The organism is Sphingobacterium lactis (assembly GCF_051951495.1).
In the GTDB taxonomy this organism is placed as follows: Bacteria; Bacteroidota; Bacteroidia; order Sphingobacteriales; family Sphingobacteriaceae; genus Sphingobacterium; species Sphingobacterium lactis_A.
Genome location: NZ_JBNHAS010000001.1, coordinates 461,371 through 1,384,116, shown reverse-complemented (window position 1 = coordinate 1,384,116; position 922,746 = coordinate 461,371). Strand labels below are relative to the sequence as shown.

The 922,746-nt window shown below is 35.7% G+C and carries 797 protein-coding genes, 11 tRNA genes and 3 pseudogenes (2 of these 811 cut by a window edge); 394 read left to right on the top strand and 417 right to left on the bottom strand.

Translation table 11 applies throughout. The annotated features are described in order from the left end of the window. Both ACP6L2_RS05960 and ACP6L2_RS05955 read right to left on the bottom strand, forming a co-directional pair. On the bottom strand, positions 1 to 512 hold the 5' portion of the coding sequence (locus ACP6L2_RS05960) for a hypothetical protein (protein ID WP_344674105.1). The gene continues 127 nt to the left of window position 1, outside the view; only the first 512 of its 639 coding nucleotides appear in the window; the start codon lies at positions 510 to 512; its stop codon lies beyond the left edge, outside the window. A gap of 20 nt (positions 513 to 532) precedes the next feature. Beyond that, the gene (locus tag ACP6L2_RS05955; RefSeq protein WP_440508359.1) at positions 533 to 2,839 is read right to left on the bottom strand and encodes a TonB-dependent receptor; all 2,307 of its coding nucleotides are present in this window, start codon (positions 2,837 to 2,839) and stop codon (positions 533 to 535) included. 154 nt (positions 2,840 to 2,993) lie between these two features. On the opposite strand from ACP6L2_RS05955, the gene ACP6L2_RS05950 reads away from it, so the two are divergent. After that, positions 2,994 to 3,212: a hypothetical protein gene (locus ACP6L2_RS05950; protein WP_440508358.1), complete on the top strand. Its 219-nt coding sequence runs from the start codon at positions 2,994 to 2,996 to the stop codon at positions 3,210 to 3,212. 87 nt (positions 3,213 to 3,299) lie between these two features. Here ACP6L2_RS05950 and xerD read toward each other — a convergent pair whose 3' ends face one another. Continuing rightward, entirely contained in the window at positions 3,300 to 4,193 is an 894-nt protein-coding gene (gene xerD, locus ACP6L2_RS05945; protein WP_440508357.1) for a site-specific tyrosine recombinase XerD, read from the bottom strand. A gap of 115 nt (positions 4,194 to 4,308) precedes the next feature. Here xerD and ACP6L2_RS05940 point away from each other — a divergent pair, with 115 nt between their 5' ends. Then, complete coding sequence (locus ACP6L2_RS05940) at positions 4,309 to 7,170, top strand: M16 family metallopeptidase (protein ID WP_440508356.1); 2,862 nt, start codon at positions 4,309 to 4,311, stop codon at positions 7,168 to 7,170. A 71-nt stretch (positions 7,171 to 7,241) separates the two neighbouring features. On the opposite strand, the gene ACP6L2_RS05935 is transcribed toward ACP6L2_RS05940, so the two are convergent. Both ACP6L2_RS05935 and lysS read right to left on the bottom strand, forming a co-directional pair. Then, entirely contained in the window at positions 7,242 to 7,643 is a 402-nt protein-coding gene (locus ACP6L2_RS05935; RefSeq protein ID WP_440508355.1) for a hypothetical protein, read from the bottom strand. A 785-nt stretch (positions 7,644 to 8,428) separates the two neighbouring features. Beyond that, positions 8,429 to 10,147, bottom strand: a complete 1,719-nt coding sequence (lysS, locus tag ACP6L2_RS05930) for a lysine--tRNA ligase (protein ID WP_440508354.1) — start codon at positions 10,145 to 10,147, stop codon at positions 8,429 to 8,431. 270 nt (positions 10,148 to 10,417) lie between these two features. Between lysS and ACP6L2_RS05925 the strand changes: the two genes are divergently transcribed. The 6 genes from ACP6L2_RS05925 to ACP6L2_RS05900 all read left to right on the top strand — a co-directional run bounded on the left by ACP6L2_RS05925 (position 10,418) and on the right by ACP6L2_RS05900 (position 15,378). Next, positions 10,418 to 10,666, top strand: coding sequence for a type B 50S ribosomal protein L31 (locus ACP6L2_RS05925; RefSeq protein WP_344674113.1), 249 nt, complete (start codon positions 10,418 to 10,420; stop codon positions 10,664 to 10,666). A gap of 74 nt (positions 10,667 to 10,740) precedes the next feature. Beyond that, a complete protein-coding gene (locus ACP6L2_RS05920) occupies positions 10,741 to 11,964 on the top strand; it encodes a putative sugar nucleotidyl transferase (protein ID WP_440508353.1) in 1,224 nt (407 codons plus the stop codon). Continuing rightward, the gene (gene tpiA / locus ACP6L2_RS05915; RefSeq protein ID WP_440508352.1) at positions 11,957 to 12,724 is read left to right on the top strand and encodes a triose-phosphate isomerase; all 768 of its coding nucleotides are present in this window, start codon (positions 11,957 to 11,959) and stop codon (positions 12,722 to 12,724) included. Before ACP6L2_RS05920 ends, tpiA begins: the two co-directional genes overlap by 8 nt. A gap of 3 nt (positions 12,725 to 12,727) precedes the next feature. After that, entirely contained in the window at positions 12,728 to 13,567 is an 840-nt protein-coding gene (prmA, locus tag ACP6L2_RS05910) for a 50S ribosomal protein L11 methyltransferase (protein ID WP_440508351.1), read from the top strand. Positions 13,568 to 13,571: 4 nt separating this feature from the next. Continuing rightward, a complete protein-coding gene (locus ACP6L2_RS05905) occupies positions 13,572 to 14,942 on the top strand; it encodes a UDP-N-acetylmuramate--L-alanine ligase (RefSeq protein WP_440508350.1) in 1,371 nt (456 codons plus the stop codon). Positions 14,943 to 15,048: 106 nt separating this feature from the next. After that, positions 15,049 to 15,378 carry a helix-turn-helix domain-containing protein gene (locus ACP6L2_RS05900; RefSeq protein WP_093096800.1) on the top strand — a complete coding sequence of 110 codons (330 nt, stop codon included), beginning with the start codon at positions 15,049 to 15,051 and terminating at the stop codon, positions 15,376 to 15,378. Positions 15,379 to 15,545: 167 nt separating this feature from the next. Here ACP6L2_RS05900 and ACP6L2_RS05895 read toward each other — a convergent pair whose 3' ends face one another. Next, on the bottom strand, positions 15,546 to 16,406 hold the full coding sequence (locus tag ACP6L2_RS05895) for a sigma-70 family RNA polymerase sigma factor (RefSeq protein WP_093096797.1): 861 nt from the start codon (positions 16,404 to 16,406) through the stop codon (positions 15,546 to 15,548). A gap of 308 nt (positions 16,407 to 16,714) precedes the next feature. On the opposite strand from ACP6L2_RS05895, the gene ACP6L2_RS05890 reads away from it, so the two are divergent. Then, on the top strand, positions 16,715 to 16,915 hold the full coding sequence (locus tag ACP6L2_RS05890) for a helix-turn-helix domain-containing protein (protein ID WP_440508349.1): 201 nt from the start codon (positions 16,715 to 16,717) through the stop codon (positions 16,913 to 16,915). Here ACP6L2_RS05890 and fmt read toward each other — a convergent pair. Beyond that, positions 16,902 to 17,849 (bottom strand): methionyl-tRNA formyltransferase, encoded by a 948-nt coding sequence (gene fmt, locus ACP6L2_RS05885; protein ID WP_440508348.1) that lies wholly within the window; start codon positions 17,847 to 17,849, stop codon positions 16,902 to 16,904. The two genes, ACP6L2_RS05890 and fmt, sit on opposite strands and share 14 nt — an antisense overlap. A gap of 90 nt (positions 17,850 to 17,939) precedes the next feature. On the opposite strand from fmt, the gene ACP6L2_RS05880 reads away from it, so the two are divergent. The 5 genes from ACP6L2_RS05880 to ACP6L2_RS05860 all read left to right on the top strand — a co-directional run bounded on the left by ACP6L2_RS05880 (position 17,940) and on the right by ACP6L2_RS05860 (position 23,430). Then, on the top strand, positions 17,940 to 19,157 hold the full coding sequence (locus tag ACP6L2_RS05880; protein ID WP_440508347.1) for an ABC transporter permease: 1,218 nt from the start codon (positions 17,940 to 17,942) through the stop codon (positions 19,155 to 19,157). Between the two features lie 112 nt (positions 19,158 to 19,269). Then, positions 19,270 to 21,408, top strand: a complete 2,139-nt coding sequence (locus tag ACP6L2_RS05875; protein WP_440508346.1) for a cation:proton antiporter — start codon at positions 19,270 to 19,272, stop codon at positions 21,406 to 21,408. 16 nt (positions 21,409 to 21,424) lie between these two features. Next, the gene (icd, locus tag ACP6L2_RS05870; RefSeq protein WP_440508345.1) at positions 21,425 to 22,687 is read left to right on the top strand and encodes an NADP-dependent isocitrate dehydrogenase; all 1,263 of its coding nucleotides are present in this window, start codon (positions 21,425 to 21,427) and stop codon (positions 22,685 to 22,687) included. A gap of 57 nt (positions 22,688 to 22,744) precedes the next feature. Beyond that, a complete protein-coding gene (locus ACP6L2_RS05865; protein ID WP_440508344.1) occupies positions 22,745 to 22,996 on the top strand; it encodes a hypothetical protein in 252 nt (83 codons plus the stop codon). A 35-nt stretch (positions 22,997 to 23,031) separates the two neighbouring features. Continuing rightward, on the top strand, positions 23,032 to 23,430 hold the full coding sequence (locus ACP6L2_RS05860) for a DUF1398 domain-containing protein (RefSeq protein ID WP_440508343.1): 399 nt from the start codon (positions 23,032 to 23,034) through the stop codon (positions 23,428 to 23,430). Positions 23,431 to 23,486: 56 nt separating this feature from the next. Here ACP6L2_RS05860 and katG read toward each other — a convergent pair whose 3' ends face one another. Together katG and ACP6L2_RS05850 are read right to left on the bottom strand one after the other, a co-directional pair. Continuing rightward, on the bottom strand, positions 23,487 to 25,769 hold the full coding sequence (gene katG, locus ACP6L2_RS05855; RefSeq protein WP_440508342.1) for a catalase/peroxidase HPI: 2,283 nt from the start codon (positions 25,767 to 25,769) through the stop codon (positions 23,487 to 23,489). Between the two features lie 632 nt (positions 25,770 to 26,401). Next, complete coding sequence (locus ACP6L2_RS05850) at positions 26,402 to 26,563, bottom strand: hypothetical protein (protein WP_440508341.1); 162 nt, start codon at positions 26,561 to 26,563, stop codon at positions 26,402 to 26,404. Between the two features lie 377 nt (positions 26,564 to 26,940). Here ACP6L2_RS05850 and ACP6L2_RS05845 point away from each other — a divergent pair, with 377 nt between their 5' ends. Further along, complete coding sequence (locus tag ACP6L2_RS05845; protein WP_440508340.1) at positions 26,941 to 27,642, top strand: methyltransferase domain-containing protein; 702 nt, start codon at positions 26,941 to 26,943, stop codon at positions 27,640 to 27,642. 79 nt (positions 27,643 to 27,721) lie between these two features. On the opposite strand, the gene ACP6L2_RS05840 is transcribed toward ACP6L2_RS05845, so the two are convergent. Beyond that, a complete protein-coding gene (locus ACP6L2_RS05840) occupies positions 27,722 to 28,510 on the bottom strand; it encodes a DUF3050 domain-containing protein (protein WP_440508339.1) in 789 nt (262 codons plus the stop codon). Between the two features lie 241 nt (positions 28,511 to 28,751). Here ACP6L2_RS05840 and ACP6L2_RS05835 point away from each other — a divergent pair, with 241 nt between their 5' ends. The 5 genes from ACP6L2_RS05835 to ACP6L2_RS05815 all read left to right on the top strand — a co-directional run bounded on the left by ACP6L2_RS05835 (position 28,752) and on the right by ACP6L2_RS05815 (position 34,212). Then, the gene (locus tag ACP6L2_RS05835) at positions 28,752 to 30,665 is read left to right on the top strand and encodes a phospholipase D-like domain-containing protein (protein WP_440508338.1); all 1,914 of its coding nucleotides are present in this window, start codon (positions 28,752 to 28,754) and stop codon (positions 30,663 to 30,665) included. 2 nt (positions 30,666 to 30,667) lie between these two features. Next, on the top strand, positions 30,668 to 31,543 hold the full coding sequence (locus ACP6L2_RS05830) for a hypothetical protein (RefSeq protein ID WP_440508337.1): 876 nt from the start codon (positions 30,668 to 30,670) through the stop codon (positions 31,541 to 31,543). Between the two features lie 77 nt (positions 31,544 to 31,620). Further along, the gene (locus ACP6L2_RS05825) at positions 31,621 to 32,298 is read left to right on the top strand and encodes a metallophosphoesterase (RefSeq protein WP_440508336.1); all 678 of its coding nucleotides are present in this window, start codon (positions 31,621 to 31,623) and stop codon (positions 32,296 to 32,298) included. Positions 32,299 to 32,321: 23 nt separating this feature from the next. Next, positions 32,322 to 32,819, top strand: coding sequence for a hypothetical protein (locus tag ACP6L2_RS05820; RefSeq protein WP_440508335.1), 498 nt, complete (start codon positions 32,322 to 32,324; stop codon positions 32,817 to 32,819). Positions 32,820 to 33,060: 241 nt separating this feature from the next. After that, positions 33,061 to 34,212 carry a TlpA disulfide reductase family protein gene (locus ACP6L2_RS05815; protein ID WP_440508334.1) on the top strand — a complete coding sequence of 384 codons (1,152 nt, stop codon included), beginning with the start codon at positions 33,061 to 33,063 and terminating at the stop codon, positions 34,210 to 34,212. 139 nt (positions 34,213 to 34,351) lie between these two features. On the opposite strand, the gene ACP6L2_RS05810 is transcribed toward ACP6L2_RS05815, so the two are convergent. Beyond that, the gene (locus tag ACP6L2_RS05810; protein ID WP_440508333.1) at positions 34,352 to 35,458 is read right to left on the bottom strand and encodes a redoxin domain-containing protein; all 1,107 of its coding nucleotides are present in this window, start codon (positions 35,456 to 35,458) and stop codon (positions 34,352 to 34,354) included. Positions 35,459 to 35,868: 410 nt separating this feature from the next. On the opposite strand from ACP6L2_RS05810, the gene ACP6L2_RS05805 reads away from it, so the two are divergent. After that, a complete protein-coding gene (locus tag ACP6L2_RS05805) occupies positions 35,869 to 36,426 on the top strand; it encodes a hypothetical protein (RefSeq protein WP_440508332.1) in 558 nt (185 codons plus the stop codon). A gap of 345 nt (positions 36,427 to 36,771) precedes the next feature. Here the strand turns inward: ACP6L2_RS05805 and ACP6L2_RS05800 are convergent, their stop codons facing one another. The 3 genes from ACP6L2_RS05800 to ACP6L2_RS05790 form a co-directional block, all read right to left on the bottom strand. Then, positions 36,772 to 37,389, bottom strand: a complete 618-nt coding sequence (locus ACP6L2_RS05800; RefSeq protein ID WP_440508331.1) for a DUF3267 domain-containing protein — start codon at positions 37,387 to 37,389, stop codon at positions 36,772 to 36,774. A gap of 307 nt (positions 37,390 to 37,696) precedes the next feature. Next, positions 37,697 to 37,781 (bottom strand) — tRNA-Leu (locus ACP6L2_RS05795). Between the two features lie 5 nt (positions 37,782 to 37,786). After that, positions 37,787 to 37,859 (bottom strand) — tRNA-Gly (locus ACP6L2_RS05790). A gap of 170 nt (positions 37,860 to 38,029) precedes the next feature. Here ACP6L2_RS05790 and ACP6L2_RS05785 point away from each other — a divergent pair. The 4 genes from ACP6L2_RS05785 to trxA (ACP6L2_RS05770) all read left to right on the top strand — a co-directional run bounded on the left by ACP6L2_RS05785 (position 38,030) and on the right by trxA (ACP6L2_RS05770) (position 46,401). Further along, entirely contained in the window at positions 38,030 to 40,213 is a 2,184-nt protein-coding gene (locus ACP6L2_RS05785; RefSeq protein ID WP_440508330.1) for a glucoamylase family protein, read from the top strand. Positions 40,214 to 40,273: 60 nt separating this feature from the next. Continuing rightward, positions 40,274 to 40,792, top strand: a complete 519-nt coding sequence (locus ACP6L2_RS05780; RefSeq protein ID WP_440508329.1) for an OmpA family protein — start codon at positions 40,274 to 40,276, stop codon at positions 40,790 to 40,792. 768 nt (positions 40,793 to 41,560) lie between these two features. Beyond that, positions 41,561 to 45,982, top strand: coding sequence for a DNA polymerase III subunit alpha (gene dnaE / locus ACP6L2_RS05775; protein WP_440508328.1), 4,422 nt, complete (start codon positions 41,561 to 41,563; stop codon positions 45,980 to 45,982). A 101-nt stretch (positions 45,983 to 46,083) separates the two neighbouring features. Further along, positions 46,084 to 46,401, top strand: coding sequence for a thioredoxin (trxA, locus tag ACP6L2_RS05770; RefSeq protein WP_344674150.1), 318 nt, complete (start codon positions 46,084 to 46,086; stop codon positions 46,399 to 46,401). 69 nt (positions 46,402 to 46,470) lie between these two features. On the opposite strand, the gene ACP6L2_RS05765 is transcribed toward trxA (ACP6L2_RS05770), so the two are convergent. Then, positions 46,471 to 48,348, bottom strand: coding sequence for a TonB-dependent receptor plug domain-containing protein (locus ACP6L2_RS05765; protein ID WP_440508327.1), 1,878 nt, complete (start codon positions 48,346 to 48,348; stop codon positions 46,471 to 46,473). 54 nt (positions 48,349 to 48,402) lie between these two features. After that, positions 48,403 to 49,233: a zinc dependent phospholipase C family protein gene (locus tag ACP6L2_RS05760; RefSeq protein WP_440508326.1), complete on the bottom strand. Its 831-nt coding sequence runs from the start codon at positions 49,231 to 49,233 to the stop codon at positions 48,403 to 48,405. A 226-nt stretch (positions 49,234 to 49,459) separates the two neighbouring features. Here ACP6L2_RS05760 and ACP6L2_RS05755 point away from each other — a divergent pair, with 226 nt between their 5' ends. The 3 genes from ACP6L2_RS05755 to ACP6L2_RS05745 are packed head-to-tail and all read left to right on the top strand — an operon-like array spanning position 49,460 to position 52,021. Beyond that, positions 49,460 to 50,449, top strand: coding sequence for a glycosyltransferase family protein (locus ACP6L2_RS05755; protein WP_440508325.1), 990 nt, complete (start codon positions 49,460 to 49,462; stop codon positions 50,447 to 50,449). Then, positions 50,449 to 51,135, top strand: coding sequence for an FKBP-type peptidyl-prolyl cis-trans isomerase (locus ACP6L2_RS05750; RefSeq protein ID WP_440508324.1), 687 nt, complete (start codon positions 50,449 to 50,451; stop codon positions 51,133 to 51,135). The genes ACP6L2_RS05755 and ACP6L2_RS05750 overlap by 1 nt, the downstream gene beginning before the upstream one ends. Then, a complete protein-coding gene (locus tag ACP6L2_RS05745) occupies positions 51,113 to 52,021 on the top strand; it encodes an aldo/keto reductase (protein WP_440508323.1) in 909 nt (302 codons plus the stop codon). Before ACP6L2_RS05750 ends, ACP6L2_RS05745 begins: the two co-directional genes overlap by 23 nt. Here ACP6L2_RS05745 and kdsB read toward each other — a convergent pair. From kdsB to ACP6L2_RS05725, 4 genes are all read right to left on the bottom strand, one after another. Next, the gene (gene kdsB, locus ACP6L2_RS05740) at positions 52,018 to 52,758 is read right to left on the bottom strand and encodes a 3-deoxy-manno-octulosonate cytidylyltransferase (protein WP_440508322.1); all 741 of its coding nucleotides are present in this window, start codon (positions 52,756 to 52,758) and stop codon (positions 52,018 to 52,020) included. The genes ACP6L2_RS05745 and kdsB overlap by 4 nt on opposite strands. A 45-nt stretch (positions 52,759 to 52,803) precedes the next feature. Beyond that, positions 52,804 to 53,418 carry a deoxynucleoside kinase gene (locus tag ACP6L2_RS05735; RefSeq protein ID WP_344674159.1) on the bottom strand — a complete coding sequence of 205 codons (615 nt, stop codon included), beginning with the start codon at positions 53,416 to 53,418 and terminating at the stop codon, positions 52,804 to 52,806. Positions 53,419 to 53,424: 6 nt separating this feature from the next. Beyond that, positions 53,425 to 54,423, bottom strand: a complete 999-nt coding sequence (gene trpS, locus ACP6L2_RS05730; protein ID WP_440508321.1) for a tryptophan--tRNA ligase — start codon at positions 54,421 to 54,423, stop codon at positions 53,425 to 53,427. A gap of 101 nt (positions 54,424 to 54,524) precedes the next feature. Then, entirely contained in the window at positions 54,525 to 54,905 is a 381-nt protein-coding gene (locus ACP6L2_RS05725) for a hypothetical protein (protein ID WP_440508320.1), read from the bottom strand. 148 nt (positions 54,906 to 55,053) lie between these two features. On the opposite strand from ACP6L2_RS05725, the gene ACP6L2_RS05720 reads away from it, so the two are divergent. Both ACP6L2_RS05720 and ACP6L2_RS05715 read left to right on the top strand, forming a co-directional pair. Next, positions 55,054 to 55,518 carry a hypothetical protein gene (locus ACP6L2_RS05720; RefSeq protein ID WP_440508319.1) on the top strand — a complete coding sequence of 155 codons (465 nt, stop codon included), beginning with the start codon at positions 55,054 to 55,056 and terminating at the stop codon, positions 55,516 to 55,518. A 62-nt stretch (positions 55,519 to 55,580) separates the two neighbouring features. Further along, positions 55,581 to 56,369: an SDR family oxidoreductase gene (locus tag ACP6L2_RS05715; protein ID WP_440508318.1), complete on the top strand. Its 789-nt coding sequence runs from the start codon at positions 55,581 to 55,583 to the stop codon at positions 56,367 to 56,369. Positions 56,370 to 56,401: 32 nt separating this feature from the next. On the opposite strand, the gene ACP6L2_RS05710 is transcribed toward ACP6L2_RS05715, so the two are convergent. After that, on the bottom strand, positions 56,402 to 57,277 hold the full coding sequence (locus tag ACP6L2_RS05710) for a PPK2 family polyphosphate kinase (protein ID WP_440508317.1): 876 nt from the start codon (positions 57,275 to 57,277) through the stop codon (positions 56,402 to 56,404). Positions 57,278 to 57,623: 346 nt separating this feature from the next. On the opposite strand from ACP6L2_RS05710, the gene ACP6L2_RS05705 reads away from it, so the two are divergent. From ACP6L2_RS05705 to ACP6L2_RS05655, 11 genes are all read left to right on the top strand, one after another. Continuing rightward, complete coding sequence (locus ACP6L2_RS05705) at positions 57,624 to 58,226, top strand: SatD family protein (RefSeq protein ID WP_440508316.1); 603 nt, start codon at positions 57,624 to 57,626, stop codon at positions 58,224 to 58,226. Then, positions 58,219 to 58,950 (top strand): DUF3307 domain-containing protein, encoded by a 732-nt coding sequence (locus tag ACP6L2_RS05700; protein WP_440508315.1) that lies wholly within the window; start codon positions 58,219 to 58,221, stop codon positions 58,948 to 58,950. Before ACP6L2_RS05705 ends, ACP6L2_RS05700 begins: the two co-directional genes overlap by 8 nt. 12 nt (positions 58,951 to 58,962) lie before the next feature. Then, entirely contained in the window at positions 58,963 to 60,117 is a 1,155-nt protein-coding gene (locus tag ACP6L2_RS05695) for a serine hydrolase domain-containing protein (protein ID WP_440508314.1), read from the top strand. A gap of 150 nt (positions 60,118 to 60,267) precedes the next feature. Continuing rightward, the gene (gene fabV, locus ACP6L2_RS05690; protein ID WP_440508313.1) at positions 60,268 to 61,467 is read left to right on the top strand and encodes an enoyl-ACP reductase FabV; all 1,200 of its coding nucleotides are present in this window, start codon (positions 60,268 to 60,270) and stop codon (positions 61,465 to 61,467) included. Between the two features lie 289 nt (positions 61,468 to 61,756). Further along, a complete protein-coding gene (locus ACP6L2_RS05685) occupies positions 61,757 to 63,955 on the top strand; it encodes a GAF domain-containing sensor histidine kinase (protein WP_440508312.1) in 2,199 nt (732 codons plus the stop codon). A gap of 151 nt (positions 63,956 to 64,106) precedes the next feature. Continuing rightward, positions 64,107 to 65,897, top strand: coding sequence for a translation elongation factor 4 (lepA, locus tag ACP6L2_RS05680; protein ID WP_440508311.1), 1,791 nt, complete (start codon positions 64,107 to 64,109; stop codon positions 65,895 to 65,897). Between the two features lie 31 nt (positions 65,898 to 65,928). Next, positions 65,929 to 66,813 (top strand): bifunctional 5,10-methylenetetrahydrofolate dehydrogenase/5,10-methenyltetrahydrofolate cyclohydrolase, encoded by an 885-nt coding sequence (locus tag ACP6L2_RS05675; protein ID WP_440508310.1) that lies wholly within the window; start codon positions 65,929 to 65,931, stop codon positions 66,811 to 66,813. A 71-nt stretch (positions 66,814 to 66,884) separates the two neighbouring features. Then, the gene (locus tag ACP6L2_RS05670) at positions 66,885 to 67,394 is read left to right on the top strand and encodes a hypothetical protein (protein WP_440508309.1); all 510 of its coding nucleotides are present in this window, start codon (positions 66,885 to 66,887) and stop codon (positions 67,392 to 67,394) included. Positions 67,395 to 67,487: 93 nt separating this feature from the next. Continuing rightward, entirely contained in the window at positions 67,488 to 67,937 is a 450-nt protein-coding gene (locus ACP6L2_RS05665) for a hypothetical protein (RefSeq protein WP_440508308.1), read from the top strand. A gap of 81 nt (positions 67,938 to 68,018) precedes the next feature. After that, a complete protein-coding gene (locus ACP6L2_RS05660) occupies positions 68,019 to 68,507 on the top strand; it encodes a BON domain-containing protein (protein WP_440508307.1) in 489 nt (162 codons plus the stop codon). An 11-nt stretch (positions 68,508 to 68,518) separates the two neighbouring features. Then, positions 68,519 to 68,941 (top strand): SH3 domain-containing protein, encoded by a 423-nt coding sequence (locus tag ACP6L2_RS05655; RefSeq protein WP_440508306.1) that lies wholly within the window; start codon positions 68,519 to 68,521, stop codon positions 68,939 to 68,941. Positions 68,942 to 69,003: 62 nt separating this feature from the next. On the opposite strand, the gene ACP6L2_RS05650 is transcribed toward ACP6L2_RS05655, so the two are convergent. Both ACP6L2_RS05650 and ACP6L2_RS05645 read right to left on the bottom strand, forming a co-directional pair. After that, positions 69,004 to 69,576 (bottom strand): Ig-like domain-containing protein, encoded by a 573-nt coding sequence (locus tag ACP6L2_RS05650; RefSeq protein ID WP_440508305.1) that lies wholly within the window; start codon positions 69,574 to 69,576, stop codon positions 69,004 to 69,006. A 294-nt stretch (positions 69,577 to 69,870) separates the two neighbouring features. Beyond that, positions 69,871 to 70,641, bottom strand: coding sequence for a DUF4382 domain-containing protein (locus ACP6L2_RS05645; RefSeq protein ID WP_440508304.1), 771 nt, complete (start codon positions 70,639 to 70,641; stop codon positions 69,871 to 69,873). 704 nt (positions 70,642 to 71,345) lie between these two features. Between ACP6L2_RS05645 and ACP6L2_RS05640 the strand changes: the two genes are divergently transcribed. From ACP6L2_RS05640 to ACP6L2_RS05595, 10 genes are all read left to right on the top strand, one after another. Next, positions 71,346 to 72,296, top strand: a complete 951-nt coding sequence (locus ACP6L2_RS05640; protein WP_440508303.1) for a helix-turn-helix domain-containing protein — start codon at positions 71,346 to 71,348, stop codon at positions 72,294 to 72,296. A gap of 41 nt (positions 72,297 to 72,337) precedes the next feature. Next, on the top strand, positions 72,338 to 73,384 hold the full coding sequence (locus tag ACP6L2_RS05635; RefSeq protein WP_440508302.1) for a helix-turn-helix domain-containing protein: 1,047 nt from the start codon (positions 72,338 to 72,340) through the stop codon (positions 73,382 to 73,384). Continuing rightward, a complete protein-coding gene (locus tag ACP6L2_RS05630; protein ID WP_440508301.1) occupies positions 73,381 to 74,964 on the top strand; it encodes a helix-turn-helix domain-containing protein in 1,584 nt (527 codons plus the stop codon). Before ACP6L2_RS05635 ends, ACP6L2_RS05630 begins: the two co-directional genes overlap by 4 nt. Before the next feature lie 853 nt (positions 74,965 to 75,817). Further along, positions 75,818 to 76,774, top strand: coding sequence for a HEAT repeat domain-containing protein (locus ACP6L2_RS05625; protein ID WP_440508300.1), 957 nt, complete (start codon positions 75,818 to 75,820; stop codon positions 76,772 to 76,774). 16 nt (positions 76,775 to 76,790) lie between these two features. Continuing rightward, positions 76,791 to 78,242 (top strand): glycosyltransferase family 2 protein, encoded by a 1,452-nt coding sequence (locus tag ACP6L2_RS05620; RefSeq protein WP_440508299.1) that lies wholly within the window; start codon positions 76,791 to 76,793, stop codon positions 78,240 to 78,242. A 24-nt stretch (positions 78,243 to 78,266) separates the two neighbouring features. Beyond that, the gene (locus tag ACP6L2_RS05615; protein WP_440508298.1) at positions 78,267 to 81,086 is read left to right on the top strand and encodes a tetratricopeptide repeat protein; all 2,820 of its coding nucleotides are present in this window, start codon (positions 78,267 to 78,269) and stop codon (positions 81,084 to 81,086) included. Beyond that, positions 81,073 to 83,199 (top strand): DUF4838 domain-containing protein, encoded by a 2,127-nt coding sequence (locus tag ACP6L2_RS05610; protein ID WP_440508297.1) that lies wholly within the window; start codon positions 81,073 to 81,075, stop codon positions 83,197 to 83,199. Before ACP6L2_RS05615 ends, ACP6L2_RS05610 begins: the two co-directional genes overlap by 14 nt. 9 nt (positions 83,200 to 83,208) lie before the next feature. Next, positions 83,209 to 83,724: a DUF1573 domain-containing protein gene (locus tag ACP6L2_RS05605; protein ID WP_440508296.1), complete on the top strand. Its 516-nt coding sequence runs from the start codon at positions 83,209 to 83,211 to the stop codon at positions 83,722 to 83,724. 41 nt (positions 83,725 to 83,765) lie between these two features. Beyond that, on the top strand, positions 83,766 to 84,170 hold the full coding sequence (locus ACP6L2_RS05600; RefSeq protein WP_440508295.1) for a helix-turn-helix domain-containing protein: 405 nt from the start codon (positions 83,766 to 83,768) through the stop codon (positions 84,168 to 84,170). Between the two features lie 211 nt (positions 84,171 to 84,381). After that, entirely contained in the window at positions 84,382 to 84,765 is a 384-nt protein-coding gene (locus ACP6L2_RS05595) for a YybH family protein (protein WP_440508294.1), read from the top strand. Positions 84,766 to 84,799: 34 nt separating this feature from the next. Here ACP6L2_RS05595 and ACP6L2_RS05590 read toward each other — a convergent pair whose 3' ends face one another. The 8 genes and pseudogenes from ACP6L2_RS05590 to ACP6L2_RS05555 form a co-directional block, all read right to left on the bottom strand. Further along, positions 84,800 to 85,213 carry a hypothetical protein gene (locus ACP6L2_RS05590; protein WP_440508293.1) on the bottom strand — a complete coding sequence of 138 codons (414 nt, stop codon included), beginning with the start codon at positions 85,211 to 85,213 and terminating at the stop codon, positions 84,800 to 84,802. 122 nt (positions 85,214 to 85,335) lie between these two features. Continuing rightward, entirely contained in the window at positions 85,336 to 86,070 is a 735-nt protein-coding gene (locus ACP6L2_RS05585) for a DKNYY domain-containing protein (protein WP_440508292.1), read from the bottom strand. A 168-nt stretch (positions 86,071 to 86,238) separates the two neighbouring features. Continuing rightward, on the bottom strand, positions 86,239 to 87,264 hold the full coding sequence (locus tag ACP6L2_RS05580; protein ID WP_440508291.1) for a PDDEXK nuclease domain-containing protein: 1,026 nt from the start codon (positions 87,262 to 87,264) through the stop codon (positions 86,239 to 86,241). Between the two features lie 485 nt (positions 87,265 to 87,749). Then, positions 87,750 to 87,834, bottom strand: a tRNA-Ser gene (locus ACP6L2_RS05575). Positions 87,835 to 88,001: 167 nt separating this feature from the next. Next, a pseudogene (locus ACP6L2_RS05570) lies at positions 88,002 to 88,316 on the bottom strand (type II toxin-antitoxin system VapC family toxin); the annotation flags it as partial. 67 nt (positions 88,317 to 88,383) lie between these two features. Continuing rightward, on the bottom strand, positions 88,384 to 88,587 hold the full coding sequence (locus ACP6L2_RS05565) for a DUF2281 domain-containing protein (RefSeq protein WP_440508290.1): 204 nt from the start codon (positions 88,585 to 88,587) through the stop codon (positions 88,384 to 88,386). A gap of 212 nt (positions 88,588 to 88,799) precedes the next feature. Continuing rightward, complete coding sequence (locus tag ACP6L2_RS05560; protein ID WP_440508289.1) at positions 88,800 to 91,787, bottom strand: glycoside hydrolase domain-containing protein; 2,988 nt, start codon at positions 91,785 to 91,787, stop codon at positions 88,800 to 88,802. Between the two features lie 155 nt (positions 91,788 to 91,942). Next, entirely contained in the window at positions 91,943 to 92,602 is a 660-nt protein-coding gene (locus tag ACP6L2_RS05555; protein ID WP_440508288.1) for a DUF6266 family protein, read from the bottom strand. Between the two features lie 562 nt (positions 92,603 to 93,164). Here ACP6L2_RS05555 and ACP6L2_RS05550 point away from each other — a divergent pair. The 4 genes from ACP6L2_RS05550 (at position 93,165) to ACP6L2_RS05535 (ending at position 96,445) form a co-directional block, all read left to right on the top strand. Beyond that, entirely contained in the window at positions 93,165 to 93,707 is a 543-nt protein-coding gene (locus tag ACP6L2_RS05550; protein ID WP_440508287.1) for a hypothetical protein, read from the top strand. An 83-nt stretch (positions 93,708 to 93,790) separates the two neighbouring features. Then, positions 93,791 to 94,894: a serine hydrolase domain-containing protein gene (locus ACP6L2_RS05545; RefSeq protein WP_440508286.1), complete on the top strand. Its 1,104-nt coding sequence runs from the start codon at positions 93,791 to 93,793 to the stop codon at positions 94,892 to 94,894. 10 nt (positions 94,895 to 94,904) lie between these two features. Then, positions 94,905 to 95,765 carry a tetratricopeptide repeat protein gene (locus tag ACP6L2_RS05540; RefSeq protein ID WP_440508285.1) on the top strand — a complete coding sequence of 287 codons (861 nt, stop codon included), beginning with the start codon at positions 94,905 to 94,907 and terminating at the stop codon, positions 95,763 to 95,765. 68 nt (positions 95,766 to 95,833) lie between these two features. Then, entirely contained in the window at positions 95,834 to 96,445 is a 612-nt protein-coding gene (locus ACP6L2_RS05535) for a hypothetical protein (RefSeq protein ID WP_344674211.1), read from the top strand. Between the two features lie 101 nt (positions 96,446 to 96,546). On the opposite strand, the gene bglX is transcribed toward ACP6L2_RS05535, so the two are convergent. Then, positions 96,547 to 98,832, bottom strand: a complete 2,286-nt coding sequence (gene bglX, locus ACP6L2_RS05530; RefSeq protein WP_440508284.1) for a beta-glucosidase BglX — start codon at positions 98,830 to 98,832, stop codon at positions 96,547 to 96,549. A gap of 96 nt (positions 98,833 to 98,928) precedes the next feature. Continuing rightward, positions 98,929 to 100,299: a glucoamylase family protein gene (locus tag ACP6L2_RS05525; protein WP_440508283.1), complete on the bottom strand. Its 1,371-nt coding sequence runs from the start codon at positions 100,297 to 100,299 to the stop codon at positions 98,929 to 98,931. Between the two features lie 375 nt (positions 100,300 to 100,674). On the opposite strand from ACP6L2_RS05525, the gene ACP6L2_RS05520 reads away from it, so the two are divergent. The 4 genes from ACP6L2_RS05520 (at position 100,675) to ACP6L2_RS05505 (ending at position 103,415) form a co-directional block, all read left to right on the top strand. Continuing rightward, positions 100,675 to 101,508 carry a hypothetical protein gene (locus tag ACP6L2_RS05520; RefSeq protein ID WP_440508282.1) on the top strand — a complete coding sequence of 278 codons (834 nt, stop codon included), beginning with the start codon at positions 100,675 to 100,677 and terminating at the stop codon, positions 101,506 to 101,508. A 79-nt stretch (positions 101,509 to 101,587) separates the two neighbouring features. After that, positions 101,588 to 102,655 (top strand): helix-turn-helix domain-containing protein, encoded by a 1,068-nt coding sequence (locus tag ACP6L2_RS05515; RefSeq protein WP_440508281.1) that lies wholly within the window; start codon positions 101,588 to 101,590, stop codon positions 102,653 to 102,655. Positions 102,656 to 102,832: 177 nt separating this feature from the next. Further along, on the top strand, positions 102,833 to 103,162 hold the full coding sequence (locus tag ACP6L2_RS05510; RefSeq protein ID WP_440508280.1) for a hypothetical protein: 330 nt from the start codon (positions 102,833 to 102,835) through the stop codon (positions 103,160 to 103,162). Between the two features lie 73 nt (positions 103,163 to 103,235). Next, on the top strand, positions 103,236 to 103,415 hold the full coding sequence (locus ACP6L2_RS05505; RefSeq protein ID WP_440508279.1) for a hypothetical protein: 180 nt from the start codon (positions 103,236 to 103,238) through the stop codon (positions 103,413 to 103,415). Positions 103,416 to 103,864: 449 nt separating this feature from the next. On the opposite strand, the gene ACP6L2_RS05500 is transcribed toward ACP6L2_RS05505, so the two are convergent. After that, entirely contained in the window at positions 103,865 to 105,718 is a 1,854-nt protein-coding gene (locus tag ACP6L2_RS05500) for a glycoside hydrolase family 2 protein (RefSeq protein WP_440508278.1), read from the bottom strand. Between the two features lie 332 nt (positions 105,719 to 106,050). Next, positions 106,051 to 107,313: an FAD-dependent oxidoreductase gene (locus tag ACP6L2_RS05495; RefSeq protein ID WP_440508277.1), complete on the bottom strand. Its 1,263-nt coding sequence runs from the start codon at positions 107,311 to 107,313 to the stop codon at positions 106,051 to 106,053. 513 nt (positions 107,314 to 107,826) lie between these two features. Between ACP6L2_RS05495 and ACP6L2_RS05490 the strand changes: the two genes are divergently transcribed. The 5 genes from ACP6L2_RS05490 to ACP6L2_RS05470 all read left to right on the top strand — a co-directional run bounded on the left by ACP6L2_RS05490 (position 107,827) and on the right by ACP6L2_RS05470 (position 113,941). After that, positions 107,827 to 110,217, top strand: coding sequence for a GumC family protein (locus ACP6L2_RS05490; RefSeq protein WP_440508276.1), 2,391 nt, complete (start codon positions 107,827 to 107,829; stop codon positions 110,215 to 110,217). Positions 110,218 to 110,656: 439 nt separating this feature from the next. Further along, complete coding sequence (locus ACP6L2_RS05485; protein WP_440508275.1) at positions 110,657 to 110,779, top strand: hypothetical protein; 123 nt, start codon at positions 110,657 to 110,659, stop codon at positions 110,777 to 110,779. Between the two features lie 113 nt (positions 110,780 to 110,892). Continuing rightward, positions 110,893 to 112,476: a fimbrillin family protein gene (locus tag ACP6L2_RS05480; RefSeq protein ID WP_440508274.1), complete on the top strand. Its 1,584-nt coding sequence runs from the start codon at positions 110,893 to 110,895 to the stop codon at positions 112,474 to 112,476. 78 nt (positions 112,477 to 112,554) lie between these two features. Next, positions 112,555 to 112,824, top strand: a complete 270-nt coding sequence (locus ACP6L2_RS05475; protein ID WP_440508273.1) for a PqqD family protein — start codon at positions 112,555 to 112,557, stop codon at positions 112,822 to 112,824. A 7-nt stretch (positions 112,825 to 112,831) separates the two neighbouring features. Beyond that, entirely contained in the window at positions 112,832 to 113,941 is a 1,110-nt protein-coding gene (locus ACP6L2_RS05470; protein ID WP_440508272.1) for a nucleotidyltransferase family protein, read from the top strand. Positions 113,942 to 114,010: 69 nt separating this feature from the next. Here the strand turns inward: ACP6L2_RS05470 and ACP6L2_RS05465 are convergent, their stop codons facing one another. From ACP6L2_RS05465 to ACP6L2_RS05455, 3 genes are all read right to left on the bottom strand, one after another. Further along, positions 114,011 to 114,967: a DUF3829 domain-containing protein gene (locus ACP6L2_RS05465; RefSeq protein ID WP_440508271.1), complete on the bottom strand. Its 957-nt coding sequence runs from the start codon at positions 114,965 to 114,967 to the stop codon at positions 114,011 to 114,013. A 333-nt stretch (positions 114,968 to 115,300) separates the two neighbouring features. After that, positions 115,301 to 115,585, bottom strand: a complete 285-nt coding sequence (locus ACP6L2_RS05460) for a zinc-ribbon domain-containing protein (RefSeq protein WP_440508679.1) — start codon at positions 115,583 to 115,585, stop codon at positions 115,301 to 115,303. Between the two features lie 168 nt (positions 115,586 to 115,753). Beyond that, a complete protein-coding gene (locus tag ACP6L2_RS05455) occupies positions 115,754 to 116,107 on the bottom strand; it encodes a DUF2200 domain-containing protein (RefSeq protein WP_440508270.1) in 354 nt (117 codons plus the stop codon). 225 nt (positions 116,108 to 116,332) lie between these two features. Here ACP6L2_RS05455 and ACP6L2_RS05450 point away from each other — a divergent pair, with 225 nt between their 5' ends. Further along, positions 116,333 to 117,712 (top strand): DUF1800 domain-containing protein, encoded by a 1,380-nt coding sequence (locus tag ACP6L2_RS05450; RefSeq protein WP_440508269.1) that lies wholly within the window; start codon positions 116,333 to 116,335, stop codon positions 117,710 to 117,712. Between the two features lie 12 nt (positions 117,713 to 117,724). Beyond that, the gene (locus ACP6L2_RS05445) at positions 117,725 to 118,912 is read left to right on the top strand and encodes a DUF1501 domain-containing protein (RefSeq protein ID WP_440508268.1); all 1,188 of its coding nucleotides are present in this window, start codon (positions 117,725 to 117,727) and stop codon (positions 118,910 to 118,912) included. A gap of 12 nt (positions 118,913 to 118,924) precedes the next feature. Here ACP6L2_RS05445 and ACP6L2_RS05440 read toward each other — a convergent pair whose 3' ends face one another. Continuing rightward, positions 118,925 to 119,473: a GNAT family N-acetyltransferase gene (locus ACP6L2_RS05440; protein WP_440508267.1), complete on the bottom strand. Its 549-nt coding sequence runs from the start codon at positions 119,471 to 119,473 to the stop codon at positions 118,925 to 118,927. Positions 119,474 to 119,718: 245 nt separating this feature from the next. Here ACP6L2_RS05440 and ACP6L2_RS05435 point away from each other — a divergent pair, with 245 nt between their 5' ends. The 10 genes from ACP6L2_RS05435 (at position 119,719) to ACP6L2_RS05390 (ending at position 137,202) form a co-directional block, all read left to right on the top strand. Beyond that, positions 119,719 to 120,312 carry an RNA polymerase sigma factor gene (locus ACP6L2_RS05435; protein WP_440508266.1) on the top strand — a complete coding sequence of 198 codons (594 nt, stop codon included), beginning with the start codon at positions 119,719 to 119,721 and terminating at the stop codon, positions 120,310 to 120,312. Positions 120,313 to 120,456: 144 nt separating this feature from the next. Continuing rightward, on the top strand, positions 120,457 to 121,710 hold the full coding sequence (locus ACP6L2_RS05430; RefSeq protein ID WP_440508265.1) for a FecR family protein: 1,254 nt from the start codon (positions 120,457 to 120,459) through the stop codon (positions 121,708 to 121,710). A 117-nt stretch (positions 121,711 to 121,827) separates the two neighbouring features. After that, positions 121,828 to 125,298, top strand: coding sequence for a carboxypeptidase-like regulatory domain-containing protein (locus ACP6L2_RS05425; protein WP_440508264.1), 3,471 nt, complete (start codon positions 121,828 to 121,830; stop codon positions 125,296 to 125,298). A gap of 2 nt (positions 125,299 to 125,300) precedes the next feature. Beyond that, positions 125,301 to 127,028, top strand: a complete 1,728-nt coding sequence (locus ACP6L2_RS05420) for a DUF4397 domain-containing protein (protein ID WP_440508263.1) — start codon at positions 125,301 to 125,303, stop codon at positions 127,026 to 127,028. Positions 127,029 to 127,201: 173 nt separating this feature from the next. Further along, positions 127,202 to 128,266 (top strand): hypothetical protein, encoded by a 1,065-nt coding sequence (locus tag ACP6L2_RS05415; protein ID WP_440508262.1) that lies wholly within the window; start codon positions 127,202 to 127,204, stop codon positions 128,264 to 128,266. 5 nt (positions 128,267 to 128,271) lie between these two features. After that, on the top strand, positions 128,272 to 129,315 hold the full coding sequence (locus ACP6L2_RS05410; protein WP_440508261.1) for a fasciclin domain-containing protein: 1,044 nt from the start codon (positions 128,272 to 128,274) through the stop codon (positions 129,313 to 129,315). A 6-nt stretch (positions 129,316 to 129,321) separates the two neighbouring features. Then, positions 129,322 to 130,650 carry a fasciclin domain-containing protein gene (locus ACP6L2_RS05405; protein WP_440508260.1) on the top strand — a complete coding sequence of 443 codons (1,329 nt, stop codon included), beginning with the start codon at positions 129,322 to 129,324 and terminating at the stop codon, positions 130,648 to 130,650. A 2-nt stretch (positions 130,651 to 130,652) separates the two neighbouring features. Next, positions 130,653 to 131,630: a fasciclin domain-containing protein gene (locus tag ACP6L2_RS05400; RefSeq protein ID WP_440508259.1), complete on the top strand. Its 978-nt coding sequence runs from the start codon at positions 130,653 to 130,655 to the stop codon at positions 131,628 to 131,630. 61 nt (positions 131,631 to 131,691) lie between these two features. Next, complete coding sequence (locus tag ACP6L2_RS05395; protein WP_440508258.1) at positions 131,692 to 134,970, top strand: TonB-dependent receptor; 3,279 nt, start codon at positions 131,692 to 131,694, stop codon at positions 134,968 to 134,970. A gap of 51 nt (positions 134,971 to 135,021) precedes the next feature. Further along, positions 135,022 to 137,202: an IPT/TIG domain-containing protein gene (locus ACP6L2_RS05390; protein WP_440508257.1), complete on the top strand. Its 2,181-nt coding sequence runs from the start codon at positions 135,022 to 135,024 to the stop codon at positions 137,200 to 137,202. 144 nt (positions 137,203 to 137,346) lie between these two features. Here the strand turns inward: ACP6L2_RS05390 and ACP6L2_RS05385 are convergent, their stop codons facing one another. Continuing rightward, positions 137,347 to 137,871 (bottom strand): hypothetical protein, encoded by a 525-nt coding sequence (locus ACP6L2_RS05385; protein ID WP_440508256.1) that lies wholly within the window; start codon positions 137,869 to 137,871, stop codon positions 137,347 to 137,349. Between the two features lie 217 nt (positions 137,872 to 138,088). Between ACP6L2_RS05385 and ACP6L2_RS05380 the strand changes: the two genes are divergently transcribed. Further along, entirely contained in the window at positions 138,089 to 138,772 is a 684-nt protein-coding gene (locus ACP6L2_RS05380) for a hypothetical protein (protein ID WP_440508255.1), read from the top strand. A gap of 18 nt (positions 138,773 to 138,790) precedes the next feature. After that, on the top strand, positions 138,791 to 139,501 hold the full coding sequence (locus ACP6L2_RS05375; RefSeq protein ID WP_440508254.1) for a DUF4625 domain-containing protein: 711 nt from the start codon (positions 138,791 to 138,793) through the stop codon (positions 139,499 to 139,501). Positions 139,502 to 139,943: 442 nt separating this feature from the next. Here the strand turns inward: ACP6L2_RS05375 and ACP6L2_RS05370 are convergent, their stop codons facing one another. Continuing rightward, positions 139,944 to 140,435, bottom strand: a complete 492-nt coding sequence (locus tag ACP6L2_RS05370) for a hypothetical protein (RefSeq protein ID WP_440508253.1) — start codon at positions 140,433 to 140,435, stop codon at positions 139,944 to 139,946. A 506-nt stretch (positions 140,436 to 140,941) separates the two neighbouring features. On the opposite strand from ACP6L2_RS05370, the gene ACP6L2_RS05365 reads away from it, so the two are divergent. From ACP6L2_RS05365 to ACP6L2_RS05345, 5 genes are read left to right on the top strand one after another with little or no spacing between them, the layout of a single operon-like run. After that, a complete protein-coding gene (locus tag ACP6L2_RS05365; protein WP_440508252.1) occupies positions 140,942 to 141,226 on the top strand; it encodes an RNA polymerase sigma factor in 285 nt (94 codons plus the stop codon). A 32-nt stretch (positions 141,227 to 141,258) separates the two neighbouring features. Continuing rightward, positions 141,259 to 141,450: an RNA polymerase sigma factor gene (locus ACP6L2_RS05360; RefSeq protein WP_440508678.1), complete on the top strand. Its 192-nt coding sequence runs from the start codon at positions 141,259 to 141,261 to the stop codon at positions 141,448 to 141,450. A 1-nt stretch (position 141,451) separates the two neighbouring features. Beyond that, positions 141,452 to 142,111 (top strand): hypothetical protein, encoded by a 660-nt coding sequence (locus tag ACP6L2_RS05355; RefSeq protein ID WP_440508251.1) that lies wholly within the window; start codon positions 141,452 to 141,454, stop codon positions 142,109 to 142,111. A 40-nt stretch (positions 142,112 to 142,151) separates the two neighbouring features. After that, positions 142,152 to 142,712 (top strand): ankyrin repeat domain-containing protein, encoded by a 561-nt coding sequence (locus tag ACP6L2_RS05350; RefSeq protein ID WP_440508250.1) that lies wholly within the window; start codon positions 142,152 to 142,154, stop codon positions 142,710 to 142,712. Further along, positions 142,712 to 143,767: an acyltransferase family protein gene (locus ACP6L2_RS05345; RefSeq protein WP_440508249.1), complete on the top strand. Its 1,056-nt coding sequence runs from the start codon at positions 142,712 to 142,714 to the stop codon at positions 143,765 to 143,767. Before ACP6L2_RS05350 ends, ACP6L2_RS05345 begins: the two co-directional genes overlap by 1 nt. 214 nt (positions 143,768 to 143,981) lie before the next feature. Here the strand turns inward: ACP6L2_RS05345 and ACP6L2_RS05340 are convergent, their stop codons facing one another. After that, entirely contained in the window at positions 143,982 to 144,710 is a 729-nt protein-coding gene (locus ACP6L2_RS05340) for a sulfite exporter TauE/SafE family protein (protein WP_440508248.1), read from the bottom strand. A 319-nt stretch (positions 144,711 to 145,029) separates the two neighbouring features. After that, positions 145,030 to 145,102: transfer RNA gene (locus ACP6L2_RS05335), tRNA-Lys, on the bottom strand. A 264-nt stretch (positions 145,103 to 145,366) separates the two neighbouring features. On the opposite strand from ACP6L2_RS05335, the gene ACP6L2_RS05330 reads away from it, so the two are divergent. Together ACP6L2_RS05330 and ACP6L2_RS05325 are read left to right on the top strand one after the other, a co-directional pair. Beyond that, complete coding sequence (locus tag ACP6L2_RS05330; protein WP_440508247.1) at positions 145,367 to 146,236, top strand: SPFH domain-containing protein; 870 nt, start codon at positions 145,367 to 145,369, stop codon at positions 146,234 to 146,236. Between the two features lie 28 nt (positions 146,237 to 146,264). Next, on the top strand, positions 146,265 to 146,459 hold the full coding sequence (locus ACP6L2_RS05325; RefSeq protein ID WP_440508246.1) for an Arc family DNA-binding protein: 195 nt from the start codon (positions 146,265 to 146,267) through the stop codon (positions 146,457 to 146,459). 11 nt (positions 146,460 to 146,470) lie between these two features. On the opposite strand, the gene ACP6L2_RS05320 is transcribed toward ACP6L2_RS05325, so the two are convergent. Then, positions 146,471 to 146,779 (bottom strand): hypothetical protein, encoded by a 309-nt coding sequence (locus ACP6L2_RS05320; protein WP_344674250.1) that lies wholly within the window; start codon positions 146,777 to 146,779, stop codon positions 146,471 to 146,473. Positions 146,780 to 147,046: 267 nt separating this feature from the next. Between ACP6L2_RS05320 and ACP6L2_RS05315 the strand changes: the two genes are divergently transcribed. The 7 genes from ACP6L2_RS05315 to ACP6L2_RS05285 all read left to right on the top strand — a co-directional run bounded on the left by ACP6L2_RS05315 (position 147,047) and on the right by ACP6L2_RS05285 (position 154,096). Next, positions 147,047 to 148,030 carry a PLP-dependent cysteine synthase family protein gene (locus ACP6L2_RS05315; protein WP_440508245.1) on the top strand — a complete coding sequence of 328 codons (984 nt, stop codon included), beginning with the start codon at positions 147,047 to 147,049 and terminating at the stop codon, positions 148,028 to 148,030. Then, positions 148,023 to 149,069: a DUF6695 family protein gene (locus ACP6L2_RS05310; protein ID WP_440508244.1), complete on the top strand. Its 1,047-nt coding sequence runs from the start codon at positions 148,023 to 148,025 to the stop codon at positions 149,067 to 149,069. Before ACP6L2_RS05315 ends, ACP6L2_RS05310 begins: the two co-directional genes overlap by 8 nt. Positions 149,070 to 149,080: 11 nt before the next feature. Then, positions 149,081 to 149,449 carry an aspartate 1-decarboxylase gene (gene panD / locus ACP6L2_RS05305; protein ID WP_440508243.1) on the top strand — a complete coding sequence of 123 codons (369 nt, stop codon included), beginning with the start codon at positions 149,081 to 149,083 and terminating at the stop codon, positions 149,447 to 149,449. 259 nt (positions 149,450 to 149,708) lie between these two features. Continuing rightward, positions 149,709 to 150,380 carry a hypothetical protein gene (locus ACP6L2_RS05300; protein WP_440508242.1) on the top strand — a complete coding sequence of 224 codons (672 nt, stop codon included), beginning with the start codon at positions 149,709 to 149,711 and terminating at the stop codon, positions 150,378 to 150,380. A gap of 24 nt (positions 150,381 to 150,404) precedes the next feature. Next, on the top strand, positions 150,405 to 152,435 hold the full coding sequence (locus tag ACP6L2_RS05295; protein WP_440508241.1) for a hypothetical protein: 2,031 nt from the start codon (positions 150,405 to 150,407) through the stop codon (positions 152,433 to 152,435). Positions 152,436 to 152,480: 45 nt separating this feature from the next. Next, positions 152,481 to 153,767, top strand: a complete 1,287-nt coding sequence (locus ACP6L2_RS05290; RefSeq protein WP_440508240.1) for a hypothetical protein — start codon at positions 152,481 to 152,483, stop codon at positions 153,765 to 153,767. A 92-nt stretch (positions 153,768 to 153,859) separates the two neighbouring features. Continuing rightward, positions 153,860 to 154,096, top strand: a complete 237-nt coding sequence (locus ACP6L2_RS05285) for a quinol oxidase subunit 4 (protein ID WP_440508239.1) — start codon at positions 153,860 to 153,862, stop codon at positions 154,094 to 154,096. A 742-nt stretch (positions 154,097 to 154,838) separates the two neighbouring features. Here the strand turns inward: ACP6L2_RS05285 and rplI are convergent. The 4 genes from rplI to ACP6L2_RS05265 all read right to left on the bottom strand — a co-directional run bounded on the left by rplI (position 154,839) and on the right by ACP6L2_RS05265 (position 157,710). Continuing rightward, complete coding sequence (gene rplI / locus ACP6L2_RS05280; protein WP_440508238.1) at positions 154,839 to 155,282, bottom strand: 50S ribosomal protein L9; 444 nt, start codon at positions 155,280 to 155,282, stop codon at positions 154,839 to 154,841. A gap of 13 nt (positions 155,283 to 155,295) precedes the next feature. Next, entirely contained in the window at positions 155,296 to 155,559 is a 264-nt protein-coding gene (rpsR, locus tag ACP6L2_RS05275) for a 30S ribosomal protein S18 (RefSeq protein WP_103906215.1), read from the bottom strand. Next, positions 155,559 to 155,927: a 30S ribosomal protein S6 gene (gene rpsF, locus ACP6L2_RS05270; protein WP_440508237.1), complete on the bottom strand. Its 369-nt coding sequence runs from the start codon at positions 155,925 to 155,927 to the stop codon at positions 155,559 to 155,561. The genes rpsR and rpsF overlap by 1 nt, the downstream gene beginning before the upstream one ends. Positions 155,928 to 156,504: 577 nt before the next feature. Further along, positions 156,505 to 157,710 carry a pyridoxal phosphate-dependent aminotransferase gene (locus tag ACP6L2_RS05265; protein WP_440508236.1) on the bottom strand — a complete coding sequence of 402 codons (1,206 nt, stop codon included), beginning with the start codon at positions 157,708 to 157,710 and terminating at the stop codon, positions 156,505 to 156,507. Between the two features lie 133 nt (positions 157,711 to 157,843). Here ACP6L2_RS05265 and ACP6L2_RS05260 point away from each other — a divergent pair, with 133 nt between their 5' ends. The 8 genes from ACP6L2_RS05260 to ACP6L2_RS05225 all read left to right on the top strand — a co-directional run bounded on the left by ACP6L2_RS05260 (position 157,844) and on the right by ACP6L2_RS05225 (position 166,821). Further along, positions 157,844 to 158,842, top strand: a complete 999-nt coding sequence (locus ACP6L2_RS05260) for a bile acid:sodium symporter family protein (RefSeq protein ID WP_440508235.1) — start codon at positions 157,844 to 157,846, stop codon at positions 158,840 to 158,842. A 57-nt stretch (positions 158,843 to 158,899) separates the two neighbouring features. Then, entirely contained in the window at positions 158,900 to 159,880 is a 981-nt protein-coding gene (locus tag ACP6L2_RS05255) for a cation diffusion facilitator family transporter (RefSeq protein WP_440508234.1), read from the top strand. Positions 159,881 to 160,443: 563 nt separating this feature from the next. Further along, a complete protein-coding gene (locus tag ACP6L2_RS05250) occupies positions 160,444 to 160,947 on the top strand; it encodes a nuclear transport factor 2 family protein (protein WP_440508233.1) in 504 nt (167 codons plus the stop codon). A gap of 1 nt (position 160,948) precedes the next feature. Continuing rightward, the gene (locus ACP6L2_RS05245) at positions 160,949 to 161,230 is read left to right on the top strand and encodes a GNAT family N-acetyltransferase (protein WP_440508232.1); all 282 of its coding nucleotides are present in this window, start codon (positions 160,949 to 160,951) and stop codon (positions 161,228 to 161,230) included. Between the two features lie 24 nt (positions 161,231 to 161,254). Then, entirely contained in the window at positions 161,255 to 161,908 is a 654-nt protein-coding gene (locus tag ACP6L2_RS05240; protein ID WP_440508231.1) for an NAD(P)H-binding protein, read from the top strand. Positions 161,909 to 162,121: 213 nt separating this feature from the next. Further along, a complete protein-coding gene (locus ACP6L2_RS05235; RefSeq protein WP_440508230.1) occupies positions 162,122 to 164,335 on the top strand; it encodes an NADP-dependent isocitrate dehydrogenase in 2,214 nt (737 codons plus the stop codon). A 146-nt stretch (positions 164,336 to 164,481) separates the two neighbouring features. After that, positions 164,482 to 165,345, top strand: a complete 864-nt coding sequence (locus tag ACP6L2_RS05230) for a sugar phosphate isomerase/epimerase family protein (protein WP_440508229.1) — start codon at positions 164,482 to 164,484, stop codon at positions 165,343 to 165,345. Positions 165,346 to 165,480: 135 nt separating this feature from the next. Further along, positions 165,481 to 166,821 (top strand): PDZ domain-containing protein, encoded by a 1,341-nt coding sequence (locus ACP6L2_RS05225; protein ID WP_440508228.1) that lies wholly within the window; start codon positions 165,481 to 165,483, stop codon positions 166,819 to 166,821. A gap of 43 nt (positions 166,822 to 166,864) precedes the next feature. On the opposite strand, the gene ACP6L2_RS05220 is transcribed toward ACP6L2_RS05225, so the two are convergent. Next, positions 166,865 to 167,818 carry an acetyl-CoA carboxylase carboxyltransferase subunit alpha gene (locus tag ACP6L2_RS05220; RefSeq protein WP_440508227.1) on the bottom strand — a complete coding sequence of 318 codons (954 nt, stop codon included), beginning with the start codon at positions 167,816 to 167,818 and terminating at the stop codon, positions 166,865 to 166,867. A 190-nt stretch (positions 167,819 to 168,008) separates the two neighbouring features. Here ACP6L2_RS05220 and ACP6L2_RS05215 point away from each other — a divergent pair, with 190 nt between their 5' ends. Beyond that, positions 168,009 to 168,890 carry a mechanosensitive ion channel family protein gene (locus tag ACP6L2_RS05215; RefSeq protein ID WP_440508226.1) on the top strand — a complete coding sequence of 294 codons (882 nt, stop codon included), beginning with the start codon at positions 168,009 to 168,011 and terminating at the stop codon, positions 168,888 to 168,890. Here ACP6L2_RS05215 and coaA read toward each other — a convergent pair. The 4 genes from coaA to ACP6L2_RS05195 form a co-directional block, all read right to left on the bottom strand. Continuing rightward, positions 168,877 to 169,821 (bottom strand): type I pantothenate kinase, encoded by a 945-nt coding sequence (coaA, locus tag ACP6L2_RS05210; RefSeq protein WP_344674285.1) that lies wholly within the window; start codon positions 169,819 to 169,821, stop codon positions 168,877 to 168,879. The two genes, ACP6L2_RS05215 and coaA, sit on opposite strands and share 14 nt — an antisense overlap. A gap of 48 nt (positions 169,822 to 169,869) precedes the next feature. Beyond that, positions 169,870 to 170,283: an OsmC family protein gene (locus tag ACP6L2_RS05205; RefSeq protein WP_440508225.1), complete on the bottom strand. Its 414-nt coding sequence runs from the start codon at positions 170,281 to 170,283 to the stop codon at positions 169,870 to 169,872. An 8-nt stretch (positions 170,284 to 170,291) separates the two neighbouring features. Then, positions 170,292 to 170,660 (bottom strand): methylglyoxal synthase, encoded by a 369-nt coding sequence (locus ACP6L2_RS05200; RefSeq protein WP_344674288.1) that lies wholly within the window; start codon positions 170,658 to 170,660, stop codon positions 170,292 to 170,294. A gap of 95 nt (positions 170,661 to 170,755) precedes the next feature. Then, a complete protein-coding gene (locus ACP6L2_RS05195) occupies positions 170,756 to 171,820 on the bottom strand; it encodes a patatin-like phospholipase family protein (protein WP_440508224.1) in 1,065 nt (354 codons plus the stop codon). A 108-nt stretch (positions 171,821 to 171,928) separates the two neighbouring features. Here ACP6L2_RS05195 and ACP6L2_RS05190 point away from each other — a divergent pair. The 6 genes from ACP6L2_RS05190 (at position 171,929) to ACP6L2_RS05165 (ending at position 176,117) form a co-directional block, all read left to right on the top strand. Next, positions 171,929 to 172,019: transfer RNA gene (locus ACP6L2_RS05190), tRNA-Ser, on the top strand. A gap of 554 nt (positions 172,020 to 172,573) precedes the next feature. Continuing rightward, complete coding sequence (locus ACP6L2_RS05185; protein WP_440508223.1) at positions 172,574 to 173,662, top strand: outer membrane protein assembly factor BamB family protein; 1,089 nt, start codon at positions 172,574 to 172,576, stop codon at positions 173,660 to 173,662. Positions 173,663 to 173,680: 18 nt separating this feature from the next. Then, a complete protein-coding gene (locus ACP6L2_RS05180) occupies positions 173,681 to 174,163 on the top strand; it encodes a GNAT family N-acetyltransferase (protein WP_440508222.1) in 483 nt (160 codons plus the stop codon). A gap of 45 nt (positions 174,164 to 174,208) precedes the next feature. Next, positions 174,209 to 174,664 carry a hypothetical protein gene (locus ACP6L2_RS05175; protein WP_440508221.1) on the top strand — a complete coding sequence of 152 codons (456 nt, stop codon included), beginning with the start codon at positions 174,209 to 174,211 and terminating at the stop codon, positions 174,662 to 174,664. 143 nt (positions 174,665 to 174,807) lie between these two features. Next, a complete protein-coding gene (locus tag ACP6L2_RS05170; RefSeq protein WP_440508220.1) occupies positions 174,808 to 175,521 on the top strand; it encodes a hypothetical protein in 714 nt (237 codons plus the stop codon). Between the two features lie 56 nt (positions 175,522 to 175,577). Next, complete coding sequence (locus tag ACP6L2_RS05165) at positions 175,578 to 176,117, top strand: TPM domain-containing protein (RefSeq protein ID WP_440508219.1); 540 nt, start codon at positions 175,578 to 175,580, stop codon at positions 176,115 to 176,117. Between the two features lie 48 nt (positions 176,118 to 176,165). On the opposite strand, the gene ACP6L2_RS05160 is transcribed toward ACP6L2_RS05165, so the two are convergent. The 12 genes from ACP6L2_RS05160 to ACP6L2_RS05105 all read right to left on the bottom strand — a co-directional run bounded on the left by ACP6L2_RS05160 (position 176,166) and on the right by ACP6L2_RS05105 (position 192,222). After that, positions 176,166 to 176,384 (bottom strand): YgaP family membrane protein, encoded by a 219-nt coding sequence (locus ACP6L2_RS05160; RefSeq protein WP_440508218.1) that lies wholly within the window; start codon positions 176,382 to 176,384, stop codon positions 176,166 to 176,168. Positions 176,385 to 176,401: 17 nt separating this feature from the next. Then, positions 176,402 to 176,707: a hypothetical protein gene (locus ACP6L2_RS05155; protein ID WP_440508217.1), complete on the bottom strand. Its 306-nt coding sequence runs from the start codon at positions 176,705 to 176,707 to the stop codon at positions 176,402 to 176,404. A 32-nt stretch (positions 176,708 to 176,739) separates the two neighbouring features. Beyond that, a complete protein-coding gene (locus ACP6L2_RS05150; RefSeq protein ID WP_440508216.1) occupies positions 176,740 to 179,952 on the bottom strand; it encodes an efflux RND transporter permease subunit in 3,213 nt (1,070 codons plus the stop codon). A gap of 48 nt (positions 179,953 to 180,000) precedes the next feature. Next, positions 180,001 to 181,092, bottom strand: a complete 1,092-nt coding sequence (locus ACP6L2_RS05145) for an efflux RND transporter periplasmic adaptor subunit (protein WP_440508215.1) — start codon at positions 181,090 to 181,092, stop codon at positions 180,001 to 180,003. A gap of 4 nt (positions 181,093 to 181,096) precedes the next feature. Beyond that, positions 181,097 to 182,350: a TolC family protein gene (locus ACP6L2_RS05140; protein WP_440508214.1), complete on the bottom strand. Its 1,254-nt coding sequence runs from the start codon at positions 182,348 to 182,350 to the stop codon at positions 181,097 to 181,099. A gap of 240 nt (positions 182,351 to 182,590) precedes the next feature. Continuing rightward, the gene (locus ACP6L2_RS05135; protein ID WP_440508213.1) at positions 182,591 to 183,496 is read right to left on the bottom strand and encodes a sugar phosphate isomerase/epimerase family protein; all 906 of its coding nucleotides are present in this window, start codon (positions 183,494 to 183,496) and stop codon (positions 182,591 to 182,593) included. Positions 183,497 to 183,531: 35 nt separating this feature from the next. Further along, the gene (locus tag ACP6L2_RS05130) at positions 183,532 to 184,845 is read right to left on the bottom strand and encodes an arylsulfatase (protein ID WP_440508677.1); all 1,314 of its coding nucleotides are present in this window, start codon (positions 184,843 to 184,845) and stop codon (positions 183,532 to 183,534) included. 17 nt (positions 184,846 to 184,862) lie between these two features. After that, positions 184,863 to 185,834 (bottom strand): glycerophosphodiester phosphodiesterase family protein, encoded by a 972-nt coding sequence (locus tag ACP6L2_RS05125; protein ID WP_440508212.1) that lies wholly within the window; start codon positions 185,832 to 185,834, stop codon positions 184,863 to 184,865. 4 nt (positions 185,835 to 185,838) lie between these two features. Continuing rightward, positions 185,839 to 187,473: a RagB/SusD family nutrient uptake outer membrane protein gene (locus tag ACP6L2_RS05120; RefSeq protein WP_440508211.1), complete on the bottom strand. Its 1,635-nt coding sequence runs from the start codon at positions 187,471 to 187,473 to the stop codon at positions 185,839 to 185,841. A gap of 11 nt (positions 187,474 to 187,484) precedes the next feature. Continuing rightward, on the bottom strand, positions 187,485 to 190,559 hold the full coding sequence (locus ACP6L2_RS05115; protein WP_440508210.1) for a SusC/RagA family TonB-linked outer membrane protein: 3,075 nt from the start codon (positions 190,557 to 190,559) through the stop codon (positions 187,485 to 187,487). A gap of 70 nt (positions 190,560 to 190,629) precedes the next feature. Beyond that, a complete protein-coding gene (locus ACP6L2_RS05110) occupies positions 190,630 to 191,649 on the bottom strand; it encodes a FecR family protein (protein ID WP_440508209.1) in 1,020 nt (339 codons plus the stop codon). A gap of 63 nt (positions 191,650 to 191,712) precedes the next feature. Continuing rightward, positions 191,713 to 192,222 carry an RNA polymerase sigma factor gene (locus tag ACP6L2_RS05105; RefSeq protein ID WP_440508208.1) on the bottom strand — a complete coding sequence of 170 codons (510 nt, stop codon included), beginning with the start codon at positions 192,220 to 192,222 and terminating at the stop codon, positions 191,713 to 191,715. Between the two features lie 528 nt (positions 192,223 to 192,750). Here ACP6L2_RS05105 and ACP6L2_RS05100 point away from each other — a divergent pair. The 3 genes from ACP6L2_RS05100 (at position 192,751) to ACP6L2_RS05090 (ending at position 195,134) form a co-directional block, all read left to right on the top strand. After that, positions 192,751 to 193,554, top strand: a complete 804-nt coding sequence (locus tag ACP6L2_RS05100) for a DUF4261 domain-containing protein (RefSeq protein ID WP_440508207.1) — start codon at positions 192,751 to 192,753, stop codon at positions 193,552 to 193,554. Positions 193,555 to 193,575: 21 nt separating this feature from the next. Then, the gene (locus ACP6L2_RS05095; protein WP_440508206.1) at positions 193,576 to 194,676 is read left to right on the top strand and encodes a hypothetical protein; all 1,101 of its coding nucleotides are present in this window, start codon (positions 193,576 to 193,578) and stop codon (positions 194,674 to 194,676) included. Between the two features lie 65 nt (positions 194,677 to 194,741). After that, on the top strand, positions 194,742 to 195,134 hold the full coding sequence (locus ACP6L2_RS05090; RefSeq protein WP_440508205.1) for a barstar family protein: 393 nt from the start codon (positions 194,742 to 194,744) through the stop codon (positions 195,132 to 195,134). A 33-nt stretch (positions 195,135 to 195,167) separates the two neighbouring features. On the opposite strand, the gene ACP6L2_RS05085 is transcribed toward ACP6L2_RS05090, so the two are convergent. Next, complete coding sequence (locus tag ACP6L2_RS05085; protein WP_440508204.1) at positions 195,168 to 196,178, bottom strand: WD40/YVTN/BNR-like repeat-containing protein; 1,011 nt, start codon at positions 196,176 to 196,178, stop codon at positions 195,168 to 195,170. A 9-nt stretch (positions 196,179 to 196,187) separates the two neighbouring features. Further along, positions 196,188 to 196,847 (bottom strand): YceH family protein, encoded by a 660-nt coding sequence (locus ACP6L2_RS05080; RefSeq protein ID WP_440508203.1) that lies wholly within the window; start codon positions 196,845 to 196,847, stop codon positions 196,188 to 196,190. A 174-nt stretch (positions 196,848 to 197,021) separates the two neighbouring features. On the opposite strand from ACP6L2_RS05080, the gene ACP6L2_RS05075 reads away from it, so the two are divergent. The 3 genes from ACP6L2_RS05075 to ACP6L2_RS05065 all read left to right on the top strand — a co-directional run bounded on the left by ACP6L2_RS05075 (position 197,022) and on the right by ACP6L2_RS05065 (position 200,116). After that, complete coding sequence (locus tag ACP6L2_RS05075) at positions 197,022 to 197,852, top strand: glycoside hydrolase family 16 protein (RefSeq protein ID WP_440508202.1); 831 nt, start codon at positions 197,022 to 197,024, stop codon at positions 197,850 to 197,852. Between the two features lie 453 nt (positions 197,853 to 198,305). After that, entirely contained in the window at positions 198,306 to 199,373 is a 1,068-nt protein-coding gene (locus tag ACP6L2_RS05070; RefSeq protein ID WP_440508201.1) for a substrate-binding domain-containing protein, read from the top strand. Positions 199,374 to 199,573: 200 nt separating this feature from the next. Beyond that, entirely contained in the window at positions 199,574 to 200,116 is a 543-nt protein-coding gene (locus tag ACP6L2_RS05065) for a hypothetical protein (RefSeq protein WP_440508200.1), read from the top strand. 84 nt (positions 200,117 to 200,200) lie between these two features. Here ACP6L2_RS05065 and ACP6L2_RS05060 read toward each other — a convergent pair whose 3' ends face one another. The 4 genes from ACP6L2_RS05060 to ACP6L2_RS05045 all read right to left on the bottom strand — a co-directional run bounded on the left by ACP6L2_RS05060 (position 200,201) and on the right by ACP6L2_RS05045 (position 202,481). Next, on the bottom strand, positions 200,201 to 201,532 hold the full coding sequence (locus ACP6L2_RS05060; RefSeq protein ID WP_440508199.1) for a TlpA family protein disulfide reductase: 1,332 nt from the start codon (positions 201,530 to 201,532) through the stop codon (positions 200,201 to 200,203). Positions 201,533 to 201,674: 142 nt separating this feature from the next. Continuing rightward, positions 201,675 to 201,759, bottom strand: a tRNA-Leu gene (locus tag ACP6L2_RS05055). A gap of 5 nt (positions 201,760 to 201,764) precedes the next feature. Continuing rightward, positions 201,765 to 201,837, bottom strand: a tRNA-Gly gene (locus ACP6L2_RS05050). Positions 201,838 to 201,977: 140 nt separating this feature from the next. Further along, positions 201,978 to 202,481, bottom strand: a complete 504-nt coding sequence (locus ACP6L2_RS05045) for a regulatory protein RecX (RefSeq protein ID WP_440508198.1) — start codon at positions 202,479 to 202,481, stop codon at positions 201,978 to 201,980. A gap of 54 nt (positions 202,482 to 202,535) precedes the next feature. Between ACP6L2_RS05045 and ACP6L2_RS05040 the strand changes: the two genes are divergently transcribed. The 3 genes from ACP6L2_RS05040 to ACP6L2_RS05030 are packed head-to-tail and all read left to right on the top strand — an operon-like array spanning position 202,536 to position 206,212. Next, a complete protein-coding gene (locus tag ACP6L2_RS05040) occupies positions 202,536 to 204,971 on the top strand; it encodes a bifunctional UDP-N-acetylmuramoyl-tripeptide:D-alanyl-D-alanine ligase/alanine racemase (RefSeq protein WP_440508197.1) in 2,436 nt (811 codons plus the stop codon). Between the two features lies 1 nt (position 204,972). Further along, positions 204,973 to 205,602 (top strand): DUF502 domain-containing protein, encoded by a 630-nt coding sequence (locus tag ACP6L2_RS05035; RefSeq protein ID WP_440508196.1) that lies wholly within the window; start codon positions 204,973 to 204,975, stop codon positions 205,600 to 205,602. 7 nt (positions 205,603 to 205,609) lie between these two features. Continuing rightward, a complete protein-coding gene (locus tag ACP6L2_RS05030; protein WP_440508195.1) occupies positions 205,610 to 206,212 on the top strand; it encodes a hypothetical protein in 603 nt (200 codons plus the stop codon). 73 nt (positions 206,213 to 206,285) lie between these two features. Here ACP6L2_RS05030 and ACP6L2_RS05025 read toward each other — a convergent pair whose 3' ends face one another. The 11 genes from ACP6L2_RS05025 to ACP6L2_RS04975 all read right to left on the bottom strand — a co-directional run bounded on the left by ACP6L2_RS05025 (position 206,286) and on the right by ACP6L2_RS04975 (position 218,037). Then, positions 206,286 to 206,669 (bottom strand): hypothetical protein, encoded by a 384-nt coding sequence (locus ACP6L2_RS05025; protein WP_440508194.1) that lies wholly within the window; start codon positions 206,667 to 206,669, stop codon positions 206,286 to 206,288. Positions 206,670 to 206,777: 108 nt separating this feature from the next. Beyond that, on the bottom strand, positions 206,778 to 207,842 hold the full coding sequence (locus tag ACP6L2_RS05020) for a PA0069 family radical SAM protein (RefSeq protein WP_440508193.1): 1,065 nt from the start codon (positions 207,840 to 207,842) through the stop codon (positions 206,778 to 206,780). Positions 207,843 to 207,894: 52 nt separating this feature from the next. Next, entirely contained in the window at positions 207,895 to 209,985 is a 2,091-nt protein-coding gene (ppk1, locus tag ACP6L2_RS05015) for a polyphosphate kinase 1 (RefSeq protein ID WP_440508192.1), read from the bottom strand. A gap of 592 nt (positions 209,986 to 210,577) precedes the next feature. Next, positions 210,578 to 210,958, bottom strand: a complete 381-nt coding sequence (locus ACP6L2_RS05010; protein ID WP_440508191.1) for a hypothetical protein — start codon at positions 210,956 to 210,958, stop codon at positions 210,578 to 210,580. A gap of 6 nt (positions 210,959 to 210,964) precedes the next feature. After that, positions 210,965 to 211,543 carry a DJ-1/PfpI family protein gene (locus tag ACP6L2_RS05005; protein WP_344672834.1) on the bottom strand — a complete coding sequence of 193 codons (579 nt, stop codon included), beginning with the start codon at positions 211,541 to 211,543 and terminating at the stop codon, positions 210,965 to 210,967. Positions 211,544 to 211,555: 12 nt separating this feature from the next. Further along, complete coding sequence (locus ACP6L2_RS05000) at positions 211,556 to 212,128, bottom strand: NADPH-dependent FMN reductase (protein WP_440508190.1); 573 nt, start codon at positions 212,126 to 212,128, stop codon at positions 211,556 to 211,558. A gap of 219 nt (positions 212,129 to 212,347) precedes the next feature. Beyond that, complete coding sequence (locus ACP6L2_RS04995; protein WP_440508189.1) at positions 212,348 to 212,971, bottom strand: hypothetical protein; 624 nt, start codon at positions 212,969 to 212,971, stop codon at positions 212,348 to 212,350. Between the two features lie 47 nt (positions 212,972 to 213,018). Then, on the bottom strand, positions 213,019 to 214,137 hold the full coding sequence (lpxB, locus tag ACP6L2_RS04990) for a lipid-A-disaccharide synthase (protein ID WP_440508188.1): 1,119 nt from the start codon (positions 214,135 to 214,137) through the stop codon (positions 213,019 to 213,021). Between the two features lie 595 nt (positions 214,138 to 214,732). Beyond that, entirely contained in the window at positions 214,733 to 215,935 is a 1,203-nt protein-coding gene (locus tag ACP6L2_RS04985; RefSeq protein WP_440508187.1) for a porin, read from the bottom strand. A 14-nt stretch (positions 215,936 to 215,949) separates the two neighbouring features. Next, positions 215,950 to 217,017, bottom strand: coding sequence for an agmatine deiminase family protein (locus ACP6L2_RS04980; protein WP_440508186.1), 1,068 nt, complete (start codon positions 217,015 to 217,017; stop codon positions 215,950 to 215,952). Positions 217,018 to 217,161: 144 nt separating this feature from the next. Then, positions 217,162 to 218,037, bottom strand: a complete 876-nt coding sequence (locus tag ACP6L2_RS04975; protein WP_440508185.1) for a carbon-nitrogen hydrolase — start codon at positions 218,035 to 218,037, stop codon at positions 217,162 to 217,164. A gap of 159 nt (positions 218,038 to 218,196) precedes the next feature. Here ACP6L2_RS04975 and dinB point away from each other — a divergent pair, with 159 nt between their 5' ends. Next, positions 218,197 to 219,267, top strand: a complete 1,071-nt coding sequence (dinB, locus tag ACP6L2_RS04970) for a DNA polymerase IV (RefSeq protein WP_440508184.1) — start codon at positions 218,197 to 218,199, stop codon at positions 219,265 to 219,267. Between the two features lie 74 nt (positions 219,268 to 219,341). Here the strand turns inward: dinB and ACP6L2_RS04965 are convergent, their stop codons facing one another. The 6 genes from ACP6L2_RS04965 to ACP6L2_RS04940 all read right to left on the bottom strand — a co-directional run bounded on the left by ACP6L2_RS04965 (position 219,342) and on the right by ACP6L2_RS04940 (position 227,422). Continuing rightward, a complete protein-coding gene (locus ACP6L2_RS04965) occupies positions 219,342 to 220,727 on the bottom strand; it encodes an exonuclease domain-containing protein (RefSeq protein WP_440508183.1) in 1,386 nt (461 codons plus the stop codon). A gap of 75 nt (positions 220,728 to 220,802) precedes the next feature. Next, complete coding sequence (asnA, locus tag ACP6L2_RS04960; RefSeq protein ID WP_440508182.1) at positions 220,803 to 221,807, bottom strand: aspartate--ammonia ligase; 1,005 nt, start codon at positions 221,805 to 221,807, stop codon at positions 220,803 to 220,805. Positions 221,808 to 221,950: 143 nt separating this feature from the next. Continuing rightward, positions 221,951 to 223,237: an anthranilate synthase component I family protein gene (locus ACP6L2_RS04955; protein ID WP_440508181.1), complete on the bottom strand. Its 1,287-nt coding sequence runs from the start codon at positions 223,235 to 223,237 to the stop codon at positions 221,951 to 221,953. Between the two features lie 4 nt (positions 223,238 to 223,241). Beyond that, positions 223,242 to 224,513, bottom strand: a complete 1,272-nt coding sequence (locus ACP6L2_RS04950; RefSeq protein ID WP_440508180.1) for an adenylosuccinate synthase — start codon at positions 224,511 to 224,513, stop codon at positions 223,242 to 223,244. A gap of 127 nt (positions 224,514 to 224,640) precedes the next feature. Next, positions 224,641 to 225,135 carry a Fur family transcriptional regulator gene (locus ACP6L2_RS04945; RefSeq protein WP_344674676.1) on the bottom strand — a complete coding sequence of 165 codons (495 nt, stop codon included), beginning with the start codon at positions 225,133 to 225,135 and terminating at the stop codon, positions 224,641 to 224,643. Between the two features lie 82 nt (positions 225,136 to 225,217). Beyond that, the gene (locus tag ACP6L2_RS04940) at positions 225,218 to 227,422 is read right to left on the bottom strand and encodes a RelA/SpoT family protein (protein WP_344674677.1); all 2,205 of its coding nucleotides are present in this window, start codon (positions 227,420 to 227,422) and stop codon (positions 225,218 to 225,220) included. A 154-nt stretch (positions 227,423 to 227,576) separates the two neighbouring features. Between ACP6L2_RS04940 and ACP6L2_RS04935 the strand changes: the two genes are divergently transcribed. The 3 genes from ACP6L2_RS04935 to bshB1 are packed head-to-tail and all read left to right on the top strand — an operon-like array spanning position 227,577 to position 229,477. After that, a complete protein-coding gene (locus ACP6L2_RS04935) occupies positions 227,577 to 228,206 on the top strand; it encodes a DUF4294 domain-containing protein (RefSeq protein WP_440508179.1) in 630 nt (209 codons plus the stop codon). Positions 228,207 to 228,218: 12 nt separating this feature from the next. Continuing rightward, on the top strand, positions 228,219 to 228,719 hold the full coding sequence (locus ACP6L2_RS04930; RefSeq protein ID WP_440508178.1) for a glutathione peroxidase: 501 nt from the start codon (positions 228,219 to 228,221) through the stop codon (positions 228,717 to 228,719). A 38-nt stretch (positions 228,720 to 228,757) separates the two neighbouring features. After that, on the top strand, positions 228,758 to 229,477 hold the full coding sequence (bshB1, locus tag ACP6L2_RS04925) for a bacillithiol biosynthesis deacetylase BshB1 (protein WP_440508177.1): 720 nt from the start codon (positions 228,758 to 228,760) through the stop codon (positions 229,475 to 229,477). 42 nt (positions 229,478 to 229,519) lie between these two features. Here bshB1 and ACP6L2_RS04920 read toward each other — a convergent pair whose 3' ends face one another. The 5 genes from ACP6L2_RS04920 to ACP6L2_RS04900 form a co-directional block, all read right to left on the bottom strand. Beyond that, a complete protein-coding gene (locus tag ACP6L2_RS04920; RefSeq protein WP_440508176.1) occupies positions 229,520 to 230,503 on the bottom strand; it encodes a bifunctional riboflavin kinase/FAD synthetase in 984 nt (327 codons plus the stop codon). A 20-nt stretch (positions 230,504 to 230,523) separates the two neighbouring features. After that, positions 230,524 to 231,249, bottom strand: coding sequence for a tRNA pseudouridine(55) synthase TruB (gene truB / locus ACP6L2_RS04915; protein ID WP_440508175.1), 726 nt, complete (start codon positions 231,247 to 231,249; stop codon positions 230,524 to 230,526). Between the two features lie 229 nt (positions 231,250 to 231,478). Further along, positions 231,479 to 232,294 carry an undecaprenyl-diphosphate phosphatase gene (locus tag ACP6L2_RS04910; RefSeq protein WP_440508174.1) on the bottom strand — a complete coding sequence of 272 codons (816 nt, stop codon included), beginning with the start codon at positions 232,292 to 232,294 and terminating at the stop codon, positions 231,479 to 231,481. Between the two features lie 3 nt (positions 232,295 to 232,297). Continuing rightward, positions 232,298 to 232,549 (bottom strand): DUF3098 domain-containing protein, encoded by a 252-nt coding sequence (locus ACP6L2_RS04905; RefSeq protein WP_344674684.1) that lies wholly within the window; start codon positions 232,547 to 232,549, stop codon positions 232,298 to 232,300. Positions 232,550 to 232,573: 24 nt separating this feature from the next. Then, the gene (locus ACP6L2_RS04900; protein WP_344674685.1) at positions 232,574 to 233,452 is read right to left on the bottom strand and encodes a cell division protein FtsX; all 879 of its coding nucleotides are present in this window, start codon (positions 233,450 to 233,452) and stop codon (positions 232,574 to 232,576) included. A 210-nt stretch (positions 233,453 to 233,662) separates the two neighbouring features. Between ACP6L2_RS04900 and leuS the strand changes: the two genes are divergently transcribed. From leuS to ACP6L2_RS04885, 3 genes are all read left to right on the top strand, one after another. After that, the gene (leuS, locus tag ACP6L2_RS04895; RefSeq protein WP_440508173.1) at positions 233,663 to 236,446 is read left to right on the top strand and encodes a leucine--tRNA ligase; all 2,784 of its coding nucleotides are present in this window, start codon (positions 233,663 to 233,665) and stop codon (positions 236,444 to 236,446) included. Positions 236,447 to 237,647: 1,201 nt separating this feature from the next. Continuing rightward, entirely contained in the window at positions 237,648 to 238,865 is a 1,218-nt protein-coding gene (locus tag ACP6L2_RS04890; protein WP_440508172.1) for an OmpA family protein, read from the top strand. 150 nt (positions 238,866 to 239,015) lie between these two features. Further along, complete coding sequence (locus ACP6L2_RS04885) at positions 239,016 to 239,942, top strand: DUF5106 domain-containing protein (protein ID WP_440508171.1); 927 nt, start codon at positions 239,016 to 239,018, stop codon at positions 239,940 to 239,942. A gap of 58 nt (positions 239,943 to 240,000) precedes the next feature. On the opposite strand, the gene ACP6L2_RS04880 is transcribed toward ACP6L2_RS04885, so the two are convergent. The 3 genes from ACP6L2_RS04880 to ACP6L2_RS04870 are packed head-to-tail and all read right to left on the bottom strand — an operon-like array spanning position 240,001 to position 243,515. Beyond that, a complete protein-coding gene (locus tag ACP6L2_RS04880) occupies positions 240,001 to 240,885 on the bottom strand; it encodes a DUF6999 family protein (protein ID WP_440508170.1) in 885 nt (294 codons plus the stop codon). A gap of 9 nt (positions 240,886 to 240,894) precedes the next feature. Beyond that, positions 240,895 to 242,778 (bottom strand): beta-ketoacyl-ACP synthase III, encoded by a 1,884-nt coding sequence (locus ACP6L2_RS04875; RefSeq protein ID WP_440508169.1) that lies wholly within the window; start codon positions 242,776 to 242,778, stop codon positions 240,895 to 240,897. Beyond that, positions 242,775 to 243,515, bottom strand: a complete 741-nt coding sequence (locus ACP6L2_RS04870; RefSeq protein WP_440508168.1) for a sterol desaturase family protein — start codon at positions 243,513 to 243,515, stop codon at positions 242,775 to 242,777. The genes ACP6L2_RS04875 and ACP6L2_RS04870 overlap by 4 nt, the downstream gene beginning before the upstream one ends. Positions 243,516 to 243,816: 301 nt before the next feature. Between ACP6L2_RS04870 and ACP6L2_RS04865 the strand changes: the two genes are divergently transcribed. Continuing rightward, positions 243,817 to 244,233, top strand: coding sequence for a hypothetical protein (locus tag ACP6L2_RS04865; RefSeq protein WP_440508167.1), 417 nt, complete (start codon positions 243,817 to 243,819; stop codon positions 244,231 to 244,233). Positions 244,234 to 244,757: 524 nt separating this feature from the next. Continuing rightward, positions 244,758 to 245,966, top strand: a complete 1,209-nt coding sequence (locus ACP6L2_RS04860; protein WP_440508166.1) for an MFS transporter — start codon at positions 244,758 to 244,760, stop codon at positions 245,964 to 245,966. 2 nt (positions 245,967 to 245,968) lie between these two features. Here ACP6L2_RS04860 and ACP6L2_RS04855 read toward each other — a convergent pair whose 3' ends face one another. Then, entirely contained in the window at positions 245,969 to 246,568 is a 600-nt protein-coding gene (locus ACP6L2_RS04855; protein WP_440508165.1) for a class I SAM-dependent DNA methyltransferase, read from the bottom strand. A gap of 12 nt (positions 246,569 to 246,580) precedes the next feature. Next, positions 246,581 to 247,195, bottom strand: coding sequence for a DUF4230 domain-containing protein (locus tag ACP6L2_RS04850; protein WP_440508164.1), 615 nt, complete (start codon positions 247,193 to 247,195; stop codon positions 246,581 to 246,583). An 84-nt stretch (positions 247,196 to 247,279) separates the two neighbouring features. On the opposite strand from ACP6L2_RS04850, the gene ACP6L2_RS04845 reads away from it, so the two are divergent. Beyond that, complete coding sequence (locus tag ACP6L2_RS04845; protein WP_440508163.1) at positions 247,280 to 248,800, top strand: TPM domain-containing protein; 1,521 nt, start codon at positions 247,280 to 247,282, stop codon at positions 248,798 to 248,800. 23 nt (positions 248,801 to 248,823) lie between these two features. On the opposite strand, the gene ACP6L2_RS04840 is transcribed toward ACP6L2_RS04845, so the two are convergent. Beyond that, a complete protein-coding gene (locus ACP6L2_RS04840; RefSeq protein WP_440508162.1) occupies positions 248,824 to 251,679 on the bottom strand; it encodes a triple tyrosine motif-containing protein in 2,856 nt (951 codons plus the stop codon). Positions 251,680 to 251,817: 138 nt separating this feature from the next. On the opposite strand from ACP6L2_RS04840, the gene ispE reads away from it, so the two are divergent. Continuing rightward, positions 251,818 to 252,624, top strand: a complete 807-nt coding sequence (gene ispE / locus ACP6L2_RS04835; RefSeq protein WP_440508161.1) for a 4-(cytidine 5'-diphospho)-2-C-methyl-D-erythritol kinase — start codon at positions 251,818 to 251,820, stop codon at positions 252,622 to 252,624. Positions 252,625 to 252,699: 75 nt separating this feature from the next. On the opposite strand, the gene ACP6L2_RS04830 is transcribed toward ispE, so the two are convergent. Together ACP6L2_RS04830 and ACP6L2_RS04825 are read right to left on the bottom strand one after the other, a co-directional pair. Further along, positions 252,700 to 253,452, bottom strand: coding sequence for a TIGR00730 family Rossman fold protein (locus ACP6L2_RS04830; RefSeq protein WP_440508160.1), 753 nt, complete (start codon positions 253,450 to 253,452; stop codon positions 252,700 to 252,702). Further along, positions 253,445 to 254,287: an ATP cone domain-containing protein gene (locus ACP6L2_RS04825; RefSeq protein ID WP_440508159.1), complete on the bottom strand. Its 843-nt coding sequence runs from the start codon at positions 254,285 to 254,287 to the stop codon at positions 253,445 to 253,447. Before ACP6L2_RS04825 ends, ACP6L2_RS04830 begins: the two co-directional genes overlap by 8 nt. 123 nt (positions 254,288 to 254,410) lie before the next feature. On the opposite strand from ACP6L2_RS04825, the gene ACP6L2_RS04820 reads away from it, so the two are divergent. Both ACP6L2_RS04820 and ACP6L2_RS04815 read left to right on the top strand, forming a co-directional pair. After that, positions 254,411 to 254,704: a YgaP family membrane protein gene (locus ACP6L2_RS04820; protein ID WP_344674701.1), complete on the top strand. Its 294-nt coding sequence runs from the start codon at positions 254,411 to 254,413 to the stop codon at positions 254,702 to 254,704. Positions 254,705 to 254,794: 90 nt separating this feature from the next. Further along, positions 254,795 to 255,478 (top strand): SIR2 family NAD-dependent protein deacylase, encoded by a 684-nt coding sequence (locus tag ACP6L2_RS04815; protein WP_440508158.1) that lies wholly within the window; start codon positions 254,795 to 254,797, stop codon positions 255,476 to 255,478. Between the two features lie 187 nt (positions 255,479 to 255,665). Here ACP6L2_RS04815 and ACP6L2_RS04810 read toward each other — a convergent pair whose 3' ends face one another. Next, the gene (locus tag ACP6L2_RS04810) at positions 255,666 to 255,911 is read right to left on the bottom strand and encodes a hypothetical protein (RefSeq protein WP_344674703.1); all 246 of its coding nucleotides are present in this window, start codon (positions 255,909 to 255,911) and stop codon (positions 255,666 to 255,668) included. A 79-nt stretch (positions 255,912 to 255,990) separates the two neighbouring features. Beyond that, on the bottom strand, positions 255,991 to 257,325 hold the full coding sequence (gene gdhA, locus ACP6L2_RS04805; RefSeq protein ID WP_440508157.1) for an NADP-specific glutamate dehydrogenase: 1,335 nt from the start codon (positions 257,323 to 257,325) through the stop codon (positions 255,991 to 255,993). A 106-nt stretch (positions 257,326 to 257,431) separates the two neighbouring features. Between gdhA and ACP6L2_RS04800 the strand changes: the two genes are divergently transcribed. The 4 genes from ACP6L2_RS04800 to ACP6L2_RS04785 all read left to right on the top strand — a co-directional run bounded on the left by ACP6L2_RS04800 (position 257,432) and on the right by ACP6L2_RS04785 (position 263,635). Beyond that, a complete protein-coding gene (locus tag ACP6L2_RS04800; RefSeq protein WP_440508156.1) occupies positions 257,432 to 258,451 on the top strand; it encodes a D-cysteine desulfhydrase family protein in 1,020 nt (339 codons plus the stop codon). A gap of 143 nt (positions 258,452 to 258,594) precedes the next feature. Next, positions 258,595 to 259,506 (top strand): sugar phosphate isomerase/epimerase family protein, encoded by a 912-nt coding sequence (locus tag ACP6L2_RS04795; RefSeq protein WP_440508155.1) that lies wholly within the window; start codon positions 258,595 to 258,597, stop codon positions 259,504 to 259,506. Between the two features lie 169 nt (positions 259,507 to 259,675). Further along, complete coding sequence (locus ACP6L2_RS04790) at positions 259,676 to 260,824, top strand: 6-bladed beta-propeller (protein WP_440508154.1); 1,149 nt, start codon at positions 259,676 to 259,678, stop codon at positions 260,822 to 260,824. 39 nt (positions 260,825 to 260,863) lie between these two features. After that, on the top strand, positions 260,864 to 263,635 hold the full coding sequence (locus ACP6L2_RS04785) for a hypothetical protein (RefSeq protein ID WP_440508153.1): 2,772 nt from the start codon (positions 260,864 to 260,866) through the stop codon (positions 263,633 to 263,635). Positions 263,636 to 263,758: 123 nt separating this feature from the next. Here the strand turns inward: ACP6L2_RS04785 and ACP6L2_RS04780 are convergent, their stop codons facing one another. Further along, a complete protein-coding gene (locus ACP6L2_RS04780; protein ID WP_440508152.1) occupies positions 263,759 to 265,204 on the bottom strand; it encodes a M56 family metallopeptidase in 1,446 nt (481 codons plus the stop codon). Next, positions 265,201 to 265,572: a BlaI/MecI/CopY family transcriptional regulator gene (locus ACP6L2_RS04775; RefSeq protein WP_344674711.1), complete on the bottom strand. Its 372-nt coding sequence runs from the start codon at positions 265,570 to 265,572 to the stop codon at positions 265,201 to 265,203. Before ACP6L2_RS04775 ends, ACP6L2_RS04780 begins: the two co-directional genes overlap by 4 nt. A 261-nt stretch (positions 265,573 to 265,833) precedes the next feature. On the opposite strand from ACP6L2_RS04775, the gene ACP6L2_RS04770 reads away from it, so the two are divergent. Then, entirely contained in the window at positions 265,834 to 267,432 is a 1,599-nt protein-coding gene (locus tag ACP6L2_RS04770; RefSeq protein ID WP_440508151.1) for a M60 family metallopeptidase, read from the top strand. 258 nt (positions 267,433 to 267,690) lie between these two features. Here ACP6L2_RS04770 and ACP6L2_RS04765 read toward each other — a convergent pair whose 3' ends face one another. The 6 genes from ACP6L2_RS04765 to ACP6L2_RS04740 are packed head-to-tail and all read right to left on the bottom strand — an operon-like array spanning position 267,691 to position 274,026. Then, positions 267,691 to 268,926, bottom strand: coding sequence for a sulfate adenylyltransferase subunit 1 (locus ACP6L2_RS04765; RefSeq protein WP_440508150.1), 1,236 nt, complete (start codon positions 268,924 to 268,926; stop codon positions 267,691 to 267,693). Between the two features lie 27 nt (positions 268,927 to 268,953). After that, positions 268,954 to 269,844 (bottom strand): sulfate adenylyltransferase subunit CysD, encoded by an 891-nt coding sequence (cysD, locus tag ACP6L2_RS04760; protein ID WP_440508149.1) that lies wholly within the window; start codon positions 269,842 to 269,844, stop codon positions 268,954 to 268,956. A gap of 11 nt (positions 269,845 to 269,855) precedes the next feature. Next, the gene (locus ACP6L2_RS04755; RefSeq protein ID WP_440508148.1) at positions 269,856 to 270,563 is read right to left on the bottom strand and encodes a phosphoadenylyl-sulfate reductase; all 708 of its coding nucleotides are present in this window, start codon (positions 270,561 to 270,563) and stop codon (positions 269,856 to 269,858) included. A gap of 1 nt (position 270,564) precedes the next feature. After that, on the bottom strand, positions 270,565 to 271,134 hold the full coding sequence (locus tag ACP6L2_RS04750) for a precorrin-2 dehydrogenase/sirohydrochlorin ferrochelatase family protein (protein WP_440508147.1): 570 nt from the start codon (positions 271,132 to 271,134) through the stop codon (positions 270,565 to 270,567). Position 271,135: 1 nt separating this feature from the next. Next, entirely contained in the window at positions 271,136 to 271,903 is a 768-nt protein-coding gene (gene cobA, locus ACP6L2_RS04745; RefSeq protein ID WP_440508146.1) for a uroporphyrinogen-III C-methyltransferase, read from the bottom strand. A gap of 17 nt (positions 271,904 to 271,920) precedes the next feature. Next, positions 271,921 to 274,026 (bottom strand): HEPN domain-containing protein, encoded by a 2,106-nt coding sequence (locus ACP6L2_RS04740; protein ID WP_440508145.1) that lies wholly within the window; start codon positions 274,024 to 274,026, stop codon positions 271,921 to 271,923. Positions 274,027 to 274,195: 169 nt separating this feature from the next. Here ACP6L2_RS04740 and ACP6L2_RS04735 point away from each other — a divergent pair, with 169 nt between their 5' ends. The 4 genes from ACP6L2_RS04735 to ACP6L2_RS04720 are packed head-to-tail and all read left to right on the top strand — an operon-like array spanning position 274,196 to position 277,672. Continuing rightward, entirely contained in the window at positions 274,196 to 275,191 is a 996-nt protein-coding gene (locus tag ACP6L2_RS04735; protein WP_440508144.1) for a PstS family phosphate ABC transporter substrate-binding protein, read from the top strand. Continuing rightward, positions 275,163 to 276,053, top strand: coding sequence for a phosphate ABC transporter permease subunit PstC (gene pstC, locus ACP6L2_RS04730; RefSeq protein WP_440508143.1), 891 nt, complete (start codon positions 275,163 to 275,165; stop codon positions 276,051 to 276,053). The genes ACP6L2_RS04735 and pstC overlap by 29 nt, the downstream gene beginning before the upstream one ends. Further along, positions 276,054 to 276,908: a PstA family ABC transporter permease gene (locus ACP6L2_RS04725; protein ID WP_440508142.1), complete on the top strand. Its 855-nt coding sequence runs from the start codon at positions 276,054 to 276,056 to the stop codon at positions 276,906 to 276,908. Continuing rightward, positions 276,863 to 277,672: a phosphate ABC transporter ATP-binding protein gene (locus tag ACP6L2_RS04720; protein ID WP_440508141.1), complete on the top strand. Its 810-nt coding sequence runs from the start codon at positions 276,863 to 276,865 to the stop codon at positions 277,670 to 277,672. Before ACP6L2_RS04725 ends, ACP6L2_RS04720 begins: the two co-directional genes overlap by 46 nt. Before the next feature lie 76 nt (positions 277,673 to 277,748). Here ACP6L2_RS04720 and ACP6L2_RS04715 read toward each other — a convergent pair whose 3' ends face one another. The 3 genes from ACP6L2_RS04715 to ACP6L2_RS04705 all read right to left on the bottom strand — a co-directional run bounded on the left by ACP6L2_RS04715 (position 277,749) and on the right by ACP6L2_RS04705 (position 281,840). Continuing rightward, on the bottom strand, positions 277,749 to 279,245 hold the full coding sequence (locus tag ACP6L2_RS04715; RefSeq protein WP_344674723.1) for a dicarboxylate/amino acid:cation symporter: 1,497 nt from the start codon (positions 279,243 to 279,245) through the stop codon (positions 277,749 to 277,751). 871 nt (positions 279,246 to 280,116) lie between these two features. Further along, positions 280,117 to 280,809, bottom strand: a complete 693-nt coding sequence (locus ACP6L2_RS04710) for a LytR/AlgR family response regulator transcription factor (protein ID WP_440508140.1) — start codon at positions 280,807 to 280,809, stop codon at positions 280,117 to 280,119. Further along, positions 280,806 to 281,840: a sensor histidine kinase gene (locus ACP6L2_RS04705; RefSeq protein WP_440508139.1), complete on the bottom strand. Its 1,035-nt coding sequence runs from the start codon at positions 281,838 to 281,840 to the stop codon at positions 280,806 to 280,808. Before ACP6L2_RS04705 ends, ACP6L2_RS04710 begins: the two co-directional genes overlap by 4 nt. A gap of 87 nt (positions 281,841 to 281,927) precedes the next feature. Between ACP6L2_RS04705 and ACP6L2_RS04700 the strand changes: the two genes are divergently transcribed. Next, positions 281,928 to 282,800: a DUF5694 domain-containing protein gene (locus tag ACP6L2_RS04700; protein ID WP_440508138.1), complete on the top strand. Its 873-nt coding sequence runs from the start codon at positions 281,928 to 281,930 to the stop codon at positions 282,798 to 282,800. Between the two features lie 68 nt (positions 282,801 to 282,868). Here the strand turns inward: ACP6L2_RS04700 and ACP6L2_RS04695 are convergent, their stop codons facing one another. Beyond that, entirely contained in the window at positions 282,869 to 283,219 is a 351-nt protein-coding gene (locus tag ACP6L2_RS04695; protein ID WP_344674727.1) for a 4Fe-4S dicluster domain-containing protein, read from the bottom strand. Positions 283,220 to 283,379: 160 nt separating this feature from the next. Between ACP6L2_RS04695 and ACP6L2_RS04690 the strand changes: the two genes are divergently transcribed. The 5 genes from ACP6L2_RS04690 (at position 283,380) to dnaJ (ending at position 287,159) form a co-directional block, all read left to right on the top strand. Then, the gene (locus ACP6L2_RS04690; protein ID WP_440508137.1) at positions 283,380 to 284,393 is read left to right on the top strand and encodes an acyl-CoA reductase; all 1,014 of its coding nucleotides are present in this window, start codon (positions 283,380 to 283,382) and stop codon (positions 284,391 to 284,393) included. A 60-nt stretch (positions 284,394 to 284,453) separates the two neighbouring features. Further along, positions 284,454 to 284,657: a fructose-6-phosphate aldolase gene (locus ACP6L2_RS04685; protein WP_344674729.1), complete on the top strand. Its 204-nt coding sequence runs from the start codon at positions 284,454 to 284,456 to the stop codon at positions 284,655 to 284,657. A 5-nt stretch (positions 284,658 to 284,662) separates the two neighbouring features. Next, positions 284,663 to 285,346: a cell division ATP-binding protein FtsE gene (locus ACP6L2_RS04680; protein ID WP_440508136.1), complete on the top strand. Its 684-nt coding sequence runs from the start codon at positions 284,663 to 284,665 to the stop codon at positions 285,344 to 285,346. Positions 285,347 to 285,474: 128 nt separating this feature from the next. Further along, on the top strand, positions 285,475 to 285,996 hold the full coding sequence (locus tag ACP6L2_RS04675) for a nucleotide exchange factor GrpE (protein ID WP_344674731.1): 522 nt from the start codon (positions 285,475 to 285,477) through the stop codon (positions 285,994 to 285,996). A gap of 11 nt (positions 285,997 to 286,007) precedes the next feature. After that, positions 286,008 to 287,159 carry a molecular chaperone DnaJ gene (dnaJ, locus tag ACP6L2_RS04670; RefSeq protein WP_440508135.1) on the top strand — a complete coding sequence of 384 codons (1,152 nt, stop codon included), beginning with the start codon at positions 286,008 to 286,010 and terminating at the stop codon, positions 287,157 to 287,159. A 127-nt stretch (positions 287,160 to 287,286) separates the two neighbouring features. Here the strand turns inward: dnaJ and kdsA are convergent, their stop codons facing one another. Continuing rightward, positions 287,287 to 288,102 carry a 3-deoxy-8-phosphooctulonate synthase gene (kdsA, locus tag ACP6L2_RS04665; RefSeq protein WP_344674733.1) on the bottom strand — a complete coding sequence of 272 codons (816 nt, stop codon included), beginning with the start codon at positions 288,100 to 288,102 and terminating at the stop codon, positions 287,287 to 287,289. 10 nt (positions 288,103 to 288,112) lie between these two features. Next, the gene (recQ, locus tag ACP6L2_RS04660) at positions 288,113 to 290,302 is read right to left on the bottom strand and encodes a DNA helicase RecQ (protein ID WP_440508134.1); all 2,190 of its coding nucleotides are present in this window, start codon (positions 290,300 to 290,302) and stop codon (positions 288,113 to 288,115) included. 109 nt (positions 290,303 to 290,411) lie between these two features. Between recQ and ACP6L2_RS04655 the strand changes: the two genes are divergently transcribed. The 4 genes from ACP6L2_RS04655 to ACP6L2_RS04640 all read left to right on the top strand — a co-directional run bounded on the left by ACP6L2_RS04655 (position 290,412) and on the right by ACP6L2_RS04640 (position 293,644). After that, positions 290,412 to 291,377 (top strand): KpsF/GutQ family sugar-phosphate isomerase, encoded by a 966-nt coding sequence (locus tag ACP6L2_RS04655; protein ID WP_440508133.1) that lies wholly within the window; start codon positions 290,412 to 290,414, stop codon positions 291,375 to 291,377. Between the two features lie 115 nt (positions 291,378 to 291,492). Further along, entirely contained in the window at positions 291,493 to 291,867 is a 375-nt protein-coding gene (locus tag ACP6L2_RS04650; protein WP_344674737.1) for a DUF1573 domain-containing protein, read from the top strand. A 122-nt stretch (positions 291,868 to 291,989) separates the two neighbouring features. After that, a complete protein-coding gene (locus tag ACP6L2_RS04645; protein WP_440508132.1) occupies positions 291,990 to 293,189 on the top strand; it encodes a pyridoxal phosphate-dependent aminotransferase in 1,200 nt (399 codons plus the stop codon). A 161-nt stretch (positions 293,190 to 293,350) separates the two neighbouring features. Next, on the top strand, positions 293,351 to 293,644 hold the full coding sequence (locus tag ACP6L2_RS04640) for a hypothetical protein (RefSeq protein WP_344674739.1): 294 nt from the start codon (positions 293,351 to 293,353) through the stop codon (positions 293,642 to 293,644). 48 nt (positions 293,645 to 293,692) lie between these two features. Here ACP6L2_RS04640 and cmk read toward each other — a convergent pair whose 3' ends face one another. The 5 genes from cmk to yihA all read right to left on the bottom strand — a co-directional run bounded on the left by cmk (position 293,693) and on the right by yihA (position 298,712). Continuing rightward, on the bottom strand, positions 293,693 to 294,376 hold the full coding sequence (cmk, locus tag ACP6L2_RS04635; protein ID WP_440508131.1) for a (d)CMP kinase: 684 nt from the start codon (positions 294,374 to 294,376) through the stop codon (positions 293,693 to 293,695). A gap of 1 nt (position 294,377) precedes the next feature. Continuing rightward, positions 294,378 to 294,791, bottom strand: a complete 414-nt coding sequence (locus ACP6L2_RS04630; RefSeq protein WP_440508130.1) for a hypothetical protein — start codon at positions 294,789 to 294,791, stop codon at positions 294,378 to 294,380. Positions 294,792 to 294,797: 6 nt separating this feature from the next. Further along, positions 294,798 to 297,152, bottom strand: a complete 2,355-nt coding sequence (gene topA / locus ACP6L2_RS04625; protein ID WP_440508129.1) for a type I DNA topoisomerase — start codon at positions 297,150 to 297,152, stop codon at positions 294,798 to 294,800. A gap of 96 nt (positions 297,153 to 297,248) precedes the next feature. Next, positions 297,249 to 298,097: a UbiA-like polyprenyltransferase gene (locus ACP6L2_RS04620; protein ID WP_440508128.1), complete on the bottom strand. Its 849-nt coding sequence runs from the start codon at positions 298,095 to 298,097 to the stop codon at positions 297,249 to 297,251. Positions 298,098 to 298,100: 3 nt separating this feature from the next. Then, the gene (gene yihA / locus ACP6L2_RS04615; protein WP_440508127.1) at positions 298,101 to 298,712 is read right to left on the bottom strand and encodes a ribosome biogenesis GTP-binding protein YihA/YsxC; all 612 of its coding nucleotides are present in this window, start codon (positions 298,710 to 298,712) and stop codon (positions 298,101 to 298,103) included. 89 nt (positions 298,713 to 298,801) lie between these two features. Here yihA and ACP6L2_RS04610 point away from each other — a divergent pair, with 89 nt between their 5' ends. From ACP6L2_RS04610 to ACP6L2_RS04595, 4 genes are all read left to right on the top strand, one after another. Continuing rightward, positions 298,802 to 299,713, top strand: coding sequence for an ABC transporter ATP-binding protein (locus ACP6L2_RS04610; protein ID WP_440508126.1), 912 nt, complete (start codon positions 298,802 to 298,804; stop codon positions 299,711 to 299,713). A gap of 19 nt (positions 299,714 to 299,732) precedes the next feature. Next, positions 299,733 to 301,049, top strand: coding sequence for an ABC transporter permease (locus tag ACP6L2_RS04605; RefSeq protein WP_440508125.1), 1,317 nt, complete (start codon positions 299,733 to 299,735; stop codon positions 301,047 to 301,049). Positions 301,050 to 301,226: 177 nt separating this feature from the next. Then, positions 301,227 to 302,432 (top strand): Na+/H+ antiporter NhaA, encoded by a 1,206-nt coding sequence (gene nhaA / locus ACP6L2_RS04600; RefSeq protein ID WP_440508124.1) that lies wholly within the window; start codon positions 301,227 to 301,229, stop codon positions 302,430 to 302,432. 707 nt (positions 302,433 to 303,139) lie between these two features. Next, a complete protein-coding gene (locus tag ACP6L2_RS04595) occupies positions 303,140 to 303,730 on the top strand; it encodes a riboflavin synthase (protein ID WP_440508123.1) in 591 nt (196 codons plus the stop codon). A 14-nt stretch (positions 303,731 to 303,744) separates the two neighbouring features. Here the strand turns inward: ACP6L2_RS04595 and ACP6L2_RS04590 are convergent, their stop codons facing one another. Further along, complete coding sequence (locus ACP6L2_RS04590) at positions 303,745 to 304,686, bottom strand: hydrogen peroxide-inducible genes activator (RefSeq protein ID WP_344674750.1); 942 nt, start codon at positions 304,684 to 304,686, stop codon at positions 303,745 to 303,747. Positions 304,687 to 304,904: 218 nt separating this feature from the next. Further along, a complete protein-coding gene (locus ACP6L2_RS04585; RefSeq protein ID WP_344674751.1) occupies positions 304,905 to 305,210 on the bottom strand; it encodes a hypothetical protein in 306 nt (101 codons plus the stop codon). Between the two features lie 85 nt (positions 305,211 to 305,295). Here ACP6L2_RS04585 and mazG point away from each other — a divergent pair, with 85 nt between their 5' ends. The 6 genes from mazG to ACP6L2_RS04555 all read left to right on the top strand — a co-directional run bounded on the left by mazG (position 305,296) and on the right by ACP6L2_RS04555 (position 312,627). Further along, positions 305,296 to 306,099, top strand: a complete 804-nt coding sequence (gene mazG / locus ACP6L2_RS04580) for a nucleoside triphosphate pyrophosphohydrolase (RefSeq protein ID WP_440508122.1) — start codon at positions 305,296 to 305,298, stop codon at positions 306,097 to 306,099. 49 nt (positions 306,100 to 306,148) lie between these two features. Further along, on the top strand, positions 306,149 to 307,336 hold the full coding sequence (locus ACP6L2_RS04575) for a serine hydrolase domain-containing protein (RefSeq protein ID WP_440508121.1): 1,188 nt from the start codon (positions 306,149 to 306,151) through the stop codon (positions 307,334 to 307,336). 52 nt (positions 307,337 to 307,388) lie between these two features. Then, a complete protein-coding gene (locus ACP6L2_RS04570; RefSeq protein WP_440508120.1) occupies positions 307,389 to 308,057 on the top strand; it encodes an HAD family hydrolase in 669 nt (222 codons plus the stop codon). Then, complete coding sequence (locus ACP6L2_RS04565) at positions 308,047 to 308,820, top strand: sulfite exporter TauE/SafE family protein (RefSeq protein WP_440508119.1); 774 nt, start codon at positions 308,047 to 308,049, stop codon at positions 308,818 to 308,820. The genes ACP6L2_RS04570 and ACP6L2_RS04565 overlap by 11 nt, the downstream gene beginning before the upstream one ends. Positions 308,821 to 309,459: 639 nt before the next feature. After that, positions 309,460 to 312,072, top strand: coding sequence for an ATP-dependent chaperone ClpB (gene clpB, locus ACP6L2_RS04560; protein WP_440508118.1), 2,613 nt, complete (start codon positions 309,460 to 309,462; stop codon positions 312,070 to 312,072). A gap of 117 nt (positions 312,073 to 312,189) precedes the next feature. Next, entirely contained in the window at positions 312,190 to 312,627 is a 438-nt protein-coding gene (locus ACP6L2_RS04555; protein WP_440508117.1) for a carboxymuconolactone decarboxylase family protein, read from the top strand. Positions 312,628 to 312,679: 52 nt separating this feature from the next. Here the strand turns inward: ACP6L2_RS04555 and lysA are convergent, their stop codons facing one another. The 4 genes from lysA to serC form a co-directional block, all read right to left on the bottom strand. Further along, entirely contained in the window at positions 312,680 to 313,843 is a 1,164-nt protein-coding gene (lysA, locus tag ACP6L2_RS04550) for a diaminopimelate decarboxylase (RefSeq protein ID WP_440508116.1), read from the bottom strand. Positions 313,844 to 313,849: 6 nt separating this feature from the next. After that, the gene (locus tag ACP6L2_RS04545) at positions 313,850 to 315,163 is read right to left on the bottom strand and encodes an aspartate kinase (RefSeq protein ID WP_440508115.1); all 1,314 of its coding nucleotides are present in this window, start codon (positions 315,161 to 315,163) and stop codon (positions 313,850 to 313,852) included. Between the two features lie 114 nt (positions 315,164 to 315,277). After that, complete coding sequence (locus ACP6L2_RS04540) at positions 315,278 to 316,225, bottom strand: D-2-hydroxyacid dehydrogenase (protein WP_440508114.1); 948 nt, start codon at positions 316,223 to 316,225, stop codon at positions 315,278 to 315,280. Positions 316,226 to 316,233: 8 nt separating this feature from the next. Further along, positions 316,234 to 317,301: a 3-phosphoserine/phosphohydroxythreonine transaminase gene (gene serC, locus ACP6L2_RS04535; RefSeq protein ID WP_440508113.1), complete on the bottom strand. Its 1,068-nt coding sequence runs from the start codon at positions 317,299 to 317,301 to the stop codon at positions 316,234 to 316,236. Between the two features lie 343 nt (positions 317,302 to 317,644). Between serC and gyrA the strand changes: the two genes are divergently transcribed. The 3 genes from gyrA to ACP6L2_RS04520 are packed head-to-tail and all read left to right on the top strand — an operon-like array spanning position 317,645 to position 322,495. Beyond that, entirely contained in the window at positions 317,645 to 320,197 is a 2,553-nt protein-coding gene (gyrA, locus tag ACP6L2_RS04530) for a DNA gyrase subunit A (RefSeq protein ID WP_440508112.1), read from the top strand. After that, positions 320,181 to 321,299: a tetratricopeptide repeat protein gene (locus tag ACP6L2_RS04525; RefSeq protein ID WP_440508111.1), complete on the top strand. Its 1,119-nt coding sequence runs from the start codon at positions 320,181 to 320,183 to the stop codon at positions 321,297 to 321,299. The genes gyrA and ACP6L2_RS04525 overlap by 17 nt, the downstream gene beginning before the upstream one ends. A 20-nt stretch (positions 321,300 to 321,319) precedes the next feature. Further along, complete coding sequence (locus ACP6L2_RS04520) at positions 321,320 to 322,495, top strand: tetratricopeptide repeat protein (RefSeq protein ID WP_440508110.1); 1,176 nt, start codon at positions 321,320 to 321,322, stop codon at positions 322,493 to 322,495. A gap of 71 nt (positions 322,496 to 322,566) precedes the next feature. Here ACP6L2_RS04520 and ACP6L2_RS04515 read toward each other — a convergent pair whose 3' ends face one another. The 3 genes from ACP6L2_RS04515 to ACP6L2_RS04505 all read right to left on the bottom strand — a co-directional run bounded on the left by ACP6L2_RS04515 (position 322,567) and on the right by ACP6L2_RS04505 (position 325,050). Beyond that, positions 322,567 to 323,385, bottom strand: coding sequence for a ZIP family metal transporter (locus ACP6L2_RS04515; RefSeq protein ID WP_440508109.1), 819 nt, complete (start codon positions 323,383 to 323,385; stop codon positions 322,567 to 322,569). A 211-nt stretch (positions 323,386 to 323,596) separates the two neighbouring features. Continuing rightward, positions 323,597 to 324,067, bottom strand: coding sequence for a Dps family protein (locus ACP6L2_RS04510; RefSeq protein WP_440508108.1), 471 nt, complete (start codon positions 324,065 to 324,067; stop codon positions 323,597 to 323,599). A 23-nt stretch (positions 324,068 to 324,090) separates the two neighbouring features. After that, positions 324,091 to 325,050 (bottom strand): aldo/keto reductase, encoded by a 960-nt coding sequence (locus tag ACP6L2_RS04505; RefSeq protein ID WP_440508107.1) that lies wholly within the window; start codon positions 325,048 to 325,050, stop codon positions 324,091 to 324,093. Positions 325,051 to 325,198: 148 nt separating this feature from the next. Here ACP6L2_RS04505 and ACP6L2_RS04500 point away from each other — a divergent pair, with 148 nt between their 5' ends. The 4 genes from ACP6L2_RS04500 to ACP6L2_RS04485 are packed head-to-tail and all read left to right on the top strand — an operon-like array spanning position 325,199 to position 328,752. Further along, entirely contained in the window at positions 325,199 to 326,884 is a 1,686-nt protein-coding gene (locus tag ACP6L2_RS04500; RefSeq protein WP_440508106.1) for a pseudouridine synthase, read from the top strand. Positions 326,885 to 326,927: 43 nt separating this feature from the next. After that, positions 326,928 to 327,500, top strand: a complete 573-nt coding sequence (locus ACP6L2_RS04495; RefSeq protein WP_440508105.1) for a Crp/Fnr family transcriptional regulator — start codon at positions 326,928 to 326,930, stop codon at positions 327,498 to 327,500. A gap of 9 nt (positions 327,501 to 327,509) precedes the next feature. Continuing rightward, on the top strand, positions 327,510 to 328,085 hold the full coding sequence (locus tag ACP6L2_RS04490; protein WP_440508104.1) for a pentapeptide repeat-containing protein: 576 nt from the start codon (positions 327,510 to 327,512) through the stop codon (positions 328,083 to 328,085). A gap of 4 nt (positions 328,086 to 328,089) precedes the next feature. Further along, positions 328,090 to 328,752, top strand: coding sequence for a L,D-transpeptidase family protein (locus tag ACP6L2_RS04485; RefSeq protein WP_440508103.1), 663 nt, complete (start codon positions 328,090 to 328,092; stop codon positions 328,750 to 328,752). An 86-nt stretch (positions 328,753 to 328,838) separates the two neighbouring features. On the opposite strand, the gene ACP6L2_RS04480 is transcribed toward ACP6L2_RS04485, so the two are convergent. The 6 genes from ACP6L2_RS04480 to ACP6L2_RS04455 all read right to left on the bottom strand — a co-directional run bounded on the left by ACP6L2_RS04480 (position 328,839) and on the right by ACP6L2_RS04455 (position 335,945). Next, a complete protein-coding gene (locus ACP6L2_RS04480; protein WP_440508102.1) occupies positions 328,839 to 330,020 on the bottom strand; it encodes an ABC transporter permease in 1,182 nt (393 codons plus the stop codon). 10 nt (positions 330,021 to 330,030) lie between these two features. After that, positions 330,031 to 330,996 carry an HlyD family secretion protein gene (locus ACP6L2_RS04475; protein WP_440508101.1) on the bottom strand — a complete coding sequence of 322 codons (966 nt, stop codon included), beginning with the start codon at positions 330,994 to 330,996 and terminating at the stop codon, positions 330,031 to 330,033. Between the two features lie 2 nt (positions 330,997 to 330,998). Beyond that, on the bottom strand, positions 330,999 to 332,396 hold the full coding sequence (locus ACP6L2_RS04470; protein WP_440508100.1) for a TolC family protein: 1,398 nt from the start codon (positions 332,394 to 332,396) through the stop codon (positions 330,999 to 331,001). 244 nt (positions 332,397 to 332,640) lie between these two features. Beyond that, the gene (locus ACP6L2_RS04465) at positions 332,641 to 333,198 is read right to left on the bottom strand and encodes a Crp/Fnr family transcriptional regulator (RefSeq protein WP_440508099.1); all 558 of its coding nucleotides are present in this window, start codon (positions 333,196 to 333,198) and stop codon (positions 332,641 to 332,643) included. A 73-nt stretch (positions 333,199 to 333,271) separates the two neighbouring features. Then, the gene (locus tag ACP6L2_RS04460) at positions 333,272 to 334,489 is read right to left on the bottom strand and encodes a sensor histidine kinase (protein ID WP_440508098.1); all 1,218 of its coding nucleotides are present in this window, start codon (positions 334,487 to 334,489) and stop codon (positions 333,272 to 333,274) included. A 112-nt stretch (positions 334,490 to 334,601) separates the two neighbouring features. Next, entirely contained in the window at positions 334,602 to 335,945 is a 1,344-nt protein-coding gene (locus ACP6L2_RS04455; protein WP_440508097.1) for a sigma-54-dependent transcriptional regulator, read from the bottom strand. A gap of 156 nt (positions 335,946 to 336,101) precedes the next feature. Between ACP6L2_RS04455 and ACP6L2_RS04450 the strand changes: the two genes are divergently transcribed. From ACP6L2_RS04450 to ACP6L2_RS04385, 14 genes are all read left to right on the top strand, one after another. Continuing rightward, complete coding sequence (locus tag ACP6L2_RS04450) at positions 336,102 to 337,343, top strand: efflux RND transporter periplasmic adaptor subunit (RefSeq protein ID WP_440508096.1); 1,242 nt, start codon at positions 336,102 to 336,104, stop codon at positions 337,341 to 337,343. A gap of 39 nt (positions 337,344 to 337,382) precedes the next feature. Further along, the gene (locus tag ACP6L2_RS04445; RefSeq protein WP_344674782.1) at positions 337,383 to 338,084 is read left to right on the top strand and encodes an ABC transporter ATP-binding protein; all 702 of its coding nucleotides are present in this window, start codon (positions 337,383 to 337,385) and stop codon (positions 338,082 to 338,084) included. A gap of 44 nt (positions 338,085 to 338,128) precedes the next feature. Continuing rightward, the gene (locus ACP6L2_RS04440) at positions 338,129 to 338,875 is read left to right on the top strand and encodes a GIN domain-containing protein (RefSeq protein ID WP_440508095.1); all 747 of its coding nucleotides are present in this window, start codon (positions 338,129 to 338,131) and stop codon (positions 338,873 to 338,875) included. Between the two features lie 17 nt (positions 338,876 to 338,892). Then, the gene (locus ACP6L2_RS04435; RefSeq protein WP_440508094.1) at positions 338,893 to 341,310 is read left to right on the top strand and encodes an FtsX-like permease family protein; all 2,418 of its coding nucleotides are present in this window, start codon (positions 338,893 to 338,895) and stop codon (positions 341,308 to 341,310) included. A 40-nt stretch (positions 341,311 to 341,350) separates the two neighbouring features. After that, positions 341,351 to 343,726 (top strand): ABC transporter permease, encoded by a 2,376-nt coding sequence (locus ACP6L2_RS04430; protein ID WP_440508093.1) that lies wholly within the window; start codon positions 341,351 to 341,353, stop codon positions 343,724 to 343,726. A gap of 19 nt (positions 343,727 to 343,745) precedes the next feature. Continuing rightward, positions 343,746 to 345,026 carry a TolC family protein gene (locus tag ACP6L2_RS04425; RefSeq protein ID WP_440508092.1) on the top strand — a complete coding sequence of 427 codons (1,281 nt, stop codon included), beginning with the start codon at positions 343,746 to 343,748 and terminating at the stop codon, positions 345,024 to 345,026. 656 nt (positions 345,027 to 345,682) lie between these two features. Then, entirely contained in the window at positions 345,683 to 347,653 is a 1,971-nt protein-coding gene (locus tag ACP6L2_RS04420) for a TonB-dependent receptor plug domain-containing protein (RefSeq protein ID WP_440508091.1), read from the top strand. Positions 347,654 to 347,658: 5 nt separating this feature from the next. Next, positions 347,659 to 348,723, top strand: coding sequence for an HmuY family protein (locus ACP6L2_RS04415; RefSeq protein WP_440508090.1), 1,065 nt, complete (start codon positions 347,659 to 347,661; stop codon positions 348,721 to 348,723). A 1-nt stretch (position 348,724) separates the two neighbouring features. Further along, positions 348,725 to 349,591, top strand: a complete 867-nt coding sequence (locus tag ACP6L2_RS04410; RefSeq protein ID WP_440508089.1) for a heme/hemin ABC transporter substrate-binding protein — start codon at positions 348,725 to 348,727, stop codon at positions 349,589 to 349,591. Continuing rightward, positions 349,588 to 350,637, top strand: coding sequence for a FecCD family ABC transporter permease (locus ACP6L2_RS04405; protein ID WP_440508088.1), 1,050 nt, complete (start codon positions 349,588 to 349,590; stop codon positions 350,635 to 350,637). Before ACP6L2_RS04410 ends, ACP6L2_RS04405 begins: the two co-directional genes overlap by 4 nt. Further along, entirely contained in the window at positions 350,638 to 351,411 is a 774-nt protein-coding gene (locus tag ACP6L2_RS04400; protein ID WP_440508087.1) for a heme ABC transporter ATP-binding protein, read from the top strand. Positions 351,412 to 351,422: 11 nt separating this feature from the next. Continuing rightward, the gene (locus tag ACP6L2_RS04395; protein WP_440508086.1) at positions 351,423 to 352,454 is read left to right on the top strand and encodes a hemin-degrading factor; all 1,032 of its coding nucleotides are present in this window, start codon (positions 351,423 to 351,425) and stop codon (positions 352,452 to 352,454) included. Beyond that, the gene (locus ACP6L2_RS04390) at positions 352,451 to 353,272 is read left to right on the top strand and encodes a ChaN family lipoprotein (protein ID WP_440508085.1); all 822 of its coding nucleotides are present in this window, start codon (positions 352,451 to 352,453) and stop codon (positions 353,270 to 353,272) included. Before ACP6L2_RS04395 ends, ACP6L2_RS04390 begins: the two co-directional genes overlap by 4 nt. A 110-nt stretch (positions 353,273 to 353,382) precedes the next feature. After that, positions 353,383 to 353,721 (top strand): hypothetical protein, encoded by a 339-nt coding sequence (locus ACP6L2_RS04385; RefSeq protein ID WP_440508084.1) that lies wholly within the window; start codon positions 353,383 to 353,385, stop codon positions 353,719 to 353,721. Positions 353,722 to 353,750: 29 nt separating this feature from the next. Here the strand turns inward: ACP6L2_RS04385 and pdeM are convergent, their stop codons facing one another. Together pdeM and ACP6L2_RS04375 are read right to left on the bottom strand one after the other, a co-directional pair. Continuing rightward, positions 353,751 to 354,401 carry a ligase-associated DNA damage response endonuclease PdeM gene (gene pdeM / locus ACP6L2_RS04380; protein WP_440508083.1) on the bottom strand — a complete coding sequence of 217 codons (651 nt, stop codon included), beginning with the start codon at positions 354,399 to 354,401 and terminating at the stop codon, positions 353,751 to 353,753. After that, the gene (locus tag ACP6L2_RS04375) at positions 354,394 to 356,838 is read right to left on the bottom strand and encodes a ligase-associated DNA damage response DEXH box helicase (RefSeq protein ID WP_440508082.1); all 2,445 of its coding nucleotides are present in this window, start codon (positions 356,836 to 356,838) and stop codon (positions 354,394 to 354,396) included. Before ACP6L2_RS04375 ends, pdeM begins: the two co-directional genes overlap by 8 nt. A gap of 96 nt (positions 356,839 to 356,934) precedes the next feature. Between ACP6L2_RS04375 and ACP6L2_RS04370 the strand changes: the two genes are divergently transcribed. Next, positions 356,935 to 357,501 carry an NADPH-dependent FMN reductase gene (locus ACP6L2_RS04370; RefSeq protein WP_440508081.1) on the top strand — a complete coding sequence of 189 codons (567 nt, stop codon included), beginning with the start codon at positions 356,935 to 356,937 and terminating at the stop codon, positions 357,499 to 357,501. A 72-nt stretch (positions 357,502 to 357,573) separates the two neighbouring features. On the opposite strand, the gene ACP6L2_RS04365 is transcribed toward ACP6L2_RS04370, so the two are convergent. Next, a complete protein-coding gene (locus ACP6L2_RS04365; RefSeq protein WP_440508080.1) occupies positions 357,574 to 358,212 on the bottom strand; it encodes a carbohydrate-binding family 9-like protein in 639 nt (212 codons plus the stop codon). A 3-nt stretch (positions 358,213 to 358,215) separates the two neighbouring features. Continuing rightward, positions 358,216 to 359,331 carry a phosphotransferase enzyme family protein gene (locus ACP6L2_RS04360; protein ID WP_440508079.1) on the bottom strand — a complete coding sequence of 372 codons (1,116 nt, stop codon included), beginning with the start codon at positions 359,329 to 359,331 and terminating at the stop codon, positions 358,216 to 358,218. Positions 359,332 to 359,560: 229 nt separating this feature from the next. Between ACP6L2_RS04360 and ACP6L2_RS04355 the strand changes: the two genes are divergently transcribed. Beyond that, positions 359,561 to 360,880, top strand: a complete 1,320-nt coding sequence (locus ACP6L2_RS04355; RefSeq protein ID WP_440508078.1) for a hemolysin family protein — start codon at positions 359,561 to 359,563, stop codon at positions 360,878 to 360,880. A 30-nt stretch (positions 360,881 to 360,910) separates the two neighbouring features. On the opposite strand, the gene trxA (ACP6L2_RS04350) is transcribed toward ACP6L2_RS04355, so the two are convergent. After that, entirely contained in the window at positions 360,911 to 361,207 is a 297-nt protein-coding gene (gene trxA / locus ACP6L2_RS04350) for a thioredoxin (RefSeq protein WP_440508077.1), read from the bottom strand. Between the two features lie 13 nt (positions 361,208 to 361,220). Further along, the gene (locus ACP6L2_RS04345) at positions 361,221 to 362,072 is read right to left on the bottom strand and encodes a glycoside hydrolase family 25 protein (protein WP_440508076.1); all 852 of its coding nucleotides are present in this window, start codon (positions 362,070 to 362,072) and stop codon (positions 361,221 to 361,223) included. Positions 362,073 to 362,120: 48 nt separating this feature from the next. On the opposite strand from ACP6L2_RS04345, the gene ACP6L2_RS04340 reads away from it, so the two are divergent. Continuing rightward, positions 362,121 to 363,005: a bestrophin family protein gene (locus tag ACP6L2_RS04340; RefSeq protein WP_440508075.1), complete on the top strand. Its 885-nt coding sequence runs from the start codon at positions 362,121 to 362,123 to the stop codon at positions 363,003 to 363,005. A 71-nt stretch (positions 363,006 to 363,076) separates the two neighbouring features. Here ACP6L2_RS04340 and ACP6L2_RS04335 read toward each other — a convergent pair whose 3' ends face one another. The 29 genes from ACP6L2_RS04335 to ACP6L2_RS04195 all read right to left on the bottom strand — a co-directional run bounded on the left by ACP6L2_RS04335 (position 363,077) and on the right by ACP6L2_RS04195 (position 395,917). Further along, entirely contained in the window at positions 363,077 to 364,723 is a 1,647-nt protein-coding gene (locus ACP6L2_RS04335) for a hypothetical protein (RefSeq protein WP_440508074.1), read from the bottom strand. Positions 364,724 to 364,733: 10 nt separating this feature from the next. Next, on the bottom strand, positions 364,734 to 364,910 hold the full coding sequence (locus tag ACP6L2_RS04330) for a hypothetical protein (protein ID WP_440508073.1): 177 nt from the start codon (positions 364,908 to 364,910) through the stop codon (positions 364,734 to 364,736). Positions 364,911 to 364,939: 29 nt separating this feature from the next. Then, on the bottom strand, positions 364,940 to 366,130 hold the full coding sequence (locus ACP6L2_RS04325; RefSeq protein ID WP_440508072.1) for an OmpA family protein: 1,191 nt from the start codon (positions 366,128 to 366,130) through the stop codon (positions 364,940 to 364,942). A 489-nt stretch (positions 366,131 to 366,619) separates the two neighbouring features. Further along, the gene (locus ACP6L2_RS04320; RefSeq protein WP_440508071.1) at positions 366,620 to 369,022 is read right to left on the bottom strand and encodes a GumC family protein; all 2,403 of its coding nucleotides are present in this window, start codon (positions 369,020 to 369,022) and stop codon (positions 366,620 to 366,622) included. 11 nt (positions 369,023 to 369,033) lie between these two features. Continuing rightward, positions 369,034 to 369,744, bottom strand: coding sequence for a polysaccharide biosynthesis/export family protein (locus tag ACP6L2_RS04315; RefSeq protein WP_440508070.1), 711 nt, complete (start codon positions 369,742 to 369,744; stop codon positions 369,034 to 369,036). Positions 369,745 to 369,840: 96 nt separating this feature from the next. Further along, complete coding sequence (locus tag ACP6L2_RS04310; protein WP_440508069.1) at positions 369,841 to 370,737, bottom strand: hypothetical protein; 897 nt, start codon at positions 370,735 to 370,737, stop codon at positions 369,841 to 369,843. Between the two features lie 6 nt (positions 370,738 to 370,743). Beyond that, a complete protein-coding gene (locus ACP6L2_RS04305) occupies positions 370,744 to 372,369 on the bottom strand; it encodes an ABC transporter ATP-binding protein (protein WP_440508068.1) in 1,626 nt (541 codons plus the stop codon). Between the two features lie 9 nt (positions 372,370 to 372,378). Next, positions 372,379 to 373,476 carry a nucleotidyltransferase domain-containing protein gene (locus tag ACP6L2_RS04300; RefSeq protein WP_440508067.1) on the bottom strand — a complete coding sequence of 366 codons (1,098 nt, stop codon included), beginning with the start codon at positions 373,474 to 373,476 and terminating at the stop codon, positions 372,379 to 372,381. Between the two features lie 11 nt (positions 373,477 to 373,487). After that, positions 373,488 to 373,754 (bottom strand): PqqD family protein, encoded by a 267-nt coding sequence (locus ACP6L2_RS04295; RefSeq protein WP_440508066.1) that lies wholly within the window; start codon positions 373,752 to 373,754, stop codon positions 373,488 to 373,490. Continuing rightward, positions 373,751 to 374,212 carry a S24 family peptidase gene (locus tag ACP6L2_RS04290; protein WP_440508065.1) on the bottom strand — a complete coding sequence of 154 codons (462 nt, stop codon included), beginning with the start codon at positions 374,210 to 374,212 and terminating at the stop codon, positions 373,751 to 373,753. Before ACP6L2_RS04290 ends, ACP6L2_RS04295 begins: the two co-directional genes overlap by 4 nt. Before the next feature lie 111 nt (positions 374,213 to 374,323). Then, positions 374,324 to 375,442: a glycosyltransferase gene (locus ACP6L2_RS04285; protein WP_440508064.1), complete on the bottom strand. Its 1,119-nt coding sequence runs from the start codon at positions 375,440 to 375,442 to the stop codon at positions 374,324 to 374,326. A gap of 10 nt (positions 375,443 to 375,452) precedes the next feature. Then, positions 375,453 to 376,571: a glycosyltransferase gene (locus ACP6L2_RS04280; RefSeq protein ID WP_440508063.1), complete on the bottom strand. Its 1,119-nt coding sequence runs from the start codon at positions 376,569 to 376,571 to the stop codon at positions 375,453 to 375,455. Beyond that, a complete protein-coding gene (locus tag ACP6L2_RS04275; protein ID WP_440508062.1) occupies positions 376,568 to 377,695 on the bottom strand; it encodes a glycosyltransferase family 4 protein in 1,128 nt (375 codons plus the stop codon). Before ACP6L2_RS04275 ends, ACP6L2_RS04280 begins: the two co-directional genes overlap by 4 nt. Next, positions 377,692 to 378,864, bottom strand: coding sequence for a hypothetical protein (locus ACP6L2_RS04270; RefSeq protein WP_440508061.1), 1,173 nt, complete (start codon positions 378,862 to 378,864; stop codon positions 377,692 to 377,694). The genes ACP6L2_RS04275 and ACP6L2_RS04270 overlap by 4 nt, the downstream gene beginning before the upstream one ends. Before the next feature lie 105 nt (positions 378,865 to 378,969). Beyond that, the gene (locus ACP6L2_RS04265; protein ID WP_440508060.1) at positions 378,970 to 379,962 is read right to left on the bottom strand and encodes a glycosyltransferase family 2 protein; all 993 of its coding nucleotides are present in this window, start codon (positions 379,960 to 379,962) and stop codon (positions 378,970 to 378,972) included. A gap of 2 nt (positions 379,963 to 379,964) precedes the next feature. Further along, the gene (gmd, locus tag ACP6L2_RS04260) at positions 379,965 to 381,035 is read right to left on the bottom strand and encodes a GDP-mannose 4,6-dehydratase (protein WP_440508059.1); all 1,071 of its coding nucleotides are present in this window, start codon (positions 381,033 to 381,035) and stop codon (positions 379,965 to 379,967) included. 55 nt (positions 381,036 to 381,090) lie between these two features. Then, the gene (locus ACP6L2_RS04255) at positions 381,091 to 381,921 is read right to left on the bottom strand and encodes a hypothetical protein (protein ID WP_440508058.1); all 831 of its coding nucleotides are present in this window, start codon (positions 381,919 to 381,921) and stop codon (positions 381,091 to 381,093) included. Continuing rightward, complete coding sequence (locus ACP6L2_RS04250) at positions 381,918 to 382,799, bottom strand: glycosyltransferase family 2 protein (RefSeq protein WP_440508057.1); 882 nt, start codon at positions 382,797 to 382,799, stop codon at positions 381,918 to 381,920. The genes ACP6L2_RS04255 and ACP6L2_RS04250 overlap by 4 nt, the downstream gene beginning before the upstream one ends. Before the next feature lies 1 nt (position 382,800). After that, positions 382,801 to 383,775: a glycosyltransferase family 2 protein gene (locus tag ACP6L2_RS04245; RefSeq protein WP_440508056.1), complete on the bottom strand. Its 975-nt coding sequence runs from the start codon at positions 383,773 to 383,775 to the stop codon at positions 382,801 to 382,803. Then, positions 383,776 to 384,690: a glycosyltransferase family 8 protein gene (locus tag ACP6L2_RS04240; protein ID WP_440508055.1), complete on the bottom strand. Its 915-nt coding sequence runs from the start codon at positions 384,688 to 384,690 to the stop codon at positions 383,776 to 383,778. It lies immediately after the preceding gene. A gap of 79 nt (positions 384,691 to 384,769) precedes the next feature. Then, the gene (locus ACP6L2_RS04235; protein WP_440508054.1) at positions 384,770 to 385,690 is read right to left on the bottom strand and encodes a capsular polysaccharide synthesis protein; all 921 of its coding nucleotides are present in this window, start codon (positions 385,688 to 385,690) and stop codon (positions 384,770 to 384,772) included. Between the two features lie 113 nt (positions 385,691 to 385,803). Beyond that, positions 385,804 to 386,685 (bottom strand): polysaccharide pyruvyl transferase family protein, encoded by an 882-nt coding sequence (locus tag ACP6L2_RS04230; protein WP_440508053.1) that lies wholly within the window; start codon positions 386,683 to 386,685, stop codon positions 385,804 to 385,806. 96 nt (positions 386,686 to 386,781) lie between these two features. Then, positions 386,782 to 388,239: a hypothetical protein gene (locus ACP6L2_RS04225; protein WP_440508052.1), complete on the bottom strand. Its 1,458-nt coding sequence runs from the start codon at positions 388,237 to 388,239 to the stop codon at positions 386,782 to 386,784. Between the two features lie 125 nt (positions 388,240 to 388,364). Then, the gene (locus ACP6L2_RS04220) at positions 388,365 to 389,375 is read right to left on the bottom strand and encodes an acyltransferase family protein (RefSeq protein WP_440508051.1); all 1,011 of its coding nucleotides are present in this window, start codon (positions 389,373 to 389,375) and stop codon (positions 388,365 to 388,367) included. Between the two features lie 3 nt (positions 389,376 to 389,378). Beyond that, positions 389,379 to 390,338: an NAD-dependent epimerase/dehydratase family protein gene (locus ACP6L2_RS04215; RefSeq protein WP_440508050.1), complete on the bottom strand. Its 960-nt coding sequence runs from the start codon at positions 390,336 to 390,338 to the stop codon at positions 389,379 to 389,381. An 8-nt stretch (positions 390,339 to 390,346) separates the two neighbouring features. Beyond that, positions 390,347 to 391,540: an MraY family glycosyltransferase gene (locus tag ACP6L2_RS04210; RefSeq protein WP_440508049.1), complete on the bottom strand. Its 1,194-nt coding sequence runs from the start codon at positions 391,538 to 391,540 to the stop codon at positions 390,347 to 390,349. A gap of 719 nt (positions 391,541 to 392,259) precedes the next feature. Continuing rightward, the gene (locus ACP6L2_RS04205) at positions 392,260 to 393,327 is read right to left on the bottom strand and encodes an acyltransferase family protein (RefSeq protein WP_440508048.1); all 1,068 of its coding nucleotides are present in this window, start codon (positions 393,325 to 393,327) and stop codon (positions 392,260 to 392,262) included. Positions 393,328 to 393,469: 142 nt separating this feature from the next. Then, on the bottom strand, positions 393,470 to 395,134 hold the full coding sequence (locus ACP6L2_RS04200) for an ABC1 kinase family protein (protein ID WP_440508047.1): 1,665 nt from the start codon (positions 395,132 to 395,134) through the stop codon (positions 393,470 to 393,472). A 123-nt stretch (positions 395,135 to 395,257) separates the two neighbouring features. Next, a complete protein-coding gene (locus ACP6L2_RS04195; protein ID WP_440508046.1) occupies positions 395,258 to 395,917 on the bottom strand; it encodes a suppressor of fused domain protein in 660 nt (219 codons plus the stop codon). 124 nt (positions 395,918 to 396,041) lie between these two features. Between ACP6L2_RS04195 and ACP6L2_RS04190 the strand changes: the two genes are divergently transcribed. Continuing rightward, a complete protein-coding gene (locus tag ACP6L2_RS04190) occupies positions 396,042 to 396,665 on the top strand; it encodes a hypothetical protein (protein WP_440508045.1) in 624 nt (207 codons plus the stop codon). Positions 396,666 to 396,692: 27 nt separating this feature from the next. Here the strand turns inward: ACP6L2_RS04190 and ACP6L2_RS04185 are convergent, their stop codons facing one another. Beyond that, positions 396,693 to 397,190, bottom strand: coding sequence for a DUF305 domain-containing protein (locus ACP6L2_RS04185; protein ID WP_440508044.1), 498 nt, complete (start codon positions 397,188 to 397,190; stop codon positions 396,693 to 396,695). Between the two features lie 246 nt (positions 397,191 to 397,436). Between ACP6L2_RS04185 and ACP6L2_RS04180 the strand changes: the two genes are divergently transcribed. Then, positions 397,437 to 398,027 (top strand): YceI family protein, encoded by a 591-nt coding sequence (locus ACP6L2_RS04180; RefSeq protein WP_440508043.1) that lies wholly within the window; start codon positions 397,437 to 397,439, stop codon positions 398,025 to 398,027. Positions 398,028 to 398,358: 331 nt separating this feature from the next. Here the strand turns inward: ACP6L2_RS04180 and ACP6L2_RS04175 are convergent, their stop codons facing one another. Continuing rightward, complete coding sequence (locus ACP6L2_RS04175) at positions 398,359 to 399,216, bottom strand: aminotransferase class IV (RefSeq protein ID WP_440508042.1); 858 nt, start codon at positions 399,214 to 399,216, stop codon at positions 398,359 to 398,361. A 1-nt stretch (position 399,217) separates the two neighbouring features. Next, positions 399,218 to 400,252, bottom strand: a complete 1,035-nt coding sequence (locus ACP6L2_RS04170) for an RluA family pseudouridine synthase (RefSeq protein WP_440508041.1) — start codon at positions 400,250 to 400,252, stop codon at positions 399,218 to 399,220. Between the two features lie 64 nt (positions 400,253 to 400,316). Between ACP6L2_RS04170 and ACP6L2_RS04165 the strand changes: the two genes are divergently transcribed. From ACP6L2_RS04165 to ACP6L2_RS04155, 3 genes are all read left to right on the top strand, one after another. After that, positions 400,317 to 401,210, top strand: coding sequence for a 1-aminocyclopropane-1-carboxylate deaminase/D-cysteine desulfhydrase (locus tag ACP6L2_RS04165; protein ID WP_440508040.1), 894 nt, complete (start codon positions 400,317 to 400,319; stop codon positions 401,208 to 401,210). Positions 401,211 to 401,346: 136 nt separating this feature from the next. Beyond that, positions 401,347 to 402,648, top strand: a complete 1,302-nt coding sequence (locus tag ACP6L2_RS04160) for a BamA/TamA family outer membrane protein (RefSeq protein ID WP_440508039.1) — start codon at positions 401,347 to 401,349, stop codon at positions 402,646 to 402,648. 15 nt (positions 402,649 to 402,663) lie between these two features. After that, positions 402,664 to 404,769 (top strand): TonB-dependent receptor, encoded by a 2,106-nt coding sequence (locus tag ACP6L2_RS04155; RefSeq protein ID WP_440508038.1) that lies wholly within the window; start codon positions 402,664 to 402,666, stop codon positions 404,767 to 404,769. 62 nt (positions 404,770 to 404,831) lie between these two features. Here ACP6L2_RS04155 and ACP6L2_RS04150 read toward each other — a convergent pair whose 3' ends face one another. Then, the gene (locus ACP6L2_RS04150) at positions 404,832 to 405,566 is read right to left on the bottom strand and encodes an SIMPL domain-containing protein (RefSeq protein WP_440508037.1); all 735 of its coding nucleotides are present in this window, start codon (positions 405,564 to 405,566) and stop codon (positions 404,832 to 404,834) included. Positions 405,567 to 405,665: 99 nt separating this feature from the next. Here ACP6L2_RS04150 and ACP6L2_RS04145 point away from each other — a divergent pair, with 99 nt between their 5' ends. From ACP6L2_RS04145 to ACP6L2_RS04130, 4 genes are all read left to right on the top strand, one after another. Next, positions 405,666 to 408,524 (top strand): prolyl oligopeptidase family serine peptidase, encoded by a 2,859-nt coding sequence (locus ACP6L2_RS04145; protein ID WP_440508036.1) that lies wholly within the window; start codon positions 405,666 to 405,668, stop codon positions 408,522 to 408,524. Between the two features lie 352 nt (positions 408,525 to 408,876). Next, positions 408,877 to 411,066, top strand: a complete 2,190-nt coding sequence (locus ACP6L2_RS04140) for a glutamine synthetase III family protein (protein ID WP_440508035.1) — start codon at positions 408,877 to 408,879, stop codon at positions 411,064 to 411,066. 189 nt (positions 411,067 to 411,255) lie between these two features. Continuing rightward, positions 411,256 to 412,092, top strand: coding sequence for an MBL fold metallo-hydrolase (locus tag ACP6L2_RS04135; RefSeq protein ID WP_440508034.1), 837 nt, complete (start codon positions 411,256 to 411,258; stop codon positions 412,090 to 412,092). An 11-nt stretch (positions 412,093 to 412,103) separates the two neighbouring features. Beyond that, positions 412,104 to 413,081 (top strand): helix-turn-helix transcriptional regulator, encoded by a 978-nt coding sequence (locus ACP6L2_RS04130; protein WP_440508033.1) that lies wholly within the window; start codon positions 412,104 to 412,106, stop codon positions 413,079 to 413,081. A 92-nt stretch (positions 413,082 to 413,173) separates the two neighbouring features. On the opposite strand, the gene ACP6L2_RS04125 is transcribed toward ACP6L2_RS04130, so the two are convergent. From ACP6L2_RS04125 to ACP6L2_RS04110, 4 genes are all read right to left on the bottom strand, one after another. Next, positions 413,174 to 413,623 carry a hypothetical protein gene (locus ACP6L2_RS04125; protein WP_440508032.1) on the bottom strand — a complete coding sequence of 150 codons (450 nt, stop codon included), beginning with the start codon at positions 413,621 to 413,623 and terminating at the stop codon, positions 413,174 to 413,176. A gap of 122 nt (positions 413,624 to 413,745) precedes the next feature. Then, positions 413,746 to 414,408 (bottom strand): glycoside hydrolase family 16 protein, encoded by a 663-nt coding sequence (locus ACP6L2_RS04120; protein WP_440508031.1) that lies wholly within the window; start codon positions 414,406 to 414,408, stop codon positions 413,746 to 413,748. 383 nt (positions 414,409 to 414,791) lie between these two features. Next, a complete protein-coding gene (locus tag ACP6L2_RS04115; protein ID WP_440508030.1) occupies positions 414,792 to 416,381 on the bottom strand; it encodes a Na+/H+ antiporter in 1,590 nt (529 codons plus the stop codon). Positions 416,382 to 416,501: 120 nt separating this feature from the next. Then, positions 416,502 to 417,710 carry an exo-beta-N-acetylmuramidase NamZ family protein gene (locus ACP6L2_RS04110; RefSeq protein WP_440508029.1) on the bottom strand — a complete coding sequence of 403 codons (1,209 nt, stop codon included), beginning with the start codon at positions 417,708 to 417,710 and terminating at the stop codon, positions 416,502 to 416,504. A 172-nt stretch (positions 417,711 to 417,882) separates the two neighbouring features. Between ACP6L2_RS04110 and ACP6L2_RS04105 the strand changes: the two genes are divergently transcribed. Beyond that, positions 417,883 to 419,514: an ABC-F family ATP-binding cassette domain-containing protein gene (locus ACP6L2_RS04105; protein ID WP_440508028.1), complete on the top strand. Its 1,632-nt coding sequence runs from the start codon at positions 417,883 to 417,885 to the stop codon at positions 419,512 to 419,514. A 121-nt stretch (positions 419,515 to 419,635) separates the two neighbouring features. On the opposite strand, the gene ACP6L2_RS04100 is transcribed toward ACP6L2_RS04105, so the two are convergent. After that, positions 419,636 to 420,916 carry a WG repeat-containing protein gene (locus ACP6L2_RS04100; protein ID WP_440508027.1) on the bottom strand — a complete coding sequence of 427 codons (1,281 nt, stop codon included), beginning with the start codon at positions 420,914 to 420,916 and terminating at the stop codon, positions 419,636 to 419,638. 737 nt (positions 420,917 to 421,653) lie between these two features. Between ACP6L2_RS04100 and ACP6L2_RS04095 the strand changes: the two genes are divergently transcribed. The 3 genes from ACP6L2_RS04095 to ACP6L2_RS04085 are packed head-to-tail and all read left to right on the top strand — an operon-like array spanning position 421,654 to position 427,742. Further along, on the top strand, positions 421,654 to 424,659 hold the full coding sequence (locus ACP6L2_RS04095; RefSeq protein ID WP_440508026.1) for a SusC/RagA family TonB-linked outer membrane protein: 3,006 nt from the start codon (positions 421,654 to 421,656) through the stop codon (positions 424,657 to 424,659). A 19-nt stretch (positions 424,660 to 424,678) separates the two neighbouring features. After that, positions 424,679 to 426,208: a RagB/SusD family nutrient uptake outer membrane protein gene (locus ACP6L2_RS04090; RefSeq protein WP_440508025.1), complete on the top strand. Its 1,530-nt coding sequence runs from the start codon at positions 424,679 to 424,681 to the stop codon at positions 426,206 to 426,208. Between the two features lie 31 nt (positions 426,209 to 426,239). Beyond that, the gene (locus tag ACP6L2_RS04085) at positions 426,240 to 427,742 is read left to right on the top strand and encodes a DUF4886 domain-containing protein (RefSeq protein WP_440508024.1); all 1,503 of its coding nucleotides are present in this window, start codon (positions 426,240 to 426,242) and stop codon (positions 427,740 to 427,742) included. Between the two features lie 78 nt (positions 427,743 to 427,820). Here the strand turns inward: ACP6L2_RS04085 and ACP6L2_RS04080 are convergent, their stop codons facing one another. The 3 genes from ACP6L2_RS04080 to ACP6L2_RS04070 form a co-directional block, all read right to left on the bottom strand. Beyond that, positions 427,821 to 428,195 (bottom strand): nuclear transport factor 2 family protein, encoded by a 375-nt coding sequence (locus tag ACP6L2_RS04080; protein ID WP_440508023.1) that lies wholly within the window; start codon positions 428,193 to 428,195, stop codon positions 427,821 to 427,823. A 5-nt stretch (positions 428,196 to 428,200) separates the two neighbouring features. Further along, on the bottom strand, positions 428,201 to 428,419 hold the full coding sequence (locus ACP6L2_RS04075) for a hypothetical protein (RefSeq protein ID WP_440508022.1): 219 nt from the start codon (positions 428,417 to 428,419) through the stop codon (positions 428,201 to 428,203). 331 nt (positions 428,420 to 428,750) lie between these two features. Continuing rightward, positions 428,751 to 430,874, bottom strand: coding sequence for a catalase (locus ACP6L2_RS04070; RefSeq protein WP_440508021.1), 2,124 nt, complete (start codon positions 430,872 to 430,874; stop codon positions 428,751 to 428,753). A 187-nt stretch (positions 430,875 to 431,061) separates the two neighbouring features. On the opposite strand from ACP6L2_RS04070, the gene ACP6L2_RS04065 reads away from it, so the two are divergent. Together ACP6L2_RS04065 and ACP6L2_RS04060 are read left to right on the top strand one after the other, a co-directional pair. After that, a complete protein-coding gene (locus ACP6L2_RS04065; protein ID WP_440508020.1) occupies positions 431,062 to 431,799 on the top strand; it encodes an SDR family oxidoreductase in 738 nt (245 codons plus the stop codon). A 27-nt stretch (positions 431,800 to 431,826) separates the two neighbouring features. Next, positions 431,827 to 432,480 (top strand): DUF6766 family protein, encoded by a 654-nt coding sequence (locus tag ACP6L2_RS04060; RefSeq protein ID WP_440508019.1) that lies wholly within the window; start codon positions 431,827 to 431,829, stop codon positions 432,478 to 432,480. Positions 432,481 to 432,499: 19 nt separating this feature from the next. Here the strand turns inward: ACP6L2_RS04060 and ACP6L2_RS04055 are convergent, their stop codons facing one another. Continuing rightward, a complete protein-coding gene (locus ACP6L2_RS04055) occupies positions 432,500 to 433,072 on the bottom strand; it encodes an RNA polymerase sigma-70 factor (protein ID WP_440508018.1) in 573 nt (190 codons plus the stop codon). Positions 433,073 to 433,146: 74 nt separating this feature from the next. Between ACP6L2_RS04055 and ACP6L2_RS04050 the strand changes: the two genes are divergently transcribed. The 13 genes from ACP6L2_RS04050 (at position 433,147) to ACP6L2_RS03990 (ending at position 452,460) form a co-directional block, all read left to right on the top strand. Continuing rightward, positions 433,147 to 434,232, top strand: coding sequence for a FecR family protein (locus ACP6L2_RS04050; RefSeq protein WP_440508017.1), 1,086 nt, complete (start codon positions 433,147 to 433,149; stop codon positions 434,230 to 434,232). A 57-nt stretch (positions 434,233 to 434,289) separates the two neighbouring features. Beyond that, positions 434,290 to 437,559, top strand: a complete 3,270-nt coding sequence (locus ACP6L2_RS04045; protein WP_440508016.1) for a SusC/RagA family TonB-linked outer membrane protein — start codon at positions 434,290 to 434,292, stop codon at positions 437,557 to 437,559. 11 nt (positions 437,560 to 437,570) lie between these two features. Continuing rightward, on the top strand, positions 437,571 to 439,052 hold the full coding sequence (locus tag ACP6L2_RS04040) for a RagB/SusD family nutrient uptake outer membrane protein (protein WP_440508015.1): 1,482 nt from the start codon (positions 437,571 to 437,573) through the stop codon (positions 439,050 to 439,052). Positions 439,053 to 439,054: 2 nt separating this feature from the next. Continuing rightward, a complete protein-coding gene (locus ACP6L2_RS04035; RefSeq protein WP_440508014.1) occupies positions 439,055 to 439,900 on the top strand; it encodes a DUF4843 domain-containing protein in 846 nt (281 codons plus the stop codon). 4 nt (positions 439,901 to 439,904) lie between these two features. Continuing rightward, a complete protein-coding gene (locus tag ACP6L2_RS04030; protein WP_440508013.1) occupies positions 439,905 to 441,473 on the top strand; it encodes a PKD-like family lipoprotein in 1,569 nt (522 codons plus the stop codon). A 10-nt stretch (positions 441,474 to 441,483) separates the two neighbouring features. After that, on the top strand, positions 441,484 to 442,938 hold the full coding sequence (locus ACP6L2_RS04025; RefSeq protein ID WP_440508012.1) for a thioredoxin family protein: 1,455 nt from the start codon (positions 441,484 to 441,486) through the stop codon (positions 442,936 to 442,938). A gap of 324 nt (positions 442,939 to 443,262) precedes the next feature. After that, positions 443,263 to 443,823, top strand: coding sequence for an RNA polymerase sigma factor (locus ACP6L2_RS04020; protein WP_440508011.1), 561 nt, complete (start codon positions 443,263 to 443,265; stop codon positions 443,821 to 443,823). 49 nt (positions 443,824 to 443,872) lie between these two features. Next, positions 443,873 to 444,910 (top strand): FecR family protein, encoded by a 1,038-nt coding sequence (locus tag ACP6L2_RS04015; protein WP_440508010.1) that lies wholly within the window; start codon positions 443,873 to 443,875, stop codon positions 444,908 to 444,910. A 90-nt stretch (positions 444,911 to 445,000) separates the two neighbouring features. Next, positions 445,001 to 448,273, top strand: coding sequence for a TonB-dependent receptor (locus ACP6L2_RS04010; RefSeq protein WP_440508009.1), 3,273 nt, complete (start codon positions 445,001 to 445,003; stop codon positions 448,271 to 448,273). Positions 448,274 to 448,284: 11 nt separating this feature from the next. After that, positions 448,285 to 449,871, top strand: coding sequence for a RagB/SusD family nutrient uptake outer membrane protein (locus ACP6L2_RS04005; RefSeq protein WP_440508008.1), 1,587 nt, complete (start codon positions 448,285 to 448,287; stop codon positions 449,869 to 449,871). Between the two features lie 6 nt (positions 449,872 to 449,877). After that, complete coding sequence (locus ACP6L2_RS04000) at positions 449,878 to 450,741, top strand: endonuclease/exonuclease/phosphatase family protein (protein WP_440508007.1); 864 nt, start codon at positions 449,878 to 449,880, stop codon at positions 450,739 to 450,741. Positions 450,742 to 450,746: 5 nt separating this feature from the next. Next, positions 450,747 to 451,559 (top strand): endonuclease/exonuclease/phosphatase family protein, encoded by an 813-nt coding sequence (locus ACP6L2_RS03995; protein ID WP_440508006.1) that lies wholly within the window; start codon positions 450,747 to 450,749, stop codon positions 451,557 to 451,559. A gap of 526 nt (positions 451,560 to 452,085) precedes the next feature. After that, a complete protein-coding gene (locus ACP6L2_RS03990; RefSeq protein WP_440508005.1) occupies positions 452,086 to 452,460 on the top strand; it encodes an MmpS family transport accessory protein in 375 nt (124 codons plus the stop codon). 78 nt (positions 452,461 to 452,538) lie between these two features. Here ACP6L2_RS03990 and ACP6L2_RS03985 read toward each other — a convergent pair whose 3' ends face one another. Then, positions 452,539 to 453,369 carry a hypothetical protein gene (locus tag ACP6L2_RS03985; protein WP_440508004.1) on the bottom strand — a complete coding sequence of 277 codons (831 nt, stop codon included), beginning with the start codon at positions 453,367 to 453,369 and terminating at the stop codon, positions 452,539 to 452,541. A 475-nt stretch (positions 453,370 to 453,844) separates the two neighbouring features. Between ACP6L2_RS03985 and ACP6L2_RS03980 the strand changes: the two genes are divergently transcribed. The 6 genes from ACP6L2_RS03980 to ACP6L2_RS03955 all read left to right on the top strand — a co-directional run bounded on the left by ACP6L2_RS03980 (position 453,845) and on the right by ACP6L2_RS03955 (position 459,009). Beyond that, positions 453,845 to 455,074: a DEAD/DEAH box helicase gene (locus tag ACP6L2_RS03980; protein WP_440508003.1), complete on the top strand. Its 1,230-nt coding sequence runs from the start codon at positions 453,845 to 453,847 to the stop codon at positions 455,072 to 455,074. A gap of 166 nt (positions 455,075 to 455,240) precedes the next feature. After that, positions 455,241 to 455,414, top strand: coding sequence for a hypothetical protein (locus tag ACP6L2_RS03975; RefSeq protein WP_440508002.1), 174 nt, complete (start codon positions 455,241 to 455,243; stop codon positions 455,412 to 455,414). A gap of 345 nt (positions 455,415 to 455,759) precedes the next feature. Then, entirely contained in the window at positions 455,760 to 456,533 is a 774-nt protein-coding gene (locus tag ACP6L2_RS03970; RefSeq protein ID WP_440508001.1) for a hypothetical protein, read from the top strand. A 56-nt stretch (positions 456,534 to 456,589) separates the two neighbouring features. Next, the gene (locus tag ACP6L2_RS03965; RefSeq protein WP_440508000.1) at positions 456,590 to 456,934 is read left to right on the top strand and encodes a hypothetical protein; all 345 of its coding nucleotides are present in this window, start codon (positions 456,590 to 456,592) and stop codon (positions 456,932 to 456,934) included. Positions 456,935 to 456,940: 6 nt separating this feature from the next. Continuing rightward, positions 456,941 to 457,417, top strand: coding sequence for a hypothetical protein (locus ACP6L2_RS03960; RefSeq protein ID WP_440507999.1), 477 nt, complete (start codon positions 456,941 to 456,943; stop codon positions 457,415 to 457,417). Between the two features lie 290 nt (positions 457,418 to 457,707). Then, positions 457,708 to 459,009: an esterase-like activity of phytase family protein gene (locus ACP6L2_RS03955; protein WP_440507998.1), complete on the top strand. Its 1,302-nt coding sequence runs from the start codon at positions 457,708 to 457,710 to the stop codon at positions 459,007 to 459,009. Between the two features lie 104 nt (positions 459,010 to 459,113). Here ACP6L2_RS03955 and ACP6L2_RS03950 read toward each other — a convergent pair whose 3' ends face one another. Together ACP6L2_RS03950 and ACP6L2_RS03945 are read right to left on the bottom strand one after the other, a co-directional pair. Continuing rightward, a complete protein-coding gene (locus tag ACP6L2_RS03950) occupies positions 459,114 to 460,418 on the bottom strand; it encodes an McrC family protein (protein ID WP_440507997.1) in 1,305 nt (434 codons plus the stop codon). Continuing rightward, positions 460,411 to 463,197 carry an AAA family ATPase gene (locus ACP6L2_RS03945; protein ID WP_440507996.1) on the bottom strand — a complete coding sequence of 929 codons (2,787 nt, stop codon included), beginning with the start codon at positions 463,195 to 463,197 and terminating at the stop codon, positions 460,411 to 460,413. The genes ACP6L2_RS03950 and ACP6L2_RS03945 overlap by 8 nt, the downstream gene beginning before the upstream one ends. 758 nt (positions 463,198 to 463,955) lie before the next feature. Here ACP6L2_RS03945 and ACP6L2_RS03940 point away from each other — a divergent pair. Then, positions 463,956 to 465,290 (top strand): hypothetical protein, encoded by a 1,335-nt coding sequence (locus ACP6L2_RS03940; RefSeq protein WP_440507995.1) that lies wholly within the window; start codon positions 463,956 to 463,958, stop codon positions 465,288 to 465,290. 60 nt (positions 465,291 to 465,350) lie between these two features. Here the strand turns inward: ACP6L2_RS03940 and brxL are convergent, their stop codons facing one another. The 7 genes from brxL to ACP6L2_RS03905 are packed head-to-tail and all read right to left on the bottom strand — an operon-like array spanning position 465,351 to position 478,471. Beyond that, complete coding sequence (gene brxL, locus ACP6L2_RS03935) at positions 465,351 to 467,399, bottom strand: protease Lon-related BREX system protein BrxL (protein WP_440507994.1); 2,049 nt, start codon at positions 467,397 to 467,399, stop codon at positions 465,351 to 465,353. A 17-nt stretch (positions 467,400 to 467,416) separates the two neighbouring features. Further along, entirely contained in the window at positions 467,417 to 469,648 is a 2,232-nt protein-coding gene (locus ACP6L2_RS03930; protein WP_440507993.1) for a PglZ domain-containing protein, read from the bottom strand. After that, complete coding sequence (pglX, locus tag ACP6L2_RS03925; protein ID WP_440507992.1) at positions 469,648 to 473,316, bottom strand: BREX-1 system adenine-specific DNA-methyltransferase PglX; 3,669 nt, start codon at positions 473,314 to 473,316, stop codon at positions 469,648 to 469,650. Before pglX ends, ACP6L2_RS03930 begins: the two co-directional genes overlap by 1 nt. Before the next feature lie 33 nt (positions 473,317 to 473,349). After that, positions 473,350 to 476,994: a BREX system P-loop protein BrxC gene (gene brxC, locus ACP6L2_RS03920; protein WP_440507991.1), complete on the bottom strand. Its 3,645-nt coding sequence runs from the start codon at positions 476,992 to 476,994 to the stop codon at positions 473,350 to 473,352. 10 nt (positions 476,995 to 477,004) lie between these two features. Beyond that, positions 477,005 to 477,553, bottom strand: a complete 549-nt coding sequence (locus tag ACP6L2_RS03915; protein WP_440507990.1) for a hypothetical protein — start codon at positions 477,551 to 477,553, stop codon at positions 477,005 to 477,007. After that, the gene (locus tag ACP6L2_RS03910) at positions 477,531 to 478,274 is read right to left on the bottom strand and encodes a BrxA family protein (RefSeq protein WP_440507989.1); all 744 of its coding nucleotides are present in this window, start codon (positions 478,272 to 478,274) and stop codon (positions 477,531 to 477,533) included. The genes ACP6L2_RS03915 and ACP6L2_RS03910 overlap by 23 nt, the downstream gene beginning before the upstream one ends. Continuing rightward, a complete protein-coding gene (locus tag ACP6L2_RS03905; protein WP_440507988.1) occupies positions 478,274 to 478,471 on the bottom strand; it encodes a helix-turn-helix domain-containing protein in 198 nt (65 codons plus the stop codon). The genes ACP6L2_RS03910 and ACP6L2_RS03905 overlap by 1 nt, the downstream gene beginning before the upstream one ends. Positions 478,472 to 479,615: 1,144 nt before the next feature. On the opposite strand from ACP6L2_RS03905, the gene ACP6L2_RS03900 reads away from it, so the two are divergent. Then, the gene (locus tag ACP6L2_RS03900; protein WP_440507987.1) at positions 479,616 to 480,056 is read left to right on the top strand and encodes a hypothetical protein; all 441 of its coding nucleotides are present in this window, start codon (positions 479,616 to 479,618) and stop codon (positions 480,054 to 480,056) included. Then, positions 480,056 to 480,274 carry a hypothetical protein gene (locus ACP6L2_RS03895; RefSeq protein WP_440507986.1) on the top strand — a complete coding sequence of 73 codons (219 nt, stop codon included), beginning with the start codon at positions 480,056 to 480,058 and terminating at the stop codon, positions 480,272 to 480,274. Before ACP6L2_RS03900 ends, ACP6L2_RS03895 begins: the two co-directional genes overlap by 1 nt. Before the next feature lie 293 nt (positions 480,275 to 480,567). Here the strand turns inward: ACP6L2_RS03895 and ACP6L2_RS03890 are convergent, their stop codons facing one another. The 4 genes from ACP6L2_RS03890 to ACP6L2_RS03875 all read right to left on the bottom strand — a co-directional run bounded on the left by ACP6L2_RS03890 (position 480,568) and on the right by ACP6L2_RS03875 (position 482,032). Continuing rightward, on the bottom strand, positions 480,568 to 480,783 hold the full coding sequence (locus ACP6L2_RS03890) for a hypothetical protein (RefSeq protein ID WP_440507985.1): 216 nt from the start codon (positions 480,781 to 480,783) through the stop codon (positions 480,568 to 480,570). 425 nt (positions 480,784 to 481,208) lie between these two features. Beyond that, positions 481,209 to 481,412: a hypothetical protein gene (locus ACP6L2_RS03885; protein ID WP_440507984.1), complete on the bottom strand. Its 204-nt coding sequence runs from the start codon at positions 481,410 to 481,412 to the stop codon at positions 481,209 to 481,211. 149 nt (positions 481,413 to 481,561) lie between these two features. Beyond that, positions 481,562 to 481,780: a hypothetical protein gene (locus ACP6L2_RS03880; protein ID WP_440507983.1), complete on the bottom strand. Its 219-nt coding sequence runs from the start codon at positions 481,778 to 481,780 to the stop codon at positions 481,562 to 481,564. A gap of 120 nt (positions 481,781 to 481,900) precedes the next feature. Then, on the bottom strand, positions 481,901 to 482,032 hold the full coding sequence (locus ACP6L2_RS03875; RefSeq protein ID WP_440507982.1) for a hypothetical protein: 132 nt from the start codon (positions 482,030 to 482,032) through the stop codon (positions 481,901 to 481,903). A 155-nt stretch (positions 482,033 to 482,187) separates the two neighbouring features. On the opposite strand from ACP6L2_RS03875, the gene ACP6L2_RS03870 reads away from it, so the two are divergent. Then, positions 482,188 to 483,270 (top strand): YbjQ family protein, encoded by a 1,083-nt coding sequence (locus ACP6L2_RS03870; protein ID WP_440507981.1) that lies wholly within the window; start codon positions 482,188 to 482,190, stop codon positions 483,268 to 483,270. An 8-nt stretch (positions 483,271 to 483,278) separates the two neighbouring features. On the opposite strand, the gene ACP6L2_RS03865 is transcribed toward ACP6L2_RS03870, so the two are convergent. The 21 genes from ACP6L2_RS03865 to ACP6L2_RS03765 form a co-directional block, all read right to left on the bottom strand. Further along, a complete protein-coding gene (locus tag ACP6L2_RS03865) occupies positions 483,279 to 484,442 on the bottom strand; it encodes a hypothetical protein (protein ID WP_440507980.1) in 1,164 nt (387 codons plus the stop codon). Further along, positions 484,442 to 484,615: a hypothetical protein gene (locus tag ACP6L2_RS03860; RefSeq protein WP_440507979.1), complete on the bottom strand. Its 174-nt coding sequence runs from the start codon at positions 484,613 to 484,615 to the stop codon at positions 484,442 to 484,444. The genes ACP6L2_RS03865 and ACP6L2_RS03860 overlap by 1 nt, the downstream gene beginning before the upstream one ends. Positions 484,616 to 484,930: 315 nt before the next feature. Continuing rightward, the gene (locus ACP6L2_RS03855; RefSeq protein ID WP_440507978.1) at positions 484,931 to 485,449 is read right to left on the bottom strand and encodes an HK97 gp10 family phage protein; all 519 of its coding nucleotides are present in this window, start codon (positions 485,447 to 485,449) and stop codon (positions 484,931 to 484,933) included. 520 nt (positions 485,450 to 485,969) lie between these two features. After that, positions 485,970 to 486,080, bottom strand: coding sequence for a hypothetical protein (locus ACP6L2_RS03850; RefSeq protein ID WP_440508676.1), 111 nt, complete (start codon positions 486,078 to 486,080; stop codon positions 485,970 to 485,972). A gap of 1,391 nt (positions 486,081 to 487,471) precedes the next feature. Then, on the bottom strand, positions 487,472 to 487,876 hold the full coding sequence (locus ACP6L2_RS03845) for a hypothetical protein (protein WP_440507977.1): 405 nt from the start codon (positions 487,874 to 487,876) through the stop codon (positions 487,472 to 487,474). Between the two features lie 6 nt (positions 487,877 to 487,882). Beyond that, on the bottom strand, positions 487,883 to 488,326 hold the full coding sequence (locus tag ACP6L2_RS03840; RefSeq protein WP_440507976.1) for a hypothetical protein: 444 nt from the start codon (positions 488,324 to 488,326) through the stop codon (positions 487,883 to 487,885). Between the two features lie 491 nt (positions 488,327 to 488,817). Then, complete coding sequence (locus ACP6L2_RS03835; RefSeq protein ID WP_440507975.1) at positions 488,818 to 489,405, bottom strand: hypothetical protein; 588 nt, start codon at positions 489,403 to 489,405, stop codon at positions 488,818 to 488,820. 18 nt (positions 489,406 to 489,423) lie between these two features. Continuing rightward, complete coding sequence (locus tag ACP6L2_RS03830) at positions 489,424 to 489,753, bottom strand: hypothetical protein (RefSeq protein ID WP_440507974.1); 330 nt, start codon at positions 489,751 to 489,753, stop codon at positions 489,424 to 489,426. A 13-nt stretch (positions 489,754 to 489,766) separates the two neighbouring features. Beyond that, positions 489,767 to 490,933: a DUF6371 domain-containing protein gene (locus ACP6L2_RS03825; protein ID WP_440507973.1), complete on the bottom strand. Its 1,167-nt coding sequence runs from the start codon at positions 490,931 to 490,933 to the stop codon at positions 489,767 to 489,769. Between the two features lie 99 nt (positions 490,934 to 491,032). Further along, positions 491,033 to 492,154: an AAA family ATPase gene (locus ACP6L2_RS03820; protein WP_440507972.1), complete on the bottom strand. Its 1,122-nt coding sequence runs from the start codon at positions 492,152 to 492,154 to the stop codon at positions 491,033 to 491,035. Further along, positions 492,141 to 492,263: a hypothetical protein gene (locus tag ACP6L2_RS03815; RefSeq protein ID WP_440507971.1), complete on the bottom strand. Its 123-nt coding sequence runs from the start codon at positions 492,261 to 492,263 to the stop codon at positions 492,141 to 492,143. The genes ACP6L2_RS03820 and ACP6L2_RS03815 overlap by 14 nt, the downstream gene beginning before the upstream one ends. Positions 492,264 to 492,375: 112 nt before the next feature. Then, a complete protein-coding gene (locus ACP6L2_RS03810) occupies positions 492,376 to 492,714 on the bottom strand; it encodes a helix-turn-helix domain-containing protein (protein WP_440507970.1) in 339 nt (112 codons plus the stop codon). 96 nt (positions 492,715 to 492,810) lie between these two features. Further along, complete coding sequence (locus ACP6L2_RS03805) at positions 492,811 to 494,205, bottom strand: hypothetical protein (protein ID WP_440507969.1); 1,395 nt, start codon at positions 494,203 to 494,205, stop codon at positions 492,811 to 492,813. 3 nt (positions 494,206 to 494,208) lie between these two features. After that, positions 494,209 to 495,357 carry a tyrosine-type recombinase/integrase gene (locus tag ACP6L2_RS03800; protein WP_440507968.1) on the bottom strand — a complete coding sequence of 383 codons (1,149 nt, stop codon included), beginning with the start codon at positions 495,355 to 495,357 and terminating at the stop codon, positions 494,209 to 494,211. A 4-nt stretch (positions 495,358 to 495,361) separates the two neighbouring features. After that, entirely contained in the window at positions 495,362 to 495,922 is a 561-nt protein-coding gene (locus tag ACP6L2_RS03795) for a helix-turn-helix domain-containing protein (protein ID WP_440507967.1), read from the bottom strand. 233 nt (positions 495,923 to 496,155) lie between these two features. Beyond that, positions 496,156 to 497,535, bottom strand: coding sequence for a tRNA uridine-5-carboxymethylaminomethyl(34) synthesis GTPase MnmE (mnmE, locus tag ACP6L2_RS03790; protein ID WP_440507966.1), 1,380 nt, complete (start codon positions 497,533 to 497,535; stop codon positions 496,156 to 496,158). Positions 497,536 to 497,768: 233 nt separating this feature from the next. Beyond that, positions 497,769 to 498,698, bottom strand: a complete 930-nt coding sequence (locus ACP6L2_RS03785; protein ID WP_440507965.1) for a hypothetical protein — start codon at positions 498,696 to 498,698, stop codon at positions 497,769 to 497,771. A gap of 68 nt (positions 498,699 to 498,766) precedes the next feature. Further along, on the bottom strand, positions 498,767 to 500,098 hold the full coding sequence (locus ACP6L2_RS03780; RefSeq protein ID WP_440507964.1) for an amidohydrolase: 1,332 nt from the start codon (positions 500,096 to 500,098) through the stop codon (positions 498,767 to 498,769). 267 nt (positions 500,099 to 500,365) lie between these two features. Continuing rightward, positions 500,366 to 501,031, bottom strand: a complete 666-nt coding sequence (locus ACP6L2_RS03775) for a response regulator (RefSeq protein ID WP_440507963.1) — start codon at positions 501,029 to 501,031, stop codon at positions 500,366 to 500,368. A 13-nt stretch (positions 501,032 to 501,044) separates the two neighbouring features. Then, a complete protein-coding gene (locus ACP6L2_RS03770) occupies positions 501,045 to 502,715 on the bottom strand; it encodes a tetratricopeptide repeat protein (protein ID WP_440507962.1) in 1,671 nt (556 codons plus the stop codon). Positions 502,716 to 502,887: 172 nt separating this feature from the next. After that, on the bottom strand, positions 502,888 to 503,091 hold the full coding sequence (locus ACP6L2_RS03765) for a hypothetical protein (protein WP_440507961.1): 204 nt from the start codon (positions 503,089 to 503,091) through the stop codon (positions 502,888 to 502,890). Positions 503,092 to 503,512: 421 nt separating this feature from the next. Here ACP6L2_RS03765 and ACP6L2_RS03760 point away from each other — a divergent pair, with 421 nt between their 5' ends. The 20 genes from ACP6L2_RS03760 (at position 503,513) to ACP6L2_RS03665 (ending at position 532,036) form a co-directional block, all read left to right on the top strand. Further along, positions 503,513 to 504,370 (top strand): hypothetical protein, encoded by an 858-nt coding sequence (locus ACP6L2_RS03760; protein WP_440507960.1) that lies wholly within the window; start codon positions 503,513 to 503,515, stop codon positions 504,368 to 504,370. A 126-nt stretch (positions 504,371 to 504,496) separates the two neighbouring features. Beyond that, positions 504,497 to 506,149 carry an FAD-binding dehydrogenase gene (locus tag ACP6L2_RS03755; protein ID WP_440507959.1) on the top strand — a complete coding sequence of 551 codons (1,653 nt, stop codon included), beginning with the start codon at positions 504,497 to 504,499 and terminating at the stop codon, positions 506,147 to 506,149. Between the two features lie 225 nt (positions 506,150 to 506,374). Then, entirely contained in the window at positions 506,375 to 506,977 is a 603-nt protein-coding gene (locus ACP6L2_RS03750; RefSeq protein WP_440507958.1) for a TetR/AcrR family transcriptional regulator, read from the top strand. An 81-nt stretch (positions 506,978 to 507,058) separates the two neighbouring features. Beyond that, positions 507,059 to 509,809: a TonB-dependent receptor gene (locus tag ACP6L2_RS03745; protein ID WP_440507957.1), complete on the top strand. Its 2,751-nt coding sequence runs from the start codon at positions 507,059 to 507,061 to the stop codon at positions 509,807 to 509,809. Between the two features lie 23 nt (positions 509,810 to 509,832). Then, on the top strand, positions 509,833 to 511,107 hold the full coding sequence (locus ACP6L2_RS03740) for a parallel beta-helix domain-containing protein (RefSeq protein WP_440507956.1): 1,275 nt from the start codon (positions 509,833 to 509,835) through the stop codon (positions 511,105 to 511,107). Positions 511,108 to 511,109: 2 nt separating this feature from the next. Further along, positions 511,110 to 512,165 carry an SO2930 family diheme c-type cytochrome gene (locus ACP6L2_RS03735; RefSeq protein ID WP_440507955.1) on the top strand — a complete coding sequence of 352 codons (1,056 nt, stop codon included), beginning with the start codon at positions 511,110 to 511,112 and terminating at the stop codon, positions 512,163 to 512,165. A gap of 28 nt (positions 512,166 to 512,193) precedes the next feature. Further along, positions 512,194 to 513,591 (top strand): aldehyde dehydrogenase family protein, encoded by a 1,398-nt coding sequence (locus ACP6L2_RS03730; protein ID WP_440507954.1) that lies wholly within the window; start codon positions 512,194 to 512,196, stop codon positions 513,589 to 513,591. A gap of 617 nt (positions 513,592 to 514,208) precedes the next feature. After that, positions 514,209 to 515,330: a lipid II:glycine glycyltransferase FemX gene (locus ACP6L2_RS03725; RefSeq protein ID WP_440507953.1), complete on the top strand. Its 1,122-nt coding sequence runs from the start codon at positions 514,209 to 514,211 to the stop codon at positions 515,328 to 515,330. 160 nt (positions 515,331 to 515,490) lie between these two features. Continuing rightward, positions 515,491 to 515,850, top strand: coding sequence for an S-adenosylmethionine decarboxylase family protein (locus ACP6L2_RS03720; protein WP_440507952.1), 360 nt, complete (start codon positions 515,491 to 515,493; stop codon positions 515,848 to 515,850). 3 nt (positions 515,851 to 515,853) lie between these two features. After that, entirely contained in the window at positions 515,854 to 517,251 is a 1,398-nt protein-coding gene (locus ACP6L2_RS03715) for a DUF4178 domain-containing protein (protein WP_440507951.1), read from the top strand. 12 nt (positions 517,252 to 517,263) lie between these two features. Then, the gene (locus tag ACP6L2_RS03710; protein WP_440507950.1) at positions 517,264 to 517,482 is read left to right on the top strand and encodes a DUF350 domain-containing protein; all 219 of its coding nucleotides are present in this window, start codon (positions 517,264 to 517,266) and stop codon (positions 517,480 to 517,482) included. Beyond that, on the top strand, positions 517,475 to 518,989 hold the full coding sequence (locus tag ACP6L2_RS03705) for a polyamine aminopropyltransferase (protein WP_440507949.1): 1,515 nt from the start codon (positions 517,475 to 517,477) through the stop codon (positions 518,987 to 518,989). Before ACP6L2_RS03710 ends, ACP6L2_RS03705 begins: the two co-directional genes overlap by 8 nt. Further along, entirely contained in the window at positions 518,967 to 520,574 is a 1,608-nt protein-coding gene (locus tag ACP6L2_RS03700) for an NAD(P)-binding protein (protein WP_440507948.1), read from the top strand. Before ACP6L2_RS03705 ends, ACP6L2_RS03700 begins: the two co-directional genes overlap by 23 nt. A gap of 102 nt (positions 520,575 to 520,676) precedes the next feature. Further along, the gene (locus ACP6L2_RS03695) at positions 520,677 to 522,716 is read left to right on the top strand and encodes a M48 family metalloprotease (RefSeq protein ID WP_440507947.1); all 2,040 of its coding nucleotides are present in this window, start codon (positions 520,677 to 520,679) and stop codon (positions 522,714 to 522,716) included. A 497-nt stretch (positions 522,717 to 523,213) separates the two neighbouring features. Continuing rightward, positions 523,214 to 526,126 (top strand): SusC/RagA family TonB-linked outer membrane protein, encoded by a 2,913-nt coding sequence (locus tag ACP6L2_RS03690; RefSeq protein ID WP_440507946.1) that lies wholly within the window; start codon positions 523,214 to 523,216, stop codon positions 526,124 to 526,126. A gap of 18 nt (positions 526,127 to 526,144) precedes the next feature. Beyond that, on the top strand, positions 526,145 to 527,740 hold the full coding sequence (locus ACP6L2_RS03685) for a RagB/SusD family nutrient uptake outer membrane protein (protein ID WP_440507945.1): 1,596 nt from the start codon (positions 526,145 to 526,147) through the stop codon (positions 527,738 to 527,740). 98 nt (positions 527,741 to 527,838) lie between these two features. After that, positions 527,839 to 528,321, top strand: a complete 483-nt coding sequence (locus tag ACP6L2_RS03680; RefSeq protein ID WP_440507944.1) for a very short patch repair endonuclease — start codon at positions 527,839 to 527,841, stop codon at positions 528,319 to 528,321. Between the two features lie 193 nt (positions 528,322 to 528,514). Then, positions 528,515 to 529,396: a methylisocitrate lyase gene (gene prpB, locus ACP6L2_RS03675; protein ID WP_440507943.1), complete on the top strand. Its 882-nt coding sequence runs from the start codon at positions 528,515 to 528,517 to the stop codon at positions 529,394 to 529,396. A 1-nt stretch (position 529,397) separates the two neighbouring features. Then, positions 529,398 to 530,552 carry a bifunctional 2-methylcitrate synthase/citrate synthase gene (prpC, locus tag ACP6L2_RS03670; protein WP_440507942.1) on the top strand — a complete coding sequence of 385 codons (1,155 nt, stop codon included), beginning with the start codon at positions 529,398 to 529,400 and terminating at the stop codon, positions 530,550 to 530,552. Between the two features lie 35 nt (positions 530,553 to 530,587). Then, positions 530,588 to 532,036, top strand: a complete 1,449-nt coding sequence (locus ACP6L2_RS03665) for a bifunctional 2-methylcitrate dehydratase/aconitate hydratase (RefSeq protein ID WP_440507941.1) — start codon at positions 530,588 to 530,590, stop codon at positions 532,034 to 532,036. 78 nt (positions 532,037 to 532,114) lie between these two features. Here the strand turns inward: ACP6L2_RS03665 and ACP6L2_RS03660 are convergent, their stop codons facing one another. The 3 genes from ACP6L2_RS03660 to ACP6L2_RS03650 form a co-directional block, all read right to left on the bottom strand. After that, a complete protein-coding gene (locus ACP6L2_RS03660) occupies positions 532,115 to 534,214 on the bottom strand; it encodes a 3-hydroxyacyl-CoA dehydrogenase NAD-binding domain-containing protein (protein WP_440507940.1) in 2,100 nt (699 codons plus the stop codon). A gap of 19 nt (positions 534,215 to 534,233) precedes the next feature. After that, complete coding sequence (locus tag ACP6L2_RS03655; RefSeq protein ID WP_440507939.1) at positions 534,234 to 535,388, bottom strand: acyl-CoA dehydrogenase family protein; 1,155 nt, start codon at positions 535,386 to 535,388, stop codon at positions 534,234 to 534,236. Positions 535,389 to 535,630: 242 nt separating this feature from the next. Beyond that, the gene (locus ACP6L2_RS03650) at positions 535,631 to 536,056 is read right to left on the bottom strand and encodes a hypothetical protein (protein ID WP_440507938.1); all 426 of its coding nucleotides are present in this window, start codon (positions 536,054 to 536,056) and stop codon (positions 535,631 to 535,633) included. 474 nt (positions 536,057 to 536,530) lie between these two features. Here ACP6L2_RS03650 and ACP6L2_RS03645 point away from each other — a divergent pair, with 474 nt between their 5' ends. From ACP6L2_RS03645 to ACP6L2_RS03635, 3 genes are all read left to right on the top strand, one after another. Next, positions 536,531 to 537,067, top strand: a complete 537-nt coding sequence (locus ACP6L2_RS03645; RefSeq protein ID WP_440507937.1) for a GNAT family N-acetyltransferase — start codon at positions 536,531 to 536,533, stop codon at positions 537,065 to 537,067. 12 nt (positions 537,068 to 537,079) lie between these two features. Then, entirely contained in the window at positions 537,080 to 537,598 is a 519-nt protein-coding gene (locus ACP6L2_RS03640; protein WP_440507936.1) for a GNAT family N-acetyltransferase, read from the top strand. A gap of 151 nt (positions 537,599 to 537,749) precedes the next feature. Then, a complete protein-coding gene (locus ACP6L2_RS03635) occupies positions 537,750 to 538,502 on the top strand; it encodes a class I SAM-dependent methyltransferase (protein WP_440507935.1) in 753 nt (250 codons plus the stop codon). A gap of 160 nt (positions 538,503 to 538,662) precedes the next feature. Here ACP6L2_RS03635 and ACP6L2_RS03630 read toward each other — a convergent pair whose 3' ends face one another. From ACP6L2_RS03630 to ACP6L2_RS03620, 3 genes are all read right to left on the bottom strand, one after another. After that, complete coding sequence (locus ACP6L2_RS03630; RefSeq protein ID WP_440507934.1) at positions 538,663 to 539,193, bottom strand: N-acetyltransferase family protein; 531 nt, start codon at positions 539,191 to 539,193, stop codon at positions 538,663 to 538,665. A 451-nt stretch (positions 539,194 to 539,644) separates the two neighbouring features. After that, positions 539,645 to 539,908: a hypothetical protein gene (locus tag ACP6L2_RS03625; RefSeq protein WP_440507933.1), complete on the bottom strand. Its 264-nt coding sequence runs from the start codon at positions 539,906 to 539,908 to the stop codon at positions 539,645 to 539,647. A 35-nt stretch (positions 539,909 to 539,943) separates the two neighbouring features. Beyond that, positions 539,944 to 540,438 carry a DUF2480 family protein gene (locus ACP6L2_RS03620; protein WP_440507932.1) on the bottom strand — a complete coding sequence of 165 codons (495 nt, stop codon included), beginning with the start codon at positions 540,436 to 540,438 and terminating at the stop codon, positions 539,944 to 539,946. Positions 540,439 to 540,675: 237 nt separating this feature from the next. Between ACP6L2_RS03620 and ACP6L2_RS03615 the strand changes: the two genes are divergently transcribed. Beyond that, on the top strand, positions 540,676 to 541,317 hold the full coding sequence (locus ACP6L2_RS03615) for a helix-turn-helix transcriptional regulator (protein WP_440507931.1): 642 nt from the start codon (positions 540,676 to 540,678) through the stop codon (positions 541,315 to 541,317). 6 nt (positions 541,318 to 541,323) lie between these two features. Here the strand turns inward: ACP6L2_RS03615 and ACP6L2_RS03610 are convergent, their stop codons facing one another. Next, entirely contained in the window at positions 541,324 to 541,662 is a 339-nt protein-coding gene (locus ACP6L2_RS03610; RefSeq protein WP_440507930.1) for a phosphoribosylpyrophosphate synthetase, read from the bottom strand. Positions 541,663 to 541,849: 187 nt separating this feature from the next. On the opposite strand from ACP6L2_RS03610, the gene ACP6L2_RS03605 reads away from it, so the two are divergent. The 3 genes from ACP6L2_RS03605 (at position 541,850) to ACP6L2_RS03595 (ending at position 544,780) form a co-directional block, all read left to right on the top strand. Then, complete coding sequence (locus tag ACP6L2_RS03605; protein WP_440507929.1) at positions 541,850 to 542,905, top strand: endonuclease/exonuclease/phosphatase family protein; 1,056 nt, start codon at positions 541,850 to 541,852, stop codon at positions 542,903 to 542,905. 90 nt (positions 542,906 to 542,995) lie between these two features. After that, positions 542,996 to 543,805, top strand: a complete 810-nt coding sequence (locus ACP6L2_RS03600; protein ID WP_440507928.1) for a class I SAM-dependent methyltransferase — start codon at positions 542,996 to 542,998, stop codon at positions 543,803 to 543,805. A 60-nt stretch (positions 543,806 to 543,865) separates the two neighbouring features. Then, positions 543,866 to 544,780 (top strand): hypothetical protein, encoded by a 915-nt coding sequence (locus ACP6L2_RS03595; protein WP_440507927.1) that lies wholly within the window; start codon positions 543,866 to 543,868, stop codon positions 544,778 to 544,780. A 44-nt stretch (positions 544,781 to 544,824) separates the two neighbouring features. Here ACP6L2_RS03595 and ACP6L2_RS03590 read toward each other — a convergent pair whose 3' ends face one another. The 7 genes from ACP6L2_RS03590 to ACP6L2_RS03560 form a co-directional block, all read right to left on the bottom strand. Beyond that, complete coding sequence (locus tag ACP6L2_RS03590) at positions 544,825 to 545,115, bottom strand: HigA family addiction module antitoxin (protein ID WP_440507926.1); 291 nt, start codon at positions 545,113 to 545,115, stop codon at positions 544,825 to 544,827. A gap of 38 nt (positions 545,116 to 545,153) precedes the next feature. Beyond that, positions 545,154 to 545,465 (bottom strand): type II toxin-antitoxin system RelE/ParE family toxin, encoded by a 312-nt coding sequence (locus ACP6L2_RS03585; protein ID WP_440507925.1) that lies wholly within the window; start codon positions 545,463 to 545,465, stop codon positions 545,154 to 545,156. Between the two features lie 195 nt (positions 545,466 to 545,660). Continuing rightward, positions 545,661 to 546,941, bottom strand: coding sequence for an adenosylmethionine--8-amino-7-oxononanoate transaminase (bioA, locus tag ACP6L2_RS03580; RefSeq protein WP_440507924.1), 1,281 nt, complete (start codon positions 546,939 to 546,941; stop codon positions 545,661 to 545,663). Then, positions 546,926 to 547,924: a biotin synthase BioB gene (gene bioB, locus ACP6L2_RS03575; RefSeq protein ID WP_440507923.1), complete on the bottom strand. Its 999-nt coding sequence runs from the start codon at positions 547,922 to 547,924 to the stop codon at positions 546,926 to 546,928. The genes bioA and bioB overlap by 16 nt, the downstream gene beginning before the upstream one ends. 5 nt (positions 547,925 to 547,929) lie before the next feature. Next, positions 547,930 to 548,553 (bottom strand): dethiobiotin synthase, encoded by a 624-nt coding sequence (gene bioD, locus ACP6L2_RS03570; RefSeq protein ID WP_440507922.1) that lies wholly within the window; start codon positions 548,551 to 548,553, stop codon positions 547,930 to 547,932. After that, positions 548,546 to 549,646 (bottom strand): aminotransferase class I/II-fold pyridoxal phosphate-dependent enzyme, encoded by a 1,101-nt coding sequence (locus ACP6L2_RS03565; protein ID WP_440507921.1) that lies wholly within the window; start codon positions 549,644 to 549,646, stop codon positions 548,546 to 548,548. Before ACP6L2_RS03565 ends, bioD begins: the two co-directional genes overlap by 8 nt. After that, positions 549,627 to 550,259 carry a hypothetical protein gene (locus ACP6L2_RS03560; protein ID WP_440507920.1) on the bottom strand — a complete coding sequence of 211 codons (633 nt, stop codon included), beginning with the start codon at positions 550,257 to 550,259 and terminating at the stop codon, positions 549,627 to 549,629. Before ACP6L2_RS03560 ends, ACP6L2_RS03565 begins: the two co-directional genes overlap by 20 nt. Before the next feature lie 20 nt (positions 550,260 to 550,279). Between ACP6L2_RS03560 and ACP6L2_RS03555 the strand changes: the two genes are divergently transcribed. After that, the gene (locus ACP6L2_RS03555) at positions 550,280 to 551,806 is read left to right on the top strand and encodes a PLP-dependent aminotransferase family protein (RefSeq protein WP_440507919.1); all 1,527 of its coding nucleotides are present in this window, start codon (positions 550,280 to 550,282) and stop codon (positions 551,804 to 551,806) included. Here the strand turns inward: ACP6L2_RS03555 and ACP6L2_RS03550 are convergent, their stop codons facing one another. The 4 genes from ACP6L2_RS03550 to htpG form a co-directional block, all read right to left on the bottom strand. After that, entirely contained in the window at positions 551,807 to 552,226 is a 420-nt protein-coding gene (locus ACP6L2_RS03550) for a hypothetical protein (RefSeq protein WP_440507918.1), read from the bottom strand. A 629-nt stretch (positions 552,227 to 552,855) separates the two neighbouring features. Continuing rightward, a complete protein-coding gene (locus tag ACP6L2_RS03545; RefSeq protein WP_440507917.1) occupies positions 552,856 to 554,034 on the bottom strand; it encodes a serine hydrolase domain-containing protein in 1,179 nt (392 codons plus the stop codon). A gap of 151 nt (positions 554,035 to 554,185) precedes the next feature. Beyond that, positions 554,186 to 554,259, bottom strand: a tRNA-His gene (locus ACP6L2_RS03540). Between the two features lie 354 nt (positions 554,260 to 554,613). After that, positions 554,614 to 556,503 (bottom strand): molecular chaperone HtpG, encoded by a 1,890-nt coding sequence (gene htpG / locus ACP6L2_RS03535; RefSeq protein ID WP_440507916.1) that lies wholly within the window; start codon positions 556,501 to 556,503, stop codon positions 554,614 to 554,616. Between the two features lie 147 nt (positions 556,504 to 556,650). Between htpG and ACP6L2_RS03530 the strand changes: the two genes are divergently transcribed. From ACP6L2_RS03530 to ACP6L2_RS03510, 5 genes are all read left to right on the top strand, one after another. Beyond that, the gene (locus ACP6L2_RS03530) at positions 556,651 to 557,220 is read left to right on the top strand and encodes a suppressor of fused domain protein (protein ID WP_440507915.1); all 570 of its coding nucleotides are present in this window, start codon (positions 556,651 to 556,653) and stop codon (positions 557,218 to 557,220) included. Positions 557,221 to 557,312: 92 nt separating this feature from the next. Further along, entirely contained in the window at positions 557,313 to 557,996 is a 684-nt protein-coding gene (locus ACP6L2_RS03525; protein WP_440507914.1) for a DUF4397 domain-containing protein, read from the top strand. A gap of 73 nt (positions 557,997 to 558,069) precedes the next feature. Further along, positions 558,070 to 558,558 (top strand): DUF6882 domain-containing protein, encoded by a 489-nt coding sequence (locus tag ACP6L2_RS03520; protein WP_440507913.1) that lies wholly within the window; start codon positions 558,070 to 558,072, stop codon positions 558,556 to 558,558. A gap of 102 nt (positions 558,559 to 558,660) precedes the next feature. Continuing rightward, positions 558,661 to 562,206 (top strand): chromosome segregation protein SMC, encoded by a 3,546-nt coding sequence (smc, locus tag ACP6L2_RS03515; protein ID WP_440507912.1) that lies wholly within the window; start codon positions 558,661 to 558,663, stop codon positions 562,204 to 562,206. Positions 562,207 to 562,322: 116 nt separating this feature from the next. Continuing rightward, the gene (locus tag ACP6L2_RS03510) at positions 562,323 to 562,511 is read left to right on the top strand and encodes a hypothetical protein (protein WP_440507911.1); all 189 of its coding nucleotides are present in this window, start codon (positions 562,323 to 562,325) and stop codon (positions 562,509 to 562,511) included. Positions 562,512 to 562,533: 22 nt separating this feature from the next. Here the strand turns inward: ACP6L2_RS03510 and ACP6L2_RS03505 are convergent, their stop codons facing one another. The 3 genes from ACP6L2_RS03505 to ACP6L2_RS03495 all read right to left on the bottom strand — a co-directional run bounded on the left by ACP6L2_RS03505 (position 562,534) and on the right by ACP6L2_RS03495 (position 569,745). Next, positions 562,534 to 564,867, bottom strand: coding sequence for a prolyl oligopeptidase family serine peptidase (locus ACP6L2_RS03505; RefSeq protein WP_440507910.1), 2,334 nt, complete (start codon positions 564,865 to 564,867; stop codon positions 562,534 to 562,536). A 195-nt stretch (positions 564,868 to 565,062) separates the two neighbouring features. Beyond that, a complete protein-coding gene (locus ACP6L2_RS03500; protein ID WP_440507909.1) occupies positions 565,063 to 568,461 on the bottom strand; it encodes a DUF1080 domain-containing protein in 3,399 nt (1,132 codons plus the stop codon). A 15-nt stretch (positions 568,462 to 568,476) separates the two neighbouring features. Then, entirely contained in the window at positions 568,477 to 569,745 is a 1,269-nt protein-coding gene (locus tag ACP6L2_RS03495; protein WP_440507908.1) for a Gfo/Idh/MocA family oxidoreductase, read from the bottom strand. A gap of 619 nt (positions 569,746 to 570,364) precedes the next feature. On the opposite strand from ACP6L2_RS03495, the gene ACP6L2_RS03490 reads away from it, so the two are divergent. From ACP6L2_RS03490 to ACP6L2_RS03480, 3 genes are read left to right on the top strand one after another with little or no spacing between them, the layout of a single operon-like run. Then, on the top strand, positions 570,365 to 571,936 hold the full coding sequence (locus ACP6L2_RS03490; RefSeq protein WP_440507907.1) for a glycerol-3-phosphate dehydrogenase/oxidase: 1,572 nt from the start codon (positions 570,365 to 570,367) through the stop codon (positions 571,934 to 571,936). 26 nt (positions 571,937 to 571,962) lie between these two features. Next, on the top strand, positions 571,963 to 573,456 hold the full coding sequence (gene glpK / locus ACP6L2_RS03485; protein WP_440507906.1) for a glycerol kinase GlpK: 1,494 nt from the start codon (positions 571,963 to 571,965) through the stop codon (positions 573,454 to 573,456). Positions 573,457 to 573,489: 33 nt separating this feature from the next. After that, on the top strand, positions 573,490 to 574,215 hold the full coding sequence (locus tag ACP6L2_RS03480) for an MIP/aquaporin family protein (protein WP_440507905.1): 726 nt from the start codon (positions 573,490 to 573,492) through the stop codon (positions 574,213 to 574,215). Between the two features lie 196 nt (positions 574,216 to 574,411). Here ACP6L2_RS03480 and ACP6L2_RS03475 read toward each other — a convergent pair whose 3' ends face one another. Beyond that, positions 574,412 to 575,230, bottom strand: a complete 819-nt coding sequence (locus ACP6L2_RS03475; protein ID WP_440507904.1) for a mechanosensitive ion channel family protein — start codon at positions 575,228 to 575,230, stop codon at positions 574,412 to 574,414. 86 nt (positions 575,231 to 575,316) lie between these two features. Here ACP6L2_RS03475 and ACP6L2_RS03470 point away from each other — a divergent pair, with 86 nt between their 5' ends. Both ACP6L2_RS03470 and ACP6L2_RS03465 read left to right on the top strand, forming a co-directional pair. Beyond that, positions 575,317 to 576,486, top strand: a complete 1,170-nt coding sequence (locus tag ACP6L2_RS03470; protein WP_440507903.1) for a cysteine desulfurase family protein — start codon at positions 575,317 to 575,319, stop codon at positions 576,484 to 576,486. 78 nt (positions 576,487 to 576,564) lie between these two features. Then, positions 576,565 to 576,891 (top strand): HesB/IscA family protein, encoded by a 327-nt coding sequence (locus tag ACP6L2_RS03465; RefSeq protein ID WP_440507902.1) that lies wholly within the window; start codon positions 576,565 to 576,567, stop codon positions 576,889 to 576,891. A 46-nt stretch (positions 576,892 to 576,937) separates the two neighbouring features. Here ACP6L2_RS03465 and ACP6L2_RS03460 read toward each other — a convergent pair whose 3' ends face one another. The 3 genes from ACP6L2_RS03460 to ACP6L2_RS03450 all read right to left on the bottom strand — a co-directional run bounded on the left by ACP6L2_RS03460 (position 576,938) and on the right by ACP6L2_RS03450 (position 579,987). After that, positions 576,938 to 577,918 carry a DUF3810 domain-containing protein gene (locus ACP6L2_RS03460; RefSeq protein ID WP_440507901.1) on the bottom strand — a complete coding sequence of 327 codons (981 nt, stop codon included), beginning with the start codon at positions 577,916 to 577,918 and terminating at the stop codon, positions 576,938 to 576,940. Positions 577,919 to 578,016: 98 nt separating this feature from the next. Then, on the bottom strand, positions 578,017 to 579,072 hold the full coding sequence (locus tag ACP6L2_RS03455; protein WP_440507900.1) for a nucleoid-associated protein: 1,056 nt from the start codon (positions 579,070 to 579,072) through the stop codon (positions 578,017 to 578,019). A gap of 9 nt (positions 579,073 to 579,081) precedes the next feature. Continuing rightward, positions 579,082 to 579,987, bottom strand: coding sequence for a histone deacetylase family protein (locus ACP6L2_RS03450; RefSeq protein WP_440507899.1), 906 nt, complete (start codon positions 579,985 to 579,987; stop codon positions 579,082 to 579,084). Positions 579,988 to 580,217: 230 nt separating this feature from the next. Here ACP6L2_RS03450 and ACP6L2_RS03445 point away from each other — a divergent pair, with 230 nt between their 5' ends. From ACP6L2_RS03445 to ACP6L2_RS03430, 4 genes are all read left to right on the top strand, one after another. After that, on the top strand, positions 580,218 to 580,388 hold the full coding sequence (locus tag ACP6L2_RS03445) for a hypothetical protein (protein WP_440507898.1): 171 nt from the start codon (positions 580,218 to 580,220) through the stop codon (positions 580,386 to 580,388). Positions 580,389 to 580,450: 62 nt separating this feature from the next. Next, entirely contained in the window at positions 580,451 to 580,783 is a 333-nt protein-coding gene (locus tag ACP6L2_RS03440) for a hypothetical protein (protein ID WP_440507897.1), read from the top strand. 38 nt (positions 580,784 to 580,821) lie between these two features. Beyond that, positions 580,822 to 581,472 (top strand): TatD family hydrolase, encoded by a 651-nt coding sequence (locus ACP6L2_RS03435; protein ID WP_440507896.1) that lies wholly within the window; start codon positions 580,822 to 580,824, stop codon positions 581,470 to 581,472. Next, positions 581,473 to 582,201 carry a tRNA threonylcarbamoyladenosine dehydratase gene (locus ACP6L2_RS03430; protein WP_440507895.1) on the top strand — a complete coding sequence of 243 codons (729 nt, stop codon included), beginning with the start codon at positions 581,473 to 581,475 and terminating at the stop codon, positions 582,199 to 582,201. It begins immediately after the preceding gene. 467 nt (positions 582,202 to 582,668) lie between these two features. Here the strand turns inward: ACP6L2_RS03430 and ACP6L2_RS03425 are convergent, their stop codons facing one another. The 6 genes from ACP6L2_RS03425 to ACP6L2_RS03400 all read right to left on the bottom strand — a co-directional run bounded on the left by ACP6L2_RS03425 (position 582,669) and on the right by ACP6L2_RS03400 (position 588,746). Next, positions 582,669 to 583,952: a M16 family metallopeptidase gene (locus tag ACP6L2_RS03425; RefSeq protein WP_440507894.1), complete on the bottom strand. Its 1,284-nt coding sequence runs from the start codon at positions 583,950 to 583,952 to the stop codon at positions 582,669 to 582,671. After that, entirely contained in the window at positions 583,942 to 585,198 is a 1,257-nt protein-coding gene (locus ACP6L2_RS03420; RefSeq protein ID WP_440507893.1) for a M16 family metallopeptidase, read from the bottom strand. Before ACP6L2_RS03420 ends, ACP6L2_RS03425 begins: the two co-directional genes overlap by 11 nt. Positions 585,199 to 585,211: 13 nt before the next feature. Further along, positions 585,212 to 586,111: an oxygen-dependent coproporphyrinogen oxidase gene (gene hemF / locus ACP6L2_RS03415; RefSeq protein ID WP_440507892.1), complete on the bottom strand. Its 900-nt coding sequence runs from the start codon at positions 586,109 to 586,111 to the stop codon at positions 585,212 to 585,214. Beyond that, positions 586,111 to 587,109 (bottom strand): NAD(P)H-dependent glycerol-3-phosphate dehydrogenase, encoded by a 999-nt coding sequence (locus ACP6L2_RS03410; RefSeq protein WP_440507891.1) that lies wholly within the window; start codon positions 587,107 to 587,109, stop codon positions 586,111 to 586,113. The genes hemF and ACP6L2_RS03410 overlap by 1 nt, the downstream gene beginning before the upstream one ends. 90 nt (positions 587,110 to 587,199) lie before the next feature. Continuing rightward, complete coding sequence (locus ACP6L2_RS03405; protein WP_440507890.1) at positions 587,200 to 587,883, bottom strand: DUF6843 domain-containing protein; 684 nt, start codon at positions 587,881 to 587,883, stop codon at positions 587,200 to 587,202. A gap of 455 nt (positions 587,884 to 588,338) precedes the next feature. Next, complete coding sequence (locus tag ACP6L2_RS03400; protein WP_440507889.1) at positions 588,339 to 588,746, bottom strand: hypothetical protein; 408 nt, start codon at positions 588,744 to 588,746, stop codon at positions 588,339 to 588,341. A 252-nt stretch (positions 588,747 to 588,998) separates the two neighbouring features. On the opposite strand from ACP6L2_RS03400, the gene ACP6L2_RS03395 reads away from it, so the two are divergent. The 5 genes from ACP6L2_RS03395 (at position 588,999) to ACP6L2_RS03375 (ending at position 592,468) form a co-directional block, all read left to right on the top strand. Beyond that, positions 588,999 to 589,223 (top strand): hypothetical protein, encoded by a 225-nt coding sequence (locus tag ACP6L2_RS03395; protein ID WP_440507888.1) that lies wholly within the window; start codon positions 588,999 to 589,001, stop codon positions 589,221 to 589,223. A 20-nt stretch (positions 589,224 to 589,243) separates the two neighbouring features. Then, positions 589,244 to 589,702, top strand: coding sequence for a DUF5675 family protein (locus tag ACP6L2_RS03390; protein WP_440507887.1), 459 nt, complete (start codon positions 589,244 to 589,246; stop codon positions 589,700 to 589,702). A gap of 26 nt (positions 589,703 to 589,728) precedes the next feature. Continuing rightward, positions 589,729 to 589,923 (top strand): hypothetical protein, encoded by a 195-nt coding sequence (locus ACP6L2_RS03385; RefSeq protein WP_440507886.1) that lies wholly within the window; start codon positions 589,729 to 589,731, stop codon positions 589,921 to 589,923. A 250-nt stretch (positions 589,924 to 590,173) separates the two neighbouring features. Then, on the top strand, positions 590,174 to 591,913 hold the full coding sequence (locus tag ACP6L2_RS03380; RefSeq protein WP_440507885.1) for a M14 family zinc carboxypeptidase: 1,740 nt from the start codon (positions 590,174 to 590,176) through the stop codon (positions 591,911 to 591,913). 84 nt (positions 591,914 to 591,997) lie between these two features. After that, complete coding sequence (locus tag ACP6L2_RS03375) at positions 591,998 to 592,468, top strand: DinB family protein (protein ID WP_440507884.1); 471 nt, start codon at positions 591,998 to 592,000, stop codon at positions 592,466 to 592,468. A 64-nt stretch (positions 592,469 to 592,532) separates the two neighbouring features. On the opposite strand, the gene ACP6L2_RS03370 is transcribed toward ACP6L2_RS03375, so the two are convergent. Continuing rightward, positions 592,533 to 592,970 carry a nuclear transport factor 2 family protein gene (locus ACP6L2_RS03370; protein WP_440507883.1) on the bottom strand — a complete coding sequence of 146 codons (438 nt, stop codon included), beginning with the start codon at positions 592,968 to 592,970 and terminating at the stop codon, positions 592,533 to 592,535. 169 nt (positions 592,971 to 593,139) lie between these two features. Next, positions 593,140 to 593,508 (bottom strand): winged helix-turn-helix transcriptional regulator, encoded by a 369-nt coding sequence (locus tag ACP6L2_RS03365; protein WP_440507882.1) that lies wholly within the window; start codon positions 593,506 to 593,508, stop codon positions 593,140 to 593,142. 143 nt (positions 593,509 to 593,651) lie between these two features. Between ACP6L2_RS03365 and ACP6L2_RS03360 the strand changes: the two genes are divergently transcribed. Further along, complete coding sequence (locus ACP6L2_RS03360; protein WP_440507881.1) at positions 593,652 to 594,524, top strand: pirin family protein; 873 nt, start codon at positions 593,652 to 593,654, stop codon at positions 594,522 to 594,524. A 195-nt stretch (positions 594,525 to 594,719) separates the two neighbouring features. Here the strand turns inward: ACP6L2_RS03360 and ACP6L2_RS03355 are convergent, their stop codons facing one another. Next, a complete protein-coding gene (locus ACP6L2_RS03355; protein WP_440507880.1) occupies positions 594,720 to 595,094 on the bottom strand; it encodes a DUF5763 domain-containing protein in 375 nt (124 codons plus the stop codon). Between the two features lie 235 nt (positions 595,095 to 595,329). Here ACP6L2_RS03355 and ACP6L2_RS03350 point away from each other — a divergent pair, with 235 nt between their 5' ends. Further along, positions 595,330 to 595,476 carry a hypothetical protein gene (locus ACP6L2_RS03350; protein WP_440507879.1) on the top strand — a complete coding sequence of 49 codons (147 nt, stop codon included), beginning with the start codon at positions 595,330 to 595,332 and terminating at the stop codon, positions 595,474 to 595,476. A gap of 251 nt (positions 595,477 to 595,727) precedes the next feature. Here ACP6L2_RS03350 and ACP6L2_RS03345 read toward each other — a convergent pair. After that, positions 595,728 to 595,815 (bottom strand) — tRNA-Ser (locus ACP6L2_RS03345). 283 nt (positions 595,816 to 596,098) lie between these two features. Between ACP6L2_RS03345 and ACP6L2_RS03340 the strand changes: the two genes are divergently transcribed. The 6 genes from ACP6L2_RS03340 to ACP6L2_RS03315 all read left to right on the top strand — a co-directional run bounded on the left by ACP6L2_RS03340 (position 596,099) and on the right by ACP6L2_RS03315 (position 598,877). After that, a tRNA-Arg gene (locus ACP6L2_RS03340) sits at positions 596,099 to 596,172 on the top strand. A 185-nt stretch (positions 596,173 to 596,357) separates the two neighbouring features. Beyond that, on the top strand, positions 596,358 to 596,606 hold the full coding sequence (locus ACP6L2_RS03335) for a hypothetical protein (RefSeq protein ID WP_440507878.1): 249 nt from the start codon (positions 596,358 to 596,360) through the stop codon (positions 596,604 to 596,606). A gap of 295 nt (positions 596,607 to 596,901) precedes the next feature. Next, on the top strand, positions 596,902 to 597,390 hold the full coding sequence (locus ACP6L2_RS03330; RefSeq protein WP_440507877.1) for a GNAT family N-acetyltransferase: 489 nt from the start codon (positions 596,902 to 596,904) through the stop codon (positions 597,388 to 597,390). 24 nt (positions 597,391 to 597,414) lie between these two features. Further along, positions 597,415 to 597,771: a DUF4180 domain-containing protein gene (locus tag ACP6L2_RS03325; protein ID WP_440507876.1), complete on the top strand. Its 357-nt coding sequence runs from the start codon at positions 597,415 to 597,417 to the stop codon at positions 597,769 to 597,771. Positions 597,772 to 597,776: 5 nt separating this feature from the next. Further along, entirely contained in the window at positions 597,777 to 598,145 is a 369-nt protein-coding gene (locus ACP6L2_RS03320; protein WP_440507875.1) for a VOC family protein, read from the top strand. Between the two features lie 222 nt (positions 598,146 to 598,367). After that, positions 598,368 to 598,877 (top strand): thermonuclease family protein, encoded by a 510-nt coding sequence (locus tag ACP6L2_RS03315; protein WP_440507874.1) that lies wholly within the window; start codon positions 598,368 to 598,370, stop codon positions 598,875 to 598,877. Here ACP6L2_RS03315 and ACP6L2_RS03310 read toward each other — a convergent pair. Next, positions 598,874 to 601,555, bottom strand: coding sequence for a cation-translocating P-type ATPase (locus ACP6L2_RS03310; protein ID WP_440507873.1), 2,682 nt, complete (start codon positions 601,553 to 601,555; stop codon positions 598,874 to 598,876). The genes ACP6L2_RS03315 and ACP6L2_RS03310 overlap by 4 nt on opposite strands. A 206-nt stretch (positions 601,556 to 601,761) precedes the next feature. Between ACP6L2_RS03310 and ACP6L2_RS03305 the strand changes: the two genes are divergently transcribed. Beyond that, entirely contained in the window at positions 601,762 to 602,625 is an 864-nt protein-coding gene (locus ACP6L2_RS03305) for a universal stress protein (protein WP_440507872.1), read from the top strand. Between the two features lie 16 nt (positions 602,626 to 602,641). On the opposite strand, the gene ACP6L2_RS03300 is transcribed toward ACP6L2_RS03305, so the two are convergent. The 6 genes from ACP6L2_RS03300 to ACP6L2_RS03275 form a co-directional block, all read right to left on the bottom strand. Beyond that, positions 602,642 to 605,098, bottom strand: a complete 2,457-nt coding sequence (locus ACP6L2_RS03300) for a phosphocholine-specific phospholipase C (protein WP_440507871.1) — start codon at positions 605,096 to 605,098, stop codon at positions 602,642 to 602,644. A gap of 723 nt (positions 605,099 to 605,821) precedes the next feature. Next, entirely contained in the window at positions 605,822 to 606,562 is a 741-nt protein-coding gene (locus ACP6L2_RS03295; RefSeq protein ID WP_440507870.1) for a dienelactone hydrolase family protein, read from the bottom strand. Between the two features lie 22 nt (positions 606,563 to 606,584). Further along, complete coding sequence (locus ACP6L2_RS03290; protein ID WP_440507869.1) at positions 606,585 to 607,589, bottom strand: alpha/beta fold hydrolase; 1,005 nt, start codon at positions 607,587 to 607,589, stop codon at positions 606,585 to 606,587. An 8-nt stretch (positions 607,590 to 607,597) separates the two neighbouring features. Continuing rightward, entirely contained in the window at positions 607,598 to 608,464 is an 867-nt protein-coding gene (locus tag ACP6L2_RS03285; protein ID WP_440507868.1) for an NAD(P)-dependent oxidoreductase, read from the bottom strand. A gap of 5 nt (positions 608,465 to 608,469) precedes the next feature. After that, positions 608,470 to 609,411, bottom strand: coding sequence for a DUF1801 domain-containing protein (locus ACP6L2_RS03280; RefSeq protein WP_440507867.1), 942 nt, complete (start codon positions 609,409 to 609,411; stop codon positions 608,470 to 608,472). A gap of 11 nt (positions 609,412 to 609,422) precedes the next feature. Beyond that, positions 609,423 to 609,926: an SRPBCC domain-containing protein gene (locus tag ACP6L2_RS03275; RefSeq protein WP_440507866.1), complete on the bottom strand. Its 504-nt coding sequence runs from the start codon at positions 609,924 to 609,926 to the stop codon at positions 609,423 to 609,425. A 145-nt stretch (positions 609,927 to 610,071) separates the two neighbouring features. Between ACP6L2_RS03275 and ACP6L2_RS03270 the strand changes: the two genes are divergently transcribed. The 15 genes from ACP6L2_RS03270 (at position 610,072) to ACP6L2_RS03200 (ending at position 618,490) form a co-directional block, all read left to right on the top strand. Further along, positions 610,072 to 610,935: an alpha/beta fold hydrolase gene (locus tag ACP6L2_RS03270; RefSeq protein WP_440507865.1), complete on the top strand. Its 864-nt coding sequence runs from the start codon at positions 610,072 to 610,074 to the stop codon at positions 610,933 to 610,935. 117 nt (positions 610,936 to 611,052) lie between these two features. Then, entirely contained in the window at positions 611,053 to 611,475 is a 423-nt protein-coding gene (locus ACP6L2_RS03265) for an SRPBCC family protein (RefSeq protein WP_440507864.1), read from the top strand. A gap of 4 nt (positions 611,476 to 611,479) precedes the next feature. Beyond that, positions 611,480 to 611,875: a VOC family protein gene (locus ACP6L2_RS03260; protein WP_440507863.1), complete on the top strand. Its 396-nt coding sequence runs from the start codon at positions 611,480 to 611,482 to the stop codon at positions 611,873 to 611,875. Positions 611,876 to 611,877: 2 nt separating this feature from the next. Then, a complete protein-coding gene (locus tag ACP6L2_RS03255; protein ID WP_440507862.1) occupies positions 611,878 to 612,330 on the top strand; it encodes an SRPBCC family protein in 453 nt (150 codons plus the stop codon). Further along, positions 612,330 to 612,752, top strand: coding sequence for a DUF1801 domain-containing protein (locus ACP6L2_RS03250; protein WP_440507861.1), 423 nt, complete (start codon positions 612,330 to 612,332; stop codon positions 612,750 to 612,752). Before ACP6L2_RS03255 ends, ACP6L2_RS03250 begins: the two co-directional genes overlap by 1 nt. A 20-nt stretch (positions 612,753 to 612,772) precedes the next feature. Then, positions 612,773 to 613,189: a DUF6157 family protein gene (locus ACP6L2_RS03245; protein WP_440507860.1), complete on the top strand. Its 417-nt coding sequence runs from the start codon at positions 612,773 to 612,775 to the stop codon at positions 613,187 to 613,189. Between the two features lie 138 nt (positions 613,190 to 613,327). After that, positions 613,328 to 613,825: an SRPBCC family protein gene (locus ACP6L2_RS03240; RefSeq protein ID WP_440507859.1), complete on the top strand. Its 498-nt coding sequence runs from the start codon at positions 613,328 to 613,330 to the stop codon at positions 613,823 to 613,825. Between the two features lie 79 nt (positions 613,826 to 613,904). After that, entirely contained in the window at positions 613,905 to 614,351 is a 447-nt protein-coding gene (locus ACP6L2_RS03235; RefSeq protein WP_440507858.1) for a VOC family protein, read from the top strand. 73 nt (positions 614,352 to 614,424) lie between these two features. Further along, positions 614,425 to 614,838 carry a hypothetical protein gene (locus tag ACP6L2_RS03230; protein WP_440507857.1) on the top strand — a complete coding sequence of 138 codons (414 nt, stop codon included), beginning with the start codon at positions 614,425 to 614,427 and terminating at the stop codon, positions 614,836 to 614,838. 22 nt (positions 614,839 to 614,860) lie between these two features. Beyond that, complete coding sequence (locus tag ACP6L2_RS03225) at positions 614,861 to 615,745, top strand: VOC family protein (RefSeq protein ID WP_440507856.1); 885 nt, start codon at positions 614,861 to 614,863, stop codon at positions 615,743 to 615,745. A gap of 61 nt (positions 615,746 to 615,806) precedes the next feature. Next, complete coding sequence (locus tag ACP6L2_RS03220) at positions 615,807 to 616,442, top strand: hypothetical protein (protein ID WP_440507855.1); 636 nt, start codon at positions 615,807 to 615,809, stop codon at positions 616,440 to 616,442. After that, positions 616,357 to 616,980: a DUF1697 domain-containing protein gene (locus ACP6L2_RS03215; protein WP_440507854.1), complete on the top strand. Its 624-nt coding sequence runs from the start codon at positions 616,357 to 616,359 to the stop codon at positions 616,978 to 616,980. Before ACP6L2_RS03220 ends, ACP6L2_RS03215 begins: the two co-directional genes overlap by 86 nt. A gap of 38 nt (positions 616,981 to 617,018) precedes the next feature. Next, on the top strand, positions 617,019 to 617,540 hold the full coding sequence (locus ACP6L2_RS03210; RefSeq protein WP_440507853.1) for an SRPBCC family protein: 522 nt from the start codon (positions 617,019 to 617,021) through the stop codon (positions 617,538 to 617,540). A gap of 1 nt (position 617,541) precedes the next feature. Further along, entirely contained in the window at positions 617,542 to 617,916 is a 375-nt protein-coding gene (locus tag ACP6L2_RS03205) for a nuclear transport factor 2 family protein (RefSeq protein ID WP_440507852.1), read from the top strand. Positions 617,917 to 617,971: 55 nt separating this feature from the next. Continuing rightward, the gene (locus ACP6L2_RS03200; protein ID WP_440507851.1) at positions 617,972 to 618,490 is read left to right on the top strand and encodes a hypothetical protein; all 519 of its coding nucleotides are present in this window, start codon (positions 617,972 to 617,974) and stop codon (positions 618,488 to 618,490) included. Here ACP6L2_RS03200 and ACP6L2_RS03195 read toward each other — a convergent pair. The 4 genes from ACP6L2_RS03195 to dctA form a co-directional block, all read right to left on the bottom strand. Continuing rightward, complete coding sequence (locus ACP6L2_RS03195; protein ID WP_440507850.1) at positions 618,487 to 619,575, bottom strand: serine hydrolase domain-containing protein; 1,089 nt, start codon at positions 619,573 to 619,575, stop codon at positions 618,487 to 618,489. The genes ACP6L2_RS03200 and ACP6L2_RS03195 overlap by 4 nt on opposite strands. Positions 619,576 to 619,715: 140 nt before the next feature. After that, a complete protein-coding gene (locus tag ACP6L2_RS03190; protein WP_440507849.1) occupies positions 619,716 to 620,114 on the bottom strand; it encodes a YkvA family protein in 399 nt (132 codons plus the stop codon). A gap of 250 nt (positions 620,115 to 620,364) precedes the next feature. Continuing rightward, a complete protein-coding gene (locus ACP6L2_RS03185; RefSeq protein WP_440507848.1) occupies positions 620,365 to 621,570 on the bottom strand; it encodes an NAD(P)/FAD-dependent oxidoreductase in 1,206 nt (401 codons plus the stop codon). A 72-nt stretch (positions 621,571 to 621,642) separates the two neighbouring features. Next, positions 621,643 to 622,917, bottom strand: a complete 1,275-nt coding sequence (dctA, locus tag ACP6L2_RS03180; protein WP_440507847.1) for a C4-dicarboxylate transporter DctA — start codon at positions 622,915 to 622,917, stop codon at positions 621,643 to 621,645. Between the two features lie 482 nt (positions 622,918 to 623,399). Between dctA and ACP6L2_RS03175 the strand changes: the two genes are divergently transcribed. Next, on the top strand, positions 623,400 to 624,119 hold the full coding sequence (locus ACP6L2_RS03175; RefSeq protein ID WP_440507846.1) for a superoxide dismutase: 720 nt from the start codon (positions 623,400 to 623,402) through the stop codon (positions 624,117 to 624,119). Between the two features lie 109 nt (positions 624,120 to 624,228). On the opposite strand, the gene ACP6L2_RS03170 is transcribed toward ACP6L2_RS03175, so the two are convergent. Continuing rightward, a complete protein-coding gene (locus ACP6L2_RS03170) occupies positions 624,229 to 624,678 on the bottom strand; it encodes an SRPBCC family protein (protein WP_440507845.1) in 450 nt (149 codons plus the stop codon). Positions 624,679 to 624,921: 243 nt separating this feature from the next. On the opposite strand from ACP6L2_RS03170, the gene mqnC reads away from it, so the two are divergent. From mqnC to ACP6L2_RS03155, 3 genes are all read left to right on the top strand, one after another. Continuing rightward, on the top strand, positions 624,922 to 626,046 hold the full coding sequence (gene mqnC, locus ACP6L2_RS03165; RefSeq protein ID WP_440508675.1) for a cyclic dehypoxanthinyl futalosine synthase: 1,125 nt from the start codon (positions 624,922 to 624,924) through the stop codon (positions 626,044 to 626,046). 8 nt (positions 626,047 to 626,054) lie between these two features. Continuing rightward, the gene (scpB, locus tag ACP6L2_RS03160; RefSeq protein WP_440507844.1) at positions 626,055 to 626,615 is read left to right on the top strand and encodes an SMC-Scp complex subunit ScpB; all 561 of its coding nucleotides are present in this window, start codon (positions 626,055 to 626,057) and stop codon (positions 626,613 to 626,615) included. Between the two features lie 113 nt (positions 626,616 to 626,728). Further along, on the top strand, positions 626,729 to 626,902 hold the full coding sequence (locus ACP6L2_RS03155) for a hypothetical protein (protein ID WP_344674658.1): 174 nt from the start codon (positions 626,729 to 626,731) through the stop codon (positions 626,900 to 626,902). A gap of 226 nt (positions 626,903 to 627,128) precedes the next feature. Here the strand turns inward: ACP6L2_RS03155 and ACP6L2_RS03150 are convergent, their stop codons facing one another. The 8 genes from ACP6L2_RS03150 to fbaA form a co-directional block, all read right to left on the bottom strand. Beyond that, positions 627,129 to 629,426 (bottom strand): GH92 family glycosyl hydrolase, encoded by a 2,298-nt coding sequence (locus tag ACP6L2_RS03150; protein ID WP_440507843.1) that lies wholly within the window; start codon positions 629,424 to 629,426, stop codon positions 627,129 to 627,131. Between the two features lie 73 nt (positions 629,427 to 629,499). Then, a complete protein-coding gene (locus ACP6L2_RS03145; RefSeq protein WP_440507842.1) occupies positions 629,500 to 630,474 on the bottom strand; it encodes an NAD(P)H-quinone oxidoreductase in 975 nt (324 codons plus the stop codon). Beyond that, positions 630,474 to 633,206 (bottom strand): outer membrane beta-barrel protein, encoded by a 2,733-nt coding sequence (locus ACP6L2_RS03140; RefSeq protein WP_440507841.1) that lies wholly within the window; start codon positions 633,204 to 633,206, stop codon positions 630,474 to 630,476. Before ACP6L2_RS03140 ends, ACP6L2_RS03145 begins: the two co-directional genes overlap by 1 nt. Before the next feature lie 152 nt (positions 633,207 to 633,358). Continuing rightward, positions 633,359 to 633,886 carry a ferritin gene (locus tag ACP6L2_RS03135; protein ID WP_344674662.1) on the bottom strand — a complete coding sequence of 176 codons (528 nt, stop codon included), beginning with the start codon at positions 633,884 to 633,886 and terminating at the stop codon, positions 633,359 to 633,361. 161 nt (positions 633,887 to 634,047) lie between these two features. Continuing rightward, positions 634,048 to 634,410, bottom strand: a complete 363-nt coding sequence (locus tag ACP6L2_RS03130) for a hypothetical protein (protein WP_440507840.1) — start codon at positions 634,408 to 634,410, stop codon at positions 634,048 to 634,050. Positions 634,411 to 634,911: 501 nt separating this feature from the next. Continuing rightward, positions 634,912 to 635,253 carry a ribosome hibernation-promoting factor, HPF/YfiA family gene (gene hpf, locus ACP6L2_RS03125; protein ID WP_344674664.1) on the bottom strand — a complete coding sequence of 114 codons (342 nt, stop codon included), beginning with the start codon at positions 635,251 to 635,253 and terminating at the stop codon, positions 634,912 to 634,914. Between the two features lie 14 nt (positions 635,254 to 635,267). Continuing rightward, positions 635,268 to 636,149 (bottom strand): tyrosine-type recombinase/integrase, encoded by an 882-nt coding sequence (locus tag ACP6L2_RS03120; protein ID WP_440507839.1) that lies wholly within the window; start codon positions 636,147 to 636,149, stop codon positions 635,268 to 635,270. 723 nt (positions 636,150 to 636,872) lie between these two features. After that, entirely contained in the window at positions 636,873 to 637,952 is a 1,080-nt protein-coding gene (gene fbaA / locus ACP6L2_RS03115; RefSeq protein WP_440507838.1) for a class II fructose-bisphosphate aldolase, read from the bottom strand. Positions 637,953 to 638,133: 181 nt separating this feature from the next. On the opposite strand from fbaA, the gene ACP6L2_RS03110 reads away from it, so the two are divergent. From ACP6L2_RS03110 to ACP6L2_RS03095, 4 genes are all read left to right on the top strand, one after another. Continuing rightward, positions 638,134 to 638,484 (top strand): Spx/MgsR family RNA polymerase-binding regulatory protein, encoded by a 351-nt coding sequence (locus ACP6L2_RS03110; RefSeq protein WP_440507837.1) that lies wholly within the window; start codon positions 638,134 to 638,136, stop codon positions 638,482 to 638,484. Positions 638,485 to 638,686: 202 nt separating this feature from the next. Further along, a complete protein-coding gene (locus ACP6L2_RS03105) occupies positions 638,687 to 640,651 on the top strand; it encodes a M1 family metallopeptidase (protein ID WP_440507836.1) in 1,965 nt (654 codons plus the stop codon). Positions 640,652 to 640,653: 2 nt separating this feature from the next. Continuing rightward, positions 640,654 to 641,349 (top strand): hypothetical protein, encoded by a 696-nt coding sequence (locus ACP6L2_RS03100; RefSeq protein ID WP_440507835.1) that lies wholly within the window; start codon positions 640,654 to 640,656, stop codon positions 641,347 to 641,349. 136 nt (positions 641,350 to 641,485) lie between these two features. After that, positions 641,486 to 642,154 (top strand): NAD(P)-dependent oxidoreductase, encoded by a 669-nt coding sequence (locus ACP6L2_RS03095; RefSeq protein WP_440507834.1) that lies wholly within the window; start codon positions 641,486 to 641,488, stop codon positions 642,152 to 642,154. Positions 642,155 to 642,236: 82 nt separating this feature from the next. On the opposite strand, the gene ACP6L2_RS03090 is transcribed toward ACP6L2_RS03095, so the two are convergent. Next, positions 642,237 to 642,782 (bottom strand): DUF1543 domain-containing protein, encoded by a 546-nt coding sequence (locus tag ACP6L2_RS03090; protein ID WP_440507833.1) that lies wholly within the window; start codon positions 642,780 to 642,782, stop codon positions 642,237 to 642,239. A 63-nt stretch (positions 642,783 to 642,845) separates the two neighbouring features. On the opposite strand from ACP6L2_RS03090, the gene ACP6L2_RS03085 reads away from it, so the two are divergent. Beyond that, entirely contained in the window at positions 642,846 to 643,715 is an 870-nt protein-coding gene (locus tag ACP6L2_RS03085) for a serine hydrolase (RefSeq protein WP_440507832.1), read from the top strand. Between the two features lie 220 nt (positions 643,716 to 643,935). Here the strand turns inward: ACP6L2_RS03085 and ACP6L2_RS03080 are convergent, their stop codons facing one another. The 3 genes from ACP6L2_RS03080 to pdxH are packed head-to-tail and all read right to left on the bottom strand — an operon-like array spanning position 643,936 to position 646,285. After that, positions 643,936 to 645,129, bottom strand: coding sequence for an NADH-quinone oxidoreductase subunit D (locus ACP6L2_RS03080; RefSeq protein ID WP_440507831.1), 1,194 nt, complete (start codon positions 645,127 to 645,129; stop codon positions 643,936 to 643,938). 5 nt (positions 645,130 to 645,134) lie between these two features. Next, positions 645,135 to 645,626 (bottom strand): NADH-quinone oxidoreductase subunit C, encoded by a 492-nt coding sequence (locus ACP6L2_RS03075; protein ID WP_440507830.1) that lies wholly within the window; start codon positions 645,624 to 645,626, stop codon positions 645,135 to 645,137. Between the two features lie 5 nt (positions 645,627 to 645,631). Next, positions 645,632 to 646,285 carry a pyridoxamine 5'-phosphate oxidase gene (gene pdxH, locus ACP6L2_RS03070; protein WP_440507829.1) on the bottom strand — a complete coding sequence of 218 codons (654 nt, stop codon included), beginning with the start codon at positions 646,283 to 646,285 and terminating at the stop codon, positions 645,632 to 645,634. A 131-nt stretch (positions 646,286 to 646,416) separates the two neighbouring features. Between pdxH and ACP6L2_RS03065 the strand changes: the two genes are divergently transcribed. The 6 genes from ACP6L2_RS03065 (at position 646,417) to ACP6L2_RS03040 (ending at position 652,994) form a co-directional block, all read left to right on the top strand. Then, entirely contained in the window at positions 646,417 to 646,983 is a 567-nt protein-coding gene (locus tag ACP6L2_RS03065) for a YqgE/AlgH family protein (protein ID WP_440507828.1), read from the top strand. A 41-nt stretch (positions 646,984 to 647,024) separates the two neighbouring features. Beyond that, a complete protein-coding gene (locus tag ACP6L2_RS03060) occupies positions 647,025 to 648,287 on the top strand; it encodes a PQQ-dependent sugar dehydrogenase (RefSeq protein WP_440507827.1) in 1,263 nt (420 codons plus the stop codon). 397 nt (positions 648,288 to 648,684) lie between these two features. After that, positions 648,685 to 649,908 (top strand): ROK family transcriptional regulator, encoded by a 1,224-nt coding sequence (locus ACP6L2_RS03055; protein ID WP_440507826.1) that lies wholly within the window; start codon positions 648,685 to 648,687, stop codon positions 649,906 to 649,908. Between the two features lie 109 nt (positions 649,909 to 650,017). Beyond that, on the top strand, positions 650,018 to 650,782 hold the full coding sequence (locus ACP6L2_RS03050) for a 5'-nucleotidase C-terminal domain-containing protein (RefSeq protein ID WP_440507825.1): 765 nt from the start codon (positions 650,018 to 650,020) through the stop codon (positions 650,780 to 650,782). Further along, positions 650,757 to 651,713 (top strand): metallophosphoesterase, encoded by a 957-nt coding sequence (locus tag ACP6L2_RS03045; protein ID WP_440507824.1) that lies wholly within the window; start codon positions 650,757 to 650,759, stop codon positions 651,711 to 651,713. The genes ACP6L2_RS03050 and ACP6L2_RS03045 overlap by 26 nt, the downstream gene beginning before the upstream one ends. A gap of 63 nt (positions 651,714 to 651,776) precedes the next feature. Further along, a complete protein-coding gene (locus ACP6L2_RS03040) occupies positions 651,777 to 652,994 on the top strand; it encodes an MFS transporter (RefSeq protein WP_440507823.1) in 1,218 nt (405 codons plus the stop codon). Here the strand turns inward: ACP6L2_RS03040 and recR are convergent. After that, the gene (gene recR / locus ACP6L2_RS03035) at positions 652,991 to 653,605 is read right to left on the bottom strand and encodes a recombination mediator RecR (RefSeq protein ID WP_440507822.1); all 615 of its coding nucleotides are present in this window, start codon (positions 653,603 to 653,605) and stop codon (positions 652,991 to 652,993) included. The two genes, ACP6L2_RS03040 and recR, sit on opposite strands and share 4 nt — an antisense overlap. A 163-nt stretch (positions 653,606 to 653,768) precedes the next feature. Between recR and ACP6L2_RS03030 the strand changes: the two genes are divergently transcribed. Then, on the top strand, positions 653,769 to 654,473 hold the full coding sequence (locus tag ACP6L2_RS03030) for a TIGR00730 family Rossman fold protein (RefSeq protein ID WP_344676052.1): 705 nt from the start codon (positions 653,769 to 653,771) through the stop codon (positions 654,471 to 654,473). A 120-nt stretch (positions 654,474 to 654,593) separates the two neighbouring features. On the opposite strand, the gene ACP6L2_RS03025 is transcribed toward ACP6L2_RS03030, so the two are convergent. The 3 genes from ACP6L2_RS03025 to ACP6L2_RS03015 form a co-directional block, all read right to left on the bottom strand. Beyond that, a complete protein-coding gene (locus ACP6L2_RS03025) occupies positions 654,594 to 657,905 on the bottom strand; it encodes a TonB-dependent receptor (protein ID WP_440507821.1) in 3,312 nt (1,103 codons plus the stop codon). Between the two features lie 459 nt (positions 657,906 to 658,364). After that, positions 658,365 to 660,743, bottom strand: coding sequence for an endonuclease MutS2 (locus tag ACP6L2_RS03020; protein ID WP_440507820.1), 2,379 nt, complete (start codon positions 660,741 to 660,743; stop codon positions 658,365 to 658,367). An 8-nt stretch (positions 660,744 to 660,751) separates the two neighbouring features. Further along, positions 660,752 to 661,489 (bottom strand): DUF4296 domain-containing protein, encoded by a 738-nt coding sequence (locus tag ACP6L2_RS03015; RefSeq protein ID WP_440507819.1) that lies wholly within the window; start codon positions 661,487 to 661,489, stop codon positions 660,752 to 660,754. 76 nt (positions 661,490 to 661,565) lie between these two features. Between ACP6L2_RS03015 and ACP6L2_RS03010 the strand changes: the two genes are divergently transcribed. The 17 genes from ACP6L2_RS03010 (at position 661,566) to ACP6L2_RS02930 (ending at position 681,867) form a co-directional block, all read left to right on the top strand. Beyond that, positions 661,566 to 662,255: a YggS family pyridoxal phosphate-dependent enzyme gene (locus ACP6L2_RS03010; protein ID WP_440507818.1), complete on the top strand. Its 690-nt coding sequence runs from the start codon at positions 661,566 to 661,568 to the stop codon at positions 662,253 to 662,255. Further along, positions 662,255 to 662,704, top strand: a complete 450-nt coding sequence (locus ACP6L2_RS03005; protein WP_440507817.1) for an N-acetyltransferase family protein — start codon at positions 662,255 to 662,257, stop codon at positions 662,702 to 662,704. Before ACP6L2_RS03010 ends, ACP6L2_RS03005 begins: the two co-directional genes overlap by 1 nt. Beyond that, positions 662,685 to 663,530, top strand: a complete 846-nt coding sequence (locus ACP6L2_RS03000) for a DUF3298 domain-containing protein (RefSeq protein ID WP_440507816.1) — start codon at positions 662,685 to 662,687, stop codon at positions 663,528 to 663,530. The genes ACP6L2_RS03005 and ACP6L2_RS03000 overlap by 20 nt, the downstream gene beginning before the upstream one ends. 8 nt (positions 663,531 to 663,538) lie before the next feature. Continuing rightward, entirely contained in the window at positions 663,539 to 664,807 is a 1,269-nt protein-coding gene (locus tag ACP6L2_RS02995) for an aspartate kinase (RefSeq protein ID WP_440507815.1), read from the top strand. Then, positions 664,800 to 665,984, top strand: a complete 1,185-nt coding sequence (locus ACP6L2_RS02990) for a THUMP-like domain-containing protein (protein WP_440507814.1) — start codon at positions 664,800 to 664,802, stop codon at positions 665,982 to 665,984. Before ACP6L2_RS02995 ends, ACP6L2_RS02990 begins: the two co-directional genes overlap by 8 nt. Positions 665,985 to 666,074: 90 nt before the next feature. After that, positions 666,075 to 667,085: an LLM class flavin-dependent oxidoreductase gene (locus tag ACP6L2_RS02985; RefSeq protein ID WP_440507813.1), complete on the top strand. Its 1,011-nt coding sequence runs from the start codon at positions 666,075 to 666,077 to the stop codon at positions 667,083 to 667,085. 362 nt (positions 667,086 to 667,447) lie between these two features. Continuing rightward, positions 667,448 to 667,642, top strand: a complete 195-nt coding sequence (locus ACP6L2_RS02980; RefSeq protein ID WP_440507812.1) for a hypothetical protein — start codon at positions 667,448 to 667,450, stop codon at positions 667,640 to 667,642. 356 nt (positions 667,643 to 667,998) lie between these two features. Then, positions 667,999 to 669,867, top strand: a complete 1,869-nt coding sequence (locus ACP6L2_RS02975) for an FAD/NAD(P)-binding protein (protein ID WP_440507811.1) — start codon at positions 667,999 to 668,001, stop codon at positions 669,865 to 669,867. A 340-nt stretch (positions 669,868 to 670,207) separates the two neighbouring features. Further along, positions 670,208 to 671,044: a hypothetical protein gene (locus ACP6L2_RS02970; protein WP_440507810.1), complete on the top strand. Its 837-nt coding sequence runs from the start codon at positions 670,208 to 670,210 to the stop codon at positions 671,042 to 671,044. 290 nt (positions 671,045 to 671,334) lie between these two features. After that, positions 671,335 to 671,853 (top strand): RNA polymerase sigma factor, encoded by a 519-nt coding sequence (locus ACP6L2_RS02965; RefSeq protein ID WP_440507809.1) that lies wholly within the window; start codon positions 671,335 to 671,337, stop codon positions 671,851 to 671,853. Between the two features lie 188 nt (positions 671,854 to 672,041). Then, on the top strand, positions 672,042 to 673,205 hold the full coding sequence (locus ACP6L2_RS02960; protein WP_440507808.1) for a FecR family protein: 1,164 nt from the start codon (positions 672,042 to 672,044) through the stop codon (positions 673,203 to 673,205). A 106-nt stretch (positions 673,206 to 673,311) separates the two neighbouring features. Next, complete coding sequence (locus ACP6L2_RS02955; RefSeq protein ID WP_440507807.1) at positions 673,312 to 676,956, top strand: SusC/RagA family TonB-linked outer membrane protein; 3,645 nt, start codon at positions 673,312 to 673,314, stop codon at positions 676,954 to 676,956. Positions 676,957 to 676,967: 11 nt separating this feature from the next. Beyond that, entirely contained in the window at positions 676,968 to 678,440 is a 1,473-nt protein-coding gene (locus tag ACP6L2_RS02950; protein ID WP_440507806.1) for a RagB/SusD family nutrient uptake outer membrane protein, read from the top strand. 24 nt (positions 678,441 to 678,464) lie between these two features. Further along, on the top strand, positions 678,465 to 679,325 hold the full coding sequence (locus ACP6L2_RS02945; RefSeq protein WP_440507805.1) for a substrate import-associated zinc metallohydrolase lipoprotein: 861 nt from the start codon (positions 678,465 to 678,467) through the stop codon (positions 679,323 to 679,325). Further along, a complete protein-coding gene (locus ACP6L2_RS02940; RefSeq protein ID WP_440507804.1) occupies positions 679,322 to 680,575 on the top strand; it encodes a DUF4302 domain-containing protein in 1,254 nt (417 codons plus the stop codon). The genes ACP6L2_RS02945 and ACP6L2_RS02940 overlap by 4 nt, the downstream gene beginning before the upstream one ends. Before the next feature lie 11 nt (positions 680,576 to 680,586). Continuing rightward, on the top strand, positions 680,587 to 681,333 hold the full coding sequence (locus tag ACP6L2_RS02935; protein WP_440507803.1) for a DUF4302 domain-containing protein: 747 nt from the start codon (positions 680,587 to 680,589) through the stop codon (positions 681,331 to 681,333). A gap of 192 nt (positions 681,334 to 681,525) precedes the next feature. After that, a complete protein-coding gene (locus ACP6L2_RS02930) occupies positions 681,526 to 681,867 on the top strand; it encodes a hypothetical protein (RefSeq protein ID WP_440507802.1) in 342 nt (113 codons plus the stop codon). A gap of 46 nt (positions 681,868 to 681,913) precedes the next feature. On the opposite strand, the gene ACP6L2_RS02925 is transcribed toward ACP6L2_RS02930, so the two are convergent. The 3 genes from ACP6L2_RS02925 to ACP6L2_RS02915 all read right to left on the bottom strand — a co-directional run bounded on the left by ACP6L2_RS02925 (position 681,914) and on the right by ACP6L2_RS02915 (position 685,278). Further along, positions 681,914 to 682,996: an acyl-CoA dehydrogenase gene (locus ACP6L2_RS02925; RefSeq protein WP_440507801.1), complete on the bottom strand. Its 1,083-nt coding sequence runs from the start codon at positions 682,994 to 682,996 to the stop codon at positions 681,914 to 681,916. A gap of 1 nt (position 682,997) precedes the next feature. After that, positions 682,998 to 683,606, bottom strand: coding sequence for a nicotinamide riboside transporter PnuC (pnuC, locus tag ACP6L2_RS02920; protein ID WP_440507800.1), 609 nt, complete (start codon positions 683,604 to 683,606; stop codon positions 682,998 to 683,000). Between the two features lie 175 nt (positions 683,607 to 683,781). Beyond that, the gene (locus ACP6L2_RS02915) at positions 683,782 to 685,278 is read right to left on the bottom strand and encodes a malate:quinone oxidoreductase (RefSeq protein ID WP_440507799.1); all 1,497 of its coding nucleotides are present in this window, start codon (positions 685,276 to 685,278) and stop codon (positions 683,782 to 683,784) included. Between the two features lie 237 nt (positions 685,279 to 685,515). Between ACP6L2_RS02915 and fabG the strand changes: the two genes are divergently transcribed. Further along, positions 685,516 to 686,259 carry a 3-oxoacyl-[acyl-carrier-protein] reductase gene (gene fabG, locus ACP6L2_RS02910; protein ID WP_440507798.1) on the top strand — a complete coding sequence of 248 codons (744 nt, stop codon included), beginning with the start codon at positions 685,516 to 685,518 and terminating at the stop codon, positions 686,257 to 686,259. Between the two features lie 112 nt (positions 686,260 to 686,371). On the opposite strand, the gene ACP6L2_RS02905 is transcribed toward fabG, so the two are convergent. After that, a complete protein-coding gene (locus ACP6L2_RS02905) occupies positions 686,372 to 686,740 on the bottom strand; it encodes a winged helix-turn-helix transcriptional regulator (protein WP_440507797.1) in 369 nt (122 codons plus the stop codon). Between the two features lie 106 nt (positions 686,741 to 686,846). Here ACP6L2_RS02905 and ACP6L2_RS02900 point away from each other — a divergent pair, with 106 nt between their 5' ends. Both ACP6L2_RS02900 and ACP6L2_RS02895 read left to right on the top strand, forming a co-directional pair. After that, complete coding sequence (locus ACP6L2_RS02900) at positions 686,847 to 687,803, top strand: alpha/beta hydrolase (RefSeq protein WP_440507796.1); 957 nt, start codon at positions 686,847 to 686,849, stop codon at positions 687,801 to 687,803. A gap of 101 nt (positions 687,804 to 687,904) precedes the next feature. Beyond that, positions 687,905 to 688,885, top strand: coding sequence for an acyl transferase (locus ACP6L2_RS02895; protein ID WP_440507795.1), 981 nt, complete (start codon positions 687,905 to 687,907; stop codon positions 688,883 to 688,885). Positions 688,886 to 688,888: 3 nt separating this feature from the next. On the opposite strand, the gene ypfJ is transcribed toward ACP6L2_RS02895, so the two are convergent. Next, positions 688,889 to 689,755 carry a KPN_02809 family neutral zinc metallopeptidase gene (gene ypfJ, locus ACP6L2_RS02890; protein ID WP_344676076.1) on the bottom strand — a complete coding sequence of 289 codons (867 nt, stop codon included), beginning with the start codon at positions 689,753 to 689,755 and terminating at the stop codon, positions 688,889 to 688,891. Positions 689,756 to 689,895: 140 nt separating this feature from the next. Between ypfJ and ACP6L2_RS02885 the strand changes: the two genes are divergently transcribed. From ACP6L2_RS02885 to ACP6L2_RS02875, 3 genes are read left to right on the top strand one after another with little or no spacing between them, the layout of a single operon-like run. Next, positions 689,896 to 690,471 carry a PhnA domain-containing protein gene (locus tag ACP6L2_RS02885; protein ID WP_440507794.1) on the top strand — a complete coding sequence of 192 codons (576 nt, stop codon included), beginning with the start codon at positions 689,896 to 689,898 and terminating at the stop codon, positions 690,469 to 690,471. A gap of 34 nt (positions 690,472 to 690,505) precedes the next feature. After that, positions 690,506 to 691,222, top strand: coding sequence for a rhodanese-like domain-containing protein (locus tag ACP6L2_RS02880; RefSeq protein ID WP_440507793.1), 717 nt, complete (start codon positions 690,506 to 690,508; stop codon positions 691,220 to 691,222). Between the two features lie 20 nt (positions 691,223 to 691,242). Then, positions 691,243 to 691,617 (top strand): DUF423 domain-containing protein, encoded by a 375-nt coding sequence (locus ACP6L2_RS02875; protein ID WP_440507792.1) that lies wholly within the window; start codon positions 691,243 to 691,245, stop codon positions 691,615 to 691,617. A gap of 79 nt (positions 691,618 to 691,696) precedes the next feature. On the opposite strand, the gene ACP6L2_RS02870 is transcribed toward ACP6L2_RS02875, so the two are convergent. The 5 genes from ACP6L2_RS02870 to ACP6L2_RS02850 form a co-directional block, all read right to left on the bottom strand. Further along, positions 691,697 to 692,416 carry a menaquinone biosynthetic enzyme MqnA/MqnD family protein gene (locus ACP6L2_RS02870; protein WP_440507791.1) on the bottom strand — a complete coding sequence of 240 codons (720 nt, stop codon included), beginning with the start codon at positions 692,414 to 692,416 and terminating at the stop codon, positions 691,697 to 691,699. Between the two features lies 1 nt (position 692,417). After that, positions 692,418 to 693,035 (bottom strand): histidine phosphatase family protein, encoded by a 618-nt coding sequence (locus tag ACP6L2_RS02865; RefSeq protein WP_440507790.1) that lies wholly within the window; start codon positions 693,033 to 693,035, stop codon positions 692,418 to 692,420. A gap of 10 nt (positions 693,036 to 693,045) precedes the next feature. Then, a complete protein-coding gene (gene mqnE / locus ACP6L2_RS02860) occupies positions 693,046 to 694,245 on the bottom strand; it encodes an aminofutalosine synthase MqnE (RefSeq protein ID WP_440507789.1) in 1,200 nt (399 codons plus the stop codon). 62 nt (positions 694,246 to 694,307) lie between these two features. Beyond that, positions 694,308 to 696,131: an ABC transporter ATP-binding protein gene (locus ACP6L2_RS02855; RefSeq protein ID WP_440507788.1), complete on the bottom strand. Its 1,824-nt coding sequence runs from the start codon at positions 696,129 to 696,131 to the stop codon at positions 694,308 to 694,310. Positions 696,132 to 696,322: 191 nt separating this feature from the next. Beyond that, positions 696,323 to 697,378, bottom strand: a complete 1,056-nt coding sequence (locus ACP6L2_RS02850; RefSeq protein WP_440507787.1) for a substrate-binding domain-containing protein — start codon at positions 697,376 to 697,378, stop codon at positions 696,323 to 696,325. Between the two features lie 576 nt (positions 697,379 to 697,954). Here ACP6L2_RS02850 and ACP6L2_RS02845 point away from each other — a divergent pair. From ACP6L2_RS02845 to ACP6L2_RS02835, 3 genes are read left to right on the top strand one after another with little or no spacing between them, the layout of a single operon-like run. Next, on the top strand, positions 697,955 to 699,121 hold the full coding sequence (locus ACP6L2_RS02845) for a pyridoxal phosphate-dependent aminotransferase (RefSeq protein WP_440507786.1): 1,167 nt from the start codon (positions 697,955 to 697,957) through the stop codon (positions 699,119 to 699,121). Between the two features lie 51 nt (positions 699,122 to 699,172). Next, complete coding sequence (locus ACP6L2_RS02840; RefSeq protein ID WP_440507785.1) at positions 699,173 to 700,012, top strand: prephenate dehydrogenase; 840 nt, start codon at positions 699,173 to 699,175, stop codon at positions 700,010 to 700,012. 6 nt (positions 700,013 to 700,018) lie between these two features. Further along, positions 700,019 to 700,522: a GNAT family N-acetyltransferase gene (locus tag ACP6L2_RS02835; protein WP_440507784.1), complete on the top strand. Its 504-nt coding sequence runs from the start codon at positions 700,019 to 700,021 to the stop codon at positions 700,520 to 700,522. A 39-nt stretch (positions 700,523 to 700,561) separates the two neighbouring features. On the opposite strand, the gene ACP6L2_RS02830 is transcribed toward ACP6L2_RS02835, so the two are convergent. The 7 genes from ACP6L2_RS02830 to ACP6L2_RS02800 form a co-directional block, all read right to left on the bottom strand. Next, positions 700,562 to 701,155 carry a hypothetical protein gene (locus ACP6L2_RS02830; RefSeq protein WP_440507783.1) on the bottom strand — a complete coding sequence of 198 codons (594 nt, stop codon included), beginning with the start codon at positions 701,153 to 701,155 and terminating at the stop codon, positions 700,562 to 700,564. 77 nt (positions 701,156 to 701,232) lie between these two features. Next, entirely contained in the window at positions 701,233 to 701,757 is a 525-nt protein-coding gene (locus ACP6L2_RS02825) for a hypothetical protein (RefSeq protein WP_440507782.1), read from the bottom strand. Between the two features lie 64 nt (positions 701,758 to 701,821). Next, positions 701,822 to 704,917 carry an efflux RND transporter permease subunit gene (locus ACP6L2_RS02820; protein ID WP_440507781.1) on the bottom strand — a complete coding sequence of 1,032 codons (3,096 nt, stop codon included), beginning with the start codon at positions 704,915 to 704,917 and terminating at the stop codon, positions 701,822 to 701,824. A gap of 2 nt (positions 704,918 to 704,919) precedes the next feature. Beyond that, the gene (locus ACP6L2_RS02815; RefSeq protein ID WP_440507780.1) at positions 704,920 to 706,017 is read right to left on the bottom strand and encodes an efflux RND transporter periplasmic adaptor subunit; all 1,098 of its coding nucleotides are present in this window, start codon (positions 706,015 to 706,017) and stop codon (positions 704,920 to 704,922) included. Continuing rightward, positions 706,007 to 707,275 carry a TolC family protein gene (locus ACP6L2_RS02810; RefSeq protein WP_440507779.1) on the bottom strand — a complete coding sequence of 423 codons (1,269 nt, stop codon included), beginning with the start codon at positions 707,273 to 707,275 and terminating at the stop codon, positions 706,007 to 706,009. The genes ACP6L2_RS02815 and ACP6L2_RS02810 overlap by 11 nt, the downstream gene beginning before the upstream one ends. A 68-nt stretch (positions 707,276 to 707,343) precedes the next feature. Then, complete coding sequence (locus tag ACP6L2_RS02805; RefSeq protein ID WP_440507778.1) at positions 707,344 to 708,678, bottom strand: sensor histidine kinase; 1,335 nt, start codon at positions 708,676 to 708,678, stop codon at positions 707,344 to 707,346. Beyond that, complete coding sequence (locus tag ACP6L2_RS02800; protein ID WP_440507777.1) at positions 708,675 to 709,364, bottom strand: response regulator transcription factor; 690 nt, start codon at positions 709,362 to 709,364, stop codon at positions 708,675 to 708,677. Before ACP6L2_RS02800 ends, ACP6L2_RS02805 begins: the two co-directional genes overlap by 4 nt. A 463-nt stretch (positions 709,365 to 709,827) precedes the next feature. On the opposite strand from ACP6L2_RS02800, the gene ACP6L2_RS02795 reads away from it, so the two are divergent. Beyond that, positions 709,828 to 713,094, top strand: coding sequence for a SusC/RagA family TonB-linked outer membrane protein (locus tag ACP6L2_RS02795; protein ID WP_440507776.1), 3,267 nt, complete (start codon positions 709,828 to 709,830; stop codon positions 713,092 to 713,094). Between the two features lie 2 nt (positions 713,095 to 713,096). Next, on the top strand, positions 713,097 to 714,833 hold the full coding sequence (locus ACP6L2_RS02790; protein WP_440507775.1) for a RagB/SusD family nutrient uptake outer membrane protein: 1,737 nt from the start codon (positions 713,097 to 713,099) through the stop codon (positions 714,831 to 714,833). Between the two features lie 86 nt (positions 714,834 to 714,919). On the opposite strand, the gene rny is transcribed toward ACP6L2_RS02790, so the two are convergent. The 5 genes from rny to ACP6L2_RS02765 all read right to left on the bottom strand — a co-directional run bounded on the left by rny (position 714,920) and on the right by ACP6L2_RS02765 (position 721,247). Continuing rightward, positions 714,920 to 716,479, bottom strand: a complete 1,560-nt coding sequence (rny, locus tag ACP6L2_RS02785) for a ribonuclease Y (protein ID WP_344676095.1) — start codon at positions 716,477 to 716,479, stop codon at positions 714,920 to 714,922. A gap of 260 nt (positions 716,480 to 716,739) precedes the next feature. Beyond that, positions 716,740 to 717,030 carry a cell division protein ZapA gene (locus ACP6L2_RS02780; protein ID WP_344676096.1) on the bottom strand — a complete coding sequence of 97 codons (291 nt, stop codon included), beginning with the start codon at positions 717,028 to 717,030 and terminating at the stop codon, positions 716,740 to 716,742. A gap of 49 nt (positions 717,031 to 717,079) precedes the next feature. After that, positions 717,080 to 717,388 carry a hypothetical protein gene (locus ACP6L2_RS02775; RefSeq protein WP_344676097.1) on the bottom strand — a complete coding sequence of 103 codons (309 nt, stop codon included), beginning with the start codon at positions 717,386 to 717,388 and terminating at the stop codon, positions 717,080 to 717,082. A 26-nt stretch (positions 717,389 to 717,414) separates the two neighbouring features. Continuing rightward, a complete protein-coding gene (pheT, locus tag ACP6L2_RS02770) occupies positions 717,415 to 719,808 on the bottom strand; it encodes a phenylalanine--tRNA ligase subunit beta (RefSeq protein ID WP_440507774.1) in 2,394 nt (797 codons plus the stop codon). Positions 719,809 to 720,050: 242 nt separating this feature from the next. Beyond that, positions 720,051 to 721,247: a class I SAM-dependent methyltransferase gene (locus ACP6L2_RS02765; RefSeq protein ID WP_440507773.1), complete on the bottom strand. Its 1,197-nt coding sequence runs from the start codon at positions 721,245 to 721,247 to the stop codon at positions 720,051 to 720,053. 475 nt (positions 721,248 to 721,722) lie between these two features. Here ACP6L2_RS02765 and ACP6L2_RS02760 point away from each other — a divergent pair, with 475 nt between their 5' ends. After that, positions 721,723 to 722,511, top strand: coding sequence for a Cof-type HAD-IIB family hydrolase (locus tag ACP6L2_RS02760; RefSeq protein WP_440507772.1), 789 nt, complete (start codon positions 721,723 to 721,725; stop codon positions 722,509 to 722,511). A gap of 158 nt (positions 722,512 to 722,669) precedes the next feature. On the opposite strand, the gene trxB is transcribed toward ACP6L2_RS02760, so the two are convergent. After that, the gene (gene trxB, locus ACP6L2_RS02755) at positions 722,670 to 723,635 is read right to left on the bottom strand and encodes a thioredoxin-disulfide reductase (protein WP_344672630.1); all 966 of its coding nucleotides are present in this window, start codon (positions 723,633 to 723,635) and stop codon (positions 722,670 to 722,672) included. Positions 723,636 to 723,649: 14 nt separating this feature from the next. After that, entirely contained in the window at positions 723,650 to 724,594 is a 945-nt protein-coding gene (locus ACP6L2_RS02750) for an exonuclease domain-containing protein (protein WP_440507771.1), read from the bottom strand. Positions 724,595 to 724,735: 141 nt separating this feature from the next. On the opposite strand from ACP6L2_RS02750, the gene ACP6L2_RS02745 reads away from it, so the two are divergent. The 4 genes from ACP6L2_RS02745 (at position 724,736) to ACP6L2_RS02730 (ending at position 727,948) form a co-directional block, all read left to right on the top strand. Beyond that, on the top strand, positions 724,736 to 725,104 hold the full coding sequence (locus ACP6L2_RS02745) for a hypothetical protein (RefSeq protein ID WP_440507770.1): 369 nt from the start codon (positions 724,736 to 724,738) through the stop codon (positions 725,102 to 725,104). A gap of 84 nt (positions 725,105 to 725,188) precedes the next feature. Beyond that, positions 725,189 to 725,998: an MbnP family protein gene (locus ACP6L2_RS02740; protein WP_440507769.1), complete on the top strand. Its 810-nt coding sequence runs from the start codon at positions 725,189 to 725,191 to the stop codon at positions 725,996 to 725,998. Then, complete coding sequence (locus ACP6L2_RS02735; protein ID WP_440507768.1) at positions 725,991 to 727,019, top strand: cytochrome-c peroxidase; 1,029 nt, start codon at positions 725,991 to 725,993, stop codon at positions 727,017 to 727,019. Before ACP6L2_RS02740 ends, ACP6L2_RS02735 begins: the two co-directional genes overlap by 8 nt. Further along, positions 727,019 to 727,948 (top strand): transporter, encoded by a 930-nt coding sequence (locus tag ACP6L2_RS02730; protein ID WP_440507767.1) that lies wholly within the window; start codon positions 727,019 to 727,021, stop codon positions 727,946 to 727,948. Before ACP6L2_RS02735 ends, ACP6L2_RS02730 begins: the two co-directional genes overlap by 1 nt. 71 nt (positions 727,949 to 728,019) lie before the next feature. Here the strand turns inward: ACP6L2_RS02730 and ACP6L2_RS02725 are convergent, their stop codons facing one another. Together ACP6L2_RS02725 and pyrE are read right to left on the bottom strand one after the other, a co-directional pair. Continuing rightward, positions 728,020 to 728,418: an SRPBCC family protein gene (locus tag ACP6L2_RS02725; RefSeq protein ID WP_344672636.1), complete on the bottom strand. Its 399-nt coding sequence runs from the start codon at positions 728,416 to 728,418 to the stop codon at positions 728,020 to 728,022. Position 728,419: 1 nt separating this feature from the next. Then, positions 728,420 to 729,070, bottom strand: a complete 651-nt coding sequence (gene pyrE / locus ACP6L2_RS02720; RefSeq protein WP_344672637.1) for an orotate phosphoribosyltransferase — start codon at positions 729,068 to 729,070, stop codon at positions 728,420 to 728,422. A gap of 22 nt (positions 729,071 to 729,092) precedes the next feature. On the opposite strand from pyrE, the gene ACP6L2_RS02715 reads away from it, so the two are divergent. Beyond that, complete coding sequence (locus ACP6L2_RS02715; protein WP_440507766.1) at positions 729,093 to 729,677, top strand: NUDIX hydrolase; 585 nt, start codon at positions 729,093 to 729,095, stop codon at positions 729,675 to 729,677. A gap of 141 nt (positions 729,678 to 729,818) precedes the next feature. On the opposite strand, the gene ACP6L2_RS02710 is transcribed toward ACP6L2_RS02715, so the two are convergent. After that, positions 729,819 to 731,135, bottom strand: a complete 1,317-nt coding sequence (locus ACP6L2_RS02710) for a Na+/H+ antiporter NhaC family protein (protein ID WP_440507765.1) — start codon at positions 731,133 to 731,135, stop codon at positions 729,819 to 729,821. Between the two features lie 376 nt (positions 731,136 to 731,511). After that, positions 731,512 to 732,963 (bottom strand): alanine/glycine:cation symporter family protein, encoded by a 1,452-nt coding sequence (locus ACP6L2_RS02705; RefSeq protein ID WP_440507764.1) that lies wholly within the window; start codon positions 732,961 to 732,963, stop codon positions 731,512 to 731,514. Between the two features lie 264 nt (positions 732,964 to 733,227). Between ACP6L2_RS02705 and ACP6L2_RS02700 the strand changes: the two genes are divergently transcribed. Beyond that, positions 733,228 to 734,106, top strand: coding sequence for a hypothetical protein (locus ACP6L2_RS02700; RefSeq protein WP_440507763.1), 879 nt, complete (start codon positions 733,228 to 733,230; stop codon positions 734,104 to 734,106). Positions 734,107 to 734,178: 72 nt separating this feature from the next. Here the strand turns inward: ACP6L2_RS02700 and ACP6L2_RS02695 are convergent, their stop codons facing one another. Further along, positions 734,179 to 734,565 carry a PEGA domain-containing protein gene (locus ACP6L2_RS02695; RefSeq protein ID WP_440507762.1) on the bottom strand — a complete coding sequence of 129 codons (387 nt, stop codon included), beginning with the start codon at positions 734,563 to 734,565 and terminating at the stop codon, positions 734,179 to 734,181. Between the two features lie 313 nt (positions 734,566 to 734,878). On the opposite strand from ACP6L2_RS02695, the gene ACP6L2_RS02690 reads away from it, so the two are divergent. Next, the gene (locus ACP6L2_RS02690) at positions 734,879 to 736,504 is read left to right on the top strand and encodes an ABC-F family ATP-binding cassette domain-containing protein (protein WP_440507761.1); all 1,626 of its coding nucleotides are present in this window, start codon (positions 734,879 to 734,881) and stop codon (positions 736,502 to 736,504) included. A gap of 76 nt (positions 736,505 to 736,580) precedes the next feature. Here ACP6L2_RS02690 and ACP6L2_RS02685 read toward each other — a convergent pair whose 3' ends face one another. From ACP6L2_RS02685 to ACP6L2_RS02655, 7 genes are all read right to left on the bottom strand, one after another. Beyond that, positions 736,581 to 737,294 (bottom strand): AAA family ATPase, encoded by a 714-nt coding sequence (locus ACP6L2_RS02685; RefSeq protein ID WP_344672644.1) that lies wholly within the window; start codon positions 737,292 to 737,294, stop codon positions 736,581 to 736,583. 92 nt (positions 737,295 to 737,386) lie between these two features. Further along, a complete protein-coding gene (locus ACP6L2_RS02680) occupies positions 737,387 to 741,046 on the bottom strand; it encodes an ABC transporter permease/M1 family aminopeptidase (RefSeq protein ID WP_440507760.1) in 3,660 nt (1,219 codons plus the stop codon). Continuing rightward, positions 741,039 to 741,923: an ABC transporter ATP-binding protein gene (locus ACP6L2_RS02675; protein WP_440507759.1), complete on the bottom strand. Its 885-nt coding sequence runs from the start codon at positions 741,921 to 741,923 to the stop codon at positions 741,039 to 741,041. Before ACP6L2_RS02675 ends, ACP6L2_RS02680 begins: the two co-directional genes overlap by 8 nt. Before the next feature lie 205 nt (positions 741,924 to 742,128). Next, positions 742,129 to 742,929, bottom strand: coding sequence for a M48 family metallopeptidase (locus tag ACP6L2_RS02670; RefSeq protein WP_440507758.1), 801 nt, complete (start codon positions 742,927 to 742,929; stop codon positions 742,129 to 742,131). 74 nt (positions 742,930 to 743,003) lie between these two features. Beyond that, positions 743,004 to 743,654 carry a glycerol-3-phosphate 1-O-acyltransferase PlsY gene (plsY, locus tag ACP6L2_RS02665; protein WP_440507757.1) on the bottom strand — a complete coding sequence of 217 codons (651 nt, stop codon included), beginning with the start codon at positions 743,652 to 743,654 and terminating at the stop codon, positions 743,004 to 743,006. A 13-nt stretch (positions 743,655 to 743,667) separates the two neighbouring features. Then, entirely contained in the window at positions 743,668 to 744,525 is an 858-nt protein-coding gene (gene nadC, locus ACP6L2_RS02660) for a carboxylating nicotinate-nucleotide diphosphorylase (RefSeq protein ID WP_440507756.1), read from the bottom strand. A 74-nt stretch (positions 744,526 to 744,599) separates the two neighbouring features. After that, positions 744,600 to 745,013, bottom strand: coding sequence for a DUF4783 domain-containing protein (locus tag ACP6L2_RS02655; RefSeq protein ID WP_440507755.1), 414 nt, complete (start codon positions 745,011 to 745,013; stop codon positions 744,600 to 744,602). 169 nt (positions 745,014 to 745,182) lie between these two features. Here ACP6L2_RS02655 and gpmI point away from each other — a divergent pair, with 169 nt between their 5' ends. Together gpmI and ACP6L2_RS02645 are read left to right on the top strand one after the other, a co-directional pair. Then, the gene (gene gpmI / locus ACP6L2_RS02650; RefSeq protein ID WP_440507754.1) at positions 745,183 to 746,718 is read left to right on the top strand and encodes a 2,3-bisphosphoglycerate-independent phosphoglycerate mutase; all 1,536 of its coding nucleotides are present in this window, start codon (positions 745,183 to 745,185) and stop codon (positions 746,716 to 746,718) included. 25 nt (positions 746,719 to 746,743) lie between these two features. Beyond that, positions 746,744 to 747,277, top strand: a complete 534-nt coding sequence (locus ACP6L2_RS02645; RefSeq protein ID WP_440507753.1) for a hypothetical protein — start codon at positions 746,744 to 746,746, stop codon at positions 747,275 to 747,277. Between the two features lie 69 nt (positions 747,278 to 747,346). Here the strand turns inward: ACP6L2_RS02645 and ACP6L2_RS02640 are convergent, their stop codons facing one another. Beyond that, entirely contained in the window at positions 747,347 to 747,883 is a 537-nt protein-coding gene (locus ACP6L2_RS02640) for an adenine phosphoribosyltransferase (protein ID WP_440507752.1), read from the bottom strand. Continuing rightward, the gene (locus ACP6L2_RS02635; RefSeq protein WP_440507751.1) at positions 747,846 to 748,784 is read right to left on the bottom strand and encodes a helix-hairpin-helix domain-containing protein; all 939 of its coding nucleotides are present in this window, start codon (positions 748,782 to 748,784) and stop codon (positions 747,846 to 747,848) included. Before ACP6L2_RS02635 ends, ACP6L2_RS02640 begins: the two co-directional genes overlap by 38 nt. 70 nt (positions 748,785 to 748,854) lie before the next feature. Between ACP6L2_RS02635 and ACP6L2_RS02630 the strand changes: the two genes are divergently transcribed. Further along, positions 748,855 to 749,463, top strand: coding sequence for a polysaccharide deacetylase family protein (locus ACP6L2_RS02630; RefSeq protein ID WP_440507750.1), 609 nt, complete (start codon positions 748,855 to 748,857; stop codon positions 749,461 to 749,463). Here the strand turns inward: ACP6L2_RS02630 and ACP6L2_RS02625 are convergent. The 7 genes from ACP6L2_RS02625 to ACP6L2_RS02595 form a co-directional block, all read right to left on the bottom strand. Beyond that, positions 749,428 to 750,249, bottom strand: a complete 822-nt coding sequence (locus tag ACP6L2_RS02625; protein ID WP_440507749.1) for a DUF4249 domain-containing protein — start codon at positions 750,247 to 750,249, stop codon at positions 749,428 to 749,430. The two genes, ACP6L2_RS02630 and ACP6L2_RS02625, sit on opposite strands and share 36 nt — an antisense overlap. 4 nt (positions 750,250 to 750,253) lie before the next feature. Beyond that, positions 750,254 to 752,611 carry a TonB-dependent receptor gene (locus ACP6L2_RS02620; RefSeq protein WP_440507748.1) on the bottom strand — a complete coding sequence of 786 codons (2,358 nt, stop codon included), beginning with the start codon at positions 752,609 to 752,611 and terminating at the stop codon, positions 750,254 to 750,256. Positions 752,612 to 752,731: 120 nt separating this feature from the next. Next, positions 752,732 to 753,547, bottom strand: coding sequence for an alpha/beta hydrolase (locus ACP6L2_RS02615; protein ID WP_440507747.1), 816 nt, complete (start codon positions 753,545 to 753,547; stop codon positions 752,732 to 752,734). Next, positions 753,547 to 754,437, bottom strand: a complete 891-nt coding sequence (locus tag ACP6L2_RS02610) for a hypothetical protein (RefSeq protein ID WP_440507746.1) — start codon at positions 754,435 to 754,437, stop codon at positions 753,547 to 753,549. Before ACP6L2_RS02610 ends, ACP6L2_RS02615 begins: the two co-directional genes overlap by 1 nt. A gap of 185 nt (positions 754,438 to 754,622) precedes the next feature. Continuing rightward, the gene (locus tag ACP6L2_RS02605) at positions 754,623 to 755,255 is read right to left on the bottom strand and encodes a hypothetical protein (protein WP_440507745.1); all 633 of its coding nucleotides are present in this window, start codon (positions 755,253 to 755,255) and stop codon (positions 754,623 to 754,625) included. Positions 755,256 to 756,014: 759 nt separating this feature from the next. Continuing rightward, positions 756,015 to 756,656 carry a hypothetical protein gene (locus ACP6L2_RS02600; protein ID WP_440507744.1) on the bottom strand — a complete coding sequence of 214 codons (642 nt, stop codon included), beginning with the start codon at positions 756,654 to 756,656 and terminating at the stop codon, positions 756,015 to 756,017. Positions 756,657 to 756,700: 44 nt separating this feature from the next. Beyond that, the gene (locus tag ACP6L2_RS02595) at positions 756,701 to 759,625 is read right to left on the bottom strand and encodes an FAD-binding and (Fe-S)-binding domain-containing protein (RefSeq protein ID WP_440507743.1); all 2,925 of its coding nucleotides are present in this window, start codon (positions 759,623 to 759,625) and stop codon (positions 756,701 to 756,703) included. Between the two features lie 229 nt (positions 759,626 to 759,854). Here ACP6L2_RS02595 and ACP6L2_RS02590 point away from each other — a divergent pair, with 229 nt between their 5' ends. Then, positions 759,855 to 760,334: an Lrp/AsnC family transcriptional regulator gene (locus tag ACP6L2_RS02590; RefSeq protein ID WP_344672662.1), complete on the top strand. Its 480-nt coding sequence runs from the start codon at positions 759,855 to 759,857 to the stop codon at positions 760,332 to 760,334. Between the two features lie 5 nt (positions 760,335 to 760,339). After that, positions 760,340 to 761,494, top strand: coding sequence for an EamA family transporter (locus ACP6L2_RS02585; RefSeq protein ID WP_440507742.1), 1,155 nt, complete (start codon positions 760,340 to 760,342; stop codon positions 761,492 to 761,494). 126 nt (positions 761,495 to 761,620) lie between these two features. Here ACP6L2_RS02585 and ACP6L2_RS02580 read toward each other — a convergent pair whose 3' ends face one another. From ACP6L2_RS02580 to ACP6L2_RS02550, 7 genes are all read right to left on the bottom strand, one after another. After that, the gene (locus ACP6L2_RS02580) at positions 761,621 to 762,586 is read right to left on the bottom strand and encodes a discoidin domain-containing protein (RefSeq protein ID WP_440507741.1); all 966 of its coding nucleotides are present in this window, start codon (positions 762,584 to 762,586) and stop codon (positions 761,621 to 761,623) included. A gap of 14 nt (positions 762,587 to 762,600) precedes the next feature. Continuing rightward, positions 762,601 to 764,436 (bottom strand): RagB/SusD family nutrient uptake outer membrane protein, encoded by a 1,836-nt coding sequence (locus ACP6L2_RS02575; RefSeq protein WP_440507740.1) that lies wholly within the window; start codon positions 764,434 to 764,436, stop codon positions 762,601 to 762,603. A gap of 8 nt (positions 764,437 to 764,444) precedes the next feature. Beyond that, on the bottom strand, positions 764,445 to 767,624 hold the full coding sequence (locus tag ACP6L2_RS02570) for a SusC/RagA family TonB-linked outer membrane protein (protein WP_440507739.1): 3,180 nt from the start codon (positions 767,622 to 767,624) through the stop codon (positions 764,445 to 764,447). A 335-nt stretch (positions 767,625 to 767,959) separates the two neighbouring features. Next, positions 767,960 to 769,231: a glucose-1-phosphate adenylyltransferase gene (locus ACP6L2_RS02565; protein WP_440507738.1), complete on the bottom strand. Its 1,272-nt coding sequence runs from the start codon at positions 769,229 to 769,231 to the stop codon at positions 767,960 to 767,962. Between the two features lies 1 nt (position 769,232). Further along, positions 769,233 to 770,648 (bottom strand): glycogen synthase, encoded by a 1,416-nt coding sequence (locus ACP6L2_RS02560; protein ID WP_440507737.1) that lies wholly within the window; start codon positions 770,646 to 770,648, stop codon positions 769,233 to 769,235. After that, positions 770,648 to 772,564 (bottom strand): 1,4-alpha-glucan branching protein GlgB, encoded by a 1,917-nt coding sequence (gene glgB, locus ACP6L2_RS02555; RefSeq protein ID WP_440508674.1) that lies wholly within the window; start codon positions 772,562 to 772,564, stop codon positions 770,648 to 770,650. Before glgB ends, ACP6L2_RS02560 begins: the two co-directional genes overlap by 1 nt. A 30-nt stretch (positions 772,565 to 772,594) precedes the next feature. After that, positions 772,595 to 775,051, bottom strand: a complete 2,457-nt coding sequence (locus ACP6L2_RS02550; protein WP_440507736.1) for a glycoside hydrolase family 31 protein — start codon at positions 775,049 to 775,051, stop codon at positions 772,595 to 772,597. 266 nt (positions 775,052 to 775,317) lie between these two features. Here ACP6L2_RS02550 and queA point away from each other — a divergent pair, with 266 nt between their 5' ends. Then, positions 775,318 to 776,367 carry a tRNA preQ1(34) S-adenosylmethionine ribosyltransferase-isomerase QueA gene (gene queA, locus ACP6L2_RS02545; RefSeq protein WP_440507735.1) on the top strand — a complete coding sequence of 350 codons (1,050 nt, stop codon included), beginning with the start codon at positions 775,318 to 775,320 and terminating at the stop codon, positions 776,365 to 776,367. Positions 776,368 to 776,461: 94 nt separating this feature from the next. Then, complete coding sequence (ispD, locus tag ACP6L2_RS02540; protein WP_440507734.1) at positions 776,462 to 777,151, top strand: 2-C-methyl-D-erythritol 4-phosphate cytidylyltransferase; 690 nt, start codon at positions 776,462 to 776,464, stop codon at positions 777,149 to 777,151. A gap of 13 nt (positions 777,152 to 777,164) precedes the next feature. On the opposite strand, the gene ACP6L2_RS02535 is transcribed toward ispD, so the two are convergent. The 9 genes from ACP6L2_RS02535 to ACP6L2_RS02495 form a co-directional block, all read right to left on the bottom strand. Then, a complete protein-coding gene (locus ACP6L2_RS02535; protein ID WP_344672672.1) occupies positions 777,165 to 777,317 on the bottom strand; it encodes a lmo0937 family membrane protein in 153 nt (50 codons plus the stop codon). Positions 777,318 to 777,425: 108 nt separating this feature from the next. Continuing rightward, positions 777,426 to 778,190 (bottom strand): MBL fold metallo-hydrolase, encoded by a 765-nt coding sequence (locus tag ACP6L2_RS02530; RefSeq protein WP_440507733.1) that lies wholly within the window; start codon positions 778,188 to 778,190, stop codon positions 777,426 to 777,428. Beyond that, a complete protein-coding gene (locus ACP6L2_RS02525) occupies positions 778,187 to 778,459 on the bottom strand; it encodes a hypothetical protein (protein WP_440507732.1) in 273 nt (90 codons plus the stop codon). Before ACP6L2_RS02525 ends, ACP6L2_RS02530 begins: the two co-directional genes overlap by 4 nt. Before the next feature lie 47 nt (positions 778,460 to 778,506). Continuing rightward, positions 778,507 to 779,505, bottom strand: coding sequence for a glycosyltransferase (locus tag ACP6L2_RS02520; protein WP_440507731.1), 999 nt, complete (start codon positions 779,503 to 779,505; stop codon positions 778,507 to 778,509). A gap of 1 nt (position 779,506) precedes the next feature. Next, entirely contained in the window at positions 779,507 to 780,457 is a 951-nt protein-coding gene (locus tag ACP6L2_RS02515; protein WP_440507730.1) for a glycosyltransferase family 2 protein, read from the bottom strand. 69 nt (positions 780,458 to 780,526) lie between these two features. Then, positions 780,527 to 781,150 (bottom strand): DUF4199 domain-containing protein, encoded by a 624-nt coding sequence (locus ACP6L2_RS02510; protein ID WP_440507729.1) that lies wholly within the window; start codon positions 781,148 to 781,150, stop codon positions 780,527 to 780,529. A 2-nt stretch (positions 781,151 to 781,152) separates the two neighbouring features. Then, a complete protein-coding gene (locus ACP6L2_RS02505; RefSeq protein ID WP_440507728.1) occupies positions 781,153 to 781,821 on the bottom strand; it encodes a hypothetical protein in 669 nt (222 codons plus the stop codon). 1 nt (position 781,822) lies between these two features. Next, positions 781,823 to 783,088: a dihydroorotase gene (locus tag ACP6L2_RS02500; RefSeq protein ID WP_440507727.1), complete on the bottom strand. Its 1,266-nt coding sequence runs from the start codon at positions 783,086 to 783,088 to the stop codon at positions 781,823 to 781,825. Positions 783,089 to 783,298: 210 nt separating this feature from the next. Next, the gene (locus ACP6L2_RS02495) at positions 783,299 to 783,865 is read right to left on the bottom strand and encodes a UbiX family flavin prenyltransferase (RefSeq protein WP_440507726.1); all 567 of its coding nucleotides are present in this window, start codon (positions 783,863 to 783,865) and stop codon (positions 783,299 to 783,301) included. A gap of 588 nt (positions 783,866 to 784,453) precedes the next feature. On the opposite strand from ACP6L2_RS02495, the gene ACP6L2_RS02490 reads away from it, so the two are divergent. Then, on the top strand, positions 784,454 to 785,104 hold the full coding sequence (locus tag ACP6L2_RS02490) for an ankyrin repeat domain-containing protein (protein ID WP_440507725.1): 651 nt from the start codon (positions 784,454 to 784,456) through the stop codon (positions 785,102 to 785,104). Here ACP6L2_RS02490 and ACP6L2_RS02485 read toward each other — a convergent pair. Further along, positions 785,093 to 786,388, bottom strand: coding sequence for a DUF2851 family protein (locus ACP6L2_RS02485; protein WP_440507724.1), 1,296 nt, complete (start codon positions 786,386 to 786,388; stop codon positions 785,093 to 785,095). The two genes, ACP6L2_RS02490 and ACP6L2_RS02485, sit on opposite strands and share 12 nt — an antisense overlap. Positions 786,389 to 786,432: 44 nt before the next feature. Further along, complete coding sequence (gene ribD / locus ACP6L2_RS02480) at positions 786,433 to 787,482, bottom strand: bifunctional diaminohydroxyphosphoribosylaminopyrimidine deaminase/5-amino-6-(5-phosphoribosylamino)uracil reductase RibD (RefSeq protein WP_440507723.1); 1,050 nt, start codon at positions 787,480 to 787,482, stop codon at positions 786,433 to 786,435. Between the two features lie 64 nt (positions 787,483 to 787,546). On the opposite strand from ribD, the gene prmC reads away from it, so the two are divergent. Beyond that, positions 787,547 to 788,404 carry a peptide chain release factor N(5)-glutamine methyltransferase gene (gene prmC / locus ACP6L2_RS02475; RefSeq protein ID WP_440507722.1) on the top strand — a complete coding sequence of 286 codons (858 nt, stop codon included), beginning with the start codon at positions 787,547 to 787,549 and terminating at the stop codon, positions 788,402 to 788,404. Positions 788,405 to 788,602: 198 nt separating this feature from the next. Further along, positions 788,603 to 788,675: transfer RNA gene (locus tag ACP6L2_RS02470), tRNA-Lys, on the top strand. 739 nt (positions 788,676 to 789,414) lie between these two features. Here the strand turns inward: ACP6L2_RS02470 and ACP6L2_RS02465 are convergent. Together ACP6L2_RS02465 and ACP6L2_RS02460 are read right to left on the bottom strand one after the other, a co-directional pair. Next, positions 789,415 to 790,212: pseudogene (locus ACP6L2_RS02465) on the bottom strand (recombinase family protein); the annotation flags it as partial. Between the two features lie 26 nt (positions 790,213 to 790,238). Continuing rightward, positions 790,239 to 790,400, bottom strand: coding sequence for a hypothetical protein (locus ACP6L2_RS02460; protein ID WP_440507721.1), 162 nt, complete (start codon positions 790,398 to 790,400; stop codon positions 790,239 to 790,241). A gap of 557 nt (positions 790,401 to 790,957) precedes the next feature. On the opposite strand from ACP6L2_RS02460, the gene ACP6L2_RS02455 reads away from it, so the two are divergent. Both ACP6L2_RS02455 and ACP6L2_RS02450 read left to right on the top strand, forming a co-directional pair. Beyond that, positions 790,958 to 791,590: an antirestriction protein ArdA gene (locus ACP6L2_RS02455; protein ID WP_090629217.1), complete on the top strand. Its 633-nt coding sequence runs from the start codon at positions 790,958 to 790,960 to the stop codon at positions 791,588 to 791,590. Between the two features lie 319 nt (positions 791,591 to 791,909). After that, a complete protein-coding gene (locus tag ACP6L2_RS02450) occupies positions 791,910 to 792,893 on the top strand; it encodes a hypothetical protein (protein ID WP_440507720.1) in 984 nt (327 codons plus the stop codon). Between the two features lie 27 nt (positions 792,894 to 792,920). Here the strand turns inward: ACP6L2_RS02450 and ACP6L2_RS02445 are convergent, their stop codons facing one another. From ACP6L2_RS02445 to ACP6L2_RS02375, 15 genes and pseudogenes are all read right to left on the bottom strand, one after another. Next, positions 792,921 to 793,304: a response regulator transcription factor gene (locus ACP6L2_RS02445; protein ID WP_028069470.1), complete on the bottom strand. Its 384-nt coding sequence runs from the start codon at positions 793,302 to 793,304 to the stop codon at positions 792,921 to 792,923. 288 nt (positions 793,305 to 793,592) lie between these two features. Continuing rightward, complete coding sequence (locus tag ACP6L2_RS02440; RefSeq protein ID WP_160370890.1) at positions 793,593 to 794,906, bottom strand: hypothetical protein; 1,314 nt, start codon at positions 794,904 to 794,906, stop codon at positions 793,593 to 793,595. 61 nt (positions 794,907 to 794,967) lie between these two features. Next, on the bottom strand, positions 794,968 to 795,243 hold the full coding sequence (locus ACP6L2_RS02435; RefSeq protein WP_440507719.1) for a molybdenum ABC transporter permease: 276 nt from the start codon (positions 795,241 to 795,243) through the stop codon (positions 794,968 to 794,970). 104 nt (positions 795,244 to 795,347) lie between these two features. Continuing rightward, on the bottom strand, positions 795,348 to 795,752 hold the full coding sequence (locus tag ACP6L2_RS02430) for a DUF3872 domain-containing protein (protein ID WP_440508673.1): 405 nt from the start codon (positions 795,750 to 795,752) through the stop codon (positions 795,348 to 795,350). Positions 795,753 to 795,806: 54 nt separating this feature from the next. After that, positions 795,807 to 796,364: a conjugal transfer protein TraO gene (locus ACP6L2_RS02425; RefSeq protein WP_440507718.1), complete on the bottom strand. Its 558-nt coding sequence runs from the start codon at positions 796,362 to 796,364 to the stop codon at positions 795,807 to 795,809. A gap of 17 nt (positions 796,365 to 796,381) precedes the next feature. After that, on the bottom strand, positions 796,382 to 797,284 hold the full coding sequence (gene traN, locus ACP6L2_RS02420; RefSeq protein WP_440507717.1) for a conjugative transposon protein TraN: 903 nt from the start codon (positions 797,282 to 797,284) through the stop codon (positions 796,382 to 796,384). A gap of 24 nt (positions 797,285 to 797,308) precedes the next feature. Next, a complete protein-coding gene (gene traM / locus ACP6L2_RS02415; RefSeq protein ID WP_440507716.1) occupies positions 797,309 to 798,634 on the bottom strand; it encodes a conjugative transposon protein TraM in 1,326 nt (441 codons plus the stop codon). A 58-nt stretch (positions 798,635 to 798,692) separates the two neighbouring features. After that, a complete protein-coding gene (locus tag ACP6L2_RS02410; protein WP_440507715.1) occupies positions 798,693 to 798,992 on the bottom strand; it encodes a nitrogen regulatory IIA protein in 300 nt (99 codons plus the stop codon). Positions 798,993 to 799,005: 13 nt separating this feature from the next. Next, positions 799,006 to 799,434, bottom strand: coding sequence for a hypothetical protein (locus ACP6L2_RS02405; protein ID WP_440507714.1), 429 nt, complete (start codon positions 799,432 to 799,434; stop codon positions 799,006 to 799,008). 10 nt (positions 799,435 to 799,444) lie between these two features. After that, positions 799,445 to 800,068 carry a conjugative transposon protein TraK gene (gene traK, locus ACP6L2_RS02400; protein ID WP_149347378.1) on the bottom strand — a complete coding sequence of 208 codons (624 nt, stop codon included), beginning with the start codon at positions 800,066 to 800,068 and terminating at the stop codon, positions 799,445 to 799,447. A 13-nt stretch (positions 800,069 to 800,081) separates the two neighbouring features. Beyond that, the gene (gene traJ / locus ACP6L2_RS02395; RefSeq protein WP_440507713.1) at positions 800,082 to 801,077 is read right to left on the bottom strand and encodes a conjugative transposon protein TraJ; all 996 of its coding nucleotides are present in this window, start codon (positions 801,075 to 801,077) and stop codon (positions 800,082 to 800,084) included. A gap of 3 nt (positions 801,078 to 801,080) precedes the next feature. After that, on the bottom strand, positions 801,081 to 801,713 hold the full coding sequence (locus ACP6L2_RS02390; RefSeq protein ID WP_440507712.1) for a DUF4141 domain-containing protein: 633 nt from the start codon (positions 801,711 to 801,713) through the stop codon (positions 801,081 to 801,083). A 23-nt stretch (positions 801,714 to 801,736) separates the two neighbouring features. After that, positions 801,737 to 804,294: pseudogene (locus tag ACP6L2_RS02385) on the bottom strand (TraG family conjugative transposon ATPase). Then, positions 804,291 to 804,623 carry a DUF4133 domain-containing protein gene (locus ACP6L2_RS02380; RefSeq protein ID WP_028069457.1) on the bottom strand — a complete coding sequence of 111 codons (333 nt, stop codon included), beginning with the start codon at positions 804,621 to 804,623 and terminating at the stop codon, positions 804,291 to 804,293. Before ACP6L2_RS02380 ends, ACP6L2_RS02385 begins: the two are co-directional and overlap by 4 nt. 11 nt (positions 804,624 to 804,634) lie before the next feature. After that, positions 804,635 to 804,940 carry a DUF4134 domain-containing protein gene (locus ACP6L2_RS02375; protein WP_045756338.1) on the bottom strand — a complete coding sequence of 102 codons (306 nt, stop codon included), beginning with the start codon at positions 804,938 to 804,940 and terminating at the stop codon, positions 804,635 to 804,637. Positions 804,941 to 805,170: 230 nt separating this feature from the next. On the opposite strand from ACP6L2_RS02375, the gene ACP6L2_RS02370 reads away from it, so the two are divergent. After that, positions 805,171 to 805,515, top strand: coding sequence for a YciI family protein (locus tag ACP6L2_RS02370; protein WP_280567667.1), 345 nt, complete (start codon positions 805,171 to 805,173; stop codon positions 805,513 to 805,515). Continuing rightward, a complete protein-coding gene (locus ACP6L2_RS02365) occupies positions 805,508 to 806,758 on the top strand; it encodes an RNA polymerase sigma factor (RefSeq protein WP_440507711.1) in 1,251 nt (416 codons plus the stop codon). Before ACP6L2_RS02370 ends, ACP6L2_RS02365 begins: the two co-directional genes overlap by 8 nt. A 47-nt stretch (positions 806,759 to 806,805) precedes the next feature. Here the strand turns inward: ACP6L2_RS02365 and ACP6L2_RS02360 are convergent, their stop codons facing one another. From ACP6L2_RS02360 to ACP6L2_RS02345, 4 genes are read right to left on the bottom strand one after another with little or no spacing between them, the layout of a single operon-like run. After that, positions 806,806 to 807,444 (bottom strand): conjugal transfer protein TraD, encoded by a 639-nt coding sequence (locus tag ACP6L2_RS02360; protein WP_440507710.1) that lies wholly within the window; start codon positions 807,442 to 807,444, stop codon positions 806,806 to 806,808. A gap of 2 nt (positions 807,445 to 807,446) precedes the next feature. After that, positions 807,447 to 807,722, bottom strand: a complete 276-nt coding sequence (locus ACP6L2_RS02355; protein ID WP_440507709.1) for a DUF3408 domain-containing protein — start codon at positions 807,720 to 807,722, stop codon at positions 807,447 to 807,449. A gap of 11 nt (positions 807,723 to 807,733) precedes the next feature. Next, positions 807,734 to 808,156 carry a DUF3408 domain-containing protein gene (locus ACP6L2_RS02350; protein ID WP_440507708.1) on the bottom strand — a complete coding sequence of 141 codons (423 nt, stop codon included), beginning with the start codon at positions 808,154 to 808,156 and terminating at the stop codon, positions 807,734 to 807,736. Positions 808,157 to 808,161: 5 nt separating this feature from the next. Continuing rightward, on the bottom strand, positions 808,162 to 808,929 hold the full coding sequence (locus ACP6L2_RS02345; protein WP_440507707.1) for a ParA family protein: 768 nt from the start codon (positions 808,927 to 808,929) through the stop codon (positions 808,162 to 808,164). A 724-nt stretch (positions 808,930 to 809,653) separates the two neighbouring features. On the opposite strand from ACP6L2_RS02345, the gene mobA reads away from it, so the two are divergent. The 5 genes from mobA to mobC all read left to right on the top strand — a co-directional run bounded on the left by mobA (position 809,654) and on the right by mobC (position 816,849). Beyond that, on the top strand, positions 809,654 to 810,091 hold the full coding sequence (mobA, locus tag ACP6L2_RS02340; RefSeq protein WP_090971048.1) for a conjugal transfer protein MobA: 438 nt from the start codon (positions 809,654 to 809,656) through the stop codon (positions 810,089 to 810,091). A 1-nt stretch (position 810,092) separates the two neighbouring features. Continuing rightward, positions 810,093 to 811,388 carry a conjugal transfer protein MobB gene (gene mobB, locus ACP6L2_RS02335; RefSeq protein WP_440507706.1) on the top strand — a complete coding sequence of 432 codons (1,296 nt, stop codon included), beginning with the start codon at positions 810,093 to 810,095 and terminating at the stop codon, positions 811,386 to 811,388. A 183-nt stretch (positions 811,389 to 811,571) separates the two neighbouring features. Continuing rightward, positions 811,572 to 812,801, top strand: a complete 1,230-nt coding sequence (locus ACP6L2_RS02330; protein WP_440507705.1) for a DUF4297 family anti-phage-associated protein — start codon at positions 811,572 to 811,574, stop codon at positions 812,799 to 812,801. An 8-nt stretch (positions 812,802 to 812,809) separates the two neighbouring features. Continuing rightward, positions 812,810 to 814,549, top strand: coding sequence for an ATP-binding protein (locus tag ACP6L2_RS02325; RefSeq protein WP_440507704.1), 1,740 nt, complete (start codon positions 812,810 to 812,812; stop codon positions 814,547 to 814,549). 308 nt (positions 814,550 to 814,857) lie between these two features. After that, entirely contained in the window at positions 814,858 to 816,849 is a 1,992-nt protein-coding gene (gene mobC, locus ACP6L2_RS02320; protein WP_440507703.1) for a conjugal transfer protein MobC, read from the top strand. A gap of 149 nt (positions 816,850 to 816,998) precedes the next feature. Here the strand turns inward: mobC and ACP6L2_RS02315 are convergent, their stop codons facing one another. Next, the gene (locus tag ACP6L2_RS02315) at positions 816,999 to 817,550 is read right to left on the bottom strand and encodes a Crp/Fnr family transcriptional regulator (protein WP_440507702.1); all 552 of its coding nucleotides are present in this window, start codon (positions 817,548 to 817,550) and stop codon (positions 816,999 to 817,001) included. A 318-nt stretch (positions 817,551 to 817,868) separates the two neighbouring features. On the opposite strand from ACP6L2_RS02315, the gene ACP6L2_RS02310 reads away from it, so the two are divergent. From ACP6L2_RS02310 to ACP6L2_RS02295, 4 genes are all read left to right on the top strand, one after another. Further along, the gene (locus ACP6L2_RS02310) at positions 817,869 to 818,333 is read left to right on the top strand and encodes a YybH family protein (RefSeq protein ID WP_440507701.1); all 465 of its coding nucleotides are present in this window, start codon (positions 817,869 to 817,871) and stop codon (positions 818,331 to 818,333) included. A gap of 14 nt (positions 818,334 to 818,347) precedes the next feature. Continuing rightward, the gene (locus ACP6L2_RS02305; RefSeq protein ID WP_440507700.1) at positions 818,348 to 818,998 is read left to right on the top strand and encodes an SDR family NAD(P)-dependent oxidoreductase; all 651 of its coding nucleotides are present in this window, start codon (positions 818,348 to 818,350) and stop codon (positions 818,996 to 818,998) included. Positions 818,999 to 819,188: 190 nt separating this feature from the next. Continuing rightward, positions 819,189 to 819,743, top strand: coding sequence for an NADPH-dependent FMN reductase (locus ACP6L2_RS02300; protein ID WP_440507699.1), 555 nt, complete (start codon positions 819,189 to 819,191; stop codon positions 819,741 to 819,743). Positions 819,744 to 819,862: 119 nt separating this feature from the next. Beyond that, positions 819,863 to 820,693 (top strand): RteC domain-containing protein, encoded by an 831-nt coding sequence (locus ACP6L2_RS02295; RefSeq protein ID WP_440507698.1) that lies wholly within the window; start codon positions 819,863 to 819,865, stop codon positions 820,691 to 820,693. 162 nt (positions 820,694 to 820,855) lie between these two features. Here ACP6L2_RS02295 and ACP6L2_RS02290 read toward each other — a convergent pair whose 3' ends face one another. From ACP6L2_RS02290 to ACP6L2_RS02275, 4 genes are all read right to left on the bottom strand, one after another. Then, positions 820,856 to 822,940, bottom strand: coding sequence for a DNA topoisomerase (locus ACP6L2_RS02290; protein ID WP_440507697.1), 2,085 nt, complete (start codon positions 822,938 to 822,940; stop codon positions 820,856 to 820,858). A gap of 103 nt (positions 822,941 to 823,043) precedes the next feature. Then, positions 823,044 to 824,495 carry a DUF3945 domain-containing protein gene (locus ACP6L2_RS02285; RefSeq protein WP_440507696.1) on the bottom strand — a complete coding sequence of 484 codons (1,452 nt, stop codon included), beginning with the start codon at positions 824,493 to 824,495 and terminating at the stop codon, positions 823,044 to 823,046. A gap of 60 nt (positions 824,496 to 824,555) precedes the next feature. Continuing rightward, positions 824,556 to 824,891 carry a helix-turn-helix domain-containing protein gene (locus ACP6L2_RS02280; RefSeq protein ID WP_440507695.1) on the bottom strand — a complete coding sequence of 112 codons (336 nt, stop codon included), beginning with the start codon at positions 824,889 to 824,891 and terminating at the stop codon, positions 824,556 to 824,558. A 263-nt stretch (positions 824,892 to 825,154) separates the two neighbouring features. Continuing rightward, positions 825,155 to 826,003, bottom strand: coding sequence for an RteC domain-containing protein (locus tag ACP6L2_RS02275; protein ID WP_440507694.1), 849 nt, complete (start codon positions 826,001 to 826,003; stop codon positions 825,155 to 825,157). Between the two features lie 298 nt (positions 826,004 to 826,301). Between ACP6L2_RS02275 and ACP6L2_RS02270 the strand changes: the two genes are divergently transcribed. The 7 genes from ACP6L2_RS02270 to ACP6L2_RS02240 are packed head-to-tail and all read left to right on the top strand — an operon-like array spanning position 826,302 to position 839,006. Then, on the top strand, positions 826,302 to 829,559 hold the full coding sequence (locus tag ACP6L2_RS02270) for a DEAD/DEAH box helicase (RefSeq protein ID WP_440507693.1): 3,258 nt from the start codon (positions 826,302 to 826,304) through the stop codon (positions 829,557 to 829,559). A 6-nt stretch (positions 829,560 to 829,565) separates the two neighbouring features. Continuing rightward, positions 829,566 to 831,674, top strand: a complete 2,109-nt coding sequence (locus ACP6L2_RS02265) for a reverse transcriptase domain-containing protein (RefSeq protein ID WP_440507692.1) — start codon at positions 829,566 to 829,568, stop codon at positions 831,672 to 831,674. Continuing rightward, positions 831,674 to 832,897, top strand: coding sequence for a hypothetical protein (locus ACP6L2_RS02260; protein ID WP_299180471.1), 1,224 nt, complete (start codon positions 831,674 to 831,676; stop codon positions 832,895 to 832,897). The genes ACP6L2_RS02265 and ACP6L2_RS02260 overlap by 1 nt, the downstream gene beginning before the upstream one ends. A gap of 22 nt (positions 832,898 to 832,919) precedes the next feature. After that, the gene (locus ACP6L2_RS02255; protein ID WP_440507691.1) at positions 832,920 to 834,278 is read left to right on the top strand and encodes a hypothetical protein; all 1,359 of its coding nucleotides are present in this window, start codon (positions 832,920 to 832,922) and stop codon (positions 834,276 to 834,278) included. Then, the gene (locus ACP6L2_RS02250) at positions 834,254 to 834,928 is read left to right on the top strand and encodes a condensin complex protein MksE (protein ID WP_440507690.1); all 675 of its coding nucleotides are present in this window, start codon (positions 834,254 to 834,256) and stop codon (positions 834,926 to 834,928) included. Before ACP6L2_RS02255 ends, ACP6L2_RS02250 begins: the two co-directional genes overlap by 25 nt. Beyond that, on the top strand, positions 834,925 to 838,086 hold the full coding sequence (locus ACP6L2_RS02245; protein ID WP_440507689.1) for a hypothetical protein: 3,162 nt from the start codon (positions 834,925 to 834,927) through the stop codon (positions 838,084 to 838,086). The genes ACP6L2_RS02250 and ACP6L2_RS02245 overlap by 4 nt, the downstream gene beginning before the upstream one ends. Then, positions 838,083 to 839,006 carry a hypothetical protein gene (locus tag ACP6L2_RS02240; protein ID WP_440507688.1) on the top strand — a complete coding sequence of 308 codons (924 nt, stop codon included), beginning with the start codon at positions 838,083 to 838,085 and terminating at the stop codon, positions 839,004 to 839,006. Before ACP6L2_RS02245 ends, ACP6L2_RS02240 begins: the two co-directional genes overlap by 4 nt. 397 nt (positions 839,007 to 839,403) lie before the next feature. Here the strand turns inward: ACP6L2_RS02240 and ACP6L2_RS02235 are convergent, their stop codons facing one another. The 3 genes from ACP6L2_RS02235 to ACP6L2_RS02225 all read right to left on the bottom strand — a co-directional run bounded on the left by ACP6L2_RS02235 (position 839,404) and on the right by ACP6L2_RS02225 (position 843,145). Then, the gene (locus ACP6L2_RS02235; RefSeq protein ID WP_440507687.1) at positions 839,404 to 840,156 is read right to left on the bottom strand and encodes a LytR/AlgR family response regulator transcription factor; all 753 of its coding nucleotides are present in this window, start codon (positions 840,154 to 840,156) and stop codon (positions 839,404 to 839,406) included. A gap of 1 nt (position 840,157) precedes the next feature. After that, positions 840,158 to 841,801, bottom strand: coding sequence for a sensor histidine kinase (locus ACP6L2_RS02230; protein ID WP_440507686.1), 1,644 nt, complete (start codon positions 841,799 to 841,801; stop codon positions 840,158 to 840,160). Between the two features lie 372 nt (positions 841,802 to 842,173). After that, positions 842,174 to 843,145 (bottom strand): helix-turn-helix domain-containing protein, encoded by a 972-nt coding sequence (locus tag ACP6L2_RS02225; RefSeq protein ID WP_440507685.1) that lies wholly within the window; start codon positions 843,143 to 843,145, stop codon positions 842,174 to 842,176. Between the two features lie 108 nt (positions 843,146 to 843,253). Here ACP6L2_RS02225 and ACP6L2_RS02220 point away from each other — a divergent pair, with 108 nt between their 5' ends. Together ACP6L2_RS02220 and ACP6L2_RS02215 are read left to right on the top strand one after the other, a co-directional pair. Beyond that, a complete protein-coding gene (locus ACP6L2_RS02220) occupies positions 843,254 to 845,566 on the top strand; it encodes a TonB-dependent siderophore receptor (RefSeq protein WP_440507684.1) in 2,313 nt (770 codons plus the stop codon). Between the two features lie 12 nt (positions 845,567 to 845,578). Next, a complete protein-coding gene (locus ACP6L2_RS02215) occupies positions 845,579 to 846,751 on the top strand; it encodes a PepSY-associated TM helix domain-containing protein (RefSeq protein ID WP_440507683.1) in 1,173 nt (390 codons plus the stop codon). A 255-nt stretch (positions 846,752 to 847,006) separates the two neighbouring features. Here the strand turns inward: ACP6L2_RS02215 and ACP6L2_RS02210 are convergent, their stop codons facing one another. Both ACP6L2_RS02210 and ACP6L2_RS02205 read right to left on the bottom strand, forming a co-directional pair. After that, positions 847,007 to 848,002 (bottom strand): MBL fold metallo-hydrolase, encoded by a 996-nt coding sequence (locus tag ACP6L2_RS02210; RefSeq protein WP_440507682.1) that lies wholly within the window; start codon positions 848,000 to 848,002, stop codon positions 847,007 to 847,009. A gap of 110 nt (positions 848,003 to 848,112) precedes the next feature. Further along, positions 848,113 to 849,006, bottom strand: coding sequence for a helix-turn-helix domain-containing protein (locus tag ACP6L2_RS02205; protein ID WP_440507681.1), 894 nt, complete (start codon positions 849,004 to 849,006; stop codon positions 848,113 to 848,115). Between the two features lie 133 nt (positions 849,007 to 849,139). Here ACP6L2_RS02205 and ACP6L2_RS02200 point away from each other — a divergent pair, with 133 nt between their 5' ends. The 3 genes from ACP6L2_RS02200 to ACP6L2_RS02190 all read left to right on the top strand — a co-directional run bounded on the left by ACP6L2_RS02200 (position 849,140) and on the right by ACP6L2_RS02190 (position 852,678). After that, the gene (locus ACP6L2_RS02200) at positions 849,140 to 849,304 is read left to right on the top strand and encodes a hypothetical protein (protein WP_440507680.1); all 165 of its coding nucleotides are present in this window, start codon (positions 849,140 to 849,142) and stop codon (positions 849,302 to 849,304) included. Between the two features lie 810 nt (positions 849,305 to 850,114). Further along, the gene (locus ACP6L2_RS02195) at positions 850,115 to 852,043 is read left to right on the top strand and encodes a sensor histidine kinase (protein ID WP_440507679.1); all 1,929 of its coding nucleotides are present in this window, start codon (positions 850,115 to 850,117) and stop codon (positions 852,041 to 852,043) included. Continuing rightward, positions 852,040 to 852,678 (top strand): response regulator, encoded by a 639-nt coding sequence (locus ACP6L2_RS02190; RefSeq protein ID WP_440507678.1) that lies wholly within the window; start codon positions 852,040 to 852,042, stop codon positions 852,676 to 852,678. Before ACP6L2_RS02195 ends, ACP6L2_RS02190 begins: the two co-directional genes overlap by 4 nt. A gap of 13 nt (positions 852,679 to 852,691) precedes the next feature. Here ACP6L2_RS02190 and ACP6L2_RS02185 read toward each other — a convergent pair whose 3' ends face one another. From ACP6L2_RS02185 to ACP6L2_RS02175, 3 genes are all read right to left on the bottom strand, one after another. Then, complete coding sequence (locus ACP6L2_RS02185; RefSeq protein ID WP_440507677.1) at positions 852,692 to 853,303, bottom strand: DUF1062 domain-containing protein; 612 nt, start codon at positions 853,301 to 853,303, stop codon at positions 852,692 to 852,694. Positions 853,304 to 853,633: 330 nt separating this feature from the next. Beyond that, positions 853,634 to 854,077 (bottom strand): VOC family protein, encoded by a 444-nt coding sequence (locus ACP6L2_RS02180; RefSeq protein WP_440507676.1) that lies wholly within the window; start codon positions 854,075 to 854,077, stop codon positions 853,634 to 853,636. A gap of 52 nt (positions 854,078 to 854,129) precedes the next feature. Next, positions 854,130 to 854,537 (bottom strand): VOC family protein, encoded by a 408-nt coding sequence (locus tag ACP6L2_RS02175; protein ID WP_440507675.1) that lies wholly within the window; start codon positions 854,535 to 854,537, stop codon positions 854,130 to 854,132. A 172-nt stretch (positions 854,538 to 854,709) separates the two neighbouring features. Here ACP6L2_RS02175 and ACP6L2_RS02170 point away from each other — a divergent pair, with 172 nt between their 5' ends. The 3 genes from ACP6L2_RS02170 to arsC are packed head-to-tail and all read left to right on the top strand — an operon-like array spanning position 854,710 to position 856,109. Further along, positions 854,710 to 855,093 (top strand): hypothetical protein, encoded by a 384-nt coding sequence (locus tag ACP6L2_RS02170; RefSeq protein WP_440507674.1) that lies wholly within the window; start codon positions 854,710 to 854,712, stop codon positions 855,091 to 855,093. Positions 855,094 to 855,104: 11 nt separating this feature from the next. Then, positions 855,105 to 855,749, top strand: a complete 645-nt coding sequence (locus tag ACP6L2_RS02165) for a sigma-70 family RNA polymerase sigma factor (RefSeq protein ID WP_440507673.1) — start codon at positions 855,105 to 855,107, stop codon at positions 855,747 to 855,749. 18 nt (positions 855,750 to 855,767) lie between these two features. Beyond that, entirely contained in the window at positions 855,768 to 856,109 is a 342-nt protein-coding gene (gene arsC / locus ACP6L2_RS02160) for an arsenate reductase (glutaredoxin) (RefSeq protein ID WP_440507672.1), read from the top strand. A 48-nt stretch (positions 856,110 to 856,157) separates the two neighbouring features. Here the strand turns inward: arsC and ACP6L2_RS02155 are convergent, their stop codons facing one another. The 5 genes from ACP6L2_RS02155 to ACP6L2_RS02135 all read right to left on the bottom strand — a co-directional run bounded on the left by ACP6L2_RS02155 (position 856,158) and on the right by ACP6L2_RS02135 (position 860,295). Then, a complete protein-coding gene (locus tag ACP6L2_RS02155; protein WP_440507671.1) occupies positions 856,158 to 856,550 on the bottom strand; it encodes a hypothetical protein in 393 nt (130 codons plus the stop codon). Positions 856,551 to 856,560: 10 nt separating this feature from the next. Further along, positions 856,561 to 857,181: a M17 family peptidase N-terminal domain-containing protein gene (locus tag ACP6L2_RS02150; RefSeq protein ID WP_440507670.1), complete on the bottom strand. Its 621-nt coding sequence runs from the start codon at positions 857,179 to 857,181 to the stop codon at positions 856,561 to 856,563. Between the two features lie 593 nt (positions 857,182 to 857,774). Continuing rightward, complete coding sequence (locus ACP6L2_RS02145; protein WP_440507669.1) at positions 857,775 to 858,149, bottom strand: hypothetical protein; 375 nt, start codon at positions 858,147 to 858,149, stop codon at positions 857,775 to 857,777. 226 nt (positions 858,150 to 858,375) lie between these two features. Continuing rightward, the gene (locus ACP6L2_RS02140; RefSeq protein WP_440507668.1) at positions 858,376 to 859,215 is read right to left on the bottom strand and encodes a hypothetical protein; all 840 of its coding nucleotides are present in this window, start codon (positions 859,213 to 859,215) and stop codon (positions 858,376 to 858,378) included. Between the two features lie 738 nt (positions 859,216 to 859,953). After that, on the bottom strand, positions 859,954 to 860,295 hold the full coding sequence (locus tag ACP6L2_RS02135) for a hypothetical protein (RefSeq protein ID WP_440507667.1): 342 nt from the start codon (positions 860,293 to 860,295) through the stop codon (positions 859,954 to 859,956). A gap of 523 nt (positions 860,296 to 860,818) precedes the next feature. Between ACP6L2_RS02135 and ACP6L2_RS02130 the strand changes: the two genes are divergently transcribed. From ACP6L2_RS02130 to arr, 3 genes are all read left to right on the top strand, one after another. Then, complete coding sequence (locus ACP6L2_RS02130) at positions 860,819 to 861,280, top strand: hypothetical protein (protein WP_440507666.1); 462 nt, start codon at positions 860,819 to 860,821, stop codon at positions 861,278 to 861,280. An 18-nt stretch (positions 861,281 to 861,298) separates the two neighbouring features. Next, positions 861,299 to 861,859 (top strand): cytochrome b/b6 domain-containing protein, encoded by a 561-nt coding sequence (locus ACP6L2_RS02125; protein WP_440507665.1) that lies wholly within the window; start codon positions 861,299 to 861,301, stop codon positions 861,857 to 861,859. A 130-nt stretch (positions 861,860 to 861,989) separates the two neighbouring features. Beyond that, positions 861,990 to 862,433, top strand: coding sequence for an NAD(+)--rifampin ADP-ribosyltransferase (gene arr, locus ACP6L2_RS02120; protein WP_440507664.1), 444 nt, complete (start codon positions 861,990 to 861,992; stop codon positions 862,431 to 862,433). Between the two features lie 59 nt (positions 862,434 to 862,492). Here the strand turns inward: arr and ACP6L2_RS02115 are convergent, their stop codons facing one another. From ACP6L2_RS02115 to ACP6L2_RS02045, 15 genes are all read right to left on the bottom strand, one after another. Further along, positions 862,493 to 863,014, bottom strand: a complete 522-nt coding sequence (locus ACP6L2_RS02115; RefSeq protein WP_440507663.1) for a hypothetical protein — start codon at positions 863,012 to 863,014, stop codon at positions 862,493 to 862,495. A gap of 108 nt (positions 863,015 to 863,122) precedes the next feature. Then, a complete protein-coding gene (locus ACP6L2_RS02110; protein ID WP_440507662.1) occupies positions 863,123 to 864,526 on the bottom strand; it encodes a sialate O-acetylesterase in 1,404 nt (467 codons plus the stop codon). Between the two features lie 2 nt (positions 864,527 to 864,528). Further along, the gene (locus tag ACP6L2_RS02105) at positions 864,529 to 865,755 is read right to left on the bottom strand and encodes an MFS transporter (RefSeq protein WP_440507661.1); all 1,227 of its coding nucleotides are present in this window, start codon (positions 865,753 to 865,755) and stop codon (positions 864,529 to 864,531) included. After that, positions 865,755 to 866,801 (bottom strand): galactose oxidase, encoded by a 1,047-nt coding sequence (locus ACP6L2_RS02100; RefSeq protein ID WP_440507660.1) that lies wholly within the window; start codon positions 866,799 to 866,801, stop codon positions 865,755 to 865,757. Before ACP6L2_RS02100 ends, ACP6L2_RS02105 begins: the two co-directional genes overlap by 1 nt. Positions 866,802 to 866,839: 38 nt before the next feature. Continuing rightward, positions 866,840 to 867,751, bottom strand: a complete 912-nt coding sequence (locus ACP6L2_RS02095; RefSeq protein ID WP_440507659.1) for a dihydrodipicolinate synthase family protein — start codon at positions 867,749 to 867,751, stop codon at positions 866,840 to 866,842. Positions 867,752 to 867,761: 10 nt separating this feature from the next. Next, positions 867,762 to 869,402, bottom strand: a complete 1,641-nt coding sequence (locus tag ACP6L2_RS02090) for an exo-alpha-sialidase (protein WP_440507658.1) — start codon at positions 869,400 to 869,402, stop codon at positions 867,762 to 867,764. A 95-nt stretch (positions 869,403 to 869,497) separates the two neighbouring features. After that, positions 869,498 to 870,190, bottom strand: coding sequence for a FadR/GntR family transcriptional regulator (locus ACP6L2_RS02085; RefSeq protein WP_440507657.1), 693 nt, complete (start codon positions 870,188 to 870,190; stop codon positions 869,498 to 869,500). A 119-nt stretch (positions 870,191 to 870,309) separates the two neighbouring features. Then, entirely contained in the window at positions 870,310 to 871,572 is a 1,263-nt protein-coding gene (locus ACP6L2_RS02080; protein WP_440507656.1) for a sialidase family protein, read from the bottom strand. A gap of 14 nt (positions 871,573 to 871,586) precedes the next feature. Continuing rightward, positions 871,587 to 873,476: an exo-alpha-sialidase gene (locus tag ACP6L2_RS02075; RefSeq protein WP_440507655.1), complete on the bottom strand. Its 1,890-nt coding sequence runs from the start codon at positions 873,474 to 873,476 to the stop codon at positions 871,587 to 871,589. A gap of 21 nt (positions 873,477 to 873,497) precedes the next feature. Then, the gene (locus tag ACP6L2_RS02070; RefSeq protein ID WP_440507654.1) at positions 873,498 to 875,021 is read right to left on the bottom strand and encodes a RagB/SusD family nutrient uptake outer membrane protein; all 1,524 of its coding nucleotides are present in this window, start codon (positions 875,019 to 875,021) and stop codon (positions 873,498 to 873,500) included. A gap of 18 nt (positions 875,022 to 875,039) precedes the next feature. Further along, the gene (locus ACP6L2_RS02065; protein WP_440507653.1) at positions 875,040 to 877,805 is read right to left on the bottom strand and encodes a SusC/RagA family TonB-linked outer membrane protein; all 2,766 of its coding nucleotides are present in this window, start codon (positions 877,803 to 877,805) and stop codon (positions 875,040 to 875,042) included. Positions 877,806 to 877,823: 18 nt separating this feature from the next. Beyond that, positions 877,824 to 879,272, bottom strand: a complete 1,449-nt coding sequence (locus ACP6L2_RS02060) for a fasciclin domain-containing protein (protein ID WP_440507652.1) — start codon at positions 879,270 to 879,272, stop codon at positions 877,824 to 877,826. Between the two features lie 18 nt (positions 879,273 to 879,290). Next, positions 879,291 to 880,814, bottom strand: coding sequence for a RagB/SusD family nutrient uptake outer membrane protein (locus ACP6L2_RS02055; RefSeq protein ID WP_440507651.1), 1,524 nt, complete (start codon positions 880,812 to 880,814; stop codon positions 879,291 to 879,293). A gap of 18 nt (positions 880,815 to 880,832) precedes the next feature. Next, positions 880,833 to 884,051 (bottom strand): SusC/RagA family TonB-linked outer membrane protein, encoded by a 3,219-nt coding sequence (locus ACP6L2_RS02050; protein WP_440507650.1) that lies wholly within the window; start codon positions 884,049 to 884,051, stop codon positions 880,833 to 880,835. 10 nt (positions 884,052 to 884,061) lie between these two features. Beyond that, positions 884,062 to 886,011 (bottom strand): fasciclin domain-containing protein, encoded by a 1,950-nt coding sequence (locus ACP6L2_RS02045; protein WP_440507649.1) that lies wholly within the window; start codon positions 886,009 to 886,011, stop codon positions 884,062 to 884,064. An 804-nt stretch (positions 886,012 to 886,815) separates the two neighbouring features. Between ACP6L2_RS02045 and ACP6L2_RS02040 the strand changes: the two genes are divergently transcribed. From ACP6L2_RS02040 to ACP6L2_RS02000, 9 genes are all read left to right on the top strand, one after another. After that, positions 886,816 to 887,382 carry an RNA polymerase sigma factor gene (locus ACP6L2_RS02040; protein WP_440507648.1) on the top strand — a complete coding sequence of 189 codons (567 nt, stop codon included), beginning with the start codon at positions 886,816 to 886,818 and terminating at the stop codon, positions 887,380 to 887,382. A gap of 47 nt (positions 887,383 to 887,429) precedes the next feature. Beyond that, the gene (locus tag ACP6L2_RS02035) at positions 887,430 to 888,590 is read left to right on the top strand and encodes a FecR family protein (RefSeq protein WP_440507647.1); all 1,161 of its coding nucleotides are present in this window, start codon (positions 887,430 to 887,432) and stop codon (positions 888,588 to 888,590) included. A 162-nt stretch (positions 888,591 to 888,752) separates the two neighbouring features. After that, positions 888,753 to 892,256: a TonB-dependent receptor gene (locus ACP6L2_RS02030; protein ID WP_440507646.1), complete on the top strand. Its 3,504-nt coding sequence runs from the start codon at positions 888,753 to 888,755 to the stop codon at positions 892,254 to 892,256. Positions 892,257 to 892,268: 12 nt separating this feature from the next. Next, on the top strand, positions 892,269 to 894,038 hold the full coding sequence (locus ACP6L2_RS02025; protein ID WP_440507645.1) for a RagB/SusD family nutrient uptake outer membrane protein: 1,770 nt from the start codon (positions 892,269 to 892,271) through the stop codon (positions 894,036 to 894,038). A 1-nt stretch (position 894,039) separates the two neighbouring features. Beyond that, a complete protein-coding gene (locus tag ACP6L2_RS02020) occupies positions 894,040 to 894,969 on the top strand; it encodes a sugar phosphate isomerase/epimerase family protein (RefSeq protein WP_440507644.1) in 930 nt (309 codons plus the stop codon). 4 nt (positions 894,970 to 894,973) lie between these two features. Beyond that, the gene (locus ACP6L2_RS02015; protein ID WP_440507643.1) at positions 894,974 to 896,668 is read left to right on the top strand and encodes a right-handed parallel beta-helix repeat-containing protein; all 1,695 of its coding nucleotides are present in this window, start codon (positions 894,974 to 894,976) and stop codon (positions 896,666 to 896,668) included. A 2-nt stretch (positions 896,669 to 896,670) separates the two neighbouring features. Further along, complete coding sequence (locus tag ACP6L2_RS02010; protein WP_440507642.1) at positions 896,671 to 897,798, top strand: YdcF family protein; 1,128 nt, start codon at positions 896,671 to 896,673, stop codon at positions 897,796 to 897,798. A 24-nt stretch (positions 897,799 to 897,822) separates the two neighbouring features. Continuing rightward, positions 897,823 to 898,701 carry a phosphodiester glycosidase family protein gene (locus tag ACP6L2_RS02005; protein WP_440507641.1) on the top strand — a complete coding sequence of 293 codons (879 nt, stop codon included), beginning with the start codon at positions 897,823 to 897,825 and terminating at the stop codon, positions 898,699 to 898,701. 203 nt (positions 898,702 to 898,904) lie between these two features. Beyond that, positions 898,905 to 899,108, top strand: coding sequence for a YwbE family protein (locus ACP6L2_RS02000; protein ID WP_344672717.1), 204 nt, complete (start codon positions 898,905 to 898,907; stop codon positions 899,106 to 899,108). A gap of 358 nt (positions 899,109 to 899,466) precedes the next feature. On the opposite strand, the gene ACP6L2_RS01995 is transcribed toward ACP6L2_RS02000, so the two are convergent. The 16 genes from ACP6L2_RS01995 to ACP6L2_RS01920 form a co-directional block, all read right to left on the bottom strand. Then, complete coding sequence (locus ACP6L2_RS01995; protein WP_440507640.1) at positions 899,467 to 900,384, bottom strand: NAD(P)/FAD-dependent oxidoreductase; 918 nt, start codon at positions 900,382 to 900,384, stop codon at positions 899,467 to 899,469. A gap of 47 nt (positions 900,385 to 900,431) precedes the next feature. Next, the gene (locus ACP6L2_RS01990; RefSeq protein ID WP_440507639.1) at positions 900,432 to 901,634 is read right to left on the bottom strand and encodes a GTP-binding protein; all 1,203 of its coding nucleotides are present in this window, start codon (positions 901,632 to 901,634) and stop codon (positions 900,432 to 900,434) included. Continuing rightward, positions 901,631 to 901,837, bottom strand: coding sequence for a hypothetical protein (locus ACP6L2_RS01985; RefSeq protein WP_440507638.1), 207 nt, complete (start codon positions 901,835 to 901,837; stop codon positions 901,631 to 901,633). The genes ACP6L2_RS01990 and ACP6L2_RS01985 overlap by 4 nt, the downstream gene beginning before the upstream one ends. A gap of 340 nt (positions 901,838 to 902,177) precedes the next feature. Then, positions 902,178 to 902,912, bottom strand: coding sequence for a class I SAM-dependent methyltransferase (locus tag ACP6L2_RS01980; protein WP_440507637.1), 735 nt, complete (start codon positions 902,910 to 902,912; stop codon positions 902,178 to 902,180). Between the two features lie 39 nt (positions 902,913 to 902,951). Further along, positions 902,952 to 904,019, bottom strand: coding sequence for an NAD(P)H-dependent flavin oxidoreductase (locus tag ACP6L2_RS01975; protein WP_440507636.1), 1,068 nt, complete (start codon positions 904,017 to 904,019; stop codon positions 902,952 to 902,954). A 629-nt stretch (positions 904,020 to 904,648) separates the two neighbouring features. Continuing rightward, positions 904,649 to 906,061 carry a BT_3987 domain-containing protein gene (locus tag ACP6L2_RS01970; protein WP_440507635.1) on the bottom strand — a complete coding sequence of 471 codons (1,413 nt, stop codon included), beginning with the start codon at positions 906,059 to 906,061 and terminating at the stop codon, positions 904,649 to 904,651. 14 nt (positions 906,062 to 906,075) lie between these two features. Continuing rightward, the gene (locus tag ACP6L2_RS01965; RefSeq protein WP_440507634.1) at positions 906,076 to 907,239 is read right to left on the bottom strand and encodes a DUF1735 and LamG domain-containing protein; all 1,164 of its coding nucleotides are present in this window, start codon (positions 907,237 to 907,239) and stop codon (positions 906,076 to 906,078) included. Between the two features lie 5 nt (positions 907,240 to 907,244). Beyond that, positions 907,245 to 908,273: a glycoside hydrolase family 18 gene (locus ACP6L2_RS01960; protein ID WP_440507633.1), complete on the bottom strand. Its 1,029-nt coding sequence runs from the start codon at positions 908,271 to 908,273 to the stop codon at positions 907,245 to 907,247. A 6-nt stretch (positions 908,274 to 908,279) separates the two neighbouring features. Beyond that, positions 908,280 to 909,845 carry a RagB/SusD family nutrient uptake outer membrane protein gene (locus ACP6L2_RS01955; RefSeq protein ID WP_440507632.1) on the bottom strand — a complete coding sequence of 522 codons (1,566 nt, stop codon included), beginning with the start codon at positions 909,843 to 909,845 and terminating at the stop codon, positions 908,280 to 908,282. 5 nt (positions 909,846 to 909,850) lie between these two features. Next, positions 909,851 to 913,180 (bottom strand): SusC/RagA family TonB-linked outer membrane protein, encoded by a 3,330-nt coding sequence (locus ACP6L2_RS01950; RefSeq protein WP_440507631.1) that lies wholly within the window; start codon positions 913,178 to 913,180, stop codon positions 909,851 to 909,853. A gap of 66 nt (positions 913,181 to 913,246) precedes the next feature. Further along, a complete protein-coding gene (locus ACP6L2_RS01945; RefSeq protein ID WP_440507630.1) occupies positions 913,247 to 914,365 on the bottom strand; it encodes a FecR family protein in 1,119 nt (372 codons plus the stop codon). 72 nt (positions 914,366 to 914,437) lie between these two features. Next, positions 914,438 to 915,040 carry an RNA polymerase sigma factor gene (locus ACP6L2_RS01940; protein ID WP_440507629.1) on the bottom strand — a complete coding sequence of 201 codons (603 nt, stop codon included), beginning with the start codon at positions 915,038 to 915,040 and terminating at the stop codon, positions 914,438 to 914,440. Positions 915,041 to 915,474: 434 nt separating this feature from the next. Continuing rightward, positions 915,475 to 915,669: a cold-shock protein gene (locus ACP6L2_RS01935; protein WP_344672730.1), complete on the bottom strand. Its 195-nt coding sequence runs from the start codon at positions 915,667 to 915,669 to the stop codon at positions 915,475 to 915,477. A gap of 8 nt (positions 915,670 to 915,677) precedes the next feature. Next, entirely contained in the window at positions 915,678 to 916,808 is a 1,131-nt protein-coding gene (locus tag ACP6L2_RS01930) for a DEAD/DEAH box helicase (RefSeq protein WP_440507628.1), read from the bottom strand. 396 nt (positions 916,809 to 917,204) lie between these two features. Next, positions 917,205 to 917,762, bottom strand: coding sequence for a dihydrofolate reductase family protein (locus ACP6L2_RS01925; RefSeq protein ID WP_440507627.1), 558 nt, complete (start codon positions 917,760 to 917,762; stop codon positions 917,205 to 917,207). Positions 917,763 to 917,835: 73 nt separating this feature from the next. After that, positions 917,836 to 919,056, bottom strand: a complete 1,221-nt coding sequence (locus tag ACP6L2_RS01920) for a metallophosphoesterase (protein WP_440507626.1) — start codon at positions 919,054 to 919,056, stop codon at positions 917,836 to 917,838. Positions 919,057 to 919,239: 183 nt separating this feature from the next. Here ACP6L2_RS01920 and ACP6L2_RS01915 point away from each other — a divergent pair, with 183 nt between their 5' ends. Continuing rightward, a complete protein-coding gene (locus ACP6L2_RS01915) occupies positions 919,240 to 920,535 on the top strand; it encodes a cryptochrome/photolyase family protein (protein ID WP_440507625.1) in 1,296 nt (431 codons plus the stop codon). Between the two features lie 12 nt (positions 920,536 to 920,547). On the opposite strand, the gene ACP6L2_RS01910 is transcribed toward ACP6L2_RS01915, so the two are convergent. Beyond that, a protein-coding gene (locus ACP6L2_RS01910) for a cation-translocating P-type ATPase (RefSeq protein ID WP_440507624.1) crosses the window boundary here: on the bottom strand, positions 920,548 to 922,746 show its 3' portion. It continues 312 nt past the right edge of the window; 2,199 of the gene's 2,511 nt are visible here — the last part of the coding sequence; its start codon lies off the right edge, out of view; it ends in the stop codon at positions 920,548 to 920,550.

Genomic DNA, 922,746 nt, shown 5'->3' with positions numbered 1-922,746 from the left:
TTAACACCAGGGTTCAAGTGTCTTAATACATAGTTGAAAATAAATGTACTTGTCTCTTTCTTAACAGTAATATATCCAACTGTACCTACTTTTACTCTTGTGCCATCTGCTTTTTTATCAGCATAGGTTACAGTTAAAGCATCTTGAGGAATGCCTAATAAAAATGCAAAGTGTATGTCATCACGTTCTACGAAAGTCTGTTGGCTTTCGCGTCCTGCGAAATCCCGTACCGTTAAATTAAAACGGTAAGATTTACCTACTTCCAAGTGTACATGCGCACCTACATCAGGTAATAAGTTGTTTCCTTTGAATTCGATTTTCTCTACTTCTGCGCCCTCGAAATCATTATAGTGGAAATGATCATCATGTGCTTCTGCTTTTACCTCAGTAAAGGTTAAAGTAGCTCCTGAAACTTCTTCTTGATCAACTTCTTGTGCAGGATCATCTTTAGAACATGCGGAAAATAAGGATACAGAGATTAAAGCGATAAATAGGATATTTAATTTTTTCATGATTTTGATTTTAATGTTTTTTAAAAGTTATAGTGTAATGATAAGACGATGTTTCGTCCTTGACGATCGGCATAATACCGGAATCGATCCATATAATCCTTATAGGATCTGTTTAACAGGTTCTCTACACGTAAAGCAACAGATGCCTTGTTATTGCCCAACTGGAAAGGCTGCGCTGCATAAAAATGAAATAAATGATAAGCCGCAGGTGGAGCTGCAAAATCAGCTCCTGCCTCATAACGGTCTTGCTTAGCCACGAAGTGATGACTGAATTTGATATAGCCTTCATTCTTTCTGTCATAAGTCCATTGCAGACTATGTGTCATTTGATCCGAAGGGATATAAGGCAAATAGCTGTCTAGGTCCAGGTTTTTAGCTCGTACCACACCAGCATTCACCTGATAGCGAAATGAAGGATCTATTTTCCAATTCAAATTCAAGTCCAGCCCATAGAATAAAGCATTATGTTGCGTATAGCTAAATACAGGAAAAGTACCGCGAATGGTTTGTCTAACAGAATCCGGGTTTGGCATGGAGTAGATGTAGTTACTGATGTATTGCCCATATACATCTGCTTGAAATTGGAAGTTCTCGCTTTGTCTACTTATAGAGTTGATCCATTTATAGCCTTGCTCAGCCTTTAAATTAAGACGCCCAATCTCATAAATCCCTGCACCATGATGTAGGCCATCACTGTAGAGTTCGTTCGCTGTAGGCGCTCGCCAGGCCAATCCTAGAGATGATTTTAAACGCCACAGGTCGTTGATACGGTATAAGCCCCCTAAAGATCCCGAGAAGTTGTGAAACTCTCGGTTATCTTCCAATTTATAAAGTTGGGGAAGAGCATCATCCTTGTCCACATACTTATACCGATATCCTGCAGCATCAAAATGTCTGTAGTCATAGCGCCAACCAGCCTCGGCAGTAAATCGATTCCAGGTCTTTTGGTGCAAACCAAATAAACCAATTGACCAACTGTCAAAATTTGGAATGATCGGTGTTGTTCCAGTGCCGGGTACATTGTTATTGACTTGTGTTCCAGCCTGCATACCTATGCTATGTCCATTTTTACTTAGAATAGCTTCTAGATTCTGCGTTTCCAAAACCATGTCCGACATGGGTACATCGTCACTCACAGAACGGCGAAGATCAAACTCTTGACGGTGATTTCTCTGCCATCCGTATTGTACCTCTAACTCATAGCCGGACTGAAAACTGTTTTGGTATTTTAAGCGCCCCAATTGATGCGATACTTGTTGTCTAGGAGCACCGATATCGTAACTGAAACCATAGTTTTCCAATGGCTTTCCATGCTCAATACGTGCTAAAATATCCTCTACGGTTCCCACATGGGCACCATAGAAAACACCCAGGTCCGTTTGGAATCTGCTGTAGTAGGCATCGAATTTCTGGTTTTTAAGTTGATACTGAAGTTGCCCAGAGAAATTGAATTCCTCTACTCCAGTATTGCCTAGGTAATAGTCGGCAGCCTTGCTGTTACCTAATTTTTTACCTGAAGTCTGTACTTTCCAGCCTAATCCAGAGATGGCATTTAAACCGCCTGAAAGCTGCGCATTGACAGCCGCTCCACGACCATTGCTGTATCCAATAAGGTCAGCTAAACCTTGAATTTTAGCGGTATTAATGTTGCTTGATTTAGCAATCAATACACCCGCCAAAGCATCGGCTCCATAACGCACTGCCTGAGCTCCCTTGATCAATTCAAATTGTTCAGCTGAAAAAGGATCTATTTCTGGGGCGTGTTCTAATCCCCATTGTTGTCCTTCCTGCTTAATGCCTTGGTTCAATAAAAGGATACGGTTACTGTGAAGTCCATTGATTACCGGTTTAATAACACTATGCCCAGAGCTTAATAAACTAACCCCAGACATATTACCAAATACCTCTGCCAATACCTTGCCCTTACTCTCTTGAATCTGTTGTTCATCCAGGCTTTGTCTAACCGCCGTAACTTGCTCCTGACGTACCGCGTTCACTTGAATTTCTTCAATTCGCTGTTCATCCTGTGTCAAGGTGATGGTGATTCTATTTCCATTAATATTTTCTAAGGAAATAGTTTTACTGACATATCCTAAAGCGGTAATCTTAAGTTGATTATCCGTTTTTCCTATTGGGGTTTTAAAGCTGAATTTTCCCTCAAGATCCGTTTCCGTGGATTGATTGGAGTTCAATAAAGTTACTGTGGCAGAAGGTATGCCCTTTGCCTGTTTATCAAGGACAATGCCTTGTAAATATGATTCATTAGTCTGTGCCAATCCAACAGTCCAAAGACTAAGGAGTAGCCCTGCTAATAGCAAGTTGCGCATGTGTAATTTGAATTACCTGTAATTTGTGTATTCGTGTAAAAGAACCTGATTGATGATTAGGCTAGGGAAGGAGGTGCACGGAGCCCCTTACTATACAATTTCGGGAGAAATATAGCTAGAGTAGGCTGTGTTAAGTATTCTTTTTTGAGTTCGAATGAAAACGGTGTTAATTGCCAGTTCCATTCCAATAACTGATCGACCTGTTGCTGATAATACAAAAAACAATAGGTACAATCCTCATGATCGGATGTATGATGGTGATCGTGATGTGCGGTACTGCAGGAGGTATGATCGCCTGATGGGTGATCATGTTGATGCAGGGAAATCAAGGTCAGGGAAAGGAATATTATCCCTATCCAAGAGCTTGCAATAAATTGTTTTAAATTTCTTATCCCTGAAATCATTTGGCAAAGATACATCAAATGCAATTAGGTTGCAAGGATAAATATACTTTGTTGCGTTATGATCTCGGGTGATACTGGGTAATGACGCTTTGTAAGTACTCCTTATCAATATGGGTATAGATCTCGGTGGTCGTAATGCTTTCGTGTCCCAACATATCCTGAACAGCACGCAAATCTGCTCCACCTTCTACTAGGTGGGATGCAAAGCTATGTCTAAAGCTGTGCGGACTTATTTCTTTTCTAAGTTTTATTTTAGCGGCTAAATCTTTAATAATCAGAAAGATCATGACGCGGGAGAGCGGATTGCCTCGTCGGTTCAAGAATACGTAATCTTCCATCCCCATTTTGATGGGTTGATGGATACGCACCTCCTCCAGGTATATCTTAAGGTATTTTATCGCTTGTTCACCAATGGGTATCAGTCTTTCTTTATTGCCTTTTCCTTCGACTTTAATAAATTCAACATCGAGAAATAAATTTGAAATTTTTAGGTTACAAAGTTCTGAAACCCGCAATCCACAACCATATAATACCTCTAGAATGGCTTTATTTCTCATGCCTTCAGGGGCAGACAAGTCTATGGCAGCTATCAGATCGTCAATTTCTTGTATACTCAGTACTTGGGGGATCTTTCTCGTAATACGAGGTGTTTCTAATAATTCCGCAGGATTATTCTCCCTATCGTATTCAATTTGTAGAAAGGCGAAAAAAGTTTTGATACCTGATAATAAGCGTGCTTGGGTGTATGCGGCAATTTCAAATTCATTCATCCAGGTTAAGAATTTCTGTAAATCCTTACTGCTGATTTCGCTTAAGTTAAGCTCGGTTATGTCACAATATCGTTGTAGTTTTTGGACATCATTTAGGTAGGCATCAATGCTATTGTTGCTTAGGCCGCGTTCTAAAAGTAAATAACGCTTAAAATCCTTTTTGATACTTTCCCAATCCATTCGTTAAATATATATAAAAAAAGACGATTATTCGCCGGACACTTTAATTAACAAACAAAATATTGTATTTTGGGACATTATTTTATAATAACCGTTCTAGATTAAAAAAAAGATTATGAAAATTCTGAAACCTTTGGCTTTAGCCTTCTTATTACCATTTACGGTAGAGGTGGCGAGTGCCTATGTTCCAAGCTCAATTACTACCGAAGCAAAAGTTATCATGAAATCCGATTCGTTGAAATGGGATACAAAGTTACCTTTTGATCAAACGGTTAAGCAAGGAAAGCTAGCGAATGGCTTCCAATACTACATTCGTAAAAATACCGAGCCCGAAAAACGTGTAACCATGTATTTGGCGGTGAAGGTTGGTTCTATATTAGAAAATGATAAAGAACAAGGTTTAGCGCACTTTTTAGAGCATATGAACTTCAATGGTTTGAAGCATTTCCCTAAAAACGAGTTGGTGGATTACTTGCAACGTGCAGGCGTACGCTTCGGATCCGATTTGAATGCTTATACCGGTTTTGATGAAACAGTTTACCAATTGCCTATTCCTTCTGATGATCCTGAATTATTGAAGAATGGTCTACAGGTGATGCGTGACTGGGCTCAGGACGCGATGTTGGAGACTGATGAAATCAATAAAGAGCGTGGTATCATCATGGAAGAAATGCGTGGTGGCCGTGGTGCGATGCAACGTATGCGTGATCAATTCCTAAAAGTAATGGTGAATGGTTCCCGCTATGCTAATCGTCTACCTATCGGTACGGAAGAAGTAGTAATGCATTTCGACCCTAAGTTAATCCGTGATTTCCATAAACAATGGTACCGTCCAGATTTACAATCTATTATCATCGTAGGTGATGTAGATCCTGTACAAATGGAAAATGAGGTGAAACGCCTTTTCTCGGATATGCGCGTAGAGAAAAATCCTGCTGCTCGCACGAAATATAACATTGACCTATTAAATAAAAATCAGTTTATCAAAGTTACGGATCCAGAGATGGCCTATACTGTTGGACAGATTTTGATTAAACATAAAGAGGATAAAGTAGAAACAGTTAAGGATTACCGTCGTGAATTAATTAAAGGTATTTATACCCAAATGGTTAATGCACGTTTAGGAGAATTGATTCAGTCAGCTAATCCTCCATTTGTTCAAGCTGGTGTAGACATCGAGTCCTTAATGGGTGGCTTAGATAATTTCTCAGCTTATTTCGTTTCTAAACCTGGTGAATTTGAATCTGGTTTTAAAGCTTTAATTCGCGAATTGGACCGTGTGGATAAGTTTGGTTTTACCGAGTCTGAATTTCAACGTACTGTTTCGGCTTACAACAAGTCTAACGAAACATCTTATGTTGAGCGCGACAAGCGTAAATCGGATAGCTATGTGAACAGCTACTTGCAGCATTTCTTAAAAGATGCTCCTGCTTTAAGTGTTGAGGATCGTTATCAAATTACAAAACAACTATTGCCTACTATCACATTAAAAGAAGTAGTAGCGGTAGGTGAGGAGTATTATGTAGATAACAACCGTGATGTTGTCATCTTGGCTCCAGATGCTGAAAAAGCAAAATTACCAGAAGAAGCACTAGTGAATACTTGGTTTGCAGATGTGGATAAAGAGCAATTGACTGCTTATGAGGATAAGGTTTCTGATTTACCTTTATTGAGCAAAGAGCCAGTTAAAGGAACGATTAAATCAGAGAAAGCTATTGATAAAATCGGTGCTCGCGAATTGGTGTTGAGCAATGGTGTGAAAGTTGTTTTAAAACCTACCACCTTTAAAAATGATGAGATCTTAATCCAAGCGTATAGCCCAGGAGGTACATCTTTATACAGCGATGCGGATTATATGTCAGCTTCATTCGCTAGTAACTTAGTAAATAGCAGCGGTATTGGTCAAATGAATACCATTGAATTGCAAAAGTACATGACTGGAAAAGAGGTGGATATTAGCCCGTATATTTCAGAGCGTACTGAAGGTCTTTCTGGTTATTCGGATAAAGAAGGCTTAAAAACTGCATTTGAATTAATCTACGGTTATTTTACAGAGCCTAGAATTGATGAAGATGTTTTCCAAAGCACCATTAGCCGTAACATCACCATGTTGGCTAACCGTGAAAATGATCCAAACTTTGTGTTTAGCAAAAACATCATCAATACCTTATATGGCGATAACATCCGTCGTAATCCTGCTGATAAGAAAGAATTGGAGCAAGTAAATAAAAACCGTGCATTAGAGATCTATAAGGATCGTTTTGCTGATGCTTCTGACTTTACTTTTGTTATTGTAGGTTCATTTACTGATGAGGAAATTAAACCTTACTTGGAAAATTATTTGGCAGCTCTACCAGCTACTAACCGTAAGGAAGAAGCTAAAGATCTAAAAATCGTTGAACCAGCTAAAGGTGTTGAGAAGATTGTCAATAAAGGTCAAGAAGCGAAAGCGAATGTTCGTTTGTCCATTTACGGTGACTACAATTACAGTGATGCGGAGAATATGAACATGAGTGCGCTACAGACAATCATGTCCAATTTATTGATCAAACGTCTACGTGAAGAGGAAAGCGGTGTTTATGGAACAGGAGCTCGTGCTTCTTACTCGAAATACCCTACAGAACGTTATTCATTTAACGTAAGTTTCGGTACTAGTGTAGATAAATACAAGTCCTTGATCAACTCAACCATTGATGAATTCCGTAAGATGAAAGCAAACGGTCCAACAAAAGTTGACTTGGATAAATTCATCATTGAAGAAAAACGTCAATATGAAGTTGGTGTTCGTGAGAACAGATATTGGTTAGGTCAGATCATGGGCGCCCTTCAGGTGGGTCGTGATGTTACTTATCCTACGCGCTATGTTGAAGAATTGAATAAGGTAACTCCTGAAACAGTGAAAGCTGTAGCTAACAAGTACCTAAAAGAAGATCAATTGTTTAAGTTTATCTTATTACCTGATGAGGTGAAAAAATAAGCGAATAGCAGAAAATAATAAAAGGCTCGGAATTAATTCCGAGCCTTTTTTATTGTATTACCTAGTTCTATTTACTTTTCTTTCATCTTGACATATTGATGCTCAAAACAATCGGCACAATTTTCCTTTAGAATCAATAGACTGTCTTGTCTGATGACAGCTACCTTAATCTGGTCGCCTTCATCATAATACCAAGAATCCTGACTCATCAGTGGGATTTTCCCAAATTTCAAACTATATGGTCTGGCTGATAGTAATTCTCCATTCTGATAGCTAAAAATGCTATCCTTAGTGACCTGCAAATGTCGAGTTTGATTACTGTTCTCCGGCGTTGTTGTTCTACCTGCAAATCCTCCAGAAGATTGCTTCCATTGCCAATTCCCTTCAATCTTTGGTTTCTTAGGCCCGGATTGCCCTGTCGCACAAGACCAGATCAAGGGAGCAGCTAAACAGATATATGCCAATTTTTTCATCCTCTGTATGTTTTAAGGAAGAATTTTATCAATCCTTCTAATCTTTTGTAATACTAAACACCTAATAGTTCGGATTGTTTGAAATGCTGTTTGCTGCCTGTTTATTCTCTACCTTGAAATATGCATATCATGAGCCTGACTTTTCATCTATTACCACTCGTATCAAGTTCGTATTAGGCTCCATATTGCTTCGAGAACCCTACGGGATTGCTAAGGATCTGATAGGGATCTTGTTCGGATCTCGTTCGCTTCTAACCGAACGAGTTCCGAAGGAGATCCGAACAAGTTCCGAAGGAGATCCGAAGGGTTCTCGAATCCAACCCCTAGCTAACCCTTGCGAGAGACGATGAGACTACAGACAATAGACAACAGAAAGTAGAAAGGAAAAAGGAGAAAGTGGAAAGGAAAAAACAGATTTGTCATTTACAACTCAGAGCAAAGCGAAGAGTCTCATTTCCCTCCCCAAAGACCCCGTCATCGAGAATCGAAGATGATCGAACTTGAAACTATGTAAATCAGAAATGTTAAGTTCATTGAATATTGGATATCGGTCGAAGCATGCTTCGACCCTACGGTTAGGGTGGGTAGGGATAATAAAATCACGATTTTCTGTAGGGGCGATGCATGCATCGCCCGCATAAACATTAATTCTTTAAAACTTAACCGGTTTTGTTGTCTAATGTCTGACGTCTAATGTCTGTTGTCTGACGTCTATCATCTGTCGTCTTTCCCACAAAAAATGCCGGATATAAAAATTACATCCGGCATCCTTAAAATTTATTCGATTATTCAAACCAAGCTAAGACTTCGTCTTTTGTTGGCATGCTAATGTCTAATTTCATTTTTTTGCGCATTCCGCCAAGGTCATTGAAAACCTTGTTCGGGTTTGCTTCTTTTAACGATTCAATGGTCATGAAGCCCATTTTCTGAAGTACTGGTACCCATGCTTCTGGAATTCCTTGCTCCACATAGTCACTAACTGAAGCAACTTTAGCTGCTTTCTCAGGACGCATTTGCGGGAAGAATAGCACTTCCTGGATAGAAGGGTTGTTTGTCAAGAACATGATTAAACGATCCATTCCAATACCTAAACCTGAGGTAGGAGGCATACCGTACTCTAAAGAACGTAGGAAGTCTTGATCGATAAACATCGCCTCATCATCGCCTTTCTCCGATAATTTCAACTGATCTTCAAAGCGCTCGCGTTGATCAATAGGGTCATTTAATTCTGAGTAGGCATTGGCAATTTCCTTTCCGCAAACCATTAATTCAAAACGCTCCGTTAATTCAGGATTATCTCTATGTTTTTTGGTTAATGGGGACATCTCAATAGGATAATCGGTAATGAAAGTTGGTTGGATGAAGTTTCCTTCACATTTCTCACCAAAGATCTCGTCGATCAATTTTCCTTTACCCATGGTGTCATTTACTGGAATACCCATTCCTTTAGCCGCTTCACGAATTTGATCTTCTGTTTTACCAGTGATGTCAAAGCCTGTGAATTGTTGGATGGCAGCAGCCATACTGATTCTTGGATATGGTGCACGGAAGTCGATTTCATGCTCACCAAAGGTAGCCTTTGTTGTGCCGTTTACTTCCATAGCACAGTGCTCTAGAAGTTTCTCGGTGAAATCCATCATCCAATGGTAGTCTTTATACGCTACATAGATCTCCATTGCGGTGAACTCTGGGTTATGCGTGCGGTCCATACCTTCGTTACGGAAGTTTTTGGAGAACTCATATACACCATCAAAACCACCAACGATCAAACGTTTTAAATATAATTCATTCGCAATACGTAGGTATAAAGGAATATCCAAGGCGTTGTGGTGCGTGATAAATGGACGGGCAGCTGCTCCTCCAGGGATAGACTGCAAGATTGGAGTTTCCACTTCCATATAACCAGCGTCATTGAAGAAATTACGCATCGCGTTGAACAATTTCGTACGTTTTACGAAGATTTCCTTGTTTTGTGGATTGACAATTAAATCTACGTAACGCATGCGATAGCGTTGTTCCGGATCTGTAAAAGCATCAAAAGTTTTACCTTCAGCCTCTTTTACGATAGGAAGCGGACGCAATGATTTGGTCAATACCGTTAAAGTCTGTACGTGAATACTGATTTCGCCAGTCTGCGTGGTGAAAACAAATCCAGTAATACCAACAATATCACCAATATCTAAAAGCTTTTTAAATACGGTATTGTATAAGGTCTTATCTTCGGTAGGGCAGATGTCATCGCGCTTTACATAGGCTTGAATACGTCCTGTGGAATCTTGTAATTCCATGAAAGACGCACTTCCCATTACTCGGCGGCTCATGATACGACCTGCGAAGCTAATGCTCTTGTAGTTTATTTTATCTCTTTCGTAGTTTTCTAAAATATCTTCTGCAGTGGCGTTTACTTCAAATTTTTCTGCAGGGAAAGGGTTAATGCCTAGGTCAATTAAGGCTTGAAGATTCAGTCTTCGTTGCTGTTCTTGTTCTGATAATCCAATACTCATATTTTTTCGGACATGTAATGAACTGCAAAAGTATGAAATTAGAACTACTATACGCCATGAGCAAAGGAAAAAAGGAGATAAAAAGAAGGATTTCTTTGGAAGTATGCTAAGTTTTTGCAAATTTTGCCCATTTCTTCATGCAAGACATGTTGGGCCAAGGTGCCTATAGGTAAAAATGTGGAATGAAATATTTTCACTTTATTGTTTTTGATCAAAAAATAATTTATCTTTGCACCTCAATTGTTGAATATATAGTAATCATAAGATAAAATGAAAAAAGATTTGCATCCATCAAACTACAGATTAGTTGTATTTAAAGATATGTCGAATGACTACGCTTTCATGACTAAATCTTGTGTTGACACGAAAGAAAGTATTACTTGGGAAGATGGCAATGAATATCCATTAGTGAAATTAGAGATTTCTCACACTTCACACCCATTCTACACTGGTAAAATGAAGTTAGTAGATACAGCAGGACGTATCGATAAGTTCCGTAGCCGCTACAACAAGAAATAATTTAATTTCTGTAGAAGAATTTAAAGGGAATCCCGATAAGTCTATTATCGGGATTTTTTGCGTATTTTTACCCCATGTCGCTAACCGTAATATTATATGATAAGGCGCAGTGGCGTATGCAACTCTTGCCTTTGACAGCTACTCGGCCAGTAGGAAACCTAAGAGTCGGTATTTGTACCCTCCAGGAGAAATGGCAGTATTGCTTAAATGACTCGGTTAGTTATTTGACTACGGATTATTTACAACCTTTCTTTCATAAAGAATTACCTGCTAGCAAGGATTATTTGGTCATCCGTGCCAATATCCTTCCTTCTGATGCCTTATTAGAAGAGCTTGCGAAATTGCAGGTCGGTGAGGTATTGGTCGATCAGGAAAGCTGGATAGCCATGAAGTTGGACTACTATCCGAATGAGGTTTCCGAATTGATGCATCAGCTCAAACCAATTGCCTGTTCGATTCAGGTGGATGCTATTCAATTTCCAGAAGATATTTTCCTAAAAAACAAAGAACAACTTTTATTTGACTTCCGTTGGATTACCAAGGGGCGTAGCTCTGCATCACTAAGTTCTCAGAACATGGTATTTGGCGATTGGCTATTTATCGAGGAAGGGGCGCAGGTAGAAGGGGTGAGTCTAAATAGTTTGGAAGGACCAATTTACATTGGAAAAAATGCGAAACTGGAGGAGGGTAGCTTTTTACGAGGCTACGTAGGGATTGGAGAAGGAGCTAGGGTGAAAATGGGAGCAAAGTTATACCCCAATTTAAGTATAGGACCTGAAAGTACGGTTGGTGGAGAATTGAATAATACCGTTATCTGGGGGAATAGTGCGAAAGGTCATGATGGGTATTTAGGCTGTTCGGTTATTGGCGAAGGCTGTAACTTAGGTGCGGGTACATCAAATTCAAATTTAAAAAACAATTGGCAGTCGGTCGGGTTATTTGATTATGAAGGGCTTAAGACGCGTGATACGGGTTTGTTGAAGTGTGGGTTGATTATGGGTGATCATGCCATGTTGGGGATTAATTCTGCTGTCAATACGGGCTCTGTAATTGGGGTTGCAGCACAGGTTGCAATTTCAAATATTATTCCCAAATTTGTGCCTGATTTTAGCTGGTTAGTTGGAGACGATTTGCAAACGTATAAGTTTGATAAATTTGCAGAAATGATAATCCGAAGACAACAAATAACAGGTGCCGATTATTCCGATAATATGACCATATTTGAACAGATTTATAATCAAACAACTCGTCTTCGAGACGAGGTAATCAACAATAAAACAAAAAGTAATTATGCGTAAAAACATTGTAGCCGGTAACTGGAAAATGAATTTGGATTATGAGCAAGGGTTAAGCTTGTTTTCAGAAATTGTAAATATGGCAAAAGACGAGGTTCGTGGTGGGCAAGAGGTTGTGGTATGCAGTCCATTTATCCACTTGGCTAGCCTTGCTAAATTAGGTGCTTCGGCTCCTCATGTTTCCATCGGTGCACAAAATATCAGCCAAGAGCCTTCTGGTGCTTTCACAGGTGAGATTTCTGCTACACAGGTGAAATCTACTGGTGCTAATTATGTGATTCTTGGACATTCTGAGCGTCGTGCTTATTTCGGGGAGACCGATGAGCTATTGGCAAAGAAGGTAGATGCTGCCTTGGCGCATGATCTAGTTCCTATTTTCTGTATTGGAGAAACTAAGGAAGAGCGTGAGTCTGGTGCATTTTATGATGTTATTAAAAGACAATTAAGCAAAGCTTTATTTCATTTAGATGCTGCGGCATTTGGTAAAATAGTATTAGCATACGAGCCTGTTTGGGCAATTGGTACAGGTTTGACTGCTACCCCTGAGCAAGCGCAAGAATTACACGCTTTTATCCGTCAGACCTTGGCTGAGCAATATGGTCAAGATGTTGCGGATAATTGCAGTATCCTTTATGGGGGTTCGGCAAACCCTTCAAATGCACAAAGCTTATTCTCTCAACCGGATATTGATGGTGGATTGATTGGCGGTGCGTCCTTGAAATCGAGAGATTTCTTGCAAATTATTAATGTTTTTAACGGATAATATATGAAGTACTCAGCAGTTACTTTTACCTCCTCTGCCATGGAGGAGTGGCAAAAGGATTTGCTTGTCGCTGAATTAGCAAACCTTGGTTTTGATACTTTTGAAGATCAAGACCAAGGTTTTGTGGCTTACGTTCCTTCAGCAAGTTTGGATATCCAAGCTTTGGAAACGTTATTGTTAAATGAGGCTGGAGATTACGATTTAAGCTATGATGTTCAAGAATTGGAACAACAAAATTGGAATCAGCTTTGGGAAAGTAACTTTAGCCCGATCATTGTAGATGATCAATGCTATGTGCGTGCTACTTTCCATGAAGATAGACCAGAATTCCCTTATCAAATCATTATTGATCCGAAAATGTCCTTCGGGACAGGTCACCACCAGACTACCTCCATGATGCTTTCGTTTATTTTGGAAAACGATTTCGAAGGAAAGCGTGTTTTAGACATGGGCTGTGGAACTGGGATTCTAGCTATACTAGCTGCACAAAGAGGAGCGAAGGACTTATTGGCGGTGGATTATGACCCGATCTGTGTGGAAAGTGTTAAAGAGAATAAAATTTTGAACCATGTTTCTAATATAACAGAGAAATTAGGTTCTAAGGAAGCTATTGTAGGATTGAAGTTTGATGTCATCCTTGCCAACATCAATAGAAATATTCTTTTGGATCAGTTGGAGGTTTATGCGCAGGATTTGGGAAGTGCTGGAGATTTGTATCTTTCAGGATTTTATGATGGAGAGGATTTAGCGATATTAACGGAGAAAGCAAAGTCCTTGGGCTTTGTTTATCAAGATAAGAAAGTGCTAGACACTTGGTGTGCAGCCAAATTTATTAAAGCTTAATTCCATGCGGATTCATTTTATTGCCATAGGTGGTAGCATCATGCATAATTTGGCTATTAATTTAGCTGAACAAGGGCATCAGATTTCAGGGTCTGACGATCAGATTGTGGAGCCTTCCAAGTCACATTTGTTGGCTGCAGGTTTACTACCTAAAGAGTTAGGTTGGTTCCCTGAAAAATTAGACGAAAATGTAGATGCTGTCATCCTGGGGATGCATGCCGATAAGGATAACCCTGAATTGCTGAAAGCACAAGAGCTGGGTGTGAAGATTTATTCTTTCCCGGAATTTGTCTATGAACAAAGTGTCGATAAAACGCGAGTGGTCATCGCTGGTACGTATGGGAAAACAACCATAACCAGTATGGTCATGCATGTTTTAAAGCGATTAGGCAAGCAATTCGATTATCTGGTGGGAGCGCAGTTGGAAGGTTTCGATGACCTACTGCAATTGAATCCGGAAAATAAGCTTATTATTATCGAGGGAGATGAATATTTTGCTTCTTCTATCGATCGTAAATCAAAATTCCTAGATTATAAACCCAATATCGCCTTAATTAGTAATATTGACTGGGATCATTTTAAAACAGTGATTGCAGAAGAAGAATATTACAAGCAATTTGAAGACTTTATACGGAGTATTGTTCCTAAAGGCGCATTGATCTATAACAAGGATGATGCGAAGACGAGGGAAGTGGTGGAGCGTACCATGGATATAAAGATCAATAGACACGGTTATAAGCTTCCTGAGTACACGATTAACAAGGGGGTGACGTATTTGCACGTCGGAGAGGAGAAGATCCCTCTGAAGGTATTTGGTAAGCATAATCTTTCGAATATCGCTGGCGCCTTTACGGTTTGTGAGTGGTTAGGTGTGAAACGCGATGAATTTTACAATGCCATACAGGATTTCAAGAGCTCTATACGCTATTTGGAATTTGTTGCGAGTCAAAATGGATCGGTTGTTTATCAGGATTTTGCCCATACTCCAGGTAAGCTAAGGTCAAGTATACATGCCGTAAAAGAGCAATTTCCCAATCAAGCTCTTGTAACAATTATAGAGCTAAACGCTTATGACAGTTTGGATCAGAATTTTATTCAGGCGTATTCGGGCGCAATGGACGAATCAGATTTTGCTGTCGTATTCGTTAATACATCTCTTATTAAAGAAAAAAATATCGAAATAGGTAAATTAATTCATAGTTTATCTGAGACCTTCAAGCACCGCTCTTTTCAAGTAATAACGCAACTGTCTGATTTAGAGGTATTTTTAGAAACCTTTAAATCTGGGGGTTATAATTTGCTATTTATGAGTTCAAACAATTACAATGGCGTAAATATGACAAGTTTTGCGGATAAATTTTTGAGAAATTTTTAAGATTCTTTCAATATTTTTTTAAAATTTTAATATAGGGATTTTGAATTATAACTTATTTGTTTAAATTTGATAATTACTTAATAAATAAATATTTTACATTTTACCCATGAATGCATTAGGAAAGAAAATCAGATTACTTAGACACCAGAAGGGGTGGAGTCAAGAGGATGTAGCCAAAAGGCTAGATATCTCAATTCCAGCCTTTTCTAAGATCGAGACAGGAATTACAGATGTAAATTTGTCTAGATTAAACCAGATCTCAAAACTGTTTGGTTTATCATTAGTACAGTTATTATCAACTTCTGATCCTGAAGAAGATAAACAGATCCAAAACGAAGTTAATGAGCTGCAGAAGCGTCTTCAGGCGCGTGAAGTCGAAGTAATCGACTTGCAGAAGAAAGTAATTGACTTATATGAGCAATTACACAAGAAATAGTTAATTTCCTTTGGAATAGAGAGGTCCCCAGTTATAATTTAACTGGGGACCTTTTGTTTTAGGCAATTTCGAGCTGTCCGGTTAAAGAGGAATTGATAAAGAATAAAAAAATGCGCATCTGTTGAGATGCGCATTGCGATTATTTCTTAAAGTAAAGTTTGTTTTGTTTAACCTAAATAAGATTTTAGGATTTTGCTTCTAGAGGTATGTCTCAAGCGTTGTAACGCTTTATCTTTAATCTGACGAACACGCTCTCTAGTTAAGCTGAATTTCTCGCCTATCTCTTCTAAAGACAATTGATGGTTAGAACCTAGTCCGAAGAATAATACAATGATTTCTCTTTCGCGCTCTGTAAGAGTAGCAAGCGAACGTTTGATTTCTTCTGATAAGGACTCATCGATTAACGAGCTATCCGTATCTGGATCACTGTTTTCCAATACATCCAATAGGGTGTTCTCTTCGCCTTGCACGAATGGAGCGTCCATCGATACGTGACGACCAGAATTACTTAATGTATCAGATACCTTGTCAACGGTAGTTTCCAAGATGTCTGCTAACTCTTCTGGTGATGGTTCACGTTCGTATTCTTGCTCCAATTTAGAGAAGGCCTTGCTGATTTTGCTTAACGACCCTACCTGGTTCAAAGGTAAACGGACAATACGAGATTGCTCTGCAATTGCTTGTAGAATAGATTGACGAATCCACCAAACAGCATAGGAAATAAACTTAAAACCTTTTGTTTCATCAAAACGCTTAGCTGCTTTTATTAAGCCTAGGTTGCCTTCGTTAATCAAGTCTCCTAAAGTAAGACCTTGATTCTGGTATTGTTTTGCTACTGAAACAACGAAGCGTAAGTTGGTTTTTGTTAATTTCTCTAAAGCTACTTGATCTCCTTCGCGAATACGTTGGGCTAGGATAACTTCTTCCTCTGCGGAGATTAAGTCTACTTTGCCAATTTCATGTAAATATTTGTCTAACGATTGCGACTCACGATTCGTGATGGATTGGGTAATTTTGAGCTGTCTCATTTAAAATATATAAACCTTTCTATTCTGAAATGTTTGCAAACATAACGAATTTTATCCAATTAATTCTAATATTATTGTAAATTATTAACTCATTATGAGTTAGTTAGCGGAGTTGAGTTGATGTTAAACTCATTGCAAAAATCATTCCAAAAGTTGTTCCATTGGAAGAATATCTCCCATAACCGTAATTATTTCTAAAAAATAAAACTTTTTAATTGAAAATATACAATCCTCCTTTTATATTTATAAAACAATATGTGGAACTGATTGTTTTGAATTTATAAATTAACTTTTAACACTTTGAATATATGGCTATAGTCATACACTTAGATGAAATGATGGCAAAAAGGAAGATGTCCTTGAATGAATTAAGTGAAAAGGTTGGAATTACTTTATCCAACCTCTCCATTATAAAGAATCAAAAAGCCAAAGCCATTCGATTAAATACCTTAGATGGGATATGCAAGGCTTTGGATTGTCAGCCTGGCGATATCCTTAAATTTGTGTAATCGAATTGGGGTTTTCGAATCGGTAACCGCGAAGGAAATCGACTACATCCATGCGTTTTTTACCTTCAATTTGAAGGGATTGCAAATGAATAAAACCATCTGTAGTGGCATACTTTAGCACATTCTTTCCGTCGCAAAAAATCATTCCCGGCTGATATTGATGGTTTTGGACTTCTTTGGTTGTACTGAAAACCTTAAGATTTTTTCCATCAAGAATCGTATAAGCAGCTGGATATGGACTTAATCCTCGGATTAGATTGTAGACTTCAGCTGTATTTTTACTCCAATCAATCAAACAGTCTTCTTTGAAAATTTTTGGTGCATGTTTGACAGCATCAGATGAAGTCAAGGAGTCTTGAGAGATTGGGTTAATCTGCTTGTTCTCTATGGCATTAACCGTCTTTATCAAGAGTTCAGCACCGCTTTCCATTAATTTATCATGTACAATACCCGCATTATCTGTTTCTTCAATGGTTATTTCTTGTGACAAAAGAATATTTCCAGTGTCAATTTCATGCTGTAATAAAAATGTTGTTACTCCGGTTTTCTTTTCACCATTGATGACAGCCCAATTAATAGGTGCTGCACCACGATAGTTTGGCAATAAGGATGCATGTACATTTACAGTGCCATGTTCAGGCATATTCCAAACCATTTCAGGCAGCATACGAAAAGCTACTACCACCTGAAGATCGGCTTGGTAAGATTTTAATTGTTCAATAAATTCAGGATCTCGTAATTTTACGGGTTGCAATACTGGAATGTTGTTTTGTACTGCAAATTGCTTAACAGCAGACTCATGCATCTTTTGACCTCTTCCTGCAGGTTTGTCAGGAACTGTCACGACAGCTACAACATTTTTTCCTGCATCCAAAAGTGCTTTTAAGGAAGCCACAGCAAAGTCTGGGGTACCCATAAATATGATTCGCAACATATATTCTATTTTATTTTCTAGTGCTTGGGATTCCGTATGTACGGATGACAATTTTTTTTAACTTTGCGAAGTTACAAATTATATTTAAGCTTGAATTTTCCATATTTCCTTGCAAAGCGCATTACCCTATCCGGACAACGTACCTTCTCCAAATTGATCGTACGGGTGACCATAGGTGCATTGACTTTGGCTATTATGGCGATCATTATGGCGGTTGCCATCTTGAATGGTTTTAAAAAGGAAATTACAGAAAAGCAACGTGGTTTTTTCGGAGATATCATCTTATTGAAAAATGACACGAACGATTCCTATGTCAACTCACAAATATCGCTGAGTAAAGAGCAGATTGCCAACCTGGAAAAAAATCCTAACGTTGTTGATATCTATCCTTTTGCCACCAAAGCAGGGATTATGAATGTTAAAGGGGAAGTGGAAGGTGTCTTATTGAAGGGAATTGATAATGATTATGATCAGCAATTTCTTTCGAAGACCATCTTGGAAGGCGATACAATAAATTTTGCTGCTGAGGATGCGGAGAATCAATTGCTCATTTCATCACTGACTGCCAATCGCTTGAACCTGAAAGTAGGGGAGAGCTTCATCATGTACTTTATTCAAGAGCCCGTACGTAAGCGTAAATTCACCGTAAAAGGGATATTCAGTACCAATTCGGAGGAATTGGATAAAGTTTATGTCATCGGTTCCTTATCCTTAATTCGCAGATTGAATAATCTGACAGAAAGTGAAGTTGGAGGTTATGAGGTAAGGGTAAAGGACTTTAATCAATTGGGAGTGACAACAGAGCAAATGAATGATGCGCTGGATAACAGTATGTATGCGACCAATGTGGTGATGCAAATGCCGGATATCTTCAATTGGTTGAATATGCTGGACATGAATGATAATATCATATTTGTGTTGATGGTCGTGGTGGCTGTGATCAATATGATTTCAGCATTATTGATCAGTATTTTAGAGCGTTCTTCGATGATTGGTTTGCTTAAAGCGCTGGGCATGCAAAATAAAAGGATTAGAACCGTGTTTTTATATAATTCCTTATACCTGATTGGTTATGGTTTACTTCTAGGTAACATTTTTGCGATTCTGATTTATTTCTTTCAAACCAAGACAGCCTTTTTTAAACTCGATCCTAGTGTTTACTATGTATCCTTCGTGCCGATGGATATCTCTTGGATTACAGTACTTTGGCTAAATGTTGCGCTAGTTGGAATAGCTTTAATTACGCTCTTTATACCTTCCATGCTGATTTCTAGAATCTCACCTATCAAAACGATTCAATTCAAATAGATAGCTACAATCCAAGCGAATCTTCATAAGCTTATCCTTAAATTTCCGTATATTTCCCTTGTCGATATAGAAAAAGTCGATTAGTGGACCCGTTATTATTAGGTAGTATTATATGAACAACAAAATATTTGATCATCTTATTCATGCTTTTGAAGCACCGCTCACCAATCCTGTACTTATTTTCTCCCTGGTATTATTTATTATACTTTTATCACCCATCTTATTACGTCCAATTAAGATTCCGGGGATTATCGGATTAATTATCTCAGGGATGATTATTGGTCCGCATGGATTGAATTGGTTAGAGAAGAACTCGGCAGTAGATTTGTTTTCTACGATCGGTTTGCTCTATATCATGTTTATAGCCGGTCTGGAATTGGATATGAACGAATTTAAAAAGACCAAGCATAAAAGCTTTTTATTTGGTTTCTTTACATTCATTATCCCTATATCCATAGGTTTTCCGGTCTGTTATTATGTGCTGGACTATAACCTATTGACAAGTATTCTTATCGCTAGTATGTTTGCTACACATACCTTGGTTTCATATCCGATTGTTAATCGATATGGTATTTCTAAGAATGAGGCAGTAGCTATTACTATTGGTGGTACTATTCTAACTGATACAGCTGTTCTAATCATCTTGGCGGTGATCAAGGGGGCATCTCAGGGTGCCATTGATAATGAATTCTGGGTTACTTTGGGTATATCCTTTGCCATTTTCCTATTCATTATGTTTGGAGTGATTCCAAAGATTGCCAGATGGTTCTTTGAGAAGGTGGAGAGTGAGAAGACTGGGCACTATATCTTTGTGTTGACCGTGGTATTCTTTGCGGCATTCTTGGCAGAGATGGCTAACCTGGAGCCTATTATTGGTGCTTTCGTTGCTGGTCTTGCCTTGAATAAATTGATACCGCATTCTTCAGCTTTAATGAATAGAATTGAGTTTATTGGTAATGCGATTTTTATTCCTTTCTTTCTGATTTCCGTAGGTATGATTGTGGATATTTCAGTATTTACTAAAAGCGCAGGATGGACTGTTATTCACGTTGCTGGGGCATTGACATTTGTAGGTATTGTGGGTAAGTTTCTTGCAGCTACTGCTACACAATGGGCTTTTAAATATTCCAATAATGAGCGAAACTTAATTTTTGGATTAAGTAATGCGCATGCTGCTGCCACATTAGCTATTATCATGGTAGGTTATAACCTCGGGATTATTGATGAGAATGCCTTAAATGGTACTATCGTTCTGATATTGGTGAGTTGTATTATAGCTTCTTTGGTGACAGAGAATGCATCTAAGAAAATTGTATTGGAAGGAAGGCAACATGTGGAGCACGTCGAGCACGTAGAAGCACATGAGGAACAGATTATGATTCCTATTGCGAACCTCAATAATATGGAGGCTATATTGGATTTTGCGACTTTAATTAAATCCAATAAATCGCCCCATCCATTGAATATTCTATCGGTTGTACCAAATGATGAACAGGCAGAACGTAACTTGGTATTGGCAAGGCAGACCTTGGATAAAATATCGAAATATGCTTCAGGTTCAGAGACAGACGTAGATTTGATAACCCAAGTTGACTATAACATTGCAAACGGTATTAGTAGAGCATCCAAACAAGCTGAGGCAGACTGTTTGATTCTGGGATGGCCAAGTGCGACTAGTTTTGTGGAAAAGATAGTAGGTGAGAAGGCGGAAAGTATTTTAAATCGTACTGATGCTAATTTGATTATGTGTCGTATAGAAAAGCCTTTTATCACCAACAAAATGATCACCATTTTTGTTCCTCCATTAGCGGAGTCTGAAGTTGGCTTCCATTATTGGATGGAGAAAATGACTAAGTTGGCACAAGAGATTTCATTACCTATAATTTTTGTATGTAATGACCGCAGTAAAACAGCTATCGAAACACAATTAGAAACTATGCAATCAAGTGTTCCAGTATCCTTTGAATTGTACGAGGATTGGGACAATATCTATGGTTTAGCAACATTTAGTAATACGGATTCTTTATTGGTATTTGTATCTTCTAGATATGGAGAAGTGTCTTACCGAGATTCATTGGATGGTATTGCTAAGCGCGTTGGTAGGTATTATAAAAACCAAAACTTACTACTTATATTCCCATCGAGATTGGAAGATCAACACATCGATGAATATGAAGATATTCAGACTGCGCCAATTTTCCGTAAGATAAGTCGAGAAATTGGCAACATGTTTGGTAAGGATAAGAATTAAAAAAACAGCACTAATTATGGCAGATAAAATAACGATAGACGGACAAGGTAAACTTCAAGTTCCAGATTTGGTCACCATTCCATTTATTATTGGAGATGGTATAGGACCAGATATATGGCATGCATCTGTTCGTGTATTTGATGCTGCAGTAGCTAAATGCTATGCAGGAGCACGTAAGATAACATGGAAAGAAGTATTAGCTGGTGAAAAGGCTTTTAATGAAACTGGAAACTGGTTGCCAGAAGAAACTTTATCCGTTTTTAAAGAATATTTAGTTGGTATTAAAGGTCCATTGACTACCCCAATTGGTGGTGGTATCCGTTCTTTAAATGTTGCTTTAAGAAAGGAATTGGACTTATATGTATGCCAACGACCAACAAAATGGTATGAAGGTGTGCCTTCGCCAGTTAAACATCCAGAGAAAGTAGATATGGTCGTTTTCCGTGAAAATACAGAAGATATCTATGCTGGGATTGAATTTGCTGCAGGTACTGCTGAAGCAAAACGTATTCAAGATTTCTTAAAAGAAGATCTTTCAGTAGATTATAAGTTTAATAATACCACCGGTGTCGGTGTTAAATTGGTTTCAGAAGAAGGCTCTAAACGTCTTATTCGCGCTGCTATTGAACATGCTTTAGCGGAGAATAGGAAGTCAGTGACTATTGTTCATAAAGGCAATATCATGAAATTCACTGAAGGTGCATTTAAGAACTGGGGTTATCAAGTTGCAGAAACTGAATTTGGAGATAGAGTTTATACCTGGAATCAATGGGAAAACACCAAAGCTTCAAAAGGTCAGGATGCTGCAAATGATGAACAGAAAGCTGCTGAACAGGCTGGCAAGCTAATCATCAAAGATATCATTGCCGATAACTTCTTACAGCAGATTCTACTGGCACCACAAGATTACGATGTTGTAGCGACTTTGAATCTAAATGGCGATTATATATCCGATGCATTGGCAGCAATGGTAGGAGGGATCGGTATTGCTCCAGGCGCTAATATAAATTTTAAAACCGGACATGCCATCTTTGAAGCAACACATGGTACAGCTCCTCGTTTTGCAAATACAGATACCATGAATCCTTGTTCTGTGATTCTAAGTGGCGTGATGATGTTAGATTATATGGGCTGGCATGAAGCTGCTCAAGCTATTGTCAATGCTGTAGCTGATACAATTCAACAGAAAACAGTAACCGTCGATTTCTATAATCTGATGACTGATGCGACCTTGTTGAAGACAAGTGAATTTGCAGATAAAATAATCGAAAAATTATAAATCCTTAGGGATTATCAAGAACTTAGCTGAACAATTTGTTCAGCTTTTTTTATACGTATGGTAGACATTCCAGCTTTTATTAAACAATCGGGAGTATTCACAGAAGAGGATTTAATTCAATTAGCAAATGCTGAAGCTCTTCCTTCTGAAGAGGAAATAGATGCCTTTCAATATGATTCGGAAATTCAAGAACTTCTGAATGCTTTCATTGGCGATGACACTACTCGATTGACACATCAATTGCTCAAAGCAAAAGAGTTTATCGCGAATGGAGAAATTAACAAAGCTTGGAAAATAGCTTTGTTTTAAATAAACACTAATTTTAGAAATTATAAACACCTAATATGTTCAGTTTACAACAGATACAACAAGCTCATGATCAAGTGAAAACAGGAGCTGACTTCCCGAAATATATTCATGATTTGAAAAATCTAGGAGTACTATCTTTCCGATTTCAAGTCTTAGATGGAATTGAATTATATCAAGGGAAAGATGGTTTTGAGCAGCAAACTGAACCTAAGTACGAAGCATTGAATTTGGTCCAAGAAGTCGACTTAGCAAGTTTCAGTAAGGAATTGATTGATCATCAACAAGGGAAAACAGATTTCCCTCATTTCATTAAAGTCTGTGCGGATACAGGTGTAAATTATTGGATTGTAGATTTAATAGAGCTTACTTGCACTTATTACAATGCTTTTGATGAGATTATTTTAAGTGAAGATATTCTTATGGATTCTATTTAAAATCAATATAGAAGAAAAAATAAAGGCTGGTCAATCGACCAGCCTTTGTTATTATTTTATTTAAGATCAAATCGATCAGCATCCATGACCTTCGCCCATGCTTTGGCAAAATCATGTACAAATTTATCTTGAGCATCAGCTGCAGCATAAACTTCTGCAACTGCTCTTAATTCAGCATTAGACCCAAATACCAAGTCTGCTCTGCTACCAGTCCATTTTGGTTGTCCAGTTTTACGATCAGAACCAATGTATAGCTCCTTATCCTCTGAAGCTGCTTTCCATGCGGTATTCATATCAAGCAAGTTCACTAAGAAATCATTGGTTAATTGACCTGGTCTATTCGTCCAAACACCATTCTTAGACCCATCAAAATTGGTGTCCAACACACGCATACCAGCTAATAGAACGGTTAGTTCTGGTGCCGAAAGATTTAGCAACTGTGCTTTATCAATCAATAACTCTTCAGTAGAAGATGTATATCTTGCTTTTTTGTAGTTTCTAAATCCATCAGCTATTGGCTCTAAATAACCTACTGATTCCACATCTGTTTCCTCTTGAGAAGCATCCATACGCCCAACAGTATAAGATACTTGTACTGGAGTTCCTGCATCTTGTGCTGCTTTTTCAATGGCTGCATTTCCAGCTAATACAATTAGGTCTGCAAGTGATATTTGCTTATTTCCAGTTTGACTTTGATTAAAGTCCGATTGGATATTCTCTAAAACGCTAAGTACTTTTTGTAATTGAGAAGGATTGTTTACTACCCAATCTTTTTGAGGAGCTAAGCGCACGCGAGCACCATTAGCACCACCACGTTTATCAGAACCACGGAAAGTAGATGCAGAAGCCCAAGCTGTGGATACCAATTCGGAAATATTTAAGCCTGATGAAAGAATCTTAGATTTTAATTGTTCTACATCAGAAGCATCAATTACCTCATGATTCAATTCTGGAATAGGGTCTTGCCAGATTAATATCTCCTCTGGAATTTCTGGACCTAAATAACGAGATCTTGGACCCATATCCCTATGCGTTAGTTTGAACCATGCACGCGCAAAGGCATCAGCAAAAGCATCTGGATTTTCAAAGAAATGTCTGGAGATCTTGCCATACTCGGGATCAAAACGTAAGGAAAGGTCGGTAGTCAACATTGTCGGCTTACGCTTTTTATTAGGGTCAAATGGATCAGGGATAACATCATCAGCATCCTTAGCTACCCATTGATGAGCTCCAGCAGGACTTTTAGTCAATTCCCATTCATAGTTGAATAGGTTTTCAAAGAAGTTATTGCTCCATTGCGTAGGTGTAGTCGTCCAGATTACCTCTAAACCAGAAGTAATGGCATCTTTTCCAACCCCAGAATTGTAGTTGCTTTTCCAGCCTAATCCTTGTTCTTCTAATCCTGCTGCTTCAGGTTCTTTACCCACATTATCTGCAGGTCCAGCACCATGTGTTTTCCCGAAACTGTGACCACCAGCAATTAGAGCTACTGTTTCCTCGTCATCCATTGCCATACGACCGAATGTATCACGAATATCTTTAGCGGCTAATATCGGATCAGGATTGCCATCAGGACCTTCAGGATTCACATATATTAAACCCATTTGCACTGCTGCTAAAGGATTTTCTAAATTTCTAGAATGTACATCGCCATCCGCATCATCATCTGCAGATAATACTCCATGTTTCTCTACTACTCCTTCAGAACCATGTGCATAACGAACATCTCCTCCTAACCAAGTCGTCTCAGAACCCCAATATACATCTTGATCAGGTTCAAAGGCATCCTCACGACCACCAGCAAATCCAAAAGTTTTAAAGCCCATAGACTCTAAAGCCACATTACCGGTTAATACCAATAAATCTGCCCAAGATAATTTACGTCCATATTTCTGTTTGATTGGCCACAATAAACGTCTCGCTTTATCCAAGCTAACATTATCAGGCCAGCTGTTTAAAGGCGCAAATCTTTGCTGCCCTGTTCCAGCACCACCACGACCATCACCTACACGGTAAGTACCTGCGGAGTGCCAAGCCATACGGATAAATAAACCACCATAGTGACCAAAATCTGCAGGCCACCAATCTTGTGAATCAGTCATTAATGCATGTAAATCTGCTTTTACTGCTGCTAAGTCTAATTTTTTGAATTCTTCAGCATAATTGAAATCCTTATCCATTGGGTTGGATAAAGAGGAGTGTTGTCTAAGTAATCCAACTTTTAAGTGTTTTGGCCACCAGTCTTGAATAGTGGTACCTCCACCTGCAACGGTTAAATTCTTCTTCCCATTACCGTTGTGAAATGGGCATTTGCTGATGTCGTTTGATCCGTTTTCCATACTTGTTGTTCTTTGAATGAATGGGAACTGATATTTCTTGATGCTCCCAGAGTTAATATTATCTCTCTTGTTAATTAAGGTAAGAGGGAAGTACCCTCTCTTTAAATTTACTGAAAGTTAGATAATAAAAATTGAATACAAGACTAATTTTGGATAGATTTTATCTATACTATATCAGCATATTTAATCAGTATTTTTTAGTCTTTAACAGAAATATGTATATGAAATACAATTGGTTCCTATTGAATGTAGAAAATAGTCGTTTGAAAAAAGTACGCTGAGGGAACTCGACTTTAGCAGTTACTTGTCAAGAATTTTAGGATAATCAGAAAAGAAGATTATTTTGAATCTTTACGATCTTTTAGAAGCAGGTTCTTTAGGTATCTAAATAAAGAACGTTGTCCTTTTTCATTAAACTTCTCCATTTTAATGTTGGGGGACTTATATTCTTTTTTTAAAGAAATTTCAATTAGATCTTTCATAATTCAATTGGGTTGTGCGATTTACTATATTCTTTTTGATATATAGATTTCTTTGTTCTAAGGTAAAAAAATAATCTTAAAAATTTGAGAATGAATAGTGGACAAATGGTGGACACAACTTAATTTGAATTCAAAGGAATTCTTAACTCCTTATCTGGATTTAGATATGTTGTTTTTTTCTTGAATGATACCCTTTAAAATAAACGGATCATCTAACTTTTCAATGAAATCAATAGGAATTATTAACTCCACCATATCAATTTTTGGTGCAGCATAATTTTTCTTTGGTTTCTTTTTTTGCAAAACTGGCATTAGAATACACTTCTGTTAAAGATTGGTTTTCCACATCCAATATAATTCTCAATAGATGTTGTAACAAACATCTGTATTTTGAAGTGAACAAAATGTAATCTAAATCATATTTCTGCTGATTTATACTTCGAATATTATTAATTCAGTTTCAAAATTCAGAAAATCTAAAATTTATGACAGTAGTAATAGTTTTTACTGCATAGTTCGTATTCATCATTTGAATATTGTCAATAACTTATAATTTGAACCCTTTCGGCAACAAATTTGATATTCATCTGTTATTCATTTGAACAACAAAAAATAGAAATAATATGCCTTGGAACCCCGAAAGGTATAACGAATTTAAAGAGATAAGATATCAACCGTTCTATGATCTTATGGATATGATCGACGATAGTACAGAATTGCAAGCTGTCGATTTAGGTTGTGGTACCGGTGAACAGACAGCATTACTAGCGGAGCGATTTCCAAATTCTACTTTCTTAGGGATAGATTCTTCGAAAGAGATGTTGCAAGGATTGGAGGAACAAGGAACTGAAAGGTTATATTATAAAGTAGAGAGCTTTGATGATTTCATTGAACGTCTGAGCCGTTGGGATTTAATCTTCAGTAATGCTGCCTTGCAATGGACAGATAATCATAAAGAATTAATACCTGCATTGATTAAAAAGCTCAATCCTTCAGGTCAGTTGGCTATTCAAATGCCTTGTCAGACGGAAAACGAATTAAATCAAATCCTTTATGATTTGGCCAATGAAGCTCCTTTCTCCGAATATCTTCATGGATGGAATAGAAAATCTTCAGTTTTGACAATGGAGGAATATGCTGACATTTTCTTTCAGGAAGGTTTAGTAAATATTAAGATTTCCAAAAGGATATATCCAATTATTGCGGAAGATGAGGAGACCTTGTTGAAATTTATTTCCGGATCTGCCTTAATACCTTATATGGAACGTTTGACTGATGCACAGCAAGTCGTGTTTAAAAATGTATTTCAAGAACGGATTAAAGAAAGATTCCCCAATTATCCTGCGTTATATCCATTCCGAAGGTTATTATTGTATGGAAGAAAAGCTTAGTTTTAATTAGGCTGTTATAAACAAAAAGACGTCATATTATTCATTTTCGAATGTATGACGTCTTTTATGTAAGGGTTCTTTATGCGAAGGACTCTACTTCGACAAGTAAATTATCATGAATTGCATCCCATAAAGCAATTCTTTTTTGCAAAGCTTCTTTAGCGACTATTTTCATGTCAGTCCACTTAGAGTCGTCATCAGTTGCCAATTCTTGAATCATTTGCATTGCCAATGGCCCATGTTCATCTCCATCCAATTCGATGTGTCGTTGGAAATAGTAGATAAACTTAGATAAATCTGATTCCGGAAAATTGTACTGAATCTCTTTTAAAATAGAAGTAAACATAGCAGGTATTAAATCCTCTCTTCCGAAGGTAAATGCTGAAGCTATTTTATGAGGTTCCTTAGTTGCTATAATTTCAAAGGAGAACTTAAGGAAATCTTTAATCCGATCATCTTCTTTTAGGGCAGCAATAGCTTTGAATATATCTTGATGTTGCTTAATGCTATCTAGGAAATCAAATATCTTGGAACAATCGGCTCCCATAGTTGACATCGCGTCGATATACATTTCAAAATGACTTAACCTGGATCCGTCTATGTACTCATCAGACTCTTCGGCAAGAACAATCTCGTTAATTAGATAACGCGTATTCGGATAATCGGAGGCAAACCAAGGTGTACTAACACAGGTTAATTCAATCTGCAATGCCTTTAATAAGGACATAAAATCCCACACAGCATATACATGTCCTTCGGTAAAACAGTTTAAGTCTTCAATACTTTTGATTTTCGCATAAAGAGGATGCTTTAAAAGCACCTCTCGCTCCGGCTGAATATATTCGTTTATATGATCTATGTAATTCATGCCGCAAAGATAAGGCAGGAGAGGGGATATATAGAAAGGAATGATAAAATGATATTCCATCTTAATAAATTCTCGAGTATGTAAATATTATTATTGCTAAATCTTTTTTGAATTACGGTTTCCCGTACTTTTTTGTTGCATTATATTCACACTTTTATACCCATGAAATTTTTTACGTAGTAGATAGAATCTCTACACATAATTATACCAACACAACAAACAATTATTAATTAAAAGTTCTATGAGTGAACTAATTACAAATGGGTCTGAAATAAAAAACCGAATTATTTCAGAGATAGGCAAAGCAAAAAAAAACGTTTTTCTTGCCATGGCTTGGTTTACAGATCGAGACATTGCTTCAGCATTTATTGAAGCAAAATCACGAGATGTTAATGTAGAGGTAATTTTATCGTCTAATGAGCAAAATGACGCTGTAAAAAACTTATTGGTCGAATCGAGTATTTTGGTGCATGCATTTGAAACAGGAGATTCTAGAGGAATTATGCATCATAAATTCTTATTAATTGATGATAATATATCTATCAATGGCTCTTATAATTACTCCTACAATGCTAGTAAAAATAATATAGAGAACATCTATGTTTCTTATGATTATAAAACGTATTCCAAATTTCTTGAAGAATTTGAAAGACTTAGGTATAATATTGATCACAGAATCGAATTAAATCAGACAAACAATAGTACAGATAGCACAAAAGAATTGAACAATAAAAACGCTATGCAAAATAATAACATGTATGATACCTTTTCTGATCAATTGAATAATCTAGTTTATTCAGCAATTGATTTAGATACGGATAAATATTCAGAAAAGGGATATGAAAATTCTAAAGAGAGTTTTGGAAATCTGGATATTTTTCGAATTGAATACAATAATATCAAGGAAAAGATTAGAACATATGCTACTGATGAAGGATTAGGAAGCAAAAAAAATCTTCTATTATCTAATATAACATTGGCTTTTGAAAGTACTAAAACTAGCCTTTCTCAGGAAAGAGATGGTAAAATAGAAGCTGAAAAATGTAATAATGATCTCGCAAAACATAATATCAATACCAAAGTTGAAGAACTAAAAGCGAAAAAGTCATTATTAGAATCTGGTAATCATGAAATTTTAGAAAGAGGTCTTCTTCAAGTAAATAAGGAAATAGAAAAGAACAAACTGGAGAAAACCTCACTTGAACAAACTGTTATATTAAAAAAGTTCTGGAACATAGGTACCGTATTAGCCATAATTGGCCTTGTAATATTCGTGTTTTACCTATCTGTGTTTTTCGCTTCTGCGGTATATAAAGCATTTTTCGAGGCAAACGATATACATGCTGCTATGGAACAAGGTGTTGATGTGAAAGTTCCCCCTATAGTGGATGCAAATGCCATCCTGAACATGTTTACTAATCATGGTGTCATGTTTGGATTAATTGGCATGTTGTTCTTTTTGGTTCCAGTATTAATATCCAATTTCCACATCTTTGGTAATAGTAAGAAATGGTTAAACACTATGATGTTCATTATTGGGATAGTGTTATTCGATATTATCGTTTCTGTAGTTATTACCATGACAACTGCTGAAGTTAAGGCGACTGTCATGGGTGAACCTTTTGATTTTAAAATTTGGGAAGCCCCCTTACATGGTGAGTTTTGGTTAATCTTTGCATTCGGAATGTTTCCTTTAATTGTTATGCATAAATTGATTGATTTCTTAATTGATTCGTATAATAAATCCCAAATGGAGATTGTAGATGCCAAGATCAATAGCAAGGTTTTATTCTTGAATAATAAATTGATTGAATTGGAATTTGAAAAGAATTCACTCATAAACAAGATTGAAGAATTAAATGCTAAACTAGAGGAACTGTATTTAGAATTAAAACAATTGGATCTATTTATCACTAACTTGAAAATCATCATTGATTCTAATTATGCTGATTTCCAGAAGAATATTAAAAATATCTTCGAAGATTATCAAGCAAGAATATCTAGTGGTAAAATCTTTACAGAAATGATTTTGGATAGTGTAATATCAGCTTATAAATCGGGATTCGTTGAGTTTTTACCAGAGTATTATGCACCAGATGAAGTCGCAAAAAGAGTGAGGGAAATTGAACAATCAACTTTAAGAATAGCAGCTTAACCATGAAAAATAAATTTACGTGTCTATTCCTTCTTTTGGTATTTTTTGGATCCTGTGGAAAAAAATCGGAAAACAAAAAATTAACATATCAAAATATTGTAATTCTATCTGACCTATCTAGTAGGCTAGATAATAAAACAAATAAAGATTTCGAAGAAATCCATCAATTAATCAAATACTTTAAAGATAACTGTGTTCAACCCGGAAAGAAAATCGGTGATCGTTCATCAATTGCGTTTATGTCTTTTTTGGGAAATGATATTTCTAAAATTGATTTAAATGAATTTGAGACAACTTCTGAGAAGCAACAATTTGTTAATTCTAAAGGCAAGTTTGAAAATAATGGTCTTGAAAATCGAATTAAACAATTTGATGAATCCATTAGGAAAACATATACTGATGTTCGAAATCCTGGATTAGATCTTATCAGCAGTTTAATGGAAAAAATTAAAAATGGTAAAATCATTAAAAAAGATACAATGCTTATCAATGGTATTGATACTACCTTTATTAAATATGAAAACCAATTGTATATCTTTACTGATGGTTATTTAGAATATTACAATAAGGCTGTTAATAACCAATTTTACTTTGGCAAGAATGAGATACAAAAAGTTAGAGATTATAGTGAACAAACTAAATCCAATGTGTCCACTGTTATTGAAAAGAACAAGGAGTTAGGTCTTACACCTTATGAGCATCCAAACAACTCTTCTATAAATTTGCATGTTTTTGAAACACATGAAAGAGATAAAAATGATGTACTTCAGACCTATAAGTATGTAGCCGGCATCAGAGATAATGAAATTTTAGAAGCAGTATGGAGTGATTGGGCTAGAAAAAGTGGCTTTAAAAGTTTTGAATGGAAAAAATATTAGAAACTTCTAACAGGAATGTAGCATTTAGAACAAGGATTACAACCTATTTAATAGTTTTTAAAACTTTATAAATAATAATGGCATCAATTCAAGCATTTGGAGATATTCATGGACGTTCCGATTGGAAGATGTTTATTGACACCCAATTTGATTACATCGTTTTTGTAGGTGATTATTTTGATAATGAGAAGATTGATGGTCATATTCAGATTTCAAATTTTTTGGAAATAATTGAATTCAAGAAGAAATTCCCAAATAAATTGAAATTATTAATAGGCAATCATGATTTACAATATTTATCAGGTATAGATGAGCTTTGCACTGGTTGGCAAGAAAATCTTGATTCAGCCATTAACAAAATTTTGGAAGAGAATTTAAAATATTTACAACCTTCATTTACCTTTAATAATATCTTATTTACACATGCAGGTTTAACTAAATCATTTTCTAAAAGAGTTGGTCTTAATCTGAGGTATATTGACAAAAGTTTACAGACTTTATTTGACAAAAATAGACAGGCATTTCAATTATTTGGAGATAGTATAAATGGTGATACTGTTGAACAATCTCCTTGTTGGGTAAGACCAGGTCCTCTATTGAATGATAAATTGGACGGGATTAATCAAGTAGTAGGTCATACCAAACAAGAAACTATACAGCTTATTAATGGATGTGCATTTATCGATATTCAAGGAATGCCAATGGAAATATTGAATTGTGCAACTTTCGATTGGGACAATATCTATTCCTTTTGATCAATTAACTTTTAAACCCTTTTATGAAATTACCAATTTTAGATTACAACAAAATTTACCAAGTACTAAGAGAAGATATTTCATTTTTTATCAAGGAAGATGAAATCCATACGCTTTCAATTGAAAGTCTTTTAAAGGAAATTATTGAAAAAATAGAAAGTAAATCTGACTCCAATAATACCTTTGAAATTGTTCTTGATCAACATCTGGGTCCTTATTCATATAAGGTTTATTCAAATGGACCTGTATTATATATTCTGAGACTTCTATTGTTTGAATTACAAAAACAATTTGGCTCATTTTCTTCCTTATTCGATTTGTATATAATTGAAAATAACGGGGGAATAATAACTAAACATGATTTTGACCTTAGGGAGCCTGTTAATAAACATTTAAATTATATAAGTGTAGTTGTAGGCCAGGATAAAGACCGCTTTGAAAAGTTAGTCGACGAAATCAAAGATCCAGTATCACATCCTTTCTTTGATTTTAAGAAATCTAATTTAAATACTTTTAATTAGATAGTCTCGATATATCATGGTAGTAGTTATTGAAATCACTTAATAATCTAAAATTGTAAACTAATATTTCCATCCCAACAAACTCCTACAAACCTTCGTTACTTCTCAAGAAATAAGTGGCAAGATTTTGAAAAACAATTTTATTTTTCTGTAAAAAATGCTATCATTGAGTTGAATATTGCCAATATAAACTTAATCAGGTTTCCAATATACATTCACTACTAACTAATATTTATTAAAAATGAAGATGTTGTCATGCAATTACTATTTCTTTAAGTTAGTTAGGAATGGTTTTAAATCCTGCCTATTACTTATCATTTTTAATTTTATAGTTCTTTATACATTTGGCCAAACTGCTGATAATCCAACTCCAATATTGAGGAAAATTGAAGTTGGTGATTACCCACCGCCGATAAAAGTCAAAGAGTGGATAAAGGGAAGTAACATAGAGAAATTTGAGAAAGGTCAGATTTATGTGCTTGAGTTTTGGGCGACTTGGTGTAAACCTTGTATTCGGGCTATGCCACACTTAAGTGAATTGGCCTCTAAATATAAAGATAAGGTCACTTTTGTAGGCGTAAGCATTTATGAATTAGAAAAAACCTCAGTTCAAGAGATAAAGACTTTTGTCGATGAAATGGGCGATAAAATTAGTTATAACGTAGCCATAGATAGCAATCAATTTATGGCCAGGAATTGGATGGACGGTACTGGTTCTGATGGAATTCCTAAAACATTTTTAATTGATTCCAATGGTAAACTCGCATGGATTGGTAATCCTATGAATTTAGAAAATGTTTTAGATAAAGTGATAAATCAACAATGGGACTTAGAAAAGGAAAAACTAAAGGTTAGGGAAAGAAATTATAAAGATAGTATAGGTACTGTATTTAGTTATACCATTCTGGATTATGAATATATAAATATCCCCGATTCGGCTATAGTTGAGATAAATCGAAGAATCAAAAAAGAACCCAAATTACAGTACACCTATTTCCCAACAATATATACTTTCCAAGAGTTATTAAAAATCGATCAAACAAAGGCGGTTGCTTATGGTAAAGAAATATTGTCATTAGATATTGACCCACATTACGATATTATTCTCGAGTCTATCCTCAATAATGAAACAATTCATTTTATCCCTGAAATATACTTATTAGGAGCTGAGGCCTATGAACTATTTATGGCTGAAGCAATTAAAGGTGAATATCCGGATTTGTCAATTTATTATGCAAGAATGGCTGATTGGTATTTTAAAGGAGGAGACCAACAAATGGCAATACTTACACATAAAAAAGCAATTGAATCTATGATAAAGGATCAGGCGAAAGAACTAAAGGAATTCCAAAAAAAATTAGTAGAATATCAAGAAGGTAAAACGGAAAGGTAAAGAATGTCCCCTCATTTGCTTAGAATATTCCTCAACTAAACTATTCTGCTTCTTCGGAGATTCTTATTAGATAGGGCCTAAATAGCTTAATATTTTATATACCGCTTATAAATAAGTGGCGTTATTATTAAGCAAGACTTTATTTCAACAGTTCGATTATTTTGTTTTCAAGTAATTGTTCTGTGTTTTGAGAAAATCCGGTAAGTATTTCTACAATCCTTCCATTTTTGTCAATAAGGAATGACTTAGGAATCGATCTAATTTTATATGCGGCTACTTGCTTGCTGTAAAACCCTTTTAAGTCTGAAATATTTGTCCATGTAATATTATCCTTCATGGATATAGATTTCCAAATGTTATAATCAGTATCCACGGAGAAACTCAATATTATTAAACCTTGGTCTTTGAATTTTTGATATAGATTAACAAAGGATTTATTGCTATACCTACATGGACCACACCAAGAAGCCCAAAAGTCCAAGAGGATAACTTTACCTTTATAATCCGAAAGATTCACTTTATTATTCTCTAAGGATAATCCAGAAATATCTGGGGAAAACGAACCAACTTTTAGATCATTTGTAATAATGTATTGGTTTATAACCTCTCCATATTTGGTCTCTTTAAGTTTTTGTGGAAACTTGTCAAAAAAAATTTTCAGGCTGTCTGTTTTAAGATCATTTCTTAGAAAATATAATTCATTTATTGTGATAAGTGAAGGTTTAAAAGAACTTATGCTTTCAAGTCTTATTTTAAGTGTCTCATCATCTATTTTGGATATTTCTTTCCAAATTATTCTAGCCTTTGCTTTATCAGTTTCCTTAATAGCTTGATCCGTAAGACTATCTCTTAAATTGTCTAAATGTGCATGTTTTTTTAAAACAGAAAAGTATATTTTATTTAGGGGAGAGCCTTTTACTTGTAATTCTGAAAAGTTGTTTCTATCACCATTTACCGTGATTTTTTTATTTTCAACCCATAAATTGAAATAAACATCATCATTTTCGGGATATAGTTTAAAAGTAACTGGCTCTGATACACGACCATTAAAAACTAATTTTCCTTGGTTTAAATAGGTAGAATCAATATTTTGGGTTGAATCAAGATTTACAAGATAAAACTTTGTATTATTTTTAAATCCTGTCAAACTAACATTTATAGAATATTTGTTTTGATTCTCTTGGCCGAATATTTTTAAAAATATCAAGCATAATAATAAAGTAGTTGAAGTTTTTATTATTCTCATATTTTGATTTATAATGTAAGTTTGCAACACACTAAGCGAGACACCAATTCATTCAATGTATTAAGGAAAAAAAGTTAATGTAGATGAAATTAAGCTAATTTAATCGCTTTTACAATATAGAAAGCCAAAACTTTAATTTTTGTACTTAATCTACCATTGCGACAAAAAATTGTGCAACAAATACATCGGCTTGGCGAAATGCGGGGTGATTACAAAATTGTACTTCTAGTCTATTTATCCTCCAAAAGCTGTTTGCTTTAGTTTTTTTGTTAAATTTACAATCAAGCTTACAGCTTCGGCTAAGTATCGGTCTGAATTGAATTTTCGCTCAATACATGCCATCACTATCGCCAAGCCGCAGCCCGTTATAGGTAATGTTATAACGACAGAAACTGACTATATAATCACTAATGACAAATAGCATTTTTAAGCTATTACGAAAGTTTAGAATTCCAAAAACGTTAAAACGAGTTTTGTATTTTCTAGGTGGATTTTTTTTAACTGCTGCTTGTTTTTTTGTTGCCTACTTGATGTTTCAAAATGGCTGTACAGACCTAAATAAAGTTGACAAATTTGAAGGAATAATTACTGAAAAAGGTATAACAACCCATCAAACTTCTACAAGCGGACATAATCGAACAACTTTGACTAAACAAGTATTCTACATTAAGCTCCAAGGACTGAACCAGAAACTGGCTGTTTATAATCCGCAACAGGATTACGGTTCCCTTGACAAAAGCTTAAATGTTGGCGATATGGTTAAGGTGTTTTACAATCACTCCAATTTAGTAGACAAATTAAACCTTGAGACTTTTCAAATCGAAAAGAACCAACATGAGATATTAAATAGTCAAGACTTTCAAGGACAAGAACGGATTGCTTTTTATATTGCATTTATAGGCGGTTTTGTACTTCTGTTTTTAACTTTTCTGCAGGACAGAAAATATAGGATGACTTATGGGAAATAAAGAAAGCAATCCCTTTACAAGCATTGGAAAACTGTACAAAGAAATCCATTTTATGAGTGAATACGATTAACTTAAATGACTATATGCTTCTACTACGATTCACAGAATAGTTGCAATAGCTTTTCACAATGAACCAACAACAAAAGAGCACCTAATCGACCATTTTATTACAACCGAAAAATAATCGACCTGAATATTTTCGTTGGGTAACAAGATTATAAATCATTTTATTTAACCTGAACACAGCAAGACGTATTAATCCTATTTGTATGTACTGTCTAGGTAGAAGTGTAGCCTTTCGATTTTCCCATTGCGCCAAAACGCTTAGTTATAAACAGTTATATATTATTTTTTTAGGAGGAAAAACGTTTCCCCTTTTTCTTTATCATCATATGTCACCATTCCCTTATTCGATGCCAAATAATTTAATAAGGTGAAATCTCCACTACAGAAAATATTATGAATAAATAAATATAACAAAGCTGTTAATTGAAATTCTACCGTCAAAAAAGGAAATGTTATTAGGGTACCTAATAATACGAGTGTAAATGGTAAAAGCGCTATAAATGAAAATTCAGATAAATTAGTTACAAATTTGTCAGCTATTGTTGCGAAATAGAATTTTTTAAAATTTGAAAAGAAAGACACCGATTTAGCTCCACAAATTTTATAAGCAAAATAATGTATTATTTCGTGTATAGGAATGAAAACTATTGCTAATACAATACCTAAAAACACGTAAATTATACAATTAATAATAGTAAGATCTTTAGTGATTAAATTCTTTGTTATTGTATAGGAAATTAAACCTAATGGACTTATTAGAAGGACCATGTATATGTAGAAAAACCATTTTTTGCTAAGTTTTAATTTATCATTCAGGAAATGATGTAATTCAGCGTGTGTTAATTTGTCTTTTATTAAATAGTTATTTTTTTCTAATTCAGAAGTTTCAATATTCATAAATCTAATTTATTATAGGCTCGGAGTGATTTTAATTTGCATCCAACATTTTTTCACGAAACTAAGATACTAAAAGCATCAAATTAGCAATTCGTAAAACAAATGGCAATCCTTTGATTAAAATTAAGAAAATATGAATGGGGTGGAAATGAAATTGATCTTTTTGGTTTATTGCAATACAAAAGATGAATCCTCTTGATAAAATAAACCTATTCTTTCACAAAATTCTTTTCACGCCCTAGGTCTATCTACTAAATACTCATTACTATATACTAAAAAAGCTCGACTATTGTCGAGCTTTTTTCCGTACCTAGGGCGGGAATCGAACCCGCACTCCCTTAACGGGAACAGGATTTTAAGTCCTGCGTGTCTACCAGTTCCACCACCTAGGCAACTGAGCGAAAGACGAGATTCGAACTCGCGACCCCAACCTTGGCAAGGTTGTGCTCTACCAACTGAGCTACTTTCGCTTGACGTGCTGCAAATATAGAGAGAAAACTCATTCTCTGGAAATAATTCTAACCAAAATTCTGCAATGTGCTTTATATCTGCGTAATAATTTTATCACGAAGCTTTAAAAACGCCTAATTCATGGCTTTTGGCACGAATTTTCCCTACTTTTGCAGTAAAATGCTTTGATATGCAACTTAGACTTTTATGCCTGCTGGTATTATTTTGCTTTTTCTCTAAATCATACGCAGAATCCTATCCTGAGGTAGTTTTTGACAATAGCTTGGTTAAAGGTAGTTATGCCCGAAGCTTTGTCGATTATTCCGGACAAAGTTGGGTGGAAAATGTACATCGGAATCTATTGGTCTCCGACTCCCTTTATTTCACACCAGGGAATGCCCTCTCTTTAAAATACATCTCCAATGATAATGGAGATTGGAATGTCAATATCCGTTATAGTCGTCAGAAATTCCTTTATCGTGTGTCGCCAAATGATGTATTGACCCTTAAAGTCTATGTTGGATCTGCTGAGACATCCCAAAAATTATTGCCTTCCATTTCCATACAGCAGGGAATGAATCAGACCATTAGCCTTTCTCTAGGAGATTATATTGAAGATTATAACCTCAATACCTGGCTCAATGTCCGTATTCCCGTAAAGGATTTCGCTGGATTTAATGCCGAGAAGTTAATCTCCGGAATTATTCTACGTCAACAAAATGCTAGCCCTGCAGTTCATCAGTTATTCTTAGATCAAATTGAATTCCTACCTGCTAAGTATTCTACTGCTGCATTAACATCATCTGCTGTTCTTTCAAAAGCTACAGCCTACGGTAAGCATATTGACCTGCAATGGCAGGTGCCCTTATCGCCTAATATTCGATATGTCAAAGTTTATCGTTCTTTCGATAATAAAGAATTTACACCAGTTGCTATTCGACCAACTTATATGTTGCGCTACTTGGATTTTGTACCGACGTTGGATAAAAAATATTACTATAAGATTGCCTGGGTAGATTACGATTATCGCGAATCTCCCTTTTCGGATGTTAAGGAAGTAGAATCTAAGGCAATTAGTGAGAATCAATTATTGGATTTGGTGGAATTGGCACATGTCAATTACTTCGTGGAGAATTTTGATATTAATTCCGGCATGTACACGCCATTCCGCATGAAGGAAAAAGCAACTGTATCTGTTCGAGAGACCGGTTCTGCACTTTTGAGTTTATTGGTGGGTGTAGAGAAAGGATTTATAAGCAAACCTTTGTTCATCAGTCGCGTTAAGCGAGTGGTTGAGTTTTTAGGCAAGGCTCAAAATAATAAGGGATTTTATCCGGCATTCTTTGATGGTCGTAAAGGTTTGCCTGAATACCTGAATGAACCGCCAAAGTACGATGTACAGGCAACGACATCCATTATTGAGGCCTTATTGATCGTTCGCCAATACCTAAAAGGCGATTCTCCTGAAGAAGCGAACTTACGATCTGAAATAACGAAATTATGGGATAGGGTAGATTGGACGGCTGCTGCTATGGCGGATGATCCTTTAGTGCTTAAATCGGCCATTGGGATGATTGATGGTTATATCAAAAAAGATCCTTTGACTGGTATAAATACAGGCTTAAACAGCTATATGCTAGCTGTGGCTTCCAAAAAATACAGTATTCCTGCTGTTGCTTTTTCCAATGCTCTTGCCTATACCTATAAACCCCTTAAAACAACATCTACTTTACAGAACCCAACCGATTCTGTTCAGCAAGTTGATTCTGTTCAACATGTGGGAGTCAAAGAAATAGGATCAATGCGAAGAAATGCAAGTGACTCCTTGATCAAAGTTTCTAGCCGATTTGATACGGTCATGTATGCGGTAAAAGTTCCATTTGGTCCAATAAATTCCAGCTTGCTAGAACTTTATCGACCGTTCCTGACTATCAACCCTTCCTTGGCAAAGGTTGGAGAGTACCAACTGAAGCAAATTGCAGAAAACTATACGCAAGTGGTAAAGCGCAGAGATAATGAGATAGGGGTAGGGACGACCAATTCGGATATCTGGGGATTTTATCAACACTTTAATACAGAGGGAAATTATCGAATTAATCCGGCAATTTCCATTAGCAGTATATTCTTAGATCAGGCAAGAGCAAAGCGATCCATCAATGCCCTATACAACCTTTATTCAGAGACTTTATTTTCGGAATATGGATTTAGATCATGGATGGATTTGCGCAGCGATGACGTGTCAGATGAATACCTGGCGATGAACCAGGCAAGTGTAGCCATCATGCTGGAAAATGTCCGGTCCGGACTTATTTGGAAGCTTTATCAAGGTATTCCTGAGATTCAGGCTGCCGAACAAAGAATTTTTAAGAAATAATAATCCCTTAGAATATCTTATATTTACGACAATTAACGAAACAAGCAATCTACAGAAAATATGAAGCAAATTAACTTTTTGACCCTTATTCTTTTAGCAAGTTTAACGTTGTTTTCTTGTAAACAACAGTCTATGGTAGTAAACCCAGGAGCTGTCGTTTCAAAAGATGGAACCAAAGATGGACTAAAGAATGTTAAACGTGAATTTGAAACGGCAACAGAAACCAATGAAGGTATTGTGGTTTCCTTATCTTCCGATTTATTGTTCAATATCAATTCATCTTATTTGACCGAAGGGGCAAAAAAAGAGTTGAGCAAATTAGTTAAGGTATTGAAAGCCGATAAAGCAAGTGCCAAAGTACGTGTGGATGGACATACTGATGCTACTGGTGAAGCAAATTACAACCAATGGCTTTCAGATAAACGTGCTGCTTCCGTGAAAACATTCCTAGTAGATGCGGGTATTTCAGAATCAAGAATTTCAACAAGGGGTTTAGGATTGACTAAACCAATTGCAGATAACAAAACACCAGAAGGACGTCAGAAAAATAGACGTGTAGAAGTGGTGATTTTGAATTAAGATAAATGTGTTTGAATATTTTGAGACGCGCAATTGGTTAAGACCAGTTGCGCGTTTCTCTTTCTTCCAGATGGTTGCGAACAGAGAAAATATAAATTAAAGAGCCAATTACTGGCAATAACCACACGATAAATACATTGATCAATCTAATAAAATTTTATTAGAATTAATCCAAAGGATTATTTATTTCTAAACCAAGGTTGGTAGTGTCATTAGCAACAAACCTATCCATGTAATACAGCACATTTTCTAATATACTTTCTTTAGTTTATCCTCCTTTCTATTTCTGATGTCTTTTGTCTGTTGTCTCATCGTCTCTCACAGGGGGTTTATTCGATACTCTAACGGATCTTCTTCGGAACTTGTTCGGAACTCCTTCGGATCTCGTTCGGTTCCGACCGAACGAGATCCGAATAAGATCCCTATCATATCCAAGGAAATTCCTTAGGGTTCTAAAACCAATCCATAACGAATATGGAAGGAAATAGGGTGAAAAGATGAAGATTAATAACGCAGCAATTTTACGAAATTAGAATTCAGTAGGATTACTAGTCTTTAATGTAAATATAGTTCCATATTCCAAGGAAAATTTTATTTATATTGATTTAGGGAGAAGATTAAAAACAAATCAAAATTTGATTTATAGGCTTTAAAAAAAGGATTTGCTTCATAATGATAGTAGTAGGTAGCGAGCTTGTCAAAAAATACAGGATTGGGTTTCTCTTAAGGAATTATTAAGTAAATTTGTTGGTTCAGAAGGGAAAGTATATGTATATAATTTTTGATACGGAGACGACGGGATTGCCAAAGCGATGGGATGCACCTATTACGGATACAGATAACTGGCCGCGGTGTATTCAGATTGCTTGGCAATTGCATGACGAGCTGGGGAAATTGATTGAGCATCAAGATTATCTGATTAAACCGGATGGATTTAACATTCCTTATGATTCTGAGAAAATTCACGGTATATCGACAGATTTGGCAACCGAGAAAGGGGTGCCGCTGGAAGATGTATTGCACAAATTTAATGAGGCATTAGGCAAGGCTAAATTTGTGGTAGGCCAAAATATTGGTTTTGACCTTAATATCATGGGAAGTGAGTTTTATCGGTATGGGGTGGATAGTCCAATGGGTAATATGCCAATATTGGATACCTGTACGGAAGTTACTGCTGAACTATTAAAATTGCCTGGAGGTCGAGGTGGGAAATTTAAACTGCCTACCTTAACAGAATTACACAGCTATCTTTTCGGTGTACCATTTGCCGAAGCGCATAATGCGACCGCCGATGTGGAAGCTACGACTCGCTGTTTCTTTGAGCTAGTTCGACGAGAAGTTTTTACTCCTGCAGAACTTCAGGTTGACACTGGTTATTTTGTTGATTTTAAACAAGCTAATCCTGACGTCATAGAGACTGTTGGATTAAAGCATATTAACCTAAAAGCTGCTTCTGATCGATTGAGGAATAATGAGGCAGTTGATGAGGATGATTTCGAAATTGACCCGGAGACGCTATTAAAGTTCCAAGAAGCAGAGTTTGCACATTTACATAACCACACGCAGTTCTCGGTACTTCAATCTACTATTTCCATTGATAACTTGGTACAGGCAGCAGCTAAGCAAAAAATGCCTGCAGTAGCCATGACCGACCATGGGAATATGATGGGAGCCTTCCACTTTGTAAGTAAAGTGTTGGGTTATAATAAAGAACAAGATGGAAAGGCCGAAGAAGCGAAGGAAAAAGGCGAGGAGTTTACTCCGCAGCACATCAAGCCTATAGTAGGTTGCGAATTTTTCATTTGTGAGGACCGTAAAGATAAAAGCAGAAAAGACAATGGTTATCAGGTTGTTTTTTTAGCAAAAAACAAGGCTGGGTATCATAATATGGCCAAAATGGCATCTATTGCCTATACTGAAGGGTTTTACTATGTACCACGTATTGATCGTTCCGTAGTAGAGCAATATAAAGATAACCTTATTGTATTAACTGGAAACTTAAACGGTGAAGTACCCAGCAAGGTGTTGAACATTGGTGAATCACAAGCTGAGGAAGCTTTAATCTGGTGGAAGGATTTATTTGCTGATGACCTTTATGTGGAAATCATGCGCCATGGTCAAGAAGATGAGAATCGGGTCAATCAAACTTTGATTGAATTGGCTAAAAAGCACAATGTAAAGATTGTTGCTACTAATAACACGTATTACGTCAATAAGACAGATGCCCATGCCCATGACATTCTATTATGTGTAAAGGATGGGGAGAAGCTATCCACACCAAAGGGTAGAGGACGTGGTTTCCGTTTCGGGATGCCAAATCAAGAGTACTATTTCAAGTCGACGGAAGAAATGAAAGAGGCTTTCGCCAATCTTCCGGAGGCGATTATCAATATTCAAGAGGTTCTGGATAAGATAGAGCCTTACTCCCTAAATCGAGACGTATTACTTCCAAAGTTTGAGATTCCTGAGGAGTTTCAATCTGAAGAGGATTTGGTAGATGGCGGTAAGCGTGGTGAGAATGCTTTCTTAAAGCATTTAACCTATGTTGGAGCTGAAAAGCGTTATGAAGAAGTTGATGATTCCATTATGGAGCGCTTAGACTTTGAATTGGCGACTATTGAAAAAACAGGTTATCCTGGTTATTTCTTAATTGTACAAGATTTCATTGCGGAGGCAAGAAAGATGGGGGTTTCAGTAGGACCGGGACGTGGTTCGGCGGCCGGATCAGCGGTAGCCTACTGCTTAGGAATCACCAATATTGACCCTATTAAGTACGATTTGCTTTTTGAGCGTTTCTTGAATCCTGACCGTGTTTCCATGCCTGATATTGATATTGACTTTGATGATGAGGGTCGTGGTCGTGTTATGCAGTATGTAATTGATAAATATGGCGCTTCACAGGTTGCTCAGATTATCACTTATGGTACCATGGCTGCTAAATCTTCGATTAAGGATACCGCACGTGTCTTGGATTTGCCCTTATCAGACGCAAATGAGATCGCTAAGTTAATTCCGAACCTCAAATTAAGCAAGATCTTCAATATGGAAGAGAAGGCTTTAAAAGAGGCTTTGAGAAGCGAGGAGTTGGAGGCTGTCAATAAGCTGAAGAACTTGGCGGACGGTGCAGGCTTGGAAGCCGAAACCATTAAGCAAGCTCGTTTATTGGAAGGATCTATGCGTAATACGGGGATACATGCCTGTGGTGTGATTATTACGCCAGATGATATTACGAATTTCGTTCCGGTTTCCTTAGCCAAGGATTCCGATTTATATGTTACCCAATTTGATAACTCCGTAGTTGAAAGTGCCGGATTACTTAAGATGGACTTCTTAGGTCTTAAGACCTTAACCCTGATCAAAGACACGGTAACCAATGTGAAACTACGCCATAATATTGATCTGGATCCAGATCGTTTCCCTATTGATGATGAGAAGACTTATGAGCTTTTCCAACGTGGGGAAACTGTAGGTATCTTCCAATATGAGTCGCCGGGTATGCAGAAATACATGAAGGAGTTGAAACCTACTGTATTCGCCGATTTAATTGCGATGAACGCACTTTATCGTCCGGGACCTATGGAATATATCCCTGCCTTCGTAAAACGTAAGCATGGTATTGAACCTATCACGTATGACCTGGATGCATGTGAGGAATACCTGAGTGAAACTTATGGAATTACCGTTTACCAGGAGCAGGTAATGCTTTTATCGCAGAAGTTAGCTGGATTCTCTAAGGGTGATGCCGACGTACTGCGTAAGGCTATGGGTAAGAAGCAAAAGGCCGTTCTAGATAAGATGAAGCCAAAATTTGTTGCTCAAGCTGAGGCGAATGGTCACGATGCGAAGGTACTTGAGAAGATTTGGACCGACTGGGAGGCATTTGCAAGTTATGCGTTTAACAAGTCGCACTCTACATGTTATGCATGGATTGCTTATCAAACGGCTTATTTGAAAGCTCATTACCCTGCAGAATATATGGCTGCGGTATTATCCAACAACATGAACGACATTAAGCAGGTAACTTTCTTCATGGAAGAATGTCGCCGAATGGGATTGCTAGTATTGGGACCAGATGTAAATGAGTCGCATTATAAGTTTACGGTAAATGATGATGGTGCGGTACGATTTGGAATGGGCGCTGTGAAGGGTGTAGGAGCAGGAGCCGTAGAAACCATTGTACAAAGCCGTGCAGATGGACCTTACAAATCTATCTTTGATCTTGCAAAACGTGTAGATCTAAGGATGATCAATAAGAAGGCATTTGAGAGTTTGGCTTATGCTGGTGGGTTTGATTCCTTTAATGATACACATCGTGCGCAATACTTCAGTTCAGATACCGATAACAGTACCGGACTAGAAAAAGCAATTAAGTTTGCGCATAAATTCCGAGAGAATGAGAATTCCGCTCAGGCAAGCTTATTTGGCTCAGGTGGAGCTGCAGAATTACCAGAACCGGTATTATCACCTACAACACCATGGGGCTTAATTGAGAAATTGAAATATGAAAAGGATGTCATCGGTATTTATTTAACCAGTCACCCTTTGGATAACTATAAGTTTGAAATCAAGCATTTCTGCGCCAATAAAGTTAGTGAGCTGCAGATGATCAATAAGATGAAGGCTTCTGAGGTTGATCCTGAAGTAGCCTTAGCGTTTAATCGCATCAAGAATAAGGAAGTGGTTATTGGAGGTATTGTACAGTCTGCAAATCATCGAGTGGCAAAATCTGGAAAACCATTTGGGTCATTTATTATTGAGGATTATTCTGACTCCTATGAGATTATGGTATTTGGTGAAGATTATGTGAAGTTTAAAGGGTATTTGCAGGAAGGATATTTTGTACAGATTCGAGGATTGGTTCAAGAGCGCTTTAAGCAAGTTGGCAACTGGGGCTTTGAATTGAAGAATATACAGCTACTTTCTGATTTACGGGAAAAGATGGCAAAGAGCTTCACCATTCAGTTTCCATTGCATGTATTGGATGCTGATTTTATACAGGAATTAGAGCGATTGATCAATTGTACTTCCGTGGAGGGACAGGAGGCAAATTGTCAATTGAAATTCAAAATAATGGATGTTCAGGATGAATTAAGTATAGAAATGCCGGTTAAAAGACGCAAGATATTCATTACAAATGAGTTTTTGGATGGGCTGGAAGAGATGGACGGTGTGAATTATAGATTAAATTGATAAGCTATAGAAATTTTGTTAAGTTCGTATAAATTGTAAAAGGTTTGTATTGTTTATATTTGTAAATACATACTTTTAATAAATCAAAAAATAAAGAGAATATGGCATTAGAAATTACAGACAGCAACTTTGAAGAAGTTGTATTAAAATCAGATAAACCAGTTTTAATTGATTTTTGGGCAGAGTGGTGTGGTCCTTGTCGTATGGTTGGACCATTGGTAGATGAAATTGCAACAGAATATGAAGGTAAAGCAGTTGTTGGAAAAGTAAATGTGGATAACAATCCAGATATTTCTGTTCGTTATGGTATCCGTAACATCCCTGCTTTGTTATTCTTCAAAAACGGTGAAATCGTAGACAAACAAATTGGTGCGGTGCCAAAATCCGTTTTAACTGAAAAATTAGAAAAACAAATGTAATCTCTCTAGGAGATGAAATAAAAAAGCTCGAATCACAAGATTCGAGCTTTTTTATTTTCTATGTAAGGGTTAAATCTTAGGGATGGCGTAGTGGATACCCAAACTAGACCATCTGCCAGGAAGAGGTACTGCACCAACTTCAATGTATTCGGCATCAAATGCATTTTGTAAATCAGCAAAGATGGAAAGGTTATTTCTTTTATAGGCCAATCTAAAGTCGGATATGAAATATGGCTTTCCTTTAGAACGTTCTTGATAACGATTTGCTGTACTAAATGACCATTCCTTGATTTGGTATTGCAAGGTTCCAATAACTTGATGTTCCAAACTTTCAATGCCATACTTAATGATCGTATTTGGATAATCATTGATGATGGAAGGGTTTAAGTAGGTATAATCTACTCTAACTTGAAAAAGCTGCTGATTTTGAAAAGCTGTCTGGTATTGGAAATTCGCTAACAGTCCGTGCGTTTTGTTATTGCCAAGATTGGTTGCCTGATAAGGAACATCTGTACTTTCACGAATCCAATCAATAAAATTCTGGATATCTCTGTAGAAGTAGCCAGCTTTTGCGCTAAAATGTTGGTTTTTGAAATTTACGCTAAAGTCATGTTGCCAAGAGTTCTCCGATATTAAGTCAGGATTACCAATATTACCAGGCTTCTGGTTAAGGTATAGGTCCGTAAAAGTAGGAATACGCTGACTAGAACCGGAACTGGCAGCTAAATGCCAATTTGGATTGATAATATAGCTTACATCAATTCCTGGGAAAATCTGCCAATCATAATCTGTATTGTAGTTGATATAGGCACCAGCATTAATGATAAAGTTTTCTAGTTGCGTGGTACGGAATTCCGTATAAGCACCAAAGTTATTGCGGTCATGCTTACCAATATTGGAACTGCTAATCTTTTCATGACGGCTCTCCAATCCCAAACCTAGATCACCATATTTGCTTTGGTATCGAGCATTTAATTCGGCAGATAGCGTATGTGTATAGTGTCTACTTCTAGCTTTGCTTAGATCGTTTCGGAAGTATCGATAATCGTCCTCATTATAGCGGTGGCTCAAGCGGGGACTCAAGTACCAGTTTGATCCCAAATCATGGCTTGATGCCAAACTATAGTGAACCGTTTCTACATGTTCTTCCGATTCTTTATCACCTGGAGCAGCATAATATCCATTTGCACCAAATTTATTGTTGATATAACCAGCCATCATTTGCAGACGATTATGCGAATTGAGGTTGATTTGGTTTTGGTAAAATACTTTAGCGTTTTCACTGGCTGTATTATAACGTTGTCCATTACTCTTTTCTTTGGTTAGGTAAAGTTGGTGCTGTTGGCTTTGTGCACTAAATGCACCGCCAACTTGGATTCCTTGACCGTAATAGATTCCATCCTTATCTTCTTCTTTTCTGTCTTTGAATGAAGAACCAGCATATACCTGCGCATAGGCATTGGAATGCTCTGCTTTTTTAGTGACAATATTAATTGCTCCAGTTAAGCCATTGATTCCATAAATGCGCGATGTAGGACCACGAAGGATTTCAATACGTTCAATTGCTTCCAGAGGGACTGGAATGTTCAACATGTGGTGACCCGTTTGAGGATCTGAAAACTTAATTCCATTCACCAACAATATGGTTTGATCAAAACTTCCACCATCAATGCCAATATCGGCTTGTGTGCCAAAAGGTCCGCGCTGACGAATATCAACACCTGCTGCATAACGCAGGACTTCATTAATACTGGTGCTAGGAAGTGCTTTTATGTCCTTTTGGGACAGAATTTGAATATTTCTACTGGATTGGCTTACCGGAATTTGAAGTCTGTTTTCTTGAATAAGAACTTCTTGAATTCGCGTGCTATCGCTAATGGATTGTTGGGCTAATAATACATTTGGAATACTGCTAAGAGCTAGCAATATCTTTATTGTAGGCTTCATATACGTTATAAATTTGCCAAATGTATGGAAATAAATTTAATTAATAGGTTTGTATTATTCATGCCATTCTTCACGACCTAAACTGGTTTTCCCTTTGTAGGGAATCGAATCTTGAAGGACAGAAATAGGTTTGCTTTTGGTTAAATCAGGTTGTCCTGCATCGATCCAAGCACTAAGCCATATCGAACCTATTGCTTGAACTGACATTCTTAGTCTATTTTCGACCATTCCATCTAATAAATCATGGTAATGATCAACATAGGTATCGGAATAATTATGTAGCGTTTGATTTCCTCTTACGATATAGGCCTTGTGCTGAATGGCGGGAACTTCTTTTCGGGTTTGTAGTTCCAATTCAAAGACAGAATCCAAAAGGCTATGACTTTTATTAATCGTTTTCCAAGCAAATGCCAGTACATCTGGTATATAAACTGCTTTTCCAACAAAAAGGTTATAAGTCGGAATATATTTTTCTGGGATACGAGTTTCCCATAAAGCATGAATGCCTATTTGGTTGGTAAATTGACCATTATAATTGCTGCTACTATGCAAGGGAACATGTGCATCCGCAAGGTAATGACCAATATCGGCTGAATGTTTAATAATCTTTTCACTGTCATGGTTATAAAATGCTTTTACTAATTTTCTGTATGTAATATCAATTTGCCAAGGAATGATCCCGAAAGACCATTTACGGATTAGGTTTTGTTTTTTTTCTAGCTTATACCAAGGAACTATGAGGGAGTCTTGTGGTAATTCCACTTTATCTAAATCCAAGAAATGTCTTTCGCTTTCAGCGGTGTCAATATAAACTCGCTTATCGGCATTTACCGCCATTTCACGGATATGATGAAGGTTGTTTTTGTAAAAAGGGATTAATTCCATAGGGAGGGTGTATATGGCAAATTCGTTTATTAGCTTATGTGCATGAAAGCCCCAGTTAGGAAAATGGCCACAATTCAATAAAATTATAAAAAGGAGTAGACTGTGTTTCATGTTGAATTACAATATATTAACGGAAAATAGGGAATTAATTCATGGAATGTTAATATTTAAACGTTTACTTATTCGTTGAATATTGTTAATTTGGGATATCAATTTATTGCGTTCAATGAAGATTCTATACGCTGTTCAAGGCACAGGAAATGGGCATTTATGTCGCGCCATTGATATTATTCCGAGCTTACGTAAGCATGCGGAAGTGGATGTAATCGTCAGCGGTATTCAAGCTGATATCAACTTACCATTCGAGGTTAAATACCGTTATCATGGATTAAGTTTCATTTTTGGGAAAACCGGAGGGGTGGACTTATGGAGAACTTTTATGAGTTCTACGGTTCGTAAATTCGTGAAGGAAGTGAATTCGGTTCCGGTCGATCAATACGATTTAGTAATCAATGATTTCGAGCCTATTTCAGCATGGGGATGTTATTTTAGAGAGAAGGCATGTATAGGTTTAAGCCATCAAATAGGTGCATTTGATCCTGCAAGTCCTAAGCCTGAGGAGACGGATATGCTGGGTAAGTTTATCATGAAGAATTATGCGCCAGCTACACATTCTTACGGCTTTCATTTTAAGTCCTATGCTTCTAATATCTTTACGCCTGTTATTCGTCAGGCGGTTCGCGAGTTAGAGCCAAAGGATCTTGGACATTATACCGTTTACTTGCCTTCCTATGATGATGCACATTTGTTGAAGCACTTATCTCGTTTTCCAGATGTCAAATGGGAGGTGTTTTCCAAGCATAATAAAAAACCTTTTAAACTGAAAAACGTGTCGATTAATCCGATTAATTCCGATGCTTTTGTACAGTCTATGGCTACCTCATCGGGGGTTTTATGTGGTGCGGGCTTTGAAACTCCCGCAGAAGCCTTATTTTTGCAGAAGAAGTTATTGGTTATACCTATGAAGAATCAATATGAGCAGCATTTAAATGCTGCATCATTGGAAGAGATAGGTGTACCTGTAATCAAAAGTTTAAAAAAGAAATCTGAGTTGGAAATCGAATCTTGGTTAAATGCCAAGGCGAGCGTGCGAGTAGATTATCCAGATTGTACAGATGATATTGTTGAGAAAATAATTGAAAATCATAAATCCTAATGAAAGTATACCTAAGCTTAATTGTATTAATTTTTGCTACTTCCTTTTGCCATGCACAGGGACTAAAAACCACGAATGACTCCTTATCCTATGCATTAGGGCAAGACTTAGCCTCTTACCTTAAGCGGATGGAAATCCCAATTAATTCAACTGTTCTAAGCCAAGCAATAAAGGATGTTTTAGATGGAAAGTCATTGGCCTTTACTGAATCTCAAAAAGAGAAAGTTATTCGTACAGGTATGGAACGCGTGACAAAAGAGAAAAATGATAAGCTGATTAAAGCTAGTGCAGATTTTTTACAGAAGAATAAACAAGTAGCAGGAATTAAAGAAACCCCTGAGGGAATACAATATCAAGTCATTAAAGTAGGAAATGGTCCACAGCCATCATTGGAAGACACCATTACTGTTCACTATAAAGGCATGTTGACAGATGGTACTACATTCGATAGTTCTTATGATCGAGGAGAACCAATAGAAATTACCTTGAATGAAATGATTGAAGGTTGGAAAATTGCTGTTCCTTTGATGAAAGAAGGTTCGAAGTATAAATTCTTTATTCCCTATAAATTGGGTTACGGAGAACGAGCAAGCGGTCCTATACCTGCTTACAGTACCTTGGTTTTTGAAGTGGAACTGTTAAAAGTGAAGAAAGTTGCTACTAATGAAACAAAACAAACTCTTTAAGGGTGATTTAACCGTCTCTGAAGTTGGTCTTGGTGCGATGTCCCTTATGCAAGGGCATGACCGAACCAATACTTATATTCTAGATAAAGCCTTGGAGCTGGGTGTTAATTATTTGGATACATCGGACCTGTATGATAAGGGAGAAAATGAAGCTTTATTAGGAAGGCTGATTCAATCCAAAAGAAACGAATGGAAGCTGGCTTCTAAAGTTGGTAATCGTTGGAAAGATGATGGTTCAGGTTGGGATTGGGTTCCGTCAAAAGACTATATCATAAAAGCTGTTGAGGGTAGCTTAAAACGCCTGAATACGGATTATCTCGACTTGTATCAACTACATGGAGGAACCATAGAAGATCCTTTTGATGAAATTGTAGAAGCTTTCGATCTTCTAAAGCAACAAGGGAAGATCTTAAATTATGGGATTTCATCCATTCGTCCTAATGTGTTCATTAAATATGCGTCAGCTAGTCAAATGGTTTCCAATATGATGCAGTACAGCTTGTTGGATCGTCGACCAGAAGCTTATTTTAAGCAATTGGAGCAATACGCTATTTCTATCTTTGCACGTGGCACCGTTGCACAAGGTTTAATGCTGACTAAGGCTGCGCAAAAATACCTCAGCATATCCATTCATGATGTGGTTAAAATACAGAAGGTACTAAAAGAAACAGCAAAGGATTTAGGGGTTTCTACTTTGGCCATGGCCTTAAAATATCCCTTATTGCATGAACCAGTAGTTTGTTCGGTATTAGGTATACGGAGTCGGGAACAAATCAATGATTTAGCTGATGCTATCAAAGATATGATTAGACTTAGTTTAGCAGATTATCAGCCGATTATGGATTTATTGCCAAAAGTGGATTATCACGATCATCTTTTGCCTTAGGAAAAGTATTTCTTCAAGATATATTGTAAATCTTCAGGCGTATCAATTGCTTCGTTTAGATGATTGGAAATGGCAGTCTTAATTTGATATCCATTATCTATCCATCTAAGTTGTTCCAAAGATTCTGCAAGTTCAAGTTTAGAAACCGGTAGTTTGCTGATTTCTTTGAGGATTTCAGTACGATATCCGTATATACCAATGTGGTTATAATAATCCATTTCCTTTAACCAATCGCGCATATCTTTTCCTCGAAAATAGGGGATAGCTTGTCTGGAGAAATAAACAGCTTCTTGTTTGTTGTTGATAACGACCTTGGGTTTATTCGTGTTTTCAAGGTCTTGGAGCTGTTCAATTTTACGGATTAAGGTTGCGATCTGTGTATTTTCCTGTTGAAAGCAAGAAACCAGAAGGTCTATCTGCTGCGGATCTATGAAAGGTTCATCACCTTGGATATTAATAGCAACATCAAATCCCGACACCTTGTTAATGATTTCGGCACAACGGTCAGTTCCAGATTGATGCTCTTTACTGGTCATTAAAACATTCCCAGCAAAGCTTTGTACATGTTCAAAAATTCGTTGATCATCCGTAGCCACAACTACTTCAGAAAGCGATGCAGCATGTTTTACTTGGTTGTAAACCCTTTGTATCATAGTCATTCCATTGATGTCTACTAAAGGTTTTCCAGGGAAACGAGTTGAATCGTAGCGAGCTGGTATAATTCCAATTACTTTCATAGTATAAAAATAAAAAAAGCCGATGAAATCGGCTTTGGAGTTTCTTTAAAAAAGTCCGAATAATTCGGCTTCGATTTTCTGGATAATTGTTCCTAAGTCTTCTTTATTATTGGCAAAATCTAAATTATCCTTATCCAGGACTAGAAGTTTACCATCTGTATAATTACCAATCCATTTCTCATACTTTTCATTCAATTTGGATAAGTAATCTAAGCGGATTCCAGATTCATAATCACGACCACGTTTTTGGATGTTATTTACCAAAGTTGGTACAGATGCTTTTAAGTATATAAGCAGATCTGGTGGCTTAATATAATGAATGATGCTTTGGAAAATATCGCTATAGTTTTCGAAATCACGGGCACTCATAAGTCCCATATCGTACAGGTTTTCAGCAAATATATATGCATCCTCGTAGATAGTACGATCTTGGATCATATTGATGCCTCTATTTTGAAGGTCTACGATATGACGGAACCTGCTGTTCAAAAAGAATATTTGCAGATTAAATGCCCAACGTTTCATATCACTATAGAAATCTTCCAAATAAGGGTTGTTTTCTACAGCTTCAAATTGAGGTTCAAAGTTTAAATGTTTGGCCAACATTTCCGTTAATGTGGTCTTCCCAGCACCGATATTTCCAACAATTGCTATATGCATATTCGATTAGTATAGTTTGTTTAGACCAATGATCTCTCTTACTTCTTTAATGGTTTTCTGTGCACTTGCTGCAGCTTTTTCAGCACCAAGTTTCAATGCCTTAGCAATATATGCATCGTCCTTACTGATTTCTTCAATTCTTGAACGAACATCATTAGTCGCCAATACCATATCTTCTGCTAATTGCTTTTTAAAATCACCATAACGGATTTCACATTTGTTATAAAGCTCGTCAAAGTGTGTTAAAGTATCTGCAGTTGAAACGACTTTCATCAAATCAAACAGGTTTTGTACAGCTTCAGGTTTCTCTTGGTTTTGTTCAGTTGGACCTGCATCTGTAACAGCACGCATAATCTTTTTGCGGATTACATCTGCTGGATCAGCTAAATAAATACAATCTGCCTCACCATTAGATTTACCCATTTTCCCTTGACCGCTAAGACCTGGAATCTTAATTAATTTGTCTGAATACGTAAATGCAAAAGACTCCTTGAAGTAGTCTACATTGTATAATCTGTTAAAACGATTACCAAAGGTTCTGGTCATTTCCAAGTGCTGTTCTTGATCTTTACCAACAGGAACTTTAGTTCCATGGTGAATCAAGATATCACAAGCCATCAATACAGGATATGTTAATAGACCTGCATTGACATTATCTGGGTTTGCACGTACTTTGTCCTTAAAAGCAGTTGAACGTTCAAGTTCGCCCAAGTAAGCATTCATGTTCATGTACAGGTATAGTTCAGCAACTTCTGGAACATCAGATTGCACATAAATAGTTGACTTTTCTGGGTCTAAACCAGCAGCTAAATATTCTACGACTACATTCCGAACCGTATGGGTTAAATCCTGTGGGGTCGGGTGTGTCGTTAAGGAGTGAAGGTCGGCTATAAAAAAGAAGCAGTTATACTCGTCTTGCATTTTGACGAAGTTTTTTAATGCTCCATAATAGTTTCCAAGGTGTAATTTTCCGGTACTTCTAATACCACTAACAACGGTTTCCATATAACGGCAAAGATAGCAAATATTAGGAAAAAACGATGCTGATAACCTTTAGAATAATCCGCTTTAGCTGGTTTAGATGAACAAATTGTTCAATATGGGTATTAGTAGATTTGTGGATGCTCCAGCAGGTCTGTTACATAACCTAAAACTTCGGCCTCCGAATTGCCATCCTCTAACATTGAAAAGGTCAAATACGCTGCGTAGATTTCAGAAGAAAACAACACATGTTTATCCGAAACGATGGCATCAATAACACCTTCACGAACATCAATTCCTAAATGTTCAATTTCATTGTGCAAATTAATGGCAATGGAGTCATGGTCTTCTCCAGAAGCAAAACCAACAATGATGTGCAAAATCAACTTATCAAATAGTTCAGGAGCCATGTTTTTGAACTTATTGGCATAAAGTTCTGCGTCAAAACGACCCTTAGCACTACAGACAATTTTGTCCCATATCAGGTACTCTGTTTTCGTTTGCATAATAAGAAGTTTATAAATTGTTAACGTAAATATAACGTATTTTTTTTATAAAAGGTATAGGCATTCTCCTTGATTTTTAGCCTTTTTAACAAAACTTTCTCCGTTCTATTGGGTTTTTAGAGTAGTAATTGATTTAATACACGATAACATGAACACATCAACTAATAACGAAGACAAAAACAAAAAAGAAGAAGACAAAGTTAGAAATAGAACCGGTTCTATTGATGATCACTCCCCAATTGAAGATGAAGAATCTGTCGATGAACAAGGTCCAAGTGATCCCCAAGATTTGGCTTATAATGAGGAAGAGGATAGCTATGAATTGGATGTTCAGGATAATGATCCCGACTGGGACCACCCTATGGACTATGACACGATAAGTGAAGGGGCGCAGGACGATGATTCTACATATGATGATTCCAATCCTTATGTAGGAGAGGAGTATGCAGATAAAGAGGAGCTTGCTAATGAGGAGCTAGGAGACAACAACATGCATATAAGCGATGATCGGATTTTAAAGGTTTCCAAACTAGATGAAGACCTTTCGCATAATGCGGAAGATGATCGAGATGACTTAGACGAAGAGGGCTATCCGAAAAATGAAGAAGAATAGGTTGATTCTAGGTTTTTCTTGTGCTTAGGACTGCTTATCTTTAGGGCTTAAACTAGAAATTTATGTTAATTGATCTAAGCGGGAAAAAGGCTTTAGTTGGAGGTGCTAGTGATGGCATTGGTAAAGGTATTGCTATAGAGTTGGCATCTGCAGGAGCAGAGGTTTATTTGATGTCTCGGAATGAAGAAAAGTTAATTGCGGCATTGCAAGAATTGGATACATCCAAAGGGCAGAAGCATGGTTATTTAACAACTGATTTTACAGATTTCACTCTTCATCAACAAAAAATATCGGAATTCTTTTCACAGCATCAAATAGATATTCTCGTCAACAATACGAATGGTCCTCAAGCAGGTGATGTATTGTCCAAGGGACTTTCAGATTACCAATTGGCCTTTGATCTTTTATTTAAAAATGCGGTAATGGCTACGGAGCTTTGCTTAGGTCATATGAAATCCCAAGGTTTTGGTCGCATTATCAACGTTTCTTCATTAACAGTCAAGGAACCTCTGGATAATCTGGTTTTATCAAACAGTATGCGAATAGCCTTGGTGAGTTGGAGTAAATCGCTATCCGTGGCTGTTGCTCCTTATGGTATCACCGTTAATACGGTTTTGACCGGCTATTTTGATACTGCAAGATTGCGGAGTTTAATGGAAATGCAAAGTAAATCTGAAGGAGTTTCTATGTCTGATATAGAAGAGAGAAGGAAAGCAAGCATTCCTGTTAAGCGTCTGGGACTTCCAGCGGAATATGGTTTTCTTGTTACATTTTTAGCTTCAGATTACGCCGCTTATTTGAATGGAGCAAGCATTCCACTTGATGGAGGTTTATCCAAAGTGGTCTTTTAATATCATTTAAAATAAAGAAGAACAGTTGGAGTTTATTCGGACTCCAACTGTTCTTTATACTTTCGTTTATGTTCTTCGATTTCTGCGGGCATCTCTGGATATTGGATATCCTTGTATTGCGATAAAATCTCCAATATGATATTAGCAACCAAATATCGACTTACGGCTTTACTGTCTGATGGGATTATAAACCAAGGAGCATGTTTTTTATTGGTATTTAGAATAGCATTTTCGTAGCAGTCCATGTATTGTGACCATAATGCTCTTTCTTTTAAGTCCCCAGGTGAGAATTTCCAATTCTTTTTGTCCTCCTCCAATCTGCTCAATAACCTGTTTCTTTGTTCGTCTTTGCCCAAATGAAGGAAGAACTTCATTACGATCATTCCATTCTCTGTAATTCTTTTTTCAAAATTATTGATTTGCTCAAATCGCATTTTCCAAAAATCCTTTGGTAAGTTATTCGGGTCTTCAACACCAGGAATATGTTCATTGAGTAAATATTCAGGGTGAACGCGGGTAACTAATACATTCTCGTAATGGGTTCTGTTGAAAACCGTGAATTTTCCTTTTTCTGGTAGTTTTATTTCATGACGCCAAAGATAATCATGCTGTAACTCTTCTTCCGATGGGGTCTTGAAACTTTCTACAACTACACCGCGAACATTGATTGCTTTAAATACTTCTCGAATTAAGGAGTCTTTTCCAGCTGTGTCCATGCCTTGCAGACAAATTAAAACACTATAGCGGTCATGAGCGTACATTTTATCTTGTAGTTCCGCAATCTCTTTTCGAATATCCTTCAGGGCCTTTTTCGCCTCATCATCACTGATGTTTCCGTCATAGCTTGTAGAATACTCGGATAGTTTAAATTTATTTTTTGCCGTTAGCTTTTTAGAATAATTTGTCATATTGATTGTTTTTCTATTCCCAATTTACTTATTTTTCGATTTGAATCAAATTTCTTGCAAGGCTGTATTCTCTTTTTAAAGTAGGGTACTTTTTGCTTATTTCTTGATTTATATGCTGGATTAAAATGTTAATATCATTGTTTCTTATGATAATTGATAATATAATCGTTTTCCGTTATATTTTAAAATATCACTGTTTTTAGTTATATTTCGGATTATCATTGTTTTCAGTTATATTTGTTAATACATTAAATCTATAGTAATTGTTTTATAGCAGTCAATTGTTTTGACAGAGCCAAATAGGTTCACGCAGGAACATGGACTATAAATATGAGAAAGGCGCCTTATGAAAAACCATATAATCATAACAGGAGATGTGATCAACTCCAGGGCACAGGATATCGATAATTGGATGCCGAGATTAGAAGCAAGTTTAAAAAGATATTCCATTCGACACGACATCTATCGGGGGGATAGCTTTCAAGCAGAGATGAAATTGGAGGATGTATTTCAAGCTATATTTCATTTGAAAGCATCCTTAAGAATGTTTGAGCCTAATGATGTTCGAGTAGGAATTGGTTTTGGAGACATCAGCTATGAGGATCCAGATATCAAGAAATCATCGGGGTCAGCATTTGTTTATTCGGGCGAATCGTTTGATCAATTAGGTAGAGAAACACTCTCATTTAAATCTGATTATCCTGAATTAGATGCGCAATTAAACTTGATTTTAAGCCTAGCAAGTACCATAACTGACCAGTGGAAAGTGGGGGCAGCTGAGATGGTTCAAGTGGCACTTGAAAATCCTAATGCGACACAAAAGGAATTATTGGAAATATCTGGAAGAAAACATCAAAGTCAGGTTAGTTTACATCTGTCCAAAGCGCATTATAATAAAATCCTTCAAGTGATTCAGTACTGTACTAAAGAACTCAAGAAATATGCTTAGTCTATTGTTAATGTTGTTGGCTCATATATTGGGCGATTTTGTTTTTCAGCCCAAGTCTTGGGTGGAAAAAAGAAAAGACCATATCCAATATCTATTTTATCACATTGCAGTTCATGCTGGTTTATTAATTCTATTTTTTAGTACGGATTTAGACAATAATTGGAAAAACATACTTTTTCTGACCGCCATACATTTGGCATTGGATGCAGGTAAAATATTTTGGGAAAAGAGATGGAAGGTTAATCCTGTTCGCATATTTTTAATTGATCAGGTGCTGCATTTGGCAAGTATCTTTGGTTTATTCTTTTTCCTTAATCCGGAAGTGTTTGATCAGGTAAAAGCGAGTCTGTCTAGCCAACACTTGTTATTATACCTGATTGCTATCGTCCTTCAAATATTCGTAGTTCCCATTGTAATTCGAGTGTATTTTACGAAGTGGAACGGTGAAGTAGAATTCAATAACAAGCGAAAAGACAGCTTATTTGATGCAGGGACATTGATAGGGATCTTGGAACGAATCATGATTTTAAGTTTTGTTATGCTTAACTTTATGGAAGGGATAGGCTTTTTATTAGCTGCAAAGTCCATTTTTCGATTTGGCGATTTAAGCAATGCCAGGGATACGAAATTTACAGAATACGTCCTTATTGGGACCTTGTTAAGTTTTGTCTTGGGTACTTTAGTTGCTTTAGCCTTGAAGTATAGTTTAACCTTAATAACCTAAAAACAATCAACCATGAATTTTAGAATGCAATACCTAAAACCATTTTATTTGTTATTACTAAGTCTATTTTCCATACAATTGGGGGTAGCACAAAAGCGTAATTTTGAACAAGAACTAAAGACCTTAGCTGAAAAGCATGAGGCAGTGGGATTAACCGTGCTGGTGGTGAAAAATGGCAAACCAATCTATGAGAAAGCCATTGGATATAAAGATTTAGAAAATAAAACAGCCCTAAGCACGAAGGATTTATTTCGAATTGCCTCGATTTCCAAATCATTTAGCGCTACAGCCATTATGCAGTTGGTTGAACAAGGTAAGATTAGCCTAGATGACGATTTTAGTGATTTGATAGGTTTTAAAGTGAGAAATCCTAAATTCCCCGATACGAAGATAACCTTAGAGATGGTATTGTCACATCGTTCCAGTATTAACGATAGTAATGGTTACTTCAGTTTAGATGTATTAGACCCATCTAAAAATGAAAAATGGGAGAAGTCTTATAATAATTACGAGCCAGGTAAAGGATATGCTTACTGTAATTTGAACTTCAACATGGTAGGAGCGGTATTGGAAAGATTGACAAATGTTCGATTTGACAGCTATATCAAACAACAAATACTTAATCCATTGAAGTTGGCTGCAGGTTATTGCATCGATTCATTGGATAGTAGGCGGTTTGTAAAACTATATGAACTCGAAAATGGTTCTTTTAAAGAACAGCCATCAGCTTATAATCCACGTTCGGAAGAAATCAAAAACTATGTAATGGGGGAGAGTACACCTGTTTTTTCTCCAACTGGGGGGATGAAGATTTCAACCAAAGATTTAGCAAGATATATGATGATGCATATGAACTATGGACGTTTAGGAAAAGTGAAAATAATAGAAGAAGCGAGTTCTAAACGTATGCAAAAGGGATTGACAGAAAAGGAGAAATATGGATTAGCTTTGTTGGAAAACACGAATTTAATTGCTAGAGAGCATATGGTTGGTCATACAGGATCTGCGTATGGACTTTATAGTAATATGTTTTTTGAACCTGAGAAGAAATTTGGTTTTATTGTAATTACAAATGGTTGTCGCCCAACATATGTAGCAGACGGGGATGCTTTAAATTTCTCGAAAGAGGTTATCAATTTGTTATACAGGAACTTCATTATAAAATAAACTTCCTTCTTGAAATAGGAATATTAGAAGTAAAGAAGAGAAGTCATCCATAGGGTTAGACCTATATTTCTAAAAAATCAAGGTAAAAGCTGTTTCCTTGAAAAATTAACTACTTTTGTAGAAATTATTCAACTTTGAAATTATATAAAGATGATTATACAACCAAGAACTAGAGGTTTTATCTGTTTGACTGCACACCCAGAAGGTACAGCAGAACATATTAAACAACAGATTGACTATGTGAAATCAAAAGGCAAGATTGCCAATGGTCCAAAGAAAGTATTAGTAATCGGTGCATCCACCGGATTTGGTATTGCTTCCCGCATTACTGCTGCGTTTGGATCAGATGCAGCAACCATTGGGGTGTTTTTTGAAAAACCAGCCTCTGAAGGTAAATTGGGTACTGCTGGTTGGTATAACTCTGCAGCTTTTGAAAATGAAGCTCATGCAGCTGGTCTTTATGCGAAAAGCATAAATGGTGATGCATTCTCTGATGAGATCAAAAAACAAACTATTGAGTTAATCAAGAAAGATTTAGGACAAGTAGATCTAGTGGTTTATTCATTAGCATCGCCAAGAAGAACACATCCTAAAACTGGCGTTCAATATGCTTCAGTATTGAAACCAATTGATCAGCCTTTTACAGATAAAACCGTTGATTTCCATACAGGTGTGGTAACTGATATCACCATTAATCCTGTAGAGAACCAAGAAGACATCGATAATACCGTTGCGGTAATGGGCGGTGAGGATTGGAAATTTTGGATTGAGGATTTAAAGGCTGCTGGTGTATTAGCTGATGGTGTAAAAACTGTAGCTTATTCGTATATCGGCCCTGAATTAACCTATCCTATTTATAGAAATGGTACCATTGGTCGTGCTAAAGATGATTTGGAAGCAACTGTACCTGCATTGAATGATCTTTTGAGTGATATTCACGGTGTTTCATATGTTTCTGTAAATAAAGCATTAGTAACGCAGTCAAGCTCTGCTATCCCAGTAGTTCCTCTGTATATTTCATTGCTATACAAAGTGATGAAAGAAAAAGGAATTCATGAAGGAACGATTGAGCAAATGCAACGTCTTTTTGCGGAAAGATTATATACTGGTTCTGCTCCTGCATTGGACGAAAAAGGTAGAATCCGTGTGGATGACTTTGAAATGCGTGATGACGTTCAACAAGAAGTTGCTGAACTGTGGAAACAAACTACTACTGAAAACTTGGAAAGTATTTCTGATATTAAAGGATATCGTGATGATTTTTTCAATCTTTTTGGATTTAATTTTGATCAAATCGATTACGAAAAAGATACAAATGAAGTGGTACCAGTACCGAGTATCGAAAGTTAATTAAGATATATCCATAAATAGGAGAAGCACTGCAAAATAATGCAGTGCTTTTTTTATTTGATTTCTAATCAACATTAAATTATTCGAGTTTTTGTTAAATAGGGTTTTGTAAAGTCTTGTCTTTCAACTTTATTATCGGTCAATTTTGGATGCTTTTCATTTATTGTATTTCAAAAAAAAATATATTGCTGAAATAAGAACTTTTATTAAATTTATAATGAATTAACCCTTAGATTTGCAGGACCAGCTTAATGTAAAACAAGGGCGAAAAACTAACTATTATTAATTCATGGAGTATCAGACATTTTCTGAAGATAATGCACATTATCTTACTGATTGTATTCAATCGTATGGATATCTTCTGATCGTTGATCGAGATCTAACCTTAGTTAGTATCAGTGAAAATTGTAGCTCATGGTTAACTGAAAAAGTTAGTTCATTTTTAGGAAGTAACCTAAATAATCTTATTACTCAGCATCTCCCGGGAAATTATCAAAACTTGCAGAAAGGTATAGATCAAGTTATATCGGATTACAAAGAACGTGTTTGGTTAGAGGTTCTGGTTAAAGATGAAGAATGCTACTTGAATATCTATAATTTTGAAGATTATATTTATTTGGAGTTTGAAAAGAAGTCATTAGATAATAGTGTTTTCTTTCCAAAATTCGAGAGTTTTAATAGACTTCTAAATGAGAATAAAGAACATATTTGGGAGGTTGTTTGTGGATATATAGCAAAAATAAGTGGATTTGATCGAGTGCGCGTATTTCAGTACGATGAAGATGAGAATGGGATTGTTATTTCAGAGTATATTGGAAATGATGCACTAAAAGGAATTAAGGATTGTTATTATCCAAATATTGATGTTTTTAAATACGCGAAGCAGGTTCATTTAGTCAATGCAAGTCGTTATTCGGCACAGGTAGATGGTCCAACAGTTCGTATGCTTTCTAAGGATGGGATTTCTCCTAGTTTGCAGCAAACAGGGATACGAGCCGTCCTTCCATTACATGCTGAATACCTTATTCGGGACGGGGTGAATTCCAATATGAGTATGGGGATCACAGTCAAAGGTAAGTTGTGGGGTTATATTTTCTGTCAAAGCCAAGAAGCAAAGAGAGTTTCCTTATTGAAACGTGAGGCCATGCTAAGTTTTATACAAATGGCGATGAATGCTTATGAGGATACCCAACGAATATTGGAAAGGAAGTGGTATGAGGAAATCAAGAATTTCGAGTTGCTGCTAAAAGAACAATTAATCTTAAACCGAGACCTTTCTGAAGTATTAAAACAGTTAGGTGAAAAGCTTTGCGAGTTTGCAGATGCCGATGCTATGGTTATTCTTAGCGAAGGCAATATGTTCACTTATAAAATTGAAATTGGTAAAATTAAAGCCAATGCAATAGTAGATCAAATAGCTAGCCTTACAAAAGATCATTATTTTGCTGATCATGAATTTGTTCTAAAATATGGCAAGAAATTGGGTTTGAATTTCGAACGCTTTGCTGGAGTAGCTGGAATTGATGTGTTGCCAGAAAGAGGATTTACGATCCTATTTTTCAAAAGGGAGGTTATTCAGAAAAGAAAATGGGTTGAAAAGCCAGAGGAGTTGATGAATGAGCTAAATCCTTATATGGAGTTTGAAAATGAGCCTCATCCTAAATTTCAAATTTGGCATCAAACTACTTACAGGCGTTCGACAAAATGGACCAAAAATGAATTGTTCTTTTTTGAAAGGTTAAGAAACATAATCACGGATAGTTTTAAGCGATTGGCTCAAGAGATTAGTTTGTTGAATAACGAAGTACTCAACTTAAATAAAGCATTAGACGACTATGCCAATACGGTAAGCCATGATATAAAAAATCCACTTTCTGCTATTAATCTTTCCACCCAAATGATGATGCAAAAGTTGGATATGAATGAGGATTTAAGGTATAAAATGCTGAATAATACAAAAGATGCTGTTAAGGTGATTACCGACATGCTGACCTCCATTCACGAGTTTTCGAAAGTGAAGGGCTATGATTACAAAATGGAGCCTGTTTATCCAGTAGAGTTCATCCCTCAAATTGTAGAATTCAGTAAAATCAGATATGGTTCTGAACTGTTGTCTAGTAATTTTGGAAATCTTCTTCCGATCTATGGAGAGAAAACAATTATTTATCAATTATTTCAGAATTTCATTGGTAATGCCGTTAAATATAGTGCAAAATCAATAGCACCTAAGGTTTCTATCCATTCAGAATTGGATCATGAATTTGTTCGCTATATCATTGAGGATAATGGAATTGGAATTGCAAGAGAGGAATTAAGTAATATATTTGATTCATTTAAACGACTGTCTAACGCAGTAGATTATGAAGGTACCGGGTTGGGACTTTCTATTGCACGAAGAATCGCAGATCGACTTAATGTACAGATCAGTATTGATAGTGAGTTAGGAGAGGGGACAAAAATTGTCCTTCTATTTCCCAATGAAAATTAATTAGTGCTGTGACAATTAATTAATCTCTCGTATTTCTTGTTATATAATTGAAAGATATTAGCTTTTATTCTTAAAATGCTTCATTTAAAACGGGGAAAGCTCGTTTAAAAAAATTATATTTGCGAATTAATTTGAAGGCATAAAAACCTATATGAAGCATATACGCAATTTTTGTATCATCGCGCACATTGACCACGGTAAAAGTACATTGGCCGATAGATTGTTAGAGTTTACCAATACCATTACCCAACGTGAGGCACAAGCTCAGTTGTTGGACAATATGGACTTGGAACGTGAAAGAGGGATTACGATCAAGAGCCACGCTATCCAGATGGAATATGTGAAAGATGGACAGAAATATATCCTTAATCTTATTGATACCCCAGGACACGTGGATTTCTCGTACGAGGTTTCTAGATCCATTGCTGCCTGTGAGGGTGCTTTGCTTATCGTCGATGCTTCTCAAGGTATTCAAGCTCAGACTATTTCCAACCTTTATTTAGCTTTAGAGCATGATCTGGAAATTATCCCAATCTTAAACAAGATGGATCTTCCAGGGGCTATGCCTGAAGAAGTAAAGGATCAGATTGTTGATTTAATCGGTGGTAAACGTGAGGATATTATCCCTGCTTCTGGTAAGACAGGAATGGGAATCCCTGATATCTTAAATGCGATCGTCGAACGGGTGCCTGCTCCGGTCGGTGATCCTGATGCTCCATTACAAGCTTTGATTTTTGACTCCGTATTTAACTCCTTCCGTGGAATTATGGCCTATTTCAAAGTTGAAAACGGCGAAATCCGTAAAGGAGATAAGGTTAAATTTGTCGCTACTGGCAAAGAATACTATGCAGATGAGGTAGGAACTTTGAAGTTAAATCAGGTGCCTAAGGAAGTCATTAAGACAGGTGATGTGGGGTATATTATTTCTGGTATCAAAGAAGCTCGCGAAGTAAAGGTAGGAGATACCATTACCCATAAGGAAAGACCATGTGCGACGGCTATTCAAGGATTTGAAGAAGTTAAGCCAATGGTATTTGCTGGTATATATCCTGTTGATACAGAAGATTACGAAGAGCTTCGTGAATCTATGCACCGTCTTCAATTAAATGATGCTTCATTGGTTTTTGAACCAGAATCATCTGCTGCATTGGGTTTTGGATTCCGTTGTGGTTTCTTGGGAATGCTTCATATGGAGATTATCCAAGAGCGTTTAGAGCGTGAATTCGATATGACTGTTATTACAACAGTTCCCAACGTATCCTATAAAGCATTCTTGACAAAGGATAATGAAGAGGTGGTTGTGCACAATCCTTCAGACCTTCCAGATCCAAGTAAATTGGATAGCATTGAAGAGCCATATATCAAAGCGAATATCATTACTAAAGCTGAATTCGTAGGACCAGTAATGTCTCTATGTATTCAAAAGCGTGGTACCATTATCAATCAATCTTACTTAACCTCTGATCGTGTCGAGTTGGTGTTTGAAATGCCTATGGGTGAAATCGTATTTGACTTCTATGATAAGTTAAAAACTATTTCTAAAGGATATGCGTCATTTGATTATCATCAGATCGGATATAGGACTTCGGATTTGGTTAAATTGGATATACGTTTGAATGATGAACCAGTAGATGCTTTATCATCTTTAATTCACCGTAGTAATGCTTATGATTTTGGTAAAAAGATTTGTGAAAAGTTAAAAGAGCTTTTACCACGTCAGCAGTTTGAAATTCGTATTCAAGCATCTATTGGAGCTAAGATTATTGCAAGAGAGACTATTTCAGCTTTACGTAAAGATGTTACTGCGAAATGTTATGGTGGTGATATTTCTCGTAAGCGTAAGTTGTTAGAAAAACAGAAGAAAGGTAAGAAACGCATGCGTCAGGTTGGAAACGTAGAGATTCCACAGTCAGCGTTTATGGCAGTATTGAAACTTGATTAAACATAAGATAAATCAACCTTTTACATAAAATATGAAGTTACTAGACGGAAAAGAAGTTTCTGCAAAACTAAAAGAAGACATTAAGCGTGAAGCTGCAGAACTAACAGAAAAGTTAGGTCGTAAGCCACACTTGGTTGCTATTTTAGTAGGACATGATGGTGGAAGTGAAACTTACGTTGCCAGCAAAATGCGCAACTGTGAACAAGTAGGTTTTGATTCAACTAATCTTCACTATGAAGACGATATCACAGAAGAAGCATTATTAGCAAAAATCGCTGAAATCAATGCTGACGATGAGATTGATGGTTTAATTGTTCAATTACCCTTGCCGAAACATATCGATCCAGAGAAAGTAACGGAAGCTATTGATTATAGAAAAGATGTGGATGGTTTTCATCCAATCAATCTAGGTCGTATGCAAAGAAATTTACCAAGTTTTATTCCTGCTACGCCATATGGAATTATGTTGATGTTGGATCATTATAATTTGGATATTTCAGGTAAAAAGGCGGTCGTTGTAGGTCGTAGTAATATCGTTGGTTCACCGATGAGTATTTTATTGGCGCGTAATAGCAATCCAGGCAATTGTACTGTAACATTGACGCATAGTCGCACTCAAAATTTAAAAGAAGAGGTTTTGCAGGCTGATGTTGTTGTTGCTGCAATTGGTAGAAAGAACTTTGTGACTGCCGATATGGTTAAAGAAGGTGCTATTGTGATTGATGTTGGTATCAATAGAGAAACATCAACAGAAACCAAATCGGGTTATAAGCTTTATGGAGATGTTGATTTCAACGAAGTTTCTAAAAAAGCTTCTTGGATTACTCCTGTTCCAGGAGGAGTTGGATTGATGACCATTATTGGCTTATTAAAAAACACACTTGAGGCTGCAAAGGGAACTGTTTACCCTAAATAATTTGTGGTATAAATTTTGCGAATAACCCAATGATTAACTCGTAAACATATAAACAAAAATTACAGATTAACATGAAAAAAATTGGATTATTAGCAGCTGTTGCTTGTGCTATCGTAGTATCATCATGCAACAATAACACTTCCACAGTTGACAAGAATCACGATGGTGATACAACAGTTGGTGAACATTTAGATCATTCCATTGAAACAGCTGAAGAGCATGCTGCACATTTGAAAGCGGATGCTGATAAAGCAGTAGCTGACGCAGAGGCTGACATGAAAAAAGCGCAAGCTGATTTAGATGCAGCTGTAAAAAGTGGCGATAAAAAAGCACAAGATGCAGCTCAAAAAGCATTAGATGATGCGAAGACTGCTTGGGAAAAAACTAAAGATGCTGCTAAAGCTGCCGGAGAAGCTGTTGAAAAGGGAGTAAACAATGCTGTTGATGCAACGAAAGATGCTGCGCATAAAACTGGTGAAGCAATTGACAATGCTGCTGAAAAAACAGCTGATAAAGCAAAAGAAATATCTAACGAAGCTGAGCGTAAAGCTAAGAACGTTAAAGAAGCACTAGAAAACTAATTAAATATTTTATTTAAATTGGTTATTAGGTTTTTAATTGAAGCGCCAAATCACATTTGGCGCTTTTTTATGGACTAAAATTTAAATTGAAAAATGAAAATTGATAAATCATGTTGGATTCAAGAAATTACCTTACGTACTGAAGCTCGGTTGAAGGAAATCCTAGCTGCAATGGATTTGGCGAATGATAGTTTGGTTAATGACACCAAAAGCAGTATGGGTGATAAATATGAAACCTCCCGTGAAATGGCACAACAAGAATTGACTAGATTGCAGCAACAGTTAAAACAAGTTGAAAATGATTTGACGATATTACAGCTTCTTCCCCCTGAAAGCACTAATATTGTCGCATTGGGAAGCCTAGTTGTTACAAATCAATTTAATTACCTTATTTCCATATCAATTGGTCAAGTGAAATTTGAAGATGAAGTTCTTATGGTAATTTCTAAAGAATCACCGATAGGCAAGCTTTTATTAGGAAAATCTAGAGGAGATAAAATTGTCTTTAATGGAAATGAGATCATTATTAAAGATTTATTATAATTCGATAACAATTTCTTAAAACCATCTTACTGTTTTTTTGTTTAGATTTAGGTATACATTACTAACATAAAAACATAATTTATGAATCTTAAAAAATTCTTATCAGTAGCGATGGTTTCTGCAGTATTACTGTCGGGAACAGTCGCTTGTAAGTCCAAGATCTCAGATGCGGACTTAAAGGCAAAGGTTGAAACGGCTATTCAATCAAATCCAAATGTTCAGGTGGATGTAAAAGAAGGTGTTGTTACTTTAAATGGTACAGCAGCATCTGAAGAGGAAAAGATTAAAGTGGAGGATGCCGCAAAAGCAGCTGATGCTAAAGGTGTAAAATCTGTAGTTAACAACATTGTGGTAAATGTGCCGCAAATTGAAGTTAATACTAATACAGATGATTTAACTGCTAAGGTTAATGAGTTTACGAAGGATTTCCCTTCCGTAAAAACTACAGTAGCAGAAGGCGTAATTACAGTGACAGGCGAGTTGGAACAGGCTCGTGTACAGGCCTTGAAAATGGGATTAGATGCATTAAATCCTAAAAAAGTGGATATGTCTGGTCTTAAGGTTAAATAAGGAGGAAAATTATGAGTTTACAAAGCAAATATCAAGTATTGATCGATACAGCTAAGGCATCAGGAATTGATGATTTACAAATTGCTGAACAAGATGGCGTTTTACAAGTTCGTGGAACTGCACCAAACGCAGATGTAAAAAACAAATTGTGGGATGTTTATAATCAAATTGACCCTAATTTCTTATCTGGCGATGTGGTTATGAATGTAGATGTATCTACTTCAGTTGCGGGCTCTCAAGTTCGTGTAATTACGGAGAGTAGTAATTTAAATATCCGTAAAGGTCCTGGTACTGACCAACCGATTGTTGGAAAGGCTGCTAAAGATGAAGTTATTACTTTGATTAGCCGTGCTAATGACCAATGGTGGTTAGTAAGAACAAAAGATGGTGAAGAAGGCTATTGTTATGCACAATACCTTGAGCCCATTGGATAAATATTAAAAGTCAAATCTTATTTGACCTTTATTAAATAGGTAAAAGAGATTGAGGTTTATCCTCAATCTCTTTTTTTTAAATCGTTATAAAATATGTAAACAGCAATTAACCGTTTGTTTTCAAATTTGCCTAATACAATTTTTAAATTTTGATATTCATTACTGAAATTCATATTATCACCATCAGAATGATCTAAAATGTACCTTTCTTTATAAAATGTCCTTATGGTATGTTCTTTTTGAACATCTACTACACCGAATATAATTCCAGAATTCGATAACTTTTGATTAGAAAAGGTATAAAATATAGTCTTTCCATAAGCACTTGGACTTTCATATTCTGATACCATAAATGTTTTATTGATCAATTTCCGCTTTTCTTTTGATTCTATTTCTAGAATATCTGCATCTGGTATCAAAATAGGTTCTTGTATGTCTTCTACATAAGGAGTGACTATAATTTCTTTTTCGATTTCTTCTTCATTATGCTTGGCTTTGATAGTTGTTTTGCCTACATGCTTCGCTGATACTAGCCCATTTTGATTAATCTCTGCAACATAGGGATTGCTAGAATGCCAGTTAATTGTATTTTCAGGATGATTTGTGTTTAATATGATCGTTTCATCGTATTTCATTGTGCTCAGATCATTCATAATCTTGAAAGGAATGGGAGCTTTTGTTTTTTGACAAGATACTTGAGTAAGAGGTAAAAGAAATAGAAGGTAAACTAGGGGGGAAGTTAGTCGGTTTTGCATAAAGTTTAGTTTTTTACTAAGCTAAACTTATGATGTTAGGATAAAGAATACATGGTATTAATAATAAGTAAAAAATTATAGCTTAATTTAAATTAATTGTTAATTCTGTTGTTAATTTAAAATGCCATGTTATATACATGGCATTTTAAATTTGAATCCTTATCAAAAGGAAAACTAATTCAAATTAATTGTTCCTAAATCTTTTACTGTTCCTGTCGTTACTTCAATTGGCATAACAGTTTTTTCAGGATAATTACCTGCAGTAGGTTGAACCAATAACTTGTAGGTTCCTTGAGGTACACCTGGGAAATAGAATTGACCTGCTTCATCAGCCAAAGTTCCCAAAGTATCTGGTCCATTAATTAATAATAGGTGAGGGTATGCTTCTTTTGGAGACACTATCCCTTTTACAGTTCCTGAAACAGCAACTGGAACTGCTCTAATTACAGGTTTAAGCATGTACTTGCCATTTCCAGTTTGATGGATGGATTTGGAAGCATCAAAATCTAATAATAATGTATAAGCTACATTTGGAATTAGATCATCTTGTACTTTTAATTTAACTCCTGAAGATTGTCCACTAGGCGTGGTTAGAGGGTGTCTAACACCATCGATGATTACTTCATTACCATCGTCCTCTAATACCAATCTAATTTCTTGGATACGTCCAGAAGGCACATCGTGATGTGCCAATACGGTGTCCTTTCCTAAACGATATTCTAAAATATCAAATGGATGTTCATCAAGATCAATAATTTCTTTTCCACCGGAAGTAAGAATCTCAATATGATCGATATTTAGGAATATCTGATCATAATACCCTGGTGCATCCGTCATTTTTAAAGTAAGTGGTGTTTTTCCTTGAGAGGACATCCCATCATCATTACTACAGCTTACAAAGGCGAAGGCTGCCGAGGCAAGCATTAAAGATAAAATCGTTTTCATAGTTTCAATATTAAATCTATGTTAATTCAAATATTGTACCTATTTTATTGATCTATAAAATTTTAACATTTAACCTAAAAGTAGTTATATATTGGTATAGTCGGTCTTAATAGCTATTAACAAGTAAAAACATGCGAAATTAATATACAAAACAGATAAATATAACTTTCTTAAATGATTTCAATCATATATCAAATTATAATAAAGTATCTTTTATTATAATTATTATATTTGTTATAGATAAATTAATTTAATAAATAGGTTAAGGGGTAAAAAGATAGAAGTTGTGCCTTAAAGATTTTTGAAATTGTGGAAAGTGTGCATTTCATTTTTCATAAAGAGAAAATTATACTACAAAAAAGTTCTATTGATTTATCAAGATTTATTGAAAATTTATCAATGTACCATTGAAAATTAACCGATGTTAACAAATTAATCTCCATAAAAGGGAGAGCTTATAAATGAATCCTAAACATTCATTTAAAAGTCTAGTTCAGTTTTTTTAGTTTTCAATGCTGATGTTTAACAGTATTAATTTATTATTTGAGAAATTCTCAGGTGTACTTAACTATGTCCTTATGAGTTTACAATATCTTATGGAAATCTATATTATTCCTGGTTTTGTTACAATGTCATTTAGATAGTGTCTAAGTGGTTGAATTTGAATGAACTTTTTAAATATTGAGAAATTAACATAGCCAACAATGTTCAAAAATTACAATAGATTTAATTTGTTGATTTCTATCTTCTTTTTGTTATTGATAGTCCATGTTCCATTAATGATCAACAAGTTTGATCTACAGATCGGTTTATTATATGGTCCAATATTGCTTTTTGCTTATTTCTCTTTAAATAAATTATCAGCGAATAAGACAATTGCCACGCTGCATTTCCTTCCATTCTTTTTCTTCAGCATAACCTATTTAACGGCATTAAATAGACTTACTATAACCTATGTAATCATGTTTGATGCAGTAAACTTAATTTCATTGTTGAGCTATTCGATTTATATTTTAAGGAGGACAGTTCGAGACATTAAATTAAATGAAAAGCTGAAAATGCTTTTGTTAGAGATACTCTGTCTTTTTGGATTAGCGGTTAGTTTTTTTCTATCAATAGGTATTGCCAATAGATTTTATAAATTCAATTCTGGAGTAAATACCGAATTTATTATTATTTCAATTTCTGTTTTTTCAATAGTCATTCTAATAGGTTATTTCATTTCCAAATACACAAATGTTAATACTCAAGTTTACTATAAGTTGGCTGAATCTAATGTTACCCTAACTGATGAGCTGACCATTACTCAGAAGAATTATTGTATTGAACGTTTTACTAATTCCATGGAAAAGGACCGGTTATTTCTTGATGCAAAACTGACGGAGGAAAAGCTTCTTAAGTTTACAGGGATGACCGATAAGTGCCTAGATTTTTTTTTAATGCAACATTTAGAGTTGGAATTTGAGGATTGGGTAGCGAAATATCGTGTTAATCATGCTTTGGCTTTACTTAATTCGGATAATCCTGATGTAAAGGTAGAATTCTTAGCTAATCTTTCTGGATTTCCTTCAAAGGCAGAATTCAATAAATATTTTAAATTATATACAGGATATTCCGCAACGGAATATCGAAGTAGAAAAATGATCAAATCATGATTATAGTTTTTATTTACGGTCTCATTATAATGGTTTGCTTAATGGGGTTACAAATTTATTATTTACTACCTGAAAAAAACAGTTTTGATAAGGTAATCATGAGTTTGTTTATAGTCGTTTTGATCCATATTAGTTTTGCTGCAATATTTCGGGATGTTGTAAAAGGCTATCAATTTGTCGATAGAGGAGCCCCATTTGGAATGTTATATGGACCATTGCTTTTTTTTGCTTTTAAGTCATCTCAAGGAAAGCTGATACGACCACTACAGATCTTTCAGCATCTTTTACCATTTTTAATTTTATTAACTGTATTTGTTTATTTTTTAGCATCTCCAACTTTTAGATTGAATAATAGTAGAGACTATTATTTTGCCTTGTATTCGCTATTTGGTCTTTCTTGGTTATTTTATCCAATTCTGTTGCTTTTTCAAGGATCGAGGATAGACCTGGCACTTTTCAATATTAAAAGGATTTTCTATTATTCCATTATCCTTTTATTAATTCTTTCGGCTATTATTTTGCCAATAATATTTTCTAGCTTTTTAAATCAAGAATCAGCAGATACCCCAATTTCAGGGGCCACTGTTTATTTAATCATGCTATTTGGGGCTGTTCTAACCTATAATTATATGTTGAAGGAATTGGCGCAACGTAAAATATTACCTACTAAGATTCTATTAAATGAATTAGTACCTAAGGACATCCAAAATGAATCGGTTGTTGATGAAGGATTTAAACACCTTTTATACGAAGAAAAGGTACTAGAATATTTAAAACAAGAAACCTATTTGGACCCTGAATTTAGCATTGAAAAAATGCAAAAGGATTTAAAGATGAGTAGAAGCCAATTATCTCAATTTTTTAAGGAGTATTATAAGCAAAATGTCCTCAAAACGATTAATTCCTTACGAATACAGGCAGTTTGTAGTGCTTTAGAGCAAGAGGATTTTGACATGAATATTGAGGAATTAGCCCTTCGATGTGGATTCAGTTCTAGAGCATCATTTTATAGAAACTTTAGCTTAGAAAAGGACTGCACACCATTTGAATATAGAGATCGCATTATAAAAAAAGACACCTACCTATGAAATATTTTGTACTGATACTAGTTTATTCCATCTTTTCCTTGAAAACTGCTCTTGGTCAAGAAACGAAATTTGAGGAGTTATTAAAATTGGTGGAAACTAAATATTTCTGGACAGATCTTCAAAAGGCAGAAAAAATTATCGATTCATTAATTAATGCTACTAGCAGTTCCGAACAAGAGATTAGAGCATTATTATTAGGTGCTAGAATTTCGAGGAGGGATGGGAATTTCTTTCTAGCAATTCAAAGAACTCGAATCGCTGAAAGGAAGGCCGAATTATCTGGATATTATGAATTGGCTTGTAAAGCGTCTTGGCTTTTAAGTGATAATTTTTTAGAAACTGGTTTGATAGGTGAAGCAAATCGATATTTACTTCGTGCAAAGAGAAATGCCGAATTAATTCGAGAACCCTCCAAAATGAAACCTATTCAAACCAATCTTCTTCAAGAAGAAGCAAGAGGGTTAATGGCAAAATCTGATTATGTTGCTGCGATTAAATTACTGGAAAGTAGTGCCTTCCAGGTTAAAAGCAATTCAAGTAACTTCTCTTTAAATGTTGAACAACATATTAATTTTCAACATTTAATGGGGGTTTGCTACCTCGAACTAGGTAAATTAAACCTCTCTGGGAAATATTTGTATGAGGCCCTTCAGCATGCAGGATCTTTAAAAGATGAAACAAAACTCGCGATTTACCAAGCTCAAGCAGAGCGTTTATATAAGTTGGGAGAGTTGGATTCTTGTAAGTATTTTTTGGATAAAGCCCATCCTTATGTTTTGAAGGCTGACCCCATTCGTTTAAAAGAACGTGTGTATTGGACCTTTGCGCGGTATTTCGCTAGTAAAGGTGATTATATGAATTCCAATAAATATTTTGAGTTCTTTAATCAAGCAGTTTTAGAAAGAGCAGACCTTGCAGGACAAATTGCAGATGAACTTATTAAAGAGTTTAATAAAGAGCAGCTCAGTATCAAAAAAAGAAATCTAATCCTTTTATGGACGCTAATTGCTTTTATTGTAGTGGCAGTATTCTATTATATTGTGAAAAAACAAGGACCTAGAGTACATCTCCCTCTCGTTGAACCTGATCAGAATAAATCATTACGAATGGATTTGATTGAGTTAGATATTCCTTCTAAACTTCAGATCAAAGAAAATCCTGTAGAGAATGATCTTAATATATCATTAGATACCGAGAATAGATTAGTCCGAGATTTAAATATTTTGGAAACCGATTTATTTTTCTTGGACAAGAATATTACATTAACTAATCTGGCAAATAAACTACAGTCGAATCAGAAATATGTTTCTTATGTTATCCGAAAATATAGGAGTCAAAACTTTAATGACTATGTACTAAACCTTCGTATTCATTATCTAATTGATCAACTTAAAGAGAATGAAGTTATGTTGGATTACAAATTATCTTATTTAGCGGATTTGGCCGGATTTTCTTCACATAGTAAATTCACTATGGCATTTAAATCAGTGGTGGGTATGCCTCCTTCTCAATATATGGAGGACTTGCGCGAATTAATTATGAAAAGAAGTAATTGCTCTTACGTCTTGACAAACCATTAATGGCTATTATCAGTACTTCTTTTTAATTAACGTTCATTAATATAGCTGGATTTTAATTTCTAAAATGTCCACCTTTTCCGTTTAAACCACCATTGACTTTAACAATTTTGTGGAATTTTCAAAGTGGACAATCTCAATTTTGATTTTCGTTTTTATAAAATCGGAAATGAGATTTAAACTCATTTTACGCTAATTACCTCAAAAAATGAAATTCTTCTTGTTATTGGGTTAAATCTTCTTTTGATCATTTTGTTGACTTTTTCATAAAGAAGAATGTTAATCTCATTTTTACTTAAAAAAAATAAATAAGTATGCGTTTTTATGACTAAAATGAGATGTCCACCCCCTAAATCAAGCATTTTTGTGTCTAAAAAAATCATCGTCCTTTCAATTTCTCGAATTTTAATACATATATGCTGTTTTTTATAGATTAAATATTAAACGTCTAATAATCAATTAAATATATGTTAATCATAGTGTCTTGAAAATGAAAATTTCAGTTAAAATTAAATATTGAGACATGCTTTCTATATGATTCATGGTAATTTTGAATTGTCGAATTAGTCGATAGTTTTTGCAAACACGCACAAAACCGCTTATTAATTTTACGGTAATAAATTTTTCAAAATCATTATTAACAAAACAAACTACGATTATGGATTTGAGTTTTTATTTTAAATATTACCTCCTTTATTTAGAGAATAAATTCATGGGGTACCCAGTAGTTATTCGATTGACAGTATTAATTGTCATGGCATTGATTTGCATCTATTTATTCAGCCTAGTAAGGTTTGTTTGGATCAATAGACGAATACGCAAAAAAGAAAAGATCAAAGAGCGTCTGATAAATCGATTGGATGGAAGAATACATTCCATTCTATCGAATAATGATAACCTTTCTGAAAAGAATATTCAAGATCAACTCTCTGACGTTTTTCCGATTATAAAATCAAAGAGAAAGGATTTAATAACCGACTTATTAATTGACATTAGTGATGAATTAAAGAAAGGCAAAGCCCATTGGAATGAGGAAAACTACAAAACGCTTATTTATTCCTTAGAAATACCTATGTTTTGGGAGTCTGAACTGATGTCCAATAGCTCTAGTAGAAGACATGAGGCATTGCGTAAGCTTGATGATTTGGGAAAGGGGTTTACTAGTTCGATTTTAATGCGTTCTACCAATCATAAGAATAAAGAGCTTCGAAAGCAAGCTCGAGCTGCAGTACTTAAATATGATAATATTGATCCATATAAGTTTTTAGATGACAGTTTTGATCAAGACTTTAATGCACTGGATGAAATATTAATTCATCGATTTTTAGCTGAAAAGGCAATAAATGGTCGTCTTCCCGTTCTTTCTCGTTGGGTAAATAACGCTAAAAATGTGAATTTTAAAGCCTTTATGATTAGAGAAATTGGAAAGTTTAAACAAACCGAATGTAGTACTTTCCTTGTTTCCTTATTGCAAGATGAGCTTCCTCCAATATTAAAATCGTCAATTATTTATTCCCTTGGTGAATTGAATTGTTATGAACAAGAGGAAAGATTTATTCAAATGTATCCTATTACAAATTCTGATGTTCAAAAGTCAATTATTGATGCCTTAGTAAATTTTAATACACAGACAGGGCTTGACTTTTTAACTAAACAATTCTTTAAATCTACTGATAACGAACAGAAAGTTCATTTAGCTTATTCCATAAAAAAGTTTGGGGAACAAGGTAGAATAAGCTTAGAAAACCTATCTGCACGTTCAAATGATTTTGAACGTAAAATATTTGATCAGGTAAAATATCAATTAAGCTAAATAAAACTAACCAATTATGTTTGACTTTCTTTTTAGTTTTTATGGTTATGTCATATTCTTTTATGCCACCACCATTACCATCATCTACATTGGTTTAGCAGTTTTAGGCTATTTTAATATTCTTCGTAATCGGGTGAAATATACCAAACGTGAAGAGCAAATTCTGATTGATTATCCAGAAACAGCTCCTGGTATATCAATTGTTGCCCCAGCGTTTAATGAAGAAGTAATTATTGTAGATTCTGTGAATTCCTTGCTTTCCTTGGAATATCCTACCTATGAAATTATCATTGTAAATGATGGAAGTGAGGACAGTACTCTAGATCTATTGGTATCACGCTTTGATCTAATTGAAGTTCCTTATGCATATTTAGAAAAAGTAGCTTGTAAACCATTTAAACGAATATTTAAATCTACGAATCCTTTATATGAAAAATTAATTGTTGTCGATAAGGTAAATGGTGGCACCAAGGCTGATGCAATGAATGCTGGTGTAAATGTCGCAAAGTATGATTACTTCATCAATACGGATGTTGATTGTATTCTAGCCTCCGATACACTAACTAAAGTTATTTTACCAGTACTAGACTCAGACATTCCTGTGATTGCTGTTGGTGCTACGATGCGTATGGCTAATGGTTGTGAATATAGAGATGGTAAGATTACACGTGTAAGACCTCCAGCTGATTTTGTTCCAACTTTTCAAGAGACAGAATATTTACGATCTTATCTTGTGGCTAAGATGGGCTGGTCAGCATTGAATGCTATTCCTAATGTGTCTGGTGGTTTCGGCTTATTTGAAAAAAACACTGTAATCGCTTGTGGTGGATTTGATACCAAATCTCATGCAGAAGATATGGACATGACGCTTCGATTGATTGCACATAAACGAGAAAATAATCTTCCTTATAAAATTGTGCAAGTACCACATTCCCTTTGTTGGACTGAGGGACCTCCAAACTTACAAGTCTTAGCTAGACAGCGAACTCGATGGGGAAGAGGATTATTGCAAATCTTTTTTGTCCATAGAAAATTCCTTTTCAATCGTAAGTATGGTAGAATGGGATGGGTTATCATGCCTTATGCTTTCTTTTTTGAACTCCTAGCTCCAATCATTGAAATATCCGGATTCTTGTTTTTATTATTTCAATTATATACTGAACAAATCAATTTCAACACCTTCTGGTTGATGCTAGCCTATGTTTATCTCATTGGTATAAGTATTTCGACAATAACCATCATGTTTGATATATCTATCAATAAACTCTATAGGAACTTAAATGAATACATGAGATTGGTTTTATTCTCTGCTTTTGAGGCTATGATGTATCATCCGTTTGTCGTCATATTTACTATCCGTGGTTATTTCCAGTTTTTAACCAAAAAAAGTTTTAAATGGGGTAATATGACAAGACAGGGATTTAATTCACCAAAAGATCCCATCAGCACAACGTCCAAAGCAGCCTAATTTATTTATTGTTTTTTTCACAACATGAATCTTCTACAAAATAAATTGAAACGAAGAACCATTTTTTATGCCTTATTTACTTCATTATTTGTTGTAAATCTGTATCCTCATGAACTAATGGCTCAACAAAAACTACATATTTCTGATAAGGGAAATGTAGTAAAAGAAATATCTGCTCTTTTTAAAAAGGGTGACCTTGAAGGTGCAAAACAAATTATCGATAGGAACTTGGCAAAAACACCTAAGGATTCTGATCTTCGAATGTTTTTAGGAAAATATTACATGCTTCGTAAGCATTATGATAAGGCTCGGTATGAACTAAATAAAGCCGTAGAATATAATCCAGGAAACGTCGATGCTAAACAATTACTTGTAACCGTAGAAACTGAGACAAAAAGATATTCTAGTGCCATTTGTTATGTCAATGAATTATTAGAAGTAAATCCTTATTGGCGAGGTTTATGGCGCAAAAAAATCGAATTATATAGGTTGCAAGGAAATAAGGTTGAAGCAGACAGGTTACTAAAAAGGATTTCTCAGATTTTTCCTGATGATAGTGAAATTCAAACAGACATCGTTTACCAAGCGGAACTTTCGGCAAATACATTGCGTAAGAACGGAAAAATTGATGATGCTATTGAAATTAATAAGCTATTGCTTCAAGAAAGACCTAATCAATTAGCTACATACCTTGATTTAATTAATTCTTACATTAAAACTGGTGATTATCCTGCTGCTCTGGCAACAACAGAAAGAGGATTGAATCATTTCCCTAATAATGGTGCTTTAATCGATAAAAAAATAAGCATACTTGATCATGAGAACCGTTATGATGAGATCTTAAGCCTCCTTCAACAGCAAATGAAAATTGGCGGTTCTGCATCCTATACTAGTAAATACAATTATTTTTTAGTTGAAGCAGCACGATATGCCAAAGCAAATGATCCTGCAGTTCTATATGGCAAGATATTGGCCAATGATGAAGGGAATGAGGAAGCATTTCAATATGTCTTTAATTCTACTGTTGCTCAACAGCAGTATGATGAAGCCTTAGACATTTTACATCGATTTATGACTGTCCGAGGTAATAGTAAAGTCTTGTCATTAAAAGAATTGGATGTTTATAAGCTAAAAGGCGATAAAAATAAAATTAATCAAATTACGAAGTCCTTATTCCAAAGTTATCCTACTGATTCAGATATAAAAGCGGCCTATTTGAATGTTTTAACTGGTGAAATCCGTGATCATATGGCAAGCCAAGAGTATAAAACAGCTTTTCCTAAATTGAATGAGGTTTTAAGACATGGTGATCCAGAACAACAAGCTTTTGCTTTGAATGGCTTGTACAATGCGTATTTCCAAACAGGTCAATTCTCAGATGCCCTAATTCTATTAAAGGAAAAAATTACACAAGATCCTTCCAATGAAGATCTATACATCAAGTTAGCCGGAATTTATGAAAGACAACAACAATATGAGCAAGCTGCTGAAATTTATGAACAATTACTTCTGAAGGTAGCAGAAGAAAAGAAATCAAATTATTTGTCAGGATATCACGCATTGGTTCAGAAGATAGTCAAGGAGGCAAATGAAGCTGGGCAATATGCACTAGCCTTTGCTTGGTCGGAGCGATGGTTAAAACATGATCAAGAAAATAAAGATGCTTTAATGTATGCGGTTAATCTTTCATACCAATTGAAGGAATATTCTAAAATGTTAAACTACGCAAGGCACGCAAATAAGGTGTATCCTAATGATATCCAATTTAAACTGAAATTACTAACAGCAAATATGCTAAATGGAGCAGCTGTTAAAGAAATGTACCTTGCAGTTCAACAAGAAATTAACGTATATCCATTTAATGAACAGGTGCAACTAAGTTTTGTTCAGTTTTCTAAGGATTATGGTCAACAGTTATTAAAAGAACGTTCAAATACAGAGTTAATCCAAGTCATGAACAGTGCATTGGTTTATCAACCGGCAGATAAAGAGATGAAGTACCTTAAAGGTCTAGCCTATGAAAATTTGCATCAATTTGATTCAGCCTATTTTTATCAGCGATATTATGAGCCTACCTACTTAGAACAAGAGGATTTTAAAGCTCATTTGAACTACTTAAATCAAAGAGGATTGAAAAACCAAGTTGGATTAAATCACCTTAGGACACGTTTTGGTGATATGAGCAATATACAGACTATTTCAACCTTTGAATACAGTAGGTTGTCTTCAATAGACACTTATACAGCTCGCTTTAATTATGCAGGACGTGAGGAAGGAAAGGGAGTACAGGCACAATTAGAGTGGGGAAGAAGCTGGTCGCCTAAATGGTCAAGTAGAGTAGACTTAGCTTACTCTAAGATGTTTTTTCCAAAGTTAGCCGCTCAAATTGCTTTATCGAGAACCCTAGAAAAGGAATGGGAAACCGAAGTGGCAATAGGCTATCGTAAATTATATACGGAAGAAACGATGTATAATGCAACTATAGGAGTAACCAAAGAAATCAATTCCTTTCGATTAAATGCAAAATATACACAGTTTCTATTAGACGATATTATGTTATTTAATTTCGGCGTTCAAGCTCGATATGCATTAAACTCACCTAAGAATTACATAGTGGGAATGGCCAATGTTGGTAATAGCCCTGATATAGATATTATTAACTACCAATTCGTTAATTCATATTCCGTATTAAATGCTATGGTAGGTGCTGGTGCAGGTCGAATGATTTCCAAAAACCTTTCAATAGGCGTATTAGGTACTTGGTATAACTTCGAGACTAATCCTTCTTATTCCCTTTATAGAAATTTATACAATCTGTATTTACAAGTCCATGTATCGTTTTAATTTCATATTGTTAATGCTGTTCCTCTTGCTATTAAGCTGTACTAATAGCTACAGCCAATTGGCTGCTGACGGTTATGTGATCCTAAATGAAGGTGATGCTAAAAGTGAGAAATGGGCTTCTTATTTATTTGATCATTTAAAGAAAAGAGCTAAGGATACATCAATATTGCAGGTAGCAAATACTGATGCAAATATTCCAAAAGGATATAAAAGCATTTATATTCATTTTGATGAAGATTTAGAACAGGACTATAGCATTTCTAACGTAAGTCAACGATTGCATATTACTGTAAAAAGTGACCGTGTAGCTCTTTGGATGGTTTACCAATTAATTGATCGAATTGCTGAAGTTAATACTAATTTCGATTCTTCGGATATTTCACCAGCATGGATTAACTTCCATGATCATCAGAAATCTTTTGATTTTTCTTATAGAGAACCGCATTATCAACCCAATACTGATTTAGATATAGCGGCTATATGGAATACAAATAACGTAGATGTCGATTGGGGAATCTGGGGTCATAATCTTTCTAGATTCATCAAAGATGATAAAGATGTATATGCCACCTACCAAGATAAATTGAATAAGAATCAATTTTGCTTTTCTAGTGATGGGTTATTCCATCAATTGGAACATTATATTTTAGATACTTATGGAAAAGGAAGGCATGATAAACCTACCTATTTCATGATTGCTCCAAATGATAATCAAATAGCTTGTACATGTGACCGATGTACTGAATTGGGAAATAAGGAAGTTAATAGTACAGCAACAGTAGTCCATTTAATTAATAGATTAAGCGAGAAGTTTCCATTTCATAAGTTTTTTACCATAGTTTATGGACCCGTTAAAGAAGCTCCTGAACATGGATTAGCCGATAATGCTGGTGTATTTATCAGTACAATCGATATTCCTAAAGGCAAACCTCTTTCGGATGGTAAAGCCTTTAAAAGTTTTCAAAATTTATTGTACCAATGGAAGGCCAAAACAGACAATATCTTTCTTTGGGATTATGCATCAAATTTTGATGACTACTTAAGCCCTCAGCCTTCTTTACTTGCATTGCAAAACCAACTGAAAACCTTTAAGTCTTTGGGGATAAATGGTCTTTTCTTAAATGCCAGTGGATATGATTACAGTAGTTTTGATGATGTGAAAAATTATGTTTCAGCAGCTTTGATGTTTGATTCTGAGCTGTCTGTGAATGATCTTGTTAGAAGGTATTTTAAACGCTTCTATCCAAAAACACATGAATTATTATCGGAGTATTACCTCCAATTGGAAAATCAGTCATTTAGTAATAAAAAAGGATATGAACTTTATGCAGCATTTCCTCAAATCACAAAGACCTATTTCAGTATTTCTTCATTTCAAGATTTTAATAAACATTTGGAGTTGGTGTATAAATCTGCAGGTGAAGATGAGCAATCTCGTCTTAGAAAATTACGTTTAGCACTACTTTATACTAATCTACAAATAGCCTACTTCAACGGCCTTCAAAAAGACGGGGCATTTATGAAAAAAAGCGATCGTATTTCTGTAAAACAAGAAATTAATCAATTACTTGATCGATTTGAAGGGGAGGCGAAAGCAACTGAAATTGCAATTTACAAAGAGTCTGAAGGCTCTATTTCAAATTATTTAAAAGATTGGCGATCATATTCATCCATAAATTCTAAAATCAATCTGCTAAACCCTAAAGCATTAAATGCAATAGGGCAAGATCCTGTTTCAGCATCCGAAATAGATCTATTAGCAAATAATGTTTTGGGCTTTCCATCAGATTTTAATCAAGGATGGGTTATTCGAAATCAAGAGACACATCTGCAGTTTAATGTGCCTGATACTAATCCTAAGGAATTAGTTATTCGACAATTAATCCATAAAAAACATCGATTTAATACTATACAATCCATAATAGTTAAGCAGAATAATAAGATTCTACTTAAAAAAGAATTCAAAACCGTTTCAAGTTCTCATGAAGTCATAGAAACAAGATTAAAACTACCAATCCTCCAAAAGGACGTTGCTGTTGATCTAATCCTTGTACCAGCTAAAAATGAGAATCAACGTATAGCTATCGATGAAATTCAAATCCTTAATTTATAAAAACAGCTTATGAAAAAGATACATATTTTGATTTGTTTATTAAGTGTTTCTCTTTTTGCATCATGTTTTGATCCAAAGAATGAAAAAACTCAAATTGAAGTGATTGATAATGATAGACACTATTATCCAATTCAAACCGGACAACCATTAGATGTCGTTTTTAAAGTCAAGAATATCGGGTCACATCCCTTGATTATGACAGATATTATTACTTCCTGTGGTTGTTTATTGATTAATAAATCGACAACAATGAATATTCCGGCAGGGGAAGAGGGGCTTGTTAGTGTAACATATAATAGCACTAAAAATGTAGGCTATGTAAAACATTGGATTGAAGTTTATGGCAATTTTAAAACTGCTGCAAAAGTAGAGCTCATTTTCGATGTCAATGTAGTACCAGATGCACTTTATAGTAAGGACTATGAAGAACTGCATCAGTTGGAAAAAGAAAAAAATGGAAATATAAAGGACCTAGTTGATGGCAAAGCCAATAACAAAGGATATTATATGAGTTTTAGTGAATAACCTAATAATTAACAGATAAATAATCATTAATATTTTAAATTATGGAAAATATTATGCTAAGAGTGCCAAAAAAAGATTACATGAATCTTGAAACAGAAAAGAAAATTTTAGGAGCATTAGCAAATTGGGAGGATCAATTAGCTTATCTTAATCCTGCCTGCTCAATTGCTTCGACAGCAAAGGATATTGGTTGTAACTCTAAATACCTTTCTTTTGTGGTTAATAAAAACAAAAATCTAGATTTCCCTAATTACATTAACAAATTACGATTAGCCTATTTAGATAACTATTTGAAAACGACGGAAGAGGCAAGGAATTTTAAATTAACGTATTTAGCCGCCATCTCCGGTTTTTCTTCATATGGTAAATTCGCTAAATCAATAAAGGATCATAAAGGCTTGAATCCAACGCAATATATTGTGTTCTTCGATTCTCAAATTGCCTAGCTATCGAGAAATATAGACATTTAAATAAATCAATACCTTTAATGAGAGGTTGCATCGTATTATTGTATGCAGCCTCTTTTTATTTGGCTATATTCTTACATGCTTAATAAAAATGTTTAATTTTCAATTGTTGAATATTGAACGTCATTTTTTTTTAATTTAGTTAAAATCACACAACAAACTCTTATCCTTTACTTAAATTTAGCATCTTATGGAAATTATCAAAGCTCCCACGCAACCTGAAGATATGAACAAGACATTTGCCCAGGCCTATAATTCAGGAAATGTTGAAAATATTGACTTATTGTTTGAAATGGATGCTAAAGTGGTAACATATGATAAATCCATTATTTCAGGTCAAAAAGAATTTCATCAAGAGCATCTTAACTTGTTGAAAATAGGAGGGAAGATGACCTCTATTAATCAATCCTGTATCATATTTGAAGATATTGCCTTATTAAGTGCTGAATGGAAAATAAATACCTGGAATGAAGACGGTAAACCTATGGAGATATCGGGGAAAAGTACCGAAGTGATTAGAAAGCAAAAGGATGGTACTTGGTTGTATGTGATAGATAATCCCTTTGGAAATTAGGATTTGATGTTTTGAATAATTTCTAAAACTAAGGTTAGGATTTATTTCCAGCCTCTCCTTTCTCAACTTCAGCGATTCTTTTAATCAACTCTCTCCGGAATTGAATACTTTCTTGAAAATGTTTTTTTCTAAGGAATTCTAAAAAGTAAACTGTTAATGCACCGCCAAAAATAGCAATTCCTATCTCTGATATTACATCTAGAATGACTCTATCAATGAACTCCCCAAAAGCATTGTCATCAAAGAAATAGCGCATTAATCGAACTCCAACAGTCAAACTTAATCCCAAAACAAAAAAATATTTTAAAAATTTAGTCTGAAAGCTCGAATGATTAATAATGGAATCCAATTCTTTTGGATTTTTTCTGTAATACTCAATAATTTCATCTGTAATTATTGGCTTACCATATCTAATCGAGGATTCAATGATTTTATCATCTATGTTCATCTTTTAAGAGCGTTTTAATACTTACTATTAAGTTAAAGGACTTAAAATGAGAAAAGTTTTTATTATTCCAAATTTCCTGGATTTGTTCTTTCAAACTTAAAATAGTATCATGTAAATCCTATCTAAATCTTCTTCCTCTTTCCAAATAAATATTGATAAGTATCATCATAGGCATAGCCCAGATTGTCGATAACTTTAAAATGGAACTTATCTATGTTTTTAGTTTTAATAACCTTAAAATCCTTACTAATGGTATTTATATAATACGCTTGATTCTTATCCTTTGCATAAAATGTATGATCTTGTTCCTGGTAATATTCATCAGTAAAGCATGCTTCTAAAAACTGGAATGATTTAGCATCAGCTTCTGGGACAATTTTATCCCTGAAATAGACGTGGTTTTTATCTTTTGCAACGATTTTTACTTCTTTAGGATGAAGTGCCTCAAAAGTTTGTATATCTACATCAGGAATGAGTTTATTGTAGCCAAAATATACCTCATTTCCGAAAGATTGATAATAGTCTGATAATTCTATATAATCACTAAAATCATGTGTTAATTTCTCGTCATACAAATAAGCATTACTATTTGATGTAGCTTTTCCATTTTCAAAATCCAATATTTTAAAATTTGTTGGATCAGCATCCAATAAAATCGTAAAAGTATTCATATAACTATCTAGATATACATGGTTCTTATCCTTGAAATAGTGAAAAGTAGATCCATTACTTTTGATAATTTCAAAGCTATCAAAATCAATGATGGAGTAAAACTTACGGTAGACTTCAGAATCAAAATGTAGAATAAACTTTTTGTCGATGATAAAGAAGTGATGTCCTATAGCTTTTCTGCTCATACAATTCGCTTTTAGATTATAAATCTCTCTAGATATTCTAAGTTAACTAAAATACCCTTTTAAAGAGAATGACATGCTATTAGTTGGTTATAAAGAAGACAGATTAGGAGTAATTCTGATAAAGCCGATCTCTATTTATCAACTTGAATACTAAGTACAATTAGACTTTTAGGGAGTAAAGTGATTGTTTTTGGTCTTCCCTTCATAACTTGCTAATTCTTTTTTCACTTCATCCACCAATTGTTTTTCCGTTGGCAAGTAAAGTTGGTATTGACTTGCAAAGATTTGTTTTTGGTTGTCGGGTAAAGTAAAGCGTACCACGGCGTCATTCTTATTGGCACAAAGAAGGATTCCTATTGTTGGGTTTTCATGAGGAAGTTTTTCTATACGGTCATAATAGTTTACATACATCTGCAATTGTCCGATATCCTGATGTGTCAATCTAGTGGTTTTGATTTCAATAATGGTAAAGCACTGTAATAAACGGTTGTAGAAAATCAAATCCACAAAAAACTCATCACCTACTATATGGATTCGTTTTTGCCTTGCTACAAATGAAAAGCCGTTTCCCAATTCTAATAAGAAATCCTGAAGATGAGTTATAATAGCACTCTCTAAATCTTTTTCATAATAAGATGCGTGCTTTTTTAGTCCGAGGAACTCTAAAAACATGGGATCTTTAATGATTTCATTTGCATTAGATAGTTTCTTTTCCTTTTTGGCAACAGCCAATACACATTCTCTTTCGTTACTCATTAATAAGCGTTCATACAGATTACTGTAAATCTGCCTTTCCAATTGGCGAACCGTCCAATTGTTCTTTATGGCTTCGGCTATGTAAAATTGTCTTTGATCGTCGGTGTCAAGTCTAATAAGTAGTTTATATTGGCTCCAGTTCAATTGCGAATACAGTGTATTCGTAATTGGGAAAGTCCGATAAAATTGCCTCATTAGTTCTATCTGTCTTTTAGAAAATCCACTTCCGAATTCGGGTTCTAGTTCGATAGCAATATATTCAATAAGGTATTTACCATAATCTGCCCGATCTTTCCCTTCTTGTTCTTCTTCAAAAATACGTTTACCGATAAGCCAGTACATCAAGGTCCTTTGATTATCAACAGCACGAATAGCCTTGTCTTTGGATTGAGCGATGATGGATTTTATATCTGTTATTATAGCTTGGTTGATATTCATGCGTTAAATCTTGAATTTATTAAATTACTTTATAGGTAAATTTACTAATTGTATGGCGCATAAATGGTTTTTGCGGAATTAATAAAGTGATAAGATTAGATTAAAAGAAAGTTTAATGGAATATGATTTTGCGATGAGGTATTGTAATGTATTTGTATCAGTCTTGGTAGGGGTGAGGGATTGGTTTATTAAAGTGTTAAATGAAGTGTGGTTTTGCGATAAGGTATTGTTATGTATTTGTAAAAGACTTGGTAGGGAAGTGATGGATTATTAATTAGAGAATTAAATGAAATGTGGTTTTTCGATGAGATTTAAATGAATTGATATGGTTTTTGTAATGAATGGATTTGGTGAGGGATTGGTTCAGCCGCTCGGATTCCCGCACGCTACCCTGAACCCCCTCCGGGTCGAACCCCGGCCAGCGCAAGGTTCGAACCCTCACTCTACGCAAAAAATCCCTCATCTTTCGATGAAGGATTTTTGTGCGGAGAGTGAGGGATTCGAACCCCCGAACCTGTGACAGTTAACGGTTTTCAAGACCGCCGCATTCGACCACTCTGCCAACTCTCCGCGACAAAAGTAGAAATTTTTATAGTCCTACCAAAACTTATTTAATATTGTGTTGATAATGAGTTCAATTAATTTTAACACTATCTAAATTCAACTGTTTTAAGACAGTTTCCCAAATAAAAAACAGACATTTTTCATAAATTATTTCACACATCCTAACTCATTTCTCATTTCCAAATTATATCAGGAAGATATTCTTTGAACTTTTTGTCCTTTGATATCAATTGAATTTGTTCCGATATCGCTTGAGATATAATTATTCGATCAAATGGATCATAATGATGAAATGGTAATGACGAATTTGTAATAATGTGTTTTGAATCTATTGGCAATATCAAAAATCCAGACTCTTCTATTATGGAAAACAATGAACTTAATGAAATATTTAAATAAAGTCTACCAAGTGAATACTTTATGCTTAACTCCCATAAAGTAGCAATGCTTACATAACAAGTGTTCTCCGTGTCTACTATTAATTCTAATACTTTTTCGGAATTTTATTTTTTTCGCTTACAAACCAAATTACTACATGAGAATCAATTAAAAGTTTCATTTACTATATGGTTCAAGGCCAGGTAAGGGGTCATCAAAATTTGACTTAATTGCAACTTTCCCCTTTGCCTTATTTGGAACTCGTTTAATTGTTGTAAACTCCTTGTTCTGTTGAAGAAGATTGTCAATAAAATGAGCCACTTCTTCTCTTAATGAAGCAGGTAAAGAAGCTATTTTTATGTATAATTGTTCCTTTTTCATCCTGAAAATGGATTTAGTAATTATGTGTAATAATACAAATATTTTAGTTTATTTTAAATTATTAATATGTTAATTTTCAGTGAAATATACTCGTTAACATGAACATTAATTTAAGTTATTGTTTTGTCAATATAAATCTAAATCATGCTTAAAAGAAAGCCCTGCTAGAATTCTCCAGCAGGGCTTCAATACTATCAATTTTAATTGTTTTGCTAACTTTCAATAAGCAAAATCCACCCTTTATTTTTTTCTACAGGTATGGCTTCACCTACTTTGAAGTTTTTAGCTTCTTGTACATTTTTAATAGCCGGAGCATGAATCTTCGCCTTTTTCGGATCTAATCCCAATTGCTTCCAATCGATCTGTAAATCAACTGCACTATTATCTTTTGCCCAACTGGCCACTGCCAACATTGTTTTGCCTTTATTCACATAGCTCGTTACTAAGATGTCAGCTTGTTTGCTCTTCACTGGATTAGATTCTACCCAATAGCCAAGCATTTTGCTGTCCTTAATGCCAAACTCATCCCATATACGCCAAATATCACGAGTATCTTTAGCGCCTTCCCATGGATAACGATTGGTCATACCATAAACCATCCCACGCCATGGATTTCCGCCATCTTGAAGCATTTCACCCATTAAGCCAAATGGAATACCACTAACTTCTGTCATAAAGAAATCTGGTCCATTATTTTCATAATCGAAATACTCACCGAACCACAATTTATTCAAATAGGGGAAATGTTCCATATAAAGGTTGGCGCTATTGTTAAATCCATCGGATTTATTGAATTGATTTGCTGAATGAAGGTCTATGATGCCTGGATGTCCGTTTTTAGTCATGACGCGTTTAATACGTTTCATCGTGATACGGTCAAATGCAACATCATCAAGATAAATTCCATCAATTCCAACATGATCGATCAGCCAATTCATGCCCTCTACATAATAGTTATGCCAGCGGTTCATACCACTATTGATTATTGCCGCATCTTTGAATTCTGGTACATACCAAGCAGCGATGTAATCTTCGTTGATATGTTCCTGCAGCCAAGAATATCCAGCTCCCTTACCCGGAGAAAATACTTCGTGGCCTAAATTTCGTAATGGATATAACTCATATAATCGATTTGAGACCTCCCTGACTGTATTGTATATTTTCACTTTTAATCCAGCTTGGTGTGCCGAATCAATGTAGGTTTTCATTTCTTTTGTTGCCACAAATGGATAGTTGATGTATGGATTTACTATACTACCATGGTGAAGATTAATCACATTGGCACCACTATTTTTAACCTGCTCAATTGGCTTATAGGCATGAAAGAATCGGTTATTCCATTGCCAATCGGTATTGATGGTGTGGAATGGGGTAATCATCAGGTGAAAGTTGAAATATAATGTGTCGCCTTTGGCAAGACTACGGCTTCCACTGTAATTGTTTACCAAAGTTGTGCCTTTATCATCCTGAATCTTGATACCACCTTTATCCGAATTGCCCCATGAATTAGGTAATATTAAAGGCTTTTGTAAGTAAAAGTTGGTGTTTAAAGGTCGAGAATATTGCTCATCTCGTAAGGAGAACTGAATACCTGCATTGACAGATCCAATCCAAGCCCCATCTTGATTCTTATTCTTGACATCCCATTTCCAATCTATTTTATCTTTTCTAAATCCGCCTTTTTCACCTAATCCCATAAAATACTTGCTGAATGCAGGATTTAATGGCAATTCTAATCGTACATCAGAAAGATCCATATTCTCCTTTGCAATTAATTGCACTTGATAATCCATGAATCCATCAAATTCCAAAGAGCCTGCAATAACAACTTGTAATTTATCGGATTCATTTACGGCGTGCCAAGAGTAGAGACCTTCATCTTTTTTATCAAAACTTAATCCTTTGGATTGAAATGCAACATCTTTACCCGATTTATCGATCACTCGAAAGGCTAGGGCCTTGTTTAGGATGTTGTTTCCCTTGTCTTGCATACTAATCATATCTTCAGCGAAGAATGTCTTAATTTGCGCCGGAAGACCATTATTTTGTAATTCTATTTGACGACCTAAGATTTCAATACTGGACTTACCTAGCATTTTTAATGGTAAATAGGGGGGTATAACGGTATTTTCTTGAGCTAAGGTAGAATTTAACCAACTTAAGCGGGTCAAATTCCAAGGCTCATCATAACCTTTATTTGTCGCAACCCGATCAGTCACTTGTAATTGAATTGGAATCTCTCTTGCTTCAGCGTTTGCAACCTCAATTCGGATCTTTCCCTTGTAAACTCCTGATGCTAGGGCTTCAGGAACTTCAATTCCACACCAAATGGCTTGAATAGCCTCTTTTTTGACTGAAAGATCAAATTTCAACGGCTTTCCTGCATAACTTGTTCCTTCCGTATTGAAGCAAGTAAATGATGAAGCACCTAATGCTTTATTCGAGCCCCCTGATTCCGGTTGAAAACTAATTCTAATGTTTTTTAAATCCTGTTTATCAGAATATATACCTATCTGAAATGGAAATAATACACCTTTGTCAGTCGTTCCTTTCAATATATTACCCTCAATATTTTGAGAGGTCCAACGTTGAGGAAAATATTTAGAAGATTTAATTTGATGGCTGATGTTTTCGGGGAATAGTAGGTAGGCTTTTTGGTTATTCTTGCGGAGGAAATCGGCTTTCTCAGTTTGGCTGGCGATTAAATCCATTTCATCGTTGCTGTTAAACTTGTCAACCGATTCGAAGCGCAGTATTTTAAAAGCTTCATTTTCAGGTTTTAAATCTTGTTTTACAACCTGATTATTTTTTAAATAAAGTGCGTCAGGATAATTTTTACTTTTTCCTCCTAATTTGTAAGGTAAGTAATAAACATAATAGATTCCAGGACCAGAATTGGTTTCAAATTGAATAACTCCAGATTCTTCGGAAAATTTACCGTACTGCAAAGGCGAATACTGTTTATTGCTACTGCTGTCTACTACAATAACCTGTTGATCGGCACTAACGTTTCTGTTTCGCCAAGGTAAATTGACTGTAATAGTTTGGCCTTTTTGGTGTACTTGTACCACAGCACGTTGGTTACCCAATTGATCTGCATCCCATTTCGCTTGTTCTGGAGGATAAATATGTGCGTTCTGACCAAATGATGCAGTTGTAAGAAGGGAGAAACAGAGTGTGATTATATTTCTAAACTTCATTTTTTTATGGATTTATCTATAATATATTAAGGAATCATCAGATTTGTTAATGATTCCTTAATCAAATATAGAAATATTCAATAGCTGTGTAAATACTTGTTTGAATATTAATCCTGTTACTTCATCTCCTTAAGGAGACTATTCCTCTTTCATCATCATGGTGTAAAGCTGCCTAAATATATGTTTGAAGTAGTACGACTTTCCCCAAGCGTAGAAAAGAAAGCTAAGTACACATGGAAATTGCAAGGCTTTTGTTCATTCATGTATTCAATTTCCAACCTTTCACTGGCTAAGTGGGCAGAGTGCCAGTATATTTGGGGTAGAAAACTAAACCCTTTTTCTACATAAATAAGAACAATGGATTGAAACAATTTAGCGATATATTTTTTGATAAAATTGATGTCTGTTTTCCAGCTTATCTCGATTTTTTTGTTGGTATGATCTACCTGCATTTTGGCATTTAATGCTGGATTTTCTAATTCTTTACTAAATAAAAAGTTCGGCCAAATAATCTGCTGTTTACCATCGATTAATTGAACGGCTTCTTTCAAATTGTGAGACATAGCAGCGTTATGACAGCTTCGTTTTTCTGTATTGGAGTTAAAACCCAATTTGATAAGCATATTGATTGGTCTTAATAATCGCTGTATTAAAGCAAATTTTTCACGGTGTAGACGTTGTCTTGCCGTGATTTTTCTTCTCTTAATCCGGGTTGGCATAGAACGGATATATACCATTTCTTTGCGTTGACAAATAACGACAGGTCCAATTTTCCCAGAATAACGTTCTAAATAACCTTTACTTAATGTAGCCATACTGCTTTGTTTTAATTATTATTCAATACCTAAAAGTAAAGGATATTAATCAAAACAGTTGCATAAATTACTTTATTTAATAAATACTTGTTTTATAATTAACATTAGCATGATGTTTATTGAAACCACTTTTGTTTGGTTTGGGAATGTTATTGACTTGATTCTCCCTTGTGTTTCCTTCGATACACTTAGGGAATTTCTTTGGATCTGATAGGGATCTCTTTCGGAACTCGTTCGGTCGGAACCGAACGAGTTCCGAAAGAGATCCGAACAAGTTCCGAAGGAGATCCGAAAGAGTGTCGAAGGAAACCCCTAGGAATCCCCTAGGATTCCCTTGTTAAGGACAATGGAAATAGGGATTATTTAGTACTATGTGTATAGGAAAAAGCAAAGGTGAATGGCGCTGAATACGGAGCTAATTTATTCTTGAATTACTGAATTTAAAATTGAGTATTTTTTGATTTGCGGATAAATTTTACGCTAATCCAAGCAAATATTATTTTAGCCAGCAAGGAAGTCCAATGAAAATTTTATTTACCTTAATAGTTCTAATTTCAAGCATATGGATATATCCTACATTTTACGGGAAGAGGATTATTTACAATTTAATCTTTATGTCGCTAGTAATTCTAAAGTTGTGAAAAGAAGACGGATATTGAGCAGATATGTTGTGCCTGCAGCTTATCTTATTTTTGCTTTAATCTCCTTTTATGTGAATGCAATAATTATGGGGATAATCTTATTGGTTTTTTCAATTCTTTGGGTTCTTCTATATCCAGCATATGAGATCAAAAAGTATGTTAAAGCCTATAAAAAGTATATTCAAAGTAATTTATCTCGGAGTTTAAATAATCAAGTGGAATTAAAGGTTAAGGATGATTTCATTTATCTATATGATCATACTAGTGAACATAAAATAAGTTTTGCAAGCTTATATGAATTGGTAGAATTACCAAGCATTTTTTTGCTAAGCTTTGATGTAGGTAAAGCAATTGTAATTCCTAAAGATCAGATTGATGTATCTTTAGTAAGGCAAAATTTAATGGATCTTAGTAGGATCCATAAAATTCCTTTGATTGAAAAATTGGATTGGAAATGGCGTTAAATTAAATGCATGAGGGTTATCTTTGTTTTAAATTTTATATTTTTACCTTTTGAGAAATATTATTTATTACTAAAACTATAATTATGATGCCGTTACGTGTTATTTGCCTCTACTCGATTTTTATTCTAGTGGTTTTCAGTTCTTGTAAGCTTTCCCGATTTGTGTATTATAATACAGCTAATATTACGGATTATAAGATTTTTCCTTCTCGAACTGCAAACAACTCCATTGAGCATTTTAATTTTCTAAATGCTAAACAAACCAAAGTACCTAAGAACATCCAATATGCGAACCAGGATTATCCCTTTGAGGACTTTTTAAAAGAACAACATACGGTAGCCTTCTTGGTTATTCAACGGGATAGTTTGCTGTACGAGCAATATTGGGATGGTTATACGGATTCCTCCATGATTGCTTCTTTTTCCATGGCAAAATCCATTACATCCATATTGATTGGATGTGCAATTGAAGATAAACTGATAGAATCTGTTGAAGAACCGATTACCCGTTATATTCCAGAATTGAAGGCCAATGGATTTGATGCTGTCAAGATAAAGCATTTGCTACAGATGACTTCCGGATTGGACTTTCGCGAGGGATATATTAATCCATTTGGGGAGGTTGCTAGCTTTTATTATGGAACGAATTTGACTAAGGCTATTGGGAAGTTGAAATTAAAGCGAAAACCAGGGGAGGCATTTGAATATGTGAGCGGGAATACGCAGTTATTAGGTTTTGTATTGGATAGAGCATTGAAAGATCGGTCGATTACCAACTATTTGGAAGAGAAATTATGGAAACCAATGGGCATGGAATATCCTGCAACATGGAGCTTGGATCGTAAGAATGGAATAGAAAAAACATTTTGTTGTATTAATGCACGTGCTCGAGATTTTGCAAAATTAGGCAGACTATACTTGAATAAAGGTAATTGGAATGGTAAACAACTTGTTCCTGAGAATTGGGTTGCAGAATCAACTAAAGCAGAATTGAAAGAGGGTAGTGTGTCATATTACCAATATCAATGGTGGTTGCCTTCCAATAATGGTGAGTTTATAGCGCAAGGTATTCTTGGACAATTTATTTATGTAAATCCACAAAAAGATTTAATTATTGTAAGACTTGGAAAGAAGCAAGGTAAAGTGGATTGGTGGAAAGTATTTAGTAGTTTAGGACAGATTTACTAATGTTTAAACGATGAGCAGCATTAAATACTTCATTTTAAGTTTAATAACTTTCTTCAATTTGGCTACCTATGGGCAGGAATTGAAATTTGACAAGAAGTTTTATGATGCATTGGACAAATGGGTTGTAATAGAAGGGATAGGTAATCCTCCTAAGCATGTTTTGGGTTTTATTTATTTAGATCCTTCTGCAGGGATTTCATTTCGACATGAATCCCACCTATTCGTTTTGAATGATAAATTGGTAAAGGATAGTGTGAATAAAGAGGCTATGATTACGGCCAGACTTTCAGAGGGATTAGCTGATATAGCTGTTTTGTCTGATTTACAGATTCAAACTTTAGGACTACCGAAGGAACCGAATTGGTTATCGGTTTATAAGGTCAATGAAGGGACTTCTGCTTATCAAGTTTCTAAAGGTTTGTGGCTTAATTCGGTAAATGCATCCCATTTAGCGCTTCCTATTCTTAAGGCTGTTTATGAAAAAGAACCAAAAGCTTCGGGCTTACAGTTTGAATTGGCATATGCTTATAACCATGTAGGAAGTTTTTATAAGGCAATTGTTATCTTGAATAAGGCAATAGAAGATGAGCCGAATAATTTTTGGTATTATCGAGAGTTGGGTTTTGCATTAAAGCATTTGAATAATCTGAAAGAGGCGGACAAGGCTTATAAGCTAGGGATAAAACACAGCAATGATAAAATGCAAAATGCTGAAATGAGCATTAATATGTTGCAAAGCTATTTTCAGGTAAAAGATCGACCGAAATTTGATGAATGGAAAGGGATTTTTTTAAAACATGTTGAGGAGGGGTCACAATTTCTTGAATACTTGAAATTTTTTGAAGATAACTGGGAAATGGAACGTAAGTAATTTCCTAGTATAAACTCTTAAAACCTGCAATAAAATTGGTAAATTTATAAGATATAAAAACATACACTATGGAATTGATTAAACCGTTTACAAGTGCTAGCCAGGCCATTGATCTATTGGATAATGGTGGGAAATTCTACAATATATTCACGAAAGCTGATGATGATATTATTTCTCCATCAGAGGTTGGAAAATTGGCTGGTGTGACCTTTGAAAAACAAAAAGCTGTATTATATCTACAATTAGCCCTTTCTAAATTAACTAGTCGTGAGCAGTTAGAAGTTGAGGGACGTTTTGATGATACCCTAGCAGATAATTTTCAGAAGTATCACGCCCATGAATTGAATAGTGCAGAGGCTGTTCATGCAGAAAAAATCGCTAGCAATGTATTGGTTAAAGGTTCAGCTGTTAAACTGGAAGAAGAAGGATATGTCATTGGATATGTTCAAATTCCTATTGTAGATACCTTTACATTGATTCCTTTTTCGGAGTCATATACCGTATATGAATTGAAAACAGAAGGAAGCGATACTGGTATCTTGATTGCCCACAATAAAGATGTTGCCGAATTACCTGCAGGTCCTTTGACCATAGCTGGGGTAGTGAAAGAGTTTCAGCTAGAAGAAGGTGAATCAAGCCAAACGCAGAAATTTATTGAGGTTAACTATTATACGGATTAAGCTAGACAATAATATTATTTGTCCATTAAATGAATAAAAATAAAGGGATTCAGCATAACTGAATCCCTTTTGTCGTCAAACACAAAAATCAAGTATTTACTTTATAAAAGCTCAAAGCTTGCTTCTTGTACATCTCTGGAATTTCCACCAATAAATAAGCGGAATTCACCTGCCTCAGCCACATGTTGTAGCGACTGGTTATAGAATTTCAAATCTTCTTCCGTGATGGTAAATTCTACCTTTTTCGATTCTCCTTTCTTTAAGAAGATTTTTTGAAATGCTTTTAATTCTTTAACAGGACGTGTAATCGAGCCAACTACATCTTGAATGTATAATTGTACTACTTCTTGTCCATCATAATTTCCATCATTCTTTAAGGTAATAGATGCCTTTAATTGTCCATTCCTATCGAACTGTTTATTACTGAGTTGTAAATTGGAATAGGTGAATTTTGTATAACTAAGTCCGTATCCAAATGGATATAGCGGGTCATTGCTGACATCCAGGTAATTTGAACGGAATTTTTGAAACCAAGCGTCTTTTGCTAAAGGTCTACCTGTGTTTTTATGGCTATAGTATAAAGGAAGTTGTCCAACATTTTGAGGAAATGTTGCAGGTAATTTTCCTGATGGGTTTACATCGCCAAAAAGCACATCGGCTACTGCCTTGCCCGTTTCTGTACCACCAAACCAAACATTCAAAATAGCAGGGACATGTTTGTCTTCCCATGTCAAGGTCATTGGTCTACCTGCAAAGAGTACTAAAACGACTGGCTTACCGGTTTTGAACAATGCCTCTAATAGCCTTTTCTGGCTCGCTGGGATGTCTAAATTCGTTCGGCTAGAGCTTTCCCCGCTCATCTCTGAACTTTCCCCTAGAGCAGCTATAATCACGTCTGCGTCTTTACTGATTGATAAGGCTTCGGCGATTATTTCCTCCGAAGGTCGTTCATCTCTTGGGATTTCACGACCGAACATCGTAGAACGTTCCTGTAGTTTTGGGTCATCGGTTAGATTGGCGCCAAGATGAGTGACTATTTTTACCTTATTGCCTAGAACTTCACGAATTCCTTCTACTAAAGATTGAGTTTTTCCTAAGTCAGCACTAACACTCCAAGTTCCGGGCATATTTGCTCCTGAATTAGCTAATGGACCAATTACAGCTACTGTTCCTTGTTTTTTCAATGGTAGCGTTTGTTGATCATTTTTTAATAGTACAAAGGATTTTCCAGCTGCTTCGCGAGCAAGTTTTAAGTGTTCAGGTTTTAATATTTCAGTCTTTGCTCGTTTTTCATTGCAATAACGAAATGGATCTTCAAATAATCCTAATTTATATTTAGCTTCCAAAACTAATCGACAAGCTCGATCGATGTCTTCTTGTTTTACTTTTCCTTCTTGTAAGGATTTTTTCAAAGTGGTTAAGAATCCTTCACCGACCATATCCATATCTACCCCCGCGTTTAAAGACAATGCTGTTACTTGTTGTAAGTTACCTAATCCATGATCAATTAGTTCATTAACGGCCGTATAATCGGTAACCACAAGACCTTTGAATTTCCATTGATTCCTTAAAAGATCGGTTAATAGCCATTTGTTGGCTGTTGCTGGAATACCATTGATGTCGTTAAAGGAAGTCATGATGGATTGAGCACCTGCATCTAATGCGGCTTTATAAGGAGGCAAGTATTCATTGTACATGCGGTGTAAGCTCATGTCGGTGGCATTATAATCGCGGCCAGCCTCAGATGCTCCATAGAGTGCAAAATGTTTTACACAGGCCATTAAAGTATTATACTTACTTAAATCGTCTCCTTGATAACCAATTACCATTTCTTTAGCAATTTGTGAAGTCAAATAAGTGTCTTCGCCACTACCTTCGGAGATACGACCCCAACGGGCATCTCTGGAAATATCAACCATAGGAGAGAAGGTCCAGTTAATGCCATCAGCGGAAGCCTCGATTGCGGAAATGCGTGCTGTTTGTCGAATTAATGGCATGTCCCATGTTGCTGCCAAGCCTAATGGAATAGGAAAGACAGTTCGGTAACCATGTATTACGTCCATTCCAAAAATAATCGGAATCTTCAATCTGGATTGGTTAACGGCAAGTTCTTGTGCTTTTCGGATTTTAGTAGGGCTCGACATGCTGAATATTCCGCCTATATTTCCTGCTTTAATTTTCGCCTCCACATCCGTTGATACCACTGATCCTGTTGTGGCTTCACCAGCAGTTACTAAATTTAATTGGCCAATCTTTTCCTCTAAGGTCATTTTTGACATCAAGTCAGCGATGAATTTATCCATTTTGTTAGCTCTTTCTTGAGCTAAAGCAAGGTTTGAGAGAAATAACCATGCTAAACAAAGTATTAATCTAGGGTGATTTTTCATGTGATAAGGGTATGTAAAGTTCCCGAAAAGAGTGTTCGCCTGTGTTGGGTATAAAAAAAAGCTCAGCCTACAAAAGGCTGAGCACTAACCCACCTATTATTTAATATCAGGGCTTGTAAACCCCAACTTTTTTAATCCTTGTTGAATTTCATCTGCCTGCATAAAAAGCTTCCAGATAAGACCAGTACGGTAATTTTCTATCATAACAACAATAGGACCTTGATCGATGGCAAGATAACGTTGTGGATACCAGTTTTCAGTTTCGCTATAGGCATCATAAAAACCATATTTCCCCCAAACTTTATCGCCTAGTTGTTTGAATAAGTAATTGGCAAAGGCTATAGATTCCTTCGGGGTATAAGGCATCGATGATAATGCTGCAGTAGGACTGATTACCGATTTATCATTGTCTGGATGATGTGCATCGTATCCAGCAATGGAATAGCTGGCCGTCCATCCCCAGCCTTTGTCAGGTCCATAACCTTTATAACCTTTTGGGTTGGCTGCACTATAGGCAATATTTATTTTTGTGTGGTTTTTGACAATTTCACTATAATCTACGTAAGCATCCTTTAAACCGATCGGGTCAAGTCCTAAAAATGAGTAGTGAGACCAAAATAAAGGACCTACTTCACCTGGCTTGGCATTATGTTTTGCGGAAATTGGAATGTCAAATTTCTTTAAATCCGATTTTATTTGTCCCGATCTTGCCCAACCTTGATTGTATACCGCTGTATCAATAGCATGAGACGGGGAGGAGGCTGCAAGAACATAGGTTATTAGGCATTCGTCAAAACCTTGAATAGCATGGTTCATTCCAAAACCATGTGTTTTACTCCAATGCCAATAAAGAACATTTTGACCGTTGGTATAATGTTTCCAATTAATTTCCTTCCATAAATCATCTGCAGCTTTTGCTACTATTTTCTGTTGGTTATTACCACTTTTGAAATATTCGCGAACGACTATGAGTGCTTGTGCTAAAAATGCCGTCTCAACGATATCACCACCATTATCTTTTTCACTAAATGCTTTGACTTTACCTGTATCCCCGAAATACCAATGAGACCATGCCCCTTCAAAACGCTCAATTTTTTTAAGATAGTCCATGATTTTGGATAAGCGCTCGGTTCCTTCTTCCTTAGAAATAAATCCCCGATCCATGGCAACTACCATTCCCATGATCCCAAATCCACTTCCACCAATAGTAATGACATTCTGATCGTTTTGTGGGTATTCCCCATCAATATGAATTCTTTCGCGTGCAAGACCAGAGGTTGGTTCTGCAGCTTCCCAGAAATATTGAAAGGTTTGGCTTTGGATTTTAGTTAATAAAGAGTCTGTAGATTGATTAATCCGTTCAGTACTGTCTTTTGCAGTATTTTGTTTTTCCTGGATCTGATTTTGGCAGGAACTAAAAGAAAGTTGTACTAATATTAATCCTAAAGCTAGTGTTTGAATCTTCATGGTTAGAAATTCGGTTATCTATTTAAGCTATTTATTGTTTATTACTGAAGTTCCTAAGAACTTTGCCTTTAAACATACAGGCCGCTCTATTACAAAGATGTGATGAATAGTTTTTGTTTTAAAATTTTGTAGATATACATTACTACTACAGGCATGAATTAGTTTCTCAAATAATAGGATTATGGAGTTATAATCTTTACTATCAGTTGGTTATTTGGTTTGAGGGTTTGCCTGTTTTTTGCGTTCGGTGTGGGATATACACTTTTGAACATGTGAGGTAATGATGTAGTGATTTACTAGAATAAAACAGTAGGAAAATTTAAATTTAAAACAAATTTTCTGTGGTTGGATTGACTTTCCAACAGTTCATTCGTATTGAGTATTGTTCTAATTGCAGATTTGGCTGATTTTTTGTCGATTGAAAGTATGATTAAACACATTCCAATTCTATACCTTCTTTTCATTTTGTTATCAGCTTGTCAGCAAAATAGCAAAACGGATAAAGCAGCTGTTTTGAAACCTCAAGAGCAAAAAACGCCTGATACTATTTTGTTCCAGAATGACACCCTAGCTATTTATAAAATAGATTCTGTTTCTTTTTTTAAAGCAAAGGATCAATTGCATATTCCTCAGGATACTTTAGTTTATTATGAAGATATAGATAATGTGAAGGAGCTTTTGAAGAATCGTGTCACTTTTGCTGGATATAATGCTGGAATAGATAAAATAGATTCTACCATATCAGGGAGCTTTCTATCAAAAATAGTTTTTGAGAATGGGGATTCGTTAGTTGCTGGAAAAAATGATATACTATCAGAAATTGGTTTTTGGAGGTATTATCCGACAGAAGATATTTTGTTATGTGAGGGAGGACATTCTTCAGATTATCCAATTAACCTAAAGACAGGAGAAATGGGAGGAGAGGTAGTCGGAAACCCAGCTTATATTGTCGAATCACCAAATAAGAGATTTCGATTAAATGGATGGTTTCCGGGTCAGGAGTGTTCAGATTATTTTATACAACAAAATCAATCAGGAACATATATTCGGTATGTTGGAATACCTATGGATTTGACAAAGGAATCATTTGACCTCTGCAATATTTCAAGCATATTTTGGGATGGAGATCAAATTATATATTTCAGAAATGATTTTTATAAGTATGGAAATGATCCACGATCTGGATTTTTTAAGTTAAAAATCAAATAATAGGTTCCAATTTATAAAGTAGTACTCCTGAAAAGAGTGCTTTTTAATACCTTAGCTCCAGAATAGTAAGGATGCTTTTATGGGTTTTAATGAGATAGTTACGTGCTTTATTAGTGGTGCAATTTTATTGTTGTCATTTTTGTTTTTAACCAATCCATTAAAAGTAAATGTAAAAGGTGACCTTTATTTCGGTATCTTTTTGCTGCTATGGGCGAGCTTTTGGTTAGATGGATTGATCTTCCCTGGTGAAATTCCAACCTATATTTATTACCCTATACGATTATTACAATTTCTCTGTGCTTTAACCTTCTATACCAGTGTGGTATTTTATACGAATCCAGGATATAAATTTGGTAAAAAGGACAGTTGGATTCTCATTTTACCAGTTATATTTATTGGTATCCTTTCTTTAAAATCCGTTTTAAATCCGAAGATTTATAATTGTTTGTACCTTATCGTATTTTTAGGTCAAGCTTTATTTTATACTGTACTTTCTTATATTAGAATTGTCCGCCACCAAAAGCAAATTGAAGTTTTCTCTGCTAATACAGAGCTAATTAACCTCAATTGGATAAAGTATATCATTTATAGTTTTATGGGGTCATCCATTCTATTGATTATACTGAATCTAATAGAAACTGTTCAATCTTTAAATCTCTATATCAATCTTTACTTTTTAGCTGTAATCTATTTTGTGAGTTATTATGGGATTCGTCAAACAGAGATTTATCCAAAAGGTCTGAATGTTTCTACTGATATTGAGCCAGAAGGAACGATTACTCCTGAGCGTAATGCACTTGTGTCAGCTACTGAGCTTGAAAAATATAAAGAGCAATTGAATTTACTAATGAATGATGAAAAGCCATATTTAGATCCTGAATTAAATTTACCCAAACTTGCCGAAATGATAAGGATTAGTAGTCATCAATTATCATATGTGATCAATCAAGGGTATGGGATGAATTTCTTCAATTTTGTCAATGGGTACAGAATTGCAAAAGCAAAAGACTTATTGAAGGATAAGAATTATGATCATCTAACCATTTTAGCCATTGCCTATGAGTCTGGCTTTAATTCAAAAACAGCCTTTAATAACACCTTCAAAAAAATCACTTCCATTACACCATCCACATTTAAAAACAGTTAAAAATATAAATAAGTACAAAATGTTAAAATCAATTGGTTCAATTCTATAAAGTTGAACTTGTATCCAATTGATAATTAGCTTATTATTTGAGTTTTTGAGATTTGTTCTTTCCTATAAATTGGAACACAAGAGGCTTCAGGAATTGTCATTTTTAAATCGATTAAAATGATTTTAAATATGGCTACTTTAATTTTTGATTCGAATATAAATTCATCTCAGTTTGTAGAAATGATCATCACAGCAAATAAAGGAGATTTGTGGGAGGCGATTTCGGAGTATAAACTTATAAAGCTATGGGATCTTTATCCTGAAAGATTAAAAGAACTTCATATCATAGAAGAAAGGCAGTCGCTTTCAATCTGGGATATAGAGGAGGATAAAGAGCTCATCATAAATTTACTTGAATTGGGTTCTAAAATTAAAATTCAATTCTTGACTTCGGATAGAGGATATTCTTTAAATTTTTTATCCCAAAGTTTGACACGTTTAAGCGCTATGTTTGATTAATGCTCAAGAAATTAAGATATTCCTTTTTATAGCTAAAAGAAAGCTTATTTTTGTGGCTTAAAATCACACGGTCATGAAAAAGAAGTCCTGGTTAGGTAGGAATATTTACGAGATCAAACAGACTATTTTTCCGGATAATCCAGATGACACCCCGTCACAGAGAATGGGAAAGAAGATTGGTTGGATTATGTTTATTCTAATTATGCTATGTTGTTCAGTCGCCATGCTTATTGCCGTATCTTTCGCGCATTAATAACGCTTTTCTTAGATCCTTTCTGTTTGTTTTATATAATGAGCTGGTTTGTTATTCGGTATTTAAGAAATAAGGATATTATTGTGCCTTATTTGAATAATTGGCTAACAGATTTTGTATTTATTCCTTTAATTTTTCATGCTGTTTCTCTAATCGGATTGATGATTTTTAAGGAACGTTATTTCTATAAGTTTCCGCTTTGGATGATCCTTTTTATTTGTTTTTATTGTTCCTTTTTTTTCGAAATTTTGGCTCCTCGCTTTACCAGTTACAATACAGCCGATTGGGGAGATGTGTTATTTTACTTTTTAGGTGGATTATTCTATTATTATGTTCATCAACCTTATTTGTCAAGACGTATTGCCCAACTACAAATTAATTGGGATGGAATTATAAATATAAAAGGCTAACGTTTAAATGTTAGCCTTTTATATTTATGGTAGTTTCTGCTATTTTACTAAGTCTTTATTGTAAAGTTTTGTATTGAGCTGCCTTAATTCATTTGCAGGAATTTTGATTACCTTTCTATCATAGGTCATCAATCCATTGGTTTCAATTTCTACATCTGTGGTTTGCGTATAGACAGCTGCAGATAAACCAAATGGAATTAACCTGCTTAAACTCTCTGTTAATCCACTGTATTTTTTCTTTAATTCGTCCACATTTTTAAAGGATTGGTATCCCCAATTGTCTTTTTGTTGCCATGTATGGCCTTCAACAGGTAATCCTAGTCCACCAAATTCTCCGAGTGCTAAAACATAATTACTGCCGTACAGTTCGGGGCTTGGCATGGCTGCATCAGGATAATTATGGATGTCGAATATGTGGCCAGGAGCATTAAAGTTGCCTCCAGAAGCACCATTAACCAATCGAGATGGATCATTTTTGATGGTCCAGTTCACGATTTCCTTCGATTTAAACTGGCCCCATCCTTCATTGAAAGGAACCCAGATAACAATGCTAGGATAGTTATGCAATTGAGCCATTATGGCTTTCCACTCTTTTCTATAAATAGCTTCTGATTCTGGACTACGATCCTTGTCGTGCTTATCAGAGGTAATTTTGCCTGGTTGCATATCCCATACATTCCCGCCAAGGTCTCCGCTTGGCATGTCTTGCCATACCAACATGCCTATACTATCACAATGCCTATACCAACGAGCTGGTTCTACCTTTATATGTTTTCGAATCATATTAAAGCCCATTTCTTTGGTTTTAATAATGTCATACATCAAGGCTTCATCGGAAGGTGCTGTATGAAGTCCATCTGGCCACCAACCTTGGTCTAGTGGTCCATAATGGAAGACAAATTCATCATTTAAATACATGCGCTGAATGCCCTTTGCATCTTTCTTCATGCTGATTTTGCGCATAGCGAAGTAACTCCTAACTTCATCAATAACTTTACCTTTCCTGAGGACTTTAACTTTTAGATCGTATAAATGCGGGCTGCTAGGACTCCATAGTTTAGGATTGTTGATTGGAAGAGAAATGGCACTTTGATCAATTACGCTTTTTATCTCGGCTATTTTTTGACCTTTGTCAAAAGCTTCTATTAGGATTTCATCGCCTGGCTTTTTTCCTTGGATATCTGCTGAAAACAATAAGGCATTTTTGTCCAGATCAGGAGTTTGTTTGGTCTGACTAATAAATGTTTCTGGAACTGATTCTAACCAAACGGTTTGCCATATTCCTGAAACCGGTGTGTACCAAATTCCATGTGGGTTATTTATCTGTTTACCTCGGGGCTGAGGACCTTCATTAGTTGGATCCCAAACGCGGATTAAAATGTCCTGCTTGCCTGATTTTTTAAGTGCACTACTGATGTCAAATCGGAAGGAATCAAAACCACCTTCATGTTGCCCGACGTGCTGCCCATTTACATAAACATCACTTTGCCAATCTACAGCTTCAAAGTTCAAGAATACTTTGCCTTTATTTACTTTTTTATCAATTTCGATTTGATTGGAATACCATAAAGCTTGGTCCTTATTAATTCGTTTCCCTACTCCGGAAAGTGCTGATTCAATAGCAAATGGGACCAAGATGTTTCCATCGAATGTTTTTGGGAAATTCTTGTCTTCTTTGCTGGAAATCTTATACTTCCATATGCCATTTAAGTTTTGCCAATTGTTCTGACGGATCATCTGGGGTCTAGGGTATTCTCGATGTGCGTTTTGAGGAGTAATCTGTTCAGCCCAGGAAGTCATAATTTTGCTGTTTGTTGGTTTCCAGTCTTGCGCATGGGCAATTGAATGAGCAGAAACAACTAAACAAGCCATGGCAAGTGTTTTCTTCATCATGTCGTTTGTTTTAGTTTAAATTGATAAAAAATAGATGTAACTGTAAATAGGCTAGTCGAATATACAAGAATATTTTAATAATTAGAACATGAAAATAAAGCTTTATGGATGAAAATATGATAATAAGAGGGGAGTGGCTTGATGATCAGATCTGCGAATAAAAATATAGCTTCCCAAATTAGGGAAGCTAATTTCTAATGTTAAATTTAAAAACACATGGTAATTAAAAAGGTAATTTTTGTTGTTTAAGTCGTATAGACCTAATTAACAAAGGGATTAAATTTCATCTTTCGATTAATAAGAAATATGTCTAGATGAGATTTAAATATTTTCTATACTTCTTCACCTTTCATCATTTTATTCCAATAAAGATGAGGTAAAATGTATTTTTTCAGGAGCCACAATCGCCAATGTTCTTTGCTGCTGTCTTTAATAAATAGTTGTTTTAATTTAGGATCGGGTGTGAATTCGTTTTTATAATTGAATTCGGCCAAGACCATTTTGCCATATCCTGTTACCAAAGGACAGGAAGAATATCCTTGGTAGGATTTATTGTCGGCCATTTGACCATGAATTAGTTTTAATAAGTTATCCACTACAATTGGAACTTGCTTTCTAATTGCCGCTCCAGTTTTTGCTGTTGGTAATGCAGCGACATCACCTAATCCAAAAATATCAGGATGCTTTTTATGTTGCATGCTGTTAATATCTACATCTAACCAGCCCGCTTCATTGACGAGACTAGACTTCTGAATGAATTTTGGTGCTGTCTGTGGAGGAGCCAAATGCAAGAGGTCAAAGGGTAACTCAATTGTGTCTAGTTGTTCAGGAGCACCTTCTGTACCATCATCTTTGTTGATAACACAGGCGTTATCTGCGGGATTGATGTTTTTAAAAGTGATTGTTTTATTATCTGCATCAATTTTAATTGGTGCATAAAAAGGTTTAAAGTCGATGTTGTAGCGTTTAATGACCTGCATTAAGGTGTCGGCAATTTTCTTTACGCCAAAAATAACAGAACCTGGGGTAGCAAATGTGATGTTCACCTGATCAGACATATTATTCTTTCGGAAGTAGTCAGCGGCCAAATACATGATCTTTTGAGGTGCACCGCCACATTTTATAGGTGTAGTAGGCTGCGTGAAGACAGCATTACCACCTTTAAAATTTTGGATACACTCCCAAGTATAATTGGGGTCTATATAATTACTACAAACGACACCCTTTTGAACAGCTTCTTCTAGACCTTCAATAAGACTTAAGTCATTGATTAAACCACAAGCCACTATTAGATAGGTATATGATAGATTTGTTCCATCGTTAAGCGTTACTTGATGTTGATCAGGGTCAATCTGATCTACGGCAGATTGAATCCATTTTACACCATGTGGTATTAATTCGGACATGGGTTTAACCGTTTTCTCAAAATCATATGCCCCAGCACCGACTAAAGTCCAAGCAGGTTGATAATAATGCTTCTTAGCAGGGTCGATTATAGCAATGTCTAAGGATTTATCCTTTTTCATAAGTTGGGCAGCCATCATAATCCCTGCAGTCCCACCCCCAATGATGAGAATTTGATAATCCGTTTTCATAGTTTATAATTTTGTTTAATTAAAAATAAGATTATCAGAAGTTTTGTTGTGTAACTTATGTTACTTAACTACAATATTTTATGAGAATAATCATGTTTTTCTTTCCTTCTAATAAATCACTTATGGACTATTCTTGAGAATCTATAATCTGTTTTTTTATTTGCTAACTATTTGGAAAAGAGCAGGCTATTATAATTGATTGTCACTTGTTGTTTTACTTTTAGAAATCATTGTTAATAAATAAATAAATTTTACTTCTCTTACGCTAATTTTATTGTAATTTCATGCTGTGATACAGTATTTTTTATTTACCAATTAAAAAGTGTCCTATATTTTACATGATTTGCATTTGTACTACCTACTGAAAAACTGTTAATCACAAGACGAGAAAGTTAATTTCATAAATTTTCATTGAACCTGTTCAGGGAATCGGATTAATCAAATCTAATTTCTGATGCGAATTTGGTTATTGAAGCATATTGAAAAAAGATCTTAAAATCAATTTGAGGATAAATGGTAAGAAATAAAGCTAAGTCTGATTCTCCAGTGGATAAGGCGCTTGGTTTTCGTTTGATATTGGAGAAATACCTCCATTATTGGAAATGGTTTATTTTAAGTATTGGCGTATCCTTATTTATTGGGTTGTTGAATATGCGATATTCACCACGTATTTATGCGCTATATGCAAAGATTTTATTGCAAGATGAAAAGAAGGCTAGTGGTGATATGGCTGGCCTTTCTGAGCTAGCTAATTTGGCTGGAAGAAGCAGTTCCTCAGCTGCTTATGTAAATGACCAAATCCAAATTTTGCATTCTCGACGAATTATGAGAAAGGTAGTGGATGCAAATAACTTTCATATTACCTATTTCTTACAAGGGCTCATTCGTGAAAATGAAGTTTTAGAAAAGGAATCTCCGGTTAAACTTGTTATTCTTCAACCTAATCACGAAGGTTTATTGAAGCGTAGCTATCAAGTGATTTTAAGAGAATCAGGAGATGGGTTAGTATATGACGATAAATCTGGGGAAAATATTCCAATTAGACTAGGCGATGAGATTAATAGTCCAATAGGGAAGATTAAGTTTGAGGTCGGGTCTTCAAGTTCTTGGAAGGGTGATTTACGGATTTCTTACATACCTAAAGAAATTGCAGTTGATATTTTAAGATCTAAAGTGAAAATTGTACCGAATAAGGATGTGTTGTCATTTGCTATTGATTTTGTTCTACAATATCCCTCTCGGGAAAAAGGTAAACTAATACTAAACTCACTAATTGAACAATACAATAAAGATGCTTTGGAGGATAAGTCAAAGGTTTTTAAGTCTACCACAGATTTTATTAATTCAAGGTTGAGGTTAGTTTCAAAGTCTTTGAATACCACGGACTCACGAATGGAGCAATTTAAGACTGAAAACAAAACGCATAATTTACAAACTGAATCTAAACAGTACTTGGAAGCGGGATTTCTCGATGAGGCAGCATATAAAGCTCACCAAGTTCAATATGAAGTACTAGAAATGTTGGAGAAATTTATTGATGAAGAACCTACAACATTACTTCCTGTCAATTTAGGTTTCTCGGACCAGGCAATTATTGACCTTATTAAAAATCATAACCAACTTCAATTGGAAAGAATGGAATTGTTGCAATCTGCCAAAAAGGACAATCCTGTGATTCTGCGTTTAAGTCATAATATATTTGCTTTAAGACAAAATATTAGGGATGCCATTCAAAATTTAAAGGAAATCATCTCGGCGAATACTAGGATGTATAAGATTCAAAAAGATAATTATAAGAATAGATACGATGTCTTACCGTTTCAGGAAAGACGAATTAAAGAAATTAGTAGGCAGCAAAAAACAATTGAGTCAATCTATTTATTCTTGTTGCAAAAATTAGAAGAGAATGAGATAAATCTTGCTGCCACCCCTTCTCATTTGAAAATCGTAGATGATGCATATGGGACTTGGAACCCTGTTTCTCCACGTAAAACTCTTGTTTTGTCAATTTCAATACTAATTGGGTTTATAATACCTTTTACGGTATTGTATGCCAAGTTTAATTTGGATGTAAAAGTTCATAATCGTGCTGATATATTAGGAGTTATAGATATACCCATAGTAGGTGATGTGCCAAAGTCCAAGCATGAAATTCAACAAAATGGAGATCGATCGTCTTTAGCAGAGGCGATGCGAATATTGAAAACTAATATTCATTTTTTAACACAGGAAAAAAGTTCCTTGGCTCAGGTTTACTTCGTGACATCAACCATTGCTGGGGAAGGAAAATCCTATATAGCTTCTAATCTAGCTAAAATTTTGTCGATGTCTGATAGTCGTGTATTGTTAATTGGAGCAGATATCCGATCGCCTAAAATTTTACATTATTTAGGTTTATCTTATTTAAGGCATCAATACAAGGGGATATCAGATTTTCTTATTAATCCGAAGATGAAGGCTGATGAGATATTAATTAAGGAGCCAAATCAATTGAAATTTGATTTGATATATTCAGGATATATAGCACCAAACCCCGCAGAATTATTAATGAACGGTCGCTTTAAGGAATTAATTTCAGCAGTTAAAAGTAAGTATGATTATGTGTTAGTGGATACTGCCCCTGCTGGTTTAGTGGTTGATACTATGCTATTAGCCGAATTGGCAGATTTAACCTTATATGTTGTTCGTGCTAATTATTTAGATAAGCGAATGTTGCCAGTGATGAGTGAAATATACAGCAAAAAGAAGTTGAATAATATGGCTGTTGTTGTTAATGATGTGGATTTTCAATATGATTATGGTTACGGATATGGATACGGTTATGGTTATGGTCGACAAAACGATGGAGAGAACTTTAAGTCAGCCTTTTGGCGAAAGTGGATGAACATGTTGTTTAAGAAATAGGAAGATGAATTCTTAATATTTTTCTTGTCAAAGAATTTAACTGGATTATGCTAATAAATCATTTTTTTTGATGTCTAGGTATATATTTGTCCTCTTATTATGTGTAAATATTATCGGATTTCAATTGAATAAAGAAAAGTTTAATAGAAATTTAATATAATTCTTGCTATAATCATTTCTTATTATTAAAATTGTTATCATATTCAGAGCCAAGTCTAAATAAAAGATACAAAAGTAAAATATTTGTTTTTTCTCTCCCAGTTTAAGTTTCCTCCATATTTATTAGCTGAATCCTTAAATTTTCAATGACAATTATCCAATTTTTCTTAGTCAACATTGATTAATCAATGGCTAATAATTAGTCCTATTAATATATATTAACCAAAATAAATGAAATATTATGATAAATGATGAAAAAAAAGATTACGTAGTTCCCAGCATGACTTCTGTACTGGTCGAACTTGAACATGGTATTGCAGCAGATTCTGTTACTGCTTCGCCTAATCCTAGCATTAATGATTGGAATGGAGGAACAGGTGGCAGCAATGATGGTGACCTATAAATTTAAATCCTATGAAAAATATTTTGAAAAGATTACAGAATATAAAGCAACCTAAGATTACAATTGTAATGCTAATTGCTGGATTTATTTATTTTTCTTGGAGCTGCTCAAAAATGGGCGCAGAAATAAATAATCCATTAGAGAAGTTAAGTTTACAGGTTAGGGTTTTGGGGATTGATGAAACTGTGAGACAAGGGAATTCAGGTTCACAAGCAAGAATAGGGTTTGAATCTCCAACCTTGGCACCAACACAAGAATTCGCAGGATTTGATGCAACTGTTGAAGTTGACCATCATCTACAACCAAAGGGTAGAAGGGCTATCCTGAAGTCTAGTTCAAAAAACAGTAAGGGTAACAGTTTATATGGTGCATTAATGGATCCTGGCGTAAAGTATAGGTTGTTTTTGTATAAGGCTGATAATTCATTTGTGAGTTCAACTGTACTTACTTCCGATGTTGCTACAACTATTGCTGTGGAGGCAGGTGTATCCTATAAATGGTACGCTTTATCCTATAATTCCAGTGAGTCACCAATGGATATTGATCCACTAAACCCCTCTGTTACTACTTTAAGTATGCCCGAAGGCAAAGATATCCTATATGATGCAGGTACATTCAATGTGCCAACAGGACCTACGCCAATTAATGTGGCCATTAATATTCTCTTTAATCATAAGGTTTCAAGGATTGGAGTTGAGTTAAACAGTATGGGAATGTTTGCAAACATGACTGCAGGTACGGTTTCTATTTCTGGTCTGACATTAAATACAGGAACTTTTGATTTAAGTGATGGTACATGGAAGTCTTATACCCCTTATACTGCAAGTTTAGACTGGACTAAATTTGGAAATGTTGATCCTGCCTACTCTGATCGTAAAATAGCTTATTTTTTTACTGCAAAAGAGGAGTTGATAAGTGGTATTGGTGTTCAATTAAGCGGTTTGGATCTAGCTATTGATGATAATTCTACTCGATCATTCAATACTTTATTGGCAGCAACACCATCAGTGTTTAATTTTAATGTTACTCCACAAGTAGCAAATGATCATAGGCTCTTGATTAATCTAATAGAATCGCCATTGACTATTGGAGGGAAAAAATGGGCAAGGACAAATTTATATTATGTTGCAGGTCATAACGCCTACCGTTTTCATCACACCTATGCACATAGTAATGCCCGAAACACCTTTTTCTCGTTTAAAGGTGTAGTTCCAGAGAATTTTGGCATAAATGGAGATCCATGCGCTTTGGTTTATCCTGCTGGTAAATGGATTCAACCATCAGATGCTGATTTTCGAAATGTCATTACAACATTAGATACCTATACAACAAATGGATCAATTGGGGGCTTAGGTTATTTTGAATATACGAATTCAACGGGAACAGCAGCTCCATATCCTGGGAAAAACTTGCGATTTAATTTTAATGGTGGAAGTACAGATGTAACCGTTTTAGGAGGAGTAGTAAATGTGACCCTAGGAAACTATGGAAATATCGCAGAGATCTGGACTTCCAGTTCAGGATTAATTTTACCACTAGATGTTGCACTAAGTGCATGGCATTACAATGGAAGAATGAACCTAACTATAAAAGAGGATATAGTAGCAGCCCAACTTCTAAATGTTACAGCCATAGGAGTGGATGTTGTTGAGTCTCCATTTAAAAATATACGGTGCATTAGAGCTCCTGGACAATAGGTCCAACTGTTATTAATTCTATCAAGCGGCTGGTCTTCAGCTGCTTGATTTTTCTAATTATACTAACTAAATAAATCCATGAGAATTGATGAAAATATAACGGTTCGTAAAATTGCAGGTGAATACTTGGTTTTACAGCCGGGATTGGAAATGTTGGATATGGCGAAAGTTTACACACTTTCAGAATCAGCAGCATTGATTTTAAATAATTTTAAAGGCATAGAATTTAATAGAGAAGATGCACTTCAGGTATTACTTCAGCATTATCAAGTAGGTTCTGACCAGGCGAAAGATGATTTAGATAGAATCATAAACCAATTTATTAATGAAGGAATGATTCAAGAATAAAAAGGAGATGAGCGACAAGGATTTATGGTTTAATAAAACGTCTGTTAAAGCATTTTTGGCTTTGTTAAAATCGAGTCTATGGGATGTTCCGCTTTCAGATGAATATTTGGAAAGATTGAATTTTGAAGATTGGATTACTATTTATCGATTAGCTTATTTTCAGACTGTGGATGGTCTTATTGCTGAACGAATTACAGATCTTCCTGATGACCTTTTGCCAGAGCAGACTCTTCGGTATAAATTTATGTTGAGGTCACAACAAATTCAAGAGTTGAATGTCCGGATGAACCAAGTTGTTGGTGAAATGACCATGTTATTTAAACTAGTTGACTTAAATCCAATTCTGCAAAAAGGGCAAGGGATTGCTCAATTTTATCCGAAACCACTTCTTCGAGTTTGCGGCGATATAGATTGGTATTTTCCAAAAAATGGTCCTTATGAAGAAGCTTACCTATTAATGGATGAACTCTGCAATAACGTTAACTACCATGCGAATTACAGTTGTGGATATACTTGGAAAGGCATACATGTTGAACATCACCAACATTTAATACAAATTAGAAATCCTTGGAAACAAAACTATTTACAAACGTTGTTAGACCAAGAAGAAAGTATTCAGTCTACTATTCGAATTGGTTCTGAAAATATAGCTATTCCCAAACCTGTTATCAATTCAATCATGATCAATATGCATATTCTTAACCATCAGATTGGCTATGGGATAGGTTTGAGACAAATGTGTGATGCAGCTATGTTATATCAATCTGTTGGGACACAATTGGATGCTGATTACTTGATCCATGTATATAAAAAACTTGGTGTATTAAAATGGATTCATGTCTTTCATCAAACTTTAGTTGATGGCCTCGGTTTAGATGAGCAGAAATTACCTATAACATTAGAAAGAAGGAAAGATTCGACTTGGATGTTGGAAGATATTTTATACGCTGGAAACTTTGCTTTTCATGATCCTAGATATCCAGATATAACTAAGCCTTATGCAAGAGTAAATCGAGTACCTCGTTTGTATTACAGCTTCAAGAGGTTCTTTCCTTTGGCACCAATAGAGACTATTTCTTTTCCTATTATGCAGGTGTTTACTAAATTTCATCGTTAGGAATTACATTAAAAAAAGGGTCTTCAGATTGAATTGGAGACCCTTTATTAATATATGAAGTGTAGTAGTTTAATTGACAAATGAATTGTAGCTGGATACAACGGATTGTGTACTGCGATCTAAAGTCTCTAAATTAGATTCAGATACATTTCCAGTTTCATTTAATTCTCGCTGAATAATACGTAATTTTCCTAAATATTCGTTTATTTCGTCATTAAAGCTGGTAAACCTACGGTTTTCGCTAGCAAATTTCTCATCCTTGATTGGATTATCCTTGCTTTTGTTGTACATGGTTTCCAATTCTTTATATTGGGACTCTAATGTAGCCTTGAAGCTATTCATATCCGAAATTTGATAGGTTCCTTCAGTAATTTTTTGTGTGTAGTCCATTAATTGACGAGCAGTGATAATCTGATCTTTATAAGGGTGATCCTTTAAGATTTTCTCTTCTGCTTTCTCAGCCTCTGGTTTTAAAGCATCAAACAAAGATTTGGAAGCATTTCTATTTTTATTGATTTCTGCTAATGCTCTCACTTTAATGTCTTCAATTTTCTTGCCTTTATCCTCTTTCCAATCTTCAGCTGATTTGTAAGCATCAAGCTCTTTATGGATTCTTTTTAAGGCTTCAAAACTCCCAGTTAGACTATCAATCCATTCGCTATAATTTCCTTTTAAACTGCTAGGAGCTTTTAAATTATCCATTCCACCAACAATGACAGGCGTAATTAAAATAGGAGGAATAGCTACTGCATTTGGATTGGTTAATTTCGTTTGGACAAATTTTTCAAAACCATCTACTGCATTCATAAAATTACGGATGTAAGTATTATGGCTATTTTCAACGCGAACCAATCGGTTATTAAATTCAATAATGGCGTCTGCATCTTCTTTATCGTTACTTGATCCAAATAATCCACCAGAACTTTCTGTAGAATCGCCAGATTCCCCTTTTTTACCAGAATTATTGCAACTGGCAAATAAGGTTAGAGCTAGAGTACTGCAAATGATAATCTGTGTAATTTTCATAATGAGCTGTTTAATAGTTGTACGAAGTATATGTTTATATGATTGTTAGCAAAGTCCATGCTGTAAAAAACATGTTAATCTTATTAATCATGCATCATGCCAAGAATAGATTTGGATTATTCTCTAAGTTTATTTTTTGGAATAGAATGATCCAAAATTGATTAAAAACCAGCTCTAATGGTAATTAACAAGGATTTTAGGGGTAGAATTAACGAAATTCTCAGATTGGTTAATTGGACGGATAAACTTTCCTTTTATTTAAAAATAGTAGCAATCCCTATACAGCGATTTAATATTGTTGTGTCCGAAAAGGTTTAATTTGGGATACTCTATTTAGCCTTTTATGGCATGTGTAATAACGCTGATAAGAATAAATAGTGCAATTATTAATAAAATAATGTAGGTGAACCAGGGCGTTCTTAATTGTTTTCGAGTGGAAAGAGCCTGAGCTTTTAAATCAGGATTCATTTGATTCAACTTTAATAGTTGCTTACAGTGCGTGCAAGTGGAAAAGCTTTCACGCCAAAGTGGAAATAGGGGGATCCAAAATATATGAAAGTATCGTTGGTTATGGACCAATGCCATAGTGTTTTCTTGATGACAGTAATTACAATTCATAGGGATTGGTTCTGCAGCAAGGCGTGTGGTATTCGTTCCGAAAATAAAAAACATAAGCTTTCAGTTTTGGGTTTTATGACTAGTGTTGTTTTTTAAAACTATAAGCAATTATAAGTCCAAATGTTATCTGATTCTTATGTTGATGTTCCGATATTAAATACTTATAGGCTAAGTTCGAAGGATTTTTTCCATTGCTTTGCCTTTTGCAAGTTCGTCAATTAATTTATCCAGGTATCGGACTTGTTGCATTAATTTATCTTCTATTTCTTCTACACGATATCCGCAGATTACACCAGTAATTTTATTTGCATTTGGATTTATTTCTGGAGCTTGACCGAAGAAGTCTTCAAAATTTGTTTTATTATCGAGTTGTTGTTTTAGACTTTTTTCATCGTATCCTGTTAGCCAAAAGATGATTTGATCTACTTCTTCTTTTGTTCGTCCTTTCTTCTCTGCCTTTTGGATATACATTGGATATACTCCAGCAAATGACATTTTATATACTCGTTCTATGTTTTTCATGTTTGAATAAATAGGTTTATACTAATATAAGCATAGAATTGATCTGTCAATCATTTATCAGCTAAAAAAGGTATTGGTAGATAATTTTAATTTTTAATTGCATCGTGGAGTTTTAGGAATTGATACATTTTTATTTTCTAAAAATACGTAAATTAGTTCTAGAAAAGACTGGGAATCAAGTGGTAGATACTGATTCTTATTTAATTCTATCAACTACCGAAAAAAATGAAAGATAACAGTTTAAATCACAAGTTACATTTGCTGTGGAGAGCGGGATTTGGACCTTCCTATCTTCAGATAAAGAGTCTGAAAAATATGGAGTTAACAGAATTGTTCCAAAGCATTTCCGGATTGGATCCATTTCAGCGTATTAACTATGTGGAAGAACAAGTTTCAGAAGTATATTCGGAACAAGAGGGGGATAATGCAGAGCGTAGGAAGGCTCAGCAACGCAGGAATAGGAAACAGAACCTAGACTTAAATCTTGATTTTCTAGACCGAATGGTGCATTCAAAAAATCAATTGAGGGAGAAGATGGCTTTCTTTTGGCATGGACATTTTGCCTGTAGAACAGTTAATCCTAAATATAATAGGCAGCTATTAAATAGTATTCGGCGAAATGCTTTAGGCAATTTCAAGGAATTGCTTTTTGATGTCAGTCAATCCCCGGCCATGCTAAGTTTTCTTAATAACCAGCAAAATAAGAAAGGGCATCCGAATGAGAATTTTGCACGAGAAGTAATGGAACTGTTTACTATGGGTAGAGGGAACTATACGGAGAAAGATGTTCGAGAAGCTGCTCGTGCGTTTACCGGTTGGGCTTTTGATAGAAATGGAAAGTTTCTTGAACGAAAAAATCAACATGATTCTAATGAGAAGACTTTTCTTGGTGAAACAGGAAATTTTGATGGATCAGATATATTAGAAATTATTCTTTCGAAGAAAGAAACTGCTAAGTTTATTACGCAAAAAATATATCGATTTTTTGTTAATGAACAGTTGGATAATAATCGAGTTGATACTTTAAGTCTGGAGTTTTATAATTCGAATTATGATATTATGAAATTGATGAAGTCGATTTTTAATAGCGATTGGTTTTATGAAACAAAAAATATTGGAAATCGAATTAAATCTCCTATCGAATTATTAGCTGGCATGATGCGATTCCTGCCAATGACTATTGAAAGAAATGAAAGTTTAGTTGAATATCAACGTCTTTTAGGTCAGATGCTACTTTATCCTCCAAATGTTGCAGGATGGCCAAGTGGTAAATCATGGATTGATAGTTCTACCTTAATGCTTCGTTTACAAATTCCGCAAATATGGTCAGGCTTGCGACCAATGGATTATGAAGCTCGAGAAGACGATGACCTGGACATGGGATTGAACAATAAAAGAAACCCTTTGAGCAGGCAATTTAAAGATCCCAAGATTGTGATCGATTGGGCTAAAGTGGAAGGGAGTTTTAAACATTCAGAAATTGCTGATTATTTAATTCAGACTAACGATAAGTCTATTCTTAAATTAACAGATCGATTTTCATCGGATAATTTGAAATCTAAAGTTATCAATCTAATGTCCACACCAGAATATCAGTTAATGTAAAAGCCAAAGGATATGATTATTAAAAGAAGAGAATTTTTGAAGATTGGCTCATTAGCTTCAGCATCACTTTTAATTCCTAATTTTTTAAAGGCATTAGAAGGGGACCAATCCTTATTAGCTAGACCTAATGTGTTGGTGGTCTTGCAATTTACAGGAGGAAATGATGGACTAAATACCATCATACCAACCCGAAATGATATTTACTTTAAAGAACGTCGTAAAATTGCGGTTCAAAACTCATTAAAGTTAACGGATGAAGCCGGTATAAATCCTTATTTAAGTGCTTTTAAATCACTATATGATGCAGGTGAATTGGCTATATTAAATAATGTAGGTTATCCAAATCCCGATAAGTCTCATTTTAGAAGTATGGATATTTGGCACTCAGCAAGTAGGAGTGATGAGTATTTGGAAACAGGATGGCTAGGTAGATACTTGGATGAGGCATGCTACGACTGTCCACATCCAACTCAAGCATTGGAAGTGGATGATATGCTTAGTTTGGCGTTGAAGGGCAAGAAAAACAAAGCTTTTGCCTTTAAGGAGCCAAGAAAACTGTACCAACTTAGTCAAGAGAATTATTTTAAAGCCTTATCCGAACAACATTCCCATGAAGAGGAAACAGTTTCTTATTTATATGAAACATTGGGATCTACTATTAATAATGCGGACTATATATTCGAAAAAAGTAAGGTCAAATCAAAACCGGCAGATTATCCAAACACAAACTTAGGTAGAGAATTTAAAACCATTTCTTCTTTAATAAAGTCTGATATTAATACACGGGTTTATTATTTGTCAATAGGTAGTTTTGATACACATGTTAATCAACATGATAAGCAGAGTAAGCTTTTTGAGGAGATTAATGGGGCCGTGGCAGCTTTTGTTAAAGATTTGAAGCAGCAAGGTTTATTTAAAAACACGATGCTAATGACATTTTCTGAGTTTGGTAGACGAGTTGCTGAAAATGCCAGTAATGGTACTGACCATGGTACTGCCAATCAAATGTTTTTCATTAGTGGTGGTTTAAAGAAGAAGGGACTTTTAAACGCATTGCCTGATTTAGGGAATTTAAATGAGGGTGACTTAATATATACAGAGGATTTTAGGAAAGTTTATGCCACTGTACTGAAGAATTGGTTGCAAGCTGATGAAAGTAAGATATTAGGATGGAAGAATGGTTTGTATGATTTTGTGTAGTAGATTAACATATCAATTATTATAATCTTGAAATTCCTCTTTCAACATAGAAAACACTTTAATATCCAAATATTCATCATTCACTAGCTCTGCTTGTCTTAAGATACCTTCTTCTTTGAAATTTAATTTTTGTGGAATGGCTTGGCTCTTAGTATTGTTTACAGCTGCCTTTATTTCAATCCGATTTAGGTTTAGCTCCTCGAAACCATATTTAATTAATCGTTTGCAGGCATTAATGACAATTCCTTTTCCGTTTTTATCCTGATCGATCCAATAACCAATGGCAGCATTTTTATTGTTCCAATTGATATGATGGAGCCCAATACGTCCAACAGCTTCTTCATTGTACAGTATCGTGAAGCTAGCTTCATATTTCTCTTCATTCTTTATGACTGCGTTTGAAATATATCCGTAAAAATCAGAGTCTAATTTCATTCCAGGAACCCAAGGGAGAAATTCACTAAGATAATTTCTATTTCTTTCAATAATTTGAAAGAGCTCTGGGGCATATTTAGATGATGTCCTTTCGAGGACTATATGTTCATTTACAACAAGTTTCATAAACTAATAGATGTTAATTAGGTAATTCTAAAAATTGATTCTTTAGGCGATGTTTAAATATTTGAATAAAGCTACATTTCCTTCCAGATAAAACCTAAAAGATTATTTATCTGATATAGATACAAGTATATTAGAAAAAAATCTTAAATATTTAACATTCTATTTAGTTTAATAATTTAACAAAAAGATAATTTATATACATAATGTTTAATAGGTAATTTTACATCATTAATTCCTATCTGAGTATGCTTAAAGAAGACATTCAAAAACATATGACATTGTGGCTTTCAGGGAAAGAAGAATCTTTTAATAAGCTTATTAAGCATTATTACAAAATTCTGATTCCAAGTTGTATGCGGTTTATTTCAAAAAGAGAGGATACAGAAGAGTTAGTGATGAATGTTTTGTTAAAGGTTTGGCAAAATAAAGCCCGTTTTCAAGAGGTAAATAATATGGACAGTTATGTCTATGCCATGTTAAGACAAGAGATAACTGCATTTTCCAGAAAGAAAGTCCTTGAAATGATAAGCTTAGAGGATATTAATCCTGTAGTAGCAAACTCAACCGATCACTTTGATTTAAGCTATAAGGAGTTATTAAAGCATTATCAGACTGCAATTGAAAAGTTAAGTCCAAAACAAAGAAAAATATATTTAATGATTCGTGAAAAGGGTTATTCGCGCAATGAAATTGCTGAGATAACAGGCCTTTCTGTAAATACTATAAATAATCATATGAATACAGCTCTACGATTACTTAGGAAAGAGTTGAAAGAATATCCAGATCTATTTGTACTATACCTAACGATATCTTCAAGCTCAATCACCTATATCGCTTAACCATTAAATCCGATTATTAATTAATTGCTTTCATAGACGACCTATATTAATTAATCATTAAATCTACTTTTCAGACTAGTCATTTTCTAAAAAATAAACATTCTTATTATCAAAGGCCAGTATTTGGCAAAATGATACTATAAAATGTTTATACCAACTCGTGAATTATTAATTCGTTATTTCTTAGGACAAGCTTCCGAATTGGAAATTGATCTAGTCACACATTACTTAGCTCTTGGGCAAGATGAGGAGTTTATTAACTCTTGTTTAGAGGAGTCAATGATTAAAATTGAGGAAGCTGAGGTCAATTTTAATGAGTTAGAATATGAGTTGTTTCTTAATCGTCTGAATGAAAAAAAGTATCCTATTCCTATATCTTTAGATTCACTAGAGAAAATTAATGAGAACCAACAAATAACTCGATATAATTTTAGTAACCATAACAAAGTCCGTTCCATGACCTGGAGGTTTTTAGGTATTATTGCCGCCTGTTTTATTTGTTTTCTATTAATAGATAAGGTTGTATTAACGAGACTTGAATCCCACGATTCAAAGGGTAAACAGTTGCTAGTCAATGATATTCCTCCGGCAAAAGATCAAGCCACCTTAACCTTGATAGATGGGTCTACTATTGCACTTTCAGAAATTAAACCTGGGAATGTAATAGATCAAAACGGAATTTTAATAGAAAAAATGGTAGATGGAACTATCAAATATATTGCAACCGAAGAAATCGATCAAACTAATTTAAGTAATTCTATTAGTACACCAAATGGCGGAACCTATCAAGTTATACTGCCCGATGGTTCAAAGGCATGGTTAAATGCGTCCTCTACACTTAAATATCCTTTAAAGTTTTCTGATCAAGAACGTAGAGTGGAAATGACTGGAGAGATTTATTTTGAAGTTGAAAAATTACAAAATATCTCATCAGGAAAGCGAATACCTTTTTATGTGAATTCTCCAAGACAAGAACTGGAAGTATTAGGAACAAAGTTCAATATAAAAGCTTATCCAACGGATTTAGAATCTAAGACTAGTTTATTAGAAGGAAGGGTCCAGATAAAATCAATAAAAAGTGGAGTAATTAAACAACTGATACCTGGAGATGAGGCTATAATTGATCATCAATTTGTTTTGCGAAAGGGAGATTTTGAGGAATCCTTAGCGTGGCGAACTGGTGATTTTGTTTTTAATAACGAGCCCCTTCCAGAAGTGCTAAAAACCTTGTCGAGATGGTATAATGTGGAAACAGAGTGTCCGCCTGCTTATAAAAATATTTCTATATCTGGAATGATATCAAGAAGGCAAAATTTATCGAGTGTTTTGGAAGGTATTTCCTCTACACAGAATTTTCAATTAAAGCTTAAAGAAAGGAGGATCATCGTGATTAAATAATTACTACTTCAAATGGCTATTGAGAAAAAGGCGAAAATGCTAGGAACATTTCCGCCGAGAGTTTAGTCATCAATATCTGCGAACAATTATATAATTAACCAAACTAGGTACAAAAGTATGAATTTTTATCAAATCATGGGTGCAATGAAATGTACCATGGTCTTATTGACTTGCCTAATTTTTCAGGTTTCGGCCTATTGCAAAGCTCAAAACATTACTATTAATAGGCAATCGACAACTATTATTGAAATACTCAAAGAAATCAGAAAACAGAGCCATTATGATTTCGTACATGAAGGAAATGTTTTTGATGGTATGCCCAAAGTAAAAATTGCTGTTAAAGACGCTACTGTTGAAGAAGTTTTAAATAAAACCTTTGAAGGGCTTCCCCTTTCCTACAGCTTAAAGGGCACCATAATTACCATACGAAGGATGGGGGAGTTAAATACGCTCAAATCAAATCAAGCGTCCGTAAAAGTTTCGGGTAGAGTAATTGATCAAAAAACAGGGCTACCCTTAAGTGCTGTTTCTATCCGAGTAAAAGGAAGTGCTACAGCTGTAAATAGTGATGCAAAGGGAGAATTCAGTATCCTGATTCCTGGTATTGGTGCAACCTTGGTTTTTAGCTTCCAAGGTTATCAAACACATGAAATACGAGTGAGTAAGGCGATTTCCAATTTGGAAATTAAGTTACGAGAAAGAACAGAACGGATTGAAGAAGTAGAAGTAACCGTATTAGCCAGAAGAAAAGCAAATACTAATATTGCCGTATTAGAAGAACGTAAGAAGGCTTCTATAGTCCAAGATGCTATTTCTGCTGAATTGATTGAAAAGACTGCCAGTATTACCACTACACAAGCATTACAACGCGTTACGGGAGTAACAGTTACTGATGATCGATATGTCGCTATACGTGGTCTTGGAGATCGCTCAGTTATTGGACAATTAAATGGAGTTAGATTAGCCTCTTCAGATCCTGATCGCAGTGCCATTCCTCTGGATTTAGTACCTGCTTCCTTATTAGATAATATCACAGTTTATAAAACAGTAACTCCTGATAAACCTGCTGATGCTGCATCAGGAATAGTGGAGTTGAAAACCAAATCTGTCCCTGATAAGATGACCTTAGAATTTATTGGTCAAACTGGAACAAACTCAAATATTGGGATTGGGGGACAGTACAACAGTTTTTGGAATAGTGAAATGGGTGTTTTAGGCAATCGTATAAATAAAAAGAATTTGTCCCAAGATTTTCAGAACCTCGCTAAGCAATATCCAAATGGGCTATCCGGAATTCATAAAATGGCTGCTTCGAGTCAGTTTAATCCTGAAGTTGGTCAAGAAGTAAATAGGATTAATGGGATTATGCGTGCTTTTGATCCTGTTTTAACGACTGATTTTCAAAAGGCACCGCTAAACCAACTTTATTCCCTAACATTTGGTAATAGTTATGATGTTTTTGAAAACCATAAACTCGGTGTAATACTAGGTGGAAATTATTTTAGAAGAACAACGAATGTTTACCAAGGCGATTTAACGCAATACAGTATTTACCAAGGTGTCGTCACGGGGAATAAAGATGTTCAAAGTGCTCGAAATATTCCAAATTACATTACCCCGAATAGTCTTCATATGGGGAAATATCAAACCTATAAAGAAAATACAGGTAGTGAGACATTAAATTATGGAATGCTTTCTGGATTGACCTATCGCTTTAATCCTTTACATGAAATCAGTTTTCAATATATAGGAAGTTGGGGTGGTGAATCTAAAGCAAGCCATTTGATGGGAGCTTATGAATACACCGGACTCCCTGGTGAAGTATCATCAACTACTTTTTCCTTAAAACAGTCTCGAAGGACTTTAAATACTTTCAACTTTCAAGGAGAGCATAAATTATTGAAGAATAAATATTCTCCTAGGCTGAGTTATAATATTGCACACTCCAATTCAACACATAATGATCCAGATTTTCGATTTGTAAATTTGGTGTCCTATAAGCCAAGAGGTGGAGGATGGTTCACTAAACCAAGGAGACTAGTAGGAGGAGGACTCACTGAAGAGCAAACGTATTCTGAGTATCTATATGCTTTAGGTTCTGGATATGTGAATGGTTATGGTTCATATGGCATAATTCAGGCTGAGCCAAATGGGCGTAGATGGCGAAATTTAAACGAGGATAACTACAATTATAAAGCTGATTTAGCCTTTCCAGTAAACCTATTTGGTAAGGATCAGGAGTTTAAATTTGGTGGTAACTATCTGTTCCGAGAGAGGAGTTTTAGTGAGAACCATTTATTTCTTCCCGGTTCAAATTTTACTGCAAACAAGCAATTGGCTTTATATGAAAACCATGGAAATTTGAATCGCTTAGTAGGTTCAGACGTCATCGGAATTTTAGCACCTCAAGCTAATCGTGGTGAAGGGTCAGGACCTGTTAGTGGATTCCTATACAACAGCCAGAAATCTCCGAATAATTATACTGGATATTTCGAAACAGCAGCTTTTTATGGAATGGCAAATCTGCAAGTAACAAATTCCCTAAAGCTTGTAGGAGGTGTTCGTTTTGAAATGACTGATATCGGCTCTATTGTAGATACAGCGGGGGTATTCTTAGATCCAGCATTGACCACATCAACAGGAAATAACACCATTTCTTTAGTAAATATTGAACCTAATTCGGTCTATAAGGAAAAGTACATGCCTTTTTATTCTGTAAATGCAATTTATACTTTAAACGACAATATGAATTTCCGGCTTGCCTTTAACAGTACATTGGCACGACCTGAACTGAGGGAGATAACTAATGTTTTTGAATTTGATGCATTCCAGATGGGTCTTGTTGTTGGAAATCCAAACTTAAGGAATCAGCAAACCAAAAATTTAGATTTTAGGTGGGAATGGTTTCCTCAAGCTGGTGAAGTAATTGCAATCTCTGCTTTTGGTAAACAAATCGATAATCAGTTGGTCAAGGTATTTGATTTAAAAACTGAAGGACTAGCTGCTTCTTATATGGAATTTCCGACCATACAGTTTCAAAATGATCCAAATAGAGGTCGTGTATATGGATTAGAGTTGGAGTTAGTTAAGAACCTGGGGCTTATTGCTGAACCTTTAAACCGATTCTTTATAGGTTCTAACCTGTTACTTGCACAAAGTGAAATTAAAAAGACTACCGATCGGTACAATGCCAATAGATCATTGGATCGCTTTACTCCGAAGAACAGTCCATTATTTGAACAAGCACCTTATAGCATTAATACTTGGCTGAATTTTAATCATGAAAAATGGGGAACTGATATTACATCCACCTTCAATATGGTAGGGGAACGATTAATTCAAATTAATCTTACAGGTGAGCCAGATTTATACTCCCGTCCTGTACCTGTCTTAGATTTCGTGTTTTCCCAAAGATTATCTAATCGCCTATTATTTAAAGGTTATGCAAAAAATGTCCTCAATCCTGATATCAATACGGTTTATAGTAATCCGAAAACAGGAGGGAAGTGGTACAAAAATGAGTATATCAATCGCAGCTTTAAAAATGGTACAGAAATAATGCTCGGTTTCACTTATAACATCTTGTAATTATGCAAAGACTATCAAAATACATGTTTTTATTATCCTTCACTGCTTTGGGTTTACTGTTTTCAACCCAATCATGTACAAAGGATATTCAAGAAATTGATTTGGATAAGAGGCCAGTTCAAAGAAACTTAAGTTCCTCTTTAATACGAATTGTAAATCTTGGAGAATATAATCAGATCAAGGCGAACGAAGAAAAACTTACTAATTTCATTTATAGGGATCCTGAGGGACCAGATGCCCAGAAGTTTCCAGGCACCTTATATTTTCCATCCAATGGACATTTAGGGAAAATATGGAATGTTCCAAAAGATCTCTTCTCAAAAGCTGAAAAAATTAATGTGGAGGCTTCATTTATTGGGAGGTCAGGCTCCAACTACTCTTTTACTCCTATAAAATTTTTAATGGAGCAAAAAGGAAACAATCCGGTGGATTATTATCTTTTGCCCGGTAGAATTGAAGGACCTTCATTTGCAGAGATTCCCAGAAGCATTACCCAACCAGCTAAACCTGATCATTTTAAAATTAGAATAATCAATTTGATGGCAAAATTTTGCGGTACATCAACCGAAGCTGAAGATTTGACAGGACCAATAACATTAACTTATGCTGATGGAGCGCCAGTATCCCCTTTGACAAGTAAAATATCATTTACCGATAGGGCATCAGAATATGTGGAAGTACCTTACGGTACCTATCAATTTAAAGTGCTCAACGCCAATGATAATCGTCAAATACCTGGTGCTAATGCGAAAAACCCTGACGATAGGTTAATTGATTTTAAAACCTCTTCCATTTCATTAGCGTTTGAAAGGCCTAGTCATTTGCATTATGCTCCGATAAAAACTTACCAACCTGGAGGGGTATACACCATCGTTGTCTTTCCAAGTCGATATAGTTATCATAATACAGCTGTAGAACAATTAACCATTGGAAGACAACATGGCTTTGAAGTGATTGAGGATATTACACCAGCATTAAATTCCTCTTATGCCAATTTACAAGTGGTTAACACCATAGCTGATTTAGGAACCTATAAATTCCAATTAGATAATGAATTATTATTCGAAAATATAGGTTTTACAAAAGCTAGTCCGTATAAATCCATCTCCATAGGAAATAAGGTCTTTAATTTAACAGACAATAACAATAAGGTCTTAGCCAAAATAGAAAGTCAGATTCTTGCTGGACAAAACTATAGTTTCTGGATTCATAAGGATGAAAAAGGAGAGGTTCGAATGAAATTAGTCCAGAATGATTTAAGTAATGTGCTATTTAATGATCATAACATTAAAGAAGATGGAAAAAATGGATATGTAGAACATGATTTTTTAATACGTTATCGGTTTTTCAATTTTTCAGAAGGTAATCCAGATGTTTCGTTCACTTCCAATAATGGACAGTTCTTTAGAGGGGAAAGAGCCGCATTCTCCAATATTCAATTTGCAGAAATCCCCAATGGATATCCCTATGTCCAGGGAAGTTTTAATAATCCTTTTCAAGTATTAACCTTCCGATCCCAAAAGTTGATCGTACCTGGAAAATGGGCAGAGGATATTCCAGCCTTATTGGGAACCGATTTATTAGCTAATCCTGAATTGTATAAGAGGGCAAAAAGACCATTGCCTTATACAGAAGCTGGGGTATTTAGTATTGCTTTGGTTGGCAAAAATTCTTCAGATAAATCGAAAGATTCAAATAATAAATTAATGGTTGTAAAACATATAAAATAATCATGATAAGGAAATTTAAAAATCACAAATACCCAGTTTTAATTGGGAGCTTATGTGTGTCATTGTTTTTGTTATTCCTAGTAAGTTGTACAAAAAACGATTATACACAGATTGAAGATCCAGCTTATTTAAGGGTTTTTAACAGCTTGAATTATAATATTACGATAGAAACAATGGATCATACCTATCCCTATTTATGTATGATCGTAAATCCAAAGTTCGACGAATCAGGTATGCCTATTGGCGGAGAAATAATAGGTGATAACATTGATAAAAGAAACATATATGCACCACCATATCCTACTCATGTAGGGAATAGTACAACAGTTCATAATCCAGAATATCCAGGAAAGGAAAATGTACTTGTTGGCCCAATTTTAAATGGCTTTGATCTTAGCTCTTGGGCACAGATTCCTTCAGGTAAAAAACGCTTTCTTTTTATGTTTCGCCCCAAAAATTCCACACCTTTTTTTGAATTGGATGATAAACTTAAAAGAATGGTGCTCTTAGATACCACACTTGAGTTAAAATCAAAGGAAGTTTATACAATGAATATTTTGCAAAAAGATTTTGGAAAGAAAAAATACGATGTTATTCTTCGACAGGAAAACTTCCATAAGCAAGCTTTTTCTGACTCCCTGGTCTATGTTAACTTTTATAATTATAGTTCAAATGGCTTTTTTGAAGCACCTAAAGCGTTAAAAAATATTAATGAAAAAATGGGAATGCTAAAAGATGGCATCAAAGATGATTTGAATATTTACTTAAGTCTTTATAGGGACACAACTGATTTAAATAGATCCCCTATTTATAGAAATTATCGAAGTGTTTTTCTAGGAAATGTTAAGAGAAATCTCGAAAACAACAATCCTGCTGTATATTACAATTTTCCAGTCTGGGCTGACACATCAGCAAATGGAATTTATACCAATACCTGGCAAAGGTTGGAGTTTTTATTACCTGGAATGGATATTTCCAGTCATCCTTATGCTTTTTTGAGCTCAAGCGGTAATAGTCATGGAAACTATTTCACGGCCAATTTTATAAAAAATGGAGATGTCGTTATTCATGCTTCTGCACATTATGCTAATGGAATTGTTCTTCCCAATTTATTAATTAATATTCATTCCGGTGAACATAATCCAAAGACTTTTGCTTCTGTAAATACTTTAGAAATTATTAATAATTTATTGTATTTAACCACTATCCAACGTAAATATCCAGCACCAAAATATTGATTGCCATGAAAAGATTAGTTCAAATAATCAGCTTACTCTGTTTATTATTAGTATATAGCTGTAGGCATACTGACTTAAGTGTTTTACCTCCTAATGAAAATTTGAGGAACATAGGTGATTTCCTAAAAAACAATTACGATTATAATCTCTTTTATGAGGCTTTAAATTATGCTGGTTTAATAGAGAAGCTAAATACAGAAGGACCTTTTACAGTTTTTGCTGTTCCCAATTTTGGATTCCATAAAAAGGGTATTCTTAACAAAAATGATGTGCTAAAATTAAATAAGGACAGTCTGTTAAAAGCCTTGAATAATTATATTTTACCAATAAAGCTACAATCGAAAGATTTACCAACTAATAGTTTAAATGTGAAATATAAAACAATATCTGGAAATGAAATTTCAATGGCATCTCAATTTGATGATTATCAAAAAGTAGTAAGTTCTTGGGATGTGGAAGGTTTTGGAGTTGATTATTCACGCAAAGATATAAACCTTTTAAATGGAACGGTTCATGAGCTAAGTTTTCATTTTAACTTTTATCCAGAGTTAACTGTGCAAGAATTTTTAAGTAACGAAGTTAAATACAGCAACTTTGTTATTGGGTTGAAGAAATTTGGATTATGGGATAAATTAAATAATAATAGAACGCATACCATTTTTGCTCCTACAAATGGTGCTTTAGAACAAGTGGGAATTACAAAAGCTTGGTTAGACAAAATTGACGTAAGAGAATATTTAGGTAACAGACTTTTTGGTGCCTATATACTCTACAATAGACATTTATTCCTGTCAGATATTTCTTTTTTGGATGCAAATTTTAATAGCTCTATTAAAGATGATGAGTATAGTGTGGATTTTCAAGTTCGATATGAAAATGGCATGAATTACTTTAATCTATTACTTATGAAGCCAAATGTTTTTCTACCGATTTCAACATCATTCAAAAACAACACTTCTATATCGATGAATAATCGTTGTGCGAATGGTATAATACACCAAGTAGATAATGGATTAGTTCATCCGAAAAATTCAAAGACTTCAAATTAATAAATTATGAAACTTCAAATGATACTAAAGAACTGTATAAATGGAATGGCGGTTTATTTGATTTATTCTGCTTATTTGTTTCAATCTTCCTGCAAACAGAATGAATTTATTCCTCCTGCAGTTGGCGAAAAAATTCCATTTGAAAATAAAAGTTTTAAACCTTTCAGCCAAGTAATACGAGAGTCTTCTGCAAATATTTTTAAGACAGCATGGGCTAAAAGCAATATGAATAAAATATTGGATTCCATAGGTAAAGATAAAACAGAATTTACTTTGCTAATTCCTTCTGATCAAGCATTTGAAAAAGTTGGTATAAATCTGCAGAAAGTGAACCTAATGACTTCAAGCTTTTTGGATACCCTTTTATTATACCATACCATTCGAAACAGATTGAATGATGCCGTTTTGAAAAATCGAAATGATAATTTAATAGCCTATTCTCTTCTTTATGAAAAGGGGTATCTCACTCTAAATAGATTTTTTGATATAGAACCTATAAATAATAATTTATATGATTTTGAGCGATATTTTTATAGGCACGCCTTAAAAATTGAGGATAATAATCTTTTTGTTAATGGAGCGTATGTTGGTGAAAATAAGTATGTTCCTACTAGAACTGGTTCTGTTTATTTTATCGAAAAAGTTATTCCTAGAACTGGGAAAACAGTTTTAGAGATTTTAGAATCAACCCCAAAGTTTTCCTTGTTCTTGGAAACCTTGAAATATTCGGATGAACTTTATGAGCTAGAATACGCGAAAAAGAATGAAGGGAGAAAAATAAATCGGCCTTCATTTGCCAACCGCCATTTATGGCAAAAAGGAGAAAATTCACTTGTTTTATTTCAAACTTTCTTTTTTCCAACGAATAAGGCTTTTGAAAAAGTTGGATTTAAAACCATAGAAGATATAAAAAGGTTTAACCAGGAACGATTCGAACCTACTTGGAAACTAGAAGGTGGTAATTATAATATGGAAGGACAATTTCCGATTGATAGCTTATTGGATTATCATGTAAGTCTAGGTTTTTATTCTAAATACTCACGTTTAAATTGGAGGTTTAATAAAAGATCTGATAAAAGATGGATTTATAGCAATCTTTTTTCTGAAGAAAAATTTCTTCAGAAATTAGTTTATTCCAATTCAGATTTTAATTTAAATGAAGAGATATTGTGGCCTTTTATTCACCAAATAGATAATAATGGGAGGTTTTTGATTGGACTTTTTGGTTCGAATCAAATGTCTATGGTGGATGAACCTAATATTCCATCCTTAATGGGGCCAATACATGCGATGGACGATCTCATAATTCCCAAAAATTTCCAATTAAAAAAATAGATATGAGAACATTATTTTACCATATATTATGTTTTTTTCTTCTTCATAGCATGTTTTCATGCAATAAAGTTTCTGAATTAGAGATCAACTCCAAAACGAATAATATCAGCCCGGTTATTGCCGATAATTTTAGCCTCAGTTCATTTCATATTGCTGTACAAAAAAGCAAGTTTTCTGATTTATTAAACTCTCCTGGCCCTTTTACCGTATTAGCTCCTACCAATGTAGCATTCGTGAATAAAGGATATGGAAATATTAGGGATTTAATAATGGAATCACATGACGTTTTGAGTAACCTTACAAGATACCACATTTTAGATGGAGCCTATGATTTCAAAAAACTACCCTTTATGTTCAGTCAAGAACTGGAATCCAGAGGCGGGAAAATGTTTCTAACAAAATGGGTATATAACAAAGACACCGTTATCAGTATTAATGGTTCGCGCGTGTTTTTACATCCTATTTCTGCATCCAATGGCTCTATCTGGGTTATAGATAAGGTTCTGGAAACAAACATTCACCAGAATTTATTTCATGCTATTTCTGCTGATCCTGAATTAACATTATTTGCAAGGGCAATATTTCGTGCAGGATTGCAAAAACAGTATGAGCAAAAAATGCTTCAAACTGTTTTCGTTCCTAATAATAAAGCCATGATTGCATTTGGTTTGAATTCATTGGAAGAAATAGATAAGAGAGAAGAAAAGGAATTAGCCTCATTCGTTAAAACCCATTCCATGATCGATGCACGTTTTTTAGATGAATTTATCTTTACAATTGGTCAATCAAAGGAACGTAAGCAATTGATGAATGATGAACGTTCCATTCTGTTAAAATTAATAAGGGACAGAAATGATCATGAATCCTTAGTCATAAGAGGTATAGCTAACAGCTCAGATATAAAAATTATCAAACCAAATACGCTTACAGGTAATGGCGTTCTCCACATCATTGATTCGGTCATCAAAACTCATCCCTAATCAATTAATATTTTTTTACGAAATCAATGAAATTACTATTTAGGTAAATAGAACTTTTCTAATGAAAATGATACAAGTTAAATTATCTGCAAGCTCAAAATTTTGGAGCTTATGGATACTTATATTCCTGTGTGCTAGGCTGCAGGGGCAAGAAACATCCGGATCTATATCCGGAAAGATTACAAATCAAAATTTGGAAGCTATTCAATCTGCTACCATAGAAGCTATTCACCTTCCTACGAATACAAAATACAGCACAGCTACTGATAAGAGTGGTCGATATTATTTTGACAATATTCGCTTAGGCGGTCCCTATCACATAAAAGCTAATATGCAAGGAATGAAAGAGGAACTAAGAAGCGATATTATAGTCAGATTAGGAGGATCGGAGCAAGTGAATTTTATATTAACAAGTCTATCCTTAGCATTGGAAGAAATAGTGGTGAAAGGAAGGGGCCAGGGGCAAGTCGTTGATCAATATGGTATAGGAAAGTATATCAGTGCAGAGGAGCTCAAAAATCTACCGACGATTAGTCGATCAATAACTGATATGACTAGGTTGACTGCTCAAGGAAGTCGGGATAATAGTTTTGCAGGTTCAAATTTTCGATATAATAATGTAACGATTGATGGTGCTGTTAATAATGATGCTATTGGTTTTTCTCCTTCATTAGGAGGACAAACGGGTACTTCAGGTATGATCGGAAGTTCAACAAGGACCAATCCGATTTCTCTTGATGCCATTCAGGATATCCAAGTCTACTTAGCGCCTTATGATGTTAAGATCGGGAATTTTACCGGTGGATCCATAAATGCAGTCACACGCAGTGGATCCAATACCTTTTCTGGTTCATTTTATGCCTATGGAAGAAATGCATCATTAGTCGCGGCAGATAGAATAGGCTCATTAGGTAAAATTGATGGTGATTTTCAGGATTACCAGGCGGGTTTTCGCTTAGGTTTCCCTATCATAAAAGATAAATTGTATTTCTTTAGTAATGAGGAAATAGTGAGAAGAAGGGACCCGAGTCAATTAGTCGCTGGCAGCATGGAAACAGCTCATATTCTAAACCTGGATGATGCAGAAGCCATTAAAAACACTGTAATAAATAGATATGGAAATATTTTTGATGCAGGAACTGCAGATAATTTTACGAATTGGAGTAATTCGATGAAATTTTTTAACCGCTTGGATTGGAATATTTCCTCAAGCCATCAATTGGCAATTAGAAACAATACCATTAACAGTAAGGCTTCTCATATGGATAGGGATCAACAGGATTTCCGATTCAGTAGCATGGCTTTTGAGCAGCAAAATTTTCAAACAAGTACAGTTGCTGAGCTTAAAAGTAGGTTTTCGAATAATTTGTCATCCAATGCTATTGTTGGTTTTACCTTGGTAAATGATAAACGAAACCCTTTAAGTAATCCTGCATTGCCCCAAGTTCAAATTCAAGGAAGAACTCCTGGAACAACGATTTATTTAGGTACAGATCGCGAAGCCAGCATCTTTGATATGAAACAACGTACTTGGGAGCTTTCGTACAATCTGAAATGGAATAAAGGCATTCATAAGTTGCTTTTTGGAACTCATAATGAATTATATCAAATTCAATATGGTTTTGTAAATGCATGGAATGGACGTGTGGATTATAATAACATTTCCGATTTTTTAAATAATAACCCTTATCGTGTTAGAGGAACTTATAATTATGTAAATAATTCAAGAGCCTATAATCAAAATAATCCTGCCGCAAATTTTAATGTTAATATGTATAGTCTATATGCGCAAGATGAAATCCGTGTAAACAATGATTTGAGTATTACCCCCGGATTAAGGCTTGATTTTACTCATTTGCCACAAAAACCTTTATTGAGCGATAAAATTAAAAATATTGTACCCGATCCAAATTTTGGAAATACCTATTCCTATACACCAATTTCACGTTTAGAAAACGATTATTTTAATAAGGTGAGTTTTTCACCTAGACTAGGTTTCAAGTGGAATGTATTACCAGATGAACGATTAATTATTAGAGGGGGAGCAGGATTATTTACCGGAAGGATTCCATTGGCTTGGATTGCCTATGCTTATTACAATACAGGGAATGGTTATGGTGCCTTTGATCAACGTGCTGATGCGAAAGCATTTGCCACTGGTACTGATGCTATTAAGCCGTCGGAAATGGGCATTGCTGAATTTATTAAAAATAACGGAGCAGTATTAAATGATCCAAATTCCGGAAAAACACAAGTCGATTTAATTGACAATGGTTTTACCATGCCTCAAGTTTTTAGGAATAGCCTAGCAATTGATTTTAAAACAGAACAGGATTGGAAATTTTCTTTCGAGGGGATTTATACCAAAAATTTAAATGATATCCTTTTTCAGCAAGTAAACAACAGAGATTATACGCTTTGGTATGGAAATGATTCCAATAAACAACAACCATTTTACAGCGGAACAGTTGATAGTCGATTTTCAAATGTTTATTTACTGAGCCAAACAAAACAAGGGTATCGTTATAACCTAACAGGTACTATTTCCAAAACTTGGAAGAATTTATTCAGGGGGTCCTTTAGTTATACGTATGGACAAGCCCGTGATCTTAGTAATGGAGTGAGAAACTCCATGGAGAGTAATTGGCAGTTAAACCAATCTTTAATTCCTAATAATCCAAGCCTAGCTGTAAGTAATTTTGATATTCCACATCGCATTGTTTCTAATTTGTCCTATAATGTTTTTTGGAAGAATTCAAATCGGACAAATATCAGTTTATTTTTCCAAGCGCAATCTGGCGCACCGTTTTCTTACGGTATAGTGAATTACAGTGTGCAAGGGTTGCCCCAACAAGTAAGCTTAGTCTATATACCTCAAAGATCGGAGGCTCTTCATTATTTTAGAGATATCCCAGGAGGTCAATCTGCGAATGATCAAGCTAGGGCTTTTAATGAATTTATCGATGCGAATTCGTATTTGACAAGTAGGAGAGGTCAATTCACAGAACGTAATAAAGCAAGAACACCTTGGAACTACCAAGCTGATTTGCAAATAGCTCATGATATTTATTTTAATAAATCAAGTTCAAGAAATTTTACTATCTCCTTGGATGTTATGAACTTAACTAATTTAATCCATTCGAATTGGGGAATCCAATATTTTTCACCAAACACTTTTAACTCGACCAGTAGTATAGGATTGACTCCAACGCTCTTTCCAAATAAACAAAATAAGGATGCTTGGCCAGTTTATACCTTTCAAAATCCAGGAAAACCTTACAGTATCGATTATTTCAACTCAAGAGCACAAATGCAATTAGGAGTTCGATATTCCTTTTAAAAAATGCCAAAGAAAAAATAGGAATGTTAATTATTATAAAATTATGAAATCATGAAAATGAATATATCTGTTCTATTAAGAGTAACTATAGTTTTGTTCTTTTTAGGGGTTATTGTTAATTATGCGTGTAAGAAGAAAGAGGTTTTAGTAAAAAAACTTGACCCTATATTTTCTGAGTTTTATCCAAATTCAGGTGGTCCAGGTACTTTAATTACTATTGAAGGAGAGAACCTAGAAGCTAATTTGGATGCTTATAAGATCAGTATAGCTGAAAACGAAGCAGATGTTGTAAGTGTAACTAAAAACAAACTTGTATTTATGGCACCCAGTAAATCCTTTAGTGGAGAAATTGTTGTTAAACATGAATCTTCCACAAAGAATATTGGGAAGTTTACTTATCAAGATTTAACCATTAAGGGTATTTCTCCTGCAAACGGTTCTTCAGGCACGGTAATAAAGATTAAAGGTTCTGGGTTTGCAGGTGAATTGGATCCCGCCAAGGTTATAATTAATGAGAAGGAATTATCTGTGGTTAGTGCTTCGGATACGGTATTGTATGCTGAGGTGCCTAAAGGAACTGGGACAGGGGCAGTTGAGGTCCATGTAAATGGAAAGGAGAGTAAAGGTCAAAGTTTTCGATATCAGGAAATCTTAGGCGTAAAACCTTTAAAAGGTGGCATGGGAACTCGTGTGACGATTTCAGGAATGGGTTTTGAATTGGACAAACAGAATACAGTTGTGGATTTCAATGGCAAGCTAGCAGAGGTTGTCGAAGTTAGTGAAACGCAAATGGTGGTCATCGCACCAACAGAAGTTAAGTCAGGACAAATTACAGTTGCTTTTGGAAAGTTAAAGTTGCCTGGACCTATTTTTACAGTTACACCGAAGCCTATTATTGAAAAGGTTGTGCCGCTGAGTGGCCCTGAAGATTCTGAAGTAACCATAACAGGAGACTTTTTTTCAACAATTGCTGAAGAAAATAAAATATATTTCAATGGCGTATTAGCCGAGATTACAAAAGTTAACCAACGAGAATTAAAAGTGAAAATTCCTAAAGGGGCATCAAATGGTGATATTTCTTTAGCTGTTAATGATCAAAAAGTGAATTGGCCAGATTTTCTTGTTCAAAATTTGGGATTATTAAATATAAATCCTTCAAATGGAATTTCCGGAGAGGAAATAACAATAACAGGAATGGGATTTTCAAAGAACATTCATGAAAACAAGGTCTTTTTCAACGGTGTACAAGCAAATGTTAAAAGTGCAAATGATACAGAATTGAAATTAAATTTACCTGAGGAAGCAAAGTCTGGACAAGTTACTGTGGAAGTCAATGGTAAAGTTGCTCATGGATTAAATTTTGAGCATACAGGTTCCCTAATATTTGCAAATGGAAGAGACAATGCATTATTTAATAGAATTGACCTAATAATTGCTGATTCTAAAGGAAACATCTTTGTACATGACAATAATTTGATTAAAAAAATAAGTCCAACAGGAGAAATAGATGTTTTTGCAGGAGGAGGAAAAGGCAGTCTCGTTAATGGTATTGGCAAACTAGCAAGTTTTAATAGAATACTTGGTTTAGCTATCGATAAATATGATAATTTGTTAGTCTCTGAATCTTCCTCTAAATTAATCCGTAAAATCACACCTCAAGCTGAGGTTTCAACTTTAACTGAACTCCCATTTAATCCAAATCTAATGAAAAGTGATTTTATGGGTAATGTATTAATATCTGATTCTAATGGAAGACTTTATTTTTTTGATGTTAATTCTGGTCAAGCGACCTTAGTGAAAGGATTCGAGTCAAAAAGAGTAAGGCAATTTGCAATAGTTGATAAAAATGAATTTTATTTTAATGATACCAATAAACCTCGCCAAATCCAAAATTATAAAAATAATGTAATAACAACTGTTGCCACTGATAAATTATATAGGTGGATTGATGGACCTTTAGATGTAGGAAGTGTCATGGTACCAATAAAAATGACTTTTAATAATATTAATAATAATCTATTTTTTCTAGATGGTGTTCGAGGTGTGGCTTTAAGGAAAATAGTTTTAGGAAGTTTATTAACATTAAGTGGTTTAAATGGTTCTGGATTTGAAGTCGGATCTTTAGGTAGAACCAAAATGTCTAGGCCAAATGATATTTGTATTGATAGGAAAGGTAATGTTTATGTATCTGATCCTGGCAATAAGGTTATTTACAAATTTTATTCTAAATAAGTTTAGATTTCAAATATGATTTAGAATATTTTAACTGTCCTTATTTCCCGTTACCAAGGCATTAGGGACAGTTTATTACTTTGAATTCTTTTAGAAAGCTAAAAGAATTCTAGTCCTTAATCGCATAAAAACTAACCTTGACCCTTAGCCATATTTCGAAAACTTAACTTTTGACTTTTTAATAAGTTGATCAATTTTCTGTAGTTCTGAATTATATTCTGACTCGAATCTTGGAAATAATTCCAACAGAGCTTTATAAAATTTATTTCCTTCAACTAGCACGATTTCGTAAAAATCTCTTGCCTGCATGTTGAGTCTATGCTGACCAACTTGAAATATTAATCGATCTTTTACAATCTCCATATTTACCGGCAATGCTTGACTAGGAAATGAGAATTTGCTGTTATTGTTTTCCAGCAATTCATCAAGAGCATCGATAAAATAAGGCCAAAAATAATTTAGATCATCCCAATCACTATAATCCAAAATGGTTTGATCATTATACTTCATAATGATTGCCCCAGTTATATAATCAGGATCAATCTTAGAAGAATCCAATTGACCAACATCATCAATATTAACGAATTTTGATAGATCGATCTTATTTAAAGCTCTAACTGTATATCTTTTGTCAGAAATGATATAGGAAGCTAATGTGAGTTTTTCCATACATTTTAATCGTCAATTAAAGTGCCTGAATTAAATTAAGCTTGAGAATTTGCTTGGTTTCTTTATTCTTCTGAAATACAAAAGATTATTTTATGTCAAGATAAATGGAGCGGAATTGTAGAATAATAATTAATATAAATTTAATGCTACAATGTTGCGTAAACCACATAAATCACTACATTTGCAACAATATTGCATTAACTATATATTTAAGAAAATGGTAAAACTTAATAAGTGGACAACAGTAATTGTCCTAATGGGAGTTCTAGGCGCTAGTTGTCAAAAAAATGAAAATTTAGAGCCAGATAAACCTGAAACTTTTGATATCACTAATCACTATATCGCAGGTACAATAAGCCCAAAGAGTGATTCTTATAAGAGCATTTATTTGATTAAGCTTTTAGCAGATAATAAAGCTGTTTTTATGGGCACGGGTAATGATTTGACAGGTTCATATAGCTTAACGAAAGATTCTTTAATTGTTGTGGTTGAGAATAAGGATAACTTTCGAACTGCCAGATTTGCTATCAATGAAAAGCATGAATTGACCAGTGCTTATTATCGCGCTTTGACTATGGAATATAAAACAACAGGTGCGTTAATTAAGATTCCAGAACAGAATATGTTATCAGGAAAGACCTACAAAGGAGAGGAGTATAAAATGGGACCAGCATTAAATAAATCTTCTTGGTTTTATAAATTCAGTTCTACTGATTTGAATTATGGATCAGCAGAGCAATTAAGTGGATTGGAAACCAAAAATCAATATGAATTGATCAATAATTCAGCCTTTAAATATAAAAATGGTACTACAACTGAAATAGGTTTTGTGGTTGATAAGCAACTGACGGTATTCCGTTCTTCTGGACTTTTTTATTTTGGAGCATACCAACAACAATAGGGAAATTTATAAAAAAGTATGAATAGAAATTTATTGATCTTTTTTTGCCTTTTTTTGCTAATTACTGTTAACTGCCAAAAAAGCGAATTTGAACCTAAAGATTTGGAATCTTTAGAGATTAGGGATATCGAAATCGGCAGTAAAAACAGTAAAATTGTATATGCAGGTTCTGACTTGCATATAGAAGGTCTGATAGAAGCGAAACATGGCCTAGATCAGGTAAAAGTTGAAATTACACCTCAGGTTTCTGGATATGGCTTTGCCTTTGACCGAACTTATAAAGAAGGATTTAATGGCTTGAAGGAAGCTATGTTTCATCAGCATATCTTAATTCCCAAGGGTATAAAACCCGGACTACACAATTTTTTATTTATCCTGAAGGATTTAAAAGGAAATACGAAAATTGTGAGAGATACCCTTAAAATTGAAAACAATCCGAATTTGCCGGAGTTTAATAATGTGAAATTTAGAATAGATGGCAGTATTGTCAAAGTAGAAGCAACCATCCTTGCAAAGTTGAAAATTGATCGAATTGAATTGGAGATTCAATCGTCCGTATGGAATAAGACTGTAATTTATAACCATAATCAGATAAAGGGCGTTACATCCTATAATTTTTCAGAAGGAATTGACATGACGAATGCACCCTCAGCTCATTACCATGTTAATTGCACCGTTTATGATCAGCAAAATAATAAAATTACTAGGTCATTTCATTTTGACAAGTAGAGGATGTAAATAGGGGATAAGGGTAATGTTTTTGAGGTTAGATTTGAACTTGAGATCGAACTAGTTCCTTATTATTGACTTACCTATTCAACCCAATCTTCCTTGTGTTTGCTTCGTATTTCTAAAGGAATATCTTTGGATTTTGGACGGATCTTGTTGGGATCTCGTTCGGTGTGAACCGAACGAGATCCGAAGGAGTTCCGAACAAGTTCCGAAGGAGATCCGAAGGAGTGTCGAATCAAACCCCTAGGAAACACCTTGGAAAGTAGAAAGAAATAGGGATGATACCACTAGAAAGGGCCATTAAAAGTATAGCTAAAATTGGATGATACTTTTCAATTTATCATCAATCATATTATTCGTCATTTAAGTCAAATTAATAGGATAGAGGATGTTGCAAAAATACACGGTTTTAAGTAGAAATATGTTGCAATTAGAAATGCTACAAATTATAATAAGAATCCAAGGTTTTTTCTAGTTGTAATAATATTAGCTGTAAATCTTTATTAGGTACAAGAATGGGCTTTTCTTCTACTTTTATATTTAGGGTATTTTTGTTTTTGAATTCAGGTAGTAAATAGGTTATTTTACCCTTATCAAAATTATTTATATCCATAAATTTCCAGTCGGATTTTTCGTTTTCTTTTATTGCCAATAAATTGGTCATGCTGACTAACTTTTCCTCCCTTCCTTTCAGAGACATAATGATAAATTGAGGAATAATTTTATATTTTATATCACCTAATTGTTCTATTTTTAATTTGTTGTTATTAATCACAGTATCAATTTTAAGGTTATGATCCTTCTCCAATGATAAAAATGATTCCTTCATTAAGCTTAATGCCTTTTCTTTGCCACCCATTATCCTAATAAGGCGGGGAGATGTTGCATCATATATTTCTTGGTAATCACCTATAATTGAAGCTTTTGTCATTTTTTCTAATTTGCTGTTTAGGGAATAGTCTATTTGAGCATATGTATTCATTATGAATTAAAAAGAATGCAATGTAGATAAGTGACTTGAATTTTTTCATCACCAAAATTAATGATTTAAGCATTTGGCCTTTAAGGATAATTTAATTTTTCATTTTATTCGGAATTGGGGTATTGCTTGTGTTGAAGTTGTTTTATTAAGTGAGAGGTCAACTTTTAGGTGCTGGTGAGGGGATGGTTATGTTTTGGTGAATAAATATTAGAGTAATCATTTTCAAGATAAAAAATGCCAATTGTTAATATAACTATTTGAACATCTTCATTAAGTTTATTGTTTTTATATATTATCATATTGATTATTAGTGTTTTATTGATTTGTGAGTCGTTCAAGTTATTTTTATAATAAAAATATTTTAGCTCAGCTGTGATTTATTTATTGTTCCTACGAATAATTAAGAAAATGGATATTTCAATTGAAATTGAATTAATACTGACCCTTTTAACAAAATGAGCGCTTCAAAAAAGTCTGATCTTTTTCTCGATGTTATTCAAACCCATAAGGGCATCTTATACAAGATTGCTAACTCTTATTGTAAAGAATCTGAGGATAGAAAGGATCTGATTCAGGAAATAATTATTCAACTGTGGAAGTCATTTGATAATTATAATCATAAGTATGAATACTCAACTTGGATATATAAAATATCCTTAAATGTCGCTATTTCATTTTATCGAAAGGAATCTAAAAGATTGAATAATATCAACCTTAATTCGGATGGTATTCTTTTTTAGAAGCGGATGAAGCTAATGCTAAAGAGGAAGAGATAGGTCTATTAATAAAATTCATTCAGGAATTAAAAGAATTAGAAAGAGCCTTGATGTTGTTATACTTAGAAGAAAAGAGTTACAAAGAAATATCTAAGATAATAGGGATTTCGGAAACAAATGTCGCTACAAAAATCAATAGAATTAAAAAAGTATTAAAGAGAAGGTTTTATCAAATAAATATTAATTAAGATGGAAGATAATGAATTATTGTATCTCTGGAAGACTCAAAATGATAAGGTTGAACAAACACTAACAATCAATAAAAAACTGCTTTTTGAAACTATTAATCAAAAGGCTAAATCATCTATGGGGTCCTTGAGAAGATTAAAAACCATAGGAATTGTTTCATTTATTCACTATTTACTAATATTAGGATGGTTGTTAGTTTATGCCTTTAGCCATCTCCCGCTGTTTCCTTTTTATTTTATTATCTCACTAACTGCCATCTTTCTAATTAATCTAAGAGGCTTGTTTGATTACATTAAGCATTTGATTTTGGTAAATAACATCGATTACGATGGTAGCATAACTGAAATACAGCAGAGAATATCCTTTCTTCAATTTTCTATAGTCAATCATACCAAGATAATGGTATTGCAATTACCCTTCTGGACGACCTTATATCTGAATGATACTTGGTTTCCTGGACAAGTAGGCATGCCTTACATCATCTTTCAAATCTTATTAACTGGGAGTTTTACATACCTAGCTTATTGGCTATATAGAAATCAAAATATGGAGAATTTAAAAAAGAAATGGTATAGAACATTGATAGCAGGTTCAGGAGGTAAATCAGTGGAACGTGCATTAGCTTTCTATAAAGAAATTGAATCATTCAAATCAGAATAATTTATAAACCTATTTAAATAAATCAATTAAAAAAAAGAATATGATTACGAAAACTTTTTGTCAAACAGCCTTATTTAGCTTACTCTTATTTAGCCTATTTATTATTAATTCATGTAATGGACAAAATAATTCCAAAAGATCCGAGAAGCCAAAGATTGATATCCACACGGCCATTATTACCGATAATAAAGAGATTTTACAAAAGTATATTGATACTAAAACAAGTTTAGCTGAGAAGGAGCCAATGAATGCATCAACTCCATTAATCACAGCTGCTGTTTTTGGAAGAACAGAGATGGTAAAAATGTTGATCGATGCACCTGTAGATTTGAATACACAAAACAAAGATGGATCTACAGCATTACATACAGCAGCATTTTTTTGTAGACCGGATATTGTAAAATTACTCTTGAAGAAGGGGGCAAATAAATCCATTAAAAACAAATATGGACAGACTGCTTACCAAACTGTATCTGGGCCATATATGGAGGTGAAAGAAATTTACAAAGGTTTAGCAGCCATACTTGCACCTGCTGGTCTCAAATTAGATTTTAACTATATCGAGAAAACTAGACCTCAAATTGCGTCTTTGCTTAAATAATGATGAATAAGAAGCCTGAAGTGTCAAATAATAGACGCTATGATATTGATGCATTGCGAGTAATCGCAATTGGTCTTCTCATAATTTATCATACCTCCATCGGTTTTCAAGGTTGGGGGATCATGATCGGATTTATAAGTAATGATCCTTCTTTACCGAATTTATGGGCAATCATGGCGATTTTCAATATCTGGAGAATACCTTTGTTGTTTTTTATTTCCGGTATGGGCGTTTATTTTGCTCTTCAAAACAGAACTTGGAATCAGCTTTTTTTAGAAAGAGGTAGAAGAATTCTTATTCCGTTTATCTTAGGAATTTTTATCCTGGTACCAGTTCATAACTATATTTTTCAATCCTTTTATGGAACTGAAATTAGTTATTTGCCAAATCCAGGGCACTTGTGGTTCTTAGGGAATATCCTTTTATACATCTTAATCCTCTTTCCATTGTTTGCTTATTTTAAAAAGCCTGCAGGAAGTCGATTTGTCCTTGTATTTAAAAAACTACTTGGTTCGCCATTTGGACTGCTTATGGTAATTCTGTTTTTTATGATTGAGGTTGCTTGGGCAAAACCAGCGATTTTTGAATTGTATGCTATGACTTGGCATGGTTTCTTTTTGGGGTTATTATCTTTCTTTTTCGGGTTTTGTTTTGTTATGGTCGGCTCCAAATTTTGGGAAATGCTGAAAAGCTGGAGGTACATCTTATTAATTCTAGCGATTATGTTATTAATACACAGATTTTACATGCCACAAATGAAGGTTAACAACCTGCTATTAGTGTTAGAATCGAATATTTGGATATTTACAATTTTTGCTTTTGGTTATAAATATCTTAATAAGAATTGCAAACTGTTGAAGGTTTTGAGTCCTACAGTTTATCCTATTTATATGATTCATATGATCGTGCTGTATTCCATATCTTCTTTGGTTTTTCCTATAGAAATAAATGTTTGGTTAAAATTCATAATCGTTATAGTTGGAACTTTTATGGGCTGCTTTATTTGTTATTATTTATGGATAGCTCTCTTGAGATTTATAAAAATGTTGACATAAATTTGTTGGAATAATCAGCTAATCCATACACACACTGTTTAGGATTAGTATGTCTATTCCTAGGTATAAAGGGTTAAACCAAAAATTATATTTCTACTTTTTAATTTTCAAGAATATTAATCAACTCTTTATCGATTAATGAAGACGATTCAGTAATTACGAAGATTAAGGTTGTTTTTTTGGAAAAGATAGGGCGCAATGAAGGATTATCTAATTACACTAAAGTGCTGACAATCAAAACAACGCTTATTACCATTAATCCCCAATAAACATATTTGAAAAATGTACCATCTTTTAATTTATGATTTAGATGCCTGCCTAAAAAAATGGCCGGAATGGTAGTAATTAGAGAATAGAGAAAGTAGGTGTTAACTTCTCTCGTAATCAATCCCTTTGAAAAGTATCCCACGACGCTTAATAAGCTTACAGGTAAAAAGTATGCTTGTAAGGTCGCCCTAAAGTGTTTTGCACTCCATTGCCTTAAATTTCCATAAACAACCAATGGCGGGCCATTCACACCATATGCGCCTCCAAATACTCCTGATAAAAAACCACAAACGAATAGCCAGAGCTTATTGTCTTCTTGCAAGGTCTTATTTCTTTTAAAATAGAGCGAATATATTGAATACGAGATAATGAGTAATCCAAGACCAGTTTTAACGAATGTTTCATTTACATAGGTCAATATTAGAATTCCTAAAGGCAGACCAAGGATAGCATAAATAATCAACCATTTGGCACTGTGAAAATGGATTTTTTTATGGTCTTGTATCACAACCACAAGGGCAATCACGATGGACAACATAACTGCCAAAGGAACTGCTACATCTACTGGCAAGAATAAAAGGAAAAACGGAACTGCTATTAAAGCCTCACCAAACCCTAAAGTTGATCGGACTAATGAAGCTAAAAAGCTAATAATAAGAATGAAAATTATTGTCAAAACAGGATCTAGTTAGATGTTTTGTGAATACTCTAATTTACGAAAAATAAGTCGGAATAGCCGGAAAATACGAGGATTATTTGAGATTAATTCATACAAATTCAATTGTTCTTTCATAACAATTTTGAAGCCTATGACAAGGTGATTTGTATAGGTTTTATGAGTCTATATTGCCAGTAAAATAATTCCGCAGGAAGTTGCCTCAGCCACTCTTGTCCCGCACGCATACCTTGAGGCCCCTAACGGGTCGAACCGGCTTCGCAACGTTCGAACCCATCGGATACAAAAAAAGCCTCACATTTCTGTGAGGCTTTTTTTGTGATCCCGCTGGGATTCGAACCCAGGACCCATACATTAAAAGTGTATTGCTCTACCAGCTGAGCTACGGAATCTGATTTCTTATGTTAAGAACCACTTCGTTGTTTGAAGTGATGCAAAGGTAGGGTTTTCAATTAATATTGCAAATAAAAAGTTTAAATAATTCCAACTATTCCTAAAACCCCCTCATACTGAAAGAATTAATTTTATCACCTTCTAACCGCTACTCAAATAGCAGAAACACAGTTTTTAGTAATTTCTCAATATTTTGTTATAAATAATATTCAAAATAATTGATATATTTATGATATCATTTTAATATCAATAATATCTTTATAATGAAAAAGATTATTAAACCAACTTCAGGATATTTAGCCTTAGTATTCCTGTTTATCTCCTTGTTTGCCATTGGGTTTTCGTTTTACCAGATTGCAGCAAATGAATCCTACGGATATGGAATCCTTATCTTAATTTCTTTTATTGTTTTTATTGTCATTGTTAAAGGATTGATCATCGTAAATCCAAACCATTCACGTGTTTTAAACCTATTCGGTAATTATGTGGGTACAATAAAAGCGAATGGCTTATTTTTTATCAATCCGTTTTTCACGGCTCAAAAGATTAGCTTACGTTCAGAGAACCTACAAGGACAAACTTTAAAAGTCAATGATAAGATGGGGAATCCAATTGAAATTGGAGCTGTGATCGTATGGAAAGTAGGGGATACCTTTAAGGCAGCGTATGATGTGCAGAGCTATACCGATTACGTAAGGGTACAAAGTGAGGCTGCCGTACGTCATTTGGCCGTTAGTTTTGCTTATGATAATCTAGAAGATGAAAATGCACAGCTTACTCTACGTGATGGTGGTGAGGAAGTAAATAGGATATTAGAGAATGAATTGTCAGAGCGTCTTGCAAAAGCAGGAATCGTAGTAGAAGAAGCTAGAATTAGTCATTTGGCTTATGCACCTGAAATTGCGGGAGCCATGCTACAGCGTCAGCAAGCATCTGCTATAGTAGCTGCACGTGCAAAGATCGTCGAAGGGGCTGTAGGAATGGTTGATATGGCGCTGAAGAAACTTTCTCAGGAAGGTATAGTAGAACTTGATGATGAAAAGAAAGCAGCCATGGTGAGCAACCTTATGGTTGTATTATGTGGTGAGAAAGCTGCACAACCAATAGTCAATACAGGAACACTTTACAATTAATCATAAATAATAGAAAATACGAAACACAATGAAGAAAAGTTTTGTGATCAGGATCGATGAAGATGTGTACAAGCTATTGGAAAAATGGGCACAAGATGAATTTAGAAGTGTAAATGGTCAGATAGATTATATTATTCATAACAGCTTACAAAAGGCTGGGCGAATGAAAAAATCTAAACAAAGTCCTCCTAAAAATGAAAAAGGCTCAGCTGATGAAAGCTGAGCCTTTTTCTCTTAATCTCTTCGTATATATTCCCGATCTTCATCAGTAAGATCGTCGTCTTGTCTTATAAATTCGGAATCCTCATCAGATAATGTTGGACCATTTGGATTAGTGACGCCGTATTCTTTAGGATGCTTGTTTTTCCTTCTGAAGACAATTGCACCAACCAATACCCCAATTAGAAAGAAGGCCCCTAAGATGAAAAGTTTGGAAGTTTTGATGTCTGTAAATAACCAAAAGCTTGCTTCTTCTTTATTGTTAAATAAAATAATCAAGATTAAAGCAATCACAATTGCACTGATTATAGTTTTTGGTTTCATAGTAATATGTTTTAATACCACAAAACTATAAAAATAATTGAGTTGCGGAAATGGCGATTTTTGATAACCATACTTTATGGAATATTTTTATTATCTTAATAGTATAAAATCCTATTCTAAAGGTAAAATGTATTATTTGAGTTACAAACACCTGAATTAGTACGGTTTTTGGGAATATTCTACTTGTTATGATAGTTATAATAAAATAAAAGCTATTTGCTTTCGTTTATTGAGAAACAAAACCTTAAATATTTCAGGAGAAAAACATTGATAAAAGACAACATTGGAAACACCGCATTAGTGGAGCATGAGGCTTTAAGTAGGCAATATGGCACAGGGATATGGATAAAAGAGGAATTTCGGAATCCTGGTGGTTCCTCTAAAGATAGGGTTGCCTGGTATATGGTTCAAGATGCTATCCAGCATAATAAAATCCCTGATGGTGGTGTTTTTGTCGAAGCTAGTAGTGGCAATACAGGAATTAGTTTGGCTCTTATTGCACGTGAATTGGGATTTCAATGCAAAATATTTGTATCTAAGTCCACATCTTTAGAAAAGATCCTTATGCTACAACGCTTGGGTGCACAGGTGGAAGTTTGTTTGAATTCTAATGGGCCACTGGATGAAAATTCTACACAATTTAAAGCAAAAACATTTGCTGACCAACATCCAGAAGCATATTTCACCAATCAATACTATAATGAGGCTAATATCGAGGCGCATTATCAAACAACAGGTCGAGAGATTTGGCAGCAGATGGAAGGTCAAGTTACACATGTACTAATTGGTATGGGGACAGGAGGGACGATATCAGGTATTGGTAAATATTTAAAGGAGAAGAATCCAAATATTCAGGTATGGGGAGTAGAACCAATAAATTCCATTTATCAACTAATAGTACAGGATTTGCCCATTCCAGAAGATCAACCAAAATTTGATCCCATAGAAGGAATAGGGAGAACATTTATACCTGGATCATTTGATCCATCGGTGGTTGATCAGGTATTTCAGGTATCAGCAGATAAGGCTAAAAAGATCGCACATCTATTTAGTCACCAGAATAAACAGTTAACTGGGTATTCCAGTGCAGCGGTCTTAGCAGCTTTAGATGAACATGTTGATGTAATGAATTTAAAAAGTTCGGATCGAATGGTTTTAATATTTCCAGATCATGGCGATCGATATTTAGAAAAATTGTATTCCAATAAAGCAGGTAATAAAAACGGAGATTTAGGTTTTAAACATGTATAGTTATCAAGATATTGCTTTACCATTAGCTTGGCCCGATCAAACTGCTCGGGGAGATGAGATATGGATGGCTATCTTGAAAAAGATAGGAATTGTAAAAAATCTAAACTTTAAAGTCGGTCATGCAGCTATTGTCTTGATCGAGAGAAGGACTGGTGAACTCCGATATTTTGACTTTGGACGTTATTTAACTCCAAGAGGTTTTGGAAGAGCACGTTCTGCCATGTTTGATCCTCGACTAGAACTCCATACGATAGCTAGATGCGACAGTGAAGGGAAATTAACCAATCTGGAAGAAATCCTTCAAGAGCTCAAATCTAAAGAATCTGCGACTCATGGAGGAGGCATGTTACTTTGTTCGCTAGCCTATGGTGTTTCTTTCCAAAAAGCAGTAGCATTTGCTGAAATATTGGTGGACAAAGGACCTGTCCTTTACGGGGCATTGGCACCTAGTAATAACTCCTGTTCTCGATATGTGGCACAAATATTATGTGAAGGAATGCCTAAGGATGATAAAAGAATTAATAAGATTCTTTATCCTGAAAGCTTAAAGGCAAGTCCTACCAGTAATGTAGTCAATGCCTCCAGCGATAAGTCCATTGTTCGTTATCAAGATAATGGAATAAACCATTGGGATTTAAATCGATGGGAATCATTAAAGTACCAAATTCAAATATTAAAGCCTAACTTTAGCAAATCAGCATCTAAGGATTTACCTGATGATGATCGGCTAGGTCATATTCATGAACCTTTAAGACCTGCTCATATTCCAAAGGAAGCACAGTGGTTAGGTGGGCTAGGTGAGGGGGCTTGGTATTATTTAGGAAAAACAGGAATGACTTTTGAAGTTTATAAGTTTGATTATTTAGGAAACTTAGAATATCAGGTTCAAGCCCTTCCAGATCAAATGTTCGCCTATGATTTACCTTATGAGTTCACATTTGATATTCATAATAACAAACATGTATTGAAACAAAGTAATCAACAAATAATTTTTAAATCTATAAATCTGGCGGACGACGCCATTAAAAAATCTATCTAAGTATAAATTCTATGGAATTAACATTATTAAAAGCAAAAATACACACCGTAAAAGTAACTGAAGCAAATGTAGCCTATAATGGCTCGATCACGATTGATGCCGATCTATTAGATGCAGCAGGAATTGTTAAGTATGAACAAGTTTATATCAATAATGCTGTGAATGGAAGTCGTATCATGACATACGTGTTGCCTGGCGAACGTGGAAGTGGTGAAGTGTGTATGAATGGAGGTGCAGCATTACATGCTAAAGAAGGGGATACCGTACATATATTATCATTCATTAATTTAAGTCCGGACGAAGCAGAGACTTATCAACCTACTTTGGTTTTTACGGAAGGTAATAATCAAATTAAATCAGTTGAAAAGTATTCCTATTAAGATTTTTTGAAATAAAATAAAAAGACGGTTTCCTATTGAAACCGTCTTTTTTTATACACTTATTTTTATAGCGTTATAGCTACAAATTACCTTTGAATTACCTTATTTATATAAATAATCGATATAAGCCATGTAGCTAAGTCAAGGAATTTTGTAGCTTTAAAACATTTATTAGCAATATTGAAGTAGCATTATTTCCCATAAAAGAGATTTCATTTCTACAATGGTATTTATATGTTTACTTTTGCAAAACATACATATGAAAAAGACACTAACATTTATTCTTTGTATCCTTATCACCTTATCATTTACCTCTTGTTTTGATATAGTTGAAGAAATAAATTTAAAATCCAATGGCTCTGGATCTATTCAAGGAACTTTAAACTTGAGTAAAAGCAAAACGAAGGCAGCATCATTAATGAAGTTGGATAAGATTGACGGTATTAAGATTCCTAATCAGACTGAAATAAAAAAAGAAATGGCTGTTATTGTTCAATTATTAAAAAACACCAAAGGAATCAGTAATGTACAAAGCCGGTTAGACTTTAATAATTATATTGCTAGTATCTCCTGTGACTTTTCCAACGTTGAGGCATTAAATGCATACACACAAACTCTTTCCAGCCACTTTAAAGCCAAAATTAACAGTTATTCGAGCTATGCCTTTAACAAAAGCACAAAGGTGCTGCAAAGGAGCTATAAACATAGTCCTGAAGCCAAGAAGGAATTCGAGAAACTAAGACCTGAAAATAGAAATTCATTTAATCAAGCATTCTATACCTGTATTTACCGTTTTGATACTGCTGTAGAAAGCCAAAAGAATTCAGCTGCAAAGGTTTCACCAAATAAACAAGCCGTTATGCTTAAAGTAAGTGTTCCTGACCTCGTGAACGGAAAAGCAAACTTGAGCAATACAATTGATCTTAAATAAACATTAACCCTATAAATAAAAAGTATGAAGATCGTAAAACTTGCGATATGTTTAATTATCCTTGGGATAGGAGGAAAGCTCCAAGCTCAGGATCTCCTACAACGTGTTCCAGCTGATGCTAAGGTTGTTATGGCCATTAATGGCAAGGCATTCTTTAAGCATGTCGATGTAAGTGAGATGAATAATCTTTTTAAGAATTTCGGATTTTTCAAAAACGTAATCGGTAAAAAAAGTAAAGTCACTTCTGAAAACCTAGAAGATTTTGGAATTGATATTAAATCAAAAGCTTATGTGTATATGCAGTTGACCGATAGTGTACAATACGTTGGTTCTTTGATTCCATTATCTAATCCTTCTCAATTTGAAGCATTGATTCCAGACAGCAAAAAGATTGAAAATGTAAATGGTTTAAAAACCATCTACAACAATAATAAAACAATGCGTGTATCCTGGGATAATCAAAATCTATATATCTTGAATGGGATAGCTATGGATATTCATTTCTCTAGAAAAGTTAACCAAGATCGTTATGGTTTGCTAGAGGAAAGTACCTATGATGATGTTGTAGCAACTGATGATTATAGTGTAGTAGAAGCAGTACCGGATACTGTAGTTACAGAAGAATGGTCTGAGACAGAGTTGGAGGCTATGGAAGAAGCTGCAGAAGCTGCAGAAGAAGCAGCTGAACAAGCAGAAGAAGCTACAGAAGTGGTAGAAGGTACAAATGAGGAGAATGTTGTTGTTCCTCCACCAGCAGCTCCACCTGCAGTTATTGTATCTCCAGATGACTTTGATGCAGTTGATTCTGTATTGGATAGAGAAGAATATCAAGATGATTATTATCTTCAATATCGTAAAATTCAAAATCATAATGATAGTATTAAGAATACTTTAGTAGCAAAATGGGTTAATGAGCACTTTACTCAACTACTAAGCAATCAAGGGAATTCTTATCAGTCCAAAACTTTACAGAACTTAAAAGACAATGAACTGGTTCGTGTAGAAGTAAAGGAAATCAATGATTTCTATAAATATTATTATCCGATGGATATTATGTACAGTGCTTTTGGGACTGCTTTTAAATTTGATACCGGAATCAAATCATTAGCCTCATCTATTGTTGTTGATGGTAATACGATGAAGATGGTTGGTGATATGGAAGTAGACAAAGACTTAACTAAATACTATAAAGAAATTTACAAACATAAGCTGAATCCTAAATTTTATAATTTCTTGGATGAAAAAGCATTGGGGTTTGCATCTATCAATATCAATTCTGAAGCCTATATCAAGCATCTTCCTACTTTAGTTAAAAAATACTATGGCTCAATGGGAGATAACAAGGTTGCTAAAGGAATCGAATTGATGTCAACGATCTTTGATGTAGCCTTAGATGAAAAAGCCTTAGCTAAAGTAATGAAAGGTGATCATTTATTGGTATTTAACGGAGTAACTAAAACCGAAGTTACTTACACAGATTATGAATACGATGATGATTACAATGCTAAAGAAGTACAACGTACTAAAACTGAAAATGTACCCCAATTCATGTGGATGTTCTCTTCTGATGATACAAGAATTTATCAGCAGATCCTAAATTTAGCTAAATCTGAAGGTGCAGGTACTGATCGTGATGGTATTTTCGAATTGAAATTTGATAAGTCAACAGGCATTGTTCCTCATATATTAATTGACAAAGGAATTGTTTTCATTTCCAATGATTTAGAGAAATTACAAGCAATTAAGAACAATCAATTCCGTGGTAAAGGTCATTCAGAGTTTGTGAACATGGCGAAAAAGAATAATATCGCTGTTGTATTCAATACCAAACAAGTACCTGTGTTAATTGATGAATTGGATTTGCCAGTTCACCGTAGCATGGAAGAAACAGTGAATGAGTTAAGCCAATATGGAAACTTCTATTACTTAAATGGAAAAATGAAAGGTAATCACCTTCCTTTTGAATTAGGATTAGATTTCCCGAAAACAAAAAGCAATGCGGTATCTTTTTTGATTGATGCTTTGAATAAAATTTCATTGCGATTAAATGACTAGCCTATGCGCATTATTAAAATAACAATATTTAGTTTACTAGGACTTATGGCAGTACTTGCCATAAGTCTTTTTGCTTATAAGGCTTTTAGGGCCTCACAAGCAAAAAATATCCGAATCCCTGTAAATACTCAGTCTGTCTTAAAGATGGACGTAGATGAGCTTATTTGGGCCATGGGAAAGAATTCTTTGAGTAACTGGAATGAATATTATGGAGCTAGAGAAAGAGATGCCACTGGAACCAAAAAGACCAAAGTTTGGAACATAGGTGTGGAATTGCCCGCTAACTTATATTTATTCTCTTTAGATCAAAATGCTAATCAATATTATGCGGTACTAAAGGTCACCAATGGTGAAAAACTACATCAGTTTCTAACTGATAAGTTGGAATTAACAGTGGATAGTGCTTATCGCAGTTCAGATAAAACACAAAAATTATATAGTAAAAAGCATATTCATATTCTTGTAGACCAACAAAAGCTATTGTTTTCACTTAGCAAAGATAGAATAGCAGATACTGCTATGATGAGTAATCTATTAACATCTGATCAACAGGATTGGCAACTAGCAACTGCGTTTATGGATAAGTTTCCTGCTGATCATCGTTCTGATATTACTTGGTTTAACAAGGACAACAATTGGTTTTCTGTGCAGTTTAACAATGGAACAGCAGATATACAAGGAGAGATTAGTTCCACCTTGTTTCGTTTTCCAAAACAAGCCAATAGTATTTTTCAGGATGATGGAGCCAATGACATAATCCGGGCAGAAATTAATAGTGATTTAGCTTTGTTGTTGAAGAGCCAACAAGCACTTGTGGATTCCCTAAAGCTACCCTTTGATAGCTTAGAAAGATATGTTGGAAATTACCTTAGTATTCGGATGAGCAATAAGGAGCTTAGTCAAACCGATACGATTATCAGCTATGATTATGATGATAATTTTGAAATGGTTGAAAAGAAAGAGCTTCAACAAACTCAAGTGCCAGATCTAACCATTAATTTAATGGCTTCTCCACACTTGTTAAGTTACCTGCCTGAAAAACTATTTTATAAATTCAATAAAGCAGCACAATCTAATCTGTTGCGTATGAGTACTGGATCATTAGCACTTGATCAAGCTATTCCTTGGAAACAACATGCAAATGTTCTAAATCTGCAGTACAAACAACACGCAGTAGGAGCGAAGTATCTTGGATGGCTCCCGGCATATGATAAAATAAGTTCGTTTAATTTATTTGCTGTAGCCGAGACAGATCAAAAAGCTAAAATAGAAGGTCAAATGACCTTCAATAACAAAGGTCTAAACGCATTTTATCAATTAATAGACAACTAAAGTTTAAACATTTAAACCTCTTCAGAATTATATTGTCCAATATTTGGCTTGGTATTTGGTTTATCATGCAATATTAACAAGAATTGAAGACTATGAAACGATTTTTAGGATTACTTTTAATAGCGATAATGGCATTTTCGGTGAGTTCATGTTATGTACATGACCACAGACACGGACATTTGCCTCCAGGACAAGCAAAAAAGAGATATGGTGGTAAATCCGCCAAACGTTATGCCCCAGGTCAACAAAAGAAACACCATAAGGCAAACAACGGAAAAGGAAATAAAAACCACCGTCAAGACGTATTTTGGGATCAACTTAGACGGTAAAAGAAGTATTTAGTATTAAGTATTTAGTATTTAGACCTATGGTTGATACTAACGAGATATTAAGATATAATGGAAGAGCGATAGAGATATCGCTCTTTTTTGTGGAGAGAGACCGTTGCACTATTAGATGTGAGTTATGAAATAGAAAGAGTATTAAATGTGGGTATTAGGTTGGTTTTTCCGTTTGATGTAGGGGCGATGCATGCATCGCCCGCCAAGCAAAATTATCTTTTAATAACTTACAACTCAGAGCGAAGCGAAGAGTCTTTGTTCTCCCCCTACAAGACCACGCCATCCAGAATCGAAGATGATGGAACTTCATACTATAAAAGGATTTTTAATTCGTGCTATAGGCGGTCGATGCTTGCATCGCCCGCTTAACTTTATTCTTAACAACTTAACAGGTCTGGTTTCTGATGTCTAACATCTGTTATCTCCAAATAAAACTATCAGACATCCCATTCGTTCTCGTCAGTAATAATTTCCTTTCCTTAAACTCACTCAATTTTGCCCTTATGTATGCCTATCAATTAATAGCCGCCGAGCGTAGGGGCAGCACTAAGCGCAGCGGAATATCTGCCCGAATTAAAATTATGAGACCGCTTTGCTAATAGACATGAGATTTGAGAACGCTTCGCTGTTAGACTTAAAGAGTGTTAGGTCATTTCCAATACATAGCAACCCTTAAAAACAAAAAAAGTCGTCCGGATGGACGACTTTTCTATGTTTTTGGGTAAATAGATTACTCAGCAACAACTTCGAAAGGAACTTGAACTTTAACCTCTTTGTGAAGGTTTAAGTTAGCTACGAATTCACCTAAAGTTTTAGGTTCAGTTTCGAATGTGATACGACGACGGTCAACTTCAAAGCCTTGAGCTTTAAGTGCGTCAGCGATCTGGATGCTGTTCACTTTACCAAAGATTTTACCAGACTCACCAGCTTTAGCTCCGATAGATAATTTTACCGACTCTAATTTACCTGCTAATTCTGTAGCATCTTTCTTGATTTTCTCTTGTTTGAACTGAGCTTGTTTGATGTTCTCAGCTAATACTTTCTTTGCAGATGTTGTTGCCAATACTGCAAATCCTTGAGGGATTAAGTAGTTACGACCATAACCTGGTTTTACTACTACGATATCGTCTTTCTCTCCAAGGTGTTTAACATCTTGTCTTAATATAACTTCCATTATCGTATCCTCCTTATTTTAATGAATCAGTTACGTAAGGTAATAGTCCGATGATACGCGCACGTTTCACCGCTTGAGCTACTTTACGTTGAAATTTTAATGATGTACCAGTCAAACGACGAGGTAAGATCTTTCCTTGATCATTTACAAACTTTAATAAGAAGTTCGCGTCTTTGTAGTCGATATACTTGATTCCGTTTTTCTTGAAACGGCAGTATTTCTTACGGTTGTCCTCTACTTTAGGGGCAGTTACGTATTGGATATTTTCGTTTGCCATTAGTTTGCTACCTCCTCAGTTTTAGTTTCAGCTTTCTTGTTGAATGCTCCGCTACGTTTTTTCTCGTTGTAAGCAACTGCATGCTTGTCCAAAGAGATTGTTAAGAAACGCATCACACGCTCATCACGCTTGTATTGAACTTCCAATTTTTTAATTAATTCACCTGGAGCCTTGAATTCAGTTAAGTGATAGAACCCAGTCGTTTTCTTCTGGATCGGATACGCTAATTTTCTCAAACCCCAATTATCTTCAGCGATAATTTCGGCTCCGCCTTCTACTAAGATGTCTTTGAATTTTGCGATTGCTTCTTTCGCAGCATCTTCTGAAAGCAACGGGGTAAGAATGATTACAGATTCGTACTGTTGCATTGTTTAAATAATTTTGTTTATGAATTCTTGCCGTAGTTATTTTAACGGACGTGCAAAAATAGACATTCCTTAGTAATTTGACAAACTTATTCGCTTATTTATTTCACTTTATCCCAGCCATTTCTCCAGAATTTCCATTTGTAGCATTTCCTTGACAAGAATTATTATTCTTAATCCTTATGCAGGCATAGTAAGAAGCCTTTTCGGATATTTGTTCGTAAATACATCTAATCAGCGTTATTTATGAAATTCGCATACAACCTGCAAACAATTAATAGATTTCCGCTTTGGGTAAAAGTCACTTTTGCCGTTTTAACTGGAGTTCTTTTAGGATGTTTAATCGGGGAATTGGTCTATCGGACCATCGTGTAACAAGTACCTGCCTGAAAAAGAGCTTACCAAGCTGTTTCTGGGGGTAGGAAAATGGAGATTCTAATATTTATTTACTTTAGTAGTACATACTAGGCTTGGTCTTTTGACCGAGCCTTTTTCATGCATCCTACTTTTATTAAACAAATCGGGACTCTAATGTTATTTAGAATCCCGATTTTTATTGATTATTATTAGTTTTTCTAACTTAATTTAAATTAGCTAATGCTTCTTTAATTCTTTTTAATGCTTCGATTAAACTCTCGTCAGAAGCAGCGTATGATAAACGGATATAATTATTATTTCCGAAAGAATCTCCACCAACGGTAGCAACATGGCCGTAGTTTAATAAATATAAAGCTAAATCTGCTGAGTTCTCAATAACCTTTCCATCTGGATCGTGCTTGCCAAAAAAGGAGCTGATCTCCGGGAAGAAATAGAAAGCACCATCAGGTAAGTTTGTTTTTACTCCCGGGATATCGTTCAGTAAATCGTATACCAATTGACGACGACGAGCAAATGCTTCTTTCATTTTCAATACGCTATCTAATCCTTGTTCGTAGGCAGCAATACCTGCACGTTGAGAAATAGAACAAGTACCAGAAGTCGTTTGACCTTGCATTTTATCGTTAGCTGCAGCAATTTCTTTGTTAGCTGCAATATATCCTAAGCGCCATCCAGTCATAGCAAAAGCTTTGGAGAATCCATTCACTACAATTACACGATCTTTAACTGATGGGAATTGTGCGATAGATTCATGACGGTCAACAAAGTTGATATGCTCATAGATTTCATCTGAAATGATGAATATATGTGGGTGTTTCTCGAAAACCTCTACTAATGCTGCTAATTCTTCTTTGGAATAAACCGATCCAGTAGGATTACACGGTGAAGAGAACATGAACACCTTGCTTTTAGGTGTAATTGCTGCCTCTAATTGTGCTGGAGTAATTTTAAAGTTGGAATCAATATCCGTATCGATAAATACAGACTTACCTTCCGCCAAGGTTACCATTTCAGAGTATGAAACCCAATAAGGGGTAGGGATGATCACTTCATCACCTGGATTTACCAAGGTCAATAATACATTAGATAAGGATTGTTTAGCTCCAGTTGAAACAACAATTTGCGAAATATCATAATCGAGACCGTTTTCTTCTTTAAGCTTTTTAACAATAGCTTGGCGAAGGTCAGGGTATCCCGGAACAGGAGAGTAGCGGGTGTAGTTTTCATCCAATGCCTTTTTTGCTGCCTCCTTAACGTTGTCAGGCGTATTGAAATCCGGTTCACCGACACTTAAACTGATAACATTGATGCCTTTAGCCGCTAGTTCGCGACCTAATTTAGTCATCTTTAAGGTTGCTGATTCTGATAGGTTATTAATTCTATCTGATAAATAAGATGCTGTACTCATGATATTGCAAATATATTATATACTATTTATTATTGGTGTGAAAAAGGTAATAATTTCAAAGTTTATCTGTCAAATTTAAAAAACTTATGCGCATTTAGCCGTTCATGAAATAAATGATAGCTTTGTATCGCACATGAGTAAATTGTTCAAACTAAAATTAGACGGTTTTATATTGGCGCTCATCGCCATGATTGTCCTAGCCTATATCTATCCCCATGCGATTGAAATATGGAACGGTAAATTGATTAGTTCCCTCAGTACCATTGGAGTAGCTTTAGTTTTCTTCTTTTACGGCCTAAAGTTAAGCTTTTCTGAGATTAAGCATGGTATGAAGAATTGGAAACTTCACCTTTCCGTGCAACTTTTTACCTTCGGACTTTTCCCTTTGCTGGTTTTGTTGTTTCGCCCCTTAGTGCATACCGAAACACAAGAACAATTTTGGCTGTCATTTTACTTTCTCGCAGCATTACCTTCAACAGTTACCTCTTCCGTTGTTATGGTTTCCATTGCACATGGAAATATGCCCGCAGCTATTTTCAATGCCAGTATATCGGGATTGATTGGTGTCGCAGTAACTCCGCTATTGATGCACTTCTTTTTAGAGGTTGAAGAAGTTAATGTCTTTGCAGAGCTATATATAGGACTTCTATTTGAAGTGATACTTCCTGTAATTCTAGGTCTGATGATGCAGAAATATTGGGGCAATTGGGCGCATAAATACAGTAAGCACCTCACCAATTTTGATAAAGGCGTCGTACTTCTAATTGTATACAGCAGTTTTTCTGAATCTTTTATCAGTGATGTGTTCCATACGATTGGTTCAACATATCTGTTAGGACTTTTCTCGGCTGTGGTTGTTCTCTTTTTTACATCTTATTTTATTATTAAGTTCATCGTTCGTTACTTCCTGAAATTCAATAGAGAGGATCGAATATCAGCGCTGTTTTGTGGATCTAAAAAATCCCTAACACATGGTAGTGTATTCGCAAAATTCCTCTTTGCCAATAATCCAAAAATGGGACTTTATTTTTTACCTTTGATGGTTTATCATGCCTTTCAGATATTTGTAGTAACCATAATTGCACAACGATTAGGTAAGGAATACGAAGAGCAAAAGGAAAGAGAATTATAAATTTAATTTATTTCTTCTTAGAAAAATTGTTTCTTTGCAAACTTAAAATTTAGCACCATGTCTAGACAAATGCGGTTGGTCACACTTTCTTTAGTCACAGGTATAATCCTGATGCTAATAAAGTTTATTGCGTATTTTATTACGGGGTCTAATGCTATTTTTTCCGATGCTGCAGAGAGTATTGTGAATGTAGTAGCATCAGGATTTGCCTATTATAGCATTTACCTAGCTTCCCAACCGAAGGACGAGAATCACCCTTATGGACATGGAAAAGTCGAATTCTTTTCCGTATTCGTGGAAGGAGGAATGATTTTTATCGCTGGAAGTGTCATTTTAATCAAATCCATCTATAATATCTTCTTTCCAGAGCCTATTGAAAATGTTGAGGAAGGTATGTACTTGATTTTAGTGACATCTCTTGTTAATTTGGGTGTTGGGTTCTATTTGATGAAACGTGGTCGAAGCCTACGATCCTTAACAATTGAAGCCGATGGAAAGCATCTTCAGGTCGACGCAATCAGTTCCTTTGGATTAATTGCAGGTCTCTTAATTATGAAATTCGCTAAACTTCCTTGGATAGATATTGCCTTATCCATTTGTTTAGGTACATTTATCTTATATAGTGGTTATAAGCTACTTCGTAAATCCATTTCTGGATTAATGGATGAGTCAGACCAAGAAGCTATAGAAGAAGTCGTAACAGAATTAAACAAACACCGAAAATCCGATTGGATAGATGTACATAACTTGCGTGTTCAGCGATATGGCCAAGAAATGCACATTGATTGCCACCTAACTTTACCCAATTACTACGATTTAAATCAAGTTCACGATCGTATTTCAGAATTTGATGAAATATTAAATAATCAACTGGAATCCAAATCCGAGTTTTTCATACATGCCGATCCATGCATGCCGGAATGTTGTCATTATTGTCAAGTTGAAAACTGTCCCATCCGTTCCGAAGAGTTCAAGAAACTTATTGAATGGAATAGCAGCAACATTACCAAAAATATGAAGCACTTCCGCAAATCCTAAAACAATCATTTAGAAGGTGGACACTCTGTTGTACTAATTTTGAATGAATACAGAATTCAGATAGCAGAAAACAGATTAGAGAAAATTTTGGATAGCGGGCGTTGTATGCATCGCACCTACAAACTATCGTGATTTTATTGTTCATTACCGTAATAACTGTAGGGTTGAAGCATGCTTCGACCGTTTCTTCTTACTATTTCTGTTGTCTTTTGTCTGTAATCTCATCGTCTTTCCTAGGGGTTTGCTAGGGGTTTACTTAGGGTTGGATTCGATACTCTAACGGAACTCCTTCGGAACTTGTTCGGATCTCCTTCGGATCTCGTTCGGTTCCGACCGAACGAGATCCGAAGGAGATCCCTATCAGATCCGTGAAAATTCCTTAGTGTTCTCGAAGCGATATGGAGCCAAACACGAAGCAATATGTACTGAATGTATAATTCATTACTGAGGATACGTGAGTTTAACAATTGCTTAATCTAACTTCTATCACAGCTGATAATCTTTCCTTCTTGTGAAATTTAATTCAGGTATTTTTAGTAGATTTATTGAATAATAATAGCTTTATGATAAAACATTTGATCATTCTTCTGTCCTTGACTTTTTCAGTTACCGTTGGATTTGCACAGAATAGAAATAAGGAAGTTAATCAGGTAATGGATTCTTGGCATCAGGCTGCTTCAAAGGCCGATTTTAAGGCGTATTTTGACCTGATGGATGCTGAGTCTGTATTTATTGGTACAGATGCGACTGAGCGTTGGGACAAGCCTAGTTTCATGGCCTATGCAAAACCACATTTTGATAAAGGTAAAGCTTGGTCATTTACCTCATTGGAAAGATTTGTGAATTTTTCTGCGGATGGTAAAACCGCATGGATAGATGAATTGTTAAATACACAGATGAAAATCTGTCGCGGATCAGGAGTACTGGTGAATAAAGGAGGGAAATGGTTAATAAAACATTATGTGTTATCCATGACTATACCCAACGAGTTAAGTAATCAGGTAATTCCTTTGAAAGCGCCAATAGAAGATAAAATAATTAAGGATTTAAACACAAAAAGGAGATAATATGCTAATCAAACACGAAGAAAGCGGAAATAAAGGTTCCTTTATCGCAGAAGAAGAAGGAAAACAAATTGGAATTATGACTTATTCACAGGCAGGTCCAGGGAAGATCATCATTGATCATACGGAGGTAGATCCTGATGAGAAAGGCAAAGGGATTGGCCATTTGTTACTTAATAAAGCAGTTGAACATGCTCGGGCAAATAATGTGAAAATCATGCCTTTATGTCCATTTGCAAAAGCGAGTTTTGACCGCGATGTCAATATTCGTGATGTACTGTTTTAACAAAGAATTATAATTTAATTCCACATGAAAGCTGTAGTTATCGGGGGAACAGGAGCAACAGGAAGAGAGCTTGTTTTGCAACTTCTGGCAAATCCACAAGTCGAATCTGTGATTGCCTTGGTTCGACGTGCCTTTTTTCCACCAGACCCTAAATTACAAGAAATCATTGTGGACTTTGACCGATTGGAAGAATATGCCGCATACATCGTTGGTGATGTGGCATATTCTACTTTGGGTACTACATTAAAACAAGCTGGGGGTAAGGAAAAACAATGGCAAGTGGATTATGAATACCAACTGCACTTTGCCCGAATTGCTCGCCGCAATAAAATATTCACCTTTGTCTTGCTTTCTGCTAACCAAGCACACCCAGATGCTCGCATATTCTACAGCAGGATGAAAGGAAAATTGGAAGAAGCCATTATTTCCTTAGATTTTCCCAAGTTAATTATACTTAGACCTGGATTTATTGCCAGACCGAATACAGATAGAAGAATGGAGAAATTCAGTTTAAGTATTATCGGTTTATTTAATAAAATGGGTCTTTTCCGGAAATTCAGACCAATCAGTACGGTTGACTTGGCTGATGTTATTTTAAATTCATCCCTGAATGGAAATGAAAGGGATGTTGAAATCTGGGAATCAGCTAAAATCCTGTCGTTTAAACAGACAGCTTAAGTCGTAAACTGCATTATACATCACTAACTTTATCATTTTATAGATCAATTCTATTCATAATAGACAATGATTTTTTAATCGCTGTCATTATTTTGTCTTTTGTGGCTAATTAATTTTCATTTTGTTATCTTTAGGCGAATTTTAAAAATAACAGGCAATCTAATGCCGAGTTTTTCAAAACACAGCAAAATAATATCATTTCTATAGAAAATTATGTCATCTAAAATCATTTACACAAAGACAGATGAAGCGCCATTATTGGCAACTTATTCATTTCTACCTATTGTACAAGCATTTGCTAAAACAGCGAATATTGAAGTTGAATTAAGAGATATTTCTTTAGCGGGACGTATCCTAGCTAATTTTAATGAATATTTAACAGCAGAGCAGCAGACTGTTGATGCTTTGGCAGAGTTAGGCCAATTGGCAACAACTCCAGATGCGAATATCATCAAGTTGCCAAATATTTCGGCATCTATTCCACAATTAAAAGCAGCAATTGCTGAATTGCAGAAAGATGGATACGCGGTTCCAAACTATCCAGATGCTCCAGCAAACGCGGAAGAGGAAAAAATTAAAGCGACCTATGCGAAGATTTTAGGTTCAGCTGTGAATCCGGTTTTACGTGAAGGAAACTCGGATCGTCGTGCACCAAAAGCAGTGAAAAACTACGCTAAAGCTAACCCGCATAAAATGGGTGCTTGGGCGAAAGATAGCCAAACGAAAGTAGCGTCGATGACAGATGGTGATTTTTACAGTTCAGAAAAATCATTGACCGTTGCAGAAGATTCGCAATTCAAAATTGAATTTGTAGGTGCTGATGGTACTAGCAAAGAATTGAAAGGCCTAGCAAATTTAAAAGCTGGTGAAGTAATTGACTCATCGGTTTTACATATTACGCAATTGAAAGATTTTGTTGCAAAAGCAATCGAAGAAGCAAAAGCTGCAGGTGTGTTATTGTCAGCACACTTGAAAGCTACCATGATGAAAGTTTCCGATCCTATTATTTTCGGAGCTATCGTTGAAGTATATTTCAAAGATGTTTTTGCAAAATATGGTACCTTATTTAATGAATTAGGCATCAATAAAAATAATGGATTAGGCGAAGTTTATGCGAAGATTGCTGGTCAGCCACAAGAAGCTGAGGTGAAAGCAGCTATTGATGCAGCGATTGCAAATGGCCCCGATCTAGCGATGGTAAACTCGGATAAGGGTATTACCAACTTACATGTTCCTTCTGACGTTATCGTAGATGCATCTATGCCAGCTATGATCCGTATCGGAGGTAAAATGTGGGATAAAACCGGTGCTGAACGTGATACTTTAGCATTAATTCCTGATCGTTCTTACGCAGGTATTTACGAAGCAGTTATTGAAGACTGTAAAATCAATGGAGCATACGATCCTAAAACAATGGGTTCTGTTCCTAACGTTGGTTTAATGGCTCAAAAAGCGGAAGAATACGGTTCGCACGATAAAACTTTCCAAGCGAGTGCAAAAGGTGTTATTCGTGTAGTTGATGCTTCAGGAGCTGTATTGATGGAGCAAAATGTAGAAGAAGGAGATATCTTCCGTATGTGTCAAACCAAAGATGCACCGATTCAAGACTGGGTTAAACTAGCGGTAAACCGTGCTCGTCTATCGAATACTCCGGCAGTTTTCTGGTTAGATGAAAACCGTGCGCATGATAGAGAGATTATTAAAAAAGTAAATGCCTATTTACCTAATTACGATACTACAGGATTAGATATTCGTATTCTTTCTCCAATTGAAGCTACGAAATTCTCTATTGATCGTATCCGTAAAGGAGAAGATACTATTTCGGTAACAGGAAACGTGTTACGTGATTACTTAACAGACTTATTCCCAATTTTAGAATTAGGAACTTCAGCTAAGATGTTATCTATCGTTCCATTAATGAATGGTGGTGGATTATTTGAGACTGGTGCTGGTGGTTCTGCTCCAAAACACGTTGAGCAATTCTTGGAAGAAGGATACTTACGTTGGGATTCATTAGGTGAGTTCTTGGCACTTCAGGCTTCTTTAGAGCATTTGGCACAAACTCAAAACAATACAAAAGCGCAAGTATTGGCAGACGCTTTAGATGAAGCGAATGCGAAATTCTTAGCTAATGATAAATCACCTGCTCGTAAAGTAGGTCAGATTGACAACCGTGGTTCTCATTATTATTTGGCGAGTTACTGGGCAGAGGCATTAGCAGAGCAAACTGCAGATGCTGAATTGGCAGCTAAATTTGCTGGCCTTGCTAAGTCATTAACTGAACAAGAAGCAAAAATCAATGAAGAACTGATTGCAGCACAAGGAAAAGCACAAGATATCGAAGGATACTATTTCCCGAATGATGATCTTGCTTCCAAAGCAATGCGTCCTTCAGCGACATTAAATGCAGCAATTGACAGTTTATAGTCAATAGAAAACATATTCTTAAAGGGGTTGTTCAGCATCAAAGAACAACCCCTTTTTCATTAAATAGAGGTAAATAGCTGATGCTAATTATTGTATTAATAGCTTGATTTCATTATTTTTAATAATCCTTAAATAAACCTAATTACATGAAAGATAAGCATCATCCCCGCCGTTCCTTTTTGCAGAAAAGCCTAATAGGTACAGCTGCACTTCTTAGCCCATCAGCTTTGTTTTCTTCTGAAAATAAAGTAGACCTTCATGCTTTAGCCAATAATCTGCCCCTAAAACTTGGAATTGCTGGCTACAGTTTTGTGAATTTTAATATTGATCAATCCTTAGCCATGATGAATAGGATGGATGTACGCTATTTATGTATTAAAGATTTTCACTTACCTTATTCCAGTACGGTAGAACAAATTGATGCTTTCCATAAAAAATTAGCGAGCTATCAGGTTACTGGATATGCTGTAGGACCAATTTATATGAAGACCAAGGAGGAAATCGACAAAGCCTTTGAATATGCCAAGCGTGTATCAGTTGATCTTATCATTGGTATACCCTTAGTGGAAGATTTAGCTTATGTCGCCGAAAAAGCTAAGGCCTATCACATTCGATATGCCATCCATAATCATGGTCCCGAGGATAAAATTTATCCCAATGCCTCCGTCGTCATGCAACATATCAAAGGATTAAATTCCTATATAGGCCTGTGCTTTGATATGGGACACAATATGCGTGATGGTCAGGATCCTATTAAAGATTTAATTCGATATAAGGATCGAATCTTTGATTTGCATTTAAAAAATGTAACTGCAGCTGATGCCAATGGGAAGACTTGTGAGTTAGGTCGTGGTGTGATTAATATTCCTGCTTTTGTAAGGACATTGCAGAAAATTAAATATACTGGTTCATGTAGTCTAGAATTTGAGAAAGATATGAAGGATCCCCTTGCAGGTCTAGCCGAGTCAGTTGGCTATTTTAGAGGTGTTGTTGATACGCTCGGTAAATAAAGACAAGTAAATGTACAAAATAGAAAAAGAGTCCTTTTAAGAGGGCTTTTTTTGTTCTTACACGAAAAGAATCTTTTGATAAATAGAATAGGCTAAAGAAATTTTTAGTTACATTAGAAAAATAAACCTATTGAAATGAAATTGCTGCTGCTGATATTGTTTATCATGAGTTCTTTTTATGTAAAAGGACAGCAAACTTTTCATTTCATTAATCCGAAAAAAAATTCATTTAAGTTCGAGATATCGGGAAATTTAGTGATTATTCCGGTCAAACTCAATGGAGTCGCCTTATCCTTTTTATTGGATACGGGTGTCAAAGAAACGATGTTGTTTATATCTGACACTGATTCTATTCCTCTTGAAAATGTACATCGCGTAAAATTCTCGGGGATAGGTATAGAAGATGGTATAGAAGGCATTATGGCGTTGAATAATGAATTTGTTGTTGGGGAGACTATTGCTGATTTTGGCCACGATATTTATGTTATCGATTCTAAAGAATTGGATGTGTCTAGCCATGTAGGTTTACCGGTACACGGGATTCTTGGAAGTCGTTTTTTCGAAAACTACATTGTACAAATGGACTATTTGAGAAATAAAATTCATTTGTATGAATTTGGGACAGATCTTAAAAAAAAGACAAAGGGTTTTGAAGCTGTTCCAATGACTATTGAGCGAAATCGTCCATACGTTCAAACGAAGGTGAAGCTTTCTGCGACTCGAACAGAAGATGCTAAAATGTTGTTGGATATGGGCAATTCTGATGGAATGCTCATCTTTCCATTTTTAATGGAAAACTTTACGATCAATGAGCCAAGTATTTATGATTATATCGGAAAGGGATTTAATGGGGAGATATATGGAAGACGAAATCGGATTGAAGAATTTGATTTGGCGGGTTTTAAAATTAAGGAACCTATAGTTTCCTATCCAGATTCTAATGCCATACGATCTGCAAAGCTTGCGGAAAATAGAAAGGGGTCAGTTGGCAATCAAGTTCTTCAGCATTTCCACATATTCTTTGATTATGAACAAGGTGTTTGCTATCTAAAACCCAATAAGAAATTTGGAAAGACATTTCCGATTAATATGGCGGGTATAGAAGTCAAACACGATGGCATGATATGGTCAAAAAGCCGAGTACCAACTAGTCTCAATATAAAAGACAAGGAAGATCATAGTCCGGGTATACGCGTGAGTGTGGGGGAGAGTTTTCGATATGAATTTAAACTATTGCCTATTTATGTGATTGCTAATATACGAGAAGATTCACCAGCAGAGAAAGCAGGATTATTAAAAGGGGATGAGTTGGTTCGAATAGATGGTCGAAAAGCAGAGTCCATGAAGTTACAGGATATCGTAGGCAAATTTCAGGAGAAAGACGGTAAGGAGTTGCGTATTGTTATCAAGCGGGATGGGGAATTAAAGAGTTTCGAGTTCTTGTTGAAAGATCCAATTCCCTTTCGAAAGACATAAAAAAAGCCTCGAATATTCGAGGCTTTTTATTTAATAAGTTATGTTATTCATTAACAACGCCCATTTTACTGAACTTGTCAATTCTTTCTTGAACTAATGTATCGGTGTTCTTAGCTTTTAAGATGGCTAAGTCTGCTAAGATTTTGTTTTTCACATTCAGCGCTGTAGTTTCAGGATCTTGGTGTGCACCACCTAAAGGTTCAGGAATAATCCCATCGATTAATCCATTACCTAACATATCCTCAGCAGTTAATTTAAGCGCTTCTGCAGCACGTTCTTTCTGATCCCAGCTTCTCCATAGGATAGAGGAACAAGATTCAGGAGAGATTACGGAATACCATGTGTTTTGCAACATATATACACGATCTCCAATACCTATACCCAAAGCACCTCCAGAAGCACCTTCGCCAATAACGATACAGATAACCGGTACTTTTAATACCGACATCTCTAATAAGTTACGTGCGATAGCTTCACCTTGGCCACGCTCTTCAGCTTCAAGACCGGGATAAGCACCCATGGTATCAATTAGGGTAATGACTGGTTTGTTGAATTTTTCAGCCATCTTCATTAAACGCAATGCCTTACGGTATCCTTCAGGGTTTGCCATTCCAAAATTACGGAATTGACGTTCTTTGGTATTTTTTCCTTTCTGATGTCCAATGATCATAACTGATTCGTCACCGATAGATGCAAAGCCACCAACGATAGCTTTATCATCTTTTACCGTACGGTCACCATGAAGTTCAACGAAATCATTACAGATTAAATCAATATAATCGAAGGTTTGAGGTCTGTCGGGATGTCTGGACATCTGCACTTTTTGCCATCCAGTCATGTTATTATAGACATCAACTTTTGTTTGTTCTAGCTTCTCTTCCAATTCACGGACAGTAGCCCCCATATCGACCTTGGTCTTCTCTTCGACCTGTTTTACTTTCTCGATCTGGGTTTGCAAATCTGCAATGGGCTTCTCAAAATCAAATGTTGTTTCCATATTTACCTGTTTGCTGCTATAAAAAGCGAAGCTAAGTTACTTGTTTTTTAAGAAATTTAAAACGTTAATTAGCCAAAAGGACACAGTAAGTTAATATTAAGTTTATTTACTGCTTGATTCTTAGTGATATAACTATTACAACGGATAAGTTGTTTTGTTCCACAGCTAAAAAAATAATATCTTCAAAGCCATGAATGCAACATTAGAGGAAAATAAACGCCGGTTTCCCTGGATATTTGTCGTTAAATTGATTTTAGTAATCATTTTGACTACAGTAAACATTCAATTTCCAATGGAAATTAAAGCGGTGAGCTGGTTGCCACAGTTATTAAAAGGGGTGCTTTCATTTTTAATCCCGAGCATCATTCTTTCTTTTGTACGTTTCATTATTATCATCCTTTATAACACTAGACATAAGCATAGGCCAGTACGGGGAAATTTTGTGTTGGGTATCAATAGGTTGACCGCTGTACTCAATACGGTTTTTGCCATCGTGTCCATAATGATCACTTTTGGTATTGATCCTAGGGATTTTATTACGAGCATGACCATTGTTGCCATGGCAATAGCGGTTTTGTTTAGGGATTACATCACCAATATGATTTCCGGATTGATCATTATGTTCTCAGAGCAGTTATCAGTTGGAGATCGTATTAAGGTTGGCGACCATAAAGGGCGAATCATCGATATTACATTTGCCAATTTGGTATTACAGGATGAAGAGGATGATATTGTTATGGTTCCAAACAACTTTGTATTCACAGCAACATTTATGAATTTATCAGCACATCAATCTAGTTTATTTTCGGTGCGCTTTGAATTACCACTTTCTGTATCCGTACATATTCAAGAATTGGAAGAGGTGCTGAAATTAAGTTTAATAGCACATCCTAACTTACGTTTTGAAGAGGATGAATTCTACTTGAAAGTAGTGGAAATCGGTAAAGATTTCGTGCGCTATAAATTAGACCTGTATGCTGTTAGCAACAGTAATCGAATGCACCGTCAACTGGAGAATGAGATTCTCAAAGAAATCATAAAATTTGAAGGGAACTACCTTAAATCTTCCTAACCTTAATTCTCTTTACAAAGTGCTGCGCACTTTTCTTTAAGATAAGATCTGCACGATATCTTGTTGGTAAGATATTTTGATGAAGATTTGGCTTATTAATCTCATTCCAGATATTGATTGCCATGGCTAAACTTTCCTCTGTAGTCAAGTTGGCGTATTTGTGGAAATAAGATGCTGAGTTTTGGAATGCTGTCGCACGGAGCGATTCAAAGCGATTGATATACCAGGAAACGATGTTTTTTTCATCAGCATCCACATAAATGGAATAATCGAAAAAATCCGATACGAAGACACCATTTTTACGTGAATTTACCTGAAGTACATTAATGCCTTCAACGATTAGAACATCCGGTTGGGAAATGACTAGTTTCTCGTTTGGCAATACATCATATTCCAAATGCGAGTAAAGAGGAACGGTTACTTGGGATTTTCCTGATTTAATGTCCGCTAAGAACCGAAGAATCTTTTTGGTATCATAACTTTCCGGGAATCCTTTTCTATTTAGTATATCACGTTTAATGAGCTCTTTATTTGGGTAAAGAAAACCATCAGTAGTGACCAATTCCACCTTTGGTTTGGATGGAAGTAATGCCAATACCTTTTTGAGAACACGGGCTGTCGTGCTTTTACCTACAGCGACAGAACCTGCAATACCAATGATAAAAGGCAGTTTTTGATGGTTTCTTTTGAAGAATTCATTGCTGCTGGCATGAAGTTCCTGAAACTTGCTAATATGCAACTCTAGTAGGTGAGCCAAAGGTATATAGACCTCTTCGATTTCCTGCATTGTTAGAGGCTCGTTCAAGGCATGGAGCTGATCGAGATCTTCTTCGCGTATGCTATGGCTTAATTGCCCATTAAGGCGTTTCCATTCCTCCCGACTAAAGTTTCGGAAAGGGCTCGTAAAAGTATGCTCACTACTGGTTGACATCTATAATTCGTATTTCAAGCCGCAAATATACAATCCTGTTTGATTTTCTTAGGTATTTGTATCAATTAGATTACTTTCTACGACAATAGGATTCTGCAACATCTTCTGAACAGGACATTTTTCACCTATGGTATAGATCCTTTTCTTTTGATCAGCATCTAATTCACCGTCTATAAAAACATTGCATTTAATATAAGTGGTTTGCTGTTGTTCGCTCTTTTGGACTTCACTGCTTACTTTAACCTCAATCTTGTTTACTTTCCATTCTTTGCGATTAGCATACATACGCATGGTAATGGCCTTACAAGCACCGATGGATGATAATAACAATTGGGTAGGGGCAAAGCCCTTATTTTGGCCTCCTAGTTCTTCAGGCTCATCAGCGATCAGACTTAGGTCTCCATATTGAATTTGTGTGGTATAACTTTCTTCTCCTATGCTTACTACTACTTCGTTTTCCATGTAAATATTTAATCTAATAATCCTTTAATAATTAATGATCCAGTTGCTGGGTTAGTGGCTAATGGCACGTTCCATAAGTCACAGATACGCATGAGCATTTGAATATCGGGCTCGTGAGGGTGTTTGCCAAGAGGATCGCGGAAAAAAATAATTCCATTGATCTTGCCTTCTGCCGCCATAGCTGCAATTTGTGCATCTCCACCTTTGGGACCACTTAATTTAAGTTCGACTTCTAATCCGGTTTGTTGAATGTAGGAACCTGTAGTTCCTGTAGCCACTAAATGGGCTTGGGAAAGTAATTCTTGATGGTCTTTGACAAATGCTACCATTTCAGCTTTTTTACCATCATGGGCAATTAATGCTATTGTTTTAGCCATTGGATTTATGTTCTTTTTCGAAAGTTTTTAATATAACAAAAATATAGCTTCAAGGTTAACAAAAGACTAATAATTTGTCCTTTTTTTGCTATTTTCTAGAATTTATCCTTTAGGAATTTCCATACGCCATTTTCTTTCTTTTGACTTTTCTTTTCCTTGTCATGAATCAAATCCAATACCAAAGCATCGAGCATGGATTCGTTATCTGAAATCAGTTTGTCGGCAAGAGAAACTATTTTTTGGATATTGCTTTTAGAGGCATCATCCAAAGCGGGTTGTATAGAAGACATATTGGATGGCTCAATACGGATGTAATTTGCGCTATGTTGAACCGAACGGAAAAGCTGTCTTAGGAAGTAATCGTTGCTTTCGGATGAGCTGGATGTCATAATATCGACCAAAGCTGGCCCGATGGATATGGCTTTTTGTTTCTTGAAATCTTCATAGCGATAAGCATTCTTTGCTATACCAGTACCCAAGGATAAGATATGCACATCGTCAATTTTAAAGGTTTTATAAGTCTTTAGAACCTCTAGGAGCGCTGATATGGCTGGGTTGTGAGCAAATACTCCACCATCGACCAAAGGGTATCTGGTGCCTGCAATGGAGTAAATTTCAGCAACGGAGAAATAGGTCGGTGCAGCTGAGGTAGCTCGACATACATCTTTTAGGTAAAAGTCTCTAGAGTCACCATGTGATATTGCTTTCTGTTGTCGGAATAAGTGGTTTTTACGAAGTTCGATATTATATGCTGTGATGATACAAGGTTTGATGAGCTGACTTAATTTGAGATCTCCAAAATAGCTTTCAAGGACTTTTTCAAGGACATGTTCATCGTATAATTCGGAAAGCAATCCAAATTGATTTAGAAATCGTCTCCAGCTACTGGTTGTGAATATTTCAGTTCCATGTTCGACGTAAATATTCAAGGCGTCTTGAGCGGAGAATCTGGGTTTTGTAGGGTCATCTGGATGCGGACAGAGTAGGATACTGGCGAGAATACCACCAGTACTAGTACCTGCAAAAAAGTCAAAATATTGTGAGAGGTGAGCTTGCGGATCTTTAGATATCCGTTTTATTTTATCTTCCAGGGCGACCAGTAGCATGCCTGGGATAATACCTCGGATTCCTCCACCATCGATTGATAAAATTCGCTTCATAGTTGGTATTGACTAATTTAGGGAAAGGAAATCAGAAAAGTTAAAATTATTTGATTTTAAATACGTGGAGAACGCATAAAAGTTATATATTTGCAGCCACATTGACATGGAGAGATGTCAGAGTGGTCGAATGAGCAGACCTGGAAAGTCTGTATACGGGATGACTGTATCGAGGGTTCGAATCCCTCTCTCTCCGCCAACCAAATCAAAGCCCATCGTCAGGTGGGTTTTGTTGTTTATAGGGGTTGCCAAACTTGTTTGAGCAACCCCTATAAACAACAAAACAAGCGAGCACAGCGAGCGGCTTTGATTTGGTTGAAGCCACCCCCTAAAGGGATGGTTCAGGGCTATGTGCGGGAATCGCGGGGCTGAACCAATCCACTCTCATTACTTGTCAATCATACAATACTTTCCTTTGGACTTACAATTCAATCTGCTCTAACTCTTTTCATCATTAAAATCCACACAACTTGATTTGGTTGAAGCCACCCCCTCTAGGGATGGTTCAGGGCTAAGTGCGGGAATCGCGGGGCAGAACCAATCCTCTCTCATTACTTGTCAATCATACTATACATTTCTTTGGACTTACAATTCAATCTGCTCTAACTCTTTTCATCATTAAAATCCACACAGATTGCTTTAGTTTCTTCCATTCCCATACAGTGATGATTCAACTCCAATAACATATCATCCACTTATCAACTTGCAAGAAAATTTTATATCTTGTAAATACTGAGTAACTGCTATTATACAATGGACACTAACATTAATAAAATAGTTATAGAGGATGGATTTTGTTATCCTTGTTATCCTATTCTAGATGAGGGAAATCTTTTTATATGCCTAAAATTTACTGAGCTAGATTCGCCAGAACACATTTGTAAATATTCGGAAGTAAGGTGCATTAATTTGGAGACAAAAAATACTAAATGGATTTTCAAGCTAAAAGACGAAGAAGACTTTGTTAACTCAACTCCAATTCTGTACAAAGACAAATTTATATGTACTACGAATAAATACATCATTGCTCTCGATAAAAATAGCGGAAATATATTATGGCAGGTAGAAGTACCTTATAAATTATGGACCACAAACCTTAGTGTAATAGACGATTTACTTTATTTATATTTTGAGAAAGAGTTAAAGGTTTTGAATTGTGAAAATGGGAAAACTTTGAAAACAAAGAAATATAAGGTGCATTGGTTATGCGGCAGCATAGTAAAGTATAATGATAGACTATTTGTATCAACCTCCAATTCAAAAATCATTGGATTAAATTTGGATACACTTGAAATTGAAAATGAATACAAATTTCCTGGAAGTTGGTCGATTGATAGCACTCCTAGTTTTACTAATAATTTAATGTTATCAAACTCTTATTCTGCATATGCAATTTGCTTTGATTTATCGACTAATGAACCTTTATGGCGCGTAAAAAAAACAGCAGGCTCTCAACCCAATCAGCTGCTTGATGATCAAAACCAATTGTTTTTTATAGTTGAGGCATCATTTTATAATCCGAAATTATCAGCAATCAATATAAAAAATGGAAAGAAACTTTGGAATCAAGATTACTTTATAAATGATTTCAAAAATTTAGATAATAACAACATCATAGGACTTTTGAAAAATGAAAGTGGTCAATATTTTATTGCTTGTATTAATAAACAGAATGGAATGCTTGAGAAGGAGTTTTGGCTTTCAAAATATATTTTTGACGAAAGGTTTGAACATATGCTCTGGGATGGTGCAGAAATTATTGTCGAAAAAGAATTAGTTTTAATAACTTATAGTCCAAATGAAATCTTTGTCATAAATAAAGAGGATATTATAAATAATTAAATTACTATTATTCCACTTATGAACAAGAATCCCGATATAATACTTAGAAAAACAGAAGTTTCAGACTTAGATGTATTATTTAAATTTCAACTTGATGAAGAAGCTTGTTCTTTGGCAGCCTTTATGCCTGAGGATCATACTAATAAAATAGCTTATATAAGCAAATACACTAGATTTTTAAATGACCCTTCAATAAATAATCAGACAATATTGGTTGATAATAGCATTGTTGGAAGTATTGCCAAGTTTACAATGGATGGTAATGTAGAAATTACCTACTGGATAGATAAAAAATATTGGGGACAGGGAATCGCGACAAAAGCTTTAAGTGAATTTCTTGACCAAGTTAAGGAAAGACCAGTTTATGCGCGAGTAGCATTTGATAATTTTGGTTCACAAAAGGTTTTGATAAATTGTGGTTTTACTAAAATCGGTTCCGATAAAGGTTATGCTAATGCTCGAGAAAGTATTATAGAAGAATTTATATATAAGATTGATTAACTAGCTATTGACACTAATTAAAAAGACAAGTAAAACCTATTCAACTTGAAACTTAACCCAGTAATTTTACTTTTCCTCATTATTATCACAGCTTTTGGTTGTAATAACCAAACTACCGAAGTTCATACCAACTATTACCGTGCAGTAAATGGATCGGATACTGCAGATTTAAAATTGAGTACTATTGGAAATCATTTTTACGGTCAATATGAGATTCGTAAGAACTGGTATACCTATCGCACGGGAAATATAGAAGGCAAAATCATGGGAGATACTTTGATTGGAGATTTTTATTATAGACCCTTTAGTGGAGGAGTTAAGAAAAGAATGCCTTTTGCACTTTTAAAAAGAGATGATGCATTGCATGTAGGAAATGGTTTGATATCAAGCTATATGGGGGTGCCTTTTTTTGTTCCAAGTGTGCCAATTACCTATGATAGTGCAGAATTTGTTTTAGTGAAAGTGGAAAAGGAGTTGCTTGATTCAATTTTTACCAAATAGAAAAAACAACTAATTCTAGAAAATATCTTCATCGTGTAGATAATTCTAAAAGTGGTTAGAATTATTAATTGGTATAAAAGTTGTCCTATTAACTTGATGTTGAATCAAATACGAATTAAAATAAGAAGCTATAAATCTCCGATATGAAAAAGTCTCTTTACACTAACTTACAAGTCCTATTTACCACATTAATCTGTTTTTTTGCTAATTCGTCCTATGCTCAAATGGCTATTGTGCTAAGTAATGACGGTTATTCGAATTTAAGATCAGCAGGTTCTACAAATGCTAAAATTATTTCTCCACTGCAGAACAATATTGTTGTTTTAGTGGATGAGTTGTATGCTGAAGAACACCCGAATGATAAATGGCTAAAGGTGTATGTCGGTTCAGATCCATATTGTTTGAATTGTAGTCCCGATTTAAGTAAGCATAAGACCGGATTTATACATGAATCTCAATTGAGATTTATAAAGGATCTTAAGAAAGCTGCATCATCGGATATTAAAATGAGCTATACGATTAGTCCCTTTAAAGCCACTGGAAAACAGATTAAATATGTTGATAATCAAAAGACAGTGATAGGTTCCATAAATGGTAAATCTTATTTTGGGGCAGATTGTGGTATTCCAAAAACAGAAATTCAAAAGGTTGAAGCAACAGTAAGGGGTAAGAAATTCAATGTTCCATTGGATTATATCTGGAGTATTATACATGCTCAGAATAACTTCCAATACTTTCAAAACGACAATAACTTCTTTGCTATTCAAAGTTTAGGCGATGGAGCATGCTATTCTGAAGTGGTATGGGTATTTGATGCAAAAGGACTAAAACAGCGAATGTTGGGTTGGAGTTATTAATTAATAATCTGCCTGTATATTAAAGTCAATATTTCCACCTCCTAAAACTAAATATTATGAAAAACTACCTACTTATCATACTCTTCCTTCTTACTTTCCAAATCCATAATGCTTATGCCCAGGAAATAGAAACAAAGCCGAAAACAGAACAAAAAAACAACACACTAACCTTTCCTGAACAAATAGGATATGTGAATGATTTTGCAAAAGTATTTGATAGTTTAAAGGTTGTCTCATTAAATGAAAAACTTAAAAAATTTGATAAGCAAACAACAAATCAAATTGTAGTTGTTTCCATTAATGATGATAAGTTAAATCAGGATAATTTTGATGATTATGTAATAGATTTATCCAATCATTGGGGAGTAGGAACAGCAGAAAAGAATAATGGACTTACCTTCGTGTTTAGTCCAAAATTACGAAGAATGCGAATTACCACTGGATTAGGTACACAAGAGATCATAACAGATGAAATTTGTACCGAGATAATAAAGAATATTATAATTCCTGAGTTTAAAAAAGAAAAATATTTTGAAGGGATTTATAAGGGAGTAGATGAATGTATTCGTTTATGGAATGAGGCAGAACAAAAATAAAGGAACTGTCCATTACGAACAGCTCCTTAACATCAACCTTAAATTTATCTAGCATTTATCATCTTTACAACAATCCATTTCCGATTGTACACCCATTAACTTCAAGATATTATTGAGCATGCACCACTTGGTAATGGAGAATTGAAATAAGTTAGCTCCTACGAAAACAGCAATCCAAATCCAATTGATGTTTAAAAAGTAGGCCCCTAAACTGGATATTGAAACCATTGCTCCGGCAATCATTTTAATGTATCGTTCTCTTGTCATAATTTTTATTTTCTGGGTTAATTTGATTTTTCAATCGATGTAATGGCTATATGCACTCTTGATTGCATATCATTTATTTTATTCAATTCCTCGACTGAGTGAAAGATATTGTCTGATAATTGATCAGGTACCATAGCAAAGAATAGAAATGATTCTGTTTTATTCATTTCTGAAGCAAACCAATTATCTTCTACGGCATCTTGCGTACTATCCCTATAACCCGTTACAGGATTATAGGAATAGGTGATCACTTGATTTTCTGCTAACAGTTTCTTGACACTGTTCTTATAGCCGCTTGCAGCTGTTATGATTAATAATTTCATACGATTAGATTTTTTTGTTAACTATATATGCTCTAACTCTGGTTCTCATCTTTATTGGATGACCATTTTTTCCGTTCAACGATGTAGTAAACTAAAGGCACTACAAATAGGGTTAAGATGGTTGATACGATGGCACCCCCAACTAATGAGATAGCTAATCCTTGGAATATCGGGTCAAATAAGATAACTGAAGCCCCAATTACCACAGCGCCTGTCGTTAGTAGGATAGGAGTAGTACGCACTGCTCCAGCATCTATAATGGCTTGTTTCAATGGAATTCCATCCTTTAACCTGATTTCGATAAAATCAATCAACAATACCGAATTACGAACCATGACACCCGCTAAGGCTATCATCCCAATGAAGGATGTCGCTGTAAAAAATGCGCCTAATAGCCAGTGCCCTAAAACAATTCCTATTAAGGACAAAGGTATTGCCACCATCATCACGATAGGAGTTTTGAAATCTTGGAACCAGCCAACTATCAACATGTAAATAATGATGATAACCACCATAAATGCAATTCCAAGATCGCGGAATACCTCCAAAGTAATTTGCCATTCACCATCCCATTTAACGGTAAAGTTGCTGTCATCCTTAGGCTGTCCCATATAAAGATCACTGACCTCATATCCTTTTGGAAGTTTCATCTCTTTCAATGTTTTCTCCATGCCAAGGATAGCATAAGCCGGGCTTTCTAAATCACCTGCCATATCCGCTAAGACATAAACCACCCTTTGTTGATCTTTTCTACTGATGGATTTCCGTAAGGTATCCTGTTTCACTTGGACGATATCCCTTACTGGTACCATATTGCCTTGCTGACCTTTTACCTTAAGATTTTGTATATCCTCTAAATTGGTTTTATCCTTATCGTCTAAAGCCATTACAATACCTACCGGATTGACCGATTTTTCATCATAAAGATTCGAAATTGGATACTCTCTCAATAGATAAGTTAGATTCCCTACAACCTGCTGAGGGGCAATGCCATTCAGCATGGCTTTTTCCTTATCCACTTCTAATTTATACTCGGTTTGAACATCCTCAACACCCCAGTCTACATCCACCACATCATTGGTCTTTTTCAAAATCTCTTTAACTTGATAAGCCACCTTAATCTGCTCCTGATAATCTGGACCATATACTTCTGCTACGATGGTCGATAATACCGGAGGACCTGGAGGAACTTCCACAAGCTTCACATTAGCATGATGTTTTTTGGCAATGGCTTGAATAGCTGGACGGATCCGTTTAGCAATAGCATGACTCTGCTCATCCCGATCTGTTTTATTAAGCAGATTTACTTGAATATCCGCCATATTGCTTCCACCTCTTAAATCATAGTGACGAACCAAACCATTGAAGGTAATAGGGGCAGAGGTACCTACATAGTTTTGATAATTCACCACCTCAGGTACTGTGGTTAGGTATTGAGCAATTTCTTTAGTCACCGCAGCCGTCCTTTCTAAAGTTGTTCCCTCAGGCATATCAATCACCACTTGAAATTCATTTTTATTATCAAAAGGAAGCATCTTAACAGCTACCGATTTGGTAAAAAACATTCCAACGGAACCAAATAGAAGAACTACGGTTAATCCTAATACCAACCAGCGCTTCTTAGAATTGTCAAGAAGAGGCTTTTCAAACTTGTTATAGATTTTATAAATCCAGCTCGTCTGATGACCTTTTTCCTCTTTCTCATGTTGTTTTTCTTTTTCATTCAGTAGGTGATAACCCAAATATGGTGTTATGGTCAAAGCCACGAATAGAGAAAGCAACATGGCAATGGATGCTCCAATCGGCATAGGGCTCATATAAGGCCCCATCATGCCCGATACAAAGGCCATTGGTAATATGGCTGCAATAACTGTAAAAGTCGCTAAGATCGTCGGATTTCCCACTTCATTGATCGCGTATATAGCAGCATCCCTGAATGGAAGTTTCCTCATCTTGAAATGCCTATGCATATTCTCTGCAATGATGATACTATCATCAACCACAATTCCGACGACAAACACCAAGGCAAATAAGGTAATCCGATTCAGCGTATATCCTAGGATATAGTAACTGAATAAGGTTAGGGCAAAAGTTAGTGGTACGGAAAGAAAGACCACCAAACCACCACGCCAGCCCATTGCCAACATCACTAAGGCCGTAACGGCTACAATCGCAACGCCTAAGTGAAATAACAACTCATTTACTTTATGCGATGCGGTTTCCCCATAATTTCGGGTTACCTCGACTTTAACATCTTTAGGAATGAGGTTGGATTGTAGTTTTTCTACATTGCTTAAGATTTGCTCGGATATCTGCATGGCATCGGCTCCTTGAACTTTCGCTATGGAGAGTGTCACTGCCGGATATTCAGAAGCATTCTCAGCATATTTCTCATTAAATTTACTGTAGCCAAATGAAACATAACTTTTGGCGGTTCCAGAACCATCAGTGACTTGAGCTACCTGTTTCAAATAAACAGGCATTTGCTTATTAACACCTACCACTAGATTCTCTACATCTTCTTTTGTAGATAAGAACTGCCCAGTGGTTAATAAGTATTCTTGATCTTTTTGAACAAAGCTACCCGATTGCATACTGCCATTATTGGCTTGAATCATCTGCATAATGCCTAAAGCATCCACAGCATTTTCTGCCATTTTATCCTTATCCAGCGCAATTTTCAACTCTCTAGTCCGTCCACCGATCTCTCGAATGGTAGATACATCCTTTATTTTCTTGATTTCGGTAGATACTTCTTCAGCTAATTGACGAATCTGGAAATCATCGTATTTATCGCTCCATAAAGTAAGAGCCAACATCGGAACATCATTGATCGAACGCGTTTTAACCATAGGTGGGTAGACGCCTTGCGGAAAAATATGTTGGTTTTTTATGAGCTCATCATATAACTTGACATAAGAGCGTTCAATATCTTCACCTACGTAAAACTGCACGATGATCATTGCCTGACCATTCATGGCTGTACTGTGCAAATGTTCAACACCCTTAATATTGGAGATTATCTTCTCCAGAGGTTCTAAAACCCGGCGTTCAACCTCCTCTGGACTCGCTCCTGGATAACCAACCATAATGTCAGCCATAGGAACATTAATCTGCGGTTCTTCTTCTCTTGGAATCAAGGAAGAGCTATATACACCGATAATCATTAACCCAACCATCAACAAAATCGACAGTTTAGAGTTTAAGAACATCGAGGCTATTTTACCTGATATACCACTTTGCATTATTCTGTATTTTTATTTTATATAAGATCCCTAGGAAAGGGTATAATCTTATTTTACCTTGATTTTCACTCCATTAAATAGCTTACCGTCAGCATGAAGGACATAGCGTTCGTTTGCCGATAATCCTGACAAAACCTCTACTTCATTGCCATAAGTCTTACCAAGTCGAATCCATCTCAATAAGGCAATATTTTGATCGTTTAACACATAAACTCCCTTCAGTTGTCCTTCTTCAATCAGGGCCTCTTTCGGAATTAATGGCAAACTGGAGTTGCTTGTTGTTGCTGCCGTCCGATCTATAGGAAAAACAGCTTGTACAAACATCCCCGATAATATATTTCCAGGATTCTCAAGATCAATTTTTACGATGTATTGCCCTCCGGTATTTTGTGCCGAACTACTCATTTCAGCCACTTTACCTTTTATGGTTTTCTCCAAAGATTTGATGATTACATCGGCTTGCATGTTGTTTTTAATGTTCAAGATTTCACTCTCAGACACCATGACTACCGCCTGAAGTTTTGAAGCTCCTTCCATACTGATGATAGGCATTCCAGGATTGGCCATGTCACCTTCTTTCATAAAAGTTCCGGTAACCACACCTGAGAAAGGTGCAGTGATATTGGAATAGGAAAATTGAGCCATTACCTCATTACGCATTTGTTTGGCGGCTTCTAAACCTGCTTTTGCCATTTCTAGATGTGTGCTCATATCATCCAATTCTTTTTGGCTTGCACTCTTCTGAGCAAATAATGTTTCAAAGCGCTCGTAATCCTTACGCGCACTGTTGTATCCTGCTTGAGCTTGTGCAATACCAGCTTCTGTTTGAGCCTTTTTTGCTTGTAGGTCTGTATTGGAAATACGAGCTAGCAATTGTCCTTTAGATACATGTTGTCCTGTTTTTACCTGTATTGCTGTCACAAATCCCATCATCCGTGTACTGATCATGGCACTGTTTTCCGCCTCAACCTTACCGCTGGCCGTAACATATTTACCATGATTAGAACCGGCAGTCTGTCCAATACTAGCCGCTACAGGAGGCAATTCTACAGTTTTCGGGTCTTTGCTGTGTGAACAGGAAGAGAAATAACCTATAAGCATGATTAAGCTTATGGAAGTAAGTATTTTATTCGTTTTCATTCTGTTAATTCGAACGTTGAGTTAAAAAATTGATTTGTATAATAGAAAGGTTATAGTCCTTTATAGCCTCTAGTAAGGCAACTTGTTTTTCAATGGTTTTTGCCTGAGCAACCAATAGATCAGCTGTTTTCTCTAATCCTTGACCATAACGGTTCTCTAAGATTCTTAAAGATTCATCTGCTTGCTGATGCGCTGTCTCACTTAAGGTTATTTTGGCTTGATTAGCTGTTAAATCGCGTTTTGCTTTTTGCAATTCCAGCTCATTTTTCTCCACATAAACCTGAAGCTCAGATTCTGATTTAGCGTATGAAATCTTGCTTTGTTTAATTTTGTTGTTCGTTTCATTGCCATTAAAAAGGTCCCACGATAAGGAAATACCAGCTAAATATGCATTTGAACCAAAACCAATTATATTTTTGTCATTGAAATTATACTCTCCAAAAGCATTGATTCTTGGAAGGAGTTTTTTCTTATTCATATCAACCATCTGCCATTGAGCCTCGAGGCCTGAACGCATAGCTTTTATATCTGCACGATCTTGGGAAAAGACCTGTTGATCATTAGGCAAGCTTTTTTTGACCAAAGTTTCAGTAGGGATGTAGATTTCTTTTGATGGCTTACCCATTAACCAATTGAGGTAATCGGATAGATTTGATATATTATTATCAATGTCGATCCCCTTGTTTTGAATCTCCGATAATCCAACTTGCACCATAAGAACATCCGATGCTTTTGCATAACCCTGTTGCTCCATATTCTTGGTGTTTCGCAAAACCTCTTGATAAGCAGCTTGTCCTTTTTCAACGGCTTGTTTAGCCTCATATAGAAATTGTAGGTTGCTATATGCTTTCTGAATTTCCACTACAAGCATATCTTCAGCAAATTGTTTCTGGAACTGGTTAGCTTTAATTTTTTCCTTTAGAGCCCTTCTAGCAGCATATACATCAAAATTTAATATTGGCTGTTGTACTGCTAGCTTACTGTTGAAGTGCGTCATATCATCCGGATTGTTTAATAAAGCCGGATTAAAATCTTCCATGGTTACAGCCTGTTGTTGCAGTTTAAATCCAAAAGCATTCAGTGGGTCATTTGTGAAAAAAGCAGTATGACTTAGAGATACCTTTGGAAGAAAACCAGATTTTGTTCCTTCCAATTCGGCATTAGAGAGATCAACTTCCTTTTGTTGAACGCGAAGCTGACTGTTGTTTTGCTTCATCTGCATAATCGCATCCGCCAAATTCAAAGGCTGCTGTGCCATTGATTCCGCTGTAAAGGAGGAAATGATTATAATTAGTAATATAAATCTTTTATACATACCTGATTTTGTTTAATTATTAATGCAAAAGTCAGATATGTTAAAGAGTTCTACGGTTACAGGTGTTACACAAGAGTAAATATTTATGCGTATTTTTTAGAGGGGGAATTATTAAGAAAAATAAAACATCTTATTGTTGGAATAAGATGTTCTTTTGATTAGTCATGGTAGAAGTTAAAAGTCTTAATGCTTTTTTGATCTATTATTAATATAATCTATACTTTTTTTTAGTTCTGAATATGCATTTTCAAATGGGTAGTCAAGTTCAATGAACATTACTATTTCTGGAAAATTATTTTGTATTAATTCAACTACTTCTAAAATTTTAGTGTCTCCTTTGCCAAAAGAAAGAACTTTTCCCTGATTCTTTTTTCTATCCCGCAAATGAAGGGAGCATATCCTAGCGTGATTTTTCCGGATAAATGATAAACAATCTTCATTTGCTGCGGTCATATGTCCAATATCTAAATTTATTTTAAAATGAGTTGGATTGATTTCAGTTGCTCGAATTAAACTAGCACCAGATGCAATATAATTCTCATCTTTTTGGATAGAATGGTTATGGGAGGCGATTAAAAAGTGATTTTGTAAAACATAACTTTTGATTCTTAGCAATTGATCATATTTAGCTGATGTGGTAATAATGGATGTTTTTAATCGCTTAGTCACATCAAAAACTTGATGGATTTGATCATCATCATCCGATTTGCTAAAGGAACCATTATAAGAATGTATGCTAATTCCAGCAGCATTAAATTTATTATATAATTGATTTATGCTTCTTAAATCTAATTTTTTTGACCAGTTTTTTAACTCTAAAATTCGTAGATCATTTTCCTCTTTGCTCATCCCTTTACGCCACATTAAGTCATATGGCTGTATATGACCATCCCAAAGTTCACATGTTTTGATATTTAGATCCTGGAGTAACTCTAATACCTCATTTATTTTAAATTGCTTTAGACTGTAGGTTTGTAATCCTATTTCTTGAATTGGATTAAACTTTGTTTTTAATTTTAGAAATGGATGGAAGAATATGTTTCCTACTCCATATGTAAGAGCAAAATTAATAAAATCCTTTCTGTTCATTTTTAATTGCCTTTTTTCATTAAATGAATAGCCTGTTAGTTGGTTGTGTTATCATAATTTGGAGTTCGCTTTTTTAAAGGAAATTCTGGATTATCAGTTCGTGTATTCAACATAATTTCCTTTATTTTATTTACTATTTCTGGATATTCTTTTGATAGATTATACATTTCAGAGGGGTCATTCTTAATGTTAAATAACTCAAATTGTTTTTCATGAAATTTAATTCCTTTCCAATCCCCAATTCTAATAGCTTGTATGGGGCCTTTCGATTCATTTATTTCCCAATATAAAAAGTCATGATATTTTTGCTCACCATGATTTAGTATACTTGGTAAGAATGAGATACCATCAATTTCTTTATCTATTTTAACATCTGCGATATGACTTATGGTACTATAAATGTCGCAGAAATGAAATGCAGAATCAATTTCTCTACCAGATTTAACTTTCTTTGGCCAAGATAAAACAAAAGGAACTCGTATTCCTCCTTCATAAAGTTGTAATTTGCCACCTCTAAAGGGACCCGAACTCTTAAAAAAACCATTGTCAAAACCAGGTCCATTATCACTAGTTATAATGATAATTGTATTTTCAATTAATCCTTCTTCTTCTAATGATTTTTGAATTCCTCCGATATAGGAGTCAAACCTACTCACCATACCTGCGTAGGCTAAATTTCCCTCCTCATCGTGAAAGTAGTGACCAGATTGCATGTGTCTTTTTGGCCATCCCAAACCTTGGTATTGTTCTTTAGAATCATTCGGTACTGTAATTTCATTGTGTGGTACTGTAAATGGTAGATATAGAAAAAATGAATCATCCTTGTTCTCCTTAATAAATTCAATTGCTTTTGTGTAAAATACGTCATTAGAGTATTCACCAATCTTTTCTTTTGGATTGTTACGGGGTTGCTTTATTTTAATTCCATTTTCCCAATAATATTCCGGGTAATAATGATGTGCCTCAGTATGAGTTTTAAAACCAAAAAAATAATCAAATCCTTGTTTATTAGGCATTCCTGTTCCTGCACCTTCTTCTAAACCCCACTTTCCGATAATACCTGTTTTATAATTTTTCTTTTTTAATTCCTCTGCTAAAGTAATCTCTTCATCTTTTAAATCAATTGGATTTCCACTTGCCGTCCAAGCAGAAAGCTCCCTAATATGGCCATGAGCAGTGTTCACTCCTGTGAGGAGTGATGCTCTTGAAGGAGCGCATACAGAAGATCCTGCATAGAATTGATTAAATTTTAATCCTCTATTGGCTAATTCATCAATATTTGGAGTTTTAATTTTCTTTTGACCATTGTATCCAACATCGCCCCAACCCAAATCATCTGCTAGAATGATGATTATATTGGGGCTGTTTACTTTGCGTTTGAAACTCCTTTTTTAGAAATGTTATTTAATGATTCTATAGCTATAATGCCCAAATCGGCTTCAATTATATCAGCTCCAGAATGGATTAATTGATGGTAACCATTGCTTAATTTTTGTTGGTCAATTTTGCCTTGAATAAATTCCTTGTCAATATTCCTTGAACTTCCAACGATGCATTTAACATTTTTTTTATGAATTAAATCTGTTATATTCCTGGAAATAGGAGGATTGTGTCCAACGAAAGCCACCACATTGCTCCAAGGTATGTTAAGCTTTTCAAAGGTATCAGCCATTTCTATTTTGTCCATCATGATTTCCATCATAATATCTTTGTCCAATTTATATGAAAGGCTGATATCTTCTGGTTTGTAGGCTATTACTAATGCACTTGCTTGCGCATTATGCTGCTTAATTTTATTTACTCGATCTTCTATTGGAACATCTTTTTCGTCAATTACTAATATAGTTTTTCCTTTTGCCCAAACTAAAACCTCATCAAGAGTTGGTATTTTATAAGTCGTTACTTTTCCAGTTATATCCTTTAGAAATAGCTTTTGAATCTCTGCGTATGTGTAATCGGACACTTTGCCGTGTCCATTGGTCGTACGATCTAAGGTTTGGTCATGCATCAAGATAATAATACTATCTTTTGTATACCTTGGATCAATTTCCAATAGGGCAAAGCCATGTTTTAGTGTGTTTTCAAATGTTGCAATACAATTTTCAGGAAAACCTTCCATTGGTCCACCACGATGAGCACTAACTATGGGAAAATTATTACTTCGATAACTTAAGAATTTCTTTAAATCATTTGCGGACTTCGGTACATCTACTTTGGTCTTAAATTTTTCAATTATCTGATTTTGTTGAGCTTGCGTAGTTTGAAATAACAATAGAAATAAGAAGAATAAACTTATTGCAGTTATTTTTTTAATTTCAAAATTTAATTCTCTCTTCATTGCATTAATAATTAGGGTTTTGATCAATTTTTGGATTTAGTCCTCTTACAGTTTCAGGAATTGGCATTAAGTAATTTTTACTTGCATCAAACTTAATTTTGCCTCCGTCAATAGCAATTTTATCAAATACTAATGTTCCATTATTTACCGTTATTTTCATTGCACGAAGCGGTTTGCTAAATACCTGTTCTGCTGTTTTCCAACGCCATAAATCAAATAACCTTTTACCTTCAAAAGCTAGCTCAATTCTCCTTTCGTGTCGTATTTTAGAGCGCATTTGGTCTTTATTGAGGCCAAGTGGAAGATCAGGTAAACCCGCTCTAGTCCGAATTTTATTGATTGCATCATAGATACTTTTATCAGGTTGTCCTAAAACTTCATTTTTAGACTCTGCATAGTTCAATAAAATTTCTGCATATCTCCATACAATTGAATTTTGACCACTACTTACGCCTGGAACAACTGCAGGGTTAACCTTCTTACGTAAATAATATCCTGTTCTAGTAGCACCAGAATTGCCGAATTGGTTTTTATTATTGGGAATGCCAAGTCTACTATTAATTACCCCTGTTTTCCATGAAGCCCCATCATAAATAATAGAAGCATAAAAACGCTTATCCCGATTTTTGTATGGATCATTTGGATTAAATTGGGTGGAGCCTTCAGATTCCGTTTTGCCATCTAAAAATTCATATTCGTCTATAAGGTCTTGGGTTGGATTAACTGCCTGCCAACCTGTACCATCTGTTGTTTGGGTTGGATTCCAATATTTCTCGGTAATTGTTCCTTTTATTTCTGCTGCGTATTGAATATCAAAGATGACTTCTTTATTTCCTTCATTTTCTTCAAAAAATAAAGTTCCGTAATCACTAAATAAATCATATCCAGCTCCTGAGTTCATTATTTTAAGACATGTTTCTGCCGATTCAGCATATTTCCCAACTTGAAGTTGAACCTCTGCTTTTAAAGCCCAAGCGGCACCTTTAGTGGCTCTGCCAATATCCTTCGCACCAGCCTTTAATGGTAAGTCAATTGCAATGTCTTCACATTCTTTCTCAATAAAAGTTACACATTCAACTAAAGTGTTTCTCGGTTGGAAAATCGCTTCGCCATCCTTTACACGGTCTAAAACCTTCGTGATCAATGGAACTCCTCCATAAAGTTGCATCAAACTCCGATAATAGTAGGCACGTAAAAATCTCCCTTGAGCTACAAGAGACTTTTTCTTGTTATCGGGGAAGTTAGAGTTTGACACCTTTTCTATTAATAAATTACACTTTCTAATTTTTGCATATGAATCCTTCCAAAAATTATTATAAATAGGTATGGAGGGGCTTTGAGCACCTTGAGTGAAGACTTCATAGGAAGGAATTCCCGCTAAATTTCCACTGACACTATTGTCAGAAAAATTATCAAGTGGATCATTACTGATTTCTGATGGTAAATTTGTCCATACAGATGAAACTGGACCTGGATTTAATTGGTTATAAATATCGTTTAAAAATAAACCTGCATTTTCTGCATTTTGCCAAACAGTAACATCAGTTAATTGATCCGTTGGTGAAATATCTAATGATGAATCATTACATCCTATGTTGATTAAGAAAATGCTTGCTAATATAAATTTATATGATTTCATGGTTCAGAAGATTAAAAGTTAATGTTTAGACCGGCAGTGAATACTTTTTGTTGAAAGTAATACCTCGCACGTTTACTCGCACTGCTTACACCAATTTCTGGATCTAAGTATTTCTCAGAAGAAAAGGTTAGTAAATTTTGTCCGGAAACAAATAACCGTAGATTCTCAATTTGTATTTTCTTAAGAATGGAGTTTGGTATTTTGTAACCTAATTCTATATTTTTCAATCTTAAATAATGACCATTTCTAATCCACCAAGAAGATACTTGTGTACTGTTGGGAGTTGGTGCAGGCATAATCACGGGATATTTTGCATCTCTATTATCTTCTGTCCAATAATCTAATTGTTCCTCGAAAATTTTTGCGCCATTAAAATATGGATTTGAAGCTTCATTAGTCAATTGAAAGCTTGACTGGGCAGCACCTTGCCACAACATATTTAAATTGAAATTTTTCCATTCAAATTGTCCTGTTAAACCAAAGATTAATTGTGGGAAGGCTGGTGCACCTATTACTACTTGATCTTCATTGTTAATTACATTATCTCCATTGATGTCTTCATATTTAATATCTCCCGGCTTAACTGTACCAAACTGCTTTGCCCATCCATCAATTTCTTCTTGTGATTGAAATAATCCTAGTGCCCTTAAACCAAATTGTGTGTCAAGTGGTCTTCCGGTTTTACGTCTATTTTCATTATTATAGGTCTCTGCACCTTCCATTATTTCAATTAATTTATTCTTCGCATAGGATACTGTTACTCCCCAATCCATCAAAAACCCGTTTTCAAAAAGATGTCTTGAATTTAAGGCTAAATCAAAACCCTGATTATTCATCTTACCACCATTTATTTGCGATAAACCAATTCCATATTCAGCAGGTACCTTCGCACTTGGTTGTACCAACATGTCAGATCGTTTTTCCTTGAAATAATCGAAATTTATCCCCAATTTTCCACCCCATAAAGTAGCATCAAAACCTAAGTCTAATTTTTGAGATGTTTCCCATGTGATATATGGATTAGGCTCACTACGTTCAAATACGCCTTGATACTGTATGCCTCCAAAAATATAACTTGGAGAAAGACCGTATGAACTTAAGTATTGAAATGGCCCACCGGCCAAATTCCCAGATTTACCTACCGACCCACGTAATTTTAAATGATCTATCCAATTAATGTTATCTTTTATAAATGACTCCTCCGATATCACCCAACCTGCTGAAACAGCAGGGAAGAATGCAAATCTTTTTCCTGGAGCAAAATAATAGTGTCCATCATAACGACCTGAAAATTCAAAAAGATATTTTTCCTTATAGTTGTAGGAAGCCCTATATACAATACCTGTTTGAATAGAAGAGCTTGATTTACCTCCATTGCTTAAATCATTTTTTGCAGCAGAACCCATATCTAATTCATCCAAGTTCACCTGATAATTTATTCGCTCTGCGTTTAATTGGTTAGAATTTCCTCTGCGTTGCTCAATAACAGTCAATAAGGAAACTCCATGATTACCAAATGTTCGTTGATAAGTTAAATATCCTTGTAGTGTGGTATTAATACGTTCCTGGAATCCTTGATTTAACCTTGGAGCTGTAACACCAGCCTTAATTTCATCGTATTCTTCTTTACTATTTAACGTATAATAAACATAAGGTATTTGCCAATTTTTATTTGTTGAATATGATTTGTCATAAGCGAATACTCCTTTGATGGATAGACCCTCTAAAAAAGGTAGTTTCTGTTCAATGGATAAATGAGAGAAAAACATATTTTCATGACGTCTATTATACCCACTTTCGTAAATTGAAGGCAACATAGTGTTTCCTGGTTTTCCATTTGTATAATGTAGAGGATTTACCAGCAATGGAGGAAGTTTTGTTACTTGGGTATAAATACCAGTACCATCAATGGAACCAGGGTTCTTCGTAACCTCAAGGCTAGCTCTTAGGTCTAGGGATACTAATGTAGTGGGAGTTGCATTGACATCAACATTACTTGCTAAATTATATTTTCTATAATTGATTACATCAACAGATCCTTGTTGATAAAGATGGCCTAAAGAACTAAAGAATCTTACTTTTTCAGAGCCCCCTGTAAACAGTAGATTTTGATTCGTGATAGGTGCATTAAAATCTATTACATCGTGAAACCAATCGATGTCTGGATAATGGTCAAGATCACTTCTATCCTTATATTTTTGCAATTGTTCTTCTGTATATTGTGGTTGTAGTCCAGCATTTTTGCGAGCAACATTAAGGTGATAGGCATAGTCGTATGCATTTAAATAATTTGGATATTGTGTAGGACGTTGAAATCCAACCCAAGTATTAAATCCTAAATCTACCCGACCGGCCTTACCCCGTTTAGTTGTAATCAATATAACACCATTAGCTCCAGCTAAACCATAAGGAGCAATAGCTGCAGCATCTTTTAATACAGATATATTCTCAATCTCATTTGGGTTTATTTGTGAAAAATCTCTTGGAATTCCATCTACAATGGTTAGTGCTTGGTTATTTCCTCCGATTGTACCAATACCTCTTACTCTAATGTTTGCCGCGTCAGCTCCTGGTTCGCCGCTTCCTTGAAAAGATAATAATCCAGGAACTCTACCTGCTAAACTATTATTAATATTCGCCACTGGAACATCAACAATATCTTTGGAACTTAAAGTAGAAACTGCAGCTGTTAATTGGCTTTTTTTCTGCGTTCCATATCCAACGACCACCACTTCATCAAGATTTCCAATTTTAGATTTTAGTCGAACTAAAATTGTGTTTCTGTTAGAAGATGTGGGTACGAAATTGCCAATCGAATCGGCAAGATAACTTACATGGTGTGTCAAAATACTGTATCTCTCACCAATTATTATCGGGCGTAAGGTGAATATTCCTTCATTATTTGATGAGAAACTTTGTCTATTGTTAGTACGATGGTGTATTAATTCAATAGTTGCTTCTGAAATAGGTTTTCCATCAGCATCTACGACTTTTCCAACAACTTCGATGTTTGATTGACCATAAATCAGGGTACAAGACATGAAGCACATTGCTAGAAAGACCAATCTAGTGATGAGTTGTTTCATAATTAAAATTCAAGAAAGTTTTAAATTCAGTTAATAAGTTCTTTGATGTATCTATAAAATATTAGTTTGTTTACTTCGCTTTTATATAAATCATATTTTGATCAATTGAGAATGAACAGCCATTTAGTTGACAGAAGCTACTTAAGAAACTGGAGATGTTTTCCTCTTTCTTTACACTGCCTGTAAAATTGCCCATCACAATCTGCTTATCTTCTATTTTTATAGAGAAGCCATAAATACTTCTTAAGACTTCAGTTAATTGTATGTTTGGTACTTGATGTAGGTTAATTTGTGTTGATTCCCATTCAACTTGTCCATTTTTAACAATAGCACTTATCTCCTTTTTAAGGGATGCTGTCCATAATTTGGTCTTGATAGGGGAGGCTGTCGAATCTATTATATTATATGAATCTGTATTAAGGTTAATTCTAACTTTTCCATTGTTCTTTAGAATAATCGGAATCCCTGATTTGAATGTGTTCGGTGTTACAGCTATGCTCCCATGTAATAAAGAAATTAATATTGTGCTGTTTTTTTCCTCTTTAATAGTGAATTTGGTTCCTAATGCTGTTGTTTTTGTTTTCTGATAAATAACAGAGAATGGGTTTTTCTTATTCTTTTTGACTTCATAAGTAATTTCACCCTCCAATTGATTTATTTCACGGTTTGCCAAGTAGTTAGAACCGATAATTAGTTTACTCTGGGGGCTTAGTAGTACGATAGAACTATCAGGTAAATATTCTTTCAGTATATTCTTTCCGTAATTGGAAATAATTAGTTGATTTTGATCTAATTTAGTTGATTTGAAAAGAGGAGATAACCAAAGGAACCCGAATACAATTCCAATTAAAGATGCAGCGACACTAATGAATTTTATAATTTTTATATATTTTCTTTTTGGTTGTATATGGGCATACAATTGCTGAAGGTGAGCATTATTAAATTGAAATAAATCTTTTTCAGATAAATCCTCAAATATTTTGATTTGATCAAGTTTTTCTGGATTAGCTTCATAATAAGCCATGAGGAATTCGCATTCTTCTGCTGAACACTTATTATTAAACAGCTTATTTAATTTATCCAGATCCACAACTTTTTGTTTTTATTATATGTACGTTTCAAAAACAAAAACTACTCACTCGAAGGAAAAAAATTATTGAATAAAATGGATAATGGTTATTAAGGCTAATATCTTCCTCAATTGATTGAGTGCTCTGTGTTTGTGATTTTCTACTGTTCTAACAGAAATTTGAAGTTTCTCTGCAATTTCTTTATGAGTCAATCCTTCAAAATAGGCTAAGGAAAAGACTTCTTTGCGCATAGGTGATAAATGATTTATCTGGTTTTTTAACAAATCCATCATGTCAGAGTTTACCTCTTCTTTAGGAACCTCAATTTTACTTAATTCCTCCAAAAGCTGTCTTTGTCTAGCTTCCATTCGAAACCAATCTATGAGAACTAATTTTCCCTTTCTAAAAAGTTGGGTCCTTAATTCAATCGTAAAATCAATAGATTCACGGTATTTCCAAAATTTTATAAAAGTAGCTTGAGTAAGTTCTTGAGCTGTATCATAGTCTTTTACCCGATTAAAGAATCCGCTGAATAGCTGATCATAATGCTCGAAAAATAATTCTTTAAATGAAGTTTCATCGAAAACATTCATGGTTTTAGGATTTGATCAATTAAAATTAAACAATTCAATATACAATCAAGACATTGCGCAAAAAATTAACAATTAACTAAATTAATGTTAACACAGCCTTGTTTGTTTAAACATTTATTTTTGTATAGTTATAAGGAAATGAATTAATTTATCTATTGTAGAACTTTTAATTTTAAATTTTATTGGAATATGTATTTGAATATCTCAAATCTATATCCTTTCCCCCAAAAAAAATCTCCTCCACATTACCAGAAGTGAAGGAGCTATTGTTGAATTGATTAATAGAGTACCCAAATCTAGTACTTATCTATTACCCCAATATTAACCGTTTATTAAACATCCGTTAATCTTATGATTCAAATCATATTTTGAGGAAAATATTACACCCAAATTTGTCTTAGGTTTTAATTACTATCTATTTAGAAGCTCCAAATCCAATTATTTGAGCTAATAAATTAGAAACAAGGTAATTGTTTTTCATTAATTACGTTATTAAATTACGCTGCATAACTAAATTATAAACGCTATATGGGACTATTTGATTTTTTTAAAAAAGACGAGGAAAACCAAAAACCAAAACTGAATCATGAGGATTCAAATGTGCTCTTATCAATGCCTATCTTTACCAAGGGCAATAGGTACCAACTAGAAAATTTAGTGTCAGGCCTTCGAAGCGATTGGGGATTAACTATCTCGAAGATAGATGGCAATGATGATTCAGCAGTATTGACAATTGAGGGAGAAATGGTGGCAATCGCATTTATGTCTTTTCCAATTCCTACTGAAGAGATTGAAAATACAGCTTATTATGCTTACAATTGGCCGAATGCGCTTTCAGAAGTGCAAAAAATCGATGGTCATGCTATCGTTTCTGTGATGAGTAGTAACAATAGCACCCTAAATCGTTTCATACTGCAAACCAAGATCCTTATGAGCATCTTGAACCATGGAAATGCATTTGGCATTTATCAAGGAAGTCAAACACTATTATTTCCCAAAGATCAATATATCGCTTTTGAGTCCCATATCAAGGAAGGAAATACGCCAGTTCCTTTATGGGTTTATTTTGGAGTGCAATCTACTGAAGAGGGGAATAGTATGTATACCTATGGACTTAAGGAATTTAACAAGATGGAAATGGAGGTTTTACATGCTTCAGATTCATTGGAGAATATACATACCTTTTTACTGAACATTTGTTCTTATATCATTAATAACGACGTTTCTTTCCAAGATGGGGAAACTTTGGGCTATACCCACGATCAACATGTATTGATTAGTAAATCCAAAGGACATTTTCTAGATGGAGAAACCTTAAAACTGGCTATATAATTAATTTTTGCCGCTGTAGTTATGATTCAAAATAAAGAAGCGATTCCTTGTCCCAATTGTAATCGTATTAAGTTTTTTGAGGGGCTGTGTTACTATTGTAAACAAAGGGAATTTCGATTAACTATTGAAAGTCTAAATGAAGAAGAATTGCAACTTATGCAGGAAGATATCCTTCAAAATTTAGACGAAATGGATAAATGGGGAGAGGTTTTTAAGAATTTCAATTCCTTAGTGGCTTATCGGGATATCAATACCTTAGAAATTGCTCGTGCTGCTTTTGAGAAAAATATCTTTTACCCTCCCGCAATTTATAAAGATAGTGATGCAGAACTGCAGGAGAAACTTATAGCATCATTATTAGATCCCGATTCAAAATATCCAAGTCGTATTTTAAGTTGTCTTTCGCAGGTACCTTCAGAACGTGTATTGGATGTATTTTATGAATTGGAGCTACATCCACTTCCTTGGCGTAAGAACCTGTATGTCGGTCCTGCTCGATATGCCGAACAGGGTGGTTGGACCTTTGATCAGGAAAAGAATAGAATCCAATTGATTTACCCAACATGTTATGTGTTTATAGAAGATGAGTCTGCAAATCAAAGTACAAAACTAGGACAGCTCTTGGAGGAAAATTGTCCCAATTGCCAATGTAATTTAATGAATTTGATGACGATTGATGGAACAGATCCTCGTTTGGCATTCTTAAATCTTCCGGGTATAATTTCTATTCCAACTTGTCCAAACTGCTGTTCTTTAAGTGATAAGACCCTCATTCGCTATCAGTTAAATGGTGAAAGTAGCATGGAGCTAATTGAACCTTATGGCGATGAGAATTACCTGACAGAGGAACAATTAAAAGAATTAGCAGATCACCAATATGTCCTTTCCCCAACGGCTAAACCGACCTATTACCCTTGTGGTGAAGAAGAGATGGCTCATATAGGTGGACATTCTTATTGGATTCAAGATTTTCAATACGACGAATGCCCAGATTGCCAACAGAAGATGAAGCTTTTAGGTTCTGTACCATTGTCTACTATTTTAGATGGGTTAGAAGGGACCGAATACATCGAGATTTGTACAGATTGCCAGGTTATCAGTGTCTTACATCAGCAGACCTAACCTTAGGTTTATAAAGCTTCCATATTTTGCCTTGATGCCTCTTTTCAATTACGTATTTTAGCGGAATGAAAAAGGAAATTACCATTGATGGTACTAAAATCTTCGATAAAACTTCGCTATATGCCGAGATAAATGCCAAATTTATGCAAGATGAATCTTGGCAATTAGGCGAAAGTCTAGATGCTTTTGATGATCTGCTATACGGAGGATTTGGTGCTTTACAAGAGAATGAAGCTGTTGACCTTATATGGAGAAACTTTGAGGAGAACAAGGCGGCCTTAGGATATGATTTTACCTTGGGTTTTTATGCAGAGAAATTAGAAGATCCTGAACATTTTGATGCTGCTGGAATACAAAAGAAAATTGAGCTATTAATGGCAGGAGAGGGGCAAACCTATTTTGAAATCATTGAAGAGATTATTTCAGAGCACGCTAATATAAACTTGATCAAACAATAATTCTCAGTTTTACTGTTTGATCAAGTTAGCTTATTAAGGGATGTCGAAATAACCGATACCTCCAGAAGAATTAGCCAGCAAAACACGTTTTCCTTTTTTGCTAAGGCTTATTACATTATAGCTAGCTGTAGAAATTGTTTTCCATGTATTTCCGGCATCAATTGATATATCTGTTCCAGAAGTTCCAGTTGCTACCAACATGGTTGGACTAATGTATTTTACACAAGAACGGTAACCACCAACCGGAACCTCAGGTTTCACCCAAGATAGTCCGCCATTTTTGGTTAAGAGTATATTATTGCTGTTGTTCTTATCATCCATATAATTTCCACCAACCACTACACCTTCCCGTTGGTTTAAAAAATCAATGGAAAAGATCCCTGTACCAGCTTGTCCAGTCCAGATAGGTACATCTACAACGTCCAATTTTGATTCTTTTTTATTGCGTTTCATTAAACTCGAAACACGTCCTCCTGTTCCTATGTACAGCCAATCCCCAATTATTTGAATAGAGCTTCCACTTGCCGCAAAAGCAGCTTCACCTTCGTCTGCCAATAGTATGATCTCTTCACTCACATCTTGCCAGGAATTTCCCTTATTTGTACTCTTTAGCAATTGAAATTTACCATCCATTGGGTCACCAAGGATATAACCCTGTTTACCAGAAAAATCAACAGCATCTAAAAAGATATCTGCATCATCATTTCGATAAACTTCTGTCCAGGTTTTCCCAGCATCTTTGGTTTTAATAATCACTGCTGGACTTCCTGCAGATACGGCTAATGCCTCCTTTGCACTGAAGGCTACGATATCTCGAAAATCAAATTTTTCATATCCTTTCGGCTGAAACCATTCCCAAGTATCCCCAGAGTTTTTGGACAACCCAATCCAACCAGAACTACCTGAAACCCATACTACACGATCCTTATAAGAATCCATGCCTCGGAAACTACTTTTAGGACCTTTTGCCAAGTCCTTAATTTCTTGAGCTTGAATAAAGTAGCCTGCAAGTAGGAAACATATGATGACGCTTATTTTCTTCATGTTATTGTTTTAAGACAGCTCAGCCATCAACTTGTCAAAAGCTGCTTGTAAAGTGCTTAACTGTGTTTCTAATTGTTGAACTCGTTCTTCCAATTGGGCGTATTTACCAATTGGAGCTTCATTTTCTGAAGCGCCTTGCTCTTCGTAAGCTTCTTCATCAAAAGGACTAAATAAATGAACAAATCGTGCCTCTTTTTGACCTGGACGTTTAGCTAACTGTCTCACATAGGCAGGCTCGTCTCCACTCAATTTTTGAAGCAATTCCTGCACCTCATCCAAGGTTTCAAACTCATATAGCCTTCCTGAATTACTGTTTATCTCACCTGCTGTTAATGGACCCCGCAAAAACAATAAACACATCGCCGCTAACTCCTGCGGTAGTAATGGGAATTGAATAGCCAAATTATGCTTATACTTCGTCACTCGACTACCTCCACCAACAACAGTCGAAACCAATCCTTTCTTCCGTAGACTATCCAAGGTGTTTATTATCGTGGACTCATCGTAATTCACAACCGGTTTTCTTGAGCTTTTCTGATTACAGGCTGTCTGCAAACTATTTAAAGTCATGGGATAATATTCAGGGGTGGTTTTAGATTTCTCTAACAGAGAACCTAATACTCGAATTTCTTCTGCGGATAATGTGGGTAAGGTTTTGTTTTCTTCCATTCTGTTTGATTACTAATTTATTCGTTACGCTAAATATACAGTTTTTAAGATTATTACAGTTCAAAATGACAGAATATGACCCAAACTGACTGTTTATGAAAGCATAATCTACCTTGGAAAAACACAGGAATAAATGTAGATTGCCTACAAATTCAACCTTTAACCAAATCTACCATGCAAAAATTAACCCCTTTATTGCTAGGCCTTGGTCTGCTTTGCTTGAACTCCTGTGCAGTAAACCAAAAAATGAAAGATAAACCCTACATTCTTCTCCAAAAGGAAAACCGAGAACAAAAAACTTGGAAACTCGTCTGGGAGGATGATTTTAATGGGCAAACATTAGACACTAACAAGTGGAGTAGGGTACCTGTTGGTCCTTCCGATTGGAACCGACATATGAGTACAATCGATGAATGCTTCGAAATGAAAGATGGAAAAATTCACCTCTTGGGCATTAATAATCCGGATAAGAACCACGATCCACGTCCGTTCATTACAGGTGGTATTTGGTCCAAACTTAAATTTGCCTTTCAATATGGACGTGTAGAAATTCGTGCTAAACTAGGATCGGCTCAAGGTGCTTGGCCGGCCATGTGGATGCTCTCCGAATTCGATAAATATGGTAAATGGCCGAAAAGTGGCGAAATAGATATCATGGAACACCTCAACTTTGATAAGATCATTTACCAAACCACACATTCGGACTACACTGTCAATAAAGGTCAGAAAACAAACCCACCACATGGTGGTACGGCTAATTTTAATCCAGATGAATACCATGTCTTTGCCGTAAGTTGGTATCCTGACAAACTTGTGTTTCAATTAGATGGAAAAACCACTTTTACATACCCTAAAATGAAGGATGCAGATTCATCACAATGGCCATATGATCAACCCTTTTTTCTCATTATAGATCAACAATTAGGAGGTAAATGGGTAGGAGAGGTGAATCAGAAGCAACTTCCTGTAAAAATGGAGTTAGACTGGGTAAGGGTGTACCAATAGATTTATAAATTTTAAACATAGATAAACAAAAATAATTAGAGAATTCGGCATGGAATCAGATAGGTATTTGCTTCGGTATTAACTTGACTTAAGCTTGATATTGCTTCGAGAACCCTACGGGATTGCTAGGGATCTGATAGGGATCTCCTTCGGATCTCGTTCGGTTCCTACCGAACGAGATCCGAAGTAGATCCGAACAAGTTCCGAAGGAGATCCGTTAGAGTCTCGAATCCAACCCAAGTCAAATACAATGAAAACCCGAGTCAAATACAAATAAAACGCCTTAAAAACCCAAAGAAATCAATTATTGTTTTATATCTTCAACAAGATTTAAAACCTTGTATTTATTCATGTAATATTTATATGGATTTATAATAGAATAAATTTACTTATAGCGTATAAATCCAAAAATCTCCTTATCTTTAGGTTAATAATTATTAAAATGAATTGCTTATGAGTGAAAATTCTCCCGGTAAAAAGATCGGGATTAAAGAGATTGCCAAATTAGCTGGGGTATCCATAGCAACCGTAGACCGAGTTTTAAACAATAGAAAGGATGTTTCGGAAAGTACCCGAAAAAAGATTAAAGATTTGATAAAAGAGCATAATTATCAGCCTAATATTTACGCTCGATCTCTTTCTGTTAAAAACAACTTGAGTTTTGCTGTATTAATACCTAAGACCTCCCAACAAACGGGCTATTGGGATCTTTGTCTCCAGGGAATTAATAAAGGAATTCAAGAATACAGCAATTTTGGTATTAATATCCAAGTTTTTCTTTATGATCAGGAGGATGTAAATACCTTTGAAAAACTGTATGCAGCTGTTTTATCAGGCAACTTTAATGCGGTAATTATTGCTCCAATTTTCATCAAGGAAACGGAATTATTTGTAGAGGAATGTAAGAAACAGAAAATTGAAACCTTATTTATCAACTCCGATATCAAAGGTTGCTCATCTATGGGATATATCGGTCCAGACTTGACAAGTACGGGCCGTCTTGCAGCTAACCTGACCAGCTATTTGGTAAAGGGAAAATCGACTTTGCTTATTTTAAATATCGCTCGTGGATTACAGAATTACGCTTATTTAAATACGAAAATAGACGGATACAGCAATTATTTAAAAGATAAAAGTGCGGACTACGATATTATTGTTAAGGATATTCCATCCAATAATTATGATGAAATTGAAATGGCATTATTGCGTCTTGAGAATGAAATAGATCCGGATTTAATTTTCGTGACGAATTCTCGTGTATCGGTTGTAGGTAAGTTTTTTGATGAACATACGGAATTGAGTAAACCTGCAATTATTGGATTTGACTTCCTCCATGAGAATGTTAATTACCTTGCTAAGGGTACTATCGACTTCTTAATTTGTCAGCGCCCCGACAAGCAAGGCTATATGGCGCTCAACTACTTATATCGCTATTTCTTATTGAAAGAGGATAAGGAAAACTTCAAACCCATGCCTATCGATATCTTAACGATAGAAAACTATTTGTTCTACGAAAATTAAAAATAATTTTTGAAGACCTTCTCTAGAAAACCAATTTCAAGAGATTAGCACCATAATCTTTTCCAAATAGTTACTTTAATAATTCATAAAGTAGGTATCCATACTAAAATACCCACTTATACATTCCTCTCATTAATCTTCATACTTTATTTGTTAACTTAATAGAAATTAAAATGTTGGTTAATCAGAAATAAAGATATATGCGAATCGTTAAGCTGTGTTGGTCTTTATTTATAGTATTGATTCCATTAGTTAGCCAATCACAAGAGATTAGGCTTGTCAAAGACAGCTTGTTAACGGTTTGGAGATTGGAATCTGGCAAAATCAATACTAGTCCAGAGTATAATAAAAATCTTGTAAATAGCTTATCTAAAGAGATTTTCAAACATGTAGATTCCTTTTTTAAGGGTAAAGATTATCGAATCAATAATTCTATTCAAGTAAATCAAAGACTTTTAGTATTTGAGTTGATAAAAGATTCTGTTAGTTCGGACAGTCTACAAGTTTTAGCCTATAATATTGCTTTTATAGATAAGCTAGGTGAAGTTAAAGGCTTAGATACCCAAAAATTTGTAAAATTAAAGCAAGGTCCATCAAAAATGCCTGTAACTCGTTATTTAGCTAAAGACAAGTACGAAAACTTAATTTTGTTGGAAATTAACAATGGATTGGTTTTAGATGAGGCTGAATATGAAAGGAAAAAGCAATTGTTAGGGCTTGTTTTTAAATGGATGTTGAAGTAGGGGATGAATAATTAAGTAGCTAGTAATCCTAGTCCTTAATATTATTCAATGCTCTTTTTATTTTTTATAAACATCCACTAAAATTTATTCCTTCAATAGCCCTGTTATTTTCTCATCACTAGGTCTAGGAGCATCTTTATTGATTAAAGCTCCATTCTTATCAAATATCATATACCTCGGAATCATGTTTACTTCATGTTCAGTAAGAAAATCATCTGTTTCTATATTGGCAAATAAAAAGCTATTGCTTTCCTTTAATTCTTCAAATTGCATAGCTTCTAGCCAATCTTTTTGAACCTTATCCAGTGATAAATACAAAAAGACAACATTAGGAAATGATTTCTCTAATTTTTTAGAGCTTGGCATTTCTGCACGACAGGGAGCACACCAACTAGCCCAAAAATCTACATATACTTTCTTACCCTTGTATTTAGCCAAAATATCATTTAATGTGAATTTATCGCCTTTTTGATTTATTAAGATATTCTCTCGAGCAGATGCATCTTTAAAAGTTGGTTCAAACCGATCAGCCAATAAACTATAATAAGTCGTATCATTAAATTTACCTTTCAAATCCTTTAAACTCTGATTAGCTCCTGCAGCATCCATATCAGCCAAGGATTCCTTAGCAAAACGATAAAGCACATAATCCTTTGTTTTGCCAGTAAACAGTGTGTTGGCTAAATTTAAAATACTTGGAATAGCAAGGTCTTCTTGAAGATCATTAGCCATAATTCTGTAAACAAAAGAACGATATTTTGATAGGTTTAAGTTCTCATCAATATTAATATGGGATGAGATATCTCTATTACCATTGAAAATTTTCTTGTTTTGTTGTGCATATAATTTGGCATATTCCATTTCCTTTTTAATCCAATTTTCAAACTCTCCTGATACAGCACCCACTTTATAAGAACTATCGATGTAATGATTACTTTGCTTAAAATGGTTTTCTAAAGTAGCCGAATCAGCAATGACTACTTCTTCAAAAATTGGTGTTTTCCTTTTTAAGAGTTCTGTTCCAAAATTAATTTCCAGATTATTAAATGTAGAGTTTGTTACTTCTAAATGAGGATAATCATCTTTCATTGAAATAATAATGCTATCACCACGTTGAATAGGGAATAGGGTTCCAAAAGGAATGTCAAAACGTTCGAAACTACTTTGTCCCGTATAAGAATAAGCAGTAAAATTGGTGTCTGGTCTAATTTCTTGAAGCTCCATTTTAGGATCCGAAATGACCAATTGAAAATTTGTACTATTGATTATGGTAGGATCGTATTTTACATAAATACTATCAACGGAACTTTTTTCTTTATTTACATTTTTGTTGTTGACTTGCTTAGAATTATTAGGATTACAGGAAAAAAGGAAGGCGCCAATTATAATTCCCAAGGCAAAAGTGTATCTCCTCATAATATAGTGATAATTAGATCTTGTGGTTTTAACTTACTCTAATATAAGTAAATAAAATCTAAAATAACCCACCACAGGTCTATCTACTAAATAGTAAATACTATATACTAAAAAAGCTCGACTACTGTCGAGCTTTTTTCTGTACCTAGGGCGGGAATCGAACCCGCACTCCCTTAACGGGAACAGGATTTTAAGTCCTGCGTGTCTACCAGTTCCACCACCTAGGCAACTGAGCGAAAGACGAGATTCGAACTCGCGACCCCAACCTTGGCAAGGTTGTGCTCTACCAACTGAGCTACTTTCGCTTGACGTGGTGCAAATATAGATATTTTCTTATTCGATGCAAAAAAAAAGTGAAAAATAGATGCAATATTTTTTATAAAAATCTCTCCCTATTGGCTAACAAGCTCATTTTTTGAGGTTTCCAAAATCACTAATTTTGTAATTATTCTTCGTCAGAACTACCAAGCTTCCTATAAATCAAGTCTTGCTCGTATCCTTTGCCCATTAAGAAGCGAATTAACTTACCGCGTTCCATATAAGAAAGTTTTGAAATCGGCTTGTTGATCTTCTTTTCAATGATATCTTGCAGTTTCTGTTCGTAATCATCTAAATCAATCTCACGTAAGGCAATTTGAATTAAGGGCTTGGAAACACGTTTTTGTTTTAAGTGTTGAACGATCTTTATTTTTCCCCAACCTTTCATTCGAAATTTTCCTAAAACATAAGCTTTAGCAAACCGCTCTTCGTTCAGGAAATTATTTTCTATTAAGGTGCTGATCGTGCGTTCTACATCCTCCATATGTAATCCCCATTCATAGAGTTTATCCCTAACTTCTTGTTGCGCACGCTCTTGATAGGCACAGTAACTCTCCGCTTTTCGCAATGCAGCTAGTGGTGTGAGTTTCTTTTTATTTGCTGAAGCATCATCCATAATGCAAATCTTCAAAAAATGAGGAACTTTTAAAAAAAATGATGAAATTCGTTGCATATTTTAAAGAAGATGTACACGATAGGTTTTGTAAGTGAGATAATAACGCTAGAGGAGCACAAGATCCTTAATTTTGAGCAACAAATAAGCGAATTAGTCTACGACAGCCGAAAAGTAAGCCTGCCAGAAGAAAGTTTGTTCTTTGCATTATTGGCCACCAGAGATGGCCATGATTTTATTCCTGATGCATATTCCAAAGGAATCCGAAGCTTTGTTGTCAATCACCAAACGCCATTTTTAGCTGAAAAAGAAGATGTCAATATCCTGATTGTCAAAGACAGCCTTATAGCCATGCAGCAATTAGCGAAATACCATAGAACACAATTCCCTAATCCCATTATAGGAATAACAGGGAGCAATGGTAAGTCCATTGTCAAAGCCTGGTTAACACAAATGCTGAGTCCAGATAAAAAGGTTTACCAAAGTCCTAAAAGTTATAATTCACAATTAGGTGTGGCCTTATCATTATGGAACTTACAAGCATCTTATGATCTTGCTATAATTGAGGCTGGGATTAGTGAACCAGGAGAGATGGATAGCTTGGAGGAAATGATTCAACCAAATATTGGAATTTTAACTAATATTGGAATAGCACATTCCCAACATTTCGAAAACAAGAAGGCCAAGCTTGAAGAGAAATTAAAACTCTTTAAACGTACTGAATTAGTCATTGCAGGTAGTAAATACATTTCGAAAGAGGAATTACCAGCTCAGGCATCTTGGAGGTCTTGGGGAGTTGAAGAAACAGATTCTATTCAGATTCTTCAGCAGGAGGTTCAAGGTAATCAATCGCTCTTGAAATTAAGGGTCAACAATGAAGTTGTTGATTTCATAATACCATTTACAGATGAAGCTTCCATCGAGAATGTATTAAGCTGTATTTCTTTATTAATCTATTTGGATTATTCCTTTCCTATTATTCAAGATCGTATTTTGGCTTTAAAGCCTTTAGAAATGCGTTTGCAATTGAAAAAGGGTATAGCTAACAGTTCCATTATAGATGATTCTTACTCCAATGATTTAGCATCGTTGAAAATATCATTGAATTTCCTCCAACAGCAAAATCAGCATCAAAAAAGAACTCTGATACTTTCTGATATGGACGGTTTAAAGGAAAGCGAGAAATTACAGCATAAACTAGTCGATTTATTAAATACCCAAGCTTTAGATAGATTGGTGTGGGTAGGCGAGAAATACACTTTCTTAGAAGATATACATATCAATGATAAGCTTCTTTATCCAGATACATCATCTTTCATCAATGATTTATCCAACCAGGTATTCGAGAACGAAAGTATTCTGGTGAAAGGAGCGAGGATATATCAATTTGAGCAGATTGTAGAACGTTTAGGGCTTCGATCTCATGGTACAGTCTTGGACATCAATTTAAATGCACTGACCAACAACTTGATGGTTTATCGTTCTTTAATTCCACCTCATGTGAAGTTAATGACGATGGTCAAGGCATTTTCTTATGGAAGTGGCAGTTTTGAAGTTGCAAATTTACTTCAATTCAGTAAAGTGGATTACCTAACGGTTGCCTTTGCTGATGAGGGAGTAGATTTAAGGATGGCTGGAATTAGCTTACCTATCATGGTGCTTAGTCCTGATGCGGACACTTTTGAATCATTAATTAAATACAATTTGGAGCCTGAGGTTTACAGTATGCGATTCTTAAAGGAATTTTTACTTTTCCTTCAGGAAAGAGATATTCAGGATTACAAAATCCACCTCAAGTTAGATACGGGTATGCACCGTTTGGGATTCTTCCCAGAAGAGATTCCTGAGGTTGTGGAGATACTTAAAAAACAAAAACTTGTTCGTGTTCAATCCTTTTTTACGCATTTGGTTGCTTCCGGAGACCCGAACCAAGATGACTTTACCAGATATCAAATAAACACCTATTCAGAGGCAGCTCAAGTGTTGAAAGAGGGCTTAGGTTATTCTTTTATCCGACACGTTGCCAACACTTCGGGGATAGTCAGATGGCCAGAAGCGCATTTTGATATGGTGCGCTTAGGGATTGGTTTATATGGAGTAGATATGGATAGAAAGTTGGAAAATCTGGAACAAGTAAGTACCTTGCGTACTACAGTTACCCAATTAAAAGACCTAAAGGCAGGGGAGACGGTGGGATATGATCGCAAAGGAGTATTAACTCGGGATAGTAGGATCGCTACGGTCAAGATTGGATATGCCGATGGATATAACCGTCGATTTGGTATGGGCGTGGGCAAAATGGAAATCCATGGACAACAGACAGCTACTGTAGGGAGCATCTGCATGGATATGTGTATGCTGGATGTTACTGGCCTAGATGTGCGTGAGGGGGATGAAGTCATTGTGTTTCCAAATGTAATGCAAGCAGCGAAAGATGTAGGAACAATTCCCTATGAGTTATTGGTGAATATATCTGGACGTGTGAAAAGAGTTTATTATTACGAATAAGATGATACGTAAGTTTTTTCAGAAGTTTTTTTATTATTTAATTAAGGGCACATTGGTAGTTGCGCCTGTTGCAGGGGCTATTTTTGTCATTGTGTGGTTGGTGGCTACCTTGGATGGTGCCTTGAATATTACAGAACATTTCCTAGAGGATGAAAGTGGTCACCCTTTATACATTCCTGGGATTGGTATTCTTTCGGTTATATTACTTTTAACCCTAATTGGACTTATTTTTACCACATTAGTTACAGCACCAATTCGTGCTTGGTTGAATAGAACCATTAATAAAATTCCTTTATTCAACACTTTATATTCTTCCATTAAAGACTTTACCGAAGCTTTTGTTGGGGATGCAAAGAAGTTTAATGAACCTGTATTAGTCATCGTCAATGATATGGGGCTAAAGAAGGTAGGCTTTTTAACACAGAAGGACTTAACCTCAATTGGTCTTCCAAATGAAGTAATTGTTTATTTTCCTTATTCCTATTCTGTCGCTGGTCAGATAGTTGTTGTTAGTGCAGATAAAGTCATCAAATTAAACATGTCAGCTACAGATGCCATGAAATTAGCAGTTTCTGGAGGGGTAAGTGGATTAGAAAGCACAAAAGGTCCAGCTATCGACCCAGCAAAATAATACAATCATGTTTTGGTCTAAAAAGAATAGCAGTAAATCGCAAGAGTTTCAGGAAATACTAAAACTCCGATCTGAACTATCATTTAAAGAAATTCAATTTGATGTAGCCTTGTTTCAATTGTTGACTCCACTATTTGATGAAAAGCCTTTATTATTCAAAGATTGGAAAGACCTCCAAAATAAGGTTTTACAGGCTGTAGAAGAGAAAACTTGGACCATTCAGGATGAAATTGAATTTATAGAATCCTATGTTAATCTTTGGAAGATAGCCAAATCTGATGAATTGAATACGCAACTTACCATTAAAGGAAATCAAAAAGATATCCAATTATTTCCATTGATTACCTTAGGCGCTATTCAAAATGCTCTACAACTAGGTTATAATAGTATGCAAGAGCATCCTTTGAAAATTCGTATTCAGCTAAGTCAATCAAGTCTTCAACTTGAGGTAAGTAATCGAGTAAATCATTATTTACAGAATCAAGCTGATAATATGCAGTTTGAAAATTGGAAGAGTAGACTTGAATATCGGTATCCAGAAAAACATCAATTGTTTGTAAATAGTAATTCAAATATCTTTAAGAGTACTTTAATATTACAGATCAACTAATGAAGATATAGAAAAAGGGCATCTAAAATTAGATGCCCTTTTAAAGTTAAATTATTCCTGTATATCGAAAATCTTAATCACGTTTACACTGAGCTGTCCAGACTTTGCTGTCCTTGCTATAGGTAATGTCCAAATCATTATTATCAATAGTTATAGAGCCTAAGGCCTCATCACTAAAGAAAATTTTAGTGTTACTTCCTTTTTCCATTTTAATACCAGTAATGTTTGGAATTCCACGGTCAAAACGGAAACTGTAGGTATCACCAACTTTGGTTACCCATACGGTACCCGCACCTTTAGGAACATCACCATCTCCATTCAATACGGTATAACTGATGTCGCCTTTGTAATTATCTACAAAGAAATCATTATCTGCAGGATCATCATCCTTAGAACAGGCACTCACTGCCACCATCATTACAAATAAAAAGCTGAATAGTTTTAATGTTGTTTTCATAGCATAATTGTTTATGTTTTTCAATAGTTATCAGTAGTTATAACCAATTTAAATGCCATAACACTTGCAACATACCCGTTACAATCTAATTTTAACATTTCTTAACACTTAAAAACCAAATAAATTCAGCTGATTATCTATTCGATTATTGAAGTGTGAGCTATCTAAAACCATGGGTTTCAAATTCAATTTATTCCGCTTGCAATGTAATTTAAAGCTGTTATTAATGATATCAGCCAACTGACCAGATCCTCGCATTCGATTACCAAATTCACTGTTATTGACCTTACCTTGGTGGCAACTTTGTATGCTGTGCCATATTTTATTGGCACGATCAGGATAGGCTTGAAATAACCAGTCTTGAAATATCTTTCCTATTTCACCATTTAATCGCACATTGGTATAACCAGCCCATTGTGCACCAGCATCTGCAGCGGCCTTTAATACTTTAGGTATTTCATGATCGGTGAGTCCAGGTATTACAGGTGCACACATGATTCCCACAGGAATACCATGTGAACTAAGTTTTTCAATTACCTGTAGACGTTGTTTGGCTGTAACTGTCCTTGGTTCCAATAATAACCGAGTATCTTCAGTAAGGGAATTGATTGAAATAAATACAGCGCTGAGATTTCGCTTTGCCATTTCCGCAAGGATATCCATGTCACGAAGAACTAAACTATTCTTGCTAATTATGCTAATGGGTTGTCCAAACTCCAAAGCAATTTTTAAAATAGCTTGTGTCAATTTGAATTTGCGCTCAAGAGGTTGGTAGCAATCTGTATTGCCTGATAACGAAATGGTTTCTCCTTGCCAGGTTTTCTTTTTTAAAAACTCACGAAATAACTTTGGTGCATTTTGCTTAACCAAGATCTTGGTTTCAAAATCTAACCCTGCACTCATTCCCCAATACTGATGAGAATTTCTTGCATAACAGTATATGCAACCATGCTCGCAGCCCTGATATGGATTTACGGAATAAGCCATCCCCACATCAGGACTATCTACTTTATTGACTATGCTCTTGGGATGAACTATGCTGAAGGCGGTTTTTGGCTTGTCTTGTTCCCACTCATCAATCCCTTCTATATGTTCTTGTACATATTCATCTTTGAAAAAAACGTTGTGAACGTTCTTTTGAGCACCACGACCTTGAATATACGATCTCTCCATCTCACTAATATTTTTACTAAAATACTAAAAATATTAGTAACATGTTTATGTTTTATTCTTCTTCAATCTCTTTTTCTTCAACTATCTTCTTAGGTGCTAAATACTTATAGATTTCAATTTGCGAACGAAATTCAGGTTCATCATTCTGAACATACTCGTTGTTTTGTTTATTATTTAAGATTCTCGCTTTCACGTTATCTTTTAATTGAATATCGAGCATGTCTTTAAGTTCCTGTTTCAATTTTCTGGAATTTACTTTTACAGCCGCTTCAATACGATGATCTAAATTTCTAGTCATCAAATCTGCAGAAGATAAATAAGTGAATTCTTTACCGGCATGATAAAAATAGAAAACACGAGCATGTTCCAAGTATTCATCAACAATGCTTATTGCTCGAATGGGTTCTATAAACTTTTTCTGGTTCGTGGCACAATATATTCCGCGAACTATCAAATCAATTTGTACACCTGCTGTAGCTGCTTCATATAGTTTTTTAATACACTCCTTATCGCTGAGTGAGTTTATTTTAATGATGATATGAGCTTTTCTCCCAGCTTGTGCTTCAGCTATTTCCTTGTCGATTAATCCATTCAATTGAGAACGCATATCGATAGGACATACCATTAAACTTTTATTGTTTTTAATGGTATCTGTAAGTACAGCTTTTGGTCTTTGTAATGCCGTAAATACTTTGTTGATATCAGCCATGACACTTTTATTGCTTGTCATTAAGCAATAATCGCCATATAACTTAGCTGTTTTCTCATTGATATTTCCAGTGCTTACAAAACCATATTGAATGGTTTTATTGTTAACTCGCTTTTTAATGATACAAAGTTTCGCGTGAACCTTTTTATTTGGTATCCCAACCAATACTTTCACACCTTCCATTTCAAAGCGCTCTTTCCAATCAAGGTTTTGTTCTTCATCAAACCGCGCCCTCAATTCCAACATCACCGTCACTTCTTTTCCATTACGAGCAGCATTGACTAAGGCGTTAGCAATCTTGGAATTGCTTGCCATGCGGTAGATGGTAATTTTAATGGTCTTCACATCAGGGTCCATGGCTGCCTCTCGCAATAAATCAATCATTGGTCTAAACTCATGATATGGAAAGGAGAGAAGTACATCTTTCTTCAGAATAACATCAGTTATACGTTCCATCCCTGCAAAATCAGGATGTTCGAAGGATGTTCTTTCAACCAATTTTTCATATGACCCAAACACATTTGGGAAATCCATGAAATGCTTGAAGTTGTGAATCTTTTGCCCCGGAATGATGCTGTCTCTTTTACTTAGACTGAGTTTTCGGATTAGAAACTCCAATAGTTTTTGATCCATATCCTGGTCAAATACAAAGCGAGTAGGCTTTCCTTTACGACGATTTTTGATACCCTTACTGATTTTTTCAACCAAACTGGTATTCACATCGTTGTCAATGTCAAATTCGGCATCCTTAGTTACTTTAAAGGTATTTGCATTGAATTGATCAAAGCCAAAATAAGAGAAGATATAAGGTAAATTGACCTTGATTACATCTTCCAGGAGAATGATATGTTTTTGTTGTTTAGGAGATGGTAAAATTAAGAATCTTCCTAAATGACTGGATGGTAATTCTATAATAGCAAATTTGGTTTCATATTGCCATTCTTGTTTATACATGGCTACACCTAAGTATAAACTTTTGTCACGAAGATAGGGAAGAGGCTTACTTTCATCCAATAGCAAAGGAATAATACTGCTTTCTACTTCTTCCTCAAAATACTCCTTAACAAATTTCAATTGATTAGGAGTAAGATCTTCTGCAGATTTGATAAAGACCTTTTGTTTGGCCATTTCCTTTTGAACCTGATGCCAAATTTTATCAAATTTTCTTTGTTGCTTAATAACAAGCTCAGTTATCTTATCCAAGATAATGCTTGGACTTTCATAAAAATAGCTGTTGGCAACTTTAATATTGAGTTCAGAAGCTCTTTTCAATGCCGCTACACGAACGCGAAAGAACTCATCCAAATTATTGGAAAATATACCTAGAAATTTAATGCGCAAAGGCAACGGAACATCAGGGTCTGCCGCTTCTTGCAATACGCGTCCATTGAAACTTAACCAGCTGATGTCTCTCGGTATGAATTTAGTTGCCATTTGTAGTATGCTCATAATAGCCCAAAGATGTGAGGGCTTTGTTTGGTATAAGTTAATGAAATATTAACAATTTATTAAATAATATATGAATCCCTTTTTTTAATGCTAAGTACGATACCTAGCTTAATAATTGTTCGCCTAAAATAATACCATGCTGCCTTTGCAACAAAATATTTCAACGAACACATATTATTAAAGTCTATTATTTATCAAATTGTTTGGTAAAACATGTTCCCAAGCAAAGCTGTTATTTTATATTTTATTTGTTCTTGTTAATTGTTGGTTGTGTCACGAGGGTTCCAAACTGTTGAAAAATGAAAGCAGTTGGAGTTAATAATAGTTGTATGTGTGGAGGAACGTACAGTTCCTTTGATTTTTGGCAAACTTTTTTTGGCATATTAGCTTAAATCAAAATTTTATTTAAAGTAACCGACCTCCTTAAAATCGTCAATAAATAACGAAATAAGAAAAATCATTAATCCAAAGGTAATAAAAAAGTTGGTTTTAAGCTATAAATGTTATATTAAATAATTGTTAACAAACAGAATGATAATCTTAAATTAACATGGAGCCTGTTTGTATGCAGGGTGTATTATTTATTTACCCCAGTTCTCCTTTGTATACTAATAGCCTCATATTTAGTGGTATCATAGTGTGGTTCCTCTAAAGTTAGTGTAGTAGGGTAAGGCTTAAGCTTATCAAAGAAGTAGATTTTAGTGCTGCTTCCATAATCATTGACAGGAAACATATCTGCGCATTGATCATAGGCGGCATTCTGTGGATCACCTACACTTACTGCGTAAATACGGATTATTCCACCTTTGTTATTTTCATTTCGTACAAAAGCAACCTCTTCAAAGTCGCCTGGAAGTTCTTTGATAGAAGGTTGAGAGTAGGCATCATAAATAAAATACCCAAGAATTAAAATTAAAGGTATGGCAAAGAACCATACCTTTTTAGTGCTTTTTTGCATAATTGCTTATAACGTGATTTTTATGTCTAATAGCTGGAAGAACTCCTTTAAGATCGCTTGATGCCCTGGCCAAGCTGGCGAAGTAACTAAGTTACCATCTACAACGGCTTGATCTGCCGGAATATTTTTCCAGGTACCACCTGCCAATTCAATATCTGGTCCAACAGCTACGTATGCTGTCAAGGTACGTCCTTTTAATACTTGTGCCGTGGTCAACACCTGTATACCGTGACAGATTGCTGCAACAGGTTTGTTTTCCTCGAAGAAGTGTTTGGTGATTTCAATAACGCGTTTATTCAAGCGAATATACTCTGCAGAGCGTCCGCCAGCAATATATAGACCGTCATAATCTGCTGGATTTACAGCATCAAAATCTTTGTTAATGCCAAAATTGTGGCCACGTAATTCCTTATAAGTCTGATCGCCCGTGAAATCATGAACAGCAGTAGGTACCACATCTCCTTTTTTACGGTCGGGAGCGATAGCATCTACCTCAATTCCTACGGCACCCATTGCTTGAAATGGAACCATTGCTTCATAATCTTCTACATAATCACCTACGAGTAATAATACTTTTTTTGCCATGATCTTGTTTGTTTATTGTTGTTCTTTTGTTGTGTTTAATCGTTCGGACATGATGCGCTTTGTTTTTCTAACCGTCGCCTCTAAGGAAGCACGAAGACTTGGGTCAATAACCCCTTTACCTTCTTCAAAATTCTCATAAAAGCTTGGTAGTGAATAAACAGCTAGGAGATCTGCACCATCCCTAGGCATACGTTTTTCTGCAGCCTCAAGTACTGATTTAGCTCCACGAGCACCATCACTTGTCCCTAACAATAAAATGGGTTTATCCGCAAATAGCTTGCGTCCTTTAATCCGGGATGTCCAATCCATTAAGTTTTTATAGGCAGCTGAATAACTGCCGTTATTTTCCGATAAGGACATTAAAATTAAATCTGCCCAATCTATTTGCTTAGCAAATGCATATGCCTGTTCTGGAATACCTGTTTCTGCTTCACGATCTACCGAGAAAATCGGCATCTCAAAATCATTTAAGTCCAAAATAACAACCTCATCATCTGCCTCCTTATAGTATTTGGATACACTCGTGACAAATTTCTTGTTGATGGATTGCCTGCTGTTACTGCCTGCAAAAGCTAATATCTTCATATTCTAAATTTAAGGAATTTTTGCCGAAGAAAACCTAATTGCAAGGTCTAAAATGAAAGAATTAACCTTATTTTAATATATAGAAGGACTTTCATGGGGAATTGTATTGAAACCAAATTATTTGGAAAATAAAAAAGCCTTGAATCTTTCATTGATTTGATTCAAGGCTTTTTCTGATTATCTCTAATCAGAGATATTTAGTTCTCGATTTTATTTAACCTAAAAGCTTTTTATTTCGGACTTACCATCTCTACCGGGAGAGCCAGAGTATATTTGTCCTTGCGGTAAACCTCTTAAACCAGTGGGTGCCATGGCTATCCTCGAATAAATCTGTCTCACTTCAGAACTAGGATTTACACGCAATCCTCCCGGTGTTACATCAATAAACACAAAGTTTTTTCCTTTTTTATTGCTGGTTTGTGGCGCCAATCCTTTAGCATCGTAGGCTAAGGTTACTTTCCCTCCATCACCATTCGGGAATGTTTTAGTTCCGTTGAAAGCGTCAATTCCACGTGCAATAATAAACAAAGACCCTAACTGATTGAAGTTTGCTTTTATATCAAAATTAGTTGCATTGTTTTTACTGTCCTGACCAGTAATTAAAACATTGTTTCCAATTTCTGCATAACCAATTTCAAGCTTCACATCTTTTTTTGCATAAAAATCTAGTTTTGACTTATCTTTCATAATCAGGGTGTCGATTCTGATGATCATGCTAGAATCTCCTTTGTTAAAGTTTTTCTTTTCCTTTTTCCCTAGCTCTAATCGCTGTATATGTAGGGTTTCCTGAGCAAAGCTGAAAAGACTTGCCATTATTAACCCTAAACTTAGTAGATATCTCATAATGTTATTCTTCCTATGTTGATTAGACAATTTTTTAGGTAAAAAGTTTAATTTTCTTCCCTCAAATACTTGACGATAAGTTTTGCTGTTTTCTCGGATGCACCTGGAGTTCCCATTTTCTCCATTAAAACGTCGTAGTTTTCCAATACACTTGCTCGATGTTCTTTATCGGTGGTTAATTTACCCAATTCATCAGCAATATTTCGCGAGGTACAATCTTCTTGGATCAATTCAATGACCGAAAGGTAATTATTGATTAAGTTCACCAGAGAAATGAATTGGACTTTGACTACACGTCTAGCAATGGCAACAGAAATAGGATTAGCTTTGTAGACTACCACCTGTGGAACACCTATCAAAGCAGTTTCTAAGGTGGCAGTACCAGAAGTAACCGCCGCAGCTTCAGCATGCTTAAGCAAATCGTAAGTTTGATTGAATATAACCTTGATCGGGTAATCTCCAATATATTGTTGGTAATAATCCAGGTCAAAGTTAGGTGCTCCAGCTATAACCAATTGGTGCAATGGAAAGTATCGGTGCAATTTCACAAGCTCTGGTAAAATATGTGCAATCTCCATTTTCCGACTTCCAGGTAATAAAGCAATGATAGGAAAATCATTCAATCCATTATCTTCCTTGAAGTTTGGGTTAAATTCATAAGTTGAAATCGCATCCAAAAGGGGATTACCCACGTAGTCAACAGGGTAATGATATTGTTTGTAAAAATTTACCTCAAATGGTAGAATACAAAACATATGATCCACCACGCGCTTGATTTTATATACCCGTTTTTGGTTCCAAGCCCATATTTTGGGTGAAATATAATAGCAGGTAGTAATGCCTAATTTCTTCGCAAACTCAGCTATTTTCAGGTTAAACCCGGGGAAGTCGATGAGTATAACGGTATCGGGCATGACCTGTTGAATGTCAGCTTTTACTTTCTTTAGGTTTCGGGCAATGCTTCTTAAGTTCATCAAAACTTCAATAAAGCCCATAAATGCCATTTCAGAAGTGTGAATCAATACAGGTACGCCTGCCGCAGCAGCCATCTGATCGCCACCAACCAAATGAAATTCCGCCTCAGCATCTTCCTTGCGGATTTCCTTAATTAAATTTGCGCCATGTAAATCGCCGGATGTTTCACCAGCAATAATATAATACTTCATAGTTGATAATAACGCTTAAAGATAAGCATTCTTAATTCTATGATGCTATTAAGCTCATTTTTCCATATAAATATGGTGAATAATTTTCTGCAAATTTTTATGCTTCTTTGTTTTTAAAGCACTTATTCTCCCAGTATATTAAGAAGTATTGATGCCAACAACCCTTTTGTTGAGGATAAGTTATGTTCGTGTTTCAGTATAGTTGGGTTCGAGTTTGCTTTGATACTCTAACGGAATTTATTCAGATTTAATGCGGATCTCCTTCGGATCTCGTTCGCTTCTAACCGAACGAGATCCGAAGGAGATCCGAACAAGTTCCGAAGGAGATCCGTTAGAGTGTCGAATCCAACCCTTTTGAGAGACAATGAGACAACAGACAAATGACAACAGATATAGAAAGGAAAAAGAGGAGAAGATTAAAGGAAAAAGGGGAGAAAAGCAAAGTAGATCTTTGGAGTTCAATGATCCTAGTTGGATAATAATTGTGTTAAGCACTAAACTCATTCAAAGGTCCAATGTTCTATAAATACAGCTTATTGAAAAATAAAAAGGTCGGAAATTTTTCCGACCTGATTAAATATTCTTGATTAAGGAATTAGATCCCAAGCTCTACTTGGAAAATTCCTCCCCAAATGGCTTTTTGGTTGTTATTGTTGAAATGTCCATCTCTAAACGTGTAATTTGCGTTTAATTGGAATTTTAAACGGTGTGCTTTCATGTATTTTGTTAAGCCTAGTTCGATAACTTCTGTTTGTCTTTCCAGGTCTTGAATGTCTTTATGTGGTTGAACCAAGGTGTAACGACCTGCAATTTCGTATCCCTTGTTCATCAGGTAAGAAACTTGTTGATTAACACCCCATCCTTTATAGGCTGAAGTTTCTTGTGGATCGTCTTCAACAGTCCAATTTAAAGGATTATCTACATCACGACGCATATACTCAGCTTGGTAGGCAAATCCTTGATATTTGAAAATCATATCTGCGAAACTGGTCTTCAATGTCATTGGGTTTTGCACATAACGACCGGTTTGACCACCCTCACGTGTAGTTCTGTCGTTGTATGAATATCCACCGCCAATTGACAACTTAGGAGTTTCTTCGCGCTCTAAATCACCTTCTTGATAATCATTCTCATTGGTGAATTTACCAAGCGGAAGGAATTCCACACGACCAGTATAAGCAAGGCCATCATCCGTGGAGTTTGCTGGTCGACCTTCACCTGTTGAGATAGCACCTTTAGCTACAAATGCTACTGATCCTAAATCTTTGCTGTAGTTAAGGGAAATACCAAAATCACGGTCAACTGTAAAGTTTGAGTTGACTAATGAACGATCCGCAAATTGCAACTGTCCAGAAGAATTTACCCTTTGACGGTTACCTGGTAGCTTGTTTTGTCCAAATGAAATATAAAAATCGTCTGAAAAGTTATAGAACATCACCGCGTCACGAACGATATTTGGTACTCCTGTATCATCATAATCCTGGTCACTTCTTGTGAAAGCTAGCTGAACCGAGTAAGAGATTTTAGGCGTATAGATATAACCATCCATACGCATTCTAAGCCTACGGATTCGAGCATCAAACTTTCCATCATCTTCACCATTCAATTCGTTGGAAAAACCTAAACGGTTCTGCATACGAAAACGAAAGTTGGTATAAAATAAAGAATCCTTGGATTTGTATTGTATCCCTTTAAAATTAAGAATGGTGGCACGGTCATCACGTTCCTGAGCATTCACATGCTGCATACCGAAAAATACTGTTAATGATAGGAGTAGGAGTCGAAAAAATGGCTTCATACGTAAAGATTAAATTATATTTTAGGTTCTTGTTGACTTAAACAGTGGAAACTTCCTAATCCCCAGATGATATCGACCGAGTCAATGCCGATTACCTTACGGTCTGGGAAGCAAGATTGAATAATAGTTAACGCACGTTCATCGTTTGCATCATTGAAAATCGGAACAATGACAGTTTTATTTGCGATGTAAAAGTTTGCGTAAGAAGCAGGTAATTGTTGATCTTCATAAATTACAGGCTTCGGCATCGGTAATTCAACAATTTTCAATGGTCTACCATCCAATAAACGCATGGACTTTAACGTTTCCAGATTCTCCTGTAAAATTGGATGATTCTCATCGTTTGGATCTTCTTCAATAACTGTTAAAACGGTGTCTTCAGCAACAAAGCGCGTAATATCATCGATATGTCCGTCTGTATCATCTCCAATGATACCATCACCTAACCAAAGAACCTGATCTTGGCCATAATAGTCCAATAAATACTGCTCAATTTGTTCTTTAGTCAAATGTGGGTTTCTATTTTCATTTAATAGACAAGCTGTTGTAGTAAGGACAGTTCCTTTGCCATTGAACTCAACTGATCCACCTTCCATAACGATCGGAGGTGTGAAAAGTTTAAGGTTAAATTCTTTGGCAATTCTTGTAGGTACAACATCATCTAAGTCAAAAGGAGGGTATTTGCCTCCCCAAGCATTGTATCCCCAGTCAACGACTGCTTTTTCACCAGTTTGATCATTGATAACGAAAGCTGGTCCGTGATCACGGCACCATGCATCGTTAGTTGGGTTCATGTGGAAACTGATGTTTTCCATGTTTGCTCCAGCAGCTTCAATATGCTTTGTAGCAAAGTTTTTCATTTCTTCATCAGCCACATTGATTCGCACCAATTGATCATCGGCAACTAATTTAATGAACTGTGCATAGGGTGCATAGATGGTTTCTAATTTTCCTGGCCAAGATTCTTCTTTATGTGGCCAACTTAACCACAATGCTTCTTGAAGTTCCCATTCGGCAGGAAATCGAAACCCCAATGCCTTAGGTGTTTCGTTAATATTGTAAAGGGATGAATTGTTATTCATAGCTTAAAAACGTAGTACTGTTATCTGAGAGCCTTATTATTGACTTTTGGCGAAGTTTTCAGACAACTCTACTTAAATATTAATGGTATTCTAGTTAATATAATGAGCAGTAGTCTTTTGAACTACTGCTCGAAGGTTTTTTGTTTAATCTTCATCAATGAAGCGTTTCGTAATAGGCGCATAGGTTTCAATACGTCTATCGCGAAGGAATGGCCAGTGCTTACGGAAATAATCAGACTGGTTCAGGTCAATATCCACAACTTCCACTTCTTCTTGATCATGTGAAGCTAGGTAAAGTAATTTTCCTTGTGCATTTGCCACAAAGCTACCACCCCAAAATTTCATTGCACCATCTTGCTCGAATCCAACGCGGTTTACCGAAACGACTGGAACACCATTTGCCACGGCATGGGAGCGTTGAATGGTTTGCCAAGCATTGTATTGATCCGTGTTTGTTTCTTCATCTTGATCTGTAGCCCAACCAATAGCAGTAGGGTAGAACATAATCTCGGCACCCATCAAGGCTGTAATACGAGATGCTTCAGGATACCACTGATCCCAACAGATTAAGACACCAATGGTTCCAAATTTGGTTTTGAAGACTTTATATCCAAGATCACCTGGTGTAAAATAGAATTTCTCATAAAAAGCAGGATCATCAGGAATGTGCATTTTACGGTATTTACCTAAATAAGTTCCATCAGCATCCAATACTGCGGTTGTATTATGGTAAAGACCTTGCGCACGCTTCTCGAACAAAGAAGCGATAATCACCACACCTAATTCTTTCGCTACAGCAGATAATGCATCGGTGGAAGGACCAGGAATAGCTTCAGCTAGATCGAAGTTATCATAGTCTTCCACATCGCAAAAATATAGGGAAGTAAAAAGTTCTTGTAGACATACGATTTGCGCACCTTTTGCAGCGGCTTCACGTACTTTAACGATTGCTTTGTCCAGATTTGCTTGTTTATCTTTCACACAAGACATTTGAACCAAACCAACTTTAACTTTGCTCATTTTTCTAAATATGTATGATTTAGCTGCAAAGATACTATATTTTACTGAGCATGAATACTTGTTAAGGACGAGCATCACAATTTTTGACGAAAAAATGTGTCTTTAAAGCTTAGGACAAATGTTTTATTTTGCTTCATGGTATATGCTTATCTTTGAATCATGCGGAAAATCATTCACATCGACATGGATGCCTTCTTTGCTTCAGTAGAGCAAAGAGACTTTCCGGAGTTTCGCGGGAAGGCACTTGCTGTGGGTGGTTCGCCAGACGGGCGTGGTGTGGTGGCAACGGCCAGCTATGAGGCCCGTAAATATGGGGTTAAGTCCGCTATGTCCTCTCGGATGGCATTACAACTGTGTCCGCATCTGCTTTTTACATACCCTCGATTTGATGTTTATAAAGAGGTTTCTAATCATATTCGAGCCATTTTTAAACGCTATACAGATATCATAGAACCTTTATCCCTAGATGAAGCTTATTTAGACGTAACAGAAGATAAATTGGGGGTAGGATCAGCAATAGAAATCGCCAAACAAATCAAAGCAGCCATTCGTGATGAACTTAATCTAACGGCTTCTGCAGGGGTATCTGTCAATAAATTTGTGGCTAAAATAGCTTCAGATTTGCAAAAACCTGATGGATTAACCTTCATAGGTCCATCAAAAATTGTCAAGTTTCTGGATCAACTACCAGTAGAAAAGTTCCATGGTGTAGGTAAAGTTACAGCTAAGAAAATGAATCAGATGGGAATCTTTACTGGACATGATTTAAAGCGCTTTACGGAACAGGAGCTTATCTTTCACTTTGGTAAATCAGGTAAATTCTTTTTCCACATTGTTCGTGGTGAGGATGATCGACCTGTAAGACCTAATCGGATCAGTAAATCAATTGGTGCTGAAGACACTTTTGAAAAGGATTTATTCGAACTGGAGGATTTAAGGGAAGAATTAATACGCTTGGCTGAAAAGGTTTTTAAACGAATTGAACGAGCAAACAAACAAGGGAAAACCATTACACTAAAGATAAAATTCGCTGATTTTACCCAAATAACCCGAAGTAAAACTTTGCTTAATCCATTTGAAAAATTAGAGGATATTGAACTTCAAGGCTTGGATTTATTGGATAAGCTGGAATTGCAAGATAAAAGAATCAGGTTGTTGGGCTTGACAGTATCTAATTTTAAGGATGAGAAGGAAGAGGAAAAGGTATCAGCGCAATTGAGGTTGTTTTAGGATATTATAGATGAAAGGGATAATTGGATTTAGTTATTAAACATCCCTAAAAAATAAAACAATTAAAATATCCTTTAAAGTGCAATTTCTTTAATATGCATGATTTTGGAAGGAAATGCTAGAGCATAGTTATCAGCCAAATTATTCATGTAATAATTACTTATCACTAAGTTTTCTTGACAAATTATTTCTTCGATATCTTGAATTTCCATTTCATTATCAATGAAACCTAATGCATGTACTTTATTGTCTTTGAAGTAGATATAGCTTTTCTCTGAAGTATTTCTTCCTCTGTCGATGATGATATAGGATCGTTTGAAATTTATTAAATCTTCTAATGCTTGATATGCTCTTGAATTGTAGGATTCTACATCTGGAAGCTCCGTTTGATTGATGATATCGGTTCGTTCCCTGGTGCTGTTGCCGGCGTTGAAGAAACTAATTAATCGGTAATCTAATTCGTGTTGTTTAACCAGACGCATTAGAAATTGGGTAGATTCGTGAACCGTATTGAAAGCATAATGTGGGTACACATGTTTCCGAATTTGGCAAATAGAAAGCCTTAAATACCCTTTTTGATCCTCATAGGATATTAACCCATATTTGGCTTCATATTTTTTAAGAGCGCGATTGTAGATTGGCCAATGCTTTTTTATCAGATCACATTCCATTAATAGGGCCATCAATTCAGTTCCTGATTCTCTAAATTCTATGTCAGCAATCTCATTAATGAAGTTTTGCCTACGTAGTCCTTGGTTATTGCCTGTAAAATGAGAGATTACTCTTTTCTTGATATTAATTGCTTTCCCTACATAGATGATTTTACCACTCGAGTTTTTAAAGATATAAACACCAGCTGTTCCTGGAAGAGATTCAAAGACCTCCGTAGGAATGTTTGTAGGAAGTCTTTGTTCTTTGGCATTTGCTTGAATAGCTTTATTTATGAAATTCTCTGCATCATTCTCATAAATACGCTGAAATAAGGTAACCGTTGCTCGAGCATCACCTGCAGCTCGATGTCGATCGGTTAAAGTGATTCCTAAGGATTGACAAAGTTTTCCAAGGCTATACGAAGGTAGTCCTTTAAAGGTTCTTCTGGCTAATCTTACCGTACACAGTCGTTGTGCCTTCCAATCGTAGCCGGCAGCTTTGAGTGAAGCCAATAGAAAGGAATAATCAAAATGAACATTGTGTGCTACAAATATTCGATTTTGCAATAAATCGAATATTCTTTCTGCTACCTCTGGAAAGGTAGGGGCATCTTGTACCATCTCATCATTGATGCCTGTTAGTGCTTGAATATGAAAGGGAATGGGCTGAAGGGGGTTAATTAAAGTACTGAATTCTTCAATTACCTCCTTGCCATCAAATATAAATATTGCTACTTCGGTAATCTGACTTGCGGCAGCATATGAGCCTGTAGTTTCAATATCGACAATAGCAAATTGGGCTTCCTTCATAAAACAAAAATACTACTAATAATTTTATTTACTAAAATTATTAGTAGTATTTCAATTTGTTAGAATACTTTTTTATTAAAGTAGTTCTACACCTTGGTCTAAAAGGGTTTCTTTACGCTTAGGATCCCAAATACTTACTTGTACTTCACCGATATGTTTAAGTTTCAACATAAACATACAGATTCTAGATTGTCCAATACCGCCACCAATGGATTCTGGTAGTAAATCGTTTAATAACATTTGGTGGAAAGTAAGTTGTTGTCTATCCAGGCTATTTCTGATTTCTAATTGAGTCATTAGCGCTTTTTTGTCTACTCGAATTCCCATAGAGGACAATTCAAAAGCGGCATTTAGGATAGGGTTCCAGACTAATATATCACCATTTAATCCACGGTAACCGCGTTCATTGCCAGTACTCCAATCATCATAATCCGCTGCACGACCATCATGAGGCATACCATTGGAAAGATTACCGCCAATGCCATATAAAAATACTGCTCCATATTCTTTCGCAATAGCATTTTCACGCTCTTTTGGTGTAAGGTCAGGATAAGTTAAAAGCAACTCTTCAGAGGAAATGAAGTGGATATTTTCTGGTAATACTGCCTCAATATGCGGGTATTGTTGAGCAACGGCTTGTTCTGTACCATAGATTACAGCATAAATATCTTCTACTGTCTTTTTAAGGAAAGTCAGATTTCTATGATCAGGTGTTATGCAACATTCCCAATCCCATTGATCTACATAAATAGAATGTATAGGCGAATAATCTTCGTCAGGACGTAAAGCACGCATATCGGTCAATATTCCTTCCCCTGGTTCCATTTCTAATTCACGAAGACGAATACGCTTCCATTTAGCTAAAGAATGAACAACAACTGCACGTTGATCATCTAAGGATTTTATAGGAAAAGTTACTGGTCTTTCGATGCCATTTAGGTCATCATTAATACCTGTACCATCTAAAACCACGATAGGTGAGGATACAGGGGTAAGATTTAGGGCTTTCTTTAATCCAGCCGCAAAAGTCTCCTTAACAAACGTAATCGCTTGTTCTCTTTGTAAAATATGACGTCCCATTAAGTCTTTACTTATTTATTAACATAGCTGTGTGGTTTAATAATAAACCATAGTCTTATAATTGCTTACAAAAATACAAAAATGTTAATGATTTGAATGATTTATTGAGAAAATAATTACAAAACTTTGTAATTGATGTTGATTTATTCAACAGAATTGCTAAGTGCTTGAAGGATAGCACTTGCTTTGGTTAAACACTCTTGATATTCATACTCTGCTTGTGCTTCTATAGTAATGGCACCGCCGGTACTGAAGGATAAGTATTTATCTTTTGCATTATATAAAATGGTACGAATAACCACATTAAAATCAAAATCACCATTGGGCGCAAAGTAACCTATTGCTCCGGAATAAACACCGCGCTTGGAATGCTCATATCGATCGCACAATTGCATGGCTGATAATTTAGGCGCCCCAGTCATTGAACCAGCAGGGAAGGTGTTTTTAATTAAATCCGTGGCTTTTGAGTTTTCTGAAACCTGACATGAGATGGTCGAAATCATCTGGTGTACATGTTTAAAGCTATAGATACCAAGCTTTTCAGTTACTTCAACAGTTCCTGGAATAGCACTACGGGTGAGATCGTTGCGCACAAGGTCAACAATCATAATGTTTTCAGATATCTCCTTTGGATTATTGCGGAGGTTTTCTTTAAGAATTTGATCCTCCTCTGGAGTTTTTCCTCGTTTAGCTGTTCCTTTAATGGGTTGAGAAATTAAGGTCTGTCCACGCTTAGCCAAAAAACGCTCAGGAGACGCACTTAAGATGTAATTATTTTGCCATTTAAAGAACGAAGCAAAAGGAGTAGGAGATATTTTGTTTAATTGCAGAAACAGCGCTTCAAGATTTGAGATTTCTGCATCATCATCATAAAATTCCTGACAAAGATTGACTTCATAGATGTCACCACGCTTGATATGGTCCATCATCTGGTTGAAAGCCGTTAAATATGCTTTCTTGTCCATCTTAGGTTTAACTTGACCTGTATAAGAAAATACTTCTTCCAATGTTTTGGTAGATTGGATGATGTCAAAAATTTCTTGGGGATCATCATCAGATTCAATGATTACCTCTTTTTCTAGAAATTTAATGGTTGTTTTCGGAACGAAAAAGTAAGCATCAGGAAATGCTAATGGATTAGGAAATTTACTTTGTAAATCTTCCAGTTCGTTCTTAAGGTCGTAAGTAAGAAATCCCGGTATCCAATGATTAGGATATCGGGATTTAAAATTTTCTATTTGAGCAAATGCTTGACCTACATTCGCGATAAGTTCATCTTTAGCATCGATGGCTAAAAGGCTCTGTATTTCAGAATAATGATCTTGAAAACCATTAGAATGGAATAGACAAACCTGTTCGAAGCTTTTAGACCATTGTAAAGCTTTTTTTAGAAAGATAGACGTATCGGTATGAAAGCTGGCTTTAGCCATTTGCCTATAATTCGATCGTTTGCTTACGGTCAGGTCCTACAGATAGATATTTGATTGGCACATTCAATTCTTTTTCTAAGAAAGCAATGTAATCAGCTAAAGCAGTAGGGATTTCAGATTTACTTTGGATACCAGTTAAATCTTGGTTCCAACCTTGTATTTCCGTATAAACCGGTTCTGGTTTATTGGTAATAATCTCGTAAGGCATGTAATCAATTTGTTCACCTAAGTAATTATAGTGTGTACATGCGTAGATTTTATCAAAAGTATCCAAAACATCGGCTTTCATCATAATCAATTCAGTAACACCATTGATCATGATAGCATATTTTAAAGCAGGAAGATCAATCCATCCGGTACGACGAGCACGGCCAGTAGTAGCACCAAACTCATGTCCCAATTGACGTAATTTTTCGCCTGTTTCATCTTCTAATTCTGTTGGGAAAGGACCTCCACCAACGCGTGTAGCGTAAGCTTTGAAAATACCATATACTTGACCAATTTTATTAGGAGCAATACCTAAACCAGTACAAGCACCAGCAGTAGTGGTATTAGATGAAGTTACAAAAGGGTAAGAACCAAAGTCAACATCTAATAAAGTACCTTGAGCGCCTTCAGCTAAAACACGTTTACCATCTTTCAAGTATTGGTTAACTAAGTGTTCTGAATCAACGTGAGGAATAGATTTTAAGAATTCAATAGCATCTAAGAATGCTTTTTCTTTTTCTGAGAAATCAGGGATTTCACCGTAATGAGAAAGCATAGAAAGGTGTTTTTGCTTTAATTTCTCATAACGTTCCTGGAAGTCTGATAAAGTAGTATCACCCACACGAAGACCATTTCTACCGGTCTTGTCCATGTAGGTAGGACCAATACCTTTTAATGTAGATCCGATTTTTCCAGCACCCATATTGGATTCCGAAGCGGCATCTAGCAATTGATGGGTTGGAAGAATTAAGTGAGCTTTACGAGCGATTACCAAATTACCCTTTTCAACAGGGTCGAAACCAGCTGCTTTAAGGTTATCTAATTCTCTCTTAAGGATGATTGGGTCAATAACCACACCGTTACCGATTAGGTTTAGTGTTCCTTCATTGAAGATTCCAGAAGGAATGGTGTTCAATACGAATTTTTTGTTGTCAAATTCTAAGGTATGTCCGGCATTTGGACCTCCTTGGAAGCGAGCGATTAAATCGTATTTTGGACAAAAAACATCAACGATCTTTCCTTTACCTTCGTCACCCCACTGTAAACCCAAAAGCACATCAACTTGCATAGTATTTACTGAATTATATAGTTAAAATTATTGTTTGATTATCTATTAAAAATAAATGTTCGGCAAAGGGATATGATGGATAGCCATTTGCCGAACAAAGGTATATATTATTCCTTCGAATGTTAAATTAATTTGAAATAACTTCTTCCTTTACGGAGGATTCACTGGCCATTTTGCTTTTTCTGCAATCTGCACATATACCATATAGATTTAGGGAGTGGTGTTTAATGTCAAAATTTAACAAATCCCCAATCATAGATTGAATCTGGTGAATGCGAGGATCACAGAATTCAACTACTTTATTACATTCAATACAAATCACATGGTCATGCTGTTTATAACCATAAGATTTCTCAAATTGAGCCATGTTACGCCCAAATTGATGTTTGGTAACCAAATCACAAGATACCAGCAGTTCTAGGGTATTGTATACCGTAGCACGGCTCACGCGGTACTTCTTGTTTTTCATATGGATATATAAGGATTCCACATCGAAGTGATCCGATCTAGAATAGATTTCTTCCAATATCGCGTAGCGCTCTGGAGTTTTTCTTAGATTCTTGTTTTCTAGGTATGCTTCAAAAATCTTTTTAACAGTTTCGTAACTTTCGCCCTGTTTCATATGATTCCTTAAGGTTAAAGATTCAAAATTACCATTTTAGAATGGCATTCACTATTTAATTCTGTCAGCTGCTTGTAAGTCTTTAGTTCTCTGATTCATATCGGGTAACCCCTGTGATACCGGATATCTGTTTCAAGTTGCGGATTAGATTGTCCAATTGCGCAGTATCATTCACAAACACCATGATATCACCTTCAAATATACCCTCATTACTTGATATTGAGAGCGAACGGATATTCACATGGAAATCGTGCGAGATGACGGTAGTAATCTTATTTACCAATCCGACATCATCAATACCCACGATTTTCAATCCGGTTAAGAATGCAACATTGTTTTGAAGAGATGCCCAACGAGCTTTTAATATACGGTAGCCATAATTTGCCATCAGTTTAGAAGCATTTGGACAGCTGGTACGGTGGATTTTGATACCGTCGTTAACGGTTAAAAATCCAAAGATGTCATCACCCGGGATAGGATTACAACAAGGAGCAAGGGTGTAATCAACTTTCTGCCCGTCATCACCAATTAATATAGTGTCCTCTTTCTTGTTGATTTTCTCCACCAATCCTGTAATATGCGATTGGAATTGGTTCTGGTTAGCATCTTCAGATCGTTCATTGGCCACAAATTCCCTGAGGTTTTTAATGTCAATGCTACCTTTTGCTACATTATAGAATAAGTCCTGCGAACTCTGAAATTTAAAATAGTTGGCAATTTTATTGATGTTGTCCGTATTGTACGTGATTTTAAGGGATTTTAGTTTTCTCTCCAAAATCTCCTTACCATCCTCAGCAACCTTACGTTTTTCTTCTTTTAAAGATGACTTGATCTTAGATTTTGCTTTCGCCGTTACAACAAAGTTTAGCCAATCTTCTTTAGGTGTTTGCTTGTTGGAAGTAATAATTTCCACCTGATCACCATTCATTAGTTCATGACTTAAAGGAACTAATTTGTGATTGACTTTAGCACCAATACATGTTGCGCCAATATCCGTATGAATTTCAAATGCAAAGTCCAGAGCTGTAGCACCATTTGGTAATTGCACTAAAGTACCCTTCGGGGTGAAAATGAAAATCTCATCAGAGAAGAGGTTCATTTTGAAGTCATCCACAAAGTCCATGGCATTGGTCTCTGGATTGCTTAAGATATCCCTAACTTTTTGAATCCATTGATCTAATCCATTATCAGAATTGGACTCTTTATATTTCCAGTGCGCTGCAAAACCTTTCTCTGCGATTTCATTCATTCGTTTCGTACGGATCTGAACCTCCACCCATTGCCCTCTAGGACCCATTACGGTTGTGTGTAAGGACTCATATCCATTTGCTTTAGGTGAAGACACCCAATCACGCAATCTGTCCGGATTTGGTCTGTAAAGGTCAGTTACGATAGAATAAACCTTCCAACATTCTGTTTTTTCTTTTTCATCCACCGTGTCAATAATGATACGGATAGCGAATAAATCGTATACCTCTTCAAAGGGAATCGATTTCTTACGCATCTTATTCCAAATGGAGTGGATAGATTTTGGTCTACCGAATACAGAGGCAGTAATACCCTCTGCACCTAATATTTCTTTAATAGGACCAATGAAGTCAGCAATAAACTTTTCACGTTCTGCTTTCTTTTCATTGAGTTTCTTTGCGATAAATTTATAGGTATCAGGGTCAGTGAACTTCATGGAAAGATCTTCCAATTCTGACTTGATAGCATATAATCCTAGTCTATGGGCTAGGGGAGCATACAGGTAACTGGTTTCTGATGCTATTTTTAATTGCTTATGGCGAGCCATAAACTCCATTGTTCGCATGTTATGCAAACGGTCGGCTAGTTTAATGAGGATAACACGGACATCGTCAGCAAGCGTTAAAAGCATCTTACGGAAGTTCTCAGCCTGCATGGAGCTATTAGGATCAAAGATTCCAGAGATTTTCGTTAATCCATCTATGATACGCACAACCTTTTTCCCGAATTGCTCCTCAATATCTTGTAGGGTCACGGAAGTATCTTCCACGACATCATGAAGCAATGCGCAGACTATGGATGTGGTTCCTAAGCCGATTTCTTCTGCAGCGATCTGGGCTACAGCAATAGGATGGTAAATGTATGGTTCGCCTGATTTACGGCGCATATCCTTGTGACTTTCGAGTGCCAGATCGAAAGCTTTACGGATCTGTTCTTTATCACCTTTTTGAAGTGTCGGTTTACATGCTCTTAATAATGCACGATATCTTTTACGGATTTCCTTGTTTTCTGCCTCAATATCAATCACGTATTCTTCCATAAAACTTCCTCAGTACTAAATTGATGTTAAAATAATTTATTAATTTTAATGTACTAAAACCAATGTTTTTTAGTAATTTGTGTAATGTATAAATATACGGAAATATTTTGACTTTTAACGATAGAGAAATAATAAAAAAGGTTGCAAGGGTAGTATGAAAAAGTGGATTTTGATGTGTTTGATAGGTATGCTTGTGCCATGGATTGGACAGGCCCAAACGCTTATTAAACCGCAGTATGGTGGAGGAAAAGGAGAGGTGGTGGAACATTATGCTACAGATAAATTGGACAACGGTGAAATTGTTCCCTGGTTTCCTATTCAAGAAGTAGTCATCGTTGCTATCCGTCGCTTTAAGACGGAAGAAGAAAGACAGAAATACCTAAGGTTAAAGCGCAATGTCATTCGGGTATTGCCTTATGCTATCTATGCACAGCGAAGATACGAGCAGTTGGACCGTGATCTAGCAGTTGCAACATCCAATCGAGAGGAGAAGCGTTTAATCAAAGAATGTGAGAAGGAAATTAAAGATAAGATTACATCAGAGGTAAAGAACTTGAGTGTTTCTCAAGGAAAAATCTTGATTAAATTAATCGAAAGACAAACAGGTAGTACCAGTTATGAGCTTGTTAAAGATATGAAAGGTAATATATCAGCTTTTTTATATCAAGGAGTAGCAAAACTATTTGGACACAACCTAAAAAGCACTTATGATCCACAGGAAGACTATGAAATAGAAAGTATTTTGCGTGAATATGAACGCTCAAGACCAATGTTAAACCAATAAAAACACATGTATATGAATAAAACGATCTATGATTTTACTGCTTTAGAGTTTAATGGCCAAAAGAAATCCTTACGAGATTTTGAAGGAAAGGTGGTGTTGGTAGTCAATACAGCCAGTAAATGTTTCTTTAATAAGCAATTTAAAACCTTAGAACGTCTTTATCGTAAATACAATGAAATGGGCTTTGAAATCTTAGCATTTCCTTCCAATGACTTCAGAAAACAAGAACCATTAACTGGTCGAACTTTAGAAACCTATTGCCGTATTGGCCAACAAGTTTCCTTTCCTGTGTTTAAACGAATTCACGTAAAAGGTGAATTCACAGACCCCTTATATCAATATCTTTCAGACAGTAAATTGAATGGACAGATTGATTCAGTTCCATTATGGAATTTCCACAAATACCTTATTAATCGAAAAGGAGAGGTTGTGGACTATTTCTACAGTATTACCAGCCCAATGTCAAAGAAAGTCCATAATCGTATTGAAGAGCTCCTGTTGGCAAAGGTTTAGCAATAAATTTTGTTAATTTTGGACCAAAACGAAAAATAATGAAGTTAGATTTACTCGTAATGACTGTTCACCCAGATGATGCTGAATTAGGTGCTGGAGGAGTCATTGCAAAATATGTGGCTGAAGGAAAGAGCGTAGGTATTATTGATTTAACCCAAGGTGAATTAGGGACGCGTGGTACTGCTGAAACTCGTTTGAAAGAAGCGCAAGATGCTGCTGATATATTAGGCGTGGTTGTTCGTGAAAACCTGAAACTTCGTGATGGTTTTTTTCAAAATGATGAGGAATGCCAATTAACAATTATTCGAGCAATTCGTAAATATCAACCTGAAATCGTCATTACCAATGCTTTAGATGACCGCCATCCCGATCATGGTCGTGCAAGTAAATTAGTCAATGATGCCTTATTCTTGGCAGGCTTACGTCGAATTGAAACTGAATTAGACGGTCAAACTCAAGAAGCTTTCAGGCCAAGATTACAATTGCAACTTATCCAAGATAAATATATTCAACCCGATATTTTAATTGATATTACTGAGTTTTGGGATATTAAAGAAAAATCTATTCTAGCATATAAAACACAGTTCAATGTTTCCGACTCGAATGATGAACCAGAAACATACATCTCTAATCCTGATTTTATGCTTTCTACTCGTGCTAGAGCACAAGAGCTAGGACGTTCCATTCAAGTGAAATACGCAGAAGGATTTACCTCAAGAAAATTATTAGGAGTTAAGGATTTATTTCAATTACATTAAAGATAAAATAAAAAGGAGCTTAAAACTAAGCTCCTTTTTATTTTACGCATATTGTTCAAAGAAACTGCGGATAGCAGTTTCATCTTTTTTAATCTGTTCCTGCATCAATTCCAAGCTTTCGAACCATTGATCGTGTCTGATGAACTCTAGGAATTTAACTCGTACAGTCTTTGTATACAGATCATCGTTGAAATCCAATAAATTGACCTCAATCTTGCGGCTCATTCCATCAACAGTCGGTCTTGTTCCGATATAACACATGCCTTTAGCTACGCGTTCAGGCTCTGGTTGGAAATAATGGCCTGTTTTAATTTCTGTAGTACAAGGATAAATCTCAACTTCAACGGCATAAATTCCGTAAGCAGGTATAAGCTTATGGGATTCATGAATATGAAGATTAGCTGTTGGGAATCCAATCTCTCTTCCGATTTGATCTCCACGAATCACAGTTCCTGTCAATTCAAAAGGATAACCTAAATATTTATTTGCTGTGATAATATCACCTTTAATTAAGGATTCACGGATTCGTGTGGAAGATACAGCAACATCTTCGATGTCTTGCTCTGGGATTTCTTCAACTGTATAATCGAAAATCTGCGAATTATGAATCAAATCCTTGATAGTACCTTTACGGTCTTTGCCAAAGTGGTGATCATAACCAATTACAATCTTCTTACAGCCGATTTTATTGACCAATACATTTGAAATATATTCTTCAGGAGTTTGAATCGAAAAATCTCGAGTAAAAGGAGTAATGATGAGGTGGTCAATGCCAGCAATTCCCAATCGTTCTACTTTTTCTTCGATGTCGTTGATTAATCGTAGAGAATCATCGTCTGGATTGATAATTAATCTTGGGTGTGGATAGAATGTCAATAACACGGTTTCTCCGGTATTATCTTTTGCTAACTCCACTAATTTATTTAGAATCTTTTGATGACCAACATGCACACCGTCGAAAGTACCAATGGTCACTATGGCATAGTCCAAGGGCTTGAATTCATCTAGATTTCTGTATATCTTCATTTCTGTTTAATAGAAGGTAATTACAGCAGGATAGGCTGTTTTTTCTGTTTAACTTGGTTGATTAATTCCATGAGATCCCAAGCATTATCCACGTGGAAATCACCACTTTTAGTTCTCCTTAAAGAAGACAAGTGAGCACCATTACTCAATGCCTTTCCAAAGTCATGTGCAATGGAACGGATATACGTTCCTTTCGAACATTGAATTCGAAAATGAACAACTGGTAACTCTATTTTTTCAATCTTAAAATCAGTAATATTAATTCTTCTGGCCTTTAATTCAACATCTTCACCACGTCTCGCTTTTTCATAGACACGCTCACCCCCAATTTTTATGGCTGAGTGTGCAGGTGGAAATTGGTCCTGCTCACCAATAAAGTTTAATGCTGTCTGTTGAATTTGTTCTTCTGTGATAGAGGATATATCAAACGTCTGGTCGATTTCAGTTTCCAAATCATAAGAAGGGGTAGTAGCACCTAGTGTAATTGTCCCGGTGTATTCCTTATCCTCAGCTTGAAATCCATCTATCTTTTTGGTCATCTTGCCAGTACAGACGATTAATAAACCTGTTGCTAATGGATCCAATGTTCCAGCATGACCAACTTTAATCTTTAATGGCTTAAGACTGTTTCTGAGCTTGCCTACCACATCAAAACTTGTCCAGGTGACTGGTTTATCAATTAAGAGTACTGCGCCTTCAGCAAAGTTAAGGTCCTTTATTATGCTTTCTTTTGTTGTAATATCCATCCGCTACTTGCTATTCTTGATTTTGAAAATTCATTATTGTTGGCAGAATCTCTAGTCAAGGATACTTGAATTTTCTGCAAAAATAAGAATAATAATTAGTATTGATAGGTTAGCTTAAGCAATTAGACGGATAATAATAGCAATTTTACCGCAGTTTGAATTTCTAAATTCCGTAAAAACAAAAAAGGGATTGTAAAACCAATCCCTTCAAATATCTTGTGTGATGCTTTTAATTGTTCCAAAAGAACACCAATAAGGCAATACCAATAATAATACGGTACCAACCCCAGAACTTGAATCCGTATTTAGTCAATACGGAAATAAAGCTCTTTACAGCAATCATTGCAACAATAAAAGCTACTACATTACCAATAATGAAGATTTGGATGTTCTCATTGCTCGCCATGATCATTTCATATCCTTTTTGCGCATTGGCAGTTCCTTCACCCCAAGTTTTTACAAAGATGGAATATACAGTAACAGCTAACATCGTCGGAACAGCAAGGAAGAAGGAGAACTCAGCTGCTGCCTTTCTGTCCAATCCTTGTGTTAAACCCCCAATAATGGAAGCTGCAGATCTGGAAGTTCCTGGCATCATTGCCAAACACTGCCAAAATCCAATGATAAATGCTTTCTTAATAGGAATTTGCTTCTCATCGGTAATCTTTGGATTCTTAAACCATTTGTCAACGAATAAAAGTACAACACCACCTAATACCAAAACAGTAGAGATTGCAATCTGGTTACCTAATACTGCTTCAATCTTATCATCCAATAACTTTCCTAAAACCAATGCAGGAATAACCGCAATAGCTAATTTTACATAGAAAAATAAGTTCTTGAAATCGAAAAATCTACGCCAATATAAAACTACGATTGATAGAATAGCGCCGAATTGAATGGATACTTGGAACATCTTCAGGTATTCACTCTCTTCCATACCCATCAAGGCAGCTGTAAAGCCCATATGAGCCGTTGAGGAAATCGGTAAATACTCCGTAAGTCCTTCGACTATCGCTAGGATAATCGCCTCTAAAATACTCATTGCTTAGTTTGCTTTGTTTTTCGGTTTATATAAAATAGCTACAAATCCAACAGCAAACCCGGCAACCACCACCAGTGGTGCAAGCGTAATTTTTGTAAAGCTGTAAATATCCTCTGTGCCCATCATTAATAGGAAACCTATTGCAACAATGACAATGCTGAGAATAAACAACTGATAATTTATTTTTTGAAACACAAACTGCTCTTGTTTTGCAGCTTCATTTCCAGTTTTAGTCTTTTTAACGGTTTGATTCATGATCTTTATCGAATTAACAATTGATTAACGGTATAAACTTGCTGACTTAGCACGCAAATATTTAGTAACGGCAAAATATGTACTCAATCCAGAAATTAAGATGCCTAATCCAATCACAATGATAAAGATTAAAGCAAATTGTGTCCAATTGCTTAACAAGACCATCTCCGGTACTTGCTTCTGTGCAAACTGAAGGGTTAACACCAATAACAAAATAGCTATTAAGGATCCAATCAGACCATGTGCTATTCCATACATGATGTATGGTCTACGGATGAATCCTTTAGTAGCACCGATTAATTGCATACTCTTAATTAAGAAACGTTGCGAATAGATCGCTAAGCGGATGGTGTTATTGATTAATGCCACTGCAATGATCAATAAGATCACCGCAAAAGCTAGGATAACAATACCAATGATACGGATGTTGTTATTCACCATGTCGATTAAAGACTCTTGATAGACAACCTCTTTTACTTTATTGTTTTTACCGATTTTATCGATGAACATCTTGATGCTGTCGCTATTGGCGTATTGTTCTTTCAGGTAGATATCAATAGATGGAAGTAGGGGGTTATGACCTAAATATTCCACGAAATCTTCACCTAAATCTTCTTTTAGGTTTTTAGCGGCAAGTTCCTTGCTCACATATTCAGACCTGGAAACAAATGGATCTTTCTCCATATCCTTCTGTAAACTCAGTACATCACCTTCATTCACATTGTCATTTACAATGACATTGAGAACGATATTTTCTTTTACAAAACGGGAGAGGTTCTTAGCATGGACTAGGATAAGTCCTAATAGACCTGTCATTAATAGTACCAGTGCAATACTGATTACTGTAGAAACGTATACCGATTTAGTTTTTTTTCTTGGCGAACCCTGTTCGATCACTGACATATAATTTCCTTAATATTATGTGCGAAAGTAAGTAATTCGATTGAATCCTTCCTAATTAAATCCACATGAATAACTAGAAGTTCTTTACTTTCACTAAAAATCTAACAACGAATATCAGAAATTATTGTATAGAATAAAAAACTTTTATGCTGAAATTGCCTCAAAATAGCTATTTTCGCAATTCTTTCAAAATCCTTTTTATAGATAATCATGGAGTATAATCATCTTACGATTGAGCAAAAGTGGCAGAAGTTTTGGGCTGAAAATCAGACATTCAAAACAGAAACTAGTACAGACAAACCCAAATACTATGTACTGGATATGTTCCCTTACCCATCAGGTGCGGGCTTACATGTTGGGCACCCACTTGGTTATATTGCTTCCGATATCTTTTCTCGTTACAAACGTCTGAAAGGTTTCAATGTATTGCATCCTATGGGATACGATTCTTTTGGCCTTCCAGCTGAGCAATATGCCATTCAAACTGGACAACACCCAGCTATAACTACGGAAACAAACATTAACCGTTATAGAGAGCAAATGGATAACATTGGTTTCTCTTACGATTGGTCTCGTGAAATTCGTACTTCCAATGCCGATTATTACCATTGGACTCAGTGGATTTTCATGAAATTATTTGATGCTTGGTATAACAAAGACACAGATAAGGCAGAGCCTATTCAGACTTTGATTGATCACTTAAGTACAAAAGGTTCAGCTGGTATTCATGCTGAAGCGGATGAAGACGTTCTTGAGTTAACCGCAGAACAGTGGAATCAGTTAAGCGAAGAGGAGCAACAAGTTGAATTGTTGAAATATCGACTTGCTTATTTACGTGAAAGTACAGTAAACTGGTGCCCGGCTTTAGGTACAGTATTAGCCAATGATGAAGTAATCAATGGTGTATCTGAGCGTGGCGGATTTCCAGTAGAACAAAAGAAAATGATGCAATGGTCCATGCGTATCACAGCCTATGCTGACCGTTTATTACGTGGATTAGATACGATCGACTGGCCAGAACCATTAGTTGAAATGCAACGCAATTGGATTGGCAAGTCAGTGGGAGCCAGTGTGAAATTCCCAGTGCCACAATTGGACACTAATATTGAAGTTTTCACGACTCGTGTAGATACTATTTTTGGAGTTAGCTTTATTGTATTAGCGCCAGAACATGAGCTTGTCGCTGCTTTAACTACTGAAGAACAACGTGCTAATATTGAATCTTATATCGATAAAACATCCAAAAAGTCGGAGTTAGACCGTATGGCCGATACAAAAACTGTGTCAGGTGCATTTACAGGATCTTATGCTAAGCATCCAATAACCGGAGAAGATGTACAGATATGGATTGCAGATTATGTATTAGCAGGATATGGAACAGGGGCAGTTATGGCTGTACCTTCAGGTGATCAACGTGATTATGTGTTTGCTAAACATTTTAATCTTCCGATTATTCCTATTTCAGATTCTCAAGATATTACTGAAGCTGCAGACCCTAATAAGGATGGAAAATACATTAATTCTGATTTTATCAATGGCTTAACCTATCAGGAAGCTGTTCCAGCTTTAGTTGAACGTTTAGAGTCACTTAAGTTAGGGAAAGCTAAGGTGAACTTCCGTATGCGTGATGCTATCTTTGGTCGTCAGCGTTATTGGGGAGAACCTGTTCCAGTTTATTTTAAAAATGGTTTACCATATTTAATCAAAGAAGAAGAATTACCATTGTTATTGCCAGAGGTAGATAAGTATCTGCCTACAGAATCCGGAGAGCCACCATTGGGCCGTGCTGAGGATTGGAAATATCAAGATCAATACGAATATGAATTAAGCACCATGCCAGGTTGGGCTGGATCTTCATGGTATTGGTTCCGTTATATGGATCCGCAAAATAAGAATCAATTTGCTTCTCCAGAAGCTGTTGACTATTGGAAAGCGGTAGATTTATATATCGGTGGTTCTGAACATGCCACAGGACACTTATTGTATTCCCGCTTTTGGAATAAATTCCTAAAAGATATGGGGTACCACAATGAGGAAGAGCCATTCAAAAAGTTGATCAATCAAGGGATGATCCAAGGTCGTTCTAACTTTGTTTATCGTGTATTGGATGAAGAGGGCAGAGGAACGAATAAATTCGTATCATTAGGTTTAAAAGATCAATACAATTGCATTCCATTGCATGTCGATGTGAATATTGTACATAACGATATATTGGATTTAGAGAAGTTTAAGGCATTCCGTCCTGATTTCAATAATGCAGAGTTCGTTTTGGAGAATGATAAATATATCTGCGGAACAGAGGTTGAGAAAATGTCAAAATCCAAATTCAATGTTGTCAATCCAGATGATATTATCAGCCAATATGGAGCGGATACATTGCGTTTATATGAAATGTTTTTAGGTCCTTTGGAACAAGCGAAACCTTGGAATACCAATGGTATCGAAGGAGTTTACAAATTCTTACGTAAAGTATGGCGTTTATTCCATGATGCTGAAGGAAACTTCAATGTATCGGATGAAGAACCTACTAAAGCAGAATATAAGGCATTACATAAAATCATTAAAAAGGTAGAGGATGATGTTGAGCGTTTCTCTTTCAACACATCTGTATCAGCGTTTATGATCTGTGTGAATGAGTTAACAGACCTAAAATGTAATAAACGTAAGATTTTACAGGATTTAATTATCTGTCTTGAGCCTTATGCTCCGCATATTACCGAAGAGTTATGGGCGAAATTAGGAAATGCACCTGGAACTATATCCTTTGCTGATTATCCTAAATTCAATCCAGAATATTTGGTGGAAAGTGAATTTGCTTATCCGGTATCAATCAATGGTAAGATGAAGATGAATCTTCCTTTAGCTCTAGACTTGGAACAACCAGATGTAGAAGCTATTTTGAAAGAAAATGCAGATATTCAGCGCTTTCTAGATGGTAAAGACATCAAAAAGATCATCTTTGTAAAAGGTAAAATTATCAATATGGTCGTTTAGTAATTAAACTAATAAATTATAGATAAGAGGACTTTATGTCCTCTTTTTTTATGCAAGAATTTTTATGAGGTAAAATATTTAATTATTTAAATGAGGCCTTTTTTACTAATACTTCACTTTTAGCTTAACAAAGTGTTGTTTAAACTCAATAGTGGCTGTTTGTTGGTCGTTTTTCTTAAGAGATAGGCTTTAACTAGTGATTTATGTAGTCATATATTTACAAATATAATTAATCAATAGGCGGTAAGTAGTATAATAAATGTTCATAATAAGAATAAAAGTAAATATATATTAAAAATATATGATAATCAGATTTTATTGTTTAGTTATATTATTAAATTAAACGTTTTAGTAAATTATTGGTATTTCTATAGTTAATTTAGAAGTATGTAAGGTTTAACCTAATAATTTCATTAATCTTTCAATCGATACTATATTTGAATAGAATTTGAAAATGAACTAAAAGAAATTATTCACACTAACTATTTTAATTCAAAACTCAAACTTATCAAAGTTCAATAAGGTCGGAAGCTATGTTTAACATTTACCTTCCGACCTTTTTGTTTTTATTGAAGATCACCTGGAATTAACAATCCTTCTAATCTGGTGTCAATGGATAAATGTTCCTGAGAATTTATCGGCTGTTGATTAATCCGAAACAATTGAACTTACTAATTTTGAGAATCCAATATTATAATGATCATAGCTTCTTTTAAGAAAGACTTGAAGAATATTTTTTAACAAATAGTTTCTCTCCAAAACATACTGTTTACTATCAAAAACCCATAGAATCCTTGATAATTAGCGATGTAGTTGTATGCTTACAAATATAAATTAACCCAATTGACAGAATGTGACCTAAATCACACTTTGATTTAGTGTAAATAATCCTAATAATTAAAAATATATTTATTTGAATATTAAAATTTATTCGTAACCCTGTTTTTGCAAATATTTTGATGTTTTTGTATAAATAAATAAGAAATATTTGTTCGTCTATAAGTGGTTGTTGATTTTTTTGAATTAATAATTTCCAATTTATATTTGTCTCGATTTGTATGGATTTAAAAGGATTATTCACACTAACTTTTACTTCTTCGAATTAAAAAAGCTATTCATACCGGTTTGCTCAATTAGATGAGGAAGCATTAGGTATGATATATATAGAATTAATTAATTATCCTTCTTATTGTATTAAGAAATGAACAAAAAATTATTAGCCATTGCCTTAGGATTAGGCATAAGTGCAGCGAGTTATGGTCAAACCCTAACTGTAAAGCGTGATTCTGTAGTTACAGAGGATAGCGATAAATATTCAGTTAAGACTAATCGTTTTTTTGACAACTGGTTCTTCGGTGCAAGTGCTGGAGCTCAAATGTTTTTTGGAGATCATAACAAGCAAGCTGAATTCGGAGATCGTATCTCACCTTACTTCCAAGGTTATGTTGGTAAATGGTTTACTCCAGGTATAGGTGTTCGTGCAGGTGTCGATGGATTTAAAATTGTGGGATTAACCCAGAATGGAAGCCACTCGACTGGACCTTATGATAAACTTCCTTGGGAAGGTTATGAATTAACACGTCAAGAGTTCAATTATTGGCATGTAAGAGCTGATGTGTTGTTCAATTTAACAAACATTATTGCTGGATATAAAACAGATCGTTTTTATAATATCAGCCCTTATGCTGGTTTAGGATGGATGGTAACCACTGAAGAGCCTATCGAACGCGAAGTAAGTGCTAATATCGGTTTATTTAACACGTTCCGTTTGGCAAAATCGTTGGACTTAACCTTAGATGTTCGTGGTGCAATGGTTAATGACCGTTTTGATGGCGAAGATGGCGGACGTAGAAACGAAGGTCAATTGTCTACTAGTTTAGGTTTGGTTTATAAATTCAATAAACGCGATTGGAATAGACCTACTACAACCACCATTACAGAAACTTACGATCAAGCTGAATTTCAGAACCTGATCAATCGTTTACAGAAATTAGAAGCTGACAACGATGCTCTACGTAAGCTCTTGGCTGAAGCAAAAGATACTACAATCACCAATATCAATGTTAAGAAAAATCTATTAGCGGCTCCTATATTAGTGACTTTCCCTATTAACAAGAGTACCGTTAGTACAGAAGCTCGTGTAAACTTAGGTTTCTTCGCTAAATTGATTAAAGAAACAAATTCAGATTTTGTTTATTCCATCACAGGATATGCTGATGAGGGAACTGGTACTCCAGCAATTAATGAGCGCTTAAGTAAGGAACGTGCAGAAGCAATCTACAATGTATTGGTTAATGAATTTAAAGTAAATCCTAAGCAATTGAAAACCATTCATAAAGGTGGTGTGCCTAACATGTTCTATGACGATCCTAGATTAAGTAGAGCTGTTATTACGATTGCAGATATACTCCTAAAATAATTTTACTACCTTCCAAATTAAAGTTTTAGGCAGTGAGGTTTTCTTACTGCCTATTTTTATTTTTAAAAGCTACATCTAAATCCTGTAAATCTCTATTCAACTTTTACCTTTCACCTTATTTTCCTTATTTTAACTTGAAATATGATAAACATGAAATATTTGAGTTTTCTTGCTGCTTCTATTTTGTTGATTTCTTGTCAACAACAGAAAAAAGCAGATCAAACTAGCGGAGCAACAGAGACGCCTTCTACTTATCAAGCCCCAACAGCTCCTGCACAGTATACTACGCCCGAAGCAAAATCAGAATACGTATTTGAACATTATTGGGACAATTATAACTTCCAGGACACTAGTCTTAGTTTAAATAATGACTATACAGAACAAGCTGTTGTCAATTACATCAATATCTTTGATAAGGTAAAGCCTGAACAATTAAATGATGGGATAGAAGACTTGTTAAATCAAGCAAAGGCTGAACCTAAGACATTCAATTTACTACAGACCATATTCGATCGTTATTTAAGTGATCCGAACTCACCTATGAGGAATGATGCTTACTACGAAGTGTTTTTGGTCAATCTTTTGAAATCGAATCATCTGGATGAAAATCAAAAAATAAAATATGATTCAAGGCTTAAGCTAACCCTTAAAAATAAGGCAGGTACGCGAGCTGCAGATTTTAAATTCCTTAAACAGGATGGCCAAATCTCCAGTTTATATGCTGAACAGGCTGACTATTTGTTCCTCATGTTTTATGAACCCGGTTGTAGTTCTTGTGAGGATGCCTTTGCTTATTTGAGATCAGATGATGGGTATAATAAGATGATTGAAAGTGGTAAACTAGAAATCTTAGCTATTTATCCCGATGGGGACCGTGATATCTGGGAAGATTATAAAAGTAATATTCCTAAGAATTGGGTTAATGGGCTTGATCAAGAACAAGTGGTGGTAAATATGGGACTGTATCAGATTTTAGCAACTCCAACAATCTATTTGCTTGATAAGCATAAAAATGTCCTGCTAAAGGATGCAACTATACCACAGGTCTCAACCTATCTTTCAGGAGTTACTAAATAATAACAAAACAAAAGTAGGAAAAATATTAAAGCCCTTGTTGACGACAAGGGCTTTCTTATTATGCTGCTTCTGATTTTAATTTCTCGGTACTGATTAAATGATGCAAGACTTCGGTAGATAAACCATGGAGTACCAATCTAAATCCTGCTCCATACGTAGGGAGAGGGATCATAGGGTGCTTGTTATTCAATGCCACTAATTTCTCCGGACAGCTCATAATCGTGGCGGCATATACGCCGATAACCTCATCTAGCTGTAAGGAATTGGATGCTCGCCAAAAATCATTGTCCGTCAAGAAAAATTGATAAACCGGTGTGAAGATTTCTATGGCAGAAGCCAAATCCAGGAAATTCGTCCAACGGTTAGGAAATTCCTCAAATGGAATTGGCTGTGGACCAATAGCCGTAAAAACAGGATTGCTGACCGGATGAATTTTTAATCCTCGTTCTTGGATAGCCTTATTTAAATTGATAATAAAATTATAAAGATTTAAATCGTGCTCAAGAAATAGATTATCCTTAACCGCATTAATACTTAATGGTTTAAGTGGATTCATTGGAATGTTTTCTGCACCATCCACATTATCCTTTATGAACCGTAACACTTCGGACCCTAAATAGAAATGTCGCAATATTAGGAAGTTCGCTTCCGGTGAAACCCAATATTTCATTCCCCAATACAAAAACCGATGCAATGTTTTGGGTGCATTGATGAGGTTAGGGGCAATGGCTTTAAATATCTGAAAGAAAATAATGGTTAATCTTCCAAATACCCGAAGAAAGGGCAATAAGAATTGTTTACTTTTTCTACCGGAATCATATAGGAACGCTGCTTTAGCATCCTTATGAAACGGAACAGAATTGTCCAGAAACAAGGCATGCCAATGGTTGGGATCCCGTGGGTTATTTTCTTTTGTTTCGAAATATTCGCTGTTGTGTAACATAAACTAAAACTAATAATTACCAATTTCTGCTAATTGCATTTGGTAGAGTTTTGCTACCACCTTAGCAGTCTTACTTATTCTTTTGGCGATTTCCTCTGTCAGCAATTCAGAATCCAAGGCCTTTTCAAAACGCTCAAAATGATTGTCATTACTATCGCTTGTCTCATGATAAATAAAAAACGATACTTGATCATCCTTTAATTCTAATTGCTGTTGTATTGCACGACCCCATTTCCCAGCCAATCGATTTCCTAGTCCTTCAATAATAAACATACCACCCAATAAATCAAATGGGTTAGGCTGGCTAGCTTTATGAAACATATAGCTGCTTAGGGCATCAGAACCCAGATTCTTTTCACCTGTGTACAATTCCTCATGTGTTCCACCACAATTGATGTAATTCTTTTCCAAGATTTGGTAATCCCGATGTTCATCTCTTGAATGAGAAATGAAGGAGGAGCGGATATCGAAATATTCCATACTCACATTAGATGCTGCCCTTGCAATCCATTGGGATCCATCAATTACTTGTTGACGTAGGTTCAATAATAATAACCTGTAGTCTTCCAAGGTTATAGTCCCATTGTATATGCGGTCAATGATAGGGGTATTTCGTAAGGACAATTCAAAATCTACCCAGGTTTGTGTCAATTCACGAACCAACTTTTCCTGTATTGGTTTATTGGCAATATGAATCTCTGGAGCTAAGATTTCATCTTCTTTGGAAATTAGAATCTCCTTGGTTTCGGAACTAGGCGCTATAACTTTCAATTTCATAAAGGTCGTGATAAACCGACCGCTTTCAGGAACCATGCATATAAGCTCTTGTCCGGCTTTTAATTTTCCACTATAGAAGAGTTCCTCCAGCATAATATAGATCGATGCAGAGCCTGTATTGCCCTTACTGTGCAAATTGCTGAACCACTTGTCATCCTCAATATGTAAACCGCCCTTTTGAAGTAAATCAATGATGGGCTGTTTGAAATATTCGGAAGAATAATGGCATAACAGCCAATCCATAGTTTTAGGATCAATCTTACCACGATCAATTAATTCGAAAAAATGCTGTACACCCAGGTTGACTGTTTGATTGACCAATTTGATATCTTGTTTCAAATTAATAGCTGAATCAGCATCGGCTGCCGAAAAATTAGGGTAATCTAACCAATATTGGCCTGTAGTACCATCCTTTTGTTTATTGGTTCCGGCATACATACAAACGCCAAAGCTATTGGCATAAGATTTTACATCTATCCATTCAATTTCTAAACTTAAACCTTTGCTGTTTTTCTTGTCGGATAATAACATGCTTCCGGCACCATCAGAGAGCATCCAACGTAAAAAATCGGTATCTAGAGGTAAACCCTTTTCTTGAATTTTTGGTTGTGTTTCAAATCTTGAAGCCTTAAACATGCGGCTAGGCATATCCGATGCACAAGATAAGGCACGTTGATATTCTCCCGATTGAATTTGGAGAAAGGCACTTTTTAAAGCCATAATACCTGCTGAACAAACACTTTGGTGTGAGGAGATACCACAAACGGGCAATGCTGCCTCTGCCTGTAACATACTTGCGAATCCAGGAACTGGTAGGTCGGCTTGTGTTGTTCCGGCAGTCAACAGTTGAATGGCGGATTTATCCACTTTTGCTTTATCCAAGCAGTTGTTGATGGCTTTTGCTGCCATTCCAGCTACAGAATCGGTTGCCTGTTGAGCTTTATCCAAGGCGTAATAACGCGTATGGATTCCATTCTGTTGCAACATCCGATCTTTCGAACGCGAAGGTTTTCCTCCAATTAATCCTAAATAATCTTCCATTTCATCATTTGAAATGGCCTTGTTGGGTAAATGAACCCCGATAGCGGTTATATAAACAGGTTTTTTCTCGTTCATTTTTTCTTATTCGTATTTACTTGTGTCTGAAAAATTTTATCAAATATGGGTAGCATAAAGCCGAAATTACCTCGGCTAGCTTGGTGATGCATACTATGTCTAAAAGTGAATTTTGAAAATGATGTGCTGGGTTTGTCACTTGGAAATTCATGATTGCAATGGCCCAAAAGGTTAATGATAATACTCATTACAGGTAAACTCAGCAAGCTTATCAGTTGGAACTCATGAAATAAAACGGGGAAGAAGATGACCGTGCCTAGCATAAAAGCTTCAATCCAATGGAAGCTATAAATGGAATAACTGCTCGGCTCTTTGGACCAGTGGTGTGTTTTATGCACGTTTTTGAAAAACCATCGTCGATGTAAAATCCAATGCATGGTATAGAAATGTAGTTCATTCCACAAAAACAAAATCGGAATTTCCCATAGACATGCCCAAGGATTATCAAATCCTACTTTAAAGTAACCATGAGCATATAGTAGTTGAAAGGGAATAGCCTGAAGGCTAAAAACAAATATGGAAACAAAGGAATTTTGAATCTCCTTTCTTGTTTGACCAGGTTTGTGGGCATGCACAATTTGCTGAAGATTCCATTTACGCTTATAATGCCGTATAATCCATTCGCTTGTATATGTGCCAAGCAAATACAAAATACTAAAAAAGACAAAAAAGAAGGCGCTGCTATAATACCACTTGGACAATACAAACGCAAAAATTTGTTCTAAATAGGCCGTCATTCTATATAATTCGGTGTCAACGATTCAGTTCCTCCATTACTGGAAAACTTAATTTCTTAACGTACTATTCTTAGCGGTATTTCTATAAATATAAAAATTTATATTTAATAGTACACAATTATCTTGATAAATTCGGTTCCCCGATAATAATAGAACAAATCCATCAAGAGATGGTTTTTTCGACTATCGCAATTATATAATTACTATAACCAACGCTTAAAATCACAAAACGATTTTGAAATATATACGTTCTATTTTTATTCAACATCAAGATTTATTTAAACAACCTTATTTTTTAATCATGAAAAAGAATCTAATCACACAACTATCCGTATTATTGCTAACTGTATTTGTATTAGTTGCATGCAGCTCCAAACAAAAAGGTGACGTGTCTGATGATCCCAAATATGCTGATATCGCCAATAATATCTTTTTTACAAAAGCACCAACGTATTATTACGAATATACCCAGCAAAAAGAGGGAGGGAAGACCGGTAATTTTCTATCAAGTCAAAATGGAATGCCTACAGCAAAACTTATCGCAGAAATCCCTGTAAGATCCCATGTCCACATCTCCAAGGTTCTCGAAGTGCCTCAGGAAGATGGCTCAGTAAAAGTGATGGTAACAGGAAAAGTTTTCCCAAACCCTCAAAGTTCAGGCGAAGAATATATGGCTATCCTAGAGGATATCAAACCTGCATTGGAATTAAACAAGTAAGACTTCATATAAATAATTAGAAAGGGAAAAGTAAAATGGAATATCCGTTCCATTCTACTTTTCCTTTTCCTCTTTTTGCTTACCACATTTTTCTTTTTCCTTTCCAATTTCTGTTGTCTTTTGTCTGTAGTCTCTTCGTCTTTCCTTAGGGTTTTCCAGGGGTTTAGTAGGGGTTTAGTAGGGGTTGGATTCGAGAACCCTTCGGATCTCCTTCGGAACTTGTTCGGATCTCCTTCGGAACTCGTTCGGTTAGAAGCGAACGAGTTCCGAAGGAGATCCCTATTATATCCTAAGAATTTCCCTAAGTGTATCGAATCCATATCGAAGCAAATAGTAGCTTGAATCCTGTTTAATACTAATGCTTCTTTAACTTGAAATATAACTTTTAGAACCTATTTGTCTTCACAAAGTCTAAAATGATTTTTATATAGGCTTTGGTTCAAATAATTTATAGCTTTGAATGCTTTTCAAACAAAATATGTTTTAGAAGCTAAACAGTATTATTTTTCATAGTTAATTTCCCAATGCAGAAGGCAACATTCGCATACGATTCCACAAAAACGGCTTACCCAATTCTTTTAGCCATTTGCTTAGCCCACCTTTCAAACGATTTAATTCAAGCCATTATTCCAGCATCTTATCCGATCCTGAAAGAGAACTTCCATTTGAATTATGCGCAGATAGGTGTTATTACTTTATGTTTTCAATTGGCATCTTCTTTATTGCAGCCAGTGGTAGGTGCTTATACCGATAAGCATCCGCAGCCATATTCGCAGATCATAGGGATGATGTTTAGCTTTTTTGGGGTGATTGCTTTAGCCTATGCTAACAATTATGCTTCCGTATTATTTTCGGTCACTATGGTTGGGATTGGTTCTTCAATATTCCATCCTGAGTCTTCTCGGGTAGCTTACCTATCATCCGGTGGAAAGCGCAGTTTAGCACAGTCAATCTTCCAAATTGGAGGAAATACCGGGGCAGCATTAGCACCTTTGTTATTAGCTTGGATCGTATTGCCAAATGGGCAAAAGTATATTATCTGGTTTTTGGCGGTTGTGGTTATTGCACAATTAATCTTAGGCTATATAGCAACCTGGTACAAAAAGGTATTGCATGCCCAAAGGGGACAGGCTAAAAAGGCTATTCGCATACCAGATCTTTCTTCATCAAGAGTAGCCATATCCATAGGAATTCTATTGTTATTAATATTTTCTAAATATATCTATATCGCTAGCATAACCAGTTATTTACAATTTTACATGATGCAGAAATTTGGTATTACTGAGGTTGGTGCGCAGGTTTACTTGTTCTATTTCCTAATCGCAATTGCCTTAGGGACATTAATTGGTGGTGCGCTGGGCGATGTTTTGGGAAGAAAGTACATCATTTGGCTTTCGGTACTAGGTTGTGCTCCCTTTACCTTATTGCTTCCATTTGCCAATTTATTTTGGACTGCTATATTGGTGTCCATTATAGGCTTTATTATGGCATCCGCTTTTCCATCGATTTTGGTGTATGCTCAGGAATTATTGCCTAAGAAAATAGGAATGGTTTCTGGCTTGTTCTATGGCTTTGCCTTTGGAATGGGTGGAATAGGAGCTGCCATGTTAGGTTGGTGGGCGGATCAGACCTCATTGACCAATATCTATAATGTTTGTTCCTATTTGCCACTGATAGGCATTATTGCTTATTTCTTGCCAAATATGAAGAAGATTAATTTCAGGACAGAATAAGCCTATTGAAGTTGAGCCAACCAAATACATGCATTTCCACAATCTGGATCTTGCATTTTTTGTTGGATGATTTGAAACCCATGTTCTTCCAATAAGGATTGGTATTTTTCAGGAGATAGGGAAGCATGGTAAACCTGTTCTCCATCCAGTGTACCCCAAGCTTCACCAGCATCTGGTCCTGCTGTAAACAAAAGGAAACCTTCAGGTTTAAGATGTATTTTGAAAATTGGAAACATCTTAATCTGATCATCTTGATTTAAGTGAAAGAAGCTATGCCAAGCGATTAAGGCATCATATTTTCGATCTAGGTCTAACTTTCGCATATCTTCCAAGATAAATTCGGTATCAGGAAAGTTTGCTATTGCTATATCCAAGATTGCTTTACTGGCATCAACGGCAGTTACTTGCATATCATGCTCCAGGAGGTAGGAAAGGATAGGTTTTCCAGTGCCGCAGCCTAAATCTAATACATGACTTTGTTTTGGAATGGATTGTATAATATAATCTAAATACGCTTTTTCCATAAGGTCTTGCCCTCGGTTTTTATCAAACCAAGAGGCAATCTTATCATATACCTTAAATACATTTTGCGTTTCTTTCATTTCGAAGAGTGCTTACTTGAAAGATAAGCTTACTTTGCTGAATCCCAATGCTTCAATTAGTGGTTTAAAGACGTGCATAGCATTATTCTGCGTCTGTTGTAGAATATCTGAATTCTTCACCTGTCTATGTATTTCTTCTTCAGCAGCTTTGTATGCTTCATCTACCAAAGTTGCCTCCCTAAAAAAGGCCATTTTCGTATCATAAACCTTAGAATCCTTATGATCTATTTTCACATAACAAATTTCTGGTTTTGGAAGTGTAATGGAAACAGAATCTCCTGACACTTTGACATCTGTACTATCTAATTTGGTCAAGTCTATACATCCCACCGCATCCGCCTTAATAATTAAGAGGACACTAGCTTCTGGTAAATATGCTGTTATGTTTTTGTGTTCAACGACATCCGATAATCGGTATTTAACAAGCTCTAACTTGCCCATAGCCTCTATACGCTCAATTAATACCTGATGCCTGGTGTCTACTGTTGTTCCAGGTTTAATACGATCCCATACAAACCAAGTGACACCAATGATGATAGCCAAGGTCAATAAAATTTTAAGTAATTTTCCCATAAATTTATTATTCTCAAAATATAGACCATTCTCGACATATTTTGTCAAGTCCATGTAAGTGTATTTCTTAAATGATTATATTCGGATGATATTTCTTGTAAAAATGATATATCATTTCACACTGAACAAAATTAGTATATGATTCAAAATATCTTGCCGGCCTGGAGAATTCAACTCTTCCTGATCGTCCTTATGTTGTTTTATGGGACAGCTACTGTTAAGGGACAAGAAATCGAACAGATCAGTAATGCATACGCTGTTGATCGTGTTCCAAATCCAAAAGATCAAGGTCAAGATAATTTTGTATCTAACCCAGATGGTATTTTAAATTCATACACGGTCCAAGAATTAAATACCATATGTCAAAACATAGAGAAGCATTCAGGGGCAGAATTTGCCCTAGTAGTGGTCAATAATTACGACGGAGATGATGATTTCACCTTTGCTTATGATCTATTTAATCATTGGGGAATAGGTAAAAAGGAATCGAATTCAGGTTTGCTTTTGTTTGTAGCCAAAGATAGGCGAGAATACCGATTTATTACAGGATATGGATTAGAATCCTTATTGACAGATGCTCAGTTAAAGCGTGTTGGAGAGAACTATTTAGTTCCTTATTTCCAGGACGGGGAATATAGTGAGGGCGTGTTGGCGTTGGCAAAAGTTATTGAAAGGGTTTTAACTTCTGATGATGCAGCCAAAGAACTGGAATCTTTTGCACCAGCAAAGAAATCATTTTTTTCTTTAAAGAATGATAACTTCTCGAATTCACTTATCGTGCTTTCGATCCTGCTCTGTATTTATCTGTATGTTCATTTTGTTGGAAACAGTATTTTAAATGAATATCAACATATAGGATTGATTAAGCCGGTGCTTTATGGAATGGGTTGTATGCTGCTGCTGATGTTCGTGTCCGTATTTGTCTTTGCTTTTATATTTAATAATATTGAAGATGTTTATCAATCGAAGAATCTTCCGTACTTCATATTTGCTTTTGGATCTGTGGTAATTGCTATTAAGATTACGCTCATCCGAGAGCGGATAATGAAAGAAACACGTGATGAGGAGGATAAACAAAAGTTGTTGCGAAAGTTATTAGGCCGGATGATAGTGCCCATTCTCTTATCTCCAATTGCTTGGATAGATCTTGGTATAATTGGTACCCGCATGTTTCAAAATTCAAAGCGTTTCAGTCCGCCAGATTCTTCTGGGGATTGGGTTCGCATGAATAGGCTAAAGGATGCTGCTATAGTAAAGAGTGTACTGGAGGCTGGAAACAAAACGGAGGAGCGCGTAGGGTCACGGAGATATGAAGTCTGGAAAAATAACAAAACCGGGAAGTTTGAATTAGTGCCTTGGGAAGTGAGCCGTTCCTTTTCAGTATGTCCTCAATGTGGGTTTTATACCCTAAAAGTGAATGATACGAAAACCATTAACCGTCCAACTTATTCCAGTGAAGGAAAAGGCGAGCGATTTGATAAGTGTTCCCATTGTTCCTATTACTTACATAAAGGCTACTTTAGTATAGCCAAGAAAACCCGTTCTTCCAGCAGTAGTTCCGGTGGTGGTAGCTCTTCAGGAGGAGGTGGTTCATCATCCGGAGGAGGAAGTTTCGGTGGTGGTAGTTCTGGTGGAGGTGGAGCAGGTGGTCGCTGGTAGGCAATCCGCTTGCTAATGCTATACTATAGTTCCAATAGAAATTCCGTTAAATTCTTGCTCGTTGGTAAGGCCAGTTTCTTTCTTAATCGGTATCTACGAATTTCCACGCCACGAGTACTGATATTTAATAGAGAAGCTATTTCCTTACTCGACATATTCAAGCGTAAGTAAGCACATAGTTTAAGATCATTTGGAACCAATTCTGGATAATCTGTTTTAAGCTTTTTAAAGAAATTCTCATGTGCTTCATTGAAGCTTTTTTCAAATAGATCCCAATCTCGATCATCCGAATGTGCCTCATCTATTAGTTTATTTACTTTACGTAATTGCTCGTTGCTTAGCTTGTTACCATTTGAATCATTCAGGTTTGTCAACTCATGGTGTAGGTTGTTTAACATCTCATTTTTGTAGACGATGTTCATGGCCGCATTGGCAAGCTCACGGTTTTTAATTTCTAATTCTTGCTCGAGTTGTTGGTTTTTTAAAGCCATTAATTTTCGTTCATTCTCTTCGGCTTCCCGAGCCATGCGTTCTTCATGCTCAGCCAATATTTTGTCTTTGATCTTTCGTTGATGCTCCAATAAGCGGCGTTCATAATTCTTTCTAAATAGATATACTAATGCTAGAGCCAATAGAATATATAGGATAATCATTGGCCAGGAGAAGTACCAAGGTGCTTGTATACGAAAGGTAAATGAGCTGATTTCTGATTGTATTCCATTGGCAGTCATGGCTCGTACCTTGAAGGTGTATTTGCCAAAGGGTAAATTCGTGAAATCGCGATAAGCAACTTGATCCCAAGTTGACCATTCATCTGTATAACCTTCCAGCAAATATTGATATTGAACGGGAGCAGAGGAGTACCAAGGCGAGGCAAAGGCTATTCGGATATTATTCTGCGAATTGGGAATTTTCATTTCGTCCACTATCGCTGATGGATCAGAGGTAATATTCCATAAATTGGTAATGATAGGTTTTGGAATCTGTTTGCTTGCAGGATATTGATTGAAATACAAGGCGAATCCATTGTCTAGACCTATTAATGAAAGATCCTTATTGACGTTCAGGATATGCTCATAATTGTTCATCATCCTTCCTTTTAGACTGTTCCAAGAACTGGAATCAATACGAAGATTACCATCATTAGGGAATTCTATTTTGGCAATATGCGATTTCTTAATTAACCAGTATTCTTTATCTTGAATTGGGATTACCTTGTTAGCATTGGAGAAACTACCTAATTTGCTGTTCAATTCATCATAAGCCTTGAATTCATTGGATACATTATCATAGCGGTAAAAGCCCGAGTCAGTGGCAAAAACAGTGTTATTGGCAAGATTGTAAACACCATGTACCCTTGCATCCTTTGGTAGTCCATTGGATAAATCTTTCCATTCTTTGACTTCATCATAATTGGAGCTTAGAATAAGGTTATATACATGCTGTTGGTTTGTAAGCCAAAAGTTGTTTGGACCATCTTGCAGAATTTCTCGAATCGGTTCTTTTCTATTTTGAAATTGCTTTAAGAAAGCAATTTCCTCCTTAGCTTGCATTAAGCCTAATCCGGTATAATTGCCTTGTAACCAATAGTTCGTATTGATTATTTGAAGGAATCTCCAGGCGCCAGTAACATTTGAAATTCGTTTTAAGCTATTGTTTGTTAACTCAAAAGTTCCTGAGTTATGACCAACAATTAGCTTTCCGGCTATATTAGCGAGCTGCCAAACCTGTCCTTGGGAACCTGGGATAATACTAAATTTTAAAGATTGATAATTGGAAACTCCTTTCCAGTCGCTATAAAAGAGACCTTGATTCGTTCCTAAATAGATTCGATTATTATAGATAATGGAGGAATATACAGTTCCTATATTGACTGTAAGATCTGAAAAATAATATAGTGGACTGTTGATGTCAATTCGATCAATCCCATTATCTAAGCCTGCCCATAGATTTGCCTGTTTATCAACGGCCATACTAAGCACCGTGTTGTTTTGTAAGCCATTGTTCTTGTTGATGTGTTGAATAGTTTCCCCTTGACTATTAAGTATGTATATACCATTTTGGATGGTGCCAAATGCATATTGGTCAGAATACAACTTGACAGCATTATTGATTTGAAAACGCTTCAGCTCATCATCTGCTTGAACTGACCAAGAGGAGATTTCTCCTGAAGGATTCATTAGGAATAAGCCATTATTAGCTGTTGCGATTAAGGTTTGATCTTTCCCATAGGGGAGCATACTTAGGATATTTGCTTGCTGGAGTTTAGAGGCATCAGGTATTCGCTGTAATTGTTTTCCGTTCAGTTGATGTAATCCGGAGGGAATCTGCTCAAAATAAATGTTGTTTCTTACCTGGTGACCGAATAGGAAAGGTTCGCCTTGAGCTGTGATAGTTTCTATTTTGCCATTTTGATAACGATAGCTTTTGGAAAAGGCATGGAAATAGATGGCATCTTTATCTATAATAATTCTCCAGATGTCATCATTACGTAGAAGCTCTTTATTCTTTACAGAATCAGATATACTGCTATAATTCATCTTACCGAATTTAGATCGTGTCCAGAATCCAAATTCGCCTGCACCGCCAACATAAATTTTCCCATCTGTATGAACCAATACACTTCTTAAGCTGCTGTGTCTAGGCATGGCGTATAATCGCCATTCTTGTCCATCAAAAGACAATAAACCTTCTGTATTGGCAGCATATACAAAACCTTCAGGGCTAATGGATAAACCCCAGTTTTGATTGCCTGCATGGTAAGCAGATTTATTGTACTGTTGAACAAATGGAGAACCCACTCGAGGAATGTGTTGCGCATAGATTAAACTGCAACATAAGACCAAGATAAAGGTGCTAAGAATGGTTTTTATAAACATAGGTTTTAACTTCCATTCCAAATATAATAAATACTAATTAAGTATATCATGCTGTGTATATGATATATAATGTCTTTGACAAGGAAGCTCTATGTACTTATCTGAAGTAATACTGCTGAAAAAATAGCATATTTGTATATGCTGAAATTCGCAAATGCTAAGATAAACATAGGGCTACATATCACTCGGAAACGTGAGGATGGATATCATGATTTGGAAACAATATTTTATCCAGTAAAGCTTTATGATGTAATAGAAGTAAGAAAGGCTGAGGAACTGGGGCTTTCCATCTGGAATTCTTCACTTGTTGCAGATACTGATAATTTATGTCTGAGAGCCTATAACTTGTTAAAAGCGGATTATGAAATGCCTTTGGTTCATATCGATTTGCTCAAGAATATTCCTATAGGTGCCGGATTAGGAGGTGGTTCTTCCGATGCAACTGCGGTTTTGGGTCTTTTGGATGATATGTTTGAGTTGAAACTATCCATTGAAAAGCTAAAGGAATATGCAGCTCAGTTAGGAGCTGATTGTTCTTTCTTTGTTGAAAATAAAGCACAATATGCAGAAGGTATAGGAACTGAGTTAAAGGATATTGAATTGGATCTCTCGGCTTATCATATCGTACTGGTGAAACCAGATATCCATATATCAACCGCAGAAGCTTATCGTGCTGTTATACCTCAAAAACCTGAAATAGACTTGAGGGATGCCGTGCAACTCCCTATACAGGAATGGAAGTATACGATTAGAAATGATTTTGAATTTAGTCTCTTTGAAAAATACCCATTGATTCGGGATATTAAGTCAAAATTATATGAATTGGGAGCAGTCTATGCATCCATGAGTGGCTCGGGCTCTAGTGTTTTTGGGATATTTGAAGATCAAGTTGATTTGAGTGAACTGAATAAATATGCGGAGGTATACCCTGGGACGGAATTATAGTAATAGAATATGAAAAAATTGAAAAGGGCGGTTATGATGAATAACTGCCCTTTTTAAAAATATAACACAAGCTAACTATATAGCTTTTTTCTCTTTTTTGAAGTTTGGTTCACCAAGAATCCAACTTGGCTTTGGTTCTTTCAGTTTGATAACCTTATTCGTATCGGCATATTTATAGATATGATCTACTGCCTCCTGAATATCATCTGTAAATAATAACAGATCTTGATCTTCAGGGCTAATAGTCTTGGCTTCAATCATCAATTCAACATGTTCCTTAATATTTTTATGGTATTCTAAACCCATGATAACAATCGGGAACTGAGATATTTTCTTAGTTTGAATTAAAGTTAAGGTTTCAAATAATTCGTCTAAGGTTCCGAATCCTCCGGGCATAATTACAAATGCGAATGAATATTTACGTAAGAGTTCCTTACGGACAAAGAAATAGTCAATATTGACAAATTTATCCATATATGGATTGTGCATCTGCTCATGAGGTAATACAATATTGCAGCCTACAGATGCACCATCAACATCTTTAGCACCTCTATTGGCGGCCTCCATAATTCCAGGGCCACCACCAGTCATAATGGTAAAGCCAATATCAGCTAATTTAGCTGAAACAGATCGAGCCTGTTTGTAGTAAGGATGGTTTTCATCAAACCTCGCTGAACCAAAGACTGTAACGCATGGTCCCACAAAATGCAGTGTTCGGAAACCTTTCATAAACTGAAAGAAAACACCAAATACATATTTAAGTTCTAAGAGTCGATTTCTAGCTCCTTTAAAAAAGCTAATTTCCTCTCTTACAAATTTGTTACTCATGATTTAATGGACTATTTATTAATTCATTTGCTTCCTGCAAAATGCTGTCTTTTTTATTTCCTGCGACTTGAATGCGATCTAATACTTTTGGGTCCCGAATCAGGTCTTTTACTAAGATACATTGATTCTTTAATAACATGACTTTATCTTGCTGTGTTAGTGTAGTTAAACAGGTAACTGGATATTCACCATTGTTATCCACCCTTGCTTTAATTGAGCTTCCACGAGGGTAGTCCCAGGATAGTAAATTCATCTTATAATAACGACCAAAGTCAATAGAATCACTAGTAAGGTAAGCATTGGTTACTAGCCAGCCAGCTGTAAATTGTCTTTTCTGATTAAAGAAATTATAGTCAATCCCACTGATGTCTTCAAATCGTGATTTAAAGTACATGGGCGTTGTGACCGATATTTTGGCATCTGCGTCATTTCGGAACTTACACTCCATCGCTAAGAATGTATCATCTTTTAAAGCAACGACATCTATTTCATGGGAAACTGCATGACCTTGTACTGTTTGCCCCGTTATTGCTTCAAAACCATCTTCTTGGAACATTCTAGCTACCCACTTTTCAAAATAAAAACCTTCCGGGCCTAATTCACGAAGCGCCTTTTTAAGGCTGTATCTTGCTGCATAGGAGTTTTTCTTTGATTTCAGAGCTGCAAAGGCAAGTTCATAAAGTTCCCGTGTAGTGATACCATCATAAACAGCATCCTTGATGGATTGGTAGACCATTTCAACTTCTTTGTCACTGGCTCCAGAGCGAGTTAAGGAGCGACGAAGGGCGGATTCATCAAAAGGAACTAATTCGCCAGAGTATTTCTTTACTAGCATACGTAGATAAGGGTTTAAACGTGAATGTACAAAAATTAAAAATTTAAGTATTAAAATTTATGTTTTTCACGAAACAAAACTCTAGCCAAAACGTTTATTAGATAACGATTAATATAGATAATTATGAGCGGAATAGTAAATTATGCATTTGATAAGTTGAAAAGCACGTTAGATGAGAATTGTGAAGGAAACAATATCAGCAAATCAGAACGTGTTTTATCCGTAGTAGCGGGAGGTTTTATTCTTGGAATGGGCCTTAAGTCATTACTAAAACGTCCGATGACAGCTATTTCAGGTGTTACCTTAGGTGGCGCATTGATTTATAGAGGTGTCACAGGATATTGTGCTGTTAAAGATACATTTGACAGTAAAAAAGCAGAAGCAACGGTGATTGAACATCGTTATTTTGTTAAATAAAAAAAGCAGCTATTTTATATTAAATCCGGTTCCAATTTTTTTGGGAGCGGATTTTTTTTGTTTTTTAGGTAGTAAATAAATAAAGGTAATATGAAAAAATTGGTGGTATTTACTGGTGCAGGAATTTCAGTTGAAAGTGGATTACCGACTTTTAGGGGCACTGATGGGCTTTGGGAAGGATATCGTGTAGAAGATGTTGCTACGCCTGAGGCTTGGTTGAGAGATCCGAAACTGGTGCAAGAGTTTTATAATCAGAGGAGGTTAGCTTGTATGGAGGCTAAGCCTAATAAGGCGCATATTAAGTTAGCTGAATTGGAAATGGATTTTGATGTGCGGATTATAACGCAAAATATTGACGATTTACATGAACGTGCTGGAAGTACTCATATTTTGCATTTACATGGAGAGATCATGAAATCACAATCCTCCAAAAATGCTGAAATCGTATATGAGCTAGATGGACCAACAATTAATATGGGGGACAATTGTGAATTTGGCTCACAATTAAGGCCGCATGTTGTCTGGTTTGGAGAGGCAGTGCCTAATATGATTCCTGCAACTAAATTATCCAGAGAGGCAGATGTATTTGTAGTAATAGGGACAAGTCTCCAAGTTTACCCGGCAGCAAATCTTCTTTATGAAACTAATCCTTTATGTAAATTGATTTTGATAGACCCGAATGCCGATAATTATAGGGTGCCTCCAAATGTGATCAAAATAGAGGAGTCTGCAACAAAAGGTGTTGATTATTTGGTGGAATTGTTAAGCAAATAATATTTTGTATGTATATTTAAAACACGATATATCAGTAATTTACACTTTTTATGCTAAATATTATATTTATCTGAATGGTTACTACATCTAAAGAAAAACCCCATAAGACAAAATTATATTTTGTCTTATGGGGTTTTGTATTTTTAACAATTAATTGTCAGTAAGTTATGATGCTTATGTCTATTAATTATTGATATTTATTGTAGGTGTCGATTATTGCCTTCCGCATTTGATTAAATAGTTCTAACACCTGATTGATAAATGCTTCATCTAGCATTTCAAAGACTCCGTTAATTCCACCGACAACATCAACTTCAGCTATTTTATAGGATTGTTCCAAGGTTCCTTGTTCAAATTTTATGATGAATTTCTGGTTCATTCCAAAGATGCTGATCTTACAATCAGGATGTGGTAGTTCTGCTAGTACGCGCATAAGATTAAGTATTGAAATAAAAAAAATCCAAGAACACTTACTTTGTTCTTGGATTTCAAAATTATGAAATAATAGCCTATTATACGACTCCTTGGGCTTTCATTGCTTCAGCAACTTTGATAAAGCCTCCGATATTTGCACCTTTCAAATAGTTTATATAGCCATTTGGTTCTTTTCCAAAGCGAACACAAGTTTTATGGATGTTTTCCATAATCAACTTTAAACGATGATCTACTTTTTCAGGAGACCATTGTTGTCCAATAGCATTTTGCGACATTTCTAATCCGGATACCGCTACTCCACCTGCATTTGCTGCTTTTCCGGGACCAAAATGAATCTTTGCCTGTAAGTAGATTTTAATAGCTTCAGCAGTGGAAGGCATATTTGCGCCTTCAGCGACAATCTTACAACCCTGCTCAACCAGTTTCTTAGCATCTTCTGCATTGATCTCATTCTGTGTAGCACATGGTAATGCGATATCACAAGGAAATTGCCAAGGATTCTGCTTATCATGAAAGCTAGAAGAGGCATATTTTGTGGTATAAGCTTTTAAATCGCGACCTAAGCTGCCTAAGTGTTGTAATCTTTCTAAAGTAAATCCTTCAGGATCGTAAATCGTCCCTTGGCTATTGGAAAGGGTAATTACTTTAGCACCCAATTGAATAGCCTTCTCCGCAGCATAATAAGCTACATTTCCTGCACCCGAAATGGAAATGGTTTTGCCTTCAATGCTTTCGTTGTTATAGTCGAGTACACATTGTACAAAATATAATAAACCATAACCTGTAGCTTCTGGACGAATGTATGATCCACCCCAATGTATTCCTTTGCCAGTTAATACACCAGTAAAGTTGTTTTGAAGGCGTTTGTACTGCCCAAATAAATAACCCACCTCACGCGTGCCTACTCCAATATCTCCTGCAGGAACATCTGTTTCTGCACCAATATGTCTTTGTAGCTCGGTCATAAAACTCTGGCAGAAACGCATGATTTCATTGTCAGATTTTCCTTTAGGATCAAAATCTGAACCACCTTTACCACCACCAATAGGTAATCCGGTTAAGCTATTTTTAAAGACTTGTTCAAATGCCAAAAATTTCAATATACTCAGATTAACATCAGGAGCGAAGCGGAGACCTCCTTTGTAAGGTCCTATGGCTGAATTCATTTGCACGCGATATCCACGGTTGACTTGTATTTGGTTGTTATCATCTAACCAAGCCACACGAAATGAAACTACGCGCTCAGGTTCGACCATGCGCTCTAAAATCTTTAAGTCAATAAGATCTTGCCTATGCTCATTAACATACGGAATAAGATCTTCGACTACTTCGGTAACCGCTTGTAAAAATTCTGGTTCACAAGCATTCCTGTGTTCTACTGAATTGATAAAATTTTTAAGGTTTAGGGACATTTATTGAGAATTGTTTATTAATAACCTCACAATATTACAAAAAATATGGTTAAAATCCCAATTTTTTAGTTTTTTAATCACTCGATTTAAATCCTTAAATTCGAATATGAAATCAATATCAACCTTCGACGAAAAACTTCTAGAAAAGGGAGTAGATCGTCTCATATTATTAAAAAATCCTTCAGAAATATTGTTTTTAACAAGATTAAGTGCGGAATTGGGTCATCGTATTTATGTAAAACGTGATGATTTGTCCAGCATAGGTATGGGAGGAAATAAATTGAGGAAATTGGAATACCTTTTGGCGGAAGCAAGAAGAAAAGGAGCTAACCGGATCATTACGGTAGGAGCAAGACAATCCAATCATGCGCGATTAACCGCTTATGCAGCTAAGATGTCTGGATTTGATGTAGATCTGGTTTTAAAAAACAGTGTGGCTAATTCCTCCGAATTATATAGGAACAACGGGAATATCATTTTAGATGAGTTGGTAGATGCTAGAATCCATGAGATTCCTAATGATCATCGGGTTTCTGAATTTATTGAAAAGTTAGTACACGATTATCGAGAAAAAGGGGAGAAGCCTTATTTTATTCCAGTTGGTGGTTCCAATACTACGGGTGGATTAGGGTATGCTCGAGCAGTTCTAGAAATTGAAGAACAGGCTCGATCAATGGATTTGGACTTTAGTCATATTGGAGTGGCCTCAGGTTCTGGTGGTACTCATGGTGGGTTATTGGCTGGAGTGGTTTATATAGAAAAGGATATTCAGATCCAAGGATATAATGTACAATTGGATAGGGAACCAATTCTAGAGGATACAAGAACTATAATTAAGGAGATAGCCGGTCTTTTAAATGATCAAGAGCATATTGATGAATCAAAAATTCATTTAAGTAATGACTATGTAGGTGAGGGTTATGGCTTGTTAAATGATGAAACAAAAGCTTGTATTAAGAAAGTAGCACAGGTTGAAGGGATGCTTTTAGACCCTGTTTATTCAGGAAAGGCATTTACTGGCTTTATCAATGATATTAAATTAGGTAGGTTTACTAACAGTCGAGATTTCTTATTTATTCATACCGGGGGTACACCTAGTATATTTGCATATGCGGATCGATTTTAATAATAATATTTCATGCTATTGAGTAGAAATATTGCATTTAAGATGCTTTAATAAATAAAATGTTGTATTTTCCCAGCAGAATTCTTGGAAATGGTCCACATTACTTGTAATTCCTAAACCGACAACCCGATTAAAAAACACACATGTTAAGAAAAGAATTTCTAAAGAACATCTCTCTGCTTGCAGGAGCAGGTCTTGCTGCACCTTTATTATCTAGTTATCAGACAAACTCATTCGCTAATTTAAAGATCAAAAAAGGTCTTGGCTATTGGATGATTCAAGAAGACCTATCTATACTCGATAAATTTAAATTAGTTAAAGACTTAGGATTCCATGGAATTGAGTTTAATGCGCCTTTAGAGGTTCCTATTAAGGAATTAATCGATGCTAGAGACAAAACAGGTATAGAATTGCCAAGCTTAGTCAATAAAGATCATTGGAATAGACCACTTTCTGATCCGGATCCTAAGGTGCGTAAATTCATTGTTGAGTCTGTGGTAAAAACTGTTCAAGAGACAAAGATGCTTGGAGGAAATACAGTTTTAGTAGTTCCAGGTATAGTTAATGAAAAAGTATCTTATGAAACTGCTTGGAAAAATTCCATTGCTACCATTCGACAAATACTTCCAAAAATAGAAAATACAGGGGTAAATATAGGAATAGAGAATGTGTGGAATAATTTCTTAATCAGTCCTGTTGAAGCCAAGAAGTATTTAGAAGAGATTAATCATCCAGCTGTAGGTTGGTATTTTGATATTGGTAATGTCATGCGTTATGGATGGCCTGAGCATTGGATTGAAACGCTAGGAACAAAGATATTGAAGTTTCATATCAAAGAATTTAGCCGACAGAAAATGAACAATGAAGGGCTTTCAAAAGGCTTTGGCGTAGAATTGACCAAAGGTGATATTGATTGGGCTAAGGTTATGAAATCAATTCAGGATATCAAGTATAAAGGGGAGTGGATGACGTTGGAAGTAGGGGGAGGCGATAGGACTCATTTACAGAAGTTATCAGATCAGTTTGATACAATTTTAGGCCATATTAACAGTTAATTTCAAGGAAATATTACCTTTGCTTATCGAGTATTTTATATGATAATTTTTATTTGATTTCTAAAATATTTCTTTAATCATTAAACTTTTTATATTACTTAAAGTCTCTTTAAAAAGAGCGCTCGTAAAAGGCTTTTTTGCTTTTATAACCAATACTAACTAATTATTAATGAGAATTATTTCCCTAATTTTTTTATTGGCTATTTGTTCAAATAATATTTTTGCACAAAGGCTACTTTACTCTTCCGATATTCCAGTTCAAAAACTTAGAATTATTCCTGAACAACTTAGAGGAGGCACAGTCAGTGAGCAGTTGTCAGATTTAGAATATATACCGCTTAATAGTGGCAAAAAGGATGTTATCAGTAGCATAAGTAATGTAGAAATTATTGAAGACAGAATTATTTTTTTCGATTATCAAAATGGTGGGGTTTTTATTTTTGATTTTAAAGGAAACCTAATCAAACGATTAAAAGAGATTGATGGGTATAAACGTAAAAATGACTGGCATTACTACTCATTGGGTAAGGAAGGGAACCGTTTTATTATTATTGGTGAATCACTTAAAGCTCAGTTTGATAAGAATGGGGAATTAATTGAATTGGACAAGAGTTATAAATACCAAAAGACAAGTCCAAAAACCAAAGTTGGTTCTAGTTATTATCAATCCAGTCAACTATTCATTGCTAAGGATACTATCGCAGATTATGCCTTGAAATTCCAGGATAGTGTACTGATTAAATACGATACTCGAGATAGTATTAAATCTTCTTATAATTCCTATGTATCCGTAGTGAAGGTTTCTGAAGATAAAGCTTATGCTGTCTTTCCTAATACTTATCAACTATTTGAACTTGGACAAGAGGGAATTATCAACCGAACACAATTCATATTTCCATTAAAAAATACAATTGATACTTCTGAGTATGTACATTTTGAAGATTCTAGAAAATCATACGATTTCTTGACCAAAAATAGATCGAAAATCTACGGGGTTGGTCGTCCTATTCCATATAAACAATATTTAATCCTTTATATTTCGAGCTTTGGAACTTCGGGTTGGGTAGCTATGAACTTGGAAACAAATGAGATCATTAATCTTACTAAAATCTTACCGGATAAATCCAATGATTATATGGAGTTTTTAAACTATAACTTCTTAATATCTGATGGGGAATATCTGTATAGTTGTATTTATCCAAATTCGATTCAATCTGCTAAAGATAAGTCTCGACAGGAATCTCATGAAATTCGGAAATCATATCAAGAGTTCGCCAAATCACCAAATCCAATTCTAGTACGTTTTAAATTAAAGTAAGGAATGCACCTAAAACCAATTATTACACTAATTCTACTAATGGGAGTTAGCTTATGTCTTCATGCGCAAACCAAAATTCAAGGTGTCTTGGTCGATTCTACCTATAACAAAGTATTGGATGCTGCGGGGGTATCCTTATTCCAAAAAGGCAAAACATCAGTAGATAAAGTCACGTTGACTGACCGATATGGTAAATTCGAGATCACTGAATCTGCTATTGGGAAACCAATGATATTGGAATTCAGTCTTCAAGGATATGAGAAAGTAAAGATCGAATTTCAACTTCAGGCCAATGAAAAAAAGGATTTTGGACGAATCAATATGAATCAAGTCACCAATGAAATAGAGGCTATTGATTTGATTCCTCCTGTTCGGATGAATGGAGATACCATTGAGTTTAATGCTGATGCCTTTGAATTGGATTCTAATGCTGTGGTGGAAGATCTATTAAATAAATTACCCGGAATTGTTGTCTGGGGTGATGGTGAAGTAACTTACAATGGCCGTAAGGTTCCAACCATTCTTGTAAATGGGAAACCATTTTTTGGTTCTGACATGGCAATTGCTTTGCAAAATATAGATAAAAAGGCAGTTAAGAAGCTTCAGGTATATGATAAAAGGAGTGAGGAGGAAAAGAAAAAGAATCCTCTGGATGAAAAAATGGAGATGAATGTGGTTATGAAGGAGGGTAAAGAAAACATGTTTTTTGGTAGTGTGGGAGCAGGGGCAGGAACTAAAAAGCATTTGCAAGGTCATGGAAACATAAATAAAAGCACATCAAAAACACAGTTTACCATTGCTTATTCTGGAAATAATGTCAATAAGGACTTATATAATATTGATCAATTATTAAGGAATACCACCTTTAAAGGTATTGGTGTGAATGCAGATTTTGACTCTGATTTTCAGAGACAGGGAATATTAACGCAACATGTGGCTGGTGGAAGCTATCAATACGATTTCTTGGGTACTAATACCGTATTCAATAAGCATTTGATTAAAGGCGATATTTCTTCTAAATGGAATAATAATTTAAATATTAACGAATCAACTAGTTTTTTATTAAATCCAGAAGATAAGGAACATAATACCAGGAGCTCCAGCTCAATAAATGATAATAATTACCAGATTCAGCAAGCGAATGTTAAATATGATCGCCAAAATAATCGAATGGAGTCTGGTAAAAGAACCTTCAACTATTCAGCTAATATGAACTTGCAAAACAGCAAGAGTGATAATAACTCGACTAGTAATACATTGTATGATTACCAGAATAACCAATCGAAAAATAGTATTGAAAATGCTGGTTCGAACTTGAACCAAACATTAGGCTTTAATGCTAACTTAAATGTTTCGACTAAACAAGAGGTTTTTATGGACAATAAGGAAGCTAAATCTTTTTTTGAAAAATTAAGCTATTCTTTTCAAATTGGAGGAAATTTCCAAAATAACAAAGACGAATCAATTAAACGTGGAGAGTATACAAATTTCACTGATGCTGCACTGAACCGATTGAGTAATCGAAATTACGATATCGATTTTGAGTCTAGAAGACTTAATGGAGGATTCAGTGTATCACTTAAAAGCTTTACATTTAATAATAATATCTCCTATTATAGTACTGATAATAATGACCAGGTTGTAGATTTAATCAATTCAAGCCCCCAAGTAAATAAAAGTTTATCTCATATTTCTAATTATCATGAACTGGTTTATGAGCCATCATTGAGTTATGATAAGAATTTAAAAAATAAATATTTGGATGGTCGATACTATTATAATTTAAGCCTTTCTTCAGAACTTAAAGGTAGATTCCACCGAAATGAAAATCAATCTACATTGGACTATCGAAACCTGAAGCAACAATTCAATAGTTTTATTCCATCGTTAAGAATGTCCTACAGCTATAATAAATTAGGGGTCTATGGTTTTAACCAAAGTATAGCATATAACTATAATGAAGAATACGCATTTTTAAATAGATTAAGACCTATTTATGATGATATCAATCCTGGATATCGAAATTATGGAACAGATAATAAATTAAAACCTACTGGAGTTCATTCTGTTAGTTTAAATGGGGCATATTATCAATCAAAACAATATGCTACAAATGTTTTTTATTTTGCTAACTATAAATATTACATGGACGGCTTGACAGATAGCATTGTTTATTCAGAAAATGAACAACAAAATTATACAGCTCAAGTACCTAATGGAATGCATGCTTTCAATTACTCTTTGAGTTTTAAAAAACCGTTTTTTATTAAGAAAGATCACACCATGAGTTTGGAACTTAATATGAATGGTAATTTAGGCAATAAATTCCAGTACATCGATGGAAATATGCAAGAGATGATTAACATTCGTAATGGATTGGATCTAAAGATTTATTATACCCGACTTAACAAGTTTCAGTTAGCTTGGAAAAATGATTTAAGTGCCTATAAACGCTACGATAAAAAAGCTGAGGATGATAAAAACAATTACAACTCCATAACATGGAGCTCAGGATTGGCAGCAGCTTACTTTATAACGAAGAGGTGGGTCGTGAATACGAATATTGATAATAGATCTAGCTTTTCAAAATTTCAAGATAACCATGCGGTAATATGGAATGCGAATACTACTTATAGAATGTTAAAAGGTAATAATCTAGAAGTTAAAGTAGCAGTATATGATTTATTACGACAAAATAAAGGCTTCTACTTTAATGATGGTGTAACTGAATTCACCTCTGGATATAGAAATATCTTAACACAATATTATATGGTCAGTTTAAGCTATATGCCTAGGAAGTTTGGGAAGTAAGGAGTAAGGTAAATTAGCTATTCAAGAAGATTATTTGAAAAGTAAAAAGAACATGCTTTTCTGTTTTAAGGTATTAAAAAACAAAGGACATAAAATCAATTATGTCCTTTGATTTATTTTATCCTATTTAGCATCAAAAAGGTAGTTTTTATAAGCCTCTTGAAAGCCTTTTGCGGTATAGATATCAAGTTGATGTGTATATTTTCTGCCTTCTTTGGCTTTTCCATATAATTTACTGATGGTATAATATACAATATCACTGTTCTCCAGATTACTCAAAGCCTTATTATTGGATTTCTTTCCATCTATCCACACACCATATACATTTGGGTTTTTCCAATTTTCAAACGTGGTCTTATTTGGAGATTTCTTTTTAGGTCTAGTATTTCTTATTATAAAAGTAGAAGGGTTTAGAAACATATTATCTTTATTCGTTCTTGCCTCTCTTTGTTCTTTATTCATAACATAAGCAATATATCCCATCCTTCGTTGATCTAAACTAGAAATATCAACGAATCGTTCATTAGGATGATTCTTTTTATACTCCTTAATTTTATTTAAAGCTTTGTCGTACTCAGCTAATTGTTCTTTACTTGCACCTATCCCTTCAATAGTATCCTGAGGAGCTTGAAGATTAAGGGCTGTATTGGCCTTTGATAGCATACTTTCTGCAATAGATTCATTTTCATCAGCATTCTTATTGCTAAACAATAAGGTTGATCCTGCGATCAGCATAATCGAAAAGCTTGCTAAGAAAGCTTTTCTTTTCCAGTTTTCAGTTTTGTTCATCATGATTATTCTCGTTTTTAGTTGGTTAAAATCTAAATGACTCCCTAAGGCCATAACTTGTTTATCGCTGTTTAAGCCGATTAATAAGTATTGATAGGTCTGAATATTCTCCGGACGACGGATAACAAAATCGTCAGCCAAACACTCATGGTTGTATTTGATGGATTTTTTGGCGAAGTATAATACCGGATTCCAATAAGCAAATATGAATTGTAGTTCCAGTACCAAAACATCAATGCTATGTAATTGCTTGATATGGGCCATTTCATGCTTCCAAATCAGAGGATCAAGACCATTGTTATATTCCTCCTTATGGACAAAAACATAATTAAAAAAGCTAAAGGGACTTATAGCTGAGTCTAATAGTACAACCCTTACTTTTCCTACTTGTACAACTTGATTTTTTCGAATTAATAGGTTCATTTTCCAAAGATTCTTTAAGAATCTAAGGGCGAAAATTACTAGACCAGTAAGGAATAAATACCAAATAACTAATTGATAATCTATTGTGCTGGTATTTGCTTCTTGTGTTATTCTTGTTGAAGTCTCCGCGATATTTTCAAGAGTTACTAGCGACTCATTTTGGAGAAATTCCAATGGTTTTACTTGTTGCTCTGAATAAGTTGGCAAGGAAATAAAGGGTATTACTATTGGTAGTATCAATACCAATATAAGGTAAAACCTCTTCCATGAATGGAATTTGATATCCTTAAACCATAGTTCATATGGCAAATAGAGACATAATGAACAGATCAGGTATTTTAAGACGAATAAAATCATGATTGTTTCTTTTTAAGTTCATCATCTATTATTTTTTTCAGTTCAAGCAATTGTTCCTCAGAGAGATTACTTGATTTGGTGAAAAATGAAGCGAATTGTAACGGAGAATCATTAAAGAAATCCTTAATTAATCCATTCACTTGTTTTCCAAAATGCTCTTCCTTAGGCACTAATGCAAAATACTTTCTTGAATTTCCCAAAGTCTCGAATCCTACGTATCCTTTATCCTGCATACGCTTTAACAAGGTCAATACAGTAGAATTAGATGGAACTGGCTCTGAAAATTGTTCCATAATATCTTTCATGAATGCTCCATCTAAATGCCAGATGATTTCCATTAGTTGTTCTTCAGTTTTTGATAAGGCCATGTTTACAATTGTCTATGTATATCTACAAATGTAGATTAAAATATTTATTAAACAAGAATCTTTTGAAATAAATATTTTTAGGTAGGTTAGGGGAGCTTCTAAATGGAAATAAGGAAGCTGTAAAGAATTCCATCAAATATATTACAATGTAAGCAATCGATTGATTAGCTTGTTTTGTCTAAAAATGGCTTTGAAGTGCTAAAAAATGGTTTTTTGACAGGTTCATTTTTATATCTTAGGCTAAATCAACAGAAAACCTTTATGAATAAAACCTTATTAACATTAGCTGCATCATGTCTTTTAACGAGTTCACTTTGGGCTCAATCGGCAAAAGACTTTAAACAAGCCTATCAAAATCTTTCCGTATTTGATGATGCATTAGCCACTAAACTAAAACCTGGTATTAAGAAAAAACAGATTGAAGCAATTACTGATCCTAATATTCAAAAATTAGCTTTTGATATTTTGGCAGGAAAGGACAAGAACCAATATCGATTGGCGACCTACAATGCTCTGCTTTCACCGAATACCTTAGGTCATCAATTAGCTATTGGAGACGGTTATAGCAAATATGAAAATGTGACTGGTGTTTATTTACCGATAGGTAAACACGTGATCATTGCAGAAGGAATTGAGGAAGGTAAAGAAGTAAAATTACTTGTTCCAAATTGGATGCGTAAAGCTCCAAATCCGGAAGAACCTACTAAAGATCCCAAAGGTTGGGGTATTGAAAAGAAGGAATTTACGCTTCGTAATGGCGTAAATATCATCAATTTAACTGATTTTGGCAGCCTTGCATACATCAGCTACTTTTCAAATGAACCATCCAAGGAAAAACCCATCACAGTAAACTTTGTTACCGGCCAGGAAAATGGCTATTTTGATATCAATAAGCATAAAAATGCAGATTGGGATAATATGCTTTCTAAAGCCGTATATCCAATTTTAGATGCAAAGGGAAAGCATATTCAAATTGCTTATCCAGTGGAATCATTGCAAAAATATGCTGCCGGAAAAGGAGAGGAGCTCATCAATAATTATGACTCTCTAGTCTATCGCCAGCACCGCATTATGGGATTAATCAAGTACAATAAAGTGCCTGATAATAAAGTTCTTGCTCGTGTAAACTACAATTATTACATGTTCCGAGATGGTGACGGTGTGGCTTATATGGGCGATAAAAAAGGATATGCAATGGCAATGGTAACAAAGCCTGAATCGGTAATCAATGGTGATCCATGTTGGGGATTTAGCCATGAGGTTGGCCATGTTCACCAAACTAGACCGATGTTTAATTGGGGAGGTCTTGGTGAAGTTAGTAATAACCTTTTTTCCTTATATGTCATGCGATCCTTTAATAATGAGTCAAGGATCAAGAATCAGGATAATTTCAATAAAGCAAGAAAAAATATTATAGAAAAGAAAATATCGTATTTACAGGATCCAGATGTGTTTAATCGTTTAGTTCCATTCTGGCAATTGCAATTATACTTTGAATCTGCAGGTAATAATCCAGATTTTTATCCGGATCTTTTTGAAGCATTCCGTCAGCAATATTTAAAAACAGTCAATAATTCCCGTAGAAACCGTGCTAGTTGGAATCCAATGAATAATCAGCAAGAAAATAATCCTGCTGTACATCAGCTTAATTTTGTAAAAACTGCTTGTGAAGTCTCCAAAACTGATTTAACAGATTTTTTTGATCAATACGGATTTTTCTTTGTTGGCAATATGAAATACAACGATTATGGTGACTATAAATACGAAATGACACAGGAAATGGTTGATTCTTGTAAAGCTGCTATAAAAGCTATGAATCTACCAAAACCTAAAGTTGATATCAGTAGTCTGACAGATTAATAAATTATCTAATAAAATTTTAAAGCGTTTGAAGGTTTAGAAAACTTCAAACGCTTTTTTTATTTAAGCTGTCAGTTTATGTCAAATGAAGTCAGCGTGTATAGTTGATTAAAGGAATGATTAATTTAGCGCTGTAGTCAATTATTCTTATCAATTCCCTTAGATATCTATTATTCTATATATTACTTATAATTTATATTATGTTAAATAGATATTTACGGATATCCCCTTATTAGGAATATCCTTATCCATTTTACCCTATGGAAATATAACTGCACCTACTGTAATGTTTGTTCTAGGATCTATAATTATCGCTCTAGAATTCTCTGGGAAAACTTCTGCTGAATCATACACAATCTCTTCAGCAGATTTTATCTGTATTTTACCAATATCATTTAGTCCTAAAGTTTGATCAAATAATTGTTCTTGCGTATGCACATCATATTTGAATAAAATTTCAGGAATTTTTATTTTACTCACTTTACTATGTTTTTGCAACAAATAGATTTGTTGAACATCCAGATGTTTGTTATCAAACCAAGCGATATTGGCTTCTAAATTTCTTTCTGTATCTGCCGGTGAATCCGAGCTTACAATAATATCGCCTCTAGAGACATCCACATCATCTGCTAAGTGAATAACAACGGAAGCACCGTTTTCAGCAAATTCTAAAGGATTTTGGTCAAATTCGATTGATTCTACTCTAGAGCGCTGTCCACTTGGAAGAATGACAATCTCCTCACCTACGCGAAGCCCCTCTCCTAACACTTGACCTGCATAGCCTCTATAATCATGTAAATCAGTACTTTGAGGTCTAATGACCCATTGTACAGGAAATCTCCAACCTTTATTTTGATTAGTTTTTATTTCTACATTTTCTAAATATTCCAATAATGATGGACCTGAATACCAAGACGTATTTTTAGATGGATGAACAATATTATCACCTTTTAATGCAGATACTGGGATAAAGTCTACATCATCCAATCCTAACTTTGCAGCCAAGTTTAAGTAATCAGATTTAATGTTCTCATATACAGCAAGTTCATAGTCCATCATATCCATTTTATTGATACAAACCAATACCTTCTTCAAGTTCAATAGTTTAGCTAAAAAAGAATGCCTTTTGGTCTGTTCAATGACACCTTTACGGGCGTCGATAAGGATGATGATCAGATCCGAATTAGAAGCACCGGTAACCATGTTTCTGGTATATTGAATGTGTCCAGGTGCATCTGCTATGATGAATTTACGTTTTTCTGTTTGGAAATATTTATATGCTACATCGATGGTGATACCTTGTTCTCTTTCAGCTTTAAGTCCATCGGTTAGAATAGCTAAATCTACAGTACCATCATCGTTCTTACGATTTGCCTTTTTTATAGCCTCTAATTGATCATCTAATATTGAATTAGTGTCATATAGCAACCTGCCAATTAAGGTGCTTTTTCCATCATCTACGGAACCTGCTGTAATAAATTTTATAATATTCATGGAAATAATAATCTAAGTGATAAATAATTAAAAATAGCCCTGTTTCTTACGTTCTTCCATTGCAGCCTCAGATACTTTATCATCTAGTCTTGCCCCACGTTCGCTAACTGTTGAAGCTTTGATTTCTGCAATGATATCGTCTAACTCAACGGCAATAGAATCTACTGCAGCTGTACAGGTCATGTCACCTACTGTCCTGAATCTTACCGATTTATTTTCTACAATATCTTCATCATCAATCTGTAATACTGGGTCTGCTGCCATCCATTGACCATTCCTAAATACAACATCTCGCAAATGACTGAAATAAATAGAAGGCAATGCAATTTTCTCTCTTTTGATATAATTCCATACGTCTAATTCTGTCCAATTGGAGATTGGAAATACACGAACGTTTTCACCTTTTTGTATCTTTCCATTAAAGATATTCCATAGCTCCGGTCTTTGTCTTTTAGGGTCCCATTGTCCAAAATCATCTCGAACAGAGAAAATTCGCTCTTTAGCCCTCGCCTTTTCCTCGTCACGTCTAGCTCCTCCAATACAAGCATCAAATCCATGCTCAGCAATGGTATCCAATAAGGTAACTGTCTGCAAAGCATTTCTACTTGCATTCTTTCCCTTTTGCTCAACGACTTTTCCAGCATCAATGCTATCTTGAACATGCCCAATTATAAGTTTCTCACCAATTTGCTCAACTAACCAATCCCGAAACTCTATTGTTTCCGGAAAATTATGGCCAGTATCAATATGTACTAAAGGAAAAGGGAATTTACCAGGTCTAAATGCCTTTTTGGCCAAATGAACCAATGTAATGGAATCCTTACCACCAGAAAATAAGAGTGCCGGGTTTTCAAACTGTCCTGCTACCTCTCGTAAAATATATATAGCTTCTGCTTCTAAATGATCTAAATAATCCATGTCGTTCTTTTTTATTTACTTATTTGATGTAAACCACACTCCTTTTTGCTTTGATCTTCCCACCACCATCTGCCTGCTCGAAAGTCCTCTCCTGCAGTAATTGCTCTTGTACAAGGTTGACAACCTATGCTTGGAAAACCCTTGTCATGTAATGGATTATATGGTATAAAGTTATCCTTTAGATAACTTTCTACTTCAGCTAAAGTCCAATTAAATAAAGGATGTATTTTAATGATTTGATTGCCTTCGTCCCACTCTATGAATTCCATCAGATCCCTATTAGCCGATTGATCAGCTCGTATGCCTGTGATCCATATTTGAAACCCAGCAATCGCGCGTTTCAAGGGTTCTATTTTCCGGATATAACAGCATTCTTTGCGATCTTCTACCGAATTGTAAAAGCTTGAAGGACCTTTTTCTCCAAGTAAGGCCTGTACCGCTTCCGTATTAGGATAATATGCCCGGATGGGCATTCGATAGATTTCCAGGGTTCTATTCCATACGTAGTAAGTTTCCGGAAATAGCCTGCCGGTATCCAATGTGATTAGTCTGGTAGCACTCTTATTCTCTGCTAACAAATGTGTAATCACCTGATCTTCTAAACCAAAAGAAGTGGAGAATACTGCATTTGAACCAAATAGTTGATCAATCTCCTGCAGCATTTCCTTGGCGCTTAGTCCTTGTAATGTTGTTTTTAATTCTTCTATTTTAGCCTGCATTTTACCTGATTAATGATTCTGTATGCGCATTCAATACCTCTATTTTAGCTTTCAAGTCTCCTTTTAATTGTCTTCTATAAGAAGACATCAATGCTAAGGTCTCGTCGATTTCTTCAGGGAGTAAATCCTCTAAAAGCTCTTTAATCCGCTTGGCAATGGTTGGTGATTTTCCATTTGTTGAAATACCAATCTTTAAATTACCCTTCTGTACCACCGAGCCTAAATAGAAATCGCATAAGGCTGGTTTATCAGCTACATTTAATAAGATGTTATTTTTCGCAGTCAACTCCCGTACATAATCATTAAAAGTTGGATTGTTGGTCGCTAATATCACAATTTGTTTATCCCAGAGATCTTCTTCCACAAATTCCCTAACCTCCAATTGAATATTCTTTTTTCCATCTATAAACTCCAATAAAGCAATACATACATCCTTTGCTACAACCTTTATTACAGCATTTGGTGAATTTGCTATTAGTGCTTGGAGTTTTTCCAAGCCTACTGGACCTCCACCTACAACTAAGGTTTGCAGTTGATCTAACTTTAAATAAATGGGGAAAAGATGATTCATACTAATGACTTATGCTTACTAATTCTTGACGAAGCTTATTAAACTCTTGATGTTTTGCGACAACCTCACCAATAATAATGATGGCAGGAACTCCTACTAAGGATTCCTCAGCAGCAGTAACAATGTTGTCGATTCTTCCCATTACCAATTTCTCATTGGCTAATGACCCGTTTTGAATTAATGCGATTGGTAAATCACCTCTTCCAGCTTGTTGGTAAAGTTTTACAATCTCTTTCAGTTTACCGAATCCCATAAGAACAACAACGGTAGCATCGGTATTAACTGCTGTATATAAATCGGCAGATATATGGCCTTCTGTGGTCGAACCGGTAATAACCCAAAATGATTCTGCAATCCCTCGGTAGGTTAATGGGATTTGTTGTAAACCACTTAAGCCAACGGATGAAGATATACCCGGTACAACTGCAGTTTCAATCCCATACTGACGTACATAATCTAATTCTTCACCACCACGGCCAAATACGAATGGATCTCCTCCTTTCAATCGAACAACATGTCCATGCGTTAAGGCATAATCCACCAATAGTTGATTGATATAATCTTGAGAAGTAGACAGACGTTCTGCTCTTTTTCCTACATATATTTTGGTTGCATTAGCTGGTGCATGATCTAATATCGATTCATTCACTAAGGCATCGTATAGAATAACATCAGCTGTTGCAATGGCTTTAATTCCTTTTAGGGTAATTAAATCAGGATCTCCAGGCCCTGCTCCAACTAAGGTTACTTTTGCTTGTATTTTCGTCATGTAATGTTGTTTTTTAGTTATTGTACCACCTCTTTCAATTCCTCTCTTCTTTCCGCTGCCTCTAGGCAGAATGCCTTAGACTGCAATAGATAGGTTTCAGCAAACTCTTTCGAGGGTTCATACTTGTTTATCTGCAGAACTCGCTCACTGAAACTTGTCGGTAAAGTAAAGAGTTCTTCAGAAATGAAATGCTGATCAAACTCAGTTAAAACCGCTGCTTGTGTAGAAACACTTAATCCTTTATCTAGCAACAAAGCTTTTGCTGTCCATACAAATGCACTATATGCATGGTAAATGGCATCGGCATATTGTCCTTTTACAAATGCCAAGTCTGCTAAATCCAATTTCTCTTCGGCTTCGTATAATAAGGTTGCTACTAAATCGATCAACACACCCGCACATTCTCCAACACCAATAGCGGTTGCAAAGGTCTCCTCATGACCCCAGTCTAAATACTCATCCGCAGTTAGGTTACTCAAGTCAGCTAGTGGTTTTAATAGCTTGTAGAAGTAATCTTTTCCTTGTTGATCGTAATACGCGTGAAAATTTTGTCCTGTAGCCTGATTGTTTTTGAAGTCGGACAATAAAAGGTCAAGTACCTGTAAAACACGTTTGGTGGGTACTTTGATTACACGTTCAGCCACTCTTCCTTCACCATTTCCTACAGTTCCTCCGCCTAGCATCACTTGTGCTGCAGGAACAACAGCTGACCCCGCTTTTACCGAGCTACCATGAAAGCCTAGGTGTGCTAATCCATGTTGACCACAGGAATTCATACAGCCCGAAATCTTAATCTTAAATTCCTTTTCCTGGATAAAATCCTGATGAAATTCATGGATGTAGTTTTCCAACACACGAGCCATTTCAGTTGAATTTGAAATTCCTAAGTTACAGGTGTCTGTACCTGGACATGTAGTGATGTCAGCTGTACTATTATAACCTGGTTTTCCAAATCCTAAGGCTACCAAAGCTTCATATATATGTACTAAAGACTCTTTTCGAACATATTTAAAGAGTAGGTTCTGGTCTTGTGTAATACGGATATCATCAGCAATATGATCCCTTACTCCTGCTATTAATTTTCTGGCTTTTTCGGTTGAGATATCTCCAGTTTGAACATTCACATAAACCCCATAGAAGCCTTCTTGTTTCTGTTGGAACGTGTTTGTGCTCTTCCAAAGCTCAAAAGCTAAAGGATCTTGAGGATCTATTTCGCGAACCTCTTTTGTCGGTAAGTTTGTTGTTATTTGACTCTCCCGGTCTACAACAACCGTTTTATTCTTGATAGCCTTTTTCTCGATTTCTATTAAAGCTAGAACCTCTTCTAATCCGAGCTTTTGAACCAAGTACTTAAATCGAGCTTTATTACGATTATTTCTTTCTCCATGTCGATCAAAAACCCGTAAGGTGGCTTCCATATAAGGGATAATCTCCTCTTCTGCTAAGAATTCATGCACAGTTTGAGCCAATATCGGTTGTGCACCTAATCCACCTCCAAGCATCACCTTAAATCCTCGAATTTCCTTTCCATTCTCTATTCTAACTTTTGGAATAAATCCAAAATCATGGATATAGGAGAATGCTGTATCTAGCTCACTTGATGAGAATGAGATCTTAATTTTCCTTCCCATTTCAGCACAAATAGGATTCCGCAAGAAATAAGTGAAAGTTCTATGTGCATATGGGGACACATCAAAAGGTTCGTTGGGATCAACTCCTGCAGTAGCAGATGCTGTGACGTTACGAACGGTATTCCCACAGGCTTCACGAAGTGTGATATCGTCCTCCGCTAATTTTGACCACAATTCAGGAGTCCTGTCTAAACTGACGTAGTGTAGCTGGATATCTTGTCTGGTTGTTAAATGCAGATTACCACTTCCATATTCATCCGCGATATCCGCAATTTTTAATATTTGCTGAAATGTAACCTGCCCAAATGGTAGTTTAATCCGTACCATTTGTACCCCCGCTTGTCTTTGTCCATATACCCCTCGAGCCAAACGCAAGGACTTGAATTTCTCCTCGGGCATCTCCCCTTTTCGATATTTTCTAATCTTCTCCGCTAACTCAATAATCTCCTGTTCAACGATAGGATTTTCTAATTCTGTTCGAAAACTCTGCATAGTATCCGCTATTTGTTTATAAATTCTATAAGGTATCTCCTCTTATTTTGTGGAATTTGTAAATCCCGTCGACAAATGTATAGAATAATTTTTAATAAACTATATTAAATCTACTGAATTAGTATATATTTGTACCGTATTTGATTTTTAACTCCTAGTAAGTAACAGTTTGAATAAATTTAAGTATATAGTAATTAGTGTTTTAGCTGCTTTATCTCAAGCTTCTTGCTCGCCTAATGTGGAAGGAAGTTTTGAAAAAGAGTCGAATTATTCGGGTAGTTTGTCCCTTTCTGGCGCATTTGCTTTGTATCCTTTAGCCATTCTTTGGTCGGAGGATTTTAAGGAAATTTACCCCAATGTTCGTTTTAATATTTCTGCAGGTGGAGCTGGTAAAGGAATTGCAGATGTGTTGACCGATATGGTGGATATTGGATTGGTTTCTCGGGAACTACATCCTCAAGAAATAGCAAAAGGAGCCTATCCTATTGTTGTAGCCAAAGATGCTGTTATTCCTACCATTAATAGCCAGCACCCAAATATAGATTTAATCTTAAAACGTGGATTAAGTCAAGCTGAACTCCAAAATATATTTATACATGCAAAGTATAAAACCTGGAAAGATATTGATACACGCTTTGTAGACTCACCCATTCAAGTATATGTTCGTTCGGATGCAGCTGGTGCGGCAGAAACATGGGCTAAATTCTTTAAAGCAAATCAGGAAGACTTAAAAGGTATTGGCATTTTTGGTGATCCCGGATTAGCGCAAGTTGTTAAAGATGATCCACTAGCTATCGGTTTTAATAACCTCAATTACGTCTTCGATTTAAGTACTAAACATGCCGCAGAAGATATTCGGGCACTACCAATTGATCTTAACGCTAATGGCGTTTTGGATGAAAACGAGGACTTCTATCAAAATCTAGACTCTTTGACCAATGCCATTGCAAAAAACAAATACCCTTCACCTCCTGCGCGAGACCTGTTTTTTGTGCTTAGAAAAAACGCGTCAAGTAAATTAATTAAAACCTTTTTGACTTTTATACTTCAAAAAGAAGCGCAAAAACAACTTTTAGCCAATGGTTATGTCCCATTGGACGAAGAGCATATTCAGGAATCATTAAAGAGAATAAAAGATGAAAATAACACGTCTATTAAAAGATAAACTTGCCAAAGTCAGTTCAGCAGTCTTATTAGTGGGTGTGGTTATCCTCTTGTTCGTTCTGTTTTTGGGATTGATTTACAAATCTACTCCGCTGTTAACGGAACATTCCCTATTGGACATATTGACCAATAGTGTTTGGGCGCCTATGAAAGGAGAATTCGGATTTCTAGTATTTATTTTAGGAACCTTATGGGTAACCTTATTGGCTTTACTCATAGCAGTGCCCTTATGTGTTTTGGCCTCCATTTATTTGGTCGAATATGCATCTGATCGTTTGCGAAATATGGTGATGCCGTTAATCAATGTTTTAGCTGCAATACCACCTGTACTTTATGGAGTTTGGGGTGTATTGTTTGTTATTCCGTTAATTAGTCAAGTGATTGCACCCTTATTTGGAATAACAGTTTCAGGTTATTCTGTAATTGCTGCCGGCTTTGTTTTAGCAGTCATGATATTCCCAATCATGTTGAGTATCATGGTTGAGGTACTGCAAACTATCCCACAAGAGTTAAGGTCGGTTTCCTTATCCTTAGGAGCTACCAAATGGGAAACAATTAAAAAGGTAATTCTTAAGAAAGCTCGTCCAGGCATTATGGCGGCCATTGTATTGGCTATATCAAGAGCCTTTGGTGAAACCATTGCTGTTTTGATGGTATGTGGGAATATACCAAAGATCCCTACCGGAATCTTTGATGCTGGCTATCCATTACCAGCTCTAATAGCCAATAATTTTGGAGAAATGATGTCCATCCCGCAATATGATGCAGCCCTAATGTTTGCAGCTTTATTGTTGTTCGTGCTCATTTTCGGATTTAACCTAATTTCTAGAATAATATTGAACAGATTGGAGGCAAAAGTATAGATGGATAAAGTAAAAAATAGACTACGTCAGGAAAGATGGGCTAAAGTATTTATGCAGATATCGGGCATCATCATAACCGGATCTTTATTTCTGATTATTGGAAGTATTCTTTATAAGGGATTACCTTATTTGTCCTGGGAAATGGTATCGCAAAGCCCCAAAGGTGGCTTTTATCTGGGGAAATCGGGAGGAGTATTGAATGCTATTATTGGATCCTTGTATTTAGCAGGACTATCCACTTTGATTGCCAGTATTATCGGTATCCCTATAAGTCTTTTCTTGCATAATTATGTTCATCCTAAGTCCTTTATAGCTCGATTGTTAAAGTTATTCTTTGATGTATTATTTGGTATTCCAGCCATAGTTTATGGAGCTATTGCATTCAGCATCATGGTTGCCCTAGGTATTCGAGCATCTCTATTGGGCGGTGTGATTACCATCAGTCTGTTAACAATTCCTATTGTAGTAAGGACCTTAGATGAACTATTGAGCAGTATTCCCTCCGATCTTAAACAGGTCAGTTCCTCCTTAGGAGCTACCAGATGGGAAACGGCAAAGCTTATGCTCAAATATATAAAGCCAGGGCTATTTACAGCTATATTATTAGCGTTTGGGCGTGCCATTGGTGATGTTGCTGGAGTCATGTTGACTACTGGTTTTTCTGATAATATTCCTAAATATCTGGACGAACCAGCCGCTATGCTACCATTAGCCATTTTCTTTCAGCTCAGTAGTCCTATCCCTGAAGTACAGGGACGTGCTTATGCGTCCGCATTAATATTGACATTACTTATTTTAATTATCGTGATATGTACACATTTCCTATCCTTGAAGCAGAAGAAACACAAATTGTAAGCACAGCCTTACAACCGCACATTCAAATCCGGGATTTGAATGTACATATTGAAGGTCGGCAGGTTTTGAAGGATATTAATTTAGAAATACCTAACAATTCCATTACCTCTATAATCGGTCCATCCGGTTGTGGAAAGACGACTTTATTGAAAACATTGAACAGGCTGTTGGATGATCATAAAGAAGTTCAGGTTATTGGTTCTGTCCTGGTTAATGGCGAAGATATATATGCCCCGGATGCAGAAGTAACGCATATTCGAAAGAAAATGGGTTTATTATCCCAGAAGCCATTTCCCTTACCTATGTCCATTTTTGAAAATATAGCCTATGGTCCCAAGATCCATGGAATAAAGGATAAGGCCAAACTAAAAGCCATTGTAGAACAGCAGTTACGTAATGTGGGGCTATGGGAAGAAGTTAAGGACCGTTTGGATGCATCTGCTACCCGATTGTCTATAGGACAACAGCAAAGGCTATGCTTAGCCAGAGGATTGGCTGTAGAGCCTGAAATCATCCTCGGTGATGAATCTACATCTGCATTGGACCCGATCTCCACACAAACTATAGAAAATCTGCTGATCGACCTTAAACAGCAATATACCATCGTGCTTGTGACGCATATCCTTCGTCAGGCTCGAAGGGTATCTGATTATATCCTCTTTCTATACCAAGGTGAAATTGTAGAATTTGGTAAGACGGAAGACCTATTGCTTCATCCTAAACATGAAATCACTAAGCAGTATATAAAAGGCTTTATTTCTTAAACTAGAAATTGCCATAATTTAAAAAGGAGCCTATTCACATGATTAGACTCCTTTTCTTATTAATTCGTATATCGTCTTAAGTCCGAGTTTCGCCTTCAGGACCTTCTTCAATAGTTTCTGCGATTTCTTCTACACCATCTGGATCTGTTTCCACACGGAATGGTGCAGCTTCATCAAATTCACCTTCCCATTTGGCAACTACAACAGTAGCCAAACAGTTTCCTATTACATTCACCGATGTTCTAGCCATATCCATCAATTCATCAATACCTAAGATTGCAGCAATGACAAATACAGGCAAGCCAAATTGATCTGCAGTTGCAATCAGGATAATCAATGAAGCTCTTGGTACGGCCGCCACACCTTTAGAAGTAATCATCAAGGTAAAGGCAATCATCAATTGTTGACCGAATGATAGGTCAATTCCTGCTGCTTGAGCCACAAAGATGGAAGCTAAGGAAAGGTATAAGGACGTACCATCCAAGTTAAAGCTGTACCCTGTAGGGATAACAAATGATACAATTTTACGAGGTACCCCAAATTTCTCCATCGCACTCATAGCCTTTGGTAATGCCGCATCAGAACTTGTTGTTGCAAATGCAATAGAAACCGGCTCTTTAATTGCATTGATAAATTGCTTGATAGGAATTTTTAAATATAGAGCTACCGGCAATAAAATTCCACATAAGAAGAATATTAAGGCTAAATAAAGCGTTGCCAATAGCATAAATAGATTCTTGAGGATATCTACACCTAGGTGCCCCACAGTATAGGCCATTGCAGCACCTACCCCAATAGGTGCAAAGAGCATGACGAGGTTGGTAAACTTAAACATGGCCTCCGATAAACTTTCCGCAAAATCCACAAATGGTTTTCGCTTCTTCTCTTCCACCATCGCTAATCCGATACCAAAAATGACCGCAAATACGACAATCTGCAATACCTTATTCTCATAAACTGATTTTACGATATTCTCTGGAAAAGTATCACGGAAGAAGGATGTGAATTTATAAATGCCATGTGCGCTTTCATCAATATGACTTAAAGCCACTTTATCTCCTTCTGATAAGGCAGAAGTTTGCGGTAATTCTTCATGCGGCATATGCTCAATATCGATACCTACACCTGCTTGAGTCAGGTTGATCGCGGCAAGACCGATAAAAATAGCACAGGTAGTAGCACAGAAAAAGTACAACATGGACTTCCATGCCATACGGCCAACTTGTTTTAAGTCAGAGTGTCCGGCAATACCAAATACCAATGTGGAGAATAAGATAGGTCCTACAATGGTCTTAACCAATTTGATGAAACCTTGACTTAATGGTTGTAAAGCCTTAGCCACGTTTGGAAAATCAAGCCCTACAAATATCCCCAAAACCATACAGGTCAAGATCCAGGTTGTTAATCCTTTTCGAACAATAGCGTTTAATACGAGAACAATTGCCGTTATCCAGCGAACAGCCATCATGACCGTTGGAGGTACTGCAACGATATCAAATTCGTATAGTAAAGTAATAATTGAAGCTAATGCTATGGTTACCAGCATTAAATATCCCGTTGTTTTTTTTGACATGCGGTTTAATGGGTTATTATATATTTATTTATTCTTAAAGACCAACAAAAATAAAAAAATACCCGTGCAAACCAAATTATTTCCTTTCCACAGATTATACCTCAAACTAATATTCTGATATATCCTATCCAATTTAATCAGCTTAAGAACAAATGTTTAGTTATGCTTTATTTTATTGCATCTTGAATAGCCATGTATTGTATTTATTTGTTTACATAAATCGATGTAATTAAATGGATGATGTTGAATGCATTGTTTGATTAGCTATCACTAAAGTATTCACTTTTAGCTATTTAAATATTTCTATATTAGATAGATGTCACCAAAAACCATTTTGACTTATAAAATAAATTTCTGTTCATAATTTAAGATATAATATCTTATCGGTCTTAATCTATTTTATTTGATATCAGTTCGTATTCCGGTATTTCTTGACTATACTTTAAGTTGGTACTCTAAGGGAATTTCTTTGGATCTGATAGGGATCTCTTTCGGATCTCGTTCGCTTCTAACCGAACGAGATCCGAACGAGATCCGAACAAGTTCCGAAGGAGATCCGAAGGAGTGACGAATAAAACCAAAGAAAATAGATATGAGATATGAGACCGCTACGCTATTAGATGGGAGACAAAAGACAATGAAATGAAATGATAAAAGAGATAAGAAGAAAGTAAATTGATAAAGGAGATTTGCCATTTACAACTTTGAGCGAAGCGAAGATTCCCTAATTTCCCGCTTGAAGACAAAATCTATTATCGAATGTGGAAGATCTTTAAACTATGCTTTAGACAATAGACAACATAGAACAGAAAACAAAGAAAAATAGAATAGTGGAGGTTCTTTGAAATTGATGAAATTAAAAATCATCTAATTAACTATTAAACCAAGATAGAAGACCGTCTTTGAAGGTATCTCCTATTGGATAACAATTTCCATTAGCATGTCGTACTTGATTTCCTTCAATACTTCTAATGGAACTTTTAGGTAATATATAAGATCGATGAATTCGAATAAACCGTTGTTCGGGTAATCGCTGTTGAATATCTTTCATCGTTTCAAGAACTAATAGCTTTTGATTCGCTAGGATAATTTGAATATAATCCTTCATTCCTTCTAACAGAACAATTTCGTCGAAAGCGATTCGGTAGTCTTTACGGTCCGCACGTATTTGTAAGTAATCTTTATCCGCTATTATAGGTTGTAGGGATTTCCAATTGATATATTTAAAAATGGCTTGGTAAAAACGATCTAAACTAATAGGCTTTAAAAGGTAGTCAACAACCTGGAATTGAAAACTTTCTAAAGCGTATTCACTATAAGCGGAACTTATAATATACTCATATCGAGTACCCAATAGCTTCATCAATTCGATTCCATTTATTTCGGGCATCTGAATATCTAAAATGATTAGTTGAATATTTTCTTCATGTAGATAGTTCAAAGCCTCTTTTACGGAAGTACCAGCATAGATGAGGTTCAAATTTGGCATCGATACGGCATAATCTGCTAACAATCTAGCTGCCATAGGTTCATCATCTAGAATTAAACAATTTACATTTCTCATTCAAAGTCAATTTGTAGTCTAGCACAATATCTTCCCTGATCCTCAATGCAACTTATGCTATGTTTCTCTGGATAATAATGTTTTAAACGATTATGAATGTTAATTAATCCTATACCTGCTTGAGCGTCTTTCAGTTTATCTGATACAGAATTCTTGACTTCATAGCAGAGTTTGTTGTTCCTGAATACGAGTTCAATAGACAAAGGATTTTCTTTATTTACGATGCCATGCTTAAAAGCATTTTCAATAAATGGTATTAATGTAAAGGTTGGAATTAAGATGGTTTCATTCGGGATTTCAGCTTTAAAAAAGATACAATCATCTTCGGTATTTCTTAAAGCCTCAAGTTTTAGATAAGACTCGATATATGTTTTCTCTTCCTTTATGGATATCCATTCTTTCTCACTATTGTAGGTGCTATACCTCATTAACTGCCCAAGTTGATCTATAGCTGGTAAGGCCTTGTCGGATTTAAAATGCACTAAAGAATAGATGTTATTTAAACTGTTGAATAGGAAATGAGGATTGAGTTGTGCCTTGAGAAACTTGATTTCTGTATTTTTATTCTCTTCAATAATACGCTTATGATACGATAATAGCCGTATAACATAAATGACTAACCAAAGAACTGTGCTTAATATAATGGGATGCAATCCATAATAAAAGTTATCAAGAATATAAAAAGCAAATGCTTCTTGATCGCTATAATTTCGGATATGTAAGAAATATGGAAAGATCAATTCTTCGATTAGATATCGAAAACTAATGAAATATAATAATCCGATAAAGAGAAATGCTATTGGTTTTACGGGATGCCATTTCTGAAACAACCTAGGCATAAAAAACAAATAGTTCAGGTAGAAGGTGCTAAATATCATGAAAAAGCTAGAGAAACTAATCGGCGTCAATTCGTCAAGGACAATGGAGTTAGATTCCCATCTTAACAAAGTGAAATAACACCAGATAATCCAAAATAAGATATGGATGATGATTTCCTTTGTTTTAGAAATGATGATTTCGTGGTTTTTCATGAATGAGATAAAGTTAAGGAATTCATGATTGGCCAAAAATCTATTTGTCGATAAATTGAGGGCATTAGTCGATAAAACTTGAATTATATGAAAGATGCACTTACCATTGTGCTGTCTTACCTAAATTATATGATAATGAAATCTTTTATGCTATTTGCTTTAACATTTATTTTAAACCAATTAGTTCATGCCCAAGAGCAGCAATTTAAAACAAAATTTGATGATGCCATTCCGGTATTGAGTGTAGGAACTTTCCATATGGGATATACCAGTGACGCAACCCGAACAGAATTTAATCCACGAGATCCAAAAAGTATTCAGGAAGTACATGATCTGGTAAAAAGATTCGAAGCCTTTAGGCCTACTGTAATGATGTTAGAAGTTTTGCCTGAACAGCAGAAAAATCTGCAAGCACGATACGATGCATATCTGGCTAACCCAAAAATGACCTTTAAACATCCTTCTGAAATTGAATTGCTTGCCTTTGAATTAAGAAGACGCGCTGGGGTAAAGAAAGTATATGGTATTGACTATGCCGAAGGTTATAATTATAATGTTTATCAGGAATTGAATGTAAAAGTGGATAGCCTAACTATCCCGAGATACGGAGAATTAATTCGACAAAATGAAGCGAATTATTTAAAGCATTTAAACAGAAAGCCCAATGTAATCGATATGTTTCGTGTAAATAATTCGGCTGAATATTTAGATTTCCTAATCAATATCAATGCAGATATGCTTTTATATGCTTCCAGCCCGGCAGGACAAGAAGGTGCCGAGGAAGCTGCAAAATTCTACCATAGAAATCTACTGATGTTTTCTAATGTGAATAAAGTTCCTTTGCATAAAAACGATCGTGTATTTGTATTGTTGGGAGCTACGCATACCGCATTCTTTCGGGAATGGTTTAATCGGTCACCAAAGTATAAATTGGAAAATACCTTAGAATATCTAAAATAACAATTAGGTCATAAAAAAAGGTGCTTCATGTAATATGGAGCACCTTTTACGTATTTCTTAAAAATATCTTATTCTGCGTGAAGCCAAGCTTTCTTCGCTAATAATTCATCTTCTGATTCGACTACATCTTCATCCTCCACACAGCAATCAACTGGGCATACAGCAGCACACTGTGGTTCATCATGGAATCCAACACACTCTGTACATTTATCAGAAACAATATAGTAAACTTCGTTCGAGATTGCATCTTGGGACTCGCTTGCATCAATCGTTACGCCATCTCCAAAATCAATAACACCATTCAAGGCCGTACCATCAGAAAACTTCCAAGGAACACCTGCATCATAAATTGCGTTGTTCGGGCATTCTGGTTCGCATGCTCCACAATTTATACATTCATCTGTAATTTTAATTGCCATTTATGTCCTTACAATAAAATAATAAACTAATTTTGTGTATTCAAAGTTACTACTTCAGCCATAGACTTTGAAGAAAAAGTATATAACTTTAGTAGTTATTTACAAATTGATGGCAAATATACGGCAAAATATTAACAGAATAATTCTAAATAATAAGATTTTGACATTACAGCAAAGAATTGAAGCCTTCGCAAAACTTGGTGAATACCTGCAATCCAATGACTTTGAAAATTCCCCTTTTTTATTTTCTGTCGCTCAACGTAATCCTTGGTATACAAAAGAAAATGTTTTACAACAGACTAAGGCTATTGGTTCAAACCTACAAGTAGATAAATTACAAGTCTGGTTAAAAGATTTCCCGGAAATAAAAACCGATAAGGTTGTCGGTTTAGTCCTAGCAGGTAATCTTCCTTTAGTAGGATTTCATGATATCCTTTCGGTATTGATTACAGGCTTCCATGCAGAGATTAAAGCTTCCTCTGAAGATGCTGGATTAACAAAAGCAATTTTGGACATCTTGGTAGCAATTGAGCCTGAATTCTCCAATTATTTCAAAATAGTCGATAAATTGACGGAATACGATTTAATTATCGCTACGGGTAGTAATAATTCATCCCGTTACTTTGAACACTACTTTGGTAAGAAACCACATATCATTCGTAAAAACAGAAATTCGGTTGCAGTTATTTCTGGGAATGAAACTAATGAGGAACTTCAACAATTAGGACACGATATATTTGATTATTTTGGCTTAGGTTGTCGCTCTGTTTCTAAGATCTTCATACCAGAGAACTACGATATCGCAAAATTATATGAACCTTTAGAGCATTTTGCTGGGATTAAGGATCACTTCAAGTATAATAACAATTACGATTTTAATAAATCCATTTATTTAATCAACAAAAATGAGCATTATGACAATGGCTTTTTATTGTTGAAGGATGATGAGAACCTTGCTTCTCCCCTTGCTGTTATCCATTACCAACGTTATAAGGATATTCAAGAGGTGGAAAGTTTTATTCAATCGCATTTAAATGAGATTCAATGTGTGACTGCTGAGCGCGAATTAAATGTTGATGCTGCGGTCTTTCCATTTGGGGCAAGTCAATGTCCAGCATTGGATGATTATGCAGATGCAGTGGATACCTTAGCATTTTTAAAGGCAAACCAATAAATCGCAATTTGTGGCGTTATATGGTTATGAATTCATAAAAAGTTATATTTTTGTTCGACTATGTATGTTATAAAGGTTAAGGGCGTGGCCAAAATCCCGGATTATGTGCAATTGCGTGATGACGCATTCACCTTATTAGCCTATTTCCGCGTGGATCGACCTGATAAATCATTAGATAAAATAGGGCTTGCAGATAAAGCAGAATATATCATGGATATCGTTCGCGAACTGCCATTTGGCCAAATAAAAAAAATTGACGTATAAGAAGTATGAGAGAAACAAATACGGTTATCCGATTAAAAAATGTCGATATCTATCAACAAAAACACTTGGTACTATCCAATGTAAACTTGGATATCGCACAAGGTGAATTCCTATACTTGATCGGGCAATCTGGATCTGGAAAGAGTAGTTTATTAAAGATTATTTATGGAGACCTTTACATCGCTAATGGTGAAGGTATGATTGCTGGTTTCGATCTTAGGAAGTTGCATGAGAATGATGTTCCTTATTTACGTCGTAAATTGGGAATTGTATTTCAAGATTTCCATTTGTTAAATGACCGTACCGTTGAAAAGAACCTGGAATTTGCGCTTAAGGCTACAGGTTGGAAAGAAAAAGGTTTAATTGAGAACCGCATTCTAGATGTACTGGAAAAGGTAGGTCTTCGTTCAAAATTGAAGAAGATGCCTCATGAGTTATCCGGTGGTGAGCAACAGCGTGTTGTTATTGCCCGTGCCCTATTGAATAACCCAGAGATTATATTAGCGGATGAGCCAACAGGGAACTTAGACCCTGCTACATCAGAGGAAATTGTATTATTACTTCGTGATATTGCATCCTCTGGAACAGCCGTATTAATGGCAACACACGATTACCAAATTATTAGAAATATGCCAGCCCGTATTCTGCGTACAGCAGATGGATCCTTACATGACAATGTAAGTATTTAAGGACTGACAACCACGATTAAATCCGACATTCTTGCCAGTAGACTTCAAAACAGACTGACAGCATGTCGGATTTTTTGCGTTGGCAGTATAATTGATGACAGGCAATTAACATTTAACTTTCTTAGCTGATGATGAACGAAAACGAAAATACTCAAGATCAAGAATTGAATCAATTCGAGGAGAATGTGGAGAATACAGCAGCGGAGGCTGATGACTTAAACCAAAAATTAGCGGAATCTAACGACCGCTATACGCGTTTAGTAGCTGAATTTGACAACTACAAGAAACGTACTTCCAAAGAAAAATTAGAGCTTATGCAATCTGCAGGAAAAGATGTAATTGTAAAATTACTTCCTGTAATGGATGATTTTGATCGTGCATTAGGCCATATGAAAGACATCTCTGATGGAGATGCTATAAAACAAGGTGTGGAATTGGTAAACAACAAATTCCGCAAGACCATGGAACAATTGGGTGTTAAAGAAATGGATGTATTGGGCAAACCATTTGATGCAGAATATCAAGAGGCCATTACTTCTATCCCCTCACCTACACCAGACATGAAGGATAAAGTAATTGATGTTATCGAAAAAGGATACCTTTTAAATGATAGCGTAATCCGTTATGCAAAGGTTGTAGTAGGACAATAAGAATATAAAAAATGTCAAAGAGAGATTATTATGATGTGCTTGGAGTCCAACGGACTGCAGAAGTAACTGAAATTAAAACGGCATATCGTAAGCTTGCGATAAAATTTCACCCGGATAAGAACCCAGGTGATAAGGAAGCTGAAGACAAGTTTAAAGAAGCTGCCGAAGCCTATGAAGTACTAAGCAACGTTGAGAAGCGGAGACGTTATGACCAATTTGGTCATGCTGGTAATTCGGCTTCAGGTTATGGTGGCGGCGGCATGAATATGGAAGACATATTCAGCCAATTCGGTGATATCTTTGGTGGTGGAAATCCATTTGAGAGTTTCTTTGGTGGTGGCGGCGGTGGTTCTCGCGGAGGACGCCGTGTGCAACGTGGAACCAACCTGCGCATTAAAGTGAAATTGACACTGGAGGAAATTGCCAATGGTGTTGAAAAGAAAGTAAAAGTAAACAAACAAGTAGTTTGTCATACCTGTAGTGGTACAGGAGCAAAAGATAAAAGCTCGTACCATACTTGTAATACCTGTGGTGGTAGCGGTTCGGTAAGACGTGTTACCAATACTATTCTTGGTCAAATGCAAACTACAAGCACCTGTCCTACCTGTAATGGTGAAGGTGTGGAAATCACAGCAAAGTGTACTACCTGTAAAGGTGAAGGTCTAGAGCGTGGCGAAGAAACCATCAGTATCAATATCCCTGCTGGAGTTAGTGAAGGTATGCAACTTTCCATGACTGGAAAAGGTAATGCTGCTCCTCGTGGTGGTATCCCTGGTGATTTGATTATTCTTGTGGAAGAAGTTCCGCATGAGACTTTAAAACGTGATGGTATCAATGTGATTTATGACTTGTATATCAATTTTGCAGATGCAGCTTTGGGTACTAGTGTAGAAATTCCAACCATCGATGGTAAAGCAAAGATTAAAATAGATCCAGGAACGCAAGGCGGAAAAATCCTTCGGTTAAAAGGTAAAGGATTACCTGAAGTGAATTCTTACCATAAAGGCGATCAATTGGTCTACGTGAATGTATGGACGCCTAAAACCGTAAATAAAGAGGAAAAAGAGTTGTTGGAAAAACTAAAGAATTCAGCAAACTTTAAACCTCAACCAGGGAAAAGTGAGAAATCATTCTTTGAACGTATCAAGGAATACTTCGAATAAAAATTGTTTATCAATTTGTTTATTTAATCAATACAATCCTTCAAGGATAAAAAAAGGAGATTTTTATAAATCTCCTTTTTTTATGTTATAAATACGGATAGCTATACGTCGTATTTGCTATTCTATTCTACAAAATAGCTTCGCGGATTCGAATTAATTGCGTCAATAAGTCTTCTAAACGGTCAAGGTGAAGCATATTAGCACCATCTGACTTGGCATTTGCTGGGTCGGGATGTGTTTCAATAAATAAACCATCTGCTCCTACTGCAATTGCTGCTTTAGCAATTGTTCCGATTAATTCCGGTTTTCCACCTGTAACACCTGATGTTTGGTTAGGTTGCTGTAAGGAGTGCGTACAATCCATAACCGTAGGTACACCAAAAGATTTCATAACAGGTAAACCGCGATAATCTACGATTAGGTCTTGGTAACCAAAAGTATTTCCACGATCCGTTAAGAATACTTTATCATTTCCTGAATCACGTACTTTGTCCACAGCAAAAATCATAGACTCTGCAGAAAGGAATTGCCCTTTCTTGATGTTTACTACTTTATTTGTTTCAGCTGCTGCTACCAAGAGTTCCGTTTGACGACATAAGAATGCCGGGATTTGTAATACATCCACATAAGCAGCAGCCATAGCTGCTTCATGGCTTTCGTGGATATCGGTAACCGTAGGTACTCCAAAAGTCTTCCCTACTTTTTCCAAGATTTTTAAGGCTTTCTCATCACCAATTCCTGTAAATGAATCAACACGAGAACGATTAGCCTTGCGGTAAGAACCCTTAAAGATGTATGGGATATTTAATTTGTCTGTAATAGTAACAATGCGTTCTGCTATTCTAAGTGCAATTTCTTCGCCTTCGATAGCACAAGGACCTGCCATTAAGAAAAAGGCAGATGAATTGCCATTTTTAATCGATGGCAAATATGTATTAATCATATAAATGTGTTTAATTTCCTAATTCTGACATAAATTTAATGCGCATCAGCTGAATATCTTCAAAGGAATAATCTTCTTCGCCTAATTCATCTAAAGCAACATCGATACCATCGCATTCAGCAGATTTAAAGTAATCATATACTTCATCCTGACGATCTTGATCAATCATTTCATCTACAAAATAACCAATATTAAGCTTCGTACCGGAATTGACAATAGACTCCACTTCTTTCAATAAATCCTCGTAAGATATTCCTTTGGAAGATGCAATATCTTCTAAGCTGATTTTACGGTCGATATTCTGAATGATGGAAACCTTTAAAGCTGATTTATTAGCTGTGCTTTTAATCACTAAATCTTGTGGACGGTCAATATCATTCTCTTCCACATAATTCTTAATCATTTCTAAGAAAGGTCCACCGAATTTCATGGCCTTCCCAGAACCAACACCTTGAATTTTCTTTAATTCCTCTTGAGTAATCGGATAGTGAGTACACATTTCATCAAGAGAAGGGTCTTGGAAAATAACAAATGGAGGTAATGAGCGTTGTTTCGCTAATTTCTTACGAAGTTCCTTAAGCATCTTTAACAGCTCCGTATCCAATGCTCCAGAAGAACCTGAAGGCTCATCTCCTGAATCTGATTTGGAAGCCTCCATCGGTCTGTTTAATAGAAACTTTATGGCATAAGGATTGGCAATGTATTTCTTGCCACCTTCCGTAAGTTGTAATAAGCCGTAATGATCAATATCCTTTTTAACGAAATCCGCTAATTCCGCTTGACGAATCAAGGAATTCCAATAATTGACACCTAGATCCTTTCCAGAACCAAATAAAGGATGGCTATCGTGTTTGTAAGAAGATATAGGCTGGTTGTTTTGACCAATCATCACATTGATAATGTGCTGATCATCAAACTTATCACCTTGTTCCTTAATGAAGTTCAATACCTTTAGAATATTTTCTTCGGCATCGAAATAAGTTTTCTTTGCACGGCAGTTATCACACATGTTATTACAGCCTGTTTCGTCAAACTTCTCACCGAAATAATGTAAAATTTGTTTTCTTCTACAAACTGCCGACTCTGAATAATCGATAACTTCCTTTAATATTTGGGTGCCGATTTCTTTCTCAGATACCGGTTTATCCTTCATAAACTTGGTTAGCTTTTCTACGTCTTTTTCTGAGTAGAAAGCCAAACAGTAGCCTTCACCCCCATCACGGCCTGCTCTACCAGTTTCCTGATAATAGCCTTCCATAGATTTAGGGATATCATGGTGGATAACATAACGAACATCAGGTTTGTCAATTCCCATACCGAAAGCAATCGTAGCAACAATGACTTCAATCTCTTCCATTAAGAATTTATCCTGTGTTTCTGCACGTGTTTTAGCATCTAGGCCAGCATGATACGGTAAAGCCTTAATGCCATTGATGTTCAAGACTTCAGCGATTTCCTCTACCTTCTTACGGCTTAAGCAGTAAACAATACCAGCTTTACCTGAATTGCTCTTGATAAAGCGAACAATCTCTTTTATCACATCCTGTTTGGTCCTAACCTCGTAATATAAGTTAGTCCTGTTGAAAGATGATTTGAATAAAGCAGCATTGTTCATCTGTAAATTCTTACGGATATCCGATTGTACCTTTGGCGTAGCAGTTGCAGTTAATGCAATAATTGGGATCTCAGGTCCCACCTCATTGATTACTTGGCGGATTTTACGGTATTCTGGGCGGAAATCATGTCCCCATTCCGAAATACAGTGCGCCTCATCTACAGCGACAAAGGATACGGTAATACTTTTTAAGAAATTGACATTCTCCTCTTTAGCAAGTGATTCAGGTGCTACATAAAGTAATTTTGTTTTACCTTCTGTAACATCTTGTTTCACACGTTGGATCTCTCCTTTGGTTAAGGACGAGTTTAAGAAATGAGCAATGCTATCCCTACCCCCAAAAGCACGTAGTTGATCCACTTGATTTTTCATAAGAGCAATCAAAGGAGAAATGACAATGGCAGTACCATCGCTCATTAATGCTGGAAGTTGGTAACAAATGGACTTTCCTCCACCTGTTGGCATGATAACAAAGGTGTCTTTCTTGTTTAAGACGTTGGTGATGATTGCTTCTTGATCACCCTTAAACGTATCGAATCCGAAAAAGTCTTGTAGATTATCGAAAAGTGATTTTTCTATTTCCATTGACAGGGCAAATAAATAGATGTGTTAAGCGTAATAATAAAACGTTTCAAATAATGTATTTTTGTAACGTTCGTTCATTTTTTAATATATAAAACTACGGAAATATTACGTGAAAAACAACATCGATATAAAAATGCTTGCAAAGGAAACCTTTGAATTGGAGGCTTCGAATGTCTTGGCATTATCAGAAAAAATTGATGATGACTTCGTTAAGGTGGTTGAGTCTATCTTAACTTTAAAAGGTCGGGTTATCATTACAGGAATTGGAAAAAGTGCAATCATTGCTCAAAAGATTGTTGCAACACTTAATTCAACAGGTACTCCCTCTATTTTCATGCATGCAGCAGATGCGATTCATGGCGATTTAGGAATTATTCAAGAGCATGATTTAATCATTGCTATCTCCAAAAGTGGAAATACTCCGGAGATTAAAGTGTTGATCCCATTCTTAAAACAAACAGGAAATACCTTGGTGGCCATTGTTGGTAACAATAGCTCCTACTTAGCAGATCAAGCTGATTACATCTTAGATACTACGATAACGCGGGAAGCATGTCCAAATAACTTGGCGCCTACGACAAGTACAACTGTTCAATTGGCAATGGGAGACGCATTAGCCGTTTGTTTACAAACGAAAAGACAGTTTTCTGATCAAGATTTTGCTAAATATCATCCTGGAGGTGCATTAGGAAAACAACTTTACCTAAAAGTTGGTGATTTATCGGATCAACGTGGATTGCCTCAGGTTCAAGCAGATTCGAATGTTCGGAATGTACTCATTTCTATCACTAAATTCCGCCTAGGTGCTACAGTTGTGGAACAAGATGGAAATATTCTAGGAATAATTACCGATGGTGATATTCGTAGGATGTTGGAGAAACATGAGGATGTATCTGAATTGAAGGCGATTGACATTATGTCTAAAAATCCAAAGACGATTGAAAAGACAGAGTTAGCAGTCAATGCTTTACATGAAATGCGTCAGAATAGCATATCCCAATTGGTTGTTGTAGATGAGGGCGTTTATGCTGGAATAATACATATACAGGATATTCTGAAAGAGGGAATTATTTAATTGTATATTGTAAAAATGTTGTTGATTTAAACCAATAAGTTTTATTTATATCAAATAGTTTATAAAATTGGTCTTAGATTTGATTGAATCAACAAAATACTAAAAAACAGAAACAATGAGAAAAATAGCGAGTTTGGGTGCAGTGCTGATTGCGTTTATCAGTTTAACAGCGATGACCTTGTTGACACCGGAATTTAAATTTGATAAAGAGACGCATGACTTTGGGAAAATTCCATTGAATAAGGATGCTTCTTTCGAGTTCACCTTTACTAATTCTGGCTCTGACGCCATCATTATTCACGATGTAACACCTACTTGTGGTTGTTCCGTTGCGGAATTCACAAAAGTTCCAGTGAAAAAAGGCGAGTCAGGATCTATCAAAGTAACTTATAATGCGGCAGCATCTGGTCCATTTACCAAAACATTCGTCGTAAAATCGAATACTAAAACTCCAGTGAAAACATTGACCATCAAAGGTATTGTTGAATAAGGAGTTGTAAATAGCAATAATTAGGAAAATAAAAGCCATTCTGCATAAGAATGGCTTTTATTGTTAGCTTGCTTGTCAGAATATTTGTATTTTTGATAAAACTAAATAGTAATATTTTAATAATGCCAAGAATTTCTCAGAAAGGCATCAATATGCCTGCATCACCTATTAGAAAACTAACTCCATTTGCTGATCAGGCAAAACGTGAAGGAAAGAAAATCTACCATTTAAACATCGGACAACCAGATATCGAGACTCCTGAAGGAATGTTAAATGCCCTGAAGAATATCGACTTTAAAGTGTGGGCTTATACCCCATCAGAAGGTACTTTGTCCTATCGTACTAAGTTGGCTGAGTATTATAATAAAATCAATTATAATATTACCACCAATGATATTCTAGTTACCAATGGTGGTTCTGAAGCTATTACGATAGCTATGCAAGCTTGTTTAAATCCAGGTGAAGAAGTCATCATTCCAGAACCTTTCTACGCAAATTACAATGGATTTGCTTGTTCTGCGGATATCGTGGTTAAACCTATCATGTCTTATATTGACAATGGATTCGCTTTACCTAGTATCGCTGAATTTGAAAAGGTAATTACCGATAAAACGAAAGCAATTGCTATTTGTAACCCGAATAACCCAACGGGTTATTTATATTCTCGTGAAGAACTAGAAGCCTTACGTGAATTGTGTTTGAAATATGATCTTTATTTGTTCTCAGATGAGGCTTATCGTGAGTTCTGTTATGATGGTAAAGAATTCATTTCCCCTATCCAATTAGAAGGATTAGAGCAAAACGTGGTTATCTTCGATACAGTATCAAAGCGATATTCTGCTTGTGGTGCTCGTATTGGATGTATCATTACCAAGAACAAAGAATTGTATCAAACAGCATTAAAGTTTGCTCAAGCGCGTTTAAGTCCTTCTTTGGAAGGTCAGATCGCAGGTGAAGCTGCAGTTGATACACCAGATAGTTATTTTGAGGCTGTATCTAAAGAATATACCGCTAGACGTGATACTTTGGTGAGTGGCTTAAATAACATACCGGGAGTATTCTGTCCTAATCCGGGAGGTGCATTCTATGTGGTTGCAAAACTGCCAATTGATAATGCCGATAAATTCTGTCAGTGGATATTGGAATCATTTGAATACAATAACGAAACGGTCATGATGGCTCCTGCTACAGGATTTTATTCTACTCCAGGTGCCGGAACTAATGAAGTTCGTCTGGCATATGTCTTAAATCAAGACGATTTGAAAAAAGCATTAGTATGCTTAGAAAAAGCATTGGAAGTCTATCCAGGGAGAACAAATTAGTACTTTAATCTTATCAAGATTGCTATAGAATAAAGGTCATATCCACGGATATGACCTTTATTTTTGCGTTTTATTAACTTGATTTATAATGATTTATTAAATTCTTGCAACAATTTAAGACTTTCAGCGTTATATATGTAGAAACTAATGAGAAAGAATTTATGGATAAGTTAAAGAAATTCGATTTAATGGAGAAGATATCCAGGGAATTAGAAGACATTAGAAACAGTCAGCAGGCTGTTTTGGAAAAGATTGCGAAAGTTGAAATCGATAATATTGAATTAGGCGATAAAACTATCGAGTCTAAGATCCCTGAAATCTATCAACGTACGGCTGATAACTCAGAAGCGATATTAGAGATCTTGAATTCATTTCAAGAGAAAACCGATGATTTCGGAAGTAAAAATAATATTGACAAGCTGAGAGAACAGCAAGAAATTGATAATATGAAATAATAGAAAAGCCCTCCTAGGAGGGCTTTTCTTATGTTTCGGTTGTTTAGTTTAAATTTTATTTAGCCTTTGTTTCACTAAATCCAATACAAAAGCTAATTGCTCTTCTTGATTCAGATCACTGTTGTCCAACACTATGGCATCTTCTGCTTGACGTAATGGACTTTCCTCACGAGTACTATCAATATGATCTCGATGTGATAAATTCTCCTTCACTTCTTCCATTGTCACTAATTCCCCTTTCGCTGTTAACTCCGCATATCTTCTTTCTGCACGAATCTGTGGACTTGCAGTCATAAAGATCTTCAATGCTGCCTCAGGGAAAACAGTTGTTCCAATATCTCGGCCATCCATCACAATATCACGCTTCTTACCCAATTGTTGTTGCTGATGCACCATCGCTTTACGAACTGATTTAATGGCACTTACTTCGCTTACGTAATCTGATACTTCCATAGTTCTGATGGCATCAGAAACATCTTCACCATTCAATAGAATTTGGGTTTTATCAGGATTTGGTATAAAGTCAATATGGATTTCTTCTAAGGCTTTTTGAATAGCATCTTCATCTTCCAATGCAATGTTATGACGTTGTACATATAGCGTAACTGCCCGATACATAGCACCAGAATCAACAAATACAAAGTTAAGCTGCTTAGCAAGTGCTTTAGCAACTGTACTTTTCCCACAAGAAGAAAAGCCATCTATCGCAATGACAAAATTCTTTTTGCTCATTTTAGTTGGTACCTCCTATCATAACTCCTGGTTTGTTAACCAAAGGAATCTTTATAAGGTTTTCATCAACAATGCTTTCCGGTAAGAAAATATATTTTTTATCGTAAATCGTACCGTCAATATAATAGCTCAACCAATATTCATTAGTTAATCCAAATACCTGTATATCTATTGCTTCAATTTTAGAAGTAGAATGTGCTTCCATATCCCCAATGAAATGTCTCAAAGTAGTGGTTTTGACTTGCTTGCCATCCTTTTCTCCATAGCCTTTGGAGGAAACCAAGACATTTTGAATACTCACTGGCTTTTCATTAATCAAATAGACATTCCATACTTTTGCAGTTGGTGTTTCATTTTCCAATACAATGGCAATAGAGATATCCTCTACAATATTTAAAGGGAGATCCTTTTTCATAAAGTACTATTTCTTTTTGGCTCTAGTTGTTTTAGTAGCCTTTGCTTTTTTAGCTCCAGCACCTTTACTGTCCTCTTCAGCCCATTTTATAACATCAGCATAAGAAATGGTAGTAACATCAGTTCCTTTTGGTATTTTCAGATTTTGTTTACCAAATCTAACAAATGGTCCCCAACGTCCATTCTCAATTCGAGCTTCCGCATTTTCTTCAAATACACGGATTACTTTATCCTTATCTTTTTGACGTTTTTCTTCTATGATTTCAATAGCTTGACCTTCTTCCACATCTAAAGGATCCAATCCCTTTGGTAAAGAATAAAAACTACTGTTATGACGGATATATGGTCCAAATCGACCAATTGCAACTGTCATTTCTTTTCCTTCAAATTCCCCTACTTTCTTAGGTAATTTGAATAATTCCAATGCCTCTTCTAAGGTAATGGTCTCGATCATTTGACCTTTACGTAAGGAAGCAAATTGTGGTTTTTCCTCATCATCAGCCGTACCAATTTGTACTAATGGACCAAATCGTCCCACACGTACTGAAATTGGTTTTCCACTTACAGGATCAACCCCTAATTCTCTTTCGTGTGTAGCACGATCAGCATTCTCAATGGTATTCTGTACTTCTGAATGGAAGGGGCCATAGAAATTAGACAACATATCTGTCCATTCCTTGAAACCTTGAGCAATCTCATCAAATTCCTTCTCTACTTTAGCTGTAAAGTGATAATCTACAATACCTTTAAAGTGTTGAACTAAGAAGTCATTTACTAATACACCGATATCTGTAGGGAACATTTTACTACGTTCAGCACCAGTAATCTCTGTTTTAGTTAAATTACTGATCTCACCGTCTTGTAGAGTAATCGTCTGGTATTGTCTTTCTTTACCATCACGATCCTCTTTCACCACATAACCACGATTTTGAATGGTAGATATGGTAGGTGCATAGGTGGAAGGTCTTCCTATCCCCAATTCCTCTAATTTCTTAACTAGAGATGCCTCTGTAAAGCGAGCTGGAGGTCTTGAGAATCGCTCGGTAGCTTGCATGGTTTTTAGATCAAGTACTTGACCTTTAGCCAATGCTGGTAATAGGCTGTTATCTGCTGAATCATCTTCTAGGTCATCCGTATCATCATCAGATGATTCAAAATATACCTTTAGGAAACCGTCAAATTTCATCACCTCACCAGTAGCAACAAATTCTTCAGAACGTGTTGATACTTCAATATTTGCAACGGTTTTCTCAAATTCAGCTTCACTCATTTGAGAAGCAATCGCACGCTTCCAAATAAGCTCATATAATCTTCTTTCGGAGTTATCACCATCGATACTATGTTCTGTAAAATACGTCGGACGAATAGCCTCGTGCGCTTCTTGAGCACCAGCACTTTTCGTTCTGTACTGACGTTGTTTATGGTATTTAGTACCGTATGCTTTGGTAATTTCTTCTTGAGCAGCATTTAAAGCTGTATCGGATAAGTTCACCGAGTCGGTACGCATATAGGTAATGCGTCCAGCTTCATATAAACGCTGAGCAACCTGCATGGTTCTAGCAACAGAAAAACCTAATTTTCTACTTGCCTCTTGTTGCAAGGTGGAAGTTGTAAAAGGAGCTGAAGGCGTACGTTTAGATGGTTTAGTCTCTAATGAATTTACCGTAAAAGCCGCAGAAGCACAATCAGCTAAAAAGCTCTTGGCATCATCAAAAGAAGCAAAACGCTTCGGTAACTCTGCTTTAAATTGCTCTTTTCCTTTGCCCGTTTTAAAGATAGCTACAACTTTGAAACTAGCTTCAGCAGAGAACTTATTGATTTCACGCTCGCGCTCTACGATTAAACGTACAGCTACCGATTGTACTCGACCTGCTGATAAAGAAGGTTTAACCTTACGCCACAATACTGGGGATAATTCAAAACCTACTAAACGATCCAATACACGACGTGCTTGTTGCGCATTAACTAAATTAAAATCTATTTTACGAGGAGATTCTATCGCTTTTAGAATGGCTGGCTTTGTAATTTCATGAAAGACAATTCTTTTGGTATTATCATCTTTCAAGCCTAAAGTTTCATATAAATGCCAAGAAATGGCTTCTCCTTCGCGGTCCTCATCGGACGCTAACCAAACAGTCTCTGCAGATTTAGCCAGTTTTTTTAGCTCAGATACGATTGCCTTCTTATCTGAAGGAACCTCATATTTCTGTTTGAAATTATTATCCGTATCGATGGCATCATCGGTCTTAACAAGATCCCGAATATGACCATAACTTGATTTTACTAAAAAATCTTTCCCTAAATACCCCTCAATTGTTTTTGCTTTCGCTGGAGACTCAACTATCAATAGATTTTTCGCCATTTACTTTTAGATTTCTTGCAAAGAAAACGATTTCAAAATGGAATGCAAATTAATTTTTACCCCTACTTCTAAAAAAGTGAGCAAAATCATATAGCATTAGAACAGGATATCCAACAAATAAAATACGGCAAATACCACTGAAGCAATACCATTAGCCGTCATAAATGCTCGATCTACACGACTTAAATCTGTTGGACTCACAATTCGATGTTGATAGATCAACATTATACCATAAATTGCTACTCCTATATAATAAAAGATGCCTGTTGGCATAAACCAAATCGGCAACAATACAAATATAAAGGAGAATATATGCAGCACTTCGGAAATCCTTAATGCTGTTTTTCCTCCAAAATTCGCCGGAATGGAATTTAATCCATGCTCCTTATCAAATTCTTCATCCTGAAGTGCATAAATAATATCAAAACCACTCACCCAAGTCAATACGGCTAAGCCATAAAATATAGGTACAATGTGAAAATGACCTGTTACAGCTAAATAAGCACCTACAGGTGCCAACCCTAAGCCTATGCCCAATACAATGTGACATAATGGAGAAATCCTTTTCATATAGGAATAGAACAGGATCACAAATAAAGCCACCGGAGACAGCATCAAACACATTGGATTGATAAAATAACAAGCAAGCATAAATACCAAGCAATTGATAATGGTAAATGTCAAGGCTTGTTTTGGAGCAATACGGCCAGCTGGGATATCCCGAACAGCAGTTCGTGGATTAAGGGCGTCAATATCGCGATCAAGGTATCTATTAAAGGCCATGGCAGCATTTCTTGCTGTGACCATACATAGAAGCATCAAAAGGAATAACTTCCATTCAAAGCCATAATTCGTTGTATGAATAGCCAAGAAAAATCCGATAATAGCAAATGGTAAAGCAAAGATGCTGTGTGCAAATAGCACGAGCGACATGTACTTTTTCATAGATTATTCTACCGGAGATTGAAAGTTCTGATTGATTTCATCAATACTTGCCAAAATCTTATCACAGCCTAGTCGTGTTTCCGCAGAGGTTAAAAAGTTCGGCGGAATCTCTTCGAACCATTTCTTCAATGCACGACGGAACTTCGCTACATTTTGGTCAGACTTTACACCAGACTGTTTATCAGCCTTTGTGAAAATCAACATAAATGGGATTCCCTCCTGCCCTAACCAACAACAGAATTCCAAATCTATCTTTTGTGGCTCATGACGGCTATCAATTAACACAAAGACACATTGCAGGTTTTCGCGTTGTCTAAGGTATTGACGAATGAATTTCTCCCATTCAGCACGACTCTTCTTGGATACCTGTGCAAAACCATAGCCTGGTAAATCCACCAGATACCAAGTGTTATTAATGATGAAATGATTAATTAATTGTGTTTTTCCTGGTTTCTGAGAAGTTTTAGCTAAATACTTTCTCCCAGTCATGGCATTAATTAAAGAAGACTTACCTACATTGGAACGGCCAATAAATGCATATTCAGGCTTATCTGCTGCAGGTAATTTGTTGACTTCTGTATTGCTACTGACAAAATCAGCTTGTTTGATGATCATAGCACAAAGGTAGTATTATTCACATTAACTTCATTTCTGAACGGGAATTTGAAAAAAATATTTACTTTCATGCTTATTAAAACCCTATTATGCTAGATATACGACATATTGTAAAGCAATACGCAGATCATAAAGCCCTTGATGATGTGTCCTTTTTAGTGCCTAAAGGCAAGATTTTTGGTCTCTTAGGTCCTAATGGAGCCGGTAAAACATCGCTAATCAGAATCATCAATCAAATAACCGCGCCAGATGCCGGAGAAATTTATTTTGATGGTGAACCGCTATCTCCAAAACATATTGAACGTATTGGATACCTCCCAGAGGAACGTGGTTTATATAAAAAGATGCTCATTGGGGATCAAATGATCTATTTAGCGCAATTAAAAGGTCTATCCAAGTCAGAAGCAAAAACACGTATCAAATATTGGTTCGAAAAATTGAATATTGAATCTTGGTGGGACAAAAAGGTCGAAGACTTAAGTAAAGGCATGCAACAAAAGGTTCAATTTGTTGTCACTGTTTTACATGAACCTGATTTGATTATTCTCGATGAGCCTTTCTCTGGCTTTGACCCGGTAAATGCCCAATTAATCCAAGATGAAATCCTAGAGCTTAATAAAAAAGGTGCTACCATTATTTACTCTACCCATAGAATGGAATCGGTGGAGATGCTCTGTGACAACATTGCATTGATAAATAAATCAAAATTGATTTTAGAAGGTTCAGTAAGAGACATAAAAAATCAATACAAGAACCAAACGTATAAGATAGCTTACCAACTCAAGCCAGATCAACTTAACCTGGTACATCAATCTGATATTTGGGAACTTCTTGAACAAAAAGACGGAGAAGAAAATAGTATGACGATAAGACTGCGTGAAGGAAAATCCTTAAATGATGTTTTATATCAGTTACTTCCACAGATCGATATACATCAGATATTCGAAATTATTCCTTCCATGAATGAGATCTTTATTAAACAAGTTACTTCAATCCGTTAATTATCCTAAATAGTTTAAAATGAATAAGATCATACTCATCATACAAAGAGAATATTTAAGTCGAGTAAAAAAGAAATCCTTTTTATTGACCACCTTTCTCGTTCCATTATTCTTTATTGGTATTTACGTTGGAGCATTTTACTTGACCAAAAAGAGTTTTGAAGACAACAATGCCTTGGTATATGTTTTGGATGATACCAACGAAGTTGGTAAACTCCTAAAAAACAACAAAAACATAAGCTTTACGCATTCCACAGAGGAATTGGACCAGGCATTGAAAACGATTAAAGATGCCGAGGACAATACCAGTTTATTGTTGATCCCAAAGGATTTCTATGAATCAAAGAAAATAGAATTCCTATCTAGCGGAAAGCCAAATATCAATACGCAATCGGAGATTGAAACCCAATTAGAAGCAGTAATGCTGAATTATCAATATGAAAAACTAAATATTGATCCCGATAAGATTAGAAATATTGATAGTAAAGTTCGTATTGCTGCCAAAGAGATAACCGATTCTGGAGAAGCCAAAGATAGCGACACCCGTATTTCTATGGGGATAGCAATGGCTTTATCTGTCTTAATTTACCTATCCTTGTTTCTTTACGGTGCTCAAGTTATGCGTGGTATCATTGAAGAGAAATCTAGTCGTATTGTAGAGGTTATCATTTCTTCGGTGAAGCCTTTTCAATTGATGATGGGTAAAATAATCGGTATTGGATTGGTTGGTATTACCCAATTTCTACTTTGGATTATTTTAAGCTTCGGATTAATAAGCATTGCGACATCGACTTTGATCAATAAAGAAGAGTTTGCTAATCAGGTTGCTGAACAAAATTCGGTACAGACTTCAGAGAACCAATCGGATATGTCTATGATGGCGAGCTTAGGAACTGCCATGGATTCTGTGAATTTCCCGGAATTATTGACTTGTTTCTTTTTGTTCTTTTTAGGAGGCTATATGCTTTATAGCGCCTTGTTTGCAGCTGTTGGCTCAGCTGTCGATAACGAAACGGAAGCCAATCAGTTTACCATGCCTATTACTGCCCCGCTGTTATTGGCTTACGTGCTTTCTTTTGGGGTCCTAGTGAATGATCCGCATGGTTCAATAGCCACATGGTTGAGTTTTATCCCACTTACCTCTCCTATTGCCATGCTTGTGCGTGTGCCTTTTGGTGTTCCAGTATGGCAAATTGCTCTATCCTTTGGCCTTTTGGTTGCAGGATTTGTTTTTACCACTTGGGTAGCTGCAAGAATTTATCGTGTTGGAATTCTAATGTATGGTAAAAAAGCAAGTTTAAGAGAATTGATCAAGTGGTTCGGCTATAAAGATTAATATCAAAAGCTAAACGATATATAACCCTGACAGCGATTTATTCATTGCTGTCAGGGTTTTTTCTTTAGATGGTATTAATTGTATAAATCGCCTTACAAATCCCATTACTGCAATCTTTTTTCTACCTTTACCGCTTCAAATCATTGCAAATCATCTTAATTAAGACTAACTGCTCTCATGGCAAAACTCATAAATTTGACAGTTTTTAAGAAGTTTCTGTCCTCGAATACTTCTGGAGGTATCCTTCTTATCATCTGTGTATTAATATCTATTATCATTGCGAATACGCCTTTGGCTAATGCTTTCAGTAATTTATTGGCTACTCCGCTTGGATTTGAAAATGAAACCATTCAATTGAAATATTCCTTCAAGCAATGGGTAGATGATGGCTTAATGGCCATTTTCTTTTTATTGGTAGGTCTAGAAATCAAACGTGAACTGGTAGAAGGAGAACTTTCCTCCCCTAAAAAAGCTGCTTTGCCTATTATAGCAGCTATTGGTGGAGCAATAGTACCTGCATTAATTTATACCTTTTTAAATAAGGGCTTGCCAACAGAACACGGTTGGGGAATTCCTATGGCCACTGATATAGCCTTCGCTTTGGCTATTATGACGTTATTGGGAAATAAAGTTCCAGTTAGTCTAAAGATATTTTTGGCAGCTCTAGCAATTGTGGATGATTTATTGGCAATCCTGGTCATTGCTATATTCTATTCGACGGATCTTCATTACAACTACTTAATGTATGCAGCTGCTATATTAGCCCTGCTAGTAGCCTTTAATTATTTTGGTGTTAAGAATCTATTTGCTTACTTGATTCCAGGGGTGTTTATCTGGTATTTCATTCATCACTCGGGCATACACGCTACTATTGCCGGGGTTTTAGTGGCGATGACATTGCCAACAACGGTAGATGATAAAGAATCACCATTAGAGAAATTAGAGCATCTATTGGCTAATCCGGTAAACTTTCTGATTATCCCACTATTTGCATTAGTGAACACCAATATTACCATTCATCACGAAATGGTTTTAGGCTTGTCAACCCCATTAGGCTTAGGTATTATACTGGGGCTTTTTTTTGGAAAAACATTCGGGATATTTATCACCTCCTGGATATGTGTTAAACTTCGCATTGCGAACCTTCCTGAGAAAGCCAGTTGGAATCAAATGGTTGGCGTAGGGATGTTAGGCGGTATTGGATTTACCATGTCCATTTTTATCTCCATGCTATCCTTTAAAGACCCTCTATTTATTGAAGAGGCTAAGTTTGCCATATTAATCGGATCCCTATCTTCTGGATTCATAGGATATCTTTGGCTCTCTACGATCAGTAAAAAATATCAACTACAGTCTGAAATGGAAGACGAATCAGAAAATTAGTTGCCATCTAACTTATTTATACAAGAAAAGCATCAAAATTCCCTTTGATGCTTTTTTATTTCTGAAATACGAGTGCGCGCGAATAAGGGTCTGGGAATGAATTGGATGATGTGCGGTAATTTTCTTTAGAATTAGTTTCATTGCAAAATCCCATTTTTAGTATAAAAACGCTAAAATCATTCTAAACTATCGTTTGGGTAAAATAACAGCTACAAAATTTCGGGAGTTTTTCAGATAAAATGGCCTTAAAAAGATAAAGCTTGAGACAATCGGGCGATCGCTCAAGCTTTAAAAAATAACCTCTTATGAGGTAATCAACCTAAACCTATGACAAAGGTAGATAATTTATATCGATAATACCAAATGTTTTTATGTAATTAACTAGTGTAGTCTTGTCTAAAAATTTTAACTTTCTGGAAATGAGGAAATTAAAAATAAAAAAAAGGTTTTCAAACGGGGAGAATGAAAACCTTTAATAACCAATTATAAACCTAAATTATGATGACACAAAGATAGTGTACAATTTACACTTTTCCAAATATATTTTACTTTTTTTCTAAAAATGCCCTTTTTAACCCTAAAAAGATGGTTAAACAGTGTTACAATTATTTTTAGGTATTATTTTTACTTTTACTTAGCTATTTTAAACTCGTGGCATGATTTAGGCGCAAAAAGATATTGTTAACTTTGTATAAATAATAGCACGTATGTTTACAGGAATTATAGAGACTTTAGGAACAGTAAGAAAAATAGAAGCTGAACAATCCAATTTGCATTTTTTCATCGAATCACCAATTAGTCATGAACTAAAGATTGATCAAAGTATCTCCCACAACGGGGTATGTTTAACTGTTGTTGGGATTGAAGGGCAAATACATCAGGTTACTGCCATTAAAGAAACATTAGATAAGAGTTCCTTAGATCTATTGAAGGTTGATGATGTTGTCAATCTTGAACGTTGCACTCAAGTGGGTGGTCGATTAGACGGACATATTGTTCAAGGACATGTAGATCAGACAGCTATCTGTGTTGCTGTAGAACCTCAGGATGGAAGTACGGTCTTTACTTTTGAGTACGATCCTAGCCTACAAAATATTACAGTTGAAAAAGGATCTATTACTGTCAATGGCATTAGCCTTACTGTTGTCAACTCGGGTGAAAGTCAGTTTTCTGTAGCTATTATCCCTTACACGCTTGAACATACCAACTTGAAATCAGTTGAAGTTGGGTCAACAGTAAATTTAGAATTTGATATTGTAGGAAAATACGTAAGTAAATTAATGGCACTTAGAAAATAAGTGCCATTAATCATTTATAAAGCGAATCCCATAACCTCCTTCTTGCGCTTTGTTTTAAAACGCTCAGGTACGATTTGAAGGATTTCATTTTTCAATAAGTTTATTGCTTGCTTTTTAACGTAGTTTTGTGGAGTCACTAAGCTAATCTCACGTACAGGTTCTGGAGCTTTGAAGTAGCGAACATGTGCGATCTGATCTTCATCATAAGTGCTAATACTTAACTCTGGTAAAATGGTTAATCCTCCATTTAAATCAACCATACGCTTCAATGTCTCGACACTACCCGTGTTATAATCAAAGGTTCCTTCTTTGGCCTGGTTGTGTTTGTAGTTACAGATATTTAATACCTGTCCACGCATACAATGCCCTTCGTTTAATAACCAAAGCTTCTCATCAGCGATTTCCTCAGAACTCAACATCTTCTTATGAAATAATGAGCTGTTCTCAGAAACATAAGCTACAAATGTCTCGTAGAATAATGGGATTTCTTGAATCGAAGAATCATGTAATGGTGTGGAAAGAATACCACAATCCAATGTTCCTAATTTCAATTCCTGAATAATCTGTTCCGTGGTGTATTCCCAGATTTGAAGTTTTAGCTTATCGTGTTTCTTTAAAAAGGTAGAAATCACATTGGGCAACAAATATGGTGCTACAGTAGGGATTACTCCAATTCTAAGATCGCCAGTTAACTCCCCTTTCTCCGCTTGCAGCAATTCATTTATTTTCTTGCTCTCGGTCAATACTGTTCTTGCTTGATCGATTACCTTCTCGCCTATTTCTGTCGGTACAACCGGTTGACGACTACGATCAAATATTTTTACACCTAATGACTCTTCCAATTTCTGGATCTGCATACTTAATGTAGGCTGCGTTACATAACATTTTTCTGCAGCGGCTACAAAGCTTCGGTAAGTATCAACGGCTATAATATATTCTAATTGTACAAGTGTCATTATATCAATTTTAACTATACAAAAATACGAGGACATACTCGCTAACGCTACATTTACTTTTTAAAATTCAATAATTCTACATGAATATTACAATGCTATCAGCGTAAAAAGCCTGACGGTCAGTGCGTATACTTAAATTTAGTTATATGGATTTTAATAAATAAAAGGGCTGAACCATTCAATGGCTCAGCCCTCTCATCTTACTATACTATCAATCGCTAGTGTTCTTTTCGGTGTCTAATTTCCAACTCAAGAATGATATCTCGTTTTTTCCCTTCTAAGAAGGATAAATTTCCGGAAACAAAAACACCTTTTTCACCTGTTTTGGTGTTTCGTATGCCATAAACTGAAGACTCATCATCCGGATTACTCATACCTTCGTATCGGTATAAATAGTCTATGGTATAATCAGACGCGTCACTTACTAGATGATCGAATTTAATATTATAGTCTTCGGTATAACCTAGGGCTTTCAGATTTTCTAAGGCAATGTCAGCTGATTCATATTTATTTTTAGTTTCCATATCGTTACGCTTTTCTATTAAAACAAGTAACTTTGGCTATTGTTTTATAAAGCAAATTTTTACAGACTAAATATCATCTTACTATATGGCTATCACTCCTCCAGAACCGAAATTTACTGCCTCAGAAGCATTCGAAAGATTACTAGAAGTATTGTACACCCTTCGTGTAGAATGTCCTTGGGATAAGAAACAGACGATGGAGTCCCTTCGTCACCTAACTATTGAGGAGATGTATGAATTGGCGGATGCCATTCTGGAAGAAGACCATCAAGAAATTAAAAAAGAACTGGGTGATATTCTAATGCATTTGGTTTTCTATGCCCGAATAGCTGAAGAAAAACAATTGTTTAATATCATTGATGTCCTGAATGCTATCTGTGATAAATTGATTTCTAGACACCCTCATATTTATTCGGATGTTGAGGTGAAGGATGATGAGGAAGTAAAGCAGAATTGGGAAAGTATTAAACTAAAAGAAGGTAATAAATCGGTATTGGCAGGTGTTCCCAAAAGTCTTCCTGCACTCGTAAAGGCTTTCCGAATTCAAGATAAGGTGCGTGGTGTAGGCTTCGATTGGGATGATAAAACACAGGTATGGGCAAAGGTCGAAGAGGAAATGTCCGAGTTCAAAGCTGAATATAATATTGAATCTGGCGAAATCGATCAAGAAAAAGCCGAAGCAGAATTTGGTGATCTGCTGTTTTCGCTAATTAATTATGCGCGTCATATCGGTATCAATCCGGAAAATGCACTAGAGAAAACCAATAAGAAATTCATCCATCGTTTCACCTATTTGGAACATAAAGCAAAAGAAGCAGGACAAAATTTGCAAGATATGAGCTTAGCAGAAATGGATGTATATTGGAATGAAGCAAAGAAGATTAAATAAATGAAATCTTCAAGAGATTTTCTTAATTTAGAATTGCTAATCCTTATTTATGAAGATCCTGCTTAAATTTTTCAAATGGTTAGGAATCATTATTGGTTCTTTACTGCTCTTACTTGTTATTTCCTTATATGCTTTTGGAGTAGACTACATCCTCAAAGGGGTTTATGTGATTTACATGAAAGGCCATACTACCGCCTATTTAGATGATTATCATTATTTTGATAACCATGTGGTAAAACATGGAGAAGGACAAGCTTGGGCAAAAGCACAGGACTATAACTCGGTTCCAATCACCGATTCCTTGAGCAGAATTCATAAACGTCTAGGTTCAGTTGCTTATGTTATCATTCACAAGGACAGCGTTTGGTTTGAAGAATATTATGGTGGTTATTCCGATTCTTCCAAGTCCAATTCTTTCTCTATGGCAAAGAGTATGGTAGCAGCCCTATTAGGGAAAGCAATAGAAACTGGTCAAGTAAAAGGAATTGATCAAAAAGTAAAAGAATTAGTCCCTGAAATTACTGGTCCTTATGCTGATTCATTGCGATTGGTAGATCTTGTATCCATGAGCTCTGGCATGAAATGGGAAGAGAAATACTATGATCCTTTTTCCATAACAACACGTCTGTATTTTGATAAAAATATTGTAGGAGCTTTAGAGGCTATGCCTATTGATCAATTGCCCGGACAGACATTCAAATACCAAAGTGGTGATACGCAATTGCTGGGTATAGCTTTGCAACGTGCGACTAAAAAATCACTTTCTGAATTATTGTCCGAATATTTTTGGAAGCCTATGGGCGCAGAACACGATGCTTTATGGCAGGTGGATAGCGAAAAAAACGGAATAGAAAAAGCTTACTGTTGTATGGCCAGTAATGCTAAGGACTTTGCCCGATTTGGTAAATTATACCTTCAGCATGGGAAATGGAATGGTCAATCCATATTAGATTCTGCCTACATACAGCATTCCATCACGAATCGATTTGCCGATTCTCCAGAATATGGCTACGGTTGGTGGATGGGTAGATACCAGGATAAACCATACTTCTACATGGATGGTCACTTAGGTCAATTTGTTATTGTGGTTCCTCAAGACGATTTAATTGTGGTTCGATTAGGCCATAGTATGGATGGAATTAATAAAACAGATCCGAAATCAGCATTTTACAACTTCATTCATCAAGCTTATTTGATGCTTGGAGATCGTATTAAGGATTCATCTAAGAATCCTTAATACGGACAATATAGGAAAACATCCTTCGCTAATTTTGATTAACTTTGCGGCTATGCAAGATATCGCCGTAATTTTCGATATGGATGGAGTTATTGCTCATACCAATCCTTATCATGCTAAAGCCTTTGAAGTTTTCTTTGACCGTCACCAGATTGCGTATTCGGATGCAGATTATATCCAACATATAAACGGTAAACATAACAGCCATATTTTTTCTCATTTCTTCAAAAGGAAGATCCATGGAGATGAATTGTTGACATTAGAGAATGAAAAGGAAGGCTTATTTCGTGAGATCTATCAACCGGAAGTGAAGCCTCTTCCCTATTTACCGGAATTTCTAGCGGATCTTCATGAAAATGGATTGCAATTAGGGGTTGCCACCTCTGCTCCTTTAGCCAATATGGACTTGATTTTGGATACTTTAGATATCCGTAAATATTTTAAATCTACCCTTGGAAGCGAAAATGTCAGCTTGCATAAACCACACCCTGAAGTTTACTTGAAATCTGCCAATAATCTGGCTGTAGATCCTTCAAGATGCTTTGTGTTTGAGGATTCTTTCTCCGGAGTAACAGCAGGCTTAAATGCTCAAATGCATGTTGTTGGAGTTCTAAGTACAAATACCAAAGACGAATTACCTCCTTGTATTCGCTATGTAGAAGATTACAAGAATATAAAAGCCCAAGATTTATTGGATTTTATGGCTCAACATGTGGTCTGATGCTATAGCATTATTACCCAGTCCTCAAGCATGGCTGCTGTACTTTTTCTGCGCCATGCTGATTGGTATATCTAAAACTGGAGTTCAAAATGTGGGGACTTTTGCGGTTCCTATTTTTGCATTTTTATTTGGCGCAAAATATTCCACAGGTATTGTGTTAATACTTCTATGCTTTGCTGACCTCATTGCCGTAATCTATTATCGCAAAAAGTTTATTTGGAAAGAAGTTAGGTCAATGTTACCCTTTGCATTTTTTGGATTAATAATTGGTCTTTTCGTAGGTGAATTTATAGATGATAAGGCATTTAAATTCTTAATGGGTTTCTGTATTCTTATCTCTGTATTACTAATGCTCTGGGGAATCAATAAATCTAAAAAGGAAAATGGTATCCAGGATTTTACCAAGCATTGGTGGTATGCACCTTTCTTTGGTCTATTAGTTGGGTTTTCTACCATGATAGGTAATGCCGCTGGACCAGCTCTAACCATTTATTTACTGACTAAAAAATTAGATAAAATAAGTTTAGTGGCTACTGGCGCATGGTTTATCATGATTCTTAATTTCTCCAAAATACCCCTTCAATTATTTGTCTGGAAAAATTTGACTTTGGAAGGATTGGCATTAAATATCATGGCGATCCCATTTATTCTGTTAGGTGGATTTTTAGGGATAAAACTCGTTAAAGTTCTTCCCGAAAAGGAATTTAAAATCATAATTCTATCCTTGGTTATAATATCAGCTTGTATGCTGATGATAGGTTAAATATCTCGCTTTTAGATTTTCAATTGATTTTATTCTCTTTAACTGTTTTTGTTTTTGGTTTAGGACGACTCTTTTTAACCAATAGAATTGAGATTGTTTTAGATAATATTTCTTTGTCTTTCCACCATACTTCTACCCTGTTTCCTTAGAGTTTGATTAGGGTTTGCTTAGGGTTGGCTTAGGGTTGGATTCGAGACTCTAACGGATCTCCTTCGGAACTTGTTCGGATCTCCTTCGGATCTCGTTCGGTTCCGACCGAACGAGATCCGAAGGAGATCCTTGTCAGATCCCTAGAAATTCCTTAGGGTTCACGAAGCTAACCCCTAGTAAACTATAGCTTAACCCCTTTTCATATCCAAGCAATTCTAATCTTGATAACAATCTTATTAGTTTTTAAGACCTCCTAGATTTCTTGCACGGCTAAATATTGACTGTCCCGCCTATTTTCAAGAGCTAACTGTCATTTTTTCTTGTCCTATTTTTTATTTAGAATATATTGAGAATCAATACTGTTAAAATGACAGTATCTTATTGGTTTTCACTGCCTTTATGGCATTTTTACTTTATAAAAACCTAAAGGCATCCCTTTTGTTAAATTGTTAATACAATTAAATTAGAAATAAAAAATACTGACTATATATGAATTTTAACAACTATACAATTAAGGCCCAAGAGGCCATACAAAAAGCTTCAGAAATAGCCGTGGGCAATCAGCAACAAGCGATTGAACCGGTTCATATCTTGAAAGCGCTATTAACGGTAGATGAGAACGTCGTTTCTCATTTGCTGAAGAAACTGAATGTCAATTTGAACTATGTGAATGCTGAGGTAGATAAGCAGATTGAAGCCTTACCTAAGGTAAGTGGATCTAATGTCTATTTGAGTAATTCCAGCACAGCTGTTTTACAAAAAGCACAGAGCTACCTTAAAGAGTTCAATGATGAATTTGTATCCATTGAACATATTTTATTGGCCTTACTATCCGCAAACGATAAAACTTCTGCTTTATTAAAAGATCAAGGCGTAAATGAGAAGGATTTAAAATTAGCCATCAAGGAATTACGTGGTAATACACGAGTAACCGATCAGAATGCCGAGGCAACCTATAATGCTTTAGGCAAGTATGCGCGTAATTTGAATGAATTTGCTGAATCTGGAAAGCTTGATCCTGTGATTGGGCGTGATGAAGAGATTCGTCGTGTTATGCAGATTCTATCACGTAGAACTAAGAATAACCCGATTTTGGTTGGTGAGCCTGGGGTTGGTAAAACAGCCATTGCTGAAGGTATTGCACATCGTATTATCAAGGGTGATGCGCCTGAGAATTTGAAGACCAAAACAGTATTCTCCTTGGATATGGGAGCTTTGATTGCTGGCGCGAAATATAAAGGTGAATTTGAAGAGCGTCTAAAAGCAGTAGTAAAAGAGGTATCGGACAGCGATGGTGAGATTATTCTTTTCATTGACGAGATTCATACCTTGGTAGGTGCTGGCGGTGGTGAGGGTGCAATGGATGCTGCAAACATCTTAAAACCGGCCTTGGCAAGAGGTGAACTACGTGCTATCGGTGCAACTACACTCAATGAGTACCAGAAATATTTTGAAAAGGATAAAGCTTTAGAACGTCGTTTCCAAAAAGTAATGGTTGATGAACCGGATACGCAAGATGCGATTTCCATCCTACGTGGATTGAAAGAACGTTATGAAACACACCATAAGGTTAGAATTTTGGATGAGGCGATTATATCAGCAGTTGAATTATCGCAACGCTATATCACCGATCGTTTCTTACCAGATAAGGCTATTGACTTGGTGGATGAGGCTGCATCTAAATTACGTTTAGAGATGGACTCCGTTCCTGAGGCTGTTGATGAGTTAGATCGTCGAATTATGCAGTTAGAAATCGAAAGAGAAGCTATTAAGCGTGAGAATGATGACAAAAAAGTAGCTGAGCTTTCGGAGAGTATTGCTAATCTAGCTTCCGAGCGCGACTCCTTAAAAGCGTCCTGGCAGTCAGAAAAGACTTTGGTGGATCAAGTCAACCAAGAGGCGCAAAACATTGAGGATTATAAGTTAGAAGCTGAACAAGCGGAGCGTGCTGGTGATTATGGTAAAGTAGCGGAATTACGTTACGGTAAGATCAAAGAAGCACAGGATCATGTGGAGCATTTAAAGAAAGAGCTTGCTGAGAAACAAGGTAGCAGCAGAATGTTGAAGGAAGAAGTAACTTCAGAAGATATTGCTGATGTGGTTTCGCGTTGGACAGGTATACCTGTAAACAAGATGATCCAATCGGAAAGAGAGAAGTTGTTGAACCTGGAAGAAGAGTTGCATAAGCGTGTTGCTGGACAAGAAGAGGCTATTGAAGCCATTGCAGATGCTATCCGACGTTCAAGAGCTGGATTAAGCGATGCAAAACGTCCAATAGGATCCTTCATTTTCTTAGGAACAACTGGGGTTGGTAAAACAGAATTAGCTAAAGCATTAGCAGAATTCTTATTTGATGATGAGCAAGCATTAGTGCGTATCGATATGTCTGAATATCAAGAACGCCATGCGGTATCACGCTTAATCGGTGCGCCTCCAGGATATGTTGGTTATGATGAAGGCGGTCAATTAACTGAAGCCGTTCGTCGTAGACCTTACTCGGTAGTATTACTGGATGAGATCGAAAAAGCACATCCGGATGTATTCAATATCCTGTTGCAAGTATTGGATGATGGTCACTTAACTGATAATAAAGGTCGTGTGGTGAATTTTAAAAACACCATCATTATCATGACCTCTAATACAGGATCGCATATTATCCAAGAGAATTTCTCGAAATTATTGGAAGGTAATCGCGATGAGATTGTGGCTAAAACCAAGGATGAGGTATTGGATCTATTACAGAAATCCATTCGTCCAGAGTTCTTAAACCGTATTGATGAAATCATCATGTTTACTCCACTTTCAAGAGATGAAATTGGTGATATCGTGAGGATGCAGTTTTCAAGAGTTCAGCATCAATTAGCCGAGCAGAATATCTTTATAACGGCTACAGATGAAGCATTAGACTGGTTAGCACAATTGGGATACGATCCAGTTTATGGAGCAAGACCTTTGAAACGTGTTATTCAAAAACGAATCCTAAACGAGCTGTCAAAAGAGATTTTGTCTGGTAAAGTTTCCAGAGATTCGGTGATTGAATTGGATACCTTCGATGGACAATTTGTATTCCTGAACAAAAACAAAGATCAAGAGAATAATTAAGTTCCTGCTTATTTTTAATAGAAAGGCTGTTTCATATCATGGAACAGCCTTTTCATTTTTAACAATAGGATTATATAAAAATGCCTAATTTTCAAGATAATTTTAGAAACATATATCATGGAAGCAAGAATGAATATTTCCGCTTTGGCTCCTCAGGGCTATAAAGCCGTAATAGCTATGGAAAACTATTTACACCAATGTGGTTTAGACAAGAAACATATTGAATTAATCAAAATCAGAGCTTCACAAATCAACGGATGTGCATTTTGCATTAATATGCATACAAAAGATGCCTTAGCAATGGGTGAAACGGCACAACGTATTTTTTTATTGGATGCTTGGCGCGAAACAAGTCTGTATAGCGAGGAAGAGCGTGTTCTGTTGGCTATGACAGAAGAGATAACGCATATTTCTCATTCAGGATTGACTGATGAAACTTTTAAGAAAGCTAAGGAAGTATTTGATGAGGCTTACATTGCCAATATAATTTTGGCTATTGCGACAATCAATGTTTGGAATCGTATTGCGATAAGTTCATTGACGCAACCTGCTTAAAACAAAAAAATGCTGCTAATGATTAGCAGCATTTTTTAGTTATTCATTTATTTTAAATTTCATTGGAGAAAAGGTATCTGATTTCATCACGTAAGTTATAGCGCGATGCCATCACTTCGCCATAGGCCCCTGCGGTGCGCAAGGCGATAAGATCTCCCCTTTCGGCGTATGGAAGCTCCACTTCCTTGCCAAAGCAGTCTGAACTCTCACAAATAGGCCCTACAACATCGTAGTTGATTTGCTGGGCATCAGAAGAGTCGCCTAATTTTTCAATCTTGTGATAAGCTTGGTATAATGCTGGACGCATTAACTCTGTCATACCCGCATCTAGAATCAAAAAGTTCTTTTTAACCCCGCTCTTTGTGTATAGAACACGGCTCACTAAAGTTCCAGACTGTGCAACTAAGGCACGGCCTAGTTCGAAATGTACTTCCTGATTTGGATTACGTTCTAAGAATTTATCAAATACTTCAAAATAAGCATTGAAATCAGGCATTGGATTCGTGTCAGGTTGGTAATAATCTACCCCTAAGCCACCACCTACATTAAGTACTTTAATGGTTGTACCGCGCTCCTCGAACCAGTTTTTCCATTCATTTACCTTAACACAGAGACTCTTAAATACATTCATGTCGGTTATTTGTGAGCCAACATGGAAGTGAAGTCCTAATAAATTCACGTTTTCACAAGAACGTAGGACTGCTGCTGCATTTTCCAGTTCTGAATTGGGTACTCCAAATTTATTCTCATCCAATCCAGTAGTAATGTAATGGTGCGTATGTGCATCCACATTTGGATTGATGCGCAAAGATATATTGGCTTTAACACCAACTTTCCCTGCTAACTCATCGATGATCAGCAATTCTTGGATAGATTCTACGTTAAAGGCGAATATATTTTCCTTTAATGCCAGGATGATTTCTTTATCGGACTTTCCCACGCCAGCAAAAGTGATTTGCGATGCTGGGAATCCCATATCCAGGGATTTTTGTACTTCATTGCCACTTACACAGTCTGCTCCAAATCCTTTGGATTGGATCAATTGCAAAATGCGATCATTAAAGTTTGCTTTTAAAGCATAATGTATATGAAATCCATACTTATCAGCTGCAGTTTTTGCGGCATCCAAGGTATTAGCCAGAAGCTCCATGTCGTAATAATACAATGGAGTTTCAAGCGATTTCAAGCGGTTTAGATCAACTTGATGTATATTCATTTCAGGTTAAAATAATCTATTGTGTAAAGATCTTAAGGCTTCGGTTTTGTGACTTGAATCCAATAGTATGGAAACATTGTAATCCGAACCACCATAAGAGATCATTCGTAATGGTAAGTGTTTTACAGCATCCAATACACGTGCTGCATAGCCATGCATATTGGCTCCAAAATCACCTACAATACAGATGATAGTTTGATTTTGATCGACACTTACAGATCCAAAATCTTCGACCTCACGAATAATGTCAGTAAGGTTTTTAGTGTCATCAATGGTTAAAGAAACAGCAACCTCTGATGTAGTGATCATATCAATCGGTGTTTTATACCTTTCGAAGATCTCAAAAACCTTACGTAGGAAACCATATGCCAATAACATACGAGAAGAATGAATATGGATAGCAGTAATTTCATCTTTTGCGGCAACAGCACGAATAGCACCTTTTTGTCCACCATCTTTAGAAATCAAGGTTCCATAAGCTTTTGGATCCATGGTGTTTAGGAGACGAACAGGCACATTATATCTTTGTGCTGGGAATACACTTTGTGGGTGAAGGATTTTGGCACCAAAGTATGCAAGCTCTGCTGCTTCATCAAAACTCAAGTTGGCAATTGGTGTCGTGTTTTTTACGATTCGAGGATCGTTGTTGTGCATGCCATCGATGTCAGTCCATATTTGAACCTCATCTGCCTGTATTGCTGCTCCGATTAAAGATGCGGTATAATCTGAACCACCACGACGAAGATTGTCAATTTCACCGAAGAAATTTCTACAGATAAAACCTTGGGTAATGAATAAAGTATTGTCTGGGTGTTCAGCTAAGATAGCTTCTAGTTTTTCTTTGATAAATGGAACCAACGGTTCATTATCCTCATCAATTTTCATGAAATCCAATGCCGGTAATAATACGGAAGGGATTCCTTTCTCTTGTAAGTAAAGATGCCACAAAGTAGTGGACATCAATTCTCCCTGAGCCAAAATGATTTTTTCTTCAATTGGTGTGAAAAGATCATTAGAAAGTGAACTAATGAGGTTAAAGTGATAATCAATTAATTCCTTGCCGTGCTTATATCCGTTCTCTGTGCTGAAGAGTTCCTTGATCAAGGCTTCGTATTTATTCTTATGATCAATGATTAACTGTTTGGCCTCGTCCTTCTTACCATTTAGGTAAGCTTTTCCGATTTCAACTAGTACATTGGTAGTTCCAGCAACAGCTGAGAGCACCACAATTTGACGTTCCTCTGGATTGACAATGTCAGTTAGCCCTTTGATACGTTCAGCACTTCCTACGGATGTTCCTCCGAATTTTAGAATTTTCATATCTACTTTATAAAACTTAATTTTTTTGCGGGTGTGAATATAAGTGTTTTCATAAAAAAAGCGGCACAAATGCCTTAAAAGGTTTTGTGCCGCATAGTATTTTATGCGGAAGAACTACTTCTTCAGGTTCTCGATCAATAATTGAGCGAGCTCCTCACCTATTCTTTCTTGCGCTTCATTGGTTGCTGCACCAATGTGTGGCGTCAAGGAAATTTTCGGGTGGTTCAATATCTCAGCACGCGGTGTCGGTTCGCTATCAAAAACGTCCAGACCTGCAAATGAAACCTTTCCACTGTTTAATGCATCCACTAATGCCAACTCATCGATAACCCCACCACGAGAAGCATTGACTAGACCTACACCGTCTTTTAATAGTGCAAACTCTTCTTTTCCAATGACCGGTTTGTCCGTGAATGGCACATGTAATGAGATGAAATCAGCTTTAGCAAATACCTCTTCAATTTCACCTTGTGTAACAGGAACTTCTACTTGTAAACCTCCTGAAAGCGTTAGGGTAAGTGATTTAGGGCCTTCAAATAGATCGGAGTAAATAACATCCATTCCTAATCCTAAGGCGATTTTCGCTGTTTCTCTTCCAATCCGACCAAAGCCTACAACACCTAAGGTTTTTCCTTGAAGTTCAGATCCAGCAGCATAAGCTTTTTTCAAAGCACCAAACTGGGTAGAACCCTCAACTGGCATCTTACGGTTGGCATCAAAAAGGAATCGAACGCCGTTTAATAAGTGTGCAAACACCAATTCGGCTACAGAGTGAGATGAGGCAGCAGGTGTATTAACAACAGCTATACCCTTGCTTAATGCGTAATCTACATCAATATTATCCATTCCAACTCCACCACGACCAATAACTTTAAGATTTGGACATAGGTCGATTAGAGCTTGTCTAATTTTTGTTGCGCTACGGACAGTAACAGCATCGTATTCGTTCAAGCGAGCTGCTAGTTCTTCTTGCGGTATGTGATTGGTGTCGACTTCAAAGCCGGCATCCTCTAATATTTTTTTGCCGATGGGATCAATACCATCGTTTGCTAAAATTTTCATTAATGTACTTATTGGTGATTTTCTTCAAATTCGCGCATGGTATCAACCAATGCATTGATGGAGCTAATGGTTAAAGCATTGTAAATAGATGCCCTAAATCCACCTACTGAACGGTGACCTTTAATACCTACTAAATTACGCTCTTTAGCTAATGCTAAAAATTCAGCCTCTAATTCTGGGGTATCCATTACAAAAGTCACGTTCATTCTGGAGCGATCTTCTACCGCTGCAGTTCCTTTGAAGAAAGGATTACGATCGATTTCATCGTATAAAATACGAGCTTTGATGATGTTTTCTTGTTCAATAGCCTCTACTCCACCTTTGGCTTTTAACCAGCGAAGGTTTAGCATGGACACGAAAATTGAAAATACTGGAGGTGTATTGTACATGGAGCCAGCTTTAGCATGTGCTTCATAGTCAAAAATGTTTGGAAGTGTTCTTCCGGATTTGTGAAACAAATCGTCTTTGATAATTACCAATGTTACTCCTGCAGGTCCCATGTTTTTCTGTGCACCGGCATAAATCAGATCATACTGCGAGATATCAATGCTGCGGCTTAAAATATCCGAAGACATATCTACAACAGTAGGAACTGCTGTTTGAGGTTTTTCAAATACTTCTGTACCATAAATGGTGTTATTGGAAGTATAGTGAAAATAGGAAGCGTCCGAAGGAATTTGATAATTCTTCGGGATATAAGAATAGTTTTGATCGCTAGAAGATGCGACAATCTCTACTTGTCCTATCTTTTTTGCTTCTTTGGCTGCTTTGGTAGCCCATACGCCCGTATCCAAATATGCTGCTTTTCCGTTTTCAGGAAGCAAGTTCAAAGGAACCATAGCAAATTGTTGACTAGCACCGCCCTGTAAGAAGAGAATAGAATAACCCATAGGGACATTCAATAATTCTCTTACCAATTGCTCAGTCTCCTTTACTACTTCTTCAAACTCTTTGGAACGGTGCGAAATTTCTAAAATAGATAAACCCGTATTGTTGAAATCAATCACTGCCTGAGAAGCCTCTTGGAATACTTCTTGTGGCAAAATACAAGGTCCTGCACCGAAATTATGTTTCATTATTTACTGTTAATTTGTTTAAAATGAGGTAGATAATTGCGAGTGGTGAACAAGCATTATCTTAAGAAAGTCCAAAGGTAAAATATTTTTAAAAATTTTTAAAGTAATTTCCTCATTTGTTTAAAATATTTTAAAACAAATCATACTTTTCTATCATTTTGTCATAGAATTGAAATAAAAAACCCCATTATTCATATAGAAAATTCTACTAACAATTTGGATTTCTTGTGGATATTTTTAATGGTTTTAATAGTACCTAATGCGATAAAATTTATGTATCTTCGCCTTCTAAGTGTCTGCAACAAAACCGGGCACTTTATTGTTTGATCGAAACCAAAAAATAATGGCTGAAGAAACAGAAAACGAAAACAACTTAGTTCCTGCTGAAAACAGGATAATCCCGATCAATATTGAAGACCAAATGAAAGCTGCCTACATCGACTACTCGATGTCAGTTATCGTTTCTCGTGCATTACCTGATGCACGTGATGGTTTTAAACCAGTACACCGCCGTGTGTTATATGGTATGTTGGATTTAGGGGTAACCAGTGGAAAACCATTTAAGAAATCTGCACGTATTGTCGGAGACGTATTAGGTAAGTATCACCCACACGGCGATACTTCGGTTTATGATACGATGGTTCGTATGGCCCAGGATTGGTCTTTGCGCTATCCATTAGTGGATGGACAAGGTAACTACGGTTCTATTGATGGTGACCCACCTGCAGCTATGCGTTATACGGAGGCAAGGCTTCGTAAGATTGCTGAGGAAATGTTAGCTGATATCCAAAAGGATACCGTAGATTTCCAGTTGAACTTTGATGATTCGTTGCAAGAGCCAACGGTATTGCCAACACGTATTCCAAATTTATTGGTAAACGGTGCATCGGGTATTGCGGTGGGTATGGCCACGAATATGGCTCCTCATAACCTTACTGAGGTTATCGAAGGTACCATAGCTTATATCGATAATCGTGATATTGAGATTTCAGAACTAATGACTTTTGTTAAAGGTCCTGACTTCCCTACCGGTGGATTGATCTACGGTTATTCTGGTGTTAAGGATGCTTTTGAGACTGGTAGAGGTCGTATTGTAATGCGTGCTAAAGCGGAGATCGAAACAACTAAATCTGGTAAAGAAATTATTGTCGTTACAGAGATTCCTTATCAAGTGAATAAGGCAGAGATGATTAAACGTACTGCTGATCTTGTTCATGAGAAGAAAATTGAAGGAATATCTGAAATTCGCGATGAATCGGCCAAAGATATCCGTGTGGTTTATGAGATTAAACGTGATGCCAATGCAAACGTGGTATTAAATAACCTATATAAATACACCGCATTACAGACTTCATTCTCGGTAAATAACATCGCTTTAGTAAAAGGTCGCCCGCAATTAATGAATCTTAAAGATATGATTCATGAGTTCGTGGAGCACCGTCATGATGTAGTAATCCGTAGAACAAAGTTTGAATTAGCTGAAGCAGAGAAAAGAGCGCATATATTAGAAGGTTATCTAATTGCCTTAGATCACTTAGATGAGGTTATTAAATTAATCCGTAATTCGGATACACCTGAAGATGCTCGTGTTGGATTAATGGAGCGTTTCGGTTTATCAGATATACAAGCTCGTGCTATTCTAGATATGACTCTAAGAAGGTTAACCGGACTAGAGCGTGATAAGATTAAAGATGAATATGCGGAATTAATGAAAACCATCGAATACTTAAAAGAGGTATTGGCGGATGAAGCTTTACGCTTTAAAATCATTAAAGAAGAATTAGAGGAGGTTAAGGAGAAATTTGGAGATGAACGTCGTTCTCAAATCGTGCATTCTGCTGAGGATATGCGTATGGAAGACTTTATCGATGATGAAGAAGTGGTTATCACGATTTCACACAACAGTTACGTTAAACGTACTCCATTAACCGAATACCGTCGTCAAGGTCGTGGTGGGAAAGGAGCCATTGGTTCTTCTACCCGCGATGAGGACTTTACAGAACATATTATTACGGCATCTGCACATAACTACTTATTGTTATTTACAGAGGCAGGACGTTGTTTCTGGCTACGTGCATTTGAAATTCCAGAAGGTAGCCGTACTTCAAAAGGACGTGCGCTTCAGAATATCATCAATATTCCTAAGGATGAGAAGATCAAGGCCTACATCAAGGTGATTAACTTGAAGGACAAAGATTACTTAGAGAATAACTATATCATCATGTGTACGAAGAAGGGTACTATTAAGAAAACTTCTTTGGAGGCATATTCACGTCCAAGAGCGAATGGTATCAATGCGATCAATATCAATGAGGGTGACCAATTGATTGAAGCGACATTGACATCAGGAACCAGTGAAATTGTGATGGCTTTACGTTCAGGTCGTGCGATTCGTTTCAACGAATCAACTGTTCGTCCAATGGGTAGAACAGCGACTGGAGTACGCGGAATTACGCTTGCGCATGAAAAAGATGAGGTTGTTGGCATGATTAGTGTTAATGATCAAGAGACCACTGTATTGGTAGTTTCTGAAAAAGGATTTGGAAAACGTACCGATATTGAAGATTACCGAATTACAAACCGTGGTGGTAAAGGTGTAAAAACCATTAACGTTACGGATAAGACCGGTGAGTTGGTTGCTATCAAAGGCGTTACTGATGAGGATGATTTGATGATCATCAACAAATCTGGTATTGTCATTCGTATTGGCGTTGAGAGTCTACGTGTAATGGGCCGTGCAACTCAAGGGGTGAAATTAATCACTCTGAAAGAAACTGATGAGATTGCTTCTATTACAAAAGTTGATCGACAAGAAGAGGAAGAATTTGATGGCGAAGAAACAGAAAATCAATCTGAAAATAGCTCAAGTAATCCTGAGAATGAAGAACAAGAATAATCTATTAACAGGAGCGTTAGCTTCTCTATTTGTATTATTTTCACTTGCTTCCTTTGGGCAATCTGCCTATAAGGAAGCAAGTAATGCTTTTGCCCTATATACCCAAACTGGGCAAATCAAGAATTTAGATAATGCCATGAAGCAACTTGGCAATATCTATAAGACAAAGCGTGATTCCTCAAAATCCAAAGTAAATGTATTACGTGCAATGGTTTTGAGTTCTATCGCTTATGCTGATTCCAGCAGGACTATCAAAACAAATATCAACAAAGACCCTATCGATTTGACGATTCAAACTTTAGATTTGATTTCTTCTAAAGATAAGGAAGGTTATCCTGGTGAGTTAGATTATGTGAAACAGAATCTAGCAGCAGCCTTGATTACTCGTGCAAATAAGTCTTTGAAAGATAGTAAGTTCGATGCGGCATATCAAGATTTTACTAAAGTAAATGAATTGAATGCGAAGTCTGAAGATGTGACTTATAATTTAGCATTATTAGCTAGTAAAACTGGTAAGCTTAAAGAATCAGTGAATTTCTATAAATCCATTATAGATTCGGAAAAAGCTACTGCTAATCAATACATTGAGCTCGCTAATTTATATGATAAACAAGGTGAAAAGCAATTGGCTCTTTCCACATTAGAAACGGCAAGAACCAAGTTTCAAGATGATAAAGCAGTTTTATTTTTACTGATAGACAAATATTCTAAGAACAAAGCATATGATGCAATTGTTCCTTTAATAGGATCTGCATTAAAATATGAACCTGAGAATGTTGAATTGAATTATTTAGCAGGATATGCAAATGAAAATGCAAATCAGATTCCGGTTGCCAAGACGTATTATGAGAAGGTATTGGAATTGGAAGCTAATAATTTTGAGGCAAACCTCGCTTTAGGTTTAATTTATTTAAAGGATTATCTAGCAGATTCTGAAAATCAAGAGGCGCAATACCATGCTCAAAGTTTTTTACTGAAAGCAAATGAGATTAAGCCTTACGAGATCAATGCATTAAAATCATTGGCCATGTATTATGAAAAGGCTAATGATGCAACGCAATTGGATCGTGTGAATATGTTGTTGAATCAATTATCTAATTAACAAACAAAAATATATACGATATGAATTTTAAGAAGTCAATATTTATCGCAGGGTTACTTTTTGCTTCAAGTACCACTGTCGTTTTTGCCCAATCAAGTAATGTTAAGAAAGCGAAGACTAACATTGTGAAGTTTGAGGAGCTTAAAGGAGCCGGAACAGCTGCTCTAGGTAAAGCAAGTTTAACAGCTGCACAAGAAGCAATTGATGCTGCTGTATTGCATGATAAAACTAAAAATGATCCTGAAGCATGGACTTATTATGCTTTGGTTTATTCTAATATTGCATTTTTAGATAATAGCGATGATGCTGCTGCAAAAGCAGACGAAGGTATCAAGAAAGCAACTGAGCTAGATACAGATAAAAAACATGCAGAGAATATTACAGTAGCTGGTCAAACCTTAGGACAGTATAAATTTAATAAAGGTGTTGCTGCTTGGGATAAACAAGATTATAAAAATGCTTATGCTGATTTCAGTGGTGCTTTAACTTATCTTCCAGGTGACACTACCCTAACCTTTTATTCAGGTTTAGCAGCAGTTCAAAACAAGGATTACGATAATGCTATCGAGAAATATAAAACTTTAATCCCTAAAAAGGAATTCTCTAATCATAAAACAATTATGTTAGATCTTCCGAAGCTTTATATGTCTAAAGGAGATACTACTGCTGCATTAGCTGCTGCTGCTGAAGCTGCTGTTGCTTATCCTAATGATAATGACGTAGCGGTTCAGAACATTGAATTTAACTTAATCACTGGTAATGAAGCTAAGATTCTTAAAGATATCGATGCACAAATTGCTAAAGATCCTACTAACAAAAACCTTCATTACTATTCAGGTTTAGCGTATGGAACTTCTGGTGATTCTGAAAAAGCATTAGCAGCATACCAAAAAGCTTTAGAAATTGATCCTAATTACATCGAAGCTAACATTAATGCTGCTGTAGTTATCATGAACTCTGGTAGAGATGAAATCTTAGCACTTAATGAGGATAAGAAAATCACGACTACTGAATACAATAAGAAAGTTGCTGAAGTAAAAACTAAAATTGCTCGTGCACTACCTTATTTGACTAAAACTATTCAGTTAGAGCCAGAGAACAAAGATGCTTTACGTAGTTTAAAAAGCTATTACGACTTTATGGATGATCAAGCAAAATCAGCTGAAATCCAAGCGAAGTTAGATGCTATTAAATAATTAGTATCACTTAGATAAAATAATAAAGCCACCTATATCAGGTGGCTTTATTATTTTATAAGAATTCTTTATTATCCTAATGCGACATCCATCATCATCATTACCACGAATCCTAAAACGAATCCAAGAATTGGGATATCGGAATGTTCTTCTTGCTGTGTTTCTGGTACGACCTCTTCAATGACTACATATATCATTGCTCCTGCAGCAAAGGAAAGCGCGTAAGGTAATATTGGTAAGAAGAATCCAACAGCAAATGCTCCTAGCACAGCGAATATAGGTTCAACAACAGCAGATAGTTGACCGTATTGGAAACTCTTCCATCTTGATAAGCCCATACGGCGCAAAGGCATAGAAACAGCGATACCTTCTGGAAAGTTTTGTAATCCAATACCCATTGCTAATAAAACGGCACCAGCAACACTAGCATCTGGTGATCCGGCAGCAACAGCACCAAATAATACACCCACAGCTAATCCTTCAGGGATGTTGTGTAAGGCAATGGCAATGGTTAGTAAAGTCGTTCGATGTAAGGAAGACTTTGGTCCCTCTGATTTTAAGAAATTCAAATGCAAATGTGGCATTAACTTATCCAAACCAAAAATAAACAATGCTCCTAAGGAGAAACCAATTGCAGCAGGCATAACTTTAGTAAAGCCCTCTCCTTCGCTCATATCAATTGCTGGCGATAGTAAGGACCAAAAGCTGGCAGCTATCATCACCCCTCCTGTGAATCCAAGCATTCCGTTTAATAATTTCTTATTTACACCTCGAAATAAAAATACCGCTGATGCACCTAAGGCTGTAACCCCCCAGGTAAATAATCCAGCAAGCAAAGCTGCCGTAACAGGATTTAAAGTACTTAAATAGGCTATTAATTCATCTAACATGGGATATTATTCTATAAGACGCAATGAAATTAACTATTCTTTCGCTTAATTCGATGCTTTAACCATTAACAATAGTTCTAACATCTAGTAGATGAATGTCCTTATTTTATATTTATGCTTTATATTGGGAAGGTTAATTATCTATATAATAGGTGTATATAACAAAACAGCCTTCATTTGAAGGCTGTTGAAAACTATATAAAGATAGATCTTATTTTAAGTGAGAACGAAGCATCCAAGCAGTTTTTTCATGCTTCTCAAGTATTCCTACTAAGAAATCTTCTGTTCCTGCATCTTCGTGTTTTTCTGCTTTTTTAATATCTTCTCTTAAGGAAATAATTAAACTCTCATAGTCATTTAAGATTTCCTTAATATAACCAGCTGCATCATTTTTTCCATATTTCATTTCCGTTAGTTGGGTAATTTCCAACCAACCTTTCATAGTTCCTATAGCATAATGACCAATAGAACGAACGCGTTCTGCTATTTCATCAATTAGTTCAGCTAGATCACCATATAATTCTTCGAAGAAAATATGTTGAGCATGGAAATCTGGTCCTTCAATATTCCAATGTGCATTTCTAACTTTTGTATATAGCACATTTTCATCTGCTAATAATTTATTCAATAATTCAGCTACTGCTGCTGAATCCTTCTCTTTTATACCAATATTTGTTTTCATGTTATTATATTTTTTGTTAAATTTTAATATTCGCTTGCCTCATTTAGTTTCTGGATTGCATCTTCTCCAAATCTGATCTGTAAAGCTGCTTGAAAAGCTTCTAGATGAGATTCTTTGGTTGCACTTGCAATAGGTGCTGTAATGCTCTCTTGTGCCAATAACCAAGCTAAGGCTACTGAAGAAGCTGTGGTTCTATAGGCATTTGCTACATCATTTAAAGCTGCTACAATTCGTTGACCTCTTTCATTCCAATAGCGCTTTTGGATTCCCTCTCCCCTTGCTGATTTGGCAAAATCATCATCTGAAAGGTATTTACCACTTAGAAATCCACTAGCTAATGAATAGTACGGAATAACTGCCAAATTGTTTTCTAAAACTAGAGAAAGGTAATTTTTCTCGTAATTCTCACGGTCGTATAAATTATACTCAGGCTGTAAAGAAATATACTTCGGTAGATTTTGTTGATCAGAGATCTCTAGACTTTCCTTTAATCGCTCCTTTTTAATGTTTGATGCGCCTATATATTTAACCTTGCCCTCTTTAATCAAATCCTCATAGGCTCTTAAGGTTTCCTCAATGGCCGTTGATTCATCATCATAATGCGTTTGGTATAAGTCAATATAATCTGTTTTTAGGCGATTTAAAGAAAGTTCTACTTGCTCTTTGATGTAAGCAGCCTTTGTATTTGGTTTGGTATCATATCCAAACCTACCGCCTACTTTGGTCATTAAAATGAACTTATCTCTATTTCCCCTTTCTTTTAGCCAATTACCAATAATAGCCTCAGATTCACCGCCTTTATTTCCAGGTACCCAATGGCTATAATTATTTGCTGTATCGATCGCATTAAATCCTTTATCTAAGAAACTATCCAGAATTTCAAAAGATTGTACTTCATTTAGTGTCCATCCGAAGACATTTCCACCAAATATAATAGGAACAATCTCGAGGTCAGATTGCCCTAAAACGCGTTTGTTTTCCATATTATGCCCGTTATTTAATGAATACAATTTACCAATTTAAATAGCAATAAAAGATGTTTCTAGGGCATTTTATTGTCATAATCTTGCCTATATATTCGTTCATTTCCGTACGCTATGCTTACTTTTGCGAATTAGTTTTTAAAATTTCATGCAGTCCTTGCCATTATTCTTGCACGCTTTCAATAGTTCTATTGATCATCTATCAAAACCGGATAAGTTTACTTTTCCATTTTGTTATGAGCCACATCCTTTAAGTTTGCTGGCAGCACAGCAGGTCCAAGATTATTTACAAACCCAGCAAGATTTCGAACATAACTTTGGTTTGAATAGTGAACAAAGTGGATTAATCATTGGAAAAATGTTTGGTGTTCTTGTTGTGGAGCAAGAAAATGGTCAATTAGGTTACTTAGCAGCCTGTTCTGGTAAACTAGCTGGAACTAACAATCACCGCTACTTTGTGCCAGCAATCTTTGATATGTTGGATCCTGAAGGCTTTTTTCTAAAAGAAGAAGAGCAGATAAATGCCATTAATAGAAAAATTGATGAAATTCAATTATCTGGTCGATTGAAAAGTATCAAGCAGGAAATTGAATCATTGGCTAAAGAACAAGCTGATCAATTAGCGTCCTTAAGAAAGCTGCATAAAGCCAATAAGAACGAGCGTAAGCTAATAAGACAAACACAAGTAGCCATCTTGTCAGAAGAAGAATATAAAGCCTTAGAAGTCGATCTAATAAAGCAGAGTTATAGAGATCAGCACGAATATGATGTAGCTAAGCAAGCTTGTCAATCAGCAATGCAATTATTGGAAGATCAATATAATGAGGAATTTCAGAAGATTGATGATTTAAAAACTGAACGTAAAACGCGATCATCAGCCTTACAGAATCAGCTATTTGATCAATATCAATTCTTGAATGCGAAGCATGAATATAAATCTGTACTGAGAATTTTTAAGGATGCGTTGAATCTACAGCCTCCTGCTGGAGCAGGTGAATGTGCTGCACCAAAGCTTTTACAATATGCTTTTCAGAATAATCTGAAGCCTATTTGTATGGCTGAGTTTTGGTGGGGAGCATCTCCGAGTTCAGAAGTGAGAAGGCATCAATACTTCTATCCTGCATGCCGTGGTAAGTGCGAGCCTATTTTAAACCATATGTTGATAGGTTTGTCGGTAGACCCAAATCCTATGTTAGAAAACCCAGCAGTGGATAAGGAACTGCCGATTATCTATGAAGATGAAGCGATCATCGTTGTCAATAAACCAGCAGAATTTCTGTCTGTACCCGGAATTAATGTTCAAGATAGTGTACAAACTAGGATTTTAGCAAAGTATCCAGATATAGATAGTCCATTGATTATCCATCGATTGGATATGTCTACTTCAGGGATTTTGGTTTTAGCAAAAACTAAATCAGCACATCAATATATTCAAGATCAGTTCATCAAGCATACTGTTCAAAAGCGTTACACAGCTTTATTGAATGGTGAGATTGATACAACATCTGGAATAATAGATTTACCATTGCGAGTTGATTTAGATGATCGGCCTAGACAAGTAGTTTGTTATACCTATGGGAAACCTGCTCAAACAAAATATGAAGTGCAGGAAGTAAAAGATGGAAAAACTAGAATCCATTTTTATCCTTTAACTGGCCGTACGCATCAATTACGTGTTCATGCTGCACATAACAAGGGTTTATCCTGTCCTATTGTTGGAGATGATCTTTATGGTAAAAGAGCAGAACGATTACATCTGCATGCAGGCTATATTTCCTTTATTCATCCCATTAGTCTTGATCGAATAGAGTTTACTGTAGCTGATCCATTTTAGAAACTTAGAACAAATTTCTATCTTGTTCTAAATTTACACTTCTATGGACATCCTCCAACATGCCTATCAACACCCCTCATTAGAGAAGGCGGATTTAGATATTATTTTTGCAGTACACAAAAGAGTAGAGATACCCAAAGGGGAATTCCTTCTCAAAAAGGATGAAATTTGCAATGAATATTACATTGTAGAATCGGGTTTGGTAAGAACTTACCTTTATGATTATGAAGGCAATGAAATTACTACCGGATTTTCGGGTGTTAATGAAGTAGTGATTGAGGTAGCATCTATTTTTCAACGCATTCCTACTCCAGAATATATACAGTGCTTAACAGACTGCGTACTGTGGAAGATTGATTATGAAGATTTTCAAGATCTATTTCATAAAATACCTGCCTTACGCGAATGGGGTCGTGCCTGGATGGCATTTGAATTATACCTTAGTAAAAAGAGAGCTACGGAAATGATTACAGAGCCAGCTAAATCCAGATACTTACAGTTGATGAAAGAGAAACCTCAAATAATTCAACAAGCTCCATTAAAATATATTGCCTCCTTTTTAGGGGTCACAGATAGTTCCTTAAGTAGGATTCGAAAGGAAATCCTTCACGATTAACACATTATTATGCCAGATATCCCCTATTTTGTAGATCAAGACTATAAGCAATTAAACGCAAGCGATCTAATAGAACCCGCTGAATATGAATATTGCCGTTTTGAAAATTGTAATCTAGAAAAAGCAAATCTTAGCAGCTACAAGTTTGTAGATTGTACTTTTAAGCATTGCAATCTTAGTCTAGCAACGATAGAACATGCTATGTTTCAGGATTGCAAATTTCAGGATTGTAAACTCTTAGGATTGCGATTTGATAGTGCTAATCAGTTCAATCTTAGTTTTTCATTTGAATCTAGCATCTTGGATCATTCTTCATTTTATAATTGCAAGATAAAGAATACACTATTTCAATCTTGTAAAATGCATGAGGTTGATTTTGAATCTTGTGATTTAAGTCAGGCTAAAATGTCGGATTGTGACTTGCTTCATGCTAGTTTTGTACAGACCAATCTTGAGAAAGCCGATTTGTCAAGTTCTTTCAACATTCAATTGGATCCTGAGAATAATCGCTTAAAAGGTGCTAAATTCTCTAGCCAGAGCCTTGCAGGACTATTAACTAAATACAAGATTGTAATAAAAGGTTAAGCTTATGGAATCTATTGATGATAATCGCGTAGTTGAAGCTAAAAGAAGAAAAGAAAAAAATCTATTAGCTGAATTACAGCAATTGGATATTAAGGCTGATAATCTTGAAATACTTTTTATCGCTGTAAAAGAAGCAAAGATCCTTGAAGTTTATGTGAAAAGGAAAACACAGAAGCAATATCGATGGTTCAAAAGCTATCTATTCAGTACATTTTCTGGTGTACTTGGACCTAAAAAACAAGAAGGTGATAAACAAATCCCAGAAGGATTTTATCAAATTACTCACCTTAATCCAAAAAGTAAATACCATTTATCATTGGGCCTAAACTATCCTAATCCTTACGATCAAGCCCATGGATTTACAGGTTCTGCTATTTTGATTCATGGAGGAATGGAATCTGTTGGCTGTATTGCAATTGGGGATGATGCTATTGAAGAAGTATATGTGTTAACAGAAATGGCCCAACAAAATGGACAAAAAGATATTCCTGTTTTGATCTATCCCTATGTTATGCATGCTGAGAAGCATAAAGAGATGCTGGATACAACGGATGAAGCTACAGCTCATTTTTGGAATATATTAGCCACCTCTTATCAGTATTTTCAAGAAAATAAGGTTCCTCTGTCTTATGAATTTAAAGGCAATCAGATCGAATACTTGACTTAAAAAAATGGCACCAAAGCCTCGCGCTTTGGTGCCTACTCTATTGTTAAAAGACAATTAAACTGAATATTTAATTGGAGTTTCTTTAACTAAACAGCTATTGCCGGTTGTTTTAAGGCTGCTTTCTTGACCTTGTTGATTTTCAATTGCAATAAGATAATCGATAGTACCAAAGTCACGGCTGCAATAACCGCCAATCCAATTACTGGTCCATGAATATAATCTGCAGTTCCTTTCTCAATGATCAATGTTCTGAATATTTGTAGATAATGCGTTAATGGAATTAACTTCGCAATACCAACTACCCATTCAGGCATTTGGCTCAATGGCCATGTAAAACCACTTAAGATAAAACTTGGGGTTGCAATGACCATCAGAATCTCAGTAGCCTTCAATTGACTTGGAATAGCGATACTGACTAGAATACCAATAAAGCTAACCGCCAATAGAAATAGAATACTGCTTAAAAAGAATGCTGGCCCATTAACATCCAAAGGCATCCTGTACCAAATGGAATAGCCATAATACAAGCCATAAATCAATATCGACATCAAGATATAGGGTAATATTTTGACCAATATCAACACAAAAACATTACTTGATCTTTTAACCAATTCAGAGAAAGTTCCGTTCTCAAATTCAGACGCAAAGCTTAATGCCAATCCCAACATCATGACTTGTTGCAAAACAGTTAACAGTACACCTGGCAACATAAAATACAAGTAGTTACCACTACGGATATTCTGTTTGATAATCGTTGTTTTAAATGGTTCGTATTGCTGTGATGCCACATATTCAGGAACACCTTTCTTTTGTTGAGCTTTGATTTGTATACCTGCTTTCATTGTACCAGCAGCCACATTAGCTGCCATCATCGCATAATTTGAGGTCAAAGTGTTTGAAGCATTCACAAACATGGTGACTTCAGTACTGCGATTATAGTTTACAGCAGATGAAAACCCCTTTGGTATTTGAACCACAACAGTAGCTTCGTGCTTCATCGCCTCATCATGTGCTAAGAAAGGATCGTTTAAGACCTTAGCTACATAGATAACCTCACCATCATTAAACATATCAATCAATTGTCTACTTAAAGGACTTCTATCTTCATCCACGACAATAATCGGAAGGTTCGTTACTTTACCTTTTTTATAAACTCCGCCAACTAATACCCCATATAATATGGGTGCTCCGAGAAATAGAACAAGCAGAACTTTATTTTGAAAGAATAAACGAAATTCCCTTTGTATTAAATTCCAAAAATTCCTCATGATCCCTCTCCTATTTATCTTGTTTAACTAAGAATGTAGCTTTAGTTAGCAGCTCTTTAGCTTCACTATCATTTTTTGGCTTCAATCGTACTTCAAACATTGTTTCTTGTTCTTCAAAGTCAGGATAAGCCGTACTGATATTGGCATATGCAGTTAGTGGTTTTACCGTTTCTATAGTTGTCAAAACCTCCTTATTATCCAAATAAGGAATCACAATTGTTTTTTGACTACCTTTTTGAAAATCTTTCACCTTACTTTCAGGAATAGTAACTCTAAAGTAAGTGCCATCTGTAATATAACCAGACACCAAGCTATAACCTGCTAATGCTAACTCTCCAGTCTTCAAATTGATGTTTTCAATACTCATGTCCTGAGGCGCAATGATATAGCGTTCTTTAGCAGCTACATTCACTTCCGAAACAGCACCCATAGCACGTTCTTTCTGTCCTAATGCCATACGTTGTTGCTCCACACGAGCGCCATGTTGTACATCTGCTAATTCAGCTTGTGCTGCTAAATATTGATTCTTTGCACCCTGATATTTCGCATAGACTTCATCGTATTTTTGTTGAGCGATTAAAGAGTCTCTCAAAAGATTATTCATACGATTTAAGGACTTTTGTGCAAAGTCATATTGTTCTTTTAGACCATTGACTTTGGCATGCAATTGTTTCATTTGTCCATCAGTAGCACCTTTAACCGCCATTTCATATTGTGCCTGTGCAGCATCTAATGCACCTTGAGCCTGCATGGATTTAGCATCCACTTCTGGTAGCTCAAGAATAACTAATGTATCTCCTTTTTGAACAAATTGTCCTTCTTCAACGAGTACTTTCTGTATTTTACCAGGTATTTTTGTAGTGACTGCTATTTGATCACGTTCTATTTTTCCTTCTATTTTGCTTTGTTTCTTTTGTTCGCTGGAACAACTTTGTAATAAGATTAAGAAAGCAATACTATATGTTAGATTTTTCATGATTATCGTGTAATGGTTTGATATAAGTTTCCGTTAGCTTTTAATAATTCTGTTGCTGCTAAACGCTGATTCAATATCTGATTGTAATAATTGAGCGATTGTTTGTAGAACTCATTTTCTGATTCCAATCGTTCAGTAACATCAGCCAGGCCTTCCTCGAATTGACGGGAAGCCAAGTGCAAATTGTTCTTCGCGATAGCAACTTGTTGCTCATTGACTTTTGTTTTCTTTAAAGCCAATTGATAATCAACTTCTGTTTTCTTTTGTAATAGACTTAACTTCTCCTTCGTGTCAGCTAGTTTATTCTCATTGATCTGAAGATCTAATTTTGCCTTTTCAACAGAAGTTTTATGTGCTTTACCTTCAAATATCGTCCATTTCATTCCCACCCCTACTGCAAAGTTTGGAGTCATCCGTAAATGGTTGCTTTCAAATTTAACATCACCTAAATGTGGTACATCTTTCAAGGTTAAATCCGTTCCAAAGGCATTCAGATAAGAAACATTACCAAAAGCAAATACCTGAGGTAGCTTAGCTCCTTTCTCCTTTTTTAATACATAATCGTATGCTTTGGAGGATGCTTCTAGAGCTTGTAGTTCCTTACGGTTCATTTGCGTAGCCTCATTTAGATTTAAGGACAATTCATCCAATTGATAAGTAACCTGACGTAATTCTTCTTGTGATAAGCCTGTTAATTCTTCCAATTTGAATAATAGTAACTCTCGATTACTTTGAACTTCTGCCTTTTTACTTTCTAGTTCTAGCATGGCTAATTTAATCTTGTCACGGTCATAAGGTATGGCAAAACCATTCTCAATTCCCTTAACAACTTTCTCGTGTTCTTTATTTAGTCGCTTTTCTGAATCATTGATCAAAAGGTCAACTTCCTTCAATAACATCAATTGATCAAAACTATGGATGATTTCTTGAGCTAATTGATCATATCCGGCTTCGGTCAATAGACTCTGTGCCTTGAACTTTTGCTCTAAAGCTTTTTGCCCATTGGTAATTTGAAATCCGCTGAATATGACTTGAGTTGCAGTAACACCGGCCATTCCAATCTGTGTGGATAGATTCATCTTTTGCGAACCATCAAAAATTGGGGTTCCTAAGATAGGAAGCTGTTTAGTAGGTAGATCCACATCCGCTGTACTATTCAAATAGCCATACATGGCATTTGCTGATACCGTAGGAAGGAATTTGCCTTTTACATTTTCCCGATCTAATGCTACTTTTTGGTTTTCTAACTGAGCATTGATGATGGTCTTGTTATGTAAAACCGCCTGCTCTACTGGATTTTTAAAGCCTCCCAAGTCCAAGCTCTGTGCATGAAGACCAAATCCGGTCCCCATACAGATACTTAAACTAAGTAAGCCTCTTCTTAACTTGTGGTTTCTCATTTCAGTTTGTATTAATCTTTTAACACTACAAAGGTCAGAAGGTTTTGAGTCATTATTTTTTAGATATCTTAAAAAATAACCCCTAAAACCTTTTTTAAGGACGATTTTAAATGTGAATGTCACAAACTAGATAGGTGTAAGTTAAGAGCAGGTTAAGAAAATATTTTTCCGGAACCTTTATATATAGGTTAATAATGCCAATAAGAAAGAGATGGATTAAAAAAGTATAGGTTTAATTTTTCAGCTATTTACCACGAATAACCGAAAGGGTTGGTTGGGAAATACCAAGATAAGATGCAATATGTCCAAGGCTTGCATTCTGAAACAAAGCTGGGTTCTCCTCAATCAAAGTTTGATATCTCTCCTGAGCCGTTTCAAATTGAGTTTTATAGAAACGATTAGAGAAATTGATTAAAGAATCTAATAAGACTTTTTGTATAATTTGATTAACTGTTATATCGGTTTTAGCTAATTCAGCTATTGGATTGAATGGAATCATCCAAATTCTAGATGGAGCTAATGCCTGAAAGCCAAAGATGGACGGCTTACCATAAAACACACTCTCTATACCCGTACTAAAACTATTGGGACCAAAGAAATAATGTGTAATGTCTTTACCATTCTTGAAGTAATAAATGCGTGTAAATCCAGATTCTATAAAGTAGATATAACGCAAATGACTATCAGGCTCAAATATGATATCTCCTTTTTGAAACTCCTTTAATTCCATGTGTTGATCAAAAAACAACTCTAATTCGTCATTGATTTGATAAGATTCACGGAAATAATCAAGAAGGGTCATACAAGTAGTGCTGTTGGATTAATTAAAGCTTGAAAATATCAAAAATATCTGAATTTATTACCCCAAAGTGCTATTACTTGATCAAAACGATTACAAAACAATTCTTATTATTTTTCAACTGATAATACAAATAACCTTTATGTGCTTCAATTATAGCTTTAGAAAGGGATAATCCAATTCCTGCTCCATCTTTCCGAGTGGTATAAAAAGGTAGGAATATTTTAGAAACTATAGTCTCGTCGATGATTGGACCTGAGTCTGTAAATTCGATGAATATCCTAGAATTATTTTGATAGATATTAATTTCAAGTAGCTTTTGTTCAACCTCAGTTAATGCATGAAGACTATTGGTAAATAAATTCACTAAGACCTGTTCAAACTGTGATTGATCCAGTTCTGCGTAAATATTAGGTTCTATCTGAATTTTTAATTCGATTTCCTTTTTGCTCAATATCAATTGATAATTACTGGTCATGGAATGAACAAGAAAGTTTAAATCAACAGTAGCGAGTACAGGACTTGGCAGCATGGTTAATTTACGATATCGATCAACAAAATCCTGTAAATGATTGCTACGATTAATAATTGTTCCGATACTTATTTTCATGTCTTCTTGGTCTTCTATGGACCATTTATCTTGTTTTAAGATATCATCCATGTTTTGTGCTAGCGCATGTATTGGGGCCAATGAATTCATCAATTCATGTGAGATTACCTTCATGACGCTTACCCAAGCTTCATTTTCTTTGCTATAGATTACGCGCTGTATTGAATCAATTAATACGGTATAATACTTTACTTGCTTAATTTGAGTTATAGAAGTTTGAATAACAAAAGTTTGTCGTTCTCCTCGATCAACTTGAATATCTAATGTCGTTTTAAACTCTGTAAATTCACGACTTTCTAACAATTCATAGAAATCACCAAGATAATTAGCCATTAATTTCCAATCCCTTAAAACTGGAACTGCAAAATATTGCTGGAAATATTCATTCATCAGCATAATTTCTTGATTTTTTTTGCTCAGATCTAATATGATAAGTCCTGAGTCCAAACCATTCAATATCTGGTCATAAAGCATCTTTTGAGAAACAGCATCCCGGTCTTTCTCTTTCAATTTATAATAAAGTTTATTGGCTTTTATTAAAGTCTGGTTCTGGTCATTGAATTGATAATCTACCGTAAAATCGTCATATAACATCGAAGAGATCACCTTATCAATTTTATTGAAATAGCGTTTCAGAAAATAATGCCCTTCAATCACTATTATCACTACAAATACAAATAACATAAATCCAGTAAAATAGAATTCATGGATAAAACAAAATCCCGCAAGAAATGTGCACGACAGAAGAAGCAACAATCGAATGAATAGATGAACTGATTCTTTTTTTTCCATCTTATTATTTTGTTTGAATCTGGTATTTTTCCAATTTCCGATATAAAGCTTGTCGTGTTAAACCCAACTCTTCAGCCGTACGTGATATATTTCCTTGGTATTTAATCAATGTTTGTTCAATCTTCGTTTTCTCTAAATTGGAAAGTGTTGAATCCTTATTTTCTGACTGAATCAACATACTATCTGAAATACCTAAGCCATTCAATCCTATAGGTTCCTGATCAGTCATTATGACAGCTCGTTCAATTCGATTTTGTAACTCTCGAATATTTCCGGGCCAATTATATTGTTGTAGTTTCTCTAATAAGAAAGGCTCCAAAGAAGGTACTTGCGTCTGGTATTTCTCGGCATATTCCGTCAAAAAGTAGTGAATCATACCTTCTAAGTCTTCCGGTCTTTCCCGAAGTGCCGGAATCTCCAAGCTGATGGTGTTAATACGATAAAATAAATCTTCACGAAATTCCTGCTGTTCTACTGCTTTCGATAAGTTTTTATTAGTTGCTGTTATGATGCGAACATCTAAATCCCTTAGTTTTGCTTCTCCAAGTCGAATGCTTTTTTTGGATTGAATAACTTGCAACAGTTTTGTTTGAAGATGTAAAGGCACATTTCCAATTTCATCAAGAAATATTGTGCCCCCGTTTGCGGCTTCGAAACGACCTGGTTTATCTTGCTTCGCATCTGTAAAAGCACCTTTTGCATAACCGAATAGTTCACTCTCAAAAAGGTTTTCATGGAGAGAGCCCAAATCAACATGAATGAAAGGTCCATTCTTTCTCTCTGATTGTTGATGTATGTATTCTGCCAACACATACTTTCCTGTTCCGTTTTCTCCTAATACAAGTACATTTGCGTCTGTTATAGCCACGCGTTTTGCCATCCTGAAGGTTTCCTTTATTTTTTCGGATACTCCTTCATAAAATGAGCTTTTCACCTCCTTTGGGTTTCTTTGTGCTCTACGGAATTGTTGTACAGCTTGTTTAACATTCTCCAAGAGCTTCTCATTGTCCCAAGGCTTCATCATATAATCAATTGCGCCCAATTTAATACCTTCTACTGCACGTTCTATCTGGGCATAGGAAGTCATTAGGATAATTTTGACATGAGGAAAATGTTCTTTTACTTCTTGGAATCGATATATCCCCTCCTTTCCATCCTCATATCCCACACGAAAATTCATATCAAGCAATAGGACTTCAATTTGATGTTCGGAGATGAAATTTAAAATCTTCTTAGGATCGTTCAAGGTGAATACCTGTTCGAAAGATCTTTTTAAGATTAATTTTGCTGCTAATAGCACTTCATCTTGATCATCTACAACGAGTATGGAGCTTTGTATCTTCTTCATAATTATTAAACTGTACGCTTCTGTACGGACAATGTCCATTATCGGACAAGTGTAAATTTTAATGGTTTTATAACTTCCTATGACTTAATGTATTGGAAATTATAAATCTATTGGCACAAATCTTATGTGTTTATTATCAAGAAAATTAATAAACTAATGGATACCATAGTACCTCGTAAAAATAGAAAAAAACAATACATTGCAATAATTAGCCTTATTTTTTTAAGCCTATTAGGCATGGGTACTTTCTTGGCAACTCGTCCAAAAACTCTGAAGGTTAAATCTGCTGAAATATTAATAAAACCTGTTAAAACGGAAGCCTTCGAAGATTTTGTGATTTTTCAAGCTCAAGTCGACCCTTTAAACTCTGTTTTGGTCAATGTGATCGAAGGGGGATCTGTTCAAGAACTATACGTTGAAAACGGAGCTATGGTTACTCAAGGCACTCCTATTGCCAGAATTTATAACCCCAATACGGAATTTAACTACCTGGCTCAAGAAACTGGTATCATAGAACAAATCAATCAACTCAATGTAGCCAAATTGAATATACGAAATCAAGAATTGGAACTTTCTAAAGAATTGGTTTTGATTGAGCATGATTACAATGCTGCTAAAATGGAATCTGATCTGAATAGCAAATTATATAACAAGAAGATTCTAGCTAGGAATGATTATGAAGTAACGCAGGAAAAATTACGTTATCAGAATGAACGTAAAAACATTATTCAACGAAGTATTCAACGTGAGAAGGAAACAAATTCCTTACAGTTGAAACAGATTAATCAGGCTTTGGGAATAATGGAGAAGAGTTTAGAAACACTTCGTAACAACAAGAAGAATTTCTTAGTGATGGCACCTGTTTCAGGACGTTTAAGTTCTTATGAGGCTAATCTTGGTGAAAATATACAAGCCGGTACAGCACTTGGAAAAATCGATGTCTTAAAAGGCTATAAATTGACTGCTATGGTAGATGAATTTTATTTGGATAAGATCAATACAGGTCAAAAAGGGAATATAGAATTTAAGAACAAATCAACAGAGGTTAAGGTTATTAAAATCCTTCCAGAGGTAAAAGCAGGTCAATTTAAAGTTGAATTGGAATTTGAAGGAAAACAACCTGAAGGTTTACAAGAGGGACTCTCCTTTGGCGTGAAATTAATCTTGTCTGGAAAGGAACAGAAATTAGTCATTCCAAAAGGAAGCTTTAATACCGTTGCACAAGGCAAATATATATTTGTTGTCAAAGATCATGTAGCTACCAAAAGAGCCGTACAATTGGGACGAGAAAACCCTTATTATTATGAGGTAGTTGATGGGCTCAAAGAAAATGAACAAGTCATCATCTCAAAATATGATGATTATAAAAACATTGAAAAAATAGAAATAAGTAAATAAATACCATTATTTATAAAACCTTAATGAATTAAGAAGAATATGATACAAATAAAAGATTTAAACCGAGTTTTTGCTACCGAAGAAGTGCAGACGAAGGCATTGAATAATATTAATTTGATAATAAAAGAAGGTGAATTTGTATCCATTATGGGTCCTTCCGGATGTGGGAAATCAACCCTTCTGAATATTATAGGATTATTGGATGAAATCAGTTCAGGTTCCTATCAATTAGTTGGTAAAGAGGTTGCGGGAATGAATGAAGTGGAAAGATCAAGATTGCGAAAAGCAAATATTGGATTCATCTTTCAAAACTTTAACCTAATTGATGAATTGAATGTGTATGATAATATCGAGTTACCATTAATATACAATAAGGTGCCTGCTTCTGAACGTAAGGAGCGCGTTAAGGAAATAGCCGAAAAGCTGAATATTTCCCATCGCTTGCAACATTATCCACAGCAATTATCAGGTGGTCAACAACAACGTGTTGCTGTTGCCAGAGCCTTGGTCTGTGATCCAAAAATCATCCTAGCAGATGAGCCGACTGGTAACCTGGATAGCTCCAATGGTAATGAAGTAATGGAATTATTAACCAAACTTCATGCTCAAGGAACAACGATCTTAATGGTTACCCACTCCGCACATGATGCTGCCTATTCTGAAAAAATAATCAGTATGAAAGATGGAGAAATCCTTAGTGAAAAATTAAATCAAAAAGTGGTTGATATCTTTCAGTCCTAAATAGAAACATTTATTAAATCAAAACAATCAAAATATAAAACACCATGAAAACATACATCATCATTGCCCTTTTAGCCGTAACATCATTTGCAAAAGCACAAACTAAGGAAGTTCGTAAAATTCAACAACCAAATAGCATTTCAGTAAATACCGGTATACATGCTGTCATTGTTAATTCTAACAGAAATGAGGTTGTTGTAGAAGCCGATAACCAAAAGAATATAGATAAAATCCTAACAGAAACTAAAAACGGAAAGTTAGTCATTCAAATAAAGCCCAACTCCCAAATACAAAATGTCAAACAGTTGCAGATAACAGTTTATACCAACCCAAATATGAACTCGTTTGAAGTTCAATCAAATGGAAGTATTGAATTATCAGAAGCCATCAAAGTAAGTAAGGTTGATATCAAAGTAAGTTCAAATGGAAAAATGAATGCTAAATCTATTACTACTGGTCAAGCGGAGGTTCATGTTAGTTCAAATGCTAAATTAGACTTGCTCCTAAATGCAGATAATCTAGATCTAGATGTGAGTAGTAATGCAAAAGCGAATATCTCAGGAAATACGCAAAGTTTAGTTGCTAATAGCACCTCCAATGCGACCGTAGATTTGTCAAATCTAAATGCTAAAAATGTAAAAGCAAGTGCCTCAAGTAATGGAACACTGAAATTGAATGCTTCTCAAAAACTTGATGCCAATGCTAGCTCCAATGGTCGTATTAGTTATAGTGGCAATCCTAAAACGACCAATTTTGATAAGAGCTCTAATGGCCGTATCAGTGCAAACTAATATTAAAATTTAAAGTCATGTTAAAGAACTGGTTTAAAGTCTTTTTATACAATTCACTTCAGAACAAGTTATTCTTCTTGTTAACAGTCTTTGGTCTTGCCATAGGCATGACAGGAGTTATATTAGCCATGCTCTATTGGGAAGATGAGCATGCTTATAATAATTGGGTGCCTGATAAAGAGAAAATTGCGGAAGTTTCTATTGATTTTAATGAAAATAAATGGGCTTCGATGATTGCTCCGGTCGGTACTTGGTTAAAAGAGAAAAGTCCCGAATTAGATAGTTATTTATATTATGCCCCTAAACAGCTGAATGAACCATACCAAATTGCTGGGAAATCAATCTACATCAAGGATGTTTTAAATACACAATCGAATTTCTTTGAATTTTTTCCATTTGAAATCATCAAAGGAAATGTGTTGAAATTTAAAGGAGAGGTCAATTCTGTAGCTTTGGAAGAAAATACGGCCATTCAATTATTTGCAGATGAAGACCCAATAGGTAAGACTTTAACCTCTCCTTCAGGGACAATGCTAGTTGTAACGACGGTTTACAAAGGCAATCCAAGTACCTCTTTTCGCCCTAATATGGTTTTCCACTTGTTGGATGAACAAATTAGAAATGGGGTAGCGAATAACAACACCGGCGATTTTCTTTACGGATTGCTAATTAAAGCAAAAGATGCAACACAATTGACCGCTATCCAAAATCAGTTGAATAGTATAATGGATGAGTTTTTAACTAGCCCCCGTGCTAAAAACGCAGGCTTATCCAAAGAAGATTATATTTCAAAACATGGCACTATTGCTGTTAACTTGATGCCATTAAATCATGTTCGATTAAATAATACAGATTTACCTTCAGGGCTTCCTGCAGGCAAAGGAAATTACACGTTCTTATATATTAATGTTGGATTATCCATTCTGATCTTAATTATTTCCATCTTTAATTACATCAATCTTTCTACGGCTTATGCTATGAAACGAGCCAAAGAAATAGGTGTTAGAAAAGTTGTAGGTGGCACAACCAAGAATATTGTATTTCAACTGATATTTGAAACAGCAATAACGACACTTATTTCCATAGTTTTAACTTTGGCATTAGTAGAGGTTCTTTTACCATTTTATAATTCCTTATTGGATAAGGATCTTCATGTACAACTTTTAAACTATGTCCCTTTCTTTTTAGGACTTCTCCTCCTTGTTATTTTGCTTGCTGGTGTTTTACCAGCCATGTATATTGCCAATTTTGAAATCTTAAAGGTTATTAAGGGAAACTTCTCCAGAAGCCAATCCGGTATATGGATACGGAATACCATGATTGTCTTGCAGTTCTGTATTGCTACATTTTTTATCATATCTGGAATAGTGGTATCCGTACAAGTCAATTATGCCATGAAGAAAGATTTAGGATTTCATGCTGAACAAAATATCAGTATCGATTGGACAAAACGTTCAGACCATAAGTTGCAAGATTATGAATTGATGAAACAAGAATTGAAAAAAATCCCAGGAGTAAGCGATGTTACTGCTGCTACATTTATCATCGGTCGTGGCGCTTCTTCTTCTACCAGTTTCAATTACAATGATAAAACTGTCCAATCTGAAAATATGGGTATCGATTTTAATACCTTGGACATGTACAAAATTAAGGTTGTAGGAGGCCGAAACATAAAGGTAAACCTGGCTTCCGATACGATTGATGCCGTTTTACTCAACAAAACAGCGGTTGAAATGATTGGTGAAAAAGATATATTAAATAAATCCATAAAATGGAATGGACGTGATTTGAAAGTTATTGGAATTGTTGATGATTTCCATTTATCAGGGCTAAACAATAAAATACCGCCAATGGCATTTTTTCATCTCAAAACTGTGTCTTGGTTGCAATCAAACTTAAACAGCTTGATTATTAAATTAAAGCCTGAAGATATGGATAATACCATTTCACAAATCGAAACGTATTGGAAATCTAATGTAGATGCTGAAAGACCTTTCAATTTTGAATTTGTGGATCAACAATTTGCGAAAACCTATGCTCAATATGTAAAACAACGTAATGTCTTCAGTATTCTAACGGTTGTTGTTATTAGTATTGCCCTTTTAGGTTTATTTGCCTTAGCATCCTATACTATTGAACGTCGATACAAGGAAATTGCCATCAAAAAGGTTCTAGGTGCTGAAACAAAAGAATTAGTTTTAAATCTTATCAAGCAATACATCATTCTACTTACTGTTGGTTTTATCCTGGCGATTGTGCCTAGCTATTACCTAATGCAGAAATGGTTGGAAAACTTTGCCTATCGTATTGATTTACCATTATATGCTTTCTTTATGGCCTTAGTCATGATGTTTGTTCTAACCATGCTTATCGTATTGGGAAAGGCAATTTCAGCAACACGTATTAATTCACTCACCTACATCAAATACGAATAACATGTTAAAGAACTGGTTTAAAATATTCTGGTATAACTGTATGAGGAACAAGTTCTTCAGCTTATTAACAGTGCTCGGTTTGGCGGTAGGTTTTGCCATCAGTATGTTGGCTCTATCCTACTGGACAGCAGAAAAATCCATAAACCAATGGAATCCGGAAAAGGAGAATATTTATCAAATTGTGCGTACTCCTTTATCTAAAGAATATTTTACAGCATACCAACCTAATATCATGTCCTATTACCTCAAACAGAAGGATTTGATAGCAGATTACTGTTATTTGGATGGATTTTATCATCAAGAAAGTTATGCTTTCAAAGGTAAGGTTGTCAACACAAAAAAGAATTTCAGGTCTCAGGGGAATTTTTTTGAGTATTTCCCTTTTGAAAAGATATCTGGAAGTTATCAAGGGTTTAAGGAAACTGTCGATGCAATCGCTCTGGAAGAATCTTATGCCATATCTCTTTTTGGAAATTTAACGGCTGGGATTGACCAAATCATTACAGATAGTTACGGCAAAGCATGGACAGTAAAATTAATTTATAAGCTGAACCCGAAATCCTCTGTACTTCCAATAGCGATCAATACCTATTGGAATAAAAATGTACAGAAAGAAGATTATGGATGGTTTAATTTTGGTGCAGGCTCTTTGATCAAACTAAAGGAAAATGTATCACAAGAAACATTAACTAAAGAGATTTATAGTGCCTATGAAAGCCACCTTTTAGCCATGAGTGCAAAAAATAGAGGAATTAGTCTGGAAGCCTATAAAGAAGAAGGTAATGATGTATCTTTCGCCTTAGAGCCCTTATCTACATTGTACCAGGAAAGTAAGGCCTCTTTCCTTCCAGAAGGTTTAAGCAATCACCTTTTTCTCTATTTGAATATTGGTTTTGCTGGATTGATTCTTTTATTGTCACTCATCAATTTCATTAACCTTACAGCTACCCAAGCTTTAAAACGTGGAAAAGAAATGGGATTAAGAAGGGTTATGGGAAGTAATTCATGGACATTTTACTTGCAATATCTTTTTGAAACAAGCTTAATTTTTGTTAGTTCCTTTGTACTTGCACTCGTTTTGGTGGAGTGGACTAGCCCATTCTATAATCAATTATTGAACTTCGATATAGTAGTTGGACTAAAAGAAATATCAATTTTCTTTATTACCATGATCCTTATGGTTCTTGTTGTAAGTAGTTTTCCAGCCATCTTCTTATCGAATATACACTTGCAAAATATGCTGAAGGGGCAATATGGAAGTAGTAAGGCTGGCAAATTTGTCCGTAATGCTTCCCTGGTACTTCAGTTTGCAATTGCCACCTTTTTTATTTTGGTGAGTGTAAATGCCAATAAACAAATCGATTTCTTAGGTAAAATGAATTTAGGTTTTACAGGAGATCAAATTATCCGTATTAACTTTCAACCTAATCAAAAGAAGAATGCTTTTGAGTTTTATAAGACATTTGAGCAGGAACTCCGGAAAGTACCTGGTGTCCAGGACTTGTCCGTAACGAACTTCTCCTTATCAGATGGAGTGACGGTCAGCAGTACCACTGTAAATTACCAGACGAATACCTCTCAGGTAACTAATATCGGGATGGATGAGCATTTTTTGGACATGCTTCAGATCAAATTAGCTGCTGGCCGTTCATTTGATTCTAAATTGGCATCAGACTCCTTGGAATCTATTCTCCTTAACGAAACAGCTGTAAATGAATTAAAAATGGCTGATCCGCTAAATAAAGTCATCAAATGGTGGGGTAAAGACCGAAGAATCATTGGTGTGGTCAAAGACTTCAATTCTTTCGACCTGGAACAAAATGTGAATCCCATGATTTTTGTTAACCTCAATGGAAATTCTGATGTAAATGCCTATGTAAATTCCATTTACGTAAAGATGGATGTTAGCAAATTTGAAAATGGTATTTCTGCATTGGAAAGCTTTTGGAAGAAAAGAGTGGATCAATATTTCCCCTTTGAATATGAATTTGTGGATAAAGCATTTGCGAATACGTTTGCCAAATATGTACAACAACGTAATTTATTCAATATCCTAAACGGCATCGTGGTATTTATTGCTTTACTTGGCTTATTTGCATTGGCATCCTTTACCATTGAGCGTAAGTTCAAGGAAATTGCCATCCGCAAAGTACTAGGCGCTGAAACACCAAATCTGTTAAAGCAATTGACAATGGTTTACTTTATACTGTTTCTGCTTGGATTTTTACTGACCGTAGTTCCCTCCTATTATTTGATTCAATCTTGGTTGGAAAACTTCGCCTATCGCATTGAAATATCTTGGATTTCTTACCTCATAGCTTTTGTCGGTTTGTTACTATTAACCATGGTTACTGTTCTGAGCAAAGCTTACAAAGCAACGAAAATCAATACTTTATCTTACCTAAAATATGAATAGGTTTATTACAATATTTTGTTTGAGTTTAGTTAGCCTTCTCTGTGGAATGCCAACGTGGGCATTCTCACAGACCAAGGTGTTAACCCTAAACGAATGCATACAGATCGGTTTGGAAAACAAACTTGACTTTAAAATCGAAAAACTAAAGGTATTACGAATGGAGAAGGCAAAACGTTCAACTGCCAGCAGGTTCCTTCCTCAAATCAATGCCTACGGTTCGCATCGATATTTGTTTGGATCATCCATTGATCCTGCCTCAAATACCCGTGTTAGTTCCAACATACAGTCGGATAACCTGGGAATTGAAGGTTCAATTAGCTTATTTAATTTTAATGAACTATGGGAGTCAAAACTTAGTAACGATGACTTTTTGATCGCTCAACAAAATAAAGCAGTAATCGAACGTGAATTTATACTTCAAGTTATTCAGAAGTATTATGATGCCTTGGCGGCTCAGGAATGGCAAAAAGTTATTGAAGGTCAACTAGTAAATTCCAAACAACAATTAGAAAGGATTCAGAAGGAAGTCGAAGATGGTGCGAAGCCAGAAAGTGATGAACAAGATATACAAGTGGTCGTCATTCAAGAAAAAAAACTGCTCCTCCAAACACAACAAGAAGAGGCTAATCAGAAGTTGAGCTTAATGCAATTGATTAATAATCAGGATTTATTGCCTGATAACATAACTTTAGTATTTAACAAGGCAATTGCTGTTCCGAATACCCTGGAAATTCAAAATCATCCAGCTATTCAATTGGAAAAACTAAGATTGGGCAAATTAGAGCACGAGTATACACAACTATTTGGCCCTATGCTTCCTAGAGTTAGTCTATCCTATGATTATGGAACATTTTATTCCAATAAGATTAAAGATATTTTTGATACCTCCTTACAGTTTGGCAGTCAATTAAGAAATAATAAAAATCAATTTTTAGGCTTGAATCTAAGTATTCCTATCTTTTCTCGTGGAGATCGTCTACAAGCTAGACGTTTAAAGAAAATGGAATTTTTAGAGCAAGAACAGCTGATTTCCAAGACTACTTTAGATCTAAACAATAAACTTCAATTAGAAAGACAGAAAATCAAACAGTTCGACGAATTGCAACCCAGTTTAATTGAACATATGAATTTTGCCGAGAAATCATTAGAAACAACACAAACAAAATTTGAATTCGGAAGAGTAGATATATCTGCCTATAATGCTGCTAAAAATCAAGTGCTTAATGCTTCTTATGATTATCTTAAAAATCAATTATTCAAGGCAATGTCTATCCATATAATGAAAACAATGATAGAATAATAAATCGCTGCTAAACAAAGAATTGAGATCTTTTACTGTTTATACTGAATGACCGTCTAATTTCAAGTTTGACGGTTTTCTTTTTTAAGAATCTCTTCAACTCTTTAAAATAATTTCAACAATTAAAGGTTAAATCCCCTACCAATTATCTTCTACTTTCAAACTAAATTCTCAAATCTCATGTCTCATATCTCATCGTCTCTCACAGGGGTTTTATTCGACACTCCTTCGGATCTCCTTCGGAACTTGTTCGGAACTTCTTCGGAACTCGTTCGGTTAGAAGCGAACGAGATCCGAAAAAGATCCTTATAAAATCCTTTGAAATTCCCTATATGTATCAAAGCAATATGGTGTTTGATACCTACTTGTTTATAGTCAGTATAGTAATAATGCAGATTCAATAGCTTATTATAATTGATGCACTCCCCTATTTTTATATTGGACTATTATTGCTTATTATTTTTAAAAATTTCCGATTATTAAATTAAAATTTCCTTTCACGTCCTTTAGTTATTTGGAACAATTCTAAACAAGACCTATGTTTGTGTCATTGTTTATAATGATTCTAAATAATGTTGTCGAAACAAATATATATTCTTTCTCTACTTCTGTTTGCAAACAGTGCTATACATGCTCAAACTAAAGATTCTATAGCAATGAATAAGCAGATAGATGAGGTTGTGGTAACTGCACAGTTTAAACCAACTTCACTAAAACAATCTGTTTATAATGTGCGTGTAATTAACCGAGAGGAAATTATTCGACGCGGAACAGCAGATATGCAGACGATATTACAAAACCAATTAGGTATTCGATTTTCAAATGATTTGATATTAGGTGAATCGGATATACAATTAATGGGGATGTCTGGACAAAATGTAAAGATACTATTAGATGGCATCCCTATAATTGATCGTGGAAGTACAAAACAGAGTCTGTCACAAATCGATGTGAACAATATAGAACGAATAGAAATTGTTGAAGGTCCAGTTTCTGTATTATATGGCACAGACGCTTTAGCAGGTGCTATTAATATCATCAGCATTGACCCATCAAAATCGAAAAAGAAATGGAATGTAGGATTGCGAATGATCGAAGAGACGGTCAATACAGAGTATAGACCGGGTGATAAGGAAGGAAAACATAATTTGCATGTTAACCTTCAATTTCAAGATAAGGATTGGTATATAAACTGGACAGGTAGTCGCAATACTTTTGGTGGATATCAAGGAAAGGAAACAGGAAGGGCATTAACTTGGCAACCGAAGGAACAATGGTTGACCAGTGCTAAATTAGGATTTCAGAAAGACCATCTCCATATATTCTATCAACTTCAATTTCTAAATGAGGATATTTTTACACCTGGGGAAATTTTGCCTAGCTATCGATATACCGATAAGAATTATTTTACAGATCGATTTACCCAAGTTCTTCAAGGAAAATGGTCGCTCTCTGATCGGTTCCATTTATTGGGGTCACTGACTCAACAAAACTATAAGCGGTCGACCGTTACTAAAATACATAATTTGGAAACAGGTACCGTGGAATTGGGCACACAGGCTGGAGAACAAGATATTTCTAAATTTTCACAAACATTTGCACGGTTAACTGCTAACTATCAGCTGCATTCTACCATAGACATTCTTGCTGGTTTAGATTTTGATTTTGACCGAGGATCTGGGGCTAGAATACAAAAAAATGCAGAGCTTTATGATGTAGCAGCCTATATCTCTGCAGATTATAAACCATTCAAATGGTTTTTGGTTCGGCCTGGGTTACGGTTTATTCATAATTCCATTTATGACTCCCCTCCTATTATTCCATCCATCAACAGTAAGTTTATCATCAATTCAGATTTTGATATGAGGCTGTCTTTTGCTAGAGGGTTTAGAGCACCAAACTTACGCGATCTATATTTCAACTTCTTTGATACGAATCACCAAATTGAGGGGAATACAAATTTGAAAGCAGAAAATAACAATAGTTTTATTGCTAACCTCCATTATCAAAAGTCCTTATCGAAAGACTTCCTGTTAAAAAGTTCCATCAACGGTTTTTATAATCATTTTAATAACCTGATAATATTGAGCTTAAAACCAGGAGATAATAGAATAAATACCTACCAGAATTTAGATTTCTATAAAACTACTGGTGGAAGTTTAGAGAATCAACTTCACTATAAAGATAGTCGTTTAGATTTGGGCTTAGCTCTAGTAGGAAGATTCAATAGGCTTAAGGAACAGTATCCGGACTTAAAGGAATTTTTATGGACCCCGGAATTGAATGCTTCATTTTCGCAGGATATACCAGCTTGGAAATCCAACATTTCTATTTTCTATAAATTTAATGGAAAACGGCCTGGCTTTGAAACAGTTCAAGGAACAGATAATCAAATTACTGCTAGACAGACTTCAATTTCAGCATTTCATCAGTTAGACCTTAGCTTGAACAAGGATCTTTTCCGAGGATTAAGCGTCCAAGCGGGCGTACGAAACCTAACAAATACAACAGATATCAATAATACAGCAAGCACCGGTTCAGGAGCACATACATCAAATGTATCGTCGGTACCCATTGCTTATGGACGCTCCTACTTCTTTGGATTACTCTATAATTTGAATAAATAAACAAAATGAAAACAAATACTATTTACTCTGCCGTAGCTTTATTAGCACTTATAACTTTTGGATCCTGTGAACGAACGGAAGCTCCAATTCCGGAAATAAAGCCTTCTGATGGCAATAAATTGACCTTAAATGGTGGAATTGGCGCATCGGACGCAGCAAATGCAGTTTATGTAGACCTTAGTTCTGATAAACAAGATTCTGTAAAAAGGAAAGATTGGTCACTAGGATTTTATTGTGCCGCTGAATTTCGGGTAATATTAAATTATCAAGTTGGGATGTCTGCTATCGAAACTTCTCAAACAGATATAAAAGCCGTCAACTCTTCAAATGTTGATCTCAGTAAATTGGATTATGACATGAAACCAGAAAAGATTAAGCTTTATGATGATACCGCTGGACGTGTAAATCAAAGTGTCATTGCAGCGGTAAATGCGACGGAAAATCAAAACAAGGTGTACATCGTAAATCCTCTATTTGCTTCAGTAAAGAAGGATGAACTATGGAAAATTAAAGTCACTAGAAGTGGTACAAATGCCTACACCTTGCAATATGCACCAATAGATGCAACCAATATTCAGACTTTAACCATTACAAAAGACAATACTTTTAATTTTAAGCATGTCTCCTTTAGTAAAGGTGCGGTGAATGTAGAACCTAAAAAAGATGATTGGGATTTTGTATGGACTAAAGCAAGTTTCTATACGATGATGGGTCCAAACACTCCAGTTCCTTATGCCTTTTCGGATTTAATATTCTTGAATCATGAAACTGGCGTTACAGCTGCTGAAGTAGTTTACTTGGATAAAGAAGGAAAGACAAATGGCAAACCATCCTATGATGAGTTTGATGCTAGCAAACTAGGCTCCATAAGCTTGAAAACTGGACGTAATGTAATTGGTTCTAAATGGCGCAATACCTTAGGAACAGGAGCGCTAAAGGATAGATTTTACGTCATTAAAGATAAAGCGGGTAACATCTACAAGTTAAGGTTTATTGCTATGGGTGCAGGAAAAGATGGCGGAAAAAGAGGTTACCCTGAAATTGAATACAAACTAGTAAAAGGAAAATAACATGAAAAGAATTAACCCTTTATTTTTCTTAGGCATAATCAGCCTTGCTATATGTTCATGTAATATTTCCGGAAAACAAGATAGCGGAAATATCGAAGTAGATTCGCTGCGGATTGTCTCCTTGAATGGTACAGTTTCTGAAATTCTTTGTGATGCTGGCTTAGAAAAACAATTAGTTGGAGTAGATGTATCCTCCACCTACCCTATAAGTCTTAAGGATGTTCCCAAGGTAGGTCATAACAAAAAGATTCCGGTGGAAGCTGTTTTGGCACTTAATCCGAATATAATAATCGGAACTAAGGAAGTGCCAGAAGAAACGGTTGAACAGTTCAGACAAGCAGGAATGCGTGTAATCCTTGTAGATCAGGAATATAGTATTCCTGGATCTAGAAATATGATCAAGTCTCTTACTGACTCTTTGAAACTTAAAGAAAAAGGCGATTCTATTTTGAAAAGATTTGATCAAGATATTCAGTTGGTACAAGCATTTGAGGCTGAAAACCCTAAACCTAAAGTTCTATTTATCTATGCGCGTGGTACAGGTACGATGATGGTTGGTGGAAATAATACACAAGTAGCTAAAATGATTCAATTGGCAGGTGGATTAAATGTAGCCAAAGACTTTGAAGAATACAAGCCATTGACACCAGAATCCTTAGTGAATTATAATCCTGATGTCATTCTATTGTTTAGTTCTGGTTTATCCAGCTTAGGTGATAAAAATGGATTTATGGAAGTGCAGGGAGTTAAACAAACTCGTGCTGGAAAAGAAGGAAAGATCATCAATATGGATGGGCAGTTATTATCTGGTTTTAGTCCTAGGTTGCCTAATGCCATAAAGGAACTGCATACTAAAATTCATGAATGATAGAAAAATATAAAAAGGTCTTCATTATCTCTCTACTTTTATTTCTATTTAGCTCCTGCACACTCTCCATATGTGTAGGAGCGATAGAAATACCTTTAGAAAGTTTAGGGAAGATCATATTAAAACAATTTGACATAGGCAATTCAGAAGCCATCTATAATCAACAGGAAGCCGTATTGATGGCTATTCGAATTCCAAGAGTATTATTAGGAATCTTAGTTGGCGGTACACTTGGTATTTCGGGTTGTGCTATTCAAGGGATATTTAGAAATCCACTAGCGGAACCAGGTCTAATAGGTGTTTCATCTGGTGCATCCTTGTTTGCGGTGATGTTCATCGTTATTGGAAACACTCTTTTTGAAGGTTTGACTTTGTTTTTGGGTTATTATGCCTTAGCTGTTGTTGCATTCATTGGAGCCTTATTGACGACTTCATTGCTGTATAAATTTTCAGTGAGAAATGGGAAAACGGATATTACCACGCTGTTATTGATAGGTATTGCAATCAATGCTTTAGCAGGGGCATTAATAGGTTTAATGACTTATACAGCAAATGATGAACAGTTGCGAACCATTACCTTTTGGAATATGGGCAGTTTAGGTGGTGCAAATTGGAAGTCGGTTTTGACCATATTACCTTTTGCTTTGATAAGCATGGTTGGTTTAATGATTTTTGGAAAGTCTCTGAATGCAATGACTTTAGGAGAATCACAAGCGCAACATTTGGGTATTAACTTACAAAAGACCAAACGTTCCGTAGTTATATTATGCGCAATTGGGGTTGGTGCATGTGTTGCATTATCGGGTATCATAGGCTTTTTAGCTTTGCTCGTACCACATTTATTACGAATGGGAGTATCTGCTGATCATAAGTTCTTGCTTCCTGCCTCTATCCTATTAGGCGCAAGCCTATTGGTCTTAGCCGATCTAATAGCTCGTACGATTGTAATTCCTGCTGAGTTACCAATTGGAATATTGACCGCGTTCATGGGTGTGCCAATGTTCATTGCCATTATATTAAAATCAACTAAAGAAAGGAGGATATAGATGATTGAAGTAAAGGGATTAAATTATAAAATTCAACAGACGGAAATCTTACAGAATATAACTTTTCAGGCTTCGGCCTTTGAGTTGTTAGCTGTAATTGGACCAAATGGTGCTGGAAAATCCAGTTTGCTCAAACTGATCAGCAAAGAATTATCAAATCAAATTGGGCAAGTAATGATTCACGGGAAGGAATTAAGCAGCTATAAGATAAATGAATTAGCCAAATTTCGTGCAGTACTCCCTCAAAATAACAGCATGAGTGTTAACCTACGGGTTAATGATATCGTAATGATGGGAAGATATCCTCATTTTGATAGAAACCCATCTCAGCATGATCAAGAAATAGTAGATCTTTATTTGGAGGAATTAGGATTACAAACCTATAAGGAACGACTAATTTATACACTTTCTGGAGGAGAACAACAACGCGTACATTTGGCTCGAATTCTTGCACAGATTCATAATCAGGAAAATGCAGTTCTTTTAATGGATGAGCCCATAAATGGACTAGACCTTCAATATCAACAGATTATTTTGGAGAAAGCGAGGAAAATGGCAAATGCAGGAATGATTGTTATCTGTATTCTACATGATATCAATTTAGCTGCTCAATATGCTGATAATATCTTGTTATTGGAGGATGGAAAGATCAAGAAGTGGGGACCTCCCAAGGAAGTCCTAAGTGAAGAAACTATATTTAATATTTACCACACCAAGGTGAGACGAATAAATGATATGAGCCTTGGTTATCCAGGTATATTACCAAAAAATTAAAACATACAATCATGGAACTAATAAAAAACACAAGCGTATTATTTGAACGCTATCAACAATATAAACTTGAAAACCCAAAAATAAGAATACGTGAAGCAGCAAAAGACCTAGGGGTTACAGAGCTTGATTTAGTCAATTGTAATGAACGTAATATTCAATTACATGCAGATTTTAATCTTTTACTGAATGATTTAGGAAATTTAAAGGAAATCCTGGCAATAACACGTAATGAATATGCGGTACATGAGCGAAAAGGAATATATACTAAAGCTACCATAAGTAGTCATATCGGATTGGTTGTTAATCCGGATATAGATCTCAGACTATTTATGGCCAATTGGAAATATGCATATGCTGTTGAAGATAATAATCGAAATAGTATACAATTTTTTGACAAGTATGGAATAGCCATTCATAAAGTTTACTTGACAGAAAACAGTGATCCAATAGCTTATCAAAAATTCTTAGAGAAACATGAAAATAAACTGAAGGAGGATTTATCTATTTTACCATTAGATGGTAATAATAAGATAGAAACTCCGGATATAGAAATTGATGTTTTAGGGTTTCAAGCTGCTTGGAAAGATTTAAAAGATACTCATGACTTCTTTCCTATGTTAAGGGATTATAAGTTGTCCAGGTTACAGGCGTTACGATTAGCTCCAGAAAATTATAGTCATCAGATTCCAAATAAGAAGATAGAAAGTCTATTGAATTTAGTATCTTCATTAAAGCTTGATATTATGGTATTTGTAGGAAATAATAATTGTTTGCAGATACATACTGGACCAACAGAAAAAATTGTTCGTACAGGTCCATGGCTGAATGTTTTAGATCCAATTTTCAATTTACACCTAAAAGATGAGGCAATAGATCAAGTATGGATTGTTAAAAAACCAACGGATATGGGTTTGGTTCATAGTGTGGAGGCTTTTGACAAAGAAGGAAATTTAATAATCCAGTTTTTTGGTAAAAGAAAGCCAAATATTCCTGAAAGTGAAGATTGGCGTTTAGTCATTCAGTCCTTAGAAAATGTAGTATGAGAAAAATAGGTCTGCTTTTTATATTAATATTCTCCAGTTTATTTACTTGGGCTCAAGATTCCATTACGTTATTGGATCAGTCAGGTAAAGAGGTCAATCTTGAAGTTATTGTTGATGAGGCAAAGGTAAAACCATTACTGTTTTTTGGTGAATTACATGATAATGCAACAGGACACCAGCTTGAAATGAAGTTGTTGCAAGAATTGCATAAGGCTTATTCCAAGCAGGTCATACTCGCTTTGGAAATGTTTGAAGCAGATGTTCAATTTGTAATTGATGAATACTTTGCAGGATTAATAAATCAAAAGAGTTTTGAACAAGAATCACGTATTTGGCCAAATTACAAAGAGGATTATAAGCCCTTGTTGGAGTTTGCTAGAGAAAATCAATTGAAGTTAGTTGCAAGTAATGTCCCAAGGCGTTATGCGAATGCTGTCTATCATAAGGGCGTACATGTGTTAGGTGATTTTCCAAAATCTAGTCACCAATGGATGGCACCATTGCCATTGAAGGTAGACACTACTTTGAGTACCTACCGTGAAATGAGTGCGATGCTTCCTGGACATGACGCCAGCAATATGATTTATTCACAAGCATTAAAAGATGCTACAATGGCTTACTTTATTGTTAGAAATTGGAAAAAAGGTCAAGTATTACTGCATATTAATGGAGCATATCATAGTAAGAATAGAGAAGGAATTATCGCTTTCCTTCCTAAGAAATTACAGGAACTGAGCATCACTATAAACAGCATAAAGGAAGCTGATTTTAAGGAGGAAGATTTGAAACTAGCAGATTATACCTTGTTAATAAAATAGGTTTATTAAGATATTTTATAAAGGTCAACAGGTAATATTGTTGACCTTCTTTTGTATAAAATATAATATTTAGACATTGTTTCTTATTTTTATCCGATTATTAATAAGCTATGAAAATCGCCTACTTTGTTGCCTTCTGGATTTGCCAAATCAGTTCAAGTATTTTATTTAAATATGGTGGGATAAATCCTTCCTTCAAATGGACAGGCTTAATTTTAGGCAATGTGATATTATTATCGGCATCCTGGTTTTTAGTACAATTATTCAAAACCGTCCCTCAACCAATTGTTATTGCCTTATGTTCTGGAGGAACTTTCTTAACTGTTCAATTGGCCATGGCACTATGGTTTAAGGAATCTTTAAGTTGGATGCAGATTCTTGGATCCTTGATTATTATCGTAGGGATGGTTATGGTAACTTTTGGCAATAAAACGCCAATAAATCAGTAAAGCCAATACATTGGTTCTGACCTACTCTCCTATTTTAATTCAATAACAGTATCGCCTACGATGGCAAATAATTGGTTTTTTCCATTTACTTGAAGGATATGAAGCCCTGTATATTTACCAAATGCGGGCATGGTCAATAATTTACCTTCTAAGTGAAAACAGGGTAATCGTAGTGTTTGCCTTGCCCCTGCCTCCACTAAACAACCGGGATGTATATGTCCAACAATATTATACAAATGATCCTCTAACCCTAACAATGGTTCATGAGAAAAGACTATTCCTTCCGGTAAAATATGATGTTGTTTCAATTCTAATGCTGTATCCTTAAAATGTCTTTCTTCCAAAATATCGTGGTTGCCTACGGTTAATATGAATTGAATTTGATATCTATAGTTATGGATAAAGGATTTAAATAAATCCCAATGCTTATTCCACTTGGAATGAAACAAGTCGCCCAGGAATACAATTTCTTTTATTTTCAGTTCTTCGATTAAGAGCTTTAGTTTTTGGAATTCTTCTTCAGGATCAGGTGCCGGAACAAATATACCTTCTTGTCTAAAGTGCTGCAGTTTACCAAGATGCCAATCTGAAATAACAAGCAGATTATATTGTGGGAAATATAAAGCTTTTTGAGCTAATAGATAGACATCAAGCCCATTTAATACGATCTTTTTACTCATTTAACAATTGCATTTTCACTTTTTCCAAACGGCTTTGCCAATCTTCGTTACTGTATTTTTCACGGAATGATTCTGCAAATATCGGAAATGAAAATGGAGTGAGCTTATTTGGCTTACTAAAAATTATTTTATGCGTAGCTATTCGATTAAATGCCTGTTGCATTCTTCCTTCCTCCAATTGAAAATCAAATACTTCATCATATGCTTCCCTTAATAACAGGTTATTGGGCTCATAATCACTGAAAACGGAGAAAAATAAGCTAGCATTAGCCTGTAAATGTTTGCTTTTCATTTGTTTTCCAGGAAATCCTTGAAAAACTAATCCTGCTATTCCTGCAATATCTCGAAATCTACGTCTAGCAAGTTCTTGAACATTAATTCCCGAATTGATATCCTGATGTAACTTAGCAGGATTGAATAATTCATGAAGTAGATGTTCATTTAATTCATAGTCTGTATCACTTAATAATTCAAAGCCATATTCATTGCTGGCAATACTAAAAGTGGCGGGCTTGATTTTTCCTAGTCGATAGGCTATTACTTGCGCCATACCTTCATGTACAAGCTTGCCATCGAATGGATAAAAGAAAATATGATTTCCGTATTTTGTTTGAATGTATTCAATTAGTAATTCATCTTCCTTAGGTAAAGCAGATAATCTTTTTTGTTCTTGAAATAAGGGTTTTAGATAGGCGATTTCTTCAGATATGCCTTTCGATTTATGAATGCTGTTAAAGCTATGCCGAATAGCTACCCCTAAGTCTGGAGAAATGGCAAAACGACCACCCATCCAAGAAGGCACAACACCTTTCTTTTTCTCAGAGGCTTTTACAATGGCATCATTTGCAATAATTTGAACCAGTTCCAATTGTCTGCCCGAAAACCAAAATACATCGCCTGTATTTAATTTGGCTATAAAAGATTCTTCAATAGAGCCTAAATACTTTCCAGAAAGAAATTTTACCCGCATCATTAAATCTGATACAATAGCTCCAATAGAAAGTCTATGACGCATGGCTATCCTTCTGTTAGTCACTTTATATTTTCCATCAACAAGCTCTAGACGATGAAAATCATCATAAGCTTGCAGGCTTGTTCCTCCGTGAATTAACAAGGCCATGCATTGATCAAATTCTTCTTGACTAATACTAGCGAAGCAATGTGTCTGGGCTATTTCCTGAATAACCTCATCAGCATAAAAACCATCCCCAACTGCTAGCGTCATTAAGTACTGTATGAGAACATCAAATGATCTGACGTAAGGTATACGACTTTCTACAATATGGTTTTCTACGGCGTACTTGAGTGAATCACCTTCAATAATTTCCAAAGAATTCGTTGGAACATAATAGATTATTGAAGTTGCATCAGGACGATGTCCTGAGCGCCCAGCACGCTGTAAGAACCTAGCTATACCTTTGGGTGACCCAACTTGAATGACACAGTCTACGGGTCTAAAATCCACACCTAAGTCAAGACTACTGGTGCAGACTACTGCTTTGAGTTTTCCTTCATGTATTGCTTCCTCAACCCACATCCTAACTTCATCACTTAAAGAACCATGATGTATAGCTAATAAACCGGCAAATTCAGGGTATTGACTAATGATTTGTTGGTACCATATTTCTGCCTGAGATCTGGTATTGGTGAATATCAAGGTTGTTCGATATTGATGGATAATATCAACTACTTTATCTAATAATCGAATGCCTAAATGTCCAGCCCAAGGGAATTTTTCCAAATTATCGGGAAACACCGTTTGAATCTGAATCTCCTTATTAATATTTGCTTGTATTAAAACACCTTGATTAGATTGGCCCAATAAAATCTCTTTGGCCAAATCGAGGTTACCAATCGTTGCAGATATTCCCCATATCTTAAGATTAGGATTAATAGTTTTGATTCTACTAATGGCTAACTCGATAAGGACTCCCCTTTTTGAGCCCATTAATTCATGCCATTCATCTACAATGATGAATTCTAAATTACTGAAATATTCCTGTCCCGCCTTTGTTGCTAATATGAGATGAACACTTTCAGGCGTAGTTATCAGCGCATGAGGAGGCGTTTTACGTTGTTTTTGACGTTCAGCAGTATTTGTATCCCCTGTTCTAAGTTCTATTTGATAATCGAGGTCGAGATCCATAGAAACTTGATTTGTAGCCTTATGAATTTCTTTGGACAATGCTCTTAATGGTGTAATCCATAAGGCATGAGGACCTTTTCGTTTTTTAGATTTAGCAGTTTGGGCTTCTTGATTTTGGGAATAATAATGTTGAATGATACCAAACCAAATAGCAAAAGTTTTTCCGTAACCTGTTGGAGCATTGAGAATTCCTGATTTTCCTTGAGCAATAGCCTCCCAACAATCTTTTTGAAAAGGATGGGCCTCCCAACCTTGATTATAAAACCATACTTCTGCAAACTCATTCTTCATTTTAATACACTTCAATTATTTTATCGGTAGATATTTCCTAAAGCTAACTAACAAATACCTGAGAAAGTTGTTATAATAAATATAAAACAAAATGTTATGGCAAATAAACAAGTAGGAATTTTTGTTGGAAGTTTAAGAAAAGAGTCCTTTAATCGTAAGATTGCAAATTATATCATAGAAAATCAGCCTGAAGGATATGATTTTCGAATTATTGAGATTGGCGAATTAGCCATGTATAATCAGGATTATGATGATAGTCCATCACAACCGTCAAATTATTCAAGTTTTCGAGAAGAGGTGAAAGCATTAGATGCTGTTTTATTCGTTACGCCGGAGTATAATCGTTCTATGCCAGCAGTTTTAAAGAATGCGATTGATATTGCATCTAGACCTTATGGAAAATCGGTCTGGAATGGAAAACCGGGAGGCGTGATAAGTTCTTCCATTGGTGCAATTGGAGGTTTCGGTTCTAATCATCATTTAAGGCAAAGTTTGGTTTTTGTTAATGTATTGACACTAGCGCAGCCAGAAATGTATATCGGGAATGTTGGTGATAGCTTTGACGATAAAGGAAAGTTAAGCAATGAAGATACCGCTAAGTATTTGAAGAAATTTTTAGAAGCTTATATTGATTGGATTGAGTTGATTAACTCAAAGAAATAAGACCATATATTAAAGAAAGAGACGTATTATAAAATAATACGCCTCTTTTTTATGCTATTTAAAATAATTGTCTTATCTAAAATTGATCTTTCCAAAGTAATTGGGCAGGTGGAAATTAGGGGTTGGATTATCGATGAAATTCCAAGAAATAAAATGCGGTTTTGGTAAACTATCTCCACATTTATAGAAATTCGCAAAAGCAGATGTTCCTTTAAGAGCATTGAGTTGTAACCCAAATATTTCCACTGGAATAGCAAGGATCTGTTGCCAGGTTTTAGTACCATTTAAGGTCCTCACTTGACTAAAGGTATCAACTTTTAGAATTTCTTTGTCTTCTAACCTTGATCTTTCCTCCTTAACTGCAGGACCATAACCTATTAAACCCGTTCCTAATACATTAAATTCAGCATTATAATAGGTTTTCTTTTGGTCGAATGAAATAAAGAATTCTACACAGCTGTCCTCCCAAACACTTTCATTTGGTCGAATATTGGCTGCTTTAACAAATTCCTCCTCTACATCATAGTGAACAAAAATATGCGAACTGGAATAAGCGATTTGGAATCTAACCTTAGGTATGTAAGGGAATTCAGCTTTCCAACTAGCTTCATCAATTCCATGCCAAGCTTGATCTTCCAATATACTGGCCATACTGTGGTAATCCAACTGAATATGGTTCGCATTTATCTCACTTACTTCAAGATGTTTCATTTTTTATTTTGTTGTGAGGTACTCAGCCAAGATTTCTGATAATTTATCATGATTGGCTTCTAATTCTTTAACTAACTTTAATTGCGCTTTAGTTCTCACTAAATTATGTTCTGGATAAGCTATTTTATAATAGGTATCACCATCAATATAATCTGTTAAGAAACGTACGGCTTGCATATAAGGTAGCAAATGTACTGCATATATCAAAGAATCGACTTCATCGTCTGTTAAAAACTCTTTAGCCTCTGATAAATAACCAGCGGTGAAAGATTGAAACAAAGGAATATTTAATTGTATTTTATCTAAATCTGCTTCGTCTTCAGCAGCTGAGTTGATAATCGTTCTGATGGCATCCCCAAAGTCATAAGCCACATAGCCTGGCATAACCGTATCTAGGTCAATAACACACTGTACCTGATCATTTTTATCTAAAAGGACATTGTTGAATTTGGTATCATTGTGAGTGATGCGTAATGGCAGACGGTTGGCACGTCCCATTTCAAGTATCCAACGCATTTTATCTTCTCGTTCAAAGATGTAATCCAATAGGTCTTGAACTTCAGTCACACGCTTTACAGGATCTTTTGCAATAGCTTCTCTAAGGTTGTTCAAGCGAAATTCGATGTTATGGAAATTTGGCAGGATTTCTACCAATTCTTTAGGATCTAGATCACTTAATTGTTTTTGGAATTGTCCAAATGCCATACCGCCTGAATAAGCTTGTTCAGTAGTTTCAAGGATGTCGTAACTACGAGTATCAGGTATTAACAAAAAGATTCTCCAATAATCACCTTCTTCATCCTTATGATATTTTTTACCATCTAAGCATGGAACTAAGGTCATTGTTTTCTTCAAAACTTCCTCTTCACCTAAATGTGCCAACTTCATTTTAAGGTGGTTACATACGGCTTGAATATTATTCATTAAACCATCTACATCTTTAAAGATATGGTGGTTTATTCGCTGCAATAAATATAAATTATTGGAAGGTGCGTTTGTTGTTATTTTAAAGGTATCATTGATATGCCCTGATCCAAAAGGAGTGGCAGAAAGTACTTCTCCGTTGAGCTTAAATTTTGTTGCCGATAAAATGCTTTTTTCAGTTTCTTTGGTTGACATTACTTCACTTTTCATTCATAATTCTATGTAAGTAAACGCAATATCTACATAAGCAATCAATAAATAAAATATTTTTTTTAATCAATCGGTTGCATGAAATAGCTAAGATTTTAGTTTTCTTTACGCAAATCATAATAGATTTTACAGTTATATTAAAATCAAAATAGAAATATATCTGCATTGCCTAGAAAATTTTGTATTTTGGAGCTTAAATCGTGCATTCACATTTATGATCACTGAAATAGTTATTATTCTTATCCTTATCGTTTTAAACGGAATCCTCTCCGCATCTGAAATTGCAATTGTATCAAGTCGTAGAGCTCGCTTAGCAGCACATGCTGATAAAAATAAAGGTGCTAAAACAGCATTATTCTTAAAAGAACATCCTAATAGTTTCCTTTCAACGGTTCAAATTGGTATTACGCTAATTGGTATTTTGACAGGTTTCTTTTCTGGAGGGACAATATCCACTTATTTGGCAACACAATTGGCAAGTATCCCTGCCCTAAGCCCTTATGCTAACCAGATTTCCGTAATTCTAGTCGTATTGGTTATTACTTACCTATCATTAGTAATCGGTGAACTGGTTCCCAAACGTATTGGTATGGCTATTCCGGAGAAATATGCAAGTTTTATTGCTGTACCTATGTCTATTTTGAGTGTTATTGTCAAACCATTCGTATGGTTATTAAGTGTATCAACAGACTTTATCGTAAAGCTTTTTAATATTAAATCAAATCAGAACACTGTAACGGAAGAAGAAATCAAGGCCTTAGTAGATGAAGGTGTTGATAGTGGTGTGATTGAAGGTATTGAGCACGATATGGTGGACCGAGTATTGAGCCTTGGTGATAAAAAGGCTATTAACTTAATGGTTCACAGAAGTAAGATTACTTATTTAGATATACAGCGTACTTTTGATGAAAATAAGGCCTTTATCTTAGCCGATGAGCATACAGAATATCCTGTTTGTAATGGTAATTTTGATCATGTAATAGGTTTAGTACATGTGAAGACCTTATTTAAGGAGTATTTAAGTGGTCGACAGCCTGATTTGACGGAATTAATACAACCAATTCCTTATGTCAATGAAAATACCTATGCCTACAATGTATTACAAACATTAAAGTCCTCAAAGGTACTTCAAGCAGCGGTAGTAGATGAGTATGGTAGTCCTCAGGGAATTATTACGATGACAGATATCGTTGCTTCATTAGTTGGAGGGTTTGATTCTCCAGAAAACGAAGAAAAGAAAACAATTCGCAAACGTGAGGATGGATCATTTGTAATAGATGGAAGTTATCAATTAAATGACTTTATCGAATTATTTAATCTAGACCTTAATGAGGATGATGAAGATGAGATTGGAAATTTAACCACTGTAGCGGGCCTTGTATTCCTACTATTAGATCATATACCTCAAGAAGGCGAAACAGTAGTCTATAAGAACCTGGAGTTTGAAGTTCTTGATATGGATGGACACCGTATTGATAAATTAATATTAACCAAGGTAGATCCATCCTCTGATGAAACCGCTAATATAGATTAATCTATAATCCCATAGTATTGAAATATGGGATTATAAATGTGACTTTATTAAGCGGATTAATTCGTGTTTTTGCTGTAATCCACTTTGACGCCATACCTGAGTTCCATTTTTATATAAAATTAAGGTTGGAACTCCTTGGACTTGGAATTTAGCAGCAACTGCTTGATTTTTATCTACGTCAATTTTAATTATAGTCAGTTGATCCCCCATTTCATCTTTTACTTCTTTTAAAATTGGTGCTAACATTTGACAAGGTCCACACCAACCTGCAGAGAAATCTATTAACACGAGTGCATTACTTTGAATTATTTCATTAAATGATGCCATATTCTTATTCTAATTAATTTATAGGAAGACAAAGATCTTCCAAATCTTCAATATCTCCAGAAAACATATTTAAGTCTACTGGTCCTTTAATTCCTTTTACTGTTCCTTTCTCAGAGAATTGCCATATATTCCAATGTTTCTTAGGCTTCTCAACCCAAAAATTGTAATTAGCAATCCATAAGGTATAATCTCCAAACTCTTTTTCTAGAAAATCTGCAAAATATTTATCACCTGAATAAAGAACAGGTTTTACTTTATAATGTTTTTCTACATGGATTAACCAACGTTTAAGCCCCATTTTCAAACTATCCATGGATTGATTTCTGGGCATTTCTTCAATATCCAAAACAGGTGGTAAATCTCCGGGTTCTAAATCAACCATTCGGATAAAGTTTTTTGCTTGTTTTACAGAATTTTCATTAGGTCTAAAATAATGATATGCACCTCGAAGTTTATTCTTTTTCTTTGCTGCATTCCAATTCTTATTGAACTTACTGTCTTTTGCAGATTCGCCCATACTTGCTCTAATGTAGATGAAATCAATTGGAAATTCGTCATTGATAGTCATCACCTCATCCCAACTAATGTTACCTTGATATTGGGAAATATCTATTCCGTAGATTTTGTCATCATGCCTCCGCATTAATTCAATATTGCGAACATCATATTTCCCTTGGTCTTCTTGACTGATCTTCTCTTTTTCAAAGACTTTTATCCAAAGGTAAGCAAGGCCCGCTCGATGTTGCCAGGCAAATATGACTAAAACTAAAAATGCAGGAATAACAATGCTCCAAATCAATAGCCGTTTTTTATAGGTCTGATCAGATATTACTTTTCGCTTGACAGTTTTCCTGTTTTTTGTCATATTGCGTGAAATTAGAGTATTTCTGACTATAGTCAAAGAAAAATTTGAATGATTGTATATAACCCGAAAGATTGGCTCAGCACAAGTATTTATCTCCATACGTTTAAGATCTTCAAGCGTCTTCTACCCTACTTAATTATATCTATATTATTCTCCTGGGGTATTGCCTATTGGGAATTGGAATATTTAAAATTATCCGATAAGAGCTGGCTAAAGAACATCAATATTGTTCATAATTTATTGGGGTTCGTATTGTCACTATTATTAGTTTTTCGAACAAATACAGCCTATGATCGCTGGTGGGAAGCAAGGAAACAATGGGGAGCTCTTACCAATACAAGCAGGATATTGGCAATTAAGATGCAGGCTTATCTAGAACCTGATGATAAGGTAAATCGAAGCTTTTATAGGAAATCGATAAGCTTATTTGCTGAAACGCTCGCTGAATATCTTAAATCAGATTATACAAGATTCATGTTAGATGAAACTGCACATCCTGAACTTAAAGAATTAGACGATAAAAAACATGGCCCAAATCAGGTAGCCGCATTAATCTTTAAAAAAACGAATAAGCTTTATCAAGAGGGAAAGTTATCAGGTGAGCAACTAATTACACTAAACAAGGAATTAAATGCCTTTACAGAGATTACAGGGGCTTGCGAACGAATAAAAAATACTCCAATACCTTTGGGTTATAGTTCATTTATCAAAACTTTCATCATACTATACACAGCGACACTACCAATAGGTTATGTCTTCTCATTGGGATATTTTGTTATTGCAGCAGTTCCATTTGTATTTTATGTATTAGCAGCTTTAGAAATGATTGGAGAATCCATTGAAGAGCCCTTTGGGACGGATTCAGATGATTTACCGATAGATAAAATGGCTGCAAATATTAAGAAACATAGTCAAGAAATATTGCTTCCTTAATTAAGTTTAAAAAGAAAAGCCCCACCGTTGGAGCTTTTCTGTTGATCATAGGTTCTACAATTATTGAAATTTTAATTTCTTACGCATCTTACATTAACACGTCCACCCCAAGAAGAGGCAGACCATTCTCCCCATACCTTTTCTCCAGAGATAATATATTGCCTAGAATTACTTGCTTTAAACATGTAAACCCCACCAAATAATCCCCCTATTAAAGTCCTTGCTTTTGAAGAATACAAGTAAGCGTTATCTCCATCTTCCGTAACTCCAAACATTTGGCCGACTGGGTGTAAGTATCCAATTTTGTTAATCCTTAATTTATTACTTGGATATGGGCTCCCTACTCCAGAGGCTTGATATTCTGCAAACTCATTGTTATCAACACGCCCATTCTGATTAACAAGGTTGTCCACTTCTCCATCTGTTGGCATTCTCCAAACTCCTTTTGGATATACTTTGGTACAAGGGTCTTGAGTACCGATTTGTAATTCACTTGAACCCGGGAATGGAGTTTTAAATTTCCAATATTCATTTGGATCTCGAGGATACACATCTTCACTTTGATGTCTAAAACGATAAGCCAAATCAGGATCACTGAAATAAAGATTTGCTCTAGCCCATCTGGTATTTGCTATGAATAATGCGGATTCCACCATCACCACTGTGCCAGTTAATCGAGTACCATGTGTGGGAACTACAGTAAAAGGATAGCTTGTAGCAGTAGTGAATGTTCTTGTATCACCTCTATCTAAAGCAAGTGTAAATGAATTTAGATTAAAGGTGAAATTATTAATTGCTGCTTCATCTGCTGTAAAATAAGAAACGCGTTTAATAGTGTCTTTAAATTCCTCATGAGTTCTAAAAAAGTTTAATGGACCAGTAGTAACAGTTGTCAAATTGGTCATATTACCTGTTTTAATATCTAAAGTGCCCTTTTTGAAATAATTGCCAGCAAAAGTTGCTTGTACAGTATTTAACCCGGCAAACAGGCCTTGAGCATTTAACTCCATTACTATATTGGATACTTTATGTTTAAACAAAATAGCCAATGGTTTTTCAATATTTCCTGCTCCATCTACTTTTACCGTTCCATTAGCATATAATAAATCTTTGCTAATACTTGATTCAATTGTTGGATTAGCAGCATTATTTAATGCAGGCATATCGGCTGTTTCATTATACGAATAGGCATACCAATTATATTCAACACCCTTCCATACTTCGATGGCAAGCTTTTGATTGGATTTTGCTTGAACAGATTTGAATAAGCTTCCGTCTGGGTTGTACAGTAGAATTTGATAAGTAACTAAATTTTCCATGGGTTTTGCTTCTGCTTTATTGCTGCCAGAGGTATTGGAAGATCTATCGAACCCAATCTTCAATTTCTTATTATCAGTAATTGCTCCTGATGTCGATTGGACGAATGCATCAAAGTCTGGGAGTTCATATAAACTACCTTCCGCAGTATTCACCTGGGGTTTTAAAGACTGACCTTTAATCATTACTCGACCTGCTATTGCCTTGCTCTCCATTTCCTTATCCATTGGGTTTTCAATTCCGGCAATAGAAACGGATAAAACGGCTTCTTTTCCCAAAGGGATTGGACCGTCAAAATCACTAACTTCTTTCCTAGAACAAGCAGAAAAGAATGTAATCAGGAATATTGCTGTTAATGAAGTGATCCTAATATAGGATTGTAAATTTTTATTCGTTTTCATAGTCTTGGAATTAAAAATCTTGTTGATGTACTTGTGTCTCGTCCTTCCAATCTTCAACCTCAGGAGAATAATTGCCTGACTGTCCATTTCCAGGAACAACTGTTGCAGAAGATGCAGCAATACCATGTTCTAGATATACACCCACAACTTTGATATTAGGTTTCTTATATTGTAGTTTCTGTTTCATTTCGAGTGATGTGAATTGATATTTAGGGCTTAATTATCAGCAATTGATATTACCGCACGACTTAATTTAGGGTCATTGTAATACATGTTTTCCACGCCGCCTTTATAGTCAACTTTCAACTGTTTTGGCGAAACATGAAATTCATTTACTAAACATTTATAAACTGCATTAGCACGTTCGCTGCTAAGTCTTTCATTAATTTCTGATGTACCTGTTCCAGCATCAGCATATCCCGTTACGCGATAAACTATATCAGGATTTCCTTGTTTAATCACTTTAGCAAAGAATCCAAGATTTACACGCGCTTCATTCGAAAGGATGCTTTTATTGATTTCAAAAGTTACTAGTATAGGTGCCGCTAATACTTTTTTCTCAACTACAATATCAGTAATGGTTTTTCCCTTAGCTTCTGCTAATTGTTTTGCTAAAGCGTCATTATCTTTTGCAAGTTGATTAACACGAGCAATTAATTTTTTATGTTCTTGCTCATCATAGGTGATAATAGTTTCTTTTGGTTTATCCCAATCTCTTTTCTTAAATCTATAAGTTAACCCTAGTAAGGCAGCCACTTGACCTTCGTTTCTTCTTCCACCAATCTCACCATCAAAGCGATCATTTACCATAGCTCCACGAATGTCTAAAAATAGGTCCAACCCTCCTGATAGATTTAATGATTGATAAAATCCAAGATTCGCACTTACTTCACGTTGTTTTGGTTCTTCAGACACCATCCATCCCAATCCCAAATAAGGACTTATATTGTATTTACGATCTGGATTATACCCTGAAATAAGATTGGTAAGATTTAATAATGCATCCGCATTGGCATGCCAATATTTAAATTCTTGATGCGATAAAGATTGGCTTGCATCATAAACCTCCCCAGTACTGTGAGAGCCATTTTGTGTTAATCCTTTTATCTGGTAGCCATTAACACCGATACGGCCTGCTACTAAAGGAGAAAACCACTTACCGAAATGTAGGCCAAAATATGGGCTCATCATTTCCATAATCTTTGCCTGGCGATTATGATCTCCAAAATAATGTTGAACACCTGCACCTCCTTGAATAAACCAGTTATTCATAAACTTATTAAGGATGATTTCCTTAGAGTCTTTATGCTCTATTAATGTCGTGTCAACTCGAATGGTTGTTTCTTGACTGTGTCCTACTAAATAGCAGGCAGAACAACCTAATATGATAAGTAATCGTGTTTTCAATCTAATTATTGAATTAATTGTTATTCCAATCTGTTGTTTAAATATTACAAATCAAAAATATAATTAATAATAAATCAATATATCAGCAAATGGAAATTTAATAATTCGTGTAGTATTTACATTACACCACTAAGAATTATTTTTATCTTAAAGATAAATTAAGGAGGTTTGTTGTAATTTTAGCATATAATAAATGCTATTTTTTCTTTGTATTATAAATCAAAGGGATATTTGAAAGTAGATAGGTGTTATAATGAAAGATTTTATCTAAAATCATAACAATAGCTGTAAAAATAATTTGATATGAAGTAAAGTTTATATATAATTAGGTTAATACTATAACAACTTTACAAATTGCCTAAAAAAACGGATATTCTAAAAGTAACTTACCTCATATAAAATTATGCTCAATAGCACTTAAACGAAATGACTTCACATAAAAAAGGTCCATCGAAATGAAAGACCTTTACTTTTTGATATGTAATATAATTATTTAAACCAATTGAAAATTGATTTCTTTTTCTTTTCATTACCATATCCATAGCCGTAACCATATCCATATCCTCCATAACCATAGCCATATCCGTAGCCATATCCATATCGGGAATCGTTAAAGTTTATACCATTTAATAATATGGCCATATTTGTTAAGTCACCAGACTCAAAGATATTTTGTACCTCTGGTAATTGTCTTCTGTCCATTTTACCAGCTCTAATAACAAATACAGTAACATCAGCAATACGATTAACAATTTTAGCATCTGCGACTATACCCAAAGGAACATTATCTACAACAATATGATCGTATCGTTTTTTCAGTTCTTGAATTAACTCATCTAAGCGCTCGCTCAATAAAAGTTCAACTGGATTTGGAGCAATAGTACCAATTGGAATGATATCTAGCCCTGGAGCAATTCTATCTTTATAAATGATATCATCTACCGTTACGTGATTATCTGATAAATAATGTGTAACTCCTTTTGACATTGGAACTTTGGTTTTATTACTTAAGGTTCCCTTACGTAAATCTAAGTCCAATAAAACCACCCGTTTTTTCAAGAAAGTTATAGAAACACCTAGGTTAATAACAGAAAAGGTTTTTCCTGCTCCTACATTGAAAGAAGTAAACATTAAAACTTTCTGTTCTTTCTCACCAGCTGACATGAATCCTAAATTAGTCCGAAAGATCCTAAAAGATTCAGTAACAGAATCTACACCTTGTTCTTTTACGACAATTTCATGAGGCATATTCTTTAACTCTTTTGAATACGGGATTTCACCAATAAATGGTACACTTACAGCCCCTTCAATATCGCGACGAGATCGAACTTTTGTATTAAGCATAAGCATCAGTAATAAAACTACTGCTGGTAATGCCAATCCAATTGCTGTACCTAATGCTAGCTTTTTGAACTTACTTGGTCCAATTGGTGAATTGCTACCAGATGCAGGGTCAATAATTCGAATATTATCTTCCGTCATAGCCTTATTGATCGCATTCTCTTCTCGTTTATTTAATAGGTATAAATAAAGTTCCTCTTTAACCTTCTGCTGACGCTCTACGGAAAGCATTACTCGTTGTTTCTGAGGAATGGCCATTGCTTTACCTAGAGCTGATCTTTCCTCTTGTCTGGCATTTCTAGCTTTTATTTCCAATCCAGCTAGAGTATTATCAACAGCACGATCAATGTTCGAGCGAATAGATCCTAAAACTTGGTCAAGATCTTGCACCACAGGGTTAGCAGTACTACTTCCCTCTACCAATCGATTACGTCTTAGGAGTGTTGCATTATACTCGCTAATTTGACTTTCCACACTTGCATCTACCAATCCGGTGTTATTAGGTATTAATTCAGACTGTCTTGATCGATTATTAAGGTACTCACGCATCATTAAAGCAAGCTTTATATCTGTTTCAATCTTAGTGCGTTCGCCTTGAAATTGTCTACTTTCTGATAGGTACATTCCACCAGCAGATCCAACATCTACACCTTGGTTTGCAATTCGTAGTTTTTCAATATCCGTTTCAACTGTCCCTAGCTCTCTTTCGATAATCGCTAATCTTTCTTGAATAAAGTCTTCTGTATTAACGGCAATTTGTGTTTTATCTCGAAGCGATATCTCATTATATACAGTTATCATCTCCGTTATTAATTCTGAAGCTCTATCAGGATTTTGGTCTTCAATTACAATTTGAAGTAAGGAGGCATCATCTTCCATCTGCGTTACAGACAAATTACTCATGAAATAACCAACCATATTCTCCCGTTGATTTTTGGTAACTAAGATGTCTTCATTATAATATACTGCAGAATAGTAATTTGTAGGGATAATTTTAATCTTTCCTAAGGATGTATTAATCTCTTGATTCAATCTAACCTTAATTTGATTATGTTTCTTGTCGCTACTTAAGTCAGAGATTATAACAGTCTGTGGATCTAAAGGAGTTACTTTTAAGGAGAAATAACTTTCTGGCTTAACTCCATCAACAACTATAGTAACTGGTGATTTCTTGTATAATTCAACCGTTCTTAATTTGTCTTTGATGCTATAACTCATTTCCGCACCAATCCTACTAATTGTTTGACGCATTAATTCAGCAGATTTTAACTGTAGAATTTCTGAGGCAACACTTACCGAATTGAAAGCTTGATTCGTTCTAGTAATCCGAGCGGTTGTAGGTGTATTCTCCGGTGTTTTAATCATGACAGTCTCAAAGCGACTGTAAACCATTGGAGACTTGCTGTACTGATAATAATAATATCCTCCAAAAATCAAAACCGATAACAGAAACCATTTCCAATTTACCAGAAGATATTTTAAAACATCGAGTACATTAATAGTTCCAGATGAATTATTCGAACTGCCGTTATTCGAAACCTTATTAATCATATTGAATTATATTATTTGATTAAGGAAATGATGGAAATAATTAAGGTAGCTGACCCTAATACAGTAGTTAAATAACGCCAACCTCGCTCCTCTTTTGGAGTAGTCGCTGCAGTAACCGGCTCAACATATACAATATCGTTTTGCTTCAAGTAGAAAACAGGTGATTCGAAAATATCTTTTGATTCAATATTTGTAACATATTGTCTTCTTACGCCATTTTCTTCGCGAATAACGGTAATACGGTCTGGGGCCGCATTTGTAGTTAATCCACCAGCGTTAGAAATCGCTTCAAGCAAGGTAATTCTAGAATCAGGAACAGATTGTATTCCGATTCTACTAACTTCTCCAACTACATTAATCTTCAAATTCAACAGATCAACTTGCACAGTAGCATCGTTAATTAATTTCCCTTCAATCAGCTTTGTTTTAATAAGGTTTTCTATCTCCGGAATTGACTTGCCTTCAACTGAAATGGAACCTAAAATTGGGTAAGTTATTTGACCTTGTGAGTTTACCAAATACCCATGCGTAGCAGGGCTTGTGGTTGAGTTATTTGCTGAACTTATTTGTCCAGTTTCTCCAACAATATAACCTTCAGAACCACTATTGAAAGGAATAGTTAATTCAGGAGTTTTGGAAGATACTCGGATTTGTAATCGATCAAATTTTTGAATTTTGATCTCTGGAATTTCCGCTGCAACATAATCTACTTTGGGTATCATATCATTTATATATACCACCTTTCGAGAACTGACACAGGAGTTTAACAATAACAAACCTAAAAATAGGACTGTGTAAATAAATTTAGCTTTCATTATTTAATCTATTAATCGTTCATAATTTAATCGAGCAGCTTCTCCATTAGGCAAACATTTTAAGTATGCTATTTTCGTTGCTGCTAATATTTCTTCAAGATTATCCAACATTTTATTATAAAGGTTGGCATTCCAACGTAATCCAGTGCAACTAGGCAAAATTTGAAGTAGTGCCTGTTTTCCATGCATTTCTATCCAATTATTTTCAGGAGCCTGTTCGAGTCGAATTAAAGCTTTTAAAGGTGCTTGTTTGTTTTTATAACAAGCTGTTTTACCGCTCCACGGAGTACCAAAAATCATTACTGATTCATCTGGCATAATCCGAATCATTGGATTGTCGTCATTTAACAATTCAGTATCTTTTAAATGTTCTAGCCACATTCGACTATGGGTACTTTTTCCAGTTCCACTTTTACCTAAAAACCCAAACCCAAATCCATTCTTAAGAATGACTGAAGAATGAATCAAAATTCCTTTATGAAATATTGCATGTTGTCCAAAAGCCACCATTAATAACCAAGACAAATGATTGGATTGTAAATCTTCAATTTCTCCAACATATATAATGGATTTCTTAAAATCCTTTTGACTATGCATTTCCCAGGGATCACCTTTTCCCGTTTTAATAGTAGTAATATAATTATCTTCTGATTCTTCCAATTGAAATCTATCTCCCCACACCTGCGAAATATCGCTCAATAACTTATACTCTTGTTCATTTCTATTTGGTTTCTCTAATGTCACTTCAACATATATATCCCAATTATTTAGGTTTTCGCCCAAATAAAATGGTTTAAAAGAAAACAAATAATTAGCCATTGGAAAGCCTTCCGGATAGCTAATGCAAAGTATTATACCTGCAATTTGAAAATATTTTTCTTTATTCTCAGTTAACTTCATAAACCCTTAACGAATATAAATTGTTTGTGAACATTGATCCGCCAGTTCTAAATCATGAGTTACAAAAACAATTATTTTATCTGTTCCAAAAGATTCTAATCTTTTTAATAATGTCCTAGACGTTTCAACGTCTAATGCCGCAGTAAGCTCATCAAATATCCATACTGATGAATTTCTAAGTAATGCTCTTGCTAAAGCGATACGAACTGCTTGTCCTTCAGATAATCCATAACCCATTTCACCAATAGTAGTGGTTAATCCTGCTGGCAGATCATATACAAATTCTGCACATGCCAAATAGATGGCTTCTTTTAATGCTGCCTCTGAAGGTTGTTCGATGCCAACTTGTAAATTGTCTAATATACTACCACTAAATAGTTTGTCACCTTGAGGCACATAAGCTATTTCCTTTCTGTGTTGAGATCCTAAAGTTTCCTCCCCCTCTTCAGCTATCCAAGATATCTCACCAGAATTTACAGGAATTAAATTAAGCAATAGACGAATTAAGGTAGTTTTCCCTTTTCCACTGGCACCAACAATAGCAGTTGATTCACCTTTATTAAATTTAATATTCAAATCTTGAAGGACATCTAAGTCATCGTATTGAAATGAAACTTGTTTTAATTCAATCTGCTTTACATTCTTCAATGGTTCCTTATTATTCTCGACTTCTTGTTCTACTTGTAATAATTCTTCAACACGTTCAGCAGATGTCCGATACTTAATGAATAATGGAACAAAAGCCATTAACCCTAGAATTGGATTTTGTATTCTTCCTACTAGTTGTAAAAAGGCGGTTAAAGTTCCAAAGGTTATTTCTTGGGAATGCAACTTATATACACCCCAAATAAATGTCACTAAAAATCCAATATTAACAGCTAGTCGCATCATACCTTGGGATACAGTAGAGAAATTCAATAAACCTTGTCTATTAACTAACAAATCTTCTTGAGTATTCTCTGTTTTCATCCAACGTAACTGATGAACTCCTAAAGCACGGATTAATAACCTAAACCGTAAATTTTCTTGAATTACTTGTCCTAATTTACTTTCAGAATCCTTAACCAATCGATTTAATCGTCTAAGTCTTTTGAAATATAACTTTGAAAAAAATAGTAGCGGTGTTATTGCAAGTATTAACCAAGCTAACATAGGATCCATTAGCCATAATAATCCGAAAGAACTGATAAGACGGATAAGCGTCAAGACAAAATTCAGAAAATGGGAACTTAAGAGTTGTGCGATTTCTTGGCAATCGTTTTGAATCCTTACCTGAACATCTCCACTGTGAAATTGCTTGACATAATTCCAGGTGGCAAGCATCTGTGATTTAATGACCTTATTCTGCAAATGCTTTAAAAGGTTTATTCGGCTCCTTTCATTAATCCAAGAACTACCTATTCGAAGAAACATCCCTAATAATAGTGCTGCTGCTGTTAAATATAGACTTGTTGTTAAATCACCAACTATTTTGTGAGTAGCAATATCAATTGATTGTTTGGATAGGAGGACAAATATTAATGAAAGTGCTATGGCAATTAACTCCAATACAAAATACAACAATAGTCGACCACGTTCTCCTAATGTTTGTTTCCAAGACCATCTAAGCTGATATGATAATGTTGCGTTCAAACAATTGGTTTATTTAATGGCAGTCCTTGAAAAATAATGCGCTATAGGAAAACTTATTGCCTCCATCGGAGCATAAGGTAAATATCTGAAAATATTTCCACTGATTTTTTTAAAAGTTCTACGACGAGATAATATTCCTGTATTTTCGTATTGAATGTAGTCACTATCATAATATCCAAAATTTCCAGATTGTAGGATATCTTTCATCATCCAATCTGCATTTTTAGTGCTATATCCAACGTTTTTTATAACTTCTGCAGGTAGAGCTAAATAATCAATTAATAGTTTATTCAATTGTTTTATCCAAGAATATATATTTAGTCTTTTAAATATTTTAGGTAATCCTAATGTTGCAAGCTGATTGGAATAATGGTAATAAAGACGAGCAATATCGCATAATTGACGAAGACCTATCCCGAATGATAGTAGGTGTTTTAATATATGTGAACTAGTTTGTACTAATTGAATTGCAACTGAAGGTAATTTAATTTTCTGATCATGAACTGCTAATAAAGTAAAGCTATTTGATTCTTCCAGTTCAAGTTTTTTTAAATAATTACGGTTAAATGGATTGTGGAGATCAAATAACTTCTGATGTAAGTCTATTTCAAACCCATTCCATATAAAATTTGAGCTATATTTTGTATCACTTTTAACATCAAATCCGCGTGTATTTAAGTGATTTATTAGTCGGTGATAATCATCTTTCACAGGCAAATACCAATCTATATCACCACAAACCCGTAGATTGGGTTGAGAATAACAGTTGGCAAGACCTTGTCCTTTTAATAAAAAGGCATTTATCTTTAAATCATTAAAATATTTCCATTGTTCAGCAAGAACATCATTCATTAAGAGATTTCGCTGTTCTATTTTTTCAACTCGCACAGCTAGTTCAAATAAATGTGCTTTTGATCCCGTCAGATTCATTGGTAATTTCTGAATACCTTGAAATAGCAAACCCTCTACAGTATGAATACGTCCTTGCTCCAAAACCCAATTCCATTCATCTTGATTTAATGGGAATAAATCAATTCGATCTATGTTGTTTTCCCATAAACCTGAACGTAATAAGCTGAAAAATGCCGCTTGTTCTCGAGTTTCCACTTCAAAGGTATTTATATAATCAATCCAAATTTATGAAATTGATCAATTAGTATTCGAGCATCTGCTTGAGCAATTTCTTTAGAAACCTCATAATTTTCCAGCAAGAGTGCTACGATGTCTTCTTCGTTAAATTCTTTCCCTTGAAGCTCCTCCCAGATAAAAGCCGACGTTTCATTAAAAGTAAAGACTTTAGACATGTCAACCATATCCTTTCCAGGATCAACAATGATGTATTCGCCTGCTACTTTACGCAAGGTAAGATCGTTTCTCAGCTTCATAGTAGGTTCCATATCTTTTTTAATCGTATAATAAATAGCCGAATCCCTCGACTATAGTACCAACTGAGACCTAAAAATCTAGGGATTTTACCTTGCATATCTTTTTTTTTGCCATCAAAGGATTTTATCCTTACAGCTGCAAAGGTATCTTCCAGGCTTACATATTCAAGTTGACTAATATTTCCATCTCCAGCCAAAACCAATACATTATTTTTGATCTTCACTAAACGATGCAAGACATAGCGTCCCTCATGTAATGCTAAAAGAATCATTCCTAATTTTAAATGTCTCTTTTGAAAAGCTTCCAATTGAACACAGTTTCCCTCTTTAATAAACGGTTCCATACTATGCCCACGGACAGGAATTTGAATTTCCTTACCTGAAATTAATAATCGCCGTACCTCTTCGAAATATTGGAGATTACCTATTGTTTTAATTTCATTGGTAGCTTCTTTCATTTGGATTACTACAAAATCATTATCTTAAACTAAAACGCTACTTCGTTATTTTAGGCAGAAGAATTCATTGTTTTAATCCATCGCAAATGTACTTCTAAACCTATTATACAACTAATTTGAAAGGACTTTTCGATATAATTGTAGACACTTTCCTACCATTTTATCTCTAGAGAAAAATTCATGGTATCGGGATAAACTACCTTGAATACATTTTTCACGAAATTCTTTATCCTCTTCTATTTTTTTGAAAGCATTAGCCAATGCTTGAGGGTTTTCTGTCGGTACGACAATACCTGAAATTCCATCTTTATTTACCCAGCTTACACCTGATCCTGGAATATCTGCTGTAACTATGGGTTTACCTTTTGCCATTGCTTCAATTTGTACTATTGCAAAGGCCTCTGTTTTCCAAATAGAACTTAAACAGAAGATATCGCATATAGCAAAATAAGCATCTACGTCCTCATCAGATAAAAAACCAAGCAGTTTCACTTTTTCTGTCAGTCCTAAGGTTGAGATTAATTCTTTTAATTCACTTTCTAATGGACCTTTCCCTCCTATCAGAATTTGGAAATTGTCTGGCAATAAAGTGGCGGCTTTAATCAAATATTCAAACCCTTTATATTCAACCAACCTCCCTAAAGAGAAAACTATAAACTTTTCAGGATATTGTATTTTTAGTGAATTTTCTAATACATTGTCGCCTGTTTTAGCTTCAATACCTATTGGAATATAGTCTACCTTGTTTTGTACTTTATCTAAGAAAATTGATTCTTTCACATAAACTGGAGTAGTTCCTACGATTAGATTTGCTCGTTTAATTATCCAATTCTGTAAGGGTTTATATAATTTAAGTAATGTTTTTTGTTTAAGAATATCCGAATGCCAATGTAATATAACTTTTCCTTTGTAACCAGATAAAAAGAGTGCTAAAGTTGCCATTGGATCAGGATGGTGAATATGAATGATATCATACTGTTTGGCAATTTTTCTTAATTTAATTACCATGTTTGGAGCTAACATGGTTGCAGCAACTTTGATATTTGTAGGCATAACCATTAACTTCGCATGCTTATTTAATTGTATTTCTGCGGCAGGATGATTTTCCGTTGAAGCACATAGCATATCACAATCAATACCAGCAGCTGACAGACCTAACATCAAATCATACATGACTTTTTCCACACCTCCTCTAATGGGATAGAATTTCCCCAATTGCAATACTTTCATAACTATTCAGTTAATCTCTCAATAAAATAGTGAACAATTCATTCCAATTATTGGCTATTGGTTCTTCAATCTTTTGTAATGGAATTGGTTTTAAATCCTTTTCATCTCCTTCGATTAATCTCTCCATAAGCATCGCTAATTCCTCAGCATCTTCTGGACTAAAAAATGCTGTTTTATTACTCCCTGCAGCTGTTTCTTTAGCATATGGTAAATCGGCTAATAGCATTGGTTTATTATAAGCTGAAAACTCACTTATAGGCAAACCCCAAGATTCTACCTTTGAAGGATAAATCAAACAATTACTTTGTTTATACAATTCATTTAATTCTTCCTTTTTTACAAAGCCCCGGAAATTTATAGCTTGAATTTTACTCCAATTTTTATATAGCCAACCAGCATACTTATTTTCTGAACCAGATACCGTCAGAATAATTTTATAAGGTTTTGAAATATTTATTTTTTCTAGTAGTTCAGCAGCTTTACAGATTACTTCAAAATTTTTATGACTATTGGGTGATGCTGGAAAAAGAAATTGATATATATCTGAAGAACCTAAATCATTTGCATTAGTAACTGTATCTATTATAGATTTTTTAAAATGCGCTGGGGCAACTATAATATTTTTTTTATTGATTTTGAATATTCTCGACATCGCCTCTCGAAACCAATTTTGTTGGACAACCAAATAATCATTTTTATGGATATTCGTCTTGTAAATGTATTTGGTAAACATGGCGAATAAGGCAATTTTAGGTGCAAATATTAAATCATGTAATTTCCAGCGATAAAAGGAATAGGAATTATGACAATAAACGGCTCTACGATTAGCAATCACACTAGGACTTGTATCATGTAAAGAGAACCAAACAAAAACAGGTCCGATTTCTTTAGAAACCTTTTTTAAACTAACATATTCATACCATAATCGATTAACCCATCTCTGTTTTGGCCATGTTGTTTCGATGTAAGTGATATTTTTAAAATCAGCTAAAGACCTTTTATGAACAATAGCAATGATTTCGACCTCCTCATTTTCAGCTAAATTGGAGAGACAAGTTAGGCACTCCCTTAGAATTGCTAAGGTTCCAGCTTCAACTATATTTACGGCAGAAATCACTATCCTTTTCATGCAAGAAGCTTATTAAATAAGGAAATCCATTGTTGCATTACCTTTTCCTCTTCAAAGTTAGAAGATAACCTCTTGGCTTCACCTCCCATTGTTTTTCTTTTATCCTCCTCTTGAATAAGGAAAACTATTTTTTCGGCCATGCTTTTCTGATCACCTTCTTCAATTAAATAACCATTGACATTATCTTGAATAACATCTTTCGGCCCACATTTACACGCGTAAGCAATTAATGGTAATCCGCAGGCCTGTGCCTCCAATAAAGTCATTGGAAGGCCTTCATATTTAGAAGTCAACAGACACATCGAACTTGTTAAATATGCATTTTGGATATCTTTTATTGGGCTACATAGTTGAATCGATGTTTCTAAATTACGTTCCTTAATCATTTGCTCAAATTTAGATTGCAATTCGCCTTTTCCATAGATATTCAATTTCCATTCTGGTTCTTGCTGGTGGACTAATTCCCAAATGTTTATTAAGTCATCAAATCCTTTTTGATAGTCATATCGACCAACAGCAATGGCTTGTTTGTTAATTAAATCTCCCCTTTCATTTATAACAAAACTATTCGCGTTAGGTATTACGGTGATATTTGGTAGATCTCCCCAATAACCTTTATCCTCCTGTGTTAAGACAACAAATGCATCGTATTGCTGAACTAAAAACAAGTCATGTTTACTTCTATATTTATCAATTAAACCCATGATTCCACTTCTTCCATATTGAAGTCGTTTAAATCTTGAAAAGTGAATTTCTACAATCTTTTTAGAACCATCTTTAATTTTATAGAGAAAACTGACTTCATGATCGAACATAGAAATAACGATATCTGCTTTTAATTGCATTAATAGCTCATTCAGTTTTCTTTCATGGACCATCTGCTTTCTTTTATAAGCAGAGGCTTTTTTAATAAAATTTGCATTAACAGTATCACAATAATTAATCCCAAGGTCAATTTGCTTTATTGCATTACTCAATTGAAAATACGGCACTCTATTCTTTTGATCCGAAGTAACGATAATGATTTCATTGCCTAGATTTACAAAGAAATTGGCCTTATTTGCTAAGACCCGCTCCATTCCACCAGAATTATAAGTACCAGCAATACAATAAACTATTCTCATTCCTCCTCCGGTTTTTTATAGAAGTTGGAATAAATATAGGGACTCCCCATGGAAAGAAACAAAGCATAAACTAGAAATAAATCCGTAGAAACCTTTATCCAATTAATCATAACTAAGGCAAAAAGTATAAAGAAAAATTCTTTGAATTCTAAAAACTTATGCCATAATGCGTAAGAGAGGTAAATAAAGAAAAAGATAAAGATGGATAATCCTATTGTACCACAATAAAATACAAATCGACAATATCCCACATCAGTTTTTGCAAAAAACCAGTCCGAAAAAATACCACTTCCTATTAACCAAGTTTTTGTATCGTTAGATGCTGGCCATATCCACATTTCTGTGTTTAATCGGTCAGTAGAATCCGTACGCCATTCCCCCTTTTCTACGAAATTGAAAAATCCTTCAAATGCAAATCTTAATAATTCATGAACATCTTTATTTGTTTGATATAAAAAAACACCTAATCCAAACATTAATAAAGTAGATAAAATAATTATTGACCACAGTTTAATTTCAGAAACAGCAATCTTTGATTTTATTACGTTATTTGCAAAGATTAAATATATAAGGGCGATAACCATCCCCACAGAAGTTGTTCTAGCCATCATATTACCAATACCGGCAATCAAGAAAAATGATAAGGTATAAATAAAAATTTGAAGATTGTTTTGCTTAGCTTTTTTATCTGTTGATAAAAGGATAGCAATCATGACCAATACCACAGAAAACCGTATTCCAGCAACATCTAAGGTAGCTCCTATTCCATATAAGCGATCGACTTCTTCCAAGAATTCTCGAATTCCCATGTTTACATATCGATCCACAACTATTTTAAAAGCGGGTACAAACTCAATTAATAAGGCGGAAGCACATTGGAATAAACAGACTCCAATCAAATAATTGGTTAATATTTTGAAGGATATTTTACCATGCACTAAAGAAATGGCTGTACAAACCACATAAGAGGCTGATAACCATACCCACATCGAACTTATATATGTGGCATAAGCATAATCGTTGGTATTATTGACATCTGTTGAGTAAAAGCCTACTAAAGAAAATATTATTGCGATCAATGAAGCGATTAAGATTTCTTTTGAGAGTACTACATTTCTCAATAAGATCATATGATATCCCATCAAAGGAAGCCCCAATACTGCCAACATGAGCTTTGTATTCAATCCAGGGGGCAGGAAAGTAAATTCTATCGGGAAATAAAAAATACTTGTTAATAGACCTAACAAAATTATCTGAACTATACGCATAGATTTTTAACGATAGATAATACCATATACTAACCTGATAATTAAGTGATAATGCATTTTAACTTTCCAATATTGTTTATTTAATGCAGCTTTTTGAATAAATTTTATTCGCGTATTAAATTCTGAATTTTTATCGATGTAAGGATTAGCTTCAGGATACCATGCATTCCATCGATCATATGATTTTCTATCCGAGCTTATTAAAAAAGGAAGTTTAATATTTAATTTGAAATAGGCTAATTCCTCTTTTATTAAATTTGGAAACTTGGTCTGTAAAAATTGCTCAATCTCTGAAGCATTATACTTTATTTGATCAAAATGAGAATCACTAGGCTTTTTTGTAAAAGCCTCATTATTCATTTGTACATAATGATAAAGAGCCTTAGGCAAATAACTGATTTTGTTAGCATAGCTAAACAATTTAATCATGGTCATATCTTCTCCCATCCCATAACCATCCGGAAAACTAATAGAATTTTTAAAATATAGGTCCCTTTTGACTAGCTTATTCCAAACATTATATTTTAATTTTCCGGACAACATGAGCTTCATGATATGAAATCCATCCATTTGAACATTTCCAGGATCTTGAGTCATATATCGCTCATTGTTTTTAAAAGACAGATACCAATCGCAGAAAACAATTTCTGATTGATCTGTTATGGCTTTATTATAGAGTAATTCTAAGGCATCCGTTTCTAGCCAATCATCTCCATCACAATGAAAAATGAATTCACCTTCAGCGTGTGTTAAACCAGTATTCCTTGCGCTAGGTAATCCTTTATTAAATTCATGTCGAATTATTTTAACATCCTTTTCTCGAATTGGAAATTCTTTAAGAACTTCTTTTACAACTAAACTGCTATTATCAGGGGAACAATCATCAATAAATATGTATTGCAAATCAGTTAGGCTTTGTGTAAACAATTGTGTTGCACATTTGCCTACAAAAGCTTCAACTTTGTACATAGGAATAATAACCGATACCCTGTATTTCATCGTTATAGTATTCTTTTAGTTAATAAAAGATCAGAAGCTACCATCTCTTTTATTAATCCCATTAAATCGTACTTGGGTTTCCAACCTAATACAGTTTCCGATTTAGTGGGATCTCCTATTAATAAATCCACCTCTGTTGGGCGATAATATTGTGGATCAACTCGCACAACAACTTGCCCGATTTCAAGTTGATAATCAAGATGATTACAAGCAACTACCTGAGCGTATTCTTCATCTTCCTTTCCTTTAAAAGCTAATTCTATTCCAGCTTCTAAGAAAGCCAAACGAACAAATTCACGAACAGCAGTTGTTTTTCCTGTAGCTATTACATAATCATCTGCTTTATCCTGTTGTAAGATTAACCACATGGCTTCTACATAATCTTTAGCATGTCCCCAGTCGCGTTGTGCATTTAAGTTACCTAAGTAAAGGCATTCTTGTTTGCCCAAGGCAATTGCAGCTACTGCCATGGTGATTTTTCTTGTAACGAATGTTTCACCACGTCTTGGGGACTCGTGATTGAATAGAATACCATTACATGCATACATGTGATAGGCTTCACGATAGTTTTTAGTAATCCAAAATCCATATATTTTCGCTACTCCATAAGGAGAACGTGGATAAAAAGGTGTTGTTTCCTTTTGAGGAACTTCTTGTACTAAACCATATAATTCGGAAGTTGAAGCTTGATAAATCCTAGTCTTTTTCTCTAATCCTAATATGCGAACGGCTTCAAGAATTCTTAGTGTTCCTATTCCATCTACATTTGCAACATATTCTGGAGAATCAAAAGAAACTTTTACATGTGACATGGCACCAAGATTATAAATCTCATCCGGTTGAACCTCTTGGATAATACGGATGATATTAGTTGAATCTGTCAAATCACCGTAATGAAGCTTGAAATTAACATGCTCCTCATGTTGATCTATATATAAGTGGTCAATTCGTTGCGTATTAAATGAGGAGGCTCTACGCTTTATCCCATGAACCATATAGCCTTTCTCTAATAGCAATTCTGCTAAATAAGACCCGTCCTGACCTGTGACCCCGGTAATTAATGCTATTTTCATACTAATTTTTAAAATATTTTAAAGGAGCCAATTAAGCCCATATACTATTAATTATTTATTTCAAAATGGATTTTATCTTTCCAATTAGGTTGTTACCAAATATTCTCCTCATTGCACTTTTAAAATCGATTAGTATTCCATCTTTAAAAGTTCTTGCACGATACCTAGTTGGCAAAACTGCTGCCTGATTTATTGTGTCGAAGTTTTTAGGCAATATCATGACTTCATCTGAATAGAAATGTGCTAATGGAGTAATTAATGATTGATCATGTTTATGAAATGACAACTCTGAATTTTTATAATCCGCATCTTTCTCATGATTATCCATAACTAATTCTGGATATTTTAATGTTAATTCAAGCCACTTATTAATAAAATTATTGTTTAGACCTTTACAAATCATTAAACCTCCCCATATTTTATTATACTTTTCACTATAATTTTCGTCCTGCAAAAGATTATTGAAGAAATTGATAGTTAATCCTTTCGTCCAATATTTAATTTTACTAGAAGTTTGTCCAAATTTACTCCAAACCTCCATTGTATCATTGTATTCAAAACAAATTGTATCCTTTTCCTTGATAAGATTGAAATATCGATTCCAATCATCAGATTTTTGCAAACTACAACCCGCATCACAATAAACCACCATACAGTCCTCAGAATAACGCTTCAAAGTTTCTGCAATAATAACTGGCTTCCATGCCCAATATCCTCCACCTCGCTTGAATTGCATTAATTCAGATTCCCTAATATAAGAAGGAAGATCATTGGGTCTCCATAATATAATGTCATCGAACATTTTTAAACTTTTCGCCTGCTTACCTATTCTTCTTAAGGAATAAGCCATATTTTCATCAGCATACGAAATGAATATTTTTTTCATTTTCGAATGGATTTTAATAATCTAAAATAGACTTTAGGAAAAAACAACTTAGAATACCCTGCTAGCAAAACTGGTATATAACGATATGGAAAACATCTTTTTTGAAAAAGTAAGGTGTTTTTTAAATTATAACCCAATGGAGAATTTAGATATTTTTTCCTTTCTTGAAAACTTAACTTCGTAAAATCTGACCCGCTTTCATCAATATGATCATTTTCACATATTCCTACATAATCTCGTAAAATAAAAACAGGAAAATTATGCTTAAAAGCTAAATAAGAGTAATCATGATCACCACCACTATGAATATATTCATCACAAAATACCCCTTCAGATTCAACAACATTATTTGAAACATATGTTATGTTTCCATGTGCTGCTTGACAATTCTGAAATCTGCCATTTGGGATCAAAAATTCGTCCAATAAAGTCCATTTGTTTACAAAATTAAATCCACCATAAGTCAAAGTAGATTTATCGGCGTTATAAGTCGAGCCGACATAAATCCCACCCTTTCCATATGTTTCTATTGAATATGCATCTGCTGCTAAAATTTCATCCCATAAATTCGACAAAATAATACTGTCATTATTTAACCAAAGATATCCATCGAATCCCCCTTCCCTTATTGCCTCGCGCCAAGAATTATTCATCCCCCCATTCCAATATAATTGACCATTTCCAGGTAAAATTTTTATATCTAAATGAGAAAATGATGCTAAAATTTGCTCCTTCGTCCCATCGGTACTGCCATCATCTGTCAGAAATATTTTTATTTGCACATCTGAATGATTAACTAAGGAATTTCTTAAACTTTCGAAACAAGCTAATGTTTTTGCTATCCTATTAAAAACCGTAATAATTATTGCTATTCTCATTTTATTGTTTCCTATTCTTGATGTTAATCCAAATTTTAATAATACCCCACATATTTTTCGATGTTAACCAAGCAATTGTTTTTAAATGCAATGGCAATCGGTTAGTTTGGAATGCTTGATCATTTACTTCTGGATAAATGGTTATCCATCGTTTAAACGAATTAATTTCCGTTGAAAATAGTAATGTTTGTTTGGCAGCAAATTTTAAAGAAGCAATTTCATTTAAATATGTTTTATTTGAATTTGCGGCCAAGAATTCTATAATAGCTTGACAATGAAATAATATATCCTCTAATTTCTTTGGATTATTTCTAGAACCTAGAGAAGAACTATTGAATTGTACATAATGATAATAAGCCTTAGGTAGGTAAGTTATTTTGGTTGCAAAATGAAATAATTGGATATTAAGATACAAATCTTCCCACATATCTCTATTTGGAATAAATTTTATCTTGTGATCTTGAAATAAGGAAAATTTATATAGTTTATTCCAAAGAGCTCCATGAACCTTTTCTTGCAACAAGTTTTTAATAAATTCATTTTTATCTTCCACTACAGCTTGAATAGATAATTTTTCAGAATCAGGATATGAATAATAAAAGTCAGTCCAAAGAATGTCGGCTTTTGAACTTTCTATGGCATTAAACATTTCTAGAACACCATTTTCATCAATGGTATCATCCCCATCACAAAAGGTCAAATACTTCCCTTTTACGATTTCTAATCCCTTATTTCTTGAACCAGAACTTCCTAAATTAGATTTGTTCTCTAAAATAGTTATATCCTCAACTCGATTTGGGAATTCATTGATAAGCCTTTTTAGTAAATCCAAACTAATATCTGTGGAAGCGTCATCAACAAAGATATACTGAATAGATTCGAAACGTTGATTTAACAAAGATCGAGCAGATTTTTCTATGAATGTAGCGACATTATAGAAGGGAATTATTATAGATACTTGATATGGATAATTCATTTAAGACCTAACTAAAAAATATCGCAATAATATCTTGATACGTTTCATCAAGGGTAAATGATCATACTCCACCAATTTATTATGATAAAATTCAAAATAAAAGGTAGGATCAAAATAAATTGATTTACGATAATATTCCCACCAAATATCAAAATTATAACACCATGTCTTCCAAGGTTTGGCGCCATTATAGTGAATAGTTCCATGATTTAAAATATCATAAACTGTTTCAGTATCATAATATTCTTGATTTTTATCACTTACTATTTCATTAACAGTTCCTACTACACCGAACCAAGGTGGCAATAATTTGATTTTTTCCTTGCACACAAGATTTAGAACATCTTGATCCTGGTATTTCCAATCTTTTTCAGCAGCCTTCTTAAATTGGGGTACAACTTTGTCTTCTAACATCTTTTTAGAATTCATTAAAATTGTTCCTGAACAAATATAACCCAATGGGTTCATCTGTATAGTTTCTTTTACATATGCATCCAAGTCCGTATATGGTGTGGCAACACCTGCGACATAAAAGTTTTCTAAATTTGTATTCTGGTATATCTTAGATAGATCTGATTGGAAAATAATATCTACATCAAAATAAAATATCTTTTCATATTCTTTGATCACTTCAGGTATTAATAGTCGGTAATATGCTGCTTTGGTTATCCCTCTTATTTCAAAAGCCTTATCAAATGAATTTCCAATATTTCGATATTGAATCTTAAAATTCGAATAAACATCATGCAATCGCTCTAAATGATTGCTTGTTGGAAATTTACTTGAATCATCATGGAGGATAAAAATATCGTAAAATGTGTCTTCATTCGCATGTTGTAATAATGAGCTAATACATATCCCAGCGGGCATGATTAAATTGTCATCGAAACAAAATGTAATTGGAATAATATTCATTTATTTATTTTCTAAAAAATTATAAATCTGGAACCTATTTAAAAAAACTATAAAGTATTAATCTATATTACTATAATAATTAATTTAAACGATCCCGGAACAGCTTACCCATCAAACTGTTCCTATTTATCAAGCTTAATTGCTCAAACTTATTTAACAACCCCCTATCCATACCAGTAAGTTTAATTAAATCAAAATCCTGATTTTTATAAGGAATTCTATTTATCATATAACTTATTTTTGCTCGATTCCAATCAAATTTTTCATGAATAAAAAACGCACAATCTTCAACTTTTTTAAGATAAAATGTTGTATTTTGATGTTCTCTCTGAGCAATTTGGCAGGCTAAGTAAACCAATAGGTATTCTGGTGGTTCTATTAATTGTTTTATTTCTAAATAGTCTATTCGCTCACGGAGTAAATTAAAATAAAGTCTACTACCCATCACGCCCAAAGGCTTTAAAACTTCCAACCACTTTCCAATAAATTCATTATTTGGATAAGCAACCAAAAACCAAGTTTCGATGACTGGATATGTAAGATTATTCGTCGTTTGTTCCCTGTAAAATCCTATGATATCATAGGATGTTTCTTCACTAATTAAATATACCCATTCAATACTTTTTTTAAAGATGATTGATGAATCCAACCAAATCCCACCATAAATGTAAAGTAATTCTAAACGAATTAAATCTGTCTTATTAGCAATGGGCATTTCTCCATTTATCTTAAAATTTGGCAGATAGTTCGTTACGCTTAATGCGCTTAACATTCTAATTTCATGATCAGGATTAAGCTTTTGAATATTGTTCACAAAACAATTTATGGAATTTGGCAATTCTGCTTCTTCCCAATACATCCAAATAATTTTTGGAATTGTTCTTTTTGATTGACCTTCTGTACAAATCACCTTTACTTGTCTTGGAAATTCAATGAAATCTTTGTTCATTCTGAACCAACCAAAAGCAAAAGATTTAATAACATTTTTTATACTCCCCATATGTATCTAAAATTCCATTCACCTAAACATCTTACTATAAGAACTTTAAACATCATTAATTTTGATTTGTTTTATCTTGGCCAACTGCTTTTAAAGTTTTTTCACTCTATGTTTTATTTGTTATCTAAATTATTTAGAATGATCCGATATTTATCTTTCAATCCAAATGGCATACTCCTTAATAGTTTGAATTGTATATTTTGAAGTGAAGCCTTTATTAAAGAAATATCTTTATTGTTGTTGAATTCTTCATGCCATTTTCCTTCATTACTTAATAGATTTTCAATATTTTCAAAACCGTTATATTTAGGAATTTCAACTGAGCTAAAATAATCATGAAACTTAAATCCATCAGTACCTATATTGCCATGTTTTATCCATAATGCTGGTATTTGATAAGAATGGGCAACAATTATCCCATGTAAAGAACTCGATAAGATGTATTCACAAGACGTAATTTCTGATAAGATATCCTTTATATTATTTGATCGCAAATCTATAACATGATGTTGTTCACCATATGTATCTTTAAAGTATTCATATTCTGACCAATGTGGAATAATACCTAATTTATACTTCTTAAATTTTTCGGGTTTAATCCATAATGGAAGTAATAATGCAGGATCACCATAGATCAACTCCAGTTTATGCCCTTGCAATTTCAACAACCTTTCGGTTAATTTGCCTCTAACTGCTAAAATTTTCCCTCCCTTAAATTTTTCATTAGAATTCATAAAACCAGAACCCCAAACAATAGTGCCCTTTGGAAGCCAACTTAATATTGATCCAATGGAACTGAAAACTTTTTGATGAGGGAAATAAATCGTATTCACCTTTTTTAGATCTAGTTTTAATACTGCCTTTAGTCTATCTATTCTGTTTATCCCTATATCCTTATATTGTACTTTTCTACCTGAAAATTCCTCGATTAAAGCAGGACCTAATTCATCTCCAAAATTTGTGTTTTTCCAATATATAAGATTAACTCTGTTCATATCAATTGTCAAATAAGAAATACTATAGTAGTATTTTATATCATAGTTCAAATAAAGCGAACCTTCATCTTAACTGTTTTAAATATTTTTAATATTTTAAAAATTCAATTTGTTCTTTAAAAAATTGTATCCTAATTTTCGTTCTTCGCGTGTCGTTCCAAGTATAATTATATAGAGTATAAATATTACTTCTATTAGAAACATGTAATAAAACATGCTCCAAATAGAAATTGGATGATTATTATTTCCAAAATAAAAGGCACTAAAAACAAATAGGAATACCAATGTGATTTGCTTAAAATATTGGAGCAATATTTTTGAACCAAATTGTAGTTCTTTATTAACTAAAACAAACCTCACGGTTTGCATTAAAAATGAAATTGTAATTTTAGTAGAAAAAACCAGTGCGATAGAATATCCATTTTTAATTAATAGCCAGGCTATTGGCAAAGTAGCATACTCAATAATAGTAATAATTATATTATATTTTCTCATGTTCCCTATAGCAGCTATAGCCATCCAATATGGTCCACCAAGTGATTCTAGTAAAGAACAAAATAAAATAATCTGTGTAAATGAAACAGCATTTCCAGGAATTATGTCACCTAACCACAATTGCAACAAATTAGTCGTAAAAAATAATATCGGAACAGATATTATAGCCATCAAGTAAAATGAAAAACGTGAGGTATTTAAAGTTAACTCTCTAGTTCGACTATATTGTTGATTGGCAAAAGATTGTACTATCTGAGGTTGAAATGCAATTTGAAAATTGGAAATGAAACCAAATACGGCATTATTAATCTGACTAGCAATTCCAATGGCTGCATTAATGATTACACCATAAAAGATATTTAACATCATCGATAAACCTTGATTTGCACCTATGGCCGACAGTTGCCCAAAAATTGTCCAACCGGAAAATGACAGCAGTTCCTTATTCTTCGCTTTATCTGATACTTTTGTTAGTTGTATAAATTCTCGAAAATATTTATTGCAATAAACGTAGAATAATATATTATTAAGGAAACTAGAAATAAAATATAGCAAGGCATATAAAATCAGATGGTCTATATTTTCAACTGTTAATAAGGCAATGATGATTAGAATTTTATTCACTGTTTCTACTATTCCTAAAAAAGCATAAAATGACATTTTTTCAAAAGCTAGAATGACAGCTCCATAAGGCAATCTTAGAATATCAAAAAAGGTACTTAACAATGAAAATTGGTAAACCATATTAGCTGCAAAAATTCTTTCACTGGGTATAACCAACTTATAATTTAAAAACCATAATCCAATGGTTTCCCCTAAAATCAACACTAAAAATGCTATTAGGAAATGATTTTTTAGACTTAAATTAAAAATTACATTTATTTTTTTTAGGTCGTTACTAGCTCGCTCAAAATTTATAAACCGTTGAGTCGCCGCACTCATTGAATTATTTAGAAATGAAAGCATTGCCATTACCCCTCCAACTAAATTATAAATACCAAAATCTGTTACTCCCAAAACATTTAATACAACTCTAGAGGTATACAATGCCACTAACATGTTTATCAGCATTCTTGTATATAAAAAGAAGGTATTTTTTGCTATGGTTTTGTTGTCAGACATTTAATATGTAATTCAATGTGTATTGATATATAGCTTTTGACAAAAATTTCACAATATGAAAACTAAGGAAAAAGGTTATTTATAAATGTATTCTCCTTAAAAACTTTAATCACAAAATAGCTCAGTATTAAGCAGGATAAAACTACGATGATATATTGTAAAGCAATATCAAGTGTTTTTAAATTAAGGACATATAAAATAATAAAGTAAAAAATCATATGCGATAAATACATAACAGTACTTGTTTTACGAAAAACAACCGTACTTTTTATATGACTCATTCGTATTCTTTTAGATATTAGGAACAAACAAATTGTGGCTAAACCTAAAAAATGAAAAGTTAAAAAATTATGGAAACATGAATTTATCAATAAAAATATAATTGTTATAATTATCAAAATAATAGATGAAATTTTCAAGGTATTCTTTGCTAACAGGAAGCCAGAAGTTATTATTAATAACCCATATAGTATCCTCAATCCTGCAAAATGATAGGTTAAAAACTTCTTGAATTGATAAAGTACGGAATGTTCCGAACTCTTATAAAATATTATGGATAATGTAATAAAAAGAATATAAAAAGATAAGAATAAATATTTGGGTTGAAATTTTAATTTAAATGAAATTAGCAGAGAAATTCCGAAATATACTAAAGTGAGTAAATACCAAAGTGGCCAAGAAAAAAAGTTTTCTCCTTTAAACACGATATTCTTGATAACAAATAGACCACTTTTAATATTCAATTCATCATTAATAACTAACCCTGCCAGAGTTATTGGAAGATAAATAAAGGTCCAAATTAAATATAACTTTATACTTGATTTTATAAAATCTACTATGACTTTTTCTTTGTTTTCCGGGTATCTATCCATTTTTTTTGCCAATAGAAATCCGCTTACAAGGAAGAAATAAGGAACAGCACAATCTAAAATACTTTGAATCAAAGAATTGATAAATTGTCCATCTTTTGGAACAGGTATTACATGTATAGCAACCACAAGAAAAGACATGAATACTTTAAAGATATCGAATCCCTTGTAGGTATTAGGATTTATTAAAGTATTTGACTCCATAATTTACTTTCCGAACTCGGCCTTTAACATTCTTCTTAATCCTTCTTCCATACTAAATGGAGGAATAAAACCGGAATTCATAGCTTTTGATGAATCATATTTTGTAACAGCACAGAATTTCTTAACCCGAACCGAGCTTATAGACAATTTCTTTCTGCTTATAAATGCCAACACATCAAATCCATATCCGCCCATCATTCCGAGCCAAAATGGAATATGTATAGTCGGAATATTCTTACCTAAAATCTCTCCTGTATGATAAACCAAATCATTAGTAGTAAAATCTGGCTTGTCGACATAATTAAACACTTGGTAGCCTGTAGTACTTTCCTCGATTAAGAATTTAAGGAAAGCAACAATATTACCGACATAGGACATAGATTTTTGATTTTTGCCATTTCCAACCATCATAAATTTACCGGAAGCAATTTGATTTAGCAAGTTGAACACATTCCCTCTATTTCCCTCGCCAAATATTACTGTTGGTCGAACAATATTAATATTCCAGTTTTCATGGCTTTTATACCATTCTTGCAATACTTGTTCTGCTTCCCATTTACTTTTTCCATAATGATTAAAAGGATCTGCAGGAAAACTTTCATCAGGATTATCTTTATCCAAGCCATAGACCGCGACCGAGCTCGTGAAGATTATACGGGTGATATGATTACTCTCCATCGCTTCCAAGGTATTTTTCATGCCTTGAACATTTACATCGTAATATGCTGAAATCGGACTTACGTCATCTCGGTGTTCTGCGGCTAACAGTATAACTAAATCCGTTTCTGATAATTGTTGGCTTAATTTATCTTTATCAAGAACATTTCCAATTTGACTTATCAGGGGAAATTGATCACTTGGAGCCTTATCTATATTTAGAAGGCCATATGCTGATTTATCCAGTAAACATTCAATCAGTTTTGTTCCGACAAAACCAGAACCTCCAATAATGGAAATTTTCATGTGTGAAATTAATAGTTGTATTTGTTGACAAGTGGAAGAGAAATCTTCTTTTCTACCAGGCTCGTCTTATTATTAGGCAATTCAGTAAAATCTCTTTTGGCTTGTTTTACTTTTTTTTGTTTCACCACAAAGTTAAATACTAATGTAAAACTTATCCATAACACTAAATCTAGTAGTATAACCACATTATTACTAATGTATTGAACCATAATTACATTGAATAAACAAAAAAACAAGGATAAACCAACTATAGATAACATAGCAGATTTATGAGAGATCCCAGAACGCAAAAGTTTATGATGTATATGACTACGATCAGCTTTAAATAAAGGTTGTTTATTAAACCAACGAACTATGATCACACGGATAACATCAAATACCGGGACAATTAATGTTGAAAATGCCACCACTATTGCACCTTCTGAAAAAGGTTTGATATGGTTGTTATTCATTGCAAAACTGATAGTAAGAAACGCCATTGTATAACCTAAGGTCATACTTCCGGTGTCACCCATAAAGATTCTACGTCTGCGCTTGGATTGACCAAATACATTGTAATAAAAAAATGAAATCAAGATACCTGTAGTAATAAAGGCTAATAGCGCATGAATCCAAGCTTCATAGTAAGCGAATAACCCCCCAAGGACCAAACATCCAACTGCTACTAATCCAGAGCATAGGCCATCCAATCCATCAATCAAATTAATGGCATTAATTATCAAAACAACGGCAAATACAGTTAAAGGCATGCCTACCCATGCTGGTAGATTAACCAAAAATAAAATGCCGTATAAATCATTAATCCAAAGGCCTCCCAACGGAAACAGACAGGCAACCATAATTTGAGCAACAAACTTCCATTTATAACTTACGCCAATTAAATCATCTGCAATGCCAATAATATATAACATCACCATTCCACAGATAAGCATGATAAACATGGGAAAAACCTCACTGGTATGAATATTAAGGTTTACAAAGTTGACTTTATAAACTATGATGACTGTTATGGCTAAAAGTACACATTGAATAGGTACAAATGCTACTCCTCCTAACCTTGGTATTATACTTTGGTGTAATTTTCTGTTATCAACTGGATCAAATAATCTTTTCTTATACGTAATAAGCATAATGTATGGGATAATTACCTTTCCAAGGTAAATAGCAAGAAGAAAAGGAATTAAGAGAATTAAGTATTCCATAATTTTTGCTTATTCGTTTTAGTAGGTATTTATCATTATAAAAGAATGAATTAAATATTCTGTTCGCATATTTAGATAATTCTTCATTTCAACGCCACTATTTTGAACAAAGTTAAAACAATATTCCACCTTGAAGATCAGCTTTAACTCCAAATATGCTTCTATTTATTTTTTTGTAGTAAATGGTTTACAGCAACTTTAACCCATGTTTAAAGATGGATTTTACTTTAAACAGCAGTTAATATTTAGGCAATTTAGAGAATTATAAAAATATCTTTTACTTCCGTAGAAAACGGATAAATTCCTTTTATACAAAATTATATTTCAATAAATAATTGGTAAGATATCTAAGAGAATCTTAAAAAACTTTAGTGGTTTTCCTAGCAAATTAACATACAAACAACAAAACACAGCCTGAATATTTTACTTTTACCCGTAAATACACTAACCTTTATCCTTTGTTTTCAATACACAAAACATTGAATTTTTCAGTGGATTGCTAAAGGTTTTCTAGAAGTTTTCTTCGTATCTCATTCGGATCTCCTTCGGAACTTGTTCGGAACTCCTTCGGATCTCGTTCGGTTAGAAGCGAACGAGATCCGAAATAAGTCCGAATAAGATATGAGTAAATACCGATGCATTCAAGAAGGAATACTTATTTAAACCTGTAGATTAAACAGATCTAAATAAAGTGAATGCTTTAATAAATAAATGAGAAACTATTTGCGAAGTAACTTTTTACCAAAATTTATTCCGTATCGTTCCAAGGTATTTAAAGATAAATTACCAATGAAATAAGTAATACCTGCTACTAGAATGTAAAAAATGAAAAAATTTATATTATTAAAAGAAAGTCCTAATTTTTTGAAACTATAATCTACTAAGTCTATAACCAAAAAATGAAATAAATACATGGAATAAGAAGCTCTACCAATTTTACCTAAAAGATTTATATTAATTTGATCAGATTTCCTCATGATTTCCATTAGAAAAACAAATGAAATTGCTGATGTAATCGGTATAACACTAAACAAATAATCAATTTTTAAAGACCATAGGGTAATAGATAAAATTGTAAAGAGTATAAACAATAGAACATCTATCCAAAAACTGTATTTGAAATTGTATTGTTTTAATAAAAAGTAATAGCTTATTCCAATAATAAAAACAGGGAATTGATTTATTATATTAAAATAGACAAAAGAGTTGTTTGACATTTCATAGCCAAATCTTCCTAAAATTACCACAGCTAATTGTGATAATATAATAGCTAAAAGAAGCTTAATAAGTAAATTAAATAATGTGAATTTATATTTTTGATAAAATGAAAATATAAAGGGAAAAATCAGGTAAAAGGACATTTCTGTACTAATTGACCAACCTCCAGGAACGATCTTACTTAATACACTTGGAAAATAGCCATTTAAAAAGAAAAGATTTATAATAATTGCCCTCCATTCTATTTCAGCTATTTGCTGAAAAGTATAATGTTGATTAAAATAGGTGTAAATTGTATATAAAAATATTGCAAAATAATAGCCAGGGGCTATTCTAAAAAATCTTCGAATTACATAGTTCCAATTTTTATGTTTTTCATTCTTTCTATTCTCAAAGGATAGACATAGTGTAAATGCAGAAGCAATGAAAAATAATTGGACGCCCATTTGACCATAAATCGAAAGAAAATAAGAAATTGGATTTATATTTTGAAAGGACGCAATAACATGTGTACTAATTACCATCAGGATGGCAATTCCTCTAATACTATCAATATATTTTAGATTCATTAATTAGTAATTAGTATAAAACACAATAACTCACATTGCAAAAATGTGTAGATATTTTATTTAATTACTGTTAAAAAATAAAAAATCTTGATTTATTTGATTACTTGTAGCTAAATCTTTCTAAAAAACACTTACCACATCCCTACTTACTCTTATACAAATGGCTCAACAGCATAAAGCATATTACAAAGCTCATGATGAAGCCGAACCAGGAAAGGACTGGTATGCCTCCAATAAGATATCCAACGCGTCCATGCGCGAGGATACTGGCCCCTACGCCGAAGGTCATGGCCAGTATGGATAATAGGAACTTGTTACCCATCCGGTGGAGGATCAATTGCAGATTATCAAAGTCCTGCATTTTATGATTAAGCATCACCTTATCATTTTTTACTTTCTCTAGTAAATCCAGTAAATCCTCAGGTACTTCGGTTAATACATCTTTAGCGAACTTTGCCTTTTCTTTTAATTGGGCGATCAGGTATTCGGGAGATAGCTTTTGGGCTGCTATCTTTTTCGCAAATGGAGCAATACTTTCAGGGACATTTAATTCAGCATCAATCTGTCTACCTGTTCCTTCCAATATAGAAACACCACGTAATAAGATGTAAACAAAATCAGGAAGAAGGATATGATTACTTTGCAAGACAATATTCAACTTATTGAGCATGACAGAGATATCAATATCATCTAAAGCATTTTGTTTTATCATTTCAAAGATTTCATAGGCATCTCTTTCCAGACGTCTTTCATCTTCAATATGATGGACTATGGCTAATTTTTTAATATTCTTAATCAAACCCTTGGCATCATTGGCTAAAAAATCCAATACCATGGCTTCAATAATATTCCGATCCTCTGGAATCATAAAGCCCATGGAACCAAAATCAATAAATACCACCTGCCCTTTCTGGTTTACAAAAACATTTCCTGGGTGCGGATCAGCATGGAAGAAGCCATGCATAAGAACCTGTTCTAAATACAGGTCCAATAGATTCTGTAAAACGGACTTTGGATATAACCCATATTGTTTTAATCCCTCTTCATCATTGACCTTTACTCCATCTATAAATTCCATACAGATTAGCGTATCTGTGCTGTATTTACGGTAGACCTTAGGCACATGAACTTCCTTATTATCAGCAAAATTCCTTCTAAATCTTTCTATATTATTAAGTTCATTTGTAAAAGACAATTCATTCAACAAAGAGCTTTCAAAGGAAAGGACAATCTGATAGAGGTTCATTTTATAAATGACCTCATATTTTCGCTGCAATAGTTTGACCAAATCTTTAATGAAATCTAAATCAGCACGGATAGCCTCATCAATTTGGCTTCTTTTGACTTTAAATACGACCTCTTTGCCATTTAATAATACGGCTTTATATACTTGAGCAATTGAGGCAGAAGCAATTGGAACAGGATCAATTGATAAGAAATGGTCCTCAAATCGTATTTCTAAATCATTCTCGATACGTATTCTGATATCAATGGATTCGGCCGGTACATCATCTTGTAATTTAATAAGCTCTTCTTGGAGATCTTCAGGAATAATATCTGGTCTATTACTGAGCAATTGCCCTAATTTGATAAATGTTGGACCTAATTCCTCAATTGCTAGACGAATGCGCACATTGAAATCGTCCTCAAATATTTTACGAGCATGATTATTCCAAAATAAAAAGCTATCAGGTAGTATTCGGTCTAGATTAGATCGTGAAATAATTTCATCAAAACCATGCTTAGAAAGTATCTTTAGAATTTGTCCTACGCGTTTGATTTTCTGAAATCCATTAATGTGCATCATAAACAAGATAATTTAAAGCTCCTGTTTTAAAAGAACCCATTAAAAATAACAAAATTTGCTCCGAAAAGATTTAGCCAAGTGGTAGTACTCTAAAATATTACGCCTTATGGACAATTAAATCATTTATGATTTACGTGTAAGATCAGTAACCAATAGAGGATTATTAACTTTCATATCCTGAATAAAGCTAGCGACTTGTGCTTGTGAGGGCGCTTCCATAAGAGAATCTAGTTCGTTTTGAGTGATTCCAACTAATTGAATAAAAGAAACCTCTCCATGAGCTGTTTGGATTTTACCTAATTCTGGATCAAGTGAACAAACAAAGCCAACAATTTCGGTATCTGTATTCAATCGAATAGGACCTTTTGCTGGAATAAATTGGTTTTCTTCGAACCAACGGCCACTATTATAGACATATCTTGCTAAATTATTGAATACCTGCATCGCCCAGAATGGATCCTTTTCATCTTCAGCAAATGGCACGAGTCTGAAGGTAAATTCAAAGCCCCATTTAGAGAATTCTTCCTTTACTGAATCTGGAGAATAGTATAGCTGACTCATTCCATAGGTTACTAAGTGGTAATGAGCTGGTGGGCCTTGATGATCATAAACACTTATTCCGTCAATGGGATCAGTGCCACCTGCGACATAATGAATGCCACATAGTGGCCCATAATGTCTTGGTTCTAATTCAGGATAGATGCGTTTTAAATTTTCATCAATTGCCATCCATCCTACTGCATCATCAGCATGATATAATTTCTCGTATTCCTCTTTAGTCATATTCCATGTATTTTTATTAAAACGTTTAAGACGAAACTTTAGTGCCAGAGAATCCTAATATACTATACATTTTTATTTCATTTTATAGGTAGAAATAGTAATATTGTATTACAATTTTTAAGCCATGATAGCACAACAATTAGCCTCTGCTTTAGGGAGAAAAGATGAGCAACCCAATATAGATTTGGCAATAGCCATTGTCGATAAAAACGATCATCAAGCTGTTGTAGCTTTAATTGAACTAATCCAAGGAAAGAACAAAGATTATCAAAATGATAGCATAAAAGTTCTATATGAAGTAGGTGAAAGAAATCCTAACCTGATAGTCGAATACATTCCACAATTTATGGCCTGCTTAAGTAGCAAAAATAATCGTTTACAATGGGGCTCCATGGCAGCTTTAAGGTCTTTAATTAACAGCAATAAAGCCGAACTTTATGCTGAATTAGAGAATCTTCAGGATGCTGCTAATAAAGGATCCGTGATAACCAAGGATAATTTTATCGGCATATTAGTAGGTTTAATGGGAAATCCCGATTATCATGATAAAGCATTTGATTATTTAATCAAACAATTGGAAACTTGTCCTACCAACCAGTTACCTATGTATGCCGAAATGGCGCTTTCTCAAATAAACCAATCTACTAAACATGTCTTTATGGACACTTTAAATGCTAGATTAGATGAAATCGAGAAAGAAAGTAAAAAGAAACGTGTATTAAAAGTTATTCAAAAATTGAATAAGTAATTTATTTCTTTCGATAAATCTGACATCCTAATTCTTTTTGTCCTTCAATTCCTGAAGTTTTCGTTTCATAAATTCTATTTCTCTTTTTTGGGCTTCCAGAATCTCCTGTTGTAATTGTATAATTTGCGGATCTTTCAGAATAGCTTCCTCAGACATTAATACGGCTGCAGAATGGTGTGGGATCATTCCTTTTAAATATTCTGAATCGCCAATATTCATCTGCTTGCGTATCCCTACCCATGAAAATGCCGCAACAATGATCGTTAGAATCACAATACTTAAATTCCAGACCTTCTTTTGATACATCTTTAGCATAAATCCTAATTCAATTAGAATCATAGCACATACCATAAGTAATGTCATATAAAGATTGTTCGTATGGAAATAAAAGTCACCCATTTTATCAATCATAGCATACATTAAAAAATACATCACCACAAACATGATGATCATCATGTAGAGGAACTTTCTATACGGGTTATCTTGGTGTTTATGTGGTTTACTGTGTTGCTCATGATGGTCCATAGTTATATCCTTTCTATTTTATATATAATTACTATCTGAACAATCTCTAATGGAAAACGATTTATTATTCTTTGAAAATCTCGAATTGTTAAATATAGATTATAGAAAGGAGCTGCTTAATATATTCTTCTGTAGCCAAACTTGGAATATAAGGATTTAAAAAAAACTAATTTCTTATCATAGATCAATGTCGATAAGAAATAAAACATGGAAATTTGTCTTAAATAAAATTAAAAGAGCAGAATTATGAAAAAACTATTGAGCTTAGTAATTGGATTTATATTCATATCCAACTTAAGTATTGCACAGGAAACGTGGTCAGTAGACGCGGCACATAGTAATGTACGTTTCGAAATTGGTCACATGGGCTTATCCTTTATTGATGGACAGTTTAAAAAGATCGCTGGAAACATCGAAACTAAAGATGCTACTAATTTTGATGGCGCAGTTATTAACTTTGATATTGATGTTCAATCCATCGATACACGTATTGAGGCAAGAGATAACCATTTAAGAAGCGATGATTTTTTCTCAGCTGAGAAATTCCCTAAAATCACTTTCAAGAATGCTGTTCTTAAAAAAGAAAATGGCAACAACTACAGCCTAACAGGTGATTTAACAATGAAAGACGTTACGAAAAAAGTAACATTTAAAGTTGTTCAAAATGGAAGTATTGTGACCGATCAAAAAGGAAGATCCAAAGCAGGTTTTACTGCAAAAACCACGATTAATAGAACTGATTTTAATTTTAAAGCAGCGGATAAATTACCTTCTGGTGCAGAATCTATAGCCTCAAACGTAGATATCACCGTGAATGTTGAAATCAACAAAAAATAATATAAAAGATATTTTCAAACACTAACTGTTAATGAAGAAAGGTCGGCAATAGCTGACCTTTTTTTGTTGACAGTGTTTTAATAACGGGCTCCTAGAATAGTTTAAAGATCTTTCACAATAGGTGAAAGATGACGGCAAATTGAGAAGTGAAGTTTAGTGAAAGCGGTCGAAGCATGCTTCGACCCTACATTTTTGAACCACTAGAAATAACTCGCTTTATGTCTAATTACTTCATACTAACGATCCAGCCCGCAGGGCCACGTTTAATATCTCATATCTCACATCTAATAGCGGAGCGGTTTCATATCTACCGTCTAATAGCGTAGCGATATCATATCTCCTCCTCGTAACTCCAGGATTTTAAGCGTTCTTGGAAGATTCTGGAGATTTTGTTGAAATAGCGTTTTTGTTTATAGCCCATCACCCACTGAACACCTTCTACGGCATTTGTACAAAAGATTTCATCCGCTACTTTTAGAATCTCTGGTTTTATTTCTGCTTCAACGACCTCAATACCTTCTGACTGAGCAATATCCATAATAACACGACGCATAACACCTGCAATACATCCCTCTGAAAGAGCCGGGGTATATAGTACCTTATCGTAATAAACAAAGATATTCGATGATAAGGCTTCACATAAATTGCCTTGTTGGTTTAGAATCAACACTTCATCAAATGCATATTTTTTACGATATAGTCCTGCCATCACATAAATCAATGCATTATTGGATTTTATTTTGGACAGTTCCGAATAAGGTTTCTTATACTCCGTATAAACATCGATAATTAAACCAAGTTTTTTATCTCGAAGACTTTCTGCCTTTCTTGCAATTTGAATGATATAGCTAGGTTTATTGCTATCTGGACCATAAAGCCCTCCTCCTGAACGAAAAACTATTAACCTTACACGTAAGGTTTGACCCAACATATTATTTTTACGAGCAAGTTCTTCTATTTTTTGACGAATAAAATAGGTGTCAAATTGTTCAAAGTCTTCAAAATAAAGGATCTTCATGCTTTCTTGTAAGCGTTCAACATGGAAATCCAAAAACCGGATATCACCATCCTTCCATAGCATGGTTTCAAATAAACCATCACCATAACGAAACGCTCGGCTATCGGCAGTTAAAATAGACATGTCTTCTGGAACTATAGCTCCATTAAAATTGATATATTGAATTGGCATATTATTGTTCTTGGTTGTTCGTGTTATAAGATCTCCATTTCTCTAATGCTAAACGGAAATCTTCCGGCATTGGTACTTCGAAGTGTAAATATTCTTTGGTTTTGGGATGTATAAAGCCTAAAGATTTGGCATGTAAAGCTTGACGGTTTAATAAAGAAAAGCAATTCTCTACAAACTGTTTGTACTTTGCGAACTGAGTTCCTTTAATAATTTTATTGCCACCGTATGATTCATCGCTGAATAAGGGATGGCCAATAGATTTCATATGTGCACGAATTTGATGGGTTCTTCCTGTTTCTAACTGGCATTCAATCAAAGTAACATAACCCAATCGTTCTAAGACCCTATAATGAGTAACTGACCATTTTCCTTTTTCAGGGTCATCATATAAGTCCATAATACGACGATCTTTAATATTACGACCTATATAGCCAGTCACAGTTCCATCTTCCTGTATATCCCCCCAAGCTAATGCAACATACTTTCTACTGATCGAATGCTCGTAGAATTGTTTAGCCAGAAAAGTCATAGCCCATTCATTCTTCGCAATTACCAACAGGCCTGAAGTGTCTTTATCAATTCGGTGGACCAATCCTGGACGTCCAGTATTTCCTGGTAAAGTAGGTAATTGGTTGAGGTGAAATGTTAGCGCATTAACTAAAGTACCCGTATAATTATTGAAACCAGGATGTACTACCATACCCGCCTCTTTATTAACCAATAAGACATCATCATCTTCATAGATGATATCTAAAGGAATATCTTCTGGATAGACTTCTGTATCACGAGGTGGATCTGGTAAAACGACAGTGATAACATCAAATGGTTTTACTTTATAGCTTGCCTTGATTTCTTTCTCATTCACTTTAACTGAACCAGCATCTATTGCATTCTGAATGCGATTTCTAGATGTGTTCTCCACACGATTCATTAGAAATTTGTCAATCCGCAATAAGGCTTGGCCTTTATCAGCAACTATTCGTAGATGTTCGAATAACTCCTGTTCATCTTGCTCATTTTCCAATTGATCTAACATGCTACAAAAGTAGTATTTTTAAGCTGCTATCAAACGCAATAGACAAAAAAGCTATCTTTAGACCATGGTTTTTAATCTTCCGATATATAGTCCTGAAGAGGAACTGCATGATCCATTATTCATTGAGAAGCAAATACAGGTTTTTGTTAAGCGAGATGATAAGATACATCCCTTTATTTCAGGTAATAAATGGCGAAAATTAAAGTATAATTTAAATTATGCTCACCAACTTGGAAAAACGAATCTAGTTACTTTTGGTGGAGCATGGTCAAATCATATCTTGGCAACTGCTGCGGCAGCAGCACAATTTGGATTTAAATCGATTGGTATTATCCGTGGAGAAGAGGTTAAGAACCCAGTACTGCAAATGGCACAACTTTTTGGTATGGAGCTTCAGTTTATAGATAGGCAGCTCTACAAAGATAAGGCACTACATTTCCAAGAGCACTTTGATGAATCAAACCATTACTTTATTGATGAAGGAGGTCGATCGACATTAGCTGTTAAGGGTTGTGAAGAGATCATATCGGAACTAACACAAACCTATTCCCATGTTTTAGTGTCAGCCGGAACAGGCACAACAGCAGCTGGATTAGCCATTGGATTGGATTCACAAAATTTAGCCACAAAACTATTGGTTGTCCCCGTTTTGAAAAATGCTGATTTTATTCTTGAGGATATTAGAGAATTGAACGCCCCTATTGATAACATAAATTTGTTGACGGAATACCATTTTGGTGGATACGCCAAAACAAAAAAGGAACTAAACGATTTTATTAAAGACTTTGTTTCCAAAAGCGGTATTCTCATAGAGCCGACTTATACCGGAAAGCTGGTTTACTGCATGTTTGATTTGATAAAAAAAGATTACTTTCCTGAAGGAAGTCGGATACTATTTATTCATACAGGTGGCTTGACTGGCTTACTCGGCCATTTGGATAAAATGAATTTAGATTAGAAATCTAATTTAATGGTAACAATCCTTTAGCAATTGAATGGATTTTCTTCATTTACATGAAATTAATCCTAATTTTAAGGAGAATTTAATATCACCTTGAATACACTAATTTAACATCAGGAATTCTACACGACATATGGCATTTCGGCACTATCTTCTCCCCTTTCTTATCTTATTTTTCAGCAATTCAAATGTTCATGCACAGGTAGAAATTCAAGATACAATTACCACAAAGTTAGAAAGAGATACCCTACATCCCACCCAGCAGTTATATGATGTAGTAGATTTATTTAAAGATATAAATCCATTTAAAAAGAAGGATCAACAATCAAGTTCAAAAACCAATAAACGATCAGCTATTACCTACCTTCCAAACCTAAATTATAATCCATCCATAGGTGCTCAAATTGGAATTAAGGCAGTAGGTGGTAAAGTTCTAGGTAATCAGCCAAACACTGCCATGTCCATTGCGGCTGCAGCGGTAAGCGCTACAACACGAGGGATTGTTGTTGGCTATTTCATTCATGACATCTACACACCTGGTAACTCTTGGAATATCAAGGGAAATGTGATGGTTGCTAAGGCTGTTGGTTTAGATTACGGGATGGGAATTGGTGGAACACTAACAAATCCTACAGAGGAGGAGATGATCATGAACAATCCTGAAAGGAGTCGTTATGTCAATAAATTCATGGTCTACTCGGTTAGCGAGCGGGTTTATAAGAATCTATTCCCCGGTGCTTTTGTAGGCGCTGGTTTTTTCTTTGAAATGAAACGTGATTTTCAGACTGTGGGTAGCCAGGAAGGAATGGCTCCTGTAGAGATATACAGCCGATGGAACAACTTTAACCCCAATCGAGTTAATAACAATGGACTTATGCTGAATATGCAATATATGACTAGAGATAATCCGAATAGCGCCTATAAAGGATACTATGTAGATGTTGTTTTAAGAATGAATCAATCATGGATGGGCAGTGAGCATAATGCCTATCAATTGCAAACGGACTTTAGAAAATATTGGCAATTATCTGAAAATAGACCGAATCATGTATTGGCATTTTGGAATTTTGGATCCTATAATTTAGGCGGTACTTTACCTTATGTAGATCTTCCAGGAACAGCCAAAGATCCTTACGCTAGAAGTGGCCGTGGATATACGATGGGTTATTTTAAAGGAAAGTCCTTCTTTTATTCAGAATTGGAATATCGTTTTCCAATTCTTAGAAATCAATTTTTAAGTGGAGTTGTCTTTACGAATGTTCAAACAGCTAACGACCAAATGGGAACCAAGCTCTTTAAGATATGGCAACCAGCCGGAGGTGCGGGATTGAGGTTATTATTCAATAAAGCAACCCGAACAAACCTTTGTATAGATTATGCTTTCGGTAAATTCGGACAACGCGGTCTTTTCTTAGGACTTAATGAAGCATTCTAAACCTCTTTTATAATCATGCAAATGAAATTTTCTATTAATAGAACTTATTACTTTACTGCCCTATTTATTTTATTTGGAAACACATTATTAGCTCAGTCTGAGAAATCAACAGATCAAGACAGTAGCATAAATGCCATTTCACCAATTGATGTAAAGATTTATTTCAATGCTCAGCCTGCAAAAAATCTGACCAATAGTAGTCGTGTTTTAACGAAACGTTTGTTAGATGCACAAAGCACTTCTACAATAATATCAGCAATAAATGCTACTCCAGGTGTCCGAATGGAAGAACGCTCGCCAGGAAGCTACAGATTGGCTATGCGCGGAAGTATGATTCGTTCTCCCTTTGGAGTTCGAAATACAAAAGTCTATTTGGATGAAATACCCATGACCGATGCTAGTGGAAATACTTATTTAAATTTGTTAGATCCAATAGGTATACAACAGATCCAAATTATGAAAGGTCCTGATGGATCATTATTTGGAGCAAATTCTTCAGGTGTAATTCGAATATTACCTAACGGATTTCATCAACCTAGCAACGAGAAATCTCTATTGGTTCAGGCTGGCTCTTATGGTCTTTTTCATGAACAATTAACGGTTCAACATCAAGTAAACGAAGCATATAATTTTTCTTTTGACCAAGCATTCCTTCGCTCTGATGGATACCGTGTGCAAAGTGGATTAAATAAGAAGTTTTTTCAAACAGCTCATCAATGGGCATATAATAATTCTGGAAATCTTAAACTTTTTGCCCTATATAGTGATATAGGTTATGAAACCCCTGGTGGATTAACCCAAGCTCAATATCATGAAGATCCAAGCCAAGCTAGACCTGCAGGAGGTCCTTTCCCAAGTGCTAAGGATCAAAAAGCTGCCATCTATAATAAGACTTTTATAGCCGGATTAACGCATGAATATAATTTTGATTTTGGTATAAAGCATGTGATAAGTGTATTTGGCACCAATACGGACTTTAAAAATCCTTTTGTGACCAATTATGAGAAACGGAAAGAGAAAAACATTGGATTAAGAACCTTTCTCTCCTATGAGCAGGCTGACCATGAAGCTCTAAATTGGGAGATGCAATTGGGAACTGAAATTCAGAAAGGTTTTTATGGAATTAAAAATCATAAAAACAACCTAGGCGTAATGGGTGAACTCACCGATCATGATTCTTTAACTGCCAATCAAGCTAATATATTTTATCGTGCAAAAGCTTCCTTATATAACAAGGTTTTTGTTGAAGCTTCCATTGGCTTGAATTTGAACAGGTATTATTTTAAACGTTTTTATCCTGAACTAAACCCAGCAGAAGGAAACATTCGCTTCAAAAACACATGGATGCCAAGGATTGGATTATCTTATCAAGCATGGAATAACCTGGCGTTTAGAGCCTCTATTTCTAAAGGTTACTCCCCACCTACTATTGCAGAAGTTCGTTCATCCGATAACAGTATTAATGAGAATTTAAACCCAGAAACAGGTACTAATTATGAATTAGGGCTTCATATAGAATCAACGGATAGAAGGGTTATAGCTGATTTTTCAGCTTATCATTACTCATTGACAAATGGTATTATACGACACCTGAATGAAGCGGGGCAAGAATATTTTGTTAATGCTGGCAAAATAAAACAACAAGGTATTGAAGCTAGCATTTTGACACAACTCATCAAACCAAATCAAGCGTCGTTTTTACAAGGATTAATTTTCTCTTCTAACTTAACTTATCAAAAGTATCGTTTTGAGGATTATAAAATCGCTGATGAAAATTATGCAGGGAATAAAGTAACATCCATTCCTGAATGGATTTGGGTGAATACATTAGCATTCCAATTTGCGCAAGGAATTCAATTTAATGTATTTCACAATTATACTGGTAAAATACCTTTAACCGATGCTAACAGTTTTTATGCGAAGTCATATCAATTATTACAAGCTAAGTTAACTTGGAATAAGACATTTGTTGACAAATACAACTATAGTGTTTTCGTTGGGTCGGATAATATCTTAAATCAAAAATATTCCTTAGGAAATGACATTAATGCTATAGGCAATAGATTTTTCAATGCCTCAGCACCTCGTAATTTTTATTTGGGTATGAAGGTTAGTATTTAAAATACATTGTTTATTTAGGTCATACAATCGGAGTAATTGCAAAACAAGTTGTTTATTTAAATCTAATTAGATAAATAACTTGTTTTGACTGTAATATTAGCAGTTTTACTTCTGGATGTTGTATTAAATGCACCTCCGTAGGAGTACTCCTCATTATCATTTTGCCCTGTTATTTGAAAGATTCCTAAATCTGCCTTTACCAGATCACCTAATGATGAACCAGCTTCTTTTGCAATGTTCTCTGCTCTAGATCTTGCGTTTTGGGAAGCTTGAGAAATCAGTTTTAATTTGAGATCTTCTAATCCTGAGAAATAATAGCTAGGCTGATTAGAACTCAATTCAATTCCTTGAGAAATTAAAGCTGAGATCTCACGAGAAGCATTATCTACTTTATTTATTTCTTTGGATTCAACACTAACGTTTTGTGATAAACTATATCCTGAGAAAGTACTGTAACTATTCCCATTTTGGTCGGTCTGCGTATTAAACTCTCTATTTATATTTACTGCATTAAACAATATTTCAGATTCTTTGATTCCTTGTTTTACAAGAAAATCTCGAACTAGATTTCGGTCATTTTTCAATTGCTCGGAGGCTTCACTTAATATCATTGATTTTCTACTGTAGGAAGCAGACCATTTTACAATATCTGATTCAAAATCAGTTTTAGCATTTCCAGTCACATTGATTGTATTTGAATTTTTGTATTTATACTTATATGCATTCGCAAATACAACCGCAAAAATTATTAAAGCTAGACCTGAAATTATACTTATAATTACCCCTGTTGATTTCATAGTGCGTGATTTTGGATATTTATAATAAAAATGTTATAGTTTGTTTAAGCCTAAGTTAAGATTATTTTACCTAATATTGAACCTCCAAACACATAATTTATGAAACGAAGTTCTAGCATTTTATTAATTAGTTTTTTTGCATTAAATGCAGCATTTGCACAGAAAAAACCAATTGACCATTCTGTCTATGATCAATGGAAATCCATAAGTAGAGCAGAAATTAGTAAATCTGGCAACTTATTGTACTATACCATTAATCCTCAAGAAGGAGATGCATTAGCTATGGTTAAAAACAATAAGGATCAGGTATTGTTTCAAATTCCTCGTGCTACTGATATTAAGTTATCTGAGAATGAAAACTTCATAATCACAACTGTAAAACCCCTTTTCCAGGATGTTAGACAGGCAAGGATTAAAAAGAAAAGACCAGATGAAATGCCTAAGGATTCCTTATTTGTCGTTGATATATTAAAAAATAACATCAAAAAGTATCCGGCTTTAAAGTCTTCCCAAACTGCTAGAAAGGTTAATAATTATGTTGCCTTTGTTTCTGAGATTATAGTCCCAAATGCTAAGGACAAAAAAGAAGCAGCGGATAGCACAAAAACAACAGACAAGAATGAGAAGGCAGAAACCGATAGTATCAAAGTTAGAAGACCAGTAGCTAGAAAAGAAAGACCGACACCTGTTCTACATATTTTGAATCTGCAAACTGGTGATACGGTTCAAATTCATAAAACAGACAATTATTTTTGGAGCGATAATGAAGCCTATTTATTATACACTAGAAAAGGTGCAGCAAAAGACACCGTAAATGAAGCTGGATTATACATTTATGATGTTGCAAAAAAGACGCATAAGAAAATCAGTAATGGAAAAGGCACTTATAAGTCTTTTCGTTTTGATGATCAAGTAAATCAACTCAGTTTCTTAGCGGATAAATCGCCAGAAAAATCCTTATTGAAAGAATATAAATTATACTATTATACAGCAAAACAAGATACAGCGTATATAATTGCGGATAAGAATAGTACAGGAATGCCTAAAGACTGGTATGTATCAGGCGACGGAGGTACATCTTTTAGTAAAAGTGGAAAACGACTATTCTTTGGTTTAGCACCTATACCACGCGTAAGAGACACAACTTTGGTCGACTTTGAAACAGCCAAATTAGATATTTGGCACTGGCAGGATGATTATTTGCAACCAATGCAATTATCAAACCTTAGAAGAGACATGTCAAGAAGTTATACGGCAATGTTAAATTTAGATGGTAATCGTGCTGTTAAACCTTTATCAGATGAAACTTATAATCGTATTAATCTAACTTCAGACGGTGATTCTGAATGGGCATTAGCTACAAGTGACAATCAATATAGAATAGCTTCTCAATGGGATGGCGGCATGAAATCAGATGTATATGTGGTTTCTACTATCACAGGTGAACAACAGTTAGTAGCTGAGGCTCTATCTGGGATGGCCTTGTTGTCACCAAATGGACAATATGTTTTGTACTTTAATAGAGATGAAGCGTCTTGGAATAGCTATAACATTAAAACCAAAGAATCTAAAAAATTGAATGAAGGTATTGAAGTTAGTTTTGTGGATGAGGAAAATGACGTTCCAGCACTTCCAGGTCCATATGGGATAGCGGGATGGTCGAGAGATGGAAATACAGTGTACTTAAATGACCGTTTTGATGTATGGAAGGTGAGTTTGAATGGCAAAGAAAAGAAAATGATCACTTTGGGTAAAGGTAGAGAGCAATTAATTAGCTATCGCAATCTTAATGTTTCCAGAGAAGAAGATCCTAGAGATCGTAATACTTATATTGATGAAAAAAAACCAATCTATTTAGCTGGATTTAATAGAACAACTAAAGAAAATGGTTTTTATAAATTGGGTAAAAGAAATATAGATGTTCTTTGGTCTGGTCCATTTACTTATAGAATGGTAAATGCAGATGAGAAATTAGATCAAATTATTTATACCAAAGAAGATTATCAAAGTTCACCTGATTTATACTTACGTAGTAACTTAACCAAAGAAACTCGACTAAGTAACATCAATCCGCAACAAGCAAATTATAATTGGGGAACAGCCGAATTAGTAAAATGGACTACTCCAAAAGGTCATCAAGCCGAAGGAATCTTATATAAACCTGAAAACTTTGATCCAAATAAGAAATATCCAATTATTGCATACTTTTATGAATTATTGAGTGATGGTCTTTATACCTATCAGGCCCCTGCCCCTACTCCATCAAGATTAAATATTCCATATTTTGTAAGTAATGAATATTTAGTGTTTGCTCCGGATATCCGTTATGAGACTGGATATCCTGGACGTTCAGCTGAAGAGTACATCAATTCAGGCATGCAGTATCTTGCACGCAATAATAATTGGGTAGATTCTACTAAAATGGGTATACAAGGTCAAAGTTGGGGTGGTTATCAAGTTGCCCATCTCATTACAAGAACAAACATGTATGCTGCAGCTTGGGCTGGTGCTCCAGTTGTCAATATGACATCAGCATATGGTGGTATCCGTTGGGGAACTGGAATGTCTAGACAGTTCCAGTATGAAAATACCCAAAGTAGAATTGGTAAACCTTTATGGGAGGCATTAGACCTATATATAGAGAATTCACCTTTATTCTTTATGGATCGCGTAAATACGCCAGTAGCTATTATGAGTAATGACAATGATGGTGCTGTGCCATGGTATCAAGGAATTGAATTCTTTACGGCATTGAGACGTTTAAATAAACCAGTTTGGTTATTGAACTACAATGGTGATGACCATAATTTAATTCAAAGACAGAATAGAAAAGATATTCAGATTCGTGAAGCACAATTTTTTGATCATTTCTTAAAAGGCACTCCTGCTGCTAATTGGATCAAAAAAGGTGTCAAAGCGACAGAGAAAGGTATTGACTGGGGATTAGAAGTCAACTAAAAACCTATTTATCAAAATTTCAAAGGCGGACTATTGTATAGTTCGCCTTTTTATATTTATAAAGATTTCTTTAGTCTTATTTCCATAGCAAACCGTGTGTTTCCATATTATTTAACAATAAATAATATGAAACACCCATAAATTTTTATATTCAAATCAATTTTTGCCCATAAAAATTGATTTTTATATTTAAAAACAGTAGAAAAATAAATTTTTAATGAGTGAAATGTTAAAATTTTATATTTTTTCATCAAAAATTAGTTTGAAATAATTTTTTTACAGTATTTTTGAATCAGTTTTTAAACAAAACGGAAAAATAGAGTTTAATTTTGCATTAACTTCAACAACCAATATGTCAAACTCCAGATTTGCAGCCGTAGAAGCAGCAACCAAACACCACTTCAATGTAACTAATGCAGTGAAATCAGAAAGGGCCATTGAGATTTATGGCAAAAATGTTTTTACACCATCCAAAATGAGGTATTATTTACCGAAGCCTACTTTTAAAGAATTAGAAAGCGCCATTGATGGTGGCAATAAAATCAGCAGAGAAATGGCTGACTTCATTGCTCAAGCCATGAAAGCATGGGCTATTGAAAATGGAGTGACTCATTACACACACTGGTTCCAACCATTAACTGGATCAACAGCAGAGAAGCACGATGCTTTCTTTGAGCCAGATATGGATGGTAGTGCAATTGAAAAATTTAATGCAGATGCTCTTGTTCAGCAAGAACCTGATGCATCATCATTTCCTAATGGTGGAATTCGTAATACGTTTGAAGCTCGAGGTTATACTGCTTGGGATCCTTCTTCCCCAGCTTTTATTTTTGAAACTGCAGCTGGTAAAACACTATGTATTCCTACTGTTTTTGTTTCTTATACTGGAGAATCATTAGATTATAAAGCTCCATTATTAAAAGCAATCGCAACAATTGACAAAGCAGCTACTGAGGTTGCTCAATATTTTGATAAAGCGGTTACAAAGGTATCTGGGTCCTTAGGGATTGAACAAGAATACTTTTTAGTGGACTTATCTTTATACAATGCACGTCCAGATTTACAATTGACTGGTCGTACTTTATTTGGGCATATGTCTGCTAAAGGACAACAATTGGAAGATCATTATTTTGGTGCTATTCCAGAGCGTGTATTAGCATACATGGTTGATCTAGAAAATGAAGCATTAAAACTGGGTATCCCATTAAAAACTCGTCATAATGAGGTTGCTCCTTCTCAATTTGAGTGTGCACCGATGTTTGAGGAAATTAACCTTGCCATCGATCACAACCAATTATTGATGAATGTGATGGAGCAGGTTGCTATAAAACATAATTTCAAGGTATTATTACACGAGAAGCCATATTCTGGTGTAAATGGATCTGGAAAACATAATAACTGGTCGCTAATTACCAATACAGGTGTTAATTTGCTTTCTCCAGGCAAGACTCCAAAAAACAATTTGATGTTCTTAACTTTCTTTGTAAATACAATTAAAGCTGTATTTGAGCATGCAGATTTATTAAGAGCTTCTATTGCTAGTCACTCAAATGATCACCGTCTAGGAGCTAACGAAGCACCTCCTGCTATTATTTCAATTTTCTTAGGTTCTCAATTGGATGAAATCTTGGAAGAAGTTGAATCTGCAAGAGTAGCTAAGAAAGTAAAAGCTGATGCTAACTTATGGCATGGTATTCCTAAGATTCCAGATTTGAAATTAGATAATACGGACCGTAATAGAACTTCACCTTTTGCCTTTACTGGTAATAAGTTTGAATTCCGTGCTGTTGGTTCATCTGCGAACTCAGCACTACCAATGACGATCTTGAATGCGATTGTTGCCAATCAATTAATCGAATTTAAAATTGAGGTTGATAAACAAATCAAAAAAGGAATTAAAAAAGACTTAGCAATATTAAACGTAGTTCGTAAATACATTAAGGACTCTAAAGCAATCCGATTTGAAGGTAATGGTTATAGTGAAGAGTGGGAAAAAGAAGCAGCTGTAAGAGGATTATCTAACATAAAATCTACTCCAAAAGCTTTGGATGTTTATGTAACTGAAGAATCGCTTACCTTATTTGAAAACTTAGGGATTTTTAATAGACGTGAATCAGAAGCTAGACATGAGATTCTTTTAGAAAACTTCTTTAAGAAATTACAGATTGAAGCTCGTGTTATCGGAGATGTAGTTACCAGCCAAATAGCTCCTGCATGTATTATTTACCAAAATGAATTAATTCAAAATGTTAAAGGATTAAAGGAAATTGGTTTAGGTAAAGAATCTTATAGCTCACAATTGAATTATATTGAGCGGATTTCTAAGCATATTAATTTGATCCTTGAGAAAGCTGAAGAGATGCGTCAAGCACGTAAAAAAGCAAATAGTGTGGAGGATATGCGTGAGCGAGCAATCATGTATGACGAGATTGTTAAACCTTTCTTTGACGAAATTAGATACCACGTTAATAAATTGGAGAAAATTGTCGATGATTCGAAATGGCCATTGCCGAAATTACGCGAATTATTGTTCATTCATTAATAAGAGTAATAACTCAATAAATAAAGAATCCCTTAGGCCTACTAAGGGATTCTTTATTTAACATCAATTCCATCTAAAACGAAACAAAAACTGATTGAAGAGATTGTTTTAATCGATAAATATTTGCCACTCCAAACATAAAACCTCAAATTTATAGAACTATAATTTAATGCCGCAAATATAAAAAGCATGAAACTACACAGTATTGATACCGGATTTTTCAAATTAGATGGTGGAGCCATGTTTGGTGTTGTTCCAAAATCAATTTGGCAAAAAACCAATCCTGCAGATGATAAAAATTTATGTACTTGGGCAACTAGATTGCTGTTAATCGAGGATTCTAATCGATTAACACTTGTTGATACAGCTTTAGGAGATAAACAAGATGATAAATTTTTCAGTCATTATTTCCTACATGGTGATGATAATTTAGATAAATCATTAAATAAACTTGGCTTCCATAGAGATGATATTACTGATGTAATCTTAACCCATTTACATTTTGATCATTGTGGAGGAGCAATTATACGCGAAGGCGACAAACTTAGTCCGGCATTTAAAAATGCACGTTTCTGGTCTAATGAGAAACATTGGGACTGGGCTACCAATCCAAACCCAAGAGAGAAAGCATCCTTTTTAAAAGAAAACATCCTTCCAATTCAAGAAAGTGGACAATTAAACTTCATAGCTGAAGAAAATCCAGTATTTGATAAACATATAAAGATGCGTTTTGCAAATGGTCATACCGAATCCATGATGTTGCCTCAAATAACTTACAAAGACAAAACCATCCTTTATATGGCTGACCTCTTACCTTCAGTTGGACATATCCCTATTGCATATGTCATGAGCTATGATGTTAGGCCTTTAGTAACGATGCAGGAACGTCAGGATTATTGGAAAGAGATTGTAGATGGAAAGTATATATTATTCTTAGAACACGACCCGGTATATGAATGTTGCACATTACAATACACCGAAAAAGGAATTCGACTTAAAGACACATTCAAACTTGCCGATATTTAATCACATTAATTATGTCTGTTGATATAAAGAAAAGATTTGATCGCATAGTTGATATACTTATTCAATTACAATCCAAAAAGATTGTCAAAGCACAAGATTTAGCAGATCGTTTTGAAGTAAGTCTTCGTACCATTTACCGTGATATTAAAAGCTTAGAACAAGCTGGTGTTCCATTGATTGGAGAGGCTGGGAATGGTTATTCAATTATGGATGGTTATAAACTCCCTCCTGTCAGTTTTACGCGAGACGAGGCTTTATCTTTTGTGGCATTAGAAAAACTTGCTGAAAAATACTTGGATAAAGAAAGCAACAAACAGATTCATTCAGCTATGCTGAAGATTAAAGCTATTTTAAAAAGCAATGATCAGGATATGGTACATAGTATGCAAGATCAAATAATAATGAGAAAACAGAACTCTCCATTATTTCTTGATCAAGCTCCTGAGGTTTTGAGCCATGCTTTAAATGCGATTGCTCATCAAAAACAAATGGAGATAACTTATCAAGGCATACATGATGATATTGCTCAAAACAGAATAGTTGAACCTATTGGGATTGTTCATGAGATAGGCTACTGGTATATCGTTGCTTATTGTCTTAAGCGAAGCGATTTTAGACAATTTCGCAGTGATCGGGTCATTCACGCTCAATTATTAGATTCCTCATTCTTAAACGTACATCCAAGCATTGATGATTATATAAAACAACATCCACCGATAGAGTATCCGAAAACTAAGGTTAGTATTGCTGTCACTAGAGATTTTGCTCCTTACATCCGTTGGCAGAGAAATCACTATGGATTTATTATGGAAGAAATTATCAATGATAGAGTGATCATGCATTTTGAATCCAGAGATGTTCATCATGAATTCCCTAGATGGTTATTGATGTTTGCAGATCATATCGAAGTTATTGAGCCTGTTCATATGCGCCAGACATTGCAGAACCTCCTATCTGCAATGAGCAAAAACATGTCAGTAAATTTATAGGGATTACTTTTCATTAAAAAATAAAGGCTGTCAGAAAATCCAACAGCCTTCAAAATTATCTGATAAATAGATAATTAGATATAATAGATTGGTTAAATCCGATAACTATCACGCATAATAAAATATAGTTTTTCTGCTTTATTTAATTTTTGAAGATTTAATGGACTAAACAAAACTACACGACCATTAAAATCAAAACTTTCACCATCATAAGAAACTTTCCAATTTTCTGCAGTATAAGGGTTAGCACAAACAGCACCTTCTAATACAACCATATATTCCCTTCTTTTTTTCAAAAGATCACAATTAAAAACAATAATGTTTTCTTGGTGTTTCTGAAGAATCTTGAACAAATGTTTAGGGCTCTTTACTTCATCAATTTGTATGGCCACTTGATGTTCCTCTAACAAACTCTTGCAAATAGCTTCTTGTTGTTCTTCAGTTAATTCTACTTGTAGAAATGCCCTATTACTCAATTGAACATTACGCAGTGCTTGGCTAATAAAAAAAGATTTCGGTTGACTCGCTTCTAAAGTATTCATGGCTGAAGATTCCTAAAACGAAGGCAAGTTAGGCAGAGTATAGTGCAATACTTTACGGGAATCCGTAAGTTTATCTAAATAACAGTAATTTATTTAATTTTTTAGGGAATAAAATAACCTGATTAGGTTTGTTTTTCGAATTTCACACTGTCGATTACAATTTCTTGTTCTTCTAAGTCTGAAGGTATTTGTCCTTTATATAGCCAAAGATTTAACCTTAGTCGTTCTTTATGTGCAGATGGCACATCTGGCCCCGAATAACTCCATTGTGCTAACTCCTGCTTATTTGCTGTGTTCTTACCACTGAAAAAATGTATTGCATTACTCTTCCAATCGAATGAATGAATGGTAGGTCCAGCATTCTCAGGTAAATCGAAACGGTTAATATTCCCTGGCTTTGAAGATGGTTGAACTGCATATTGTCCGATCATGTTCTCTTCTAAAGACCATTTCGAAAATTCTATATCTATTTCTTGCGAATCATCGTAATAAGTAAATAAACCTGCCACAACATTCTTGTCTAACTTCGTAACATCGGAATTAACATAGAATGTATATTTTCCATGACCAAAACTCTTCTTGGAATATACACCTGCACAATACCACTCACCTTCGCGGTGTATAATTTTTAAATGCAATTTACCATTATTATCAACCCAGACATTCTCCTCGGAATCTGAAAACAAATTAGGACCAGGACCCTTTTTTATTGTTGGATTTGTCCTTACAATCCAATCTAATCCCGAGAATTTAATTACTCGATCTTTAGGTGCTTGGGTTGACATATTAACAGGTATTGTACCACAATTCAATAATAGTATGAAAGTGAAAGCGTAAAAAATTTTATATATTTTGAGCCTAGCCATTATATTTTAGATTATTTTTTAATTCGACTCCACCTAAATCTGATATAAAGATTATTTTACTAAACACTAATATGGAAAAATCGCTACTAACCTTCAACAATTCTTAAATTTCTCCAATCATCCAAAAAGTACGTACGAAACCAAAGGTAAAAATTAATTCTATTACAAGTGCTGCGGATCCCTTTTGGTTTACTTCTTCATTTATTAACTTTTATATACGGTACCAATTCCCACAATAATATTGTAGGTTATTGTAGTTAAAAGGCAAAAATCATTGTACGCAAATTGACTAGGTCTTGCACCTAAACCACTGTCATCCTCTCCTCTTCCAAATCTACCTGATACATTTGCTGCCTAATAAGTTCTTCGCTGTAATAGGAATCCTTATTTAATTCAGCTAGAAACTCTCTTTGTACTTGAAAGATCTCCTTAAGCAAACCCCTACTCGTATCATCTAACCAATTCGAATCCTGAAGATTTGCCTGTTCCTCCCAATGCTTAAGAATTCTTTCTGCTCCAAAATGACCTTCTGGCGAAGAAGTAATTCTAACCTTTAAAAACTCATAAACATGATTTTTTAGGGCTGCTTTCATAATCTTTCTCGCTTCTTCATCCTTGGCTTCCTCATCTTCCTGCCCTTGTGCCAATTTGAACTTACTTATAAAATAAGGCAAGGTTAATCCTTGAATCAGAAGAGTGAGCAAAATAACAATGAAAGTGATAAACAAGATCATATTACGATAAGGAAAGGCTTCCCCTGAAGGAAGTGTTAAAGGAATAGCCAATGCTGCAGCGAGTGACACTACCCCACGCATGCCCGTCCAGCCTAATAGAATCGGGATGAACCATCGTCTTCTACTGAATTGATTTTGATGTGCCACCTGAGGTCTAAAAATAATGGTTGCCAACATAGCTACATAAGCACTAATAATACGAGCCAAGATCAATACGCCTGTTACCACTACCCCATAAAAAATTGCTGTATTAAGTGAAATCCCTTTCGAACGTATCCCAACCACGATTTCCGGAAGATCCAATCCTATAATTAAGAACACAATACCGTTCAGTAAAAACACGAAACTTTCCCAGACATTGGTACTGGCAATTCTACTGCTGCCGGATAAGTAGGTTAATCGCCTGGAAGACATAAACAAGCCTCCACTTACTACTGCCAATACACCTGAACATTGAATTTGCTCGGCAATCCAATACATGAAAAATGGTTCAATTAGTGTTAAGGCAATATCCGATGGAGTATCCGTTGAAAGATGTCGATGAATCAAAATAAAGATATAGCCGACTAAAATACCTACAGCAACCCCACCAAGTAACATCCAAAGGAATTGTAAACCAGCTTCCTGCCAAATAAACTGTCCGGTACCAACTGCTACTAAAGCAAAACGAAAAATAATCAGAGAAGAGGCATCGTTCAACAGGCTTTCCCCTTCCAAGATAGCAGTAGTTGACCTCGGGATTTTGACAAATTTAGTGATGGCACCTGTACTTACAGCATCAGGAGGAGAAACAATACCACCTAGGACAAAACCTAAGGCTATACTGAAACCTGGTATCAGCTGATTGGAAACAAGAGCGACCAATAAGGCTGTAAAGAAGACTACCAGAAAAGCAAAACTGCCAATGATTCTCCACCACTTTTTCATCTCTTTGAAAGACACCGTCCAAGCTGCCTCAAATAACAAGGGCGGTAATATTAAAAAGAAGATGATATCTGGATCTATTTGTAAAACAGGTAATCCCGGAATAAAGCTGATTAATAATCCTGCTAATACTAATAATATAGGATATGCAATTCTTAGTTTTTTGGCCCAAATGGTTAATAAAACGATCAATAAGATCAAGACCAAAATAATTGGCAACAAGTGATGCAGCATACGTGTGTGATTTTTCTAAGAATAAATTTAGAGAAATACCTAATCTCTTTAATATATTCTTAGAAAAAAGTAGCTAATTCATGCTCGCAGGGTATTCCAACAACAAAAAATGCTGAATATCTATTTATAGAGCAGGTATTTTTTACGCATGTTTTTATACTTGGTTAAGCCCGGTTCCCAAGTTTTACGAATCTGCTCTTCGGTCATCCCTTTCTTAATTTGCTCTTTGAATTCCGAAACGCCAACCAAGAAATCAATGTTTCCAATTTGTCGATGCGAACTTCGATCAAAAAACTTAGCCTTATTGGGATGTTTAGCATATAATTCAATCATCCATTGCAAATTGATCTTTTTAGATTTCACAAGCTTAATAAGATCAGTTTTCATTAAATCTAATCCATAACAAACCTGATCTTGATATAGCGGATCTTCTGCTCTTCCAGGCATCGATACAGGTGTGAAACTAAAACTGTAGATACCTTTGTACATAGGACCTCCGACGCGTGTAAATGGATAATTGGTTCCTCGACCATGGTTTAAAGATACTCCCTCAAACAAACAAGTACTTGGATACAATAAGATACTTTCAGGAGTATTCAGATTTGGGGATGGATTTACAGGTAGCTTGTACAACATATCATGCTTATAATTAGCGTTTTTAACCACACTAAGCTTACATTTTAAATTATCTTCTAACCAACCTTCTCCATTCACCATTTGTGCGAACTCTGCAACCGTTAAACCATGTACAATAGGGATTGGAAATTGTCCTATCCCTGACTTATTCTTCATGTCTAATATAGGACCATCAATAAAATAGGCATTTGGATTTGGACGATCTAAAATCATCAACTCCTTACCGTACCGAGCAGCTGATTCCATAACATCACGTAAGACATTGATGTTTGTATAAAATCGACAGCCTACATCCTGAATGTCATAAATTAAAATATCCACATCCGCCAAATCTTCCTTTGTTGGCTTTCTCTTGTTTCCATATAAGGAAATAATCTTTACCCCCGTATTTTTATCCTCCTCATCCCCTACGGTCGTACCATTACTCGCATTACCTCGAAACCCATGTTCAGGACCAAAAACCTTCACAACTTGCACGCCTCTTTTAACAAGGCTATCCAATAAATGACATTCGCCAATAATACTTGTTTGGTTAGCGATCAAAGCAACCCTTTTTCCTTTTAGCTTAGGAATATATTTTTCTGTTTGTTCTGCCCCTGTCTTAATTGTAGCGTTGGAATAATAGATTTGGGAAAATAATGCAGATGGAAATAATAGTACAAAAATGAAGAGTAATATGGTTTGATTTTTCATTGTTATGTTTGGTGATTTTAGATTTATAGGTCTAAGTTACTGAAAGCATATGTTTTATCAAAAGCCTCCATCTCTATATCTTATTGTTTTATGATGGAATATAATTATAAATCCAATTGCTTAAACTAAAGCTGAAATAGTATCTTTGCGGCAAAATAAAACCTCGCATATCGTGATAAATGTAAATAACATCTCTGTTTCATTTGGTGGAACTACCCTATTCTCTGATGTCTCATTTTCCATCAATGAAAATGATAAAATCGCCCTTATGGGTAAAAATGGAGCAGGTAAATCTACCTTATTAAAAATTATTGCTGGAGTTGGTAAACCAACAACAGGAAATGTAACTGGACCTAAGGAGGCAGTTATAGCTTACCTTCCACAGCATTTATTGACAGAGGACCATTTAACAGTATTTGAAGAGACTGCAAAGGCTTTTGATGAGGCACAAGGCATGCAAAAAGAGCTGGAAGAATTAAATGAGCAATTGAATATCCGTACGGACTATGAATCCGACGATTACATGAAACTCATTGAAAGAGTCTCTGAGTTAAGCGAAAAATTCTATTCCATAGAAGAGGTAAATTATGATGCTGAAATAGAGAAAGTCTTAAAGGGCTTAGGCTTTGAACGTACAGACTTCAACAGAATGACTTCTGAATTTTCTGGAGGATGGCGCATGCGTATTGAATTGGCGAAAATTCTATTAAAGAAACCAGATTTAATCTTATTGGATGAGCCTACGAACCACATGGACATAGAAAGTATTCAGTGGTTAGAAGATTTCTTGGTAAATCAAGCAAAAGCTGTAATCGTCATTTCCCACGACCGTGCTTTTGTTGACAACATTACCAATAGAACCATTGAGGTCACTATGGGTAAGATTTATGATTATAAGGCCAAATACAGTCATTATTTAGAATTACGTAAAGAACGTCGTCAGCATCAGCTTAAAGCTTATGAGGAACAGCAACGTTTTATTGCAGATAATCAAGAATTCATTGATCGCTTTAAAGGCACCTATTCAAAAACATTACAGGTACAATCCCGAGTTAAGATGTTGGAGAAATTGGAAATTATCCAAATTGATGAAGTTGATACTTCTGCATTACGTTTAAAATTTCCACCTTCTCCTCGCTCCGGAACCTATCCTGTTATGGTTGAGGACTTATCAAAGTCTTACGGAGACCATGTAGTATTTAAGAATGCAAATATGGTTATTGAGCGTGGGCAAAAAGTCGCTTTTGTAGGTAAAAACGGCGAAGGTAAATCAACCATGATCAAAGCTATTATGGGGGAAATAGATTATGAGGGCACCCTTAAAGTAGGTCACAATGCGAAGATTGGGTATTTCGCCCAAAACCAAGCTTCTCTATTGGATGAAGACTTGACGGTTTTTGACACCATAGATCAAATTGCCTTTGGCGATGTACGCGTCAAAATAAAGGATCTCCTAGGAGCTTTTATGTTCAGCGGAGATGATACCACCAAAAAGGTGAAAGTTCTCTCAGGTGGAGAAAAAACACGTCTAGCCATGATCAAATTATTGTTAGAACCAGTGAATGTGCTTATCCTCGATGAGCCAACCAACCATTTGGATATGAAAACCAAAGATATTATCAAGGATGCCCTGCAAGACTTTGATGGAACATTAATACTGGTATCTCACGATCGTGACTTCTTAGATGGTTTAGCAACTAAAGTATTTGAGTTTGGAAACAAACGCGTTAGAGAACATTTCGAAGACATTAAAGGCTTCTTAGAATATAAGAAAATGAGTAGCTTGAAAGAAATTGAGAAGTAAATGGAGATATGAAAATTGAGATGTGGGATATTTGAAATTCTATTCTCATTTACTTTGGAATATATCAACAAACAAAGGGCTGTAAGATTAAACAGCCCTTTGTTTGTAATAATAAATTCTTTTAAAATTCCGGAGCTTTTACAATGACCAACCAATTCCCCTGTTCATCAATTATGCCTTTGGTAGTTTTAATATTATTATCTATGAATTCATGTAGTGAAGCCAACATTTTTCCATTTGCATAGTCTTTTAAGGCGGTATACTTAAAATCTAAAACGACATTTCCTTCTTTATCTACTAAACCATAACTATTACCATGCATGAAGATACCTTTACCATAATCCACTAATTGTCGTAACGTTTCAGAACAATCATAGGTAACCTCTATGTTTTTATTTGAATAACTAGGTTTATAAACACTATTATCGATAAAAACAATTATTTTAGGAAACTTCACCAATTCCTTACCAGTGGAATCAATTAATTGAGCCGGAGTATAGTAATCTTTTTTTACTAAGGCATAACCCTTATAAAAGTCAGTAGCCCGTTCATAATCAGCAGGGATAACTATTTCACCTAATTTATTAATATATCCGATTTTCCCATTCCGGTTAATAACCAAAGCTAATCCTGAATGAAAATCACGAGGTCTAATTGAATAGGTGAAATCAATTATTTGCTTCCCATGAGTATCTATAAATCCCCACAAATTATTTTCATTAGCCACCGCTGCTAACCCTTCAGAAAAACGGGATACAGCAGTATATTTAGCTGGAATAACTAATTCCAATTTCTTATTCATAAAGCCATCAAGCTTATTATCGTAATCAGAAACTTTAGTTAGCCCATCTGCTGAATATGGGGGATAATCAGCATGTGATAAGAATACTGTACTGGCAATAAACATATCACTACTTGAAAATCCACCAGCCTTTTCGGATTTATTCGTGATTAGTTTATAACGTTTCTTATCAAACTTATTAATTACCTCTCCTTTTTTATTGATATAGCCAAACATCCCATCATCAAATTTCACAAAAGTATTATCAGTAATAAAAGACAAACCACTTTTATATTTCCCAGTTCCTACCGTTTTTCCATCAGTATTCATTAGGCTATAAGTCAGATCTTTATTTTTTATTAATAAAACAGAATTCTTCAAACTGATATATTTTTCTTCTAATGAATTGCCTATGGTAATTCCATTTGCAAGTTGATCACCTTTAGAATTATAGATTGCGAATCCTTGATTGGTTTCAATAAAAAATTTATCATCCACAAACTCAGATTCAATGGTATTTCCCGACATTGGAAAAAAACCTCTAATAATTTTAGGTTGCGAAAATGCAAGCGAACTCAATAATAAACCCGTAAAAGTTAAAGAAAATGCGCGTAATTTCATGTTAATAGCAAATTAGTTTCGAATTAATATATATATCATCTAATTTAGGAAAATTAAACAGCTAGGCATATAACTTTTTGCTCCAATGTAGCTTGATGCTGATGCTTATCCTATCCATTAATTTCGCTTCCTATTAACTACCTATTTGCATACTATTTCGCTCCATATTCCTTTGATACTCTAAGGGATTTGCTGCGGATCTGATAGGGATCTCCTTCGGAACTCGTTCGCTTCTAACCGAACGAGTTCCGAAGGAGATCCGAACAAGTTCCGAAGGAGTTCCGAAAGAGTGTAAAAGGAAACCCCTAGGAAACCCCTGTTAATATCAAAGGAAACTCGACGATTAGACATCAAAAAACAGAGGAAAGAGAATTGAAAATCCAAAAGAAATTGAGGAGAAATACCTAGCTTATTTTTATATTTTATAGTTATAATATTATTTATATTTGACCACAATCCCAACCAAATAGCTGTATTATTACCCCATTTTACTACATCATTACTACACAATAATACTAGTGTATTAAAAACACTATATATCAAAAATGTATAGGTTAAAAACTTTTATAACTTTCTGAACATCAGAACGTTATATATATCTAATAAACATAGTGAGATACCCACTCTTTACTGATGTAGTAATGTGTAAATAATAAATTTGTTTTAAAACATATACGTCATAATCTTTGTTTAGATAAATAACAAACTATTCTAGTACCAATATAAATCGAAATTACATGAAGCATTTATTTACTCTATTATGTTTCGTGCTTTCTGTACACCTACTTTTTGCACAGAACACGATAACAGGAACTGTAAAGGACGCGAGTACAATGGCGGTAATTGCGGGGGCGACAGTTTCGGTTAAAGGAAAGGCAGCAGCTACCCAAACCGATGATGCTGGTAAGTTCAGCATTGAGGCAACAGCTACTGATGTCTTACAAATTGCCTACCTAGGTTACACGGCTCAATCTGTCACCGTTGGTTCCCAAAAGGATTTACAAATTTTCTTAGAAAGTACAGACCAAAAACTGGAAGAAGTGGTAGTAGTTGGTTATGGTACGCAACGTAAAGTAGATTTAACTGGAGCCATTGCTCAAGTTAAAGGTGAAGAGATTGCCAATATGCCTAACACTAACCCAATCAGTTCATTACAAGGTAAAGTAGCTGGATTAACCATCAGTAATTCAGGATCTCCAGGTGCAGCACCTACTGTACGGGTACGTGGTGTTAATAGCACGAACAATTCAAATCCGCTATACGTCGTTGATGGAGTTTTACATGACAACATCGACTTTATCAGTCCGCAGGACATTGAAAGCATGGATGTTTTAAAAGATCCATCTTCCATAGCCATTTACGGACTTCGTGGTGCGAGTGGTGTCATTGCTATTACCTTAAAAAAGGCTGCAAGAGGTCAAACAAATGTTAACTTCTCTGGATCTTATGGATTCAATCAAGTACGCGACAGGATTTCAGTAACCGATGCGGAAGGATTTAAGAAATTGTATAATATGCAATTAGCCAATTTAGGCTCAGCAGATTTTGATTACAGCGGTTATACGGCTAATACCAATTGGCAGGATCTAATTTTACGTACTGCATTCAACACCAATAATAACTTAAGCATCAGCAATTCAAGTGAGAAAACCACAACTCATATAAGCCTAGGATACAGTAAACAAGAAGGTGTGGTTAGAAATGGTGATTATGAACGATTTGTTGCTCGCCTAAATGAAGAAATCAGAATTTCTGATCGCATTAAGGTAGGTGGTGATTTATCTGGATCTTATTGGAACATGACACCTACTAACGTAAGCATTACCAATGCTTTATGGGCAGCACCTATTGTTCCTATTCAATATGATGAAAGTACCTACTACAGCATGCCTTCTTTCCAAAGAGCACAAGTGGGAAACCCAATGGCAACCTTGAATAGATTGGCAGGGACCTCCCTACCGCGTGGTTACCGTTTTGTAGGAAGCTTATTTGCTGAAATTAGTATACTAGACAACTTAAAATGGAAGTCCACTGTGTATGCTGATTTAGGTTTTAATAACTCTCGCGGATATACACCTCTTCCATTCCATTACATGAATATTGGTGAAAATGGCGGTCAAAATGTGATCACATTTGATGAAAACCAAAAAACTTCCGTCTCTCAATCTTCAGAAGAATTCAGACGCTTTCAACAGGACCATACTTTAACATTTGAAGAAACAATTGATGAAGATCATCGATTGACTGCTGTTGCCGGTATGACCACTGTTTATAATGATCAAACAGGAATGAATGGTTCTCGAAGAGATACAACCTTAAATGTTCCCAATAACCCTGACCTATGGTATTGGAATATTATCAACCAAACCAGTAATCCACAGGGTTCTTACAGTGGTTATGGTTCAAAGAGCAGTATCATTGGTGCATTTGCCCGTGTTAACTATGCTTTCCAAGATAAGTATTTAGTAAACGCCACTGTACGTCGTGATGGTAGTTCTAAATTTGCTCCTAAAAATCGTTGGGGAACATTCGGTTCAGTAGGTCTTGGTTGGGTGCTTTCAGAAGAGAACTTTTTCCAAAATGTGGAGAAGATTAATTTCATGAAACTACGCTTCGCTTGGGGGATGATTGGAAATCAGAATGGTGTGCCAGATTTTATCTACTTACCAGGAGTACGAAACTCTGCGACCGCTATTTTTGGCGATAATGTCTATACTTCGGTAGAAGCTAAATTAATCCCAGATCCTAATTTACATTGGGAAGTTGTACGAGGAATGGATTTAGGTTTAGAAATCAAAGCATTTGAAAACAAACTTAGTGCTGAATTCAATCTATATGACCGTACAACCTCTGATATTTTAACCTCCTTTTTAGCGCCAGGGCAATCAATCCCTTACTTTTCCAACTTAGGAAAGATTACCAATAAGGGTATTGAAACAACATTAGGTTGGAACAATAGCTTTGGAGATTGGAAATACAGTGTCAGTGCAAACTACAGTTTCAACAAAAACGTCGTAAATTCTATTGGAGAAAATATTGATTTCCAAATCTTAGGTAATAATGGAGCCAACGTGACGGAATCAGGTCAATCGATTGGATATTTTTACGGATACAAACAAGCAGGCATTTACCAAACTGCTAATGAGGTAGCCAATACACCTTCTATGCCGAATTCATTGCCTGGAGACATCAAATACGAAGACATCAATAACGATGGTAAAATAGATCCAGAGGATCGTACTTACTTAGGCACTCCCTTCCCTCCACATAGTTTTGGTTTAAATTTCAATTTGAGTTATAAAGGAATTGACTTGCAATTGGAAGGAAATGGTGTTGCTGGAAATAAAATCTACGCTATTCGTAGAACAAGTAATTTTGCTCCACTTAACTATGAAACCAATCGTTTAGATGCATGGACAGGTCCAGGCAGCAGTAATGTTGAACCTATCTTAGACAACAGCCGTGGAAACAATTACCTATTCAGTAACTACTTTTTGGAGCCAGGTGATTATTTCCGAATCAGGACAGTCCAAATTGGTTATAACTTGCCAAATACCATCTTTGGTGATTCATTCGTCAAAAAAGCAAGGGTATTCTTTAATGCCCAAAACTTAAAGACGTGGAGTAAGGTAACAGGATTCTCACCAGAAGCTTCTATTGGAAGTATTACAGCTGGTGGAGTGGACAATGGTTCTTATCCAGTACCTGCAACTTATACATTCGGAGTAAATTTTGGTTTTTAATTATTAAATGAGATCAGTTATGTCAAATTATATAAAATTTACCCTCTTAGCAGCCGTTTCCATGATACTGTGGAGTGGTTGTTCCAAATTTCTTGATACACAACCTCAAGGAGAATATACAGAAGATAATTACCCCTATCCTGCTGGTGGAGGTCCCTTTGATAGCTACCTATTTGGTGCATATAATGAATTAAGAAGTTATAATATCCATGTTGATGGATTTGTCAATGCATTTTCTATTCGAAGTGACGATGCTGACAAAGGTAGTACCGCCTCTGATGGTGGAGCTGACGTAATTTCTATGGATAATTTCCCAGTGCTACCAAGTTCTGGTCGTGCAAATGCATTATGGACTGGCCATTTTGGTCTTATCAATAAATGTAATACAGCCATTAGCTTTATCGACAGTGTTGGTGAAAGCGTAGGAACGGAGGATTTAAGATTACAAGGGCTAGCAGAAATGCGATTCTTAAGAGGATATGCCTATTTCAATTTAGTTCGTTTATTTGGCCGTGTTCCAAAAATGGATAAGAAAATTGAAAATGTAAGTTCTCCGGTTAACATTCCTCAAAGTACCGCCGCTGAGATATACACCTTTATTGAAGAAGATTTAAAATATGCCATTCAATATTTACCTGTTTCTTGGGATGCTAAATTCAACGGACGTGTAACTAAAGGAGCTGCTAACGGAATACTAGCAAAAGTTTACTTACAACAACATAAGTGGCAACAAGCTTATGATGCTGCGAACTTAGTTAGAAATTCAGGTCAATATGATCTTTCAGTTGATTATAACAAAATCTTTAGTGAAGAAGGCGAAAACACAAAAGAATCTGTATTTGAAATTCAAGCTACAGCTTCTCCTGCTGTTACGCAGGCAAATGGTATACAATATGCCAGTTTACAAGGTGTTCGTGGTTCGAATAACTGGAATTTAGGCTGGGGTTGGAATACACCTAGCGAATCATTAGAGGCTGCCTATGAAACCGGAGATCCTAGAAAAGCTAGAACTATTTTATATTCAAGTACATCAGCTGTAAAGAATAAATCCATTTTTGGTGAGGATATGCCTATTTATCCAACTGATGTTCCAAATCCAAGGTATAATCATAAAGTGTTGAGCAGTCCTAACCTCAGAAATACAATTAGTAGAGGATCTTGGTGGATGAATGTTAGAATTTTGCGTTACGCTGATGTTGTCTTAATGTTTGCAGAAGCAGCTAATGAATTAGGTAAATCTGAAGAAGCGCGTACAGCAGTTAATGAAATCCGAGCAAGAGCAAGAAGAGGTGCTGCAGCTGGCGTTTTACCTGACATCACAGAAACTGATCAGGCAAGTCTTAGAAACAGGATTAGACAAGAACGTCGCGTTGAATTAGGTATGGAACACGACCGTTTCTTTGATTTAGTTCGTTGGGGAACTGCACAAACAGCTTTACATGCTGCAGGAAAAACCAACTTTCAAAATGGCCGAGATGTCCTGTTACCAATTCCGCAGACACAAATCGACTTAAGTAAGAATTTATTGACCCAAAATCCAGGTTATTAAACCAGTGATTTACCTTAATACTTAAGAAATTATGAATACGATATATCATAAACTAAAATATGGATTAGCGGTCCTAATGGTCCTAACGCTTTTCTTTTCTTGTTCTAAGGATGGTAATCCGAATAAAATTGGACCTGCTGATCTGACTGGAAAACAAGGAGGCTCTAATGATGGCGTGATCCGAATATTAGCAATAGGAAACAGCTTTTCTGAAGATGCTATTGAAACCCATTTATACAACCTAGCAAAAGAAGCAGGCAAAACAGTTATTATAGGCAACCTTTATATTGGTGGAGCCTCATTAGAACAACATAAATTGAATGTGGAGAAGAATGCCTCTATTTATTCTTACCGCAAAATAGGAACTGATGGTGTTAAGCGAACTTTTGAAAAAACATCCATTAAAACAGCCCTTGCTGATGAACATTGGGATTATATTTCTTTTCAACAAGTCAGTCAAAATTCGGGACAATTAGAAACTGTTCAAGCAGCATTGCCTACCGTATTTAACTTTGTTAAAGAAAATGCATTGAATCAAAATGTTAAATACATTTATCATCAAACATGGGCATATGCTCAAAACTCGACACATTCTGGTTTCGTCAATTACGATAAGGACCAAATGAAAATGTACCAAGCCATTGTGGATGTATCTCAAAAGGTGAAAAATATCGTTCCTATTGATATCATTATACCTGCTGGAACAGCTATTCAAAATGGGAGAACTTCCGTTGTCGGAGATAATTTTACCAGAGATGGCTACCATTTGACCATTCCAATGGGACGTTTTACGGCTGCCTGTACATGGTTTGAAACTTTATTTGGTCAATCTGCTGTTGGCATGGCTTATAAACCCGAAGGTTTATCTGCTTTTGAGATAAGTATTGCACAGAATGCTGCGCACATGGCGGTATTAAAACCATACGAAGTCACTACGATGACAGATTTCCAAGGCGGAGCAGGCGGACCATTGACAAGTGCCGTGTTAATTGATTTTGGAAATAATACTCCTTCCGAGAGATGGAATCAAGTCAATTCTTTCTTAGCAGGAACTCAAATCAATATGAAAGATAGTTTGGGTTCTTATGTGGGTGTCAAATTAAGTCTTACAGAGCGATTTAACGGAGTTAATGCAGATGGGCCTACAACCACCAATACACCATTAAACATGCCAGCTAACGTCTCCAAATACTCGTATTTTGGAAACTCCAAAGGAGCTTTTGGAGGATTGACGATTAAACAATCGGTATTTGAACTGACAGGTTTAGATAAAAACCTAACTTATAGCCTTTCATTCTTCGGAGCTAGAGGTGGTGTCTCGGATAATAGAGAAACAAAATACATTTGTACAGGAGCAAATGAAGTTTCAGTAGCATTAAACACCTCAAGTAATACTAATAAAATTGTTGTTGCTAAAGGTGTTAAACCTGATGCGTCTGGAAAAATAAAGGTTACTGTAACTTCTGGAGAAAACAATAATAACAGTACAGGATTTTATTATATTTCTGCAGTTAGACTGATGTCATCAAATTAAACAGTTAATATATATTTAAAAAAGGACCGCTGATTGGTGGTCCTTTTATTTTTGATAATGATTTAAAAAATTTTTTATTTAATCCTGTGTTTGATTTTCTACTTCTGTATGAAGGACACATTTCCATTCCTCGTTCTTTCTAATCCAAGTGGATGTACAAGAACAGGTGGATTTTTGAGTATTCCCTTCCATTCCAGTTTCCATTTCAATTTCATACGCAATAACTGCTGTATCAGTTGATAATTTCCGTTCCACTACATGATCGATATTCAAGATTTTTATCTTGTAATCCTTGCCTTGCTCAAATAGCTTTTTAAATGTTATTTCATCAACTTCACGAACACCATTCTTACTGGCAACAATACATGGAAATTCAGTTAGCTGACTTACAATTCCATAATCGTAAGATTCCATGCCTTTCCAATATGCTCTTTCTTTTTCTAATATCTCCATCACAATTATTTATTTATTTGTTCTTTAAATCGTTGCAATTCTTGGTCAATATATTCCGGCCATTGTTGCAAACCTTCGCGGATAACCTTCTCTCCTATTGTAGGATCTTCCGCATTAGACTTTTGTTGGGCTTCTACTTGTAGACGGTCCAAATATATTTGATCAGGTTTCTTAGTTAACTCGTTCGAGTTTTTATTCATTTCCGGATTGATTTCCATATTCATATTCCTTTTGTTTATCTAAGAAACAATTACTTGAAGGAACTTGTTTTTATTTAAATGCACTGAGTGGAAATAATAAAATTCAGAATTTATTTTTTAGTATGAACAAGAACTATTTTGCGTTTAGTTGATTCAATATTTAAACATACTACTGCAAACAGAATAGTATTGTCAGTAAAAGAAATTACAATCCGCTTTGTAATGGACTAACAATGCCCTAAGACAGGTTAGGGCGTTGTTATTATTTTAAATCTTACTCATATTCATCGAATATCTTCAAATATGAAAAAGGCATTAAATTGATATATTTAATGCCTTTTCAAATTATTTTAAATTATACTGCGACTTTTCGAGCTTTCTCTCGGTCCCAAATTCGGTGACCTTTCATGATATGAATAAAATCTTTAACCATATTTCCTTGAGATTCTAAGATTACTCCTTTATCTTTTTCCTCCTTCGAGAAAAGGCTTTTATTTATTAACTCTTCAGCTCCTTTTGCAAATGCTAAAGCTTTACAATGGCGGAATGTTTCATTAATAAATTGAAAATAATCAGGTTCTTGAGAAAGAATAGCAATGGAATCACCATCAGGAGTATAACAAGCGTCATAGCATACAGAAGCTTCTGTTAAATAGGAAAATTGCACTAATTCTTCCGAACCGTCATTATATTTGAGGTTACCGACATGTGTGGAAATCAAAACGGCATGTGCTCCTTCTTTCTGAAGGGCATTGCGCATAAGATCAACGTTTTTCTTATTTACTCCATCTGCGACTAAAACAGCTACCTTTCTAGATTTAATAGTTCCTTCTTCTGGATTAATCGCCATACTTAATGCTGATGACTTAGTAATTTCTGGTTTAGGAGCTTTAATAGGATACTTTTCAAAGTTTTGTCGAGCAAATTGTAAAGTTAAAGGATCCAATTCTTTTGGTGGCTCAATACCTAAATTAGAACCCACCTGTTTAGCCAGACCAGCATCGATTTGATTTAATATTGCTAATTCACGTTTTCGAACATTAAGGTCCTTTACTTTGGATAGTTCAAAACTATAAGCATTTATGATATGTTCTTTTTCATACTCGGACTGCGATTGAAAGAAAAGCTTTGCTTGAGTGAAGTGATCAGCAAAAGATGGTGATCTACCTCTTATTTTTTTAGCATCAATCTTTTCCGAATGAGATTCAAATCCTTTTTCTCCCTTTAACATAGCATGATATGGACAGCCTTCAGCTAGACTATTGGGGAAATAAGAAACATTTCCTTTTAATATATCCTGTCTTCCAAAACCATCTTTTTGATTATTGGATTTACCGTTGACTGGTCTATTGATTGGAAGCTCATGAAAATTAGGACCTCCTAGTCTGTAGTTTTGTGTATCTGCATAGGAAAATACCCTGCCTTGTAAAAGTGGATCATTACTAAAATCTATCCCTGGAACTAGTCTTCCTGGGTCAAAAGCTATTTGTTCTGTTTCTGCGAAGAAATTCTCAGGATTACGATTTAGCGTCATCGTACCGATTATTTTTAGGGGCACCAATTCTTCAGGAATAATCTTAGTAGGGTCTAATAAATCGAATGAAAATTTCATTTCATCCTCCTCTGGAATTAATTGAACAGCCAGATCCCATTGAGGAAAATCCCCCTTCTCAATAGCTTCCCATAGGTCACGTCTATGAAAGTCTGCATCGTATCCAGATATTTTTTGTGCTTCCTGCCAAGCAACAGAATGCACTCCTAAGCGAGGTTTCCAATGAAACTTTACAAAAGTTGCTTTTCCTTGATCATTTAAAAACTTAAAGGTGTGCACACCAAATCCTTCCATCATTCGAAATGAACGTGGAATTGCTCGGTCAGACATCAACCATAATGACATGTGCGCTGATTCAGGCATTAAAGAAATAAAGTCCCAAAAGGTATCATGTGCTGAGGCAGCTTGTGGCATTTCGTTGTTAGGCTCAGGCTTTACAGCATGTACAACATCTGGAAACTGCATAGCATCCTGAATAAAAAACACTGGAATATTATTTCCAACCAAATCATAATTTCCTTCTTCTGTATAAAACTTAACAGAAAACCCACGAACATCTCTCGCTAAATCTGTAGATCCTTTAAAACCTGCAACAGTAGAGAAGCGAGCAAATAATGGAGTAACAGTACCTTTCTGAAGAAATTTTGCTCTCGTTATGTCGGATATATCTGCAGTAGCTTCAAATATCCCATGTGCGCCTGAACCCCTAGCATGCACTACCCGTTCTGGAATTCGCTCTCGATCAAAATGGGCAAGTTTATCTTGATAAATAAAATCCTCTAACAAAGATGGGCCCCTTTCACCTGCCTTCAACGTATTGTTGTTATCATGAATCAGAACCCCATCATTGCTGGTCATTCCTTTATCAGCATTATTAATGAGATGCTGATCAATCTGCTTGGTTTTTTTGTTTTCCTTAGATTTCATGTCCTAAATACTTTTTAAAATTTAATGTGAATTTCGGTTGACTAATTGCCCTATAAACAGTATTACAATAGATTTAGTTTGCCAAGTTTTCTAGTTTCATGAATAATTAATAACAATTCATGTTCAACCATATAGGTGATTACTTGTTAACCATACAAGAGGATTAGATAAAATAAAAATTCACTACATGAGGATAAAAGAAAATATACAAGTATTTATTACAGGGGGAACATCCGGAATTGGTAAGGCGATTTGCCTATACTTATTGGAAAAAGGTTATACTGTTTTTATTATAGGTAGAAATCCTAACAAATTAAAAAAACTACAAGAAGAAGTAAAAGTTTTAGGTTTGGAAGATTCATTTAATGGTGAATTATTAGATCTTGAGAATTTAGAACATGTAAAGGGACGTATTCCGAAAATCTGGAATCAATACGGTCCTTTTCATGTATTAATAAATAATGCAGGTGTTGGATTTGGTGGAATTAAAGGATCTGATTATATGCAACTATTTAAAATGATACGTATAAACCTAGATGCTTATTTATATTTAGCTGGATATTTCTCCCAACAGATGCAGCAAGACTCCCTATCTGGTGATATCATAAATATTGGTTCTATGAGTGCTGATAGTAGAGAAGCGGGCAGTACGGGATATGTAGCCAGTAAAAGTGCTGTACAAGGTTTTACAGAATCCTTGCGCAAGGAAGTAAATCCTTTAGATATACGAGTGTGTTTGATAGAACCGGCTGCTGTAAGTACCGGAATGCAGAACATGAGTGAAAAGAAAAAGATTGAAAAAATAAAACAACAAGAAATGCTTGCTGCTGAAGATTTGGCGAAGTTGGTGTATTTTATTTTACAACAAGACCGGAGAATTACATTCCCAGAAATAAAAATAAAAGCGCTAAAGCAGATTATTTAAAATCGTTTTTAATTTAATTACCTTGATATGAAACCTGGATTTCTATATAGAAATAGCCTATCTATTGCCTTTATTACCTTATTTTTCTTAGCCATGATTGCTCAGGTATATTTTGGTTGGAAAGAAAATTCGAAAGATTATGAAGAGGCTGGTAAAACCTTAGCATTATCCAGCTACCTATTCTCTGGACATTTTATTGCTGCAACCTTTGAGAATTTTCAAAGTGAATTTTTACAGATGGCGATGTATGTTTTTGTGACGATCTATCTGAGGCAACAAGGTTCCGCAGAATCAAAAAAAATTGGAGTCAAAGAAGAAGTTGATAGAGAACCGATACCTCATGAAAATGCACCATATCCTGTTAAAAAAGGAGGATTTATATTAAAGATTTATGAAAATTCTCTAACCATTGCTTTTTTATTGCTTTTCGTATTATCTGCTGGGTTTCATTTTTATGGAAGTTTTCAGAATTACAAGGCTGAACAAGTATTAGCTGGCAAGCCTGATTTAACATTATTACAATTTATAAACGAACCGCGATTTTGGTTTGAGACATTCCAAAATTGGCAAAGTGAATTTCTTTCAGTAGCATCTATTGTCATCCTCAGCATATTCTTAAGACAAAAAGGATCACCGGAATCAAAACCAGTGGATAGTCCTAATTCAGAGACAGGAAAATAAGCAATAAAATACTCAAGGTTTAAAAGCTAAAGGTTAATGCCAAATAAACAGATTCATTCTTTTTCCGAATAAAGGCTAAAGCTTGTGTGATATAGTTTTCGACTGTTCGTTTAGAAATTTGTAAACTTTCTGCAATTTCATCATTGCTCTTGTTCTCAAACCTACTTAGTACAAAAACTAGTCGACATTGATTGGGTAATTGGCCAACATTGGTCTCAATATGTTGCATTAAGTCCTTTGCCTCCAAATACTTTTGAGGGGTTACTTTATTGATTTCCTCCAAATAATGGCTCAAGTGAATAATATATTTATTCTTTACCTTCTCAGAGCGAAAGAAATTAAATATCTGATATTTCATGGCATTAAATAAATAGCCATAAATTGATTTATTAACTTGATCTTTATTCGTCCAGAAGTCACTAAATACATTCTGCAAAAGATCTTCTGCAATTCGCTTGTCTCCTACCTTATGCAAAGCAAACTTCAAAAGATCCTTACTAACCTTATCGTAAATAAGATTAAATGCTTTATCAGGATCTTGCTGTAAGAGCGCTATAGCTTCTTTTTCGAACAATAAATCAACTTCACTCACAATAATTAAAAAAAAGAAAAATATTTCTATGTGTTAAGGTAGTCTTGGGTTACTATAATTCAAAGCCAATATTTATGAACCGTAGAATTTCTAAAATTATTAAAAAAATTATTAATAAGAAAATATCGGAACAAGAGGAAAACATAATTGAAGACTGGTTCAATTCTTTACACATGGAAGTTAAAGAAGATTGGTCAGATTCTGAACTAAAAAACTTAAAAGAAAGGATCCACAATAAAATTCAACCAAGGCCATTTCCATATTGGACTGTTGCAGCTGCTGCTATTTTACTCATTGCATTTGGATTATTAGGTGTAAAATTATTAAGTACAAAATCTGAAATACAGCACATAGCAACAGAATCCTTAGAAATTAAACCCGGTGAATTTAACGGGGTACTGAAACAAGATGGTCATAAGGATATCGCTTTAATTGATCTTCAAGTTGATTCCATCTATTCCTTCAATGGAATTTGCTTACAAAGAATTGATTCAAATGAAGTAAAGATTATCCCGCTACCGAATAGTCTTATTCAAAGACAAATGATTCAGGCCCCAAGAGGATCCAATATCGTTGTACAATTAGTAGATGGCACGAGAGTTACATTGAATGCCAATGCTAGTTTAGTTTTCCCAACCCAATTTAGTTCATCTGAAAGAAGAGTCTCCTTAACAGGTGAAGGTTATTTTGAAGTTACCAAAGACAAGAATCACCCTTTCCGAGTGGAGATTGGACCTAGTACTATTCAGGTATTAGGAACAAAATTCAATGTCAATTATAAACCAAACCAAATCATGTCTACCAAACTGTTTGAAGGGAAAATACAGGTAAGTCATCCGAATTTCAAGGTCGTAATATTACCTGGAAATGAGATTATGGTTCATCCCGATGGTCAATATCAATTGAATGCCTTTAATCTTGCGAAAGGGAACCCTTGGAAAGACGGCCGTATAGACTTAGATGGCAAAAACATCAAGGAAATCATGTCTGAGGTAGCTGATTGGTATAATGTAGAAGTTGACTTTGAAAATGCTGATACCTCTTTGAAATACATGGGAGAGATTTCCAAGTTTTCTGATATATATGACCTACTTGAAACATTAAGCCTAGCTAAAGGAAATCAGTTTGAAATAAAAGGAAGGAGGATTATCGTGAAATAAAAACTTACTCATTATTAATCATCAAATTTTACTTAATAACCTAGATATACCAAAATTATGAAATATATATACGTGCTCTTTTTTGCCTTATTTTTTTATAATGCAATAGCAAAATCTGCACAGAATGTTAGAATAACCAACAAGGATAAAACTTTAGAAGAATGTCTTCTTCAGATAAAAAAGCAGACTGGTTATAACATTATTTACTTGGATAAGGCCATCAATTTAAATGAACCTGTTAAAGTTGACCTGGCAAACTTATCCTTAGAACAAACGCTTAAAACCTTATTGAAAAATCAAGATGTTTCATTCGAAATCAAGAATAAAACAATAGCGCTATTTAAGATTAAAAATAACCAACAACGTACCATCGGTATTAAAGTGCTGACCTCTTCAGGCGAAAACATTCCTAAGGCGAGTATTTTTGTTGAAAATCCAAGACATGTAATTGGACAAACTGATAATCAAGGTGTTTTTCGTGGTCAAATCCCAAGAGATTGTAAGCAAATACGAATTCGACATTTAAGCTACCAAGATGCATTAATTTCAATTGACCAAAAAGATACTTATGTCATTAACCTTGTCGATAAGGAGAACCAATTGGAAGAATTTGTAATCACAGGTATCTATACAAGGGATAAGGAGAGTTTTACTGGATCGTCCAAAACCTATACAGGTAAGGAACTTAAAATGATAAGTAACACCAATATCCTTCAAGCATTAAAAACCTTAGACCCTTCATTTACCTTAGAAGACAATAACTTAATGGGTTCTGACCCCAATGTATTACCAGATGTAAATATCCGTGGAAAGACTAGCGTAATTGGTTTAAGACAACAATTTAGTACTGATCCCAATCAACCACTATTTATCCTTGATGGCTTTGAGTCTAGTATAGGGGTCATCTTTGATTTGTCTATGGATAGAGTGGCTTCGATTACCTTATTAAAAGATGCAGCGGCGACTGCAATTTATGGATCAAAAGCTGCCAATGGTGTTGTGGTGGTGGAAACTGTACGTCCTAAAAGTGGCAAGTTACAACTCTCTTTGAGCAATAACTCCAGTTTTAGCTTTGCTGACCTATCTGATTACAATTTAATGAATGCAGAAGAGAAAATTAATTTTGAACGACTTTCACAATTCTATGGGCCATTAGATGAAAATGGCAATATCATCTCCGAATATGAGGCTGCACAATACAATCTTCGATTAGCAGAAGCCAAAAGAGGAGTTGATTCCTACTGGATGAGCGAACCATTAAGAAATGCATTCTCTTCACGTCATAATATTTTCGCCGAAGGTGGCGACCAAAATATGCGCTATGGAATAGGCTTCAATTATGGAAATACAGCAGGCGTAATGAAAGGTTCCAACCGTAGGTTACTAGGTGGAAATGTCAGACTGATCTATCGGATGAATAACTTCTCATTCTCCAATAATTTCACAATTGACAATAATAAGGCTGACAATAACGTGGTAAACTTTTCTGAATTCTCTAAAATGAACCCATATTATAGAAAATATGATGAACGAGGAGACATTTTAAAAATCGTAGAAAGCTTTACCAGTTTTGGAGGTGCTGTAACTAATCTTTATAATCCGATGTATGATTTTTACTTGAAAAGTTTCAATAATAATCAGAACACTGAGTTAAGAAACAACTTTGACGCGGATTGGCGGATACTAAATGAATTGAGAGTAAGAGGAAGATTTTCCTTTGCCAAGAGTTATAGTAAAGGTCAAGTTTTTACCTCACCTTTCGCAAGTAACTATACTACTGTAGTATCTGAGTCGAAAGGTCGCTTTTCAGAATCAAATGGAGGAATGAAAAAATTTGACACAGACTTTAGTGCTACTTATGGTAAAAGTTTTGGTGAAAAAAATTATCATACATTAAATGCAGTGATTGGGATGCGCGCAAATTTGTCTACTGATGAAAACTCTTCTTACAGTGTATCAGGATATAAAGACGAAGAATATTGGGCACCAAAATTTGCAGTTGGATATACACAAGGAACGAAACCAGCCTATCAATTTAGCGACCGAAGGTCATTAAGTTACTACAGTAACGCAGGATATTCCTTTAGAAACAGGTATTTAGTTGATTTAAACTTCAGAAAAGATGGTTCTTCTTTATTTGGTGCCAGAAATCGCTTTACGGATACCTGGGCCTTTGGTTTAGCCTGGAACATTCATCAAGAGCCTTTCATGGAGAAGATTAAAGATCAAATAAGCTTATTGAAATTGAGATCTTCATTTGGTAATCCAGGTAATCAGAACTTCGATGCCTATATGACCATGAATACCTATACGTATAATCTAAATTATCCTAATCCTTTTGGCTTAAGTGCTTTGATAAGCGATTGGGGAAATCCACACCTTAAGTGGCAAAAAACGCTCGATCAAAATTATGGAGTTGATATAGAATTTTTAAAACGCAAGTTCTATGTGAATTTTGATTATTTCTATAAATCAACAGACCCATTGTTGATCTATGTGGAGATACCAACTTCGACAGGTACTGGTACTATTGCCCAAAATATTGGAGCACAAAAAACGAAAGGTCTAACAGCTACGTTAAACTATCGCGCCATTCAACGGGATGACTTGTTATGGAATATCAATTTCAATTTAAGAAAAATGAAATCAACCTATTACAAAATAGGTAATTCACTGAAAACCATAAACGAAGAAAATAAAAGTAGGAATCTACAACGCTATTATGATGGAGCAAGTACAACAGATCTATGGGCCGTCAAATCCTTGGGAATTGATCCTGCAACCGGAAGAGAGATTTTTGAGAAAAAAGATGGCAGCCAAACCTTTGTCCACGATTATAGTGATGAACAAGTTTTAGGTAACTCCACCCCTACTGCTGAAGGTGTTGTTGGAACTATGCTTGCATACAAGGGCTTTAGCTTTTCTGCTAATTTCAGATACCGCTATGGTGGACAAATATTCTTAAACACCTTGTATTCAAAGGTTGAAAACATCTCACCTGAAGGTCTAAGGTATAATCAAGATAAAAGGGCGCTTTATGATAGATGGCAAAAACCAGGAGATGAGTCCTTATATAAAGCCATTTCATTGACTCAAACCACCCCTATTTCATCGCGGTTTTTAGCGGATGAAAATACCTTTAGTTGTGAATCTGTCTCTTTGGGTTATGAAAGTATTGGAAATTGGACCAAAAAACTAGGCCTTTCTTCTTTTCAAAGTAGAATGTACATGAATGAAATATTTCGCTTATCAACAGTGAGAAATGAAAGAGGAATTAACTTCCCTTTTGCAAGAACAGTTTCATTTTCCATTAGTGCAAGGTTTTAAGATTAAAAATTATGAAAAAGATTATATATTATTTTACCCTAATATCTTGTCTCCTGTTCCAAGCCAGTTGTTCAAGTTTTTTAGATGTTAAGCCCCAAGACAATATCTTGGAAGATGAAGTCTTTTCCTCAATCAATGGCTTTAATGTAGCATTGAATGGAATATATTCCGAAATGAATAGTTCTGATGTTTATGGATCGAACCTATCCGGTGGTCTTGTTGATGTTATGGCACAATACTTCTACCTGGAAAACCGTGAGCACATTTACTTACCATATGCCGGTTATGATTTTGCAAATTCACAATATAAGGGTAAAACCGAAGCCATATGGAAGAAGATGTATAGCTTAATAGCAAACTCAAATGCCATAATTGCCAAAATTGATGAAAAGAAATCAATGTTGGGCGATCCATACTACCAGATATTCAAAGCCGAGAGTTTAGCGATTCGTGCTTTCTTACACTTTGATTTACTAAGGCTATTTGGATCTACCTATTCGGAGGATTTAGACAGTAAAGTTATTCCTTACATGAAAAAAGCAGATAGATCGATAGAACCTTTATTAAGTAATAAAGAGATTATACAATTAGTTTTGGCTGATTTGACAGAAGCAAAAGACCTCTTAAAGAACAGCGATCCAGTATTAACTAAAGGTCGTTTGAATCTTGATGATCCAGTTTCAAACATGTTAAACTACCGTCAATATCGATTGAACTACTTTGCTGTATGTGGACTATTAGCTCGTGTTAGTCTTTGGTCTGGAAATAAACCCGCTGCCAAAAGTTATGCAGAGGAGGTAATTAATCTCGGACAAAAACCAGGAAATGAAATTTTTCCTTTTGTGACTGACCAAGCTGTTAATAATAGCGGCGATTACCCAGACCGCGTTTTTTCCACAGAAGTATTATTTGCACTTTACAATACAAAGCGATTAACCATTCATAATTCTTTGTACAGCTATTCTTTGTCTCCAGTACAACTATTGACATTTGTTGGAACACTGAGTGAAGGTAGAGTACCGCAGTTATATCCTAATGAAAATGATTATAGAAGAAAACTTCATTGGGCACAACAAGTGAATTCCACTAGTAATGAGGTCCTCTATTTTACAAAATATTTAGATGTCACGGATACGGAAGGTATTTCTATAGCTTATAAAAACATGTTTCCTTTACTACGTATTTCGGAAATGTATCTAATACTCGCTGAAACAGCCACGAATATGTCTGAAGCAGAGAAATTCTATAATATTTTGCAAGTACACCGCGGACTACCAGAGCAAACCATATTAAGTGAAGCAGATCTTGATGAAAAAATTCAAGATGAATATTTAAAAGAATTCATTGGTGAAGGGCAAACATACTTTTATTTTAAACGCCTTCAAAAAACCGCTATCCCAAGTCCTGTTAGACCAGGATTGGATAAATTCCCAATGGAAAAAAAATATTATCTCTTACCACTTCCCGAAAGTGAAACTAGCCAAAGAAATTAATTATGAAAAGATTAGAATTATTAATCGGAACGATGATATACTTCCTTTTCCTGAGCAGCTGCACAAAGGAAACTATGAAGTATGAAGGGACTGATGGCGTATATTTTGCCGTTCAATGGGGTCCCTCCTATACGGATTCCACACAATGGGCATTCCAAAGCTATACACCAGTGGATTTCATTAATTTAAATGGAAAAGCCTATACCGCAAAATTGCGTGTGATGGCAACTGGAAATAGAAAAGATTATGACCGTAAGTTTGGCGTGCGTGTAAATGTGGACAGCACTACCGCAATTGCAAATGAAGATTATCAGCCTTTAGAAGAAGAATATGTTATTAAAGCCGGACAGCTCTATACTGACATTCCAATTGAACTGATTCGATCAGAAAGTATTCAAACAGAAAAACGAATACTTGGAATCAATTTAATATCAAGCGAAGACTTTAATCTAGCTATTCCGACCTGGTATGCTCTAACTCCATATTTTACATCAACTCGTTATAAAACCTTTGACGCTACTTATCATCAAATCGAATTAACCGATTTCATCACCAAACCAAAGATTTGGTATGGTGCTAGTAATAACGGTGTGGAAGCAGGTTTATGGGGAGAATTTTCGACTAAGAAATTCTTGCTCATCTGTGAATTAAACGATCTTGTTTATGATGATTTTGCCTCAACAGCTACCATGCATACCATTAGACGTGAAATTATTAATCAAGTGGTGAAGGCATATTTACAAAGTATGTTTGATAAAAAAACACCTGTTTTGGAGGATGATGGAAGACTAATGTGGGTAATGGGTGTTTCTTGGAGTTCAACAATTGGAAAACCTTATAATCCATAGAAAAATGAAAAATAATTTATTAAAATGGATTTTACCAATCCTAGTAATTGTTACTTATAGTTGCAGTAAAGATCTTGGAAATTATCAATACCATGATATCAATGAAATCACCATAAATGAACTTGGTGAATACCATTCGCTTTTATATAAAACGGATACGCTAAGGTTAAATCCTAAATTAACATTTACCCAAGAATCAAATGATCCTGAACGATTCACCTATGAATGGAAATTAGTATCGCAAGCAAATGCAAATCTCCAAACCAAAAAGGGAACTATCATTGGAACAACTAAGGATTTAATTTATCCAGTGAGTGCCTTGCCAGGTGATTATATCTTGTATTTAAAAATAAAAGATAAGGAGACGACTGTTACATGGACAAGCTCCACTATTCTATCAATAACCGTACAATCGGCAACTGGCTTTATGCTTATAGGAGAGGATGATGAGGGATACGCACAAGTAGAAATGATTGCTATGGGTGTAGATACCGTAATTTTAAAAGGCTTGGCAAATGAAAATGGTGTTCCTAAAATGAAGGGTGCTTTGGACATTATCCATACAGGGGTATATCCTCCTCGACCTAACAATGCTAGACAATGGATTATTGGTCAAGAGACCGCTTATTTTGTAGATCCAATGACCTTTGAAACGAATCCGAACAATATTTTCAAAAATCTATTGTTTTCAACCTATGCTTTACCGGCAAATATATTCCCTGTAGAAATAGCTCCTCGCATTAATAGTAGAGCGGGAAATGCTGTTAGTAGTACTAGGAGATTGGTCGTTACGAATACAGGAGATGCATTTTACGCAGATTTAAGTAGTAGTGGAGGTGATTATTATGGAAATCCAACAAATAGACTTGCAGGAATTAATACTCCTACTTTTAAAGTAGCACCTTATATCATGCATGGTCCTGGTTATTGGAGCTATTATAGTTTGTATGATTTAGATAACAATAGATTTGTATATGCTAGTTCATCAGCCTTAAATGTTAATCCATTAAGCGACAGACCTACGGATCCATTCCCATGGAACCAGAGTGAGGTAAACAGGACATTAAAGTATGCAGAGAACACAAGGAATACAGATGGTGGTTCTAGGGATGGTAATAGTTTTGCCTTAATGCAAGATAAAACAACTAATCAATTATTCATTTATAAATTTTATACATCTAGTATTCCTCAAAAAAGGAGCTTTTATAAAATTACCCCCGAATTTTCCTCTGAATTGAATAAATCGAGTATGTATGCATTTGCGAGTACCAGAACCGCACTCTATTTTGTGATAGGTTCTAAGCTTTATGCTTATGACTATGGAGTTGGAAGTGAAAAGATTGTTTTAATCAAAGACTTTACAGATGAAATAACCATGATTCATAGTGATATACAAGCTGGCTCTTACATCGAGTTATATGTGGGAACCTATAATAGCACAAGCAAAGGTACACTTCACAAAATGGTGCTACAAAACAATACGAATACGATCGAAATGCAAGAAGACACGTCATTGCATTGGAATAACCTTTCCAAGATTAAAAATATGAGTTGGAAAAATGCACCTATGTAATTATAGCAATATGAAAATTATCAAGATAACGATATTAATGCTCTTGTATATGATCAATGGCAATTTATTTGCCGATCAAAAACAGAATACTTTAATGACATTCAACAATTTGAATGAAGCTATTACATTAGCAAAGCAGCTGAATAAACATGTCATTATCGATTTTTATACAGATTGGTGTGTACCATGTAAACGTATGGACCAAGAGGTCCTTAAAAACCCAAAAACAGCAGAGGCACTTGGGGATAGATTTATCTTAGCTCAAATAAATGCTGAAAAGAATGAAGGTATTGGTTTAGCTCAGAAATTTCAAATACAAGCCTACCCTACCTTTATTGTGGTGGATAAAAATCAAATAGAAGTAGGACGATTAACAGGTGCTCAACCTATAAACCTGTTTATTGAAAATGTCAATAAGACTATTGATAATAGCAGAACAAATGAACAAATCATCAAACGTTATGAAGCCAATGAACGTAGTCCTGAACTAATTAACGATTATGTATTGCTTCAGATGAAAAAAGGTGATGAAGAAAATGGGTTTAAAATCATAGACGATTATTATGCAGGATTATCAGCTTCTGAGAAAATGAGTCCTGCTAACTGGTTTATTTTTAACCGCTATACCATTGATCGACATCATCAAAGAATAAAAGACCTCCTTAACAAGCAAGATCAATACAGACAATCTTTAGGTAATGAAGCCATTGATGAATTCTTCATTAAAATGATTCGTAGAGACCTGATGCATTTTGTGACTTCCAATGCTGATTTTACGACTGAAACAGCCAATCAACTCTTTAATTCAGTAAAGCAGTTTATTGATGAAGCTAGAATTTCGAAGCATCCTGAAATTGTCCCGCTATTTAAGATCGCAAATGCCAGAAAGAATAACATGGATAAATCAGCATTCTTGGACTTGTTAAACGTTGAATTACCAAATCTAAGTACCATTCAAGTGTTGCTTCAAATTGAAAAATTCAAACCTGATCATGGGAAAGATTCTGTTCTGGTCAATCAAAAACAAATTGATTTACTGGAGAAATACATACCACAACAAGCATCCTATTCGCAAAGAAAATTGAACTATTTACTAGCAGTTTTAAAGAATGTAGGGAATGCTAATGGTGTAAGCTTTAACCATTTCCCTGTTGAAGAGGCATTAAAAAAAGCAGCAGTAAATAAGCAATTAATATTTATTGATGTATATGCCACTTGGTGTGGCCCTTGTAAAGAATTAGATGCTCAGGTATTTTCGCAAGCAAAGGTAGGAGATTTTATAAATTCTAATTTCATACCAGTAAAACTAGATGGAGAATCTGCAGAAGGTAAAATCATTTTGAAAAAATATGGTATCAATGCTTATCCTACATTACTTGTCCTTGATTCATCAGGAAAAGAAATAACCCGAATAGTAGGTGTTTTAACAGCAGATCAACTCATTGAAAAATTAAGCTTCAAATAAACCCCAAATAAGTAAACTGTTGTTTCAGTTTTTAGTACGCCTAAGTTAGTGGTAAAACGCTAGCTTAGGTTTTTTTATGAGAATGATTCTACCATTAGTGCATTAAAAACAATATATAGAAATTATATTTTTGTTATAATAACATCATTATAAAATGGTTCTGCTGAAAATTAATATTCTTAATATCTTAATTTTATTAATAAAATTATTTTAAATTTGGTTGATTTAAAACCTAATTATTCGCACCAAATACTAAGTTTAAAGGTTTGTTAATATTGAATTAACAAACAGTGTGCATTTTTACTTTATTCAATCTGAAGAAAAATGTCTTGGTTAAAGTTTATACAAGGAGATACAACTGCATTTGAGGAAATCTATTCAACTTATGTGGATGATCTGTATGTATATGGTATAAATTATTATGCGGATAAAGAAACAATTATAGATCATATACATGATTTATTTGTAGATATATTTAATAATCCTAAAATTGCAAAAGAGGTAAATATTAAATATTATCTATTCTCTTCCCTAAGGAGGCGCTTATTAAGAATTAAAAATAGTACAGAGAATCAAATTGTCATTTCACTTACAGATGCTATGAATTGGGCAGATGAAAATGAATTGGACAAAATTAATTCTGAACTTAAAGAGGAACAACTCCAAAAACTTCAAGAAAGATTTGAGCTACTACCTAAACGACAAAAAGAAGTTTTATTTTTAAAATACTATGCTGATCTAAATTATGAGCAAATTTCAGATATGATGGATATTAGTATAGAAACTTGTAGAACCCTCTCATTTAGGGGAATAAAGAAATTAAAATTAGACCTTTCTCAACCGGAAATGCTCTCCTTATTTTTTTTATATATTTTTTCAAAATAATTAGTCTATAAAAATGCATTAACTGCTCTTTATATATAAAGGCAATATTGTGCATAAAAATAAAGAACCATATAGACGTATATTCAAACTAGATTCAAAGCCCTCATTAAATGAGGATGAAAAATCTATGCTATTGAAGTCCATCCTTTCAAGCAAAAAGAAAAAAAGCAAAAGAAAGTTATACCGTATAACTGCAATTGCTGCTTCTTTAGTTTTAACTTCCTTTCTTTTATTTCATCATTTTAAATCAAAAACAGAGGCATTAACTATTATTGAAGTTGCTGAACTACATAAAAAGGCTATAAAGGAAAACAATAATATTCAACTCATAACCTTAGATCCTAATTTAGATAGAAAAGAAGTCAATGAAATTCAAGAATATAAGGATAGCTTGATGACTTTAGATCAAATAATTGAACCTAACAATCCTCAAAACACCTATGTAACGATATATGTGCCATACGGTAAAAGACAAGAGTTCCGTCTTCCTGATAATTCCACAGTGTGGTTAAATGCTGGCTCTTATTTGACCTATAAAAATCAGATGCAAGTTGGATCCAGAGAAGTTTATTTAAACGGTGAGGGCTATTTTGATGTCGTTCATAACGGAAATAGTTTTACTGTTAGAACCTCAGAAACAAGCATTCAAGTACTTGGCACCAGTTTCAATGTCAATTCCTATGAATTAGATGAAAAAACTGCAGTAGAATTATTAACTGGTTCAATTAGTCTGACGAGTATGTCTGGCTCCTTTGAAAGTATTTTAATGAAACCTGGTGAAAGAATAAACTTCGATCATAAAAACAAAAAATTAACCATAAACAGACAGGCTATCGGGGCAGATATATTGTGGACTAAAAAACAACTACAATTGGATCAACTGTCACTCCCTGAACTCATCAGGAATTTAGAACGTGTTTACAATGTCGTAATTCATGCAGAAAAACAATTATTAACTCTTAAAACTGATTATTCTGGCCGTTTAAACATCGATGTTGATATAAAATCATCTTTACAAAGTATATATGAGTTAAGAGATTATGAAATTATTCAAAAAGAAAAGGAGGTTTGGATTCGAAAAAAATAAGACTATGAAGAAATAATAATAAAGAGGAGTTGCACCTCCTCCTTATTCAATTTAAAATAAATCGTTTACACAATTTAATCTAACAAAATTATGAAAAAAAAACAGGCGGAACAAAGGTTCTCCGCTCGATGGCGACTTCCATCAAAATTCGTATACAGTATGAAAATTGGAACATTAGCATTAACAGGGATCTTACTTACTTTAAGTGCCTCTGCATTTTCCCAACGCATAAGTATCAAATTGGAGAATGCACCACTTAAACAATTTTTAGAACGCATTCAAAATCAAGTAGATGTTGCTTTACTTTATTCTGATCAATTAGTATCAAACAAACGTGTCAGTGTAAACAGTAAGAATATTGAATTTAAAGAATTATTAGCAAGGGAATTAAAAAAACACAACCTTACATTCCGAGAGTCCGAAGGACAAATAACCATTATTCCTTCAGGAAGGATTAACGAACCTACAGTTATTGTAAGTAAACAACAAGAAAAAATATCCATCAAGGGACGTGTTTTTAATTCTCAGGAGCCACCAATAGCTTTATCGGGTGTTTCGATATCCAAAAAAGATGGTGCTACATTAGGTACAACAGATGAAGCTGGTTATTATTCAATCGAGGTTGAAAAAAACAGTTATTTAGTTTTTTCAACTGTAGGTTACCACAAAAAAGAAATCCTAGTTGGAAAAAATGAAAATAACCTAACAGTTTCCCTTAGTGAAGATGTGTCAGATTTGGATGAAGTAGTTGTAGTTGGTATGACGGAAATGCAAAGGAAACATATTGCTAGTTCTGTTGCCAGCTTAGATGTGAAATCCAATATTGAAGGTAAGCCAATCACAAACCTAACCCAATCATTACAAGGAGGTGTTACTGGTTTACAAGTCCAACAAGGATCTGGTTTACCCGGTGGTGATGCAGCAAGCATTAAAATACGCGGTATCTCTACTTTAAATAATTCGGACCCGCTAGTTCTTGTTGATGGGGTACCAATGGATATGAACCACATCGATCCGGTTACAGTTGAAAGTGTAACTATATTAAAAGATGCTGCTGCTGCTGCAATCTATGGTGCAAGAGCTGCCAATGGTGTCATATTGGTAACTACCAAACGTGGTAAAGCTGGACAGATAAATATCCTTTATGATGGTTATTATGGCCAACAGAACCCTACTATTTTACCTGAATTTGTTGATGCACCTACCTATATGCAAATGTATAATTATGCACAACTAGCCTCAGGAAATCAGCCACTATACACGGATGAACAGATTGAAAAAACTGCTTCAGGGGAAGACCCAATTAACTATCCAAACACCAATTGGACGGATGTACTTTTAGATAAATATAGTCCACTTACCTCCCACTCCCTATCAATCAGCGGTGGTAATGATGTTGCACGATTTGCCATTACAGGAAATTACATGAATCAAAAAGGTATGCTTCCTTTAAATGAAATGGATCGTTTCAATATTCGTGCAAACACATCCGTTTCATTATCTAAAAAATTCCTAGTCAATCTCGATGTCCTTGGAATTAGGAGAAATACGCTATATCCGAATAGACAAATTAGTAATGGAGGAAGCCGTATGCTTGATGACCTATATAGGCTTCCACCAACTGTCCTTCCAAAATATCCAAAAGAAGAAGGCTGGCCTACTATCTATGGCAGGTACGCAGATATTGTTAACCCATTAGCTTATGCAGAAGTTGGTGGTACTATTGGATACCAATATGATCAAGCTACCATCAACTTACAACCGAAATGGTCTATTACAGATAACCTAAATTTTAGAGGACAATTTAGTTACCGCTTAAATTCTGACGTATACAAACAAAAAAGAGATAATTATTATTTCTTTGATTATCATTCAAAAGAATTGGTGCAGACTTGGGCTGTTCAAAGAGACTCTTATTCACAATTAAGAGATACTTACTTCTATTTAAGTGGAGCATTAGATTATTCAAAATCATTTGGTCTTCATAATATTTATGCGATGGGTGGTTTTTCCATGGAAAAATTCAATAATGGATATTGGAACGTTTCTACCTTAGTTTCTAGTTATGCCAAACTCAACTATGCTTACGATGATCGATATCTTGCTGAACTTTCCTTTCGTGCCGATGGCTCATCCAAATTTGGTCCTGGAAATAAATTTGGTTACTTCCCATCTGTAGCATTCGGTTGGAATGTTCATAATGAGAAATTTTTCAAGATTGATGCAATTAACAACTTTAAAATCCGTGCTTCTTATGGTCAATTAGGAAATGAAAATATAGGTTTATATTTATATCAGAACCTAATCAATGCAAGCAATGGAACAGAATCTGTTTGGGGCAATCCAAATATTTCTTGGGAAAAAGTAAACATTTTAGATATTGGATTAGACTTAGCTCTTTTCAATAGCAAACTAGGATTAACCTTTGATTATTACGACAAAAAAACTACTGATGTATTATTGAAACCTTCTGTAGCACCTTCAGGAGCAATAGGTTCGGCACCAATCAACGCAGGAAATGTGAGTAATAAAGGTTGGGAAATTTCATTAAACTATAATGATCGAGTAGGTGAAAATTTCCATTTTGGAATTAAGCCTGGTGTTACTTATAACAAGAATAAAATCACAGAATTGGTTGGAGGTCCATACCGCTCCGGAATAACCATTAATGAAGTTAACTATCCTATTAGTAGTCAATATGGATATGTGACAGATGGTATTCTCCAATTCACCGATTTCGAAGATGATAAAATAACCGCAAAAGTACCTGTATTACCGGGTCAAGGGCCTGGAGATATCAAATATGTTGATTTAGATAATAACGGTATTATTAATGATAAAGACCAGCAAATTATTGGTGACCCTACTCCACGGTTAAACTATTTTGCTAATTTCAATTTTTCATATAAGAATTTTGATTTAGAATTTTTACTTCAAGGAGCTGGCAATCATGATTATTCTGCCAACTTAGGTGGAAAGTCAGCAGGTTACCTATGGCACCCTTTAAACCAAAGTGCATCTGGTGGTATTCCAACGACCTATCGTGCAGCTAATAGCTGGAGAGAGAATAACCAAGATGCTATTTATCCAAGACTATTATCAATTCCTCAAAACAATATATTGGTTAGTGACTTCTGGTTATTTGACGCAAGTTATTTGCGGGTTAAATTTATTCAAGCAGGTTACCGTTTAAATAATGGTTTCATTAATAAATATGGAGTAAAGAATGCTCGAATTTATACAAACGTGCAAAACCCATTCCTATTTACTAAAGTAAAATTGGCTGATCCAGAGTCACAAGGTGGTTCTTGGACTTACGGTGTTATGCGGGTATTTACAGTTGGGGTATCTGCAAACTTTTAATTTTTAGCCTTATGAAATATAAATTTTTAATATATAGCTTATTAGCCGCTGGAATATTAAATAGTTCTTGCGAGCAATTCCTTACCCAAGATAGTCCATCTGGAATAACAGATGATCTATGGTGGAAAACAGAAACTGATGCATATAATGCATTAGGAACAGTTTATGCCGGTATTCCAGGTGGAAGTTCAGGTAGAAATATTATGTACTATTCTGGTTTGACTGATGAAGCAGTACACCGTGGCGACTTTAAGGGTGAGTACGATAGTTTTACTAGAGGATTAGCATCTAGCAGATGGGGCATTTCAAATTCTTTGTGGGCAGATGACTATACCTGTATAAGAAGAGCAAATCGTTTCCTAGAAAATATCGACAAAGCATACTTTGATGCTAATCTAAAAGATCGAATGAAGTTAGAAGCGCGAGCATTAAGGGCCTATTATCATATGGAGTTAATGATGCTCTATGGCGATATTCCGCTGCTAACTAAATCATTAACACCTACTGAGAACCAGTCTACTAGAACTGAACAGGCCAAAGTTTATGAATTCATTGTAAATGAATTGAAGGAATGTGCTGACAAACTACCTCCAAGTTATGTAAATGCAGACAGGTTTAGAATAACTTCTGGAATCTGTTGGTCATTACTATCTAGAATTGGATTATTCAATAAAGATTATGAGTTGACCAAAATGGCTTCCAAAAAGGTTATCGACTCAAAATTGTATAAACTTTGGGTAAATAATTCAAATAAAGCCGCTAGCTTCAGTGAACTTTTTAGCTATGCTGGTGAGTTAAACGATGAAAGGATATTCTTTAAAGAAAACGGCTGTTCCAATGCTTGGACAAGTTTTGCTCCTTTTGGAGTTGGTGGTGAAACTTACCTCTCCCCTACAAATACTATTGTAAATAATTTTGAAACCAAGCAAGGAAAAACACTTGCCGAACTTGGTAGGGATTCTACATTAATTTATCAGAAGAATCCAAACTACAAAAACAATAGAGACCCTCGATTAGCTGCATCCGTATTTATTCCAAATGAAATGTTTCAAGGCACTTATAAATTAGATCCATTTTATAATCCGAGTGACAAAATTGGAGAAAACAAATCCACTGCCACGGGATACTGGATCAAAAAGTACATTGACGTACGAGATAGACAATCAAAAAGTGGAACATTGGATTTTATGATTATCAGATATGCCGAGATCTTATTGAATTATGCTGAGGCCATGATTGAAACAGATCAATGGAGTAATGCTGAGGCGATAGCAGCAATCAATGAAGTTAGAGCCCGTGCAACTATGCCAGCAGTAAATACAGGACTGTATAATAGCCAAGCAAAGATGCGTGAATTAATCCGTAGAGAGAGACAAGCAGAACTAGCATTTGAAGGAGGTCGATATTTTGATATAAGACGATGGGGAATTGAAGAAACTGTCATGAACGGTGAGGTTTATGGTGCTACGAATCCTACAAATGGTGAAGTTGTCCGAGTACAAAATCGTACATACCGTAAAAACAGGGAATTCCTTTGGCCAATTCCTGAAAACGAAATAATTGCGAATCCAAATATGGTGCAAAATCCAAATTATTAATAAGTCATGAAAAAAATTATATATAGCTTAATGTGTTTATTCCTCTATATTGGAATCTCATCATGCCAAAAATCTTACGATCCAGGAGATTGGAGTATTACTCCTTATAAACCAGAACCTGATACTGGAGGTGAAGATGACGGTCCTACAACTACATTTAAAGTCATGTCCATCAACATGAATATTGGAACAACAGCTGCCAACTTTGATGTAATGAAAGACTATATCAAAGAATACAATCCAGATTTTGTTTTTCTAAGGCAGGTAGATAGTGCTACTAACCGATCATCCAAAATTGATCGTCCAAAAGCACTTGCTGATGCATTAGGAATGACATCTTTCTTCAAAAAGAATATTGATTACCAAACAGGGGGATTTGGCAATGCGGTGCTTTCTAAATTCCCAATTAAAGAAACTTTTGGAAAGCATTTAAGTCGAATCGAAGGTAATAATGCCGAATTAAGGAGTATCGCCATGTTAAAGGCAGAAATTAGTGCTGGTAATGAAGTCTATTTTGCCGGTACAGAATTAGATCCTTCAGTGGCCGATAACCGTGCAGTTCAAGTTGTCGATTTAATTAATATAACAGATCGTTTAACAGCTCCGACTATTTTGGTAGGAAACTTAAATGAACAAGAAAGCGCAAATGGCCCTGTTATAGGTTATCTTAAAGGAAGTTTTACTTTTGGATGTTTAGGTACTGGATGTGCCTGGAATGCGCCTAAAGCTGCTCCAAACGGTGTATATGATTACATTATGTTTAGAGACAAGGAAAGCAATTTAAGTATCATAAACTATGGCACTTTTCCAAAATCAGCCAATAACTTTCTACCAATGGTAGCAGAATTTAGACTAAAATTAAAAGAATAACAGATATGATTCAAAGATTTCTATTCCTAGCACTTTTCTCTTTTATTGGGTTCACAGCTTGTGGTGATAATAATGCTGAACCAGACACTCCTAAACCAAGTGAAAAGAAAAAGCTTGTAACTATGACCTATAACATACACCATGGTGCTCCTGAAGGATCTGATGTAGTTAACCTGTCCAATATTGCTGCAGTAATACGTAATTCTGGAGCTGAACTTGTAGCATTACAGGAGGTAGACGTAAATGTACCAAGGTCTGGAAAAGTTAACCAAGCAGAAGAATTAGCTAAGCTTTTGGATATGCATTATTATTTTTCCAAATCCATTGATTATAATGGAGGTGAATACGGCGTAGCTATATTGAGTAAATATCCACTTTCCAATAAAAAACGCGAAAGTTTACCTATGCCTACTGCTGGTGAGCAAAGAAGTGTAGCAATGGCAACTGTAACCTTGCCAAATAACAAAACACTCACATTTGCCTCGACTCATTTGGATTTAAATGTTCCTAATAGAACTGCTCAAGCTGAGCATTTAATCGGATTAAGCAAATCCTTAAACCAACCGCTAATGATTGGTGGTGATTATAATGCAGAACCCAATAGTACAGAGATGATCAAACTTAAGGAAGAGTATACTTTATCTTGCATGAGTACTTGTGCAAAATCATTCCCTGTAAGAAATCCAACAAAAGCCATTGATTTTATGGCGAGTAATCAACTAGCAAGAAAGGTATATACACTAGTATCCGGAGTAGCTTTAAACAATCAATATGCTTCTGATCACTTACCAGTTGTTGCTATTTATCATTATGATTAGATAAACCTACAAGTTTTAATGATGACAGGCTTTTAGTAATTCTAAAAGCCTGTTTTCTTTAATATCGATAAAATAATTTATCCTCTCCTCGATTAGCTGCATACTTCATCTAAGAAATAAATGCTAATACAAGTTTAAGTAACAGAAACTGCTCCAGAAAATGCAAGTCTAAAGTAGCAAGATATTCAGATTATCAGAATATATCAATCCATATCCTTGTTAATATCGAATATCCAATATAGAATAAGATAAATATTCGATTTTTTTCTTCATAGTCTATTTGTTTAAAATCAAGGTATAAGGATAATTTCTTAGGTGTATTCAGCAAAGTATATTCGAAAACAAAACAGATGAGTTTTTGGGAAAATAAAAGCCCGAAGAATAACCATTAGCATCCGGAAAATAACATTGAATCACATAAATATTAAGCTTTAAAATATTTTTTTAAAGTTTGTGCTCTCTAATTATCAACCCAATAGGCACAGTTATTGCCCATTGAATTAAAACACATTAAACTATTAATTTTATGAAAAGATTAACCACCCTATTGTTAGCTTTATTTTCGCTAACATTAATTTTCAGTTCCTGCAGTAAGGATGATGACAACGGTGATCCTCAAGGACCTAAAAAAGTTCAGTACAAAATCATTGGATCTAATGATGTAAACATTACCACTATTGTGTATATGGAAGGTGATGACTATGTTACTAAAACTGGTGATTTTGGAAAAGAATGGACTAGTCCAGAGGTCTCTGTTAAGCAGATTGCTATAATAACTGCCAACGCTCATGGGACAACAGATAATTCCACTTTAAAATGCCAAATTCTTGTAAATGGAAAAGTCGTTAAAGAAAGTGGAGTTTCAACTGGAAAAATCTTGACAACCAATACATCGTATTAGTTGCGATGTACTTCAAAAATAAAAGCCCAGCTAAATCGTTGGGCTTTTATTATGCTGTTTATATTTCAAGTGAAGGATTTATTCATAGCCTCCGTTCAACATAAGGTGAATGTTCATTTTGCCTTGATCATGCCACTTCACCCAAGCATCCAGTAATTTATCGCCCTCATAATGGTACGGTTCATTACTGATTCTTGCCCAATTACCTTCCACAGCCAAAACCCTAAAGTTTGTTTCCTGTTTTGCTAAAGCTATTTGTTTACCATTAGGCTGATCATAAATTGGCAAGTCTTTCGGTAAGGAAATTAAAAAAGCACGCATTAATGCCTGTGGCCATGTTTCATAGAAAAACCAATTGTCATTCTTCGTATCAACAAAATTTGGGTCAAAAAATGCCATACCATCCTTATCTTCCTCCCGAATATTATTGTTATCATCAATTTTAATGACGCTACTTTCTTTTGTCTCCTCATTGATTAACACAACGATAGCATTGTCCATCTTTTTGATGACTCGGAAAATCAAATATGGCCTAAAACGAATTAAACCCATTTCCACATTTCTTTTAGCCTCCACATCGGAATCCCCGACATTCATTTCATAAGGTATCAATCGATTACCTAAAGTATAAGTCTTAAAATCACCCTTTCCCTTATTTGGGCCAGATTTTACCTCAACAAATTTCAAGGTATCATAGGCTGCTGTGTCATGCTCGGTTGCAAATAATGGCAAAGGATGATTCAGATTGAAATATATCAAGCCCTCACCTATTATAGAATCTACACGAGGAAGTTCTACCTTACTTTTATTTACCATTGCCATACCTTCAGAGCCTCCATAACAGCTTATATTACAAAATATTACTGCCGATATACTAAATAAGCAGATAGCCTTAATTAATTTATTCATAATCATTACTTATTTAAATAATAGCAATTTATCTTTAGCAAAATCATATTCATATAATTGCCTATTCTCTGGATTAACATATAACCATTGTACTGTCGAAGCTTTCCCTTCTAGTTCTTGAACAACTAATTGTAATCGGGTATAATTAATCTTGTTTTTTTAACGTCATCTATATGAAATACTCAGGTAATGTTCATGTCCTTTACGTTCTGTTTTATGAGGTCCTGATTACTGTATACAATGTATTATACCACCCAATACTTATGATTTAAAAACGTTAAAATTTAAAACTTGTTTCCTTTTAATTTGTAGAAATGAATAGCTGTGGCGAATAAGGGCTAAGTTGTGTAGCTTTTATCCATAATAGCATCATTCATCAGTATTATTTTAATTAACTTTGTCGATTCATATTCATCATAATTATTCAGCCGTGTCTTTAGATAAACTAAAACTTAGCAAGCGTCTACTTTCTAACATGAAGGAATTAGGGTTTTATAGTGCCAAGGAATTCCAATTAAAAACATTGTCCCGTATTATAGGTGGTCACAGTGTGCTTGGAATTGCGCCAGAAGGTGCTGGTAAAACCACGACTTATGTGTTGGGTGTATTAAGTCGATTAAAATATACAGATGACGAAGCTCCAAAGGTATTGGTATTGGCACCAAATGAAGAACGCATTAGCGAGATTATCGACCGCTTTTATGCAGTGAGCCAAAACAAAGAACTTCATATCATGGGGCTCAAACCTAGTGGTAGCATGGAAGAGGAGATTGAAGGTTTGGTACGCGGTGTTGATATTGTGGTTGCTACGCCTAACCGTGCTCGTATGGTTTACCTTAAGCTAGGCTTAAATTTGAATCGAATTCAAACCTTCGTTATTGATGATGCTGAAGAAATTGTAAAGCAGGGTATGCAAACCAATGTACGCGAATTGGCGCAAAGCTGCGGTGATGTGCAATACCTGTGCTTTAGTACAGTCGACCATGAGAAATTACACCTTATGATCGATCCATTTATGCCATTTGCGACCGTCATCGAAGTCGATGAACTGGCTGAAGAAGTGATCGAAACGCATGAACTATTGCTGTATCAAGTACCTAACTTCACCACCAAAATCAATTTATTCAATGATTTGATGGATGATAAAGAAGTCTTTGACAAAGTAGTGGTATTCGTTAATTCGGAACATACAGCACAAAAACTTTTAGAGCGATTACATGTACCAAAAGCTGAAGCTGCTGTACTCAATCCAAGCAATCTGCAGATTAAAGCAATTGAAGATATCAATATCTTCAAGCAAATGCCTGATTGCCGTATTCTTATCGTTGCGAATGAAAATAATCGCGATTTAGATTTAGCCGGTATTCCTTTCCTTTTTCATTTTGAAATCCCGGAAACTAAGGAAGAATTTATCAGCCATGTGCTTAAAACCAATGAAGAGGAATCATTTGCAATAACCTTTGCTACAGACTTGGAATTACCTGCACTTCGCAAAATCGAACAGAATCTAGGTAAAAAAATCCCTGTTTCTCCCCTTCCGGATAATTTAATTATCTATAATCCAGCGGAAAACCCAAAAGAAAAAGTCGTAATCGATGAAACTCAAGGAGGTGCTTTTCATAAAAAGAAAGATAGTAACAATAAGAATTACAATTACGGAAGTGGCTTAAAAGCTAAAATGACGAAAAAAAATAAAAGAAGATAGGTTCTAACCTGCTTTTTAAAAACTTTAAAATATACCCAAATTAATACGTTTAGCCCTTCCGGTTAAACGTATTTTGTTTTTAATATTCCTACTATATTCCTACTATATTCCTAGTATTTAAGCAAATATTTGGTCGAATTTCCTTTTACAGTCAATCGGATTAAATATGGATATCATATGGACCTCGTTCGGATCTCGTTCGCTTCTAACCGAACGAGATCCGAACGAGATCCGAACAAGTTCCGAAGGAGTTCCGAAAGTGTCTCGAAGAAAACCTTTGGAAAGACCTAGTAAAGACGATGTGATTACAGACAAAAGACAACAGAAAGTGGAATCCTGAAAATAGGTGAAATCCAAGAAATAGTCTAAAAAGTAACAGAATGGGACGAATATTGTACAATTTGGTATCTAATTCTATTTGGATAAAATCCGTTTAGACTCAAGCTTAATTTCCTTTTTACAGTTATACAGAGATGATAAGGATAATGTATAAGCACAGCATAGACATTTTCTCCAGACTTATTGATGATCATCTTTTCTTATTGAACAGTCATTTTCTTTCAAAATGGATCATCTGCTGCCAAATCTAGGCATACATACTGCTTTTAAAATAATCATAGGTAAATAATTTTAACTTTAGAAAACATTTTAAAGAATTAGAACGTTTGAATTATAAATAGAACAGATGAAAAAATTGATTGCTACCCTCCTATCCGTATTTACAGTTTGCGTTTTGTATGCTCAAAATATGAACTCAGTGGAATCGGATTTGCTGAAATCCTTTTCTAGAATCCAGTATTGGGCTAGCGAAGGTCGTGAACAAGATTATTCCCTCGATTCTTTATTGGCAGCAAATCAGAATTTTGAGAAGATGCTATTTCAAGTTACATCGAAACAAGCGGCCAGCTTACCTCATCCTTTTAAGTCTTTAGTAGATAAAGGATTACATATTTCTTCTGCTCCAAACGGAAAATTTAGGATCTATACCTGGAATACACTGACAGGAGGAAGTATGCATTTTTATAAGAATCTGTTTCAATATAAATCCGGTAATCAAGTATTGGCTGAAAAAGACAAGAACGAAGAAGGTGATCCAGGGGTGTTTTTCAGAACTGTCAATGTGGTTCATGTAGGAAATAAAGATTACTATTTAGGTTATCAAATTGCGCTGTTAAGTTCTGCGTTGAGCTACCATAGCATGAAGATATTTAGCATCGATGGTAAATCCTTAAACAGCAATGCGAAGTTAATCAAGACCAAAACAGGAATCCGAAACCAATTAGGTTATGAAGTTGATCAAACGAAGGAATCCAATTCAGACCTTCCAATGGAAAAATCAATGATTGAATACGATAATAAACAAAAGATTATCAGTTTGCCTCTAATCCAAGCGGATGGTAAGGTGACGGATAAACGCATTAAATATCAATTAAAAGGAAGCTATTTTGAAAAAATATAGGTTAGGATTGGTAGGATTAGTTTGTTTACTTAAATCATCAAATAAAGCACACTGACATGAAGTATTACATTAGCATCGCAGAGAAACATCTTCTTAGTACTTCTCATCGTAAAACTTGGTTAGCCGTATCGGATGTTGAAGAGAAGGCTTTGGAATGTACCGAGATATTGAAAGAAACAGAGGAGGAAATAAAAGCTAAATTCCCAGAATTACCTAACAAAATGGTTTGGGGTCATTACTTAATTTTTAATCCTCATGGTCCTGTTTTATCCATTGACATTGATTATGATGATATCGATAAGATAAAACGAGAGATATTAGAAATAGCCTTACGGAAAGACTTAATGGTGTTAATTGGTTCTGAGGATAAGATCTATCAAGAAATAGCGGACATAAACTAAAACATTATGGGTTATAACATTGCAGGTTTAGTTATTAAAGGTGCGCCGACTCAGGAGACCTTAGAGGCGCTCTTAGGGGATAAATATGTTTTTGAAAAAGAGATCGATTTTGAGGAGGCTAGCAGCAGTCAGCGTCCGAAGGAAAGACTTGATGTTTTACAAACTGATTCAGGGGTATTTCTCTTGTTTGATTTGATGGATGGTATACATCCTCCCCCAGCCGATTTGGAAATCATTCATTTTATTATCTCGGATGTGTCGGATACCTATTATTTAGATAAATATGTGCAAGGTGAATTAGTTAGCCACATGGTTATTAGCGAAGGCGAAATAGTAGAAGAATCTGGCGAAGCTATATTTGATCCAGAGGAGGATCTTGAAGATTTTGTTTTTGATCAAGCCGCTCAGTATTTACAACTCTCCGAGAGTGAAAATATATGGGATGCTACTTTCATAAGAAATAGATATTTGGGGGAATCTTAGGGGGGAGATTTGAGACTCGAAGTATAGGGTGGAAAGGTTTTAGATTTTCTAAAAAGACCGAATTAATTTAATATTAATTCGGTCTTTTTTTAGATGATTCATTTTGAAACTATTCTAGATCAATTGAGGATGATTAATGCTATGAGATGACTATATCTATAATTCTTATAATTTTTATTACTTAAAATATTTAAAGAATGATTTTCAAATTGAGATAAAAACTTCACCTACACTTAACACGAGCTTCACATTCAACTTCTTTATTTGTGCCAATTTAATAAGCTTTATTAATGAGAAAACAAATCTTAACACTAACAGCTGCTTTGTCCTTAGTAGCAGCATTTGCATCCTGTAACAAGGATCAAGATCCTAACAAACCAAAAGAAGTAAACTATCCAGAAATGGCAGAAGTTGAAACACCACCAGTGTTGATGACCACAGCAGATGGAGTGAAAGTCTACAACGGCGGATACGGTTCAGCTGTAGCGGCTGATCCGAACGATCCAGAGGTTTTCTACATGATGACCGACCGTGGCTCCAACGTTGCTGGCCAAGCAAAAAATTCCATTATCATCGGGAAGGCTGATTTTGCTCCTCAAATTGGTAAATTCAGATTGAAAGATGGCAAATTAGTGCTGGAACAAGTAATTGAATTGAAAAATGAAAAAGGCGCTAAATTAAACGGATTGCCGAATCCTGCAGGGATGGGATCTACTGGTGAGGTTCCATTCGATTTGACAGGAAAACAATTAACTGCCTCTGCAGATGGTATCGATTCTGAAGGCTTGGTAATTGCTGCTGATGGTACATTTTGGATTTCCGATGAATATGGTCCTCACATTTTGCATACGGATGCAAGTGGTAAGACAATCGAGCGTATCAACCCATTTGGGACAGGATTTGGAGGTCGTAAAATTCCAGCTGTCTTTGCCAATCGTCGTGCAAATCGTGGTATGGAAGGTTTAACCATCACTCCTGATGGCAAAACTTTAGTAGGAATTATGCAATCGCCAATGTACAATCCAAGTTCAGCTGCCATGTCAGGATCTGTTGTGATTCGTATCTTAACGTTTGACATCGCCTCTGGTGCTACTAAACAATATGCTTATTTGATGGACAATGCTTCTCTTACGGGTGTAAGTGAAATCCTGGCATTAAGCAGTACTACCTTCTTAACCTTGGAGCGTGATGGTCTTTATGGCGGTGATACCAATAGTCCAGCGCAATTTAAAAAGGTGTTTAAAATCGATATCAGCAAAGCGACTGATATTTCGGATGCTGCGAATACTGCTACCGGTAAATTGTTTAATGGAAAAACAGTTGAGGAATTGAAAGATCTAGCTGGTTTAACTGCCGCTGGTATTACACCGGTTACAAAAACCTTAACTTTTGATTTGTTGAAGGATTTACCTTCGGTATATCCACACGATAAAGCAGAAGGCTTAACCATGGTTAAAGGGAATATTTTAGTAATCTCCAATGATGATGATTTTGGTGTAGTGGATAATGGTAAAAGCGGTTTCGCTCAGAAAATGTTGCCTCTAACCAAAAACGTAGATAGAAATAGATTGTACTTTATAAAAATGAAGTAAGAACAGTTTGTTTTTTGATATAAAACAAGAAAAGCCGTATTTGAAGTTTGTTTAGATACGGCTTTTTAATATGGTGATTTATTGGGAATTGTTTTATGTGCAAATTATCCGAAAAACAATCTATACTTATCTTCTTGGATTGCGGATTCAGTTAATAAATCTTGTATTTTCTTCAATATCTTATCCTTCCATATTTTAAAGTCTCGATCAACGGGTATTCGAAGTAATTGACAATGTTTTTCATCAAGACCATTTTGATCTTTTGAATAAAACTGACCTTTTATTAACTCCCCGTCTCCTGGATAAAGTAAAACTACCTTATTTGCTTCAAAATATTCGTGGTATACAAACATTTGACGTAAATCGTCGGAGGATGGATTTCTATCATATATGTTTTTCCATTTGGTATCTATTACAATCACGTACTTTTTCTCTTTGTGAAGAAGTACTATATCTGGTCGCATAGATGAGCTTAATGCTTCATTAGTCCCAGTAGATTTCCAGAATCTTTTACTGACCTGACCATTAACTTTATATCCTACCAAATCTCTTCGCAATACACACAAAACAAACTGCTCCCAAAGCGCATTCATATCAAACATAAGTGCCAATACATTTTTGCGTCCATGACTGATGTCAGGATGATAATTTAAGAGCAACAATTCTGCGATCTCTAATGCAGCCTTATAGACGATAGATTTACGATCGTATTGTAAGCGGTTAAATGTTGAAGGATTTACTTTAATGGAATTCTGTTCAGGGAAATTTAGTAACAAATTACCTATACGGGATTTCAGTAATTCATTTCTATTTAATTGAGATACCAACTTTAATGCAGCATATAATATTCTATGCAAATCATGTTGCTGCGTATATGTGGTAGTTTCAATATAAAAACGTTCTTGGTGAACCAGATTTTTCTGTATATGCTTTTTAAAAGCAAGTTTACCTTTCAAAGCTGTGGAATTGCGCTCCTCCCGAATATACTTCTTTATCAGCCCCAAATGCATCAACTTTTCTACTTCCGTCACAAACAACTCGAAATATAAATCTAATACCGAATTATGCTTCAATTTCAAATCGGAAGTACCTGCGTCTTTCACTGGAAATCCCCACACCGTACGAATCATACTAATAAGTAAATTCTGCCATTTCTGTACCGCTTCTTTTCCTGTTAGTTTATCCGCCTTCGGTAATACCTCTATAATCGTGTCTCCTACCTGCAACACCCCTACATACTGACAAAACTGAACCCCATTACGTATCAAGTTAAAGAAAGGAGAATAATTCCCATAATAAGCCTCCAATGCCTGATGTTGTCCAGCTGAAAGGTAATATTCTCCTTCTTGATCGACTAACAGGCGCTGATGCTCAAATACGATAATATGTTTAAGTTCCTGTCTAGCCATTATTCATTAATGCTGAAATAGCTTTACCAAATCCTTCTGTATCTATATCACCATTTCTATAGTCTATGATTTCATATACCGTCCTACTTTCTAAATCTTCTTTATATTCATAACTAAAGTCTGCAAACAGCGCTGATTCACTTTGCTTCAAGCGTATGAAGCCCTTGCCCAATACCAAACCTATCTTTCCGTAATCGCCAAAAAAGTATTCTTGCAGTAGGGGGATAATATTTTTATAAAAGGAATCAATAATAGTCTCCTCATTCTTACCTATAAAATAGGCATGGCCAATACAATGATCACGATCTACCAATTTCTCTATACGTAGATTGATACGCTTTAAAATAGCAGAAGCCTTATAGCCGTACACCTCATAATCCAATTCCTCCAAATCAGGATTAGGAAGCATTTCTTCAAATACAAAACGTCTGCGCAAAGCGGTATCTAAGGCTTCTACTGAACGGTCGGCTGTATTCATTGTGCCGATAATATACAAATTCGGCGGAACAGAAAATTTTTCCTTACTATACGGTAAAATTACCTCTAAAGCTTCGGGTTGATCTTCACGTTTTGAGTCTTCAATGAGTGTAATTAGTTCTCCAAAAATCGCAGATACATTACCACGATTTATTTCATCTATGATAAGTATATGAGGTTTTAATGGAGTTTCTATAGTGTTTGATGAACTAAATAACTCTTTAAAGGCCTCAACTTTAATATTATGTTTATAGAATTCATATATGGTCATTTGAGAAATATTCACATCTAAAAAGAAATCAGGCTTATAATTCATTCGAGTAGATAGCCATTTCACTTTTCTAAAATGCTTATAATCTATAGATACATTATCATCAAAATAATAATTGCTTTCAACTATTCCGATTGCATCGACAATTTTATTGCCTTTACTAATTACCACCACATCTCCAATGTTCATACGTAGAAAAGTAAATGCAGCCTGAGCGGAGTATGTAGTTTCTTTATATTCTTCGGGATTTAGTTCTGAGAATTTTATTTTAAACTCTATCCAATCTGTAATAGTTGACAAATTGGACAAATCTTTTTCACCACCATAACCTAATGCAATAATATTATGATCTAAACAATAATCATGGACATCAGGCCTAGCAACTCCACCTAATGATAATTTGAAATAATCTTTTTTACTCCAATCTATAGAGTCATCTTTCTGAACATCTTTTAAAGATGCTTGCATACAAATAGCCTTGAAGATACCATCCTCTACTGCATAATTTATTTGCCCTCCAGAACTTTCATTATCCATAACTGGCTTAATCCCTTCAACAAAATCCTCATAACTCATCGATTGGTGAAATGTTGTAAATACAATATGTCCAGCCTCAACCAAACGTTTGTACTCACCCTTAATAATTGCTCGAGGTTGTTTTAAATCAAATGTAGGATTAGCTATTGCAACTGCTTTATTGATGGTATGATATGTCTTCCCTGTCCCCGGCGGACCGTATAAAATTTGATTTAAGGGAAATGATGTAGAGTCAATCATATTTTTCGAATTAAGAGAGGTTTCTTGGTTTAGTAATTCAGAATGGAATAATAAATACTCATTTATTGCAGCTGAGAAATAACCATTATTGCCATAAGAAGGAGATTTTGAATAATAATACTTACCGTTTTCTTTTCGCTGTTCTTGAACTAAGTCCTTATACAAATCCTGCAAATATTCCCTTTCAGAAACTTTAAAAACATCATCATTAATCAATTCAGATAAAATAATTAAAGCCTGCATGTAAGAACTGACTTTATTGGAGGTATCTTTAGTTTTCGCAGTAAGCCAGTTTTGGAATTGTACCTTATAATCTTTGGTTATCTTTCTTTTAGGAAGTTGTTCCAATACTTGATAAATAATATCTTGTGCCAAAATATAATAGTTCTCATCTTTAAATAGCGAATCCTTCAAATAGGTTTGATGAATTAGTAATAACTCTTCATCATCCACTATATAATTATCAATTAGATCATCTACTTTCTCTAGATAGTTTATATAACATTCTCCAGTCTTAGAAGCTTTTAACCCTAATTTCTTACACCATTCATTATAGAATGTCCACTTATAAAAGGTATATTTTGAAGGATCATTTAAAGTCATCAATGTTGCAACAGTCCGTTCATCAATTCCGCCTTGCAACTTAGGATTCCAAGACTTATACAAGCTATTCAATGAAGAACAAAAAGCACCAATTCGATTATTAAGTCCTATCTGTTCATCAAACAATGCTTTCATGTTTTCACGCAAGAACTCCGGATCTTTACTTGCTATATTTCTTAAAGTAGTTAATGCAATGGGATGATAAATTAAATTCTTAAAATCAATAGACAAGAACATTTTTGTGAAGTCTTCTGCATCAATATTCCATTTATTCCGAAAGTCTTCAATCAAATAAAACTTATATAGTTCATCTTGGTTTCCTCTTTCTCTAATTAACAATTTGTACTGATCTATTATAGCTTTATTAACAGACTGGTTATTCTGATTAAGGTCAGCTTTCTTTGTAAAACTGAATCCCAAAGCCTTTAAGGGTTCATTCGTATTATCACCTCCACTGAGCCTATAATTTTCCCAATCCTTTAGGTTCTTTAATTTAGCTGCCCAACGAACAACTTCTTTAGGAGGATATAAATTGCCATTATACTCCAATAAATGTACAGTAGATCCAATTAAATCAATTTGATTTTCTTCAATATATTCGATAGCGTCTATAATTTCTTCTCTATTGAATTGTTTGGCTAAATCTGGCATATTTATCTTAATAATTTAGTGTTATTAATATTATGGTCGGTTGCTTAAATTGTAAGTTCTTATGTTCTATATTTCGAATTCTTAGAAACTTAAGCTGTATCTTCTAATTCTTTAAGGTTATATTTATGAATCTTGTTGTATCCTGGCGATAGAATTAATTGGCGAATTAATTGGTTATTAGAATAATTCATAATTTATTCTTCTTATCCATATTGTATCTCTAAGCAAAGTAGAATTAAGCAGATATATAATCATGAGAACCATGGTTCAATATTATAAAAGAAATTAAAAGAATTGCAAAGATTAAATAAAAATATACAATAAAAATATGGGAAGCCGTAAAAAATGAAATCTTTTAGATGTTATTTTGGTTTTAATAAATAAAAAATAGGATTTAAAACAATTTTAAATAACCCCTATTTTTTGAATATTGTGTTAATATATTTTCTTTGATTTTTGGGGAATTTCTCGCTAATTTTCGATACTAATAGTATTTAACACTGATTATCAATCATTTAATTTAAAATAAATACAAATAAAATTCATTTTTGTAATATTTTATTGTCTGAGAAGCAGTATATATTTTTTCAATTTAAAAAGATTAATTAATCAACTTTTATTGGTTTAATAAAAAGATAATTTGTATACTTACTATCTTTAGACAAAGAAGTTAGAGTTAAGATAAAGTGAATTTTATTGTAAAATATTCCCTATCAATAACATTTTAAAAATCTATTTTTGAACAGTAAACTCCGATAATGTTTGATAATATAAATTACAGTTCTGGTTCAGGGCATTATTTACCCAGTTATTTTAAAATTTCAGTAATTGATGATTCATATTTATTTGAAATTGATACTCCAGGTAAAACGCAATCTCTCTTTTTACACGAATATTTTCATTTTATACAAGATATTACGACTATTTATGGATTAAACAATTTAGCTAGAGTTAGTGAGTTAAACCAACACTATATAAAGCATTGGAAAGAACAGGGTATCGACACACCTATTTACTTAACAGAAGATGTTCGCAACAATATAAATATATCTTCACATTTAAACGGAAGTACAGGTTCAATAAGTCTTGATTTTAACATTATTGATATTCAAATTAGTATTAACAATGTTAATGCAAAAGAAAGGTATGATCTACCTTTAATTACTCTTATTACCTCAGACAGTCAAGAATTTAAATTTGGGGCACATCCTATTATGGAAGGAATGGCTTATATTTTTGAAAAAATAATAGGAGAAGAAAATTTAAAAACCCCACCATTTTATCCTTATAGATTAATATATAAAGTCTGGGAATATTATTTCCCCGAAACTGAAATCGATGAAATAACACTTTTTATATTATGTGATTTAGCTTTAATGCACAGCGAACCATCTAATTGCTTTATAAAAAATCTAGAACGATTAAAAGACCAAAAAATAAATTTAAATGATCATGATCTTATTTATAGAACTTTATATCCAGAACAGTTTAATTTAACAGGATACGAGGAGATTCTTAAAATTTTATACCCTCAAAAAAATGAAATTGACATCAATAAACTAGACAGATACCAATTATTAAATATTTTATCACAATTAGCTTCAATATACATCAGAGGATACTTTCCAGCCAAAAGTGAATTTGATATTATTCCTGAACATGAGTTTATTAAATATCAACTTACAGTTAGCTTAAAATGTAGACTAGAAAACCCTTACTTTTTATTGGATATAATTAAAGGTGGAAAATTAAGTGCAAATTTAAAATTAAAGGAATTTATTTCATTTATGGGGTCACCAATTACTATTGATAAAGAAGGAAAGGCTCATTATATTAAACCTAGTAACTTTAACCTTGATGATGTTTCCTTGGAGCATTTTTGGGCATTAAGAAGTTTTTTATATAGTGTTACAAATAATTTTAATTCAGGGTGTCATCTACAAATGTTTTGTCAAAATAGTGATCATAATAATGAAACGGATTTATATGATAGTGATTGTTTAGAAAATATTAAAGAAAGATTGAAAACAATCAAAATGCAACACTGTCCTTTACAAAAAACATTACAAGAGTTAAAAATAAAAATAGATTAATTTATAAAAATGACAAATAACACAAAGATGCAAATTACAGCATCTTTGTGTCAAAACTTACTAAACATCTAGTACTACTTTCTGCAACAATGTTTGCGCATCGGTATAGAATGGTACGTCTGTTTTTGTAAAAACAGTTGGAGGTAATGTTCCAAATTCGGACATATTTGTCATTGGAACCAAAACGATTTTTGCACCGTTTTCGGATAAACTTGACACACGATCTGCAAAATTATTGGCTCTTTCGATTGCTCCACCAATTGAAATATTTCCTAAAACAGCTAAGCCTCCTTTTAAGTTTTTCTTGTATAATGCTGAAATAATTGCCACATAAACGGCAGCACCAATACCATCCGTTACATTAGAACCGAGAACTGTAGAAACTTGTAAGTTAATGTCAAAATTGCTTAAAGAATGTCGTTCATTCAAAATTGATTTTTCGTTAGCTTTCAGGTAATTGTAGGTATTCTTAATATTCTCTTTAACCGCTTGATTGGATGTACCCGTAATGTTTAATTTACCATTCCCAGCGATTGCTACCACTTCAATTTTAACTACAGCATTGGTTTCACCATCATTAGTTGTTGTATAACACGTACCAGGAGCTAAAGGATTTGCTTCGATTAAAGATGATCCTTTTTCTTCAGGCAATCCTACAAATACTTCTTCTTGAGTTTCTTTATCAATGTAAGAGAAATTCGTGTCCCAGAATTCCATTCCACCAATACGTTTTAATTGCTCTTTTACACGACGACGCATTTCCATGGCAATCGTTAAATATTTGCGAATATCTTCTTTGGTATATTCTCCATGTGGATGCAATAGTTTTACAAATCCAGAAACAATACGACGAACTGATTTAGCATCACGTTGTTTTAAATGATTTCCTAAGGCAAAATATTGATCTAATGAATCTGTGAACGTTATTTTACGCTGTGATTTTAATAATTCAGAAAAGAAGTCTGTACTAAAACCGTAGTGTTTTGTAAAGTTTGCTGGACTAAATTTTACTATTTCCCAACCTGGTAAAAATAAATTGATACGATCTAAGAACGCCGTATCTTCATTGACTTCATCTGATAACGGACTGAATAAATGAGAAGTCTGTAATACAGTTTCTACAGGCTGATTGATGTTTCCGTTTAATATGATTGAAGCAGAACCCGAAATTTCCCCATTCTTTGCGCGAGAAAATGATCCTGACTCCATGTAATCTTTCATCAATGGAATAGCATCTCTATCTTTAAAAAGCTTATCGGTACTTTCATCAAAACAAATGGCATCCCAAAGGCCAACAGCTCCTACACGACCTGATGAGTTATTGACAAATAATTGCGCAACTGTTCCTTGTCCACCCGAAACTAATATCGCATAAGGCGTAATTTCTTTATAGATGTATGATTTACCTGATGAACGAGGGCCTAATTCCACAATGTTAAAATTCTTTTCCACCAACGGAATTAAACGACACAATAATAAATCTTGCATACGCTCGTCCATTCCTTCACTTTCTGGCTCATATCCCGCACTACGCAATAATATTTTTTTCCATTCTGCTGTTTCGAAATTCTTACGCTTATCTACGATCGATGAATTATCAAAAGACGATAATTGTATCGGAGTAATTTTACTTACTACGAAAGGAAAAACTTTTGATCCAATTGTAATTAAAGGATCATACTCTACGTCGATAATCGCCCAAATACCCCCTAATAAAATCTTTTCGTGGTGTTTTACCAAATCACTACTGATGTTGGCATTTTTGATGTTTGAATTGACTAATGTCGCCCAATAAGTATCTTTCGTTGCATCTAATTCTACGGAAATTTTATCGATAATTTTGTATCGTCCTTTCTCTCTAATCTTTGATTGGATTAATGAACTTTCTTCTGGGTTTACATAGTGATCGCGTAAAATGGTACGTACATTTTCTAAACCTTCTTTTATTTTTTCTTCATCATCTGTACTGCAACTATTTGCTAATAAGTATTCTAAAACAAAGGCGGGTACATTTGCACCTCCTTTTACAATACCTACTAAATCTTTTTTTACCACGAAACCTCTAAAGTTATCGATGGCCTGCGTATCTAAATTATCTAATTGAATCATTATTATAGCTTTAGAAATTAAAATAATCCTCCCATATCTCGGGCAGATGATTTGTTCACGACAACTTGGTCTATTTTTTCTTTTGTGTTAGCATCTTCTACCAATACAACAATCTGTTGATGCCCTTCAAAGCTAAATTCTTTATCCCATTGTTGGTCTTTCTGAATGGTGATAGCTTCTACGGATTGCATTGGAATGTTATTATGGTATAAGGTAATATTTATGGTGCGTTGGCCATCAAAAAGAGAATCTCCACTTGCTTGGGTTTCTAATTTGATTTTAAAATATTCTCCTGATACGTCTATTAATTGGTTTTTATTTGAAATAAATACCTGTAAGGCTGGTTGTGCATCCCCTTTACGCTTGAACATAAAATTCGGGATGATGACCTCTTGTGGAGCAAAACCACCGTGTGCAAACCCATATACTCCTGGTGTACGGAATGGTCTGTCCGATTGAGCTACATTGATGTACTTATACTGCTCATAGGTTTTTGGAAAACTCCATAACATATCTGTATGTTGTTTTACGACCGAGCGAATGTAACGTTCACTTTTGCTATGATTTCCGTCGATGTACACTTCTAACTTATCGGCATCTGATAATAAACCTGTTAATACAAATCCATGATCAGTTACTAAATGTACTTCTTCATAACCCGCACGTAAAAGTTCCTCAATTTTTTTGATTAAAACTTTTTCGAATTCAGCGAATAATTTAATGGCATCCAACTGCAATTTTTCACCTGCGCTATCAATATCCTTGTAGGTTAAAACTAAAATAGGATCTTGCGTTGTTGCATTGGTATCGACTAATTTCTTGAACGCGATTTCTTTCTCTGTTCGTTTAAGTAACTCCTTTTCACGGTCGCTTTGTTTTGCCAAGACTTGCTGATCTCCCACATATAAAGCCGACATATTATGTTCGGTTTCTGATGGTAAATCGGCTAACATCACTTGCTTTTGTACTTCATAGGTTTTATCAATGGCATAGGCAACCGCTTCTGCAATTTCCCAACGAACGCCATCGCCTACAATAACCGCTAATTTCTTCGTTGAATTTTTAATCAAATCAACCAAGTATCCTTGTTGATTGCTTTGGTAATCGTCTTTGTAGGCGAACCATTTATCAATCAATTCTTGGTTGATACTTTGGTAGTATTCTTGTATCGGTTTTAAGATGCTGTCTTCGTTTAAAAACTCCTGATACAAGTTGCGAATCGCACGATCCAATGCTTGATATTCGGTTGTGTAATAAGTTACGACCTCTTTTAAACTGAATAGCTTAGAAATTTTTGAAGGATCAAAACTTAAAACGATACTAATATCTTTCCACCAAGTCGGTACCAACGGATTGCGATGATTCCCGATTCTTTTCTTGATGGTACTGTGGTATTTTGTTTTAAATGCCACATTATGCAAATTCGACACCACATCAACCAATTGTCTACGGTCTATTTCCTCAAAACAATGGTTGCTTTCTGCTTCCCAATGGTTTATGCCCTGTGGTATAGTAAAATGCTTTACGTATTGTTTCAATACAGCTATGTATTGGTTACTGTCTAACCAGTTGGTGTACCAAACTTTATCTTCTGTAGTTTTGTTCTGCACGATGTTGTGCAACATTTGCTCGACCACTTCTTGTACAAGTACCTTTAATGGTTTATCTGAAACGGGTTGACTAACAAAGGCGAACAATTTCTGACGAACGTACAGTATTACTTCCTCTGCTTGTTGTTGTTCCCAAGCTTCTGGATTGGCGATTAACGGTAAAATTTCGTGCTCTAAATTCACGACATCTGCTAAACCTTGTAAGACTGATTTCCACCATTTGATGTCTTTCCCTATACTTGCTTTAGCCGCAGTTAACAATTCTTCTTTGCTCAATTGAATTTGCAAACCTGTTTCGGCAAATAACTTTTGACGCAACCATTCTTCGGCATTGGTATAATCTAACAAGCCGTGGGTTTCGGTGTAATCAAACAAAAAGCTTAATTGCGGTTTCGGTCTTTGGGAATAGACAATTGTAGGCTCTTTCGGGGCCTGTTCAATAGCTACCCGAATAAACAATTCTTCTTTTACACGTTGCCACTCTTCTTTTAAGGTGGCATCTACTGTAATCAATTGCGAAACCTGTTGCTCCCACATTGGAAGCAATTGTTCTAATTGGCCGTCTGGATCTACTACCACGACCAAGTTTCTACGGCTCAACTTATGTTGTAGCTCTTGCTGTATCCATTGATCTACCATTACCAGTCTGCGTTTAGGTATTTTGTTAACTGTGGTGCTTTTAAAATATCCGCTTTTATCATTCCTTTTTTCTGTAGAGGCGCAATATTTTTAGCTACTCCGCTGTCTAATATCGGGTTGTAATTTTCTGCGATTAATTCATCTAACTTTGCCTCGTACGCCTCTAACTCGATGAATTGATTGGCGATTAATTCTTTCTCTGCTTGTGCAGCAGCAGATTCTGCCTCGCGGATGTCTGACAAACGCAATTGCAACTGCTCTCTGCGCTTGGCTACATATACGGCTTTTAGCTTGAAGATGCTGTCGCGGTTCCATTGGTAAATGGATGTGTACACTTCAAAGGCTTTGTATTTCCCTGAAGACAAATGCCAAATGAATGGCGTCTTTGGTAAGTACATAAACAAGTTGAGATGATTGGCTAAATCTTCAAAGAAATTATCTTCGATGTATTTCTCTAAAGGTTTGCCTAAGAACTGATCTAACTCTGCTATTTGTGCTGCTGAGAACCCTTGCTCGTGTAAGTGATTCACCAAACGATCTATTAAGCGAGTTTCTAACGCTTGAGCGTATAATGGAATAATCCCATCATCATCCTGTGCTAATAAGGTACGGATATGATCAGTTACAAACTCTAAAGCTATTTCTTTGGCTTTACCCATTGGTAGAATATTGGCTTCTTTGAACCAATACCATACATTGATCGGGTTAACTTGATGACGAATACAAAATTCTTCTAAATCGTTATTGGATTGGTATAAGGTTTTAAAACCTTCTTTAATTTCTTTTACGAAATCATCTTCAAAGGTTTGCTCTTCGATGTTTTGAATGTACTCTACCACTTCTGGCAATGGATTTTCCAAACCAGTTAAAAATGCTTGTTTAGCTACTTCTACAACAGGTAATGAACCTATGGATTTACCCATTTGGGTTTCTACTTGAAGGCGGTCAGATTTAGTTAGGTTATAATTTTTATATACTTCAGTATTTATAATAGACTCATTGATTAATATTTTTGAATAAATAAAATTCTCTTCAAATAAATAGTTATTTAATTGATCAATGAGAGATGAATTAATTGGAGAAAGCTTATTTTTTTCAAATAACTCATCCAAAATTGATTTTTTACAAATATCTTTCTTCAGGTTAATGTTTAACAAAGCTAAATTTGAAATCAAATTAGAGTTGTTAATATTAATAGGTATTCTATTTAAATCGCCTTGTGTTGTATTAACTGTTGGATTTAAACACTCAATTATATATTTAACTAAGGGACTGTTTAACGTTGCTATAATTGGTAAAATATTTGTTTCATCAGTAATGATACCAGGACCTCCACCACTAAATAGGGATGTTTGCTCTAACGTTCTAAAAGATGTTCCTTTGGAACCGCTACTACTATAAGTAATTCCTTTTCTGAAGTAAAATTCTTTATTTCTAATTACAGCTTTTTTGTCATTTAATAATTCATCACCGTTATTTTCCCAATTTACAATTAACCAATTATTACCATACCATTTATTATAAGGTCCACCCTTTGAAAATCTTACCCATTTATAAGGTTCATCTTTAGTCCTAAAAATACTATCTGGATTAACTTCCCAATGATATCTAAGATATTTTTCACTATTTGAAACTGACATACCTTGAGCATTTTTTGCTATTGTCTCTAATGTAACACCTCCAAACTTATCTCTAAACTCATCAGATATCCAATAAATAAACGGCCAAGAATCAATGATTTTTAGCTTTTCTTGGTCTAGGAAAATGTTGTGCTTATTTGGATTATTTGCAATACAGTCGTTTAATGCTTCTAAACAAAAATCTTTCTTATACTTTTCATTCGGTGTTCTAGTATATTGATTTAAAGAAATAAATAATGATTCTTCTTTAGTTTTTTTCCCTTTCTCTAAAACATAGAATGCAGGATCAACCATCACAGCACCAAATAAATTACTTAAACCATAATCTACAAAAACTGAAATATTTGTTTTCTCGATGATATATTTACGAACATCTTCAAATGTTTTAATGTACATAAAAGTTAAAGGATGAATCATAGCCACTTTTCCTTCCTCGTTTGTTAATTCGCAACAACGCTTGATGAAGGTCGCGTATAGATTGGTATGAAACTTATACGGTTTTTTGTAGTGTTTCTCTACAAAGGTTTTTAATTCAGGACCAAAATCGGCTGAATCTGTATAGGGAGGATTGGCAACGGCTACATCGTATTTATTGGTTAATACATCCAAATAAGTCACCGCATTAGCCGCTTGTAATTGCATAAAGTTTTGCACCCCTGTAGAGGCGTACTTTCTTACAGCTTGGTACAAATCATTGATAAATGATTTACGGAAAGATAAATAGGTTTCATTTTCAGCAGAAGTAAATAAGGTCACTTCTGATTTCTCGAAAGCTGATAAATGTTGTTCTACAATTTCTTCAATACGGATCAATGCTCCAAACTTATGGGCTTGCATTAAATCGTCCCACAAACTGATCACGACTCTTTCTACGGTTTGTTCGGCAGTTGTTTTTTTCTCCTCTGAAGGGAAGAAAATATGTTTTACCTGCTCGTAAGGAGGTAAGATAAAATCGGAACTCACCAAATTGAAATGTTCAATTTTGATGTTGCGCTTTTTACGTCTTGCTTTGATGTACAGCCCCAACTGTGCAATTTGAGCTGCACGGTTGTCTAAATCGACACCGTATAAATTGTTTTTTAGAATTAATTTTGGAATGTCACGCTCATCATAATTGGCACCAAAATTATCGATTTGGTCTTGGTACAAATCATAAAACACATCAAAAGCATACAATAAGAAATTTCCCGATCCCATTGCAGGATCGATTAATTTGATTTCGTGTAATGGTTTAGGCTCGCGCACACGTTCTGTAGGTGCGTTGGCAATGGCGTATTTGTTTTTGATGTCAGAGTACGGATACATTTCCAAATACTGTTTTCCTAAACTGTTATCCACTAAAAACTTCACCACCCACTTTGGTGTGTACACCTGAGATTGGATGGATACTTTATCGTATTCTGTTTTTGCTTTAGAATCTTTGTGGGCTATTTTTTTGTAGTTATTATAACTTTCGTACAACCAACCCAATACATCATCGGATTGCCAAATGGCATCATTCACATCTTTGTCTACTTCTACGGCATTAAAAGCGTCGATAATTTCCTTTAAGTCCATTGCCGAAGGCATCAGGTGATAGTAATGCGATAAACTAAAAAGGGGTAAGTTTTCCGCTAAGTTTTGGATTTCGAAACTGATGAAGTCCACCAAACCTTCTTGTTCTTGGTTTCGTTTGTCTGGAAACTGTTCCAAGTAAGCTGTATGCGAAAACGAACGATTTCCATTTTCAGGACGTTGCGTGATCATTTCTGGAATTAAGGTATGCGCTTCTGCTACCTTCAAAGCAGCAATACGGTTGAATAAAGTAAACGTCAATTCGTCTAATAACTTTTCGTAAGCTTTTTCTTTTGTTCCTGTTTCATCCTTTAAGGATTGAAACACTTCTAACAAACGTTCTTTTTCTTTTTGCTGTTCAGCTGAAAGATTGATATCTGTTACTTCTATAGCGATGCCTAATCGCTCCAATCTGTTGCCCACAGCAGATTGAACCTTTTGGCGGATATCATTGGTATGATCTGAAAGTTTCATTAATTAAAAGTGTTTGTTTTCTATGGTTTGGTTTTAGTTCTCAAATTCAATTTCATCGTCTGGTTGAGCATTTGCTACTTTCTGTAATTCTCTGGTTAACCACGCTTTGTAATCCACAACAGTCATTGTACTTGTAGGGACTTGCGTTTTAATTTTACGAATAAAAGGCGTAGTTGGCTCTTGAACTTGCGCAGTCGGTGTTTCACTTCCATCTGTCGTAGTCGGAGTAACCGGTTCTGGTGCTGTACGAATGATAGACGCTTTTTGAATCTCTAACTGTGTATCGTTTTGGTTGATTAATGCAGTAGCTGTCGCATATTCAGAATACGAGAAGCCTGACTTTTTATTCACAATAGAGAAATCCAAATCTAAATCGCTTACCGCACGTTGCTGAGCAAACGTCAATACATTTTTGACCTCTGATAAAATACCCGAATTTAATTGATTCGGTAAAGCCTCGATATCCAATTTAATCTCTTCAGCCTTGGCTTGTAGCTTTTTAAATTCAACGGCATACTGATCGATAAGACCTTTGAATTTAGCGTGATACTTATCTTTAATCTCTTGTGCCAATTGTTGTAATTGTGCAAAAGCTTTGGTAATATCTGTTTTTAATAACGCTTTATATTCTTCCATTTTATCCGTTACCGTAGCATCTAATGCGTTGGCTTTTAATAAATCGGTTTTTACCTCCTGAATATAGATGGCCCAATCTTGTAATTTCTTTAAGTTGTTTTTAACGAACTTCTCCATTTTATCAACTTTCAGAATTACTCCTTCTAATTCTTCTTTCTGCGCAATAAAGTCATTCACCTTACTGATGTAATTGTCAGGCGTTACTTGACTCGTGAATGCATTGATGTAATCTTTGTGTTCTTTGGCTTTCGGGAAATAGATGGTAAAATCTTTTACATTATCCGTTAGCTGTTGGATTTTTTGAATATATATTTTTGCTACATCTCTTATTGCCACAGTCAATTGGAAATCGTTGGTATTATAATCTACTTTATATCCCTCTACTTTTTGAACAGTATAATCAAGTTCGTTATTTAAGAAGAAATCAACGACCTGCTTTTTCTGATGCGCAGAAAGGGATTGTGTATTGGCTTTAAAAGAGGCATTTCTAAAATTATTAACTCTTAAAAAAATATCCAAGGCACCCTTATCGGTCACCGCATATATAGGATTAGTCTGTGTTGGCGTTTTAACCGCTAATCGACCGGCACGTAACAAAGCAGCTAAAGTAACGATGACCGTTCCGTAAGTGTAACCTGTAGGTGCACCTGCTAATTTTGATTCGATATCTGATCCTTGTACAAAGGAGTTTCGAATAAGATTCGTTACTTCTTCTACCACACTTAAGTTTTCTCCTACAAAATTTCCGTTTGCATCAAATAACCCAAATTCTTTCGAATTAAAAAATGTTGCCAAACGACTTGGATTTTGCTCTTTTACCACTTGTACAGCTACAGCTTCCTGCATTTGACTTTGCAGTCTTTTATTGTACACATTCGATACCATTTTACGCTGTAGATTTTGTACTTCAGCGGAATAATTAGATTCATTCAGTATTGTTGTATTGAAACAATAAATTAACGTGGCGTTTGCTAATGCTTTGTCGATTGCATTTTTAAGCGCATGTTCTTTATCCTCTTTGTTTCGTAATAAATTTTGAACAACTTTACCTTCTTCAGTACTCTTACTTGGGTATTTTGCTTCAACTTGTTCGATACGAATAATCGTATCAATCAATTTATCTATACCCGTAAAATGATCGTTTTCTGGATATAAAATAGCCATTCCTTTTTGTTCGTCGTATTGTGTTTTTAAGTGATTGATTTCAGCTACACGATTGTCTTGCATCGTGTATAAACTCTTGACTTGGAATGCTAATTCTTTTGTATTTGGGTTTGTAATATCATCCTTGTCATCCGATTGTACATTAAAGTTGAACTTTATACCATCAGTCACACTACTTAATTGACAGATAATATTTGACTTTTTATAATACTCAATTAATCTTCCCTTTTTTAGGAATCCTTGAACGGCAAAATTGTTCATCTCGTCTAATATCTTTTGCTCGACATCAGACGTAATTTTATAGGTATGATCTGTTTCAATTAAAATTTTAGCCTCTACTAATATCTGTAAAGCCTCTTTAATTTCATTCTGCTTCGTGATCACATCATCTGCATTATTGAAATACGCTTTTGCTATATTAAGAACAGAAGTTTTCACTACTTCTGATTCGCTTAAAAAGTTAATCGTTTCTAGTAATTTTCTACCATTAATCGAATGATTTTCAAGCACGTTTTCAGCCGTATTGTAACGACTTGATAAACGAATATCTGGTTGATTATTTGCTTCTCTCGCTATTTGCCAGCCAGTAACCGTGTAATATAAATCATCTTCTTTTACTAATTTACGTAGGATATCAAAGGTAGTAATGATCATCCCACGTGCCGCTACTTTTGTAGAAGCATATCCCTTCGTCCCAAACAAGAAATTTTGTAATAAGCTGAATTGATTTTCATAAAATGGATAATAAGCGGAGTATGAATCAACCGTTGATGTATTCGATATTCCATAACCATTTAAATTGGAGTGATCTCCAATTTTACCAGAATTTGATTGATAATATTGATTTAATAATTGAACGCCCTCTTCTGTTTTTTTAAGGATTCTACTTTTGATAATGGTATCAACTTCTGTCGCCTCCAAGTGAATCTTCTCCACAAAACGGTCTGTCACTTTAACCAAAGAAGCCTTTGAGATATTAGCATTAGATATCACATCATCTAATTTTTCTTGTGCAATCGCAATTGTCCATACTTTTTTACCCAGCGTATTTAACGCTTCAGAGACACCTTCTAAATCTAATAACTTTAATTTATTTTGATTCACTGCTTCCGAAGTTTCATCAAACATAAATACAACAGTTGCGCCTATTTTCACTTCTAAGTATGATTTTAATTCACGTGCTAAATCAGCAGCTGCAAATACATCAATGGCATTTCTAACCGATGAAAATAATTGATCGTATTCCTTTTCTGATAAATCAGACTCTAAGTGAATATCCTTACATGCCGTAAAATAAGTACGCATATTTCCTTTTAACGTAGCCCAATCTTTTCCGATTGTTTCCTGAACGTACGTGTATATATCCGACCTGCCTGCTGCTATCATCGAATTGAATAGCATGTATCCATATTCGTCTTGCGGAAGGTCAATCGTTTTTAAAAAGTTCTTAAATAAGGTATAACTAAACCCTTTTGAGGTATCTTGTTTTGCAATATCAAGAAACACAACAATATTATTGTAACGGTCTAATTTTGCAAATTTATTTTTTAAAAAAATTTCATCATTAATTCCTGTAAAGCGGTGTAATAAACGTTCTCTTGATGGTGTTCCATTAATGGATTGATTAGCTAACAAATAACCAATCATTTTCGAAAAATAGGATTTACCTGATCCGTAAAAACCAGAAATCCAAACACCAGTTTCAACAGCGTTAGAAGTGAATTTATCTATAAATTGTTCAAAATCTTTTGCTAAACCATCGGTAACAATATAATCTTCAATTTCTTTTTGAATTTCATTCTCAGAAACATCCTCGATATTAATCACGTTCTTGATATCTACCGATAGATCAATTGATAATAAATCTTTAATTTTCATGTTTTACTGGCTATATTATTTTACATCTATATTCCGATGCAATTCTTTTATTTAAAAATTCTAATTGGTTGTTTTGATTGTATTCTGCAGGATATAAAAAAACAGCAGGCAACATCGCATTCAGGATTACTTTGCTTTCCATTAAAGAAAGCATATCGAAATGCGTGGCATATATAGCACCTGTATTAATTACTACTGGAATCTTATGGTTTGAAAAAGCTTTAATAATTTTATCTAAAATTAGATGATAGAAATCTTGTTGCCCATCTAAATCATTTTTAAAAATTCGATCTAATGAGGCTGGTAAATGCTCAAAGTAGAATTCAATATCTTCTTTGTTTTTCGTAACGAACTCGACCAACAAAAGATTCAAATCTACAATGTTGTATTTAGAATCTTCAAATTGTTTGATTTCATTAATGAAATTAATTTCTTCAGAAGGTTTACAAACTAACAGAATAGAATTTCCACCATTCGCTTGCAATTTTATTTCAGAATCCTTGGAAGAAACCAATCTCTCCAGTTCTAGAATTGCATTATGAGGATTTAAGTATTTCATAAAGTTGGTCGTAGTTAATAGTTGGTTTTATTTTTAAGCTGTCTCCGTTATATTGAATTTCAAAATATTGAATAAACTGTTTATAAAGCACCTTTTCGATGAAATATTCTTGTTCATAGAACGAATACTTAATCCAATCGGTATTGATTTTATTTGTGTTTTCTTCAGCTATCGTTAAAAAATAAGTAAATACTAAAAATTCTTCGCTAGATAAATTTTTATAGACTATTTCTTTTTTTTGAACTCCTGATAATAATTCAAATTTCTTTAATAGTGTTAGGTATTTTGAAGCAGTAGTTGTAATCGTTGATTCAGACCAGCTCTTCAAAGTATCCTCTGTTTTTTGAAGTTCAACAAGACAAGCAATGACTTCTTCTTTTTTTATGATTTTTCGCCCTGAATAATAAACAGGAAAAAACACCTGGTTATTTAGAAATCTAAATAATTCATTATTTAAGGAAAATAGAAGAAATAATAAATAACTATTCTCTTCTATAGACTGCTTTTCTATGAATGGGAGTATTAATCGATTTAAGTTTTCATTCGTAAATCTAAACGATTCTGTGATGGCTTTTTTAAATCGATTAACCGATTTAAGTGTTCTTATATCTGAATATTCTACATGGCTTTTATCCTGTAATTCAGTATTTATCAAAAAAGTTTTGATCAGATTGAATTCAGGTAGTCCGCCGATGATATTTATGTTTGAATTGATTTGCATTATTTTCTATCCCTTTCCACTAATAAATCCTTCACATTCACCTCTAATATTTCAGCAATTTTAAATAGTGTTTCTAAACTTGGTTGATGCCTATTTTGAACATATGCATTCACCATATTAAAGCTTTTACCTAGCTTTTCTGATAGCCAAGTTTGCTTAATACCCTTTTCCTCAAGAACTTCTTTTATTCGGTTCATATTCACTAAAAATAGTAAATATTTTGAGATATAAAATTTAAATATTATCAACAAAATAGTAGTGAAAATTTCAATCATTAAAAATGGTAAATATCTATTAGCTTTCCTTACAGAAAACCGTAAAGATCTTTATTATTTAGTTTTACCTATTAACATACAACTTAAATCACTGTAAGGCTACACCTAATCCAGAAAACTTCTTTTTTATGCCAAGCTAAATTTTCTAATAAAGGATATAGTTTTAATTTCTGACGAAGTTTCAACTGTCTTTTTAAAGTATACTTAGACCATAAGGATTATTTAGGTTGTCTTTTATTGTTTCAGAAAAAAAAAGAATTTGATAATTATGAAAATTTATTTAATTATTTACCTATAACTAGTTTAAAATATCAAATAATTACCCCCTTACTTCCCGATACAAATTGTAACTAATAATGATTATCAGATAGTTATAATTTTTGGGTACAAATAAGGAGCAAAATCATTGTTTTTTTAAAATAATAAGAAGCAAATATATTATTAAGTCACCAATAAAACCACCAAAATGAAAATGACCATCTACCTTGGAAGAACAGTCCTAAAATACGAGGATTTTGAGAAACTGGTATTCAGTTCGGAAATACCAGATGTACTATTTAAAAAATTTCACAAACTCCTTTTACGAATAAACAAGCTTTTACCCGATAGAGAGCAAAGAATAAATCTAATTGATCAGTCAGGTTGCCTATTTGTATTTAATGGAAATGAAATAATATTTGAAAAAAATTATCTAAGTAGGTATCTATGAATTTTTACACATTTTCAGAAGTCGAGTTTAAGAAACTCCTCTCTGAGGCAGCAGAAACTGGAGCTACCAACGCACTGATCAACGCGGGTCTATCAAGTCCCATCATTTGGAGGTCTGAAGCTATCAGGCTTCATGGCGAGAAACTTCTCAATAGGTTTGAAAAATATAACCTAATCGAGCGTAGACAACATTATCCAAGGGGCAATTATTATTATGACGTAAAGGAATTGAACTATGCTCTTGTAACAGAGAGAAGACATAGATTTTTTATTGAAAACAACAAGTAACTTTTAAAAACAAGTGTGCCACTGCTAAACTTGGCGGTCACACAGTGGCACTATCTAAAAATCAAACATTATGCTAACAATTAACGAAATGCCTGTTAGTTCAGAACTTAGGGGCAAAATTAAGGAATTTGCAATTAATGCATGCATTTCCGGAGAACAATTAGACGATCTTGACAATAATCAGCTACAACAGCTTGCTGATATGTATGAAACAATAAACTGCAAAGATATTATTTTGCAAAATTTGGATGGGTTCTTCGAGGGCATAAAAAACCATTATTCAAGCACAGATGATGCACTTTTGGACATATTAGAGATGATCTGTGAAACAAGTGATTTAAAGCATCGTTTATTACTCAAAGAGATTTATTATCTGTTTAAAGGCTTAGGTACGGATAGCGGAAACAAAATGTTAGCTCTGCGAGATTTAGTGATTTACCACAACTTCAACGAGAAAATAACTGGTTTACATAATGGTTTGTTCATAAAGGAAACAGGAGAGGTTAAATAATGAAAAGGATTTGTGAAACGGTTTACTTTCATCTAAATGAGGATGGAGTAAAGAGAGAGCGTACGATTAATTTAGGTTTGATCAAATATCATTCTACTATGTTTGATAATGGAGAAAAGGACCGCAGCCTTAGAGTAGGTTCAATTACCATTGAGTACGCACCAGGAATATTTGAGATACTTAGCAGAGGAAAAATCAAAATTATGATTAGGATCTAGATAACAATTACCGCATCGAAATAAAAGCAGGATTATAACGGTCCTGCTTCTTATTTTTTAATAAATACTATGGATTAGGTACAGAACTTGCGAACACCCTGAAAGGCACACCTTAGAAAATTCCAACCCTTGTGTCCATCGTGCAATATCATAAAGAGTAGCCAATCTCTAGAAGCCTTTAGAAAGGTCATTGTGGGATTCATTACCTCATTGAACAGGGATAGCACTCAATATAAATTCGCAAAGCGGTACGGCTTATTGGAAGAAAGAGAGGTTGAGGTTAGGTTTCACTTCTAAAGAGGCAATAATTCATCGTCTGCAAATTCAGGCTTTAATGATATAACCATTTCATCTTGAATTCCTTCATTAGCACGCATTGCTGAATATTCCGTACGGTAAAAGTATTTAAATACTTCTTCGTCAGATAATCCTTTAATATCTAAAAATCGTTCTTCTAATTGCGGTCTATTCTCTTGGAGACGTTTAACCAACTTATCTTTTAAGTTCATTTCACAAAAATATCTATTAATCCAACACGAATTTTGAATTATCTCTTTATGTTAGATATTTTATTTGATAAAATCAAACATCCTGCATTGAAATTAATCAACTGTTAATAGAGCAAAAAAAATAGGAACTTCGTGTAAGGCAAGAAACAAACTAACCCGCCACATTACCCCTAAACCTCTCCAATTCACCTTCATGCAACCGAGGTTATTCCCTAAGTGCTTCACATAGATAATGCTATCCTTCCTTTGTGTTAAAAGTGATTTGTCAATGATTTTGGCTGGATTTTAATAATGTTCCAGAATTTCCTGAGATGGCAGTCCAATGTCGATTCTACCCCTTACCATTGGTTCTTGTTTGTACTTCATAATACTAAGGAAATGAATAAATCCTATTTTAATGGGATATACTTGTATAACTACATATCTTATTCTTCGTTCTTAAAAACGCTTGCTCCACCTTCGCAATCAGATGATACTCTAATGTTTTTAGAAATACCATTTGCTATTTTTTTAAGTATTTCTAAAGCTTTAAATTTATCGGAATTGATAGACATCATTTCTCTTTCTGTGATATTGCTTTTGCTTTCTACACAAGATTCAATAAGTTTTGTTATTTGCTCATTTGTCATAATACAAAACTAATTATATAAACAAAAATAAGCAATAAGTAGACTTCAGCAATCATAAAGCATTATATCAAAGGCTTTAGAAACTTATGTCCGTTATCCTTATGGCATAAAAAGCTAAACTATGAACGTTGGAATGTTGGCTTGTTAGCTTAATCTAAATATTCGTCAAATTGATTTTGAATTTTTTTTATTATATATGCCTTATGAAGCTCTTTTAAATCCCTTTCCTCGATTACAGATAGAAACCATTTTGAATCCATTTTGGTCTTACCGGGTTCTATATCCGAATAGAACTGATGCTTGGAAACTTCACAAAAATCCTGAACAATTCCATTTTTCATATTTGAGTATAATATTATATTATTCATAGTTTATTAGTTATGAAGGAAGACCATTCTCCCTACATAGTATAATACTAAAACCCTTACACTTTTTAAAGAACTATATTACTAAACATCGTATAATAGAGCTATAACTTAATTATTGATCTATCTCCGCTTGACCTTAAAGTAAATGAATACAACCAACGCCACTATCGCTATGGCTATCCCCCAACCAATCTTACTGACCAACACCGCCCAAATGTTCGGACGGCTATCGTTTTCTTCGGTAGCTGTCATTTCCCTGCGAGATTGTTCTGCTTGGATAGCGACATGCTTGCTCGTGGTGTCCTTTCTTTCCTTTTTTATATTGTATTTCAGATATCATATTATTAGCAGCTGATAAACTTAATTAATAACATTATTTCATACTTTTACGATTCAATTATTAACCAATGGCAATTCAAATTACAACTACCAATAGCTTTGAAACTTCAAGCATTTCAAAGTACTTTACTCCAATAACAGCTAATGTAGTTGTTGGAAGTAATATTTTTGGAGATTTCTCAGCGTCAATAACTGATATGTTCGGTGGAAGATCTGGGAGCTATGAGAAACGACTTCAAACAATTTATAGGCAAGCATTATCAAATATTGAAAAACAAACCAAAAAATTAGGTGCTGATGCAGTTGTGGGACTCAAAGTTGATTTTGGAGAAGTATCGGGCAAGGGTATGCAAATGTTCATGGTATGTGTTACCGGAACTCCAGTTAAGTTAAAAGACAACAATTTGATCTTACCAAATGATCCAAGTTTAGGTATAGTAGAAGGTTCCATTATTTCTATGAAGATCAAAGCTAAAAGCATAATAGAAATAAACAAAGATTTGGATGTTCATGATGCAGTTCGAGACCATTTGAACATTATTAACGACTCCTTTCTCTCTGATTATTTGGTTTTAATATCTAAGTGGCTTGAAGAAATAGATCCTAATTCAAATTATTTAGAAAAACAGGAAAGATCAAGTATAGTATTTAAATACCTCGAAAATATTCCAATAGATGATTTTAAAGAATTTATTTATCCATATTTATTTAAAGAAAACCCTAAGAACGTTAAGAACTTAGTGAAATTAGTACAGACTCGGGATGTAATAGATTATGAAATAATAAAAAGTAAACTCGCAGAGAACAAAGGTAACCAAGCGGCTTTACATCTTTTGTATACAGAAAAACCAAGCTATGATTATTCAGATTACATTAATCTAACCGATATATACCATTTATTTGATCAAGCTTATAAACCATTATCTGAGCAAAGAGAAGAAGAAAGTAAAGGGCTGTTTTCAAAGGGGACAATTGTTGTTTGGGATTGCAAGTGTGGTAAGAAAGTTCAGGGAGTAAGGTGCGGTAGTTGCGATAGGGATATTTTCGGCTACAATTCTTCAGTTCCTAGTCCACCAAATGTCAAACAGAATATCAAAAATACAATTGAAGTACTAGAAGATGTACTGAATATAAAAGCCTCGGTTTTATAATACCGAGGCTATAACAAGATAGAAGATCTATTTATGGTTTGATCAAAACCTGAGAGAAATCTATATAGAGTATGAGCATCGATAGGTAAAGGTCTAATTAGCCCAAATTTTCTTAAGTAATTACTGGAATTCATCAATTCGACAGAGTATCCTCCCCTATTCGTAATAGAATCAAACTGTAACATCATAAGATCGGAATGATTATCTACTCCCCACCACATTAGATTACCTGTGGACCAAAGATCTAATCCTCCATTGGGTAAAATATTATCTGATTGGTTCTGGTCATATTTCACCACTATTGAAGATTTTCCATTATAGTTGCTAATTACTGTATCTTCTTTTATCCAAGGATATTCGAGGTTTCCAATAATCTTTGAGGAATTTCTCGAATGCTCGGTTACAATTGGCAAACCAATTTTATTCGTGCATTCATAATAGTGAAGAACATCCTTTAGTTGTTCGTTGATTCCAAGTACCCACCATGCACCGTCAGATTGAAACATGCGGCATTGAAGGGCTTTGGTGAGTCCCTCGATGATATATCCGCATGATTGATATTTGATTCTTTCAGTGGCGGTATTTACCAATATACCATCACCATATTGTGCCCACCTAAGCGATTGAAACGGCTCTCCCGATATTGTCTCATTTAAGGCTCGCAGCGATGTGCTCCACCTAATTGGAAGGTCAAGCCCCAGTTGTTGCATTAAAATCCTTCTGAAGTAATTTAAAGGACATCTAGTACCTAAAGAAGCATCAAATATCTTAAACTCTAGATCTTGCAGTCCTCCAACACCAGTTTTAGCATTTAGACTCATGACATATGGAGCTTGTCCATATCTCACTTGAAGGTCATCAACGACCAGAAATCCTTTGAATTTTATTTCGTTTTCTCTTTTTACAGTGACAATACAGTCTTTATCATTAAATGAAAGGATTTCTAAAGCATCGATTTGACCTTGGTTATAAACTTCAAATTGAGCAGAAACGTCAACTAATGGATAATTCCACATACCTGTATCATACCCACCACCCTCAAAGATAATAGTACAAGCTGACCCAGCTACCCCTCTGATAGGAATTGGTTCCCCAAAGTAGCCAGGGATGTCAAATTCAACTAACCACTGATTATCGTCATAACTTTTGTAAGGAAGGATATATTTTACCATTATTCTTCCTCATCCGATAAGTTAAATATTTCGATTCCATTCTCTGTATTGCGGCCTATTATTTTTGCGTCCCAAGCCAGTTCTCTTTCAATGTTCGGTAAGTTCTCTTGCGTAGGCTCTAAGCCTCTTTTAGGATTTAAGCCTTTGGGCTTAACTTCATTCTTTCTACTCATTCCCTAGTTGATTATAATTGAGTTAATGAAACGAGATCGATTGAGTGGTAAAAATAAATATTAATACCGTTTGTGGAAGGAAGAAAAACACGCTCGCACAAAATCCATCATCTCCGTTCTTCTATCAATACAAATATAATAATTATTGGAATAAGAGTTAAATAAGCGTGATGCTTTAAGATCGAATCACTAAAGAATTAAAAGCTAACATGCGAAACATTCGATTAAAATTGGAATATATTATTCAAGAATCTTACATCAATTAAAAGAAGCATTCATAATAATTCCTTTTTGCGTAGTCTTAAAACGAAATCATTAGTTCAAATACTCTTGTATGATATCTTCAATCCTTTTCTCCAGTCCTTTGGTTCCATCCTTGAAGCCCGGATACATGAACGGCTGAGGATTTACCCCAACTTTCATGATCTTTGCCATGATGGGCCATAATGCTTCCTTTGGTATTCCCTTGCGCTTCATCCATTCCGCTATCGCTTCCTTGAAGTTGCCCATACTGATTTTACCGTTACGGAACTTCTCGGCTTCGGACTGCATTTCTGCGGGTATCTCTACCTTTGATTTCGTTCCGAACTCCTGATATCCTGCATATCCCGCGCTTGCATAGACTATCCAAAGCAGGTCTTTACCCTCAACGTTTATGGAGTTCCTCAGATATCCCTGATCTACCGGAACACGTCCGATTGCGGAATTTCTGACCTTGTTCGCGGATACCTCGAACTCGTTTCCGATTTTCTTAATTAATTTTTTTTGGGATTGCTTGTTCAGCTTCTTTTGAAGTTGCTCTAAGCCTTTGATTTTAATACTAAACTTTGCCATACAACACTGATCTTTCTACATATCAAATATAGCCATTTCTAGTCAGAATTCTGATGGCTAGATCCTCTTTTTGTGTACACAAAAGTACTTCTTGCATATATTCAAATTGATGCGGTTTTCAAGGAGTTTCTGTATTGACAGAAACACACCTTGCAGTTCAAAAAAACAAGGTGATTATTTAGTATAATACCCATGCACAACTTTGTGCATGACTAAGCATTGATAATTTTCATTAAGCTTGTCAATATCTCTCAATAATGATCTATGCTCTTTCCCACTTATTCACGCAATCTAACGACCATAAAAGCCGTATCGAATTTAAGGTTATTTTAAAGTGTTTTAATCGACTTTAGTTTTAAATCAATAAACATACCATTTTAATATTAAAGTGCCTTAAATAGCTTTATTTTAGCCTTAAATCAAAACATAACACTAGCCATGTTGATGCGGTTGTCAAAAAAGTCCATATAACTGGTTAAACAGATAACTGTGAAGTCGGTAAAATCTGACATATTAAATTTCAACATTCTTCAACATCTATTGGCATTTGGATAGCATCACTCACGTTAGCATTTGTTAGCAACCTTGAAGCTTGTTCTGTGGTTTTATCTGGGCTATAACCAGCATGAATAGCGGCCTTTGCAATCCGAGGTTTTCTGAGGTTTTCCTTTTATACTTGTAAGTGTCAAGTTTTGACAAGTTTTACGTTTTTTAATGGCTTCTTGGATTTCAGGTTTTCTCAGGTTTTCAACCCTTTTTTATGGCTTCCGAAAATTCAATACCTACGTATGAACAGATAGCAACGAAGTCTGTAAGGAAACTAAAGTTTTCCCTAGTAGTTGAAGCTGGATCACTCCGAATTACTCCGATTCACACGCGAACAGATAACCACAAAGTTTATTTAATTGCAGGTTGTTTCCTCTACACGCGTAATGACCGTATTAAAACCTTCCTGGTGTGTTTTAAGCTTGTTTCCCCTATGCGTATATGATGTTGGAAAGACCTTATAATTAAGTCCTGAGGCTTTTTATAAAGACCAAGAAATAGGTTTAAAGCGTTTTTTTATAAGGCGCAGAAATTCAATGCACTACGCGCGCACGTGTAATGACCGACGAAAATTCATCCTATACGCATGATCAGATAACATATAAGTTTTCTATTCAGCAAGGGAGTTGTTTTACCAGTACGCGCGTATCAACGCCCCAATAATCTTCTAAGGTCTAGAAAACGATCTCTTTTAGTTTTTACATTTTTCCTCACGCGCGCACGCAACACTTTGCAAAAAGTCTTCGTAAGCACCATCAGAGCGATATTTGTTAATTCTTCACGCAAGTATAACAGTGCCCAAATAATCATTATACTGATACTCTTAGGGGTTTTCGTCGGTCTATACGCGTGCGCGCGTAGTGATGGGCAAATAATCTTCGTAAACGCTATTTTCGCTTTTTTTATAGCTCAGGAAACAATTCGCCATTTACCCCCAAACGATAAACTGCACGTTACTGCAAAATCTAACTCGCAATTACTCGCATCATCTAGCGCAGATAACCGCAGATAACCGCAGATAACCGCAGATAACCAGGTCGCAAATACTCGCATATGTTATTGCCATTTAGTGCCATTTAGTGCCAAACAATCAGAATATGTCGAACCCGTAAACAGCCCCAAAATCAGGCGAAGCTGATAGGCCGCAAATGAGCGAGGGAAGTTTTTGTACGTACAAAGACACATCCTGCCACTTTTGAAAGTAATAATTTTAGACTTTTAAGATTTGTTAAATAGTGGCTGTATAGTGGTTGTATAGTGGCTGTTAAAACAATAGCAAGAAGAAAAGATGGCTGTATAGTGGTTGTATAGTGCTTGTATAGTAGTTGTATAGTGGTAGCTAAGAATGAGTATAATAAAATCAAAGAGAATTTGATGGAAATAATAAAAAAAAATTAATAAAAACCTCAACCAATCAAGGAAAGGCTTTAAAACAAAAATCCCCTCTGGATGGAGGGGATGAATGTTTTTTAATATTTAAATTTCCTCAAAATCTAATGTTACAAAACTTTTAGAACTATTCTCAGCTTTATACTCATTAATTATTTCGCGAAGAGCATTTTTGTCTAGATTTTCTTTACCATATTTATTAGATTTTGGATAAATAGTTAAAAATGTCACTTTCTCTTCAGGTAAATTTGCAATGTAATACACCCTGAACCCTCCGCTCTTACCTGATCGGTTATAAGAATTTGAAACCCTATGTTTAATCAATCTTTGACTTCCTGCATCTTGAAGTTTATAATTTCTGTTAAACAGATCAATAAAAGTATATCCTTTAAATTCAGATTTTAAATCTAACAATATGGAAGGGTATGATTTTTTAAGTTTAATCAGTTCCTTGTAAAAACGTTTAGTTCCTCTGCAACAAGAATTTTCCATGCTAGATTAGTCTAAATCATCCAACAAGTTATTCTCCCCCTCAGATAAAATAAATTCATTCAAATCTTCAATATACTCCACAATTTGATTGTTTTCTACATTTAACTTATCAAGACAGGTTTTGAATGAATCCTTAGGAATTTCTTTACTTAAATTTGCAATAGCTAGTGATAGTCCGCTATGAAGAAGATGCAGCTTATTTATAAATAATTCTCCGTCTTCTTTTTCATGTGGAAATATATCTTCGAAAGAATCATTAAAATCTCTTAAACTATCAATTAAGGAGTTAAGCTTTTTTGTTTTATTATTAATATAATCTAAGTGCTGATCAGACCCCAAAACAAAGGAGCTCTTTTGCTTCCTTAAATTTTCACTTAAATGCATAATATATTTCACTCTAAGATCTCTATCGTGATCTTGAGAGTTTAAATTTTCAATTTCTGCAATCATTTGAATATTAGTTTTAGTTTCTATACTTATTAAACACAAATCTCAACCAAAGGTTTAAAACTCATGTCAAAATAATTTTGGATAAGTGATAAACTTTTCTACTGTTGCAGACTTTTTTCGAACCTATCCGCATCAAACATAGTAAATAGTTTACAAAAAGAAAACAGATGAAATAAACGAACGAAGAGAAAAAAGGTGTTAAAACTAGTAAATAGAAAAACTATACAAAACCAAACATGCACAACTTTTAAGCTCAAGGAGACGATATTAACAGCTTGAACAAGGAATTTGTTTCTCGCGTACAATTAGATCGCTTAAAAGGCTTTAAAATAATTGCAACAATTTTGAAATAATTGTATCTATACATATCTGTAAGTATCTTTTTGTAACATTTATACAAAAAATCCCTACACCGGGGAGATGTAGGGATTTTAACCAATTATAAACTTAAATTATGAATAGACAAATACAACTAAAAAATATTTAGTAATCTAGGATGTCAATGATTTTCGTATGAATTCACCATAGTTAAAGTTGCGGTCTACTTTATTAAGCTTTTTCATCAATCTTACAAACCTCTTTGTGGGTTTACCGTTATAGAAATTTTTAAAATGCTTTGAATATAATTCTTCATTCACCTTGTCAACCTCATAATATGGCCCCATTATCTTGGTGAAGTTTCTCATTTTTTTAGATTCAGTTTGTTTCTCATACATCGTATTGTAATAAGCTTCTCGATGAAGGAAGTATTTCCCAATTGAATACAACTTCCTACATCTTTTGCCAGTGGAAGGACAAATGAAATATGGAATTTCCCCATTTTTTAAATTGGATTCGATATACGTAATTTCAACTAGATATTTTACTAACTCGGTTTTTTGGTATGTATATGAAAGTTCTAAGTAAGTACCGGTATTAATAACAGTTCGAATACTTATAGCACTAGTTTTTTTACCATTTCTGCTCCATGTAATTACGCCGCTTTTATTTTCAGTTTCTAAATATCCCCATTTCTTTATGTCAGAAATAGAAAGCACTGTTGCGTTTTCAATTAAATTAACAATAGAATATCTACCCATGTCGATCGCTTTAATAACCTAAATAATTAGAGAACTTTGCTGTTTATCTTCTACAACCCTCTTGAAAATCCATCTGCCATATGTCTTTTGGATATAATCCATCAATACAATAACCCGGTCCTTAGACATCATGTGTAAATGACTTTTATAACCCATAGCGATAGCAAAATCATCTTCTAGCTTGATGTAATAATCTTGTCTGCCTCTTTCTCGGAGGATGGTAAAATTATTCTGTCTATAACTATACCTATAGAATTGGTAATTGTGATTAGCTTCAATGGATCTTAGCTCACACTGTCCCGTTAAACCAATGATGGATAATAGCTTTTCTTTCGATTTGATTCCCATTTAATAATCCATATTAATATTTCCCCTCAAACTCACTATATCCATGCATGTGCATGATGCGGTATATCGTCCTTGCTTCAAACTCTTTTACCAATGGATTATCACTAGCATCAATAATGTACTTTCTGAAATCTTTAATCTCTAAATCATCTATTACCACTGTTTCACCAATTGGGATTAGCTGAGCCAACTCAATAAAGAATGACTTTAAACTCTGTTCGTCTGAAACCTCCGTCTCACCTGCGCGTATGGACTCGGAAAACTCAGATGGATCAAACCGCAACAGGTAATCAGCAATATCTAGCCCCTGTTCAAGTTCCTCCTTAGAAGCATTATCTTCCAGAAATGTAGAGACCGAAACCCTTGCAATGCTTTTTAATTCTATGGCTTTTTCTTGCCATGCTGTGGCCACTTTTAGGTCAGGGAATAATATTACCTCCCGGTTCCTTAAAACCTCGCATTTCGACTTATTTAAACCCTGTGCACTTCCACATGCAATCCAAATGAACTGAGGAAAGTATATATTGCAGATAAGTGCACTTTTCTCGCTCTCAACCATGGCAACTGGTTTAGAGCTTCCTGCCAAAAGGTGTTCACCAAAGAAACACTGTTCTAAATTGAAATTATCCCTTTTAAGTGCTTTGTGCGCCCATTGGATGTGGTCGAACGGTTTCCGTACCCTTTTGCCATTAGAACGGTTGTAAAGCATTATTTTTCCAGTCCTGACGTTCTTATGTTTATCAACCTGCCAAAAGACTGTAGATCCTTCCCAATATTTAGAAGTACCAATCATATATTTGATAATAACTTCCATTGTTGTATCAGGTCCAAATTTGTTCATTAGAAATTCAACGAAATTGTTTTTGTCATAACCATTCAACGAATTCTCTAATATAGACTTATCAATAAATGATATTTCTTTCTTAACATGTTTTGTTGGCTTAAAAGGGGAGATATGCTTTGATACCTGTTGTATACCATTATCTTCAAAGTATTGTTTTGGAGCGTAATGATATCCGCAATTCTCGATACGTTCACACCTTCCAACCAGTCCATCAACGTACTCCCTACTTTCCATGTCAATGTACATAGCAAACTTTCCTTTTTTACCGCAGCTAGGACAACGATATCTCGTGTTCATTCCTTTGTAAGGCTCAAGTTGGTATTTATAATCTGACATACTTGGTCTATTTTAAAAAATGTAATCCCAGTTAGTTGGTTAGTTGCCCTTATATATATAAGGGGCAACCAACTAACTGAATTAACCTAGGTGTTTGAGTTAGTTAGGCAGTTTGTCAACAAACTCAACCAACTTAATACAACGCTTATTCCCTCCTCCTTCGAATAATACAAATCCTTTTTCCTGATATTCAGCAACAAGAGTTCTTATAAATAAATCTGGCGCAGTCTTACCAATGTGATTACTAACCGATTTCTTTAAAGCTTGGTTAAATTGTCCCGAATTAAATTCATTTGCAGTGGAAAAAACATTTTCGAGAATGGTTTTGTGATCTTCATATCTCAATGTGATAGGTTCGGCTTTGGTTTTGTTGTTTATAATTCCTTCTTTCAAATAAATATTGCCAAAATCATCTCTCACTAGTTCAAAAGGTAATATTGGAGCATCTCTGTTTAGTTTTGTTTCGATGATTGCGCCATTCATCTCCTCATTTTTATTAACCACCATTGTTAAAGTGCATTTATTGTCAAGTTCAGTACCAAGGTGACCTCTAGATTCACCGTTACTTTTGTTGAGGTGCAGTACATTGACTATATGGCAATTATAAACAGTGGATAAACGCATCAATTCAGTTACTAATTTTGAGGACTCTTTTGGGTCATTATAATCGTATAACAAGTCTCTAGTTCCATCTATGACCACCAATCCAACATCCGAATGTAACTCTAAAGCGAACTTTATAAGCTCTACCCGTTGTTCAGCATTATATTCCCTGAGATCATAATATTTTAAATTGTATTCGTTTCCCTCAGTAAGTCTTCCTAATGTCATGCTATATGTCCTGTAAGCATAATAACCACCTTGTTCAGTATCAAACCAAATTGCTTTTATTCCTCCTGGCGATACAAGAGAAAATTCTTCAGTCGCCATATCTCCGTTTATTGCACTAGATACTGCTAACGTTAGGAATGTGCTCTTTCCACTTTTTGCTTTACCATTTATTTGAGAAATTGAACCTCTAACGAACATCGGCACTTCACCATTAGGTTGAACTATAGACAAAACTGTTTCTGGTTTATCAAATTTAGAATCTGGTGTCAGTTCTGATTTATTTAATAAGGATAAGAGATCACTATTGCTTTCAGAAGAAGTTACTTTCGCCAATGACTGATTCACTGCCCTTTGAATTTCAATGGGATCCATTTGTTTAACAATTCCCATTCTGACCTCCTATATAACGGGTTAATACTGTTCCATTCCCCTTAGCCTCACTTGCCTTATTTCTTAGGATAAAACAAACTGTAATTTGTTTATATTCAGTATTTTTCATACCTTTAACTGTTGTAGTAATTTAACAATATAATATTATCACTCCTTGATTAGTGGTGTGCGATTGGTGGTTGTGTTGGGGTGTATTAATGTTGGTCTAAAGGAGATAGGAATTATCTCCTTTTTTCTTTGAATTGGTTGGCTTCCTCCTGGATCTCTTCAAGAGTTTTTCTCTTTCCTTTTTTTATAAACTCATCTAGTTCTAATTTTGAAAAGAATAATCTACCCATTTTCTTGTGATGGGGCAATTGTCTTGCTGAAGCCTTCACATAAATGGATTTGACTGTATAACCTAAATAAGAGGATGCTTCTTTAACTGTGAAAATTGTATCTTCTTCTATTGGGGGATTAATTAGGGTGGGGATATTTATGAGTAGCGCTCGAATCTCCTTTAACATTTCTCCTTGTTTTGCTACTTCTTTTGGTAAATCGTTAAATGATATTGTTTCCATACCGCATCTTTTTTAAATTCCTTTAAATGTTATGATGCAATAATACAAGGATGTGTTCTGGCTTGAAAAACCACCTCAACAACCTGAGTAACTTTTTTATTTAAGTTTGTCTTTTAACTTAGAATCGACTTTAACATCTTTCCAAACGTCAACAGTACGCATTAATTTGAAATAAACTGAATCAGATTCTCTAGTACCTTTCCTAAGGTATTTCCCCTGTTTTCTGAATTTCGTATGAATTATACCTAAAAATTTTCCAAAAGCCGTAGATTTCTTACTAGCCAAATAAACCAAATTATCTGCAGATTCATCAAATGAACTTAATACAATAACATGGGATAAATTATTGATGAATTTTAATTTTTCTTCTTCATTTACGAAAAAGGGGCCATTTGCAGATTCTTCCAATGAAAAGTAATTGATCAACTCTGTATATACCAATCCAATATCTTCATTTTCTGATGCGCTGTAAGCTCTTTGGATATCTGAATTGCTATTAATATTATCATCGTATAAAAATGCCAATCTATCATAATGTTTTTTATCAAATGACATAAGCTTGCTAAATTCTATATAACTATTTCTGATATTTTCAATGTCATCAAAAGTTAGTCGAATATCCCTTTTATCAAAATTTACCTGTATGTCGTAATATGATATTAACGTATACGAGCTGTTCCAAGAGTTCGTTTTTTTATTTATATCTAAGTATGGAAATTTAGGCTTTTTAATTGCATTAACAACATTAATATGTTTACGATGAATTCGTTTTGTCAATGCAATTATACTTTCAATTACTAATTCTATTTTCTGAAAAAATTCCTCTCTTGAATAATTAAACTTCTCTGCCCTTCTACATTCTCTTAAAAGGTAATCTAAAAAATGATCGCTATTATAACTTTTAATATAACCGTCTATAATAATATCCCAATAAGATAAATGATCATTGTAACTTGTTTTACTAGAATGGTTATTTAATTCCTTATCTGAATTATGAGATATTTGTGAATTATCAGTTGAGATTGCTTGTTGTTTTATTTTATCAATAGTCTTTTGGATCAATTCTATATCATGCATTGTAATTTCATTGGCTATAGAAATTTTTGTTATTCCTTTTCTATATATCAAATCAGGCTTTAATGAAAAAGAATCAACGCTTAATTCATTGAATTCATTAGGAATTACTATTCCTTCACAAGCTTCAATAAAATCTATTCCAGTGTTAATCTTAAAAATTAATTTATCATTGCTAATTGATTCAGAATATTGATTTTTCCTAAAAAACCTATCTAAAGATGATTTTTCTTCTTGATATTCGGAAATAAATAAATTTCTAACTTCATCAATTACAACTTGGAAATTATCAATTACTTCATCATTTTGAAACCCCTCTTCTTCAAGCCTTTTAAGGGCCCTTAATAATTCGCGATCAAAATACTTCGTGTTGAAGCATTCAAAATATCCATTAATTAAAATATACCCAAAATCCATATCTTATTCATTATCAAAATCTAACCTTATCTTATTTACTGCATCTTGTTTTGCTTGGTCTAGTACCTTTGTATATATCTGAGTGGTTTTAAGAGATTTGTGCCCTAAAAGTTTTGATACAGTGTAAATATCAGTTCCATAATGTAATTGAAGTGTTGCAAAAGTGTGCCTAAAGTTGTGAAAGGTAATATTTTTTGTAATTCCTGCAGCTCCAATCCATTGCGCTAAAAACTTGTTGTTATATGCACTGTATTTTAATCCTTCAAATACAAGATCCTCTTTATTAGCAGATAATGGAATATTTAATAATTTAAATGCCTGTTCACTAATAGGCTGCCTTTCAAACATACCGGTTTTCTGTTGCGTAAATTCAAGATGGTGTCCCAATTCTGTTTTAATGATCTGACCAACTTTCAATGTTTTTATGTCTGAGAACCTTAACCCTGTTAAAGCACTAAATAATGCAGCCTTCTTCATCAAAGGATCAACACAAGAAGTATTTACTAAAGAGTTAAGTTCTTCAATAGTAAGGAACTCACGATTAGTATCTTCTACTTTTATTGCTTCTACTTTTGAACCTTGATCTGTTTCGATAAGACCGTCTTTGAAAGCCTGTTTTAAGGCTGCTTTAAACTTTAGATAATAGCTAGATGCGGTATTCCTAGATATTTTTGTTGTTTTTGTTCTAATAGAGGGAGCTTCCAATAAATAATCCCTAAATCCTTCTATAAAAGGAACAGTTAAATCTTTGAAGGATATTTCCTCCGGATGAAATGTATTTAGATAATCGATGGTAGTTAACCAAGTTTTATAGTTAGATGTCTTTCTTTTTTTAGCCAGTTTGAAAAAATAATCCTTAAAGGATTTTGAAGCGATTTCCTGTCTTCGAAGCATCTCTTTTTCGTGAGTTGCATAAATCTCAGGCTTATTGACTTCATTCTCCCTACGAAGCCTTAAAGCCTCTGCGAATACAAGCTTTTCCCTATTATGCTGTTTCTCTTGATCAGTTTTGGGTTTAGCATAAATGTAGGTCTTAATAAATTCTCTACGCGTTTCCTTTCCCTCCTTAAGAATAGCAGGATAGAAATCTAAATATAGAGATAGCTTCCTTTTATCAGTTAGTGGTTTATTACGAACTGTTACTTTAATCATGATCTTAACTTAATAGTTTGTCAATCTCTTTTTTACTTACTAAGGAATATCGACCTCTCTTTACCTTTTCAATTTTATTCCGTTTAATCAATTCATAGATTGCCTTTTCAGACATATTATATTTTACCTCTATTTCTTGCATAGAATAGTACTCTGGAGTTTCATCAATAAGGGACTGAGACCGATTATTAATTTCATTCTCCTTAAGCATCTGATCAACATCATTCCTTTTTATGATTGTCTTTCTTTCTAAGGGATTTGATGCTATCAGCTTTCCTGAATTGATGAGTTTATAAACGTTCTGTCTTGAGCAACCAATCAAGAGCCCAACTTCTGTAACAGATAAGAATTCTTTATTAGCTAAATCTTTACTAGACGGTAAGGTTTTCTCATTACGGATCACTTGAGTTTCTATTTCAGATTTAGCGATCTTAGTTTGTTTCTGTCTCAGTTTATAATTTCTTTTACCACAAAGTTCAGAGCAAAATTTCGTGACAGTAGTCTTTGCTATAAATTCTTTATTACAATGTTGGCAGATTCTCGTAACCTGTATATTGGAGCTCATTTAATTTAAATAAGTTTATACTTGTGTAAGTATGTAAATTTTGTAAACTTTGTAAACCACATTAGGTACAAATAATAAATTGTAAACTAACTAGGTACAACAAAGGTACAAATATTGTTTAAAACATTTGGATGTTTATTTAAAAACGTTTAAATTTGAAAAGAGCAAATAACCTATTAAACAGAAGTTTTATGGAAATATATTAAATGATTTGGTTGTTTGTTTAAACAGAGTTACTTCCCGATACAAAACTTACTAAAAATATTCTCCAGCAGATCATCTGTTGTCACTGTACCCGTGATCTCACCGAGATACTGCAAAGCCTGTCTGATGTCCATAGCTAAAAAATCCGAAGTAATCGGGTTATCTATCCCATACAACACCTTCTCTAAAGCTTCTTGCGTATGTTGCAAAGCTTCCACATGACGAATATTCGTAATCATCACATCTTCTGTATTTATATTGGAAAGATTCACTTGATTCAAGAGTTCATCTTTAAGCTCTTCAATCCCCAACCCCTGCTTAGCAGAAATATAAATCGGATTCAATATCGCAAACTCCACCTTCTGTGCTTCTGTCAATAAATCCGACTTGTTTATAATCGTTACGAATGGAATATTCAACCCTTGTACATCCGCAATCTGTTGTTGAATATCACTAATTTGATCTTGCGTAGGGTCAAACAGGTAAATAATCAATCGCGCTTGCTTCATCTTTTCTCTGGTTCGCTCCACCCCTTTCGCTTCAATGACATCCTCCGTATCACGAATTCCGGCAGTATCGATAAATCGGAATGTAACCCCGTGAATATTAATTTCATCTTCAATGGTATCTCTGGTTGTACCGGCGATATCCGAAACAATAGCACGCTCTTCATTCAGCAAAGCATTCAATAAAGTCGATTTACCGACATTAGGTTTACCAGCAATAACCACCGGAACACCGTTTTTAAGGACATTACCCTGTTCAAAAGAACGAATTAACTTCGCGATGACTGAATGAATCTGCTGAATCAAAGATCTCAATTGACCGCGATTGGCAAATTCTACATCCTCTTCTGCAAAATCCAATTCCAACTCAATTAGTGAAGCAAAGTGAACAAGATCCTCACGAAGTTTCTGCAATTGATTGGAGAAGCCACCACGCATCTGCTGTATGGCAATCTGATGAGAAGCAGCAGAATTTGATGCAATCAAATCTGCTACAGCTTCCGCTTGAGATAAGTCCATACCACCGTTTAAGAAGGCGCGTAAGGTAAATTCTCCGGCCTTAGCTGCTCTTGCTCCCTTTTTGATTAAAAGTCCAATAACACGCTCGATAATGTATTTAGAATTATGCGTGGAAATCTCCACTACATTTTCCTTAGTGTAGGAGTTTGGACCTTTAAATAAGCTCACCAATACCTCATCGATAATCTGATCACCATCACGAATAGTCCCAAAATGAATGGTATGAGATTCCTGCTTATTCAAATCCTTTCCTTTGAAGACCTCATTGACCAATTGTATGGCTTGAGAACCGGATAAACGAATAACAGCAATAGCTCCATTAGCACCAGGTGAAGTAGCCAATGCGATAATGGTATCTTGAGAAATTAATGACGATGTAGACATAGCGCAAAGGTAATAAATATGTCCTTAGCTAAATAAAAAATACCCGATGCCATGCACCGGGTATACAATCAACCTAAACCTTATTCATAAATAAGATGAACAAATCTAAAATCAATTTATTTTAAATTTTATGGTTAACCGTAAAATGCCAAAATAAAAAAAGCCTTTTGATTCTTTCCTATTGAGAAAGGAACCTAAGGCTTGTATTAATTAAAAATGAATAGGAAAAATTCTTATTGTTTGAGCAAGAGGTTCTGGTCAATAGCAGTCTCTGATTCTTGAATCCTAAAAAGTATATGTAAATAATGAAATACACTGGCAGACTCCACTTCTGGGTATTTCTTCGCAATTTCAGAGATCACATCATTATAAATGTAAAAAAAATCATTTGGTGGAAGAGGAGAATCTGCTATATAATTTCTATTGGAAGCTTTCAGTTCTTGATTTTGTGCAGACGTTGGAATGATAACTTTTAAATAATCTGAAACTCCATTACCAGGAAAATAAAATTGGAAATGTTGGGAAGTACTAGATCCCTCCTTTTTCATGGTTAGACCAGAAGGACTATAATCAGTGAATAGATTGATTTGGAATAGACCATTTTCCAGTATTTGATCTACGGAAATAGATTTATCATCTTTAAAGATATAATAATCCCTATTGGCATTGGCTTTTAATAATATTACCTGCTGTTTCTCAAAATTTCTATATTTTAAAATTTCTTGACGGATTTCTTCCAATTTACTCGAGGATGCATTGTCTTTAATCTTTACCTGTGGCATAATTTCCAACACCTGAAAAAACTGAAATGGATCAACCACATGTATGGTCAGATTTACTTTAGCAGCATTTTTTTTATCAGCTACAGTTAAAGTTGTAGTACCTATCTTTTTTCCTTTGAACTTAAAATATCCAGGAAAATAATTCTCATTAGAAAAATCCCATTCAAATAGAGCTTCATTTGCAGCAACTACTTCATAATCGCCATTACCCCGCTGTATATTGACATGCAATTCATGCCCCAAAGGAACAAAATAAGTTTCTTTTGAAAATTTAAGGTCTTCATAGTACTCAGTATCTTCTTTTTGACAAGAACTAAAAGTCAACAGCATCATAACTGCGACAAGCATACTAAAAGGTAGTAATTGAAAAATACGTTTCATAACAAATAATTAGTTGATATGCTATGAACGGATCTTAAACAATTAACGCTACAGGTATGTGAAAAATATTAATAAACTAAATGACCTTTTGTAATCAGATGTTTCACCTCTGGAATTCTAGCTACCGCTTCTGCCGAACAGGATACATCCATTAGAACAAAATCAGCCCTATCCCCTGCTTTAGGCCATTGTTGAACGCCTTTATCATCTAGTGGCAGCTTATCTACATTTGCCAACTTTAGTGCTCTCGATAATTTAAATTCTGTACTCCAATTATACAATTGAGCGGCTAAATTCGCTTTTTGCAGTACACTTCCAGTCCCGAAAACATCCCAATGATCTACAATGCTGTCATTTCCAGTCATAACGGAGACACCCTTGCTTAATAGAGTAGGAATTGGCATGATTAATCCTGCAAAAGGAACTGTTGAAACAATACCTATCTGTGCTTCCGCTAATTTCTCGGCAATAGCTTCCTGTTCCGCCTGAGGCATTCTCCCCAAAGCAAAACAATGACTTAAAAATGTTTTACCTTTTAAAGCAGGATTCTCTAGCACTTTTTTAATTAAATATTCAATGGTTTGAACACCAGATGCACCCGTTTCATGCAAATGAATGTCAATTCCTTTTTGATTATCCAAAGCTAATTTCACAGTAAAATCAATGGGTTTCTCAATCCCTCCATCGATACTCATTGGATCCAGTCCACCAATAAAATCTATTCCAGCTTGTGCAGCATCCTTCATATAAGGCACAGTATCCGTATAATAGAGTCCATGCTGCGGAAAAGCAACTAGTTCTGCAGAAAAACTATTCTTCTTTAAATTCAGGGCTTGTTTTAAATTATTTAAAGAATCTAATTTTGATGTCGGTTCGATATTGACATGACTTCGTGCAAAAGATGATCCTTTCGATTGTAATAACTCAATTAGCTTTCCAGCCTTTTCAATGGAGTGCAAAAGCATCTCTGGAAGAATCTCTTGCTCCAATGCGATCATTGCCTTAACCCCACCAGCTCGAGCTCTCCTAGCCTGCCAATGATCTCCATAAAAAGTCTTATCCAAATGTATGTGCATATCCTTAAACGCGGGCAACATCAGATATCCGTTCGCATCAAAACCACCGGAAACAGAATTGTTTTCCGTGATTTTACTAATCTTTCCATCCGTTACTTCAATTTGAAATAGTTCCGTTTTCGTTGAGACAACCACATCCCCATCATACTCAAAGCCAGTTTCTAACCGAACATTATTATAAATTCTTTTTGCCATATTTCCTCCTTTTGTATCAACAATCTGCTGTTCAAGAAAGGATTCTCCTTTTAAAGATCCAGTGATTCCTAACCCACAAATACCCAAAACAGACTTTTTAATGAAATTCTTTCTAGTTAGCTCATTCATATATGGTAAGATAGTGATTAGATTTGAGATCGCTGCGAAGGAATAGACCGCTCGCTGTTAGATGTGAGATAGGAGACCGCTGCGCTATTAGATTTAAGAAAACAGATAACAGACTTTGGTGTCTTTCCAACTCAGCGCAAATCTCCCTTACATTTACATAATTGAATCATTTAAACATTCAACTCCATACATCAAAAAAGGTCGATGCATGCACCGACCTTTTACTAGAGGTATTAAAATTTAAAATAAAAACATAAAAAAATTCTCTTAAACCAAACCTATCTCCTTACAATAAGCCACTAATTGCTCATTTTTACTAAAGCTTAGTACTTCCTTCATTAGGTTTAATCTTTTCTCGATGCTACTCAAGCTGGAAGGTCGAATATTGCGTTGTTGCAAATAATGTGGCATTTCCTTCTGTGGAATTCCTTCATAAAGCAACTTTACGATATGCATATCAAGATTACTGAAATCATGTGCATTACGATCTTGAACTATTTTCCTAGTCTCTGGAGATTTATAAGTTTTATTAAGCGAAATGGCATGTAATGCTTCACGTAGATGTTGAGCATCCCTACGCGCCTTACGGACATAGGCATCTACATAACCTTTATCAAATAATTGATCAATCTCTACACTACGGTCCAATGCAGACAAAATGATAATCTTGATATCCGGTTGAATAGCTTTAACTGCACTAATCAGTTCAATACCATTTTTCAAGGTTTGCGGATTTGCATCATCATCAAATTCAATATCCGTCAAAAGCAAATCATAAGGCTCAGCATCTTGAAGAGCCTTTTTTATCCAGGTAAGCGCATGATCACAGTAGAATACATATTTCGCATCTGGAATCCCTAAATCATGTAGGGTTTTCTGAACTGAAATATTTGCAATCTCATGATCCTCGGCAATAAGTACTTTTTTTATCATATAGGTCTGTTCATTAACAAACAGGAATTTTTATGCTTATCGCTAAGCCATTCCCTTTTTCAGATTCAAATGTAATATCACCATTTAAGCTTTCTATACGGGAAACCGTATTCTCCAGTCCTTTCCCTAAATTAGATTGATCTCGCATTCCTTGCCCGTTATCTTTATAATAGATCAATAGAAGATTATCCACTCTAGAAAACTTGACAATTACCGTATCTGCCAAACTATGTTTACACATATTCACCATCAACTCTTGAAGCAAGGTTTTCAGTTCTTCTAAAATCACTCTATTCAATCCATTCCAAGTTTCCTCATCATTACCCACCAATAATACCCGACAAGATGGACTAGAAAAAGAAGTTAATAAGGCAGCCAAACTAACATTGTATTTCAAATCTTGCGGTTCCACTTCTTTATCATGCGAAATATCCCTGGACTGATTATACATCAATTCCAAGCGATCCAATATACCATCGCGATCTAAATCATCCTTATGCTCAATTTCCATCATAACACGATAGATTCCATTTGCCACAACATCATGCACTTTTTTGGAGGTTTTAAGTTTATTGGCTTTAATTTGATTTTCAGCTTCCAATGCCATACGCTTGCGATGTTTTCTATGTGCCAGATAGCCTAGCATCAGAGAAATCAACACCAATATAAAACCTAATCGGAACCAAGTAAGCTTGTAAGATACTTCTGCTTTATCTTTTTGCAATTGAAGGTTCTCGGATTTCGACTTCTCCACCTCATAACGAATTAAAGCAAACTGATTACGAGCAGCTTGGCGAGCATTATCTACGGAATCTTGCAGATAATTCAAATCTTTAAAATAATGCTTGTATTGGTCAGAAGTGGTCAGATTTATCAACTGCTTTAGCCCATCAATTTTATCCGCCGCCATTTTGAGCTGTACGGCAATGTTATATCTTTTATTTGCATACCATATTGCAGAATCCAAATTTCGCTTTTCATAATATTTGGTCAAATAATAATAACTGGAATTAAGGCCTACACTATCATTAAGGGATTTACGAATAGCCAAAGCTTCGTAATAATCATCTTTTAAATCTAAATCAGGGTTCTGTAGTTCACGAGTTCGAGCAATATTGTTAAGCGTCCTTGCATATTCCTTACCTCCCTTAATCGATTTTTTCAAACTTTCTTCAAAAAGCTGTATAGCTTCCGGGTATTTACCAGCCTCTCTATAGCAGAGTGCTAAGTTGTTTTGATAGACAGCAGCATTAACAGAATCACGTTCAAAAAATAAAGCTTTTTCAAAAAAACCTATGGCTTTAATATCATCCTCCAATCGGTCAGTTACATTACCTAAATTATTGTAGATGATCGCAAGGCTTGGATGATCCGTTTTTTTATTTTCATTTAAAAATGCTAATGCTTGAATGGATGTTTCTTGTGAACCAAAATAATCACCAGATTCTTCTTGCGTGATCGCCATATTGATTAATGCATAAACTGCATAAGTGCTATCTCCCTGACTTAAATACTCCTGCCTTGCTTTATCAAAATAGTAAAAAGCACTATCTTTTTGGCCCTTATCTAAAAACTGATAGGCCTTTTCATCAAAGACATTTTCCGGCTTTTCTTCTTTGTTTCTTTCATGCTTCGTACAGGCAAATAAGAACAGGGTAATAATAGTTAATAATAATGGCTTCACAGGTCTGGAATTTACTTCGAAAATAAGCAAAATACCCATTCCGGTCAATCCAATTCCCTTTTATTCTTAGTGATCCTATAGTAATTATTTGGGAATAATCTATTTGTGGATCTTGGAAATTTACTGTAAAAGCTAAAAGCAGCCGAACAAGCTGCCTTTAGCCATTCTATCTTTATTTCTTTGGTCTAGGTGGTCTAACCGTCCCTTGATCTCCTCCTACTGTATGGTCTCCTGGATCATCAGTTGTCGGGTCATCTGGGTTTGTAGGATCATCCACGCTATAGGTTGTTGGATAATTTTTAATCTGTTGGTTTAAATTCATTGGAACATTTGGATTCCCTTGTCCTAAAAAGAACGCTAATAAAAAGTAATACATCTTTAAATAATTTCACTGTAACACATGACTAGGTCCGGAATCTCCTACTCCGGATTGCTATGATTTTGTTTACAGAAGGCCTTCTGTTTTTTGGGAAGATGTTTGGACTTGTACAGCTTAAATCCCTGCTTCCCGACATGGGATTTTCACTGTACAGCTCCTAAGAAATCATGGAATATTGCAATTCATCCATCTGAGAATCGATATTTTATTCTCCGATTTCTGATTCAAAAGTAGTTGGGCAATTTGCTGAACGCTAAGGAATTCCGATAATTCCGATTCTTCCGATTGACGTATTCCTTTAAATTACTTGAAGGGGTGTATTTCAAATTTTTGGATATTTGAAAAATTGTGGAATTCCGAAAATTCCTTTTACGGTTTACCGTAAAATCAAGTTCAGATTTTAAAATATTTTTACAACATGAGTGATTTTTCGAATTACCGAGATGCCGTAATATTGGCGTATAAGAATGTTAAGGCAGATGGAAAATTAGCAGAGGAATTATTATCGGCAAAAAGAACGAGTATTAGAAGCCTGTGCCTAAGAAAATACACAGAAGGATTAACACCTGAGGATGAGAAATTCTTCAACAGCTTTTTCAATCCAAAATCAATAAATAGGGACTTAAAAACTTTGATTGCGGGTTCAGATCTAGATCGTTTTAGACCTATAGAGAATTTTATAAATGGTTCAGTCAAATCTCCAAACGAAGAAAACACCAAGTTATTAGCCATATTAATTGATTTTCAAGATAGACCGATGTCTAATTGGCTGGCTAAAAATCCTCAAATAGCTGATAAGGAAAAAACCGAGACCCCAGAAGATAAGACTCAATATTCATCTATCAAAAAACCAATCATGAGGTCGTTCAGTCCATTAATAGGTCTGGCAATTATTCCAATTATCGGAATCTGGTTCATCATAAATCATTGGAAAAGCAAGGAATGTATGATTTGGCAGGAGGATCGTTATGTGCCCTGTGCATGTGCTGATTTACCAAGTGGGACTCCAGCAATAACTTATGATCAACAAAAAGTAGATAACTTCCGAAAAATCTTGAGAACAGATACCCTGAAATATAAGCATATCCGCCAAATCTGGTACAGTAAAGTCAACAATGAATTGGAATTCTTTACAGGTCCAGGAATGCATCCTGTTTATACCGATAGATCTTTAAAAATTGCTAGTAAATACATTCTGGAAAAATACATCCTTAATAACAATCCTATAAATTCTTCTATTCAAAATGAGATAAATTCAAACAGTAATAACGAGTAATTCAAATAAGATTTATAATTTCATAGGGAAAAAGAGAAACCGAAATATTTTGATCAACACCTCTAATCAAGGAGTGTCTATTGAAAAACTGCTTGAGAATTCAACCAAATATAAATCTTAAATTACATGAAAGCCGCAAGCACCATCATTATTGGAAGTGGACTATCAGGTCTAGTAACAGCCTACGAAATCACGAAGGCTGGCAAGAAAGTGATTATTGTGGACCAAGAAGGTCGACAGAATTTAGGTGGTCAAGCATATTGGTCATTTGGAGGTTTGTTTTTCGTGGATTCTGTTCATCAAAGGCGATTGCGTGTAAAAGATTCACTGGCCTTAGCAAAACAAGATTGGGCAGGATCAGCTAATTTCGATCGTCCGGAGGATTATTGGCCAAAACAATGGGCAGATGCCTATGTAAACTTTGCCTATCAGGAAAAATACGACTACGTTCGTAAATTAGGCTTAAAGTTCTTCCCTATTGTTGGTTGGGCAGAAAGAGGTGCTGGTCAAGCTTTTGGACATGGAAATTCTGTTCCAAGGTTCCATATTACCTGGGGAACAGGGCCTGGAGTAATAAAACCATTTGTAGACCATGCCCTAGAAATGGAAATTCAAGGACTATTGGAATTCAAATTCAGACATCAGGTTACCGATATTAAAATTGAAGGAAATCAAGTCAAATCCATATCTGGAAATATCCTAGCTGAAGATCATAAAGAGCGCGGAATGGCTAGTAACCGTGAGGTTGTAGATCATTTTTTATTTGAAGCGGGTCATCTCGTTATTGCCACAGGTGGAATTGGGGCTAATTTAGAAATGGTAAAAAAACAATGGCCTGCTCGATTGGGAAATCCGCCAAACAATATGGTTTGTGGAGTACCAGCCTATGTAGATGGCAAAATGCTCCAAATAGCAGAAAATGCTAGCGTTCATATTATTAATAAAGATCGCATGTGGCATTACACAGAAGGATTGCGCAATTGGAATCCAATATGGCCTAATCATGGTATCCGCATCTTACCGGGCCCATCTTCCATTTGGTTGGATGCTTTAGGAAATCGACTTCCTGCCCCATTCTATCCGGGTTTCGACACCTTAGCAACTTTAAAACACATTCAGCAAACTGGACATAGTTATTCATGGTTTATTTTAACTCAATCCATTATCAAGAAAGAATTCGCCTTATCCGGATCAGAACAAAATCCAGATCTTACTAATAAGGATTACAGCCTACTTCTAAAACGTTTGTTTGGAAAGGAAGCAACAGGACCCGTTGAGGATTTCAAAAAGCATGGCGTAGATTTTATTACAAGTAATTCATTGACAGAACTAGTAGACAAAATGAATAAGCTAAGTGGAAATAATTTATTGAAGTTTAATCAAATAAAGCAGACAATTGAAGAACGCGATTCCCAATTAGATAATTCCTTCTGCAAAGATTTTCAAATAAATTACATCCAAAATACCCGTCGATACCTAGGGGATAAAATTGCAAGGACTGCCAAACCCCATAAAATCTTAGATGAAAAACACTTTCCGCTCATTGCTGTCCGTTTAAACATCTTGACAAGAAAAACACTTGGTGGAATTGAAACGAATTTAAATAGTCAAGCCTTTAATCAGAATAGCGAAATCATTGCTGGTCTATATGCGGTAGGAGAAGCTGCAGGATTTGGTGGTGGTGGAATGCATGGGTACAATGCTTTGGAAGGAACCTTTTTAGGGGGATGTATCTTTACAGGAAAACAAGCAGGGCAGTTTATTAGTAAAAACAGTTAATTTTACCCAACAGCAAACAATTACACCTAAATTAGCCTAAAGTCGAAAATTTGAGTTAAAAGCAGCCTAAATTTCATTTGCTAAACAATTTTATTTTCTTCATTTTAGTATATAGCCAGTATAACCACTGACAATCAGAACGATACAGCTTAACATATACTATTTTTCAAATATTTCAACAAAATGTTTGAAAAATGAATAACTAATCTTAACTTTAGATAACCAATGAATAAACGGGAAAGAATCAAAAGTAAAATTGAACAGGCCGCGATGGACTGCTTCGAACGTTACGGACTGGACAAGACCACCTTAGAAGACATAGCTAAAGCAGTTGGCCTAAATAAGACATCACTTTATTACTATTACAAAAATAAAGAAGACATCTTTATAGAGGTCGCCTTACGAGAGGGAGAAAAATACATCAGCACCCTTCAGGAGACAACGACGGCTAAGGATGAGATTGAGGAATGCATCAGTTTTTATCTTGAATCACGATTCAATTATTATACACAGGTGTTAAATATGAATCGCGTTTCTGTAGAAACATTAACCAAATTACTTCCTCGATTTTTTGAACTCTACGATGCCTTAATGCGTCGCGAAAAAGAATTCCTCACTGGTCTATTAAGCGATGCTGTTAAAGCAGGGAAAATCAACATGAAAAATCCCCAAGAAGTAGCTTCCGTTCTGATCAATTTTACAGATGCCCTAAAGCATAATGTTGAACAACAAGCGATTCTCAAGAGAGAGCAAAATATAGATTATACTCAAAGCCTTAAAGATATCAAGACCCTTGTAACTTTAATTTTTGACGGAATAAAAAATTAACCTAGCCCAATCCCAAGGTAAAGAGTATCTGGTAAAAGAAAGCTTGTTTATTGCTAATAAACAATTATAAACCAAATAACCATGAGAAAAATTACCTATCTACTGGTGGCCTATTTTTTATTTGCTATTGGAGCGACCCATGCTCAGCAGCATATTCAAGGGGTCATTCGAAACCAAATCACCCAGGAACCGGCTTCGGCCATATCCATTAAAATCAAAGGTTCTCGAGAAGGAACTTACAGCAATGACCGAGGACAATTTCAATTAAATAGCTCCCAAGCTTACCCAATTACCTTATTGATTTCTGCCATTGGATATGACAGCCAAGAAATCAAAGTTGAAAACAACAACCCAATACAGATTTCTTTAAGTCCGGCAACGACATTGGCTCAGGAAATTGTGGTATCGGCTAGTAGGTCTGTGCAAACCAAACTCTCCTCACCTGTTACCATAGAACAATTATCCGCTAAAGATGTGCAGAATTCGCCTCAATTGAATTATATGGATATGATTCAGGGTCTTCGAGGTGTAGATGTTACGGTTTCAAGTTTAGGATTTACCTCCGTTACAACTCGCGGCTTCAACACCTCTGGTAATACGAATTTCACACAAATGGTGGACGGTATGGATAACCAAGCGCCCGGTCTAAACTTCCCTTTAGGTTCTGTTATTGGTCTAACGCAATTGGATGTAGATAATATTGAATTACTTTCAGGTGCCTCCTCTGCGCTTTATGGCTCTAGAGGATTAAATGGAACCATGATTATGACAAGTAAGGATCCATTTAAGTACAAGGGATTAAGTGTATTAGTCACGCAAGGTGTCAATCATATTAACAGCAAGAGGAATAATGATCCGGTAGATGCTTCACCTGTTTATGACTATGTCATTCGGTACGCCAATAGCATCAATGATAAATTTGCCTATAAGATAAATGCGCAATACACGAAAGCTAACGATTGGGTCGCCAATTCCACCGTCAATAAAAATGGTCCTGGTGGTCCCGATACAGACCCCAACTACAATGGCATCAATTTGTATGGGGGTGCAACAAGTACAGACATTAACCCATTCATGTATGCCGCTATGATGGGCAATCCTGCCTTACAACCTTTGATCGAACCTATGCTTGCTAAACCGACCTACGTTGCTAGGACTGGATATCCTGAATTTGGTTACTTAGATAATAACGCCAATTTATTCAAGGTAAATGCAGAACTAAGGTACCGAATCAACAATAATCTCGAGGCAATTGCATCGGGTACTTTTGGTACCGGGAACATAGTTTACACCAATGATACCCGCTATCAAATCAATGATTTTAAGGTTGGACAGTATCGTCTAGAATTAAAATCAGAAGATTGGTTTTTACGTACTTATACCACGCAAGAGAATTCAGGTAACACCTTAATTGCAGGACCTACTGCTCAATTAATTAATGAAGCATGGAAAGTTAGTTATGATGGTGCAACTGGTGGTTGGTATCCGGAATATACAGAAGCTTTCTTGACTGCATTGGCAACAGGAAGCTCAGAACAAGACGCACATATAGCGGCTAGACAATTTGCCGATCAAGGTCGTCTACTAGAAGGTTCTGAAGGCTTTAATACCCTAAAAGATAAAATCTCACAAACACCAATTTCAGAGGGTGGAACTTTATTCTTAGATCGATCATCTTTATACAATACCGAATTCCAATATAACTTCAATAAATTAATCTCATTTATGGATGTCATTGCCGGCGTTAATTGGCGATTATATAACCTAAATTCCAAGAACACCTTATTCCCTGACAAGGACAAACCGATAAAAGTAAATGAATACAGTGCTTACATCCAATTAGGAAAACGTCTATTAGAAGAAAAGCTAACATTAAATACATCATTCCGCTATGATAAAAACAGCTTATTTGGAAAGCCTAAGGTGACCTCAAGAGCATCTGCAGTATACCAAATGATGCCACAAAATTATTGGCGCTTCTCTTATCAAAATGCCTATAGTTTTCCTTCCAATATTCAAGCTTTACAAAACACCATGAATGGTTATAACAGCTTTTCCTCTGGTGGTTCCAACTTATTGTTGAATGACCATTATCATTTCAATGAATTTCCACCATACACTTTACAGAGTGTACAAGAATACCAACAAACGAATGATGCAACGAAATTAAAACGTTTTGAATACGATGATATCAAACCTCAAACTGTAAACGCTTTTGAATTGGGCTATGCAACGGTTATTTCCAATCGCATTTTGGTTGACGTGTTAGGTTATTACTCAACTTGGAAAAACTTTATTGGTTATGCCAATGTGGTGAATACCCCAGGTACTGATGATGTGAATGCATTCAAAGATCAAAGTAAATACATGACATATAACATCGCCTTTAATGGTGGTGAAGAAGTCAATACCTATGGCTATGCAGCAAGTTTAGGAGTCGACTTAGGAAAGAACTTCATGACAAAAGTAAATTACTACTCAGACTATCTAAAAAACAAAAACAACAGCCAAATCAATAACTTCAATACTCCTAATTATCATGTTAATTTTGAATTTGGGAATTCTGGTTTTGGCAAAAAACAAGCTTGGTCTTTTAACACGACCTTACGCCATAAACCGGGCTACCACTATGCAGTTGCAGGTGGCTTAGGCGAAGGCACGGTGCCAGCATCGCTAGTAATCGATGCCCAAGTGACTTATAAAATCTTAAAAGCACGTTCTGGAATCCGTATCGGAGGAACAAATATCACCAATAAGTATTATTCTACTGGTATTGCAAATCCTAGAATTGGCGCCATGTACTACGTGACTTATGCCTACAATCTATTATAAACGAACAAACAAAAACCATAGATATGAAAAGAATTTCAATTGCTACAGCTTTATGCGTCAGCATCATGTTTAGTTGTAAAGGACCTACAACAACTAGCAGTAATTATGGGAATCAATTAACATTTGGCCCAGGAGAAGAACAAAAAATTGAAGAAGCTTTTTTGTCCATTAAGGATAGTACGGAAATTGTTCTTCAAGAAGGTAACTACAAGTTCGAAACCTTAAGTATTGCACAAGCCAACCACATTATCATTCGCGGTGCTGGACCGACCAAGACTATTTTGGATTTTAAAGATCAAAAACAAGGCGGTGAAGGTATTCGAGTAACCGATGTGACCAACTTCAGCATTCAAGGAATGGCGATTCGGGACTCCAAAGGTGATCTTCTTAAAATAAACAAAGGAAAGGATATTAAAATTAGTGAGCTACATGCCATATGGAGTACTGCAGATTCCACCAGTGGTGGTTATGGTATATACCCCGTATTATGCAGCAATGTATTAATTGAAAATTGTTATGCTGAAGGGGCTTCAGATGCCGGAATATATGTTGGTCAAACCAATGGTGCAATTGTTCGAAATAGCAAAGCAGCAAAGAATGTTGCGGGATGTGAAATTGAAAATTCCACCAATGCCGAAGTATATAACAATGAGTTTTATAACAATACTGCAGGATTCTTAGTCTTTGATCTTCCGGATCTTTCTCAACGTGGTGGTAAAATCAAAGCTTATAACAACAATATTCACGACAATAACTTCAAAAACTTTGCTAAGTCGGGCAGTTTTGGAACCTCTTGGGGTGTTGGGAATGCCTCTCCAGGTAGTGGTGTTATCATTTTGGCAACATCGGATGTAGAAATCTTCGATAATACCATCAAGAATAATAATACATCAGCCATTACAATTGCTTCTGGTTTTTCTGTAGATGATAAAGCTGCAGAAAAAATCAGCGATAAGTACAACCCCATCCCTTCAAACATTAAAATCCATGGGAATACCATTAATATGGGAATAGAATTTCCAAAACCTGCTTATGAACACCGTGTTGGTCAGTTAATAATAGCAACAGAACAACAATTAAATGTGGTGGAAACAGACCGTAAAAACAAACGTATACCAGCCATTTTATACGATGGTGTAACCAGTAATATCCTTACCCAAGGTACAGACCCTAATCCAGATAAATTGTGTATAAATCAACCTGGAGAAAACATGTTTGTCAATGCAGATTTTGCGATGGTGAAAGACCCTAAAAATTGGAAACCATCAACCAATATGCAGCCTTTTGTATGTAAATAACTATGAAAAAATATAGTATTGCTCTTGCATGTTGCTTCCTGCTGATTTACTTGCTTCAAGCATGCCTAAATCAGCAGAAGCCACAGGCTTCAACTAGCTCTGGGTTTCAGTTTAAGGAAAAACTTTCCGATTATGCCTTCTTTAAAGGAAATCTTGCAGATTTAATTCCGAATGACCATTTGATAAATTATGACCTTAACTCTGCCCTATTCACTGATTATGCCCTAAAGGACCGTTATATTGTTTTGCCTGCTGGTAAAAAGATGAAATTCATCAATAATGAGGAGTTAGATTTTCCAGATTCTACTATGATCATTAAAAATTTCTCTTATCGAAATCTAGAAGATCAAATAATTCGAATTGAAACTCGATTAATGTTTAAGGATCCTGCCGATCATCAATGGAAGGTCATGAATTACCTTTGGAATGAGCAACAAACGGAGGCTTTAAAACATATTCGAGGGGCAAGCTTGCCGATCTCTTTAAAAGATGACCATGGGAAAATGCATCAAACTAATTATATGGTACCTAATACCAATGATTGCAAGCGATGCCATATAAGGGATTCCAAACTTATTCCTATAGGTCCAAAAGCTCGTAACATGAATTATGTAAGAGCTGGACAACCAAAAAATCAATTGGCAAAATTAGCAGAAGATGGTCAATTAAGTAATCTTCCCGATTTACAGTCTGTGGAAATATTACCAAACTGGCTAGACAAAGCCAATTACAGTCTAGAACAAAGAGCAAGAGCCTATTTAGACATCAATTGTGCCCACTGTCATCGAACTGGCGGAGATGCCTTTAACACAGGTTTATTCTTAAGCTATATCGAGGCTGACACCATTCGTTTAGGGTATTACAAAGGACCGGTTTCAGCAGGTTCTGGTGCCGGTGGCCTTGATTACGACTTAGTTCCTGGCCATCCGGAAAAGTCTATCCTTTATTATCGGATGAATAGTACAGAACCTGGTACCGCTATGCCCGAATTGGCAAGAACGCTTATACATCAAGAAGGAGTCGATCTTATTAAATCGTGGATTAAAGAACTGAAATAACATTTTTCAAAACAGCTGCTCATTTAAAATGGAAATACGCGTTCAGGAAATATTCGATAGGCAAGTCGTTCAACAACATTTACTTCGTAAAACTACGGTTGAGGAACGAATAGCCAAATTGAAAAAACTCAAAAAAACACTACTTCATATGGAGAAGGCTATATTTCTGGCGCTTCAATTGGACTTACGAAAGCATGAAAAAGAAGCTGCTATAACAGAAGTATATTTTATATATAGTGAGATTGACTTTGCCATTAAACATCTTCGAAAATGGATGGATAAACAACATAAATCGGCTTCTATAACTAATTTATTGGCTAAAAATTGGACACAATTTGAACCTAAAGGCGTCTCCTTAATCCTTTCGCCATGGAATTACCCTTTTCAGTTAAGCATGAGTCCTCTCCTATCTGCTGTAGCTGCTGGTTGTGCCGTAGTGTTAAAACCTTCTGAATTTAGCCCGCATACCGCTGAAATATTGAAGGATATTATTCATCAAACATTTCCAGAGAATGAGGTCACTTGTTTATTAGGAGACAAAGAATTGGCTACTGAACTTCTGAACTTACCTTTTGCAAATATATTTTTTACGGGTAGTCCTAGCATCGGAAAAATAATTATGAAGGCAGCAAGTCAACACCTTTCTGGATTAACCTTGGAATTAGGAGGTAAATCTCCAGTACTTATTGATAAAACCTACCCTTTAAAGGAAGCAGCTCAAAAGATAGCTTGGGGCAAATTAATCAATGCCGGTCAAACCTGCATTGCTCCCGATTATATTCTGATGCCCAAGGAATTGATTCCTGCATTCGTAGCTGAATTTGCCATTGCTTGTCAGGAGATGTTCTATAATGATGCTCAAAACATGGATCCAAATAAGTATGCTAAAATCATAAATTTAAAACATCTGAAGCGTTTAAAAGATTTAATCGGGGACCTAGATGAAAGCAATGGGACCATACTTTGGCAATCCAACATTGAAGATAAAGAGTCTTTCCCTGCAACATTAGTTCAGCTATTTAATCTTAACAGTAGACTTATTGAAGAAGAAATCTTTGGTCCTATATTACCAATAGTTGGCTTTGAAACACTCAATGAAGCATTGAATATCATTCAAAACAAACCTAAACCATTGGCTTTGTACATTTTCAGTAATAATAAGCAATACATTACCTCCATTACACAAGCATGTAGTTCAGGAAGTGTTTGTATTAACGATGTTTTGTTGCAAGTCTCCAACCCTAACCTGCCTTTTGGTGGTATAAATACTTCAGGTATGGGAAGCTGTCATGGGTTTTATGGTTTTAAAGCTTTCTCACACGAAAGAGCAATGATGAAACAAAGCAAGTGGAGTATAACCAAACTGATTTATCCTCCTTACCACAACAAAGATCGAATATTTAATTTTTTAAAATCTTTCATGTAATTAATTAATAGGAAGGCTTGCTTAGTTCAAGCCTTTCGCTTTTAGGTATAAAATGCAATTCACCTTTTTTCAATCTATTCTTTGAATTCAAATCAGAATAATTTCAGTTCGTGTTAAGTTCGACAATGACTCCATATGACGTCCATATTGCTTCGAGACTCTCAAGGAATTTCTAAGGATCTGATAGGGATCTTGTTCGGATCTCGTTCGCTCGGAACCGAACGAGATCCGAAGGAGATCCGAACAAGTTCCGAAGGAGTTCCGAAGGGTTCTCGAATCCAACCCCTAACTAACCCCTAACAAACCCCTATTAAACCCTTAGTAAACCCTTAGTAAACCCCTTGAAATAGATATGAAATAGATATGAGATATGAGACCGCTACGCTATTAGATTTGAGACAAAACACAAAGTAAAAAAAATTGATGCATGGAAATAATAGAGAAATGCTCTGTGAGTTTGTAATATAATGTAAGGTCACCATAAAGGTAAAATTTAGGAAACAGGCTTTTTAACTCAGTTATGACAAATGGGGTGAAATACCTCAAACAAATTGGCTATGTTTGTCCATTTTGGGCAAATTATTTAAAATACGACAAAACAAAGGTTCAATTAGGTCATGATTGCAGATTTAGTAGACAAGGAAATCAAGGAAATATATAAAACTTCCATCATTCAACAAACGGCATATTGGTCGGAGGTAAAAAAGCTACAAGGTGTAGATTCTTTAGCCTTTAATTTTAAGGTTAAAAAGCGGGAGCTATTTGCTGATTCTACTGATGAAAGTTATTTCATTGGTGATTTCTTGATTATAACTCAGGCAATTGATCAGGATCATAGCATTGCTTATGTTCCTTACGGGCCAGAAATTGAACCATCAGAAGAAAATCAGGGCTATTTCTTAGAACAATTATCCGAAAGTCTACGACATTATCTTCCTAAAAACTGCATCATGATTCGGTATGATCTTTCTTGGGAATCACTATGGGCAAAAGACGAAGACTGTTATGACATTCATGGTAATTGGATTGGGGTACCTGATAAACGTATTCAAGAACTACGTTATAATTTCAATACAGAAAATTGGAATTTAAAGAAAGCCAATACAGATATCCTTCCATCAAACACCATTTTCATGAACTTAAGAAATTCTGAAGATCAATTGTTAGGAATGATGAAGCCCAAAACACGCTATAACATCAATTTATCAACACGAAAGGGCGTTCAAGTGAGATCTTTAGGCTTAGAGAGCCTTGATATTTGGTATGAATTATATCGTCAGACTGCCCTACGCAATAACTTCTTCCTTCACGACATTCAATATTTTCGTATTGTACTTTCAGCTCGAGCCAACGACACCCAATCTCCAGCAGATGTATATTTATTGGTAGCTGAAGTAGATGAAACGCCTTTGGCAGCTATGTTTTTAGTTGTTTCAGGAAATCGTGGCACGTACCTCTATGGCGCTTCAGCAACAGAAAATAGAAATTATATGGCCACTTATGCCCTACAATGGAAAGCCATGCAGGTAGCCAAGGAAAAAGGATGTACGGAATATGATTTCTTTGGAATATCTCCACAAGCTGACCCATCACACCCCATGTATGGACTTTATCGATTCAAAAGTGGGTTCGGAGGCCAAATTTACCACCGCATGGGTTGTTGGGACTATCCATTGGATAAAGAAAAATACAGTTATTATGCTTCCATGGAATTCCAAAACCAGAGCTATCATCTTTGATGGAATAGTGTTTAGCGGTAAGTGATTAGTAATTAAACCTTTGAGTGATCAAGATTTTTTGAGTTCAAGAAATCAAATCCCTTCTATGGTCTACACCTATTTTCTTCATGGCTAATAATATTTTTTTCCTTATTTTAGGGACAAATTATTAATCTAAAACATGTTTGAACGATATAAGCCAGGCAAACATTTATTACTCACTTTACATGTTTCCAACTTGGAGCTCTTATGCTCTTTAGATGGCTTTATGACTTTTTGTACGGATCGTATAAAAGCCTATGACTTGCAGGTGGTAGGCCTATCTTCTCATGTATTTGATGGGGATGGTTATACTGCAGCAATCTGTCTAAAAGAATCTCATATTTGTATTCATACTTGGCCTGAATTCAATCAACTAACGCTTGATATATATCTATGTAATTACCTAAAAGACAATTCAGAAAAGGTCTTTCAATTAGGTGAAGATTTTAAAAAATATTTTGAGGCGGAGGTATTAAATGAAACCATGGTAAACCGATAACCGATGCAAATAACCTGTTCTAAATGTCGTCATCAACAACAGTTCCAGTACGAAGTACAGGAATATAAGGGTTATGTTTGCCCGAATTGTCATGCTTATTTCAAAGGAACAAGTCCTGATAGTTGGGTGTTTGTAAAGAATTTCACTTTGCCTGAGAATCCCTTGTGGCCAGAATTGAATGAAAAAGTAAGCTTACATAATCGAGATTACTTTATCATTACGAAAATACAACGCGATAATGAAGGCACTTATAGCAATGAATATGTAGGTTTGGCAAACAGCGAGGAAGATATTTATTTAAGCGAGGGTCCTGAATATGCGTGTGAGTTAGAATTAATCGATCCAAAGAGAATTGACCGAGAATCTACAGATTCACTACGCTTGGATACCCAAACTTATGAATTTGAAGAATCGAGTTCAGCAAAGGTGACTTATGCAGAAGGATTTGTCTTTGAAGATTTGGACAAAAGATCGAAGTCAACCACCTATTCAAAAAGTTACGATGATTCTAAGTTTGTATCCAAAGAACTGATAGACGATGAAACGGAATACTATTTTGGAAAATACTGGAATAAAACTGCCTTTGCAAGATTGTTTTCTAAATATGACGCATTTCAAAACAATCAAAGAATGGTTCAAGAAAAATTTTTACTAATTGTTTTGCCACTATTCCTGTTGCCTGCAATTTTATTCTATTTCTTGAATCAAGAACATTTTGTCAAGCAAACCATAAAATTTAATGAAACCTTCACTTCAAGTGAAATTCAAAATAGCTTCATTTCTACACCATTTGAATTAAAAGGTACAAAAACTAAACTATTAAAATATGATGGTTTTACAGTACCTAATATTGGAAATATTACCTTACAGATCAGTTTAGTAAATGAATTAACCAACCAGGTTACTGTCCTTAGGCCATTTTTACATGCAACAAATCCAAAAAATCAAGCCAATGCTTTAACCATAGATTTTTGCAGAGTAAAACCTGGGAAATATCATATGGTTTATGAAACCTCAGGAAATCAAACCTTAACGAGTCCTTTTAAATTAGAAGAACAAGTGACTTTAGTTTATGGAGGCGCTAGTTATGTACCTTTAATATTGACTTATATCGTTGGAATAATTTTATTAGTAATCTTACTAATTGATTCTAATAAAGTAAGCACTATAGAAAAATTGACGGTTGATGGGACAGTTAGCGGAATGACAGTCGCCAAACACAAAGGATTAGTTGTTTACTTATTGGCTCTTAGCTTATTGCTATATGGTCTTCAATATTATATTGAACACTTGCAACCGTGCAACCATACTGTGGATTTAGATGCACAAGTAGACCATACACAAACTGGAACAACAAGAACATATAGGAGATCAGTTCTATTTTACGGAAACCATAAATAACAAGTATAACACATGAATTACGATTATTTTTTCAAAGGTATTGCAGCATCCGTGATTTATTCACTTATTGGAATTGTCATTTTACTTCTCGCTTATCTATTTATTGAGAAGTTGACACCAGAGAAATCATGGCAAGAAATTGTAAAGAATCAAAATATGGCTTTGGCGATTGTATTCGCGAGCTTTATTTTAGGCATTTCAATTATAATAGCAGCGTCCATTCATGGATAGAAAGAAGCATCTTTCCATTTTCCTATTATTAGCTGTATTCATCATTGCCATTTGCGGATTGGTATATGAATTGGTGGCGGGTGCATTAGCTAGTTATTTATTAGGCGATTCGGTAAAGCAGTTTTCTTTTATCATTGGAACCTACCTATTCTCTATGGGAGTCGGTTCCTATTTGGCCAAATTCATACATAAAAATCTCTTTGATCGATTCATTGAGATTGAATTACTTATTGGACTTATTGGAGGAACAAGCTCTGTTATCCTTTTCTTGTTATTTCAACAGGTCAATCATTTTCAATTCATTTTATACTTCATTGTATTCTTAACCGGTTGTTTATGTGGTATGGAAATACCCTTGTTAATGAACATCTTAAAGGATCGCGTAAAGTTTAAGGATTTAGTTTCAAATGTTTTTGCTTTTGATTATATAGGTGCTTTAATTGCTTCCGTTTTATTCCCCATTTTATTAATTCCAAAACTAGGAGTCATGGGTACTTCTTTAGTGTTTGGAATTATAAATGTTTCGGTAGGCGTCTTTTTAGCTTTTTACTTGAGCAAATTTCTAAAGAGACCAGTTCTTATGAAGATAAAGGCTATTCTGAGCTTAGTTTTCTTGATAGGGGTTTTCGCATATTCCGACAACTTACTGACCTATTCGGAGAATAAGCTGTATGGCAATAACATTATTTACAAGCATTCAACCCCTTACCAACGTATCGTATTAACTTCTGATAATGGCAATTATCAGCTTTTCCTCAATAACAACTTACAGTTCAACACCAAAGACGAATATCGTTATCATGAAAGTCTCGTACATCCAGCAATGTCTATTGCAAAGGATCCAAAACATGTTTTGGTATTGGGTGGAGGCGATGGATTAGCTGCTCGGGAAATATTGAAATACTCCTCAGTAGAAGAGATTGTATTAGTGGATTTGGACGAAGGAATGACCAAATTATTTCAGACTAATGAAATCTTAAGGAAATACAATGCAGATGCCTTAAATAGCCCAAAGATGAAAGTGGTCAATCAAGATGCCTTTATTTGGTTGCAGGATCACCACAATACCTATGATGTTATCATTATTGATTTTCCTGATCCTTCCAATTATAGTTTAGGCAAATTATATACTACTGCCTTTTACAAAAGGTTAAGAGCCTTGATGAAGGAAAACACACTCATAGCCGTCCAAACTACATCACCTTATTATGCCCCAAAGGCATATTGGTGTATACATGAAACGATTCGTTCGGTTTACCCACAAGTACATGCCTACCATGCCTATGTCCCTTCCTTTGGGGAATGGGGATATTGTCTGTTCTCGCCAGATCAGAAAGTAGATTTCAATCAGGTAAATCAACAAGTTAGTGGCCTTAAGTTTTACGACTATAATCTGGGGAAATTAAGTGATTTTGCCGAGGATATGCAACCTAGAGCGGTTGAAATTAATCGATTGGATAATCAAATATTAGTGCGGTATTTTGATGAAGAGTGGAGTAAAATATAAATGGAACCGCCGGGATTTCCTAAAGGCCTCTGTCCTACTTGCTATATCAACACAATTTATCCAAGCATGTAAACGAGGAACTAACAAGTTATTCCTGAAGTTAACAGGAACTAATCATATCTTAGGACATCGACTACGCTTTCCTGACTTCCCAAAACCAAGTGATGAAATTCATATTCCTTACCTCATATTAGGTGGAGGAATTTCTGGTTTATCAGCAGCTTATCAATTAAAAAACAAAGGTATATCGGACTTCCTTTTGATCGAAATGGAAGATAAACTGGGTGGTAACTCAAAATCTTCTGAAAACAAACATTCAAAATATCCACTAGGAGCCCATTACCTACCCATCCCTAACGCCTCTAATAAAGAATTATATACTTTCTTAGAAAGGGCCAAAATTGTTACTGGTTGGTCTGCAAATAAAATACCCATATTTGATGAGGAACAATTATCCTTTGCCCCTCAGAGTCGATTATTTATACATAATTATTGGCAATCCGGCGTAATTCCAGAATACGGATTAGAAGAAGATGATTTGAAGCAAACACAGCGGTTCCTTTCCCAAATGCAACATTTCAGCAGTCTTAAAGGTCGTGATGATAAGTTTGTATTCGACATCCCAACTTTATTTGCATCAGAGGCTCATGATTTCTGGGATCTGGATGAAATCACTATGGCGGAATGGATGAAAAAGGAAGGATATTCATCTAAATATCTATTTGACTACGTCAATTATGCCTGTCGTGATGACTTTGGGACAGGGGTAAATAACAGTTCAGCCTTTGCTGGTATTCATTATTTTTCGAGTAGAAAACACGATTATTTCCCAAATGATGATCGGGTATTAACCTGGCAAGAAGGAAATGGCCGATTAGTAGAAAAATTAAAAGAAATTGCTAAACCCACATCCATCAAAAACAGTTTAGCTTATAAAATAGAGCAAGAAAAGGATATAGTTAAGGTTTATGTATATGATTCAAAAACCAATAAATCAACAATCTATACAACAAAGAAATTAATCAATTGCTGTCCGCAGTTTGTAAATCAATATTTAATTCCAAAAAGGAAAGAATTAATTAAACATTGTCAATATGCCCCATGGTTAGTAGCAAGTATAGTGCTTGATGAATTTCCTGCAAGTATTGGTGAAAGTCTTTCTTGGGATAATGTAATTTACGGGGCTAAGGGACTAGGCTATATCTACAATCAACATCAAAGTGTGGCTCAATTTAAGAGTCCATTTGTTCTAAGTTATTACCATAGTTTAGATGGGAAGGATTTGAAAAAAGAAAGGCAAAAATTGTATGATTGGACGGAAGAACAATGGAAAGATTTCATCATAGAAGATCTATCTATTGCGCATTATGGAATTGAAAAACACATTTCTTCCATTGAAGTGTATCGGTTAGGTCACGGTATGATCTCCCCTGTACCAGGTTATTTGAGCAGTAGCATACGAAAGGACTTAACAAAGCCAATTGGAAATCAGATCTTTTTTGCGCATTCTGATTTATCAGGCTTATCATTATTTGAAGAAGCTTTTTATCGAGGAATTCAAGCTGCTGATTACGCAGTTATTTAAGATAAAATCAAATATTCACTATTTATTATGACATATAATAATTGGCGACATAAAATGATAGAAATTTAAATTAAATTTAAAGAGCAGTCCATTACAAGATTTATGAAAGTCCAAACATCGAAATCCTTTAATAAGCAAGTAAAGAAGACCTTATTTACTATCGTATTATTTATTCTGGTTTACATACTCTTGGTGATTGCAGCCATTGCAGCTACTGCTTTAATGGCTTATTTTGGCTTTTATATAGTTACAAATTTTCCTAACGTTTATGTATGGATATTTGGATTGGCTTTGGTGGCATCAGGCTTAATGGTCCTGTTTTTCTTATTTAAATTCATATTCACCACAAACCAAAACAGTTTAGAGGGTATGTTTGAGATTCGGGAGTCGGATCAACCTGAATTATTCGAGATGATTAATGAGATTGTCCAAGAAGTTGAGACCGATTTTCCTAAAAAAGTCTATTTATCGTATAATGTGAATGCTTCGGTATTTTATAATTCCAGTTTCTGGAGCATGTTTATGCCCATACGTAAAAACCTACAAATTGGATTAGGACTGATTAACTCAGTTAACAAACAAGAGTTAAAAGCCATATTAGCCCATGAGTTTGGCCACTTTTCGCAAAGAAGTATGAAAGTTGGATCTTACGTTTATAATCTGAACCAGGTTATTTATAATATGCTTTATAATAATGAATCGGTCAATAACATCAGTAGTACCATATCTGGTTTCAGTAGTATTGCAGCAATACCCATGTTTATCCCATTATATTCCATACGAGGAATACAAGCTCTATTAAGAGCGCTGTACAATTACATTAATATTAATTATATGGCGCTTTCTCGGGAGATGGAATTCCATGCAGATGAAATAGCGGCAAATGTTGCAGGATCTAAAGCCTGCAGTAGCTCTTTATTACGGTTGGGTTTTGCGGACTTTGCCTTAAACGAGACTATGAATTTTTATATTGATCGTTCAAATGAAAGTATCATACCTAGGAACATATATGCAGACCATCAAAGCGTAAGTTTGTTTTTAGCGGAAAAGAATAAATACCCTATTAAAAATAACCTTCCATCGATCGATTTAGAAAGCAATATAAAATACAACAAGTCTAAAGTTAATTTTCAGGACCAATGGGCTTCTCATCCAAGTACAGAAGACCGTGTAATGGCAATACAAAGATTAAACATCGAAGTTGAGAATGAGAAGGTTGGTGATGCATTTAGTCTTATCAAAGATCCAGAAGGGCTAATTACTAAGGTTACTACTTGGTTATTTGGTACTGGAAATCCAGAAATTCCACAAATAAATTGGGAAACTAACCAATTTAAAGATGCCTACATTCAAGATTTTAATAAAAACAATTATGATGAATATTATAATGATTTTTATAACCTGAATTCTCCTGCTAATTTTGATTTCAGTAAAGTTGATTTTAATGCGAATACTACTGGAAGCAATATGTTCTTCACCGACGAGAATACTGAACTTACTTATGAATTGAATGGAATAAGACAGGATGTGGCAATTTTGGAGGCTATTCAACGAAATGAAATCAAACTGAAAACATTCGATTATGATGGCAAAAAATACCAAAAACAGGAAACTAAAGACTTAATTCCGCAACTAAAATTGGCAGAAACCCAAAAGGATGAGGAACTGAAGGCCATCAACTTAAAAATATTTGAACATTATTTTCAAAAAGCAAAAAGTGTTAATCAAGAATTTGATTTTCGAAAAGCCCATGATACGTTAAGAGAATTTGAGAGTCAATTAAATCATCAGGTTAATTTCAATCAACATGTCTACGATAAATTGGCCTTTTTGAGCCAAACCTTAGAATTTACAGACATCTTCAAGAATTTGGATAATTTCAAACCAACAGAAAAGGAATTAAAAGAGGAAATTACGACTCTTGTTAATTTCCCTGGGATGAAAGAGCACATACATGTTGATTCACAGGCTCAATTGAATACTTTTCTCGAGAAAGAAATGATCTATTTTGACCATGGCACATATTTAGAGGATGAAATACAAACTTTATCTACCGCTGTGCGATTGTATATTCCCTTAATTAATAAAAGACTATTCTTACAAAAGAAAGTTATTTTAGACCTACAGAGAGAAGTACAATAATGCAACGGTTATTCTCCAGCAACCGAAGATTTAAACCATTAATACGTGATACGCGTCACTTAGTGACAACGATTTAATTATTGACTAAATGCAATTTTCCTAGACTTTAATTTCCTTGTAATTGGTTTAATTTTATTATAAATATTTGATAAACCAGTTTACAACATCCTTTCCTTTTAATTCTAACAGATATAAATTTCACTGACCCTCCCCATTTATCCCCTATTACAAAACCTCTATTCTGGCATGTAATCCCCTATTTTGGGATGATTTTACACCTTAGCACCTTTTCATAGAATATTCTCAATATTGGAGTTATTGAAATAATCGATCTGATAAAAAATAATTATAAACATTATTTAATACAGAATTTTAAGATTATTTAACATTTAACAAGTAATTGTTGTAATTTGCATCTGGTTTTAACAGAACCGACCTAATCGAAAAACAAGGGTGAATTAACAAACAATCAACTAATAAACAACCAAAAACAGATCATGAAAAATATCTTTACGATGATGTTATTCATTGTCCTGTTCAGTTCGTTTGCACATGCACAGAGCAATCGACAAATAACAGGTACAATTAAGGACAACCAAAACCGTCCTGTGGTGAATGCCAGTATCTTGGTTAAGGGTACCAACTTAGGTACTGCTTCTGACGCTGGTGGTAATTTTGAGATTGCTGTTCCAACAACAGCAACGACCTTAATTTTCTCCGCAATTGGCTATGAGGATCAAGAAATTAGCTTTGGAAACAAAACTCGTTTAAATGTTATTCTTGCAGAAAAAAACACAGGAATTGACGAGGTCGTAGTAGTGGGTTATTCTACTGTAGACAAGAAACACTTAGCGTCTTCGGTATCTCAGATGGACATGAGCCAAACGAAAACACGTCCAATTATGAAAATGGAACAAGCATTTAGTGGTACCATTCCAGGCGTGACCATGCTACAAGGAAACAGTTTGCCAGGTAGTGTCCCAGGAAGTATTGCTATTCGTGGTGTAAGTACTTTACAGAACGCTTCTCCCCTAGTAATCGTTGATGGTATGGAGCAATCTTTAACAGATATTGACCCGAACCAAATCAAAAGTCTAACAGTATTAAAAGATGCTGCATCCACGTCTATGTATGGTTCACGAGGTGCAAACGGTGTAATTATCATTGAAACCGAGCGTGGTTCTACTGGTCAATTCAAAGTGGATATTAACGCTTGGGCAGCTATTGATGATCCTATTGACCTTCCGACATTTGTCAATGCAACAGATTACATGAAATTAAATAATGAAGCTAAATTGCTTCAAGGACAAACGCCATTGTATTCTGCAGAAGACATCAGCAAAGCGGAGTCAGGAGAAATCAAAAGTGTAAACTGGCTTAATGAAATAATGCAAAGTAAATCCTACTCCCATAATCAAGCTGCCAGTGTTTCTGGTGGTGGTGGTGTAGGTACATTCAATTTGATGTTAGGACATATTCAAGAAAACGGTTTAAATAGCATTGAAGGTTCCGAGAAATTCTCAGCTCGTTTCAACACGAATGTGAATATTGCCAATAAGTTTGTCTTATTAGCTGACTTTTATGCGCATAGATTACAAGTAGACCGTTTATTAGCCAATGATGATGGTCATGGTTTATACCAAATTGCTTGGAGAATGAACCCTACACAACAAATCCTTTTTGAAGGGACAGATATTCCAAATCACTACATGCTACACAACAACTTAAATCCTGTAGCATCCATCAATCATGGAGGTACTAAAAACTACATGCATGACCGTAGTACAATCAATTTAAGACCAAAATACTATATCAATCCAAACTTGAATATTGAAGGTAATGTGTCTTATATGATCAATAAGTCGGCTAACAAATCCGTTCGTGAGACTTTTAAGTTTTATGATGTAAACGGTAAACCAGCGACTATTTGGGCTAACAGTGTTGGTGCTGAACAAGGTGTGAGTCAATCTCAAATTACTGCTAGAGCATTAGTAAACTACACCAAGGATCTTCGTGGAAACAAGGATAAGCTTTATTTTACTGGGGGTACTGAAATTATGAACTTCACATACACTGATTACCGTGAAGTGAATAAAGCATCTTTCTTTGGAAAATTAAACTACTCCTTTGCTGATCGTTATTTATTGGAGTTAACAGCTCGTTCAGATGGTAGCAGTAAATTTGCTCCTGGACAAAAGTGGGGCTTCTTCCCTTCTGCTGCTGTTGCATGGAATTTACACAACGAATCCTTTATGTCTAGCCTTTTGGAAAACAAAAGCATTACGAACTTTAAAATCCGTGGATCATACGGTTTAATCGGTAATGAAAATGTTGATCCTTATTTATGGCAAGAGGTTGTAAATACTTGGGGATGGATGATGCGTGTGCCAAATCCTAATTTCTCGTGGGAAAAACAAAAACAATGGAACATAGGTGCTGATGTCACTTTATTAAATAATCGTTTGAATTTAACTGCTGAGGTTTATGATAAGTTCTCTTACGATTTAATTTATTCTGACTTCCCTGTTCCTCCATTGACAGGTTCATACTCCTTAACTTCGGCTATTAACATTGGTGAGGTTAGAAATAAAGGATATGAGATATCCGCATCTTGGTCTGATAAGATCGGAAATGTGAATTATACCATTGGTGGTATGTTCTTCGATAATACCAATAAGGTAGAAAAAGCAGGCTATAGCCGCACAGATACCTTAATTTTCAAAAACACCAACGATAAAATTTGGTACAATGGTATTGCAATCGACAACTACTATGGTTATGAAACAGATGGTTTCTTCCAGAATAAACAAGAGATTGATGGTACTACAGCCAAGCTATCAAATACTTTGCCTGGTGATGTTCGTTATAGAGATCAAAATGGAGATGGTATCATCAATGATGATGACCGTGTAGATTTAGGTGATCCATTCCCGCATTTGAATTATTCAATCAATTTGAATTTAAAGTACAAGCGTTGGGATTTTGCAGCATTAGGTCAAGGAGTTGGTCGTCGTACTGCTCGTTTATCAGGTATGGAAGGATATCCGATTTTAGTTGATGGAACTTCTAATGCATTGGGAGCTCCACGTCAAGAATATGCAGACAACCGTTGGACACCAGAAACACCAAATTCAAGATTCCCACGTGTATGGACAGGTGCAAGTACCAATACCTTCTTAAGTAATGTTTGGTTAAGTGATGCATCATTCTTCCGTATAAAAATGTTGCAACTGGGCTATACATTCCCGAAATGGGGTAATACATTTCACAATGTGCGTTTATACGTGAATGCGCAAGATGCCTTTACCTTCACCAAGTTTGAAGGTTTAGATCCAGAGCGTAATGGTGGAAATGGAAACTATCCGCGTATGGCAACTTATAGTTTTGGTGTTAGAGCCACAATCTTTTAATCTTTAATCTGAAAAGCAATGAGAAAATCAATCATATATTTTGGTTTATTGGCAAGTATGTCTTTAGCCAGTTGTGAAAAATTCTTAGATAAAACCGACCCTACAGCTACTTCTTTCGTTGAATTCTTTAATACGGAAGAAGACCTTCGCCGAGTAATCTATAGTAGTTATGTGGATGTATTCACCTCTGTTGGGGCAAGAGGATTATTATTCTATCTTGATGATGGAAAAACCGACAACGCTTATAGCCGTGTCGAAGGTGATCACCACCAACGTATCGCAAATGGTAATATCAATGCAAATACGCCTGCATTCTTATACTACTATGAGCTTCAAATGAAACATTTGGGTCGTTTAAATACTTTTATTGCGAATGCTGATGTACCTTATGTAGAGGATGAGGCAGTTCGTACAAAGTTCAAAAGTATTTTAGAAGCCATGCGCGTGTGGCATTACTTTAAACTAACTAGCAGATGGGCAAATGTACCATTCCTATTGGAACCTGCTAACATGGAAACTGCTTTACAACCAGCCAAAAGTAAAGCTGAAATCTTGGAAACTATATTCCCGTTAGCCGAAGAAATCGCTAATAGATTACCGGATAAAGAATATACCTCTGATGCTTACATGTTCAATAAGTACTCTTTTAAGGCTATAATCATGCGCTACGCTTTGTACAATGGTCGTTATGAATTAGCTGCAAAATTAGCGAAGGAAATCATGGATAGCGGCAATTACTCCCTACATCCAAAATATGGCGATATGTTCAGCTATAAAGCAGACAAGACCAATAAAGAATATATCGTGAAGTTTGACATGGAAAGCCATGCCAACTCTGCTACAAACTCTTTCCGCGACTTAGCACCACAATACCGTACAGGTAATGGTCAATCGTATGTAGTTCCTACAAAAGCATTAGTAGATTCTTACTGGACTTTGCAGGGACGTCCTATTGATGCTTGTCCGTTGCATACGAAAGAAGAATATGAATTGAATCCTAAATTAAACCGTGACCCTCGTTTAGCTTCTAGTGTTTTTGGACAAGGAGATACTTTCTATGGTGATAAGATTGACATCTACAATACAGGAAGCTTGTTCTATTACGAAAATCAACGTTCTAGTAAATCAGGTTATTGGTTTAAGAAATTTGTCGATGAGACTGATGCCTTCAAATCTGGTGGAAACATGCACTTTCCTTTATTACGCTATGCAGAAGTTCTATTGACTTATGCTGAAGCACAAATCATGTTAGGCAATGTGGATGATTTAGCAAAAGATTGTATTAATCAAGTACGTAAGCGTGCTGGTTTGGATATGACAATTGCCGATGTGAAGTTGACTACCAAATCCAAAGAAGAATGGATTAAGTTAATTCAAAACGAGCGTCGTACAGAGCTGGCTGGAGAAGGTCTACGTTATGATGACATCTTGCGTTGGAAAATTGCAGAACAAGTTTTAAACCAACCGGCATTAGGTCACACACGTATGGTAAATGGTAAAAAAGAAACCATTAAGATTGAAGACCGCGAATTTAAACAGAATAATTATTTGTGGCCATTCCATGAGAATAGCTTACGCGTAGAACCTGGATTGGTACAAAATCCAGGATATTAATCTTCATAATTTCATTTTAATAAATTGGGACGGGTAAAACCGTCCCTTTTTTTGTTTGTCTTGTTATTATAGATATACTGGTATAATTTTGTTGTGATATGAGTAGCCCTATTTATCAAGAGAATCCAATAAAGGTGCCTAGGTTTGAAGAATCCGCAGGATACTACACTACTAAGCGCCGAAGGAAAATAATGACCAAGATCAAAGGAAAGGATAGTAAACCTGAATTACGATTAAGGAAAGCATTATACGAATTGGGATATCGCTATAAGCTACACGTAAAAGAACTTCCGGGTAAACCGGATATCGTGTTCAAAAAGTATAAGTTAGCCCTCTTTGTGGATGGTGAATTTTGGCATGGTTTCAACTGGGAAAACACAAAAAATCAAATAAATTCAAATCGTAGTTTTTGGATCCCTAAGATAGAACGCAACATGCAAAAGGACTATCAAGTGAACAAAGCATTACGAGATTTAGGCTACGTTGTTTTCCGCTTTTGGAGCTCGGATATCCTAAAAAGACTTCCTATTGTACTTAACCAAATACAATTATTCCTAGAGACCAGAAAAGAATACAAATAAAAAATGTGGCTTCATTTAACTTTAAAAGCAGACAGCTAATATTCATATCAGCCAAATAATATTTTTTCAATTTACCCTTCTGTGACTATTTATAATCAGCTTATTTTCTTACCTTTAAAATAAAGGATAAACCTATTTTATTTGACTCCTAGCAGTCAAATTTAACCAAGAAAAATAAACGATTTAAGTCAATATGATAAAGGAATCTCCAGGAAAAGCATTAAGACTAGCCATTCAAAATGAAATCCCCTTACAAATAGTAGGTACCATAAATGCCAATCATGCTTTATTAGCTGAGCAATCAGGATTTAAGGCAATTTACTTATCAGGTGGAGGTGTTGCCGCGGGCTCATTAGGTATACCCGACTTAGGGATAACCAATCTTCAAGATGTTTTAATAGATGTGGAACGAATCACCAATGTTTCTAGCTTACCCTTATTGGTAGATATTGACACGGGATTTGGACCATCGGCATTTAATATTGCTCGAACCATAAAGTCATTAGATAAAGCTGGAGCTGCAGGAATCCACATGGAGGATCAGGTTGGTGCTAAACGTTGTGGACATCGACCAGGCAAAGAATTGGTCAGCCAGTTAGAAATGGTTGATCGCATCAAAGCAGCAGTAGACGCTCGTATCGATCAAGATTTTGTATTAGGTGCTAGAACTGACGCTATTGCATCTGAGGGTATTGGTCAAGCCTTAGAACGGGCTGTAGCTTATGCAGATGCTGGTGCAGATTTTATTTTTGCAGAAGCAGTTACTAATTTATCGGATTATAAATTGTTTGCAGAAGCTACCAAATTACCTGTTTTAGCTAATATTACAGAATTCGGAAAAACAGATCTTTTTACGGTTGAGGAACTGAGAGATGCGGATGTCTCGATTGTTTTATATCCTTTATCTGCCTTTAGAGCAGCAAATAAAGCAGCATTAAATGTATTTCAACATATCCGTCATGACGGAACCCAACAAGCAGTAATAGAAAGCATGCAAACTCGAGAAGAGCTATATCAGAGCATTGATTATTACGCTTATGAGGATAGATTAGACCAATTATTTAAAAACAAATAATATGAAGGAAGCTAATGAAACTGGTTTTAAACCAAAGAAAAGTGTAGCCCTTTCGGGTGTTCCTGCTGGCAATACAAGCCTTTGTACGGTTGGTAGAAGTGGTAATGACTTACATTATCGTGGATATGATATCCTAGACTTGGCAGATCAAGCAAGCTTTGAAGAAGTGGCTTACCTGTTGATTCATGGAAAACTACCAAATGAAGAAGAACTTACTGCATATCAGAAAAAATTAAAATCACTACGTGGTTTACCCCAAGCTTTGAAAGATGTATTGAAGCTGATCCCTAAAACAGCACATCCAATGGATGTTCTACGAACATCGGTATCCATGTTTGGAACTTTAGAGCCTGAGCCCCTTGCTCATGAAACTGAAAAAGCTCGGGATATTATAGATCGATTAATGGCAAGCATGGGCTCTGCCCTATTATATTGGTATCATTACAGTCATAACCATAAGGAAATACAAGTGGAGACAGATGATGAAACCATAGCGGCGCATTTCTTACATCTATTACATGGGACAAAACCTTCAGAGAATTGGATAAAGGCGATGCAAATCTCATTGAATCTTTATGCTGAGCATGAATTTAATGCTTCAACATTTACTGCTCGTGTGATTGCTGGTACCGGATCGGATATTTATGCCAGTATAGCTGGTGCTATTGGTGCTTTAAGAGGTCCAAAACATGGTGGTGCAAATGAGGTTGCTTTTGAAATTCAAAGCCGTTATCAAAATGCTGATGAGGCGGAACAAGACATTAAAAACAGACTTGCAAACAAAGAGGTTATCATTGGATTCGGCCACCCGGTATACACGATAGCTGATCCGAGAAACCAAGTAATTAAGCGAGTAGCTAAGGAGCTCTCAGAAGAATTGGGTGACATGAAGCTATTCGATATTGCTGAAAGGTTAGAGACCTTGATGTGGAATGAGAAGAAAATGTTCCCTAATCTAGATTGGTTCTCAGCCGTTGCTTACCATATTATGGGCATTCCTACCGATATGTTCACTCCATTGTTCGTGATGTCTAGAATCTCTGGCTGGGGAGCACATGTGATTGAACAACGTGAAGATGGAAAAATCATTCGCCCAAGCGCTAATTATACAGGTCCAGAAAATCAAGAATTCATTGCATTAGAAAACAGAAAATAAAATAATCATCAAAATAAAATAGAATAATTAAGGATATGTCATCACACATTTCAAATAACAGACCTGATCCAGATCAAGTATTGATCGATATTGCAGACTATGTTTTAAATTACAAGGTAAAAAGTGATTTAGCACTTGAAACAGCACACTATTGTTTTTTAGACACCATTGGCTGTGGTTTTGAAGCCCTAACCTATCCTGCCTGTACGAAGCTTTTAGGTCCTATTGTACCAGGAACAATTGTTCCTAACGGCGCTAAGGTACCTGGAACGGCATATCAATTGGATCCTATTCAGGCTGCATTTAATATTGGAGCAATGGTCAGGTGGTTAGATTTCAATGATACATGGTTAGCTGCTGAATGGGGGCACCCATCAGACAATCTAGGCGGAATCTTAGCAGTAGCGGATTGGATTAGCCGAAACAACATCGCGAATGGTAAAGCTCCATTAAATATGTCAGATGTAATAACTGCAATGGTTAAGGCTCATGAAATACAAGGAGTATTGGCTTTAGAAAATTCGTTCAATAAAGTTGGTTTAGACCATGTGATTTTAGTTAAAGTAGCATCTACAGCAGTGGTAGGAATGCTATTAGGTCTAACTAGAGAGGAATTAATCAATGCCTTGTCACTTGCTTTTGTAGATGGCCAATCCTTAAGAACATATAGGCATGCACCTAATACAGGTAGCCGCAAATCTTGGGCTGCTGGTGATGCAACTTCTAGAGCTGTGCGTTTAGCTTTAATTGCCCAAAAGGGTGAAATGGGTTATCCTTCTGTTTTAACTGCACCAACATGGGGCTTTTATGATGTGTCTTTCAAAGGACAGGCATTCAAATTCCAACGTTCTTATGGAAGTTATGTAATGGAAAATGTATTGTTCAAAATCTCTTTTCCAGCAGAATTCCACTCACAAACAGCCGTAGAAGCAGCTATGACATTGCATGCTCGTTTACAAGAAATGGGTAAATCTGCAGAGGACATCAAATCTATCAAAATACGTACGCATGAGGCTGCTATCCGTATTATTGACAAAAAAGGTCCATTGCACAATCCTGCTGATCGTGATCATGCTATACAATATATGGTAGCTGTTCCATTGATCTTTGGAAGATTGACTGCTGCTGATTATGAAGATAATGTAGCTCAAGACGCAAGAATTGATACCCTAAGAGATAAAATCACTTGTGTGGAAGATCCTCAATTTACACTTGATTACCATGACCCTGAAAAACGTTCCATTGCGAATGCATTAACAGTCGAGTTAAATGACGGATCTGTATTGGAAGAGGTGGTTGTTGAATACCCTATCGGACATAAACGCAGAAGAGATGAAGGTATTCCAAAGTTGATAGAAAAGTATAAGATCAATGTAGCTCGTATTTTCGCTGAGAAACAACAAAAAGAAATATTAGATCGTACTTTGACTTATAAAAGTTTTGTCAGTACACCAGTAAATGAAATAGTAGATTTAATGGTCTAAGCATTTATTAATCTCAACATAAAAACAGCCCCTATTTTTCAATAGAGGCTGTTTTATTTTTATAAAAATGAAAATTTATTACCAATTACTCTTAAATCCGGAATAGAATTTAAAGTCTTTTCTAGCCAATTCCTTTAACGAATGTGGCACCTCCCATTGTTCACCAAAGCGCTGGAATTCCAAACAGTCATTGACAAAGTTCTGTATTCCTACTTGATCAATATGACTGAATACTCCTCCGGTATGCATGGCATATCCAATTCCCAATACAGAGCCGACATCACCATCCGTAGGATTAGTTAGAACTCCACTTTCCAAACAACGGAAGCTATCAAGAGCTAGAACATGTAATAACCTATATTTTATCATTACTGGACTAGGTAAGCCATCTTGTTTCACCAAATCAGGATCTTGCCAAGCTACTTTACCAATTTCTTTATTACTATAATCATAGAAACCAAGACCTGACTTTCTACCATGTCTACCCAAAGTAGTTAGCTTCTTTAGATAAGCATAGGCTCTTTTCTGGCTTTCATGGAGACTTGGAAGTTGATCATATACATGTAACATCAATTCCAGTGTAATTTCATCTAAAACAGCTAAAGGACCTACAGCAAAGCCGGCTTCTTTAGCTAATTTATCCACCTGCTGAACAGATACTCCCTCCATAAGTAAGGTTATCCCCTCAAGCAGGTAATTAAAGAAAATTCTTGAAGTAAAAAAAGCTGGTCCATCGTTTACAACAATAGGAGTTTTCTTTAGTTTTGAAACAAATTGTAAAGCTTTATCTAATGTTTCATCATCAGTTTCTTTTCCTCGAATAATTTCCACCAATTCCATTCGATCTACTGGAGAAAAGAAGTGCAAGCCAATAAAACGAACAGGATCGGCAACATTTTTTGCAAGATTACTTATAGGTAAACTGGTTGTATTGGATGCAAAAATGCCGTTTTTATTTAATGCAGGCAAACTTTCTTGGATGACTTGAGCCTTTAAGGATTCATCTTCAAATACAGCTTCAATGATGATATCTTGATGATTCAACCCATTCAAATCAGCCTTTGGGTGAATTCTATTTAGAATTAAATCCTTTGAATCGGCGTTCATTTTACCTAATTGAATAAGTTTAGAACAAACATTTTCAGAATAGGATTTGCCCCTTTCGGCAGCCGCCATACTAACATCCTTCAGTTGAACATCAAGACCAGCCCTAGCTCCTTCATAAGCAATCCCCGCTCCCATCATTCCTGCTCCTAAAACAGTTAATTGTTGAAAATCATAAGGTGTTTTAGCTTGATAATTTCGTGCATTTTGAACCGCATAGTACATAGTCCTTACCATGGCTTCTGTCTCTCTGCAATTTAATATATATTCAAATTGCACCAATTCCATAGTTAACTGTTCCTCCTTACCAAGAAATTCTCCAGTATTAAAGATGATGAAACAAGAAACATGTGCAGGGATGTGAAGATTCGCTTGTTTATTTAACTTTTGAATTTCTTCATCCAAATTAATTGTCTCAGATTCCTTGCTCTCTTCAACATCTTGTTTATTCTTTTGGAGAATATAATCCATTGCCCAAGATTGAGCATCCTCTTCACTTGAACAGCTTTGATCTAATAAATTTAACTCCAAAGCCTGATCAACTCCATACAATTTACCCTTGGTCAATACTTCAAAGGATTTCACAATCCCAATTTTTGACTTAAGATTAACTACGGAACCTAAGCCTAATAAAATAGAATAAGCACCTTCAGGAAATCCAACTTTAACTTTAGGATCTGATGAAATTATTTTATTACCCAGTAGACTCAGTGTAAAACCTAGTCCACTCAATGGCTTGTCAATAATGGAAACAATAGGCTTGTTTAACTTATCAAGCCCATTCATTAAGTTTAATATTTCAAATAATTTCTTCTTAAACTGACTCTTTTCTTTAGCCTGTAAAAACAGTTCTTTAAGCTCCATGCTTTGCAAGGGAACTGCAAAACGTAGAATTAGGCCAGTAGATTCAGTATCAGTTAGCATGCATAGCATACGATCCAAAATCAGTTTAAAATTATCCAGGTCAATCGTTAAAGAAGTAGAATTCGTTGTATATATTATCAGCTCTGTGACACCTTCTTCAAGAGGGTTTTCAAAAAATATACTATCGTGAGGTTGTTGTTTTAAATTCATAATTTGAAATAATTTCAGGCTATTTAGCAGCGTAGTCTACATCATCAATGATAATCTTTGCTAGAATTTCCAACATAATTTCAGATGTGCCTGCTATAATAGTTCCTACACGCACATCTCTATATAGACGAGCGATCTTATAATCTTCTGTAAATCCATATCCTCCAAACATCTGCAAACAATCACCAACAATTTTAATCGCCAATTCGCTTGTTTGCAGCTTTGCAATGGAACATTCTTTAACGGCATAAACACCTTCATTCTGTAAATCGCAGCAGTGATATACAAAAGCTTTCACTGTTTCTAAATCTGCTTGCATTTGTGCAAACCGATGTCTTATAACTTGGAAATCTTTAATAGCACGATTAAAAGCATGCCTTTCCTTGATATATTTAAGCGTATATTCTAATGCAGATTCTGCTGTAGCATAGCTATGGATTGCAGCTGTTAATCGTTCTAATTGCAAACCGCCCATCAGGTATTTAAAACCCTGACCAACTTCACCAACTAGATTGGATTTCGGAACACGCACTTGATCGAAAGCAATCTCTGCTGTATCCGAAGCATGCCAACCTAATTTATTGATTTTATTACAGGTAACACCTTCTGCGTGTCTATCAATCACCAATAAGCTTATACCTTTACTTCCTGCTTTAGGATCAGTCTTAACTGCTGTAATGAAAAAATCGCCATAATACCCATTGGTAATAAAAGTCTTTGAACCGTTGACTATATATTCATCACCTTCTAATACGGCTGTAGTTTTCATTTGTTGAACATCAGAACCTACGCCAGGTTCAGTAATAGCAACTGCGCTAACCATATCACCATTTATAGTAGGTGCCAAGTATTTTTCTTTTAACTCTTCAGACGCATACTTCCAAAGATATGGAGCAGACATATATTGAATGACTAATGCTGAAACACTAAAACCACCAGAATAACATTTAGAGATCTCTTCACAAAATATCAAAGAATAATAGAAATCCAGATTTAATCCACCATATTTTTCTGGAAATATTAATCCCATAAATCCCATTTCACCCATTTTCTTCCAAATGGATTTATCAATTTCTCCTGATTTCTCCCAAGAGTCAATATGAGGTATAATTTCTTTTTGTATGAAAGCACGAAGGGTCTCTCTAAAAATCTGGTGTTCAGATAAAAATCGCATGAATTATTCTTTTGTTTATACTTGGTGAAGCCTTGATTTAAATAATAGCAAAATGATATTTTCTTGTAATCATTTATTTGGTGCCATCAACTTCGTTATGACGTCTAATTTAGTTATAATGGACTAAAGATTAAATTTAATTTAACAATATTTCCATTTCATTCAGTAAAAATTAAGCGACAAAAATCAAAAGGTTGAACAAATTTAGTCAACCTTTTGATTTAAACATTAATTCTAAACAATTATTCGAAATATGCTAATTTCACTTCTTCAAGCTTTTCAGAAAAAATATTATTTGGGCAATTCAACAATTGGCGAATTGCTATGAGTTGATAAAAACTACGGTCATCCAAAATATTCAAGAACAAAAAAATTTCCTTTAGAATAAGACGTTCCTTATCATCTGAACGGGTAGACATAATTTCCAATAGTGATAATTTAATTTCATTCAAGCTAAGATAATAGTGTGACAAGCCACCACCCAAGCTCCAAAAACTTTGGTCAATGATATCTTTGTATTTAATTTTTTCAAACAAGGTATAAATCTCCATCTGCTGAGATTCATCTAGGTTTTCCAAGTTATTGTCTGATGTGAAGCAATTAAGTACTACTTCTCGCATTTTATCCGTTAAATTAAATGCTTCTAAGTTGTTTGTTGTTATTTCCATGTATAGTTTATTTTTCGTTGAATACAATAAGCCCCTTTGTCCCCATTTAAGTGAAGACATGTAATTTTTCCCTAGAATTTATGTGACGGATAATTGAAGGAACCTTTCAATTATGTCATTGATTTAATAGACTATACCTGACCATCCTATTGTGCAGCAATAGATAATCACATATATATGCTTCCTAACAACGGAATTCATATGCTATTTTAAACCAACCTAATTCTTCTTATCCAAGAATTTATGTAACAAAAGTAATATATTATAAATTAAATAAATGTTAAATTATTAATAATTACCATGTTTTTATTAAATCACATTTCTTGATTAGATATTTTCAGCAATTATTGCATAATATTTAAAATTTAAATTTATAAAATCTTTAAAAAGCTAAATCCTTAAGTATCTTTAAGTACAATTGCCAATAAACAAATAGAACGAGATATTAAATTAACAATTACTAACCTTTTAACCATGATTCACACGGAAAGGCTTATCCTAACACCTATAGCTACTGAGCACCGTATCGATTTATTTGAGATGGATTCCAATCCTGCTGTTCATAAATATATTTACAACCAACCTGTAAATTCTATTTCAGAAGTAGATGATTACATCAAAGCAATTCAACAACAGTATCTATCATTTAATACTGGGAGATTAGCCGTATTGAATAAATCAAACAATGAATGTGTAGGTTGGTGTGGCATTAAATACATTGACTTCCAAATGAATAATCATATTAATTTCTATGAATTAGGATATCGATTCAAGGAGAGTGCATGGGGAAAAGGATATGCTTTTGAATCGAGCTTTGCAGTGATAAAACATGCCTTTGAAACATTTGCTATAGAAAGCATTTTTGCGACTACTCACCCTGATAACACAGCATCTAGGGTTGTGCTTGAGAAACTTGGGTTTCAATTTGTTGAACTATTTGAAGATGATGATATTGACTCCACCTGGTATTGTTTGGATAAAGCGACCTTTGAAGCTAAATTTGACAATTAGGCAAATGAAGCTATGATTGCCCTTAAAAAATTCACATCGAAAGATTTCAAGCAATTAATTCAATGGGTTGATAGCCCTAAATTGCTTATTCAATTTGCTGGTCCAAATTTCAATTTTCCATTGAATGAAGAACAATTAGAGCAACATTTAAAACTCCCGAACAGAAGACATTTTGTTATTTATGATTCCAACAGAAATGAAGCCATTGGTCATGCGGAGATCCAGAAAATAGCGACCCGTATTGGTTTAATATGTCGAGTATTATTGGGCAACCCCACTGATAGAGGTAAAGGTCTTGGCAAAATGCTAATTAACGAACTTTGTCATTATGGCTTTGAGAAATGTCATTTCAACAGTATGGAACTCAATGTTTATGAATGGAATAGCAGCGCTATCAAGTGTTATGAGTCTGTAGGATTCAAAGTGATTGAATCACAAGAACATTTTGTGAAATATAACAATGAACAATGGCGAATTGTGCGAATGCATCTAGATAAGAAAAATTTCAATTCATATTTAAATTCTTTTTAATTGTTACTAATATGAAAATCCAATATGTAGAAGCCTAGCCTACAGGGCTTCTAGACAAATAAGTCATAAAAATCCAAATATATTCAGGTATTTATACGCGTAATAATTTGTATATTTAATATTGAAATTCAATCAAATTAAAATGGGTATTATGACAACTTTTAATGATAATTTCTCTAAACAAGCCTCTATTTACGCTCAGTTTCGTCCGTCCTATCCCCATGAGCTATATGATTACCTTTCTAATTTAACTACAGCACATGATTTAGCATGGGATTGTGGAACTGGCAATGGTCAATCAGCTATACATTTAGCTGATTTTTACGATTCGGTATATGCAAGCGATCCAAGCCAAGCTCAAATTCAAAATGCTTTTGCTCATGACCGTGTAACCTATCATATCGAAAAAGCAGAAAATTCAACCCTAAAAGATCATTCGGCGGACTTAATAACCATTGCTCAGGCCATACATTGGTTTGATTTCGATAAGTTTTACCAAGAAGCAAAGCGTGTAATCAAAAAAGATGGTATTATAGCAACTTGGGCTTATGGCATCCCTAGCATCGATCGTACAATTGATCCATTAATAAAACATTTTCACGATAAAATAGTAGGACCATATTGGCCAATAGAAACCAAAAGCATAGACCAGGAATATACTACCATTCCATTTCCATTTCGAGAAATTGAACCTCCGGAATTCTATATCCGAAAACGGTTTAAACTAGAAGATTTATTGGGGCATTTACGCAGTTGGTCTGCTACCCAACTATTTATTGAAAAAGAAGGTTATAACCCTATCGATAATTTACAGATGGAATTAGAAAAGCTTTGGGGTGACATTAGCCAACCTAAAAACAGCAGTTGGAGATTATATTTGAGGGTTGGTAAATTACCTGCTTAAACATAAATTCATATTATTCAACAAATTACAAAACATTTTCCAAGAAAATAGGTTTGTAATTTGGGCATGGTGATAAAACACACCTCTTGAAAACATGAAAGGCCAAATCTTAGGATTTGGCCTTATTTTGTTTATCAATATGATTGATTTATAAGAATAGCTACTTTAACACCTTCTCATACGCCTTCCGCATTCCTCCTCGCAGATTCACCTCTCCACAATACGTATATCCTAATTTCTCAAATACACGTAACATCCCTACATTATCAAAATTCGTATCTACTTTTATTGTCTGATAACCATTTTCCAAACAGATGGGTTCAATCTTTTCCATCATGGAACTAGCCTGTCCTTTGACATAAGGCTCCTGATTAACCGCTATTCTGTGAACAACAGCATATGGCCAATCCGTTAACCATTTTCCATCAATATCTTCATAGGCTGGTTCAACATCAAAAATAAGCGCTAAATAACCATAAACATGATTATTTTCATCTACATGCACATAAGCATAACCAGCTTCTATATCCTCTTGAATAACTTTTAAATTCGGATAACCATTTTGCCACTGATCACTCCCCTCCTCTTTACGCTTCTGAATCGCTTGTTGAATGATACCCCAAATTGCTTCTGCCTCAGACATGACAGCAGGTCGAAAAACCAAATCATTAACAGTCATAGAATTGCTCATTTTTAATCGAATAATTATATAACAAATATAACAAGATCAAGGCTCTAATTCCTTACTTATTTAAAGAATTAACAGCCCTAAAAACAGTAATTCCCCGATTCACATCGAGGAATTTACTTAAGAGCTAATTAATAAAAATCAGCTCTTTGAACCAATTGAATTAAAGATGTTTGTACTATATGTTTTACAGTTTTATTTAACAATTAAAATCGCCTTAAGCATAATACATTGCCCAAAACAGAGCATGCGCAAAGCATGTAACAGTATTGGAATTATTCGTAAAAATGATTTGCTTACTTCGGTTTAAGTTGTGGCAAATTTCAAATGTTGAAACTAATATACTAAAAATATTTAAAGAACATAATTCTATTATTCATGTATTGCATTTATTACAAAAAAAGCACCTCCCCAAAAGGAGATGCCTAATAAACAAAAAGTATAAAAAGAAAAATTATGCAGTAGCAGCTTGATCTATATCCGATTTTACTGTTACTGCGGATACAAATGAAATTCGTTGACCATGATCTAATATATATTGCTGAATAGACTGCTCTATTCTTTCACTCGTGTTCACACGTAAATAGAACTGTTTATCATCTAAGTCCAATGAAATAGACATGATTTGAGGGAAACGCTTTTTCAATAATTGACTTATGTTTTCCCGATCCAATAGGGTCTTTAATGTTGCTCGAAATGAGAGAATATATTTTTCCATGTTGTTTTATATTTGGTATAGTAAAAAGTGTTCTATTACTTTTTGAAAATCACTTTGGGCAATCCTGCTTCCCCATAATACAATGCTTTCACCACAGGCTTAAGCAAATGAGTAAGAAGCAAGTAAATACTTGGATCAATTGATGTATGAGCTCGAACTACAATTTTTTGATCCTCATATAGGCTTAGATCCATAGATTCTAAGACAAGCAGCCATCTCTTAAGATCGAATTCTTCAGGCTTCATAAATACCATTTCTGCAGCTAAAGAGCTTAGTTTATCACCAATTATCATGTATGCCCAAGATGGCACAATAGCATCTGTAGAACAATAAACCGCAACGTATTCATCCTGAAATATACTCCAATCAAATTCTTTGATTTGCTCTTTAAACTCCTTTTCCTTAAGCATCAATCCAGCGAATAAAAACTGAGAGATATCGAGTGCCTTCGCCTTTTTTATTGGCTGATGTTCTAAAGGATCTAATGTTATTAATCCCAGCTGCTCCACCTTATTTACAAACTGCTCCATTTAGTAAATTGTATATGTTTATTGTACCTATAAGAATCCTATTCAAATTTATAAAACAGCTTTAATTAAACAAGTTTTTAATTGTTTTATTAATGTCATCATTTTATGATAATTCTACTCGACAACAGAGTATTTAGCAGGAAAACATTCATATTAAATGATCTGAATTCATTACAAACACTCATATTGTTATAAAACAGTATATTTGTATTTAATTAAACAAGGAAATTATTGTTAATGAAAAAGAATAATGCTGATCAAATATTGATGTTGTTAAAGATGCGAGGTGAATTAGATGCCTCAGTCATTGCTGAAGAATTAAATTTGAGCAAGGAAGGTGCAAGACAACATTTGGTCAAGTTATTTGATGAGGGTTTTGTGGAGAAGGTTTGCAAGAGCACTGGTGTTGGAAGACCTTTTACGTATTATTCATTAAGTCAAGTGGGAAAAGATAAATTCCCAGACAGCCATGCTGACATTACCGTTCAACTCCTACGATCTATTAAAAAGCTATTGGGAGAAAATGCTTTGGATCTCTTAATTGGAGATCGGGAACAATTAACCTATGCACGTTATTCTGAAAAGCTTAGTAATACGAATAGCATTGAAGATAAGCTTTCCAAATTAGCTGAAATACGCAGCTGTGAGGGATATATGGCCGAATGGAAAAAGGAAAATGACAACTATTATTTTATAGAAAACCACTGCCCTATTTGTGCAGCAGCTACCGAGTGTCAACAATTCTGTCGTGCAGAGCTTAAAAACTTCCGCAACTTATTAGGTGAAGAATTTCAGGTTAATAGAACACAGCATATCCTAGCTAACGAAAGCAGATGTGTTTATGAAATAAAACCGCAACTTAAATCAGCTGTTAAATAATATTATTTATCGGATTTCCCTGGATCGTCTATATAGTTCTTCTACCAATTTAGATTTCCTGAAACTAAATTCAGCACCAAAGCTGTTTACAATTAAGCCTCGAATCAAATTATCCCTGGAAGAGATGGCAAATAATATACTTTCATCGGCTGGATCAGTCATCCCTTCGAATCTATAAATATCATCGATGACAAACTCCTCAGGTGATAGTTCCGTAGATTTACCTGCACACAACAGACACTCACCATCTTCTGAAAACAAAAAGTCTTGAATGTATCCCTTTTGTTGTAGATCGTTGACCGCTTCACTAAGCGTATCATAACTGCGTTTTCCTTGATTTGCCATAAATAAAACTTATTAAAATGTGTAATTACCCAATCCTTTCCCTAACAAGTATAATTTACTGAAAATAACGCATAGACCTAAAAACCAATCGTTTATTTACATTAATCAGACTTTGCTTAACTAACTCCTAAATAAATTAAAACATCGGCATGGTTTTTACCGTATTACAAGTAAGCAATTTTATTATATGATCGTATCCCTATACATCTTCGGATGTATCCTTTTAATATTCAGTCTACTTCCCTTAATCCGCAATGATTATTGGACATTTCGTGTTTTTGAATATCCACGAATACAAAAACTACTATTGGTAATCCTATGGTTTCTAATGTTCTTTCTTTTCACCGATAATAGACCATTAGCTTTAAATATCTTGTTTGTCGCTTTGGTCCTTAATGCTGTTTATTTAGCTTGGCAAATTGCCCCTTATACTCCGCTAGGCAAAAAACAAGTGTATAAGATTAAACAAGACAATCATGACAACCAATTAGCAGTCATGATTTCCAATGTTTATGAGGACAATACGAATTATCAAGGTTGTATAAACGAGATCAATAAAGCACAACCGGATTTAATCTTGTTATTGGAAACCAACCATGAATGGGAAAAGAAAACAGAGATCCTCGATGATACTTACAACTATCAAGTGAAAGTTCCGATAGATAATACCTATGGAATGCTCCTCTTTTCTAAGTTTCCTATCCATGAGCCTCAGGTCCATTATCTAGTAGAAGAAAACATACCAAGCATTTTCTGTAAGATAAAACTTCCAAGTGGTCAATTAGTACAAGTATATGCGGTGCATCCAACACCCCCTGTACCTAATGAAAATCCAAGATCAACAGAACGTGATAAGGAGTTATTATTAGTGGCTAAAAAAGCTGTCAAACAGAAATTACCGGTCCTTGTTATTGGCGATTTAAATGATGTAGCTTGGAGTTATACCACAGAACTATTCCTCAAAACAAGTAAACTTTTGGACCCAAGGCGTGGAAGAGGTTTCTTTAATACCTTTCATGCAAAAATACCTTTCCTGCAGTTCCCATTAGATCACGCCTTCATATCGGCAGATTTTAAATTAATCAATATTAAGAAATTGGATAATTTTGATTCTGATCACTACCCTATTTATGTTAAAATTCAATTTGAGAAACAAGCGGATGCCGAACAAGCGGAAAATGAACTAGAAGCAGACGCTGATGATAAAAAACTAGTACAGGAAAAAATAAATGCCGATACCTAGCAAATATCCCTTTCTTAAATAGGAGCCCTTTCTTCTCTATGAAGCGATAAAATTATATTAACTTTACTTTCAATAATTCAGCATATAAACATGGAAACCACTAACGATTGGAAGAATTATATTGAAGTAAACAGGAAACTTTGGAACGATAAAACACCTGCGCACATAGAATCAGAATTCTATGACATGAAATCCTTTTTATCAGGAAAAAGCTCTTTAAATGATATTGAACTTCATCTTCTTGGGGATGTTCAGGACAAAAGAATTTTACACCTACAATGTCATTTCGGACAAGACAGCTTGTCTTTAGCCAGAATGGGTGCCGAAGTTACAGGGATTGACCTTTCAGATGAAGCAATTGCTACTGCAAAAGATTTAGCAAAAGAATTAGGTCTAAATACGGCATTCATTCGTTCTGATGTCTATGCTACTCCTGAAGAATTAAACGGACAATTCGACATCGTATTTACAAGTTATGGAACCATTGGCTGGTTGCCAGATTTAAATAAATGGGCAGATGTTATCTACCGTTGTTTAAAGCCGGGCGGCAAACTCATCTTTGTAGAGTTCCATCCTATGGTATGGATGTTTAGCAATGATTTCTCTAACATTCAATACCCCTATTTCAATACAGAAGCAATCATTGAAACCAATGAAGGCACCTATGCAGACCGAAGTGCGGACATAAAGAACACCGAAATATCTTGGAATCATCCTTTATCCGAAGTACTACAAGCCTTAATAGCTAGCAACCTTCAGTTAAGCTCCTTTGATGAATTCAATTATTCACCTTATAACTGTTTCTTAAATACTGTAGAAATAGAAAAAGGCAAATATCAGATCAAAGGATTAGAAGGAAAAATCCCAATGGTATATGCCTTGGAAGCTTTAAAAAAATAACACACATGCATTTAAGGCTTGTTATAAAGACTACAATAGTTTTACTATTTCATTAATCCTATGAAAAACATATTATACTCCATTATAAAATTACGCTTTGTATTCGGCTTCTGTTTGATTTCAACTGTTTCAATGGCACAAGACAGCGAAGTTGCTCGAGAAGCCAGGGCTTATATTGAAGAAGATACTTTTACGATTTGGAATGTTTCGGATAAAAAAGAAGCAGTCATATTTGCTAATATGGCCTATATCCGTGAAGAACCAAATAGCAAAAGCCTACTTTTGGATTCCCTTCCTGTAGGATCAGCCATAAAATTTATTGGAAATGGTGCCTATAATCCAACCTTTATACGAGGTATGGAACTACCTTGGTATCATATTGAGTACACTGTGAACAACAAAAAGAAGAAAGGGTACATATGGTTAGGTTTAGTGTCCTTGGATGTGAAGAAAGACCCGAAAACAGGAAATCAATTTATCTATGGATTTCCATGGAAAAGTAATGAAGAGGATAATATCTATTATTGGTGTGAACTTAAAGTCTTAGATGCATCAAAAAAAGTAATTGCGTCCAAATCTTTCCCATTCTACCACAATGAACAAAGCTATACCTTAGCCGAGTTCTCCGACCCGAACGGAACTCCAGAGGCAAAAAGCATCTATAGTATCCAGTTTTTAGGTGAAGCGTGTGGAATAAGCACACAAGTATTCAATTTTGCTTGGACTGGGAATAAACTCATTGATCTTCCTAAAACCACCTCCGTTAGTGATGCTGGTGTATTTTATTATTCCGAAGAACTTCTATTCCCAAATCAACACAAAAAAGGCAAAAAACTAATTGTAAAGGCCATTGAAGAAGGCGAATCTGAAACCGACATCAATGACGAAACAGTTTCCGAGATAAAATATAAGGTGAAGAAGTCAGAAGAGGTCTATGAATGGGATGGCAAAAGCTATGTCAAGAAGAATATTTAAGATAAACACAAAATAAAAGCCTGATGAATTTCAGGCTTTATATTTTAAGCATGTTCCTCTTCTCTTGCATTCTGTAAGTCCCAAGCCATTTGTAAGTTTAACCAATATTCGGCACTGATCTTAAAAACCTTCTCAAGCTTTACAGCCAGTCTTGGAGAAATATTTCTTTTACCCTTTAGAATTTCACTTAAGTTAGTTGGTAAAATCTCTAAATGCTGTGCAACTGTTTTCTTCAGCAATTCTCTATCCTCGATCTCTTCTTCAAGAAAAATACCTGGATGAAACGCCTTAACCTCTAAAACGTTTCCTTTGCTGTCGTTAATTGTGTAGTTCATATTTTATCTTCGCTCCTTTTTTAGGTGATAAATATCCACTAGTCGTCGTAGTGGTTATTCAATTCCTCAATAAATAGGATTTTTAAGCATCCTTCTTTATCTAATCTGAATATAATGCGCCAGGATCTATTTACTCGAATTGAGTATTTGCCATTATATTCGCCATAAAGTTTTTCAAAATGAAATGATCCAATTGCCCTTAAATCATTCTCTGTTGAAACAGCCCGTAATTGACCAACACGCTGTACAAACTTCTTTTCAACTCCTAATGGAAACTTACGTTTCCCTTCTGTATTTGGATAGCTACTAACCAAATTTACCAGATAATCATCCTCGATGACAATTTCCATTTCTTCTTTCTTTTTCTTTTTTGTTCCTGCTGTATGTCAAAGTTTTTTGGATGTGTGTCAATACAAATATAACCATATTTTGGTTAATAACCAAAATATGGTTATATTTTTTATTAAAATTCTCTCTAGTGATTATTAAATAAACAAAAAGGCTGGCGAAAGCACCAACCCATTTGTTTATTTTATTTGCAGTACTTAATTAAGCAACGATGATTCTTGAATTACCTCTAAAATCACATCATAGACATGATTCAAATCCTCCTCCGAAATACAGTATGGTGGAACCAGATAAATGGTATTTCCCAATGGTCTCATCAAAATACCTTTATTCAAAAAGGCTTGATATAAGTATTCCTGTTGTGCATGGAAATAATCAGATTTCTCGGAGATACTACATTCAAAAGCTAAGATTGTTCCAGTTACACGTACGTTCTTAACCATCTTCATTTCCTGTAATACAGTTTTAAAACTTAGCTGTTGAGCACAAATCCTTTCTAGACTGTGTTGTGTATTCTCGGCTAGCAATAAATCCAAACTAGCCAATGCAGCTGTACAACCTATTGGACTAGCGGTGAAAGAATGACCATGAAATAAGGCCTTTTTCTTTTCATCCACATAAAATGCTTGATAGAGCACATTTGTACATGAGGTTATACCCATCGCCATAGTACCACCCGTTAAGCCTTTTGAGAAACACATCACATCCGGCTCTTCAGTAAGATGGTCAGCCGCAAACAATTTTCCCGTTCTTCCAAAGCCTACAAAAACTTCATCCTGAATCAAGAATATCCCTAATCCTTTACAGTAAGCCATTAAGGCTGACAATTGACCTGCCTCATGCATCAACATTCCCGCTGCTCCTTGTATCAAAGGCTCATAAATAAAACAGGCAATTTCCTTTTCATGCGTTTTAATAATATGCTTGATGGCATCCATATTCTCTGAAGTAGGCGTATCGATAAAGATGACCTCAAATAATTTATCAGAAAAAGGAGCTGTCCATACACCGCGTTCACTGACGGACATTGCACCAAAGGTATCGCCATGATAGGCCTGCTTAAAGGCTAATATCTTCTTTCTATTAACTCCATGATTAAAATGAAACTGTAAACACATTTTCAAGGCCACCTCTACTGCTGTAGAACCATTGTCAGAATAAAAGACTTTTTGTTGATTTTTAGGAAGCAATCCCAACAAACGCTCCGAAAGCTGAATGGCTGGCTCATGTGTGAATCCAGCAAATATCACTTGTTCTAAGGTCAACAACTGTTTATACAAGCGTTCTGCAATATATGGATTGGCATGCCCATGTATGCTCACCCACCAGGATGAGACCATATCCAAATATCGCTGTCCATTATAATCAAAAAGATAAGCTCCTTCTCCCCTTTCAATTGGAAGGTGAAGGCTGGTTTTCATCTGACTATAGGGATGCCAATTTACAGCTTCATCTCTTTCTATTAGCTGTTGCTGCATGACATCACCTCCCGCTCCACTTTCATTGGTTTTAAACCAAGATTAGACAACATCTGCATATCCTCTGAAACACCAGGATTTGGAGTGACCAAAAGTGTTTCCCTTTCTCCGGTAAAAATAGAATTTGCACCTGCCATAAAACACCAAGCTTGCTCTGTCTCCGTCATCTCAATCCTTCCTGCACTCAAGCGCACCATAGAAGCTGGCATAACTATCCTCGCTGTAGCAATGGTACGAACCATATCCCATACATCTACCTTTGGTAAATTTTCCAACGGCGTCCCTGCAACCCTAGCGAGTGCATTAATAGGAACAGACTCTGGATGCTTTTCCATATTACTCAAAGTCCTTAACATGGAAATTCTATCTTCTATTCGCTCTCCTAACCCAATAATACCGCCAGAACAAACTGTAATACCAGCTTTTCGTACATTTTTGATTGTTTCAATTCGGTTGTCGAATTTACGAGTAGAGATTATTTCATCGTAAAACTCTTCTGAAGTATCCAAATTATGGTTATAGGCATATAGTCCAGCTTCCTGAAGACGCTGTGCTTGATCAGCTGTCAGCATTCCTAAGGTACAACACACTTCTAGTCCCAAATCATTGACTCCTTTTACCATATCAATAATCCGATCGAAATCCCGATTATCACGAACCTCACGCCAGGCTGCTGCCATACAGAATCTCGAAGATCCCGAATCTTTAGCCTTTTGGGCATGAGCCAAAACCGTTTCTGTAGGTAATAATGCTTGAACTTTAATATCGGTATGATATCTGGCTGCCTGACCACAGTAGGAACAATCCTCCGGACATCCCCCTGTTTTCACCGACAATAAGGTCGATATCTGAACCTCATCTGGCCTTTGCCATGCTCGATGAACGCTTGCTGCATCATAAACTAATTGTAATAAAGGTCGATTATAAATCTCCATCAACTCTTCCTTTGTCCAATCATGTCTTAATTCATTATCTGTTCTCATATGTTTTAATCTAATTCTTCAATTCGTATAAAAGGCATTGCCTTCGTCAATTCTTCGGCAGTTAACTGCTCTAATTCTGGTAAGTAAATCAGTTTGGTACCTGTCGGTACCTGTTTGCGAATTATCCGTTCACTTGCCGGATTAAAAGGTCCATTAAAAACAAGATAACTTAATTCTAAGCCAGCATTTTGTATAGCCTGAATACTTAATATGCTATGGTTAATGCAGCCTAAGTAGTCACGGCAGACCAACACAACAGGTAATTTCAGACTAACTATTAAATCCAGAATAAATAGATCCTCTGATAAGGGCACAAATAAACCTCCTGCACCTTCTACTAATAGGTTACTCTCATAATTTGGAAGTTTAAAAGCACTTAAGTCAATTTTAATCCCTTCTTCCGCAGCAGACTCATGTGGAGAAGCGGCTTTTTGCAATCGGTATTGTTCTGGAAATACTTGCAAATGGTCTCCAAGCAATTCTTTCACACACTGCGTATCGGAGCTTTGCAAATCACCAGATTGAACAGGTTTCCAATAAGCAGCATCCCATAATTTCAATAGAAATGCTGAACTGATGGTCTTTCCTACCCCTGTACCTATTCCCGTTAAAAAAAACTGTTTATGCATAATTTTTCAAAATATCTATCAATAAGTCTATCTCTGCCATACGATGATCTGCATGTATACTTATTCTTAAACATTCCTGTCCTAGGGGTACTGTTGGAGGCCAAATTGCATAAGTCAATAAACCCGCTGACAAAAGTTGTTCAACAAGTCCATTTAAGGAATTCCCTTCTACTACTTTAAAAATCTGAATTGGACTATCGGATTCAGCAGCTAAAGGAAGTCCCGAAGACCGAAAATAGACGATGTTGTTTTGGAGTCTTTCCTGCAATCCCGAGGTCTCTAATAGGTAGTCATAGGATTCCTTGACAGCTAAGGCATGAAAGTCTGGAATGGCCGTACTGTAGATGAATGGACTAGCATGCTGCACTAAATAGTTTTTCAAAGCATTCGAACAAAGTATGGCTGCCCCATATAATCCCATTGCCTTGCCATAAGTAACGGTAATGGCTAAAAATTCATGTTGTATTTTTTGCTGATCTGCCAAGCCCAAACCAAATACACCCAAGGCATGTGCTTCATCCAAGATTACCTCAGCCTTATAACGCTTCGCTAAGGCGATAACAGCAGCTAATGGAGCCTTATCCCCATTCATCGAATACAAACTCTCTACAGCAATGAAAACACGCCCTGAAGCCTTCTTTAAAAGAGCCTCTAAATGCTGCATATCATTATGCCTAAACTTCCATCGAGTCCCTGTACTCATCAGGTAACCATCCATAATAGATCGATGTACAAACTCATCCACAATAAGGGTATCTCCCTTTTTAATTAAAGTAGAAATAAGGGCGAGATTGGCCGTATATCCTGACGGGAAAAGCAAAGCACTTTCCACAGCATGGAGTTGCGCTAGGTATCCTTCAACGGATGTCAACACATCAGAATTGCCGGAAATTAATCTCGAACCTGTATTTCCTAGAAGACTAGCTGGATGCTGCATTAAGGTATCGTGTATTCTACTTAGGAATACTTTATCTTTCACAAGACCCAAATAATCATTCGAATAAAAATCAATTCCAGAATTACGTGGTTTTAATTTTCTAGAATGAATAAGTTTTGGTTCTGGTTGGACTTCTTTAGGCAATTGATTCCACATTTTTGGTTTTGCTTTCTACATCTTTTACAATAGCTACTAACCAATCTGAAAACAGTTTATCTTCCATCATCAAAACTTCGTTGGCATAGCTTTCCCAATCCGGATGAAAATCATTCAATTGACTGATCATCTCTTCTAAGTGTCCTTCTTCTTCCAAAATGATGGATTTCACCATTACTTTGGATTGAGCTGCACTTAACTCTTCCTGATAAATGGGATATAAAGCATCCGCTCGAACTTCAATAGCATAGGTCACAAATAAGTAAGCCGCATACTTTAACTCCTGTCCGCTCAATTGAAACTCGGACTTTAGATAACGACAGACCTGGATATCCAGTCGATGTAAATATTGCTTTGATGCCTTTCCGGCAAGCATTGACGCCTCCTCGTAAAATTGAAATCCGGATACATCCAGTTTGCCAATTTGCTTTTTTAAGTAATAAGCATGTCGATGTTCTTCAGCAGCATGTTTCAGTTGAATGATACCAGTCATGCATTCATCTTCGCAAGCTGAAATCTTTCGAGCTCCAGCATTTTCCATAAAGGAGAGACTATTTAGCCAACCAGCATGTAGCTCCGGATTAGCAATAATAAGGCGTAACGTTTGGTTCATGACTTTAATATTTCCAACAAATGTACTACCTTGCCGGACCATCAAAGGGTACCAGTAAAAAGATGATAGATAGTCCGGTTGATATATTATATGCCAATTTCATCCATTTAGATCGAAATTCCAGTATTCCGATTTATTTACAAATAGCCAATCAATTGATTCTCGCTATTAATCGAGGAACATTGAAACCAGGCAGCAGGTTATTAGGTACTAGGCAACTAGCCAATCAACTTCAAGTTCACCGCAATACAGTTACGGCTGCATTCGAGGAACTCTTAGCTCAAGGTTGGGTAGAAATCAAACCTAATAAGGGAACTTTTGTTGCTGAAGAACTTCCCTTAAACCAAAAATCCTTATTACCCCCTATACGCTATCCTCAAAAAACTGGCTATTCCTTTGAGAAAACATTTCTTTTTGACAATCCCTATGAAATAAGCAATTGCCAGTACGTCTGGAATGATGGCACTCCAGATATTCGCTTAACACAAATCAATGACCTTTCTCGGGTTTATAGTGCAAATTTAAAGCGAAGGAGCAACCAATCTAAAATGGGCTATTACAACCAAGAAGGCAGCGAATACTTTAAAGAGCAATTATTAAGCTATTTGAAAACTTCTAGAGGCTTACGGATTAACCTCAGCAATCTATTGATTACTCGAAGTATGGAAATGAGTCTCTATATCCTGACTGAGATTCTTTTAAAACCTAAGGACATTGTCGTTATTACCGAATTGAATTACTTTTCTGCTAACATGACCTTCCAAAAATCCGGAAGTATTATACGAACTGTACCTGTTGATGAAGAAGGTTTAGATACCCAAGCTTTACGTTTGATCTGTGAAAAGGAAAAAATAAGAATGGTATATCTCAACTCTCATATGCACTATCCAACAGTGGTAAGCTTAAGTGCCAAACGCAGAATGGAAATCATGCAATTGGCCGTAGAGTTTAACTTTATTATTGTAGAAGATGATCCTGATTATGATTTTCAGTTTGATAAACCTGCTTTGATGCCCTTGGCTGCAAATGATGAAAACGGCATGGTCATTTATATTAGTTCTTTCGGAAAATCACTCGCTCCAGGTTTTAGAACGGGATTTATCGTATGTCCTGAGAATTTAATGCAGGAAATGTATAAATATTTAGGTTTAATCGACCGTCAAGGTGATGTTCTTATGGAACAAGCATTAGGTGAATTAATTGAGGAAGGATTGATCCATCGACATATCAAAAAATCCTTGAAATCTTATCGTGAAAGAAGAGACATCATGGCTAGCAAATTAATCAGTGATTTTAAGGAAGAAATAACATTTGAAATCCCCAATTCTGGATTGGCTTATTGGTTGCATTGGAAAAATCCCATCAATTTGTTAAAACTAAGCCAAATAGCAGCTAAACATGATCTCTTCATACCTAAGACCTTATTATATCAAAAAAAGGATTTATGTGCGATGCGCGTCGGATTTGGCAACCTGACAAGCGAGGAAATCATAGAATCGCTTGATATCCTAAGGAAAAGCTTAAATGAATTAGAAAAACTGGGCTAATTAGTTACGGACAGCCTTCATATCATCTTTTGATGAAACAGGGCTTTTGTAATGAATGTATAAACGTTTATACTTAATCATCTCTCTCGTATCCGCCATGTAGATCATCTTATTGTCTCGGAAAACTAACCTTGCCGCTTTTTTCTCCATACTCGTGGCAAAATCAAGAAATTCTCTAAAGAAATTACGACGTTCATTCGTGGAGAACCTACTCTGTTGGCAAATCAATAGAATAATTCGCTCATTGAAAAATATCTTAATCCTTGAACCTTGCACATTCAGCAAGTAAACGATAGGTTCAGGACCATCATTAGGGAATAAGCCGAAACCTACCCTACCCGATTCATCATTAAAAACATAGGCATAAAATTTAACAGTGCCTATTACACTTGAATCTACTAAAATATTCTTTGATAACATGTGGCAGTTAATTTTTGGACCTCATTATAAATCAATGAGTTGATATCAAAGATATAATTTTTTTCGATAAATCCTATATCCAGCCTTTTGAATTAACCCAAACTTAACGTAATACCATCAAAACCCACTACAATCTTAATTTATAAGAGTAAATTGTCAAATGTAACTTCCTTTATATCCAAAAAATTACAATAATCGTAAACTAACTAAAACCAATATCAATAAATTTTTACGGTAAAGAAGTATTATTTACACTTGGATATTCCATATGTTGAACTACATATAAACTCGTATTTCCTTTGGGTTGGATTCGAGACACCTAGGGAATTTCTAAGGATGTGATAGGGATCTCCTTCGGATCTCGTTCGGTTGGAACCGAACGAGATCCGAAGGAGATCCGAACAAGTTCCGAAGGAGATCCGTTAGAGTCTCGAATCCAACCCCTACCAAACCCCTAGCAAACCCCTGTTTGAGACGATGAGAATACAGACAAAAGATAACAGAATTACTTGTCTTTTATTTAGTATGGAGTATTATGTATGGAGAACTTCAGTATGAAAAATGGAGTCAAATTATATTGGTGAACTTGAGAATTAAAGATCAATAATACTGCGAAATCAATAAGAGGATTAATTAAAAAGTTCCAATGTTTCGGCAATTGCCTTTAGATCTTCTAAAATCTTCTGGTTGTTTTCCGTTTCGATGTTTGAATTAATTATTACAACACGGCCAATATTGCTTTTTTGGTCTATGGATATGACTGCAAATACCCCAGGGTCACTACCTGTATGTGTCAATCTCCCTTTAGAATTGTAGCTCCAAAACATGGCTTGGTTTATCGTGTTCTTTGTCATATTCTGAGGAAGATTGTTAGCATCAAATTGTCTTTTAAAAAGCTTATTATAAGATTCTGTTACCAAAAACTTAGATGATCCATATTGAGAGGTAACCAAAACTTGGACATATTTTATTAAATCTTGCAAAGAGGTTTTCAGCCCTCCATCTGGATAGGTTATTGAACTGTAGATTTTCACCGATTTATCTTCATTCACAAGATCCTTATAAAATGGATAATTTGGCTTATTAATTTCATACAATGTTGCATATCGATCAGCAAACTGTTCATCATAAAACCAGTGTGTATCACTTAGGTTTAAGGGTTGGAAGATATATTTTTGGGTGAATTCATCAAAAGACATATTGGCCTTTATTTCAATCAGGTAGGCAGCTAAAGCGGAGGCAATATTGGAATAACTATAGGTACTTCCAACAGGAGCTTTGATAAAATTCTTCTTGCTGAAGGATTTACCAGTTTTATTCAAAGAATTCATTAAAAAATCACCTAATGACTGATCAGGTTTTTTACCGAGATGATAACTCTTTATAAAAGTATCTTCAAAATCAATGATTCCAGAGGTATGGGTAAATAGGTGTTTTATTTTGATGGTATCTTTTGGGCGATATGGATTTACCACCTCAAAAGGAAGTATATCATTAATAGCAGTCTCTTCGTTGAAATAGTTTAATTCAAATGCCTTTACCAAAGCTAAAGCAATCATTGTTTTACTGATGGACGCTACAGGCATGATCTTATGTTCTGTAAAAGGAGTTTTTCTCCCAACATCAGCATATCCATAAGCTTTTGAAAAGAGGATAGAATCATTCTTTACGACTCCAATTGCAAAGCCTGGAAATTCGGATTGTTTATATATTTTTTGGAATCTCTCATCAAGATTTTGAGAATTGGTCTGAGCACACAATGATATAGAAATTAGCAGCAATGGAAGGAAAAGAACCTTAAAATTCATGACAAGAAGTTCAATTAGTGGTATTTACAATCGAAAATACTAAATAATTCTAAGCATGAAAGAAGTTGAATTTCGGAAATTTTAATAATCCTTTAGGAGAGGCATAGAAATGGGGTACAAAAAAAGCTTCTTATTTCTAAGAAGCTTTTCGGGTAAGTAATGGGGCTCGAACCCACGACCCCTAGAACCACAATCTAGTGCTCTAACCAACTGAGCTATACCTACCGTGATTTTGTGATACAAAAGTAGAACTAAAATCTATATACTCCAAATATTTTTAACAGCTTTTCCTGCTTTAACTCCGAATAAGCTCATTTCTAATTAGATATTTTTTTAGCCAGCTAAGTAAAACGCCCTTGAACCGGGCATAAATCGTACTTCCTTGCTATATAAAGCTTGATTTTTACTTGCATTGTAGAGTAAACTACGACCTTAAATCCTATGATATTCGTAAATAATGAGCTTAATAAACCTAAAAAAGGGACAGCGTAATCTATTACACCATCCCTTTTTTTAATATCACCGAGCAAGGTATTCTTTGCTCGGTGCTGATATAGTAATCTAAAAATAGTCTTGTTATTAAATTAAATCCACACTGCGCTTCACAAATGCAGTTAATTCTGGACCTGTTAATAGGCCGCGAGATAATAGAGCTAAGTCAAAAGCTTGTTTGGCTAATTTCTCTCCATCTTCATCTGAAGATTCTATGATGCGTTTCACCAATGGGTGGTTACCATTTACAGTTACTTTGTAGTTATCCGGTAAATTGCCATAGAATCCCATACCTCCACCAGTTTTAGCCATATCTTTCATACGGCGCATAAACTCATCTAAGGTCACCGATACTGGCAAATCACTTTCAGGAAGTGCATCAACCTCCACTTTCATATCATTTCTGGAAATGGCCTTATCGAAGATCTCCGATGCTTTTTTGCTTTCTTCTTCTGACAAATTCAAGGTTAGTTGCTCATCTTTCGGAATCAATTTCTCAATTACATCAGAATCCACACGCTTCAATTGTACCTTCTCTCCTCCTTTTTGCTCTAGATATCCTGCAAAGTGAACATCTAAAGGCCCATCTAATACCAATACATCATAGCCTTTTGCTTTTGCTCCAGAAATAAAGCTGTCTTGTTGAGACTGATCGTTCGTGTATAGATAAACAATGTTGCCATCCTTATCCACTTGGATATCTTTTACTTTCTCGTAAAATTCCTTCATGGTATAATATGCAGCGTCTACATCTTTTAACAAACAGAAATCATTTGCCTTTTCAGCAAATTTCTCATCTGTAAGCATACCATATTTGATAAACAAACCGATGTCATTCCACTTCTCCTCAAAACCTTTACGATCTGCCTTGAAGATTTCCTGCAATTTATCTGCAACCTTCTTGGTAATGTAATTGTTGATTTTCTTCACATTGCTATCCGCTTGAAGGAATGAACGCGAAACGTTTAATGGGATATCAGGTGAATCAATTACACCTTGTAGTAACATTAAAAACTCTGGAACGATATCTTTTACCTCATCAGTAATGAACACTTGACGAGAATACAACTTGATTTTATTTCGTTGAATCTCGAGTTCATTTTTGATTTTAGGGAAGTAAAGAATACCTGTTAGGTTAAATGGATAATCTACGTTCAAATGAATCCAGAACAAAGGCTCATCCATTGAGTGTGGATACAACTCATGGTAGAAATCCAAATAATCTTGATCAGTCAATTCGGAAGGCGCTTTTGTCCAAGCCGGGTTGGTGATGTTGATAATATTGTCTTTTTCTACTGTTTTGTATTTTGGCTTACCATCAGCATCTTCACCATCAGGTTCCGATTCTGTTTTTGTACCAAAACGAATTGGAACAGGTAAGAATTTCGCGTATTTATTTAAGATCTCCTGAATTCTACTTTTGTTCAGGAATTCGGCAGACTCTTCATTGATATGAAGGATAACATCCGTACCACGAGTGGTTCTTGTACCCTCATTGATTTCATAGGTAGTAGATCCATCACAAGTCCAGTGTGCAGGTTCAGCACCTTCTTGGTAGGATAAAGAATTGATCTCAACCTGGTCAGCAACCATAAATGCTGAATAGAATCCTAGACCAAAGCGACCAATGATCTCATTTGCATCATTTGCCTCTTTGAATTTCTCCATGAATTCGGTAGCACCAGAAAAAGCAATCTGATTGATGTATTTCTTGATTTCTTCAGCAGTCATACCGATACCATGATCTGAAATGGTAATGGTCTTTGCAGATTCATCCAATTTAACATCGATCGTTAAATCACCAACTTCTCCACTGTATTGACCTAGTGAAGCTAGTCTTTTGATCTTTTGCGAAGCATCTACTGCGTTGGATACTAATTCACGTAAAAAGATCTCGTTATCAGAATATAAGAATTTTTTAATTACCGGGAAGATATTCTCGGTATGAATGGAAATGGTACCTTTCTCTTCTTGCATATTGTTATAAATGTTATGTCTTAATTAGTTTTGTTATACCTTAACAATAGGCATTCCATTGTTAGAATTAAGTCAATTTGACATGATAAACTGCAATTTTTGCATAAAAGAGCTACATTAGCCTAAAATTTAGTGAAATTTCTTCCTATGTTGTTTAGTAAGCCCGACTTTTTAAAATCTCCCTTAGAACATTTCCGTGGAAATATTGAGCAAATATTCGATACTAACGTGCAGATATTCCGGGAGAAATCGGTTAAAAAAGGACTTCCATTTGTTTATACCTTGGTTATTCAGAAACAACAACAGCCACTATTGACCAGCATTTCTTATGGTGCTTCATTCGCCATCGCACCAGAACAAAAAAACAAGGTTGAACTCCTACTTCAGATGGAGACCGATGATATGGCTTGGGCACATGTGATTGGATACTTGGCCAATCATTTACGTGGTGATTGCCCATTTCATGAGGGCGAAATCATACGTTTTGGGCAAAAGATCAGTCAGGAATCCAAATTAAATAGCTTTGTCGTTTGTAAACCTTTCAGGGAAGAACTTCAAAATAGCATTCAAGACAGCAGAAAATCAAGTAGCGTGCATTTGATGCAGCTTTTACCCATTTATGAGGAAGAAGTCCTAAGTATAGCAAAATACGGTTTAAAGGGCTTTATTGACCGTTTACAAGACAAAAAAACCGACCCCAAAAGAAAGCCTATTTAATTTTTTCTTTTTCTCTTGTAGCATTTGATGGAACGTTACCGTATTTAAGAATGAACGTTCTAAAAAGTTACAGATAATTAGAGAAAAAGACCATGAGGAAAATTAGCATTTTATTCGTTTTAATAGCAGGTATATTTAGTTTGACGAGTTGTTTAAAGGACGACGAGGGGACTTATCCTGATGCAGCTGGAGTAGCCGTAGTAAACGCCTACCCTATTGAGAGCAATTTATATTTTTTAATTGGCGGCCGTGAATTACCAAATTATGCCGGTCAATATAAAACTTACACAGGATTTTACGCCATCCCAGGAAATAAAAACTTCAAAGTTTTTAACGGATTGAGCAATGAACTCCTAATTGATACCACCATGAATTTTGTGGATAGCTTATCCTATGCAACCTTTGTTTATGGTGAGGCAGGAAAACCGATGTTCTTACGTGCTAAAGATGAAGCATTAAAAGACTTAGGAACAAAATCAGCAGCTCGTTTCTTCCATTTTGGAAACAAAGCTGGAAAAGTGAATTTAACCATTGATAACCAAGATATCACCGCTTTCAAAAATAGAGTTCGTGAAAGCAGTCAAACAGTAGAGAATACAGAAAAGTTCCAAGTGGTTAATTCAGGAACCTATACCTTAACTGTTACAGATGAATCAGGACGTCAATTAGTTAAAAAAGAAAACGTAGAATTCCAAGCAGGAAGATACGTGAATATTTTGCTCATGGGCACCCTAGATGACAACAAATTCCCATTGGAATTGGGCGTAATCTATTAATATTAGGCAGCTTTACAATACATCCATAATTTAGGAGAGCCCATTTTACATGGGCTTTTCTTATTTTTACCCTATGAATAATCAAGAACCTAGCATACCTATTCTTGGAAAAAATGAAACATTTGCCGCACTCCATCAGAAGGCACATGAATACATTTTGGAAAAGCAAGAAGATTTAGAATACGAATATGGTTTTGGACAATATGATCGTTATACCTTAGATGAAAATAACCATATCCTCTCCTATTTCTTAGATAACGAATTGAAGCTTCAAATAGAATACCTGGTTATTGGTCAATATGAAAAGGATCTGCAGCAATGGACCTGGCAATGGGTGGAGCAAGCTGAGCTTTTAAATGAGGGAAGTGATTTAGAGATTATTCGCAATTACGGTGAGTTCTATGGTATGGAAGCCCTTCATTTGGAGAAATGGACAGCAGACTTAGGCTATGCTTGGGCAGTAACTGCCATAGCGGCCTATTTAAGACGTGCATTGGGTATCTTCAGGTTACAAGGGGATTCCACTGACCAATTTATCCTATTAAAAGAAATCGTCGCTTAAACTTATCGACATTTAATAAGAAGGACTATCCGACTACTATTTTAATCGTAGTTGAAAATCCTTATTTTCGCACACATTTGAATTTTACGTAAAGAGAGGCGCATGCAGTTAACGAAGTTAGAGATTAAAGGGTTTAAGAGTTTCGGTGATAAGGTATCCATCAATTTCAATGAGGGGGTTACAGCGATTGTTGGTCCCAATGGTTGCGGTAAATCAAATGTTGTTGATGCCATTCGTTGGGTTTTGGGTGAACAGAGCACCAAGAACCTTCGTTCGGAAAAAATGGAAAACATTATTTTCAACGGAACCAAAAATCGTAAACCTGCTAACCTTGCTGAAGTATCTTTAACCTTTGACAATACAAAGAATATCCTTCCAACGGAATTCACAACAGTTACCATCACCCGGAAATTATTTCGTACAGGTGAAAGTGAATACCGCCTTAATGATGTAAAATGTCGATTAAAGGATATTACAGATCTGTTTTTAGATACTGGTATTGGTGCGGACACCTATTCCATCATTGAATTAAAGATGATTGATGAAATCATTGCCAATAAAGACAATTCTCGCAGAAATTTATTCGAGGAAGCCTCTGGTATCTCCAAATATAAGGTTCGCAAAAAACAAACTCTTTCTAAGTTAAAAGATACGGAAGCTGATCTTTCCCGAGTGGATGATCTATTGTATGAGATTAATAAGAATTTAAAATCATTAGAAAATCAAGCTAAGAAAGCTGAGAAATATTTTGCCTTAAAAGCAGAATACAAAGAGGCAAGTATAGGCTTGGCTTATTATAAACTAGAAGGTTTCCATCAAGATCTTGAACGCATTACGGAACAAGAAACCCAACAACAAGACCTATTATTAAAAACCCAAACACAGATTACTCAAAAAGAATCGGAGTTGCAGGCTTTAAAGCGAGAAATCTTAGCCAAAGAAAAGAATTTAGCTGCTCAACAAAAGGCAACCAATGAGTATGTCAATAAAATACGTAGCTATGAGTCTGAAAAGAAAATAAAGAATGCGCAAATGCGTCACCTTCAGGAAAAGGAGACTCGTCTTAGCAATGATCTAAATAATGATAAACAGCAGCTCAACCATGTGCTTTATAATATTAAAAGACTGAATGAGGAACTGTTTGAAGAGCAAGAGAAGTTAACTACGATACAGCAGGACCTAGAAGTCAACAAACAAGAGGTTGAGGCATTACGTGGTCAGCAACAAGCTGCCAAAGGAAAGTTAGATGGATTCAATAAATCCAACAACGATTTACAAAACAACATCTACAAATTAGAAAAGGATATTGCAGTGCTGGGTATTCAAAAAGATGCCTTAGAACAAGAGTCCTTACGCACCAGCAGCGATACGCAATCAAAAGAACAAGAATTAAATCAATTCAATAAAGTAGTCGCTGAGCTGGAAGAACGTGTTAGCTTACAGCAAGAGCAATATGATGTAGCCATCCAAACCGAAGAGGAATTGCAAGCTCAAATACAGCAAACGGATGCTCAAATCAAAACCACGACAGAAGAGCTAAACAAGGAAATTCGTATTGCTGATGCAAAACAAAACGAATATAACTTGACGAAGTCTTTGGTCGATAACTTGGAGGGCTTTCCAGAGTCCATTCGTTTTCTAAGGAAACATGCCGGATGGAAGAAACAGCATCCCCTATTCTCGGACATCTTATTCTGTAAAGAGGATTATCGCGTTGCCATTGAGAACTATTTGGAGCCTATCATGAATCACTATGTGGTAGAAACCAAAGATGAGGCCGTACAAGCGATCAAATTACTGAGTGAGGCATCACGTGGTCGAGCGAATTTCTTTATCCTAGAAGCCGTTAAAACAGCGGATTTCCAAAGGAAAGAGTGGCCAATGGATGACCGCATGATTTCTGCAATGGATATCATTTCGGTAGAAGATAAATATAAGACACTTTGTAGCACCTTGCTACATGGAGTGTTCTTATTAAAATCTGAAGAAGGAATGACTTTAGAGTCCGACCTTCCGACTGATGAGCGTATCATTTTACAGCGAGAAGGCAAGTTTACCAAAAACAAACTAGGCCTTAGCGGTGGTTCAGTGGGACTTTTCGAAGGAAAAAGAATAGGTCGGGCTAAGAACTTGGAAAATTTAGCCAAAGAGATTAAAACGCTAAATCAACGAATTGAGACTTTCCAAAAAACAGAAAGAGAACTTCAAGATCGCATCATCAGCTTAAGAGGAAGTTCTCAAAAAGAATTTATTGATGAACAAAGGGTTCAATTAAATCGCTTAAACAACGAATTGATTTCTGTTAAAACCAAACAGGAACAGTATCAGACTTTCATTACCAATAGCCAAAACCGCAAATTGGATATAGAAACCAAAGTTGCCACATTAAGTGCAGAATTGGAAAAAGCGGAACCGGAATTAACGACTTTAAAGATACAATCGGAGAACAACCAGGAAGAGCTCATGCGCTTGCAAGAAGCTTTCAGGGACGTTTCAGAAATTCTAACAGATAAATCCACTGTATTTAATCAGGAAAACATCAAATTCCATCAGCAACAAAGTAAGGTATCTACCTTGAATAAGGACTTAGAATACCGAGAGCATCAGCAGATGGATTTTGAAAAACGCATTGAGAAAAACGCTACGGAATACGATCAGGTTAAAGAAGATATTAAAGAGGCCATGAAGTATGTGGATTATAATGATACTGATTTATTGGCTATGTATGAACAAAAGGAATCCTTAGAAAAGGGACTTCAGGAAGTTGAAGAAGATTTTTACGGCTCCCGTAAAGTTATCAATGATGTGGAGGATGACATTACTTCGCTTCGCAAGAATAAAGACTTTACGGATACCTTAATATCCGATTTAAAAGATAAGAAAACTACGCTTCAGATAGATTTAAATGCCTTAAAGGAACGCTTATCAGTAGAATTCAATATTGAATTGCAAGACTTATTGGAGGGTGAGATTCCTGAGAATAGGCCTGCTGCACAAGATCTGGAGCAACAGTGCAATAAATTGAAAAAGCAATTGGATGAATACGGCACGATCAATCCGATGGCCAAGGAGGCATATGATGAGATGAGCGATCGCCATAATTTCATTCAAAAGGAGAAGACGGACCTAATGGAAGCTAAAGCATCGCTTTTAAGCACTATTATGGAGATAGATCAAACAGCGAATGAGAAATTCATGTATGCTTTTACAACCGTTCGTGAGAATTTCATTCAAGTATTCCGATCCTTATTCAATGAAGAGGATTCTTGTGACATCATCCTAAGTGATCCGAATAACCCATTGGAATCAGATATTGATATTGTTGCGAGACCAAAAGGAAAAAGACCATTATCAATTAATCAGCTTTCAGGTGGTGAGAAGACATTAACTTCTACAGCATTATTGTTTTCTTTGTACCTTCTTAAACCTGCCCCTTTCTGTATATTCGATGAGGTGGATGCACCGTTGGATGATACCAATATTGATAAATTCAACAATATTATCCGGGAATTCTCCAATCAATCTCAGTTTATTGTGGTTTCGCATAATAAACGAACAATTGCTAGTACGGATATTATTTACGGTGTTACCATGGTGGAACAAGGTGTATCCAGAGTGGTTGCAGTAGATTTAAGAGATGTAGCCTAAAATATCACCATAGGTGAATAAAAAATAAAGCAGGAGCTAATTAACTCCTGCTTTTTTATTATAAAATATTTTTGTTTAAATTTACGATAACCAATTACAAATAAACCTTTTATGATATGACTTATAATCAATCCTTACTTTTATTAGTCTCCATAGCAACATTTGGAACCGGTTTATTCTTTCTCCTGGATGGCATCCCAGACAACAACCATATAGGTTATATTTCCTTAGGGATTTTGGTTGCTGTTAATGCCTTTTATTATTTCTTTTCCAATGAATGGTTAAATAGGAAAAAACGATTTTAGGCTTTCTCCTATTTGTATTATCCTACTTTTTCAAGGTATTTTCAAATAACTTGAATATCCGCTTATACTCGTCGGTCCAGCTACTTGGAGTTACAAATCCATGATCTTCTACCGGATAGACTGCTAAATCCCAATTATCCTTACCTAATTCAATTAGACGTTGGTTTAGACGAACAATATCTTGGAATTGCACATTCACATCAACCATACCATGTAACATCAAAAGATTGCCTTTTAAGCCATCCGCAAAGTAGATTGGTGAACTACGTTTAAAAGCAATAGGGTCCTCGATAGGCGTATTTAAAATATTGGAAGTATAGCCGTGGTTATAATGAGCCCAATCTGTTACGGAGCGTAATGCAGCACCTGATTGGAATCTATCAGCTTCAGTAAACAAAGCCATCAGGGTAATAAAACCACCATAAGATCCACCATAGATCCCTACATGATTAGGATTGATGTTATAATTTTTCACTAAGTAATCCACTGCATCGACTTGATCTGTCAAATCCTTTCCTCCCATGTGCCTATAGATTCCAGTCCGATGATTGCGTCCATATCCAGAACTTGCGGTATAATCCACATCGATGACGGTATAGCCATTATCAGCTAGCATATTATTGAACATAAATTCTCTGAAATATTGGCTCCACCAGTAATGCACATTTTGCAAATAACCAGCACCATGAACAAATACTACTGCAGGTTTATTTGGATGCGGGTTCTTAGCCGTGTAAACTCGAGCATATACATCATCACCATGTCGATTTTGGAATTTCACCATCTCTGGTTCTCGCCAAGCATAGCTGTTAAATTCTTCGCTGGTCGATTCCGTTACTTGTTTTGCATCTGCTTTTGGTTTATTAGCTTGGATATATAATTCCCAAGGTTTATTGCTCGTAGAGTGATTAATCGCCAACCAACGTTCATCTGGAGATAAGGTCACTTCATTTCCACCTTTAGCAGAAGTTATTTGCGTAAAATTAGAACCATCGGTATTCAAGGAGTAAAAATGCGTTATTCCAGGATGATCTTTGTTACCTGAGATATAAAAAGTCTTCTTATCATTCGATAATTGAACCGATTGTACTTCCCATTTTCCTTGGGTTAATTGTTTCTTCTGACCATTGGATAAATCATAGGTATATAGGTGGGAATAACCCGTCGCTTCACTTTGGAAATAGAAAGTATTTCCATCAATCCATCTAACCTCTCTCCCAATACCTGGACCAGATATCCATGCTTCATCATGCTGCCTATCAATTAAACTCAGACTAGCATCTGTAGGATCAACTTTCAATATCCAAAAATCCTTATTGTCTTGAGATTTAGCGGTGATAACTCCATATTTCCCAGAAGGTGACCAAGTAAGCATTCCCCAATTAATCGGGCGATCCTTATTTTCCTTTTTTAGTTGAGTTAAACGTTCAGGATAATCCGATAAATATGCAGGGAGGTCTTTAATTCCCGGAATGGTAGATGCATTCAATTCTAAGACGGTATCCTGATCCAACTGATATACATAGGATGCATAGCGAGCTTGGCTGTTTCCTACCTTGGTTCGCATGTTTAAGTCTTCTACATATCCTGATCTAGTAATAAAATCCGGAACGATGGTATTTCGGTTACCTCTAGCCATATGGATCAAGCGATAATTGATGAACTTCCCATCTGGGTTGATACTTAAACCAGCTAGCATAGCATCGCCAATATATATCGGTTTTAGGGCTTTTGATGTTCTATTTCTTTCTGGTTTATCTTTCTCTTTAAAAACATCAAATAATTGCTCTTGATCTTTTTTTAACCATTCATCTTGTGGACTCAAGGTTGGACCTTTACTTGGCGCATTTCCTCGAACAAAATTACTTAGCTGTTTTGTTTCCAGGCTTGTAAGATCTAAACTATATATATTTTCATTTCTGACATACGCGATTTGTTGCGTGTTTAAAAAGCCAATAAGGTTCTCACGTTCAATAGTTTGTGTAAGGCGTTTAGTTCCTTTCTTTTTGACGTCTACTAGAAATAGGTCTCCATCACGCTCATACAAAGCAAGACTACGATTATCATTATAAACATAGTTTGGAACCTGATCCAACTGTGCAATACTATCTGTGCTCAGTTCATACTTCTGTTTATTGACATCCCAACGGTAAACTTCTGATTTCTCCAAGTTCTTAGGATTCCAATTAAAATAGAGAAACTTACTATCTGCTGACCAGCGGTAATTGCTAGGTGAAGTTCCCATCCATTTGGGATCACGCATGATTTTTTCCACTGTCAATGGAGCTAACTGTGCAAATACTTGAGCAGCAGGAAAAAGTAAAAACAGGGATACTGTAAAAGATAACTTACGCATATCGATATTTCATTTTTAGCATTATAGCAATAATACAAGATTATTGATTGATTGACAATAAAATTAGCGTTTTTCAGATGGAATAACACGTAACATTTCCTTCTCAATTTATCTTATTAAAATACTTCAATTAGGGCACAAAAAAAACAGTGTCCCTTAAGAGGAACACTGTTTTAAATCGTTTAAGACAGGAACTTACAATTTTTTAACGCGAATATTGCGTAAGAATACTTCTGTTCCATGACCTAAGAAACCGATATGGCCTTTGCTATTTTGCAGACCTGGATGGTTCTTTTTATCAGCAGATCCATTCTTTGTAGCTTGTGCTAAATCGCCATCTACAATGACCTTGCCGTTCACAGTCACTTTAATTTTATTTCCTTGAACTCGAATTTCTTCTGTGTTCCATTCACCAACCGGATTCAATGAACCACGCTTAGCAGCGATGATACCATAAACTGAACCGTGGTATTGATAAGGTTGTAAGTTTTTGTAAACTTCAGCACCATCGTCTAAGATCTGGATTTCCATACCTGCATAAGCAGCATCACCTTCAAGTGGCGTACGGATACCAACACCGTTATTAGCGCCTGGCGTTAATTTGAATTCAAAACGATATACAAAATCACCATACTCTTCTTTGGTGTATAAATTCTTACCAAATTTAGCATTCGGGTTAGAACGGATCCATCCTTCTGGAGTGATCTCATAAGCAGGAGTACTGGTCCATTTATCTAGATTAGTACCATCAAATAATACATCGAAACCTTCTTGCTTCTCTTGAGCATTTAAGCTGAATACCTCTTTTCTAGGTAATTCTTTCACGAAAATATCACGATACCACACACGTGAACCATGTGCTTGAAGTTCAATTTGCTCCGTAGGGAAAATCGACTGGTTTCTGTCCCAATAGTTTTCCAATGGAACATTGTCTACTACTAATTTACCATTTAACCAAACCCATACGTTCTCACCTACCATTTTGATTTTGAACGTATTCCATTCACCTAAAGCATTATCAGCTACTAATAATGGATCTTTCTTTCCTTTGGAATTGTTGTATAAACCACCTGAACCTACTTGTGCACCCACATTTGTTCTGGAGATATCCCAAATTTGAACTTGTGGAGTACCACGTAAGTAAACACCAGCATCTGGTTCTTTTCCGTTTGGATCCAATTTCCAATCCACCAACATTTCAAAGTCGCCATATTGCTTTACAGTAGCAATGTTATCACCATGTCCGGAGAATACCATCTCACCATCTACTGCAGACCAGCTATCACGCATCTTCTTATCAGCTTCAGCTTGTTTTTTAGCTAATTCATCAGCAGACATTTTAGAACGCTTGATCGGATTTTCTACCAATCCTTTCCAACCTTTTAAGTCTTTACCATTGAAGATGGAAACAAAACCTTCACCTTGAGGCATCTCTGCTAATTGACGAACAATAGCTTCTTTTAAATAAGAACTCTCACTACCAGACAATTTACCAGAAGCCTTTTCTAAAATAGCACGAACATCCTTACCTACATAGGCACTGTTATCCATGGCAATGTTCATGGCTACATTAGAAGCTGCATCTCCTAGTTCCTTATCATCCATGTATTGTGCAGCAAACATTAAAGCTTGGTAAGTTCCAGTAGACTGAAGATTATTTAATGCTGCTTTTCTTTGGTTAGCGTTTTTAGCTATTTGGAAAGCATCACGTAAGTATAAAGTCTTTTGTTCTGGTGTAATTTTACTAGCATTGATTTGTTTGATCAAGCCATTGAAAATCGTATTGAAAATAGTAGCATCCTTCTCTGTACGGGAAAGTTGAATTAAAGTTCCCAAAGACTCCGGATTAGACCAATTAGCCAATGCTTGAATGGCTTCAGCTTTCAAAGGTCCAGGACTATTCACATAATTCTGAACCGCTTTCAACGCCTCAGGACCACCAACACCAGCGAAGATCGGGAAATACTTTCCTGCTGATGGAGCTGCTGAACGTGAGATATTAGCTGCTAATTTTTGAATCTTAGCATCCTTATCCGAGCTAGCATTTAAAGCGATGATAGCTGCTTTTTGAGCTGCACTAATTTCTTCTGCATTTTCAGAATCTAAAAGTGTGATAGTTGCTTCAAAATTATCAGCATTTACCACGTTTGCTAATGCTTTGTAAGCTGCTAAACGTACTGCTGGATCAGAAGATTTTGTTAAACCAAGGACAGCAGCAGAGGATTTCTCATTCGTACGTTGAGACAAAATATCCAATAATGCTAATTGCGTTTTAGAATCTGCATTCGCAATGGCAGCATTAACAACATCGATTGTTCCTTTGTCTTTAGAAGAAAGGATTAATGTTTTGATATTTTTTAACTCTGCTTCTGAAGCTGAAGGAATTTGTTTAATTAAGAATTCCGTATTTGAACCTTTGCTCAATACCGATAAAGCATTAAGTGCTGCAATTTTCGCTTCTTCATCCTTCAGAGAAGAATATCCCTTTTCAATAGTTGAAATTGAATTTTTAGCGTCTTGGTGAGCTAAGAAATTCAATACTGCTTCTTGCGCATCTGCATTTAACACTTTAATGGATGAAGCTAGTTTCTTTAAATCAGAAGCAGAAGCTTCATCAGCTAACAATCCTAAAGCAACATTGCGTAATAACTTATCATCACTTGCAGCTAACTTAATTAAGTTCTTTTTCTGTTTAGAAGGTGAGATATCTGTCAATACACTCAAAGCACCAGCTTGAATAGTTGAAGATTTAGCTGCGCTAGCTTTTTGGAATAAGCTAGTTGCAAACTTAGTAGCAGCGGAAGTTTCCTTTTTATCCACTAAGTTCTCAGCATATAAAACAGCTAAACCAGCCGCATTCGAGCGGTCAAAAGCAAAGTTCTTTGCCTCGGCTTTTTGCAAGAATAAATCTGCAGATTTTACACCTGCAATCTTACTTAGAGCTGTTAAACCTGCAAATTGGAAGTTATCAGAATTGTATTTACTCAACAATTCCATAATTTTTGTTTCCGCATCAGCAGATTCTAAATCGCCTAATGCCGTAACTATTGCTGTAGCTATTTTTTCGGAAGATTCAGCTGCAAGTGCAGTGTTTAATGCTGCTGCAGATTCCTTCGTACGGATTCCATTTAATACACGAGCAGCCTTTTCAGCTAATTGCTCATCAGCTAAATAAGGAGCTACTTGTTGAATAGCATCATTCTTAGCACAGTTTTTCAATAGTTCTAAGACATAGCCTTTATTGTTCACATCAGTAAGTTTTGTTAATGCGCCCAATAAACCTTTCACATAGACTTCACGTTTGGCTTCCATTCCTGGTTGCATCACGTAAAACGCATAAGAATTGGTCGCATACTCTACAGGGGCATTATTACCTCCTTGTGGTTTCAAGCCAGTCAATAATGCGGTAATATCGTCTGCGCTGAAGTTTTCCAATTCTTTCATGGCTTGGGTAAACTTCCCAATCTCTTCAGCAGGTTGTTGCGCAAGAACATCAGCAATTTTGGTTGCAGTTGTTCTATTTGCAGGTTGCTGTGCATAGGCAGCAACTTGTATAAATAATAATGCGGTTATCGTGTTAAATACTTTTTTCATGATTTAGTTTAGGTTTTAGAATGACCAAGGGCCTCTCATTGGTTGATTAATTAAACGGTTTGCTGCTTCATCATTCACAAACTCTTGTTTAGCAGAATCGTAATTAAGTGTTCTGTTTAAACGTAATGCCGCTAATCCCAAGTTCACCAATGTACATGAATAATACCCGTTCTCTTCATTTAAAGCAAACTTCTGACGAGTCCTTACTGCTTCAACAAAATCAGTTACCTGAGGTGCAGGATCAGGATATTGAGCTAATTTGCGTTCCATATCCGGAATATCCGATTTAAATCCACGGTATAATTTTCCATTTGGACCTTCAATATAAGCTTTACCTTCTTCGGTACCAGCTCCATCTAAAATGATCTGACATCCATCAGCATAGGTATAGGTAATCTTGCGCCAAGTACCAACTGCATCTGAATGCTGCTGAGGAGCATCTACCTCTATTTTAACAGGGCTCTCACTATCTTTACCTAAGAAGTATTGAACTGGATCTAAATAGTGTTGTCCCATATCACCTAAACCACCACCATCATAATCCCAATATCCACGGAAAGTTGTATGTACGCGGTGCGCGCTATATGGTTTATGAGGAGCAGGACCTAACCACATTTCATAATCCAATTCTTTAGGTACTTGTTGTACAGGTAGATTTTCCTTCCCTACCCAATAGAATTTCCAGTCAAATCCGGTATGCTTACTGATGGTAACTTTCAATGGCCACCCTAACATACCTGTATCCACCAATTTCTTGATCTTTTTAACAGGCACATTCATACCATAGAAGTTCGCATCAAAACGGAACCAAGTATTCAAACGGAAAATATTACCATGCTGTTTTACAGCCTCTTTTACTTTCTTACCTTCTCCAATTGTTCTAGTCATCGGTTTCTCACACCAAATGTCTTTCCCTGAGCGAGCGGCTTCAACAGCCATCAAGCCATGCCAATGCGGAGGAGTTGCAATATGAACGATATCCACTTCCGGATTATTAATTAAATCGCGGAAATCATGATGCTCTTTAATTCCACCACCTAATGCTTTTTGTGCTAATGCTAAGTGACGCGTATCTACATCACAGATGGCAACCGTCTTTGTGCCGGCATAGCCAAAATGTCCACGTCCCATAGAACCTACACCGATTACACCTTTGGTCAAATGATCACTCGGTGCTAGGTAGCCCTTACCTAAAACAAAACGGGGAACAATGGTAAATGCTGCCGCCCCGATCAAGGATTTCTTTAGGAAATCACGTCTAGAAGAATTTTTTATTTCTTTCATAATATTGATGGTTCCATATAAGATAATCAAACACAAAACTCCCTCTTTAACGCTAATTTTAAACGTCAAATTAAGAGTAGATGCCGATTATTGCTTCATTAAAAATTTATATTGTAGATTTAGTTTACAAGTGTAATCAAACTTTTTAAAAATGTGTTATTCATTCCTGCCATTTCCGTATTTATTATAGCCAATACTACTCATTTTTCGAATTTTTTATCTAATCAACCGATTGCGTAAATAGAATATTACGCATTTTGACTATTTTATGAATTCCTTGCAGCTTATATGGATAATAACAGTACTTCGGTAAACCTCAAACATTACAATCCATACTTAGTTATCACAGGTTCTAATAATTTAATATTAACTTAATACTTAAGTGCAATGTCCTACTGTTAAACCTTATAAATGCCTTGAATAAAATTATTTAGCTAATATTCTACCTGTTTTTATTCAATAGGAATTCAAATTTGTTTAAATATACCTAATAATTATGGTTTAAAAATAGATAAAAAGCTTAATTTAGCTTTCATCATTTTAGTATGGGTAATAAATAATAAGCTATAGCTTGTCATTTCCATTCAAAAATCCTTAATTTTAGCTAAAAGACATATCAATGCAAGTCGTACCTAACAGAACAGAGCAACTAAACCAGATAAAGACAACCGACAAATGGGATATTGTAATCATCGGAGGAGGCGCTACAGGCCTAGGAACTGCCGTTGATGCTGCAAGCCGTGGATATAAAGTATTGCTTATCGAAAAATACGATTTCGCTAAAGGAACCTCAAGTAAGAGTACCAAGCTGGTACATGGTGGTGTGAGGTATCTTGCCAATGGCGATATTAAATTGGTGATTGGTGCCCTACGTGAGCGAGGTCTTCTATTTAAGAATGCACCACATGTCTCTTCGGTACAATCCTTCGTTATTCCAGTATATTCAACTTTTAGCAAGTTGAAATACTTAATCGGACTTAAATTATATGATTGGTTAGCTGGTGCCTTGCGTGTTGGGAACTCCATTTCCCTTTCTAAGAAAGACGTAGTCGAAAAATTACCTCATATAGAGCAAAAGTCACTTCATGGAGGTGTCTTATACTATGATGGCCAGTTTGATGATGCACGTCTAGCAGTTAATCTTGCTCAAACAGCTATTGAACATGGTGCTACAGTACTGAATTATGTGGAAGCAACAGGATTCTCCAAGAATGAGCAAGGAAAAATCAATGGATTGACCATCTTCGACCGAGAAACTCAAGAATCTTATGAAGTCAATGCAAAGGTAATTGTTAATGCTACAGGCATTTTTGTTGATGATATCCTCAAACTAGATACTGCCAATCATAAAAATTTAGTACGCCCAAGTCAGGGTTCACATATCGTTATTGATCAAAAGTTCTTAGCGGGTAAAGATGCCTTAATGATTCCAGAAACCTCGGATGGCCGTGTATTATTCGGTGTGCCTTGGCATGGAAAGGTTTTATTAGGAACAACAGATATTCCTATTGATCAGCATCAAATCGAGCCTAGACCGATGGAAGAGGAAATCGAGTTTATTCTAGCAACTGCTAAGAATTACCTTGAACCTGCTCCTACTCGTGCAGATATATTAAGCATATACGCCGGATTAAGGCCTTTAGCTGCTCCTACAGACAAAGATTCAGGAAGTACTAAAGAAATCTCCAGAGATCATAAACTGATCAAGAGCGAGTCTGATTTGATCACTATTACCGGTGGTAAATGGACCACTTACCGTAAGATGGCAGAAGATACAGTAAACCTGGCCATTGAGACTGCCAAGCTGATTGAAGTACCTTGTAAAACGAAACAGCTGCCTATTCACGGTGCTACTAAAGACAGGTACCATGGACACTGGAGTTTGTATGGTAAAGACTATGCTGCCATACAGCAATTAGCTCAAGAAGATCCGAGCTTAAGAGAAGAGTTAGTAGCCGGTTATGATTACCAAGCAGTAGAAGTCGTTTGGTCATGTCGCAACGAGATGATTTGTAAAGTGGAAGACTTTTTAGCACGTCGTAGTCGCTTGCTTCTATTAGATGCCAAGGCATCTATGGTAGCAGCACCAAAGGTTGCGAGAATTATGGCCAAAGAGCTTGGTAAATCTGAAGAATGGATAGTACAAGAAATTAAAGCGTACGAGGAGTTAGCTGCTCGTTACTTACTATAAAATAACCTTTTATAAAACAACATAACATGAAAGAATACATTATTTCCTTAGACCAAGGAACGACGAGCTCTCGTGCAATTCTATTTAATAAAAAGGGCGAAATCGTTAATATCTCTCAAAAGGAATTCCAACAGTTTTACCCAAAATCAGGATGGGTAGAACATGATCCTCAGGAGATTTGGTCTAGTCAATTAGCTGTTTTCACCGAAGTACTTGCGAAATCTAAAACTAAACTTGATTTCCTTAAAGGTATTGGTATTACCAATCAACGCGAAACCACCATCGTTTGGAATAAACGCACAGGCACCCCTATTTACAATGCTATTGTTTGGCAAGACCGCAGAACAGCTGATTATTGCGCTGAATTAATAAAAGCAGGTCATTTAGAAAAAGTACAAGAAAAAACAGGTCTTTTAATAGACTCTTATTTCTCTGCTACAAAGATCAAATGGATTTTAGATCATGTCAAAGGTGCTCGAAAACTTGCTGAGCGTGGTGAATTAGCATTTGGAACCGTAGATAGCTGGTTAATTTGGAATCTAACCAATGGAGAAGTGCATGTTACGGATGTTTCCAATGCTTCAAGAACTATGTTATACAATATTAATGAGCTGAAATGGGATGAGGAGTTGCTCGAACTATTTGATATTCCGGCAAACATCTTACCCGAGGTAAAAAGCTCATCAGAAGTATATGGAACCACATCCACCGAATTAGGAAATAAACAAATCCCAATTGCAGGTATTGCAGGTGATCAACAGGCCGCTCTATTTGGACAAATGTGTACGAAGAAAGGAATGGCTAAAAACACCTATGGTACGGGCTGTTTCTTATTGATGAACGTAGGTAATAAACCTGTCAAATCAGAGAACAAGTTGGTTACTACCATTGGTTGGAAGATTGGAAAAGACGTTGTTTATGCCTTAGAGGGCAGTGTATTTATTGGTGGTGCTGTTGTTCAATGGCTTCGTGATGAACTGAAGATCATCAAGAAATCGAGTGATGTGGAGGCTTTAGCAAGCAGTGTTCCTGATACCGATGGGGTATATTTAGTACCAGCTTTCGCAGGGTTAGGCGCTCCACATTGGGATGCAAATGCTAGAGGAACTTTATTTGGTATCTCCAGAGGTACTTCAGATGCCCATATTGCTCGTGCTGCATTAGAAAGTATAGCTTACCAAACCTATGATATTTTGAAAGCTATGGAAGCCGATTCAAAGACCAAGATCAAAGAATTGCGTGTAGATGGAGGTGCAACTCAAAATAATTTCTTGATACAATTTCAGGCAGATATCTTAAATAGCACTGTTGTACGTCCAGAAATCACCGAAACGACGGCTATGGGCGCTGCATTCTTAGCTGGTTTAGCTGTTGGATTCTGGAAGGACATTAAAGAATTGGAAAACCTTTGGAAAGAAGACAAACGTTTTACACCTAAGAAAACTCCAAAATTAAAAGAATATATTGCATCATGGAACAGAGCGGTCAAATCAGTAATCTATTGGTCAGCGAATCCATAAATATGAATCTAATAACTAAACACTAAACCTTATATGACTCCATTTTTAGCAGAATTAATTGGTACCGGAGTAATGATCCTTCTTGGAGGAGGTGTGGTAGCCAATGTGGTTTTAAACAAAACAAAAGGTAATAATAGCGGTTGGATCGTTATAACAACAGCCTGGGCTCTTGCGGTATTTGTAGGTGTTAACATAGCAGGACCGTATAGTGGCGCGCATTTAAACTGTGCTGTAACAATTGCTAACCTAGCCATGGGTAAAATGGACTTAGCCACTTCCCTATCTTATATGGGGGCTCAGTTCCTTGGAGCCATGATTGGTTCATTCATTGTTTGGCTGATGTACAAAAATCATTTTGACGAAACAGAAGATCCAGGAACCAAACAAGCGGTATTCTGTACTGCACCTGCCATCAGAAATTATCCCATCAACCTTATTTCCGAGATTGTTGGTACATTTGTATTGATCTTTACCATCCTACATTTTCAGGACGCTAAGTTTGGGGAAGACCAAGTTATTGGCTTGGGCTCTATTGGCGCCATCCCGGTTGCATTCTTAGTATGGGTAATTGGATTATCTTTAGGAGGTACTACGGGATATGCTATTAACCCTGCGCGTGACTTAGGACCGCGTATTATGCACGCCATCTTACCAATCAAAAACAAAGCTGGATTTGATGGAGCTTATGCTTGGGTGCCTGTACTTGGCCCAATAATTGGAGCTTTATTGGCTGTAGGATTGAATTACTTCATCCATTAATCAGAAATTATTATGAAAAAGGGATTCTTTAAGTTATTAAACAGCATCAATCAAAAGATCTTGCCTAAGTATAGCAAGAAGGACCCTTCTAAACTCAGTAAGCTACAACAGGCCGTTGTAGCTTACCGATATTTTGTTCTGATAAATTCAAAAGATTAGAAACTAGTTAACCAATCAATCAAGATTTCATCAAGTTTTATTTCAACAGATTACCAAGATTGGTAGCAGGGAAATTAACTTCAGCTTTATCCAAAATCGCTTTAATCTCTTCGCCAACCTCATTTTTAGTTGCCCAATAGACTTCACGTTTAGTCCAAGCTCGAATAGTTAGGGTAATTCCTGAATCCTTCAAATCACCAACAATAACCTCAGATTTTGGAGAATCTAAAATCCTTTTATCATTTGCTAACGCGGTCATAATAGCTTCTCTTGCCGTCTTAATATTCGTATCATAAGAAATCAAAACGTTAAATTGCATACGTCTTGCAGCAATCTTTGTAAAGTTCTTAATCACCGAATTCGCCAAAGTTCCATTTGGACTAAATACCCGAATACCATCATCATCAATCAATGTAGTATAAAGTAAATCAATACGTTCTACAGATCCAGATGAACCATTAGCTGAAGAAATATAATCGCCGACATCAAATGGTCTGAACATCAATATCAACACTCCACCCGCAAAATTGGATAAGCTTCCTTGCAAGGCCATACCTACTGCTAAACCAAATGCTGATAATGCTGCAATAAAGGAGGTCGTTTGAATCCCCATGGTATTAGCAACCGTCAATAGCAATAAAGCGTATAAGGTAAATTTTATTAAGCTCTTAATAAATGAGCGTATTGATATATCGACATTTCGCTTTTCAAATCGGCGGTCAACAAACCTTAATGCAAAATGAATGACATATCGACCAACGAATAAGATGAAAAATCCAATGGCGATACTCGGTAATTTCAACAATACCGAATCAAATAACTTTTCTAAACTTGTTTCTAAGTTTGCAAACTTCATACTACTGTGTGATTTATTGAACTGCAAAATTAAAAAATATATCGTTTTTAGCGTAGATATGGCAATATTTTAAATAACTTTAACATATGGGATTGATGTATTTTGATAATAATGCGACGACAAGAATTGATGAGCAAGTCTTAGCCGTAATGATGCCGTATCTCCAAGAATCCTATGGAAATGCTTCGAGTGTTCAACATAAATTAGGCCGTCAGGCCAATCACGCTATTGAAAACGCAAGAAAACAAATCGCCGATTCCTTAAACTGCCAGACCAAAGAATTATTTTTCTGCAGTGGTTCTACCGAGGCGATCAATACCGTTTTAAGAGCTTTCCCTAAAGCATACAAAAGCAAAGGAAATCATATTATTTCATGTAAAACAGAACATAAAGCGATATTGAGTACTTGTGCAGCTATAAATAAAGAAGGAACTGATATTCAATTGCTAGATGTGGATTCAAATGGCAGCATTAATCTAAAAGAGTTAGAAGATGCTATCCGTGAGGACACTATTTTAGTCAGCTTAATGGCAGCCAATAATGAAACCGGCGTACTACATCCAATCGCTGAAATTGCGGAAATTTGCGAACGAAAAGATGTCTTGTTTTTTTGTGATGCTACGCAGTGGATCGGAAAAATACCTTTGGACCTTCAAAAGGTTCCTATTGACATTCTTTGTTTCTCGGCACATAAATTCCATGGTCCTAAAGGAGCAGCTTCATTATTTATCCGTAGAAAATCTAAACCCATTCAGATTCCAGCTTTAATTGTTGGTGGGAATCAGGAAAACGGTTTCCGTGGTGGAACTTATGCCGTTCCTCAAATCGCGGGAATGGGTAAAGCCTTATCTTTATCAATTAAAGAGCAGTACACAAGCAAATTACGAGACTATTTTGAAGAAGAACTTCAAAAGAACATACCAGACATAAGTATACATGCAAAAGCAGTAAATAGACTACCGAATACCTCCAATGTTCAATTTCTTCATGTACGAGGAGCAGAATTAATGACCAAACTACCTGACATGTGCCTTTCTTCTGGTTCGGCATGTGTATCGGGGTCCCGAGATCCATCTCACGTGTTGAAAGCAATGGGCTTAAGCGATGAAGACGCCTTTTGTAGCCTTCGTTTTAGCTTTAGCAGGTACAATACCATTCCCGAGATAGATCGAGCAGTAGAGCTCATTAAAAGCGTCGTTTCACAAATTCGAGAGCAGTCTCCTATCTGGCAGCTGTATAAGGATGGCTTATTATGACAATGCGCAGATGATAGGAAAAACAGGAAAATGAAAAATTGATTAACTTTGTAAAATACTAGCAAGAGGAAAAAAAGCATGGTAACCATAACAGATAAAGCGAAGGAACGTATTGAAGAAATCATGAGCAGTGAAAACTACGACCAAAACTACTTTGTCCGCGTAGCTGTAGAAAGTGGCGGGTGCTCTGGTTTGTCGTATAAACTGAACTTTGATAACGAAGAGAAAAAAGGCGATCAATTTTTTGAAGATAAGGGAATTAAGATCTGTCTTGATATTAAATCTTATCTATATTTAGCAGGAACGGAATTAGATTATTCCGATGGTTTGAATGGAAAAGGATTTGAATTTCATAATCCTAATGCATCCAGAACCTGTGCATGCGGAGAAAGTTTTTCCGTATAAGCGTTAATAGCAATTAATTTTTACCATAGATTCCACAAGAGGCTGCTTATTCAAGTGGCCTCTTGTTCTTTTCATATGCAATTATTAGCCTAGTAACCATACCATATCGAGCCATCCCCTCAGCTTGGTTATTATGCTTTAGGTATTGATCGTAAAACAGTCCAGATATATCCGCTATCCAACCTGTATAATTCTTCCAAAACTCTTGATCTGTTTTAAAATCCCCCAATACTTTCGGAGAAAGCTGGGCTCTATATTGCTTAAAAAGTACTGGATCCACTAAATAGAGCGAATGCAATAAATAACTGACACTTTCATAATAAGCTGAATAAGCAAACCACGGATCTTCCTGCTGATGTAATTTGACGTAAGCAATAAAATTACACTCATCCTCAAATCCTATCCCCATTTGATGCGAAAGCTCATGTGCCACTGTAAATGGATAACTAGCCAAAGGCATCTTACCATTGATATGCGCTTCATGGGTCAATGGATTGAAGTATCCCGAAACCCCAAAATAAGAAGCCAAAGTATTGGAAAAAGGGTGTTTAATTTGAACTTGGGTTTTCGACAACATGGGAAAATCCTGATCATTCTTCATTAAACTTTCAATACGCTTCTCTGCCCCGTTTCGTTCAAAACTATTAAAGTCCAACTTTTCACTTAGTGCATTAACTATCTGAATATGATTGGATAAAACAGAAAGATGATCTTCCAACAGAACGGTATCTGTTTTTAATTCAAACTGCGTGCTAATTGTTACTCTGTAATAATTTAATCCCCAAGATATATTAAAGTAGGCATATATCCCCAAGAACAAAATAATCAGCTTTAAAAAGTTAAATAATGCCCTTTTACCCTGCTTACGAAACAACAGAAAGATACTTCTGAAAAATAAGTATATACCTAAAGCAAAAATTAAAGCATAGCAAACATCACCAAAGCTAAAAGGAATCCAACCGAATAGGATCTTAGGAATCCATGAGAATATCGGATAAAAACCTTTGCTGTAATAGTTTTCTATCATGTTCCCATTGCTCATTAACCCATTTAGGAGAATTATCAAGAGCAATAAGGAAAATACCCAAATTCCTAAGAGTTTCAGCGGATTACCCTTCATAAAAGTTATTCTTCGTTCTCGAAATACAACTTGTAATAGTTCATACCCTTATCATCATCATAACCCTTTTCCAAATACTCCCTTTTCCCATGCACATAGATGTGGAAATTCTTATCCAATTTTAAAACAGATTTATAGCTGCTCGCCATTTTCTTTACGGCATTTCCAGCAATATCAAAGTTCGATTGAAATGGCGATTCAAATTCATCTTCAAAGGACTGCTTATAATCTTTAAATAAGCTGACTGCCTCCGGATTACCGATCACCTCTTCATTAAATTCTTCTTCATCGAATGTCTCTTTGGATTTAAAGTAATTCATCGATCGATTTAACAAATCAATTTTATCTGCTTTATCCATATCAAAGACTTCGTCAATCTTATCGGTGACAAAGTTTTTATAGACCTTCATAAGATTTCCTGTTTGCTGAAAATTATCATTTCGAGTCTTAAGCTTCAAGAAGTCATCTTTCCAATACACAGCTTCGGAACCGTTCGTTTGATCTACACAAAGAACCTTATAACCCTCCTCTTGTTCTGTATTGATAATGATCACTCCCTTATCTAGCTTATTGATGTTGATAGCTTGCTGTTCATAACTTACATCCAAACCATCTGCTTGCGGAAATACCTTCAGATAGGCTTCCTTATTTTCCGATTTAAAGATTCCAATCGCTGAATGCTCCTCTCCTTCCATTTGCACATTTTCCAAGGCAACGACATACAATTCTCCCGATTTAATCTTCGGATGCTCTGTTACTTCATATAAATACTTGGCGATGGAATGCGAGAAGTTCACAAAAGAGATCTTTTGATCAAAATATTGCTTCGAAAAGTAGTATAGTTCATTTAATTCCAATTCCTCATTGGGATGGTAGAATCGATACACTTCGTTAGCTTTTGCAAATGGACGCATAAAATATTGCATCAATAGATCGGTCAACACTTCATCAGATTGTAGGTCAATCTCATTGTCCGATAGGGTATAAAATTCATCCTGGCTTTTATTTCCTACATGATGGATGATAAGGTGATCAAAATTAGCGTCTTGATGAAAAAACATAAATAATATTTAGAATTCAAAAATAGTGATTGCACTTCTATAGGTATTGACATGTGCATTGACAATATCCTTAATCTGTGGAGAATATCCCCCACCCATACTAACCTCAACAGGGATTCCGCGTTCCTTACAGGCCGTGAAAACCAAGTTATCACGTTTCATACAGCCTGCCATCGATAGTTTAAATTTACCTAACTTATCACTTGCCAAAACATCAACACCTGCCTGATAATATATAAAATCGGGTTTTATTTTGTCGATGATGCTATTCAATTCTCGATCTAACAGACTTAAATAGGCTTCATCTTCTATTCCGTCAGCTAAAGCAATATCCAAATGGGATTTTTCTTTTTTAAACGGAAAGTTCTTCTCACCATGAATAGAAAAAGTAATAATATCCGGATGATCTTCAAAGATATGGGCCGTTCCGTTACCTTGATGCACATCCAGGTCGACTATTAATATCTTCTTGGCAAATCCTGTTTCATACAAGTAAGCAGCTGCAACCGCCTGATCATTTAATAAACAGAAACCTTCGCCAAAATCACGTCCTGCATGATGCGTGCCCCCAGCAGTATTAAAAGCTACTCCATGTTCCATCGCAAAATGACTCGCTTTGATCGTCCCATCTATAAGATATAATTCCCGATCAACTAAGCCTCTGGACATGGGAAAACCGATCCTACGAATCATCTTAGGGTCCAGCGTTAATCCCAATAAATCATCCACATAATGCGACTCATGTGCTAAACAAATCGTTTCCCGATCTAATAGATTTGGCTCGAAAAAATTAGCCTCTTCCACCAACCCTTCATATAGTAACTGAGAAGGTATTAAATCATATTTTAACATCGGAAATCGATGCCCATCGGGCAAAGGATGTATATATGCTTTATGATGCGCAATCTTTAACAAGGATATTTTTTTTAGAAACGAAGATATGCATTCCTTACTCAAAAAGGGATTAAAACACCTATTAAAAACCAATTTTTACCTTGTTTTTCATATTTTTTATTATCTTTAATTAGCCAGGTATAACTTTCAATCCTTTGAAAGCCTGCGGTATAACCAGTATAAACAAGGGCTATTGCATCAAATTAAAATTATGTAGAGCCTATCATTTTAATAGAAAGCAAGGAGGTCATATGTTCCATCGTAAAAATAAAAACAACTCTACCGGACAATCCGAGAAGACTTCTTCACATCCATTTATTAAGACGCCAAAAATGATTACTGGCCCAGAGCAAAATCGGGAATACATAAAAAAAGTAATCGCTGATTTAAAGAATAAAAACTTTGAGTTCAGTATTAATTAAGAATTTTAAAACGAAAAAGCCCATTTGCTGTTATTCAAATACAAACTATTGATTAAACGGATATGGCTATAGACATTAATTCCCTATTAGACGCAGAAATCGTACGCACTGAAGAGGATTCTATGACGCAGAGCATGGTTGTTACCCTTTTGGTTGATACAGAAGCCGGCGAGCATGCCCAAGAACGCAAACTTCGTTTTGATCATGTGACCCATTATTCCAGATCCGAAATCCCTTACGAAGGTTACCCCGTTATTCTGGAAGTCTCAGAGGTCGTACCAGAAATCGATAAATCCTTTGATATTGACCCCAATAGAAAAAGATATAAAATCGATACTACCTCGGGAATTGTGGTCTTAGAGTTTGAAAAATGCGTGGAAATTGAAGAGTCCTAAATAATTTTCCCTAGTTTTACCTTTATTCAAAGGTCGACATGTATATCGATATTCATACCCATCATCCTAAAACACAGAGCAATTTGTACTTTGCCCTTGCAAATTTGATTGTTTCTAAGGATTATCTTACCTATAAACCTTGTTCTGTAGGTATTCACCCTTGGTATATAGATGATAACTTTGACAAACAGTTTGAAGCTTTAGTTCAATTACAAGCAAACGAAGCAGTAATTGCGGTAGGCGAATGTGGATTGGATAAAATGCACAGTACGCCTTGGGATCGGCAAGTAATGGCATTTGAAAGACAGATTTCTTTAGCTAATGACCTCAACAAACCGATTATTGTACATTGTGTCCGTGCATATGCCGAAGTACTAACTTCATTAATGCGCATGAAAACCAAGGTGCCGGTTATCCTCCATGGATATTCCAAAAATTGGGAATTAGCCAAAACCTTACTCCATCATGGATATTACCTTTCACTTGGAGCGAACATCCTGAAAGGACAGCATTTGGATCTTTTGCAAAACATCCCTCTGGACCGACTTTTCCTAGAAACTGACGATAAAACTATAGCGATCTCCGATATTTATGCTTACTTTTGCCACGCTCGAAAATTGACTAAAGAGCAATTACAAGAGCAAATAGTACAGAATTTCAATCGGGTATTTAATTATAGTTTAGTTTAAATGATGGATTTATCTTGGTTGTCCCGTACCGAAGCCCTAGTCGGTCGTGAGGCATTGGAAAAATTAGCTAATTCACATGTCATGGTATTGGGTTTAGGTGGTGTAGGTTCCTTCGCCGCTGAATTTATATGCCGTTCAGGTGTTGGTAAAATGACCATTATCGATGGTGACACAGTAGACCCAAGTAATCGCAATAGACAACTTCCAGCTTTGGCTACCAATCATGGTGAAGCTAAAGCTCAAATCATGAAGGATCGTTTGTTAGCCATTAACCCAGAATTGCAACTAAATGTTATCCAACAGTTTATCTTACCGGACAGTATCCCCGGTTTATTAGATCTAAAACCCGATTACTGTGTTGAAGCCATTGATAGCATTACCCCTAAACTTTTCTTTATCCGAAGAGCATTAGAAGCAGGTATTCCATTCGTTAGTTCTATGGGTGCAGGTGGTAAACTTGACCCTACCAAAATCCGTATCGCTGATATTGGAAGTACCTTCAATTGTAAATTGGCTCAACATATCCGTAAAAAATTAAAGAAACACGGCATTAAAAAAGGTGTTAAAGTAGTTTTCTCTACAGAATTGCCAGATAAAGAGTCCTTACTTTATACAGACGGAAGTAATTATAAGAAATCTGCGTATGGTACCATGTCTTACTTGCCAGCTGCATTCGGTGGTACTTTAGCCGCAGTAGCTATTCAGGATCTAATGGACAAAAAAGGTTAAAAGAGCCGCTGATATTCAAATTTCAATTTCCTAATTCAGATTAACATCGAGTGAATCTCGACCAGTTTTGTTTGAGTCAAAGCTCTATTTGCTTATACTTTGCTTTGGTACTCTCATGGAATTCTAATGGATCTGATAAGGATCTCCTTGGGATCTCGTTCGCTTCTAACCGAACGAGATCCGAAGGAGATCCGAACAAGTTCCGAAGGAGATCCGAAGAAGTGTAAAAGAAAACCTATGTAAATACATATGAGATATGAGACCGCTACGCTATTAGATAGGAGTTAAAATGCCTTAGAATGCAACCATTAAGGAAATAAAAAGAAAGTAGAACATATTTAAATCCTCCAGGACTTCCTTAAAACAAAAAGAATTATTTACCAGCCATTTACTGTTAAATAATTCTTTTTGTTTTATGATTGAAGGCTAATAGTAAACTTATATTTGCCTATATGTTGAGCTTTCTGTTACTCCGTAATTTTACCAACCACTATTTTCAACATATCATCATACCCTAAATATTGCTGAGCAAGGTTTTGGACCTGATCCGCTTGAATATTTAGAATACTGTCGGTATAATACTGGTAATAATCCAGGTCCAAACCAGAGAAGTAAACTGATTTGAATTTATCTACATGAGAAAAAATAGATTCTAAACTACCGAGCAAGCTTCCTAACATATAGTTACGAACCAGTTCAAGCTCATTGTCACCAGCTTTTTCTTGCTGTAGGCGATCTATTTCTTTTTGGATTTGGACTAATGTATCGGCAGCATATTGGGTTCCTACATCCGTAGAAATGCTAAAGAATCCAGCATGATTTAGATTGGCTACCATTGACCCGATACTGTAGGTATATCCTTTATCTTCACGGATATTACTCATTAATCGAGATCCAAAATAGCCTCCAAACAAGGTATTAACGAATTGTAAAGCTGGATAATCTGGATGAATTCGTTGTAGACTTTCTTTCCCTAATCGAATACTAGATTGCAAAGCATCGGCACGCTCTATGATTTGTAAATCTTTATTACTTGAGCCTTCAGAAATAAAATTCTGTAGAGTAATGGACTCCTCCCCTTGCCATTGATCTTCAAAATAAGATTTAAAGAGTGCAATTGTCTCTCGACTGATGTCTCCAGAAAGGAAAAGGGTCGCATTCTGCGGTTGTATTTGCTGCTTATATAAACGGATTAGGTCAGCATGATTAAGGTCTGAGAGCAATTGTTCCGTTACCGTTCGGCCATAACGCGTTGGTCCAAATAAATCCTGGTAGAAGATACGTCTAGCCACAAAATCATTTTTCTCTAAGGAGATCTGTAAACTTTGCTTATTGTTTTTGATATAGGTATCCAATTCCTGTTGTGGAATCTGCGCATTCGTTAGCACATCATGAACCACTGGAAGTACGGCCTGAACATGTTTGCTCAAGCTATATAAGGTTAAAGCGTTATGATCAAAACTAAATTCAGGTACCAAATATGCACCATAGAAATCTATTTTGGATGCTATTTGAGCACTACTAAGCTTAGAAGTTCCTTCTTTAAGCATGGAACTTAAAGCCGAATTTCGAATTGGGTTTTCCGAATCTTCAAATAGATTTTTAAAAACAAATTCAGCCTTAATTAATTCTTGTTCAGGTGCATGAAAAACAAATACCTGAAGACCGTTTTTAAAGACTATATGTTCTGGTTTTTCCAATTGAATTTGTCCAATTGGTTTCAAATCAGGTGCTGTAATTCTACTCAGCATGTTCAATTTTCTTTTGGGCGTGATAGATTAAGGTTGATGAATTTTCTTTTCGGAAGGTATCAGCAGCGTATCGCTGAATGTCTGCTGCAGTAACTGCAGCATAATGATCCACTTCTTGATTATACAAGTCAGCATCTCCTAATAACTCATAAAAAGAAAGGTTCATAGCCTTATCCAATATGGAAAGTTCAGCAAAACGCATGGTTGATTCTGCCTTATTCTTCACTTTAATTAATTCTTCTTCAGCAATTGGATCTGATGCCAATAGCGTTAATTGTTGCCATAATGCCGCTTCAGCTTCTTCAAGACTTATTCCCTCATGCGGTTTACCTTCAACGACCAATAAATTATGATCCAAACTACCCAAAACATAGGCATTGACCTCTGAAAACAAGTTCTGATCTTTGACTAATCGTCTATATAATCGCGATGAAGTTCCCCTAGAAAGAACATCGGTTAGTAAATCTGCGGTATAATAATCAGGATGTAAACGGTCAACTGTATGAAACGCCATATAAATGCTATCCACTGGAACAGCAGCATGAACGTCTAACCGTCTAGCGCTTGATTGTGCTGGCTCTTGAGGCAAATTTCTTTGGTTATCTTCTCCTTTTGGAATATCGCCAAACCATTTTTCAGCCAAAGCCTTGACTTCATCTAATTTTACATTACCCGTAATCGCTACAATGGCATTATTAGGGCTGTAAAACTTCTTAAAGAAAGCTTTAACATCTTCCATCTTAGCTTCCTCAATATGTCGAATTTCCTTTCCTATTGTGGCCCATTTGTAAGGGTGAACTTGGTAAGCCAATTCTCTTAATTTCAACCATACATCACCGTAAGGTTGATTTAAGTATCGCTGTTTAAACTCTTCAATAACTACATTTCTTTGTACCTCTAATCCCTGTTCATTGAACGCCAGACCAAACATCCGGTCCGATTCTAACCAGAATGCTGTTTCTAAATTATTCGCAGGTAAAGTAATGTAGTAATTGGTTATATCATTCGAAGTGAACGCATTATTTTCCCCACCTACTCGCTGTAATGGCTGGTCATAATTGGGAATATTAACCGATCCGCTAAACATGAGGTGTTCGAACAAATGGGCAAAACCCGTTTTATCCTCTTGTTCGTCACGTGCTCCCACGTCGTATAAAATGTTCATGCAGGCCATGGAACTGTGTGGGTCTTCAGAAACCAACACTCTTAATCCATTCTGAAGAACGAATTTCTCAAATTTTATCATGTAGATATTCTTTCTATTCGGTCCAATTAATTCCCTTTTTCAATAAGGAACTTGTTATTTCTTCTTTGGACCCTGGTTTTGTTTGAAAATTATAGAACCAATTTGCTTGTTCAGGAAGGCTCATCAAGATTGACTCAATCCGTCCGTTGGTTTCAAGGCCAAATTTAGTCCCGGCGTCATACACCAAGTTAAATTCTACATACCTACCTCGACGCAGCAATTGCCAATTTTTCTCTTCCTCCGTAAAGGATTTATCACGATGTCTATTTACAATCTCTGCGTATATTTTTGGGAATAAACGACCTAAATCACAGGAGAAATCAAAAATTTCCTCCATGCTAATCCCGGCCTTATCCGCCGTAAGCTTATCATAAAATATCCCACCAATTCCACGAGTTTCCTCCCTATGTTTGATATAGAAATAATTATCCGCCCATTCTTTAAACTCGGTATAGAACTTCGTGGAGTATTTATCGCATACATCTTTTAAGGATTGGTGAAAATCACGAGCATCCTCTTCAAATATGTAATGTGGCGTTAAATCAATTCCACCCCCGAACCACCTCACTTGATCATTCAATTCGAAATATCGGATGTTCATGTGAATAATGGGCACCCAAGGGTTATTGGGATGAATGACAATAGAAACTCCGGTTGCAAAAAACTGGTCTTCATCTACACCGAAGGCTTTTTTGATTGGCGCAGGTAGTTCACCATGCACTGCAGAAAAATTCACTCCACCTTTTTCCAAGATATTACCATGTTGAATAATTCTTGTGCGACCACCGCCTCCACCTTCACGCTCCCAGACTTCTTCTTTAAACTTGGCCTTACCATCCAATTGCTCTAGTGCTTGCGTGATTTCGTCTTGAATGACTTTATATTTTTCAGCAATTTGTTCTTTTGTGATCATTAGCTTAATTTTTCCGACAACGCTTTCACAGCTTGTGTGGCAGGTTGATTTTTATATAAAATATTGTAAACGGTATTACAGATTGGCATATCCAAGTGATGCTTATGAATAATATCTTGAATACATTCTGAAGCTAGATATCCTTCAGCGACCATGTTCATTTCCAATTGTGCAGATTTTACTGAATAACCCTTACCGATCATATTACCAAAGGTTCGATTTCGACTGAATTGAGAATATGAAGTGACCAAAAGATCACCCAAATAAGCAGAATGATTAATCTCTCGGGTTTGAGGATCTATTGCATCCACAAAATATTCCATTTCACGAATAGCATTTGAAATCAAAACGGCCTGAAAATTATCGCCATAACCTAGACCATGACAAATACCGCATGCAAGCGCATAAATATTCTTTAAAACAGCACCATACTCCACCCCTAACAGGTCATTGGATACAATGGTATTGATGTAGTGGGTTTGAAAGAACTGTGCTACCACAGCAGCATTCGCTGCATTTTTGGATGCGAAAGTTAGATAAGACAATTTTTCTAAAGAAACTTCTTCTGCATGGCAAGGGCCACCAACAACCACAATATCCGCTAAAGGAACTTGAAATTGCTGATTGATAAATTCTCCCACTATCATACGTATGGAAGGAACAATCCCCTTAATTGCTGTTACGATAATTTTATCTTTAAGATCAACCTCATTTACTTCGGAAAGGGCATCTTCTAAATAGGCCGCTGGAGTATTCAGAATGATGATATCTGACTGTTGTATAACGTCTCTAGCTTCCAGAAAAAGATCAATTTTATCTAACTTAACTTCTACGGCACTTAAATAGGAAGGATTATGATGGTATTGGCTTATGTATTCCAAATCTTCTTGGCGTCTTACCCACCAATTAATTTGTTTATCTTGTTGGTTGTCACTAAGCATTTTAATCATGGCTGTAGCCCAACTTCCGCTACCGATAACTCCAATTTTTGCAGACATGAAATTCCTTGTTTTTGTTGAAACATCAAAGATACCAATAAATAGCTTGTTAAGAAGCTAAAATCTCCTTGAATTGATCGATAAAATGAATTATTTAATGGTATTTCGACAGCTTACAACTTCGTTTAGCAGGTTCTGGATAATTTGCTTATCGTATTTTCTTTCTGGTGAATAAGCCTTCCCTTTTGGATTCACATAAAAATCCACACTTTCAAAACCTTTATTTTGAAGAATTTTATAATTTTCTTCTTCCGCATCAAAAATAGTGGTGCCTAGGAAAAACACTTCTTTTTCATTTTTGTCCTTATCTCCGAAGGGGCCATTCAATTTTAATTTCTGCATCTCCCCTTTTTCATCAGGAATATAAAAATGATAAGCTGCAGAACCGGACTCTAAACTGTCTTTACTTAGAAAAATACCATTTGGAGGTATATGTATGCTCCGCTTCTTCTTATCAATAGGAACTGCTGAGGCGCAATTTTCATTATACACCAATCTTACAGAGCCGGAAAAATCTTTAGGCAAATAAACATCTGTATAAGGTTGATAATTATACCAATAAAGAAAGCCTATAGAAAGAGGAAAATAAAGTAAAATTGGCAGAAAAGTTAAAAGTATTTTATTCCTGTTATTGGCGCTCGAAAACCAAATGAAAAGAAGACCAATAATAAATGCTGGAATACAAAAAAACAGCATATAATAGCTCATAACAGCTAATAGGAAACTGATTATAATCAAGCTAAAACCAATATAAAATGCAGTTTTTTTATTCATAATTAAGTGTATATCAAACATACAAAAAAATCCTGAGGTGGGGAACCTCAGGATTTTACCAAACCAATTATTAACCTAAATTATGAAATTATTTTACTCTTATTACTCTTTGCTTTCTTTACTACTAAAACGCCGAAGCATAGCTGATAGTATATACTATTTGTTTAGTTAACATTCTTTAACAAATCGCTTTGCGAAGGCTGTTTAAAAGAAAATCCTGAAGCGGGGAGCCTCAGGATTTTACCAAACCAATTATTAACCTAAATTATGAAAATTTGAATGCTATTATCTAGCATCTTTCATTATACACATTAACGGTCGAAATATTGTTTATGATACAGCCAATTATGATATTAACATTTTTTAACAGTTTTGTCTACACTCGCTGTTGACTCTATAATAGAAGATAACAAAGCGAACCTTTAGACTTATCAACTTATTATCAGAAAATTAAATTACTTTTTAGCTAATAAATAACCCAAGTAGGCCATTGGGATATATGCTAAAGTAGCATCTACAATTGAAAACCAAATTGGTGAAGGCAACATAAAAATCATCATAACCCCTCCAATAAAGAAGGCAAATCCTATAATCATGGCGAATAGTAGTTTTCGATTGGCAGCAATTTTAGCTGCGATAAATGCGCCAACCAAAGTGCCTAAGGCATGTGCCAGAAATGGAAATAAAAAATTAATGGGTTTAAATAAATGCATGCCAGCTTTTAGACCTTCTTCTGTCGTTACATCTACCCCTTCTGGAGGTGGAATGACATGACCAGATAAGGAGATTAAAGCACCATTGACAAGACTTCCTAGAACTAGCCCCAATACTACTGCTAAAATATTTCGAAGAATTGGATTCATGATTTGTGTTTTTCAGTTAATAATAATTTGTAGATGTTGAGGTTTAAGTTAGAAAATAAATCAATAACCTATAGCTCGATACAGCACAAATAATTTAAATAACTCACTATCAAGCAGGTTTATATACTGCCAAAATATTCCATTTACTTTCATTTTTTCTACAGCTTAAAATTTCCCATTAGTTTCGTTCATGATATCAATTAACAGCAGTGCATGCAAGCTCTTATTTTAAACTTTAAAAACGATTAGAACATGAATACATTCATCAGGCTATTAAATCGAAAATTAAAACTGCATATCCCTTTAAAGATTCGCCAAGATGGAGACCCAGATGCTGTCGTCATTCCAATCTTCCCAAACTACAAGCCATTACGTATTCCCAGGATTTTTAATCATAGAGACCGAGTAAAATTCCCCGCCATCCGTAGAGGCTTTCCTTTTGAATTTCCAGGCATCAAAATCAATAGAAACATTTAAAACAGACTATTATGATACGCATGGACCGTATAAGAGCTGGAATGAACAGTACACTTTCTCAACTAAGCATCAATAATATATTTATTTGTTATCTGCTAGAAGATAAAATCAGAGAGAAAAAAATCAAAGGGCAAACTTGTATACCTGAAGGGCTATATACCTTAAAGTTCAATCAAACAGCTGGTATGAATCAAATTTATGGAAGGAAGACTGGAAAGCAACATTTGGGAATGATTGAAATCTCAGGAATACCAAATTTCAATCTGGTGTTTTTTCATATTGGTAATAGGCATCAAGACACCGCCGGCTGCCCATTAACCGGCAGTTATTATCGCATTTTTGGAAAGGAAATCGAAGTTTTGCAATCTGCCCAAGCCTATCGTTTAGTGTATCCATTGCTTAGCAAATATATTCAAGGAGGAAATGCCCAAATCGAAGTAGTAAACAAAATTGAAGAATCAAAGCATTTATGGTCATAGATCAGATGTGCTCTTAATTAGAAAATATGAAAACTATAATAAACACATTAATCGAAATCAGTAAGTCCATTTTAGCAGCTCCAATTCAAATACCAGAGAAGCTTAAACGTATAAACAAATACATACACTTTGGATTACAAGTTTTGAAACAGATTATTGAGATGCAAGAAAAAGAAAACGAAGGTAAACAGAAAAAGAAATCACGTTATGTATTTAGATAAATCACTAATTATGTCTCGCTGCGTAGGTAGTTTATGTGCCATTACAGCGAGTATAAATTGGCAAGACCTCTTTACGACAATTGGATTATCCTTGTTAGGTACAGGCGTTAGTTACTTTTTTAGTTGGCTTCTGACAAAAATAAGAGGTATAAGATAAGTTTAAAAGTAGGGAGACGTTATATAGCTGACGTCTCCCTTCTTGTATCTATGCAGGAAATAAGTAGATTTGTTCAACCTATAGCTGAAAACAATGAAATTAAAACCAATTTATGGGATTTTGTCCTTAATCAGTATTCTTATGATAGATCAACAATCGGGTTTTGCTCAGAAAACTGCATTCGAAAGCTCCGGAAACAAAAATATTACAGCAACCTATGCAGAGGTGACACAGTACTATGCAAAATTATTAGCAGGTAGAAAGGATGCAAAAATAATTGACATCGGCCCTACTGATATTGGAAAGCCCTTGCAGTTAATTGTATTATCCGCTGATGGCGATTTTGATCCAAAAAGTGTGAAGGCAAAAAATAAGACGGTCATGTTAATTAACAATGGTATTCATCCTGGAGAACCAGAAGGAATTGATGCCAGCATGATGTTTATTAGGGATGTGCTTAAACAAAAGAGCTTACCAAAGGATTTAGTTTTATGCGTGATTCCTGTTTATAATATTTCAGGAATGCTGAACAGAGGCGTTTCAAGGGTAAATCAGAATGGTCCAGAAGGCTATGGTTTTCGAGGCACTGCCCAAAACTATGATTTGAATAGGGACTTCTTGAAGGGAGACACGCGTAATTCGCGACTATTTCAAACCCTATTCACGACTTGGGATCCGGACATCTTTTTTGACACACATACCAGCAATGGTGCAGATTATCAATATGTCATGACCTTAATTGAGACACAGAAAGACAAATTGAATCCAAAGCTGTCAACATTTATGAAGAAAAATATCACAAATGCCATGTATACTGAAATGGAAAAGATTGGTTATCCCATGATTCCATATGTTAATTCCCAGGGCGAAAAGCCCGAAACTGGTATTGTATCATTTCTTGAAAGCCCACGGTATTCAACAGGATTTGCTGCCTTACACCATACCATCGGTTTCATGCCAGAAACACATATGTGGAAGCCCTATGAGGATCGTGTTAAATCTACCTATGGGTTGATGAACATCCTTTTCAACCTAGCCAAGGAACATGGGGCAGAACTTCATGCCTTAAGAGCAAAGGTGAAAGAAGAAGTTAAAAATCAAGAGGAGTTTCCAATAAATTGGAAGTTGAATAGAAATATAGTAGAACAAATTGAGTTTTTAGGATTTGAATCAGGCAATAAAACAAGTGAAGTTTCGGGGTTAGATCGTATGTACTATGATCGTTCAAAGCCCTTTAAAAAACAGATCCCCTATTATACAACTTATGAGCCAAGCATTATCGTTAAAAAGCCTAAGGCATATATTTTGCCACAAGGATATGATCATTTGGTCAATCTGATGAAAATAAATGGTGTCATAATGCGACCATTAGAAAAGGATATGGAATTAGAAGTAGAAATGTATTATATCCGCGATTATAAGACATCTGCTAGTCCAAGTGAGGGACATTATCCGCATCATAGTGTAGAAGTTGAGCCCAAATTGGTTAAACAACAGTTTTTTGCAGGTGATTATTGGATCGAAATGAATCAGGAAGCTAATCGATATGTTGTAGAAACATTAGAACCACAAGCCATAGATTCCTATTTCAATTGGAACTTTTTTGATGCTATCCTAAATCAAAAGGAATACTTTTCAGGTTATATATTTGAAGATTCAGCTGCAGAATTATTTAAAAATGACAAGAATTTAGCTCAAGAATTAGAAGCAGCAAAAAAAGCAGACTCAAAATTGGCGGAAAGTGCAAGGATGCAATTGGAATGGATTTATAAACGGACTCCGCATTATGAAGCCAGCCATTTGCGCTATCCCGTGGGACGAGTATTAAAATAATTATTATCTGAAAATGCTGCTGACATAGGGCTGTCATTAAGTTGGATTAATTTTGAATCAGTACTTAATTAAAACAGCAATATTATGAAAACTGCAACATTTTTAAACAGAGAGGAATTTTTAAATCATTGGCAAGGACATCGCAATTTAACGCGAAGAACTATTGAGAAATTCCCTGAGAAGGAATTCTTTACTTTCTCTATCGGTGGGATGCGTACATTTGGTGAATTAGTTAAAGAATTATTAACTATATCCGTACCTGGATTAGAAGGTATTGTAAACAAGGATGATAAACCATTTTCACATGATATCGAGCTAGCCGATAAAGCAGCTGCATTAAAAATGTGGGATGAGCAAACAGAACAAATCAATGAACTATACAATAAAATAAGTGATGAAGAGCTTTATGAAACTTTCAACTTATTTGGACAGTATAAGGATCAGACCAACAATAATTTGATGTATTTCCATGACAATGAAATTCATCACCGTGCTCAAGGTTTTGTTTACCTTAGAGCTTTGGGAATTGAACCTCCCTTCTTCTGGGAAAGATAATATAGAAAAAGGCCTTCAAATAATTTGAAGGCCTTTCTTTTTAAAATGTAATATATTGGAAAAACTACTTATTATGGAATACGGAGTTTACTTCTTTGATAACCCATCCAGCTTTACCTTGTTGCATGGTTACATAATCCGTACGAGTGAAGCTGTCAAATTCTAAAGTCACTTTAGCAATACTGAAGTTTGCCGATTTTTCGATTAATTCATATTCAGTATCACAATCGAAGCTGATTCCCTTTTGACCTTTTAGGTGTTTAATGTAAGCATCCTTGCTAATGGAGTTTTGATTGTGTTTTGTTTGAAAACGTTGAACGAAATTATTGTCGAATAATTGGTTCAAATAACTTGTTTCTCCTTTAACAGTACTGTTGATGTAAGCATCAACTACGTTTTCTACTACTGCTTTGTTTAGGTCTTTACCATCTGCTGCAAAAAGACTTACTGATGATGTTAATAATAGACCTGCTAATGCGAATGTTTTTACTAGAGTATTCATGGTTGTTATGTTTTTAATGTTTTTAAATTTTTTATTTCTTATTTGATACACCAAAGGTATAGCAAGAAATAAGGTCATAACAGCCGTTTTAGGTCAATTAGGAAGGGTTCTCGGTAAAGGCGGTATAATTTTCGGTGAAAATTCTTGTCGGTTTTTTACCGATAGGATTTTAGTATTCGTTTTCATTCAATAGCTTATGGCGGTGTCTACTCCCCCACTCTACCAGCTTTTCAATAATCTCCTGAGAGGTTCTACCATAATCCGTAATCGAATATTCGACAGAAATTGGTCTAGTATTTAACACTTCTCTTTTAACCATTTTATTAGCTTCCAAGTCTTTTAATTCCTTTGTCAGCATCTTAGCAGAAATTCCAATAATTTCTCTTTGCATTTTTTTAAAGGTATTGACTTGATGATCTCTAGTCATTAAGTAATGTAGAATCAACAGTTTCCACTTGCCACCTAATACATCTAACGTGTCGCGCATAGCCAATAAATTATTGGTACATTCTGGCGGATCATTTAATAAGGTCTTCATCGATCTATAAATTAGTGTAGGACAAATTTAAGGTTTACTTGTTATAGATAGTTACTAAAAGGTTACTAGTTACCAAAAGTTAACCCATAATCTTAAATATTCCAGGCTTCGTAAATTTGTACTATACAATTGGAGGAACAAAAATGACAAATAGAAAAATAGAAAAAATCATTAAACCGACATCTTATAATTGGGTTGGGGATGCTTTTTATGTGGCATCGATGATTGGTAAAGAAATATCTCGAAGAAGAATGGATCCGTTTTTAGTTTTTGATTACAATCAAACTGTAGATTTCAGTCCTCGGGAAGAACCTAGAGGTGTCGGAGCGCATCCTCATAAAGGTTTTGAGACGGTAACTCTTGCTTATCAGGGGCGAGTAGCACATAAGGACAGCCGTGGCAATTCAGGAGTGATCGGTGAAGGTGATGTTCAGTGGATGACTGCTGGTGCGGGAATTATGCACCAAGAATACCATGAAGAGGAATGGTCAAAACAAGGTGGCCCTTTTCAGATGGTTCAGCTTTGGGTTAACCTTCCGGCAAAGGATAAGAATACAACCGCACATTATCAGGATTTAAAAGCTTCAGATATGCCAAAGGTGGTTTTGGATAATGGAGATGGAACAATTGATATTGTCGCTGGTGAATATAAGGACGTAAAAGGTTTAGCTGATACCTACTCTCCTGTTCATCTTTTCAATGCTTACCTAAATAAGAATGGCAAGGCTTCATTTGAATTCCCTAATCATTACAATACTGCATTATTAGTAATAAATGGTAGTATCAAAGTGAATGGCGAAGAAGTAATTGAGGCAGACTCCTTTGTTTTATTTGAAAATAATAAGGCAGAACAATTTGAAATTGAGGCTTTGGCTGATGATACGAAGGTATTGTTACTAGGTGGCGAACCACTAAATGAGCCCATTGCTCATTATGGTCCATTTGTAATGAATACGCAAGAGGAATTGGTGCAAGCTTTTGAAGACTTTCAAAATGGAAAGTTTGGGGTGATTTAAGCTGAGGGGTTCAGGTAGAGGTCTATTAAAATACCTGATGTATAATATTGCATTAGGTATTTTGTTTTTATACCAACTTTTAGCGTGGATAAATGATATTATAAATCAATTAAGGCAGGATGAATTAGTAAGAAATTGGAAGTCCTATTTCTTATATAAAAAGTGGGCTTCGAGGAAATAGAAAAAGTAAGATTATTATTTAGTTTCATGCTGGAAGCAGTAGCCATTTTTATTTTTTGTCTTTCGCTTACACCTTGCACCGGCTTTGGTCTTCCCTTTACATTGGATAGCTACTTGCAGCGTTCCTTGTGCTTCATTACTCCTTATCCCTAGGCCTCTAGAATTTGTTGTGTTGACCAATCTATTGGCAGAAGAATTATTTGGGTTGCATTGTGTACAAGGTTCAAGTCCAATTCTTAAGGCTTCATTTACTGTCATTCCATTGGAAACATTCTTCACATAACGACAAGTCGCGGTATGGTATTTTTTACCGGATGGCGTTTTGTAAACGGTTTGTGCAGAGATTTTACTGACAAATAGTAGGAAGAATATGGTTACGATGTATTTCAAGGCAATAATTTGTTGGTCAAAATTACTAATTGTTTATTGGATTACGGGTAAATTAATTGCTACAAAGGTGTTAGGGTGATGGAAGGAATAAATGAGAGGAGATTGATGTGTAGGTTGTTTTTGTTGATGAGTGGTTATTTGAGGGATATGGTGAGTGGTTTATTTAATCCAAAGCTTCTAGGAGCTAGTGCTAGGTTGGGGCATTCATGCTTGATGAAAAACTCCTCATCTTGCGATGAGTGTTAGAGGGTTTGATGTTGAATTTGTAATGAATGAATGTGGTGAGGGATTGGTTCAGACGCTCGGAGATTTATACTTGAACCTGAATACCTATACGGATATAACCATAGCTAGCGCTGGTTTTGAGTACAACACTTTGTAAGATATTCCTCATCTTGCGATGAGTTTTAGATAGTTTGATGTGGTTTTTGTAATGAATGGATGTGGTGAGGGATTGGTTCAGCCGCTCGGAGGCCCGCACTTGACCCTGAACCATCCCTTTTTTGGGGTGGCTTCAACCAAATCAAGCCGCTCGCTGCGCTCGCTTGTTTTGTTGTTAATAGGGGTTGCTCAAACAAGTTTGGCAACCCCTATTAACAACAAAACCCACCTAACGGTGGGCTTTGATTTGGTTGGCGGAGAGTGAGGGATTCGAACCCCCGAACCTGTGACAGTTAACGGTTTTCAAGACCGCCGCATTCGACCACTCTGCCAACTCTCCGCGACAAAAGTACAAATTCTACACTATTCTCCAAATTAAAAATGAAAAAAGAAAGATAAAATATGCCCTTTAATCAGTAATAAGGCTGATTTTTAATACTTTATTGCTCCAAAAAAATAAAAAAACAACAATAAATGGTCTCTTCCAGTTTATTTTAAGAAGATAATGGATTTAAATAAAAAATATCTGATTGGAAGGCAATCAGTTAATAGTCGTAAGTTAAAAAAAAGACAATTTATTTTGCTTTTTAGCGCCAAATACCTACTTTTGCTTCACAAAATAAGCGCCAATAGCTCAGCTGGATAGAGCAACGGTTTTCTAAACCGTCGGTCAGGGGTTCGAATCCCTTTTGGCGTACTTAAAAGCCTGTTAAGTTTTATACTTGACAGGCTTTTCTGTTTTCTGCCCTTTTACATTTATCAATGTATAAGACGATTATATTAAAAATAATTTAGCTAAATAGTATTATAAGTTTAAGAGAGTTAACAACTATGCTTTATATAATTTTAATTTATAAATTAGTAAAACCAAACTAATATATTATGAAAACATTATTACAAGCTGTGGATACAAATCCATTTGGCAACATTATGATTCTTCTCCTCTATATCATTATTGGCCTATTTGTATTCTTAATAATACGAGGCTTTTTCCTGTGGTACTATAAAATATACGAGGTACTTAATAATCAAAAAGAGCAAATTAGAGTACAAAATGAAACAAATGAATTATTAAGGGAAATTAGAGATCAATATTTAATAGACTTCAGAGAAAGAATTGGAACCAAATAATTTTAGAAAGAATACACTAATAATACATCAAAAAGAAAATTCCATTCTATTTTTTAAAATAAAATAATAATATAACTCAAAACAAATCTGGATTTACAAGAAAAATGAATAAATAAAGCCTTGGAGAAGATTGAGGTACTTAAAAGCCTGTTAAGTTTTATACTTGACAGGCTTTTCTGTTTTCTATCCATAGACAATTCACGACAATTAAACATTACGACAACCTTAAATTCATTTTTAATCAATACCTTAACCCTAAATATTACCAACCAAGGATTATTAAATACTATAAAGTATGGTGCTAAAACTTGAAAAATTCAGAACAGAAGATTTTCACCTATATTATTCTCTCGTAAATAATGAACAAGTCATGGCCATGATTACCGAACGTGCAATGGAAATGGATGAAGCCAAAATGGATTTTGAAAAAATCATATCTTTTAACAGCAGAGATCCCCTACTCGGTTATTACAAAATTTTGGAAAAAGATAATCTTGAATTTATTGGATTGGGGAAATTGGAAATGGTAGAACTTGAAAAGAAAGAAGCAGAACTTGGCTACATGATTTTACCACAATTTTGGGGAAAAGGAATTGCAAGTACGGTGTCTCTTACGCTGATTGAATTAGCTAAACTTAATATGTCTATTGACAAGCTTTATGCAATAATAGACCCTAAAAACGGGCCTTCCAGAAAAGTCCTCACAAAAAATGGCTTTAAACACAAGGAATATTTAGAATATGAAGGTCTACCTGGGGAAATACTAGAACTTAAAATGAAATAAATCAATAACTAAAAACGAATTTAGATGGATTTAAATATTACACATTATAAGGGAAAAGATATTCCAGAAGTAATATCTCAAGATATTATTATTAGTATTTATGAAGATGCATTGGACTTACTAGGCAGTATCTACTATCAAGGTTATGATGGGTTCATAATCCATAAAAAGAATATTCACGAAGACTTCTTTGATTTAAGTACCAAAATGGCAGGTGATATTTTACAAAAATTTTCAAACTATCGAATGAAGCTAGCTATTATAGGTGATTTTTCACAGTATCAAAGTAAAAATTTGAAGGACTTCATTTTTGAAAGCAATAAATCCAGGCATATCAATTTCGTATCAAGTATTGAAGAGGCATTTGAAAAACTAGAATAAGACATATGGTAAAGTTGGAGACCATCATTGCTGTAAGGGATATACAAATTAGCAGAGATTTTTATCAAAAGATTTTAGGTCTAAGTTCGTCGCATGGCGGTGATTCTTTTGAAATACTTAAGTATGGAGAAGAGATTATTATTTGTCTACACAAATGGGGCGAACATGAGCATCCCAGTATGTTGTATTCATCTAATCAAAATGGAAATGGATTGATCCTCTTTTTTAGGGTTGATGAACTAAATTGTATCTATCAAAATGCTTTAAGGATAGAAGCAAAAATTGAAAAAGCAATTCATTATAATCCAAACTCCTTAAAAAATCAATTTACATTGTTTGATCCTGACGGTTATTACATCATTATTTCTAATTAAAGGGCATAACATAGAAAATCCTGAGGCGGGGAACCTCAGGATTTTTTCTAAACCAATTATTAACCTAATTATGAAATTTACTTTTATTACACTTTTGCTCTCTTGCACTATAATAACGCAAGTAGAATACCAATAGTACCTTTCAATGGTTGTCTTAACAACATTTAACAGATTTATTGTTTTACAATTCTTTATAACTTACTCTTTCCTTACCTTTGGCGAATGTATTTAAAAAGTCTTCCTATATTTTTGTTTTTGATAACCTTATGCCTAGTTACTACTGCGCAAAAAGCAATTTTGTGGGGCAAGGTGGTTCGTATAGCTGATGGAGATACAGTAACCTTGTTAGACAGTTTAAATCAACAGCATAGCATTCGATTACATGGAATAGACTGTCCAGAACGAACCCAAGACTATTTTCAGGTAGCTAAAGAATTCACAGCACAATTTTGTGCCAATAAAGTGGTTCGAGCAGATGTCTATTCTTACGATCAGTACAAAAGGGCAATCGCTCGTATGTATGTGGATAGCACCGAATTAAACTATGCACTATTGAAATCTGGATTAGCTTGGCATTTCACACAATTTGATAAAACCACCTATTACGCAGAGGCTGAAGCCGAAGCTAAAATGTATAAGCGACAATTATGGTCATTACCTAACCCAATAGCTCCTTGGGAATTCCGCAAATGGAAAAGACAACAAAGGCAAAATTCAAAAGTAAAGAATTAATTCTTTCTGCGAATTCGATAAACCCATTTGATTAATTCATTTATAAGCATTGGCACTAATCCAAACAATAGGATTATTCCCCAATCCTGTACACTAATCAATTGTAATTTAAAGGATTCCCTCATTACAGGAATAAATAGAACCATTAATTGTAATGCAAAGCCTAAAACAATTGCCCCTATCAAATAAAGATTACTGAACAGTCCGACTTGAAGAATTGACTTACGTTCATTTCTAAAGCTTAAGCTATAGAATAATTGACATGCAATAATTGTCAGGAAGGCCATAGTCCTTGAATATGCATGAACCTCTTCGGGAATATTGGCATCAAAAACAGAATAGTTGTGTTCATAGTAACCGAAAATAAAAGCTATAATAGTTAAAGCTCCTATTAAAAGTCCACCAAGAATAATACGTTTTCCAGCACCATGGGAGAAGAAGTTTTCTTTTATAGAACGAGGTTTATCCTTCATGACTGCTTTATCTCCTGGATCCATTCCTAAAGCAACAGCAGGTAGCGTATCTGTAATCAGATTAATCCATAGAAGCTGAGTAGCCAAAAGCGGAACAGGCATGCCGGCTACAATTGCTGTAAACATAGCCACCACCTCTCCTACGTTACTTGCCAAAAGAAATACAACTGATTTTTTGATGTTGTTGTATATATTCCTTCCTTGTTCAATTGCCGTTATTATGGTAGAGAAGTTATCATCTGCAAGGATCATATCAGAGGCATTTTTTGCGACATCGGTCCCTGTGATCCCCATCGCAACACCTATATCGGCTGCATTCAAGGATGGTGCATCATTTACGCCATCACCGGTCATAGAGACGATATTGCCTTTTTCCTTAAACGCTTTAACAATGTTGACTTTATTTTCAGGAGATACACGGGCGAATACGGTATAGTTTTCAATTTTATCGGCAAGCTTTTGAGCGTCTAAAGCATTTAATTCAACACCAGTAATAGCCTGATCTTTATTTTCTGCAATTCCTAGTTCTTTCGCAATAGCAAAAGCAGTTTGCTTATGATCTCCCGTAATCATAATTGTGCGAATGCCGGCATTCTTTGCCAATTGAATAGAATCTTTAACTTCTTGTCGAGGTGGATCGATCATACCTACCAAACCGACAAATATTAAATCTTCCTCAAATTGATCTTCGGCTATTTTTTTACTTGGCTCCTTATACGCCAAAGCTAAAGTTCGAAGAGCTTTTGCTGACATCTTATCTACAGCTTCAGAAATTAAGGTTTTGTGTGCATCTGTTATTGGAATTTGTTGTTCTTGTTCCAAAACATACTTACATTTTAAGATCAGGTTATCAACTGCACCTTTGACATAAAGCTTATAACCATTTTGATCTTTATGAAGGGTAGACATCATTTTTCGATCAGAATCAAATGCTAGTTCCTTAATACGTGGTTGGTTCTCTATAATTTCTTTACGATTTATTCCCCAATGATCAGCTAACATTAAAAGCGCAACTTCAGTCGGATCACCAGTTTGTTTATCCGCTTCTAACGTGGCATCTGAAGCTAGAACCATTCCTTCAATCAAGAGCTTCTCCTCGGGTAGTATTTTCCCCTCTTCATCTACATCCACTAATTTATCAGCAAAAGTAAACAGCTCCTTCACCGTCATTTTATTTTGGGTAAGTGTTCCTGTTTTATCGGAGCAAACAATATTTACGGAACCTAAGGTCTCTACAGCAGGAAGCTTTTTAATAATTGCTTTCTGTTTAGCCATCTTAGTTACGCCAATAGACAACACGATAGCAACTATAGCTGCTAATCCTTCTGGAATAGACGCTACAGCCAGGGAAACTGATGTTAAGAACATTTCCGTTAAATCCCTTCCTTGAAAATAAGAAACAACGAAAATAAAAACACAGATTCCTACAGCTAGTTTTCCAAGTGTCTTTCCTAAGTGAGCAAGCCTAATCTCTAAAGGAGTTTTGGTTTGTTGATCTTCTTTAAGAAAATCGGCAATCTTTCCTACTTCGGTTTTATTTCCTGTCGCTACGACTACTCCAGTTCCTCTTCCATACGTAACTAAACTGGTCATATAAGCCATGTTTACTCTGTCAGCTATGGCTACATCTTCATCTTGATAAATCTCCTCGGCATTCTTTTCCACCGCAACGGACTCACCTGTTAAAGCTGACTCATCAATTTTTAGGTTTACAGTCTCTATTAAACGAAGATCAGCAGGCACATATCTTCCTGCATCTAAGATGACTAGATCCCCTGGAACCAATTCTTCAGCATCAACTTCAAATTGCTCTCCAGACCTTTTCACCAACGCTTTTGGACTAGCCATACTTTGTAATGCCGCAATGGCATTACTAGCTTTAATCTCCTGAAACATACCTAAGAATGCATTAATCAATATGACGATCATGATAATTATACCATCGGTATACTCACCCATCGCCACCGTAATAATGACCGCAGCTAACAATACATATATAAGTGCGTCATTTAATTGACTAAAAAATATGGAAAACAATGATTTCCTTTTTTGACCTGTTAGGACATTCTTTCCATATTCCTCCTGTCGTTTAGCAACTTCATTCTTGTCCAATCCTACTTGAGGATCAACCAGCAATTGCTGATAAACTTCATCAGTTGAAAATTGAAAATATTGTTTGGTTTTCAGATGATTGTCAGTAACCATAGTTCGAGTACTTTACTAAGAGAACCAAATTTAAGGCCTATATGTTTAATATTAATTGATTTTCATCACGATTTTGGTTAATAAGAGTTACTACTACCATAAAAGGAAGATATAATTTGTTTTACCATAAATCGAATGGTATTATTTTCATAAGTCATATATTAAATAAGTATATTTATCTAATATTAACCATTCACCTACTTCCTATGAGAAATGCACTATTGGTACCAACTGATTTTTCTGAAAATTCATGGATAGCATTAAATTATGCCGTTCATTTGGCTGAAAGATTTCAATGGAACATTCAAGTTCTTCATGTCTATCAAACTTTTGGGAACCTATTGGCTTCTGCTGAATTTAATGATGCTGTAAGTTTACATAGCCATGAAGAAGCTGAAAAACAAATGGCAGACCTAGATGAAAGAATCAAAAAGCAATTTCCTAAAGCCCCTATAAGCACAGCTTGTATGGCAGGAAGTTTAAATGATGTCATTCAAGAAATGCTGTTAAATTCACCAATCCAATTTATTGTGATGGGAACTAAGGGGGCTAGTGGATTAAAACATGTTGCACTTGGAAGTAATACCTATGAAGTGATACAACATTCGCCAATAGGTGTTTTAGCTGTTCCAGACACTTACCAGCAATTCAAGTTACGTAAAATAGGTTTATTGACTAATTTTAAACCTACTGAATTGGAATTATTGTCAGAATTTACACAAAGAACGAGCTCCGCTTTTGACTTAGCGTTATTACATGTTTCAGAAGGTGATGCATTTCCTAGTCAAGAAGATGTTTTATTTTGGCAGGATCAGATATTAAAATCATTTGAACTAAACCAGGTAACTTATCACAGTAAAGAAATGGTCAATCGTCTTGATGTAAGTGAACCTATTACCAAATGTGTTGATCAATTTGTTGATGTAGAAGAAATTGATTTATTATTAGTCTCTTTTACACGCAAGAGCTTCTTCAGAAGACTTTTTAGCAGGAGTTTACCAAAAGCTTTAGCGCATCACATGAAAGTACCAACTTATTTCAGTGCTTTAGAAAATAGAAAGATGGCATAATAACCATCTTTCTATATTATAAATCGTTTCCCATCAAGGGATCGGTCATACTACTTTTCCCATTTTCCACATGGCCGGCAAATCGATAATAAAAGTCCTTATCATCTGAAAGCTTGATCTCATAATCATACCAACCATGGCTTTCCTGAAGAGAAATACCTAATTCTTTAATTTTTCTTCTGCTAAATTCAATGGATTTTCTTCCATAAGCTTGATCTTTCATGTTGGCATTGGATTTCAATTCACTTACTTTAATTCGTAAACCATTAGAATGATTTGAGTCAATAGCTATCTGAGGAAAATGCTTCTTTAGATGACCTTTAAATTCTCTAAAAAACCCATTTGGACCATGAACTATAAAATGAAATTTTTGATTCTTAAAGTCACCATATGACCAAGAGTAGGATAATTTTTCTTTTGTTCTTACAGAAAAGTTCCAAGAATTATAATCAGATGAATCGTCTTTATAGGCTGTGTAGTTGATCACCAAAAAAGGCATTCCAACAGGTTTTGTTGCAGGCAATTTACCTTCTAAAGAGAATTCCATAACAATCTTCTTTAGTTTAACGTCAAATCGGATTATTACTTTTGGATCATAAGGAATAGCGTTGGCAGGCTTTATACCCTTTTCTTGAATTCCTAAGCCTCTTTGTTTAAAGTCGAATTTATCCAATTCTGCTTTTGTCATTGCAACAAAATTGCCAGGCAAGTTTTTATGTTGTGCTTGATGGATTCGCTCTACATAAGCATTAAGATTGACATATGCTAAGTCAGGTTTAATCAGTTCAGGAATTGGCCTAAATGCAGAAGTTAAGTTCCCACATACCAATCTTCTCCAAGAGCTGATGTTTTCTTCAATTACTCGTTTTCCTGTTTTCTTCTCTAAAAAATGCTCCATAAATTGGAGTCCAGAAGTTAAATCAAACAATTCAGAATTCACCCATCCCCCTTTACTCCATGGAGATGCAATAACCATCGGCACTCGATAGCCTAAGCCAATTGGACTTTCCAAATTTGTATTTTTATTATTGGTTCGAATACGTTCCTGCTCCACTGTTACATACTCATCAGCTGTATTGATATCAGTAGGCACCTTGCCCGTTTCAGGTCTTGTTGTCAAAGGAGGCACATAAGGAGGGATATGATCAAAATAGCCATCATTTTCATCATATGTAAGAATAAAGATGGTTTTTTTCCAAACATCGGGATTAGATGTTAAGATATCCAAAGTTTCCGAAACATACCATGCACCATACCATGGTGATGATGGGTGGTCCGAGAAACGACAAGGAGCAACTAACCAAGACACAGTTGGTAATTTACCTGTATTTACATCTTCTCTAAATTGATGAAAAACATCTCCTTTAGGAACTTCCACCTGCTCATTGCCATTTTTACCTGCATACTGAATGGTTTGCAATTTATGGTAACTTGGGTCGCCTGTATTTGTTGTAAAGGCTCGTTTATGAATCTCTTGTTGATGTTTTGTTAATTTGGCAAATTCACTTGGGCTATATTTCTCTACATCCCGCTTAAATCTTTCTAAAGTATCTAGAACTTTCTGATAAGCTTCTTGTGAGGCATATCGAGCTACTGTAAGTTCATGCTCTATTTCCTTGACACGTCTTTTTGCATATGCATAATAAGCTGGGTGAAATCTCACTTGATATTGCTCATGAAATTCTAGATTATTATCAGTAAAATTTGCCAACCAATCTTCTTCTTCACCTTCAAAACCAATAGGGAGACTAAGTTCATTTTGATAAATTCGCCAAGAAATACCGGCTTCTTGCAAACGTTCTGGATAGGTTTTCCATGAAATATTCTGATAATTGATTTGAGAATTATCAACATGTGCACTTGAGTTTGGATCTCTTGGATTTTCACGGATAGTACCAGTCCAGAAATAAGAACGATTGGCAGATGTTCCTGTCAAAGAGGAGCAAAAATGTTGGTCACAAACTGTAAAAGCATCAGCAAAGGCATAGTAAAAAGGAATATCCTTACGATCATAATATCCCATGGTTAGCGGGATATGTTTGAATTTACGATTACCAGGTCTCTTTGCTTCTAACCAGTTATCCATCTTACCATTATTCCGTGCAGCAACCATGTTAGACCAACTATGGGGCAAATCCCCCATCCATGTGGCTTGGGTATTTTCAATATCTAGACGAAAAGGGGTGTAATATTTCTGGTCTTTATCAGGTTGATACCAAACTGGCAATCCTTGTGGTCCTCTCAAAGCTCGAGGATCATTGAAACCACGAACACCCTTTAAGCTTCCAAAACAATGGTCAAAGGAACGGTTCTCCTGCATTAAAAACACGATATGTTCAGCATCTAAATAAGTAGAACCTTCAGGAGCTTCTATCGCTAAAGCTCGTTGAATGGATTCAGGTAATACATTAATAGCAGCCGATGCTCCAGCAAGCATGGAAGCCTTTTTTAAAAAATCTCTTCTTGAATTCATATATGTTTAAATTGGCTAATAATTGGAAATTAAAACCAATCCAGCCATCAATAGCAATTTACTCCTTTTTTGATTATCAAGAAAAATCTACTCAAGAATTTCATTGTATTAAGAAAACGAATAGAATCTATCATCAACATTTTGATTTGACTCATATTAACCAACAAGAAATTTACAAAATTGAAATATTTCGGATATATCAAGAGCAAGGTAAATCAAAACTAAAAATAAAACATTTGTCATCAACGTACTTATACTTTATTTAAGCTGAATAAATCAGTTAGAGTATTTTTAATTATATTATTCAAATAATTCCTATAAAGTAATTATTTTTAGATATATTTGATTGTTTAACAAACCATTTTAAGAATTAATACCATAATTCGATGAGATTATTAGTTTGGCTAGCCTGTTTTATTCCTGTGGCTTGGATATTAACAGAATACATTCATAAGAATGTACTAACATTGACAACCGACGGCGTTATTTTTCTCTTTTTACTTTTGATGGCCCTTGCTTATCTAATCCTTATAAATATAAAAACAAAGCGAAAGCAAGGATATTATTGAAGGTAATTAATCAATTGCATGTTCCATTTTTACTAATTAATTTTTAGAGGTTATTTCTGCGTGAATAACCTTTTTTATTTACTGTTTCAGAAATAAAAAACCACTTCAACTATCAAGTGAAGTGGTCCTTTCTTTCATTTCTTTATTCCAAATATTATTTGAGCACTTCTCTTAGAAACATTAGTGTATGGTTCCATGCTCTTTTTGCCATAGTTTCATTGTAATCAGGAGATTCTGGATTAGTAAATGTATGCTTAGAATTAGCATAGGTTATAATTTGCCAATCTGCTTTTCCCTCATCCAATTCGACTATTAGACCATCGTAATCAGCCTTAGATACAGAAGCGTCATCAGCGGGATGTAATACTAAAACCTTTGTATTAATTGTGCCATTTGCTCTATCTGGGGACTTTGACAATCCTCCATGTATACATACTGTTCCTTTTACATCAAAGCCGGCACGGGCAGTTTCTAATGCACCAGCACCTCCAAAGCAATATCCAATAACAGCTACTTCAGTAGTTCCTTGCTTTTTAACTGCATCTAACGCCGCTTTAATTCTATTTTGATATAATTTAAAATCCTTTTTATAAGTGGAAGACAATTTGGAGGCAGCTGCATTATCATTAGGAGCATTTCCTTCACCATAAATATCAGCGATTAAGGCTATATATCCTTCTCTTTCAAGAGCTAAAGCAGCATCTTTGGACTCTTGGTCAATTCCTTTCCATGCAGGTAAAATGACTACTGCAGGTAACTTTTGGCCTGCATTTTTAGTAATCAATCCTTTAAGTTTTTGCGGACCTTCTGTATAGGAAATTTCTTTCAACTCCTGAGCTAAAGCTGAATTGCCAATAATCATTCCCAATAACAACAAAATTCTAAATGGTTTCATAACGAATAAATTTGAATTGTATCTATTTAGCTAAAAATGTCTTTAATGGAGAAATAAACCTTTCAAATACCTCAATATGTGGGAGATGTCCCACATCATCCAATTCAATAAGTTCAGATCCTTTTATTAATTGTTGGGTAGATTTACCCAATAATTGATACTGTCCCATTTTATCGCGGATTGCAGCATCTTTGATGCGATCTTTACCTATTGACGTTCTATCACGTGTCCCTATAATTAACAATGTAGGTACATTTAGGTTTTTAAATTCATATACTACTGGCTGTGTAAAAATCATGTCTGTAGTTAGGGCATTGTTATAGGCAACTTTAGGATATTCAGGATGTTTATTCCAGCCTGTTAAAAGGTAGACCCACTCATCATATTCAGATTTCCATTTATTATCATAATAAAAGCGATTTTGATAAGCTTTCGTACTTTCATAATTCGCTTTTAACTCACTCTTGTAATTCTCCAAGATACTACTGTATGGAGCATATATCTTCCAATCTTCTAAACCTATTGGATTCTCTAAAATCAACTTTTCTACTGTTTCAGGATACATTAATGCAAAACGCGTTGCTAACATACCCCCCATAGAGTGCCCTAATAAATAGATCTTTTTGATTTGAAGCTTATCTAATACTTGTTTTGTGTTTTGTGCCAGTTGTTGAAATGAATACTGATAATTTTGCGGTTTAGAAGATTTTCCAAATCCTATCTGATCAGGTGCAATTACACGATATCCCTCTTTAGTTAATGCTTGAATCGTTGTCTTCCAGTATGCAGCATTAAAGTTCTTTCCATGTAATAGCAAAACAGTTTTATTATTTGCCTTTCCTATGGGTTTTATATCCATATAAAACATTTCCAAGGTTTGGTTTTGATTGGAATCCAAAACTAATTTGGATACAGGATAAGGATATTCATAATTCGTTAAATTAATATCCAACACTTCCCTGTTATCTTGCGCATGATTAACTTGATAACCCAACAATAGAACTACTGCAAATAATAACTTCTTCATAATTACACTTATTTATTCATGGATCGAGTCTTCAAATAGTCTAAAACTCCCATGACATCCTTTTCGCCATAGCCAGCGTCATGAGCATCTTGATAAGTCTTTTCAAGGACTTTACTCATTGGCATATCAGCACCTGCTGCAATAGCAAGATTTACGTCCTTTAACATTAAATCCAACGCAAAAGCTGGAGGGAAACTATTCTCAATTATAGATTGGGTTTTTACTTTGGTCGCTCCACTCCCACTTGCACTTTCATTAATAATAGCCATCATATTTTCTCGGCTAATTCCCAATTTTTCTGCGAATAAAACAGTTTCTGCCATTCCTTGATATAGGATGGATAAGTAATAGTTTATACATAGTTTAGCTGCAATTCCAGCCCCATTATCACCAAGATATTTAATCTCTTTACCCATCAATGATAAGTATGGTAAAACTCTTTCTTTATCCTTATTGCTGCTACCAACCATAAAAATTAATGTACCCTCTTTCGCTGGTTGAGTACTACCTGCAACAGGAGCATCTACAAATGCACCACCTTTGGACTTCAAGGTTTCAGCTATGGCTTTTGATGCTTGTTCAGATATGGTACTCATATCTACAAACAATTTATCTTTCACATTTCCAGTAAGAATAGTCTCATAAACGGCATGAACAGCATCATCATTGGTTAACATCGTAAAAATAATATCTGTTTGTTCAACTAAATCAGTTATGCTCGAACAAACGGTACTTCTTTCTGTAAAGCCTATAGTTTTTTCTACAGAACGATTAAACACAAATAAATCTACACCAGCTTTTTCTAGATTTTTAGCCATGGGACCTCCCATATTTCCCAAACCTATAAAACCTATCTTATCTTTAAAATCACTCATTCTACTTACTTTTTATATTTATCATGTAATCCCTTTCCTTCTAATATTAATGGAATGATTTTATCAATTCGAGCTAATTTTGTTTTCTCTTGTTTTGCCTCATCAATATACTCCATATATTCCTTTTGTTTCCCAGGCGTAAGCTTATCAAAGGCTTTTTGAAATTCTTTATTCTGATCCAATGCTTCTTTCAGAATTCCAGTCACTTCTTTAGGTGCAGAACGCTCAATTTTTATTTCTTTACCATCGCGTATGGTTTGAACTGACTCTTCAATATATGCTAAGATTTTCTTTTCATTCATTTCCGATACATCCTTAAAACGCCATTGGCGTAATGCTTTAGTTTTTCCTTCAGATGCATTTATAAGAACTTTTTCAGGATCATTTAGAAATACTCCGTTATAAAACCATAAGGAAAAGAAATCTTTAAATCCTCCCCAGCCTATAATATTTTTACCTTGAAAAGTATAAACATCTGACCCCCATTTAAATTCCTTTTTTAAGGGAGATTTTGTTTTAACGATAAGCTGATTCATAAATTCCTCTGCATCCACCCATGTACTTTTATGTGAATCCCAAGTTGGCCCTTTCTTATCTTTAAGCAAATCCACATTAAACGCTATCAATTTCCGTATAAGATCTTTTGGAATAGGTTTGTCTAAAGGTATTTGAATAGCACCTTTAGAGGTTTTAAAGGTATTTAAGTCATCTTCATAAGCCTCTATGGCAGCAGGACCAGGATATAGTCCTAAATGATTTTTAAACAAAGCAAAATGCATGAGATTCCCCTGGTACCGAAAGGTTGGCATTTTATAACTAATTGTCTCCTTGGTTTCCTTAGGACTTGCTTCCTTGATAATCCGTCTTACTTGCTTTAATATATTTTGTCCTTCTTTATCGAAAGAAGCGATATATTCATCTATTGTTGAAAAGCTTGCTTCACTCATATATTGTTTGCTTAAGATATCATAAAATCAAATGCCCCCTTACGGAGATTAATTCCGTATTCTAAACTAGCCTTCATACAAGCTAAAAAATTTGCCCATCCTTCTGTTTGTCCTATAGCTTGTTTAATACCATCCTCATCTTTTTCCATTCTACTCTCTTTTACTCTTACAACGGTTGAACTCCCATTGATGTCCTCTAAAAACATTTCAACTAACATTCCTTCTGCACCACCACTCCAATCAAAAGAAATATATTCATTTGCTTTAATCAGTTTACCTGTGACTGGAAATATATCGTCAAACTCTGGAAACTTCCATTCTACGGTTACATCATTCTCTAAATCACATGTAGAGTGTTCTATGAAATAATTGCTCATTTTTTCTGCTGATACAATCGCATCAAATACTTCTGCAATAGGTTTTTGGATTTGTATGGCAGCTCTAGCTGTCAAATAATTATCATTAATCATCGTTTTGAAAATTAGTAAGAATATTAAAGATGAAATATCCTTCATCCTGTTATATTAAACGAATATAATCAAGTTATAGTTGTTTTTTTGAAAAAATAAGCGAATACGGATAAATCAAAATGGTCAAATTCAACAATTATTCCTTAATTTCATTTCATCAATATCCTTGAAAATCATATCGAATAATTACATGCAGCAAACGGAAAAAATCATTAAGCAACAAGATTTACAGATCTATACACAGGCATTTGGAAACTCTTCAGATCCTTGCTTGGTCTTAATTGCTGGAGCCACAGTTTCTATGCTCTTTTGGGATGAATCCTTTTGTAGTCAACTCGCAGATAAAGGATTATATGTCATTAGATATGATTTTAGAGATACAGGTCAATCTACCAGCTATACAGCAGGAGAATTGAATTATAAAATCGATGACTTAGTAGATGATATCTTTTTGATTCTTGATTCGTACAAAATAAATAAGGCTCATCTCATGGGCATTTCCCTTGGTGGGATGCTAGCGCAAATAGCTGCCATGAAACATCCACAGAGAATTAATTCAATCAGTTTAATGAGTAGCATGCCTTGGGCAGATCCAATAATGCCAACTCCGGAAATGGATAAAGCTATTTTGGATTTCCAAGCTGATGCTAGTTCAATAAATTGGGATAATGAAAATGAGGTACTTGACTATATGTTAATAGGTTCTAAACTCATGTCTGGAAACAAGCCTTTAAATGTAGAAAGAGTGAAAGAATACATCTTAGCGAGTTTTAGAAGAGCGAACAATTTTAAAAGTCAATTCAATCACGCTCAGTTATCAGGAGGAGAAGAATATTACAATCAATTACATCTTATAAACTGTCCAAGTTTAATAATTCATGGATCTGAAGATCGAATTTGTCATTTTTACTATGCGTTGAGTTTAGTTCAATTATTGAAATCACAAAATCTTACCATATTAGAAGGGACTGGACATGAGCTTCACGAAGCAGATTGGAACATCATAATTGATGCTGTTGCTGGTATGATATTAACTTTGGAAAATAAAAAATAAAGCAAACCATTCATTCGTTTTGATTGTTTCCTTAAAATCTTGTCCTATGACAAGTGTATGTATAACTAATTCCTTTAAATTCGATCATCAAATATTTGCTAACTAACCCGAAATGAAATGGAATATCAAAAAATAAACATAACAGCGACAATAAATGCCCCTATTTCTCAAGTTTGGGATGCTTACAATAATCCAGAGGACATTGTAAATTGGAATCAAGCATCTCCCGAATGGCATTGCCCATCATCTGAAAATGACCTACGTGTTGGAGGCAGATTCAAAAATAAGATGGCAGCAAAAGACGGAAGTTTTCAATTTGATTTCGAAGGAATCTATACAGAAGTAACGCCTCGACATTCGATATCCTATGTCCTTGGGGATGAACGAACAGTAGATACCACGTTTACTGATGAAAACGGAAGTACTAAAATGGATATTTCATTTGATGCCGAAGGAAGTAATCCTGTTGACATGCAAAGAGAAGGTTGGCAAGCTATATTAAATAGCTTTAAACAGTATGTAGAAAATAAAACATCTTAATATCATGAGTGAACCTAAATTTAAACCAGGTCAAATTGTATGGGCTGATTTGACCAGCAATAAGGCCGATACCCTAAAAGAATTTTACAAGTCTGTTGCAGGGTGGCAGGAATTCCCTGTTGCTATGCGCGATGAAGAAGGCGAATATAACGATTATGCAATGTTGGTTGATCCAGAAAATGCAGCAGGTGGTATTTGCAATAAACGTGGCAAAAACAACAACTTACCCACGCAATGGATCATGTACATCTATGCTGAAGATGTCGAAGAACGATTGAAAACCGCTCAAGAATTAGGCGGAAAATTAATTCATGAAAGTAGAAAACCTGATGGAACATATAATTATATAATTATTGAAGATCCTGCAGGTGCAGTTTTTGGAATTGGAAATATGCAATAATTATGAAAACAGTCTTTTATTCAACAGAAATAAATGCTCCAGCAATGGAGGTTTATAATACCATGTTGGACCGTAGCGGTTATCAACAATGGACAAAACCGTTTAGTCCAACTTCTGATTTTAAAGGAAGTTGGCAAGAAGGTGATAAAATCTACTTTTCCTCCTTAGATGAGAATGGAAAAGAAGCCGGAATGATATCCGAAATAATTAAAAATATACCTGCTGATCTTGTCATTGTCCGACATTTAGGTATGTGGAATGAAGAGGGCGAAATCTTTGAAGGGCCTTTTGTAGATGATTGGAGAAATGTTTTAGAGATTTATCGCTTCGACGAATCTGATGGAAAAACAATGGTTACTTGTTCTGTAGAATTAAGTGATAAAGAGGATTCTCATAGCTTTGATAAGATGTGGACAGAAGCATTAAGTATACTGAAAAAACTGTGTGAGAATTAATGGCGAAAGTAAAGACACAATTTACAGACGATGATGTAATTTCATTTGTAGACCAGGTAGATTCTGAACAAAAACGTAATGATAGCCTACGCCTTATCGAATTAATGGAAGAAGCAACAGGAGAAAAGGCAAAGATGTTCGGACCTACGATAATTGGTTTTGGTAAATATCATTACAAGTACGCTTCAGGTCATGAAGGTGTTGCTCCATTATTAGGTTTCTCTCCTAGGAAAGCTGCCATCTCACTTTATACTTATACAGGTAGTCCTAAACATGAGTATTTATTGGAAGGCTTAGGAAAATATAAAATAGGAAAAGCTTGTATTTATATCAAAAAACTGAGCGACATCGATGAGAATGTTTTGAAAAGGATGATGAAAGAATCCATAGATTTTATTTCTTCTTTATATTCCCGAATTTAAACAACAAACTATACTATCTGTTGAAAACACACAGTACAAATTATTATAACACCTTGATAACAGTAGCTGAGGATTCTAAGGCAAAAGAGGCTTATATTCCAGAAAAAAAAGAAGGAAAAGTTACTATTGCTAATTTACAATATGACTTATTAAATAGCTCCAACCATGATATGACTTCCGACGATTTATTGTTTGAAATTCACAGCATCAGAAAAGATATTTTAAATGAGGATATAGTAAAAGAAAGGAACAAATACTTTTCAAAGGGACAGCCTTGCTTAAGAACCTCTCCTTTATGTAAAACGTATGGATGGGCAATTTTTCATGATGACAAAGGAAAAGTTAGCTTGATTAATCCTAACAGTGAAAAGTATGAGGAATTAATGCATAATGACGATATTAAAAAGATTCCTGCTATGCGCAGCAGTAAGGCCTAATAGATAGACTCACATAAAGTGAGTCTTTTTATTTTTATTACTTGTCCTATGGCAAGTCGATTTGAAATTATCTACTCTAACTTAGTCCTACCGAATTGGAATAACAATTAATACATACAGAATTAAAATCACACTGCTATGGAAAACAAAAATAATTATCAATTCAATATTCAAGGAAAAGAATTGACTATTCAACGAGAATTCAATGGTACACTTGCCCAAGTTTGGAGAGCCTATACAGATTCAGAAATTTTAGATTTATGGTGGGCTCCAAAACCATGGAAGTGTAAGACCAAGAGCCAAGATTTTCGTGTTGGTGGAAAATGGTTATATGCCATGGTTGGTTCCGAGAATGAAGAGCATTGGGCAACTTTTAAATATGACCAAATTGAAAACGAATCTCTTTTCTCCGGAAAAGATGCTTTTACAGACTCAGAAGGAAATGAGAACGAGGATATGCCAGCCTCCCATTGGAAAATAACCTTCGAAGGAAATGGAGACAAAACAATTGTTCGTAATTACTGTAGTTATGAAAGTGAAGAAATTCTACAACAATTTCTAGATATGGGATTTAAGGAAGGATATGAATCCGGTATGTCAAATCTAGACAACCTATTAAAAAACGGATTAAAATAAATAGATAATATCCTGCTGACAAACGGTTGTCAACGGCACGAACTATATTTGAACAATTAAACTTATAAAACATACGATTATGGCAAAGATTCATGCTTATTTAAACTTTAATGGAAATTGTAAAGAAGCTTTCGATTTCTACAAAAATGTATTTAAAACTGATTTAGTTGGTACTTATACCTATGATGGTATGCCAGAGGATCCGAACTCTCCTCCTCTACCTGAGGAAGCAAAAGGTAAAATCATGCATACTTCACTAAATATTAATGACACAACCATGTTAATGGGGGCTGATGTAATAGAAACTTTTTCTCCTAAAGCGACTCCTGGAAATGCTACTTACATTATGTTAGATACAGAAAGTGCGGATGAAGCAAAAGAGTTATTTCAAGCTCTATCAGCAAATGCTAAAGTTATGGAAATGGAATTAGGAGAAACTTTCTTTGCGGAACAATTTGCTTCTTTCCAAGATCAATTTGGTATTTACTGGATGATTCACTTTGAGGGAAACAAAAAAATGGATTAATAAAACCCATTTTTTTAAAAAAAAATTACAGCCTGTCTTTGCTTTTAAAGACAGGCTAATTAAAAAATCACCTATGGAATCCTTTCGATTAAATGCCACTAACAAGATCATTCTTTCCATTCCTGATAATGAATTTGAAAAAGCTGTTTTCTTTTTCAGCGAGATTCTTCTATTAAAAGAACAGAATGATGGCAATAAATCGAACAGCAAATCCAACAATCAAATCACACTCACTATTGGTGAAATAAATCTGCAGTTGAATAAAGTAAAATCAAGTAGTAAACCGTCTATACAATTAGTTATGGAATCCACTGATTTGAAGGCTTGTTATAATTACTTGCATGCCAACGATATCGATTGTTATTTTCAAGAGAATCAGTCTCATGAAAAAGTGTTGATCTCAAATTATATTCCTGCTTTACAGCTCAAAATAATGAATAAACAGGAGGTTAGCAGAATTAAATATGTTCAAGATCAACAAATATAATTCCATATAAATTGATTATCAGATGGTACACGACATTATTTTATTGGCTCAGTTTTATAAAAAAGTAAAGAAAAACATCATGAAAAATGCAATTATACCTGCTTTATGGTTTGATCAGCAAGCCTTAGAAGCCTTTGAATTTTACTCCGAAGTATTTCCAGATACTTCTATTACTAAATCTGATCCTATAGTCGTGGAAGGAAATATTATGGGGGTTGATTTTATTGGGATAAATGGTGGTCCTATGTTTAAACCAAATCCCACCATTTCTTTTATGGCAGTATTTGAATCTAAGGAAGTTTTAACTGCCTCTTGGGAGAAACTAAAAGCAACCGGAAAGGTAATGATGCCTCTTGACAGCTATCCCTATAGCGAACTCTATGGCTGGGTTGAGGATAAATATGGAGTTAGTTGGCAATTATATTATGGTAAACTATCCGATGTTAATAATCAAGCCATTATACCCACTATCATGTTTTGCGACCAACAACAAGGTAATTGTAAAGAAGCCTTGGCATTTTACGAGTCATTGTTTAAAGATTATAAAAGTCAAGGTGTTAAGGAATATCCAGAAGGCGATGTAAAAGGTCAGGTTATGCATACGCAATTCGAAATCAAGAACTTTACAATGGCTGCCATGGATAGCGGAGTACCTATGCCCTTTAATTTCACTGAAGGAGTCTCACTTACCATCACATGTAAAGACCAAGAAGAAATTGACTATTACTGGAATAAAATCACTGAATCCGGCCAAGAAAGTATGTGTGGATGGTGTAAAGATCAATTTGGAATGAGTTGGCAAGTTGTTCCAATGAACATTAGCAAAATTCTTGCGAGTAATCCAAATGCTGGACAAGCTATCATGAAAATGAAAAAAATCAGTATTGCTGAACTTGAAAATGCTTAAGTTTTTAAGATCAATTCTTATGAATTGATTATATTTAGGTTCACATCAACTAAAAAGCTTTATGAAGAAACTATTTTTATCAAGTATTTGTGCCGCAATTTTATTTTCAGCCTGCAACAATTCAAAGGAAAAATCAAATGAGAATCAAGACAGTGTAGTTGTATCTGGAACTGAAACAGTAATTTCTACAAACACAGATACTGTCAATACAACATTCAATTTAGATGATATTCCTGTTTCAACAGCGGAATTGGGTGAATTTCCTTTTTTTACTACCATTGAAGGAACACAATTCATAAATAATCCTAAGGTAAAATCATTTGATTTTTTATATGTTGCTTTACCTGATGGTAGTTTAGTCAAAAAGGAAGGAAAAGTCTTCCGAGCATTTATCCAAGGAAACAATGCCAATACCAAAGAAGAGATCACCACGGCTGCAATTAATAAGCATTTTGAAGATGCTATTACAAAAGCAGGTGGTATGCTTATACATGAAGGCAGATGGTCAGATGTACAAATTAAAAATTATGATGATTTAGCATCTTATAAAGGATCTGATGGAACAATAGATGTCTATAATAATCCTGTTAAAACCTATGTAATTCATAGGAATGACGGAAACATTTACATTCAATTGGAATCGAAATCAGACAATGCTGGGACTTTCCAAATTGTGCAAGAGACAGCTACTAAATAAAATTAAGATGAAATCCTATTTCATTTTCCTACGAGCTGTAAATGTATCTGGCAAGAATTTAATTAAAATGTCAGCCTTAAAATCAATTTTGGAAGAAAAGGGATTTCAAAATGTTGTCACTTATATACAAAGCGGGAATATTTATTTGAATACGGACTTAGAGAAAAATGAATTAGAATCACTCCTTCATCAAATAATCAAAGATCATTTTCAATTAGATATTTCTTGTTTTATAATCGAGCCTGCGAAATTAGAACAAGTAATACATGAGAATCCATATTGTAATGGTGAAGAACCAAATAGAGTCTTTATAACATTTTTGGATACTATTCCTGATTCAAGTTTAATAGCAGAACTAAAAGCAATTGATTATAATCCGGAGACCTTTTTCATTAATAAGGATGTTTTGTATTATCATTTGCCAATGGGGATGGCAAAGAGTAAATTCAATAATAATTTCTTTGAGAAAAAGCTTAAATTGATAGCCACCGGAAGAAATGTAAATACAGTACTTAAAATGCATCAACTTTTGAAATAATCAATTAAACAAAGTCATAAAACCAATACCATTAAATCATGAAAATTTTAAAATACCTTTTATTTATCATATTAGGTCTAGTTGGCTTAATATTAATAGTTGCGGCAGTTGTTCCGAAAGAATTCCATGCAGGAAGTGAAATTGTCATTCAAAAACCCAGTAAGGAAGTTTTTGATTATGTAAAATTAATCAGAAACCAAGGAAACTATGACAATTGGTCTCGTCAAGATCCAAACATTGAAAGACATTATGAGGGAACTGATGGTACTCCAGGTTTTACATATACTTGGAAAAGCAAAAAAGTAGGTGATGGCAAACAAGTTCTAACCAAAGTAGATGAAGGAAAACGTGTTGAAATGGATTTATTTTTCAATGGGTCTGATGATCCTAATCCTTCCTATATGGAATTAACTCCTATTGATTCGACAAGTACTAAAGTTGCATGGAAAATAGATGGAAAAATGCCATATCCGTTTAATCTAATGTCACTTTTCTTTGATATGAATAAAGATTTTGCAGCTGGATTATCCAATTTAAAAGAAATTTTAGAAAAACAATAAAATGAAAATTACATCTCCTCAAGACTGTGACAATTCACCTAAAAGAAGGATAGTAAAGGAACTAAACATTGCCTTTGCTGAAGCTAATATTCCGGCATTAGAAGAATTATTTCACCCCAATATCGAATGGGATATGGTTGGAGATCGAAAAATAAAAGGTCTTGAGGAGATATTAAAATTTTTAGAAACTATAAAGACACAGAAGGCAATTGCCCTTAATTTAGAACAAATTATTACCCATGGAAAATATGCTTCTGTAGTGGGATCATTGACTTTCAAAAAGAATAAAATTGCATTCCATGATCATTATGAATTCTCATCTGCAGGTTCAAGTAAGCTAAAGAAAATAATCAGTTTCGCCATTCCTGTTTTGTAAATAAAAAAACATTTTTTAATTATTAGGGTTCTTAATAGGAAATATCCAATTCATTATGAAAAATCTGCTTTTTGTTTTCATTTTGGCGACACTGTTTTCATGTCAACAATCTTCCCATAAAACCGAAAAGGTCCACCAAGATAGTACGTCCGCAACTACTGCTAAAACAGATGCCTGCAACTGGATGAAGAAGAATGTTGAAGGATACTTTAATTCAGATGATCAATCTATTATGGAAACAATGACAACTGCGGATTATTTTGATTATAAAATGGATGCCATAAATCTAGATTTGGATGTTGATGGTAGTTTATCGGAGGATGAATTTAAGAAAAAATGGTCCTCTAAATTCAATACCGATTATGCTGGAAAAGGTGTTGGGTTCTTGATATCAGCTCAAGATTGGGGATCCATCCAAGTTTCTACTTGCGATGTAATTCATGAAGATGCAAGCAGCATTACCTTAAAATCAATAATTTCCGATTGTGAATTTCAAACAGATTACCATCGAGAAATAACCTTGTTAAAGGAAAATAACAGCTTTAAAATCAAAGATGTAAAAGAATTTGATTAAAGTGTGTTAGCATATACCTTTCCTAGCCAATGAAATAATTTCTCTTTTTCTAGGCCTTTGATTTCAATATCCAATATTTCCATGACCTCATCAAAAACACCAGCTATTTTAAGGTCGTCACGATTGCTGAACATCGAAACGGACTTCCTTTTACTCGGATAAAAAACAACAATATTATGAAAGCCAGTACTTTCACCAGAGTGAAATAAGATATCCTCTCCGTTCTTGTCCTTTCCAGTAAACCATCCAAAGGAATAATCAACATTCTGGTTTACAGGGAATCGATTTCCATTCCCAAAATAGGATTCTTTAGTTGTTGGATTAGAAAGTAATTTCGATAAATAGCCTAACCAGATTGCATAATCAGATGCAGTGGTATACACTCCCCCATCACCCATAGTTCCGCTGGTTAAACTCTGGTCTGCAAATATAAACTGTCCTTTTTCAGGATGATAACCAAAAGCTCGAGCGGTTGGCACTCGCTCCTTACTCATTATGAGCGAATTCTTCATTCCTAATGGATCAAAAACATGCTTTTGCATATAAGAAGGATAGCTTTGTTTGGTAACCTTTTCAACAATTAAGGCCAATAAGCAATAGGCTGTATTGCTATACCTGAATTTACTTCCAATAGGAAAATAGGTTTCATTAGCTGGCTCAACAATTTTGAGCACATCTGCATCTGTTAATTGAACCGTCCATTTATCGCCCATGAGGCCCTCATAATCGGCGATTCCAGAACTATGGTTTAATAATTGTTTGACAGTTATTGCACCAACAGTTTTATTTAATGTTGGAAAATAATAGTCTATACGCTGGTTTAGGTTAAGTTTCTTATTGTTAGCTAATTGATAAATAGCATAAGCAGTGAATTGTTTGCTCACTGATGCCATTCTAAAAGACGTATGACTGCCAATTTTTTCCTTTGATATTAAACTTGCCAAACCTGTATTTGCTGTAAATAATTCTTGCCCGTCGAAAACATAAATAACAGCGCCTGGGCCTATTTTTTCAGGATAATTTTTCTCTAATATGCGTTGTAGAGAAGAAGATAGATTCTGCCCCTTAGTATTAGAAATCCACATTAAAAAGCAAGTAAAAAGAATTAGGTTTAGTTTATACATACTCAATGCTAAGGATTATTTTTGACAATTTGAAACCAAATAAAAAGGGGTTAAAGTAATTTCTCACCCCAACCCCTTTGTTGTGTATACTTATCCTATTTTTATTTTGGAATAGTAAATCCTGCAGGATTTAACTTGCGGTGTTTTCTGTAACGATCAATTTCATCAGCCAACTTTGAAATAGCAAATCCAACAATTGAAGCATCATCCAACCATCCTAATACTGGAATCAAGTCAGGAATAGCGTCTAATGGGGAAACAACATAAACGATGGTGGCTACAATTATAGAAAGATTCCATCTGTTCATTTTATATCGACCGGAAAAAGTATCTTTCACCATATCGATCAATAATTTGAAATCACTCGCTTTTTCATCTAAATGATGTGCTTTATCTTCTGCAGCTGCAATATCTTCATTTGTCAATTTTCTATTTTTAAAGGTATTGAACAATAATAACGCTCTGCTAAAGTAGTTTTTCTTCATTTTTTCTTTATCCATATTTCCATTATGACCAATTAGTATTCAAACGGTTTAATAAGCCTAAAATTATTTTTCAGACATAAAAAGCTTGAATATTAAAAATTTATTAAAAAAATATTAAGTCTTACACAATATTGCGAATACCATGTCGTTATATATGTAAAGAAGAGGTTATTTTATTCTTAATATGACGAGATGTTATAATAAAAATTAAGATAACTTTTTAAAAGAAAGAGGTTGACTAGAATTAGTCAACCTCTTTTAATTTTTATCGCCCAAACGCAAAATAAGGGGTAAGAGGGTGTTTTTCATTCTTAAGCCATGCTGCAACCATCTGCATCCCTGTAACGGAGAAGGTTATACCATTCCCACCAAATCCTAATACGAAATATGAATTCTTGAATTTTTTATGTTCGCCGATATAAGGCAATCCATCCTTAGTGGATCCAAATGTTCCTGCCCAAGCAAAATCAGTATAAAAATCTTTTCCTTTGAAAATCTTAAGAAATTCTTTCTTCAACTTCTTTGCTTTGACAGACAGTATCTTATCCCGCTTTTCCGGATTTCTGAACTCTTCATCCTCTCCTCCTATTAAAAACCGATCATCATCAGTTGTGCGCATATATAAGTAAGGATCTGACGTATTCCAAATTAACACGTCTTTATAAGCCTGGTTAAGTTTATAATCTACTTCCGAAACTATAGCGAAAGTACTTAGTAAATCAACAAACTTTTCTGGAATCATATTGGCACTTTCATAGCCAACACAATAAATTATTTTTTTAGCTTTAATATGATAGCCTGTCTCAAATTCTGCAAGTTCATAGCCTCTTTTGGATTGAACATTAAGCAATTCTGTCTTGTCAAAAACTTTTAATCCTTTTTTACAGTTATATGCGATCAGTTCATGGGCCAACATAAATGCGTCTACACTTGCACCCAGTTCAGATAACATACCTCCATAGGCTTGGTAGATATCGTATTTATCGCAAATTTCAGCTTCATTTAACCAATTTAATTTAAATCCTGCCTCTTTTCTTGCCTTATATTCCTTTTCTAACCATGAAACATCCTTTTTTCGACTAGCATAATATAGCGAGTCCTTCAGTTTATATCCAGCTTTAGATTTTATGTTTGAGCAGATTTTTCCTAGATCACTTATAGCTTGTCCACAAGCCTTATAACTGGCAACCGCTCCTTCCTCTCCTATTAGTTCCTTTAATTGATATAAAGGAATATCAATTTCATATTGCAGCATGGATGTTGTAGCAGAGGAACTCCCATTCACTAATTCCCTTTTATCTACTACTATGGTGTTGTATCCTTCTTTCACACATTGATGAGCGATAAGACTACCAGTAATTCCTGAACCGACAACTAATACTTCACATTCTAAATTTTCACGCAAAGAAGGGTATGAGTTCATAATACCATCCTTTACAAGCCAAAAAGGTTCGTTTGATTTTAAATCCATAAATATCCAATATTTGCTTTGTTAAACAAGTCTTTTGGAATAAGTATGAAAAACATGAAAATGTTTGTTTATTTATGTTTTTTGACCATGTGCTGAACCGAGTTTATCGTGCAATACCGATTCATCAAGACCATTTTCATATTTGGCAACGACAAGTGTAGCAGCAGCATTTCCAATAATATTGGTCAATGCACGTGCTTCACTCATAAATCGGTCAATTCCTAAAATAAGACCTACGGCCTCTACTGGAACATGTCCTACAACCGGAAGAGTAGCGGCTAAAGTTACAAAACCACTACCTGTAACACCTGCAGCTCCTTTAGAAGTGAGCAATAATACCAATAGTAAAGTTATCTCCTGTTCTAAACTCAGATGCATATTTAATGCCTGTGAAATGAATACAGCAGCCATAGTTAGGTAAATACAGGTACCATCCAAATTGAAAGAGTATCCAGTAGGTATAACCAATCCGACGATTGGTTTGGAACAACCCGCATCCTCCAACTTTTGCATCAAGCCTGGTAAGGCTGATTCTGAAGAAGAAGTCCCTAAAACTATTAATAACTCTTCTTTGATATACTTCAATAGTTTGAAAATATTGATGTTGACATAGAAATATAAAACAGCCCCAATGACGAAAACAATAAAAACAATACAGGTTAAGTAAAAGGAGATCATCAATAAACCTAGTGATGATAGAGCTTCTACCCCGTATTTTCCAATTGTAAAACCAATTGCTCCCATGGCACCAATAGGCGCCAAATACATAATCATTTTTATAATGGCAAATAATGCTTTCAGGAATGATTGGAGAACAGTTAAAACAGGTTCAGCATTCTTCTCCCCAATCTTGGTCAAACCAATACCAAAAAGAACAGCAAAAACTAATACTTGGAGAAGATTATCGGAAGCAACTGCTGCAATGACGTTATGTGGGATAATGCTTAGGATGAAATCCATTACATTCTTGTGCTCTTCAGATTGCTTTACATAATTTGATACCGCCTCCGGATCTAAACTTGCAGGATCAATATTCATTCCTGTACCTGGCTGAATCCAATTAACAAATACTAATCCGATGATTAAAGCAACGGTGGTCATTACCTCAAAGTAGATCAAAGAGCTAAGGCCTATTTTTCCTACTTTCTTGATATCCTGCATTCCAGCTATTCCGATGACAATAGAGCTAAAAATCAATGGCGCAATAACCATTTTAATTAGCTTAATAAACCCATCGCCCAGAGGTTTTAATTTTACAGCAAAATCAGGATAGAATATTCCACATAGAATACCAATTAATATTCCCAAAATAACCTGTACATATAGGCTGGAAAAGAATCTTTTCATTCGTGTTTGTTCAGTTTAAGTTTTATTGAGGTGTTATAGTATGCAATCAAAATAAGTAAAAAAGTAGGAAGTCAAAAAATTAATTTTAGAACCGAAGATTTTCTAAACAAAAAAATCAATCTCTGTTTCAATGAAAAATTCAATTTTTCTAGAAATCTATTCATATATCACAATTCAATGACATCAATTATGTAAATAAATGGCTAGTTTTACTACAGAAAAAAATTACCGTAACGTATAAATCATTTTACTGAACAGATAATTATCAGATTAAAAGATCTATACCGTTTAGTTAATAAAATATATGTATCGTAGTCACTTTATTTTTTTCATGTTTAAGGATTATACATTCAATAATGCACATGCTGTAACCCTATTGAATCAGAATCAAAAGCTAGATGGGCAAATATTGGGAATCAAGCTCAATTTCGATACTACACAACTTCAAAATTTCTAAAACCATTCATAAAAACAAAACAATCATGAAGACTTCAAACAGAAGAACATTTGTAAAAAGTAGCGTAGTAGCAGCAGCAGCTGTATTATTAGCTGGAAGTACAATGGCGGGATCCCTTGTTGGAGAACCAACAGTGGCACCGGTAAAATTTGAAATCGCAAAACTAACTTATCAATATGCTGACATAGAGCCTGCCATCGATCAAATGACAATGCAGATCCACTATGAAAAACATTATAGTGCATATGTAAATAACGCTAATGAAGCAATTGCAGCTGAAAAAGTACAAGAGACTGATGCAAAAAAATTATTAGCAAATATCTCAAAGTATTCTGCAAAATTACGTAACAATGCGGGTGGTGCATATAACCATGAATTATTTTGGTCTCTACTTCGCAAACCAACCCAAAATAACGCCCCTACAGGTGATTTATTAACTGCGATCAATAAATCATTCGGTTCATTCGAAAAATTCCAAGAAGAATTTGCTAAAGCAGCAGCTGGACAATTCGGCTCTGGATGGGCATGGTTGGTAAAGGATGGTAACCAATTGAAAATCGGATCTACAGCAAATCAAGACAATCCATTAATGGATGTTTCTAAATTCAAAGGAACACCTATTTTAGGCTTAGATGTATGGGAACACGCTTATTATCTTCATTACCAAAATAAACGTGCAGACTATATCAAAAACTTTTGGTCAGTTGTCAATTGGGATCAAGTAGCTAAACTATACAAAAATTAAGACCTCCATCTTAATAACAAAACATAAAATAACCTTGCCAAATGGCAAGGTTATTTTTATTTATAGGGTAAAATAAAACCAAAATGAAGGAGGTACTTTGGAATTTGCCTTAGGACTTAATGGCTAATGAATTTTTTTCCAAAAACTTATTTAAGGATTCTCCTAAAATTCGTTCCCATCCCGATTCAAATTTAGCATGTGTATAATTCTCTCCTGCATCCTTAAAATTCTCTAAACCCTCATGCGTTAAATGCAATGTCGTAGCACCCCTCCTTGGAATTAAGCGCCAAGTAATTACCGAAGTTCCTTGACTTTGTTTGGGATGACGCCAAGTAAACTTAAATATTTCCGGAGCCTTCGATTCTACAACCTGGCAATGATGCATCAGATTCTTATCGTTATTCGATTTATAAAACTCGAATTCTCCACCTACCTCTGTAGTAAAATTTGGAATCTCAAAAAACCAATCTTTCATGCTTTCTTGATTGGTCAAAGCCTGCCAAAGTTTATCTGCAGAAATAGGGTAAGTACGTTCAATGTGAATTGTTTCTGGGCGCATGGGGACCTCCTTATATGTAAATGTGTCGTGTATTTAAATATAAACAATATATCTACCGGTTAGTGTTAATTCTTTATTAACACTAAGTAAAAATAAAGTCATAAAAGATAGTATCCATTTAAGTTCTCTTAATACCAATTAACTGGTTCTAAATTGGAACATTTAAATTAATAGCCTATCTCGTCAAACAGTAGCTTCTAAACGCTTTATATTTCATAAAAAGCTATGTATCTTTGTTATCAGATGAATGTGAATAGTTTATTAGCGCGCGCATTAGAATTCGACTTCCTGACTAAGGAAGAAGGAATCTTCTTATATCACGAAGCTGCTACTGCCGATTTGGTTTATTTAGCGAATGAACTTCGTAAGATCCAAGTACCTCATGGTAAAGTAACTTGGCAAATTGATCGGAATGTCAACACCACGAATGTATGTATAGCAAACTGTAAGTTTTGTAATTTCTTCCGCCGTCCTGGTCATGAAGAAAGTTATATTACGGATATTGAGACATATAAACAAAAGATTGAAGAGACCTTCCGTTATGGAGGCGATCAATTACTACTTCAAGGAGGGCACCACCCAGACCTAGGTCTGGAGTTCTATGCTACTCTTTTCAAACAATTGAAGGAATTATATCCAACATTAAAACTGCACTCCCTAGGCCCCCCAGAAATAGCTCATATTGCCAAACTTGAAGGCATGAGTCATATCGATGTTTTAAAGGCTTTAAAGGATGCAGGATTAGATTCATTACCTGGTGCAGGTGCGGAGATTTTAAATGATCGTGTAAGACGTTTGATTTCCAAAGGTAAATGTGGTGGACAGGAATGGTTAGACGTTATGCGTGCTGCCCATCAAATCAATTTGCCTACATCAGCAACCATGATGTTTGGACACATTGAAACAATTGAAGAAAGATTTGAACATTTAGTTTGGATTCGTGAGGTTCAACATGAAAAACCTGAAGGCAATTATGGATTTATTGCTTTCATCCCTTGGCCATTCCAAGACGATGGAACCTTATTGAAAAGATTACGTGGAATCACCAATGATGTTACTGGTGATGAATATATCCGCATGATTGCTTTAAGCCGTATTATGCTACCAAATGTAAAAAACATTCAAGCCTCATGGTTGACTGTTGGTAAACAAACTGCTGAGCTATGTTTACATGCTGGAGCGAATGATTTCGGTTCTATCATGATTGAGGAGAATGTAGTATCGGCAGCAGGTGCTCCACATCGTTTCACCTCCAAATCTATTCAAGACGCAATTCGTGATGCAGGATTTGAACCTCAATTAAGAACTCAAACCTATCAGTTCCGCGAACTACCAGAGAACATGGAAGAGCAGGTTATTAATTACTAATCATTACTTTGAAAGATATACTTTTAAATATCGAAGCCATCATCTTTGCTTCTACTGAAGGAATTAGTCAAAAAGACTTACGTGAGGTATTGCAAGATGCGTTGGCTATTGAAATCACCAAAACTGAATTAGCTGAATTCATAGGTCGCATTAAAGAAAAATACGCATCCGATGATCAGGCTCTACTATTGGCCAATATCAATGATCAATTGCAATTCTTAACCAAGCCTGCATATCATGATGCCATTAATCAATTGCAAATTCACAAGGAAAAGAAAAAGCTTAGCCAAGCTGCTTTGGAAACACTTGCTATTATTGCCTACAGACAACCCATCACAAAACTAGAAGTAGAGCAAATTCGAGGCGTCAATTGTGACTATTCAATCCAACGACTTCTAGAAAAAGGATTGATTCAAATAGCTGGAAAAGCAGATAGCATTGGCAAGCCCATACTTTATGCTACGAGTGGTCAATTTATGAACCATTTTGGTTTAAGTAGTGTTAAAGACCTTCCACAGCTAAAAGATATTGTCGCTGAGGAAAATAGCATTGGAGAAATTGTTGAATAAATACTTGCTTTTTTAGAAAATTTTTAGGTGCTAAATAATTTAAAAAAAATATTTACCAATTGAATTTTCTTGTATAATTTTACGTTACTAAAGTAAATATCACAATATACAACATGGCTACAATGCAAGCAATTGAAACTGAAGAAATGGTTGATGAAAGAGTGCTCAACTTCAATGGTCCTGATGATGATTCAGATGATGTCTTTGATGACGATGATGATTTTGGATTAGATGATATCGACTCAATTGGGGGGTATGATGATTTTGATGATGATGACGACTTTTAGTCATTAGTGACAATTAAATCGCCTAATACCATAGTTACATCGACTTAATTTAATGCAGCATCCGGTTTATCGGATCTATACAGTCTAAACGTATTTGTAAACGCTTGGGAGAAGATCTCAAGCGTTTTTTATTAAAATAATCCTCATTATCTCACACAAAATATACAGCATAAAAAAAGACGACTGAATATAAACTCAGTCGTCTTAATAAAGCTAAAATTATTAATTATTGATCATCCTTACTTAATGAGAAAGGTAAATCCGATTTATTAACTCCTCTGCTTTTATTTGGTGCAGAGCCCATCTCAAAATTAAGCTTCGCCCCTTTCATGAGCTCACTGTGTTTGATATAATTTTTTGAGTAATTTTTACCATTCCATTTCAGACCTTGTATATATCTATTGGAATCTGAATTGTTCTTACTTTCCAGGATAACTTTCTTTCCATTTTGAAGATGTAAAGTCACTTTATCAAAAATTGGTGAACCTAAAACATATTCATCTGTAGCAGGAGTAACCGGATAAAATCCTAAAGCAGAGAACACATACCATGCAGAAGTTTGTCCATTATCTTCATCTCCACAATAGCCATCAGGATTTGGAGAATACATTCTATTCATTGTCTCTCGAACCCAATATTGCGCCTTCCAAGGTGCTCCAACATGATTATATAAATAAATCATATGCTGAATCGGCTGATTACCATGCGCATATTGGCCCATATTAGCAATCTGCATTTCACGAATCTCATGTATCGGGAAACCATAATAGCTATCATCAAATACTGGAGGTAAAGAGAAAACAGAATCAAGCTTAATTTCCATGGCTTGATGCCCTCCCATCAACTTTGATAATCCTTCGATGTCTTGGAATACGGACCAGCTATAATGCCAACTATTTCCTTCAGTAAAAGCATCTCCCCATTTGAATGGATTGAATGGTGTTGACCAAGATCCATCTTTATTTTTACCGCGCATTAGTCCGGTAGAAGGATCAAATAGCTTGCTATAATTGAAGGAACGTTTTTTATAAAAAGCTTGGTCATCCGCCGATTTATTCAACGATTTTGCCAATTGATAAATAGAAAAATCATCATATGCATATTCCAAACTACGGGCAGCATTTTCATTGATCTTAACGTCATACGGCACATAGCCCAGTTCATTATAATACTCGGCTCCAGCACGTCCTACAGCAGTCATTGGACCAGCATGATTTGCCCCTTTGATTACAGCCTCATAAAGTGTTTCAATATCTTTGGAACGAACGCCCTTTATCCACGCATCTGCTACTACTGATGCGGAGTTGTTGCCAACCATAATGTTTCGATAACCAGGACTTGCCCATTCAGGCAACCACCCTCCCTCTCTGTAAGCATTTGCGAGCCCCTCCTGCATCTTTTCATTCATTTCTGGATACATAAGGTTTAAAAATGGAAACAATGCCCTGAATGTATCCCAGAACCCTGTATCGGTAAACATGTAACCCGGCAACACTTTTCCATTGTATGGCGAGTAATGCATAACTTGCCCATTCCCGTCAATTTCATAAAACATTCTTGGAAATAGTAAAGAGCGATAAAGACTAGAATAGAATGTGCGCATCTGATCTATCGTAGCTCCTTCCACTTCTATTCTACTTAAGGCTTTATTCCAAATATCTTCACCTTTCTTTACTTGCTCATCAAAAGATTGACCATCGAGTTCTTTTAAGTTTAGGATTGCTTGCTCAGGACTAATAAAAGAAGAAGCAACTTTAACAAGTACCTTTTCTCCAGCATTAGCAGTTTGAAATCCTAATAAGGCCCCTACATGGTTAGCTTGCACTTTATAACGACCATCCGTCAATACAGAATCTGCAAAGGTCGCCACATTGGCAAATGGACGATCAAATTCCAAAACAAAATAATTCTTGAAATTATCAGGTACTCCTCCACTATTTTTAGTGGAATAACCAACAATACGCTGTTCTCTAGGTAAAACCTCGACAAAAGATCCTTTATCAAAGGCATCAATTAAAACATATGCAGAATCGGTTTTTGGAAATGTAAAACGAAAATAAGAAGCTCTTTCTGTCGGTGTAACTTCAACCTTGGTATCATAATCAGCCAGATATACGGAATAATAATGCGGTTTTGCTATTTCTGCCTTATGGGAAAAATAACTTGCTCGTTTATCTTGGTCAAATGTTTTATTTCCTACCATGGCCATAATAGAAAATTGGCCATAATCATTCATCCATGGTGAAGGTTGATGCGTCTGTTTAATCCCTCTGATTTTCTCAGCAGTATAGGAATACATCCATCCATCACCCATTTTTCCTGTTTGAGGACTCCAAAAATTCATTCCCCAAGGCAAAGCAATTGCAGGATATGTATTTCCACTTGATAGAAAATAAGTCGACTGCGTACCTACTAAGGTACTTACCATATCTATTGGTCTCTCAATCTTACCTACCTTCTGTGCAAAAACTCCCAGTATGCTCCCACCTAAAAAAATTGCTGTTGTAATGATTTTTAAGTTCATATTTTTTTTAGAATAGGTTATCTCTTGGAATAAAAATAATAAAAAAAACCAATAATTAGATAGCTAAAAGTATTTAGCTTTCCATTGTAAGAACTATCTTACCAAAATGTTCTTGACTATCGAAGTACTGATGGGCTTGTACAACCTCATCCAAAGTAAATACTTTTGTGAGCATGGATTCGAAAGTTCCATTAGCAAATAATGGAATCAGCACATCTTGTATTTCTTTCGTCAAAGCACGTTTAAAGTCCAAATCTCTTGCCCTAAGTGTAGATCCAGTTAAAAGAATGCGCTTCTGCATCAACTTGAGCAAATTCAAAGTCACCTTTGCTCCAGTCGTAGCATTAATCTGAATCAATCGCCCATCTTCATTTAAAAGGTTAATATTCTTTTCAAAATAAGACCCTCCAATGCTATCGAGTATTATATTTATTCCTAATTTTTTTAATTCATTTTCAAAATCCTCAAGGTGATAATTGATGGCTTTTACTGCTCCCATTTTTAAGGCAAATGCAGCTTTTTCCTCATTTCCTACAGTACAATAAACTTGCGCACCGAAATGGGTAGCCAATTGTATGGCCATACTTCCAATTCCTCCTGAACCACCATGGACTAATAATCGATCTCCTTTTTTTAACCCACCACGTTGAAATACATTATGCCATACGGTAAAAAGTGTCTCGGGCAAGGATGCAGCATCCTCGAAACTTAGATTACTTGGCTTTTTTATACATAAACCTTCATCGACACAAACTTCGGTTGCATATCCCCCACCAGCTAGTAATGCTAAAACTTCATCACCAATTTTGAAATCTTTAACATCTTCCCCGAATGCCTTTACTATTCCAGCCACTTCTAGTCCCGGTATATCAGCTATAGCACCTGCTGGAGCTGGATAATTCCCTTTTCTTTGAAAGACATCCGGTCTGTTAATCCCAGCGGCCTTAACATCCAGTAACACTTCTTTAGGACCAGGAATTAAACCCTCATGCTCCATCACCTCCAATACTTCTGGACCTCCAAAACTTCGTATTACTGCTGCTCTCATTACTTTTTATTTGGATAATTTTGTAAACGCAAGTTCAAACTCAACATTAAATATCGTCCTAAACGATTATTACGTGATTCAAAAACATCATTACCAATATATTCCGTCATAACACCCACGTTCTTGTTTTGATCCAATAAGTCAAAACATTGTAAACGGACCATGGCCATCTTATTTTTTAAAAACCCATACTCCATATAGGCATTTATAATAGTGGGATTAACATCACTCACCTCAGCTACATACCCTTTATAAAACTTTTGGGACATCTCTGCACCCATCATAAATCCTTCGCCTATATATCCTTTTCCTCCAACACTAACCAAAAAGGAATGAGCTGCAATCTTATTCTTTATAGGCAATTCATAGGTAGCACGATTTAAGAAATAGTTAGTGTTAAATATGGACTCAAAATAATCGTTCCAATTGTATTTTAATACCAAATTCTGGTTATAGAGTAATTGCTTCGTTTTACTCTTGACTTCATTGATAAAAGACAGGTTATTATAGTAGTCAATATTACCTGTTATATCCATCTGGAAATTATCATTGACAAACGGTGTATTGAAATAATAGTTCCATTTGACATCGTAATAACCATCAGTATTGTCAAAAGTCGTTTCCTGAACCGTTTCATTAGATGTGGATTTCTTTACACTGACAATCTTATTGTTAATAAATGTATAGGCTAAATTCGACTCGAAAAACTGTCCTTTATTAGGAACAAACTTTCTTATCGAAGAGGAAATTCGGTTATAAAACTCCGCCTTTAAAGAAGGGTTACCAACAATAATGTTCCGTGAGTTTGAGTTGTCTCGAACTGGTGTAATATGTAGAAAATTCGGCTGTATGTTCTTACCCAAATAATCTAATTTAATATCGAAATTATCCGAAAACTTATAGCGCACATTAGTAGAAGGCACCAGATTAACATTGCTATAATCATACTGTGCAGTATCCTCTTTTACACGTCCAGATAATGATAATGGTTGCACGGAGAATCCCATATTAATCCTAAACTTCTCATTGGGTTCATATTGGTAATTCAAGCCTGTCTTATAACTTTTATACTGATAGGCATAATCAACACTTAAGGAATCTACCCAGCCTCCATCATGACCAATCGGATTTCTTACGGCTCTTGTAGCCTCGATATTGGTGATATCCACATCATATAGAATCTCCAATAAGCTATGATTGAAAAACGGTTCTACATATGAAACTGAACCTTTCATGGAGTTAGTATTATTCCGGGAGTCTACCAATTGGCTTTGTTCAAAGAGATTTATTACCGGGTTGAATCCTGTGGAGTCAAATCGCACATAATCTTCTTTAATATTTTCATCCTTATTCAAGGATTGATAATTCAATCGTGCATCCGCCACCAACTTACGCCCAGGCTTTGAAAAGTATTTAGAGTATAAAACAGAAAATTCTGCCGTTGGATTAGAGTTTATGGAAGTATCTTGATAAGTACCTCTTTCGCGAATTTTGTAGTTTGTGGCGTTTGTTGATTTAAGGTTATAATTGTAAAAACGGTTATAAGTAACCTTAGGAATAATCTTTAAGAGATCTTGATTCTTAAATTTTGAATTAATTTCCAATTGCAACTTATGAAAATTATCATTCAGTTTCCGTTCAAAATCCTCCATTCTTCGGATTTTAAATCCCTGATATGATGATGTTAAGGAGGAATTACCTTTAGTAATATTTTGCTTGCTTTGGTAAGTGTAGCCTCCGGATATCGAGACATATTTCCCTAAACTATCCGTAAAACTAAAACCTATAGATGATAATTTATTGAGACCATCTGATTGGTCGGAGAAATCTCCTAAATCTCCCAATCCCGAACTTCTTCCTCCAGCACCATTTGGACTTCCAAAAGTAAATAAACTGGTATTTGTATTATTAACAGAAGCAACAACAGAAAACTCCTGTCCATCATTAAATTTATTGACACCTATACTCCCCAAATAGCGATCACTTGAACCAACACCTAATGTACCTTGGCCGAACGTAATCTTCTTTTTATTATCCTCCAATACAATATTGATGATCTTTTCGGGTTCTGTATTCTTTATTCCCTTTTCATGGGACACATCACCATAATCATCTATAACCTCAATTCTTTTTACAATCTCTGCCGGCAAATTCTTTGTCGCAGTTAATAGATCCCCACCAAAAAATTTTCGTCCATCAACCTGAGCTGAAGATATCAGCACACCATTATAATAGGTAGTACCATCTCGGAGCACTTGAAACCCTGGAAGATATTTTAAGGCATCTTCCAATAATGCTCGTTCAGGAATAGAAAAGGCCCGTAAATTAAATTGTGTCGTATCACCACGAGAAACTACAGGAACAATCTTAACAATATTTACTTCAGGGATTAAATTCGCTCTTGGGATCATACTCACCTTTTTGAGGTACAATTGCGAACTGTAACGGTTAAATAAATGACTTCGATTTAAGATATCATAGCCAATCATACTATAAGAAACATTAATCATGTTTCCCTTAATATTTCCGAATTGGTAAAAACCATTTTCGTCTGTCTCGCTGGACATGGTATCTAAGGAGCTAATCAAGCGAACGCTGACGCCTTTCATACCTACTCCCGTTGTATCAACCACCAATCCCTCAATACTGCGCAGTGGGGTCTGGGCATACGCCCCATGCTTACCCATGCAGCATAGTAAGAGTATAAGTATGATTTTATAGATGATACGCACAGGCTTTAAGACAATTTTAAATACTGATTTATTACCATTATTGCTAAAGAATGAAATTTACCATTAAAACGCTTAAACTAAAAATATTTGTATAAAAAAAACGGGCTAAATTTATGTTTTAGCCCGTTTTTGTAAAATTTTAATTGGAATTCTTATTCACCATCAAAAGTTACTTTTACCAAGTGACGGTCAATTTCCCAACGTCCTGTACCTTCTTCTCCGATTACATCGAATAATTCAAGGATACGACGTGCTACATATTCTTCCTCAACTTGTTCTTGTAAGAACCATTGAATAAAGTTAAATGTTACAAAATCCTTTGCTTTCATACATTTGTCAGCAATCTTGTTGAATTGCTCTGTTACGAACATTTCTTGCTCTAAAGTTTGCTCAAACACACCTCTGAAAGATTCAAAATCAACAGGTACATTTGTGATTTCTGGAGAGATCGAACGTCCTCCACGTGCAGAGATGTAATTGAAAATCTTCAACATATGCGTACGCTCTTCATCAGATTGTTTAGCAAAGAATGCTGCAGCATTGTCTAAACCTTGGTCATCACACCAAGCTGACATTGCTAAATATAATGCTGATGCATGTCCTTCAATCTTAACTTGTGCGTTCAATATGTTTTCGATATCCTCAGAGATCGAGGTTTTTAATTTCAATAAATCTTTCATGTCTATATATTTTAAAAGTCTTGGAGACCCATATCTCCCTACTGTTAATACAAAGATAAGGCTAAAAGGTGTTTTTAGGCTGAAAAATCTGCAATACAAATTCAGTCTAAATTAGCCATACACTAAGTTAAACTATTTAGAATCAGTATAATTACAAAGAATTAAATGGCAAGAAGAGCTTTAGACTGAAGACAGTTCTTAATCTCGCTATTTAGCTCGATCATAAACTTCGCTCCCGACAATAATTCTCTCATTTTCAGAATGTCTTCAACAGAAAGAATGAATATACGCTCCGAGCGGAACGGCATTAATATTTCAAAATCAAAAGTACGCGAGGAATTACATAACATCAATTCCACATCCATTGCATCAATAGCCTTCTTGAACTGAAAGAAATCACGCACCTTGAAAGGCGTAGCTTCCCCCTGAAAATCCAACCAATAACAGTTTTTTCTACTACACTGATAAACCACACCATGCTCGGTTTTAAAAACTTCCTCGAAACTCGCTAATGGACAAATCATCTGCTTTCTCTTAATTTGGAACAAATCTAAATATTGTTAAGAATTATTCCAAATAAATTGGCAAATAGTAGACCGCTTCGCTATTAGACGTGAGATATGAGACCGCTGCGCTATTAGATTTGTTTTAACAGCACGAGAATTTTGATGGATCATATAGGTATCACACTAGCGTAGGGGCAATACTGAGTGAGGATGAGGAAAGGGATTTATCCTTGACAAAGACAAACGGAATGTCTGCCCGAATAATTTCTATTAAAATTTATGATTTAAAATAATGGAATTTTATTTAGTTAATAGGCGGTCGTTGCATACATCGCCTACAAACAATCTTGATTTTATTATTCCAATCGTCCATAACCGTAGGGTCGAAGCATGCTTCGACCGATAAAGCAATCCCCCCTTTCTATCTCAAATCTCACATCTCACATCTATCAGCGAAGCGGTCTCAATAAGCGATCTACCACTAACAAACTAAAAAAGCCCCCAGATGGGGGCTTTTCATTAAAATTCTTCTTCTTGATTTAATATTTCTTTATGGTTACTTGTCGATGTTCGTGTTTTGGTTTTATGTTTATTTATTTGACGTCGGATGGACTCGATGGCTATATCGGTAGCTTCTTCAAAAGTTTTAGCCTGTGCTTTGGCAAACAGCTGATTGCCTGGAACATTAAATTTTAACTCGACGACCTTGTTAGCTTCGTCATCCACATTTTCTAACCTGAGGTAACATGCCCCTTCAATAATGTTGTCTAAAAATTGATTCAATTTCTCAGACCTCTTCTTAATGAACTCGATTAGTTTACTGTCTGCGTTAAACTTAATAGATTGCACTGTAATGTTCATTTTTCCTCCTTTTTTTAAGCCTTTGGATGGGCTTGTTTATAAATTGATTTCAATCGTTCTGCTGAATTATGCGTATATACTTGCGTAGCCGATAACCCAGCATGTCCTAATAATTCTTTAATAGCATTTAAATCTGCACCATTGTCCAATAATGTCGTCGCAAAACTGTGTCTCAATACATGAGGACTACGCTTTTGCTGCGAAGTAATCCTGCTTAAGTATTTCTTTACGATACTGTAAATCAACTTAGGATATGCAGGTTTCCCTTCTTTTGTAACGATCAATTCTGCAGAATTGTTTTGAAATGATGTGGCTTTTTTTTCTTGAAGATATTTTTTCAATTCCTCAAGTAAGGTCATGTGTATGGGAACAAAACGCTCCTTGCTCCTCTTTCCCAAGATAAGAATTTTTTTATTATAAAAGTCAATATCATTTTCCTTTATTTTCAATAATTCCGCCAAACGAATACCAGTTCCAAAAAGCAATTCCAAAACAATGAAATCACGGCGATCTTCAAAATCCTCAGCCTCTGCATCCATTTGCTCCAGTAGCTTTAACATCTTTTCCTGTTCCACAACTACAGGAAGTTTTTTGGGCGTCTTTAATGCCTTTAACAAACTACTTGGATTCTTCGACAATAGTTCCTCGCGAACTAAAAACTTATAGTATGATTTGATCGATGATATCGCACGATTTACAGAACTCGCCTCCTTACCCTGCTCCCGCATAGTTGAAAAGTAATAACGAAGAAACTTATAGTCAACCTCCTCAAATGGAATCCCGTCCTTTTCTATAAATTGAAGTAAGTTGTCCAACTCCAAACTATAGGCCGTGATCGTATGTGACGAATATCGCTTTTCAAACTTCAGAAAATTAATAAATCGATCCTTATACATATCCTTGATCTTGTATTGTAAGTATAGGGATAATTATTCAATTTATAAGTGCCCAAAATCAATTTTATCCGTGATTTCAGTACCTTATTTAGATCTTGACAAAGTTGTGATGAATGAAAAATTCGGATCTATTCAATATCTACCATTGACCCGCTTATTTGAATGAATTCACAATGTATGTATTTTATCTAACAGCGAAGCGGTCTCATAATGGCTTTTTAGAGCGGGCGATGCATGCATCGCACCTACAAATATTCGTGGAAATATAAACTATAACAACCTTAACCGTAGGGTCGAAGCATGCTTCGACCGCAAATACATAACTGTAAATTCTAATCCGAAATTAGGTCTATAATCTGGTGTCTTTCGTCTCCTATCTCATATCTCTCAAAGGTGTTTTCTTTGGTACTTCTTCGGATCTCCTTCGGAACTTGTTCGGATCTCCTTCGGATCTCGTTCGGTTAGAAGCGAACGAGATCCGAATAAAATCCCTATCAGATCCAAAGAAATTCCCTAAGAGTTACGAACCATAATGGAAGGAAATACTAGCATATACAAATGAATACTAGGTGTATATTATTAGGGGAATATTTTAAGCTATTACAAGTAGTTTTTATTGGGTATACGGTTTAGAGAAAATCATATATAAAAAAAGACTGTTCCTTAACTTAATAAGGAACAGTCTTTAAATAGGATATTTTATGCTTTAAAGCAGATGGTAAATTATAATTTACTATTTGCGTCCACCGCGTTTAATTCTTCAAAAGCTTGTTTCAAGCGCGTAACGAAAGCTTCTTCACCTTTACGCAACCATACACGAGGATCGTAGTATTTTTTGTTTGGCGAATCTGAACCTTCAGGGTTACCGATTTGTCCTTGCAAGTAATCGTGGTTTTTCGCTTCGTATTCACGAACACCATCCCAGAATGCCCATTGCATATCCGTATCGATGTTCATTTTAATCGCACCATAAGAAATAGCTTCTTTAATTTCTTCAGGTGAAGAACCTGAACCACCATGGAAAACAAAGTTTACAGGCTTTTCAGCTTGTAGATTGAATTTCTCACGGATATATTCTTGTGAATTGTGAAGGATTACCGGTTGTAATTTCACGTTTCCTGGTTTGTAAACACCATGCACATTACCAAAAGCAGCAGCAACTGTGAATTTATCAGAAACTTCTGAAAGTTCTTTATATGCGTATGCTACTTCTTCAGGTTGAGTATATAATTTTGAGCTATCTACATCTGAGTTATCAACGCCATCCTCTTCACCACCTGTAACACCTAATTCGATCTCGATAGTCATACCTAGCGGTTTCATACGCTCTAAATATTTCTTAGAAATCTCGATGTTTTCTTCAATAGGCTCTTCAGAAAGATCCAACATATGAGAGGAGAACAATGGCTTACCATGTTGGGCATAGAATTTCTCTCCAGCATCCAACAATCCATCAATCCAAGGAAGTAATTTTTTAGCAGCATGATCTGTATGTAGCATCACTGCAACACCATAATGCTTTGCTAATAAATGAACGTGTTGTGCAGCAGAAACAGCACCTAAAATACAGGCTTTTAAACCATCGTTATTCATGGATTTACCCGCGTAAAACTGGGCTCCACCATTGGATAACTGAATGATTACTGGGGAATTAACTGCTTTTGCAGTTTCCATAACTGCATTAATGGAATCGGTACCTATTACGTTTACGGCAGGTAAAGCAAAATTGTTCTTTTTTGCTATTTCAAATAACTCTTGTACTTGATCTCCTGATAGAACACCTTTGAAATCTTTTAGGCTCATAGTTTATTTCTTTCTAAATAGTCATTAATGAAAATAAAGATATAGTTTTTTTTAGACTAGAAGAAATATAGTGTAAAAAATACACTATTGGAATTTAATGTAATAAATCCACTACAATCCGGCTATTCGAGATTTATTAATATCTTTAGCTAATCATATAGCATTGAAACAGCATAAAAATATGTTACAGGTTTACGGAATAAAAAATTGCAATACAGTAAAAAAAGCATTAGACTGGTTGAACGAGCATAATCTTCCTTATGAATTTCATGATTTCAAAAAAGAACCAGCAACCGAAGAAAAGCTTTTGACTTGGGAAAAGGAATTAGATTGGCAATCACTTGTCAATAAAAAAGGTACTACTTGGCGTAAATTAAGCGCTGAGGAACAGGATGCCGTAGTTGATGCCAAATCAGCAAATAAGGCCCTCTTATCGAATAATTCGATGATAAAAAGACCTGTCATTGAAACTCCCAAAGGAATATTATTGGGTTTTGATGAAACGTCTTATTCGGAAAAGTTAAAGGCTTAAAGCTATTTAATTCTTAAATAACATTGCTCTCATCAATTTGGACAAAGAGTATAGGAAAGAATTTAGCTTTAGTACGATAAGTTCTGCGTTAGGCAAGGAATAAAATCGTAACAAAAAGCAATTCTTATTCTAAAAATACTCTTTAATTAATCTGGTATAAAGCCTTATAAAAAGCAAACAACAAGAAACAAATAAACAACCGATGAATAAAACTAAATTATTACCACTGGCAGCAGTCTTGTTATTTTCACAGGCTGTTTTTGGTCAAGCACAACCTACGCGAAGCACGGAGAGTGTGTATGACTATAAAGCTGCGTTTAATCCGGTCTTTTATAACAATTCTGGATCTGTTTACCGTTCAGCATCTGGCAAGCCAGGTCATCAATATTGGCAAAATGCCGCAAATTATGACATTAAGGTTAGTTTGAATGATCAAACACATGAAGTCAAAGGGACAGTAAAGATTTCCTATACCAATAATAGTCCAGACAAGATGGATTTCATTTGGTTACAGTTGGAACAGAATTTATTTAATCAAAAGTCCATAGGACAAGCTGTTGTTCCATTGACCAACAGCCGCTATGGCGATTCTTCGAGCGACTTTGACGGCGGTTATACCATAAGTCAAGTTAAAGATCAGTCTGGAAAAGAAGTAAAATATAAAATCTACGATACTCGAATGCGGATAGAACTTCCGAAAACATTGGAAGCGAATGGAGGGAAAATCGAATTCAGTATGGATTTCTCTTACATCGTTCCTGAGTATGGAGCTGACCGTACGGGTATTCTACCAACCTCCGAAGGAAACATTTATGCTATTGCGCAATGGTATCCGAAAATGGCGGTATACGATGATGTACATGGATGGAATAACCTTCCTTATACTGGACCAGGTGAATTTTACTTAGAATATGGTGATTTCAATGTGGAGATTACTGCTCCTGCCAATCATATCGTAGTTTTAGGAGGTGAATTGCTCAACCCAGAAGAAGTATGGACAAAAGAGCAATTGGATCGTTTCAACAAGGCTAAGAATAGTGATAAGACAGTCATCATCCGCTCGCAAGATGAGGTACCAAATCCTAATTCACGTCCAAAGAAAAGCACCTTGACTTGGAAATATCGCTTAAATAATGCTCGTGATGTAGCTTGGGCATCTTCTAAATCTTTTATCATCGATGCTGCAAAAATCAATTTGCCAAGTGGTAAGAAATCTTTAGCACTTTCAGCTTATCCGAAAGAAAGTAATGGCGGAAATGCTTGGGAAAGATCAACTGAATACACCAAAGCATCCATTGAACATTATTCCAATAAATGGATGGAATACCCATACCCTATTGCTGTAAATGTGGCATCTAATGTGGGTGGTATGGAATATCCAGGTATTGTTTTCTGTGGTAGCCGAGCTAAGGCAGGAAGTCTATGGGGCGTTACGGACCATGAGTTTGGACACATTTGGTTCCCTATGATTGTAGGTTCCAACGAGCGTCTATATGCTTGGATGGATGAAGGCTTTAATACCTTTATCAATGACCTGTCAACAGAGGCGTTCAACAATGGCGAATATAACCGCACGAGGGGCTCTCGTAATGCGATGACACGCATGATCATGAATCCAAGCCTAGAACCAATCATGACTACCCCACAGGGCATGAAAGAACGTAATATTGGTATGTTGGCCTATTACAAGCCAGGATATGCCATGCGTATATTAAGAGATGAGGTTTTAGGAGCTGAACGTTTTGATGCAGCTTTCCGCAAATACGTAGAATATTGGGCTTATAAGCATCCAACTCCTGAAGATTTCTTCCGTGTAATGGAAAATGAAACTGGAGAAAATTTAAATTGGTTCTGGAGAAGTTGGATCTTAAATAACTGGTCATTGGATCAAGCTATCACAGATGTCAACTATGTTGAGTTGGACCCAACAAAAGGTGCTATCATTACCATCAGCAATTTACAAAAGATGCCGATGCCTGTAGTTGTTGAAGCGACAACGGTATCAGGAAAGAAAATTCGCCATAAACTTCCGGTAGAAGTTTGGGAGCGAAACAGTTCGTGGAAATTTGTGTTAAATACTACAGAGAAGTTAACGAACGTACGAATAGATCCAGACCAAGTTTATCCGGACTCTAACCCGGAGAACAATGTTTGGAACAGCAAATAAGCATGAGAAATTTAAAAGAAATATACCTTACTGTCATGCTGCTATTAGGCAGCATGACATTTTCATTTGCGCAAGATATCAAAGGGATTGTCATTGACTTAAAAAATGACAAGCGTATTAGTGAAGTAGAGATTAAAAATTTAAGAACTAATCAACAGACAAAAACCGACGCTCAAGGGAACTTCAGTATCCCCGGAAATCGGTATGATTATTTAAGCTTAATGGTTCGTGGATTCGATCGTGACACTGCATTTATTTACCAAGAATTGGGGGAAATAAATCGCATTTACCTGATTCCAGATAAGACCACCATTCAGATTGATGAAGTAGTTGTAACGAAGATAACGGACAGCCGTATAGCAAGGGAAATTGAGCGTGCTAAGAACAACAGCAAGGCTGTGGAGACCAGCCAAACAAAAGGAGGCCTACGTGTATCTCCATCGCGGTTATTTGGCAAAGACGCTAAAATAGCTAGAAATGCCATTAAAATCTTGGAATTGGAACAAGAACAACGTTTTGTCGATCGTGCATTTACGGACGAATTAATTCAATCTTTAGTGCCAATCAGCGATGCTGACCTTCCACTGTTTAAGGATAAATATAAGCCAAGCTTTGAATTTGCCAAAGCAGCAGTAAAAGAAGATTTGACTGCATACATCCTAGTTTCTTATGCTGAATTCAAAAAGTTAAAGAAATAAAGCTGAGTTTCCATTTTTTGGAAACATTTCAGAATTTAATACTGTTATATAAAGGATATGTCATAAAAACCTCCGGTTTGAAAGACATATCCTTTTTTTCATTTAACTTAATCGTAAGGAAATCAAAGGAATTATTATGGACAACGTAGAAAATAAAAAAGTAGCCTTGATCGGAGCTACAGGATTTGTCGGATCACATATATTGGATGAGTTGCTGCAGCGTGGTTATGAGGTTACCGCAATAGCAAGAGATGTCAGCAGCTTAAAAAATAAACCCCATGTTTTAGCGGTACAGATGGATGTGCAGGAAAGCACTGCTTTGGGCTCTGCATTAAATGGAAATGAAGCTATTATCTCGGCCTATAATGCAGGTTGGACAAACCCCAACATTTATGAGGATTATATGAAAGGTTCTCGACATATTTTAAAGGAGATAAAAGAATCAGGTGTCAATCGTGTTATTGTAGTTGGTGGTGCAGGAAGTTTGTTGACTGCAGAGGACACTAGAATTGTTGATGGCAAAGATTTCCCGAAGGAAATAAAACCTGGTGCATTAGCCGCAGCGGATTTCTATGAATTGATATCGAGAGAAGGAGATTTGGATTGGACATTTTTCAGCCCAGCTTTAGAGATGAACCCGAAATCAGGGGGAAGCAGAACAGGAAGTTATAGAACAGGAACCGATTACCCAATATTTGATACCGAAGGGCACTCAAGGATCTCCGTTCAAGATGCTGCCGTGGCTATTGTTGATGAGCTGGAAAACAAGAAATTTATTAAGAGAAGATTTACTGCCGGTTATTAGAATAACAAAGGTTAGGCCGCTCTATAATGAGCTATTGACAAAAACCATATTGTTTAATAAATCTTCAATATGGTTTTTGTTATTATTTGGCTATCAATTTACTAATCTTCAAATAACCTACGTTTAATTCATCTTCTTTGCCCTCTCCTTCTACACAATGCAGTTGAAACTTAGATTTAAAATCAGAAGGTAATAAATCTTCTACCTCATAAACATCATCTACATCAATTCCATATTTATCATCAATATGCGAGGAATCATGGTGTTTCCAAAACACAGATTGTTTGGCAATTCGAGTTGCTTCTGCTAAATCTTTTGCTACAACAACCTGTTTGTAATGATATTCCTCCATATCATTTGGTTTATAGCCACCCAAATTGACAAAGAACAGCTTATTTTCATCTTTTAAAGGGCTGGAATCTCTAGGTACAACGTTTATCTGAAAGCCATCTACTTGACTTACCTTCCTCCAGGAGTCGATATGCATTTTTCCTTCTAGCTCTGCCCAAAACTTATGGAGACTTGGCACCAAATCTTTGAGTTCTTCAGCTATGCCGAAAAAAACATCATGTTGTTCTGTAAATCTTCCAGATGGCTTACCGCCTATCACGAGCATAAATAAGTTCATTGCCTGCATATTTGTTTATGATTCCTTAACTTCGAAAAACAAATTAAACAAAATATCTAAACCATGAAAAAACAAATCTTTATCGCTTGTCTTCTTATTCTATTTAGCATAAACCTACATGCGCAGAAAATTGATAAAAAACTCAGCAAAAAAATTGAACAAGAAATCAAAGGTTTCCAAGGAGATGTTGGCATTTATGTAAAAAACCTAAAGACGAAAAAAGAAGTTCGTATTTCTGCGGACAGCATTTTCCCTACTGCTAGTATTGTGAAAGTACCTTTACTAGTCGGTATCTTTCAAAAAATACAGGATAAAGAGTTGAATTTAAAACAAGAGTTTGTTTATAGCGATAAACGTACTTATGGTGGTTCTGGTTTAATGCAGTTTTACAAGGATAGCACAAAAACAGATTTGGCAACTATGATATCCTTAATGCTGACCTATTCGGATAATGTTACCTCTATTTGGATTCAAGAATTAGCAGGTGGTGGTGCAGTTATTAATCCTCAAATGGAAAAGTTAGGTCTAATGAATACCAAAGTAAATTCTAGAACGGTAGGACGAGAAGCAGACTGGAAAAAATATGGATGGGGTCAAACTACGCCTTATGAGATTGCTCATCTTTTTGAATTAATCCGAGAAGGAAAAGTGATTGCTCCAGAAGCTTCCGATAAAATGTACCGTTTTTTAAAGAATCAATTCTACAATGAACGTTCATTATCACAAATTCCTGCTATCTACAGCACCATCAGTAAAACAGGTTCAGTAAATGATGCACGAGGAGAAGTGGTTTTGGTCAATGCCCCACATGGTGATCTAGTTTTTTCCATTTTGACTAAAAACAACAAAGATCAAAGTTGGACTGATAAAAACGAGGCTGAAAATCTAACTAGAAGAATTGCTAAACTAATTTGGGAGCACTTCGAAAATTAATTGAACAGGAAAAATAAAGGGATCAATAATGCTCGAAACTAGGAGTGCGCATTTGTGCATGATTAATATTTTAAGCAAATAATAAGAAAAAAGAAAGGGAAGCAATCTGGCAATTGCTCCCCTAACTATTAACCAATTATAAACTTAAATTATGAGATGGCAAATATATGCATAAAATTCATATCTCCTAAAAGTTTTTGCAGTTTTTTGCATTATTCAACTATCTATCGACCTCACCAAGCACGATATCTATGGAGCCAAGAATAGCAATTAAGTCAGCAATCAATACACCTTTACCTAATTCAGGCAATACAGACAAGTTATTGAAACTTGGGCCTCTTGCCTTTATCCTTCTTGGAATATCGGTCCTTTCAGCCGTCACAAAATAGAAACCTAACTCGCCTTTTGGATTTTCCGCTCGAACATAGTAATCTTGTGCTTTCAAATTGACCTTTTTAGGCACTAATGCACGAGGATCAAAATCAGGAGTTCGTTTAAAATCTTTAGTTAGACGAGCCAGACATTGTTCGATGATCTTTACAGATTCTTTTACTTCATCAACCCGAACCTTATAACGATCCCAACAATCGCCAATTTGCCCCATCTCCCCTTTACCTACTGGGATATCAAAATCTAATTCCGGATACACGGAGTATGCATCTACACGTCGTAAATCCCACTTAATACCTGATGCCCGAAGCATAGGTCCTGAACAACCATAATTAATAGCTACATCAGCCGGCAATACTCCAATATTAGCCGTACGTTGGATAAAAATTTGGTTATTGGACAAAAGATCATCCAATTCAACCAATTTAGGTTTGAAATAATCTATAAATTCTTGACATCGTTCTTCGAAATTGACCGGGATATCGTAAAACAAACCACCAATCCAGATGTAGTTATACAGCATTCTAGATCCCGATGCCCATTCCAGCATATTCATGATATGCTCACGGTCTCTAAAACACCACATAAATGGTGTAAAAGCACCGATATCAATACCGTATGTACCGATGGCAATTAAATGGGAAGCAATACGATTGAGCTCGCAAACTAAAACCCGAATGTATTCAATACGCTTAGGGATTTTATCTTGAATACCCAACATTCTTTCAACACCCATTACAAAAGCATGGCTGTTGTTCATAGAAGCCAAATAATCCAAGCGATCGGTAAAAGGAATAGTTTTGGTATAATTCATAGACTCTGCATGCTTATCAAAGCAACGGTGCAGATAGCCTAAATGCGGAATAATATCTTTGACAATTTCCCCATCGGTAATCAATTCCAGTCGTAATACACCATGTGTTGAGGGGTGCTGAGGTCCCATATTGATCACCATCTCTTGGGATGAAACATCCGTTATTCGACTTTCGTAATCTCGGAGTCCTTTCAGGTATTTTTCGTTCATCAGCCTTATTTGATAGGAATATTATGGTAAGTATCTGGATCGACGTAATCTTTTCGAAGTGGAAATCCTTGCCAATCATCTGGTAGTAATATTCTTCTTAAATCGGGATGCTCGGTGAAGAATATGCCCATTAAATCAAAGGCTTCTCGTTCATGCCAATCGGCAGTACGCCAAATGGAGGATACCGAAGGGAGCTCAGGTAGATTTTCTTGCCGCCGATCATTCTCCAACTTCACCTTTAATACCAATTCCTTTTGATAAGGTATAGAGCTCAAGTGATAGACCACCTCAAAATAATTTTCTGGATGATAATCTACTGCTGTTATATTGGATAGAAAATCAAAATACAGACCTTCGGTTTCCTGTAATACTCGGCAAACGGCTACTAAATGAATTGGGTTAATATAAAGGGCAGATTGCAAACCAAGGTGTTGTTCTTCTAAAACAGCTGCTTGATCAACTTTCTTTTGTAATATCTCTTTAATTGCTGTTAACATCTTATTTATGGCGCTATACGAATGATTTTCCAATCATCAGCTTGTTTTTCATATACGATACGATCGTGTAATCGACTACTTCTCCCCTGCCAAAATTCCATTCGATAAGGCTTTAATAAAAAGCCTCCCCAGAAAGTTGGTCTAGGAATATGTGCTGTCCCTTCAAATTCCTTCTCAACAGCTTCAACACGATCCTCTAATACTTTTCTATCGGCAATAACCTCGCTCTGCGGACTAGCTATAGCACCTAATTGGCTACCACGTGGTCTTGAAGCATAGTATTCATCGGAATCCTCTACAGGTAATTTCTCTACTTCTGCTTCGAAACGAACTTGACGTTGCAGTTCCGGCCAGAAAAACAGAACACTTACAAAAGGATTTGAAATCATTTCTTGCCCTTTACGACTGTTGTAATTGGTGAAAAAAGAAATTCCATTGGATTTGATATCCTTTAATAACACCACGCGAGAAGAAGGACGACCCTTCAGGTCGGCAGAAGAAACGACCATAGCAGTTGGCTCTGTGACTTCAGAAGCAACAGCCTCATGAAACCACTTGGAAAACTGATCAATGGGATTACTAAGCACATCAGTTTCATTAAGACTGCTCTTGGCATAGTCTTCACGAATTGCAGCTATTTCTTTATGTACAATGGACATGGCAGATATGTATTTGTTACAAACTTAACCAATTATCCATTTTTTAATGAAAAGGATATGAAAATTATTAGTATTTTACGGTAGAATTAAAAACAGTAAGAATTATTTTCACACCCTTACAACTATTCTTTATGTTCAACGAATTCACACCAAAAAAAGGAAGCTTGCTCATTTCAGAGCCTTTTATGCTAGATCAGAACTTTGAAAGATCAGTCATCTTACTCTGTGAGCACAATGACAGTGATGGCACAATAGGTTTAGTATTAAACCATCGTTCCATGCTTAATTTATCGGATGTCCTTGAAGGCATGGACAATACGGAAGTACCGCTATATTTTGGTGGTCCTGTGGAAGGAAATGCTTTATTTTTTATCCACCGTGCATATGACAAACTAAAGAGTGGAAACCACATTGTGGATGATCTTTATTGGGGTGGTGACTTTGATCACCTTCGGGATTTGCTGAATGACAACCTACTGAGTAGTGATGAGGTAAAATTGTTCTTAGGCTATTCGGGATGGAGTCCAGGGCAGTTAGATGACGAGATAAAACAGAACTCCTGGGCTGTACACAACTCATTTCATATTGACCTTACGTTTATCAACGATGGTGAAGATTTATGGAAGGAAACTATTATTAGCATGGGGCCAAAATATGCACATGTCGCAAACTTTCCGAAGCGTCCGGAGTTTAATTAAAGAAACAACAAATTAGAAATAAACAAATAATCAACCACAACATGAAAAAACAAATAACAAGTGCTTTAATTTATGTAGCTGCAACAGCTTTAGTTTCTTGCTCAGGCACCAATGGTACCGAGGCAGGAGCAAAAGACAGCACAGGCACTTCGGTCGATACGACAAAATATCCACCCGTAGAAACACAAAAAGCAAATACAGACTACAAGCCTGCATTTGAAGGGCAAACACGCATAGCTGGTGTAAAAACCGCCACAGCATTTGAAGGCAAGGTAATAGCTCAAGGCTTAAAAACGCCATGGGGAGCCGCGAATTTACCGGATGGCAGAATCTTAGTTACTCAACAGAAGGCAGGGAATATGGTTATCGTCGATCCCACCTCTGGACAAGTGAGTGCTCCTATTGCCGGTTTACCAAAGGTAGATTCAGATGGTCAAGGCGGTTTATTAGGGGTTACTATAGACCCTGATTTCGCAACAAATAGAATGGTTTATTGGGTATTCTCAGAACCTGTAGCCGATGGAAACCATACTGCTGTGGCAAAAGGGAAATTAGCAGCAGACGAAAAGAGCATTGAAGGGGCTACTGTTATTTACCAAGCATTACCAACCTACAAAGGTAAATTACATTATGGAGGTCGTATATTATTTGACAAATCCGGGAATCTTTTTGTTACCACTGGAGAACGTTCTGATTTAGAAACGCGTCCTCAAGCACAAGACCTAAAATCTGCATTAGGTAAAATTATTAGAATTACTAAGGATGGTAAGCCTGCGGCAGGTAATCCATTTGAATCAGATAAAAATGCTCGACCAGAAATCTATTCATATGGGCATAGGAATGTACAGGGTTTAGCTTTTCACCCAGTAACAGGTGACCTTTGGGAAACAGAATTTGGCCCAAGAGGTGGAGATGAATTAAACTTGGTAAAACCTGGATTAAACTACGGATGGCCAACTATCACCTATGGATTAGAATATTCGGGAAAACCAATCGGCACCCCGATTATACAACAAAAAGATGGTTTAGAGCAACCAGTATACTATTGGGATCCTGTTTTGTCGCCTAGTGGTATGACTTTTTATAAAGGCAATCGCGTTCCTGAATGGGAAAACAATCTATTTATCGGAGGCTTAAGCAGTACACATATTGCAAGATTAGTTATCAAGGACAATAAAGTTGTCGGTGAAGAACGCTTATTAGCAAAAGAAGGAGAGCGATTCAGAAATGTTATTCAAGGTAATGATGGGGCACTTTACGCCTTCACGGATGCTGGAAAAGTATATAAAATTGATAAAAAATAAAATTAGGGATAAAAGACTATTATCCTTGTACTAAACAAGAACCCTAAAGCTAAATTCTTAGCGTAAGAAACAATAGGCTAAATGAAATTTTCATTTAGCCTATTGTTGTTTTAACAGCACCTTTATATAAGATAAAGGCTTCATTAAACTAAACATCCTTAAAATTTTAATTATTCAAACTGACTTTATTAAAATATTTAATATTCAATTAATATTTACAACATAAAAGGATAAAAAATGATGTAATATTAATATTGTTTTACGGTTTTATTCAAATTAGATAAATTATTAATTATATATTTGTAAAGAGGCTTAATTAATCAATAATATTCACATTCAAGCAAAATATAGTTGATTATTAAGCATATATAACTGTCGGAAACCGTATAATAACCATATGAACAGCGTAGAAAAAGTATTAACTACAAATAGCAGCAACAAAGAAAAAAAGACCAACAAAAAGAAAATCGCTATTCTAAATGCCATCTTTCAAAAAGGGAAAATCTCCATTAATGATTTAATGAAAAAACTAAATATTAGTTTTCCAACATTAAACGCTTTCTTGGTGGAATTGGTTGTTCAAGGTTTAATCATACAGCATGAGCGAGGAGAGTCAATAGGTGGTAGAAAACCTAATCTATATCAGTTAAATGATAATTTATTTAAAATTGTAACCGTTGAGGTCAGGAAACAGTCTTTAAAGATTCAGATTCTAGACAATAACTGTGTAGAATTAGTTCCTGCTAAAACTTTTCCTTATCACCTCTCAAAGGATAAAAGCCAGCTTAAAACCTTAATTAATACGGTTCGTAATTATGTAATAGAAGCTCCCATTCATTGGGATGAAATATCGGGAATAGCTATCTCTATGCCTGGCTTAATTGAAAAAAGCACGGGTATTAACTACAGTTATTTCTATGAAGATGATTTTCAATTGGAAAAGCAGTTAGAAAATGAATTCTATAAACCTACCATTATCATCAATGATGCAAAGACATCCGGTATTGCCGAACAATATTACGGTGCATTAAAAGGTAAAAAAGATGGTGTAATGGTTCATTTAGATTGGGGAATTGCACTAACCTTTATTAGCAACCATTCTCTGCATTGGGGTAAGAATGGCTTTGCAGGGGAAATAGGACATATTTCATTTAAAGAAGAAGGTGAGCTATGCTATTGTGGTAAACGTGGTTGTCTGGAGACTTTAATTTCTGGGGCTTCCCTTGTAGAAAAAGCCAAACAAGATATCGAAGCTGGCATACCGACCGTTTTAAACATGGTCAATTTAGAAGAAGAAATCCAACCAAGGCATTTGATACAAGCAGCATTAAATGGCGATCAATATGCTATACAATTAATGACCACGCTAGGTAATAAATTAGGCAAAGCATTAGCGATGATCCTTCAATTATTCAATCCTGAGATTGTCGTGATATCTGGTGAATTTGCAAAGGCTTCTCCCCTTTTATCTTCCTCCATTCAACAACAGTTTCATACCTATACCATGAAAATGATTGCTAATAATTGTGAGCTTGTAGCTTCCAATTTAGGTGATCGTTCCATCAGCATGGGCTTAGTACGTTATTTTGTAAAAAGATACTTTGAAGAGAATTTGGGATAAAATTAAGATAATATAAACAGCATATTATTTTTATCCCCTGTCATCAAAATAATGCATCAGAGGTTTCGTTTTCTTGGCAATCTTAATACCTTTGCATAAAATTATTGATATGAAGACATGGTTTTCAAAGCATAATTTGCTGTTTCTTCTTGTTGGTCTGCTTAGCTTAAGTTCTTGTAAAACGACCTATTACCAAGCTACGGTAAGTAATAAACAGATGCTTAGCATCGATAGTAAAATTGTTGAGGATACAGCGATAAGTAATTATATTACGCCCTATCGTCAACAATTGGAAGCCAAAATGAATGAAGTTATTGGTACTTCCAAAGAAAACATGATTCAAAATCGTAATCTTCCGGAAACTTTATTAGGCAATTTTTTCACCGATGCAATGGTAAATATCGGCCGTAATATTGATCCACAAGTAGATTTTTCCATGGCTACAAAGGATGGAATCCGCTCGAGTATTAAGGCTGGAGATATTACTGTAGGTACTGTTTTTGAGTTCATGCCTTTTGAAAACCTATTGGTCATTCTAGAGTTAAAAGGATCTGATGTCTTAAGATTGGCTGATTTTATTGCTGAAACTAATGGACAACCTATTAGCAATGCTCAAATTGTAATCAAGGATAAGAAATTAATAGATTTCAAAATCGCTGGGAATGCTATTGATCCCAATAAGACATACAAACTAATCACTTATGATTTCGTTGCTAATGGTGGAGATCATGTGCGTGGTTTAGATAAACCTGTAAAAAGTGTCACTACAAAACAGCTCGTTCGTGAGGGGCTGATCGAATATATTCAAGGCTTGACAAAAGCTGGTAAACAAGTAGAATCGAAATTAGATGGAAGAGTTAAAATCATTGAATAGAAGGGATTTCTTAAAGGGAATCTTAGCTGCAGGAGCTGCAGTTAGTCTTTCTGGACTTCCATTAGCTGGCTTTGCTAAATGGAAAGAAGTTAAAATTACCATTCTACATACCAACGATGTACATAGCCGTGTTGACCCCTTCCCTATGGATGGAAGCAGATTCCAAGGCCTAGGCGGAGTGGCTAGACGTAGCACCTTGATCAATAAAATCCGATCAGAAGAACCAAATGTCTTGTTGTTTGATGCTGGAGATATCTTCCAAGGAACTCCATATTTCAACGTCTTTGACGGAAAATTGGAATTAGAACTGATGTCTAAATTAAAATATGACGCCGGAACATTCGGAAATCATGAGTTTGATAATGGACTTCCAGGGCTATTAAAACACTTTGACAAAGCTAACTTCCCTTTTATCTCCTCCAATTATGATTTCAGTGGAACCATCATGGAAGGCAAATCCAAAGAGTACGAGATCTTCAAAAGAGATGGCATAAAGATAGGTGTTTTTGCTGTTGGAGTTAATTTAGATGGTTTAGTAGATCCGAATAGCTATAAAGGTGTCAAAATATCTGATCCAATTGAAGTTGCTGCTAGAATGACTAAAAAGCTGAAACAGGACCTGAAATGTGATGTGATTATCTGTCTTTCTCACATCGGTTATTCCTATGACACTGATCAAGTCTCAGATTTAGTCTTAGCAAAGAATTCAAAGGACATTGATTTAATCATAGGCGGACATACACATACGTTTTTGGATAAACCTACGGAAGTTCGCAATCTGGATGGTAAAATCACACTGGTAAACCAAACCGGACGTTCGGGTGTTAATCTTGGAAGAATTGATATTATCCTAGATAAGCAGACCGGTAGCAAACGTACAGTGGCGAACACCTATGCTATTGATGCTTCTCTAGATCTCATCAAAGCCTAATCTTGCAGACATACAATCTTTTATTTGTACCCTGCAAAGGGTACTGTTAATCTATTTACCATATTGAAAGCACTAATTAAACTCTATATAAACTCCTATAAAGGATTATCTCCAGCAGCTTGGTTACTAGCATTAGTTATGCTAATTAACCGTACTGGCTCCATGGTAATCCCTTTTTTAGGGATCTACATGTCCTCAGAACTTAACTTCAGCAAACCTCAGATCGGTATGGTATTAGGTTGTTTTGGTTTAGGATCTGTATGCGGATCTTGGTTAGGAGGCTGGCTAACCGATAAATTCGGAAACTTTAAGGTTCAGGTGTGGAGCCAGATTCTAGTTATTCCACTATTCTTGGTATTGCCTAATTTCCGAACCTTTGAAGGTTTGGCGCTTATGATTTTCTTGTTGACCTTAGTTGCCGACACTTTCCGACCTGCTAACTCGGTTTCCGTTGCTCGATATGCTAAACCAGAAAACATTACTCGTGCCTACTCATTAAACAGGATGGCAGTCAATCTAGGGTTTTCTATTGGCCCTGCTCTTGGTGGATTCTTGGCTACCATTTCTTACGACTGGATCTTTTACGGAAATGCAATTGCTGCTGGTGTTGCTGCTGTAGTTTTTATTTATTTCTTTAGAAATAGAAAAGCAAGAACAGAACCTAAAGAGTATAAAAAAGAGCAGTTTGTGGAGGAAGGACCTGTTAGGAATGCCTATAAGGACGGATTATTTATCGTATTCAATATTCTATGCTGCTTCTTTTCTATGGCATTCTTTCAATTATTGAGTACTCTCCCATTATATTACAAAGAGGCACATCAGCTACTACCTGATCAAATCGGATTACTTTTAGGCTTTAGTGGATTTGTAATTGTGTTGTTTGAGATGATCCTAGTACATGTGGTTGAGCATCGATTCTCTGTGCGTCAAATCATGCTTTGGGGTACTGCCATAGCGGGTGTATCTTATTTGATGCTACCTTTGGATTTAGGTATGACATGGCTCTTTTTAGCGATGTTTATGCTATCTACTGGGGAAATGCTTTCCTTGCCATTTATGGCCACAGTAAGCATCTCTAGAGCTAGTAAATCAAATCAAGGAGCATATATGGGATTTAACTCCTTAGCGTTCGCTATGGCCAATGTGTTCAGTGCCTATTTAGGAACCTATATTGCCGAGCATTTTGGCTATAATACGCTTTGGATTGGAAATGGTACTGTATTGATGATCTGTGCAATAGGATTCTATTGGATCATTAGCAAGATGAATAAGGAAGTTTAACCGACATTGCGCTCGTAAGGAACACGAGTTGCAATGGATCTTCCTAGTGTAATTTCATCCACATATTCCAATTCACCACCAAAGGAGATTCCTCTGGCAATGGTACTGATTTGGATATTAAATTCACGAAGTTTTCTATACAGGTAAAATATAGTTGTATCCCCTTCCATGGTAGCACTAAGGGCAAGGATTACTTCTTTTACTTCTGAATTTCGAATTCGTTCAATTAAGCTCTCGATTTTAAGGTCAGCTGGGCCTACTCCTTCCATTGGTGAAATCAATCCGCCCAATACATGGTAAACACCATGGTATTGATTCGTGTTTTCAATTGCCATAACATCACGGGTATCCTCTACAACACAGACTAAGCTATGATCACGTTTTAGAGAAGCACAAATCTCGCAAACCTCCTGATCGGAGATATTAAAGCAAGTCCGGCAATAGCGTATTTCGGATTTTAAGCGATCAAGAGATTGGGTAAACTTCGAGACATCAGCATCCGATTGTTTCAATAGATGTAACACTAAACGTAAAGCAGTTTTCTTTCCTACTCCGGGTAGTTTGGAAAACTCTTCTACTGCTTGTTCAAGAAGTTTAGACGAAAAATTCATTTGCCAAAATTACAAAAATAAAACCAAGTCAGATAAGGAATAAATTTGAAGAATTTTCAGCAAAAAGTTGTCTGGACTAAACATAAATTAAATATTTAATATTATCTTACAAGTAACGGTATGGCGGATAATTCTGCTTACCTGAAAATAAAAATATTGACGTATGACGCAGAATGATGAAATATTAAACTCCTTTGCCAACAAAACATGGCAGGAAATAAAAGTTAAAGACTCTTGGCAAATCTTTAAGATTATGTCGGAGTTTGTGGATGGATTCGAAAAATTAGCAAAGATTGGTCCTTGTGTTTCCATATTCGGATCAGCAAGAACACCAGATGAGCATAAGTACTACCAAATGACGGTAGAAATAGCACGTTTATTAGCAGAAAGAGGATACGGAGTTATCTCTGGTGGTGGTCCAGGTATTATGGAAGCAGCCAACAAAGGAGCCTATAATGCAGGAGGTAAATCAGTAGGATTAAACATTGAATTACCGCATGAACAATTCCATAACAAATATATTGACCGCGATAAACTACTTGAATTCAACTATTTCTTTGTTCGTAAGGTCATGTTCATGAAATACTCCCAAGGTTATATTGTAATGCCTGGCGGATTTGGAACTATGGACGAATTATTTGAAGCTATTACTTTGATTCAAACTGGTAAGATCGCAAGGTTCCCAATTGTCTTAGTAGGTACTGAATATTGGAGTGGTTTGTTTGAATGGATCAAAGGAACGATGCTTGGTAACAAATATATCAGCGAGGAAGACCTTAACCTCTATCGTATGGTTGATACAGCAGATGAAGCCGTAGGCCACATCTTCAAGTTCTACGACAAGTATCTATTGAAACCAAACTTCTAGAATTAGAAGGATACCATATACAATGAAGATGTAGGGAATAAAAATTTCTGTTTCCATCTAAATAAAAAAGCTCCCGTCAGTAAATTGACGGGAGCTTTTAATTTTATTCTAAACCTACTATTAGTTGAATTTGAATTTCAATCCAAATTGCATGTAATAAGTAGAAGAGATTGACTCATTAGGTCTATTTAATTCTCTTACAACATCACCATTAGCATAACCTAAGTTGAATGTTGGAACAGTTGTACCATCAGGAGTAACTTTAGCGATATTTGTTGGAGTTAACAATACAGTATTGTTAGATTTCCAAATACCCCATGATGAGTTGAACAAGTTACCGATATTGAATACATCCCAGAAGAATTCTAAAGAGTTATTTACACCACCTACATTTTTCACGATTTCTTGTGAAAGACGGAAGTCAAATTGATGTCTCCATGGAGCTAATGCACCATTTCTCTCTGTAGTTTTACCGATACGGCTCTTCAAGTAAGGATCATTTTCAACGATTCCCCAGAAAATATCTGCTTGTTCTTGAGCTGTATAAGCTTTCTTACCATAGTTAGAGTTTCCAGCAGCAATATCTGCAAATTTCAATTCTGATTTATCAGAAGGAATATAGATTAAGTCATTTGATACACCATCTCTGTTGAAATCTTGACCGTAGCTATATGAATATCTTCCCATTGAGTTACCGTTATAGAAAACAGTCATGGAAGTATTCAATTTTCCGATCCAATTGTTTGTATATGAAAGGGTACCTAGTAAACGGTGAGGAACCACGTTTGAAGTATGGCTTAACTCAGCGATATTGGAGTTACCACCTGCTTGCAATGGAATTGACCATAAGTTACCAATTTGATCACCAGCTCCATCTCCAAAGTTTTTAGCACCAGACAAGGTATAAGCTACCATACCTGAGAACCCTTTATCGAATGATTTAGTCAATTGAGCAGTAACTGAGTAATAATGTCCACCTTTTGCATTCGTCATTAAAGTTGGAACAAAAGCAGTACTTCCATTATCATTTACTAAATTACCTTTACTATCAATTTTGTAAAGGTATTTATCTACACGATTATTTGGATAAATGAATCTATGGTCATTATAACCAGGGATTTCTAATGCAGTTGGTTCTACCAAGTTAACATTCTTTGCTACTACTGCATTGATATCTTTATTGTAAATACCTTCTAAAGTTGCAGTAATTCCAAATGGTAATCTATAATCAACAGCTAAGCTTGTTTTCCAAGTTGATGGGAATTTCAAGTTTCTATCCATTGCCGACATATTACTTGGAAGTGTAGTACCTGGCGTTGGCAAAGTAGTTGGGTAATTAGCTTTGATATCCTTACTAAAGTTAGGCATACTTGCATCACCAGCACCAATAGTCTGTGTATATTGCAACATACCAGCATCACCAGATTGAGCAACAATCCAAACAAATGGAATACGTCCAGTAAATACACCAGTACCACCACGAACCATTAATGAACGATCGCCCATTGCATCATAGTTAAATCCAATACGTGGAGAAAACATTGCACGAGTTTTAGGCATTGCACCAGTATTTAAATGAAGACCATTAGCGAATTCTAAAGTATTCAATAATGGGTGTGTTTTCATCTCATCAACTCCAGGATATGTTGGTAACTCCATACGAAGACCTGCTGTCAATTTCAATTGGCTATTTACAGTAAATTCATCTTGTAAGAAGAATGAGTACTGATTGAATTTAAAGCTTGGGAATGCTTGAGAACCATCTTCTGTCAATGGATAAGTTAAAGCGTAGTTAACTGGTTTGTTATTGTTCTTGAAATCTTCCCAAGAATTATACATGTAATATCCAGCACCAAAACGTTGGAATCCATTTTTTGTGATACTAGTTTCAAACTGTGCTCCAAACATAACGTTGTGATTACCAAAAACACGGCTTACATCGTAGTTTGCAGTCCAAGTTTGAACGTCACGTAAGTTTCCATAAGTAAATGGATCTGTACCGAATGAAACCAAAACATTACCACCTGATCCAGCGATTCCATCACGGATATCTACTAATGGGAATACATCACCAACTACAGATCTAGGTTCGTTTTGATTCACATAAGAAATACGTGCTGAATGGTTAAACTCACCAGTTTTACCTGTATACTCTAATGTTCCTGAATATAAATTGTTCTCAGAGAAATAATTCGAGTTTTGGAAGTTCATCGCGTTATTTCCTGTTCTGCTCATTGGATAAACTGAGGTATTGATACCTGAGTTAGAGAAAGAGCTACTTAAGAATGAAGGAGTTTTACCTTTTACTTGGTTGTATCGAACGTTAATTTTGTGGTTATCTGAAATGTTCCAGTCTAAACGAGCGAATAATTTATCATTATTAGAGTCGAATGAGTAACCTTGGTACGGTCCTGGATCATATCCAAAATTAGATTTCAAATAAGCTGACACCTCATCCATGAACTCAACTGTTGGACGAGCGATATAGTTAGCTGAACCAAATGGTGCAGAAGCAGTTGCTGCAACTTTTGATGGTCCTGGCTCTTGTTGTTTCATTTGCTCCAAGTTCACAAAGAAGAATAACTTATCCTTAATGATTGGACCTCCTAAGCTCACACCATACTGTTTTACCGAAAGTTGGTTGATTGGCAAAGTAACATCATTTACACGTGTTCCTTGTTGTTTATCCGAACGACCAGTATAGAATGCTGAACCAAAGAAATTGTTTTTACCAGAACGAGTAACCGCATTTACGGCAGCACCAGTAAAACCAGATTGTCTAACGTCGAATGGCGTAACATTTACTACCACTTGCTCAATCGCATCGATTGAGATTGGCGAACCATTTGCTGGCATGTTTTGTCCAATACCAAATTGGTTATTGAAGTTAGCACCATCCACTGTAAAGTTGTTCGCACGGTAGTTACCACCACCAATTGCAGTACCATTCGCTTGTGGAGTTAAACGAGTTAAGTCGTTTACCGAACGCTCAATAGTAGGTAAGTTTTCAATTGTTTGTCTGTTAACAACTGTAGCAGTACCGTTCTTTTGTGTTCTGCTGCCACGACCAGTCACGGTTACTTCAGCAATAGAAGTACTTGAATCTGTTCCAAACACTGGGTTTAAAACAAATGGTTGACCCAATTGCAAGAATACATCTTCAATAACAATTGGTTGTTGACCTACGTAAGTGATCTCGATTTTGTAAGGACCACCAACACGCATGTTGGCCAAATTAAAACGACCTGACTCATTTGCAGAAGCAGAGTAACGTGTTCCTGAAGGTAAGTGAGTCGCTTTAATGGTAGCTCCACCTGTCGCTGTCCCACTTGATTGTGTGACAACACCTGTCATGCTACTCGTGGTAACCTGCGCTTGGATAGTACCATAGCTCGCAAGAACCAAAGCAAAGAAAAGTAAAGATTTCTTCATATGTTAAGTTGTTTTTCCGACGCAAAATTATAAAGTCAATTTGACTTAACACAAGGGTTAACATAAACTTAATATACTCACACCCAACTTTTTGTAGCTAAATGTCCCATTCGGATAAGTAAGAATTGAAAATTTAAATAGTTTTCACAGCAACTATTTAGTTTAATTGGAATTTTATCAACGAAACCCTACTTACATTAACAGTTTAACAAATTTTAACATTTATCAAATTGTGGAAAAGTTTTTTCCTATTTCTTTGAAATCAGCTCATTTCAACCACAATTTAGTAACAGATAAAGCTATTTTCACCCCAGTTAGAATATTATGTTCGCATAATTTCAAACCAAGATAAATCTAGCCTCAGACATAAATTAACTTGCTTTTGGTAAAAAGGTAAAATCCTCTTACTTGTCATTTTGATTCCAACAAAAAAGGAGGATAAAAATCCTCCCTTTGTCTTTAGTCGATGTACGCGTAGGTAATCCCATCGCCCCCTCGATCTGCATGTTCATCTTCAAATCGACTTACATGATTATATTTTCGCAAATAATCGCGAATAAATTTCCTAAGGATCCCATCCCCTTTTCCATGAATAATTTTCAAAGATGGATAGCCAATCATTACGGCACGATCCAAAACCAGCTCAATCTTCTGTAAGGCATCTTCCGTGCGCATACCTCGAACATCAACCTCCGGACTAAAGTCAGCAACTGAATCACTGGAAACTGATTTAAACCGTTTCGCTACTTTGGCTTTCTCTTTCCCGCGAAGCTTCTCCACCTTATTCTTTTTCACAACGGTACGAAGCTCACCTAAAGCAAGAATTAAATTGTTCTTTGCAATTTCCATCACCTGCCCCTCATTGCCCGTATCTAAAATACGAACCCAATCTCCCACGATTAAAGCTTCATCTGTCTCATTGACAATAGGCTGTTTTTTAGGTTCTTTATGAGGCTTTTCCTTCAAGGATTCCGAGGCTTGTTGAAGACCTGAACGAAGTTCTTTGGTTTTCTCCTTGTCAGCTTGGCTGGTCTTAATCTCCGAAATCGTGTTCTCTACTAACTTATTTGCGTCTTTAATGATCTGTCTAGCTTCTTCTTTAGCATCCTTAAGCAATTGACGCTTATTGTCTTCCAAATAACTTTTCAGTTCATTCAATTCCGACTGTTGCGTCAAAACTTCCTTCTCACGGAGATTGATAGCACGTTTGGAATCAAACAATTCCTTCTTTTCCCGCTCCAAATCAACTAGTAATGTATCGACTTTCTTCTGCTGAACACCAATTTTCTGTTTAGCCAGGTGCAAAACCTCTTTTGGCAAACCAATATTCTGAGCAATCTCGAAAGCATAAGAACTACCCGGCTTACCAACTTGAAGGATATATAGTGGCTTCATGGCCTCATTATCAAAAAGCATGGATGCATTTTCAATCCCAGCAGTATGACTAGCAAAGAGTTTTAAGTTTGAATAGTGCGTCGTAATAACGCCACGGATCATCTTTTTATTTAAAACCTCCAACACAGCCTCAGCGATAGGTCCACCAAATTGAGGATCTGTCCCTGTACCGAACTCATCAATCAACACCAAAGTTCTAGCATCAGCGAACTGAGCAAAGTGCTTCATTTTTGACAAATGGGCACTGTAGGTACTTAAATCACTATCAATAGACTGATCATCGCCAATATCGGCAAAGAACTGTTTGAATACTCCGACTTTGGAAGTTGGATCGCAAGGAATTAACAAGCCCGACTGAAACATAAGCTGTAATAAGCCGACTGTTTTCATACAGACTGATTTACCCCCAGCATTAGGACCGGAAACTAACAAAACCCGATCAGTTTCATCGATTTTCAAGTTCAATGGGACAACGGAAGGATGTCCTTCTTGTCGTGATGCTAATAGCAATAAGGGATGTCTTGCATTGACCAATGCAATATCTGCAGCTTTTGAAAGTTCAGGCATTTGCGCATCCACATCCAAGGCAAACAAGGCCTTTGCCCGAACAAAATCCAACTTGGTCAATAAACCATGATAGGCCATCAGTAATGGAACATGAGGACGTAATTCAGTCGTTAAGCTCGTCAATATGCGAATAACTTCTCTCCTACGTTCAAACTCCAAATCCCTTACTTTATTATTTAAGTGAAACACTTCTTCTGGCTCTATATAAGCAGTTTGACCAGTTGCAGACTCATCATGAATCAAGCCCTTCAACTTACGTTTATTTTCAGCTAAAATCGGAATACACAACCTTCCATCACGGATGGTTAAATTTCCATCAGCTGTCCAGCCGTTAGCTTGCGCCTGCTTATAAACAACATCTAATCGCTTCCTAGCCTCTTGCTCAGACTTGCTGATTTGCTGGGTTAGATCCAATAAAAGCCTTGAAGCATTATCTTTCATTTTCCCTCGATCATCAATAACTTGTTCGATGTTGCGAAGTATTGACTTCTCAATAGGTAAATGTTCAAATAGCAATTCCAAGTTTGGGTACTGTTGTGCCCTATCGTTAAAATAACGAATGATGGCATATACGGTACGCAAAGAAAGCAGAACCCGATAGAATTCGTCTTCAAATAAGAAGGCTCCTTCTACTTTAACTTTCTCCGCAATATGTTTTAAGGGGTAAAAATGGTCAACAGGTAGCGGAGCATCATGCTCTATGAGATTTTTAAACTCATTAGTCTGTCTCAAGAATCGATCTATTAGATCAAGCTTCACTTGAGGTTGAATTTTATCAACTAGTTCTTTGCCAGCTTCACTGATACATTTTGTTTTAATCAGCTCCTTGATCTCCGTAAATCCTAACTTTTCTACCGCGTTCTTTGGATAAATCATGGTTATTATTAATGAATTAGCTGCTCTTTAATAGGTTTTAAGTCTTGTATAATAGGTTGACCTTTCCTTCGCACTGGTTTTAAATCCAGCCTTCCACGAGCTGTATCTATGGCTCTAGGGACTACCTCTTCTACCTTTGGCATTTCTGTTGGCGGTGGAAGCTCCGTTTCTGGCAATGGCGCGATTGGCTGCGCTACTGGTGTCTCTTGTTTCAAATGTTCTTGAAGCATGTTCTTATCCCATAACCAAGATATCCCTGTCAGATTATATAACCTTCTTGTACTTTCTGCAGGTGTCATTTTGATGGAATCTGATTTAGCATTTAGAATCATTTGATTTGCCAAGTCCATTTTTCTGGTTAACAACATCGCCCGAGAAACCGAATCTTGAAATATAGCATTGCGAATACTATCTTTTTTATAAAATTCTCGCTCTTGAACCTCTAAATTCTTAACGATTTTATCATAGGTTTCAGCAGTTAAGTTAGGGTTACCCATGTAGTAATCTACATTTTTATCAAAACTCAATGTATCCAATTTATACTTCTCAAGTAATTGACTGTAAAGTGGATCAATAACTTTTCGGGCACTATCAATTGGGATGGTTCCTATATAACCATCCAGAATGTGCACCTCCGTCATCAATTCTTCAAAGTTCTTTTCCGAAAGAATTCCCTCTGGTTTATTCTTTTTGCATGAGCTAAACAGAAAAAACAAAAGGGATATAATCAGTATTAATCGCTGCATTTTGTAAATTTGAACAAAAATACGTAAAAGCTACGAATTAGCTGGGGTATTTTCATCCGAGTTGATCCAAATTAATATGAGTATAGAAAGCAATATTACCGAGTTACAAAAAGAACTGCAGCCGATTGCTGTTCAATTAGTGGCCATTTCAAAGACAAAACCCAATGAAGACGTCTTAGAAGCTTACCAAGCAGGACAAAGAATTTTTGGTGAAAACCAAGTTCAGGAATTGGTTGCAAAATATGAAGCACTTCCAAAAGACATCGAATGGCATCTGGTAGGTCATTTACAAACCAACAAGGTCAAGTACATCGCTGAGTTTATCAGCCTAATACATTCTGTCGATTCACTAAAAGTTTTGATGGAAATCAATAAACAAGCAAAGAAACACAACCGTGTTATCGACTGTTTATTGCAGGTTTTCATTGCTGACGAGGACACAAAATTTGGTTTAGACCATGCTGAGCTTATTGAACTATTACGCAGCCCTGAGTTTGCAGAATTTGAAAACATCCGTATCCGCGGGTTAATGGGCATTGCAACCAACACAGAGAATGAGCGCATTGTTAAAGAGGAATTTTATGAACTTAAAATGCTTTTTGATGGCATTAAAGTAACCTATTTCCGCAAGCAAGCATCTTTTGATATACTTTCTATGGGTATGTCCTCGGATTATAAACTTGCAATTGAACAAGGAAGCAACATGGTCAGATTAGGAAGCACCATATTTGGAAAACGAGTTATAAAACATTTCAAAGCAAAATAATGGATTTTCAAATTAGGACTGCAAAAAAAGAAGATTGCCCTAGGCTATTGGAATTAATTCAAGAATTAGCGACTTATGAAAAGGCGCCTGATGAGGTCACAGTAAGCTTGGCAGAATTTGAAATTGCTGGTTTTGGGGAACAACCTGTATGGTGGGCGTTTGTTGTCGAACATGAAGGCTTAATCGTCGGGATGTCTCTTTACTATATTCGCTATTCCACTTGGAAAGGTAGAAGGCTATATTTGGAGGATATCATCGTCACCGAATCCATGCGTGGTAAAGGTTTAGGAAAATTATTGATGGACCATACCATTAACTATGCTAAAGAGGCTGGCTTCAGTGGAATGATGTGGCAAGTACTGGATTGGAATGAACCAGCGATAAATTTTTACAAAAAATACAACAGTAAGTTTGATGAAGGGTGGATTAATGTTAATATCAATTTTTAAGCATAAATTAGTTAAAATAGCTTTTTGGACTTTCCCGATTATCATGTTGGGATGTCAGTCGAATAAAACGGATAAAGCACATCAAGTAAATGGAGCCAATAGTGTCGCTAAGGACACCATGACCTATGAAACGCGAACTATAAAGGAAATAAGTCCCTATATAGCTGAGCATGATGATCAATTGGACACTACCTTTGCTGAGGTAATCTACCCAGTATTTCAAGATAGCAATCTGAATAATTTGGTTCAAAGCACGATTTTAATTGACGGGGAACCGAATATTCAAACCTATGCAAACAATTTTATTGAAGGTTATGGCAATTTCATTGAGGAAAATGACCTCAACTACCCTATTGCCTGGACGAAAAGTACGAAAGTAAATATTAGTCTATATTCACCAGAGTTAATCTGTATTAAAAATGCCACTTATGAGTTCTCCGGTGGAGCGCATGGCAATTCCTTTGAAAATATTTCCGTATTTGAACTCGAAAATTTCAGAAAATTAGCGCTTAACAGCTTTATTTCTGATAATAAGATGAAAGAATTTACTAAAATTGCAGAAAATATTTTCCGTAAAGCGGAGAACCTCAGTGATACTAGCAGTTTAGAACGTGATTACTTCTTTGAAGAAGGCAAGTTTGTCTTATCCGCTAACTATGGAATTACAAAAAATGGTATCATGTTTCATTATAATCCATATGAGATAAAACCATATGCTGCAGGAACCACAACCATTGTTGTCCCTTTCAGCGAGGTAAAAGATTTAATGACGGAAACCGGAAAATTATACGTGAGAAATTTACAAGAATATTTTCAATCTATTTAATCATATAAATGCAGGTATTTAAATTTGGTGGTGCATCTGTAAAAAGTGCAGAGAATATTAGAAACGTCGTTTCCATCATCGAAAAGTATAAAGAATCTGAATTGCTTGTAGTCGTATCCGCAATTGGTAAAACGACTGATAAATTAGCAAAGATTACCACAAATTACTTCAAGCAAGAAGGAGATTATTTTAGCCTGTTGGAAGATTTGAAAAATGAGCATTTCCAAATCTTAAATGAGCTTTTTGAAGATCATAACAACCCTATTTTCGACGATATTGCCAACACTTTTGTAGAAGTAGAATGGATTCTCGAGGAAGATCCTCAAGATGAATTTGATTATTTATTTGATCAGATTGTATCGGTGGGCGAGCTTCTATCGACAAAAATAGTTGCCGCATATGGTAACTATAAGCATGTTCCTATTCAATGGGTTGATGCTAGAGATTACATCCTAACCGATAATAACTACCAAGAAGCACGTGTAGATTGGGAAAAGACGGAAGAAAAAATCCGTAAAGATTTACCATTTATTTTAGATGACAAAGTTATTGTAACCCAAGGTTATATTGGTTCTACATCCGAAAACTTTACCACAACGCTTGGTCGCGAAGGGTCTGATTATTCAGCAGCCATTTTTGCAGCGAGTTTAAATGCTGAAAATATTACCATTTGGAAGGATGTCCCAGGTGTATTAAATGCAGATCCAAAATGGTTCGAACGCACAGAGCTTATCCCTGAATTATCGTATACAGATGCTATCGAATTGACTTATTATGGTGCAACGGTGATTCACCCAAAAACCATTAAGCCACTTCAAAACAAAAAAATAACTTTGAATGTACGTTCTTTCTTAAATCCTGAAGAACCGGGCACTCAAATCAAAACAACAAATCAAACATTACCTGTACCCTCTTTTATTTTTAAGGTAAATCAGGTATTCATCAATATTCAGCCAAGAGACTTTTCCTTTATCGTGGAGGATAATTTGAGCCATATCTTTGATTTATTCCACAAGAACAGAATCAAAATCAATATGATGCACAATTCGGCAATCAGTTTCTCCGTTAGTGTGGATGATACAGGTGAAAATGTCATGAAACTTTTAACGGAATTAGAAAAACGCTATAAAGTTTCCATGGAAAAAGGACTGGAATTAATCACCATACGATACTATAATCAAGAAACAATTGACCGAGTTTTGGTAAATAAGGAAATTATTCGCGAACTTAAGGATAGTTATACTTGCCAAATGTTGGTTAAAAAGAACGATGAATAGAAATATATTAGCGAAAGACGTTCAAGATTTCCTTAAAGCTAACCGGGAGAAATCTCCCACAGAAATAGCTTTAAAGAAAAGTCCTTTCCCTAATGTCAGCGCTCCGGAACTAGCCGCTCAAATTGACGGATGGCAACGTAGTGTCCGAAAATTGCCTACCTGGGCTTTTTCAGAAGGTATTTATTATCCGGACAAGATTAATCTAGAGCAATGCTCCTCAGAGCATACCGCATTGGTTAAACAAACACTTATTGCCAAAGGATCACGAGTTATCGACTTGACTGGGGGCTTCAGCGTAGATAGCTGTTATCTCGCTCAGGAAGCATCCGAAGTTATTCACTGTGAACTTAACGCCAAGCTCTCAGAAATCGTCGCATATAACGCGAAAATACTCCGAGTAGCAAATCTCAATTGCATTGTCACAGATGGAATTGAACTCTTGAAAGATTCCGAAGATCAAGCTTTTAATTATATCTATGTCGATCCGTCCAGAAGAGTAAATCAAGGAAAAGTGTTTCTATTGGAAGATTGCGAGCCAAATATCGTTGCTCATCAAGACTTATTCTTTAAAAAAAGCCGTTATGTCATTAGCAAATTAGCGCCATTACTGGATATAACTACAGCCTTGAACAGTTTGAAGCATGTTCGATTTGTCTATGTCATCAGTTTAGACAACGATTGTAAGGAACTCTTATTCGTTCAAGAACGAGGATATGAAGGGGAATGTAAAATTCGAGCCATTCGGTTATTCCAAGATAAACTGCAGGATTTAGTTTTCACTTATGATGAAGAACGATCCATCATAAGCAGATTCTTATTACCACAGGCTTATTTATATGATCCTGACGTGGCAATCACCAAAGCTGGTGCCTTCAAAACCGTAGGCAAACGCTTTGGATTGGGAAAAATTCATCAACATGCCCATTTATATACTTCAAATGAATGGAATCCTGATTTTCCGGGTAGAACTTTTAAGATTACCGCGGTCATCCCCCATTCGCAATTAAAAAAGAATAACCCTTGGCCTCAAGCCAATATTGCCACTCGTAATTTCCCAGATAAAGTAGATGTCATCCGTAAAAAGTTCAAAATAAAAGATGGTGGCTCTATTTATTTATTCTTCACGACTGATATCAACAACCAATTGATTGTTATTGCTGGCGAACGAAAAAGTTAATTCAACGACCTTCTGTCACTAAATTGCCAATTCTCAAAATATTACTTTGATATTTAAGTTGGCAATCTTATCCTATCTATCTTTATGCTTATGAAAAACATACGTCACTCCTTATTGGAATTAGCTACTGTTTCCAAAAATAGCACGGCAGGTGAAGCCATCGCTCGAGCGAAAGAAGGTGCAGAATACATCGATATAAAGAATTATTCCCGAATATGGCTGGCAGAGCATCACAATATGGAACATATTGCCAGTTCGGCTACTGCGGTTTTAATCGGGCATATTGCACAGGCTACACAACGAATTCGAGTGGGTTCCGGCGGAATTATGTTGCCAAATCATGCTCCATTAGTAATTGCTGAACAGTTTGGCACCTTGGCAAGTATCTATCCTGGGAGAATAGATTTAGGCCTAGGAAGGGCGCCAGGCACAGATCAATTAACGGCTATGGCATTAAGGCGTAATAACCTCAACACGGCATTCTATTTTAAAGATGATGTTTTAGAATTGCAGAAATTATTCAATCCTGAAAATGCCAGTTCAAAAGTCAGGGCATTTCCAGGTGAAGGGACTGATGTGCCTTTATGGATTTTGGGTTCAAGCACGGATTCAGCATACTTAGCTGCAGAATTAGGCTTGCCTTATGCTTTTGCTGCTCATTTTGCACCAGCCATGTTAATGCAAGCCTCCGAAATTTACCGGCAAAATTTCAAACCATCTTCTCAACTCCAAGAACCATATTTCATGGTCTGTGTCAATATTGTTGCTGCGGATACCAATGAAGAAGCACAATTTCTATCCAGCTCCTTATTTAATCTTTTTGCTGGTATAGTGACCAATCATCGAAGACCGTTATCCGCTCCTACAGAAAAACCAATTTACGAAGGTATTCCTGAGATTGAGCGTGCGGTAGAATCCATGGTCAATTGCACCTTTATTGGAAATCCGGAAAGCTTGGCCAATCAACTCAAGGATTTCATAATCCAAGTCAATGCCAATGAAATCATGCATACCAATTACATTTTTGATAATCAAAAAAGATTAAAAGCATTCGATATCATCGATAATGCCTTTCAATTGATAAATGCGGAAAAGTCATAAGGATCCTACTGTTTATTTCATCATAAATCTGAGCTTTTTATAGCTGCAACATGAGCTTTAGAACAAGTCCAGTTTGGCTTGGGTCAAGCTTAGGTCAAGCTTATGTTTGCTTCGAGAATGCAACGGAATTTCTTTGGATCTGATAGGGATCTTGTTCGGATCTCGTTCGGTCGGAACCGAACGAGATCCGAACAAGATCCGAACAAGTTCCGAAGGAGATCCGTTAGAGTCTCGAATCCAACCCCTACTTGACCCCTGTGAAACCCCTAGCAAACCCCTTTTTGATAGTATTTAGTATGGAGTAATTAGTAGTTAGACCTATGGACTAAATCAGCCTTTAAGAGTAGGTTATTATATGTGAAATGGATTCAAATTTCGATAGCTTTACAGTTATTCTTTCTGCTAGTTACAACTCAGAGCGAAGCGAAGAGTCTTATTTCTCTACCTCCAAGACCTCGTCATCCTTTATCGGAGATAAAGGAACTTTAAACTATACTATAGACAACAGACGCAAGACACCAGATTTTAGACCTACTGGCGTTAAAGACGCAGGATAACAGAACTGGCCATCAGAAATTAAATCCTATGGAAATTTTCCTTTAACAATTCACTAATTCAAAAAAATGTCTATACAAAATACTATCAGCGCTTAGAATAGCCACCGGTAAAATATCTGCTACATGTCATATTTATTTCGCCTATTAAGCGATTACGGCAAAATATATACCCTATATTACAAATTGAATTACAATTTAATTTAATTAATCTAACAAGAAAACTTAAGCTACAAATCAATCTTATTATTAATATAACTGGCAATAATTAATTATTTTCGACCATTATAAACATGGCGTTATAAGTACGCTCATAGGTTAATCGCACTGAAAAGAAATTATTCGTACATCTACAATATATGATTTGGACTTCCTTACAATTACCAAAAGATCCTAATGGAACCTTTGTTTCCGTAAAATCCCGTATCAAACGAATAGTTGATATAGAGATTGCTGAAAACAAAGATTATGTCAGCATTATTGGTGGTGGAATATATGGATTAAAATCCTTGTTAAGTTTACTGCGTAAATTAAAATCCAATTCTAAAAGCAATAAAATCACGTCCATTCATTGGTATAATAAAAATGAGCATTTTGCCACAGGAAAAATCTATTCCCCAAATCAACCTATATACCTGAGTTTAGATCATTGCATTCAAGACCTTAATCTCTTTGATATTGAAGTACAAAAAAGTGATTTTTATGGTAAATCCTTTCAGAATTGGTTAATAGAAAAGCTTCCCGAGGATCAAACAGTGGATCCATTTGATTATTGCAGTAAGGAGCTGTTTGGACTTTACTTAATCGAATCACTCTGTCATATCATGGATAATATGTTGGATCATGTAGAGTTGAATTTAATCCAGGCTGAAGTAACAGGCATGGAAATTAATAATGGCTTTGCTCGGCTAAATGATAAATTCAGTGAATTCCCATTTAAATATCGTTCTTGTTGTATTCAAATTGGATATGAAAACAAAAACAATCTCTTAAAATACATTCCAAATTCAGATGGAGTAAAGGATAGATATTTTCCAGATCATCGGGCATTAGAGAGTTTAGAGCGCATTCCGGAGAAAGGTCAAGTGGCCATAAAAGAATCCGGGCTGGAAGCAGTAAATACTATATTAACTTTAACCGAAGGTCGAGGAGGAATTTTCTATAAAAAGGATGACGAAGTTAAATATATCCCTTCAGGTCTAGAACCAATAATGTATTTGTTTTCCAGATCAAATCTTCCAAGTTTGCCAAGGAATAAATTCCATAAAGACCATAAGTACCAAACTCAATTTATGACCAATGCTTGGGTTCAAGAAATGCTTAAAAAGAATACTCCCCTCAACTTTGAAGAAGAAATTCTACCAGTTTTGAACCAAGAAATTCAATATGCCTTCTATTCTCAACTTCCACATCTTAAGGAATCCAGTCAAGAGGAAATTTTATCTTTTATAGCTATACAACCATCGAACACTAGGTTTTCCTTACATGCGCTTTTTGACCCTTGGAACTACTCAAATGTATCAAAAAGTGCCTCCTTTAATGAGTTTGCTATAGATTTAGCCATTTATTGTTTGATGGCAACCCAAGGAGGAGAAAAAAATAGCATGATGAGTTCTGCCTTAGCTGCCTTAAGGGAAGGATATCATCAGATTAGAAAGCTTTATGCGCATGCTGGATTAAACAGTGCCTCCCATTTCCACTTTGACACCTATTGGAAATGGTATCTTATTCAAATAGGCTTTGGTCCGAATAGAGAAAACACCGAAAAGTTTTATTGCCTGATGAAGGAAGGTTATGTAAATTTCCTTTTTTCAGAAACTCCAGATATTTCTATCGAAGATGAACAATTCCTTTTAAGATCCAAAGAAAATGAAATTGTAACTAGCTATTTAATTGATTGCAAAAACCATAGGGGAAACATTCAAACAGGAAGTAATTCGTTATTTAAGAATCTTTTGAAGAATAATTTGATTCGTGAATTTCATAACGGCGAATATAATACAGGTAAAATTGATTTAGATTCGAATGGAAGGTCAACCGTTCTTGCAGATTTATTTCCATTATATTTTAATGGTCCGGCGAGTGATGGCCCTTTTTTATATCACCATGATTTAGATCAAGATCTTTATCCTATCTCGAATATTTGGGCAGAAGAGACTATACGCATTTTATTTCCAACATTAGAAATTGAAGATGGATCTAACCCAAGTAACATTACTGTACAATAAACTTCATGTTAAGTCGATAGGTGTTTACAAAAACTTAATATTCAGATAATATTCAAATTAAATACTTCAGTTACATTTGATTAAAATTAAATATTATGATTAAAGACGAAGTATTAATGACAGATTTTGACTCAAACATTTTTGAGTTCATGTATGATGGTGATGATTTTAATTCAGAAGAGGATTAAAATCCACCATTATACATTTTATTTGACTCCCTCCTCCCCACAAATCCATATCTAAATAACATCTTATCAAAAATTAGAAACTTGAAAGTTCAAGATTCTCTTTTACTTTTGCCCCTTAAAAAGTATATTCGATTGTTCACTACTAACATCCTATGATTCGACAAGGCTTCCATATCGCAATTCTTTCATTTTTTACCATTTTATATTCCTGTAATCACCAAAACAACGGCAATCATAGTAATGAAGTTGATTCACTATCCAATAAAACAGATAGCTTAATTAGTAAGATTGACACTAGTCAAAAAATGGAAGATAGATCTATTGACACTGTTAAACATATCAAAGATTTAGAAAAAGAAGCAGAATCGCTACAGAATATAATTGTCAGCAATAAGGCAATCATACCAGGTTCCCACAGATATATGGATCAAAATGACAAAACCAGCAAAATGATAAATTCTGATTGGTTAAGCATCTATTTAGAAAACGGTCAATACAAATTGGGAAAGCAAGATTTAGCTATTCAAGAAAAGGGTGAAGACCCATGCTCAGGTATGGATGTGGAATACATTGACACTAAAATATCAAGTTTATTATTAGTGAATATCAAGAATTTAGCACCTCATAAATTGGATACTTTAGCAATTAAAGACCAAGTAATCCAACCTAATAGTCCCCTTAAATTTCAATGGAAAAATCAAAATTATGAACTGGTAGCTTCAGGCCGTACATTCACAGAGGCATACGAAAGAAGTAACGAATGGTACACCTTGACCATATATAAAAATGATAAAAAACTACGAACCTTGATCATTCAAAATGATTACAATGATACGCTGACCTCTATCCTCTTAATTTCGGACTTGGATAATGATCAAATTCCAGATTTTATCATCTCAAGCCCTAGAGATTATGAAGAAGAACGTATATTAATCTTTATTTCCACTGACCCTAAAATCTACGAGGCACAACGCGTGTTTGATTGCTAAATAATTTTTTAATCGGATTAACCCTACCCTTTCCGCTAACAAAATTTGATATTCCTGTGGACTAGAGACCTGTGTCCTCCATTTACATTTGTGTATAAAAGTTACTTTAATAGCACTCTTTTGAAAGTAAAGTCAATAAAAATATTCCTATAATTTTACAGAATAAGCAATTTTTATCGATGATATAGATAAAATCAATTAAATATTAATCATTATTAAACATAAATTTTATTTATTTGTTATTAATTTTAATTAATATTGTTTAACCAATTTAATTATCGAGGTCTGGAATGGATAAATTGCTCTACAATCAATATTTTAGATTTATTTGTTTTTATGCCTATCAACTATCAGGTGATAAGAATTTAGCTGAGGATGTGGCGCAAGAAGCATTTACTTCATATTACCAACAAAAAGCTCAGGTTTCCAATAATCCATCAGCTATAAAATCTTTTTTATACAGCAGTGTAAGGAATTACATATTAAATCTCCATAAACGGTCACAAATAAAACAACGATACTGGGAAAAAACCGTGTATAAAGAAGAAGATTCTATAGATTTAGAAGAATCCATTCTTTATACAGAATTGTTAGCTGAGGTAGAAACATTAATTAGCAAATTACCTAAAGTCTGTCAACAGGTTATGCGTTTAAGTTATTTTGAAGGACTCTCTAATGCAGAAATCATAGAAAAGTTAGATATTTCAATAAACACACTCAAAACACACAGAAAAAGAGGCTTAAAATATATACAAAACCATATTAATCCCGAATTTTATCTTATCCTCTGCTCTCTTCTATTTCATTAAGTGGGGTCAAAATCTATTTCTCTCCTCCAAATCGTATTAGTACAAAAACTTTATTTAGTTTAAGTTTTTAATGAACTCTTCCGACAATCAAAAGCCTTATCTATCTATTGTACAATAAATTATACAAATAAAAATATTTTCATGTTTCTTGTCACCCAAATGAACATACAAGTTTTCTAATGTATGTTATGAACCCAAAGACCAATTATATTGCTAAAATTATTTCTAAAATTCTTTCTGGTGATTTATCAGAAAAAGAGGAAAAAATATTGCAAGATTGGTTATCGGAAGACCCGAAGCATGAGGATATTTTAAAAAGAGTGTTGAATGCTGAAAGGTTACAATCGGATTTAAATCTATTAAAGGAATTTGATGCCGCTAAGAATTGGGATAAAATTAATTATTGGGAGAAAAAACCATTAGCCATTAAAGGGTTTATTGTAAAGTTAGCGATAGCTGCCTGCACGCTTATTTTTCTTTATTTTCTGCAAAATTTTCTTGGAGAAAAAAGCCGTACGGAACAGCATTCTCTGGCCATGCAGATCCATGAACATTTTCAAAAGAAAGAACCAAAAATTTATGCTGCCCAAGAAGGAGCAGTCTTAAGAATGTTCAATGGTCAAAAAATCAATTTGAAAAAACCTATTGACATATCGAGCGAAGGTCAAATAATAAATGAAGGTAAATATAAATTGGCTCAACTCCCCTCCTCCGATAAGTTGTTTTATAATTTTATATCGGTTCCCAAAGCCCAATATTATAGTTTTCAATTTGCTGATGGCACAAAAGTTTGGTTAAATTCCAACTCGAACATCAAATTCCCAAGTCGCTTTGCCAATAATGAACGTAAGGTTATCCTATATGGGGAAGCTTATTTTGAGGTAAGTCCTGATAAAAATCGTCCTTTTATTATAGGCACTGAGAAAGGGAATATCCGAGTATTGGGCACCAAATTCAATGTACGAACCTATGGTGAGAAAATGGTCAGCAGCTTATTTGAAGGTTCTATACAACTAGAATTTGGTACAATAACTCATTTATTACGTCCATCGCAACAAGGTATAATGGGTAAAGATGGCTTTCAAATCCAATCAGCAAACTTCAAGAAAGATCTCGCCTGGAAGAATCAGCTATTTTATTTTCAAAATGATAAGCTTAAGCATATTCTCGAGGAATTAGAGAATTGGTATGGCATTCAGGTACATGGATGGGATATCCTGGAGGACCAGGATACCTATAGTGGTGAAATATCACGAAAAATCTCTTTACAGGAATTTCTCTCCTTGATTACATATACCAGTGATCTAGAATTCAAATTGGATAATCAGGATCTAACTATCAGGAGAAAATAGTATTTCCTTTTAAGGATAAAAATAATAATTGAAGAGGTGTTTGCCCACCTCTTCGATCTAAACAAATAAGTTAACCGTTTATAAATTAACCAATTAAAACAAATATATGAATAATCTTTTTTTCAGTAAAGAGTTGAAGTTGTATTGGCTAATACGCTTCATCCAATTCTTAAAAATCATGAAGTTAACAACCTTGATTATGATTATTGGTTTATCAGCATGTTTTGCAAATAGCAAAGCCCAAAAGATAAACCTGAACATGCAAAATGCGGCATTGCTTGAGGTACTAAATGAAATTAGTAAGCAAACAGATGTTAAGTTTTTCTATAAAGATCAAATCATTGAGAAGTTTCGGGTTTCTGAAATTCATGTAGAAGATGCCACATTAACCGAAACCTTAGGCAAACTGCTTCCTGGAAACAACCTGGAATACCGCATTTTGGCTGATGTAGTAAGTATCACCGCATCTACAAGACAAGAAATACAAATTCAAGGAACTATCAAGGATGCAAGTGGAACTGCTTTACAAGGGGCATCAATTCTCGTACTGGGTACAAACCGCAGCACCCTGAGTGATAAAGATGGTAAGTTTACGATTATGGCCAATGCAAATGCCACCTTACAGATTAAATTTCTAGGATATAAAAGCCAGGAAATTAAGATTGCTGGAAGAAAAACCATCACCATTACCTTAGATCGAGATACCAAAGAAATTGAAGCTGTTGATGTGGTAGTAACCGGTTACCAAGAAATTGATCGCCGGAAATTCACAGGCGCCAGTACAAAGATAAAAGCGGAGGATGCACAGCGTTTTGGTGTGCCCGATGTTTCGAGGATGTTAGAGGGGCAAGTTTCTGGGGTTTCTGTACAGAATGTTTCTGGTACATTTGGCGCTGCGCCAAAGATTCGTGTACGGGGTGCCACGTCCATTACGGGTGATAATAAACCCCTATGGGTAATCGATGGTATACCTTTGGAAGATGTGGTCAATATCTCCAATGACCAGCTCTCAACAGGTGATGCCAATACCTTATTGGGATCCTCTGTCGCTGGGATTAACCCAGATGATATAGAAAGCTTCGAAATCCTGAAAGATGCAGCTGCGACTTCTTTATATGGCGCTAGAGCCATGAATGGTGTGATTATTATCACGACTAAAAAAGGTAAAGCAGGAACTCAGGCGGTCAATTATGTGGGAAATTACACCACCTATTTAAAACCAAGTTATTCTCAGTTTGATATCATAAACTCTTATGACCAGATGTCTATCTATGCAGAGATTGCTCGTAAGGGAGCAATTGATTATGCTTTAATCAAGAACAATCAGAATTCTGGTATTTATGGTAATTTATCGAGAGCATTGACCACATGGAATGAAGACGGTACACCATTGGTGGAGAATACTCCAGAAGGTCGAGAAGCTTTTCTAAAGCGGTATGTTTATCAAAATACAGACTGGTTTGATGAGCTTTTCAACAATTCATTTATGCAGGAACACTCTTTAAGTTTCTCCAATGGTAATGAACGGGTACAGAATTACTATTCTACTTCCTTCTTAAAAGACAATGGTTGGGCAAGCAGCAATGCTGTACAACGTTATACAGCCAATATCAGGGGGAACTATAAGCTTAGTGATCGTCTTTCTGTAGGTCTATTAACCACAGGTTCTATTCGAGATCAACGAGCTCCGGGTACATTAGGACAAGACAGCAACCCTGTTACGGGTGTGGTTTCTAGGGATTTTGATATTAATCCATTCTCCTATGCAATGAATACTTCAAGGGTTATTGCACCATATGACGAAAAGGGAAACTTGGAATATGTAACCATGAATTTTGCTCCGTTTAATATTCATGATGAACTAAATAAAAATTACATGGACCTAAAGATGTTGGATCTGAAGGTTCAAGGTGAGGTTAATTATAAACTTCCATTAGGGTTTAAATTTAATGCCATTGGAGCATATCGTTATGCGAATACAGGCAATGAGCACAAGATTTATGAAAGTTCCAACTTGGCTAATGCCTATCGAGCAGGTACAAAATATGGCGTGACAGGATATGATAATAATATCATTGCGGAATCAAATCGTTTCCTATATCGTAATCCAGATAATCCAGATGTACCACCTATAACCGTTTTGCCACATGGAGGAATGTATATCACGAACGAAAACAACTTGAAAAGTTATTATCAGCGTAATAGTTTGACTTGGGATAAGACATTCAACAAGCACTATATTACTGGTTTTGCTATTCAAGAGTTACGGTTTTTAGACCGAATGTCGAAACAATCTACTGGATACGGTTTTCAGTTTAACAAGGGTGGAGTACCATTTATAGACCCTAACATCATTAAGATGAATGTTGAAGGAAGCTTCCCTTACTACAACATGCAGGTGTTCAGAGACCGATACATTGCATTTGCTGGAAATAGCACCTACTCCTATGCTGGTAAATATCAAATGACGGGAACAATACGGTATGATGGTTCAAATCAGTTAGGTCGAAGTCGAGTGGCAAGATGGTTACCAACTTGGAACTTATCTGGATCATGGAATATTGATCAAGAGCCTTTTTTCCAAAAACAATCTTTCTTTAATACGCTTACGCTTCGTGGTACATATGGTCTTACAGCGAGTATGGGTCCTGCAAGTAATGCAAGTTTAGTACTACGATCAGGAAATGTAAACAGACCTTTCTTAATTGATCAGGAACCTGTTATCAATATTGAATTTCTAGAAAACCGTGATTTAACTTGGGAAAAACAATATGAGACAAATATTGGATTGGATATGCAATTTCATAATCGCCGATTCCAAATTATTGTGGACTTATACAACCGCCAAGGATTTGACCTTATTGGTCCAATGCGGATTTCGGGAATTGGTGGTGAATCAATCAAATATGCCAATTATGCCAATATGGATTCCAAAGGTATTGAGGTTCTCTTAAAAGCGAATGTCTTTCAAAGGAAAGATTGGTCATGGAGAACGCAATTAACCAATGCTTACAATAACACCATTATTACTTCTATTAGGAATGAGCCTAATATTTGGAATTTAGTAAGCAATGTAGGTGCAGCAAAGGTAGGTTATCCGCACAGAGGTTTGTTTTCCATTGATTTTCAGAAATTGAATGAATTAAACGGAACCCCAATTTATGTAAATGAAGAAGGAAAAATTTCGGATAATATTTTCCTCCAAAGTGTCCAAACTAATTATTTACAATATGAAGGTCCTGTAGACCCTACCTTCAATGGCGGTTTCTACAATCAATTTAATTATAAAAACTTGAGTGCCTCTATCCTATTTACCTATAGTGCAGGAAATCGAGTTCGTATGAATCCAATCTACAAGAATCTCTATACAGAGCTTGATGCCATGTCTTATGATTTTTTAGAGCGATTCTTATTGCCCTATGAAAACTTATCACCATCCATTGCAACGGTACGTACGGACTCAAGAATTGCCGGTAATCAAGTTTATAATGCCTACAATTACTCCAATACTCGAGTAGCTAACGGTGCCTTTGTTCGATTAAAACAAATAACCTTAGCCTATAACCTTCCAAAGCAATTATTGGCCAATTGGAAGATCAGAGATGCATCGCTTAACCTGGTTGGAAACAACTTATTCTTATTGTATGCTGACCCCAAATTAAATGGTCAAGATCCTGAGTTTTATGGGTCTGGTGGTGTTGCATTGCCAATACCTAAACAATTTACGGTCTCCTTAAAACTTGGTTTATAAAAGAAAAAATCATGAAAAGAAAACTAAATATCATTATAATTCTCACCCTTTTTCTGAGTAGTTGTTCCAAATTTTTGGAGACCTCTCCAGACCAACGAGCAGAATTGGACACCCCGGAAAAAATTGCTGAATTAATTACGAGTGCCTATCCGCAGGCAAATTATATTCCTTTTATGGAGGCGGCATCAGATAATGCTGGTGACAAGGGAGCTGGACGATCATCTAATGATCCGCTGAATATGAATCCTTGGAAATACATGGACATCGATTCTAGAGACTTGGACTCTCCAACTTTTTATTGGTATCAAGCCTATAAAGCTATTGCTGCAGCTAACCACGCACTCCAGGCAATTGAAAGATTAGGATTAAATGCCCAAACACGACCTTTAAAAGGCGAAGCTTTAATAGCAAGAGCCTATGCCCATCATATGCTAATCATCCTCTTTTCTAAGAGTTATAATCCCAGCAGTGCAGGTACGGATCCAGGAATACCCTATGTTACAGTTCCTGAACATGAAGTATTGAAAAAATACGAGAGAAAGACGGTACAATATGTATATGAAATGATTGAGAAAGATATAGTTGAAGGCATTCCCTTGCTAGACGACAGCCGATTAAAGGTTCCTAAATTTCATTTTACAAAGTCTGCAGCCCATGCCTTTGCCGCCAGGTTCTACTTATTCAAACAAGACTTTAAGAAGTCTGCAGAACATGCTGAGGCAAGTCTAGGAAATGATTTAAAGATTTATATCCGTCCAATAAATAGTCCTGCGCTAATTCAGATGGAGTACTTCACTAAACAACAATGGTATACTGGCCCCAACAATCCATCCAATCTTTTAGTGGTAGAAGTTCCAACCGTATGGGGAAGAACCTATCCCGGTAACCGTTATGGTATGACCTTTAAAATTTACAATGATTTATTTCTAAAAGGTAATATTACCTCCGGTATCTATAATTACAGTTTTTTTGGAGGATCAGACTTGGTATTACATACTCCAAAGTTCAAAGAACATTTCGTAACCTCATCAGTAAACTCCACCTATGGTGTTCCATATAATATGTTGCCCATTCTGACGGTAGATGAATTGTTGTTAAACTGGGTGGAAGCATTAGCAGAACTGGGACAATATGATAAGGCTATTGGATTATTAAACGACTTCATTAGTCATAAGGTCGTATTTGATAATTACACTACGGTCTATGTCCCTGAGCTGCACAATCTACATCCTTCAAAAATAAATGTTTATTACGGAAGTCAGGATTTAAGAGAAAACATCATTAAAACAGCGTTAGACTTCAAACGTGTAGAATTCATTTTTGAGGGCTTACGCTGGCTCGATATTGTACGGAAGAACATCGTAGTTGAACATGTTTCATTTGATGAAAAGGAAACCTTTTATTTAGAATCCAATAGTTTAAAAAGAATGTTTCAGCTTCCCCCAGAAGTAATTTCATCAGGAATACAGCCAAATCCAAGATAATAAACCTTAATAAAACCAAGAAAAATGAAACAATTCAAAATTATACCCCTATTCTTATTGGCTATTTTCTTTTGCCAATGTAAACAAGAAAATGTACTACCAAATGAGCCTATTGTAAACTTAGGAGGCGAAAACTGGACCAAATCGAACTTAGATAAATTAATATTTGAAAACTTCACCAAACCCTATAATATCGAAGTAAAATACAAATGGAATCCATATGAAACCAATTATAATCGAACATTAGTTCCACCTTCAGAAAGCCAAGTAGTACCAGTATTAAGGGCCATTTACGAAGCCTGGATGCTGCCATTTGAAAAATTGGGCGGAAAGACTTTCTTAAAGGAAAATCCTATTTCCAAATTTGTACTTGTCGGCAGTCCTGAATATCAAACTGATGGAACTATAATTTTGGGTACTGCCGAAGGGGGTACCAAGGTTACCATTAATAATGTAAATGAGTTTTTATTAGATAATGAACCATCTCTAGTAGGAATGTTAAGTATTATTCATCATGAATATACACATATCCTCAATCAAACAACTGTTTATCCGGTAGCTTGGCAACAGATTAGTAACCGCTGGTATACACCAACCTGGTTCAATACCGATCAGACGGCTGCAAACCGACAAGGCTTAATAACACCTTATGCAAAAGCATCTGCCAAAGAAGATTTTGCTGAAACAGTTGCTTTTTTATTGGTTCGTGGTCAAGACACTTATGATTGGGTAAAAGATCAATATCCAGATGCAGCACCCATATTTAAATTAAAGCAAGACATCGTTGAAAAATATTTCAAAGATGCCTTTGGTATTAATTTCAAAGATCTACAACGCGAAGTTCAACAAGCACTTTCCAACCTTTTTTTCTCTTCTAGATTATGAAAACAGGCCTAATATTATATTTAGCTATATTTCTATTAGCTTTTAGCTCTTGTAAGAAGCAAGATTTTTCAGGAATACGTCCTGACAAACGATTAATTGAACTAAAAAATGAATACACCAAAATATTAACAGAATCAAAAAATGGTTGGATAGGTTATCTCTATCCAAGAGGTGGGAATGGTTATACCTTTAAATTCAAATTTGATGTAAACAACCGTGTAAAAACATTGGCTACCGTAGATAGAGAATATGGAGAAAAAGAATTTGATAGTTCCTACCGTATTGAGATGGATCAGCTCCCTACATTAATGTTTGACACCTACTCTTCTTTACATATCATAGCAGACCCTGATGGAAATGCTTCAGCATCAGATTTTGAATTTTCTATATTAAAAATCCAGAACGATACGATAAGATTGCGTGGAAATCATAATGAGAGTGAATTATTATTGGTAAAAGCAGGCGATAACCAAGGAGATGACTTTATACAAAAGGCCTTTGCTGTTGAGGATCAAATTATCAGCTTAAATCAATTCAGCAATTACTATAAGAAAATCACCATTAACAATGAGGTATTTAGCTTCAATTTGAACCCAATAATTAATGTGGTTTCATTTAGTAATATGGTTGATGGGAAATTCAAATTCTACCATTCAAGCTACGTGTTAACAGACAATGGAATTAGATTACAGACGCCTATCGAGTTAAATGGTCATTCTATACGGGAAATGAACAATTTAAATTTCCAAAAAACGCAAGGCATAGGCAACCTACTCATCAATAAGGAAATGAACATTAAAGTAGAAAGTATAGATAAACCGCTCTATTTAGACAAGGAAGCGCCAAGGAGAATGCATATGGACCGTAAATCCTATTTTTCTCATACAGGATTAACTATTAATGGGGTGTTCGATGCTTTGGAATTGAAAAAGATGCCAAGTTTTGTTGGAGTTCTATTTGTACCACGTGTTACATTGACCAATTTGGATGGAAGTTATATCATTTACTATGCTGGAGAACGATATGTTGGACCACAGTTCAACAGTTTTTATAAAGATGATGGAAAGATCAATTTTGTTCCCTACGAACTCATGACAGGATTTAATCCTGGGCCAAATCACCTGGCTAGAGTTCAAGAGTTCATCAGGCTGTGGTTTATTGAAGGTGGGTATTATGTGGTTCAAACAGCTGCAAGAAGTTACGATTTAGTCAGTGTTGCAAACCCGAAACTGTGGATTAGATTTAATTAAACCGATACAAAATGAAAAGATTATATTATATCATACCGCTTATATCCTTCCTTTTCTTTAGCTGTAGTAGGGAAGATTTTAAGGTGTTCGAAGTAGAAGATGTTTGGGGTTCAGAGACCGCACAATTAGATCTTCTTGTAAGTAATTTTCAAAAGAATAAATTTTGGGAAGTTGTAGTTCAAGATGGTCACAATAAATCAGCACATTATGGATTCTTAAATATCAATGAGGCCTCATCTGCAGATTTCATGACAGATTTCTCACCACTTTATTCGAGTTTTTCGAAAACTAACTTTCAGCTGAGGGCATTTAACAGATCGGCTATTATCAACTTCCCTAAGGAATCTAAATTTGCAAAGATGTCCCAAGATGCTGTCTATATCGACACCACCTTTGCTTTAAATAAAATTGTCAAAGACACTTTATTTTTTCTGGGCACATTAAAAAAATCCACTTTAAAATTGATTCCTAGTTCCAATGAAAAGTATAATGCATTAAAGCAGCATAAAATAAAGGAAACTAAGGCGTCAATGGACAAGATTTTTGAAATGCCGAGGTACTTTTTTAGGATTCATAAGGGAGCACAGTCTTTTGAAATCAGCCGTGATACAGTCCTTAAGACCATAAACTTCTATTATGAGGAGAACGATAAGGTCATCACTAAATTTGTTCAGTATTACTATGATGCAGATGGTTTGGTGTTTTTAGATCCTGTAAGGATTAATGGAACTGTATTTGACAAAATAAAGGTGAAATAAGTTGGGACATCATCAGCAGAATTTCAAGATAATATTCGTATTACGAATGAGGCAGAACCTTTAGTTTATGATAAGGTAATTGCACGATCTTTTAACAATAATGTTCATGGTTCCGGATGGGGTTCTAGAGACGGTTTCTCAACCAGGCAACAAACTGGTATTGGTGATGTTTATAAAATTCGAGAATACTTGATGGTTTCCATATTCCCTGTATTCATAAATGAAGACAACCCACCTGTAATTCATGGTCTTTTTGGCTTTGTATTGTTAAATGGTGGTATTTCACCAGGAATCGAGTTCCCTCTGGTAGAATTTACCGATGAAGGTTTATTGACCTTTACGGTTTATCATATGGACTCCTATTATGGTCCAGATATACAGATTAAGAAATCGAAGGAATTCCTAAGACCAATGTTTTATAATGAGAAAGGTTTTTATGTTTTGCAAAGAAATAATGAAATGGTTCTAGTTGATGCAAGAGATGCGCTTACCTGGATACATTTAAGGCCGATATACCTATCATACGACCAATAATATTAATGATAAATTGGGAGATCTTAAGAATTGATCTCCCAATCTTTTAATATCTATTCAACAAACTGTGTTGACTAGCTGTAAGTAAATTCCGAAGGACTATGTTTAATTGTTCTTCCTTTTGCGCTGCTGATATACCACCTATTGGAAGAAGTTCTGCCGTTTTCAATCGTATCCATTTTACATGGTCTCTTGCTTTCTCAGCAACTTTAGACAATAGATTATCTTCCACTTTAGCTTGACTAGTTTTTACTTGCTCCCATATATCCAAGGCAAAATCCGTCAATAAATTGGTTCTCTCTTTATTTTCCGAAATCAATTGATCCAAAAACATAAACGTATCTCCGATTTCCTCTTCATTAACATTTGGATTTCCAGCTTTTTGAAATAGCTTACGATGGATTAAATCACAAAATCTATCAAACATTCCAATGTAATTCATAGCTAAGGTGAGTTCTGCAAAACACATAAATGGAATTTCAAACAGAGGACTAAATACTGTTTTAGTCTCAGGCTTTAATTCAAATGAGAAATTTTGCGGAACCTTGATTCGATCTATAGAAAAAGAATGCGAAGCGGTGCACTCTAAACCAAAAGTATCCCAATCGTAATGCACGAGAACCTGATCCTTTGGAACTAGAAATGAACGGATGATTTTCTCTCCTTTATCATCTAACTTGGCTTTTTCTCCTTCCCAGATTTCAGCATTTAATGTAAAATAATTTAGGTGTGGAGCACCTGTTGCATATTTCCAGAAACCTGAGATTTCGTAGTTCTCACCATCCCATTTGGCTTTACCCGAAGCAGCACCACTACCACCAAGACAGATCTTAGGGTTTTGCCAAATTTGAGTAGCTAATTCTGGATCTAAAAATCCGGCAAACATATTTGCTCCGGCACATAAGGTAACTGTCCAAGCTAATCCACCGTCCTCATAAGCAAGATCCTTTATAAAGTATAAACCATCTAGGAAATCTACTTCCAAACCATTCAGATTTTTAGGAACCCACATATTGAACCAGTTTTCGGTATAAATCAGCTCCAAATGTTCTTTTGTAAGTTGTTTCTGCTTAATACCGTCAGCTTGCAGGTCCTTTATAGTTTGAATATTTTTTTCAGATAAAAACATGTTAGGTTGATTTTGGATTCAACATCAATTTCTTCCATTTGAAATAGCCAAAAATGGCAACAATAAATAGAAATACAGTCAATGCTGAAAATAGGTATAGATTTTTATGAGCTAAAAGCGGTATAGCAAATAGGTTACTGATATTTAGTAATATCCAATTTTCAATTTTCCGTTTGGCAAGTAACCACATACCCGCCCATGCCGTTGCAGTAACCCATGCATCCCAAAGGGGTACATCAGAATCGGTTATCTGTTTTAATAAAAACGAGAAAACAAGAAAGCCACCTATTACTATACTTAATACAATTGTCCAGTCTTTTTTATTACAAGTGCTAATAGGTTGTTCTTTAGCTTCCTTATTGTGCAACCAATACCACCAGCCATAAATACTCATCAAAAGATAATATCCCTGAAGAGCAATTTCTGCATATAGTTTTGCCCCAAAAAGCACATACATTCCAGACAGTATACCCAATATCCCAAAGAAATAATTGGAAACCTTATTGTTTTTAGATAGTAGAACTTGAATAATACCACAAACAACAGAGAAACGTTCTAACCAAGAAGTTTGTATTAAGGCGTTAAGGATATTTTGCAGGATATCATCCATGATTTTTAATAATAAGGCTAAGGGAATGCCAAGATCATGGATATTTTAATTTTCCTCCGCCAGCATTACCTGGGTCAGGTTCATTCTGTAAAGCCTACAGAAAAGGGTATAATCTCAGCCTTATTATGTCCCGCTGTACGCGGGACACATAAGCACCCCAAAATATTGTTGTTGATTATTTATCTAACTGTAGGATTCTCGAAGTACGTTCGCGAGTAGACTTACACAGTTCTTCGTTATCATTTAAGCGCTGTCCCCATGAAGGAATCATTTCACGCAGGCGACGGCGGTAATCTTCTGATTTAGCGCGCTCAGGGAAACAACGTTTCAATAGATTAATCATAATAGCTACTGAAGTTGAAGCACCTGGAGATGCACCTAAAAGAGCTGCAATAGATCCATCAGCTGAGGATACAACCTCAGTACCGAATTCTAATATACCTCCATGTTTAGGGTCCTTCTTAATTACCTGAACACGTTGACCGGCTTTTTCAATTTGCCAATCTTCCATTTTAGCAGTAGGCATAAATTGCTTCAGCGCATCTAGTTTATCTTGAGGTTTTTTCATTACCTCTGTAATCAAGTACTTCGTTAATGGAAGGTTATCCAATCCTGCTGACAACATCGGTCTGATATTGGATAATTTTATAGATGCAGGTAAGTCGAAATAAGATCCTTTTTTCAAAAACTTAGTAGAGAATCCAGCATATGGGCCAAACAACAAGGCTTGTTTTCCATCAATATAACGGGTATCCAAATGTGGAACAGACATTGGAGGAGCCCCTACTGAAGCTTTACCATACACTTTAGCATGGTGTTGTTTAATGATATCATCATTCACACAACGCAACCACTGTCCACCTACCGGGAAACCGCCATATCCTTTAGCCTCAGGAATACCAGATTTTTCTAACAATAAAAGGGAGTGACCACCAGCACCAATAAAAACAAAACGAGCTAAAATCTCTCTCTTCTCTCCTGTTTTCAAGTCTTTTACTTCTACTTCCCAACGACCATCATCTTCACGATCAATATCCTTAACTTCTTGGTTCAGCGATAGTTTAATATTATCCTTTCCATCCAAGTAAGTAATCAAATCTCTTGTTAATGCTCCGAAATTCACATCTGTACCAATTTCCATTTTGGTAGCAGCCATTGGCTCAGCAGCATCACGACCATTCATCATTAATGGTACCCATTCATTTAATAAAGATTTATCTTCAGTATAATCCATCCCTTTAAACAAATTGTTCTTTGTAAGGGTCTCAAAACGTGTTTTAAGGAATTGTACATCTTTTTCGCCAAATACTGCCGACATGTGAGGAACACGGCGGATAAAGTGACTTGGATTTTTGATGATGTTTTTCTCTACCAGGTAAGACCAAAATTGCTTAGAGACTTCATATTGTTCAGCAATATTAATTGCCTTATCAATTTTGACAGAGCCATCAGGTTGCTCTGGAGTATAGTTTAGTTCACAAAGTGCAGAGTGTCCAGTTCCGGCATTATTCCAAGCATCGGAGCTTTCTGCAGCTACTACATCAAGACGTTCAATGATCTCAATGTTTATGTCAGGACTTAATTCATTAATCAACGTTCCTAATGTTGCACTCATGATCCCACCACCAATTAAAACAACATCTACTTCCGTTTTTTTAGTCTTCTTACCCATGGTTTTTAAATGTGGTACAAAATTAATATTCAGATAATAGAGAAGCGAATAAATTTGTCAAAATCGTTTCAAATATTTGAGATTTTATCAATAATCACCACAATTTATTGCTTTCCTATTCGATTAAGCCAAAAATATTTAGTTTTTACATTTTCTATTACCTGACATTTTTTGTATTATGCAGTTTATTTTCCACTTTTGTGGATTCTAAAAATAGAGGTACATAAATTTAATCGTATGAAATTGTTAGCCGGAAAAACAGCCTTAATAACTGGGGCATCGAAGGGAATAGGTAGAAAAATCGCTGAAGTATTTGCACAGCATGGCGCAAATGTAGCTTTCACTTATCTTTCTTCGGTAGAAAAAGGACAAGCTTTAGAAAATGAACTTCAAGAATTTGGAACAAAAGTTAAAGGCTATCGTTCTGACGCTTCCAAGTTTGATGAGGCAGATAAATTAATAAATGATATCGTTGCTGATTTTGGCACTTTGGATATCGTGGTCAATAATGCGGGTATTACTAAAGATGGTTTATTAATGCGTATGACCGAAGAGAATTGGGATGATGTCATTAACATCAACTTAAAATCAATTTTCAATGTAAGTAAGGCAGCATCTAAAGTGATGATGAAGAACCGTAAAGGTAGTATCATCAACATGAGCTCTGTAGTAGGAGTCCAAGGAAATGCAGGTCAAGCGAATTATGCGGCTTCTAAAGCTGGTATCATTGGTTTCTCTAAATCATTGGCTAAGGAACTCGGTTCAAGAAATATCAGAACAAATGTTGTAGCTCCAGGCTTTATCCGCACGGAGATGACAGATGTCCTAGACCCTAAAGTGGTTGAAGGATGGGAAGCAGCTATTCCATTAAAACGTGCTGGTGAACCTGAGGATGTAGCAAATACATGTTTATTCTTAGCTTCGGATTTATCGGCATATATCACCGGTCAGGTAATTCCTGTTTGTGGTGGTATGTTGTAAGATTTACCATAAAAAGAATAAAAAGCGGAGATAATTTCAAAAATTATCTCCGCTTTTTGTTTATAGAAATCCTTCTATGCTAAGTAGCTTTTCGTAGAAAAAGCTTTTATCCTTATTTATTTAAATGCATTTTTTCTTTATGAATGTCTCCCCACTTTGCTAATTGTTCCATAATTGGTATTAATTGCCTACCAAGTTCTGAAAGCTCATATTCAACCCTAACAGGAACTTCAGCATAAACTGATCTTCTAATTAAGTGGTTTTCTTCCATTTTCTTTAATTGCAAAGTCAGCATACGTTCTGTAATATTTGGAATTCGATCTCTTAATTCAGAAAATCTCAACTTACCTTTTTTTAAATAATAACAAATCGATAAAATCCATTTTCCACTGATAAGGTTTATGGCATAGATTTCAGAACACTTACTTTCTAATACTTGATTATTCTCATTACTTGTTGAACTTTCTTTTATCTCACCCATACTTACAAATTTGTTCGCTTCCTACAATTATCTGTTTATTCTACTGCAGCTTATATTTCATATAAATTTACATCAAAGATTAATTTACCAAAGAAAATAATTGAGTATGAAGACATTTAATATCAATAAATCCTTAAAGAAAAGTTTAGATCGGGAGGCAAAAGCTTATGAATTGGATTCTTCTATCTTTCTTCATGATCCCACAAAAATTCAAGAAGAAAGGAAAGAATTTGTTTTAAATAATCCCTTTCCAATACCTGACACTATAGGTGTTCAAGATATATTTATTCCAAGTTCGAAAGAAGATTATTCTATTCGTTTACATGTTTATCAATCAAAGCAGTATAACCCAAACCATGTATTGTTGTATTTCCACGGTGGTGGATATGTTTTTGGACTGCCTGAACAAGTGGATGAACAGATGTTTTATTTAGCCGAAAAACTAGATGCTACAATTGTTTCGGTGGACTATAAACTGTCTCCACAATATAAATTCCCCGCTCCTATCAATGATGGGTTAGATGCCTTTAAATGGCTAATTGAAAAGGGTGAAGAAATATTAGGAATTAACCCTACTAATATTAGCTTATATGGTGGAAGTGCTGGAGGGCATTTAGCTGGTCTTGTAAGCCAATTAGCAAAAATAGAAGGCTACAAGCAAATAAAACATCAGTTTTTACTTTATCCAGTAATCAATTTCAGATTAGACACAAATTCCATGAATGATCAACTTGACGCACCATTATGGAATAAAACCTATGCTGAAATTTCAAAACAACACTTCTTTGGAAAAGAACAAATTAAGAAAGACTCTTGTTTAGCAGATCTAGACCAGTATAAAGAAATTCATCTATTACCAAGAACGACCCTAGTAGCTTGCGAATTTGATCCTTTAAGAGATGAAGCAATTAACTACGCCATCAAACTTTATAAGGCTGATGTACCTACCGAACTTTGGGTAGTACCTGGAGCAGTTCATATTTTTGATTTGTTTGAATCTGACTTAATAGAGCAGTTTTATAGTTTCCTTTTAAATCGATTAAAAAGTGGATTTACACAATAAGTATTTAAAGAATTCTAAATGCTTCGACAACTTCAATATTTGAAATAGAATAGCGTAAATTCCACTAAGTGGTCTGCATGCAAATTATGTATATTTGCCACATGGAATTAGCTGAACAAATATTCAATATCCAATCTGAGGAAGATTTTAATCAAGCAGCACTACAAGTTTTCCAATATCAAGCAAAAAATGTAGCTGTTTATAAGCAGTATTTAGATATTCTAAAAGTAGATAGTAATCGTATTCAGCATTATAGGCAAATTCCATTTATGCCAGTTCAGTTTTTTAAAACACAAGAAATCATTACTTCTGGTTTGGAAGCTGAAATTACATTTAGCAGTTCAGGAACAACGGGCATGGTCAATAGTCAGCACTTAGTTGCTGATAAGAAATGGTACGAGCGTAGTTTTCAACTGGCATTCGAACAATTCTATGGCGATGTAAAAGACATGGCTATTTTAGCGCTTCTCCCCTCTTATTTGGAACGATCGGGCTCATCCTTAATCTATATGGTCGATGATTTAATTAATCGATCTGAACAAGCAGAAAGTGGTTATTTCTTATATAACCATGATGAGCTTTACGATAGGCTTATGGAATTACAGGAAAAAGGAATAAAAACGGTGCTATTTGGAGTCACTTATGCTCTTTTAGATTTTGTTGAACAATTCAAAATATCTTTTCCAGAATTAATCGTCATGGAAACAGGTGGTATGAAAGGTAAAAGAAAAGAAATGATTCGTGAGGAACTGCACGATATATTAAGTCAAGGTTTTGGTGTGTCTAAAATCCATTCAGAATACGGAATGACGGAACTTTTATCTCAAGGCTATTCTAATGGAGATGGTCATTTCTTTACACCCAATTGGATGAAGGTGTTAATTCGCGACACCAATGATCCGTTGACTTTAATTGACCATAAAAAAACAGGAGCAATAAATGTCATTGATTTAGCCAACTATCACTCCTGTTCTTTTATAGCTACCCAAGATTTGGGTAAGTATCATGATGATGGATCTTTTGAGATTCTCGGACGTTTTGATAATTCCGATATCCGAGGATGTAATCTCTTAATCCAGTAATTTTTATTGTAAACTTGGATCGTTAAAGGTATTTCCAGCATTTACATCACCAGTTTCATAACCTTTTTTAAACCAATAAGCACGTTGTTCTGAAGTTCCGTGTGTAAAAGATTCCGGATGAGACTGACCAGTTGCTTGCTCCTGAATATGGTCATCTCCCACTGCAGCAGCTGCTCGCATACCTTCCATGATATCATCATAGGTTAATTTTACATCTGAATTTTCAGTGGCATAATGCGCCCAAACACCAGCATAAAAATCTGCTTGTAACTCTGTCATAACAGAAATTTTATTGTACTCCCTTTCGCTCATTTTTGAACGCATGGCATTGGTTTTATTCAACACACCAAATACATTTTGAATGTGGTGTCCAATTTCATGTGCAATTACGTATGCCAACGCGAACTCACCTTTAGCACCAAAGCGTTGAGACAATTCCTTATTAAAACTTAAGTCCAGGTATACTGTTTGGTCACCGGGACAATAGAATGGTCCAAATGCCTTCTGACCATATCCACATCCACCTGTTTCAGTTCCCTCACGATAAATAGCCATTTTAGCTGCAGGATAACTTTTGCCATTATTTTCAAATATTTTAGCCCATACATCTTCTGTACTGCCTAATATCACACTTGAAAATTCCATCAAACGATCTTCCTCTGGAGTAGACTCAACTGGTCCTTGTTCAGTTGCTGTACCTGGTCCTTGAGTTTGCATTTGATCAAGAATAGCTCCAGGGTCTCCACCCATAAAATAACTGATCAACAACACTATAACTCCTCCGATTCCACCTAGGGTAAGTTTCTGTCCACCAGACATACCTCTCCTGTCTTCAATATTACCGCTTCGGCGGCCGCCTTGCCATTTCATATTTCTTTTTCTTGTTTTAAGTTAACTGATTTTTTTCTATACAAATTCTTTGCCATAAGCAATTCTACAACGAATGTAACATTCTGTGCCATCATTTAAAATGACTATATTTGGTTAAATTTAATATATCCTAATTATTTATGTTAATTGATGAATTAATTGACAGATCTGGTAATACCTGCGAGCTTTGCGGTTCCTCCGAAAACCTATCTGTTTATGAAGTACCTCCAACAAGTAATGCCAATTATGATAACAGTATTTTATGCTGTTCTGTTTGCAAAGGACAAATTGAAAAAACAGATCAGATAAATCCTGATCATTGGAAAGTACTTAGTGATACCATGTGGTCACCCTATTTACCAGTTCAAATCGTTGCTTGGCGAATGTTAAGTCGTTTGAGAAATGAAGCCTGGGCTTCTGATAATTTAGATATTCTCTACTTAGATGATGATGCGCTTGCTTGGGCTAAAAAAACAGGTGATCATGAAAGTGAAGCAACCGTGGAATTTCATCAAGATTCCAATGGAACACGATTATTTGAAGGAGATACTGTGGTTTTAGTGAAAACCTTGGATGTTAAAGGTTCTTCTATTTCAGCCAAATTAGGGACTGTAGTAAAAAATATTCGACTTGTACCTGACAATACCGAACAGATCGAGGGCAAGATTGAAGGACAAACGATCGTTATATTAACGAAGTATTTAAGAAAAGGATAAGACTTATTTGTAAATAAGTTTAAAAATGAAGATTATGAAAAAAGCATTTTTATTTTTAGGTTCTGTTTTTATGGCTTTGCAAATGCAAGCCCAGGTGAAAATCACCGCAGAAGAATTAGATAAAGCAAAAGATCAAACTGAAAATCAAATATTAGATGTTCGAACTGAAAAAGAATTTCAAGAAGGGCATGTAAAAAATGCAAAGAACATTAATTGGAATGACAAAGCATTATTTGAATCAGCAATCACTAAATTGGATAAAAACAAGCCTGTCTATGTTTATTGCTTAGGTGGAGGTCGTAGTAAACAAGCTGCTGCTCTACTTACTGAAAAAGGATTTAAAGTTTTTGATTACAGTGGTGGTATGATGGATTGGCGCAATGCAGATAGACCAGTTGTGAAGGAAGTAAAAGCAAATTCTTCAGACAATGACAAGACTACTGGGTTGAGTATGGATCAATTTAATAAATTGGTTAATTCTGCAGATGTTGTATTGGTGAATTATTCAGCTGTTTGGTGTGGCCCATGTCAAACGTTAAAGCCTACTATTTTGAAAATCCAAAAAGAACAAGCCCAAAAAGTTAAAGTTGTTCGATTAGATGCAGATGCAAATCCAGAATTAATGAAGGCTTTAAAAATTACCGGAATCCCTCGAATTGGATTATTTAAAAACGGTAAAGAAGTATGGAAGCATACTGGGGTAATTTCTGAAGAGAAAATTATGGCTCAAGTTAACAAAGTAGCTAAATAATCCTCGACTACACTCATTTTATGAAACAACTCGCATTAATATCAGGTTCTATTCTAGGCATATTATCCATTGTTTTTGGAGCTTTTGGTGCCCATGCACTAAAAAAAGTATTGTCTGAGGACAGACTTAGTTCCTTTGAGGTTGGAGTGCGCTATCAGATGTATGCCGCTTTGACACTCTTATTGATTGGATATAACTTCCAATTTGTTGACTCTTATGAACGTTGGGCAGTATATGGAATTCTATACGGTTGTATTCTTTTCTCAGGAAGTATTTATCTTTTAAGCTTTAAAGACGTATGGAAAGTAAATCTAAGATTTTTAGGCCCTATAACTCCTCTGGGGGGAGTATTAATGATTATTGGCTGGGTTATCATCCTAGTTACTTTCTTATAAAGAATCGGTTGATTTAAAAACATCATATAAAAAGAGCGATATAACTTGAATTTATATCGCTCCTTTTATTTTATTTTCACTACAATTCCTTATACCATTTAAGATAAAGGTCAATTGCTTTTCGTTTATCTGCGGTTAGATGATAATCCAAGCTTTCATTGAGATACTTATGGTAATCAAAGTCTGGATACTCTGGAAGACCGGGGATAACATCATCAGGTCTAGAAACTCCATCCTTTAGTGCCTCATTGAACTTATTGATAAAATCTTCTGGAAGTTGTCGATTAGATACCCATACAGCAAAAGCAAAGGGCAATCCGGTTAATTCTTTCCAATAATGCCCCATATCATAAACATAAGGCATACTGTTTTTCTTTCCAAAAGTACGATCGCCAATAAGGACAAAAGCATCGGCTTCCCCTTCTGTTTTGACTTCCACCTCACGTTTCCAGTAATGCTTGATTAAAATTCTAGCTAAACCATTGCTCGTTCGTGATTGCTTATCCAATAATAAAGAACTAATTTCCTCAATAGGTTTACTGGAAAAGATAAAAACAGAATCAACATAGTCTTTAGTACCAATGCAATAATCTGTTAATAGGTAATATTCTTCCATTTTACTTAAAGCTGCTGTAGGGATTATCCCTAAGTCAGCTTCATGTTCTAGGACTTTTCGGGCACATTCGCTCGGATAATCCAGCATTAATTCAATGTCGTTTAAGACCTCTGAGTTTCGAATACCTTGCAAAAAGGGTAAGGTATTGGTGTATGAAACTGCAGAAACTTTAATTTTCTCCATTTTATAGATTTGCTAAATGCTCCGTATTGTAGTAATCTACAATCGTAAAGATGTTATTTTGATATTCTAATTTGTAAAGTGCTGTATTGGTATGGGGGAAATCATCCATTTTGCATACTGGGACTTCCGTTAAGTGACACAGCATAATACGCATAGCCCTGCCATGCATGCAAACCAATACTTGTTCTTCATTCGGTTGAGCAAGCATATGAGCTACTGCTTCTTTCTGTCTAGCGACTAAAGTATTGGGCGATTCACCATTATCAATAGCCAAATCGAGTTCATTATTTCGCCAAGAATTGACTACTTTTTCAAAACCAGATAAGATATCAGGTGTTTGTTCCTGCCCTTCATATATACCCCACGAGATTTCATCCAGTCCTTCCAAAATTTCCATTGGAATTCCTTTTTCGGTAAAAGGGGCTACTGTTTGATGCGTACGCAATAGAGTGGATGCATAAACCTTATCAAAAGGCACATCCTTGTATGCATCGTAAAATGCCTGTGCTTGTTTCATTCCATTATCATTCAATGGACTATTGACTCCTCTCCCTTGCACGATTCCTTTAAGGTTCAGATCAGTCTGTCCATGACGGATAAAATAAAATGTTTTCTTCAATTTATTTGTCTTATGAATTAACCACTGGTAAAGCGTAGTATTGTTTTTTAGGATTTGCATCTTCAAAAACAACATCTTTAAAATCTGTTACCACATGGTATAGTGTGTCGCGTTCAATCGGGTGTCTTCCGACATTTTTAATCAATTCAACCAATTCTCGAGTAGTCATAGCTGGATTTTGTTCCTCTGCTCCTGCCATGCTATAGATCTTGGTTGTATCATCCAAAGTACCATCGATATCATCAACTCCAAAGCTTAAAGACATTTGAGCAGTATTACGAGATATCATAGCCCAATAAGCTTTGATATGTGGGAAGTTATCCATGTAAATACGTGCAATGGCATAGTTCCTTAAATCTTCGACTACTGATACCTCAGGCACATTATGCATTTGATTATCCTTATTTCTAAACTTCAATGGAATAAAGGTCTGGAATCCGCCAGTTTTATCTTGCAATTGACGAAGTCTTTCCATGTGATCCACCCGATGCCAGAACTCTTCAATATGTCCATATAGCATAGTAGCATTGGTATGCATGCCTAGCTTATGCGCTTGTTCATGAATATCTAACCATTGCTCAGCATTACACTTATCATTGGCAATCTTCTCACGGACCTCAGGATGAAAGATCTCTGCTCCTCCTCCAGGCATAGAATCCAAACCACAGGCTTGCAGATATTTCATACCATCGTAATGGCTTAATTTAGCTTTCTTAAAGATATAATAGTATTCTACTGGGGTTAGTCCTTTGATGTGTAGATCAGGTCTATGTTCTTTACAACGCTTAAAGAATTCAGCATAGAATTCTAAATTTTGCTTAGGAACAACACCACCTGTAATATGAACTTCCGTTACGGGTTCACCATCGTATTTTTTCACGATATCCATCATCCCATCAACATCCATTTCCCAACCTTCATCTTTATTCTTAATCATTCTTGAATAAGAACAAAATTTACAGTCGTATACACAGACGTTAGTAGGCTCTATGTGAAAATTTCTATTGAAATAAGTGATATCACCATGCTTCTTCTCGCGGATGTAATTCGCTAAAACACCTAAGTATCCTAATTCAGCATGTTCATATAGATATACCCCTTCATCAAAACTGATTCGTTCTTCTTGTTGAACCTTTAGGGCAATCGCTTTTAGCTCGTGTGATAAGTTCTTATCGTTGATTAAAAACGCTAGTTTTTGTGTTGATTCCATTTCTCACTCCTTACAATACAAATTTAGGAAAACATACGCTAAAAAGCTATTCTTTTAAGCTCTTAACCCTCAGCAAATTGCTGCATATCGATCAGTCGCTTATAAAGACCATTCTTCGCAATTAGCTCCATATGCGATCCGACTTCTACTATCCAACCTGACTCTAAAACAACAATTTTATCTGCACTTTGAATAGTACTCAAACGGTGCGCAATAACCACAGTCGTTCTATTTTGCATTAACTTATATAAGGAATCTTGAACAAGTCTTTCTGATTCGGTATCTAGAGCTGAAGTCGCCTCATCCAACAACATAATTGGCGGATTTTTCAATACTGCCCTTGCAATACAGATACGCTGTCTTTGTCCACCTGAAAGTTTAGAGCCACGATCACCAATGTTGGTTTGATAACCATGGTCGGTATTCATAATAAAATCATGGGCATTAGCTATTTTGGCCGCTTGAATAACTTCCTCTTTACTCGCTGACTCATTCGCAAATGCGATATTATTGAAGATGGTATCATTGAACAAAATAGACTCTTGATTTACTACACCAATTAGAGCCCTCAGCGACTCCTGATTAAGATCCCGAACATCTACTCCATCAACACTCAACTGTCCCGCAGTGACGTCCATAAAGCGTGGTATTAAATCCACCAAAGTAGACTTCCCACCACCTGATGGTCCAACTAAAGCAAGGGTTTGACCCTTTTCTATATCCAAATTGATATCTTTCAATACCTCATGATCCTCATAAGCAAATTTCACTTGATCAAAACGAATTCGATCATTAAATGTGGTAATTACTTTTGCGTTAGGCTTATCAGCAACCTTATTTTGCTCATCTACAAGTTGCAGCACACGTTCTCCAGCTGCAATTCCATTATGTATATTGCAAAAGGCATCTGTTAAAGCCTTAGCAGGACGCATGATTTGAGAGAATATAGCGATATAGGTTATAAATTCAGATGCTGGTAAATCTCCTTCTCCAGATAAAACTAAATGCCCGCCATATAAAAGAATGATGGCTACCATAATAACCCCTAGTAATTCCGAGACTGGAGAACCCATTTGCTGGCGACGAACCATACGACGATTAATCGTTGCATAGTTATCATTTTCATTATTAAACTTCCTTTTAATGAAGTCTGCTGCATTAAAAGATTTTATAATTTTGATTCCAGACAAAGCTTCCTCCAAATAGGTAATCATATTGGCATAAGTCCGCTGACCTTCTTGAGCTTGATGTTTTAAAGTTTTAACAATTTTGGAAATGAAAAATGCAGATACTGGAATAACCAATAAGGAAAACAAAGTCAACTTTACAGAAATCATAAACAACATCACCAAAAAGGCAATCAACTGTAAAGGCTCCTTAAACACCACCTGCAAAGTACCAGTTACTGAAAATTGAACAACCTGAACATCAGAGGCAATTTTCGAGATAATATCACCTTTTCTTTGATTCGTAAAGTAACCCAAATGTAAGTTCATTACATTGCTAAAAACAGACTTTCTAAGGTTTAACAGCGTATGTATCCGGAGATTCTCCATGATCCTTTGGGAAAGGTATCTAAACAAGTTACTGATGAAAACCGAAGCAACAATGACAATACAGGTATATTTTAGCGCTTCATAAGGCCCAAAGCGCAATGCCATATCGGATGAGAAATAATTGAAATAAGCCATTAAGTCAAATTCCTCTGGCCAAGGAACTTTTTCTACTACCGCATTTTGAGAATTAAAAAGCGTCTGTAATAAAGGGGCTAATAGTGCAAGATTTAAAGTGCTAAATACCACCATTATCAACGTACAGATAATGTACGGTATGGCATATTTCTCGATAGGTTTTGCAAACGTAAGTAGTCTAAAGTATGTTTTCATTCAAAAAACTAAGAGTACAAATGTAGGAAAATTTGTAATCATCCTAATTTTTAGCAATTCTTCGATTGAAAATGTTGCAATCTACTGTCATTCGGCAGCATTTAACACTAGATTGCAAAACATTTAATATTTCATAGATTGTAGACCAAACAAACTAAAAAACAAGCCTGATAAATTTATCAGATTAAAGACTAATATTCATAATATTTGAAGTTCTCACGTGTGACAACATCAATAGGCATAAACTGCATCTTATGTACTTTACGCTTAGCAATAAAATGCTCATACAATGCCACAAAAGCACGATATCCCTGTTCAATTGGCTTTTGGCAAATGAGAAAATCGATATACCCTTCAATCAATAACTCTAAATTTGGCGTAGAGTATTCATATCCAATAACCAGAATATCTTTTATATTTCTTTTTTTCAAATATTGTCCAACCAAGTGCACATGTGAACCAGTGACAAAAATTAATTTGGTTTTTTTATTCTGAAGAGCTTTAGTCATTCTTGTTTCAAAAGAATGCATACTTGCAGAGGAGAAATCCAATTTCTTGATCGATTTTTCTCGTTTATATTCTTTCATATAAGCTTCAAACCCTTCATACCTTAATTTCAACCGATTTAAACTGTCTTCATGTTTAGCAATATTGACCACTAGGACTCCATCTTCTTCCTCTAATAAATAATTACATAGGTTGCCTACTACTCTGCCTGACTGGAACAAATCAAAACCGATATAGCTCAATGGTTTTGCATCTAAGATATTCGTATCAATAAAAACATATTGAATACGTTTTTCAATACATCGAATAGATAAATCCAAAGACTCCTTAATGAATATTGGGGCTACAATAATCCCGTCAATAGGACCTTTAAATAACTCTTCAACTTGCTCTGCAAAAGAACTCCTATCATCTTTATCATACAAAAAATAGCTTAACTCAACACCAAATTCACCAAACTCTGACAATGCAGATTCAATACCTGTGATTGGTGCTTGCCAATACCCAGATTCCTTGACGTCATTCGGAATAAGAATCCCAAATTTATAAACTCGTTTTGAAGCCAAGCGTTTCGCCAATATGTTTGGCTTATACTTAATCTCATCAATGATGCCCAAAATCTTAGATTTTGTCTTTTCTGCAACACCTGGCCTACTATGTAATACTCGATCTACAGTCGCTATCGAAACATTCGCTCGACGGGCGATTTCTTTTACTCCGGATAATTCAGAAATTCTCATAACTGTCTTTTGTTTTGAAAGTATTTTAATTATTAGGCGAATTTAATAAAATAGTTGAATTATAAAAGTCCTAATAATATTATTAATATTTGCTTCACAATTAATTTTTGAAAAATTCATTCTAATTATTTGTTTTACCATATATTTTATACTATATATTTATTTCTGCAAAATCACAAAACACAAAGAATGTAACGACAATTATTTAACGATAAACAACAATTAATTTCACTGAATCATAAATTCAAGGATAAGGCAACAAATCACATTACGCTCATGAACAAATAACCCCTCTTTATCTTGATTTTAATCGAAGACAAAATTTCTTTTCAATAAGCTAAAACATTAAAATTTCCTATTATGAAAACTCAATATGATAACTCCTTTATAACTATTAAATGACCTAAGAGAAGTAGTTTTTGAAGGTTCTAGAATTCAATTTGGTTAATTCTGATAGAAAAATGGCAGAAAAACAATGATTCCATTGCTATACTCAACAGATATCGGGGAATATCTTTAACATAATTAGATTAAACAGCGGAAGTTTTTATAAATTTAACGCCAAATATTAAAATAATGGAAATTGACGTAGCGAAACGCCTTCAACATACTGAAGAGTATTACTTCTCTAAGAAGTTGAGGGAAATTGATGAGATGAACAAGAATGGTGCACAGGTAATAAACTTGGGCATCGGCAGTCCTGATCTCCCGCCACATCCAGAGGTCATCAAAACACTTCAGGAACAAGCGGCATTACCCAATACCCATGGTTATCAGAACTACAAGGGCATACCAGTCCTTAGACAAGCCATGGCAGATTGGTATGATCGATATTATGGCGTCAATTTAAATCCAAATACTGAGATACTACCACTTATAGGTTCAAAAGAAGGAATAGTACATATTTGTATGACCTACCTTCAAGAAGGTGATGAAGCGTTGGTTCCTAACCCAGGTTACCCGGCATATGCTAGTGCAGTAAGAATTTCTGGTGCAACCATTAAATCTTATGATTTATCACCAGATTTAAATTGGTTACCCGATTTAGAAGCTATGGAGGCTCAAGATTTATCCAAAGTAAAGCTCATGTGGATTAATTATCCGAATATGCCAACTGGTGCATTAGCTAACAAACATTTTTTTGAGCGTATTATAGCATTTGGTAAAAAACATCAAATTCTAATCTGTCATGATAATCCGTATAGCTTTATCTTAAACGATACGCCACAGAGCATTATGGCAATACCAGGCGCCATGGATGTCGCCATTGAGCTTAATTCTTTAAGCAAATCATCCAACATGGCTGGTTGGCGTATTGGAATGCTGGTTGCAAATGAAAAACGTCTTGCTGAGATTTTACGATTTAAAAGCAATATGGATTCTGGAACCTTCTTCCCTATTCAAATGGCAGCTGCAAAAGCCTTAAATTTGGACAAATCCTGGTACACTCAATTAAACGAAGAATATAAAACTCGAAGAGTTAAGGTATTTGAATTAATGGATTTATTAAATTGCCAATATGATGTTAATCAGGTTGGATTATTCGTATGGGCTAAAGTCCCAAATACATATGCAGACTGCTACGAATTAGCTGATGATATACTTTATAAGGCGCATGTTTTTATCACGCCTGGAGGCATCTTTGGCACCGCTGGTGAAAGGTATATCCGAATAAGCCTATGTGCACAAGTTGCCGTTTATGAAATGGCTATTAATCGTATAAAAAAAGCGATTCAGAAATAGCTTTTAAAGGACTGGATTTCCAGGATTATTGATTTTATTGCAATTAAGAAAATGAATATAGCAATTGTCGGAACAGGTCTTATCGGTGGTTCGATAGGGATCCGACTTAAACAAACAAACTTTGCTGACAAGATTGTCGGTGTTGAAAAAAGTGAAGCCAACCAAAAGAAAGCCCTTCAATTAGGATTGGTAGATGAGTTTCAAACTTTAACTGAAGCCTTACAGAATTGTAAGATTATTGTATTAACAGTACCAGTAGATGCTATTATGGAACTCTTGCCTCAGTTACTGGATAAGGCTACTAAACAGATCATCATCGATATGGGATCAACCAAAACCAATATTTTGAATCTCATTTCAGAGCATCCTAATCGTGGTCGTTATGTTGCAGCCCACCCCATGGCTGGTACAGAATACTCTGGTCCTGAAGCAGCTATCCCTAATCTATTTAAGGATAAGATGATGGTATATGTAGAGGCTTTTAAATCTGATGAAGATGCGTTTGAATTAGCAGATGCACTTACAGAACAATTGGAAATGAAAACTTCTTTTATGACAGCTGATGAGCACGATATGCATACGGCCTATGTCTCGCATATATCTCACCTTACCTCATTTGCTCTGGCTTTAACTGTTTTAGAGAAAGAAAAGTCTCAAGGTAGAATCTTTGAATTAGCAGGATCAGGCTTCCAGTCTACTGTCCGCTTAGCAAAATCTTCTCCTGACATGTGGACTCCTATTTTTAAACAGAACCGCAGCAATGTATTAGAAGTTCTCGAGGAGCATATCAAACAATTACAGCATATATACGACAAAATCAATCAAGAAGATTATGATGCTGTCCATAAATGGATTAAAAAATCCAATAAGATCAAACGTATTATAAAATAAATCGCCATGTTGGAAAGACAAATATTAAGCAATGAGCTTGTAAAACTTATCCCTTTGGTAAAGGAAGATTTCGAGTGGTTATATGCTGCTGCATCAGACCCTGAAATTTGGGAACAACATCCTGACCGCATGCGTTATACACCCCTAGGTTTCACCAAATACTTTCAGAAGTTATTAGCGAATGATATTGCATATATAATAATTGATCATCGAACAGGAAAGGTAATTGGAACGACTTCCTTTTATGAATTTAATAAAGATAAAAAGTCTGTTTCTATTGGCTATACATTTTTGACTAAACCTTACTGGGGAACTCAGTATAATCAATCCATTAAAAAGCTCTTATTGGATTATGCTTTTCAATTCGTCGATGAAGTTTACTTTCATGTAGCTAAGGAAAATATTCGATCTCAAAAGGCAATCGAAAAGTTAGGAGCTACACTTGTACGTGAGTATACGGCTACAGATAAAAACGAAATAAAACTCGAATACAGCCTTAAAAAGCTTTAATCGAATCAATAACAGAAATTTATAAAGGAGCAATGGGTTTTACCCATTGCTCCTTTCCATTATGACCATTAGCATGAGGCTGAGGACAAATCGTTCATCATCTACATCCTTGTCCGTTAGCTTTAATACAGAAAACTTTCTTCCAAAAAAAGAAGGTTCTTTCCGAATCTCAAACATGGGTTCATCTAAATCATTTCGAAGAATATAAGAGGGGTTAAATACATAACCTGAAAGCATCCCGATTATGGGCAATTCACCAAATAAACCATCCCAAAATTTTGTCCAGGGATTCTTTTCTTTAATCGTATGGTCATGCAGATCACTAGCGTCCATCAGGTTAAAAGTAGAACGCCATAGGGATTTAATTGTCTTTCTACGAGCTTTACCTAAAACCTTCCCTTCCGAGTCCTTAATTGTAAAAGTTTGCTGAAAATCAATCCGTTTATTTGATATGAACTCATATAAAACTTCAGATTTCGAAGAATCGCGATATACCATAATATGATCTCGCCAGCTAAATATCTTTTCCCTAACATAATATAAGGGTTGACCTGTGGCATCTGTAGCTAAAAAATCTTTAGCAAAACTCGTAATTCGAAACTTAAAATGTAGGGGATATTTTAGATCTTTCATAATAATTGATTAATATCTAAAAATATAAAAATTTAAGAGTTTTCGAATTTATTTAAGGAAAATTTTTGAAGATAATGTTAATACTTCCAATTTAGTTTTTCAAAAACTTTGGACCATAGCCATACTGGCCCAACCCCTACTAACTGAAGAAAGCGATTTGCATGTCCTTGAACAGGCTTTACAGTAAACCATAATCCAAGTAAACCTATTAGAGCTAGAATTGAACATACTAAAAGCACTGAGGGTCCACCATCTCGTTCTACATATTCTAACTGTACAATGAAAAAACTCATTATTCCTATACAAAACAAAACCGCATAAGATAAGGTAGGTGCTAATTTTAAGTAAGCATAGATAACTATAGCAATAAAGAAGGAACCCCAATTCAAAAAAGTATGAGCGTTCATTTTCACCAAGAATTCAAACTGCGGAAAAGGTATCATCCAGATCATACCCATTACACCAAAAAAAGCTAAAGTCAAGAACACGGCAATTAGTGATTTATTGGAGCTTGCATACGTTTGGTCCAATTCGTAGAAATGTTTTTCAACTGGTCTTGAAAAGCTTAACTTTTTATTGCTTGGTTTATCCTTTTTGTTCATGTCGACAAAGGTACATATTATTGCCCTAAAATAACCTGATTAGGGTCATTGTAGGGCAATATAATCAGATCAATTTCTCCTTTTTCCTGTATGAAAAATAGAATACGACCGGTAATACCGTAAAGGATAGAATCAAACAGATCAACAAGCCACCAACGATCATAATGGCCAGTGGCTTTTGAATCTCCGCCCCCATTCCACTTGACAAAGCAGCAGGTAATAATCCCATTGAACCCATTAATGCAATCATGACAATAGATCTAATCCTACTTCGAACACCTTGATCTATGGCTTCCAACAGCGTCTTTTTCCTGAGGTATTCTTTCATAACGGCAATTAAAATGATGCCGTTAATAGTATTAACTCCAAATAAGATAATTAAACCAATACCTGCAGAAATACCAAATACTGTTCCTGTAATCCATAAGGAAAGAAAACCACCAATAAAAGCAAATGGAATAGTAATAGCAGCTATCGCTGTATCTTTCATATTTCCAAAGTTACTGTACAAGAGAATTAGAATAAGCACTAAAGAGATTGGAATGACCGTCATCAATTGCTTAGTTGCCCGTTCTTTGCTCTCGAATTCACCGGCCCATTCCATCTGATTCTCTTTAGGTAATTTTACTTCTTTTGCTACAACTTCCTTTGCCTCTGCAATGGTACTTCCTAAGTCTCTTCCTGCAATGCTGAATCCAACCCCAATATAACGGCTATTTCCTTCTCTATAAATAAACGCAGGCCCCGTAACATAGCCAATGCTTGCAATTTCACGCAATGGAATTCTCTCTCCATTACTAGTTGGAATAAGAATACTCCCTATTTTTTCGGCTGTATTTCTATATTCCTCGCTAAAGCGTAGAACCACATCAAATTGTCTCTCTTTTTCATAGAATTTAGTTGCCGATTGACCACCAATAGTCATCGCAATGACAGCCTGTACATCAGCAGTAAATACACCATATTTAGCCATCTTGGAATCATGCAGTTGAATCCTTAATTCTGGCAAACCAATATTCTTATAAACATTGATATCTGTAATACCTCGAACCTTAGCGATGCTTTCCGATACTTGATAGGCATAATCCTCTAATTGATATAAATCATCCCCAAAAATCTTGATTACCAAGGAACTCTTTACTCCTGCTACATACTCCTCCACGTTATCTTGAATAGGCTGACTAAACCCAAAAGTGATTCCAGGGTATTGTCCTAATTGCTTACGCAACTGCTGTATAATGTCTTCCTTACTAACTTTTCGGCTCCAATCTCCTTCGGGTTTTAGCTGCACATTAAACTCGATATTAAAGAAACCAGTCGGATCAGTTCCATCATTTGGTCTTCCAGTCTGCGTTAAGATAAAATCAATCTCCTGGCAACTATCCAGCATCATGTTTTTCATCTCTTTTGTCAATTTGGTGGACTCCTCTAGGTTGACACTATTGGGTAAAGTAGCCCGTATATATATAGCCCCTTCATTTAATTGAGGCAAAAATTCTGAACCATAATTCATGAACTTGATGATACAAAGGCTCAATAAGCCTAAAAATAGCCCCATCGTCCAATACTTGAACCGTAAGGCATTACTGTACAAGCCATAAATACTGCGATTAAAAAATCGTGTAACTATATTTTCCTTCTCCTCCATGCCCTTATTGAATAATAATTTACACATGGCAGGAACATAAGTTAAGCTTAGAATCAAAGAACCCAATAAGGCATAACCCAGCGTAAATGCTAAAGGAGAAAACATTTTACCCTCCACCTTTTGAAAGGAGAAGATGGGTAATAAGGCAACAATTAAAATAAGTAATGCAAAGAATATGTAAGAGGCCACACTACCGGCACTCTTTTTAATTATCCCCATCTTACTCATCTTGGCAAATCTTTCTGGGCCCACTTTATGCGACATGGTAGCCATAGCTACAAAAACAGTCTCCACAATTACTAAAGTACCTTCCAGCAACAAGCCAAAATCCAAAGAACCCATTGAAATTAAATTCGCGGGCAGTCCCTGAATCTTCAACATAATAATCGCAAACAGAAAAGACAGTGGTATGACGGAGGCGACAATAAAAGTAGATTTCCAATTATATAAGAAGATAAATACGATTAAAGAAACTAGTAATACGCCTTCAATGATATTTTTGGATACAGTTTTTACCGTATTATCCACCAAGGTTGTCCGGTCAATAATTGTTTCAATCTGAACATTCCCAGGCAATATCCGTTCATTTAGTTCCTTAATTTTGGATTTAAGATTTCCAATAACCTCCGATGGATTTTGACCTCTTAGCATCACCACAATACCTTCTACTAAATCATCCTGCTCATTGAAACCTACCTGCCCTAAACGTGGTTTGTTGGATACAACTACCTCAGCAACGTTCTTCACCAATATGGGTGTTGAACCTACTAATTTGACCGTAATATTTCCGATATCGTCTATTTTATCCAATAAACCAACACCACGAACCACATAAGCCTGATCCCCTTGTTGAATGACATCTCCACCAACATTTATATTGGATTTAGAAACAGCTTCATATACCTCCAATGCCGTCAATCCAAAGTTTTTAAGTTCTGTAGGATTGATTCTCACCTCATAAATCTTTTCCTCTCCGCCAAAACTGATGACATTGGCAACCCCAGGAACGCTTAAAAGTTCCCGCTCAATTACCCAATCCTGCATAGCTGAAACTTCCTTGATTGGAAGATCACTCTTAATTACGTAGCGGTAAATTTCACCTGTCGCACCGGATGGTGGTTCAATTTCAATCTCTGCCCCTTCAGGCAAATCAACTCCACCCATCTTATTCGAAACATATTGCTGCGCATAGAAATCATCTACAGCATCTTCAAATTGAACAGTAACTACCGATAGTCCAAACAAACTTATTGAGCGAACATTACTTTTACTTGGGATACTGTTCATCACCTTAGAAATGGGTAAGGTGATTTGTTTTTCTACCTCTTCAGCACTCCTTCCAGGCCATTGTGTAATAATCCTTGCCCTTGTATTCGTAACATCTGGAAAAGCCTCGATTGCCGTATGTTTTAATGCGTATATGCCTATAAACAATAAAGCTAAAGTGGCAAAGAGAACAAATGTGGTATTCTTTAAAGAGAAGGTGACGATCTGCTGTACAAATTTCTTCATTTCTACCTCCCTTTCAACTCTTCAAAGATTAACAAAGCATTACTGGCAACAACCTTTGTTTCTTGTGGAAACTTTTCAGCTACATAACTATAATCTTCATTACTATAGCGAATATCGACTTGTTTCATCTCCAAATCACAGTCATCCCGATAGATGACCACATAGTTTGCATTATTACTGAATAAAATAGCCTTATTAGGAATGGCAAAGGCACGTTGTCCTCCCTGTTGATCCTTTTCTAATAACACATCGACACTCAAACCGGGCATCAACTTTAAATTTGGATTATCAAGTACTACCCGCGCCTTCATCACATGCTCATTGGCATCAAATACGGGGTATAATTTATCAATCTTTCCCGAATACACTTGATCTGGAAATGCTAAGCTTTTAACCTTGACAGCTGCCCCAACTTTAGCAAAACGAAGGTTACTCGCAAACACATTTACCATTACCCAAACTTCTTTTAAGTTGGAAATGGAGAACAAATCATCCGATTCTGAACCAATTACTTGGCCTGGACTGATTGCCTTATGAACGATATAGCCATTTTTTGGTGCTAGAATCTGAAACTCTCCTTGACTAGTCGCACGGTATAAGCCTAAAGTTTCCTTAATACGATCCAATTCAATTTTCGCAGCATCTAATTGATGTTCTATTTCAAGAACCTCAGTTTGTGCAGCCATCCCATCTTTCAATAAATCTTGTTTGGTGAGTAGTTGTTTTTGAAGCAAAACCAATTGGTTCTCTTGAAATTTCCTTTGCTGATGTAGGGATTGAATCTCTACGGATTTGATATTTGCTAATACCTGCCCTTTTTTAACATAATCACCCAGTTCAAACTTAACTGTCTCGACAACTCCAGAAAGCAAACTCTTAAAGACCACCAAATCATTTTCATTATATTCTATTTTCCCTGGTAAACTCATCTGTTCTACCATTGCTTGCTCTTGTATGGTTTGCAATTCCGTTGATTTTTTCAATTCCGGATTCAAACAAAATTTCTCAACAGCTTCATTAGTAACCTTATCCGAACTCTCTTCCCCTTGGCAACCAAATAAAGCCACGACAAGAAATCCATATGTCCATTTAATTTTCATATCCCTGTGTACCTGATCCTAAAAGGAACTGCAATTCCTCATAGCGTTGTAAATAATTCTCTTGTATTCCAAATTTTGCTTGTTGTGCATTTTGGTATGCTTGGGCAAAATCCAAGTACTCCAATAACGTGATTTGATGTTCCGTCAACTGTTTCCGGAATTTTGATAAAAGGTCCTGTCCACTATCTGCTTCCTGGTCATCCCATGAAAGAATTAATTTCTCTAATCGTGTCAGTTCCTGATAAACATGTACTATTTGGACTTCTAACTCTTGTTCTAAATATTGTTTCTGTGCAGTCTCTTGTTCTACTTGATTTTTTGCAGCCTTTATGTTTCCTTTATTGCGGTTAAATAAGGGTAAATCAACCTTAACACCAATACCTACAAAATTTTGCATGATATTTCCTCCTCGCTCAAAAGCTACGGAAGTAGTTAAATCAGGTTTTGCATTGGCTTTTTCCAATTGAAACTCCTGTTCCGATTTAATCAAATTTCTTTCCTGCAATTTGATTTGAAAGTTTTGATCCCTCGCTAAGCTTATTAAATGATCATATGATTTAGGTAAATTCTTCAATTGAAACTTAGGAAATCGCAAATCCGTTATGGACAGATTAGCTATGCGTGTCAATACTTTTAATTGGTCTAAGGCTTCTTGTTCTTTACTTCTTAGGGTAAAAACTTCCTTTTCTATACTGAGGAGTTCACTTTGTATGCGGTAGTAGGCAGCTGATGAAACATGTAATTTAGCAGCTTGCTTAGCATATAAATCCCGCAATTGAGTAAAGGATTCCATGCTTTCTTCCAACAAGCTTAATTCTTGTTTGGTGAGGGCCAATTGATAATAGGCTATTCGTAATTCATACTTTAAAGACCAAAGCAATTCTTCGAATGATATGGCTTTTGCATCTAATTCTGTTTGTCGAATTGCTACGCGCTTTTTTCTTTTCCCAGCGGTCTCAATTAATTGTTCGAGCTCCAATCCAAACTGTTGTTTCTTTCCAAACTTCCCAAACAGCAAAGGCTGCTCTTCTACAGTAGAGTTAGACCATAAGTTCACATTATCCAAACTTAAACTAGGATTCGGCCACACACGTTCTTGTGCCAATTTAGCTTCTGCTTGCCCAATCTCATATTTAGCCGCTAGAATACGGAGGTTATTCTTTAAAAAAGTGGCTTCCAAAGCCTCCAAATCATAGTTTTGTGACCAGACTTGAAGACTAAAGCAGCCAAACGCAAGAAGTAAGAGAATTTTCTTCACCTTATTATTTTTTCTACAAACCTAAGGCATGCAGATTAAGGTGGTTTTGGGATTACATTAGAATTGAATTAGAATCGAAGAATGATCCTTGTTCCAGTGGAATCTGATTCTATATCAAGATTGATCCCATGATATTTGAAGATAATATTAGCCATAGAAAGCCCTATTCCTTTTCCAGAAAAAGTTTTTGTATTCGATGCACGGTAAAAATTCTGACGTACCTGTTCCAAATCAGCTGTTGGAATTCCAATTCCTTGATCTTTAATTTCTAACAGTAACCGGTCTTCTTCCTCCCATAAACGGAGATTTATCAAATTGTTATTGGAATATTTGATCGCATTTTCAATGAGATTATTCAAAGCCAAAGCGAGTAATCGATCATTACCCTCCCAAGTCAATAGATCAGGGTTTTGAACCTCAATTTTCACATCAATCTTAGCATGATGGTATAATACAGCTTGTTCAATGACTTGCCAGACAATTTCATCCATCCGTAATTTTTGGAACTCAAAGCTCGTCTTTGCACCAGACAACAACATCATTTGCTCTAAGTTATCCTGCAAATCATTTGTATATTGTTGCAACTGTAATATGACTTGCTCATATTCTGCAACCGTTCGCTCCCGTTGCTTAGTTACTTCTAGGGTTCCCATTAGCGCTGTAATCGGTGTTCTTAGCTCATGGGAAACATAATCTATAAAGTTCTTCTGTACAGCAAAGGTCTGCGCTATTCGATCCACAAAATGATTATAGGTATTGACAAGATCCTGAATCTCAGAATAGGATTTCGTTAATTGTATTGGGACATCAAAGTTTTGACTGTCACGTTCTTTTATCTGATCGATGACTTTTATGATAGGCTGATACGCAATATAACCCAAAAATCGAGAAAAGAAATAGATCACCAATAAACCCGCTAAAAATGCAAGGATTAAAATATGCGATAAAGTCTGCAGTTGCTCATTAAATTCGACCTTAGATTCTCGAGACAAAACCACAAAATCCCCCTGATTATCCTGATAATAGAGACCATTGTAAAAGAAAGATTCGGTATTAAAATGAGCCTTTCCATTTCTCTTCACTTGCTCAAAAAATCCCTTAGGTAAAACTAAGTCATGCGCCATATCACCATCTACTTGCTTTGTCAGACTATCAAAAACAGCAATATTCTTCCTTGAAATGGTTTTTTGTAATTGGTTTTGAATCTGTGCATGCTCCAAACTGCTTAATTCATCTTGTTCAAGATAGTAAATAGCCGCAAGCAAGGTTTTATTTTCCAAAGCATGTTCTTCCATATGCTCCCTTTGAACGTAATAGGCAAAATAGATGATGACCGAAATCAACATGGTCAACACCGAAAATATAGCTATGGAGTATAAAGAAAGTCTATGCTTTAGTTTCATGTGTCATATTTAAACATATAACCAATCCCTTTTACTGTAAAAATGAACTTCTCATTGCTTACCTCTATTTTATTGCGTAGGTAGGAAATATAAACATCGACCACATTACTATGATTATCGAAGGTTATCCCCCACACAGCATTCAGTATTTGCATACGTGACACCGTCCGGTTTTTATTATCCACCAAATACAACAAGAGCTTCAATTCTTTGGGCGAAAGCTCAACTATTTCATCTGCAACACTGACCATGTATTGATCCTTATCGATCAATAGGTCGCCAAATCTTAATTGGGAGTTTTCTGGCTTACTTTTTACCTGTAGCTGCTTCCTTCTTAGAAGTGCTTGCAATCTAGAGAGTAACTCATCAAAATGAAATGGTTTGGTCAGGTAATCATCAGCGCCCGAATTTAAGGCGGTCACCTTATCTTGAACAGCATTTAATGCACTTAACATTAATACTGGAGTATAATTCCCTTTATACCTTAAGGTCTGCACGAATTGAATACCGTCCATACCAGGCAACATAATATCGACGATGATCAAATCAATGGGCAAATCCAAATAGTTTCCCTCATAAACCGCCTCAGCACTTTTACACAAGGATACGACATAAGATGCCTCTTCTAATCCTTTGATTAAAAAAGAACTAATACGCAAATCATCCTCAATTAACAAAACGTGCATGTAAATACGATTTGCACAAAATTAAACATATTAAAGTGGTATATAGAAAACTAGGAGATTTCTAATCTAACTCTAATGTGATTAGCTATAGAACTATACAACTAAATCACACGATAAAGGAAGTTCATTGTTTATTAGTAAGATCATAAAAACCATCAAATAATAGAAAAACATATTTTAACATTTACCAACTTGTTACAGAACAATAAAAGAAATTTTCCAACAAAAAGCTCAATTAATAAACATAATTAAAGGTTCGTGCATTAAAAAGTAAATATTTCATAAATGAATAAAGCATGTAATTTATATTTATATCAACTTAAACAATTTGAATAAACCCAAAAAATCTACCTTAAAATAGTTTATTAAAATTTTGATTGAACTTCATTATTTAATAACAAAACCTTAATTAAAGAACAACATTGTAACCGTTTTTTTGTACCACAATACTTAAACTATTTCCATGAAAAAGAATTATGCTATTTTGCCTATTCTTATAGGCATAACCATTTGTTCTTGGACGGAGGTCACCGCACATACGCATGCGTTTTGGACTCACCGAGAAAGTCACATTTTGGGACAAAGTGTGATTAAAGGGCGGATTGTCGATGCAGACGGACAGGCACTATCAGGAGTATCTGTTCGCAACAGCACAACCGGGACAGTCACGCAAACCAATGAAAACGGTGAATTCGAAATCGCTGGAGCGATAGGAAATGAACTCCGTATTACTATGGTTGGATACAATTCTCAAACTTTAACCATTAAAAACCAAGTCACAAACATTACCCTTGTGCAATCCAATGAGTCATTGGATGAAGTAGTTGTAGTTGGTTATGGCCGTCAAAAGAAAGTGAATCTAACGGGTTCGGTTGCTCAGGTAGACTCCAAAGTTTTTGAAGATCGCCCAGTGGCCAATGCAACTCAAGCTTTGCAGGGAGCTATCCCGAATTTAAACATCAATTTCACCAATGGTAGACCCGGAGGTGGCGGAAATGTAAATATTCGAGGCTTCGCATCCATTAACTCCGCCAATGCAGCCCCTTTGGTTCTAATAGATGGTGTTCCTGGCGACATCAACCGTATTAACCCCCGTGATATTGAATCCGTATCTGTTCTGAAGGATGCTTCGGCTGCAGCAATTTACGGTGCTCGTGGAGCTTTTGGTGTTATGTTAGTTACGACAAAAAGAGGTAAAGCAGGTAAAATGAACATTAGTTACAGCAATAACTTCGGTTCCTCTGGGCTTACGGTTAGAACAGATTTTATCACCAGTGGTTATGATGCTGCCATCCTAAACGATGAAGCCTTCGTTCGAGCTACGGGTAACCGCTATACCGGATATACCGATGAAGATTATGCTGAACTTTTGAAACGCAAAGAGGATCCATCCCTTCCTTCGGTGGTTATACAAAACAGAAACGGTAAGGACCAATATGTATACTATGGAAACACAGATTGGTGGAACACCTTCTACCGTGACAAAATGAACTCCATGGAACATTCCTTAACTTTTTCTGGAGGCTCAGAAAAAATAGACTATTATATTTCTGGTCGTCTTTACGAGAAAGGCGGAATGATGAAAGTTATCCAAGATAAATTTGACTCTTATAATTTACGTTCGCGTATTAATGGTCAAGTAACAGACTGGCTTAAAGTAAGCGACAATTTCCAATTAAACTACCAAAATTATACCTACCCAGGATGGAATTCAAATGTCGATGCCAATAACAACTTTATCTCAACTACAGTACACGCACTACCCTCATACGTTCCTGTAAATCCTGATGGAACAGCAACCTATAGAACAGAAATAAACAACTACAATATTGGTGATGGTATTATGGCAGATTTACTTCATGGTAAATCTAAAGGAGGTGAAAAAGAGTATGAATTTGTGAATTTATTTGAAGCAGTAGCACAGATAACTCCAGATTTAATGATTACTGGTAATTATACCTTCTCTTATAATCCTGTAAATAGGTTTAACAGAAGGACTATGGCTCCTTGGTCTATTTATCCTGGAGAAATTAGCTATTTAGGGAATGATCAATTTACGGAATCAATAGGATTAACAAAAAAACACTCTGCTAACCTCTTTGCTAACTTCAATAAACAAATAGGTGATCATCACATTGGCGCAACAGCGGGTTTTAACCAGGAACTTCATGTTTGGAAAAATATTGGTGGTACTGCCACTAACTTACTTTCTGAAGACCTTAATGATTTTAACTTAGGTACAGGTTTACCAACTATCAATGGTGGTGCTGATTCCTGGGCGTTGCAGGGTTTCTTTGGTCGTATTAACTATGATTATCAAGGTCGTTATTTATTAGAAGTAAATGGACGGTACGATGGAACCTCCAAATTCCCTAAAGATCAACGCTGGGGCTTCTTCCCTTCTTTCTCTGCCGGATGGCGTATTATGGAAGAACCTTTCCTACAATCAGCTAAAAACATTGTTAATGAGGCTAAGTTAAGAGTATCCTATGGTTCTCTAGGAAATGCACAAGAAGCCGCTGTATTTGGGTACATGGAATTATTAAATGCTGGAACAAGCAATTATATTTTCAACGGAACTAAGATGCAGTATCTTAGTGCTCCAACTCCGATATCACCAAACCTAACTTGGGAAAGAACAAATACCTTAAACTTTGGTGCAGACTTAGAATTCTTAAGGAACCGTCTTACCACTTCGTTCGACTTTTTCGTTCGCGAAACTTTAGATATGCTTATCCCTGGTAAATCCTTGCCTTCTGTATATGGAGCAGCTTCTCCACGAACTAATGCGGGTGATTTAAGAAACGTAGGGTGGGAACTTTCATTAGCATGGAAAGATCAATTTATGATCAATGAAAAACCTTTCGGATATAATTTTAGTTTAGGATTATCGGATTCAAAAGCGAAAATCACACGTTTTGACAACAGAGAATTCCTATTAAACAATTATTATGTAGGCCAGACTTTAGGCGAGATTTGGGGCTATAAAACCGATGGACTGTTTTCTTCCAATGAAGAAGCAGCTAATTGGAAAATAAATCAGGATTTTGTTGACAAACAACGTTTATCTGCGCCAGGCGATTGGTCTAAATTACAAGCGGGTGATTTAAAATTTGCAGATATCTCCGGACCAAATGGTGTACCAGATGGAATCGTAAATAATGGTACAAATAAGCTAAATGATAGAGGAGATATGGTCATCATTGGAAACAGCCGAGCACGTTATAATTTTGGTATCAACCTTGGCGCAAATTGGCAAGGCTTTGATGTCTCTGCTTTCTTCCAGGGAATAGGTAAGCAAAATTGGTGGCCAGGAAATAATGCGGATAAATTCTGGGGTCCTTATTCTAGGCCGTATTACTCTTTCATCCCTAAGGATTTCAATGATGATGTATGGACACCTGAAAATACAGATGCCTACTTCCCATTATTAAGAGGATACATCGCTTTAAATGATCGTGGTTCATTAAACGTGAAAACAGATCGTTATCTACAAGATTTGGCTTATATCCGTTTGAAAAATCTAACGATTGGCTACACCTTGCCTTTAAGCATTGCAAGCAAGGTAAAACTTAACAATGCCAGAATTTATGTTTCTGGCGAGAACATTTGGACAGCCACAAAATTAAGATCAAAATATATTGATCCAGAACAGGCTGCTCAAGAGGCCAACGGTAGAGCTTACCCTTATTCTAAAACATTTTCTTTTGGTATTGACTTCACTTTTTAATTATGAAAAACTTAACATATATATTCATCATAGCAGTTCTTGCACTCAGTTCATGCAACAAGGACTATTTGGATAGAGAACCTGATTCTAGAATCCCTCCTGGTTCTTCTTTTAAAAGTGTAAAAGATTTAGAGTTATATACAAACTCATTTTATACGGCATTCCCCTCCGCTGAAGGTGTTTATAACGAATCCGTAGACAACATTGTAAAGACAACATTAGATGATGCTATCACAGGAAAAAGATTAGTTCCTACAACTGGTGGTGGTTGGTCTTGGGGTGATCTTAGAAACATTAATTTCTTCCTTGCCAATGCTTTTCAGACAGTTGCTCGTCCTGAGGTAGAGCCTTATGCTGGTGTTGCTCGATTCTTTCGCGCATACTTCTATTTCAACAAAGTAGCCGCATTTGGCGATGTGCCTTGGTATGGTAATGTTATTGATGTTAATGATACTACTGCATTAATGAAAAAACGTGATTCGCGTGTTTTAGTAGTCGATTCTATTTTAGCTGACTTAGACTATGCTATTGCTAAATTAAGCAGTAAAAAATCGGATGAGCGTGTTACTAAATGGACCGCTTTAGCATTAAAATCTAGAGTGGCTTTGTTTGAAGGAACGTTTAGAAAATACCACAGCCATTTGGCATTACCTAATGCGGATAAATTACTCCAACAATCAGCAGAAGCTGCCAAAACCTTAATCGACGCTGCTCAATATGAAGTTTACACCGATGCCGGAGTCCAATCTTATGGTGCTTTGTTTAGTTCGGTCAACGCCATTCCTAAGGAGGTGATTCTAGCTCGTAAGTTCTCTGACGCTTTACAAATATGGCATAATGTAAACTATTATACCATCACGGCTTCTTATGGTAAGCCCGGTCTAGAGAAAAACCTGGTAAACTCCTACCTCATGAAAGATGGTACACGATTCACTGATAAAGCAGGATATGCAACAATGACATTCTTGGAAGAAGTCAAAAACCGCGATCCTCGTTTAAGCCAAACAATCCGAACTCCTGGCTACACACGTATTGGCGGTGCTAAACCAATAGCTCCAAATTTTGGAAACTCGGTTACGGGTTATCAATTGATCAAGTTTGTAGGCGATGTAAAATATGATAATTACAACCGTTCTGAAAACGACATGCCAGTATTCCGTTATGCAGAGGTATTATTAAATTATGCTGAAGCTAAAGCTGAATTAGGAACCTTAACCCAAGCCGACTTGGATATTTCAATTAACAAATTACGCGCACGTGTGGAAATGCCTAATATGAATTTAAGCGCTGCTAATAGCAATCCTGATCCTTATCTAGCTAACGATTATCCTGCCGTAGGAGGTGCCATGAAAGGGGCTATATTGGAGGTCCGCAGAGAGAGAAGGATTGAATTAGTAATGGAGTCATTCCGTTGGAATGATATTTTACGTTGGAAAGCTGGACAATTTCTAGTTCGTCAATTTAAAGGCATGTACTTCCCTGGAATTGGCAAATTCGATCTTGATGGTGACGGTAAAGAAGACGTCTGGATCTATGAAGGCACAAAGCCTACTGCCCCAGGTGTACAAATCCTAAAATTGAATTCCGAAATAATTTTGGAGAATGGTAAAAGTGGAAATGTATTAATCAATGCCCATATTAAAAAGGAATTTAAAGAAACCCGCGATTACCTCTCGCCAATTCCAACAAATGATTTAGAATTAAATGAAAATCTAGTACAAAATCCTGAATGGAAATAATCCAATGATATAGAATCATTTATAAATTAAAAGTCCCATCAGTAAAATGATGGGACTTTTAAATATATTAAGATTTTAAATCTCTTCTATTTTGCATAAGAAACAGAACGTGTTTCTCGAATCACCGTAACTTTAATTTGACCTGGATAAGTCATTTCTGTTTGAATACGGTTAGAAAGATCTGCTGCTAATATTTCTGCTTGTGCATCAGAAACCTTTTCACTTTCCACAACAACACGTAATTCACGTCCTGCTTGGATAGCAAATGTTTTTTCTACTCCTGGGTAAGATAAAGCTAAATCCTCTAATTCTTTTAGACGTTTAATATAGCTTTCTACCACCTCACGACGTGCACCTGGTCTAGCACCTGAAATCGCATCACATGCTTGTACGATAGGTGAAATCATGGAAGTCATTTCAATTTCATCGTGGTGAGCACCAATAGCATTACAAACATCTGGGTGTTCCTTGTATTTTTCTGCTAATTGCATACCTAGGATAGCGTGAGGAAGCTCTGGGTTATCATCGGGCACTTTACCGATATCATGTAACAACCCAGCACGTTTAGCATGCTTAACGTTCAAGCCTAATTCAGCAGCCATTGTAGCTGCAAAATTTGCAACCTCTCTGGAGTGTTGTAATAGGTTTTGACCATAAGACGATCTATAACGCATTCTACCAACCATACGGATTAACTCCGGATGTAGGCCATGAATTCCTAAGTCAATAACCGTACGCTCACCAATTTCTACGATTTCATCCTCAATTTGCGTACGTGTCTTCGCAACAACCTCCTCAATACGAGCTGGGTGAATACGACCATCCGTAACCAAACGGTGTAAGGATAAACGAGCAATTTCACGACGTACTGGATCAAATCCAGAAAGGATAATTGCCTCAGGCGTATCATCAACAATGATCTCTACACCAGTTGCAGCCTCTAAAGCACGGATATTACGTCCTTCACGTCCAATGATACGACCTTTAATCTCATCATTCTCGATGTTAAAGATGGAAACGGTATTTTCAATTGCTGATTCAGTAGCTGTACGTTGAATGGTTTGAATAACCACTTTTTTAGCTTCTTTAGAAGCCGTTAATTTTGCTTCGTCTACTATATCTTTAATTTGCATGATCGCTTGCGATCTAGCCTCTTCACGTAAGGAAGTTACCAATTGCTCTTTTGCCTCATCAGCCGAAAGACCAGCTATGGTTTCTAATTGTTTGATATGCTGACCTTTTAATACTTCAACCTCATCGCGTTTCTTCTCGTTCACCTCCAACAATTGTTCAAGCTTCTTATTCTTGTTATCTAATTCCTGTTTTTCACGGTTTAGATTTTCCAATTTTTGGTTCATGGATTGCTCTTTTTGACGAATAGAATTCTCCTTTTGAGCAACGGTATTATTGCGTTGACTTACTTCCTTTTCATGTTCCGCTTTCAACTGAAGGAATTTCTCCTTAGCTTCCAATTGACGTTGTTTCTTTACGTGTTCTGCTTGTTGTTCAGCATCCTTAATGATCTGAGCTGCTTTTTCTGTCGCTGATTGTTCTTGTTTCTTGAACAACATCTGCAGCAGATATCGTCCAATAAAAACACCGACAACCAGTGCAATTATTATTGATATAGTAGTTGATAACTCCATTTTTATTGATTTAATATGTTAATGTAATAGCAATTATTTTCCAAAAAAAAACCGCAATTAAATTAATCAGGTACCATGTATTATTAAACTTCGATTACACATGATTTGAGCGTATGATCATGACCCAGATGGCTTTCGCAAAATGGCCTACATCTTTTAATTGCTCGTGATATTGAAGCGTTAAGTTTAAAATAGTGACAACCCGAATTTAATTGCGGCAAATTCGTCGTTAGTAGCTCTAAAATATAAGAACGCAAACGTTATTTCTTAAAGAAGTCTGTCAGTAAATTATCCAATTCGTGAATGCTTTGTTCCAAACCTACATCTAGGTTCTGGGCGTTTTTCTCCGCCTTAATCATCCCTGTTGCGTATTGTAATACACACATGGACAATAAATCTTGCTTATCACGAACTGCATAATTATCCTGCAGTTCCTTTATTTTTTCGTTTATTAACTTCGCTGCATGTCGAATTACCTCTTCCTCTTCCGTGTCAACACGTAATGGATATACTCGATCAGCGATATTTATTTTTATGGAAATTTCTCCCATTTTTCTTGAGCTTAATAACGTAATAAATCTTTACCTAAATCCACTTTCCCTACTTCAAAAGACTTATACATTTGTCTATTTCTCGCACAAAATCGTTAATTTTTTGTTTTGTGTCAAGTATTTTTTCATTTATAGCGGTTTTATCTACCTCGGAGTTGTCCAAAGATTTCGCAACAGCTAAGGCTTTCACCTTCTCTTCCAATTGCTTAACCTTTTCAGAACTCGTCTCAAAGGCCACTTGCAACGATTGAACTTCTAGTTTTAACAAGTCGTTTTCCTCTTGCAAGGCTTCACTCAATTGAATCATGTTTTTCGTTTTCTCAACGATAATATTCATTTGGGAAGTTAAAGACGCCATATTTTTTCGCAATTTTATGTTTTCGTTTAGCGCACGGATGCACCTACTTCTTTCTCAAAGTTAACAATTAATTTTTGAATTATGCCATCAATCTGTTTGTCCGTTAACGTTTTTTCCTCATCCTGAAGAACAAAACTTAAGGCATAAGATTTCTTGCCCTCCGCAAGTTTATCACCTTTATAGACATCAAAGATCTGAACATCCTTCAATAACTTCCGCTCTGTACGATTCGCAATTAAACGTAATTGCTCAAAACTAACCTGATCATCCAATAATAAGGCTAAATCACGGCGTACAGATGGGAATTTAGATACTTCCTTATACGTAATCTTATTCTTTTTGATCACTTTAATCAATAAATCCCAATCAAACTGAGCAAAGAATATCGGTCCACTAACATCAGCTGTTTTCAAGTTTGCTTTAGATACCGCACCGAAAGAAACTAATACCTTCTCTCCTTTTTTATAACTCAATCCGTAATCAAAGTAATTTCCTTCATAGTCTTCTACACGAATACCTTCAACTTTGAGACGCTTAACAATGGCATCTACAGCCGCTTTGATATCATAAAAGCTTACTGTTTTACTATCGCCATTCCATTGTGCTGGCTCTTTCTTACCAGCAATCGCAAGCGCAAATAATTGCTTCTCTACATACTCCCCGTCTAATAACTGATATGAACGACCATATTCAAATACTTTAAGATCGGCATGCTTGCGGTTTTGATTGTAGCCAATAGCAGTTAATGCTGAAAACAACAGATTCTGACGCATTACATCTAAATCTGAACTTAAAGGATTTAATAACTTAACAGCGGTTTCGGCGTTCTCCAAGTAATCATCCTTGGTAAGCGAGTTGCTTAATATTTCACGGTATCCATTAGCAATTAATAAATCAGCAATCTGATTTAAAACTAATTCTTTATCAGGTTTTTCAGACGTGTTAAGTGAAGCTTTAATTTGGGTCTTTAACTCAATATTGTTATAGCCATAAATGCGTAAAACTTCTTCCACAACATCGATTTCACGAGTTACGTCTACTTTGTATGGCGGAACTAAAAGATCCATTCCTTCGGATGTTTCGTTTTTAGTTTCAATGCCTAAACTTTGGATAATTTCTTTGATGGTATCCGCTGGAATATCTTTTCCAATAACCCGTTGAATATTACGGTAACTTACTGGAAAAGCAAACGCTTCAATCGGATTAGGGTATAAATCGACCACTTCTGATGAAACCTCTCCTCCTGCTACCTCTGCGATCAATAAAGCTGCCTTTTTCAAAGCAGTGACTGTAATATCAGGGTTTGTACCGCGTTCAAAACGGAAAGAGGAATCAGTCTTCAAACCATGACGTTTCGATGTCTTACGCACGGAAACAGGATGAAAATAAGCCGATTCTAAAAAGATGGAAGTAGTTGATTCTGTAACCCCAGAGTACTCACCTCCAAATACCCCTGCAATACACATTGGTTTTTCGGCATCTGCAATCACTAAATCCTCAGCAGATAATTTACGTTCGACCCCATCTAGGGTTTTGAACAACTCTCCTTCTTGAGCCTTACGCACAACAACTTTATTTCCAACTATCTTATCGACATCAAATGCATGTAAAGGTTGACCTAAATCATGCAGGATATAATTCGTTACATCTACAATATTATTGATAGAACGAACCCCAATAGCAGCTAATTTTGAACGCAGCCATTCTGGAGATTCACCAACTTTAATGTTTTTAATGTTTACACCAGAATAACGTGGTGCATCTTCACTTGCTAAGACTTCTACTGTTGACCCTTTCGCCTCGCTCACTTTGAACGATTCGGTATCAATTGGCTTCAAATTAGCTCGGAAGTAAGCGGCTAAATCGCGCGCTACACCTAAATGAGATGCTGCATCAGCACGATTAGGTGTTAAACCAATCTCATAGCAATAATCATCTTCCATATTGAAATATGATTTTACCAAAGATCCAACCTCTGCATCTTCAGACAACTCAACTAAACCAGCATGAGATGTGCCCAAACCGATTTCATCCTCACCACACAGCATACCTTCAGAAACCTCACCACGAATTTTTGATTTGGTGATTTTAAAAGGTTCACCAGTCGTAGGGTGACAGGTCGTGCCTACTTGTGCAACAATTACTTTTAACCCTTGACGAACATTTGGAGCTCCACAAACAATATTTAATAATTCTGGACCTCCAACATTAACTGTTGTAATTCTTAATTTATCAGCATTTGGATGTTGTTCACAGGTAATCACCTCACCCACTACCAAACCAGCCAAACCGCCTGGAATACTTTGCTCTACCTCTAATGATTCAACCTCAAGGCCAATATCAGTTAGAATTAAAGAAAGCTCTTCCGGAGTTTTTGTTATATCAATGAAATTTTTTAACCAATTATATGAAATTCTCATTCTTTTATTTTTTCGAAAAACAAAGATAGGACTTTATGCGCGAAATGCACAGCCAAAAAGCGCATATACTTCATTGGAATTCCAATATTTTCACATTCTTAGGAAGGGATATTCAAAAATTTCGAAATCTATGCATTTATCCCCTTATAGTATCTTGTCATGAGGATTACAAACAGGTGAAAAAATAGCATAAAATCAATGCTATTTCATGGAAAATAAAATCCTAAAATGAGTAGAAAAACCTATTGCGCGACTTTTTCTAGTCCGCAAAGTCTTTCTAAATGATGGTATTCCAATCCAAAATACTGTTTCAAAGACTCCAATTTCTTCAAAACCCGATCCTGAACTTCTGGTTTGATGGCTTTCTTTTGAGCAACAATCATCACATTTTTCGGCGTATGTTGATCGGAAATAAATTGCATGACTTTGGTGTCATATCCATAGTAATTCAGAATCAATGCTCGGATACTATCGGTCAACATTTCTGCATGACGCTCCAAGAAAATACCGTACTGGGTCATAAAATCTAAATCATTTGACAATTTTGACTTTTCCAGCTCTCTTCGAACTTGTTTATGGCAACATGGCGCTACCACAATTAAAGCTGCTTCATCCTGAATCCCTTTAAAAATAGCATCATCTGTAGCCGTATCACAAGCATGTAATGCGATCAATACATCCATCTTCTCTTCAGCCTGATAATCGACTATGCTACCTTCCACAAAATGCAGGTCATCAAAACTAGCCTCCTGGGATACTTGATTACAAAATTCCACCAAATCCTTACGGTATTCTACTCCGGTAACTTGAACATCACGGTTTAGGGTATAGCGTAGATAATCATACAGCGCAAAAGTCAAGTAACCTTTACCCGATCCCATATCCACAACTTGTACTTTTCGTTCGGCTGGCAATTCCTTCAAGGAAGTACTTAACAGTTCAATATAATGGTTGATTTGCTTCCATTTATCCTGCGCATTTTTGTACACTTTACCTGAGGCATCCGTTAAATTAAGAGACTGTAAGTACTTCTTAGATAAATCATTTAATTTACGCTCCTTATGATGATCATGTTGCAAGCTGACTTGATTCTGTATTAGCCCTTGTTCCTTACGTTCATGCCAATCCCCCTTTTTATTTCGCTGTAAAAACAAGATTTCCTTACCACGATTTAAATTTAGCGAACGAAACCCTTTGAACTCTGTCAACCTAAGAAATTCAGCTAAATAATCAGATAAGGCAAAGTTCTTCGTAATATCTTTGGTCTTATACCGATAAACAAAAGACAGCATCAATTCACGCTTTATCTCGACCAATTTCACATATACATTTTCCAATTCAGGAATGGAACCCCTGTAATTTGAAAAAGTTAATTTCTGCAAATCTCTTTGCTGTATACCTTCCTCGATCGCTATAATAAAATCATCAAATGCTGCCATGTTCTTTTATTGAGATACAAAGATACTAAAACTAGGACAAGCATTGAGAACCTCATCCAGTATTTCCAGCAAATTCCCCAAATGTTTACGCAGTCCTTCCTGCACTCTTATTTAAAAAACAAACATTACTCCAACTTAATAATCAGGTCAAAACGAACATCACTCACCACAAACGACTTTATAGGAAGCACAAATTCTGTTGTCTTTTGTCTGATGTTTAACCGTCTCTTACAGAGGTTTTATTCGAGACTGCTTCGGATCTCCTTCGGAACTTGTTCGGATCTCCTTCGGATCTCGTTCGGTTAGAAGCGAACGAGATCCGAAGGAGATCCCTATTAGATCCTAAGAAATTCCCTAAGCGTATCGAAGCAAACTCAAGGAAAACTATAAGGAATAACGAAGCATTCCACCATGATTTAACATAAATATGATGTTTATTATGTGGTTATGTTGCTATATAGGTTTACCTTTGGACATGCAGTATCCAACAATAAAAGCCGTGTTTTTTGATATTGACGGCACACTATTAAGTTTTAAGACACACGAAGTCCCAACATCTACAAAAAAAGCCATCGAAGAATTACAGAAAAAAGGCATCAAATGCATCGTTTCTACAGGTCGTTCCATCAACAGCATTGATCATATTAAGTTTTTAGATTTTGATGGGTATATTACCTTCAACGGTGGATATTGTGTGACCCATGATTTCGAAGTTCTCTCCCGCCAAGCAATTGACCAGCGAGATATACAGTCAGTGTTGGATTATGCAAAGAAACAGCCACTGAGCTTCTCATTCATGTCTGAACAGGAAATCACCATACATGATGTTACGCCAGAGATTGCAGGTATGTATGCCCACTTGAATCTACCGGTACCGAAATTGGTCAATATGGATACGGTAGACACCAGCAGCATTTTACAGACCAATATTTTCTTAGGTCCTGATGAAGAAAAGGAATTTATGGCTCAGGTGATGCCGAATTCTTTAGCTTCCAGATGGACACCATTGTTTGCAGATGTGAACCCGAAGGGACTAAGCAAAAAAGTTGGTATTGATATCTTTTGCAAGCATTTTGGAATAGACATCGCAGAAACGATGGCTTTTGGGGATGGTGGAAATGACATCAGTATGCTACAGCATGTGGCAATCGGAGTAGCGATGGGTAATGCAAATCCGGAGGTAAAAGCAATCGCTGATTATACAACCGATGAGGTGGATGATGATGGAATATGGAATGCACTTAAGCATTTTGAAGTATTGTAATTATTCAGAACCTTATCAATTACTTAATTCACAATAACATATTTATAAACAACACAATAGTAATATTTTATTAAAGTAAAAAACAAACTAAAAATTATCTATAAAACACAAAAAAGGGGAAACAAATTGTTTCCCCTTTTTAAAATATTGATAAGGTCTTAAGCGATATCTGCTTTAGCCATTAAATAACGTTCAGCCTCTAATGCAGACATACATCCTGTACCAGCAGCTGTAATCGCTTGGCGGTAGACATGATCTTGAACATCACCACAAGCAAAAACACCTGGGATATTTGTTGCTGTACTATCTGCTTTTGTTTTTAGGTAGCCGGTCTCATCCATATCCAAGATACCTTGGAACAACTCTGTATTCGGCTTATGTCCGATTGCTACGAAGAAACCTGTAATATCCAAATGTTGGGTTTCTTTCGTTTGGTTATTCACAACACGGATTCCAGTAACCACTTGGCCATCGCCAAGGATTTCTTCAGCTTCAGAATTGTATAATACTTCGATATTATCGGTGTTCATTACACGGTGAACCATCGCTTTAGAAGCTCTAAATTCATCGCGACGAACAAGCATATATACCTTACGGCAAAGTTTAGCTAGATAGGTTGCTTCTTCAGCAGCGGTATCACCAGCTCCTACGATAGCGACATCTTGTCCTTTAAAGAAAAATCCATCACAAACCGCACATGCAGAAACTCCGAATCCATTGTACTTTTGTTCAGAATCAAGTCCTAACCATTTTGCGGTTGCACCAGTAGCAATGATGACAGTCTCAGCCTCAATGGTTTTAACACCATCAACCTCTACTGTATGTATACCTCCATCTTTGGAGAAATCTACTTTTGTAGCATATCCGAAACGAACATCAGTACCAAAGCGTTCTGCTTGAGCACGTAGATCTTCCATCATTACGGGACCAGTAATTCCTTTCGGATATCCTGGAAAGTTATCCACTTCTGTGGTTTGTGTCAATTGACCACCCGGTACCATACCAGTGTACATTACGGGTTTCATGTCAGCACGAGCTGCATAGATTGCTGCAGTATATCCAGCAGGACCTGATCCAATAATTAGACAGGTTACTCTTTCTACTGCTTCTTCAGTTTTGATCATAATATGTATTGGTTCTATTTCTTAAACTTATCTTTTAATCCTTTCAACATGTCGTCGGTAATAGCCTTTCCCGGAACCTCTTTTTTATACGGTCTAGCTTCTTCACGACTAACTCTAGGTTGAGCTGACTGCTCTTGTTGTCTGGTTTCACGTTTCTTGTTGCGATGGTCATTCCAAAGATTTTCCAACACTTTCTTCGTATATAATGGAAAATCACCATTCTGCATCCAGGCATAGTAACTCGGCTCTACATCAAAAACCTCCACTACTTTCCTTCCCTTATGTTTCCCGAAATTAATGGTTGCATCACCATCATCATCATAAACTAATCGTCCTGCAAAATCAACAGGTTTACTCAAGTTGGTAAAGTTGTGCAATGCTTCTACATCGTTCACCACCGGTTTGCTAACCTGACCATGCTTATCTTCGTAATCAACCCCGTCATATTTGGTCAATTGTGCCTTTAACACCTCATAAGTAGCACGAACGTCCGCCTCAGCAGTATGTGCATTATCTAGGTTTTGATCACAGTAAAACTTGTAAGCGGCTTTAAGCGTTCTTTGTTCCATTTGGTGGAAGATGTTTTGAACATCTACAAAAGCACGCCCTTCAAGGGTGAAATCTACACCTGCGCGTAAGAATTCTTCCATAAGCATTGGGACATCAAACTTATTGGAGTTATACCCTGCAAGGTCCGAATCAGCTATAAAATCTGCAATTTGTTTCGCCTGTTGTTTAAACGTTGGAAGATCCTTCACATCTTCATCGTATATGCCATGAAACATAGAAGATTCTGCAGGGATAGGTCTTTCAGGGTTTACTTTCAAGGTAAGCGTCTCTTCAAGTCCTCCTGGAGAAACCTTCAGGATAGACAATTCAACAATTCGATCAGACGACACATTCACTCCTGTTGTTTCCAAATCGAAAAAAGCTAATGGACGCTTAAGATTCAATTCCATTTTAGTTTTTTAATTTATGTTTTTCTAAAGTCAACAAAAATACGAAATCTATCCTTGACAACCGATACCCGAGACGATTAATAAATTAATTCATTGTAAAATTTTTGATTTCAGAATTCAAGGACTACATTTGCAGAAGAAATGAAGACTTGGTTATTATATCTACTCATACCCGTGATGCTTATTCAAAGCAATGCGACCTTGATGATATGCACCTCCTTCTACTACAATCAAAATTATATAGAGAAGTACCTCTGTGTTCAGCGTCAGATGGCAAACAACAATTGTCATGGACAATGTTACTTAGCCAAAAAACTTAAGGCGCAACAAGAGCACGAACAAGAGAACTTCAAAGTTAACTTTCAGGAATGTTCATTCATTAGTCAAATGGAATTTGACTTAACTTGTCCGATCAGTACTGAAGTTCCTACAACTCCCTATAACCTCTTTAGCTCAAAATTGAACCCTAAAGACTTAATAGGTTCCCTTTTCCACCCGCCACTCGTATAAAATTTATTACCCAATCTATTGTGTCCGAATATATCATTCGGTCAGCATTCTTATTGACTAATATTTTTTTATACAACAAATAACATGAAATTTAAACTTTTTCTATGTGGCCTCGTGGCGGCTACTACTTTATTCTCTTGCCAAAAAGACGATATTACTTTCGATTCTAACAAAAAAGGACAGGTGAAACTGAAATTCGACAACATTGTTGGCGGTAAAACCTTAAAACTTAACAGTACAGAATACAGCAATAGTTTCAATGAGAAGTTCAAGATTGACTTAATGAAATACTACGTGAGCAATGTTAAGCTTACGGATGACAAAGGCCAAGTGTATGTCGTACCTAAAAAAGAGTCCTTTTTCCTTATTGACGCAGAAAAAACGGAGTCCTTATTCCCTAAGTTTGAAGCTCCAGAGGGCAATTACACGAAGTTAGAGTTTACTTTAGGTATTGACCAAGAAACAAGCAAGTCTCCGGCTGAAGAACGTACTGGTGTATTGGATATAGCTACTTCTGGTATGTATTGGAGTTGGAATTCTGGTTATATCTTCTTCAAAATGGAAGGTACTTCTGAAGCTTCAACCAATAAAGACAAGCGTTTTGCTTACCATATTGGTTTATTTGGAGGATATGATAAACCTACTAAAAACAACATCAAGGAAATCAGCATTGACTTAAGCAAAGCTGGTTCAGCAACAGTTAAACAAGGCTTTAGTTCAGACATTCACTTATTGTGTGATGTAGGCCGTGCCCTGGATGGTCCGAATAAAATTTCCATTGCTAAAAACCCTGTGGTTATGGTAAGTGGTCCTAATGAAGATATTGCCAACAATTATGCGGGCATGTTTACCCATGATCATACCCACAATCAACAGAAATTAGGTAATGAATAAAAATATTTTTTTAGTTCTTGGTATGATACTCGGCCTTATCATCGCCTGTCAAAAGGCAGATGAGTTGATAGAGGAACCCTTTAAATCCTTTATCAGGCCGAGTTATTTTCCAGAGCCTACTTATAATTTTGCCTCAAACCCCATCTCAAAAGAGGGGTTTGAGTTAGGCAAGAAGCTATTCTATGACCCCATTCTATCTCGAGATAACACCATTTCCTGTGGTAGTTGTCATATAGCACAGAATGCCTTTACGCATCATGGACATGACGTGAGCCATGGAATCGATGACAGACAAGGTACGCGCAATAGCCCGCCCCTATTTAACTTGGCTTGGAATAAATCTTTCTTTTGGGATGGTGGAGTATTCCATTTGGATCTATTTCCAGTAGCACCGATCGAAAACCCAGTTGAAATGGATGAAAAGATGGTGAATGTATTGGCTAAACTGAACAAAATTCCTTCCTACCGAGCAGATTTTAAGAAAGTTTTTGGAACGGAGGAGATCAATTCCATCAATATGTTCAAAGCCATGTCGCAATTTATGACCTTGTTGATTTCGGATAATTCCAAATACGACCAGGTTCAGCGTAAGGAGACAAGCTTTAGCGCTGAGGAGCAGAAAGGTTATGCCATTTACCAAGCAAAGTGCAGTACCTGTCATCAGGAACCGCTATTTACGGATGGTAGTTATCGAGACAATGGTCTCGGAGAAAACTCATTTGAGGATCAAGGACGTTTTGAAATATCGCAGTTGGAGGAAGATCGCTTAAAATTTAAGGTTCCTAGTTTAAGGAATTTGAAATATTCACCTCCATATATGCATGATGGTCAATTAAGAACGCTGGAAGCGGTCATAAACCATTACCGTCGTGATATACAGAACACCAAAAATTTAGACCCAATCTTAAGGAAAGATATGAAAATTGATCTTTCTGATACCGAAGTGGATCAACTTATGGCTTTCTTGAATACCTTAAACGACGAAAAATTTATTAACAACACTTTATTTCACGAATTCTAATGAAAAAATTCATCGTATTAATCTTCCTACTCGCTGGCTTCACCTATGCAAAAGCATGTGATATCTGTGGCTGTGGAGTAGGTGGATATTATATCGGACTCCTACCTGATTTCAACAAAAGATTTCTAGGCTTGCGATTCCAATTGAATAAAATCACCACCCAACTGGATATCAACGGACAAAGAACAGCATTGACAACTGACGAAACATATCGCTCTACAGAGCTATGGGGCGCTTGGAATATTAGTGATCGTTGGCGAGTATTGGCCATTATACCTTATAGCTTTAATGAAAAATACACTTCAGGAAGCGATTTGTTAAGAAAAAAAGATGGCTTAAGTGATGTTGTCGTGAATGGTTACTACCAAGTATTTAGTTCTGCAAAAAGCAATTCCAGAAACAAAATGATTGTACATTCCCTATGGGCTGGATTGGGATTAAAACTTGCCACCGGAAAATACGATGTACAGGAACAAAATAATGCGATGGCCATTTCACCGAACATCTTTCAATTGGGTACTGGTTCATTTGACTTCATTCCAAGTATCATGTATGATTTTCGTATTCAAGATTTTGGCGTAAATGCCAATGCCAGCTACAAAATCAATACGGAGAACAAAGACCAATACCGTTATGGCAATAAATTGGCTGCTAATGCTTCTGCTTATTATAAGATTGCTTTAGGAAATGAGATTCGTATTGCTCCAAATGCTGGAGTCAATTTTGAAAATCAGCAAAAGGATCACAACAATTCCTTCTTGGTAAACGAGACAGGTGGAAATATAGTAAATGCGACAGCAGGTTTAGAAGCAAATATCAAAAGGCTGTCTGTAGGGGTTTCTTTTCAGACACCAATGCATCAGAATTTGGGTCAAGGACGAGTTGATGCTGGAAATCGTCTATTAACACATGTATCTTTTTCTTTCTAAAGATATATTTATTAAGTAATGAAAAAAGCAGCCGATTGGCTGCTTTTTTTATATATCTTAAATCAAAAATACTATCCTAATACTTCTTTAAGACGGTTAACTTGGAAATCCACTAATTTTTGAAGTGGTCCAGAGGCCATCATTTTCATCATCATGTTTAATTCTGCTTCGATGATAAAGGTTGCTTTTGTTACAGTATCACTATCTGGGTCAATTTTCCAACGAAGAGTAATCGGAAAAGGAGCTTCCTCAACAGGAACACTTACCAATTCTTTATCTTCGATACGCTCACTAATTTTCAAAGCTAACTTCGCCATGTTCTTAATCGTAAAACGTGCTTCATCTTGCGTTGAAGTCCAGTTATAGATATTCTCAGGCATTAATTGCTCATGATTGTTCATGTCCGCTAAGAACTGATACACCTCACTAAGCGGTTTGTTGATTAGGGTTGAATTTTGAATTACGGTCATATTATACTAATTCTGGGTTCCAGTTTGCAGGATCTTGACGCCATTTCTCTAATAACTCAATCTCCGATTCTTTAATATAGCTGTTCGTAGCTGCTACACGAACTAAAGCTTCATAATTACACAAGCTGTGGAAGGTACATTTAGCATCTTCAAAGTTCTTACGAGCTTCGTCGAAGCCATATGTAAAGATAGATACTAAACCAACAACGTTACAGCCTGCCTCACGCAATGCTTTTACAGCAACCAAGCTGCTCTTACCAGTTGACACTAGATCTTCTACCACAACAACACGTTGTCCACTGATCACTTCACCTTCAATTAGGTTTTGACGACCATGATCTTTCGCACTGCTGCGTACATAAGAGAAAGGTAAGCCTAAATCTTGTGCCACAAGCACACCTTGAGGAATGCCTGCAGTGGCAACCCCGGAGATCATATCTACAGATCCAAACTCATCTTGAATTAATTGAGATAATTTCTGTCTAATATAGGTTCGGATAGCAGGATGAGATAAAGTTACACGGTTATCACAGTAAATTGGTGACTTCCACCCAGAGGCCCATGTAAAAGGACTTTTAGGTTGTAATTTTATTGCTTTAATTTGCAATAAGGATTCAGCAACTTTTTGTTCAACCTCATTTAAATAATTCATGGCACAAATTTATAAAATTTATATGAACCAATCTCTGTTAATTTTGGCAGATTTTGTACCTCATATTAAAGTTAATGTTCAAACTATTGGTTTACAAGACATTGATTTGGAAAAACTTTTTATCGAATCATCTAAACTCCAAGAAAAAACTGTGTACCTATACATACACGAGAATTTCCAAAAAGTTTTTAAAAATATCCTAAGTAACACCAAAATAATTAAAGCCGCCGGAGGTTTAGTAAAAAATGGCAATGGAGAATACCTTTTTATTCATCGTCTTGGTAAATGGGATCTGCCCAAAGGTAAGGTGGAAGAAGGTGAAAAAATGAAAGAAACCGCAAAACGTGAAGTAGAAGAAGAATGCGGGGTGAAAATCAACTACCTTGGAAAAAAGGTGGCTACATCTTATCATACCTACTATATGCGAGGCAGATTCATGCTTAAACAGACCAAATGGTACGATATGGGTGTCAATAAAATACCTAAACTTACGCCTCAGGTTGAAGAGGATATCGATCAGGTAGAATGGTTAAAGGCTTCAGAATTGAAAAAAGTTAAAGAAAATACTTATCCATTGATTCTGGATATTATAAAAGATTTGAAATAGTTTACAAATCAAATCTTTAAATACCCATATCACTCCAGGTTGTATCATCCAACAAATGGATAGACCTGATACTTCTGTTATAAAATCAAACAGCACAATAGGATTACTATTGTGCTGTTTGCTTCAATAAAATATAATAAGTTATGCTGTTGCCTTATTCTTTCTTAAAAGAATAACCAAGAATGTTACAATCCCCATCAAAAATGGATAATATAAATATTGCATCACATCAATTGGTGACATCAAAGGCATTTGTTTATCTGCAAGTAACATATTTGCTGCAGCCATAGCTGCTAATATCTGTGCTCCGTAAGGTACCATCCCTTGGATAAAACAGGATACGGTATCTAGAATACTAGCCACCCTACTCCCTTCTAATCCATTTTTATCCGATATATCCTTTGCAATAGGTCCAACAATAACAATAGTGATGGTATTATTAGCAATTGCCAAATTAACCAGGCTCACCAAGAAAGCTATACCTAATTCAGCTTTTCTTTTAGAGTTAATTCTTTGAGTAACCATTTGAAGCAGGTAATCTACTCCCCCATTCATACGTATAATCCCAACAACTCCACCGATAATTAAACACAACACACTTAACTCAAACATGCCTGCAAATCCATCGTTTATGGATTTTAAGATAGTCAAGAAATCAATGGATCCTGTGAATATACCTATTAGAGCAGCGACAATAATACCAATACCTAAGGTCCAAATAACATTTAAACCAACTAGGGCTAATACAAATACGAGAATGTAAGGGAATATTTTGATGAGCTCATAGTCTTCAACTTTAATTTGAACGGAACCATCCAGCATATTCCATCCCATCAGAGAGTAAATGACAAACACTAAAATAGCGACTGGAAGAACCATTTTAAAGTTAACCCGAAACTTCTCTTTCATGCCTACATGTTGCGTCCTTGTAGCAGCAATTGTCGTATCAGAGATGAAGGAAAGGTTATCGCCAAACATAGCTCCACCTATAACAGCAGCAAGGGCTATGGCCATGATCCCTTCGATATTATTTTCTAATCCTACAGCAATTGGCGCTAAAGCAACAATGGTCCCTACAGATGTACCCAAAGAAGTAGAAATGAAACAGGCCACCATAAATAATCCGGCCACTACAAACTGTGGGGGCACATAGGTAAGGGCAAAGTTAATTGTCGATGAAATAGCTCCAATATTCTTAGACAGTTCACCAAAAGCACCCGCCAGAAGGAAGATGAGCACCATAATGAGGATGTTTTCATCTCCTGCTCCCTTAGCAAAGCTCTTAATCTTGTCATTAAATGGCACCTTGGGAAATTGCAAGAAGGCCACAAAAAGGGCCATTACAAATAATACCAATACAGGTAGTGCGTAAAAGTCGCCTAAAATATAAGACCCGATAAAATAGACTACCACGAAAAATAACAGTGGTATCAAGGCCCAAAAGTTGCCTTTCTTCATAAAGCTTAGATTAATTTCACAAAAACGGTCAAAAATAAGATATTATATACAATATCTGTAAATCAGCTACAAAATGGTTCATTAATTGCCACAATGTGTTAAATACACACAGCATAAAATTGATATTCAGCATTTTATTGTTTTTTGATTACAAAAATATATGTAACTTTAATACTATCACTATTTAAAACTTAATAATAAACTAACATGAAAAGAACACCATTGACCACTTTGGTACTCTTACTTTTAGTGGCCTTTATTTTATTGTTCGCAACAACATGTTTTGGTATTCGATAAAATTAAAGGTATTGCCAAAACAAAAAAGGGACATTCTTTTACACAAGATTGTCCCTTTTTTATGTTTATACAGATTGGTTTATTCTGATTTATTCTCCCAATAATCTGCGTTTTTAATTCCAATTTCTTTAGGGTCAAAACTAGGGTCTTCAATTCCTTGCTGACGTTTTGTTTTGTAATCCTTCCATACTTTCATGGCAATCTTGCTCAATAAAAGGATGGCAATAATATTCACCCAAGCCATTAATCCGACGCCTATATCCCCTATCGCCCAAGCCTTCTCAGCCGTACGGACAGTTCCAAAATATACGGTGGATAAGAAAACAAGCTTAAATAAAAACCCAATTACTTTCTTGGCTTTCTCATTCTTTACTAAGTATGCAATATTCGTGTCTGCATAATAGAAATAGGCCATAATAGTAGTGAAGGCAAAGAAAAACAAAGCAATTGCGATAAATTCATTACCAAATCCTGGGAAGTGATGAGACACGGCTGCTTGCGTAAATCCATTATAATCTACGCCTGGTAAATTCTCTGTAATGAAGGTCGTAGGCTTTCCTGCCGCATCCACTTCTGTTACATTATACATGCCGGTAAACAAAATCATTAAGGCAGTAGCTGTACATACAAATAAGGTATCTACATAAACTGAAAAAGCTTGTACTAGTCCTTGCTGTGCTGGGTGATTTACCTCTGCCGCTGCTGCAGCGTGTGGTGCAGTACCTTGGCCAGCCTCATTGGAATAAATACCACGTTTAACACCCCAAGCAATGGCCATTCCTATAATTCCGCCAAAAGTAGCATGAAAACTAAAAGCTGAACTAAATATCAAACTAAATACCTCAGGGATTTGCTTGAAGTTCATGCCTATAATGATCAAGGTCATCAAGATATATCCTCCGGCCATAAAAGGAACCACATACTCGGCTACAGTTCCAAGACGTTTTACCCCTCCAAAGATGATCAGCACCAATAAAACGACAATACCTATCCCGGTATAATTTGTTGGAATCTCAAAAGCATTGAAAGCAGATGAAGCAATTGCATTACTTTGTACTCCAGGTAGCAATAAACCAGCACTGATGATGGTCAATATCGCAAAAAGTACAGCATACCATTTTACGCCTAATCCTTTTTCAATGTAATACGCTGGACCACCTCTAAACTCAGTGCCTTCTTGCCTTTTATACAATTGACCTAAACTCGCCTCCACAAATGCAGACGCAGAACCTAAAAAGGCAATCAACCACATCCAGAAAATAGCACCCGGACCACCATAAAAAATAGCAGTAGCCACACCTATGATATTTCCAGTACCTACTCGACCTGAAATAGCCAATGCAAAGGCCTGAAAGGATGAGATACCTTCATCGGATTTCTTCTTCGCAAATAATAAGCGAATCATATCCTTTAAATAAGTAACCTGCAAAAAACCTGTACGAATTGAAAAATATAGCCCAGTGATCAGGCATAAATAAATGAAAACCTCAGACCAGACAAGGCTTGAAAGGGTCGTAATAAAATTATCCATTAATTTGGTTTATGAAGTGATTTACCATAATCTATCCGTAAAGAAAAGACTTTTTTTATATAATACCGAATTTTTAGTTCAAGAAATCCAATCTCTTTTTGTTCAGATTCCTCGGAATATTTAAAGAATCTTCTACATTTGTCCTTAGAATAAGGATATCCTATATTCGACGATTTTAACTCGCTAACTATGCAATTATTCCGATCTTTTGTGCTACTAACTCTTAGTATAGGACTTTTTTCCTCTTGCGCTTCAGTAAAAAACTTGGAGATAAAAGATTTATTGAAACATAGTAACTGTAATCAACAGAATATTTATACCTATTCGGTTGATAGTCTACCCATCCCCTTACACGAACAATCCATTTCACCATTATTAAGGGACAAATTGAGTTTTACTAATCTTAATATGGCTAATGCTATTGGCATCTTGCAAAGTATCACCCAATTTGCAGAATTAAGAGCAAATCCTAAGCCTGATGATTTGAATTACAGGTTGAAAATATTGGAGCTGAAGCAGGAAATTGATCATCGGATTAATATGTCGTCGTTGGAGATCTCAGCAATATCCTCCGAGATGGATTGTGAAGAAGAAAGAACTAGCCAAATTGCGAATTACCTGAATGGAAGAATGAGAGAAAAGGAATCCAGATTAACAGTTAGTGCAATTGTAGTTGGAGCTTTGGGTGCTATCTTGACTGAAGGAGTCATTAAAAATGAGAAAGCCAGTTCGGCAGTTGGTATTACCACAGGTCTAGCTGAAGCTACGTTTGGTGTTTTGATGCTTTTGAATGATGAATCCATTGAATTTCATCATAAAAGAAACGCTTTAAAAGATATATGGTATGGCGCGGAGGTATCACAAAATTTTCCGGCAGCGGTTTGGTACTTCCTTAATTATAAGAGCTCAGAGAACAACATACATACTTCTTTACGCGAACAGATTGTAGAAAAATGGACCGGATTTGGTCAGATACATAAAAAATCAACAAAGGATTTATTGGATTTATATTTTGGTGAAGGTGGTCGATATAATAGTGAACAATTGGAAAATCGTGCGGATATGTACGATCAATTGGAATCCACTATTAACTTAATGAAGCAGGACTTAAAGGCCTTATCCAGCGCATTAGAAAAAATATAAAAAGCCGTATTCCAATATTGAAACCTTCAATAAAAGAACACAGCTTCTTCTAATTATCCCATTTAAATTTGTTTATAACTGAGATTGTTTTCTTTCTTCTTTTAAATTGATTTCGTAGAATTTAGGGTCATACTTCATGATCGCTCCAGTAGCAGCATCAATCACAAAACCAAACATCCCAAAAAAGTTCAATAAAGAAACATTGTTAAAGGTAAGTTCAGGATAAAACTCTTGTTTTTGATAACCTTCTTTTGACAAGGTTATCACTGGACTCTTAAATCCTCTTTTTAAATCTAAAGTTAAAGGAGTGACACCACGATCAACTCCATCTACTTCAACATTAGCACCTTCAGGAAAGGTTCTAATCTGCACAGATTGCTTTGTACCTGAGAATATCGTTCCACAGGAGCTTAAAATCAATACTTGGACGGCTAGTAAAATAATTAATGCTTTTTTCATAAAAATAATTAGTTGTACTTTAAATATTACATGTTAGGGGATAATTTTATTTTAAAACGATATTGATTTCAAAAATTATTTTGTCATTTTATCTCAAGAGATTAAAAAGATTAATAGAAATGGTATAAACGTAATTTTGACTAAAATTAAAGAGAATGGTTTAAGTCGATTTGCGATTATTTTCTTATTTATCACAAATAAATCAGCGAACTGAATTTAAACCTCAGAAAGGCGAGGAAACAAGAAGCAAAAGGCTATAAATTGGTCCTGCCCTAACGTTCACAATTTCAACAAATAACTGTATCTTTGCAGCATGATTAATGTATCGAATCTATCCCTTCGCTATGGAAAACGTGTTCTATTCGAAGATGTCAACTTAAAATTCACTCCTGGAAATTGTTATGGTATCATAGGTGCTAATGGAGCTGGAAAATCTACCTTTTTAAAGATTATTTCGGGCGAAGTAGACCAAACTACAGGTTCAGTTGCTTTTACACCAGGCGAACGCATGTCTGTATTGAAACAGAACCACTATGAGTTCGATGAATTTACAGTTATTGAAACGGTAATGATGGGTAACCAAGAACTCTACAAAGTGATGAAAGAAAAGGATGCTATCTATATGAAAGAAGACTTTTCTGATGCTGATGGTGAGCGTGCTGGAGAATTAGAGAGTTTATTTGCTGAGATGGATGGCTGGAATGCGGAAAACAATGCAGCTACCCTATTGAGTAACTTAGGTATTAAAGAAGAATTACACTATAAATTAGTTAAAGAACTAGATGGTAATGAAAAGGTCAGGGTATTATTAGCTCAGGCACTTTTCGGTAATCCAGATATCTTGATTCTGGATGAGCCTACCAACGACTTGGATATTAATACCATCGCTTGGTTAGAGGACTTCTTAGCTACTTATGAAGCAATTGTATTGGTAGTATCCCACGACCGTCACTTCCTAGATGCTGTATGTACGCATATTGTGGACATTGACTTTGGTAAGATGTCAATCTATTCAGGTAACTACAGCTTCTGGTATGAGTCTTCTCAATTAGCATTGAAACAACGTGCTGATCAGAATAAGAAAATGGAAGATAAGGTGAAAGAATTACAGGAATTTATCCGTAGGTTCTCTGCCAACGCTTCTAAATCAAAACAAGCTACTTCACGTAAGAAAGCATTAGATAAAATCAACATCGACGAGATCAAGCCTTCAAACAGAAAATACCCTGCTATCATGTTTAACTTGATGGATCGTGAGCCAGGAGATCAAATCTTAAATGTTGAAGGATTAGGCAAAACCGTTAATGGTGAAGTCTACTTCAAAGACATCAGCTTTATGATCAATAAAGGTGATAAGATTGCTGTTCTTGCAGAGAATAACTTAGTGACTACTGCATTCTATAACATCCTTGCAGGAAGAGATCAAGATTACAAAGGCGAATTCAAATGGGGTGTAACCATTACCCCTGCTGACATGCCAATTGATAACGCACAATTCTTTGAAGGTCGCACAGAAAATCTAGTAGACTGGTTGCGTGATTACACAACAAAACCAGATGCTGATGAACAATTTATCCGCGGTTTCCTTGGAAAAATGTTATTCTCCGGTGAAGAGGTATTAAAGAAATGCTCAGTTTTATCTGGAGGAGAGAAAATGCGTTGTATGTTCTCTAGAATGATGCTTCAAGGAGCAAACTTCTTAATATTTGATGAGCCGACCAACCACTTGGACTTGGAATCGATCACGGCATTAAACAATGGTATGAATGACTTCCGTGGTTCAATGTTGTTTACATCTCGTGACCACGAGTTGACACAAACCGTTGCTAACCGTATCATTGAGTTGACACCTAAGGGTATCATCGATAAGTTAATGACTTATGATGAATACATCAATTCAGAAGCTGTTCAAGCACAACGTGAAGAAATGTATAAATAAGCAAATAACTTATTACATTATAAAAGAAAAGCCTTTCATGAAATTCATGAAAGGCTTTTCTTTTATATCATTTAGATTAAGGTTTAGAACCTTGTTCTAATTGTTGAATCAATTTATATTTCACCTCCTTTAAGGCTTCATCCTTAGCCTCCGCATATGAAATGCCATATCTTCTATTGGAAGGGTGTAGTTCTGCAGGGAACCTTGCTAAAAGCGCATCGTAATAATCATCCAAAGCTTCAGTTGAAGGCATCTCATAAGACAATCTCAATTGAAAACGTCTAATTAAAGCCGAGTCGATAATATCAACGTGGTTACTAGCCGCTATTAGAACACAATCAATCGGAAAATAGTCAATTAACTGAATTAGCGTATTGACCAATCTACGCATCTCTCCTACATCATTTTCATCTTCTCCTCTTGCCTTTCCAATTTGATCAAATTCGTCTAAGAAAAGAACCGCCTTATCACGGATAGCCCGATCAAACACTTGTTTTAAATGTTGTGAAGTCTCACCAATTCGGGCATTAATAACATTACTTAAATTCAATATCACTAATGGTTTTCCCAAAGCCTGTGCAATACCTTTGGCACTGGTGGTCTTCCCACAGCCTGAACTACCATAAAGCAAAACCTTATTGGTGACAGGAAGACCATATCGATCTAAATCTTCGGCATAAAGATTCTCTTTGATTAGCTGATTGATTTGTGACCTATTCGATTCACTTAGAAATATATCTGCTAACTTAACTTGTTCCTTATCCTTAATGATTAAATCTTGTATATGCATTTCTTATGATTAGTAATTCAAAGATACATATTTATTCAATGCGTACTAAAAAGACTAAAAAAGCCTGGTAAACCAGGCTTTTTAGAATATTGCTATTTAATAGTGAACCTATTGTCATCAGAATCGGTATCAATCAACACATTGTATGGATCGATTCCCACTTCGGTAGGTCTTTCTTTTAATTTTATGATTAACGTATTGGAGATCCTATCAATTTTCAACAATTGCTTATAAATTGGATTATCTACCTGTGTTTTTTGATTTTCCTTATTTTTCTTTTCACCAAACACAGTAAATTCCACATAATCATGCAATGGTAATGAATTGACTTCCTCTTTACCAATTTTTTGGGTCAGCTTACTACCCTTTACATCCTCATAACTCTTCTCTCCCTTAGCATCTGAGCGATATTTAGACATTTGGAATTTCACCGTGAGCTCATATCCACCGCCTTTCAGTGGTTCAACTTCGGCACTGTTTATCTTATTATCATATAAGGTCACTGTTTCAAACATGTCCTTAATCAAATATTGCAAAGAATCAGGGACTTTTGTCTTCAACAGATTCACAAATTCAATGGAAGTTGTATATGGAGGGTTTTGAAATGCTGTCTGGGACAAATAGGTCTTTAAGAAATCATTAAAAGGCTTCTCACCCATAAATTGACTCATAGCATACATCACCAAGGAACCTTTGTTATAGTGAATATACGATTGATTTTCATTAAACATGAGCGGGTTTTCTCCTATTCGTTCTCCACCTCTGCTTCGTAAGTAGGAATCCAAAGATTCTTTAAGATATCGACGCATTTGTTCTTTACCATAAGTATGTTCAAGCACCTTCAATGAACTGTACTCCGCCAAAGACTCTGACATCATGGTAGCCCCTTTTACATTTGCACCTATCACTTGATGTGCCCACCATTGATGTGCAAACTCATGCGCAGTTACTGAATAAGGATAATCAACAGCATCAGGATTATCCTCATCAACCTTCGCAATAAATCCTATAGCTTCTGAGAATGGAACTGTATTAGCAAATGCCTGAGCGAAGGTTCCCATCGTTTTAGGGAATTCGATTACGCGCATCTGGTCAAATTGATATGGACCATAGTTCGCTTCATAGTAATCTAATGACTTCTTCATAGATGCCATCATCCGATCCAGATTAAACGTATGCAGTGGATAATAATAAATCTCTAGATTCTTACCTTTATAATTCTCCTTCTTCACATCATAAGCAGCAGACATAAAAGCATAGAAGTTTAGAATCGGTGCATCCATCTTATAGTGGAAATAACGTTTTCCTCCTTCATTCCACTCTTTTTGAAGATATCCCGGAGCAATAGCTATTTGATCTGTATTGGTACTTAAGACAGCATCAAAGGTTATCCAATCAGCATCTGATGATATATATGTATTACCTAATTTAGTACTATCGCGAGGATCAGCCATACGCTCTTTAGGTACAAGACCATATTTAGAGCGAATGTTATTATCAGCTATTTCTACTCCCTCTTGATAAGTCAGTGTAGGAAAGATACTGTTATTAAAGAATGTTCCATTACTCAATACAGGGTCATAATCACGAATAAAATTGTGCGCCTTGTTCTTAATCTCATAAACTGCTTGAATACTATCACCAGGAGCTAACGGCTGAGCTAATTTATACAGTCGAACATTCAACACCGAGTCTTTCAAAAGTTCTTTTGCCTCGCTCTTAAAAGAAATGGTTGTGATTAAATTATCAGCACTGTAATTCATGAAAATGCTATCTATGGCTACATTCGATTTGTTCTTATAGGTGAAGGTTCCTTTAGCTAATAGGTTCCTATTTTTAGGATCCATATCTACATTTAGCTTCACGTCTGTCAATCTCGGTGCAGTCAGTTTAGCATATTGCTTATATTTTTTCTCATAATTTACACGCTGCTCCTCATAATCTTTAGCTGAATAATATGGATTCTGAACATTAGACTCATAATAGAAAGCATAACCTAGGCCAACAAAAGCAATCAAAAACAACATCATTGGAATTGCAATTGGTGCTTTAAAGCGCTTTACAAATAACTTAAGACGTTCTTTAACTCCAGATAGAATACCTCTTCTCCAAAAAAGCAAAGTCAAGGTAAATAATACTCCAGCAAATAATAGCCAATACAATCTGTAATATAGGAATGGCCTCAAATTACCAAATCCATTTAAATCTGAATATTGGTAGCTAGGATCAGCATCTGGAATAAAAATCATTTGCTCTACTCCTATCTTAGGCAAGAAAGGAGAACCTATCACCACGAATAAACACAGGATAAATCCAATAAAATAGTTCTTGAAAAAGGAATGAACAAAAAGTGCGAATAGAATTAGATAGATATACGGTAAACTATCCAACACAAACAACTTAAAAAAATATTGTCCAAATTCGAATTGGAAATAACCTTGGTAGATCTGATATGCAACTCCATTAATAATACACACTAAAAACACCAACAGGACCAATTTATATAAAGCAATGGCTTTAGATAATAATTGTACCCAATTTGGTACTGCTGTAGCATCTTCTAAGAGATTCATATTACTTAGTCTAGCACGCTGAATAAGCATACCAGCAAATAATAGTACCATGATCATGAGGAACAAGCCATACATACTGGACATGGTATTGATCATTTGCCAAGTCATCGGATAGGTATTTGTACCATAAAGCTGGCTACTTACCGATAAACCTATTAATACAAACAGAAAAGCAAAACCCATTAATATATAAAAGGTCCAGTTTTTTATTAGAAACTTAAAATCAATATTAGAAAGTCTCCAGCTTAATTTTAAGTTTTCCCAAAAGCCATAACTGTAGCTTACTTTAGGAAGATCAATCTTGATGATGCTACCAAAATTATCTTTAACTGCTCGTTCTCCATTCTTTGAGCGTCTAAAAGTAAAAGCTGATTGGGAAAAGCTAAAGGTCTTGTAAACAAAAACCATTATAATAGCTGCTACTCCTAACCATACCAATCTATTATACAATAGAACACCCTTTATAGGCAATAAATTGGCATTACGCTCAGCAACACTCCAATACTTGGTATAATAAACAATAGGTTTAAAACCAAAAGGATCTAAAATAGCAACAAGATATTGATTGTCTACATTTCTAGTTGCCATTTCCAATAAAGACTGAAGCAACAATAAAATCAATACCGCAACAAAACCCACATAAATACTTCTAGTAAAAGTAACTAAGGCAAAGATGAGTGCTCCAAATAATAAGAAGTTTGGGAATATGGTCACCATAAACCCTTCTATATAAGCACGAAGGTTATTTGGTCCTAGAAGTTTTACATTAATACCAGGATAGAGCTGCGCCATATAGTATCCTAGGGCACATAGTAAAGCAATAAATGTTACGATGACCAAGGAACTTAAAAACTTAGCTGCTAAATAACTGGGTTTATTTAATGGATAGGAGAATAATAAAGTGTGGACATTGTACATATAATCCCTGGCCACTGATGCTCCCACTATAGTAGGCAGTAAGAAGTAAATCAATGTAGAAAAGGAATTAAAGAATCCAGCAATATTAATCGGTGCATTGATATAAACAGGTACTGAAGTTGTAGATGTCACAGAGTCAAAAGCACCTAAATTAGACAAAGAGGTTAACAGTGCAAGTCCAAAGTATATAGCACAATACACATAAAACACAGGTTGCTTCAACCAGCGTTTTATCTCAAAAAGAAAGATTGTACTAAACATGAATAGCATCCTGTTTTAAAGCCACAAAATAGACATCCTCTAAAATTGGATTAGCATAATCGAAGGATTCATCAGGTTTTTGATCGTGATAAACTCGAATATTTAAGGTATTATCTTGGTTATAATTGGAAGAGATAATATTGAATTTTGCATTCTCAGCATCAAAATCAGCTCGTTCAATTTTTTTCTTCCAGATTTTACCATCTAGTAATTGCGTGCCTTCACCCGAGGAACCACGGAATAACACTTTTCCTCCGTTCATAATCGCCAATTCATGACAAAGCTCACGAACATCATCAACAATGTGAGTAGAAAATATAACCGTATGTTGTGCCCCTATTTCCCGCAATACATTTAAGAATCGATGACGCTCAGCTGGATCAAGACCAGCAGTTGGTTCATCCACAATGATTAGTTTGGGGTTATTCAACAACATTTGGGCAATTCCAAAGCGTTGCTTCATTCCTCCTGAATAGCCGCTTACACTTTTATTTTTAAAGGCATATAGATTCGTAATTTCTAATACTTCCCTAACAATCTTTTTACGGTCCTGACTATTAGCAATTCCCTTTAAGTTAGCAAAGTAATTTAACAGATCCTCCGCTGATAATTTTGGATAAACACCAAATTCCTGTGGTAAATAACCCAATATTCTACGTAAAGCATTTTTATCCTTAAGGACATCAATATCACCGAATTGTATACTACCTGAATCTGGAGCTTGCAATGTCGCAATAGTGCGCATTAAAGATGATTTACCAGCTCCATTTGGTCCCAATAGACCAAACATACCCGGTCCTATATTAAGATTGATATCATCTAAGGCTTTTACACCGTTATCATAAGTTTTAGTGAGGTTACTAATGTTTAATTCCATAATTTATTTGTTGATTCTGTTATAATTGGTCGTCAAAAACTCTATTTCGTAACAAGAAAAATGAAAAATATTTCTCTATCGCACAAATTATTCCACAGTTAAGCTTATATGACTGCTAAATCTCTTATAATATAACATAAAAAAAACAGCATTGAATATATCAATGCTGTTTCTTAAGATTTTAATTGTTATAGAGAAAGGTATCTTATTTCTTATAATATTTCATTGCCTCAGGCACTAAAGCTTGTAATTGAGCAATACGTCTAGCATCACTAGGGTGAGTGCTTAACCATTCAGGAGGCGACCCTTGTTTTCCTGCTGACATTCTTTCCCAGAATTTAACCGCTTGACTTGGATCATATCCAGCCATAGCCATAAGAATTAAGCCTGCTTTATCTGCAGCCAATTCATCTTTTCTAGAGAAACTCAATGAACCAACTTGATAACCCACACCATATAATTGGTTAATAATACCAATGTATTTGTTATCTGTCATCGCTCCTGCCGCTCCTAATACCTGTGCACCTAATTGTGCTGCCATAGCATTAGAAACTTGTGAAACCGAATGCTCTTCAATTGCGTGAGCAATTTCATGTCCCATTACAGTAGCTAAACCTACATCGTTTTGTGCTATTGGAAGAATTCCAGTGTACACAGCAACTTTACCACCAGGCATACACCAAGCATTCACGTCATTACTCTGTACCAAATTGAACTCCCAATTGAAGTCAAACTGATCAGCTAGACCGCGTTGTTGTAAGTAACGGTTTGCTGCTGCGGCAATGTTATTACCAACACGTTTAACCTGTGTTGCAGCTGAAGTACCAGTTACGACCTTTGAACTGTTTTTGCTTAAGAAATCTTTGTATGCTAATGCAGCTTGATCATTTACTGCTTTAGGGTCTACTAACTTCAGGTATTTACGACCCGTAATCGCCGAAGTCGCACATCCTACTAATGAAACCCCAAGTAGGAACATGCTCGTATATTTAAAAATCCGTTTCATAAGTGTTGATGAATTAGTTTATCTAAATTTATCTGTTATGTTTGATATACTTAACAAAACTTGTACCCAAATGTTTATTCTTTCGATTTTTTCTTGAATAAATATATCTTGGATTCATGTCCTTTCAACAATCTTTCGATGTTTTTTTGGTGGGTAACAAGGATTAAGGCACATATGGCGATGCCATATAATAAAATGGAAGGAACGGTAGTTTTAAAAATAAAAGCGATACTGAAGGGAAAAGTAAATCCTGCCATGATGGAACTTAGGGACACATAATGTGTTACCAACAACACAATTAAAAAGACCGAAACACACATGAGGGCAGCAGGCCAATGTATGGCCAATACCATCCCAAATAATGTTGCAACGCCTTTACCTCCTCTAAAACCAGCAAAGATGGGAAACAAGTGCCCTAACACCGCAATAACACCTAGGGCTAACTGAATATTGACAAATTGTGGCGCATCATGATTGCCCACTAATGAACTATCTAATAAAAAGGGCAGATTAGTGGCTGTCCATCCTTTAAGGATATCCACAAACATCACAATTGACCCCGCTTTTTTACCTAAAACACGAAATGTATTGGTTGCTCCAGCATTTCCACTTCCATATTCTCGAACATCAACGCCATAAAATGCCTGACCAAACCACACAGCAGTGGGTATAGAACCAAATAAATATGCTAAAACTACAATCCCTACCAGGTAAATTGATATCATATTCCGTAATTTACTAAATAAGTTTAGCTTTTAGGCTCAAATCCAAACTCTTAACAGAGTGAGTTAATGCGCCAACAGAAATGAAATCTACTCCAGCTTGTGCATAATCTGCAATGCTTTCTAAGGTAATACCTCCCGAAGCTTCAGTTACCAATCGACCTGCAACCAGTTCAACAGCCTCTTTAACTTGCGAAGGAGTGAAATTATCAAACATGACTCGATCGACACGCTCTAAACTTAGAACTTCTTTCAATTCGTCAAAGTTTCTAACCTCAACTTCAATAGGAATGTCTAGATGATTTTCTTTTTTATAGGTGAATGCACCATTTACAGCTTCACTGATACCGCCAGCATAATCCACATGATTGTCTTTAATCAAAATCATATCATATAGACCGAAGCGATGGTTGACTCCTCCACCAATCTCTACGGCTCGTTTCTCTAAGAAACGTAATAAAGGTGTCGTTTTGCGAGTATCTAAAACTTTCGCGCCAGTTCCTGAAACTGCAGAAACATATTTTGCAGTTTGGGTTGCAATTCCAGACATGCGTTGCATGATGTTTAACACCAAACGCTCTCCTTTTAAGATGGTATGGATCTTTCCTCTTAGTTTAAAGGCAATATCCCCTTTTTTCACAAAGTCTCCATCTGCTAGGATTTTCTCAAATTGTAAGGTTGAATCTAGGTATTGGAATATTTCTTCAGCAACATCAATTCCGGCCAAAACACCATCATCTTTTACTAAAAGTTGTGCTTCGCCCAACTGTGCTTCTTCAATAGTAGATAATGTTGTAAAGTCCCCTGCACCCACATCTTCGATAAATGCCTCTTTTACAAATTGCAATAACTTTTCTTTAAATTCTCTCTCCATTAAGCAATATAAAATTAAGCGAAGATGAAGAAAAATAAATTTATATGGAAACTATAACTAAGAAAAATTCAAAGTTATTCTATTCGGAGTTCAGTGATTTGGGATTCCCCATCGATATGGTTAAACTTAAAAAACAATCGATAAGTACCTGAACTGGCCTTTAATTGATAAACAATATAGAAACTGGAATTATTACGGTTTGTCTGTTGAACTTTTTTAATATCCTGGGTTTTATTGGATCTGAAAAAATCACTCAACATCAATTCTGCTTGAAATTTGGAGTAATGTCCAGAATCGTTTTTGATCGATAAAGATACGTTCTGTCCAAAATAAGCGGAGATACCTTTTGCGTTATTGTTCTTAAATGCATCCATTAATTCATTACTCGGGTCATTCTGCCAATAGGCAAAACTCAGTAAAGGCAACACTGCAATGGCCATAAAACTGATAAAGAACTTATATGATATCCCTCTTAACGCGCGCTCCATGATTAATTCGGTACGATGATAATATTAATAACTGCAAATAATTTTAACTAATTTCTAAATTTTTAATTTTCTCGCAGCTAAAATGATGCCAATACTTGTTATTAATTGATTTTTTTAGGTCAAAGCCTAATTTTTATAGTTTTTAATAGAGAAGGGTTATATTTGTGTAATGAGTTCTGAGAATAAAAAAGTAGCATTATTAATCCTGGATGGATTAGGCTACGGAAAAGAGGATAATTCAAATGCCGTATTAGCTGCCAATACTCCATTTTTAGATCACTTACTATCAACCTACCCAAATTCCAAATTAGAAGCGTCAGGTGAAGCTGTTGGATTACCAGCAGGTCAAATGGGCAACTCCGAAGTGGGCCATATGAACCTTGGTGCTGGAAGAATTGTTTATCAAGAATTAGGAAGAATCAATAAAGCTGCCCGTGAGGGAGTCTTCAAACAAGATCCAACCATACAAGCTGCCTTCCAATACGCTAAGTCAAACCATAAAAAAGTACATTTTATTGGGTTGCTTTCTGATGGTGGTGTGCATGCGCATATTGAACACTTAAAGGCTTTATGTGATGCTGCAGGTGATGCACAGTTAGGTTCTGATGAAGTATTTATTCACGCATTTCTAGATGGTCGTGATACAGATCCGAATGGTGGTTTAAATTATGTAACACAATTACAAGATCATTTATTGCACTCTACAGGTACTATTGCCTCCGCTATTGGACGCTACTATGCCATGGATCGTGATAACCGTTGGGAACGCGTAAAACAAGCTTATGACCTTTTAACTAAAGGAATTGGTACTCCATCGCAAAACCTTTTAGACTCCATCGCCTTATCTTATCAAAACGATATCACCGATGAGTTTTTGAAACCAATCGTGATGGTCAATCCTGATGGAACGCCAAAAGCAACTATTCAAGAAGGTGATGTTGTCATCTGTTATAACTTCCGTACCGATAGAGGACGTGAAATCACCATTGCTTTAACCCAGCAAGATTTCCCTGAATACGATATGCATCCCCTATCCTTATATTATGTCACCATGACATCTTATGATGATACGTTTAAGGATGTAAAGGTTATTTTCCATAAAGACAACCTAACCCAAACATTAGGAGAAACACTTTCATTACAACATAAAACTCAAGTTCGTATAGCAGAAACAGAAAAGTACCCACATGTGACCTTCTTTTTCTCTGGAGGTCGTGAAGATCAATTTGAGGGTGAACACCGTTTATTAATCCCTTCTCCGAAGGTGGCAACTTATGATTTACAACCAGAGATGAGTGCACAGGGAATTACGGATGCCATTTGTAAAGACATGGTTGAGAATCATCCAGACTTTATCTGTTTGAACTTCGCAAACCCAGATATGGTTGGTCACACCGGTGTTTTTGAAGCGGTTGTTAAAGCAGTTGAAACTGTAGATCGTTGTACGCAGACGGTAGTTGAAACAGGATTAAAAGAAGGCTATTCCTTCATTATCCTTGCAGATCACGGTAACTCGGAATATATGTTGAATGAAGATGGCTCTGTAAATACCGCGCATACAACAAACCTAGTGCCTTGTATCTTAATCGATAAAGATTACAAACACATACAAAATGGTAAACTTGGGGATGTTGCACCTACCGTGCTTCGCTTATTAGGTTTAACTATTCCAACTGAAATGACTGGTGATGTATTGGTATCCTAAAATATCGAAAGGTTTGTCTAAACTTATGACAATATTGGCTGTAAGTAGTTTTTCCTTTTTGATTTCCTGTCAACAAAATGAAAAACAAAGTCAAGAGAATCTGAATGGGAAACCCAAATACTTTGATCTGCCTGCTTATTTCCAAAAAGAAATTGATTTATTGAGTAAGGCTAATCCAGAGATTGAGAAGACCGTGTCAAAAGATGATCAAGAAGAAACCAAACGTTTGAAGATTAAAGATTGGGAGATCGAATTCTCCAGCTTTAAGAATATTGACCTCAATAAATCTGCCTATGCTGAATTTATACAGGTTGATTCGACTAATGGGGTACTTCAATATAGTTTCAACAATCCCAAATCCGACTTATCATGTGTTCGGATAGAGATGGATAGTCTAGGACAGCCTAAGGTCATCAGTATACAACGCGATGTAGTCAATAACCTTTATCATACAGCTGAATTTTTAGTCTATGAAAAAGGAAAATACTACTTGGTTGAAAAGAAACAGGATGTAAAAGTGATGGGTGACAACCAGTATCGTGTACTTGGAAATTTTTAAGGAAAGATAATCCGTATTAAAATAAATGGGCTATTATTTCAAAAATAATAGCCCATTTTATGTTCTACCCTATTCGTAATGCACTAAGGAAACAATTTTCTCACTAAATCGGGTTAAACGACCTGCGCTTTGCAAGAAGTCTAAACTGATCACAAAACAATATGCGGCCACTTCTGCCCCCAATTGCTCTATTAGTTTACTAGCAGCTACTACAGTACCCCCTGTGGCTAGCAAATCATCGTGAATGAGTACTTTTGTCCCTGCCGGAAATGCATCCTCATGCATCTCAATGGTTGCTTGACCGTATTCTAATTTATAAGATTCCGAAACACAATGAAAAGGTAACTTCCCTTGCTTTCTAATCGGAATAAAAGGTTTATTTAAGCGTTGAGCCAAAAGAAATCCAAAAAGAAATCCCCGACTTTCAATACCTGCTATTACATCAAAGTCTATTCCGTCTAAACGTTCTACAAATCGCTCTACGGCGGCTTGTACCAGTTTAGGATGTTGCAATAATGGGGTAATATCTTTAAATACGATCCCCGGTTGGGGAAAATCAGGAATATCTCTAATCACTGATGTCAACTGCTTTTCTATGTTTTCCATGGTCAAAATCCAAATAAGGCTCAATTTTAATGAAAAATTCTTCATCTAAGGAAAGAATCTTCTTCAAATCTGCCAATTCCTTAAAATTGCCATGTTGTACCCGATAGTTGATAATCGTTCTTGCTCTTTTATAACGTACGTAGGGATGTTTAGCTAAACTGTCTATGCTAATCTGATTGATTAAAATCCGCTTATGACTATTGGGCATGAGTTGAATTTGCTGATGAATTTTATCCCAGATATCCTCTGGAATTCCATACACCTCTTTAAGCTGATTAATGTCATGAAACCCACCTAATGCATCTCGAAACTTGACTATCCTTTTTGAAAATACAGGTCCTATACCCCGTACCTCCATCCATGAATTTGTATCAGCAGCATTCACATTTATAAGGATCTTCCGAAAACTCTCTTTCCGTTTATTCGAATAAGGTCTTTCCTCTGGCATAGGTTGATTGATAGGATCTTCTTTTATTTGAACAAAAGGAGTTAATCGCTCCACATCCTGGGGCCTTAAACTATACAATTTTGCCAAGTCTGCTTTATCTCTAAACCTACCTCCTTTGGACCTGTAATTTAATATTCCTTTGATTTGTTTCTTTGTTAAATCTAATGCTTCCCATCCCGACTCATCCAAGCTGTTCGGATCAAATGAAAAATATGCTATGTCCTTCTTTTGTACCGAATACTTTTTCCTTTCGACATCCGAATAGTTTAATACCTTTTCTTCTGACCCTTTTTGTCCTTTATGAACAATTAATTCATATTTAATTGGATGCCGATTCTGTTGTAGCGGCAAAATCAAGTGAATTACTAAAAAAACAAAAATTAAAAACAAGAGTACCATTACCCCTCTTTGTTCTCTTTGGTTTAAGCGGAATAATTCGAAAAGATGCTTCATTTCTATGGACAATATGGTTGGTTGTAAGAAAACTTAGCTAAATTTGTCATAAAATATCGACTGTTACAATATGCATTTTGTTCGCCCCATTTTTTTCCTTAAATACCTTTATTCCAAAGCGATTTGGAGAAAAAGTAAACAAGAAAATAATATATATTTAACATTCGATGATGGACCAATACCTGAAGTTACTCCTTGGATTCTAGATCTCTTATTGAAAAAGAATATCAAAGCGACTTTCTTTTGTGTGGGGGATAATATTAGAAAACATCCGGATATTTTTGCCCGTATAAAGGCAGAAGGGCATGCCATAGGAAACCATACTTACAATCACCTCAAAGGATGGGACACGATGGATGATGTGTATTATGAAAATGTTGGCAAATGCCAAGAGTTGACACAGACTCGTCTGTTTAGACCGCCATATGGTCGCATGAAACTCAGCCAGCAACATGAGCTAGCAAAGCATTACGATATCATCATGTGGGATGTGTTAACGGGCGATTATGATGCTCGAATTTCGCCTGAGCAATGCTTAAAAAACGCTACTGAATATGTAAGAAACGGAAGTATACTAGTCTTTCACGATAATATCAAGGCTATCCCTAACCTTAAGTATGCTTTAGAAAAGACAATTGATAGCCTAATGCGTAGAGGCTTTAACTTCGTCCTGATTTAACACATCATCATCTTGTATGACTACCGAGTATTCCCTTTGATTAGTTATCCCAAAATAACCTAGCGCATTATTCGATAAGTTACCAGAAGGATTACCGGGTGCTGCACTACCTGGATTTGTCGATTGAAACTCATTCCAATAGGTATAGACATCTTTGCTCACCAACTGTCTTCGTACAATAATCTTATCTCCTGCTTTGAAATCCTGATTCCTACCACCAATCTGATGCGTTACTTCTTGACCATCATTGAATTTATCATTAAAGGCCATGTTAAATTTAAATGGTCCATCATTAATGGAAACCTCGTAAATATAATAATTCGGCACATTGACGGGATCACGGAACTTTAGATTTACAAAATAATAAGTCTCCCTAAAGATATCTTCTTTTGTTACGCCCATAGAATCAATCTCTACGTATTCCGGCATTTTGGCCTTACTTTCATACGTCTTGTTATTGTGCGTGATATTCAAAGTATAAGTAAGGGCATTATTTACTGAAAAATTACTATGCGTATAGTCTCCATTTCCTTTCGAGGTAAAAGTGAAAATACGACCATTACTAGCTATTACATTGACTAATGCCTCTGTTACTGGGTCGAAATTTTCCGCATCAAAATTTACCGTCCGACTGAGGTGAATGATTTGATTACGATCTTTATTGGTCAGTTTTGCTTCAACAACCATTCTTGGATCTGAACTGTTCAAATCAACATCAATTTTCTCCTCACACGAAGCCAATACAAAAAACAGTAAACTTAAAATCCATATATTATTCTTGCGCATCTTCTTAAAATTTAAAGTTCCAGGTAACTGAAGGGATAATACCAAATAAAGCAATTTTATAGGCCTCGGTGACATTCGGGTTTTGCTCACTTTCACGGAAATCTATGATGTAAGCATTTCTTCTATTATATGCATTGTATATGCCAAATGACCAACTGGAATTAAAGCGTTTATTTTCACTTTTCGGTTCATAATTAGCCGACAAATCTAAACGATGATAGTTAGGCATACGGTATCCATTTCGTTCTGTATAATAGAACATGGTGGTCCCATTGACTTGGTACTTTCCACTCGGAAATGTGATGGCATTCCCCGTGTTAAATACAAAGGTAGCTCCAACATTCCATTTCGGACTCAACTGATAAATCCCTACAACAGAAATGTCATGCGTACGATCTTGTCTGGCAGCATACCACTCGCCATCATTGATTTGATCAAATTGACGTTCGCTTCTCGCTAAAGTATAGCCTATCCAGCCATTTAATTTCCCTTTATTTTTACGCAAAAGGAATTCTACACCATATGCTCTGCCCTTACCATACAATAAATCGCCTTCCATATATTTATTAGCCTGCAGATCAGCTCCATTTCGAAAATCGATTTGGTTGTTCAAGTTTTTATAATAAGTCTCAACAGAAAACTCATATTGGTTATCTGCGAAATTTCTAAAATAGCCTAATGCTACTTGATCGGCAATCTGAGGCTTGATATTCAAGCTACTCACAACATATTGATCAGTTGGCAAACTTGAAGTGGTATTCGTTAATTGATGTAGATTTTGGGCTATTCGGTTAAAGCTAGCTTTAATACTGTGTTTTGGACTTAAAATATAGGCCATGGATAAACGTGGTTCCACATTGAGGTAGTGCTTGATGATTTCATTCCCATACTGCTGCTCGGAAACGGGTTCACCATCCTGATCAAAGCCATAAAATGTACCAGGTCCCATGACCATAAAATCATTTAAGCGTAGACCATAGATAAGGGACAAATTGGACCATGGTTTCCATTCATGTGACACATAAGCTGCTGCCTCTACTCCTTGCCTATTATCCACTTTAATGGTATTTACAGCCGACCCATCTTCCGCATTTAGGCTTGCAGGGCGGATTTGCTGATGCAATAAATTGACACCAAATTTAAATACACTATTATTACTCAAATAATAGGAAAAGTCTTGTTTAAAATTCCAGTTTCGAATTTTTGAAGCAATAGTGAATTCCGAATCCTCATTATTCACATTTACATTATATGTAAAATCGCTATAGATAAATGTACTGTTACTAAAAAGTTGATTATTCCAAACACGGTTCCAACGCATGGTTGCAGTGGCATTCCCCCAATCAAAACCAAATAAATCAGAATATCCTAAATCATCCTTACCAAAATATCCGGAAAGGTAGATCGTATTCTTATCGTCTAATTTATAGTTGACCTTCGCATTTAAATCGTAAAAATACAACTTACTCTTATTGACGGTCTCATCCTTTGATAACTTCAAAAACATATCGGCGTAAGTACGTCGACCACTCAGCATAAACGAACTTTTGTCTTTCACAATCGGACCTTCCAACTTCAATCTTGAAGCAATTAAACCCAATCCACCCTCCATAGAGAATCTTTTGCTATTACCATCAAGCATATTTATATCCATTACTGAGGATATACGTCCGCCATACTGAGCTGGAATACCACCTTTGTATAAATTCGCATCCTTAACAGCATCTGAATTAAAGGTAGAGAAGAAACCTAATAAATGGGATGCATTATAGACGGTTGCCTCATCCAAAAGAATAAGATTTTGATCACCTGCACCTCCACGAACATAGAAACTGCTACTTCCCTCACCACCTGATGCAACACCTGGTAATAATTGAATGGTTTTCAAAATATCGCGTTCCCCAAATATCACTGGGATATTTTTCACCTCTTCCATTGTAAACTTCAAGGATCCCATTTGTGCAGAGCTGACATTCTCATCTTGCTTTTTACCGGATATAACGACTTCCTCAATCGCATTCGATTCAGGCTTCATTTCAATGTTCAAGTTCTTTCCACTAGCTATATCTACTTGCTGTACCCAGGTTTGATAACCTACAAAACTCACCTCCACTTGGTAAGATCCGGTAGGAACCGATAAGGAATAGAAACCATAATTATTAGTGTAGCCACTTAATTTCAAATCAGGAATCCGAATGACTGCAGCTATTAAACTCTCTCCAGTGTTAGCGTCTTTGACATAACCACTTATACTCACCTTTTCTTGACTAAAAGCTGGGTTCGAATGGCTAAATAAAAACAGTATTAAAGTAAAAATGCTTAGGGAAAAACGATTGAAAATACCCACTTTACATATATCCATGGTTAAAAATAAAAAAGCCATTCTGAACTTCAAAATGGCTTCTGTAGGTTTATAATATCTTATACGTAACAAAAGTACTAATATTATTCAATTCCGCAATACAATTATCCAAAATAGACATTACTTAATCGGAGTTGTGAAAAAATCATTAAAAAATACGAGTTGATATAGAATGGATTTACTCCAATAATCCCAATTATGGGCACCTGGCATCGTCAGAAAACGGTGAGGAATATTCATGTAAGTCAGTTTCTCATGTAATCTTGTATTCACCTGGTAGAAGAAATCTTCTGTACCACAATCAATAAATAAAGCCAGGGATTTGGGTTTAATCAAATGTGTCATTTCCATTACGGTACGGGCATTCCATGAATCTGCATGTTCGCTATATTCTCCAAGTCGTTTTGCCATTTCCCAATTATTCGGAAAAGGCCGAATGTCCACACCACCTGCTGTACTTCCGGCAGCAGCGTAAAGGTCCTGATGCTTAATAGCCAAATAAAGAGCTCCATGCCCTCCCATACTTAAACCTGTTATGGCGCGTTTAGAACGATCTTTTGCTACCCCATAATTTGATTCCATGTAATGGATCAATTCCTTAGAAACAAAGGTTTCATATTGATAATTGGCATCATTCGGAATATCCCAATACCAGCTTCCGAATCCACCATCAGGACAAACAATATACATTTGATATTGATCAGCTAAAGCTTTGATGGCAGGAACTTTATTCACCCAATTGCTGTAATTCCCCGAATAGCCATGCAAAAGATAAACAGTTGGCAAAGTTTTGCCTTTGGCATTCTCGGGCTGTATAACAACAGTTTTGATGGATTTATTCATTGCAGCACTTGGAACCAATAGGGTGTCAACCTTAGCTGCATACGAAAAACCCATAGAAAGCAAAAAGTAGCATAAAAGAAAGTGTATTCTCATTATGGATTGGGTTTAGATGTTTTATATTGATAAAGATAAGAATCTAATCCAAATGGACGCTCGCTAACTGTAAAAAAGCTCTTACCATCTTTCGAAAAACTTATAGCCTCTCCTTGAGGCTCCGGTTCATATTGCATGTTGCGAAATGGCTTAGAAAGACTTTGCTCTACTTTCTCTTTAGGATCACGGGGGAAAAAATAAACTTGAGTCAAGTTTTTGATTAAGATGGCATTTCCGGTTGGACTGATATCTGCAGCGGTCACAAATGTAAAAGGAAAGCTTAACAATTTCTTTAACTGATGCTGTTTAACCCCATTAAAAATGTTGGCTGTATATAATGCAGATTGAAATTCACGCTTACTAATCAGATAGAAGGTTTTCGAGATTGGATCAATGAAAATTGCTTCGGCGTCTCTTGCTGGACCATCATAATTCAAGGTAATTACCTCTATATTTTCTTTGGCTAGTTCAATCTGTTTTTTTGAAGTGGTATCCCATTTTGGTTCTTCAAACTTATATAATTTGATGGAAGATCTGACACCCCTATTATCGCCTATATCTGCTAATACAATATAGGTTCTTCCTTGCAGTTCCACCTTTGCAATATCTTCCATATCAATCGCAACTATTCCTTCTAGGTTAACAGTTTGCAGCAGTTGACCAATGGAATCCACTAAAAATAGTCTTGATTTATCACCACTGTCATTGTGCATCCAAAAAGAACCCGGATTTAAATCCGATGCTATCAATCCAGAGATTTCATTGAGCTCCGGTGCCAATAGCTTACCTTTTGCAGTACGGGTCGTTGGGATTGTCGTTTGGGCATTTAGTCCAATGAATACTGAACTAAATAAAAGAAAGCTTAAAATATGTAAGGCACTTTTGATCATCTTCTCCAAATTATTATTTATTTAAAATCAATTTCTAACGACTTCCTTTTTCCAGCAGAATTAGGAAATAATTAGAATATGGCTTAAAAATAAACAATCTATTTAGGTCGACCTAAATTCTTAAATGAATTATCAAAGATTGACTTAAGATGAACTAAATTGACAGGAAATGAAGCAAAAAGATATTACTCAGCCCTAAACTCCCAGATGGAAGTGCCAGATATATTTTCAGTGTGAAAACTAAATTTTTGATGATCTTTATTTTCTACCACAAACAAATTCTCATCTTTGATTTTAAAGATTAAATTAGAATTGTAGTGGAAATCCTTTAAGTTCTCTGATAATATCATTGAACTATCCGTTTCCAATACCAAATTTTGTTTACTATTAATTTTCGAGTTTATAGTTGGATAAAAATACTTAACGACCATATTGTTTTCAAAACTCAGTCGAGTAAAACCAGTTTCAACCTCAGGCAGATTACCTTTCTGCAAACTCAAACTATCCACTTCAAACGGTAACTTTGCTAAGATGACCCTTTTACCATTCAATTTATATTGCACATAGGATGCGCCATTTTCACTTTGGGAATAATAAAATTCCTTCAATCCTATTAGATCTTTTACCACATGATTATACAAAACCGGGTCATTTTTAATCTGATCTAAGGATGTTTCTGTTCTTTTGTGCTGTCTTTTGTAATTATTGGCAACAGACACGCCAACAAAGAAAATTCCTGTGACCAAACAAAAAACAATAAATAGGGATATATGCTTACCTGTAATAGGAATTTTTTTCTTTTCGATTTTGAATTTCATTTCAAGTTATGTGTGATTGGTTTGATGTGTGAAAATTACGAAAAAGAATTAATTCTGGTATAAAAAAAATATCAAAATTAGCTTGATTCACAACCTTAAATTCATTTTGTATTTGTTGGATGCGAAACAAAGATACTTTTCACTGAAAGACTAGATACATTACCATTTATTGCAAGCATAATGACTCCATTCAGTAAGGGTATTCCCTCCATATTGCTTCGAGTCTCTTAGGGAATTTCCTTGGATCTGATAGGGACTTCTTTCGGATCTCGTTCGCTTCTAACCGAACGAGATCCGAAGGAGATCCGAACAAGTTCCGAAGGAGATCCGAAGGGTTCTCGAATCCAACCCCTAGCAAACCCCTGTGTGAGTCGATTAGATAACAGACGAAAGACATCAGAAATAGATGGGAAAATGTAGAAAATTGAAACTTTACGGGGCGAGCGATGCATGCATCGCCCCTACATGAAATGTGGAAAATAAAGTCTAATACAACCTTAGCTGTAGGGTCGAAGCATGCTTCGACCGTGTACCAATATTCATTAATTTACTAATTCCGTATTGAATAGTTTGAAGTTCCATCAGCTAACTTCGCAATGACGATGCCTTGGGGAGTGAAATGAAAAAAGTGGCGGTCGATGCATGCATCGACCCTACAAACAACTGTGAAATAAATAATATATTATTTTTCACATATTTCTATCTAACAGCGAAGCGATCTCATATCTCACATCTATTAGCGAAGCGGTCTCCAACAAATTATTTACCTTCAAAGGAGGCAATTACTGCTTTTCTGTATGTTGAGTCTTTTTCTGTTAATTCAAAGGATTTTTTGTAGGTATCTACAACACCAAATAGTTCAGCTGGGGTACCTGTTCCATTCTCGAAGAAATACTTGAAAGAATAGGTTGCGGATTTAGATAAATCCACTTTATCCTTGTTTGATGAGAACACAAGTGGTAATAGCGTTGAAGAGCTCATTTTTCCATCGGTCGGTAATTTCATCAAGTCACCTAAGCTTTTCACAAAATTATCTGAAATAGGTCCAAGGGAGGATATTTTAACAGCTCCTTCACGGAAACCGGCATTTTCATCAGCCCCACCAGTCGCGGTAACCCCTGGTGCAATATCCTTAACTACCTCTACATTAAAACCTACTGTATCTTGATTGTACAAAGACTTTGCCTGATAAACTACAGAAGAATCTGTTTGTCCTTTTTCTTCTAAATGAAAATATAAGTGTAATTTTTCAGCGTCTTTATTGCTAGTCAATTGATTTAATGCAGCCACTGAAGTACCAGTAGAATCTGAAGATTGATTTTCTGTTTTAGATGCATTATTACAAGATGCCAGTGCTATTAAAGCTGCAAAACTTAAGCCGATGTACGTACGTTTTTTCATAATTCTTTTATTTATGGATTAACAAACATAAGAAATAAATGTTCTTATTTTTTAATCAAAGCGTCATAAAGAATTTCAACGGGATGATAGGATTTTCGTGCTAATCCATCCTTTATTTGGTGTCTACACGATGTTCCTGCAGCCGCCACCACATACTCATCACCGGTTTTTCGCAAAGTAGGAAACAACACCAATTCTGCCACTTTTTGGGAAACTTCATAGTGTTCCTTTTCATAACCAAAGGATCCTGCCATTCCACAACATCCAGATGGAATAACCTCCACTTCATAATTTTGAGGGAAAGAAAGCACCTGCTTGGTGTAATCCACTAACTTGAACGCTTTTTGGTAACAGTGACCATGTAGTTTAATTTTTTGAGGTTGTGCAGTAAATTGTTCAGGATGTATTTTACCAGCTGCAATCTCTCGTACCAAGAATTCATCAATCATTAAAGCATGTTTCGCTAATTCTACAGCCTTTTCACGTTTTGAAGGATCTACGAGATCAACATACTCATCACGGAAGGTAATGATTGCCGATGGCTCAATGCCTAATAATGGTGTCTCGGCTGATATAATAGTGGCAGCTAATTCTACATTGGCATTAGCAATGGTTTTAGCCTTTTTAACGAATCCTTTTGAAAGAAAGGTCCTGCCGCTCTCCTTTAAGTTTGGAACCAGTACGTCATATCCTAAGGCGGTTAAAAGCTTAAAAGCGGTGATACCTATCTCTGTATCGTTGTAATTGGTAAATTCATCGCTATACAGATAAACTTTTGGTTTCTCGGGTTGAGGCGTTTGCTTGTTGGCCCACTTACTCAAGGTAGTTCCATAAACCTTAGGCAAAGAACGCTTAGGAGCGAATCCAGCAACTTGCTTGATCAAAGAAGAAGTCAAGGCATTTGTAGCGAAGAAATTATATAGCGGAGCGACTAAAGAACCCAACTTTTGAGATTGGGTAAAATTGGCTATCAGCTTTGAACGAAAGCTGCTTCCATTTGCATCGTAATAATGCTGTAGGAATTCGGCTTTCATTTTCGCAATGTCTACACTGGAAGGGCATTCCGTTTTACATCCCTTACAACTAAGACATAGATCCATCACTTCTTTTAATTCCTTATGATCGAAACGGTTTTCCTGATTGGAATTGGTCAAAAACTGTCTGAGCATGTTGGCTCTTGCACGGGTAGTGTCCTTTTCATCACGAGTAGCCATAAACGATGGACACATGGTACCTCCGGTAATTTCCGTTTTTCTACAGTCTCCAGAGCCCGAACATTTCTCTGCCAAGCGTAATATGCTTTCACTTTTTGTAAAGTCGAAATAGGTTTTTATTTGCTTCGCATCGGTGATTTTATCGTAGCGTAAATGCGTATCCATTGCAGGCGTATCCACAATCTTCTTAGCATTGAATACAGCTTTAGGATCAAATATATGCTTAACCTCCAATAGCAATTGATACACTTGTTCACCCAATACTTTAGGTATAAACTCTCCTCTCAGTCGACCATCTCCATGTTCACCACTTAAAGACCCGTTATATTTCAGAACTAAATCTGTGGTTTTCTCTAATATCCTACGAAACTGTTTTTTACCATGACCAGTTTTTAGATTGATAAATGGTTCGATATGTAATTCACCAGCTCCAGCATGCGCATAATAGGATGCATGTACTTGTTCTTCGGCGAGCAATTGCTGCACATCACGAACATAATCAGGAAGGTCTTCTGGAGAAACAGCACAATCTTCAATTAGATTCACAGGTTGGGAATCACCTGGGAGATTACGTATTAAACCTAGGCCTGCTTTACGAACATCCCATACCAAATTGGTTTGTGCAGTTCCCAGTATGAGTGGATATGCATAACCCAATCCTTCCAACATTAACTCGGATTTTAGTTTATCTGCTTTTGCTTGAATTTCTTCTACAGTATCTCCGCGGAATTCGATGATTAATAATGCTTGAGGATCGCCTTCAATGAAGAAGCGATTATATTGATAAGTTGGATGACCAACTGTAAAATCTAAAATATATTTATCCACCAATTCAGAGGCTTCAGGATTATTGCGCAAGGCAACAATATTCCCTCGCATACATTCTACCATATCATTAAAATGTACACATAACAAACCTATCTCCTTAGGAGGCAATGGCATAAGCTTTATCTTAGCCTCGGTAATAATTCCGATTGTACCTTCGGAACCTGCCAACAATTTACAAAAGTTAAAAGGCTCAGTAGTATCGGTAAGCATATCTAAGGCATAGCCGGTATTTCTGCGGGTTATATCTTTCTTAGGATATCCGGATTGAATAGCATTCAGATTCTCTTTATTGCTAATCAGTTCGTTAATCTGTCTATATATTTCGCCTTCGCGATTTGATGCACTTAGCTTTTGAAAGTATTCTTTTTCGTTTAATGCCTCAAAACGCACGGAAGAAGCATCATCCAACAAGACCTCAGCAGACAATAGGTTCTGTCTAGTGTCTCCCCAAACAATGGAGTGCAGTCCAGAGGAATTGTTTCCAATCATACCACCGATCATGGCACGACTAGCAGTTGAGGTTTCAGGACCAAACATCAATCCCATTGGTTTTAAATAGGCATTTAAATCGTCTCGAATGACACCAGGTTGTACTCTTGCCCATCTTTCCTCTACATTTACCTCTAAAATCTTATTAAAGAATCTAGAAACATCTAATACGATTCCATCACCTACGACTTGACCAGCCAATGAAGTTCCTGCGGTACGCGGAATCAAGCTAACTTGATTCTCCTGTGCAAAGGCAATTAACTTCTTCAGATCTGTAATATCTTGTGGGATACAAACCGCTAGAGGTAATTCTTGGTAAACAGAAGCATCTGTAGAATAAGCTAAACGCATAGTTTGATGCGATACTTGTGCTGCATCATAAAATAAATCCCCCTGAAGAGATAGTGCTAAGGCTGCTAAATTTGACTGTATTGACACGACTAGTATAGATTGAATAGCAAAACTAAGCATTGTTACACAAATAAACCCACTTTCTATATATTTTTAATGAGTAAGAGAAATTGCTTATATTAGTAGTTAAATAAAGATAGTGTAAGCCTTACACGAACTTAAGTTTCTACAAAAAGAACCTTAATATTCTGAATAAAATTCATTTTTTGTATAAAAATTTTGAATTTCATTCTGTATTACCGATATTTGCCACGATATGGCAAAACTAGAAATTTCCCTCGATCAGATTGATCTACAGATACTTCGCATTATGCAGGATAATGCCCGCACGAACAATGCGGATATCGCACGCGAATTGGGTATGGCACCTTCCGCAATTTTAGAGCGTGTTAAAAAATTAGAGCAGAAAGAAGTGATCTTGCAATATAATGCGCGAATCAACCCTGCTGCGATAGACCAAAAAATGCTATCCTTTATTTTCATCAAAACACAAGATATTATTGGGGTTCAGAAAGTTGGCTTATTGCTGGCAGAAATACCTGAAGTATTGGAGGTACATGATATTGCTGGCGAAGATGGTTACTTAATCAAAGTAAGAACAAATGATTCTGCTGGTTTAGTGGATCTAATGCGTAATACCTTAAGTAAAATTGATGGCATTATCTCTACCAGAACAACGATTGTATTAGAAACAGTTAAAGAAGACAATAAATTGGTTATTCCTTTTAAGGATTAGGTTTTATGGTTAACAACAAAAAAGCGTCAAACAGTACGATTATATTCGCCTATCTGGTTGTTTATATCGTTTGGGGTTCTACCTTTTTCTTTATTGAGAAGTCATTGCATGCCTTCTCGCCTTTTGTACTAGGCTCTATTCGTTTTATCATTGCGGGATCTTTATTGATGTTATACTGTTGGATAAAGGGCTATAGGATCTATTATAAACCAGCTGTGAAGGATGCTGCGATGGTCGGTTTCTTACTGCTATTTGTGGATATGGCAGCGATAATCTGGTCAGAGCAATACATTTCTAGTGGTATTGTCTCCATATTATCCGCAGCTACAGCTATTTGGTTTATTATTTTAGATAAACCGAAATGGAAAGAAAACTTTTCCTCCATCCCTACCCTTTTAGGCTTAATCTTAGGCTTCATTGGGGTTTTCATGTTATTTGCAGAACAGATTTTTTCACCTACTGCAAATTCAGATGCTGGAGAGAACAGGTTATTGGCTATGATTGTTTTAACGATCGGTACCATTGGTTGGACAATAGGTTCGCTTTTCTCAAAATATAGTAAGGAAAAAACTAAGGCTAAACAATTGGCCATAAATCCAAAGGAACAGCCTGAGGATCTCAATGTGATGGTAAAAACGGCATGGCAAATGGTTGTTGCTGGGGTTACTTTTACAACAGTTGCATTAATAAATGGAGAATATGCCCGATTCGATATTGCTGCAGTTAGTCCAGAATATTGGGGAGCAATGATTTACCTAGCCTTAATGGGGTCTATTCTAGCCTTCAGTTGTTATATCTATTTATTACAGGTTCGTCCAGCAACTGAGGTTAGTACCTACGCATACGTGAATCCAATTGTTGCTTTAATACTCGTACATTTCTTCACGGAGAACGAGGTGACCAAAATGCAGATTATTGGTTTAGCTGTCGTTCTTTTCAGTGTGCTGCTAATGAACTGGAACCTTTATGTGGAAAGTGATCTTGTGCGCAAGTTTAAACGTCGTAGGAAGATTCGTAAAATGCGTCACATGGCACCTAAGAGTAGTATTCCACGTATTATTGAGGTAGCTGAATACATACAGAAAACACCAAATAAAAAGAAGTTAAAAGGTGACAATAATCAAGAGAATCTTGATGCATTGAATGATGAAGAGGAATAATAAGTGTTATTAAAGATTAAATAAATAGCATCTTAAAGAAGAATTTCACTTTCATATACAAGAATAAAAGAACAAAGGGTTGAAGCATATGCTCCAACCCTTTTCCTTTTCAAATGAATATTATACTTAATATCCTATTGCATCAATCTCAGCTAAGTGAGTTGAAAGCTGATTATTAAAGTTATCCTTCATCACAATCCTTATTTTGCTTAAGTATTGTGGTTGGATAGGGAATCTTTGCATATCAAGTTCAGTTTGAACCATTTTTTGATCTTTTAACAAAGTAATCCAAGTTGTTCCATCCTTAGTTCCAAGAACATCAAATGTTTTGAAACCATTGGCATTGTTTTGACGGCGAGTCAAACCAATCTGTGTAACATAAAGTTCTTTGCCAAAGTTCACTTCTGCCCAATGTGGGAAAGGTATATTTGCCGGACTCCATGTAGATGACCAGAAGGTACCTGGGTTATTATCGATTAAAGCAGCTGCTATACCATTACCTCCACCTTCGGATGCTTGATCAGAAGAAACAGAAGCACTCCAACCGGTTTTGTTATGTGCTTTTTCAATTACAGCCGCATAATAAAGAACAGTTGATGCTCCTGGGCGGAAATTATAACCTTGACTATTTGTAGCTTTAATAGCTAATAAATATTGGTCACTTAAGCTAAACTTGGTAGGGTTATACGTAAGCGAAATATTTTCTGAACTAATACTTCCTGCTTGGATGGTACCTGATGTCTTGTCTAAGGAATAACTTCCAGCAGGGAAAGGTTTCAATGCAGGTTGCCCTAAAGTTGCACGAACACGGTTCACACTATCAAAAGCTTGTTGATCTACTGTAAAATCTACATTAATATTATCTGCTGGAAGACCTAATCCACCATAATTTACAGTGAAAATGTCTTTACGTTCCTCCACCTGTGGGAAGATTGTTAAGCTCTGCATTCCATTTACGGCTTTTTGAACACTTAACCAAGCTCCTTCACGCGTATCGGAAGTTTGCTCATAGGTTGGGATATCTTTTTTACACGAGGTAAAAGTCACCAAACCTAAAGCTATTGCGATTAAAGTTTTATTTAATTTATTCATAACTTATTCAATGATTAAAAACCTGGAGCCTGAACTAATTGTTTATTACGATCTATTTCTGCTTGTGGCCAAGGCATGAAATAGTATTTATTATCCCATCTTGCACGGTTAAGAACTGGCGTACGTTTGTGGAATGCTGGATCGCTTAGCGAAGTTCCTCTATTCATATCCATACCATTATAAACACCACCTTGTACATACCCTGGTTTGTCTGCAACTTTCCATCTTCTTACATCAAAGAAACGCTTACCTTCAAATACTAACTCAATACGTCTTTCTCTACGGATAGCTTCACGAACTTGATCTTGAGATAAGCCAGTAGATAATGCAGGGATTCCACCACGAGTACGAACAGCATTTAAGTATTTCAAGACATCAGCATTGTTAGGTTGTGATTCATTTAAAGCTTCAGCGTAATTCAAGTAAAGCTCAGATAGACGAATTAACATCGCAGACCTGTTGACAACCACTGAAGGGTTCATACTATAAGTCGGGTTAATGTTCTTTCTAGCAGTATAACCTGTTTTAGGCCAGTCACGAGGTGAACCGTTTTTACCTGAGTTACCTGAGGTATAGAACTCAACACGAGTCATGCCTGATTTAGGAGCTCCAATAATTTTAGAACCATTGAATGTGATATAAGAATAAAATCTTGGCTCTCTTTTGGTATACATATTATTGGTTCCAACCACATAATAATCATTTCCAACAGTTGCATAAGTTGTTTCACTATAGCCTGGGAATTGATTAGGATTTAGACCATCTTGCATACGGAAATCATCCACTAATTCCTGAATTACACCCATACCATTGTAAGGGGTCCCCGTTACAGCACGTGAAGCAGAGTGACTTTCCCATTGTCCACGGTTGGTAAAAGGACGAATCCAAACACCTTCAGTTGTAAAACCTGCTTGATCCCAAAACACATCACGTGTGGAAAGGAATGCTGTTTCGAAATCATTAGCTCCTTTTTTCACATAAAGTTTTTTACCATTAGCTTCTGCAAGATCAATAGCAGTCTTAGCCTGAGAAGCAGCAGTAGCCCATTTGTTATTATCTTTTGATTGTGAAATCAACTGTTTACCATCTAAGTTTTTCCAATTTGCTAAATCTGTATTTCCATTATATAATGGACTTGCATTGAAAAGGGTAATTTCAGATTTAACAGCTTCCACGATCATTTTATTGATACGACCGATTTGGGTTCCATTAACCGTGGTGGTACCCTCCTGATAAAATTCATCTGGCATATCAGCAGCAGCTTCGTTCATTTGGTCAATGACAAACTTCACAGACTCATCCCAAGAACTTCTTGCAATTTGATAATTATTACCAGCAGCCTCATCCGAATCTAACGGCAGGATTACAACTGGACCATGTAATTTCATGACATGCCAGTAATAAAATGCTCTTAAAAATTTAGCTTCAGCTTTGTATTGTTTCACTAAAGTTGGGCCATTTTCCGCATCTAAAAGCTCCTGACATTTATCAACATTGGCAATAAAAATCCCACACTGTCTGATTTTATTGTACATATTCACATACGGTGAGGAAATATTGTCTGCAGTAACTGCACCACTATTTAAAGGGAATTCTTGCCAGTTGGAGATATCCACCTCATCAGTAGTAGCAGAGAAAGTATAGTTATAGGGTTGATCCCAAATATCAGGAATCTGCGCATATAATCCTCCCCAGTAATTTTCTGTTTGTGCACGATTGGAGAAAATAGTTTCGATATTCAACAAGTTGTCTGGTTGAGCATCAAAGAACGAATCGTTACAGCTATTTAAGGTCACTGCTGCCATTGCAACTATTAAAGCCACCTTGATTTTTCTATATTTAAATTTCATTGTTATTCTTATTTAAAGTTCAACCTTAAACCCACATTGTATACGCGAAGGTTAGGATACACGATACCACGACCATCACCAATTTCTGGATCCCAGAAATCCCATTTCGATACAGTGAATAAGTTAGTACCATTCACGTACAATCTCAATTTGCTCATTCCCACGCGGTCTAACCAAGGTTTATCGGTAAAATTATACCCAAATTCAGCTTGTTTCAAACGGATGTAATCAGAACGTTTAACCCACCAAGAACTGGTGTAATAGTTCGTCGTAACGGTTTCGTTTGTTGATAAACGAGGATATAAGGTTTCTTTATCAGGGTTTTCAGGATCCCAACGATCTAAAACATTGGTATACATATTTCCGTAAGTAGCACCTTGAGAGAAAGGCGTTACAGCAAAACCAGATTGATAATTTAAATCAACAAGACCTGCACCCTGGAAGAATAAACTTAAATCAAAACCTTTATAACCACCACCCAAAGTCAAACCATAAGTGATTAAAGGTGTAGCACCATAGCCAATAGCTGTTTGGTCATTGGAGTTGATAACTCCATCACCATTCAAATCTTTATAACGAATATCACCAACACGAACATCACCTGATTGGGTTGCAGCATTTGCAATTTCATCATCTGTTTTAAATAATCCAGTAGCGATATAACCCATACGTTGAGAAATACGTTGTCCTTCGTAATTTCTATATTCGTAAGCCCATGGCGGTAAGTTATCAGCAACAATCTTATTGGAGTTATAGTTCATGGTTCCACGAGCCATGAAAAATCCATTCTCCATATTCTTGTTGTATTCAAGGGTTAAATCCATACCCTTATTTTTGGTAGCACCCATATTTTTGAAAGGCACGTTGGATGAATTAAATCCAGATACATAAGGAATATCTAAACCTTGCAATAAGATACCTTCGCGGTTTTCACTGAACAATTCAGCAATAAATTGTAATTCGTTATTGAAGAAGTTCATCTCAATACCTACGTTATGACGGTAGGAAGTTTCCCAAGTAACATTACCTCGCATTAATGATTCTAGATACCCTGTATAAGTTCTCTGCGAACCAGGTAATCCAAAAGAATAAGAACCACCACCGGAAGCAAACTGTGTAAGGTACATGAAACGTTTGTTTCCATCTAATACACTTGCATTACCCGATGAACCGTATGAATAACGTAATTTGAAGTGATTCATCACGTCTTTTACTGGCTCAAAGAATTTCTCATTGGAAACAACCCATCCTAAACCTACAGAGGAGAATAAACCATAACGGTTATCTGGTGTGAAGTTATCAGAACCAGAATAAGAGAAGTTGGTTTCGAATAAATATTTACGATCGTAAGCATAAGTTGCACGACCCACTACATTTCTTTGACGGAATGGAATAGCTTTCTTATAAGAATCTACATTGGTATTTGCATCCGAATAATCAGATTGATTAAACAAGATCAAACCACCAACATCATGCAAGCCAAATGCACGGTTGTAATTTAAGGAAGCTTCTGAGTACAACCTTCTTGAAGTACCGCGGGATAATGCAAAATCTAAGTCTGGTGATCCTGTTTGGGTATTAGTCATGATTAATTCACCTTGTGCGTCACGACCCTCAGCAAAATAAGAAGGAAGCGTTCTTACACGATATAAACCTGAATATAAGGTTGCATCAAAAGCAAATAAACCAGATAATTTAAGCCCTTCCGTAATAAGACCTAAATCTTGAGTCAAACGTAAGTTTGAACGTAAGACATTATTATAGGTATTATTCGTACCTGTTTGGGTCATAGCCTTATAAGGGTTTTCTGTTGTACCCTTAACCATTGGCCATAAACCATTCGAGTATTGAACTGGAATAACGTGTGGTGAAGCTTGGGAAGCCAATTGGAAGATGATGTTTTTTCCTAATGCAGGCTCATTATAGTTCTTCAAGTAACCGTTAAGACCAAAGTCGATTTTCGTCTTAGGTGATATATTAATTGTCAAATTACTGGTGAAATTGAAACGATCTTCTTTCAGTTCTGAATTATAAGATTGAATTTCATCTGTTTTAAATTGACCAGTTTCACGATAATATCCTAATGAAAGGTAGTATTGGGCAATATCCGCACCACCAGTAATGTTTAGGTTCGCACGGTTAGAGTTAGCATAATCCTTAAATAAGGCATCATACCAGTTTACGTTTGGATAAAGATCTGGATCTTCTCCTGTACGATGTTTCTCAATACGTTCTGGTGTGTAAAATGCTTGCTTACCACGCATGGTTAAACCTTCATTGAATAACTCCATGAAAGTAGGCCCGTCAATGAATTTTGGTAAATAAGTAAAACCTGTAAAACCATTTTGCAATTCTGCAGAAATGGTAGGTTTACCAGCTTTACCTTTACGGGTATTGATGATAATTACACCATTTGCACCACGGGTACCATAAACGGCAGTAGCAGTTGCATCTTTAAGGATGGTAAAGCTTTCCACATCTTCTGGATCGATATTATTAATATCACGATCTGGCACTCCATCTACAATTAATAATGGCGATTGTGGTGAGCTGGCAAAAGTGGCAACCCCACGAACAAATAAATTGGCACCATCTGAGCCAGGACCGCCGGAACGTTGTGTTGCTACAACCCCAGCTAAACGACCTGCAATGGCAGTAGAAAGATTGGCAACAGGAACCTTCAATTCTTCACGTTTGATCGTGGCTTGAGAACCTACGTTACTTTCTTTCTTTTGGGTACCAAAACCAACAACAACTACCTCATCGATACCTTCAAGGTCCTCTTTTAAGGTAATTGAAATGTCTTTTTGGTTTGCTTCAACAGGTAATTCTACCGTTTGAAAACCCATTAAGCTAATTTTTAAGGTTGTATTGGAAGGTACTTCCAAAACAAACCTACCATTAGCATCAGTCGTCGTTGCAATTTTCGACTGATTTTTAACCGCTACTGTTACACCTTGCAAAACATTTCCTGCTTCATCCTTTACAACCCCAGTAATAATGGTGTTCTGTTGGAAATAAGCATAATTTGCAGCTTTTGGTGAAAAAGTGGCGGCATTCAAAATGCCTGTGTTACCATTTGGAAACATCTGACATAGCAATAAAGCAACGATGGAGGTTTTCCCCAACCTTGGTGAATTTTTTGAAAGAAATTCCCAAGTGTTTCTAATTGGCTGTCTTTTTTTCATGCTGATAATTAGTGGTTATTCTTTGATTATTTTGGTAAGTATAAGCATGAAATATTTAATAAAAAACTGCAATCGTTTGCGCAATTTTAACAAAGTTTTAATAGTTTGTTACATAATTTAATGAATAAAGAAGCGTTTATATAGATTAATCGTTATTAAATAAAATCACTTAATCCTAATAAGAAAAATATTAACCTGACAACACAAAAAAGTTAAACAATCGAATACTTTTGTTAAACATGAAGTTTTTGGACATGCTAAAACCATTGCGCAAAAAAAATCCGAAGGTTTTATTTTGACCTCCGGATTTATGGTGTTTTATAACAAGGAAAAATTTAAAATCCTATTGTTCTTCCATGTTGGATTACTGCATTTTTCTTAACAACTACAATTCCATCTCGAATAGTGTATTCTTCGAATTCGCCATCGGGCAAATGTCTTCCACCTTTAATTCGAACATCATTACCAATTCGGCAATTTTTATCTAAGATTGCATTTTCAATATAACACCGCTCTCCTACTCCGATTGGCGGTGGTTGTTGACTGTTTGCCAATTCGACAACTTCATTTAGGTCTTCGTAATAATCAGAACCCATCATATAGGTAAGTTTAATTACGGTTCCAGAACCTATCCTAGATCGAATACCAATAACTGATTGTTGTATCTTTTCAGCCAGAATAATACATCCATCAGCGATAATAGTATGATTTAAAGTTGTTCCAGATAATTTAGAGGGAGGCAACATACGGGCTCTGGTGTAGACAGTTTCACCAAATAAATTAAAGGAAGGTATATCCTCCGTTAAACCGATATTAGCTTCAAAGAAGGAAGCAATTGTACCGATATCCGTCCAATAACCATCAAATTGATAGCTTAAGACTTTAGAATCTCCAATCGCATCAGGAATAATTTCTTTTCCAAAATCCATTCCTTTATTTTCCTCAAGCAATCTACGTATCACATTTTTTGAAAAAACATAAATTCCCATAGATGCTAAGTAATTTCTTCCTTGTTTTTCTAATTCCTCAGAAACTTCAGACGTCCATTCAGATAACAAGTCTTTACTAGGCTTTTCGATAAAGGATACGACTTCATTTTCCTCATTGGATTTAAGGATTCCGAAGCCAGTTGCTTCTTTTTTAGTAACCGGAATGGTAGCAATCGTAATTTCCCCACCATTCTTCACATGGAAATCAACCATGGCCGAATAATCCATTTGGTACAATTGATCACCAGAAAGGATTAGCACATAATCGTAATCCACATTCACTAAATTCTTTTGGGTTCGTCTAACCGCATCTGCTGTACCTTCAAACCAGGAATCGCCTTCGCTGGTTTGCTCCGCAGCCAAGATATCTACAAATCCTTTACTAAAAATGGAGAAATTGTAGGAGTTCTTGATATGCTTATTCAAGGATGCTGAATTGAACTGGGTCAATACAAAGATCTTATTGTATCCCGAGTTCAAACAGTTAGAGATAGGAATATCTACTAACCTGTACTTCCCTGCAATAGGTACCGCTGGTTTTGACCTTTGATCGGTCAATGGGTACAATCGGGTGCCTCTCCCGCCTCCCAGGACAATAGAAACTACTTTGTGCGACATATTATTTAAGTAAATGGTTATATAACTCGATGTATTTTCCTGCTGATTTCCCCCATGAGAAATCTAAATTCATTGACTTTTCCCTTAATTGATTTAAGTTTTCTGATTTACTAATAAAACTTAATGCCCGATGGACTGCTTCAACGGCTTGATCAACAACTACTTCTTCAAACTTAAAACCGTATCCCCCATCTTTCACATCGATAACCGTATCTTTCAATCCACCGATATTACGGACAATTGGAATAGTTCCATATTTTAAGGCATAAAGCTGATTTAAGCCACATGGTTCAACTCGTGAGGGCATAATTAGTAAATCAGATGCAGCATAAACTTGATGTGCCAATTCTTCATTGTACCCCAAATAAACTGCAATTCCTTGTTCAAAACGATCAGTTAATTCGGCGATGTGTGCTTGAATTTCAGGATCTCCTGACCCTAAAATGAATATATTTAACTTTCCAGCTTGATCATGGATTAACTCATCTACAATTTCTGGAAGAATATCTGCTCCCTTTTCACCAGCAAACCTACCAATGAAGCTTAGTAAAGGAAGTGCCGGATCTAAACCGTAGGTTGAGCATAACATTTCCTTATTCTTCTTTTTGCCTTCTTCCACAGACACTATTTCATAATTTGCCTTAATTTGAGCATCAATCGCAGGATCCCAATAAGCAGTATCTATTCCGTTTACTATGCCCGTTGCTTTCTGACGCTCATCATAAAACAGGTTTTGTAAGCCATTAGCATCTTGAAATAATTCAGTCAAATAGCCCTCAGAAACGGTGGTATAAGCATCACAACACTTGATAGCAGTAGCAAGTGGATTAATCAATCCATCCCAATCCAATAAACCCCACTTCCAGGTATCGAATGCGGGTAGAATAATACCCTTATTCCAATTCATCCAACCTTGGTATTGACCATTATGTACTGTAAATACAGTCTTCACCTTGTCAAATACCTTATAATCTATACTGTGTTGAATTAAAAAAGGTATTAAGCCAACATGATGATCATGGCAATGAATGATATCAGGAAAAATAGAATTTGATTTGATGTAACGTAGAAATGCATGTTGAAAAGCGATCCATTGATCAGCCTCATCCGCATAGCAATACACTTCTTCTCGATCCAATAAACCAGGTATCCGGATTAAATACAGAGGGAATCCTAAGGTATCTTGTTTCTCTTTGAGCACCTCATAATTCAACAAAATCGAACCTTGATAAAAATCACCTTTGGCAACTACATCAAAATCATGGTCTTTTACGAATTTCCTTTTGAAATAAGGCATGATGACAGAGGCATCTATACCCATTTCCCGTTGATATTTCGGTAAAGCTCCGACAACATCAGCTAAGCCACCTACTTTGGCGACTGGAAAACATTCTACGCTTAAATGGAAAACTTTCATTACTTCATTTTTCGTTTAAAAATTAATCCAGCTAAAGGAGGCAAGTCTAAGGAAATAGATTGTTTTTGGTTCATCCAGAAAACCGGATCAGCAGTAACTGATTTCTTCACAGCAATACCACTTCCATTGTAGGTTTGGTCATCAGAATTTAATAAAAGTTCCCATTCACCTGGATGAGGAACTCCTAATCGGAAATTCCTACGTACTATTGGTGTCAAGTTTAAAACAACGACTAAATCATTTTCCATATCATGTCCTCTTCTGCAATAGGCAAATACACTATTTGCGCGATCTTCTAGTTCAATCCAAAAGAAACCTTCAGGACTAAAAGCCTTTTCATAAAGTGCAGGGTATGCCTGATAGAGCTCATTCATCTTACTAACAAACTTTTTAATAGATAAATGAGGTTTAAATTGCAATAAATGCCAATCTAAAGATTGGTTGACATTCCATTCAGAAGTCTGGCCAAACTCTCCTCCCATAAACAAAAGTTTTGTTCCAGAGAAGGTGTACATAAATAAATAAAGGGCTCTTAAATTGGCGAATTTCTGCCACTCATCACCCGGCATTTTATAGATTAAAGATTGTTTTCCATAAACTACTTCATCATGTGACAAGGGTAACATAAAGTTTTCAGTATAGGCATACACAGCACTAAATGTTAATTTATCGTGATGATGAGCACGGTTAATAGGATCTTCTTTGAAATAAGATAGGGTATCATGCATCCATCCCATCATCCATTTCATCCCAAAACCCAATCCATTATCAAAAGTAGCTCTACTTACGCCGGGCCAGGAAGTAGATTCCTCAGCAATAGTTTGAACGTGCGGGAAATATTTGGACACAGCTTCATTTAATTCCTTTAAGAATGAAACAGCTTCCAAATTTTCATTTCCGCCTAATTCATTAGGATCCCATTCGCCTTCATTACGCGAATAATCCAAATATAACATAGAAGCAACTGCATCCACACGCAGACCATCAATATGATATCGATCTAACCAGAAAAAGGCATTACTTATCAAGAATGAACGAATTTCATTTCGCCCATAATTGAAGATATAAGATTGCCAGTCGGGATGAAAGCCCTTCTTAGGATCAGCATGTTCAAAAAGATGCGTTCCATCAAACTTATACAAACCATGGCTATCACCTGGAAAATGCGATGGCACCCAATCCAAAATAACACCAATGTTATGCTTATGTAGTTCCTCAATTAAGAACATAAGATCTTGGGGACCGCCGTAACGAGAGGTAGCAGCAAAATAACCCGTAATCTGATAACCCCAAGAAGGATAATATGGATGTTCCATGACTGGCATAAATTCTACATGCGTATAATTCATCTCATGCAGGTAAGGAACAAGTCTTTCGGCTATTTCACGGTAACTTAAAAACTTTTCCGGGATTTTAGGATCTCTCATCCAAGAGCCTAGGTGCATTTCATAAACAGAAAAAGGTCGGTCTAATGCATTTCTTTCTCTACGATTATACATCCACTCAGAATCTTCCCAGGCATACCAAGTTGTGGAAACAATGGATGCTGTTTTAGGCGGTACTTCGGCATGCAAAGCAAATGGATCAGCCTTTTCCAGATGTTCACCCGTATTGGAATGAATATGGTATTTATAAACTTCTCCATTTTTCAAAGCAGGAATAAAACCTTCCCATATACCACTACTATCCCAGCGGACCTGCAATTTATGTAAATGTGGATTCCATCCATTGAAATCTCCAATTACAGATACTTCCAAAGCATTTGGTGCCCATACTGCAAAGTAAACGCCGGGAACACCTTCAACAGTAAGTTCCCTTGAACCTAATTTCTCATAAAGTTTATAATGTCTTCCCGCTCTAAACAAAAAAACATCGAATTCGGATAATAAAGTATGCGATACTACAGCGTCTGGCATATATTGGTCTATAAATGTGTTTTTCAAAGGTTATTGTATTGTGATTTTTTTGAAATCTCGTTCTATTTTAATGAATGTATGGCCTTCAGCATCCTTTTCAAGATCTACTTGTAAACCATCTACTTTAACAGTTTTTGCTACAAACGGTAATCCAATTAAACATAGTTTAAAATCGCTATAATAAGGCGTATAAATCCCTTGCTCTCCTTGCATTATACTTACTGAGTTGAGTGTACAATCTGCAATAAAATGTTTTTCCACATACACCCCTTGTTCATAAGCAAAGGTTTCTCCATGATCCGAATAAAGGGTAGATTCATGTTGTCCTAAGGCGAAGTAAAAGTTCAACTGTAAGGATTCTACTTTCTTTTCTCCGGTAAACTGCATTACAGGATATTCTGGAATTATGGAACCACCACGGACAAAAAATGGCATTTCATCTAATGGTGTCGCAATGGTATGTTCTTTCCCTCCTTCGTAGGAACTATTATCAAAATAATAATACCATGTACCTTCTGGTAGATATACAATTTTCTCTAATTGACCAGGATGTAGTACCGGGGAAACCAATAATTGACTCCCAAAGGTAAATTCCTCTTCACGTTGTAGATTTTTAGCTATATGCTGTTCAATCAAGGCAATTGGTCTTAAAATTGGTTCGCCATATTTATGTTGTAACCAAAAACTCGTATAAATATACGGAAGAAGTTTATAACGTAATTCAATAAATTTTTTACAGATTTTTTCCCAATCAGGACCAAAGCTCCAAGGCTCCCGATCTCGAGTATCACCAGCAGAGTGCACACGCATAAAAGGTGAGAATACACCAAATTGCATCCAACGAGTATACAATTCACCATCAGGTTCACCAGTAAATCCACCGATATCCGTTCCACAGAAAGATAAGCCGGATACGGATAACCGTTGTAACTGTAAGGTTCCTATTCGCAGGTGCTCCCATGTAGCAATATTATCCCCAGTCCAAACGGATGAATAACGCTGTGTACCTGAATAAGCAGCTCGAGAAATGGTAAAAGGCCGTTTATTCTTATAAAGTTTTTTTAGACCGTCGTAGGTAGCTCGAACCATCTGCATACCGTAAATATTGTGAGCCTTCCGGTGCGAGCCCCTGTGCCCTTCAAATTGATGCCTAACATCATCTGGAAAAGTACCACGACCAAAAACTGCTGGTTCATTCATATCATTCCAAAATCCTGCTACACCATCTTCTACTAGACCCTTATATAAAGTACCCCACCATTGTCTTACTTCTGGATTTGTAAAATCAGGGAATTGACATCTACCTGGCCATACAAAACCTTCCATAAAATAGTCATCTCCTCTCCTACAGAAATAATTATTCTGCTGCCCTTGTTTAAATACCCAATAACTATCATCGACTTTGATTCCTGGGTCTATCATAACAACAGTTTTAAAACCGTTTGCTGATAGATCTGCAATCATTTTCTTTGGATCTGGAAAATAACGTTTGTTCCAAGTAAAACAACGATATCCATCCATATAGTCTATATCAAGATAGATGGCATCGCAAGGGATTTCACGCTTACGGAATTCGTAGGCTGTCTCACGAACTTTATTTTCTGGATAATAACTCCAGCGACATTGATGGTATCCCAATGCCCAAAGTGCCGGCATATAATGTGTTCCAGTTAAACTGTGATAACGTTTAACTACGTCCATCATTTGGGGACCATGAATGTAATAATATTGCAATTCACCTCCCTCAGACCAAAAAGATGTTTGATTTTGATTCTCCGAAGCAAAATCGAAGAAAGTCTTAAAAGTATTATCAAAGAAAATTCCATAGGCCTTTCCTTTGGTAATTCCAATATAGAATGGAATGGTCTTATATAATGGGTCTTGGTTGAAAGCATAAGAATAGGTATCTGAATTCCAATTCTTCACGCGTCTCCCACGTAAATTCAAATTAGAGGCCTTATCACCTAATCCAAAGAAGACTTCATCCGATTGAGCTTCCTTAGTACAATACACATAATATCCGCCATAGTCTTGATTTTCCTCCCAGTGCATTGCAGAAAAATCATTGTTTAATACTTCACCATTCTCTTCTGAGAAACTGATAAAGAAATTACTTTTTTTAACTGAACATGTTACTGTATTTGTTTTTACATGATAGTGCGTTTCAGTTTCATTCAATTCGTACGACACATAATTATCTTCTTTAAAGCTGATGGCATAAGAGAAATCTTCTAGGAAAGATCCCTCAGGGGCCAAACGAACTCGGATAATGTCCTCGGAGAATACCTTTACCTCAACTTTCGAACGACCATCCGTAAAGTAGAAAGAATTTCTTTCTTGAGTATATCCGGTAACCTGAGATAGGTACTGTTTTTCAATACGTGGTAAATCCAAAACTGGATTATTCACGTGGTGCATTTCTTCTAAAGTATCTTGTATTGGAAATAGGTCATTCGCAAAATCTTCTTTTCTTGTAGTATCTGCCATAAAAGTTAGTTCTGTAGAATTTATAATAGCCTGTGAAAGCTCGTTTTAAATTACAATATATTTTAATGAAATCAATATTAATTAAAAATTTATTGGTTTTTCTGTTATGTTTTTAAATCACCATTTACAAATAACGAACATTTTCTTGCTTAGTTTGTATAAAGTATTGTGACTTAATAATTATTTAATTTTTCGTACTTTTGTATGCCTTTTTAAATTCTAGCCCCAGTAAGGCTAGAGGGCAAATTTTGACGCATTTATATAAAATGAAATTATCTCAATTTAACTTCAATCTGCCAGAGTCTTTATTGGCTTCTGAACCTTCTGAACAAAGAGACGAATCTCGTTTAATGGTTTTACACCGTGATTCAGGTAAAATAGAGCACAAAATCTTTAAAGATGTGCTTGACTACTTCGATGATAAAGATGTAATGATCTTAAACAACACCAAGGTTTTCCCTGCCCGTATGTATGGTAACAAAGAGAAAACTGGTGCTACTATTGAAGTATTCCTTTTAAGAGAATTAAATAAAGAATTACGTCTATGGGATGTGTTGGTTGACCCAGCACGTAAAATCCGTGTAGGCAATAAATTATATTTTGGTGATGATGATTTATTAGTTGCTGAAGTAGTTGATAACACAACATCACGCGGTCGTACAATTCGTTTCTTATTTGACGGAACTGATGAGGAATTTCGTAAAAACATTGAAATTCTTGGTGAAACCCCACTTCCTAAATATATCAAACGTAAAGCAACACCAGAAGATAAATTCCGTTACCAAACAATCTATGCAAAAAATGAAGGTGCAGTTGCTGCTCCTACCGCGGGACTTCACTTCTCTAGAGAATTGATGAAACGTCTTGAATTAAAAGGGGTTGATTTCGCTGAGGTAACATTACACGTAGGTTTAGGAACATTCCGTACTGTTGAAGTAGAGGATTTAACCAAACATAAAATGGACTCAGAACAGTTTATCATCACTGATGAGGCTGCTCGCGTAGTGAATAAAGCAATTGATACAAAACGCCGTATTTGTGCTGTAGGAACTACATCTATGCGTGCAATTGAATCCTCAGTTTCTGCTGACAAACACTTGAAAGCAGCTAACGATTGGACAAGTAAATTCATCTATCCGCCATACGATTTCAGTATTGCAAACTCGATGATAACCAATTTTCACACACCTCAATCTACATTATTGGTGATGATTGCAGCGTTTGCTGGATATGAAAATGTCATGAACGCTTATGAAGTAGCTGTAAAAGAAAAATACCGTTTCTACAGCTATGGTGATGCTATGTTGATTATATAATTTCACCTGAAAAAATATAAGGGCAGGTTTTTCAACCTGCCTTTTTTTATAAATACAATGTATAATTTGTATTTGAAAATCTAAACTACAATTCATGGAAAACAAATATGTAATTATTGTTGCAGCAGGAACAGGGTCTAGAGTTGGAGGGAATTTGCCCAAGCAATATATTCCAATCAACGGTAAACCTATATTGATGTACACCATTGAGAAGTTTTATCACTCTGAAACTAAACCAGAAATTGTAGTAGTAATAGCAAAAGAGATGGAGGCACTTTGGAATAATCTCTGTCTAGAACATGGATTTCAAATCCCACATCATATTTGTTATGGAGGCGACTCACGCTTTCAAAGTGTGAAGAATGGAATCGATTATATTCACTACGAAATATCAGCAAAATCCACTGAAGGGATTATAGCAATCCACGATGCCGCACGACCATTTCTTTCATCTAATTTAATTGATTTATTATTTCTTGAAGTAGAAAAAGGGAATAAAGCTGTGGTACCAGCAATTAAAAGTAGTAGTTCGGTCCGTATTGGCACAATGAATAAAAATTCTGCAATGGATCGAGAAAATGTATGGTTAATTCAAACTCCTCAAGTGTTTGATGCTTTTATCTTAAAAGCAGCCTATAAACAACAGGAGAAACCAGAGTTTACTGATGACGCTTCAGTAGTAGAGAAAATGAGCAATAACATCCTCATTTTCCCAGGTGAACATGAAAACATGAAAATCACCTATGAATCTGATTTAGCTATTGCTCAGTTATTATTAATGTAATAAACTCGAGGTTTTAGGCGTTGCCTCGTATTACTCTAAGTAATACTACAATAATTGCAATCACCAATAAAATGTGGATAATACCACCACTTGCATAACCTCCGAAGAAGCTAATTGCCCAAATAATTACTAAAATTACTGCGATTAAATACAAAATATTTCCCATAATAGATCAAATTTTAATGTTTAACAATTAATTTATACCAATAAATGTGATTTCATTAAGTTGAACAAGGAAACTTGATATTTGTTTTATTTGGTCAATTATTTTTTATTAAAATTCGACAACTAACTGGTCATAAGACAGAAATATTTCAGAAGGGAGTAATCTTTCAATGTCTTTATGTTTACCAAATCGATGACTAATATGAGTCAAAAAGGTCTTTTCAGGTTGGATTCTATTGGAAACTTCAATAGCCTCCTCGAGTGTTAGGTGGGAAATATGAGGTTCTTGCTGTAATGCATTTAGCACAAGAATTTTTACTCCTCTGAGTAATTCAAAGGATTCTTCGGAAATGGTTTTGGCATCTGTAATGTAAGCAAAATCATCAATCCGAAAACCTAAAACAGGCATTTTATAGTGAAGCACCTCAATTGGCAGGATAGATTTACCATATAGTTCAAAGGCTTGACCCGGGAAAATTTCTTCTAATTCGAGCTGAGGGACGCCAGGATATTTAAAATCGGAAAAGGCATAGTAAAATTCCTTTTTTAAAGCCTCGTGTGTGGCTTTATTGGAATAGATAGGTATAGATTGCTGTTGCTGGTAATTAAAAGCTCTTACATCATCTAAACCCGCAACATGGTCTTTGTGAGAGTGGGTCATCAATACAGCATCCAGGCGTAAAACCTTTTCTCTAAGCATTTGATAACGAAAATCTGGTCCAGTATCAACAACAACCGAGTGTCCATTGTACTCCAAAAGAATAGATGAGCGCAGTCTTTTATCATGCTTATCTTTGGATAGACAGACAGCACATTGGCAAGCTATTACGGGCACACCTTGCGAAGTTCCTGTTCCTAAAAATGTGACTCTCAAATCGTTAATTTCGTTTGTTTAATTTGCTGATAAAAAGATTTCAATTTCTCCCCTACTAATTGTTCGTTTATAGGAATGGACTGAAGGATCTGAATAAGTGATTGAACCTTCATATCGACACTGGAAAATTTATTGACCACTATAACTTTTGAATTTTGAAGCATGCAGGCTCCAGTTCTAAATGAACCTTTTTCAAATCTTAACCGATAACCTTGCTCTTTAAATAAGAGCTCCAATTTATCCAAACTAGTTTGTGTCAATGCGATCATAATCTCTAATTACAATTTACAAAAGCTAATTAAATTTATCAAGAACCCTACTTTCGAGGGTAGAGTTTACTTATCGTATATTCACTAAGAAAACCAGAACCATAAGCAATTAGTTGCGTATAAGCCGCAATAACTGCTAGGAAAGCTACCTTTAAACTCTTGCATGTTATAATTGCATGAATAAACAGCATAAACGTATATAATACAAGAAGTAAATTCCCTAAAGTACCTAGTAAGCTTAAAATATAAATTCCATTCATTGTCAATAAATTAATAGCATTGATCATAAAAAGTACGACTAAACCAACAACGAAAACTGCAGGTAAAGCATGAACTGGTTTTAATTCCGATGGATATCTTTTAAAAATATCGATTCTCCCCTTTCCAAAACTATTGGTCTGCTTATAGAACTGTTGGAAACTTGTTCTTCTTTTATGGTAAACAAAGGCTTCAGGTATTAGTCCTACCTTAAACCCTGAATTGATCATTCGAATACTAAACTCAATGTCTTCAGAACGTCTAGAAAGTTTAAAACCTCCGGTTTCTTCCCAAACTTTTCTTGAAATCCCAAGATTAAAACTACGAGGATGAAACTGTCCTACATGCTTTTTATTTCCTCGAATTCCGCCTGTAGTAAAAGGACTAGTCATGGAATAACTAATTGCTTTCTGAATTGGGGTAAATGATGCGTGTGCAGCATCAGGTCCACCAAAAGCATCTAGTTGATCACGTTCAATTCCTTCAATAACTCTTAATAAATAATCAGGTGGTACAATGATATCTGAATCAAACACAATAAAATAATCACCTTTAGCCTGCTCAAAGCCATAATTCCGAGCAAAACCTTGACCCTCGTTATCTTTAAAAAAATAACGAACATTCAATTTATTACTAAATTGTTCAACAATATGTTCGGCCTTATTAATAGATCCGTCCTCAACAATAATTATTTCAAAATCCTTATAGCTTTGATCTAAAAGAGAATTCAATAGTTCTTTTATTTCAACGGGTCTATTATAAAGAGGAATAATTATAGAAAAGAACATCTTAGATGACTTGGTCAATATGGTACTTATTTCTATCGCTGCCGTTTCTTGAAATTAATTCTGCAACAAAACCTGTTAAAAACAATTGAGATCCTATTAAAATAGCAACCAAAGAAAGGTAGAATAAAGGTTGATCAGTAACATTACGGTATTCAGTTCCATTGGCAATGCTCATCAATTTTTCGATGATCAAATAAATGGTAATAAAAATCCCCAATAAAAAACTTATTACACCTAACGGTCCAAAAAAGTGCATAGGACGTTTAGCAAACTTCCCAACGAAAAAGATGGACATTAAATCTAAAAATCCTTTTACAAAACGTCCAGGACCAAATTTAGTAGTTCCATATTTTCGAGGGTAATGTTGAACTACCTGTTCTTGAATATTGTTAAACCCTGCCCATTTCGCTAATACTGGAATATATCGGTGCATCTCTCCATAAACCTCGATACTCTTTACTACATCCTTCTTATAAGCCTTTAATCCACAATTGAAATCATGAAGGTTGTCAATACCAGACATGCTACGAGTGGCAGAATTAAAAAGTTTGGTAGGTATGGTTTTCGTTAATGGATCATAACGTTTCTTTTTCCATCCGGAGACTAAATCTGCGCCTTGGTTCCTAATGCGATCATAGAGCTCTGGAATTTCATCTGGGCTATCCTGTAAATCAGCGTCCATGGTAATCACAACATCTCCTTGCGCTGCTGCAAAACCAACATTTAAGGCAGCGGATTTACCATAGTTTCTACGGAATCGAATTCCTGTGATGTGTTCATTGTTAGCCTTAAGAGCTTGAACAACTTGCCAAGACTTATCCTTACTTCCATCGTCAACCAAAACAATCTCATAGGTGAAATTATTCTCATCCATGACACGTTTGATCCATGCACATAATTCCGGAAGGGACTCCTCTTCGTTGTATAAAGGTACTACTACTGATATATCCATATTAAATAATGAACAAAGGTATCATTTTTAGATGATACCTTTTATTTCACAAAAAGATTCTCTTTTAAATTATACTTGTTGATTTGAATCATTCTGCCAAGGATGAGCAGCATCATCATTTTCAACACGCTTGAAAATTGGTGCTTCTTTCTTGAAAATAGCTGCTAAAATCAATGCAAAAACAAAGTAGACTAAAAAATAAATAAATAACCCAAAGATATTTTGACCAATAGACAAGGAACCTAAAGCTTCTTGTTGTTGATCCAGTTTAGCCATGATATCATCAATTTGCTCATCAGTAGCATTTGCTGACTCATAGAATTCTAAGGTCATATTTTTAGTATTTTCTAAAACTGCATCTTGAAAACCTGGCATTTGCCAATTCAACAACATCGTACCGATAGTACCAATTGTTGCAGTAATGGCAAGCATAATGAAAATATTTTTCAATGCTGTAGTAAAGCTCCAATAACCGCCATTTGCAGTTCTTAGAGAGCGACAAAAAATTACGACTAAAATTAAAAATGGGACATAATTAATCGCTCCTGCATAAATTGCAGAAGTCATTAAACTTGTTCCATTCTTAGTCACATACATAGATGCTAGAGCTAAAATAAAGGATACCACCCCTAGGATAATACCATAGGTAATTACTTTTTTCTTAAGGATCGGGTTTTCTGCTGTTAATTCCATAATTATTGGTTGTAGTTTTGCATTAGTTCATATAATGCTAAAGATAGGGATTTATTTGCAGCATGTTTTTTAAAATCTTCAACTTGAGCGTCATTCGGTTTTTGTTCATTGAAAAATGAAATCAATGGATAAAACAATTCCGATAACTCTTCCTCTTCATCAATAGTATTTGCCACTTTAGCAATTTCGGCGTATGAACTATCAACTAATATTTGATTCGCTATTACAGGCTCATAGATTGAATATTCATCTTGAAACTCGTCTTCTTCCACCAATAGAAATTCTTTTAGGAAATCATCTAAAGATGGTTCGATTTCATCGTCAGCACACTCTTTAAGGTACAAAAGAATATTTAACAATTCCGATCCTCTATCGATTGTTTCATCTTCAATCGCTTCCCATTCTTCAGATTCCAAATAATCTTCTTCTAATTTCTGAACATCTTCTGAGAAGAAATTAATCATTAAAAGGTCGAAATAGTACTCACGCAATTCTTCAAAGCGCTGATGATCATCAAATACAGCATCTAAATCTGCTACCTTATCCATGAAAGGTTTGTCAGCATCAAATACTGTCACTAAAGCAGCACGAAACGCTGCTGCATCTATGTTTTCATTCTTAGCATATGCTTTTAAACTAGCATCAAATGCTTTCAATACGTTTGCTTCCATATTAATTATTTTTTATTACCTGATTATTGTTCAAAACAGCAAGGACTTTCCCAGTCACTTCCTGTCCGAACCATGGTGAATTTGAAGACTTGGATTTATTTGATTTAGCATCCAAAGTCCATTTTTTATCTGTACTGAACAATACTAGATTTGCTTCAGTTCCAACTTCTATTTTTGGAATTGGCAAATTCAATATACTTCTAGGGTTTACTGCTAATTTTTCAACAATTTGCTCAACACTCAATCCTGCTTTTAACAGCATAGGCAGGGCAGTTTGTGCAGCAATAATCCCATCTTTTGCAATTTGGAATTCTACATCCTTAAACTCAATTTCTTGAGGTGTATGTTGTGAAACTATCGCATCAATTACTCCATCCTTCAACCCTTTCAACAAGGCTTTTACATCTTTTTTAGTACGTAGTGGAGGACTAACTTTATAATGGCTATCGAAGGATTTAACATCTTCATCTGTGAACAACAAATTATGAGCAGCTACATCACAAGTAACTTTGATACCCTTTGCTTTTGCTTTTTTTATTAAATCAACTGATTCTTCAGTTGAAATGGTACTAAAATGTATTCTAGATTCATTGTACTCGGCAAGAAATAAATCTCTTGAAATCATAATGGATTCGGCCAAATTAGGAATCCCTTTCATACCCAAATAGGTACTAACTTCTCCTTCATTCATTTTATTATCTCCGGCAATTGATTCGTCTTGCGCAAAAGATAGAATTAGCCCATCAAAACCCTTAGCATATAATAAAGCACGCCCCATTAGACCAGCCTGTTGAACACTGCGGGTTCCATCAGTAAATGCAATAGCCCCAGTAATCTTCATATCATATAACTCAGCTAACTCATTTCCTTCTCGCTTCTTACTCAGTGCCCCAACTGGGAATACATCAACCAAATTTCCTTTTGCAGAATTTACAATTAATGCAACTTCTGAACGTGAATGAATTGGTGGATTGGTATTTGGATGCACAGCAACTCCCGTGAAGCCACCAGCTGCTGATGCTGCGCTACCTGTTTGAATATCTTCTTTAGTTTCATACCCAGGCTCACCAAAATTAACATTGAGGTCAAAGAAACCAATAGATAAATAACTGCCTTTCCCGTCTATCTCTTCGAATTTACCCTCAGCTTTAATCTTCTTTCCGATCTGTTCGATCTTGCCATTTTTTACCAATACATCTACCGATGTCATATGCAGTGGATGCCCAGCTGAAACCAATGTTGCAGAAGTGATTAATATTGTTGCCATGAATTTTGTTGAAAAATCAAAAAATTAGTAATGCTTGTTTTGCTTAAGTTGATGAAACTTAGGGCAGATAGAAAAGATTCTTTCAAATGAGCATTCTCAAAAACCTTTCTTTGCAATCGACTTGCCTTTAATGAAGTAATAAACCCTTGTTTCATTAAAAAACAAAAATACAAAAACGTTTCTATTTAACGGATAAAATTATCGTAAAAACTATTTACCCCAACGGTAGGTAGCTAAATCCAATCCGATCATATCCAATACCCGATCAATCACAGTAGCTGCTAATTCCTCGAAAGTGGAAGGTCTACTATAAAACGAAGGAGATGCTGGACATATCACCCCTCCTGCAAGCGTAACTGCTTGCATATTCTGAATATGAATTAAATTCAGTGGAGTTTCCCGGGTTATTAAAATTAACTTTCGTCGTTCCTTCAGCATAACATCGGCAGCTCGCGTTGTCAAATCTGAAGAAGTACCTTGAGCAATCCTAGCCATTGTTCCCATAGAACAAGGCACTACGATCATTGAGTCAAATTTCGCAGATCCGGATGCAAAAGGCGCCATGAAATCATTCTTCTGATAAAACTTAAAATTATAATCTGAAAAACTTTGATTACCTAATTCGAATTGCCAAACATCTTTAGCATTATCTGACATAACAATCCCTACCTCTTCAATCTGATCTTCTAATAATTGCAATTTATCTAATAAGACTTTTGCATAAATTGATCCTGATGCTCCAGTAATAGCAACTACGATTTTCTTCTTTGGATTCATACCTGTAAAGTTAAACATAAAAGCTATCCCGAGACCATTCTATAAGCAATTCTTTTAGATTGACTAGCCCATAAATATGGTTAAGTAAAGTTTAAAACAACCCATCATTATAGTTGAATTTATAACCTAGTTGTAAAATATTCCTTTGAATGCCTAAAGACGAATATTTACATGGATTTCCACAACTCCCATACGCAGGATATAAATTAAAATTTTTAGAAAAGTCCATTTCTGTTCAAAACAAAGCATAAAATATTCTAGAAAGAATGAAGTTGAGAAAGCACCGAAAAATAAAAAAGGGTCGAATTTGACTAATTCGACCCTACATCTACCTATGAAAAACATGCCCTTGGGGAGGGCATTACAAAAGTAATTATAACTCTAAAAAATTAATAGAAATTATATTCTTAAATCACTTTTTGTAGACGATTAGCTACAAAAATTAAATGATGTTCGTTAACGTTAAAAAATATTAATATAGATACAGTAAATTTTGCATAAAGTCTAAGGACCTAAACTCCATATTTTCTTGAATTGACAATACGAAATTAACTTTTTTTTATTTATTTCGTAATAAATTGTCACTTTATGAGCTTATCGGTACTGGAAGAATATATTGAAACTGGAAACTACCAAGATTTAGATCTTTTATTAAGCAGAAATCCTGCATTAGTAAGAGAAGATACAAGTCACGATATTTCACCTTTACTTCTTGCTTGTTATTACCAAAAGACTCAGATAGTACAAACCATTTTAAAGTACATAACTAGTATTTCTATACATGAAGCTTGTGCAGCTGGTTTGACTGAGCATGTACAATTTATGGTGGAACAAAAGCCAGAAGTTATAAACGAACTCTCCTCACATGGTTTTTATCCATTAGGCATTGCTGCTCATTTTGGAAAAGAAGACATCATAAGAATTTTACTGAGAAATGGTGCAAATCCAAACTCTCCATCTCAAAATGGTTATATGGTCTATCCAATTCATGCAGCATTATCAAATCAACATGATATGATTGCAAAAATGCTAGTAGAAGCGGGAGCAGAAGTCAATGTACTTCAACAATCAAGAATTTCTCCCTTACATTTGGCTGCTCAACAAGGTAATATCGAAATGATCATTATCTTATTAGAAAACGGTGCAGATATCAATATCCGAACTGATTTGGGATTGACTGCTTCAGATTTAGCACAAGAAAAGGGGTTCCATGAAATCGCCGCAATATTAAAGGCTTAAAGGCTGTTGTAATATGTAAGCACCGATAGGACAGTTCAAGCAACGTTTTACATCACAATAATTTGATTGTAAATGTATTAAACCTTGACTTTCCATTGCACTGTAACTGGGCAAACCTGCCTTTCTATAGTTTCTACTTATTACATTGTCTTCTGCGGCAATGCCTTCCAACCATTCCATAGCCTTGTCCATATAATTTGCTTGGCGAATATGTTTTCCATAAGCGAACAACAATGGTGCAAAACAATTAATTGCTAAAATATCCAAAAATGCTTCGGTCAATGCCGTGCTATGATCTTCGGTACTCTTCTCAAAATGATAATGCCTTCGCCAAAATGTAGGGATTACAATATCTCTAATTTCTACCTTCAAATCTTCGATTGCATAAACATTTAAAATCCTGGAGAACCAATTAATATGCAATGAATATAAGCCCGCTAATTGTGCCATTTTTAAGGTAGGAAAATTATAAGGACGCATACGTAAGAACTTCCATTGAAAGGAAGTCATTTCAGAAAGCCCATGAGAATGTTTTAAAAACTGATATTCATTTTTCAAATTCAACACGTAACTATCTTTTCCTTTGTAGGCATTCAAATAACCGGCTTGACCAAAAAACATGGCCTGTATTTGCCTTGGTTTATCACTTATCTTGCTTAAAATTCGCAAAGAAATAAGCTCACTCCAATCTAAAAAGGCTTGCTTATTAACCTTAAAGCCAAAAGCTCCTGCAATTAAACTCAAAGTAACCCGTTCCCAATCTCCATTATAACGTTCATGCAAAGTCATGATTTGTTTGGTTTTAGATTCCAAACGTTCAACTGCGGAACGTTGAATAGCTTGCAACTTGACATGCATTGGAATGTGTTTCATTCTATAAGCACATGCCAACCAATTGCCATTATGCAAAAGACCCATTGCTTTACCCAGTAACCCCTCTTCTACTTGATTATTAAGAACCAAATTAGGGATCCAGGTACCATCCGATAAATAACAAGAAGAATCCCCCATCCATACAACATGTAAGATTACCGTATTGTAAGCAGGATCCTGATGATGCCGATGTAACATCCATTCCTTTGATTCCACGTGTAATTCAACATGCCCATACCAGCGTTGTTTGTCTATTAACAATTCAGAAAATAGAAAATCAGGACCAGCATCAACATTATATCTTCCGGGTGATATAACCTCAACTGATTTGCCGCAACTTGTTTGTAGGTGAAAAGGTCTAAATAGCTGAAACCGCCAAATGAAATGCAATAGCTCTTCTGGAATTCTCATTCCTAAAGCTAACAATCAAAAAACAATAAATTATAAACTGATTATTAAGGTTTTATAAAAACTGACAATGAATCCGTACCCACTTTTATATTATCAATCATTTTACCTGAAATCTTTGGAGATATCATCCCCTCTCCCCATTTTTCATTCGATTGAAACACTCTTGCTTCATCCCATAACCCAGCTTCAATGAACATATCCAATGTCTTTTTCCCTCCTTCAATTATCACGGATTGTACATCCATTAAATATAATTGATATAGAATTTGCTGAGGTAGATATAAGTCAAAATTCTCTAAAGCTATTAGCTTAATATTCTCCCTCCAATCCGTAACTTCTGCATTAAAAATTAAAGTTTCAGCTTCTGAATTATAAAGATTAAAATCACTTGTGATCTCCAGGTTTTTATCAATTAAGATCCGTTTAGGATTTCTGCCTTCCCATTCACGAACTGTTAAAGATGGGTTATCAGCCTTAGCTGTCCCCTTGCCTACTAAAACGGCATCTTCCTCCTTACGCCATTTATGAACTAGCTGTTTACTTGCCTTGTTACTAATCCAGCGCTGAACATTTTCAAGAGGAGCAAAATAACCATCAGCAGTCTCCGCCCATTTAAGAATCACATAGGGTCTAAATTCTTTCAATCGTGTAAAAAAACGTCGATTTACCCATTTTGCTTTTTCCTCTAAAATGCCTAATTCCACTTCGATCCCAGCATCTTTCAATTTCTGAATACCTAGGCCATTTACTTTGGCATAAGGATCTTGACAAGCAATGACAGCTCTTTTAAACCCTTTAGAAACAATTAAATCCGCACATGGAGGAGTTTTTCCAAAATGAGCACAGGGCTCTAATGAAACATAGATGGTACTTTCTTTAAAAAGATCTTTCGAGATTTCTCCATAATGATCAATAACAGATTGAATGGCATTTACTTCAGCATGCGGGCCACCATATGGCGAAGTATAGCCTTCTCCGATTATCTTATCCTTATTTACGATTACTGCTCCTACCATCGGATTTGGGCTTGTTGTCCCAGCACCTAAGACCGCCAAATCCAAACAACGTTGCATCCAAAGTTCATCTTTGCTCATGAAACAAAACTATTAATTATCTTCTACAAAATGCAGAATGCCCCATTTTTTGTAGGTTTGCTTTATGCAAACTCTTGGTCATATTAGAAAACAGTTTATTCAAGATTTAAAAGAACTCTACTCGGAAGATGAAATTAAATCTATCTTTCAAATTGCCGCTTTGGAATACCTCGAAATCCCCAAAAGTAATTTTCTATTAGCCTTGAATGAGCCTCTTTCCTCAGCTCATGAGGAAATTTTATCTAAAACACTTAAGCTATTGCTTTCTGGAAAACCAATTCAGCAAATCATAGGTAAAACCCCATTTTATGGGCTTATGTTCAGTGTGACAGAAGACACCCTTATTCCAAGACCGGAAACCGAAGAACTTGTCGATTTAATTATTAAAGAACAAAAATCTCAAAGCCATACAATTCAAATAATTGATATTGGTACAGGTAGCGGATGTATTGCTATTAGTTTAAAGAAAAATTTACCGAACTCATTAGTATCTGCAGTAGATATTTCAGCACAAGCATTAGCGGTAGCCAAACAAAATGCAGTAAATAATTCGACTAAAATCGAGTTCCGTTGTATTGACATACTGGAATGGGAATTTGTTTTTCATGAAGAACAATTTGATGTGATTGTTAGCAACCCACCTTACATCACACAAGATGAAGCAAGTGCAATGCACCAAAATGTACTGCGTTTCGAGCCGCACACCGCACTATTTGTTGAAAACGATGCTCCATTACTCTTTTACGATTATATTGCCTCATTCGCTTTAAAACACCTAAAAAAGGACGGGACATTGTACTTTGAGATTAATCAATACCTTTCGATAGAGACAAAAGATCTATTAATCAAAAAAGGGTTTACAAAAGTTGAAGTATTGAGAGATCTAAATCAAGTTCCAAGAATGATTAAAGCCCAATTTTAAATAAAAAACCTTACTGGTTGCATTATTTTGAAAAAACAAACCACCTCAAGCTTATTCAAACACAAATTTTTCAAACTGAGAAACAGTAAGTTATTTACTAATCTTAAAATTTAAATACAATTCATTTGGCACATATCAGCCTTTTTTCTACCTTTGCATCACTTCAAACAACGAAGTGGTTCTTAACATAAGAAATCAGATTCCGTAGCTCAGCTGGTAGAGCAATACACTTTTAATGTATGGGTCCTGGGTTCGAATCCCAGCGGGATCACCTCTTGGGACAAGTCTAAAAATGATAGACTTGTCCCATTTTTTTTGCCTTGTAACTTGCTGTTATTCTGATAGATAAGAGCAATCGCAGAATTTAGCCTCGGAGTTCGATGTTGTGTGCCGTCAAATTCCAAAAAATCGGGGAACATCGAACTCACTATAAGCCTTTTTTCCTCAATATCGCCGTTTTCATAGCGTCTATCAATGTTTGCGACCTTTTTTAAGGTGGATGCTACCAAGTCTTTTATCTCCGTTCCGACTACTGCCAAGTCGTTTAATCTCCGTTCCAAAGCCTCAATCTTTCCTTTGGTCAATTTCTTTACTTCTTGGAAATCGTCATCTGCCATTTCTCCATCGGCATTCTTTAAAAGAGCATTTTGATAGCGTTTGTTCAACGCATCAATCTCACCTATGATATTTGCCCGTTCGGTATTTTGGGCTTTGGTCTTGTTATTGAAGTCTTTTATAAAGGCTTCGATAAAAACATCGACCATACCCTCTTTTGGTGATAGATGCCGTAACTGTTTTAAGAAAGCCTCATTGGCGGTTTCGGCTTTAAAACGTACTCCGCAGGAGGAAGTGCAATGATAATAGTAATAGTAATTGCCCATCTTGCCCTTTGAGGCACTTCCTGTGAGCATCCTATTACAATTAGGATTAGGGCATTTAATAAACCCTCTAAGCGGTAGATTGTCCATAGCCACGATTTTAGGCTTTATAATCCTCTTTCTCCCATCGAGTATATCCTGTACATCCGCAAATGTCTTTTCGCTGATTAATGGCTCATGCTGTCCTTTGACAAAATATCCCTTTTCCTCTTTGTACGGAGGAATAAATATTTTGCCACAGTACAAGGGGTTTCGGACGGCTACCCAAAAGTTATTTTTGCTGAACCGACCTTTTCCATCGGCTTTCTCCCGAACCATTTTCCATATCTGTTCCGTATTGAAGTTATTGGAAACGATTTGTTCAAAAGCCCATTTTAAAAGTGGTGCTTCAAAATCATGGGGTGCAATGAACTTCTTTTTGCCCTCTGTTATCTTATTGGCATATCCCAATGGAGCAGTACCCATATACCGCCCCTCTTTTTTCGCCCTGCGCATACCGTGAAAGACATTTAATGCACGCCTGTCGTTCTCAACTTCCGGTGAAGCAAGATAGAACGCAAGCATGATTTTATTTTCGGGAATGGTAAGGTCTAAGGGCTGTTCTATCGCAACAGGCTCAACGCTATGTGTCCGCAACTGGTTAATCATTTGATAGGCATCCCCTGCGTTTCTACTAAACCTATCCCATTTAGTGAATAGGATTATTGACCCCGATTTGTTATTCTTTATCTTGCGTAGATTAGATAAATATTTCTGCCACTCTGGACGTTTAAACGATTTTGCCGAATGGTCTTCTATGTAAACATCCCTTACCGGAATGCCTTTTATCTCACAATATCTTCTTAGTCTGTCTTCTTGGTCACGTTGCGAATATCCCTTGTCCGCTTGCTCGTCTGTCGATACACGTATGTATAAATCTGCCTTTCTCATCACAACAGTTTTCCTTGTTCATTTGGTTAAAGTTTTCCTCTTAAATACTGGTTAACTGCAATGTGAGCTATCATCTTGACAAATTTCAAAATAGCTTGCGCTTCCTCTATATCGACTTCTGTTCCTTTCTTTTTCAAGATTTTCTTAACTCTTTCGGGGGTTAAATCGTTCGTTTTGTCTTTCTCCATATTCACTCATATTGCTTGTTGACCATGCAGATTAATCTGCTTAATCAAACTTATCGAGTTGATGGATAAATAATTATAATGTGTCCTTTTACTGAATTACTTGGCTTAGGTTGGCTTAAAGCATTATGATAGCCTAAGCACATTTACGGCATTCACTCCGCTACTGACCGCAAAAGAGCTTATGGCTATGAGTTGGAACAGAAGGTTGAAGATGTCGTTCCACAGATTGGGCTGTTTCACTCCAAACTTCAATCACCTGTAGCCATACTAACAGATATTAAATTCTCTCTGAACCATTTCCCAAATGCTATCCTCATTACTTCCACGTTTTGTCATACCAAAAAAGCGAGCATGCCTGTTGTTCACATTTCATGGAGCAAAGGTTGGACGTGTTCTTAACGGAGGCAAAAGGTCATGCAAATTTGAAAAAAAATCTCCACCCTTTGGGTAGTATTTGTTTTCCAAAACCTTGTGCATCCTAAACACTAACCTAAACTGCTCCCGAAACGAAACACAGCATACTCCGGCTCTTTACACGAATAAAAAAAATGTCAGGCATGAGGAATATAAGCAGTGGAAATGGTATTGAAACAAAACAACAGCACCAACTCTCATTGCCGAATAAATCAAAAAAATCAATTCAAAACAGTAAAGAAATGACACATCAAATAAACACATCGGAAGCAAGGGTATATGTAGGCACATACGGAAAATATAATGACGGTTCAATCTTCGGGGAATGGCTCAAGCTGTCCGACTATGCAGATAAAAACGAGTTTTACACGGCTTGCAAGGAGTTACACAATGACGAGACAGACCCCGAATTTATGTTCCAAGACTACGAGAATATCCCAAACGGATTAATCGGCGAAAGTTGGATAAGCGATAGCATATTTGAGTTTTTGGAGGCTTTGGAAGATATGGACGAAACCCGAAAAGAGGCATTCCTAATATGGTGCGGAAACGGACACCGTAAGCTATCCGAGGGCGATATTGACGACCTAATAAGCGACTTTGACGATGACTATATAGGCGAGTACAAGGACGAGGAAGATTTTGCCTATGAACAGGTAGAGCAAATGGACTTGCCCGAATTTGCAAAAACGTACTTCGATTATGAGGCTTATGCCCGTGACCTGTTTAGCGGTGACTATTGGAGTGATAGCGGTCATGTATTTTATAATTCTTGAATTTTCGGGAACGGTGCGCCGTTCCCATTTTTATTAAATCCGGTAGGAAAAAAGACAGATCCTTTCGGTGGTCGGGACCGTCTTTTTGCGGAAAGCGGAACAACCCCTTTGTAAAATGCCTCCGCCTCATCATTCCTCACACCTGCATTTTTCAAATAGGTTACATTCGGATTAGACTACTTTCTTTCGTGAGTTGAGACGAAAAAGAAAGTAGCAAAGAAACCAAAGATTGTAGTTGATTAACTTTTACATTAATTGCTGATAATGAAAGCTTTTTATTCTTTAAATTTGTTACTACAACCAGATAAATGCAATAATAATGAAAAAATACATCTACTATCCAAATTTTGAACCTCCTGAAAATGAATGGTTAAAATTCTCAATTTTATATTTAGATAATTTCGAAAGTATTATACCATATAACCGACAACATTTGATTAGTAACGACTATCGGAAGCTTCAAAATGAAACGGATTTGGTGGACTTTTTCTCTCCAGAGTACTATCAAGGTGAACAAGCTTCATTGAAAGCCATTTCCGAAGCTGAAAGAATTATAAAGAGAACTTACGAATCAAGCTTCCTTTTTAACAGAGTTAATGTTTTTAGAGATTGGAAAAATCCAAATACTTGGGACTACCAAATTTATGGAGAAAAATTTTCAAATTCTTGGGTTGAATTTTGTGAAGGCGAAAAGATTGGACGAAGAAATGCCGATGGTATTGTATTACCAAGAAGCCTTGCTTTCTTATATATGACACATCTCGCAAAAGCAATTGCATTTGAAAGAAATGGTAGTATTATTACAGACAATTTAGAATACGATAAATATACAAGTTATGCCCAAATAAAGTCAACCAATACCAATGTCCGTGATAAGTTTATTCGTGGAATAATTAAACTGCAAATTCCTAAAAATATTGGCAACATACCATTTGACACTTTGATAGAATTTAGAAATAGGAATAGAAATTTAATTGGGAGTTTTAACTCCCAAATAGACATAATTGAAAATTCAATTGGGAACGGAATTTCAGAACAGCAATTTATCGACAACTACAATTATACGTTCAATGAAATAGCAAGAGAAATCATAAGACTTGGGATTGATATCGCCACCATACCTCTTGCATTTTACACTTTAGCCCATAATTCAGAAGCTTTAAATCAAGAATATATAAAAGAAGTTTTTGGAAGTTTAAGTATTATTGGTGGAGGATATTATGGTATCCGCAAATCACTTTATGATAAACGAGATGAAAGAATATGTAAAAAATATTTAGCAAGACTCCAACATTTAAAATAAGACAAATATTAAGTATGAAGCATTCATCTAACTACCATTGACCACCCCGTCAATGGCTTTTTTCATGTCATTGCCAATCAGCAGATATTTTGAAAAGCCAAGCTCCGCAAGTTCTCTGATAATTTTTTCTTCATCCATATCAGTATGGGCAATTAGCTTCAATTTAGGGTATTGACTTCTTAATTCCCGTAAATGCTTCATGATGCCTTTATCAGAAAAATCGAGATCGATGATGCAGATATTGGGTAACGATTTTAATGCTGACAGTTGATTTATCCCATCCACAACGTTATCAGAGCGAAAGACAACATCTACCCCCGAAGCAACGAGGTCATCATGTATTAAATCCATCACTGGACTTTTATCATTGATAAATGCTGTGGTAATTCGGCTTATGTTCTTAGTCTCCATATTGACGTAGTTTTTCATTTTGTATGGAGTTCCTGCATTAAAAAAAAGCGCAGGCAACTACACTTACCGATACTGGGGCACTGGTATGCCTGACAACGAATAAGCGAGCACCCACGCCTATGGCGTGAGCATTCCTACTTATCGTCTCGTTGTCTTAAAAATTACCAGTTTTCAGTATCGAGACTTAAAGTAACAACACTTTAAGATTTTTATATTTTCAGATACAAATATAGTGAAGCCAAAAAGGTTCAACAAACGTAATATGCATAATTTGCAGTGTGACTCTCATTAGAAAGTTTTGATTTTACCATTTTCCAACCAATTCGGAATTTCAAAGCTCTTCGCTTTGGGATGTTGATGGAATATATTTCTTAAATTTCTAAACACTGAATAAGCATCACTTATAATTTGTTTTTGTTTATCAGTAAACTTCAAATCATATTGGTTTTCACTAATTCTATGAGCCGGATTTTGTCTTTCTCTTCGTATTTTCTTTAACGGTTTAAAAAGTTCACTGATTGTACCGTCTCCCTCTACGTTAAAAACTGAAGTTAGCCATTCTTCGAAAATTTGTAGTGTACCTTTAGACTGCTTTTCTACCAAGCCATTTCCTAATTCTTTGTATTCAAATAGTTCAACCTTCCCCTCGAAAAAATCTTTATTGATGTTTTCTGAAATCATTTTATCAAGTAGCAATATGAAATCATTATAATTTTTCAAAGTTGGTGTAAAGAAAAACGTGAATTCCTTTGGTCTATTCTCTTCTTCAAATGTTTTTCTAAATAGAGCCTTGGAAAAAATCAATTCAGTTAGGTCGTTTATGCATTTTTGTTCTCCAATGAAGCCAGAAAAAATAGAATAAGAAGATGACCAGTTGCCTTGAATTGTATTCTGATGATATTCTTCAAGCATTTTACAGTTACCTGATTTCTCTCTGCTTTTCCAATAGATTTGATGCTCGGCGGTTAAATCCTTTAGGTATCTTAAGTAAACTACCGCCAACCTGTTTCCATTTTCATCGAAACCTAATCCAAATGTTTTTAGAAAGATGTCGTCCTCATCCCTTACAATTGGCTTTTCATTTTCATCATATCTGCAAGAAATACGTCCAGAATAATCTTCAAACTTGAAATCAAACCGAGGGTCATTAGAATACCTATCCAATACTTCTATTTCAAAAAAAATTGGTTTTAAATGAGGTTCTCCGAGTGCAAGCTGTTGCGTATAACAAGCGTTACCAAATTCAGCTAAAGTTCTATTCTTGCTAAGGAAAATTTTACTTGGATAGAGACAAATGGGGAATTCTGTATTCTCAGATGAAATTTTGAAATCACCAAATGAATGAATAACTTCTTTAATTTTTTTTGCTTCTTCCAAAATACTTAACTGGCTCTCAATTGGATAATGCTGAAAACCTATAATATGAGGATTGGTGCTTGACTGAATTGAAACGATATCTTCAATAACAAGTTCTTTTATTAAGTCTATTGAGGCTTCATATTCTATATTAAGCTTTTGGGAAATATTCCGTAGTGGAATTCCGTTGAAGTCCGAAGAGTTCACGAAAAAATCATATACAATAGTTTGAATTTTATTTTTCAATTTATTAGTGTTTTTTATTAGGCTTGCCACTTATTAGAAATTTATTAAAGTAAAGGATGCTTTACGGTTTATGTATCTCCGTATTTTGGGATGCTTTTTCTTTTTCCTTTTTCTGTCTCGAATAACTCCATAAGAACAGCACACCGAAGATAATCAAAGCATAAGCTATCCATTTGCCCAAACGTTCAGAAGTTTTAATAATAACCGACTTTTCATAGGATGAAAAGCCTTCCGCTCCGGTTGGGCTACGCCTGTAAAACTTCCTGCGGTTAATCCAGTAACGCAGACCTAATCCCAAAACCAATGCTATTATGCCTAAAACCAATGATGCAACCATAACGATAGCTATTATAATTCAACACTTTGAATTTACGATAAAGCAACGAATAACAGGCTTAAAAAATGAAAAATCCCGCCACATCGGGCAGGATTTTTCTGTCTTTAATCACGGCTGTTAAACTGGAAACTTATTTGCTTTTCGTTCCCGAAGTTGTCCGAAATCCAAATATCAAACGACTGTGATACCGTGGATTGCGAGGTGTAATACAGCCTAAATTGTGTCTGTGGCAATAGGTACACATCATTGGGCATATACGGCGGTTCGCTGTAATACCGCAATGCTCCCTGTCCGTCAAACTGGAAATAGCGGATGTAGTATTTCGCATCATTGAAATTGCCCGATCGTTGAACGGTAATCCGTATTTCAACGGTCTGTCCGTTCGCTACCTCTTTGGGTACAGGCATCACCTGTACCTCAAAAGGGTAATTCTGCCTGATGTCGAGTTCGTCTTTTTCACACGAAGTCAGCACCACGGCGTAGACCAACATCGCCAAGAGCATGAACATTGCCTGCAAATGTAGCCCGTATTTTCTGATTAATGTTTTCATTCCAAATCAATTTTAAAAGTTAAACCTTAGTCCAATCCCTGCCGATGGACGGAACTGTTTCAAATCCGTACCCCATAATACTTTTGTCCGCCCTTGCAGGAGCAGGACAAAGCGGTCGGACAGGTACGTTTCGAGCGTGAGCCGTCCGCCTGTGCCATAGACAAAATTGTCTTTGTCGAGGATAGTCGAGCCATCCGGTAGCATGGCTTCGCTCCGGTTGATGGTTTCGTAACCTGCCACGGCGGTAAGCCCTGCATTGAGCGTAACGGTCTTTCTCGCATCGCCCAATAGCTGAAGACTGTAACCCACCTCGCCAGTGTAGGTTTCGAGCGGTATCTGTACATCCCTGTAATCCGAGAGCTGATGCGTGTACTCCGCACCCCATATCCAATAATTGCCGTTTTTTCCGTTCACGGTCAATGTCAAATTCAGATAGTAATTGTCGCTTATTTCTTTGGACAGCATACCTGCGTTTATTTCCAATCCCTTTTGTTTGGGGAGCATCCGTTGTGCCTGTACCGCCGTCATGCTTAGCATGGCAAGCACCACGGCAAAAATGTATCTTATCATTGTTCGTTCTTTTTGGGTTAATTAATCTTTAGGTGCATATCGCTTATCAGCTTGGCGTGTACGAGGTCGGAGTTTTCCACCTGCAATACCTGTTGTCTGCCCCCGTTCTTTTCAAAAATTTCGATAATCAGAACCTTGTCATCCGTGATGGTAAACTGGTCAAGCAGGAACACGTTTTGGTCGGTGGTATTGCCCGTTATTTCACCGAGCGTTTTGTACATACGCAACGGGTTCATTGCCTTTTCCTGCACCACGGTACGCTTGGCGACTTTCTTGTCCACGACCTTGAAATTCACAAAGTCAATGTTGAACGGAACATTGCTTTTGTTGCGCAGTTCCGTATGGAAATAGAATTTTCCGTTATGGACGTAGATACCTTTTAACAGGAATTGTATGCCGTAGCTTTTTGCCCCGATATGCTTTACAATCCTTTTGTTCTTTTTGTAAATCGTTTCCATCAGCAAGCCTGCCAGTGACGGCGAATTGCCCCCCAATTCCTCAAACAGCACATCGTTGCCGTTTTCCCTGTCCGATGCCTTTTGCATGGTCAGCAAATCATAATTCAGCGTTGCCGGATAAGGGCTGTAAAAGACATTGAAGTTATAAAACCGACCATCGTCCGTGATGACCGAAAAATTGGTTTCCTCGTCAAAATCCCTTACACTTGCCTTGATGCGCAAAACGTTTTCCGCATCCTCGGCTTTGCCTGCAATAAGGTATTCACTGCCCAAATCCACGTAGCGGATTGCGGACGGGAATATGAGGTGCGAGGTCTTGCTGTACGTCACCTGCATTTCGTAAGGGTCAACCTTGCCCATACTCAATTTTGTTGTACTGGATGCAATTTGCTGTGCATTTGCACCTGTGATAAAGACCGTTAAACAGACCATTGCCATGAGGCTTTTAAATATTGCTTTCATTTTCTCTTTGATTTTAGTTAAACATTAATTTTTTGAAACGAGGAATAGCTGATGACCGGCTTTGACGGTTACTTTCGGTGTCCTTACTTTCTTGGAGAAGTAACCCGAAACGCCCTGCACCACGCCACGGGAAAGGTCGCCTGCCATCTGTTGCCCTGCCGAGCGTGTCATCATGATACTTGTTCCCCCCGTTTGGCTCATGTTGGAGGCAATCTCTGACAGGGCATTCATTTCGGGGGAATACGGCACAAATAGCCCTTGCTGTCCGTCCACATCATACACGGTTATATCGACCGGAATAATGTTGCCCTCAAATTCGATGGATGTTACTTTTAATTGCAACCTGCCACTTTGAAACTTGGCGTTAGCCGTCAGTACCGTTCCTGCCGGAATGGAGCGGACGGGAGTTTGCGCCGTTTCCAACAAACGCAACCGTACACCGCTTTCGCCTGTCACGGCCTGTGTTTCCTGCACCACCGCCCTAATGCTGTTTTTCGGTTGTATGACCTGTTCCGAAACGCCTGCCGTATAAAAGCCACGGTTTCGGGTTTCGTTCCAGTTTGCCAAAAAAGCACTGTCGGTCGGTTCACGGTACAATGCGGAAACCGCATTTTTCCTTACGGGGGTGAATGCCACAAAATGTTCCTTTTGGGCAGTACCCTTTGCCGAAACCGTTGTGTCCGCATTACCCGTCTGTGCCGGATTTGACGGCAGGTAACGGGATGCCATTTCGTATGACTTTTCCATCAAAGCCAGTTGGTCTTCTACGGTCGTTACAGGCGGTACGTCTTTTTCTGCCAGTTGCTCTTTCAGTTCCTCAACCTGTCTGCGGAGTTCCTGCGTTTCGTAATCGCTGTTATCGTAGAACGAGGTCAGCGTACTTTGCGCACTTCGGTAACTGTTCAATGCAGGGTTGCTGTTTCTGCGTGTACCACCGCCGTAAGCGAAGCCGTCTTCGTAGTACTCATCCGGTTGCTCAGCTTCCGGATCGGCGGTATTGTCTTCGCTCCAATAGTCTGACAGTGACAGGAGCGCATTGCGCTTTTCCTGCATTTTTTGCTCGAGCATTTCCTGTTCATAAGCCTTTTGCTTATCGGATTGAAGCCCTGCATCGGTCGCCTGCGGTACGACATCGTTCAGACCAATATCCTCAACCTTTTGCTTGTCGGAGGACGGTTTGAAGATTAGGTACATACAGCCGAAGAAAACCACGCCCATGAGGGCAAAAATGATGGGCTTCTTTAGCTTTTCGGCTTTGTTCTGCGCACCGTCCTGCGGTGCATCCATTCCGTTTTTCGGGTCGCCATCTTCGACCAAAAAACTTACCCTTTTGTTTTCACTGTTTTTCATCTCTATAATTTGTTTTTTAAAGGCGATGAAGCTTGCATGAGTTGATGTAATTTCCCTTTTAGGGGCAACTCATGCAGGTTTCATACATTTTACGTTTTAAAATTGTTGTCATACTGTCCTGCGGAGAAGCCGAGGATTTGTTTTGCCCATTAATCGGGTTTTCGATATGTTCTATCGTTAGGGTATTATCGGATTGTGCTACATCGTAGCATACTTTTATCAGTATGATAATGGACAATAGCGCATAGCCTGCAAAGAGCAATAGCGTATAGTGGTGCTGTTTTTTGACAGGTATCGCTCGCCACTGTCCATCGAGTTTGTCAAACCAATTATTGATTGTCGTTCTTAGATTTTTCATGCCCCAATCCGTTTTATAAACTGAACCGCTTCTGCCTGTGAACCGTCTTTTGCTCCGGTGCATCGCTCACCATGGCGATTGCTTCCTTTACTTTGGGAGCGGTCACTACGGATAGGTCGGTCAGTTCCGATTGTTTCAGTAATTGCCCGAACTGGTCTTTTCTTGCAACCTTCATTTTATGGAGGAAGAATTTGCCGTTTAGGTATTTCACGCACATACAGCATTCTACATAGGGTTTGTCATCGCCTGCCCATTGCAGAAAGCCCGTCAACAGTAGCTGTGACTTTGGTGCGCCCTCCGCACCCTTTCGGCAGTTTTCGAGGTATTCACTTATACTGTCTTCCAGTTTTCCGGCATACGCACCCTGCGTATGGAAATAGCCGTCATACCCTTTGGCGGTAAGGATTTTGGCGAACGTGTTCAAATCTGATATTGCTTGCATAATCTTGGCTTTAGCGGTCTATGACTTCTACATCCCTGTTTTCCAACACGGCAAACTTTTCGATATTGAAACCCTGCGGATTGTTGTCGGACTTGACCGAGTTTAACAATAGGCATGAGGTGACCAAATTCCGTTTGGTCACGTTGCTTGGACGGATGATATACTGTTTGGCATACGTCCTAACGGCATAGGGATAGGTGTCGAAGTTGCAGACCACGCTGTCAACCTCGATACGCTGTTGCACATTGCCAGAAATGATACGGTTGTAATATCCTTTTTCCGAGAGGTCTTTGTAATAATCAAAAGCCGATTTGTCGGCAAGATTAAAAGCCCGTTTCATGTTGCTTTCGATAGCGTTCTTATCCGGTGCGAGCGTAAAGAACAGTTCATGGAAACGCTTAACGTGTTCCCTTGCCTCAACAGGTCTGTTGATGCTTGCATCCTGTGAAAGTGCCAACATCAAGGATTTGCCTTTGTCCAGTACATATATTTTTTGGCGTTGTGCCTCGGCAAACTGGTAGGACTGCCATACGGCATAACCTACCACAGCGATGCAGAGTACGGCAAATACAATGGCGTACAGCCGTATTTGCCTAAAGCTGTTTTCGATGTTTCTTAGTGTCTTAAATTCCATTGCTTCTTGATTTTTATTTGTTCATTAACCTGCCACCGATATTGCCTGCCACCGCACCCGTTCCTGCTCCGGCGATGTTTCCGGTCTTCGATGCCGTAGAGTTTACGTTGCGCATGAAGTTCCCTGCGCCCCCTGCCTGTATTACCCAACCTGCCACCGTTGGAACGGTGAAGTACCCCACTATGCCAATTATCATGAAGATGATATACACGGTGTTGGATGTGTCGGGGATGTAGGTCGGGTCGGCAAGCATATCAATATCCCGTTCGATGATGAGGGATTGTATCTTGGCGAGCATGGAGCTGAACATATCGGCGATGGGCAACCACAGGTACACGCTGATATATCGGGTCAGCCATTGCGTAAGTGTGGATTGAAAACCATCCCATACGCTTATCGCAAAGGCTATCGGCCCGAGAATGGACAGCACGATAAGAAAGAATGTCCGTATGGTGTCTATGACCAAAGCGGATGCTTGGAAAAGTACTTCCAGTAGTTCCCGAAACCAGTCACGGATGCTTTTCTTTAAATCGTACATTCCACGCTCCATGTACATACCGGATATGGCAACCAAATCGGACGGTGACCATCCCAATTCGTCCAGTTTCTTATCAAATTCCTCATCGCTTACGAGATAAGCGGTTTCGGGATTGCGGAGCATCGCCTCTCTCTCCAACAGGTCTTTTTGTTCCTGCAATTTGTTGAGGTCAAGCACTTGGTTTTCGAGCATGGCGTTTGTGCCTTTTACCACCGGAGACATTACCGCATTGATAGTGCCCAATACGATGGTCGGGAAGAACATAATGGCAAGCCCGATGGCAAATGGTCGCAGGAGCGGAAACACGTCTATCGGTTCTGCACGGCTCAATGCCTGCCACACTTTCAGTGCCACGTAGAACAGTGCGCCCAATCCGGCGATGCCCTTAGCCACTGTCGCCATATCGGCGCACAGTGGGAGCATCTCATCGTAAAGCGAGCGCAGGAGTTCGTGAAGATTGTTCCATTCCATAGCTTACCAGTATTTTTGTTCAGCAGTTCCGTACAGTTCAAGCACCCTTTTAGTGTTGTTCTGTTTCTTAGCCCTCAAAATGCTTACGGAGATATTCTTGTTGGTGAAATAGCGGACAAGGCTATGGTAGTCCTTGACCTCTTTGTAAACCCTGTCGATGATGTCCATACGTTCCTTGTCATTTAGGGAAAGTCCGGTCGAGCTTACAATCTGTTTCAGTTCTTTGAGCAGTTCGGTACTCTCGTTTAGGAGCGTGGAATAACCGTTGGCGATTGCCGTCAGTTCCTGCGGACTGAAATTCGGGTCGTTCATCATCTTGCCGAAATTGTTCACGTACATTTCGGACACATCGCCCACGAGCAACACGGTCTGTTGCACCTTACGGGCATCTTTCACAAGGTGGTTTACGGCTTTCAGTTTGTCATAATACTCCTTGCCCTGTTCATACACCTTTTTTACCTCGTTGAAATTCTTTACCACGTTTGAAACGGTGGAAGAAGTCTGTATGATTTCATTTGCACTGTTGATGATACCCGATGCAAGGTTTGCAGGGTCGGTCACAATCCATTGTGCTTTTGCGGACGGTGCAACGGCAAGCATAAATGCCGTACACACCAGTAACATTACTTTTTTCATTGTCTCTGATTTTTTTTAAATGATTAATAACTATTTCCTTTTTCCCGTCTCTGTTGGGCAATGCGTTTTATCGCCAGTTCTACATTGCCGTCCAGTTCGGATGCCAGTTGCATGACTTCCATTTTTTCGGTTTCCTCTGTGGTGTATGCCAAATATTCTTCGAGCGAAACCTCTGTGGCATATACGGCGGAGTGCGTACCGCCAAGCCCAATCCATACCTCTTTGTAAAGCCTTGACGGGTCATTGTTCTGATTGATGGAAAGGATTTGGGATTTTTCCTTTTCTGTAAGCCCCAACATTTCCTGTATCGCATCGAATTTGTTCATGTACTTGCGTTGGTCAAGCAGGATTTTACAGTCGGAATTGTTGATGATACTTTCCTTGACCACGGGTGACTGGATGATGTCGTCCACTTCCTGCGTGACTACGATAGCCTCACCAAAAAATTTACGGACGGTCTTAAACAGATACTTGATGTACTCCGCCATTCCCTCTTTGGCGATGGCTTTCCACGCTTCCTCAATCAGTATCATTTTGCGCACACCTTTGAGCCTGCGCATCTTATTGATGAATACTTCCATAATGATGATGGTCACTATGGGAAAGAGGATTTTGTGGTCTTTAATCGCATCAATTTCAAACACGATAAAGCGTTTGGAAAGCAGGTCAAGTTGCTTGTCGGAGTTCAACAAATAGTCGTACTCTCCGCCCTTGTAATAGGGTTCAAGCACGTTCAGAAAATTGGCGAGGTCAAAGTCTTTTTCCCTTACCTGTTTGTCTTCCAGTACCTTTTTATAGTCGCCCCGTACATACTCGTAAAATCCATTGAAAGAGGGATATTCATCGCTTTGCTTGATACGGTCGATATAACCGCTCACGGCATTGGACAATGCCACTTCCTCTGAACGGGTCGGCGGTTCATCGTCACGCTTCCAAAGCGTAAGGATGAGCGTTTTGATACTTTCCCTTTTCTCAATGTCGAATACGCCGTCATCCGTATAAAATGGATTGAATGCTATCGGGTTGTCTTCGGTGTAGGTAAAATACACACCGTCTTTTCCCTTTGTCTTCCCCTTAATTAGTTCGCACAGCCCTTGATAAGAGTTGCCCGTATCGACCAATAGTACATGAGAGCCTTGCTCATAATACTGCCTCACCATGTGATTGGTGAAGAATGATTTTCCACTTCCAGTTTGGAGGGTTGGCGGGCTACTCAATTAAGAATAGCCCGCCAACCCCCAGATGGGCCTAACACGAAGCGATTGCGATTTGTGATAATGCCTCGCTTCATAGGCAAATCTGATATGTCCAAATGGATGGGCTTTCCTGTCAATCGGTCTGCCATCTTGATACCGAAAGGCGATGGCGAATTTTGGTAGTTGGTTTCCTCGGTGAAGAAGCATAGCGCAGGTTCAATAAATGTGTAAAAACTTTCCTCTGCCGGAAAGTCACCTGCATTGCCTGCCATGCCTGCCCAATACAGTGTCGCAACATCCACCGTGTTATGCCTCGGCTTGCACTCCATCAAAGCAAGCGCACTGCCCGTGTCGTTCTTTAGCTGTTTGAGTTCGTTCGGGTCATCCGACCACGCCATCACATTGAAGTGCGCACGGATGGAGGATAGCCCGAAGCTGTGCGCTTCGTTCAGATACCTTTCAATCCACTCTTTGTTAATCTGATTGGCACGGCTGTACCTTGCCAGTGAGTGCATATTACGGGCTGACTTTTCAAACTTGCGCAGGTTCTCATCGCTGTTATCCAAAAACAGGTATTGGTTATAGATATGGTTACAGCTAAGAAGCAAGCCGACCGGAGAGGCAAAGGACAGCAGGCAATCGCTCCTGTCCGTGGACAGCTTTTCATACCTCGTATTTGCCGATACCGTATTGGGCAAATCGTCCGTATCGGACAGGGTGTGCAGGCACAGCCTTTTGTTGCCGATACGCACGTCCTCGCTTCCCAATGCTATATCCTGCATGGGTGTTCCGGCTTCCCTCGACAGGGTAAGGTACTGTTCGAGCAATCCCTGTTTGTCGCCTGTGCCGATGATGTCATCCTCGGTCAAGCGTTCCAGTTTCACAAAACCGCTATCGTTGACGATGCGCTCAAACTGTGCCACCGCTTCCATGAACTTTCGGACGGTTTCTTTATCCCTTATTTCTTTCGGGATAAGAACGCCTTTGCAAAGCGAACTAAAGTTGCTCTGCATCCGCATCCGTTCTTTGGTGGTCTTGGTTAGGAACAGGTAACAGTAATGGTTTAAAAATGGACGTTCGTTGAAATGCTGTTGATAGGACTTTGCAAGGAAACTCTGGTCTTCCTGTGCAATATCCGGCGCATAGCTTTCCTTTATGTACCAGTCCTGTTTATGGACAATGGTATAGTCCGGCAAGGTCTTGATAGCCTTGTGCCAAGCCGAATGAATGGCATCGTACTCCGCCGATGCCACCGTGAACAGTTCCGGCAGGTGTACCCGAAAGCAAGCCGTGATGTCCGCATCCTTTGAAATGATGCAGTTGTGTTCCACCGCCAGCAATGGAAACTTGCTTTCCAACGTTGTGGCTTTTCCTGTATTTCTCATAAATGACTGGATTTAGAAGTGAATTTTAAATAGCGGTGTACGGCTCTGCGACAGATGATGTATTTCGGATGCCTTTTCTTTGCCCCGACTTTCATCAATCCGTGTTCGCCGTATTTGCCGTTCAATGCGAATGTTTGCCAAACGATGAGCGATGCACCGCCTGCCCCGATGAACAGGCACACGTAGGAGTTTACGCCTGCCATGTACATGACCATGACGAGGATAAGCACGCCGAGCAGACCACCTGCGAAGATGAACAGGTACTGTGCTTTCAGTCCTTTGAACTCAACCGTTCTGCCGATACCTTTATTGATATTGTAATTGCTCATAATACGCCAGCTTAAAGGAAGAATGAGCGTAGAATGGTCGCCGCTACGATGAGGAAAATACAAGCCCCAAACCACGACGCCGCAGTCTTGCTTGTATCGGGGTCACCGCTACTGAATTTGTTGTACACCTTTACGCCACCGATTAACCCGACCACAGCCCCAATCGCATAGATTAATTGGGTCGCAGGGTCGAAATAGGAGGTCACCATCTGCGTGGCTTCGGTGATACCTGCCGAGCCGTTGCCCTGTGCGAACACACCGAATGCCGACAGGAACGCAACGCCTGTCAGCAACACTTTTTTGCTTTGTTTTACCATGATTTAACTGAATTAAATTGTTACTACTTGCCCACCTCGTGCGGGCTTTCGCAACAAAAGTCTTATGGAAATCGAAGCGTTATGGGAAACTGGAAATCAGCGGAATGAATTGGCATTGAGTGGCATTACAAGAATGTTTTTTTTAATTTAGCATTAGAAAAAATGGGATATTATTGTCCACGTTTCAAGAACTCAGTCGTCATTAGATTGAACAATAAAATTTTAGAAAGATGAAAGAATTTGCGTTAATCTTTAGATTAAAAGACATTGCCGATTTTAAACCCACGCCTGAACAAATGCAGGAAAGAATGAATTGGTTGGCAGGTATCGCTTCCCAAAACAAATTAGTGGATAAAGGCAATACGCTTTTACCAAGTGCAGAGAGTGCCAAAACGGTAAAGCCTAACAACGTGGTAACGGACGGAGCTTATACCGAAATCAAAGAATTTATCAGCGGTTACATCGTGGTAAAAGCAGATACTATTGATGAAGCGGTAGAAATGGCAAAAGCCAATCCGATTTTTGACCAAGTAGGCGGTAGTATCGAAGTGAGAGAAGTTTTAAAACGTGATTAAGTCAAAATCACATACCGAACTTTTACCACACTTATTCCGGCAGGAATATGCTAAAATGACGGCTGTCCTGTGCCGTCATTTTGGTTTAAATCATATTGAAATTGCCGAGGACATCGCAAGCGATACATTTTTGAAAGCATCCGAACATTGGGCAATCAATGGAATACCCAAAAATCCTACTGCGTGGCTCTATACTGTTGCCAAAAACAAAACCAAAGATTATTTTAAGCATGTTTCCGTATTTGAAACGCAAATCAAAGAAGCTATCAAACCCAACGAAACCGAAGCAGAAATGGATTTTGAGTTTAGTGAACAACATATCTTTGATAGTCAGTTAGCAATGATTTTTGCGGTTTGCAATCCGGCAAATTCAATCGAAGCTCAAATTTGTTTGGCACTTCAAATCCTTTGTGGTTTTAGTATGGAAGAAATTGCAAACGCATTTCTGACCAAAACGGAAACAATAAAAAAACGCCTGCACAGAGCAAGAGCCAATCTTAGGAACGATAATTTTCAAATCAAAATTTTAAGCGAAACAGAAATAAAATCAAGATTAGATACTGTTTTAAAAACTTTGTATTTACTGTTTAACGAGGGGTATTTTTCCAAAACAAACAATCACCTCATCAGAAAAGACCTTTGCTCGGAAGCTATACGGCTCACATTATTGTTAACAGAAAACCCATTGACAAACCAACCCCAAACAAATGCCTTGCTTGCAGTAATGTGCTTTCAAAGCTCACGTTTGGAAGCAAGAACGGACGATAAGGGGGAAGTTGTTCTGTTTGATGAACAGGATAAAAAGTTGTGGGATAAATCGCTTATTGAAAGAGGAAATTACTATTTGGTAAATGCTTTTATCGGAAATGAAGTTTCAAAATATCATTTGGAAGCGGGCATTGCCTATTGGCACACCACACCAACAGACAAAAATAAATGGCAACATATTTTACAGCTTTACAATCAACTTATTTTAATTGAATACTCGCCAATAACAGCACTAAACAGAACCTTTGCATTTGCCAAAGTTTACGGAAATAAAAAGGCAATTATTGAAGCCGAAAAATTAAATTTGACAGGTAATGATTATTATCATGAATTGTTAGGTTATCTTTATTCGGAAACCAATATTGCGAAAGCGATTGAGCATTATGAACAAGCTATTAGGCGAACCAAATCTAAAACAGAAAAACAGACCCTCACTAAAGAAATAGAAAGGTTAAGGAAAGTTAGCCAGACTTAATTACGATAAAATTCTACGCTTTTAAAAAACAAAGGGGAGCTGTCTTTTCAGACAAACTCCCCGATGTCGAAATCCTCTAAATCACTTTTCCGCAAATCGGGAGAACTGAAATCCGTTCCGGCGGAGAGGCTCTTGTCCAACAACTCTGCAATCTTCCGTGAAGCCCCATCCATTGAGTTTTCGAGCAGACTTAACAATTCCGTTCCCTGTAATCGCTGAACTATATCCACCGCTTTCTGTTGCTGGGCAGGTTCAAGTGTATCTTGCTCCAACCATGCCCCCACGGTTGTCAGTTCATCAAAGGTAACCCCTGTGGCAAACTCATTGTCGCTGTCCTCAAACCCGTATTCATCCCATTCGTCTTCCTCATTTTCAAAATCGGACATACTCCCGAAAACTTCATCCGGCTCTCCCTCAATCTGCGGATTTTCCAATCCAAAACCTATCCCGTAGGTTTCTGTTCCAAAATTATCAGCTATCCCGTCACGTTCGCCCGATTGTCTCTTTGTGGCATCCGGTGGCAGGGTGTGGCGTTCCACAGGCTTGGGAAGCCCCATAATATCCGGCAGGTCGGGGCTTTTCTTTTCCGGCTTTATTTCCCTGCGGACGTTCTTATGGATGACCACCTTATCTTTCAGCAAAAGGATGATGACGATGATAAGGCATATTACAATCAATGTTTCCATAGCTATAAGATTGGCTTTTGCTTGTCGACATAGATAATCTTTATTTCGTCTCCGAACTCCTCAAAGTGGTGTTTCAGTACACTGTGCAGGTAATCGGTAAGCGTAATTTCTCCCTCTCCGAGTAGAAAGACGATACGGGATAATTTCTTATGGAAATCGGGGCTTATGTAGACCGATTTTCCGCACCGTGCGACAACCCCTGTTGGTCTTAAAAATGCCGATTTGTAATGCGCTTTGCGTAATATCTTTTCTGGTTGTTTTTGCTGTGTCTTGTTCATAATCGAATACTTTAAAAAATGGGCTTAAACTTATTGTTGAAATCATCGGTGATGGCTTTTTCGAATTGTTCAAAATGATGTTCGAGAATATTGTCCAAATAGGCGTACAGAGGTATTTTATCCTCGCCGATAACCTGCACGATACGGGAAAGCCGTTCGTGGTATTCCTGCCGGATGTAGATGCTCTTATCGCCACGGCGTGTCATGGTGTGGGTGTTGAGGAAACGCTCGCCATAGCCCGTATCGGAAACCCTCTTATGTCGGGTACGTTCTTTGGCTACAGGCTTTTCCGTTGGCGTTTCCTTTGTCGGCTCTGCACTCGGCTCTTGCGGTGCTACCGCCTGTTGGGGCTTCTTTGTTTCACCTGCCATGATGGACATGAGATATGCCTCGTCAATCGGAGCATTCGGCTTTTTCTTATTTTCATTCTCCATAGCGGTTACAGTTTGACGGTTCTTAGAAATTCACTGATGAACAAGTCCAAGCCGGAGGCTTTCATCAATCTTTTGTCGGGGGGCAATAGCGTGGAGCGGAAGACAGTTTTTGCCGTTGCCTCGCTTTCCTTGCGGAAGCGTTTGCTATCGGCAATGCGTGTTTCCATTGCTTGCAGTCCGACCTCGTTAATGACGTTGCCGTAGATTTCGTACAGTTGCGATTTTTCCCTGCCATCGACCATGTTCCAAAACAGCCGTATGGTTTCGATGGAGGTCTGACCTTGTTTCATAAGGACATTGGTCAGCACATCGGTAAAGCTCAATGTGCTTTCCATGACCACACGGTCTGCCGTGATGGGCGAAAAGATGTGGTGCATTCCTGCCAGTGTGTTCAGCAAGCCCGAAGTGTTTACCGTTCCAGTTAAATCAAAGAAAACCACATCCACGGGAACGGTCGAGGACTGTATGAATGCTTCCGCATCCGTTAGGGCATTGTCAGCCTTGCTTTGCAGTACCGGATAGGCTTTTTTGTTGATGGTGGAAAATTGGCGGTGTGCCAGTTTTTTCAGCACCTCGTTCTGCATGACCGCTTTCAAATCCCGTTCCCTCATCTGACAGATGCTGTGCTGGGGATAATCACAGTCAAAGACGGCTACGTTATAGCCCATTTGGTAATGGAGTATGCTTGACGTAACCGTTGTAAACGTGCTTTTCCCAACGCCCCCTTTTTGGCTTGAAAAAGCAATGAATTTTGTCCTGTTTGTTGCTTCCATTTCTATTCTATTTTTAAGTTTCTATTTCCGTGGACTGCCTGCCGTCCTGCATGGAACAGGGCTGTCATCCCTGCATACTGTCCGACAGTCTTGATACAATCCCGTCTGTCGGGCTTGCCATCGTTCGTTCAATCAGCCGTGCCGTCATTCCGGCTTTCACACGGGCAAGACCGATGGCTTGCCTTTCGTCCTGCCCGATGGAATGGCTACCGGATAGTTTTCATGTCGTCCGGTATTCCTGCCTGCCGAGCGGAACGCCGTCATGTGTTCCGGCATTCCTGCGCTCCGTCTTTCACAACTGCCATCGGGAGCGGATGCCTGCAAACAGGCTTGCGTGACTGATAGTGCAAAGAAGCAGGTTATTCCGTTCCATTGATTTAAAGCGGTAATCCACGGCATTTTTTGGCAATGTTTGGTCGTGACGGATAGGTCAATGCTTTGAAAAAGCTACCCTTACTTTGTAAGGGCTTAAATGCAAAGGGTGAATGGAAAAATCATTGGAGAATGGAAGTTATGGGCGGAACGGCACAAAGCCGTTTTTTTCCGCTTTACCCAATCCACATCCGCCGATAGGCGGACGGATTTTCTGTTCACCCGAACAGAGCAAGTTATGTTTTGAGGCACTCCAAACCCGTTTCGTGCCTCAAAACCACTTGCCCTTGCAGGGAGCTTTAAAACACCCTCCGAAGTCGGGGTTTTGTTGGATATTAAAATGGATTTTATAATGAATGGAAAAGAGAAAAAGGAACAGAACAAAGGTGGGCGCAAGCCTAAAGCAAACCCAAGCATCCACCGTTATGTATTTCGTCTTACGGACGAAGAAAATGCCAAATTCCTTACATTTTTCGAGCAATCGGGAATGAAAGTAATGGCACATTTTATTACAGCCTGCATCTTTCAGAAGCCAGTCAAGACCGTAAAAATTGATATGGATGCAGTCGATTTTCATACGAGGCTTACCAATTTTTACAGCCAGTTCAGAGCGGTTGGCGTGAATTACAACCAAATCGTGAAGATACTTTACCGCAATTTCTCGGAAAAAAAGGCATCGGCTTACCTCTTTAAACTGGAAAAGCAGACGGCAGAAATGGCGGACTTGTGCCGGAAAGTGATTGAGCTAACACAGGAATTTGAAAAAGAACACCTGCAAAAACACAGATAAGATGATAGCAAAGATTGGCAAGGGCGAAAATTTGTACGGTGCTATTTCCTATAACCAAAAGACGATTGACAGCGAAAACGGACAGGTACTGTTGTTGAACAGAATACCCGAAACGTTGGATAATACCTATTCGACCGCTTACCTGCACCAGTGTTTTGAGCCGTATCTGTCCGCAAATATCAGAACGGAAAAGCCTGTGCGCCACATATCGCTGAACCCTGATCCTGCGGATAGGGTCAGCGATGGGCAGTTCGTAAAAATGGCGCAGGAGTATATGGAGCGCATGGGGTATGTCAACCAACCTTATATCGTTTTTAAGCATACCGATATTGAACGCACCCATATCCACATCGTAACGGTCTGTGTGGGTTTGGACGGCAAGAAGCTACCGGACAGTTACGACCATCCACGTTCGATGGCAATCTGTCGGGATTTGGAACAAACGTACAATCTTATACCTGCAACGGAAAAACAGCGCACCGGAAATGAGCAGGTATTCCGTCCGGTGGATTACAGAGCCGGAGACGTTAAGAGCCAAATCGCATCGGTGGTGCGACACCTGCCGAAGTATTACGGGTACGCAAGCCTCGGTGCGTACAATGCCTTGCTTTCGCTTTTCAATATTACGGCAGAGGAAGTCAAAGGGGAACTGCACGGACAGCCTAAAAACGGTCTTGTCTATTTTGCGCTGAATGAGCAGAGAGAAAAAGCGAGCAATCCTTTTAAGGCATCCCTTTTCGGTAAACAGGCAGGACTGGACGAACTGCAAAACCAATTTGCAAAGGCTAAGGAGAAAATGAAAGCCGACCCTGTAAGAGCCTTACTCAAAAGCACCATTGAAGTAGCGATGCACATCGCTACAAACGAAACCGATTTTAAAAATCAGTTACTGGAACAGGGTATCAATGCCGTGGTACGGCGCAACGATGAGGGGCGTATCTACGGTATGACCTTTATCGACCACGAAAGCCGTACCGTTTGGAACGGTTCAGCTTTGGGCAAAAACCTATCGGCTAATGTCTTTAACGATTGGTGGAACGGGCAGGCGGTCGGGCAACGCCAAGAAGCTGAAAAAGCAAACGCACAAAATCCGTCATCGACCGCAGGTAACAGTACCGCCGTAGAGAAAGAAGAAGCCCACGCACTTTTTGATTTTCTAAATAAGGAACACCCAACCGATGATTTATGGATAGATGGATTGGGTGGGCTATTGCCGGAGGCACAGGGCGAAGACTACGAGGAACAGGCTTTTGCCAACCGCATGAAGAAAAAGAAGAAACGCAAAAGGTTACAATAATCCATAGTTGTCACCGTAACAGATTTTTTTTAGCCAAAATCCAGTTTTCAAAGCATAAATTACCTATCTAATGTAAGGAGCTTTTCTTTGGTTCCGGCGATTTGAATTATCGATAATTTTTCTATCAAAAAACATTAGACAAAAAATTAAAGATTAAATTTGGAAAGAGTAAAATAAAAAATAATGACAACAAGGTCGGCTGATGCCACAATTAAGGGATATTACTACCAATTTGACACTTCAATATTGAAATTATTGGAGCTGGCATCGGACACAGATTCAATTACAATTGAGGGCATCGAAGATATTGACATCAACAAGGCGACAGATGTAACAACGATTCAGTGCAAATACTTATCAAAACCACGATTTATTAACTCGGCAGTCAGAGAACCTATAACCCTAATGCTTGACCACTTTGTTACCAACACGACCAATTCTTTAAACTACGTTTTATATGCACACTTTGAGCATGAATCTCAAGGAACAGAACCAAATATAGACCTTGAAAAACTCAAAGAAATTTTAACCTACACAGAAAAAAAAGTCAACAAACAACATCACATAGAAAAAAATATAACGGATGAACAGCTTAATGCTTTTCTCGAAAAATTCAGTTTTGTTTTTGGTAAAGAATTTGACACTCAACAAAAAGAAGTAATTCAAAAGTTAAAAACGCATTTCAATTGTAGTTCGGATTTTGAGGCGGACACTTTGTATTATAATAACGCATTGCGTGTTGTTATCGACAAGGCAATTAAGAAACAAAAGAATCAACGAAAAATTACAAAAGGAGATTTCATAAAAGGAATTAACACAAAAAAAAGATTGTTTAACGAATGGTTTATCAAGCTACGCTCTAAAAAGGAATACTTAAAAAATCTCTCTCAAAATCTAAAATCTACGAGAGCACTTGAGGCGTCACGAGCAAAAATAATTTTAATAGGGAAAGAAATTATTGAAGCTACTAATACAGAACTTCCTGTTGAAGTATTTATTGAAAACCTTATTGCAAAATACTACAAAATAAACTCTGCATTACGAGACGCAAAGCCTCTTTCACTGGTTTTAGACTGCGATGAAAAAGTATTAAAAGAAATTAAGTCAAAGCTGATAAAAAGTAACACCGTATTTAATGATGGCTTTGAACACATAAATTTTTCGTCAACAATATTCAATGCTAAACCCGTTATTACAAAATCAAACAATGGAGCTAAAATTACAAACTCATCTTATTTGATTAAACTGATTTCAAAAAACACTTTTGATACCAACTTTAAAACTATTGAAGCCCCAACAGTATTTATATGCTTTTCCCAAAACGAGGTGTCTAATCAATTTTCCACAGGGCAATTTTTCGATTATAAGTATTGCGAAACGTTTGCAGAAATATTTCAAGTATTAACCAAATAAATTTAGTTATGTCAGAAACAATAAGTGATATATTCAGAGTTTTAACGGTTGCACCTAACCTAATCCAAATTGAGGTTATTGATGCAGATAAATTTAAAACTGACACTTCTGATTTTACAATCGGAAGTTATCTAAAAATTTCAGACGATTCAAATACGTCAATCATTGCGTTAGTCCAAAGTTTCAAAATAAAAGAAACCAATGTTGGTGGCGAAACAGTCGTTAAACAACCAACTTTTATTTTAGACGCTCAACCAATTGGATTTTTAGATGCGGAAGGAAAATTCAGACGTGGCGGACAACAAATAGCGATACCACCAAACCAAGTTTCTATTGCGGACAGTTCTGTTTTAAAAAGTATTTATGAATCCACCAAAGAAGATAAAAAATTCATTTTTTCTTCTTTAGCTCAAAACAACAGCATTGGCATCGCTGTTGATGGAGATAAATTCTTTAGTAAACACATTGCAGTTGTTGGCTCTACTGGTTCGGGTAAATCTGGAACAGTTGCCAGAATTTTACAAGAAGGCATCAAACCAACAAACGACCAAACAAAAAAAGGTATTTTAAATAATTCACACATTATTCTTTTTGATTTACACGGAGAATATTCACCAGCATTCCCTAAATCAAAAAAACTTGACGTAAACAACTTAATTCTTCCGTATTGGTTAATGAATTCAGAGGAATTAGAAGAAATGTTTATTGAAAGTTCTGAAAGCAATTCACATAATCAAATCTCACAGTTTAAAAATGCAGTAACCTTAAACAAGAAACGTCATAACTCTACATTGACAAAGGTAAATTATGACACGCCTGTTTACTTTAGCATTGATGAAGTGTACCGATACATTTCAAATCACAACAATGCTACAAAAGATGCCAAAACAGGAGAACTAAAAATAAAAATAAAAGTTGCAGACGTGGCAGACGAGTTTCAACTTTTTGAAATAATAGAGTTTGAAGACAAATCGACTGGAAAAATTAATTCCGGACCTTATGCGGGCGAGTTTGACAGGTTTGTTCCGAGATTAGAAACGAAACTGAATGATGAACGATTGGCTTTTCTTTTAAAACCAAAGAAAGTAGACGGTTCAGAATACAAAACAGACGACCTTTCTGATATTTTAAAACAGTTTATTGGTTACGAAACAGACAAAAATAATATAACAATTATTGACCTTAGCGGTATTCCGTTTGAAGTTTTAAGTCTTGTTGTTTCTCTTATCAGTCGTTTAGTTTTTGACTTCTGTTTTTATTACAAAGGTATCAAAGATGAAAAAGAAGTTCCGTTTTTATTGGTTTTGGAAGAAGCACACAATTACATTCCGCAAAGTCAAGGTGCAAAATATCATTCTGTAAAAAAATCAATTGAAAGAATTGCAAAAGAAGGACGGAAATACGGATTGTCTTTAATGATTGTAAGTCAAAGACCATCCGAAATTTCTGAAACGATTTTTTCACAATGCAACAACTTTGTTGCAATGCGACTAACAAATCCCACAGACCAACAATATGTCAAACGACTAATGCCTGATAGTGTTAGTGCTATTACAGACACTTTACCAGTCCTTGAAAGACAAGAAGCTTTAATTCTTGGTGACAGTATTCCAATTCCGACAATTGTAAGAATAAAAGAATTGACCGACAAACCTGCATCTAATGACATTGATTTTAGAACAGAATGGAAAAAAGACTGGGCAGACATTGAATTTGATGACTTAATAAAGAAAATGAAAAAAGAATAAAAAGATAGTTCCTAACATGTGACCATAAAAATTGCAGGTTGAACGCAATATCTAAAGTTATTCTCATTTTTTGTCACCGAATATGTCTAACAACAGGCATTTGCCAACCGTATGAAGAAAAAGAAGAAACACCGAAAACGGGGAAGACAACAATAACTTTCTTTAACCATCAATGACCAGGATTAACATCTTGGTCATTGTGGTTTTAAAACACTGTCAAACAAAGCCACCAAAAGCCATCCGACACCGCTTTGGATAAGCCCTTTTAAATAGCCTCTAAATTTCCTGCATCATTAAATTTTTTCGTTATGCAGGGAGAAGACGATTTGAGAGGATTAGCCAAAATCATGGCTTTTATGCGTGCCGTAAGTATTCTTTTGGTACTGATGCACTTTTATTGGTTCTGTTACGGGTTCTTTGCCGAACGTGGGTGGACACTGGAAATTATCGGCAAGATACTGACCAATTTCAACCGTACCGCAGGGCTTTTTTCACACACGCTTTACACCAAGATTTTTGCATTGCTGTTGTTGGCGTTAAGCTGTCTCGGCACTAAGGGCGTAAAGAATGAAAAGATAACGTGGGCTAAGATTTACACCGCCTTAGTTATCGGCTTTGTGCTGTTCTTTCTGAACACGCCATTGTTAAAGCTGTCGGCAGGGGTTGCCACATCGCTTTATATCCTTACAACGAGTTTGGGATATATAGCCTTGCTCATGGCAGGGGTATGGATGAGCCGACTACTCCGCAACAATCTGATGGACGATGTTTTCAATAATGAAAACGAGAGCTTCCAACAGGAAACCCGTCTGATAGAAAATGAATACTCGGTCAATCTTCCCACAAAGTTTTTTTACAAGGGCAAGTGGAACAATGGATGGATTAATATCGTCAACCCTTTTCGAGCCTCGATTGTACTTGGTACTCCCGGCTCGGGAAAATCCTACGCCATCGTAAACAACTACATCAAGCAACATATCGAAAAGGGGTTTGCGATGTATATCTACGATTTCAAGTTTGACGACCTTTCCACCATTGCCTACAACCATCTGCTGAAACACTCCGCTAAGTATAAGGTAAAGCCGAAATTTTATGTTATCAATTTTGACGACCCACGCCGAAGCCACCGATGCAATCCGCTAAGCCCTGCCTTTATGACGGATATATCCGATGCTTACGAAGCCTCTTACACCATCATGCTGAACCTCAACAGGTCGTGGATTTTGAAGCAAGGGGATTTTTTCGTGGAAAGCCCAATTATATTGCTTGCTTCAATCATTTGGTTTCTGAAAATCTATGAAGACGGAAAGTATTGCACGTTTCCCCATGCTATTGAATTGCTGAATAAAAAATACGCAGACCTATTTACGATACTGACCTCATATCCCGAACTTGAAAACTATCTTTCAGCTTTCATGGATGCGTGGCAGGGCGGAGCGCAAGACCAGTTGCAGGGGCAGATAGCATCGGCAAAAATTCCATTGTCACGGATGATTTCGCCACAGCTTTATTGGGTGATGACGGGAGATGATTTCTCACTGGACATCAACAACCCCCAAGAACCGAAAATCTTATGCGTGGGTAATAATCCCGACCGTCAAAATATCTATTCATCGGCTTTGGGATTGTACAATTCGAGGATTGTAAAACTCATCAATAAGAAAGACAAGTTGAAGAGTTCCGTTATTATAGACGAGTTGCCTACGATATATTTTCGGGGTTTGGACAACCTTATCGCAACGGCACGTAGCAATAAGGTCGCCGTGTGCTTAGGGTTTCAAGACTATTCACAATTGATAAGGGATTACGGCGACAAGGAAAGCAAGGTCATCCAAAATACCGTGGGCAATATTTTCTCTGGTCAAGTGATTGGCGAAACAGCCAAAAATCTAAGTGAACGCTTTGGAAAAGTGTTGCAGAAACGCCAAAGCCTTACTATTAATCGCAATGATAAATCGACATCCATATCGACACAATTGGATACGCTTATACCTGCATCCAAAATATCCACGCTCACACAGGGTATGTTTGTTGGTGCGGTATCGGACAACTTCGATGAACGCATCGAGCAGAAAATCTTTCATGCTGAAATTGTTGTGGATAACGAAAAGGTTTCTGCTGAAACCAAAGCCTATAAGAAGATACCGCAGATATTATCCTTTACAGATGAACACGGCAACGACAATATGAAGCAAGTCATTGAAGCCAATTACAGGCAGGTCAAAGTGGACGTTTTGCAGATTGTGGAAAGCGAAATGGAGCGTATCAAGAACGACCCCGATTTACAGCACTTGGTGTAGGCGTATCAAGTTTAAAAATGATCAACAGATGATTTAGAAATCTTTTATTGAATAGAATACTTATACCGTCGTCAGTCCTTATTATCGGTGGTATTTTGGCATTGGAATTTGGTAAAGTCTAATAATATGTTGGTACTTATTAAGAAGTTTTATCCCTTTACTATTTTATTTCTCACCCTACTGACGGTTTCTCTACTTAGGTGTAGATATTGCGCTATGTTGGTTACAGAAATATCTGAAATCCATTCATTTCTCTGTTTTAAAAGGTAGGCGTATCTTTCCAAAGGCGTTTTTAAAGTTAGGACAGTGTAATGCTCTTGTTTCTTTTGAATGATTTGTTGAGACAAGTCTACACAGAGCTGTAGTAGGTCGGCTTCTTGTTTGAATATCTCAACCATCTTCTCAAGCGGGTAAAGGATAATTGTACTCGGAGTAAGCGCACTGATAGAATACGGCAACGGTCTATTCCGATGAATGTCATTCCAATTATCCATGTATTCATGTTTGGTCGTAAATGTCGATATTCTCTCCAATCCGTTCTCGTCAAAATAAAATAATTTTAGACAACCCTCAACAACGAAAATGCCATAGTTTAAATAGTCTCCAGCCCGAAATATCAATTCATTTTTCCCAATGTTTTTAACTATCGAAATGTCTTGGAGTTTTAACCAATTTTCGTGATTTACATAAGGGTACTTCATGGCTAATATGCTATGGAACTCCCTAATTATATTTTGGTTGTTTTCTGTCATTATCAAATGATACAATGATTGATTTAAACTAATATCAAAAATACGACATTTTTGGGATTGAACAGAATGGAGGTTAGCTGCGACAGATTTTTTATAGTCAAAGACTTTTGTGATTAGAATCACAGCACGTGAAATACATGTCATTTAATTTTGTGTAGCAAAACTAAAATAGAAATAAAGATGGATAAAATGAAGTTTTTACAATTTGTATTTTGTTTAAAACTGTCAATTACCCTAAGTAGTTGCTTCTCACAACCTAAGCAAAATATGGAGAACTATGTAACAATTCAAGAGAATATGAACAACAAAAAAATGACGGATATGAAAAAAGAAGAAAAAGAGATTAGAAAGGTATTTACAAATTATGTGGTTTTTTGGAATAATCACGAAATAGATAATTGGGGCGCACTGTTTACAACAGACACCAAGTTTATAACATGGTCTGGCGGGAGATATGATTCAAATAAAGCGAATATCGAGAGCCATAAAAAAGCCCATAAATTCTTACAGGAATCAAAGCAAAACATGACTTATAAATTGGATGATATTACCATAAAATTTTTACATGATGATATCGCAATAGTATATGCTACTTGGATCTGGAAGGATTTTAAAAATAATGACAATGTAGAAGATCGTTCGGGTTATTTAACTATGGTATTGATAAAATCGAATGAACGATGGCTTATCAAGACTACCCAGAATACAAGAATTGAAAAAATATTGGAATAGGCAGAGTTACGGGAATGAAGGATAGAAAGATAATGCTCATAGTAGGCGCAGGTCAAAGATTAGGAATCTCAGTGGCAAAACGATTTTTGATAGACGGCTTTAGTGTGATATTGATAAGTAGAAACGAAAGCAATCTTAATTCGTTAAAGCAAAGTCTAACAGGATATAAAGATTACGTTTTTACTTATAAAGCTGATGTTTCTAATAAAATACAATTAAAATTAGTTTTAGAAAGTATCTCAAAAAAATTTCAAACAATAGATGTCCTTTTTTACAATGCAGTTAATATCGTCAAACGATGTATTTTCCACGAGTCCGAAGCAGACTTAATCAATGATTTTATTATCAATGTGATTGGGTTATTAACCACGGTTCAGACCCTGAAAGAAAACCTAATCGAATCAAATGGTGTCGTATTAGTTTCGGGTGGTGGTATTGCAATATGTCCAATGCCCGAATATTCGTCCTACTCCATTTCAAGTTCTGCGCTTAGATCACTAGTACTATGTTTAAATAGTTCGCTTCTTGAGCATGGAGCTTATGCCGGAATATTGCTGATAAACGGGGCGATTGATGAAAATAGCCAAACATATAGCCCAGTCAATATAGCGAATGTTTTTTGGCAAATGTATGTAGAACGGAAGGTAGCTGAGGTTTTATTGTAAATGTTATAAATAATTTTATAACTGATTTGGAATATCGGTGTGATCGAATGATATTATTTTAAATCAGCCTAATGAATAATCAACGGGACATTATCTAAGTTAGAAACAGCTATCAATGGTTTGGAAATTGAAGCTGATTATTCCATACAACACATTCGGTATCACAAATTCATAAAAATATATTAACAATATGAAGATAGTTATAATTTTATCGGCAATAAGAGAGGAAAGAAAATCACAAAGTTTAGCTATTTTTCTTCTAAACAAAATGAATGAGCGTGTTTCAACAGAGTTGATTGATTTGCAAGAAATCAACTTACCCGCCTTTGGAACAAAACTAGAAAGTCATCAAAACATAGAACAAATAAGACATATTCTTATAAAATCAGACGGCATTATATTTATTAGCCCTGAATATCATCAAACATATACTTCTACGCTTAAAAATATGGTTGAATATTATTGGGCTGAGTTTAGTAAAAAGCCAATAGGCGTAGTAACTACATCGGCAGGGAAATTAGGCGGAGTTCAAGCCTCTATACATTTGCAATCATTGGTTTTGGCATTAGGTGCATATCCTGTTCCAACTAGGCTTTTGATACCAGAAATCCAAAATGCATTCAATGAAAAAAACGAACCTGTAAACTCAGATATAGAAAAAAACACAGAATATTTCATTGATGAGTTTTTAGATTTTGCAGCCGTGTTGTATCAAGATAAAAGGAATAAGAGAGTAATTTCATAATATATTCCCGCTAACTTTTTAGTTTATAAATTTAACTACTTGCTACGTCATAAATAAAGCTGTACGTTCAATTTATAGAATAACTGGAGGAAATAAAAATATCCCGAAACATTAGTGATGTGGAACAATTCTATAATGAAACATTATTCAAACTGGAAACGGCAATCAACGAATTGGAGCTTGAGGTCAACTGCCCTTTAAAACGGATTGAAACCGTTATACATCTTATTGTAGAATGCCTGTCCAAATTAAAAGAATACGTATTAAAAAGAGGTTTTAAGAATACTGATGAGGAAATCCATTTTTTCAAACATCAAAAACCTGTCATCGTAGCCAAGCTCATTTACTACAATACGATTTACAAAATTGAAGCAAAAAAGCCTTATGGGACAAAACCCATAAGAAAACACCTTAACAAAGAACTGAAAAAGTTAAAAAGGTTCTTTGACAACAATCTGGTCTTCTACAAGTATTACCGGAGTAACAACTCTTTTCTCGATGAAAAATATTTTTTACGGGGTAAGCTGGACATTCAGCTATGCGTTGATACGGGTCATTTTCAGTCTGATATGACTTTTTCTACTTCGCATGATTATAAGGTTGCCAAGATAATTGCAAACGACCTGATACAGGTGTATATCGAAGACCAACTGTTTAGAAACACAGAATACGAAAAATTAGATAAAGACCTTCCGAGATTGAATTGGACAGGTAGTAAAGCTTCTTTGATTGAATTGATTTACGCCTTGCACTATCAAAGGGTGTTTGACAATGGGAACAACGATATAAGGGAAATAGCCCGATATTTTGAAACTGCCTTTGGCATCGATTTGGGTAATTTTTATCAGACCTATTTGGAACTTAGAAACCGGAAGATGAACCGTACTAAATTCCTTGATGCGCTTCGGGAAGAACTTATACGGAGAATGGACGAGCAGGACGAAAAGTAGGATTTGGGCGTGCCACCGTCTGCATTTTAACCCCCATGCCCAGGTTATCGAAAAAATGCAGACGGGTCGGGCTATCCGCTATATCTTTTGCGGATCTGCGAGGATCGCAAAAGGATGTCGCTTCTATCCCTCACGCTGTATGCCGTTCAGAAACATTTACTTTTATTTCCGTTTTGGTTGCCTGTTGTCAAACTCAAAAGAGGTTTCGGCTTTATCGTTCATGACGATATAGGCATTGAACTTATTGCCCGAATTGCTTTTCATGCCTTTGATAAGGTTGGTCTTTCCTTTGGTCAAAAGACTTTCTATATCGGCAAGGCTCAACGGCACTCCGCACACGGTACGGAATTGAAGCCAACCACAAGCCTCATCGGGGCATTTTACAACCTTGTTCCAAACCAATAGCTGACGGCTCTTGCATTTGGGGCAGGTCAGTTCGGGTTGCTTTTCATGGGCAATGCCCGTGTCCAAAAGTTCCCGTGTAATGGAAGTGGCATAGGTTTCCATTTCACACTGAAAAGCACCTGCATCCGCCTCGTTGTTTTCAATTTTCTGCAATGCCATTTCCCATTCGGCGGTCATGGCTACATCGGCAATCTTTTTGTCCTTTACTGCCCCGTAAACCTGCAATCCCTTATGGGTAGGGATTAGGGATTTCTTTTCACGCCGAATATAATCCCTCTTAAAAAGCGTTTCTATAATGGAGGCTCTTGTGGCAGGTGTACCGATGCCGATGTCTTTTAGGGCTTTCCGTTCGTCCTCGTTATCAATTTCCTTTCCGGCATTTTCCATTGCGGACAACAGACCTGCCTCGGTGTAAAGCACAGGCGGTTTGGTCTTCTTTTCCAATACGGATGCCTCTTTGATTTTCAGCTCATCGCCGACCTTTAATTCCGGCAGTTCCTGTACAGGTTCGCTGTCCTCATCTGTAAATTTTTCTTTGATGCCACGCCAGCCGGCTTCGAGGATTTTACATCCTTTCAGTGTAAAATCATAATGAAAAGCCTGCAATCCGATGTCGGTTATTTCTTTGGTACAGGCAGACGAAAGGGCTTCCAGTAGGCGGTGCGCAATCATATCATAGATAACATTTTCGTGTGCTGTTAATTCAGACGGGATTTTTTCGGTAATCAGCAGACCGTGGTGGTCTGTGACCTTTACGTCATTCACGATGCGTTTATTGAAACGCCCCCATTTCACTTTTCCGACCGCTTTTTTACAGGAAGCCCGTGCTTCCAAATTCCTTACCAGTGCAGGGATTTCCGACCACATATCTTCGGGTATATATTTACTCCCTGTACGTGGATAGGTGATAAACTTCTTTTCGTACAGGCTTTGGGCAATGTTCAATGTTTCCTCGGCGGTATAGAACGCCCTTTTGTTGGCTTCTTTCTGCAACCCCGTAAGGTCGAACAGCAAAGGCGGTTGCTCCGAAACCGTTTTGCTTTCCACTGCCGTAACGGTGGCTGTTCCGGCACGTTGGACGGATTTTAATGTGTCGTCAGCAAGTTTTCTGTCATCCCATTTGGTCTTTGATAGGCTCTTAAAGTCTGTAAATTCCTTGCGGTGTTCCAACTGGATTTGAAAGTATTTTTTGACGGCAAAATCCTTGTTTTCCAAATACCGCTTGCAGATAAGGGCAAGCGTAGGCGTTTGTACCCTGCCAAGCGAGTAAACGCCACGCCCTGCCGAAATGCTCAATGCCTGCGAGGCATTGATGCCGACAAGCCAGTCGGCTTTGCTCCGTCCTTGTCCGGCACGGTACAGCCCGTCAAAATCGCTTCCGGCTTTTAGGTTGTCAAAACCCTGTTTAATCGCCTTTTCCGTGAGTGAGCTTATCCATAGACGTTCAAACGGTTTCCGGCACTTTAGGTATTCATAGATGTACCTAAAGATGAGTTCGCCCTCACGTCCGGCATCGGTGGCCACGATAATGCTATCGCATCTACCGATGACCTGTTCGATAATCTTCAACTGTTTTAACGCTCCGCTATCGGGAACATAGCTTTTATCCTTTTTTACCTTGCGTACCGTAAGTATGAAAGGTTCGGGCAATATGGGCAGGGCTTCCCTTTGGAAGCCCGATACCCCGTAATCTTCGGGCATCGCCAGTCCGACCAAATGCCCCAATGCCCACGTAACTTCATAGCCGTTCCCTGTTAGGTATCCATCCCGTTTTTCGGTCGCTCCCAACAGGGAGGCTATTTCCCTCGCCACACTTGGCTTTTCTGCAATGATTGCTTTCATAATGCTATCTCTTTAATGGATTATGTGTTGGACATTTCTCTTTGAGAAACCCCTTCGTATTCTGTGAAAGGGGATTTCCAAAGAAAAATGTTTTTTGATGGTATTATCTTCTTACCCCTCTGGATTTAGCCGGACGGTTGGGGTCATTCTGCCGTTGCTGTTGAGTTTTGTTTTTCGGCGTTTGTTGCTCCGGTTTCAGAGGCTCGTTGATGTGCTTGGTTGCTTCGTTGGTTTTCCCGTTGGAGTTTACGGCAACCTGTGTCTTGTGCGCTTCGGCAGGCTGTGCCTTATTTTTCAGCGCATTGGGGTTTTTAAAGCTGAAATCATAATTTCCCGTTTCTTTATTCAGCGTGACATATCCTTTATACGGGTTTCCTTTTCCATCCTTGAAATCCGAAACATAAATCGTCTTTCCCTCGATGAGTTGCTTGTACTGTTCGTCCGAAAACACTTTGTTGCGGAACATTTTCGGGTCGTTTTCCTGTGTCTGTTTGGGGGCTTTATCGCCAAAAAGAAACTCCGTATATTTTTTGTCGGCGTTGAACTGTACATAGGCATTTTTGTTCGTACTGTTCTTAAAATCCAACCCGACTAAATAAATGGCTTTCCCATCTTTCAAATCCCGTTTTTGGTCTTCGGTCAGCTTTACGCCCTTAATCTCATCGGGTACTTTTATCCTGTCCTGCCGGAATGCGATAACCTCATTCGTTAGGTGGTCAATACTGATAATGGACGGTATCTTTTCGCCTGTCTTGCGGTTGGTCAGTTCCACCACACGCCCCATGTTTCCGGTTTTCAGTAGGTTTTCCCTGTCCTCTTTGGTAAACTCGTGACCAAAGAAAGGGGCTTTGAGGTTCGGCTCATGGCGGACACCGTACATCATAAGCACGGGTTTTCCGTCTTCACCGTCTTGAAAACCAAGCCTTGCATCCGAGCGCATAATAACCGCACCGAAATTGACACTTGTGGGATAGACCTTATTGGTTTTATAGCCCTTTAGAAGCAAATCCATCTGTCCATCTTTTTTAAGCCTCTCTTGGTCTATCCCAAATTGCGCTAAATAATTCCAGTCCACATCTTCCGCCTGATAGCGATAATTGTTTTTTTCCTGCGTTTCTTGCGTTTTATGTGGTTCCGGTGTCGCCTGTGGTGCTTCCACATCCTTTTTGGTCTCCTGTTGTTGCTCCTTTGGCTCTTTGACCTCATGCTTTGCCATGACAGCCTCGCCTTCTTTGGTGGGGGCATCGACCTGTTTCTGCATTTCTTTGGCGGTTTCGACCGCTTCCTTTGCAGGTACTTTGAAGAACGAGAAATGGGTCGGGTCTTTTATCTGTCGCCAAAAGTTGGAGAAGAAATTTGTAAACAAATCTCCGGCTCTGTCCACTCGCATAAATTGGCTTTGGTTTTTCTTGTTGGCATCAACGGTTTTCAGATTGCCGTTTTCGTCAACGCCCGTAACGGCTTGGATTTTCTTTTTTTCCTTGTCCATTACCAACAGCACATCCGAAAGCTGTTCGGGATATTGCTGTGGATTTTCATTTGTCTGTTCGCTCATGATATTGATTATTTAAAGTTTACATTGTCTGAAAGTAATCCTCGTGGATACCCCATTTAATTATCCATCCTTGGACGGCGGTCTTTGTCCGGGATTGTCTTTAGTGCGCCTTATAGGTACATTAAAACTTTCCCTTATGAACTGGTGTACGTCCGATAATTTGTAGTACAGCTTTCCGCTAATGGTGTAATACGGCAACTTGCCTGTGGAGCGGTATCGTTGCAGGGAGCGATGGCTTATTTTGAGCATTTGCAGGATATCCTGATTGTCCAATAATTCTTCGCCATCTATGCTGTGCCGTTCTTTCTTGATGTTGAGGACGTATTCTTTCATTATGTCGAAGCGTTCCATAATACGTTCCATCCATGCGATAAATTCCATTCTGTCAATGTTCATAACAATACTCTTTAATGATTTCTAACACCACAAAATTGGAGCGATTGGCGCAGGCTGTCGTCCGATACGTATGTATCAAAAAGGCACTTTTTTCATTTTTTTACAATTCGTGTAAAGTGCTGTTTTTAGGGTATTTCGGCGCTTTTGGTCAATGGCTCGCTGCGCCATACGACCCATTTGCCGATAGACACATATCGGCAAATGGGCAAAAAAAGGACAGCACCGATTGATGCTGTCCACTTATTGGTAAGAAAAGATGAAAATTACAGGTTGTCTTCCCTGTCCATATATTCTTCTAAACTTTGTTTTAGTTGGTCTAAAAACAATGTCCGAGAGCCTGCACGTGTTTTCATTCGGTGAAAGCTGTTATGTATATCATTCAATGAAATGCGGAACAGGATTTGGAAAACCATGCTGATTTTGCGGATGCCTATTTTCCCGTGCGAAATGGCATCGCAGGTGTAGAGTGCGTAAATCAATTCGATAAGGGCATTTTTTGTCTGTGTCCAAAAAAAGTCTTTTGTTTCCTCTTGTTGTAGCAGTACATCGGGATTTTGTTCGGGGCTTAGCTTTGTGGTCAGATAATTATAGATTAATTCGTTGGCGATGATTTTAGCCACTTTGTAATCAAAGTAGGTCGAAAATTTGGTATCGATTTCAAATACGAAGCTGTTCAGCCCATCATAGCAGTTGATTTTTCCAAGTGTGAAATACTGTTCATCCCGATCAGCTCTGCCGGAACGGTAATAGCGGTAAAAATCGGAATTGCAGACATGCTCAGTATATTCCAGTTTCAATTCACGCAGGTGCATAGCAAAATAGCTCTCATACATATTTCCATTGCTTGCAGGACAGGCAGTTTCAATTCTAAACACTTTGTTGTAGTAGATAAGCTTACCAAGGACGGTAGGTTTTATCTGCTTAAAGAAAAGGATTTCATCCTCTAATGTTGCGAAGCCCTCGTTTATAATGTCTTCTTTGATGTCTCCGAGAAGCTCTTTCAGATAGACCGTCATCCTGTACGCCTCGTCCATAAAACTCGAAGCCTCCGCCGATAATTTATGTTCTTGTTTCTGTATATCGGAGACTATTTTGTGTAATAGATGTCTCATAATACGAATGGTTTATTAAATGAATCCACTATTCCTGCACAAATTTTAGCATTTGCTGTGAGCTTTTTTCATGAGACAGGGCGAAGTAGGGGAAGATTTATTGGCAAGAACACGAGTTTTTAATAGTCATTAGTATCAAATGATATACGTAATATGATAGCTATCCTGATGAATGTTGAAATCGCCTGTAGTATATCTATTTAACATTATGAAAATGGTTATATTTGTATATGAATCAGTTTTTTATCAATCTTTATGTTTTTAAATTTCCATCCTTTTATACCTAAAATTATTTTACATGGATATACTTTTACCACAACTTGAAATATCGTACTATCAAAAAATCAGGAGTCAAAATATTGTAAGGCAACTATTAGCCTCAAAGCGATCACTCCCTCTAATTATAACTGAAGAAAATCGCTTTTATTTATTGATAGAAGACAATGGAAATAAAATCTGTCTCACAACCAAAGAAGAATATATTCCAGAAGAAATTGAATACGCTCTTTTTACTAATAGGCTCCCTAGTAAACAACGGTTTGAAGAAGGTAAAATAGTTCTAAAGGGATGGGCGAAACACCCTCTTTTAAAAGAGTACTCATCTAGTGAAATTACACAATCATGGAAAAATGATTTTCTATATAAGGAAGAAGATAAAAACGAGCCAGGGTTAAGACAACCTCAGATTGCTGCATTGCATATGATAATGGGACATCTGAAACTTCCTTTAGATGCAGCGACCGTAGTAATGCCTACAGGTACTGGTAAGACAGAAACTATGTTGGCTACGCTGGTAGCTAACAGGTGTGAAAAGCTTTTGGTTACAGTGCCTTCTGATTCTTTGCGAAACCAGATAGCAGGAAAGTTTTTCAATTTAGGGTTACTAAAACAGTTCGGTGTTGTTGGCGAAAAGTCTTTATATCCAATTGTTGGGATTATTAAAAATAAATTTGAAAATACTGAAGAGGTTACTGAATTTTTAGAAAAATGCAATGTAGTCGTAACTACCATGAGTTGGCTTACCAATCAGAACAATGAGACTCAAGAGCTTTTCGCTAAAACATTCAGCCATATATTTATTGATGAAGCTCATCATGTGAAAGCGTCTTCGTGGAATGAGTTCCGGAATAAATTCGATAAAGAAAAGGTTATCCAATTTACAGCGACACCATTTAGAAATGATGGAAAGAGACTGGATGGAAAAATTGTTTCCAACTTCCCTTTAAAGAAAGCACAGGAACAAGGTTATTATAAAAAGATAGAGTTTATTTCTATCCGAGAATATGAGAAAGAAAAAGCGGATCAAGAAATTGCAAAGGTGGCTGTTGAACGTTTACTTTCAGACTTAGCTGCCCCAAATCCTTACAATCACATTCTTATGGCTCGTTGTGCTACGAAAGAGCGGGCAAAAGAAATTTTTAAGCTATACGAAGTTCATAAAGATCTCAATCCTGTTGTGATATATTCGGGAGCACCTAATTTTAAGGAAACTTATGATAAGATACTTCAAAAGAAAACCAGAATAATTGTTTGTGTTGATATGCTTGGTGAAGGCTTCGATTTGCCGGAATTGAAAATAGCAGCATTTCACGATATCAGAAAGAGTCTTCCCATTACACTACAGTTAGCAGGTCGTTTTACAAGAACTAAATATGATGAAGAACTTGGTAATGCCTCTTTCGTTGCCAATATTGCTGATCTCGATGTGAGGGCAGAATTATCTGATTTGTATGCTACGGATGCAGATTGGAATGAAATTCTTTCAGATGCAAGTTCAGGTCAAGTGAATGAACAGGTAGAATTCAAGGATTTCATGAGTGGTTTTAAGAAATTGGACAATGCCAACATTCCATTTCAGAACATCAGACCTAAACTAAGCACAGTTGTTTATAAGAATAAAACCAATGCTTGGTATCCCGGTAATTTTCAAAAAGGAGTTTCCGGCTATGACAACCTTGAATTTAAATTCCATGACATTAATAGAGAGCATAATATGCTTGTGATAGTCACAGGTAAAAGGCTCGATGTAGAATGGGTACATGATAAACGGGAAATTTATGATATTCAATGGGACATCATTATAGTGTATTGGGAAACCAAAAATAATCTTCTATTCATAAATAGCTCGGACAATGGAAGCCTGTATACTGAATTGGCTCAAGCAATAATAGGCGATAATGCTGAGCTTGTCAAAGGAATAGATGTTTTTAAGACTTTTTACAATATAAAAAGAGTAAAGCTACAAAACGTTGGATTAAGACAGTTTTTAGGCAAAAATATCCGTTTTAGGATGATGGTTGGAAGTGATGTTGGTGAAGCGTTGAGTCTTGCCGAAAAACAAAGAGGAGAAAAAGCCTTTGTTATGGGTACAGGTTTTGAAGGTGGTAAACCAGTTAATATAGGAGCATCATACAAAGGAAGAGTATGGACAAAACTTCAGGGAGATTTAAAACAGTTTAAAAATTGGTGTATAGCATTAGGAAATAAACTAGTAGATGAAAATATTGATCCAAATCAAATTCTTAGAGAAACACTTATTCCAACCCTCAGAACAGATCTTCCAAATGTATTTCCTGTATGGATAGATTGGGATACGGATATCTATCTCGATGTCGAAACCAAATATAACTTCATTATAGATGGGATAAAATATGACTTGTCTAACATAGAATTATGCTTGGTGAATCCGTCTATAGGAGGTGAATTGCTATTTTCTCTTAAATCCGAAACACAAGAAGCTGTGTTCAAGTTAGAGCTGTTTGAGAAGAAAAATGGTGATGAGTCATTTGCAGATTTTAAAATAACTCAACAATCAAAAGAACCTGTAGAAGTTCAGTTGGGACGTATTAAAATTGACGGAGTTACATTCTTTGAAAAATTCATTCCTACTGTTTGGTATGCTGACGGTTCTGCACTTACAGGAAACGAATACTATGAACTCAAACAACAAATAGGCATCTATCCTAAAGATCAACTTATATCCTGGAATTGGGATGGTGTGAATCTAAGAAATGAAGCACAAGGCATACTACCTAAGAAAGTTGATTCAATTCAGTACAAAGTCATTGAGCAATTAAAGCAAGAAGATTTTGATATCATCTACGATGATGATTATTCCGGTGAAATTGCCGATGTTGTTACTATTAAAGCCCATAGTGATAAAATTGAAATTAAGCTATATCACTTAAAATTTGCTTTGGATGGTGTTATCAGCAACCAGATCAAGAATTTTTATGAGGTCTGCGGACAAGCTCAAAAATCCGTGCATTGGAAACATAAATCAGGCAAGGAGTTCATTAACCACCTCCTTAGACGGGAAACTAAATCAAAGAAAGGCTTGTCCTGTTCCCGACTTGAAAAGGGTAACAGAAATGATTTGGTAAAATTGTTAGGAATATTAAAAAACGAAATTCCTGTAGAATATGAAATTTTGATTGTCCAGCCAGGACTGTCAAAAGCAAGAGCTTCTGATGATATTTTGACATTGTTAGGCGTTACAGCTACATACATTAAGGAGTTTGCAGATATTAATCTTAAAGTAATAACAAGTAAATAAGCGAATATGGAATACACTTATGAAGAGGTGTTAGAAGCATATATCAAGTTAAAAACATACATCTACTATGATTCAACTAATTTATTTATGCGGAAGCAATTGGCAATTTTTGAAACCAATCTTTCCGATAGTAATGACTTGTATGTAGTCATAGGAGAATATAATGGCTTTGCAAAAGAATACGATGTTGATATTCAGGATGATGAAGATATGGCTTTGTATGAAAGAAAGCTAAGAATATTTACAGTGGCACTGAATACCTTTCATGAGAATCCCAAATTCTTTGAACGTTATTTAGATCGTATAAAGACAAAGTTTCTTCCAAAAAAAATTATCGGCACTAGATCAGACTCTCAAATTATCACCAATAAGCGCACTAGTAGCAATTATGATATTGAAAGGTCAACTGTATTTATAGATGCGCCGATAGAAATTCATCTAATCTCTGTTTTGTGGATATTAAGAGAAGGAGTAAAACTTGACAGGACATTATTTGATAACTGTTTTGGTAACAGATTAATTTTGAATAAAGAAGAAGATAAGGTAGTTCAAGGATCTGGGTTATTTAAACCCTATCCAAAACAATATCAAAAATGGAGAGATGAGTCGGTAAAGGTTGCACGTGAACATTTAGATAAAAATAAAGATGTCCTGATTCTCAATTTGGATATAAAAGATTTTTTCTACTCTGTAAGATTAGACCCAAAAACTATACAATCTCCATATTCTAATGTTAGGCACAAGAATATGCTACAATCAAAGAACAATCTCTATGTTGTATTTGAAGAAATACATAAAATCTTCACTAAAAAACTATCGAGTTATAATACACCTTATGATTTTGTTTCTGAAGTATCTAATAAGCAAAAAGAATTAATCCATTACATATTGCCCATAGGGCTTCTATCTTCTTTCATTCTTGCTAATCATTATCTAAAAGATTTTGATAGCAGAGTTTTGCAACATGCAAGACCTCTGTATTATGGCCGATATGTAGATGACATATTAATGGTAATAGCAAATCCGGTTTTACCTGAAAAATATGAAGATGATTCTATCCCAAAACTAAATTTCAACTTTGAGCAATATCGTGATTGGGTAAATAATGAAAAGCCGAGATTTAACAATAAAGATCAAATATTGTTTGGAGAAGACGAAGTTTTAACTACATCTGATTTTAAAAAGAATCTAACTGATATAGAGCAGTTTGTTTTATTGAATTTCCACCCTATTATTTCGGTGATTGATAAGCCCGCAATATTGGGCATAGATAACTCTAAAAAAGAAACGGAAAAGGTTTTCAAGCTAAATAGCTTCCCCAGGTTATATTGTCAAAGTGACAAAACATTACTTTACTATTTTGATAAGGATGAATCGTCGTTGGTCATAGATAAGCTGAAAAGAGACCTTGAAGAAAAATCAAGCGAATTTAGAAACTATAATGACGAAGAAGATTTGGAAGATTTTGAAGAAAGTGCATATCACTTACTGTATGATGGCACTGAAGGCAAAGTACGAACGCTTAAAGATTATAAAGAAGATAAATTTGGTTTATCTGTTTTTCTTTCAAAAAGAATATTTAATTCACTTCGAAGAGCAGACAAAATTTCAGAAGATGAAGCAAGCAAAATAGTCAAATTCTTTCAAGGTGAAAATACGCTTAATCTTTATACATTATGGGAACGGGTTTTTGTGTTTCTGCTAGTAAATAAGAGACCTGAAGCATATGTTCAATTTTATTTAAATTGTTGTGAAGCAATTAAGAGAATACGCTGTAAAGGTAGTCTATCGACTATCTCAAATGAAAACTATCAAGCAAATGTATTAGAACATCTCGACAATGCTAATGAATTGGCATTATCACTTCACCCCAAATTTTTATCAGAAGTTCAAAGAGTGAAAAGGACGTATCAGTTCTCTTTCAATGTCTTAAAGAATGATTTGTCTTTTTACCAAGCCAAATATAGTCCGACAGATGAAGAGTCTTATTTCATTACCAGATACAGACAATCCAATCTAATAAGACATCACTACGTATCACAGCCACTATTGTCCTATACAACTGTTAGAAAAAGAGACTATCAAAATTATACTAACCTAAAAATCCCTTTCTGATGTACAGAATAAATGATAATAAAATAAAACACTCTCCGAGAGCATTAAAATTTTGGGAATGCTGTCTTGCCGTATTCTATGAGAATTTAAGTTCATTTAAAAATGGACAGACAACAACGGAACAAGAAACAGTTGTAAACATAAATGAGTTAATTGAAGATAAAGACCATTCGTCCATTTATTTAGACAAAGCTTATGATTATTATCTACGAGCGAATAAATATCATTGGTCAAGTTATGAAGTAGAAGACAAAGAAGAATATAAAAAGAAACTGTTTCAAAGAAAAGTACGGCCATTCAAAGGGAAAAACAAATTATCGTTTGTCCTCAAACAACAAATTAGTGTTAATGATAGTGAGTGTATTAGTTGGCCAACAATAGCTATTGCTAATACTAAAGTTTCTGAATCTAATATGGTTCAGGGCTTAAGAAATACTCCAAATCTTGAGGGAAAAAGATTTGATACTTTATACAAAATTTTCAAGCAAACTAAAGAAGAAAAGGCAGATATTCTTTTATTCCCTGAGTGTTTTGTTCCCATAGAATTACTGGATCGTATTACTTGGTATGCTGCCAATGAACAGAAACTGGTGATAACAGGCTTGGAGCATGTAACTATAGACAATGTTTCTTTTAATTTCATTGTAACTATTCTTCCATTTGTAAAGGGTGGCATTAAAGATGCAGTGGTTGTATACCGATTGAAAAATCATTATACTCATGGTGAAAAGTTAATGATTCATACCAATCATTTTAAAGTTCCTAAACCGACTCAATACATATATGATCTTTTTATCTGGAAAGGTATTTACTTTAGTCCATATTATTGTTTTGAACTGGCAGATGTAAAGCATAGGAGTATTTTTAAGGGCAAAGTTGATTTGCTGATTGCTTCTGAATACAATCGAGATACCAACTACTTCTCCAATATTGTAGAATCTATTTCAAGAGATCTTCATGTATATTTTGCTCAGGTAAATACTAGCCAATTTGGCGATTCTAGGATTACACAGCCTTCTAGAACTGAAATCAAAGATATTTTGAAACTAAAGGGTGGAGAAAATGATACCATCTTAGTCGGGAAAATTGATTTAGGGAAACTAAGGGAATTCCAACGCCAATTATATATCAGTACTAAAGATGACAAATCTTTTAAGCCCCTTCCTCCCGATTTTAAACTACAAGATGTACTTAAAAGAATAAATAATAGTTCTGTTTTGTAAAAAGAGAATAGTGATTAATATTTTGAAAGAGAAGCAACTATACACCAAATACGACCTTCTTCTTCCTTCAAAATTTGACGGAGGTTATTTGGTTATTGCTCTTTATGAAAAAATCAAAAACCGTGAAATCGAAGAATACTTCACACAAAAGGAGATCAACGAAATTTTATCGGATATAAAAACTGAATTCCATTTGGATTCGATTCGTCCATGGAATAACATTAAAGACAATCTTTTCCATTATTTCCTACGAAGCCATCCCGATGAACCGTGGAAATATTACCTGACAGACTATGCTAAAAATGTGGTGGATTTAATGGTAAGCAAATTAGAAAATCCATATAAGAACCACCCGTTAAAAAAAAGTGTTCAGGACTCATTTACCATACGGCATGGTGAAATCAATACTATTGAAGAGCTTGAAAGAAAATTCGGGAGAATATTTATACAAGGCTCAAAGAAAATCATTACGGATCATTTAGAGGCATTGGAAGATGAATTGCGTGAGGCATATAAAGAATTAAATGATATTCTCCGAAAAGAAGACGATCACAGTGCAACTTCTTTAGTACGAGAGTTTACTGTTGTTTTTAGAAAGTTCGGAGAAAGAGCAGAAGATATTACGGAAGCCATTATTTCCAAAGACCAATTTCTTGGTAATTTAGTAAATGTTGTCGATCATTTTTATAGAAAAATGGAAGACGATGGGAAATTTGACACAGTCAATGTACAGAAAAGTAAAAGTGATTGGGAAAAAGCACAGGAAATATATACAGATATCAGGGAATTTTTCACCTCGGTTGATAGCAAAGTTTACATTATCCGTAGGCAAATCAACCACGCCAGTGAGAAATTGACGGAGTTACAGGAACAATTTTCTTCCAGAGCCTTCTTTAGACTGCAAATAAAAAAATTGCACAGGACAGTGTTGGAAAGTTCGCAATACACTCCTGATGGGGTAAGGTTTAGTAACAATTTCCCACTAAAGCAAATGGTATATCAACCTGTCAGGATACTATATCCAAGGTATTACGAGTTTGAACCTCCAAAACCCAATATCATCGTAAACATTGAGATTGATGAAACTTACGAACAAAATGAAAAGCAGAAAATAGCAAAAGAAATTAACCGCCAGCAAATCATCAATCAATGGGTCGATAGAGCCAAAGATATTCTGGAAAGCAAAGGGCAATTGTCTATAGATGAATTGATGAATAGTATCATGGATGAAGAAAAGGATCTGTCAATTGCTTATCAGGTAGCATCTCGTATGACAGCTTATACTTCAGAGAATATCGATGTATTTATCGATGTAGAACAAAAAATCATTTCCTTGTCACAACATAACCTATCCCTATGGAAAACGAAAATTATGAAATAAGCGATTATTCTTTTCTCACAGAGGAGAGTGTTGAAAAGCATTTTGCAGACATCAATATTCTGTTGTTGTCTGGCAAACATATCGACCACAAGTATTATGCAGAGTATACCGTATTGGAAAGCTATGAATCGCAGTGGAGAAATTTTTATAGTAACTTATACAGGCTTAATCTCGTTGCCGATATGTTTGATGGAAGTCGGTATTATTATCTCGACTTCACGGAAAACGGGAAAGGAAAACTAAGCGATTCAAGCCGTAATAAAGAGCTTACTGAATTACAGACACTGGTTGGACTAACACTTTTGGACATGTATTACCAAAAGTATTTTGACGAAGAAAAAATCATTCACTGGAACGACATCAAAACACAAATATTGGAAAGTGACCACCAAGAAGCATATAAACGAATTTTATTCGATGATATCAGGGAGTCCTATGATGAAAAGGCCTGGAATGAAGTACATACAAAATTTAGTAAAACTATAGATAATTTTGACCGTTTAGGTTGGGTAGAAAAACAATCGGGAAGAAATGAAGAATTGGTCTTTGAAATAAGACCGGCTATCCACCGTTTATCCAAGCTGTATCAGGATGAGCTTCAAAATTTTGATGCATTTAGTCAGCAACTTAAAAAGGATGAAATGTTATGAGTTTCCCAAGAATTTACTCCTTATCGACTGTAGGTATTCTGAAGCACTATATACACGATTACCTTTTTCATCCCACAAGAACCGATTTTATTGGATCCAATGGAGTTGGGAAATCCATTATTGCAGATTTGCTACAAATGATCTTTGTATATGACAAGGATTTAATAAAATTTGGAACAGATGGTGTGAAAAAAGAAGAGCGACAAATCAATACCCTTCCCTATAAAACAAAATGTGCCTATTGTTTCTTAAATATTGAAGTTGCTACTGCTAAGTTTATCAGTATCGGAATCCAGCTGAACAGTCAGAAAGGCAAACGTATTATTCCATTTATCGTAGCCAAACAGGCAGAAATAACTAAACACATAAATGAACTGAGTTTGGAAAAGGAAGAATTAATCTTCTCCAAAGATCTGTTAAAAGAAAAAGAGTCGGGAGAAAAAGAAATAGTGGATATACAGGATCTGGCAACATTTCTTCACGAAAAGAAAGGGCTTCGACTGAGTTTTTTCAGTAATAACGAGGGAGTCAATACTTATTATAAATTCCTTTATGATAAAAATATACTGCCTCTTAATCTCAGCCAAGACAAGAATTTAAAGGCTTTTGCAAAGGTGATACAGTCCTTTTCCAAAGCCAAAACACTGAATTTGAGTGGCAATCAAGCTTCCAGAAATTTGAAGGAATTTCTCTTTGAAGAATCAGATGAAGATATTCTTGTCAACTTTCAAAAAGAGCAATCCGAACTCGAAAAGATATTGAGAGAGTATGAAAGCCTAAATAAGGACATTCAAAACCTATCCAACAAGCAAAAAAGATTAATCAGCTTGCGGAAGCTGGAACAGTCTCATAAAGCAAAATTCAAATCGCTTAAAGAGGCGGAATTACAAAACACGTATATAGACCTAAAGCAGTTACAGCAAGGGGAAACAGAGGGAAAGACACTGATAGCAAATCAACAAATTAAACTTGATGAACTTACAAAAGCTATCGAGAGTCTTCCAGCGGAAGAAGAAGCGATAAAACGAGGCTACGAGGAAGCAGATGCTAATGTTAATATGTTCAACCGCTATCAAGACTTATCAAACAGCATAGAAAAGCTAGGTGAAGATATCAACGAGCTTAAAATGTTTATACTTCCCGAAGTAGATGACAGTTGGAAAAATGGGATACAAAGAATTGACATTTCAAACAGGAATAATCAGGATATAAAAAGAGAAATTGCTTTTGCAAAACCTTATCTGGAGAAGTATAAAACACTTGAAAGTGTTGTCAAAGTCCGAAAAGAGCAATCGGAGATTTTGGATGAATTGAAATCATCCTTGAAAAAGGAAAAAGCAACAAAAGAAAAACTGTTATCATTATTACAGGACAATGATGCAAATGGCCTCTTACATTGGTATATCAAGAATTTGCCAAAGTTAGATGACGAGCAATTACAAGTTTTTTTTCGTTACGCAACCACACCTATTTTTGAAATTGCTAATCCTGACAATTCATCTCAATATATCAATCCTGATGAATTGATTGATGGTTTTAATGTTAACTCATCCAAAGAAGGTCTTTGGCTAAAGTTGGGTGCATTGCACCAGTTCATCCAATTCAACCCTGATGCAACTCTGTTGGGAGACAGAGCGAATCTGGAGCAATCTGTGAATCAATTAATTCAAAAATTGAACACAGAAATCACTACGATAGATAGTAAACTGGAAGCATTAGCAAGTATTGCAGATGCAAAACCTTACGATATCAATCTTTTTGACTATCCTTTTGATATAGCTATTGTTGAAAATAGCGATATTGAAGAACTAAAAAGTGCGGTAGCCTGTATCTTACAAATTGACGAAAAGGTTGCTCAATTGCAATCACAAAAGAAAAGAGAGGAAGAAGAATTATTGGCAATTAAAAACCGATTTAAGGTTGAATATGACGAACCGGAAGTCGTAAGAAAGGAATTGTTGAGGCTTCGCAAAGAGTGGAGTAATAAGAAAGATAAGTTTTATGAACAAAAAGGAACCAAACAGAGCAGGTTCAAATCACTGGAAAGCGATATACAGCGTGATAAACAGGATTTGCAAAACATTATTGGCAATCTCATAAAAAAGCAAACGGAATTTGATAGGCTCAATAGTGCCTATTACAAGAGTTACCAAGAGAATATAACAGACTTTCCTTTAGCCCCCGAAAAAGTTGAAGAATTGGAGGATGCCTACAATAAGTTATGGGAAGAATATAAAACAGTATTTATTGGTATTTCTAATTCATTCGAAGAAACAAGTAACGAAAAAAATCCGACGGTACAATTAGCAATAAAAGATCAGAGTTTTTCATTCAGGGCTTTAGAAGAAGCACTATTGGGCAATAAAATAAAATCTACTGATGATATCACTACTGCGTTAGATGAAGCTAATCAAACCCGAACAACCATAGCCAATGGTATCAGGGATAATATGATTAAGATATTCAGTAAAACTACTGAGCGATACGAGAAGTATGCTGACCAGGTAAAAAGAATAAACGCATTCTTTGTTGATCGAAAGATTAGTAATAAGTTTTATTTCAAACTTGAATTTGATAGTAATAAAGAAATAAAGATTGATTATATCAAGCAGATAGCTTACGAGGTTCGTAATACAGCGACAAAAGGAGAATTACAGTTTGGACAATCTATAGTAGATTTCATTGAAGATTTTTTCAGGAAACAAGCAAAAATCAAAAACAAAGTTCCGATTGATAAATTACTAAACCCCAAAACATACTTTGAACTGTCAGCTAAGCTCACAGATCAGTTTGGAACGGAAGTTCCCGGTAGTACTGGAGAGACCTATTCCGCTATTGCACTTTTGGGTATTGCAAGATTGTCTGCTGTACAAAAAGAAAAACGAAATGGTTTAAGATTTATCATTTTGGAAGAATTAGGAAGTTTGGATAATACCAATTTTAATACCTTTCCTGCTATCGCAGAGGAATTCCAATATCAGATTATAACAATGGCACCACATACATTCAATATCGGTTTGTCTGATGAATGGTATGCCCATCATTTGATTAAAGGAAAAGAGGATGACAATATCAACTATTGCCCCTCGGCTTCCTATTTTAAAACAAAGGACAGCAACGAAGATTTGGATATCTATATAAACCGAATAGAAAAATGAATTGGATTGAGTTAAGGGCTTTAAATAATCTATATAAAAATGGGGAGGTTAAGTTGAATGATACCTTGGCAAAAAGTGGTGAAATCAATTACCTCACCAACTCCCTTAGGATAATTGATAGGTCATATAATAAGCTCTATTCTTTAGACGGGTATACTGAGATATATGAAAAAGAGTATTTAGAAAAATATAATTGCTATGAGAATTTCTTACTGGAAAATGGGCTGTTAAGGCATCAAATTCGTTTTGAAGAAAATGATATCAAAACTTTGATGAACATCCAATGTTGGAAAAAAGAAGGCACCTTGGAAGAATTACGGAAACAGATTATTGCTTCCGATGAGTCTTTACGGGGAATCTCCTTGATGTTCTTCAAAAATGATAAATATCTGGATAATAAATCCTCTTTGGTTGATGCATTAAAAAAGATATTGGAAGTCGAGCATTTTTCAAATGATAGAGATCAACAATACATTTACAAATTGGAGTGTCATAATCCCAAAGTCATTGTTTTATGTGAAAACCTTGATTTTCTTACCAAACCCAATAAGCCTCGCCAACACGGTATAGAACTTTGGTACGCCGGGGGGAAAAATGTAAGTAAACTTGATTATGCGGATACAAGGGGCTTGCCAATCTACTATTCTTGTGATTGGGATTTTGACGGTTTATTCATCATTTATCCCTTAGTAAAAAAGAAAATACCATCTATTCAACTGCTTACACCCAATGGATCTCCTAGAGGAATTGAAGAAACTGAGCATAATAGTAGATGGGGAAATGGCAAGGATCGAAATATAGATTGTATATTAACAAATCAACAACAACATATCGTAAGAGGACTGATTTATAATAATCAATGGATTATTGAAGAGTCGAATGATTTATTGAATATGTTGGAAATTCTTTCGAATAAATAAGATTTATGCTGTTTATCTTTTGAGCTTATTTTTTAAGCTATTTTGAATGTCTTGTATCTTGGTGTCTTTTTGGTACGGACTGTCTTTAAGTTGATTTAATCGTCTTAAATCTTCCAGAAAGGAGTTCGAGTTCTGTACCAACGGGTTCACAAAAAAAGCCTCAATCTAAGATTGAGGCTTTTTTTGTATCCACTGGGTTCGAACGTTGCAAAGCCGGTTCGACCCGTTAGGGGCCTCAGGGTAAGCGTGCGAGACAAGAGCGGCTGAGGCAACTTCCTCGTTCAAGGTCGAGTTCGGGGAATGCGGGGCTGAACAAATCCCAGCGGGATCATTTCTTTTAGCAGCTCAATAAACATAAGTTGTTGTGTTAGACAGCTCAGCTTTATTTTAACCTCCCTTAATTAGCCTGTTGCATGGCTTGCTTAACAGCGTCCTTATTGGGCTTTGAAACTGGTATTTTTTCGCCAGATAACAAAAGCAAAACACCTCCGTCTTCTTTTAGCCAGCTTTTTACATAATCTGGATTTACCAAATGACTTTGATGGCACCTTAAAAAGCCGTTCGGGCGAAGTAAATCTGCATATTCTTTGAGGGATTTAGAAACCAATATTTTTTCACCGTTTGATAGGAAAAAGTGTGTGTACGAATTGTCTGCCTCACAACGTATGATTTCTGACAAATTAACATACCTTATTTCACCTTGCATCTGCAGGGCAATCTTGTTCACTTTTGTTTCTGACTTTTTGAGTTGTTGAAGTAAAAAATCCAGCTGCGAAGTTTGTATCTGTGTTGATAGTTTATGTTCGGCTTTATTTAACGCTAGCATCAGTTCTTCAATATCGATTGGTTTAAGCAGATAGTCCAGGGCGGCGAACTTTACTGCTTGTATACCATAGTGGTCGAATGCTGTAACAAAGATCACCTCAAAATTACGGCTAGGCAGTTGTTTTAGTACCTCAAAACCTGTTTTATTACCCATTTGAATATCTAGGAACAATAAATTAGGCGAATGTTTTACAACAGCTTCCACCGCATCGTCTACATTTAGTGCTGTTGCTATTATAGTCACTTGAGGACAATGCTTTTCCAGTAAAGTCCGTAGGTTTTCTAAGTTGAATATTTCATCATCTATTAAAATTGCTCTTACCATATTATAGCCAATCCGTTAAAGTCAATTTTACTTTAGTACCATTCGTACTTGATTGAATAGCTAAAATAAAGCGATTTTCTTTATAAACACTATTTAAGAGAGCTATTCGACTATTACTTAATTGAAGACCTAAACCAGGATAATGTTTATTTGCATCAAACCCACTTCCATTATCTTCGATAGTTAATATCAAATCTTTCGCTTGCTTGATAAATTCAATCTTGATTTTTCCGGCATTAGCTCTTTGAGAAACACTGTGTTTCACCCCATTTTCTACAAAAGGTTGTACCATCATACTTGGTATCTCGATGTTATCCAAATCCAAGTCTTGGACATAATTGATTTCGTATTGAAAGCCAAACCGCAATTGCTCCATTTGAAGGTAATCGTCCAATAAGTTTTTTTCTTGTGACAAACTGATCAATTCTTTATCATCAAGAATATTGCGCGTTAATCGAGCAAATTTAGAAAGGTATCTATTTGCATTATCTACCTCGTTCTTATTCATCAGATTTTGGATACCTGTAAGCGAGTTAAATAAAAAATGAGGATTTAACTGGGAGCGAATGGAGTTAAGCTGAAGCTTTGCTGTGTTTTTTTGATGCTCTTGTTCTGCTAGCCTTTTCTTATTCCTTTGTCTGACAAAGTAAAGGATAAAATAAAAGATCGATCCAATAAAAAGTATTAAGATTAACGCATATATAATAGCTTCTTTTTTGGTATAACTTTCTTGATCTAAAGCAATAGCGAGCGTATATCTGGCTGTATATTTTTCTAATTCGTGTTCTGAAATTGTATTATCTGTAACACCACCAAGGAACTTATCCCATTTAATCATTGGCTTTATAATAATCTCATAATCGCCCGATTTTTTGAAAATGCTCCTATCAATCTTGACATATGGCAAATACTTATTACCCTCCTCATTAAGGTAGCCACCATATAGCCAAGAATTGGATTCATAGATTATCTTATCTGTTTTCTTGTCTTTAATAGATGTTGAGTAAATATAGTCAATATAGGTTCTATCTTTTACAATAGTCAGTTCATCATCTTTTTCAGTAAAAGTAAGATCTACTATTTGTTTTGGTTGTATTTTACGATCGTAGTCCACGCCTTTTTCAGTTACGAAGCGCTTTGCTAAGATTTCGATTTTTGGTCTCGGAATAGGCTTGCCGAAAAACACATTTTTGTAAACATCTTGCGGTCTTTCGATGTCATAGGTTAATATCGTCAGGGTTTTATCTTTTAAAGTGAAGAATGCCAGTTCTGTCGAATCGAGCAGCTCGTCATTCCAATTCATATCTTTTCTGATCACTTCTTTCAGGTCCTTACTATTGATCGGTTTATTTAGCGCCATCGGTTTATCATCAACCAAAATAGTGTACCGAAAGTTCTCCGGTTTATCTATCTTTTGAAAATACATTTGCACACTAACTTGGTTGACCTTCGGCAAATAATTAAAAGAAGTATTAGGTTGATTGGGAAATATAATTCCAGAATACACATTGTGCGCTCCACTATCCACATGCATGGTTAATCTTCCTCCTGCACCATAAGAGACATATTTATTGATGCCTTTTTGCGCATACACTGTCGATACCGTGATAATAAAGCTAAGAATTGTAAAGAGGAGTCTTGTCATGGAATTGAGTTTAATTTTCATCAAACTTGCTACAATAATAGTAATACTAAAACCATAAAACAGTAACGACTGTATTTGCATTAGTAAATGTACCATTTTGCATAGTATTTGAAATGCAGACAGTCATAATTAGCTCAACTGTTTCTGATCTTCCCCAAAAAGAGTTCTAGATTTGTATCCACTAGATATGAACGTGGCAAAGCCGATTCGACTCATTCGAACCCTCATAAAGATAGTACTATTGAATTAAAATCACCTCTAGATACAAATCGGCAAAAGCTAAAAAAAACATTAGACGATCTCACTCAAGAAAAACATTTTCATCACGAATCCATCCAACGCCCTATCAGAACATGTCCGTCTCTGAAACTGCTAACTACTTTTTTGCTTAACCTCTTTAGGAGTATATCCAAAATACTTACTGAAAGCAACGGAAAAATGTTGGGGATAACTGTAGCCCATCAATTGCGCGATCTCATTAATAGAATAGCCCTGCTCTTTAATTAGCTTCTTCGCACTTTCCATTTGCACCTTCTTGATATACTGGGCAACACTGCAATTATAGTACTTTTGAAAACCACGATTTATAACCTTCTGAGATAAACCGAAATGATCCACAATTTCCTGAACAGAAATTAATCGAATACCTTCCTGCGAAATCCATTCAGAAATCTGCAAAACTTTCTCATTCTCTGCCAAAGAAAGGTCTGATTGCCCCTTCCCTTCTTGCATGGCCAATTTTGAAAATGTTAAAACCAATAATTCCTGTATCTTCAACCTATTATACGTAGCCTGTAGATTGGGTGGAAGGCCGCTTTCCAAAATCTGATGAATAACTGTAAGCATCTCCATTGTAATCCTTGGCGATTGATCAAAAAGCTTACAAGCGTTGTTATCCAATAGCTGCTTCAAAAATACCGACGACTCAGGAATAAGTGTAGATACTTCGCGTTCAAATAACTCCTTATCGAACATAATGTCAACACATATTCGTGACTTACGATAATGCAATGCACCATGAACCTTTGGAAGAAAAAATAAATTAAAGTGCTGTTCAGGAATTTCAATATCCAAATCAGAAGAACAAAAAGAAGAATAACCCTCTAACTCAAATTGCATCTTAAATACTCCATCCGCCAAAAAGATTGGAACAGTAACTGGACTTTCAATTGTGGATTCTGAATAAATTACAATGAAAAAGTCATCCACAATAAATTTCTCTCGAACTGGTATGTTGTAAAATGATGTTTTAAAAAACAGCTCTCTATACCCCTCCTTCTCCAAGGAGATATTACGCTTATTACGGTTAAACTTTAGTTGAAAGCGCTCTTTAAGTGATTTCATATAATAATTAGCGATGGCAAAAACTCGTACTTTTTACGTCTTAAAATCGTAAAAATCATGCGAAAATTACAAATATTTTTGTCCAAATTAGAATTAATCTTAATAAAGATGAAAAAATACATATATGCTTTTTGCATAATCTCTTGCTTATGCGTTGAGCTGCTTATAGCTCAAACAAAATCTACTACCATTCGATTATTAAATTTCAACTATCAGCCTATCGAAGCTGTAAAAGTAAAAATCCTTGAAACTGCTGAGGAATTTATATCAGACAAACAGGGAAAGGTTGTCTTAGACTTAAGCCCTAATAAGATTTACACGTTCCAAATCGAATATCAAGGAGAACAATACCAAGAACAAATCAAGAATGCAGAACGGAATCTATATACCTTCTACATTGGAACAAAACAAAACCAGATTGATGAGGTCGTCGTATCTGCTGCTAGAAAATTCGCTGAAAAGAAAACAGAAACAGTCGGTAAAATGCCGCAGGAAAACCTCGAAAGTTCGCAATCTTACAATATAATACCCCAAGAACTATTGAAGGAACGATCAGTAACAGACATGAAGTCAGCACTACTTGCCGCCCCAGGAATTGCTAATATAACAAACGGATTAGGCGCAGGAGGATTTACAGTCATCGCAAAAATGCGCGGCTTTTCCACAGGATCTGGATCACTGAAAAACGGTTACAGAACTTCACAAACGACTATGTCAGATCTTGCAAATATCGAAGCAATCGAAATAATTAAAGGACCTGCAGGAACACTCTACGGTACATCCAACGAAATATCATATGGGGGTATCATAAATATTGTTACCAAAAAACCAAAACCATACAGCTTTGGAGAAGCAAGTTACAGTTATGGCGCTTATGATCTTAGCCGTCTTACTCTTGATTTCAATACCCCAATCAATGAAAGCAAAACCGTATTATTCCGATTTAATACAGCTCTGCAACGAGGACGAACCTTCCAAGACTTCGGAAAAGACAATACCCTATTTTTTGCACCTGCATTTCGATTTTTAGTCAATGATAGATTAACATTGAACATTGAAGCGGAATACTCGAAAGCTGAGAAAAATATGATCGCCGTAGGTTACCTCCCGAAAGGATTTAATGATTTCTCGGCATTCGATTGGAATGTAAAACAATCGTTTTCCTCGAATGATTTAACCATGAAATCGGATGTACTAAATGTCATGACAAGTGCCGACTATCGCATTTCTAATCGATGGACGTCAAAAACGATCTTCTCATCTGCTAATACAAATAACAATTCAAACTATCTCTTCGCAGTACCCCTTACCCGAGACACAGTAGGTAGACGAATCATGCGAATTCCAAGTGAGTTCATCACAACAAGTATTCAGCAGAATTTCGTAGGCATATACGGAAATGAAAAATGGACAAACAAACTCTTAATTGGAATAGATTATAACGACGACAAATACTATACTCAACGTAAGATGCTAAACTATTATGACAAAGTAAATCGCTTTCAAAATGTGCCAGCAATAAATATGGCAAAAGTAGATCAACTATTTGCCAATGCACAAGAAAGTGCCATCAACACGCTGAACCGAACAATGGGTATTTATCTATCAGATGTTTTTAGCCTCAACAGCCGTCTACACATTAATGCCGGGCTACGCTTAGATCGCTATAAAGACCTTGTAACCGACTTCGAAGAAACCTATTTCTCCCCAAAATTTGGTGCAGTTTATGAAGTTATTGACAATCAGATCTCCTTATTCGGAAATTATACCAATGGATTTACAAACGGAAGAATGGTTCTGGAAAATGTACAGTTTAATGCAGCTACCATTAAACCACAAGAAGCTGCTCAGTATGAATTTGGTGTAAAGTATGAACTATTCGACAAAAAACTACATGGAAATGCTTCATATTATAACATCGATGTAACTAATGTACCTTTTACCATTCTTGAAGAATCTGGAAAATCTTCAACTGTACAAAACGGACGTCAAAGAAGCCGTGGATTTGAATTTGACTTGACAACCAATCCCTTTCCTGGAATGCATCTCATCATAGGATATGGCTATAACGATTCTCGATTCACTAAGGGAGATGAGAAAACATTAGGAAAAAAACCGCAAGGAACGCCTTATCATGTCGGAAACTTCTGGGCGAGCTATAGCCTACTCGAAGGAAAACTTCAAGGTCTTGGTTTAGGATTTGGAGGAAACTATTCCGACGATTTCTATGGCGATGATTATAATACTTTCAAAATGCCTGGTTACTTCCTATTGGATGCCAGTGTTTTCTATGAACGTGATCGCTTTAGAGTAAGCGTCAAAGGGAATAACCTAACAAATGAACACTATATGACGACCAACTTCTGGCTGTACGCACAGCCAACAAGAACGATTCTTGGAACGATATCTTATAGATTCTAACAAAACTATTACATGGGTAATAAACATAAGTCTAAAAAGGGGAAATCCTTCGTGCTAAAATTGGTCAGTTGGTTGCACCTTTGGCCAAGTTTAGTATCAGGAATTATCTTGATATTTGTCTGCCTCAGCGGGACAATCATTGTTTATTCGGACGAAATCGTCGAATGGACAGCAGGCGATGCAAAATACATTGAACCTGGAAATGAAAAGTTACCCTTAGAGACGCTAATGAATATTCAAAAAAAGGAATTTCCTGGACTTCTCCCTTCTTATGTTTTATATTATAAGGATCCTAATCGAGCCCTTGTAATTAACACCTTTGATCCTAAGAAAATTGCCCTTTCTATGGTCTATATTGACCCTTACACTGGCAAAATATTGAAACACGATAAAACTATCCATTTCTTCTTTATCATGGCGCATCTTCATGCGCATTTTAAAATTGGAACAGTCGGTGGATGGATCATCGCCATCGCAACGGTCATCTTTGTAATTAGTACTATCACAGGAATTATACTCTGGTGGCCAAAACGATGGACAAAAAACAAGGTAAAGGCCAGCTTTACCGTACGCTGGAAAGCAAGATTTAAGCGCCTGAACTATGACTTCCATAATGTATATGGTTTCTACTCCCTAATTATTTGCTTCATCCTTGGATTATCAGGTCTAATACTTTTCTTCCAGCCATTGATGAACCTAAGTATGAAAGCCTTTGGCGGCACAACAATTGACTGGCACAAACAGCTCCCTAAAGCAAAACCAGATAAAGAATTTATCGATGCCTTCCCTCTTATGGATCAATTATTTGCGGAGCAACCCACAAAAAAAGTTATCAAATATTGGGTTTATGATTACCAAAAGTCGGGTGTTTTTGCTTTTAATCTTGCTGACAGGGCTGGCTTAAAGAGCGACGAAAACAACCATACCTTTTATTTCGACAAATACACAGGAAATCCATTCCACATTCAAAAGGATCAGCATATTCATAATAAGGTAGAAAATTGGATATGGCAGCTACATATGGGACAATGGTGGGGACAGTTCGGCAAACTAAGCACCTTCCTCGCCGGAATAATCTCAACTACATTACCCATTACGGGCTTCCTTATTTGGTGGGGACGACGAAAGAAAAAAAAGAAGAAAACGAGAACCCAAAGTCCAGTTTTTCAAACTGAAGGAACTTAATGGTTCGACTAATTAGGGGCACCAGAGAAAGCGTACGAGAATGGAGAGTTTGAGGCAATTCCAGCGGACCCTTGTTCTTGGATACCACTAAAAAATCACAGGGTAAGGCTTTTGCATCCTATGTATTCGAGAGACAGCTTCTAATGCTAGTGAAAAGATCTTGAAGATGGTTTGAAGCTGAGAAAATCGACTCTAGCATCTAAAAGAAAGAAAAAACCTTCTGATTTAAATTATACAACCCCTCTACTCCAAATATTAAGTAGTAAAGAAAACTTCAGGTATCCAGCGAAATCCTTCTTTATCCCTCGAGGTAAATCCTATTCCAGGCCATGCCAAATGATAAGCCAATGCTTTAGTTCTATTAGTACCTAATTGTTGTAATATCTTTTTACGACTTTCCACTGCCAGATCTAAATCTGTATCTCCTGAAAAACCCCATTCCGGATGAGAGAACAGTATTAAATCATGATGAATTAAATCAGCTACATATAACAATTCTTGCCCCTTTGACTTGATATTCACCAAAGTCATTCCCGGTGTATGACCTGGAGCCTTTTGAAAGGAAAATATATCATAGAGGATTTTATCAAACTCATAAAATACCAGCTTACTATTAATCGCTTTAAATATCTTCTGAACAGTGGGTATAAACTGATTTAGAAAATCAGGCTGATTCTTTAATGCAGAATTCTGAAAATCTTTCATTGAAGCCTGCATCCAAAAATCCTTCTCTACTTTAGAAATATGAAACTTGGCATTAGGGTAAATCAGATTAAAATTCTTACCAATTATTCCACCAATATGGTCTGGATGGGCATGTGACAAAAAAATATCTGTTATATCGCTTGGTTGAAAGCCCGCAGCAGATAAGCTTTCCAATAGTTTACCTGTATTATCATCTGCGAAAATTCCCATTCCACAATCTATCAAAATCAAAAGTTCTTTGTATTTGATTAAAGGCACATTCATCGCCATATCAATAAACTGATCTGAACGAAAATTTTGATTCAGTAATTTTTTCAATTCTATAATATCCGCTCTTGGTGAAAAACCATCGACATTAGGCTCACGAATAAACCCATCAGTTAAAACATATACTTCGGCATCTCCAACTAGTAATCTTTTGAATCCAGGTTGAGGTTGATTTTTCTTGAATTTAGAATCCTTTACATAGGCATTAGCTTTCTCAATTGGTAATAGTCCTGTAACCCCTAATAAGGCTCCGGTTTTTAGCAATGATCTTCGATTCATATCTAATAAAATTTGTTAATCCAAAGCTATTTGGAATTAGAACCAAGAAATTTAATTATTCAAATTAATAATTATAATATTCAAACAACCTTTATAGTCATAGATTAAACTTAGGAATAGATCAATCTAGATTCTTTCGGAGTCTTATTCGTGTGTTTTTTATAGAAAATATTAAAATAAGAAGGGTATTCAAATCCAAGCAAATAAGCAATTTCTGATATGGTTAGATCCGTATTTCTAAGCATATCATTAGCTTCTACAACGATCCTGTTAGCAATATGATTGGTTGTATTTTCCCCAGTTATTTCTTTTACAGCTCTGTTAAGATGGTTGGTATGGATAGAAAGTTGAACTGCAAAATCTTTCGCAGATTTTAAAGAAAGTGGGTTATGCATGGAGTCTACAGGAAATTGTCGTTCAAGTAATTCCAAAAACATACTTGTTATTCTTTCAGAAGCATTATAATGCTGTTCCAAATGAAAAGCTGGCTTCATTTTAAGCACTTGGTGAATAATCAGGTGAAGATAATTTCGAAGCAAATCTTGTTTATGAATATAGTTCAACTCATTCTCAAGCATCATTTTTTCGAATAAATCCGCAATTTGGTTTTCTATTTCCTTGTCTGGAAAAAACAGCTTATTTGTTCCAACAGAAAACATGGGCAATGTACTTAACAACTCGTCTTGTTGCCTTGCGAAAGATTCATTAAAAATACAAAACCATCCTAATTGTTCATCACCCGTTGGTATCCACCTATAAGGAACCTTAGGCGTAGAAAACAATACCGCAGGTTTATTAATTTGATAGCTTTTATCAGCATATTCTAAAAGCCCCTCACCTCGTAATAAAGTTACTTTATAATAATTCCTACGGGAATACGGAGCGACTCCTTTACATGAGGAACGAGTAAAAACATTGATATGTGGTATATCAACAGAAACATCAAAATCATATGGATGGCAAATCCTTTTGTAAAAACCTTTCAAATCTTCTTTTTCGCGCATAGGCTGAAATTACATAATTCAAACAAATATCTTTATATCTCAACCATAGAGGTTACTAATTTTAATTTCAAATTACTTATTTCTGGAATTGTAATTTTGAATTATCTCAGCAATCCACCATAAATATCCTCGAATGAAAATTGCAATAATCGGTACACATAATGTTGGCAAAACAACCTTAGCAGAGGAACTAATTGATTCACTTCCCGACTACAACTTAGAAATAGAACCTTACTTTCAAATGGAATCATTAGGTTTTGAGTTTTCCGCTCCACCTACTCCATTGGATTTTGAATAACAATTCCATTTTTCTGCACAGCAAATTCTCCAAAGCACAGATAAGGTATTGTTTGACAGGTGTGTTCTAGATATATTAGCTTACCTTCATATCCTTGATCCAAATAGAGATATTCAATATCTCTATGAAAAGACGCAAGCAATAATTACTGAAATAGACTTATTTGTATTTGTATCAGTTGAAGATCCAGATTTAATCCCTTCTCAGCAAGTTGAATTTCCAAAACTTAGAACAGAGGTTAACAATTTACTGCATGAATGGGTTCATTAGTTCAACTTAAATGTAGTTGAGGTTAATGGCTCCATTGAATACCGAAAAAACCAAGTAATTAATAGTATCACCTCTTAAATTCATTCCAACAAAAAAGCCTCGCATTTCTGTGAAGCTAATTAATCGTGCAGCGAGAGCACTTATATATTATGTAATAAAACTTCTTCCTAAAAGACCCATATTTCAATCTCAAAAATCAGAGTCATTATTTCTCATTCAGACAAAACACCTAATTAACTGTCAACCTCCTGAATCCGTATTTTAAAAATAATTTAGGTAAGCGTAGGTTTAAATCTATTCCACAAATCCTTAAAATCCAATTAAACTTCTCATTAATTTAGCTAAGTTTAACTTCAACACAAAATTGGTTATATTTAGCTGATAGATTATTTTGGTATTTGAGCTTCATTTTCAAACAAAAAACCTAAAAAAAACAACCTAACAAACTCACAAACAACAAAAATAATAGATACTGCATCAAATTACAATACCCATTAATTGGTATTAAAAAGAAAAAGGATACTCCATATATTTACCCTTATGAAACTATGGAATATATTTAGAATAATTATTTTCATCATACTCATTAATCAATTAAACAATCTTTTTGTCAATAATCGAATTTTCGACAAAGAACAAGAGGTTCTAACGGTTACTGAATTGGATAAGTATGCTATAAATGATTATTTTCTATGGTTTAAGACTCGTAAAGAAATTTCTCCACAACTGGCTTTTGCAACCTTTTCATCTGGCGAAGGTAAACGTATGACGCCAAATGATGGTCTTCATGCCTCCTTTGAAAACGATTACTATTGGTTAAGTCTCCATTTAGTCAATCCAGATCCCAGCTCAAACACCCTATATTTACAATTAAACAACCCCCATTTAGATCGAGTAAAAGTTTTCCAAAAAACAGATAAAGGAATTATTGAAATTTATAAAACAGGTGCCATATACCCTTTTTCAACACGTCCATATCTTTTTTATGACTTTGTTTTACCATTAACTATCCCTGCAGAAGAGTCAACTGAGTTTTTAATTATGGTTCAAGAACAGGGGAAAATATTCAGTATTACCCCTGAATTAATGAGTGCCAATTATTTTAAAAGTAAGGAACAGAAAATTTACATCATATTCGGCTTATTCCTTGGCATCATGTTTTTCAATATGTTGGTCAATATTTTTTTAGGAATATCCTTAGGTGACAACATTCATTTTCTCTATTGCTTTTACATATTATCGTCGATCGCCTGGCTATTCTCCAGTATTGCTGCAGAATTTCAATTTATTTTTCCGAACCACCCACAATGGTTCAATCTTTCCCAAAGCATAACAGGAGCTGTAACCATGATTCTGATGTCATGGCTTGCCTATGTTTTTCTGAAAATCAAAGAACAAAAGTTTTTCGCCAAAATTTTCTTAAAATCAATCACTTGGTTTTTAACAGCACTGTTACCAATTAAATTAGTTATCGAAGTATTTCTACCAAATCAAACACAAATTATCGAATGGACCTTGCATGCCTATTTAATAGGGATAACGGGCATTGCAATTGGAATTATTTGGAATGTCATTGTCCGAATTAGACAAGGCTTTACCCCAGCATGGTTCTATCTTGTTGCAATGAGTTACCTCATTATGAGCATCATTTATACATGTTTTCAAATATTAAAAAGCGGCAATCTTATTGAATTATTTGCAGCACCAACACATATTCAAATTGGATTACAAGTAGAAGCGTTGATTATTTTCCTAGGAATTATTTACCGGTATAAACAAATGAAAGTTGAACGAACTAAACTTAAAAAGTTATTGGATAGTCAAGAGTTTGAAATGAACAAACAAATCATTTATGCCCAAGAGGAAGAAAGAAGACGGTTAGCACAAGACCTACATGATGATGTTGGAGCTACATTAAGCACATTGATTTTACACATTTCGAATGCTTCTATACAATCAAATCTCAGCAAAGCCTATCTTTTACAATTTAACAAACAAAGTTTATTGATAAGTCAAAAAGCACTTTCTGACCTTAGAAACATCTCCCATGATTTACTCCCATTGGCTTATGAAGCTAATGGATTATTTTCATCCTTGAAAGATAGAATCAACTCTTTACGAAAAAGTACTCCTATTCAATTAGTCCTTAATACGGATGGTGATGAAGGAAAATTAAAAAACTCCAAGGCTATTATTCTCTACCGAATTATTAATGAATTACTCATAAATGCCATCAAGCATGCTGAAGCAAAAGAAATTAACATTGATATTGTTTTAGCAGAAGAAATAACACTAATCGTTGAAGATAACGGAAAAGGATTTGATTTTTCAAAAACCTTAAAAGGCATAGGTATTCGTAATGTAAAATCGCGTGTAGCATTCCTTGGAGGGAAAGTAGAATTTGACAGCAACAAAAATGGAACCTCCGTAATCATTAATGTTCCTTACCATAATCTAAATGAGCTATGAAAACTACAACAATAATAATTGCTGATGACCATGCACTTTTTGCCGAAGGCTTGGAACAAATCATTAACAGTATGGATGAATTTAAAATTATAACCAAGGTCTCTAATGGACGTAATCTGCTACAAGTTTTGACGAACTTCTTGCCCGAAATCGTTCTTTTAGACATTAATATGCCATCCATAGACGGAATGCAAGCAGCTCTATTTATTAGAAAAGAGTATCCAACTATAAAAATTGTCTTTGTTTCCATGTATCAGAGCCCAAAACTAATCAATCTGGCAAAAGATATTGGTGCTTTTGGTTATATCATGAAGGATACGACTGCTCCGGAATTAAAAAGTACACTCTTAGCAATTAAAGATGGGGAAAAATCGTTTTTCTCACCAAATCAAACACAAAACAACAATAAAAGTAATTACGAACAAGATTCCTTTTTAAATAAGTACAAATTAAGTTCAAGAGAATTAGAAATAATTAGATTGATAAAGCAAGGTCTGCCAACTAAACAAATTGCAGATACGTTAAACCTCAGCATTTATACCGTTGAAACACATCGGAAAAACATCAATAGAAAACTTAATGTTCAAAGTCCTACCGAACTATTGGCAATAATTGAAAGTTATTCCATCATTTAACCTTCTTCATCCATCATTCACCATTAAATATTGATCGAAGACCTGCTAAATTTATTTCCAATAACATGAAACCTCTTACCCTATCCTTTTTCTTCCAAATATTACCATCAACTGAAATAACCTTCCCATCCATTATTTTTAAGATTTCTCTCTCTGAAAGCCCTAAACAGTACTTTAATACCGTTGAAATTCTCAATTTAAAATCGAAAGGGCACATTATCTGGAATACTTTTATGCCTGTTCTTTCTTCGAGAAGTTGATCCAATGTTAAAAGATCTGCTATTACCTGATATTCCACACTTGCATAATTCAGCTCAACCCGGTTATTACTCGCAATAGATGGCATAAAGGCATATTCCCAGGCCGTTTCCTTATCATTAGCTGTAAACTTTTCGAACAAACCTTTATCTATTAGCTCCGCTTTCCTACGGGAAGAAATCCGCATGTTATACGTACCATCACAGTTGGAGCATTTATAAATCAACCAAATATCAATGTTCTTTTTTTGGGCATTTAATCTGAATTTATCACTGCAATAAAAACTTGAATTATTACAGCGATGGCACTTTTTATTTAAAAAGGGAGTATTGAGAACTTTTATCTCCCATATACTTATTGAAGTCATTTTGTAAATTCTTGCTTAACATTCTTTTCATGAATTTTCCAATCACTCCATACCTCAACAAATCATTGACAACTACAGTAAATAGACCCAAACAGGCTAATACTGCATCGCAATCACAAAGCGATAAAGCAAGGAATGAAAATTGAATTGAAAACCTATTGGGATAGGAATATCCCAATTAAAGAATTATCAGCCTGTGGTTCTGAAGGCTAATATTAAGCTAAAATAAATTTAAGAATGACTCTCAAAATATAATCTGTGTTTCTAAGAATAAATATAATCATTTATAATAAAAATGCACCTAGCATTTACGGGATTTAAAACAAGCACTTATATTTTTTCGGCAAGCCCTACTAAAAGTCCCTCTGGTCCTCGAATATAGCACAATCGATAAACATCCTCATATTGCACGATCTCCCCTTCCAATGTCGCTCCATTACTTACTAATCGACTTACTAATTCATCCAAATGATCCACTCGAAACATAACCCGTAAATAACCCAATGAATTTACTGGAGCATTTCTATGATCTGAAATTGGCTCTGGCCTAATAAATCTGGATAATTCCAATCGACTATGGCCATCAGGCGTAACCATCATCGCAACCTCTACTTGTTGGTCAAGTAGGCCAGTCACACGACCTGCCCACTCCCCTTCAACAAGACCTTTTCCCTCAAGAGTCAAACCTATTTCACGAAAAAATGAAATGGCATCATCTAAATTCTCAACAACAATTCCAACATTGTTCATCTCAATCAAACTGCTTCGTTCCATAAATTTAGTTTTTAGGGGAAAGTAGAAAAAAATAATAAAACCAACCTAACAATTAGCTTGTAGGCAATTTTGAAAAATCCATAAAGAAGAATTCCCAAGTATTACCATCGGGATCCTCAATTGTTCTTTGTTGCATAAACCCATAATCTCTTAACTCATTTGGCTCAAACCCTCCTGCAGCTAAACCCTTTTCCATGATAGCATTCATAGCATCAACAGAATCAACAGACATCGAGTAAATGCCTCCTATACTAGTCTTCGAATCAGCCAATGGTTTATTGGTAAATGAAGAAAATTTCTCATGATTAAGAATCATCACAAAAATATGATCACTCCAAACCATACATTTACCGGTTTCATCTGAAAACTGCGGGTTGATTGTAAAGCCTAATGCTTCATAAAAAGAAATTGATTTTTCTAGATCCTTGACCGGAAAATTAATGAATACTTGCTTTGACATAGTTCTAATTTTTATGTGATATTACTACGAATTTAAGAACTGAATTGTTTTATACACTTGTCCTATGGCAAGAAAAACAGCATGCTATTCACCTAAAAAAAATTAAGATTCCTTGTAACCAATTGCCCAGTCACTAACCCTATATCTGTAAAAGCAATAAAAAAACAAGAAAATGGAAAATACAATCAAAAACCAGGAAATCAGCAAAGTAGTCAATGTATTAAAATACGTCTTTGTGATAGTTCCCATTGTGGCAGGTGCTGACAAATTCACTAACTTGCTTTGTAATTGGGAGCAATATTTAAACCCAACAATGGGTGACATTTTACCCTTTTCAGGTGCTGTCTTTATGAAAATAGTAGGTGTTATTGAAATTGTCGCAGGACTTATTGTATTGAAAAAACCAATTATTGGCGGTTATATTGTATCGGCATGGTTAGCATTAATAGCCATCAGTCTATTAGCAAGTTTGAATTATTTAGATGTTGCTGTAAGAGATTTAGTGATGTCTATTTCCGCACTTTCAATGGCAAAGCTTAGCAAAATTTTGAAATAAGCAGAAATCAAATGATGGAACCACTCACAGAAACTGAAATAATTAAGAGAGTCTTAGAAGGACAAAAACCGCTTTATGAACTTATTGTAAGGCGGTTTAATGCCCAACTGTACAAAATTGGTCGTGCCTACAACTTTAACCATGAAGATACGCAAGACCTCATGCAGGACACCTATATTGATGCCTATAAAAGCTTAGCCCAATTCGAAACGCGTTCTAGTTTTAAAACTTGGCTAATGCGAATCATGCTTAATCATTGTTACCATAAAAAACAAAAATTCAGCTTCAAAAATGAAACCGCTATGGAGCCTATTCAAGAAAACCTTAACCCCATGTTCTCCGGCTCAACAAATGACGTGCAGCGAACGATTCAAAGTCACGAGTTAGGACTGATAATTGAATATTCCCTTTCAAAAATACCTGAATCCTATAGAATGGTCTTTGCCCTCAGAGAAATCAATGGATTAAATGTTGTTGAAACCGCCAACTTATTGGAAATAACAGAAACCAATGTAAAGGTCCGTCTCAATAGAGCCAAGGCTATGCTGAGAAAGGAAATTGAAAAATCTTATTCTAATGAAGAGTTATTTGAATTTAACCTCCGCTATTGCGATCCATTTACGGAAAAAACAATGCAAATTATTTACGATCTTTAATGCTGAATATTTGTAAAAATGAAAATCTACCATAATCCAAATTGCAGCAAAAGTAACTGTGCCCTTGATTTAATAAAACATCAAGGTATTGAAACGGAAATAATTGATTATGTAAAGAACCCTCCAAGTAAAGCGGAATTGACTCATATTCTAAAATTACTGGATAAAAGTCCTAAAGAAATTATTCGCCAAAACGAGGTAGTTTTTAAAGAGAACTTTGAAAGCAAGGATTTCAATGATGAGGAATGGATAGATATCCTTGTAAAGAACCCTATCTTAATTGAGCGACCAATAGTCATACACAATGGTAAAGCAGTAATTGCTCGGCCAGCAGAAAAAATAATGGAACTAATCAAATAACTTCCAAAACATCATATAACGTAGTCCATTAAAGGCTATAGAATACGTTTATTCCGCATCCATGTTTTTAATGATGACCTCTCCGTTTTCTGAAACGACTACTTGATACCTGCGGTCTTCTTTTGCCGCATTCATTACGATTCCAGAAGCTCCTGCATTATTTAGAAAGAGATAGGCAGAATTGCCCTTTGGATGATTGAATCTTATATGTGTCCCTTTAGCATCTACTTCTAAAATCGTTGATGGCAATTCAGGATTGGGGTTTTCCAATTTAATAGCAGGTAAACCATCTTGATCCAACGTAATTGACATACCAGGCTTACCCTCCGATTGGTTGAATTGAATGGTAGCCATGTCATTTTTTACAGCCAATACTATTTTCGTATTGCCTTTGCTATCTGTAATGTGTAATTCTTCGGTTTTAATAATTTTCTCTGACATATGAAATTCCCTATTTTTCTGAATCTAAAATCTGTTGAAAGTTCTCTTGAAAATTCAATCCCTTCTCTTCAAAATTTTGATAACCCGCATCAAAAACCCATTTTTTAATAGAAGGTGCTTGAACCAAACCCATTTGAAATATTTTATGTTGTTTATCGATAGAGCTGATTAATGCTACAAGCATTTCCTTTGAAAAATCAGTTTTTGGTTTTATTCCTGTATCCAAAATCCCAGGAGCAATAGCCACGCTTTCTACCTGCAAATGGTAGGCAGTATGAACCGCCTTTTCGATGGCTATCGCGCTTTCTTCCGATGTCCAGTCCGACGGAGCCCCCATACCTATGATCAATAAATTCTGTGCAGGAATAGCCTCTTTTACCGAATCAAGCAATAAAAGCTCTGATTTAGAACCCTTGAATAATCCATGCTTTCTTAAGGAAAATAAACGTCCATCTAGCGCATCATTTAAATGATTAAGACCACCAATTGGCTCATCCATACCCATTTCCTCTGTAAACATACAGGCACAGGATAAGTCAACTTCTGCCATTCCAGCATCCCAAGTTACCAACTCAATTTCTACTCCTTTGTAAGTGCCAATATTTATTCGCTTTATTTCTTGTGTTGTCATCTGTTCTCTTCTCTTATTTAACCTTTTATGAATAATTGTATTTTGATACACTTCTCTTTTTATCCTAGTACGTTAGTTGACTTTTAATTATTCCTTAGTTTTTTCCACAGATTTATCAATCAACAAATAAAGTGTTCCTTGAATTATTATAGAAAATAATAACAGTATAAATACAAAAGGCACCCCAAATGGTACTGGAAATATCATAGTTAAAAGATAACCATAACCAGTAATTAAGATGATAAAAAGATTAATTACAGAATATACTAATGTTGATTTTAAAAAAAACAACGGCTTCTTATAAAGATAGTTATCCTTTATAAATTGAAGCAAGATTAACGATAATAGCAGTACGGATGAATAAAAAAAGAATCCATTATAAATTCTACTTAAAAAGGAAATCAAATCTGGATATCTATTATTATAATTGTCTATATAATCATGATAATAGATATTGTCCCAATAATCATAAATATAGATAAGTGGAAATAATATATATGTTACTGCTAAATTAGAAACGATTTTTTTTAATATCACTTTGCAAATTTTTCAGGACAATCTTTATTTATTAACCCAATAAACGCACTTTTGATTTATTCTATTTTCAAAAAAAGTGTATCCTGTCTCCCTTCTACAAATGCATAATTAACCTGTTCTCCAGCACGAGTGCGAACGACTTGAATAGAATCTAAAATAATAGCATCTTTTTTTACCATTAAGAAATTAGATATCACATTTTTAGGTTTTTTTAGTTGAAAATAACCTGATTGATCCGTGAATACTTTATTTTCAGGTCTATCTCTTTCATAAACCATGATATTGGAAATAGCTTGTTTTTGTTGATTAAAAATATACCCTTCGTAATAGTTTACCTCCCTATGAACGGTACAATTCCATAGAATAAAACAAAGTGGTAATGCCAAAAAAAGCATTATTCTCATTTTAAAATTTATCATTACATTCTGCATAGTCAATCTTTTAAACACTGAACTCAACCTATTTATTGCTATCATAAGTCCTAATAGCAGCATCAATGAAAAATTTACAGAATAATTGATTTCTATTTTTCACGTAAATAAGACAAAAATAGTACCATGCTGATTTTTCCAGTTGATGATTCCAATTTTATACTAATCTCAAAGAAACAACATTAATAAGAAGTCTGATTTTTGAATGCTTTTAGAAAAATCAATCTTAAGACTTAGCTGCCGGTTTCGCTTCAGTCTTTGTTTCTACTTTCGGAGGTGGCACTGGTTTTCTATATCTGTTTTCTACAAATATTTGTTCCCCATCCGGATAAGTTATAATGATATCATTAAATCGTCCGCGAGTTCGAATATTTGTGCTTTTACCATTTCCATCTTGCACTGTAAAACTCTGTTGGCTTTGAAGAACCAAGGTCTTTAACAAACGATCACCATAATATAATTTCTTTATCCCGGAGCGGTTATAAATTATCGTCATTTTTCGCCCCTCATTATCGGTAATATTATAATTGCCATTCAATTTTCCTTTGACTGTTATTTGGTATCCATTATGACATTTAATCTCCTGCTTCCCACCTAAACTAAACTTAAAAGTCATGGTATATTCCTGGCCTTTATCGTTATAAAAATAAGCTTTATTAAAACCATTGTTACTTTGTTTAACCCATATTCCTGAATTCGTTTCTAATGAGTAATTTTTAAGCGCATCTGGAGCAACAGATAAAAAATTATTCTCATCATCGTAAATTTCAAATCCTCCAGATCGATTATTTTCCAAAATAAAATAGTCACTATTGCTAAAAGAGGCAAAAGCATTTTGACCAAAAACATTCAACCATTGAACATTACTTCCAATTTCTACTCCAAATATTTCATTATATACGACTTCATAAAGTTGATTCTCTGCAATCATCATCAGTAATTCCTCATTTTCATTTATGGTGGAATCAACTTTGGATTTGTTAATTAAGGGGAAAACAGTAGTTTCTGATTTCGAACTGAACGGCAACAGGAATAAACCTGATAATAGTAGGACTGCGATTTTCATATAGTTATGTGTAATTTATTAAAAGTAAATTCAGATTTTAAGTGTGCATTTATTATTAATCCTATTATGTTTTTAGCAATGAAGATTGAAAAATATAAACAGATTTTTGAATATAGACTTGCAAAACTCTTCGAGGATTAACCTCAAAAGAAATTTTTTACACAAGATATGAAATTTAAAGAAAACGTCTATCACCAACAAACAAATAGAAGGTTAAAAAATATCGCAAAAAAGCTAAAATATTAAATACACAAACACTTAATCTTAACAACTATTTGTTTATAAATAAAGGTATTATGGTTAAATAGAACCTTGATAAGCTCTCATATCACATAGAATGAGATAAAGATTATTTGTTGATTTTTGTTGAAGCTAAATGGAGTTTTCAGTCTAGGTTCTATGACCTATCCTGTATTTTCTTTAATTATCTTTTTGTCTGTTGTCTGCTATCTCAGCGTCTCAACTAGCGGTTTGCTTCGACACTCCTTCGGATCTCCTTCGGAACTTGTTCGGAACTCCTTCGGATCTCGTTCGGTTCCAACCGAACGAGATCCGAACAAGATCCATACTAGATACGAGACAATACCGTTAGAATCCCGAAGCAAACTCAAACTAAATTGCCTGAAAATACGAAGGATATTTAGATCAATTTACTTGAAATCTACGTAGAAAAAATAGCATAACAATAGCAATCTCGTTCCATTGAAGATGGATAGAATAGTAACTCTTTTAAAAGAGTTAAAATCCTTGCACCCCTTGAGGACCTTTTACATATACTCTTATGGCAGAATAATCACCTTCGTACTTCGCATTCAGTACGACTTCGTTTTCAATCGTGAAAGTTACTATACAGAAGTCCTTTTCTTGACCTGATTGATACTCATAATCATAGGATACTAATTTCTTACCATCCTTTAAAGTTTGAGAACGCATTGGAGGGCCATAAACCAAATAAACATCATCCTCAGGCTTATCCTTCCAAAGAAGCATATAGTTGTCGAAGCGATCATTATAAACGGCACATGAAGAAACCATCATAAGACAAGCCAATGAGAATAGATAAATCGTAATCTTTTTCATAATTATAGAGTTAAAATTTTCCAATTAGAGTGCATAAACAACATAAAAGTTTAAAACAATATTGTTTATTTTAAAATTAAATTTCAGTTAACAAACAATATTATTCTTTATCGATAGATAATTAACAATGGAAATTAAAAAAGAATTAATTATGTTGGAATTTAAGCTTTGTCATTATTTTGGTTTAAACTAGAATCATATAATCATTTTTACATCCTTATCAATAAAGTAAAGAGCGATTTTTCATTAAATATTCAAAATTAACATAGCTGTAGCTATAAAAAGAATAATCAATAATTTGTTGTTGGAAAGGCGCTTTGAAAGTGTAATTCTCATTCGTCATTTAAAGGTAATCCTTGTATCTATTTTGGGTAAAAAAAGTTCAATAAACATAGCTATTCCCTGTTTCCGGCAATTTATTAGCCATTCTTCAAACAGGCATTGGAAAAACGATTTGAATCATATTTGATTACCTAGTTATTGATTAATTTAACCTGTATTAAATACAGTTAAATAATCAGCTATGAGAAAACTAATTATTATTGGCCTTTTGGCTACATCGGCATGGGGATGCCAACAAAAAACAGAAAAACAAGTTCCTACTACCGAACCTGAAAAACCACAACATGAACACGTATTGATTGATGGTGCTAGCCAAGAATTGTCCTTAAACAATGGCGATAAATGGTTAGTAAATGTGGAAATGAGACCTTTTGTGCAGAAAGGATCTGATTTGCTTACTGACTTTGATAAAGCAAGTAATAAGGATGCAAAAGTGCTTGCTACAAAATTGACCGAACAAAATGAACAAATTGTCAAGAGTTGTACCATGACAGGTAAAGGACACGAGGAATTGCATAAATGGTTACTACCCCATATGGAATTAGTGAAGTCATTAGGCAATAGCACCGATTCTGTAGAGACTGCAAATCTTATCGGTCAACTACAACAATCCTATAGTTTATACAACCAATATTTCAAATAATTCTAATGATCAAATAAAATGAATCCTAATCGAAAATTTACAGTCTTACATCGGCTTTTACATTGGATAATGGCCTTTGCCATGCCGGTCTTATTCATTACTGGATTTCTACGTATGTATTGGATGAGTAAGAATAGTATTATCACAGCAGTAGAACAAAACGCTCCTGGTTTAAATAAAGATCAACTCTCCAGTATAGTGAAACTCATAAGAGGGCCAATGTGGGAATGGCATGAATTGTTTGCCCATGTCATGATATTTTCTTTTATAGCTCGTATCATCTATATGCTTGTTAAAGGAATTCGCTTTCCTAATCCTTTCCTTAAAAACCAGTCCTTAAAGGAACGCCTTCAAGGATTGACTTATGTATATTTCTATTTCTTTTTGGCTATTTCAGCTGTAACAGGTATCTGCATAGAGAAAGGTTTCTTTACTGATTATAAGGAAAGCATCGAGACTGTACATAAATGGGGCGTTTATTGGTTCCCAATCTTTATTGTCTTACACTTTGGTGGAATATTCCTTGCAGAACGAGGCATGAAAAGAGGAATGAGCTCTAAAATGATTGGAGGTGATTAATTAGAGTAATGACAAATATTCTGAAGTAATATACTGGAGTTAGATTAAAATGTTATTTTTTTGTTAGATAATATGCAACAGATACATTCGTTGATGTTTTATATTTACGCTTATTACCTAACTCAATAACATGGATAACCCGAACAAAGACCAAAATCAAGAGAATATATTACCAAGTCCTTTTGCCCAAACTTATTTCCATGGAACCAAGTCAGATTTACAAATTGGAGATTTCATTCAAGTTGGATATACTTCCAATTTTATTGAAAAGAAATTAAAACACGTTTATGTTTCTTCTACGCTTCATGCTGCCATTTTAGCTGCCGAACTCGCTCAAGGAGAAGGTAAAGAACGTATCTATTTGGTAGAGCCTACAGGTGAGTTGGAAGATGATCCTAACGTTACAGACAAGAAATTCCCGGGTAATCCCACAAAGTCCTACCGATCAATTCATCCTTTTAAAGTAATTGCTGAAGTGAGTAATTGGAATGGTCATAGTGAAGAGTTTATCAATGAATTTAAAACCGGATTAGCAAAATTAACAGAACAAGGAATAAATGTCATCATTGATTAATAAAAACAGCGTATTCCTGTTTTAGAAATACGCTATTTATTTTATTAGTTATCAATCTCTTATTTTTTGAGATTGAATTCCTTATACATCTTCTCAAACCAGATTTTCTGTGTTTCAAATGTGCTTATCAAACCAGCTTCGGAATGTTCTTCCAATGATTTTAGGATTGGAGCATAATGCTTAAGTCCTATCTTCTTGGCAAAATGTTCAATATCTTCTTCTTCCACCTCATTCTCCCACCAAAATGTAAGCTCTTCTAATAGAACACCATCCCATGTATAACAAGTTAAATCGTCTAAGCCTTGCTCAACATCGTATTTGATATAGCCTTCTCGATCAACATCATAGGCTATAATCTGAGTACTATTAATAGACAATAGTGGAATATAGTTATCAACCTCATATTCTTGCTGATCTTCGGCAGGAAGTTCTAAAATGGTATATGGCTTACTCCAACTATAGCCCAATTCTTCTGCTATTATTTCATCCGAAATATGTTCATCATATATTTCTATTATGGTATCAGTTAAACCAAGTTTAATAATCAGATCGCGGACGTATTTTTCGTTTAGTTCTTCCATAGTATTTTCTCAGTGTATTGTGTGAAGCGTTTTGGGCTTCTTTCAAGATAGAGAAATGATTTGACATTTGAGCAAATATAATGGTCGAAAATAGATCAAAATATTTGATTAAAACGACCAATCATCTGTTCTAAATGGAGCAACAGGAAGTCTATTTTCATTGAATAAATTAGGCATGGCGGTATTACTGAAACCGAAGCGAACAGCAATTGGTTTTTTTACTTGGTCTGAAGACACTATTAGTTCATTCCCTTCAATTTTACCTTTTGCCGGATAAAACTTCTGATCTTGACCTGCAATATATAGTTCTGCTATATCACTTCCTTCGACTTTCAATTTACCATTAAGATGATTAAATCGAATTCTAATTTTATTTCCTTCAATCTTATAATCTTTATAGATTGGCGATTGGTAATCATTCTTTTTAACTCCATAATCATTTACTAATGCTAAATCCGCCAATCGTAAAGCCACTTCCTTTTTCTTTTGTGGGTGTATATTTTTTATATCATCCACTAAATCCGTGACCACAACCATACCTGATTTATTTAAAGACAATGCTGTTTTCGATTGTTGTTCCCGAAGTAAAGCAGCATTTGGTTTTTCATATTTATATTGGAATGGTGCAATTTGAACGAAATAAAAAGGGAATTCTAGGTTCCAAGACTTTCTCCATGAGTTAACCATTCCATGTATTAACTTATCATATCCTTGATAAGAAATGGTGTTATCTTCACCTTGGTACCATAGAGCCCCTGCAATAGGAAAACCTGCAAAAGGGTATAACATACTATTCCATAACACCCCTGGTTGATAAGGTTTTCGAGGAGCGACTTTTTGCAATTCAGCTAATTCAGTAAGTTCTTTATCTGCAAAAACTACTTTAGCAGGAGTCCAATATTCTGCTGAACTGCCACCCCAACTGGAGTTTATTATCCCAATCGGAATATTTAATTCATCTTGCAATTTTTTGCCAAAAAAATAACCTATTGCTGAAAAACTCGCTGCAGAACTTGAATCACATACATGCCAAGAATCGAAAACATTTTCTTGTTCTGATTGAGATGCAATATTACTTATTTGCAATAATCGAATTTTATCATTAGCAATTGAAGGTAGAATGTCCTTCATCTGCTTAAGATTCTGTTCTGCTGACCATTGCATATTGGATTGTCCAGAAACTAGCCAAACCTCTCCCACCAAAACATTCTTAAGCGTAATTTTTTGTTTCTGTGAAAGTATTTCAATGTTAAAAGGACCGCCAGCATTTGGACTTGGAAGCTCTGCTTTCCATGTTGCATTCCCTGTTATGGTGGTATGCACACTATCTTTGGACCATGAAGGTACTAAAGTAACTTTCTGACCAGCTTTACCCCAACCCCAAAACTTCACATTTGTATTTCGCTGTATAACCATGTTATCAGAGAAAAAGTTTGGCAATCTTAATGTTTGAGCTTGAATACTGCATGTTGTGATGAACAAACATAACAATGAAAATAACTGCTTTTTCATAACTAGTTTTTTTGATGAATTCTTACACCAATCAAGGTTAGTGCTACAATGAACAATAATACTGCTAACCATTGGAATATTATTGATAGGCTAATCTGCGCATCCTTTAAAGCACCTCCTAAATATACCATTAAACCACCGACAATGGTACTCAAGAAATTTAGAAAGCCATAGGCTGTTGCTATATAACGTTTATCAACGACCTGTCGAAGTAAAGGCATCAGGTTGGCATCATTAAATCCTCTTGCCAATCCAAAAATCAACATAGCTACGATAGCAAGAATAAATACTTGAGTGGAAGCCATTATAAAAAGGAAGGGAGCTCCAATTGCAAATCCTATAATCATAACATTGACACGACCTTTCGGATTTTTTTGTACCCAACGGTCGGCAATTATTCCGCCAACAATAACACCTATAAATGACCCAACTTGCATATAACCTGTAGCTGAAATACCCGCTTCTCCTAGATTTAAATGAAAATGTTCTTTTAAAAAAGTAGGCAACCATCCATTTACAAACCAATTTGCCATACCTAACACAGCAAAATAAATAAGGATAATATAAAATGAGGGTAGTTTAAAAAGTGCAGAAAGAATTTGTTTGATGGAAAAGTCATTATTGGTTTCTATATTATCCTTAACTTTCTCTTCCTTTTCAACAGGTTTATCTTTGATGAAGTAGATCAATACTAATGAATATAGAACTCCAAAAAGACCAAAAACATGAAATCCATATCTCCAACCCCAAAATTCAGCAATATATCCTCCTAATCCACCTAATGCTAAACCAGTATATAACCCGCACATATGCAATCCGGTAGCCAATGAACGAGTTTTTTGATTATGGTAATCGGTGATTAAAGCCAATGCAGCAGGAATATAGCAAGCCTCACTTATACCCATTAGCAGACGAGTAAGGAGCATTTCTGGAAATGATTGCACATAACCTGTCCATAGGGTTACTGAGGACCAAATAATCACCGAAAGAATAATCACTTTTTTTCGCGAATACCGGTCTGCTAAAAATCCTCCGAAAGGACTGACAACGCCATATGACCACAAGAACACCGAAGTTAATAATCCAAATTGCGCATCTGAAAGATTAAAATCGGCTACTATGGGATCACGCATCGAGGTTATAAGAATGCGATCAAAATAATTAAGGAAAGCAACAACCCATAGCAGGCCTACTAATAGCCATGCATATCTTTTAGAGTTTAAATCCATTATTTTTCTCTTTTAATATTTCCGATCAAGACCTGAGGTGTTCGAATTCCTGGTCTAATTTCTCCCATAGGAATAACCAATTTCCCATTCCAAATGGTAGAGTTAGTGGTTACAGGGAATTTTAATTCAGAAGAACTATTTCCTTCTGGAATAGGGTTATTAAACCATTCCCTTTTTTCTGTACAGAACTGCAATATTTTGTTTGAAAATCCTGGATGATTCTCTTTTAGGTTAGCATTCGCCAATTCACCATCATCACCACCAAATACAAAAAAACTATTAGTTACGGTGTCATAATAACCGGGTGAGGATGCGGCGGCAACAGATTGAGGTAAATCAGTCACTTTTTCCCATAATTCACCCTTTAAGATATATGCATCAGTTAAATATTCACGTTGACCATTTATTAAAGCTACTCCAGATAAAATGAAAGGTTGTTTCCCATTTTCACCAAGAATAGCAAGCATTCTACCTTTTCCTGGTAAAGCAGCACAATCTACCCAACCAGCCTCTGGATTTTTCATGTTTAATTTCCAACAGATGCTTGAAGCTTCCTTAGAGCTCGGTGATTCAATTCCTCCGGCAATATACCAGTAGTCCCCAATTAATATGGAGGCACAATTTGCAATAGGTTTTGGTAAATGATTGATGAGTTTATAAGTCAAATTGTTTATTTCCAAATTCCATGATACTTCATAAACCTCATTTAAATGCTCCAATTCATTACTTCCTCCCGCCATATACATCTTGTTCTCATAGCTTATTGAAGCTCCATATCCCATTGGTTGAGGAAGCGGAGTTCCTTTAATCCAATTTTGTTGAGTCTCATCCTTTAGCATAAAAACTTGATCTGTCCACACTTTTTTACCTCCATTCCAAGGAGCCTTTCCATCTGGGAAGTTTGCTCCACCGAGCACAATAAGTTGACCTTCTACAATACCAGAATAAGCTCCTGCAAATCCTATAGCATCAGGAATAGCAGGCAATTGCTTCCACTCCCAAACAACCTTTTTCCCCTGTCCAAATGTGGTTTGACTAATTATCATAAATACGCATATTTTTATCCATGTTTTCATTGCTCATTTTATGATTGCTGTACTGTTAATAAAAATTTAGATTGGTCTAAATCAGCATACAATTTTTGCTTAATTTCATCTGAAAGGTTTCGAAGTGGTAATCTTGAATTGCCCAAGGCTAAACCTTCTTTTTCCATAATGGCTCGCTGAACAGGTATAGGACCATATTTGACAAGTAATCTTATCATTTCTACTGCATGATAGTGTAATTGCTCAGCCTCTTGGATTTTACCTTCTTCGAATAATTGCACCACTTTATTGTATAACTTTGCACCGTAGTTATACGTGCTTCCAATGGCACCTTTTGCACCTACAGCCAGGGCAGGCAGTAGTAATTCATCATACCCAAATAAGATATCATATTTTCCATTTTTATAATGTAAACATGCTTGATACTCGTGAATGGTTGCGGCGGTATATTTAATTCCTGCAAAATTGGGAATCCTTTCTTCTGCCAATTCCAAGAATTCAATCATATCTATGGCAATTCCTGTAACAGCTGGGATATGGTAATAGAAGAAAGGTGTATTTGGTGCAGCTGCAGCAATATATGCCATACAATCCGCTAGATTTGAAACTGAACTTGGTTTAAAATAAAATGCAGATACAGACGATATATAATCAGCACGATGATTTTCAGCATGTTTAGCCAATTTTCGAGCCTCTTCAATACTGCTATGTCCTACATGAACAAAAACTAACATGCGACCTTGGACTACCTCCAAATATTTTTCAGTAATCATCATTCGCTCTTCTGTACTCAAACTAGGCCCTTCCCCATTAGTACCGCATATAAAAATTCCAGCAACTTGTTGCGCCAATAAATAATCGACATATGCAGGAATAATATCTAAATTGATTTCTCCATTCTCCTTAAAAGCAGCAAACGTAGCGGCAATTAATCCTTTTATCTTTTTCATGTATGTAATTTTAGAGTAGATCTTTAATTGAAACTTGTTGAAATACGAGGTCGGCTTGGCTACTTTCATACAATACTCCTACTGTATTTTCATCTACCGAGGTGATGCAAGAATATCCCCTACTTTTGCCTTCATCTAACAACACCTTGGTTTGCCAAGTTTTTCCATTGTCTTTGCTAACTTTTAAGGTAATATTCACACGGTCATATTTTGAGTTGGGATTACAAAAAACCAACATGGTTTTCTTTTCCCCATTTTCTATATATTGATGTCTGTGAATGCTGGCCATACAGGTAGGTTCTATTAAAGCATTATGTGAAGTGGGATGTTCAGTCCAAGTATTACCTAGATCGGAAGTCGTAGCAATTGCACGACCATTATCATCACCCTTCTGGGTTGTATTTAAATTGGATCGCATATTGAGCATAATACTACCATCTTCTAATTCTACTGCCATACACTCGGTAGTCGATCTATCTAAGGCTGGTTTAGAAGTCTTCCATGTCTTACCTGCATCCTTACTATAAGTTATATTGGAGAATGCCTTACCATTGTTCAATCTTCCTTGAGTAGGAATTACAAGTGTACCATCTTTTAACGTTATCCCATGTCCTGGAGCTGGTGCCCATAACCACCAATCTTCTTGTTTACACATCTCTGTTAAATTGATGGGTTCTGACCATGATTTCCCGTTATCTGAGCTCTTTACAATTAAGAATTGCGATGTTTCTTTAATACCAAATCCCGGTTGTGACCCTTTAGTCTTCCATTGATGGTTCCATATCTCCTTACCATCCTTAATGCCTGGGTACCAATCTCCTTTTTCATCAATTACTCCATACATCCATAATCCTGCGATATAGATATCACCATTATTTTCATCCAATAGAATATTTGCATCAGAAACCCCATTAAATTTTTCGGGTAACCCGCCAAATTCTTTCATATCCATAGCAATCTCCATAGGTAGCCATGTTAATCCTTTATCCAAACTTCTAGAGACTGCAATATCCATATGGCCTTGTAAATCTCTACCCGATTCATATCGAGCATCGTAAATAGAAACTAAACTTCCGTCCTTTGCAGTAATTATTCCAGGGATACGACTGGTATGCACATTGTCTTGTTTATGGCGGCGAACTGCTACAGCTAATCGATGACTACTGATATCTTGCCCTTTAAAAATCATCCTTTTTCCATTCAATCGAACGTAGTTTTGCTTTATGTTAAACTCTTCTGTCAATTGTTCTGCCTGATTAGCTTTAATGCTTAACCAAAAAGTATTTAAGCCAGATTTTAGATCAACATTGAATTTTATTGCATTTTGGCCTTTTTTAGCTTTTAATTCAACCAAACGCTTATAATTATTTTTGTTACTAGACTTTAAAAGACTGGTATCTTTTATGGATTCCCAAATTTCAATTGTTTGAATAGATTTCATTGCTGTGGCATCCAAGTTATACCCTATTTCTAATTTTTGATTGGAGAGATCCTTATTAGTCGAAATTTGAATTTTTCTAAGAACATTAATGTCTTGGTCAGCTAGAATTGGTGCAGTTATAACTTTTGAGCTCAATGTAATTTGTTGTCCAAACAACACATTAACACTCGTCGTGACTAGTAAGAAACAGCTTAATAGTATCTTTTTCATGAATTAGTTGATTAGGTTTAATAGTACTTTTGTACTACATTAAAAATCGCAAAAAAAATATAAGGTATCCATAGATTCCTTATATTTTTTAAAGGTTAAGGTTTTAAATATTCGTAATGAGGTCTTAGGTGCTCTCGCATGGCAAGTACAAACTCTTCCTTTGTACCACTTTTTAGAATTTCCACTAAATCTGCGTGGGTAATGTTTGATCGAATACTTCTATTTTCATTTTTGATGACATAGTCAAATACAGGTAGAAGCATAATTTGAAATCTTTTTAATGTTTCGTTACCGGTCATTTCATATAATTTACCATGGAACGAGATTTCGCTATTGACTCGAAATACGTCTGTTGCAGCAGGTTTTTCTTTTTTTACGATGGCTTCCAATTCTTTGATATCAGCTTCTGTCTTTCGAAGAAACAATAAGTCTGCAAGTCCCGATTCGAGTACTAATCGTAACTCGAATAGGTTTTGCAAAGTGGCATTATCCATCAATTGTGGATTTAAAACCCGTTCAAAAGATCCAAGAATATCAGGGCTAGTTAATGTCATACCTCTCTTTTTCTTGGATTCAATTAGTCCCAACATTCTAAGTCGACTAAGGCCTTCTCGAAGTACATTTCTACTTACAGCTAATGCTTCTGAAAGTTCCATTTCTGTAGGCAATGTATCTCCCGCTCTTAAACCTTTCTTATCTAAGTATTCCCGAATTTGACTTTCAACTAAATCTACTCGGGTATTTACTTGGATTGGTTTTAGGTCATTCAATAAATCTTTTGTTGCCATAGTCAACTCTTTAAAAAAAATAATATGTTCTACAAAATAATATAAAAAGAATCTATTAATCTAACAATTTAAACAAATTGTTAAGTCATTATAATTTGGATTCTTTGTGGGTATTCATTTTAAGGCTTCGTAATCCAATTAACATTTACATACTGAAAGTCAATGGAATGCCTTCTATTAATAGCTGCACCTGCAGTTGGTTGATTTACTTGTTCGACCATTAATGCAAGCTCTTTATCATTGATTCTAGTCATACTGGTATAACCTCCATAACCTAGCGCACATAAGTCATTTGGTTCTATTCCTTCGTACTCTAATTTCTTTGAGGCATACCAAGATTTACCATCATCTTTACTTAGCCTTATTATCATCTGACAACGATTAGGCATTCCATCGCCATCGTTTGTTGCTGGATTTAAGAATGCAATTAGATTAGGTTGGAAAGAAAGTCTCAAAATAGAGCCTTGGCACCTGGGATCTATTAATTTGCTATCTGCTATAAAATTGGAAAATCCTCCTTCAATATTTCCTTTTGAGATATATCTAAACTTTCCTCTATTCCATGTTCCAAGCACAGCACGATCATTGCGCATAAGCAAACCACTACTTAATTCGACAATGGATCCCTCAAAGGTGTTTTTGGGAATACGTTGATACTTCCAGGTTTCCCCATGATCATCACTGTAAATATTACGTTCACCTGCAGGGATAATTAAGCGACCTTTATTAGGTCCTTGAGCAATTTGTATTCCTGATCCAGGTCCTACCGCATCCCAAATAAAGTCTTTCGGGAGTAGCTCTTCTGTACGATCAATAGGAGTTGTCCAAGTTAAACCATTATCATCAGAGAAAAGACTATATACCTTTCGATCTCCCCATTTGCTAACAGCCGGATAATCCTTACCGTTAAAACTGCCTCCATTTTGACTGTGAAATTCACTGTTCCATGATACGAATAACCAAACACGGCCTTTCTCTTCATCATTAACAATTGTTGGATTACCCCAAGTCCCCTCTCCAGTTCCGATAACCACTTTAAGGGCGGACCATGTTTTACCATTATCTGTGGAAATTTTTGATACAATATCAATATCTCCATAATCCAAGCTAGTATGTTTTCTACCTTCAACTAAGGCTATTAGATTTCCGTTATTTGACCGACATAAACTTGGAATTCTATAAGAATGATATCCTTCTTTTCCTTGTTCAAAAAGACGAAGACTTGCATAAATTTTACTTGTATCCTCCTCGCCTTCTAACTCAGTTTCTGGTTTCTCAAAATCCCCCATAGATAGCATCCCTGTACCTTCTGTTTTACAGGAGCTAAATAATGTTAAACCAATATATGTCAATAACACTGTAAGCATTTTATTTCGTTTCATATCTTTCCTCCTGATCATTTGATATAAGTGACAATACTTTCATATGGTGTACTTACTCCACCATCGGAAGCAATTAATACCTTACCATTATTCAAAACAACAGCATCAATATTACCTACTGGTACAACATAATTATTATGTGTCAAGTGTTCAACAAGTGGTCCTATCTTATTAAACTCAGCTCCAAAATTCTCACTGGTATATAAAATTGGTGTGTTGGCAAAAACTGGACTCATACCGTAAGTTCGAGGATCAGAAGCTCTATTTTGTGGTGTGATGCAGAATAATTTACCATCAGAATTGGACACAAAAGCTGCAGGAAAAGTATGTCCAAACTCTCCAGTAACCAAACCATTAGAAAAAGTTGCAGGTTTTGTCCAAGTTACTCCGGCATCAGAACTGTAGGCGACTAGTTTATTTTTAGGCGTAACAGCAGTATGTGAGAGCAGCATCATTAATCGACCATCATTTAATTCAACAATGGAAGGACTACGCAAATTTGTCCCAGATAACATACTAACTTTCCATACTTGACCTTGGTCATCCGAATAGGCTACTCCTGCTTGGTTATTATCGAATTGAATTGGCATCAATAACCTTCCAGATTGAGATGTGTTTTTCATGGTAATCCCATGACCAGAAACATGTTGAACACCGATATTAGTCAGTTTAATTTGGGATGTAATATCTTGTTCAGCAGACCAACTTTTACCATTATCCTTGGAAACTCGTTGATATATCCTCAGTTGAATTGGATCTAGGTTATAGGTCGTACCACTTAATAAATAGCCTATTTTATTGTAATGTAGTATTACATCACCATTTTTAGCTTTAACTACCTGCGGATTTGCATAGGTCAAATTATTGGATTCACCTGCAACAATTTGTTTTTCTTTACTCCATGTCAATCCTCCATCAGTTGAGGTTTTAAGAATAATATCAACATCACCTATTGCCCTACTTGTTTGTGCTACCCGCATTACACTATTATCATAAGCGCCTCTTCCTTCAGCAAACATCAATATACTTCCATCATTAGCTGTAACTAAAGAGGGTCTTTGAATGAAATTATAACCTTGTTCTTTTTGAGTGTATGCTTGATTATAAGAATATGTATCTGAAGCTTCGAAATAAAAATCATGAATAGTTAAAAAGTTTCGCCATGGTCTTATAGCTGCCGGGTAATAATACAAAGCTTGATCAGGCAATTGCATCTTAAAACATAATACTCCATTGACCTTGATATAGAATAAATTATCAACAATAACCGTTTCAAATTCTGCTGGGATTCCAGGAGTAATGACTTCATTTACTGTTGGCCAACCTGCTTCGGGGTTAACAGTGAAAGTCCGTTCATATAAATCTAAAAAGAATTGAGGGGCAATATTTGAAAAGCCATCAAAGCCAAATATAAATTCTTTACCATTCTCCCAACTATTACCCAAGACAATACCAGCTGCAGTACCATTAAAAGTTCCTATACTTGCCTTAAAATACATGTAAAAACGATGTCCTTTTCCTACTGGCAAAAAAGTCTTAGATACAACCCAGTTATTTCTATAGCTATTTTCTCTTCCCCCCACATGATCAGCATTGGTAACAGGATAAGGGTTTCGATGTTGAATCAACCGCATACCGTTAGACTCCTTAATCCATGACAAGGTATCTCCTGCTGCATAAAAATCTGTAAAACCTTTGAAAAGAATCTTATCGTCCATTGCATTGCCATCTTTCATTAACCATACCCCAGCTTGTCTATCTTTGTCAAAAGGAAAAGGCAAGCTATCTGGTAAAACCGTTTCTTCTTCAAATGGCCCAGGAAATCCCCAATGTTCCTCTTTATAACAACCCATTAATAAAAAGAATATGCATAGGAAAGTAAATTGAATGCTTAATCTGTTCATAATTTAATCTTCTAAAAATTGTTAATTAGATTGTTTACCTGGAATGAACCAATTTTTCTGATCTGATAATTTATTGTAAATATCAGTCCGCATCTCCCCATTGTATTTTCGGGAAACCTTATCTGCCAAGATATTTTCACCAGCAATATTAGACCATAACATCAAATCGTACCATCGCTTCCCTTCAAAGGCAAACTCCCTTGCACGTTCATTGAATATGATCTGCATCATCAAAGTTTTATTCGTATAATCAATATCAGTTGGGAGATACTTTACTAATCCTCTAGCAGTACGAACCATGTTTAAAAAATTAAATGCTGAGGCATAATCATTGAGCTGCAGATCTGCGATTGCTTTTAGTAACCAAGCATCTGCAGAACGGAAAATCTGCCAACTAGCAATACTACGGTAGGCTGGACGCCTTGAGGATACATTATCTAATCCAATGTATTTCCAGATTACTGTATCTTGTTCAAAAACCTTAAAGCTAAAGCTAGTTCTGATGTCATTCCCTTCATAAGCAAAAATGCTATTAATCACCTGAGATGCAGGTTTTAAATAATACTTACCCCCTTCTGAGGCAAGATTAGATGTAAATTCTTGCAGACGATTAGTTTCAAAGCTATTATCAAAACGATATCCTAGAAGAAACATGCTATGTTGACTAGCAAAACTTCCTGTAAATTGGCTTGGCCATGCACCTGCTGTACCTAAAGAATGTTGATTATTCGTGATTGGTGAGTTACAAAATGCTGAGGCCGTTCTATATTCACCCAACCAAATAGCTAGTTCAGCTGCAAAAGTAGCCGCTGTCGGCTGTGAGATTCTACCATATCTATCTTCAGAAGGTAAAGACTCTTTATTCCACTCAAAATTTAATGGTATCATTCCTAATGCTTTCAAAACATCATTATAAATCATAAGCCAGATCTCTCGCTTATCTTCGGGAAACTTCTGAAGGCCTGGCAAATCCGTAATTTTCAAGTTACTACTACCACTTTTTACTTGTATTCCTCGCTCATCCAAATAGCTGATATCCTCTCCTCTTTGAGAGCGAATAACTGGGAATTGATCAAATGTTCTTACTAGAAAATAATAACATAATGACCGAAGTAATAATGCCTCAGCATAATAGGCATTCGCAGCCTTGTCCAACAGTTTATCATCATAGGTTGCCACATCATATACAAAATCCAATTGCCGGTTGCAACGAGCGATAGTTTCATACAGACCATTATAATCTGCGAATGGATTTTCAGCACTAACATTGTTCAAGACAAATTCATTAATATAAGGTTGAGGTTCCTCCTGACCTGAAGTTACCATATCCGCACGAGCATCACCCCATAACAAATACTTATGAACATCTTTACTCATCGCAGCATACATCCCCAAAGCAGCCGCATTTAAATCCTCTTGGCTCTTATAAAAATCCTCTTCGATAATGCTGTTATAAGGCTCAATTTCGAAGAACTTAGAACAAGAAACTAAAACACTTGACCCAACTAGTGTTATCATGAAATATATGGCTAATCTTAATTTCATAGTGTTGTCGTTTTATTTTTAGAATGATGCTTTAAGACCTATCAAGAATGTTCTCCCCATAGGTGAAGCTCCAAAATCAATTTGTCGAAACATAGGATTGTTTAACCCATTAATCTCTGGGTCAAAGCCTGAATATTTCGTTATTGTAAGCAAATTTTCTACGGTTCCATACAGTTTTAACCCCTTCAAATAAGTATTGGATTCTGCGATCTTGAAGTTATAGTCTAAGGTGATATATTTTAATTTGATAAAACTTCCATCTTCTACCCAAAGGGAGGATTGAGTTGAATTTGATGAAGGATCATTTAATACCGCCCTACTTAATCCATTTCCTGGCTTTTCTTCAGAAAGCCACCGATTCATTACCGCAGGATCTTGGTTTGCATAAGTGTCCATAGCGTGCATCTGTTGTTTGAAGGCATTATATATTTCTGAACCATAGGAATAATTAAACAAAGCACTTAAACCCCATTCTTCATATTGCAAAGAAGTAGATATATACCCAAACATTTTTGGTAAAGGGGATCCAATTACTTGTTTATCCAGATTGCTAATTTTACCATCTTTATTTATATCTTCCATGATATAATCCCCAGGTTTATAATCTGTACCATCTGATCTTTTTAGATTGATAGAAGTAGCATTATCAAATACACCAAGTACCTTATACCCATAAAATGAGCCTATTTCCTCTCCTTCTTTGGCAATACCTGAATAACTTCCCATGCTCTGTACAATACTTCCGTTTGGTAAGGAAAGCACCTTATTATCAAGCGTATTGACTGCAATAGATAAACCCCACTTGAAATTATCCTTCCTTATTATATCAGCATTCATTTCTATTTCAATGCCTTTGTTTTCTAATGACCCTGCATTTTCAAATAATAAACCTCTGTTTTGTTCATTATTATTAGAAATATTCTGCGTAATTAATCCATTGGTTCTTTTTAAGTAATAACCTGCAGATAATCGCAACTTGTTTTCAAATAGTGCCAGGTTAGCTTTTACTTGATAATTGTCAACTAATTCTGGTTTTAAAGCAGGGTTAGCTATATTTCCTAAATATGTTCCCCCATATCCAAAATAATTGACTGGGTAATATTGTCCGTAATGATAAAAGCCTCTAAGTTCATGGTTACCTGTTCGATTATAACCAAGTTCCAAATCCAGTTGCCTTTGATTATTATCGCCTAAAACATGAAATTTTGTTAAAATTCCTGGATATAATTGCCAACGTGATTTAGAGGAAAAATTAGAAGATCCTTGCATGTTGAGATATCCAATAACATTAATCCAATCTTTCCAGTTTAAATCTGCTTTTCCAACTAAAGTCATTAAGTTCGACCTGAACTTATTGTTAGAAGCACTATCGACCACTCCTTGGCTAAGCGTTTCAAAATCATCTGTTCCTGCATTTACTTTGCGGCCAAAGATTGATCGCTCTTCGTAGGTTTCAACTGCAGTACTTAATTGTAGGTTATAATTTAGATCAGGGTTTAACTCTCCCCAATTGCTAATTCCGGCTTGCCAATTGAGCAAGAATTCACTCGAACTTCGTTTACTATTCTGTCTTATCATATAAGTATCAGGAACAATTCCTAATGCCGGTCTATATTGTTTCTCCGAAAGATTAAAATAGGATACGGATAGATCAGAGAATAATTTCCATGTATCTGAAATCGCCCAATTTACACCCATAACTCCATCAATTCGGTTAAATTGATTTTTGTTCTGCAGGTTATTTACTAGGGCTAATGGATTACTGAAGCCTAAAGTATCAACTGCCGCAAGTGATTTTCCAACTTCACCTGAACTGGTAAAAAAGTTAGTTCCTAAGAATGGTGCTTTAGCACTAGCTATATATAGTGGATGGATATCATAATTGAAACCTTGCTCATGATATTTTGCACTAGTATTGGTGTAAGAAAGGTTATTATAAATACTAACTTTTGGTGTTATAGTATAATCTAAATTAAACCTGATTCCAACACGATCAAAATTATTGTTTTTAATTGTACCATTTTTATCCGTATATCCGACAGAAAATAAGTAATTGGCATCTCCGTCCCCTCCTTTGAGTTTAACGTGATAGTCTTGATAAATTCCTTGTTGACGGATCAGATCCAACCAATCAGTTTGTTGATTATACATAGGATTAGTATCGGAAAATATAGGATGATTATTTAATTCATCAGCGCTCATTCCTTCCTCTTCAAACCTACTCCATAAATAAGCTTTCATCCCTTGCGCATCTAACCGTGGCACAGAATAGTTGGCAGGGGTAATTCCTCCTCGCACCTGAACATCGACTTTTGTACCACCAAACTCGCCACGTTCTGTCTTAATATTTAAGCCACCTGCCGAGCCCTTACCACCAATGATAGGCAAGTCAAACCCGTTTGAAATTACTTCTATGGATGCAATATCATTCGGATTCAAAAATCCTAGACGATCATGTTCATAATTTGAAAGAAAAGCAGGATAACTACTGGAAAAACGCATTGGAATTCCATCAATATATATAATGGGTGAACTGTTGAGATTAATACTTGATACACCCTGTATCATTAGAAATGCGCTTGCTCCAATATTTCCATGGTCCATGATTGAAATCTTACCCATTCCATACAATTTTCCTGCAATGGAAACCGATGATGAGGGATAATTGGTCAACCTTAAGCTATCCTGTTTTAAGTCTGTACGTAAAGTGTCTTGTGCATAAACAGCATTCATAGCCTGAACACTAATCAAGAAACCAAAACAGCAATATTTTATAAGCTTCATATTCATCTTAATTCAGGTTTATTTAATCGGAATTAATTCAAGGATATCAACTAAAAGATCACAACAATATCCAGGAGATTTATTGGATCCAAAATCAAGAAATACAAAATTGATCTTCACATCTGAACGTTCTTTGACTTCTATATCACCGCAATAGTTGTAAGCGAAATAGGTATATTCCTCAAAATCACCATCTTTCTTTGAGAAGTCGATAAACTCCTTAATAATTTGGTTATTATAAATGGTCATATACTTACCTCTTGTAGCAGCAAGTCTTTGCATGACACGGATTCTGTATTTCCCTGCAGGAACATCTGGAACTGTAGTCCAAAAGTAATCCCCAGCTTGAGTAGCATCAAATTGAACAATCATTAGTTTCTTGTCCTGATGATAGCTTTGTGTTCCATTGTTTAACTTTATTGATGCTGGCGCTTGTGTAAAAACATTTTGAGCACCATAGCTACTTCCTGGTGGATATAGATTAAGACGTATCTTAGCAGGCTGAGAAGGAGTTATTTGTAATAATGTGTCTAAAGAATGATAAATTCCATTCTTTCCAACTTTGTCAATTCCATATTCTGCAGTCTGATTAAACTTAAACTTTCCATTGACAAAGTATTGTCCGTATGTGTTTAAGGAAAAGGACAACGATTCCTTATTATCTAAAGGATAAAACCGTTGAGCAGTGAGCAGATTCATATAATACCCTGAATCTGGAATGATATGATAGGATGCCCACTCTTTTAAGTCAGCAATGGATGACTTATCAAATTTCGATTTTTCTAATGCTTGGTCACTTTCAATTAAAACTGTCGCTATACTATCCTTTAAATATTTGGTCAATCCTGTCTCCTCAAAAATGGAAAGCATGGTTGTATATTTCCCATTTTCTTTTAACATATCAAATAGGCTAGCAGTAGGTGGTACCAAAACTGCATCTAACACATTTACATAGCCATTATTTAGATTAACGTTGTTTTGGATAATAGTGGAAATGTTATTAAGTCGAATAGCCTCATAACTACCACTTATATCGGCAATAATATATTTTCCATCGTAAGAAGATACAGCAGGCAATGGTCCATGTACAAATTCATTGGTGTTAATCTTCCGATCCAACAAATGATACTTGAAATAATTTAGCCAAAAAGCAACTGGAGCATCTTCTATTTTCTTGATTGGTTTACCATCAAAAACTAAATGTTCAAATAGTTTTTGGAATGCACTATTATTAGGAACAAACAGTGTATAAGTTCCAGCAGTTTTTAGCAGACTTCGTTGACCCACATATTCAACTAAAGATTTAAAAGTACTTAATTCTGCTTCCCCTTCTAAATAATCCATTATTTGAATCTCATCTGTGCTATCATATCGAGCATCAGAAAAATTCTCTTTACATGAATACATGCTTAGACCCACGAAGAGAAATAGTAGGATTAAAAGGTTGCCTTTTATGAGCTTTTTCATATCTCTAAATTTTGCAGGTTATTTATTTTTATAATATTCTTTTTGAACTAAAGCGGGATTATTTTCCAACTCCGTTTCATGATAAGGTAAAAACCAACTCTCAGGATTTAATAATCTGGCTCGAACGACTTGATAGGATAACTTGAGCGGATTATTTTCTGCTGACTTTTCTAAGAGAACATTTACAAATTCTGGTCTTCTACTTATTCTTATAGCAGCAAACCATTCTTTCCCTTCAAACCCTAATTCCATTTCTCTTTCCATCAATAAATAACGCATAAAGTCAAAGCCAGTTCCCATAGCCCCAGAAGGTATAGCTGGCAAATCACAATGTTCTCGAATTATATTAATTCGTTCTTCGGCTTCAGCATATCGATTGAGCATAGCTAAGGCTTCTGCCTCCATAAATAAAATTTCTCTATAGCGATAAAATATAAAATTGACATTACGCCCACCTGCTGGTCTATAGCTTTCTACATAAGGAGTCTGTCCAACAAATTTGTACACTTCAAATCCACTGCCTCCCGCATAGGAAACTGGAGTCCGTTTATAAGAAGAATGATTTTTTAAACGAATAGTATCTGCACTCCAATTGATTTGATCAACTGGAGGATATAATTCAAGACCATAAAGTTCTATGTTTGTAGAATTAGCCAGATACTTATCCGCTGAACCTACAGCCTGAAAATGTGCAAACCATCCATAAATTGGAGATGAAAATCCTGTCTGTACATATTGGTATTCAAAAATACTTTCAGCACTATTACCCGGATTAAAAATGCTGTACCAATCTGCGGGATCAACTAATTTATCCCTATAGCTATTTAATTGCGAAGTTAAATTTAAAGCTTCTTGATATTGATTCCGCCATAGTTTGACATCTGCCCAAATCGCTCTTACTGCATTTTTTGTAATTCTTCCAAAGCGATCATTGACTTGTGTAAAATCCTCCGCCACATCTTTCAATGCTTTATCTAAATCTTCTTCAATAAAATCCAAAACCTCAGTCTCATACATAGCAGCAGTATTGAATTTCTGAGCATCCGATTCGTATGGTTCCAAAATAATTGGCACATCTTTAAAAGCGCGTACTAAGTAAAAATAATTCAATGCCCTTAGTGCATAGGCCTCACCCATCATCATTTGTAATTCACTTTCTTTGAAAGTGGGATCATTCTGTAATGCTGATGGAGCATTTTTAATAAATGAATTTATCCATGTAATTCCAGTATAAACAGAGGACCATCTGGTTAATCCATTCGTAGAATAGATGTCGTGTGCCATGAATTGCCTATAATCTCCTGTAAATGATTCACCCGATCCTGGTGCATATAGACTAGATCGACTATCTCCCCAAACTAGAAAGTTATTTAGATTATTATGTAATGCGGAATACATACCGTTCCTTGAGGCAAGTACTTGTTCTCTATTTTGCCAGTATTCATTGTGTACCAAATTATCTGGAACTTCTACTTCCAAAAACTTATCACAACTGGTAAACAAGAACAGCGTAAGAAAGATACTATATAATGACCTTTTCATTTTATCTTCAGCTAGAGTTTATAAATTAAATCGGAAACCAAATGTGTACTGTTTTGGAGGTGCAGTATAGCTATTATCTATCCCAAATAAATAGACTGATCCTGTAATTGGCACCTCGGGATCAACCCCTAGGTAATTGGTCCAGGTTAATAGATTATACCCTGTAACAAAGAAGCTTAATTGTTTAAAACCCCATCGTTTTAACAAATTATTAGCATCATAAGTAAAGGATAGCGATTTCAAGCGGACGTAGGAGCCGTCTTCCACCCATCTTGTAGAAGCGGCCCTATTCCAATCGCTACTTGGTGCTGCTTTTGGCATATCGGTCTCATCACCTTGTCTTCTCCAACGAGATAAAATAGATTGTGATTGATTTTTAGAGTCCGACATCTCCTCCATAATAATACGTGAACCATTGATGATATCATTCCCAAATTGATATTGAAGGTTTAGGCTGAGGGAATATTGTTTGTAGGTTAAAGTATTATTCCACCCGCCAAAAAAACTCGGGTTGGCATTACCAATTTGTACTCGGTCTAATAAGTTAATTACCCCATCTCCATTAATATCATCATATCGCATATCTCCACCTTCAAATTGGTGCCCCGTTACGGATCCATACCGCATAATCTTTGGTGTAATACCGTCTGCTTCATAAATTAATTCTCCTCGATCATCGCGTAAGAATGCATCTTCATCTCTAGCATAAACTCCTGTTGCTCGGTAACCATAGAATGCACCTACAACATCACCTTCTTGCAGTTTGGATGCAAATCCATTTCGACTTGTAGAGAAAGATGCTGCATCAAAGTTTTCCGGTAATTTGATAAGTTTATTTCTATTAAAGGAGATATTGAAAAAACTCTTTAATCTTGGGCGATCTTTATCTCCTTTTAATATATCTGCTGTAATCCCTAATTCAATTCCACTGTTTTCCACAGTACCAAAGTTTACATATTGATTCGCATAACCTAAAGTACTAGATAATGATTCTTTTAACAATAAATCATTAGTTCTACGACGGTAAACATCAAATTGTCCTGTAACACGATCACCAAAAAGTCCCCAATCCAAACCTAGGTTATACTCCGTAGTTCGCTCTTCCTTAATATTTTCATAAGCAAATTTCTCTGGATAAATGTAGGTCTCACCCAAATAACCCACCCTAGTGGCATATGCAATATCATAGATGTTATTAATTTTCGGAAGATTTCCGGTAATACCAAATGCAAATCTTGGTTTCAAACTAGAAATCCATTTTTGCTCCGCAATAAACTTTTCCTTAGTCATATCCCATGCTGCACCAATAGCAGGAAAAATACTATATGGATTCTTGTCACCGTAACGAGAATCACCTTCAGTCTTACCTGTTGCAGTCAAGAAATAACGATCATTTAGCGCATAATGAGCTTGTAGGAATATTCCTAAATAGCGTTGATCTGAAAAAGAACCCGTGGTGCCTGTAATACGAGCAGAAGCATCTGCTGAACGTAATTCCGGAGATGCCCCGTTAAAATACCTGATCTCCATATTATTTGCCTTATCTACTGTAAGGTTAGCAACTCCAGTAATTGTTAATCGATGTTTTTCTTGTTGAACGGCATTCCAAATTAAACGGTTACTGTTATTAACCAACAATTGGTAACCATCCGACTGCATTCCGGCGTTGTAAAAGCTTTCTCCAGGTATGGCTTGTGTGGCATAACTAGGCAAAAAATAATCATCACCAGATTGTCTAAAATCCGTTGAAACTTGTGTTCTAAATTCTAAAGATTTTAAAATCTTATAATTCACAGAGGTACTTGCCATAAGACGATTGGCCTTCGACAAGAATTGTGAATAATCAATCAAGGCTAACGGATTAAATCTTGAGAAGAAGGAAACCGTATTTCGATCTAAAAAATAGTTTAATCCATTCTGAGAATAAATAGGATAATATGCTGGAATTTGCCTTGCAATTCGAAGGGGATTCATTTCATTATCCGAGTTGATATTATAAGGATGTTTCGTTCCTCTTTTATCCGTTAAGGAATTAGTATAGGTTAAATCAGCAGATACCGATAATTTATCAGACACTCGATAATTTAAATTAAAGCGGGTATTGAATCGGTCATAACCAGTACCTTTAGTGGTCCCATATTGGTTGGTGTATCCCAATCCCCAATAATAATTGATACGATCTCCACCCCCACTTAATGAAGTATTATATTGCTGATAGGTACCAGTTCTACTGATAGCCTTTAGCCAATCCGTATTGTTATTGAATTTCCATGCATCTGCTCGCGTCATATCTCCTCGCAATTCTGGTAATGCAGATCCATCATCATTTCCTCCTGTCCATCGTTCAATTGAATAAATTCTATGCTCATCACCACTTAACATAGGAATACTTCTAGGAACTTCTGAAACCGTAATTCTACTATTAAAATTAAATACAGGCTTCCCTCTTTTACCTCGTTTCGTACGGATTACAATAACGCCATTCGCTCCTTTCGATCCATATAATGCAGTTGCTGATGCATCCTTTAAAATGTCTATTGAGGCTATATCTGATGGATCTAAGTCACCAATAGGACTAAAACCAAAATCCGAAATACTCTGAACAGAATAATTATTCCCAATGACCTCAGCTCCATCAATAATCCATAGAGGATCATTGATGCCTGAAATACTGGAAATACCTCGAATACGAATAGATGCTGCAGCTCCTGGATCTCCACTGTTAGCCACCACTTGAAGTCCTGGTGCCATTCCTTGTAAAAATTGATCGACAGATACGACAGGTAAATTCTCAATCCCTTTCATATCCACTGAAGCTATGGCACTTGATAACTCTCTTTTATTAATATTTACAAATCCCAAATCGGCCTCACGTTTTCCTTGCCCAACAATTTCTACCGCTTCAATTTGGGTATTATCAACTTCCATGATTACCCGCATGCCATTTCGAGCACTACTAATTAAAAATTCTTTCTTTTTATAGCCAACCATGGAAAACACAATCTTTTTAGCATTATTTGGATAACTGACGTGAAAACTTCCATCAGCTTCACTCTTAAAAGCTGTCAAGATCAAGTCTGAATTACTCACAACCAGAATTGAAACATTCTCAAAAGGCTTACCTTCTGCTTGATCAAATACCCTTCCTGAGATTGTATTTGTTTGAGCGGAAATAGAAAAACTTACAAGATTAAGTATGAGGGTTAATATTCCCAATAAACTCCAATTTTTGTACATGATTCTAAGTCTAATTTGCTAATAAAACATTATTGATTTCATGCAATACTCCATTGCTACCTTGTTGATTCATTAAGGTATTTAATACAGATGCTGTGCTCTTATTTGTGCTAACCCTAAAGGTATTCCAAGCACCTGTGAATTGTAAATTCTCACCATTTTTATTGGTAAGCTGACCATTGAATACCCCATCTGTAAATAAATACCTGTTAGTTACAATATGCCTATTTACGATAGCTTTAGCATCCGTTACATTAACTTTAGCAGGATCAATTCCTGCAGCGAGCATAGCTGCATTGGATGGTGCAAAGATTGAATACACGAAAAAACCTGTTAATTGTAGCTCAGCTACTAAGCCTGCCTTTTCCACTAAGGCTGCAAATCTTGACAAATCGCTTTGAGCCTTAATTTTTTTCCATACAGTTTGTTCTGGATCCAACTTATCGATTGGTTTTAAAAAACCATCAATTTCAAAGATTGCTCCCGTAGGTTTAACCCACACAGGTTCACTTTGAACTAAACCAACAGAATTTCCTGAATAGTCAATAAGCTTATTATTCTCAAAAAGGATATAGCCATAATCTGTTGGATAAAATCGTCTTTTAAATCCCCCGTCGGCATGAACATCAAAATGAAAAATACCTGCTTTACAAGATTGCAATCTAGCCTCTAGAGTAAGCGCATCCATATCTTGGGCAAATGGTGAGCCCCAAATTTCATCACTCTGAACTAATAAGGTTTTAGGACTATGCTGATAAAATAATGCATCTATTATACCTGATCCCAAGCCTCTATTTTTAACCATCCAATACCATTGACTATACTTTTTATACATCATCAGAATCCCCGATAACACACTGCTCATCTCAGGTGATTCCATCACTCGGTTGGTTTTGTATATAAAGGAATTACTCGCTGCTGTATATCCTGTAATTGATTCCAAGGCTGGGTTGCCAAAACTGATAAAACCAGTCAATGCACTCCATTGAGGTTGATTTCTTTTTAAATCAGATGGATACCATAAATTAGCATGAACACTAGAACGAATCAAGGAGTACATAACATGCTTGGGAACCGAATCCAAAGTGTTATCAATTAATCCCATATATGGTTTAAAATATTCTGTAATAGCTGCATTGGTTGGAGCAAACAAGGTTGATAAGGTATTCTCGTCAGCTAAATTTCTACCGAAAGAGAAATTTTTATATAAGTTTGTATCTAAAACACCATTTTCATCAACTTCACCCAATACAAACTGTGCATGTCTTTCTATCCAAGTGCTAAAAAGTGAAAGATCAGGATCTTTGGCTATCGCCAAATCGGTTCTTAAATTTGGAAATAACGCCTCCTTTAATATATGTACTACTCCATTTCGAGCATCAATATCATGTTCCTCCAAGGAAATTGCCACACCATCAATATAAAACCCCGCAGAACCCTCTTTCCCATATAAAAAATTAAAATCAGAGGCTTGTACATCGAAAAATGAAGGCGAATAAATTCTAATATTTTTTCCAGGTTGTTTACCTTCAGTTCGTGTCCTATAATTGGTTATTCTAGATTTATTAATTTCTGACGTTGCTGACCGGTATCTCTTTTCTAAATCGTAGGTATAATACATCCCATTGATAAAATGATAATTGATATAAGCACGGACTTCAGCATCCGGTACTTGCTCCAATGAAGGATATTTCAAGTGATCAATAAAATAAGCCTTTACAAACTCATCCTTTGGTGCAATACAGGTAAAGATGGCTGATTCACTTAAAGACTTTTGCAAACCAACTCGATCAATAAGACCTAAGAAATCATTGAATCCTCCCTTCTCTTCCAAAACTCCTAAAATACTCCTGCCGAGTGTACTTTCTGGATTATAATAGTCATTAAACTTCTTATTACAGCCCTGAAGAACTATAAAAATTTGCAAGAAGACTAAAAACCAAAATCGGATAGCTTTCATGAAAATAAGTGTTAGGTTAAACCCTGGTTAATGTCAAGTATTCGGTTAAAAAATACAATGTAATACACAACTATGTTGTCGTTATGTCCTACAAATATAATTATTAAAAACTATTTTCCAAATTATGGAATAGAAAATTTTATTTATTTAATTGAAAAGTCAAAAACCTGTAAATTAATAGATTAAAAAACATTAGCAACAGAAAAATAATATAAATGAATTGGTCTTATACATATTCAGACAAACTTATTTATTATAAAAAATTGATAATTATAATTTCTTCAGCATGATAAAATCAATTATATAGTGTACCCAAATTTTTAATTTTAGCTCTTCAGATTAGCTTAAATGCTAATAGAAAAAGAGTATACATTAATCGATTTTAATAAAAACAAAAGGATATCAAATACACAACTTATTTTCCAAAACTTATTAAATCCACATCGATGATAACAAGATTTACCTTTCATAATTATCAACCAATAAGAAATATTCAGTAAAAGGCTGAATGGGAAACGCGCAGGGATTATAAATAAACCAAAAAAATAAATATTATTTAGGTAGCATTCAGTAAGAAAAAAGAAGTAAGATGGTAATAATCTTATAGAATTCTCTTCACCAACAATTCTTTCCTTCTTTTTATTCCAACTATTTAATTTTTTGCCTTACTTTGTTTATTGATTGATCCAACTAGGACAATAATTAGTAACCAAAATATAGATCGATTAATCATTTAATATATTGTTAATATTAGATTTTTAATTTTGGCTTCGACTTAACAGCAGTTGAATCACTAAATCTACCATGAAGATAGACATGCAAATATTCAAGAATTTGAAGAATGGCGATATTAACGCCTTTCAACAAGTGTTTGATGGCTATGGTCAATCTATTTTCAACACAGCATTTAAAATCCTTAAAAGCAAAGAACAAGCTGAAGAAATAGTACAAGAGACCTTCTTAAAGACTTGGTTGAACAGAAGAGAAATTGATGAGACTAAAGATATTTGGCCATTTATCTATGTTATTGCGAAAAGATTATGTTTCAATCAGCTTCGATCGATGAAGTATGATATGTTGGCTCAACAAGAACTCCTTCGAAACATAAATGAGAATGTTGAAGATTCTAAGATTCAGCTCTTGGATATACAACATTTATTGGATGAATCTGTTAAAGCCTTACCTGGCAGACAACGCCAAGTGTGGATCATGAGTAGAGAAGAAGGAAAAAGCCATAAGGAAATAGCTGAAGAACTAGGTATCTCTCCAAATACCGTGAAAAACTGTTTGGTTCAAACCTTAAAAACCTTACGCCATACCTTCAAACAGGCAGATTATATATATTTATTACTTTTTTTCTTTCTTCAATAGTCCTATCCCCTCTCTCGTGTGTACTCTATATAGTTAAACCCTAAAAAGTGCACAAAGAACGTTTTAAATATCTTAACCAAAAATTCTTAAACAATAACATTTCGGAATCGGAATTAACAGAATATTTCAATCTGTTAGAGCAGCATGAAGACTTGTTTTATGAATCATTGGACCAACTCCCAGACATTGACCAAGAAACTGAGTTCAATAATGAGCAAGTCTTTCAAAAAATTATACAGCATGAGGAGTTTCAACATCATGCAAAAACCAAAAGACTTATACCTTATAAGTGGATTGCAGTTGCTTGCTCTATAGCACTTGTGTTAGGATTTATTTTTTATCCAAAAGACAATGCCAAAGAAGAGCTTGTACATGAAACCCCAACTGTTCAACAAGAGTCTACAAAATCCAGCATTAATAGTACTAATACTGCAATTCAACTAGCGGACGGAACTCGACTAGATATTAATGACATTGACAAGCAAGAAGTAAGCTATCATGGCGTAGTTCTTTCTAAAATCAATAAAGATTTAATTCGTGTCCGAATGAATGAACAGCATATTTCTGATCCAATAGCATTTCATGAGTTCAACACCCCAAAGGGTACCAGTTACAGTTTAGAATTACCGGATGGTAGTACTGTACAATTAAACTCAGGCTCAAGCTTAAAACTAAAATCTGACTTCAATAAACAATCCCGAGAGGTTAACCTTAGTGGTGAGGCCTATTTTGATGTAGCACACAACAAAAACAAGCCTTTCAAGGTACAAACGAAAGATTACCACATTCAGGTATTAGGAACACAATTCAACGTTAAATCCTACCCACAATTGACTCAGACCAAAACAAGTTTAGTAAAAGGCTCTGTAGAGGTCAATACTGCTGTCAAAGCATTGAAGTTAGTTCCAGGAGAACAAGCCAAAGCTGGTAAAAGCATTCAACTGAGCAAGGGTAAAGCTAATTTCCGTGAAGACTTAGCTTGGAGAGATGGTTATTTCCGATTTAATAATGCAAGTATAAAGGATATAATGAGTGATATCAGTACCTGGTATAATATCACAGACATCCGATATGAATTAAATACCGATGAACGCTTTACAGGTTCTATCGTTAGAAGTAGAAGTTTAAAAGAAGTATTAACAGCTATGGAAAAAATTGCCAATCTAAAATTCGATATGAAAGAAGGGAGGGTTATCGTAAGAAATTAACCTATGTAAAATAACGGAAGCGCGGCCACGCTTCCGCTTAAATCGTATGGGATAAAGTCCTTATTAACATTGAATTATTTACCCAATACTAATCAAATGTATTATTTTTTTACTAGAAATCCCTACCCTAAGCTGGTGGGGTTAAGAAAACTACTGTTAATTATGAAACTGGTTTCGTTGTTGTTACTTGGAACCATGCTACATGTTAGTGCATCTACCTTTGGACAGAAAGTTTCTGTTCATGCCAAGCAAGCAACATTACAAGATATATTGCAGGATATCCAAAATCAAACCAACTACGATTTTCTATACAGCAATACCCAGATTAAACACGTGGATAAGATTGATGTCTCCATGAAGAACAAAGACCTACGGGAGGTTCTTCAAAAAGTATTGACACCACAGGGTTTGGTATTCTTTGTAGAGAACAATATGGTGCTAATTAAATCGCGTACGGAGTTAGCGACTAGTCCAGAATTGGTTCAACGTGTGATTGAAGGATATGTGAAGGATGCACAGAACCAACCTATCTCAGGTGCTTCTGTTTCCCTTCAAAACAGCAATCTGGCTACCGCAACAGATGAAAAAGGATATTTCAGATTACAAAGTCCTACAGCGCAAGCGACTATTTCTGTTAGTGCCATGGGTTACACGACACAGGTAATCCCGGTTACTGGATCCGCACCTTTACAAATCGTTTTAAAAGAAGCTGTTTCTGATTTGGATGAAGTAGTTGTTGTTGGATATGGTGTTCAAAAGAAAGCCAATTTAACAGGTGCTGTATCTCAAGTCAATGCCGAAGATATCGCATTACGTCCGGATGCCAACATTGCAACCACCTTACAAGGACTTATGCCTGGATTAAACATTCAAATGAATGATGGTGATCCATCAGCTACTCCAGACATCAACGTCCGTGGATTCAACTCCATCAATGGTGGCAGTCCTTTAGTTTTAATCGATGGTATTGAAGGTAATATCACGCGCGTAAATCCAAATGATATAGAAAGCGTGACGGTGTTAAAAGATGCTTCCTCTGCTTCAATTTATGGTGCCCGTGGTGCTTTTGGGGTTATATTAATCACCACTAAAACCGGAAAAGCAGGAACAACTTCCATTGCCTATACCAACAACTTTGGTTGGACTACACCTACCGCTCGAACCGATTATATTTCTGACCCTTACATCTACGGAAAAACAGTCGATGCGGCATTATATGGTTACAACGGAACTTCCTATACCAACTACAACGACATGGACTGGGAAACCATTAAAATGGTCGCCAACGGGGAAATCGAACCTTTCCATGAACTGCAAAACAATGGATCTTACAAGTTTTTCTACAAGTCCAATTGGTGGGATCACCTATTTAAAAAACAACAAGCTTCAAACTTTCATAACATCTCCATTTCTGGAGGTACTGATAAGTTAAAAGGATATTTATCGGGACGTGTCTTCAAAAGAGAGAGCATCAACAACATCAATGAAGATGCAGATATGGACCGTCAAAACTTAAAAGCAAACTTAGTTTTTACACCAAACTCTTGGTTAGAAATCTCCAATAATACGCAGTTCATCAACGAAAAAGACAAAGACTATGGTGGTTACACCAATGGTTTTGGAGGTCTTTGGAGTACGACTACTTGGTACAATTTAATGGCCTTCTACCCTATCATGGTTGATGGCATCCCTACAGACATCGGTACAGGTACTGGTGGTCAAGGTGGTAATGCTGGTCTTCATTCTGGTAAGACTTGGCGCTTATTCAATAACGAAGAATTCACCAATACCTTCCGTGCAGTTGCAAAACCTGTTAAAGGTTTACAAATCAACTTTGACTATAGCAATCGTATAGAAAACACGGCTCGTACCTTCCGTTTAAACCCATTTGAATACCTTGCAGGAAACAAATTAGATCACCGTATTGTGGGATTAAACCGCCTTACCGAATATCGTTGGAAGGACAAATACAATGCGATCAACTTATTTGCTACTTATGAAAACAGATTTGCAGATAAGCACAATCTAAAACTCTTAGCAGGTTACAACCAAGAGCAATTTGATAGAGATCGTATTGCTACAACAGCAGACGATTTATTGATTGAAGATCTATCCAATCTTTCTTTGGCTACTGTCATGAACAGCATCTCTGGATCAGCGACTAATTGGGCGATTCAAGGTTTCTTTGGTCGTTTAAACTACGACTATGAGAACAAGTACCTATTGGAAATCAATGCGCGTTATGATGGATCTTCAAGATTCCCTGAAAATAGCCGTTGGGGTTTGTTCCCTTCTGTTTCCTTGGGATGGCAGGTTGATCGTGAAGCATTCTGGGAGCCTATCAAACCTTATGTATCTTCTTTAAAAATCAGAGGTTCATACGGAAAACTAGGAAACCAAACTGTTGATGTTAATACCTTCAAAGAACTGATGAGTGTTGGTAAGTCGGATTGGTTAAACGGTGGAAACCGCTTAGTATTTGCAACCATGCCAGGCCCACTTCCTAATGTCGTTACTTGGGAATCTACTAAGTCGACGAACATTGGAGCTGACATCGGCTTCCTAGAAAATAAGTTGTTATTTAACGTAGACTGGTTCCGTAAGAATGTAGAAGGTATGTACCTTCCAGGAGAACCACTTCCTGCTGTTTTTGGCGCAAGTGAGCCAAGAGAAAATTATGCTGCTTTAATGAATAAGGGATTTGAAGTAGGTGTTTCTTATCAGAACAAATTTGATGTTGCAGGATCACCTTTAAACTTCAATGTATCAGCTAACGTTTCTAACTTTATCGGTACGATCACTCGCTATAATAACCCGAAAGGTTTATTGAGCTCTTATTACGAAGGAAAACGATTGGGAGAGATTTGGGGATATCATATCGATGGTCAATTCCAATCGGATGAAGAAGCTTTAGCTTACCAAAACTCTTTCACTAATCCAGCAAATAGTCTATCACAAGTTTACAATGACGTCTTAAATGTGACGCAGAACAGTGAGTGGAATCATTTGCGTGGTGGAGATATTCGCTATGTTGATGTGAATGGCGATGGACGAATTGACAAAGGTGAAAACACCTTAGACAATCATGGTGACTTACAACGTATTGGTAACTCCATGCCGCAATTCCCATTCGGCTTGAACTTAAATATGCGTTGGAAAAACATCGACATGTCCGTAGCATTAGCAGGAGTTGCACGTCAAGACTGGTACCCTACAGGGGATCTTTTCTGGGGTCCATACCAAAGACCTTACTTATCCTTTATCCGTAAAGACTTAATTGATAACGCTTGGAGACCAGATGAAACAGGAAACAAATACCCACAGATTTACCGTGGTTACTCTTCTCTTCAATCTGGAAGATCGCTATATGAGTTAAACGACTATTACCTACAAAACTTAGGTTATATACGTGTGAAAAACTTCAGCGTTGGTTATACGCTTCCTCAACAATGGACACAGCGTGTGAAAGTTGATAAATTCCGTGTATTCTTTAGTGGAGAAAACATCTTGACATGGAGTTTCGGCGGATTAACTAAATACCTTGACCCAGAGCAAGCTGGTGCTGCCGTAAATTACTCTGCCCCTGCTACTGCAGATGACAGAGGTGACTTAAGGACCTATCCAATGGGTAAAACCTTCTCTTTTGGTGTCATGTTAAATCTTTAATCTCAGCGAATCATGAAAAAATTAAAATATACCAGCATCATACTAGCCAGTTCCGCAGTATTTATGTTTGGTTCTTGTAGTAAAGACTTTTTAAATCAGCCTGCGGAAGATCAGGTGGAAGCTCCTTATTTCTTTAATACTGAAAAGGATCTAGAAGTAGCTACCAATGATTTCTACAGCATGTTGGCAACCATGGAAGTTTACACCAATGATGCCAACTCCGATAATCTTATGCCCTTAAATCCGGCAAACCAAATTAAAGGAAATCGTATAGTTCCTGTAGCTTCTGGTAGCGGAGGTTGGTCTTGGGGAAATCTACGTAAGATCAATTACTTCTTGGAAAACTACCACAAGGTTGGAAGCCAAGCGGCAAAAGATAAATACAGCGGTATTGCCCGCTTCTTTCGTGCTTATTTCTACTACGATAAGGTTAAAACCTTTGGTGATGTGCCTTGGTATGGAAAAGTGTTGACAGGTAAAGATCCTGACTTATACAAACCTAGAGACTCTAGACAGTTGGTCATGGACTCTGTTCTTGCTGATTTGGATTATGCCATTAAAAATATCCCTGCAGAAAAACAATTGAACCTTGTCACTAAATATACAGCTCTATTATTAAAGGCGCGTATATCCTTATTTGAAGGTACTTTCCGTAAATACCATAAAATAGAAGGTTCTGAAAAGTTTCTGATAGAAGCAGCTAATGCTGCTCAAGAACTGATACAAGCCAATGCATATACCCTATATACAGAGGGTGGACCGCAAGCGGCTTATAGAAACTTGTTTGGACGTGATAAACAAGATAATATTGAAACTATCCTTGCAGCAGATTATGAGTTAGGTTTAAAGGTGCATAACCTAGGTTACTTGTTCACTTCAGCTACTTCTGGTTCTTATGGACTAATGAAGGATGCCATTGACAGCTACCTGATGAATGATGGTTCCCGTTTTACAGATAAGGCAAACTATAAAACAACCTCATACTTCCAAGAGATGCAAAATCGCGATCCAAGACTTACACAGACTACTGCAGGTCCTGACTTTAGAGTAAACGGTGAGTCTAAAAACGAACCAGTCACTTTAAACATTACGACCACTGGGTATCGCTTAATCAAGGCTTTGCCTAATCGCTCCCAATGGGCTACCAGTGCTTCCGTATTTGATCTGATTTTATTCCGCTATGCAGAAGCCTTATTGGTTTTCGCTGAAGCAAAAGCAGAATTAGGAACACTTACCCAAGCTGATCTGGATCTGTCAATCAATAAGCTGAGAGCTAGAGCGGGAATGCCTAATCTAAACCTAACACAAGCAAATGCTAGCCCTGACCCATACTTGGCAGATATGTATCCAAATGTTTCCAATACGGCCAACAAAGGTGTTATCCTTGAAATCCGTAGAGAACGTCGTATCGAGCTATTCAATGAAGGTCAACGTTGGGACGATTTAATGCGTTGGAAGGAAGGTAAAAAAGTAACCAAACCTATGGTTGGAGTTTACTTCTCAGGAGTTGGTGGACATGATTTTACGGGTGATGGAAATGCTGATGTATTCTTACATACAGGAAGTACAACTGGTGCTCCTTCGACAGTGACTTCAATGATTAATATCAATCAGCGTACCTTAAGAAACCCGATTACAGGTCAACAGAAAGCAACTTCAGGTAACCTTGATCCATTCCCTCAAGGTGGTGTATTTGACGAAGAAAGAGATTACTTCTTCCCTATCCCATCAGAGGATTTGAAGCTTAATGAAAACCTGAAACAAAACCCAGGATGGAAATAAGATGAAAAATCTATTGATTACACTTTTCCTGCTTCTAGGAAGTTTTTCAGGAAATCAAATTCAAGCGAAGGACAAGAAATTCCCTATTGGTTATGCTTTAGATATCAAGAAAATAACCGATGAAAAAATCCAGTATATCAAAGGATTGGGAATTGATTACATCGAACTTGCCGGAATAGGTGCTATGTTGGAAAAGAACCTACAAGAGACTACGGTTGATGCCCAATGGAATGTCCGCATGCAAGAAATTGCGGATATTCTTAAGCGTCATAAGGTCAAAGTATGGTCTGTACACATGCCATTCAGCAAACACCTTGATATTTCCAGATTGGATGAAGAAGGTCGACTTCGAGTTTTGGAAGCGCAGAATAATGTCTTGAAGGTATTAAAACCTGTCAAACCACATATTATCCTATTCCACCCTTCTTTTTACTTGGAAAAAAATGTCCGTGATCAGCGCGCTATGCAGTTGAAGAAGTCGGTTGAGTCATTAAACAAATCAGTGAAAGCCTTACGTGCAACTATGGTTGTAGAAAACATGTTGGGTCCAGAACTGACAGTTGGTGATCGTGAAAGACCTTTGATGCGTACCGTTGAGGAGGCCTTGATGCTCTTTAAAACATTCCCTAAAGATGTAGGAATAGCTGTAGACTTCTGCCATATCGCTCATCCAGAAAATCTGCTTGCAGCATTTGGTTCAAGAGTTAAAACCTTGCATGTTTCCAATGGTAATGGAAAGGCAGAGGATCACCTTCTTCCTTGCGACCCTCGTGGTTCAAATGATTGGAACGCTATTTTCGCAACCCTTGAACGTATAAAATACAAGGGTGTATATATGCATGAATGCAAGTTTAACGATGAGAAGGAAATCGTAGATTGTTATAATACGCTTTGGAATAATTACCAAACTAGTAAAAAAACTAAGCATTAATCGAATGAAATACCTATTTGCAAACATATTTATCCTCCTACTTATAGTCAATATGAGTAGCTGTAAAAAGGATAATAAATCCTTTGAGGAAAAACTCTTATCCACTACCGAATTAATCGAGGTAGGTAGCAAAACTGGGACATACCAATTTGGTGTTTTGTCCAATCAGAACATGCTATTAGAAACAGATGTGGATTGGATTACCCTAGATACAACCGAATTAGCGAAAGGCAAACGCCAAGTGAGTTTTCAAGTTGCCGATAATAAAGAAGATGAACGTTCTGGGATAATCACCGTTAAAGTCAATGAAAACTTAAGTACCCAAGTATTGGTGAGCCAAGAATCGGGTAAGGTTCCTGTATTCTATGTGAGTCCTGAGGGCAATGGTGATGGCTCTTCTTGGTCCTCTCCTACTGCATTCCATACAGCTATGGAAAAAGCAACTACCGGAAGTACCATACATTTAATGGAAGGCGTTTATAAACCCGTTAAAACCATTCGTAATGGTGATGCATCCGTGGAATCTGATAAAACCTTTGAGGTTTCTAAAAACATTTCCATCATTGGTGGTTATGCTAAAGATGCCATGATTGGAGCAAAACCAAATGCCAGTTTATATAAAACGGTATTGGATGGAAACTTAGCATCAGGTAAGCAAGCTTTCCATACAGTCACCATTACGGCAATTAAAGAAGCTGAGAGTAGAGTTTATTTAGAAGGTTTACAGATCACTGGTGGTAATGCGACTGACCGCAGTACAAACATCAGCATCAATGGCTTAAACTTTAGCCGTGGTCAAGGTGGTGGTGTAGCTGTTGGTGGATCTGAAGTTTACATGAAAAATGTAGAGATCATCAACAATAAGGCTACAGCTGATAAAGGAACAGTTGGTTTTGCTGCTGGTCTATATGGCTTTGGTTCTGCCAATGTGACAATGGAAAATTGTAAGGTCAATGACAACGAAAACACCGGCAATAATGGTGGTGGTGTCTGGATGCATACTTCCAATCTAACAGCATACAATTCTCAGTTCAACAGAAACTCCGCTAAAGGTACAGCAGGTGGTGTTCATGGTTACCCGAATGCCAATATTACGCTTTACAATTCCGAAGTAAGCTACAACAGCAACACTTCTTATGGAGCTGGCCTATATTTAAGAGAGAATTCCAAAGCCATTATTGTCAACTGTTTAATGGTGGAAAACACCAGTACATCTAAAAACGGTGGTGGTGCAGTCATGCTTTATGATGCAAGTACAGCAGACATCATCAGTTCTACCATTACCGGTAATAAGGTTGCTGGTCCAGGTGCGGGTGTTTATCGCCGTTCTAAAGTCAATAACTTAACCGTCATCAACTCCATTATTTCAGGTAATATCCAAGATAATACCTCAACGGATGTAGATGCTTATTCAGATAATACTGGTATTCCAGCAATTCTAAAAAGCTCGGTTATTGCCTCTCAAGTTTACGGTGAAGCAGGATCATTGGTTACAGGTGCTACTTTCAATCCAGGAACCATGCTAAGTGCACAATACCTACCTATCGGAAGCAGTAACCCAGCATTAACCTACGGATTAACAGGCTCCTCCTTGTCTAATGTGGGACAGACCTACAAGCCGGCATTGGATGATCGAATCAAATCCGATAAAAACGCGAATGAAAGAACGCAAACCGTGATGGGTGCATTAATTAAATAAGCATGAAAAAACACATTTTAGTTTTATTCTTCGCATGCCTTTCCTTGTCCTCTTGGGGACAAGGAAAAAAGGTCATGCTGGTTCTTGGATCAGATAATAAGGAAATCTTGTTGGATCGTGTAAATATTGCCCTTCGCTTATATAAGTCACAGCCATTTGATGATATCATTGTTTCTGGCGGATGTGCTGCCCATGGATCTGTAATTTGTGAAGCCAGCCTGATGTTTGAAACCTTGAATAATGCTGGTGTACCAGCGGCTAAAATCCATAAAGAAGAGAATGCTAAAACGACCGTTCAAAATTATGTTTTCAGTAGAGAACTAAAGGATGAACAAGGCAAAAGAATCATTCAACCAGGTGATACCTTATATGTGGTTTCCAACCATTGGCATGCTATTTCGGTTGCTGCTCGATTACAAAAATACGATCAGGTCTACGCGAAGTTCCATATTGAAGGTCAGGTTGAACCTAAGGCAACCGATAAACTGGACTATGTCAATATTTTCAACGGAGAAACAGACTCTGAAAAATTTATTAGCAAAGGCAAATGGTTAACCCCAAATGCCGTTTGGTTTACTCCAGATAGTATCCGTTATTTCATGGATAATAAGTTGTACAGTAGTGATAAAGCACACAGTACCTATAATACTTCAACTGTTGGACAATTCTTTCCTTTAATTCCAGAACTAGCCAACCAAGAAGCCCTGCGCTTTATTGATGCTGGTGAACAGGGATATTTTCTAATCGGATCCCAAATGTTTCTGGTTGACAAGGAAAAGAAAAATATAAGCAAGAAACTTGACTTAAATACTTTCATTCCTAATCTATCTGAGCAATGGAAAGTCCATGCTAAAACAGGATTTATCAAAGATGATAAGCTATTTCTGTTTAAAGATGATGGCTTGTTGATTGCGAAGAAAAAAGGAAAAACCTATTCCATTCTCCAGGAAACCACGGCCAATCAATATTTTAAGAACTGGCCTTTTAGCTGGGGTAAAGGAAATGTATCTGCAGCGGCTATCGACCCTGTCAGTAAGCAAATTATCTTATATAGGAACCAAGAACAGCTGTTCTTAAATAAGGACCTGACCGAGGCGACTGAAGTAAAACCACTAAAACTAAAATGGTAAAATAAAACCCTAAAAAACAAGACAATGAAAAAGTCAACTTTATTATATTATTTCCTCTTTATATTCCTCTTCATTTCCTGTTCTAAGGAAGATGAAGGAACGCAATTGCCTTATGACTATTCCCAGGAACAATCAGTAGGTTTAGATGAACTTCTGGCGAAAACTGAGTGGAAAACAAAACAGATTAAGGATGGAATCGTATGGAAATATTTTCATTTCCCCCAACTTTTCGAATCTAAGCAATACGTCAATATTTTTGAGATCGACTTAACAAAATCACCTTCAATTGATATTCCATATGTGAAATCTGGCTTCTTAAAAACTAGTGCTGCCGCTGTTCAAGCAAATGCTATGGTGGCAATCAATGGTTCTTATTTTAACACCAGCAAAGGTGGATCTACTGTATTCTTTAAATACGCGGGGAACATCATGAATCAAACCGTAAATGGTTTCGATTTACATCGCGAAAATGCAGCACTTATTGTTGATGCTGCTGGAAAACCAAAGATCATTCAGAAGCCAAGTTCAGGTTGGTCATCTGTAGCAGAACCTTTTGCATTAGCTGGAGGACCATTGATGATCGTCAATGGCGAAGAACAAAAACAATTGAACGTGGACTTCAACACCGCGAGACATCCAAGAACGGCAGTCGGCATCACTGCAGATCAAAAAATGATCTTGTTAGTTGTAGATGGACGTTCGTCTCAATCGCAAGGATTGAATATTATGCAATTATCTTCCCTAATGAAAGCTTTAGGATGTACTTCAGCCGCTAATTTTGATGGCGGAGGTTCTAGTACCGCTTGGGCTAAAGACGAGGGAATTGTCAACTTCCCTTCTGATAATGGAAAGTTTGACCACGAAGGCGAAAGAGCTGTAGCAACGGTAATCACCATAAAATAAACCAACAAAAAAAGGCAGTGAATCTTAATGATCACTGCCTTTTATCTTATAAATGAGGCTTTATGGTATTCTATGTTTATCCATCTCAGTTCATCAATTATCAATTATTACTGTGTCTATTAATCTATTAACTGTTTGAATTTACACCTAATACGAATTCAGAAACTTTTATAGTAATTTTGAAGAAATAAACAGCAAAGAAAATGAGTGATCCAAACAGCAGAGTGAACATTAAACCAGGGATTTTGGTGAATATCATCCTTAAAAAAGACCAAAGATCTGGAAACTTAACCGAAGGTATTGTAAAAGATATATTGACCTCTGCCCCATACCACAGCCGAGGAATTAAAGTACGCCTTACGGATGGTCAAATTGGCCGTGTGGCAGAAATTATTGACGAAGATTAATGGGTAAGACAATAATACCATGCCCCCAATAACTCGCCGCCCTTAAGGGACAAAAAGACAAGTAAAATGGTGAATATAGCTATAAAGTAATACTTGTTTTCTTTACTGATCTTAAGATTCATATTGCTTAATTTTAAGTAATCATTTTTTTCTAAATTATTAAAAATAATTTAAATAGCCAATCTAGTTGCACGTTTTATCACGGGTTTAAAGAAGAATAAAAGCAATGCAATGGAAGCAATACAAAATATATAGGATTGCGATAAAGCATATTGATCTTGTATGGACAGAACATTGGCTATAGCATAGCTTAACATGGAAAAAATTATATAACAGGCCCCGAAATACCTAAGCTATTTTACACTTGTTTAAATTCCTGAGTCGCCAAATCCGCATTGACTGCTGCCCCTGCCATACCTCCGCTAGCCACTGCCTGAGCTAATGAACGAACCTGATTTGTATTATCACCACAAGCGTATACACCTTCAACTGTTGTTGCTTGCATAGCATTTACGCTTATTAATCCCTTTTCATTCATCGCACAACCTAATTGCTCTGCCAAGGTAGATTGTTGTTTAAAGGGAATTGCAGCATACATCGCATTGGCTAGAATCTGATTCCCATTTTCCAGAATTACACCTTTCATCATTCCATCTTCATGAATGATGGCCTTTAATGTACCCGGGTATATGCGTATATCCTTTTGCTCAAAGCTTGCTAATTCATTTGGTTCATATGAATCATAATCTCTGCTCAACAGGACCAAGTTTTTAGTTAAATTGTGTACCAAAGCAGCTATGTGAAGTGCATGATCCTTTCCAACCATGATAATAGTCGGTTGATCACGAAATTCGTAGCCATGACAATAAGGACAATGAATAACCGACTTACCCCAACACTCCTCAAAGCCAGGAACGACAGGAAATTCATCCTTTAATCCTGTTGCTAGAACAATACGTTTGGCGGTAAAATTTCCCGAATTTGCTAATTGAATTTCAAATCCTCCTTTTACCGATTCTGCTCTAAGCACCTCATCTGATATGCATTGAACACTTGGATAAGCTAATACTTGTTTCCTTGTCTTCTCCGCCACATCCCCCGGCACCTCACCATCAAACCCTATAAAGTTATGCGAATGCGGTGTATAACGATTACACGGTTTTCCGGCATCAACAATCAATACCTTTCGCAACGATCTACCTAATGCCATAGCCGCAGAAAGACCTGCAAAGCTTCCACCGATAATAACGACATCAAACTCTTTATTCTTCTCCATTTTCCTTCCTATTTAACCTGCATTTCTAAATAATATCAATCTCCAATTTAAAGATTCACTGGGAATGGAACGTTAATAAGTATGTTATTTTTATATAAATAATCTTCGGACTCCTGCAATAAACAGGATTCCAGTTCCGCAATCATCTTCTCTTGGTTTATACCTTGACCTATGAATACCAACTCATTCTTTCGGTCACCCCATTCCCTATCCCATTTGGATTCAATAAGGTCTTGGTGTGTCACAAAACTTGGGTAAGCCAGTCGCTCATTCAAAGACATGCTACTCCACCAAACTCCTGCTCGTTCTAATCGGGAAGATCCCCCTGCTTGCGAAAAATTCAAAGCATCATTCGGTCTGGAAGCTAACCAAAACAAGCCCTTGGCACGAATGACTGTATTTGGATAGGACTCGTGTAGATAATCCCAAAAGCGCTCCGGATGAAAGGGTCTTGAGGAACGAAATACAAATGATCCAATTCCATATTCATCCGTTTCTGGAACATGCTCCTCTTTCTCCAATTCCTTGATCCATCCTGCCGATTGTTCCGCCTCTTCATAATCGAATAAACCCGTATGGATGATCTCTTTTAAAGGGACCTGACCAAAACTTGTCTCCACTATTTTTGCTACCGGATTGAGGGTTTTAATGGCAGCGTGTAATAGGGCCACTGATTCAGTATCCACCAAATCCGTCTTATTTAATACAATAACATTGGCAAATTCTATTTGATCACAAAGCAGGTTGACAATAGTTCGATAATCACCCTCCAAATCGGTTAATTCCCGATCAACTAATAGCTCATCGCTCGAAAAATCCTTCATAAAATTATAGCAGTCAACAACGGTCAACATGGTATCAATGTAACTGTAAGCAGATAGATCAATTCCATTTTCCTCATCGACAAATGAAAAGGTCTGTGCAACAGGAATGGGTTCACTAATACCCGTGCTTTCAATTAATAAATAATCAAAACGATCTTCTTTAGCGAGTTTCTCCACTTCCTCCATCAAATCCGCCCTGAGCGTACAACAAATACAGCCATTGCTCAATTCCACTAATTTCTCTTCAGTTCTAGAAAGCGTATTTTCTTGTTCAATCAATCGAGCATCAATATTGACCTCACTCATATCATTGACTATTACAGCTACTCTTAGCCCCTCTTTATTGTGTAAAACATGATTAAGTAAGGTTGTTTTTCCTGCTCCCAAAAATCCGCTAAGAACAGTTACTGGTAATTTATTTTTCATTGGCAAGCTTGTTTAAACCAAGTGATAATATTATTTAAGTGTGATTCTCCATATAGTCGGATAAAGCGCATCCGCTCCTCATTTTCTACATCTTCATAAACTAGAAGACGTTCTTGGACAAAAGCAAAAGTCAATGGAATTTGACATTGTATCTCAATACAATCCTTCCATTCTTCGTATGTGCTTGGTAAATTAACTTTCATGCTCTTAGAATTTTATTCGTTGATTCTATGCTATTAATTAGCTGTTTTGTCAGGATTTCAAAAATCTTTTTCAGACGAACTGCCATTAATATTCAAAACAAATATAAATATAAAATTATCAATTGCAACAATATTGCATGTAATAAATATATTAGATGAGTTTTAGAAGAAATAATTGGTCAGTAAGGTTCAATATCAAAAATGGCCGCAAAGAACTTGCAGCCATTTAGAAGTATAAATCAGCCTCATAACCCTATTTTTATACGAATTATGAAGCCTTAATAAATTTTATAATTAGCCCTTTCTAATGAATATTTTTAAAAACATTAAAAGATATCGATTAGTTCTTTTTCACGGAGATCAAAAGCATCATCGGCCTGCGTAACTCGACTCTCCATGCAGGATCTTTGGCAAGTTTTTCCTTACTTGGTGTAGGTTCTTGAATTTCCAACAATTCAAAACCGAGCTTTAATAAGGTTTGAACATAAGTGCTCAAAGTACGATGGTATTTTACCAATTCTATATCCAAAAATTTCGGATGCCTTTCCCCTTCTTTGAAATATTGGTCAACTGGCCAATGCAATAAATTACCAGCCTCATCTTTATACCATTCCTGAGAACCTTCCGCTGTAAAAATGGGGTGCTCTACAGAAAAAACAAACCTACAACCCGGTTTTAACCAATCGTAGACAGATGCCATAAACCCTTCATAATCCATAAGATAATGCAAGGTCAAGGAACTGAATATAAAATCAAAACTATGGGCAGAAAATTGTAAATCTTCCAATGCTGATTGCACATACTCGACCTCTTTTATACCATTGATTTCTTTTGCCTTTTCAAGCATTTTCTCTGAAATATCGACACCTACCACAGAGTTTGCGCCTTTTTCTATGATATAGCGGCAATGCCATCCATAACCACATCCTAAATCCAACACATGCATACCCAGTACATCTGGAAACATACTGCGTAATACCGGCCATTCGCCTGCTCCTTCCAAACCCTCTATTGAACGTTGCATTTTTCCATAAGCTTGGAAAAATTGAGGATCATCATATTTATTCTCTTTCATAAGTATATCGTTAAGAACTTATCATCCTGTCTTGATTTATCAGTTGCCTAGGGCTTCTGTTTCCTTTATTAAAGCCATAAGAATGTCTTTCGTGGAAAGATCAGCATAAGCGGAAATGGATTGTCCCAGCCATATATTGACAAACTCAGCGTTATTTTGTTCTTTGGCAGCCTTTCTTAGGGCAGCAGTCAATTTATTCTGATATGGGAAAGGCAATATAGCTCCTGCTCTTTCTACCTCCTCTATGAAGCTATTATTTATTCCACGTGCATATCGACCAGAAAAACTTCTTGTAAGTACAATGTCCTTCTCCTTGACATTTCTGAGCCTATTTTTTTCAAACTCTTGTAAAGCACTTTCCTTAGACCCCAATAAGATGCTACCTACTTGCACGCCAGCAGCACCTAATTCTCTACTCGCCAAAACCGTTCTGCCATTATAAATTGCACCAGCATAAATCAAAGGTAAATTGACAGCTTCCTGAACTTGAGCCAACAGAGGAAACCCGCCAATTCTCGGCAATTCCTCATCTAAAAAAGACCCACGATGTCCCCCTGCTTCCCAACCTTGTACACAAATAACATCTACTCCGGTTTTTTCTAGAACCAATGCCTCCTCGACCGAGGTACAGGTTCCAATTAATTTCGTTCCAACAGCTTTGAATTTCTGAACGGACGCTTGATCCAAATTCCCAAAAGTAAAACTTACTATAGGGCATCTCTCCTCTACCAATGCATCAACCTGCTCCTGATAAGGTGTTAATTTGATCGATGAGATTTCCGGAAAATCTACCTCTAATCCATTATCAAGCGATAATTGCTTAAGAAATTGTTTTACTTCTTCATATTTGCTATCCAGTTCAGCTGTTCTTGTGGGTATTTGATGGGTGAAAATATTAACAGCAAACGGTTTATTTGTTAGGTTTTTTGCCTTTCGTATCAATTCGATGGATTGATCCGGATTAAGGTCAGCTAATGCCAATGACCCCAAACATCCTGCATCATTAGCGGAAACGAGCATATCAACTGTACTAACACCAAACATCGGAGCCTGTACGAGGGGATAATCCAAATCTAATAATTCCGTTATTTCTGTATTCCAATTCATCGCCTGATATTAATTTTAGTATAAACCTAAGGATAGCTCAGTGAAATAGCAATATAAAGCTCGATTATGACATGATTTGAACATACATGATAGTGTTTGACAATGAGTGAGATATGACGTATTCTAGGACTTGAAACGCAGGATAAATTATTGACCTTTTGTTCGAATTAACCTTGTATTACGCAGGGGTTTCCTAGGGGTTTGCTAGGGGTTTTCTTCGACACACTTACGGAGCTTGTTCGGAACTCGTTCGGATCTCCTTCGGATCTCGTTCGGTTAGAAGCGAACGAGATCCGAAGGAGATCCAACTAAGATCCAAGGAAATTCCGAAGCGTTCTAAAAGAAAACCCTAGCCAAATAGGAGTTTAAATGCACCTAAACCCGTTTCAAGCCTTAAGGAACTAGAAAATACAATGAATAGAACACAGCATTTAAAAGTATCCTATGACTCAGAAATTAATCCTATGCTCCTAAAGGAAAAAGTGGTATATAATTTTATCCATTTTAGGCAGGAGATAAGAAAATCAGGAAGACAATTCAAGGACAGGAATAGTGGTAAAAAGAAAAGAGGGCACCACCCCTCTTTTCGTAATCACAATTTACCAATAATCACATTAAAAAATGTTTCTTTACCAATCCTTAGCGTATTTTTTCGCTGGATCAAAAACGAGTTCATCGTCGAATAATATTTTTGCAATATTCTCAAGAGCAGGTTTTTGTCTTGAATTGAAGTTTGCGCGGTTAGGATCAAATGCGAAGATCATATGGGCTCCATACCCACCAGTACGAATATTATTCAATGCGGTAGTCGTTGGGAATCTTCCTTGAGCATACTCACCAGATGACATTCCCCACCCTGACCTGGCTAGTCCGGGATAATAGTTTGTCAAGCTGTAAGATCCTAAATAATCGTGCAATGCGTAATCCACATAAGCACCAGCAGGAGCCTCAGCAATAGCGTTCGATCCTCCAAAGTTTCCTGTCCTTGAATATACATAAACCATAATCAATTTATCAGGCATGGCTTTTTTAGTCTCATAACAAAGATTGGCAGCCGCTTTGGCAGAAGGATAAACAAAACCAGCAGGGATATTGCTAAACGGATATGACGAATACTCATCATCGAAAAATACCCCATCTAAATCATAAGCTTTACAAGTAGCAGCAATTTCCTGTGCAAAAGCTTTTGCTGCTTCTCCATTTAAATTGGCAACGCCAGATTTATCGTGATTTCCTAGAATACTTAAAATCACTTTAATACCACGATCTTTAAGTGGCTTCAGGTATTTCTCCTTATTCTCCAATATGTGCGTTACATTCGGGTTATGTGTGATGATGACCTTACCCAATTGCTCGCTGTAGTTGATGTTCGAAGAGAATAAAATAACCATATCCACAAGAGGTTTACCACTATTTTTCAACGTAATAGATAAGTTGTTTAGCGGGTTAGTATCATTAACTTCCATACAAGAGATAATCTTGATACCCGTACTTTTATCAGCATTAGGTAATTTGGAAACATCCTTTACTAATAATAAATAATCAATGGATTGACCATCTGCAAGTTTAGTACTTAAGGGAATAGCAAATGTTTCTGACTCGGAAAGTTGTTGATTACTTGTTAAGCGAATCTTTATTTCCGATGATTTTTTTTCATTGGCATTGATGCTGAACTTGCCTTGATCCACTAAACTGATTAATTCCTTAGGAAACATTTTGAAAGATGTTTCATTCTTGCTGTTGTAAGCTTGAAGTACTTCTTCATTAATGGCCACGGAATTATTGACAGCAGCAGCACTAGGCTTAGTCAACTCTACATAAAGACCAAATTCACCTGCGGTTTTAAATTCAAATAAGGATTGATCAGACTTTCCATTTTGACCAATCAAGGTAGCTAGTGCATTCGGATTGGTTTCATAAGAAGCTTCCTTTTCTTCCCCTACCTTCACTACTTCCTCTTTACAAGAATTGAAGGCGAAAAGGGCCATTACCCCTAAGAAAATGGGAATGGATTTTCTATATATATTAGATACTTTTTTCATGTTGTTAGGTTTTATTATTTTGTAGCAACTGTCTTTTCAGGCAATGCGACATTCACCCAATTAATGGCCGATTTGGCTATCATGTGGTTTTGATTTGCCGTATGATCTTTAATCAAATTACCTTCACCTTCATTACATTTCCAATATGAAACAAGCCCTTCACTGTCCACAGGCACCTCATAGAAATTACCCGCGATTTCATCTTTGCTACGTTCCTTGTTCCATATTCTAACTTCGGAGAATTCACCATTAAAATAGCGCGCATCCTCATAGGAACGACCAATTTGAAAACCATTGATCCCTGCTATTCCAAAGTTGACAGCACCTAGACTAGGCTTTAACACCTCTGCCTGTAGCGCACCATCGATATATAATTTGATACTTCCGGTCGTTCCGTTGACAGCTACTGCAATATGCGTCCATTTATTGGCTGTTAAGCCTTTGTTCGGATCTGCTCCTGGCATATTTCCAGCAGAAGTGGCAACTTGGACCTGGTTACTTGGAAATCCAGCATCCCCAATACGGATTAGAAATTTGCCTTCAATACCCATAATTGTACTGATGAAATTCTTGAAGTCTTTAGCACGAACCAATGCTTCTAGTGTAAATGACCGCAGGTTATTTACTACGGCTGGGTTTTTCCAACTGTCGAAATAAAGGTAGTTCTTCTCTAAACCGGCAACTTTATTGATCAAATCACCTCCTTTAAAACAGTAATAGCTAATGGACTCGGAATTCAAAACTGATAAGCTGCTGCTATTTAGACTAATTGGAAGTACATACACCTTACTTTTATCCAATGCATTTACATTTTTGAAGGTGATATTTAAGGATTCAGACTTCACACTTCCTGCCGTAATTTTCAAATCAGCATTTGGAAGATCATAGAATTCCTTACCTAATAGTTCCGCCTTTTCTTCAAAAGCTTGATTGAATCGAGCAACTTGATTTTCATCAACAATTACCTTTGCCTGAATTTCGGAATCCTGTGGTTTGGCAATTGCAATTTGAATTTGCTTTTCCACATTTACTACCGAAGGTTTTATCAAAATGGTCTCTAACTTCGGAGACAACAAAAACATTTTATTCTCAAAATTTTCATCATCCTGCTTACAGGATTGAAAGATGAAAAGTACGCTAAAGAGAAATAAAATTGACTTATTAATTCGCTTATTCATAACCCTTATTTCTTATTGGTTGGATTTAAAATTCCAATTACCTGTCTTGATTTCCCATAAGATTTCAAGATGTTATAGTAATCGTATTGAAGGTTCAAAAGGCCTACGCCATGGATTTCTTGATTTCCAGTTGTGCTTTTCACAAACTCTGCTGTTCCTACTCCTGCCAATGATTTATCTTGGAAATAACCCAAGGCACTTTCATCAGGCTTTAAAGACGGTAAGTATGCCATGAGAATGATTTTCCATTTTGGATCAGCTGCAGCCATTGCCTCATTATATTGCAAGGCTAGATTACTTTTACTTAGAGCAGTTTGTGTTGGAAGAATCACATATGAAGATTGATCTAAATACTTTTCTGTAGAGACGAAATATGGAACTCCCTTATAAATAAACTCCTTGTCAGTATGTTTTGATTTCCATTCATTTACCGCATCAAACACCGTTTTCTCTAAGGCAATTTGCGCTGTCTGCTCATCTGCACTCAAATGAAGTTTGGCCTTACTTTGGAATGATAGCACTATTCCTTGATAAGCAAATTCGGTGGAATATGACAGTGCGACCGGCAAAGTATCGACTAAGAATGCTTGGAAAGTTTTTGGTTTAGCATCACCTACCTTACGGTCATAAACACCTTTCATGAAATCTACATTAATTTCATAAAGCGATTTAATACCCTTTTCCTGCAAGATCTGTTTCATCTCTGCTTGTTCTCGATCAAGGAGATATTTTGGTTGTTCAAGGACCACAAAGTCTAAGCTATCTGGAATGCCATTAATATGATCTGCCTGACCAACCGTATTCTTGACAGCATTATTGTACCATGCGATACTAATTTTATGTGGAGCAGCTTTGAACGCCTTTAAGTCGGCCAGGTAAGCCGCATAAAGAGCAGGATTGTTCTCCTTAACTGTAGCTTGTTCAACCTTTAAAGATTCCACATCAGTCCAATCTTTACATGAATTTAAGATGCTGATGACACCTAATGGTAAGCACAGCAACGAGATCCATTTTATCGTTAATTTCTTCATCATTGTCTATTATTTTTTAGCCCACCATACATCAGTACCCATATTGTCGGCACCCTTTAACATATTAGTTACTGCATCATTTACGTTTTTGCTATTCTCCGTGTATTCTTCCTGAGGATATGCTAAGCGTCTTGCCATACGACTAGTGCTCACTAAACCACCACTGTTGTTCTGCATCACTTCCATTAATTTAGGATAGCCTGTACGTCTGTATTCAGACCAAGCTTCAATACCTAATGGGAAATTAGCAATCCATTTTTGAGTAATGATACGTTCCATTTTCTCGGCTTGTGTAGCAGATTCACTCCAATTGATGGTAATTCGACTCGGTGTGCCGGTATAACTGAATTGTCCCATTGGATCCACATAGCTATCCGGACGGTTGCTTGTGTTCGCTAGATAAGATTCAGCACCAGATGCTCCCCATTGTTCAAAGGATAATTTAATCCCTTCTTCATAATTGGATTGGGCAGTACCACCTACACCTTGCCAGCCACGTAAGGCAGCCTCTGATTTTAAGAAAGCAACTTCAGCAGCATTCATCCATAAGATATTATCCGACTCGTCCACTTTCATATTGGAATACAGCTTAATGTTATTACCACTAGGGATCTGAATACCTGAACGTAGACCAAAGAAGCCATTTGTGCCCGTTGTAAAGGCAGATAGTGTAAAGTATTTCTCACGTCTTGGATCCGCATAACCATTCATAAAAGAGGTGATATCAGCAGACACACGGGAGTCACCGTTATTGTATTCATACATAATTACTCGAAATGGATTTCTATTGATCGGCTTAACAAATGCATTGTCCGCATTCGCCACGATCAAACCTGTGCTTTGTTGCAAAGCCTGTTCACCCATTTCCTTAGCCTTTTGCGGACTAACATTAGAAATACGCATTGCCAAGCGTAGTTTTAAGGAATTAGCCAGTTTAAGCCATTTTGTAACATTTCCAGAATACACATTATCCGCCTTTGGTGAGAAGTTCTGTTGCAGATTCTCTGAAAGCACCTTAATGGCTGCATTCAATTCTTCAAAAAGTTTATTATAAACCTCCTCTTGAGAATCATAAGGCGCTTCAAGTGCCCCGTTCTCCCCTATTTTAGAATATGGAATAGGGCCATAAATATCCGTCACCCTTGAAATAGCCATGACTTTGATAACATCGGCTACAGCAATAGGCACAAGTTCATTTGTAACCGATTTCACCTTTTTATGGCGGATTATAATATTTGGGATAATGTCATTGAATGCTACTCTTGCCCAGCCATTTTCCGGATTATAGGAAGCAAAATTCTTCCCATTAAATCCATTATTGGAATCGGCTAAATAGCCTGAAAAGGAACCGCCTAATAAACATTCCACAAACTGATTGGTATTGACATCCAATGGAACAACCCAAGCTTGTAGCCCCGTTAATGCAGAGGTTAAAATATAGCCATCACGCTGCACCTCTTCCGGTGTGGCGCCCCTGCCATCGGTATTATAGTCTAAGAAGTTTTTTGTACATGATTGCTGAAGCACCCCTGCCAACACAGCCATGGAAAAAACCAATGATTTATATCGTTTCATAATTTTTAAAATTTAAGCCTAACATTGAATCCTAAGTTTCTCGTGTTTGGTACCATGAAGTAGTCAATACCTTGGTAATAATTCCCCGTGCTTGCTGTTGATTCCGGATCAAAAGGAGCCTTTTTGTAAAGCATCAACAGGTTTCTACCAATTAATGACACGCTTAATTGTCCCTTCTCTTTCAATAAGGATTTCGGGAAAGTATAACCTAATGAAACCTCTTGTAAACGAACATTGCTGGCACTGTAAGCATAATATTGTGGGATACCGCTTTTATTTCCGACTACATTGTAATACGACTCGGCATTGATATAGTCTGTTCCATTGATTAACACACCACCTTGATCACGAGCTAATGCTGAATTTTCTGAAACTCCATAGTAGTCCAAGAATGCTTGAGTAGCAGAATAAACCACACCACCTAAGCGAGCAGCAAACATAAAGTCAAAGTTGAATCCTTTATAATCCAGACTATTGCGCCATGCCATATTGGCCTTTGGCAAAACACTACCGATTAAAATATCACCAACATTATTGTTCTCAGATATTTGCCCTTTCTCATCCACATAGATTAATCCACGATCATCGCGACGAATGTCAGAAAGCGAATACAAGTCGCCTAAGGTTCCACCTTCTTTCAGAATAAAGCGAGCTTGGGATAATCCGCCAACATCTAGACGATTTTTATTGATAATGGCACCTGTCTCGGGGTGTGTGAAATCGCGAACCAATTCTTCAATACGGTTTTTATTGGCACTGAAAGTAAAGTTACTTGCCCAACGAAGGCTATTTTCCCAAGTATGGTCATAACCTAAGGCCAATTCTATACCTTTATTCAAAACACGACCTGTCTGCACATAAAGGGTGCTATAACCAGATGAAACAGAGATCTTAGGGTCAAATGTTTGATTTAAGGTCATCGCATGATATAGGGAAACATCTAAATTGAAACCATTAAGGAATTTTGCTGCCAAACCAACCTCAAATGAATTGGTTCTTTCCGGTTTTAAATCGCTGATAGGATAATGTGTTCTATCCGTGTACTGCTGTGTTGCGACATCCCAAGTATAGGTAGGATTTGCTAAAAACTCAGGGAATGGCGTACCTACTGAAGCATAGGATGAGCGTAGTTTCAAGTAACTAATCGCTTCTGGAAGTTCCAAAGCCTCAGATAACATAATCGATGCACCAATGGATGGATAAAAGAATGAAGACTGTACAGAACGTGGTCCAGCCAATTGAGATGCCCAATCATTACGACCAGTAGCTGTTAGGAAATAGGTATTTTTATAGCCTAACTCCATGTTGACAAACATGGATTGTGTTTCTTGGGTTCTATCAATTAAAGGCGATTTCTTACGATCATCAATCTGGGTAATATTGAAAATATTTGGAATACCATTTTCAAGGATTGGACCTCTGATTGGGAATGAATAAGACTTATCCTGTTGTAAAATAGCACCTAAATTCGCCTGAATAGAAAACTGATCAAAGGTTTTATTAAAATTAGCAACTACATCGCCATAAATACGTTTATTCTGGATTTCTTCATTACCAAAGAAACCATTAGCAGAACCATCCGTAATCGTGGTATTAGTGGAAGCATATAACTTTTCGGTGAATCTTCCGTGAATATTATCCAATCTACCACGAGAAGTAAAACTCAACCAATCGTTCAATTTATAGTTTAAGCTTGCATTAATCATATAGCGGTTTTTCACCGTGTTACGCATATTGCGGTAGTTAATCCAATATGGATTTTGACCAACCACTTCGTTTAAACCTTGCGGCCAATATTGCGTATTGATTTTACGCTGTACATCATAACGTTCAAACATGCGGATAGCATCCCAATCATCCCCACGAGGAAAAAGGTATGCTGTAGTCAAAGGGTTAGAATACACCCCTTGGTTGGTCATGTTCTGATCGTTCTGGATGATATAATTTAATCCGGCATCAAAGCTCAACTTATCATCTAAAAACTTGGAGCTGTTGCGGAAGGTGAAATTATAACGGTCGTAAGAACTATTAGGGATAATTCCTTTGGAATTGACTGCTGCAGCAGAAGCATAGGTTTGATTCTTTTCTGTACCTGTCGAGAAGGTAACACCCTCGGTTAAGGTAGAACCTGTATGTAAGTAATCTTTTGCAGGATCGTACCCCATAAAAGTCGCATCATTTAATTTCTGGCCCCAACTTTTATCATTAACATTGCTGGCAAGACCACTTCCAGTACCATAACGATTTTGGAATTCAGGCAAAACAAATGCATTATGGAACTGTGTATTTTGACTCACACTTAAGGTAGTCTTACCTACAGTACCTTTTTTGGTAGTTATTACGATTGCTCCATTGGCAGCCTCAGACCCATAAAGTGCAGCAGCTGCAGCACCTGTCAATACCGACATGGATTCGATATCCTCCGGATTGACATCGGCTATCCCTTCAGATGTTCCAGTAGAAGCAAACTCTTTACCCTCTGTACTTTTGCGATTATACATGGGAATACCATCAATTACGTATAAGACGTTATTATCTTTAGAAATCGATTTAGCACCACGTAACACAACTTTCGATGCGGCACCTACTCCTGCAGAACTACTATTGATATTTACCCCGGCAACTTTACCATTTAAGGCATTAATCAAGTTGGCATCAGCAACTTTCGTCAGTTCATCCCCTCCTACTTGCTGTACATTATAACTTAAAGAACGCTCGGCACGTTTGATACCTAAAGCCGTTACGACAACATCCTCAATAACATTAGGATTGGCATTAAGTTGTACTTCAATCTTTTCACTTAGGGAATTAACCGTCACTGTTTGGGTCTGATAACCGATGTATTGTACACGAATTTTACTTCCGATACTAGCGTTATCGAAGCTAAATGAACCATCCTCACCCGTACTTACTGTTTGATTTTTGTCGACAAGAACAACCGTAGCACCACGAAGAGGATTCCCTTTTTCATCTTTTACTTGTCCTGAAATACGCGATTGCTGTCGCTCAGAAGTTGCGTTCGTAGCAGTCTTATTCGACTTTGCAATTGGCGTTAATAAAACTGTTTGATCTTTGATTTCGAAACCGACGTTCAGTTGCTTAGCTAAACTAGCAATAACAGTTTCTAAGGAGCTGTTTTCAAAATCAACAGCTAATTTCTCATCTCCAGAAAGCACCTGACTGGAGTATAAGATGCGAAAACCACTTTGTTTTTTGATTTCCTGCACCAAGGTGGAGACCTTGATTTGTTGCTTCCGCAACGAGATTACACCCTGACCTTCTGCTGCTATCGAGATTTGGAATAGCAATAGAAAGAAGCCAAGGGTTCTCATCATTTTTAATGATTTTAACCTCATAATTTAAGTTAGTTTATAATAAATTATTAATTACATTTCCGATAATTATCGGATTTCAATAGTTCGTCCCTGAACAGCAAATTGTACTGTACTGGTTTTGCGCAATAAATCCAGTAATTCCTCCACTTTAGCATATCGAGAAACTTCACCATTGAATTTTATTTGTTTGTTAGATGAATTCACATATTTAACATCCACATCATACCAACGCGACACTCTTTCCATGATACTTTCCAAGGGTTCATCACGGAATATGAATAGTTTATTTTTCCAATCAATGAAGTCTTCCACTTGAACATTCTTTAATGTCGTTCCATTCGGATTACTGCGTGCTTGTTGACCAGGACGTAATATTTCTTGGTTATTTACTTGAACTTTTCCCTCAATCAGGGTAGTCACTGTTTCTGCTTGTCTATAGGTGTTTACATTGAATGCTGTTCCTAAGACTTTCATTTCTTGAGCTTCGGTTTTCACCACGAATGGATGGGCAGCATCTTTTTTAATTTGGAAATATCCTTCACCAGAAAACTCGACTTGGCGTTGATCTTGAAGATGAAGGTTAACAGGAAATTTCAATTTCGAAGAAGCATTGAGTAGGATTTCACTTCCATCAGGCAACAATACATTGTATTGACCACCTCGAGGTGTTTCAATGGTATTGTAAGCCGTGGTGGAATTGGTATTTTGACCTAAAACTTTATATTGCAATAATCCATCTTTATTTCGGCTTATTTCAACACCTTGATCCGCTATTCCTTCTTGGGATATGCTGGACAAATCAATTTGTCTTCCATCACTTAGTGTCAAGACAGCCTTTTCAGTTCCTGGAGTAATTGGACCTTGCTGCACCTCTTCAACTTGCGCTTTTTTAGTTTTGTGCTGATGGCTTAGATTCCATGTTAAGGTCAATCCAAACAATAACACAGCTGCAGCAGCTGACCATTTCCAAATTGGAATTCTCGGTTTCGAAAGAGATTGAATTTCTTGTTCTTGTGTGGAATTGGAAATAGCTTGCCAGATTCGCGCTTTTTCTTCCTCTGAAGGGATCCGATCTGTATTGTTAAGGTTATTTTCTAACCAAAGTTCAAGCAATAGACGTTCCTCTGGAGTACACACTCCAGCATGGTATTTATCCAACAATTTAGCTATATCAGCATTGGTCATAATTGGTCTCTATTAGCCCTAATTATAGACATGTTGCACAAGTAGGGCGTTGGTAGTATAAAAAAGTGAAAATTATTTTTTGTCAAGGAGGTAAAAGATGATTAACAATGTCTCAACACTCTTATAACCAATCTTATGCTTAAAGATTTTTAAGACAGAATTGATTTGTTTCTTGACGGTAAGTTCAGATATCTGTAATTGAGCAGCGATTTCTTTATGGCTTAATTGGTCGATACGACTTAACCTAAAGACTTCTTGCATTCGGGGAGAGAGTTGCTGAATTTGTACTTCTAAGAACTCTTGCAATTGTTTTTCTTGGAGTGTATCCAAAACGGGATCATAGAAAGGACTAACAAAGCGGACAATCTGGTCAACATATTGGTCTTGATACTTTTTTTTTCGTAACTGAAAAAGCATCTGTTTTTTAAGGGCCATAAATAACCAAGCTCCTAAATTATCAACTTGTAATTGGGCACGTCTTTGCCATAAGGAAGTGAAAACCTCCTGTATGCAGTCTTCAGCATCGTCTTCCTCTAAATTCAGACTGTATGCATAACTGTATATTTTGTCAATATGCCGATTATAAAGCAGCTGAAAAGATGTGGTATCTCCATCCTTTATTTTCAAAAACAAATCTGCATCTGATAAGCTTTCCTTATCCCCTTGGAATACCATGCCAATTTATAATTTAGTGTGCTATTATTAGAACCTTAAAAAAGGACTTTATGTAAAAGTAGAGGCTCTATATGCCGTATACTTTCATGAAAGTAAAATTAATAAACCACAAACGATTAACAAACAGTTAGCAGGTTATTATTAAAATCGTAAAAAAGATAAAATTTTTTAAATAGAATGAGAGCTAAGACAGCAATATTCCATCTTTCCATCAAACAAAACCGCGAATACATAAATATATTTTTTTCATGTAAACAGGTTTATTTCATGAATATAGGAACAGGAGATGCGAAATGGACTATTATATATAGTGTTTAAGTTGGGAATTATTTGATTTCGGAATGCAGCACAAAGTTAATTAGGAGATCAGTACCAAAAAGAAAAGGTTGAATTACCATTGATAATTCAACCTTTCCATAAAAAGTTAAAATAGACTATTTAACTACGCGTACATTAACTGCGTTTAATCCTTTTCTTCCTTCTTCTACGTCATACGTCACTTGATCTTTTTCTCTGATGTTACTCACTAAACCAGTAGTATGAACAAAAATATCAGCTCCACCGTTGTTTGGAGTGATAAAACCGAAACCTTTAGTATCGTTAAAAAATTTTACTGTTCCTTCTTGCATTGTAATTATTATTTATTGTTATTAATTTTTTCTTTTTTACTATCTATTTTAAAACCTATTAGTTTTTCAATCTTTTGTAACAACTGTCTTTCTTCCGGACTACAAAAAGAGATGGCATGGCCAGTCTTTCCTGCTCTACCTGTACGTCCAATACGGTGTACATAAGTTTCCGGGTCTTCGGGAAGATCATAGTTTATTACATGTGGTAATTCTTTGATATCTATCCCTCTCGCTGCAATATCTGTAGCTATAAGTACAGGTATTTCACCAGCTTTAAACAAAGCTAATGCTTTTTGTCTTGCATTTTGCGATTTATTTCCATGAATACAAACACTATTCACGTTTTTCTTAATCAAAGATTTTGCCAAACGGTCTGCTCCATGTTTAGTTCGTGTAAAAACCAAGGTTTGCTTGTATTCTTTTTGATTCAGCAAATCGGACAAAACGATTGGTTTCTGCTTCTTTTCCATAAACATAACCATTTGATTTATCTTTTCCACTGTCGAAGAAACAGGAGTGACACTTATTTCCTTTGGATTCGTAAGAATATCCGCTGCTAATTTACGAATTGCAGTAGGCATGGTAGCTGAAAACAGTAAGCTTTGTCTGTTTTTAGGAATTTTTGCTAAAATTCTTTTAATATCATGGATAAAACCCATGTCCAACATATTATCAGCTTCATCCAATACCAAGCACTTCACCGCATCAAGATGAACAATCCCCTGTCCTACCAGATCCATTAAACGACCAGGAGTGGCAATCAAGACATCCACACCTTTACGGATAGCATCGACTTGCTTTTTTTGTGGTACTCCACCAAAGATGGCTAAATGGGATAAAGAAAGGTTCTTGGCGTAAAAAGAAATATTCTGATCAATTTGAATAGCTAATTCCCGAGTAGGAACAAGTATCAAAGCACGAGTTTTAAAGCTCTTTTCTTTCTGTTTACTTAGGGATTGTAATATGGGAATAGCGAAAGCTCCAGTTTTTCCAGTTCCTGTCTGAGCACAACCTATAAGGTCTTTTCCAGAAAGTACAACCGGTATTGCCTGCTTTTGTATTTCAGTTGGTTGTACATATCCCTTCTCTTCCAGGGCACTTAAAATGGGAGCAATTACTCCTATATCTTTAAAATTCATTAACGCAATCTATTACTTTAACCCTTTGATTAGCACAAGGGCTAAGTTATTTTTTATTCAACAAGACCTTCTCCGCATAAATTGGAGCATGTTAAAATTGTTAATCGTAATATATTGGGAAATTATTCTTAAAGGATTCTTTTCCAATTGTCAACACTTAAGTCGTTATATCTCTTTTAACGAATTCTTGGCAACTGAAATAGTTATTATGATGGTTGATCATGTAGATTTTTCCACCAGCATTACCGTAGCAGGGCCTTGCTTTAGCTCAAAGATAGTGGAAATTATTGGAAACGAATTTTTTATTTTTATTTAAATCATCAATTAATGAACTAATTATGTCCTAATACGGGTAAATATGCTTGATAATAGCCAAAAATAACAATGACCAAAATCTTATGATGACGCTATTTTTTTGGGTAAATAAGTGAGTTCAATCACCCCAGAACGGAAAATCCTTGTATTTTCGAGCTTTAAAGAGAGTGATTGCTTCAAGTTTTCAAAGAGTTGTTTTCCATTTCCGAGTGCTATTGGATGAACAGATAAAATATATTTATCGATTAAGTCATTTGTAATAAAAGAATTAATTAAACTTGCCCCTCCATACAACCAAATATCCTTTCCAGGTTTCTGTTTAATAGCTGCTACCTGCTCCACTAAATGTTCTGAGATATAGGTCACTCCAGCATCTTCCCTCATTTGTCTTGAGAACACGTATTTATGCATGGCGTGAATCTTCCTCCACATAGCTTGCTCGCTATGATCAGCTGTCTCATCAACCTTATAATTCCCCCATTCATCATAACTTACTCTTCCGTAGAATATGGTATCTACACTGTCCAAAAAGCCTTCAAAATCCATTTCTGGATCCATAATACACCAATCAATCTCCCCATTGCTTCCTTCGATAAAACCATCGAGTGAAACCGCAAGATTTAAAATTACTTTACGCATAAGTATAGTACCTCCCTCAAATTGATGAATGAAGTAAGATAGAAATGAAAAGGCTCAATTACAAAGGATATTTTTAAACAGTTAGATTCCCTAAGGGTTTACCATCGTCTCGGATAAGGGATAAATTTAACTTAGTTGAATTAGCTTGAACTTGAATAACAGTGCGATTACCCGGTTTAGGCCCACCTCCTATAACAATTGGAAAATTGTGTTTACCAGGTACTGCTGGGTGAATACCAGGTTTATGCGTATGCCCACAAAGCATTAGGCTAATGTTAGCAGCATTAAGCAAATCACCCCATTCTTTAAAATACTGGGTTGCAGCATGAAGTTCTTTGCCAGCATAAAAAGGAGGAATATGTGTCACAACGATTCGATATTTGGCATCACGACAAGCAGGTTTTGCTAATTCTTCTTTGAGCCAGGCAGTTTGTTTAGTTCGGTAAGCATCAAACTCCGTTAAACCCCAGTTTGCCGCATCATCATCAGAGCGCGTTTCGCCAGAATCCATGACCAGCATATATACCGGCCCTTGTCGAAAACCATAATAAAAAGGATGATTAACTCCACGCATATAATCGGTAATCTGACGAGCATGCGCACTCCAGGTTTCGTGATTACCTCTGGAATAGATTACAGGAATGCTAGACTTCGTTAAAAGTGACATTGGAGCCAAAACATTCGTTATAAAATGATCCGCAGTCTTTATAGAACTGACCATATCCCCATTAAGCACATAAAAATCAGGTTGTTTAATGACACTCAATTTTCTCAATTCGGCAAAAGAAGTTGGGGTTTCGTGTATATCATTAAAGACAATAAAAGATGTTTCTAGCTGATTAGGTTGTGGACCTTTTAAGGAAAAGACTGGACTTTTTTCCTTTGGTCCAAATTGGCTATCCTTCCGCTCCAATTGAATAACTTCTGAGGCTTCAATTTGATAATGATATGGAATATTCGGGTTTAAATTAGCTAAAGGTATTCGATGTATCGTTCCAACATGGGCCATTCCATCCCTTACTTCCCTGGTTTTTTGATTTAAGTTTTCAGATTGCTTACCATAATGAACCCAGCAAACTACATGTTTTTTAAAAACACATAAAATTTCTAATTCTACATCTCCCCTTCGCCAGATTAATGGGTTACAAGCAAAAAGGCCATCCTGGAGCTGAGCTTGTTCAAATGGAACAGCAAATGCATCAAACTGTGATAAACCCAAACTACCCAATAAAAAGGCAGCAGATTTCAAAAAATAACGACGGTTTACCTGGTTTTGTTGGTTGATATCTTTCATTGTTTTATTCAAATAATGCAGCCTAAATTAATGTAGTGGTATTAATTAGGTTTAAAGGAATCATTATCAATTAAATATACTTAAAGATTCTCTTTTATTATCAAAGAATTTCTTTTAGAGCCTTTAAGTGATTAATTTTTGTTGATATAATAGCTATTTTTAAACTTTTGAGGCTATTTATTTATGAAGAAAAAGGTATCTATTTTTTGGTTTCGTCGAGATTTAAGGTTAAAGGATAATGTAGGTTTAGCCAATGCTTTAAAAGGTGGTTCGCAAGTATTGCCTATTTTTATTTTCGACCCTACTATTCTAAATCAATTGGAAGATAAGACAGACCGCAGAGTAGATTATATTCAACAGGCTCTTCATCATTTAAATCAGCAATTAGAAAAGAAAGGCTCTTCACTAAGATGTTTCTATACAAATCCAATTCAAGCATTCACCCAATTATTGGAACAATATGAAATCGATACGGTTTACTGCAATATTGATTATGAACCTTATGCACTCAAACGTGATCTTGAGGTACAATCTTTTCTAGGAGATCAGAGCGTTTCCTTTCATTCGTATAAGGATCAAGTCATATTTGAAGGATCGGATATTTTAAAACAGGATGGAAAGCCTTATACGGTATTTACACCCTATTCGAGAAAGTGGTTAGAGAAAGTGAACGAGAAAATGCTTCTTCCGCAAGAAATGAATTGGGAAAGGTTAGTCCAAATTCAGGCACAGAAAATCATACCTCTTAGTGAATTAGGATTTAACAAAACCGAAATCAAGTTTACTGTTCCTGTGTTAGATAGTTCCATAATTGATGCTTATGAGCAATGTAGGGATTACCCATCTTTGGATCAAACGACACATTTAGGCATAGCTTTCCGATTTGGAACATTAAGTATCCGCGAGGCGGTAGCATTTGCCTTAGACCATAATCAAATATGGTTAAAGGAGTTAATCTGGCGTGAGTTTTTCATGCAAATACTTTATCATTTTCCACAAGTTGAACAGCAATCATTTAAACCAAAATACGACCATATCCCTTGGTTGAATAAGGAAGCAGATTTTGAGCTCTGGTGCTCTGGGAATACAGGCTATCCTTTGGTGGATGCAGGAATGCGTCAATTAAATCAAACAGGATTTATGCATAATCGTGTCCGAATGTTGGTTGCAAGTTTTCTATGCAAGCATCTCCTTATTGACTGGCGATGGGGTGAGGCTTATTTTGCAAAAAAACTCGATGACTTTGATTTAGCTTCCAACAATGGTAATTGGCAATGGGCAGCAGGTTCAGGTTGTGATGCTGCTCCTTATTTCCGAATATTTAACCCCAATATCCAATTAAAGAAGTTTGACAAAGAAAATCTTTATGTCAAAAAATGGGTTCCAGAGTATGGTACAGATCAATACCCCACACCTATTGTAAACCACGAGGAAGCAAGGAAAAGAGCTTTGGCAGTATACGCCGGTGCCCTATCTTAAATTCTTCTATAATTAGCTTTCAACCTTAGCCATTCTCCGAATCAACTTATACAGTTCAAACCAAAGTACGGAGACCGCAGCAATTAATCCGCAGAATACAAGGTCACCAAACCTTAAAGGACTTAGGTCAAAAAACTTGGCGAATACTGGGATGTACAAAATAGCCATCAGTAATAATAAAGTCAAAGAGATGACGATTGCAAACAATTTATTGTGATTCTTAAAGCTTTCAAATAGGCTGTAATAAAAGGACCTATTCGTTAAACTCAAAAGGATATTGGCAAAGATTAATGTGGTAAACACCATAGCACGGGTATTCTCTTCATTTGCACCTTGGTTGACGGACCATTGATATACAAAAAGCACGCCTACGGTTATAATTAAGCCTTGTATAATACTGATGGTCAACTCTTTCCAATTCAAAAAAGTATCGGTTAATTTTCGGGGTTTTTGAATCATGCTATTCTTTTCCATAGGTTCATTTTCATAAACTATGGAACAGGTTGGACCCATGATTAATTCCAAGAAAATCACGTGAACTGGGGTAAATATCTGCGGATAAATCCACCCTAAAAACAAGGGCAATGAAACTGTTAAAATAATAGGAATGTGTATGGATATGATGTATTGAATAGCCTTTTTAATGTTGGTATATATCCTTCTACCCGCTGCTATTCCAACAATCAATTTACCAAGGTCATCATTAGTGATAACCAACGAGGCCGCAGCTTTAGCAATTTCTGTCCCTTTATTTCCCATAGCTACCCCAATATGGGCAGCCTTTAAGGCAGGGCCATCATTGACACCATCGCCTAACATAGCAACCACTTCACCTTGTTTCTTAAGGGCATTGACCACAGTTAATTTGGCATCAGGATACATCCTTGTGAAAAGGACATTTTTCTCAACAGCAGTCTGCAATTCACCCTCAGAAAGTGCCATAATTTGCTTGCCTTCTAAAGCTTCCTCTGTATGTTGAATTCCCGCTTGGCTAGCTATACTTCTGGTAGTATCTGTGTTATCACCAGTGATTACTTTTACTTGGATTCCAGCATCATAAATCTGCTGAAAAACCTCCTGAATTCCTTTTTTTGGAGGATCATAGAAAACAACCAATCCCATAAACTCAAATGGAAAATCCTGTTGTATTTTTGGAAAGTCAGTTCCATCAAAATTTGACTTTGCAACACCTAAAACACGATATCCTTCCCTACCAAATGAAGTAATCAAGCCCCTAACTTTCTCCTTTTCTTCCGTTGATAAATTAGATACTTTTAGAATAGCTTCCGGTGCTCCTTTTGCAGCGACAATTCGATTACCATGCTCATCTTTGAAAAGGTGAGTCATCATCGGTGGTTTCCCTTCCAGAGGATATTCATGGAATAATTGAAAGCCTTTACGAAGGTCATCCTTTTGTGTTCTGACATAAACCTCATGCAAGGTCTTTTCCATGGGATCAAATGGTACAGGCTCACTACTCCACATAGCATAGCTTATCAAGTCATTTAATGCAGGATCATTAAAATTATCTTCGTTGTATGTTTTATCAGTGGCAAAATCATAGAGTTGTTTCAAGTGCATGCTGTTCTCGGTGATTGTTCCGGTTTTATCGGTACAGATAACCGTAGTACTGCCCAGTGTTTCTACAATACTGCTTCGTTTAATAATTACCCCTTCTCGCATTAATTTCCAAGCTCCTAGCGCCATAAAGGTGGTAAATGCCACAGGTATTTCCTCCGGCAGAACGGACATCGCCAAGGTTAAGCCGTTTAAAAGACTCTGCAACAAATCATGTCCCCTATAGTAGTTTACAGCACAAACCAATAGAAATATGACTATCCCAATAATGGCCATATTCTTCACAAAATTCCCTATTTGACGTTGCAATGGAGATTGTTCTTCTTTAATTTGACCAATTGAAGTTCCAATTTTCCCTAACCTTGTTTCCTTACCTATTTGTTCTACCTCAAATACTGCCAAGCCTGACACAGCTAGTGTTCCACTATAAACTCGATTGTCTTCATTGTCAGCATGCTTAAAAACAGACAAGCTCTCACCTGTTAAAGAAGATTCATTAACGGAGAAGTCATGACTATGAACGATTCGTCCATCGGCATTAATCATCTTACCTTCCTCTACTATGCTTAAATCACCAACCACAATTTCGCTTGTTGGAATTTTAATGACTTGTCCATTCCTGATAACATGACT

Bases quoted from the DNA above. Each gene is read 5' to 3' on its own strand.
- ACP6L2_RS05955 (WP_440508359.1), bottom strand. From the start codon at position 2,839: ATGCGCAACTTGCTATTAGCAGGGCTACTCCTTAGTCTTTGGACTGTT.
- ACP6L2_RS05950 (WP_440508358.1), top strand. From the start codon at position 2,994: ATGAAAACGGTGTTAATTGCCAGTTCCATTCCAATAACTGATCGACCT.
- xerD (WP_440508357.1), bottom strand. From the start codon at position 4,193: ATGGATTGGGAAAGTATCAAAAAGGATTTTAAGCGTTATTTACTTTTA.
- ACP6L2_RS05940 (WP_440508356.1), top strand. From the start codon at position 4,309: ATGAAAATTCTGAAACCTTTGGCTTTAGCCTTCTTATTACCATTTACG.
- ACP6L2_RS05935 (WP_440508355.1), bottom strand. From the start codon at position 7,643: ATGAAAAAATTGGCATATATCTGTTTAGCTGCTCCCTTGATCTGGTCT.
- lysS (WP_440508354.1), bottom strand. From the start codon at position 10,147: ATGAGTATTGGATTATCAGAACAAGAACAGCAACGAAGACTGAATCTT.
- ACP6L2_RS05925 (WP_344674113.1), top strand. From the start codon at position 10,418: ATGAAAAAAGATTTGCATCCATCAAACTACAGATTAGTTGTATTTAAA.
- ACP6L2_RS05920 (WP_440508353.1), top strand. From the start codon at position 10,741: ATGTCGCTAACCGTAATATTATATGATAAGGCGCAGTGGCGTATGCAA.
- tpiA (WP_440508352.1), top strand. From the start codon at position 11,957: ATGCGTAAAAACATTGTAGCCGGTAACTGGAAAATGAATTTGGATTAT.
- prmA (WP_440508351.1), top strand. From the start codon at position 12,728: ATGAAGTACTCAGCAGTTACTTTTACCTCCTCTGCCATGGAGGAGTGG.
- ACP6L2_RS05905 (WP_440508350.1), top strand. From the start codon at position 13,572: ATGCGGATTCATTTTATTGCCATAGGTGGTAGCATCATGCATAATTTG.
- ACP6L2_RS05900 (WP_093096800.1), top strand. From the start codon at position 15,049: ATGAATGCATTAGGAAAGAAAATCAGATTACTTAGACACCAGAAGGGG.
- ACP6L2_RS05895 (WP_093096797.1), bottom strand. From the start codon at position 16,406: ATGAGACAGCTCAAAATTACCCAATCCATCACGAATCGTGAGTCGCAA.
- ACP6L2_RS05890 (WP_440508349.1), top strand. From the start codon at position 16,715: ATGGCTATAGTCATACACTTAGATGAAATGATGGCAAAAAGGAAGATG.
- fmt (WP_440508348.1), bottom strand. From the start codon at position 17,849: ATGTTGCGAATCATATTTATGGGTACCCCAGACTTTGCTGTGGCTTCC.
- ACP6L2_RS05875 (WP_440508346.1), top strand. From the start codon at position 19,270: ATGAACAACAAAATATTTGATCATCTTATTCATGCTTTTGAAGCACCG.
- icd (WP_440508345.1), top strand. From the start codon at position 21,425: ATGGCAGATAAAATAACGATAGACGGACAAGGTAAACTTCAAGTTCCA.
- ACP6L2_RS05865 (WP_440508344.1), top strand. From the start codon at position 22,745: ATGGTAGACATTCCAGCTTTTATTAAACAATCGGGAGTATTCACAGAA.
- ACP6L2_RS05860 (WP_440508343.1), top strand. From the start codon at position 23,032: ATGTTCAGTTTACAACAGATACAACAAGCTCATGATCAAGTGAAAACA.
- katG (WP_440508342.1), bottom strand. From the start codon at position 25,769: ATGGAAAACGGATCAAACGACATCAGCAAATGCCCATTTCACAACGGT.
- ACP6L2_RS05850 (WP_440508341.1), bottom strand. From the start codon at position 26,563: ATGCCAGTTTTGCAAAAAAAGAAACCAAAGAAAAATTATGCTGCACCA.
- ACP6L2_RS05845 (WP_440508340.1), top strand. From the start codon at position 26,941: ATGGATATGATCGACGATAGTACAGAATTGCAAGCTGTCGATTTAGGT.
- ACP6L2_RS05840 (WP_440508339.1), bottom strand. From the start codon at position 28,510: ATGAATTACATAGATCATATAAACGAATATATTCAGCCGGAGCGAGAG.
- ACP6L2_RS05835 (WP_440508338.1), top strand. From the start codon at position 28,752: ATGAGTGAACTAATTACAAATGGGTCTGAAATAAAAAACCGAATTATT.
- ACP6L2_RS05830 (WP_440508337.1), top strand. From the start codon at position 30,668: ATGAAAAATAAATTTACGTGTCTATTCCTTCTTTTGGTATTTTTTGGA.
- ACP6L2_RS05825 (WP_440508336.1), top strand. From the start codon at position 31,621: ATGGCATCAATTCAAGCATTTGGAGATATTCATGGACGTTCCGATTGG.
- ACP6L2_RS05820 (WP_440508335.1), top strand. From the start codon at position 32,322: ATGAAATTACCAATTTTAGATTACAACAAAATTTACCAAGTACTAAGA.
- ACP6L2_RS05815 (WP_440508334.1), top strand. From the start codon at position 33,061: ATGAAGATGTTGTCATGCAATTACTATTTCTTTAAGTTAGTTAGGAAT.
- ACP6L2_RS05810 (WP_440508333.1), bottom strand. From the start codon at position 35,458: ATGAGAATAATAAAAACTTCAACTACTTTATTATTATGCTTGATATTT.
- ACP6L2_RS05805 (WP_440508332.1), top strand. From the start codon at position 35,869: ATGACAAATAGCATTTTTAAGCTATTACGAAAGTTTAGAATTCCAAAA.
- ACP6L2_RS05800 (WP_440508331.1), bottom strand. From the start codon at position 37,389: ATGAATATTGAAACTTCTGAATTAGAAAAAAATAACTATTTAATAAAA.
- ACP6L2_RS05785 (WP_440508330.1), top strand. From the start codon at position 38,030: ATGCAACTTAGACTTTTATGCCTGCTGGTATTATTTTGCTTTTTCTCT.
- ACP6L2_RS05780 (WP_440508329.1), top strand. From the start codon at position 40,274: ATGAAGCAAATTAACTTTTTGACCCTTATTCTTTTAGCAAGTTTAACG.
- dnaE (WP_440508328.1), top strand. From the start codon at position 41,561: ATGTATATAATTTTTGATACGGAGACGACGGGATTGCCAAAGCGATGG.
- trxA (WP_344674150.1), top strand. From the start codon at position 46,084: ATGGCATTAGAAATTACAGACAGCAACTTTGAAGAAGTTGTATTAAAA.
- ACP6L2_RS05765 (WP_440508327.1), bottom strand. From the start codon at position 48,348: ATGAAGCCTACAATAAAGATATTGCTAGCTCTTAGCAGTATTCCAAAT.
- ACP6L2_RS05760 (WP_440508326.1), bottom strand. From the start codon at position 49,233: ATGGAATTAATCCCTTTTTACAAAAACAACCTTCATCATATCCGTGAA.
- ACP6L2_RS05755 (WP_440508325.1), top strand. From the start codon at position 49,460: ATGAAGATTCTATACGCTGTTCAAGGCACAGGAAATGGGCATTTATGT.
- ACP6L2_RS05750 (WP_440508324.1), top strand. From the start codon at position 50,449: ATGAAAGTATACCTAAGCTTAATTGTATTAATTTTTGCTACTTCCTTT.
- ACP6L2_RS05745 (WP_440508323.1), top strand. From the start codon at position 51,113: ATGAAACAAAACAAACTCTTTAAGGGTGATTTAACCGTCTCTGAAGTT.
- kdsB (WP_440508322.1), bottom strand. From the start codon at position 52,758: ATGAAAGTAATTGGAATTATACCAGCTCGCTACGATTCAACTCGTTTC.
- ACP6L2_RS05735 (WP_344674159.1), bottom strand. From the start codon at position 53,418: ATGCATATAGCAATTGTTGGAAATATCGGTGCTGGGAAGACCACATTA.
- trpS (WP_440508321.1), bottom strand. From the start codon at position 54,423: ATGGAAACCGTTGTTAGTGGTATTAGAAGTACCGGAAAATTACACCTT.
- ACP6L2_RS05725 (WP_440508320.1), bottom strand. From the start codon at position 54,905: ATGCAAACGAAAACAGAGTACCTGATATGGGACAAAATTGTCTGTAGT.
- ACP6L2_RS05720 (WP_440508319.1), top strand. From the start codon at position 55,054: ATGAACACATCAACTAATAACGAAGACAAAAACAAAAAAGAAGAAGAC.
- ACP6L2_RS05715 (WP_440508318.1), top strand. From the start codon at position 55,581: ATGTTAATTGATCTAAGCGGGAAAAAGGCTTTAGTTGGAGGTGCTAGT.
- ACP6L2_RS05710 (WP_440508317.1), bottom strand. From the start codon at position 57,277: ATGACAAATTATTCTAAAAAGCTAACGGCAAAAAATAAATTTAAACTA.
- ACP6L2_RS05705 (WP_440508316.1), top strand. From the start codon at position 57,624: ATGAAAAACCATATAATCATAACAGGAGATGTGATCAACTCCAGGGCA.
- ACP6L2_RS05700 (WP_440508315.1), top strand. From the start codon at position 58,219: ATGCTTAGTCTATTGTTAATGTTGTTGGCTCATATATTGGGCGATTTT.
- ACP6L2_RS05695 (WP_440508314.1), top strand. From the start codon at position 58,963: ATGAATTTTAGAATGCAATACCTAAAACCATTTTATTTGTTATTACTA.
- fabV (WP_440508313.1), top strand. From the start codon at position 60,268: ATGATTATACAACCAAGAACTAGAGGTTTTATCTGTTTGACTGCACAC.
- ACP6L2_RS05685 (WP_440508312.1), top strand. From the start codon at position 61,757: ATGGAGTATCAGACATTTTCTGAAGATAATGCACATTATCTTACTGAT.
- lepA (WP_440508311.1), top strand. From the start codon at position 64,107: ATGAAGCATATACGCAATTTTTGTATCATCGCGCACATTGACCACGGT.
- ACP6L2_RS05675 (WP_440508310.1), top strand. From the start codon at position 65,929: ATGAAGTTACTAGACGGAAAAGAAGTTTCTGCAAAACTAAAAGAAGAC.
- ACP6L2_RS05670 (WP_440508309.1), top strand. From the start codon at position 66,885: ATGAAAAAAATTGGATTATTAGCAGCTGTTGCTTGTGCTATCGTAGTA.
- ACP6L2_RS05665 (WP_440508308.1), top strand. From the start codon at position 67,488: ATGAAAATTGATAAATCATGTTGGATTCAAGAAATTACCTTACGTACT.
- ACP6L2_RS05660 (WP_440508307.1), top strand. From the start codon at position 68,019: ATGAATCTTAAAAAATTCTTATCAGTAGCGATGGTTTCTGCAGTATTA.
- ACP6L2_RS05655 (WP_440508306.1), top strand. From the start codon at position 68,519: ATGAGTTTACAAAGCAAATATCAAGTATTGATCGATACAGCTAAGGCA.
- ACP6L2_RS05650 (WP_440508305.1), bottom strand. From the start codon at position 69,576: ATGAAATACGATGAAACGATCATATTAAACACAAATCATCCTGAAAAT.
- ACP6L2_RS05645 (WP_440508304.1), bottom strand. From the start codon at position 70,641: ATGAAAACGATTTTATCTTTAATGCTTGCCTCGGCAGCCTTCGCCTTT.
- ACP6L2_RS05640 (WP_440508303.1), top strand. From the start codon at position 71,346: ATGTTCAAAAATTACAATAGATTTAATTTGTTGATTTCTATCTTCTTT.
- ACP6L2_RS05635 (WP_440508302.1), top strand. From the start codon at position 72,338: ATGGGGTTACAAATTTATTATTTACTACCTGAAAAAAACAGTTTTGAT.
- ACP6L2_RS05630 (WP_440508301.1), top strand. From the start codon at position 73,381: ATGAAATATTTTGTACTGATACTAGTTTATTCCATCTTTTCCTTGAAA.
- ACP6L2_RS05620 (WP_440508299.1), top strand. From the start codon at position 76,791: ATGTTTGACTTTCTTTTTAGTTTTTATGGTTATGTCATATTCTTTTAT.
- ACP6L2_RS05615 (WP_440508298.1), top strand. From the start codon at position 78,267: ATGAATCTTCTACAAAATAAATTGAAACGAAGAACCATTTTTTATGCC.
- ACP6L2_RS05610 (WP_440508297.1), top strand. From the start codon at position 81,073: ATGTATCGTTTTAATTTCATATTGTTAATGCTGTTCCTCTTGCTATTA.
- ACP6L2_RS05605 (WP_440508296.1), top strand. From the start codon at position 83,209: ATGAAAAAGATACATATTTTGATTTGTTTATTAAGTGTTTCTCTTTTT.
- ACP6L2_RS05600 (WP_440508295.1), top strand. From the start codon at position 83,766: ATGGAAAATATTATGCTAAGAGTGCCAAAAAAAGATTACATGAATCTT.
- ACP6L2_RS05595 (WP_440508294.1), top strand. From the start codon at position 84,382: ATGGAAATTATCAAAGCTCCCACGCAACCTGAAGATATGAACAAGACA.
- ACP6L2_RS05590 (WP_440508293.1), bottom strand. From the start codon at position 85,213: ATGAACATAGATGATAAAATCATTGAATCCTCGATTAGATATGGTAAG.
- ACP6L2_RS05585 (WP_440508292.1), bottom strand. From the start codon at position 86,070: ATGAGCAGAAAAGCTATAGGACATCACTTCTTTATCATCGACAAAAAG.
- ACP6L2_RS05580 (WP_440508291.1), bottom strand. From the start codon at position 87,264: ATGAATATCAACCAAGCTATAATAACAGATATAAAATCCATCATCGCT.
- ACP6L2_RS05565 (WP_440508290.1), bottom strand. From the start codon at position 88,587: ATGAAAAAGGAACAATTATACATAAAAATAGCTTCTTTACCTGCTTCA.
- ACP6L2_RS05560 (WP_440508289.1), bottom strand. From the start codon at position 91,787: ATGAAGTTTAGAAATATAATCACACTCTGTTTCTCCCTTCTTACAACT.
- ACP6L2_RS05555 (WP_440508288.1), bottom strand. From the start codon at position 92,602: ATGGCTACATTAAGTAAAGGTTATTTAGAACGTTATTCTGGGAAAATT.
- ACP6L2_RS05550 (WP_440508287.1), top strand. From the start codon at position 93,165: ATGGATATATCCTACATTTTACGGGAAGAGGATTATTTACAATTTAAT.
- ACP6L2_RS05545 (WP_440508286.1), top strand. From the start codon at position 93,791: ATGATGCCGTTACGTGTTATTTGCCTCTACTCGATTTTTATTCTAGTG.
- ACP6L2_RS05540 (WP_440508285.1), top strand. From the start codon at position 94,905: ATGAGCAGCATTAAATACTTCATTTTAAGTTTAATAACTTTCTTCAAT.
- ACP6L2_RS05535 (WP_344674211.1), top strand. From the start codon at position 95,834: ATGGAATTGATTAAACCGTTTACAAGTGCTAGCCAGGCCATTGATCTA.
- bglX (WP_440508284.1), bottom strand. From the start codon at position 98,832: ATGAAAAATCACCCTAGATTAATACTTTGTTTAGCATGGTTATTTCTC.
- ACP6L2_RS05525 (WP_440508283.1), bottom strand. From the start codon at position 100,299: ATGAAGATTCAAACACTAGCTTTAGGATTAATATTAGTACAACTTTCT.
- ACP6L2_RS05515 (WP_440508281.1), top strand. From the start codon at position 101,588: ATGGGTTTTAATGAGATAGTTACGTGCTTTATTAGTGGTGCAATTTTA.
- ACP6L2_RS05510 (WP_440508280.1), top strand. From the start codon at position 102,833: ATGGCTACTTTAATTTTTGATTCGAATATAAATTCATCTCAGTTTGTA.
- ACP6L2_RS05505 (WP_440508279.1), top strand. From the start codon at position 103,236: ATGAAAAAGAAGTCCTGGTTAGGTAGGAATATTTACGAGATCAAACAG.
- ACP6L2_RS05500 (WP_440508278.1), bottom strand. From the start codon at position 105,718: ATGATGAAGAAAACACTTGCCATGGCTTGTTTAGTTGTTTCTGCTCAT.
- ACP6L2_RS05495 (WP_440508277.1), bottom strand. From the start codon at position 107,313: ATGAAAACGGATTATCAAATTCTCATCATTGGGGGTGGGACTGCAGGG.
- ACP6L2_RS05490 (WP_440508276.1), top strand. From the start codon at position 107,827: ATGGTAAGAAATAAAGCTAAGTCTGATTCTCCAGTGGATAAGGCGCTT.
- ACP6L2_RS05485 (WP_440508275.1), top strand. From the start codon at position 110,657: ATGACTTCTGTACTGGTCGAACTTGAACATGGTATTGCAGCAGATTCT.
- ACP6L2_RS05480 (WP_440508274.1), top strand. From the start codon at position 110,893: ATGGGCGCAGAAATAAATAATCCATTAGAGAAGTTAAGTTTACAGGTT.
- ACP6L2_RS05475 (WP_440508273.1), top strand. From the start codon at position 112,555: ATGAGAATTGATGAAAATATAACGGTTCGTAAAATTGCAGGTGAATAC.
- ACP6L2_RS05470 (WP_440508272.1), top strand. From the start codon at position 112,832: ATGAGCGACAAGGATTTATGGTTTAATAAAACGTCTGTTAAAGCATTT.
- ACP6L2_RS05465 (WP_440508271.1), bottom strand. From the start codon at position 114,967: ATGAAAATTACACAGATTATCATTTGCAGTACTCTAGCTCTAACCTTA.
- ACP6L2_RS05460 (WP_440508679.1), bottom strand. From the start codon at position 115,585: ATGAATTGTAATTACTGTCATCAAGAAAACACTATGGCATTGGTCCAT.
- ACP6L2_RS05455 (WP_440508270.1), bottom strand. From the start codon at position 116,107: ATGAAAAACATAGAACGAGTATATAAAATGTCATTTGCTGGAGTATAT.
- ACP6L2_RS05450 (WP_440508269.1), top strand. From the start codon at position 116,333: ATGAAAGATAACAGTTTAAATCACAAGTTACATTTGCTGTGGAGAGCG.
- ACP6L2_RS05445 (WP_440508268.1), top strand. From the start codon at position 117,725: ATGATTATTAAAAGAAGAGAATTTTTGAAGATTGGCTCATTAGCTTCA.
- ACP6L2_RS05440 (WP_440508267.1), bottom strand. From the start codon at position 119,473: ATGAAACTTGTTGTAAATGAACATATAGTCCTCGAAAGGACATCATCT.
- ACP6L2_RS05435 (WP_440508266.1), top strand. From the start codon at position 119,719: ATGCTTAAAGAAGACATTCAAAAACATATGACATTGTGGCTTTCAGGG.
- ACP6L2_RS05430 (WP_440508265.1), top strand. From the start codon at position 120,457: ATGTTTATACCAACTCGTGAATTATTAATTCGTTATTTCTTAGGACAA.
- ACP6L2_RS05425 (WP_440508264.1), top strand. From the start codon at position 121,828: ATGAATTTTTATCAAATCATGGGTGCAATGAAATGTACCATGGTCTTA.
- ACP6L2_RS05420 (WP_440508263.1), top strand. From the start codon at position 125,301: ATGCAAAGACTATCAAAATACATGTTTTTATTATCCTTCACTGCTTTG.
- ACP6L2_RS05415 (WP_440508262.1), top strand. From the start codon at position 127,202: ATGGATCATACCTATCCCTATTTATGTATGATCGTAAATCCAAAGTTC.
- ACP6L2_RS05410 (WP_440508261.1), top strand. From the start codon at position 128,272: ATGAAAAGATTAGTTCAAATAATCAGCTTACTCTGTTTATTATTAGTA.
- ACP6L2_RS05405 (WP_440508260.1), top strand. From the start codon at position 129,322: ATGAAACTTCAAATGATACTAAAGAACTGTATAAATGGAATGGCGGTT.
- ACP6L2_RS05400 (WP_440508259.1), top strand. From the start codon at position 130,653: ATGAGAACATTATTTTACCATATATTATGTTTTTTTCTTCTTCATAGC.
- ACP6L2_RS05395 (WP_440508258.1), top strand. From the start codon at position 131,692: ATGAAAATGATACAAGTTAAATTATCTGCAAGCTCAAAATTTTGGAGC.
- ACP6L2_RS05390 (WP_440508257.1), top strand. From the start codon at position 135,022: ATGAAAATGAATATATCTGTTCTATTAAGAGTAACTATAGTTTTGTTC.
- ACP6L2_RS05385 (WP_440508256.1), bottom strand. From the start codon at position 137,871: ATGGAAAAACTCACATTAGCTTCCTATATCATTTCTGACAAAAGATAT.
- ACP6L2_RS05380 (WP_440508255.1), top strand. From the start codon at position 138,089: ATGGTAAAACTTAATAAGTGGACAACAGTAATTGTCCTAATGGGAGTT.
- ACP6L2_RS05375 (WP_440508254.1), top strand. From the start codon at position 138,791: ATGAATAGAAATTTATTGATCTTTTTTTGCCTTTTTTTGCTAATTACT.
- ACP6L2_RS05370 (WP_440508253.1), bottom strand. From the start codon at position 140,435: ATGACAAAAGCTTCAATTATAGGTGATTACCAAGAAATATATGATGCA.
- ACP6L2_RS05365 (WP_440508252.1), top strand. From the start codon at position 140,942: ATGAGCGCTTCAAAAAAGTCTGATCTTTTTCTCGATGTTATTCAAACC.
- ACP6L2_RS05355 (WP_440508251.1), top strand. From the start codon at position 141,452: ATGGAAGATAATGAATTATTGTATCTCTGGAAGACTCAAAATGATAAG.
- ACP6L2_RS05350 (WP_440508250.1), top strand. From the start codon at position 142,152: ATGATTACGAAAACTTTTTGTCAAACAGCCTTATTTAGCTTACTCTTA.
- ACP6L2_RS05345 (WP_440508249.1), top strand. From the start codon at position 142,712: ATGATGAATAAGAAGCCTGAAGTGTCAAATAATAGACGCTATGATATT.
- ACP6L2_RS05330 (WP_440508247.1), top strand. From the start codon at position 145,367: ATGAAAAAGATTATTAAACCAACTTCAGGATATTTAGCCTTAGTATTC.
- ACP6L2_RS05325 (WP_440508246.1), top strand. From the start codon at position 146,265: ATGAAGAAAAGTTTTGTGATCAGGATCGATGAAGATGTGTACAAGCTA.
- ACP6L2_RS05320 (WP_344674250.1), bottom strand. From the start codon at position 146,779: ATGAAACCAAAAACTATAATCAGTGCAATTGTGATTGCTTTAATCTTG.
- ACP6L2_RS05310 (WP_440508244.1), top strand. From the start codon at position 148,023: ATGTATAGTTATCAAGATATTGCTTTACCATTAGCTTGGCCCGATCAA.
- panD (WP_440508243.1), top strand. From the start codon at position 149,081: ATGGAATTAACATTATTAAAAGCAAAAATACACACCGTAAAAGTAACT.
- ACP6L2_RS05300 (WP_440508242.1), top strand. From the start codon at position 149,709: ATGAAAAAGACACTAACATTTATTCTTTGTATCCTTATCACCTTATCA.
- ACP6L2_RS05295 (WP_440508241.1), top strand. From the start codon at position 150,405: ATGAAGATCGTAAAACTTGCGATATGTTTAATTATCCTTGGGATAGGA.
- ACP6L2_RS05290 (WP_440508240.1), top strand. From the start codon at position 152,481: ATGGCAGTACTTGCCATAAGTCTTTTTGCTTATAAGGCTTTTAGGGCC.
- ACP6L2_RS05285 (WP_440508239.1), top strand. From the start codon at position 153,860: ATGAAACGATTTTTAGGATTACTTTTAATAGCGATAATGGCATTTTCG.
- rplI (WP_440508238.1), bottom strand. From the start codon at position 155,282: ATGGAAGTTATATTAAGACAAGATGTTAAACACCTTGGAGAGAAAGAC.
- rpsR (WP_103906215.1), bottom strand. From the start codon at position 155,559: ATGGCAAACGAAAATATCCAATACGTAACTGCCCCTAAAGTAGAGGAC.
- rpsF (WP_440508237.1), bottom strand. From the start codon at position 155,927: ATGCAACAGTACGAATCTGTAATCATTCTTACCCCGTTGCTTTCAGAA.
- ACP6L2_RS05265 (WP_440508236.1), bottom strand. From the start codon at position 157,710: ATGAGTACAGCATCTTATTTATCAGATAGAATTAATAACCTATCAGAA.
- ACP6L2_RS05260 (WP_440508235.1), top strand. From the start codon at position 157,844: ATGAGTAAATTGTTCAAACTAAAATTAGACGGTTTTATATTGGCGCTC.
- ACP6L2_RS05255 (WP_440508234.1), top strand. From the start codon at position 158,900: ATGTCTAGACAAATGCGGTTGGTCACACTTTCTTTAGTCACAGGTATA.
- ACP6L2_RS05250 (WP_440508233.1), top strand. From the start codon at position 160,444: ATGATAAAACATTTGATCATTCTTCTGTCCTTGACTTTTTCAGTTACC.
- ACP6L2_RS05245 (WP_440508232.1), top strand. From the start codon at position 160,949: ATGCTAATCAAACACGAAGAAAGCGGAAATAAAGGTTCCTTTATCGCA.
- ACP6L2_RS05240 (WP_440508231.1), top strand. From the start codon at position 161,255: ATGAAAGCTGTAGTTATCGGGGGAACAGGAGCAACAGGAAGAGAGCTT.
- ACP6L2_RS05235 (WP_440508230.1), top strand. From the start codon at position 162,122: ATGTCATCTAAAATCATTTACACAAAGACAGATGAAGCGCCATTATTG.
- ACP6L2_RS05230 (WP_440508229.1), top strand. From the start codon at position 164,482: ATGAAAGATAAGCATCATCCCCGCCGTTCCTTTTTGCAGAAAAGCCTA.
- ACP6L2_RS05225 (WP_440508228.1), top strand. From the start codon at position 165,481: ATGAAATTGCTGCTGCTGATATTGTTTATCATGAGTTCTTTTTATGTA.
- ACP6L2_RS05220 (WP_440508227.1), bottom strand. From the start codon at position 167,818: ATGGAAACAACATTTGATTTTGAGAAGCCCATTGCAGATTTGCAAACC.
- ACP6L2_RS05215 (WP_440508226.1), top strand. From the start codon at position 168,009: ATGAATGCAACATTAGAGGAAAATAAACGCCGGTTTCCCTGGATATTT.
- coaA (WP_344674285.1), bottom strand. From the start codon at position 169,821: ATGTCAACCAGTAGTGAGCATACTTTTACGAGCCCTTTCCGAAACTTT.
- ACP6L2_RS05205 (WP_440508225.1), bottom strand. From the start codon at position 170,283: ATGGAAAACGAAGTAGTAGTAAGCATAGGAGAAGAAAGTTATACCACA.
- ACP6L2_RS05200 (WP_344674288.1), bottom strand. From the start codon at position 170,660: ATGGCTAAAACAATAGCATTAATTGCCCATGATGGTAAAAAAGCTGAA.
- ACP6L2_RS05195 (WP_440508224.1), bottom strand. From the start codon at position 171,820: ATGAAGCGAATTTTATCAATCGATGGTGGAGGAATCCGAGGTATTATC.
- ACP6L2_RS05185 (WP_440508223.1), top strand. From the start codon at position 172,574: ATGGACACTAACATTAATAAAATAGTTATAGAGGATGGATTTTGTTAT.
- ACP6L2_RS05180 (WP_440508222.1), top strand. From the start codon at position 173,681: ATGAACAAGAATCCCGATATAATACTTAGAAAAACAGAAGTTTCAGAC.
- ACP6L2_RS05170 (WP_440508220.1), top strand. From the start codon at position 174,808: ATGAAAAAGTCTCTTTACACTAACTTACAAGTCCTATTTACCACATTA.
- ACP6L2_RS05165 (WP_440508219.1), top strand. From the start codon at position 175,578: ATGAAAAACTACCTACTTATCATACTCTTCCTTCTTACTTTCCAAATC.
- ACP6L2_RS05160 (WP_440508218.1), bottom strand. From the start codon at position 176,384: ATGACAAGAGAACGATACATTAAAATGATTGCCGGAGCAATGGTTTCA.
- ACP6L2_RS05155 (WP_440508217.1), bottom strand. From the start codon at position 176,707: ATGAAATTATTAATCATAACAGCTGCAAGCGGCTATAAGAACAGTGTC.
- ACP6L2_RS05150 (WP_440508216.1), bottom strand. From the start codon at position 179,952: ATGCAAAGTGGTATATCAGGTAAAATAGCCTCGATGTTCTTAAACTCT.
- ACP6L2_RS05145 (WP_440508215.1), bottom strand. From the start codon at position 181,092: ATGAAAACGAATAAAATACTTACTTCCATAAGCTTAATCATGCTTATA.
- ACP6L2_RS05140 (WP_440508214.1), bottom strand. From the start codon at position 182,350: ATGGCACAGCAGCCTTTGAATTTGGCGGATGCGATTATGCAGATGAAG.
- ACP6L2_RS05135 (WP_440508213.1), bottom strand. From the start codon at position 183,496: ATGAACAGAAAGGATTTTATTAATTTTGCTCTTACATATGGAGTAGGA.
- ACP6L2_RS05125 (WP_440508212.1), bottom strand. From the start codon at position 185,834: ATGAAGAGAGAATTAAATTTTGAAATTAAAAAAATAACTGCAATAAGT.
- ACP6L2_RS05120 (WP_440508211.1), bottom strand. From the start codon at position 187,473: ATGAAATCATATAAATTTATATTAGCAAGCATTTTCTTAATCAACATA.
- ACP6L2_RS05115 (WP_440508210.1), bottom strand. From the start codon at position 190,559: ATGAAACAACTCATCACTAGATTGGTCTTTCTAGCAATGTGCTTCATG.
- ACP6L2_RS05105 (WP_440508208.1), bottom strand. From the start codon at position 192,222: ATGAATGTTTTCGATGAAACTTCATTTAAAGAATTATTTTTCGAGCAT.
- ACP6L2_RS05100 (WP_440508207.1), top strand. From the start codon at position 192,751: ATGGGACTATTTGATTTTTTTAAAAAAGACGAGGAAAACCAAAAACCA.
- ACP6L2_RS05095 (WP_440508206.1), top strand. From the start codon at position 193,576: ATGATTCAAAATAAAGAAGCGATTCCTTGTCCCAATTGTAATCGTATT.
- ACP6L2_RS05090 (WP_440508205.1), top strand. From the start codon at position 194,742: ATGAAAAAGGAAATTACCATTGATGGTACTAAAATCTTCGATAAAACT.
- ACP6L2_RS05085 (WP_440508204.1), bottom strand. From the start codon at position 196,178: ATGAAGAAAATAAGCGTCATCATATGTTTCCTACTTGCAGGCTACTTT.
- ACP6L2_RS05080 (WP_440508203.1), bottom strand. From the start codon at position 196,847: ATGGAAGAAAACAAAACCTTACCCACATTATCCGCAGAAGAAATTCGA.
- ACP6L2_RS05075 (WP_440508202.1), top strand. From the start codon at position 197,022: ATGCAAAAATTAACCCCTTTATTGCTAGGCCTTGGTCTGCTTTGCTTG.
- ACP6L2_RS05070 (WP_440508201.1), top strand. From the start codon at position 198,306: ATGAGTGAAAATTCTCCCGGTAAAAAGATCGGGATTAAAGAGATTGCC.
- ACP6L2_RS05065 (WP_440508200.1), top strand. From the start codon at position 199,574: ATGCGAATCGTTAAGCTGTGTTGGTCTTTATTTATAGTATTGATTCCA.
- ACP6L2_RS05060 (WP_440508199.1), bottom strand. From the start codon at position 201,532: ATGAGGAGATACACTTTTGCCTTGGGAATTATAATTGGCGCCTTCCTT.
- ACP6L2_RS05040 (WP_440508197.1), top strand. From the start codon at position 202,536: ATGTACACGATAGGTTTTGTAAGTGAGATAATAACGCTAGAGGAGCAC.
- ACP6L2_RS05035 (WP_440508196.1), top strand. From the start codon at position 204,973: ATGATACGTAAGTTTTTTCAGAAGTTTTTTTATTATTTAATTAAGGGC.
- ACP6L2_RS05030 (WP_440508195.1), top strand. From the start codon at position 205,610: ATGTTTTGGTCTAAAAAGAATAGCAGTAAATCGCAAGAGTTTCAGGAA.
- ACP6L2_RS05025 (WP_440508194.1), bottom strand. From the start codon at position 206,669: ATGAAAACAACATTAAAACTATTCAGCTTTTTATTTGTAATGATGGTG.
- ACP6L2_RS05020 (WP_440508193.1), bottom strand. From the start codon at position 207,842: ATGGAGAGATCGTATATTCAAGGTCGTGGTGCTCAAAAGAACGTTCAC.
- ppk1 (WP_440508192.1), bottom strand. From the start codon at position 209,985: ATGGCAACTAAATTCATACCGAGAGACATCAGCTGGTTAAGTTTCAAT.
- ACP6L2_RS05010 (WP_440508191.1), bottom strand. From the start codon at position 210,958: ATGCAAAAAAGCACTAAAAAGGTATGGTTCTTTGCCATACCTTTAATT.
- ACP6L2_RS05005 (WP_344672834.1), bottom strand. From the start codon at position 211,543: ATGGCAAAAAAAGTATTATTACTCGTAGGTGATTATGTAGAAGATTAT.
- ACP6L2_RS05000 (WP_440508190.1), bottom strand. From the start codon at position 212,128: ATGAAGATATTAGCTTTTGCAGGCAGTAACAGCAGGCAATCCATCAAC.
- ACP6L2_RS04995 (WP_440508189.1), bottom strand. From the start codon at position 212,971: ATGAGATATCTACTAAGTTTAGGGTTAATAATGGCAAGTCTTTTCAGC.
- lpxB (WP_440508188.1), bottom strand. From the start codon at position 214,137: ATGAAGTATTATATTATTGCTGGTGAAACATCCGGCGATTTACATGGC.
- ACP6L2_RS04985 (WP_440508187.1), bottom strand. From the start codon at position 215,935: ATGAAGCCATTTTTTCGACTCCTACTCCTATCATTAACAGTATTTTTC.
- ACP6L2_RS04980 (WP_440508186.1), bottom strand. From the start codon at position 217,017: ATGAATAACAATTCATCCCTTTACAATATTAACGAAACACCTAAGGCA.
- ACP6L2_RS04975 (WP_440508185.1), bottom strand. From the start codon at position 218,037: ATGAGCAAAGTTAAAGTTGGTTTGGTTCAAATGTCTTGTGTGAAAGAT.
- dinB (WP_440508184.1), top strand. From the start codon at position 218,197: ATGCGGAAAATCATTCACATCGACATGGATGCCTTCTTTGCTTCAGTA.
- ACP6L2_RS04965 (WP_440508183.1), bottom strand. From the start codon at position 220,727: ATGAAGGAAGCCCAATTTGCTATTGTCGATATTGAAACTACAGGCTCA.
- asnA (WP_440508182.1), bottom strand. From the start codon at position 221,807: ATGGGACGTCATATTTTACAAAGAGAACAAGCGATTACGTTTGTTAAG.
- ACP6L2_RS04955 (WP_440508181.1), bottom strand. From the start codon at position 223,237: ATGGCTAAAGCCAGCTTTCATACCGATACGTCTATCTTTCTAAAAAAA.
- ACP6L2_RS04950 (WP_440508180.1), bottom strand. From the start codon at position 224,513: ATGCAAGTTGATGTGCTTTTGGGTTTACAGTGGGGTGACGAAGGTAAA.
- ACP6L2_RS04945 (WP_344674676.1), bottom strand. From the start codon at position 225,135: ATGAAACAGGGCGAAAGTTACGAAACTGTTAAAAAGATTTTTGAAGCA.
- ACP6L2_RS04940 (WP_344674677.1), bottom strand. From the start codon at position 227,422: ATGGAAGAATACGTGATTGATATTGAGGCAGAAAACAAGGAAATCCGT.
- ACP6L2_RS04935 (WP_440508179.1), top strand. From the start codon at position 227,577: ATGAAAAAGTGGATTTTGATGTGTTTGATAGGTATGCTTGTGCCATGG.
- ACP6L2_RS04930 (WP_440508178.1), top strand. From the start codon at position 228,219: ATGAATAAAACGATCTATGATTTTACTGCTTTAGAGTTTAATGGCCAA.
- bshB1 (WP_440508177.1), top strand. From the start codon at position 228,758: ATGAAGTTAGATTTACTCGTAATGACTGTTCACCCAGATGATGCTGAA.
- ACP6L2_RS04920 (WP_440508176.1), bottom strand. From the start codon at position 230,503: ATGAAGATATACAGAAATCTAGATGAATTCAAGCCCTTGGACTATGCC.
- truB (WP_440508175.1), bottom strand. From the start codon at position 231,249: ATGGATATTACAACAAAAGAAAGCATAATAAAGGACCTTAACTTTGCT.
- ACP6L2_RS04910 (WP_440508174.1), bottom strand. From the start codon at position 232,294: ATGAGTATTTTAGAGGCGATTATCCTAGCGATAGTCGAAGGACTTACG.
- ACP6L2_RS04905 (WP_344674684.1), bottom strand. From the start codon at position 232,549: ATGAATCAAACCGTTAAAAAGACTAAAACTGGAAATGAAGCTGCAAAA.
- ACP6L2_RS04900 (WP_344674685.1), bottom strand. From the start codon at position 233,452: ATGTCAGTGATCGAACAGGGTTCGCCAAGAAAAAAAACTAAATCGGTA.
- leuS (WP_440508173.1), top strand. From the start codon at position 233,663: ATGGAGTATAATCATCTTACGATTGAGCAAAAGTGGCAGAAGTTTTGG.
- ACP6L2_RS04890 (WP_440508172.1), top strand. From the start codon at position 237,648: ATGAACAAAAAATTATTAGCCATTGCCTTAGGATTAGGCATAAGTGCA.
- ACP6L2_RS04885 (WP_440508171.1), top strand. From the start codon at position 239,016: ATGAAATATTTGAGTTTTCTTGCTGCTTCTATTTTGTTGATTTCTTGT.
- ACP6L2_RS04880 (WP_440508170.1), bottom strand. From the start codon at position 240,885: ATGTTACACAACAGCGAATATTTCGAAACAAAAGAAAATAACCCACGG.
- ACP6L2_RS04875 (WP_440508169.1), bottom strand. From the start codon at position 242,778: ATGAACGAGAAAAAACCTGTTTATATAACCGCTATCGGGGTTCATTTA.
- ACP6L2_RS04870 (WP_440508168.1), bottom strand. From the start codon at position 243,515: ATGACGGCCTATTTAGAACAAATTTTTGCGTTTGTATTGTCCAAGTGG.
- ACP6L2_RS04865 (WP_440508167.1), top strand. From the start codon at position 243,817: ATGAAAAAGAATCTAATCACACAACTATCCGTATTATTGCTAACTGTA.
- ACP6L2_RS04860 (WP_440508166.1), top strand. From the start codon at position 244,758: ATGCAGAAGGCAACATTCGCATACGATTCCACAAAAACGGCTTACCCA.
- ACP6L2_RS04855 (WP_440508165.1), bottom strand. From the start codon at position 246,568: ATGAAAGAAACGCAAAATGTATTTAAGGTATATGATAAGATTGCCTCT.
- ACP6L2_RS04850 (WP_440508164.1), bottom strand. From the start codon at position 247,195: ATGGACTTGACAAAATATGTCGAGAATGGTCTATATTTTGAGAATAAT.
- ACP6L2_RS04845 (WP_440508163.1), top strand. From the start codon at position 247,280: ATGATTCAAAATATCTTGCCGGCCTGGAGAATTCAACTCTTCCTGATC.
- ACP6L2_RS04840 (WP_440508162.1), bottom strand. From the start codon at position 251,679: ATGTTTATAAAAACCATTCTTAGCACCTTTATCTTGGTCTTATGTTGC.
- ispE (WP_440508161.1), top strand. From the start codon at position 251,818: ATGCTGAAATTCGCAAATGCTAAGATAAACATAGGGCTACATATCACT.
- ACP6L2_RS04830 (WP_440508160.1), bottom strand. From the start codon at position 253,452: ATGAGTAACAAATTTGTAAGAGAGGAAATTAGCTTTTTTAAAGGAGCT.
- ACP6L2_RS04825 (WP_440508159.1), bottom strand. From the start codon at position 254,287: ATGCTAGTAAAGAAATACTCTGGCGAATTAGTTCCTTTTGATGAATCC.
- ACP6L2_RS04820 (WP_344674701.1), top strand. From the start codon at position 254,411: ATGAGCGGAATAGTAAATTATGCATTTGATAAGTTGAAAAGCACGTTA.
- ACP6L2_RS04815 (WP_440508158.1), top strand. From the start codon at position 254,795: ATGAAAAAATTGGTGGTATTTACTGGTGCAGGAATTTCAGTTGAAAGT.
- ACP6L2_RS04810 (WP_344674703.1), bottom strand. From the start codon at position 255,911: ATGCGCGTACTAGCAGAACTACCACATCCTGATTGTAAGATCAGCATC.
- gdhA (WP_440508157.1), bottom strand. From the start codon at position 257,325: ATGTCCCTAAACCTTAAAAATTTTATCAATTCAGTAGAACACAGGAAT.
- ACP6L2_RS04800 (WP_440508156.1), top strand. From the start codon at position 257,432: ATGAAATCAATATCAACCTTCGACGAAAAACTTCTAGAAAAGGGAGTA.
- ACP6L2_RS04795 (WP_440508155.1), top strand. From the start codon at position 258,595: ATGTTAAGAAAAGAATTTCTAAAGAACATCTCTCTGCTTGCAGGAGCA.
- ACP6L2_RS04790 (WP_440508154.1), top strand. From the start codon at position 259,676: ATGAGAATTATTTCCCTAATTTTTTTATTGGCTATTTGTTCAAATAAT.
- ACP6L2_RS04785 (WP_440508153.1), top strand. From the start codon at position 260,864: ATGGGAGTTAGCTTATGTCTTCATGCGCAAACCAAAATTCAAGGTGTC.
- ACP6L2_RS04780 (WP_440508152.1), bottom strand. From the start codon at position 265,204: ATGATTTTATTCGTCTTAAAATACCTGATCTGTTCATTATGTCTCTAT.
- ACP6L2_RS04775 (WP_344674711.1), bottom strand. From the start codon at position 265,572: ATGGCCTTATCAAAAACTGAAGAACAACTAATGGAAATCATCTGGCAT.
- ACP6L2_RS04770 (WP_440508151.1), top strand. From the start codon at position 265,834: ATGAATAAAACCTTATTAACATTAGCTGCATCATGTCTTTTAACGAGT.
- ACP6L2_RS04765 (WP_440508150.1), bottom strand. From the start codon at position 268,926: ATGAATATTATAAAATTTATTACAGCAGGTTCCGTAGATGATGGAAAA.
- cysD (WP_440508149.1), bottom strand. From the start codon at position 269,844: ATGGATTATTTAGATCATTTAGAAGCAGAAGCTATATATATTTTACGA.
- ACP6L2_RS04755 (WP_440508148.1), bottom strand. From the start codon at position 270,563: ATGCAGGCTAAAATAGAAGAATTAAAAACAACATTACAAGGACTAAGC.
- ACP6L2_RS04750 (WP_440508147.1), bottom strand. From the start codon at position 271,134: ATGAATCATCTTTTCCCCATTTATTTAAAGTTAGATCAACTGCAAACC.
- cobA (WP_440508146.1), bottom strand. From the start codon at position 271,903: ATGACGAAAATACAAGCAAAAGTAACCTTAGTTGGAGCAGGGCCTGGA.
- ACP6L2_RS04740 (WP_440508145.1), bottom strand. From the start codon at position 274,026: ATGCAGAGTTTTCGAACAGAATTAGAAAATCCTATCGTTGAACAGGAG.
- pstC (WP_440508143.1), top strand. From the start codon at position 275,163: ATGAAAATAACACGTCTATTAAAAGATAAACTTGCCAAAGTCAGTTCA.
- ACP6L2_RS04725 (WP_440508142.1), top strand. From the start codon at position 276,054: ATGGATAAAGTAAAAAATAGACTACGTCAGGAAAGATGGGCTAAAGTA.
- ACP6L2_RS04720 (WP_440508141.1), top strand. From the start codon at position 276,863: ATGTACACATTTCCTATCCTTGAAGCAGAAGAAACACAAATTGTAAGC.
- ACP6L2_RS04715 (WP_344674723.1), bottom strand. From the start codon at position 279,245: ATGTCAAAAAAAACAACGGGATATTTAATGCTGGTAACCATAGCATTA.
- ACP6L2_RS04710 (WP_440508140.1), bottom strand. From the start codon at position 280,809: ATGAGAAATGTAAATTGTTTAATTCTAGATGATGAACCTATGGCAGCT.
- ACP6L2_RS04705 (WP_440508139.1), bottom strand. From the start codon at position 281,840: ATGAAAAACCACGAAATCATCATTTCTAAAACAAAGGAAATCATCATC.
- ACP6L2_RS04700 (WP_440508138.1), top strand. From the start codon at position 281,928: ATGAAAGATGCACTTACCATTGTGCTGTCTTACCTAAATTATATGATA.
- ACP6L2_RS04695 (WP_344674727.1), bottom strand. From the start codon at position 283,219: ATGGCAATTAAAATTACAGATGAATGTATAAATTGTGGAGCATGCGAA.
- ACP6L2_RS04685 (WP_344674729.1), top strand. From the start codon at position 284,454: ATGTATGTTATAAAGGTTAAGGGCGTGGCCAAAATCCCGGATTATGTG.
- ACP6L2_RS04680 (WP_440508136.1), top strand. From the start codon at position 284,663: ATGAGAGAAACAAATACGGTTATCCGATTAAAAAATGTCGATATCTAT.
- ACP6L2_RS04675 (WP_344674731.1), top strand. From the start codon at position 285,475: ATGATGAACGAAAACGAAAATACTCAAGATCAAGAATTGAATCAATTC.
- dnaJ (WP_440508135.1), top strand. From the start codon at position 286,008: ATGTCAAAGAGAGATTATTATGATGTGCTTGGAGTCCAACGGACTGCA.
- kdsA (WP_344674733.1), bottom strand. From the start codon at position 288,102: ATGATTAATACATATTTGCCATCGATTAAAAATGGCAATTCATCTGCC.
- recQ (WP_440508134.1), bottom strand. From the start codon at position 290,302: ATGGAAATAGAAAAATCACTTTTCGATAATCTACAAGACTTTTTCGGA.
- ACP6L2_RS04650 (WP_344674737.1), top strand. From the start codon at position 291,493: ATGAGAAAAATAGCGAGTTTGGGTGCAGTGCTGATTGCGTTTATCAGT.
- ACP6L2_RS04645 (WP_440508132.1), top strand. From the start codon at position 291,990: ATGCCAAGAATTTCTCAGAAAGGCATCAATATGCCTGCATCACCTATT.
- ACP6L2_RS04640 (WP_344674739.1), top strand. From the start codon at position 293,351: ATGGATAAGTTAAAGAAATTCGATTTAATGGAGAAGATATCCAGGGAA.
- cmk (WP_440508131.1), bottom strand. From the start codon at position 294,376: ATGAGCAAAAAGAATTTTGTCATTGCGATAGATGGCTTTTCTTCTTGT.
- ACP6L2_RS04630 (WP_440508130.1), bottom strand. From the start codon at position 294,791: ATGAAAAAGGATCTCCCTTTAAATATTGTAGAGGATATCTCTATTGCC.
- topA (WP_440508129.1), bottom strand. From the start codon at position 297,152: ATGGCGAAAAATCTATTGATAGTTGAGTCTCCAGCGAAAGCAAAAACA.
- ACP6L2_RS04620 (WP_440508128.1), bottom strand. From the start codon at position 298,097: ATGAAAAAGTACATGTCGCTCGTGCTATTTGCACACAGCATCTTTGCT.
- yihA (WP_440508127.1), bottom strand. From the start codon at position 298,712: ATGATCATCAAACAAGCTGATTTTGTCAGTAGCAATACAGAAGTCAAC.
- ACP6L2_RS04610 (WP_440508126.1), top strand. From the start codon at position 298,802: ATGCTAGATATACGACATATTGTAAAGCAATACGCAGATCATAAAGCC.
- ACP6L2_RS04605 (WP_440508125.1), top strand. From the start codon at position 299,733: ATGAATAAGATCATACTCATCATACAAAGAGAATATTTAAGTCGAGTA.
- nhaA (WP_440508124.1), top strand. From the start codon at position 301,227: ATGGCAAAACTCATAAATTTGACAGTTTTTAAGAAGTTTCTGTCCTCG.
- ACP6L2_RS04595 (WP_440508123.1), top strand. From the start codon at position 303,140: ATGTTTACAGGAATTATAGAGACTTTAGGAACAGTAAGAAAAATAGAA.
- ACP6L2_RS04590 (WP_344674750.1), bottom strand. From the start codon at position 304,686: ATGACACTTGTACAATTAGAATATATTATAGCCGTTGATACTTACCGA.
- ACP6L2_RS04585 (WP_344674751.1), bottom strand. From the start codon at position 305,210: ATGGAAACTAAAAATAAATATGAATCAGCTGACATTGCCTTAGAAAAT.
- mazG (WP_440508122.1), top strand. From the start codon at position 305,296: ATGGCTATCACTCCTCCAGAACCGAAATTTACTGCCTCAGAAGCATTC.
- ACP6L2_RS04575 (WP_440508121.1), top strand. From the start codon at position 306,149: ATGAAGATCCTGCTTAAATTTTTCAAATGGTTAGGAATCATTATTGGT.
- ACP6L2_RS04570 (WP_440508120.1), top strand. From the start codon at position 307,389: ATGCAAGATATCGCCGTAATTTTCGATATGGATGGAGTTATTGCTCAT.
- ACP6L2_RS04565 (WP_440508119.1), top strand. From the start codon at position 308,047: ATGTGGTCTGATGCTATAGCATTATTACCCAGTCCTCAAGCATGGCTG.
- clpB (WP_440508118.1), top strand. From the start codon at position 309,460: ATGAATTTTAACAACTATACAATTAAGGCCCAAGAGGCCATACAAAAA.
- ACP6L2_RS04555 (WP_440508117.1), top strand. From the start codon at position 312,190: ATGGAAGCAAGAATGAATATTTCCGCTTTGGCTCCTCAGGGCTATAAA.
- lysA (WP_440508116.1), bottom strand. From the start codon at position 313,843: ATGAATATACATCAAGTTGATCTAAACCGCTTGAAATCGCTTGAAACT.
- ACP6L2_RS04545 (WP_440508115.1), bottom strand. From the start codon at position 315,163: ATGAAAATTCTAAAATTCGGAGGAACATCCGTAGGAAGTGCTGAACGT.
- ACP6L2_RS04540 (WP_440508114.1), bottom strand. From the start codon at position 316,225: ATGAAAATTTTAGCAAACGATGGTATTGATCCCATCGGCAAAAAAATA.
- serC (WP_440508113.1), bottom strand. From the start codon at position 317,301: ATGAAACATAATTTCGGTGCAGGACCTTGTATTTTGCCACAAGAAGTA.
- gyrA (WP_440508112.1), top strand. From the start codon at position 317,645: ATGGCTGAAGAAACAGAAAACGAAAACAACTTAGTTCCTGCTGAAAAC.
- ACP6L2_RS04525 (WP_440508111.1), top strand. From the start codon at position 320,181: ATGAAGAACAAGAATAATCTATTAACAGGAGCGTTAGCTTCTCTATTT.
- ACP6L2_RS04520 (WP_440508110.1), top strand. From the start codon at position 321,320: ATGAATTTTAAGAAGTCAATATTTATCGCAGGGTTACTTTTTGCTTCA.
- ACP6L2_RS04515 (WP_440508109.1), bottom strand. From the start codon at position 323,385: ATGTTAGATGAATTAATAGCCTATTTAAGTACTTTAAATCCTGTTACG.
- ACP6L2_RS04510 (WP_440508108.1), bottom strand. From the start codon at position 324,067: ATGAAAACAAATATTGGTATAAAAGAGAAGGATTCAGCAGCAGTAGCT.
- ACP6L2_RS04505 (WP_440508107.1), bottom strand. From the start codon at position 325,050: ATGGAAAACAAACGCGTTTTAGGGCAATCTGACCTCGAGATTGTTCCT.
- ACP6L2_RS04500 (WP_440508106.1), top strand. From the start codon at position 325,199: ATGCAGTCCTTGCCATTATTCTTGCACGCTTTCAATAGTTCTATTGAT.
- ACP6L2_RS04495 (WP_440508105.1), top strand. From the start codon at position 326,928: ATGGACATCCTCCAACATGCCTATCAACACCCCTCATTAGAGAAGGCG.
- ACP6L2_RS04490 (WP_440508104.1), top strand. From the start codon at position 327,510: ATGCCAGATATCCCCTATTTTGTAGATCAAGACTATAAGCAATTAAAC.
- ACP6L2_RS04485 (WP_440508103.1), top strand. From the start codon at position 328,090: ATGGAATCTATTGATGATAATCGCGTAGTTGAAGCTAAAAGAAGAAAA.
- ACP6L2_RS04480 (WP_440508102.1), bottom strand. From the start codon at position 330,020: ATGAGGAATTTTTGGAATTTAATACAAAGGGAATTTCGTTTATTCTTT.
- ACP6L2_RS04475 (WP_440508101.1), bottom strand. From the start codon at position 330,996: ATGAAAAATCTAACATATAGTATTGCTTTCTTAATCTTATTACAAAGT.
- ACP6L2_RS04470 (WP_440508100.1), bottom strand. From the start codon at position 332,396: ATGAGAAACCACAAGTTAAGAAGAGGCTTACTTAGTTTAAGTATCTGT.
- ACP6L2_RS04465 (WP_440508099.1), bottom strand. From the start codon at position 333,198: ATGACCCTTCTTGATTATTTCCGTGAATCTTATCAAATCAATGACGAA.
- ACP6L2_RS04460 (WP_440508098.1), bottom strand. From the start codon at position 334,489: ATGTTATTTGTATTTGTAGTGATAATAGTGATTGAAGGGCATTATTTT.
- ACP6L2_RS04455 (WP_440508097.1), bottom strand. From the start codon at position 335,945: ATGAAGAAGATACAAAGCTCCATACTCGTTGTAGATGATCAAGATGAA.
- ACP6L2_RS04450 (WP_440508096.1), top strand. From the start codon at position 336,102: ATGGATACCATAGTACCTCGTAAAAATAGAAAAAAACAATACATTGCA.
- ACP6L2_RS04445 (WP_344674782.1), top strand. From the start codon at position 337,383: ATGATACAAATAAAAGATTTAAACCGAGTTTTTGCTACCGAAGAAGTG.
- ACP6L2_RS04440 (WP_440508095.1), top strand. From the start codon at position 338,129: ATGAAAACATACATCATCATTGCCCTTTTAGCCGTAACATCATTTGCA.
- ACP6L2_RS04435 (WP_440508094.1), top strand. From the start codon at position 338,893: ATGTTAAAGAACTGGTTTAAAGTCTTTTTATACAATTCACTTCAGAAC.
- ACP6L2_RS04430 (WP_440508093.1), top strand. From the start codon at position 341,351: ATGAGGAACAAGTTCTTCAGCTTATTAACAGTGCTCGGTTTGGCGGTA.
- ACP6L2_RS04420 (WP_440508091.1), top strand. From the start codon at position 345,683: ATGAATAAGCAGATAGATGAGGTTGTGGTAACTGCACAGTTTAAACCA.
- ACP6L2_RS04415 (WP_440508090.1), top strand. From the start codon at position 347,659: ATGAAAACAAATACTATTTACTCTGCCGTAGCTTTATTAGCACTTATA.
- ACP6L2_RS04410 (WP_440508089.1), top strand. From the start codon at position 348,725: ATGAAAAGAATTAACCCTTTATTTTTCTTAGGCATAATCAGCCTTGCT.
- ACP6L2_RS04405 (WP_440508088.1), top strand. From the start codon at position 349,588: ATGATAGAAAAATATAAAAAGGTCTTCATTATCTCTCTACTTTTATTT.
- ACP6L2_RS04400 (WP_440508087.1), top strand. From the start codon at position 350,638: ATGATTGAAGTAAAGGGATTAAATTATAAAATTCAACAGACGGAAATC.
- ACP6L2_RS04395 (WP_440508086.1), top strand. From the start codon at position 351,423: ATGGAACTAATAAAAAACACAAGCGTATTATTTGAACGCTATCAACAA.
- ACP6L2_RS04390 (WP_440508085.1), top strand. From the start codon at position 352,451: ATGAGAAAAATAGGTCTGCTTTTTATATTAATATTCTCCAGTTTATTT.
- ACP6L2_RS04385 (WP_440508084.1), top strand. From the start codon at position 353,383: ATGAAAATCGCCTACTTTGTTGCCTTCTGGATTTGCCAAATCAGTTCA.
- pdeM (WP_440508083.1), bottom strand. From the start codon at position 354,401: ATGAGTAAAAAGATCGTATTAAATGGGCTTGATGTCTATCTATTAGCT.
- ACP6L2_RS04375 (WP_440508082.1), bottom strand. From the start codon at position 356,838: ATGAAGAATGAGTTTGCAGAAGTATGGTTTTATAATCAAGGTTGGGAG.
- ACP6L2_RS04370 (WP_440508081.1), top strand. From the start codon at position 356,935: ATGGCAAATAAACAAGTAGGAATTTTTGTTGGAAGTTTAAGAAAAGAG.
- ACP6L2_RS04365 (WP_440508080.1), bottom strand. From the start codon at position 358,212: ATGAAACATCTTGAAGTAAGTGAGATAAATGCGAACCATATTCAGTTG.
- ACP6L2_RS04360 (WP_440508079.1), bottom strand. From the start codon at position 359,331: ATGTCAACCAAAGAAACTGAAAAAAGCATTTTATCGGCAACAAAATTT.
- ACP6L2_RS04355 (WP_440508078.1), top strand. From the start codon at position 359,561: ATGATCACTGAAATAGTTATTATTCTTATCCTTATCGTTTTAAACGGA.
- trxA (WP_440508077.1), bottom strand. From the start codon at position 361,207: ATGGCATCATTTAATGAAATAATTCAAAGTAATGCACTCGTGTTAATA.
- ACP6L2_RS04345 (WP_440508076.1), bottom strand. From the start codon at position 362,072: ATGACAAAAAACAGGAAAACTGTCAAGCGAAAAGTAATATCTGATCAG.
- ACP6L2_RS04340 (WP_440508075.1), top strand. From the start codon at position 362,121: ATGATTGTATATAACCCGAAAGATTGGCTCAGCACAAGTATTTATCTC.
- ACP6L2_RS04335 (WP_440508074.1), bottom strand. From the start codon at position 364,723: ATGAAAACGAATAAAAATTTACAATCCTATATTAGGATCACTTCATTA.
- ACP6L2_RS04330 (WP_440508073.1), bottom strand. From the start codon at position 364,910: ATGAAACAGAAACTACAATATAAGAAACCTAATATCAAAGTTGTGGGT.
- ACP6L2_RS04320 (WP_440508071.1), bottom strand. From the start codon at position 369,022: ATGATTAATAAGGTTTCGAATAACGGCAGTTCGAATAATTCATCTGGA.
- ACP6L2_RS04315 (WP_440508070.1), bottom strand. From the start codon at position 369,744: ATGATACCCAAAGTAGATTATGTTGCAGCGGAAATTCCAGAGATCAAA.
- ACP6L2_RS04310 (WP_440508069.1), bottom strand. From the start codon at position 370,737: ATGAAGTTAACTGAGAATAAAGAAAAATATTTTCAAATTGCAGGTATA.
- ACP6L2_RS04295 (WP_440508066.1), bottom strand. From the start codon at position 373,754: ATGAAGCTGAGAAACGATCTTACCTTGCGTAAAGTAGCAGGCGAATAC.
- ACP6L2_RS04290 (WP_440508065.1), bottom strand. From the start codon at position 374,212: ATGAAAGAAGCTACCAATGAAATTAAAACAATAGGTAATCTCCAATAT.
- ACP6L2_RS04285 (WP_440508064.1), bottom strand. From the start codon at position 375,442: ATGAAAGTATTGCAATTGGGGAAATTCTATCCCATTAGAGGAGGTGTG.
- ACP6L2_RS04280 (WP_440508063.1), bottom strand. From the start codon at position 376,571: ATGAAAAGGATAGTGATTTCTGCCGTAAATATAGTTGAAGCTGGAACC.
- ACP6L2_RS04275 (WP_440508062.1), bottom strand. From the start codon at position 377,695: ATGAGAATAGTTTATTGTATTGCTGGTACTTATAATTCTGGTGGAATG.
- ACP6L2_RS04270 (WP_440508061.1), bottom strand. From the start codon at position 378,864: ATGTTGGCAGTATTGGGGCTTCCTTTGATGGGATATCATATGATCTTA.
- ACP6L2_RS04265 (WP_440508060.1), bottom strand. From the start codon at position 379,962: ATGAAATACAGGGTATCGGTTATTATTCCTATGTACAAAGTTGAAGCT.
- gmd (WP_440508059.1), bottom strand. From the start codon at position 381,035: ATGAAAATAGCATTAATTACCGGGGTCACAGGTCAGGACGGGTCTTAT.
- ACP6L2_RS04255 (WP_440508058.1), bottom strand. From the start codon at position 381,921: ATGAAAAAAATATTCATTTCGTATGCTGATGAAAATATGGCTTATTCC.
- ACP6L2_RS04250 (WP_440508057.1), bottom strand. From the start codon at position 382,799: ATGAGAATAGCAATAATTATTACGGTTTTTAATAGGATAGCAAAAACA.
- ACP6L2_RS04245 (WP_440508056.1), bottom strand. From the start codon at position 383,775: ATGAATTATCCATATCAAGTATCTATAATAATTCCCTTCTATAATGTC.
- ACP6L2_RS04240 (WP_440508055.1), bottom strand. From the start codon at position 384,690: ATGAATATTATTCCAATTACATTTTGTTTCGATGACAATTTAATCATG.
- ACP6L2_RS04235 (WP_440508054.1), bottom strand. From the start codon at position 385,690: ATGGGGAGTATAAAAAATGTTATTAAATCTTTTGCTTTTGGTTGGTTC.
- ACP6L2_RS04230 (WP_440508053.1), bottom strand. From the start codon at position 386,685: ATGAACAGAGTTAATCTTATATATTGGAAAAACACAAATTTTGGAGAT.
- ACP6L2_RS04225 (WP_440508052.1), bottom strand. From the start codon at position 388,239: ATGTTAGTGGCATTGTATACCTCTAGAGTTGTATTAAATGTTTTGGGA.
- ACP6L2_RS04220 (WP_440508051.1), bottom strand. From the start codon at position 389,375: ATGGAGTCAAATACTTTAATAAATCCTAATACCTACAAGGGATTCGAT.
- ACP6L2_RS04215 (WP_440508050.1), bottom strand. From the start codon at position 390,338: ATGAAAATTTCCATTATTGGAGGTTCTGGTTTTGTCGGAACAAAACTG.
- ACP6L2_RS04210 (WP_440508049.1), bottom strand. From the start codon at position 391,540: ATGGAATACTTAATTCTCTTAATTCCTTTTCTTCTTGCTATTTACCTT.
- ACP6L2_RS04205 (WP_440508048.1), bottom strand. From the start codon at position 393,327: ATGAATCTAAAATATATTGATAGTATTAGAGGAATTGCCATCCTGATG.
- ACP6L2_RS04200 (WP_440508047.1), bottom strand. From the start codon at position 395,134: ATGATGCACATTAATGGATTTCAGAAAATCAAACGCGTAGGACAAATT.
- ACP6L2_RS04195 (WP_440508046.1), bottom strand. From the start codon at position 395,917: ATGACTAAAGAGGAATACGAGAAATTATATCATGCTGATGATGCAGTA.
- ACP6L2_RS04190 (WP_440508045.1), top strand. From the start codon at position 396,042: ATGATAGCACAACAATTAGCCTCTGCTTTAGGGAGAAAAGATGAGCAA.
- ACP6L2_RS04185 (WP_440508044.1), bottom strand. From the start codon at position 397,190: ATGGACCATCATGAGCAACACAGTAAACCACATAAACACCAAGATAAC.
- ACP6L2_RS04180 (WP_440508043.1), top strand. From the start codon at position 397,437: ATGAAAAAACTATTGAGCTTAGTAATTGGATTTATATTCATATCCAAC.
- ACP6L2_RS04175 (WP_440508042.1), bottom strand. From the start codon at position 399,216: ATGCCAATTCAATATATCAATTTTAATGGAGCTATAGTTCCAGAAGAC.
- ACP6L2_RS04170 (WP_440508041.1), bottom strand. From the start codon at position 400,252: ATGTTAGATCAATTGGAAAATGAGCAAGATGAACAGGAGTTATTCGAA.
- ACP6L2_RS04165 (WP_440508040.1), top strand. From the start codon at position 400,317: ATGGTTTTTAATCTTCCGATATATAGTCCTGAAGAGGAACTGCATGAT.
- ACP6L2_RS04160 (WP_440508039.1), top strand. From the start codon at position 401,347: ATGGCATTTCGGCACTATCTTCTCCCCTTTCTTATCTTATTTTTCAGC.
- ACP6L2_RS04155 (WP_440508038.1), top strand. From the start codon at position 402,664: ATGCAAATGAAATTTTCTATTAATAGAACTTATTACTTTACTGCCCTA.
- ACP6L2_RS04150 (WP_440508037.1), bottom strand. From the start codon at position 405,566: ATGAAATCAACAGGGGTAATTATAAGTATAATTTCAGGTCTAGCTTTA.
- ACP6L2_RS04145 (WP_440508036.1), top strand. From the start codon at position 405,666: ATGAAACGAAGTTCTAGCATTTTATTAATTAGTTTTTTTGCATTAAAT.
- ACP6L2_RS04140 (WP_440508035.1), top strand. From the start codon at position 408,877: ATGTCAAACTCCAGATTTGCAGCCGTAGAAGCAGCAACCAAACACCAC.
- ACP6L2_RS04135 (WP_440508034.1), top strand. From the start codon at position 411,256: ATGAAACTACACAGTATTGATACCGGATTTTTCAAATTAGATGGTGGA.
- ACP6L2_RS04130 (WP_440508033.1), top strand. From the start codon at position 412,104: ATGTCTGTTGATATAAAGAAAAGATTTGATCGCATAGTTGATATACTT.
- ACP6L2_RS04125 (WP_440508032.1), bottom strand. From the start codon at position 413,623: ATGAATACTTTAGAAGCGAGTCAACCGAAATCTTTTTTTATTAGCCAA.
- ACP6L2_RS04120 (WP_440508031.1), bottom strand. From the start codon at position 414,408: ATGTCAACCCAAGCACCTAAAGATCGAGTAATTAAATTCTCGGGATTA.
- ACP6L2_RS04115 (WP_440508030.1), bottom strand. From the start codon at position 416,381: ATGCTGCATCACTTGTTGCCAATTATTTTGGTCTTGATCTTATTGATC.
- ACP6L2_RS04110 (WP_440508029.1), bottom strand. From the start codon at position 417,710: ATGAAAAATCAAACCATATTACTCTTCATTTTTGTACTATTATTTCCA.
- ACP6L2_RS04100 (WP_440508027.1), bottom strand. From the start codon at position 420,916: ATGAAATTACGCGCATTTTCTTTAACTTTTACGGGTTTATTATTGAGT.
- ACP6L2_RS04095 (WP_440508026.1), top strand. From the start codon at position 421,654: ATGAAGCATTTATTTACTCTATTATGTTTCGTGCTTTCTGTACACCTA.
- ACP6L2_RS04090 (WP_440508025.1), top strand. From the start codon at position 424,679: ATGTCAAATTATATAAAATTTACCCTCTTAGCAGCCGTTTCCATGATA.
- ACP6L2_RS04085 (WP_440508024.1), top strand. From the start codon at position 426,240: ATGAATACGATATATCATAAACTAAAATATGGATTAGCGGTCCTAATG.
- ACP6L2_RS04080 (WP_440508023.1), bottom strand. From the start codon at position 428,195: ATGGAGATATTAGAAAAAGAAAGAGCATATTGGAAAGGCATGGAATCT.
- ACP6L2_RS04075 (WP_440508022.1), bottom strand. From the start codon at position 428,419: ATGAATATGGAAATCAATCCGGAAATGAATAAAAACTCGAACGAGTTA.
- ACP6L2_RS04070 (WP_440508021.1), bottom strand. From the start codon at position 430,874: ATGAAATCTAAGGAAAACAAAAAAACCAAGCAGATTGATCAGCATCTC.
- ACP6L2_RS04065 (WP_440508020.1), top strand. From the start codon at position 431,062: ATGAGGATAAAAGAAAATATACAAGTATTTATTACAGGGGGAACATCC.
- ACP6L2_RS04060 (WP_440508019.1), top strand. From the start codon at position 431,827: ATGAAACCTGGATTTCTATATAGAAATAGCCTATCTATTGCCTTTATT.
- ACP6L2_RS04050 (WP_440508017.1), top strand. From the start codon at position 433,147: ATGAACCGTAGAATTTCTAAAATTATTAAAAAAATTATTAATAAGAAA.
- ACP6L2_RS04045 (WP_440508016.1), top strand. From the start codon at position 434,290: ATGAAATATATATACGTGCTCTTTTTTGCCTTATTTTTTTATAATGCA.
- ACP6L2_RS04040 (WP_440508015.1), top strand. From the start codon at position 437,571: ATGAAAAAGATTATATATTATTTTACCCTAATATCTTGTCTCCTGTTC.
- ACP6L2_RS04035 (WP_440508014.1), top strand. From the start codon at position 439,055: ATGAAAAGATTAGAATTATTAATCGGAACGATGATATACTTCCTTTTC.
- ACP6L2_RS04030 (WP_440508013.1), top strand. From the start codon at position 439,905: ATGAAAAATAATTTATTAAAATGGATTTTACCAATCCTAGTAATTGTT.
- ACP6L2_RS04025 (WP_440508012.1), top strand. From the start codon at position 441,484: ATGAAAATTATCAAGATAACGATATTAATGCTCTTGTATATGATCAAT.
- ACP6L2_RS04020 (WP_440508011.1), top strand. From the start codon at position 443,263: ATGTCTTGGTTAAAGTTTATACAAGGAGATACAACTGCATTTGAGGAA.
- ACP6L2_RS04010 (WP_440508009.1), top strand. From the start codon at position 445,001: ATGAAAAAAAAACAGGCGGAACAAAGGTTCTCCGCTCGATGGCGACTT.
- ACP6L2_RS04005 (WP_440508008.1), top strand. From the start codon at position 448,285: ATGAAATATAAATTTTTAATATATAGCTTATTAGCCGCTGGAATATTA.
- ACP6L2_RS04000 (WP_440508007.1), top strand. From the start codon at position 449,878: ATGAAAAAAATTATATATAGCTTAATGTGTTTATTCCTCTATATTGGA.
- ACP6L2_RS03995 (WP_440508006.1), top strand. From the start codon at position 450,747: ATGATTCAAAGATTTCTATTCCTAGCACTTTTCTCTTTTATTGGGTTC.
- ACP6L2_RS03990 (WP_440508005.1), top strand. From the start codon at position 452,086: ATGAAAAGATTAACCACCCTATTGTTAGCTTTATTTTCGCTAACATTA.
- ACP6L2_RS03985 (WP_440508004.1), bottom strand. From the start codon at position 453,369: ATGAATAAATTAATTAAGGCTATCTGCTTATTTAGTATATCGGCAGTA.
- ACP6L2_RS03980 (WP_440508003.1), top strand. From the start codon at position 453,845: ATGAAGGAATTAGGGTTTTATAGTGCCAAGGAATTCCAATTAAAAACA.
- ACP6L2_RS03975 (WP_440508002.1), top strand. From the start codon at position 455,241: ATGGATATCATATGGACCTCGTTCGGATCTCGTTCGCTTCTAACCGAA.
- ACP6L2_RS03970 (WP_440508001.1), top strand. From the start codon at position 455,760: ATGAAAAAATTGATTGCTACCCTCCTATCCGTATTTACAGTTTGCGTT.
- ACP6L2_RS03965 (WP_440508000.1), top strand. From the start codon at position 456,590: ATGAAGTATTACATTAGCATCGCAGAGAAACATCTTCTTAGTACTTCT.
- ACP6L2_RS03960 (WP_440507999.1), top strand. From the start codon at position 456,941: ATGGGTTATAACATTGCAGGTTTAGTTATTAAAGGTGCGCCGACTCAG.
- ACP6L2_RS03955 (WP_440507998.1), top strand. From the start codon at position 457,708: ATGAGAAAACAAATCTTAACACTAACAGCTGCTTTGTCCTTAGTAGCA.
- ACP6L2_RS03950 (WP_440507997.1), bottom strand. From the start codon at position 460,418: ATGGCTAGACAGGAACTTAAACATATTATCGTATTTGAGCATCAGCGC.
- ACP6L2_RS03945 (WP_440507996.1), bottom strand. From the start codon at position 463,197: ATGCCAGATTTAGCCAAACAATTCAATAGAGAAGAAATTATAGACGCT.
- ACP6L2_RS03940 (WP_440507995.1), top strand. From the start codon at position 463,956: ATGTTTGATAATATAAATTACAGTTCTGGTTCAGGGCATTATTTACCC.
- brxL (WP_440507994.1), bottom strand. From the start codon at position 467,399: ATGATTCAATTAGATAATTTAGATACGCAGGCCATCGATAACTTTAGA.
- ACP6L2_RS03930 (WP_440507993.1), bottom strand. From the start codon at position 469,648: ATGGTAGATCAATGGATACAGCAAGAGCTACAACATAAGTTGAGCCGT.
- pglX (WP_440507992.1), bottom strand. From the start codon at position 473,316: ATGAAACTTTCAGATCATACCAATGATATCCGCCAAAAGGTTCAATCT.
- brxC (WP_440507991.1), bottom strand. From the start codon at position 476,994: ATGAAAATTAAAGATTTATTATCAATTGATCTATCGGTAGATATCAAG.
- ACP6L2_RS03915 (WP_440507990.1), bottom strand. From the start codon at position 477,553: ATGAAATACTTAAATCCTCATAATGCAATTCTAGAACTGGAGAGATTG.
- ACP6L2_RS03910 (WP_440507989.1), bottom strand. From the start codon at position 478,274: ATGCAAATCAATTCAAACATAAATATCATCGGCGGACTACCTGAATTC.
- ACP6L2_RS03905 (WP_440507988.1), bottom strand. From the start codon at position 478,471: ATGAACCGAATAAAAGAAGTTCTTGAGGAAAAGGGTATTAAGCAAACT.
- ACP6L2_RS03900 (WP_440507987.1), top strand. From the start codon at position 479,616: ATGCTAACAATTAACGAAATGCCTGTTAGTTCAGAACTTAGGGGCAAA.
- ACP6L2_RS03895 (WP_440507986.1), top strand. From the start codon at position 480,056: ATGAAAAGGATTTGTGAAACGGTTTACTTTCATCTAAATGAGGATGGA.
- ACP6L2_RS03890 (WP_440507985.1), bottom strand. From the start codon at position 480,783: ATGAACTTAAAAGATAAGTTGGTTAAACGTCTCCAAGAGAATAGACCG.
- ACP6L2_RS03885 (WP_440507984.1), bottom strand. From the start codon at position 481,412: ATGACAAATGAGCAAATAACAAAACTTATTGAATCTTGTGTAGAAAGC.
- ACP6L2_RS03880 (WP_440507983.1), bottom strand. From the start codon at position 481,780: ATGAATAATATAATATTATACTCAAATATGAAAAATGGAATTGTTCAG.
- ACP6L2_RS03875 (WP_440507982.1), bottom strand. From the start codon at position 482,032: ATGACAGCTACCGAAGAAAACGATAGCCGTCCGAACATTTGGGCGGTG.
- ACP6L2_RS03870 (WP_440507981.1), top strand. From the start codon at position 482,188: ATGGCAATTCAAATTACAACTACCAATAGCTTTGAAACTTCAAGCATT.
- ACP6L2_RS03865 (WP_440507980.1), bottom strand. From the start codon at position 484,442: ATGGTAAAATATATCCTTCCTTACAAAAGTTATGACGATAATCAGTGG.
- ACP6L2_RS03860 (WP_440507979.1), bottom strand. From the start codon at position 484,615: ATGAGTAGAAAGAATGAAGTTAAGCCCAAAGGCTTAAATCCTAAAAGA.
- ACP6L2_RS03855 (WP_440507978.1), bottom strand. From the start codon at position 485,449: ATGGCAAAGTTTAGTATTAAAATCAAAGGCTTAGAGCAACTTCAAAAG.
- ACP6L2_RS03845 (WP_440507977.1), bottom strand. From the start codon at position 487,876: ATGGAAAATTCTTGTTGCAGAGGAACTAAACGTTTTTACAAGGAACTG.
- ACP6L2_RS03840 (WP_440507976.1), bottom strand. From the start codon at position 488,326: ATGATTGCAGAAATTGAAAATTTAAACTCTCAAGATCACGATAGAGAT.
- ACP6L2_RS03835 (WP_440507975.1), bottom strand. From the start codon at position 489,405: ATGGGTAGATATTCTATTGTTAATTTAATTGAAAACGCAACAGTGCTT.
- ACP6L2_RS03830 (WP_440507974.1), bottom strand. From the start codon at position 489,753: ATGGGAATCAAATCGAAAGAAAAGCTATTATCCATCATTGGTTTAACG.
- ACP6L2_RS03825 (WP_440507973.1), bottom strand. From the start codon at position 490,933: ATGTCAGATTATAAATACCAACTTGAGCCTTACAAAGGAATGAACACG.
- ACP6L2_RS03820 (WP_440507972.1), bottom strand. From the start codon at position 492,154: ATGGGAATTGTTAAACAAATGGATCCCATTGAAATTCAAAGGGCAGTG.
- ACP6L2_RS03815 (WP_440507971.1), bottom strand. From the start codon at position 492,263: ATGAAAAATACTGAATATAAACAAATTACAGTTTGTTTTATCCTAAGA.
- ACP6L2_RS03810 (WP_440507970.1), bottom strand. From the start codon at position 492,714: ATGGAAACAATATCATTTAACGATTTACCAAAAGAAGTAGCAAAACAA.
- ACP6L2_RS03805 (WP_440507969.1), bottom strand. From the start codon at position 494,205: ATGGATTTTGGGTATATTTTAATTAATGGATATTTTGAATGCTTCAAC.
- ACP6L2_RS03800 (WP_440507968.1), bottom strand. From the start codon at position 495,357: ATGATTAAAGTAACAGTTCGTAATAAACCACTAACTGATAAAAGGAAG.
- ACP6L2_RS03795 (WP_440507967.1), bottom strand. From the start codon at position 495,922: ATGAGCTCCAATATACAGGTTACGAGAATCTGCCAACATTGTAATAAA.
- mnmE (WP_440507966.1), bottom strand. From the start codon at position 497,535: ATGTCTACATCGTCATTAATTTCTCAAGATACCATTATCGCATTGGCT.
- ACP6L2_RS03785 (WP_440507965.1), bottom strand. From the start codon at position 498,698: ATGAAACGTATTTTTCAATTACTACCTTTTAGTATGCTTGTCGCAGTT.
- ACP6L2_RS03780 (WP_440507964.1), bottom strand. From the start codon at position 500,098: ATGAATGAGCTAACTAGAAAGAATTTCATTAAAAAGTCTGTTTTGGGT.
- ACP6L2_RS03775 (WP_440507963.1), bottom strand. From the start codon at position 501,031: ATGATAAAAAAAGTACTTATTGCCGAGGATCATGAGATTGCAAATATT.
- ACP6L2_RS03765 (WP_440507961.1), bottom strand. From the start codon at position 503,091: ATGTATTACTTTTTATTAGCGTTCTTTTTAGGACAAGGGAATCCAAAT.
- ACP6L2_RS03760 (WP_440507960.1), top strand. From the start codon at position 503,513: ATGAGTGATTTTTCGAATTACCGAGATGCCGTAATATTGGCGTATAAG.
- ACP6L2_RS03755 (WP_440507959.1), top strand. From the start codon at position 504,497: ATGAAAGCCGCAAGCACCATCATTATTGGAAGTGGACTATCAGGTCTA.
- ACP6L2_RS03750 (WP_440507958.1), top strand. From the start codon at position 506,375: ATGAATAAACGGGAAAGAATCAAAAGTAAAATTGAACAGGCCGCGATG.
- ACP6L2_RS03745 (WP_440507957.1), top strand. From the start codon at position 507,059: ATGAGAAAAATTACCTATCTACTGGTGGCCTATTTTTTATTTGCTATT.
- ACP6L2_RS03740 (WP_440507956.1), top strand. From the start codon at position 509,833: ATGAAAAGAATTTCAATTGCTACAGCTTTATGCGTCAGCATCATGTTT.
- ACP6L2_RS03735 (WP_440507955.1), top strand. From the start codon at position 511,110: ATGAAAAAATATAGTATTGCTCTTGCATGTTGCTTCCTGCTGATTTAC.
- ACP6L2_RS03730 (WP_440507954.1), top strand. From the start codon at position 512,194: ATGGAAATACGCGTTCAGGAAATATTCGATAGGCAAGTCGTTCAACAA.
- ACP6L2_RS03725 (WP_440507953.1), top strand. From the start codon at position 514,209: ATGATTGCAGATTTAGTAGACAAGGAAATCAAGGAAATATATAAAACT.
- ACP6L2_RS03720 (WP_440507952.1), top strand. From the start codon at position 515,491: ATGTTTGAACGATATAAGCCAGGCAAACATTTATTACTCACTTTACAT.
- ACP6L2_RS03715 (WP_440507951.1), top strand. From the start codon at position 515,854: ATGCAAATAACCTGTTCTAAATGTCGTCATCAACAACAGTTCCAGTAC.
- ACP6L2_RS03710 (WP_440507950.1), top strand. From the start codon at position 517,264: ATGAATTACGATTATTTTTTCAAAGGTATTGCAGCATCCGTGATTTAT.
- ACP6L2_RS03705 (WP_440507949.1), top strand. From the start codon at position 517,475: ATGGATAGAAAGAAGCATCTTTCCATTTTCCTATTATTAGCTGTATTC.
- ACP6L2_RS03700 (WP_440507948.1), top strand. From the start codon at position 518,967: ATGAAGAGTGGAGTAAAATATAAATGGAACCGCCGGGATTTCCTAAAG.
- ACP6L2_RS03695 (WP_440507947.1), top strand. From the start codon at position 520,677: ATGAAAGTCCAAACATCGAAATCCTTTAATAAGCAAGTAAAGAAGACC.
- ACP6L2_RS03690 (WP_440507946.1), top strand. From the start codon at position 523,214: ATGAAAAATATCTTTACGATGATGTTATTCATTGTCCTGTTCAGTTCG.
- ACP6L2_RS03685 (WP_440507945.1), top strand. From the start codon at position 526,145: ATGAGAAAATCAATCATATATTTTGGTTTATTGGCAAGTATGTCTTTA.
- ACP6L2_RS03680 (WP_440507944.1), top strand. From the start codon at position 527,839: ATGAGTAGCCCTATTTATCAAGAGAATCCAATAAAGGTGCCTAGGTTT.
- prpB (WP_440507943.1), top strand. From the start codon at position 528,515: ATGATAAAGGAATCTCCAGGAAAAGCATTAAGACTAGCCATTCAAAAT.
- prpC (WP_440507942.1), top strand. From the start codon at position 529,398: ATGAAGGAAGCTAATGAAACTGGTTTTAAACCAAAGAAAAGTGTAGCC.
- ACP6L2_RS03665 (WP_440507941.1), top strand. From the start codon at position 530,588: ATGTCATCACACATTTCAAATAACAGACCTGATCCAGATCAAGTATTG.
- ACP6L2_RS03660 (WP_440507940.1), bottom strand. From the start codon at position 534,214: ATGAATTTAAAACAACAACCTCACGATAGTATATTTTTTGAAAACCCT.
- ACP6L2_RS03655 (WP_440507939.1), bottom strand. From the start codon at position 535,388: ATGCGATTTTTATCTGAACACCAGATTTTTAGAGAGACCCTTCGTGCT.
- ACP6L2_RS03650 (WP_440507938.1), bottom strand. From the start codon at position 536,056: ATGGAAATAACAACAAACAACTTAGAAGCATTTAATTTAACGGATAAA.
- ACP6L2_RS03645 (WP_440507937.1), top strand. From the start codon at position 536,531: ATGATTCACACGGAAAGGCTTATCCTAACACCTATAGCTACTGAGCAC.
- ACP6L2_RS03640 (WP_440507936.1), top strand. From the start codon at position 537,080: ATGATTGCCCTTAAAAAATTCACATCGAAAGATTTCAAGCAATTAATT.
- ACP6L2_RS03635 (WP_440507935.1), top strand. From the start codon at position 537,750: ATGACAACTTTTAATGATAATTTCTCTAAACAAGCCTCTATTTACGCT.
- ACP6L2_RS03630 (WP_440507934.1), bottom strand. From the start codon at position 539,193: ATGAGCAATTCTATGACTGTTAATGATTTGGTTTTTCGACCTGCTGTC.
- ACP6L2_RS03625 (WP_440507933.1), bottom strand. From the start codon at position 539,908: ATGGAAAAATATATTCTCTCATTTCGAGCAACATTAAAGACCCTATTG.
- ACP6L2_RS03620 (WP_440507932.1), bottom strand. From the start codon at position 540,438: ATGGAGCAGTTTGTAAATAAGGTGGAGCAGCTGGGATTAATAACATTA.
- ACP6L2_RS03615 (WP_440507931.1), top strand. From the start codon at position 540,676: ATGAAAAAGAATAATGCTGATCAAATATTGATGTTGTTAAAGATGCGA.
- ACP6L2_RS03610 (WP_440507930.1), bottom strand. From the start codon at position 541,662: ATGGCAAATCAAGGAAAACGCAGTTATGATACGCTTAGTGAAGCGGTC.
- ACP6L2_RS03605 (WP_440507929.1), top strand. From the start codon at position 541,850: ATGATCGTATCCCTATACATCTTCGGATGTATCCTTTTAATATTCAGT.
- ACP6L2_RS03600 (WP_440507928.1), top strand. From the start codon at position 542,996: ATGGAAACCACTAACGATTGGAAGAATTATATTGAAGTAAACAGGAAA.
- ACP6L2_RS03595 (WP_440507927.1), top strand. From the start codon at position 543,866: ATGAAAAACATATTATACTCCATTATAAAATTACGCTTTGTATTCGGC.
- ACP6L2_RS03590 (WP_440507926.1), bottom strand. From the start codon at position 545,115: ATGAACTACACAATTAACGACAGCAAAGGAAACGTTTTAGAGGTTAAG.
- ACP6L2_RS03585 (WP_440507925.1), bottom strand. From the start codon at position 545,465: ATGGAAATTGTCATCGAGGATGATTATCTGGTAAATTTGGTTAGTAGC.
- bioA (WP_440507924.1), bottom strand. From the start codon at position 546,941: ATGCAGCAACAGCTAATAGAAAGAGATGAAGCTGTAAATTGGCATCCC.
- bioB (WP_440507923.1), bottom strand. From the start codon at position 547,924: ATGAGAACAGATAATGAATTAAGACATGATTGGACAAAGGAAGAGTTG.
- bioD (WP_440507922.1), bottom strand. From the start codon at position 548,553: ATGCATAAACAGTTTTTTTTAACGGGAATAGGTACAGGGGTAGGAAAG.
- ACP6L2_RS03565 (WP_440507921.1), bottom strand. From the start codon at position 549,646: ATGTGGAATCAATTGCCTAAAGAAGTCCAACCAGAACCAAAACTTATT.
- ACP6L2_RS03560 (WP_440507920.1), bottom strand. From the start codon at position 550,259: ATGAACCAAACGTTACGCCTTATTATTGCTAATCCGGAGCTACATGCT.
- ACP6L2_RS03555 (WP_440507919.1), top strand. From the start codon at position 550,280: ATGTACTACCTTGCCGGACCATCAAAGGGTACCAGTAAAAAGATGATA.
- ACP6L2_RS03550 (WP_440507918.1), bottom strand. From the start codon at position 552,226: ATGTTATCAAAGAATATTTTAGTAGATTCAAGTGTAATAGGCACTGTT.
- ACP6L2_RS03545 (WP_440507917.1), bottom strand. From the start codon at position 554,034: ATGAATTTTAAGGTTCTTTTCCTTCCATTGCTGCTAATTTCTATATCA.
- htpG (WP_440507916.1), bottom strand. From the start codon at position 556,503: ATGCAAGAAGAGAAAGGTACCATTTCCATTCATACCGAGAATATCTTC.
- ACP6L2_RS03530 (WP_440507915.1), top strand. From the start codon at position 556,651: ATGTTGTTTAGTAAGCCCGACTTTTTAAAATCTCCCTTAGAACATTTC.
- ACP6L2_RS03525 (WP_440507914.1), top strand. From the start codon at position 557,313: ATGAGGAAAATTAGCATTTTATTCGTTTTAATAGCAGGTATATTTAGT.
- ACP6L2_RS03520 (WP_440507913.1), top strand. From the start codon at position 558,070: ATGAATAATCAAGAACCTAGCATACCTATTCTTGGAAAAAATGAAACA.
- smc (WP_440507912.1), top strand. From the start codon at position 558,661: ATGCAGTTAACGAAGTTAGAGATTAAAGGGTTTAAGAGTTTCGGTGAT.
- ACP6L2_RS03510 (WP_440507911.1), top strand. From the start codon at position 562,323: ATGACTTATAATCAATCCTTACTTTTATTAGTCTCCATAGCAACATTT.
- ACP6L2_RS03505 (WP_440507910.1), bottom strand. From the start codon at position 564,867: ATGCGTAAGTTATCTTTTACAGTATCCCTGTTTTTACTTTTTCCTGCT.
- ACP6L2_RS03500 (WP_440507909.1), bottom strand. From the start codon at position 568,461: ATGAAAAAAGTATTTAACACGATAACCGCATTATTATTTATACAAGTT.
- ACP6L2_RS03495 (WP_440507908.1), bottom strand. From the start codon at position 569,745: ATGAAAGAAATAAAAAATTCTTCTAGACGTGATTTCCTAAAGAAATCC.
- ACP6L2_RS03490 (WP_440507907.1), top strand. From the start codon at position 570,365: ATGCAAGTCGTACCTAACAGAACAGAGCAACTAAACCAGATAAAGACA.
- glpK (WP_440507906.1), top strand. From the start codon at position 571,963: ATGAAAGAATACATTATTTCCTTAGACCAAGGAACGACGAGCTCTCGT.
- ACP6L2_RS03480 (WP_440507905.1), top strand. From the start codon at position 573,490: ATGACTCCATTTTTAGCAGAATTAATTGGTACCGGAGTAATGATCCTT.
- ACP6L2_RS03475 (WP_440507904.1), bottom strand. From the start codon at position 575,230: ATGAAGTTTGCAAACTTAGAAACAAGTTTAGAAAAGTTATTTGATTCG.
- ACP6L2_RS03470 (WP_440507903.1), top strand. From the start codon at position 575,317: ATGGGATTGATGTATTTTGATAATAATGCGACGACAAGAATTGATGAG.
- ACP6L2_RS03465 (WP_440507902.1), top strand. From the start codon at position 576,565: ATGGTAACCATAACAGATAAAGCGAAGGAACGTATTGAAGAAATCATG.
- ACP6L2_RS03460 (WP_440507901.1), bottom strand. From the start codon at position 577,918: ATGATAGAAAACTATTACAGCAAAGGTTTTTATCCGATATTCTCATGG.
- ACP6L2_RS03455 (WP_440507900.1), bottom strand. From the start codon at position 579,072: ATGTTTTTTCATCAAGACGCTAATTTTGATCACCTTATCATCCATCAT.
- ACP6L2_RS03445 (WP_440507898.1), top strand. From the start codon at position 580,218: ATGTTCCATCGTAAAAATAAAAACAACTCTACCGGACAATCCGAGAAG.
- ACP6L2_RS03440 (WP_440507897.1), top strand. From the start codon at position 580,451: ATGGCTATAGACATTAATTCCCTATTAGACGCAGAAATCGTACGCACT.
- ACP6L2_RS03435 (WP_440507896.1), top strand. From the start codon at position 580,822: ATGTATATCGATATTCATACCCATCATCCTAAAACACAGAGCAATTTG.
- ACP6L2_RS03430 (WP_440507895.1), top strand. From the start codon at position 581,473: ATGATGGATTTATCTTGGTTGTCCCGTACCGAAGCCCTAGTCGGTCGT.
- ACP6L2_RS03425 (WP_440507894.1), bottom strand. From the start codon at position 583,952: ATGCTGAGTAGAATTACAGCACCTGATTTGAAACCAATTGGACAAATT.
- ACP6L2_RS03420 (WP_440507893.1), bottom strand. From the start codon at position 585,198: ATGATAAAATTTGAGAAATTCGTTCTTCAGAATGGATTAAGAGTGTTG.
- hemF (WP_440507892.1), bottom strand. From the start codon at position 586,111: ATGATCACAAAAGAACAAATTGCTGAAAAATATAAAGTCATTCAAGAC.
- ACP6L2_RS03410 (WP_440507891.1), bottom strand. From the start codon at position 587,109: ATGTCTGCAAAAATTGGAGTTATCGGTAGCGGAAGTTGGGCTACAGCC.
- ACP6L2_RS03405 (WP_440507890.1), bottom strand. From the start codon at position 587,883: ATGAATAAAAAAACTGCATTTTATATTGGTTTTAGCTTGATTATAATC.
- ACP6L2_RS03400 (WP_440507889.1), bottom strand. From the start codon at position 588,746: ATGAATCCAATTCTTCGAAATATTTTAGCAGTAGTATTGGGGCTAGTT.
- ACP6L2_RS03395 (WP_440507888.1), top strand. From the start codon at position 588,999: ATGAATACATTCATCAGGCTATTAAATCGAAAATTAAAACTGCATATC.
- ACP6L2_RS03390 (WP_440507887.1), top strand. From the start codon at position 589,244: ATGGACCGTATAAGAGCTGGAATGAACAGTACACTTTCTCAACTAAGC.
- ACP6L2_RS03385 (WP_440507886.1), top strand. From the start codon at position 589,729: ATGAAAACTATAATAAACACATTAATCGAAATCAGTAAGTCCATTTTA.
- ACP6L2_RS03380 (WP_440507885.1), top strand. From the start codon at position 590,174: ATGAAATTAAAACCAATTTATGGGATTTTGTCCTTAATCAGTATTCTT.
- ACP6L2_RS03375 (WP_440507884.1), top strand. From the start codon at position 591,998: ATGAAAACTGCAACATTTTTAAACAGAGAGGAATTTTTAAATCATTGG.
- ACP6L2_RS03370 (WP_440507883.1), bottom strand. From the start codon at position 592,970: ATGAATACTCTAGTAAAAACATTCGCATTAGCAGGTCTATTATTAACA.
- ACP6L2_RS03365 (WP_440507882.1), bottom strand. From the start codon at position 593,508: ATGAAGACCTTATTAAATGATCCGCCAGAATGTACCAATAATTTATTG.
- ACP6L2_RS03360 (WP_440507881.1), top strand. From the start codon at position 593,652: ATGACAAATAGAAAAATAGAAAAAATCATTAAACCGACATCTTATAAT.
- ACP6L2_RS03350 (WP_440507879.1), top strand. From the start codon at position 595,330: ATGAGTGTTAGAGGGTTTGATGTTGAATTTGTAATGAATGAATGTGGT.
- ACP6L2_RS03335 (WP_440507878.1), top strand. From the start codon at position 596,358: ATGAAAACATTATTACAAGCTGTGGATACAAATCCATTTGGCAACATT.
- ACP6L2_RS03330 (WP_440507877.1), top strand. From the start codon at position 596,902: ATGGTGCTAAAACTTGAAAAATTCAGAACAGAAGATTTTCACCTATAT.
- ACP6L2_RS03325 (WP_440507876.1), top strand. From the start codon at position 597,415: ATGGATTTAAATATTACACATTATAAGGGAAAAGATATTCCAGAAGTA.
- ACP6L2_RS03320 (WP_440507875.1), top strand. From the start codon at position 597,777: ATGGTAAAGTTGGAGACCATCATTGCTGTAAGGGATATACAAATTAGC.
- ACP6L2_RS03315 (WP_440507874.1), top strand. From the start codon at position 598,368: ATGTATTTAAAAAGTCTTCCTATATTTTTGTTTTTGATAACCTTATGC.
- ACP6L2_RS03310 (WP_440507873.1), bottom strand. From the start codon at position 601,555: ATGGTTACTGACAATCATCTGAAAACCAAACAATATTTTCAATTTTCA.
- ACP6L2_RS03305 (WP_440507872.1), top strand. From the start codon at position 601,762: ATGAGAAATGCACTATTGGTACCAACTGATTTTTCTGAAAATTCATGG.
- ACP6L2_RS03300 (WP_440507871.1), bottom strand. From the start codon at position 605,098: ATGAATTCAAGAAGAGATTTTTTAAAAAAGGCTTCCATGCTTGCTGGA.
- ACP6L2_RS03295 (WP_440507870.1), bottom strand. From the start codon at position 606,562: ATGAAACCATTTAGAATTTTGTTGTTATTGGGAATGATTATTGGCAAT.
- ACP6L2_RS03290 (WP_440507869.1), bottom strand. From the start codon at position 607,589: ATGAAGAAGTTATTATTTGCAGTAGTTCTATTGTTGGGTTATCAAGTT.
- ACP6L2_RS03285 (WP_440507868.1), bottom strand. From the start codon at position 608,464: ATGAGTGATTTTAAAGATAAGATAGGTTTTATAGGTTTGGGAAATATG.
- ACP6L2_RS03280 (WP_440507867.1), bottom strand. From the start codon at position 609,411: ATGAGTGAAGCAAGCTTTTCAACAATAGATGAATATATCGCTTCTTTC.
- ACP6L2_RS03275 (WP_440507866.1), bottom strand. From the start codon at position 609,926: ATGAAGGATATTTCATCTTTAATATTCTTACTAATTTTCAAAACGATG.
- ACP6L2_RS03270 (WP_440507865.1), top strand. From the start codon at position 610,072: ATGCAGCAAACGGAAAAAATCATTAAGCAACAAGATTTACAGATCTAT.
- ACP6L2_RS03265 (WP_440507864.1), top strand. From the start codon at position 611,053: ATGGAATATCAAAAAATAAACATAACAGCGACAATAAATGCCCCTATT.
- ACP6L2_RS03260 (WP_440507863.1), top strand. From the start codon at position 611,480: ATGAGTGAACCTAAATTTAAACCAGGTCAAATTGTATGGGCTGATTTG.
- ACP6L2_RS03255 (WP_440507862.1), top strand. From the start codon at position 611,878: ATGAAAACAGTCTTTTATTCAACAGAAATAAATGCTCCAGCAATGGAG.
- ACP6L2_RS03250 (WP_440507861.1), top strand. From the start codon at position 612,330: ATGGCGAAAGTAAAGACACAATTTACAGACGATGATGTAATTTCATTT.
- ACP6L2_RS03240 (WP_440507859.1), top strand. From the start codon at position 613,328: ATGGAAAACAAAAATAATTATCAATTCAATATTCAAGGAAAAGAATTG.
- ACP6L2_RS03235 (WP_440507858.1), top strand. From the start codon at position 613,905: ATGGCAAAGATTCATGCTTATTTAAACTTTAATGGAAATTGTAAAGAA.
- ACP6L2_RS03230 (WP_440507857.1), top strand. From the start codon at position 614,425: ATGGAATCCTTTCGATTAAATGCCACTAACAAGATCATTCTTTCCATT.
- ACP6L2_RS03225 (WP_440507856.1), top strand. From the start codon at position 614,861: ATGGTACACGACATTATTTTATTGGCTCAGTTTTATAAAAAAGTAAAG.
- ACP6L2_RS03220 (WP_440507855.1), top strand. From the start codon at position 615,807: ATGAAGAAACTATTTTTATCAAGTATTTGTGCCGCAATTTTATTTTCA.
- ACP6L2_RS03215 (WP_440507854.1), top strand. From the start codon at position 616,357: ATGACGGAAACATTTACATTCAATTGGAATCGAAATCAGACAATGCTG.
- ACP6L2_RS03210 (WP_440507853.1), top strand. From the start codon at position 617,019: ATGAAAATTTTAAAATACCTTTTATTTATCATATTAGGTCTAGTTGGC.
- ACP6L2_RS03205 (WP_440507852.1), top strand. From the start codon at position 617,542: ATGAAAATTACATCTCCTCAAGACTGTGACAATTCACCTAAAAGAAGG.
- ACP6L2_RS03200 (WP_440507851.1), top strand. From the start codon at position 617,972: ATGAAAAATCTGCTTTTTGTTTTCATTTTGGCGACACTGTTTTCATGT.
- ACP6L2_RS03195 (WP_440507850.1), bottom strand. From the start codon at position 619,575: ATGTGGATTTCTAATACTAAGGGGCAGAATCTATCTTCTTCTCTACAA.
- ACP6L2_RS03190 (WP_440507849.1), bottom strand. From the start codon at position 620,114: ATGGATAAAGAAAAAATGAAGAAAAACTACTTTAGCAGAGCGTTATTA.
- ACP6L2_RS03185 (WP_440507848.1), bottom strand. From the start codon at position 621,570: ATGGATTTAAAATCAAACGAACCTTTTTGGCTTGTAAAGGATGGTATT.
- dctA (WP_440507847.1), bottom strand. From the start codon at position 622,917: ATGAAAAGATTCTTTTCCAGCCTATATGTACAGGTTATTTTGGGAATA.
- ACP6L2_RS03175 (WP_440507846.1), top strand. From the start codon at position 623,400: ATGAAGACTTCAAACAGAAGAACATTTGTAAAAAGTAGCGTAGTAGCA.
- ACP6L2_RS03170 (WP_440507845.1), bottom strand. From the start codon at position 624,678: ATGCGCCCAGAAACAATTCACATTGAACGTACTTACCCTATTTCTGCA.
- mqnC (WP_440508675.1), top strand. From the start codon at position 624,922: ATGAATGTGAATAGTTTATTAGCGCGCGCATTAGAATTCGACTTCCTG.
- ACP6L2_RS03155 (WP_344674658.1), top strand. From the start codon at position 626,729: ATGGCTACAATGCAAGCAATTGAAACTGAAGAAATGGTTGATGAAAGA.
- ACP6L2_RS03150 (WP_440507843.1), bottom strand. From the start codon at position 629,426: ATGAACTTAAAAATCATTACAACAGCAATTTTTTTAGGTGGGAGCATA.
- ACP6L2_RS03145 (WP_440507842.1), bottom strand. From the start codon at position 630,474: ATGAGAGCAGCAGTAATACGAAGTTTTGGAGGTCCAGAAGTATTGGAG.
- ACP6L2_RS03135 (WP_344674662.1), bottom strand. From the start codon at position 633,886: ATGAAAGATTTATTGAAATTAAAAACCTCGATCTCTGAGGATATCGAA.
- ACP6L2_RS03130 (WP_440507840.1), bottom strand. From the start codon at position 634,410: ATGATTTGTCCATTAGCGAGTTTCGAGGAAGTTTTTAAAACCGAGCAT.
- hpf (WP_344674664.1), bottom strand. From the start codon at position 635,253: ATGAACATTACAGTGCAATCTATTAAGTTTAACGCAGACAGTAAACTA.
- ACP6L2_RS03120 (WP_440507839.1), bottom strand. From the start codon at position 636,149: ATGTATAAGGATCGATTTATTAATTTTCTGAAGTTTGAAAAGCGATAT.
- fbaA (WP_440507838.1), bottom strand. From the start codon at position 637,952: ATGAGCCTAAAAGATTTCAAAGGTGTTCTATCAGGAGATCAAGTACAA.
- ACP6L2_RS03110 (WP_440507837.1), top strand. From the start codon at position 638,134: ATGTTACAGGTTTACGGAATAAAAAATTGCAATACAGTAAAAAAAGCA.
- ACP6L2_RS03105 (WP_440507836.1), top strand. From the start codon at position 638,687: ATGAATAAAACTAAATTATTACCACTGGCAGCAGTCTTGTTATTTTCA.
- ACP6L2_RS03100 (WP_440507835.1), top strand. From the start codon at position 640,654: ATGAGAAATTTAAAAGAAATATACCTTACTGTCATGCTGCTATTAGGC.
- ACP6L2_RS03095 (WP_440507834.1), top strand. From the start codon at position 641,486: ATGGACAACGTAGAAAATAAAAAAGTAGCCTTGATCGGAGCTACAGGA.
- ACP6L2_RS03090 (WP_440507833.1), bottom strand. From the start codon at position 642,782: ATGAACTTATTTATGCTCGTGATAGGCGGTAAGCCATCTGGAAGATTT.
- ACP6L2_RS03085 (WP_440507832.1), top strand. From the start codon at position 642,846: ATGAAAAAACAAATCTTTATCGCTTGTCTTCTTATTCTATTTAGCATA.
- ACP6L2_RS03080 (WP_440507831.1), bottom strand. From the start codon at position 645,129: ATGAACGAAAAATACCTGAAAGGACTCCGAGATTACGAAAGTCGAATA.
- ACP6L2_RS03075 (WP_440507830.1), bottom strand. From the start codon at position 645,626: ATGTTAACAGCAATTAAAGAGATATTACAAAAGAAAGTTGATCAAGCA.
- pdxH (WP_440507829.1), bottom strand. From the start codon at position 646,285: ATGTCCATTGTACATAAAGAAATAGCTGCAATTCGTGAAGACTATGCC.
- ACP6L2_RS03065 (WP_440507828.1), top strand. From the start codon at position 646,417: ATGTTCAACGAATTCACACCAAAAAAAGGAAGCTTGCTCATTTCAGAG.
- ACP6L2_RS03060 (WP_440507827.1), top strand. From the start codon at position 647,025: ATGAAAAAACAAATAACAAGTGCTTTAATTTATGTAGCTGCAACAGCT.
- ACP6L2_RS03055 (WP_440507826.1), top strand. From the start codon at position 648,685: ATGAACAGCGTAGAAAAAGTATTAACTACAAATAGCAGCAACAAAGAA.
- ACP6L2_RS03050 (WP_440507825.1), top strand. From the start codon at position 650,018: ATGAAGACATGGTTTTCAAAGCATAATTTGCTGTTTCTTCTTGTTGGT.
- ACP6L2_RS03045 (WP_440507824.1), top strand. From the start codon at position 650,757: ATGGAAGAGTTAAAATCATTGAATAGAAGGGATTTCTTAAAGGGAATC.
- recR (WP_440507822.1), bottom strand. From the start codon at position 653,605: ATGAATTTTTCGTCTAAACTTCTTGAACAAGCAGTAGAAGAGTTTTCC.
- ACP6L2_RS03030 (WP_344676052.1), top strand. From the start codon at position 653,769: ATGACGCAGAATGATGAAATATTAAACTCCTTTGCCAACAAAACATGG.
- ACP6L2_RS03025 (WP_440507821.1), bottom strand. From the start codon at position 657,905: ATGAAGAAATCTTTACTTTTCTTTGCTTTGGTTCTTGCGAGCTATGGT.
- ACP6L2_RS03020 (WP_440507820.1), bottom strand. From the start codon at position 660,743: ATGATTTATCCAAAGAACGCGGTAGAAAAGTTAGGATTTACGGAGATC.
- ACP6L2_RS03015 (WP_440507819.1), bottom strand. From the start codon at position 661,489: ATGCAGCGATTAATACTGATTATATCCCTTTTGTTTTTTCTGTTTAGC.
- ACP6L2_RS03010 (WP_440507818.1), top strand. From the start codon at position 661,566: ATGAGTATAGAAAGCAATATTACCGAGTTACAAAAAGAACTGCAGCCG.
- ACP6L2_RS03005 (WP_440507817.1), top strand. From the start codon at position 662,255: ATGGATTTTCAAATTAGGACTGCAAAAAAAGAAGATTGCCCTAGGCTA.
- ACP6L2_RS03000 (WP_440507816.1), top strand. From the start codon at position 662,685: ATGTTAATATCAATTTTTAAGCATAAATTAGTTAAAATAGCTTTTTGG.
- ACP6L2_RS02995 (WP_440507815.1), top strand. From the start codon at position 663,539: ATGCAGGTATTTAAATTTGGTGGTGCATCTGTAAAAAGTGCAGAGAAT.
- ACP6L2_RS02990 (WP_440507814.1), top strand. From the start codon at position 664,800: ATGAATAGAAATATATTAGCGAAAGACGTTCAAGATTTCCTTAAAGCT.
- ACP6L2_RS02985 (WP_440507813.1), top strand. From the start codon at position 666,075: ATGAAAAACATACGTCACTCCTTATTGGAATTAGCTACTGTTTCCAAA.
- ACP6L2_RS02980 (WP_440507812.1), top strand. From the start codon at position 667,448: ATGGATTCAAATTTCGATAGCTTTACAGTTATTCTTTCTGCTAGTTAC.
- ACP6L2_RS02975 (WP_440507811.1), top strand. From the start codon at position 667,999: ATGATTTGGACTTCCTTACAATTACCAAAAGATCCTAATGGAACCTTT.
- ACP6L2_RS02970 (WP_440507810.1), top strand. From the start codon at position 670,208: ATGATTCGACAAGGCTTCCATATCGCAATTCTTTCATTTTTTACCATT.
- ACP6L2_RS02965 (WP_440507809.1), top strand. From the start codon at position 671,335: ATGGATAAATTGCTCTACAATCAATATTTTAGATTTATTTGTTTTTAT.
- ACP6L2_RS02960 (WP_440507808.1), top strand. From the start codon at position 672,042: ATGAACCCAAAGACCAATTATATTGCTAAAATTATTTCTAAAATTCTT.
- ACP6L2_RS02955 (WP_440507807.1), top strand. From the start codon at position 673,312: ATGAATAATCTTTTTTTCAGTAAAGAGTTGAAGTTGTATTGGCTAATA.
- ACP6L2_RS02950 (WP_440507806.1), top strand. From the start codon at position 676,968: ATGAAAAGAAAACTAAATATCATTATAATTCTCACCCTTTTTCTGAGT.
- ACP6L2_RS02945 (WP_440507805.1), top strand. From the start codon at position 678,465: ATGAAACAATTCAAAATTATACCCCTATTCTTATTGGCTATTTTCTTT.
- ACP6L2_RS02940 (WP_440507804.1), top strand. From the start codon at position 679,322: ATGAAAACAGGCCTAATATTATATTTAGCTATATTTCTATTAGCTTTT.
- ACP6L2_RS02935 (WP_440507803.1), top strand. From the start codon at position 680,587: ATGAAAAGATTATATTATATCATACCGCTTATATCCTTCCTTTTCTTT.
- ACP6L2_RS02930 (WP_440507802.1), top strand. From the start codon at position 681,526: ATGGTTTCCATATTCCCTGTATTCATAAATGAAGACAACCCACCTGTA.
- ACP6L2_RS02925 (WP_440507801.1), bottom strand. From the start codon at position 682,996: ATGTTTTTATCTGAAAAAAATATTCAAACTATAAAGGACCTGCAAGCT.
- pnuC (WP_440507800.1), bottom strand. From the start codon at position 683,606: ATGGATGATATCCTGCAAAATATCCTTAACGCCTTAATACAAACTTCT.
- ACP6L2_RS02915 (WP_440507799.1), bottom strand. From the start codon at position 685,278: ATGGGTAAGAAGACTAAAAAAACGGAAGTAGATGTTGTTTTAATTGGT.
- fabG (WP_440507798.1), top strand. From the start codon at position 685,516: ATGAAATTGTTAGCCGGAAAAACAGCCTTAATAACTGGGGCATCGAAG.
- ACP6L2_RS02905 (WP_440507797.1), bottom strand. From the start codon at position 686,740: ATGGGTGAGATAAAAGAAAGTTCAACAAGTAATGAGAATAATCAAGTA.
- ACP6L2_RS02900 (WP_440507796.1), top strand. From the start codon at position 686,847: ATGAAGACATTTAATATCAATAAATCCTTAAAGAAAAGTTTAGATCGG.
- ACP6L2_RS02895 (WP_440507795.1), top strand. From the start codon at position 687,905: ATGGAATTAGCTGAACAAATATTCAATATCCAATCTGAGGAAGATTTT.
- ypfJ (WP_344676076.1), bottom strand. From the start codon at position 689,755: ATGAAATGGCAAGGCGGCCGCCGAAGCGGTAATATTGAAGACAGGAGA.
- ACP6L2_RS02885 (WP_440507794.1), top strand. From the start codon at position 689,896: ATGTTAATTGATGAATTAATTGACAGATCTGGTAATACCTGCGAGCTT.
- ACP6L2_RS02880 (WP_440507793.1), top strand. From the start codon at position 690,506: ATGAAAAAAGCATTTTTATTTTTAGGTTCTGTTTTTATGGCTTTGCAA.
- ACP6L2_RS02875 (WP_440507792.1), top strand. From the start codon at position 691,243: ATGAAACAACTCGCATTAATATCAGGTTCTATTCTAGGCATATTATCC.
- ACP6L2_RS02870 (WP_440507791.1), bottom strand. From the start codon at position 692,416: ATGGAGAAAATTAAAGTTTCTGCAGTTTCATACACCAATACCTTACCC.
- mqnE (WP_440507789.1), bottom strand. From the start codon at position 694,245: ATGGAATCAACACAAAAACTAGCGTTTTTAATCAACGATAAGAACTTA.
- ACP6L2_RS02855 (WP_440507788.1), bottom strand. From the start codon at position 696,131: ATGAAAACATACTTTAGACTACTTACGTTTGCAAAACCTATCGAGAAA.
- ACP6L2_RS02850 (WP_440507787.1), bottom strand. From the start codon at position 697,378: ATGAGAATTTCTGAATTATCCGGAGTAAAAGAAATCGCCCGTCGAGCG.
- ACP6L2_RS02845 (WP_440507786.1), top strand. From the start codon at position 697,955: ATGGAAATTGACGTAGCGAAACGCCTTCAACATACTGAAGAGTATTAC.
- ACP6L2_RS02840 (WP_440507785.1), top strand. From the start codon at position 699,173: ATGAATATAGCAATTGTCGGAACAGGTCTTATCGGTGGTTCGATAGGG.
- ACP6L2_RS02835 (WP_440507784.1), top strand. From the start codon at position 700,019: ATGTTGGAAAGACAAATATTAAGCAATGAGCTTGTAAAACTTATCCCT.
- ACP6L2_RS02830 (WP_440507783.1), bottom strand. From the start codon at position 701,155: ATGAAAGATCTAAAATATCCCCTACATTTTAAGTTTCGAATTACGAGT.
- ACP6L2_RS02825 (WP_440507782.1), bottom strand. From the start codon at position 701,757: ATGAACAAAAAGGATAAACCAAGCAATAAAAAGTTAAGCTTTTCAAGA.
- ACP6L2_RS02820 (WP_440507781.1), bottom strand. From the start codon at position 704,917: ATGAAGAAATTTGTACAGCAGATCGTCACCTTCTCTTTAAAGAATACC.
- ACP6L2_RS02815 (WP_440507780.1), bottom strand. From the start codon at position 706,017: ATGAAAATTAAATGGACATATGGATTTCTTGTCGTGGCTTTATTTGGT.
- ACP6L2_RS02805 (WP_440507778.1), bottom strand. From the start codon at position 708,678: ATGAAACTAAAGCATAGACTTTCTTTATACTCCATAGCTATATTTTCG.
- ACP6L2_RS02800 (WP_440507777.1), bottom strand. From the start codon at position 709,364: ATGCACGTTTTGTTAATTGAGGATGATTTGCGTATTAGTTCTTTTTTA.
- ACP6L2_RS02795 (WP_440507776.1), top strand. From the start codon at position 709,828: ATGAAAAAGAATTATGCTATTTTGCCTATTCTTATAGGCATAACCATT.
- ACP6L2_RS02790 (WP_440507775.1), top strand. From the start codon at position 713,097: ATGAAAAACTTAACATATATATTCATCATAGCAGTTCTTGCACTCAGT.
- rny (WP_344676095.1), bottom strand. From the start codon at position 716,479: ATGGAGTTATCAACTACTATATCAATAATAATTGCACTGGTTGTCGGT.
- ACP6L2_RS02780 (WP_344676096.1), bottom strand. From the start codon at position 717,030: ATGGGAGAAATTTCCATAAAAATAAATATCGCTGATCGAGTATATCCA.
- ACP6L2_RS02775 (WP_344676097.1), bottom strand. From the start codon at position 717,388: ATGGCGTCTTTAACTTCCCAAATGAATATTATCGTTGAGAAAACGAAA.
- pheT (WP_440507774.1), bottom strand. From the start codon at position 719,808: ATGAGAATTTCATATAATTGGTTAAAAAATTTCATTGATATAACAAAA.
- ACP6L2_RS02765 (WP_440507773.1), bottom strand. From the start codon at position 721,247: ATGGCAGCATTTGATGATTTTATTATAGCGATCGAGGAAGGTATACAG.
- ACP6L2_RS02760 (WP_440507772.1), top strand. From the start codon at position 721,723: ATGCAGTATCCAACAATAAAAGCCGTGTTTTTTGATATTGACGGCACA.
- trxB (WP_344672630.1), bottom strand. From the start codon at position 723,635: ATGATCAAAACTGAAGAAGCAGTAGAAAGAGTAACCTGTCTAATTATT.
- ACP6L2_RS02750 (WP_440507771.1), bottom strand. From the start codon at position 724,594: ATGGAATTGAATCTTAAGCGTCCATTAGCTTTTTTCGATTTGGAAACA.
- ACP6L2_RS02745 (WP_440507770.1), top strand. From the start codon at position 724,736: ATGAAGACTTGGTTATTATATCTACTCATACCCGTGATGCTTATTCAA.
- ACP6L2_RS02740 (WP_440507769.1), top strand. From the start codon at position 725,189: ATGAAATTTAAACTTTTTCTATGTGGCCTCGTGGCGGCTACTACTTTA.
- ACP6L2_RS02735 (WP_440507768.1), top strand. From the start codon at position 725,991: ATGAATAAAAATATTTTTTTAGTTCTTGGTATGATACTCGGCCTTATC.
- ACP6L2_RS02730 (WP_440507767.1), top strand. From the start codon at position 727,019: ATGAAAAAATTCATCGTATTAATCTTCCTACTCGCTGGCTTCACCTAT.
- ACP6L2_RS02725 (WP_344672636.1), bottom strand. From the start codon at position 728,418: ATGACCGTAATTCAAAATTCAACCCTAATCAACAAACCGCTTAGTGAG.
- pyrE (WP_344672637.1), bottom strand. From the start codon at position 729,070: ATGAATTATTTAAATGAGGTTGAACAAAAAGTTGCTGAATCCTTATTG.
- ACP6L2_RS02715 (WP_440507766.1), top strand. From the start codon at position 729,093: ATGAACCAATCTCTGTTAATTTTGGCAGATTTTGTACCTCATATTAAA.
- ACP6L2_RS02710 (WP_440507765.1), bottom strand. From the start codon at position 731,135: ATGAAGAAAGGCAACTTTTGGGCCTTGATACCACTGTTATTTTTCGTG.
- ACP6L2_RS02705 (WP_440507764.1), bottom strand. From the start codon at position 732,963: ATGGATAATTTTATTACGACCCTTTCAAGCCTTGTCTGGTCTGAGGTT.
- ACP6L2_RS02695 (WP_440507762.1), bottom strand. From the start codon at position 734,565: ATGAAAAAAGCATTAATTATTTTACTAGCCGTCCAAGTATTGATTTTA.
- ACP6L2_RS02690 (WP_440507761.1), top strand. From the start codon at position 734,879: ATGATTAATGTATCGAATCTATCCCTTCGCTATGGAAAACGTGTTCTA.
- ACP6L2_RS02685 (WP_344672644.1), bottom strand. From the start codon at position 737,294: ATGCATATACAAGATTTAATCATTAAGGATAAGGAACAAGTTAAGTTA.
- ACP6L2_RS02680 (WP_440507760.1), bottom strand. From the start codon at position 741,046: ATGTTTAGTACAATCTTTCTTTTTGAGATAAAACGCTGGTTGAAGCAA.
- ACP6L2_RS02675 (WP_440507759.1), bottom strand. From the start codon at position 741,923: ATGGAATTAAACATTAGTAACCTCACTAAAACTTATGATAACGGTGTA.
- ACP6L2_RS02670 (WP_440507758.1), bottom strand. From the start codon at position 742,929: ATGAAACGGATTTTTAAATATACGAGCATGTTCCTACTTGGGGTTTCA.
- plsY (WP_440507757.1), bottom strand. From the start codon at position 743,654: ATGATATCAATTTACCTGGTAGGGATTGTAGTTTTAGCATATTTATTT.
- nadC (WP_440507756.1), bottom strand. From the start codon at position 744,525: ATGGAGAGAGAATTTAAAGAAAAGTTATTGCAATTTGTAAAAGAGGCA.
- ACP6L2_RS02655 (WP_440507755.1), bottom strand. From the start codon at position 745,013: ATGGAGCGCGCGTTAAGAGGGATATCATATAAGTTCTTTATCAGTTTT.
- gpmI (WP_440507754.1), top strand. From the start codon at position 745,183: ATGAGTTCTGAGAATAAAAAAGTAGCATTATTAATCCTGGATGGATTA.
- ACP6L2_RS02645 (WP_440507753.1), top strand. From the start codon at position 746,744: ATGACAATATTGGCTGTAAGTAGTTTTTCCTTTTTGATTTCCTGTCAA.
- ACP6L2_RS02640 (WP_440507752.1), bottom strand. From the start codon at position 747,883: ATGGAAAACATAGAAAAGCAGTTGACATCAGTGATTAGAGATATTCCT.
- ACP6L2_RS02635 (WP_440507751.1), bottom strand. From the start codon at position 748,784: ATGAAGCATCTTTTCGAATTATTCCGCTTAAACCAAAGAGAACAAAGA.
- ACP6L2_RS02630 (WP_440507750.1), top strand. From the start codon at position 748,855: ATGCATTTTGTTCGCCCCATTTTTTTCCTTAAATACCTTTATTCCAAA.
- ACP6L2_RS02625 (WP_440507749.1), bottom strand. From the start codon at position 750,249: ATGCGCAAGAATAATATATGGATTTTAAGTTTACTGTTTTTTGTATTG.
- ACP6L2_RS02620 (WP_440507748.1), bottom strand. From the start codon at position 752,611: ATGGATATATGTAAAGTGGGTATTTTCAATCGTTTTTCCCTAAGCATT.
- ACP6L2_RS02615 (WP_440507747.1), bottom strand. From the start codon at position 753,547: ATGAGAATACACTTTCTTTTATGCTACTTTTTGCTTTCTATGGGTTTT.
- ACP6L2_RS02610 (WP_440507746.1), bottom strand. From the start codon at position 754,437: ATGATCAAAAGTGCCTTACATATTTTAAGCTTTCTTTTATTTAGTTCA.
- ACP6L2_RS02605 (WP_440507745.1), bottom strand. From the start codon at position 755,255: ATGAAATTCAAAATCGAAAAGAAAAAAATTCCTATTACAGGTAAGCAT.
- ACP6L2_RS02600 (WP_440507744.1), bottom strand. From the start codon at position 756,656: ATGAAAAAACGTACGTACATCGGCTTAAGTTTTGCAGCTTTAATAGCA.
- ACP6L2_RS02590 (WP_344672662.1), top strand. From the start codon at position 759,855: ATGGCAAAACTAGAAATTTCCCTCGATCAGATTGATCTACAGATACTT.
- ACP6L2_RS02585 (WP_440507742.1), top strand. From the start codon at position 760,340: ATGGTTAACAACAAAAAAGCGTCAAACAGTACGATTATATTCGCCTAT.
- ACP6L2_RS02580 (WP_440507741.1), bottom strand. From the start codon at position 762,586: ATGAATAAATTAAATAAAACTTTAATCGCAATAGCTTTAGGTTTGGTG.
- ACP6L2_RS02575 (WP_440507740.1), bottom strand. From the start codon at position 764,436: ATGAAATTTAAATATAGAAAAATCAAGGTGGCTTTAATAGTTGCAATG.
- ACP6L2_RS02570 (WP_440507739.1), bottom strand. From the start codon at position 767,624: ATGAAAAAAAGACAGCCAATTAGAAACACTTGGGAATTTCTTTCAAAA.
- ACP6L2_RS02565 (WP_440507738.1), bottom strand. From the start codon at position 769,231: ATGTCGCACAAAGTAGTTTCTATTGTCCTGGGAGGCGGGAGAGGCACC.
- ACP6L2_RS02560 (WP_440507737.1), bottom strand. From the start codon at position 770,648: ATGAAAGTTTTCCATTTAAGCGTAGAATGTTTTCCAGTCGCCAAAGTA.
- glgB (WP_440508674.1), bottom strand. From the start codon at position 772,564: ATGCCAGACGCTGTAGTATCGCATACTTTATTATCCGAATTCGATGTT.
- ACP6L2_RS02550 (WP_440507736.1), bottom strand. From the start codon at position 775,051: ATGGCAGATACTACAAGAAAAGAAGATTTTGCGAATGACCTATTTCCA.
- queA (WP_440507735.1), top strand. From the start codon at position 775,318: ATGAAATTATCTCAATTTAACTTCAATCTGCCAGAGTCTTTATTGGCT.
- ispD (WP_440507734.1), top strand. From the start codon at position 776,462: ATGGAAAACAAATATGTAATTATTGTTGCAGCAGGAACAGGGTCTAGA.
- ACP6L2_RS02535 (WP_344672672.1), bottom strand. From the start codon at position 777,317: ATGGGAAATATTTTGTATTTAATCGCAGTAATTTTAGTAATTATTTGG.
- ACP6L2_RS02525 (WP_440507732.1), bottom strand. From the start codon at position 778,459: ATGATCGCATTGACACAAACTAGTTTGGATAAATTGGAGCTCTTATTT.
- ACP6L2_RS02520 (WP_440507731.1), bottom strand. From the start codon at position 779,505: ATGTTCTTTTCTATAATTATTCCTCTTTATAATAGACCCGTTGAAATA.
- ACP6L2_RS02515 (WP_440507730.1), bottom strand. From the start codon at position 780,457: ATGGATATATCAGTAGTAGTACCTTTATACAACGAAGAGGAGTCCCTT.
- ACP6L2_RS02510 (WP_440507729.1), bottom strand. From the start codon at position 781,150: ATGGAATTAACAGCAGAAAACCCGATCCTTAAGAAAAAAGTAATTACC.
- ACP6L2_RS02505 (WP_440507728.1), bottom strand. From the start codon at position 781,821: ATGGAAGCAAACGTATTGAAAGCATTTGATGCTAGTTTAAAAGCATAT.
- ACP6L2_RS02500 (WP_440507727.1), bottom strand. From the start codon at position 783,088: ATGGCAACAATATTAATCACTTCTGCAACATTGGTTTCAGCTGGGCAT.
- ACP6L2_RS02495 (WP_440507726.1), bottom strand. From the start codon at position 783,865: ATGAATCCAAAGAAGAAAATCGTAGTTGCTATTACTGGAGCATCAGGA.
- ACP6L2_RS02490 (WP_440507725.1), top strand. From the start codon at position 784,454: ATGAGCTTATCGGTACTGGAAGAATATATTGAAACTGGAAACTACCAA.
- ACP6L2_RS02485 (WP_440507724.1), bottom strand. From the start codon at position 786,388: ATGAGAATTCCAGAAGAGCTATTGCATTTCATTTGGCGGTTTCAGCTA.
- ribD (WP_440507723.1), bottom strand. From the start codon at position 787,482: ATGAGCAAAGATGAACTTTGGATGCAACGTTGTTTGGATTTGGCGGTC.
- prmC (WP_440507722.1), top strand. From the start codon at position 787,547: ATGCAAACTCTTGGTCATATTAGAAAACAGTTTATTCAAGATTTAAAA.
- ACP6L2_RS02460 (WP_440507721.1), bottom strand. From the start codon at position 790,400: ATGGAGAAAGACAAAACGAACGATTTAACCCCCGAAAGAGTTAAGAAA.
- ACP6L2_RS02455 (WP_090629217.1), top strand. From the start codon at position 790,958: ATGAGGAATATAAGCAGTGGAAATGGTATTGAAACAAAACAACAGCAC.
- ACP6L2_RS02450 (WP_440507720.1), top strand. From the start codon at position 791,910: ATGAAAAAATACATCTACTATCCAAATTTTGAACCTCCTGAAAATGAA.
- ACP6L2_RS02445 (WP_028069470.1), bottom strand. From the start codon at position 793,304: ATGGAGACTAAGAACATAAGCCGAATTACCACAGCATTTATCAATGAT.
- ACP6L2_RS02435 (WP_440507719.1), bottom strand. From the start codon at position 795,243: ATGGTTGCATCATTGGTTTTAGGCATAATAGCATTGGTTTTGGGATTA.
- ACP6L2_RS02430 (WP_440508673.1), bottom strand. From the start codon at position 795,752: ATGTTCATGCTCTTGGCGATGTTGGTCTACGCCGTGGTGCTGACTTCG.
- ACP6L2_RS02425 (WP_440507718.1), bottom strand. From the start codon at position 796,364: ATGATAAGATACATTTTTGCCGTGGTGCTTGCCATGCTAAGCATGACG.
- traN (WP_440507717.1), bottom strand. From the start codon at position 797,284: ATGAAAGCAATATTTAAAAGCCTCATGGCAATGGTCTGTTTAACGGTC.
- traM (WP_440507716.1), bottom strand. From the start codon at position 798,634: ATGAAAAACAGTGAAAACAAAAGGGTAAGTTTTTTGGTCGAAGATGGC.
- ACP6L2_RS02410 (WP_440507715.1), bottom strand. From the start codon at position 798,992: ATGAAAAATCTAAGAACGACAATCAATAATTGGTTTGACAAACTCGAT.
- ACP6L2_RS02405 (WP_440507714.1), bottom strand. From the start codon at position 799,434: ATGCAAGCAATATCAGATTTGAACACGTTCGCCAAAATCCTTACCGCC.
- traK (WP_149347378.1), bottom strand. From the start codon at position 800,068: ATGGAATTTAAGACACTAAGAAACATCGAAAACAGCTTTAGGCAAATA.
- traJ (WP_440507713.1), bottom strand. From the start codon at position 801,077: ATGGAATGGAACAATCTTCACGAACTCCTGCGCTCGCTTTACGATGAG.
- ACP6L2_RS02390 (WP_440507712.1), bottom strand. From the start codon at position 801,713: ATGAAAAAAGTAATGTTACTGGTGTGTACGGCATTTATGCTTGCCGTT.
- ACP6L2_RS02380 (WP_028069457.1), bottom strand. From the start codon at position 804,623: ATGAGCAATTACAATATCAATAAAGGTATCGGCAGAACGGTTGAGTTC.
- ACP6L2_RS02375 (WP_045756338.1), bottom strand. From the start codon at position 804,940: ATGGTAAAACAAAGCAAAAAAGTGTTGCTGACAGGCGTTGCGTTCCTG.
- ACP6L2_RS02370 (WP_280567667.1), top strand. From the start codon at position 805,171: ATGAAAGAATTTGCGTTAATCTTTAGATTAAAAGACATTGCCGATTTT.
- ACP6L2_RS02360 (WP_440507710.1), bottom strand. From the start codon at position 807,444: ATGGAAACATTGATTGTAATATGCCTTATCATCGTCATCATCCTTTTG.
- ACP6L2_RS02355 (WP_440507709.1), bottom strand. From the start codon at position 807,722: ATGAACAAGACACAGCAAAAACAACCAGAAAAGATATTACGCAAAGCG.
- ACP6L2_RS02350 (WP_440507708.1), bottom strand. From the start codon at position 808,156: ATGGAGAATGAAAATAAGAAAAAGCCGAATGCTCCGATTGACGAGGCA.
- ACP6L2_RS02345 (WP_440507707.1), bottom strand. From the start codon at position 808,929: ATGGAAGCAACAAACAGGACAAAATTCATTGCTTTTTCAAGCCAAAAA.
- mobA (WP_090971048.1), top strand. From the start codon at position 809,654: ATGAATGGAAAAGAGAAAAAGGAACAGAACAAAGGTGGGCGCAAGCCT.
- mobB (WP_440507706.1), top strand. From the start codon at position 810,093: ATGATAGCAAAGATTGGCAAGGGCGAAAATTTGTACGGTGCTATTTCC.
- ACP6L2_RS02330 (WP_440507705.1), top strand. From the start codon at position 811,572: ATGACAACAAGGTCGGCTGATGCCACAATTAAGGGATATTACTACCAA.
- ACP6L2_RS02325 (WP_440507704.1), top strand. From the start codon at position 812,810: ATGTCAGAAACAATAAGTGATATATTCAGAGTTTTAACGGTTGCACCT.
- mobC (WP_440507703.1), top strand. From the start codon at position 814,858: ATGCAGGGAGAAGACGATTTGAGAGGATTAGCCAAAATCATGGCTTTT.
- ACP6L2_RS02315 (WP_440507702.1), bottom strand. From the start codon at position 817,550: ATGAAGTACCCTTATGTAAATCACGAAAATTGGTTAAAACTCCAAGAC.
- ACP6L2_RS02310 (WP_440507701.1), top strand. From the start codon at position 817,869: ATGGAGAACTATGTAACAATTCAAGAGAATATGAACAACAAAAAAATG.
- ACP6L2_RS02305 (WP_440507700.1), top strand. From the start codon at position 818,348: ATGAAGGATAGAAAGATAATGCTCATAGTAGGCGCAGGTCAAAGATTA.
- ACP6L2_RS02300 (WP_440507699.1), top strand. From the start codon at position 819,189: ATGAAGATAGTTATAATTTTATCGGCAATAAGAGAGGAAAGAAAATCA.
- ACP6L2_RS02290 (WP_440507697.1), bottom strand. From the start codon at position 822,940: ATGAAAGCAATCATTGCAGAAAAGCCAAGTGTGGCGAGGGAAATAGCC.
- ACP6L2_RS02285 (WP_440507696.1), bottom strand. From the start codon at position 824,495: ATGAGCGAACAGACAAATGAAAATCCACAGCAATATCCCGAACAGCTT.
- ACP6L2_RS02280 (WP_440507695.1), bottom strand. From the start codon at position 824,891: ATGAACATTGACAGAATGGAATTTATCGCATGGATGGAACGTATTATG.
- ACP6L2_RS02275 (WP_440507694.1), bottom strand. From the start codon at position 826,003: ATGAGACATCTATTACACAAAATAGTCTCCGATATACAGAAACAAGAA.
- ACP6L2_RS02270 (WP_440507693.1), top strand. From the start codon at position 826,302: ATGGATATACTTTTACCACAACTTGAAATATCGTACTATCAAAAAATC.
- ACP6L2_RS02265 (WP_440507692.1), top strand. From the start codon at position 829,566: ATGGAATACACTTATGAAGAGGTGTTAGAAGCATATATCAAGTTAAAA.
- ACP6L2_RS02260 (WP_299180471.1), top strand. From the start codon at position 831,674: ATGTACAGAATAAATGATAATAAAATAAAACACTCTCCGAGAGCATTA.
- ACP6L2_RS02250 (WP_440507690.1), top strand. From the start codon at position 834,254: ATGGAAAACGAAAATTATGAAATAAGCGATTATTCTTTTCTCACAGAG.
- ACP6L2_RS02245 (WP_440507689.1), top strand. From the start codon at position 834,925: ATGAGTTTCCCAAGAATTTACTCCTTATCGACTGTAGGTATTCTGAAG.
- ACP6L2_RS02240 (WP_440507688.1), top strand. From the start codon at position 838,083: ATGAATTGGATTGAGTTAAGGGCTTTAAATAATCTATATAAAAATGGG.
- ACP6L2_RS02235 (WP_440507687.1), bottom strand. From the start codon at position 840,156: ATGGTAAGAGCAATTTTAATAGATGATGAAATATTCAACTTAGAAAAC.
- ACP6L2_RS02230 (WP_440507686.1), bottom strand. From the start codon at position 841,801: ATGACAAGACTCCTCTTTACAATTCTTAGCTTTATTATCACGGTATCG.
- ACP6L2_RS02225 (WP_440507685.1), bottom strand. From the start codon at position 843,145: ATGAAATCACTTAAAGAGCGCTTTCAACTAAAGTTTAACCGTAATAAG.
- ACP6L2_RS02220 (WP_440507684.1), top strand. From the start codon at position 843,254: ATGAAAAAATACATATATGCTTTTTGCATAATCTCTTGCTTATGCGTT.
- ACP6L2_RS02215 (WP_440507683.1), top strand. From the start codon at position 845,579: ATGGGTAATAAACATAAGTCTAAAAAGGGGAAATCCTTCGTGCTAAAA.
- ACP6L2_RS02210 (WP_440507682.1), bottom strand. From the start codon at position 848,002: ATGAATCGAAGATCATTGCTAAAAACCGGAGCCTTATTAGGGGTTACA.
- ACP6L2_RS02205 (WP_440507681.1), bottom strand. From the start codon at position 849,006: ATGCGCGAAAAAGAAGATTTGAAAGGTTTTTACAAAAGGATTTGCCAT.
- ACP6L2_RS02200 (WP_440507680.1), top strand. From the start codon at position 849,140: ATGAAAATTGCAATAATCGGTACACATAATGTTGGCAAAACAACCTTA.
- ACP6L2_RS02195 (WP_440507679.1), top strand. From the start codon at position 850,115: ATGAAACTATGGAATATATTTAGAATAATTATTTTCATCATACTCATT.
- ACP6L2_RS02190 (WP_440507678.1), top strand. From the start codon at position 852,040: ATGAAAACTACAACAATAATAATTGCTGATGACCATGCACTTTTTGCC.
- ACP6L2_RS02185 (WP_440507677.1), bottom strand. From the start codon at position 853,303: ATGACTTCAATAAGTATATGGGAGATAAAAGTTCTCAATACTCCCTTT.
- ACP6L2_RS02180 (WP_440507676.1), bottom strand. From the start codon at position 854,077: ATGGAACGAAGCAGTTTGATTGAGATGAACAATGTTGGAATTGTTGTT.
- ACP6L2_RS02175 (WP_440507675.1), bottom strand. From the start codon at position 854,537: ATGTCAAAGCAAGTATTCATTAATTTTCCGGTCAAGGATCTAGAAAAA.
- ACP6L2_RS02170 (WP_440507674.1), top strand. From the start codon at position 854,710: ATGGAAAATACAATCAAAAACCAGGAAATCAGCAAAGTAGTCAATGTA.
- ACP6L2_RS02165 (WP_440507673.1), top strand. From the start codon at position 855,105: ATGATGGAACCACTCACAGAAACTGAAATAATTAAGAGAGTCTTAGAA.
- arsC (WP_440507672.1), top strand. From the start codon at position 855,768: ATGAAAATCTACCATAATCCAAATTGCAGCAAAAGTAACTGTGCCCTT.
- ACP6L2_RS02155 (WP_440507671.1), bottom strand. From the start codon at position 856,550: ATGTCAGAGAAAATTATTAAAACCGAAGAATTACACATTACAGATAGC.
- ACP6L2_RS02150 (WP_440507670.1), bottom strand. From the start codon at position 857,181: ATGACAACACAAGAAATAAAGCGAATAAATATTGGCACTTACAAAGGA.
- ACP6L2_RS02145 (WP_440507669.1), bottom strand. From the start codon at position 858,149: ATGCAGAATGTAATGATAAATTTTAAAATGAGAATAATGCTTTTTTTG.
- ACP6L2_RS02140 (WP_440507668.1), bottom strand. From the start codon at position 859,215: ATGAAAATCGCAGTCCTACTATTATCAGGTTTATTCCTGTTGCCGTTC.
- ACP6L2_RS02135 (WP_440507667.1), bottom strand. From the start codon at position 860,295: ATGAAAAAGATTACGATTTATCTATTCTCATTGGCTTGTCTTATGATG.
- ACP6L2_RS02130 (WP_440507666.1), top strand. From the start codon at position 860,819: ATGAGAAAACTAATTATTATTGGCCTTTTGGCTACATCGGCATGGGGA.
- ACP6L2_RS02125 (WP_440507665.1), top strand. From the start codon at position 861,299: ATGAATCCTAATCGAAAATTTACAGTCTTACATCGGCTTTTACATTGG.
- arr (WP_440507664.1), top strand. From the start codon at position 861,990: ATGGATAACCCGAACAAAGACCAAAATCAAGAGAATATATTACCAAGT.
- ACP6L2_RS02115 (WP_440507663.1), bottom strand. From the start codon at position 863,014: ATGGAAGAACTAAACGAAAAATACGTCCGCGATCTGATTATTAAACTT.
- ACP6L2_RS02110 (WP_440507662.1), bottom strand. From the start codon at position 864,526: ATGAAAAAGCAGTTATTTTCATTGTTATGTTTGTTCATCACAACATGC.
- ACP6L2_RS02105 (WP_440507661.1), bottom strand. From the start codon at position 865,755: ATGGATTTAAACTCTAAAAGATATGCATGGCTATTAGTAGGCCTGCTA.
- ACP6L2_RS02100 (WP_440507660.1), bottom strand. From the start codon at position 866,801: ATGATAATTAGTCAAACCACATTTGGACAGGGGAAAAAGGTTGTTTGG.
- ACP6L2_RS02095 (WP_440507659.1), bottom strand. From the start codon at position 867,751: ATGAAAAAGATAAAAGGATTAATTGCCGCTACGTTTGCTGCTTTTAAG.
- ACP6L2_RS02090 (WP_440507658.1), bottom strand. From the start codon at position 869,402: ATGAAAAAGATACTATTAAGCTGTTTCTTACTAGTCACGACGAGTGTT.
- ACP6L2_RS02085 (WP_440507657.1), bottom strand. From the start codon at position 870,190: ATGGCAACAAAAGATTTATTGAATGACCTAAAACCAATCCAAGTAAAT.
- ACP6L2_RS02080 (WP_440507656.1), bottom strand. From the start codon at position 871,572: ATGAAACGAAATAAAATGCTTACAGTGTTATTGACATATATTGGTTTA.
- ACP6L2_RS02075 (WP_440507655.1), bottom strand. From the start codon at position 873,476: ATGAACAGATTAAGCATTCAATTTACTTTCCTATGCATATTCTTTTTA.
- ACP6L2_RS02070 (WP_440507654.1), bottom strand. From the start codon at position 875,021: ATGAAATTAAGATTAGCCATATATTTCATGATAACACTAGTTGGGTCA.
- ACP6L2_RS02065 (WP_440507653.1), bottom strand. From the start codon at position 877,805: ATGAAGCTTATAAAATATTGCTGTTTTGGTTTCTTGATTAGTGTTCAG.
- ACP6L2_RS02060 (WP_440507652.1), bottom strand. From the start codon at position 879,272: ATGAAAAAGCTCATAAAAGGCAACCTTTTAATCCTACTATTTCTCTTC.
- ACP6L2_RS02055 (WP_440507651.1), bottom strand. From the start codon at position 880,814: ATGAAAAGGTCATTATATAGTATCTTTCTTACGCTGTTCTTGTTTACC.
- ACP6L2_RS02050 (WP_440507650.1), bottom strand. From the start codon at position 884,051: ATGTACAAAAATTGGAGTTTATTGGGAATATTAACCCTCATACTTAAT.
- ACP6L2_RS02045 (WP_440507649.1), bottom strand. From the start codon at position 886,011: ATGAAAGCTATCCGATTTTGGTTTTTAGTCTTCTTGCAAATTTTTATA.
- ACP6L2_RS02040 (WP_440507648.1), top strand. From the start codon at position 886,816: ATGAAGATAGACATGCAAATATTCAAGAATTTGAAGAATGGCGATATT.
- ACP6L2_RS02030 (WP_440507646.1), top strand. From the start codon at position 888,753: ATGAAACTGGTTTCGTTGTTGTTACTTGGAACCATGCTACATGTTAGT.
- ACP6L2_RS02025 (WP_440507645.1), top strand. From the start codon at position 892,269: ATGAAAAAATTAAAATATACCAGCATCATACTAGCCAGTTCCGCAGTA.
- ACP6L2_RS02020 (WP_440507644.1), top strand. From the start codon at position 894,040: ATGAAAAATCTATTGATTACACTTTTCCTGCTTCTAGGAAGTTTTTCA.
- ACP6L2_RS02015 (WP_440507643.1), top strand. From the start codon at position 894,974: ATGAAATACCTATTTGCAAACATATTTATCCTCCTACTTATAGTCAAT.
- ACP6L2_RS02010 (WP_440507642.1), top strand. From the start codon at position 896,671: ATGAAAAAACACATTTTAGTTTTATTCTTCGCATGCCTTTCCTTGTCC.
- ACP6L2_RS02005 (WP_440507641.1), top strand. From the start codon at position 897,823: ATGAAAAAGTCAACTTTATTATATTATTTCCTCTTTATATTCCTCTTC.
- ACP6L2_RS02000 (WP_344672717.1), top strand. From the start codon at position 898,905: ATGAGTGATCCAAACAGCAGAGTGAACATTAAACCAGGGATTTTGGTG.
- ACP6L2_RS01995 (WP_440507640.1), bottom strand. From the start codon at position 900,384: ATGGAGAAGAATAAAGAGTTTGATGTCGTTATTATCGGTGGAAGCTTT.
- ACP6L2_RS01990 (WP_440507639.1), bottom strand. From the start codon at position 901,634: ATGAAAAATAAATTACCAGTAACTGTTCTTAGCGGATTTTTGGGAGCA.
- ACP6L2_RS01985 (WP_440507638.1), bottom strand. From the start codon at position 901,837: ATGAAAGTTAATTTACCAAGCACATACGAAGAATGGAAGGATTGTATT.
- ACP6L2_RS01980 (WP_440507637.1), bottom strand. From the start codon at position 902,912: ATGAAAGAGAATAAATATGATGATCCTCAATTTTTCCAAGCTTATGGA.
- ACP6L2_RS01975 (WP_440507636.1), bottom strand. From the start codon at position 904,019: ATGAATTGGAATACAGAAATAACGGAATTATTAGATTTGGATTATCCC.
- ACP6L2_RS01970 (WP_440507635.1), bottom strand. From the start codon at position 906,061: ATGAAAAAAGTATCTAATATATATAGAAAATCCATTCCCATTTTCTTA.
- ACP6L2_RS01965 (WP_440507634.1), bottom strand. From the start codon at position 907,239: ATGAATAAGCGAATTAATAAGTCAATTTTATTTCTCTTTAGCGTACTT.
- ACP6L2_RS01960 (WP_440507633.1), bottom strand. From the start codon at position 908,273: ATGATGAAGAAATTAACGATAAAATGGATCTCGTTGCTGTGCTTACCA.
- ACP6L2_RS01955 (WP_440507632.1), bottom strand. From the start codon at position 909,845: ATGAAACGATATAAATCATTGGTTTTTTCCATGGCTGTGTTGGCAGGG.
- ACP6L2_RS01950 (WP_440507631.1), bottom strand. From the start codon at position 913,180: ATGATGAGAACCCTTGGCTTCTTTCTATTGCTATTCCAAATCTCGATA.
- ACP6L2_RS01945 (WP_440507630.1), bottom strand. From the start codon at position 914,365: ATGACCAATGCTGATATAGCTAAATTGTTGGATAAATACCATGCTGGA.
- ACP6L2_RS01940 (WP_440507629.1), bottom strand. From the start codon at position 915,040: ATGGTATTCCAAGGGGATAAGGAAAGCTTATCAGATGCAGATTTGTTT.
- ACP6L2_RS01935 (WP_344672730.1), bottom strand. From the start codon at position 915,669: ATGCAAGAAGGAACAGTAAAATTTTTTAACGATACTAAAGGTTTCGGT.
- ACP6L2_RS01930 (WP_440507628.1), bottom strand. From the start codon at position 916,808: ATGAATTTTAAAGATATAGGAGTAATTGCTCCCATTTTAAGTGCCCTG.
- ACP6L2_RS01925 (WP_440507627.1), bottom strand. From the start codon at position 917,762: ATGCGTAAAGTAATTTTAAATCTTGCGGTTTCACTCGATGGTTTTATC.
- ACP6L2_RS01920 (WP_440507626.1), bottom strand. From the start codon at position 919,056: ATGAAAGATATCAACCAACAAAACCAGGTAAACCGTCGTTATTTTTTG.
- ACP6L2_RS01915 (WP_440507625.1), top strand. From the start codon at position 919,240: ATGAAGAAAAAGGTATCTATTTTTTGGTTTCGTCGAGATTTAAGGTTA.